Origin of the sequence: Maritimibacter sp. DP1N21-5 (assembly GCF_019218295.1) — a bacterium.
GTDB lineage: Bacteria > Pseudomonadota > Alphaproteobacteria > Rhodobacterales > Rhodobacteraceae > Maritimibacter.
Map to the genome: position 1 here is coordinate 1,235,502 of NZ_JAHUZF010000006.1, position 882,147 is coordinate 2,117,648.

The 882,147-nt window shown below is 64.5% G+C and carries 836 protein-coding genes, 9 tRNA genes, 1 other RNA gene, 9 pseudogenes and 1 riboswitch (1 of these 856 cut by a window edge); of the genes and pseudogenes, 384 read left to right on the plus strand and 471 right to left on the minus strand.

Annotated elements, in window-relative coordinates; translation table 11 throughout:
• From rarD to KJP29_RS13730, 4 genes are all read right to left on the minus strand, one after another.
• On the minus strand, positions 1-294 hold the 5' portion of the coding sequence (rarD, locus tag KJP29_RS13715; protein WP_218464099.1) for an EamA family transporter RarD. The gene continues 678 nt to the left of window position 1, outside the view; 294 of the gene's 972 nt are visible here — the first part of the coding sequence; the start codon lies at positions 292-294; its stop codon lies beyond the left edge, outside the window.
• A 160-nt stretch (positions 295-454) separates the two neighbouring features.
• Positions 455-910 carry a host attachment family protein gene (locus KJP29_RS13720; protein WP_218464100.1) on the minus strand — a complete coding sequence of 152 codons (456 nt, stop codon included), beginning with the start codon at positions 908-910 and terminating at the stop codon, positions 455-457.
• Positions 910-1,137, minus strand: coding sequence for a hypothetical protein (locus KJP29_RS13725; protein WP_218464101.1), 228 nt, complete (start codon positions 1,135-1,137; stop codon positions 910-912). Before KJP29_RS13725 ends, KJP29_RS13720 begins: the two co-directional genes overlap by 1 nt.
• A gap of 86 nt (positions 1,138-1,223) precedes the next feature.
• Positions 1,224-1,661, minus strand: a complete 438-nt coding sequence (locus tag KJP29_RS13730) for a hypothetical protein (RefSeq protein ID WP_218464102.1) — start codon at positions 1,659-1,661, stop codon at positions 1,224-1,226.
• A gap of 145 nt (positions 1,662-1,806) precedes the next feature.
• Between KJP29_RS13730 and KJP29_RS13735 the strand changes: the two genes are divergently transcribed.
• Together KJP29_RS13735 and KJP29_RS13740 are read left to right on the plus strand one after the other, a co-directional pair.
• Positions 1,807-2,166: a helix-turn-helix transcriptional regulator gene (locus KJP29_RS13735; RefSeq protein ID WP_218464103.1), complete on the plus strand. Its 360-nt coding sequence runs from the start codon at positions 1,807-1,809 to the stop codon at positions 2,164-2,166.
• Positions 2,159-2,698 carry an SRPBCC domain-containing protein gene (locus tag KJP29_RS13740; RefSeq protein WP_218464104.1) on the plus strand — a complete coding sequence of 180 codons (540 nt, stop codon included), beginning with the start codon at positions 2,159-2,161 and terminating at the stop codon, positions 2,696-2,698. The genes KJP29_RS13735 and KJP29_RS13740 overlap by 8 nt, the downstream gene beginning before the upstream one ends.
• A 63-nt stretch (positions 2,699-2,761) precedes the next feature.
• On the opposite strand, the gene KJP29_RS13745 is transcribed toward KJP29_RS13740, so the two are convergent.
• From KJP29_RS13745 to KJP29_RS13770, 6 genes are all read right to left on the minus strand, one after another.
• Positions 2,762-3,358, minus strand: a complete 597-nt coding sequence (locus tag KJP29_RS13745; RefSeq protein WP_218464105.1) for a superoxide dismutase — start codon at positions 3,356-3,358, stop codon at positions 2,762-2,764.
• Positions 3,359-3,591: 233 nt separating this feature from the next.
• A complete protein-coding gene (locus tag KJP29_RS13750; protein ID WP_255553617.1) occupies positions 3,592-4,104 on the minus strand; it encodes a sarcosine oxidase subunit gamma in 513 nt (170 codons plus the stop codon).
• 40 nt (positions 4,105-4,144) lie between these two features.
• Complete coding sequence (locus KJP29_RS13755; RefSeq protein ID WP_218464106.1) at positions 4,145-7,162, minus strand: sarcosine oxidase subunit alpha family protein; 3,018 nt, start codon at positions 7,160-7,162, stop codon at positions 4,145-4,147.
• The gene (locus tag KJP29_RS13760) at positions 7,159-7,482 is read right to left on the minus strand and encodes a sarcosine oxidase subunit delta (protein WP_218464107.1); all 324 of its coding nucleotides are present in this window, start codon (positions 7,480-7,482) and stop codon (positions 7,159-7,161) included. Before KJP29_RS13760 ends, KJP29_RS13755 begins: the two co-directional genes overlap by 4 nt.
• Positions 7,483-7,665: 183 nt before the next feature.
• Positions 7,666-8,025, minus strand: coding sequence for a hypothetical protein (locus KJP29_RS13765; protein WP_218464108.1), 360 nt, complete (start codon positions 8,023-8,025; stop codon positions 7,666-7,668).
• Between the two features lie 187 nt (positions 8,026-8,212).
• Entirely contained in the window at positions 8,213-9,460 is a 1,248-nt protein-coding gene (locus tag KJP29_RS13770; protein WP_218464109.1) for a sarcosine oxidase subunit beta family protein, read from the minus strand.
• 189 nt (positions 9,461-9,649) lie between these two features.
• Here KJP29_RS13770 and ccmI point away from each other — a divergent pair, with 189 nt between their 5' ends.
• From ccmI to KJP29_RS13800, 6 genes are all read left to right on the plus strand, one after another.
• Positions 9,650-10,888: a c-type cytochrome biogenesis protein CcmI gene (gene ccmI, locus KJP29_RS13775; protein WP_218464110.1), complete on the plus strand. Its 1,239-nt coding sequence runs from the start codon at positions 9,650-9,652 to the stop codon at positions 10,886-10,888.
• The gene (ruvX, locus tag KJP29_RS13780) at positions 10,885-11,349 is read left to right on the plus strand and encodes a Holliday junction resolvase RuvX (RefSeq protein WP_218464111.1); all 465 of its coding nucleotides are present in this window, start codon (positions 10,885-10,887) and stop codon (positions 11,347-11,349) included. Before ccmI ends, ruvX begins: the two co-directional genes overlap by 4 nt.
• Positions 11,346-11,582 carry a DUF1289 domain-containing protein gene (locus KJP29_RS13785; protein ID WP_218464112.1) on the plus strand — a complete coding sequence of 79 codons (237 nt, stop codon included), beginning with the start codon at positions 11,346-11,348 and terminating at the stop codon, positions 11,580-11,582. The genes ruvX and KJP29_RS13785 overlap by 4 nt, the downstream gene beginning before the upstream one ends.
• Positions 11,583-11,683: 101 nt before the next feature.
• Positions 11,684-11,869 (plus strand): DUF4169 family protein, encoded by a 186-nt coding sequence (locus tag KJP29_RS13790; RefSeq protein ID WP_218464113.1) that lies wholly within the window; start codon positions 11,684-11,686, stop codon positions 11,867-11,869.
• Positions 11,866-12,093 (plus strand): ribbon-helix-helix domain-containing protein, encoded by a 228-nt coding sequence (locus KJP29_RS13795; RefSeq protein ID WP_218464114.1) that lies wholly within the window; start codon positions 11,866-11,868, stop codon positions 12,091-12,093. The genes KJP29_RS13790 and KJP29_RS13795 overlap by 4 nt, the downstream gene beginning before the upstream one ends.
• Positions 12,094-12,140: 47 nt before the next feature.
• Positions 12,141-12,869: a tryptophan-rich sensory protein gene (locus KJP29_RS13800; RefSeq protein WP_218464115.1), complete on the plus strand. Its 729-nt coding sequence runs from the start codon at positions 12,141-12,143 to the stop codon at positions 12,867-12,869.
• Here KJP29_RS13800 and KJP29_RS13805 read toward each other — a convergent pair.
• On the minus strand, positions 12,855-13,262 hold the full coding sequence (locus KJP29_RS13805) for an NUDIX domain-containing protein (protein WP_218464116.1): 408 nt from the start codon (positions 13,260-13,262) through the stop codon (positions 12,855-12,857). The genes KJP29_RS13800 and KJP29_RS13805 overlap by 15 nt on opposite strands.
• The gene (uvrA, locus tag KJP29_RS13810; RefSeq protein ID WP_218464117.1) at positions 13,259-16,135 is read right to left on the minus strand and encodes an excinuclease ABC subunit UvrA; all 2,877 of its coding nucleotides are present in this window, start codon (positions 16,133-16,135) and stop codon (positions 13,259-13,261) included. Before uvrA ends, KJP29_RS13805 begins: the two co-directional genes overlap by 4 nt.
• Before the next feature lie 184 nt (positions 16,136-16,319).
• On the opposite strand from uvrA, the gene KJP29_RS13815 reads away from it, so the two are divergent.
• Positions 16,320-18,812, plus strand: coding sequence for a VWA domain-containing protein (locus KJP29_RS13815; protein ID WP_218464118.1), 2,493 nt, complete (start codon positions 16,320-16,322; stop codon positions 18,810-18,812).
• Positions 18,813-18,915: 103 nt separating this feature from the next.
• Entirely contained in the window at positions 18,916-19,278 is a 363-nt protein-coding gene (locus KJP29_RS13820; protein WP_218464119.1) for a rhodanese-like domain-containing protein, read from the plus strand.
• Positions 19,279-19,419: 141 nt separating this feature from the next.
• On the opposite strand, the gene KJP29_RS13825 is transcribed toward KJP29_RS13820, so the two are convergent.
• The 4 genes from KJP29_RS13825 to KJP29_RS13840 form a co-directional block, all read right to left on the minus strand.
• On the minus strand, positions 19,420-19,836 hold the full coding sequence (locus KJP29_RS13825) for a DUF1330 domain-containing protein (protein WP_218464120.1): 417 nt from the start codon (positions 19,834-19,836) through the stop codon (positions 19,420-19,422).
• An 88-nt stretch (positions 19,837-19,924) separates the two neighbouring features.
• Positions 19,925-21,256 (minus strand): trigger factor, encoded by a 1,332-nt coding sequence (gene tig / locus KJP29_RS13830; RefSeq protein WP_218464121.1) that lies wholly within the window; start codon positions 21,254-21,256, stop codon positions 19,925-19,927.
• 134 nt (positions 21,257-21,390) lie between these two features.
• The gene (locus tag KJP29_RS13835; RefSeq protein WP_218464122.1) at positions 21,391-22,566 is read right to left on the minus strand and encodes an NnrS family protein; all 1,176 of its coding nucleotides are present in this window, start codon (positions 22,564-22,566) and stop codon (positions 21,391-21,393) included.
• A 76-nt stretch (positions 22,567-22,642) separates the two neighbouring features.
• Positions 22,643-23,068 (minus strand): pseudoazurin, encoded by a 426-nt coding sequence (locus tag KJP29_RS13840; protein ID WP_218464123.1) that lies wholly within the window; start codon positions 23,066-23,068, stop codon positions 22,643-22,645.
• A 97-nt stretch (positions 23,069-23,165) separates the two neighbouring features.
• On the opposite strand from KJP29_RS13840, the gene KJP29_RS13845 reads away from it, so the two are divergent.
• Entirely contained in the window at positions 23,166-23,861 is a 696-nt protein-coding gene (locus KJP29_RS13845; protein ID WP_218464124.1) for a Crp/Fnr family transcriptional regulator, read from the plus strand.
• Here the strand turns inward: KJP29_RS13845 and KJP29_RS13850 are convergent.
• Positions 23,858-24,082: a DUF1858 domain-containing protein gene (locus tag KJP29_RS13850; RefSeq protein WP_218464125.1), complete on the minus strand. Its 225-nt coding sequence runs from the start codon at positions 24,080-24,082 to the stop codon at positions 23,858-23,860. The genes KJP29_RS13845 and KJP29_RS13850 overlap by 4 nt on opposite strands.
• 123 nt (positions 24,083-24,205) lie before the next feature.
• On the opposite strand from KJP29_RS13850, the gene KJP29_RS13855 reads away from it, so the two are divergent.
• The 7 genes from KJP29_RS13855 to KJP29_RS13885 are packed head-to-tail and all read left to right on the plus strand — an operon-like array spanning position 24,206 to position 29,773.
• Positions 24,206-24,658 carry a cytochrome c gene (locus KJP29_RS13855; RefSeq protein ID WP_218464126.1) on the plus strand — a complete coding sequence of 151 codons (453 nt, stop codon included), beginning with the start codon at positions 24,206-24,208 and terminating at the stop codon, positions 24,656-24,658.
• A gap of 11 nt (positions 24,659-24,669) precedes the next feature.
• On the plus strand, positions 24,670-26,016 hold the full coding sequence (locus tag KJP29_RS13860) for a cbb3-type cytochrome c oxidase subunit I (protein WP_218464127.1): 1,347 nt from the start codon (positions 24,670-24,672) through the stop codon (positions 26,014-26,016).
• Positions 26,017-26,019: 3 nt separating this feature from the next.
• Entirely contained in the window at positions 26,020-26,814 is a 795-nt protein-coding gene (locus KJP29_RS13865; RefSeq protein WP_218464128.1) for a CbbQ/NirQ/NorQ/GpvN family protein, read from the plus strand.
• Positions 26,815-26,819: 5 nt separating this feature from the next.
• Complete coding sequence (locus tag KJP29_RS13870; protein WP_218464129.1) at positions 26,820-28,691, plus strand: nitric oxide reductase activation protein NorD; 1,872 nt, start codon at positions 26,820-26,822, stop codon at positions 28,689-28,691.
• 1 nt (position 28,692) lies between these two features.
• Positions 28,693-28,866: a hypothetical protein gene (locus KJP29_RS13875; RefSeq protein WP_218464130.1), complete on the plus strand. Its 174-nt coding sequence runs from the start codon at positions 28,693-28,695 to the stop codon at positions 28,864-28,866.
• Positions 28,863-29,084: an NnrT protein gene (locus KJP29_RS13880; protein WP_218464131.1), complete on the plus strand. Its 222-nt coding sequence runs from the start codon at positions 28,863-28,865 to the stop codon at positions 29,082-29,084. Before KJP29_RS13875 ends, KJP29_RS13880 begins: the two co-directional genes overlap by 4 nt.
• Positions 29,081-29,773, plus strand: a complete 693-nt coding sequence (locus KJP29_RS13885) for an NnrU family protein (RefSeq protein WP_218464132.1) — start codon at positions 29,081-29,083, stop codon at positions 29,771-29,773. The genes KJP29_RS13880 and KJP29_RS13885 overlap by 4 nt, the downstream gene beginning before the upstream one ends.
• A 4-nt stretch (positions 29,774-29,777) precedes the next feature.
• Here the strand turns inward: KJP29_RS13885 and KJP29_RS13890 are convergent, their stop codons facing one another.
• From KJP29_RS13890 to KJP29_RS19335, 13 genes are all read right to left on the minus strand, one after another.
• Complete coding sequence (locus KJP29_RS13890) at positions 29,778-30,563, minus strand: SUMF1/EgtB/PvdO family nonheme iron enzyme (protein WP_218464133.1); 786 nt, start codon at positions 30,561-30,563, stop codon at positions 29,778-29,780.
• 73 nt (positions 30,564-30,636) lie between these two features.
• Complete coding sequence (nirK, locus tag KJP29_RS13895) at positions 30,637-31,755, minus strand: copper-containing nitrite reductase (protein WP_218464134.1); 1,119 nt, start codon at positions 31,753-31,755, stop codon at positions 30,637-30,639.
• Between the two features lie 95 nt (positions 31,756-31,850).
• A complete protein-coding gene (locus KJP29_RS13900) occupies positions 31,851-32,750 on the minus strand; it encodes an FAD:protein FMN transferase (RefSeq protein ID WP_218464135.1) in 900 nt (299 codons plus the stop codon).
• Positions 32,750-33,295 carry a nitrous oxide reductase accessory protein NosL gene (locus KJP29_RS13905; RefSeq protein ID WP_218464136.1) on the minus strand — a complete coding sequence of 182 codons (546 nt, stop codon included), beginning with the start codon at positions 33,293-33,295 and terminating at the stop codon, positions 32,750-32,752. Before KJP29_RS13905 ends, KJP29_RS13900 begins: the two co-directional genes overlap by 1 nt.
• Entirely contained in the window at positions 33,292-34,119 is an 828-nt protein-coding gene (locus KJP29_RS13910) for an ABC transporter permease (protein ID WP_218464137.1), read from the minus strand. Before KJP29_RS13910 ends, KJP29_RS13905 begins: the two co-directional genes overlap by 4 nt.
• On the minus strand, positions 34,116-35,024 hold the full coding sequence (locus KJP29_RS13915) for an ABC transporter ATP-binding protein (RefSeq protein WP_218464138.1): 909 nt from the start codon (positions 35,022-35,024) through the stop codon (positions 34,116-34,118). Before KJP29_RS13915 ends, KJP29_RS13910 begins: the two co-directional genes overlap by 4 nt.
• Positions 35,021-36,268 (minus strand): nitrous oxide reductase family maturation protein NosD, encoded by a 1,248-nt coding sequence (locus KJP29_RS13920; RefSeq protein WP_218464139.1) that lies wholly within the window; start codon positions 36,266-36,268, stop codon positions 35,021-35,023. Before KJP29_RS13920 ends, KJP29_RS13915 begins: the two co-directional genes overlap by 4 nt.
• Before the next feature lie 12 nt (positions 36,269-36,280).
• Positions 36,281-38,179, minus strand: coding sequence for a TAT-dependent nitrous-oxide reductase (gene nosZ, locus KJP29_RS13925; RefSeq protein WP_218464140.1), 1,899 nt, complete (start codon positions 38,177-38,179; stop codon positions 36,281-36,283).
• Between the two features lie 13 nt (positions 38,180-38,192).
• Positions 38,193-40,355, minus strand: coding sequence for a NosR/NirI family protein (locus KJP29_RS13930; protein ID WP_218464141.1), 2,163 nt, complete (start codon positions 40,353-40,355; stop codon positions 38,193-38,195).
• A 294-nt stretch (positions 40,356-40,649) separates the two neighbouring features.
• Positions 40,650-41,165 carry a superoxide dismutase family protein gene (locus KJP29_RS13935; protein WP_218464142.1) on the minus strand — a complete coding sequence of 172 codons (516 nt, stop codon included), beginning with the start codon at positions 41,163-41,165 and terminating at the stop codon, positions 40,650-40,652.
• A 602-nt stretch (positions 41,166-41,767) separates the two neighbouring features.
• Positions 41,768-42,247: a hypothetical protein gene (locus tag KJP29_RS13940; protein ID WP_218464143.1), complete on the minus strand. Its 480-nt coding sequence runs from the start codon at positions 42,245-42,247 to the stop codon at positions 41,768-41,770.
• Between the two features lie 86 nt (positions 42,248-42,333).
• On the minus strand, positions 42,334-42,936 hold the full coding sequence (locus KJP29_RS13945) for a hypothetical protein (protein WP_218464144.1): 603 nt from the start codon (positions 42,934-42,936) through the stop codon (positions 42,334-42,336).
• A 178-nt stretch (positions 42,937-43,114) separates the two neighbouring features.
• Positions 43,115-43,249, minus strand: a complete 135-nt coding sequence (locus KJP29_RS19335; protein WP_255553620.1) for a hypothetical protein — start codon at positions 43,247-43,249, stop codon at positions 43,115-43,117.
• A gap of 84 nt (positions 43,250-43,333) precedes the next feature.
• On the opposite strand from KJP29_RS19335, the gene KJP29_RS13950 reads away from it, so the two are divergent.
• Together KJP29_RS13950 and KJP29_RS13955 are read left to right on the plus strand one after the other, a co-directional pair.
• Positions 43,334-43,579 (plus strand): hypothetical protein, encoded by a 246-nt coding sequence (locus KJP29_RS13950; RefSeq protein WP_218464145.1) that lies wholly within the window; start codon positions 43,334-43,336, stop codon positions 43,577-43,579.
• Positions 43,580-43,675: 96 nt separating this feature from the next.
• Positions 43,676-44,407: a BON domain-containing protein gene (locus KJP29_RS13955; RefSeq protein WP_218464146.1), complete on the plus strand. Its 732-nt coding sequence runs from the start codon at positions 43,676-43,678 to the stop codon at positions 44,405-44,407.
• Between the two features lie 61 nt (positions 44,408-44,468).
• On the opposite strand, the gene KJP29_RS13960 is transcribed toward KJP29_RS13955, so the two are convergent.
• The 3 genes from KJP29_RS13960 to KJP29_RS13970 all read right to left on the minus strand — a co-directional run bounded on the left by KJP29_RS13960 (position 44,469) and on the right by KJP29_RS13970 (position 46,633).
• Entirely contained in the window at positions 44,469-45,131 is a 663-nt protein-coding gene (locus KJP29_RS13960; RefSeq protein ID WP_255553621.1) for a sigma-70 family RNA polymerase sigma factor, read from the minus strand.
• Positions 45,132-45,578: 447 nt separating this feature from the next.
• Positions 45,579-46,373 (minus strand): UTP--glucose-1-phosphate uridylyltransferase, encoded by a 795-nt coding sequence (locus KJP29_RS13965; protein ID WP_218464147.1) that lies wholly within the window; start codon positions 46,371-46,373, stop codon positions 45,579-45,581.
• 176 nt (positions 46,374-46,549) lie between these two features.
• A tRNA-Leu gene (locus tag KJP29_RS13970) sits at positions 46,550-46,633 on the minus strand.
• Between the two features lie 139 nt (positions 46,634-46,772).
• Here KJP29_RS13970 and KJP29_RS13975 point away from each other — a divergent pair.
• A complete protein-coding gene (locus KJP29_RS13975) occupies positions 46,773-47,282 on the plus strand; it encodes a Hint domain-containing protein (RefSeq protein ID WP_218464148.1) in 510 nt (169 codons plus the stop codon).
• A 118-nt stretch (positions 47,283-47,400) separates the two neighbouring features.
• Here KJP29_RS13975 and KJP29_RS13980 read toward each other — a convergent pair whose 3' ends face one another.
• Positions 47,401-47,862, minus strand: coding sequence for an Lrp/AsnC family transcriptional regulator (locus KJP29_RS13980; RefSeq protein WP_218464149.1), 462 nt, complete (start codon positions 47,860-47,862; stop codon positions 47,401-47,403).
• A 166-nt stretch (positions 47,863-48,028) separates the two neighbouring features.
• Between KJP29_RS13980 and KJP29_RS13985 the strand changes: the two genes are divergently transcribed.
• The 5 genes from KJP29_RS13985 to KJP29_RS14005 all read left to right on the plus strand — a co-directional run bounded on the left by KJP29_RS13985 (position 48,029) and on the right by KJP29_RS14005 (position 52,035).
• On the plus strand, positions 48,029-48,328 hold the full coding sequence (locus tag KJP29_RS13985) for a DUF2849 domain-containing protein (protein WP_218464150.1): 300 nt from the start codon (positions 48,029-48,031) through the stop codon (positions 48,326-48,328).
• A complete protein-coding gene (locus tag KJP29_RS13990; RefSeq protein ID WP_218464151.1) occupies positions 48,328-49,986 on the plus strand; it encodes a nitrite/sulfite reductase in 1,659 nt (552 codons plus the stop codon). The genes KJP29_RS13985 and KJP29_RS13990 overlap by 1 nt, the downstream gene beginning before the upstream one ends.
• Positions 49,976-50,701, plus strand: coding sequence for a phosphoadenylyl-sulfate reductase (locus KJP29_RS13995; protein WP_218464152.1), 726 nt, complete (start codon positions 49,976-49,978; stop codon positions 50,699-50,701). Before KJP29_RS13990 ends, KJP29_RS13995 begins: the two co-directional genes overlap by 11 nt.
• Positions 50,698-51,135, plus strand: a complete 438-nt coding sequence (locus KJP29_RS14000; RefSeq protein WP_218464153.1) for a DUF934 domain-containing protein — start codon at positions 50,698-50,700, stop codon at positions 51,133-51,135. Before KJP29_RS13995 ends, KJP29_RS14000 begins: the two co-directional genes overlap by 4 nt.
• A gap of 63 nt (positions 51,136-51,198) precedes the next feature.
• Positions 51,199-52,035, plus strand: coding sequence for a ferredoxin--NADP reductase (locus tag KJP29_RS14005; protein ID WP_218464154.1), 837 nt, complete (start codon positions 51,199-51,201; stop codon positions 52,033-52,035).
• Positions 52,036-52,106: 71 nt separating this feature from the next.
• Here the strand turns inward: KJP29_RS14005 and KJP29_RS14010 are convergent, their stop codons facing one another.
• Complete coding sequence (locus tag KJP29_RS14010) at positions 52,107-52,862, minus strand: hypothetical protein (RefSeq protein ID WP_218464155.1); 756 nt, start codon at positions 52,860-52,862, stop codon at positions 52,107-52,109.
• A gap of 207 nt (positions 52,863-53,069) precedes the next feature.
• Here KJP29_RS14010 and infC point away from each other — a divergent pair, with 207 nt between their 5' ends.
• A complete protein-coding gene (gene infC / locus KJP29_RS14015) occupies positions 53,070-53,615 on the plus strand; it encodes a translation initiation factor IF-3 (RefSeq protein WP_218464958.1) in 546 nt (181 codons plus the stop codon).
• Positions 53,616-53,697: 82 nt separating this feature from the next.
• Here infC and KJP29_RS14020 read toward each other — a convergent pair whose 3' ends face one another.
• The 6 genes from KJP29_RS14020 to KJP29_RS14045 all read right to left on the minus strand — a co-directional run bounded on the left by KJP29_RS14020 (position 53,698) and on the right by KJP29_RS14045 (position 61,755).
• Complete coding sequence (locus tag KJP29_RS14020; protein WP_218464156.1) at positions 53,698-55,743, minus strand: OmpA family protein; 2,046 nt, start codon at positions 55,741-55,743, stop codon at positions 53,698-53,700.
• Between the two features lie 241 nt (positions 55,744-55,984).
• Positions 55,985-56,761 (minus strand): xanthine dehydrogenase family protein subunit M, encoded by a 777-nt coding sequence (locus tag KJP29_RS14025; protein ID WP_218464157.1) that lies wholly within the window; start codon positions 56,759-56,761, stop codon positions 55,985-55,987.
• Positions 56,762-56,773: 12 nt separating this feature from the next.
• Complete coding sequence (locus KJP29_RS14030; RefSeq protein WP_218464158.1) at positions 56,774-59,140, minus strand: xanthine dehydrogenase family protein molybdopterin-binding subunit; 2,367 nt, start codon at positions 59,138-59,140, stop codon at positions 56,774-56,776.
• A gap of 37 nt (positions 59,141-59,177) precedes the next feature.
• A complete protein-coding gene (locus KJP29_RS14035; RefSeq protein ID WP_218464159.1) occupies positions 59,178-59,663 on the minus strand; it encodes a (2Fe-2S)-binding protein in 486 nt (161 codons plus the stop codon).
• 125 nt (positions 59,664-59,788) lie between these two features.
• A complete protein-coding gene (locus KJP29_RS14040) occupies positions 59,789-60,784 on the minus strand; it encodes a molybdopterin-binding protein (protein WP_218464160.1) in 996 nt (331 codons plus the stop codon).
• Positions 60,784-61,755 (minus strand): XdhC family protein, encoded by a 972-nt coding sequence (locus tag KJP29_RS14045; protein ID WP_255553623.1) that lies wholly within the window; start codon positions 61,753-61,755, stop codon positions 60,784-60,786. Before KJP29_RS14045 ends, KJP29_RS14040 begins: the two co-directional genes overlap by 1 nt.
• A gap of 165 nt (positions 61,756-61,920) precedes the next feature.
• Between KJP29_RS14045 and trpC the strand changes: the two genes are divergently transcribed.
• The 4 genes from trpC to lexA all read left to right on the plus strand — a co-directional run bounded on the left by trpC (position 61,921) and on the right by lexA (position 65,198).
• Complete coding sequence (gene trpC, locus KJP29_RS14050; protein WP_218464162.1) at positions 61,921-62,721, plus strand: indole-3-glycerol phosphate synthase TrpC; 801 nt, start codon at positions 61,921-61,923, stop codon at positions 62,719-62,721.
• 9 nt (positions 62,722-62,730) lie between these two features.
• Positions 62,731-63,213, plus strand: a complete 483-nt coding sequence (gene moaC, locus KJP29_RS14055) for a cyclic pyranopterin monophosphate synthase MoaC (protein ID WP_218464163.1) — start codon at positions 62,731-62,733, stop codon at positions 63,211-63,213.
• Positions 63,210-64,382: a gephyrin-like molybdotransferase Glp gene (gene glp / locus KJP29_RS14060; protein ID WP_218464164.1), complete on the plus strand. Its 1,173-nt coding sequence runs from the start codon at positions 63,210-63,212 to the stop codon at positions 64,380-64,382. Before moaC ends, glp begins: the two co-directional genes overlap by 4 nt.
• A 114-nt stretch (positions 64,383-64,496) precedes the next feature.
• Positions 64,497-65,198: a transcriptional repressor LexA gene (gene lexA, locus KJP29_RS14065; protein WP_218464165.1), complete on the plus strand. Its 702-nt coding sequence runs from the start codon at positions 64,497-64,499 to the stop codon at positions 65,196-65,198.
• On the opposite strand, the gene KJP29_RS14070 is transcribed toward lexA, so the two are convergent.
• Positions 65,192-67,321: a ComEC/Rec2 family competence protein gene (locus KJP29_RS14070; RefSeq protein ID WP_218464166.1), complete on the minus strand. Its 2,130-nt coding sequence runs from the start codon at positions 67,319-67,321 to the stop codon at positions 65,192-65,194. The genes lexA and KJP29_RS14070 overlap by 7 nt on opposite strands.
• A 104-nt stretch (positions 67,322-67,425) precedes the next feature.
• Between KJP29_RS14070 and gltX the strand changes: the two genes are divergently transcribed.
• From gltX to trpE, 4 genes are all read left to right on the plus strand, one after another.
• Positions 67,426-68,829 carry a glutamate--tRNA ligase gene (gltX, locus tag KJP29_RS14075; protein WP_218464167.1) on the plus strand — a complete coding sequence of 468 codons (1,404 nt, stop codon included), beginning with the start codon at positions 67,426-67,428 and terminating at the stop codon, positions 68,827-68,829.
• Positions 68,830-68,872: 43 nt separating this feature from the next.
• Positions 68,873-70,168 (plus strand): citrate synthase, encoded by a 1,296-nt coding sequence (gene gltA, locus KJP29_RS14080; RefSeq protein WP_218464168.1) that lies wholly within the window; start codon positions 68,873-68,875, stop codon positions 70,166-70,168.
• Positions 70,169-70,623: 455 nt separating this feature from the next.
• A complete protein-coding gene (locus KJP29_RS14085; protein ID WP_218464169.1) occupies positions 70,624-72,468 on the plus strand; it encodes a peptidylprolyl isomerase in 1,845 nt (614 codons plus the stop codon).
• A 25-nt stretch (positions 72,469-72,493) separates the two neighbouring features.
• Positions 72,494-74,002, plus strand: a complete 1,509-nt coding sequence (gene trpE, locus KJP29_RS14090) for an anthranilate synthase component I (protein WP_218464170.1) — start codon at positions 72,494-72,496, stop codon at positions 74,000-74,002.
• Between the two features lie 160 nt (positions 74,003-74,162).
• Here trpE and KJP29_RS14095 read toward each other — a convergent pair whose 3' ends face one another.
• The 13 genes from KJP29_RS14095 to KJP29_RS14155 form a co-directional block, all read right to left on the minus strand.
• Positions 74,163-75,008, minus strand: a complete 846-nt coding sequence (locus KJP29_RS14095) for an SMP-30/gluconolactonase/LRE family protein (protein WP_218464171.1) — start codon at positions 75,006-75,008, stop codon at positions 74,163-74,165.
• Between the two features lie 260 nt (positions 75,009-75,268).
• Positions 75,269-75,796: a DsbE family thiol:disulfide interchange protein gene (locus KJP29_RS14100; protein WP_218464172.1), complete on the minus strand. Its 528-nt coding sequence runs from the start codon at positions 75,794-75,796 to the stop codon at positions 75,269-75,271.
• On the minus strand, positions 75,793-75,948 hold the full coding sequence (gene ccmD / locus KJP29_RS14105) for a heme exporter protein CcmD (RefSeq protein WP_218464173.1): 156 nt from the start codon (positions 75,946-75,948) through the stop codon (positions 75,793-75,795). Before ccmD ends, KJP29_RS14100 begins: the two co-directional genes overlap by 4 nt.
• Entirely contained in the window at positions 75,941-76,714 is a 774-nt protein-coding gene (locus KJP29_RS14110; protein ID WP_218464174.1) for a heme ABC transporter permease, read from the minus strand. The genes ccmD and KJP29_RS14110 overlap by 8 nt, the downstream gene beginning before the upstream one ends.
• Positions 76,715-76,765: 51 nt before the next feature.
• A complete protein-coding gene (gene ccmB / locus KJP29_RS14115; protein WP_218464175.1) occupies positions 76,766-77,422 on the minus strand; it encodes a heme exporter protein CcmB in 657 nt (218 codons plus the stop codon).
• Positions 77,419-78,060, minus strand: a complete 642-nt coding sequence (gene ccmA / locus KJP29_RS14120; protein WP_218464176.1) for a heme ABC exporter ATP-binding protein CcmA — start codon at positions 78,058-78,060, stop codon at positions 77,419-77,421. Before ccmA ends, ccmB begins: the two co-directional genes overlap by 4 nt.
• On the minus strand, positions 78,057-78,410 hold the full coding sequence (locus KJP29_RS14125) for an Mth938-like domain-containing protein (RefSeq protein ID WP_218464177.1): 354 nt from the start codon (positions 78,408-78,410) through the stop codon (positions 78,057-78,059). Before KJP29_RS14125 ends, ccmA begins: the two co-directional genes overlap by 4 nt.
• 60 nt (positions 78,411-78,470) lie before the next feature.
• A complete protein-coding gene (mltG, locus tag KJP29_RS14130; protein ID WP_218464178.1) occupies positions 78,471-79,625 on the minus strand; it encodes an endolytic transglycosylase MltG in 1,155 nt (384 codons plus the stop codon).
• Positions 79,625-80,893, minus strand: a complete 1,269-nt coding sequence (gene fabF, locus KJP29_RS14135; RefSeq protein ID WP_218464179.1) for a beta-ketoacyl-ACP synthase II — start codon at positions 80,891-80,893, stop codon at positions 79,625-79,627. The genes mltG and fabF overlap by 1 nt, the downstream gene beginning before the upstream one ends.
• A 209-nt stretch (positions 80,894-81,102) precedes the next feature.
• Positions 81,103-81,336 carry an acyl carrier protein gene (locus KJP29_RS14140; RefSeq protein WP_218464180.1) on the minus strand — a complete coding sequence of 78 codons (234 nt, stop codon included), beginning with the start codon at positions 81,334-81,336 and terminating at the stop codon, positions 81,103-81,105.
• A gap of 231 nt (positions 81,337-81,567) precedes the next feature.
• Positions 81,568-82,305, minus strand: a complete 738-nt coding sequence (gene fabG, locus KJP29_RS14145) for a 3-oxoacyl-[acyl-carrier-protein] reductase (RefSeq protein ID WP_218464181.1) — start codon at positions 82,303-82,305, stop codon at positions 81,568-81,570.
• Positions 82,306-82,323: 18 nt separating this feature from the next.
• A complete protein-coding gene (gene fabD, locus KJP29_RS14150) occupies positions 82,324-83,265 on the minus strand; it encodes an ACP S-malonyltransferase (protein WP_218464182.1) in 942 nt (313 codons plus the stop codon).
• 160 nt (positions 83,266-83,425) lie between these two features.
• Positions 83,426-84,019 carry a hypothetical protein gene (locus KJP29_RS14155; RefSeq protein ID WP_218464183.1) on the minus strand — a complete coding sequence of 198 codons (594 nt, stop codon included), beginning with the start codon at positions 84,017-84,019 and terminating at the stop codon, positions 83,426-83,428.
• A 323-nt stretch (positions 84,020-84,342) separates the two neighbouring features.
• Here KJP29_RS14155 and rpsF point away from each other — a divergent pair, with 323 nt between their 5' ends.
• The 3 genes from rpsF to rplI are packed head-to-tail and all read left to right on the plus strand — an operon-like array spanning position 84,343 to position 85,587.
• Positions 84,343-84,714 carry a 30S ribosomal protein S6 gene (gene rpsF, locus KJP29_RS14160; RefSeq protein WP_218464184.1) on the plus strand — a complete coding sequence of 124 codons (372 nt, stop codon included), beginning with the start codon at positions 84,343-84,345 and terminating at the stop codon, positions 84,712-84,714.
• A gap of 18 nt (positions 84,715-84,732) precedes the next feature.
• Positions 84,733-84,960 (plus strand): 30S ribosomal protein S18, encoded by a 228-nt coding sequence (gene rpsR / locus KJP29_RS14165; RefSeq protein ID WP_008328567.1) that lies wholly within the window; start codon positions 84,733-84,735, stop codon positions 84,958-84,960.
• Between the two features lie 12 nt (positions 84,961-84,972).
• Positions 84,973-85,587 carry a 50S ribosomal protein L9 gene (gene rplI / locus KJP29_RS14170; protein ID WP_218464185.1) on the plus strand — a complete coding sequence of 205 codons (615 nt, stop codon included), beginning with the start codon at positions 84,973-84,975 and terminating at the stop codon, positions 85,585-85,587.
• A 133-nt stretch (positions 85,588-85,720) separates the two neighbouring features.
• Here the strand turns inward: rplI and KJP29_RS14175 are convergent, their stop codons facing one another.
• The gene (locus KJP29_RS14175; RefSeq protein WP_218464186.1) at positions 85,721-86,980 is read right to left on the minus strand and encodes a SulP family inorganic anion transporter; all 1,260 of its coding nucleotides are present in this window, start codon (positions 86,978-86,980) and stop codon (positions 85,721-85,723) included.
• A gap of 147 nt (positions 86,981-87,127) precedes the next feature.
• Between KJP29_RS14175 and KJP29_RS14180 the strand changes: the two genes are divergently transcribed.
• Both KJP29_RS14180 and KJP29_RS14185 read left to right on the plus strand, forming a co-directional pair.
• A complete protein-coding gene (locus KJP29_RS14180) occupies positions 87,128-88,336 on the plus strand; it encodes a cytochrome P450 (protein ID WP_218464187.1) in 1,209 nt (402 codons plus the stop codon).
• Between the two features lie 101 nt (positions 88,337-88,437).
• Positions 88,438-88,941, plus strand: a complete 504-nt coding sequence (locus KJP29_RS14185; protein ID WP_218464188.1) for a lytic transglycosylase domain-containing protein — start codon at positions 88,438-88,440, stop codon at positions 88,939-88,941.
• Positions 88,942-89,131: 190 nt separating this feature from the next.
• Here KJP29_RS14185 and KJP29_RS14190 read toward each other — a convergent pair whose 3' ends face one another.
• Both KJP29_RS14190 and KJP29_RS14195 read right to left on the minus strand, forming a co-directional pair.
• Entirely contained in the window at positions 89,132-90,382 is a 1,251-nt protein-coding gene (locus KJP29_RS14190) for a VWA domain-containing protein (protein ID WP_218464189.1), read from the minus strand.
• A gap of 111 nt (positions 90,383-90,493) precedes the next feature.
• Positions 90,494-91,405, minus strand: coding sequence for a MoxR family ATPase (locus KJP29_RS14195; RefSeq protein WP_218464190.1), 912 nt, complete (start codon positions 91,403-91,405; stop codon positions 90,494-90,496).
• A 217-nt stretch (positions 91,406-91,622) separates the two neighbouring features.
• On the opposite strand from KJP29_RS14195, the gene KJP29_RS14200 reads away from it, so the two are divergent.
• From KJP29_RS14200 to KJP29_RS14240, 9 genes are all read left to right on the plus strand, one after another.
• On the plus strand, positions 91,623-92,645 hold the full coding sequence (locus tag KJP29_RS14200) for a glycosyltransferase family 2 protein (protein ID WP_218464191.1): 1,023 nt from the start codon (positions 91,623-91,625) through the stop codon (positions 92,643-92,645).
• Entirely contained in the window at positions 92,642-93,310 is a 669-nt protein-coding gene (locus tag KJP29_RS14205) for a sulfotransferase (protein WP_218464192.1), read from the plus strand. The genes KJP29_RS14200 and KJP29_RS14205 overlap by 4 nt, the downstream gene beginning before the upstream one ends.
• The gene (locus KJP29_RS14210; protein WP_218464193.1) at positions 93,310-95,676 is read left to right on the plus strand and encodes a glycosyltransferase family 2 protein; all 2,367 of its coding nucleotides are present in this window, start codon (positions 93,310-93,312) and stop codon (positions 95,674-95,676) included. The genes KJP29_RS14205 and KJP29_RS14210 overlap by 1 nt, the downstream gene beginning before the upstream one ends.
• Positions 95,677-95,712: 36 nt before the next feature.
• Positions 95,713-96,465 (plus strand): FkbM family methyltransferase, encoded by a 753-nt coding sequence (locus KJP29_RS14215; protein WP_255553624.1) that lies wholly within the window; start codon positions 95,713-95,715, stop codon positions 96,463-96,465.
• A complete protein-coding gene (locus tag KJP29_RS14220) occupies positions 96,465-97,520 on the plus strand; it encodes a glycosyltransferase family 2 protein (protein ID WP_218464194.1) in 1,056 nt (351 codons plus the stop codon). Before KJP29_RS14215 ends, KJP29_RS14220 begins: the two co-directional genes overlap by 1 nt.
• A gap of 256 nt (positions 97,521-97,776) precedes the next feature.
• A complete protein-coding gene (gene pyrC, locus KJP29_RS14225; RefSeq protein WP_218464195.1) occupies positions 97,777-98,814 on the plus strand; it encodes a dihydroorotase in 1,038 nt (345 codons plus the stop codon).
• 66 nt (positions 98,815-98,880) lie between these two features.
• A complete protein-coding gene (locus KJP29_RS14230; RefSeq protein ID WP_218464196.1) occupies positions 98,881-99,561 on the plus strand; it encodes an orotate phosphoribosyltransferase in 681 nt (226 codons plus the stop codon).
• Positions 99,562-99,783: 222 nt separating this feature from the next.
• A complete protein-coding gene (locus KJP29_RS14235) occupies positions 99,784-101,289 on the plus strand; it encodes a replicative DNA helicase (RefSeq protein ID WP_218464197.1) in 1,506 nt (501 codons plus the stop codon).
• Entirely contained in the window at positions 101,276-101,755 is a 480-nt protein-coding gene (locus KJP29_RS14240) for a hypothetical protein (RefSeq protein WP_370630873.1), read from the plus strand. The genes KJP29_RS14235 and KJP29_RS14240 overlap by 14 nt, the downstream gene beginning before the upstream one ends.
• Positions 101,756-101,789: 34 nt before the next feature.
• On the opposite strand, the gene KJP29_RS14245 is transcribed toward KJP29_RS14240, so the two are convergent.
• A complete protein-coding gene (locus tag KJP29_RS14245; RefSeq protein WP_218464198.1) occupies positions 101,790-102,218 on the minus strand; it encodes a DUF6314 family protein in 429 nt (142 codons plus the stop codon).
• Between the two features lie 69 nt (positions 102,219-102,287).
• On the opposite strand from KJP29_RS14245, the gene purB reads away from it, so the two are divergent.
• The 5 genes from purB (at position 102,288) to KJP29_RS14270 (ending at position 106,556) form a co-directional block, all read left to right on the plus strand.
• Complete coding sequence (gene purB / locus KJP29_RS14250; RefSeq protein ID WP_218464199.1) at positions 102,288-103,595, plus strand: adenylosuccinate lyase; 1,308 nt, start codon at positions 102,288-102,290, stop codon at positions 103,593-103,595.
• Between the two features lie 86 nt (positions 103,596-103,681).
• On the plus strand, positions 103,682-103,840 hold the full coding sequence (locus tag KJP29_RS14255) for a hypothetical protein (RefSeq protein ID WP_218464200.1): 159 nt from the start codon (positions 103,682-103,684) through the stop codon (positions 103,838-103,840).
• On the plus strand, positions 103,837-104,385 hold the full coding sequence (locus KJP29_RS14260) for a tetratricopeptide repeat protein (protein WP_370630874.1): 549 nt from the start codon (positions 103,837-103,839) through the stop codon (positions 104,383-104,385). The genes KJP29_RS14255 and KJP29_RS14260 overlap by 4 nt, the downstream gene beginning before the upstream one ends.
• A gap of 111 nt (positions 104,386-104,496) precedes the next feature.
• Positions 104,497-105,591, plus strand: a complete 1,095-nt coding sequence (locus tag KJP29_RS14265; protein ID WP_370630875.1) for a flagellar motor switch protein FliG — start codon at positions 104,497-104,499, stop codon at positions 105,589-105,591.
• 77 nt (positions 105,592-105,668) lie between these two features.
• Positions 105,669-106,556, plus strand: coding sequence for a DMT family transporter (locus tag KJP29_RS14270; RefSeq protein WP_255553625.1), 888 nt, complete (start codon positions 105,669-105,671; stop codon positions 106,554-106,556).
• Between the two features lie 12 nt (positions 106,557-106,568).
• On the opposite strand, the gene KJP29_RS14275 is transcribed toward KJP29_RS14270, so the two are convergent.
• Positions 106,569-107,279 carry a thioredoxin family protein gene (locus KJP29_RS14275; protein ID WP_218464201.1) on the minus strand — a complete coding sequence of 237 codons (711 nt, stop codon included), beginning with the start codon at positions 107,277-107,279 and terminating at the stop codon, positions 106,569-106,571.
• A gap of 280 nt (positions 107,280-107,559) precedes the next feature.
• Between KJP29_RS14275 and acnA the strand changes: the two genes are divergently transcribed.
• Positions 107,560-110,310, plus strand: a complete 2,751-nt coding sequence (gene acnA / locus KJP29_RS14280) for an aconitate hydratase AcnA (protein ID WP_218464202.1) — start codon at positions 107,560-107,562, stop codon at positions 110,308-110,310.
• Positions 110,311-110,392: 82 nt separating this feature from the next.
• Here the strand turns inward: acnA and KJP29_RS14285 are convergent, their stop codons facing one another.
• The 3 genes from KJP29_RS14285 to KJP29_RS14295 all read right to left on the minus strand — a co-directional run bounded on the left by KJP29_RS14285 (position 110,393) and on the right by KJP29_RS14295 (position 112,511).
• Positions 110,393-111,043 carry a hypothetical protein gene (locus tag KJP29_RS14285; protein WP_218464203.1) on the minus strand — a complete coding sequence of 217 codons (651 nt, stop codon included), beginning with the start codon at positions 111,041-111,043 and terminating at the stop codon, positions 110,393-110,395.
• A 345-nt stretch (positions 111,044-111,388) separates the two neighbouring features.
• Complete coding sequence (locus KJP29_RS14290; protein WP_255553717.1) at positions 111,389-111,940, minus strand: peptidylprolyl isomerase; 552 nt, start codon at positions 111,938-111,940, stop codon at positions 111,389-111,391.
• Positions 111,941-112,004: 64 nt separating this feature from the next.
• Positions 112,005-112,511, minus strand: coding sequence for a peptidylprolyl isomerase (locus KJP29_RS14295; RefSeq protein ID WP_218464205.1), 507 nt, complete (start codon positions 112,509-112,511; stop codon positions 112,005-112,007).
• 166 nt (positions 112,512-112,677) lie between these two features.
• On the opposite strand from KJP29_RS14295, the gene pgk reads away from it, so the two are divergent.
• Both pgk and KJP29_RS14305 read left to right on the plus strand, forming a co-directional pair.
• Entirely contained in the window at positions 112,678-113,871 is a 1,194-nt protein-coding gene (pgk, locus tag KJP29_RS14300) for a phosphoglycerate kinase (protein ID WP_218464206.1), read from the plus strand.
• 117 nt (positions 113,872-113,988) lie between these two features.
• Positions 113,989-114,879: a fructose bisphosphate aldolase gene (locus KJP29_RS14305; RefSeq protein WP_218464207.1), complete on the plus strand. Its 891-nt coding sequence runs from the start codon at positions 113,989-113,991 to the stop codon at positions 114,877-114,879.
• 61 nt (positions 114,880-114,940) lie between these two features.
• Here KJP29_RS14305 and KJP29_RS14310 read toward each other — a convergent pair whose 3' ends face one another.
• Entirely contained in the window at positions 114,941-116,551 is a 1,611-nt protein-coding gene (locus tag KJP29_RS14310; RefSeq protein WP_370630876.1) for an acyl-CoA dehydrogenase family protein, read from the minus strand.
• Between the two features lie 183 nt (positions 116,552-116,734).
• Between KJP29_RS14310 and KJP29_RS14315 the strand changes: the two genes are divergently transcribed.
• From KJP29_RS14315 to KJP29_RS14335, 5 genes are all read left to right on the plus strand, one after another.
• A complete protein-coding gene (locus KJP29_RS14315; RefSeq protein WP_218464209.1) occupies positions 116,735-117,037 on the plus strand; it encodes a septum formation initiator family protein in 303 nt (100 codons plus the stop codon).
• 258 nt (positions 117,038-117,295) lie between these two features.
• The gene (pdhA, locus tag KJP29_RS14320) at positions 117,296-118,285 is read left to right on the plus strand and encodes a pyruvate dehydrogenase (acetyl-transferring) E1 component subunit alpha (protein WP_218464210.1); all 990 of its coding nucleotides are present in this window, start codon (positions 117,296-117,298) and stop codon (positions 118,283-118,285) included.
• 20 nt (positions 118,286-118,305) lie between these two features.
• On the plus strand, positions 118,306-119,703 hold the full coding sequence (locus KJP29_RS14325) for a pyruvate dehydrogenase complex E1 component subunit beta (RefSeq protein ID WP_218464211.1): 1,398 nt from the start codon (positions 118,306-118,308) through the stop codon (positions 119,701-119,703).
• A 12-nt stretch (positions 119,704-119,715) separates the two neighbouring features.
• Positions 119,716-121,023 (plus strand): pyruvate dehydrogenase complex dihydrolipoamide acetyltransferase, encoded by a 1,308-nt coding sequence (locus KJP29_RS14330; protein ID WP_218464212.1) that lies wholly within the window; start codon positions 119,716-119,718, stop codon positions 121,021-121,023.
• Positions 121,024-121,177: 154 nt separating this feature from the next.
• Positions 121,178-121,519, plus strand: a complete 342-nt coding sequence (locus tag KJP29_RS14335) for a carboxymuconolactone decarboxylase family protein (RefSeq protein ID WP_218464213.1) — start codon at positions 121,178-121,180, stop codon at positions 121,517-121,519.
• 702 nt (positions 121,520-122,221) lie between these two features.
• On the opposite strand, the gene cysE is transcribed toward KJP29_RS14335, so the two are convergent.
• From cysE to KJP29_RS14420, 17 genes are all read right to left on the minus strand, one after another.
• A complete protein-coding gene (gene cysE / locus KJP29_RS14340) occupies positions 122,222-123,040 on the minus strand; it encodes a serine O-acetyltransferase (RefSeq protein ID WP_218464214.1) in 819 nt (272 codons plus the stop codon).
• Between the two features lie 109 nt (positions 123,041-123,149).
• Positions 123,150-127,076, minus strand: a complete 3,927-nt coding sequence (locus KJP29_RS14345) for a glycoside hydrolase/phage tail family protein (protein WP_218464215.1) — start codon at positions 127,074-127,076, stop codon at positions 123,150-123,152.
• Positions 127,077-127,079: 3 nt separating this feature from the next.
• The gene (locus KJP29_RS14350) at positions 127,080-127,541 is read right to left on the minus strand and encodes an NlpC/P60 family protein (protein WP_218464216.1); all 462 of its coding nucleotides are present in this window, start codon (positions 127,539-127,541) and stop codon (positions 127,080-127,082) included.
• On the minus strand, positions 127,538-128,425 hold the full coding sequence (locus KJP29_RS14355; RefSeq protein WP_218464217.1) for a DUF2163 domain-containing protein: 888 nt from the start codon (positions 128,423-128,425) through the stop codon (positions 127,538-127,540). The genes KJP29_RS14350 and KJP29_RS14355 overlap by 4 nt, the downstream gene beginning before the upstream one ends.
• A complete protein-coding gene (locus KJP29_RS14360; protein ID WP_218464218.1) occupies positions 128,425-129,057 on the minus strand; it encodes a DUF2460 domain-containing protein in 633 nt (210 codons plus the stop codon). Before KJP29_RS14360 ends, KJP29_RS14355 begins: the two co-directional genes overlap by 1 nt.
• 10 nt (positions 129,058-129,067) lie before the next feature.
• On the minus strand, positions 129,068-129,727 hold the full coding sequence (locus KJP29_RS14365) for a phage tail tape measure protein (protein WP_218464219.1): 660 nt from the start codon (positions 129,725-129,727) through the stop codon (positions 129,068-129,070).
• Positions 129,727-129,936, minus strand: a complete 210-nt coding sequence (locus tag KJP29_RS14370) for a rcc01693 family protein (RefSeq protein WP_218464220.1) — start codon at positions 129,934-129,936, stop codon at positions 129,727-129,729. The genes KJP29_RS14365 and KJP29_RS14370 overlap by 1 nt, the downstream gene beginning before the upstream one ends.
• Complete coding sequence (locus tag KJP29_RS14375) at positions 129,933-130,250, minus strand: gene transfer agent family protein (protein WP_218464221.1); 318 nt, start codon at positions 130,248-130,250, stop codon at positions 129,933-129,935. Before KJP29_RS14375 ends, KJP29_RS14370 begins: the two co-directional genes overlap by 4 nt.
• Positions 130,251-130,252: 2 nt before the next feature.
• The gene (locus tag KJP29_RS14380; RefSeq protein ID WP_218464222.1) at positions 130,253-130,666 is read right to left on the minus strand and encodes a phage major tail protein, TP901-1 family; all 414 of its coding nucleotides are present in this window, start codon (positions 130,664-130,666) and stop codon (positions 130,253-130,255) included.
• Between the two features lie 5 nt (positions 130,667-130,671).
• On the minus strand, positions 130,672-131,094 hold the full coding sequence (locus KJP29_RS14385; protein ID WP_218464223.1) for a DUF3168 domain-containing protein: 423 nt from the start codon (positions 131,092-131,094) through the stop codon (positions 130,672-130,674).
• Positions 131,091-131,441, minus strand: coding sequence for a head-tail adaptor protein (locus KJP29_RS14390; RefSeq protein ID WP_218464224.1), 351 nt, complete (start codon positions 131,439-131,441; stop codon positions 131,091-131,093). Before KJP29_RS14390 ends, KJP29_RS14385 begins: the two co-directional genes overlap by 4 nt.
• A complete protein-coding gene (locus KJP29_RS14395; RefSeq protein WP_218464225.1) occupies positions 131,438-132,037 on the minus strand; it encodes a head-tail connector protein in 600 nt (199 codons plus the stop codon). Before KJP29_RS14395 ends, KJP29_RS14390 begins: the two co-directional genes overlap by 4 nt.
• 160 nt (positions 132,038-132,197) lie before the next feature.
• Positions 132,198-133,397, minus strand: a complete 1,200-nt coding sequence (locus KJP29_RS14400; protein WP_218464226.1) for a phage major capsid protein — start codon at positions 133,395-133,397, stop codon at positions 132,198-132,200.
• On the minus strand, positions 133,397-134,017 hold the full coding sequence (locus KJP29_RS14405; RefSeq protein ID WP_218464227.1) for an HK97 family phage prohead protease: 621 nt from the start codon (positions 134,015-134,017) through the stop codon (positions 133,397-133,399). The genes KJP29_RS14400 and KJP29_RS14405 overlap by 1 nt, the downstream gene beginning before the upstream one ends.
• Entirely contained in the window at positions 134,010-135,212 is a 1,203-nt protein-coding gene (locus KJP29_RS14410; RefSeq protein ID WP_218464228.1) for a phage portal protein, read from the minus strand. Before KJP29_RS14410 ends, KJP29_RS14405 begins: the two co-directional genes overlap by 8 nt.
• A gap of 232 nt (positions 135,213-135,444) precedes the next feature.
• Complete coding sequence (locus KJP29_RS14415) at positions 135,445-136,743, minus strand: DNA-packaging protein (RefSeq protein ID WP_218464964.1); 1,299 nt, start codon at positions 136,741-136,743, stop codon at positions 135,445-135,447.
• Positions 136,718-137,083, minus strand: a complete 366-nt coding sequence (locus KJP29_RS14420; RefSeq protein ID WP_218464229.1) for a hypothetical protein — start codon at positions 137,081-137,083, stop codon at positions 136,718-136,720. Before KJP29_RS14420 ends, KJP29_RS14415 begins: the two co-directional genes overlap by 26 nt.
• Before the next feature lie 340 nt (positions 137,084-137,423).
• Between KJP29_RS14420 and pilP the strand changes: the two genes are divergently transcribed.
• The 3 genes from pilP to KJP29_RS14435 all read left to right on the plus strand — a co-directional run bounded on the left by pilP (position 137,424) and on the right by KJP29_RS14435 (position 143,781).
• Positions 137,424-140,540 (plus strand): type IV pilus biogenesis protein PilP, encoded by a 3,117-nt coding sequence (gene pilP, locus KJP29_RS14425; RefSeq protein ID WP_218464230.1) that lies wholly within the window; start codon positions 137,424-137,426, stop codon positions 140,538-140,540.
• Positions 140,541-140,633: 93 nt separating this feature from the next.
• A complete protein-coding gene (locus tag KJP29_RS14430; protein ID WP_218464231.1) occupies positions 140,634-141,854 on the plus strand; it encodes a PAS domain-containing protein in 1,221 nt (406 codons plus the stop codon).
• A gap of 73 nt (positions 141,855-141,927) precedes the next feature.
• Positions 141,928-143,781: a monovalent cation:proton antiporter-2 (CPA2) family protein gene (locus KJP29_RS14435; protein WP_218464232.1), complete on the plus strand. Its 1,854-nt coding sequence runs from the start codon at positions 141,928-141,930 to the stop codon at positions 143,779-143,781.
• Positions 143,782-143,790: 9 nt separating this feature from the next.
• On the opposite strand, the gene cobT is transcribed toward KJP29_RS14435, so the two are convergent.
• Complete coding sequence (gene cobT / locus KJP29_RS14440) at positions 143,791-144,795, minus strand: nicotinate-nucleotide--dimethylbenzimidazole phosphoribosyltransferase (protein WP_218464233.1); 1,005 nt, start codon at positions 144,793-144,795, stop codon at positions 143,791-143,793.
• 71 nt (positions 144,796-144,866) lie between these two features.
• On the opposite strand from cobT, the gene cobS reads away from it, so the two are divergent.
• Positions 144,867-145,622, plus strand: coding sequence for an adenosylcobinamide-GDP ribazoletransferase (cobS, locus tag KJP29_RS14445; RefSeq protein ID WP_218464234.1), 756 nt, complete (start codon positions 144,867-144,869; stop codon positions 145,620-145,622).
• An 87-nt stretch (positions 145,623-145,709) separates the two neighbouring features.
• Here cobS and KJP29_RS14450 read toward each other — a convergent pair whose 3' ends face one another.
• From KJP29_RS14450 to KJP29_RS14470, 5 genes are all read right to left on the minus strand, one after another.
• The gene (locus tag KJP29_RS14450) at positions 145,710-146,219 is read right to left on the minus strand and encodes a CarD family transcriptional regulator (RefSeq protein WP_218464235.1); all 510 of its coding nucleotides are present in this window, start codon (positions 146,217-146,219) and stop codon (positions 145,710-145,712) included.
• A 318-nt stretch (positions 146,220-146,537) separates the two neighbouring features.
• The gene (gene fdxA, locus KJP29_RS14455; protein WP_218464236.1) at positions 146,538-146,870 is read right to left on the minus strand and encodes a ferredoxin FdxA; all 333 of its coding nucleotides are present in this window, start codon (positions 146,868-146,870) and stop codon (positions 146,538-146,540) included.
• Positions 146,871-146,926: 56 nt separating this feature from the next.
• Positions 146,927-147,304 (minus strand): RNA-binding S4 domain-containing protein, encoded by a 378-nt coding sequence (locus KJP29_RS14460; protein WP_218464237.1) that lies wholly within the window; start codon positions 147,302-147,304, stop codon positions 146,927-146,929.
• A gap of 6 nt (positions 147,305-147,310) precedes the next feature.
• Positions 147,311-150,154 (minus strand): helicase-related protein, encoded by a 2,844-nt coding sequence (locus KJP29_RS14465; RefSeq protein WP_218464238.1) that lies wholly within the window; start codon positions 150,152-150,154, stop codon positions 147,311-147,313.
• Between the two features lie 18 nt (positions 150,155-150,172).
• Positions 150,173-150,742 (minus strand): tetratricopeptide repeat protein, encoded by a 570-nt coding sequence (locus KJP29_RS14470; protein WP_370630877.1) that lies wholly within the window; start codon positions 150,740-150,742, stop codon positions 150,173-150,175.
• A gap of 296 nt (positions 150,743-151,038) precedes the next feature.
• Here KJP29_RS14470 and KJP29_RS14475 point away from each other — a divergent pair, with 296 nt between their 5' ends.
• Together KJP29_RS14475 and KJP29_RS14480 are read left to right on the plus strand one after the other, a co-directional pair.
• Positions 151,039-151,329 carry an SCP2 sterol-binding domain-containing protein gene (locus KJP29_RS14475; protein ID WP_218464239.1) on the plus strand — a complete coding sequence of 97 codons (291 nt, stop codon included), beginning with the start codon at positions 151,039-151,041 and terminating at the stop codon, positions 151,327-151,329.
• A 5-nt stretch (positions 151,330-151,334) separates the two neighbouring features.
• Positions 151,335-152,276: an alpha/beta fold hydrolase gene (locus KJP29_RS14480; protein ID WP_218464240.1), complete on the plus strand. Its 942-nt coding sequence runs from the start codon at positions 151,335-151,337 to the stop codon at positions 152,274-152,276.
• A gap of 128 nt (positions 152,277-152,404) precedes the next feature.
• Here the strand turns inward: KJP29_RS14480 and KJP29_RS14485 are convergent, their stop codons facing one another.
• From KJP29_RS14485 to KJP29_RS14500, 4 genes are all read right to left on the minus strand, one after another.
• The gene (locus tag KJP29_RS14485) at positions 152,405-153,316 is read right to left on the minus strand and encodes a pirin family protein (RefSeq protein WP_218464241.1); all 912 of its coding nucleotides are present in this window, start codon (positions 153,314-153,316) and stop codon (positions 152,405-152,407) included.
• Between the two features lie 101 nt (positions 153,317-153,417).
• Positions 153,418-153,957 (minus strand): hypothetical protein, encoded by a 540-nt coding sequence (locus KJP29_RS14490; RefSeq protein WP_218464242.1) that lies wholly within the window; start codon positions 153,955-153,957, stop codon positions 153,418-153,420.
• Positions 153,958-154,083: 126 nt separating this feature from the next.
• Entirely contained in the window at positions 154,084-154,623 is a 540-nt protein-coding gene (locus KJP29_RS14495; RefSeq protein ID WP_218464243.1) for a TadE/TadG family type IV pilus assembly protein, read from the minus strand.
• Position 154,624: 1 nt separating this feature from the next.
• Positions 154,625-156,325: a TadE/TadG family type IV pilus assembly protein gene (locus tag KJP29_RS14500; RefSeq protein WP_218464244.1), complete on the minus strand. Its 1,701-nt coding sequence runs from the start codon at positions 156,323-156,325 to the stop codon at positions 154,625-154,627.
• A gap of 296 nt (positions 156,326-156,621) precedes the next feature.
• On the opposite strand from KJP29_RS14500, the gene KJP29_RS14505 reads away from it, so the two are divergent.
• Positions 156,622-158,475 carry a M3 family oligoendopeptidase gene (locus KJP29_RS14505; RefSeq protein ID WP_218464245.1) on the plus strand — a complete coding sequence of 618 codons (1,854 nt, stop codon included), beginning with the start codon at positions 156,622-156,624 and terminating at the stop codon, positions 158,473-158,475.
• Positions 158,476-158,558: 83 nt separating this feature from the next.
• Here KJP29_RS14505 and KJP29_RS14510 read toward each other — a convergent pair whose 3' ends face one another.
• Entirely contained in the window at positions 158,559-158,828 is a 270-nt protein-coding gene (locus KJP29_RS14510; RefSeq protein WP_218464246.1) for a DksA/TraR family C4-type zinc finger protein, read from the minus strand.
• Positions 158,829-158,897: 69 nt separating this feature from the next.
• Between KJP29_RS14510 and KJP29_RS14515 the strand changes: the two genes are divergently transcribed.
• Positions 158,898-160,070 carry a dipeptidase gene (locus KJP29_RS14515; protein ID WP_218464247.1) on the plus strand — a complete coding sequence of 391 codons (1,173 nt, stop codon included), beginning with the start codon at positions 158,898-158,900 and terminating at the stop codon, positions 160,068-160,070.
• Between the two features lie 156 nt (positions 160,071-160,226).
• Here KJP29_RS14515 and KJP29_RS14520 read toward each other — a convergent pair whose 3' ends face one another.
• The 4 genes from KJP29_RS14520 to KJP29_RS14535 all read right to left on the minus strand — a co-directional run bounded on the left by KJP29_RS14520 (position 160,227) and on the right by KJP29_RS14535 (position 163,748).
• Positions 160,227-160,547, minus strand: a complete 321-nt coding sequence (locus KJP29_RS14520) for a DUF4389 domain-containing protein (protein WP_218464248.1) — start codon at positions 160,545-160,547, stop codon at positions 160,227-160,229.
• A gap of 31 nt (positions 160,548-160,578) precedes the next feature.
• The gene (locus KJP29_RS14525; protein ID WP_218464249.1) at positions 160,579-161,556 is read right to left on the minus strand and encodes a Gfo/Idh/MocA family protein; all 978 of its coding nucleotides are present in this window, start codon (positions 161,554-161,556) and stop codon (positions 160,579-160,581) included.
• A gap of 61 nt (positions 161,557-161,617) precedes the next feature.
• Positions 161,618-162,514, minus strand: a complete 897-nt coding sequence (gene rpoH / locus KJP29_RS14530; protein ID WP_218464250.1) for an RNA polymerase sigma factor RpoH — start codon at positions 162,512-162,514, stop codon at positions 161,618-161,620.
• A gap of 187 nt (positions 162,515-162,701) precedes the next feature.
• Complete coding sequence (locus tag KJP29_RS14535; RefSeq protein ID WP_218464251.1) at positions 162,702-163,748, minus strand: RluA family pseudouridine synthase; 1,047 nt, start codon at positions 163,746-163,748, stop codon at positions 162,702-162,704.
• On the opposite strand from KJP29_RS14535, the gene KJP29_RS14540 reads away from it, so the two are divergent.
• Positions 163,747-164,061: a DUF6476 family protein gene (locus KJP29_RS14540; protein WP_218464252.1), complete on the plus strand. Its 315-nt coding sequence runs from the start codon at positions 163,747-163,749 to the stop codon at positions 164,059-164,061. The two genes, KJP29_RS14535 and KJP29_RS14540, sit on opposite strands and share 2 nt — an antisense overlap.
• A gap of 60 nt (positions 164,062-164,121) precedes the next feature.
• Here the strand turns inward: KJP29_RS14540 and KJP29_RS14545 are convergent.
• A tRNA-His gene (locus KJP29_RS14545) sits at positions 164,122-164,198 on the minus strand.
• 103 nt (positions 164,199-164,301) lie between these two features.
• Between KJP29_RS14545 and KJP29_RS14550 the strand changes: the two genes are divergently transcribed.
• Positions 164,302-164,517 carry a DUF6324 family protein gene (locus KJP29_RS14550; protein ID WP_218464253.1) on the plus strand — a complete coding sequence of 72 codons (216 nt, stop codon included), beginning with the start codon at positions 164,302-164,304 and terminating at the stop codon, positions 164,515-164,517.
• Here KJP29_RS14550 and KJP29_RS14555 read toward each other — a convergent pair.
• On the minus strand, positions 164,486-164,980 hold the full coding sequence (locus KJP29_RS14555; RefSeq protein WP_218464254.1) for an MmcB family DNA repair protein: 495 nt from the start codon (positions 164,978-164,980) through the stop codon (positions 164,486-164,488). The two genes, KJP29_RS14550 and KJP29_RS14555, sit on opposite strands and share 32 nt — an antisense overlap.
• A 300-nt stretch (positions 164,981-165,280) precedes the next feature.
• Between KJP29_RS14555 and KJP29_RS14560 the strand changes: the two genes are divergently transcribed.
• On the plus strand, positions 165,281-165,970 hold the full coding sequence (locus tag KJP29_RS14560; RefSeq protein ID WP_218464255.1) for a nitroreductase family protein: 690 nt from the start codon (positions 165,281-165,283) through the stop codon (positions 165,968-165,970).
• A gap of 3 nt (positions 165,971-165,973) precedes the next feature.
• On the opposite strand, the gene KJP29_RS14565 is transcribed toward KJP29_RS14560, so the two are convergent.
• From KJP29_RS14565 to KJP29_RS14595, 7 genes are all read right to left on the minus strand, one after another.
• Positions 165,974-166,279 carry a hypothetical protein gene (locus KJP29_RS14565; protein ID WP_218464256.1) on the minus strand — a complete coding sequence of 102 codons (306 nt, stop codon included), beginning with the start codon at positions 166,277-166,279 and terminating at the stop codon, positions 165,974-165,976.
• Positions 166,280-166,374: 95 nt separating this feature from the next.
• Positions 166,375-166,851 carry a transcription antitermination factor NusB gene (nusB, locus tag KJP29_RS14570; protein WP_218464257.1) on the minus strand — a complete coding sequence of 159 codons (477 nt, stop codon included), beginning with the start codon at positions 166,849-166,851 and terminating at the stop codon, positions 166,375-166,377.
• A 30-nt stretch (positions 166,852-166,881) separates the two neighbouring features.
• Complete coding sequence (locus tag KJP29_RS14575; RefSeq protein ID WP_218464258.1) at positions 166,882-167,391, minus strand: 6,7-dimethyl-8-ribityllumazine synthase; 510 nt, start codon at positions 167,389-167,391, stop codon at positions 166,882-166,884.
• Positions 167,391-168,521 (minus strand): 3,4-dihydroxy-2-butanone-4-phosphate synthase, encoded by a 1,131-nt coding sequence (ribB, locus tag KJP29_RS14580; RefSeq protein ID WP_218464259.1) that lies wholly within the window; start codon positions 168,519-168,521, stop codon positions 167,391-167,393. Before ribB ends, KJP29_RS14575 begins: the two co-directional genes overlap by 1 nt.
• A 220-nt stretch (positions 168,522-168,741) precedes the next feature.
• A complete protein-coding gene (locus KJP29_RS14585) occupies positions 168,742-169,731 on the minus strand; it encodes an MBL fold metallo-hydrolase (RefSeq protein ID WP_218464260.1) in 990 nt (329 codons plus the stop codon).
• A gap of 48 nt (positions 169,732-169,779) precedes the next feature.
• Positions 169,780-170,346 carry a hypothetical protein gene (locus KJP29_RS14590; protein WP_218464261.1) on the minus strand — a complete coding sequence of 189 codons (567 nt, stop codon included), beginning with the start codon at positions 170,344-170,346 and terminating at the stop codon, positions 169,780-169,782.
• Complete coding sequence (locus KJP29_RS14595; protein ID WP_218464262.1) at positions 170,343-170,945, minus strand: riboflavin synthase; 603 nt, start codon at positions 170,943-170,945, stop codon at positions 170,343-170,345. The genes KJP29_RS14590 and KJP29_RS14595 overlap by 4 nt, the downstream gene beginning before the upstream one ends.
• A 232-nt stretch (positions 170,946-171,177) precedes the next feature.
• Here KJP29_RS14595 and KJP29_RS14600 point away from each other — a divergent pair, with 232 nt between their 5' ends.
• Positions 171,178-172,470 (plus strand): capsule biosynthesis protein, encoded by a 1,293-nt coding sequence (locus tag KJP29_RS14600; RefSeq protein ID WP_218464263.1) that lies wholly within the window; start codon positions 171,178-171,180, stop codon positions 172,468-172,470.
• Positions 172,471-172,473: 3 nt separating this feature from the next.
• Here the strand turns inward: KJP29_RS14600 and KJP29_RS14605 are convergent, their stop codons facing one another.
• Positions 172,474-173,640, minus strand: coding sequence for an aminodeoxychorismate synthase component I (locus KJP29_RS14605; RefSeq protein WP_218464264.1), 1,167 nt, complete (start codon positions 173,638-173,640; stop codon positions 172,474-172,476).
• Positions 173,641-173,643: 3 nt separating this feature from the next.
• Positions 173,644-173,937, minus strand: coding sequence for a Dabb family protein (locus KJP29_RS14610; RefSeq protein ID WP_218464265.1), 294 nt, complete (start codon positions 173,935-173,937; stop codon positions 173,644-173,646).
• Between the two features lie 234 nt (positions 173,938-174,171).
• Between KJP29_RS14610 and KJP29_RS14615 the strand changes: the two genes are divergently transcribed.
• Positions 174,172-175,326: a polysaccharide biosynthesis/export family protein gene (locus tag KJP29_RS14615; RefSeq protein WP_218464266.1), complete on the plus strand. Its 1,155-nt coding sequence runs from the start codon at positions 174,172-174,174 to the stop codon at positions 175,324-175,326.
• Positions 175,327-177,360: a capsular polysaccharide biosynthesis protein gene (locus KJP29_RS14620; RefSeq protein ID WP_370630878.1), complete on the plus strand. Its 2,034-nt coding sequence runs from the start codon at positions 175,327-175,329 to the stop codon at positions 177,358-177,360.
• A 59-nt stretch (positions 177,361-177,419) separates the two neighbouring features.
• Here KJP29_RS14620 and ribD read toward each other — a convergent pair whose 3' ends face one another.
• From ribD to KJP29_RS14640, 4 genes are all read right to left on the minus strand, one after another.
• Positions 177,420-178,508 carry a bifunctional diaminohydroxyphosphoribosylaminopyrimidine deaminase/5-amino-6-(5-phosphoribosylamino)uracil reductase RibD gene (gene ribD / locus KJP29_RS14625; protein ID WP_218464267.1) on the minus strand — a complete coding sequence of 363 codons (1,089 nt, stop codon included), beginning with the start codon at positions 178,506-178,508 and terminating at the stop codon, positions 177,420-177,422.
• The gene (gene nrdR / locus KJP29_RS14630) at positions 178,508-178,978 is read right to left on the minus strand and encodes a transcriptional regulator NrdR (RefSeq protein WP_218464268.1); all 471 of its coding nucleotides are present in this window, start codon (positions 178,976-178,978) and stop codon (positions 178,508-178,510) included. Before nrdR ends, ribD begins: the two co-directional genes overlap by 1 nt.
• A 150-nt stretch (positions 178,979-179,128) precedes the next feature.
• On the minus strand, positions 179,129-179,545 hold the full coding sequence (locus tag KJP29_RS14635; protein WP_218464269.1) for a secondary thiamine-phosphate synthase enzyme YjbQ: 417 nt from the start codon (positions 179,543-179,545) through the stop codon (positions 179,129-179,131).
• Positions 179,542-179,931, minus strand: a complete 390-nt coding sequence (locus tag KJP29_RS14640) for a helix-turn-helix domain-containing protein (RefSeq protein ID WP_218464270.1) — start codon at positions 179,929-179,931, stop codon at positions 179,542-179,544. Before KJP29_RS14640 ends, KJP29_RS14635 begins: the two co-directional genes overlap by 4 nt.
• A 124-nt stretch (positions 179,932-180,055) precedes the next feature.
• On the opposite strand from KJP29_RS14640, the gene KJP29_RS14645 reads away from it, so the two are divergent.
• Complete coding sequence (locus KJP29_RS14645) at positions 180,056-180,910, plus strand: SDR family oxidoreductase (protein ID WP_218464271.1); 855 nt, start codon at positions 180,056-180,058, stop codon at positions 180,908-180,910.
• 48 nt (positions 180,911-180,958) lie between these two features.
• Here KJP29_RS14645 and KJP29_RS14650 read toward each other — a convergent pair whose 3' ends face one another.
• The 22 genes from KJP29_RS14650 to KJP29_RS14755 all read right to left on the minus strand — a co-directional run bounded on the left by KJP29_RS14650 (position 180,959) and on the right by KJP29_RS14755 (position 204,163).
• On the minus strand, positions 180,959-181,213 hold the full coding sequence (locus tag KJP29_RS14650; RefSeq protein ID WP_218464272.1) for a hypothetical protein: 255 nt from the start codon (positions 181,211-181,213) through the stop codon (positions 180,959-180,961).
• Between the two features lie 169 nt (positions 181,214-181,382).
• Positions 181,383-183,386 (minus strand): RNA polymerase sigma factor RpoD, encoded by a 2,004-nt coding sequence (rpoD, locus tag KJP29_RS14655; RefSeq protein ID WP_218464273.1) that lies wholly within the window; start codon positions 183,384-183,386, stop codon positions 181,383-181,385.
• A gap of 225 nt (positions 183,387-183,611) precedes the next feature.
• The gene (gene dnaG / locus KJP29_RS14660; RefSeq protein ID WP_218464274.1) at positions 183,612-185,594 is read right to left on the minus strand and encodes a DNA primase; all 1,983 of its coding nucleotides are present in this window, start codon (positions 185,592-185,594) and stop codon (positions 183,612-183,614) included.
• Between the two features lie 75 nt (positions 185,595-185,669).
• A complete protein-coding gene (locus KJP29_RS14665) occupies positions 185,670-186,257 on the minus strand; it encodes a TetR/AcrR family transcriptional regulator (protein ID WP_218464275.1) in 588 nt (195 codons plus the stop codon).
• Between the two features lie 60 nt (positions 186,258-186,317).
• Positions 186,318-187,217: a bifunctional methylenetetrahydrofolate dehydrogenase/methenyltetrahydrofolate cyclohydrolase FolD gene (folD, locus tag KJP29_RS14670; RefSeq protein ID WP_218464276.1), complete on the minus strand. Its 900-nt coding sequence runs from the start codon at positions 187,215-187,217 to the stop codon at positions 186,318-186,320.
• Between the two features lie 149 nt (positions 187,218-187,366).
• Positions 187,367-189,043, minus strand: coding sequence for a formate--tetrahydrofolate ligase (locus KJP29_RS14675; RefSeq protein ID WP_218464277.1), 1,677 nt, complete (start codon positions 189,041-189,043; stop codon positions 187,367-187,369).
• A gap of 164 nt (positions 189,044-189,207) precedes the next feature.
• Positions 189,208-189,798 carry an MOSC domain-containing protein gene (locus KJP29_RS14680; protein WP_218464278.1) on the minus strand — a complete coding sequence of 197 codons (591 nt, stop codon included), beginning with the start codon at positions 189,796-189,798 and terminating at the stop codon, positions 189,208-189,210.
• A gap of 60 nt (positions 189,799-189,858) precedes the next feature.
• Positions 189,859-190,641: a methyltransferase domain-containing protein gene (locus KJP29_RS14685; protein WP_218464279.1), complete on the minus strand. Its 783-nt coding sequence runs from the start codon at positions 190,639-190,641 to the stop codon at positions 189,859-189,861.
• A gap of 145 nt (positions 190,642-190,786) precedes the next feature.
• The gene (ftsH, locus tag KJP29_RS14690) at positions 190,787-192,706 is read right to left on the minus strand and encodes an ATP-dependent zinc metalloprotease FtsH (protein ID WP_218464280.1); all 1,920 of its coding nucleotides are present in this window, start codon (positions 192,704-192,706) and stop codon (positions 190,787-190,789) included.
• Positions 192,707-192,796: 90 nt separating this feature from the next.
• On the minus strand, positions 192,797-194,071 hold the full coding sequence (gene tilS / locus KJP29_RS14695; protein WP_218464281.1) for a tRNA lysidine(34) synthetase TilS: 1,275 nt from the start codon (positions 194,069-194,071) through the stop codon (positions 192,797-192,799).
• A 10-nt stretch (positions 194,072-194,081) separates the two neighbouring features.
• The gene (gene ybgF / locus KJP29_RS14700) at positions 194,082-194,948 is read right to left on the minus strand and encodes a tol-pal system protein YbgF (RefSeq protein ID WP_218464282.1); all 867 of its coding nucleotides are present in this window, start codon (positions 194,946-194,948) and stop codon (positions 194,082-194,084) included.
• Positions 194,949-195,013: 65 nt separating this feature from the next.
• Positions 195,014-195,514, minus strand: coding sequence for a peptidoglycan-associated lipoprotein Pal (gene pal / locus KJP29_RS14705; protein ID WP_218464283.1), 501 nt, complete (start codon positions 195,512-195,514; stop codon positions 195,014-195,016).
• A 77-nt stretch (positions 195,515-195,591) separates the two neighbouring features.
• Positions 195,592-196,884, minus strand: coding sequence for a Tol-Pal system beta propeller repeat protein TolB (gene tolB, locus KJP29_RS14710; RefSeq protein WP_255553719.1), 1,293 nt, complete (start codon positions 196,882-196,884; stop codon positions 195,592-195,594).
• A gap of 195 nt (positions 196,885-197,079) precedes the next feature.
• Positions 197,080-198,210, minus strand: a complete 1,131-nt coding sequence (locus tag KJP29_RS14715; protein WP_218464285.1) for an energy transducer TonB — start codon at positions 198,208-198,210, stop codon at positions 197,080-197,082.
• A gap of 9 nt (positions 198,211-198,219) precedes the next feature.
• Positions 198,220-198,696 (minus strand): protein TolR, encoded by a 477-nt coding sequence (gene tolR / locus KJP29_RS14720; RefSeq protein ID WP_218464286.1) that lies wholly within the window; start codon positions 198,694-198,696, stop codon positions 198,220-198,222.
• A 1-nt stretch (position 198,697) separates the two neighbouring features.
• Positions 198,698-199,393: a protein TolQ gene (gene tolQ, locus KJP29_RS14725; protein ID WP_218464287.1), complete on the minus strand. Its 696-nt coding sequence runs from the start codon at positions 199,391-199,393 to the stop codon at positions 198,698-198,700.
• Positions 199,394-199,512: 119 nt separating this feature from the next.
• On the minus strand, positions 199,513-199,902 hold the full coding sequence (ybgC, locus tag KJP29_RS14730; RefSeq protein WP_218464288.1) for a tol-pal system-associated acyl-CoA thioesterase: 390 nt from the start codon (positions 199,900-199,902) through the stop codon (positions 199,513-199,515).
• On the minus strand, positions 199,899-200,447 hold the full coding sequence (thpR, locus tag KJP29_RS14735) for an RNA 2',3'-cyclic phosphodiesterase (RefSeq protein WP_218464289.1): 549 nt from the start codon (positions 200,445-200,447) through the stop codon (positions 199,899-199,901). Before thpR ends, ybgC begins: the two co-directional genes overlap by 4 nt.
• On the minus strand, positions 200,444-201,064 hold the full coding sequence (locus KJP29_RS14740) for a hypothetical protein (protein WP_218464290.1): 621 nt from the start codon (positions 201,062-201,064) through the stop codon (positions 200,444-200,446). The genes thpR and KJP29_RS14740 overlap by 4 nt, the downstream gene beginning before the upstream one ends.
• A gap of 182 nt (positions 201,065-201,246) precedes the next feature.
• Positions 201,247-202,065 carry a hypothetical protein gene (locus KJP29_RS14745; RefSeq protein ID WP_218464291.1) on the minus strand — a complete coding sequence of 273 codons (819 nt, stop codon included), beginning with the start codon at positions 202,063-202,065 and terminating at the stop codon, positions 201,247-201,249.
• A complete protein-coding gene (locus tag KJP29_RS14750) occupies positions 202,062-203,630 on the minus strand; it encodes an AMP-binding protein (RefSeq protein WP_218464967.1) in 1,569 nt (522 codons plus the stop codon). Before KJP29_RS14750 ends, KJP29_RS14745 begins: the two co-directional genes overlap by 4 nt.
• A 53-nt stretch (positions 203,631-203,683) precedes the next feature.
• Positions 203,684-204,163, minus strand: coding sequence for a D-galactarate dehydratase (locus tag KJP29_RS14755; protein WP_218464292.1), 480 nt, complete (start codon positions 204,161-204,163; stop codon positions 203,684-203,686).
• An 83-nt stretch (positions 204,164-204,246) separates the two neighbouring features.
• On the opposite strand from KJP29_RS14755, the gene moaA reads away from it, so the two are divergent.
• The gene (gene moaA, locus KJP29_RS14760; protein WP_218464293.1) at positions 204,247-205,257 is read left to right on the plus strand and encodes a GTP 3',8-cyclase MoaA; all 1,011 of its coding nucleotides are present in this window, start codon (positions 204,247-204,249) and stop codon (positions 205,255-205,257) included.
• A 19-nt stretch (positions 205,258-205,276) separates the two neighbouring features.
• Here moaA and KJP29_RS14765 read toward each other — a convergent pair whose 3' ends face one another.
• The 6 genes from KJP29_RS14765 to ruvC form a co-directional block, all read right to left on the minus strand.
• Positions 205,277-205,756, minus strand: a complete 480-nt coding sequence (locus tag KJP29_RS14765; RefSeq protein WP_218464294.1) for a thermonuclease family protein — start codon at positions 205,754-205,756, stop codon at positions 205,277-205,279.
• A gap of 25 nt (positions 205,757-205,781) precedes the next feature.
• Positions 205,782-206,948: a M20 aminoacylase family protein gene (locus KJP29_RS14770; protein WP_218464295.1), complete on the minus strand. Its 1,167-nt coding sequence runs from the start codon at positions 206,946-206,948 to the stop codon at positions 205,782-205,784.
• Positions 206,949-207,031: 83 nt separating this feature from the next.
• Positions 207,032-208,069, minus strand: a complete 1,038-nt coding sequence (gene ruvB / locus KJP29_RS14775; protein ID WP_218464296.1) for a Holliday junction branch migration DNA helicase RuvB — start codon at positions 208,067-208,069, stop codon at positions 207,032-207,034.
• Positions 208,070-208,073: 4 nt separating this feature from the next.
• On the minus strand, positions 208,074-208,454 hold the full coding sequence (locus KJP29_RS14780; RefSeq protein WP_218464297.1) for a hypothetical protein: 381 nt from the start codon (positions 208,452-208,454) through the stop codon (positions 208,074-208,076).
• A gap of 3 nt (positions 208,455-208,457) precedes the next feature.
• A complete protein-coding gene (ruvA, locus tag KJP29_RS14785; protein WP_218464298.1) occupies positions 208,458-209,123 on the minus strand; it encodes a Holliday junction branch migration protein RuvA in 666 nt (221 codons plus the stop codon).
• Between the two features lie 3 nt (positions 209,124-209,126).
• Entirely contained in the window at positions 209,127-209,630 is a 504-nt protein-coding gene (gene ruvC / locus KJP29_RS14790) for a crossover junction endodeoxyribonuclease RuvC (protein WP_218464299.1), read from the minus strand.
• A 317-nt stretch (positions 209,631-209,947) separates the two neighbouring features.
• On the opposite strand from ruvC, the gene KJP29_RS14795 reads away from it, so the two are divergent.
• Complete coding sequence (locus tag KJP29_RS14795; RefSeq protein ID WP_218464300.1) at positions 209,948-210,139, plus strand: DUF1127 domain-containing protein; 192 nt, start codon at positions 209,948-209,950, stop codon at positions 210,137-210,139.
• 245 nt (positions 210,140-210,384) lie between these two features.
• Positions 210,385-210,855: a hypothetical protein gene (locus KJP29_RS14800; protein WP_218465009.1), complete on the plus strand. Its 471-nt coding sequence runs from the start codon at positions 210,385-210,387 to the stop codon at positions 210,853-210,855.
• Between the two features lie 99 nt (positions 210,856-210,954).
• On the opposite strand, the gene KJP29_RS14805 is transcribed toward KJP29_RS14800, so the two are convergent.
• From KJP29_RS14805 to rpiA, 5 genes are all read right to left on the minus strand, one after another.
• Complete coding sequence (locus KJP29_RS14805; RefSeq protein WP_218464968.1) at positions 210,955-212,358, minus strand: DegQ family serine endoprotease; 1,404 nt, start codon at positions 212,356-212,358, stop codon at positions 210,955-210,957.
• 310 nt (positions 212,359-212,668) lie between these two features.
• Positions 212,669-213,685: a protease modulator HflC gene (gene hflC, locus KJP29_RS14810; RefSeq protein ID WP_218464301.1), complete on the minus strand. Its 1,017-nt coding sequence runs from the start codon at positions 213,683-213,685 to the stop codon at positions 212,669-212,671.
• Positions 213,685-214,848 carry an FtsH protease activity modulator HflK gene (hflK, locus tag KJP29_RS14815; RefSeq protein ID WP_218464302.1) on the minus strand — a complete coding sequence of 388 codons (1,164 nt, stop codon included), beginning with the start codon at positions 214,846-214,848 and terminating at the stop codon, positions 213,685-213,687. The genes hflC and hflK overlap by 1 nt, the downstream gene beginning before the upstream one ends.
• Before the next feature lie 71 nt (positions 214,849-214,919).
• Positions 214,920-216,293: a glutathione-disulfide reductase gene (gene gor / locus KJP29_RS14820; RefSeq protein ID WP_218464303.1), complete on the minus strand. Its 1,374-nt coding sequence runs from the start codon at positions 216,291-216,293 to the stop codon at positions 214,920-214,922.
• Positions 216,294-216,513: 220 nt separating this feature from the next.
• On the minus strand, positions 216,514-217,293 hold the full coding sequence (gene rpiA, locus KJP29_RS14825; RefSeq protein ID WP_218464304.1) for a ribose-5-phosphate isomerase RpiA: 780 nt from the start codon (positions 217,291-217,293) through the stop codon (positions 216,514-216,516).
• A gap of 119 nt (positions 217,294-217,412) precedes the next feature.
• Here rpiA and KJP29_RS14830 point away from each other — a divergent pair, with 119 nt between their 5' ends.
• The gene (locus KJP29_RS14830) at positions 217,413-217,856 is read left to right on the plus strand and encodes a DUF2267 domain-containing protein (protein WP_255553626.1); all 444 of its coding nucleotides are present in this window, start codon (positions 217,413-217,415) and stop codon (positions 217,854-217,856) included.
• A 9-nt stretch (positions 217,857-217,865) separates the two neighbouring features.
• The gene (locus KJP29_RS14835; protein WP_218464306.1) at positions 217,866-218,219 is read left to right on the plus strand and encodes a YbaN family protein; all 354 of its coding nucleotides are present in this window, start codon (positions 217,866-217,868) and stop codon (positions 218,217-218,219) included.
• Here the strand turns inward: KJP29_RS14835 and KJP29_RS14840 are convergent.
• The gene (locus KJP29_RS14840; protein WP_218464307.1) at positions 218,203-218,898 is read right to left on the minus strand and encodes a thiamine diphosphokinase; all 696 of its coding nucleotides are present in this window, start codon (positions 218,896-218,898) and stop codon (positions 218,203-218,205) included. The genes KJP29_RS14835 and KJP29_RS14840 overlap by 17 nt on opposite strands.
• 141 nt (positions 218,899-219,039) lie before the next feature.
• Between KJP29_RS14840 and KJP29_RS14845 the strand changes: the two genes are divergently transcribed.
• Positions 219,040-221,523: a hypothetical protein gene (locus KJP29_RS14845; RefSeq protein ID WP_218464308.1), complete on the plus strand. Its 2,484-nt coding sequence runs from the start codon at positions 219,040-219,042 to the stop codon at positions 221,521-221,523.
• 110 nt (positions 221,524-221,633) lie between these two features.
• Here KJP29_RS14845 and KJP29_RS14850 read toward each other — a convergent pair whose 3' ends face one another.
• The 3 genes from KJP29_RS14850 to KJP29_RS14860 all read right to left on the minus strand — a co-directional run bounded on the left by KJP29_RS14850 (position 221,634) and on the right by KJP29_RS14860 (position 223,489).
• Complete coding sequence (locus KJP29_RS14850) at positions 221,634-221,855, minus strand: DUF2842 domain-containing protein (protein ID WP_218464309.1); 222 nt, start codon at positions 221,853-221,855, stop codon at positions 221,634-221,636.
• Between the two features lie 4 nt (positions 221,856-221,859).
• Positions 221,860-223,155: an adenylosuccinate synthase gene (locus KJP29_RS14855; RefSeq protein ID WP_218464310.1), complete on the minus strand. Its 1,296-nt coding sequence runs from the start codon at positions 223,153-223,155 to the stop codon at positions 221,860-221,862.
• Between the two features lie 109 nt (positions 223,156-223,264).
• Positions 223,265-223,489 carry a hypothetical protein gene (locus tag KJP29_RS14860; protein ID WP_218464311.1) on the minus strand — a complete coding sequence of 75 codons (225 nt, stop codon included), beginning with the start codon at positions 223,487-223,489 and terminating at the stop codon, positions 223,265-223,267.
• A gap of 300 nt (positions 223,490-223,789) precedes the next feature.
• Here KJP29_RS14860 and secG point away from each other — a divergent pair, with 300 nt between their 5' ends.
• The 12 genes from secG (at position 223,790) to KJP29_RS14920 (ending at position 234,685) form a co-directional block, all read left to right on the plus strand.
• Positions 223,790-224,182: a preprotein translocase subunit SecG gene (gene secG / locus KJP29_RS14865; RefSeq protein WP_218464312.1), complete on the plus strand. Its 393-nt coding sequence runs from the start codon at positions 223,790-223,792 to the stop codon at positions 224,180-224,182.
• 227 nt (positions 224,183-224,409) lie between these two features.
• On the plus strand, positions 224,410-226,053 hold the full coding sequence (locus KJP29_RS14870) for a CTP synthase (protein ID WP_218464313.1): 1,644 nt from the start codon (positions 224,410-224,412) through the stop codon (positions 226,051-226,053).
• A gap of 1 nt (position 226,054) precedes the next feature.
• Entirely contained in the window at positions 226,055-226,837 is a 783-nt protein-coding gene (locus tag KJP29_RS14875; RefSeq protein ID WP_218464314.1) for a 23S rRNA (adenine(2030)-N(6))-methyltransferase RlmJ, read from the plus strand.
• Between the two features lies 1 nt (position 226,838).
• Positions 226,839-227,132, plus strand: coding sequence for a DUF1330 domain-containing protein (locus KJP29_RS14880; RefSeq protein WP_218464315.1), 294 nt, complete (start codon positions 226,839-226,841; stop codon positions 227,130-227,132).
• A gap of 82 nt (positions 227,133-227,214) precedes the next feature.
• On the plus strand, positions 227,215-227,649 hold the full coding sequence (locus KJP29_RS14885) for a TerB family tellurite resistance protein (RefSeq protein WP_218464316.1): 435 nt from the start codon (positions 227,215-227,217) through the stop codon (positions 227,647-227,649).
• Positions 227,650-227,766: 117 nt separating this feature from the next.
• The gene (locus KJP29_RS14890; protein ID WP_218464317.1) at positions 227,767-228,546 is read left to right on the plus strand and encodes an amino acid ABC transporter ATP-binding protein; all 780 of its coding nucleotides are present in this window, start codon (positions 227,767-227,769) and stop codon (positions 228,544-228,546) included.
• Positions 228,547-228,585: 39 nt separating this feature from the next.
• Positions 228,586-229,311, plus strand: a complete 726-nt coding sequence (locus KJP29_RS14895) for a transporter substrate-binding domain-containing protein (protein ID WP_218464318.1) — start codon at positions 228,586-228,588, stop codon at positions 229,309-229,311.
• Between the two features lie 70 nt (positions 229,312-229,381).
• Positions 229,382-230,263: an ABC transporter permease gene (locus KJP29_RS14900; protein WP_218464319.1), complete on the plus strand. Its 882-nt coding sequence runs from the start codon at positions 229,382-229,384 to the stop codon at positions 230,261-230,263.
• On the plus strand, positions 230,260-231,066 hold the full coding sequence (locus tag KJP29_RS14905; protein ID WP_218464320.1) for an ABC transporter permease: 807 nt from the start codon (positions 230,260-230,262) through the stop codon (positions 231,064-231,066). The genes KJP29_RS14900 and KJP29_RS14905 overlap by 4 nt, the downstream gene beginning before the upstream one ends.
• Positions 231,067-231,257: 191 nt before the next feature.
• On the plus strand, positions 231,258-231,935 hold the full coding sequence (locus KJP29_RS14910; protein ID WP_218464321.1) for a type 1 glutamine amidotransferase: 678 nt from the start codon (positions 231,258-231,260) through the stop codon (positions 231,933-231,935).
• A complete protein-coding gene (locus KJP29_RS14915) occupies positions 231,935-233,293 on the plus strand; it encodes a glutamine synthetase family protein (RefSeq protein ID WP_218464322.1) in 1,359 nt (452 codons plus the stop codon). Before KJP29_RS14910 ends, KJP29_RS14915 begins: the two co-directional genes overlap by 1 nt.
• A gap of 159 nt (positions 233,294-233,452) precedes the next feature.
• On the plus strand, positions 233,453-234,685 hold the full coding sequence (locus KJP29_RS14920) for a DegT/DnrJ/EryC1/StrS aminotransferase family protein (RefSeq protein WP_218464323.1): 1,233 nt from the start codon (positions 233,453-233,455) through the stop codon (positions 234,683-234,685).
• Between the two features lie 91 nt (positions 234,686-234,776).
• Here KJP29_RS14920 and KJP29_RS14925 read toward each other — a convergent pair whose 3' ends face one another.
• The 4 genes from KJP29_RS14925 to phaC all read right to left on the minus strand — a co-directional run bounded on the left by KJP29_RS14925 (position 234,777) and on the right by phaC (position 238,955).
• Positions 234,777-235,730 carry a LysR family transcriptional regulator gene (locus tag KJP29_RS14925; protein ID WP_218464324.1) on the minus strand — a complete coding sequence of 318 codons (954 nt, stop codon included), beginning with the start codon at positions 235,728-235,730 and terminating at the stop codon, positions 234,777-234,779.
• Between the two features lie 53 nt (positions 235,731-235,783).
• Positions 235,784-236,350 carry a polyhydroxyalkanoate synthesis repressor PhaR gene (gene phaR / locus KJP29_RS14930; RefSeq protein WP_218464325.1) on the minus strand — a complete coding sequence of 189 codons (567 nt, stop codon included), beginning with the start codon at positions 236,348-236,350 and terminating at the stop codon, positions 235,784-235,786.
• 216 nt (positions 236,351-236,566) lie between these two features.
• Positions 236,567-237,016: a Phasin gene (locus KJP29_RS14935; protein ID WP_218464326.1), complete on the minus strand. Its 450-nt coding sequence runs from the start codon at positions 237,014-237,016 to the stop codon at positions 236,567-236,569.
• 142 nt (positions 237,017-237,158) lie between these two features.
• Positions 237,159-238,955 (minus strand): class I poly(R)-hydroxyalkanoic acid synthase, encoded by a 1,797-nt coding sequence (gene phaC / locus KJP29_RS14940; RefSeq protein ID WP_218464327.1) that lies wholly within the window; start codon positions 238,953-238,955, stop codon positions 237,159-237,161.
• A gap of 145 nt (positions 238,956-239,100) precedes the next feature.
• Here phaC and phaZ point away from each other — a divergent pair, with 145 nt between their 5' ends.
• The gene (gene phaZ, locus KJP29_RS14945; protein ID WP_218464328.1) at positions 239,101-240,405 is read left to right on the plus strand and encodes a polyhydroxyalkanoate depolymerase; all 1,305 of its coding nucleotides are present in this window, start codon (positions 239,101-239,103) and stop codon (positions 240,403-240,405) included.
• 58 nt (positions 240,406-240,463) lie between these two features.
• Here phaZ and KJP29_RS14950 read toward each other — a convergent pair whose 3' ends face one another.
• From KJP29_RS14950 to KJP29_RS14960, 3 genes are all read right to left on the minus strand, one after another.
• Positions 240,464-241,177 (minus strand): alpha/beta fold hydrolase, encoded by a 714-nt coding sequence (locus KJP29_RS14950; protein ID WP_218464329.1) that lies wholly within the window; start codon positions 241,175-241,177, stop codon positions 240,464-240,466.
• Positions 241,174-241,917, minus strand: coding sequence for an alpha/beta fold hydrolase (locus KJP29_RS14955; protein WP_218464330.1), 744 nt, complete (start codon positions 241,915-241,917; stop codon positions 241,174-241,176). The genes KJP29_RS14950 and KJP29_RS14955 overlap by 4 nt, the downstream gene beginning before the upstream one ends.
• A gap of 78 nt (positions 241,918-241,995) precedes the next feature.
• Complete coding sequence (locus KJP29_RS14960) at positions 241,996-243,264, minus strand: MFS transporter (protein WP_218464331.1); 1,269 nt, start codon at positions 243,262-243,264, stop codon at positions 241,996-241,998.
• A gap of 134 nt (positions 243,265-243,398) precedes the next feature.
• On the opposite strand from KJP29_RS14960, the gene thrS reads away from it, so the two are divergent.
• From thrS to KJP29_RS14985, 5 genes are all read left to right on the plus strand, one after another.
• Positions 243,399-245,348 (plus strand): threonine--tRNA ligase, encoded by a 1,950-nt coding sequence (gene thrS, locus KJP29_RS14965; RefSeq protein WP_218464332.1) that lies wholly within the window; start codon positions 243,399-243,401, stop codon positions 245,346-245,348.
• Positions 245,349-245,541: 193 nt separating this feature from the next.
• Positions 245,542-245,850 (plus strand): DUF2282 domain-containing protein, encoded by a 309-nt coding sequence (locus KJP29_RS14970; RefSeq protein ID WP_218464333.1) that lies wholly within the window; start codon positions 245,542-245,544, stop codon positions 245,848-245,850.
• Between the two features lie 62 nt (positions 245,851-245,912).
• On the plus strand, positions 245,913-246,791 hold the full coding sequence (locus KJP29_RS14975; RefSeq protein WP_218464334.1) for a DUF692 domain-containing protein: 879 nt from the start codon (positions 245,913-245,915) through the stop codon (positions 246,789-246,791).
• A 115-nt stretch (positions 246,792-246,906) separates the two neighbouring features.
• On the plus strand, positions 246,907-247,614 hold the full coding sequence (locus KJP29_RS14980) for a DNA-binding domain-containing protein (protein WP_218464335.1): 708 nt from the start codon (positions 246,907-246,909) through the stop codon (positions 247,612-247,614).
• Complete coding sequence (locus tag KJP29_RS14985; RefSeq protein WP_218464336.1) at positions 247,611-248,156, plus strand: DoxX family membrane protein; 546 nt, start codon at positions 247,611-247,613, stop codon at positions 248,154-248,156. The genes KJP29_RS14980 and KJP29_RS14985 overlap by 4 nt, the downstream gene beginning before the upstream one ends.
• Here the strand turns inward: KJP29_RS14985 and KJP29_RS14990 are convergent.
• A complete protein-coding gene (locus KJP29_RS14990) occupies positions 248,138-248,461 on the minus strand; it encodes an arsenate reductase family protein (RefSeq protein WP_218464337.1) in 324 nt (107 codons plus the stop codon). The two genes, KJP29_RS14985 and KJP29_RS14990, sit on opposite strands and share 19 nt — an antisense overlap.
• A 161-nt stretch (positions 248,462-248,622) precedes the next feature.
• Here KJP29_RS14990 and KJP29_RS14995 point away from each other — a divergent pair, with 161 nt between their 5' ends.
• A complete protein-coding gene (locus tag KJP29_RS14995; protein ID WP_218464338.1) occupies positions 248,623-248,829 on the plus strand; it encodes a cold-shock protein in 207 nt (68 codons plus the stop codon).
• Between the two features lie 76 nt (positions 248,830-248,905).
• Here KJP29_RS14995 and KJP29_RS15000 read toward each other — a convergent pair whose 3' ends face one another.
• The 4 genes from KJP29_RS15000 to KJP29_RS15015 form a co-directional block, all read right to left on the minus strand.
• Positions 248,906-249,307: a DUF2177 family protein gene (locus tag KJP29_RS15000; RefSeq protein ID WP_218464339.1), complete on the minus strand. Its 402-nt coding sequence runs from the start codon at positions 249,305-249,307 to the stop codon at positions 248,906-248,908.
• A 120-nt stretch (positions 249,308-249,427) separates the two neighbouring features.
• Entirely contained in the window at positions 249,428-249,937 is a 510-nt protein-coding gene (locus tag KJP29_RS15005; RefSeq protein ID WP_218464340.1) for a hypothetical protein, read from the minus strand.
• 52 nt (positions 249,938-249,989) lie between these two features.
• A complete protein-coding gene (locus KJP29_RS15010) occupies positions 249,990-250,469 on the minus strand; it encodes a dihydrofolate reductase (protein WP_218464341.1) in 480 nt (159 codons plus the stop codon).
• Positions 250,466-251,281, minus strand: a complete 816-nt coding sequence (locus tag KJP29_RS15015; RefSeq protein WP_218464342.1) for a thymidylate synthase — start codon at positions 251,279-251,281, stop codon at positions 250,466-250,468. The genes KJP29_RS15010 and KJP29_RS15015 overlap by 4 nt, the downstream gene beginning before the upstream one ends.
• Positions 251,282-251,483: 202 nt before the next feature.
• Here KJP29_RS15015 and KJP29_RS15020 point away from each other — a divergent pair, with 202 nt between their 5' ends.
• Complete coding sequence (locus tag KJP29_RS15020; RefSeq protein ID WP_218464343.1) at positions 251,484-252,854, plus strand: hypothetical protein; 1,371 nt, start codon at positions 251,484-251,486, stop codon at positions 252,852-252,854.
• Positions 252,793-253,566, plus strand: a complete 774-nt coding sequence (locus KJP29_RS15025) for a DUF1194 domain-containing protein (protein ID WP_218464344.1) — start codon at positions 252,793-252,795, stop codon at positions 253,564-253,566. Before KJP29_RS15020 ends, KJP29_RS15025 begins: the two co-directional genes overlap by 62 nt.
• Here the strand turns inward: KJP29_RS15025 and KJP29_RS15030 are convergent.
• The 3 genes from KJP29_RS15030 to KJP29_RS15040 all read right to left on the minus strand — a co-directional run bounded on the left by KJP29_RS15030 (position 253,560) and on the right by KJP29_RS15040 (position 254,814).
• Positions 253,560-254,072, minus strand: a complete 513-nt coding sequence (locus KJP29_RS15030; RefSeq protein ID WP_218464345.1) for a MarR family winged helix-turn-helix transcriptional regulator — start codon at positions 254,070-254,072, stop codon at positions 253,560-253,562. The genes KJP29_RS15025 and KJP29_RS15030 overlap by 7 nt on opposite strands.
• 77 nt (positions 254,073-254,149) lie before the next feature.
• On the minus strand, positions 254,150-254,413 hold the full coding sequence (locus KJP29_RS15035) for a succinate dehydrogenase assembly factor 2 (protein WP_218464346.1): 264 nt from the start codon (positions 254,411-254,413) through the stop codon (positions 254,150-254,152).
• Positions 254,414-254,430: 17 nt separating this feature from the next.
• Positions 254,431-254,814 (minus strand): helix-turn-helix domain-containing protein, encoded by a 384-nt coding sequence (locus tag KJP29_RS15040; RefSeq protein ID WP_218464347.1) that lies wholly within the window; start codon positions 254,812-254,814, stop codon positions 254,431-254,433.
• A gap of 80 nt (positions 254,815-254,894) precedes the next feature.
• On the opposite strand from KJP29_RS15040, the gene KJP29_RS15045 reads away from it, so the two are divergent.
• Both KJP29_RS15045 and KJP29_RS15050 read left to right on the plus strand, forming a co-directional pair.
• Entirely contained in the window at positions 254,895-256,097 is a 1,203-nt protein-coding gene (locus KJP29_RS15045; RefSeq protein ID WP_218464348.1) for a pyridoxal phosphate-dependent aminotransferase, read from the plus strand.
• 94 nt (positions 256,098-256,191) lie between these two features.
• The gene (locus tag KJP29_RS15050) at positions 256,192-256,596 is read left to right on the plus strand and encodes a hypothetical protein (RefSeq protein WP_218464349.1); all 405 of its coding nucleotides are present in this window, start codon (positions 256,192-256,194) and stop codon (positions 256,594-256,596) included.
• Between the two features lie 10 nt (positions 256,597-256,606).
• Here KJP29_RS15050 and KJP29_RS15055 read toward each other — a convergent pair whose 3' ends face one another.
• Positions 256,607-257,953, minus strand: a complete 1,347-nt coding sequence (locus KJP29_RS15055) for an MATE family efflux transporter (protein WP_218464350.1) — start codon at positions 257,951-257,953, stop codon at positions 256,607-256,609.
• Positions 257,954-258,001: 48 nt separating this feature from the next.
• Positions 258,002-258,604 carry a cyclopropane-fatty-acyl-phospholipid synthase family protein gene (locus tag KJP29_RS15060; RefSeq protein WP_370630879.1) on the minus strand — a complete coding sequence of 201 codons (603 nt, stop codon included), beginning with the start codon at positions 258,602-258,604 and terminating at the stop codon, positions 258,002-258,004.
• 87 nt (positions 258,605-258,691) lie between these two features.
• On the opposite strand from KJP29_RS15060, the gene KJP29_RS15065 reads away from it, so the two are divergent.
• Entirely contained in the window at positions 258,692-259,324 is a 633-nt protein-coding gene (locus KJP29_RS15065) for a TIGR02453 family protein (protein WP_218464351.1), read from the plus strand.
• On the opposite strand, the gene KJP29_RS15070 is transcribed toward KJP29_RS15065, so the two are convergent.
• From KJP29_RS15070 to KJP29_RS15090, 5 genes are all read right to left on the minus strand, one after another.
• A complete protein-coding gene (locus KJP29_RS15070; protein WP_218464970.1) occupies positions 259,325-260,596 on the minus strand; it encodes a lytic murein transglycosylase in 1,272 nt (423 codons plus the stop codon).
• Positions 260,597-260,698: 102 nt separating this feature from the next.
• The gene (locus KJP29_RS15075) at positions 260,699-261,379 is read right to left on the minus strand and encodes a hypothetical protein (protein ID WP_218464352.1); all 681 of its coding nucleotides are present in this window, start codon (positions 261,377-261,379) and stop codon (positions 260,699-260,701) included.
• Between the two features lie 84 nt (positions 261,380-261,463).
• Positions 261,464-262,381 (minus strand): polyphosphate kinase 2, encoded by a 918-nt coding sequence (gene ppk2 / locus KJP29_RS15080; RefSeq protein ID WP_218464353.1) that lies wholly within the window; start codon positions 262,379-262,381, stop codon positions 261,464-261,466.
• A 138-nt stretch (positions 262,382-262,519) separates the two neighbouring features.
• On the minus strand, positions 262,520-264,808 hold the full coding sequence (locus KJP29_RS15085) for a glycosyl hydrolase family 28-related protein (protein WP_218464354.1): 2,289 nt from the start codon (positions 264,806-264,808) through the stop codon (positions 262,520-262,522).
• Between the two features lie 174 nt (positions 264,809-264,982).
• Positions 264,983-265,396, minus strand: coding sequence for a DUF4864 domain-containing protein (locus KJP29_RS15090; protein ID WP_218464355.1), 414 nt, complete (start codon positions 265,394-265,396; stop codon positions 264,983-264,985).
• Positions 265,397-265,510: 114 nt separating this feature from the next.
• On the opposite strand from KJP29_RS15090, the gene KJP29_RS15095 reads away from it, so the two are divergent.
• Positions 265,511-265,885 (plus strand): VOC family protein, encoded by a 375-nt coding sequence (locus KJP29_RS15095; RefSeq protein WP_218464356.1) that lies wholly within the window; start codon positions 265,511-265,513, stop codon positions 265,883-265,885.
• Positions 265,886-265,896: 11 nt separating this feature from the next.
• On the opposite strand, the gene KJP29_RS15100 is transcribed toward KJP29_RS15095, so the two are convergent.
• The 6 genes from KJP29_RS15100 to KJP29_RS15125 form a co-directional block, all read right to left on the minus strand.
• Positions 265,897-266,637, minus strand: a complete 741-nt coding sequence (locus tag KJP29_RS15100; protein ID WP_218464357.1) for a hypothetical protein — start codon at positions 266,635-266,637, stop codon at positions 265,897-265,899.
• Between the two features lie 513 nt (positions 266,638-267,150).
• A complete protein-coding gene (locus KJP29_RS15105) occupies positions 267,151-267,477 on the minus strand; it encodes a hypothetical protein (protein WP_218464358.1) in 327 nt (108 codons plus the stop codon).
• 208 nt (positions 267,478-267,685) lie between these two features.
• A complete protein-coding gene (locus KJP29_RS15110; protein ID WP_218464359.1) occupies positions 267,686-268,804 on the minus strand; it encodes a glycosyltransferase family 4 protein in 1,119 nt (372 codons plus the stop codon).
• Positions 268,805-269,321: 517 nt separating this feature from the next.
• Entirely contained in the window at positions 269,322-270,239 is a 918-nt protein-coding gene (locus KJP29_RS19340; RefSeq protein WP_255553628.1) for a sugar transferase, read from the minus strand.
• A gap of 494 nt (positions 270,240-270,733) precedes the next feature.
• On the minus strand, positions 270,734-271,354 hold the full coding sequence (locus KJP29_RS15120) for a sulfotransferase family 2 domain-containing protein (RefSeq protein WP_218464360.1): 621 nt from the start codon (positions 271,352-271,354) through the stop codon (positions 270,734-270,736).
• 27 nt (positions 271,355-271,381) lie between these two features.
• The gene (locus tag KJP29_RS15125; RefSeq protein ID WP_218464361.1) at positions 271,382-272,878 is read right to left on the minus strand and encodes a lipopolysaccharide biosynthesis protein; all 1,497 of its coding nucleotides are present in this window, start codon (positions 272,876-272,878) and stop codon (positions 271,382-271,384) included.
• Positions 272,879-273,189: 311 nt separating this feature from the next.
• Between KJP29_RS15125 and KJP29_RS15130 the strand changes: the two genes are divergently transcribed.
• The 13 genes from KJP29_RS15130 to KJP29_RS15190 all read left to right on the plus strand — a co-directional run bounded on the left by KJP29_RS15130 (position 273,190) and on the right by KJP29_RS15190 (position 287,234).
• On the plus strand, positions 273,190-274,305 hold the full coding sequence (locus KJP29_RS15130) for a glycosyltransferase (protein ID WP_218464362.1): 1,116 nt from the start codon (positions 273,190-273,192) through the stop codon (positions 274,303-274,305).
• Complete coding sequence (locus tag KJP29_RS15135; protein WP_218464363.1) at positions 274,302-275,789, plus strand: O-antigen ligase; 1,488 nt, start codon at positions 274,302-274,304, stop codon at positions 275,787-275,789. The genes KJP29_RS15130 and KJP29_RS15135 overlap by 4 nt, the downstream gene beginning before the upstream one ends.
• Positions 275,786-276,979 carry a glycosyltransferase gene (locus KJP29_RS15140; protein WP_218464364.1) on the plus strand — a complete coding sequence of 398 codons (1,194 nt, stop codon included), beginning with the start codon at positions 275,786-275,788 and terminating at the stop codon, positions 276,977-276,979. Before KJP29_RS15135 ends, KJP29_RS15140 begins: the two co-directional genes overlap by 4 nt.
• A gap of 21 nt (positions 276,980-277,000) precedes the next feature.
• Positions 277,001-278,224, plus strand: a complete 1,224-nt coding sequence (locus KJP29_RS15145) for a polysaccharide biosynthesis/export family protein (protein ID WP_218464365.1) — start codon at positions 277,001-277,003, stop codon at positions 278,222-278,224.
• A gap of 60 nt (positions 278,225-278,284) precedes the next feature.
• Positions 278,285-280,552 carry a Wzz/FepE/Etk N-terminal domain-containing protein gene (locus tag KJP29_RS15150; RefSeq protein ID WP_218464366.1) on the plus strand — a complete coding sequence of 756 codons (2,268 nt, stop codon included), beginning with the start codon at positions 278,285-278,287 and terminating at the stop codon, positions 280,550-280,552.
• Positions 280,536-281,420, plus strand: a complete 885-nt coding sequence (locus tag KJP29_RS15155) for a sulfotransferase (RefSeq protein WP_218464367.1) — start codon at positions 280,536-280,538, stop codon at positions 281,418-281,420. Before KJP29_RS15150 ends, KJP29_RS15155 begins: the two co-directional genes overlap by 17 nt.
• Before the next feature lie 97 nt (positions 281,421-281,517).
• Positions 281,518-282,123, plus strand: coding sequence for a hypothetical protein (locus KJP29_RS15160; RefSeq protein ID WP_218464368.1), 606 nt, complete (start codon positions 281,518-281,520; stop codon positions 282,121-282,123).
• Positions 282,124-282,332: 209 nt separating this feature from the next.
• The gene (locus KJP29_RS15165) at positions 282,333-283,526 is read left to right on the plus strand and encodes an integrase arm-type DNA-binding domain-containing protein (protein WP_218464369.1); all 1,194 of its coding nucleotides are present in this window, start codon (positions 282,333-282,335) and stop codon (positions 283,524-283,526) included.
• A gap of 7 nt (positions 283,527-283,533) precedes the next feature.
• A complete protein-coding gene (locus tag KJP29_RS15170) occupies positions 283,534-284,157 on the plus strand; it encodes a hypothetical protein (protein WP_218464370.1) in 624 nt (207 codons plus the stop codon).
• Positions 284,158-284,541: 384 nt separating this feature from the next.
• The gene (locus KJP29_RS15175; protein WP_218464371.1) at positions 284,542-284,850 is read left to right on the plus strand and encodes a hypothetical protein; all 309 of its coding nucleotides are present in this window, start codon (positions 284,542-284,544) and stop codon (positions 284,848-284,850) included.
• A gap of 257 nt (positions 284,851-285,107) precedes the next feature.
• Positions 285,108-285,554, plus strand: coding sequence for a hypothetical protein (locus KJP29_RS15180; protein ID WP_218464372.1), 447 nt, complete (start codon positions 285,108-285,110; stop codon positions 285,552-285,554).
• A gap of 139 nt (positions 285,555-285,693) precedes the next feature.
• The gene (locus KJP29_RS15185) at positions 285,694-286,191 is read left to right on the plus strand and encodes a hypothetical protein (RefSeq protein ID WP_218464373.1); all 498 of its coding nucleotides are present in this window, start codon (positions 285,694-285,696) and stop codon (positions 286,189-286,191) included.
• A 131-nt stretch (positions 286,192-286,322) separates the two neighbouring features.
• Positions 286,323-287,234: a hypothetical protein gene (locus tag KJP29_RS15190; protein WP_218464374.1), complete on the plus strand. Its 912-nt coding sequence runs from the start codon at positions 286,323-286,325 to the stop codon at positions 287,232-287,234.
• A gap of 610 nt (positions 287,235-287,844) precedes the next feature.
• Here the strand turns inward: KJP29_RS15190 and KJP29_RS15195 are convergent.
• A tRNA-Thr gene (locus KJP29_RS15195) sits at positions 287,845-287,920 on the minus strand.
• Between the two features lie 211 nt (positions 287,921-288,131).
• Between KJP29_RS15195 and KJP29_RS15200 the strand changes: the two genes are divergently transcribed.
• The 3 genes from KJP29_RS15200 to KJP29_RS15210 all read left to right on the plus strand — a co-directional run bounded on the left by KJP29_RS15200 (position 288,132) and on the right by KJP29_RS15210 (position 291,128).
• Complete coding sequence (locus KJP29_RS15200) at positions 288,132-289,142, plus strand: ABC transporter substrate-binding protein (RefSeq protein WP_218464375.1); 1,011 nt, start codon at positions 288,132-288,134, stop codon at positions 289,140-289,142.
• Between the two features lie 85 nt (positions 289,143-289,227).
• Complete coding sequence (locus KJP29_RS15205; protein ID WP_218464376.1) at positions 289,228-290,112, plus strand: proline/glycine betaine ABC transporter permease; 885 nt, start codon at positions 289,228-289,230, stop codon at positions 290,110-290,112.
• The gene (locus KJP29_RS15210) at positions 290,109-291,128 is read left to right on the plus strand and encodes a glycine betaine/L-proline ABC transporter ATP-binding protein (RefSeq protein ID WP_218464377.1); all 1,020 of its coding nucleotides are present in this window, start codon (positions 290,109-290,111) and stop codon (positions 291,126-291,128) included. Before KJP29_RS15205 ends, KJP29_RS15210 begins: the two co-directional genes overlap by 4 nt.
• A 152-nt stretch (positions 291,129-291,280) precedes the next feature.
• On the opposite strand, the gene KJP29_RS15215 is transcribed toward KJP29_RS15210, so the two are convergent.
• The gene (locus tag KJP29_RS15215; protein ID WP_218464378.1) at positions 291,281-292,213 is read right to left on the minus strand and encodes a methyltransferase domain-containing protein; all 933 of its coding nucleotides are present in this window, start codon (positions 292,211-292,213) and stop codon (positions 291,281-291,283) included.
• A gap of 137 nt (positions 292,214-292,350) precedes the next feature.
• The gene (locus tag KJP29_RS15220) at positions 292,351-294,024 is read right to left on the minus strand and encodes an iron ABC transporter permease (RefSeq protein ID WP_218464379.1); all 1,674 of its coding nucleotides are present in this window, start codon (positions 294,022-294,024) and stop codon (positions 292,351-292,353) included.
• 86 nt (positions 294,025-294,110) lie between these two features.
• On the opposite strand from KJP29_RS15220, the gene KJP29_RS15225 reads away from it, so the two are divergent.
• Positions 294,111-294,986: a hypothetical protein gene (locus tag KJP29_RS15225; protein WP_218464380.1), complete on the plus strand. Its 876-nt coding sequence runs from the start codon at positions 294,111-294,113 to the stop codon at positions 294,984-294,986.
• Positions 294,987-295,049: 63 nt separating this feature from the next.
• On the opposite strand, the gene KJP29_RS15230 is transcribed toward KJP29_RS15225, so the two are convergent.
• The gene (locus KJP29_RS15230; protein WP_218464972.1) at positions 295,050-295,310 is read right to left on the minus strand and encodes a DUF2312 domain-containing protein; all 261 of its coding nucleotides are present in this window, start codon (positions 295,308-295,310) and stop codon (positions 295,050-295,052) included.
• A gap of 134 nt (positions 295,311-295,444) precedes the next feature.
• Between KJP29_RS15230 and KJP29_RS15235 the strand changes: the two genes are divergently transcribed.
• A complete protein-coding gene (locus KJP29_RS15235; RefSeq protein ID WP_218464381.1) occupies positions 295,445-295,660 on the plus strand; it encodes a hypothetical protein in 216 nt (71 codons plus the stop codon).
• 24 nt (positions 295,661-295,684) lie between these two features.
• Here the strand turns inward: KJP29_RS15235 and KJP29_RS15240 are convergent, their stop codons facing one another.
• From KJP29_RS15240 to KJP29_RS15270, 7 genes are all read right to left on the minus strand, one after another.
• The gene (locus KJP29_RS15240) at positions 295,685-297,763 is read right to left on the minus strand and encodes a 3-hydroxyacyl-CoA dehydrogenase NAD-binding domain-containing protein (RefSeq protein WP_218464382.1); all 2,079 of its coding nucleotides are present in this window, start codon (positions 297,761-297,763) and stop codon (positions 295,685-295,687) included.
• Positions 297,764-297,934: 171 nt separating this feature from the next.
• The gene (locus KJP29_RS15245) at positions 297,935-298,144 is read right to left on the minus strand and encodes a hypothetical protein (RefSeq protein ID WP_218464383.1); all 210 of its coding nucleotides are present in this window, start codon (positions 298,142-298,144) and stop codon (positions 297,935-297,937) included.
• Between the two features lie 103 nt (positions 298,145-298,247).
• On the minus strand, positions 298,248-298,607 hold the full coding sequence (locus KJP29_RS15250) for a TraR/DksA family transcriptional regulator (RefSeq protein ID WP_218464384.1): 360 nt from the start codon (positions 298,605-298,607) through the stop codon (positions 298,248-298,250).
• A gap of 122 nt (positions 298,608-298,729) precedes the next feature.
• The gene (locus KJP29_RS15255) at positions 298,730-299,857 is read right to left on the minus strand and encodes a FliM/FliN family flagellar motor switch protein (protein ID WP_218464385.1); all 1,128 of its coding nucleotides are present in this window, start codon (positions 299,855-299,857) and stop codon (positions 298,730-298,732) included.
• A gap of 55 nt (positions 299,858-299,912) precedes the next feature.
• Positions 299,913-302,564 carry an ATP-binding protein gene (locus KJP29_RS15260; protein WP_218464386.1) on the minus strand — a complete coding sequence of 884 codons (2,652 nt, stop codon included), beginning with the start codon at positions 302,562-302,564 and terminating at the stop codon, positions 299,913-299,915.
• Positions 302,561-302,854 carry a hypothetical protein gene (locus tag KJP29_RS15265; RefSeq protein ID WP_218464387.1) on the minus strand — a complete coding sequence of 98 codons (294 nt, stop codon included), beginning with the start codon at positions 302,852-302,854 and terminating at the stop codon, positions 302,561-302,563. The genes KJP29_RS15260 and KJP29_RS15265 overlap by 4 nt, the downstream gene beginning before the upstream one ends.
• Positions 302,855-302,860: 6 nt before the next feature.
• The gene (locus KJP29_RS15270) at positions 302,861-303,235 is read right to left on the minus strand and encodes a response regulator transcription factor (RefSeq protein WP_218464388.1); all 375 of its coding nucleotides are present in this window, start codon (positions 303,233-303,235) and stop codon (positions 302,861-302,863) included.
• Positions 303,236-303,454: 219 nt separating this feature from the next.
• On the opposite strand from KJP29_RS15270, the gene KJP29_RS15275 reads away from it, so the two are divergent.
• From KJP29_RS15275 to KJP29_RS15290, 4 genes are read left to right on the plus strand one after another with little or no spacing between them, the layout of a single operon-like run.
• On the plus strand, positions 303,455-304,582 hold the full coding sequence (locus KJP29_RS15275) for a DNA polymerase III subunit delta' (RefSeq protein WP_218464389.1): 1,128 nt from the start codon (positions 303,455-303,457) through the stop codon (positions 304,580-304,582).
• A 16-nt stretch (positions 304,583-304,598) separates the two neighbouring features.
• Positions 304,599-305,405 (plus strand): TatD family hydrolase, encoded by an 807-nt coding sequence (locus tag KJP29_RS15280; protein WP_218464390.1) that lies wholly within the window; start codon positions 304,599-304,601, stop codon positions 305,403-305,405.
• A complete protein-coding gene (locus KJP29_RS15285; RefSeq protein WP_218464391.1) occupies positions 305,402-306,202 on the plus strand; it encodes an MBL fold metallo-hydrolase in 801 nt (266 codons plus the stop codon). Before KJP29_RS15280 ends, KJP29_RS15285 begins: the two co-directional genes overlap by 4 nt.
• Positions 306,202-307,131, plus strand: a complete 930-nt coding sequence (locus KJP29_RS15290; RefSeq protein WP_218464392.1) for an AEC family transporter — start codon at positions 306,202-306,204, stop codon at positions 307,129-307,131. The genes KJP29_RS15285 and KJP29_RS15290 overlap by 1 nt, the downstream gene beginning before the upstream one ends.
• Here KJP29_RS15290 and KJP29_RS15295 read toward each other — a convergent pair.
• Genes KJP29_RS15295 through KJP29_RS15305 form a run of 3 tightly spaced genes read right to left on the minus strand, consistent with a single transcriptional unit; the run spans position 307,128 to position 309,167 of the window.
• On the minus strand, positions 307,128-307,919 hold the full coding sequence (locus KJP29_RS15295) for a metal ABC transporter permease (RefSeq protein ID WP_218464973.1): 792 nt from the start codon (positions 307,917-307,919) through the stop codon (positions 307,128-307,130). The genes KJP29_RS15290 and KJP29_RS15295 overlap by 4 nt on opposite strands.
• On the minus strand, positions 307,912-308,682 hold the full coding sequence (locus tag KJP29_RS15300; protein WP_218464393.1) for a metal ABC transporter ATP-binding protein: 771 nt from the start codon (positions 308,680-308,682) through the stop codon (positions 307,912-307,914). The genes KJP29_RS15295 and KJP29_RS15300 overlap by 8 nt, the downstream gene beginning before the upstream one ends.
• Positions 308,679-309,167, minus strand: a complete 489-nt coding sequence (locus KJP29_RS15305) for a Fur family transcriptional regulator (protein WP_218464394.1) — start codon at positions 309,165-309,167, stop codon at positions 308,679-308,681. The genes KJP29_RS15300 and KJP29_RS15305 overlap by 4 nt, the downstream gene beginning before the upstream one ends.
• Positions 309,168-309,311: 144 nt before the next feature.
• Here KJP29_RS15305 and KJP29_RS15310 point away from each other — a divergent pair, with 144 nt between their 5' ends.
• On the plus strand, positions 309,312-310,259 hold the full coding sequence (locus tag KJP29_RS15310; RefSeq protein ID WP_255553629.1) for a zinc ABC transporter substrate-binding protein: 948 nt from the start codon (positions 309,312-309,314) through the stop codon (positions 310,257-310,259).
• A gap of 41 nt (positions 310,260-310,300) precedes the next feature.
• Here the strand turns inward: KJP29_RS15310 and KJP29_RS15315 are convergent, their stop codons facing one another.
• The 3 genes from KJP29_RS15315 to KJP29_RS15325 all read right to left on the minus strand — a co-directional run bounded on the left by KJP29_RS15315 (position 310,301) and on the right by KJP29_RS15325 (position 313,732).
• A complete protein-coding gene (locus KJP29_RS15315; protein WP_218464395.1) occupies positions 310,301-311,557 on the minus strand; it encodes a hypothetical protein in 1,257 nt (418 codons plus the stop codon).
• A 195-nt stretch (positions 311,558-311,752) separates the two neighbouring features.
• On the minus strand, positions 311,753-312,946 hold the full coding sequence (locus tag KJP29_RS15320; protein WP_218464396.1) for an alanine--glyoxylate aminotransferase family protein: 1,194 nt from the start codon (positions 312,944-312,946) through the stop codon (positions 311,753-311,755).
• A gap of 117 nt (positions 312,947-313,063) precedes the next feature.
• Entirely contained in the window at positions 313,064-313,732 is a 669-nt protein-coding gene (locus KJP29_RS15325) for a glycosyltransferase (RefSeq protein WP_218464397.1), read from the minus strand.
• Positions 313,733-313,822: 90 nt separating this feature from the next.
• On the opposite strand from KJP29_RS15325, the gene KJP29_RS15330 reads away from it, so the two are divergent.
• Both KJP29_RS15330 and KJP29_RS15335 read left to right on the plus strand, forming a co-directional pair.
• Positions 313,823-314,611: a folate-binding protein YgfZ gene (locus tag KJP29_RS15330; RefSeq protein ID WP_218464398.1), complete on the plus strand. Its 789-nt coding sequence runs from the start codon at positions 313,823-313,825 to the stop codon at positions 314,609-314,611.
• Positions 314,612-314,626: 15 nt separating this feature from the next.
• Positions 314,627-315,439, plus strand: a complete 813-nt coding sequence (locus tag KJP29_RS15335; RefSeq protein WP_218464399.1) for a fructosamine kinase family protein — start codon at positions 314,627-314,629, stop codon at positions 315,437-315,439.
• A gap of 7 nt (positions 315,440-315,446) precedes the next feature.
• On the opposite strand, the gene efp (KJP29_RS15340) is transcribed toward KJP29_RS15335, so the two are convergent.
• Positions 315,447-316,010 carry an elongation factor P gene (gene efp, locus KJP29_RS15340; protein ID WP_218464400.1) on the minus strand — a complete coding sequence of 188 codons (564 nt, stop codon included), beginning with the start codon at positions 316,008-316,010 and terminating at the stop codon, positions 315,447-315,449.
• Positions 316,011-316,228: 218 nt separating this feature from the next.
• Here efp (KJP29_RS15340) and KJP29_RS15345 point away from each other — a divergent pair, with 218 nt between their 5' ends.
• On the plus strand, positions 316,229-316,549 hold the full coding sequence (locus KJP29_RS15345; protein WP_218464401.1) for a DUF6280 family protein: 321 nt from the start codon (positions 316,229-316,231) through the stop codon (positions 316,547-316,549).
• A 144-nt stretch (positions 316,550-316,693) separates the two neighbouring features.
• Positions 316,694-318,139, plus strand: a complete 1,446-nt coding sequence (locus KJP29_RS15350) for a cobyric acid synthase (RefSeq protein ID WP_218464402.1) — start codon at positions 316,694-316,696, stop codon at positions 318,137-318,139.
• Between the two features lie 21 nt (positions 318,140-318,160).
• On the opposite strand, the gene KJP29_RS15355 is transcribed toward KJP29_RS15350, so the two are convergent.
• From KJP29_RS15355 to KJP29_RS15365, 3 genes are all read right to left on the minus strand, one after another.
• Complete coding sequence (locus tag KJP29_RS15355; protein WP_218464403.1) at positions 318,161-319,345, minus strand: hypothetical protein; 1,185 nt, start codon at positions 319,343-319,345, stop codon at positions 318,161-318,163.
• Between the two features lie 144 nt (positions 319,346-319,489).
• Positions 319,490-320,902, minus strand: a complete 1,413-nt coding sequence (locus KJP29_RS15360; RefSeq protein WP_255553630.1) for a TolC family outer membrane protein — start codon at positions 320,900-320,902, stop codon at positions 319,490-319,492.
• Positions 320,903-320,948: 46 nt separating this feature from the next.
• The gene (locus tag KJP29_RS15365; protein ID WP_218464404.1) at positions 320,949-321,599 is read right to left on the minus strand and encodes a protein-L-isoaspartate O-methyltransferase; all 651 of its coding nucleotides are present in this window, start codon (positions 321,597-321,599) and stop codon (positions 320,949-320,951) included.
• 311 nt (positions 321,600-321,910) lie between these two features.
• Here KJP29_RS15365 and KJP29_RS15370 point away from each other — a divergent pair.
• Positions 321,911-321,984: transfer RNA gene (locus tag KJP29_RS15370), tRNA-Cys, on the plus strand.
• Positions 321,985-322,060: 76 nt separating this feature from the next.
• On the opposite strand, the gene KJP29_RS15375 is transcribed toward KJP29_RS15370, so the two are convergent.
• The gene (locus tag KJP29_RS15375; protein WP_218464405.1) at positions 322,061-325,519 is read right to left on the minus strand and encodes a glycosyltransferase; all 3,459 of its coding nucleotides are present in this window, start codon (positions 325,517-325,519) and stop codon (positions 322,061-322,063) included.
• A 535-nt stretch (positions 325,520-326,054) separates the two neighbouring features.
• Here KJP29_RS15375 and KJP29_RS19445 point away from each other — a divergent pair.
• Positions 326,055-328,154 carry a DUF3131 domain-containing protein gene (locus tag KJP29_RS19445; RefSeq protein ID WP_218464406.1) on the plus strand — a complete coding sequence of 700 codons (2,100 nt, stop codon included), beginning with the start codon at positions 326,055-326,057 and terminating at the stop codon, positions 328,152-328,154.
• Between the two features lie 42 nt (positions 328,155-328,196).
• On the opposite strand, the gene KJP29_RS15385 is transcribed toward KJP29_RS19445, so the two are convergent.
• Entirely contained in the window at positions 328,197-328,799 is a 603-nt protein-coding gene (locus KJP29_RS15385; RefSeq protein WP_255553631.1) for a hypothetical protein, read from the minus strand.
• Between the two features lie 747 nt (positions 328,800-329,546).
• On the opposite strand from KJP29_RS15385, the gene KJP29_RS15390 reads away from it, so the two are divergent.
• Genes KJP29_RS15390 through KJP29_RS15400 form a run of 3 tightly spaced genes read left to right on the plus strand, consistent with a single transcriptional unit; the run spans position 329,547 to position 333,841 of the window.
• Positions 329,547-330,263, plus strand: coding sequence for an ABC transporter ATP-binding protein (locus KJP29_RS15390; protein ID WP_218464407.1), 717 nt, complete (start codon positions 329,547-329,549; stop codon positions 330,261-330,263).
• A gap of 2 nt (positions 330,264-330,265) precedes the next feature.
• Positions 330,266-332,629 (plus strand): ABC transporter permease, encoded by a 2,364-nt coding sequence (locus KJP29_RS15395; RefSeq protein WP_255553632.1) that lies wholly within the window; start codon positions 330,266-330,268, stop codon positions 332,627-332,629.
• A gap of 3 nt (positions 332,630-332,632) precedes the next feature.
• A complete protein-coding gene (locus KJP29_RS15400; RefSeq protein WP_218464409.1) occupies positions 332,633-333,841 on the plus strand; it encodes an efflux RND transporter periplasmic adaptor subunit in 1,209 nt (402 codons plus the stop codon).
• 9 nt (positions 333,842-333,850) lie between these two features.
• Here KJP29_RS15400 and KJP29_RS15405 read toward each other — a convergent pair whose 3' ends face one another.
• Complete coding sequence (locus tag KJP29_RS15405; RefSeq protein ID WP_218464977.1) at positions 333,851-334,486, minus strand: TetR/AcrR family transcriptional regulator; 636 nt, start codon at positions 334,484-334,486, stop codon at positions 333,851-333,853.
• 115 nt (positions 334,487-334,601) lie between these two features.
• Between KJP29_RS15405 and KJP29_RS15410 the strand changes: the two genes are divergently transcribed.
• The 3 genes from KJP29_RS15410 (at position 334,602) to KJP29_RS15420 (ending at position 339,206) form a co-directional block, all read left to right on the plus strand.
• Entirely contained in the window at positions 334,602-336,638 is a 2,037-nt protein-coding gene (locus KJP29_RS15410) for an NADH:flavin oxidoreductase (RefSeq protein WP_218464410.1), read from the plus strand.
• 227 nt (positions 336,639-336,865) lie between these two features.
• Positions 336,866-338,116 (plus strand): aromatic ring-hydroxylating dioxygenase subunit alpha, encoded by a 1,251-nt coding sequence (locus tag KJP29_RS15415; RefSeq protein ID WP_218464411.1) that lies wholly within the window; start codon positions 336,866-336,868, stop codon positions 338,114-338,116.
• 4 nt (positions 338,117-338,120) lie between these two features.
• Positions 338,121-339,206 carry a hybrid-cluster NAD(P)-dependent oxidoreductase gene (locus tag KJP29_RS15420; RefSeq protein WP_218464412.1) on the plus strand — a complete coding sequence of 362 codons (1,086 nt, stop codon included), beginning with the start codon at positions 338,121-338,123 and terminating at the stop codon, positions 339,204-339,206.
• A 74-nt stretch (positions 339,207-339,280) separates the two neighbouring features.
• On the opposite strand, the gene KJP29_RS15425 is transcribed toward KJP29_RS15420, so the two are convergent.
• On the minus strand, positions 339,281-341,536 hold the full coding sequence (locus KJP29_RS15425; protein WP_218464413.1) for an adenosylcobalamin-dependent ribonucleoside-diphosphate reductase: 2,256 nt from the start codon (positions 341,534-341,536) through the stop codon (positions 339,281-339,283).
• 119 nt (positions 341,537-341,655) lie between these two features.
• On the opposite strand from KJP29_RS15425, the gene KJP29_RS15430 reads away from it, so the two are divergent.
• Positions 341,656-342,117 carry a DUF1489 domain-containing protein gene (locus KJP29_RS15430; protein ID WP_218464414.1) on the plus strand — a complete coding sequence of 154 codons (462 nt, stop codon included), beginning with the start codon at positions 341,656-341,658 and terminating at the stop codon, positions 342,115-342,117.
• Between the two features lie 9 nt (positions 342,118-342,126).
• On the opposite strand, the gene KJP29_RS15435 is transcribed toward KJP29_RS15430, so the two are convergent.
• Both KJP29_RS15435 and KJP29_RS15440 read right to left on the minus strand, forming a co-directional pair.
• A complete protein-coding gene (locus KJP29_RS15435) occupies positions 342,127-342,579 on the minus strand; it encodes an Lrp/AsnC family transcriptional regulator (RefSeq protein ID WP_218464415.1) in 453 nt (150 codons plus the stop codon).
• Positions 342,576-343,034 carry an Lrp/AsnC family transcriptional regulator gene (locus tag KJP29_RS15440; protein ID WP_218464416.1) on the minus strand — a complete coding sequence of 153 codons (459 nt, stop codon included), beginning with the start codon at positions 343,032-343,034 and terminating at the stop codon, positions 342,576-342,578. Before KJP29_RS15440 ends, KJP29_RS15435 begins: the two co-directional genes overlap by 4 nt.
• A 267-nt stretch (positions 343,035-343,301) precedes the next feature.
• On the opposite strand from KJP29_RS15440, the gene KJP29_RS15445 reads away from it, so the two are divergent.
• From KJP29_RS15445 to KJP29_RS15455, 3 genes are all read left to right on the plus strand, one after another.
• Positions 343,302-344,435, plus strand: a complete 1,134-nt coding sequence (locus KJP29_RS15445) for a Hint domain-containing protein (protein WP_218464417.1) — start codon at positions 343,302-343,304, stop codon at positions 344,433-344,435.
• A 167-nt stretch (positions 344,436-344,602) separates the two neighbouring features.
• Positions 344,603-345,625: a ketol-acid reductoisomerase gene (ilvC, locus tag KJP29_RS15450; protein WP_218464978.1), complete on the plus strand. Its 1,023-nt coding sequence runs from the start codon at positions 344,603-344,605 to the stop codon at positions 345,623-345,625.
• A gap of 115 nt (positions 345,626-345,740) precedes the next feature.
• Positions 345,741-346,676 (plus strand): DMT family transporter, encoded by a 936-nt coding sequence (locus KJP29_RS15455; protein ID WP_218464418.1) that lies wholly within the window; start codon positions 345,741-345,743, stop codon positions 346,674-346,676.
• Here the strand turns inward: KJP29_RS15455 and KJP29_RS15460 are convergent.
• On the minus strand, positions 346,654-347,970 hold the full coding sequence (locus tag KJP29_RS15460) for a HAMP domain-containing sensor histidine kinase (protein ID WP_218464419.1): 1,317 nt from the start codon (positions 347,968-347,970) through the stop codon (positions 346,654-346,656). The two genes, KJP29_RS15455 and KJP29_RS15460, sit on opposite strands and share 23 nt — an antisense overlap.
• Positions 347,970-348,641, minus strand: a complete 672-nt coding sequence (locus tag KJP29_RS15465) for a response regulator transcription factor (protein WP_218464420.1) — start codon at positions 348,639-348,641, stop codon at positions 347,970-347,972. The genes KJP29_RS15460 and KJP29_RS15465 overlap by 1 nt, the downstream gene beginning before the upstream one ends.
• Before the next feature lie 216 nt (positions 348,642-348,857).
• On the opposite strand from KJP29_RS15465, the gene KJP29_RS15470 reads away from it, so the two are divergent.
• On the plus strand, positions 348,858-350,015 hold the full coding sequence (locus tag KJP29_RS15470) for a S1C family serine protease (protein WP_218464421.1): 1,158 nt from the start codon (positions 348,858-348,860) through the stop codon (positions 350,013-350,015).
• Between the two features lie 230 nt (positions 350,016-350,245).
• On the opposite strand, the gene KJP29_RS15475 is transcribed toward KJP29_RS15470, so the two are convergent.
• The 8 genes from KJP29_RS15475 to KJP29_RS15510 all read right to left on the minus strand — a co-directional run bounded on the left by KJP29_RS15475 (position 350,246) and on the right by KJP29_RS15510 (position 358,130).
• Positions 350,246-350,761, minus strand: a complete 516-nt coding sequence (locus tag KJP29_RS15475; protein WP_218464422.1) for an Rrf2 family transcriptional regulator — start codon at positions 350,759-350,761, stop codon at positions 350,246-350,248.
• 228 nt (positions 350,762-350,989) lie between these two features.
• Positions 350,990-351,796: an enoyl-CoA hydratase/isomerase family protein gene (locus KJP29_RS15480; protein WP_218464423.1), complete on the minus strand. Its 807-nt coding sequence runs from the start codon at positions 351,794-351,796 to the stop codon at positions 350,990-350,992.
• Positions 351,793-353,601: an AMP-binding protein gene (locus KJP29_RS15485; protein ID WP_218464424.1), complete on the minus strand. Its 1,809-nt coding sequence runs from the start codon at positions 353,599-353,601 to the stop codon at positions 351,793-351,795. Before KJP29_RS15485 ends, KJP29_RS15480 begins: the two co-directional genes overlap by 4 nt.
• Entirely contained in the window at positions 353,598-354,095 is a 498-nt protein-coding gene (locus KJP29_RS15490) for a MarR family winged helix-turn-helix transcriptional regulator (protein WP_218464425.1), read from the minus strand. The genes KJP29_RS15485 and KJP29_RS15490 overlap by 4 nt, the downstream gene beginning before the upstream one ends.
• Positions 354,095-355,387: a TRAP transporter large permease gene (locus KJP29_RS15495; RefSeq protein ID WP_218464426.1), complete on the minus strand. Its 1,293-nt coding sequence runs from the start codon at positions 355,385-355,387 to the stop codon at positions 354,095-354,097. Before KJP29_RS15495 ends, KJP29_RS15490 begins: the two co-directional genes overlap by 1 nt.
• Positions 355,384-355,926 (minus strand): TRAP transporter small permease, encoded by a 543-nt coding sequence (locus KJP29_RS15500; protein ID WP_218464427.1) that lies wholly within the window; start codon positions 355,924-355,926, stop codon positions 355,384-355,386. The genes KJP29_RS15495 and KJP29_RS15500 overlap by 4 nt, the downstream gene beginning before the upstream one ends.
• Before the next feature lie 62 nt (positions 355,927-355,988).
• Positions 355,989-357,008, minus strand: a complete 1,020-nt coding sequence (locus KJP29_RS15505) for a TRAP transporter substrate-binding protein (protein ID WP_218464428.1) — start codon at positions 357,006-357,008, stop codon at positions 355,989-355,991.
• 105 nt (positions 357,009-357,113) lie between these two features.
• Positions 357,114-358,130 carry an LLM class flavin-dependent oxidoreductase gene (locus KJP29_RS15510; RefSeq protein ID WP_218464429.1) on the minus strand — a complete coding sequence of 339 codons (1,017 nt, stop codon included), beginning with the start codon at positions 358,128-358,130 and terminating at the stop codon, positions 357,114-357,116.
• Positions 358,131-358,372: 242 nt separating this feature from the next.
• On the opposite strand from KJP29_RS15510, the gene KJP29_RS15515 reads away from it, so the two are divergent.
• The 4 genes from KJP29_RS15515 to KJP29_RS15530 all read left to right on the plus strand — a co-directional run bounded on the left by KJP29_RS15515 (position 358,373) and on the right by KJP29_RS15530 (position 363,875).
• Complete coding sequence (locus KJP29_RS15515; protein ID WP_218464430.1) at positions 358,373-359,668, plus strand: hypothetical protein; 1,296 nt, start codon at positions 358,373-358,375, stop codon at positions 359,666-359,668.
• A gap of 10 nt (positions 359,669-359,678) precedes the next feature.
• Positions 359,679-360,455, plus strand: a complete 777-nt coding sequence (locus KJP29_RS15520; RefSeq protein ID WP_218464431.1) for a hypothetical protein — start codon at positions 359,679-359,681, stop codon at positions 360,453-360,455.
• A 26-nt stretch (positions 360,456-360,481) separates the two neighbouring features.
• A complete protein-coding gene (locus tag KJP29_RS15525; RefSeq protein ID WP_218464432.1) occupies positions 360,482-362,119 on the plus strand; it encodes an FAD/NAD(P)-binding protein in 1,638 nt (545 codons plus the stop codon).
• A gap of 151 nt (positions 362,120-362,270) precedes the next feature.
• Entirely contained in the window at positions 362,271-363,875 is a 1,605-nt protein-coding gene (locus KJP29_RS15530; protein ID WP_218464433.1) for a phospholipase D-like domain-containing protein, read from the plus strand.
• Here the strand turns inward: KJP29_RS15530 and KJP29_RS15535 are convergent, their stop codons facing one another.
• Positions 363,876-365,030 (minus strand): EAL domain-containing protein, encoded by a 1,155-nt coding sequence (locus tag KJP29_RS15535; protein ID WP_218464434.1) that lies wholly within the window; start codon positions 365,028-365,030, stop codon positions 363,876-363,878. It abuts the gene before it with no gap.
• A gap of 180 nt (positions 365,031-365,210) precedes the next feature.
• Here KJP29_RS15535 and KJP29_RS15540 point away from each other — a divergent pair, with 180 nt between their 5' ends.
• Both KJP29_RS15540 and KJP29_RS15545 read left to right on the plus strand, forming a co-directional pair.
• On the plus strand, positions 365,211-365,663 hold the full coding sequence (locus KJP29_RS15540; protein ID WP_218464435.1) for a YcgN family cysteine cluster protein: 453 nt from the start codon (positions 365,211-365,213) through the stop codon (positions 365,661-365,663).
• On the plus strand, positions 365,663-366,712 hold the full coding sequence (locus tag KJP29_RS15545; RefSeq protein WP_218464436.1) for a low specificity L-threonine aldolase: 1,050 nt from the start codon (positions 365,663-365,665) through the stop codon (positions 366,710-366,712). The genes KJP29_RS15540 and KJP29_RS15545 overlap by 1 nt, the downstream gene beginning before the upstream one ends.
• 9 nt (positions 366,713-366,721) lie before the next feature.
• Here KJP29_RS15545 and KJP29_RS15550 read toward each other — a convergent pair whose 3' ends face one another.
• Together KJP29_RS15550 and KJP29_RS15555 are read right to left on the minus strand one after the other, a co-directional pair.
• Positions 366,722-367,537 carry an alpha/beta fold hydrolase gene (locus KJP29_RS15550; protein ID WP_218464437.1) on the minus strand — a complete coding sequence of 272 codons (816 nt, stop codon included), beginning with the start codon at positions 367,535-367,537 and terminating at the stop codon, positions 366,722-366,724.
• On the minus strand, positions 367,534-368,133 hold the full coding sequence (locus KJP29_RS15555; RefSeq protein WP_218464438.1) for a 2-hydroxychromene-2-carboxylate isomerase: 600 nt from the start codon (positions 368,131-368,133) through the stop codon (positions 367,534-367,536). The genes KJP29_RS15550 and KJP29_RS15555 overlap by 4 nt, the downstream gene beginning before the upstream one ends.
• A gap of 192 nt (positions 368,134-368,325) precedes the next feature.
• Between KJP29_RS15555 and KJP29_RS15560 the strand changes: the two genes are divergently transcribed.
• A complete protein-coding gene (locus KJP29_RS15560; RefSeq protein ID WP_218464439.1) occupies positions 368,326-369,339 on the plus strand; it encodes a ribose-phosphate pyrophosphokinase in 1,014 nt (337 codons plus the stop codon).
• Positions 369,340-369,372: 33 nt separating this feature from the next.
• On the opposite strand, the gene KJP29_RS15565 is transcribed toward KJP29_RS15560, so the two are convergent.
• The 6 genes from KJP29_RS15565 to KJP29_RS15590 all read right to left on the minus strand — a co-directional run bounded on the left by KJP29_RS15565 (position 369,373) and on the right by KJP29_RS15590 (position 375,093).
• Complete coding sequence (locus KJP29_RS15565) at positions 369,373-369,933, minus strand: membrane integrity-associated transporter subunit PqiC (protein ID WP_218464440.1); 561 nt, start codon at positions 369,931-369,933, stop codon at positions 369,373-369,375.
• A gap of 1 nt (position 369,934) precedes the next feature.
• Positions 369,935-372,040, minus strand: coding sequence for an intermembrane transport protein PqiB (locus KJP29_RS15570; RefSeq protein ID WP_218464441.1), 2,106 nt, complete (start codon positions 372,038-372,040; stop codon positions 369,935-369,937).
• Positions 372,037-372,696 (minus strand): paraquat-inducible protein A, encoded by a 660-nt coding sequence (locus KJP29_RS15575; protein ID WP_218464442.1) that lies wholly within the window; start codon positions 372,694-372,696, stop codon positions 372,037-372,039. The genes KJP29_RS15570 and KJP29_RS15575 overlap by 4 nt, the downstream gene beginning before the upstream one ends.
• Entirely contained in the window at positions 372,693-373,355 is a 663-nt protein-coding gene (locus tag KJP29_RS15580; protein WP_218464443.1) for a paraquat-inducible protein A, read from the minus strand. The genes KJP29_RS15575 and KJP29_RS15580 overlap by 4 nt, the downstream gene beginning before the upstream one ends.
• 80 nt (positions 373,356-373,435) lie before the next feature.
• Positions 373,436-373,786 carry an H-type lectin domain-containing protein gene (locus KJP29_RS15585; RefSeq protein WP_218464444.1) on the minus strand — a complete coding sequence of 117 codons (351 nt, stop codon included), beginning with the start codon at positions 373,784-373,786 and terminating at the stop codon, positions 373,436-373,438.
• Between the two features lie 74 nt (positions 373,787-373,860).
• The gene (locus KJP29_RS15590; protein WP_218464445.1) at positions 373,861-375,093 is read right to left on the minus strand and encodes a TCR/Tet family MFS transporter; all 1,233 of its coding nucleotides are present in this window, start codon (positions 375,091-375,093) and stop codon (positions 373,861-373,863) included.
• 133 nt (positions 375,094-375,226) lie between these two features.
• On the opposite strand from KJP29_RS15590, the gene KJP29_RS15595 reads away from it, so the two are divergent.
• Complete coding sequence (locus KJP29_RS15595; protein ID WP_370630880.1) at positions 375,227-375,925, plus strand: DUF1194 domain-containing protein; 699 nt, start codon at positions 375,227-375,229, stop codon at positions 375,923-375,925.
• Positions 375,926-375,990: 65 nt separating this feature from the next.
• Here KJP29_RS15595 and KJP29_RS15600 read toward each other — a convergent pair whose 3' ends face one another.
• The 6 genes from KJP29_RS15600 to KJP29_RS15625 all read right to left on the minus strand — a co-directional run bounded on the left by KJP29_RS15600 (position 375,991) and on the right by KJP29_RS15625 (position 381,975).
• Positions 375,991-376,401, minus strand: coding sequence for a F0F1 ATP synthase subunit epsilon (locus tag KJP29_RS15600; protein WP_218464446.1), 411 nt, complete (start codon positions 376,399-376,401; stop codon positions 375,991-375,993).
• 51 nt (positions 376,402-376,452) lie between these two features.
• Entirely contained in the window at positions 376,453-377,895 is a 1,443-nt protein-coding gene (gene atpD, locus KJP29_RS15605) for a F0F1 ATP synthase subunit beta (protein WP_218464447.1), read from the minus strand.
• A gap of 20 nt (positions 377,896-377,915) precedes the next feature.
• Positions 377,916-378,797, minus strand: a complete 882-nt coding sequence (locus KJP29_RS15610) for a F0F1 ATP synthase subunit gamma (protein ID WP_218464448.1) — start codon at positions 378,795-378,797, stop codon at positions 377,916-377,918.
• Between the two features lie 28 nt (positions 378,798-378,825).
• Entirely contained in the window at positions 378,826-380,367 is a 1,542-nt protein-coding gene (gene atpA, locus KJP29_RS15615) for a F0F1 ATP synthase subunit alpha (RefSeq protein ID WP_218464449.1), read from the minus strand.
• A 2-nt stretch (positions 380,368-380,369) separates the two neighbouring features.
• Positions 380,370-380,930 carry a F0F1 ATP synthase subunit delta gene (locus KJP29_RS15620; protein ID WP_218464450.1) on the minus strand — a complete coding sequence of 187 codons (561 nt, stop codon included), beginning with the start codon at positions 380,928-380,930 and terminating at the stop codon, positions 380,370-380,372.
• A gap of 295 nt (positions 380,931-381,225) precedes the next feature.
• Positions 381,226-381,975: a methyltransferase domain-containing protein gene (locus KJP29_RS15625; protein ID WP_218464451.1), complete on the minus strand. Its 750-nt coding sequence runs from the start codon at positions 381,973-381,975 to the stop codon at positions 381,226-381,228.
• 100 nt (positions 381,976-382,075) lie between these two features.
• Between KJP29_RS15625 and gloB the strand changes: the two genes are divergently transcribed.
• Positions 382,076-382,843: a hydroxyacylglutathione hydrolase gene (gloB, locus tag KJP29_RS15630; RefSeq protein WP_218464452.1), complete on the plus strand. Its 768-nt coding sequence runs from the start codon at positions 382,076-382,078 to the stop codon at positions 382,841-382,843.
• A 154-nt stretch (positions 382,844-382,997) separates the two neighbouring features.
• Positions 382,998-385,322 (plus strand): ATP-dependent Clp protease ATP-binding subunit ClpA, encoded by a 2,325-nt coding sequence (gene clpA / locus KJP29_RS15635; protein WP_218464453.1) that lies wholly within the window; start codon positions 382,998-383,000, stop codon positions 385,320-385,322.
• A gap of 78 nt (positions 385,323-385,400) precedes the next feature.
• Here clpA and KJP29_RS15640 read toward each other — a convergent pair whose 3' ends face one another.
• A complete protein-coding gene (locus KJP29_RS15640; RefSeq protein WP_218464454.1) occupies positions 385,401-386,426 on the minus strand; it encodes a DUF2125 domain-containing protein in 1,026 nt (341 codons plus the stop codon).
• 56 nt (positions 386,427-386,482) lie between these two features.
• On the opposite strand from KJP29_RS15640, the gene KJP29_RS15645 reads away from it, so the two are divergent.
• The 3 genes from KJP29_RS15645 to KJP29_RS15655 are packed head-to-tail and all read left to right on the plus strand — an operon-like array spanning position 386,483 to position 389,933.
• On the plus strand, positions 386,483-387,052 hold the full coding sequence (locus tag KJP29_RS15645; RefSeq protein ID WP_218464455.1) for a gamma-glutamylcyclotransferase: 570 nt from the start codon (positions 386,483-386,485) through the stop codon (positions 387,050-387,052).
• A 59-nt stretch (positions 387,053-387,111) separates the two neighbouring features.
• A complete protein-coding gene (locus tag KJP29_RS15650; protein ID WP_218464456.1) occupies positions 387,112-388,293 on the plus strand; it encodes a biopolymer transporter ExbB in 1,182 nt (393 codons plus the stop codon).
• Positions 388,293-389,933 carry a peptidoglycan -binding protein gene (locus KJP29_RS15655; protein WP_218464457.1) on the plus strand — a complete coding sequence of 547 codons (1,641 nt, stop codon included), beginning with the start codon at positions 388,293-388,295 and terminating at the stop codon, positions 389,931-389,933. The genes KJP29_RS15650 and KJP29_RS15655 overlap by 1 nt, the downstream gene beginning before the upstream one ends.
• Positions 389,934-389,936: 3 nt before the next feature.
• On the opposite strand, the gene KJP29_RS15660 is transcribed toward KJP29_RS15655, so the two are convergent.
• From KJP29_RS15660 to groES, 5 genes are all read right to left on the minus strand, one after another.
• Positions 389,937-390,914, minus strand: coding sequence for a M23 family metallopeptidase (locus tag KJP29_RS15660; RefSeq protein ID WP_218464458.1), 978 nt, complete (start codon positions 390,912-390,914; stop codon positions 389,937-389,939).
• 40 nt (positions 390,915-390,954) lie between these two features.
• Positions 390,955-391,731 carry an alpha/beta fold hydrolase gene (locus KJP29_RS15665; RefSeq protein ID WP_255553633.1) on the minus strand — a complete coding sequence of 259 codons (777 nt, stop codon included), beginning with the start codon at positions 391,729-391,731 and terminating at the stop codon, positions 390,955-390,957.
• The gene (locus KJP29_RS15670) at positions 391,728-392,861 is read right to left on the minus strand and encodes a hypothetical protein (protein WP_218464459.1); all 1,134 of its coding nucleotides are present in this window, start codon (positions 392,859-392,861) and stop codon (positions 391,728-391,730) included. The genes KJP29_RS15665 and KJP29_RS15670 overlap by 4 nt, the downstream gene beginning before the upstream one ends.
• A gap of 187 nt (positions 392,862-393,048) precedes the next feature.
• Positions 393,049-394,683: a chaperonin GroEL gene (groL, locus tag KJP29_RS15675; protein WP_218464460.1), complete on the minus strand. Its 1,635-nt coding sequence runs from the start codon at positions 394,681-394,683 to the stop codon at positions 393,049-393,051.
• 45 nt (positions 394,684-394,728) lie between these two features.
• Complete coding sequence (gene groES / locus KJP29_RS15680; RefSeq protein ID WP_218464461.1) at positions 394,729-395,016, minus strand: co-chaperone GroES; 288 nt, start codon at positions 395,014-395,016, stop codon at positions 394,729-394,731.
• A 230-nt stretch (positions 395,017-395,246) separates the two neighbouring features.
• Between groES and KJP29_RS15685 the strand changes: the two genes are divergently transcribed.
• Both KJP29_RS15685 and KJP29_RS15690 read left to right on the plus strand, forming a co-directional pair.
• A complete protein-coding gene (locus KJP29_RS15685) occupies positions 395,247-395,693 on the plus strand; it encodes a hypothetical protein (RefSeq protein ID WP_218464462.1) in 447 nt (148 codons plus the stop codon).
• A gap of 95 nt (positions 395,694-395,788) precedes the next feature.
• The gene (locus tag KJP29_RS15690; protein ID WP_218464463.1) at positions 395,789-396,268 is read left to right on the plus strand and encodes a PaaI family thioesterase; all 480 of its coding nucleotides are present in this window, start codon (positions 395,789-395,791) and stop codon (positions 396,266-396,268) included.
• Here KJP29_RS15690 and KJP29_RS15695 read toward each other — a convergent pair.
• The 3 genes from KJP29_RS15695 to KJP29_RS15705 are packed head-to-tail and all read right to left on the minus strand — an operon-like array spanning position 396,252 to position 401,164.
• A complete protein-coding gene (locus KJP29_RS15695) occupies positions 396,252-397,667 on the minus strand; it encodes a DUF2235 domain-containing protein (RefSeq protein WP_218464464.1) in 1,416 nt (471 codons plus the stop codon). The genes KJP29_RS15690 and KJP29_RS15695 overlap by 17 nt on opposite strands.
• A 16-nt stretch (positions 397,668-397,683) precedes the next feature.
• Positions 397,684-399,969, minus strand: coding sequence for a xanthine dehydrogenase family protein molybdopterin-binding subunit (locus tag KJP29_RS15700; RefSeq protein WP_218464465.1), 2,286 nt, complete (start codon positions 399,967-399,969; stop codon positions 397,684-397,686).
• Positions 399,970-399,997: 28 nt separating this feature from the next.
• Complete coding sequence (locus tag KJP29_RS15705; protein ID WP_218464466.1) at positions 399,998-401,164, minus strand: type III PLP-dependent enzyme; 1,167 nt, start codon at positions 401,162-401,164, stop codon at positions 399,998-400,000.
• A 114-nt stretch (positions 401,165-401,278) separates the two neighbouring features.
• Between KJP29_RS15705 and KJP29_RS15710 the strand changes: the two genes are divergently transcribed.
• The 4 genes from KJP29_RS15710 (at position 401,279) to KJP29_RS15725 (ending at position 407,773) form a co-directional block, all read left to right on the plus strand.
• Positions 401,279-401,710, plus strand: coding sequence for an Lrp/AsnC family transcriptional regulator (locus tag KJP29_RS15710; RefSeq protein WP_218464467.1), 432 nt, complete (start codon positions 401,279-401,281; stop codon positions 401,708-401,710).
• Between the two features lie 5 nt (positions 401,711-401,715).
• Complete coding sequence (locus KJP29_RS15715; protein ID WP_218464468.1) at positions 401,716-403,344, plus strand: alpha-D-glucose phosphate-specific phosphoglucomutase; 1,629 nt, start codon at positions 401,716-401,718, stop codon at positions 403,342-403,344.
• Between the two features lie 96 nt (positions 403,345-403,440).
• Positions 403,441-406,551, plus strand: a complete 3,111-nt coding sequence (locus KJP29_RS15720) for a valine--tRNA ligase (protein ID WP_218464469.1) — start codon at positions 403,441-403,443, stop codon at positions 406,549-406,551.
• Positions 406,552-406,834: 283 nt separating this feature from the next.
• Positions 406,835-407,773 carry a bifunctional riboflavin kinase/FAD synthetase gene (locus KJP29_RS15725; protein WP_218464470.1) on the plus strand — a complete coding sequence of 313 codons (939 nt, stop codon included), beginning with the start codon at positions 406,835-406,837 and terminating at the stop codon, positions 407,771-407,773.
• A 54-nt stretch (positions 407,774-407,827) separates the two neighbouring features.
• On the opposite strand, the gene KJP29_RS15730 is transcribed toward KJP29_RS15725, so the two are convergent.
• From KJP29_RS15730 to KJP29_RS15745, 4 genes are all read right to left on the minus strand, one after another.
• Positions 407,828-408,451: a 3-oxoacid CoA-transferase subunit B gene (locus KJP29_RS15730; protein ID WP_218464471.1), complete on the minus strand. Its 624-nt coding sequence runs from the start codon at positions 408,449-408,451 to the stop codon at positions 407,828-407,830.
• The gene (locus KJP29_RS15735; RefSeq protein ID WP_218464472.1) at positions 408,451-409,155 is read right to left on the minus strand and encodes a CoA transferase subunit A; all 705 of its coding nucleotides are present in this window, start codon (positions 409,153-409,155) and stop codon (positions 408,451-408,453) included. The genes KJP29_RS15730 and KJP29_RS15735 overlap by 1 nt, the downstream gene beginning before the upstream one ends.
• Positions 409,156-409,442: 287 nt before the next feature.
• Positions 409,443-409,529, minus strand: a tRNA-Leu gene (locus tag KJP29_RS15740).
• A gap of 114 nt (positions 409,530-409,643) precedes the next feature.
• Entirely contained in the window at positions 409,644-410,159 is a 516-nt protein-coding gene (locus tag KJP29_RS15745) for a DUF2306 domain-containing protein (protein ID WP_218464473.1), read from the minus strand.
• A gap of 96 nt (positions 410,160-410,255) precedes the next feature.
• Between KJP29_RS15745 and KJP29_RS19450 the strand changes: the two genes are divergently transcribed.
• The 9 genes from KJP29_RS19450 (at position 410,256) to KJP29_RS15790 (ending at position 417,470) form a co-directional block, all read left to right on the plus strand.
• Positions 410,256-411,041, plus strand: a complete 786-nt coding sequence (locus KJP29_RS19450; RefSeq protein WP_218464474.1) for a LytTR family DNA-binding domain-containing protein — start codon at positions 410,256-410,258, stop codon at positions 411,039-411,041.
• Between the two features lie 5 nt (positions 411,042-411,046).
• Complete coding sequence (gene lipB, locus KJP29_RS15755) at positions 411,047-411,691, plus strand: lipoyl(octanoyl) transferase LipB (protein ID WP_218464475.1); 645 nt, start codon at positions 411,047-411,049, stop codon at positions 411,689-411,691.
• A 45-nt stretch (positions 411,692-411,736) separates the two neighbouring features.
• Positions 411,737-412,927, plus strand: a complete 1,191-nt coding sequence (locus KJP29_RS15760) for a nitroreductase family protein (protein WP_218464476.1) — start codon at positions 411,737-411,739, stop codon at positions 412,925-412,927.
• Between the two features lie 178 nt (positions 412,928-413,105).
• Complete coding sequence (locus KJP29_RS15765) at positions 413,106-413,555, plus strand: cytochrome c family protein (RefSeq protein ID WP_218464477.1); 450 nt, start codon at positions 413,106-413,108, stop codon at positions 413,553-413,555.
• Positions 413,556-413,693: 138 nt separating this feature from the next.
• Complete coding sequence (locus KJP29_RS15770; protein WP_218464478.1) at positions 413,694-414,395, plus strand: hypothetical protein; 702 nt, start codon at positions 413,694-413,696, stop codon at positions 414,393-414,395.
• Entirely contained in the window at positions 414,392-414,601 is a 210-nt protein-coding gene (locus KJP29_RS15775; protein ID WP_218464479.1) for a hypothetical protein, read from the plus strand. Before KJP29_RS15770 ends, KJP29_RS15775 begins: the two co-directional genes overlap by 4 nt.
• Positions 414,602-414,694: 93 nt before the next feature.
• Positions 414,695-416,368 carry a cytochrome c oxidase subunit 1 gene (locus KJP29_RS15780; RefSeq protein WP_218464480.1) on the plus strand — a complete coding sequence of 558 codons (1,674 nt, stop codon included), beginning with the start codon at positions 414,695-414,697 and terminating at the stop codon, positions 416,366-416,368.
• A 68-nt stretch (positions 416,369-416,436) separates the two neighbouring features.
• Entirely contained in the window at positions 416,437-416,919 is a 483-nt protein-coding gene (locus KJP29_RS15785; RefSeq protein ID WP_218464481.1) for a hypothetical protein, read from the plus strand.
• Positions 416,919-417,470, plus strand: coding sequence for a DUF2244 domain-containing protein (locus tag KJP29_RS15790; protein WP_218464482.1), 552 nt, complete (start codon positions 416,919-416,921; stop codon positions 417,468-417,470). Before KJP29_RS15785 ends, KJP29_RS15790 begins: the two co-directional genes overlap by 1 nt.
• 16 nt (positions 417,471-417,486) lie before the next feature.
• On the opposite strand, the gene KJP29_RS15795 is transcribed toward KJP29_RS15790, so the two are convergent.
• A complete protein-coding gene (locus KJP29_RS15795) occupies positions 417,487-418,971 on the minus strand; it encodes an MDR family MFS transporter (protein ID WP_218464483.1) in 1,485 nt (494 codons plus the stop codon).
• A gap of 172 nt (positions 418,972-419,143) precedes the next feature.
• The gene (locus KJP29_RS15800) at positions 419,144-419,596 is read right to left on the minus strand and encodes a GatB/YqeY domain-containing protein (RefSeq protein ID WP_218464484.1); all 453 of its coding nucleotides are present in this window, start codon (positions 419,594-419,596) and stop codon (positions 419,144-419,146) included.
• A gap of 224 nt (positions 419,597-419,820) precedes the next feature.
• On the opposite strand from KJP29_RS15800, the gene carA reads away from it, so the two are divergent.
• On the plus strand, positions 419,821-420,978 hold the full coding sequence (gene carA / locus KJP29_RS15805) for a glutamine-hydrolyzing carbamoyl-phosphate synthase small subunit (RefSeq protein WP_218464485.1): 1,158 nt from the start codon (positions 419,821-419,823) through the stop codon (positions 420,976-420,978).
• An 80-nt stretch (positions 420,979-421,058) separates the two neighbouring features.
• Positions 421,059-423,095: a glycosyltransferase gene (locus tag KJP29_RS15810; protein ID WP_218464486.1), complete on the plus strand. Its 2,037-nt coding sequence runs from the start codon at positions 421,059-421,061 to the stop codon at positions 423,093-423,095.
• On the opposite strand, the gene KJP29_RS15815 is transcribed toward KJP29_RS15810, so the two are convergent.
• On the minus strand, positions 423,070-423,672 hold the full coding sequence (locus KJP29_RS15815; RefSeq protein WP_255553732.1) for a GntR family transcriptional regulator: 603 nt from the start codon (positions 423,670-423,672) through the stop codon (positions 423,070-423,072). The genes KJP29_RS15810 and KJP29_RS15815 overlap by 26 nt on opposite strands.
• Before the next feature lie 151 nt (positions 423,673-423,823).
• Here KJP29_RS15815 and KJP29_RS15820 point away from each other — a divergent pair, with 151 nt between their 5' ends.
• The 3 genes from KJP29_RS15820 to KJP29_RS15830 all read left to right on the plus strand — a co-directional run bounded on the left by KJP29_RS15820 (position 423,824) and on the right by KJP29_RS15830 (position 426,150).
• Positions 423,824-424,513 carry a pyrimidine 5'-nucleotidase gene (locus KJP29_RS15820; RefSeq protein WP_218464488.1) on the plus strand — a complete coding sequence of 230 codons (690 nt, stop codon included), beginning with the start codon at positions 423,824-423,826 and terminating at the stop codon, positions 424,511-424,513.
• Positions 424,510-425,706 carry an FAD-dependent monooxygenase gene (locus KJP29_RS15825; protein ID WP_218464489.1) on the plus strand — a complete coding sequence of 399 codons (1,197 nt, stop codon included), beginning with the start codon at positions 424,510-424,512 and terminating at the stop codon, positions 425,704-425,706. Before KJP29_RS15820 ends, KJP29_RS15825 begins: the two co-directional genes overlap by 4 nt.
• Positions 425,707-425,925: 219 nt before the next feature.
• Positions 425,926-426,150 carry a hypothetical protein gene (locus KJP29_RS15830; protein WP_218464490.1) on the plus strand — a complete coding sequence of 75 codons (225 nt, stop codon included), beginning with the start codon at positions 425,926-425,928 and terminating at the stop codon, positions 426,148-426,150.
• Positions 426,151-426,193: 43 nt separating this feature from the next.
• Here the strand turns inward: KJP29_RS15830 and yghX are convergent, their stop codons facing one another.
• Positions 426,194-427,105, minus strand: coding sequence for a YghX family hydrolase (gene yghX, locus KJP29_RS15835; protein ID WP_218464491.1), 912 nt, complete (start codon positions 427,103-427,105; stop codon positions 426,194-426,196).
• Between the two features lie 152 nt (positions 427,106-427,257).
• Between yghX and KJP29_RS15840 the strand changes: the two genes are divergently transcribed.
• Positions 427,258-427,461, plus strand: a complete 204-nt coding sequence (locus tag KJP29_RS15840; RefSeq protein ID WP_218464492.1) for a hypothetical protein — start codon at positions 427,258-427,260, stop codon at positions 427,459-427,461.
• An 11-nt stretch (positions 427,462-427,472) separates the two neighbouring features.
• Here KJP29_RS15840 and KJP29_RS15845 read toward each other — a convergent pair whose 3' ends face one another.
• Genes KJP29_RS15845 through hisC form a run of 4 tightly spaced genes read right to left on the minus strand, consistent with a single transcriptional unit; the run spans position 427,473 to position 432,088 of the window.
• On the minus strand, positions 427,473-428,597 hold the full coding sequence (locus KJP29_RS15845; protein WP_218464493.1) for an aminotransferase class V-fold PLP-dependent enzyme: 1,125 nt from the start codon (positions 428,595-428,597) through the stop codon (positions 427,473-427,475).
• A 53-nt stretch (positions 428,598-428,650) separates the two neighbouring features.
• Positions 428,651-430,063, minus strand: coding sequence for an extensin family protein (locus KJP29_RS19355; RefSeq protein ID WP_255553634.1), 1,413 nt, complete (start codon positions 430,061-430,063; stop codon positions 428,651-428,653).
• Positions 430,063-431,001 (minus strand): prephenate/arogenate dehydrogenase family protein, encoded by a 939-nt coding sequence (locus KJP29_RS15855; protein WP_218464494.1) that lies wholly within the window; start codon positions 430,999-431,001, stop codon positions 430,063-430,065. Before KJP29_RS15855 ends, KJP29_RS19355 begins: the two co-directional genes overlap by 1 nt.
• Positions 430,991-432,088 carry a histidinol-phosphate transaminase gene (hisC, locus tag KJP29_RS15860; protein WP_218464495.1) on the minus strand — a complete coding sequence of 366 codons (1,098 nt, stop codon included), beginning with the start codon at positions 432,086-432,088 and terminating at the stop codon, positions 430,991-430,993. Before hisC ends, KJP29_RS15855 begins: the two co-directional genes overlap by 11 nt.
• Positions 432,089-432,390: 302 nt before the next feature.
• Here hisC and KJP29_RS15865 point away from each other — a divergent pair, with 302 nt between their 5' ends.
• Positions 432,391-433,245: a DUF4394 domain-containing protein gene (locus KJP29_RS15865; RefSeq protein ID WP_218464496.1), complete on the plus strand. Its 855-nt coding sequence runs from the start codon at positions 432,391-432,393 to the stop codon at positions 433,243-433,245.
• 158 nt (positions 433,246-433,403) lie between these two features.
• Positions 433,404-434,696: a hypothetical protein gene (locus tag KJP29_RS15870; protein ID WP_218464497.1), complete on the plus strand. Its 1,293-nt coding sequence runs from the start codon at positions 433,404-433,406 to the stop codon at positions 434,694-434,696.
• Between the two features lie 74 nt (positions 434,697-434,770).
• Here KJP29_RS15870 and rpsD read toward each other — a convergent pair whose 3' ends face one another.
• Positions 434,771-435,391, minus strand: coding sequence for a 30S ribosomal protein S4 (gene rpsD / locus KJP29_RS15875; protein WP_218464498.1), 621 nt, complete (start codon positions 435,389-435,391; stop codon positions 434,771-434,773).
• Positions 435,392-435,884: 493 nt separating this feature from the next.
• Between rpsD and rsgA the strand changes: the two genes are divergently transcribed.
• Positions 435,885-436,961, plus strand: coding sequence for a ribosome small subunit-dependent GTPase A (rsgA, locus tag KJP29_RS15880; protein ID WP_218464499.1), 1,077 nt, complete (start codon positions 435,885-435,887; stop codon positions 436,959-436,961).
• 219 nt (positions 436,962-437,180) lie between these two features.
• Here the strand turns inward: rsgA and KJP29_RS15885 are convergent, their stop codons facing one another.
• Together KJP29_RS15885 and KJP29_RS15890 are read right to left on the minus strand one after the other, a co-directional pair.
• Positions 437,181-438,110: a Hint domain-containing protein gene (locus tag KJP29_RS15885; protein WP_370630881.1), complete on the minus strand. Its 930-nt coding sequence runs from the start codon at positions 438,108-438,110 to the stop codon at positions 437,181-437,183.
• A gap of 265 nt (positions 438,111-438,375) precedes the next feature.
• Complete coding sequence (locus KJP29_RS15890; RefSeq protein WP_218464501.1) at positions 438,376-439,338, minus strand: lipid A-modifier LpxR family protein; 963 nt, start codon at positions 439,336-439,338, stop codon at positions 438,376-438,378.
• Between the two features lie 160 nt (positions 439,339-439,498).
• Between KJP29_RS15890 and KJP29_RS15895 the strand changes: the two genes are divergently transcribed.
• The 8 genes from KJP29_RS15895 to KJP29_RS15930 all read left to right on the plus strand — a co-directional run bounded on the left by KJP29_RS15895 (position 439,499) and on the right by KJP29_RS15930 (position 447,423).
• Positions 439,499-440,407 (plus strand): LysR family transcriptional regulator, encoded by a 909-nt coding sequence (locus KJP29_RS15895; RefSeq protein WP_218464982.1) that lies wholly within the window; start codon positions 439,499-439,501, stop codon positions 440,405-440,407.
• Positions 440,408-440,505: 98 nt separating this feature from the next.
• Positions 440,506-440,997: a formate dehydrogenase subunit gamma gene (locus tag KJP29_RS15900; protein WP_218464502.1), complete on the plus strand. Its 492-nt coding sequence runs from the start codon at positions 440,506-440,508 to the stop codon at positions 440,995-440,997.
• Positions 440,997-442,496 (plus strand): NADH-ubiquinone oxidoreductase-F iron-sulfur binding region domain-containing protein, encoded by a 1,500-nt coding sequence (locus KJP29_RS15905; RefSeq protein ID WP_218464503.1) that lies wholly within the window; start codon positions 440,997-440,999, stop codon positions 442,494-442,496. Before KJP29_RS15900 ends, KJP29_RS15905 begins: the two co-directional genes overlap by 1 nt.
• A 97-nt stretch (positions 442,497-442,593) precedes the next feature.
• A complete protein-coding gene (locus KJP29_RS15910; RefSeq protein ID WP_218464504.1) occupies positions 442,594-442,800 on the plus strand; it encodes a DUF4287 domain-containing protein in 207 nt (68 codons plus the stop codon).
• A gap of 4 nt (positions 442,801-442,804) precedes the next feature.
• Positions 442,805-445,735 carry a formate dehydrogenase subunit alpha gene (gene fdhF, locus KJP29_RS15915; protein WP_218464505.1) on the plus strand — a complete coding sequence of 977 codons (2,931 nt, stop codon included), beginning with the start codon at positions 442,805-442,807 and terminating at the stop codon, positions 445,733-445,735.
• A gap of 3 nt (positions 445,736-445,738) precedes the next feature.
• On the plus strand, positions 445,739-446,560 hold the full coding sequence (fdhD, locus tag KJP29_RS15920) for a formate dehydrogenase accessory sulfurtransferase FdhD (protein ID WP_218464506.1): 822 nt from the start codon (positions 445,739-445,741) through the stop codon (positions 446,558-446,560).
• Positions 446,557-446,778 carry a formate dehydrogenase subunit delta gene (locus KJP29_RS15925; RefSeq protein ID WP_218464507.1) on the plus strand — a complete coding sequence of 74 codons (222 nt, stop codon included), beginning with the start codon at positions 446,557-446,559 and terminating at the stop codon, positions 446,776-446,778. Before fdhD ends, KJP29_RS15925 begins: the two co-directional genes overlap by 4 nt.
• A gap of 129 nt (positions 446,779-446,907) precedes the next feature.
• On the plus strand, positions 446,908-447,423 hold the full coding sequence (locus KJP29_RS15930; RefSeq protein ID WP_218464508.1) for a fasciclin domain-containing protein: 516 nt from the start codon (positions 446,908-446,910) through the stop codon (positions 447,421-447,423).
• 377 nt (positions 447,424-447,800) lie between these two features.
• Here KJP29_RS15930 and KJP29_RS15935 read toward each other — a convergent pair whose 3' ends face one another.
• A complete protein-coding gene (locus KJP29_RS15935) occupies positions 447,801-448,661 on the minus strand; it encodes an asparaginase domain-containing protein (RefSeq protein WP_218464509.1) in 861 nt (286 codons plus the stop codon).
• 101 nt (positions 448,662-448,762) lie between these two features.
• Here KJP29_RS15935 and KJP29_RS15940 point away from each other — a divergent pair, with 101 nt between their 5' ends.
• The 4 genes from KJP29_RS15940 to KJP29_RS15955 all read left to right on the plus strand — a co-directional run bounded on the left by KJP29_RS15940 (position 448,763) and on the right by KJP29_RS15955 (position 454,428).
• Positions 448,763-449,848, plus strand: coding sequence for an AI-2E family transporter (locus KJP29_RS15940; protein WP_218464510.1), 1,086 nt, complete (start codon positions 448,763-448,765; stop codon positions 449,846-449,848).
• Positions 449,848-450,531: a DnaA ATPase domain-containing protein gene (locus KJP29_RS15945; protein ID WP_218464511.1), complete on the plus strand. Its 684-nt coding sequence runs from the start codon at positions 449,848-449,850 to the stop codon at positions 450,529-450,531. The genes KJP29_RS15940 and KJP29_RS15945 overlap by 1 nt, the downstream gene beginning before the upstream one ends.
• Before the next feature lie 39 nt (positions 450,532-450,570).
• Positions 450,571-452,784, plus strand: a complete 2,214-nt coding sequence (locus KJP29_RS15950; protein WP_218464512.1) for an RNA degradosome polyphosphate kinase — start codon at positions 450,571-450,573, stop codon at positions 452,782-452,784.
• A 105-nt stretch (positions 452,785-452,889) separates the two neighbouring features.
• A complete protein-coding gene (locus KJP29_RS15955; RefSeq protein ID WP_218464513.1) occupies positions 452,890-454,428 on the plus strand; it encodes a Ppx/GppA family phosphatase in 1,539 nt (512 codons plus the stop codon).
• Between the two features lie 7 nt (positions 454,429-454,435).
• On the opposite strand, the gene KJP29_RS15960 is transcribed toward KJP29_RS15955, so the two are convergent.
• From KJP29_RS15960 to KJP29_RS15975, 4 genes are read right to left on the minus strand one after another with little or no spacing between them, the layout of a single operon-like run.
• A complete protein-coding gene (locus tag KJP29_RS15960) occupies positions 454,436-454,750 on the minus strand; it encodes an AAA+ family ATPase (protein WP_218464514.1) in 315 nt (104 codons plus the stop codon).
• Between the two features lie 57 nt (positions 454,751-454,807).
• A complete protein-coding gene (locus KJP29_RS15965) occupies positions 454,808-455,836 on the minus strand; it encodes an endonuclease/exonuclease/phosphatase family protein (protein WP_218464515.1) in 1,029 nt (342 codons plus the stop codon).
• Positions 455,836-456,519 carry a molecular chaperone DjiA gene (locus tag KJP29_RS15970; protein WP_218464516.1) on the minus strand — a complete coding sequence of 228 codons (684 nt, stop codon included), beginning with the start codon at positions 456,517-456,519 and terminating at the stop codon, positions 455,836-455,838. The genes KJP29_RS15965 and KJP29_RS15970 overlap by 1 nt, the downstream gene beginning before the upstream one ends.
• A gap of 30 nt (positions 456,520-456,549) precedes the next feature.
• Positions 456,550-457,200 (minus strand): VOC family protein, encoded by a 651-nt coding sequence (locus KJP29_RS15975; protein WP_218464517.1) that lies wholly within the window; start codon positions 457,198-457,200, stop codon positions 456,550-456,552.
• 145 nt (positions 457,201-457,345) lie between these two features.
• Here KJP29_RS15975 and nhaA point away from each other — a divergent pair, with 145 nt between their 5' ends.
• Positions 457,346-458,542: a Na+/H+ antiporter NhaA gene (gene nhaA / locus KJP29_RS15980; protein WP_218464518.1), complete on the plus strand. Its 1,197-nt coding sequence runs from the start codon at positions 457,346-457,348 to the stop codon at positions 458,540-458,542.
• Positions 458,543-458,556: 14 nt separating this feature from the next.
• On the opposite strand, the gene KJP29_RS15985 is transcribed toward nhaA, so the two are convergent.
• The 3 genes from KJP29_RS15985 to KJP29_RS15995 are packed head-to-tail and all read right to left on the minus strand — an operon-like array spanning position 458,557 to position 461,118.
• The gene (locus KJP29_RS15985) at positions 458,557-459,891 is read right to left on the minus strand and encodes an 8-oxoguanine deaminase (protein ID WP_218464519.1); all 1,335 of its coding nucleotides are present in this window, start codon (positions 459,889-459,891) and stop codon (positions 458,557-458,559) included.
• Positions 459,888-460,691 carry an inositol monophosphatase family protein gene (locus KJP29_RS15990; protein ID WP_218464520.1) on the minus strand — a complete coding sequence of 268 codons (804 nt, stop codon included), beginning with the start codon at positions 460,689-460,691 and terminating at the stop codon, positions 459,888-459,890. Before KJP29_RS15990 ends, KJP29_RS15985 begins: the two co-directional genes overlap by 4 nt.
• 58 nt (positions 460,692-460,749) lie before the next feature.
• The gene (locus KJP29_RS15995) at positions 460,750-461,118 is read right to left on the minus strand and encodes a helix-turn-helix domain-containing protein (RefSeq protein ID WP_218464521.1); all 369 of its coding nucleotides are present in this window, start codon (positions 461,116-461,118) and stop codon (positions 460,750-460,752) included.
• A 370-nt stretch (positions 461,119-461,488) separates the two neighbouring features.
• Here KJP29_RS15995 and KJP29_RS16000 point away from each other — a divergent pair, with 370 nt between their 5' ends.
• Positions 461,489-462,457, plus strand: coding sequence for an NADPH:quinone oxidoreductase family protein (locus tag KJP29_RS16000; RefSeq protein WP_218464522.1), 969 nt, complete (start codon positions 461,489-461,491; stop codon positions 462,455-462,457).
• Here KJP29_RS16000 and KJP29_RS16005 read toward each other — a convergent pair.
• The gene (locus tag KJP29_RS16005; RefSeq protein WP_218464523.1) at positions 462,394-463,350 is read right to left on the minus strand and encodes a LysR family transcriptional regulator; all 957 of its coding nucleotides are present in this window, start codon (positions 463,348-463,350) and stop codon (positions 462,394-462,396) included. The genes KJP29_RS16000 and KJP29_RS16005 overlap by 64 nt on opposite strands.
• Positions 463,351-463,470: 120 nt before the next feature.
• Between KJP29_RS16005 and KJP29_RS16010 the strand changes: the two genes are divergently transcribed.
• Both KJP29_RS16010 and KJP29_RS16015 read left to right on the plus strand, forming a co-directional pair.
• Positions 463,471-463,680, plus strand: a complete 210-nt coding sequence (locus tag KJP29_RS16010; protein ID WP_255553635.1) for a DUF1127 domain-containing protein — start codon at positions 463,471-463,473, stop codon at positions 463,678-463,680.
• A gap of 136 nt (positions 463,681-463,816) precedes the next feature.
• Complete coding sequence (locus tag KJP29_RS16015) at positions 463,817-464,554, plus strand: Bax inhibitor-1/YccA family protein (protein ID WP_218464524.1); 738 nt, start codon at positions 463,817-463,819, stop codon at positions 464,552-464,554.
• Positions 464,555-464,931: 377 nt separating this feature from the next.
• Here KJP29_RS16015 and KJP29_RS16020 read toward each other — a convergent pair whose 3' ends face one another.
• From KJP29_RS16020 to KJP29_RS16060, 9 genes are all read right to left on the minus strand, one after another.
• The gene (locus KJP29_RS16020) at positions 464,932-465,480 is read right to left on the minus strand and encodes a GNAT family N-acetyltransferase (RefSeq protein WP_255553636.1); all 549 of its coding nucleotides are present in this window, start codon (positions 465,478-465,480) and stop codon (positions 464,932-464,934) included.
• Positions 465,481-465,605: 125 nt separating this feature from the next.
• Positions 465,606-465,773: a 50S ribosomal protein L33 gene (gene rpmG / locus KJP29_RS16025; protein WP_009572866.1), complete on the minus strand. Its 168-nt coding sequence runs from the start codon at positions 465,771-465,773 to the stop codon at positions 465,606-465,608.
• A 149-nt stretch (positions 465,774-465,922) separates the two neighbouring features.
• Entirely contained in the window at positions 465,923-466,633 is a 711-nt protein-coding gene (locus tag KJP29_RS16030; RefSeq protein ID WP_218464525.1) for a DUF533 domain-containing protein, read from the minus strand.
• 72 nt (positions 466,634-466,705) lie between these two features.
• An RNA gene (gene rnpB / locus KJP29_RS16035) (RNase P RNA component class A) lies at positions 466,706-467,093 on the minus strand.
• A 12-nt stretch (positions 467,094-467,105) separates the two neighbouring features.
• Positions 467,106-467,831, minus strand: coding sequence for an N-acetylmuramoyl-L-alanine amidase (locus tag KJP29_RS16040; RefSeq protein ID WP_218464526.1), 726 nt, complete (start codon positions 467,829-467,831; stop codon positions 467,106-467,108).
• Positions 467,806-468,588 carry a hypothetical protein gene (locus KJP29_RS16045; RefSeq protein ID WP_218464527.1) on the minus strand — a complete coding sequence of 261 codons (783 nt, stop codon included), beginning with the start codon at positions 468,586-468,588 and terminating at the stop codon, positions 467,806-467,808. The genes KJP29_RS16040 and KJP29_RS16045 overlap by 26 nt, the downstream gene beginning before the upstream one ends.
• 33 nt (positions 468,589-468,621) lie before the next feature.
• Positions 468,622-470,103: an Asp-tRNA(Asn)/Glu-tRNA(Gln) amidotransferase subunit GatA gene (gatA, locus tag KJP29_RS16050; protein ID WP_218464985.1), complete on the minus strand. Its 1,482-nt coding sequence runs from the start codon at positions 470,101-470,103 to the stop codon at positions 468,622-468,624.
• Positions 470,103-470,390, minus strand: a complete 288-nt coding sequence (gene gatC / locus KJP29_RS16055) for an Asp-tRNA(Asn)/Glu-tRNA(Gln) amidotransferase subunit GatC (protein ID WP_218464528.1) — start codon at positions 470,388-470,390, stop codon at positions 470,103-470,105. Before gatC ends, gatA begins: the two co-directional genes overlap by 1 nt.
• A 29-nt stretch (positions 470,391-470,419) precedes the next feature.
• The gene (locus tag KJP29_RS16060; RefSeq protein ID WP_218464529.1) at positions 470,420-471,094 is read right to left on the minus strand and encodes a ceramidase domain-containing protein; all 675 of its coding nucleotides are present in this window, start codon (positions 471,092-471,094) and stop codon (positions 470,420-470,422) included.
• Positions 471,095-471,164: 70 nt separating this feature from the next.
• Here KJP29_RS16060 and KJP29_RS16065 point away from each other — a divergent pair, with 70 nt between their 5' ends.
• A complete protein-coding gene (locus KJP29_RS16065) occupies positions 471,165-471,857 on the plus strand; it encodes a metal-dependent hydrolase (RefSeq protein ID WP_218464530.1) in 693 nt (230 codons plus the stop codon).
• 12 nt (positions 471,858-471,869) lie between these two features.
• On the opposite strand, the gene KJP29_RS16070 is transcribed toward KJP29_RS16065, so the two are convergent.
• Positions 471,870-472,523: an SOS response-associated peptidase gene (locus KJP29_RS16070; RefSeq protein WP_218464531.1), complete on the minus strand. Its 654-nt coding sequence runs from the start codon at positions 472,521-472,523 to the stop codon at positions 471,870-471,872.
• On the minus strand, positions 472,523-472,831 hold the full coding sequence (locus KJP29_RS16075; RefSeq protein ID WP_218464532.1) for a DUF1992 domain-containing protein: 309 nt from the start codon (positions 472,829-472,831) through the stop codon (positions 472,523-472,525). The genes KJP29_RS16070 and KJP29_RS16075 overlap by 1 nt, the downstream gene beginning before the upstream one ends.
• 106 nt (positions 472,832-472,937) lie before the next feature.
• On the opposite strand from KJP29_RS16075, the gene KJP29_RS16080 reads away from it, so the two are divergent.
• Entirely contained in the window at positions 472,938-473,606 is a 669-nt protein-coding gene (locus KJP29_RS16080; protein WP_218464533.1) for a glutathione S-transferase family protein, read from the plus strand.
• Positions 473,607-473,662: 56 nt separating this feature from the next.
• On the opposite strand, the gene KJP29_RS16085 is transcribed toward KJP29_RS16080, so the two are convergent.
• Entirely contained in the window at positions 473,663-475,234 is a 1,572-nt protein-coding gene (locus KJP29_RS16085; protein ID WP_218464534.1) for a bifunctional UDP-sugar hydrolase/5'-nucleotidase, read from the minus strand.
• A 176-nt stretch (positions 475,235-475,410) separates the two neighbouring features.
• Here KJP29_RS16085 and KJP29_RS16090 point away from each other — a divergent pair, with 176 nt between their 5' ends.
• From KJP29_RS16090 to arsC, 3 genes are read left to right on the plus strand one after another with little or no spacing between them, the layout of a single operon-like run.
• Positions 475,411-475,749 carry a DUF952 domain-containing protein gene (locus KJP29_RS16090; protein ID WP_218464535.1) on the plus strand — a complete coding sequence of 113 codons (339 nt, stop codon included), beginning with the start codon at positions 475,411-475,413 and terminating at the stop codon, positions 475,747-475,749.
• On the plus strand, positions 475,746-476,810 hold the full coding sequence (locus KJP29_RS16095) for a quinone-dependent dihydroorotate dehydrogenase (RefSeq protein WP_218464536.1): 1,065 nt from the start codon (positions 475,746-475,748) through the stop codon (positions 476,808-476,810). Before KJP29_RS16090 ends, KJP29_RS16095 begins: the two co-directional genes overlap by 4 nt.
• Positions 476,807-477,151, plus strand: coding sequence for an arsenate reductase (glutaredoxin) (arsC, locus tag KJP29_RS16100; RefSeq protein ID WP_218464537.1), 345 nt, complete (start codon positions 476,807-476,809; stop codon positions 477,149-477,151). Before KJP29_RS16095 ends, arsC begins: the two co-directional genes overlap by 4 nt.
• Before the next feature lie 127 nt (positions 477,152-477,278).
• Here arsC and KJP29_RS16105 read toward each other — a convergent pair whose 3' ends face one another.
• The 3 genes from KJP29_RS16105 to KJP29_RS16115 are packed head-to-tail and all read right to left on the minus strand — an operon-like array spanning position 477,279 to position 479,555.
• Positions 477,279-478,610 (minus strand): MATE family efflux transporter, encoded by a 1,332-nt coding sequence (locus KJP29_RS16105; protein WP_218464538.1) that lies wholly within the window; start codon positions 478,608-478,610, stop codon positions 477,279-477,281.
• Positions 478,603-479,106, minus strand: coding sequence for a PaaI family thioesterase (locus tag KJP29_RS16110; RefSeq protein WP_218464539.1), 504 nt, complete (start codon positions 479,104-479,106; stop codon positions 478,603-478,605). The genes KJP29_RS16105 and KJP29_RS16110 overlap by 8 nt, the downstream gene beginning before the upstream one ends.
• A complete protein-coding gene (locus tag KJP29_RS16115; RefSeq protein ID WP_218464540.1) occupies positions 479,103-479,555 on the minus strand; it encodes a PaaI family thioesterase in 453 nt (150 codons plus the stop codon). The genes KJP29_RS16110 and KJP29_RS16115 overlap by 4 nt, the downstream gene beginning before the upstream one ends.
• A 122-nt stretch (positions 479,556-479,677) precedes the next feature.
• Here KJP29_RS16115 and KJP29_RS16120 point away from each other — a divergent pair, with 122 nt between their 5' ends.
• The 10 genes from KJP29_RS16120 (at position 479,678) to KJP29_RS16165 (ending at position 488,847) form a co-directional block, all read left to right on the plus strand.
• Complete coding sequence (locus KJP29_RS16120; RefSeq protein WP_218464541.1) at positions 479,678-480,817, plus strand: putative manganese transporter; 1,140 nt, start codon at positions 479,678-479,680, stop codon at positions 480,815-480,817.
• Positions 480,818-480,940: 123 nt separating this feature from the next.
• Positions 480,941-481,330: a MerR family DNA-binding transcriptional regulator gene (locus KJP29_RS16125; protein WP_218464986.1), complete on the plus strand. Its 390-nt coding sequence runs from the start codon at positions 480,941-480,943 to the stop codon at positions 481,328-481,330.
• 109 nt (positions 481,331-481,439) lie between these two features.
• The gene (locus KJP29_RS16130) at positions 481,440-481,838 is read left to right on the plus strand and encodes a MerR family DNA-binding transcriptional regulator (protein ID WP_218464542.1); all 399 of its coding nucleotides are present in this window, start codon (positions 481,440-481,442) and stop codon (positions 481,836-481,838) included.
• 85 nt (positions 481,839-481,923) lie between these two features.
• Positions 481,924-483,702: an acyl-CoA dehydrogenase C-terminal domain-containing protein gene (locus tag KJP29_RS16135; RefSeq protein WP_218464543.1), complete on the plus strand. Its 1,779-nt coding sequence runs from the start codon at positions 481,924-481,926 to the stop codon at positions 483,700-483,702.
• Entirely contained in the window at positions 483,702-483,935 is a 234-nt protein-coding gene (locus tag KJP29_RS16140) for a hypothetical protein (protein ID WP_218464544.1), read from the plus strand. The genes KJP29_RS16135 and KJP29_RS16140 overlap by 1 nt, the downstream gene beginning before the upstream one ends.
• Entirely contained in the window at positions 483,936-484,148 is a 213-nt protein-coding gene (locus KJP29_RS16145; RefSeq protein WP_218464545.1) for a hypothetical protein, read from the plus strand.
• A gap of 14 nt (positions 484,149-484,162) precedes the next feature.
• On the plus strand, positions 484,163-484,681 hold the full coding sequence (locus tag KJP29_RS16150) for a hypothetical protein (protein WP_218464546.1): 519 nt from the start codon (positions 484,163-484,165) through the stop codon (positions 484,679-484,681).
• 92 nt (positions 484,682-484,773) lie between these two features.
• Complete coding sequence (locus tag KJP29_RS16155) at positions 484,774-485,409, plus strand: glutathione S-transferase family protein (protein ID WP_218464547.1); 636 nt, start codon at positions 484,774-484,776, stop codon at positions 485,407-485,409.
• Between the two features lie 33 nt (positions 485,410-485,442).
• Positions 485,443-486,654 (plus strand): acetyl-CoA C-acetyltransferase, encoded by a 1,212-nt coding sequence (locus KJP29_RS16160; RefSeq protein WP_218464548.1) that lies wholly within the window; start codon positions 485,443-485,445, stop codon positions 486,652-486,654.
• Between the two features lie 12 nt (positions 486,655-486,666).
• Entirely contained in the window at positions 486,667-488,847 is a 2,181-nt protein-coding gene (locus tag KJP29_RS16165) for a 3-hydroxyacyl-CoA dehydrogenase NAD-binding domain-containing protein (protein ID WP_218464549.1), read from the plus strand.
• Positions 488,848-489,038: 191 nt separating this feature from the next.
• Here the strand turns inward: KJP29_RS16165 and KJP29_RS16170 are convergent, their stop codons facing one another.
• A complete protein-coding gene (locus KJP29_RS16170; protein WP_218464550.1) occupies positions 489,039-490,325 on the minus strand; it encodes a helix-turn-helix transcriptional regulator in 1,287 nt (428 codons plus the stop codon).
• Positions 490,326-490,565: 240 nt separating this feature from the next.
• Here KJP29_RS16170 and KJP29_RS16175 point away from each other — a divergent pair, with 240 nt between their 5' ends.
• The 7 genes from KJP29_RS16175 to KJP29_RS16205 all read left to right on the plus strand — a co-directional run bounded on the left by KJP29_RS16175 (position 490,566) and on the right by KJP29_RS16205 (position 498,820).
• A complete protein-coding gene (locus tag KJP29_RS16175) occupies positions 490,566-491,915 on the plus strand; it encodes a substrate-binding protein (RefSeq protein ID WP_218464551.1) in 1,350 nt (449 codons plus the stop codon).
• A gap of 113 nt (positions 491,916-492,028) precedes the next feature.
• Entirely contained in the window at positions 492,029-493,060 is a 1,032-nt protein-coding gene (locus KJP29_RS16180) for a branched-chain amino acid ABC transporter permease (RefSeq protein ID WP_218464552.1), read from the plus strand.
• Between the two features lie 10 nt (positions 493,061-493,070).
• Complete coding sequence (locus tag KJP29_RS16185; RefSeq protein ID WP_218464987.1) at positions 493,071-494,270, plus strand: branched-chain amino acid ABC transporter permease; 1,200 nt, start codon at positions 493,071-493,073, stop codon at positions 494,268-494,270.
• 12 nt (positions 494,271-494,282) lie between these two features.
• Complete coding sequence (locus KJP29_RS16190; RefSeq protein WP_218464553.1) at positions 494,283-495,053, plus strand: ABC transporter ATP-binding protein; 771 nt, start codon at positions 494,283-494,285, stop codon at positions 495,051-495,053.
• Between the two features lie 26 nt (positions 495,054-495,079).
• Entirely contained in the window at positions 495,080-495,865 is a 786-nt protein-coding gene (locus KJP29_RS16195; RefSeq protein WP_218464988.1) for an ABC transporter ATP-binding protein, read from the plus strand.
• 123 nt (positions 495,866-495,988) lie between these two features.
• Positions 495,989-497,926 (plus strand): acetate--CoA ligase, encoded by a 1,938-nt coding sequence (acs, locus tag KJP29_RS16200; RefSeq protein ID WP_218464554.1) that lies wholly within the window; start codon positions 495,989-495,991, stop codon positions 497,924-497,926.
• A 180-nt stretch (positions 497,927-498,106) separates the two neighbouring features.
• On the plus strand, positions 498,107-498,820 hold the full coding sequence (locus KJP29_RS16205) for a PRC-barrel domain-containing protein (RefSeq protein WP_218464555.1): 714 nt from the start codon (positions 498,107-498,109) through the stop codon (positions 498,818-498,820).
• A 291-nt stretch (positions 498,821-499,111) separates the two neighbouring features.
• Here KJP29_RS16205 and KJP29_RS16210 read toward each other — a convergent pair whose 3' ends face one another.
• The 3 genes from KJP29_RS16210 to KJP29_RS16220 form a co-directional block, all read right to left on the minus strand.
• Positions 499,112-499,471 (minus strand): DUF6768 family protein, encoded by a 360-nt coding sequence (locus KJP29_RS16210; RefSeq protein WP_218464556.1) that lies wholly within the window; start codon positions 499,469-499,471, stop codon positions 499,112-499,114.
• A complete protein-coding gene (locus KJP29_RS16215; protein ID WP_218464557.1) occupies positions 499,458-500,027 on the minus strand; it encodes an RNA polymerase sigma factor in 570 nt (189 codons plus the stop codon). The genes KJP29_RS16210 and KJP29_RS16215 overlap by 14 nt, the downstream gene beginning before the upstream one ends.
• A 93-nt stretch (positions 500,028-500,120) precedes the next feature.
• Positions 500,121-500,924, minus strand: a complete 804-nt coding sequence (locus tag KJP29_RS16220) for a 3-hydroxybutyrate dehydrogenase (protein WP_218464558.1) — start codon at positions 500,922-500,924, stop codon at positions 500,121-500,123.
• A 234-nt stretch (positions 500,925-501,158) separates the two neighbouring features.
• Here KJP29_RS16220 and KJP29_RS16225 point away from each other — a divergent pair, with 234 nt between their 5' ends.
• The 4 genes from KJP29_RS16225 (at position 501,159) to aat (ending at position 505,036) form a co-directional block, all read left to right on the plus strand.
• Complete coding sequence (locus KJP29_RS16225) at positions 501,159-501,779, plus strand: TetR family transcriptional regulator C-terminal domain-containing protein (RefSeq protein WP_218464559.1); 621 nt, start codon at positions 501,159-501,161, stop codon at positions 501,777-501,779.
• Positions 501,780-502,510: 731 nt separating this feature from the next.
• Positions 502,511-503,011, plus strand: a complete 501-nt coding sequence (accB, locus tag KJP29_RS16230) for an acetyl-CoA carboxylase biotin carboxyl carrier protein (protein ID WP_218464560.1) — start codon at positions 502,511-502,513, stop codon at positions 503,009-503,011.
• 15 nt (positions 503,012-503,026) lie between these two features.
• Positions 503,027-504,373, plus strand: coding sequence for an acetyl-CoA carboxylase biotin carboxylase subunit (accC, locus tag KJP29_RS16235; RefSeq protein WP_218464989.1), 1,347 nt, complete (start codon positions 503,027-503,029; stop codon positions 504,371-504,373).
• A 72-nt stretch (positions 504,374-504,445) separates the two neighbouring features.
• Positions 504,446-505,036 (plus strand): leucyl/phenylalanyl-tRNA--protein transferase, encoded by a 591-nt coding sequence (aat, locus tag KJP29_RS16240; protein ID WP_218464990.1) that lies wholly within the window; start codon positions 504,446-504,448, stop codon positions 505,034-505,036.
• Here aat and KJP29_RS16245 read toward each other — a convergent pair.
• The 20 genes from KJP29_RS16245 to glpD all read right to left on the minus strand — a co-directional run bounded on the left by KJP29_RS16245 (position 504,991) and on the right by glpD (position 526,509).
• A complete protein-coding gene (locus tag KJP29_RS16245) occupies positions 504,991-505,569 on the minus strand; it encodes a DUF2155 domain-containing protein (protein WP_255553639.1) in 579 nt (192 codons plus the stop codon). The two genes, aat and KJP29_RS16245, sit on opposite strands and share 46 nt — an antisense overlap.
• Positions 505,569-506,030, minus strand: coding sequence for an MlaD family protein (locus tag KJP29_RS16250; RefSeq protein WP_218464561.1), 462 nt, complete (start codon positions 506,028-506,030; stop codon positions 505,569-505,571). The genes KJP29_RS16245 and KJP29_RS16250 overlap by 1 nt, the downstream gene beginning before the upstream one ends.
• 52 nt (positions 506,031-506,082) lie before the next feature.
• Complete coding sequence (locus KJP29_RS16255) at positions 506,083-506,457, minus strand: NADH:ubiquinone oxidoreductase subunit NDUFA12 (RefSeq protein ID WP_218464562.1); 375 nt, start codon at positions 506,455-506,457, stop codon at positions 506,083-506,085.
• A 192-nt stretch (positions 506,458-506,649) separates the two neighbouring features.
• Positions 506,650-507,033: a RidA family protein gene (locus KJP29_RS16260; protein ID WP_218464563.1), complete on the minus strand. Its 384-nt coding sequence runs from the start codon at positions 507,031-507,033 to the stop codon at positions 506,650-506,652.
• Between the two features lie 151 nt (positions 507,034-507,184).
• Complete coding sequence (gene clpX / locus KJP29_RS16265) at positions 507,185-508,456, minus strand: ATP-dependent Clp protease ATP-binding subunit ClpX (protein ID WP_218464564.1); 1,272 nt, start codon at positions 508,454-508,456, stop codon at positions 507,185-507,187.
• 138 nt (positions 508,457-508,594) lie between these two features.
• Positions 508,595-509,218: an ATP-dependent Clp protease proteolytic subunit gene (locus KJP29_RS16270; RefSeq protein WP_218464565.1), complete on the minus strand. Its 624-nt coding sequence runs from the start codon at positions 509,216-509,218 to the stop codon at positions 508,595-508,597.
• A 157-nt stretch (positions 509,219-509,375) separates the two neighbouring features.
• Positions 509,376-510,575, minus strand: coding sequence for an ABC transporter permease (locus KJP29_RS16275; protein ID WP_218464566.1), 1,200 nt, complete (start codon positions 510,573-510,575; stop codon positions 509,376-509,378).
• Positions 510,576-510,578: 3 nt separating this feature from the next.
• Complete coding sequence (locus KJP29_RS16280; RefSeq protein ID WP_218464567.1) at positions 510,579-512,201, minus strand: ABC transporter permease; 1,623 nt, start codon at positions 512,199-512,201, stop codon at positions 510,579-510,581.
• Between the two features lie 72 nt (positions 512,202-512,273).
• The gene (locus KJP29_RS16285; protein WP_218464568.1) at positions 512,274-513,383 is read right to left on the minus strand and encodes an extracellular solute-binding protein; all 1,110 of its coding nucleotides are present in this window, start codon (positions 513,381-513,383) and stop codon (positions 512,274-512,276) included.
• A 104-nt stretch (positions 513,384-513,487) separates the two neighbouring features.
• Positions 513,488-514,588, minus strand: coding sequence for an ABC transporter ATP-binding protein (locus tag KJP29_RS16290; RefSeq protein WP_218464569.1), 1,101 nt, complete (start codon positions 514,586-514,588; stop codon positions 513,488-513,490).
• A 244-nt stretch (positions 514,589-514,832) separates the two neighbouring features.
• Positions 514,833-515,987, minus strand: coding sequence for an acetylornithine deacetylase (gene argE, locus KJP29_RS16295; RefSeq protein WP_218464570.1), 1,155 nt, complete (start codon positions 515,985-515,987; stop codon positions 514,833-514,835).
• Positions 515,988-516,122: 135 nt separating this feature from the next.
• Positions 516,123-517,262, minus strand: a complete 1,140-nt coding sequence (locus tag KJP29_RS16300) for an iron-containing alcohol dehydrogenase (protein ID WP_218464571.1) — start codon at positions 517,260-517,262, stop codon at positions 516,123-516,125.
• A gap of 3 nt (positions 517,263-517,265) precedes the next feature.
• A complete protein-coding gene (gene glpK / locus KJP29_RS16305; protein WP_218464572.1) occupies positions 517,266-518,762 on the minus strand; it encodes a glycerol kinase GlpK in 1,497 nt (498 codons plus the stop codon).
• Between the two features lie 110 nt (positions 518,763-518,872).
• Positions 518,873-520,585 carry an ABC transporter substrate-binding protein gene (locus tag KJP29_RS16310; protein WP_218464573.1) on the minus strand — a complete coding sequence of 571 codons (1,713 nt, stop codon included), beginning with the start codon at positions 520,583-520,585 and terminating at the stop codon, positions 518,873-518,875.
• Between the two features lie 90 nt (positions 520,586-520,675).
• Complete coding sequence (locus KJP29_RS16315; protein ID WP_218464574.1) at positions 520,676-520,948, minus strand: DUF2160 domain-containing protein; 273 nt, start codon at positions 520,946-520,948, stop codon at positions 520,676-520,678.
• Positions 520,949-520,970: 22 nt separating this feature from the next.
• On the minus strand, positions 520,971-521,822 hold the full coding sequence (locus KJP29_RS16320) for a carbohydrate ABC transporter permease (RefSeq protein WP_218464575.1): 852 nt from the start codon (positions 521,820-521,822) through the stop codon (positions 520,971-520,973).
• A 3-nt stretch (positions 521,823-521,825) separates the two neighbouring features.
• Positions 521,826-522,695 (minus strand): carbohydrate ABC transporter permease, encoded by an 870-nt coding sequence (locus KJP29_RS16325; protein ID WP_218464576.1) that lies wholly within the window; start codon positions 522,693-522,695, stop codon positions 521,826-521,828.
• Positions 522,695-523,798 (minus strand): ABC transporter ATP-binding protein, encoded by a 1,104-nt coding sequence (locus KJP29_RS16330; RefSeq protein WP_218464577.1) that lies wholly within the window; start codon positions 523,796-523,798, stop codon positions 522,695-522,697. The genes KJP29_RS16325 and KJP29_RS16330 overlap by 1 nt, the downstream gene beginning before the upstream one ends.
• Before the next feature lie 10 nt (positions 523,799-523,808).
• Positions 523,809-524,897 (minus strand): ABC transporter ATP-binding protein, encoded by a 1,089-nt coding sequence (locus KJP29_RS16335; RefSeq protein WP_218464578.1) that lies wholly within the window; start codon positions 524,895-524,897, stop codon positions 523,809-523,811.
• Between the two features lie 13 nt (positions 524,898-524,910).
• Positions 524,911-526,509 carry a glycerol-3-phosphate dehydrogenase gene (glpD, locus tag KJP29_RS16340; RefSeq protein ID WP_370630882.1) on the minus strand — a complete coding sequence of 533 codons (1,599 nt, stop codon included), beginning with the start codon at positions 526,507-526,509 and terminating at the stop codon, positions 524,911-524,913.
• A gap of 258 nt (positions 526,510-526,767) precedes the next feature.
• On the opposite strand from glpD, the gene KJP29_RS16345 reads away from it, so the two are divergent.
• Positions 526,768-527,529 (plus strand): DeoR/GlpR family DNA-binding transcription regulator, encoded by a 762-nt coding sequence (locus tag KJP29_RS16345; protein WP_218464580.1) that lies wholly within the window; start codon positions 526,768-526,770, stop codon positions 527,527-527,529.
• Between the two features lie 49 nt (positions 527,530-527,578).
• On the opposite strand, the gene KJP29_RS16350 is transcribed toward KJP29_RS16345, so the two are convergent.
• The 3 genes from KJP29_RS16350 to KJP29_RS16360 all read right to left on the minus strand — a co-directional run bounded on the left by KJP29_RS16350 (position 527,579) and on the right by KJP29_RS16360 (position 529,004).
• A tRNA-Leu gene (locus KJP29_RS16350) sits at positions 527,579-527,663 on the minus strand.
• Positions 527,664-527,708: 45 nt separating this feature from the next.
• Positions 527,709-528,398, minus strand: a complete 690-nt coding sequence (locus tag KJP29_RS16355) for a dimethylsulfonioproprionate lyase family protein (RefSeq protein ID WP_218464581.1) — start codon at positions 528,396-528,398, stop codon at positions 527,709-527,711.
• Positions 528,399-528,464: 66 nt separating this feature from the next.
• On the minus strand, positions 528,465-529,004 hold the full coding sequence (locus KJP29_RS16360) for a tetratricopeptide repeat protein (protein WP_218464582.1): 540 nt from the start codon (positions 529,002-529,004) through the stop codon (positions 528,465-528,467).
• Positions 529,005-529,100: 96 nt separating this feature from the next.
• On the opposite strand from KJP29_RS16360, the gene KJP29_RS16365 reads away from it, so the two are divergent.
• Positions 529,101-529,835 carry a rhomboid family intramembrane serine protease gene (locus tag KJP29_RS16365; RefSeq protein WP_218464583.1) on the plus strand — a complete coding sequence of 245 codons (735 nt, stop codon included), beginning with the start codon at positions 529,101-529,103 and terminating at the stop codon, positions 529,833-529,835.
• A 49-nt stretch (positions 529,836-529,884) separates the two neighbouring features.
• Here the strand turns inward: KJP29_RS16365 and KJP29_RS16370 are convergent, their stop codons facing one another.
• Both KJP29_RS16370 and KJP29_RS16375 read right to left on the minus strand, forming a co-directional pair.
• Positions 529,885-530,076: a hypothetical protein gene (locus KJP29_RS16370; RefSeq protein ID WP_218465010.1), complete on the minus strand. Its 192-nt coding sequence runs from the start codon at positions 530,074-530,076 to the stop codon at positions 529,885-529,887.
• A 78-nt stretch (positions 530,077-530,154) separates the two neighbouring features.
• On the minus strand, positions 530,155-530,943 hold the full coding sequence (locus tag KJP29_RS16375; RefSeq protein WP_218464584.1) for an inositol monophosphatase family protein: 789 nt from the start codon (positions 530,941-530,943) through the stop codon (positions 530,155-530,157).
• 107 nt (positions 530,944-531,050) lie between these two features.
• Between KJP29_RS16375 and KJP29_RS16380 the strand changes: the two genes are divergently transcribed.
• Entirely contained in the window at positions 531,051-532,058 is a 1,008-nt protein-coding gene (locus KJP29_RS16380) for a TIGR00341 family protein (RefSeq protein WP_218464585.1), read from the plus strand.
• Between the two features lie 30 nt (positions 532,059-532,088).
• On the opposite strand, the gene KJP29_RS16385 is transcribed toward KJP29_RS16380, so the two are convergent.
• Positions 532,089-533,000: a LysR family transcriptional regulator gene (locus KJP29_RS16385; protein ID WP_218464586.1), complete on the minus strand. Its 912-nt coding sequence runs from the start codon at positions 532,998-533,000 to the stop codon at positions 532,089-532,091.
• 96 nt (positions 533,001-533,096) lie between these two features.
• Between KJP29_RS16385 and metF the strand changes: the two genes are divergently transcribed.
• Both metF and KJP29_RS16395 read left to right on the plus strand, forming a co-directional pair.
• Positions 533,097-533,963 (plus strand): methylenetetrahydrofolate reductase [NAD(P)H], encoded by an 867-nt coding sequence (gene metF / locus KJP29_RS16390; protein ID WP_218464587.1) that lies wholly within the window; start codon positions 533,097-533,099, stop codon positions 533,961-533,963.
• Positions 533,964-534,054: 91 nt separating this feature from the next.
• Positions 534,055-535,467, plus strand: a complete 1,413-nt coding sequence (locus KJP29_RS16395) for an NAD-dependent succinate-semialdehyde dehydrogenase (RefSeq protein ID WP_218464588.1) — start codon at positions 534,055-534,057, stop codon at positions 535,465-535,467.
• 109 nt (positions 535,468-535,576) lie between these two features.
• On the opposite strand, the gene KJP29_RS16400 is transcribed toward KJP29_RS16395, so the two are convergent.
• Positions 535,577-536,224: a DUF2161 domain-containing phosphodiesterase gene (locus KJP29_RS16400; protein WP_218464589.1), complete on the minus strand. Its 648-nt coding sequence runs from the start codon at positions 536,222-536,224 to the stop codon at positions 535,577-535,579.
• A 113-nt stretch (positions 536,225-536,337) separates the two neighbouring features.
• Between KJP29_RS16400 and KJP29_RS16405 the strand changes: the two genes are divergently transcribed.
• Positions 536,338-537,258 carry a manganese-dependent inorganic pyrophosphatase gene (locus tag KJP29_RS16405; RefSeq protein ID WP_218464590.1) on the plus strand — a complete coding sequence of 307 codons (921 nt, stop codon included), beginning with the start codon at positions 536,338-536,340 and terminating at the stop codon, positions 537,256-537,258.
• Positions 537,259-537,328: 70 nt separating this feature from the next.
• On the opposite strand, the gene KJP29_RS16410 is transcribed toward KJP29_RS16405, so the two are convergent.
• Positions 537,329-537,739, minus strand: coding sequence for a rhodanese-like domain-containing protein (locus KJP29_RS16410; protein WP_218464591.1), 411 nt, complete (start codon positions 537,737-537,739; stop codon positions 537,329-537,331).
• Between the two features lie 124 nt (positions 537,740-537,863).
• On the opposite strand from KJP29_RS16410, the gene KJP29_RS16415 reads away from it, so the two are divergent.
• From KJP29_RS16415 to KJP29_RS16425, 3 genes are all read left to right on the plus strand, one after another.
• Positions 537,864-538,736, plus strand: a complete 873-nt coding sequence (locus tag KJP29_RS16415) for a TIGR01459 family HAD-type hydrolase (RefSeq protein ID WP_218464592.1) — start codon at positions 537,864-537,866, stop codon at positions 538,734-538,736.
• Positions 538,737-538,840: 104 nt separating this feature from the next.
• The gene (locus KJP29_RS16420; RefSeq protein WP_218464593.1) at positions 538,841-539,284 is read left to right on the plus strand and encodes a MaoC family dehydratase; all 444 of its coding nucleotides are present in this window, start codon (positions 538,841-538,843) and stop codon (positions 539,282-539,284) included.
• A gap of 31 nt (positions 539,285-539,315) precedes the next feature.
• Positions 539,316-539,648, plus strand: a complete 333-nt coding sequence (locus tag KJP29_RS16425) for a DUF1992 domain-containing protein (RefSeq protein WP_218464594.1) — start codon at positions 539,316-539,318, stop codon at positions 539,646-539,648.
• Here the strand turns inward: KJP29_RS16425 and KJP29_RS16430 are convergent.
• A complete protein-coding gene (locus tag KJP29_RS16430; RefSeq protein WP_218464595.1) occupies positions 539,645-540,787 on the minus strand; it encodes a hypothetical protein in 1,143 nt (380 codons plus the stop codon). The genes KJP29_RS16425 and KJP29_RS16430 overlap by 4 nt on opposite strands.
• 103 nt (positions 540,788-540,890) lie before the next feature.
• Here KJP29_RS16430 and KJP29_RS16435 point away from each other — a divergent pair, with 103 nt between their 5' ends.
• Together KJP29_RS16435 and KJP29_RS16440 are read left to right on the plus strand one after the other, a co-directional pair.
• On the plus strand, positions 540,891-542,018 hold the full coding sequence (locus tag KJP29_RS16435; RefSeq protein ID WP_218464596.1) for a pyridoxal phosphate-dependent aminotransferase: 1,128 nt from the start codon (positions 540,891-540,893) through the stop codon (positions 542,016-542,018).
• Positions 542,011-542,433 (plus strand): SH3 domain-containing protein, encoded by a 423-nt coding sequence (locus tag KJP29_RS16440; protein ID WP_218464597.1) that lies wholly within the window; start codon positions 542,011-542,013, stop codon positions 542,431-542,433. Before KJP29_RS16435 ends, KJP29_RS16440 begins: the two co-directional genes overlap by 8 nt.
• Positions 542,434-542,436: 3 nt before the next feature.
• Here the strand turns inward: KJP29_RS16440 and KJP29_RS16445 are convergent, their stop codons facing one another.
• The 3 genes from KJP29_RS16445 to KJP29_RS16455 form a co-directional block, all read right to left on the minus strand.
• Positions 542,437-543,741 carry an FAD-binding oxidoreductase gene (locus KJP29_RS16445; protein ID WP_218464598.1) on the minus strand — a complete coding sequence of 435 codons (1,305 nt, stop codon included), beginning with the start codon at positions 543,739-543,741 and terminating at the stop codon, positions 542,437-542,439.
• 11 nt (positions 543,742-543,752) lie between these two features.
• Positions 543,753-545,150 carry an aspartate aminotransferase family protein gene (locus KJP29_RS16450; RefSeq protein WP_218464599.1) on the minus strand — a complete coding sequence of 466 codons (1,398 nt, stop codon included), beginning with the start codon at positions 545,148-545,150 and terminating at the stop codon, positions 543,753-543,755.
• A 118-nt stretch (positions 545,151-545,268) separates the two neighbouring features.
• Positions 545,269-545,928, minus strand: coding sequence for a GntR family transcriptional regulator (locus tag KJP29_RS16455; RefSeq protein ID WP_218464600.1), 660 nt, complete (start codon positions 545,926-545,928; stop codon positions 545,269-545,271).
• A gap of 324 nt (positions 545,929-546,252) precedes the next feature.
• Between KJP29_RS16455 and KJP29_RS16460 the strand changes: the two genes are divergently transcribed.
• The 7 genes from KJP29_RS16460 (at position 546,253) to KJP29_RS16490 (ending at position 553,623) form a co-directional block, all read left to right on the plus strand.
• Entirely contained in the window at positions 546,253-547,335 is a 1,083-nt protein-coding gene (locus tag KJP29_RS16460; protein WP_218464601.1) for a polyamine ABC transporter substrate-binding protein, read from the plus strand.
• Between the two features lie 69 nt (positions 547,336-547,404).
• Positions 547,405-548,562, plus strand: coding sequence for an ABC transporter ATP-binding protein (locus KJP29_RS16465; protein ID WP_218464992.1), 1,158 nt, complete (start codon positions 547,405-547,407; stop codon positions 548,560-548,562).
• Positions 548,559-549,449 carry an ABC transporter permease subunit gene (locus KJP29_RS16470; protein WP_218464602.1) on the plus strand — a complete coding sequence of 297 codons (891 nt, stop codon included), beginning with the start codon at positions 548,559-548,561 and terminating at the stop codon, positions 549,447-549,449. Before KJP29_RS16465 ends, KJP29_RS16470 begins: the two co-directional genes overlap by 4 nt.
• A complete protein-coding gene (locus KJP29_RS16475) occupies positions 549,446-550,255 on the plus strand; it encodes an ABC transporter permease (protein WP_218464603.1) in 810 nt (269 codons plus the stop codon). Before KJP29_RS16470 ends, KJP29_RS16475 begins: the two co-directional genes overlap by 4 nt.
• Positions 550,255-551,610, plus strand: coding sequence for a glutamine synthetase family protein (locus KJP29_RS16480; RefSeq protein WP_218464604.1), 1,356 nt, complete (start codon positions 550,255-550,257; stop codon positions 551,608-551,610). Before KJP29_RS16475 ends, KJP29_RS16480 begins: the two co-directional genes overlap by 1 nt.
• Positions 551,611-551,616: 6 nt before the next feature.
• Positions 551,617-552,930, plus strand: coding sequence for an FAD-binding oxidoreductase (locus KJP29_RS16485; RefSeq protein ID WP_218464605.1), 1,314 nt, complete (start codon positions 551,617-551,619; stop codon positions 552,928-552,930).
• A gap of 195 nt (positions 552,931-553,125) precedes the next feature.
• Positions 553,126-553,623, plus strand: a complete 498-nt coding sequence (locus KJP29_RS16490) for a hypothetical protein (protein WP_218464606.1) — start codon at positions 553,126-553,128, stop codon at positions 553,621-553,623.
• Between the two features lie 645 nt (positions 553,624-554,268).
• Here KJP29_RS16490 and KJP29_RS16495 read toward each other — a convergent pair.
• The gene (locus tag KJP29_RS16495) at positions 554,269-554,925 is read right to left on the minus strand and encodes a sulfotransferase family 2 domain-containing protein (protein WP_218464607.1); all 657 of its coding nucleotides are present in this window, start codon (positions 554,923-554,925) and stop codon (positions 554,269-554,271) included.
• A gap of 98 nt (positions 554,926-555,023) precedes the next feature.
• Here KJP29_RS16495 and KJP29_RS16500 point away from each other — a divergent pair, with 98 nt between their 5' ends.
• Positions 555,024-556,652: an AMP-binding protein gene (locus KJP29_RS16500; RefSeq protein ID WP_218464608.1), complete on the plus strand. Its 1,629-nt coding sequence runs from the start codon at positions 555,024-555,026 to the stop codon at positions 556,650-556,652.
• A gap of 35 nt (positions 556,653-556,687) precedes the next feature.
• Here KJP29_RS16500 and KJP29_RS16505 read toward each other — a convergent pair whose 3' ends face one another.
• The 4 genes from KJP29_RS16505 to selD all read right to left on the minus strand — a co-directional run bounded on the left by KJP29_RS16505 (position 556,688) and on the right by selD (position 560,991).
• Positions 556,688-557,476, minus strand: a complete 789-nt coding sequence (locus KJP29_RS16505) for a crotonase/enoyl-CoA hydratase family protein (RefSeq protein WP_218464609.1) — start codon at positions 557,474-557,476, stop codon at positions 556,688-556,690.
• Between the two features lie 3 nt (positions 557,477-557,479).
• Complete coding sequence (locus KJP29_RS16510; RefSeq protein WP_218464610.1) at positions 557,480-557,929, minus strand: PaaI family thioesterase; 450 nt, start codon at positions 557,927-557,929, stop codon at positions 557,480-557,482.
• Between the two features lie 66 nt (positions 557,930-557,995).
• The gene (gene pdeM, locus KJP29_RS16515) at positions 557,996-558,646 is read right to left on the minus strand and encodes a ligase-associated DNA damage response endonuclease PdeM (RefSeq protein WP_218464611.1); all 651 of its coding nucleotides are present in this window, start codon (positions 558,644-558,646) and stop codon (positions 557,996-557,998) included.
• Positions 558,647-558,813: 167 nt separating this feature from the next.
• Positions 558,814-560,991: a selenide, water dikinase SelD gene (gene selD / locus KJP29_RS16520; protein ID WP_218464612.1), complete on the minus strand. Its 2,178-nt coding sequence runs from the start codon at positions 560,989-560,991 to the stop codon at positions 558,814-558,816.
• 506 nt (positions 560,992-561,497) lie between these two features.
• On the opposite strand from selD, the gene nirB reads away from it, so the two are divergent.
• On the plus strand, positions 561,498-563,972 hold the full coding sequence (gene nirB, locus KJP29_RS16525) for a nitrite reductase large subunit NirB (RefSeq protein ID WP_218464613.1): 2,475 nt from the start codon (positions 561,498-561,500) through the stop codon (positions 563,970-563,972).
• Positions 563,969-564,310, plus strand: a complete 342-nt coding sequence (gene nirD / locus KJP29_RS16530) for a nitrite reductase small subunit NirD (RefSeq protein WP_218464614.1) — start codon at positions 563,969-563,971, stop codon at positions 564,308-564,310. Before nirB ends, nirD begins: the two co-directional genes overlap by 4 nt.
• 64 nt (positions 564,311-564,374) lie before the next feature.
• Here the strand turns inward: nirD and efp (KJP29_RS16535) are convergent, their stop codons facing one another.
• Positions 564,375-564,941, minus strand: a complete 567-nt coding sequence (gene efp / locus KJP29_RS16535; protein WP_218464615.1) for an elongation factor P — start codon at positions 564,939-564,941, stop codon at positions 564,375-564,377.
• A gap of 97 nt (positions 564,942-565,038) precedes the next feature.
• Between efp (KJP29_RS16535) and epmA the strand changes: the two genes are divergently transcribed.
• Complete coding sequence (gene epmA / locus KJP29_RS16540; protein ID WP_218464616.1) at positions 565,039-566,082, plus strand: EF-P lysine aminoacylase EpmA; 1,044 nt, start codon at positions 565,039-565,041, stop codon at positions 566,080-566,082.
• Positions 566,083-566,096: 14 nt separating this feature from the next.
• Here epmA and KJP29_RS16545 read toward each other — a convergent pair whose 3' ends face one another.
• Positions 566,097-567,944 (minus strand): heavy metal translocating P-type ATPase, encoded by a 1,848-nt coding sequence (locus tag KJP29_RS16545; protein WP_218464617.1) that lies wholly within the window; start codon positions 567,942-567,944, stop codon positions 566,097-566,099.
• Positions 567,945-568,161: 217 nt separating this feature from the next.
• On the opposite strand from KJP29_RS16545, the gene KJP29_RS16550 reads away from it, so the two are divergent.
• The 4 genes from KJP29_RS16550 to KJP29_RS16565 all read left to right on the plus strand — a co-directional run bounded on the left by KJP29_RS16550 (position 568,162) and on the right by KJP29_RS16565 (position 573,904).
• The gene (locus KJP29_RS16550) at positions 568,162-569,082 is read left to right on the plus strand and encodes a LysR family transcriptional regulator (RefSeq protein ID WP_218464618.1); all 921 of its coding nucleotides are present in this window, start codon (positions 568,162-568,164) and stop codon (positions 569,080-569,082) included.
• Positions 569,083-569,167: 85 nt separating this feature from the next.
• The gene (locus tag KJP29_RS16555) at positions 569,168-570,832 is read left to right on the plus strand and encodes a sulfatase-like hydrolase/transferase (protein ID WP_218464619.1); all 1,665 of its coding nucleotides are present in this window, start codon (positions 569,168-569,170) and stop codon (positions 570,830-570,832) included.
• The gene (locus tag KJP29_RS16560; RefSeq protein ID WP_218464620.1) at positions 570,825-572,939 is read left to right on the plus strand and encodes a TRAP transporter fused permease subunit; all 2,115 of its coding nucleotides are present in this window, start codon (positions 570,825-570,827) and stop codon (positions 572,937-572,939) included. Before KJP29_RS16555 ends, KJP29_RS16560 begins: the two co-directional genes overlap by 8 nt.
• Positions 572,936-573,904, plus strand: coding sequence for a TAXI family TRAP transporter solute-binding subunit (locus KJP29_RS16565; protein ID WP_218464621.1), 969 nt, complete (start codon positions 572,936-572,938; stop codon positions 573,902-573,904). Before KJP29_RS16560 ends, KJP29_RS16565 begins: the two co-directional genes overlap by 4 nt.
• A 70-nt stretch (positions 573,905-573,974) precedes the next feature.
• Here KJP29_RS16565 and KJP29_RS16570 read toward each other — a convergent pair whose 3' ends face one another.
• On the minus strand, positions 573,975-574,391 hold the full coding sequence (locus KJP29_RS16570) for a hypothetical protein (RefSeq protein WP_218464622.1): 417 nt from the start codon (positions 574,389-574,391) through the stop codon (positions 573,975-573,977).
• Between the two features lie 221 nt (positions 574,392-574,612).
• Between KJP29_RS16570 and KJP29_RS16575 the strand changes: the two genes are divergently transcribed.
• Genes KJP29_RS16575 through KJP29_RS16585 form a run of 3 tightly spaced genes read left to right on the plus strand, consistent with a single transcriptional unit; the run spans position 574,613 to position 576,096 of the window.
• Entirely contained in the window at positions 574,613-575,119 is a 507-nt protein-coding gene (locus tag KJP29_RS16575) for a hypothetical protein (protein ID WP_218464623.1), read from the plus strand.
• Positions 575,116-575,637, plus strand: a complete 522-nt coding sequence (locus KJP29_RS16580; protein ID WP_218464624.1) for a hypothetical protein — start codon at positions 575,116-575,118, stop codon at positions 575,635-575,637. Before KJP29_RS16575 ends, KJP29_RS16580 begins: the two co-directional genes overlap by 4 nt.
• Before the next feature lie 18 nt (positions 575,638-575,655).
• On the plus strand, positions 575,656-576,096 hold the full coding sequence (locus KJP29_RS16585; RefSeq protein WP_218464625.1) for a hypothetical protein: 441 nt from the start codon (positions 575,656-575,658) through the stop codon (positions 576,094-576,096).
• A 49-nt stretch (positions 576,097-576,145) separates the two neighbouring features.
• Here the strand turns inward: KJP29_RS16585 and KJP29_RS16590 are convergent, their stop codons facing one another.
• From KJP29_RS16590 to KJP29_RS16600, 3 genes are all read right to left on the minus strand, one after another.
• Complete coding sequence (locus tag KJP29_RS16590; protein ID WP_218464626.1) at positions 576,146-576,475, minus strand: hypothetical protein; 330 nt, start codon at positions 576,473-576,475, stop codon at positions 576,146-576,148.
• 106 nt (positions 576,476-576,581) lie between these two features.
• Positions 576,582-576,761 (minus strand): helix-turn-helix domain-containing protein, encoded by a 180-nt coding sequence (locus tag KJP29_RS19455; protein ID WP_370630891.1) that lies wholly within the window; start codon positions 576,759-576,761, stop codon positions 576,582-576,584.
• Positions 576,694-577,347 carry a hypothetical protein gene (locus tag KJP29_RS16600; RefSeq protein ID WP_218465011.1) on the minus strand — a complete coding sequence of 218 codons (654 nt, stop codon included), beginning with the start codon at positions 577,345-577,347 and terminating at the stop codon, positions 576,694-576,696. The genes KJP29_RS19455 and KJP29_RS16600 overlap by 68 nt, the downstream gene beginning before the upstream one ends.
• A 210-nt stretch (positions 577,348-577,557) precedes the next feature.
• On the opposite strand from KJP29_RS16600, the pseudogene KJP29_RS19360 reads away from it, so the two are divergent.
• The 8 genes and pseudogenes from KJP29_RS19360 to KJP29_RS16635 form a co-directional block, all read left to right on the plus strand.
• Positions 577,558-577,671, plus strand: a pseudogene (locus KJP29_RS19360) (integrase); the annotation flags it as partial.
• A gap of 519 nt (positions 577,672-578,190) precedes the next feature.
• Positions 578,191-578,988, plus strand: coding sequence for an AraC family transcriptional regulator (locus tag KJP29_RS16605; protein WP_255553641.1), 798 nt, complete (start codon positions 578,191-578,193; stop codon positions 578,986-578,988).
• Between the two features lie 115 nt (positions 578,989-579,103).
• Positions 579,104-582,088, plus strand: a complete 2,985-nt coding sequence (locus KJP29_RS16610; RefSeq protein WP_218464629.1) for a molybdopterin cofactor-binding domain-containing protein — start codon at positions 579,104-579,106, stop codon at positions 582,086-582,088.
• Positions 582,085-582,912 carry a xanthine dehydrogenase family protein subunit M gene (locus tag KJP29_RS16615; RefSeq protein WP_218464630.1) on the plus strand — a complete coding sequence of 276 codons (828 nt, stop codon included), beginning with the start codon at positions 582,085-582,087 and terminating at the stop codon, positions 582,910-582,912. Before KJP29_RS16610 ends, KJP29_RS16615 begins: the two co-directional genes overlap by 4 nt.
• Positions 582,900-583,406 (plus strand): (2Fe-2S)-binding protein, encoded by a 507-nt coding sequence (locus tag KJP29_RS16620; protein WP_218464631.1) that lies wholly within the window; start codon positions 582,900-582,902, stop codon positions 583,404-583,406. Before KJP29_RS16615 ends, KJP29_RS16620 begins: the two co-directional genes overlap by 13 nt.
• On the plus strand, positions 583,399-584,928 hold the full coding sequence (locus KJP29_RS16625; protein ID WP_218464632.1) for an AMP-binding protein: 1,530 nt from the start codon (positions 583,399-583,401) through the stop codon (positions 584,926-584,928). The genes KJP29_RS16620 and KJP29_RS16625 overlap by 8 nt, the downstream gene beginning before the upstream one ends.
• A gap of 35 nt (positions 584,929-584,963) precedes the next feature.
• Complete coding sequence (locus KJP29_RS16630; RefSeq protein ID WP_255553642.1) at positions 584,964-585,770, plus strand: enoyl-CoA hydratase/isomerase family protein; 807 nt, start codon at positions 584,964-584,966, stop codon at positions 585,768-585,770.
• 36 nt (positions 585,771-585,806) lie between these two features.
• The gene (locus tag KJP29_RS16635) at positions 585,807-587,066 is read left to right on the plus strand and encodes a benzoate/H(+) symporter BenE family transporter (RefSeq protein WP_218464633.1); all 1,260 of its coding nucleotides are present in this window, start codon (positions 585,807-585,809) and stop codon (positions 587,064-587,066) included.
• 543 nt (positions 587,067-587,609) lie between these two features.
• Here KJP29_RS16635 and KJP29_RS16640 read toward each other — a convergent pair.
• The 5 genes from KJP29_RS16640 to KJP29_RS16655 all read right to left on the minus strand — a co-directional run bounded on the left by KJP29_RS16640 (position 587,610) and on the right by KJP29_RS16655 (position 595,680).
• On the minus strand, positions 587,610-592,622 hold the full coding sequence (locus KJP29_RS16640) for a RecQ family ATP-dependent DNA helicase (RefSeq protein ID WP_218464994.1): 5,013 nt from the start codon (positions 592,620-592,622) through the stop codon (positions 587,610-587,612).
• A gap of 207 nt (positions 592,623-592,829) precedes the next feature.
• The gene (locus KJP29_RS16645; protein ID WP_218464634.1) at positions 592,830-593,759 is read right to left on the minus strand and encodes an HNH endonuclease; all 930 of its coding nucleotides are present in this window, start codon (positions 593,757-593,759) and stop codon (positions 592,830-592,832) included.
• 360 nt (positions 593,760-594,119) lie between these two features.
• Entirely contained in the window at positions 594,120-594,887 is a 768-nt protein-coding gene (locus KJP29_RS19460) for a tyrosine-type recombinase/integrase (RefSeq protein ID WP_370630883.1), read from the minus strand.
• A gap of 108 nt (positions 594,888-594,995) precedes the next feature.
• Positions 594,996-595,349 (minus strand): hypothetical protein, encoded by a 354-nt coding sequence (locus KJP29_RS19465; RefSeq protein WP_370630884.1) that lies wholly within the window; start codon positions 595,347-595,349, stop codon positions 594,996-594,998.
• A gap of 241 nt (positions 595,350-595,590) precedes the next feature.
• Positions 595,591-595,680, minus strand: a tRNA-Ser gene (locus tag KJP29_RS16655).
• A 263-nt stretch (positions 595,681-595,943) separates the two neighbouring features.
• On the opposite strand from KJP29_RS16655, the gene KJP29_RS16660 reads away from it, so the two are divergent.
• From KJP29_RS16660 to tmk, 3 genes are read left to right on the plus strand one after another with little or no spacing between them, the layout of a single operon-like run.
• Positions 595,944-596,867, plus strand: coding sequence for an SPOR domain-containing protein (locus tag KJP29_RS16660; RefSeq protein WP_218464635.1), 924 nt, complete (start codon positions 595,944-595,946; stop codon positions 596,865-596,867).
• A gap of 55 nt (positions 596,868-596,922) precedes the next feature.
• On the plus strand, positions 596,923-598,152 hold the full coding sequence (locus KJP29_RS16665) for a D-alanyl-D-alanine carboxypeptidase family protein (RefSeq protein ID WP_218464995.1): 1,230 nt from the start codon (positions 596,923-596,925) through the stop codon (positions 598,150-598,152).
• 5 nt (positions 598,153-598,157) lie between these two features.
• Positions 598,158-598,778, plus strand: a complete 621-nt coding sequence (gene tmk / locus KJP29_RS16670; RefSeq protein ID WP_218464636.1) for a dTMP kinase — start codon at positions 598,158-598,160, stop codon at positions 598,776-598,778.
• 15 nt (positions 598,779-598,793) lie between these two features.
• Here the strand turns inward: tmk and KJP29_RS16675 are convergent, their stop codons facing one another.
• The 9 genes from KJP29_RS16675 to coxB (KJP29_RS16715) all read right to left on the minus strand — a co-directional run bounded on the left by KJP29_RS16675 (position 598,794) and on the right by coxB (KJP29_RS16715) (position 606,331).
• Positions 598,794-599,378, minus strand: coding sequence for a GNAT family N-acetyltransferase (locus KJP29_RS16675; RefSeq protein ID WP_218464637.1), 585 nt, complete (start codon positions 599,376-599,378; stop codon positions 598,794-598,796).
• A complete protein-coding gene (locus KJP29_RS16680) occupies positions 599,378-600,640 on the minus strand; it encodes a pitrilysin family protein (RefSeq protein WP_218464638.1) in 1,263 nt (420 codons plus the stop codon). Before KJP29_RS16680 ends, KJP29_RS16675 begins: the two co-directional genes overlap by 1 nt.
• The gene (gene thrC, locus KJP29_RS16685) at positions 600,640-602,025 is read right to left on the minus strand and encodes a threonine synthase (protein ID WP_218464996.1); all 1,386 of its coding nucleotides are present in this window, start codon (positions 602,023-602,025) and stop codon (positions 600,640-600,642) included. The genes KJP29_RS16680 and thrC overlap by 1 nt, the downstream gene beginning before the upstream one ends.
• Positions 602,026-602,044: 19 nt before the next feature.
• Complete coding sequence (locus KJP29_RS16690; protein ID WP_218464639.1) at positions 602,045-602,737, minus strand: SURF1 family protein; 693 nt, start codon at positions 602,735-602,737, stop codon at positions 602,045-602,047.
• Positions 602,738-602,844: 107 nt separating this feature from the next.
• Positions 602,845-603,645, minus strand: coding sequence for a cytochrome c oxidase subunit 3 (locus KJP29_RS16695; RefSeq protein WP_218464640.1), 801 nt, complete (start codon positions 603,643-603,645; stop codon positions 602,845-602,847).
• Between the two features lie 18 nt (positions 603,646-603,663).
• The gene (locus KJP29_RS16700; RefSeq protein WP_218464641.1) at positions 603,664-604,245 is read right to left on the minus strand and encodes a cytochrome c oxidase assembly protein; all 582 of its coding nucleotides are present in this window, start codon (positions 604,243-604,245) and stop codon (positions 603,664-603,666) included.
• Positions 604,242-604,433 (minus strand): hypothetical protein, encoded by a 192-nt coding sequence (locus tag KJP29_RS16705; RefSeq protein WP_218464642.1) that lies wholly within the window; start codon positions 604,431-604,433, stop codon positions 604,242-604,244. Before KJP29_RS16705 ends, KJP29_RS16700 begins: the two co-directional genes overlap by 4 nt.
• A gap of 1 nt (position 604,434) precedes the next feature.
• Entirely contained in the window at positions 604,435-605,370 is a 936-nt protein-coding gene (cyoE, locus tag KJP29_RS16710; protein ID WP_218464643.1) for a heme o synthase, read from the minus strand.
• A 91-nt stretch (positions 605,371-605,461) separates the two neighbouring features.
• Positions 605,462-606,331: a cytochrome c oxidase subunit II gene (coxB, locus tag KJP29_RS16715; protein WP_370630892.1), complete on the minus strand. Its 870-nt coding sequence runs from the start codon at positions 606,329-606,331 to the stop codon at positions 605,462-605,464.
• A 208-nt stretch (positions 606,332-606,539) separates the two neighbouring features.
• Here coxB (KJP29_RS16715) and tldD point away from each other — a divergent pair, with 208 nt between their 5' ends.
• The 3 genes from tldD to topA all read left to right on the plus strand — a co-directional run bounded on the left by tldD (position 606,540) and on the right by topA (position 612,156).
• The gene (gene tldD, locus KJP29_RS16720; protein ID WP_218464645.1) at positions 606,540-607,964 is read left to right on the plus strand and encodes a metalloprotease TldD; all 1,425 of its coding nucleotides are present in this window, start codon (positions 606,540-606,542) and stop codon (positions 607,962-607,964) included.
• Positions 607,965-608,237: 273 nt separating this feature from the next.
• Positions 608,238-609,422: a DNA-processing protein DprA gene (dprA, locus tag KJP29_RS16725; RefSeq protein WP_370630893.1), complete on the plus strand. Its 1,185-nt coding sequence runs from the start codon at positions 608,238-608,240 to the stop codon at positions 609,420-609,422.
• 124 nt (positions 609,423-609,546) lie between these two features.
• The gene (gene topA / locus KJP29_RS16730) at positions 609,547-612,156 is read left to right on the plus strand and encodes a type I DNA topoisomerase (protein ID WP_218464647.1); all 2,610 of its coding nucleotides are present in this window, start codon (positions 609,547-609,549) and stop codon (positions 612,154-612,156) included.
• A gap of 49 nt (positions 612,157-612,205) precedes the next feature.
• Here topA and KJP29_RS16735 read toward each other — a convergent pair whose 3' ends face one another.
• On the minus strand, positions 612,206-612,901 hold the full coding sequence (locus tag KJP29_RS16735) for a fumarylacetoacetate hydrolase family protein (RefSeq protein WP_218464648.1): 696 nt from the start codon (positions 612,899-612,901) through the stop codon (positions 612,206-612,208).
• Between the two features lie 88 nt (positions 612,902-612,989).
• On the opposite strand from KJP29_RS16735, the gene KJP29_RS16740 reads away from it, so the two are divergent.
• The 5 genes from KJP29_RS16740 to mnmH all read left to right on the plus strand — a co-directional run bounded on the left by KJP29_RS16740 (position 612,990) and on the right by mnmH (position 617,377).
• Entirely contained in the window at positions 612,990-613,436 is a 447-nt protein-coding gene (locus KJP29_RS16740; RefSeq protein WP_255553644.1) for a MarR family winged helix-turn-helix transcriptional regulator, read from the plus strand.
• Between the two features lie 107 nt (positions 613,437-613,543).
• Positions 613,544-614,356, plus strand: coding sequence for a mannosyl-3-phosphoglycerate phosphatase (locus KJP29_RS16745; protein ID WP_218464649.1), 813 nt, complete (start codon positions 613,544-613,546; stop codon positions 614,354-614,356).
• On the plus strand, positions 614,349-615,569 hold the full coding sequence (locus KJP29_RS16750) for a glycosyl transferase (protein ID WP_218464650.1): 1,221 nt from the start codon (positions 614,349-614,351) through the stop codon (positions 615,567-615,569). Before KJP29_RS16745 ends, KJP29_RS16750 begins: the two co-directional genes overlap by 8 nt.
• 129 nt (positions 615,570-615,698) lie before the next feature.
• Entirely contained in the window at positions 615,699-616,340 is a 642-nt protein-coding gene (locus KJP29_RS16755) for a sugar transferase (RefSeq protein ID WP_255553645.1), read from the plus strand.
• Entirely contained in the window at positions 616,340-617,377 is a 1,038-nt protein-coding gene (gene mnmH / locus KJP29_RS16760) for a tRNA 2-selenouridine(34) synthase MnmH (RefSeq protein ID WP_218464651.1), read from the plus strand. Before KJP29_RS16755 ends, mnmH begins: the two co-directional genes overlap by 1 nt.
• Positions 617,378-617,421: 44 nt before the next feature.
• Here mnmH and KJP29_RS16765 read toward each other — a convergent pair whose 3' ends face one another.
• From KJP29_RS16765 to KJP29_RS16790, 6 genes are all read right to left on the minus strand, one after another.
• The gene (locus tag KJP29_RS16765) at positions 617,422-618,270 is read right to left on the minus strand and encodes a class III extradiol dioxygenase family protein (protein WP_218464652.1); all 849 of its coding nucleotides are present in this window, start codon (positions 618,268-618,270) and stop codon (positions 617,422-617,424) included.
• A 12-nt stretch (positions 618,271-618,282) separates the two neighbouring features.
• A complete protein-coding gene (locus KJP29_RS16770; protein WP_218464653.1) occupies positions 618,283-618,642 on the minus strand; it encodes a protocatechuate 4,5-dioxygenase subunit alpha in 360 nt (119 codons plus the stop codon).
• Positions 618,643-618,855: 213 nt separating this feature from the next.
• Complete coding sequence (locus KJP29_RS16775) at positions 618,856-619,749, minus strand: amidohydrolase family protein (RefSeq protein WP_218464654.1); 894 nt, start codon at positions 619,747-619,749, stop codon at positions 618,856-618,858.
• Between the two features lies 1 nt (position 619,750).
• On the minus strand, positions 619,751-620,809 hold the full coding sequence (locus tag KJP29_RS16780) for a 4-oxalomesaconate tautomerase (RefSeq protein WP_218464655.1): 1,059 nt from the start codon (positions 620,807-620,809) through the stop codon (positions 619,751-619,753).
• A 100-nt stretch (positions 620,810-620,909) separates the two neighbouring features.
• Entirely contained in the window at positions 620,910-621,602 is a 693-nt protein-coding gene (ligK, locus tag KJP29_RS16785; RefSeq protein WP_218464656.1) for a 4-carboxy-4-hydroxy-2-oxoadipate aldolase/oxaloacetate decarboxylase, read from the minus strand.
• Positions 621,602-622,351 (minus strand): PIG-L deacetylase family protein, encoded by a 750-nt coding sequence (locus KJP29_RS16790; protein ID WP_218464657.1) that lies wholly within the window; start codon positions 622,349-622,351, stop codon positions 621,602-621,604. Before KJP29_RS16790 ends, ligK begins: the two co-directional genes overlap by 1 nt.
• A 147-nt stretch (positions 622,352-622,498) precedes the next feature.
• Here KJP29_RS16790 and KJP29_RS16795 point away from each other — a divergent pair, with 147 nt between their 5' ends.
• Genes KJP29_RS16795 through KJP29_RS16815 form a run of 5 tightly spaced genes read left to right on the plus strand, consistent with a single transcriptional unit; the run spans position 622,499 to position 626,920 of the window.
• Entirely contained in the window at positions 622,499-623,734 is a 1,236-nt protein-coding gene (locus KJP29_RS16795) for a LysR family transcriptional regulator (protein ID WP_218464658.1), read from the plus strand.
• Positions 623,735-623,792: 58 nt separating this feature from the next.
• A complete protein-coding gene (locus tag KJP29_RS16800) occupies positions 623,793-624,707 on the plus strand; it encodes an NAD(P)-dependent oxidoreductase (protein ID WP_218464659.1) in 915 nt (304 codons plus the stop codon).
• A 12-nt stretch (positions 624,708-624,719) separates the two neighbouring features.
• On the plus strand, positions 624,720-625,112 hold the full coding sequence (gene ligA / locus KJP29_RS16805) for a protocatechuate 4,5-dioxygenase subunit alpha (protein WP_218464660.1): 393 nt from the start codon (positions 624,720-624,722) through the stop codon (positions 625,110-625,112).
• The gene (locus KJP29_RS16810) at positions 625,112-625,963 is read left to right on the plus strand and encodes a class III extradiol dioxygenase subunit beta (RefSeq protein WP_218464661.1); all 852 of its coding nucleotides are present in this window, start codon (positions 625,112-625,114) and stop codon (positions 625,961-625,963) included. The genes ligA and KJP29_RS16810 overlap by 1 nt, the downstream gene beginning before the upstream one ends.
• Positions 625,964-625,972: 9 nt before the next feature.
• The gene (locus tag KJP29_RS16815) at positions 625,973-626,920 is read left to right on the plus strand and encodes a Gfo/Idh/MocA family oxidoreductase (protein WP_218464662.1); all 948 of its coding nucleotides are present in this window, start codon (positions 625,973-625,975) and stop codon (positions 626,918-626,920) included.
• A gap of 63 nt (positions 626,921-626,983) precedes the next feature.
• Here KJP29_RS16815 and KJP29_RS16820 read toward each other — a convergent pair whose 3' ends face one another.
• The 6 genes from KJP29_RS16820 to KJP29_RS16845 form a co-directional block, all read right to left on the minus strand.
• Positions 626,984-627,274 (minus strand): hypothetical protein, encoded by a 291-nt coding sequence (locus KJP29_RS16820; RefSeq protein ID WP_218464663.1) that lies wholly within the window; start codon positions 627,272-627,274, stop codon positions 626,984-626,986.
• A gap of 162 nt (positions 627,275-627,436) precedes the next feature.
• Complete coding sequence (locus tag KJP29_RS16825) at positions 627,437-628,699, minus strand: glycerate kinase (protein ID WP_218464664.1); 1,263 nt, start codon at positions 628,697-628,699, stop codon at positions 627,437-627,439.
• 249 nt (positions 628,700-628,948) lie between these two features.
• Positions 628,949-630,214 carry an ABC transporter permease gene (locus KJP29_RS16830; protein WP_218464665.1) on the minus strand — a complete coding sequence of 422 codons (1,266 nt, stop codon included), beginning with the start codon at positions 630,212-630,214 and terminating at the stop codon, positions 628,949-628,951.
• Positions 630,211-631,350 carry an ABC transporter permease gene (locus KJP29_RS16835; protein ID WP_218464666.1) on the minus strand — a complete coding sequence of 380 codons (1,140 nt, stop codon included), beginning with the start codon at positions 631,348-631,350 and terminating at the stop codon, positions 630,211-630,213. Before KJP29_RS16835 ends, KJP29_RS16830 begins: the two co-directional genes overlap by 4 nt.
• A complete protein-coding gene (locus KJP29_RS16840; RefSeq protein WP_218464667.1) occupies positions 631,347-632,891 on the minus strand; it encodes an ABC transporter ATP-binding protein in 1,545 nt (514 codons plus the stop codon). Before KJP29_RS16840 ends, KJP29_RS16835 begins: the two co-directional genes overlap by 4 nt.
• 75 nt (positions 632,892-632,966) lie before the next feature.
• A complete protein-coding gene (locus tag KJP29_RS16845; protein ID WP_218464668.1) occupies positions 632,967-633,998 on the minus strand; it encodes a BMP family protein in 1,032 nt (343 codons plus the stop codon).
• A 422-nt stretch (positions 633,999-634,420) separates the two neighbouring features.
• Here KJP29_RS16845 and KJP29_RS16850 point away from each other — a divergent pair, with 422 nt between their 5' ends.
• The 4 genes from KJP29_RS16850 to KJP29_RS16865 all read left to right on the plus strand — a co-directional run bounded on the left by KJP29_RS16850 (position 634,421) and on the right by KJP29_RS16865 (position 639,489).
• The gene (locus KJP29_RS16850; protein ID WP_218464669.1) at positions 634,421-635,386 is read left to right on the plus strand and encodes a TAXI family TRAP transporter solute-binding subunit; all 966 of its coding nucleotides are present in this window, start codon (positions 634,421-634,423) and stop codon (positions 635,384-635,386) included.
• Between the two features lie 65 nt (positions 635,387-635,451).
• Entirely contained in the window at positions 635,452-635,838 is a 387-nt protein-coding gene (locus tag KJP29_RS16855) for a DUF1850 domain-containing protein (protein ID WP_370630885.1), read from the plus strand.
• Between the two features lies 1 nt (position 635,839).
• Entirely contained in the window at positions 635,840-637,837 is a 1,998-nt protein-coding gene (locus tag KJP29_RS16860) for a TRAP transporter permease (protein ID WP_218464670.1), read from the plus strand.
• A 149-nt stretch (positions 637,838-637,986) separates the two neighbouring features.
• Positions 637,987-639,489, plus strand: coding sequence for an AMP-binding protein (locus tag KJP29_RS16865; RefSeq protein ID WP_218464671.1), 1,503 nt, complete (start codon positions 637,987-637,989; stop codon positions 639,487-639,489).
• A gap of 29 nt (positions 639,490-639,518) precedes the next feature.
• Here KJP29_RS16865 and purU read toward each other — a convergent pair whose 3' ends face one another.
• Together purU and KJP29_RS16875 are read right to left on the minus strand one after the other, a co-directional pair.
• On the minus strand, positions 639,519-640,403 hold the full coding sequence (gene purU, locus KJP29_RS16870; protein ID WP_218464672.1) for a formyltetrahydrofolate deformylase: 885 nt from the start codon (positions 640,401-640,403) through the stop codon (positions 639,519-639,521).
• Positions 640,404-640,668: 265 nt separating this feature from the next.
• Positions 640,669-641,124 carry a GFA family protein gene (locus KJP29_RS16875; RefSeq protein WP_218464673.1) on the minus strand — a complete coding sequence of 152 codons (456 nt, stop codon included), beginning with the start codon at positions 641,122-641,124 and terminating at the stop codon, positions 640,669-640,671.
• Between the two features lie 102 nt (positions 641,125-641,226).
• Between KJP29_RS16875 and KJP29_RS16880 the strand changes: the two genes are divergently transcribed.
• The 6 genes from KJP29_RS16880 to KJP29_RS16905 all read left to right on the plus strand — a co-directional run bounded on the left by KJP29_RS16880 (position 641,227) and on the right by KJP29_RS16905 (position 648,280).
• Positions 641,227-642,033 (plus strand): helix-turn-helix domain-containing protein, encoded by an 807-nt coding sequence (locus KJP29_RS16880; protein WP_218464674.1) that lies wholly within the window; start codon positions 641,227-641,229, stop codon positions 642,031-642,033.
• 99 nt (positions 642,034-642,132) lie between these two features.
• The gene (gene accB, locus KJP29_RS16885) at positions 642,133-642,600 is read left to right on the plus strand and encodes an acetyl-CoA carboxylase biotin carboxyl carrier protein (protein ID WP_218464675.1); all 468 of its coding nucleotides are present in this window, start codon (positions 642,133-642,135) and stop codon (positions 642,598-642,600) included.
• Positions 642,601-642,604: 4 nt separating this feature from the next.
• Entirely contained in the window at positions 642,605-643,975 is a 1,371-nt protein-coding gene (locus KJP29_RS16890) for an acetyl/propionyl/methylcrotonyl-CoA carboxylase subunit alpha (protein ID WP_218464676.1), read from the plus strand.
• Entirely contained in the window at positions 643,972-645,444 is a 1,473-nt protein-coding gene (locus tag KJP29_RS16895; RefSeq protein ID WP_218464677.1) for a hypothetical protein, read from the plus strand. The genes KJP29_RS16890 and KJP29_RS16895 overlap by 4 nt, the downstream gene beginning before the upstream one ends.
• Positions 645,441-646,265, plus strand: coding sequence for an HAD-IIA family hydrolase (locus KJP29_RS16900; RefSeq protein ID WP_218464678.1), 825 nt, complete (start codon positions 645,441-645,443; stop codon positions 646,263-646,265). Before KJP29_RS16895 ends, KJP29_RS16900 begins: the two co-directional genes overlap by 4 nt.
• A complete protein-coding gene (locus tag KJP29_RS16905; RefSeq protein ID WP_255553647.1) occupies positions 646,262-648,280 on the plus strand; it encodes an acetoacetate--CoA ligase in 2,019 nt (672 codons plus the stop codon). The genes KJP29_RS16900 and KJP29_RS16905 overlap by 4 nt, the downstream gene beginning before the upstream one ends.
• A 111-nt stretch (positions 648,281-648,391) precedes the next feature.
• Here KJP29_RS16905 and KJP29_RS16910 read toward each other — a convergent pair whose 3' ends face one another.
• The 16 genes from KJP29_RS16910 to KJP29_RS19470 all read right to left on the minus strand — a co-directional run bounded on the left by KJP29_RS16910 (position 648,392) and on the right by KJP29_RS19470 (position 667,189).
• The gene (locus tag KJP29_RS16910; RefSeq protein ID WP_218464679.1) at positions 648,392-648,712 is read right to left on the minus strand and encodes a 2Fe-2S iron-sulfur cluster-binding protein; all 321 of its coding nucleotides are present in this window, start codon (positions 648,710-648,712) and stop codon (positions 648,392-648,394) included.
• 10 nt (positions 648,713-648,722) lie between these two features.
• Complete coding sequence (locus tag KJP29_RS16915) at positions 648,723-649,484, minus strand: SDR family NAD(P)-dependent oxidoreductase (protein ID WP_218464680.1); 762 nt, start codon at positions 649,482-649,484, stop codon at positions 648,723-648,725.
• Positions 649,477-650,118: an HD domain-containing protein gene (locus tag KJP29_RS16920; protein ID WP_218464681.1), complete on the minus strand. Its 642-nt coding sequence runs from the start codon at positions 650,116-650,118 to the stop codon at positions 649,477-649,479. The genes KJP29_RS16915 and KJP29_RS16920 overlap by 8 nt, the downstream gene beginning before the upstream one ends.
• Positions 650,115-651,551 carry an aldehyde dehydrogenase gene (locus KJP29_RS16925; protein ID WP_218464682.1) on the minus strand — a complete coding sequence of 479 codons (1,437 nt, stop codon included), beginning with the start codon at positions 651,549-651,551 and terminating at the stop codon, positions 650,115-650,117. The genes KJP29_RS16920 and KJP29_RS16925 overlap by 4 nt, the downstream gene beginning before the upstream one ends.
• A 10-nt stretch (positions 651,552-651,561) precedes the next feature.
• Positions 651,562-652,191, minus strand: a complete 630-nt coding sequence (locus KJP29_RS16930) for an HD domain-containing protein (protein WP_255553648.1) — start codon at positions 652,189-652,191, stop codon at positions 651,562-651,564.
• A 28-nt stretch (positions 652,192-652,219) separates the two neighbouring features.
• Positions 652,220-654,031 (minus strand): PEP-utilizing enzyme, encoded by a 1,812-nt coding sequence (locus KJP29_RS16935; RefSeq protein WP_218464683.1) that lies wholly within the window; start codon positions 654,029-654,031, stop codon positions 652,220-652,222.
• Between the two features lie 57 nt (positions 654,032-654,088).
• Positions 654,089-655,180, minus strand: coding sequence for a PEP/pyruvate-binding domain-containing protein (locus KJP29_RS16940; RefSeq protein ID WP_218464684.1), 1,092 nt, complete (start codon positions 655,178-655,180; stop codon positions 654,089-654,091).
• Positions 655,181-655,188: 8 nt separating this feature from the next.
• Positions 655,189-656,430 (minus strand): cytochrome P450, encoded by a 1,242-nt coding sequence (locus tag KJP29_RS16945; protein WP_255553649.1) that lies wholly within the window; start codon positions 656,428-656,430, stop codon positions 655,189-655,191.
• 78 nt (positions 656,431-656,508) lie between these two features.
• Positions 656,509-658,002, minus strand: a complete 1,494-nt coding sequence (locus KJP29_RS16950; RefSeq protein WP_218464685.1) for a BTAD domain-containing putative transcriptional regulator — start codon at positions 658,000-658,002, stop codon at positions 656,509-656,511.
• 80 nt (positions 658,003-658,082) lie between these two features.
• Complete coding sequence (locus tag KJP29_RS16955) at positions 658,083-659,477, minus strand: O-antigen ligase family protein (RefSeq protein ID WP_218464686.1); 1,395 nt, start codon at positions 659,475-659,477, stop codon at positions 658,083-658,085.
• Positions 659,474-660,604 (minus strand): polysaccharide deacetylase family protein, encoded by a 1,131-nt coding sequence (locus KJP29_RS16960; protein WP_218464687.1) that lies wholly within the window; start codon positions 660,602-660,604, stop codon positions 659,474-659,476. The genes KJP29_RS16955 and KJP29_RS16960 overlap by 4 nt, the downstream gene beginning before the upstream one ends.
• A gap of 7 nt (positions 660,605-660,611) precedes the next feature.
• Complete coding sequence (locus KJP29_RS16965) at positions 660,612-662,276, minus strand: hypothetical protein (protein ID WP_218464688.1); 1,665 nt, start codon at positions 662,274-662,276, stop codon at positions 660,612-660,614.
• 11 nt (positions 662,277-662,287) lie between these two features.
• Positions 662,288-663,652 carry a beta-galactosidase gene (locus tag KJP29_RS16970; protein ID WP_218464689.1) on the minus strand — a complete coding sequence of 455 codons (1,365 nt, stop codon included), beginning with the start codon at positions 663,650-663,652 and terminating at the stop codon, positions 662,288-662,290.
• Positions 663,645-664,676 carry a GNAT family N-acetyltransferase gene (locus KJP29_RS16975; RefSeq protein ID WP_218464690.1) on the minus strand — a complete coding sequence of 344 codons (1,032 nt, stop codon included), beginning with the start codon at positions 664,674-664,676 and terminating at the stop codon, positions 663,645-663,647. Before KJP29_RS16975 ends, KJP29_RS16970 begins: the two co-directional genes overlap by 8 nt.
• An 8-nt stretch (positions 664,677-664,684) precedes the next feature.
• On the minus strand, positions 664,685-665,833 hold the full coding sequence (locus KJP29_RS16980; RefSeq protein ID WP_218464691.1) for a GNAT family N-acetyltransferase: 1,149 nt from the start codon (positions 665,831-665,833) through the stop codon (positions 664,685-664,687).
• A gap of 159 nt (positions 665,834-665,992) precedes the next feature.
• Complete coding sequence (locus KJP29_RS19470) at positions 665,993-667,189, minus strand: GNAT family N-acetyltransferase (RefSeq protein WP_218464692.1); 1,197 nt, start codon at positions 667,187-667,189, stop codon at positions 665,993-665,995.
• Positions 667,190-667,352: 163 nt separating this feature from the next.
• On the opposite strand from KJP29_RS19470, the gene murJ reads away from it, so the two are divergent.
• The 3 genes from murJ to KJP29_RS17000 all read left to right on the plus strand — a co-directional run bounded on the left by murJ (position 667,353) and on the right by KJP29_RS17000 (position 671,658).
• On the plus strand, positions 667,353-668,975 hold the full coding sequence (gene murJ, locus KJP29_RS16990; RefSeq protein ID WP_218464693.1) for a murein biosynthesis integral membrane protein MurJ: 1,623 nt from the start codon (positions 667,353-667,355) through the stop codon (positions 668,973-668,975).
• A 506-nt stretch (positions 668,976-669,481) separates the two neighbouring features.
• Positions 669,482-670,507 (plus strand): sugar transferase, encoded by a 1,026-nt coding sequence (locus tag KJP29_RS16995; RefSeq protein WP_218464694.1) that lies wholly within the window; start codon positions 669,482-669,484, stop codon positions 670,505-670,507.
• A 50-nt stretch (positions 670,508-670,557) separates the two neighbouring features.
• Complete coding sequence (locus KJP29_RS17000; protein ID WP_218464695.1) at positions 670,558-671,658, plus strand: glycosyltransferase; 1,101 nt, start codon at positions 670,558-670,560, stop codon at positions 671,656-671,658.
• Here KJP29_RS17000 and KJP29_RS17005 read toward each other — a convergent pair.
• Genes KJP29_RS17005 through KJP29_RS17015 form a run of 3 tightly spaced genes read right to left on the minus strand, consistent with a single transcriptional unit; the run spans position 671,613 to position 674,910 of the window.
• Positions 671,613-672,536, minus strand: a complete 924-nt coding sequence (locus tag KJP29_RS17005; RefSeq protein WP_218464696.1) for a sulfotransferase — start codon at positions 672,534-672,536, stop codon at positions 671,613-671,615. The two genes, KJP29_RS17000 and KJP29_RS17005, sit on opposite strands and share 46 nt — an antisense overlap.
• Positions 672,533-673,708, minus strand: coding sequence for a glycosyltransferase family 2 protein (locus KJP29_RS17010; protein ID WP_218464697.1), 1,176 nt, complete (start codon positions 673,706-673,708; stop codon positions 672,533-672,535). Before KJP29_RS17010 ends, KJP29_RS17005 begins: the two co-directional genes overlap by 4 nt.
• On the minus strand, positions 673,705-674,910 hold the full coding sequence (locus KJP29_RS17015; RefSeq protein WP_218464698.1) for a glycosyltransferase family 4 protein: 1,206 nt from the start codon (positions 674,908-674,910) through the stop codon (positions 673,705-673,707). Before KJP29_RS17015 ends, KJP29_RS17010 begins: the two co-directional genes overlap by 4 nt.
• A gap of 249 nt (positions 674,911-675,159) precedes the next feature.
• Between KJP29_RS17015 and KJP29_RS17020 the strand changes: the two genes are divergently transcribed.
• The 7 genes from KJP29_RS17020 to KJP29_RS17050 all read left to right on the plus strand — a co-directional run bounded on the left by KJP29_RS17020 (position 675,160) and on the right by KJP29_RS17050 (position 684,354).
• Positions 675,160-675,996, plus strand: a complete 837-nt coding sequence (locus KJP29_RS17020) for an ABC transporter permease (RefSeq protein WP_218464699.1) — start codon at positions 675,160-675,162, stop codon at positions 675,994-675,996.
• A gap of 2 nt (positions 675,997-675,998) precedes the next feature.
• Positions 675,999-676,856, plus strand: coding sequence for an ABC transporter ATP-binding protein (locus tag KJP29_RS17025; protein WP_218464700.1), 858 nt, complete (start codon positions 675,999-676,001; stop codon positions 676,854-676,856).
• 106 nt (positions 676,857-676,962) lie between these two features.
• Positions 676,963-678,675 carry a DUF1800 family protein gene (locus tag KJP29_RS17030; protein WP_218464701.1) on the plus strand — a complete coding sequence of 571 codons (1,713 nt, stop codon included), beginning with the start codon at positions 676,963-676,965 and terminating at the stop codon, positions 678,673-678,675.
• Between the two features lie 29 nt (positions 678,676-678,704).
• Positions 678,705-679,946, plus strand: a complete 1,242-nt coding sequence (locus KJP29_RS17035; protein ID WP_218464702.1) for a DUF1501 domain-containing protein — start codon at positions 678,705-678,707, stop codon at positions 679,944-679,946.
• 55 nt (positions 679,947-680,001) lie between these two features.
• Positions 680,002-681,057, plus strand: a complete 1,056-nt coding sequence (locus KJP29_RS17040; protein ID WP_218464703.1) for an ABC transporter substrate-binding protein — start codon at positions 680,002-680,004, stop codon at positions 681,055-681,057.
• Positions 681,058-681,235: 178 nt separating this feature from the next.
• Entirely contained in the window at positions 681,236-683,173 is a 1,938-nt protein-coding gene (locus tag KJP29_RS17045; protein WP_218464704.1) for a GNVR domain-containing protein, read from the plus strand.
• An 8-nt stretch (positions 683,174-683,181) separates the two neighbouring features.
• Positions 683,182-684,354 carry a hypothetical protein gene (locus KJP29_RS17050; protein WP_218464705.1) on the plus strand — a complete coding sequence of 391 codons (1,173 nt, stop codon included), beginning with the start codon at positions 683,182-683,184 and terminating at the stop codon, positions 684,352-684,354.
• A 149-nt stretch (positions 684,355-684,503) separates the two neighbouring features.
• Here KJP29_RS17050 and KJP29_RS17055 read toward each other — a convergent pair whose 3' ends face one another.
• Positions 684,504-684,869, minus strand: coding sequence for a VanZ family protein (locus KJP29_RS17055; RefSeq protein ID WP_218464706.1), 366 nt, complete (start codon positions 684,867-684,869; stop codon positions 684,504-684,506).
• Positions 684,870-685,113: 244 nt separating this feature from the next.
• Here KJP29_RS17055 and KJP29_RS17060 point away from each other — a divergent pair, with 244 nt between their 5' ends.
• Positions 685,114-685,827 carry an endonuclease/exonuclease/phosphatase family protein gene (locus tag KJP29_RS17060; protein WP_218464707.1) on the plus strand — a complete coding sequence of 238 codons (714 nt, stop codon included), beginning with the start codon at positions 685,114-685,116 and terminating at the stop codon, positions 685,825-685,827.
• A 320-nt stretch (positions 685,828-686,147) separates the two neighbouring features.
• On the opposite strand, the gene KJP29_RS17065 is transcribed toward KJP29_RS17060, so the two are convergent.
• From KJP29_RS17065 to KJP29_RS17075, 3 genes are all read right to left on the minus strand, one after another.
• A complete protein-coding gene (locus KJP29_RS17065; protein WP_218464708.1) occupies positions 686,148-686,714 on the minus strand; it encodes a hypothetical protein in 567 nt (188 codons plus the stop codon).
• Positions 686,711-687,358, minus strand: coding sequence for a hypothetical protein (locus KJP29_RS17070; RefSeq protein ID WP_218464709.1), 648 nt, complete (start codon positions 687,356-687,358; stop codon positions 686,711-686,713). Before KJP29_RS17070 ends, KJP29_RS17065 begins: the two co-directional genes overlap by 4 nt.
• 208 nt (positions 687,359-687,566) lie before the next feature.
• Positions 687,567-687,806, minus strand: a complete 240-nt coding sequence (locus KJP29_RS17075; protein WP_218464710.1) for a helix-turn-helix domain-containing protein — start codon at positions 687,804-687,806, stop codon at positions 687,567-687,569.
• Between the two features lie 165 nt (positions 687,807-687,971).
• Here KJP29_RS17075 and KJP29_RS17080 point away from each other — a divergent pair, with 165 nt between their 5' ends.
• Positions 687,972-688,457, plus strand: coding sequence for a hypothetical protein (locus KJP29_RS17080; protein ID WP_218464711.1), 486 nt, complete (start codon positions 687,972-687,974; stop codon positions 688,455-688,457).
• Between the two features lie 318 nt (positions 688,458-688,775).
• Here KJP29_RS17080 and KJP29_RS17085 read toward each other — a convergent pair.
• Positions 688,776-689,905, minus strand: a protein-coding gene (locus KJP29_RS17085; protein ID WP_218464712.1) for an IS3 family transposase whose coding sequence is annotated in 2 segments (ribosomal slippage) — positions 688,776-689,632 and positions 689,632-689,905 — 1,131 coding nt in all. Because the reading frame shifts where the segments join, the coding sequence is not laid out codon by codon here.
• A gap of 151 nt (positions 689,906-690,056) precedes the next feature.
• Between KJP29_RS17085 and KJP29_RS17090 the strand changes: the two are divergent.
• Positions 690,057-690,901, plus strand: a pseudogene (locus KJP29_RS17090) (transposase); the annotation flags it as partial.
• A gap of 131 nt (positions 690,902-691,032) precedes the next feature.
• A protein-coding gene (locus KJP29_RS17095) for an IS3 family transposase (protein ID WP_218464713.1) occupies positions 691,033-692,222 on the plus strand; the annotation gives its coding sequence in 2 pieces (ribosomal slippage) (positions 691,033-691,285 and positions 691,285-692,222; 1,191 coding nt in all).
• A 193-nt stretch (positions 692,223-692,415) separates the two neighbouring features.
• Here the strand turns inward: KJP29_RS17095 and KJP29_RS17100 are convergent.
• Positions 692,416-693,672, minus strand: coding sequence for an IS110 family transposase (locus KJP29_RS17100; protein ID WP_218464714.1), 1,257 nt, complete (start codon positions 693,670-693,672; stop codon positions 692,416-692,418).
• Between the two features lie 137 nt (positions 693,673-693,809).
• On the opposite strand from KJP29_RS17100, the pseudogene KJP29_RS17105 reads away from it, so the two are divergent.
• Positions 693,810-694,100: pseudogene (locus KJP29_RS17105) on the plus strand (integrase core domain-containing protein); the annotation flags it as partial.
• Positions 694,101-694,198: 98 nt separating this feature from the next.
• Here KJP29_RS17105 and KJP29_RS17110 read toward each other — a convergent pair.
• Positions 694,199-694,432: a hypothetical protein gene (locus tag KJP29_RS17110; protein ID WP_218464715.1), complete on the minus strand. Its 234-nt coding sequence runs from the start codon at positions 694,430-694,432 to the stop codon at positions 694,199-694,201.
• 76 nt (positions 694,433-694,508) lie between these two features.
• Between KJP29_RS17110 and KJP29_RS19370 the strand changes: the two are divergent.
• Positions 694,509-694,619 (plus strand): annotated as a pseudogene (locus KJP29_RS19370) (tRNA 2-selenouridine(34) synthase MnmH); the annotation flags it as partial.
• Positions 694,620-694,703: 84 nt separating this feature from the next.
• Here the strand turns inward: KJP29_RS19370 and KJP29_RS17115 are convergent.
• The 14 genes from KJP29_RS17115 to KJP29_RS17180 all read right to left on the minus strand — a co-directional run bounded on the left by KJP29_RS17115 (position 694,704) and on the right by KJP29_RS17180 (position 710,597).
• The gene (locus KJP29_RS17115; protein ID WP_218464716.1) at positions 694,704-695,663 is read right to left on the minus strand and encodes a GDP-L-fucose synthase; all 960 of its coding nucleotides are present in this window, start codon (positions 695,661-695,663) and stop codon (positions 694,704-694,706) included.
• 11 nt (positions 695,664-695,674) lie between these two features.
• Positions 695,675-696,796, minus strand: a complete 1,122-nt coding sequence (gmd, locus tag KJP29_RS17120; RefSeq protein ID WP_218464717.1) for a GDP-mannose 4,6-dehydratase — start codon at positions 696,794-696,796, stop codon at positions 695,675-695,677.
• Positions 696,797-696,800: 4 nt separating this feature from the next.
• A complete protein-coding gene (locus KJP29_RS17125; protein ID WP_218464718.1) occupies positions 696,801-697,574 on the minus strand; it encodes a glycosyltransferase family 2 protein in 774 nt (257 codons plus the stop codon).
• Between the two features lie 186 nt (positions 697,575-697,760).
• On the minus strand, positions 697,761-698,777 hold the full coding sequence (locus KJP29_RS17130; RefSeq protein WP_218464719.1) for a hypothetical protein: 1,017 nt from the start codon (positions 698,775-698,777) through the stop codon (positions 697,761-697,763).
• Between the two features lie 7 nt (positions 698,778-698,784).
• On the minus strand, positions 698,785-699,522 hold the full coding sequence (locus KJP29_RS17135; RefSeq protein ID WP_218464720.1) for a glycosyltransferase family 4 protein: 738 nt from the start codon (positions 699,520-699,522) through the stop codon (positions 698,785-698,787).
• Positions 699,523-700,240: 718 nt separating this feature from the next.
• Positions 700,241-701,149 (minus strand): hypothetical protein, encoded by a 909-nt coding sequence (locus KJP29_RS17140; protein ID WP_218464721.1) that lies wholly within the window; start codon positions 701,147-701,149, stop codon positions 700,241-700,243.
• Between the two features lie 23 nt (positions 701,150-701,172).
• The gene (gene pseI, locus KJP29_RS17145) at positions 701,173-702,222 is read right to left on the minus strand and encodes a pseudaminic acid synthase (RefSeq protein ID WP_218464722.1); all 1,050 of its coding nucleotides are present in this window, start codon (positions 702,220-702,222) and stop codon (positions 701,173-701,175) included.
• Positions 702,219-703,784, minus strand: coding sequence for a UDP-2,4-diacetamido-2,4,6-trideoxy-beta-L-altropyranose hydrolase (gene pseG, locus KJP29_RS17150; RefSeq protein ID WP_218464723.1), 1,566 nt, complete (start codon positions 703,782-703,784; stop codon positions 702,219-702,221). Before pseG ends, pseI begins: the two co-directional genes overlap by 4 nt.
• Before the next feature lie 17 nt (positions 703,785-703,801).
• Complete coding sequence (gene pseF / locus KJP29_RS17155; RefSeq protein WP_218464724.1) at positions 703,802-704,485, minus strand: pseudaminic acid cytidylyltransferase; 684 nt, start codon at positions 704,483-704,485, stop codon at positions 703,802-703,804.
• Positions 704,482-705,633, minus strand: a complete 1,152-nt coding sequence (pseC, locus tag KJP29_RS17160) for a UDP-4-amino-4,6-dideoxy-N-acetyl-beta-L-altrosamine transaminase (RefSeq protein ID WP_218464725.1) — start codon at positions 705,631-705,633, stop codon at positions 704,482-704,484. Before pseC ends, pseF begins: the two co-directional genes overlap by 4 nt.
• Positions 705,634-705,756: 123 nt before the next feature.
• The gene (locus KJP29_RS17165) at positions 705,757-707,319 is read right to left on the minus strand and encodes a hypothetical protein (protein WP_218464726.1); all 1,563 of its coding nucleotides are present in this window, start codon (positions 707,317-707,319) and stop codon (positions 705,757-705,759) included.
• Positions 707,319-708,317: a UDP-N-acetylglucosamine 4,6-dehydratase (inverting) gene (gene pseB, locus KJP29_RS17170; RefSeq protein WP_218464727.1), complete on the minus strand. Its 999-nt coding sequence runs from the start codon at positions 708,315-708,317 to the stop codon at positions 707,319-707,321. Before pseB ends, KJP29_RS17165 begins: the two co-directional genes overlap by 1 nt.
• A gap of 47 nt (positions 708,318-708,364) precedes the next feature.
• A complete protein-coding gene (locus KJP29_RS17175) occupies positions 708,365-710,197 on the minus strand; it encodes an ABC transporter ATP-binding protein (RefSeq protein WP_218464728.1) in 1,833 nt (610 codons plus the stop codon).
• Positions 710,198-710,231: 34 nt separating this feature from the next.
• Positions 710,232-710,597: a MarR family EPS-associated transcriptional regulator gene (locus tag KJP29_RS17180; RefSeq protein ID WP_218464729.1), complete on the minus strand. Its 366-nt coding sequence runs from the start codon at positions 710,595-710,597 to the stop codon at positions 710,232-710,234.
• 395 nt (positions 710,598-710,992) lie between these two features.
• Here KJP29_RS17180 and KJP29_RS17185 point away from each other — a divergent pair, with 395 nt between their 5' ends.
• Positions 710,993-711,502, plus strand: coding sequence for a transcription termination/antitermination protein NusG (locus KJP29_RS17185; RefSeq protein ID WP_218464730.1), 510 nt, complete (start codon positions 710,993-710,995; stop codon positions 711,500-711,502).
• A 21-nt stretch (positions 711,503-711,523) separates the two neighbouring features.
• On the opposite strand, the gene KJP29_RS17190 is transcribed toward KJP29_RS17185, so the two are convergent.
• Positions 711,524-712,504: a phosphatase PAP2 family protein gene (locus KJP29_RS17190; RefSeq protein WP_218464731.1), complete on the minus strand. Its 981-nt coding sequence runs from the start codon at positions 712,502-712,504 to the stop codon at positions 711,524-711,526.
• Positions 712,505-712,715: 211 nt separating this feature from the next.
• Here KJP29_RS17190 and KJP29_RS17195 point away from each other — a divergent pair, with 211 nt between their 5' ends.
• From KJP29_RS17195 to KJP29_RS17235, 9 genes are all read left to right on the plus strand, one after another.
• Positions 712,716-713,558 (plus strand): Ku protein, encoded by an 843-nt coding sequence (locus KJP29_RS17195; protein WP_218464732.1) that lies wholly within the window; start codon positions 712,716-712,718, stop codon positions 713,556-713,558.
• Positions 713,558-715,978, plus strand: a complete 2,421-nt coding sequence (gene ligD / locus KJP29_RS17200) for a DNA ligase D (protein WP_218464733.1) — start codon at positions 713,558-713,560, stop codon at positions 715,976-715,978. The genes KJP29_RS17195 and ligD overlap by 1 nt, the downstream gene beginning before the upstream one ends.
• A 103-nt stretch (positions 715,979-716,081) precedes the next feature.
• Entirely contained in the window at positions 716,082-716,606 is a 525-nt protein-coding gene (locus tag KJP29_RS17205) for a 2Fe-2S iron-sulfur cluster-binding protein (RefSeq protein WP_218464734.1), read from the plus strand.
• Entirely contained in the window at positions 716,603-717,574 is a 972-nt protein-coding gene (locus KJP29_RS17210) for a xanthine dehydrogenase family protein subunit M (protein ID WP_218464735.1), read from the plus strand. Before KJP29_RS17205 ends, KJP29_RS17210 begins: the two co-directional genes overlap by 4 nt.
• Complete coding sequence (locus KJP29_RS17215; protein ID WP_218464736.1) at positions 717,571-719,763, plus strand: xanthine dehydrogenase family protein molybdopterin-binding subunit; 2,193 nt, start codon at positions 717,571-717,573, stop codon at positions 719,761-719,763. The genes KJP29_RS17210 and KJP29_RS17215 overlap by 4 nt, the downstream gene beginning before the upstream one ends.
• Positions 719,764-719,771: 8 nt before the next feature.
• Positions 719,772-720,356: an exopolysaccharide biosynthesis protein gene (locus tag KJP29_RS17220; RefSeq protein WP_218464737.1), complete on the plus strand. Its 585-nt coding sequence runs from the start codon at positions 719,772-719,774 to the stop codon at positions 720,354-720,356.
• A gap of 133 nt (positions 720,357-720,489) precedes the next feature.
• Positions 720,490-720,867, plus strand: coding sequence for a glucose dehydrogenase (locus tag KJP29_RS17225; RefSeq protein ID WP_218464738.1), 378 nt, complete (start codon positions 720,490-720,492; stop codon positions 720,865-720,867).
• A gap of 19 nt (positions 720,868-720,886) precedes the next feature.
• Complete coding sequence (locus KJP29_RS17230) at positions 720,887-723,082, plus strand: pyrroloquinoline quinone-dependent dehydrogenase (protein WP_218464739.1); 2,196 nt, start codon at positions 720,887-720,889, stop codon at positions 723,080-723,082.
• Positions 723,083-723,151: 69 nt separating this feature from the next.
• Positions 723,152-723,481, plus strand: a complete 330-nt coding sequence (locus tag KJP29_RS17235; RefSeq protein WP_218464740.1) for a hypothetical protein — start codon at positions 723,152-723,154, stop codon at positions 723,479-723,481.
• Between the two features lie 17 nt (positions 723,482-723,498).
• Here KJP29_RS17235 and KJP29_RS17240 read toward each other — a convergent pair whose 3' ends face one another.
• The 6 genes from KJP29_RS17240 to coxB (KJP29_RS17265) form a co-directional block, all read right to left on the minus strand.
• A complete protein-coding gene (locus KJP29_RS17240) occupies positions 723,499-724,332 on the minus strand; it encodes a DUF305 domain-containing protein (RefSeq protein WP_218464741.1) in 834 nt (277 codons plus the stop codon).
• Positions 724,333-724,432: 100 nt separating this feature from the next.
• The gene (locus tag KJP29_RS17245) at positions 724,433-725,455 is read right to left on the minus strand and encodes a c-type cytochrome (RefSeq protein ID WP_218464742.1); all 1,023 of its coding nucleotides are present in this window, start codon (positions 725,453-725,455) and stop codon (positions 724,433-724,435) included.
• The gene (locus KJP29_RS17250) at positions 725,452-726,024 is read right to left on the minus strand and encodes a cytochrome c oxidase assembly protein (RefSeq protein WP_218464743.1); all 573 of its coding nucleotides are present in this window, start codon (positions 726,022-726,024) and stop codon (positions 725,452-725,454) included. The genes KJP29_RS17245 and KJP29_RS17250 overlap by 4 nt, the downstream gene beginning before the upstream one ends.
• Positions 726,021-726,425: a hypothetical protein gene (locus KJP29_RS17255; RefSeq protein WP_218464744.1), complete on the minus strand. Its 405-nt coding sequence runs from the start codon at positions 726,423-726,425 to the stop codon at positions 726,021-726,023. Before KJP29_RS17255 ends, KJP29_RS17250 begins: the two co-directional genes overlap by 4 nt.
• Positions 726,422-728,983 carry a cytochrome c oxidase subunit I gene (ctaD, locus tag KJP29_RS17260; RefSeq protein WP_218464745.1) on the minus strand — a complete coding sequence of 854 codons (2,562 nt, stop codon included), beginning with the start codon at positions 728,981-728,983 and terminating at the stop codon, positions 726,422-726,424. The genes KJP29_RS17255 and ctaD overlap by 4 nt, the downstream gene beginning before the upstream one ends.
• Positions 728,980-729,996 (minus strand): cytochrome c oxidase subunit II, encoded by a 1,017-nt coding sequence (coxB, locus tag KJP29_RS17265; protein ID WP_218464746.1) that lies wholly within the window; start codon positions 729,994-729,996, stop codon positions 728,980-728,982. Before coxB (KJP29_RS17265) ends, ctaD begins: the two co-directional genes overlap by 4 nt.
• Before the next feature lie 131 nt (positions 729,997-730,127).
• Between coxB (KJP29_RS17265) and KJP29_RS17270 the strand changes: the two genes are divergently transcribed.
• From KJP29_RS17270 to KJP29_RS17285, 4 genes are read left to right on the plus strand one after another with little or no spacing between them, the layout of a single operon-like run.
• Complete coding sequence (locus KJP29_RS17270) at positions 730,128-732,368, plus strand: acyl-CoA dehydrogenase (RefSeq protein WP_218464747.1); 2,241 nt, start codon at positions 730,128-730,130, stop codon at positions 732,366-732,368.
• Positions 732,365-733,648 carry an acetyl-CoA C-acetyltransferase gene (locus KJP29_RS17275; RefSeq protein WP_218464748.1) on the plus strand — a complete coding sequence of 428 codons (1,284 nt, stop codon included), beginning with the start codon at positions 732,365-732,367 and terminating at the stop codon, positions 733,646-733,648. The genes KJP29_RS17270 and KJP29_RS17275 overlap by 4 nt, the downstream gene beginning before the upstream one ends.
• The gene (locus tag KJP29_RS17280; protein ID WP_218464749.1) at positions 733,645-735,705 is read left to right on the plus strand and encodes a 3-hydroxyacyl-CoA dehydrogenase NAD-binding domain-containing protein; all 2,061 of its coding nucleotides are present in this window, start codon (positions 733,645-733,647) and stop codon (positions 735,703-735,705) included. The genes KJP29_RS17275 and KJP29_RS17280 overlap by 4 nt, the downstream gene beginning before the upstream one ends.
• The gene (locus tag KJP29_RS17285; protein ID WP_218464750.1) at positions 735,698-737,515 is read left to right on the plus strand and encodes an acetyl-CoA hydrolase/transferase C-terminal domain-containing protein; all 1,818 of its coding nucleotides are present in this window, start codon (positions 735,698-735,700) and stop codon (positions 737,513-737,515) included. Before KJP29_RS17280 ends, KJP29_RS17285 begins: the two co-directional genes overlap by 8 nt.
• A 35-nt stretch (positions 737,516-737,550) precedes the next feature.
• On the opposite strand, the gene KJP29_RS17290 is transcribed toward KJP29_RS17285, so the two are convergent.
• Positions 737,551-737,625 (minus strand) — tRNA-Phe (locus tag KJP29_RS17290).
• A 223-nt stretch (positions 737,626-737,848) separates the two neighbouring features.
• Between KJP29_RS17290 and KJP29_RS17295 the strand changes: the two genes are divergently transcribed.
• A complete protein-coding gene (locus tag KJP29_RS17295) occupies positions 737,849-738,892 on the plus strand; it encodes an AI-2E family transporter (protein WP_218464751.1) in 1,044 nt (347 codons plus the stop codon).
• Between the two features lie 4 nt (positions 738,893-738,896).
• Here the strand turns inward: KJP29_RS17295 and KJP29_RS17300 are convergent, their stop codons facing one another.
• The 14 genes from KJP29_RS17300 to KJP29_RS17365 all read right to left on the minus strand — a co-directional run bounded on the left by KJP29_RS17300 (position 738,897) and on the right by KJP29_RS17365 (position 747,977).
• The gene (locus KJP29_RS17300) at positions 738,897-739,091 is read right to left on the minus strand and encodes a DNA gyrase inhibitor YacG (RefSeq protein WP_218464752.1); all 195 of its coding nucleotides are present in this window, start codon (positions 739,089-739,091) and stop codon (positions 738,897-738,899) included.
• 19 nt (positions 739,092-739,110) lie between these two features.
• On the minus strand, positions 739,111-740,139 hold the full coding sequence (locus tag KJP29_RS17305) for a ribonuclease E/G (protein WP_218464753.1): 1,029 nt from the start codon (positions 740,137-740,139) through the stop codon (positions 739,111-739,113).
• The gene (locus KJP29_RS17310) at positions 740,136-740,726 is read right to left on the minus strand and encodes a nucleoside triphosphate pyrophosphatase (RefSeq protein ID WP_218465003.1); all 591 of its coding nucleotides are present in this window, start codon (positions 740,724-740,726) and stop codon (positions 740,136-740,138) included. The genes KJP29_RS17305 and KJP29_RS17310 overlap by 4 nt, the downstream gene beginning before the upstream one ends.
• Before the next feature lie 4 nt (positions 740,727-740,730).
• Positions 740,731-740,949: a translation initiation factor IF-1 gene (gene infA / locus KJP29_RS17315; RefSeq protein WP_043869071.1), complete on the minus strand. Its 219-nt coding sequence runs from the start codon at positions 740,947-740,949 to the stop codon at positions 740,731-740,733.
• Between the two features lie 79 nt (positions 740,950-741,028).
• The gene (locus KJP29_RS17320; protein WP_218464754.1) at positions 741,029-741,928 is read right to left on the minus strand and encodes a carbon-nitrogen hydrolase family protein; all 900 of its coding nucleotides are present in this window, start codon (positions 741,926-741,928) and stop codon (positions 741,029-741,031) included.
• A 159-nt stretch (positions 741,929-742,087) separates the two neighbouring features.
• Positions 742,088-742,465, minus strand: coding sequence for a nuclear transport factor 2 family protein (locus KJP29_RS17325; protein WP_218464755.1), 378 nt, complete (start codon positions 742,463-742,465; stop codon positions 742,088-742,090).
• 44 nt (positions 742,466-742,509) lie between these two features.
• Entirely contained in the window at positions 742,510-742,971 is a 462-nt protein-coding gene (locus KJP29_RS17330) for a nuclear transport factor 2 family protein (RefSeq protein ID WP_218464756.1), read from the minus strand.
• Between the two features lie 28 nt (positions 742,972-742,999).
• Positions 743,000-743,458, minus strand: a complete 459-nt coding sequence (locus KJP29_RS17335; protein WP_218464757.1) for a low molecular weight phosphatase family protein — start codon at positions 743,456-743,458, stop codon at positions 743,000-743,002.
• Positions 743,459-743,461: 3 nt separating this feature from the next.
• Positions 743,462-743,938, minus strand: a complete 477-nt coding sequence (locus KJP29_RS17340) for a UPF0262 family protein (protein ID WP_218464758.1) — start codon at positions 743,936-743,938, stop codon at positions 743,462-743,464.
• 163 nt (positions 743,939-744,101) lie between these two features.
• On the minus strand, positions 744,102-745,403 hold the full coding sequence (gene hisD, locus KJP29_RS17345) for a histidinol dehydrogenase (protein ID WP_218464759.1): 1,302 nt from the start codon (positions 745,401-745,403) through the stop codon (positions 744,102-744,104).
• Positions 745,404-745,407: 4 nt separating this feature from the next.
• The gene (locus KJP29_RS17350; protein WP_218464760.1) at positions 745,408-745,884 is read right to left on the minus strand and encodes a DUF2948 family protein; all 477 of its coding nucleotides are present in this window, start codon (positions 745,882-745,884) and stop codon (positions 745,408-745,410) included.
• Positions 745,881-747,146, minus strand: a complete 1,266-nt coding sequence (gene murA, locus KJP29_RS17355) for a UDP-N-acetylglucosamine 1-carboxyvinyltransferase (RefSeq protein ID WP_218464761.1) — start codon at positions 747,144-747,146, stop codon at positions 745,881-745,883. Before murA ends, KJP29_RS17350 begins: the two co-directional genes overlap by 4 nt.
• A gap of 6 nt (positions 747,147-747,152) precedes the next feature.
• Complete coding sequence (locus KJP29_RS17360) at positions 747,153-747,314, minus strand: hypothetical protein (RefSeq protein ID WP_218464762.1); 162 nt, start codon at positions 747,312-747,314, stop codon at positions 747,153-747,155.
• Between the two features lie 9 nt (positions 747,315-747,323).
• A complete protein-coding gene (locus KJP29_RS17365; RefSeq protein ID WP_218464763.1) occupies positions 747,324-747,977 on the minus strand; it encodes a DedA family protein in 654 nt (217 codons plus the stop codon).
• Positions 747,978-748,167: 190 nt separating this feature from the next.
• Here KJP29_RS17365 and KJP29_RS17370 point away from each other — a divergent pair.
• The 3 genes from KJP29_RS17370 to KJP29_RS17380 all read left to right on the plus strand — a co-directional run bounded on the left by KJP29_RS17370 (position 748,168) and on the right by KJP29_RS17380 (position 749,873).
• Positions 748,168-748,242: transfer RNA gene (locus KJP29_RS17370), tRNA-Thr, on the plus strand.
• A gap of 350 nt (positions 748,243-748,592) precedes the next feature.
• Entirely contained in the window at positions 748,593-749,204 is a 612-nt protein-coding gene (locus tag KJP29_RS17375) for an autoinducer binding domain-containing protein (RefSeq protein ID WP_218464764.1), read from the plus strand.
• An 81-nt stretch (positions 749,205-749,285) separates the two neighbouring features.
• Positions 749,286-749,873, plus strand: coding sequence for an acyl-homoserine-lactone synthase (locus tag KJP29_RS17380; RefSeq protein WP_218464765.1), 588 nt, complete (start codon positions 749,286-749,288; stop codon positions 749,871-749,873).
• 98 nt (positions 749,874-749,971) lie between these two features.
• On the opposite strand, the gene KJP29_RS17385 is transcribed toward KJP29_RS17380, so the two are convergent.
• From KJP29_RS17385 to ilvD, 3 genes are all read right to left on the minus strand, one after another.
• On the minus strand, positions 749,972-751,870 hold the full coding sequence (locus tag KJP29_RS17385; protein ID WP_218464766.1) for an acyl-CoA synthetase: 1,899 nt from the start codon (positions 751,868-751,870) through the stop codon (positions 749,972-749,974).
• An 85-nt stretch (positions 751,871-751,955) separates the two neighbouring features.
• Positions 751,956-753,737 (minus strand): ABC transporter transmembrane domain-containing protein, encoded by a 1,782-nt coding sequence (locus KJP29_RS17390; RefSeq protein ID WP_218464767.1) that lies wholly within the window; start codon positions 753,735-753,737, stop codon positions 751,956-751,958.
• A 190-nt stretch (positions 753,738-753,927) separates the two neighbouring features.
• Positions 753,928-755,769, minus strand: a complete 1,842-nt coding sequence (gene ilvD, locus KJP29_RS17395) for a dihydroxy-acid dehydratase (RefSeq protein ID WP_218464768.1) — start codon at positions 755,767-755,769, stop codon at positions 753,928-753,930.
• Between the two features lie 239 nt (positions 755,770-756,008).
• Between ilvD and KJP29_RS17400 the strand changes: the two genes are divergently transcribed.
• From KJP29_RS17400 to KJP29_RS17410, 3 genes are read left to right on the plus strand one after another with little or no spacing between them, the layout of a single operon-like run.
• Positions 756,009-756,473 carry a GbsR/MarR family transcriptional regulator gene (locus KJP29_RS17400; RefSeq protein ID WP_218464769.1) on the plus strand — a complete coding sequence of 155 codons (465 nt, stop codon included), beginning with the start codon at positions 756,009-756,011 and terminating at the stop codon, positions 756,471-756,473.
• Between the two features lie 11 nt (positions 756,474-756,484).
• A complete protein-coding gene (locus tag KJP29_RS17405) occupies positions 756,485-757,699 on the plus strand; it encodes an efflux RND transporter periplasmic adaptor subunit (protein ID WP_255553746.1) in 1,215 nt (404 codons plus the stop codon).
• A gap of 1 nt (position 757,700) precedes the next feature.
• Entirely contained in the window at positions 757,701-760,838 is a 3,138-nt protein-coding gene (locus KJP29_RS17410; RefSeq protein WP_218464771.1) for an efflux RND transporter permease subunit, read from the plus strand.
• 85 nt (positions 760,839-760,923) lie between these two features.
• Here KJP29_RS17410 and glmM read toward each other — a convergent pair whose 3' ends face one another.
• From glmM to KJP29_RS17455, 9 genes are all read right to left on the minus strand, one after another.
• The gene (glmM, locus tag KJP29_RS17415) at positions 760,924-762,267 is read right to left on the minus strand and encodes a phosphoglucosamine mutase (protein ID WP_218464772.1); all 1,344 of its coding nucleotides are present in this window, start codon (positions 762,265-762,267) and stop codon (positions 760,924-760,926) included.
• Entirely contained in the window at positions 762,260-763,228 is a 969-nt protein-coding gene (gene folP, locus KJP29_RS17420; protein ID WP_218464773.1) for a dihydropteroate synthase, read from the minus strand. The genes glmM and folP overlap by 8 nt, the downstream gene beginning before the upstream one ends.
• Before the next feature lie 4 nt (positions 763,229-763,232).
• Entirely contained in the window at positions 763,233-764,153 is a 921-nt protein-coding gene (locus tag KJP29_RS17425; protein WP_218464774.1) for a dihydroneopterin aldolase, read from the minus strand.
• Positions 764,154-764,239: 86 nt separating this feature from the next.
• Positions 764,240-764,884, minus strand: a complete 645-nt coding sequence (locus KJP29_RS17430; protein WP_255553652.1) for a cell wall hydrolase — start codon at positions 764,882-764,884, stop codon at positions 764,240-764,242.
• 132 nt (positions 764,885-765,016) lie between these two features.
• Positions 765,017-767,584: a putative PEP-binding protein gene (locus KJP29_RS17435; RefSeq protein ID WP_218464775.1), complete on the minus strand. Its 2,568-nt coding sequence runs from the start codon at positions 767,582-767,584 to the stop codon at positions 765,017-765,019.
• 90 nt (positions 767,585-767,674) lie between these two features.
• Positions 767,675-769,894 (minus strand): glycine--tRNA ligase subunit beta, encoded by a 2,220-nt coding sequence (gene glyS / locus KJP29_RS17440; RefSeq protein ID WP_218464776.1) that lies wholly within the window; start codon positions 769,892-769,894, stop codon positions 767,675-767,677.
• Positions 769,895-769,972: 78 nt separating this feature from the next.
• A complete protein-coding gene (locus tag KJP29_RS17445) occupies positions 769,973-770,845 on the minus strand; it encodes a DUF1206 domain-containing protein (RefSeq protein ID WP_218464777.1) in 873 nt (290 codons plus the stop codon).
• Between the two features lie 54 nt (positions 770,846-770,899).
• A complete protein-coding gene (locus KJP29_RS17450) occupies positions 770,900-771,391 on the minus strand; it encodes a DUF6446 family protein (protein ID WP_218464778.1) in 492 nt (163 codons plus the stop codon).
• Positions 771,388-772,332, minus strand: a complete 945-nt coding sequence (locus tag KJP29_RS17455) for a glycine--tRNA ligase subunit alpha (protein WP_218464779.1) — start codon at positions 772,330-772,332, stop codon at positions 771,388-771,390. Before KJP29_RS17455 ends, KJP29_RS17450 begins: the two co-directional genes overlap by 4 nt.
• Before the next feature lie 189 nt (positions 772,333-772,521).
• Between KJP29_RS17455 and KJP29_RS17460 the strand changes: the two genes are divergently transcribed.
• Positions 772,522-774,342, plus strand: a complete 1,821-nt coding sequence (locus tag KJP29_RS17460; protein ID WP_218464780.1) for a serine protease — start codon at positions 772,522-772,524, stop codon at positions 774,340-774,342.
• A 54-nt stretch (positions 774,343-774,396) separates the two neighbouring features.
• On the opposite strand, the gene KJP29_RS17465 is transcribed toward KJP29_RS17460, so the two are convergent.
• The 5 genes from KJP29_RS17465 to KJP29_RS17485 form a co-directional block, all read right to left on the minus strand.
• Positions 774,397-775,506, minus strand: coding sequence for a cystathionine gamma-lyase (locus KJP29_RS17465; protein ID WP_218464781.1), 1,110 nt, complete (start codon positions 775,504-775,506; stop codon positions 774,397-774,399).
• Entirely contained in the window at positions 775,506-776,954 is a 1,449-nt protein-coding gene (locus KJP29_RS17470; protein ID WP_218465005.1) for a TrkH family potassium uptake protein, read from the minus strand. Before KJP29_RS17470 ends, KJP29_RS17465 begins: the two co-directional genes overlap by 1 nt.
• A gap of 180 nt (positions 776,955-777,134) precedes the next feature.
• The gene (locus KJP29_RS17475; protein WP_218464782.1) at positions 777,135-777,833 is read right to left on the minus strand and encodes a CheB methylesterase domain-containing protein; all 699 of its coding nucleotides are present in this window, start codon (positions 777,831-777,833) and stop codon (positions 777,135-777,137) included.
• A gap of 72 nt (positions 777,834-777,905) precedes the next feature.
• Positions 777,906-779,003 (minus strand): GTP cyclohydrolase FolE2, encoded by a 1,098-nt coding sequence (gene folE2, locus KJP29_RS17480; protein WP_218464783.1) that lies wholly within the window; start codon positions 779,001-779,003, stop codon positions 777,906-777,908.
• Positions 779,004-779,090: 87 nt separating this feature from the next.
• Positions 779,091-780,269, minus strand: coding sequence for a PLP-dependent aspartate aminotransferase family protein (locus tag KJP29_RS17485; protein WP_218464784.1), 1,179 nt, complete (start codon positions 780,267-780,269; stop codon positions 779,091-779,093).
• 65 nt (positions 780,270-780,334) lie between these two features.
• A riboswitch (SAM riboswitch) is annotated at positions 780,335-780,413 on the minus strand.
• Positions 780,414-780,541: 128 nt separating this feature from the next.
• Here KJP29_RS17485 and KJP29_RS17490 point away from each other — a divergent pair.
• Entirely contained in the window at positions 780,542-781,387 is an 846-nt protein-coding gene (locus tag KJP29_RS17490) for an alpha/beta fold hydrolase (protein WP_218464785.1), read from the plus strand.
• A 24-nt stretch (positions 781,388-781,411) separates the two neighbouring features.
• Positions 781,412-782,113 (plus strand): glutathione S-transferase N-terminal domain-containing protein, encoded by a 702-nt coding sequence (locus tag KJP29_RS17495; protein ID WP_218464786.1) that lies wholly within the window; start codon positions 781,412-781,414, stop codon positions 782,111-782,113.
• 18 nt (positions 782,114-782,131) lie between these two features.
• Here KJP29_RS17495 and KJP29_RS17500 read toward each other — a convergent pair whose 3' ends face one another.
• From KJP29_RS17500 to KJP29_RS17510, 3 genes are read right to left on the minus strand one after another with little or no spacing between them, the layout of a single operon-like run.
• A complete protein-coding gene (locus KJP29_RS17500; protein ID WP_218464787.1) occupies positions 782,132-782,788 on the minus strand; it encodes an inner membrane-spanning protein YciB in 657 nt (218 codons plus the stop codon).
• 59 nt (positions 782,789-782,847) lie between these two features.
• Positions 782,848-783,750, minus strand: coding sequence for a DMT family transporter (locus tag KJP29_RS17505; RefSeq protein ID WP_218464788.1), 903 nt, complete (start codon positions 783,748-783,750; stop codon positions 782,848-782,850).
• A 30-nt stretch (positions 783,751-783,780) separates the two neighbouring features.
• A complete protein-coding gene (locus KJP29_RS17510) occupies positions 783,781-784,320 on the minus strand; it encodes a hypothetical protein (RefSeq protein WP_218464789.1) in 540 nt (179 codons plus the stop codon).
• 158 nt (positions 784,321-784,478) lie between these two features.
• Between KJP29_RS17510 and KJP29_RS17515 the strand changes: the two genes are divergently transcribed.
• Entirely contained in the window at positions 784,479-784,925 is a 447-nt protein-coding gene (locus tag KJP29_RS17515) for a hypothetical protein (RefSeq protein WP_218464790.1), read from the plus strand.
• An 11-nt stretch (positions 784,926-784,936) separates the two neighbouring features.
• Here KJP29_RS17515 and ftsY read toward each other — a convergent pair whose 3' ends face one another.
• Positions 784,937-786,310 carry a signal recognition particle-docking protein FtsY gene (gene ftsY / locus KJP29_RS17520; RefSeq protein WP_218464791.1) on the minus strand — a complete coding sequence of 458 codons (1,374 nt, stop codon included), beginning with the start codon at positions 786,308-786,310 and terminating at the stop codon, positions 784,937-784,939.
• A 66-nt stretch (positions 786,311-786,376) separates the two neighbouring features.
• Entirely contained in the window at positions 786,377-787,006 is a 630-nt protein-coding gene (locus tag KJP29_RS17525; protein WP_218464792.1) for a lysoplasmalogenase, read from the minus strand.
• A 184-nt stretch (positions 787,007-787,190) separates the two neighbouring features.
• Between KJP29_RS17525 and KJP29_RS17530 the strand changes: the two genes are divergently transcribed.
• Both KJP29_RS17530 and KJP29_RS17535 read left to right on the plus strand, forming a co-directional pair.
• On the plus strand, positions 787,191-788,252 hold the full coding sequence (locus KJP29_RS17530; RefSeq protein ID WP_218464793.1) for an alkane 1-monooxygenase: 1,062 nt from the start codon (positions 787,191-787,193) through the stop codon (positions 788,250-788,252).
• Positions 788,249-788,659 carry a hypothetical protein gene (locus tag KJP29_RS17535; RefSeq protein ID WP_218464794.1) on the plus strand — a complete coding sequence of 137 codons (411 nt, stop codon included), beginning with the start codon at positions 788,249-788,251 and terminating at the stop codon, positions 788,657-788,659. The genes KJP29_RS17530 and KJP29_RS17535 overlap by 4 nt, the downstream gene beginning before the upstream one ends.
• A gap of 12 nt (positions 788,660-788,671) precedes the next feature.
• Here the strand turns inward: KJP29_RS17535 and xseA are convergent, their stop codons facing one another.
• Complete coding sequence (gene xseA / locus KJP29_RS17540) at positions 788,672-790,237, minus strand: exodeoxyribonuclease VII large subunit (protein ID WP_218464795.1); 1,566 nt, start codon at positions 790,235-790,237, stop codon at positions 788,672-788,674.
• Positions 790,238-790,309: 72 nt separating this feature from the next.
• On the minus strand, positions 790,310-790,867 hold the full coding sequence (locus tag KJP29_RS17545) for a type 1 glutamine amidotransferase domain-containing protein (RefSeq protein ID WP_218464796.1): 558 nt from the start codon (positions 790,865-790,867) through the stop codon (positions 790,310-790,312).
• Positions 790,868-791,046: 179 nt separating this feature from the next.
• Between KJP29_RS17545 and purD the strand changes: the two genes are divergently transcribed.
• Positions 791,047-792,309 carry a phosphoribosylamine--glycine ligase gene (purD, locus tag KJP29_RS17550; RefSeq protein WP_218464797.1) on the plus strand — a complete coding sequence of 421 codons (1,263 nt, stop codon included), beginning with the start codon at positions 791,047-791,049 and terminating at the stop codon, positions 792,307-792,309.
• Between the two features lie 19 nt (positions 792,310-792,328).
• Here the strand turns inward: purD and KJP29_RS17555 are convergent, their stop codons facing one another.
• The gene (locus tag KJP29_RS17555; RefSeq protein ID WP_218464798.1) at positions 792,329-793,045 is read right to left on the minus strand and encodes a VCBS repeat-containing protein; all 717 of its coding nucleotides are present in this window, start codon (positions 793,043-793,045) and stop codon (positions 792,329-792,331) included.
• Positions 793,046-793,153: 108 nt separating this feature from the next.
• Positions 793,154-793,477: a 2Fe-2S iron-sulfur cluster-binding protein gene (locus KJP29_RS17560; RefSeq protein WP_218464799.1), complete on the minus strand. Its 324-nt coding sequence runs from the start codon at positions 793,475-793,477 to the stop codon at positions 793,154-793,156.
• A 138-nt stretch (positions 793,478-793,615) separates the two neighbouring features.
• Here KJP29_RS17560 and KJP29_RS17565 point away from each other — a divergent pair.
• Positions 793,616-793,981 (plus strand): annotated as a pseudogene (locus KJP29_RS17565) (OB-fold nucleic acid binding domain-containing protein); the annotation flags it as partial.
• A gap of 220 nt (positions 793,982-794,201) precedes the next feature.
• On the plus strand, positions 794,202-794,759 hold the full coding sequence (locus KJP29_RS17570) for a peptidoglycan-binding protein (RefSeq protein ID WP_218464801.1): 558 nt from the start codon (positions 794,202-794,204) through the stop codon (positions 794,757-794,759).
• Between the two features lie 3 nt (positions 794,760-794,762).
• On the opposite strand, the gene KJP29_RS17575 is transcribed toward KJP29_RS17570, so the two are convergent.
• The 3 genes from KJP29_RS17575 to KJP29_RS17585 all read right to left on the minus strand — a co-directional run bounded on the left by KJP29_RS17575 (position 794,763) and on the right by KJP29_RS17585 (position 796,647).
• The gene (locus KJP29_RS17575) at positions 794,763-795,140 is read right to left on the minus strand and encodes a hypothetical protein (protein WP_218464802.1); all 378 of its coding nucleotides are present in this window, start codon (positions 795,138-795,140) and stop codon (positions 794,763-794,765) included.
• A gap of 141 nt (positions 795,141-795,281) precedes the next feature.
• Positions 795,282-796,151: a 50S ribosomal protein L11 methyltransferase gene (locus KJP29_RS17580; RefSeq protein WP_218464803.1), complete on the minus strand. Its 870-nt coding sequence runs from the start codon at positions 796,149-796,151 to the stop codon at positions 795,282-795,284.
• 67 nt (positions 796,152-796,218) lie between these two features.
• Positions 796,219-796,647 carry a VOC family protein gene (locus KJP29_RS17585; RefSeq protein ID WP_218464804.1) on the minus strand — a complete coding sequence of 143 codons (429 nt, stop codon included), beginning with the start codon at positions 796,645-796,647 and terminating at the stop codon, positions 796,219-796,221.
• Positions 796,648-796,697: 50 nt separating this feature from the next.
• Here KJP29_RS17585 and KJP29_RS17590 point away from each other — a divergent pair, with 50 nt between their 5' ends.
• A complete protein-coding gene (locus KJP29_RS17590) occupies positions 796,698-797,282 on the plus strand; it encodes a TetR/AcrR family transcriptional regulator (RefSeq protein ID WP_218464805.1) in 585 nt (194 codons plus the stop codon).
• 49 nt (positions 797,283-797,331) lie between these two features.
• On the opposite strand, the gene KJP29_RS17595 is transcribed toward KJP29_RS17590, so the two are convergent.
• Entirely contained in the window at positions 797,332-798,852 is a 1,521-nt protein-coding gene (locus tag KJP29_RS17595) for an aldehyde dehydrogenase family protein (RefSeq protein WP_218464806.1), read from the minus strand.
• 239 nt (positions 798,853-799,091) lie between these two features.
• Here KJP29_RS17595 and sseA point away from each other — a divergent pair, with 239 nt between their 5' ends.
• The 3 genes from sseA to KJP29_RS17610 all read left to right on the plus strand — a co-directional run bounded on the left by sseA (position 799,092) and on the right by KJP29_RS17610 (position 801,869).
• Positions 799,092-799,949, plus strand: coding sequence for a 3-mercaptopyruvate sulfurtransferase (sseA, locus tag KJP29_RS17600; protein WP_218464807.1), 858 nt, complete (start codon positions 799,092-799,094; stop codon positions 799,947-799,949).
• The gene (locus KJP29_RS17605; RefSeq protein ID WP_218464808.1) at positions 799,949-801,133 is read left to right on the plus strand and encodes an amino acid aminotransferase; all 1,185 of its coding nucleotides are present in this window, start codon (positions 799,949-799,951) and stop codon (positions 801,131-801,133) included. Before sseA ends, KJP29_RS17605 begins: the two co-directional genes overlap by 1 nt.
• Positions 801,134-801,293: 160 nt before the next feature.
• Entirely contained in the window at positions 801,294-801,869 is a 576-nt protein-coding gene (locus tag KJP29_RS17610; RefSeq protein ID WP_218464809.1) for a hemerythrin domain-containing protein, read from the plus strand.
• A gap of 203 nt (positions 801,870-802,072) precedes the next feature.
• Here the strand turns inward: KJP29_RS17610 and KJP29_RS17615 are convergent, their stop codons facing one another.
• Both KJP29_RS17615 and KJP29_RS17620 read right to left on the minus strand, forming a co-directional pair.
• Positions 802,073-803,419: an ammonium transporter gene (locus tag KJP29_RS17615; RefSeq protein WP_218464810.1), complete on the minus strand. Its 1,347-nt coding sequence runs from the start codon at positions 803,417-803,419 to the stop codon at positions 802,073-802,075.
• 27 nt (positions 803,420-803,446) lie between these two features.
• Positions 803,447-803,785: a P-II family nitrogen regulator gene (locus tag KJP29_RS17620; protein WP_218464811.1), complete on the minus strand. Its 339-nt coding sequence runs from the start codon at positions 803,783-803,785 to the stop codon at positions 803,447-803,449.
• Positions 803,786-804,053: 268 nt separating this feature from the next.
• Here KJP29_RS17620 and KJP29_RS17625 point away from each other — a divergent pair, with 268 nt between their 5' ends.
• From KJP29_RS17625 to KJP29_RS17655, 7 genes are all read left to right on the plus strand, one after another.
• Entirely contained in the window at positions 804,054-806,336 is a 2,283-nt protein-coding gene (locus KJP29_RS17625) for a transglycosylase domain-containing protein (protein WP_218464812.1), read from the plus strand.
• A 119-nt stretch (positions 806,337-806,455) separates the two neighbouring features.
• A complete protein-coding gene (locus KJP29_RS17630; RefSeq protein WP_218464813.1) occupies positions 806,456-808,201 on the plus strand; it encodes a type I secretion system permease/ATPase in 1,746 nt (581 codons plus the stop codon).
• Positions 808,198-809,571: an HlyD family type I secretion periplasmic adaptor subunit gene (locus tag KJP29_RS17635; protein WP_218464814.1), complete on the plus strand. Its 1,374-nt coding sequence runs from the start codon at positions 808,198-808,200 to the stop codon at positions 809,569-809,571. Before KJP29_RS17630 ends, KJP29_RS17635 begins: the two co-directional genes overlap by 4 nt.
• A 78-nt stretch (positions 809,572-809,649) precedes the next feature.
• Entirely contained in the window at positions 809,650-810,111 is a 462-nt protein-coding gene (locus tag KJP29_RS17640) for a RidA family protein (protein WP_218464815.1), read from the plus strand.
• 6 nt (positions 810,112-810,117) lie between these two features.
• Positions 810,118-810,894: a glycerophosphodiester phosphodiesterase family protein gene (locus KJP29_RS17645; RefSeq protein ID WP_218464816.1), complete on the plus strand. Its 777-nt coding sequence runs from the start codon at positions 810,118-810,120 to the stop codon at positions 810,892-810,894.
• A gap of 31 nt (positions 810,895-810,925) precedes the next feature.
• Positions 810,926-812,107 (plus strand): GNAT family N-acetyltransferase, encoded by a 1,182-nt coding sequence (locus KJP29_RS17650; RefSeq protein WP_218464817.1) that lies wholly within the window; start codon positions 810,926-810,928, stop codon positions 812,105-812,107.
• A 51-nt stretch (positions 812,108-812,158) separates the two neighbouring features.
• A complete protein-coding gene (locus tag KJP29_RS17655) occupies positions 812,159-812,545 on the plus strand; it encodes a DUF302 domain-containing protein (protein WP_218464818.1) in 387 nt (128 codons plus the stop codon).
• A 104-nt stretch (positions 812,546-812,649) separates the two neighbouring features.
• Here the strand turns inward: KJP29_RS17655 and lpdA are convergent, their stop codons facing one another.
• The 9 genes from lpdA to mdh all read right to left on the minus strand — a co-directional run bounded on the left by lpdA (position 812,650) and on the right by mdh (position 823,761).
• Positions 812,650-814,035, minus strand: coding sequence for a dihydrolipoyl dehydrogenase (gene lpdA / locus KJP29_RS17660; RefSeq protein ID WP_218464819.1), 1,386 nt, complete (start codon positions 814,033-814,035; stop codon positions 812,650-812,652).
• A 36-nt stretch (positions 814,036-814,071) separates the two neighbouring features.
• Positions 814,072-814,482 carry an MAPEG family protein gene (locus KJP29_RS17665; RefSeq protein WP_218464820.1) on the minus strand — a complete coding sequence of 137 codons (411 nt, stop codon included), beginning with the start codon at positions 814,480-814,482 and terminating at the stop codon, positions 814,072-814,074.
• Positions 814,479-815,051, minus strand: a complete 573-nt coding sequence (locus KJP29_RS17670) for a hypothetical protein (protein WP_218464821.1) — start codon at positions 815,049-815,051, stop codon at positions 814,479-814,481. Before KJP29_RS17670 ends, KJP29_RS17665 begins: the two co-directional genes overlap by 4 nt.
• Before the next feature lie 74 nt (positions 815,052-815,125).
• On the minus strand, positions 815,126-816,637 hold the full coding sequence (gene odhB, locus KJP29_RS17675) for a 2-oxoglutarate dehydrogenase complex dihydrolipoyllysine-residue succinyltransferase (RefSeq protein ID WP_218464822.1): 1,512 nt from the start codon (positions 816,635-816,637) through the stop codon (positions 815,126-815,128).
• A 6-nt stretch (positions 816,638-816,643) separates the two neighbouring features.
• The gene (locus tag KJP29_RS17680) at positions 816,644-819,619 is read right to left on the minus strand and encodes a 2-oxoglutarate dehydrogenase E1 component (protein WP_218464823.1); all 2,976 of its coding nucleotides are present in this window, start codon (positions 819,617-819,619) and stop codon (positions 816,644-816,646) included.
• A gap of 63 nt (positions 819,620-819,682) precedes the next feature.
• A complete protein-coding gene (gene sucD / locus KJP29_RS17685) occupies positions 819,683-820,567 on the minus strand; it encodes a succinate--CoA ligase subunit alpha (RefSeq protein ID WP_218464824.1) in 885 nt (294 codons plus the stop codon).
• 4 nt (positions 820,568-820,571) lie between these two features.
• Positions 820,572-821,765, minus strand: coding sequence for an ADP-forming succinate--CoA ligase subunit beta (sucC, locus tag KJP29_RS17690; protein WP_218464825.1), 1,194 nt, complete (start codon positions 821,763-821,765; stop codon positions 820,572-820,574).
• 220 nt (positions 821,766-821,985) lie between these two features.
• Positions 821,986-822,534, minus strand: a complete 549-nt coding sequence (locus KJP29_RS19475) for a TetR/AcrR family transcriptional regulator (RefSeq protein ID WP_218464826.1) — start codon at positions 822,532-822,534, stop codon at positions 821,986-821,988.
• Between the two features lie 264 nt (positions 822,535-822,798).
• Entirely contained in the window at positions 822,799-823,761 is a 963-nt protein-coding gene (mdh, locus tag KJP29_RS17700) for a malate dehydrogenase (protein WP_218464827.1), read from the minus strand.
• A 113-nt stretch (positions 823,762-823,874) separates the two neighbouring features.
• Between mdh and KJP29_RS17705 the strand changes: the two genes are divergently transcribed.
• A complete protein-coding gene (locus tag KJP29_RS17705) occupies positions 823,875-824,678 on the plus strand; it encodes a sulfite exporter TauE/SafE family protein (protein ID WP_218464828.1) in 804 nt (267 codons plus the stop codon).
• Between the two features lie 12 nt (positions 824,679-824,690).
• Here KJP29_RS17705 and KJP29_RS17710 read toward each other — a convergent pair whose 3' ends face one another.
• On the minus strand, positions 824,691-824,996 hold the full coding sequence (locus tag KJP29_RS17710) for a hypothetical protein (protein WP_218464829.1): 306 nt from the start codon (positions 824,994-824,996) through the stop codon (positions 824,691-824,693).
• A gap of 177 nt (positions 824,997-825,173) precedes the next feature.
• On the opposite strand from KJP29_RS17710, the gene KJP29_RS17715 reads away from it, so the two are divergent.
• From KJP29_RS17715 to creD, 10 genes are all read left to right on the plus strand, one after another.
• On the plus strand, positions 825,174-826,025 hold the full coding sequence (locus KJP29_RS17715; RefSeq protein WP_218464830.1) for a CoA ester lyase: 852 nt from the start codon (positions 825,174-825,176) through the stop codon (positions 826,023-826,025).
• A 3-nt stretch (positions 826,026-826,028) separates the two neighbouring features.
• A complete protein-coding gene (locus tag KJP29_RS17720; protein ID WP_218464831.1) occupies positions 826,029-826,574 on the plus strand; it encodes an NnrU family protein in 546 nt (181 codons plus the stop codon).
• Between the two features lie 9 nt (positions 826,575-826,583).
• The gene (locus tag KJP29_RS17725; protein WP_218464832.1) at positions 826,584-826,787 is read left to right on the plus strand and encodes a DUF1737 domain-containing protein; all 204 of its coding nucleotides are present in this window, start codon (positions 826,584-826,586) and stop codon (positions 826,785-826,787) included.
• The gene (locus KJP29_RS17730; protein ID WP_218464833.1) at positions 826,788-827,822 is read left to right on the plus strand and encodes a MaoC family dehydratase; all 1,035 of its coding nucleotides are present in this window, start codon (positions 826,788-826,790) and stop codon (positions 827,820-827,822) included.
• A gap of 7 nt (positions 827,823-827,829) precedes the next feature.
• Complete coding sequence (locus KJP29_RS17735; protein ID WP_218464834.1) at positions 827,830-828,633, plus strand: DUF4344 domain-containing metallopeptidase; 804 nt, start codon at positions 827,830-827,832, stop codon at positions 828,631-828,633.
• Between the two features lie 278 nt (positions 828,634-828,911).
• Positions 828,912-829,295, plus strand: a complete 384-nt coding sequence (gene sdhC, locus KJP29_RS17740) for a succinate dehydrogenase, cytochrome b556 subunit (RefSeq protein ID WP_218464835.1) — start codon at positions 828,912-828,914, stop codon at positions 829,293-829,295.
• Between the two features lie 11 nt (positions 829,296-829,306).
• Positions 829,307-829,684 (plus strand): succinate dehydrogenase, hydrophobic membrane anchor protein, encoded by a 378-nt coding sequence (gene sdhD, locus KJP29_RS17745; protein ID WP_218464836.1) that lies wholly within the window; start codon positions 829,307-829,309, stop codon positions 829,682-829,684.
• A 10-nt stretch (positions 829,685-829,694) separates the two neighbouring features.
• A complete protein-coding gene (gene sdhA, locus KJP29_RS17750) occupies positions 829,695-831,500 on the plus strand; it encodes a succinate dehydrogenase flavoprotein subunit (protein ID WP_218464837.1) in 1,806 nt (601 codons plus the stop codon).
• A 12-nt stretch (positions 831,501-831,512) separates the two neighbouring features.
• Entirely contained in the window at positions 831,513-832,292 is a 780-nt protein-coding gene (locus tag KJP29_RS17755) for a succinate dehydrogenase iron-sulfur subunit (protein WP_218464838.1), read from the plus strand.
• 116 nt (positions 832,293-832,408) lie between these two features.
• Positions 832,409-833,842: a cell envelope integrity protein CreD gene (creD, locus tag KJP29_RS17760; protein ID WP_218464839.1), complete on the plus strand. Its 1,434-nt coding sequence runs from the start codon at positions 832,409-832,411 to the stop codon at positions 833,840-833,842.
• Positions 833,843-833,867: 25 nt separating this feature from the next.
• Here the strand turns inward: creD and KJP29_RS17765 are convergent, their stop codons facing one another.
• Positions 833,868-836,390, minus strand: coding sequence for an ABC transporter permease (locus tag KJP29_RS17765; protein ID WP_218464840.1), 2,523 nt, complete (start codon positions 836,388-836,390; stop codon positions 833,868-833,870).
• Positions 836,387-837,058 carry an ABC transporter ATP-binding protein gene (locus KJP29_RS17770; RefSeq protein ID WP_218464841.1) on the minus strand — a complete coding sequence of 224 codons (672 nt, stop codon included), beginning with the start codon at positions 837,056-837,058 and terminating at the stop codon, positions 836,387-836,389. Before KJP29_RS17770 ends, KJP29_RS17765 begins: the two co-directional genes overlap by 4 nt.
• A 70-nt stretch (positions 837,059-837,128) precedes the next feature.
• Here KJP29_RS17770 and KJP29_RS17775 point away from each other — a divergent pair, with 70 nt between their 5' ends.
• A complete protein-coding gene (locus KJP29_RS17775; RefSeq protein ID WP_218464842.1) occupies positions 837,129-837,755 on the plus strand; it encodes an arylesterase in 627 nt (208 codons plus the stop codon).
• Here KJP29_RS17775 and KJP29_RS17780 read toward each other — a convergent pair.
• Positions 837,752-838,552 (minus strand): DUF4198 domain-containing protein, encoded by an 801-nt coding sequence (locus KJP29_RS17780; protein ID WP_218464843.1) that lies wholly within the window; start codon positions 838,550-838,552, stop codon positions 837,752-837,754. The two genes, KJP29_RS17775 and KJP29_RS17780, sit on opposite strands and share 4 nt — an antisense overlap.
• A gap of 37 nt (positions 838,553-838,589) precedes the next feature.
• On the opposite strand from KJP29_RS17780, the gene KJP29_RS17785 reads away from it, so the two are divergent.
• Both KJP29_RS17785 and KJP29_RS17790 read left to right on the plus strand, forming a co-directional pair.
• Positions 838,590-839,783 carry a HupE/UreJ family protein gene (locus tag KJP29_RS17785; protein WP_218464844.1) on the plus strand — a complete coding sequence of 398 codons (1,194 nt, stop codon included), beginning with the start codon at positions 838,590-838,592 and terminating at the stop codon, positions 839,781-839,783.
• Positions 839,784-840,153: 370 nt separating this feature from the next.
• Entirely contained in the window at positions 840,154-840,645 is a 492-nt protein-coding gene (locus KJP29_RS17790; protein ID WP_218464845.1) for a response regulator transcription factor, read from the plus strand.
• On the opposite strand, the gene KJP29_RS17795 is transcribed toward KJP29_RS17790, so the two are convergent.
• The 8 genes from KJP29_RS17795 to KJP29_RS17830 all read right to left on the minus strand — a co-directional run bounded on the left by KJP29_RS17795 (position 840,642) and on the right by KJP29_RS17830 (position 853,668).
• Positions 840,642-844,418 (minus strand): translocation/assembly module TamB domain-containing protein, encoded by a 3,777-nt coding sequence (locus KJP29_RS17795; protein WP_218464846.1) that lies wholly within the window; start codon positions 844,416-844,418, stop codon positions 840,642-840,644. The two genes, KJP29_RS17790 and KJP29_RS17795, sit on opposite strands and share 4 nt — an antisense overlap.
• Entirely contained in the window at positions 844,418-846,235 is a 1,818-nt protein-coding gene (locus KJP29_RS17800) for an autotransporter assembly complex family protein (protein WP_218464847.1), read from the minus strand. Before KJP29_RS17800 ends, KJP29_RS17795 begins: the two co-directional genes overlap by 1 nt.
• Before the next feature lie 220 nt (positions 846,236-846,455).
• Entirely contained in the window at positions 846,456-847,304 is an 849-nt protein-coding gene (nadC, locus tag KJP29_RS17805) for a carboxylating nicotinate-nucleotide diphosphorylase (RefSeq protein ID WP_218464848.1), read from the minus strand.
• Entirely contained in the window at positions 847,301-848,866 is a 1,566-nt protein-coding gene (locus KJP29_RS17810; protein WP_218464849.1) for an L-aspartate oxidase, read from the minus strand. The genes nadC and KJP29_RS17810 overlap by 4 nt, the downstream gene beginning before the upstream one ends.
• A 30-nt stretch (positions 848,867-848,896) precedes the next feature.
• Positions 848,897-849,949, minus strand: coding sequence for a quinolinate synthase NadA (gene nadA / locus KJP29_RS17815; protein WP_218464850.1), 1,053 nt, complete (start codon positions 849,947-849,949; stop codon positions 848,897-848,899).
• 169 nt (positions 849,950-850,118) lie between these two features.
• Positions 850,119-851,489, minus strand: a complete 1,371-nt coding sequence (locus KJP29_RS17820) for an aspartate aminotransferase family protein (RefSeq protein ID WP_218464851.1) — start codon at positions 851,487-851,489, stop codon at positions 850,119-850,121.
• A 110-nt stretch (positions 851,490-851,599) separates the two neighbouring features.
• The gene (locus KJP29_RS17825; protein ID WP_218464852.1) at positions 851,600-853,075 is read right to left on the minus strand and encodes an NAD-dependent succinate-semialdehyde dehydrogenase; all 1,476 of its coding nucleotides are present in this window, start codon (positions 853,073-853,075) and stop codon (positions 851,600-851,602) included.
• A gap of 101 nt (positions 853,076-853,176) precedes the next feature.
• Positions 853,177-853,668, minus strand: coding sequence for an Lrp/AsnC family transcriptional regulator (locus KJP29_RS17830; RefSeq protein WP_218464853.1), 492 nt, complete (start codon positions 853,666-853,668; stop codon positions 853,177-853,179).
• Positions 853,669-853,765: 97 nt separating this feature from the next.
• On the opposite strand from KJP29_RS17830, the gene KJP29_RS17835 reads away from it, so the two are divergent.
• The 7 genes from KJP29_RS17835 to KJP29_RS17865 all read left to right on the plus strand — a co-directional run bounded on the left by KJP29_RS17835 (position 853,766) and on the right by KJP29_RS17865 (position 861,925).
• On the plus strand, positions 853,766-854,950 hold the full coding sequence (locus KJP29_RS17835) for a M24 family metallopeptidase (protein WP_218464854.1): 1,185 nt from the start codon (positions 853,766-853,768) through the stop codon (positions 854,948-854,950).
• Between the two features lie 301 nt (positions 854,951-855,251).
• Positions 855,252-856,826, plus strand: a complete 1,575-nt coding sequence (locus KJP29_RS17840) for an ABC transporter substrate-binding protein (protein WP_218464855.1) — start codon at positions 855,252-855,254, stop codon at positions 856,824-856,826.
• A gap of 56 nt (positions 856,827-856,882) precedes the next feature.
• Positions 856,883-857,971, plus strand: a complete 1,089-nt coding sequence (locus KJP29_RS17845) for a Xaa-Pro peptidase family protein (protein ID WP_218464856.1) — start codon at positions 856,883-856,885, stop codon at positions 857,969-857,971.
• Positions 857,971-858,978 carry an ABC transporter permease gene (locus tag KJP29_RS17850; protein WP_218464857.1) on the plus strand — a complete coding sequence of 336 codons (1,008 nt, stop codon included), beginning with the start codon at positions 857,971-857,973 and terminating at the stop codon, positions 858,976-858,978. The genes KJP29_RS17845 and KJP29_RS17850 overlap by 1 nt, the downstream gene beginning before the upstream one ends.
• Positions 858,978-859,877, plus strand: coding sequence for an ABC transporter permease subunit (locus KJP29_RS17855; RefSeq protein WP_218464858.1), 900 nt, complete (start codon positions 858,978-858,980; stop codon positions 859,875-859,877). Before KJP29_RS17850 ends, KJP29_RS17855 begins: the two co-directional genes overlap by 1 nt.
• A 126-nt stretch (positions 859,878-860,003) precedes the next feature.
• Entirely contained in the window at positions 860,004-860,978 is a 975-nt protein-coding gene (locus tag KJP29_RS17860; RefSeq protein ID WP_218464859.1) for an ABC transporter ATP-binding protein, read from the plus strand.
• Positions 860,975-861,925 (plus strand): ABC transporter ATP-binding protein, encoded by a 951-nt coding sequence (locus tag KJP29_RS17865; RefSeq protein WP_218464860.1) that lies wholly within the window; start codon positions 860,975-860,977, stop codon positions 861,923-861,925. The genes KJP29_RS17860 and KJP29_RS17865 overlap by 4 nt, the downstream gene beginning before the upstream one ends.
• 108 nt (positions 861,926-862,033) lie before the next feature.
• On the opposite strand, the pseudogene KJP29_RS19480 reads toward KJP29_RS17865, so the two are convergent.
• Both KJP29_RS19480 and KJP29_RS17880 read right to left on the minus strand, forming a co-directional pair.
• A pseudogene (locus KJP29_RS19480) lies at positions 862,034-862,456 on the minus strand (hypothetical protein).
• Positions 862,457-862,484: 28 nt separating this feature from the next.
• A pseudogene (locus KJP29_RS17880) lies at positions 862,485-862,923 on the minus strand (substrate-binding domain-containing protein); the annotation flags it as partial.
• A 192-nt stretch (positions 862,924-863,115) separates the two neighbouring features.
• Here KJP29_RS17880 and KJP29_RS17885 point away from each other — a divergent pair.
• From KJP29_RS17885 to KJP29_RS19395, 5 genes and pseudogenes are all read left to right on the plus strand, one after another.
• Positions 863,116-863,412: pseudogene (locus KJP29_RS17885) on the plus strand (SDR family oxidoreductase); the annotation flags it as partial.
• A 63-nt stretch (positions 863,413-863,475) separates the two neighbouring features.
• Positions 863,476-864,621 carry an alpha-hydroxy acid oxidase gene (locus tag KJP29_RS17890; RefSeq protein ID WP_218464861.1) on the plus strand — a complete coding sequence of 382 codons (1,146 nt, stop codon included), beginning with the start codon at positions 863,476-863,478 and terminating at the stop codon, positions 864,619-864,621.
• Positions 864,622-864,709: 88 nt separating this feature from the next.
• A pseudogene (locus KJP29_RS19385) lies at positions 864,710-865,200 on the plus strand (L-rhamnose isomerase).
• A 19-nt stretch (positions 865,201-865,219) separates the two neighbouring features.
• Positions 865,220-865,669, plus strand: a complete 450-nt coding sequence (locus tag KJP29_RS19390; protein WP_255553656.1) for an L-rhamnose isomerase — start codon at positions 865,220-865,222, stop codon at positions 865,667-865,669.
• Positions 865,670-865,758: 89 nt separating this feature from the next.
• Positions 865,759-865,875: a hypothetical protein gene (locus KJP29_RS19395; protein WP_255553749.1), complete on the plus strand. Its 117-nt coding sequence runs from the start codon at positions 865,759-865,761 to the stop codon at positions 865,873-865,875.
• Between the two features lie 22 nt (positions 865,876-865,897).
• Here KJP29_RS19395 and KJP29_RS17900 read toward each other — a convergent pair whose 3' ends face one another.
• On the minus strand, positions 865,898-866,791 hold the full coding sequence (locus KJP29_RS17900; RefSeq protein WP_218464862.1) for a LysR family transcriptional regulator: 894 nt from the start codon (positions 866,789-866,791) through the stop codon (positions 865,898-865,900).
• 103 nt (positions 866,792-866,894) lie between these two features.
• On the opposite strand from KJP29_RS17900, the gene KJP29_RS17905 reads away from it, so the two are divergent.
• From KJP29_RS17905 to KJP29_RS17955, 11 genes are all read left to right on the plus strand, one after another.
• Positions 866,895-867,308, plus strand: coding sequence for a cupin domain-containing protein (locus KJP29_RS17905; protein WP_218464863.1), 414 nt, complete (start codon positions 866,895-866,897; stop codon positions 867,306-867,308).
• 369 nt (positions 867,309-867,677) lie between these two features.
• Complete coding sequence (locus tag KJP29_RS17910; protein WP_218464864.1) at positions 867,678-867,866, plus strand: hypothetical protein; 189 nt, start codon at positions 867,678-867,680, stop codon at positions 867,864-867,866.
• A gap of 13 nt (positions 867,867-867,879) precedes the next feature.
• A complete protein-coding gene (locus tag KJP29_RS17915) occupies positions 867,880-868,827 on the plus strand; it encodes a hypothetical protein (RefSeq protein ID WP_218464865.1) in 948 nt (315 codons plus the stop codon).
• A gap of 32 nt (positions 868,828-868,859) precedes the next feature.
• The gene (locus KJP29_RS17920) at positions 868,860-869,780 is read left to right on the plus strand and encodes an exonuclease domain-containing protein (RefSeq protein WP_255553657.1); all 921 of its coding nucleotides are present in this window, start codon (positions 868,860-868,862) and stop codon (positions 869,778-869,780) included.
• 396 nt (positions 869,781-870,176) lie between these two features.
• Complete coding sequence (locus tag KJP29_RS17925; protein WP_370630886.1) at positions 870,177-873,188, plus strand: BPTD_3080 family restriction endonuclease; 3,012 nt, start codon at positions 870,177-870,179, stop codon at positions 873,186-873,188.
• Complete coding sequence (locus KJP29_RS17930; RefSeq protein ID WP_218464866.1) at positions 873,185-874,108, plus strand: hypothetical protein; 924 nt, start codon at positions 873,185-873,187, stop codon at positions 874,106-874,108. Before KJP29_RS17925 ends, KJP29_RS17930 begins: the two co-directional genes overlap by 4 nt.
• Complete coding sequence (locus tag KJP29_RS17935) at positions 874,105-876,930, plus strand: site-specific DNA-methyltransferase (protein WP_218464867.1); 2,826 nt, start codon at positions 874,105-874,107, stop codon at positions 876,928-876,930. Before KJP29_RS17930 ends, KJP29_RS17935 begins: the two co-directional genes overlap by 4 nt.
• A 38-nt stretch (positions 876,931-876,968) precedes the next feature.
• Positions 876,969-877,229, plus strand: coding sequence for a hypothetical protein (locus KJP29_RS17940; RefSeq protein ID WP_218464868.1), 261 nt, complete (start codon positions 876,969-876,971; stop codon positions 877,227-877,229).
• Positions 877,230-877,337: 108 nt separating this feature from the next.
• Positions 877,338-877,886: a hypothetical protein gene (locus tag KJP29_RS17945; protein WP_218464869.1), complete on the plus strand. Its 549-nt coding sequence runs from the start codon at positions 877,338-877,340 to the stop codon at positions 877,884-877,886.
• A 9-nt stretch (positions 877,887-877,895) separates the two neighbouring features.
• Positions 877,896-879,899: a 3'-5' exonuclease gene (locus KJP29_RS17950; protein WP_218464870.1), complete on the plus strand. Its 2,004-nt coding sequence runs from the start codon at positions 877,896-877,898 to the stop codon at positions 879,897-879,899.
• Between the two features lie 134 nt (positions 879,900-880,033).
• On the plus strand, positions 880,034-880,690 hold the full coding sequence (locus KJP29_RS17955) for a DNA-binding protein (protein WP_218464871.1): 657 nt from the start codon (positions 880,034-880,036) through the stop codon (positions 880,688-880,690).
• A gap of 1 nt (position 880,691) precedes the next feature.
• On the opposite strand, the gene KJP29_RS17960 is transcribed toward KJP29_RS17955, so the two are convergent.
• On the minus strand, positions 880,692-882,147 hold a 1,456-nt coding region (locus KJP29_RS17960), incomplete at its 5' end, for a plasmid recombination protein (RefSeq protein WP_218464872.1).

Below are 882,147 nucleotides of genomic sequence, written 5' to 3' on the forward strand. Positions count from 1 at the left end.
GCCCAGAGCGCGCCCGGTCTGCACGGAAAAGATGAAGAGGAACCAGTTGATTGAGATCATCAGGGCCGCGAGGGCGACCTTCCCGGTCTGCGGACCGATGACCAGACGTCGAAGCTCGCCGAAGCGACCCGTGGCGGCAAGAATCGCGCCGAAGAATGCCAGCGACCAGAGGGTGCGATGGGCGAGCACCTCCTCTGGCGGAATATGGGACAGCGCCTTGTAGTAGATCGACGACAGCCCCCAGATCATGCAGGCGCCGATGATGGCCAGAAACCCTTTGACGGTATCGCTCACGGTCCGTATCGCCCCCCGGTTCGAACGCCGCATAGAAGGCAAGGCCGGGCGGGATCGTCAAGCCAAGGACAGCGCGAAGATCAGGGTTCCCTCTGTGCGTGCGTGCAGAGCCGATTACACACAGAGGGCGCCGGAGTTTTCCCGAATGCGGCTACGGCCATCAGGTGGACTCGAGGTCGTGTTTCACGATCTTTTCGATGTCGTCGAGCTGGTGATTGGTCAGCAGCTTCGGAACCTCACCAACCACCCGGTCGGTGACCTCCTTGTGCAACTCGGGCCGGAGGTTCCCCAGCACCTGCGGCGCGCAGGCCAGCACGATCTTGTCGAACTCTCCGCGATGCGCCCGGCGATAGAGGATATCGGCAAGGTCCGAGGCGAAACGTTCCTTCGCGAGTTCGTGCCAATCCGTGTCATCGAGCGCCGAGCGTTGCCCCGGCCCGCCGTCATACATGCGCCCGGGACGGTTCGCAGACTGTTCGAGGTCCGAGGGATTGCTCTGGTGCTCTTCACGACGCACGACAAGATGCGGGTTCTCGGCATCGGCGATGTTTTCCAGAAACAGCGCCTTCTCGCTGTCCGCGACCAGCACCCAGGTGCCCGTGTCGATACGCGCCATCAAACCTTCTCCTTGTCGCCAGAGTCATTCGCGTCCTGCCCGAGCACGCCGGTCTTGCCCGCACTTGTCTCGTCCACCCGCTTTTCTTCGTCGCGGGTGCCGACTTTGCGGGCGATATTGCCGCCCTTGCGGCCCTCTTGGGCGGTTTCGTCGAGCTTCTCGGGTTTTTCGCCGAGCACCTCTTCGGTTTCGCTGCGGCCGTCCTTCGATTTATGACGATCTGCCATTGCGTCCTCCTTTCAAGGGTTTGGAAGGAAAACGCGGTGGGCGGGTCCGGGGTTCCGACGGATCAGGGGTTTCGGCCCCTGCCCGCTTACCTCTGCTTCAGAAACCGTCCAAGCGCGTCCAACGCCCCGCCGTAGCCTTCGCGCAAACCGTCCAGACCATCCGCGCCCGAGAAGCTCACCGCCTCTATCTTCAAGGCGAGGCGCGCGCCCTCGGGGGCCTCCGAAACGGATTGCGACACTTCCGCCTCATGCATCGGATCGCCGTTATGGGTCGCCCGTTCATGCCAGATCAGAACACGTGGGCTGACCAGAATCCAGCGGACCTCGACCCGGAATCTCGGCACGCCGTCGATGAGGCAGGTCTGAACCTCGTTCGCCCCGGTCCGCGCCTCGCCGTCGATCCTGAGCGTGATGGAGTCGGAGGGTTGGCCCCATGTCTCCCGCGCCGCTGTATCGGTCAGCGCCCAGACGAGCCGCGCGGGGCTCACAGGAAAGACCCGATCGAAGGCCAATGTGTCTTTCATGGTCCCTATCGCTGCCTTCTCCATGCTTTGCCCTGTTGACCAAGGGACCGCCATTACGACGGTATTGCAAGTGCGACGAAGGTTTCTAAAGCGCCCTCCGGCCTTTTGCCTTGATTGGCGCGCAAATATGTAGTTATGTAGCTACATGACTACAAATGACGATATGGACGCGGTCTTCGCTGCCCTGGCTCACACGAGCCGCCGCCGGATGCTCGACATCATCCGCGACGCGCCGGGGGTCACCGTGGGGAAGCTCGCCAGCCATTTCGACGTGAGCCGGATCACGGTCATGCAGCACCTCGCCGTGCTGGAGGGATCGGGTCTCGTCATCGGGCAGAAGGACGGAAGGTCGCGAAAGCTGTTTCTGAACGCGGTTCCCCTGCAGGAGATCCACGCACGCTGGATCGACCAATACGCGGCCCACTGGGGGGACCGCGCGCTTTTCATCAAACAGGTGGCCGAGGCCGCCGCTGCCAAAAGGAATTCAGGAGATGACGATGGTTGAAAGCCTTGGGACCCAACCGGAAGTGAAGAGCTACCGCACGCGCACGATGATTGCCGCCCCGATCGAGGTTGTCTGGAACACGCTCGTGAAGACGGACGAAGCGCTGCCCTTCTTCTTCGGCGGTGTCTGCCAGACCAAGGCCGGGCTGAAACCCGGGGCGAAGATGCGGATGGCCCACACCTCGGGCAAGATCGCGATGGTGGTGGGCGAGGTGCTGGCCTTCGATCCGCCGCACCGCTATTCGCACACGTTCCGGATGACCAACATCGACGAACCGCCCGCGACGATCATCTATGAGTTGACCGAGGTCGCCGGCGGCACGCAATTCGACCTGATCATCGAGAACGCGGTCGCAGGGTCGAAACTCGAAAAGCAGATGGTCAGCGGGCAGACCTATATCTCGCAGAACCTCAAGGCGCTGATCGAAACCGGACGGCCCGCCTTTTCCGGTCGGATGCTCATGCTCATGGGGCCGATCCTGCCGCTCTTCGCGCCCAAGGTGCAGCGGATCGAGAACTGGCCGCTGGACTGAGCTTCAGAAGCGGAAACGCCCGCAGGGATACGGCGGGCGTTCTGGTCTGTGCCTCGGCGCGGATCACATCCGCGAGGCGACGTTTTCCCAGTTCACGAGCTTGTCGAGGAAGTTCGTGAGGTAGGCGGGACGCTTGTTGCGGAAGTCGATGTAGTAGGAGTGTTCCCACACGTCGCAGCCCAGCAGCGCGGTCTGGCCGAAGCAGAGCGGGTTCACGCCGTTTTCGGTCTTGGTGACCTTGAGCGACCCGTCGGTGTCCTTGACGAGCCAGGCCCAGCCCGAGCCGAACTGACCGGCGCCGGCGCCGGCGAAGTCTTCCTTGAACTTGTCGACCGACCCGAAGGCTTCGGTGAGCGCCTTTTCGACTTCACCCGGCATGCCGTCCTGCGGGCCCATCATTTCCCAGAACTGCGTGTGATTCCAGTGCTGCGAGGCGTTGTTGAAGATGCCGGACTGCGCCACGGCATTCGCGTCGTAGGTGCCCTTGACGATCTCTTCGACCGACTTGCCTTCCCACTCGGTCCCGGCAATCAGCTTGTTGCCGTTGTCGACATAGGCCTTGTGGTGGATGTCGTGGTGATACTCCATCGTCTCCTTCGACATGCCGAGATCGGCCAGCGCGTCGTGGGCGTAGGGAAGATCGGGAAGTTCAAAAGCCATTTGGGCCCCCTGTTCGTTGAAGTGTCTGTTGGTGCCTAGATGGGCGCGACAGACACGGGAGGTCAAGGGGGACCGACGGAAATGCTCGGGAATACAGGTCATTGCCGGCAAACACGTATTGTGCGGAACTGGAGCGCGTGTTCCGGCGTTGGACTTTCTTGCGCGCCACGGCAACGGCGGCATGACGCGCACCCATCGCCCCCGCGTCCAGGGGGCGATGGGTGGTTTTTCATTCAGAGCTTCAGTTCCGAGCCCTGCTTGGCGGCGTTCGTGAGCAGACCGAAGACATAGACCGACTGGCTGCGAAAACACATCGCCGCGAACCCGGCCTCGGTCGGCCAGAAGGCGCCCGCGACCTGTGCGAAACGGGTGCGTCGGATCTGACCCGGAGCGACCGCGCCGACCTCGGCGGGCGAGACTTTGGCGAGCACGTCACCCGCGAGCTTGCCTTCCACCGCGAAGATCGACCGGGCATCGGACACGACAGCGACCAAAGCATGTTGACCTTCGACCGAGGCCGAAAGCTGCGCGGCAAGCCCCGGTGCGGCGTCGTAGTCGCAAATCACCATAAGCTCGTCCGGCGACATCCAGGCGAGCGCGGCGCCCTCGCCCTGCGACACGCCCAGTGTGTCAGGCAGGGCCACGCCCATAACGCGGGCGAAGGCACTCAGCGTCTCGCCCTTGCCGCGCAGGGTGATCATGCCGCGCGGTCCGGTGTCGCGCACCGTGGCGAACCCCTGGGACATGGCCCCTTTCATTACGGAAACGGGCATCACCGAAACAGGATCAGACATCGGCCTTGGCTCCTTCCTTGTCATAGAACACCGGGTCCACGATCTTGGCCTTGATAATCGTTCCCGTGCCGTCGAGGGTTCCGAAATCGACGACCTCGCCCATACGCTCCGGCCCCCGTTCGATCAGGCCCATCGCAATCCCCTTGCCCACGGTGGGGCTGTAGTAGGTCGAGGTAACGCGCCCGATCATGTTGCGTTGGCCGTTGGCGTTCACGCCGGGGGCCACGCAATAAGCCCCGTCCGGGATCACTGTGCCGTCGAGCGTGGCGAGGCCCACGAGCTGCCAGCGGTCGGGCCGGGCCATATCGACACGTTCCTGCGCGCGTTTGCCGAGGTAGTCGGATTTTTTCTTCGAGATCGCCCAGCCGAGGCCAAGGTCCTGCGGGATGACCGTGCCGTCGCTTTCATCACCGATCATGATGAAGCCCTTCTCGGCCCGCATGATGTGCATCGCCTCGGTGCCATAGGGAGCAAGATCGAAGTCCGCGCCGACCTCGATCAGCTTCTCCCACAGTGCGGCGCCGTGGTTGGCAGGCACGGCGATCTCATAGGCGAGCTCTCCCGAGAAGCTGATGCGATAGACCCGCGCCGGAAAACCGCCCAGCGTGCCCTCGGCCCAGGTCATGAACGGCATCGCGTCCTTCGACACATCCATGCCGCCAAGCGCTTCGAGCACCTTGCGGGCGTTGGGTCCGGCCACGGCGACCTGCGCGTATTGCTCGGTCAGGTTCGCCGTATAGACCTGCCAGTCCCACCATTCGCACTGGAGCCAGTCCTCCATGTGCCCGTGGATGCGGTCAGCCCCGCCCGTTGTGGTATGGCAGAGCCAACTGTCCTCGGACAGGCGCACGACCACCCCGTCATCCGACAGAAACCCGTTCTCGTTGCACATGAGGCCATAGCGGCATTTACCGACAGGGAGCGTCGACATCATGTTCGTATAGAGCATGTCGAGGAACTTGCCCGCGTCCGGCCCTTTGACGAGGATCTTGCCCAGCGTGGACGCATCGAGCATGCCGACGTTCTGCCGCGTGTTCAGGATTTCGCGGTTGACCGCCTCATGCACCGTCTCGCCGGGGCGCTGGTAGGCATAGACGCGGCGCCAGTGGCCCACCGGCTCCCAATCCGCGCCGTGGCTCTGGTGCCAGTCGGCCATCGGCGTCTGGCGGATCGGCTGAAAGAGCGGCCCGCGCGCCTCGCCGCCGATCGCGCCCATGGAGATGGGCGTATAGGGCGGGCGGAAGGTGGTGGTGCCAGTCTGCGGAATGCCTTGACCCAATGCATCAGAAAGAATGGCCAAGCCATTGATATTGGAAAGTTTCCCCTGATCCGTGGCCATACCGAGCGTGGTGTAGCGCTTGGTGTGCTCGACGCTCGCATACCCCTCGCGGGCCGCAAGCTGAACGTCCGAGACCTTCACATCGTTCTGGTAATCGAGCCACATTTTCATGCGCTTCTCGGGGCCGGCGCCCGTGGGCATGATCCAGACCGGCATGATCGGCTGGCGGCTGACTTCGGGCACCTTGGGCGCGGCCTTGCGGGTGAGCGTGCCGCCCGCCGCCTTGGCGGCCTGACGGCCCGCCTCGAAAGCATCGGCGACAGCATCGGCGAGCCAGAGCTTGCCGGAAGACGCGCCGGCGGTCGAGACAAAGCCCGCCCCGTCGGCGCCTTTCGGCGGCCGGGTCGCATCGGGAACGAACATCGCTTCGCGCTCGTCCCAGAGGAGTTTGCCGCCGCAATGAGACCACAGGTGCACGACCGGCGACCAGCCGCCCGACATGGCCACCGCGTCACAGGCGATGACCTCGCCCGCGCCACCGGCCCCGGCAAGCTCGCTGACCAGCACCGACTGGACCACGCGCTTGCCCTTCACGCCGGCAATCGCCTTGCCGGTCAGGATCTGCACGCCCTGTTTGCGCAGGCGTCCGGCACGCGGGTTGGTCACAGTAGGCCGCGCGTCGATGATCGCGGGCACCTCGATGCCGTTCTCCTTCAAGACTTCGGCGGTGAGGTAGGCATCGTCGTTGTTGGTCACGACGACGACGCGCTTGCCCGGGGCGACGCCCCAGTTCACGACATAGTCGCGCACCGCCGAGGCGAGCATCACGCCCGGAACATCGTTGCCGGGGAACGACAAAGGCCGCTCGATGGCGCCGGTCGCGGTCACGATCTGGCGGGTCCGGATACGCCAGAGGCGGTGGCGCGGGCGACCGTCGGCGGGAGTCGCATCGGCGAGACGCTCGTAGCCCAGCACGTAGCCGTGGTCATAGACCCCTGCCCCCATGCAGTTCAGGCGCAGCGTGACATTCTCTGCCTTTTCAAGATCTTCGACCGTGGCCTTGATCCAGTCCTCCGGCGACATACCGTCGATCTCGCCCCCGTCAACTGGCGCGCGACCGCCCCAATGCGGGGTCTGTTCCAGCACCATGACGCGCACGCCGCCCGCCGCCGCGGCCTTGGCCGCCGCGAGCCCGGCGACACCACCGCCGATGATCAGCACGTCGGTGTGGTGGTAGGTGTGTTCATAGGTATCCGCGTCCGGCTCTTTCGGAACGGCGCCGAGGCCCGCGGATTGCCGGATGAAGGGCTCGTAGAGCTTGTGCCAGGCAAAGCGCGGGAACATGAAGGTCTTGTAGTAGAAGCCTGCCGACAGGAACCGCGCGGCAAGGTCGTTCACCGCGCCGATGTCGAAATCGAGCGAGGGCCAGTGGTTCTGGCTTCGGGCGGTCAGCCCGTCGAAAAGCGGTGTCGTGGTGGCGCGCTGGTTCGGCTCGAACCGCGCACCCGTGCCGAGATTCATGAGCGCGTTCGGCTCTTCCACACCCGAGGCGACGACGCCACGCGGTCGGTGATATTTGAAAGACCGCCCCTGCATGACCTGACCTTCGCCCAGAAGCGCGGAGGCTAGGGTGTCGCCCGCGTAGCCGGACATCTGGCGCCCGTTGAAGGTGAAACGAAGTTTCTTGCTGCGGTCGAGGAGCCGACCCTTGCCGTCCAGACGATAACTCATGCGCTCCACTCCCAGTTCGGGTGCACTTTACGGATTTCGGCCAGCACATTGGCGGGCGGCTCGGTGGTCTGGGCGGGATAGGTGCCAAAGACCTGAAGCGTCACGGTATCGCGCGCGGCAAGGAACCACTTCCCGCAACCATAAGCGTGCCGCCAGCGCTCAAGATGCGCGCCCTTGGGGTTGGCGCGGTCGAACATGTAGCTCTCGAAGGCCGCGTCGTCGGAACCGGGGCCGGCCCGCTTCACATGGGCCTCGCCACCGGGGGCAAGCTCCGTCTCGCAGGCGTCCACGCCGCAATAGGGACAAGTGAGGATCAGCACGGGGCGGGCTCCTTTCGGTAGGCGGGTGCCGCCGGGGCGGCGACACGCGGGGCATGGGGGACTAGTGCATCTTGCGCGCACCGGAGGCGACGGAACGCGCAGAAAACCCGGCCCTCACAGAGAGCCGGGTTCAAACAATCATGGGACGCGCCCCGCAGGGCCGCGTCGGACGACGCAAAAGCCTTAGTTGGCCGCGTCGTTGGCAGCAGCGTCCACGTCTTCGTCAGTGTCTTCCACCGGATCCCCGACGTCAGTCGAAGCTTCGCCGATCGCGGTGTCAGGCTCGTCCATTGTTGCGCCCGTGTCCGCAGCCGTGTCGTCCGCACCGTCGATAGTGACGTCGACATCCGAGCCAGCGGTTTCGGTCGCGTCGTTACCGTCAAAGACGAAGAAGGCGATCGCGGCCACGACGACGACGAGAATGCCGACGACGAAAGCCATGCCTGTGTTTCCACCGCGGTCCGTCGTGGTCGTGGTGGTGGTGTTATGCGTGTAGTCACGTGTTTCATCGCGCGGCGGGCGCGGGGGTTCATAGTCCGGCATTTCTGATCTCCAATGCTTTGTGCAGTTGGAGACAGAACGTCGGACAGAACCTCGCGGTTCCGGCGCGGCAAGGGGCTATGCGCTGACCGGCAGATCATTGCCGCACCTCGGCCAACCCGGGCAGGACGGCCCGGGCGCTGAAGTCGGAACGCGGGGAGAACGAGAAGATGGACATTGCCCCGAACCGTCAGTGCGCGACGCCGGCCGCGACGCTTTCGTCGATGAAGCGCCCTTCGCGGAAGCGGTCGATGCTGAAGGCCGCGGCCAGGGGTCCGGGTTCGCCTTTCGCGACCAGATCGGCCATCGCCCAGCCGGAGCCGGGGATCGCCTTGAACCCGCCGGTGCCCCAGCCGCAGTTGACGAAGATGCCGCCCACGGGGGTCTTGGAGATCAGCGGCGAGCGGTCGCCGGTCATGTCCACGATCCCGCCCCATTGGCGCAGCATCTTCAGCCGCGAGATCATCGGGAAGGTCTCGATCAACGCGCGGACGGTTTCCTCGATGTGATGGAAGCTGCCGCGCTGGGTGTAGTTGTTGAACCCGTCGGTGCCGCCGCCGATGACCATCTCGCCTTTGTCGGACTGCGACATATAGCCGTGGACGGTGTTCGCCATGACGACCACGTCCATGCAGGGTTTGATCGGCTCGGACACGAGCGCCTGAAGCGCGACCGATTCGATGGGCAGACGGAAGCCCGCCATCTCGGCCAGTTCCGAGGAATGCCCGGCGACCACGACCGCGAGCTTGCCGGTCTCGATCCGGCCCTTGGAGGTGTTCACGGCCTTGACCTGTCCACCCTCGGTCTCGATCCCCGTCACGGCGCAGTTCTGAATGATGTCCATGCCCATGCCGGCGCAGGCACGCGCATAGCCCCAGGCCACCGCATCGTGACGCGCGGTGCCCCCGCGCGGCTGCCAGAGCCCGCCCAGCACCGGATAGCGCGGCCCGTCGATGTTGATGATCGGCACGAGTTCCTTGACCTTTTCCGGCCCGATGAACTGGGTCGCCACGCCCTGAAGCGCATTCGCATGGGCCGTGCGCTGGTAGCCGCGCACCTCGTGATGGGTCTGGGCCAGCATGATGACGCCACGGGGCGAGAACATGACGTTCATGTTCAGGTCCTGGCTCATCGTCTCGTAGAGCGAACGCGCCTTTTCATAGATCGCGGCCGAGGGGTCTTGCAGGTAGTTCGAGCGAATGATCGTCGTGTTGCGCCCGGTGTTGCCGCCGCCGAGCCAGCCTTTTTCCAGCACCGCGACATTGGTGATGCCGTGGTTCTTGCCAAGGTAGTAAGCGGTGGCGAGCCCGTGGCCACCGGCCCCCACGACGATCGCGTCGTAGTGTTTCTTCGGCTCCGGATTGCCCCAGGCCTTCTCCCATCCCTGTTGATAGCGAAGCCCTTCTCGGGCGATGGCAAAGGCCGAATAGCGTTTCATGCGAATCCTTTCGGGGTCCGGGTTCGCGCCGACCATAGCGTTCTGCGTTGCGGCGCCAACACGGCGAACGGCACCAAGACGCACAAATGCGACATCACCTTTTTGCGGGGTGACGGGATGCAACGTCGCAGGGGGTTTTGCGACGCCGCATATGCCGCTAAACGGATGTGACTTTTTCTGGGAGGAAGCATGGGCTTCTGGATCCTCGCCGCGCTGGCCGCCCTCGTGATCGTTCTGTCTCTGGGCTACGCGCTCTTCGCCCCCGCACGCGACACCGCGCGGGCCACGGCGGAATTCGACATGAAGGTCTATCGTGACCAGCTGACGGAACTCGACCGCGATGTCGCGCGCGGTACCGTCGCGCCGGAAGACGCCGAGCGGACGCGGGTGGAAATCTCGCGCCGGCTGCTCGAAGCGGACCGCGCGGCACAGGTGTCCACCGGCGCCTCCTCTGCCCCGCGCAGGGCCAATGTCCTCGGCGCCGGCGCGATGGCGCTTCTGGTTCTGGGGGGCGGGCTCTGGCTTTATTCCGACCTTGGCGCGCCGCAATATTGGGACATGCCGTTGCAGATGCGCAAGGAAATGGCCGAAGAACGCCGCGCCACCCGACCCGGCCAGGCCGAGATCGAGGCGCAGATGCCGCCGTGGACCGGCCCGGCCGAGGACGTTGATCAGGACTACATAGACCTGGTCACGCAATTGCGCACCGCTGTCGAGCGCCGTCCGGGCGATGTGCAGGGCCTGACGCTGCTGGCCCGGCACGAGGCGATGCTGGGCAACTACAAGGCCGCCTATGCCGCGCAGAAGCGGCTGGTCGAAGTCATGGGCGACACCGCCGCGCCGTCCGACCACGCCGATCTGGCCGAGCTCATGATCATGGCCGCAGGCGGCTATGTCTCGCCCGAGGCCGAAGCCGCACTCGATGCCGCGCTGAAGGTCAATCCGAATAACGAAGTGGCGCGGTATTACTCCGGGCTCATGTTCGCCCAGAACGGGCGCCCCGACCTCGCGTTCCGGCTGTGGAAGGTGCTTTACGAGACCTCGCCCGTGGAAAGCCCCTGGATGGCCCCCATCGCCGCCCAGATCGAGGATCTCGCCCAGCTTGCCGGCGTGAACTACACGCTGCCCGACCGCACCCCTTCCCCCGGCCCGACCGCCGAGCAGATGCGCGAGGCGCTGACCCTCTCGGACGAGGACCAGCAACAGATGATCCGGGGCATGGTCGACGGCCTCATGGAGCGGCTCGCCACGCAAGGCGGCAGCGCCGAGGAATTCGCCCGCCTGATCAATGCCCTCGCCGTTCTGGGCGAGACCGAACAGGCGCAGGCGATCCTCGACGAGGCACGCGGGAGCTTCGCCAACAGCCCTGCCGACCTCGCCACTGTCGAAGCGGCCGGCACGGCCGCAGGACTCACGGTGCCGGAATGATCCACGAGGACATCGTCGACTTCGCGGCAGCACTGCCAGCGATGCGCGCGGTCGCTGGCCTCGACTATGGCGACAAGACCATCGGCGTTGCCGTGTCCGACGGCATGCGCCAAGTCGCGACACCGCTCGAGACGATCCGGCGCAAGAAGTTCACGCCGGATGCCGAGGCGCTTCTGGCCATCGCCGCAAAACGCGACATCGCCGGTCTCGTGCTGGGCCTTCCCCGCAACATGGACGGCTCTGAAGGTCCACGCTGTCAGGCGACCCGCGCCTTCGCCCGGAACCTGGCGCGGCTCACGGATCTCCCGATCACCTTCTGGGACGAACGCCTCTCCACCGTCGCCGCCGAACGCGCGCTGATCGAGGCCGACACCTCCCGCGCCAAGCGCGCGGGCGTGATCGACCATGTGGCTGCCGGCGTGATCCTGCAGGGCGCCCTGGACAGGATGCGCCACCTGTGACCGACGACGTCTGGACCCGCGACGAACCACTGTCGCCCTGCACCAAGGTCTGCCAGATCCACCCGGAGATGCGGCTTTGCATCGGCTGCTATCGCACCATCGACGAAATCGCCCGCTGGTCGCGCCTCAGCGACACCGAGCGTCGCCTGATCATGGATGCCCTTCCCGACCGCGCCCCCATGCTCGCCCGCCGCCGGGGTGGACGCGCGGCGCGGCTCCACAAAAAACCCTGACTTCGCAACTTCCCTGCTTCATAAACATCTCGCGGAGCGTCTCTCGCTCCCGCCCCTTCGAACGGCCCCGCGCCGGGATCAAGACGCAGGACAGACGCTGAATGGCAAAGATCACCAACCTCAACCAGATCCGCAAGGCCCGCGCCCGCGCCGAAAAGCGCGCTCAAGCCGATGAAAACGCGGTGAAGTTCGGCCGAACCAAGGCGCAGAAAGTCGTGGAGAAGGCCGACGCCGCACGCGCGAGACGCATCCTCGACGCGCACCGCAAGGACGAACCCGAGGCATGACCGACGCCCGCCCGCGCAAGCATTCGGTGACGCTCCGGGGACATCGCACCTCGGTGTCGCTCGAGGACGAGTTCTGGCAGGCGTTCCGCGAAATCGCGGAGGCCGAGGGCAAGGGCATCAACGAACTGGCCACCGAAATCGACGAAGCTCGCGGCGTGTCTTCGGGCCTTGCCTCCGCCATCCGGCTCTATGTCCTGCGGCACTATCGGCGCGCAAAGTCCTGAACCAAAGCCCGGCCTCGCGCGTAGTCTTCCTGAAAGGAAGGTGCTTCATGCGTGCCAAATCCGTGCTTCTCTTCGTCGCCGCCGTGGCCTTTGCGCTCGGTCCCTTCATGACCCCCGGCTTTGGCGGCTTCGACCCGAACCTCTATCCCAATCCGCAGGTGGACCCGCCGGTTCAGCCCGCGGGCTATGCCTTCGCCATCTGGGGCCTTATCTACCTCTGGCTCATCGTTTCGACCGGATTCGGGCTGCTCAGACGCCACGACGCGCCGGACTGGGACGCGCATCGTCTGCCGCTGCTCGTGTCGCTCGTGATCGGTGTCGCCTGGTTGCCGGTCGCCCTGATCTCGGCGATCTGGGCGACGATCCTCATCTTCGCGATGCTCTTCGCCGCCGCCGTCGCACTCGCCCGGACGCCCGCGCGCGACCGCTGGCTCGCCCGGGTGCCGGTGGCGCTTTATGCAGGCTGGCTCACCGCTGCGGCCTATGCCTCGCTCGGAATGTTGGGCGCGGGCTACGGAATCGGCTTCACCGAAGTGCCCTGGGCCTATGTCAGCATCGTGCTCGCCCTCGCGACCGCGCTTGTCATCCACGGCATGCGTCAAGACGAACCACTCTATTTCGCCAGCACGATCTGGGCGCTCGTCGCTATCGCGGTGAAGAACTGGGGAGACGTGCAAGGCGTCGCCTGGCTCGCTGCTGCGGGCGCGCTCGTTCTTGCGGTGCTCATGGTGGTCGAGTGGATTCGCGTGCCGCCCGGCGGGTTACGACACGCCTAGGGCCGCGCGCAGAACTTCGTCCACCCGCGCCGACATGGGCCGCGTTCCTGTCATGACCTCGTCGAAGGCGACCCATTCGGCGGCGTCCACATCGTCCGCCGCCACCGCATTGCCTGACTGATAGATGCAGAGATAGCCGTGCAGGTCGAAGGCAAAGCCTTCCTGCCGGACCGGGGTCACGCCCAGAAGCGGGCCCTCGGTCGCCCGGATGCCGGTTTCCTCGAACAGCTCCCGAACGGCCGCGGAACCCGCGTGCTCGCCCGGATCGACCTTGCCGCCCGGAAACCCCCAGAGCCCCGCGTCCGGCGGATTGCGCCGCCGGACGAGCAGGACCCGCCCCTCGCGCAGGCAGACCGCCAGCGCTGCGGGCACGACCCGGGCTTCGCCGGTCATTCCGCCGCCGTGGTTTTCGGGGCGCGCTTCGGATTCAGCATCTCGACAAGGTAGCGTCCGGTGTGACTCGTTTCGACGCCCGCCACATCCTCGGGCGTGCCGGTGGCCACCAGCGTGCCGCCGCCATCGCCGCCCTCAGGCCCGATGTCGAGGATCCAGTCCGCCGTCTTCACCACGTCGAGGTTGTGCTCGATCACCACGACCGAATTGCCCTGATCCACAAGCTCGTGCAGCACTTCAAGCAGCTTCTTCACGTCCTCGAAGTGGAGCCCCGTCGTCGGCTCGTCGAGGATATAGAGCGTGCGGCCCGTGGAGCGCTTCGACAGCTCCTTGGACAGCTTCACCCGCTGCGCCTCGCCGCCCGACAGCGTCGTCGCCTGCTGACCGACCTTGATATAGCCGAGCCCCACACGCATCAGCGCATCCATCTTCTCGCGGATGGCTGGAACGGCGGTAAAGAAGGTCTGCGCTTCCTCCACGGTCATGTCGAGCACGTCCGCGATGGACTTGCCCTTGAAAGTCACCTCCAGGGTCTCGCGGTTGTAGCGCTTGCCCTTGCAGGTTTCACATTCGACATAAACGTCGGGCAGGAAGTGCATCTCGATCTTGATGACGCCGTCGCCCTGACAGGCCTCGCAGCGCCCGCCCTTGACGTTGAAGGAAAACCGCCCCGGCTTGTAGCCGCGCGCTTTGGCCTCGGGCAGCCCTGCGAACCAGTCGCGGATCGGGGTGAAGGCCCCGGTATAGGTGGCAGGGTTACTGCGCGGCGTGCGCCCGATAGGACGCTGGTCGATGTCGATGACCTTGTCGAGATGTTCGAGCCCCTTGATCGTCTCGCAGGGCGCAGGCGTCTGGCGGGCACCGTTGAGACGCATGGAGGCCGTCTTGAACAGCGTCTCGATGGTCAGGGTCGACTTGCCGCCGCCCGACACGCCGGTGACGCAGACGAACTTGCCCAGCGGGAAGTCGGCCGTCACCTCCTTGAGGTTGTTGCCCGTCGCCTTGACCACGGTCACCTTCTTGCCATTGCCCTTGCGACGATCGACGGGCACAGCGATCTCGCGCTTGCCCGACAGGTATTGCCCGGTGAGCGAAGCGGGGTCGGCGGCGACCTCGTCCGGCGTGCCCTTGGAGCAGACCTGCCCGCCATGCACCCCGGCGCCCGGGCCGATGTCGAAGACATAATCCGCCTCGCGGATCGCTTCCTCGTCGTGTTCCACCACGATCACCGTGTTGCCCTGATCGCGCAGGTTCTTCAGCGTCGTGAGCAACCGCCCGTTGTCGCGCTGGTGCAGCCCGATCGAGGGTTCGTCGAGCACGTAGAGCACGCCGGTCAGGCCGGAGCCGATCTGGCTCGCGAGACGGATGCGCTGGCTTTCGCCGCCGGAGAGCGTGCCTGAATTGCGGCTGAGGGTGAGGTATTCGAGCCCCACGTTGTTCAGGAACCCCAGACGTTCGCGGATTTCCTTCAGGATCGCGCGGGCGATTTCGTTCTTCTGCTTCGACAGGGCCGCAGGCACGCTTTCGCACCAGTCGAAGGCTTCCCTGATCGACATCTCGACCACCTGGCCCACGTGAAGGCCAGCGATCTTGACCGCCAGTGCCTCTTCCCGCAGGCGATAACCGCCGCAGGCCCCGCAAGGACGGTTGTTCTGGTACCGTTCGAACTCCTCGCGCACCCAGCTCGAATCCGTTTCGCGGTAGCGGCGTTCCATGTTCGGGATGACGCCCTCGAAGGGGCGCGACACCTCGTAGACCCGCCCGCCCTCGTCAAAGCGGAACTTGATCTCTTCGTCGCCGGAGCCGAACAGAAACACCTTCTGCACGTCCTCCGGCAGCGATTTCCACGGCGCGTCCTTGTTGAAGCCGTAGTGTTTGGCGATGGACTCGATGGTCTGGCGGAAATAGGGCGACTTACCCTTCCGCCAAGGCGCGATGGCGCCGTCATAGACCTTGAGCGTCGCATCCGGCACCACGAGACGTTCGTCGAAGAAAAGTTCCTGCCCGAGGCCGTCACAGACTGGGCAGGCCCCGAACGGAGCGTTGAAGGAGAAGAGTCGCGGCTCGATTTCCGGGATCGTGAAGCCTGACACCGGACAGGCGAATTTCTCGGAGAAGGTCATGCGTTCCGGTTCGCCCTCGTCCTCGTTCGGGGCCGTCTCCAGAACGGCGATCCCGTCGGCAAGGTCGAGCGCGGTGCGGAAGCTGTCCGCCAGCCGCTGCTCCATCCCCTCGCGCACGACGATCCGGTCCACGACCACGTCGATGTCATGGCGGAATTTCTTGTCGAGCACCGGCGGCTCCTCGAGCTCGTAGAAGGCGCCATTGACCTTGACCCGCTGGAAGCCCTGCTTGCGAAGCTCCTGAAATTCCTTGCGATATTCGCCCTTCCGGTCGCGCACGATGGGCGCGAGCAGATAGGCACGCGTGCCCTCCTCCATCGTCATCACGCGGTCCACCATGTCCTGCACCTGCTGCGCCTCGATGGGCAGGCCCGTGGCGGGCGAATAGGGCGTGCCGGCGCGGGCATAGAGCAGGCGCATGTAGTCGTAGATTTCCGTCACCGTGCCGACGGTCGAACGCGGGTTCTTGGACGTCGTCTTCTGTTCGATCGAGATCGCCGGGCTGAGACCCGAGATATGGTCCACGTCCGGCTTTTCCATCATGTCGAGGAACTGCCGCGCATAGGCCGAGAGGCTCTCGACATAGCGGCGCTGCCCTTCGGCATAGATCGTGTCGAAGGCGAGCGAGGATTTTCCCGACCCGGAAAGCCCGGTGATCACGACGAGCTCGTCGCGGGGGATGTCCACGTCGATGTTCTTGAGATTGTGTTCGCGCGCACCGCGCACTTCGATGAACTTCTGTTCGGCCATGGATCCCACCTGCATCGCGCCTTGGAAAGACAAACTCATTAGATAGGGCATCACGGCGCGACCGCAAACCAAAAAAGTGAACGAAGGGTGAACAAAATTCCGGCAAACTAGGCTTTTGCAGAATCGCTCCCAGTGAGTAGGGTTTCGGTGATTTTTTGCCGATAGACCTTTGACGGAAAACCGCATGCTACGCATCTTGCTAACCGCCCTTTTCACTCTTTCCGCCGTCGTCACGGCACAGGCGCAGGAGGCCACCGAGCGTCCACAGGCCATTCTGGTGCTCGACGCCTCCGGGTCCATGTGGGGGCAGATCGACGGGGTCAACAAGATCGTCATCGCCCGCGACGTGGTCACCAATCTCCTGGGCACCCTGCCCGAGGATCAGGCGCTCGGCCTCGTCGCCTATGGCCACCGCACCAAGGGCGATTGCGGCGATATCGAGCTTCTCGCGGAACCGGGCGCTGACCGGGCGGCCATTGCCGATGCCGTCAATGCGCTGAACCCGAAGGGGAAAACGCCGCTCTCCGCGGCCGTGGTCCAGGCCGCCGAAGCGCTGAAATACTCCGAGGAGGCGGCCACCGTGATCCTCGTGTCGGACGGGATCGAAACCTGCGATTTCGACCCCTGCGAAGTGGGACGGCAACTCGAGACGACAGGCGTCAACTTCACCGCCCATGTGATCGGATTCGACGTGGCCGACGCCGAGACGCGGGCGCAGCTTCAGTGTCTGGCCGATGAGACCGGCGGCAGTTTCCGCACGGCCTCGGACGCGGGCGAACTCGCGCAGGCGCTGACCGAGGTGGCGACCGCCCCTGTCCCGGAGCCTGAACCGGAAGCGATCACCGTAACCTTCCGCGCCGTGGATGGACCGGGCGGTGTCGTCATGAACCGCGACATCGTCTGGACCATCACCGCAGGCGACGCGACCCTTGCCGAAGGCAGCGACGACGCCTCGCCGGTACTCGAGATCGCGCCTGGTATGGAGGGCCTCGCCACGGTCACCCGACTGCTCGACGAGGAAGTGGTCGAAGCCCGTTTCACCGTTGGGACAGCATCGCAGGTGGTCGAAGTGATCTTGCCGAAATACGCCCCGCCCGCGACGGTCGAGGCGCCGGCCTCGGCGCCGGCGGGATCGATGGTTCCCGTGACCTTCACCGGGCCGCGCGGCGACGGCGATTACATCGCTTCCGCCGAGATCGGCTCGGAGGACGGGCATTACGTCGAATACAGCTATGTGGCCGACGCCGAGGGCGACACGGTCGAGGTCCGGATGCCGCCCACCCCGGGCCCCGCCGAGATCCGATATGTTCTGGCCAAGGGGCTTCAGGCGCTTGGACGGACCGAGATCGAAGTCACGCCGCTCACGATCTCGCTGAGCGCGCCCGAGGGGGCGAGCGTGGGCACCACGCCCGAGATCGCGTGGGAAGGGCCGGACTATCAGGGCGACTTCATCACGGTCTCGACCACCGACGCCGAAGACGGCCAATATGAAACCTATGAATACACCCGGGAAGGCAGCCCCCTGCCCCTCGTCATGCCCTCGGAGCCCGGCACCTACGAGTTGCGCTACGTGCTGGCAGCCTCCGGCACGGTCGCGGGTCGCTCGGCCCCCTTCGAGGTCGCCGCGGCGAGCGTGAGCGTGTCGGGACCGACCGAAGCCGTGGCCGGGTCGGAGATCGAGGTCACGTGGCAGGGCCCCGATGCCCAGAACGACTATATCTCGATCGCGCGTGCCGACGACGACGACGGATACGAGACATACTCCTACACACGCGGCACCAATCCGCTCAAGGTCGAGACGCCCATCGAACCCGGCGACTATGAAATCCGCTATGTCCTGAACCAGAATCGCACCGTTCTGGCACGGCAGGCGATCACCCTGACCGAGGTGGGCGCGCAAGTGACGGCGCCGGCGACGGCGCTTGCGGGTACGGACGTGAGCGTGGAGTGGACCGGCCCTGGTTACGCCAGCGATTTCATCAGCTTCGCCGAGGCTGGATCGGACGACGGGACCTATGTCACCTATACCTACACGAAGGAGGGATCGCCCCTGAAGATCGAGGCGCCAACGACGCCGGGGAGCTACGAAATCCGCTACATCGCCAATGCCGACTACACGATGCTCGCGGCCGCACCGATCACGGTGGAGGCAGCAGAAGCTACGCTCTCCGCGCCCGACAGGGCCCCGGCGGGTGCGCCGCTCAAGGTTGACTGGACCGGGCCTGAGACGCGAAACGACTACATCGCCGTCGCCGAACCCGGGTCCGAGGCGGGCGATTACGTGAACTATGAATACATAAATCGCGGCAATCCGCTCGAGATCGACCTGCCGGCGACGCCGGGAGATTATGAACTTCAATATGTGCTCACCGGTCGCCCCGTCACCATCATCACCCGCCGCCCGATCACCGTGGAGGAGGTGACCGCCAGTCTCACGGGCGAGCGGCGTGAAAGCAGCATCGCGATCACCTGGGAGGGACCGGGGTATCGCCGGGATTACGTGACCATCGCCCGGCCGGAGGACGACCCGGGCACCTACGAGGACTACGCCTATACCAATCGCGGCGAGACCGTGGAGGTCGACGTGCCGGAGACACCGGGCACCTACGAGCTGCGCTATATCCTCGACGGCGACGTGGACCGGGTGCTCGCCCGCGTGCCCTTCACGGTGGAGTGAACCCTGTGCCGACACGATGGGCCCTTGACATATTCAACTTAGTGAATATTATCGTCTCCAACAGCGAAACACGCCCGCTCGGGCGAATGTCAAGGATGCGAGAATGTTTGGACTACTGGGCGGCCGTGCCGCGAAATCGGGCATGAGCCCGCAGGAAGCGGTCGCCAAGGCCGCCTCCGGAGAGATCACCGTCGTCGACGTGCGCGACGCGGGAGAGCTTGCCATGTCGGGCAAGGCCAAGGGCGCGGTGCATATCCCGCTTGCCGTGATCCGCATGCAGGGCGATCCGCGCTCCCCCGAATTCAACGCGGCGCTGTCGCTCGACAGGCCCGTGGCGATCTACTGTGCCTCGGGCGCGCGATCCTCGATGGCGGCTCAGGTGCTCGCGGGCTACGGCTTCGACGTGACCAACATTGGCGGCCTGGGCCACTGGCAGATGGCGGGCGGCGAGGTCGTGCGCGCCTGAGCGTCAGGCGAGGGTGAGAGATCGGGAGCGGGCCTTCGGGTCCGCTTCTTTCGTTTCGAATCTTGCTTTGCAAGATCCGACCGAGGTGGGGGCTCTGCCCCCACACCCCCGAGGTATTTAAGAAGCAGTGAAGGCCATGGGTCAGCCAAAGCCGCCGCCGGCCTTGCCGGGTTCCATGCGGATGAGGCGCGACGTTTCCACTGCCGCCTGACGATGCGCCATGGCCTTGCGGTAGGTCGGATCCTTGATCATCGCGACGAAGGCCTCGGCGCTGGGGTATTCGGCGATGAAGCAGAGGTCCCAATGTTCGTCGGCGGGGCCGATCAGCATGAATTCCATGCGCCCTGACCAGACGATGCGACCGCCCTCGCGCCCGAAGATGGGGGCGCTTTCGCGGGAATAGGCGGCATAGGCCTCAGCCCCGGTTGCGGCGCGTCCATCGTCATAGAGGGCGCGGTCGCGCAGCTTGACGAGGTTGAGCATATGGATGGGTCCCGCGCGGTCGATGGCACGGAGTTGCGCGAAGGCGTCGCCTTCGAAGCCGGTGTGGTGGGTCATGTGGTCCTCCCTTTCGGGCCACCCTACCCCCGGAAATGCAAAAGGCCGCCCCCTGAGGACGGCCTTTCACGCAACGTCAGTGCCGGGCTCACGCCTCGTCGAGCGCGTCCACGGCTTTCTGGAGGTCGTCCTTGGAGACCCCTTTTTCGGAAACTTTCGCCTGCGCGGCGATGTGATCGACGACCTTGTCCTCGAAAAGCGGCGCCTGGATCTGCTGGCGCATCTGCGGGTTCTGCTGGACGAAGTCGAAGAAGGCGCGTTCCTGGCCCGGATACTGGCGGGCCTGCTGCATCACGGCCTGGGTGAACTCGGCATCGGTCACCTGAACCTCGGCCTTGCGGCCGATCTCGGCGAGGAGGAGCCCGAGGCGCACGCGGCGCTCGGCGAGTTTCTTCGCCTCGTCGGTCACTTCGATCTCCGGGTGGTCATGCCCGTGAACGTCGGGGTTTTCCTCGTGCCAGAGCTGGTGCGCGATCTGGTTGGCTTCCGCATCGACGAGCGAGGGCGGCAGATCGAACGAGACCTTGCCGTCGAGCGCGTCGAGCAGGCCACGCTTCATCACCGCGCGGGCGGCACCGGCGTATTCGGCTTCGAGCCGCTCGGCGACCTGCGATTTCAGCGCGGCGAGGTCTTCGGCACCGTATTTCTGCGCCAGATCGTCGTTGATCTCGGCGGGCTTGGGTTCCTTCACGGCCTTGATCGTGCAGGTGAAGGTCGCCTCTTTGCCGGCGAGGTTCGCGGCACCGTAGTTTTCCGGGAAGGTCACGACGACGTCTTTTTCGTCGCCTTCCTTCACGCCGACAAGCTGATCCTCGAAGCCGGGGATGAACTGGCCGGAGCCGAGCACGAGGGGGAAGTCTTCCGCCGCGCCGCCGTCAAAGGCTTCGCCGTCGACTTTGCCGAGGAAGTCGAGCGTGACCTGATCGCCGTCTTTCGCCTTCGAGCCCTTCTTGCGGTCCTCGAAATTCTGGGCGTTCTCGGCGAGCGAGGTGAGCGCTTCGTTGATCTCGTCGTCCGAGGCTTTGACCACGAGCTTTTCGAGCGCGAGGTCGGAGAGGTCCACCTCCGGGATTTCCGGCAGCGCTTCGTAGGTCATCTCGACCTCGACGTCGTCGCCTTCTTTCCAGTTCTCGTTCGTCATCTTGACGTCGGGCTGCATGGCCGGACGGTCGCCCGATTTCTCGAAGTGGTCGTTCATCGCGCCGTCGATGGCGTCCTGCATGGCTTCGCCCATGAGACGCTGACCGAAGTTCTTCTTGAGCAGCGCCATCGGGACTTTGCCCTTGCGGAAGCCCTTCATCTCGATCTCGGGCTGGGCTTCGAGAAGTTTCTCGTTGACCTTGGCGTCCAGATCGGTGGCGGGCACCACGATCTTGTAGCCGCGCTTGAGGCCTTCGTTCAGGGTCTCGGTGACGCTCATGTTCGGTTCCTTCATCGGCAGATGGGGCGCGAAATCGCACCCCCGGAAATTTTCACGCCCTTCTATGTGGGCAAGCGAAAGGGTGCAAGCGGGTTTCAGCGCCGCGCTGCGGCGTCGCTGCATGGATCCGGGCCTCACGTGGCCGGCGTCCGCTTCGACAGGACCGGCCGCCAGAGCCTGGCCATCACGACGAGGAACGCGCCCACCCAGAGCACGCCAGCACCGATCAGCAGCGCCTCGCGCGGTGCGTTTTGGACTTCGGCCGCCACCCGGAGGAGGGAGGCGACCGCCAGCGCGGCGAAGGCCCCGGTCGCGAAAGCGCCGGCTTCGAGCGGGCGTCCGGTGTGCCCGAGGGTGGCGCGGACCATCACGGCGACCGTCATCGTGCCGACAGCCCCTGCCCCGAGCGCATGGAATGTTGCGGCATCGTTCAGGATTCCCACGGCGGACAGGGCCGCTGCGGCGAAACCGAAGGGAATGAAGGCATAAGACAGGTGCAGCATGAGGAGGAGCGGAGACCGCCAGGTATGTGCACCCCGCCAGCGTGCGAGACGCAGCGCCTGCCCCATGCCGGCTAGACCGAGCAGGAGGGCTTCGGCGAGACCTTCTGCCTGCGCAACCCACAGCCCCAGCGCGAGAGCCCCTGTCAGGATGGCAATGCCATCGAAGCTGTTGAAGGGAATGGGGAGGCGCCTCTGGCCCTGCTTGACCAGCCAGTTGCGCGTGAAGCTCGGGATGATGCGTCCGCCGATCAGCATGATCAGGAAGACGAGGACCGCGAGACCGAGACGATGGGCGAACATGGCGGCGCCCGTCTTCATGGCCTCGATGTGGAAGATCAGGTTCGCGACCCAGAAAATCGTAACCGGCACAAGGACCTTCAGATTGCGCCAGTTGCGACCGGCGACGATCTCGCGCGCGATCATGCTGCCGACGAGGAGGAGGAAGAGCTGGTCGATCAGCAGGACCGCCACCGGGCCCACGGGGAAGACGCCCGCCGAGACGTACCGTCCGGCGATCCAGACGAGGCTTAGCACCCCGAGCGGCAGGCCGCGGGTGGGCAATCGTCCGGTCCAGTTCGGAACGGCCGTGAACAGAAAGCCCGCGACCACGGCGGCGCCGTAGCCGAAGACCATCTCATGCACGTGCCAGTCGACGGGAAGGAACACCGACGACAGGCTCAAGAGGCCTTCCCACACAGCAAGCCAGAGCGCGATGGCGAGGGCCGCGAAGCCAGTGGCGAGCAGGAAGAAGGGGCGAAACCCGGCGGACAAAAGCGCGGGGCCGGTGTAGGGGGTGCGGGCCGACATGCGAAAGCTCCTTGATGTCGAAAGGGCGACGCAGGTCGCGCCGCCCTTTCTGTGACAGTGACGAAGGGACGGGACGTCACTGAACCTGTGCAATCAGGTCGGCCATGCGGGCCTTGGCCTTGCCCTTCTGCGGGACCGCGGCGACGTCATCGAGGTTCACGGCCGCGCCGACCTGGATGAGCGCGACCATGCCCATGCCGTAGTGCGGCGTGCATTTCACGCCATAGAGGCCCTCGGACCCGAGAGTGAGTTCGAAGTCCTCGTTGAAGTCGGTCTTGAAGCCTTCGACCCCCTCCGGGAGCATGCCCTCGATCGCCTCGACGTTGTGACCCTTGTCGGTGGCGACGAAATGGATCACGTCACCCGGCTGGGCCTGAACGAAGGCAGGCTGGAACACCATGGCGCCTTCGTCGCCCTTGTTGAGCATCTGAATTTCGATGGTTTCGGCAGTAGCGGCCCCGGCGGCAAGCACGAGAGCGGCGGAAAGCAGGAGACGTTTCATAAGCATTCCCTTTCGGTCTATTCCTGTTTCGTCTGCGCTCCTTTTGCGCTATCTCCCCGACCCGAACGTTGCATTTGAACAAACTCCCGGAGCATTTGTGGCCAAGCTCGACGAAAGCCTTCTCGCCGACCTCCCTCCGTTCAGCCTGCTGGAACGGAGTCAGATCCGCGACATCCTGAGCCAGGCCTCGTCGCGCCGGTATCCTGAAGGTGCAGCGATCTTCAGCGAGGGCCACGACGCGGAGCGATTCTATCTTCTTCTCGACGGATACCTGCGGGTGATCCGTTCGACCGAAGGTGGCGAAGAGATCATCGTGCTGCACATCTCGCCCGGCCAGCTTTTCGGCATCGCCAAGGCCCTGGCGCGCGACACCTATCCGGCCACCTCCATCGCGGCGGCCGAATCTATCGCGCTGTCCTGGCCCATGTCGCTCTGGGACGACTTCACAGCGAACTACCCCGGTTTCGCCACCGAAAGCTACCGCACCCTCGGCCGCCGGCTGGGCGAGATCCAGACCACGCTGACGGAAATGGCGACGCAGGCGGTAGAGAAACGGGTCGCCTGTGCCGTGCTCAGGATGATGAACCAGAGCGGCCGGCGCACCGTCGACGGGATCGAGATCGGCTTTCCGATCACCCGGCAGAACATCTCCGACATGACCGGCACCACGCTCCACACGGTCAGCCGCCTTTTGTCGGCCTGGGAGAAGGACGGCGTGGTTTCGTCGCGGCGCAAACATATCGTGGTGACGAAGCCGCACGAACTGGTGCTGCTGTCGGGAGCGCAGGGTTAAGGCAGGCGCGCGGCGCGGCGAAGCTCGGCGCGGAACGCCTCTTCGTCGAGCCCGTATTCGATGCAGGCATCGGTGATCGCGTGGAAGGGCGCGACCGGACAGCCGGGGCAGAGCATCTGTCTGTCGAGAAATACCTGCATCATGTCGGGCCATTCGCCGAACAGGGTCGCCAGTGGCAGGTCCGGATCGTCGAAACGGGGGCGTCTTCTGAATCTGGGCATGGCGGGGCTCCTTCCCTGCCAGACTGCGCGATCCAATCGCCCGGTTCTTTGCGTTTCCACAACAAGTGGCACGGTCGCCCCCGCTAGGTGTCCTTCATCGACACCACAAAACGGGACCGTGACATGTCAGACATACTCACGAAATCACGGGCCAGGAACGTCTTCTACGGGGGGAGTATCTTCTTCGTCGTCGTGTTCGTGGCCCTCACGGCGCAAAGCCATCGCTATATCGTCAAGACCTCGACCGCCGGGGCACCGATCACCGAAGAGGTGCGGCTGGGCAAGGAGGTCTGGGAACGCAATTCCTGCATCAACTGCCACACGCTGCACGGCGAAGGCGCCTATTTCGCGCCCGAGGTCGGCAACGTGATGACCCGCTGGGGCGCAACGGACGACCCCGAGCTCGCGTTCGAAATTCTTGACGGATGGATGAAGGCGCAGCCCTCGGGCACCCCCGGCCGCCGCCAGATGCCGCACTTCGAGATCACCGAAGAGGAAATGCGCGGGCTCGCGGAATTCCTCCGCTGGGCCGATCAGACCAACACCCAGAACTGGCCGCCGAACGACGCCGGGTAAGGAGACCGAAAATGAAATACCAATCTCAATCCGTGGCGAAATACTACTTTCTCGCCGCCGCCGCGCTGTTCGGCATTCAGGTGCTGGGCGGGCTTCTCGCAGGGTGGATCTATGTCTCGCCCAACACGCTCTCGGAAATCCTTCCGTTCAACGTGGTTCGCATGATCCATACCAACGCGCTCATCGTCTGGCTCTTGCTGGGCTTCTTCGGCGCAGCCTACTACCTCGTTCCCGAAGAGGCCGAGCGAGAGCTGTTTTCGACCAAGCTCGCCTATGCCCAACTCATCATCCTTCTGGTGGGCACTTTGGGGGCCGTCGGGTCGTATCTCGTCGGCATCCACGGCGGGCGCGAGTTCTTCGAACAACCCCTCTGGGTGAAATTCGGCATCCTCGTCGCTGCCGTGATCTTCCTCGTGAACATCTCGCTCACGGCGCTGGCGGGGCGCAAGACTGCGATCACCAACATCCTGCTCATGGGCCTCTGGCTCTTGTGCCTGCTCTGGGTCTTCGCCTTCATCAATCCGGACAACCTGTCGCTCGACAAGATGTATTGGTGGATGGTCGTGCACCTCTGGGTCGAGGCGACCTGGGAACTGGTCATGGCTGCGATCCTCGGGTTCCTGATGCTGAAACTCACGGGCGTCGACCGCGAGGTGATCGAGAAATGGCTCTATGTCATCGTGGCGCTGGCGCTCTTCTCGGGCATCTTGGGCACCGGGCACCACTTCTACTGGATCGGCGCGCCGGGCTACTGGCAGTGGATCGGCTCCATCTTCTCGACCCTCGAGGTGATCCCCTTCTTCGCCATGATGACCTTCGCCTTCGTGATGGTCTGGAAGGGCCGCAAGAACCACCCGAACAAGGCCGCCCTTCTCTGGTCGCTCGGGTCCTCCACCGTCGCCTTCTTCGGCGCGGGCGTCTGGGGCTTCCTGCACACGCTCCACGGGGTGAACTACTACACCCACGGCACGCAAATCACGGCGGCACATGGGCACCTCGCCTTCTACGGCGCCTATGTGGCCCTGAACCTCGGCATGTTCACCTATGCCATGCCGCAACTGCGCAAACGGGTGCCCTACAACCAGGTGCTCAACATGGCGTCCTTCTGGCTGATGACCGGCGGCATGGCCTTCATGACTTTCACGCTGACCTTCGCCGGCACGATCCAGACGCATATGCAGCGGATCCTAGGCGACTACTACATGGAGGTGCAGGACCAGTTGGGCCTGTTCTACCTCATGCGTTTCGGCTCCGGCGTGGCAGTGGTGCTGGGCGCGCTCCTCTTCATCTACTCGATGCTGGTGGTGCGCCGCGAAGTCATCAAGCCCGGCCCTGCGGCCGCGCAGCCGGCGGAGTGACCCATGACCTTCGACATGACCCCCGATCTGCCGTTCTACAGCCCGCAATCCAACGAATGCGACCTGTTCGAGACAGCCCAACAAAACGGTTTGCCCCTTCTTCTGAAGGGGCCGACCGGCTGCGGCAAGACGCGCTTCGTCGAACATATGGCAGCCCGTCTCGGCCTGCCCCTTCATACAGTCGCCTGCCACGATGACCTGTCGGCTGCCGACCTGATCGGGCGCTATCTCATCAAGGGGGGCGAGACGGTCTGGGTCGATGGCCCCCTAACCCGCGCGGTTCGCGAGGGCGGGATCTGTTACCTCGACGAGGTGGTGGAGGCGCGCAAGGATGTGACCGTGGTGCTCCACCCGCTGACCGACGACAGGCGGCGGCTGGTCATCGACCGGACTGGCGAGGAACTCGTCGCGCCGGCGAGCTTCATGCTCGTGGCGAGCTATAACCCCGGCTATCAGAACGTATTGAAGAAACTGAAACCCTCGACCCGGCAACGGTTCCTGTCGATCGGTTTCGACTTCCCCGTGCCGGATCTGGAAACACCCGTAGTTGCCGCCGAGGCGAGGCTCGACATGGACCGCGCGGGTGCGCTCGTGCGCCTTGCCGGTCATATCCGCAAGCTCTCCGGCATGGACCTCGAAGAAGGGGTCTCCACCCGCCTTCTGATCTACGCGGGCACGCTTATCGCCAAGGGGATGCGCGTGGAGGACGCCATTGAGGCGGCCATCGTGGAGCCCCTGTCCGACGAAACGGACGTGCAGCAGGCGCTGCGCGACCTCGCGGCCAGCGTTTACGGGTGACAGACATGAAGATGCTCGACCTTCTGGAACCGGAAGAGGCCGTCGGCACGCTCTGGCACGGCATGGTGACGCGGAGGGGCATCGAGGCGAGCCAAGCCGACAGTGCCGTGACGCTGGAGGAAGTCCGCGCGAGCGTCGCCACGCTCTACCGCGCCCTTGGCGGGGGTCAAGGGGTGGAGATCTGCCCGGCCCCCGCCACACCTGCTGCCCACCGCATCACCGGCACACGCCGGATCGCCGCGCCGCGCCTTCGCGAACATGTCGCGGACTTCGACGGCGACCGCCTCGCGCTGCCACCGGTGATGACCGTCTTTCCTGAAACCCACCTCAACCGCGCGGCCTATCTCTGGCTTGCGGCGCTGGCGGCCTTTGTCGAAATCCCGCCCCGACATGCCGACCCGCTGGCCGCCGACCGCGCCGAGATCGGCGCCAACGCTCTGGCCGCCGACCGGGCCTATGCCGCCTGTCCGGGCCTGCGCCGCGCCTATGCGGACATGTGCACGGCGCTGCGGGTCGCGCGTTTCCGGCCGGGCCTGCCCAAATGCGAGGCCGGGATCGAAGCGGTGATCGCCGGGCAACTGGCCGGCGCCGACGAGCTGGACGAATGCCTCGATTGCCCGGCCCCGCGCGGCTACCGGCCCTTCGCCCCTGTCGCGATCTGGCTCAGGCTCACCCACCCTGCGCCGGGTAAACCCGCGAACGACGACGCAAGCCCCGGCGCGCCCGCGCCCGAGATCAAGGGCCGCAAAGCCGGTGCCCGGGAAAACCGCGACCAAGCCGACCGCCGAGACAGTTTCATCGTCCATCGCTTCGAGGCAATCCTGTCTTGGGCGGAAAGCCTGAACCTCAACCGCATGGTCGAGGATGACGACGACGAAAACGCCCAGAAGGCCGCCGACGATCAGGACCAGATCACGCTCTCGCAAAACGCGAAACGCGCTGCCACGCGGCTGCGCCTGTCGCTCGACCTTTCCCCGCAGGATGCCGACCATGAACGGCTGGCGGGCAAGTTCACCTATCCCGAATGGAACCGGCGCACGACTGCCTACATGCCCGCCCATACCCGCGTGCTCGAGGCTCCGGCCCTGCCCGCCGAAGGCTATCGCCCGGACCCGCGCCTCGTCGCGCGCGTCAAGCGACAGTTCGCACCGCTCAATCCGCGCCGGGTGATCCTGCCGCGTCAACTGGACGGCGACGACCTCGACCTCGACGCCGTGGTCGCCAGCCGCGCCGACATCGTCGCGGGGCGCGAAGGCAGCGACCGGATCTGGCAATCGTCGCGCCCGATGGCGCGGGATCTGTCGGTGGCGATCCTGATGGACTGTTCGCGTTCGACCGAGGCGCATTTGGGCGACCGCTCGGTGATCGACGTCGCGCGTGAGGCGCTGGCCGCGCTGGCCGCCGGGATCGACACCGCGGGCGATCGGCTGGGCATCTGGGGGTTTTCGTCCCTGCGCCGTGACCGGGTGTTTCTGTCCAAGGCCAAGGCCTTCGACGAACCGATGACCACCGAGGTGACCGCCCGGATCGGCGGCTTCCGCCCCGGTCACTACACGCGTCTGGGTGCCGCGATCCGCCACGCAAGCGCGCAGCTCGCCGAGGAGGGCGCGACTCGCAGGCTCCTTCTCGTTCTGACCGACGGCAAGCCCAACGACCTCGATCACTACGAAGGACAGCATGGGATCGAGGACAGTCGCATGGCCGTGCGCGAAGCCCGGGCCCTTGGCCAATCCGTCCACGGCGTCATCATCGACGCCGACGGGCAGGACTGGTTCCAACGCATTTTCGGACGGGCCGGGTTCACGCTTCTTCCCCATGCCGACCGGTTGCCACGGGCCCTGCCCGACATCTATCAAACCCTGACACAGGAGACCTGACATGAAACCCCTGATCGCCTTTTTGGCCATCCTGCCCGCACCCCTCCTCGCCGCCAGCTTCGAGCGCCCGGTGCCGCAGGCCCAGACCCAGGTGGCGGAGTTCTGGTTCTTTGTGGCCTCGGTCGCCATGATCGCCTCGCTCGCGGCCGTCCACATGATGCTGCGTCGGAAATGACGGGGCGCGGGTTCCTTAAACTGACCGCCGCGCTCTATCCCTTCGGGGCAGGCGCGATGGCGGTCAACCTGTTCTTCGCCTCGCTCATCGGTAGCTGGCTGGGCTGGAGCGTGCTCACCCCCTACTCCTCCGTGATCGGCGGCCTGATCCTTGGCCTTCCCGTTACATGGGCCTTCGGGCGCCATATCCGGGCGCTGATCGCAAGGGCCGAGGCGTGATGGGCTGGGCGGAATACACGCTCGCGCTCGCCGCCTTCGTGGGGAGCCATTTCGTGCCGCGTATCGGCGGGCTGCGCGACCGGCTGATCGCCCGGTTCGGACGACGGACCTACTTCTCGGTCTATGGGCTATTGTCGATTGCGCTCCTCGTCTGGGTGATCGTGGCCGCAGGTCGGGCACCTTTCGTCGAGCTCTGGCCGCAGCTCCCCTGGATGCGCTGGGTGCCGAACCTCGCGATGCCGGTTGCCACCGTTTTGGTCGCCGCCGGTTTCGGTATCGCACAGCCCTACACCCTGGGGGGCAAACGCGACGCGCACATCGACCCTGCCGCTCCTGGGCTGGCCGCGATCACGCGCCATCCGCTCTTCCTCGCGCTGGCGCTCTGGGCCACCGCGCATCTCGTCGTGAACGGTGATCTGGCGCATGTGATCCTGTTCGGCATCTTCGCGCTGTTGGCCATCGCCGCGATCCCTGCCTTCGACGCCCGCGCGCGACGGATGCTCGGCCCAAGCGCAGCGCCGTATTTCTTCGCGGCCACGTCGATTCTGTCACTTGAGCCGCTGACCCGCGCCGCATGGCGACGCGAAAATGGCGGCCGCCTCCTTCGGCGGACCGCCATCGGTCTTGGGGTGTGGGCCTTGGTCCTTCTGAGCCACGGTGCGGTGATCGGTGTCTCGCCCCTGCCCTGAGGGGTCAGTCCTCGCGCACCAGCCGGAAGCCAAGGTAATCGGGCGGCAAGCCCACCGCGCATCCCCCCACCTGGGGGTCGCGCACGAAGTCGATGATCGCGGCGCGGTGGCGGCCGCCCGCGATCCGCACGGTGCAATAGGGAGTGCTCGTCACCACCCGCCCCGCGCCGTCCAGCGTGCCGTTGTCCATGCATCCCGTCGTCCATTCCCAGACGTTGCCCGACATGTCGGCGACACCCATGGAGTTCTCGCCGAAACCGCCCGCAGGACGCAACGCCTTGCTCGCCGAGCCACGCAGCAGGATGCCGCGTTCGTATTGCGCCAGCATCCTTTCGCCGGGATCGAGGTAGTCCCCCTCCTCGGGCGTCGCGTCGCCATAGCGCTCGGCAGCGGCGCGTTGCCATTCGGGTTCCGTTGGCAGGCGCCATGTCTCACCCGTCACCTCGGAGAGCCAGCGGGCATAGGCCTCCGCCTCGTGAAAATTGACGTGGGTCTGAGGCTGGTTGCCGTCGCGGAGCACCTCGGCTGAACAGGCCCGAGCCGCAACGCAAGCCGAAAACTCGGCGCGCGTCACCTGATGCTTCATGATCTCGAAGCCCTCAACCCGCGTCGGAACGGGCGCGGGACTGTGCGTCTTGCCTTGAAAGCTGAAGCTGCCGAATGGGCGAAAGGCGATCTCGCCCGCGGGAATAGGCACGGTCTCGGGCCCCGCCGCTTGCGGTTCGTCGCCCGCGAAGAACCCGAACAGTCCGGCAAGCAGAAGAGCGGGCAGTGTGGTGATCGGTGTCATGGTCCTGTCTCCAAGCGCAAGAAGGGGCGGCCACAGCTGCGGCCACCCCGTTTTCCCGTGAGTGGCGGGAGGATCAGCCGACGATCTCGGACGGCGCCATGACCTGTTCCATGAGGTCGTTGTTCCACTGGCCCTCGACCTTGAAGTGGGCCGTGGCGCCGAGGTTCACCGCCTCGATCAGGTTGTGGTTCACATAGGCGTAGATACCCGGCTGCAGGAATTCATAGAGCGCAGCGCCCGCCGACCCGCCCCGGATGAACCAGGTCTCCAGATCGCGGTCCGGCACGTTGTTGAACTTGCCCGCTTCCCAGACGAGATCGCCATGTCCGCCGATGAGGTGCGGACGCGTGTCGCGGTTGCCCTGACTGTGGACGATCAGCACGCGGTCCCCGACGCTGGCCGTCATGGCGTTCTCGCCGGTCAATGCACCGACCGCACCGTTGAAGACCACATGGCTCGGCACCAGACCGTTCATGAGCTCTTCGGTCTCCGGATAGCTTTCGGCCACATCGGCAAAGCGCTTGTAGTTCCCGTTTTCGTCCTTCGGAATGTAGAAGTCATTCTCGCCGATGTAGAAGACCTTGTCATAGGTCACCGGGTTCCCCTTGTAATCGGACAGGCCGTGGCGCGGCAGCACCATGATGGCACCGACCATCCCGGACACCACGTGCCACGGGATCATCGGGCCCCCGGGAGCGCAGTGGTAGACGAAGGTTCCCGGCCGCGTCGCCTTGAACCGGAGCACCGTCATTTCACCGGGGCTGACCAGCGTCAGCGCACCACCACCCAGGGCGCCGGTCGCGGCGTGGAAGTCGATATTGTGCTGCATCATGTTCTCGGCCGGGTTGACCAGCGTCAGCTCGACGTAGTCGTCCTGGTGCACCACCATGAGCGGGCCGGGGATCGAGCCGTTGAAGGTCATGCCTTGCAGCCAGGCGTCGTCGGCGACCTGGATTTCTCTCTCGATGATCGGCATTTCGAACTCGACGATGCGCGGTTCGGCAGGGGCGATCTGTTCGTGCTCGTGCACGAAGGGCGGGGCGACCAGCTCGCGCTTGATGCGCTTGAGCTTGGACAGGTCTGCGGGAGCCGCCACAGGGGTCATGGCTTCTTCGGCCTTGGCGGCGGTGGCGATCAACGGGGCAGCGGCGATACCGGCGGCTCCGAACAGGGCGGCTCTACGGGTCAGCATCTTTTTTCTCCTTCGATGTAAATGCTGCTGTTGAGTGACTTGTAGCCTGCGTCGGAGCCCCAGTTATTGTTCCCGCACAACGTTCGGAGCGAATCCTACCCGAAACGGATGACCTTTGCCCCCAAGGCTTCGAAGGACCGCAGCTGGTGGCCCGGCATCACGATCGCAGCCGTCGACAGCGCGTCCGCGATGGCGGCGCTGTCGTGTATGACCGAGATGGTCGCAGTGCTCGGGCGGCGCCGGTCCAGGGGATCGAAGATGTGCCCCGTCCCCAGCGCCGGATCGACCAGCGTCCCGGTGGCGCTCGACGTTGCGACCGCCTGACCGCGGAGGCGGATATCGGACCCCGGCAGGCGCACCCGCCAGCCCTTGCCCTCGGGCCCGTTGCCGATCCCGGCCACCTCGCCCGCGTCGACCATCACGTCGCGCAGCCCCTCGTCCCGCAGAAGTGCTGCGAGCTGATCGGTGGCGTAGCCCTGTGCGATACCGTTCAAGGTCAGGGCAACGCCGGGTCTCGCAAGGCGCACCGTGGTCATGTCGAACGTCACCTGGTCGAAGCTCACCAGCGCACGCGCGGCTTCGATCTCCTCGACCGCGGGCACTCGCCCCTCGGCAGCGCAGGACGCATGGAGGGCGAAGAGCGGCTGGACGGTCGGATCAAAGGCCCCTTCCGTCGCATGATGCATCGCGCGCGACAGCGAAAGGAGCTCCAGGATCGCGGGATCGGGTGCCTCGAGCCAGCCGTCACGGTTAAGCCGCACGAGCGCGCTGTCGCTGCGATAGAGTGAAAACAGCCGGTCGATCCGGGCAAGTTCCGCCTCGACCCGGGCGAAGACCGGATCCGGGTCATCGACCCCGACGAGCCGGACTTCCGCCAGCGTTCCAAGTGCAGGCCCCCGCCACATCGCGACTGGGGTGGCGGCCGTGACCCGGCTCGCCGCGATCGCCGCAGCAGAGACCGCGAGGAACCGGCGCCGCGTCCACGCCCCGGCCATCAGTTCAGACTCCCGGTCATGTCATGGCCCGCCATGCCGTCCTTTGCCAATGCCGGCATATCAGGGTGAACATAGTCGACGGGCACCGCCTCGAAGATCACGATCCGCCCGCCCTCCTCTTGCTGGAAGTCCTCGGCCGCCTTGCGTGTGCCGAAGGGAATGGCCTCGGGCACGCCCATGCCGCCGGGACGGTCGCTCTCGATCACGAAGAACGCGGCCTGCGCCGGGATCCAGTTCGCCGTGCCCGGCAAGGCCCAGCTTTCGGCCTGTTCCATATCCGAAACGAAGACCGCCGTAACCCCGGCGTCGCGTGCCGGATCGTGGACATAGGCGACGGCATCGGAGACCTGGCTGAACCATAGGGGTGCCGCGTGGCCCTCGAGGTGGATCTGCGCCTTGGGGCCGGGATGGTCGGCCACGAACATCTGGCAGTAGTGGCCCAAAGCCTCGTCGGTCATGTCCGCAGGCAAAGGTGCCTCGGCAACGTCGTCCTTGCAGGCGGCGAGTGAGAAGGCGATGGCGAAGAGAAGAACAGCGCGTGTCATGGAACGATCCTTTTCGTGCGGTGGATGCCCAGAGCGAGGGCGGCGACGAGCCAGAGGGCGATTGCGGCCAGACCCGTTTCAGGGGGGAACGGCAGGGTGCGGGCGAGCCCGTCGATCCCCGCCACGGGCGCGGTCTCGAGTGCCGCGAGATTGTAGAGCCGGAAGGCATCCGCCGGGTTCGCGACGACGAGCCAGGGAAAGACGCGGGAGGCGAAAACGCCCTCTCCCGCCGCCATGATCCCGCCCAGCAGCGCGAGGTCGTAGAGCACCACGAAGACGAGCCATGTGCCGATGGCCGCGGCGGCGGCGCGCGCAGTCCGAGCCGAAAAGGCCGAGAGCATCAGCCCGATGCACACAAAGACCGCGCCCAGCCAGACCGCGGACCCGACGAGCCGACCCCAGGCAGCCAGCCCCTCGGGCGAGGTGCCGAAAGCAAAGGCCAGCGCCGCGCCGGCCAGGGCGAACGACAGCACCACGGCGATCGCCATGGCGCTGACCTGCGCGATGAGCTTGCCCGCGAAGACCTCCCACCGCCTGACCGGCGTGGCGAAGGCTAGGGCCAGGGCGCCGCGTTCGATCTCGCCCGCAAAGGCGTCATAGGACATGAGAAGCGCAATCAGCGGGATCAGGTAGACCGACAACGTGGCGAGGCTCGCCGAGGTCAGCGTGAGCACATCGGCCTTCAGCCCCGCGCCCTGCCCGGCCCCGAAGAAGCCGAGAGAAACGGCGAAGAGCGTCAGGATCACGGTGGCCAGCACGACCCAGTGGTTGCGTCGTGCGAGCCGGAACTCCTGTCCGAAGATGGTGGCGATCCGGTGGATCATGGCAGGGCCTCCGCGTCGAGGTTCGAGAAATGCAGGTAGACATCGTTCAGCGTTGGGGGCGTCATCTGGATGTCCGCGACCCGGCCTGCGTCGGCGCCAAGCCGCGCGACAAGGCCGAGCTTGGCCCCGGCGGCGCAGTCGATGTCGAGCCGACAACCATTAAGACGCCGCCCACCGAACTCCGCCTGCAATTCGTCCGCAGCACCCTCCCGCGCCGTAACGCGCAGACGGGTGGGCAATTTCGCCTCCCGTGCAAGATCGTCGAGCGTGCCCATCGCCCGCAGACGCCCCTGCGACAGGATGGCGACCCGATCGGTGCGGTGTTCGATCTCCTCCAGCCCGTGCGACGACAGGAGCACCGCAGAGCCCCGCGCCGCGGCCTCAGCGATGACGCCGTAGAAATCTTGCCGCGACACCGGGTCGAGCCCGCTTGTCGGTTCGTCGAGAAGGAGGAGCCGCGGCGCCCCGATCAGCGCCTGCGCCAGACCCAGTCGCTGCCGCATCCCCTTGGAGTAAGTCCCCACGGCACGGTCGGCGGCATCGGCCAGCCCGACCCGTTCCAGAAGTGCGCGGGCCTCGCGGCGGGGCGCGCCCCGAAGGCCGGAAAAGTACTGCAGGATTTCGTGCCCCGTCAGGCTGCGCGGAAAGGTCACGACCTCGGGAAGGTAGTTGATCGCGCGGCGCGCGGCATCGGTCCCCGGGGCATGGCCTGCAATACGGATCGCACCGTCGGCCAGCGGCAGGAAGCCGAGTATCGCCTTGAACAGCGTCGACTTGCCCGCGCCGTTGTGGCCGAGGAGTGCGAGGCTTTCTCCGGGAGCGACCGTGAAGCTCACCGCCTCGACCGTAGAGGTCCGGCCATAGGCGAGCGAAACGGATGAAAGGGACAGGACAGGTTGGGTCATTGGACCACCTCCGGGACAGAAATCTGGGGCGCGGTCAGCGGATGACTGTCGATCACGCCGCCCGGCAGAAGGCCGGGGAACCGCGACTGCGACCAGCGCATAAGTTGCAGCGCGGGCGTGCGCATCAGGAGCTTCGCCGCCGGCTGCGACCACACGAGTTGGTCCACCGCATCGTTCGGGCGATAGGGACTGTCGGCGATCCCGTCACCATTCACATCGAAGGCGACATGGTCGGACCAGTAGTTCCCCTGCCCCGCCTCGGACCACTCGAGCCAGCGGGTGCCCACGTATTTCACCTGCGTCCGGTTGCCGACAAAGGCATTGCCGGTCATCACGTTGCCCTCGCTGCCGGCCGTGAAATGCAGGCCGATGCCGCAGCCCTCGAACCGGTTGCCGGTGAAACGGTTGTTGTTCGAATTGTAGATGAACAGGCACTTCTCGCCGCCATCGCGCACCGTGTTGCCGATGAGTTCGGCCCTGTTCGCGAAGTTCATGAAGAACCCGTGGTTCGCATCCCCCACGCTCAGGTTGTTCGCAATGGTGAGCCGCGTGGAATACATGAAGGCAAAGCCCATGTCGTTGCCCCGGCTCACGTTGTCGGTGACCTCGATCCGGTTCGCGTACATCGAGTGGAAGGCGAAGCGCAGTTCGCTGAAGGTGTTGCGCCGATAGACGGCCTGGTCCGAGGTGGTGATGAACACCCCGTCCCGCCCGCGCGAAACGATGTTGTCCTCCACGGTCAGGCCGGGTGCGTTCCAGACATAGACGCCGGGCCCACGTTCGGCCACGCGCAGATCGTTGCGCCCGAGGATGGTGTTACCCCGCACGACCACGTCCCGCGCGCCGTGCACGTCGATGCCGATCAAGTTGCCTTCAAGTGTCAGCCCCTCGAGCCTTGCCCGATCCGCACCCTTGAGCAGCCGTATCCCGCTATCAAGGTCAGCAAGGCTCGCGCCAGCGCCCGAAACGGCCAGCCCCCTCAGCGTCACGTCAGGCGCCGTCACCGTGATGACCGAGCCCGCGCCCGGCCCCACGATCCGCGCATCGTCGCCGGTCAGTGTCACGGGGCGGTCGATCTCGACCGGCCCGGCGTAGGTGCCGGGGGGGAGCACCAGTTCATCGCCGGGCCGTGCCCTGGCCAGAGCCGTGGCGAGCGCATCCTGACCCGGCCCGACCGTCACCCGCTCCGCCGAGAGAGGGGATGCCAGAGCGAGCGACAGGACAAGCGGTATCAGGATACGCATCGCCGTGACCCCTCAGGCGGCCTTGGGTTTCACGAGCATCCGGCCGCGCATTTCCATGTGGAGCGCGTGGCAGAACCACTGGCAGTAATACCAGTGCACACCGGGACGGTCGGCGGTGAAGGTGACGGACGCGGTCGCCTGAGGCCCGACCTCCATTGCGACGCCGTGGTTGCCCAGCGTGAAGCCGTGGGTCAGGTCGTCGACTTCGTCCATGTTGGTGACATAGACCGTGACCTCGTCCCCCTGGTTCACCTCGAAGCTGTCGAGGCTGAACGCGGGTGCGACCGAGTGCATGTAGACGCGCACCTTGTTGCCGTCCCGGATAACGTCGGCACCCCAGTCGAGGTCGACGCCATCGGCCTCGGCCTGCTTGCGGGCGTCTTCCCAGAGCATGTCGCCCCGGTCATAGACCGACACCGGGTTCACCTTGTCAGCGCGCACGAGGATACAGTCGTGCGGCTCGGCAAAGGTCGGACCGTCGTGCACCACCTCCATCTTGTCGCCGGCAATCGCGATCAGCTGATCGTTCTCGGGCTTGAGCGGGCCCACGTTCAGGAACCGGTCCTTGGAGAACTTGTTGAGCGAGATGAGGAACTGGCCGTCGGCCTCCAGCGTCTCGCCCATGGTGGTGTGGTTGTGGCCCGGCTGATACATCACGTCGACCTTCTCGATGATCGGGTCCACGTCCTCGCCGTTGAAGGCACGGATGGCATCTTCGATGTTCCACTTCACCATCTGGCTGTCGAGGAAGAGCGTCGTATAGGCATTGCCGCGTCCGTCGTAGGCCGTGTGGAGCGGCCCGAGACCCAGTTGCGGCTCGGCGACCACGGCGCTGCGTGGGTCGGCGCCTGCGAAGACGTCGGGCAGCTTGGTCACGTCGACCACGGTGACGGTCGGCGACAGCTTGCCGTTGATGCACAGGTGCACCTTGTCGGGCGCCATGTTGCAGCCGTGGGGCGAATTCGAGACGGGGATATACTGGGTGTATTTTCCGGCCTTGCGACCGTCCAGAACCTTGACCCCGTTGTATTCCTTGAAGTCTCCGGCCGCGACGCCCGCTTCGATCGCCGCGATGTCGAAGATCACGACCCAGTCCTGCTCGTTCTCGGTCATATCGGCGAGCGTGACGCCGTTTTCCGAGTTGTAGCAGGTCGAGAAAGCGAACTTGCCCTCATAGTCGGCATCGCAATTGTCGAGGTTGCCGTCGACCATCACCTGCCAGGCAATCTCCATCGTGTCGCCGTCGATGGCGGTGAAGATCGAGACGTATTTCTCCGGCTCGTCGAGGATGATGCCGTCGTTGGGAAGCGGGATGCGGTGCTCGCCATTGGCAAAGACATAGCCGGTGCGCGGGTATTTCTGCGGGCGCAGGCCGTGGATGTCCGAGGTGTTCGGGATCTCGATGATCTTGTCGGTCTTCATGATGTCGCAGCGGATGCGCGCGACGCGGGTGTTGGCCTTGTCGTTGACGAAGAGGTAACGCCCGTCATAGGTGCCTTCGGTGAAGGACATATGCGGATGGTGCAGGTCGCCGTTCTCATAGGTTTGACGCCCGCGCTTGGCGAGGAACTCCCGCGTTTCGGGAAGCAAGCCCTCGGTCAGGATCTTGAGGCTCTCGTTGGTCGAACCCCAGCCGGTTGCCGAGCATCGGTTGAACACCGGAATCCGCATCAGTTCGCGCATCGACGGCACGCCCATGATCCGGACTTCGCCCGACTGACCCGAGGACCAGAAGCCATAGTAGCTGTCCAACTCGCCCGGCGCGATCTCGGCCCCGGTCGCGGCAGCGGCAGCACGGGTCGAGGCCAGAAGCCCCAGCCCCCCGGTGCCGCCCATCGCGGCGAGGGCGGCGACCCCCGCGCTGCCCTTGAACAGCCCGCGCCGCGTCAGGCCTTTGTTTTCGTCGTCCATAGGAAGGTCTCCTTCAGTTGGGTTTGGGTGTTTGATTGGGATGGCCAAGGTTCGGCCAGCTTTCCTGCGTCGCGAGCGAGGCCGTCGCAGCCGCATCACGCGCGCGCCGCTTGTCGGTCTTGATGACGACCGGGCAGCGCGCGTGATCCTGGTAGAGCACCTGGCAATTCAGGCAGGAGATGCACTCGTTCGGGTTGATCTCGCCGGTCGGGTGGATGGCCTTCACCGGACAGTCGGCGGCGCAAAGCTGACAGGGATTGCCGCATTCCTTGTAGCGGTTGAGCCAGCGGAACATGTGGAGCCGTGCCGGGATGGCGAGGCCACCACCGAGCGGGCAGACGTAGCGGCAATAGAAACGCTCGATGAAGAGACCGGGCAGAAGTGCCGCGACCGCGATCAGGACGAAGGGCAGCGGCCGGGCGAACTTCAGGATGATCGCGGTCTTGAAAGGTTCGACCTCGGCGAAGCGTTCGGCGAGTTCCAGCGAATAGAGTGACAGGCCGAAGAGCCCGAGAAACAGGATGTATTTCACCGACCAGAGCCGTTCGTGCAGCCCCCAGGGCAGCGTCACCTGTGGAACGCCAAGCTTTCGCGCGACCTTGTTGGACAGCTCCTGCATGGCGCCGAAGGGACAGAGCCAGCCGCAATATGCCCCTCGCGCCCAGAACAGGAGCGCCGCCGCGACAGCGAACCACAGGATGAAGATCAGCGGGTCCATCAGGAACGTGTCCCAGTTGAAGTCGCTGAAAAAGGCGTTGGAGACCGCGAGGATGTTCACGACCGATAGTTGGGCGTTGGCAATCCAGCCGACGAAGACCAGCGTGAACACGAGGTAGGCGTTGCGCAGGAGCGCGAAGTGACGTGCGTTCTTCGTGGCGAAGGTCTGGAAGAAGAAGATGCCGGAAAGCAGGACGAGCGCGACCGCCAGCACGATGACCTGCGTGCGCTTCGTCTCCCAGATCCGGACCCAGAGCGCGTTGCGGTCTGCCGCGAGAGAGGCCGGCGCGGCTTGGGCGGGAGCCGCGATCTGCCGGGTGTAAGCGTCCGGCAGTTCATAGGCCAGGTCGCGGGTGATGAAGACCTTCTCGATCGGTCCGACCGGCCGGCTGATAAGGAACTGAAGGTGGAACGGCGCGGCCGGGTCAAAGCCTGCGTCGGCCGGAATGATGAACAAGTCCATCTCGGTGAAAGCGGGCGCGTTTTCTGCGGCGATCGAGACGAGCCGTGCGTGTTCCTTGTCGAAGAAGCGGTGCGACATCTCGCCCTGGATCAACTGGAAGCGGTCGAAGATACCGCCGCGCACATAGCCGGACCCCTTGAACGACCAGCGACCGCCGCCGAAGACCGCGATGGCCTCGTCTCCTGGCTTCATGCGGGCCGCGAGATTCTCGTAAACGCTGTCACCAAGCAGGCTGCGCCCGATGGCGGGCTGGCTGACAAGCGCGGTCCAGACATCGACATAGGCGTCGGTTTCCGGGGCGGGCTCGATCTCTTTCTTGGTGCGCTCGTCGCCAAGCTCCGCAAAGGACGCGTTGATCGCGGCGACGTCGATGGTCAGGCGTTTGAGCGCCCCGTTTCCGGCGAGCGTGTCCCAATCGTTGATCTCGCCAGCGTCGCGGTCGATCGCGCGGGTCGGGCCGGTCGGAACCGCCATGTCGAAGCCGTCGAGGCCAAGAGCCTGCGCCGCCTTGATCCCGGACCGCAGGATCGAATCGTCGATGACCATGATGGTCACCGTCGCTCCCGACACGATCTCGAGGTCTTCGGGCGCGCGATCCGACACCTGATGGAGGTCGAAGCCGGTGTAATGGCCGATCACCGCGGTGATCTCGCTTTCCGGAATACCCACGAGAACGATGGGCTCCGAATGCTTGACCAGCCTTGCTCCGGTCAGGACGGCGTCAGGCGAGATGCCTGCGACGACATGGATGGGCTTGCCGGAATAGCCGGTCGTCGGCACGAAATCCGACGTGAGAAAGACCCAGCCCAGAACCTCTGTCCCGTTCAGGGCGGGAACGAGGCCTTTGTCATCCATATTCCCGAACCGCGTTGCGCCCGGCACGATGTCACCCGGCGCAACCTCGCCCAGAAACCGGCCCACCAACGGCTCCGCCGATGCGGCGACACCCGTCAGGAGGACCGCGACGGCGGCGAGGATACGAAGGAAGGCGCGCATGGCATGACCCCGGCGATTGCTCTCGCCCCGGGGTAGGACGTCCGGCCGGGCGTCAGTTTGCGATTTCGCAATGAACGGCGCGATTGCCGGAAGCACCCAAGGGAAAACGCGGTCAGGGCGGCAGGCAGTCGGGGACCCGGCATTTCAAGGCACGACCGGAGAGACCCGTCCTCGCACGTCGACGCCGCCCGCCCCGGACCCGATCTTCTTGCATCAGGGACGCGCGTCCCTCACGGCCCCTGCCCGCTTTGACCTACCTGGCGGTCGCGGCCGCCGGGCTTGAACGTGCGCTGGTCAGTCGCGCTGCGAAAACGTCCCGCAGGCGATCCGATCCCCGGCGTCGCCAGAGGGCTGGCTTTCATAGTCGTCGATGCCCTCGTGCACGACGAAAGCGGCGCCGTCATCGTCGAGAATATGCTCCTCGATATCGAGTTGCGTCAGAAAGACCTCGACCTCGCCGATCCCGTTTTCCTTGATGGTCAGATTGGGCATGTCGCCGGGGTGCGGTCCGCCTTCCACCAGTACGCCGTGATCCCGGTCGCCCGCGACATGTCCTCCGGCTGACGAAAAGTCGTCAGACTGGCAATCGCCGGTTTCGTGCAGGTGGACGGCGTGAATGCCCTCGGGCAGTCCAAGCAGGGTCAGGGTCGCGACCACGATCCCCGAGGGTGTGTCACGTAGGTTGACGGCGCCCAGGGCTTTGCCGTCGCGGTCCGTGATCTCTGCGTTCGCCTCGGCTGCGACGAGCGGGAGCGCAGGAAGGGTCAGAGTGCCAGCCAAAGCGCAGGCGGCCATCGCTGGAAATTTCATGTGTTCCTCCAATTGTCTGTCTGGCGCCCGGGACGGCCGCCATCGGGGCAAGGAACAGATCAGTGCCGCGCATGTTCCCGGTTGCTTGGCGGCGACGGCCTGCCGAAGGACCCAACGTGCGGGAACAAGCCGTCCTGCGGCCTGTTGGATGATTGCCGGGCGATGAAGGTCCGGAAACAGGCCGGCCAGCACGCCGGGACCCACCATGAAATGAAGGAAAAGACATGTTCCAGAGGAGCCACCTATCCACGGCGCAAGATCCGCCCGGGTCACCCCCCGGTTCCCCACCCGGAACCCCGCCCGGCGAAATCCCCGCCGATCCGGAGCCGGAAAACGTCCCTCAAAGGGATCCGCAAGAGGCGCCCGACCTTCCCGACACGCCCGAGTATGAACCGCCCGCACCGGACCGGACCCCCGATCCGATACCTCCGGACGCCGATCCGGACATGCCGGTGGAGCTTCCGAAGAACCTGCCGATATGACCAGCGCAAGAACTACTGCCTCGGGGGGCGCTGTCATCGGTCGACGACCGGCGTCCGGGTTGACCCCTAACCGTCCCCAGGGCGGGCCCATTCGATGACGGGCGGGCCTTCACGAGGGAGCTATTCCTGCCCCGCCGCGGGCATGGCATCCGTGCGTAACGGACGGCCCTCGGGTGACAGGAGCGCCCAGTATCCGCCGTATGTGAACATGCCCTGTCCGCCCGGGTCCTGATGCGGACCGTCGTTCACGAAGTAAAACAGAGGGTGCCCGCCGTAGGTCGCGACCCTCTCGCCTTGCCAGTCCATCGTTTCCGCAAGATCAGGATCGAGACCGTCATCGACCCGCAGCTCGTCCTCGACCATGAGAACGGGCCAGTGCTCGCGGCACTCCTCGTTACAGGAGTCGAGCGGGTCCTGACCATCTCCGGCCTCGAGATCGGTCAGGAGCGTATAGACCGGGCGGTCGTCCGGCCCGACGAGGTAGGCGCCATATTCGTCGTTCGTCGTCACGCCAAGCGTCAGGGCCTCTTGCGAGAGCGCCTGTCCGGGTGGCGTGGCAGCCAGCAGCGCCACAAGCGGGATTGAAAGAGGGTAATGCATCTGTGCCTCCAGAACTCTTCTGCGGTCCCTGAAACAGACGTGAAACGGCAATGTTCCTGAACGCGCCATCAGGACGCGTCAGGGCCTCAGGTCTTGTCGCCGGTGAGAGCGACCTCGCTCTGAAACCTCTCGGATCCGGTCCTTTCGACGCGGATGGACGCCCTGCCGGCGGCGGCCACCGGGAGACGTTCGATGTCCAACCGGTCGATACCGTCGGGAAGCCAGGGGTCGGCCAAGGTGACTGGCTCCCCCTCGCGGGTCATGTCGATGTCCAGCCCGATCAGTGCCTTGAGACACAGAAAGGGGCTGCCGGCGGCCCAGGCCTGCGTCGAGCAGGCAGAGGGATAGGACACGAGCCGGGGCGGCTCGCCTGCGTCAAGGCCGCAGCAAAGCTCCGGCAGGCCACGCAGCCGAACCTCGCGCGAGGCCGCGAAGAGACCCTCGGCCAGACGGGCGGCACGCCGTTTCTCGCCATAGCGGCACAGTCCGGCCACGGTGAGGCTCGCGTCATGCGGCCAGATGCTGCCGGTGTGGTAGCCCATCGGATTGAAACGGGGTGTGCCTGCGGCAACGGTGCGCAGACCCCATGTCGCCGCGAAGTCTGGCGAGTCGCACAGGGCCGCGAAGCCTGCGGCCTGAGCCTCTGTCGCAGCACCGGCAAAAAGGACGTGACCAGCATTCGAGGTCACGACGCATCGCCCTTTTGTCGCCCTCCAGCCCCATGACCCATGTACCCAGGTCCGGGTCCCCAAAATCCTGGGTCCGACGCTCTGCGATCGCGTCGGCGCGCCCCGCGCAGCCGTCGGCCTCGCGATCGTCCCCCAGCGCTCGGAACAGAAACGCTGCCGCGCGCCGGGCCGCGCAGTGTTAGGCCTCATCTTCGACCAGTGCGATCGAACCTTCGGCCAGGGCGCCGTCGGCATGGAACATCGCGTTTGTGCTGTCCTTCCAGCCCTCATTGCGCAACCCGCCGCTGTCGCCAGATCGAAGGTATTCGATCAACCCGTCTCCGTCGCGGTCTCCGGCCGTGTCGGCCCAGGTCAGGGCACGTTCGACGACCGCCCGGTTTCGCCGCAGAGGTAACCCATGCCAAGGTTCTACTTTGAGGTGAATGACGGACGGCAACGAACGGATGACGAGATCGGCGTTTATTGCGCCAATCTGGACGAGTTGCGCAAGATGGCGCAGCGCGAGCTGGCGCTGATCTTTCGCGACGAGATGCCGGATGGTGGCAGAGGCACCTTTGTCGTGCTCGTCCGGGATGAGACCGGGGTGCCCGTGTACATCGCGACAGCGTCCCTGCTGACGGAGATGCTCGGTCGGCGCGAGTGACGCCTGCTGTGCCCCAAATGCCAATCATGCCGATTTCCCGGGAACAGGTTCGTGGCGTGGCTGTTCTGTCGATCCAACCTCAAAGGAGTTCGAGAGATGAACAGACGAAGGACACATCATTCAGGCTACACGGGCGATCGGGACGAGTCCTACGCCCGCGAGGATCAGCGGCGCGGCTTTGACGAAGCGGCCTGGGGGCGGGGTCGTCGCGACAACCCGGACGCGAGGTTCGACGCACCCTATGGGCGCGAGGACTACGGCGACCATTTTGGCGAGGGCGCCGGATACTGGGAGGGTGAGCGCCATCCCGACCGAAGCCGTGGGTGGCCATCCTCCACCCGCGATGTCTATGGCCGCTGGGGCGGCGACCCCTTCTTCGGCTATCCGCCGACCGGGCCGTACCGCGGGAACTGGGCCGACCGCACCTATGGGCGCCGGAATCAGCGGAGGCGCGACGACGACCGCGACTTCCTCGATCGGGCCTCGGACGAAGTGTCGTCGTGGTTCGGCGACGAGGACGCCGAGCGGCGTCGGGAAATGGATCATCGTGGCCGTGGCCCCAAGTCCTACCAACGCTCGGACAGCCGCATCGAAGAGGACGTGAACGACCGCCTGACCGACAATGCGCGCGTCGATGCCACGGAGATCTCCGTGACTGTGAAGGACCGTGAAGTGACCCTCGACGGCACCGTCGATTCCCGAGGAGCCAAGCGGGCGGCAGAGGATTGCGCCGACAGCGTGAGCGGCGTCGAGCACGTCCAGAACAACCTTCGCGTCCAGCGCGATGGCAGCCCGTCGCGGACCTCCGCGACAGGACGCAGCTCCTGAGCGATGCTGAACGCGGAAGGGCGGCCCATGTGCGGGCCGCCCATTCGGCGCCGTCCCCCGATCACGGCCCGTCGTCACCCAGAGACGCAATGACAAGGCGGCGCGAACGGTTGACGCGGCTTTTCACGGTGCCCACCCGGATGCCGCACAGCTCGGCGCTCGTTTCATAGGTTTCGCCAAGCATCACGACGAGGACGAAGAGCCTTCGGTAGTGCGGCGGCAGGTCCCTGACCGCGCGCATGACCTCTTTTCCGCGCAAAGACCATTCCTGTGTTGCGGGCGAGGACACGTGTTCCGACACGCAGCCTTCCGGTCCGGTGACTTCGCGACGACGTTTGGCAATCTGGTTGTAAAACGAGTTGCGCATGATCACGAACAGCCAGGCCTTCAGGTTCGTGCCGGATCGGAACTTGTCCTGATACCGCACGGCCTTGAGCAGCGTCTCCTGCACAAGGTCCTCGGCATCGGTCGCGTTGCGGGTTAGCGAGCCGGCGAAACCGCGCAGTGCCGGAAGCCATTCGATCGTGAGGTCAGGGTCGAGGCCCACGTCGGACTTGGCCGGAGAAACGACCGCTCGTTTCGGTGCAGGTTCGGGTATTTTCCGCTGTCCGGGCGCCGGGCTGGAGGACCGCCTCCGGCAATTGGACATTCTCTCGTCCCGGTCAACGGAAAGGCTCGGCAGCGCGTTCATTTCAGACCTCCTCATCAGGTGGCGGGCGAGCAACCCGCACCACTGCTTCATTCATCGCCATGTGACGCGGATTTGGGACTGCGTCAGCGACCTGGAATCAGGGAAAAGCGGGGGCGTTGGAGGGGAGACAACATAGTTTAAACGTCAGTCTCGACGGCGGACTCTGGCTTACACGCCGGACGTGAACGGGCGAATTGTGGTCGGCAGAAAGACCGCGTGTCGAAGTTCAGGAACAAAGTCTCGCAGGAGAACGTTTTATTCCCTAAGCCTTAAACAGGGAGATTCCTGAGACCGAAGCATCGCGTTCCTGCTTCGGGAATCACCGGAAAGCGGCGACATGGCCAGACGCGCGGTGAGGGCCATTCTGCCTCGTGGAGATCTTCGGGGGGGTGGTCCCACGACCGTTCGGCCGCCAGGCCGCGCGCGTGGGACACCTTATCAATACAGTCCTCGGAGGAAACGACGCCACGCGCGCGGAACCTACTCTGCGGCCACTGTTTCCTTTCTCAGACGGTCACTGCGCACCGCCTGGGTGGCGGAAAACCAGCCTTCCTTGTCTCCGCAGTCGTAACGGCAGCCAGAAAACTGGAAGGCGTAGAGCCGGTCCAATCCGGCGATGGCATCGGTAAGCTGGATCTCGCCCCCTGCCCCCTCGGTCGTCTTTTCGAGAACGGGCCAGATCTTCTCCGACAAGACGTATCGACCGACCACCGCAAGGTCAGAAGGCGCATCTGCCGGATCAGGCTTTTCAACCAGCGTGCGCGCCGGCAGGACCGCGGAGCCGACACTCGCCATGGCCAGATCGAACATGCCATAGCGGCTGCTTTCGGCACGGTCCACGCGCTGCGCTGCGGCCAGGCAGTCCATGCTCGCAGGATCAAAGACATCCGCCATTTCCGCGAGCACCGGCGCGCCAAGAATGAGGTCATCCGGCAGGAGCACGCCCACGGGTCCCGGCAGCACCTCGGGCCGGGCGCTCAGGACGGCGTGGCCAAGACCAAGGGGCTCTCCTTGATCGACGGAACGAACCTCCACGCCGGCGAAGGAAGGTTCTTGGGACATCAGATGCTCGACATAGTTCGAAATCCCCGGCTTCGTTGCTCGACTGACAAAGACGAGGCGTTGCGCGCCCGACGCCACGGCTTCTTCCAGGGCGAAGAGTAGAAGGGGCGTGTCGTATATCGGCAAGAGCTCCTTCGCGGTTGCGTCCGTCGCGGGGCGCATTCGAGTGCCACTACCCGCCACGGGCAGGACCACAGTTGCTAATCGTGTCATTAGATCGGTTCTCCTCCAAGGGGTTCTGGAGAGATCGAACAGACGGTCCCCGCAAATGTTCCGGGCGTGTTTTCAGACAGTTCGACTGGAAACGGCCGGTAACGTCCTCGGCTCGCCACGGCAGGTGTTTGCGGGCAAGCGTCCCAAGCCAATTCTTCAATTCGGAAGACCTGAAGTGGTGCGGGTGAAGGGACTCGAACCCCCACGCCAAAGGCGCCAGAACCTAAATCTGGTGCGTCTACCAGTTTCGCCACACCCGCACGTGCGCCGATTTAGCATCACCGCCCGGCGGATGCGAGGGGCACTGTGGCGAAATCGTGGAAATCTGCTTGGCGCTTTACGAAATCTAAGGTTAGCCTGTGGAAAAAAGAAAACAGGCAACCTTGAGCAGGTATCCAGATGACCCAGATCGTGACGACCGTCGCGGCCGGCCAGTCCGTGCGCGTGACCCTTCCTCTATGCCGGTCGGGCCTCGGCCTCGGCGCCACGGTGATGACCGCTGACGGGGCGCTGCCCGTCGAATTCCTTGAACCCGGCGACAGGGTCGTGACCTATGACGCGGGGCTTCAGCGGCTTGACCGGGTCACTGTCCGACAGATCGCCGCCTGCGAGGCGATCCGCATCCGGCCTTCGGTGATGGACGACGATAACGGGCGAAACCTCGTGATCTCCGCGCGTCAGAAGCTCCTGATCCGCGACTGGCGGGCCGAGATGATCTTCGGGAAGAAGGCCGCGCTGGTCGAGGCACGCAGGCTGGCCGATGGCGCCTATTTTGCGCCGATGCAGGGGCGCGGGCCGGTGCGGCTCTTCCAGTTGCACTTCGCGCAGGCCCAGCATGTGGTGCATTTGGGTCAGGGCCTTCTGGCGACCTCGGCGGCAATGCCAAGAAAACGCGTCGCTCAGAATTGAGTGTCGAACTTCGGCTGCGCCGAAATCCGACCGCTTGGGGAGAGGCTAGCCTCTCCCCAAACCCCTCTCCAAGGTATTTGTGAAGCGATGAAGAGAGGCGCGACTGGGAAATTCGTGTCTAGAGAGGCAGTTGCGTGGTGAACTTGATCTCTTCCATCGACAGGAGCGCCGTCACGTTGAAGATCTTCACCTCGGAAATCAACGCCTGATAAAAAGTGTCATAAGCGCGGGCATTGGCGACGCGGACCTTGAGGATATAGTCGATCTCTCCGGCCAGGCGGTGCGCCTCCATCACCTCGGGGCGCGCGCGGAGCGTGCGCAGGAAGCGGTCCTGCCAGTCGGCCTCGTGCTCGGACGTCCGGATGAGCACGAAGAAACAGGCCTCGAGCCCCAGCTTCTCTGCGTCCACGATCACCGTCTGCGGACCGATCACCCCAGCCTCGCGCATCTTGCGAATCCGGTTCCAGACCGGGGTCTTGGAAGACCCCACCTTGGCCGCGATCACGTCGAGTGACTGGCTCGCATCTTCCTGCAGTTCCGCAAGGATTTTCCGGTCTATGTCATCGAGTTGTGACGACATTCCTGTTTGCTCCCTTTCGGTGGACGATCGGTCCTTCGCTGCCATGCGGCAAGAACGATCATCCTTATTCGCCCCGGCTACTGGCCGGATTTTGGGACAATGTTCTATATTGAGAGGCAAGACAAGCCTGCGCTCTCGCAGGTGCAGCAAATGGACGGATACGACCATGGCCAAACGATTTCAGCCCGGCGTCATCAGCGCCAACGACCTCATCTCGGGCAAGGTGATCTATCTTGCCGCCAACGACAACTGGGTCGAGCGGCTCGACGAGGGCGAGTTCATCACCGACGAGGCCCGCGCCGAGGTGCGGCTCGAGCTTGCACTCGGCCAGCCCGAGATCGCCGTGGGGGCCTATGTCGCCCCGGCGGAGGCGACCGAGACCGGCATCCGGCCGGCGCACTTCCGTGAAGACTTCCGCGCGACCGGGCCTTCGGCGCCCGCCCGCAAGAGCTGGGGGATCAACTGATGCTCGACGCAACCCAGAACGTGACCCGCACCTACCTCGACCGCCGGGTCGAAGAGTTTCGCGGCCAGGTCGCCCGCCGCATCGACGGCTCGCTCACCGAGGACGAGTTCCGCCCCCTGCGGCTGATGAACGGGCTCTATCTTCAGCTTCACGCCTATATGCTGCGCGTGGCCATTCCCTATGGCACGCTCAACAGCGACCAGCTTGACGTGCTGGCCGAGATTTCCGAGCGCTGGGATCGCGGCTACGGCCATTTCACCACGCGCCAGAACATCCAGTACAACTGGCCCAAGCTCACCGATGTGCCCGACATGCTGGGCCGGCTCGCCGACGTGAACCTGCACGCGATCCAGACCTCGGGCAACACGATCCGCAACGTGACCGCCGATCCGCTCGCCGGTGCCCATGCCGACGAGCTGATAGACCCGCGTCCGGTGGCCGAGCTTATCCGCATCTGGTCAACCGATCACCCGGAATACCAGTTCCTGGGTCGCAAGTTCAAAATCGCCGTGACCGGCAGCCCGAACGACCGGGCCGTGACCGCGGCCCATGACCTTGCCGTGCGCATCGTCGAGCGGGACGGAGAGATCGGCTATGCGATCCTCGTCGGTGGTGGCCTCGGGCGCACGCCCGTCGTGGGAAAGGTCATCAAGGATTTCCTGCCGCAGGCCGACCTCCTGCCCTATCTCGAGGCTGTTCTGTCGGTCTACAACCTCGCCGGACGGCGCGACAACAAATACAAGGCGCGCATCAAGATCACCGTGAACGAGATGGGGCTCGAGGAGTTCTCGGTCCGCGTGGACGAGGCCTTCGCCCGAATCCGGCCCGAGTTCTCGGGCGCCGACCAGCATCTGCTCGCAGAGCTTCAGGACGGCTTCGCCCGCCCGATGCTCGCCCCGCGCGACAGCGGCGCCTTCGAGGCCGCCTATGAAGCCGACCCGGTGTTCCGCTCCTGGGCGGACGTGAACCTGCGCCCGCATTTCGCCGAAGACTATGCCATCGCCATGGTCAGCCTGAAACCCCATGGGGGCGTGCCGGGGGATGCGAGTGCGTCGCAGATGCGCGTTGTTGCAGACCTCGCCCGCCGCTACGGCCAGAACGAAATCCGGGTGACGCAAGAGCAGAACCTCGTTCTGCCGCATGTGGCCAAGGCCGACCTCCCGGCCGTCTTCGCCGAACTGAAGGCGCACGGCCTCGCCACGGCGAACGCGGGCCTTGCGTCCGACATCATCGCCTGCCCCGGCATGGACTATTGCGCGCTGGCGACCGCCCGGTCGATCCCGGTTGCGCAGGAAATCTCGGAACGTCTCGCCGAGAACGAGATCGAAGTTGGCGAACTGGCGATCAAGATTTCCGGCTGCATCAACGCCTGCGGTCATCACCATCTGGGTGACATCGGTATCCTCGGGCTCGACAGGGCCGGTGTTGAGAACTACCAGATCACGCTGGGCGGCGATGCCGGACCCGACATGAAGATCGGCGAAAAGACCGGACCGGGTTTCGCCTATGACGAAGTGGTGGATGCCGTGGAGCGGCTGATCCAAGCCTATCTCGACCTCCGGGCCGAAGGCGAACGCTTCCGCGACACCATCGCACGGACAGGGGCCGAGCCCTTCAAGTCCGCGCTCTACGACGAGGAAAACCGCCATGCCGCTTGAAGCTCTGGCCTTCCCGGATCGGCTTGAAACCGCAGCCCGGATCAATGCGCAATTCGACCCGATGGACGCGCAGGGCGTGGTCGAGGCGGCGCTGACCGAACACGGGCATATCGCGCTGGTGTCGTCCTTCGGCACCGAAAGCATCGTGCTTCTGGACATGGTCAGCCGCGTCGACCAATCCGCCCCGGTGCTGTTTCTGGAAACCGGCATGCTCTTTGCCGAAACGCTCGACTACCAGAAGGACGTGGCGTTGATCCTCGGCCTGACCAATGTCCAGATCGTGCGCCCCGCGCCCGAGGACATCGAGGCGAAGGACCGCTTCGGAAGGCTTCACATGGCAAACACCGACGCCTGCTGCGACATCCGCAAGGTGCTGCCGCTCGAACGCGCGCTGACGCCTTTCGACGGCTGGATCACGGGTCGCAAGCGCGCCCATGGTGGCCAGCGGGCCGAGCTCGATCTGGCCGAGATCGAAGGGCACCGGATCAAGTTCAATCCGCTTGCCCATTGGTCGGGTCAGGAGCTCCGCGACTACATGAAGGCCCATGGCCTTCCGAACCATCCGCTGACCGCCAAGGGCTTCCAGTCCGTCGGCTGCGCCCCCTGCACCTCTGCCACGAAGCCCGGCGAAGACCCCCGAGCGGGCCGCTGGCGCGGGTCGGACAAAGAAGAATGCGGGATCCATTTCATCGACGGAAAGGCGGTGCGCCAATGACCGATCAACCCACAGCGAACCAGATCGTGACCGACGCGGGCTTCGCGCCCGACGACTTCGCCACCGGCTTCCTCGCGCTCGAGGGCGTGTCGGCGGGCGCGGGCTGTGACGACTGCGGCATCGACCTGTCGCCCTCCGACGACGTGAACGCGCACCGCGAGCTGCTTCTGCGCGCCAAGGCGATCCGGATCTCCTTCGGCTCCTTCGCGGACGGGCGCGGCTTTACCACCGCGCGCCAGCTTCGCCTCATGGGATTCACCGGTCGGCTGCGCGCCGGCGCCGGGCTCATCGCCGATCAATACGCCATGGCGCGGCGTGCCGGTTTCGACGAGGTCGAGATCACGCCGGCCCTCGCCGCCCGCCAGCCGGAAGAGCAATGGCTCTTCCGCGCCGACTGGCAGGCATATGACCATCAGTCGCGGCTGCGCGGGTAGACCCGCCGCCGCATACCCCCTATACGACCGAGGAAAGGGCGGGGTCCAAGCGACCCCGCGATCATGATGAACGAAGTGACACCCGTGACCGAAGCTCAGAAAATCAAACCCGTTCCCACGCTGCCCGACGCCCAGACCGTCATCGAGGTCAAGCACTACACGGACCGGCTGTTTTCCTTCCGCTGCACCCGTCCGGCGACGATGCGCTTTCGGTCGGGAGAATTCGTGATGATCGGGCTCATGGGCGACAACGGCAAACCGCTTCTGCGCGCCTATTCCATCGCCTCGCCCTCTTGGGACGAGGAGCTCGAGTTCTATTCGATCAAGGTGCAGGACGGTCCGCTCACGTCGAAACTCCAGCATATCCAGCCGGGCGACGAGATCATCTTGCGCCCGAAACCCGTCGGCACGCTGGTCCATGACGCGCTGCTCCCCGGCAAGCGCCTGTGGTTATTCGCCACCGGCACCGGGTTCGCGCCCTTCGCCTCGCTCCTGCGCGAACCGCAGACCTACGAGGATTACGACGAGGTCATCATCACGCACACCTGCCGGGAAGTGGGTGAGCTGACCTATGGCCGCGACCTGATCGAAAGCATCAAGACCGACGAGCTTCTTCACGAACTCATGGGCCCGGATTTCCACGAGAAGATCCGCTACTATCCCACCACGACCCGCGAAGAGAGCCCGAAGATGGGCCGGATCACCGACCTCATGCGCTCGGGCGAGGTCTTTGCCGATCTTGGCGTGCCGGTCCTGAACAAGGACACCGACCGCGCGATGGTCTGCGGCAACCTCGCCTTCAACCTCGAGATCAAGGAGATGCTCGAGGGCTACGGTCTCGAGGAAGGCGCGAACTCGGACCCGAAACACTACGTTGTGGAGAAGGCCTTCCTCGACTGAGGCCGCTTCACCCGACCAATCGGAAACGCCGCGCCCTCGGGACGCGGCGTTTTTCGTTCAGGTCACCCCGGTCACATGCCAAAGGCGGTTCGGATCTGTTCGATCACGTCGGGCACCATGTCGGGATTGCCCTCGGTCGCTTCGACCGCGCCGACCAGCGTTTCCTTCACGCCGTCGCCAAGGTCAGACCCTTCGATCACCTCGACCACTCGGGTCGCGTCCCAAGTCTCGGGGTTGAGGAGGTCGGTGATCCCGGCGGCATCCATCGCCGCGGCCTCGGCCGTGTCGGCAGCCGATTGTGCTGCATCCGCCGCGCCTTCGGCGGCGTCCGCTGCCGATTGAGCCGCCGTCTCAGCGCCATCCGCCGCGGCTTCGCTGGCAGACTGCGCCGCATCCGCCGCGCTCTCGGCCGCCTCTTCCGCCATTTCCGCAGCCCCGGTCGCGGTTTCCGTCGCCGTATCGGCGGCTGTCGACGCCGCATCCTGCGCCGCCTGGCTCGCGTTCTCAGCCGCCTCCGCCGCCGTTTCCGCCGCCTCTTCGGCGGCTTCCTGCGCCGCCGCAGCCGCCTCGCCGGCGGTATCGGCCGCTTCGCTCGCCGCGTCACGCGCAGCCTGCGCGGCATCGTCCGCCGCGCCCGCGGCGGTATCCGTCGCCTCCTGCGCTGCCTCTCCGACAGCCTCCGCCGCCTCGCCGACCGCTTCCGCGGCCTCGCTTGCGGCGTCCTGCATGTCACTCATGGCCGCGTCGGTATCGCCGTTGTTGACATACCAGAAATAGCCCGCCGCGACGATGACGACCAATATGATCACCCACAACAGTCCACGCATCGTTCCACCCTCTCGCTGAAGTTAATCACTGCTTAACACATGACCCTCGGGGCGCCCGGGTTCAAGTCGGGCCGGAAGGCGCGCCGCAATGCGGTCCGATTGTCCCATTTGCCCCTGGAATGGGCCCGAATTGCCCTTGAAAGCCTACAGGCTCCCGCCTATTTTCGCAGCCCGAAACACCCTGCAACGACACAAAGGAATTCCGTCATAGCTCGCAGACCCCACAACGCACCGCCCACTCGCGACACCGGCCCCCGGATCAACGACCGTATCCGTGCCCCCGAGATTCGCTTGATCGGTGCAGATGGCGAAAACGTCGGCGTCGTTTCCCCCCAGGAAGCGATGCGCATGGCTGAAGAAGCCGGCCTCGACCTTGTCGAGATTTCGCCCAACGCCACCCCGCCCGTGTGCAAGATCATGGACTTCGGCAAGTTCAAATACGAACAGCAGAAGCGGGAATCCGAGGCGCGCAAGAAGCAGAAGATCATCGAGGTCAAAGAGGTGAAGTTCCGTCCCAACACGGACACCCACGACTACGACGTGAAGATGCGGTCTGTGTTCAAGTTCCTCGAGAACGGCGACAAGGTGAAGGTCACGCTCCGGTTTCGGGGCCGCGAAATGGCGCACCAGAACCTTGGCCGTGATCTGCTCGAACGGGTCGCCGAGGACGTGAAGGAGATCGGCAAGGTCGAGAACATGCCGAAGCTCGAGGGTCGCCAGATGGTCATGATGATCGGACCCGTGTCGAAGTAACGGCCGCCTCGGATACTCCGTCGCGAACAGAAAAAGGCCCCCGCTCTCGCAGGGGCCTTTCGTTTTTCTGTGTGTCCGAAACCTACTGAAGAAGCGGCGTGATGTTGCGGACATTGGCGCGACGGTTTTCGCGAATGTCGCCCGCCTGGGCCACCTTGAGATCGCTCTCGCCGTAGCCTTGCGTGATCAGGTTCTCCGGCGGCACGTCGAAGTATTCCGTAAGCGCCAGCGCGACGCTTTCGGCCCGACGGTCCGAGAGGGCGAGGTTATAGGCCGCATCGCCCACGGTGTCGGTGTGCCCTTCGACAAGAAACACCGCGTCCGGCACCTCGGCGATCACGTCACGGATGGCGGTGCCAAGCGCGGCCAGTTCTTCCGCCTGGCTCGAGGTGATGACCGCCGAGCCCGTATTGAAGGTGATCGCATCCACCTCGATGACCGGCGCGAGGTCACGAACCTGCGAATACTCCCGGATCTGACGGAGCGAGAAGGTCCGGTCCGGCGACTGGTTCATGGACGCCATCAATGCTTCGCGCAAGGCCACCTCGTCGGACGACGACATCTGCACGGAAGGCGCCGGCTGGTAGGAAACGACCTCCTGACGGCTCACCGGTTGTGCGGCGATGGTGTCGTCGAAGAGGACGATGGAGCGTCCGTCCGGTGTCACCTTGGTCCGCTTGAGCACCGTGCCGTCGGCAGCGCGCACCGTGATGATGCGAGTGCCATCCTCGCGGTCCACGATGGTGCGGGTCGATCCGTCGTCGAAGGACTTCGTCGACACGACTGCACCCGGCTGACGGAGGATTTCGTCGTCGTTCTTCAGCACGCTATACGTGCCATCGGGGTTCTGCACCACGATCCGGTCGCCCGAGTTCGAGACCACCTCGTCACCATTGGCGAGCACCGTGCCCACGGCCACGCCGCCAAGCCCGACGAGCACGAGTTTCTCGAAGTCGGTGAGTTCACGGTTCAGCACATCGCGCAGACCACCGGAGCCGGTGTTCTGGCTGTTCGTTTCAGCCTGCGCGCGGCTTTCCTGCGCCGAAGCGACCTGGGTCGTGTATTCCTCATCCGCCGAACGGGTCGATTCATCGGTCACCTCTTCGACGACGACGCCTTCTTCATCGGCGGCCATCTCGGCATCCGCTTCGGCTTCGGCGGCTGCGGCGGCCGTCGGGGCTTGGTCTTCGACCGGCTCTTCCGGCATCACGTCCTGTGCGATGACTTCGCCTGCCGCATCGGCTTCGGCGGTGTCTTCGGGCGCGGCACCGGTATCGGCCGTCGTTTCAACGTCCGCTTCCGCTTCCGCATCGTCGCCGGTGAGTTGGTCCGCGAGTTCCTGAACGAGGTTCCGGTCCTCTTCCTCGGCCGGGGCGTCGGGGGCTTCGGCGCTCTCCGCAGAAGTGTCGGACTCGATCCGCTCGCCGGCGGTCATGTCTTCTTCGACCGGAGCTTCTTCAGCGGCCGGATCCTCGGCAACGGTCTCTTCAACCGGCTCGTCGACGGGTTCTTCAACCGGGGCTTCCTCGGCCACCGTTTCTTCCGCCGCAGGCTCCTCTGCGTCATCACCAGTCAGCTGATCGGCCAATTGCTCAACGAGGCTTCTGTCCTCTTCAGCTTCAACCGGGGCAGCTTCCTCGGCAGGCGCTTCGGTCGTCTCGACCTCGGTTTCCGTCTCTGCCTGAACTTCCGCCTCGGCGGCCGGCGCTTCAACTTCGGCTTCCACCTCGGCGTCCGCTTCGCTCTCGGCCGTCACCGGCTCCTCGACGGACTCCTCCGCCGGCGCCGGGGCTCCGGCCTCGGCAGACTCTTCGACGGCCTCGCCGGGCTCTACCGGCTCGGCTGGCGCTTCTGCGGCCGCCGGTTCCTCCGGTTCCGCAGGAGCGGTCGGATCGGCGGCCTGTTCTTCCGCCTCGCCGTCCGTGCCCATGATCTTGGCCTTGGCGAGTTCCATGGCGTTCGCGATTTCGGTGCCGTCTTCCAGCACGCAGGGGAACGGGCCCGCGAGGCCGCAGGTCTCCAGTTCGGCTTCCGCCTCCGCCGCTGCATCCTGTGCAAAGGCCGGGGGCACCATGAGCGCGGTGCAAAGGGCCAGCACCGAGGTCGATTTCATCGCGTTCTTCATCATCGTGGTTCTCCTCTCGCGGCGCACGCATCCCGCGCCGCCTTTGATGGGGAGAACGTGGGGGCTTCCCCCGATGTTCCGCCAGAGGGAGAATAAAGCGGGAGCCCCTGCCCGGCGTGGATCCGCGCAACGCGCTGATATTCCGGCGCTTATCCGCCCGCCGAAACGGAACCGCGCCCCGGATGGGACGCGGCGTTATTGCATATCAGGCGGCGCGAGGCGCAGACCTGATGTCGGTTATCGCCTAACAGGTATTGACCGCGCGCCTGGTGATCACGCCGACCAGATGTGCGCGATAGGCCTTGGAGGCATGGATGTCGCCGATCATGTCGTCTGCATCGACCGACAGCCCTTCGAGCGCCGAGGCCGAGAAGTTGGATGACAATGCCTCTTCCGCTTCCTTCCAGCGAAACACGCCGCCTTCGGACGCGCCGGTCACGGCGACCCGAACCCCGTCGGACCCTTTGGTCACGAAGACCCCGACCAGCGCGAAACGCGAGGCAGGCTGTTCGAATTTGACGTAAGCCGCCTTTTCCGGGATCGGGAACTTCACCGCCTTGACGAACTCGCCCTCATCGAGAGCTGTCTCGAAGAGACCGGTGAAGTAATCGTCCGCGGCGATCTCGCGTTTGTTGGTCACGATGGTGGCACCGGAGCCAAGTGCCGCTGCGGGGTAACAGGCCGAGGGGTCGTTGTTGCCAAGCGAGCCCCCGATGGTGCCCCGGTTGCGCACATGGGGGTCGCCGATCTTCCCCGCGAGCGCGGAAAGAGCCGGGAATGACCCTTCCGCCGCCACATCGGCGTGGCAAGTCGCCCCACCGATGACCAGCGTGTCGCCCTCTTTCGAGATGCCTTTCAACTCGTCGATCGCGGTCAGCGACACGAGCGTTTCGGGCATCGCCAGACGCTGTTTCAGTGTCGGGATCAGCGTCTGGCCTCCGGAGAGGGGTTGCCCCCCCGCCGAAATCGCCGCTTCCGCATCGGCCAGTGAGGTGGGCCGTTCCAGTTCGAATGCATACATGGTTCGTCCTCCTTACTTGCCGTTCATCGCGGCCCAGACCCGACCGGGCGAGAGCGGCATGTCGATATGGGTGATGTCATGGCCGGCGCGTTGCAGCGCATCCACGACCGCATTGACCACCGCCGGCGGCGACCCGATGGCCCCGGCCTCACCGCAGCCCTTCACCCCCAGCGGGTTGTGGGTGCAAGGGGTCTGGCAGGAGTGGTCCACCGCATAGAAGGGCACGTCATCCGCCCGCGGCATCGCATAGTCCATGTAGGAGCCGGTCAGGAGCTGGCCGTCCGCGTCGTAGACCGCCCCTTCCAGCAGCGCCTGACCGATGCCCTGCGCGATCCCGCCGTGCACCTGCCCCGAGACGATCATCGGGTTCACGATATTTCCGAAATCATCGGCCGCCGCGAAGCTTTCGATCGTCACCTTGCCGGTTTCCGGGTCCACTTCGACCTCGCAGGCATAGGCGCCAGAGGGATAGGTGAAGTTCGACGGGTCGTAGAAGGCGGTCTCCTCCAGCCCCGGCTCGATGTCTTCGAGCGGGTAGTTGTGGGGCACATAGGCCGCGAGCGTCACATCGCCCCAGGCCACGGACTTGTCCGTGCCCGCGACCGAGAATTTCCCGTCCTTGAGCTCGATGTCGCCGTCGGCGGCCTCGAGCAGGTGAGCGGCGATCTTCTTGGCTTTGTTGATGATCTTCTCGGTGGCCCGCACCATGGCGGACCCGCCCACGGCGAGCGAGCGCGAGCCATAGGTGCCCATGCCCATCGGCGTGTTGGCGGTGTCGCCATGCACGATCTCGACCATCGAGGGGTCGATCCCGATCATCTCGGCGATGACCTGCGGGAAGGCGGTCTCGTGACCCTGCCCGTGGCTGTGCGATCCGGTCATGACCACGAGGCCGCCGGTGGCGTTCACCCGCACCGTCGCGCTTTCGTAAAGACCGGCCCGCGCGCCCAGCTGACCCACGAGGTTCGACGGCGCGATGCCGCAGGCCTCGATATAGCAGTTCACGCCGAGACCGCGCAGCTTGCCGTTCTTCTTCGACTCCGCGGCACGCGCCTCGAAACCGTCGCGGTCGATCATCTCCTCGAGCTTGTCCATGGTCGCCACGTAGTCGCCGGTGTCGTATTCGACGGCCACGGGGGTCGCATAGGGGAACTCAGTGATGAAGTTCTGGCGTCTGAGCGCGATGGGATCCACGCCCAGCTCCCGCGCGGCCTTGTCCACCAGCCGTTCGAGCTGGAAGGTCGCTTCGGGGCGACCAGCACCACGATAGGCATCCACCGGAACGGTATTGGTGAAGACGGCCTTCACGTTCACATAGATGAGCGGCGTCTTGTAGTTGCCCGCCATCAACGTCCCGTGGAGCCACGTCGGCACCGACGGCGCGAAGGTGGACAGATAGGCGCCCATGTTCGCGTAAGTATCGGTGCGCAGCGCGGTGAAGTTGTTGTCGGCATCGAGCGCGAGCTGGATCTTGGTCACGTGGTCGCGGCCATGCGCGTCGGACATGAAGGCTTCCGAACGCGACGAGGTCCATTTCACCGGGCGCTTGATCTGTTTCGCGGCAAAGGTGGCGAGCGCCTCTTCCGCGTAGTGGAAGATCTTGGTGCCGAAGCCGCCGCCCACGTCAGGGGCGACCACGCGCAGCTTGTGCTCGGGAATACCGAGAACGAAGGCGCCCATGAGCAGCCGGATCACATGCGGGTTCTGCGAGGTGGTGTAGAGCGTCGACATGCCGTCGGCCTCGTCATACTCGCCGATGGCCACGCGGGGCTCCATCGGGTTCGCGACGAGACGGTTGTTGACAAGCTCGAGCGTCGTGACATGCGCGGCCTTCTCGAAAGCCTCGTCCACGGCCGCCTTGTTTTCCTCGACGAACCCCCAGTCGTAACACAGGTTCGAGGTCAACTCGTCGTGGACCTTGACGGCCCCCTCCTTCACCGCTTCCTTCATGTCGATGACGGCGGGAAGTTCCTCGATGTCGACCTCGATCGCCTCGGCGGCGTCACGCGCCTGATCGAGCGTTTCGGCGATCACCGCGGCGATGGGGTCGCCCACATGCCGCACCTTGCCCTGCGCAAGGACCGGATGCGCCGGCTCCTGCATCGGCTGGCCGTGCCTGTCGGTGACCTGCCAGCCGCAGGGAATGCTCCCCACGCCCTCGAAGTCCTTGCCGGTCAGGATCTTGACCACGCCCTCCATCGCCTCTGCGGCGGAGGTGTCGATCCCGTTGATCTTCCCATGCGCGACCTGCGAACGCAGGATATACATGTGGGTCTGGCCGTGACGGTTCAGGTCGTCGGTGTAACGCCCCTTACCGGTCAGGAACCGAACGTCTTCGCGGCGCTTGTTCGGCGCGCCGATGCCTCCATCTGCTGGCATATGATCCTCCCTGGATTCTCTGCTGGCTAACGCCGGTTCATTCTGCGGCGACGGCGGACACGTCCTGCCCGGACGCCGCCATGATCGCCTTGACGATGTTGTGGTAGCCTGTGCAGCGGCACAGGTTCCCCGAAAGGTAGGAACGCACCTCATCCTCGGAGGGCTTGGGGTTGTCTTTGAGGAGCGCCGCCGCCGTCATCACCATCCCCGGTGTGCAGAAGCCGCACTGAAGCCCGTGGTGGTCCTGAAAGGCCTGCTGGATCGTTCCGAGCGAGCCGTCGGCATTGGCCATCCCCTCGATGGTCAGAACTTCAGCGCCGTCGGCCTCGATTGCGAACATGTTGCAGGATTTCACGCTGCGCCCGTTCACATGGATGGTGCAGGCGCCGCATTGCCCGGTGTCGCAACCCACATGTGTGCCGGTCAGGCGCAGGTTATCGCGGATGAAGGTCGAGAGCAGCGTGCGCCCTTCCGCCTCGCCGGACACGGACTTGCCGTTCACGGTCATCGTGACTTTCGTCATGTGTTCCTCCCTATGACGTCTTTTGACTCACTAAAGCACCCGAAGCCTGCATTTGGAAACAGGACTTTTAGGTTAGCCTCTCACACCTTGGTCGGGGTTGTCCGAAATCCGGGCTCCACAGTGCTTCAGCCGCCACGTGGTTGTTTCCGCGTCGGAATCTCCTTCAGGAGCCCGCCCACCCCCATGGCCGAGATCTCTTCGGCCGTCGGTGCCGCGCCCACGGCGAGCCGCTCGAGCACCCAGTCGGCCCCGTTCATCGCGGGGCTGCGGGCACAGCCCGGCAGACCGATCACGGGCCGCCCGTCGCGCGCGGCGCCATAGAAAAGGAGATTCCCGGGATCGACCGGCATTCCGAAGCGGGTAACGGTGCCGCCGGCCTCTCGAAGCCCCTCCGGCCCCACGTCGCGCGGGTCCGAGGTCGCCGAGGCGGTCAGGATCAGTACCATATCCGCCACACTCGCCGCCAACGCCCCCGCGACCGCGCCCGTTTCATGCGCCACATGCGACACGGCGCCCAGCGTCATGCCAAGCGCGGCAAGCCTTGCCTCGATCGCCCGGTAGCCCCGCCCGGTGTCCTCGGTCGACCCGGCGTCGTGCTCGGTCACGATGAGATCGGCGGTCTTCGTCTGCACGGGCCAGAGGCCAACCGCACCGCGCCCGGCCTCGACCGCCGCCTCCACCGCCGATCGCGCCACGCCGTAGGAGATGACCTTCACCGTTCCGACCATGCCGCCCTTGTCCATCCGGTGCCAGTCAGGGACGGTCGCGAGCGTCAGCATCTCGTCCACGGCGTTGACTGCATGAAGCCGCGCTGCATCGAGGCGGGCGAGCCCCGGCCCTTCGGCCAAAATGTTCACGCGCCCGGTGAAGGGCTTCGAGAGCCGAAGTCCCGCCTGCCCCGCGACCAGTGCCTCGGCTAGCGCAAGGGCGGCCGCGTCTTCGCCCATGTCCTCGGGTCCGAGACGCGCGACCGTCACCCGCGCAACGCCGGCCTCCGACAGGCGCGTCACTTCGTCTGCGCCGAGCAGCGTGCCTTTCTTGAGCTTGCCCCCGGGAAGCGCGACCGAATGGGCCAGAACCGCCCCCTCAGCCGCCTCGACCGGAACCGACCCGAAGTCCATCAGCCTTGCCGAAGGACTTGCGTGATCTGCGCCATGGCCGACACCGCGATCTCCGCGGGCGACTTGGCCCCGATATCGAGCCCGACCGGCGCATGGATCCGCGCGATCTCCTCTGCCGAAAAACCGCGCTCGGTCAGCCGGTCCACGCGTTTCGCATGGGTCCGCTTGGACCCCAGCGACCCGATGTAGAAACACTTGGACCTGAGCGCCGCCTCGATGGCGGGATCGTCGATCTTGGGATCATGCGACAGCGTCACCACCGCGGTGCGCGCGTCGAGTCCGTAATCCGGCAGGACCTCGTCGGGGTAATCCTCGCGGATGTCCTCGCCGGGAAATCGGTGCTCCTGCGCAAAGGCCCCGCGCGGATCGATGATCAGCGGGTCGTATCCGGCCAGCCGCGCCATGGGCACCAGCGCCTGCGCGATGTGAACCGCACCAACGATCACCATGCGCAGCGGCGGGTTGTGAACGGCCACGAAGCTGCGCCCGTCTTCCTCGACCCCGGACCGGTCAGCCCGGAACCGCTCCGGCACCGTGTCCACTCCCACAAGCCGTCGCGCCCAGTCGTCCAGATCGACGACATAGCCAACGGGCTCCCGCGCCGCGCGTTTCGCGACCAGCTCCGCGAGCATATCCTCGGGCACCGCCCGGCCTACGGGTTCGACCAGCACCCGGATCGTCCCGCCACAGGCGAGCCCCACCGCGAAAGCCTCGTCATCGGACACGCCATAGGTCAGGAGCCGCGACTCGCCGTCCTCCAGCGCCTCCATCGCCTCAAGCACCGTCGCCCCTTCGACACAGCCGCCCGAGACCGAGCCCTGTATCTCGCCCGCCCCCGAAATAACGAGCTGCGATCCCACCGGGCGCGGCGCGGAGCCCCAGGTTTCCACGACCGTTGCGAGGACCGCACCTTTGCCCGAGCGATGCCATTCGAGCGCGATCGCAGGGATATCGTCGTATTGCTCTGCCATGGTCTCCTCCATTGCGTCCACGCTCGCACCGCGCGCGTCCCTTCGCAAGTCCGACCGAGGTCGCAGCACCGGACCGCCCGTGCTCTTTCTTCTTATTACGGCGCCGCCACCCGCGATACCTCAGTCCACCTTGCCCAATCCCCGCCCCGAGACTAAACCCGAGCCATGACCAACGTGCTCGACAAGATCAAAGCCTACAAACTCGAAGAGGTCGCCGCCCGCAAAGCCGAGCGGACCCTGTCCGAGCTCGAGGCCGCCGCCCGCTCCGCCTCCGCGCCCCGCGGTTTCGCATCGCGCCTGACACAGGCCGCCAGCCGCGGCTACGGGCTCATCGCCGAGGTGAAGAAGGCCTCGCCTTCCAAGGGCCTCATCCGCCCGGACTTCGACCCGCCCGCGCTCGCCAAGGCTTACGAGGCCGGGGGTGCAACCTGCCTCTCGGTGCTCACGGATGCGCCCAGTTTTCAGGGTCATGAAGACTACCTCGTCGCCGCCCGCGCCGCGACCGACCTGCCTGTCCTGCGCAAGGACTTCCTGTATGACACCTGGCAGGTGACCGAGGCCCGCGCGCTCGGGGCCGACTGCATCCTCATCATCATGGCCTCCGTCGACGACGCCCAGGCCGCCGATCTCGAAGCTGCTGCGTTCGACTGGGGCATGGACGTGCTCGTCGAAGTGCATGATGCGGAGGAGCTTCACCGCGCCGCCGCGTTGAAATCGCCGCTCCTCGGCATCAACAACCGCAACCTCAAGACCTTCGAGACGACGCTCGATACCACTCGGGAGCTGGCGAAGATCGCGGATCCCGCGCGTCACCTCGTCTGCGAATCCGGCCTCTTCACGCCCGAGGACCTCGCCGAGATGGCCCATGTCGGCGCGCGCAGCTTCCTTATCGGGGAAAGCCTCATGCGACAGGACGACGTAGAGGCCGCCACGCGCCGGCTGCTCGCCAATCCCGTGCCTGCCTGAGGAACCGCGATGACCGACAAGCTCACCCATTTCGACGCTGCCGGACAGGCCCATATGGTCGACGTCTCCGGCAAGCCCGTCACCGACCGCACCGCCATCGCCACAGGCTGCGTCGTGATGGAGCCCGCGACGCTCGCGCTTGTCAGGGAAGGAACTGCGAAAAAGGGCGACGTCCTCGGCATCGCGCGGCTCGCCGGGATCATGGGCGCCAAGAAAACCGCCGAGTTGATCCCACTCTGCCATCCGCTGCCCATCACCAAGGTGTCGCTCGACCTGACCTGCGACGACGACCTGCCCGGTGTCCGCGTCACCGCGACGGTCAAGACCTCGGGCCAGACCGGGGTCGAGATGGAAGCGCTCACGGCCGTCTCGGTCGCATCGCTCACGATCTACGACATGCTCAAGGCAGCCGAGAAAGGCATGCGCATCGAGGGCATTCATCTCCTCGCAAAATCTGGCGGAAAATCAGGAACCTACGAGGCAAACTCGTGATCTCGGTTGAAGAAGCGCTCGCCCGCATCCTCGACCTTGTCACGCCGCTTCCGACCGAAACGGTGCCGCTGGCACAAGCTGCGGGCCGCACTCTCGCCTTTCCGGTCACCGCCACGCGCGACCAGCCACCCTTTGCCGCCTCGGCGATGGACGGTTACGCCGTGAAGGATGTCGAAGTCGAACCCGACGCGCTCTTCAAGGTGGTGGGCGAGGCTCGCGCCGGGGAGCGGTTCGAGGGCAGCGTCGGCCCCGGCCAGGCCGTGCGCATCTTCACCGGCGCCCCGGTGCCGGAGGGCGCCGATCACGTCGTGATCCAGGAGGATGTCACCCTGCGCGGCAGCCTCATCACGCTGCACCGCAACCTTTCGTCGGGCCCGAACATCCGCCCCGCCGGCAACGATTTTCGCGTAGGCGACACAGTCGAGGCCCCGCGCGTCCTCACGCCCAAGGACGTGGCTCTCATCGCGTCGATGAACGTGCCGGAGGTGACCGTGACCCGACGTCCCGACGTGGCAATCATCGCCACCGGGGACGAGCTTGTCATGCCCGGCGAGGACCCCGGCCCGGACCAGATCGTCGCTTCGAATTCCTTCGGGCTGAAGGCCATGATCGATGCTGCGGGCGCCAATGCCCGGCTCCTGCCCATCGCCCGCGACACGCGCGAAAGCCTCGCCACGGTCTTTGGCCTTGCCGAGAACGCCGACGTTGTCCTCACCATCGGCGGCGCCTCGGTGGGCGACCATGACCTCGTGGGGCAGGTCGCGGCCGAACTGGGCATGGAACAGGCCTTCTACAAGGTCGCCATGCGCCCCGGCAAACCGCTCATGGCAGGCCGGATGGGGACGACGCCGATGATCGGTCTCCCCGGAAACCCGGTTTCGGCCATGGTCTGCGGCACGGTCTTCGTTCTGCCCGCGGTCCGTCGCCTGCTGGGCCAGACCGAAGTCGCGAGCCGCCCCGCCACGGCCGTCCTTACCGCGCCTCTGGGTGAAAACGGACCCCGACAGCATTACATGCGCGCGGTGCTGTCGGCGGACGGGATCGCCGCCATGGACCGTCAGGACTCGGCTCTTCTGTCGGTGCTGGCCACCGCCAACGCGCTGATCGTCCGGCCGCCGAACGACCCGGCGCGCGCGGCGGGCGAACCGGTGCCCTACCTCACGCTCTAGACCCTCACACGTCACCACAACGTTGACACGAAACGGGAACGCGCGTAGAACATTACCTGAACGGCCGCGCCGCGCAACGCGCGGGATCGGCCCAAAACGATCAGAGGGCGAGCGATGCTGACGAAGAAACAACTGGACCTTCTCGAATTCATCCACAAGCGCGTGCAACGCGACGGCGTGCCGCCCAGTTTCGACGAGATGAAAGAAGCGCTGCAACTGCGCTCGAAGTCCGGCATTCACCGTCTCATCACGGCGCTCGAGGAACGCGGATATATCCGTCGCCTCGCTCATCGCGCCCGCGCCATCGAAATCACTCGCCTGCCCGAAACGCTCGAAACCGGTGGCAAGACCGGGTTTTCGCCCCGGGTCATCGACGGCGACCTGCCCGACAGCCGCCCCTCCGCCGCGATCAGCATGGACAACAGCGTCCCGGCGCTCGAACTGCCGCTTCTGGGGCGCATCGCCGCCGGTATCCCGATCGAGGCGATCGAGGACGGACAAAGCCACGTCGCCGTGCCGGGCGGCATGGTCGCGGGCCGGGGCAAACATTACGCGCTCGAGGTCAAGGGCGATTCCATGATCAACGCGGGGATCAACAACGGCGACGTCGTGATCATCCGGGAAACCTCCTCGGCGGACAATGGCGACATCGTGGTGGCACAGGTCGACGGCTATGAAGCGACGCTGAAGCGCTTTCGCCGCTCCGGTGACATGATCGCGCTGGAAGCCGCCAACCCGGCCTATGAAACGCGCCTTCTGCGCGAGGGACAGGTCAAGGTGCAGGGCAAGCTCGTGGGGCTGATCCGCACCTACTGAACGGGGGCTTCCAACCCGAGATACATCGCCAAGGGCGCGGACGCATCATCGCCGCGCCCTTCATCGTTTCTGGCCCCCTCGCCCGCGCGCCGTCCCGCCATAGTCCAGGGCCGCCGCCCCGACACCTGGGCCTCGGTCACGATCCGCGCGTTTCCGTTTCCGATCCAGATCGCCATGGACCCCGTCTGCGACAGCACCGCCTCCGACAATACCGGGCATGGCGCGCCCCCTTCCGGCGTCTTGGTCACTACGACGAAATCCGCCACTGCACACGCCTCCCCCACGCGATCCAACGCCCCGCGCCCGGCCAGATGCGCGACCGTCAACCCCTTGACCTCGGCGATCCGCAGCCCCTCCTCGCCCGTGAACACCGCCCGCGCGAAGCCGGTGGGCTGATCCGCGCCGTCGCCATCATTGGCGAGCCAGTTTTCGGCCGCGAAGCCATCGCCGCGATCCTTGGACAGGCCACGCCCGTCTGCGCCCATCGCCCCGACCAAGCCCCCGCTGGGCGAAATCAGGATGTCGGGCCGGGTCGCCTGCGTCCAGCCGACCAGGGCCGCGGCAACCGCTGCCGCCCCCAGAACCCGCCCCCATCCGCGCAAGAGGATCGTCGTCAACCCACCGAGCGCGATCACCGGCAGGACCCAGCCCGGCGGCACGACGACCGTGTCCACTGCTCCCGGCAAGTCGGCGGTCCAGCGCGCGACCCAGAGGATCCACTCGATGGGCCAGCGCATGAGGTCGAGCGCGATCCACGACAGCCCGAGCGGCGCGAGAAGCGCCGCGACCACGGCCAGCGGCATGATCAGGGTCCCCATGACGGGAACCGCCACCACATTGGCGATCAACCCGTAATGCACAACGCGGTTGAAGATCCCCGCCGAGAACGGCGCCGTGGCCAGACCCGCAACAAGTGAAGACAGCACAACGGCAAAGACTGGCCGCGCCCATTTGGGTACCCGACCCGTCTCGAACGACCGCAAGGTCCCGAAGACCGCGACCAGCGCCGTGGTCGCCGCAAAGGACATCTGGAACCCGGCCTCCACGAGGCTTTCGGGTTGCAGAACCAAGAGCACCAGCGCCGCCACCGCAACCGCCCGCAGCGTCAGCGCCCGCCGCCCTGCGATGATCCCGCCCATCATCACCGCCACCATGATGAAGGCCCGTTCGGTCGACACGGCTCCGCCCGACAACGACAGGTAGAAGCCCCCCGCCACAAGCGCCCCGGCCGCCGCGATCCGGCGAATGTCGGTCCGGGTCGCCCAGCCGGGCACGAGGACCAGCCCCAGCCGCAGGCTCGCAAAGACGAAGCCCACCAGAAGCCCCATGTGAAGGCCCGAGATCGCAAGAAGATGCGCGAGGTTCGAATCGCGTAGCGTCTCTACCGTTGCCGTCCCCATCGCCGCCCGGTCGCCCGTGGTGATCGCGGCGGCGAAAGCCCCCGCCTCGCCTGGGATCGCGGCACGCACCGCCGCGGAAATCCCAGCCCGCAGCCGGGCGATCGGCAGGTCGCGCTCGGACGGGGCCACCACCATCGCGGGCACGCGCGTATAGCCCACGGCGCCGATCCCGCGAAACCATGCCTGCCGGCGAAAATCGAACCCGTTGGGCTCCACGGGACCTTCAGGACCTGACAGATGGGCGGTGACGGCGACACGCATCCCGGGTGTTGGGGCGATCCATTGCTGCGCACCATGAAGCGAAACGCGCACCCGTTTCGGCACCCGCTCGGGTCGCAACCGGTCGAGTCGCACTTCGTCGAGGGTGAGCCGCACTGCGTCTGACCCCGAGACATCCACCGCGACGATGCGCCCTTCCACGGGGCCGTAGTAGCGAAAGCCAAGCACCGGTGCGGCGACCCGGTCGGCCCGCCAACCAGCGACGCCCACGCCGCAGAGCACCGCAGCCACGGCGAGCACGGGCAGTCCGAACCCCGACAGCGACCGCCGCCCGATCCACCGCGCGAGAAGGCCCAGACCGAGGACCGCGAACGCGATGAGCGCCCAGGTCACACGGCCCGGTTCGACGCGCAGCAGGAAATACCCGCCGATCCCGATCCCCAGGAACACCGGCGCGAAAAGCACCAGCCGCCCGCGCAAGCGCTCCAATCGCTCGGAAACCATCGCGAGACCTCTCCCCGGTGGCTGCACTTGTCCTCTCCCGCCCGGACGTCTAGACCATGCCCGACGCTACCCTCTCCATGGTTTCCGAAAGGTTAACGCGCCCCATGTCGCATACCCCCGTCGTCACCCGTTTCGCGCCCTCGCCCACCGGCTATCTTCACATCGGCGGCGCGCGCACGGCGCTGTTCAACTGGCTCTACGCGCGCGGGCGCGGCGGCAAGTTCCTGCTCCGGATCGAGGACACCGACCGCGAGCGCTCCACGCCCGAGGCGACGGCGGCGATCTTCGCGGCGATGGACTGGCTCGGCCTCGATCACGACGGCGAGGCCCTGAGCCAATACGAACAGGCCCCCCGTCACCGCGAGGTGGCCGAGGCCATGCTCGCATCCGGCACGGCCTACAAATGCTTCTCGACCCAGGACGAGATCGAGGCTTTCCGTGAAGCCGCCCGCGCCGAGGGCCGCTCGACGCTCTTTCAGTCGCCCTGGCGCGATGCCGACCCCGCAACACATCCCGACGCGCCCTTCGCGATCCGGGTCAAGGCGCCCCGCGACGGCAAGACCGTGATCCATGACGCCGTGCAGGGCGACGTGACCTTCGGCAACGACCAGTTGGACGACATGATCGTGCTGCGTTCTGACGGTAACCCCACGTATATGCTCGCCGTCGTCGTGGACGATCACGACATGGGCGTGACCCATGTGATCCGGGGCGACGACCACCTCAACAACGCCGCGCGCCAGAAGATGATCTATGACGCGATGGGCTGGGACGTGCCGGTCTTCGCCCATATCCCCCTCATCCACGGACCCGACGGCAAGAAACTCTCGAAGCGCCACGGCGCGGCCGGGGTAGAGGAATACCGCGCGCTGGGGTACCCCGCCTCGGCCATGCGCAACTACCTCGCCCGGCTCGGCTGGTCGCATGGCGATGACGAGGTGTTTACCGACGCGCAGGCGTTGGAATGGTTCGACATCACGGGGATCGGCAAGGGCGCGGCGCGGCTCGACTTCAAGAAACTCGACCATGTCTCGGGCCAGCACATCCAGATGACGGACCCCGAGACGCTTATTTCGCAACTGCAGGATTATCTTGACGCGACGTCGCAGCCAGCATTGACTGACGCGCAGGTCAAGGCCCTGTTGCCCGCCCTGGAATTCACCCGCACCGGAGCCAAAACGCTGCCGCAACTCCTTGAAAAGTCTCATTTCGCGCTGGTGTCTCGACCCCTCGATCTGGACGAGAAGGCAGCCGCGTCGCTTGACGCTGTATCCCGTCGTATACTGGAAGAATTGACGCCGCAGTTGCAAACTGCTAGCTGGATGCGCGAAGAATTGGAGACTATTCTCAACGCGACGGCAGAAGCCCACGAATTGAAGTTCGGCAAGCTCGCGGCCCCCCTGCGTGCCGCGCTCGCCGGACGCGCCCAAAGCCCGAGCGTATTCGATATGATGCTGACTCTGGGACGGGAGGAAACCCTCGCCCGCCTCGCAGACGCCAGCAAGTAACCTCCTGCCCTTCGGGCGCAGGCACCAACAGAGGACATGTGGAATGACGAAGCAGACCGGAACGGCCAAGCTGAGTTTTGGTGACAAGGAACTCGAACTTCCGATGTATTCGCCCAGCGTCGGGCCGGACGTGATCGACATCTCCAAGCTCTATGCACAGGGCGACGTCTTCACCTTCGATCCGGGCTTTACCTCGACCGCGGCCTGCGACTCGACGATCACCTTCATCGACGGCGAAGAGGGTGTGCTTCTGCACCGGGGCTATCCGATCGACCAGCTCGCCTCGAAGTCGCATTTCCTCGAGGTCTGCTTTCTCCTTCTCTATGGTCACCTGCCGACCGGGGCCGAGCTTGAGGACTTCGAGTTCCGAGTGACCCGCCACACGATGCTCCACGAGCAGATGATCAAGTTCTACTCGGGCTTCCGCCGCGACGCGCATCCCATGGCGATCATGGTGGGCGTGGTCGGCGCGATGTCCGCCTTCTATCACGACTCGACCGATATCGCGGACCCCTGGCAGCGCGAAGTCGCCTCGATCCGGATGATTGCGAAGATGCCGACCATCGCGGCGATGGCCTACAAATACACGGTGGGCCAGCCCTTCGTCTATCCGCGCAACGACCTCGATTACGCCTCGAACTTCCTGCACATGTGTTTCTCGGTGCCGGCGGAAACCTATGAGGTCAACCCGATCCTGTCGCGCGCCATGGACCGGATCTTCACGCTCCACGCCGACCACGAACAGAACGCTTCGACCTCGACCGTGCGTCTGGCCGGTTCGTCGGGCGCGAACCCCTTCGCCTGCATCGCGGCCGGCATCGCCTGTCTCTGGGGGCCGGCGCATGGCGGCGCGAACCAGGCCTGCCTCGAAATGCTGAAGGAAATCGGCACCGTCGACCGCATCCCGGAGTATATCGCCCGCGCCAAGGACAAGGACGACCCCTTCCGCCTCATGGGCTTCGGCCACCGCGTCTACAAGAACTTCGACCCGCGTGCGAAGGTGATGAAGCAGTCGGCGGACGAAGTGCTTGACCTTTTGGGAATCGAGAACAACCCGCTGCTTCAAGTCGCCAAGGAACTGGAAAAACAGGCGCTCGAAGACCCCTATTTCGCCGAGAAAAAGCTCTTCCCGAACGTAGATTTCTATTCTGGCATCATCCTCGAGGCGATGGGCTTCCCGACCGCCATGTTCACCCCGATCTTCGCGCTCGCGCGCACCGTGGGCTGGATTTCCCAGTGGAAAGAAATGCTCGCAGACCCGAAACAGAAGATCGGCCGTCCGCGCCAACTCTACGTCGGCGAAACGCAACGCGACTACGTGGACGTGGAAAACCGCTGATCGCGCGACACCCCGCGCCACCGAGATCTGGATCAAGGGCCGCCCGCGAGCGGCCCTTTCCTTTTGCGCCGCCCCCCGCGAGCCCATTCCCTGCCCGTTTCCCGTCCGCTCCCTCGAATGCCCCCCTTTCGCCAAAATCTCGCCCGCAGGCGCCGCGCCTGAACCCAAACCCATCGCCCCGCGTCCCCTGCTTCTCTGGTTCATAAATATCCCGGGGGTGTGGGGGCAGAGCCCCCACTTTAGACTTGGGTGTGGGCGCAGAGCCCCCACTTTAAACTTGGGTATGGGCGCAGAGCCCCCACTTGGCGGGGGTCCGGGGGCGGCAGCCCCCGGCGGGTCGCGGCACGACGAAGTCGTGACGGGAAACACCCTGCCCCGGCCCGGCAATTCCCGTTCCCCTGTTGGCAATGTCCCGCCCCCCCGCTACAACCCACTGACCCAACGGTGAGGAACCCATGTTCTCGAACATTTCGCGCTTTTTCGTCTGGATCATCATGGGCCTCGTGCTCGTGGGACTGGTGGGCTTCGGCTCGTTCAACTTCGGCGGTTCGGCCAATTCCATCGGCCGCGTCGGCGACACCGATATCGACGCCTCCGCCTATTTCCGCGAACTCAACGCCGAGTTCCGCGCCTGGGAGGCCCAGACCGGCCAGAACATTACCATGGCGCAGGCCCAGACCATCGGTCTCGACCAGCAGGTCCTGTCCCGCGTGATCACCACCACGGCGCTCGAGAACGAAACCGCGCGCGTCGGCATTTCCGTGGGCGACCAGAACCTCGCCACCCGCGTGACCGAGATCGAGGCCTTTCAGGGCCCCAACGGCGCCTTCGACCGCGAGACCTACAACTTCGTGCTCGACCAGTCCGGCCTCACCGCCCGCGAGTTCGAGGAAACCATGCGCGCCGAGGTGGCCCGCACGATCCTCGCTGGTGCCGTGACGCAAGGCGTCACCATGCCCGAGGTCTATACCAACACGCTCTACGCGTATGCCCGCGAGACCCGCGATTTCACCTGGGCCGAAGTGACCGCCACCGCGCTTGAAACGCCCGTGCCAGCCCCCTCGGACGAAGAGGTGCAGGCCTGGTATGACGCGAACCCCGAAGCTTACACCCAGCCCGAAACCCGCCAGATCACCTATGCCTGGATGCGTCCCGAGGACGTGGTTGCCCAGATTCCGGTCTCGGACGAGGACCTCCGACAGCAGTATGAGGCGCGGCTCGAGGAATTCGTGATTCCGGAACGCCGCCTCGTCGAGCGCCTCGTCTTTGCCGATGAAGGCGCCGCCCAATCCGCCGCTGACCGGATCGCCGCGGGCGAGACGAACTTCGACGACGAAGTGGAAGCCCGTGGACTGTCGCTGGGCGACGCCGACCTTGGCGATGTGACCCGAGGCGCACTCGGCGCCGCCGGAGAGCCCATCTTCGCGCTCGAGGAACCCGGCGTTGTCGGCCCCATCGACACCGACCTCGGCCCGGCGCTCTTTCGGATGAACGCTATCCTCGCGGCGTCGGAGACCACCTTCGAGGAGGCCCGGGAGGGGCTTCTCACCGACTACACCGCCGATGCTGCCCGTCGCCTCGTGCAGGCCAAGGCGCGCGAGCTCGACGAACAACTCGCCTCCGGCGCGACGCTCGAGGAACTGGCCGAAGCCGAAGAGGGACTCACCGTCGGCAAGATCGCCTGGTACGAGGGCATGGAAGACGGCATCGCCGCCTACGACGGCTTCCGGAGCGCCGCCGCCGATGTCACCCAGACCGACTTCCCCGAGGTTTTCGAACTCTCCGATGGCTCGGTCGCCGCAATCCGTCTCGACGAAATCCGGGCCCCGGAACTCCGGCCGCTCGATGACGTGCGCGACGAGGTCGTCGCCGACTGGCGTGCCGATGCCACGGCAAGCGCCCTTACTGCCCGCGCGCAGGAGCTGATCGCGCTCTTCGCCGAAGGCAACGAAACGCCCGCCACTCAAGGACTCGCCGAAGTGGTGGAAGAGGACATGGCGCGCACCGCCTTCGTCGCAGGGACACCCCCGTCCCTTCTCGAAGAGATCTTCGCGATGGAGGTCGGCGAGTGGCGCGTCATTTCCGGTGACGGGATCACCGTCATGGCCCGGCTCGACGCGATCGCCGAGCCCGACCAGTCCTCTGAAGAGGCCCGGCAGATCAAGTCGACCTTCTCGGCGCGGATGGGCCAGACCCTCGCGCTCGACCTGCAGGATGCCTTCGCCACCGCCATCGAGGAGCAGACCGGCGTCACCCTCGATCAGGCGGTGATCAACGCCGTCCACGCGAACTTCCCGTAAGAGCCAGACAAGAACAGATCCGACCATGCGCCTCACGCCCACTTTCGAAGACTTTGAACGCGGCTGGAGCGAAGGCCGCAACATGGTCGTCTACACAAGGCTCGCCGCCGACCTCGACACCCCGGTGTCGCTCATGTTGAAGCTGACCGAGGCGCGCAAGGACAGCTTCATGCTCGAAAGCGTCACGGGCGGCGAGGTCCGGGGCCGCTATTCCATCATCGGCATGAAGCCCGATCTGATCTGGGAATGCCGGGGCACGCAGTCGCGCACCAACCGGCAGGCCCGGTTCGACGCGGACGCCTTCACCGACGACACCACTGACCCGCTGACCGCCTTTCGTGCCATCCTCGCCGAAAGCGAGATCGACTTGCCAGAAGGTCTGCCGGCCGCCTCTGCCGGACTTTTCGGCTATCTCGGCTACGACATGATCCGGCTGGTCGAACGGCTACCCAATGTGAACCCCGACCCTATCGGCAATCCCGACGCGCTCATGATGCGTCCCTCGGTGGTCGCCGTTCTGGATGGAGTGAAGGGCGAGGTCGCGCTCGTCGCGCCATCGTTCCAATCCTCGGGCCTCACCGCCCGCGCCGCCTATGCCCAGGCCGCCGAGCGCGTTCAGGACGCCCTGCGCGACCTCGAACGCCGGCCCGCCACGACCCATGATCTGGGCGAGGCCACCGAGATCGGCGAGGCGGTATCGAACTTCACCCATGACGAATATCTTGCCGCTGTCGAGAAGGCGAAGGACTACATCCGCGCAGGCGACATCTTTCAGGTCGTGCCGGCGCAACGCTGGACGCAGGATTTCCCCCTGCCGCCCTTCGCCCTCTACCGGAGCCTGCGGCGCACGAACCCCTCGCCCTTCATGTTCTATTTCAATTTCGGGGAGTTCCAGGTCATCGGCGCCTCGCCCGAAATCCTCGTGCGCGTTTTCGGCCGCGAGGTGACCATCCGCCCCATCGCCGGCACCCGCCCGCGTGGCGCGACGCCTGCCGAGGACAAGGCGCTGGAAGAAGACCTGCTCGCCGACAAGAAGGAATTGGCCGAACACCTCATGCTGCTCGATCTCGGGCGCAACGACGTGGGCCGGGTGGCCAGGATCGGCACCGTGCGCCCGACCGAGGAATTCATCGTCGAACGCTACAGCCACGTCATGCACATCGTCTCGAATGTGGTGGGCGAACTCAGCGATGACCACGACGCGCTGTCGGCCTTCCTCGCCGGGATGCCCGCGGGCACCGTCTCCGGCGCACCGAAAGTCCGCGCGATGGAGATCATCGACGAGCTGGAGCCGGAAAAGCGCGGCGTCTATGGCGGCGGCGTCGGTTATTTCTCGGCAATGGGCGACATGGATATGTGTATCGCGCTACGCACCGCCGTGGTGAAGGACGGCAAGCTCTATATCCAGTCCGGCGGCGGCGTGGTCTATGACTCCGACCCCGAGGCCGAGTTCATGGAGACCGTGAACAAGTCCAAGGCGATCCGCCGCGCTGCCGAGGACGCGGGCCTCTTTACCCGCATGGGCAACGCCTGATACTTCGGGGCGCGCGCCCTTGCATCGGTCCTCGAATACTCAGACGCCGCCCCCGCGCACCTCTCACCCCGTCAGCCTAGAGCAAGCTGGGGAGCGCGAGGGGGCACCCCCCCTCGCCCAGTCGCAGGTCGCGACAGCGACAGACGAAACCCGAAACCGGCTAGTCGACCGGCACCACGGTCAGCTTGCCCGCCTGCATGAGCGGCACGAGCAGCATCCCGTCCTTCACGCCGATGTCGGCGGCCCCCGCTTCGGTCGTGGCCAGCACCTCCTGCGCGCCCTCCACCAGCGCCACGAGCTCGCCTGTGGGATTGTCGGACCAGATGATCTTGTTGCCGACCACCACGACGCCGTCGATCGCCCCGGTCTCCTCGCCGCCGGGCACGATGGCCGGCGCACCGCCGTCGTAGCCCACCTTGAAGAGCGCGCCCCTGCCGGACACGCCGTTCTCCATCGAGAAACTCTCGCCCATGGACCCCACGATCAGCCCGTCCTCCGCTGCCCAGATCCCGTTTGGCAAGGACAGGCTGCCAGCCGGGACAAAGACCTCCGCGGTCCCCTCCATCACACGGTAGACCCCGCCCCCCATCATGTCGGTGACATAGACCGACCCGTCGGGACCGATGGCCACATCGTTGGGAAACATCGCCCCCTCGAGGGCCACGGTCGCCTCGACCGTGCCCGAGGCCACGTTGATCACATGAAGCCCCGTGGCGTCCGCGACATAGAGCTTGCCATTGGCCGATGCCATCCCTTTGGGGTCCATCAGCCCGGTTACCCAATCCGCCTCGATCATCTCACCTTCGGGCGACACCAGCGACAGCCCCCCGTCCATCCCCCCGTCGGGTCCGAAGACACCGATGTTGGACACGACGATCTGCCCGCTCCCGGCCTCCCAATAGGCCGATTCCGGCGTCCGGAACCCCTCGAGCGTCCAGCCGCCGTGGCTTTCGGCCAAAAGCGGCGTTGCCGCACAGACGGCACCTGCGATCAGAAATCCTCTCATGACATCCTCCCTGATGATGCCATGACTCTCGCGCCGGGGCCCCCCGCAGGCCAATCAATACGCGACATAGGCGGCGACGGCCCGCCGAGCACCCGCCTTGGGCAATGCAACAGCACCCAAAGGTGCCCGGTTCCCCTTCACCGCTTCATAAGTACCCTGGAGGGGGTCGCCAGTGTCGCGCCGTTCGTCCGAGAGGCAACGGCGACGGGGAGGCAAAGCCTCCCCCAATCGGTCGTCCCGGACGTAGTCCGGGGCGAAGCCTATTCCGCCGCCTCGGCCATCGCCGGGCGAATGATCTTGTCGAGTATCTCTTCCGTGATCGGCCCGGCGAAGCGTTTCACCACAACACCGTCGCCGTCGATCACGAATGTCTCGGGCACCCCGTAAAGGCCCCAGTCGAGCCCGGTGCGGCCCGAATCGTCCTGCACGAGCGCTGTGAAGGGATCGCCCAGCTCGTTCAGGAACTTCGCCGCGTTCTCCGTCGTGTCCTTATAGTTCACGCCATAGATCGGCACGCCGGCCTCGGCCATCGCGACGAGCTGCGGATGTTCGACCCGGCAAGGCGCGCACCAGGAGGCCCAGAAATTGACCAGCTTCACCTTGCCGTCAGCCAGCGTCGCGGCGTCGAAGCCCTCCGCATTCGGAAAGGCGCTCACGGTCAGCGCCGGGGCGACCCCGCCTTCGCGGGTGGACGGGAGCGCATCGCCCCCCTCCCTGTTCATGCCAAAGAAAAACAGCGCCGCGAGGCCCGCAAAGACCAGCGGCGGCAGGATCATCATGGGCTTCATGACGTCGACGTTCTCCGTGCTTCGGCTGCCGCCAGCGCCGCCTTGGCGCGTTTCGACTGCCACCATGTCAGCGCGATGACTGCGGCCATCAGCCCCAGCGTCGCGACCCAGGACCAGATCACCGGCCCCGCGTATTTTCCCAGATCAAGCATCCGCCATCCTCTCGCGCATCTGAAGCGCATGAAGCCGCCGCTTGCGCACCTCGGTCCGGGTGCGCACCAGAAGCAACGCCACGAAAAGGGCCACGAAGCCCACGAGACAGATCACCAACGGCTGCCAATAGACGTCCGAGACGTTCTCTTCGGCATCGAGCGACAGGCTCGCTCCCTGATGAAGGCCCTGGTTCCAGAAGTTCACCGCGTAACGGGACAGGAGCGCGAAGACGCTGCCCACGATGGCCAGAACGGAGGTCAGGTCGGCGGCGGTGTCCGGATCCTCGATCGCGGCCCAGAGCGCCATGTAGCCCAGATAGAACAGAAAAAGCACGAGGAACGAGGTCAGGCGCGGGTCCCAGGCCCACCAGGTGCCCCACATCGGCTGGCCCCAGACCGCGCCCGTGATGAGCGCGGCGAGCGTCATCACCACACCGACGAGCGCGGCCGCCTTGGCGGCTAGCGCGCTCACGTGATGTCGCCGGATGAGCCAGATGAGCGAAGCGACGAGCATCATCACCCAGATGTTGATCGCCATCATCGCTGTCGGCACGTGGACGTAGATGATCTTCACCGAGGACCCAAACCGCGCGGCCTCGGGCGTGAAGAAGAACCCCCAGACCAGCCCGACTGCCAGCGTGACCACGGCAATCCCCGTGGCCCAGGGCAGAAGCCAGCCCGAGATTTCCATGAACTTGACCGGGTTGGCCCAGGCCCAGAGCCAGTTCCAACCATCACGTCCCTGCTTGATCCTCGCGTCGTCCATGCTCTTCCCCTATGGCGTTGTCCCGGTCCGGGCAAGCGCCTCATATTCACATTATCGCAGGTTGATACGCAATGCCGCAGCCGCCGCGAAAGGTAGAAGCGCGATTGACCCCAGCGTGATCCCCGCGACCATGAGCATCGGCGTCATCGCCTCGAATCCCGCCATCCCGCGTGCCGCGGCTTCGGCCCCGAATATCAGCGTGGGAATGTACAGCGGCAGGACGAGAAGCGAGAGCAAGAGCCCGCCGCGCTTCAGCCCGACGGTCAGCGCCGCTCCGAAGGCCCCGATCATCGACAGCGCAGGCGTGCCGAGCGCGAGGCTCCCCATGATCCAGAGGAACCCCTCGGGAGGCATGTTGAGGAGCCCGCCGAAGACCGGCGCGGCGATCACCAGCGGCAGACCCGTGGTCAGCCAATGCGCCACCGCCTTCATCACCACCGCGCCCTCCATCGGAATCGGCGCGGTCGCGAGAAGATCGAGGGTCCCGTCCTCGAAATCGAGCTGGAAGATCCGGTCGAGCGACAGGAGACAGGCCAAGAGCGCCCCGACCCAAAGGATCCCCGGCGCGATGGGTGCCAGGATCGCAGCCTCCGGGCCGACACCGAAGGGCACCAGCGCCGTGACGATCAGGAAGAACGCAAGCCCCAGGCCGAAGCCGCCGCCGGCCCGCACCGACAGGCGTAGGTCCCGCAGGAGAAGCGCGATCACAGGAAGGCCTCGTCGAAGGAACTGTCGATGGCCGCTCTTGGTCCCGTGCCCGACCCGGCCTCGGCCTTGTAGGGCGTCACGTCGAAGACCTCGGCGTCGAGCCCGAGGTCGATGTGCGTCGCGATCAGCGCCGCCCCGCCCGCCGCCACATGGGCCCGCACCGCATCGGCGAAAAGCGCCACGCTCGCCGCGTCGAGCGATACCGTCGGCTCGTCGAGGAGCCAGATCGACCGTCCCGTGACGAGAAGCCGCGCGAGGCCAAGCCGCCGCTTCTGCCCCGCCGACAGGTTCCCCGCCGCTCGGCCACGAAGCCCCGACAGGTTGAAGCCCTCGATGGCGGGTTCCACCGAACCGGTGCCATAGACACTCGCCCAGAAGCGCAGGTTTTCCTCGACCGTCAGCACGGCCTTCAGTCCATCGGCATGGGCACCATAGGCGATCGTCTCGGCAGGCAGAGACACCTCGCCCGCCATGGCGGGCTGCAACCCCGCCAGCGTGCGCAGGAGCGTCGTCTTGCCCGATCCGTTGGGTCCGCGCAGGATCAGGACCTGACCGGCGGCCAGCCGGAAATTCAGTCCCGCCAACACCGGAACCCCGCCGCGCGAGACGGTCAGATCTGTGACCACAAGGTCCTTCAAACGGGCAGCACGGCGAGCGCCACGCGCCGCCCCTCCGAAAGCGTGATGTTGTAGGTGCGACAGGCCGAGGGCGTCGCCATCGCCTCGACCCCGATGCCGAGCGCGTCCATCTCGGCGACCAGATCGGCGGGCGCGAAAGACATGTCCGCCCCGGTTCCCAGAAACAGCACATCCACCTGCCCCGCCAGAGCGGCCAGCGCGGCCCGGTCGGAAAGGCCGCCCCAGGAAAGGGCCCGTGTCCCGGTGGCGATCATCGCCCCCTCGATGACCTTTCCGGCCACGCGAAAGAACCCGGGGCCATAGCCTTCGACGGGCTGCGCCTGATCATATGTGATTTCGTTGAGTTGCATGACGCTTGCCTACCCCGGCACCCGCGCAAAGAAAAGGGCGGCAAACTGCCGCCCTGCGTTCTATTGGTTCGCGGCCCGCTCCGCCTCGATCTCGCGCCAGCGCGCGACGTTGCGGTTGTGCTCTTCGAGCGTGGCGGCGAAAGCATGGCCCCCGGTCCCGTCCGCGACGAAGAACAGGAAGTTCGTGTCCGCCGGATTGAGCGCCGCCTCAATGCTGGCAAGCCCCGGGTTCGCGATGGGCGTCGGCGGCAACCCGTCGATGACATAGGTGTTGTAGGGCGTCTCGGCGCGCAGTTCGGACTGCCGGATCCCGCGTCCCAGCACGCCCTGGCCATTGGTGATGCCATAGATCACCGTGGGGTCGGTCTGAAGCCGCATCCCCTGCTCCAGACGGTTGACGAAGACGCTGGCCACCTGCGGACGTTCCGCCGCGATGCCGGTCTCCTTTTCAACGATGGACGCCATGATCAACGCCTCTTCGGGCGTGTCATAGGGCAGATCGCCGGCCCGGTTTTCCCAGGCGTCAGACAGCCGCTGAATCTGTGCCGCCTCCATCCGCGCCACCAGTTCCGGGCGCGAAGCACCGGGACGGACCTCATAGCTGTCGGGCGCGAGGCTGCCTTCCGCCGGAAGCCCTTCGACCGCGCCGTCCATGAACTCGACCTGATTAAGCGCATTCACGATCTGCCAGGAGGTCACGCCTTCGGCGATAGCGATCCGGTAGCGCGTGTCGGCCTCGGCCCGCACCCGCGTGTAATCCGCCGGGACTTCGGCATCGGGTGCAAACTCTGCCACTTCGACGAAGCTCTGCGTCGCGGGATCGAGCTCGCGCACATGGTATTCTGCCGCGTTCACCCCGATGCGATAGACGATTTCCGTTCCGCAGGTCGAAGCCCCGCCGCGCGTCACCACGTCCACGATCTCTTCCATCGAGGCGCCTTCCTCGACGAGGAAAGAGCCCGCCTTCAGGTCCTGGGTCTTGCCCGTGTATTCGGCCCCCATGCGGAAGATCGACGGGCTGGTGATGGCGCCCTCGGCTTCGAGCCGTTCGGACAGGCGTGAGAAGTTCGTGCCGCTCTCAACCTTCACGCAGATCGTTTGCGAAAGCGGACCGGCCACCGAATATTCCCGCTTGCCCCAGGTCACCACGCCGCCCACGACGACGAGTGCGACGATGGCCAGGGACAGCGCATTAGAGGCGATGTTGCGCCACATCAGTCAGCCACCCGCCCCATGATGAGACAGGCGTTGGTGCCGCCGAAACCGAAGGAGTTGGACAGCGCCACGTCGATCTTGCGGGGTTCCGCCTTGTTCGCCGCGAGGCTGAGTTTCGGCTCCACCGCCGGATTATCGAGATTGATCGTCGGCGGCGCGATCTGGTCGCGCAGCGCGAGGATCGAGAAGATGGCCTCGACCGACCCGGCCGCGCCCAGAAGGTGGCCGATGGAGGACTTGGTCGAGGACATCGTCACATTCGCTGCATGATTTCCCATGAGCCGTTCCACCGCACCAAGCTCGATGGTGTCGGCCATGGTCGAGGTGCCGTGCGCGTTCACGTAATCGACCGCATCGGGGCTCAGACCGGCAGACTTCAACGCCGCCTGCATGGCCCGGAACCCGCCGTCGCCATCCTCGGAGGGCGCGGTGATGTGATAGGCATCGCCCGACATGCCATAGCCCAGGATCTCGGCATAGATCTTGGCACCGCGCGCCTTGGCGTGTTCGTATTCCTCGAGCACCACGATCCCTGCGCCCTCGCCCATGACGAAACCGTCGCGGTCGGCGTCGTAGGGACGGCTCGCCTTCTGCGGCTCGTCCGGGCGCTTCGTCGACAGCGCCTTGCAGGCGTTGAAGCCCGCGATCCCGATCTCGGAAATCGCCGCTTCCGCCCCGCCCGCGACCATCACGTCGGCGTCGCCCAGCATGATCAGACGGGAGGCATCGCCAATGGCATGGGCACCCGTCGAACAGGCCGTCACGACCGCGTGGTTCGGGCCCTTGAAGCCGTATTTGATCGACACCTGGCCCGAGATCAGGTTGATGAGCGCGCCCGGAATGAAGAAGGGCGACACCCGGCGCGGGCCTTTTTCGTGGATCAGAAGCGCGGTCTCGGCAATGGAGTTCAGGCCACCGATGCCGGAGCCGATCATGACGCCCGTGCGCAGCGCCTCGTCCTCGGACACCGCTTCGATCCCGGCATCCTGCACGGCCTGCATCGCGGCGGCCATGCCGTAGAGGATGAAGTCGTCGACCTTGCGCCGGTCCTTGGGGTCCATCCAGTCGTCCGGGTTGAAGGTCCCGTCCGTTCCGTCGCCATAGGGCACTTCACAGGCATAGTTCGTGGTGACCCGGCTCGCGTCGAAGCGGGTGATCGGACCTGCGCCCGACTGACCGTCCAGAAGACGCTTCCAGGTTTCCTCAACCCCACAGGCCAGCGGCGAAACGATGCCCAGCCCGGTGACGACGACACGACGCTTCTCCATGAACCGCCCCCTTTTTTGACTGCTTTATTCGACGGGCGCTGAATAGCCCGCGCGGACCCCGCTAGGCAAGCGGGAAACGGCCCGCGCGCGCGGCAGACGGCGGGCTTCCGCCCCCCTGCGCCGGACGCGAGGGCCTTGGGGAATGGCCTGTTTCCAAAGCAAAACGGCACCCGCTGGGGGTGCCGTCCGCGAAACAGATGATCCGTGGATCAAGCGTTTTCCGAGATGAACTTGACCGCGTCGCCGAAGGTCTGGATCGTTTCGGCCGCGTCGTCCGGGATCTCGATGCCGAACTCTTCTTCGAAGGCCATGACGAGCTCGACGGTGTCGAGGCTGTCCGCGCCCAGGTCGTCGATGAACGAGGCCGATTCCGTGACCTTGTCCTCTTCCACGCCGAGGTGCTCTACAACGATTTTCTTCACGCGATCTGCGACGTCGCTCATATCAATTCCTCACAGTTTTCGGGCGCTTGGCCCCATTTGTTGACCTCTTGCGAGGCCGATTTCCGTACCCAAACAAGCGCTCGGGACAGCCGGCACGTCCCATGAACCGGGCTGCGTCAAAGCCCCCTTTAGCACAATCGTGACCGGGGGCAAACGCTTTGTCCCTAGGGCTCAGAGCATACCGAGACTTGAAGGCTCACAGTGTCAAATCTGCACGCCAGCCAAGCCCGCCTAGAGCATGGCCATCCCGCCATTCACATGGATCGTGGCACCCGTCGTGTAGCCCGCTTCCGGCGACGCGAGGTAAAGCACGGCGGCCGCGATTTCCTCGGGCGTGCCCATCCGGGCGGCGGGGATCTGGGCGTTGATCTTGTCTTTCTGCTCGTCGTTGAGCTTGTCCGTCATGGCCGTCGCGATGAAACCCGGCGCGACACAATTGGCCGTGATCCCGCGGCTCGCGACCTCATAGGCGATGGACTTGGTCAGCCCGACCATACCGGCCTTCGACGCGGCATAGTTCACCTGCCCCGGATTGCCCGTCGCGCCCACGATGGAGGAGATGTTGACGATCCGGCCCCAGCGCGCCTTCATCATCGGGCGCATCACGCCCCGGCAGAGCCGCATCGTCGAGGTGAGGTTCACGTCGATCACCGATTGCCAGTCCTCGTCCGACATCCGCATGAAGATCTGGTCCTTGGTGATGCCCGCGTTGTTCACGAGGATATCGAGCCCGCCCATCGCCTCGGCCGCCTGTTTCGGCAGCGCCTCGACGGCTTCTGCATCCGACAGGTTGCAGGGCAGCACATGCGCCCGCTCACCCAGTTCGGCGGCCAGCGCCGCGAGCGGCTCTTCCCGCGTGCCCGAGAGTCCGACCGTCGCCCCGGCTCCATGAAGCGCCTTGGCAATTGCGCCGCCAATGCCACCGGAAGCGCCCGTTATCAGCGCATGTTTTCCTGTCAGATCAAACATCTGCTCGTCCTTCCTTATTTATTGCCCGAAGGCTTCGACAGCCGCCTTCACATCCTCCGGCGTGCCCACGGCCCGCGTCGCGATCTCCTTGTCGATGCGCCGGATCATGCCTGACAGCGCCTTGCCCGCGCCGATTTCCCAGATCTCGCTCACGCCCTGCTTGGCCATGTAGAGCACGCTCTCGCGCCAGCGGACCGACCCCGTTACCTGCTCCACGAGGAGCGAGCGGATGGTCGTCGCGTCGGTCACCGCATAGGCGCAGACGTTGGCGACGAGCGGCACGCGGGGGTCGAGAATGTCGACGTCGTCCAGCGCCTCGGCCATGACATCGGCCGCGGGGCCCATCAGCTCGCAGTGGAACGGCGCCGACACCGGCAGCATCACGGCGCGTTTCGCGCCGCGCTCCTTGGCCAGTTCCACCGCCCGCTCGACCGCCTCCTTGTGGCCCGAGACCACGACCTGGGCCGGATCGTTGTCGTTCGCGGCCTGGCACACATCTCCTTCGGAGGCCGCGGCGGCCACGTCACGGGCCGTTTCGAAATCGAGCCCCAGGAGCGCGGCCATGGCGCCCACACCGACCGGCACCGCCTGTTGCATGGCAAGACCACGGGTGCGCAAGAGCCGCGCCGTATCGGCGACCGACAGGGCACCCGCCGCGCAGAGCGCCGAATACTCACCCAGCGAATGTCCCGCGACGAAGGACGCCGCCTCGATGCCCACGCCCTCGGCCTCCAGCGCGCGCATGGCCGCCATCGACGTCGCCATGAGTGCCGGCTGCGCATTCTGGGTCAGGGTCAGCGTATCCTGCTCGCCCTCCCAGATCAGGGAGGAGAGCTTTTCGCCAAGCGCCTCGTCCACCTCGTCGAAGACGGCCTTCGCCGCAGGATAGGCTTCGGCCAGATCGCGGCCCATGCCGATGGTCTGCGCCCCTTGACCGGGAAATACGAATGCGCGGGTCATGTCCCCTCCCTCGTTCTGGATTGCAAAGCGGGATACCTTGACCCGGGGCTTTTCGCAACGGCAAGCGTCCGGGTCGACCATGGGCGACCCGTCCGAAACGATATGAGGGCCGGCGACGCCGACCCTCGATCAGGTCCGAGAAACCATAGCCGCGATGAAATCAGGTCAGGGGGCGGCGGCAGGCCAGATCAGCGAAGAGCGTCTCGCGCAGGAGTTCCATGTCGTTCTGCCGACCGCGTGCCACCTCGATGCCCGTCGCTCCGTCCGCGAGCCGAAGATATAGCCGCGCCGGCACCCGGCCATTGGCGCGCATCAGGAAGATCGAACGCACCTCATCGAAGCTCAGGATATCATGGATTTTGAAGTCATTGGTCAGGTTGCGACCGCCCAGACGCAGCACCCTGCTTTCGGTATCGACCTGCACCTCCATTCCCGGACGCTTGCGGCCTTGCCAGACGAGGACGCCGCCCACGAGCGTGAAAAGCACCATCGCCATCATCTTCATGCCGTAGACGTCGGCGGTGTGAACCGCATCGGGCATGAGCCACAGGCCGATCCCGGCGAGAAACAAGATCGCGCCCCCGAACCGGGCCGCGATCGGACCGATGCCCAGGGAGGCGCCCGCCGGGCGGTCAATGCCGAAGGCATAGCCCCAGTCGGTCCGCTCGATCAGCGAGGGCGCGGCCTTGACCGGGTTCGGGCGACCCCGCGACGGGGGCATCTGAATCGTCATCGGGTCGACATGGGCGGTCATGGCATGGTCCTTGATCTGGTCGTATGTCGCGGTATTCGCTTCGCGTATCCGCGACTTTCCCGGCGAATTTGGACCGAAGTTTGTCGATCCCGGGTTGTTTTGGCGGTAGGCAAGACGCGGATCGGCAGGCTAAACAACGTCCCTGCCCGCCAGCCTGCCTTGCCTCAGGACAAAGCGCCCCGAGACGCGTTCCCGGTTGCTTTATTCCCCGATCCATGCGACAGGGCGGCTCCTTCCGCAATGACGAGAACCGCGTTGCCTCTCGTGGACGGGCGCGGAAGGCAAACCGTCCTATGAAGCGCGCCTGAAAAATTGGAGCACCCATGCCGCTTTATGAGCATGTGATGATTGCGCGTCAGGACCTGTCCAACGCGCAAGCTGAAGGCCTTGTCGAGCACTTCTCGACCGTCCTCTCCGACAACGGTGGCAAGATCATCGATTCGGAGTACTGGGGCGTCAAGACGATGGCCTACAAGATCAACAAGAACCGCAAAGGCCACTACGCCTTCCTGAAGACCGACGCGCCTTCGGCCGCCGTTCAGGAAATGGAACGCCTGATGCGCCTTCATGACGACGTGATGCGCGTGATGACCATCAAGGTCGACGCTCACGACGAGGGCCCCTCGGTTCAGATGCGCAAAGATCGTGACGACCGCGGTGATCGCGGCGACCGTCGCGAACGTCGCGACCGCTAAGGAAAAAGGAGCTAACCTATGGCCGCTAAACCGTTTTTCCGCCGTCGCAAAGTCTGCCCGTTCTCGGGTGATAACGCGCCGAAGATCGACTACAAGGACACGAAACTCCTGCAGCGCTACATTTCCGAGCGTGGCAAAATCGTGCCGTCCCGCATCACCGCCGTTTCGGCCAAGAAGCAACGTGAGCTTGCCCGCGCCATCAAACGCGCCCGTTTCCTCGCCCTGCTTCCCTACGCCGTGAAGTAAGGAGAAAGCGCAATGCAAGTCATCCTTCTGGAACGTGTCGCAAAGCTTGGCCAAATGGGCGAAGTCGTCGACGTGAAGCCGGGCTACGCCCGCAACTTCCTTCTGCCGCAGGGCAAGGCGCTCACCGCCTCGCAAGCCAACATCGCCTCCTTCGAGGACCAGAAAGCGCAACTCGAAGCGCGCAACCTGGAATCCCGCAAGGACGCCGAGTCGCTCGGCGCGAAACTCGACGGACAGCAGTTCATCGTGATTCGTTCGGCCTCGGACGGCGGCAACCTCTACGGCTCCGTCACCACCCGTGACGCGGCCGATGTGGCCACCGAAGAAGGCTTCAGCCTCGACCGCAAACAGGTCATCATCCGTCAGCCGATCAAGACGCTGGGCCTGCACGAGGTGGAAATCCACCTGCACCCCGAAGTCATGGTCACGATCAAGCTGAACGTGGCCCGCTCGCCGGAAGAAGCCGAACTTCAGGCTTCGGGCAAGTCGATCCAGGAACTCGCTGCGGAAGAAGAAGCCGCTGCCGAATTCGAGATCGCGGAACTGTTCGACGACCTCGGCTCGGCCGCGTCGGACGATTTCGACGACGCGCCAGCCCCGGCCCGCGAAGAGACCGAAGAAGAGTAATCTTCCGATCAGGAACAATCCGAAGGCCGCGCGGGGCATCCCGCGCGGCCTTTTCGTTATCCGGCGTACCTGACTGGCCCGCTTTGTCCCAACCCATGCCGCCGCGGCCCTTTGCCTGCCGTGTCCGGGCCAGTCATCCGTCGCGCGGATCGTAGTCTACCGGGGACGCCGACCGGCGCAGCCGCAGCCCGAGCCCAAGAGCGACCCCGACACTGATCGCCACGGTCAGGTCCGCGACGACCGTCAGCACGAGCGTGATGAGAAGCAGCGCCACATCCGACCGCGACCCTGCAAGGTAGCTCTTCCACTTGTGCGGCTCTGCCATGTTCCAGGCGGTGAGCATGAGCAGCCCAGCGAGCGCAGGCATGACAAGTGCCCCGACGAGAGGGGCCGCCACCAGGGTGACAATCAGCACGGTTAACGCGTGGACGATCCCGGCCACCGGGGTGCGCCCACCCGCCCGCACATTGGTCGCCGTCCGCGCAATGGCACCGGTCGCGGGCAGGCCGCCGAACAGAGCCGCGCCGATGTTGGCCGCGCCCTGTGCCAACACCTCGGCATTGGGCCGGTGGCGGCCCCCGATCATCCTGTCCGCGACCACCGCCGACAGAAGGCTCTCGATCCCGGCCAGAAAGGCGATGACGAAGGCTGACGGCAGGAGCTCCACAATCCGCGCCATGTCCATCGCAGGGAGCTTGGGCATTCCGAGCCCGCGGGGCAGCGCGCCGAAACGGGCCTCGATGGTGTCAACCGGCAGTCCTGCTGCAAGCGCGAGTGCCGACACCGCCCCGACCGCCAGGATCAGTCCCGGCAGTCGCGGGAAGAGGCGTCGCAGGAGCACGATAAGCCCCATCGTAACGACGCCCGTGGCAAGCACTGGCCAGGATATCGTGCTCCGTGCAGCCCAAAGTGCAGCCATCTTGGGCAAGAAGTCGGCAGGCACGACGGCCATGTCGAGTCCGAGGAGATCCTTGAGTTGGCTCGTGCCGATGATGATCGCGATTCCGATGGTGAACCCGTTGATCACCGCTTCAGGAATATAAGCGACAAGGCTCCCTGCCCGCGCGAGCCCCGCTATGACAAGTATGATCCCGGCCATCAGGGTCGCAATCACCAGACCGTCGAAGCCGTGATCGACGACGATGGCCGAAACGACGACGATGAAGGCGCCGGTCGGCCCCCCGATCTGGACCCGGCTGCCGCCGAGCGCTGAGATCAGAAAACCGCCGACGATAGCGGTGACAAGCCCCGTCGCGGGCGGCGCGCCCGAAGCGATCGCAATGGCGAGGCTCAGGGGCAATGCGACCATCGCCACTGTCACACCCGCACCGAGATCGGCGAGAGCCAAGGGCCAGCTATAGGCTTTCAACGTTGTCACAAGCTTGGGCGTCATGGTTCTTCGCTACGCCTGCGATGCTGCACCTTCAAGATGAACAGGTGAGAACATCGAAATCGCGCAACCTGGCCGACCCGTTCGCCTATTCGTTGAACATGCAAGGGACCGCACCTAGACTTCGCCGGGTCTACGAGGGAGCACAGCATGGATGTCAGCGTGGCGCATTTCGATCTCGCGCAGATCGGCCCGGAGTTCATCGCCGACCCCTATCCCACGCTCGCCGCCCTGCGCCGTGACAGCCCGATCCACCGGATGGCGGACGGCAGCGTCCTTCTGACCCGCTACGAGGATGTTCAGAAAGTCTATCAGAGCCGCGAGATGCTCTCGGACAAGACGCAGGAATTCGGAGCGAAGTTCGGGAAATGCCCGCTCGCGGACCATCACACGACCTCGCTCGTCTTCAACGACCCGCCCTATCACACCGTGGTGCGCAAGCTCTTGGCCGGGGCCTTCACGCCGCGCAAGCTGGCCGAGTTCGACCCTCTGATCGAGGGCATCGTCGAACGGCTTCTGGACCGGGTCGAGGACATGGGGCGCTTCGACATGGTCGAAGACTTCGCCAAGGTCCTCCCGACCGAGATCATCAGCGTCATGCTGGGCGTGCCCGAGGCCGAGCGCGGGAAGCTGCGGGACTACTCGCTCGCGATCCTCGGCGCCCTCGACCCGGTGGTGCCGGCCGAGCGTCTGGCGCGGGGCAATGCTGCCGTCACCGAGTTCTCGGCGATCCTGTCGGACCTCATCGACCATCGCCGGGCGCATCCCGACGCCGGCGGACAGGGCGAGGTGCTCGAGGCGCTGATCTTCGGCGAACACGACGGGCGGCGGCTGACGCAGGAGGAACTAATCCAGAACTGCATCTTCCTTCTGAACGCGGGCCATGAAACCACCACCAGCTTCGTCGCAAACGCCGTCGGCACGCTATTCGACGCGCCCGACGAACACCGTCGCCTGATCCGGGACCCTTCGCTCATTTCCTCGGCGGTCGAGGAGTTCCTGCGCATGGAGAGCCCCCTCCAGATCGGCAATCGCCGGGCGGGCGAGGAGATCGTGCTGTCGGACGGAACGCTTCCGAAAGGCACCTATGTCCACACCTCGATCGCCGCCGCCAACCGCGACCCCGACCAGTTCGTTGATCCAGATCGCGTGGATCTTGGCAGGCGGCCCAACCGGCACATCGCCTTCATCACGGGTATCCACGTCTGCCTCGGCGCGACGCTCGCCCGGATCGAGGGACGCATCGCCATCGGCGGGCTCGTCGCGCGTTTTCCCCGCCTCGCCCCGGACGGGCCGCGCGTCCGGCTGCCCCTCGCGCGGTTTCGGGGCTACACAAGCCTTCCGGTACGGGTCCGATGATCGGCGGAAGGGTGCCGATGAGCCTACCGTCTGGGCCAATGGACTTCACCGGCCCGTGAATTGCGGGCAATGTTCGAAACGGAACATCTGGGGACAATTTCATGACCACATTGACGCGCCGCGCCGTTCTGGGCCGGACCGCCTTGGGCCTCGGCCTTGTCGCGCTCGCGGGCTGCGGGCAGCTCAACATCACCGCCGGGTCGAAATCGCCCACCAACCAGGTGTTCAACCCGCCGCTCTATGCCAACGAAAGCGCCGAGGTTCGCGCGCTCATCGACAAATGGGCGGATTACTACCAGGTCCCGCGCGAGCTCGTGCATCGCCAAGTGAAGCGGGAGTCGAGCTACAACCCGGGCGCCCGCAACGGCCCCTACTACGGTCTCATGCAGATCCTGCCCCAGACCGCGCGCACCATGGGCCATCAGGGACCGGCCTCGGAGCTTCTCAACCCCGACATCAACCTGAAGTACGCGGTGAAATACCTGCGCGGCGCTTACCTCGTCGCCGGGGGCGATCAGGACGCGGCGATGGGATGGTATGCGCGAGGGTACTACTACGAGGCCAAGCGCCAAGGGCTTCTCTACGAGACCGGCCTTCGGACCTGACCTCTCCCGTGACCGGGACCAAAAGGCGCCTTCCGGGCGCCTTTTTTCTTGTCACAGCCCGGTTGGCCTTGGCGATTTTGGGTTTCCGGGTTTCCGGGATTCTAGAATCCCGGAAGTGACAAGACACTGAAATAAAAACAGAAAGTCTCGACAATTGACGAAGTTCGTTAACGAGCCGCCAGCGCCTGCCTCACATCATGGCCATGAGCCGTGCCTTCTCACCCATGTCGTCCGGCTTTGACAGTGCCGTCACTAGCGCTTCGAGCGAGGCGATGTTGTGGCCTGCGCGGAAGCTGTCGACATGGGGCAGCATGGCGCGGATGCCACGCGCCTTGGGCGCGAATTCCTCCCAGCGCAGAAGCGGGTTGAGCCAGATCACGCGTTTGGCGGAAAGGTGCAGTCGTTCCATCTCGCGGGCCAGCCGCTCGGGGTCGTCCCGGTCGAGACCGTCGGTGATCAGAAGCACCACCGCGCCCTGCCCCATGACCCGGCGCGACCAGTCCCGGTTGAACTGATGTAGGCACGCGCCAATGCGGGTGCCACCTTCCCAGTCCTGCGCCTCGGCCCCGGCGGCGGCGAGCGCCGCGTCCACGTCGCGGGTGGCGAGATGGCGAGTGATGTTGGTGAGCCGCGTGCCGAAGGTGAACCCATGCACCCGTGCCCAGCCCGCCCCTTTCTGGTTGGCGACCGAGTGCAGGAAGTGCAGCACCATCCGGCTGTAGGAGGACATCGACCCCGAGATGTCGCAGAGCACCACGAGGTTCGGCCAGCGGATACGTCGGTCCTTTGTCGCGAACTCCCGGATCTCGCCGCCCGTGCGCATCGCGTCCCGCATGGTGCGCCGCCAATCCGGCAGAGCGCCGTGCTGTGTGGCCTTCGTCCTCCGGGACTGGAGCGGTTTCACTGGAAGGGTGAGCCGGGCGAGCATGCGCTTGGCGGCGGCAACCTCGGCGTTGGACATCTGCTCGAAGTCGAGCGTGCGCAGGCGTTCCTCGCCCGACATGGTGAAGGAGGCGTCGATTTCGACTTCCGTGCCTTCTTCCTGACCTTCCATCTCGGGCATCTCGGGCTCGATCCCGTCGAGCAGAGCCTCGGCCGCGCGCTTTTCGGCCGGTTTGGCGGCGCGGTCCTCCTGCACGCCGCGAACAGAGGGCAGCATCATCGCCATCATGTGCTCCAGATAGCGCGGATCGCGCCAGTAAAGGCGAAAGACCTGATGAAACACCCGGCGTTCCTCGGGCCGTGATACGAAGACCGCGTGCAGGGTCCAGTAGAAGTCGGTCTTGGAGGTGAACCCCGCGGCGGCCACTGCGCGGGTTGCGTCGATCACCTTGCCGGGGCCGACCTTGAGCCCTGCCGCCCGGAGCGCGCGGGCGAAATAGGTCAGGTTCGCGACGAGTCGCGGGTTTTCGGGGAGGTCGAGGTCGGGAAGGCCTTCCATAGGATCACCCGGACTTCGAATGACGCCTGCGCGTCATCCGAACGAGATGGGGGGCCAGCCCCCCACACCCCCCGGGATACTTATGGACCAGAGAAGCCGGGACGCGCCGCATCAGACCAGTTCGAGCGCCTGGCGGCTTTCCTCGAGGATCTTGGTGGCCTCCGATCCTGCGAGTCGTTGGATGTCGTCCTGATACTTGAGGATCGCGCCCAGCGTGTCCGCAATGGTTTCCGGCGACAGGGTCAGGACGTCGAGGGCGAGGAGACATTTCGCCCAGTCGATCGTTTCGGCGACACCCGGTTTCTTGAACAGGTCCTCGGTGCGCAACTGCTGGACGAAAGCCACGATTTCACGCGACAGGGTCTCCGAGGCCTCGGGCGCGCGGGCGGCAAGGATCTCCATCTCGCGGTCGAAGTTCGGGTAGTCCACCCAGTGGTAAAGGCAGCGACGTTTCAGCGCGTCGTGGACTTCGCGGGTGCGGTTCGACGTGAGGATGACGATCGGGGGCTCGGGCGCCTTCACGGTGCCGAGTTCCGGGATCGTGACCTGGAAGTCCGACAGCGCCTCGAGAAGGAAGGCCTCGAAGGGTTCGTCGGTGCGGTCGAGTTCGTCGATGAGCAGGACCGGCGCCCCGCCCGGTTGCGGCGACATGGCCTCGAGGAGCGGGCGGCGGATCAGAAACTGGTCCGAGAAAAGCTCGGAGGTCAAGGCGCCACGATCGGTGCCCTCGGTCACTTCGGCGGTGCGGATGGCCACCATCTGCGCCGCGAAGTTCCATTCGTAGACGGCGGAAGAGGCGTCGAGCCCTTCGTAGCATTGGAGCCGGATGAGCCGCCGGCCAAGTCCCTGCGCCAGCGCCTTGGCGAGCTCGGTCTTGCCGACACCGGCCTCGCCTTCGAGAAACAGCGGGCGCCCGAGTTTCAGGGCGAGAAAGGTCACCGTGGCGAGCGCGCGGCCCACGACGTAGTCTTCGCCGGCGAGCAGGGCTTCCACGCCGTCGATCGAGTCTGGTATCTGGGTCATGTCTCCTCCGTTCCCCGCATCCGACCGTGCCGCGCGGCGAAGGTCAAGCGGGCCCTTGGTCGGAGGTCTGGTTTGCGGCACGAGAGGATACGTTGACCTCGGACCTGCCCTCTGACACATAATATGGAAAGAATTTGCGCCTAAGACCGGGTCAACCCGGCGAGGCGAGCAGGCGGAAGACGATTATGGGCACTCTATTACCGGTGCGGGCGCGTTCATGCGCATAACCGCCGTGACATGCGTGAAGAACGAAGGTCCGTTCCTTGTCGAATGGATCGCTTTCAACCGCGTGATCGGGGTGACGGATTTCCTGTTCTATTCGAACGATTGCACGGACGGGACCGATGCGATCCTGGACGGGCTGGCCGCCGAAGGTCTGGTCACGCATCTGCCCAACCCCGCACAGGGCCGCAATTATCAGATGGAGGCGCTGAAGGACGCGGCGCGGCACCCGGTGGTGAACGAGGCGGACTGGGTCTGGATCGCCGATGTGGACGAGTTCCTGAACATCCATGTGGGCGACGGCACGATCCCGGAGCTTGTTGCGGCTTGTGACGACCCTGCGGCGATTTCGATCACCTTCCAGTTCATGGCCAATGGCGGGGTAACGGACTTCGAGGACCGTCCCGTGATCGGGCAGTTCAACAGGACCCACGATCCCGACATCTGGAACGGCGATCTGGATCAGGAGGTCAAGACCTTGATCCGGCGCGATTTTCCGGTGCAGTATTACGGTGCCCATCGCCCCTTCATGAAGAAGGGTATCAGGAAGAAGGACCGGCCGTCCTGGACCGACGGGTCCGGACGCGATGTGGAGTGGAAGTTCCGCACCGCTGCCAACAAGCGCCGGATCCGGAAATTCCCGGCGAAAGGCGCGCGCAACTTCGCGACACTCAATCACTACGCGCTGCGTTCGCTCGACAGTTACCTTGTGAAGAACGACCGGGGCGACGTGAACCGGGAGAACCGGAGTTTCGAGGACACCTACTGGCGCGAACGCAACGACCCGGCCTGGGAAGAGACCTCGATCCACCGCTACCTGCCCAAGCTTCAGGCCGAGAGGGAGGCGATCCTGTCGCTTGGCGGATTGCGCGCGCTCCACGAGGCATCCGTGACCGCCCATCGGGACAAGGCGCGGGCGCTGCGCAAGGATCCGGCGTTGGCGGTGCTCGCGGATCGGCTGCTGTCGCTGTCCGGCCCGGGACCCGCCGAACGGGCACTGCTGGAGCTTCTGGCATGAGCGTCAAGATCGTGAACCTTGGCCTGCCGAAGTCGGGCACGACGACGCTGGCGGTGGCGCTTGGCGAGGCCGGGTTCCGCGTCGCCGACTGGATCGCCCATAATCCCGACGGATCCAAGATCGGTTTCGTCGGGCGGCTCATGTACCTGGGCTATTACCAGTCCGGCGACCCGCTTGCCCCTATGGCTGATTTCGACGCCTTCACCGAGATTTCCATCGTGCGGCGAGGGCGAAATTTCTGGCCGCAGACGGATTGGCAGATCATCGACGCGATCCGGCACCACCACCCCGAGGCACGCTTCGTCTTCACCCATCGCGACCCCGTGGCCCATGCCGACAGCATGCGGAGGTGGGGCAACCTCGGCACCACGCGGCTGCCGCAGTTCCACGTGCCGGGCCTGCCGCAATGGCACGGGCACAAGCCGGGCGAGCTCGAACGCTGGATCGAGGGGCATGCGCGCTTCGTGCGGCATGTGATGGCGGGGGCTGACGACTTTCTGGAACTCGACGTATCTTCCGAGGACGCGCAGGACCGGCTCGCGGGATTCGTCGGGCGCGAGCTGCCGTGGTGGGGCGTCGCCAATGCGAACGAGACCCATCAAGCCGAGGAAGCAGACGACGGGCTGGACGACGCGGGCGAAACCCTGCGAGAGGACACGCTCTGATGCGGATCGTGCTGCATATCGGGCTGCCCTGCTGCGGGGGACCGCGCCTGCAGGAGGTGATGGAGGCAAAGCGCGGGCAACTGGCAAAGTCGGGCGTTCTGTTCTCCGGCATCGGACGGCGCAACCATACGCGGCTTTACATGGCAGCGACGGACCCCAAACATGTGGAGCCCCTTCGCCTGTCGCGTGGCTTCGGCCCGGCCAAGGCGCAGGCGGCACTGGCGCGGCGGCTGCTGGAAGATCTGCAGGCCGAGGTGGCGCGGGAGACGCCCGATGTGCTGCTCCTGTCCTGCCATCAGCTGGGGATGCTCCCCAATGCCTCGGAGGTGCGGCGGCTGCACGACATGATCGCCACGCTGTCGGACGACATCGCGGTGATCGCCCATGTCGATGAACAGGCGCGGGTTCTGATCCGGCAGTATGCGGAAACGATCTCCAACGGGCGGCTCGCGTCGCTCGATCAGGAACTCACGCTTGCCGAAGCCGAGGATTGGCGCAAGGCGGCGTTCGCGGGCTGGGCAGACATCCGGCCCCAGACCAATGATTACCCGGAAATTCAGGCAGCACCCTTCTGGCTTGACTACGCAAGGCTTCTGGAGATCTGGGAGGGCGTCATAGGGCCGGGTTCGGTGACGCTTCGGCCCTATGACCCGGCGCGGTTCGCGGGCGCGGAGGCGACCGAAGAACTGCGGGAGATGCTGGCCCTCACGGGCACCATCGGCAAGGCGGAGCCTGCCATGACCCCCGCCCTGCCTTCCGCCGAGAGCCTCGCGCGGGCCCGGGCGCTCAACGGGGTGTTCCGGCGGCTCATGGACAAGGGGCGGGTCGTTCCGCGGCGCATGTGGTCGCGGTTCATCGACGAGGTGGCGGTGCCGGGCGATCCCATCGACCCTTCGGCGCTCGCCCCCCTGTCTGCCCGCTTCGCGCCGGGAAATGCCGAGCTGGTGGCGCGGTTTCCGGCGCTGGCCGGCGCGCTGCACCCGGAGACGCCCGGCAAGCCGTGGTCCGAACCCGCATTTACGTGCGGGTTCCGGGCGACGCATTACGCCGCGGCGGCGCTTCCCGCCATCGAGGAAGCCACTGAAGAACGCCGGGCCAAGGTGACAGCGGCGCGGCAGGGCGACGCCGGTCCGGCGACTGCACAGGTGAACGGCACAGCCCAAACAACCTATCCTGAGACGCTGTCCCCCTCGGCCGAAAAGATCCTCTCGCCCCGGGCGAAAGAGAACTACCAGCACCTGCGCAAGGGCCGCTTCGCGCCGCACAACGGGATCGGTCGCGTGGATGATGAGGCGCTGGCCGCCCCTTACGACGAGGTGCCCCTGCGCGCCCTGCCAAAGGGAAACAGCGGCAACGTCATCGTCGGCTGCATGAAGAACGAGGCACCATATATCCTCGAATGGGTGGCCTATCACCGCATGGTGGGCGTGGACAAATTCCTCATCTACACCAACGACTGCACCGACGGGACGGCAGAAATCCTCGATCGCTTGCAGGAGCTTGGCGTGGTCGAGCACCGCGACAATACGAAATGGAAGGGCAACTCGCCGCAACAATACGCGCTCAACAAGGCGCTGAAGGAACCCGTCATCAAGACCGCCGAATGGGTCATCCACATCGACGTGGACGAGTTCATCAATGTGCGCACCGGCAACGGGCGGCTTCAGGATTTCCTGGCCCTCGTCCCCGATGCCACCAATGTCGCGATGACCTGGCGACTTTTTGGCCACAACGGGGTCACGGACCTGTCCGATGATCTCGTCATCGCGCAGTTCGACGATGCCGCGCCGAAGTTCTGCCCGAAACCCCATACCGCCTGGGGCTTCAAGACAATGACGAAGAACATGGGCGCCTATGAGAAGCTGTCCTGCCACCGGCCGAACAAACTCGACGGCCAGAAGCGGGACGCCGTGCAATGGGTCAACGGCTCGGGCCGGGTGATGAGCGAGAGCTACAAGGACAAGGGCTGGCGTTCTGACCTCAGGACGATCGGTTACGACCTGCTCCAGCTCAACCACTATGCGCTGCGCTCGGCGGAGAGTTTCCTGATCAAACGCCAGCGTGGCCGTGCGCTGCATGTCGACCGGTCCATCGGGATCAACTACTGGGTCAGGATGGACTGGGGCGGGTCGAAGGACGTGACGATCAAGCGCAACATCCCCCGTGTGCGCGCCGAACTGGCCCGGCTTCTCGAGGACGACAGGCTGCGCGCGCTCCATGAAGAAGGATTCCGCTGGCACCGCGCCAAGGCGGATGAATTGCACGCAACGCCTGAGTTTCGTGAGCTTTACGAACAGGCGCTCGAGACGAAACTCAACAACATGGAACGCGTGGCCTTCGCCCTCGCGCTCGACATGGAAAGCTGACAGGCAACCGGGATCTTTGGGCAGGGAACGCGAAAGATGGCGCAGGCAACCGACAGGACGGTGCATATGGCGGTGAAACCGAGAAACCGCGAGGAGCGGGATACCGATCCCGAGCGCGACATCATCTGGAGCCGGGGGGTGCGTTTTCCCGACCGTCCATCCTTTCTGACCCAGCGCCTGCGCAGGGCGCTGCGGTTCAACAACTACGAGAAGCAAGAGGCCGAGGCGCTGCGCGGCATGATCCGGCCCGAAGACGTGGTGCTGGAACTGGGGGGGGGCATCGGCTTCATGTCCTCCATCGTGGCCAAGGCGGGGGCGCGCGCGGTGCATGTCTATGAGGCGAACCCGGATGCGGTGGCCTATGCCCGCGACGTCTATGCGATGAACGGGATCGAATGCGTCACGATCACCAACGCCATCGTGGGGCCGAAGAAGGGCATGGCGACCTTTTATCAACGCGAGAACATGCTGACCTCCTCAATGGAAGAAGATCCGATTCGCGTGGACAGCCCCGTGGTCGCGACCCACCAGATAGAGGTGCGCAACATCAACACCGTCTGGAAGGACGTGAAGCCCTCGGTCCTCGTCTGCGACATCGAGGGGGCCGAAGCAGACCTCTTCGTGAAGGCGCAGATGACCGGGCTTCGCCTCGCGGTGATCGAATTGCACCCGCAATGGATCGGCGAGGCAGGCGTGCGTGCGGTCTTCGATGCGATGACGCGGGCCGGCCTCACTTATTTCCCGAAAGCCTCGTCGGCCAAGGTTGTGACCTTCAAGAAGGACTGGTGATGCGGGCGACCGCGGTTCTCTGCGTCAGGAACGAAGGCGCGTTCCTCCTCGAATGGATCGCGCATCATCTGGGCGTGGGGTTCACGGATATCGTCGTTGCGTCCAACGACTGCCAGGACGGGACCGACGCAATGCTCGACCGGCTGGCCGAGGTGGCGCCGGTACATCACATCCGCAACGATGGACCTCATGACGCAGGCGGCGTCCAGTTCACGGCGCTGAAGGCGATGGACAGACACCCGGCGGTGCGCGACGCGGACTGGCTCCTCGCGCTCGACGTGGACGAGTTCGTGAACATCCATGTGGGCGACCGGACGCTGCGCGCGCTTCTGGGCGCCCTGCCCGAAGCGGATGCCGTGACCCTGACTTGGCGGCTCTTCGGCAATGGCGGTGTCGTCGGATTCGAGGACGCGCCAGTGACCGAGCAATTCACCCGCGCCGCGCCGGTCATCATGCAGTGGCCCTGGCGCGCGAGCATGTTCAAGACGCTCTACCGCAACGACGGGACTTACGGGAAACTGGGGGTCCACCGGCCCCGCGCGCCGGACAAGGCCCGGCTGGAGCGGGTGCGGTGGTTCGATGGCGAGGGCCGCGCCTTGAGCGAGCGCTACCGGATGGGTCCGATCTTTTCCCCCTATGGCCGGTCGAACTACGGGCTGGTGCAGCTCAATCATTATCCGCTCGGCGCGATGGAGAGCTATATCGTGAAACGCGACAGGGGACGCGCCGTGCATGAAGCCGACGCTCTCGGGCTCGATTACTGGACCGAGCGGAACTGGGTCGAGGAGGAAGACCTCTCGATCCGGGGGGCGGACGGGCTGCGTGACAGTGTGCTTGCTAGGTTGCGGGCCGATCCGGTGCTGGCGAAACTCCATGCGGCGGCCGTGGCATGGCGACGGGCGCGGTTCGAGACGCTGATGCTCGAGGAGCCGAACCGCGCGCTTTTCGGGCGGCTTCTCATGTCGCCACCGGCGCGGCCCCTGTCGGCGCAGGCGGCCGCGCGGCTGATCCGCTACGGGATGGCCGATGCCGAACGGAAGTCGCAGACGATCTGACCGGGACACCACGCTGGTCTTGTTGCGCCTCGGGCTTCGCCCGAGGCGCGAGGGGGCCTCGCTGCGCTCGGCCAGCAGGCTTCTGCGGCGCGCCCTGAACGACACGTCCGACCAGTGGCCGGGTGCGGACGGGGGGCTGTCTGCCCCCCGCGGGGGAATTGCGGGCAATTCCCCCTTCCCCCCGAAGGTATTTCAGAAGCAGTGAAGGGGCATCGTGGGGACTGGTGAAGGGCTGCGGGGCGCGGTATTCGGGGGCATGACACAAAGCTTTACGATCCGCCGCCCCGACGACTGGCATCTTCACCTGCGCGACGGCGCGATGATGGACACCGTCCTTCCCGAAACCGCCCGCCATTTCGGACGCGCCATCGTGATGCCGAACCTCGTGCCGCCGGTGGTCACCGGGGCGGATGCCGCGGCATACCGGGCGCGGATCATGGCGGCGCTGCCCGAGGGCATGTCCTTCGAGCCGCTCATGACGCTTTACTTGACCGAGACGACGGACCCCGAGGACGTGCGGGAGGCGGCGGCGAGCGGGCTCGTGACGGCGGTAAAGCTCTACCCGGCCGGGGCCACGACCAACTCGCACTCCGGGGTGCGCGATTTCGACAATGTCCGGGGCGTGCTCGAGGTCATGGCCGAGATCGGTCTGCCGATGTGCGTGCATGGCGAGGTGACGACCCATGACGTCGACATCTTCGACCGCGAGGCGGTATTCATCGAGACCGTGCTCGATCCCCTGCGCCGGGCGACGCCGGGGCTCAGGGTCGTGATGGAGCATATCACCACGCGTGACGGCGTGGACTATGTGAAATCGCAGGAAGATATGGGCGGCACGATCACCACCCATCACCTGATCATCAACCGCAACCATATCCTCGTTGGCGGGATCAAGCCGCATTACTACTGCCTGCCCGTGGCCAAGCGCGAAGAGCATCGGCTGGCGCTTGTCCAAGCGGCGACCTCGGGCGACCGGCATTTCTTCCTGGGCACGGACAGCGCCCCGCATCCCGACCATCTCAAGGAACATGCCTGCGGTTGTGCCGGGGTGTTCTCGGCCACCAACACCATGTCCTGTCTGGCCGAGGTCTTCGAGGCGGCAGGGGCGCTCGACAGGCTCGAGGGCTTCGCCTCGCTGAACGGGCCCGCATTCTATGGGCTCGCGCCGAATCCGGAGACGATCACGCTCACCAAGGGCGATCCGGTCACCTATCCGGCCAAATTCCCGGTGGGCGAGGATCACGTGACGCTCTTCGACCCCGGCTTCCCCCTGCATTGGCACGTGGAGGCGTAGCAAAGGGGGTTCACGGCCCTGCGGCATTGGCGTAAGCGGTCGCGAGACCAGAGACAGGAGCCCGCCATGATCCCCACGTCATTTCCCGCCAAGGAAGAAATCGCGCGTTTGTCCGCCCGGATGCTGCTCGAGATCGGCGCGGTGAACTTCCGGCCCGAAGATCCCTTCATCTTGGCCTCGGGACTGCCCTCGGCGACCTATATCGACTGCCGCAAGCTTATCTCCTTCCCGCGCATCCGCTCGACACTCATGGATTTCATGGCGGTGACGGTGATGCGCGAGGCCGGGTTCGAGGCCTTCGACAATATCGCGGGGGGCGAGACAGCAGGCATCCCCTTCGCCGCGCTGGTGGCGGAACGTCTGGCACTTCCGATGACCTATGTTCGCAAGAAGCCCAAGGGCTACGGGCGCAATGCCCGGATCGAGGGCGCGATGAGCGAGGGCGAGCGGGTGCTTCTGGTCGAGGACCTGACCACGGACGGTGGCTCGAAGTTGTCTTTTGTCGACGCAATCCGCGAGACCGGGGCGACCTGTGGGCATACGGCGGTGATCTTTTACTACGGGATCTTCCCCAAGACGGAAAAGAAACTGGGCGATCACGGGGTTGCGTTGCATTACCTCTGCACATGGTGGGACGTGCTGGCCGCTGCGCGCGAGACGGGCGCCTTCGCGCCCGAGACGCTGACCGAGGTCGAGGCCTTCCTCAACGATCCGCGCGCGTGGCAAGAGAAGCACAAGCCCGCATAAACTGCGCCGAACTCGGGTCGCACGCCCGGCGGAATCCTGTGCAGGAATCGGACCCGCCCAGCTAGATGTAGCGTTTTCGCGAAAACCCGCTACACTCCTTATGACAGACGAAATCGACCAAGACGCAATGGCCGCTTCTCCACCGGCTTATCCACAGAGTTGTTCTATGTGGTGCCAAACCGGGGGAACGGCTATGTCCGTCGAGCAATCTGGGGAATGGACATGAACGAAGTCGCACGCATTGGCGAAGTGAAGAAGGAGTCCGGCGACGAGATCGACGCGCTTCTTCCGCAGAATATCGAAGCCGAACAGCAGCTTCTGGGCGCGATCCTGACCAACAACGAGGTCTATGATCGCATCGCGCAGATCATCAAGCCCGAGCATTTCTACGAGCCTGTCCACCAGCGCATCTTCACCCGCGCGATGGAGAGGATCACCAAGAACGCCCTTGCCTCGCCGGTGACGCTGAAGCCTTTCTTCGAAGATGACGAGGGCATGAAGGAACTGGGCGGGGTGCAATACCTTGTCCGGCTCGCGGGTGCCGCAATTTCGTCCTTTGCCGCGCGCGACTATGCCCAGCTGATCTACGAGATGCACCAGCGGCGTGAGTTGATCAAACTGGGCGGCGACATCGCGGCCAAGGCGCGGGCTTATGACGTGGACCTGGAGCCGGGCGAGCAGATCACTCAGGCCGAACAGCAGCTTTACAAACTGGCGGAAACCGGCGGCGCGACCACGGGCTTCCAGTCCTTCCTCTCCGCGGTCACCGATGCCGTGCGCGTGGCCAATGCCGCCTATCAGCGGGACGGGGGGCTTGCGGGCGTGTCCACGGGGCTGATCGACCTCGACAAGAAGCTCGGGGGCCTGCACCGCTCGGACCTCCTGATCCTCGCCGGTCGTCCGTCGATGGGGAAGACCTCGCTCGCCACCAACATCGCCTTCAACGTGGCCAAGGCCTACAAGCGCGGGAAAAAGCCCGACGGGACCGAGGGGGCCGTGAACGGCGGCGTCGTGGGCTTCTTCTCGCTCGAAATGAGCGCCGAGCAGCTGGCCGCACGGATCCTGTCCGAGGCCGCCGAAGTGCCGTCCGAGAACATCCGGCGCGGCGACATGACCGAGCCCGAATTCCGGCGCTTCGTGGATGCCGCCAAGCAGCTCGAAAGTTGCCCGCTCTTCATCGACGACACGCCCGCCCTGCCCATCGCACAGGTGGCGGCGCGGGCGCGGCGTCTGAAGCGCGAACATGGACTCGACGTGCTCATGGTCGACTACCTCCAGCTTCTGCGTGGTCATGGCCGCACCGACAACCGGGTGCAGGAAATCGCGGAAATCTCGATGGGCCTCAAGGCCATCGCCAAGGAGTTGGACATCCCTGTCGTCGCCCTCTCCCAGCTCAGCCGTCAGGTGGAAAGCCGCGACGACAAGCGCCCGCAGCTCTCGGACCTGCGCGAATCCGGGTCGATCGAGCAGGACGCCGACGTGGTCATGTTCGTGTTCCGCGAGGAATATTACGTGGAACGGGAAAAGCCCTCGGACGACCGTCTGGACGAAATGGCCGCCTGGCAGGAGCGGATGGAGCGTCTGCATGGTCGCGCCGAGGTCATCATCGGCAAGCAGCGTCACGGGCCCATCGGCTCGGTCGATCTGAGCTTCGAGGGCCGTTTCACGCGCTTCGGCAACCTGATCCAGCCTTGGCAGAACGGTGGCGGCAGCGGTGACGACTACTGAGATCGCGCTGGCCGTCGCGGCCGGGGTTGCGGCGGCGCTTCTTGCGCTACGGATCTGGCGCCGGCCCCGCCGACAATACATCCTGATCGACGGGTCGAACGTCATGTACTGGCGCAACGAGACGCCCGACATACGGACGGTGAAAGCGGTGGTCGACACCCTGGAACGTGCCGGATACCGGCCGGGGGTGATATTCGACGCGAACGCAGGTCACATCCTGATCGGTCGCTACATGCACGACGAGGGCTTCGCCATGCACCTTGGCCTGCCGTCCGAACGGGTGATGGTGGTGCCGAAGGGCACGCAGGCAGATGCTTACCTGCTTGAGGCCAGGCGCGACATGGGTGCAAAGATCGTCACCAACGACCGTTTCCGTGACTGGGCGGACCGATTTCCTGAAGTCGCCGAGCCGGGCACTCTGGTGCGCGGCAAGATGGTCGGCCGTAAGCTGACACTGGACCTGTAGCGCCGAGGGCGGCTCGCGGGGGGTTACGCCGCCTTCACGGGGCGATCCGCACGTGATCGGACACCATCGTGTAATCCTTGCGCGGTCCGCGCACGATCCACGTCGCGCGCCAGTCCGGCCAGTGAGAGAAGTCATAGACAACCTCATAGGCGTCCGGGTCGCACCAATGCCAGGCGGTCGGGCCCTGGCCCTCGACGATGGAATGGAAGGGGCGCTCGTCTTCGAAGAGCACGTCGATCCCGGTCTCTCCCGCCCGCCAAAGGTAGCTCCGCGTCGCGGCCATCGGCTTCAGACCATCGAAGATCAGCTCGCCCGCCTCCCGGCAGAGAAGGCCCTGCCCGTCCAGGACCCGTCCGTCCGGCACGAAGCTGACCACGCCCTCGAAGCGGCCATTGCGGCCGGCGGCGCGGTCCTTGATCTGGCGCGCGACACGCCATCGGCCTTCGAAGTCGTCGAGCTCCATAGCAACTTGCCCCTCAGTTGCATCCTGTCTATGACGCCCGCGACCCCATCTTCAACCAAAAGGCCTGCCATGATCCCGCGTTACGCCCGCAAAGAGATGACCGATATCTGGGAACCCGCCACGAAGTTCCGGATCTGGTACGAGATCGAGGCACACGCCTGTGATGCACAGGCCGAGCTGGGCGTGATCCCGAAGGAAAACGCGGAAGCGGTCTGGAAGGCCAAGGATGTCGAGTTCGACGTCGCCCGGATCGACGAGATCGAGGCCGTGACGAAGCATGACGTGATCGCCTTTCTCACCCACCTTGCCGAACATGTGGGTAGCGAAGAGGCGCGCTTCGTCCATCAGGGCATGACGTCTTCGGACGTGCTCGACACCTGCCTCAACGTGCAGCTCGTGCGCGCCGCCGACATCCTGATCGCCGACATCGAGCGCGTGCTCGCAGCGCTCAAGACCCGCGCGATGGAGCACAAGGACACCGTGCGCGTGGGCCGCAGCCACGGCATCCACGCCGAGCCGACTACCATGGGACTGACCTTTGCCCGCTTCTATGCAGAGTTCGACCGCAACCTCGCGCGGATGCGGGCGGCACGTGAAGAAATCGCGACGGGGGCCATTTCCGGCGCGGTCGGCACCTTCGCCAACATCGACCCGCGCGTCGAGGAGTATGTCTGCGAACAACTCGGCCTCAAGCCCGAGCCGATTTCCACGCAGGTGATCCCGCGCGATCGCCACGCGATGTTCTTCGCGACGCTCGGCGTCATCGCCTCGTCCATCGAAAACGTCGCGATCGAGATCCGCCACATGCAGCGCACCGAGGTTCTGGAAGGCGCCGAGTTCTTCTCGATGGGTCAAAAGGGCTCGTCGGCCATGCCACACAAGAAAAATCCGGTCCTGACCGAAAACCTCACCGGGCTCGCCCGGCTCGTCCGGATGACCGTGGTGCCGGCGATGGAGAACGTTGCGCTCTGGCACGAGCGCGACATTTCGCACTCCTCCGTCGAACGCGGCATCGGCCCCGACGCGACCGTGACGCTCGACTTCGCACTGAACCGTCTGGCCGGCGTGGTCGAGAAAATGCTGATCTTCCCGCAGAACATGCTCGACAACATGAACAAGTTCCCGGGTCTCGTGATGAGCCAGCGGGTCCTGCTCGCGCTTACCCAAGCGGGTGTGAGCCGCGAGGATGCTTATTCCATGGTGCAAAGGAACGCGCTCAAGGTTTGGGAAGAGCGGCTGGATTTCCAGGAACTTCTGCTTGCCGACAAGGACGTCGTCGCGGCGCTTGGCGAAGATGGCATCCGCGCGAAATTCGACATGGAGTACCACACGAAGCACGTGGACACGATCTTCAAGCGCGTCTTCGGCGAGGTCTGATCCCCTTTCCGCCTACTCACAGCCGCGTGATACGGCGCGGCCAGGAAGCGTGCTAGGCTGGGACAAACCGAACAGGGAGTCCCAGCATGACCGCCAAGACCTTGCTTTTCGTCCTGACCTTCGCCATGGCCCCCATGGCCGCGCTCGCGCAGGAAAGTTCCTCCTGCGAAAGGGCGCACGCCAATTGCCAGGACGGCACCACCTACGACGAGACGACCAAGACCTGCGTCGTGGTATCCTCGTGAGGGGCGCGGTCCTCGCCGCGCTCTTTTCCTTGCCATCGCTCGCCCTGACCACGCCCGGCTTCGCCGTCGGCACGATGACCGACGCGCCCCCGACGCCCACGGCGACCACGACGGACTGTGCCGAGGGGACCGTCTGGGACGAAACCCTCGAGAAATGCGTGGCGCCCAAGGAGAGCCGGCTGGACGACGACGGGCTTTACGAAGCCGCGCGGGAGTTGGCCTATGCCGGGCGATTGGATACGGCCGGGTCGGTGCTCTCGGCCATGTCGGACCAGAGCGACGACCGGGTGCTCACCTATCGTGGCTTCATCGCGCGCCAGATGGGAGACATTGCGGCGGCCGAGGCCTTCTACCTTTCCGCTCTTGCGAAGAATCCCGGCAATCTGCTGGCCCGCTCCTACATGGGACAAGGGCTGGTCGCAGAGGGTCGCATCGACGAGGCCTATGCCCAGCTCGTCGAAATCCGGCGCCGCGGGGGCGCGGACAGTTGGCCCGCACAGGCGCTCGATACCGCGATCCGGTCCGGCGTCACGACGAGTTACTAGCGGGGATCATGCGGCTTTTCGCGGTTTTGCCTCGCAGGGCCGCCGCTTGTTAGGCCGCTGTTAAGCGCGCACCGTCACTCTCCTCCCGAAGGGCAGAGGCTGGAGGGATGCGTGTCCACCGCGTTGACACTTGCAGGGGGCGGGCTCACGGACCTGTCCGGACTGGACGTGGGCGGGTCGTCGATCACCCCGGCGTCCGCGGTGCGCCGGGTCGAGCTTACCAAGAAACAGAAGGCCGCGGTGATCGTTCGGCTGCTGCTGGCCGAAGGCGTGGAGTTGAAACTGTCGGACCTGCCGGAAGAGCTCCAGACGGAGCTGGCGCATCAGATGTCCACCATGCGCTTCATCGACCGTCTTACGCTCAAATCCGTCGTGGACGAATTCGTGACCGAGATCGAAAGCATCGGGCTCGCCTTTCCCGGGGGGCTCGAAGGCGCGCTGAACGTGCTCGACGGGACGATCTCTCCCTCCACCGCAGCGCGCATCCGCAAGGCGCAGGGGTTCGTCTTCACGGGCGACCCATGGGAGACGATTGCGGGGCTCGACCCGGCCCGGCTGTTGCCGGTGCTGGAGGAAGAAAGCGCGGAGGTCGGCGCCGTGCTCCTGTCGAAGCTGAAGGTGTCGGTGGCCGCGGACCTTCTCGGGCGAATCCCGGGACCCCGGGCACGCAAGCTCGCCTATGCCATTTCGCTGACCGGCGGCGTCGATCCGGCAGTGGTCGCACGCATCGGCCGGGCACTGGCGGCACAGCTTGATGCGCAACCTGCACGGGCCTTCGCTTCGGGACCGGTCGAACGCGTGGGCGCGATCCTCAACTTCGCGACCGGGTCGATCCGCGAGGACGTGCTCACCGGGCTCGATGAAGAAGACGCGGCTTTCGCCGAAGAGGTGCGCAAATCCATCTTCACTTTCGCCAACATTCCCGACCGTATCGACGCCCGCGACATTCCCAAGATCACGCGCGACGTGGATCAGGCCGTTCTGATCACCGCGCTCGCCGGAGCGACCGGAACGCTCGAGAAGGTAAGCAACTTCATCCTCGAGTCGATCTCCAAACGCATGGCCGACCAGTTCCGCGAGGAAATGTCCAACCTCGGCAAGGTGAAACCCAAGGATGCGGAAGAGGCGATGGGTGCCATCGTCGCCGCCATCCGCGCCCTCGAGGCCTCGGGCGAGATCATGCTCCTGTCAGGCGAGGACGACTGACGTCCTTCGCCCAGCGTGCGTGATTTGAACCAAACCGTCACATTGCGCAGGCCGCGATGCAGGCTTAGGGTCGCGCGATGACGATGCCCTCTGCCCTTCCCGCCCCGGACCTGGCCCAGAATCCGGCCAAGGGCATCCTGCTTTACATGGTCGGGATCTTCTTCATGTCCTCGATGGACGTGATGGCGAAGATCGTGGTGCAGGACGTGCATGTCGCGATGGCGGTCTGGGCGCGCTATGCCGGGCAGACGGTTGTGGTCACGCTGTTTTTCCTGCCCAAGCTCGGCACCATCGCGCGCACCCGCTATCCCGGCATTCAGTTCGCGCGCTCGGTGCTCCTGCTCCTTGGCACCTCGATGTTCTTTCTGTCCCTGACGCAGCTCGGCCTGGCCGAAGCGACGGCGATCATGGACATCAATCCGATCCTGATCACGCTCGGGGGCGCGCTGTTTCTTGGCGAACGCTTCGGGCCCCGCCGCGCCTTCGGCGTGGTGGCCGCGCTGGTGGGGGCCCTCATCATCATCCGGCCCGGCAGCGCGGTCTTCCAGCCCGCGGCGGTCTTTCCCCTGATTGCGGCCTGTGGTTATGGCGGCTTCGTGCTGCTCACCCGGCGCGTTGGCGGAAACGAGGATCCACGCACCTCGCTTTTCTACGCGGCGATGCTAGGGGCGCTCGCCACCAGCATTGCCGTGCCCTTTTTCTGGACAACGCCGGCACCGCTCACGGTCCTGTTCATGGTGGTGATCGGGATTTTCGGCGCCTGCGGTCAGTTCTTCCTGATCCGCGCCGTGCAATTTGCCGAAGCCGGGGCAATCGCGCCCTTCTCCTATCTCGGGCTTCTGATCGCGGCCTTCTGGGGCATGGTGATCTTCGGCGACTTCCCGGATCTCGCCACCTGGATCGGGGCCGCGATCATCGTGGCCGCGGGACTTTACGTCTGGCACCGGGAACGGGTAGCGGGCTGAAACGGCCTGACGTCAGTCGAGTTTGTAGGCCGCCAGCACGCGGCCCGGTCCGGGCTCTTGCAGGACGAGCGCATAGCGTCCCTCGGCATCGGCGGGGGCGTCGATGGTGATCTCGCCCTGCCCGTCCCAAGTCGCGACATGGTCCCAGCTTTCGACAATGTTCGCATAAGTCATCGTCTTGCCGGCGTTCTCGCCGTGCTCGATGTTCACGGTTTCCTGCGGGTTGTAGCGCACGAGGTCGATCAGGATCTGGCCGGGAAGCGTCTTGCCTTCTTTTGGAACGCAGCGGATCGTGACACTTCCCCCTGAAAAGTCGGCGTCCACGTCGACATCGGCCAGCGCGGCCTCGTGAACCTCCATATAGTCCATGAGTTTCATGGGCTTGTAGCCCACCACGTGATCCGTCCCTCCCACGACCATCTGCGGCGTGTAAATCGTCGAGGCACCGGCGCGATGGGCATAGGCCTTCTGGCGCGTGGTGTGTTCTGGCCGCGCGAAGACATCGGCCCAGCCGATGTAATCCCAGTAATCGACGTGGAGCGCGAGGGGCAGTACATCGTCCCGGGTCGCCAGTTCGAGCAGAAGCTCGTCGGCAGGCGGGCAGGAATTGCACCCCTGGGAGGTGAAAAGCTCGACAAGGACGACAGGGCTTTCGTTCGCGGAACCTATCGTGGCCACCAATGCCGCCACGCCAAAGGCTCCTGCCCCGATCCATCCCCGCATATGCCGTCTCCGATTTGTCTGTATCGGTGGTATACGAGCCCCCCTTCACCGGCCAATCAAGGTTTTGAGAGTGTCATGCAACGTGGCAGGATGGACATGGGGTGCATGCGCAACAGGCAATCCGCAGGATTCCGCAAAAATGTGTGCAATGGTATACAAAACCAGGCACTCCCCCCTTGCATGACGGGCCAATCCGTTGCACATGCAGGGCAACCGACATCCGGCGTTCGCCGTTGGGCACGCCTGAAGTCACCTGACCGGTCCAGCAGAGGAGCCAGACATGTCCATCGAAGTCGGCAAAGATACGTCATCCGTTCGTAAAACTTTGACCGTCGGCGGGTCTTCCGTCGCCTATTACTCGATCCCCGCCGCCGAGGCCGCCGGGCTCGGGAATTTCTCGAAACTGCCCGCTTCGCTGAAAGTGGTGCTCGAGAACATGCTCCGTTTCGAAGACGGCGGGCGCACCGTGTCGGTGGACGACATCAAGGCCTTCGGCGAATGGGCCGACCAGGGCGGCAAGAACCCCCGTGAAATCGCCTATCGCCCGGCCCGCGTGCTGATGCAGGACTTCACCGGCGTGCCCGCCGTGGTCGACCTCGCCGCCATGCGCGACGGCATCCTGGGCCTTGGCGGCGACGCCAAGAAGATCAACCCGCTGGTGCCCGTCGACCTCGTCATCGACCACTCGGTGATGATCGACGAATTCGGCAACCCGCGCGCCTTCCAGATGAACGTGGACCGCGAATACGAGCGCAACATGGAGCGCTACCAGTTCCTCAAGTGGGGTCAGACCGCCTTCGAGAACTTCCGTGTCGTGCCGCCCGGCACGGGCATCTGCCACCAGGTGAACCTCGAATACCTCGCCCAGACCGTCTGGACCGACAAGGACCAGAACGGCGAAGAGGTCGCCTATCCCGACACGCTCGTCGGCACCGACAGCCACACGACCATGGTCAACGGCGCGGCGGTGCTCGGCTGGGGCGTCGGCGGGATCGAGGCCGAGGCCGCGATGCTCGGCCAGCCGATTTCCATGCTGATCCCCGAAGTCGTGGGCTTCAAGCTCACCGGCGCGATGGTCGAAGGCACCACCGGCACGGACCTCGTGCTCAAGGTCGTCGAAATGCTGCGCAAGCACGGCGTCGTGGGCAAGTTCGTGGAATTCTACGGCGAAGGCCTCGACAATCTGCCGCTCGCCCAGCGGGCCACCATCGCCAACATGGCGCCGGAATACGGCGCGACCTGCGGCTTCTTCCCGATCGACGCGGAAACGCTGCGCTACATGGAGCAGACCGGCCGCGACAAGGACCGGATCGCCCTGGTCGAAGCCTATGCCAAGGAAAACGGCTTCTGGCGCGATGCGGATTATGCGCCGGTCTATTCCTCGACGCTGGAACTCGACATGGGCACCATCGTCCCGGCGATCTCGGGTCCGAAGCGTCCGCAGGATTACCTGCCGCTGTCGACCGCTGCCGGCGCTTTTGAAGGCGTGATCGCGGATTACCGCGGCATCGACCAGTCGGAAGAAGCCCATGACATGGCCGCCGAAGGCCCCGTTGCGACCAAGCCGGTCGCGGGTGCCAAGTCGGCCAAGGTCGAAGGCGAAGATTACGAAGTGAAGGACGGCTCGGTGGTGATCGCCTCGATCACCTCCTGCACCAACACCTCGAACCCCTATGTGCTGATCGGCGCGGGCCTCGTTGCGCGCAAGGCGCGTGCGCTTGGCCTCGACCGCAAACCCTGGGTCAAGACCTCGCTCGCCCCCGGGTCACAGGTCGTGACCGAGTATCTGGAGGCTGCCGGTCTCCAGGAAGACCTCGACGCCGTCGGCTTCAACCTCGTCGGCTATGGCTGCACCACCTGTATCGGCAACTCGGGACCGCTCGAGCCCGCGATTTCCAAGGCGATCAACGAGAACGACCTGATCGCAACGGCCGTTCTGTCGGGCAACCGCAACTTCGAGGGCCGGATCTCCCCGGACGTGCGGGCGAACTACCTCGCCTCGCCGCCGCTCGTCGTGGCCTATGCGCTGGCCGGTGACATGAACATCGACATGGCGAACGACCCCATCGCGCAGACGCCAGATGGCAAGGATGTCTACCTCAAGGACATCTGGCCGACCGACCAGGAAATCGCCGACCTCGTGGACCGCGTCGTCACGCGGGATGCCTTCCTGTCGAAATACGCCGACGTCTTCAAGGGCGACGAGAAGTGGCAGGCCGTGGAAGTTTCGGGCGGCGAGACCTATGACTGGCCGCCCTCCTCGACCTACATCCAGAACCCGCCCTATTTCCAGGGGATGAAGCCGGAAGCGGGCGTGATCTCGGACATCGAGGGCGCGCGCGTGCTGGCGGTTCTGGGCGACATGATCACCACAGACCACATTTCTCCTGCGGGTTCGTTCAAGCCGACCACGCCGGCCGGCAAATACCTGACCGAACGGCAGGTGTCGCCGAAGGACTTCAACAGCTACGGCTCGCGGCGCGGCAACCATGAGGTCATGATGCGCGGCACCTTCGCCAACATCCGCATCAAGAACGAGATGCTGGACGGCGTCGAAGGCGGCTACACCAAGGGGCCGGACGGCGAACAGACGTCGATCTACGACGCCTCGATGGCCTATCAGGAATCGGGCACCCCGCTCGTCATCTTCGGCGGCATCGAATACGGTGCCGGGTCCTCGCGTGACTGGGCTGCGAAGGGCACGAACCTTCTGGGCGTCAAGGCGGTCATCGCGGAGAGCTTCGAGCGTATCCACCGCTCGAACCTCGTCGGCATGGGCGTCATTCCCTTCGAGTTCATCGGGGGCGACAGCCGCAAGACGCTGGGCATCACCGGCGACGAAGTGGTGGCAATCTCGGGCCTCGCGGGCGACCTGAAGCCGTTGTCGGTGGTGCCCTGCACCATCACCTATGCGGACGGGTCGACCAAGGAAATCCAGCTCAAGTGCCGGATCGATACCGAGGTGGAAATCGACTATGTCAAGAACGGCGGCGTGCTGCACTACGTGTTGCGCAACCTCGCCAAGTCGTAAGTCACGACAGGACGAAAACCGAAAAGCCCCGGCGCGCGCCGGGGCTTTTTCTTTGTCCTGAGGCCTGCCCTATGAGGCGGCGTCAATCGAGCGGCAGGAACAGAACGTCGTCGGCCGTGATGTCGTGGTCCCCGTCGAGCGTGGCCACGAGAACACCGTCCACTTTGACGCAGATGGCGTCGACTGCTTCATCGTAGCGGACCCATACCGAGGGTGGCATGGCATCGCCGGTGTCGGGATCACGCTTGGGCAAATAGTGGATCTGGAGCGTGTCGGTTTCGGCATCGAAGTCCATGATCCGGGCCGCGCCGGTGTCCGTGACGTCGTAGATGTCGACACGAACCTGCTCCGTACCGCCAGCGCCCAAGTCGATGTCATCGAGCCAGACTGACTCGTGGCCCTCTTCCTGCTTGTCCGGGATGTCGTCATCAGCGGCGACCAACGCGTCTTGCCCCAGAAGCAGGACATCGGGCCAGGTGTCGTCTTCGACGGGTTCATCCTCGATCGTCTCGACCAGCGCGTCGCCACCCTCACGCATGAAATAATCGAGCGCGCTTTGCAACAGGACGTCCTCGCGGTCGTCTTCATCACCGCCTGACTCGTCGGCAACGAGCAGGTCATCGTCGTAGTCCTCGAACGCTTCCGTCGTCCCGTCGGGCTCCGAATCTTTCGCCGCTTCGGTGGATCGTCCACCGAAATCGAAGAGGCCGGATGGTCCGAAGAACTGGAACATGATGAACCCTTGGATGCTGATGTCACCAAACAACTTGGCGACAACCGATTGTTGCGTTGCCTGAAACGGTGGCCTGCAATTCGGAGCAATCTAAGGAAACAAGATGAAATTTTTCGGCGATAACTGCCGCAATTCAGTGAAAACGCTTTGTTAACTCGGGGGGTGCGATGTTACTCTCCCAATACTTGGGGAGATAACATGAACAGCTTGCTTCGGAGACACAGCCTTCCTGTGATGGAATGGCTTTTGTTCTGCGCCTTTTTGATCGCGCTTGCCACGGTTTGACGTGGACCGGTCGGTCCGCATGTGCGGGCCGACCATTCATAAGGGATCACCGCGACCCTGTCAGTTCGACAGGACGCGGACGCTTTCCATCACGTCGGGCTGACCGACGACTTCGCCATTGCGACCGGTGCCGCGCTTGATCGCGTTCACCACATCCATGCCGGACGTCACGCGACCGACCACGGTATACGACCCGTCCAGATGCGGCGCGGGGTCGAACATGATGAAGAACTGCGAATTGGCGGAGTTCGGATCCTGCGACCGCGCCATGCCGACCACGCCGGGCTGGAAGCTCTCCGACGAAAACTCGGCCGGAAGGTCCGGATAGGACGAACCGCCCGTGCCCGCCATGCGCATGTCGCCGCCCATCTTGCCGTGCTCCACGTCGCCGGTCTGCGCCATGAAGCCGTCGATCACGCGGTGAAAGACGACGCCGTCATAGGCGCCTTCGCCCGCAAGCGTCACGATACGCTCGACATGTTGCGGCGCGATGTTCTCGCACAGCTCGATCACGACGGGGCCGTTCGCCTCGCCCGCCACTGTGACTTCGATCTGCGGGCCACCCGCTTCGCAGGTCTCGGCGGTCTGCGCGGTCGCCCCGCCGACGGTCATGAAGTAATAGGCCACCACCAGCGCGACGCCGGAGAGAAACGCGACCCACCAGGCCATCCAGCTCTTAGACATCGGCGGCCACCTTCACGGAAATCATCTTGTCCGGATTGGCCGGCGGCTCGCCCCGCACGATGGCGTCCACATGTTCCATCCCCGAGATCACGCGGCCATAGACGGTGTATTGCCCGTTCAGGAAATGGTTGTCCTTGAAGTTGATGAAGAACTGCGAGTTGGCGGAGTTCGGGTTGGCTGAGCGGGCCGCGCCCAGCGTGCCACGATCATGCGGCAGCTTGGAGAACTCGGCCGAAAGATCGGGAAGATCCGAACCACCGGTGCCCGCGCGCCGGACGTTGCCGCCACCCTCGAGATTGCCGTGCTCCACATCGCCGGTCTGGGCCATGAAGCCCTCGATCACGCGGTGGAAGACGACGCCGTCGTATTTCCCGGCGCGGGCCAGTTCCTTCATCCGCTCGGCGTGCTTCGGCGCGACGTCGGGCAGAAGTTCGATGGTGACGGGGCCGTCTTTCAACTCGATGATGACGGTGTTTTCGGGATCCTTGATCTCGGCCATGATGGCTCCTTTCATATTTGGCCGGGAAAGTAGGGGTGCCGCGCGCAAGGCACAAGCAAATACCGTGTGACCGGAACGCCCTTGCGCGAGGCGCCACCGGCGGTCAATCGCCTTGTATTCCCTGCTTCAACGGTGTTTGTCAGGGTAACGGAGCAAGGAGACTGGGATGAGCTGGAAAACGCTGGACGACATGGACCTTGACGGCAAGACAGTGCTGGTGCGCGTCGATATCAACGTGCCGCTGGACGACGCAGGCAACGTCACCGACGCGACCCGTATCGAGCGCATCGTGCCCACCGTCCGCGACATCCTCGACAAGGGCGGGATGCCTGTGCTTCTGGCCCACTTCGGCCGCCCCAAGGGCCAGGTCGTGCCGGACATGTCGCTGTCGCGTCTGGTTCCAGCGCTGGAAAAGGCCATCGGCGTGTCGGTGAAATTCGCCGAGAACTGCATCGGCGGTCCCGCCAAATCCGCCGTTGCCGCGCTGCAGCCCGGCGAGGTCCTCCTGCTCGAGAACACCCGTTTCCATCCCGGCGAGACCGAGAACGCGCCGACCTTCGCCGCCGCCCTGGGCGCGCTCGGCGAGGTATATGTGAACGACGCCTTCTCTGCGGCACACCGGGCCCATGCCTCGACCGAAGGCGTGGCGCAGCTTCTGCCCTCCTGCGCGGGACGGCTCATGGAAGCCGAGCTGAAGGCGCTGGAAGCGGCCCTGTCAGACCCGATCCGTCCGCTGACAGCCGTCGTGGGCGGCGCCAAGGTTTCGACCAAACTAGAGCTTCTGGGCAACCTTGTGGAAAAGGTGAATTACCTCGTCATCGGGGGCGGCATGGCCAATACCTTCCTCTCCGCACAGGGCATCGACGTTGGCAAGTCGCTGTGTGAACACGATATGGCCGACACGGCGCGCGAGATCATGGAAAAGGCTGCCGCTGCGGGCTGCGAGATCGTGCTGCCCGTGGACGTGGTCGTCGCGCACGAGTTCAAGGCCGGCGCGCCGAGCGAAGTGGTCGCCGCCGACGCCTGCCCCGCCGACGCGATGATCCTCGACGCCGGCCCCGACACCGTCGCCGCCATCGGAGCTGTGTTCGACAAGTCGCGCACGCTGATCTGGAACGGCCCGCTCGGCGCCTTCGAAATCGCGCCCTTCGACAAGGCCACCGTCGAGGCGGCCAAGAAGGCCGCCGAAATGACCCGCGCCGGCACGCTCGTCACGGTGGCCGGCGGTGGCGATACGGTCGCAGCCCTGAACCACGCGGGCGCGGCGGAGGACTTCACCTATATCTCGACGGCGGGCGGCGCCTTTCTCGAATGGATGGAAGGCAAGACCCTGCCCGGCGTCGCCGCGCTGGAGGGCTGACTCTGCCCCCAAGGTGCCTTTCCACGGGAACCTGAGAACCGTTAGCGCAACCCGAATTGCCCTTTTCCCAAGGCTTTCGTAGGACTTGGGAAACCATGACATTCTGGAGAGTTCCCGATGAGCACAGCCGCGATGCGCGCGCAGATGAAAACCGGCAAGGGCTTTATCGCGGCCCTCGACCAATCCGGCGGCTCGACACCCAAGGCGCTGCGCCTCTACGGGATCGAGGAAAGCGCCTATGGTTCGGAAGACGAGATGTTCGACCTCATCCATGCCATGCGCGCGCGCATTGCACAGGCGCCTGATTTCACCGGCGACAAGGTGATCGGTGCGATCCTCTTCGAAATGACCATGGACCGCGATATCGGTGGCAAACCGTCGGCCGCCTACCTGTGGGAAGAACGCCGCGTCGTGCCTTTCCTCAAGGTCGACAAGGGGCTCGAGGCCGAGGAGAACGGCGTCCAACTCATGAAACCGATGCCGGGTCTCGACGAACTCCTCGACCGCGCCGTGGCGCAGGGCGTCTTCGGCACCAAGATGCGCTCCGTCATCTCCGCCGCAAACAAGGCCGGGATCGACGCCATCGTCGCCCAGCAATTCGAGGTAGGCGACCAGATCCTCGCCAAGGGGCTCTGCCCGATCCTCGAACCCGAAGTGACCATCACCATCGCCGACAAGGCCGAGGCCGAGGATCTGCTCAAGACCGCGATCCTGAAACACCTCGACGCGCTCCCCGAGGGCACCGAGGTCATGCTGAAACTGTCTCTCCCCACCAAGCCCGGCCAATACGCCGAGCTTATCGCCCATCCCAAGGTCCTGCGCGTCGTGGCGCTGTCGGGTGGCTACGGGCGTGACGAGGCCAATGACCTTCTGTCGAAGAACGAAGGCATGATCGCAAGCTTCTCGCGCGCTCTGACCGAAGGTCTCTCGGCGCAGCAATCGAACGAGGACTTCAACGCGACCATCGGTGCCGCCATCGACGGCATCTATCGCGCCTCGATCACCTGAGCCTTTCATCGTTCTGAAAATACTCAAGGAAGCGGCCGCCATCACGCGGCCGTTTTCCGTTTCAAAGCCGCGCGAGCAGGCCCTCGGTATCGAGCCCCGCGACCGCGCCGGGCACCAGACCCCGCTCCATCGACACCCGCGTCGCGATCCAGCCGTCGGCTACGGCGGGCTGCCCCTCACGGATCAAGACGCTCGCCACCAGAAGCCCCGCGAGGCTCTCGACGAACCAGCGCGCCTCCGCCTCGTCCGGGAGTCCCGGCCAGCGCGCGAGATGCGCGGCGAGCCCCGCGTCGTAGCGCCGGTCGGCCCCGGTCGCGGCCTGCAGTTCTTCGCGCAGCGTGTCACACGCCAAGGGCTCCCGCGCCAGAGTGCGCAGGATATCGAGGCAGATCACGTTGCCCGATCCTTCCCAGATCCCGTTCAGGGGCGCCTCGCGGTAGAGCATCGGCATAGGCGTCTCCTCGACATAGCCCATGCCCCCGAGGCACTCCATCGCCTCCACGATCACCACCGGCGCGCGTTTGTTCGACAGGAACTTGGCCAGCGCCACCGCGATCCGCGCGAAGGCCCGGTCGCCCTCGCCCCGCGCGTCAAAGGCCCGCGCCGCCCGCATCCCGAGCGCGAGCGCCCCTTCCCAATCGAGCACCAGATCTGCGACGACCGCCCGCATGAGGGGCTGGTCGATGAGCCGGCGCTGAAACGTGCGCCGCCCGGACATCCAGTGGTTGACCTCGACCAGCGCCGCCCGCATCAGACCTGCTGGCGCCATCGCGGTGTCGAGCCGGGTGTGATGCACCATCTCGATGATCGTCGCGACCCCGCGTCCTTCTTCACCCAGACGATACGCCAGCGCGCCGTGATACTCGATCTCGGAACTGGCGTTGGCGCGGTTGCCGAGCTTGTCCTTGAGCCGTTGCAGCCGGATCCCGTTGCGCCCCTCCTCGGTCCAGCGCGGCACGAGAAAACAGGTGAGCCCGCCCTCGGCCTGCGCGAGAGTCAGAAAGCCGTCGGACATGGGCGCCGAACAGAACCACTTGTGCCCCGTCAGCCGATAATCGTCGCCGTCGCGAACCGCGCGCGTCGAGTTGGCCCGCACATCCGAGCCACCCTGTTTTTCCGTCATCGCCATGCCAAGCGTCGCCGACCGTTTCTCGCCGACTGGTGCGATCGTGGAATCATAGTCGTCGGACAAAAGCTTCGGCCGCCAGAGCGCCGCCAGATCGGGCGCGGCTTCGAGCGCGGGCACGGCGGCATAGGTCATCGTGAGCGGACAACAGACCCCAGGCTCGACCTGTGAGAGCATATAGACCATCGCGGCATGGGCTGCATGCCCGCCCTCTCCGCCAGCCCAGGCCACATTGGCATAGCCCGCCGCCGTCCCCGCCCGCATCACCTCGTGATAGCCCGGATGGAAGCGGACCTCATCCAGCCGCCGCCCGGCCCGGTCAAAAAGGTGCAACTCCGGCGGATGTGCCCGCGCGGCCTCGCCCGCCGCCCGCAGCGCCTCGGCCCCGAAAGCCGCGCCTGCCGCGGCCGCAGCCGCTTCATCGCCGCCCGCCGCCCGCAACCAATTACGAAGCGCGCGGTCCCCTTGCCAAAGGTCCCCCGCCGGGGGCGGACCCGGCTGGTTCTCGACCTCATGTGTGCCTAGGGATGTGACGGGTGCGGGCATGGTCATTCCTCCTGCCGCGACCCTACGCCCGGAGCGCGACGCCACAAAGCCTGACGTTGCGGGGGTTTATTTCGAAGTCGTGACCTGAAGGGGATTCACAGGGCGAATCGCCTGTGTCATAGTGCTGGAAAGGCACCCGGAAGAGGTGCCTCGATACGAGCAGTTCAAAGGCAGATCAGGATCATGCGCGGCTTTCGCAAACAATCCGGCTTCGGTGGCGTGCTCTACTTCCTCGGGCTGATCTGCGCCGGGACCTATTTCACCTTCGCCTCCGTTCAGGGCGACTACGGCCTGTTCCGCCGGATCGGCATCGACGCCGAGGCGCAGGTCCTGCGCGAAGAGCGCGACCGGCTCGCCGCCGAAATCGAGGTCCTCGAAAACAAGACCCAGCGCATGTCCGACGGCTTCCTCGACCTCGACCTCCTCGACCAGCAGGCGCGCTCGGTCCTGGGCATGGTGCGCGCCGACGAAATCGTGCTGCGCTAAGCCCTTCATCGCTTTCCAAATACCTCAGGGGGGTCGCGCGGCACGCGCGAGGGGGACAGCGTCCCCCGCCGCCGGGACAGCGCCGAAGGCGATGCCCGGCAAAGCCTGCGCGCGAAGCGCACAATCCGGCACCGTCCGGACCACGCGGCACACCGCGCGAAATCACCTCGCGAAAATCCATGCTCGCCTCACGATCAATTTTCGTTTATGAGATAGTTTAACGTTAAACCAATTTTCGGAACGTGGAGGAGAGGCCCCATGGCGACCGCCAAAAGCGCCAAAAAATCAAACACATCCAAGGACGAATTGCTGCAGTATTACCGTGACATGCTGCTCATCCGTCGATTCGAGGAAAAGGCCGGCCAGCTCTACGGAATGGGACTCATCGGCGGGTTCTGTCACCTCTACATCGGGCAGGAAGCCGTCGTGGTGGGCCTCGAGGCCGCCGCGGACGAAGGCGACAAGCGCGTGACCTCCTACCGCGACCACGGCCACATGCTCGCCTGTGGCATGGACCCCAAGGGCGTGATGGCCGAACTCACCGGGCGTGAGGGCGGCTATTCCAAGGGCAAAGGCGGCTCGATGCACATGTTCTCGACCGAACGCCATTTCTACGGCGGCCACGGGATCGTAGGCGCGCAGGTGCCGATCGGCGCTGGGCTTGCCTTCTCGGACATGTACAAGGGCACCGACCGCGTCACCTTCACGTACTTCGGTGACGGCGCCGCCAACCAGGGCCAGGTCTATGAGACCTACAACATGGCCGAACTCTGGAACCTGCCGGTCGTCTTCGTGATCGAGAACAACCAATATGCAATGGGCACTTCGGTCAAGCGGTCGACCAAGTCGCCGTCGCTCTGGGAACGGGGTGCGGCCTACGGCATCGAGGGCGAAGAGGTCGACGGGATGAGCGTGCTCGCCGTCAAGGAAGCGGGCGAGAAGGCCATCGCGCACTGCCGCGCCGGCAAGGGCCCCTACATTCTCGAGATGAAGACCTACCGCTACCGTGGCCACTCCATGTCCGACCCCGCGAAATACCGCACCCGCGAAGAGGTGCAGAAAATGCGCGACGAGAAGGACCCGATCGAGAACGTCCGCGAGATGCTCCTCACCGGCAAACATGCCAGCGAGGACGAGCTCAAGGCGATCGACAAGGAGATCAAGGACATCGTCAACGAGGCCGCGGAGTTCTCCCGCGAAAGCCCGGAACCGGCGCTCGATGAGCTCTGGACCGACATTTACGCCTGAGTGACGAGGGAGAGAGACAGATGGCAACCGAAATTCTCATGCCCGCACTGAGCCCGACCATGGAAGAGGGCACGCTGACCAAATGGCTGGTGAAAGAGGGCGACGAAGTGAAGAGCGGCGATATTCTCGCCGAGATCGAGACCGATAAGGCGACGATGGAATTCGAAGCCGTGGACGAAGGCGTCGTGGGCAAGATCCTGATCGCCGAAGGCACGGAAGCGGTGAAGGTGAATACCCCCATCGCGGTGCTCATCGAAGAAGGCGAAAGCGCCGATGACATTCAGGCGTCCTCCGGCGGGGAAAGCTCCGGCGGCGACACGTCCGAGGCCAAGTCGGACGACGCTCCGTCGGACGAACCCGTCGCTTCCAACCCCGGGTCGGCCACCATGCCCGAACCCGAGACCCCCGAGGATCCCGAGATCCCCGAGGGCACCGAGATGAAGACCCAGACCGTGCGCGAAGCCTTGCGCGATGCCATGGCCGAGGAAATGCGCTCGGACGAGATGGTCTTCCTCATGGGCGAGGAAGTCGCCGAGTACCAGGGCGCCTACAAGGTGTCCCAGGGTCTGCTCGATGAATTCGGCTCAAAGCGCGTGATCGACACGCCGATCACCGAGCACGGCTTTGCCGGTCTCGCCGCGGGCGCCGCGATGGGCGGCCTTCGCCCCATCGTCGAATTCATGACCTTCAATTTCGCGATGCAGGCCATCGACCACATCATCAACACCGCTGCCAAGACGCGCTACATGTCCGGCGGCCAGATGAGCGTGCCAATCGTGTTCCGTGGCCCCAACGGTGCCGCCGCCCGCGTGGCCGCTCAGCACAGCCAAGACTACGCAGGCTGGTATGCGCAGATCCCGGGGCTCTGGGTTGCGATGCCCTACTCTGCTGCCGACGCCAAGGGGCTCATGAAATCCGCGATCAAGTCGGACAACCCAGTCGTCTTCCTCGAGAACGAACTGCTCTACGGGCAGTCCTTCGAGGTGCCGGTGCTCGATGACTATACGGTGCCGTTTGGTAAGGCGCGGATCTGGCAGAAGGGCGACGATGTCACCATCGTCTCCTTCGGGATCGGCATGAAATACGCGCTCGAGGCGGCGGCAAAGCTCGCAGAAGACGGGATTTCCGCCGAGGTCATCGACCTGCGCACCCTGCGTCCAATGGACACCAAGACCGTGGTGGAAAGCGTCAAGAAAACCAACCGCTGCGTGACGGTGGAAGAAGGCTGGCCGGTGGCGTCCATCGGGTCCTACCTGTCGTCGGTCATCATGCAGGAGGCCTTTGACTACCTCGACGCGCCGGTCATCACGCTCACGGGCAAGGACGTGCCCATGCCCTATGCCGCGAACCTCGAAAAGCTCGCGCTCGTCACCACCGCCGAGGTCGTCGAGGCGGCCAAGTCGGTCTGCTACAAATAAGGGGGAACGGATATGCCAACGGAAATCCTGATGCCCGCACTTTCTCCGACGATGGAGGAAGGCACGCTGGCCAAGTGGCTGGTGAAAGAGGGCGACGAAGTCAAATCCGGCGATATCCTCGCCGAGATCGAGACCGACAAGGCCACGATGGAGTTCGAGGCCGTGGACGAGGGCGTGATCGGCAAGATCCTCGTGGGCGACGGGTCGGAAGGCGTCAAGGTCAACACCCCCATCGCCGTGCTGCTGGAAGAGGGTGAAAGCGCGGACGACATTGGCGACGTGTCGGCCAAGCCCGCAGCCCCCGCCAAGTCGGAAGAGAAAGCCGAAGCCAAGGCCGAAGCGCCCAAGGCCGAAACCAAGGCTCCTGCGGCAGGCAAGGACGACAAGGGTGGTCGCATCTTCGCTTCGCCCCTCGCCCGCCGGATCGCGGCGGACAAGGGCATCGACCTGTCGGCGCTCAAAGGCTCCGGCCCCAAGGGCCGGATCGTGAAGGCCGACGTCGAGAACGCCAAACCCGGTCAAGCGCCTGCGAAGTCGGATGCACCCAAAGCCGAGGCAGCCAAAGGTGCTTCCCCGGCCCTCGCCGCTGGTCCGTCGACCGATGCCGTCCTCAAGATGTATGAGGGTCGGCAGTTCGAAGAGGTCAAGCTCGACGGGATGCGCAAGACGATTGCCGCGCGTCTTACCGAGGCCAAGCAGACCATCCCGCATTTCTACCTGCGCCGCGACATCAAGCTCGACGCGCTGATGAAATTCCGCTCGCAGCTCAACAAGCAGCTCGAGGGGCGCGGAGTGAAGCTGTCGGTCAACGACTTCATCATCAAGGCCTGCGCGCTGGCCCTGCAATCCGTGCCGGACGCGAATGCGGTCTGGGCAGGCGACCGGGTGCTCAAGCTCAAGCCCTCGGATGTGGCGGTCGCCGTCGCCATTGAGGGCGGGCTGTTTACGCCGGTTCTGAAGGATGCCGACATGAAGTCGCTGTCGGCGCTGTCGGCCGAGATGAAGGACCTCGCCACTCGCGCCCGCGACCGCAAATTGGCACCCCACGAATATCAGGGCGGCAGCTTCGCGGTCTCGAACCTCGGCATGTTCGGCATCGACAACTTCGACGCGGTGATCAACCCGCCCCACGGCGCGATCCTCGCGGTCGGGTCGGGCGTAAAGAAGCCGGTCGTGAACGATGCGGGTGAGATCGAGGTGGCGACCGTGATGAGCGTGACCTTGTCGGTCGATCACCGGGTCATCGACGGGGCGCTCGGGGCGGAACTGCTCAAGGCCATCGTCGAAAACCTCGAGAACCCGATGGTGATGCTCGCCTGATCGGCTGCATCCGCGAAACAGGGGCCGCGCAGACACCTGCGCGGCCCTTTTTCATGCGGTGCGGGGAGCGGTAATATTCAGCTTTCTTGATGTGTCTCAAAGTGAAGGCGCGGTGAGCGCGATAGCAGAAGGAAAATTCACAGGAGTTTTCCCGATGGACTATGCTTCCTACCTCGCCAATACGGCCGCCAACCTGGACAAGGTCCGGAAGATCGAGCCGGAGACCGCGGCGGGCTTTGCCGCCATGCACCGGGCGGCCTTTTACGACGGTGACGTGTCCAAGAAACACAAGGAACTCATGGCGCTGGCCATCGCGGTCGCCAAGGGCTGCACCGACTGCATCGGGTTCCACGTGCGAGCGGCGATAAAGGCCGGTGCCACGCGCAAGGAGATGACCGAGATGATCGCGGTCGCAGTGCTGATGGGCGGGGGCCCAGCCTACATGTACGGAGCCCATGTGATCGAGGCCTACGACCAGATGGCGCAACCGGCCTGAGCGCAGCCACAAGGCAAAAGAAAAGAGCGCGGGGTCTGTCACCCGGCGCTCTTTTGAATTTCTTTCGGTCTTTGCGACCTTTTTTCTGCCTACCTCAGGCACCCGACGATGCGGGTGAGTTTGCGACCCTCAGGCCGCGATGGCCACCGCGTAGAGCGCAGCGAAACCGAGCACAGTGGCAATCCACATACGAAGCATGATGGTCCCCGTTCCTTGTTTTTGATGGGCACACTCTTACTTGGCTTTTGACGAATGTCATTGTTTGAGATCAAACATGCGCGAGCTTTCGCCTATGATACCCGGCGGATCATATTCCCGAGCGATTTCAATGGAGTTTACGTCTGGGAAGGATGGGGTCGATGGGTCAGTTCCGGGGCTGCGCCCAATGCCCAAAATGAACCCGGGGTCGCAATCCTGCGCCCCGGGTTCAACTAATCAGGACTCCCACCGTTCGTCAGACGAGCATGGCAAGCGCCGCGCTGGCGGCGACCCAACCGAAGGTGATGATGGCGAAGGGTTTCATTGCAGTCTCCCAAGTGTCTCGATGGCCCGACAATGGCGGGCGGTTGCTTAGGAAACGGTGAAGCCCCCGCGAAAGTTCCAAGGCGCAGCGACCAGATGTTGTAAAAATGAAAGCGGCCCCCACTAGGGAGCCGCTTCGTCACATCTCTCGCGAAGTTGACGCCGCCAGTCGTGCCGCGTTCAATCCTCCGAGTTCTGACCACCGAACATGTGGTTCATGGTCACGGAAGGATGGGCGCAACCCGCCTCGCCCACCACCTTTGCGGGCACACCGGCCACGGTCGTCGCCGGCGGAACATCGGCCAGCACGACCGAGCCCGCGGCGATGCGCGAGCAGCAGCCCACGCGAATGTTGCCCAGCACCTTGGCCCCGGCCCCGATCAGGACTTCGTCCTCGATCTTGGGATGCCGGTCCTCTTCTTCCTTGCCGGTGCCGCCCAGCGTGACCGAGTGCAGCATCGAGACGTTGTTCCCCACGACGGCGGTCTCACCGATCACGATGGAATGCGCGTGGTCGATCATGATGCCCTTGCCGATTCGCGCTGCGGGGTGAATGTCGATGCCATACACCTCGGAGCAACGCATCTGCAGGAAATAGGCGAGGTCGTGACGCCCCTGTTCCCAGAGCCAATGCGCGAGGCGGTATGCCTGCATGCCCTGGAACCCTTTGAAATAGAGCATGGGCTGGAGGAAGCGGTGGGTCGCGGGGTCACGCTCCATCACGGCCGAGAGGTCGGCACGCGCGGCCTCGACCAACTCGGGCGACACCGCATAGGCTTCGTTCGCGACTTCGCGCAGCACCATCATCGACATTTCGTTCGACGACAGCTTCGCCGCGATCCGGTAGGACAACGCCTTTTCCAGCGACTTGTGGTGCAGGATACAGGCGTGGATCAACCCGCCCATGAGCGGCTCGTGCGCCACGGCCTCATGCGCTTCCGAAATGATCTGGTCCCAGACGGGGTCGACGACACGGGGTTTCGGGTTCCGTTCGGCCATGGGGGCCTCCATCCTTATTGCATCTTGGGTATATGGCAGGTCCTGCGCAGAATCCAAATGCAAAGCCGTGATCTTCGTCCTCACGGCCCGGAATGAAGGCCCCCGACCGTCATGCCACGTCTATGCGGGTGCCGGGCCCGGGTCCGAAGCTCATGGAGAGCTGCGACACCTCGACCGAAAAGGCGGTGCTCACACCATCCGCCAGTCGGTCCGGTTGCGTATAGGTCCAGCCGGGCGTACCGACCGTCGCCTCGCGCCGCAGCGCGCCGCCCGCGAAGACCTTGACGAGATACTGCTCCGCATCCTCGCCCAGCGGCACCTCCACCCCTTCCCAGCTGTCGCCGTCGATCCGCGTGCGCCGGATCCAGCGCAGGGTCAGGTCGCTTCCGGACCAGACCGCCGACAGGTGCGCGGGCGCATAGGGCCGCAGGCCGACGCCGGCGATGGTCTGAACCTCGTGGACGTAACTCTCGTCGTCGAGGCTCTGGCTCGCGGGTCCGGTGCGGTAGTGCCGTTCAAGCCCCCGTTCCGACCGCGCCAGCGCCAGTTGCTTCACACTCTTGTCGAGAAAGACGACGGTCGCCCCGACCTCCCACTGAGGCGGGATGAAGGCGTCGCTCCCCGCCTGACCGCGCAGCCGGCCACGCAACTCATAAAGGTTTTCACCGATCAGCTCGGCATGGGCGAACTGGAATACCTCCCATCCATCAGGGCCTCCAAGTCCGATGGCCGCGACGTTGGAACCGTTGAGCATTGCCGCCTCGCCCGAGGACGATACCGCGCCTTGGGTCAGCCGCACGCGCAATGCCGGACCGTTGTCGATGACGCCGGGTCGGGCATAGGGCAAGACGCTCTCGGTGATCCCGACGCGCGCAGGAGCACCGAATACCGTGTTGAGCCGATAGCCGTCGTCGGAGACCGACGAGAAGACCGCGACCGGACCGGGCCAGGGATCGGCGGCGATGGCCATATGCGGGCGATGCGGCTGTTCGGTCCCCTTCAGAAGCGGCAGATCGAGCCAGATCGGCAGAACCGGGATGACGGGCGTGAAGGCGGTGGGCGCCACCTCTGCATCCACGCCTTCGGAGGGCTCGAAGATGCCGGGCTCCACCCGCACTGCCTGAACGATCTGGACGCCAGCCTGTTCGATACGGTCGAGCCGAAAGTGCTCGGTGCCCCCAGGCGTATCGATCGACACCACGTCCCCCGCGCGGTGGCCCAGCGCCGAGGGCGGCACGGCGAACCGTGCGGTATCCCGCGACACCCGGGACTGGGCGAGCCAGCGTTCCGTCATCGCGCTCGCCTCGACCTGTGTCAGGACCAGCGGCAGGTCAGTAGACGACACGCCGACGACGGGGTCGTCCGCGAAACGGGCCTCGGCGGCACGGATCTGGTAGTCACCGAACGCCTCCGTATAGTTCAGCCGCACACGGCCCACCATTTCTGCCTCGGGCGCCCGGGTGAACTCGAGGTCGCCCTCCACCTCTCCCGAAACCGCCAGCGTCTCGGGGGTGATCTCGCCATCTGGGTCGCCATAGCGTGAAAAGAACTCTATCCGCCCGTCGCGTTCGGCCGCCTCGAACCCATAGGCGAGCATGAGGGGTTGTAGCGCCGCGCGCGCATCCGACACCTCGTTCACGGCATAGCCATGGACAATGCCATAAAGCCGCTTGGTATCGAAATCTCGCAGTCCCGAGCGCAGGCAGATCTCTTCCACCACGCTCGCAAGACTCCGCGACGTGGCGCGACCGTTGAGCCAATGGCCCTTGGCATAGTTCTCCCAATCCCCCCAGAGCTTCCGGTTCTGGGGAAACCACGGAAACGGCCGCGCGTCCCAGGCCCAGACATGGGCGCGGCTCATATCCACCATCTGCACCTGCGTTGCCGGGTGGGTCGGGTTGTTTGCCGGGTCCTCCCAGAATTCGCGCATCGCGCGCAGGTATTGCATCTGGATGACATCGTCGCGAAAGCCGTTGGAATAACGGGGCAGCGCGCTCTCGGAGCTCTTGGCGTCGAGGAACTTGTTGGGTTCGTTCGTCGCCTTGTCGACCGCCGCACAACCCATTTCCGTGAACCAGATTGGCTTCATTCCCGGCTGCCAGTCGGTCGAAGTCGCGACCTTGACCCCGCCCTGCCGCTCGAAATGCGGGTTCTCCCACCACGACCTTATGTCCTTGTAGCGAAACACCCAGTCCTCGCCGTAGGCGCCATCGGTGATCGGCGTGCGCAGCTGGATCGCGCGGGCACCGGGCGCGTGGTAATACCAGTCGTATCCCTCGCCCCCCAGGATATTGGCCTTGAGATAGTCGGGATTGTATATCGACCCCCAATGCGCATCCGTATGGTCGGGACAGTCGCGCCAGTCCGACAGAGGCATGTAGTTGTCGATTCCGACGAAGTCGATGTTCTCGTCGCACCAGAGCGGATCGAGGTGGAAGTGCACGTCGCCCGATCCGTCCTGCGGGTGGTAGCCGAAGTATTCCGACCAGTCGGCGGCATAAGAGACCTTGGTCTTCGGGCCGAGGATCGCCTTCACGTCCGCGGCCAGCGTGCGCAGCGCCGCGACCGCCGGGAATGTGCCCGAGGCCCCACGGATCGTCGTCAGCCCGCGCATCTCCGACCCGATGAGGAAGGCATCGACCCCACCGGCGGCTTTGCACAGATGGGCATAGTGGAGGATAAACCGGCGGTAGCTCCATTGTGCGGGGCCGCTGAAGCTCACCCCTTGGGGCGTTTCCACGAACTGAGCGCGACCTGCGGTGCCGAAGAAGCCCGCAACCTCGGAACTCGCAGCCGCGGTTCCGTCCGGCGAGCCAGCCCGCCCCGGTGCGATCGAACTCGTGATCCGGCCCCGCCAGGGCAGCGCGGGTTGCCCGGGATCGTCGGAATAGGGGTTGGGCAGGCTGTTGTCCGCAAGCTGCTCCATCAGGATGAAGGGATAGAAGGTCACGGCCTTCCCGCGGGCCCGAAGCCGCTTGATCGCCTGTATCACGGCATTGTCCGATGGCGTGCCCCCATAGACGGCCTTGTCGTCCAGTTTCGGCACCAGCGCCGCCTCGGACCGGGTCAGACCCGACACCGACCATGGCATTTCCAGACCGTCGGAGGCCTTCTGATCCACGCGTGGCACAATCTTGCAGGAGCCCGCGCGCAAATCGGTGCCGAACCAGCTCACCACGAGGGAAACCGCCTCTAGGTTCGGCAGTTCCTCGTCCATCTGGGCGACCGAGACCGCGAAATCGGTGCCGGGCAGCGGCGCGTTCTGGTTCACGGGCGTCTTCTTCCCCGGGCCGCCGCCAAAATGCACACGTTGTGTCGCCAGCGCGTATTCCCCCGTGCCCGGGATGAGCGCCACGGCCCGCGTGCCACGCGCGGTATCCCTGCGCTGGTCAGGCTGTTCGGGGCGGAACACCTCGAAATTCAGGACCGGCACCCGGTTGTTCCAGCGTGTGAGGTCGAGGTTCTCGATCACCACATAGGCAGTGCCGCGAAAGGCCGGCGCGGAACCTGCGCCCATTCGGGCCGAAATCGCAGGGTCCGGAAGCTGTTCTTCGTCGCCCCGGTAGACGCGCATCGCGATACTGTCGGCACGGATCTCTTCGCCATCGGCCCAGATCCGCCCGACATGCGTGATCTCGCCCTCGCAGAGCGCGATGGCGAGGGTCAGGCTGTAGCTGTATTCGGTGAGGGTCGACTGGCTGCGCTGCGAGGCGCCCTTGCCCGATCCCTGTTCTTCCTGATCCGAGATCGTGCGGTGTTCGCGCACCTTGTCCGCCCAGATGACCTGCCCGCCGACGCGAAACCGTCCGTAGATCCGGGGGATCGCAGCACCTTCGGAGACCCCGGTGATGCGCAGACGGTCGACCCGGCCGGTTTCGACCGCCTCCGACCCTTCGCCCATCAGGCGGTTGTCGATGGCCCGTCCGATGATCGCGCCGACCGCGCGACCGATGACAACGGAAGAGGTGCCCAGAAGCGAGCCGCCGATGGACGAGCCGATGGCGGCCCCGGCCGCGGACAGAACAATGGTAGCCATGGCTTAGTCTTTCTGATTGGGCGTGAACGTTGCTTGGTTCGGAAAGCGGAAGTAACCGACCGCACGGCGCTGCCACGGAAGGGAAAACGGGCTTTCGACGACGCCATGCCCCGTGTAGGCGTGAATGAACGTGGGCGCAGAGCCGACTTCGGCCACGACGCCCAGATGCTTGGCCACCGCGCTGTCGCGCATCCGAAGAAGCACGATGTCACCAGGCTGCGGGGCACCATTCGCCGGATCGAGGTAGAGCCCCGCCCCGCGCATCAGCGCCTCGTCACGGGCCGCTTCCGACCAGTCGGGTGTATAGGCGGGCAGCGTCACCGGTTCGTCCCCGACGACCGCCCGCCAGATCCCGCGCACGAGGCCCAGGCAATCCGCCCCCGCGCCACGGCATGACGCCTGATGGACATAGGGCGTGCCAAGCCACGACCGCGCTTCGGCCACGATATCCGTCGGCCCGCTCATTTCGCGTCGCTCGTGGTGTCTGTGGTGGTCCCACGCACTGGCACAGACAAGAGCCGGTCCTCGCCGGGAATGGAGGGGAAGCCCCGGAAGTTGAGGATATTGTCGAACTTGGCCTTGCAGGTGCCCGGTTGCTTGTCGCAGCCCGCGACGATGCGCACCCGGTCGCCAGGCACAATCGCCGCGCGCAACTCCTGCCAGAGCGCCACGTCGCGCCCCACCGCACCCCTTCGGTCGTTCTTGATGACGCCGGTCAGCCCCTCGGCCGCCCCCGACAACACACGCAAAATGCCGCGCTCATACCAGCGATCCTGCGGGTCCTGCGTGGCCGAGAGCACCAGCTTCGTGCCGTGGTCGACGCTCACGACCTCGGCGTCATCCGTGAACCCGATCTGGCCGACATCGAAGCGGCATTTGCCATCGCCAAGAACCGCCGAGCAGCTCTTCTGGTAGACGCGCCCCTGCGGCTGGTTGAGCACCTCGGCCAGACCCAGAAGCTCTGCTCGAAAGGCACCCCCCGAGCGCGTGATCTCGCCCAAATGGCCACGAAACAACATCATCCGCTCGCTCACATCCGCCCAGTTGACGAGCCAAACTTCGACCTCGGCGCCGTCGAAACGCCCGGCACGGATATCGGCCTCGGTCACCGAGACATCCGACAACGCACCCAGCGCTTCGGTATTGTCGATGGACAGGCCCGTCGTCTGCAGGAAGGCCCGGGCAGAGAGTCCCGTATCGGCCCGGTAGGTCAGATCGTCGAAGGTCAGATCCCCGTCATGATCGGTGAACCCCCGGCTCCAGCCATCGCGTCGCGTCAGCCTCCAGCAGCGCGCGAGCGTGGTGATCCCGCTCGCCAGATGATCGAGAAGTGCCTGAGAAACCGTCATCAGATACGCACCTCTACCACCGGAACGCTCGGCACCTCTCCCGCCTGGAAGCTCGCGACCGACGTCTGGATGCGGTCCGTATCAAAGCGCACCGGCACGTCGAACTCGAACCCCGCGGTAATAATGGCGCCCTGCGCCGGGGCGTCCTTGAAGATCACCTCGCCGGTCGATGTATCCACGTCGAAGTCAATGGTCTCGATTTGCGGATCGCCCTGGATCGCGACGCGCAGGCTGCCTTCGACTGGTTTACGGATCGGCCTCACATAGGAAAATGTCCCGCTCTCGTAAGTCTTCTGGACCTTGTAGACCCTCGTGATCCCGTCGCCGTCGCCCAGCTTCTGATCCATGTAATCCGGCGTCGCGGAAGGCACGCAGGATTTGAAATCCGACCAGTCCTTCCAGCGAAACCCGAAGAGCTGCCCGCGCCGCGCCTCGAAGAAGGCGATCATCACCTCGACATCGTCGAGCGAGCGCATTCCCAGCCCCGCATCATAGCGCCGCAGCGAATGCTGCCAGGGCGTGTTGCGCTCCTCGAACCCGTTGGCAAGCGTCACGACCTCGGTGCGCCGTTCCGGGCCACCGATGGAGCCGAAGCTCAATGTCGGCGGAAAGCGTATCTCGTGGAACTTCATCTACCTCTCCTCAGGAATAGCGCCGACCGCGCCCGAGCACCCGATTCACCTGCGCGGCGATCTGGCCCTGCGACCGGCGGAAGCTCTCGGCGTCCGGCGTCTGGATGTTCATGACGACATTGACCGTGCGCCCGCCCGAGGCCTGCACCCCGAGCCGCCCATCGGCCCCGCGCGCAAGCGGCATGATCGCCTCCGGCCCAGCCTCGCCCATCAGCCCCAGGCCGCCTCGCATCGGGAAGGTGACCGGGCCATTTACGACGCCGCCATTTGCGAAAGGCATCACCCGGCCCTGGGAAAACGCGCCGCCCTTTGCGAAGGGGACGAAGGCGTTCATCACGGAACCCAGCCCCTGGCCAAGGATACCGCCCAAGCCCGAGGTCAGCGGGCTCACCGCCGCGTCGTAGACCGTGTCGAGCATCGACTGACCGAGGCTCTTCAGCGCATCCTGCACGTTCATCGAGCCATACACGAGCCCGTCGAGCGACTTGCGCAGACCGCTCGTCATACCCGAGGACAGGGTTGACACGTCGTCGTTGATGTCCACAAAGACCGCACCCACCCGCTCCAGCTCCATCTTGAACCCGGCGGCGAGCGCCGTGGCCCCCTGAAGCGATCCCTCGAGTGCTGCGACCTGATCGTCGAAGTCCTCGATCCCCTGTATCTCCGCCATCAAACGTCTCCTTGATTGTCGTCACGCGCGCGATCAGGAAAGGCCCGCGCCAGATCCTCGAGCCGCGCCCGATTAAGCGGCCCTTGCCCACCCTCGCGCCCCAAAAGCAGCGTGAGTTCGGCCGGCGTCAGCGCCCAGAATTCATGGGGGCGCAGACCAAGCCCCCGAATCCCCAGCCGCATGAGGCCGGTCCAGTCGAACCGGCTCACTCACCGCTCTCCGGCAGAGAAAAGGCCCGCACGATCAGCTGCCCGGCCGCCTTGGCCGCCTGCATCGGTCCGCCCTCGATCTCGGCTTTGCCCAGATCCACGGGGGCGCTGCCTCCGCCGCGCAGCCCCGCAACCAGCACGGCGGCCACGTCACGCGCCGCAAACCGCCCGCTCTCGAACCGCTCGACCAGCGCGACAAGGCTGTCAGTGCCCAGCGCCGCCTCAAGCTCGACCAACGCGCCGAGCGTGAGTTTCAGCACCCGTGCCTCGCCGTCGATCACGAGCGCCACTTCCCCCGTCCACGGATTACCCATGCTCAGAGCGCCGTGAACGAAAGCTGCCCAGCAGAGGCGAGCGACATCTCGTAAGACGCCTCGCCGTTGTAGGTGCCCGCGTATTCGATCGCGGTGATCATGAAGGCGCCTTCGATTACGCCGAAATCCGGCACGATGACCTGAAAGTCCGGCACTTCGCCGTCGAAGAAGATCTGACGCGCACGCTCGTCCGTGGCCTCGTCCTTGAAGATGCCCGAGCCCGAGATAGAGGCGCTCTTCACACCCGCGCCGCCCAGCAACTCGCGCCAGCCCCCGGCGCTGTCCAGAGAAGTAACGTCCACCGTCTCGGCGTTGAAGCTGATCCGCGAGGCGCGCAGCCCGGCGAGCGTGGAAAAATTGCCCGTGTTGTCCATATCGAGCTTGATGAGAAGGTCCTTGCCGTTTTGTGCGGTCATGGCGGTCACTCCGTTGGTTGGCTGTCCTGAACCCGCGCGCGGAACTTCAGGTCGATGCGCCGCATGTCGGCGTCCTGCACCCGGCGAGCCCGGGCGCGATGAAAGGTGAGCGAGATCAGATGACCCCGCGCGAGGATGAGAGGCGCATGTTCGAGCGCGTCGGACACGGCCACGGCGACTTCCTTGGCGGTCGCGAAACCAGAGGCATCGCTCACGACGCTGATCGTCACCTCGTGCAGTGCGCCCTGGCCCGTTGCATCCCCCGCCTCGCGCACGTCCTCCGACCCGAGCGCCACATAGGTGCCCGTGGTGACACCAGGCGGCACCGCGTCGAAGATCGCCGCGCCGACAAGCACGGTGAGCGTCGCATTGGCCGTGAGCCGTTGATAGATAGCCTGTTGCAGGGCGAGAGCGGTGCCATAGCTCATGACGACACCTCTTCGCGGGCGAAACAGGTCAGATACCCGGCCGACGGATCGGCATCGGCCACCGCGACGATCACGAAGACCCGCGTGCCGCTGCGAAGGCGTTGGTCCGGGCGCGGCCTGCGGGACGATCCCATCGGCGCGGCGCGCAGGGTGATCCGCCACGGGATCGAAGAAAGCGTCATCGCCTCCACTGCCCGTTCGCGCCCTGTGCCAGCCTTGATCTCGGCCCAGAGCGTGCCGACCACGCTCCATCCGGTGGTGTAACCACCGGCACCATCCGGGCTCAGGTGGCGCTTTTCAAGCACCAGCTTGCGCTTCAGAACCGGGCGTTTCGCAACTGCGCTCATGACCAGCGCCCCCGAAACAGCCGGAAGTCCCGGTAACGGTGGATCAAAGCCTCCACCACACGCGGCAAGGTCTCGCCTTGAACCGACTGCCCGTGCCGGTCCTCATAATACTGGCCCGCGAGATAGAGCACCGCCTGCCGGATGTCGGCGGGCAGATCCTGCCAGGTCGCGCCCATCCCCGCGCTGAAGGTCACGAGCGCCTGCCCTCCGACCGGGATGGCGGGCAGAACATAGCCCGCCGCCACGATACGCGAGCGATGCAGGTCGGTCTCAAGCCGGAAGCGTGTCACGTCGATAACCTCGTCCACCCCCTGGGCATCCTCGATCTCGAGTGCGTGGACCCCGGTCACCGGCGCAATGGGCAGGATCTGCTGCCCCAGATCGCGCCAGGCCGCGACGCTCCATTCGAAGGTCCGTTCAAAAAGCGCCTTGCCGGTCCGGCCCTCGATCGCGGCCAGCGCCGCCCGGAGCTGCTGAACAAGCAGCCCGTCTTGCAGATCGTCCTCGTCGAAGCCCGTTCCGAGCCGCAGGTGATCCTTGAATTCCGCGACAGGTAGCGCGCCGTCCGGCACCTCTGTCAGCTCGACTAACATCATGGGTCTACTCCGAAATTCCGGCCCCTACTCCGTTTGAAGGACCGCGCGCCTCCCGTAGTGACCTGCTGGAGGGGAAGCAGGAGACCATGGTGGGAAGTGGGTGAGGCGCGCGTTCCACAGGCATCCGCCCCGATGCGGGACGGATGCTTGTCTCTGCGACTTACGAGGCCGCGAATTTCAGCAGCTTGATCGCCGCGAAATCGCTCACGTCGCCGCCGACGCGCTTGGTCGCGTAGAACAGCACGTGCGGCTTGGCCGAGAAGGGATCGCGCAGAATGCGCACGTCCGGACGTTCCGCGATCGTGTAGCCCGCCGCAAAATCGCCGAAGGCGATGGCCATCGCGTCGGGTGCGATGTCCGGCATGTCTTCGGCCACCACCACCGGGTAACCGGCGAGCCGCGCCGGCTGCTCAGCGGCGAGTCCGTCCGTCCAGAGGAACCGGCCATCGCCATCCTTGAGCTTGCGCAGCGCCCCTGCGGTCTTGGAGTTCATCACGAAGGCCGCATTTGCGCGGTATTCCGCGTCGAGGCTGTAGACGAGATCGAAGATGACGTCTGCACCATCGGTGTTCGCGAAATCACCGGCCGCCCCCGTGGAAACGTAACCGATGTTGCCCCAGGTCCAGCTCGCGTTGGCGACCGAGGGATGCGTCAGGAACCCGGTCGGCTTGTCGACCCCGTCCCCGTCGACGAAGGCCGCCGCCTCGGCGCGTGCGAAGCGGTCTGCGATCCGCCCGGCAAGCCAGGCCTCAAGATCGAAGGCCGCGTCGTCCAGCAAACGCTGGCTCACCTTGGGCAGCGCCGAAAGCTCGTGCAGCGGGATCGAGATCCGCTCGATCCCCGGGGCGCCCGTTTCGGCGGCACTGGCGGTTTCGGTCGCCCAGCCATGGCCAAGGTCGGCATGGTCGATCAGCACGTCATAGGAGGTCGCCTCCACCTTCACCACATTGGCGACAGCCCTGAGCGACGAGGTCGAGCGCAGCACGCTCTGGATCGTGGCTGCGGTCTGCGGATCCACCAGGTAGCCACCATCGCCCGCCACGGCGGTGGACATCGCCTTGCCCTCGGGCACGATGCCCCGCAGCCCGTCATCGTCACCGGACCGCAGATAGGCATCGAAGGCCTTCTGGTGCGGTGCGTCGAGGTCGGCCTCTCGGGCCAGATGCGGGCGTGCGGGGGAGAAGGATTTACGATCCAGCATGGTCAGTCGCTCTTCTGTTTGTTGAAGTCTGCTGTGAAGGCCGTCATTCAACGACCTGATTTCGCTCACGAACCTTGTCAGGGCGGCCTTCACCTCCCCGGCCGGACCCGCCGTGTCGGCAGGCTCCGCCAGGTCGCGAGATTTGGTCTCTTTCGTCATCACTTGATCCTGTTGCGAGAGAGGGTCGGATCGCCGTCCGGGCGCACCCCGGCCAGCATCAGGCGCGCGTCGTCGATGACCCGCGCGAGAGAGCGCCAATCGTGGCCCTCGAGCATGTCGCCCTTGGCCCCGATCCGCGCACTGGGCAGCATCGGAAAGGTCACGAGCGACACCTCCCAAAGCTCCAGTTCCTTGAGGAGCCGCTGGCCCCGGTCGTTCCTGACAGCACGCAGGGTGCGGTAGCCGATCGACAGCCCGTCCAAGGCGCCCGCCTCGATCAGACGGGCCGCCTCGCGCCCGCGCTCGATCTCCGTCAGGATGCGTCCCTTGACGAAAAGCCCGCGGTGATCCTCGCGCACCTCGTCCCAGACCCCGAGGGGCTGGGCCGGATCGTGCTGCCAGAGCATCCTGATCTGACCGCCCGAAGCCGCGACATGGGCGAGCGAGGCCGCATAGGCCCCCTTCTCCACAATGTCGCCGCCACGGTCGGGCTCACCGAAGAAGCTGGCGTAGCCCTCTATGGCAAGCCCGCCCTCGACCGCCCTTGTCGCACCCAGCGCCACGAACTTGTGCTCAAGCCCCGGCTCTCTGCCGCGGTTGTGCCCACGGTCATCACTCATCTTGGCCCCCTTCGTTTGCTCGCACGGACAGGGGCGGCAGCCCGAGAAGCGCGCGCTTTTCTTCCTGAGTCAGGAAGTCCGCCGCCGCGATCCGGGCCCATTGCTGGTCACGCTCGGCGGCCAGCGCGGGCACCTGGTCGAGGTCGGGCTTCAGCACAACCGTGTCTTCCACGAAGGCCGACAACCAATGCGCCAGAGCCGCCGCCACCTTGCTCGCCAGCGGCAGGACCGTGAGCCGATAGAACGCCCGGTTCGCCTCCTGGTAATTCGCGTAGGTGGCATCGCCCGGGATGCCGAGCATCATGGGCGGCACACCGAACGCCGTCGCGATCTCCCGCGCCGCGGCTTCCTTGGTTTTCTGGAACTCCATGTCCGAGGGCGAGAAGCCCATCGGTTTCCAGTCGAGCCCGCCTTCCAGCAACATCGGCCGCCCGGCATTGCGTGCACCGACATGATGCGCCTCCAGCTCGCCCACGAGGCGGTCGTATTGGTCGGGCGACAATGTGCCCTGCCCCTCGCCGCCCTTGTAGACGATCGCCCCCGACGGACGCGCCGCGTTGTCGAGCAGCGCCTTGGACCAGGCCGAAGCCGAGTTGTGGACATCGAGCGCCTGGGCCGCCGACTGCATCGGGGAAAGCCCATAGTGGTCGTCCTGCGGATGGAAACTGCGGATATGGCAGACGGGCGATGGCCCCTCGCCCACATGGAACCTGTGCCGCCGCGCACCGACGGTGTAGTCGTAGGCCACCGGCCAGCCATCCGGACCCGGCACGATCGCCATGCGGTCCGACCGGAGCACGTGAAGCTCCACCGGCGCGCCAGATGCACCGACCACCGCCTCCACATACCCGTCGCCTGACAAAAGGATCTGCCCGTAGAGCGCTTCGAACAACTCGGCGCGCCCCTGCATCGGGTTCGGCCGCGTGATCAGGTCCATGACCGGATGCGTCTCATACCGCGCCGTCGCATCCTGAAGCACCAGCGGCAGCGCCGCAGCGGCCTCCGCGACCAGCTTCACCGCCCGAAAGCCGACCGGATTGGCGACAAACCCGTTGCGGGTCAGGTTCACCGTATCGCGCGGCCCCCAGACCACGCGGCCCGACCCGGACCAGGCGATGACCGGCCCTGCGGCCGAAGCTTTCACCTCGCCCACCGGGGACGCATCCGCCCTTTTCAGGAAATCAAACATCGCCATCCGCGCGCACTCCTTCGACTGTCGCTTTCCTCGCCCTGCGCCGAACGTTCGGGCAGAACTTCCCCGCTCCCGAAACGGCCAGCCGTCGGGGGAAGGAACAAATGTCTCACCGGATCAGAGGTTTACGCCTCGCCCGTTTCAGGCCCGACCCTCGGTTCGCCTCGAGCGCCCCGGCCAATCTTTTGACCTGTGTCCTTGATCAGCACCCTGACGGTCAGGGTTAAAAATTCCTTTAACCGGCCGTACGCACCCTGGGGTTCATAGGGCGTCGGGCGGGCTCGATCATGAGTTCGGTCAGGGCCCAGACCAGCGCATCGACCCGGTCCGGGCTGCCCTTGCCCTGATACCCTCGGGTGGTCATCAGGCTCATCTGCCGCTCGAGCGCCCCCAGATGGCGCAGATGCGCGACTCGTCCCTGCTCATAAAGCGCGGCCACCGGCCCGGCCCGGCTGACCTTGGAGACAGAGGCGTGCACCCTCTTGTAAGGCACGAATTGCGCGAACTGCCGTACCGTCGCCTCGACAAGGTCGCCCCCCTGATTGACCTCGGCCACCATGAGATCCGCGTCATGGCGCGCCATCGCCTCCACCGCCGCCTTCGCCCAAACATGGGGTTTGGCAGCACTCACGCTTTCGTCCGCGATCACCACCGCCCGCCAATCGCCCAGCGGTCCCTCGGTATTGGCCCCCACGACGACGATACCGCAGTCGTCCGAGCCCGCATGTCCGGTCACCGGCGGGTCGACCGCCACGACCACCCGTCCCAGCGGGGGCCGCGCGTCGAGCCGCCCCCGGTCGATCGCCGCCATGTCCCAGAGCGCCTGCTCCGCGCCATCGACCATCTCGCCTTCAATTTCCTGCCGCCCAAGCGACGATCCGCCGTAGCGCCCCTCCACGTAAGCCAGAAAACTCTCCGCCAGATTGGCTTGGTTGTCGCGTGTCGTGGCATGGGTCACGACCGTCCCCGCCTCCTCAAGCAGATCGCGCAGGATCGGTTGGTTGCGCGGCGTGGTCGTGACCACTTGCCTGGGATGCGCCCCGATCCGAAGTGCGAACTGAAGCATGTCCCAGGTGTCCTCGATCCGGCTCCACTTGCCCAGCTCGTCCGCCCAGGCCGCATCGAACTGCGGCCCCCGCAGATTCTCCGGCTCCGAAGCCGAAAACGCCTGCGCCGTCGCCCCGTTGGGCCAGACGAGCCTGCGTTTGGTGGCCTCCCAGACCGGGTGACGATCCGGCGGCGAACAGGCAAGGATGCCGCTCTCTCCGAAGACCATGACATCACGCACCTGATCGAAGGTCTCGCCCACCAACGCGAGACGGCCCGAGCGGCCCCGTGCCAAAGGCGTCGGCCCCTCGACCTCATGCCTGACCCATTCGGCCCCGGCGCGGGTCTTGCCCGCGCCGCGACCACCCAAAATGACCCAAGTGCGCCAGTCTCCCTCGGGAACCCTTTGGTGCGGCAAGGCCCAGAGATCGAAGACATAGGGCAGGAACCGGAGTTCCGGCTCAGTCAGGCTCTCCAGAAACGCCATCCTCTGCGCCGCGGACGCCGAGGCGAGCAAGGCGCTCGGCAAGCTGTCGTCGGATCGCGTCGGCATCGAAAGTCTCCTCGCTGGCCCCGGCCGCGCCTGTCTTTGCAGCGGCCGCATCCATCCGTGCCTTCTCTTCCGCGACCATCTGATAGGTCTTTCGAAGCTCCGACGCGGTGGTGCGCAAAGACTTGCCCGTCTCGTCATCGCCGGTCCTCAAGTCGGCGAGCGCGTCGTTAATACCCCGCAAGATGTGAAAGAACTGCGTGACCGTGACCACGTGGAAATCCACGTCAGTCGGGACGATGGGGGTTTCCGCCCCGTCCTGTCTGTCCTTGACCATGATGCTCACTCCTCTTTCCAAACGGTCCCGACAAGGGCCGCCGGACACAGCTTCCAGGCCGAAATCCGACAATAGGCCAAACCCGCCGTGCGCCCGACTAAGGGTCGCTAACCCCGGTCCCGCCCACCGCAAGATCCGCTCGACGGCAGGGTCGGCCCTCCGCGCCCGATGGCGCGCCACGCCTCGGCGAAAAGCCGCGACCCGGAGTAAAACTCTGCCCCTTTCGCCGCAAAGCCGCGCCGTTTCCCTTTCCTTGGCCCCGCTCCTGCGATAGTTTCCCAAAAACTTCCGGGACTTGTCCCGGAATTCGACGTGGAAATGTTTCGGACAAACAACACTCATGAAGCCGAATTGCGCGCTTGATCTCACTCATGACGGCATCCGTCTTCTGGTTCGGGACTCCTCGGGCTGGAAGGCTCTGGGAGAGGTCGCGCTCGATGATCCCGAGATGACCAACCATCTGGCCGACCTGCGCCGCAAGGCCGAAGGCATCGTCGGCACGATTTCCTCCAAGCTGATCATCCCGAATTCGCAGATCCTCTACACCACCCTCGACGCCTCCGGCGAAGACGACGCCACGCGCGAGGTCCAGATTCGCGCAGGCCTCGAAGGGCTCACCCCCTACGACGTGCGCGACCTCGTGTTCGACTGGCGCATCGACGGCCAGACGGCCCGCGTCGCCGTCCTCGCCCGCGAGACGATGGACGAAGCCGAGAGCTTCGCCGACCAGTTCGGCTTCAACCCGGTCAGCTTCGTCGCCCGGCCCGAAGGCGGAACCTTTTCCGGTGAACCTTTCTTCGGCGCGTCCAAGGTGGCCTCACGGATCCTGTCCGGCGCCCGCGTCCAACCCGACGCCGCCCCCGTGCCCCGAAACCCGCGCGCCTATGACGACGGCACCGCGAAACCTTCGTCGACCAAGCGGGACAGCAGCGCCGGCCTCGATCCGTTCCCTCCGACCTCTCCTCCGCCCGAGGCTCCGGCCACCAAGCCCGAGCCGCCGACCGTCGAACCCGAACTCACTGCGCCCGAAGAGCCCGAAGTCGTTACGGAACCCGCTCCGACCGGCCCTGCGATCCGCGCGGGAATCGCCGACGCGGGACTGCCACCGGAAGACGACGTGAAGGATGAGACCACGTCCGAACGGCCCGTCCGCGAAGATCGTCTGACATGGCATCGCCCGGATCCTGTCGTGTCGTCTCCCGCAACGACCCCGGAGGAGCCGACCGCCGAGGTGGAGGCCGACTCCGACGACGTCTCAATTTCGGACTCTCCCTCTGAAAACACGGATGCGGAATCCACCGCTGCCGAAACGCGCCCGGCACGACGGTCGCCCTCGGCGCGTCGCGGCCCGCCCCCGGTCAGCGGTCCGAAGCCGTCGCTCGCCCCCTTCCCGCCAACCGATGACGACCGCCCTTCCCCAAGCCCGATCCTGCGCACGCCCTCCCGCGCGCCCGCGACTCCGACTGCCCCGGCAGCCCCGACACCTCCCCGCTCCTCTGCGGTCGTCGACCAGGACAAGACCCCCGCCGCCGAAGGTGACGTCTCGCAACCAGCGTCCGGCGCGAAACCTGCGCCGTCGTTTTCCTCGCGCCGCATCGCGAGTGCGACCGAAGGAGATGCGACGCCGGAGGCAGACACTGCCAGCATCACTTCCGACGCCGCCCCTGCCGCAGACGCAACGCCGGCACAAGACAAGCCCAAGCCCGCGCCGAAAGTCGCCATCGACGACACGGATTTGCCCGCGCCCCGGCTTTCCGGCGACGCCGAGAAACGCCGTCTCGCCATGGCCCGTGCCCTTGGCCATACACTTGACGAGGCGCCCGAGCCCGAAAAACGCGGTTGGTTCAACCGCAAGCCCAAGGCCCCCGCCGCACCCGCACCCAGGTCGTCCGAGCCGGCGGAAGCCAGGAACGATACGCCCCAGAAGCGGGCCCTACCCGGCGTGATCGCACCCTTGCCCGAGGATTTTGCCAAGAAGCCCGAGCCCAAACCCGAGCCTGCGCCGAAACCCGCGCGCCAGTCGCGAAAGTCCCGCAAGGCCGACCCCCAGACCGCAGCTCGCAGCAAGGAAGCCGAGGCGATGACGGTTTTCGGTGCCCGCCGGGATGCCGGGTCGCGCGGCCGCCCACGCTACATGGGCCTCATCCTCACGCTGATCCTCATCCTTCTGATGGCCATCGCGGCGATCTGGTCGACGCTGGCCACGGACGACGAGGTTGCGCTCTTCAATCCCGAGCCGACCGAGGCACCCTCCGAAAACACCGAGGTCGCCAACGCCGATGCGGTGACCGACCAGCCGTCTCCCGACGCGCCCTCCGCGCCGCCCTCTGACACCGGCGCCGTGCTCTCCCCCGAGGCAGCCGAGGCCCGCTATGCCGCCACCGGCGTCTGGCAGCGCGCGCCCGAGCCGCTGGCCGATCCCACCACCAGCAGCGCCGACGATGTCTATGTCGCCTCGATCGACCCCGCGATTTCCGGCTCTGATGCCCTGTCCCTGCCGCAGGCCGGGGCCGGAGCCGATGCACCGCCCGTCACCCCGAGCCCGCCGCCGCCGCCGGGAACGTCCTTCGACATCGGTGACGACGGTCTCGTCGTGCCGACGCCCGAGGGCTCTGTCACCCCGACAGGCGCCCTGGTCGTTCAGGGTCGCCCCCCGGTCGTGCCCCCGGCCCGGCCTGCGGATCTTGTGACCGAGCTGCCCGAGGACGACGCCGCCCTCGCCCCGGAAGATGCAGCTCTGCCAGCCCCGACGGACATCCGCCCCCGGACCCGGCCCGAGAACCTGACCGAGCTTGCCGAACGGGCCCAGCTTGGCGGTCAGACACTCGCCGAACTGTCCCAGTCGCGCCCCCGCCCGCGCCCGGATGACCTCGACACGACTTTGCCCGAAACCGAACTGGCCGCGTCCGAGACCGATCCTGAGACCGCCGCAGAAATCGCAGCCGCGATCCAGCTCGCCTCGTCCGACGAAGAAGCGGCGCCCGCGCCCGAAATCACCGACGCGACCGAGCTCGCCGTGGCACGTTCGATCCGCCCCGGTGAACGGCCGGGGAATTTCACCCAAGTGGTCGCCCGCGCGCAGGAAGCCCAGACCGAAGCCCCCCCCGACACCCGACAGGCCGCCGTCGAAAACGCTCCCGTGGGCCGCGACGACGCCGACGACGGCGAACCCGAGGTGATTGCAGCGGCGGCACCGTCGGGCATCCCCTCGTCGGCTTCCGTGGCCAGCACCGCCACGATGAAGAACGCGCTCAACCTGCGCCAGGTGAACGTGATCGGGATCTACGGCTCCAACTCCGCGCGCCGGGCGCTGGTGCGCATGTCCAATGGCCGCTACGTGAAAGTCGCAGTCGGCGACCGTCTCGACGGCGGACGCGTCACCTCGATTTCCGCCTCGCGCGTGATATATCAGAAAGGCAACCGGCAATACGCCCTCGACGTCCTGCCGCTGGGCTGATCGCTCCATCCCTGCGAGACGGACGACGCCGTTAACCGACCGGAAAAGAACCTCTGATATCCGGGTCGCATGCCACAGCGACCGGAGCCCGCCTTGACCCTCATCGACAACCGGAACACCTTCCGTCCCGCGAGCGGCGAAGCCCCTTTCAGGCCGGACGAAGTGTTCTTCTCCCGAACCGACAACCGCGGCGTGATCCGGTCGGGCAACTATATCTTCCATCGGGTCGCGGCCTATGAATGGCCCGAGATGATCGGCGCGCCCCACCGCATCATCCGCCACCCCGACATGCCGCGCGGCGTCTTCTGGCTCCTGTGGGACACGATCAAGTCCGGGCGCCCGATGGGAGCCTACGTCAAGAACCGGGCACGGGACGGTCTTCACTACTGGGTCTACGCCGTCGTGATGCCGCAGGGTGATGGATACCTGTCCGTCCGCATCAAGCCGACGAGCCCCCTTCTCAAGGTGATCGAAGCCGAATACGACGCCCTGCGTCATCGCGAAGAAAAAGAGGGGCTCTCACCGGCCGCAGCGGCGCAAGTGTTCCTCGATCGGCTCGCCACCCTCGGCTACCCCTCCTATCTCGACTTTTCGGCGCGTGCCCTGTCGACCGAGCTGTCCGCCCGCGACACCGTGATCGACGCCCGCGCCGACACGCGATGCCAGTCTCTCTTGGCCACACTCGAACACGCCGTCGCGCTCAAGTCCGAAACGGAAGGGCTGATCGCCGACTTCCGCGCCATGCGCACGGTGCCCCATAACCTCCAGGTTATCGCCTCCCGGCTGGAGCCGACCGGGGGTCCGATCTCGACGCTGTCCAAGAACTATGCCGTCATGTCGCGCGACATGTTCGACTGGTTCGAAACCAACGTCGTCGGCGAAAAAAGCAACTTCGCGCGGATCAAGGACCGCGTCCTGTCCGCTGTCCTGATCCATTGCATGGGCCGTATCCTCGCCGCCTGCGACCAGCAGCTCTCGGCCGAACGGCGCGATCTTGGCGGCATCGACATCGAAGAGGAGCGGCAGATCCTTCACGCGAGTGTGCAGCGCTATGCCGCGGAAGCGACCGAGGCCGTGACCGAAGTGAAAGAGGAAGCGGCGCGGATCCTGTCGGCCTGCACAATCATGGACCGCCATATCCTCGCCCTGTCCACGACCCGCGTCATGTGCAAGATCGAAAGCTCGCGATTGCCTACGTCGGGCGAGAGTCTCACCGACATCATCCAGCAACTGAAGGTCTTTCAGGAACGCATTCGTGCACGACTCGATCAATTCGTGCACCTCGGCGGACGGATTCGCGACCGCCTCGGCTGATTTCCCCGTTACCGTCCCCGCCGAGCCATCCCATCGCGTTGCCTTTCCGGCCGCTGGTTGCAATATCGGAGTAATGGAAAGCTTTCTGCTCAACGCCACGATCTATCTCGGGGCCGCCGTCATCGCGGTCCCCATTGCCGCACGCCTGGGCCTCGGGTCCGTGCTGGGCTATCTGGTGGCCGGGCTCCTGATCGGTCCGATCACCGGAATCGATGGAGGCGAGACTGAAGGGCTCATGCATTTCGCCGAGTTCGGCGTCGTCATGATGCTCTTTCTCATCGGCCTCGAACTCGATCCCGGCGCGCTCTGGGACATGCGGCACAGGCTGATGGGACTGGGGGGCGCGCAGGTCGTGCTCACCACGGCGCTGGTCACCGTGGTGACCATGTTTCTCGGCGCATCATGGCAGGTCTCGCTGACCGTAGGCCTGATGCTGTCTCTCTCCTCCACCGCCATCGTGCTCCAGACGCTGTCGGAAAAGCGGCTGATGCAGACAGCGGGCGGGCGCAGTTCCTTCTCCGTCCTCCTGACCCAGGACATCGCCGTCATCCCCATGCTTGCCCTGATGCCGCTCCTAGCGACCCAGACCGTGCATCACGCGGGCGACGACCACGCGACCGTCTCGCTCGTCGAAGGCCTTCCCGGCTGGGGCGTGACCATGGTCACTCTCGGGGCCGTGGCCGCGATCATCCTTGGCGGGCGCTACCTGGCGCGTCCGCTTTTCCGTTTCATCAACTCCGCGCAGCTGCGCGAGATGTTCACCGCCGTCGCCCTGCTTATCGTCGTCGGAATCGCGACGCTCATGAACATGGTGGGTCTCTCTCCCGCACTCGGCGCATTCCTTGCCGGCGTCATGCTGGCGAACTCGGAATTCCGGCACGAGCTTGAAACCGACATCGAGCCTTTCAAGGGCTTGCTCCTCGGGCTCTTCTTCATCACCGTTGGTGCCGGTATGGATGTGGCGGGGTTCCTCGACGACCCGTTCCGGCTCTTCTTCCTCGCCATCGCTCTCATGGTGGCCAAGGCGGTCGTACTCGCCCCTCTGGGCTACCTTTCGGGGCTCCGGCGCCGTGATCTCTGGCTCTTCACTCTGGGTCTCGCCCAGGCGGGTGAATTCGGCTTCCTGCTCGTGACCTTCACCCTGTCTCAGGGCGTGATCACCAATGCCATCGCGCAGGATCTCTTGACCGTGGTCGCGCTTTCCATGCTGCTCACCCCGCTCGCGTTCATCGCCTACGATCTCCTCGCGCGGCGTGCGGGCGAGCATGCGCACCATCAGGAAGAGGACGAAATCGACGAACAGAAGGGCGTCATCATCGTGGGCATCGGCCGCTTCGGCCAGATCGTGAACCGCCTCGTGCGCTCGACCGGTTTTGAAACGACCGTGCTCGACAGCGACCTCTCGACGATCCAGATGATGCGCAAATTCGGGATCAAGGCCTATTTCGGCGACCCCACCCGTCCCGACCTTCTCCAGACCGCCGGGATCGCCAGCGCCAAGGTGCTGGTCGTCGCGGTCGACGATCCCGACAGTTGCACGAAGATCGTGGCCCATGCCCGCGCGGTGCGCCCGGACCTCCACATCATCGCCCGCGCGCGCGACCGCACACATGTGTTCCAGCTCTACCGCGCCGGCGCCGACGACATCGTGCGAGAGATGTTCGACTCGTCCCTGCGGGCGGGGCGCTATGTGCTCGAGAACATTGGCCTGAGCGAGTTCGAGGCGCATGAGGCCGAGCGCATGTTCTTTAATCACGACCGCCACATGATCCGCGAGCTTGCGAATTTCTGGGATCCGAATGTCCCGGTGGAAGACAACGAAGCCTACCGCAACCGGGCCATCGAACTGGACCGCGACATCGAAAGCGCGATGGTGTCCTCGCTCATGGAACTCGATGCCCGACGCAAGGAAGACGACGCCGCCTGAGGGCAGGTGTCAGCCGTCGGAGACGCCCGCCTCGGCAAAGGTCGCCATGCCCGAATGGGTCGCGAGCGCCCCCTTGAGGACCCCGATCGCGAGCGCAGCACCGGACCCTTCGCCCAGCCGCATCCCGAGCGACAGGAGCGGCGCCTTCCCGAGCTTTTCCAGCAGAATACCATGCGCCGCCTCTGCCGAGACATGCCCCGCCACGCAATGATCGAGCGTCCCGGCCTTCGTCTCTTCCAGCACCGCCGCCGCCGCCGAGCAGATATAGCCGTCGAGAATCACCGGGATCCGCAGGTCCCGCGCCCGGGCGATGGCGCCGGCCATGCCGGCAACCTCGCGCCCGCCCAGGCATTGCAGAACCGCCAGCGCATCGCGCGGCGCGTTCACGGCAACCCCTTCGCGCACCACCCGCGCCTTGTTGGCAAGCCCTGCATCGTCCACGCCGGTGCCACGCCCGACCCAATCCTCCGCCGCGCCACCGAAGAGTGCGTGAGACATCGCCGCCGCCGATGTCGTGTTGCCGATGCCCATTTCGCCCGTCACCAGAAGATCGGCCTCCGGATCGACCGAATCCCAACCAGCGTGAAGCGCGGCCACGACCTCGTCCTCGGTCATCGCCGGGCCCTTGGTGAAGTCCGCCGTCGGTTCATCGAGATCGAGCGCCACCACGTCCATCGAGGCGCCGAAGGCCCCGGCAAGTTGGTTGATCGCAGCCCCGCCATGCTCGAAATTCGCGACCATCTGCACGGTCACCTCTGCCGGAAAGGCGGAAACCCCCTGTTCGCAGACCCCGTGATTACCCGCGAAGATCACGACCTGCGGCCGTTCGATCATCGGACGCCCATCTCCGCGCCAGCCGGCATACCAGATTGCCAGCTCTTCGAGCCGCCCCAGCGCCCCCGGCGGCTTGGTCAACTGCCCATTCCGCTCGGTCGCGCCGTTCTTCGCGGCCTCGTCCACCCCAGGTAGATCGTCAAGAAGGCTGCGGAACTGGTCGAGCGTGGTAAAGCGCATGGGTCTCTCCTGTTGAATGCCTGCGCCCGAGGTCTTACCGAGACGCAAGGCACCTTAACAAGGCGAAACCCATGTCCCGTTCCAAAGGCGAAGTTCTGACTCGTCCCGGCGACCTTCTGACCGCGCTCGCCCTGCTGACCCGCCTGCCGATCCGCGCCGATTTCACGCGCGGCGCACGGGCCGCCTGGGCCTATCCGCTCGCGGGCCTCGCCCCTACCCTGATCGGCGCCGCCGTCGTCGCCCTGGCTGGCCTCCTGGGCCTCGCCGCCGGGGCCGCGGCAGGGCTCGGCCTCGTCGCTTTCGTCCTGAGCACAGGGGCGCTTCACGAAGACGGGCTCGCCGACTGTGCGGATGGCTTCTGGGGTGGGCACGACCGCGCCCGGCGTCTCGCGATCATGAAAGACAGCCGAATCGGCAGCTACGGCACCATCGCGCTCGTGCTCTCGCTCCTTCTGCGCTGGTATCTCCTGACCGGCATCGTGGCGCAGGGCGACTGGCTGGCCCCGATCCTGGCTACGGCCGTTCTGTCCCGGGCTCCCATGGTGGTGCTCATGGCTGCACTGCCCAATGCGCGCGGCTCGGGACTATCGGCCAGCACCGGTGTGCCGCCCCGCGAGACAGCCATCCTCGCGGTGGTTCTTGCCGTCCTCGCCGCGCTGGTCCTGACAGGAGCCGCCGCGCTCGCGCCGATCTTCTGGACCACGCTCGCCGCCGTGGCCGTCGCAGCTATCGCTCGCGCCAAGATCGGGGGGCAGACCGGCGACGTCCTGGGGGCGACGCAGCAGCTTTGTGAAATCGCCGCCCTCGCCGCCTTCTCTGCGCTTTAGACAAAGGAAAACCGCCGCCCCGTGGAAGGAGCGGCGGCTTGTGCACCTTGCCTGTTATTGATGCCCCGCGTGCGCGAGGCTTCGCGTTCAGGCTGCGCGCGAAGTCAGAACGTCGTCCACTTTCTGGGCCGCCGCGCGTTCGTCACCACCGGAGACGGCGGCCACTTCGCGGGTCAGCCGTTCCAGGGCTGCTTCATAGAGCTGGCGCTCGGAATAGGATTGCTCGCGCTGGTCGTCATTGCGATGCAGGTCGCGCACGACTTCCGCGATCGAGATCAGGTCACCCGAGTTGATCTTCTGTTCATACTCCTGGGCCCGGCGCGACCACATGGCGCGTTTCACGCGGGCCTTGCCCTTGAGCGTATCCATCGCCTTGGACACCACATCCGGCGAGGACAGGCTGCGCATGCCCACCTCGGTCGCCTTGTCTGTCGGCACCCGCAACGTCATCTTGTCCTTCTCGAAAGAGATGACGAAGAGCTCCAGCGTCAGCCCGGCGATTTCCTGCTCCTCGATGGATACGATCTGGCCCACGCCATGCGCAGGATAAACGACGTATTCATTGGGACGGAATTCAAGCGTCTTGGCTTTGCTCATTTGGCGTTCTTCCTTTCAGAACCCGACTGGCCCGGGGACGGTCTCGCGGAGAGAAACAGAAGACGACGCGATTGGGACTAATCCCAAGCGACACCACGTCCATGTCCGACGAAATTGCTCGCGCTAATGTATTCCCCAGCCGCGCAAGTCAGGCCTCTTGTTTCACAGCGAAGTTATATATAGCGCAGAATCAGGCGATTTCAAAGCTCTGGCTTCAAAACGCGGAAAAAAACCGGCAAAAAGCGCCGGTTTCCGCCGATCTGACCCGAGCTTGGGTCAATCTGCCCGCCTTCGTCAACCCGCTACGCGCAATTCGCCTCAGCCGCCGGGCTTCTCCGAGAAGTACTTCTCAAGCTTGCCCTCTTCCCCGTTGCGCGCGTCGGCGTCCGGGAGCGGGTCTTTCTTCTCGATGATGACCGGCCAGATTTCCGCATACTTACGGTTGAACTCGACCCATTTCTCCGCGTCCGGCTCGGTATCCGGACGGATCGCATCAGCCGGGCACTCGGGTTCGCAGACGCCGCAATCAATGCATTCGTCGGGATGGATGACCAGCGTGTTCTCGCCCTCGTAGAAGCAGTCCACCGGGCAGACTTCCACGCAGTCGGTGAATTTGCAGGCGATACATTTGTCGTTGACGATATAGGTCATCGGACACCCCGGGGCTCAGTCGAATTTCTCGCGTCTGCCTATCGCCCCCCGCCGGATCAATCAAGCCGGGTCGGATCATAAAGACGCGCGTTGCGACGATCTTTCCCGGTCGGGCGACCCTTTCCTTCAAAGGCCGGTGCTTTCGGAACATCCGCCTTCTCGGGGCTCATGTCTTGGTAAAGCGCCTGCGCTTCCGGTGCCGGTCCCCGACGTTCGGACAGGGCGAGAACCCGGACCACCCGGATGCGCGACCCTTGGGGAAACGTCAGCACGTCCCCCGCCCCGATGGCCGTGGCGGGCTTGTCCACCTTGCCGGAGTTGACCCGCAGATGCCCGCCCGCGATCACCTTGGTGGCGAGCCCCCGGGTCTTGAAGAACCGCGCGTGCCAAAGCCATTTGTCGGCCCGCATCGTCGCGCGCGGTTCAGTCGTCATGCCGTGTCACTTCTTGTCCCGAAGGCCCATGAGCGCCTGGGCGAAGGGGTTGTCCGGGTCGATGGCCTTTTCCTTCTTTGGCGGTCGCGCCGAGAAGGTCTTGGCCCCCTGGTCCTTGCCGCCCCCGGGGCCGCCCTTGCCTTTGGGGCCACCCTTGCGCGGGCCTTTGTTCTGGCCGCCATGACCCGGCTTGCCGCCTTCGCGACGCGGACCGCCGCCCTGACGCTGGCCACGACCTGCATTGCCCCGGTTCAGCCCGCCCCAAGTGAAGGTATAGAAGACCTCCGCCTCCGGCTCCGACGCCGCCTCTGGCGTCGCCTCGACTTCGGAGGCGCCTTCGGCACCCGGCTCGATTACGGGTTCGGGATCCGCCTCTGGCACGGCCTCGACCTCGGAGGTGCCTTCGACCGGGGTCTCGGCATCGGGCGTCTCGGGCGTCTCAGCAACGGGCGTCTCAGCGACCTGCGTGTCCGCCACGGGCTTCTCCTTCGCCCGCTCGCCGCGTTCGGCCTTGTAGCCAAGCCCCTGCATCAGGTCCGCGAACTGTTCGAGCGTCATGCCCGTGATCGACAGCATGTCAGGGTTCGCCTCGAACCCGGCCCGGCTGTCCTTGGCCCGCAGCTGATCGGCGAGCCGTTCCAGCATGTCGATCCGAATCGCCCGTGCCCCGGCCTTGCGGTAACCAGACAGGGTATAGACTTCGTCGTCGATCCCCTCGATCACCGGGATCGTCACCAGCCCCGCCGGCGGCGCCTCGGGAAACTCGTCGAGCCCGTTGAAGAGGCTCCAGAGTACAAGCCGCAGCCGCGTCGGCGCGGGCTTCAGCATCAGGGGCAGGAAAATCGTGAACTGTCCGAAACGCACGCCATGCTTGCGCAGCATCCCGCGCGCATCCTGATCAAGGTCCTTGACCTCGCCCGCCACGGCGCCCCGCGGCACCACGCCCAGCGCTTCGACCAGACGGAAGGCGAAACCGCGCGGCAGACCGGTAAGCGCCTCGTCCTTCTGCATGGCGAGCATCGGCTCGAACAGCGCGGCCACCTTGCGGTCAATGAAATGCTGCAAGCGGCGCGTGACCTTGTCCGTCACATCCGTGCCCGCCTCGTCATCGACAAAGGCCTGCACGCGCGGGCGCAGAACGTCGTCGCCCTTGACGAGCTTGCCGACCGCATGTTCGCCCCACATGAGACCGCCCTGCTCGGTGAAATCCAGCTCGGTGTCCGGCGCATTGTAGAACCGATCCGCCCGCAGGTGGAACTCGGGCGCCAGCGCCTGAACGCTCGCCTGCCGCATCGCCTTCGCCTCTTCGGGCGAGGACGCGGCGTCCTGTTTGAACCGGAACCCTTCGAGCCGACCGACGAATTGATCCTCGACGGTCACCTCACCCTTTTCGTTCACCTGAGCCACCAAGCTCTCCTTCTGTTTCAACCGCCGCAAGAGCACGGACGTGCGCCGGTCGACAAATCTTTGCGTCAGCGCCGCGTGAAGTGCGTCTGACAGGCGGTCTTCTACCGCACGGGTTTCCCCGCGCCAATGGGCATCGTCCGCCAGCCAGCCCTTTCTTTGCGCGACATAGGTCCATGTCCGTATATAGGCCAGACGTTTCGACAATGTGTCGATGTCGCCATCGACGCGGTCGATCCGTTTCACCTGCCGGGCGAACCAGTCCTCTCGCACCTTTCCATGTTCGTGCAGGTCCGTGAAGAGCCCGGAGAGGAGACTGGCGTGTTCCTGCTGCGAAATGCCGCGAAAATCGGGCACCCGGCACACATCCCAGAGCAATTTGACGCTTTTCCCGTCACTCGCACGGGCCCGGATCACGGGGTCTGTCGCCAGATCCTTGAGCGCGAGCTGATCGTCCGCCTCCCGTGCACGGGTCAGCCATTCGTCGCTGATCACCTCCTCGAGCGAGGCGATGAGCGCATCGACGCTGCCGAAGGTGAGGTCCGAGTTGCGCCAGTTGAGCTTCTTGAGCGGCGTGAAACTGTGAGAGGTGATCGCCTCCACGACCTCCGGCTCGAGCTCCTGCGCCTCGCCCGTCACGCCGAAAGACCCGTCCTGCATGTAACGCCCGGCCCGCCCTGCGATCTGGCCCAGTTCGTTGGGTGCAAGCCTGCGCATCCGTCGCCCGTCGAACTTGGTCAGCGCCGAGAAGGCCACATGCGTCACATCGAGATTGAGTCCCATCCCGATCGCATCGGTCGCGACAAGATAATCGACGTCGCCGTTCTGATAGAGCTCCACCTGCGCATTGCGCGTCCGGGGCGACAGCGCCCCCATGACCACGGCGACGCCGCCCTTCTGCCGGCGCATGAGCTCGGCAATCGCATAAAGGTTGTCGACCGAGAACCCCACGATGGCCGACCGACCCGGCATCCGGCTAATCTTCTTCGATCCCGCGTAAGTCAACGTCGAAAACCGCTCGCGCCGCAGGAACTGCACCTTGGGCACCAGCGCCGCAATGGCCCCGCGCATGGTGTCCGAGCCCATGAAGAGCGTCTCGTGAAGCCCCCGCATGTGCAGAAGCCGGTCGGTGAACACATGCCCCCGCTCCGGGTCAGCGCACAACTGGATCTCGTCGATGGCGACGAAATCCGCGCCGATCCCTTCGGGCATCGCCTCGACCGTGGCGACCCAGTATTGCGCCCGCTCCGGCACGATCCGCTCTTCGCCCGTGACAAGCGCCACGACGTTGGGCCCGCGCAAGCTCACGATCCGGTCATAGACCTCGCGGGCAAGCAGACGCAGCGGAAGCCCGATCACCCCCGTGCGGTGGGCAAGCATCCGTTCAATGGCATAGTGAGTCTTGCCCGTATTCGTCGGGCCGAGAACGGCCGTAATCCCCGGCATAAGGCCCCCTTTGGCCCCTTAGATCGCGCTGCCTTCAAGCTCGCGCTCGAGACGTTCCACCGCCTCTCTTAAGTTGGGACGCTGGGGATGTATAGCAAGAGCGGCGCGGTAGGCTTCGAGCGCGGCGTCCTGGTCACCGATCTTTTCGAGGATCAGCGCAAGTCCGGACAGGGCCCCGAAATGACGCGGCTCAAGTTCGAGCGTGCGCGCGATGTCGGCAATCGAGGGACCGACGAGCCCCGCCGCGTAATAGGCCGTCGCCCGCGCGTTCCAGCCTTCGGCGAACTCCGGCGCGTTCTCGACGAGCGCGGTCAGGTGCTCGATGGCCACGTCGGTGTTCTCCGTGCCCATGGCCGCGCGCCCGCGATTGAGCAGAAGGTCCATCGTGGGCGACCCGGACCGGGACCATTCCGTCCAGATCTTGTCCTCGATCTGCTCCCAGGATGTAGCGTCCGCCGCCTTGAGGGCCTCGAACAACTCATCGAGCCGCGCCTCATCCGCCTGTGACTGCCGGGGAAGCACAAGGGTCAGGGCCAGAAGCATAAGACAAAGGTAAAGCCAGCGCATGGTCTCAGGATAGCGCCTCATGGCGCGCCGGGAAATCACCTTCTTGGGATCGCCACACTATCGCGAATTTATCAACCTTAACAAAGCGTTGATCCCGCGAACCCATTCCCCGCGGGGAAGATTCGGCCGCCGGCGGGCACCGCACAAGGCCACGAGAGACCATGGTGAAACCCTTTCCACCCATTTCCGCCATTCCCACACGTCACACCCCGCTTTCCCCGGTTCCCCCGCTCCGGCAAAATCGCTAGCTTGACGGCAACGTAAACGGGCATGGGCCCGCACGTCAGACCGAACATATAGGAAAGAGAGACAGACATATGAGCGCAGTGATCGACGCGGCCGTTGCCGCCCTGAACGCCAAACTCGAAGGCGAAGGTTTCGACGGCTCCGCGAAATTCGTGATCGAGGGCGAAGGCGCCGTCATCGTGGACGGCACCGGCGCTCATGCGGGCGAGGAAGACACCGATGTCACCCTCACCGCTTCGCAGGATACCTTCGAGGCGATGATGGCGGGCGACCTGAACCCCACCGCTGCCTTCATGTCGGGCAAGCTCACGATCGACGGCGACATGGGCGCCGCCATGAAGCTGGGCGCCGTCCTGGCCTGACACCCATGAAAGCCGCCCCCCTCTACGACGACATCGCCCGTGGTCCCGCGGGGGGCAAGGCCTGGTGGCTCGACTGCCCCGACGGGCTCAGGATCCGTCTGGGCCATTGGCCCGCGAGCACGGAGGGGCGCAAAGGCACCGTGCTGCTGTTTCCCGGCCGCACCGAATACATCGAGAAATATGGACCTGCCGCCGTGGCCTTCACCGGCGCAGGCTTCGACATGATCTCGGTCGACTGGCGCGGACAGGGGATCGCCGACCGCGCCGCAGCGGAACGGCTCCTGGGGCACGTCGGCCATTTTGACGAATATCAGATCGACGTGGACCGGGTCATGGCCGCCGTGGAGGACCTGGGCCTGCCCAAGCCCTACTACCTCATCGGCCACTCCATGGGCGGCGCCATCGGGTTGCGGGCGCTTCACCGCAACCTCCCGGTGAACGCCGCCGTCTTTTCCGCCCCCATGTGGGGCATCGGCCTCTCAACCTTCCTGCGCCCGGTCGCCTGGAGCCTGTCGTGGCTGTCGCATTCCATCGGTCGCGGCCTCTCCCAAGCCCCCTCGACGGCGCGCGAAAGCTATGTCCAGATCGCGCCTTTCGAGGACAACCAGCTGACCAAGGACCGCGAGATGTGGGACTTCATGGTCGGCCAACTCGCCGCGCACCCTGATCTCGCCCTTGGCGGACCCTCGGTGACCTGGCTCTACACGGCGCTCCGCGAATGCGCCTCGCTCGGTCGCATGCCGGCCCCGGCCACCCCGACGCTCACCTTCCTCGGTGCCGACGAACGCATCGTCGCCACCGAACCCGTCCATGCCCTCATGGGCCGCTGGCAGAACGGTCAACTCATCATCGTCCCGAATGCCGAGCACGAGATCATGATGGAAGTCCCCGCCACCCGCGAAGACTTCTACGCGCGCAGCATCGCGCATTTCGAAACGCACGCCTGAACCATCGACGTAAACGACGCGTGTATTACTCTAAGGCGGCCCTCTTCTCTGGTCCTTAAATATCCCGGGGGTGTGGGGGCAGAGCCCCCACTCGGTCGACGCGGACGACGTCCGCGGCGAAACCCGATCTAGTGTGCCGGCTTGATGAAAGTCCCGTTGCGCAGGTCCCGCACCGCCTGCTGGATCTCGGCCTGGGTGTTCATGACGATCGGCCCATGCCAGGCGACCGGCTCCTCGATCGGCGCGCCCGAGACCAGAAGGAACCGCACGCCCTCTTCGCCCGCCTGCACCACCACCTCGTCGCCCGACCCGAAGCGCACCACTGTGCGGTTGCCCGACAGGTCGCGGATGTTGACCTCCTGCCCCATCACTTCCTTCTCGAGCAGCACGCCCGACGGGTCCGAGGCATCGACAAAGGCCGCAGAGCCCTGGAACACATAGGCAAAGGCCCTACGATAGGTGTCGATCCTGAACCTCTTCCTGACGCCCGCGGGCACCGTCACGTCCAGATACTGCGGATCGGCGGCGACCCCGTCCACAGGACCCTTGGCGCCCCAGAACTCGCCCGCGATCACCCGAACCGTCACGCCGTCGTCATCCGTCACCTCGGGGATCGCCCCCGACTTGATGTCCTGATACCGCGGCGCGGTCATCTTGAGGCTCGACGGCAGGTTCCCCCACAACTGAAAGCCATGCATCTGGCCCTTGAAGTTTCCCTTGGGCATCTCCTGGTGCATGATCCCCGATCCAGCGGTCATCCACTGGATGTCGCCTGCCCCGAGCGTGCCGGTGTTGCCAAGGCTGTCACCATGCTCGACCGAGCCCTCGAGCACATAGGTGATCGTCTCGATCCCCCGATGCGGGTGCCAGGGAAATCCGCGCATGTAATCGCCGGGATGGTCGCCCCGGAAGTCATCGAACATCAGGAAGGGATCGAAGGCCTCGGGATCGCCGAAGCCGAAACCACGATGCAGGCGCACGCCGGCGCCTTCCATGGTGGGCTGGGCCTTGTCGGCCGAGAGAACAGGACGAATGGACATGGGTGTCTCCTTTCGTCTCACAAGATAGGCTTTGGCGCCCCACGGATCAATCGCACAGGGACGGCCGAAATCAAGGCCAGGTGTTCACCAACGCGCAGAAATCAGCAGACCGTCATCCAGCACAGCTTGGGCGCGAAACGCGGCTCGGTGATCACGATGTCCACGAAGGTGCGTGGCTTGATGTAGCCCCACCCCGCCGGATAGTCGATCGAGGTGCTTCTGGACGCCGGTGTCCAGAGCATCGTGGGCACGAACGGCGGATAGTAATCGACCGAAGTCTCGACGATGAGCGCCCGTTCCCCCTGCGCCAGCAGCGGGACCGCATGGGCGATCTTCGTGCGCATGGTCTGGGTCGTGTAGACCGGCTTGTTGTCCGTCGAATGCGACCAGTCGACGTGGAGCTGGCGCGTCTCGTTGTTGGTGCAATTCGCGTTGCAATAGACCTGCGTCACCCGCATCCAGGTGGAATTGCCGCCCTGCGTCAGGTAGCGAAACACGCTCTCCGCGCCGTTCAGATAAGCCTGGTTGATGGGATTACCTTCGCGCGACAGAAGATCCGAAATCGCGTAGTTGCCCTTGAGCGAGATATTCTTGGCCCGGTACACGTCGAAGACAGTGAAGGTGAAGAGAAACCCCCACAAGAGAACCGGGATGATAAGGACGGCCTCGACTGAAAGGCTCGCGCTCTCGCTCCCGCGGAACGCAGCAATCAGGGACCGGAGGCGGTGACCCGCGGGAAAAGAAGGAACAGGCATCTCCGGGCTACCTCACGGTTCGTTCACGAAAGTCGACGCGGCAGCGATGTTGTAGCCGCCAGAGGCATCCAGCGGCAGGCCCATGACCCAGGGGGTCGTGGCGAAGAAGGGGTCGAGCACGGTGCAGGCGCGCACGATCATCACGTCGTTGGCCTGGCCGAAGTTCACGTTCATCGCCGGCTGGATCTCGGCGTTCCGGTCCACGCAGGCGATGGTGTTGGCCGGGAACTGCCATGTCGAGGTCGAAATCGGCGTCAGCTCGATCGTCGTGGCCGCGATGCAGTCCGGAAAGATCAACGTGCCGTTGCAGATATGGTCACGCAGCTCCGCCGCCGTCTTGGGCGCGAGCGTGCCCAACCGCAATTGCCGCACCGAGATATCCAGCGCGCGTTCGAGCAGAACCGACCGCGCGAGGTAGATCGAGATTTCGAACGCCGAAAGAAAGAGCGTCATGATCGCAGGAAACAGGATCACGAACTCGATCGTCGCGTTGCCCTCTTCCCGTTTCCAGATCTGCCCGATCCGTTTCTTGATGCCTGCCCCACGTCTCATGTCAGTGTATCAACCTCAGTTTCGAGATTTCCCGCGCAATGGCCGCAAAGGCGGACGAGATGTTGAGCCCGTTGGCGTTCCAGTAATAGGACGGATAGGTGGCGCACTGCTGCATGACGTCCATCGGGTCGTCCGTGATGTGGTCGTCGAGGTCGCCTTCCACCTCGAAACCAATGGTGAAGACGGTGATCCCGGCAGTCTTCGCCGCCGTGCAGATGGCGGCGAGGTTGGCGTTCTTCTCGTCGTGGTCGAATTCCCCCGCCGCGCGCGGCAGGAAGCTCCACTGGTTCCACCAGGCGATGGTGTAGGTCCGCCAGAGTGTCGGGAAGTCGATCTCGGCCGCACCGGTCCCTTCGTTCCGGGTCGTGCAGGTGGTGGTGTAGATGTAGCGCCACTGCGACCAGCTCCAGGAGGAGGTGGTGACACAATCCTCATAGGTCCCCGTGCCCCAGGCATGGTCGGCCCATTCGCTGCGGTGCGGCCACCAGTAGCGGTCGTTCTCGGCGTCATAGATCGAGATGCGGTTGTCGCTATAGGCCTTCCAGACCGGCGAGGGACCGGCAAAGAACCCCTGATTGAGGTGATCCTGTTCGCGGTTGTCCCCGTCGGTCATCAGGACGATGACCTTTTCGAGCCCCCTGTGATCATAGTCGAGCGGACGGCCGACATAGATGTTGGACACCCGGCCCGCCGTGTTCATCCGGGTGATCGCGTTGCGCGCCGCAGGATCGAGGAGTGCTGCCCCCCATTTCATGCCAATGTCTATCGAGGTGGAACCCACCGCCTGCAGCGCGTTGATTTCGCTGCGCATGTCTGCGGCGCGATCCTCGAAGGGGTGCACCTCGCGCCAGCTGTCGGTGGCGCAGGGGCCGTTCGAACTGCTGGGCGAGTCATTGCGTCCCCGGCTCGGATCGAAATCGCCCGTGCGCTGGATCGCCGTATCGGGATCGACGGCCACATTCGCGAAGTCCTCGGGGAACCAGGTCACGCAGGTATTGCGCGTGTTCTCTGTCGTCAGGGTAAAGGAATTCGCGAGGTGATTGCCCAGGAGCACCTGCGTCGCATAGGGCACGAGCGTGATCGAGGCCTTGTTCGGATCGACCGTGCAGGTCGCGGAATCGCGGGTGTCGTTCGGATTGCACAGAATGATGTTGGCAAAGGTCCGCGCGGCCTTCTTCAACTCGTAGAGCTTGGACTGGCCCGAATAGGACGCCCAAGCCATCGACCCCGAGACGTCCACCACGAGCGAGATCTCATTGAGCGAGACGCTTTCCTCAGCCGTGCCCGACGCCGGTGCATTCAGGTATTGGATCCCGGTGAACCGCATGAAGGCGGTCGGCACCTGCAGGCTGGCGGTGGCCTCGACCCGACGAGTATTGGCATCGTTGTAGACCGTGATGTCATCGGAGGTGATATGGGCATCCAGCCCGGCCTTGGTGAAATAGTCGATGACCACGACCTTGGGATCGAGCGGCTGGTCGAGCGAGGCGGCCGCGAGGATCGCGCGATCGAGCGTCGCCTGAAGCCGGGAGCGCTGGGATTCGTAGCGCATGAGGTCCACGCCCAGCCCCGCCGCCATGATCATCGCGACGAGGATCATGAGCCCGAAAATGATGAAGGATCCATCTTCGCGCGCGGCAAATCCGGCCCGGCGCCGCGACCGGCCCTCCGTCGTCCTGTTCTCCCTCGCGCGCCCTTCCATGGCGTCCCTTTCCGGCCCCTGGCCACACCTGTCCGAAGACGGTTTATCCCAAGGCTTTCAGACCACTTGAAAGCGGCGGAAATTAGGCGATTGTTTGATAATTGACGCCTATTGCCGGTCCCGCTGGAGCCAATGTTTCAAGGGCGCGCGCACTGTCCGTGGTTGATGTAACAAACCGCCCCATGGGCGCCCAAAGCCTTGACGGCCGGGACGCCGGACCGCGGCCTTCTCCGCCTCGGGCATTGAGGCCCGGGCGCAGGCGACCTATGTCTGGTGCGACGATCAAAGGAGAGACCATGAGAACGCCGATCCCGACCCCCGCCGACCACACCACCTTGCCCCGTGACGCGGTGGCGGAAACCGGCGGCAGCGGCAACCTTGGCGACCTCCCGGATTGGGACCTCACCGACCTCTACCCCGGCATGGATGCGCCCGAGGTCAAGGCCGACCTCGAAAAGCTTCAAAAGGCCTGCGCCGACTTCGCCGCGACTTACGAAGGCAAGCTCGCCGACCTCGACGCAGGAGGCATGCTCGCCTGTATCCTCGCCCATGAAGACATCGACCGGACCGCCGGTCGCCTGATGTCCTTCGCGGGGCTCCTTTACTACCAGAACACCACCGACGGTGCCCGCGCCCAGTTCCTGCAGAACTGCCAGGAAAAGGTGACGGATTACACCGCGCCGCTGGTGTTCTTCTCGCTCGAGATCAACCGCATCCCGGACGCCCAGATCGACGCGATGTTCGACGCCGATGCCGAGCTCGCCCGCTACAAGCCGATCTTTGACCGCCTGCGCGCAATGCGGCCCTACCAGCTTTCGGACGAGCTGGAAAAATTCCTCCACGACCAGTCCTCGGTCGGCGCGGCCGCCTGGAACAAGCTCTTCGACGAGACGATGGCGGGGCTCACATTCCGGCCCGAGGGCATGGACGAGATGTCCATTGAAGCCACACTGAACCTGCTGTCCGAGCAGGACCGCGCCAAGCGCGAAGCCGGTGCGCGCGAACTGGCCCGGGTCTTCGGCGAGAACATCCGCCTCTTCGCACGCGTGCACAACACGCTCGCCAAGGAAAAGGAAATCGAGGACCGCTGGCGCAAGATGCCCACGGCCCAGACCGGGCGTCACCTCTCCAACCACGTCGAGCCCGAGGTGGTCGAGGCGCTCAGGAACGCCGTCGTCGCCGCCTATCCGAAGCTGTCGCATCGTTACTACGAGTTGAAGCGCAAATGGCTCGGTCTTGAAACCATGCAGGTCTGGGACCGCAACGCGCCCCTGCCTAAGGACGAAGAGCGCGTGATCGACTGGCCGGAAGCGCGCAAGACGGTGCTCGACGCCTATGCCGGTTTCGACCCGGAAATGGCCGCCATCGCCGAGCCTTTCTTCGACCGGGGCTGGATCGACGCGGGCGTGAAACCGGGCAAGTCACCGGGCGCCTTCGCCCACCCCACCGTGACCGACGCGCATCCCTACGTGCTCCTGAATTATCTCGGAAAACCGCGCGACGTGATGACGCTGGCCCACGAGCTTGGGCATGGAGTGCACCAGGTGCTCGCCGCTGGTCAGGGCGAACTTCTCGCAGACACGCCGTTGACGCTTGCCGAAACCGCCTCGGTCTTTGGCGAGATGCTCACCTTCCGCAAGCTCTTGGCCGACGCACCGGACCAGGCGGCGCGCAAGGTGCTTCTCGCCGGCAAGGTCGAGGACATGATCAACACGGTCGTGCGCCAGATCGCGTTTTACGACTTCGAGTGCAAGCTGCACGAGGCACGGCGCACCCAGGGTGAATTGACCACCGACCAGATCAATGACCTTTGGATGAGCGTCCAGGGCGAAAGCCTCGGCCCGGCCTTCACCTTCATGGAGGGGTATGAGACCTTCTGGTCCTACATTCCCCATTTCGTCCACTCGCCCTTCTACGTCTACGCCTACGCCTTCGGCGACGGCCTCGTGAACGCGCTCTACGCCGTCTACGAAGAGGGTGACGCGGACTTCCAGAAGAAGTATTTCGAGATGCTCAAAGCGGGCGGGTCCAAGCACCACAGCGAGCTTCTCGCCCCCTTCGGCCTTGATGCCTCCGACCCGAAATTCTGGGACAAGGGCCTCAGCATGATCTCCGGCATGATCGACGAGCTCGAGGCGATGGAGGCCTAAGTCTTCACTGCTTCATGAATACTTTTCAGGGGGCGTGGGGGATGAAAAATCCCCCACGTCTCGACAGCGACGCCGGACCGACGTCACTTCAACTGACTGTCTTTCGACCCCCGCCGATTGAACCCGGGCCGCGCCTTGAACTGCGCGTCCCGCTCCTGCTGGCAATCGATGCAGATCTTGACCCCCGGGAGCGCCTTGCGCCGGGCCTCGGGGATCTCCTCGCCGCATTCCGCGCATTCCGACAGGCTTTCGCCCACCGGCACTCGCCGCGCGCGCATCCGTTCGAGTTCCTCGGCCACGCTCGCTTCGATCTGTTCGTTCACCGCACCGTCGCGGCTCCATCCACCGGCCATGGTCACGCTCCGTCATCTCTAGGCAATCAACATAATTCCCCCTAGCCTTGGGATAAAGGGAGGGACTTCATGCGCATACTCAAATGGCTCGTGGGCCTCGTCGTTCTCGCAGTACTCATCGGCGCGATCGGCTTCTTCGGCTTCGCGCCACGGATCACCGAAAAAGGCATGAACGCGGTCAAACCACATGACCCCTACCCCATCTCTGCCGAGGCGCAGACCCTCCACGAAGGCCTCCTCATCGGCGACTGGCACGCCGACACGCTCCTGTGGAACCGCGATCTCCTCGACCGGGGCAGCTACGGGCAGGTCGACATCCCGCGCCTGCAAGAGGGCAACGTCGCGCTCCAGATGTTCACCTCGGTCACCAAGACACCGGCCGGTCAGAACTACGAGGAAAACACAGCCGAGGCCCGCGACAACGTCACCCTCCTCGCCATAGGTCAACTCTGGCCGATCCGCACCTGGTTCTCGCTTACCGAACGGGCCCTCTACCATGCCGAGCGCCTGCACCGCGCCGCCGACCGCTCGGGCGGCCAGTTCCGCGTGCTGACGAGCGAAGCCGACCTCGACACCTTTCTCGCCGACCGTGAAACCAACCCGACGCTCGTCGGCGGCCTCCTCGGGATGGAGGGCGGCCATGCGCTCGAAGGCAACATCGAAGCCCTCGACACCCTCTACGCCGCAGGGCACCGCCTTATGGGTCTCCAGCATTTTTTCGACAACGAACTTGGCGGCTCGCTCCACGGGGTCGCGGGCGCCGGCCTCACGGACTTCGGGCGGGACGTGGTGGCGAAGCTCGAGGCGGACGGATGGATCATCGACCTCGCCCATAGTTCGGAGCAAACTGCCCGCGACGTCCTTTCCATGACGCAGATACCGCTCATCGTGAGCCACACCGGCGTTCACAGCCACTGCGAAACGGTCCGCAACTATCCCGACGACCTGATGCGCGAGATCGCCGCGACTGGTGGCGTGATCGGGATCGGTTACTGGTCTGACGTGATCTGCGACGACAGCCCCGCAGGCATTGCCGCGGCCGTGGCCGCAGCCGTCGAGGCAGTCGGCCAGGATCACGTTTCGCTAGGCTCGGATTTCGACGGCGCCATCGAAGCCGCGCTCGATACCTCCGAACTCGCGGCCATCACCCAAGCCATGCTGGACGCCGGACTGTCCGAGGCGCAAATCCGCAAAGTCGCGGGCGAAAACATGATCCGGGTCCTGCGCGCGCGGCTTGAGTAAGGCGCATCATAGAGCCCGACGCGCCCCTCTTCTCTGGTTCATAAGTATCCTGGAGGGGGTCGCCATTGTCGCGCCATTGGTCCGAGCGGCAATGGCGACGGGGGAGGCAAAGCCTCCCCCCAACTACCGCGCCGCCTGCGCAAGCAGACGGCGCAATCAGTCCGGGATACCCCAGCGATCGAAGGGAAACGGCCGGTCGTTGGTCGAGGCACTCACATAGAGCGTCGCCCGCGCCATCCAGTCGGCCAGATCCTCGCCGAACTCCGCCACATGGCGGTTCCGCTCGCCCGAGAACAGGAGCCAGAGGAACTGCACGATCCCCGCCACGATGACGAGGAGCCGGCCGACCCACATCATCACGACGAACATCACCATCCACAAGCCGCGCATCCAGACGTTGTCGGGCTCGCCTTCGATCTCGATCCGATCCTCGGCGCCGGGCTCGTCCAACACCCGCGGTTCGTCCTTCTCCGTCATGTCGCTCCCCTTCCCTGGCTATCCAGCCCTGTCATTCCAGCTCTACCGCCGCCGCGAGGACCGAGTCGATCATCGCCTGTGTGCCACGCGAAAACTCCAGCGGACAGTCATAGTCTTCGCCGGTTCGCACCGCCCGTGCAAAGGCTTCGACCTGCAGCACGTATTGGTTCACGTTCGGATACCTGTCCGAGGTCACGGTCATGCCCCGCCGCAGATGCACCTGCGCCAGGTCGAAGACACCCGCGTTGAACGGGGCGTTGAGCGTGATCGTGCCCTCGTCGCCCTGGAACACGATGTCCTGCCGGTTGGCGAGGCGGGTGGAGGTGATACCCGAATAGGTGAACCGATGTCCGCCTCCGCTGAACAGACAATTCGCCTGCGCCCATGTATCGACGCCGTTCTCGCGACGGACACGGGCGGTCATCCCTTCCGGCTCGGCCCCGGTCGCGAATCGCACCGCGCCATAGGCATATACGCCGATATCGGGGATCGAGCCGCCGCCCGTCTCGGCGCGGTTGCGGATGTTCGCAGGATCGGGGTTATTGAAGCTGAAGGTGACATCCACGTGGCGCAATTCGCCTACCGCGCCCTGCGCAAGTAGCTCGCGCACCCGATGCCACTGCGGATGATGCACGATCATGAAGGCCTCGGCAGCCATGAGCCCGGTTTGGTCGCGCTTCTCGATGATCCGTTCGATCTCGGGCGCCGAGAGCGCGATGGGTTTCTCGCAAAGCACGTGCTTGCCCGCATCGAGCGCCCGTAGTGTCCAGTCCACGTGAAGGTGGTTCGGCAGCGGGATATAGACGGCGTCCACAGCGTCAGACGCGAGAAGCGCGTCGTAGTCGGCAAAGACCTCGATCCCCGGCGCGAAGGCCTTGAACCTGGCGGCCTTGTCTGCCGTGGAGGTGGCGAGCGCGACCAACGCGTTGTCTCGCGCCGCGTGGATCGCGGGTCCCATCTGCTGGGCCGCGAAATTCGCCGCCCCGAGAATACCCCATCTCAACGCCATGGCCGCCCTCTTCTTTCGTTTCGCGCCGCCCGGGTATCCGGACGGCGCTACGTTAGCGGTATCAGGCGACCTCTTCCATGCCCTTTTCGGCGGCCAGTTCCTGCATTCGTTTCTGGAGCTTCTCGAAGGCCCGAACCTCGATCTGTCGGATGCGCTCGCGGCTGACGTCGTATTGGCCCGACAGATCCTCGAGCGTTACGGTCTCGTCCGACAGACGCCGCTGGGTGAGGATGTCGCGCTCCCGGTCGTTGAGGACGTCCATGGCGGCCGCCAGCATCTCGCGCCGGACGTCGAGTTCGTTCCGCTCAGCATAGTCGCCCGCCTGATCGGCGTCTTCATCCTCGAGCCAGTCCTGCCACTGCATCGACGATTCGCCATCGGCCGAGATCGTTGCGTTAAGGCTCGCATCGCCACCCGACATGCGCCGGTTCATGGAGATGACCTCTTCCTCGGTCACGCTGAGATCATGCGCAATCTGAGCCACGTTTTCGGGCCGCAGATCGCCTTCTTCCAGCGCACCGATGCGCGCCTTGGCCTTGCGCAGGTTGAAGAAGAGCTTCTTCTGTGCCGAGGTCGTGCCGAGTTTCACCAGCGACCAGGATCGCAGGATATACTCCTGGATCGACGCACGGATCCACCACATCGCATAGGTCGCGAGGCGGAAGCCCTTCTCCGGGTCGAAGCGTTTCACCGCCTGCATGAGGCCCACGTTGGCTTCCGAGATCACCTCGGCCTGCGGCAGTCCGTAACCGCGATACCCCATGGCGATTTTCGCCGCGAGGCGCAGGTGGCTGGTGACAAGCTTGTGCGCGGCCTGGGTGTCCTGATGATCGACCCAGCTTTTCGCAAGCATGTATTCCTCTTCGGGCTCCAGCATCGGGAACTTCCGAATTTCCTGAAGGTACCGGTTCAGACCGCCTTCTGGGGTCGGGGCCGGAAGATTGCCGTAGTTCGCCATCGTCTCGCATCTCTCCACTGTCGCGCCCTCAATGTATCGAGGGTTAACATTACATTTAGGGCGCGCATGCACCTGTTCAAGAGGCATTTGCCTCTCGAAACCTCAACGTAGTATGAAGCCGGTTCCGTCGATTTGGTAGCGCTCTCACGCGCATGTGCGCCGTGTTACAGAGCGCCGGACCTGTGCGTTATTGCACGTGATCGCGCAGGGCTTCGATCAATCCGGCCATGTCGTCAGGTAAACGCGCCTCGAAACGGAGGGGTTCCCCCGAAACCGGATGGGTGAAGCCAAGTGTCGCGGCATGGAGCGCCTGACGCGGAAAGCCCATCACCGCCGCCGCCGCCGCGGGCGACAGCGCCTTTTCCGACACCTTGCGCCGCCCGCCATAGGTCTGATCGCCGACAAGCCCGTGACCGGCGTGGGCCATGTGCACCCGGATCTGATGCGTGCGCCCGGTTTCGAGCCAGCAATCGACGAGCGTCACCGTGGGCGGGGTGCCGAAGGTCTCGACCGGCCGCGCGCGGGTGACGGCGTGGCGTCCATTCGACCAGACGACAGCCTGCCGCTGGCGGTCGGTCTTGTGGCGGGCGAGCTGGGTCTGGATCTTCACGATCCCCCCCTGCTCGAAGCTCACGCCCTTCACGCCCTTCAGGCGCGGGTCCGCCATGTCGGGCACGCCGTGCACCAGCGCCATGTAATGCCGCTCGACCGTGTGTTTCTCGAACTGCGCGGCCAGCCCGTGATGGGCGGCGTCGCTCTTCGCGACGACCAGAAGCCCGGAGGTGTCCTTGTCGATCCGGTGCACGATGCCGGGCCGCTTCTCACCGCCCACACCCGACAGGTCCTCGCCGCAATGGGCAAGAAGCGCATTGACCAGAGTGCCCGAAGGCGTGCCGGGCGCCGGGTGCACGACCATGCCAGCGGGCTTGTTCACGACGATCAGATCGGCGTCCTCCCAGACCACCTCCAACGGAATCGTCTCGGGACGCATGTGGGTTTCCTCGACTTCGGGCACGAGAATGTCGATCACGTCGCCTTCGGCCACCCGCGCCTTCGGGCTGTCCAGCACCTCGCCCCCGCGCGTTACCGCCCCTTCCGCGATCAGGCGGGCCAGCCGCGAGCGCGACAGGTTCGCCTCCTCTGGCACAAAGAGCGCCAAGGCCTTATCAAGCCGGTCGGGCGGGTTTTCCCCGATTTCGACGGAAAGAGCCTTGGAGGAGATGATGGACGACATGAACGAGGCTCCCCTGACCGGACCCGACGCGGCGCTGGTGCGTTACCTGAAGTGGCTTGTGACGACGCTCACCGTGGTGATGATCGTCGGGCTCGTCGTCCTCATCGCATTGGTCGCGATGCGTTTCAACCAGTCGAGCACCGGACCGGCCTTTCCCGAAAGCATCGCCCTGCCCGAGGGTGTGACCGCAAGCGCGGTCACGCGCGGACCGGATTTCCTCGCGGTGGTGAGCACGGACGGCCGGATCTTCATCTTCGATCCCCATGGTCAAATGCTGCGACAGGAGATCGTTGCAACCCAAACCGACGAGTAATTTCCAATCCGACAGATCCGGGGCTTCGTGAAAACGACAGTCTGTTCCAAGTCTTGGGAGTGGTACCACCTCCCCGGCTCGAACGGGGGACCTCCTGATCCACAATCAGGCGCTCTAACCAACTGAGCTAAGGCGGCACGCCGCGTCATTTACCTCCGTGATCCTCGCAATGCAAGAGGGCGGGCTTGAAAAATCCGGGAGGGCGGCGTAACGCTTTGCCTCATTTCGAAGGAGCCGAGCATGGGTATCAATTCCGAAAGCGACCTCAGCGCGAACCTGCAGATCGGGCCAACCACGCTTGGCATGGTCCGTATCTATATCGAAGGCGACGGGATCGACCTGCCGATGGATTTCGACCCTGAAGAGGCCATCGAAATCGCGGAAGAGATCAAAGCCGCCGCTATGCAAGCCCAGCAGATGGCCTCTAAGAAGCCGAAGGGTCCGAAAAAGCGCTGATTCCGGGGTCACGGTGCCCCTGAAGCCTCCGCGCAGCACAGCGCGCGAAGGCAAGCGTCAGTTTCTTGCGCCGCGCAGGGGCAAGTTTCGTCTCGGGTCCCATGGTCAGGATTGCCGCGTCATAGGCATCGGCAATGATGAGCCCGGTTCCGTCGGGCAGCAGATCAACCGGGAAATCGCGGTCTACGGCCCAGAAGAACCGGTCGCAGTATTCGAGATAGCCCTGCCACTTGTGATCGGCCATGAAGTCAGCGCGGCAGGACTTGCACTCGACCACCCAGATTTCCCCTTTCGAGCCAACGGCATAGACATCGGTGCGCAACCCGCGCGCGGGCACGAATTCTTCGACACAGGCGAAATCGAGCTGCGCGAGATGGCGCGCGACGCCCCGCGCCAGAAGCTGGCCGGGCTGCGGGGTGACAGGCGGCAGATCGGTGTCGAAGGGAATGTCGGCGTGGGTCATGGCGTCAGAATGAACATTAGGTGAACAAAAGTCCAGAGCGCAGGCCCCTTGCAAGCCTGCCCCGCCCCGCCTATCTCGGGGCTTGGCGGTCTGCCCTACTCGTCACACGGGAACATTCCGGTGGCCTTAAGCAAATCCGAGGGAGCTGGCTCTGTCGCGGCCGTGGCCGAGTTACCCGGCGCCCACCTGTATATACAGGTCCTCGGGAATGCGCTTCCCAGACGGTTGCGTGCGGTCCCGCCACCTACTAGCCTCCGCGTGATCGGTCCTTGATGGGACCTGATCACGGGAAGGACGGCCATGTTTTCAAGAAACCATCTCCCGCACGATCCTCTGCCCCTGCCCGACCGTATGGATCTGTCGGATGACGAGGCCCTTGCCCGAGCGCAGGCCTGGTTCGACCTCATGTCACGGCGCCATTCCGTGCGCGAGTTCACGGACCGTCCGGTGCCGCGCGCGGTGATCGAAACGGCCGTGGCCACCGCGGGGCGCGCGCCCTCGGGTGCAAATCACCAGCCCTGGTTCTTCGCCGCCGTCGAGCATCCCGCGATCAAGGCGCGCATCCGCGCCGAAGCGGAAAAGGAAGAGGTGCGGTTCTATGCCGGCGGCGGCGGCGACGAATGGCTGCGTGCGCTGGAACCCATAGGCACCGACGCCTCGAAGCCCCATCTGACCATTGCGCCCTGGCTCATCGTGATCTTTGCCCAGCGCTGGGGCACCTTCGACGATGGCACAAGGTTCAAGAACTACTACGTGCCCGAAAGCGTCGGAATTGCGACGGGCTTTCTCATCGCGGCCCTGCATACGGCGGGCCTGTGCTGCCTGACGCATACGCCCAACCCGATGCGGTTTCTCAATACCGCGCTCGGGCGCCCGGAGAGCGAAAAGCCGGTGATGATCCTCGCCGTCGGGCATCCGGCACAGGAGGCCACGGTGCCAGCCGTCGCCAAGATCAAGAAACCGCTCGACGAGATTCTGAAGATGTACTGACGCTCAGGGGCGCTTGTGCGCCGTCGCCTCGACCCGGACGGGAATGTTCGTCGCCACGGGCGCAGGCTTGCCGCGGGTCGGTCCCTCGTCCTCGCCCATCCGCATGATGGTGATGGCGAACTGCACGCCTGCAAAGACGATCCCGTGACCGAAGAAGAGCATGGCCACGGCGATCCAGCCGATATTCGAGGTCGAGACCAGATGCCAGAGGTTCGCCACGTTCATCCACAGAAGCGCACCCACGAAAACGCCCGCGAGCGCGAAGCCGATGATGACGTGACGGATATAGAGCTTGACGAGTTCGGGCATGAGGCACCTCCTACCCGGTCATCATATCATGCAAGTGGCATACGTCAAAGCGGCAGCGGGTCGCAGCGCGGCCTCAGACAGCCTCGGGCTGCACCTCAGAATGCCTCCGGCTGCGCCTCTCGCGCCATGTGATCGAGCACCGCATTGGTGAACTTCGGCTCGTCCCCTTCGGGAAAGAAGGCGCGCGCGACATCCACGAATTCGTTGATCACCACCTTGGGCGGCGTGTCCTTCTGAACAAGCTCGCCCCCCGCGGCGCGAAAGAGCGCACGGAGTGTCGGGTCGATACGCCCCAAGGGCCATTTCGCGACCAGCGCCCGATCAGTCAATTGGTCGATCCGCGCCTGATGATCCCAGACCGTGTTCAGGAGCGCTCGAAAGAAGTCGCGATCGCCCTCTTCATACTCACCCTCTTCATAGACCGCGCCGAAGCGATGATCCTCGAACTCCTGCGCGACGCGGTCGACGGATTGGCCCGAGGCCTCCATTTGAAACAGCGCCTGCACGGCGAAAAGCCGGGTCGCGCTTTTGCGTTTGCGTTTCTGGTTGTTCGAGAGGTTCGAGAGGGTCATGAGCGTCTTCAGTTCGATTGAAGCGCGCTTCTAGCCGCCCAGAGGACGGAAGCCAACAGGCTTTTCCGACGCCGACCATTTGCGCGACAGGGCGATCAGGTGGAGTGCCGCCGCTGCTGCACCGCCGCCCTTGTTCATCGCGTCGGGGTCGGCGCGCACCTCGGCCTGATTGCGGGTTTCGACCGTCAGGATGCCGTTGCCGATGCACAGGCCCTTGAGGCCCAGCTCCATGATCCCGCGCGACGAGTCGTTGCAGACCGTGTCGTAATGCGTCGTCTCACCCCGGATCACGCATCCCAGCGCGACATAGCCATCGAACTCGGCCAGTCTTTCCGCAATGCCGATGGCCGTGGGCACTTCGAGCGCGCCTGGCACTTCGATCAGCTCCCAGCTGCCGCCGCAGGCTTCGATCTCCGCCTTGGCGCCGGACACGAGGTTGTCGGCGATGTCCTTGTAGTAGGGCGCGACCACGATCAGGATCTTCGGCGCCTTGTCGAAACTCGGACGCTCCAGCGTGTAATGGGTCTCGGAGCCGGCCATCACTTGTCCCCCCGGATCGGATGCGTGCCCTCGATGGACAGGTCGTAGGCGTCGAGCCCGACCACCCGGGGCTGCGGGCTGTCAGTCAGAAGCACCATACGGTGAATACCCAGGGCCGAAAGAATCTGTGCTCCCAGTCCATACTGGCGCAGAACCGTCGGCGCCACCTGCCCGCCTGTCGCGAGCTTCATGGAGGGATCGCGCAGAACGACGATCACGCCGCGCCCCTGCTCGGCGATGATCTCCATCGCGCGGGACAGTTCATCATGCGGGTTCGGACCGAGCCCCAGCGCATCTTCCAGCGGGTTCAGCGCATGCATCCGGACGAGCACCGGCTCATCCGTCGTCAGATCGCCCTTGGTCAGGACGATGTGCTCCGCGCCCTGCGTCTCGTCCTGGAAAACCCTGAGCAGCCACTCGCCGCCATAGGCCGAGGTCACGCTCTTCACCGCCACCTCGTTCACGAGATGGTCGTGGCGGTGACGATAGGCGATGAGGTCGGAAATCGTCCCGATCTTGAGCCCGTGTTTCTGGGCAAAGGCGATCAGGTCGGGAAGCCGGGCCATGGTCCCGTCCTCGTTCATGATCTCGCAGATCACGCCCGAGGGGTTGAGCCCGGCGAGGCGCGAGATATCGACCGCCGCCTCGGTATGACCCGCGCGCACCAGCACGCCGCCGTCCTTGGCGCGAAGCGGGAACACGTGGCCGGGGGTCGCGATGTCGGCGGGCCCGCGCGTCGGGTCGATGGCGACAGACACCGTGCGCGCCCGGTCATGGGCCGAGATGCCCGTGGTTACGCCTTCACGCGCCTCGATGGAAATCGTGAAGGCCGTCTCGTGGCGGGACGAGTTCTGCGACGCCATGAGCGACAGGCCCAGCGCATCGACCCGGGCACTCGTCATCGACAGGCAAATGAGCCCGCGCCCATGGGTCGCCATGAAGTTGATCGCCTCGGGCGTCGCCATCTGCGCCGGAATCACCAGATCGCCCTCGTTCTCGCGGTCTTCGTGATCGACGAGAATGAACATCCGCCCGTTGCGCGCGTCCTCGATGATGTCCTCGATCTTCGAGATCACATCGGAATGGCTGCGTTCCACCGTGCCGGGCTTGTTGTAGAGTGTGTCGCTCATCATGTCCTCGATGCCGTTTGGCCCCCGTTTGGCCCGGACATAGACCCTGCGCGGCGTCATGGCCAGAGGGACGTGACACGGAGCACCGCGCCGATCCCCTTGACTGCTTCACAAATACTTCGGGAGGGTCTTGGAGGATCGCCATTGTTGCGCCATTGGTCCGAGCGACAATGGCGATGCCCTCCCAGCGGATCGGCTTTCGCGACTGCGAACGTCGAAATCAGAACCGCCAGAGCGCCGGCACGAAGGCAAATGCATCCCCCGCGCCTTCTGTATCGCGCATCACATGGCCCACACCGGGGAACGGGAAGTGGTAGCCCACCACCGGCACCCGGTCCGTCGCCGCCATGTCGAGAAGCCGCTTGCGCGTGGCGACGGTCGCCTCGGGGTCGGAGTCCATCGACCCATACCAGTCGGGATGGGCGAAATGCCCGTAGGCATGGGTCACGGCATCGCCCAGGACCAGCAGGCCCTTGTCCCCGCTCGTCACCATGACGGACATGTGCCCGGGCGTGTGCCCGTGGGTCGCAATGAGCTTCACCCCCGGCACGACTTCGTGCCCGTCGCCGCCCAGGGTCCATTCGACCCCCTCGGCGTTTATCGAGTTGACCGCGCCGACCACGAACTGCTGCGCCTCAGGGGCGACCCGGTCGACCAGCCCCTCCTCGGTCCAATAGCCGTGTTCCGCCTCGCCCATGATGTATTCTGCGTCTGGTATGATCGCCTCGTCGAAATCGTCGCGGATGCCCCAGATGTGATCCGGATGGGCATGGGTCAACACGACATGGGTGATGGACGCGGGGTCGATCCCGGCGGTCTCAAGATTACTGAGGAGCCGTCCGGCGGTGTCGAAGAATCGGCTTCCAGACCCGACGTCGACCAGAACCCGCGCGCTGCCCGTGTCGATCACGACGTGATTCGTGTGCCCGACGATCTCTTCCGTGGAGAGGTAATGAGCTTCGAGGAATGCGAGCTTCTGGGCCTCGTCGGCATTCATCCCGAGCGAGCTCAGCGGTTGCGGGAACCAGCCGTCCGACACGATGGTCACATTCGTGTCGCCCAGCGCGAAACGGAAATGCGCGGGGTTGGCCTCTGCGGGCGGGCCAAGCTCTGCACGCAGCGCATGCGGCATGTGGGCCGTGAGCGCGAAGGCCGGCATCGCGGCGGCATAGCGCAGCATGTCACGGCGCGTGGGGCGAAGTATTGGCATGAGATCCTCCCGTTGATCGGGGCAATCATATGCACAGTCGCGAATAAATCAAACCGTTTGGAAGTAGCGCGCGGCCGGGAGATAGCCCGCCATGCGCCCGGCCACCGCCCACTCAGCTTCGAGCATCGTGTCCCCGATCACGACGACCCCGTCGGGCGGCAACCTGCCGTCGGCGGTCATCACGTTGAGGGCAGCCCGGGTTTCGGTCCAGCCCTGCGCCAGCGTCGGCGCCGCGTGGGCCGCGTCGATGAGCGCCGGGTTGGCGTGCAGTACGGCCTCGGGCCCGAGCGGCCGGTGCACGGCGGCGAGCCGCATCACCCGTTCCAACCCGTCCAGCCGTGCCGCGCGCTCGCCCGGGATCGCCACCAGCCGGGGCCCGATGCGCAGCGCATTCGACGAGAAGAGGAAAGCGATCACATCGCGCCCCGTCGCCGCGCGGATCGAGGCATAGCTCTTGTAGTCGAGCCCAAGCTCGCGTGCCCGGCGCACGCGGTTGCGGATCACCTCGAGGGGGAGCGTCTCGGAAACGAGCTCGGCCCGCGCTCGCCGCCAAGCATAGGCGCTAAACCCGCCGCCCCCAAGTCCGGGACCGCCGTTATGCCCGATGCCGCTCATGCCGCCTTCTCGGCCATGTAGTCGGCCAGCCGCGCGACATAGCGTGCGAGCGTGTCGATCTCGAGGTTGATCCGGTCACCGACGGCGATTCCGGCCCAGGTCGTCACCTCCTTCGTATGGGTGATGAGGTTGACGCCGAATTCGTCGCCCTCGACCTCGTTCACGGTCAGCGACGTGCCATTCAACGCAACCGACCCCTTGGGCGCGATGAAGCGAGCAAGATGCGCGGGCGCCCGGAACCGGACCCGCGTGCTGTCGCCTTCGGGCGTCACGGCGACCACCTCGGCGACACCGTCCACATGGCCTGACACGATATGGCCCCCAAGCTCGTCCCCGACCTTCAGCGCGCGCTCGAGATTGACGCGCTGGCCCTGCACCCATGCGCCGAGGTTTGTCTTGTCCAGCGTCTCGCCCGATACGAAGACCTCGTACCAATCCGGCCCGAGCGCCGTGACCGTGAGGCAGACGCCGTCCGAGGCTATGGAGGCGCCCAGTTCGATAGTGTCGGTGTCATAGCTGGTGGTGATGCGCGCCCGCAGGTCGTCCGTCTTCTCGACCTTGGCGAGGGTTCCGATGTCGGTGATGATCCCGGTGAACATGGCGCTTTCCTTCCGTATGTTGTCCCATGGCTACGCCGCGCCGTCCGTTTTGCCAAGCGCCCCCGCCTGGCGCGCTGGTTCCCGTGCCGTTTCCCCCCGCTGTTTCCTCAGGCCACAAAATCGCCGCCTTCGCGTGGTTTCGTCGCGCCGGGGCGAACAGTCGCAGCCTTTTCAAGCGCTTCCGGCACGGGTATTGCGCGACAGGGCTGCAAGGGATGGATAGAGTTTGGCCATGATGGCGATCGACGGGACAGACCGGGTTTTCCTTTTTCTGCAAGGTCCGCATGGGCCCTATTACCGAAGCCTCGCCCGCATGCTACGTGCGTCGGGTGCTGCGGTCTGGCGCGTGGGGTTCAACAAAGGGGACGAGGTGTTCTGGGGTCACCGCGCCAGCTTCCTGCCCTTCGCGGGCCCTCAATCCGACTGGCCGGCGCGCATCCGGGAGATCCTTGCCGACAAGGCAGTGACCGACCTCGTCCTTTACGGCGATACCCGCTTCATCCATGCCGAAGCGGTCCGCGCCGCAGAGGCGGCGGGGATCACAGTCCATGTCTTCGAAGAAGGCTACCTCAGGCCCTATTGGGTCAGCTACGAACGTGGCGGTGCCAACGGACATTCCCGCCTGATGGAGATGGATGTCGACGCGATGCAGCGCGTGCTCGCGAATGCCGAACTCGACATTCCCGAACCGCCCGCCCATTGGGGCGACATGCGCCACCACATCTTCTATGGCGCGCTCTATCACTGGTTCGTCATGTTCGCGAACCGGCGCTATGCCGGGTTCCGGCCCCATCGCGACCTCTCGGTGACCAAGGAATTTGCGCTTTATATTAAGCGCCTGCTGCTCATGCCCTATCAGGCGCTTGAACGTATGCTGGCCACCATGAGGGTCAAGAACGCGGGCTATCCCTATCACCTCGCGCTCCTGCAACTCGCCCATGATTCAAGTTTCGTGCAGCATTCACCCTTCACCTCGATCACCGAGTTTCTCGACCTCGTCATCGGCGGTTTCGCAGAAGGCGCGCCGCGCCATCATCACCTCGTCTTCAAGGCCCATCCCCTCGAGGACGGGCGCGAGAACCAGCGTCGGCAAATCCGCCGGATCGCCCGGGACAAGGGTGTCGCGGACCGGGTGCATTATATCCGGGGCGGCAAGCTCGCCCGGCTCCTTGACCATGCCCGCTCTGCCGTCACGGTAAACTCGACCGCCGCGCAACAGGTGCTCTGGCGGGGCCTGCCGCTCAAGGTCTTTGGACGCGCGGTCTATGCCAAGCCAGAGTTCGTTTCGACCCAGACCCTGCCGGAGTTCTTCGCCCAGCCGGCCCGCCCCGACAGCCGTGCCTACCGGGATTACCGGCATTACCTGCTGGAAACCTCGCAGATCCCCGGCGGCTTCTATTCCGCACGCGGCCGGAGGCAGCTTCTGCGCCAGATCGTCGACATGATGCTCGCCGCAGACGACCCCTATGACGCGCTGGAAAAGGGCACGGCGGCGCCGCGCCAGCAGCTCCGCGTGATCAAGTAGAGGTCAGCCTGCGCGGCGCTGGTCGTGCGGCGGCCGGACAATGGCACCCTCCAGCCGCGCGAAATCGGCCTTGAGAAGCGCTTCGGTATATTCATCCGGCCCGGTCGAATCATAGACGACACCACCCCCTACATTCAGGCCGATGGTGCCGTCGGGATGCACTGTCAGCGTGCGGATCGCGACATTGAAACACATGTCGCCACCGGGCGCGATCCAGCCGATCGCACCGCAATAGGCCCCGCGCGGCCCCGCCTCCAGATCGTCGATGATCTCCATCGCCCGGATCTTGGGCGCGCCGGTGACGGACCCACAGGGATGGAGCGCGCCGAAGAGCTCGGAAATCGTCGTTCCGGGGCGCAACTGCGACGTGACGCGCGAGGTCATCTGATGGAGCGTCGCGTAGCTTTCGATCCGGAACAGCTCTGGCACACGGACGGTTCCGGGGATCGACACCCGGCTCATGTCATTGCGCAGAAGGTCCACGATCATCAGGTTCTCGGCCTGGTTCTTCTCGGACTCGGCAAGCTCCTTGCGACGCGACGCATCGTCACCCGGCGTCGCACCCCGGGCGGCGGTGCCCTTCATGGGCCGGGTCGTGAGCAAGTTGTCCTTCACCTCGAAGAACAGCTCGGGCGAGCGCGACAGGATCGTGGGTTCCTCGCCCGGCGCGAGATCGACCATGGCACCATGCGGCACGACCTGCCGGGCGGCGAGCGCGGCATAGAGCCCCTCCGCGCTGCCGATCAGCCGCGCACGCATCGAGAAGGTGAGGTTCGCCTGATAGATGTCCCCGGCGGCGATATACCCATGCACGCGGTCGAAAGCCGCCTGATAGTCTTCTTGCGACCAAAGCGCCTCGGGTGGCGTCATCGACCCGAACGGGATCGGATCATCGCAGGCAGGCAGCGGTGCACCAAACACGCCGAAGTCGATCAGCGGCACCTGCCGTGCCTCGGGCATCCGCCCGGCCAGCTTCAGGTCGAGCGCATAGCCCAATTCGTAAGAGGTCATCCCGGCGAGCCAATGGCCCGCAGCCTGCGCCCCCTCCAGCGCTGCGAAGGCGGCAGGAACCTCGTCTGGCGTCCTCGCGGTGATCCGCGCCACGGGCGCCTCGAACCGGCAGGGCGCCCCGGACGGGCCCCTGTCGAAATGGACGAAAGCCGCCGTCATGGATCAGAAATCCGCAGCGATCCGAAGCTCGCGCAGGGGCCGCACGAGGTCGATGCAATCCTGATAGATCGGATGCGCCTTGTAGGCGGCATGAGCCTCGGCATCCTCGAACTCGGCATAGACGACCACGTCGACCTCGCTCGACAAGCCGTCGACGCGCCGGTTCTCGACCACCTCGAACACGCGGGCCTCAGGGATTTGCGACAGCATCGAGAGCCCGTCACGGATACGGCTCACATCGGCCGGATCCTTGGCGGAGAAAAAGACGACGTGGCGAATGAAGGAGCGGTCGGACATGGCTGTTCCCTTTGCCTGCGTGTTCCTCCCGAAGCGGGTTGTGGGCAAAGTCGGCCCCTTTCGCAACGGGAAATCGCGGCCCGTATAACGCCCTCGACTCTTGCCCGCGAGTCCTGAAAGCCACACCCGGCGCCTGAACGCCCACACCCTCTTGCAAGGCTTTCTTTTTGCGGGCGAAACCGCTAGATTCACAAAAAAAGAACTGAGGCAGAACTCCAAAAAGGAGCCCGGGCAGTGAAAAATCAGGGCAATTCATGGGTCCGCATTGCGGCCCTATTCGTGCTTGTGGGCGCGTTGGCGGGCTGTAACGTCCTGCCGCGAGGCGGTCCGAACAAGCAGGAAATCTACTCCGGGTCGGTGCAAAGACAGGGCGATGCCTTCGTCGTGGCGGTGAACGACCGTGTGACCCGCGCGACGGCGGTGGTGCCCTCTCTGGGCTTCTCGGACAGCTTCCTCAACGCGGGGCTCGCCGGGTCGGACACGATCAGCCCCGGCGACGTGCTGGGCGTGGCGATCTGGGAAAACGTGGACCAGGGCATCCTCGCTTCGGCCGGCGCACCCGCCGCCCTTCAGGAAGTGCAGGTCGATGGTGCCGGGTTCATCTTCATCCCTTACGCGGGCCGGATCAAGGCCGCCGGCAACACGCCGGACGCGGTGCGCCGGATCATCACGGAAAACCTCGCCACCCAGACACCGGACCCGCAGGTCATGGTGAACCGCGTCGCGGGTGACGGCTCGACCGTCTCGATCACCGGGGCGGTCAGCGCACAGGGCGTCTATGCCATCGAACGGCCCACCCGCACGCTGGGCGCCATGCTGGCGCGCGCCGGCGGCGTGGCCGTGAACCCCGAGATCGCCGTCGTGCGCATCATTCGGGGCGGCGCCACCGGCAAGGTCTGGTATCAGGACCTCTTCGAGGACCCGCGTCTCGACATCCCGCTGCGCAACGGCGACCGGATCTTGGTCGAGGCCGACACCCGCGCCTTCACCGCGCTCGGGGCCACCGGCACCCAGACCCGCGTGAATTTCCAGACCCAGAACCTCTCGGCGCTCGAAGCCATCGCGCAGGTCGGCGGGCTCAATCCGACGCTGGCCGACCCGACGGGGATCTTCATCTTCCGCAACGAGCCGGCAGAGATCGCCAACTCGGTTCTCGCCCGCGACGACCTCATCGGCGAGCAGCGCATGATCTATGTGCTGAACCTGACCGAGCCCAACGGCATGTTCATGGCCCGCGACTTCGTGATCCGCGACGGCGATACGGTCTATGTCACCGAGGCCCCCTTCGTGCAGTGGTCCAAGGTCATCTCGGCCCTTACCGGCACGCTCGGCGCGGCAGAAAGCCTTGCCTCGGCGGCGGCCACGACGGGCGTCCTCGGAACGCCGTAAGTGCGCAGGGACAACGACACGAAAGCCGCCGGGAGCGCCACCTCCCGGCGGCTTTTCTATTACTCAGGCGGGTTCCTGCGTGAAAAACGCCTGCGCCGGATGCTGACGCTCGCGGGCTGGGAGCTGTCCCTGGGCCTACCTGGTCCCGACGATCACGTGGCGGTCTGGGGCGCCTCCCCCACGTCCCAGCGCGGTCTTGCCATCGCAGAGAAACGCGGCGCCAGGCTTCTCAGGATCGAGGACGCCTTCCTTCGCTCGGTCCGCACGGGTCGAGACGGAGAAGCGCCGCTCGGGCTCCTTCTCGACCGCTCCGGTGTGCATTTCGACCCGAAAGTGCCGTCGGACCTTGAGCGTATGCTCGCGTCCGCGCCCCTCGACGATCATGCGCTTCTGAGCGCGGCGCGCGACGGGATCGACCGGATCCGCGCGGCCCATGTCTCGAAATACAACGCCTTCGACCCGAGGGCCGACCTACCCAAAGCGCCCTACGTGCTGGTCATAGACCAGACGCGAGGCGACGCCGCGGTGCTGGCCTCCGGCGCGACGCCCGCGCTTTTTACCGAGATGCTGATCATGGCGCAGGAGGAAAACCCCGGCCTGCCGGTCATCATCAAGACCCACCCCGAGACCGAAGCCGGGCACCGGCCGGGCTACTACGGCCCAGAACACGCCGTGGGCAAGGTCCGCCTTTGCACCAACGCCCTCAGCCCCTGGGCGCTCATGGAGGGGGCGGTCGCGGTCTATACCGTCTCCTCGGGCATGGGGTTCGAAGCGATCATGGCGGGACACAAGCCGCGGGTCTTCGGCCAGCCCTTCTATGCGGGCTGGGGCTTGACCAAGGACGAAAACCCGGTCCCGCGCCGCGAACGCAAGCTCACCCGGGCGCAGCTCTTCGCCGCCGCGATGATCGAATACCCGATCTGGTATGACCCCTACCGCGACCGGCTCTGCGACCTCGACACGGTGATCTCAACGCTGGAAGCCCGCGCTCGTGCCGCCCGCGAAGACGCCCAAGGCTATGTCGCCTCGAACATGCGGCTGTGGAAACGCAGGCCCGTGTCGCAGTTTTTCGCCACCGATCGCGGCGTGGTCTTTGCCGAGGGCGAAAATGCCGCCAGGCGCGCTGAAGCCGAAGGGCGCCGTCATCTGACTTGGGGTGTCGCGCAGCACCTCGCTACCCCGGTGGTCCAGGTGGAAGACGGGTTCATCCGCTCGCGGGGCCTTGGGGCCGAGCTTGTGCCGCCCCTGTCCCTCGCGCTCGACGATATTGGCATCTACTACGATCCCACACGACCCTCGCGCCTCGAAGCCCTGATCGAGCAGAGCGTCAGGCTGCCCGACGGCTGCCGCTACCGGGCCGAGCGGCTCGTGGCGCGGCTGATCCGGGCGGGCATCACGAAATACAACCTCGACCGGGCCGAGGTCGCACTTCCCCACGGGCCGATTCTGCTGGCTCCGGGACAGGTCGAGGATGACGCCTCGATCCGGCTCGGCACCGCCGGCATTTCGCGCAACATCGACCTTCTCAAGGCCGCCCGGACGGCGAACCCGACCGCGACGATCGTCTACAAGCCGCATCCCGACGTGGAGGCGGGCCTCCGGGAGGGGCGGATCGCGCCGGAAGCGACGTCGGGACTGGCGGATCTCGTTGCCCGACAGGCCGACATGGCGCAGCTTCTCGACCGCGCCGACGCGGTCTGGACCATGACCTCTCTCGCCGGGTTCGAGGCGCTCCTGCGCGGCAAGTCCGTGACCTGCCTCGGCGCGCCCTTCTACGCAGGTTGGGGCCTCACCCGCGATCTCGGCAAGGTCCCCGACCGCCGCAAGGCGCGCCCGGACCTGCTGTCCCTCGCCCATGCGGTCCTGATCGACTACCCGCGCTATTTCGATCCCGTCACGGGCACCCCCTGCCCGCCGGAAGTCGTGCTCGACCGGATCGAGGCGGGCGAAACCGGATCCGGCAAGCCCGGCCTGCGCGTGCTGTCGAAGCTCCAGGGACTTATGGCCAGCCGCGGCCCTCTCTGGCGCCGGTAGCTCACCGCTTCACAAGTACTTTCGGGGGGGGGCAGACAGCCCCTCCAGTCCCCAGATCCTCACATGCGCCGCCAACGGTGCATCACGTCCGCGCCCAACACCCGAGTCTCGACAAGGGACAGCCGCGGCGCGTCGGCCAGAGCATCGACCCCCATCGCGGCGAGCGAGGGACGCCCCTCGGCCCCCAGCGCGATCCCGGCGGTGAAGCCCACGAATTCGTCCACCAGCCCTGCCCCCAGAAGCGAGGCGCCAAGCGCACCGCCGCCTTCGCAAAACACCCGCGTCAGCCCCGCCGCACCAAGGGCGGCAAGCGCGGCGCCAGCGTCCAGTTGCCCGCCGACCACCGGCACCGGGAAAAGCCGCGCGCCCGTCTCCTGCCACTTGGCGATCCGCACCGCCTCGGCCCGGTCACCATGGACGAGCCAGAGCGGCACGTCCCGCGCCGTTCGCGCAAGCGTGCCGTCGAGTTGCAGGTCAAGGTGACGAGACAGGATCACCCGGACGGGCTGCCGACGCGCGCCCATGTCGCGCACGGTCAGACTCGGGTCATCGGCCCGCGCGGTGCCGGCCCCGACCATCACCGCGTCATGCGTCATGCGAAGCGCATGGACCATGCGCCGCGCCTCGGGGCCCGTGATCCACTGGCTCTCCCCGGTCGCCGTGGCGATGCGCCCGTCTAGGGACGAGGCGAGCTTGAGTGTCACCATCGGCCGGCTGCGCGTGACGCGCGACAGGAACCCGACCTGATCCGCCCGGGCCTCGGCCTCGCCGATCCCCGTTTCGACCTCGATCCCCGCATCACGGAGCATGGCGATCCCGCGCCCGTTCACCCGTGGATCGGGGTCCCCTAGCGCCACGACGACGCGCGCCACACCGGCCGCGACCAGCGCCCCGGCGCAGGGCGGGGTTTGGCCATGGTGGGAACAGGGCTCCAGCGTGACATAGGCGGTCGAACCGCGCGCCGCCTCGCCCGCCTGCGCCAGAGCCACGACCTCGGCATGGGGCCGGCCGCCTGGCTGCGTCCAGCCGCGCCCGACGATCTGCCCGCCCACCACGATCACGCAGCCCACCGCCGGGTTCGGCCAGACAGAGCCAAGGCCCCGCCGCGCGAGCGACAGGGCCAGAGACATGAAACGCTCGTCGGACATCACGCCTCTTCGGGCGGGAGGTCCGGGCGCAGCTCGCTCATGAATTTCTCGAAATCGTCGGCGGCCTGGAAGTTCTTGTAAACGCTCGCGAAACGGACGTAGGCCACAGTGTCGATCCGGGCGAGGCTTTCCATCACGATCTCGCCGATGGTCTTGGAGGGAATATCCGTCTCGCCCATGCTCTCAAGACGGCGCACGATGCCCGAGATCATCTGGTCGATGCGTTCTGGCTCGACAGGCCGCTTCTGCATGGAAATCCGGATCGAGCGTTCGAGCTTGTCGCGGTCGAAATCCTCGCGGCGTCCGTTCGACTTGATGACGACGAGATCGCGCAGCTGCACCCGCTCATAGGTCGTGAAGCGACCACCGCAGGCCGGGCAGAACCGGCGCCGCCGGATGGCAACATGGTCCTCCGCAGGGCGACTGTCTTTCACCTGCGTGTCGATATTTCCGCAAAACGGGCAGCGCATGAGCGTCCCTTCCTTCTAGCCTGTCCACCTCTGATCGTGGGTCTTTGCCCACTTATCCACAGGCACTATAGGTCGGGGTGCAGGTTTGGGGTAGCGGAAATGCGCCCATACCAGATCATGAGGGTCCGATATGTTGCGCTTTTGATGCGCCTATCCGATATGCGCGGCCACCTTTCGATGGTGCGGCCTGTCCCGATGCTCGAAGACGAAGAGCCCCTGCCAGGTTCCAAGCGCCAGTCGCCCCCCGATGATCGGGATCTGCACACTGACCGGCAGCAGCGCCGCCTTGATATGGGCGGGCATGTCGTCCGGTCCTTCGTAGGTGTGGGTGAGATAGGACATGGCCGGGTCCGTGGTCGGCGGCACCAGCCGCGCGAAATAGTGGCGAATGTCCACCTGCACCTCGGGATCGGCATTCTCCATCACGAGGAGCGATGCCGATGTGTGGCGGATGAAGAGCGTGAGGAGCCCCTCCGACACGCCCGCACCCTCGACCCAGCGCACAATATCGCGCGTGAACTCATAGGTCCCCTGCCCGCGCGTCTCGATCTCGAAGGTCCGGTTCATGCGGCGTCATAGACCATTTGCGCGTCCCGGATCGGATCCATGTGTTGTTCGGCCCAATCGACCAGCCCAAGGAGCGGCCCCATGAGCGAGCGCCCCATCCCGGTCAGTGCATATTCCACGCTCGGGGGTTTGGTGTCGAAAACCTCCCGCGTCACGATCCCGTTGCGCTCCAGATCGCGCAGGGTCTGGGTCAGCATCCGTTTGGAGATATCCGGGAGCGCCCGCCCCAAGGCATTGAAGCGCATGGGTTTTGCCTGAAGTTCCAGCAGAACGAGCAAGGTCCACTTCGCGGCGACATGGTCAAGAACCATGCGCACAGGGCAGTTTTCCGGAACGAACCCCATTGCCTCCCAAAGCTCGCGTCTGTTTTCGGTCACGTCGCGCATGCGGTTCCCTTTTTGTTACCTGGGCAGGAAAATCTGCCTCCTTTCGTCATCGGCAGAAAGTCTCATATTGAGACCTATACCCGATTCGAGACTGAAACTCGACGAAAAACGAAAGGAATGGATCATGTCGAAACACCTCGTCACAGGCGCCTCCGGTCAGCTTGGCGCCCACGTCCTCGCCGCCCTCGAGGGCACGCTTCCCCGAAGCGAGACTGCCGTGCTCGTGCGGAAGGAAGACGATCGCGCGCGCCTCGCCGCCGAAGGATATGACGTGCGCGTCGCGGACTATACCGACGTCGCCGCGCTGACTGAGGCGTTCGCAGGGATCGAACGCCTGCTCCTCATCTCGTCCTCCGAGGTGGGTCAGCGCCTGCCGCAGCACCAGAATGTCATCGACGCGGCCAAGGCGGCCGGCGTCGGCTTCATCGCGTACACCTCGATCCTCGCAGCCGACCGCTCGCCGCTGGCCCTCGCCGAGGAACACCGTGCGACCGAAGAAGCGCTCGCGGCCTCCGGCATTGCGCACACGCTCCTTCGGAACGGATGGTATTCCGAGAACATCACCATGACCGCGGGCCAGGATATCGAGCTTGGCCAGCATTTCGGCGCCGCGGGCGACGGACGTTTCGCCACGGCGGCCCGGGCGGACTACGCGGCGGCGGCGGCCAAGGTGCTGACCGGCAGCGGCCACGAGGGCAGGACCTACGAGCTTGGCGGCGACAACGCCTATTCACTCGCGGACTATGCGGGGGCGCTCTCGGATGTCGCGGGTAAGCCCGTAACCTACACCGACTTGCCCCGTGCCGCTTTTGAAGAGGCGTTGACGGGCGCAGGCCTCCCTGCCCCGCTTGCAGGTGTCCTGGCGGACAGTGACGACCACGCGAAGGCCGGATGGCTCGACACGACGTCGCGCGACCTGTCGGAGCTTATCGGGCGTCCGACGACGCCGATCGCCGAGACGATACGCGCCTCGCTCTGACGGCGAGAGGCCCGGCCGTTGCGCCGGGCCATCTTGCGCGTCCGGGGCTTATTCCGCGGCGATGGATCCGGGCATCGGGGTCACGACGAAACCGGTCTTCTCGAGCCGTTTCAGCGTGCGGCGGGCATCGCGCAGCTTGAGGTTCTTGACCTCGTTCCACGCCGCCTTGCGCGACTCGACGTCGGCTTCGGGATTGGCGCGGCGCCAGTCGGCCAGCCAGCCGTGGTAGCCGATGACCTTGGCCGCCTTCTTGCGCGCCATTTCTTCCGGGGTCGGCGCGGGTTTTTCGGTGTTCTGTGCCATAACTCGTTTCCTCAATGACACGCGCCTCTTTCCGGGCGCTGGATGCGGGTGTGTCTCCGCATGGTTAATTTACCGCGCCCTGTGATGCGTCCCTAGCGACAAGTGAACGGCCAAGAAAAAAGGCGCCCGAAGGCGCCTTTTCGTGCATTTTTCGCCACAGCAGGCGTGCTTACTGATCGAGGAACGAGCGTAGTTTGCGCGACCGCGAAGGGTGCTTGAGCTTGCGCAGCGCCTTGGCCTCGATCTGGCGGATGCGTTCGCGGGTCACCGAGAACTGTTGGCCCACCTCTTCGAGCGTGTGGTCGGTGTTCATCCCGATACCGAAGCGCATGCGCAGCACCCGTTCCTCGCGCGGGGTGAGCGAGGCGAGCACCCGCGTCGTCGTTTCCTTCAGGTTCTCCTGAATGGCCGAGTCGAGCGGCAGAACGGCGTTCTTGTCCTCGATGAAATCGCCAAGCTGGCTGTCCTCCTCGTCACCGATGGGCGTTTCGAGGCTGATCGGCTCCTTGGCAATCTTCATCACCTTGCGAACCTTTTCGAGCGGCATTTGCAGCTTTTCGGCCAGTTCCTCGGGCGTCGGCTCGCGGCCGATTTCGTGAAGCATCTGGCGACCCGTGCGCACCAGCTTGTTGATCGTCTCGATCATATGGACCGGGATACGGATCGTGCGGGCCTGGTCAGCAATCGAACGCGTGATCGCCTGACGGATCCACCACGTCGCATAGGTCGAGAACTTGTAGCCCCGACGATACTCGAACTTGTCCACGGCCTTCATGAGGCCGATGTTGCCTTCCTGAATGAGATCAAGGAATTGCAGGCCACGGTTCGTGTATTTCTTGGCGATGGAAATCACGAGGCGAAGGTTCGCTTCGACCATTTCCTTCTTGGCCTGACGGGCTTCTTTTTCGCCTTTCTGGACCTGCGCCACGATGCGGCGGAACTCGCTGATATCGACGCCCACGTATTGGCCGACCTGCGCCATGTCGTTGCGCAATTCGATCACCTTGTCGGACGAGCGTTCGACAAAAGCCTGCCAGCCCCGGCCCGGTTTCTCCGTGATCCGTTCGAGCCAGGTAGGATCAAGCTCCTGCCCGCGATAGGCTTCGACGAACTCATGGCGGTTGATCCGCGCCTGATCGGCGAGCTTCACCATGGCGCTGTCGATGGACATGATGCGCTTGTTGATGCCGTAAAGCTGGTCGACCAGCGCTTCGATCCGGTTGTTGTGCAGGTGCAGCTCGTTCACCAGCGCGACGATCTGACCGCGCACCTTCTGATAGGTCGCCTCCTCGCCTTCCGAGAAGCTGTCGTCTTCGTTCAGCGTGGCCGACATGCGCTGGTCCTGCATGTCGGAAAGCTCTTCGTAGTGCCCGGCGATCTGTTCCAGCGTTTCAAGGACACGCGGTTTCAGCGCTGCTTCCATCGCGGCGAGCGACATGTTGGCCTGATCGTCGTCCTCGTCATCGTCGTCGTCACGGGCGATGGGGTTGCCGTCGGCATCAAGTTCCGGCTCGTCCGAGGATTTCTTGGCCGATCCTTCGCCCTCGCCACCGGAGAGGCCGCTGACCACGTCCTCGTCCTCTTCCTCGCCCATCTGGCGCCCGAAGGTGGCGTCGAGGTCGATCACGTCACGCAGAAGAATGTCTTCGTTCAGGAGTTCGTCGCGCCAGATCGTGATGGCCTGAAAGGTCAGCGGGCTTTCGCAAAGCCCGGCGATCATCGTGTTGCGCCCGGCTTCGATCCGCTTCGCGATGGCGATCTCGCCCTCGCGCGACAGAAGTTCCACCGACCCCATTTCGCGCAGATACATGCGCACCGGGTCGTCGGTGCGGTCGAGTTTCTCGGTGTCCGAGGAGGACAGTGCGACGTCGCGGTTGCCGCCCTTGGCGACAAGCTCGGTCGAGCCCTTCTGGTCGGCGTCGTCGTCCTCGGCCTCTTCGTCCTCGATGATGTTGATGCCCATCTCGGACAGCATCGACATCACGTCTTCGATCTGTTCGGACGAGACCTGATCGGGCGGCAGGACCTGGTTGAGCTGGTCATAGGTGATGTAGCCACGCTCGCGCGCTTCGGCGATCATCTTCTTGACCGCTGCCTGCGACATGTCCCCCATCGGGGCGCTGTCGTCCTGGTCGTTGTCCTTCTGGTCGTCGTCGGTATCTTTCGCAGCCATGCGGCATTTCCCTTTTCGCGGGCCGTCGGGTGTCCCCGCCCTTCGGCCCATGTGGTCCCCGGAAGCCAGCGGCGCCACGGGCGAATCAGTTCACGACTGATTCGTTTTCCGAATCATTCCCTGCCCGGAGTGATTCTCCAACCCGTCTAACCCTGATTCCTTTGCAATTGCTCTAATTGTGATGCCGAAAACCGGCACTTCGGACCCAGCCCTGCCGGCATCCTGTCACGACGAGCCTTTCCCCGGCTCACCGTCGATGAGTTTCAACAGCGCGTCGAGCGCGGCCCTCTCTTCCCTGGCGAGCAGGACGCCATTGTCCGCCCGGTCGTAGAGCCCTTTGTCCTCGCCCTTGCCACGCCGTGCCTCGTCGAGCGCACGGGTCGCCTCGGACAGCCGCCAGGTCAGCCCTTCGTCCACGAGCGCGTCGAAGTCGGCGGTCGCTTCGGCGATTTCGCGGCGCGCGCCACGGGCGGCATCGAGCTTGGCCAGTTCTTCGGCCAGGCACATCGCGGCCAGTTCCCCATCCTCGGCACGCCGAATGGGCGGGGCGATCGTTACATGGTTCAGGGCAAAGAGCTTTTCAAGACTTTGCGGCCCACATTGCGACGAGATCTCCGCGCGCAGTTCCTCGCTGTCGTCACCGTGGTAAGACAGGATCACGTTCTGAAGCGCGACGTGTTCAGGCGTCGCCATGTGGATGCGTTCGAAGGCGGTTTCGAAGGTCTCGATCAAGCGCGGATGCACGATGAGCGTGGCGAGGATCACCGCCTCGCGGAGCACCTCGTCCACATGGCCGGACGCGGCGGCGAGCAGCGATCCCTTGGTATGTGCGGTCGGGGGAAGGATCGGCTGGAACCCCTTGCCGAAACCACGCTTCGGACCCGGTTGCCACGGCGTCTTCGCCCCGCCCGCTTGGTTCCGACGCGGATTGAAGAGCTGCCACTTGAGGTCCTTCAGTGCCTGTTCGTAATGGTGTCTGAGGTTCTGGTCCGCGATCTTGGCAATCGCGCCGCCGAGCGCCGCATCCAGCGCCGAACGCCGCTCGGGGCTGTCGAAGACCTTGCCCTCTGTCTCGCGCTGCCACAGAAGCTGGACCAGCGGCAGGGCGCCCTCCAGAACCTTCTCCATGGCGCCCGCCCCCTGCGCCTTGATCAGGTCGTCGGGGTCGAGCCCTTCTGGCAAGATGGCGAAACGCACCGACTGGCCGGCGGACAGCATGGGCAAGGCAAGGTCGATGACCCGCATCGCCGCGCGAAGCCCCGCCGCGTCACCGTCGAGCGCGATGACCGGCTCGGGCGTCATGCGCCACAGGAGCTGCAACTGGGTTTCGGTGATGGCGGTGCCCAGCGGCGCGACGGTGGCACGGAACCCGGCTTCGGACAGGGCGATGACGTCCATATACCCCTCGGCCACGACGAGCGGCTGGCCCTTCCCCGCCGCCTCCCGCGCGGGCCCGTGGTTGAACAGCGACCGGCCCTTGTCGAAAAGCTCGGTCTCGGGACTGTTCAAGTATTTCGCCTTATCGGCCGGGTCCATCGCCCGTCCGCCAAATGCGATAGCTCGCCCCCTCGCATCACGAATAGGGAACATGATCCGATTGCGGAAAACGTCGTAGGGCGACTTTCCCTTGGAAGAGGCTTTGGCCAGCCCGGCGCCTAGTATGAGATCGTCAGAGAACCCCTTAGCTTTAAGGTGGTCCAAAAGGCCTTGCCAGGCGTCCGGCGCGAAACCGATGTGCCAACGCTCGCGCGCGTCCTCCTTGAGCCCCCGGCGTTCCAGGTATTCCCGCGCCCCTGCCCCCGAGTTCGTCTTGAGTTGCAGGCGGTAGTATTGCACCGCCGTTTCCAGCACTTCGGCCAGCTGCGTGCGCCGGTCGGCCTTCTCCTGCGCCTGGGGGTCCCGGGCGGGCATCTGCATCCCCGCCTCGCGGGCGAGGATTTCGACCGCCTCCATGAAGCCCACGTTCTCGGTCTCCTTCACGAAACCGATGGCGTCGCCCTTCGCGTGACAGCCGAAGCAGTAATAGAACCCCTTCTGGTCATCCACATGAAAAGACGCGCTTTTTTCCTGATGGAAGGGACAGGGCGCCCACATGTCGCCCTTGGCCTGATTGGATTTGCGCTGATCCCACATGACCTTGCGCCCCACCACTTGGGCGAGCGACAGGCGGTTTCTCAATTCGTCCAGGAATCCGGGAGGCAGCGACATTGCGACACTATAGGACCAGGTCGCGGGAGGCTCAATTGACGTCGGTTGCGCGAGCCAAGAAAGGCACGTCCCGGCTCAGGCCGCGACGGACTTTCGCAACATGTCCCAATAGATCGTCTCGACCTGATCACGCCCCAGACGCCCGCCCTCGCGGTACCAGGTCGTGACCCCATTCAGCATGGAAATCGCGGCCTTGGCGGCAAGTCGCGTGTCGGGCACTGCGAATTCGCCGCGCGCGGCACCTGCGTCCAGAATGTCGACGAGCGCCCCTTCATAACGATTGCGCAACTCCTCGATCTCCCGAAAGTTCTCGGGCTCCAGATTGCGCAGTTCCATGTAGGCGATGAAGATGTTGTCGGGTCGGGCAAGGTGATGGCGGATGTGAAACCGCGCGAAATCCTCGAGCCGCTCGGGCGGGGTCCCGCCCCGATCCGTCTGCGCCCATGCCGCGAGCAGATCCTCCATATGCTCACGCATGAGGTCGGCCAGAAGGCTCTGCTTGTCGCGTGTGTAAAGGTAAAGCGCGCCCGCCTGCACGCCGACCTCGCCCGCGATCTGGCGCATCGAGACGGCCGCATAGCCATGGCGCGCGAAGAGCTTCAACGCTGCTTCGCGCACCTTCGGTCCGGTGATCCCGGCGTGAGAGCCCTGTTTTCGCGCCATGGACCCACGTTAACTGAACGCGCGTTCAGATCAAGCGCGGGCCGTCCGTGACGCTGCGCCTTACGCGGTGAGCCCTTCGGGCTCAGCGAGCCCGTTCACGCGGCAAGTGGCGGTCAGCGTATTCGCAAGGAGGCAGGCGATCGTCATCGGGCCCACGCCACCCGGCACCGGCGTGATGGCGCCCGCGACCTCGGCGGCTGAGGCATAGTCCACATCCCCGACGAGACGCCCTTTGCCGCCCTCTTCCGTGGGCTCGAGGCGGTTGATGCCGACGTCGATCACCACCGCGCCGGGCTTCAGCCAGTCGCCCTTGACCATCTCGGCCCGACCCACGGCGGCAACGACGATGTCGGCGCGGCGCACGACATCCTCGATGTCCTTCGTGCGGCTGTGCGCAACCGTCACAGTGCAGCTATCGCGCAGAAGAAGCTGCGCCATCGGTTTGCCCACGATGTTGGACCGCCCGATCACCACCGCGTCCTTGCCAGACAGCGACCCGAAATGGTCACGCAGCAGCATGAGGCACCCCAGCGGCGTGCAAGGGACCATGGCCTTCTGTCCCGTCGCCAGCCGACCGACGTTCGAGATATGGAACCCGTCCACGTCCTTCTCCGGGGCGATCGAATTGATCACGAGGTCTTCGTTCAGGTGCTTTGGCAAGGGCAGTTGCACAAGGATCCCGTTCACCGCCGGATCAGTGTTGAGCTTGTCGATCAGCGCCAGCAAGTCCGCCTCGCTCGTCCCGACGTCGAGCTTGTGTTCGAAGCTCTGCATGCCGACCTCGACCGTCTGCTTGCCCTTCGAGCGGACATAGACCTGCGAGGCCGGGTCTTCGCCCACCAGCACCACGGCCAGACCGGGCACGATACCGTGCTTGTCCTTCAACTCGGACACCTTCGCGGCCACCTTGCCGCGCACCTCGGCCGCAAAGGCCTTGCCGTCAATCACGCTCGCGCTCATCTGTCGTCATCTCCACCTGTTCGCGTCCCCCGTCCTGCCGGGCGACATCTGCTTTCGTCCTGACCGCCGCACCTGTGGGCGCGGACCGGTCCCTCTCGTTCATCTCTTCCCCAGATACCCCTCGCCGGAGACCCCGGCGGACCGGGCTCCTAGAACAACCCTTCCACATTACCCTCCGGCCCGAGCCCGATGGTCAGCGCCGAAGGTTTCGACGGAAGGCCCGGCATCGTCATGATCTCGCCGCAGATCGCGACGACGAAGCCCGCACCTGCCGACAGGCGCACCTCGCGGATGGGCACGGAATGCCCGTCAGGTGCCCCGCGCAGCGCGGGGTCGGTCGAGAAACTGTATTGCGTCTTCGCCATGCAGACCGGCAGGCTTCCATAGCCATCCGCCTCCCAGGCCCGAAGCTGGTCGCGGACCTTCTTGTCGGCAATGACCTCGCCCGCGCGATAGATCCGCTTCGCGATGGTCTCGATCTTTTCCATCAGCGGCATGTCGTCGGGATAGAGCGGGCTGAACTGCGAAGCGCCCGCCTCCGCGATCTCGGCCACGCGGGTGGCGAGCGCTTCGGTCCCTTCGGACCCCTTGGCCCAATGGGTGCAGAGGATCGCCTCGGTGCCATGTCCGGCGACATAGTCGCGCACGGCCTCGATTTCGGCCTCGGTGTCGCTGGTGAAATGGTTCACTGCAACGACCACGGGCACTCCGAAGGTCTTGAGGTTCTCGATATGTCGGCCAAGGTTCGGGCAGCCTGCCTTCACGGCGTCCACGTCCTCGCGTCCCAGGTCCTCTTTCCGGACCCCGCCGTTCATCTTCATCGCCCGCACCGTGGCGACGAGGACGACCGCCGCGGGTGCGAGCCCGCCCTTGCGGCACTTGATGTCCATGAATTTCTCGGCACCAAGGTCGGCGCCGAAACCCGCCTCGGTCACCACGTAATCCGCGAGTTTGAGCGCGGTCTGTGTCGCGACGAGGCTGTTGCAGCCATGGGCGATGTTCGCGAAGGGCCCGCCGTGAACGAAGGCCGGCGTATGTTCGAGCGTCTGGACAAGGTTCGGCTGAAGGGCATCGCGCAGGAGGACGCACATAGCCCCGGCGGCCCCGATGTCGCGGCAGGTGATCGGCGCACGTTCCCGCGTATAGGCCACGACGATGTCGCCAAGCCGCTGCTCGAGATCGTCGAGGTCGCGCGACAGACAGAGGATCGCCATGACCTCGGACGCCACGGTGATGTCGAAGCCGGTTTGGCGTGCATAGCCGTTGGGCACGCCCCCCAGACCCACCACGATGTCACGCAGCGCCCGATCGTTCATGTCCATGACCCGCCGCCACGTGATCCGGCGTTCGTCGATCCCCAGCGCATTGCCCCAGTAGATGTGGTTGTCGATCATCGCCGACAGAAGGTTGTGCGCGCTGGTGATCGCGTGGAAATCGCCGGTGAAGTGAAGGTTCATGTCCTCCATCGGCACCACCTGGGCAAAGCCGCCCCCCGCCGCACCGCCCTTCATCCCGAAACAGGGACCGAGCGAGGCCTCTCGGATGCAGATGGCGACCTTCTTGCCGATCCGGGCGAGCCCGTCGCCAAGACCCACGGTGGTCGTCGTCTTCCCCTCACCTGCGGGCGTGGGGTTGATCGCCGTCACGAGCACGAGCTTTCCGTCGGGCCGGTCACCGAGCCCAGCGATGAAGTCGCGCGACACCTTGGCCTTATCATTGCCGTAAGGAATGAGGTCCTGCGCGCCGATCTCCAGCTTCGCGCCGATCTCGGTGATCGGGCGCTTGTGGGCCGCGCGCGCGATCTCGATGTCGCTCTTCATCGTCATTCATCCGTCCTCCCCGTTGTCGTCCTACGGCGGGATCTTTCGGCCCCCTCGTGCGGGCTATCGTGCGGGGGCGCAAGAGGCGCGCAACCTGAAACGCGACCTTTTCGCGCCCGCGCCCGTCATGGCGCGAGACCGGAGGTTCGGATCGGAAACAGAAGGCGCGGTTAGGCGTTTCCGGGCACCCAGGCACGTTGCGTGGGAACCCAGAGCGCGAGGGAATCGCCGACAGAAAGCCGGCCTTCGCGTTCGACCCATGCGGTGATCCCGCGCAGTCCCTCGGCCGCAGGCTTGAACTTCGGTCCGAAACCGGGGGCGAAGGTTTCCACCGACCGGCCCGCGAGCGTGCAGGGGTGATTGATCATCTCGACTACGAGCGTGGTGCCGTCGCGCGCCTGCAGCCGCGATCCGGTGGGCAGATGCGAGAAGTCCGGAATGCCCTCGAGCACCATGGACGCGCCGATCCACGAAGGGTCCAGCCGGTCGAGCCCCATCGCCGCCGCGATACGGTCCAGCTCTTCCTCCGACAGGATCGAGATCTGACGCACGTTGCGGATTTCCGTGTCTCGCGGGTGGAGGACCTTGACCCGCGAACAAGAGGGCCGCGTGAGCCCGGCGTGGCTTTCTCCGGCAATGCCCGCGAAGGTCACCTCGACCGCCGGCGCAGGATCCGAGGCGAGCTTTTCGTCCCGGTCCGTCACGGCCCCGAGAAAGGTGATGCGGCCCGCGTAGGGCGTCTTTTCGTAATACTCCGACATGAGCGCGACCCTATCACCTGCCCCGTCGTCTGCCAGAGGGAAAGCGAAGCGGTCCCGCGATCACGCCGGCACCGTCAGCGTGAAGAACACGCGCCGGAACGGAAAATGCACCGTTCCCCCCGACCGCACCGGATAGGGACCGGCAAGCGCCGCGTCACAGGCGGCAAGGAAATCGCGGGCCTCGGCCTCGTTCAGCCTGGCGACGAAGGGGCGCATGACGGTCGACTGGGTGAAGGCGCGGACCGGATGGCCCTCGGCCACGGCGCCAAGAGACTGCACATAGGTCGATTCCCACGCTTTCACCTCGCCCAGGGGTTCGAGCATCGCGGCATAGTCCGCCGCCGTGGCCACAGGCGCGACCCAATCCCGGAAATCGAACCGCTCGGGAAACATCTCTTCCGCGATCTCCCGGGTCAATGCGTGGGAGGGCTCGAAATACTGACGCGGCATCTGGACGGCCAGGGTGCCACCGGGGGCGAGCCATCTGGCCCATTTGGGAAACAGCGCCTCGTGGTCGGGCAGCCAGTTCGCGAGGGCATTGGAGTAGACCAGCGCCACGGGCCGATCGGGAGACCAGGCCAAGACGTCGGCCTCGGTCAACTGCGTGTAGACCCCGGTCGTCTCGGCCTCGGCCAGCATATTGGGCGAGCCGTCGACGCCGATGAGATCGCGGGTCGGAAAGCGGCTCGCCAGAAGCGGGCCGACACTGCCAGCGCCACAGCCAAGGTCGATCACCGGACCGTCCGGGAGGTCGCCGATCTGCGCGGCAAGATCGACGGCGGGCCTCAGGCGCAACCCGCGAAAGGCCGTGTAGCGGGCGGGGTCCCAGTCGGTCGAAGTCATGACGTTTCCTGTAGGCCGATATCGTATGCAAATGTATACCGAAATCGCAGTCACACGCAACGAGGTGGTCGCACGCGATCATCCGGCCACAAGGCCCCAAAAGAAAAAGGCCGGGGCATCTCCCGGCCTTCCTCAATTTCTGGCCTTACGCCGTCGGTTCCGGCTCCATGCCGCCCTTGGGCTTCTTGCGCGGCTTGGTCTTGGGGATCGCGATGACCGAGGGCTTGTCCTCAGCCTTCTCGCCCGCGCTGCCTTCGTCATCGTCCGACAGATGCGGCGGCTCGCCCCGCATCACGCGCTTGATCTCTTCGCCGGTGAGCGTCTCGTATTCCAGCAGCCCTTGCGCCAGACGCTCCCATTGCTCTTTCTGTTCGGTGAGGATCTGGTAAGCGCGGTCATAGCCTTCCTGCACGAAGCCGCGCACCTCTTCCTCGATCAGCTCCTTGGTATGGGCCGAAACAGAGAAGCCCCCGGTGTTGCCCTGGTAGCCTTCGGCGGCTTCGGCATAGTCGATGTTGCCGACCTTGTCCGACATGCCCCAGCGCATCACCATGGCACGGGCGAGCTGGCTTGCCTGCATGATGTCGCCGGCGGGACCATTGGACACTTCGTCCTCGCCCCACTTCATGATTTCCGCGGCTTTGCCGGCCATGGTCATTGCGAGCTGCTGCTTGCATTGTTCCTTGTGCCAGTTCAGCCGGTCGATTTCAGGCAGCGACACCACCATGCCGAGGGCACCGCCCCGCGGAATGATCGTCGCCTTGTAGACCGGGTCGCATTTCGGGAGCGCGAGGCCCACCACCGCGTGACCGGCCTCGTGATAGGCGGTGTGCTCTTTCTGCTCGTCGGTCAGGACCATGGAGCGGCGTTCGGCGCCCATCATGACCTTGTCCTTGGCGTTCTCGAAGTCTTCCATGATGACAAACCTCCGACCGACCCGCGCCGCGGTGAGCGCGGCTTCGTTCACGAGGTTGGCGAGGTCCGCCCCCGAGAAACCGGGTGTGCCGCGCGCGATGATGCGCAGGTCCACATCGGGGCCCAGCGGCACCTTGCGGGCATGGACGCCGAGGATCTTCTCGCGGCCCTTGATGTCCGGATTCGGCACCGTGACCTGACGGTCAAAGCGGCCGGGACGCAGAAGCGCGGGGTCCAGTACATCTTTCCGGTTGGTCGCGGCGATGATGATGACACCCTCGTTCGACTCGAAACCGTCCATCTCGACCAGAAGCTGGTTCAGCGTCTGTTCGCGTTCGTCGTTGCCGCCGCCGTAGCCCGCGCCACGATGACGCCCGACGGCGTCGATCTCGTCGATGAACACGATGCAGGGCGCGTTTTTCTTCGCCTGTTCGAACATGTCGCGCACCCGCGAGGCGCCGACGCCGACGAACATCTCGACGAAGTCCGAGCCAGAGATGGTAAAGAAAGGCACGCCCGCCTCACCGGCCACCGACCGTGCGAGCAGCGTCTTACCCGTGCCGGGCGGGCCGACGAGCAGCGCGCCTTTCGGGATCTGGCCGCCGAGCCGCGAGAACTTCTGCGGGTTGCGCAGGAATTCGACGATTTCCTGAAGCTCTTCCTTGGCCTCGTCGATGCCGGCCACGTCGTCGAAGGTCACGCGGCCTTCACGTTCGGTCAGGAGCTTCGCGCGCGATTTGCCGAAGCCCATGGCCCCGCCACGACCGCCGCCCTGCATCCGGTTCATCATGAAGAACCAGAAACCGATCAGGATGATGACGGGGAGAAGAAGCGAAAGAAGGCCCATGATGCTCGATTGCTCCTGTGGTTCGGCCTTCACGGCAACGCCTTCGGCCACCAGCTTGTCGGTGATGTTCGCGTCGCCCGGCACGATGGTGGAATAGACGGTCCCGCCTTCGCCGACGTAGCGGACCTTTTCCCCGTCGAGCGTCGCGCTCGTCACTTCGCCGTTTTCAACCGACGTGATGAAGTCGGAATAGCTGACGGCGGTGGAGTTCATCGCGGTCGGGCCATTCGAAAACAGGTTGAACAGGGCGAGGATCAGCAGAAAGAGCACGATCCAGAAGGCGAAGTTTCGCGCGTTACCCAAGGGTCTCTCCTCTCGAAGCCATGAAAATAGTGCAGCGCGCAGGCTCCCCTCGCGCGGCTTCCCTCTAAAATAGGGAAGGATGCGGCAGGTTCAATGAGATAAAAGCGACGAAAGGAAATCGCCCCCGTATGGGTGGAGGCTTGCCGACCAGCCGTTCTCCAAGCCTGCGCGGGGGGCGGCGACCAGCCGGGCGTCGCCCATCGCGCGGTCCCAGACGGCGGGTCCGGACAGAAGGCTGTCGCGTGGCAGTCCCGTTTCGCGCCAGTTCGGGCAGTCGCGAAGCCCGGCTTCGCCAAGCCGCTCTACTGACAGGGATTTGGCCTCGAAGCCCGGCGGCGGCGACACCCGCCAGCGATTGTCCCACAGGGCACCGGGGACGGCACGTAAGCCCTCGACGGCCTTTGGCTCTCGCGTCACACGCAGCTCACCACGCTTCAGTGTGAAGAGAGCACCGCCGAGCGTCATACGTCCGCGTGACGCGATCTTGTCGTCCAGGTCGCAGAGCGCCTCGAACCGCGGACGATATGCCGCAGATGTGACCCAGACCAACGCCCCGGCGAGAAGCCGAAGCCGGATTTCGTCCGGGACCGCGGACAAGGCCGCAGCGTCGAACAGCACGTCGCCCGCCTCGGTGCGGGCGATGTCGCGGCCAGCGGCGAGGGTGTAGTGATCGAGTGCGCTCCGCACTCGCGCCATGGTGCGCGCGGTGCCGGCCAGCCTGTCGGTGTCGAGCCCGACCTCATCCAGTAGTGCCATCGCGCGGCGCATGCGCACGCGGGTGAAGCCCTCGTCGTCGTTGCTGGGGTCCTCGATCCAGTCGGCCCCCTGCCCCCTGAGGTAGTCCCGCAGATCGCCGCGCGTCACCTCGATCAGCGGACGCAGCCAGAGGATACCCGCCTCGCGCCACTCGCCCCGCATCGCCGCGAGCCCGTCCACCCCGGACCCCCGTGCCAGCCGCATGAGGAAGGTCTCGGCCAGATCGTCCTTCGTATGTCCGACGAGTACCGCAGGCCGGTCCAGCGCGGCGGCGGCCTCCTGCGCCACGAGCCGGTAGCGAGCGTCGCGCGCTTTGGCCTGAAGGTTGCCTGCGCCGTCCCACCCAGTCCATCTCAGGGTCCGGTGGTCGACACCCAGACCCGCACAGATGCCCGCGACTTGGCGCGCCTCGTCCGCCGACGCGGGCCGAAGACCATGGTCGACCGTAAGGGCCAGAACCGGCAAGCGGGCCTCCCGGCCCCACCCGGCGGCGAGGCTCAGCAAGGCCATCGAGTCGCCGCCGCCAGAGACGGCCACGACCAATCCGTTGAAATCGTTGTGCTCTCGCGCGGCGCGAAGCGCCCGGTCAAAGGCCGCTTCGACGCTCATCGCATGCGCCTCAGAAGCAGCCGAGCGTCTGCCGTTCTATCTGGGCCTGATTGGCGGCTTGCGAACCGGGGAAACGATTTGGCACCTCGCCCAGCGTCGCGCAGGCTTCGTTCACCTGGCCCAACTGGCCGAGCGACGCGCCGAGCTTCACCAGCGCATCCCCAGCATTCTCGCCCGCCGGAGCCGCCGAGAAGGAGGCGAGATAGGCCCGCGCCGCCTCGGCCGTCATACCCTGGGCGGCGAGCGCCTCGCCCCGCAGGTAATGCGCCTGGCCGGTGAGCGGCGTGCCGGGATAGGTTTCGACCAGCCGCGCGAATTTCTCGGAAGCGCCGGGGAAGTTCCCGGCATCCATGTCGGCCACCGCCGCGTCGAAGTCGGCCTTCTCTCCGATCGCCAGTTCGGCGCCCCCCGTCGTACCGGCATCTGCCGACGCACCCGGGTCCGAAGGCACCACGACCGGCGTCGTCATCGTGCCCGACGGCGTGCCGCCCGCGACCTCGCCGCCGAGGGGCTTGGACATGCCTTCGTTCATGATGTCGCAATCCGGTTCCAGCTCGCAGAGCCGGAACGACAGGTCACCCACCCGGTTCGCGCCATCGTTGGCGACCGAGTTGATGCGGAACTCCAGTTCCTCGGTCTTGGCGGTGAGCCGGGTCATCGCCGCCTCGATCGCGTTGACCCGGTCGAGCGTCGACCCCGCGACATTGATCGCGGGGGCGCCGGTGGTGTTCAGCTCGGTCTTGAGCTTCTGCAACTCGACATTGAGGACGGTCAGCTCCTGGCGCACGTCCGCCAGCGTCTGCGCGCTGTCTTGCGCAGAGACGATGCCAGAGACGCAGGCGGCCAGAGCCGCGCCGAATACGATGGATTTCAGCATGACCAATCCTCAGGGTTCAAGGTTTCTGCGTTGAACGGTTGCCGGGCTTCTACCCCGGTCCCGCCTCAGCTTCCAGCCGCCGAGGTCAGCACCGTCACCGAACGGCGGTTCTGCGCATAGCAGCTTTCCTCGGAGCAGACTGCGAGCGGGCGTTCCTTGCCGTAGCTCACCGTCTTGAGACGGTTGGGCGCGACCCCACGCTCGATCAGGAAGCTCTGCACCGCGCTGGCACGGCGCGCGCCGAGGGCCACGTTGTATTCCCGGGTGCCCTGTTCGTCGGCGTGGCCTTCGATGATCGCGGAATAGGCCGGATGGTTCGACAGCCAGGACGCCTGCTGCGTCAGGATCGACTGCGCCTCGGGCGACAGGCTCGACTGATCGACCGCGAAGAGCACGCGGTCCCCGATCGTCTGGTTGAAATAGGCCGGCGAGTTCGGGTCGTTCGCGCTGCCCGGCTGGATCGCCCCGGCGGCATTCGCGCCGTCGGTGCCGTTGAAACGGTTCTTGGAGCAGGCGGTAAGCGCCAGCGCGCTGACCAGCATGACTGCAAGTGTGATCTTTTTCATGGTGACTGTCCTGTCGTCCTGTTTTTGCCTTGAGCCTCGTGCCGACCCTACCACAGGCCTGGCACGGGGCGAAATCCTCAGTTCTGGAGCGGGCCCCAACTCGGGTCCGAAGCGCTGTCGGGGGTCGGCACCCGGCGCAGGTTGCGCCCGGAGATATCGACCGAATAGAGCCCCGCCGCGCCGTCCGCCCCCTGGCTTTCCCGCGTGAACATGATCACCCGCCCATTGGGCGCCCATGTCGGGCCCTCATCAAGGAACGATGCCGTGAGGAGCCGTTCTTCCGAACCATCCGTGCGCATGACGCCGATGTGGAAGCGGCCCTCGTTCTGCTTGGTAAAGGCGATGAGGTCCCCGCGCGGCGACCACACAGGCGTGCCGTAGCGGCCGGGTCCAAAGCTGATCCGCTGCGGCTCGCCGCCGCCTGCGCCCATGATGTAGAGCTGCTGGGTTCCGGAGCGGTCGCTTTCGAAGACAATCTGCGATCCGTCCGGCGAAAAGCTGGGGGCGGTTTCGATCGAGGGGCTGCTGGTCAGGGCCTGAAGCCCGCCGCCCTGAAGGTCCATCCGGTAGATGTCCGAGTTCCCGCCCTGTTCGAGCGAGAAGATGAGCCCTTGCCCGTCGGGCGAGAAGCGCGGGCTGAAGGCCATGTTGCCGCCCCCGGTGCCAAGCGCCCGGCGGCTCGCGGTGCCGACATCGAGCACATAGATCTGCGGCTGGCCGGTTTCATAGCTCGTGTAGAGCACCCGGTCCCCGGACCGCGAGAAGCGCGGCGCAAGCACGAGCGCTTCGCTGTCGGTCAGGTAGGTCACATTGGCGCCGTCATAGTCCATCACCGCGAGCCGCTTGCGACGGGCGTTCTTGGGGCCCGTCTCGCTCACGAAGACGACGCGGCTGTCGAAATAACCGGTCTCGCCGGTGATCCGGGAATAGACGGTGTCGGCCACCTTGTGCGCGATCCGGCGCACGCCCTGGGTGGTGCCGGTCAGTTGCAGTCCCTGGCCAAGCTCGGCCCCGGTGAAGACGTCATAGACGCGGAACTTCACCGTGATCTGTCCGCCGCTTTCCGTCACCGCCCCGGTGATCAGCGCCTGCGCGTTCACGGCCTTCCAGTCGGGATAGGCGACCGGCGCGGCAAAGCTCGTCACGTTCGAGATGAAGGACGTCGAGGGGATTTCACGGAAGAGCCCGGTCCCCGACAGATCCGCCGCGATCACCCGGCTGATTTCCTCGGCAACGGGTCCGGCGGTGCCGGTTTCGGCCTGAAAGGTCGGGATGGCGAAGGGCAAGGGTTCGATAACACCCTCGGTGATCTCGATGCGCAACGGCCCCTGCCCCTGCGCCACCGCAGGCGCGACGGGGAAAAGGGCCATGGCGGCCAGCAAAGCAGCAGTCAGATGTGTCAGTTTCATAGGGGCCTCATATTCTCCGGATCGAACGCAGGTTCAATCGCGGGCCACTCGTTCCATGTCGTTCTCGGCAATCCACCGCTTGCCGTCGTGCTGTCCCAGCCGTTCGCGCTCAGGCTACAAGGCGCGCGCAGAAGGTCCAAGTGCTTCCTCATGTCCTCACCGAAGCCTCATCTGCTCGGGGTTGAAGGTCATCTCGATCTGGCGCCACTGCTCGTATTTCTCGGCGGGCAGGCTGTAGCCGTCGGCGCCGCAGCGGATGATCGCCCGGCGCGCCGCTTCGAATGCGGCATCGGTCGCGGGCTGGTTTGGCCCGTTCGACGACACGAGGCGGATGCCCGAAGGTCGGCCGTTCTGCTCCATCTCGACCATCACCACCACCGTCGTCTTCATCGCGTCGGTCGAGGACGATCCAAGGTTCCAGCATTGGCTCACGGCGACGCGCAGCCCCTCGCGTTCCCCGGAGGTCAGGGGCGGCCCAAGCGGAGCGGGCGTGTCGCTCGCCCCGGCGTCGGCAGCGGGCGAGTCCAGCGCATCGTTGACGGCATCGTTCACCGCGTCGGCCAGCGGATCGCGCGGGGTCGCGGGCTCGGCCGCCGGCTCGGGTGTCGGCTCGTCCGGGGTTTCCGGCGTCTCGGCGGCCGGCGTGGGCCGGGTCTGGGGGCGTGGTTGCGGACGGATCGACGCAGTCGGCGCAGCAGAAGCGGGTTCCTCGGCCTCGGTCACGATTTCAGTAGTCGAGGCCTCGGGCTGCGCAGCCTCCACCTCGGGTTCCGGCTCCACGATCTCGGCGGGCTCTTCCGAAGGCGCGACTTCCTCGACCACCTCGGGCGCGACCTCGGTCGGCTCCTCGGGCGCTTCCACGATCTCGGGCGCGACCCGGTCCACATCGGGCGGCGTCGGCGTGTCGTCCACCGGCGCATCGGGCGTCTCGGGCGCCGGGTCGGGCACCTGCGGTTCGGGCTGGGGTTCGGGTTCCGGCACCGGCTCGGGCGCAGGTTCCGGCTGGGGTTCAACAACTGGCTCCGGTTCGGGCTCGGGGTCCGGCACAGGCTCGGGCTCGGGGCGCGGCGGCGGCACCGGCGTTTCGGTCGGTGGCTCGTCCTCCACCGGCTCGGGCGTGCCCTGCTCGGGGCTCGTGAGCGCGGCAAAATCCTCGGCGGAAATGATCGACACATCCGCCACCGGCGTCATCGGCTCGTCACTCTCACGCGAAAAGAGCCCGCCGAACAGCAGGACCAGGATCAGGAGGCCGTGGCCAATCCCCGAGATATAGTAGCCGGTCTTCAACCGATGCTCCTACTGGGACGTCCCGTCGAGCGCGGGTCCGCCCGTTTCCGTCACGAGCCCGATGTTGTTCAGGCCCGCCGCGTTGAGCGCACCCATGATCTGGGCCACCTCTTCGTAAGGCACGCGCCCATCGGCCCGCAGAAAGATCTTGTCGTCCGTGCGTTCGGTCATGATGCCCTGCAGCCGCGTGACCAACTCGTCGCGCGGCACTTCCGTCGTCATGATCGCCACGCGCCCGTCGTTCGTGATCGAGAGCGTCAGGGGCTCTTCCTCGATCGTGGGCAGAGGGTTCGCTGCGGTCTCGGGCATCTGGATATCGATCCCCACCGTCATGAGCGGGGCCGCCACCATGAAGATGATCAGAAGCACCAGCATCACGTCCACGAAGGGCGTGATGTTGATCTCGGCCATCATCGCGCGGTTACGGCCGCGACGGCGCCCCCTGCGTGCGCGGGGCTTGGCGGATGCCTGCACAGAGCCGCCCATATCAGCCGTCCAACTGTCGGCTGAGGATCGTGGCGAACTCGTCGGCGAAGCTCTCCCACCCCGCGATGATCGCATCGCTGTCGGTGGTGAGCTTGTTGTAGAAGATGAGCGCCGGGATCGCGGCCAGAAGGCCGAGACCAGTGGCGAGCAGCGCCTCGGCGATACCGGGTGCCACGACCGCGAGAGTGGTGTTCTGCTGCGCCGCGATCTCGATGAAGGCGTTCATGATCCCGAAGACCGTGCCGAAGAGCCCGACGAAAGGCGCCGTTGCCGCCGTCGTCGCGAGGAACCCGAGCCGGGAATTGAGCCGTTCACCCTCTTTCGCGATGGCCACGTCCATCGAGCGGTCGATCCGGCTCGTGGCGCCGGCAATCAGCCCGCCATCGGCACGGTGCGAGCGATGCCATTCCAGCATGCCGGCCGCAAAGACCTTTTCCGAGGCCCCGTCCGGGCTTGGTCCGATCTGCTCGTAAAGCTCATCCAATGGTTCGCCCGACCAGAACGCCTCGTCGAACGCCGCCGCCTCCGCGCGGGCGCGCCGGTACTGCATGAATTTTGTCACGATGATCGCCCAAGAATAGAACGATGCGGCGATGAGCATGATCATCACCAGCTTCACGATCAGCGTTGCGCGAAAGAAAAGCGCCCAAAAGGAGAAATCCATTTCTCCGGCGAGCGCGAGGGCTTCCTGTTCCATAGCTTTCCGTTGCCTGCCTTTTCGGCCATCTCTGTCGGACGGCTCTCTGCACGGGACGGTAACGGATTTGAAGCCTCAAAGCCAACAAAACCGCGTCAACAGCCGAAACAATGCCCGGATCAGTGCAGGGAGTGGCGGATTATCGCCGGAAGCCGGGCCGGATGTCCTGTCTCGTTAAGCGCGACCAAGGTGACCAGCGCCGAGAAAAGCCGCTCGCCGCCCCGCAGTACTTCCTGCCGGAGCGTGAGCCGTGCTCCGGTCATTGCTTCCACCCGGGTCTCGACCGTCAGCTCGTCGTCGAAATGCGCCGGGTGCAGGTAATCGGCCTCGAGATGGCGCACCGCGAAAACGATCCCCGCCTCCGCCTTCAGCTTGACCTGGTCTACGCCTTTGGCCCGCACCCACTCGGTCCGGGCCCGTTCGATGAACTTCAGGTAATTCGCGTAATAGACGATCCCGGCAAGGTCGGTGTCTTCGTAATAGACGCGCAGGGGGAAGCGATGGGTCATGGCTGCCTCAGGTAGATGTCGGACAGGGGGTCATAGATCGAGCCCTCCTTGGTCAGGTGGCTTTCGTAGAGCGTCACCCGGGTCGCGAGATGCGTCTCGCTCCGGTAGCGGCCGTTGAGCTTCAGAAAATCGCGCAGCGCCTTGTCGTCCTTCGTGTTGAGCGCGCGCGAGAATCGCGCGAGCGTCACATGCGGACGGAACCGCCGTCGTTCGAGGTCGACCCCGGCGACGCGCACCATGCGCATGACCTTCTCCTGAAGCGTGACCAGCGCAGGCACTGCTTCGGCCGTCGCGCAAACGAGGCTCGGCTCGGCACCGCCCATCACGTCGAGCCCGGTGAGCGTCAGGTCGACCGCAGGGGCGGACAGGCTCATCATGGCTTCGGCCACGTCGTTGACCAGGGGCTCGCTTACCTCGCCCAGAAAAGCGAGCGTCAGATGGAGGTTCTCTTCCGGCACCCGCCGCCCCACGTCGAGCCCCGCCTGCAACCGCGCGACCGCCGTGATCAGCGGCTCCGGCAGGTCGAGCGCGACGAAGGCCCTCACAACGCCACCCGCGCCGCGAGCCTGTGTGCATGGGACACGTCCCGCGCCGCCGCCGGCATCACCGGATCATAGGCCGCCCGGATCACCGCAGCGATCTCGGGCCGCAGAATGACCGCGCCGCCCTCGGGATGCAGCGCCAGCGGCGAGCGCTCGGCAAAGGCGCCCTCGCCCCAGTCGAGCACCAGTTGCACCGCCTGCCCCAGCGCGACGGTCTCGGCGCTCATCTCTTCGAGGCCGCCGCCCATCCGCACGAAGACGAAGGCCGCCTGAATGGCCCCGGCATCGTCGAAGCGGAACGCGCGATACTGTGTTGCCCCGACCTTCTGAAGCCGCGCCACCAGCGCCTCCAGATCCGGGATCATCGCGCCAAGGTTCGGCACGCCCAGAAGCTCGGACCACTCGGTGAAGAAGAAGATCATGCAATTCGCGCCAAGCTCCGGATCGTGATCCGCCATTTTGTGCCCGGCCAGACCGACGACGGCCTCGAGCGCACCTTTCACCACCGAGAGCGTCGCATCCTCGACCCCGAAGACCACCGGCACGATGGGCCGCCCCCAACGCGCGAAATGATAGTGCCCGCCATGCTGAAACAGCGCCTCGATCGTCTCCGGCGTCATCCGATGCTCCCCTTGTCGCCGCAGGGATAGCGCGCCCTCCAGGCAACGACAACCGACCCGCTCCCCTTCACTGCTTCAGAAATACCTCGGGGGTGTGGGGGCGGAGCCCCCACTTTGCGGCGGGGGTGTGGGGGCAGCGCCCCCACCGGATCGGCCTTCGCGCCAGCGAAAGTCGACACCCTTCAAGGCGCCAGCACGTCCTCGAAGGCCGGGATGAACTCGTCGTCCCCCAGATCGCCGAACACGCCCACCGGATCTCCGCCCTCACGCAGCGCCACGACGATCCGGTTCCCGTCCATCGACACCGCGACCGCCACTTCGTTCGCGTCGCAGGCGTTCTTCTCGCAGGCCACGCCCACGACCCAGTCGCCTTGCCTTTCCATCGGCGACGTCAGTTGCGCGTTCTTGCGCGCAGTCTCGAGTGTCTTCGGGTCCATGATGTCGCGCAGCGCACCGTCTAGTTCCGCCGCGTCGAAAAGGTCGAACAGGTAGCGCCCGACCCAGAACTCCCCCGGCTGTCCCATCGACCAGCCGATCCCCTGAAGCGGCGCCTGCTCCTCGGTGATCACTGCCCCGTCGAAGAAATAGCGGATCGGACCGGATCCCGCCTCGAGACTGTCGATCTCCACCGTCACGCCGCCGTCGCCCTGCGAGATGTCGGTGAGCTCCGCACAGGTGCCGAAGACCGGCGAGAAGGTCACACCCTCGGCGCTCACCACGGCCCAGGTGTATTCCGCCGCACAGGCATTGCCGCCCTGTGACACTGCCAGAAGCAACCAATCGCCATATTGAGCCTCGACAAAGGCCAGATAGGGCTTCGAGGGGATTTCATTTACCTCGCCACCAAAGGACAGCCCGCGCTCCAGATCGTTCACGTCAACGATCTCGACGGGGCCGAAGCGCGTCTCTTCGGCCTGCGCCGGGCCCGCAAGCCCCAATGTCGCAAGCCCGAGTGTCGCAAGCCCCAGTGCGGCGAGCCCCGCCATCATCGGCTGTTTCATGACCTGTCTCCCCTGAGCTCGCGTCGCATGATCTTGCCCGTCGCCGTCATCGGCAGGGCTTCGACGAATTCGATTGTTCTGGGCGCCACATGCGGGCTCACCCGCGCCTTGACCCGCGCGATGAGGGCCTCGGCCAGCCCCTCGGTCGACACCCCCGCCCGCGTCACGACGAAGGCCTTCACCGATTCGCCGCGCACCGGGTCGGGCACGCCCACGACGGCAGCCATCACCACGTCGTCGTGCCCCGTGAGGCAGATCTCGATCTCGGTCGGTCCGATCCGGTAGCCCGCCGAGGTGATCACGTCGTCGTCGCGCGACACATAGGTGAAATAACCGTCGGCGTCGCAGGTGCCGAGGTCCCCGGTCCGCATCCAGTCGCCGACAAACTTCTCCGTGGTCTTCTCAGGCTGGTTCCAGTAGCCAAGGAACATCACCGGGTCCGGGCGGCGCACGGCGATCTCGCCCAGCATTCCCGGCGCCACGGCCTGCCCCGTCGCGTCGATCACCCCGACCTCGTGCCCCGGCACGGCGCGGCCCATGCTGCCCGGCTTTACCGGCATGGCCCCGGCGCAGGAGGCAATCACCAGGTTGCATTCGGTCTGGCCGTAGAACTCGTTGATCGTGACCCCGAGCGCGCCCTTCGCCCAGTCGAGGAGATCTGCCCCCAGTGCCTCGCCGCCCGAACCGATGGTGCGTATACTTACGTCTTTCGGCACCGCGACCTGTCGCATGAGCTTGAGCGCGGTCGGCGGCAGGAAGAGATTGCGGATCTTCTGCTCGGCGATCAGCCGGAAGGCCGCGTCGGGATCGAATTTCTTCATCCGGCAGGAGACGAGCCTGACCCCGTGGTAAAGACAGGGCAGCGCCATGTCCATGAGCCCGCCGATCCAGGCCCAGTCGGCGGGCGTCCAGCCGACGTCGCCCTCCTTCGGGAAGCCTTCGTGGTGCAGTTCGACATTGGGCAGATGGCCGATCAGGAACCGATGCGCATGGAGCGCGCCCTTGGGCGGGCCGGTGGTGCCGGAGGTATAGATGATCACGGCCGGATCCTCGGCCCCCACGTCCTCGGGGACAGCCGGCATGGCCCCCGCGATCTCCCGCCACAGGTCGCGGGCATGAGGCGCGCCCCCGATCACGAAGACCTCGCGCAGGTCCGGCAGGCTGTCCCGGATCGTGGCGATTTTCTCTGCGCCCTCGGCATCGGTAACGACTGCCACCGCGCCGCTGTCGGCCAGCCGGAATTCCAGCGCGTCGGGTCCGAAAAGCGTGAAGAGCGGGATCGAGATGGCGCCGCGTTTCCACGTCGCCAGATGCGCGATCAGCGCCTCGGGACATTGGGCAAGGAGGATGCCCACCCTGTCGCCGCGCCCGATGCCATGCCCGGCGAAGGCCCCCGCCAGACCGTCCGAAGAAACCTGCAACTCACCGAAGGTCCAGTCCTTGCTCGCAGCCTCGCCCACATGGGTCAACGCCACGCGGTCCGGCTCTTCCCGGGCCCAGGAGTCGCAACAGGCCTCGGCCATGTTGAAGTCCTCCGGGATGTTCCATCGGAACCGGGAGCGCATGTCGTCCCAGTCCCCCGTCGCCTGCACGACGCGTCGCTGCGGGGGAAACGTCGTCACTTCGCGTATACCGTGAGTTCATGCAGGCCGGCGAGACCGACCTCCAGTAGACGCAGGGCGGGCAAGGAAATCCGGCTGCCCGCCGTCGCCGGCCCCTCGATCGGGCGCAGCTCCAGCGACACCGACTTGCCGTTCGCCTTGGCCACCACCCGGCCTTGCGATACGGCGCTGACCAGCGGCGTCTCGAGCCAGAACCCCGGAGCCGTCGGTGCGCCCAGGGTCGCGATCGTTGTGCCCAGCGTGCGTTCGCCCGCTGGCTCCGGCGCGGCGACGGCGGCCAGGCGTTCGTCCTCGGTCGTGGTGTCGAAGGCCTCCTCGGTCCGTGCGCCCGGCGGTGGCGGCGGCGCGGTCACGGTGGTTTCCAGATCGGTTTCCGTCGTGGCCGTACCGGTCACATTTCCGGCAGGATCCTGCGAAAACGGCCCGTTGGCACAGGCGGCGAGCCCCAGAAGGGCAACAAGAACAAACGCTTTCATGACACCGAGCTTAGGGCGCGACTTTCGTCTCGCCAAGCCCGATCACGCTTGCCGCGCCCCCTCGGCAGGCTTAGGTTCCCTCTATGGCCGACCAACGTCTCATAGACCCCTTCATGCGCCCGATCACCTATCTTCGGTTGTCGGTGACGGACCGCTGCGATTTCCGCTGCACCTATTGCATGGCCGAGAACATGACGTTTCTTCCCAAGAAGGAACTCCTGACGCTCGAGGAACTTGACCGCGTCTCGACGGCCTTCATCGGCCTCGGTGTCCGCAAGCTGCGGATCACGGGCGGCGAGCCGCTGGTCAGGCGCGATATCATGGATTTCTTCCGGGGCATGTCGCGGCACCTGGACAGCGGCGCACTCGACGAACTGACGCTGACCACCAACGGTTCGCAGCTCGAACGCTTTGCCGGCGATCTGGCGGCGGCGGGCGTGAAGCGGATCAATATCTCGCTCGATACGCTCGATGACACCAAATTCCGCGAGATCACCCGTCGTGGCGACCTCGCTCAGGTCCTGCGCGGCATCGACGCGGCGCAGAAGGCCGGGCTTCGGATCAAGATCAACGCCGTCGCATTGAACCACTTCAACGACAGCGAACTGTTCACGATCACCGAATGGTGCGCCTCGCGCGACATGGACCTGACCTGGATCGAGGTCATGCCCATGGGCGACATCGGGAACGAGCAGCGGCTGGACCAATACTGGCCGCTTACCGACGTGCGCGAAAGCTACGAAAGCCGCTTCACGGTGACGCCTCTGGCCGAACGCTCCGGCGGGCCGGCCCGTTATGTGCGGCTCGAAGAGACCGGTCAGAAGATCGGCTTCATCACGCCGCTCACACATAACTTCTGCGAAAGCTGCAACCGGGTGCGACTGACCTGCACCGGCGAGCTTTACATGTGCCTCGGGCAGGAAGACCGCGCCGACCTGCGCCTGCCCCTGCGCGAGCATCCTGAGGACGATGCCCCGCTCGTCGCCGCCATCCGCGAGGCGATCACGCACAAGCCCAAGGGACATGACTTCGATTACTCGCGCCAGAGGCTCGACGGGCAGATGCCCCGGCACATGAGCCACACGGGAGGCTGACGAGGAGCACGCGGAGTATTTAGTTTGGGGCGCTCCTCAAGAAAAATTCGCACCAGTCGATTTCATCATCTCCCGGAATCCAATCAACTGCCAATCCACGTCGTGTCATCAAAGTTTCAATTGGGGTTCCGCGAACCTCGTTTTGGCGAAACACGTTCGCAATAACTCGACCAGCAAACGAACCATTCCTGACATTCTCCAGTCTTATCGATTGGCCGACGGGGAGTTCCTGTTCCAAGGCGAATTTAGCCTGCGCTCCGTAGTAGGGTTCTTCGTCGCAAGAAGCGGAGCGCCGCGTCTCCGGCGCCTGAATACCTGCAATTCGCACACTGATATCAGCTTTGATATTGGGCCAGATTGACACGTTCGCGACAAATGTATCACCGTCAATCACGCGTGTGACCTCACCATAATAGGGTCCGGGAAAGCCATCTTGAGCAATCGAACTTACCGGGCAGAAGACCGCGACCGCCACAAATCCCGCTTTGAATGCATTCATCTGGCTGCTCCGCTTATTGAACCGTCTACGCCGCCGGCAGGCGCTGTTCCACGATCTCGGCCCACCAGCTGCACCCTGCCGGGATCGCCTCGTCCGAGAAGTTGTATTCGGGATGATGCACGGGCGCGGTGTCGCCATTGCCGACGAGGATATACGCCCCCGGTCGCGCCTCCAGCATATAGGCGAAGTCCTCGCCCCCCATCACCGGATCGGCCTCGGCGGTCGGCCTGCCTGTCACCCGCGCGGCCACGTCAGCGGCGAAGGCGGTCTCGGCCTCGGTGTTGACCATGACCGGGTAGCCCTCGTGGTAGGTGAAGGTCGCGCGGCCACCAAAGCCTTCGGCAATCCCCTTGGCCAGCGCCTCGACCCGCGCAGGCACCGAGGTGCGAAGCCCGGCATCATGGGTGCGGATCGTGCCCTTCATGTGCACGCGCTGGGGAATGACGTTGTAGCTGTCGCCCTCGGTCGCCATCTGCGTCACCGACACCACCGCCTGTTTCACGGGGTCGACGTTGCGGCTTACAATGGTCTGGAGCGCCACGATGATATGGCTCGCCATCACCGTCGGGTCGATGCCCTCATGCGGTTTCGCGGCATGGCCACCCTTCCCTTCGATCACCAGGTCGAACTGGTCAGTGGCGGCAAAAAAGCCTCCCGCCCGGATCTGGAACTCGCCGACGGGAATGCCGGGCCAGTTGTGCATCCCGTAAACCTCATCGATGGCGAAACGCTCCATCAAGCCATCCTCGACCATTTCGCGGCCCCCGCCGCCACCTTCTTCGGCGGGTTGGAAGATCACGACGCAGGTGCCATCGAAATTCCGCGTCTCGGCAAGGTATTTCGCGGCCCCCAGCAGCATGGCGGTATGGCCGTCATGGCCGCAGGCATGCATCGCCCCGGGCGTCTCGGAGGCATAGTCGAGCCCTGTCGCCTCGAGGATCGGGAGCGCATCCATATCGGCGCGCAGACCCACGGTGCGGCCAGAGACATTCGCCTTGCCCCGGATCACACCTACGACACCGGTTTGCCCGATGCCCTCGACCACCTCGTCACAGCCGAACTCGCGCAACTTGGCCGCGACAAGCGCCGAAGTGCGGTGTGTGGCGAAGTTGATCTCCGGGTGGCGGTGGATGTCCTGCCGCCAGGCGGCGATTTCGGACTGAAGCTCGGCGAAGCGGTTCTTGATGGGCATGGGTAACTCCTTGAGCGGACACCCTGCGCGGCTGCGGGCGCGGCGTCAACGGGCGCAGCTTCAAAGCCCCGTCACTCGCCCCCTCACTTGCCGAAGAGATCCTGCTGGCCCGCCGGTCTGGGAGCCTCGAGCCCAAGGTGACGCCATGCCTTGTGGCCAAGCATCCGGCCCCGTGGCGTGCGCTGGATCAGACCCTGTTGCAAGAGGAACGGCTCGATGACCTCTTCGAGCGCATCGCGGCTTTCACTGAGCGCGGCGGCCAGCGTTTCGATCCCGACTGGCCCCCCGCCGTAATGCTCGGCCATGAGGCCGAGATAACGACGGTCGGCCCCATCGAGACCCAGGTGATCGACGCCAAGCCGCGTCAGCGCCATGTCGGCGATCTCGCGCGTGATGCGGCCGTCGCCCTCGACCAGCGCGAAGTCCACGACGCGCCGCAAGAGGCGCCCTGCAATGCGCGGCGTGCCCCGGGCACGTTTGGCGATCTCAAGCGCGCCCTCGGGATCGGCTGGCGCGTTAAGCTTGACGGCGTTGCGCGTGACGATCTCGTGCAATTCGTCCACGGTATAGAACTGAAGCCGGGTCGGGATGCCGAACCGGTCCCGAAGCGGTGTCGTCAGAAGCCCGAGCCGCGTGGTCGCGCCCACTAGCGTGAAAGGCTGCAACTCGATCCGCACCGTGCGCGCGGCGGGACCTTCGCCGATCACGAGGTCAAGCTCGAAGTCCTCGAGCGCCGGATAGAGCACTTCCTCGACCACGGGGTTGAGGCGATGGATTTCGTCGATGAAGAGCACATCGCGCGCTTCGAGGTTGGTCAGGATCGCGGCAAGGTCGCCCGCCTTGGCCAGCACCGGGCCCGAGGTCATGCGGAAGTTCACGCCAAGCTCGCGGGCCATGATCTGGGCCAGAGTGGTCTTGCCCAGACCCGGCGGGCCGTGAAAGAGCGTATGGTCCATCGCCTCGCCCCGCTGGCGGGCGCTTTCGATGAAGACGCGCAGGTTCGCCCGTGCCTCGGCCTGACCGATGAAATCGCCAAGCTGCTGCGGGCGCAGCGCCCGGTCGTGATCGGGCTTTTCGTCCGGAAGGGGGGCGGCGCGCAGGGTCGGATCTGGATCGGTCATCGGGTCACAATCCCTCGGCTTTGGCCGCGCGCCAACCCATGAAACAGAAGCCGAGCATGGCGAGGTTCGCGGCGAAGTCGATGATCATGCCCGCCGAAAACAGCGGCTCCACGTAGAGAAACCAGTAATTGAAGGCGAAGAACGGCAGGAGCGCGATGGCATAGGCCAGAAAGCTCCAACGCGTGAAGCGGCTTGTCAGGATGAAGAGCGCACAGAGGAGCGCCTGCGCCCCGAAGGCACCGAGCGCCACGTTGAGGATACGCGCGTCCATCTGCACCTCGGGCCGGAAAGCGACCCACTGCACCGAAGACGGCCACACGAGCGCCCAGCCGCCAAGGGTGACGAAGGGCACCGCGATGAGGAATTGCCAGAACCGCGCGGTCATCCCCTACCCCTTGGGCGCGAGAAGCTTGAGCGCCGCGCGGATGAGCCCGGCGGTGTCGAGGTCGGGTGTCTCGTTAAGCGCCGTCGCCACGGCCGAGGCCGCCTCGCCCGGTTGATAGCCGAGGTTGGTGAGCGCCGAGAGCGCTTCGGGTTGGGCATTGTTGGCCGGAGCTTTCACGGGGCTGCCAACCGGAGGTTCGGGCATGTAGGTTTCGACCAGTTCCTCGTCGAGCGGCGCCTTGGGTGCGGTGCCCGCCCCCATCGCCATGACCGTCGGCGCCTTGTCCTTCAACTCCATGACCACGCGCTGCGCCGTCTTGGGACCGATCCCCTTGGCCGCCTTGACCGCGTTCCAGTCGCCAAGCGCGATGGCGCGCGAGACCCCGTCGGGACCGAGCGCGCCAAGGATCGCCGTGGCCGCCTTGGCCCCGACGCCCTGCACCGCGAGCAGCAGCCGGAACCATTCCTTCTCGACCAGCGAGGTGAAACCATAGAGCGTCATGGCATCTTCGCGTACAATCATCTCGGTATAGAAACTCGCCGCCTCACCGGGTTTCAGCGCCATGAGCGCACGTTCCGACAGAAAGACGATATAGCCTACGCCCCGGACGTCGATGAGCGCGTGATCCGTGGTCTTGTAATCGACCCGCCCGGCTATTTTTCCGATCATTGTCTATCGTCCCGCCGCGATGGCCGCCGCGAGGCGACCGTTGGTGCGCGCATGATGGGCGTGGCAGAGCGCAATGGCCAGCGCATCCGCCGCATCAGGACCGTTGATCTGCACGCTGGGAAGCTGAAGGCGCACCATGTATTCCACCTGCCCCTTCTCGGCATGGCCGGCGCCCACCACGGTCTTCTTGATCGAGTTAGGCGAATACTCCCCGATGGGCAGCCCCGCACGGGCGGGCACCAGCATGGCGATCCCCCGCGCCTGGCCAAGCTTCAGCGTGCCGACACCGTCCTTGTTGACGAAGGTCTTCTCCACGGCGGCCTGATCGGGGCACCATTGCGTGACAACGGCGGTAAGCTGGTCGAAGAGCGCGAGCAGGCGGTCGCCCAGCCCGTCGCCGATGCCGTGGCAGATGCCGTTCGCGACATGCGTGATTCGCGAGCCGTCGACGTCGATGATCCCCCAGCCGCTGTTGACCAGTCCCGGATCGATGCCCAAAACCCGCATAGCCCACTGCCCTTTTGTTATCGTTTTGCCGAGAACTAGCACGAAAGGTGAACATGGCAAAGCGAATTGTCCCCGGGGGCTTGAAGGCTTTCGCGACATCTGGTCAAAAAACGACATTCCGCCCTTCGGAACCGACCGTTTTTCCAGTCTGATTAATCAAACGTTATCAGACTGTTACGCGGCGTGCGAGCTATGCAGTCGCAGCATGGATGCAATGCAAAAGCAGCATTTGCGCCGTGACATTGAAAAGCCTATCTCCCGCGAGCCGGACGGATTCTTCGTAAACCGCCCATAATTCAAGCAAACGAGGTCAAAACATGGCTACGGCTATCGCCACCTACGAAGTTGCCGGTCACGTTTCGCGCGTTGTCCGGTTCGTTACCGATCTGATGATCACGCTCCAGCGCCGCCGTGCGGCTCGGGAAACCCGCGAAATCCTGTCCTTCCTTACGGATGCGCAGCTTGAAGACATCGGCATCCATCGCGCCGATATCGCCCGTCGTTTCTGATCCTCCCATCAGGAACCGAAAAGGCCGCCCATCGGGCGGCCTTAGTCGTTTCCGGGGGCCGTCGGACGGCTTCGGGCGAGGTCCCGACGATCCACGCGGGGGGCGCCTTCGCCATCGATAACGCGTGAAGATGGCCGCAAATGTGGCACCACCTCTTCCAAAGAATACCTCATATTAACCAAAAGTTGACCACGAACGGGGTTCAGGGTGGCTCCAGCAAAGTGATTAGACCGGAGCCAACGCCGATGCGTTTCAACGCCTTTCTTGATTTCGCCAAATCCGAAGACGGTGCCGTCACCGTCGATTGGGTCGTCCTGACTGCCGCCATCGTCGGGCTCGGAAGTTCCGTGCTCATCTCTGTTTCTGGGGGCACCACCGCCCTTGCCGGCAACATCTCCAGCGCCCTGTCGGACATGGAGGTCTTTTCGAGCGATGGGGGCCCCTTCGACGTCAGCAAATGGGGACCCCTTACCAACGACAGCAACTTCGCCTCCATCACCAGCGCGACCGCTGGCCAGACCGAAGATCAGCTTCGCGGCTGGGGCGAGCTTGCCAGAAGCGCCGCGATGGATTCGAACCGGTCGGAAGGGGAACGCCGCAATGAGGGCGACATCTACGCCGCGCGCTATGCCGAGCTTCAGGCCCGGGGCGCGGACGTGTCCGGCATGACCGACCCGCGCGATGTGGCCGCCGCAGTGCGGGCCGACTACGAATAAGACCGGCCTGTTCGCACGTCAGCTCGAGCCACAGGCTGCAAGAAAAAGGCCGCCCCTCAGGGCGGCCTTTTGTCCAACATTCACCGGATGCGCGAGGCGCTATTCCTCGACCGGCAGAGCCACGAAGCGCGGATCGCCACCGCGGCGGACCAGAAGCAGGATCGACTGGCGACCGCCATCCTTGGCCTCCGCCACCCGCGCTTCCAGATCGGCGATGGTTTCGAGCCGCTGCTGACCGGCCTCGGTAATCACGTCGCCGGCCTCAAGACCCTTCGCGGCCGCCTGGCTTTCCGCCAGCACGGCCGTGACCACGAGACCGGACGATCCCGCGTCGAGGCCAAGCTCTTCGCGCAGCTCCGGCGTCATCTCAGAGAGTGAAAGGCCCAGAACGGTCTTCTCGAGCGGGGCGTCTTCGCCCGGCGTCTCTTCCGGGGCCTCGCTGGCGTCTGCCGAGATCGCCTCCTCGCGCCGACCGAGCGTCACGCGGAGCGTCTGGGTCTGGCCTTCGCGCAGGACGATCACGCGCACGGTTTCACCGACGCCCGAGTTGCCCACGATGCGCACGAGTTCACGGGTATCCTCGATGTCTTCGCCGCCGAAGTTCACGATGACGTCGCCCGCCTCCATTCCCGCGTCCATGGCGGGACCTTCCGGCACATCCGTCACCAGCGCACCGCGGGCGTCGGCCAGGCCCATCGCCTCGGCCACGTCATCGGTCACGTCCTGAATACGCACGCCGAGCCAGCCCCGGCGCGTCTCACCGAATTCCTTGAGTTGATCGACGACCTTGGTCACCACGTTCGAGGCCATGGCGAAACCAATCCCGATGGATCCGCCGTTGGGCGACAGGATCGCCGTGTTCACCCCGATCACCTGCCCGTCCATGTTGAAGAGCGGGCCGCCCGAGTTGCCCCGGTTGATCGCGGCGTCGGTCTGAAGGAAATCGTCGTAAGTGCCCTGAAGCTCCCGCCCCCGGGCCGAGATGATGCCGGCAGAAATGGAAAAGCCCTGCCCCAGCGGGTTGCCCATCGCCATGACCCAATCGCCGACCCGGATCGCACCGGAGTCGCCGAAGGGCACGAAGGGTAGCGGCTCGTCCGTTTCGACCTTGAGAAGCGCGATGTCGGTGTTGGGATCGGTACCGACGACGGTGGCAGGCAGCGTGCCGCGGTCCCCGAAGAATTCGATCTCGATCTCGTCCGCGCCTTCGATCACGTGGTTGTTGGTGACGATGAAGCCATCCTCGGAAATCACGAAGCCGGAGCCAAGCGCCGATGACCGGCGCGACTGCGGCGACTGGTCGCCGCCGTTGCGGTCAAGGAAGTCGCGGAAGAAATCTTCGAAGGGCGAACCTTCCGGCACCATGGGCGAGGGCCCGGTGTCCTGTGCCACCACGGTGGCGGTCGTGATGTTCACCACGGCAGGGCTGACCTGCTGGGCCAGATCGGCAAAACTCTCGGGCGCGCCGCGCGCATGGGACACGCTGGCCAAGAGCGTCAGCATGGCGGCCACGAGCGCCGCAAAAGCCCAACCCACGATACGGGTGTCGCGGGTCTGCGCCTTCACCGCTGTCTTGACGTCGGTCCTGCCTGCAGTCCGGGTTGCCTTGGGTCTGGCAATCTGTGGTGTCACGATGGTCTCCTCGAAAATGCTGCCCGTATCATTCATGCAGGATGGCCGGCACGCAACGCAATCTTCGGCATTATTCGTCACCTCCCCGTGAAAGCGAGCGGAGCCTCGCGCATCAGGACTGGCGCGGCCAACAAAAAACCGGCCCCGTCATGGGGCCGGTTTCGAATGTGTCAGACCGGTCCTAGTTGGTCGGCGCAGGTTCCGCTTCCGCGGCATCGGCCCCTTCGGGCTGGGGCGCATCCGTCTCCGGCGCGGTGTTGGCCGCGTTCCCACCGCCCACTTCCTGCCCGTCAGGGAGCCGCGCGCGGTCGGTATCCGACGGACCCGGAATGCCCGAATTGTCGGATTTCAGGTATTCGAAGAACTCGGAGTTGGGCGAAATCACCAGCGTCGAGTTGTCCCCGTTCAGCGCATTCTCATAGGCCCGCATCGAGCGGTAGAAGGCAAAGAACTCGGGATCGCGGCCAAAGGCACTGGCGTAGATCGCGTTGCGCTCGGCGTCGGCTTCACCACGGATGATCTCGGCCTGACGCTGGGCGTCCGAGGTGGTCTCGACCACGGTGCGGTCGGCCTGCGCCCGGACACGCTGCGCGGCCTCGTTACCACGGGCGATCTCGTCCGCCGCTTCCCGCTGCCGCTCGGCCCGCATACGCTCGAAGGTGGCGGCGAGGTTCTGCTCGGGCAGATCGGCGCGCTTGATCCGCACGTCGATGACTTCGATCCCGATGGACTGGGCTTCGGCGCGCGCCTGGTCGCGGATCTGGTTCATGAGCGCGACCCGGTCGGCCGAGAGCACGGCATCGGAGGGAACCGACCCCAGCACTTCACGCAGCTCGGCGTTCAGGATGCGTTCAAGACGCTGCGCCGCGCCATTCACGCCCGAGGCACCCACGGCCCGGCGGAACTGCCCCGCCGAGGTGATCCGCCAGCGCGCGAAGGCATCGACCACAAGACGGCGGTCATCAGCCGGCGTGACTTCCAGCGGCTCGGTATCGAGCGACAGGATCCGGTCGTCGTATTTCGCGATCTCGTGGAGCACGGGAACCTTGAAATAAAGACCTGGTTCGTCGATTTCCGCCGTGACCTCACCGAACCACAGGCGCAGGGCCTTTTCGCGTTCGTCCACGATGTAGAACGAATTCAGGCCGACGAAGATTGCGACCGCGATGAGGCCGAGAATGATGTAGGATCTGCGCATCAGTTGGCCCCTCCGTTCGTGGTGGTTCGGTTGCGGTTCAACTCGTTGAGCGGGAGGTAGGGCACCACGCCCTGCCCGCCGGCGGCGCCTTCGTCGATGACGATCTTGTCCACGTCACCCAGCACACGCTCGAGCGTTTCGAGGTAGAGACGTTTGCGCGTCACATCCGGGGCCTTGGCATATTCGTCGTAGACCGAGATAAAACGCGCGGCTTCACCGTCGGCTTCGTTCACGACCCGCGCACGGTAGGCTTCCGCCTCTTCCAGAAGCTGCGCGGCTTCACCGCGGGCCGCCGCCACGACCTGGTTCGAATAGGCGTCGGCCTGTTTCTCCAGCGTGTCGCGGGTCTGTTCGGCCGCCTGCACCTCGCGGAAGCTGTCGATGACTTCGCGCGGCGGGTCGGCGCGGTCGAAGTTCACGCGCACGATGTTGACCCCGGACTGGTAGCTGTCGAGCGTCGACTGGATAAGCTCCTGCAGTTCCTGCGCGATCACGCCACGGTCGCGGTTCAGGATCGGCGAAAGGGTCGAGCGCGCGATGATCTCGCGCATGGCCGATTCCGACACCGCGCGGATGGTCTCGACCGGGTCCGCCACGTTGAACACGTATTTCTCGACGTCACCGATGTTCCAGACCACCTGGAAGTCGATGTCGACGATGTTCTCGTCGCCGGTCAGCATGAGACCGTCACTGGTGCCCACGCCGATGTCCTCGGTGTTTTCGCGGGTGACCGGATAGATCTCATGCGTGACCACCGGCCAGGGCGCGAAGTTGAGACCCTCCTGCCCGACCTGGTAGCGTTCGCCGAAGAGAAGCTCGACCGACTGTTCCGACGTGTCGACTCGGTAGAAGCTCGCGAAGACCCAGACCGCCACGACCACGAGCAGACCGATCAGGATCGTGCCACGCCCGATCCCGGGCCCGCCACCGCCACCTTCGGGCGAGCGGTTGCCGCCGCCGCCCTTGCCGCCCATGAGCACGCGGAGCTGTTCCTGCCCCTTGCGCATCAGATCGTCGATCTCGGGAATGTTGCCGCCCTGTCCGGGCCGGCGCGGCGGACGCTGATCGTTGCCGCCGTTTCCGTTGTTTCCACCGTTATTTCCACCCTGGCCGCCGCGGTTGCCACCGCCACCGCCCCAGGGCCCGCCGCTGTCGCTGGGCATATGTGTGAGGTCCTCCAAAAACTGTCTCGCCATAACTGGCCGCGATTGCCCGGAAATTCAACCCGCAGGGGTCATCCGATGGGTTCAAGGCGTCGTGTAGGTGACTTCATCAGGACGATTTCTTCTGCCATGGTCGGATGCACCGCGACCGCGGCATCGAAATCGGACTTCGTGGCACCCATCTTTATGGCCACGGCGGCGAGCTGGATCATCTCGCCCGCTCCGTCCGCGACGATATGACATCCCAGGACCTTCTGGCTCTCGCGCGCCACGATCAGCTTGAAGAGCGCCTTCTCCTGCCGGTCGATGAAGCTTTTCTGCATGGGCCGGAACGATGCGGTATAGACGTCGACATTGCCCACCTCCCGGTGCGCCTGTTCCTCGGTCATGCCGACGGTGCCGTATTCGGGCTGGGTGAAGACGGCCGAGGCGACAAGCTCGTGGTCGGGTTTGACCGGATTTCCCTTGAACACGGTCTCGACAAAGGCAGCGCCTTCGCGGATCGCGACGGGAGTGAGGTTGATCCGGTCGGTCACGTCCCCCACGGCAAAGATCGAGGGCACGGCCGTCTGGCTGTAATCGTCCACCACGACCGCGCCATTCGCGCTCAGCTCGACGCCCAGTGCCTCGAGACCAAGCCCCGCGCTGTTGGGTACGCGGCCTGTGGCCCAGAGAACCTCGTCCACCGTGACTTCATGCTCCTCGGTCCCGGTGACCCGCAGACCCTCCGACGTCTTCTCGACCGCCCGGGGCGACACCCCCACGCGCAGGTCGATCCCCTGCGCCACCATGAGTTCCGAGATATGCCCGCGCACCTCGTCATCGAAGCCCCGCAAGACCTGCGGGCCCCGATGCCATTGTGTAACCTCGACGCCCAGCCCGTTGAGAATGCAGGCGAATTCACAAGCGATATAGCCGCCGCCGACGATCAGCACTTTCTTGGGCAGACGCGCGAGGTTGAAGATCTCGTTCGATGTGATGCCAAGCTCGGCACCGGGAATGTCCGGCACGAAGGGCCGCCCGCCGGTCGCGACGAGGATATGTTTGGCAGTGAACTCCTCACCCGTCGACAGGGCGACCGTATGGGCATCCTTCACCACCGCGCGCGCATCGTAGATGTCGGTTCCGGGACGGCCGAGGTTCGTTCGGTAAATCCCTTCGAGCCGCGACAATTCCTTGTCGAGCATGGGCCGGAACCGGTCCCAATCGAAGCGTCCATCCTCCATCTCCCAGCCGAAGCGCCGCGCGTCCTCGACGGCCGGGCCGAACTTCGAGGCGAAGACCATGAGTTTCTTCGGCACGCAGCCCCGGATCACGCAGGTCCCGCCCATGCGGAACTCCTCGGCCAGCGCCACCTTGGCCCCGGTCTCGGCCGCCACGCGGCCCGCGCGCACGCCGCCCGATCCGCCACCGATGACGAAAAGATCGTAATCGAAACCGCTCATGTCCTGTCCTTCTCGCAATCGCGCACTCCCCAGGCGGCGATATTCCACAGTTAGGACCTACATGCCACCCGCACCAGTCCATCGGGCACAGAGATATCGGTGCGTGGGCGCACAAGCACGCCCGCTCCTTCACTGCTTCGTAAATACCTCGGGGGTGCGGGGGCAGAGCCCCCCCGCGGTCGGATGTCGCGCCAGCGACATCCGAAACCTCGCGCCGCGCTCAAATGTCGGCGAACAGGTTGTCCGCCTCGGCGAACTCGACGAGCCCCTCCTCGAGCGTGCCCTCGTTGATGTCCATGACCTCGACCTTGCCGTCCTGATGCCCGATCACGACCTTGTCGCAGATGTCGATGAAAAGCCCATTCTCGACCACGCCGGGGATCTGGTTCAGGACCAGCGACAGCTGGCGCGGGTTCGATATCCGCTGCAGGTGCAGGTCCACGATGTGGTTGCCCTCGTCCGTCACGAAAGGCGCCTCGGCATTCATCCGGAGCGTTCCGGTCTGGCCCAGAACCTCCATGGACGACAGGGTTTCCTCGATGAGCGCCTTCGAGGTCTGCCAACCGAAGGGCACGACCTCGACCGGCAGGGGGAACCCGCCCAACGCGTCGACCTTTTTCGAGGGATCCGTGATCACGACCATCATGTCCGACGCCGTCGCCACGATCTTTTCCTGAAGCAGCGCGCCGCCGCCGCCCTTTATCAGGTTCAGGTCCTCGTCGAATTCATCCGCCCCGTCGATCGTCAGGTCGAGCCAGCGCGCCTCGTCGAGCGAGACGACCTTGATCCCGACCTGCCGGGCCAACTCGGCCGTGCGTGTCGAGGTGGGCACGCCGGAAACCCGCAGCCCCTCCTCGCGCACCCTTTCGCCCAGACAGCGCACCATCCAGGCCGCCGTGGACCCCGTCCCGAGCCCGACGCGCATGCCATCCTCCACGAATTCGACAGCGCGCTTGGCGGCGACGAACTTGGCGGTGTCGATGGGCGAGAGATTGGTCATGGCGCGCTCCGAAACAGGCTGTCCCGCGCGTTATAAGGAAATCCCCGCCGACCTGCGAGCCTTTATGCAGGGCGGTCGTTGCACAGGGTTCGGCGCAGGCCTACCTTAGCGACATGCCGATGCCATGGTCATATCGCCACGCCACGAAGGACTGGCAGGCGTTCCTTTCCGACGCGAAAGAGGAATTCGCCTTCGCTTCGGACAATTCAACCTATACCGCCGTGCAGGGCGTTCTCTGGACCTTTCGCGATCGCCTGTCGCCTGAGGAGGTCGCGGCCTTCTGCCAGCCGCTCCCCGCGGTGCTGCGTGCCCTCTTTCTTCAGGGCTGGACCGCCGCGCCGGCGAAACCGTGGACCGATCGCGCCGCGCTCGAGGAAGAGGCGCGGCTTGTACGCGTCGATCACAATCTCACCCCGCCCGCGCCGATTTCCCTTGTCGCCCGCGCCCTGCGGCGGCATGTGCGTCAGGTCGATTTCGACCGGGTTCTGGAACGGATCGGCCCCGAGGCACGGGCCTTCTGGCACGTGGAAAACGCTTACGAACTGGAAAGGCGCATCGTCTAGGCACGGCTCATGGCGCGGTTCGGTTGGTTGGTCCTTGGCTGGGGCGCGGTCGCGCTCGGTTTGATCGGGGTGGTCCTGCCGGGCCTCCCGACGACGGTGTTCCTCATCCTCGCGGCCTTTGCCTTCGGCAGGTCCTCACCCCGCGCCCGGGCGTGGCTGATCGGCCATCGTGCCTTCGGTCCCGCCATCCTCGACTGGGAAGATCGCGGCGCGATCGCGCCCCGTGCCAAGCGGCTCGCCGTTCTGACCATGATCGCGGTCTTCGTGCTGTCGCTCGTCTTTGGAGCGCCCTCTTGGGTCCTCGTGCTGCAGGCGGTCTGTCTGACCGGGGCCGCGGCCTTCGTGATCACCCGTCCGGAGTGAGCTTCGGCGCAGGTGGCGCGGCCTCCAGCCCCGCGATGGCCGCCTCCAGGAGGGCCGCGGGCAGGATGACGAGAAGCCCGTGACTTTCGGGCCGGATCGTCACGCGCCGCTCCGCCGCCGCGTTCGAGGTGCCCACCCGTCCGTCCGGCGCAAAGACGATCCGCTCGAAGGACCAGACCAGACCCGCAATACTTACCGCGACCTCGCGCAGCGGAAAAAGCGACACCCGGTCGCCCGGCGTGAGCTCCAGCGTGATCTCCGGCGGGCAATGGAAACAGATGTCGTGCTCGCCCACGAGGATACAGCGCGCCTCGGGCCGACGGACGAGGGCGTTGTAACAAGCCAGTTCGTGATCAAGGCGCTGCCCCATGAACCCCGCCCCCAGCACCATCGGCGCGTCGATCGACCTGAGCGCCTTGTCGAAGTCGGTCGTGTCCTGTTCGCCAATCTCGACGACCGTCGCCGGATCGAGCGCCGCCCGCGTCGCGGCATCGAGACTGTCCATATCCCCCACGACAAGACCCGGCACATGGCCCAGCGCCAGTGCCTGGGCGGCGGCCCCGTCGCAGACCACGAGATTCGGCGCGAGCGTCAATAATCTCGAAACGGTTGCCTCGCTATGGTCGCCTCCGCCCAGAAGCGTCACTTTCTCCAGAAAAGGTGAAATCTCAGGATTCATGCGTGTGATTGTATCCAGAATGGAAACCCGTCACATTCCAGCCCTGAAAAAATACCGCGTTTATCGCGGTTTTGTGCAATTTATCCGTGGACCACATGGTAAACCCATTGTTGCTGGATCGGGGGAGAAAGCGAGTCAGACATGGTGAGTTCGAGCAGGATCCTCACTGTATCTTATGGTACGTTCAGCTGCACGCTGGAAGGGTTCGATGACCCGTTTTCGACGATGAAGTCGATTGCGGAGTATTTTCGGGACCTCGCGTCGGATGACCGTTACTTCGGCGCGGAGCCTCCGACGCCGGATGCAGAGATGTTGCACCGCATCGCGGAGCGCGAGATCCACAAGCGCGTCGAAGCCCGTGTGAGCGAACATGGCGTGGTCCTGCGGCAGACCGACGACGACATGGACGATGTCGGCGTGACCCTGCCCCGCCTTTCGGCCCAGTCCGATCGGGATGAGGACACCGTTTCTTCCGACACGCCCGCCACGGATGATGCCGCGCAAAACGACGCGGATGCGGAAGCCGAACGCCTGATGCAGGAAGAAGCCGCGCGCGTAACCGCCGCACGCGAAGCCGAAGACGCACGCCGCGCCGAGGAAGACCGTATTGCGGCAGAAGCACGCGCTGCCGAAGAAGTGCGCGAAGCTGCACGACAGGAAGAGCTTGCCGCAGCCGAAGACGAAGCGCGCAGGATCGCAGAAGAAGAAGTGGCCGCACGCCGCCGGGCCGAGGCCGAAGCGGATTCCGCGCGACGTCAAGCCGAGGCCGAAGCAGAAAGCCGAGCCCGGCGCGAAGCGGAAGCCGCCGCCTCCCAGGAAGGCCCGCGTGAGCTCGCCTCGGTCTCCGACAAGGTCCGCCGCATCCGTGCCGTGGTCGACAACACCCGCAAGCCGTCCACATCTGTCGCGCCTGCCGCTCCGGTCGCGGGCATGGAGCTGTCGCAGGACGACGAATACCTGGAAGACCAGCACGCCGACGATTACTTCGCTGGCGAGGTCGGGGATAGCGCCCTGTCTGACGACTACGCGGGCATCTTCGCCGAGGCGATCGAAGCGGAAGCCGAAGATGAAGTCCTCCCGGAGGAAACGCCCGCCGCAACGACCGTGGCCGAAGATGACCACGCGGAAGACGACGAAGAGGACGACACCGACAGCGCGATCCTCGCCGCGCTCGCGGAGAGCGAGGCCGATGTGCCTACAGACGACCTGCCGCCCGTGGACGCCCCCATTGCGGAAAGCGCAGAGCTGACGGCGCAAGACACCTCGGACGACATCGACGACGACGAATATGGAGAGGACGATGACGATACCGTCGCCGCACTTCTCGGTTCATTCCGTGAGGCAGACGAAGACGATGTCGAAGCGGACGAGGACGCGGACGAGGCCGCGGGGATCGTGTCCGACGACGCGGAGGAGCCCGAAGCCTCGGAGCCTCCCGCCGAGCGCAGGCACATCGCCCGCGTCGTTCGCGTGCGCCGTCCGGTGTCGAACGTCGAAGTGCCGGACGAAGAACCGGACGCGGAAGGCGACTTCTCGGTCCCGGGCGAATCGACCCTCGAACCCGAGGCCGAAGCCTCGCTCATCGCCGAGCTTGCCGAAGTCGAACGGGATTCGCGCGAAGCGCTGGCGCGGGGCGATCTCGCCGCCGATATTGCGCGCTCGGACGATGACGCCACCGGTTATGACGAGGACGACGACGATGTTGATCTCGGCTTCTCCGACGACGAAGACCTTTACGGTGATACCGATCCGAGGTCGTTGGAGGATGACGACGAGGGGGACACGCTCGTCCTCACCGCGCGCTCGCATGGGGCGGGTCCTCTCGACGTCGAACCGGAGGAAGAGCCGGAGGACCATATCCGCGGTGCGAAGAAGCCGCAGTTCAACGCCTTCGACGATGTGGACCTGAGCGAAACCGACCGCGCCATCGACAGGATCCTGGAGAAGACCAACACGCATCTCGCCTCCGGGGAAAGCTCTCGTCGCCGCTCGGCGATCCAGCACCTCAAGGCTGCGGTGCAGGCCAAGCGCGCCGACCGCGACGTGGTGAGCGACGCGCTCGACTCGGCCGACGCCTCGCAGATCAAGGCGAAAGAAAATGAGGATTATCGCGAAGACCTGGCCCGCGTGGTGCGCCCGCGTCGTCCGGCCGCGTCGGGCGACACCCCGAAGCGCCGCCTGGCACCGCTCGTTCTGGTGTCCGAACAGCGCATCGACGAGGACGTCACGACCCTTGACCCGGTCAAACCGGTTCGCCCGGTGACCCCCGTTCGCCCGCGCCGTGTGGCGGTTGGAAACGCCCAGCCCGCCGAGGTGCCGCAGACCGAGGAAGAGGGCGAAGCCGCCTCCGACCAGATGACCTCGGGCTTTCGGGCCTATGCCGCCGATCTCGGGATCGAAAGCGTCGAGGACGCACTGGAAGCCTCGGTCGCCTTCGTGACGCAGGAAGTCGGGCGCCCCCGCGCGACCCGGACCCAGATCCTGACCCTCACCATGGCGGCATTCCCGGATGCCAGCCGCGAAGAGGCCCTCGCGGCCTTCACCGGTCTCGTGAAGGCCGGCAACATCGTCAAGGTCGAGCGGGCGCAGTTCGTCCTCTCCGAGGACTCGATCTACTTCGAGTGATCGGCGCGTGATCGGCGCGTGATCGGGCCCCGCGCCCGCGAAATCGAAAGGCGGCCGGTGTTTCCACCCGCCGCCTTTTTTTGTTCACGACCACCGGCGCGCCGGTGTCGTCAGCGCTCGTCGTCAGGCGGCATCGCGCCGATGCCGGTGAAGAGCTTCTTGAAAGGCAGGATCCAGACCACGCCCAGCCCCACAAAAATCAGGAACTCAAGCCAGATCGGCGGGCGGTCGAAAAGCGCGACGATGTTGACCGCCACGATGATCCAGAGCGGCAATCCGATCAGGAGCACCACGAGGGACCAGCGTTTCTTGGCTTTCATCGAAAGGGCCATGAGATCAGTCCGCGAAAGGGTCGGTGACGAGGATGGTATCCTCCCGTTCCGGCGAGGTCGACAGAAGCGCCACCGGACATTCGATCAACTCTTCGACACGGCGCACGTATTTGATCGCCTGCGCGGGAAGCTCGGCCCAGGAACGCGCGCCCTCGGTCGACTCACTCCAGCCGTCGAGTTCCTCATAGATCGGCGTGCAGCGCGCCTGTTCGTCGGCGGCGGTCGGCAGGTAGTCGAGGCGTTTGCCGTCTAGGTCATAACCCACGCAGATCTTCAGCGTCTCGAATCCGTCGAGCACGTCGAGTTTGGTCAGGCAGATACCGTTGATGCCCGAGGTCGCGCAGGTCTGGCGCACGAGGGCCGCGTCGAACCAGCCGCAGCGGCGCTTGCGCCCCGTGGTGGTGCCGAACTCGTGGCCGCGTTCGCCCAAGCGGTCGCCATCGGCGTCGAAGAGTTCGGTCGGGAACGGGCCTTCGCCCACGCGGGTGGTATAGGCCTTGACGATACCAAGCACGTAATTGATCGACCCCGGCCCCATGCCCACACCCGTGGCGGCCTGTCCCGCGATCACGTTGGAGGAGGTCACGAAAGGATAGGTGCCGAAGTCGATGTCGAGGAGCGCGCCCTGCGCCCCCTCGAAGAGGATGCGCTTGCCGGCCTTGCGTTTCTCGGCGAGCACCTTCCACACCGGGGCCGCGTATTCGAGGATCTTGGGCGCGATGTCCTTGAGGAGCGCAAGCAGTTCGTCGCGATTGACCGGCTCGATGCCCAGCCCCTTGCGGAGCGGATCATGGTGCTGAAGCGCGCGGTCCACCCGGGCCTCGAGCGTGGCATGATCGGCAAGGTCTGCGACACGGATCACGCGGCGCCCCACCTTGTCCTCGTAGGCGGGGCCGATGCCGCGCCCGGTGGTGCCGATCTTGGTGCCTTTGGAGGCGGCTTCTTCGCGGGCGCGATCGAGTTCGCCATGGAACGGCAGGATAAGCGGCGTGTTTTCCGCGATCATGAGCGTCTCGGGCGTGATTTCGACGCCCTGCCCCCGGATCGTTTCGATTTCCTTGAGCAGATGCCAGGGGTCGAGCACGACCCCGTTGCCGATCACCGACAGCTTCCCGCCGCGCACCACGCCCGAGGGCAGCGCGTGCAGCTTGAAAACCTTGCCGTCGATCACGAGCGTATGGCCCGCGTTGTGTCCGCCCTGGAACCGGCAGATCACGTCAGCGCGTTCGCTGAGCCAATCGACGATCTTGCCTTTTCCTTCGTCGCCCCACTGGGCGCCTACGACGACAACGTTGGCCATTTCGCTCTCCATGCTGGAAAAACCCGCGCCCGTATAGCGAAGCCCGTCGACGGGCGAAAGGCGAAAGGCGCGGCGTGGGAAAGAGGCTGCCCCGGTGGCGGGCGAAGGATCAGTCGCGGGCCACCCGGTCGCGCACCGGCCAGACGGCGAGGACGGCCGCCACGAAAAGCCCGATCACCGTGGGTAGCCAGAGCGGTGCGAGAATCCAGAGGACCGGGATCGCGAGACCGCCCAGATACCGCATGCAGGCAAGGAGGATCACGGTGGCCCAGGCCATGGCGGCCGCCCAAGCGATGACCCGCCAGGTCGCGCGCGATGTTGCGGTTCCCGCCACCGAAAGTTCCTTCTGCTCCATTCGACCCAGATTAATCCTGTTTACCTCTGTCACAACCAAGTATCTCGCAGGCCCTTGACGTGAGCGACCTGGGCACCTCGCGCAACTTGTCTAGATCCTGCCCGTGAACGGCCCGTTAAGGCCCTCCCTCCTTTGCGGCGCGTCACCGCCGACCGGCCCAGACAGAGGCGCAGGCCCCGCGCATTTCCCGCTTTGGGGTTGCGGGCAGGTGCCGTTCCCCCTAGATAGCCCCATCGAAACACCGACCTGTCCCCTGACCAAGGCCCTACCGGAAGTCTCATGGAAAACGTCCTTCTCGTCGTCCTTCTCCTGCTCGCGCTCGCCCTCATCGGCGTCGTGCTCCTGCAACGTTCCGAAGGCGGCGGGCTTGGCATGGGTGGTGGTGGCGGTGGCGGCGTCATGTCGGCGCGCGGTGCCGCGACGGCGCTGTCGAAGCTGACCTGGGTTCTGGGGATCGCGTTTCTGGCCTGTTCGATGGCGCTGACCATCATCTCGGCACAGAACTCGCAGGACACCTCGGTCACCGACCTGATCGTGGCGCCCGGCGCGGACGAGCCGGCGGAACCGGCGGCACCGGGCCTTCCCGATGTCTCCGACATGATGCCCACGCAGGACACGGCACCCGCCGAGGCACCGTCCGACGCGCCCGCCGCACCGCCGCGCGCCGAATAACGTCGCGGGGGCTGATCGCGGCCCGCCGGCAGATAACCCGTCACCTACAATCCCTTGATGGGGCGATAAATCTCGCCACATCATCTAGCGGCAATCTTGCCAACAACGCGGGAATCGGTTATACCTTGAATCCCGTGATGAGCGCTTTTTGCGGCCTCTGGCCCTTGGTGCATTCGTCCAAAAGACCGGGTCGGAAACGACCGCAATAATCACGGGGTAGCCCATATATGGCACGATACATCTTCATCACCGGCGGTGTGGTTTCTTCGCTCGGCAAGGGCCTGACCTCCGCCGCGCTCGGCGCGCTCTTGCAGGCGCGGGGCTTCACGGTGCGGATGCGCAAACTCGACCCCTATCTCAACGTCGACCCCGGCACCATGTCGCCCTTCGAGCATGGCGAGGTCTTCGTGACCGACGACGGCGCGGAAACCGACCTCGACCTCGGCCATTACGAACGGTTCACAGGCGTTGCTGCACGGGCGACGGACTCGGTGTCCTCGGGCCGGATCTATACCAACGTGCTCGAGAAGGAACGTCGGGGCGACTATCTGGGCAAGACGATTCAGGTCATTCCCCACGTGACCAACGAAATCAAGGACTTCATCGCCATAGGCGACGACGAGGTCGACTTCATGCTCTGCGAGATCGGCGGCACCGTCGGCGACATCGAGGCGCTGCCCTTTTTTGAGGCGATCCGCCAGTTCGCGCAGGAGCGCCCCCGTGGCCAATGCATCTTCATGCACCTGACGCTGCTCCCCTATCTCGCGGCCTCGGGCGAACTGAAGACGAAGCCCACCCAGCACTCTGTCAAGGAACTGCGCTCTATCGGCATCGCGCCCGATGTGCTCGTCTGCCGTGCCGAGCATCCGATCCCCGAGAAGGAACGCGGCAAGATCGCGCTCTTCTGCAACGTGCGCCCCGACAGCGTGATTCCCGCCTATGACCTCAAGTCGATCTATGAAGCCCCGATGAGCTTTCACAAGGCCGGTCTCGATCAGGCCGTGCTCGACGCTTTCCAGATCAGCCCTGCGCCGCGCCCCGACCTGACCCGCTGGGAAGACGTGGAAGACCGCATTCACAACGCCGAAGGCGAGGTCAAGGTCGCCATCGTCGGCAAATACGTGCAGCTCGAAGACGCCTACAAGTCGATCAAGGAGGCGCTCACCCACGGCGGCATGGCCAACCGGGTGAAGGTCACGACCGAATGGGTCGATGCCGAGATCTTCGAGAAAGAGGATCCCGCCCCGCATCTCGAAGGCTTCCACGCCATTCTCGTGCCCGGCGGCTTTGGCGAACGTGGCACCGAGGGCAAGATCCGCGCCGCGCAATTCGCGCGTGAACACAAGGTGCCCTACCTCGGGATCTGTCTCGGGATGCAGATGGCGGTGATCGAGGCGGCCCGCAACGTGGCCGGGATCGCGAACGCGGGGTCCGAGGAATTCGATCACGAGTCCGGCAAAAAGCGGTTCACGCCGGTGGTCTATCACCTGAAGGAATGGGTGCAGGGCAACTATACCGTCAAGCGCAAGGTCTCGGATGACAAGGGCGGCACCATGCGCCTTGGCGCCTATACCGCGACCCTCGCCGAGGGGTCGAAGGTTGCCGAGGTCTATGGCAGCACGACGATCGAGGAACGCCACCGCCACCGCTACGAAGTGGACATCAAGTACCGCGAGGAACTGGAGTCGAAGGGTCTCGTCTTTTCCGGCATGTCGCCAGATGGACGCCTGCCCGAGATCGTCGAATGGAAGGACCACCCGTGGTTCATCGGCGTGCAGTATCACCCCGAACTGAAGTCCAAGCCCTTCGCGCCCTCACCACTCTTCGCGGATTTCGTGCGCGCCGCGATCGAACAGGAGCGGCTCGTCTAAGGTGCTGTCCTATCAGCACATTTTCCACGCAGGCAACCTTGCGGACGTGCACAAGCACGGGCTGATGGCCTGGGTGCTGGACTACCTGACCCAGAAGGACAAGCCGCTCACGTATATCGAGACCCACGCCGGGCGCGGGCTCTATCGGCTCGACGCGCCGGAGGCAGTGAAGACCGGCGAAGCGGCGGCGGGCATCGGGCGCGTGGCCGACTGGTTCGGGGCGGATCACCCCTATGCGCGGGTGCGCGACCTTGTGGTGGCAGAACATGGGCCAGCGGCCTACCCCGGTTCGCCCATGCTGGCCGCCTTGCTTTTGCGGGACATGGACAGCCTGATGCTGGCGGAGCTGCATCCGCAAGAATTTGCGGCGCTGAACGAGGTGATGAAAGGGCGCGGCATTCGGCTTGAGAACCGCGATGGGCTGGAGCTTGCCCTCGCCGTGACCCCGCCCGACCCACGCCGGGGCGTGTTGCTGATCGACCCCTCCTGGGAGATGAAGACCGACTACGACACCGTGCCCCGCGCTCTGGACCGGATCGCCCGGAAATGGCCCGTGGGCATCCTCTCCCTGTGGTATCCGATCCTCGCGGACGGTCGCCATCGCAACATGGTCGGCACCCTGACCAAGACGTTCCCCGATGCACTGAAAAGCGAAGTTCGCTTTCCGCCGCACCGCGCGGGACATGGGATGGTCGGTTCGGGTATGGTCTTCGTGAACCCGCCCTGGGGGCTTGACCAGGAGGCGGCACGGCTCGCCGCGAAATTCGCAGAATTGGGAGGATGACATGCCGAAGGGATACTGGATCGCACGCGTCGACGTGCATGATCTCGACGTCTACAAGACCTACATCGCGGCCAACGCGGCGCCCTTCGCACAATACGGCGCAAGGTTTCTCGTGCGCGGCGGCGAGACGGTCCTGAAAGAAGGCACGTCCCGGTCCCGCAATGTCGTCATCGAGTTTCCCAGCTACGAAGCGGCGCTCGCCTGCTACGACAGCCCGGAATACCAGGCTGCCAAGGCGCTGCGGGATCCGGTGTCGGAGGGCGATCTCGTGATCGTCGCCGGCTACGACGCTTAGCCCCCCCTTACGACCTGACACCCTCACGAAGCAGTGAAGCGCCGGACTGGCGCGGCCTGCGCAGACACCCTAGGTAACGCATATGTTTGATCGTATTCTCAACTCCCTCTTCGGCTCCGAGCCGCAGGAACTCCCCGATACCGACGCCCGGCTCGCGCTTGCCGCCCTTCTGGTGCGGATCGCGAAGTCCGACGGAGTCTATGAGAGCGGCGAGGCCGAAACGATCCGCGACATCCTCGCCGGCCGTTATGGGCTGTCCTACGAAGACAGCCGCGAGCTTCTCGTGGAAGCCGAGGAGATGGAGACCCACGCCCCCGACACCGTTCGGTTCACAGAGGCGATCAAGGCGGCCGTGCCCTATGACCAGCGCAGCGACATCGTCTATGCCGCCTGGGAGGTCGTCATGGCCGATGGCCAGCGCGCCGATGAGGAAGACGCGCTGATGCGGATGATCGCGAAATTCCTCGGCGTTTCGGACCGCGATTCCAACATCGCCCGGCAGAAGGCGCAGCGCTGAGGTCCGACCCGGCACCTGCCTGAATAAAGGGCGCATGCCCTTGCGTCAGGCAATTCTTCATTGCATCCGCCGGCCTTTTCCGTGTTACTCGGTCCAGACGCAACTTGATCAAATCCCGTGACAGCTGACCAACCGCCCGTCATAGAAATCCGCGACCTGCACAAAAGCTTCGGGTCCCTCGAAGTGCTCAAGGGCGTAAGCCTCGCGGCACCGCGTGGCCACACGATCAGCATGATCGGGTCTTCCGGGTCCGGGAAATCCACGCTCTTGCGCTGCTGCAACCTGCTCGAAGATAGCCAATCCGGCGAGATCCTCTTCGAGGGCGAACCGATCCGCTGGCAGGGCCAAGGCCTTGCCCGCCGGCCCGCCGACCGCCATCAGGTCACGCGCATCCGCACCAACCTCTCGATGGTGTTCCAGCAGTTCAACCTCTGGTCCCACATGACCATTCTCCAAAACGTCATGGAGGCGCCGCTGACCGTTCTCGGCCGCCCGCGGGACGAGGTGGAAGCGGCCGCGCGCGGCTATCTGGACAAGGTCGGGATCGGCGACAAGGCCGATGCCTATCCGGCCCAGCTCTCGGGCGGCCAGCAACAGCGCGCCGCCATCGCCCGCGCGCTCTGCATGGAGCCCAAGGCGCTCCTGTTCGACGAACCGACCTCCGCGCTCGATCCCGAGCTCGAACAGGAGGTCGTCCGCGTGATCAAGGATCTGGCTCAGGAGGGCCGGACCATGATCATCGTCACCCACGATATGCGCATGGCGGCCGATGTGGCCGACCATGTGGTCTTTCTCCACCAGGGAAAGATCGAAGAAGAGGGCCCGCCAGAGGCGCTCTTCGGCAGTCCGAAGTCCGAGCGACTGAAGCAGTTCCTTTCTGCGACGGTCCCGGCATAACAAAACCAACGGGCCAAAGGTCCAACACGGGAGAACCAAATGAAGAAACTGATCCTTTCGACCGCCGCGCTGGCGCTCATGTCGGGCGCTGCCCTGGCACAGGAAACGGTGCGCCTGGGCACCGAGGGCGCCTACCCTCCCTACAACTACCTAGACGACAACGGCGAGGTCGCGGGCTATGAGCGCGATCTGGGCGATGCGATCTGCGCGCAGGCGGAACTCACCTGCGAGTGGGTCACCAACGACTGGGATTCGATCATCCCGAACCTCGTGTCCGGGAACTACGACGTGATCATCGCCGGCATGTCGATCACCGCCGAGCGTGACGAGGTCATCGACTTCACGCAGGCCTATTTCCCCGCCGATCCCTCGGCTTTCATCTCGACCTCGGACGCCTTCGACGGCACCGGCGTGATCGCGGCCCAGTCGGGCACCATCCAGGCGGGCCACATCGCCACCATGGAAGGCGCGACGCTGGTCGAATTCGCCACCCCCGACGAGACCATCGCGGCGCTCCAGTCGGGCGAAGCCGACGCGGTTCTCGCCGACAAGGCGTTCCTCGAGCCGATCGTCGCGGAATCGGGCGGCGACCTCGTCTTCGCGGGCGAGGACGTTGTCCTTGGTGACGGCATCGGCCTTGGCGTGCGTGAATCCGACACCGAGCTCAAGGACACGCTCGATGCGGCCATCGCCGCCCTGAAAGAGGACGGCACCGTCAACACGCTCATCGAGAAATGGTTCGAGGGCATGGAAGGCCCGTACTAAGACCGGTCCGGGGCGGGTTTCGGCCCGCCCCAAGGCCGTCTTTTCGTGCCCCTTTCCAGCGCCCGGTCACATGTTCGACTGCACCGAACCCCAGAACCTGCAAGAGCTCGCATGGCTCGCTTGTTACCTGACAAGCGGCAAGCACATCCTGTTCTATCAGTCTTTCGGTGTCGTCCTGTTGCTGCTCGCGATCACCGCGCCCGTGGCGCTCGCCTTCGGCTTTGCCGGGGCGACGGCCGCGCGGTCGCATATTCCGCCGCTCCGCTGGTTCGGCAAGGGCTACACCTCGATCGTGCGCGGCGTGCCCGACATCGCGTTCTTCATGTTCTTCGTGATCGCGCTCGACCAGTTCTTCGAATACATCCGACACCGCGTGAAATGCCCGGACTGGGAGGCCCCGATCCGGCAGGGCAGCGACTTCATCGTCTGCACCCAGGCCAAGCTCCCCCTGTCCTCCGCACCGCAGTGGCAACACGAGACCTATGGCTTCACCCTCGCGGTCCTGACCTTCGCCATCGTCTTCGGGGCCTTCGCGGCCAACGTTCTTTTTGGCGCCATGCGCAGCGTGCCGCGCCCGCAGATCGAAACGGCCGAGGCCTATGGCTTCACCCGCCGCCAGACCTTCTGGCGCATCCTCGTGCCCCAGATGTGGATCTATGCGCTGCCTGGCCTGTCCAACCTCTGGATGATCCTGATCAAGGCGACCCCGCTTCTGTTTCTCCTCGGCGTCGAGGACATCGTCTATTGGGCGCGCGAGCTAGGCGCGACGAAACAGGCGCGGTTCTCTGACTACCCGCACGGCGACTGGCGGCTTTACTACTTCGCCGCGCTCCTCTTGTTCTACCTGGGTCTCACCCGCGTCTCCGAAGTCGTACTTGCGCGCCTGACCCGCCGGCTCTCCCACGGTCAAGCGACCGCCGCCGGCGAGCGACAGAGAAAGGCCCCCACATGAGCTGCCTCGCCACCATCTCGGACTACGGCTTGCGCTCCATCGGCATCGGCGAGCGCCTGCTCCCCTCCTCCGATTTCACCCTGTGCCAGCAGTTCACGCTCATCGGCTCCGGCATGATCTGGAACATCTACTTCGGTGTCGTGGCGCTCGCGCTCGGGTTCTTTCTGTCCACGGCCTTGGCACTCGGGAAATCCTCGGACAACCGAATCGCCCGCAAGGCGTCGGAATGGTTCATCTTCCTGTTCCGGGGCTCGCCCCTCTTCATCCAGTTCTTCTTCGCCTATTTCGCCTTCCTCTCGCTGAAATCGACGCATCCCGCCTTCGATCCGCTCACCTCGGCCTGGCTCGGGGCGGCCATCGTGCTCTTTCTCAACACCTCGGCCTACGCGGGCGAGATCTTCTACGGCGCGCTGCAATCCGTGCCCAAGGGTGACATCGAAGCCGCCGAGGCCTATGGCATCTCCGGCTGGAAGCGGTTTCGTCGCATAACATTCCCGACGATGCTGCGCCTCGCCTGGCCCGCCTACACCAACGAGGCGATCTTCCTGTTCCACGCCACGACGCTCGTCTTCTTCTCCGGCTTCCCGGCCTGGCAGCAACGGGGCGACGCGCTTTATTACGCGAACTATTTTGCCGACAAGACCTTCAACCCCTTCATCCCCTACCCGATCCTGGCCTTCTATTTCATCCTCCTGACGCTCGCGGTGATTACGCTTTTCGGCCTGATCAACCGTCGCCTCTCGCGCCACCTGCCCCAGGAAGCCCGCCAGAGGATGCGCCTGCGCCCCATGCTTGTGCGCTGAACGTCACGTCGCGTTTAGGTTAACGCGCACCCGCTCCCCTTCATCGCTTCATAAATACCTCGGGGAGCGCGAGGGGTAGAACCCCTCGCTCCCGCCTCCGCCAAGGGCGCAACCTATTGCCAAAGCGCCTGCTTGCCGCCCGCCCGCCCCTCGGTTAGTGTCGCCCCAAGATTTGATCAAATCGGTGACTTATGCGGATCGGCATCCTACAAACCGGCCACGCGCCGGACGCGCTCATCGCAACGACGGGCGACTACAGCGACATGTTCGAACGTCTCCTCGGCGGGCGCGACTTCGACTTCACGACCTACAACATCGTCGACAACGACTTCCCCCCCTCGCCCGAGGCGCAGGACGGCTGGATCATCACCGGCTCGCGTCATGGCGCTTACGAGGACCATGACTGGATCCCGCCACTCGAGAAGCTGATCCTCGACATCGCAGACACGGGCCGTCCGCTGATCGGCGTCTGTTTCGGCCATCAGATCATTGCCCAGGCGCTCGGCGGCAAGGTCGAGAAATTCCGGGGCGGCTGGGCTGTCGGGCGGCAGGAATACGACTTCGGAGACGAAACTCTCGCGCTCAACGCCTGGCATCAGGATCAGGTGGTCAAGCTGCCCGTGGGGGCAACGGTCATCGCCACCAACGACTTCTGCAAGAACGCCGCGCTCGTGATCGGCAAGTCGATCCTGACCATTCAGGCCCACCCCGAGTTCGATCGCACGACGACCGCAGGCCTCATCGAGCACCGTTCGGACGCGGTGCCTCCGCCCCTCGTCGAGGCCGCGCAAAAGACGCTCACCCAACCTACCGACAACGAGGCGCTCGCCGACCGCATGGCCGCCTTCCTGAAAAAAGGCGCCAAGTGATGAGCGACTGGACCGAACGACTGCCCGAACCGGCGCTGGCCTATCTCGATGGGCGCCGCGTGGACGAAGTGGAATGCATCGTCTCCGACCTGCCCGGCATCGCCCGGGGCAAGGCCGTTCCCGCGGCGAAATTCGCGCGGCAGGATTACTTCCACCTGCCGGATTCGATCTTCTACCAGACGATCACCGGCGACTGGGGCGAGGCCGCGGGCGAGGACGGGTTCATCGAGCGCGACATGATCCTGCGGCCCGTCATGGAAACGGCCACCGCCGCCCCCTGGACCGCGGATGTCACGCTGCAGGTGATCCACGACGCCTTCGACCGCAACGGCGAACCCATCGGCTGCTCGCCGCGCAACGTGCTCAAGCGCGTGGTGGAGCTATACCGCAAGGAAGGCTGGGAGCCGGTCGTGGCGCCGGAGATGGAGTTCTACCTCGTCGCCCGCAACATAGACCCGGCCAAGAAGATCGAACCCATGATGGGCCGTTCGGGCCGCCCCGCCGCAGCACGCCAGGCCTATTCCATGACCGCCGTGGACGAGTTTGGCCCCGTCATCGACGACATCTACGACTTTGCCGAGGCGCAGGGCTTCGAGATCGACGGCATCACCCAGGAAGGCGGCGCGGGCCAGCTCGAAATCAACCTGCGTCATGGCGATCCGCTGCTGCTGGCGGACGAGGTCTTCTATTTCAAGCGCCTCATTCGAGAGGCCGCCCTGCGCCATGACTGCTTCGCCACCTTCATGGCCAAGCCCATCGCCGACGAGCCCGGATCGGCCATGCACATCCATCATTCCGTGACCGATATCGAGACCGGCAAGAACATCTTCGCTGGGCCCGCCGGCGGCGATACCGACGCCTTCTTCCATTTCATCGGCGGCTTGCAGAAATACCTGCCCTCGGTGATCGCGGTTCTGGCGCCCTATGTGAACAGCTACCGGCGCTATGTCCGGGGGACGGCGGCACCCATCAACCTCGAATGGGGCCGCGACAACCGCACGACGGGGATCCGCATCCCGCTGTCGTCACCGGCCGCGCGGCGGGTGGAGAACCGTCTCACGGGCATGGACGCCAACCCCTACCTCGCCTTCGCGGCCTCGCTCGCCGCCGGGTACATCGGCATGACACAGGCCGTGCGCGCCGAGGCGCAGTTCCGGGGCGACGCCTATGAGACCGACGAGTCGATCCCGCGCGACTTCGGAACCGCGCTCGACCTTTTCGACGAGGCCAAGGAAATGCACGCCGTTCTGGGCGAGGAGTTCGCGCGGGTCTATTCCATCGTGAAACGGACCGAATACGAAGAGTTCCTCGGCGTGATCAGCCCGTGGGAGCGGGAACACCTTCTGCTTAACGTCTGATCGGAGCCAGTCCCGAAGAACCAGGTCCCGCGCTTTGCCCGAAAGGCGCGGGATTTTTCCGTTTCGAGGGCGCTCGAAAGAAACCTGTTTCCAGCCTGTCACCGCCCTGTTACAGTTTTCCCGAATAAGACTTTCGGAAAAGCCGAAAAGGATATGAGCATGTCTGCACCTGCCAATGGACTTGGACCCAACGTTTATGACGCCGAGCCGATCCCCGACGCCGCCCGCGCCGAGATCGACCGGCTACTCCAGTCCGGTGACCTGTTCCGCTACACCGCGCCTCAGGATGCGCCGGTTGCGCTTCTGGAGCGCGAATTCGCGGACATGATGGGCGTGAAATACGCGCTCGCCGTGGCGTCCTGCTCGGCGGCGCTGTTCTTGTCGCTCAAGGCCCTTGGTCTGCCGCGTGATACCAAGGTGCTGATCCCGGCCTTTACCTTCGCCGCCGTGCCCTCCTCGGTCGTTCATGCCGACTGCGTGCCGGTGCTGGTCGACGTGATGGACAACTACCGGATCGACATGGCGGATTTTGCCGCCAAGCTCACCGACGAGGTCGGAGCGGTCATCATCAGCCACATGCGCGGGCATACCTCGGATATGGATGCGATCATGGCGCTCTGCGATGCGCGCGGCATTCCGGTCGTCGAGGACGCGGCGCACAGCCTCGGCACGCTCTGGCATGGGCAGAAGATCGGCACCATCGGCAAGATCGGCTGTTTTTCCTTCCAGTCCTACAAGATGCTCAACGCGGGCGAAGGCGGCGTGCTGATCACCAACGATCCCGACGTCGCGGCCCGCGCCGTGATCATGTCCGGCGCCTATGAGCACAACTGGAAAAAGCACAAGGAACCGCATGGCGACAACACGGGCGAATTGGCCGAGGCCTTCGGGCGCTGGCAGAACAAGCTCCCGCTCTACAACACGCGCCTGTCGAACCTCTCCGCCGCCGTCGTTCGCCCGCAGATCGGCGAACTTGACCGCCGGGTGACCGATGGGCTGAGAAACCACGACTATGTGGCCGCGAAGCTGAACCAGAGCCCTTGGATCGACGTGCCCGCGCCGCTCGCGCCCGAAACCCGCGCGCCGGATTCGATTCAGTTCAACCTCACCGGCATGACCGACGACGAAACCCGCGCCTTCATGGATGCCGCAAAAAGCCGCGGCGTCGGCGTGCAGGTCTTCGGCATGCATGAAGACAACGCGCGGGCCTTCTGGAACTGGGAGTTTCTGGGTGATCAGGGCCCGCTGCCGGGCACCAAGGCGATGCTCATGCGCGCCTGCGATACACGTCTGCCGGTTCGCCTCACGACGCCGGAGCTTGACTTCATCGCCGACGCAATCGTCTCCGCCGCGGCCGACGTGAAGAGCACGGCGAGCGTCGCCGCAGAGTAAGTGCGTTCATGCAAGAACCGAAAGGCCGCGTCCTCGGGCGCGGCCTTTGTGCTGTCCGGCTCAGGCCAAGTGAGGCGGCATCCCTGCCCGGTCAGAGAACCCGCATCTTGTCGGCGAGCCAGGGCAGGCGCTTGCAGGTGGGCTCCACGATCAACTGATCGAGCTGCACACGGAGGCGTTCGGCCACGTCCGTCGGCAAGCCGCCCAGAACGTCGCGCCGGGCCGTCAGCATGATCCTTCGGGCGAAGGGGGCCAAGGGCAGCGGCACGATGTCCACTTCCCCCACGAAACGCTGTGCCCGCAGGACGCCCAGCGGCGTAAGGATGGTCCAGCCCTGCCCCGCCGAAACCATCGACAGGATCGCGTGGTAGCTGTCCAGCTCGAAACGGTGATTGAGCCGCAGATCCTCCTGCGCGAGATGCGCGGCGATCTGGCGGCCCATGAAGTGGCGGGCCGAATACTGGATCAACGGCAGCTTACGCAGGGTTTCGAGCGCCCCGTCGGTGCCGGGGGGCACGGCGGCGACGAAGGGGTCCTGGAACAGGGGATGCACCTCGAGCCCGTCACCCACCGCGCCCATGTCGGCAGTCACGATCAGGTCGAGCGCCCGCGCCTCGAGCTGGTCCATCAGGCGATGCGACGCCCCGGTTTCCAGCAGGAACTGCGTACGCGGCCAGGCCTCGGCCAGTTCGGTGAGGAGCGCCGGGGTCACGTCGGCATCGAAGTCCTCGATCATGCCCAGGCGAAAGCGCGACAGCCGGGTCATGTCGGCGGCGGCCAGTTCGGCGCGCGCCTGTTCCGCCTCGTTCAGGATGACGACCGCCCGCCTGCGAAAAAGCTCGCCCGCCGGGGTGCAGGTCAGGGGCCGCGCGGACCGGTCGATGAGCACCGTGGACATCGCGGTTTCGAGGTTGGTGAGTTGCTGGCTCACGCTCGAGGGGCTGGCACCCAAACGACGCGCGGCAGCCGAGATCGAGCGCTCCTCGACGATGGCGGCAAAGACCTCCACGCCCCACAGGGTGATCCGCCCGGTTGTCTCGACCACGTCCCTCTCCCTCGTGCCGCCCGGGCGGCGTGATGCGGGTTACCCGGTGCCGTTCACTTGATGTCGGACAGCTTCTTCTGAAGCTCGGCCAGCTGCTTCTTGATCGCGTCCAGATCATCTTCCTTGGAAGACGGCGGCTTGGCCGTGCCCGTATCGCCCTCGTCCTCCGACGTGGTGCCCGGCATCGGCCAGTTCAGCATCATCGCCTTCATGAAGGCCTGTTGCTGCGCCTGCAACGCTTCGAACCCCGGCACCTTGGCGACGGGCATGGACTGGAGGTTTTCCATCATCTTCTCCTGCCCCTCGCGCAGCATCTCGAAGGACGCGGCCAGGAACTGGGGCACGACGGATTGCGCCTGGGAGGTATAGGTGCGCACGAGATCGGTCAACACGTCGACGGGCAGCACGTTGTCACCGCGGCTCTCATGGTCGGCGATGATCTGAAGCAGGTATTGCCGGGTCAGGTCGTCACCGGATTTCAGATCGACGATCTGAACCTCGCGCCCGCCGGAGATGAAGCCGGCGATGTCGTCGAGCGTCACGTAGTCCGATGTCTCGGTGTTATAGAGACGGCGGCTCGCATAACGCTTGATCAGCAGCGGTTCCTTCTTGTCAGCCACGTGACCCTCCCAACGCGTTGATTTTCTGGCGCCTTTGGCACCGCAGAAAAAGCCTACGCGCATGCAGAAACGAAAAGCAAGCATTGTCGTCGCCAGACGGCCCGGGCCCGGTGCCGCAGAGCAGCAAAAAGAAAAAGGGCGGACCCTGAATGAGGGCCCGCCCAGGTCATCTCGCCGACAGGGAGGAGGACGTCAGCGTAGAATTCCGTGAAGCGCTTACTTGGCGGCTTCGGTCACTTTCTTGGTGGCCTTGGTCACCTCGTCGGTGGCTTTCTTGACGGCAGCGGTCGCCTCTTCGCCCATGTCCTTGCCAGCGGCGAGCATGAGTTCGACGGTGTCCATCTGAACCTTTTTCGCCACTTCAGCGAAGGCGGCCATGTGCTGGGCAGCCATTTCGGCTTGGGCCGAAGCGAAGTCGGTCATCGCTTTGGTGTAGTCGGCCGGGTCTTCCTTGGTCATGGAGACTTCGCCCATCTTGGCGAGCGTGCCTTTGGTCCAGGCGGTCGAGATTTCGGTCGATTTGTCAGCGGCTTCGAGCGCGACTTTCGCCATTTTCTCGCCCATAGCGGCCGAGGATTTCAGCGCGCCCTGGTAGGAGGTCATGTCCATGGGGAAGGTGCCCATCATGTCTTGGAACATCTTGGTGTAATCGGTGGTCTTGGCCATTGTCTGTCTCCAGTCTGCTCCGGTCCGCACCGGAGTATGAATTCTGCGTGTGCAAACAATATGGATGCTGCAGTGCAGAAAATCAAGGTTTTTCTGCACTGCAGCAATCTCAGGCTAACCTAAGGTCAATTGCGTCGGGAAATCAGAGAGTTGGGCGTGCGATCACGTATGTTCCGGGCGCATCGGCCAGAACAGGATGCGACGAATCGCCCAATGCGGGGGCCGGCTTCTTCTTTCCGGACCGGGAGGCGAGCCATTCGCCCCAGCGGAACCACCAGGTGCCGTCGTGCCGGGTCGCCCCCGCCTGCCATTCGGTCGGGTCTTCGGGCCAGTCGTCGTTGGTGTAGTGACCGTATTTCTTTTTGGAGGGCGGGTTCACGATCCCGGCGATATGGCCGCTCTCGGACAGGATGAAGGTCTTGTCCTTCGATCCCATCTTGCGCATCCCGCGGTAGCTCGACCGCCAGGCCGCGATGTGATCGGTCTCGCAGGCGATGGCGCAAAGCGGCACCTCGACCTCCTCGATCCTGAGGTGCGTGCCGAGGACCGGGAACCCCGGCCCCTCGCCCGCGAACTGGTCGCCCTGACAGAGCCCGCGCAGATACTCCACCGCCATACGTCCCGGTAGGTTCGTCGAGTCGCCGTTCCAATGCAGGAGGTCGAAGGCCGGCGGCGCGGTGCCCAGAAGATAGCTTCGCACGGCAGGCGTATAGATCAGGTCGTTGGCCCGCAGGTAGCTGAAGGTGCGCGCCATGTAGAGCGATCCCATCACGCCCTTGTCCGCCACCTCCTCCTCGATCCCGTCGACGAAGTCATCGTCGAGGAAGACACCCACCTCGCCCTGGTCCGAGAAATCGGTGAGCGCGGTGAAGAAGGTGGCCGAGTTCACCTTGTCCTCGCCCCGTTGTTTGAGAAGCGACAGCGTCAGGGACAGCGTTGTGCCGGCGATGCAGTAGCCGACGACATTGATCTTGTCCTGACCGGAGAGGCTGCGCACCTGGTCGATCGCGGTCAGGAAACCGTCCTCGATGTAGGTGTCCATCCCGACATCGGCAAAGGACAGGTCCGGGTTGACCCAGGACACGACATAGAGCGTGAAGCCCTGCTCGGTGATCCACTTGATCAGGCTGTTCTCGGGCTTCAGGTCGAGGATGTAGAACTTGTTGATCCACGGCGGGAAGATGACGAGCGGGATCTCATAGGCCTTTTCCGTCACCGCCTTGTACTGGATCAGCTCGAACATCCTGTTGCGAAACACCACACCGCCCTCGGTGGTGCCAAGGTTCTCGCCGACCGTGAAGGCATCGGGATCGGAGAGCGTGACCACGAGCTCGCCATTGTTGCGCTCGAGGTCCCGAATCATGTTCTCGAGACCATCGACGAGCGACTGGCCCTCGGTCTCCACCGCGCGTTCGAGCGCATCGGGATTGGTGGCCAGGAAATTCGTCGGCGCCATCATGTCGATCATCTGGCGGGTGAAGTATTCCACCCGGCGCTGGGTCTGCGGATCGAGTCCCTCGAGCTTGTCGATCGACTGCTCGAGCGCCTTCGCGGTCAGGAAATACTGCTGCTTGATGTAGTTGAAATAGGGGTGCGTGTCCCACAGCGGGTTGCGAAAGCGCGGGTCCTTGGGGGAATTGTCGGCGGGCGCCGTGCCCTGCGTCAGAAAGCTTTGCTGGGCTTCGATGGCGTGGCGCAGCGTCTTGCCCCAGAATTCGATCTGATGTTCGAACATCTCTCCGGGGGAATTGAAGGTCTTCTGCCAATAGGCAGCAGCGGAGGACGCGAAGAAGTCTTCTCCCGGTGCCTGCAAAGCATGCCGAATGGGCTTCTTTTGCGCCAAAGCAGCGGCGAAGCGTGTCGAAAGTGCTTCGATCTTCTGAAGGTTCTCCTTCAGCTTCTCGCTTTCTTCATGAAACTCGATTTCATTTGTTGTCATGCGAAACGATCCACCCTAGATTTCGCACATGCAGCAATTTCCTTGCTGCCTTGCAATGCTCGGCGCCAACCTGCCAAAAGGTCGACTTGTATTGGAATCAAGGTAACGGAAGACTGCAGCGCGGCGCAACCGAAAGGCGTTTAAGATGCGGTACCTCCCTTTGTACGATTTGACCGAAACGGTTCGGAACACGAACCAGTGGCTTGGGGCCACCGCGCAGGCGATCGGAAGCTATCCGGGCGTGGCGCTGGTTCCCAACCCCTACTTCCAATGGCTGCGCGGCTGGGGCGAAGTCATGGAACGGTCCTTCGCGCGCATGGTCGCCAAGCCGGACTGGGGCATCTACACGGTCGTCGGCAATGACGGACGCGATCATTCCGTGCGTATCGACAGGCTGGTCGAAAAACCCTTCGGCAACCTGATCCATTTCAAGGTCATGGGCCGCGAACCCAAGGCGCGCCGCATCCTGCTGGTCGCGCCGATGTCGGGCCACTATGCGACGCTCCTGCGCTCGACCGTCGCGTCGCTCTTGCCGGATGCCGAAGTCTATATCACCGACTGGCACAACGCGCGCGACATCCCGGTGTCCGACGGCAAGTTCGACATCGAGGATTACACGCTCTACCTCGTCGATTTCATGCGTCACCTCGGGCCCGACATCAACGTGGTCGCGGTCTGCCAGCCCGCCCCCCTGACACTCGCCGCCACAGCTTATCTCGCCGCAGAGGACCCCGAGGCGCAGCCGCAGACGCTCACGCTCATCGGCGGGCCGATCGACCCAGGCGCCTCCCCGACCGACGTGACCGATTTCGGCGACCGAGTGGCGATGGAACATCTCGAGCGGACCGTGATCCAGTCTGTCGGCTTCAAGTATCGTGGCGCCGGTCGTCTGGTCTATCCGGGCATCCAGCAGCTGACCTCCTTCATGGCGATGAATTCGGACAAGCACTCCAAGGCCTTCTCCGACCAGATCATGCGCGCGGCGCGGGGCGAAGCATCCGATCACGACAAGCACAACAAGTTCTATGACGAATACCTCGCGGTCATGGACATGACGGCGGAGTTCTACCTGTCCACGGTGGACCGCATCTTCAAGGAACGCGAGATCGCCAAGAACACCTTCACCATCGCAGGGAAGAAGGTGGACATCGGCAAGATCACCGATGTGGCCGTCAAGACGGTGGAAGGTGAAAACGACGACATCTCCGCCCCCGGCCAATGCCTCGCCGCGCTGGCGCTCTGCACGGGGCTGCCGGACGAGAAGAAGGCCCAGCACCTCGAACAAGGGGCCGGTCACTACGGGATTTTTGCGGGCAAGAGCTGGCGCAACAACATCCGCCCGCTGGTGCTCGAGTTCATGGACGAACATGCGGGCACCCACGCCGAACAGGCCCGCAAGAAACGCGCGCCGAGAGCCGCGACCGGGAAACCGGCCCTGAAGGCCGTCTGACCCGCGCAGGCATCGGGATGAGAAGGAGGGCCCCGTTCGCGGGGCCTTCTTTTTGCGCTCAGCGCGGCACGGGCGGAAGGTCCATCCAGGCTTCCATGGCGATGATGGTCTTCTCGGGTGTCTCCAGCATCGGCATGTGGCCTGCGTCGTCCAGCGTCGCGATCTCGGCGTAGGGGATGAGCTCGGCCAGGAACATATGCCGCTTGGGCGGCGTGATCCGGTCATGCTCGCCGCAAAGGACGAGCGACGGCACGCGCAGCGCATGGAGTTCCTTCTGGGCGTCCGGGCGGCGCTGCATGGCGCGGGATTGGCGCACGAAGACCTCGGGACCAAGCCTTCGGGCCATCGCCGTGATGAGACCCAGGGTCGCCTCTTTCAATGGACCGGGCGCAAAGTTCTCGGGAGGAAAGGCCTCAGCCATGGCGGCATCGAGCTTGCCTGCCTGCGCCTTCACGATCTGCGGCTCGCGCCAGACCGCCTGTTCCGGCGTCTCGGGAAGCGGCGAGGTCGAGATGAGGCAGAGCCGCGTGACCCGCTCCGGCGCGCGGCGCAGGACCTCCATCGCGACCGATCCGCCCATGCCATGCCCGCAGAGGGCAAAGCGCGGCGGCGCCATGTAGAGGATATTGGCCGCCATTTCGCGGATCGTGTCGCCGCGCGCGGTATTGGCCACGTGAAGCGTATGGCGCGCCGAGAGATGGTCGATCTGCGGGCCAAAGGCACGGGCGTCGCACATCATCCCCGGCACGAGAAGGATCGGCTCGGCGGTCATGCGAGGAGGTCGTCCAATGTGCCGGTCAGAAGATCGAGGCACCCGGGCGAAGAAAACCGGTGGTCGGCGCCTTTCACGAAGGTCAGGCGCAGGTCGCTGCCTTCGATGTGGTCAAGCAGGTTCAACGCCACCTGCCGCTCAACGTCCTCGTCCTCGGTTCCTTGGAAGAGCCGCACAGGCCACTCCATGACAAGCGGCGCACGCAGAACGAGGTTTTCGCGCCCATCCTCGATCAGGCGACGGGTGATCGGATAGGGATCGCCGTATTCGGATGGCAGAAGGACAGTGCCCACCTCCCTCAATTGCACACGCTCCGCGTCGGAGAAGTCACGCCACATGCTGTCTTCGGTGAAATCGGGCGCGGCGGCGATGCCCACGAAGCCAGCGAAGCGTTCGGGCATCCGGCGGGCGAGCAGGCAGGTGATCCAGCCGCCCATGGAGGAGCCGACAAAGATCTGCGGGCCCGTGGTGGCATGGGAGATGACGGCGGCGGCGTCCGCGGCCCAGTCTGAAATCGTCCCATCGGTGAAGGCCCCGCCCGATTGGCCGTGGCCGGAATAGTCAAAGCGCAGGAAAGCCTGCCCGCGCGCCTTCGCCCAGTCTTCGAGGACGAGCGCCTTGGTGCCCTCCATGTCGGACATGAACCCGCCAAGGAAGATCACCCCCGGCCCGGCCCCTGTCGTGACGTGATATGCGATGCGCCGCCCGTCGGCGGTGTCGAGATAGCTCGGCTCTGCCACGCCTGCCCCTGTTCCTTGGCCCAATGTCTTTGCGTCGTGGAGCAATCCTGAATGAGAAACAAGGGCTTGGAAAGGGGGTCAGTTCGTCTCGGCTTCTTCCAGCCCATAGGCCACAGCGGCCCCGATGATGGCCATCGCCGCGAAGCCCGCGAGCGCCGCCTGTGGCCCGAGGAACGACAGGGCGCCGCCGAAAGCGCCCGAGACGAGCAGCAGACCGCCGATCAACGCGTTGGCCGTGGCGGCATAGGCGGCGCGCTGATCCTCTGGCGCGATGTCCACGAGGAAGGTCGACCGCCCTTGGCGCACGCCGTGATGCGCGATCATCAGGAGAAACAGAAGCCCTGGCATCACCCACCACGTCGACGCCATCCCCGAGAGGGCCGAGAGGATGGCCGAGATCATGGCGAGGGCGCCGATGCCACCCGAGGCCACCAGGACGAGCCGGGACGAACGGTCGGAAAGCCGCCCCCACACGTAGGACGAGACGAGCGACGCCGCCGCCGAAGCCACCACCAGCGCCCCGAGCGCGCCGAGACCGCGCTCTTCGCCCTGCCCGGCGAGGAGCACGAAGTAGGGCGGTGTCAGAGCTGTGGCGGTCAGAAACCCGCGCGCTGTCACGAAACGGGCGAAAGTCGAGTCCGTCTTGAGGATGCGCCAGGGGCTTTGGGTCTCGGCGGGTTCCGACGGCTCGGACGCGTCTTCCTTGAGGGTCGAGAACAGCGCGGATGCGGCGAACCAGAGACAGGACGCCAGCCCCAGCGCTGCGACAAGCGGCCCCTGCCCCTCGAGCCATCCTGACATGAGTAGTCCGGCGAAGATCAGGACGCCCACCGCGCTCGCCGATCCGGCGAAACCCGTGACGGCACCGCGCCGGGTCTTGGCGACGGTCTTTCCGAGCACGTCCTTGTAGCTGACCGATGCCGCGGCGCGAGACAGGGCGAAGACGATGATGGCAGCAACGAAGGCAAGTCCGACCGCCACACCCTCGAGCGTGAGGGCGGCCAGCGCCATGGCGGCCACCGCGATACCCTGTCCCACGCCGCCGGCGACCCACATCCAGCGGCGGTGGCGCATCGCGTCGAGACGTCGTGCAAGCAGGATCTGTGGCAAGAGCGACCCCGCCTCGCGCAAGGGGACGAGCGAGGACACAAAGACCGCAGGCGCACCGAGTGCATTCAGGAGCCAGGACAGCACGAGTTTCGGGTCCATGAGCCCGTCGCCCAGCTTGGTGAGCGTAAGCGCGGCCATGTGCTTCAGACCATTGCGCGCTTCGGCCAAGTCGCGAGGCTCGCCCGCGAGCGTCTCGAAGGCCGCTTCTTCCGTCACGCCACCTGTGCTGTCACCCATGCCATACCCTATCTTTCGATACTCCTGCGGCATAACGCACGGGTTGACTTGTCCGGCACGTCGCGCGACACCGCGTCACACATATTACCCGCAACCGGGCGTTCCGTGGGCGCCAAACTGACGAGGAGCCGGCCATGAGCCAGATTTCCCTGACCTTTCCCGATGGCAATACGCGCGATTATGCGGCCGGGATCACTCCCGCCGACGTTGCTGCCGATATCTCGACCTCGCTCGCGAAGAAAGCGATCTCGGCGACGGTCAATGGTGCGCACTGGGATCTCCAGTGGCCCATCGACGCCGACGCGAGCGTTGCCATCCACACGATGAAGGACGCGCCTCAGGCGCTTGAACTGATCCGCCACGACCTCGCCCATATCATGGCGCGGGCGGTCCAGGAGATCTGGCCCGCGACCAAAGTCACCATCGGCCCGGTGATCGAGAACGGCTGGTATTACGATTTCGACCGCGAAGAGCCCTTCACGCCGGAGGATCTGGGCGAGATCGAAGCGAAGATGAAAGAGATCATCAACGCGCGCGATGCCGTGCGCACCGAAGTCTGGTCCCGCGCCGATGCCATCGCGCATTACGAGGCGACCGGCGAGAACTACAAGGTCGAGCTGGTCAATGCGATCCCGGACGACGGCCAGCCCATCCGCATGTATTGGCACGGCGACTGGCAGGACCTCTGCCGGGGCCCGCACCTTCAGCACACGGGGCAAGTGCCCGCCGACGCGTTCAAGCTGATGAAGGTCGCCGGGGCCTACTGGCGCGGGGACTCGAAGAACCCGATGCTCCAGCGCATCTACGGCGTCGCCTTCCAGAACCGCGACGAGCTGAAGAAATACCTGACCTTCCTCGAAGAAGCCGAGAAGCGCGACCACCGCCGGCTGGGCCGCGAGATGGACCTCTTCCACATGCAGGAGGAAGCCCCCGGTCAGATCTTCTGGCACCCGAACGGCTGGCGCATCTACACGGTGCTTCAGGACTACATGCGCCGCCAGCAGGATCGCGGCGGCTATGTCGAGGTGAACACGCCGCAGGTCGTCTCGCGCAAGCTGTGGGAGGCGTCAGGCCACTGGGAGAACTACCAGGAGAACATGTTCATCGTCGAAGTGGACGAGGATCATGCCCGTGAAAAGACGGTGAATGCGCTCAAACCGATGAACTGCCCCTGTCACGTGCAGGTGTTCAACTCGGGGCTCAAATCCTACCGCGACCTGCCGCTGCGCATGGCCGAGTTCGGCTCGTGCAACCGCTACGAACCCTCGGGCGCGCTGCACGGGATCATGCGGGTGCGCGGCTTTACGCAGGACGATGCGCATATCTTCTGCATGGAGAGCCAGATCGAGAGCGAGACGGCGAAGTTCATCGAGTTTCTCGCGGCGATCTATTCCGACCTCGGATTCAACGACTGGACGATCAAGCTGTCCACACGGCCCGAGAAACGCATCGGGTCCGATGAATCCTGGGATCGGGTCGAGGCCGCTTTGGGCAACGCGTGCAAGGCAGCCGGGTATGAGTTCGAGGTGCAGGAAGGCGAAGGTGCGTTCTATGGCCCCAAGCTCGAGTTCACGCTGACCGACGCGATTGGCCGGGAATGGCAGTGCGGGACGCTGCAGGTTGACCCGAACCTGCCCGAACGGCTGGACGCGGTCTATATCGGCGAGGACGGGGCGAAGCACCGCCCGGTCATGCTGCACCGCGCCGTGCTCGGGTCGTTCGAACGCTTCATCGGTATCCTGATCGAAGAGCACGCGGGGAGGCTCCCGTTCTGGCTCGCGCCGCGACAGGTCGTCGTGGCCTCGATCGTCTCGGACGCGGACGGATACGTGCATGACGTGGTGCGCCGCCTGCGCGCTGCCGGCGTGCGGGCCGAAGCCGACACCCGCAATGAGAAGATCAATTACAAGGTCCGGGAACACTCCGTCGGCAAGGTGCCGGTCATCCTTGCCGTAGGGATGAAGGAGGTCGATGAACGAACTGTTACATTGCGCCGCCTGGGCGAGAAGGACACCAAGGTCGTCGGGCTTGACGAGGTGATAGGCCAACTCTCGACTGAAGCGACGGCGCCGGATCTGCTTTGACGTCAACACATTGATATTCCTTACGAAAGGGCGGTCCGATGGGCCGCCCTTTTCACGTGCAATTCACGAAAGCGTTTGTTTCACAGGCCTCACGTGACCGGGGGGCACGGGGCTGTGAGTGGTTTGTTACGCCTGTTCGGACCTAGCAATTGGACACCGCTTCAGGCGGAACGAACGCAACAGGAGGACAGACATGTCGAAGAAAACCACACTCACCATCGCGGGTGCCATGGCAACCGCCCTCGCCTCGCTCACGCTCCCGGCCTCGGCGCAGGACATGGAGAAATGCTACGGCGTGGCCAAGGCTGGCGAGAACGGCTGCGCTGCCGGCCCCGGCACGACCTGCGCGGGCACGTCGAAGGTCGATTACCAGGGCAACGCCTGGTCGCTGGTGCCCGCCGGGACCTGCGAAGAGATCACCATCGAGGCCTCGATGACTGAGGACATGATGGAGCGCATGGGTTCCTTGGAGCCGCTCGAGCGCGATCTGCCCGCGATGTGAGGCGGCTCTCGGGGCGCGGACGGGGAACGCCGCCCGCGCACCGTTACCTTGAGGAGGAACGGATGTTCGATATGGCAAGGGACGCACGCAAGACCGGATTGCCTGCGCGCGCGGGCGTCGGCTTCAAACCGCAGCATTACGCCGAAATCGTGAGTGACCCCGGGCCAGTCGGCTGGCTGGAGATTCACGCCGAAAACTATATGGGCGACGGCGGGCGGCCCATCGCCCAGTTGCACGCGTTGGCCGAGCGGTTCCCGATCTCGGTCCATGGCGTCGGGCTGTCCATTGGCGGCGAGGGGCTGGGCGAGGACCATCTGGCGCGGGTGGCGCGGCTGGTGCACTGGCTTGAACCCGCTCGGTTTTCCGAGCATCTGGCTTGGTCGAGCCATGGCGGGACCTACTTCAACGACCTGCTGCCCCTGCCCTATACAACCCAGACGCTCGCCCGGGTCTGCGACCACATCGACCGCGTGCAGGAGGTGCTCGGTCGCCGGATGCTGCTTGAGAACCCCAGCGTCTATGTCGAGTTTGCCGAGACCGAAATGCAGGAGACTGATTTTCTGCGCGAGGTCGCGCGGCGGACAGGCTGCGGGATGCTGCTCGACGTGAACAACGTTCATGTGTCTGCCACCAATCGGCAGGTCGACGCGCGGCAATACCTTGCCGACTTCCCGATGCACGCGGTCGGAGAGCTTCACCTTGGCGGGCATGCGGCGGACGAGGTATTGGGCGAGGCGCTCCTCATCGACAGCCACGGCTGCGAAATCGCCGACCCGGTCTGGGACCTTTTTGCCGAGGTTCTGAGGCGCACCGGTCCCATCGCGACGCTGATCGAATGGGACAACGATGTGCCCTCCTGGCCCGTTCTGGCCGCCGAGGCCACGCGGGTGGACAGCCGCCTGGCTGCGGCGGCGCGCCGGAAGAGCCGGGCAAAGCATTGATTGTGAATGATTATTAGAAGGTTTCGGGATTCCGGAATGTTAGGATTCTAGAATTCTAGAATCCCGGCGGAACCGACCTCGCGCACCGCGCAGAACAAAGGAAGGGAGTGACACCATGTCATGGGACGATGCGCTCTTCGCGCCTGATGGCCTGCCGCAGGGGCTTGCTGCGGCGGATGGCGCCATCGCCGCACGGTTCGGCGTCTATCGCAACAACGTCATGTCGTCCCTGGCAACCGCGCTGGAGGATGGCTTTCCGACGGTCGCGCGCTTGACCGGCCAGGCGTTTTTCCGGGCGATGGCCGTCGCATTCGTGCGCGCCCATCCTCCGGGATCTCCAATCCTCGCCCGCTATGGCGAGGCGTTCCCCGACTTCCTCTCGGACTTCCCGCCCATCGCACATCTGCCCTACCTCCCGGATGTCGCGCGGCTGGAACTGGCGCTGCGACATGCCTACCACGCCGCCGACGCGCCACCGGTTCCACAGGCTGCGCTCTCAAACCCCGAGATCGGCACGGCGCGGCTGGGGCTGGCCCCGGCGGTGGCGGTCTTGTCCTCGCGCTATCCGATCCACGCGATCTGGCGCCGTAACCATGATGACCGGGCCCCGAAACCCACGCCGGGCGCGCAATCCGTGCTTGTCACGCGGCCCGACTGGGACGCGCTGGCCGAACCCGTGCCCGATGCCGAGGCGACCTTCATCGACCGGCTTTCCCGGATGCCGCTCGCCGAGGCCGCCGACCTTCCAACGCTCGACCTTCCCCGGGCGCTCGCGCGGCTGGTGGCGCGCAAGGCCATCGTCTGCGTGGAGTATGCCGCATGAGAAACACCGTCACGACGCTATATGGCGCGCTCGACAACAGTGCCCCGACCATACTGCCAAGTTTGGCGCGCTTTGCTTTCGCCGCTGTCCTTGCCCCCTATTACTGGGCCTCGGCCGTCACCAAGGTTGATGGCGCGGGGCTTTCGGTCAATGGCTACGCCCAGATCTTTCCCCGGGCGATGGAGGCCGTGAATTATGATCCGAGCCAGCTTGGCCTTCTGCACAGCGTGATCGTCGCGGGCGGAACCTTGGCCGAACTTCTCCTTCCGGCCCTGCTTATCCTGGGCCTTCTGACCCGTCCCGCCGCCCTCGGCATGATCGGGTTCATCGTCGTTCAAAGCCTGACCGACCTCTTCGGCCACGGTGCGCTCGGCGACGGGGTGACACTCGGCGCGCTCTTCGACCGGGCGCCCGACAGCGTGATCCTCGACCAAAGGCTGCTCTGGCTCACCCTGCTCGCCACCTGCGTCTTTCTTGGACCAGGGCCCCTGTCCCTGGATCGCCTCGCCCGTCGCCGGTCGGGTCAGAGCCAGACCGCCTGAGCCTCCTTGTCCCACCCTAGGGTCAGACGCCCCTCTCCTTCGATCACCGGACGCTTCATGAGCGTCGGATGCGCCGCAAGGAGGGCCATGACATCCGCCTGCCTCTCGTCTTCGCCGAGGCCGCGCCAGGTCGTGGACTTCCGGTTGACGAGTGCTGCGCCGAAGGCCGCGTGGAACCGTTCGAACGCGGCGGCGCCCAACGGAGTCTCCCGGATATCGACGAGTCCCGGTGCATACCCCGCCGCCTCCAGCGCCTTCATCGCCGCGCGCACCTTGTCGCAGGATTTGATCCCATACACCTTCATTTACTGGCCTCGCAAAGAGCACTTGATTTTTGTTTCGCTATGTTCACCATGAATGCGTGACTACAGAACTTCCAGTCAACCGCCCAGGCGGGGCAGCTGAAGACCTGCTGCACCACCCCGTCGCAATATCGCGGACGGTAAGACTGAAGGAGACAGACGGAATGCCCACTGGCACCGTTAAATGGTTCAACACGACCAAGGGCTATGGTTTCATCGCCCCCGATGACGGCGGGAAGGACGTGTTCGTCCACATTTCGGCCGTGGAACGCGCAGGCTTGAAAAGCCTGGCCGACAATCAGAAGGTATCCTACGAGATGATCCCGGGCCGGGACGGTCGCGAAAGCGCCGGCGACATCAAGCCCATCTGATACCGGACCACATTTTGAGAAACCCCGCCTCTGCCGCGGGGTTTTTCTGTTTGCTGGCCTCTCGGTCCAGCACCGATCAGCTTTGAAACGCGCGAAGGATCATGACGCCGGCCCAGGCCGAAAACCCGGTCAGAAGCGTGCCCCAGATCACGTCCGTTGCCACCATTTGCGGCGACCAGAGGCGCAGAGTGGCGTAATTCGTGAACTCGTAAGTGCCATAGGCCATTGCACCGATCACCGCCCCGCTGATCAGCGCGGTGAGCGGGGTGTCGTTCTTCAGCGCAGGCCAGGATACGAGCCAGACGACTCCGGCCACATAGAAGAGGTAAAAGACAGCGGCGGGCGCGATGCGGATCGGGAGTTGGAGCCAGTCGCCGAGGTGCGTTTCGAACAAAGGTTTCATCACCCTGTTCAACATCACCGCGTCCAGCCCCAGAAAGATCACGGCCGTTACCAGATAAAGAAAAATTGCCTGCATCGCGCACCTCGAATGTCGTTTCATTCGGGTTACGCCTGCGCCGTCAAGCCGGATCACTCGGAAGCCGGCGCGGATCGCACATGGCCCGGCGCGTGGGTCAGTCCCTTCGCGCCGGGGGTTTCAGCACTGCGGCTTCCAGGCGTTGGGTCCGGCCGGTTTCGTCGGCGACAGGGCCCAGTAGATGGCCTCGGGCGGCAGCCCCTGCTTGCGGTCGGCACGGGCGACACGATCTACGAACTGGCGCGGCGCCTGTATCCCCAGCACGTCCATCAGCCCGTCGACGATCACCTCATAGGTGGTGCGCGGCGCCTCGGGCTGTTCGACCAAGACATCCACGACCTGCAAAGAGCCGTCGGACTTCACGAAGAACTTCTTGGACAGCGTCGCCTGCGTCGCAGCATCGCTGACCGTGTCTTTCACGCCGTCCATTGCGACGCATTGCCACGAACCAAGAGCGAAGGCACCTGTCGTGGAGCTTGTTACCAGAGCGATTGCGACCAGCGCTGCCCTTCCAAAATCCCAGTATCCCATGGGGTTTTTGATACGAAACCAAGGGAAACGTTTCAATCGTTTCGTTTGTTCCATCGGCCACGAAATAAATTTCAAGGCAAAATCGTGGCCATGAAACATCAGACTGTGTCCTCCCGGCCCCGCTCTGTCGCCGCATTGCAGCATGGTCGCGCTAAAGGCGGCGAATCCACTCGGTCAGGGTCAGCCCGAAATCTGCCGATGCGATCGGAAGCGATGCGATTCGCACCCAGTCCGACGGATCGAACGTCGGGAAATGCGCATCCGCGCCCTCGACCGCAAGATCCACCTCGGTGATGAGCAGGCGATGCGAGATCGGCAGCAGGTCGCGATAGATCCCCGCGCCCCCGATGCCATAGATCCGGTCGTAGCCTTCCGACTGGGCGAGTGCCACGGCCGCCTCGACCGAGCCAACGACATTGTCGCAAAGGCCCCTGTCCCGCGACACCACGATGTTCAGACGGTCCTTCAACGGCCTGAATGGCAGGCTTATCCAGGTCGTGCGCCCCATGATCACCGCACCGCCCACCGTTTCGCGTTTGAAGCGGCGCAGGTCTTCGGGCGCGTGCCACGGGATGCCCCCCGCCTTGCCGATGGCGCCGTTGCGATCCCGGGCGACGACGAGCGAGATCATACCGCCACCGGAGCCTTGATTGCGGGCTGGGGTGCGTAGCCCTCGAAGGCGAAGTCCTCGTAGTGGAAATCGAAGATCGAGCCCACGTCGCGTGTCAGCCGCAGCCGGGGCAGTTCCATCGGGCTGCGCGTGAGCTGTTCGCGCACCTGATCCATGTGGTTGGAATAGATATGCGCGTCACCGATGGAGTGGATGAAATCGCCGGGCTCGTAGCCCGTCACATGGGCGAGCATCACGAGGAGCAGCGCATAGGACGCGATGTTGAAGGGCACGCCCAGGAACATGTCGGCAGAGCGCTGGTAAAGCTGGAGGTGCAGTTTGCCGCCGATGATGCGCACCTGCCAGAGCGTGTGACAGGGCGGCAGCGCCATCTGGTCGACCTCGCCGGGGTTCCACGCCGACACGATCAGACGGCGACTGTCGGGACTCCGCTTGATCTGCTCGACGAGCTTCGCGATCTGGTCGACCTCTCCGATCACCGGCTGGCCGTTCTCATAGGCGACCGAGGGGAAATGGCGCCACTGGTGGCCGTAGACGGGCCCGAGGTCGCCGTTCTCATCGGCCCACTCGTCCCAGATCGAGACACCGTTCTCCTTGAGGTAGCCGATGTTGGTATCCCCCGCGAGGAACCAAAGAAGCTCGTGCACGATGGATTTCAGATGCAGCTTCTTCGTGGTGACGAGCGGGAACCCGTCCGACAACGCGTAACGCGTCTGCAATCCGAAGTAGGATATGGTGCCGGTCCCGGTGCGATCGGTGGACGGGGTGCCATGGTCGAGGACGGTCCTCAGACTGTCGAGATATTGGCGCATGCTCTCTCCTTCCGGCGGACGTCTGCTCAAGGGGCGAATCCCCCTCGCCCGGCTGCATCCAGATATAGTATACCGGTCCGTGCCCTGACCCAAGATGGATACAGGACAGGGGCAGGCCGGTGAACGTGGGAAGATGGCGGGGCGCTTGGGTTTCGCGCGGATTTCCACTAGGCTCGGGCCGAACGAGCGGGGGTAGTAGTCGATGCGGCGACAAGTGGCCGGGATCAAGGCAGGTGTGTTTGCGCTGGCACTGGCGCTGGGGGCCGTCGACGCCACCGCTGCGCTTGCGCAGGACCGCGACACGCAGCTCGACGCGTCGGTGGCGGCGCTCCAGGACGGCAACCCCGCACAGGCGCTCGCCCTGGCCGACGCCGTGATCGCGAGCAATCCGCGCGACATCGACGCGCTTCTCCTGCGTGCGCGGGCGCTTTCGGCCCTCGGGCAGTCCCGGCAGGCGCGACAGGCGGCGCAGGCCGCCTACCGCGCGTCTGACATCGAGGCCGCGCGATATGCGTCGGCGATGATCATGGCCGAGCTTGTCGCGACCGACGGGAATTACACGCTGTCGCAATTCTGGCTCCGGCGGGCGGTGCAACACACCTCGTCCGAGGCAGAGGTCACCAATGTCGCGCGCGCCTATCAGGCTGTGCGTCGGGAAAACCCGCTGTCCTTCCGCTTCTCCGTCGGCGCCGCGCCGAACTCCAACATCAACAACGGCTCGTCCGAACAGATCATCATGATCGCCGGCCTGCCCTTCGTGCTGTCACCGACCGCTCAGGCCCTGTCGGGCTGGTCAGCCGAGGCCGAAGCCGCGGTGAAATACCGGCTCTTCGCGACGCCCAGGTCACAGACGGTGGTCGGGCTCGAGGCTGCCGGTCGGATGAACTGGCTCGACCGGGGTTCGCGCGCGGCAGCACCGGGAACCTCGGGCCACGACTTCGATTTCTACCAGATCGCGGCGACCCTCCAGCAGAGCTTCCTGCTCGATGCCCGTGGCACGCGGCTTGATCTTTCGGCGCGCGCGGGGCGCAACTGGTATGGCGGCGCGAAGCTGTCGGACTTCTTCGGCGCCGGCGCGGCGGTGAACATTCCTGTGGCTGGCGGGCGCGACGCGCTCACGTTCACGGCGCGGGCGGACCGGGCGCTGATCACGGCGACGGGGCTTCAGCCGGAAACCGTGCTGCGCGCGGGCGTCACCTATGCGCATGAACTGTCCTGGGGCGACCGGGCGACGCTGTCGGCCAGCTATGCCCAAAGCTTTTCGTCGGGTCCGGCGCAGGAATATCGAATGCCTATGGCCGAGCTTAACTATGCGTTTTCCCAGCCGATCGCCGGTGCGCTCTTTTCCATCGGGGCCAGTTACGGTTACAAGGATTACGCTTTCTCGCCCTTCACGACCACCGGGCGGCAGGACCACATTGTCGGGGCCAAGCTGTCGGCGGATTTCCGTGGCCTGAGCTACATGGGGTTCTCGCCGGTCGTCACCGTGCAGGCCAACCGGACGTGGTCGAATGTCTCGATCTATACGCAACAAAGCCTTTCTGGCGGCATCAGCCTTCAGTCTCGCTTCTAGCCTGACAGGGTTCGCCCTGGCACAGGACGCGGGCTGCCGGCAGGCGCTCGCGCTGGCGCTCGATGTGTCGGGGTCGGTGGATGCGAACGAGTATCGCCTGCAGCTCGACGGGCTCGCGGCGGCGCTGACCGCCCCGGATGTGCGCGATGCGATCCTGTCTCCCGGTGCGGCTCCCATCGCGCTCAACGTCTTCGAATGGAGCGGGCCCAGCTACCAGCGCACGCTTGTCGACTGGACGTTGGTGGATGACGCCGGTGTGCTCGGGTCGGTAACAGAAACCCTGCACCGCACGGAACGCCAGCCTGCCCCGCCCTCGACCGCGTTGGGAACGGCCATGGCGGTCGGGGTGCAGGTCCTTCAGTCCGCGCCGCCCTGCTGGCGTGCGACGCTCGATATTTCCGGGGACGGCAAATCCAACACCGGACCACGGCCACAGGACCTCGACTCGCTCCCCGCATTCGCGGACGTGACGATCAACGGCCTCGTGATCCTGACCATCGACGGCATGGGCGAGGGCCCGGGCCCCGAGGACCTCGTGTCCTACTACGAGAACCTCGTCATTCGCGGCCCGGACGCCTTCGTCGAAATCGCCGACGGCTTCGAGGATTACGAGCGCGCCATGCGCCGCAAGTTGCTGCGCGAGATCAAGGCGCTCGCCGTGGGTGCCCTGCCCCCGGGCGGTTCAGCGGACAAGGCCGAGTCACTTCAGTAAATATAGCGGATCTGGTCGCTCCAGTATCGCTCGATGCGCTTGAGCGACGATCCCACTTCTTCGATCCCGTCCAATGACAGCACCGCGCGGTCTTCGAGACCCTTCGCATGCCGGTGAAACAGGTCCTCGACGACGGTCCGCACATTGCGCCCCTTGTCGGTGAGCCGCACCCGCACCGAGCGCCGATCGATTTCGGACCGTTCGTGGTGCATGTAGCCCATGTCCACGAGTTTCTTGAGGTTATAGGACACATTCGATCCCTGATAATAGCCGCGGGATTTGAGCTCGCCCGCCGTCACCTCGTTGTCGCCGATGTTGAACAGGAGCAGCGCCTGAACCGCGTTGATTTCGAGCACGCCCAGGCGTTCGAATTCATCCTTGATGACATCGAGAAGCAGTCGATGCAGACGTTCGACGAGCGACAGCACGTCCATATACTGCACGAGGAACCCGGTTCCCGATCCGTTCAGAAGGGTGGTCCCCGATATGGGGCTGTGAATGCTCATCCCAGACTCCGTCTTGCCTTGGTCAGAGCATCTTTGGGTCGGAAATCAGAATATTCGGTTAAACGCGTCCGGAAAACTCAGTGGTCGCGCGCCGCCGCGTGGTCGGCAATGGTGGCGATCAGGGGCGAGAACCGTTCCGGCGCCGCGACCTGCCCCGTCACCCATTGGTAAAGGTCCTGATCGTTCTCGGCCAGCAAGGCATCATAGAGGTCGAGGTCGTCTTTCGACATCTCCGCAAGCCTGTCGTCGCAGAAATGGCCCAGGATGATGTCCATCTCCTTGGTGCCGCGCCGCCAGGACCGCATGGCAAGCCGTTTCAGCCGCGCTTCGTCCGTTTCCATCCTGCCCTCTCGGTCCGCTATCCCGCCTCGAGCACCCGGCGCAGGCGTTTCTCCAGCGTCGCGAGCCGTTTCGAGGCGTCGGACATATCGCCCCGAAGTTCCCGAATCTCAAGCAGAATGTCCTTGGCCGCGGGGGTCAGTTCCTGAATGTCGTCGGGGGGTGTCACGCCGTCGCCCACGCCGGTGAGAAGCCAGCCGAGCGAGACGCCGAGCACGCCGGAGATCATCTGGAGCCGGTTCGCACGGGGCTCGGTCAGGTCGTCTTCCCAGGCGCAAAGAGTCTTTGTCTTGACCCCGATCCGTTTGGCCAAGTCCTTCTGCGTCAGGCCAGCGTTGTCGCGCGCGGCGGCAAGGCGGTCTCCGAACGTTGCGGCTTCATCGGAATACCAGTTGTCGTCCATGCGGGCCTCCCTTCCTGCTTGATTGCGATCCGCCCCAAGCCTAAGACCCTTGAGCCGAAACATGAACCCCGGATGCGACCATGTCTTTCCTCTCCGCGACCCTAGCCCGTGTGAAACCCTCGCCGACCATCGCCGTGACGACGCTCGCGCAGGAATTGAAGGCGGCGGGGCGTGACGTGATCGGCCTTGGCGCGGGCGAACCGGACTTCGACACGCCCGAGAACATCAAGGCCGCCGGGATCGCGGCGATCGAGGCAGGCAAGACGAAATACACCGCGCCCGACGGGCTCCCCGAGCTGAAGCGGGCGATCTGTGAGAAATTCGCGCGGGAGAACGGCTTGACCTATACGCCGCGCCAGATTTCCGTGGGCACGGGCGGAAAGCAGATCCTCTATAACGCGCTCATGGCGACGCTCGATCCCGGCGACGAGGTTATCATCCCGGCCCCCTACTGGGTGAGCTATCCCGACATGGTGCTCCTCGCGGGGGGCGAGCCGGTGATCGTGGAATGCGGCGTGGCGGCCGCCTTCAAGATGACGCCCGACCAGCTCGAGGCGGCGATCACACCGAAGACCAAGTGGCTCATCTTCAACTCGCCGTCGAACCCGACCGGCGCCGGCTATTCGCGCGAGGAACTGCAGGCCCTGACCGCTGTGCTGGTGAAACACCCCCATGTCTGGATCATGTCGGACGACATGTATGAACACCTTGTCTTCGACGACTTCAAATTCTTCTCCCCGGCCCAGATCGAGCCCGCGCTCTATGACCGGACCCTCACCGTCAATGGCGTGTCCAAGGCCTATGCCATGACCGGCTGGCGGATCGGATATGCAGGCGGGCCCGTCGAACTGATCGACGCGATGCGTATGATCCAGTCGCAGTCGACCTCGAACCCCTGCACGATTTCGCAATGGGCCGCGGTCGAGGCGCTGACGGGACCGCAGGACTACCTCGCCGGGAACGCCGCGCTCTTCCAGCGTCGCCGCGACCTCGTGGTGAAAATGCTGAACGAGGCCGAGGGTATTTCCTGCCCGACGCCGGAGGGGGCCTTCTATGTCTACCCCGACATCGCGGGTTGCATCGGCAAGACGACCCCGGACGGCACGGCGATCACGAATGACGAGGTGTTCTGCACCAAGCTCCTCGAGGAGACCGGCGTGGCCGTGGTCTTTGGCGCGGCGTTCGGCGTCAGCCCGAATTTCCGCATCTCCTACGCCACCTCGGACGCGCAATTGACCGAGGCCTGCCAGCGGATCCAGAGATTCTGCGCCGCTCTCTCCTGAGAGGCAACTGTTTCCACAAGGGAAACAACGGTTTCCCTTTCCCCGACCCTTCCGGTTCTGTATCAACGGGCTGGGCAGGAATAAGTGTTGGATCATGTCGACGGAACTTCCCGAGTATTATTTCCGTGTGCGCGAAAACGGCGCCTTCGTGTTCAAGGTGGACACGCAGAACCGCCATCGCCGGATCGAGATGGACCAGATCGCGGTGGTCAACACCCGCAACGGAGAGGTCAAGCCACATGGCGACCGGACCCTGTCCAATGCGGATATGGCCGCGATCGAGGACTGGCTCGCTGATCGCAAGGCCCTGCTTGCCGCGCGCGACATCGACGACATCCTGCGCGCGGTTGACCACCTGAATTACACCGCGCATTGGGTCCAGACCCGTGCCGAGGAAGACCAGCTCGACATGGTGACCGACAGCCTGCTTCTGGCCATGCACGACCTGCGCACGCTTCTGGTGCGCAAGAAGGCCGAACGGCTGATGAAGGGCGACTGACGAATGGGGCCTAGAGCGTCGAGACGAGGCGGCGGAACCTGAACGCAAGCAGGATCGCCGAAACCGTCAGCCCGAGGACAAGGCCCACCCAGACCCCGATGCCGCCGCCACCCAGAAGGACGCCGAAGACCCACATCGCAGGCGCCCCGACCCCCCAGTAAGCGAAGGCTGCCATCAGCATGGGCACGCGTGTGTCCTGCATCCCGCGCAGGATCGAAATGCCCATGACTTGCGCCGAATCCGCGACCTGAAACAGCGCCGCCATGGCCAGAAGGCTGCCGCCGATGACCAGGATCCGGGGGCGCAGCGGGTCGTCGGGGTCGACGAAGGCCCCGACGAGCGCATCGGGGAACAGCAGGAAAACCGCGACGGCGACAAGGGCGAAGGCAAAGCCGAGGCCCCAGACACTGAGCGCCCCGTCCCTGAGCGCGGTGAAGTCGCGCCTCCCCATGCTGCGCCCGGCCCGCACGGTGGCCGCGTTGGACAGGCCGAGCTGCACCATGAAGGCGACGGTCGTCACCTGAAGCGCGATCCCGTGCGCCGCCAGGGCAACCGCCCCGATCCAGCCCATGATGATCGAGGAGAAGTTGAAGAGCCCGACCTCGGCCACGGTGGTCAGACCGATCTGCCAGCCCATGCCGGCCACCTCGCGAAAGGCGCTTGGGTCGGGCCGCCAGAGCCGCTGGAACAACCGATGCGCGGGAAACACACGGAGCGAATAGGCGGCAAGCGCCAGTGCCGACAGCGCATTGACCGCCAGACTGGCGAGCGCCGCGCCGCGGATTCCCATCTCCGGCGCGCCCAGATTGCCGAAGATCAGGAGCCAGTTCAGACCGGCGTTTGCCACCGCCGCGCCGACCGTGACCCAGAACTGCACCCGCGTGTGTTCGAGCGCGGAGAGATAGCCCTTGAGCGTCATCACGACGAGCGCCGGGATCAGCCCGAAGCCCGCGATCCGCAGATAGGTCTGGGCCATATCGGCAATGTCGGCCTCCTGCCCCAGCACCCGCAGGAGCGGCGCGGAGAACCAGAAGATCGGCAGGCACAGGACGCCCCCGGCCAAGACGAGCCACAGCCCCATCCGCGTCGCCCGGCGGATACGCTGGTTGTCACCTGCCTCGGCCGCAGCGGCCACCAGCGGCGTCACGGCCCAGGCGAAGCCCGAGAAGAAGATCATGAGGATGAGATAGAGCGAGGTCGCAAGGACCAGCGCCGCCAGCGCGCGCACGTCATACCAGCCGACCATGAGCGTGTCGGTGGTCTGCACGGCCACCTGCGCGAGTTGGCTGCCCACGAGGGGCAGGCCCAGGGTCAGATGGGCCCGGACGTGGCCGCGATATGTGGCGAAGGATGACATGGCTTCTCTTCTCACGCGACGCGCAGAGGGGGAAGCGGCGACGTGCCGTCAGCCGGGTTTGCGCGCGATCAGGTCGATGAGCGCAGAGCGCCCCGCGTGCCCGGACCCTTCGTCGAGCACCGCCTCATAGGCGGCAAGGCGCAGGATCTCCCAACCGGCGAAGGCTTCGCGCAACAGGTCTTCGGTGTAGAGGTTCTCGGGGTCCTTCGGGCCGCCCGTGCCATGGGCAATCTGCTCGGGCGTATAGCCGTGAATGAGGACGAGCCCACCCGGCGCGGTGGTCCGCTTCATGCCCTCGAAGACCTCCGCGCGCGCTTCGGGTCCCATGAACTGGAAGAACACGCCGACTACGCGGTCGAAGCGGCCAGGCGCCCAGTCCCAGTCGAAGATGTCGGCCTCTTGAAAATCGACCGTCACGCCACGTGCGGCGGCCAGCTTCCGCGCCTTCGCGATGGCGTTGGGCGCGGCCTCCATGGCGGTAACGTGAAGCCCGCGCTCGGCAAGGAAGACCGAATTGCGCCCTTCGCCGTCAGCGATGGCCAGCGCCGAGGCCCCGCTCGGCAGATGATCCTCCTGTTCGACCAGAAACCGCGAAGGGGCCGTGCCGAATACATAGTCCGGCGTCGCGAAGCGTTCGTTCCACATGGTCATCTCCTTTTGTCCTGATGGCAGCTAGCAACGCGAAGCCCCCTTGCCAAGGGGAACGGAACCCGGCCCAATGGTCGCAGGAGGTCCCCGATGCAAGACATGTTGATCCCCCAGGCCCGCTGCTTCTTCGCCGATCTCGCCGCCCAGAACACCCGGGACTGGTTCGCCGCGCACAAGGCCCTCTACGACACCGAGGTCAAGGCGCCCGCCGAGGCGCTTCTGGAGCGTATGACCGACTGGTGCGATGGCGTGCTCGGGGTGACGGTGCGCCCGAAGCTCTACCGCATCCACAGGGACATCAGGTTCTCCGGGGACAAGACGCCCTACAACACCCACCTGCACATGCAATGGTCGATGACCGGGGCGCCGGTGTGCCTTCTGTTCGGGGCGAGCCGGGACTATTGCAAGGTGGGGATCGGTGCGATGACAATGGACAAAGACAAGCTTGGCCAATGGCGTGCCGCCGTCGCGCGGGGCGACGACGTGCTGGCCGAGGTTGCCGCGCTCCGGGCGGCGGGCTGGACCACGGACGACCCGCACCTCAGGCGCGTTCCCGCCCCCTACGCTCAGGACCACCCGGAGGCCGCGCACCTGCGCCGCAAGGGGATCGTCCTGTGGCATGACATGGACGAGGCAGAGATTGCCGACCTCGACCATGCGCTGAAGGCGCGGTTCACCGAGGCCGACGGCTGGCGCCGGTCGCTGGCCCGGGTGATCGGGTGATCAGCCGGGTCGGCCGCCGAGTCGCAGCAGCAGTTCCTTGGTCGCAACCCCGGTCGAGGGCATGCCGTTGGCCGCCTCGAAGGCGCGGATCGCGGCTTCAGACTTGGCCCCGATGACGCCATCGGTGCCGTCGGTGTCGAAGCCCTTGGCCGTCAGGCGGCGCTGGATGTCCTTGCGGTCATCGAGCGTGAGCCCCTGCGGATCGGGCCCGAAGGACCCCCGGATCGGCCCGCCGCCCGCGATCCGGTCGCCCAGATGGCCGACCCCGATCGCGTAGGAAGTGGCGTTGTTGTAGCGCTTGATGACCTCGAAATTGTTGAAGACCATGAAGGCCGGGCCGCCGCCGCCGGCCGGCTGGATCACCTTGGCCGCGCCGAAATTGCCGACGGTCGCCCCGTCCATGTTGCGAACGCCCATCGCAGCCCAGTCGGAAGGCGCACGCGTGATCGAGAAGCCGGCCTTGGAGCGATCGAAACCCGCCGGAAGCTTCACCTCGACGCCCCAGGGCTGGCCCTTGGTCCAGCCGAATTTCTTCAGGTAGTTGGCGGTGGAGGCCAGCGCGTCCGAGGGATCGTCGCTCCAGATGTCGCGCCGTCCGTCGCCGGTGTAATCGACCGCGTAGGACAGATAGGAGGTCGGCATGAACTGCGTATGCCCCATCGCCCCCGCCCAGGACCCGATCATCCGGTCCGGCGTGGTGTCACCGGCAGAGAGGATCTTCAGGACGGCGAACAGTTGTTGCTCGAAGAAATCCCGGCGGCGCCCGTCATAGGCGAGCGTAGCCATGGCGCTGACGATCGGGGTTTCGCCGCGGCGTGCGCCATAGCTCGATTCCATGCCCCAGACCGCCGCGACGATCTTGGCGTCGACTCCGTAGCGGCTTTCGACACCCGACAGGACCGAGCCGAACTGACGGTATTTCGCGCGTCCGTTCGACACGCGCTCGTCGCTGGCCGCGATGGCGAGGTAATCCTCAAGGGTCCGGGTGAACTCGGACTGTTTGTTGTCGTTGGCGACGACGCTGGGAAGATAGCCGACCCCACGGAAGGCACTGTCGAGTTGCGCCTGGGTGAAGCCTTGCGACGCCGCGCGGTTCTTGAAGCTCGCCACCCAGCCGTCGAAGCCTGCATTGGGCGCACTTGAGGGTGCCGGGCGCGGCGGCGGTGCGTCGCCCGGCCCGGCCAGCGCCGCGCCACGGGGGCTGCGCCCACAGGCGGAGAGCGCACTCAGCGACACGAGGCCCAAGGCCACACTGCGGCGCGATATCGTCATTCGGTTCATTCCTGCCCTCTTCGCTCGCGCATCCTTTGCGGACGCGGTTTCCATTTTGCTCAACAATAGCCGCAGATGCAGCTTTTTGACCAGTCTTGCGCGTTATGCGTCTGATCCTGTCGGCGGTCGGGCGCTGACCTCGGCCGCAACTGTGACGAAGCGGGGAAAGCCGGGATACCAGTCGTCGTGACGGCCCGCATGGTTCGCCATGCCAGGCTTGGTCAGGGTGCCTCGGGGGGCAATGTAGCTGTCGATCCGGCGCAAGGGCCGTTCGTGCCAGCCGATGTTGAAGGCCGCCAGCTTCGGAAAGAACAAAAGCTCATGATAGGGCAAATGGTCGTGTACGTACCAGGCGAGGCGCCGCCACTCGTCGCGCGCGTCGTGGCGATCGGCGAACCAGGGGATCACGATCGTCGCACAGGCCCCCATGTGCCCCCCCTCATCTCGCAGGTCCCAGATATGATTGGCGCGGCTCCGGTCGTTGGATGCGCAGGGGTAGCCTGCCTTGCCCTCGCGCTGCCGGTCGTTGCAGAACCCGTTGACCGCGGGCGAGCGATAGCCGGACCGGACCCAGATCTTCCCAAAGGTCGCGAAGAGCGGCTCCAGCAACTCCTCGCAGAGCTTCCGGCCCGCCGCTATGGCCAGATCGGGATCCTCGGGCAGGTTGGGAATGCCATGGAAATTGGCCACCTCGGAATAGAGGAACTCCCGCATCCAGAAATTCTGCGACAGGCGCACCCGCCCCAGATCATCGAGGGCAGTAACGCTTTTCAGACGGCGCATGGACAACCTCCCTTCCCCGGGCCCAAGGGAGGAAATGGAAGGGCCCTGGGTCAGAGTGACCGACCGGCCGTTGAAGTCAAAGCCCTAGCTTGCGTTGGCTCCCCGCCGCTGCTCGGGGTGAAGGCTCGCCCCGAGGATATGCTCCGATCCGTGAATGACCTGGCTCGCCCGTCCGACGATCAGCGGGTCCGGCGCAACGGCGATATGCCGGTCCTTGTCCGGATAGTCGAGCGTCGAAAGGAAATGGCGCATCGCCTCGAGCCGGGCGCGCTTCTTGTCCGAGGATTTCACGATGGTCCAGGGCGCATCCGCCGTGTCGGTGTAGAAGAACATCGCCTCCTTGGCTTCGGTGTAGTCGTCCCATTTGCCAAGCGATGCCTTGTCGACGGGCGACAGTTTCCAACGCTTCAGGGGGTCGGTCTCGCGAGCGGAAAAACGTTTCATCTGCTCTTCGCGCGTCACGGAGAACCAGTATTTGTAAAGCCGGATGCCAGAGCGGACGAGCATCCGTTCAAGCTCGGGAACCTGCCGCATGAATTCGAGGTATTCGTTGGGGGTGCAGAACCCCATCACCCGTTCGACACCCGCGCGGTTGTACCAGCTTCGGTCGTAGAAGACCATTTCCCCCGCCGTGGGAAGCTGTTCGAGATAGCGCTGGAAGAACCATTGCCCGCGTTCCCGGTCTGTCGGCTTGCCCAAGGCCACCACACGCGCCTCGCGCGGGTTCAGATGCTCCATGAACCGCTTGATCGTGCCGCCTTTTCCGGCCGCATCGCGCCCTTCGAAGAGCAGCACGAATTTCTGCCCCGTCTCACCGGCCCAGCGCTGAACCTTGAGAAGCTCGGCCTGAAGCGCGGCTTTCTGGGCCTCGTAGTCGGAGGAACCCATCTTGCCCTCATAGGGGTATTCCCCGTTCTCGAAGGTCTGGCGGATGATGTCGGATGCGACGCGCGGAAATTCGGTGACTTCGGCGGCTTGGCCGTCGATGGCGGTATCGGTCATGAAAGGCTCCTGTCTGATGTGACGAGTCTAGGCGCCTTGGGCGCCCGGCGCGTTGACACGCATCAAGAAAACGCCCGGTCACGAGGACCGGGCGTTGCATTGCCGAAAGAAATCACGGCCTTCGCCGGGGATGCCCCGTCAAAGCGGCCGGTCGACCCGGACCGTGCATTCCACGGTCCCGCGACAGGCTTGCGGCCAGACAAGTTGCACGAGCTTGTAGGCCGCGCCCTGGTTCGTCTTGACGTAGGGCATGCTGTCCACCACCGCGTTCGATCCGTTCTGGATCGCATCGACCTTGGTCAAGGCACTCACGATGCGGGCATTGCCGCCAAAGGGCAGATAGCCGGAAGGATCGAGGGTCCATGTCGCGGCGTTGGAGGTCTGCGCGAATTCAAGCGTGACGGGGCTCGCCGTCGCCTGCGTGACACCGGAGTAGTTGTTGCGCTCGAAGTTGATGTTGCGAAACCGCCAGTAGTCGGCCGGGGCATGGGTGGTGTCCCATTCCTCGACCCGCTCGATATTGCCGCCTGCCGCGAAAAAGGCGTTCTGGTTGACCTGGAAGCCAAGGATGAAGTGGCCGGTCCCGAAGGGCTTGATGCGCAGGAAGCGGAAACTCGAAATCGCGTTCGAGCAATAGAAGATGTTCCCGGTCACGGTCATCTGGCTGAAACTCAGCTCTGACGCGAAGTCCGGCTTGGCATCATGTTCGTTCGTCCATTCGATCGAGCAGTTGTCGATGTAGTTGCCCGTCACCGTGGCCAGCGCAGGTTCATAGGTGAACACGATCCCCGGCGTGCGCGGCGCGTTGGTTTCGTCGTCGCCCTGAAACACGTGGTTGCCCGTGACCATGTGGCCGGTGCCGTTCAGCACGATGGACAGGCCCATCCGCTGGAACCGGTTGTCGCGGATCTTGGCGTCGTTGGCATTCACGTTCACACCCACGCTGACCCGCTGCGTGGCCGCCGTGCCCTGTTCGTTCGAGATGAACTGGCATCGGTCGAGGTGCAGGTCCTGACAGGCACGGCCCGGGCTGGTGATGCATTTCTCCTTCGCCTTGAGGAAGAAACAGTCCTTGAACTGGATGTTCTCGCCCGTTGCCGGAAGCAGAACCCCGTTGGCATAGCCGTTCATCTGGAACTCGATGTCAGAGAAGGTCAGCCGACGCAGGTTGTCGAAGCCCATGAAATCAAGGCAATACTTGTGTCGTGTGAAGGTATAGCTCTGGGTGGCCGCCGGCCCGTAGAGCGGCTGGCTCAGCTCCAGCGACTGCGCCGCGACGTTGACCGCCTTCACGAAGACCTCGCGACCAACACCTGCCCCGGTGACCTGGCTGCCCGGCACGATCTGAGACGCGTTGACCACGTTGGTCAGCACACGCGGATTGTTCGCGTTGTAGCTCGCCTGAGAGGTCCGCACCGTCGGTGCCCAGCTCGGATCGTCCACCAGGTTGAACTGCCCGTTCCTGAGCACCCGGCGGATCAGGAAGGTGCCGGTGTCGTTCACCGCGTCGCGCATGTCGATGGGGGTAGAGACGTCGATCTTGCGGCCCTTGAGGTCGAAGCCGTTATGGTCGGAGTAGTCCATGAGCGCCTGAAAGCCCTTCTTGAAGGCCAGCACTTCGTCCCCGAACGCGTCGATATAGGTCGTGAGATCGAAATTCTTCTGGAGCACGAGCCGCGCCGATGCGGGCATCGTCACCGTCCCGTCAAAGCGGATCTTGTTGGTGATGGTGAGGGTGCTTGCGATGAAATAGTTCCCATCGGGCACCATGATCGTGCGGCCATCGGCGGCGGCATCGGCGGCGGCAAAGGCGGCGCGGTTGTCGGTCGTCCCGTCCCCCACGGCCCCGAAGTCGCGCACGTCGACCGCGTCGATCATGTCGCGTAGGAAGGCTTCGGTCACGTCCTCGATGGTGATGTCGTCGACCCGCACGATCCCGCCCGATCCCCCGACGAGGTCGATCCCGAAATGGCCATAGGTCGCGGTGGGCCAGATCATGTCGACACCGGTCCGGTTCCCAGTGCCCACGATCCCCATCACCGTCGCGATCTTGCCGTAGGTGTCGAGCGTGGCGGAGCCCGCGACCTCGGTCAGCCCGGCGATGTGCACCCCTGCCCCGTTCAACGCATAGCCGGCCACGCGCACCTCGGGGAAAATGCCGCTCATCATCTTCACGCGGGCGGTGATGCGCAGGTAGGTCCCCGGCAGGATCGGCGTCTGCCCCATCCAGCGCAGCTTCTGCGTCGCCTCGGTCTTGAGCAGTTCGATACAACCGCCGAAATCCTGATCGGAGGGAACATAGGCCGCGTTGGCAGCCCCGTCATAGGTCGCAGACCCCGGCGTGCCGTTGCCGCTCGACCACTGGCCAAGCCCCTCCGCGAAGGCAGGCGGCATCAGGTCGAGACCCCGGGTTATCGAAACGTTCATGGCAAGCCCCTTTTCATGTCGCAACACCCGCGCGGCATGGCACCGCGCGGTTCGGACAAGGGCTATCAATGGGGCATTAACCGTGTCTGAGGGAGGCGTGCGCAGGCTGCTGCAAGAGCCTTGGCGACGCTCGCGCCTTCAACTCACGTTGGACTTAGCACTTGCCCAAGCGGGTCAGACCCCGACGCCGACGCTTTCGAGATAAACCACGGCGTCGATGCGCCAGGACCCGTCAATTTCGACCATCTTGTAGTCGAGCAAGTGGACGGTCCCGGACATGTCTCCCACCTGCACGCGCTGCCATAGCCCACCGGCCTCCTCTCGAAGCTCGAGGAACTCGGTCGAGGTCGGGGCCCAGACCATGGGATAACCATTCTCCACCATGTTCCCGAAATTCTCGGGCGTGCGGAACATCCCCTGGATCGTGGGCGAGGCATAGGTCCACGCCTTGTCCACATCCTCGTCGAGAAAGGCGTCGAACTGGTTCGATATCACCGCCTCGATCGCGCTGTCAGGCGCCATCTGGGCGCGTAGGGCGTGGGGCAAGGTCAACAAGCTGAAGGCACAGATGACCAGAAATTGCTTCATGTCACGTCTCCTCATATGGGGAAGATACGCGCGGAACGCCGCCGCAGTTTCACTTTTCTTGCGCCGGGGTGCTGGTTTCGGCCAAACTGGCCGGGACAGCGCGGAGGAAAACGGATGGCGACGGTAACGGGCATTGGCGGGTTCTTCTTCCGGTCGAAGGACCCGGGCGCGCTGGCACTCTGGTACGAAGACCACTTCGGCATTCTCCAGGTCCCGTCTGACTACGGCGGCGCCGTTTGGCGTCAGGAGGCAGGGGTGACGGTATTTGCGCCCTTTCCCGAAGACACCGGGATGTTCGGTGCGCCGGACCGGCAATTCATGCTGAATTTCCGTGTGCCCGATCTCCCGGAAGCGGTCGAAGACCTTCGCGCCGCAGGCATCTCGGTCGAAGTCGACCCCGAGACCTACCCCAATGGCGTCTTCGCGAGTCTTACCGACCCGGAAGGCAATCCGATCCAGCTCTGGGAACCGCGAGGACCCGAAGCCTAGCCTCGGGGCCCCTAAGACAGCACGAGACGGCTGCCAGTCCATTCGGCGGTGCCTGAATACCGCGTCCCGTCCAGAACCACATCCTCTAGGATCAGCCGTCCGGCCTCGCCCGCAAGCAACGCGCCGCCTCGGCTGGTGTCGATCTGTCCGCCAATCATATGCGCGACGCGGGTCTTCGTATCGGGACCCTCGCCAAAGCGGATGACTGCAGCCTCCGGCACGGTGGCCAGACTGCAACTGCGGAGCGTCACCTGCCCGCCCAGCCAAAGACAGGCGGCGGCGTTTTCCGGACGCGGGGCGGGATCGGAGATGACGCACATGTCGAGCAGGTTGGCCGGATTGTCCCGCCAAACCCGCACCCCGTATTTGCAGCGGCGCATGGAGCATCGTTCAAGCTGCACGCCGTCGCACTTCAGGTCGAACCCGGCGTCGCCGAAGTCCCGCGCGTGGCAATCCACGAAAGTGGCCCGCGCGGTGTCTTCCTCGAGCACGACTCCGTCTCCCTGCACATAGGACGAGCCGCGTTCTTCCGCATTGATCGCGTTCACGGCGTTTCGCAGGTGGACGCGCTCGAAGCGAAGGTCCTGTCCTGCAACGATCGAGATGATCTGACAGACGCGCGTGCCGCCGCCGTCGATCTCGGCGGCGTCAAGATCGAGATCCGCGAAAAGCGCATCGGACAGGTCATGAAACCGGGCGAAGCCCCGGATAAGGCCGTAACCGCTCGAACGGGTGATCTCGAGACCGGACAAGCTTGCTCCCTCCTCCGTCTCGAAGACTCGGCCAACCATGCGCGCATGGACGTCAGAGAACCGAAGTCCCGCGCCAATTCCTGCGAGCCTGAAAAACCCTTTCGCCCCTGCCCCATCCAGCACGGGCCCCGATACATCGAGGTATTGTGGACCTTCGAGCACGAAGAACGGTTTGCCGGTCGGATCAGGCGAGGCCTGCGCCGGGAAAGGCAAGCGTTCTCGTCGGGTCAGAGGCCAATGGTGCCGGCCCGCCGGAACGGTCCCTCCGGTCTCCTCCATCAGTCCAAAGGCGATCCGGGCCGGTTCATCGACCGTCCCCTTTGCTGAAAAAACCGCCTGCGTCTCACGCCAGAACAAAGGACTTTCCACATCCGGCCGAAACCCGATCAGAACCTCGTCCCCGGGACGCAAGCCTTTCGTGAGCGACTTTCCCAGCCCGGCCAACCCTTTGGGCGCCGCCCAGGGTGTGCCCGCCAGACCGGTGTCCGCAAAATGGGCAACCGACGCCATGGTTCAGCTCTTGTCCGTGTTCAGCCGCATCCAGTCCGAGACCGACCCGGTCCCGGTCGACACGTAAACGACCCGTTCCACCGTATCGACCCAGAGCGCGCCCAGCATCGGCGGCGCGGTATCCGGCGCCACATCGGTCACATGCCGCGCGACGAAGGACCCGGGCCATTCTGGCGCCTGCGCAGCCCTCGCGTCGGCAAGTTGGGCCGTTACATCAGCCATGAGCTCCGAAAGAAGCGTGAAGTTGCGGTTCAGCTTCTCGAAGGCGTCCCGCAGGCTGTCACCGCTGCCATCGTCTTCGGCCGTGCCGATGTTCACAGGTTCAAACAATTCTGACCTCGCTCACGTTCGATAGTCTTTGACCGCTGTCTGCACGCAGATCTGGGCGCAGGGGCGGCACCGGTTCACATGCCACGGCCACGGCGGGCCGCGCCAGAAGGCCGATCCCGGCCACAAGGACCGTTTGCAGCACCGATCGCCGGGTGAAGTCTCGACCTCGCATCACGTCACGGCTGCTGGTCCGGCCTTCGGTCATCGGTCACTCCGCCAGCCGGCGATAGACGAGGGCCGTCTCCTCGGCGATCCGCGTCCAGTTGAACCGCTCGATCAGCGTCTGCGCGCGCAGGTCGTCCCAAGGCCCCGTCAGTCGCGCCGCAAACGCCGCTGGATTGCCAACTGGCACGTAGTGATGCGCTGGCAACCCGAGATCGAGATTGGGCCGAATGTCGGACAGAAGGATCGGCGCTCCCATCGCGCTCGCTTCGAGCGCTGCGATGGGCAGGCCTTCGTGATGCGAGGCCAGCACGAAGAGCGATGCCTTGGACAAAAGCGCCGCCACGCCCTCGCGGGGGATCGCACCTGTCAGGACTACATTCTCGGTGACGCCTTCCGACCGGATAAGGTCGAAAATTTCCTTGTCATGGTTCGACCCGCTGGGGCCGCCAACAATGACGAGTTTCGACGAAGGGCGCGCCATCGCGTAAGCGCGGATCAGGTCCGCAAAGCCTTTTTCCGGCACCAGCCGACCGACCGACACGATATACTGCTGCCCAACGAGCCCGTGATCCGCGAGCCAGTCGTCGACGGGTCGAGTTTCATGTCGGGTCTCGTCCAATATATGATCCGCCCCGTTTGGAATATAATGGATCGACGAAGCCTTGCCTGGATAATCCGCCTTCAGACGCTCCGCCAGCGAGGAGGACACCGCGATGACCTCGTTCGAGGCGAGCACGCCGACCCTTTCCCCGGTCTTGAGCACGGCTTGCGCAAATCGGTTCCATTTCGCGCGCCGGTAGTCGTCGCCGTGATGGGTGAAGACGACCTTCGCTCCGAGGAGCCGCGCCAGTGGTGCCATGAGCGCCGGTCCGACGGCGTGCAGATGAACGATTTTCGCCCGGTATCGAAGCCTCGCGGCCAGCACGCCAACAAAGGTGTTCGAAATCGCTTCAAGGTAGCGGTTCTTCATGGCGAAGAGCGGCACCACCGTCAGGTTTCCCCGTCGTCTGAGCGTCAGCGTCCCCATGGACGGCCGACGTCCCACGACGACGAACTGCTCGCCACGCGCCGCATCCGCGATCTTGGGCAACAGGTATTCGCAATGGGTTTCGATCCCGCCGGATATATCCGGGATGCCCCGCAAGCCGACGACGGCGACCATGGGAGGTCTCGCCGCGCGGGCCATGACATCGGACCCGGCGGGCATGAAAACGCCGCGTTCGGACGCCGGTCCAAGGGGCGAGAGTTGCGCGGTTGCCGCGAACCCGTGTTCATGTTGTCCCAAAGGTGTCCCTCCGGTCTCCAAAATTTGCCAGAATGCCGTGTTCTGTGGTAATCGAACCTGAGGCAAAAGACGGCACGGATGGCCAGTGAGCGGCCGGGTTTCTCTTGAATCGTAGCTTCAGCATTGTTCCCTTAACCTTCGGGAGGACGAACACCATGTCACAACCAGTCGTCGGGGAAGCGAAATCTGCGCCTGCCGCCTCTCATTCACAGCCTGTATCGAGAGGGAAATCGGCCGGGTATGACACAGGGTCATCGCGGAACCGGAGATTGATGTTCGTCTCCTTGAAGAATTTGCTGTTTTGGGGTTCGTGTATATTAACTCTGTTGGGTCTCTACCTCCTGTTCTTCAGATGAATTCGCGCTAGCGGGGCGAACCGTGAAGAAGCGTGTGGTCAGAAGCCGCTCCCGCTAAAAAATTCACAGCGAATGGTTTTCAGAATGATTTTGATGTCGGTCGCGATCGTCGCGGTCTGACAGTATTCGATGTCCTTGTTGATGCGTCCCTTTGCAGCTTCATAAGTTGTCGTCTCACCCCGAAAACCGGTGACCTGGGCCAGACCCGTGATCCCGGGCACCATGGCGTGGCGGTCGAGGTAGCGCGCATCGAAGTCCTCATAGCGGACCCCGGCGGCGATCATGTTCGGCACATGCGGGCGCGGACCCACCAGCGACATCTGCCCGAAGAGCACGTTCAGAAGCTGCGGCAGCTCATCGAAGGAGGTCTTTCGCAGGAAGGCCCCGACCCTGGTGATGCGGGGATCGCCCTTGGTGGTCTGCTGCACGCCAGTCTTGTCACCAAGGTCGGTGTGCATCGTGCGGAACTTGTAAATGCTGAACAACTCACTGTTGAGACCATAGCGATCCTGCCGGAAAAAGACCGGACCGCGGCTGGTCGCCTTGATGGCGATGGCGCATCCCGTGAGCAGTGGCGCCAGAAGGACAAGGCCGATACCGGAGCCGACGATGTCGATGCAGCGCTTGGAGATCCGGAACCGGAGCGACCGGCTGGGCAGGCCGAAGGGCCGTACCCGGCTCGGGGCGACGTCAGCTGACCCCACGGTCAGCATCATGGAAGACGGCTCGGTAATGGCGCCCTCGCGCACGGTAACATCGGCAATCGTCAAACGACCGTCCTGCGCCCCATCCAGAACGGGGCTCAAAGGCGCCCCGCCTGCGGAAGGATGGTCGTAGCGGTTCACATCGGGGCGCGAGGCTATTCTCGCAGTCACTTGCGTGCGGGAATCTGCCTTCGTCGCTCTCCAGGAAAACAATGGCGTCTTGGACAAAGCAGTGTCGGTCAGGTCGCTCATTTCAGCAGCACTCCAGGCATCAATAAAGGCTCGACGGCGCGGCGCAGACCCGCACAGCCGGACAAAACTCAAGTGTGACCAGAAACCCGAAAAGGGTTGCCGGTTCCTCGCATATACGTGTGATTATTATTGTTTTATTGTCCGGACACGCACCCCTACGCTCCGGAACGAAGTATTAGGGATCGATCTTGGTTCTTCGCCCGTTATGCCGACCCCTCGACACGCCGGGTGAAACCGATCCTCAAGTCAAACCTGCGCCGAGATGGCGCGGACGGGAAGGCAAAAATGCAATATCCCGGGCACAACTATGTTTTTCTTGCGGCAGCGCAGCATTGGCCAGGGTGTCTGCACATAAACGCGTCGCAATTGCTGACCTTTTAGGCGAAGTGTTTGATGAATTATGGCATTTTTGTGGAAATTTCAGCCATTTCCCGCCTGTCTCGATGCGAATCGTGGCCGGAAATCCGCCGATGCAGGTGCAGCGCAGGAACCGCTCAAAGGTCGCGAAAACTGTCCCGGCTGTAGCCGAAAGTCTCGAAATCCATCGCATAGAAATCCTGGATCAGCTGCGCAGCCGCCTCGGTCATCGCCGTGGCGCGTTTGGTCGAGCGATTGGCATGAGGCAACGCGGGCGGCGCATCGACGCCCGTCTCCTCGGCCAGTTCGGACATCAGATTCCCGATCTGATCCTCAAGCCGGAACGACCGGCTCCCGGCGATGCGAAAGGCGATCTGGGGACGGATATGGTTCGAATAGACATAAGGATCGCGGCGGTAGCGGCCCAGCGTCGTCTTGAGCCAGGTTTCAAAACTGGGCACCGGGAACCAGCGATAGGGTTTGTGCCGGTGCTGCATGCGGTAATTATATTCGCTCAGGATGCGAGCATAGGGATTACGCGTGACGCTGAAGGCATAGTCGAAGAAATCAGGTGCGAAGAGCTTCTCGATCATCTCGCCGTGGAAATGCTGCGGGACGCAGGGCAGACGCTCGGTATTAAGCGTCATCCGGAAGCTTTCCCCCGAATGCTGCGCCAGAAACTCTTCGACCGAAGTGCCTCCCGCCTTCGGAATATGAAGGAAGAGGATCGTCTTTCCGGAAATCCTGAATATTGGCAAGCCTGCCCTCCTCTCTTTCTCTATCTGTCAACGACGCAGGAAACGACGGGCAAGGCTCGCGATGGCTTCGCGTTCGGGGCCAAGCGCACGGGGCCAGAACTTGTGCAGCCCGACATAGATCACGACGCCCACGCCAGCCCCGATGGCAAGGCCCGCCCATGGGGGAAGCCCGAGCGGCTCTTCCAGCTGCCTCGAGCCAAAGAGCAGGATCGCGTAAACCAAGCCGACCGCCATATGCCGCAGAAGCGTGAAGAAGCTTTGCCCGATGAGCAGGCCATGCCGAAAGGCCAGAAGCACCTGTCCTAGGAAGAAAAAGATCACCACCGCCGCCGTGGTGCCAATCGCCACGCCGGTCAGTCCGAATGTCACGCCGACGACCGCGCCCAGCGCCACGAGACCCGCATAGGTCCACTGCAACAGGGCCGCCTGATAGACCGCGCCGATAGCGCGCAACACCGTTCCGGTGAACTTGTAGGCCGTCCTGAAATAGAGCGAGCAGACCATGATCTGGAACGGCAGCACGGCAGCGCCCCATTGCCTGCCCATCAGGAAGTGCACGACCTCCTGCCCGTAGACACATAGATATATAGAGAGAGGGATCTGCGTGATCGCCGTCAGCGCGAGGGTTTTCTCATAGGCGCGCATGACCCGTGCGAAATCCGTCTGGACCGAGGCCAGCACCGGAAACAGCACCTTGTCGGCCATGTTCCCGACGAGGTTCGCGGGCTGCGACAAGAGCAGGTAGGCACGCGAGTATAGCCCCAGCGGCTCGACCCCCAGAACGCGGCCGACGATGAAGTAATCGACATTGAGCGCAGCGTAATTCCCGATCTGGGCAAGTGTCGTGCCGAAGCCGAACCGCAGCATGCCCTTGAACTTGGGATAGTCGAAGCCGGGCCGCAGCCGGTAGCCCGCGAAATGGATGAGGAGCAGCGACTGTAGCGCCACCTGCGCCATCTGCCCCGCGACCAGCGCCCAGACACCAAAGCCGAGCAGGGCAAGCACGATGGCGACCCCGGCATAGCCGATCATGTAACTGAGCACCGTGATCACCGCGAGCCCGCGAAACCCGCTTTCCCTCTGGATCAGGGCCTCGGACACGAGTCCGAGCGCGCGCAGCACGAAGAGAAAGGCAAAGACCCGCACGAGCGGCGCAAGCGCCTCGATCGCGTAGAGCCGGCCGAGCGGTTCCGCGATGGCATAGACTACGACCCCGACCAGCACGCCGGATACCAGAGTGGCCGTCGTTCCCGTGCGGATATGCTCGGGCGTTAGGACCCGTGCCTGCACTATGGATGGGGCGATCCCGATCTTGCCGAAGACTTCGGCCAGGGCGACGATGGTGGTTGCGGCGGCGACGAGCCCGAACTCGGCCGGTGTCAGCAGCCGCGAGAGGATCATGAGGACGAGGATCTTCAGGATCGCCTGAACGCTTCCGCCGCCGAACATCCAGAGGAAGTGGCCCAGTGACGAGTGGGTCAATGACTTGGGGTGCAACGGGTTCTCGGAAATTGATTCGGACATGGGTCTTGCTACATCGGTCGCGCAACGCTGCTCACAGTGCCGCGGCGCTGCCTAGCTCTTTCCCGAACCGTGACCGTTCAAGGCGAACGAGGGCGAAACTGATGAAATTATGTGCAGAATTTTCGCGGTCTCGCTTTTTCTGACCGCATCCCTTGAGGTTTCGCCGGTTCCGGCCAAAGTCTGGCGGTGTGGTCAAAGCCGCACGAGTCGCCTCCGGACCTCGTGCGCAACTGTGAACGTTCGGGATCGAACCCCGGCGGCGCCGTCGTGCGCGAAGCATTCACCGAAATGCTGGCGCTCGAAGGATGGCCATGACCGACAGACGACTGGATCTCATGCTCTATGTGGCGACGCTGGAAGGCGGCGGGGCCGAGCGCGTGTTCGTCCGGCTGGCGAACCACTATGCCGCCGAGGGACGCCGCGTCGCGCTGCTGGTCAACCGGCCCGATGGTCCGATCGCCAGGCTCGTTTCCCCTGATGTCCGGGTCATCGCCGCCGGCGGGCGCAACGCGGTGCGCAGCGTGCCCAGGCTCGTCGGCATCCTGAAGCGCGAAGGCCCGCGCGCCGTGATCTGCGGACTGACGACCGCGAACCTCGCGATGGTCATGGCGACGAAGATCGTCGAACTCACCACCGGCACGCGCCCGCGCCTCATGGTCTGTGAACGCAACGAATTCACTACGGCGTCCCGTCGGCTGCATCCTGCGAAACGCTGGGTCTTCACCGCCATGGTGCGCGCGCTCTATCCTCTGGCAGACAAGGTTTCGGGGAATGCGACCGGGGTGGTCGAGGATATCTCCCGCGTGGCACGGCTCGCGCCGGATGCGGTCTGCGTCATCCCCAATCCCGCGCCGGAGCTGTCCGATATTCAGGACGCCCGCGCCAGCGCCCCGCCGCATCCCTGGCTCAGCGACAATCGCCCCGTGGCCATCGCCATGGGACGGCTCGTGCCGCAAAAAGACTATCCCACGATGCTCCGGGCACTCGCGGGGGCCGACGAGGCGCTCCGGCTCATCGTGCTCGGGACCGGGCCTGACAAGGACAAGCTCGAAGCGCTGGCCGGGAGCCTTGGCCTCGCGGACCGGGTCGATTTCGTCGGTTTTCAGTTCAATCGGTTCGACTATCTCGCCCAAGGCGATCTCTTCGTTCTGTCGTCCGTCACCGAGGGCTTTCCCAATGCGCTGATCGAGGCCATTTCCTTTGGCCTGCCCTGTGTGAGCACCGACTGTGCCGGTGGCGGCCCGCGCGACATACTCGCCTCCACCTTCCCACAGGCCCTGAGCCCTGTGGGCGACAGTGCCGCCATGGCCCGCGCCATGAACGACGCGTTGCGCCAGCCGCCCACGCCCGAAGTCATCGCGGCCCTCGCGTCCTCCTATTCGGTCGCCCGGATCGCCGATCAGTTCGTCGCGGAGGTCATGGCATGAGGCGGACAGGCGCATATGGCTATGGTCCTTACGGCCGGTCGCCCCTCGACCGGGCCGACCCGGCCCAGGTCGCGCCGCTCAGGCCCTCGCGTCTCGCCTGCTGGGCCGCGCGATTTCCCGGCCTTCCCACGACCCGATCCGATCTGCCCGCCACGGTCTTCGCGTTGCTGGGGCTCCTCTTTTATTCAGGTTCCCTCGTCGCGCCGCTGACACCGGAGGGCGCGCAATCCTCGCCGATGGTCCAGTTCCTCGGCCTTGCCTTCGGCCTTGTCGCGGGGGTCGATGTCGCGCTCAGGAACGGCGCCCTCACGCGGCTCGCGCCCTATTACTGGCCGGTGCTCATCCCGGTGGGCTTCGTCATCGCCTCGCTCCTGTGGTCGGTGGAGCCGATGCTGTCGGCACGGCGCGCCCTTGGCCTGATCTGCGCCACCGCCTTCGGATTCTGGATGGTCGAGCGGTTCATGCGGCAGAGCGTCTTCGCCGTAATCGCAGGGGCCATCATCCTAATCGTCGCGGCCAATGTCATCTTTGCCCTCGCCGTGCCCTCCCTTGGCATCCACCCTGCCCTCACCGATCTGGGCGAGCCGAACCCTCATGTCGGCGCCTGGCGCGGGCTCTTCGATCACAAAAACGACTTCGGGCGCATGATGGCGCTCTGCGTGATGGTGCTCTGGATCGCCTTTTCGACACGCCGCAGCTGGCGCCCTGTCGTCGGCATTGCGCTGTTGCTGGGTTATGGCGGTGTCCTTGGATCGACCTCGGGTCAGGCGGCCTTTCTGTCGGTCACGGTGCCCCTTCTGGTCTACACCCTCGCCCGCCTGCGCCCACTCGCACCCTCGACGCGCGCCATGGTCATCGTCCTCGCCGTGCCTGCCCTCATCACGACCTATGTCTTTTCCCAGATCGTGGTGACATTCGTGCTCGGGCTTCTGGGCAAGGACCCCTCCCTGACCGGGCGCACCGACATCTGGCTTGGCACGCTTCAGGCGATCAAGGGCAACATGGCGCTTGGCGGCGGTTTCGGGGCCGGCTGGGGGATGGTGGGAGAACGTCTGTTCATCCTGACCGGCATCGACGTGGGACACGCGCACAATGGCTATCTCGACCTCGTTACCGATCTCGGCATCGTCGGACTGGTCCTCATGGTCGCGTTTTATGTGGGCATCTTCATCGTGGCGACGCGCGTCTTCTTCGACGATCGCGCATCAGAGACCGCGCTTCTGGCCATCGGGATCAGCGCCTTCGCCCTGATCGGCAACTGGGTCGCCTCCTTCCTGATCCTGCACAACTCGCTCTATTGGGTTCTTCCCGTCGTGGCGGTGATGAGCCTGCGCCGCGCGCAAAGACCGCATCTCGCCCTGCGTCCCCTCGCCTCGGCATCCACGACGTCGGCGCCCCTGTGGACCGTGGCACACCACAGCTACGCCCAACGTCCGACCATTCGCCATTTCCCTGCAAGCCCGAGCCGAAAGCGTTTGTCATGAGTGATGCGTTCTACGACGCCCCGGCCCCGACAACGTCCGGCGCAAAGGCTACCACGATCAAGGCCAGGCCAACCCTGACCTTCCTCATCAACTCGATGGAAGGCGGCGGCGCGGAGCGTGCTATGGCCAATCTGCTTCGCCACCTGTCCGGACACCTTCCGAAGATGAAAGTGGATCTCGTGCTCCTCGACGATCTTCCCGTGGTTCAGGACATCCCGGACTGGGTGAACCTCGTGGTGCTGGATGGGCGCGGTTCAATGCTGCGCTCTGCCAGGGTGCTTGCGCGCTACTTCCTGCGCGCCCGTCCACAGATCTGCGTGAGCTACCTTGCCCGCTCGAATGCCCTCAACGTCATTCTCTCGAAACTGATCCGCCACCGGGCGGTCATCTCGGAACGTGTCCAGACAACGAGCCACCTCAAGAGCGCCCGCGCCAGTGCGCTCTACCGCTACATCACCTGGCTGACCTATCCGCGCGCCTTCCGCGTGATTGCAGTGAGCGAGGGCGTCGCCGACGATCTGGTCGAGAATTTCGCCGTCGCGCGCGACAGGACCCGTGTGATCGGAAACCCGATCGACGGGGCCGCCCTTGCAAAGGCGGCGCAGGAGACGCCCGCCATCGACCTGCCCCCGCGCTATATCCTCGCGGTCGGCCGTATGGTGGTGAACAAGAATTTCGAGATGCTTCTCCACGGCTATGCGAAAGCCAGGCCCGAGGCGGATCTCGTGATCCTGGGAGACGGTCCGGAGCGCGAGGCTCTGGAACGGCTGGTCACGACACTCGGTCTCGACGGCCGCGTGCACATGCCCGGCTTCGTCAAGAACCCCTATCCGGTCATGGCCGGCGCCGAGGCGCTCGTGTCCTGTTCGAATGCCGAGGGGTTCCCCAACACGATCATCGAGGCGATGGCGCTTGCCACGCCGGTGATCGCCACCGACTGCCCCTCGGGTCCTTCCGTGGTGCTGCGGGGCAAGGCGCTCAAGGGCGCCCCGATAGAGAGCAACGCCCGTGACGGATTGCTGATCCGCATGGGGGCCAGCGACGAGTTGGCCCAAGCGTTGGAATTGTTCGAAGACCCGGACCGCCGTCACCAATTCGCAGCCCGTGCCCATGCGCGCGCGCAGGCCTTTGGCGTCGACGCGGTGGTCCGGGACTTTCTCGATGTGATCGAGACAAGCACGCGGACCTGATCGCGATTTCTGGGGGTAACAATGAACCGCAAACAGCCGATGAACACCGTCCGACAAGGACTCTCACCCATCACCCTGGCGCTCGCCTGCTTGCCGTTTCTGGGGGTGTTGCCGCCCACGGTCGCGTCGGCCCAGGAGTTGAGCACGGTGCAGGTTTCGCGCGGCTATCCGCTTGGCGCAGGTGACGTGCTGCGGCTCGAGTTCCTCAACCGGCCCGACATCGCCCTGAGCATCCCGGTCGAACTGACCGGATACGCCAATTTCCCCTTCGCGGGGTCCGTTCTGGTCGCGGGCCGCACGGTCGAGGAGTTACGTGCGGAACTGCCGGTGCTGCTACAGGGCGCCGTCCTGCGCGAGGAAGTCGGCAACGACATGCGCTCGAACAAGGTCGAGGGCTCCGAACTCATTCTCTCGGTGCAGCAGTATCGACCCGTCGTCGTGGCGGGTGACGTCACCGAGCCCGGCGAAGTGGACTTCTCGGTCGGGATGACCGTGCGCATGGCCATTTTCAAGGCGCAAGGGATCGGATCGCTGCGCAACGGGTCGTCGGAGTCCATCAACCTCTTCCGCACCCGCGCCGAGATCGGGCGCGTCGTCACCCGGCACGCCGTCCTGGCCGCTCTGGTCGAAGAGCGTGACGCCGTCACCGTCGACTCTCTGGTGCTTCCCACCAACACCGGGCTCTCCGCCGAAAACATCGTCGGCCGCGCCAATGCCGACCTCGCCCTTGAGCGGGCCAAGATCGAACAGGAAAAAGGCCGTGAACAGCTTCGCATCGACACCGCCGCCGAACGTGTCACCTCGTCGCGCGCCCGCGTCGAAAGCCTCGAAGCCGCGGAAGCCGATGAAATCGCCAATGTCGAACGTCTTGAGGCCCTGATGGAACGCAGGCTCGTCAGTTCCGAAGTCATGAACGATGCCCGGCGCAACAGCCTTCAGACGTCGGAGTTCCGGCGCAAGGCCAGCGACGACGCCTCGTCCGCCATGCTCGAATGGGAAGAGCTTGTCGTTACCGCCCGGATCGAGAACATCAACCGCCAGCAGCTCTGGCGCACCGAGATGAACGCGCTCGACGCCGAGCTGGACGTGCTCATGGTCGCGCTCGCCTCGGCCTGGGGACAGGACGCCACCGCGACGGTCTATCGCCAGACGGTCACCGGGGTCGAGCATCTGACCCTGCGCATGGACGACATGCTGATGCCCGGCGACATGGTCGAGCTCGACCAGACCTGGGTGGGCCAATGATACGCGCCCGGCCCACACCGCACTTCACCTCTTTGCCATGTCCGCCACGGGAGTCCCGCCATGAACATTGACCGGCTGACCATCCACGACAGCGCGGCGGCCCTGCCGCCCTATGCCTCGACGAGCAATTTCGACTTCGGTTCGGCGCTTCGTGTCCTGAGGCGCCGTGCGCGGCTCGTCTTCTGGATCACCGCCTTCTGTCTTGCCGGCGGGCTCCTTGCGAGCCTCTTGCTCGCCAACCGCTACGAATCCGGCACCAGCGTTCTGCTCGAGGCGCCCTCCCTCAATCCCTTCGGCCGGGATCAGGTCTATGGCGGCACGAAGTTCGACAACGTGACCATCGAAAGCCAGATGCAGGTCATCCGCTCGCCCATGCTTCTGTCCGAAGTGGTCGAAACCCTCGATCTCGACAACCGAGCCATCTTCTGGGACGCCGACAAGAGCGCTTTGGCCCAGAGCCTCGACAGCGCGAAGGCCTCGGTTCTGGGTCTCTTCGGGTCCATCACCGGCACGCCCGAGGCCGAACTTCCGTCCGATGCCGAACGCTTCCGTGATGCGGTGGACAAGCTGCGCGACGATGTGAGCGTCACGCGAAACGGCGTGACCTCGGTCCTGTCCATCAAGGTCATCGCGAACAGCCCCGACCTCGCCGCCGAGATCGCGAACACCGTGGCGCAGGCCTATGTCATGCAGCGCTACGACATGCGGGTGACCTCGGCGGAAACGGCGGCGGGCTGGTTCGAGACCCGCATGGAGGAACTGTCGCAACAGGCCGCCGACGCGGAAAGCCAACTCAGCGCCGCCTCGGGTCTCGGAACCGCACCGACGGCGAACGCGGGCCAAAGGGCCGATGCCGTCGCTTCCCTGCGCGAAGCGATTTCCGCCCGCATCGAAGCGCAAACCCGCTTTGACCAGACCTCGCTCGCCATGCGGTCGCAAGCGCCTCTGGGCGTTCTCCCGGCGCAATCGGGCGACGCGGCTTTCGCCGAGTTGTCCCAGGCCTATGCCGAAACGATGGACGCCGCCGAACGCGCCGCGCTCAACGCCCGGGCCGCGAACATGCTCCCGGCCCTGTTGGCCGATGCACAGGCCGCGCTCGATGATACGACACAGGCCGAAGCACAGGCCCGTTCGGGCATGACCGACGTGGCCTCGGACGACCGGTCGGCCCAGTCGGATCTTGGGCGTCTGGAAAGCGAGGCGCGCATCTACCGCGACATGTATGAGACCTATACCACCACCTATCTGCGCACCAAGGAGCAGCAGACTTTCCCGGTCGTGGACGCCTCGGTGCTCGGCCTCGCGCAGCCTCCCGAAGGCACCACGGGTCGCAGCGGCACGCAGCTTCTGCTGATCTCTGCCTTGCTCGGTTTGACCATCGGGGCCGGCACCGCGTTCGCGCGCGAAAACAACGATGTCAGGCTCAGAACCCGCGCCTCTCTCTCGCGCGCGGTCGGCGGGCCGGTGTTGGGCCTGTTGCCGCCGCTTCATCGCAGAACGGCGCTCGAAGGTCCGATGGCCAGTGACCGCCTGCCCGAAATCGGCATCCTGAAGCCGCGTGTCGGAGACGAGCCGGAGGCGTCGCAGCCGGGCACGAATGTCGTCCCGCTGCCCAAGCACCGGCTCGCGCTGGCCAAGCTGCGCGGGCAGATGTCGATGACGCTCACACAGCCGCTGTCGCCCTACTCCGAAACCGTGCGCCGCATCCGGGTCGCCTTCGACAACCACTTCGCCCCACGCCACAACAAGCGCGGTGCGGTCATCGGCTTCGTGTCCGATACCGGCGCCGAAGCGCGTTCGACGGTCGCGATGAACTATGCCGAGATGACGGCGGTCGGAGGGCTCAAGACCCTCCTGATCGACTTCGACTGGCTCGAGGCCTTCCTCAGCCGCTCGATCACCCCCGCCGCCGGTTTCGGCATGACGGACCTCATGTACAGCATGAGCCCGAATTTCACGGCGGAAGACGTCTATTGGGTGGATGAACGCTCTGGGCTGTATTTTCTGCCCAACCGTGCCGTCGGCAAGAAGGAACCGGTCGATCCCGCAACCTTCGACACGGCGCTTCTGACCAAGCTGATCGCCGCCCTTACCCGCGATTTCGACCAGATCGTGATCGACTTCCCGTCGCTTGGGGAAAGCGTGGACGCGGCCGCGCTTTCCGCGGTCGTGGACGGCTTCGTCTGTGCCGCCGAATGGGGCATCTCGGACCGCAAGGCGCTTGCCCGCCACTTCGCGGCGAGCGGCATCCCCCCCGAGAAGGTCGTCGGCGCCGTCATGGCAGGTGTCACCGAAAAGGACATCGCCCGCTATGAAAGCGCTTCCTGAGCCGGACCCCTTGCAAGAGGACGAATTGGAGAAACGAATGTTGCCATCCATAGTGTTTGTCGGCCCGACGAAATGCGGAACGACCTGGATCGACAGCTACCTGCGCAGCCGATCCGAAGTGGCCCTGCCCGTCGCGCAGAAAGAAACCTTCTTCTTCGACAAGTGCTTCGAGCGCGGACTTGACTGGTACAGCGCCCAATGGGGCGACCAATCCGGGATCGCAATCGAGGTCGCGCCGTCACTGTTCCACAAACCCGACGCCCGCAAGAACCTTGCGGCCTCGATACCCGACGCGAAGATCATTGTCGTCTACCGCGACCCCCTCGATCGGGCGATCTCGCACTACTTCCACTACCGCAAGGCCGGTGTCCCGCAGGCCTCGGTCAGCGACATGGCCCGCGCGCATCCTGACATCGTGGAGGCGGGGCTCTTCCAGAAACATGCCTCCGCCTGGGAGGCACTCTTTCCCGGCCGTGTCTTCTATCTGGAATATGCCGATCTGAAGTCGGACCCAGTCGCTTTCTGCGAGCAACTGTGCGCCCTGATCGGCATCGAGAACGTCGGTTTACCCCAACCGGCGGCGGCGGGCCGGCCAGTTAATGCTGCGTCAATTCCTCGCTCGGCGTGGGTTGCCCGGCTGGCCCGCCGCACTTCAGAAGCCCTCCGCCGCGCCGGCGGCCACGGAGTCGTCAATGTTCTGCGCCGGACCAGACTGAAGCGACTCATCTTCTCGGGCGGCGCGGGGATCGACGCGGAGAGATCGAGAGTCAAAAGCGAAATCAATGAGTTGAAGCCATTCTTGGAAGTCGATCATGAAGACTTTGTGAGCACCAGACTTGCGCGACCCGCGATTGTTGCGGCAGGATAATCTCGTTCGATTGTACTTCATGACGACCGGCGCGAGGGGACCGGGCTTGCAGGTTCCGACGTCGGTCGGGCAACGATTTGTTTGGAGGAGTTTTGACATGGATTATGCACGTTCGACGCTCGGCGGATCGCGCCCGCCATCAAGAGCCCTCGGGGCGGGCCTTGTCGCTTGCCTCATGGCCCTCGGGTCGCTCTCCGGCCCGGCCCTCGCGCGCAATGCACCCGCCTTGCAGGCGGAGCGCACATCCGACGGCAAGAACAACGCCGACCTCGTCCTGATCGCCTCCGACCCGGCGGCCCTCGTTCGGGCCTTCGCCGAAACCTGCCTCGTCAATTACCGAACCCCCGACGAGGCCCTTCCAGCCCTGGAAGGGCTCGGCCTCACCCTCACCGCAGGCATGGACGAGGGAAGCTGGGAGGTCTCCGGACCGGGAGTCATGGGCATCGTGAGCACGGTCCCCGAGATCTACTGTTCGATCCAGTCGACGGAGGTGAACCTGGACAACGCACGCAACATCGGAACCTCGCTCGCCGAACGTCTCTTCCCCGGCATGATCCAGATGGGCGCTCCGGAAGGCGGAAACGGGCCCTGCGACGGCCTGTCGATCTTCGCACCGAGGCAGCTGATCTGGATCCGCTACGCGCAGGCCGGCAATTCCGGCGAATGCATCGACGACGGCACCTCGGCGATCATCATCCAGTGAACGCGTCGCCCGCCGCGTCGCCCCCCGGCGACCAGAAATGGATGGAAATGGTGCCCCCACACGGCATTGCAGCCCTATATCTTGGGGTTTCAGCAGGTATCAGCCCGCCAAGGAAAATGCGCCCTAGCCCTTCTTTTCTTGACCCATGCTATTCCATCGCGTTTCACCATACCCCATATGTAGAGGGTGGATGAAAAGGTGGACGGAAAATGGCGCGCCTCAAGAACAAGCTCACCAATGCAACGCTGAAGGCTGCAGCCCCTGGGAAGCTCTCGGACGGTGAAGGGCTTTGGTTCCTGAAACGTGAGGACGGCGGCGCGCAATGGTTCCTGCGATATGTCGCCTATGGCAAGCGGCATGAGATGGGGCTGGGCCGCTATCCTGACGTGTCGCTCAAAGCCGCGCGGGATGAAGCCGAGAAATGGCGTGCCGTGGTCGCGGCTGGCAAGGATGCAATCAAGGAACGCGACAGGGCGCGCCGGAAGGCCCAGCGCAACCAGAACATTCTCAGCGATATCGCCCGCGATGCCTTCGAGAGCCGCAAAGCCGAACTCAAGGGCGACGGGACGGCGGGCCGCTGGTTTAGCCCGCTCGAACTCCACGTGCTTCCCAAGCTGGGCAAATACCCCGTCTCGGAGATTGACCAGCGCGACATTCGCGACACGCTCGCCCCCATCTGGCACGAGAAAGCCGACACTGCGCGCAAGGCGCTGAACCGTCTCTCAATCGTCCTGCGGCACGCGGCGGCGCTGGGCTTGGACGTGGACCTGCAGGCGACGGAGAAGGCAAAGGCCCTTCTCGGCAAACAGCGCCACGTCGCCACCAATATCCCGGCCCTTAGCTGGCAGGAGGTTCCGGCGTTCTACCAGTCGCTGAACGGCGGCGCGATTACGGAACTCGCCCTGCGCCTTCTCATCCTCACGGCGGTTCGCAGCCACCCGTTGCGGTTCCTGCACATTGACCAGATCAGCGGCGATATCTGGACCATCCCGGCAGAGGCGATGAAGGGCCGCAAAGGCGCGACCAGCGATTTTCGCGTGCCCCTGTCACGGGAAGCGCTGTCTGTAATAGATCAAGCTAGACCCTTCGCCCGCGACGGGTTCCTGTTCCCTAGCCTGCGCAAAGGCGTGATATCCGACGCCACCATGAGCCGCTTCATGGAGCGGCGCGGCATGGCAGAGCGCCCCCACGGCTTCCGAAGCTCTTTCCGCGATTGGGTGGCTGAAACCACCAATACCCCCTTCGACGTGTCAGAAACCGCGCTGGGTCACACTGTGGGCGGGAAGGTGGAGCGCGCCTATCGCCGCACGGATTTCTTGGAGCAAAGACGTGCGCTTATGGAGCGTTGGGCGGTGAGGTTAACATCAATTTCCCCCGGATTGGTCGCATTTGCCAAGGGATGAAGAGCCGATGGAATTGAACCCATCAGAAGTTTGGCAAAACAATCTGAAGGATGTCGCGGACAAGGGACGCGCGCCAACTTTTTCAGAAATGGTCTGGCTAGCCAAAGTCGCTCCCCATCTAAAATTCGCTTTCGAGAACGACCTTCACATTTCATACCGATCCACGGTCAAACGCGCAGCGCAGGGCATCGCTGTCACGCACGGTCACAATCCGACCGACATCCCCCCCGAATATCAACCGACAGATCGAACATTTAACGGTCTGGTGGAAGCTGCGCTCGAAGACCGCTTCTGGTTTGACGCTCTTCGGTATGCCATAGCTACGCTGATCGAAAACGACATACCCCTCTGCGAACAGTTCGCATTCTTCATAGCCGATGTCTTGCAGGACAAGGTCGAAATCCCAAGCAAGCGCCGTGGTCCTGACCCTTTTCCCATTCGTGAGCGTGATTTCTGGATAATCCAATTCCTCAAAGACATTGAAAAACTGGGGGGGCGGATCACCGAGAATGAGGCGACGTTCACAGAAAACACCGCCTGTCATGCAATACTCGAAGCGTGGGAAGGCACGCCAGATCTTCCCACCGCTAAGACCTTGATGAACATTTGGTCCCGGCGCAGCGACATTTGAGACGGGTTCCCGAAGTTATCTAAGTAACTCCGGGCATGCACTTCAATTTCCGGCGCGTCATGTTGGCTCAACACGTGGCAAGGGACATCTTTCATGCGCTACCTTAACATGCAGCAACTCAGCGAGAAACTTGGCCAAAGGAGCCGGTCTTCTATCATTCGTGATTATGAAGCTGGACGCCTTCCGAGGCCCACGAAATTCGGCTCTCGGCTCTACTGGATCGAAGCTGATATCGACGCGGCGATTGCCGCTAAGAAGGCGGGCTAAGACCCGCACCACCCGCGCGGATGCGCTGGGCTGAGTGCGGGAATATTCTCTGGCAAGAACTCTCCCAATCTATGCCCAGCGCCTTCGTGCCTCAAGCTCGAAGGAGCAAGACAACACATGAAACCTTCACAATCGTGGGCGCTGGCCCACTACGCGGTCCACGTCGCTGGCCGCGAACAATCCCTTATTGCCGTGAAAGGCCGCGACAGATGGGCACTCACGGAACTCATCCGGGCCGGAGACCGGGGCTGCACGCCCATAGACAATCCCGCGCCACGGTGGAGCGCCTACGTGCACAAGCTGCGCGAAATGGGCGTGCCCATCGAGACCATCCACGAGCCGCACGGCGGGCCGTTTTCCGGCACGCACGCGCGCTATGTCCTTCGGGGCGTGGTCCAGCCCCTGCAGTCGGGGGAAGCGGCATGAGCGCGTGGCAGGTGGCGCGGCTGCGCCGTGCATTGGGAATTTCCGAGAGCCACGCAAGGCTCCTGGCACAACTCATCTACGGGGAATGAGATGCAGAGAGTGAGAATCCGCTGGCACGGCGGCAAGTGGTGCGTAGACGTTCTGAGAGGCGCTGAGGCGGTCGCTGAGAGCGCTTGGCTATGTGTCGGGGGCTGTCCCTCGCTTTTCGTCTGTCTGCGACTTTCTCGGGGCGTGCAAGCGCAGGAGCGACGCGACCAATGACCCGCAAACCCTACAAGCGGGCAAAACGGGGGGCTGGGCGGCATGTCCAGCTCCCTGAATACCTGCAAGCCACCGAAGCGTGGGCGACCATGAAACCCGGTCCCCGCGCGCTCTACATTGAACTCAAGCGGCGCTTCACCGGATCGAACAACGGGCGGATCGTCCTCAGTCACCCGGACGCGGCGAGATTGTTGAACTCGGGAAAGAACACCATGACCCGCTGGTTCCGGGAACTCGAAGAACGCGGATTCATAGCGATGGAGCAAGCGCCCTATCTGGGACCGTCTGGCGTGGGCGTCGCGGCGCTTTGGTCGCTGCAAGAGATGCCAACCGTGGACGGAAAGGCGGCTCGGAAGGGGTTTGTATCGTGGAAACAAGCCCATCACGGGTTGAGACCCCGAGACCCAGTATCAAAAGGCTCGGCAGAAAAGGATTCGCATTAGGTGTGCTCGCTGGACTTGAGCTGCGGGACGCCTATCTGAACTGTGAGAACGAATGGTTAACTCGATTGGTCCAAGTTGTGGTAGAACTCTGAAAGCAAGTCAGTCGTACAATCCAAGTCGCCGTGTTGGGAGGATTCGAATGTCTACGTCATCGACCGAAGATAAGCATTCCAGCCACTTCCAACAGCTTTGGGAAAGGTTCGGCATAGCCACCACATTCATTACGTCCGCAATAGCGGTTGGCCTAGCGATTTGGACCGGCGCGCTACAGATGAAGCAGAGCCGCATTGAAGCATTAGCTGACGAAGTCGATGTTAGCTTTCGTGATGGCACTCTGGTTTTCTCCGCCTACGGCGACTTAGCGCCACGCTTGGAGAAGCTGTCTATCCTGCCAATTTTTGTCCGCCATTCGACGTATCAAACAGTAAGGGGCAACGAATACTCGTTGCCCACCGACGCACCAAGCAGGCAAGATGGCAACGACTCACTCGTCTTGAGCAATGTAATGAAGCTGGCATGCACCCCCATCGAAAATTTGAAGCTTTGCGACGACCCATCTCTTTCTCTGACACTAATGGAAGTCCGGTTTTCCGTAAGTGGCGTGGACGACATGGAAGCTGTGGAGTTACGCAACTAACTGCAGCTTGCTTTGCAAGTACGCTTGCGCTCCTTACGCCTTCATCCTCCGAAGCGCGGACCTGTTTCTCACCGTCCTTGCACCCTCTTGAATCCGCATCATGCCTAGATCCGGAACCGCAGGATGATGGATTGTTCGGCCTGTATCTTTCTTACGACACGCTCCTTGGAGTGAAGAGCTTTTTAGAAAGTGAGGACGATACTCCCGAGGAAACAGGGATTTATCACAACGTCCTGAGCCTCATTGAGACAGTGAGAACGCTCGACGGCGGTCATCTCAAGATGGTCATCGGAGGAAGGGAAGCTACTCCATGCTTTGCCTACGGGGTGGACGATGTCGAACAAACAAGCCCAATCGTAGCGTTATTGCACCCCGAGCTTGTGCCAGGGGCTAGCTTATCCTGCTTCGGACTAGCAGTGTACATACTTTCCATCAAGTCCGTCCGCGACGGGGCACTTAACTATGAAGAGGCTCTGGGTTTGGGTGGGATGGACTTGGAGGCCGTCAAGTCAGCGAAATTTGCCGCGCTCGCGTCTTTCGTCGCAAGGAGCGGTGACTCGGCTTCCCCTCCCGATCTGGAAGCTTTATCTGAACACTCCGACTTCACCTTCCAAGTCATTGATAGCATTCCAACTGGGCTTTCGCTGCCCAACTCAGAAAACTCGGCCAGTGATGGCTTCGCGGGTGCTCTTTGGGTCGCATCGGATAAGTCCGAAGTAGGCGGGGTGCTACCGGTGAAAGGAACATCGTACTACGTTGCCGTTTCGGAACGCGGCATTGCTTCATCGGAGGAGTGGCAAGTAATTCTGGGAAATGAAGCTTCAGGCTACGAAGCACCTTCAAGGATTGTCCTTACTGAGAATGGTTCAGATGATTTGCTCATTGAGAGCGGTGTCATACGAGCCTCATTGAGCGCGCTGGACATTGACGGAGTACCGGAAATCGTTCAGCTCGCCCGGCACTTTTCACTAACGCTCAATGATGTGCCTAGGGCCGCAAGGCCCTTGTTGTCGTGGTACATTCCTTTCAACTCTTCGGAGTAATTCTTTTGGCATTTTGTCGTTAGGTCCCACGCGACGATTGCGCTAGAGAACTGCATCACCAGAACTTGCGCTGAGGTTTCGCCGTGAGAATGCGTTTCAGTGCAAAAGCCCGCCCCCAAATCTGGGACACCGCGCCCCCATATAAGGGACACCTTGGCCGAAAAGAACGGCGCGCAACGGTGAAGTGTCCCCAAAGCGGGGACGCTGGCCGGGAGAAACCCTGTTCGCCCGTGTCACCAGAACGGGGACATATGTAGATATTATCAAGGGTGGCACGGGGACCAGTTAGCTCAAGAAGCCCTGCGACTTCAGAGGTCTGCCTGATGTTTCTTGCGTCGGGGGGCGCGGTTCACCGTTCCCGTCCATCCAACGCGCGTTACCCTAGGATTGCCCTAGGCCGACCATGGGCAGCGCAAACAATACGCGCGCTAGGCGGCGGCAGATCAGGCGAGGTTTTGTCAGTCCCTAAAGCCTCGCAAAGGCCTATCCCCTGCCCCTTTTTACGGCGTCCGAAAACTCCCCATCGCGCGCGCAAGGGTGGACAAATGGGTGGATCGGCCTTGGGTTAATCAGAAATTTCCAATAAATATCAATACTTTAACCAAAAAAATGGTGCCCCCACACGGACTCGAACCGCGGACCCACTGATTACAAATCAGTTGCTCTACCAGCTGAGCTATAGGGGCACTGACGCGCGATTTAGCGGCTCGTCGCCGCACGTTCAAGCATTTGTCGCAGAAAGTGGACGGGAAAGCGGAACCATCCGTGCACCAGACGGTTACGTCTAACGGTTTACAACATCGGACCCCTATGGTCTTTTCACGACATAACAAGGTGAAAATGTCGCTTTCAGCAGATCGACATCAAGACCAGAACCCAATGCACAGGGAGAAAATCATGACAAACAGGATACTTGGCGCCGTCGCGGCGCTCGGGTTCTCCGCGACACTTGCGACTGGCGCTTGGGCGCAGGAATGCGGCGACGTCTCGATCGCCGAGATGGACTGGGCCTCGGCCGAGCTCATGGCCAATGTCGACGCGATCATCCTCGAAGAAGGCTACGGCTGTGACGTTTCGCTCATTCCGGGCGCCACGCAGACCACCTTCGCCTCGATGTCGGAGAAGGCAGAACCGGACGTGGCACCGGAGCTCTGGATCAACGCGGTGCGTGACCTGCTGAACGTCGCCAAGGACGAAGGCTCGCTCGTCGCCCTCAACGAAGGTCCGATCACGGGTCTCGGAGAAGGCTGGTGGGTGACCCCCGCGTTCGCCGCCGAACACCCGGAACTCGACACGGTCGAGAAGCTCCTCGAACACCCCGAACTCTTCCCCTACCAGGAAGACGAAAGCAAAGGCGCCTTCGTCGGCTGTCCGGCTGGCTGGGGGTGCCAACTGGTGAACGCAAACCTCTTCCGCGCCTTCGACATGGAGGAAAAGGGCTGGGTCCTCGTCGATCCGGGCTCGGCCGCAGGGCTGGACGGCTCCATGGCGAAAGCCGCCGACCGGGGCGAGCCCTGGTTCGGTTACTATTGGTCGCCCACCTCGATGATCGGGAAATACGACATGGTCATGCTGCCGTTCGAGGCCGAATTCGCGGGCCGCGAGAACTGGGACGGCTGCATCGCGCTCGCCGAACAGGACTGCATGGACCCGCAGCCCACCGCCTGGACCGTGTCCGAGGTCGAGACCGTGGTGACGGATGACTTCATGGAAAAGGGTGGCGTCGCGGCCGATTACTTCAAGGCGCGCGTGTTCCCCGGTGACGTGATGAACCAGATGCTCGTCTTCATGAACGAAAATCAGGCCACCGGCGAAGATGCCGCTTTCGAGTTCCTCGTGTCGCACGAAGATGTCTGGACCCAGTGGGTGTCGGACGACGTCGCGCAGAAGGTCAAGGACGCGCTTTGATCGCGCCTCAACCAGACTGGAAAGGCCCGCGCAACGCCGCGGGCCTTTTCGCGCTGAGCAGCATCTATCCATAAGGGGATCAGGGATGTCCTTCTTCACCGAATTTCCATCACTCGGCCGCGCGGACCTCTCCGCGATGCGGCGTTGGATCGACGGCAACTTCCGCGAGTTCACCCGGGCCACGGGGGAAGCGCTCGAGGCCTTCTTCAACCCGCTTCTTATGTTCCTCGTCTGGTTCGAGGACGTGCTTCTGGCAACGCCCTGGCCGATCATCCTTCTGATTGTCGGGGGCCTCGCCTACCTCGGGTCGCGGTCGTGGAAGATCACCCTTGGTTCGGTCGCGGCTTTCGTCGCCATCGGCTTTTTCGGCATGTGGGAGGACACGATGTCCACCCTCGCGATCATCTCGGTCGCGACGATCCTCTGCATCGCCATCGGCATCCCCATCGGCATCCTCATGTCGCGCTCGGACCGGATGCAGGCGGTCATCACCCCGATCCTCGACGTGATGCAGACGATCCCCTCCTTCGTCTACCTCATCCCCGTCGTCATGCTTCTGGGCATCGGCAAGGTCCCCGGGCTTATCGCCGTCTGCATCTATGCCATCCCGCCCATCGTGCGCCTGACGAACCTCGGCATAAGGCTCGTTGACGCCGACGTCCTCGAAGCCGCCGACGCCTTCGGCGCCTCGCCGCGCCAGAAGCTCTTCGGCGTGCAGGTGCCGCTCGCGCTGCCCAACATCTTTGCCGGCGTGAACCAGACCATCATGATGGCGCTCTCCATGGTCGTCATCGCCTCGATGATCGGTGTGCAGGGCCTTGGCGTCCCCGTGCTGCGCGCGATTTCGAACCAATACCTCGCGCTTGGCCTGATGAACGGCCTCGCCATCGTGGCGCTCGCGATCATCTTTGACCGCGTGTCACAGACCTATGGCAAACGGCTGCAGGCCTACCGGGGGAACTCGAAATGACCGAGACCACGAAAGTCCAGATCAGGAACCTCTACAAGATCTTCGGCAAGCGCCCGCAAGAGGTCCTGCCGCTGGTAAAAAAGGGCATGGGCAAGCCGGAGCTTCTCGACAAGCACAACCACGTGCTTGGGATTCAGGACGTCTCGCTCGACATCCCCGAAAAGCGCATCCAGGTCATCATGGGCCTGTCGGGGTCGGGCAAGTCCACCCTCATCCGCCACATCAACCGGCTGATCGAGCCCACCGCCGGAGAAATCCTCGTCGACGGTGAGGACGTGATGAAAATGTCGGAAGAACGGTTGCGCGACCTCCGGCGCTTCAAGATGTCGATGGTGTTTCAGAAGTTCGGCCTCCTTCCGCACCGCAAGATCGGCGAGAACGTCATGTATGGCCTCCAGATCCAGGGCGTGGACGAGGCCGAGGCGAAATCCCGCGCGGGAACATGGATCGAGCGCGTGGGTCTTTCGGGCTACGAAGAGCATTATCCCGGCCAGCTCTCCGGCGGGATGCAGCAGCGCGTGGGCCTCGCCCGTGCGCTCGCTACCGACGCCGATATCCTCCTCATGGACGAGGCCTTTTCGGCCCTCGATCCGCTCATCCGCTACGACATGCAGTCGATCCTGCTTGACCTGCAGGAGGAACTGCACAAGACGATCATCTTCATCACCCACGATCTGGACGAGGCGCTGCGCCTTGGCGAAAACATCGCCATCCTGCGCGACGGCGCGCTCATTCAGGAGGGCGACGCACAGGAGATCGTGCTCAAGCCCGCCGACGACTACATCCGCGACTTCACCAAGGACATCAACCGCGCCAAGGTGATCCGGCTTTACGGTCTGGCCGACCCGATAGCGCCCGGTTTCGCGGGCCCCACGCTCGACGGCGAAACGGTGCTGGCCGATGCGCTTCCCACGATGAACGAAGCGCCGAACGGGACCGTGGGCGTCACCGATCAGACGGGCAAGATCACCGGAACGGTCAGCCTGACCACGGCGATCCGGGCACTGCACGCGTGATCTTCACTGCTTCATAAATACTTTGGGGGGATCGAAACGGCGCAGCCGTTTCGTATGGGGGGCAACGCCCCCCCCCCGCCTTGGCCGGGACAACGTCCCGGACGAGGCTCACACAGCATGGGCGGCGCAGGCCGCCCATTCCGCCAAGAAGCTCAGGCAAAAGCCTCCGCTTCGCCCTCGCCTTCACGCCGCCCCACGCCAAGCCCCGAGGCCATGACCACCAGCGATTGGATCGGTTGTCCCCGGTCCATGCGAAGCACGATCTGGCGCAGGGCCACCTCGACGAAACCAGCCTCGGCGAGCAGCCCCGCGACATAAGCGCGGGAATGGGCGAAGCGGCGGCTTTCGCGCAGCACCACCGGCTCGGCCTCGCTCAACTCGACCGAGAACACCAACCGTCCGCCGGGCGCGAGGGAGCCCGCGCACCAACCCACCACCCGCTCGAGCGCGCCCACATAGGCAAAGACGTCCGCCGCGACGATCACGTCCCAGCGCGTTCCGCCCAGATCGAGCGCCGCAATGTCGCGCTTGTCGAGCGCGTCGTAGATCCCCTTGCCTTCGGCCTCGGCCAGCATCCGCGCCGACAGATCCCAGCCTTCGAGCCAATCCGCCTGCCCACGCAGTTCTGCCCCCATGAGCCCCGTGCCACAGCCCAGATCGAGCACCCGGCCCATCCGGCCCGTGCCAAGCTCCGCCATGATCTCCTGCGGCCCGCGGTAGGACAGGCCCTCGACGAGCGAGGCATCGAAGCGCGGCGCATATTGGTCAAAAAGCGTCTCGACAAAGGCAGCGGGCATCTGTTCGACAACCGATCCCTGCCCCGCCAGATCGCATTTGAGCGATGCGCCGAAGGGATCGGCGGGGTCCGCCGCCAGCGCCTTCTTCCAGCACGCCACCGCCCCGGTCATGTCACCCGCGCGCTCGAAATACTCGCCCAGCCGGAACCAGCCCGCAGCCCAGCCCGGCGCCTGCCCCATGGCCTCGCCCAGCACCTCGATCGCCGCGTCCAGATCGCCCAGATAGGCCATGGACTCCGCAAAGCCCGCGCGGCGATCCACGTTCAGATCGCCGGAAGGGAATATCATCCCCGTCATCCGCCATACTTTCTCAGGGACCCGCTCGATGGCCTTGGAGCCTCGCGACGGGTGACACGCGGGCACTAGAAAAGCCGTGCCGCGACCGCCCGATACGCCCGGTCCGCGCGCCTGTCAATCTGGCAAGATCAGCGGTTCGCGCGGGCCAGGAAACCGACCGCGACGAGCCCCACGAGAATGACGAGAATGGCGGCGGGCGCAGCCTGTCCGATCTGCTCGAGTGAGGCCTTTTCATAGACACGCGTCGATAGCGTGTTGTAGTTAAAGGGGCGCAAGAGGAGCGTCGCCGGAAGCTCCTTCACGCAGTCCACGAAGACGAGAAGCAGCGCGGTCCCGACGGAGCCACGGATGAGCGGCACATAGATCTCGCGCAGCGCACCTCCGGCGGTCCGCCCCAAAGACCGCGCCGCCATGGGCAGCGAGGGAGACACGCGCCCCATCGCCGCATCTGCCGCGTTCTGTGCGATGGCGAAGAACCGCACGAAATAGGCATAGACGACGGCGACGGCCGTCCCGGTCATGATCAACCCCGGGTCCCAGCCGGTCAGCGCGAGGACACCATCGGCAATCCAGTTGTCGAGAGTGGCGAGCGGGATCAGGATACCGACCGCCAGCACCGCCCCCGGTGCCGCATAGCCGATGGTGGAAACGGGCAGCACGTGGCGCGGCACACGCGACGCGGTCAGCCTTACGCCGTAGACGAGCACGAGGGCGAAGAAGACGGTGAGGATCGCAGCACTCCCCCCCACGGCCACGGTATGCCAGAGCGCCTCGAGAAGACCGGGCGCGAGCCATTCCTCCGCATTGGACAACGCGTGCCAGAGGATCACGCTCGTCGGCAGGATGAACCCGAGTGCGAAGGGAACGGTGCAGAAGAAGGTGGCGAGCCAGCCCTGCCAGCCCCCGAGGCGAATATGCGTCACCGGGCGCTGCTGGCGTTCGAGCTTGTAGAAACGGCTCTTCGAGCGGCTCACTTTCTCCAGTGCGACGAGCGCGAGCACCAGCCCGAGGATAACGAGCGCGATCTGCGCTGCGCCCCCGGCATTGCCCATCTCGAGCCAGGTGGTGAAAATCCCCGTGGTCAGCGTCTGCACGGCAAAGAAATCGACGGCGCCGAAATCCGACACGGTCTCCATCATCACGATGGCGCTGCCCGCCGCGACGGCGGGACGCACCAGCGGCAGGCCGACCCGCCAGAAGCGCCCGAAGGGTCCAGCCCCCAATGCGCGCGCGACCTCGTAGACGCCGCCGGATTGCTCGCGAAACGCAGCCCGTGCCAGCAGATAGACATAAGGCGACAGCGCAGCGGTCAGGACCATGACGGCGGCCCAGCGCGACCGGATGTCCGGGAACCAGTAGTCCCGCGCACTTTGCCAGCCCATCAGACCCCGCAGCCCGGTCTGCAAGGGCCCCGAATACTCGAGAAAATCAACGAGCGCATAGGCGCCGACATAGGCCGGGATGGCGAGGGGAAAAAGCAGCAGCCATTCGAGCCAGCGCGAGCCCGGGAACCGATACATCACGATGAGCCAGGCCGCCCCGGTGCCCACAGCCGCCGACAGAAGCGCCACCGACAACGCGAGGATCGCCGTGTTCATCAGGTAGCGCGGCAGCACCGTGGACATGAGATGCGGCCAGACGTTTTCGACCGGGTTGAACGCAAGCCAGACGATGGCGAGGATCGGACCCACGACCGCGACGCCGACGACCAGCGCACCAAGGGTCCATCCCCCGGGCCACGCCCGAAGGCGGCCGGACAGGTGTGCGCGCCGCGCTGGAACCTGAGTGTTTCCCTCAACCATGACGCCGCACTTATCCCGAAAGCGGTTTAACTGTCCAGAAATCCCGTTATATTGCGACCGGTTGATCAGAGGATAATTCGAGTACCATGCAGATTGCCTTCCATGTCGGCGCCCATTGCACGGACGAAGATCAGCTCCTGAAATCGCTTCTGAAGAACCCGAAGATCCTGCAGGACCACGGCGTCGCGGTGCCGGGCCCGTCGAAGTATCGCAAGCTTCTCACCGACGTTTTCGCCAAGCTCGACGGCGGCCGCGCGACGGAAGAAACGCAGGACGTGGTCCTCGAAGCGATGCTCGACGGTGACGACCCCGACCGGCTGGTGCTGTCGTTCGAGAATTTCATCTGTGGCTGGCGGCGGATCATCGAGGACGGGATGCTCTATCCCCTCGCCGGGGAGCGCACGAAGCGCCTTCGGGACGCCTTCCCCGATCACCAGGTCGAGTTCTTCATGGCGGTGCGGGACCCGGCGACCTTCATCCCTGCCATCGTCGCGAAGTTTCCGGAAATTGACGCGGAACAGCTCGTGAGCGAGCTGCGTCTCGAGGGGCTGATCTGGTCCGACGTGATCCGCGACATCCGCGAGGCGAACCCGGACTGTCCGGTCACGGTCTGGTGCAACGAGGACACGCCGCTCATCTGGCCCGAGGTGATGCATGACGTCACCGGGATCGACATGCGCATCCAGTTCAAGGGTGGACTCGACATCCTCGCGCAGATCATGGAGCGCGAAGGGGTGAAACGGCTTCGCGCCTATATGGCCGAACACCAGCCAGTGAGCGAGATTCAGCGGCGCCGGGTGCTGGCGGCCTTTCTCGACAAATACGCGATCGACGAGGCACTGGAAGAAGAGATCGCCCTGCCCGGCTGGACCGAGGACATCATGGCGCGGCTGAGCCGGTCCTACGAGGACGACATGCTTGAGCTCGGCCATATTCCGGGCGTCAACTTCATCACCGCCTGAGACACTGATTGCACGGCCCGCCAAGGCAGGACGCGCAGGCCCCGCCCGTGACAGGCACCCGGATCACATTCCGAGTGCTTCCTTGTACATTTCGAGGATCGCCTCTTCTTCGGCGATGTCGTCGCTGTCGCGCTTGCGCAGCGCGATGACCTTGCGCATGACCTTGGTGTCGTAACCACGCGCCTTGGCTTCGGCCATGACCTCTTTCTGCTGGTCGGCGAGGTCCTTTTTCTCCATTTCGAGCCGCTCGAAGCGTTCGATGAACTGGCGCAGCTCGTCCGCCGTGACGCGGTAGCTCGTCGGTTTGTGGTCTTCCATGTCCATCGCGTCGTCCATCACGTCCTCGTCCGAAACTGCCTTGGGTCCCTTCACCTAGCCGCCGCGCCCGCGCCGTTCAAGACCGATTTCCCCGCCAAATCCGCTTGCGGCAGCCCGCCGCGCAGGCTAGGCAGCGGCGCATGGATTGGATGATTTGGATCGGTGCGGCCATCTCGGTCGTTGGGCTTCTTGGCCTCGTCACCTCGGCGATGCGCGTCGTGCGTGCAAAGCGCGAGGGGCTGGACGACGACGCCCTGCGTACGGCCGTGAAATCCGCGATGGTCCTGAATTTCGGCGCACTGATGCTGTCGGCCTTCGGGCTGATCCTCGTGGTCGTGGGCGTGATCCTCGCCTGACTTCTCGCAAGACTTGGCGACAACCTAGCGCGCGTTCATCTTTCCGAAGCTGCCACCGATCTTGATCAGCTCCTGCCAGATTGGTTCCGGGGTCCAGAAGTCGCTCTCGGCCTCCCACGCCACCAGCGCCTTGCGCACCGCCACCGCCCCCTCCCGATCCGCCAGGGCCATGGGGCCGCCCGCCGTCCTCGGAAAACCGAGCGCAAGAAGCATCGCGGCGTCGACGTCCGACGGCCGTGTCGCGGTCCCGGACGCGATCAGGCGCGCCCCTTCGTTCGCCATGGCACGAAGGCAGCGCTGCTGGATCTCTTCCGGCTCGAAAGCGCGCGCCACGATCCCCGCGCTTTCGCGCAGGTCACGGATCATGGCAAAGACCTCTGGCGCGGCGCGGCCACCCTTTTCCCCTTCGTCATAGCGGTAGAACCCCTGACCCGACCGGCTCCCATACCAGGCGTTCTCGATCATGCGGAGCGGGATGGCCGACGCGCAATCCTCGGCTGCGAGCCCCCAGACACTGTCGAGCCCGGCCATGTCCTGCGCCTGGAGCGGACCCAACGGCATCCCGAAGCTGCGAAGTGCAGCATCGACCTCTGCCGGCATGGCCCCTTGTTCGAGTGTCAGGCAGGCGGCCGTGTAATAGGCCTGCATCATGGCATTGACGATCAGCCCGATCCGGGGCGCAACCGTGACGGGCACTTTGCCCATGGACCGGGCCAACCCCAGAAGCGTCACGATGGCGTCGGGCCGGGTCTCCGGAACACCCGCGACTTCGACCAGCCGGTTGCGGTCGGCGGGAGCGACGAAATGCATCGCGGCGAAGCGTTCCGGATGGCTGACCGCGCGGGCCAATGTCGGTATATCGCAATCGGCGGTCGAACTGGCGACGACCGCGTCGGTCATGACCACCTGTGAGAGCCGCGTGAGCGTCGCGGCCTTGCGGACCGCATTTTCAGCCAGCGCCTCGATGATCACGTCGCTGTCGGCCAGAACACGGTAGCTGTCCGACACGGTCAGGTGCATCAGGCGCGCATCGCGGTCGCGCCCCGTCATGCGGCCGGTTTCGACAGCCTGCGCAAGCACCGCCTCGATCCGGGCGCGCGCCCTTCCGATGGCCCCGTCATCCTCGAGCGCGAGCCGCACCGGAACCCCCGTGGCCAGCGCGGCAATCGCGATATCCCGCGCGAGCGGCCCGGCTCCCACGACGCCGATCCCCGCGATGGGTCGCGGCGCGACCCCGGCGAAGCGTGCCTCGCGCCCGGCGCGTCGCTCGGCCAGGAAGGCGTGGCGCAGACCCTGCGCCTCGTCCGTGTTGACGAGGTCTTCATAGGCCACCCGTTCGCGCATGAGCCCGGCCTCGAACGGCAGAAGCAAAGCGGATTCAACAAGGTCGATGGCGCGTTCGATGGCGACCGAGCGATCCGGCAACATCTTGCGCCGCGCCGACACAAGTTCGAGATAGCGGGCCGGGTCATCGAGTCCGCGCATGATCTTGCGGGTCGGGCGCGGAGCAGTGCCCTCTTCGCCCATGTTGCGAGCCGTGCCGAAAGCTGCGCGCTCGAGCCCCCGGTTCACCACCTTGTCCACCAGCCCCAGCGCCTGCGCGCGCATCGCGTCGATGGGACGGCCGGAGACAAGCAGGTCGAGCGCCGCGCGCGCGCCCGCGATCCGGGGAAGCCGCTGGGTGCCGCCGGCCGTGGGCACGAGGCCGAGCGTGATCTCGGGAAATCCGAAGTGTGCGTCGGGCAAGGCGAGACGATAGTGGCAGGCGAGCGCCAGTTCGAAGCCACCCCCGAGCGCCGTGCCGTGGATCGCCGCGACGACCGGCTTCGTGCAGGCTTCGATCCGGTCGCAAAGCTCTGAAAGCGTGGGGCGGGCCGCGGCCACGGTGAATTCCCGCACGTCTGCGCCCGCGGGGAAGGTCTTGCCCGCTGCGCCGATCACGATGGCACGGACCTCCGGATTGGCCTCGGCGGCCACGACCGCCTGCAGGAGTGCCTTGCGCACCGGCTGGACAAGCGCGTTCACGGGCACGTTGTCCACGGTGACGACCATCACGCCGTCCCGCGTTTCGATGCGGACCTTGTCGGCCGGACCGTCGTTCATGGTTCCCTCGCGGGAACCTCCGTTGCCATCGTTACCGTCCAATGTCGGTGTCCTGCACGACGAAACGTCGCCTTTTTCAATGAAATCAGCGACAGAATAGGACCGCGCACCACCCTTGGCAATGCGACCGGCCCAGTTATCCGTGGTGCCAACTTGCCGGCAAACGCCCGATCAGACCGGCAGGTTCTCGAAGGCGTCCTCGGCGTCATCTTCCGACAGCCAGGATTCGTAGACCCTGAGATGCGACGGCAGCTTCATGCCGGCTTTTTCATGCGCGGCGATCACCTGACGAAGGCGATGCTCCTGCGCGCGCCAGTTCACGGGATCTGCTGAAATTTCGTCTATCAGCCGTTCAGTGGTCTGCAAAAGTTCCGCTCTCATGTGCGATCCTCCCAGTTCGCCATCGACTCCTCCCCGCTCGGGGGCACTGAATGGTGCCCACGGGCGTCGACGGGCGGTCAGACCCGTCCAGGCCGCTACCCGCTCAACGTGCGGCGGCCGTCTTGGTTGCACAGGCCGCGCAGAACGGCGTGTGCGGCACGAGGTCGAGCCGCTCTTCGGCGATTTCGTCCCCGCAGGTCACGCAATATCCGAATTCTCCCTCATCAATACGGTCGAGAGCCGCCCGGATTCGCGCCATTTCGGCCTGCCCGGAAGCACCCATGGATTCGAGCACTTCGTCCTCTTCTCTTTCGGTCGCCAGCTCTTCCCAGTCCTTCGACTGATGGCTGTCCAATTCATCATCGATCTCGTGCAAACGCGTGTCGAGTTCCTTGAGCCGCGCCTCGAGTTTCTCGCGGAATTTCGCGACATTCGGTCCCGTATTCGCCGAGGAATCAGCCATCATCGCCTCCAGATTGTGCGTAAATCTTGTCTCTCAAGACACATGGGCCTTCTTTGACGCAGGTCAACCCGGGGCAAACACTTGCCCGATCATGGCGATCGGACCATTTGATTGATTCGCAGTCAACAAAAATTCTCCTGCGCCTGACCCAGTTCTAGGGCGGCAAGGTCCATGCTTTCATCAAGCCCGGGAAGCTCGAAGTCGTCCAGCGCCCCGAAGTCCGGAACATCCCCGGGATCCGCCAGCGGGTCGGGCAACGCTCCTTGCGTGTCGCGCGGTTGCACGAGGCTCGGACCCGCCTTGGATGCAGCAACGCCAATGGACGCCGTGCCAACCTCGGCCGTCCCGGGAAGGCCGTCGATGTCGATCCGGATGGCCCGCTGGCCCTCGCTCTGGCCAAGACGCGCATGGCAGACGAGGCCGCCGTGGATATCCTCAACGGCGACACGGGCCAGTGCCTCCGCCGGCACCGGGATCAGGTCCCCTTCGACGAGCGCCATGGCCTCTGCGAGGGTCATTTCGACACGGTGCAGCGTCGCGCGCAATTCGGCGTGCGAGGCGTTCACCTGCCCTTCGAGTGCGCGGGCGAAACCGGGGGGATCCGAACGCGCATGTCCTGTTTCCTTCATCTGCGCCGGCAGGGGGTCGAACGGAAGGACGACCTGCATCTCGCCACGCTTGGCCCCACCGGCGATATCGACGCCCACCCTGAACTGCCGGTAAGGGATATCCTCGAGCGTCATGGGAATCGCACCCGCTTCGGGGAGGGCGAGCGCATAGCGGTGTCCTTCGAGGGTCGGCGCGATATCGAGACCCGCCTCCGTTGCCTTGGTTTCCAGAAGCTCCAGCATCCGGTCGATGAAATCCGCGCACATGATCGCGTCGGTGCGGGTCGGGGTGCGCGGCGCGGCGGGTTTCGGCACCACCTTTCCCGTGGTCTGGACTTCGATCAAGGCTGCGATGACATCGGGATCGAGCAGAACGAGGCCGTAGCGCCCGGCCGGTCCTTCGACCAGGGCCATGAGACCGTGAGGCGGAACCGCTTCCACCAGCGGCTCAAGCGTAATCCGGTCTTCGGACGGTTGCCCCGCCACCACGGTCAACCCGGCCATATCCTGTGCCGCCTGCATGATGGCCGCCCGGAGGAGTTTCGTCGCGGTCGGTGCGCCGATTTCGGGCGGTGGGCGCCCTGCCCCCGCCTTGCGCCTGAGAGCGCTTGGCTTGTCGTCCGTCGTCATACTCTCTGCCATGAACGCAGTACTCCGACCGCGACAGTCGCAGCACAAGGTTTACAAAGTGTGAAGGTTAACGCGGCAGCGTCACCCGAAAGGCCGCGCCGCCCTGCCCCGGGAGATAGTCGACGGAGCCGCCGAGTTTTTCCATGATCTCCCGGCAGATGGCGAGTCCGAGTCCCGCGCCGCCTGCCTTGCGATGGTCCGACAAGCGCGAGAACTTCTCGAAGATCATCGATTGGCTTTCGGCCGGGATCCCGCTGCCATTGTCGATGAAGTCCACCTCGACCCGCCCGGCGCGTCCTCCGACCGAGATCACGAGTTTCGGCTGCGGCGCGTCACAGTATTTCCCTGCGTTGGCGATGAGGTTGATGAAGACCTGCGCAAGCCGGTCGGCGTCGGTCACAACACGAAGCTGTTCGCGCGCCGGGGCTCGCTGGATCTCGAGCCCGCCGTCGCGCCCGCGCACTGCCGACACCGCCCTGTCGATGACCTTCGCCAGATCCACCTCTTCGAAGTTCAGCGTGACCTGCCCCGCCTCGAGCACCGACAGGTCGAGAAGATCATCAAGCAGCCGGGTGAGCCGGATCGCCTCGTCCTGGATGATGCCGGAATACTTCTGGGTCTCTTCGGCCGCCATGCCGCCTTCGCGCAGAATCTCCGAGAAGGCCCGGATCGAGGTCATCGGGGTGCGCAATTCATGGCTGATCTGGCCCAGAAACGCGTCCTTCTGAATGGAAAGAGCGGTCAGTTTCTCGTTCGCCTGCTGCAACTGCCGCGCGGTTCTTGTCAGCTCCTCCGACTTCATCTCGAGCTGGTTCGAGTATTCGAGGATCTGCGCCGTTTCGTCCGCCACGGCCATGAGATCTTCGACGCTCACGCTCGCCCCGCCAACGATCTGGCTCACCATGGCGTGGGCGGTCGCCGCGCCGACGCTGCCCGAAAGCTCCCGCTCGAGCGCGCGCAGGAAATCCGGCGTCGTGTCAGGAAGATAGCCCTCCTTGCCCTGTCGCTTGGCCTCGGCCTGAAACAGCGCCTGCGCATCTGGCGCGCCCATGATGCGCTGGGTCATGACAAGGAGGTCTTCGGCCTCCGCCGCGCCCCGCGCCCAGCTTTGCGCCGTCGAGGAATGCTCGAACACGTTGACGAACTGTGCGCCCTGCAACCGTTCCAGCGGTCGGGGGAACGACGAGATCGAGGCTATGACGAAGACGGCGGTGTTCAAGACGAGCGACCAGAATGTAGCGTGGACGAGCGGGTCGAGCCCTTCGATCCCGAAAAAGGCCTGCGGCCTGAGCCAGCCCAGCCCCCAGGGCCCCTCCGCCATGAAGGCGCGCGACATCACGCCGCTGTCCCCGAACGAAGGTAGGAAAAGCGCGTAAATCCAGATCACAAAACCGACGATCAGCCCCGCTGCCGCGCCGGCCCGTGTCGCGCCGCGCCAGAACAGCCCGCCGACCATGGCCGGCACCACCTGGGACACGCCGACAAAGGCGATGAGTCCGATGGCCGCGAGCGCCTCGCCCCCGCCCGAAATCTGGTAATAAAGCCAGCCCAGACCGAGCACAGCGGCGATGGAGAGCCGGCGCGAGACGAGCACGACCTGCCGCACGTCACCGGACATGGCGGCCCCGCCCCCCCGGACCGAGAGCCACAGCGGCATGACCACATGGTTCGACACCATGGTGGACAGGGCGATGGCGGCCACGATGACCATGCTGGTGGCCGAGCTGAACCCCCCCAGGAAGGTCAGGGTCGCCAGCGCGGATTTCTTGAAGTAAAGCGGCACGGTCAGAACGAAAAGGTCCGGGTTCGACCCTTCGGGGAGCATCTGCAGCCCCACGACCGCGATGGGCACCACGAACAGGCTCATCGCCATCATGTAGAGCGGAAAGGCCCAGGACGCGGTGGCCAACTGACGCTCGTTGACGTTCTCAACCACGAGCACCTGAAACATCCGGGGCAGCGTCATGAAGGCGCAGGCCGAGAGAAAGATCATCGTCACCCAACGGCTGCCGTTCAGGTCCCACTGCGCGATCTCGGACGCCTCGATCGTCGCGGCGATGGCGCCGGGGCCGCCGGCGATACCCCAGACCACGAAGACGCCGACCGCAAGGAGCGCGACGAGCTTGACCACGGCCTCGAGCGCGATGGCGGTGACGACGCCATGATGACGCTCGTTGGCATCGAGGTTGCGCGTGCCAAAGAGCACGGTGAAGGCCGCGAGCCCGACCGCGACCCAAAAGGCCGTCGATTGCGGGTTCTCTCCCCCGGTCGCACGGGAGAACACCGAAAAGGACAGAACGACCGACTGCAACTGAAGCGCGATATAGGGCGTCGTCCCGACCACCGCGAGGATCGTGACGATCACGCCGAGAAGGTTCGACTTGCCGTATCGCGACGAGATGAGGTCCGCGATCGAGGTGATCCGCTGCGTCCGCCCGATCCGCACGAGTTTGCGCAGGATCCACCACCAGCCGACGAGGACTATGGTCGGGCCGAGATAGATCGTGGCGAACTCGAGCCCCGAGCGCGCCGCGTATCCGACCGCGCCGTAGAAGGTCCAGGCGGTGCAGTAGATCGACAGCGACAGCGTATAGACGAGGGGCGAGCGCAGCCAATTGCCACGGCCCGACCGCGCCTGCGTATCACCCCAGAAGGCCACGAGGAAAAGGATCACGACATAGCCGAGGCAGATCGCGACGAGCAGGTTGAAACCGATCATGCCTCGGGCCTGTCCGTCTCGTTCGAGCCGGGTTCGAGAGGGTCCGCGCCGACCCCGCCCGGCGAGCGGGCGAGCGCGCGGGATATCAAGGCCGTCGCAAGGATCGCCGCGAACCAGGCCGCGAAGAGGAAGATCCCGGACGAAGCCGTCGAACGGGCCATCTGCGCGGCACCGAGCAGGGGGAGAAGAAACAGGAGCAGCGCCACGATGGGAACCACGCGAATGGCGTCGATCAAACGTCGCCTGCGGTAGGTCTCGCGCGCGAGGAAGGTCGTAGGCACCCGTGTCACGCCCGCCTACCCCGCGTCGGGCGCCATGTCCCGCAGCACCGCCAGAACCTCGGCGTTGGAGAAGGGCTTGGTCATGAACCGCGTGACGCCAAGCTTGTCGGCCATCTCGCGGTCTTTTTTCTGGCCGCGCGCGGTGAGCATCAGGACCGGCAGATCCTCGGTCGTGGGATCGGCGCGCAGGTCCTGCAGGATGTCGTAGCCCGACTTTCCGGGCAGCATGACGTCGAGTATCAGGGCGTCCGGCGCATGGCGACGGATCGCGTCGAGCGCGGTTTCGCCATTCGCATGGGTGGCGACGGACCAGCCGTCGCGGCTCAGGATAAAGGAAATCGCCTCGATGATATTCGGCTCGTCCTCGATCAGCAGCACCTGTCTTGCCATGAACTCCCCCGGGGCCTTCCTCCCTCGGCCCTTTATGCGTTTATCCTCGCAAAGCCGTGATCTGTCAAAGGCCTGCGTCGGATTTTGGCCTGAACCGTTAGTCCCCTTGGTCAGTCGGCGGGGTTGTGCGGGGTCTCATGTGTCCGATTTTGCTCGTCCGGAGGAAACGTGGCGCCGAACATGCTTTTCCCTGCCAGCGATTTGGCTAGAGTGCGCCCCATGGCCGACCCAATGGACCTTCCCGAACCCGACCGCGTGCCCGGCGCGCCGCATCCGCGCGAAACGCGGCACCTGATCGGTCAGGAGGCGGCGGAGGCCGGGTTCCTTCAGGCGGTCCGGTCCGGGCGCCTGCATCACGGCTGGCTCATCAGCGGACCGCAGGGCGTCGGCAAGGCGACCTTCGCCTGGCGGATGGCACGGTTCCTGCTGGCCACGCCGCCGGACGACGGGGGCCTCTTCGGCGCGCCCGAGGCCCCGGACACCCTCGACATCGACCCGGAGCACCCGGTCATGCGCCGGTCCATGCAGCTGGCGGAACCGGGGCTCTTCCTGCTTCGGCGCGGCCCCAACGACAAGGGCGACCGCATCTCGGCGGACATTCGCGTGAACGAAGTGCGCAAGCTTCGGGATTTCTTCGGCCTGTCCGCCTCGGACGGCGGGCGTCGCGTGGTCATCGTGGACAGCGCCGACGAGCTGAACACCCAAGCGGCGAACGCGCTCCTCAAGATGCTGGAAGAACCGCCTGCGCGCGCGACGCTCCTTCTGATCTCCCACCAGCCGTCGCGGCTCCTGCCGACGATCCGGTCCCGGTGTCGCGAACTGCGGCTCTCGCCGCTCGCGCCACCGGATCTGGCGCGTGCCCTGGTCAACGCCGGGACGGAACCCGGCGCGGACGCCGAGGCGCTTGGCGAACTCGCCATGGGATCGGTCGGTGGGGCCATGCGGATCGCGCAGCTGGACGGGCTCGGGATCTACGAGGACATCGTGTCCATCTTCGCGAATGCGCCACGGTATGATCGCCCCCGCGCCATCGCACTCGCCGGGTCTGCGGCGGGACCACAGAACACCGACCGCTACGCACTCGTCCTGCATCTCATCGACCTGTTCCTGTCGCGCCTGGCCCGCAGCGGCGCCGGTCACCCGCCCCTGATCGAGGCCGCGCCGGGCGAGGCCGCGGTTCTGGCCCGCCTCAGCCCCGACGCCTGGAGCGCCCGCCGCTGGGCCGAGCGCGCGCAGGAGATTTCGGCGCGGGCGGCGCATGGCCGGGGCGTCAACCTTGACCCTCAGGCGCTCATCCTTGATATCGTCTTCAAGATCAACGAAACCGCCTCGGCGCGGGTGGCCTGATGGCTAAGACAGCTCCATGACCTATTCAGCAGACACCGACATCCCCGCCATCACGGACAGCCACTGTCACCTCGATTTCCCCGATTTCGAAGGCCAGCATGACGCGGTCATCGCCCGGGCCCGCGAGGCCGGCGTGACGCGCATGGTCACGATCTGCACGCGTCTGCGCCAAGTCCCGCAGGTTCGGGCCATCGCCGAGGCGCACCCAGAGGTGTTCTGGACCGCTGCCACGCATCCCATGTCAGCAGGTGAAGAGCCGATAGTAACGGTCGAGGAGCTGGTCAAGCTGGCGCAGCATCCGAAGTTCGTGGGCATCGGGGAAACCGGGCTGGATTACCATTACACGGCCGAGACAAAGATGCGGCAACAGGAAAGCCTGCTCGTCCACATCGAAGCCGCACGCCAGACGAAGCTTCCGCTCATCATCCATTCGCGCGACGCGGATGAGGATATGGGACGTATACTTACCGACGAACATCGGAAAGGTGAGTTCTCCTGCGTAATGCATTGTTATTCATCGGGACCTGAGCTTGCGAAGGCGTCCGTCGAACTTGGCTTCTACCTGTCGATGTCGGGCATCGCGGCCTTCCCGAAATCGCAGGAGTTGAGGGACATTTTCGCCGTCGCACCTGTGGACAGGATCCTTGTCGAGACGGACAGCCCCTACCTCGCCCCGCCGCCCCATCGCGGCAAGCGCAATGAGCCGGCCTTCGTGGCCCATACCGCGCGGGTCGGTGCCGAGCTCTTCGGCCTGGCCTATCCGGATTTCGCCGCGCAGACCCAAGCGAACTTCGAGCGCCTGTTCTGGAAGGCGACGGCATGACAGCGCTGCTACGCTTCACCATTCTGGGCTGCGGCTCGTCCGGCGGGGTGCCACGGCTGGGTGGCATCTGGGGTGACTGCGACCCTACGAATCCCAAGAACCTGCGACGACGCTGCTCGCTTCTCGTGGAACGCATGACCGACGCGGGCACCACCCGGGTCCTGATCGACACCTCGCCTGACCTGCGCAGCCAGCTTCTCGACGCGAATGTCGGAACGCTCGACGCGGTGGTCTATACCCATTCCCATGCCGATCATGTGCATGGAATCGACGACCTGCGGATGATCGTCTTCAACCTGCGCAAGAGGCTTCCGATCTGGGCCGATGGTCACACGCAGGACGCGCTTCTGTCTCGCTTTGGCTATGCTTTCGTCCAGCCGGCGGGGTCTTCCTACCCCCCGATCCTCGACATGCACACGATCGACGGCCCTTTCGAGATCGCTGGCGCCGGTGGGTCCATCCCCTTCCAGCCCTTCGAGGTCGACCACGGCAACATCGACTCGCTGGGGTTCCGCATCCATGACCTTGCCTATCTTCCCGATGTCTCGGAGATGCGTGAGGACAACTGGGAACATTTGCAGGGTCTCGACACCTGGATCCTCGATGCGTTGCGCTACAAGCCGCATCCGACGCACAGCCACCTCGAGCGATCGCTCGAATGGCTCGCCCGGTCACAGACCCGCAAGGGCGTGCTGACGAACATGCACGTGGATCTGGACTACGACCGCGTCGCCCGGGAAACCCCGGATCACATCGTTCCGGCCTTCGACGGGATGACGATCGACTACGAGTTCTGATGTCGGCGCTGATCACCGTCATCCTGCCGGTCTTCCTCGTCCTGGGGTTCGGTTATCTCGCGCGGTGGAAACTTGGGTTCACGGATCAGGCCGTCGACGGGCTGATGAAATTCGCGCAGAGCTTCGGGATCCCGGTGCTTCTTTTCCGCGCGCTCTCGACACTGGAGTTGGGCGAGTACTTCACCCTGCCCCTGATGCTCAGCTTCTATTCCGGCGCGCTGGCCGGGTTCTTCGCGGCCTTCCTTGGCGCGCGGTTCCTGTTTCGCCGCGACTGGCCGGATTGCGTGGCCATCGGCTTCGTGGGGCTCTTTTCCAACGCGGCCCTTATCGGGCTGCCGATCATGGAACGCGCCTATGGGCCAGACAGCCTCAACCCGAACTACGCGATCATCGCGATCCACGCGCCCTTCTGCTACGTGATCGGCATCACGGCGATGGAGATCGTCCGCTCCGGCGGCCAGGGAATCCTCGCGCCCGCGAAGACCATCGTCCGCATGCTGGCGAAGAACCCGATGGTGATCGGCATCGTGATCGGGCTTTCGGTTAACCTGTCAGGGATCGCGGTCCCCGCCCCCGTCGGGCAGGCCGTCAACCTCGTCGCTGCGGCCGCGCTGCCGGCCGCGCTCTTCGGGCTTGGCGGGATCCTCGTCGCCTACCGACCCGAAGGCGACCTTCGGATCGTCGCCTATGCGAGCGCGGTGTCGCTCTTCCTGCATCCGGTCGTGACCTATGGCGTCGGGCAGATGCTGGACCTTGGGACAGGTGCGCTGCGGGGTGCCGTGCTGACGGCTGCGATGGCGCCCGGCGTGAATGCCTTCCTCTTTGCCAATATGTACGGGGTCGCCAAGCGGGTCGCGGCGACGACGGTCCTCTCCGCCACCGTCGTGTCGATCCTCACCATCTGGGTCTGGCTGCACATCCTGCCCTAGGCAGCGGTGCGCCTTCGCGTGACCGACACCACAAGGAACACCAACGCGGCCACCGCGACGATGGAGGGCCCCGCCGGGGTATCCGCGAAATAGGAGGTCGCGAGCCCACCGATCGCCGCGAAGGCCCCCACCACGATGGCGCCGATCGCCATGGCCTCGGGTGTGCGGGCGAACCCGCGAGCTGCGCTGGCCGGGATGATCAGCATGGCCGCGATCAGGAGCGCCCCCACCACCTTGAGCGCGACGGCAACTACGACGGCGAGCGCGAGGGTCAGCACGAGCTGTTCGCGCGCGGGCCTGATGCCGCTGGCCACCGCAAGATCGGGCGACAGGGTCGCTGTCAGAAGTCTTGACCAGCGCCAGATGAGCAGGACGCCCACCAGCGCAGCCCCGCCCCAGATGGTGGCGAGGTCCGTTCGGGTGACGGCAAGGATGTCGCCGAAGAGAAAGGCGGAAAGGTCCACCCTCACCCCCGGCACGAAGGAAATCGCGACCAGCCCCAGCGCGAGGGCGGAATGCGACAGCACACCGAGCGTCGCATCCATCGAATGACCGCGCGTGGAAAGCCAGCTCACGATGGCGGCCATCGCCAGCGATACGATGAGCGTGCCAAGCGTGACCGGCGCGGAGAACAGGAGCGCCAGGGCCACGCCGAGGATCGCCGCATGGGCGGTCGCATCGCCGAAATAGGCCATGCGCCGCCAGACGACGAAACTCCCAAGCGGACCGGTCGCGAGGGCGAGACCGACGCCGGCGACAGCGGCGCGAAACAGGAAGTCGTCAAACATGCGGGTGCCCGTGTTCGTGGCCCTGATCTTGCCCGTGTGCATGGTCGTGGCCGTGGTCATGACTGTGGTCATGTTCATGCTGGTAAAGCGCCAGCGCACCTCCTGTCCCCGGCCCGAAGAGCGCCCGGTATTCCGGGGCGTCGCGCACGACATGGGGCGTGCCTTCACAGCAGACATGATGATTAAGACAGATCACGCGGTCCGAGGCGCTCATCACGACATGGAGGTCGTGAGAGACCATGAAGACCGCACAGCCCTTGGTGTCGCGGATACGTTCGAGCAACCGATAGAAGGCCGCCTCGCCGGGCTGGTCGAGGCCCTGCGTCGGCTCGTCGAGGATCAGAAGCTCAGGATCGTTCAGAAGGGCGCGCGCCAGCACGACTCGCTGAAGCTGTCCACCGGAGAGGGCCGAGAGCTGCTTGCCTTCGAGCCCCTGCGACCCGGTGTCGGCCAGGGCCTCTTCCACCTCCGCCCGCGACCGCCGCACCGGCAAATCGAGAAACCGCGCCACCGTCATGGGCAGGTTCGCATCGAGCGGCAGCTTCTGCGGCACGTAGCCAAGGCGCAATCCGGGCTTGCGCGTGACCGTTCCGCGCTCGGGGCGGGTCAGCCCGATCAGGGTCTTGACCAGACTGGATTTCCCCGACCCGTTGGGACCGACGAGGGTCACGATCTCGCCGGGCTCGACCGCAAGGGAGACGCCATCAAGAACCAGCTGCTCGCCATGCGACAGGCTGATGTCGTTGGCCGCGATCAGGCTCATGCGCGGGCCTCTCGGCAGGCGGGACAAAGACCCAGCGCCTCAACGTTGGCGCGTTCCACCTCGAAGCCGATCGACGCGGCGGCTGCATCGAGCGCGGCCCGGACCCGCGCGCCGCCCGCCTCGGCGACGGCGTCGCAGGCCGCACAGATCAGGAAGACGGGCGCATGCTTGCGGGCGGGATGGATGCAGGCGGTGAAGGCATTGAGCCGACGGATGCGATGCGCAAGCCCCTGCTCCACCAGGAAATCGAGGGCCCGGTAGGCGACCGGCGGCTGCGTGCCGAACCCGGCCTTGCCCAGCTTCTCCAGAACCTCATAGGCCCCCATGGCGCGGTGATCGGCCAGCAGGATCTCGAGCGTGGCGCGGCGCACGGGGGTAAGTTTCACCCCGGCTTCGGCGCAGGCCGCCTCTGCCTGGCCAAGCAGGTCGACGGTGCAGGCCGCATGGTCGTGTTCGTGAAACGCGAGCATCGGATCAGACGTCATGTGTCGAGCCTTCCATCAAGTTCGGGTAGCCGGCCGTCCGGAGTTTTCCGCCGGGCCCGCGTTTTCGGGATTGCAGACGGCAATGTTATGATATTACGTTACTGCCGAATTGTGATACTATAACGAGACCAAAAGGACAAGCCGTTGCGACTTACCCTCCTCCCTCCTCTCTTTGCCATCATGGCCACACCTGTCTTTGCCGATGCCCCGCGCGTCGTCACCGATATCGCCCCGGTTCATTCGCTGGTTTCTCAGGTGATGGCCGGTGTCGCCGAGCCCCAGTTGCTGCTCGACGGGTCCGCTGACCCACATTCGGTCCAGTTGAAACCCAGTCAGGCCCGGGGTCTGACCGAGGCCGATCTGGTGATCTGGATGGGCGAGGACCTCGAGCCATGGCTGGCCCGGCTGGTCGCCAACCTGTCGGAAGGTCAGAGCATCGAGCTTCTGGAGCATCCATCGACCCATCTGCGCAGTTTGGCCGAAGCGCATGACGGCACGGCAGATCACGATGATCACGACGATCATACCGAGGAGGCCGACCACGACGACCACGCGCACGAACACGAGCACGATGGCGCCGACCCCCATGCCTGGCTCGCCCCGGAGAACGCGGCGGCCTGGGTCAAGGTCATCGCCGAGGAACTGGCCAGGCGCGATGCAGAGAACGCCGATACCTACCGCGCCAATGCCGACACCGCCGTGGCCGCCATCGAGGCGCAGGCGACCGAGATCACCACTCGGCTCGCCCCCTATGAGGGGGCCGAGATCATCACCTTCCATGATGCCTTCGGCTACTTCACCGACGCCTTCGGGATCGAGGTGCTTGGCAGCGTGCGACCGAGCGATGCCTCGTCGCCCTCGGCGGCGGCGGTGGACGCGCTGCGAATGGCCGTGGAGGAACAGGGCGTGTCCTGTGCCTTCGCCGAACCGAACCACGACCCGGCCTTGCTTGAGGCCCTGGCGTCGGAAACCGGCCTCACGCTAGGAACTCTTGACGCGACCGGAGCGCTCGTGCCGGCGGGACCGGGGCTCTATGCGGCGCTGATCGAGAACCTCGCAACGTCGCTCGAGACCTGCCTTTCGGGGAACTGACCTCTGACCGGCACCGGGGCCGCCTCGGTGCCGGTCAGGCCTCAGAACCGGCCCTTGGCGTGGGGCGACGCCCAGGTGAGCCAGATCGCCGCTGTCCAGGTGAAGGCCCCGCCTCCGGCCGAGGCCCCATCCACCGGCGAGAAATACTCGTAGAACCCATGTTCGGCGATCAGTCTCTGGGTGTCCTTGCGGATCCGCTCGGCCAGCACGGTGTGCCCGGTTTCCGCCAGCCCGATCCCGATCAGCGAATTCATCATCCCCCAGACCGGCCCCCGCCAGTATTTGAACCGATCGAACTTCGGGTCTTCCGGGTCGAGTGACGGGATGCCGAAGGCGACCTGATCGAGAATACGGTGCAGGTGTTTGAGCTGCCGGTCGTCCCGGATCCCCGCGAACCAATTGAGGAAACTGGCCGACGAGAGCGTGTTGGTGAAGGCCCCGGTGCGCAGGTTCACGCTGTCATAGAACCCCCGCGCCTCGTTCCAATGCGCCTTCACCCCCTGCTTCAAGGTCTGGATCCAGCCCTCGATCTCGTCCGTGCCGTGATCGAACTCGGCCGCGATGTGCAGGAGGTCACGGCATGCGCGCAGAAAAAGGAACGTCATGCCGACATCGGCGACACGGAAGGGGCTCACCTCGGCGATCTTGGCCTCGTCCCAACCGGCCTTCTGGCTCAATTGCACAAGTGCGACGTAGCGGTCGTAGTCGAGCTTGGTCGGTCGCATCGATGGGTCAATGTGATCGGTGTCGGAGCGGTGGTAGTCTCCCACCTCGCTGATATCGACATTGGTAAGGGCTGCGTCCCAGTCAGGCGCGTTGTCACGCCCGCTTTCCCAAGGATGGGTGATCGCGACCATGCCGTTCTCGACCCGGTTCTGCATCCACCAGCGATGCCAGCTGACGAGCCGGCCATAGAGCAATTCCATATGAATTCGGCCATAGCGCTTGTCGGCCTCATAAACGGCGCGCGCCATGGTGGCGGCGATGGGCGGCTGGCTGATCCCCGAGGTGTGCGGCACGCGCGGGATGCGCCAGACGTCGGGGCCGGGGAAATAGCCGAAGGCCTGTTTGTGAAAAACGATATGCGGCACCATGCCGGTATCCCACTGACCCTGAAACAGCGTTTCAAGCTCGGCCCAGGCGCGTTTGGGGTCGTAACTCGCGAAGCCCCAAGCGGCGAAGGCCGAGTCCCAGTTCCATTGATAGGGGTAAAGGCCTTTGGTCGGCACGGTATAAAGCCCGCGATCATTGGCCTCCATTACCTTTCGGGCCTTGCGGTCGATCTTGTCGTAATTCATGGCACATCCGCGCGTCGGTTGGTTCAGGCTTGAAGGAACAGCCCTCACGCGCAACCCCTGCCTCCGATTTCTATGCGCAAGGCCAATGGGTTGCAAATTCGCGGCCCTCTCGCGCCTGCGCCCTCTCCCATTTGCACAAAAAACGGGCGCAGCGAGAGCCGCACCCTTTCGTCGTTTCAGACCCGCGCGGGCCGGTCAGCGCCCGGCAATCACCCGCGCTGCCGCCGCGACCGCTCCCGCCCCGTGCGGGATGTCGAGCGCGGCCATCCCCGCTTCGATCACCCCGAGCGCGCCCAGGACCATATGGGCATTCACATGCCCCATGTGGCCGATGCGGAAATAGTCGTCACCGCCCGGATCCGCCTCGGTGTTCATGCCGAGCGAGATGCCCAGCGTGAGGCCCGCGTTCCCCTCGACCCAGCGGCGCAGCCGCAGCCCGTTGCCATTCCCGATCCTGACGCAGGAGACGGCGCGGGACCGGTCGGCCGGGTCGGCGATGTTCATCGCCATCTCAACGTCCTGCCCCCAGGCGGCCACCGCCGCCCAGACGGCATGTGCCAGCCGGTCGTGACGGGCCCAGACCGCCTCGACCCCGCCTTCCTCGCCTATCATGTTCAGCGCCTCGCGCAGCCCCAGAAGATGATGGGTGGGCGCGGTGCCGCCAAAGAACTGGTAGAAGAAATCAGGCGCCGAACGGGGGCCCCAGTCCCAGTAGTAGCTGACCGAACGCACACTCGCCGCACGCGCCTTGTCGTTGAAGAAGACGAAGCCCAGACCCGGCGGCGTCATCAGCCCCTTCTGGCTGGCGGCCACCATCACATCGACGCCCCAGGCGTCCATCTCGAACCGGTCGCAGCCCAGAGAGGCGATGCAATCGACCATGAAGAGCGCCGGGTGCCCGACCGCGTTGATAGCGGCGCGAATGGCCGGAATATCGTTCAGAACGCTGGTCGCGGTGTCGACGTGAACGCAGAGCACCGCCTTGATCCGGTGGTCGCTATCGGCCTTCAACGCCGCCTCGACCTGTGCCGGATCGACCGGAGACTGACGGCCGAACTCGATCACCTCGACCTCGACGCCCAGCCGCGCGCAGATCATCCCCCAGAGCGCCGCGAAGCGCCCGGTCGAGAGCACCAGCGCCTTGTCGCCGGGCCCGAGGACATTCATCGCCGCCGCTTCCCAGGCGCCATGACCGTTCGCGATATAGATCGCCACATCGCCCGCCGTCCGCGCCACGGCCTTCAGGTCCGGTACCATCGCGTGCACCATGTCGACCAGCGCGCCCTCGTAGATGTTGGGGGCCGACACATGCATCGCGTTCAACACCCGCTCGGGGCTGACCGAGGGTCCGGGAATGGCAAGATAGGTGCGGCCTTGGGAAAGCGTCATGCGGGGCTCCTGATGTCTGGGATCAAAGCGGTAGGCGCGGCGCGGCGAGGCGTCAATCGGCCCCGCTGCACAGATACAGTGACCTTCCGCTGCCGGATGCACAGCGCGCGGTGAGGCTCAGGGATACCTTCGGGCGAGCTTGTGCGGATCGGCACCGGCAAGGAACCGGACCTGCCGCAGAAGATTGCCGCTGCCCTGCGCGATCCAGCGCCCCTCGTAGCGGTCCCATCCGGTCTCGATCCAGCCCTCCAGAGGCTTTGCGCGCGGCAAGGCGCGCACAAGGGCCATGTCCTCCATCAGTGGCTGATCGGGATATCCGCCCGTCCGGTCGTAATCGGCCCGCGACACGAGGAGCCCCTGATCGCCGAAGGGCAGGCCCAGCCTCTTGGCCCTCAGGTTCGCCCAAGCCGCCGTCAGTCGCGGTCCGAAGCCGCGCGCCCGGAACCGAAGGGGGAAATATCCCGGCCCGCCCCGCGCCATGCCGCGTTCGACCGCCTCGACCCAGCCGGGTCCCGGAACGCTGTCGGCATGGAGCACCAAAAGCCAGTCGCCCGAACTCGCCGCGACACCGCGCCGAAGCTGGCCGCCCCGGCCGGCCTCCCCCGCTAAGAGCCGTGCGCCGACTTCCTGCGCGATATGCTGCGTTGCGTCGGACGAGCCACCGTCCGACACCACCAGTTCCCGGACGATCCCCGCCTCGACCCCCTCCATCAAGGCGATGAGAACGGCGGGCAAGGTGGCCTCGGCATCGAGGGTCGGAATGACGATGGACAGGGCGGCGCGCATGGTCTGTGCGTCTCTCACGGGTTGGTGGCGACAATGGGGACTGTTAAATCAATAGTCACACATCTGGCATAGAGAAAGAGAGCGGCAACAATGCAGGCGACTTCAGCGACGACGGGCGAGGTTCACAAGGACCGCACAGTGTTGCGCCTCACCGGCGCGGATCGGATCGACTTCCTGGAGGGGCTCGTGACAAACCATGTGACGGCGACAGAAGGTCTGGTCTATGCGGCGCTGCTCACGCCGCAGGGGAAATACATCGCGGATTTCTTCATCCTGACGCGGAAGGACGACGTTCTCCTCGACGTGGACACATCGCTCGCGCACATGGCGGCGCAGCGCCTGGGCATCTACCGGCTGCGCAAGGACGTGACGATCGAGGCGACGGATATGATTGTCCTGCGCGGTCTTGACGAGGCGCCCGATGGGGCCCTGCCCGATCCGCGTGACCCGGCCCTTGGCTGGCGGGCCTATCGCGACGCGGGGTCTGTAACTGACGATGCGCCGGATAATGCCATTGACTGGGATGCGATCCGCGTCGCCCAAACGATTCCGGAAACCGGACAGGAGCTGACCCCCGAGACCTATATCCTCGAAGCCGGGTTCGAACGGCTGCACGGCGTCGACTTCCGCAAGGGATGCTATGTCGGACAGGAAGTGACGGCCCGGATGAAGCACAAGACCGAGCTTCGCAAGGGATTCGTCACCGTCGAACTGGCGGGCACGGCGGAACCGGGAGCGGACATCGTGAACGAAGACGGCAAGGTTGCCGGGACCCTGCACACCGTCGCGGGCGAGAAGGCCATCGCCTACCTGCGCTTCGACTGGGCAAAGGGCCCCATGACGGCAGGCGAGGCGACGGTTACTTGGAAGCCGGCATGACGGCGAAAGGGTCCGATGTCTGACCCCGACGCGCTCGATGCCACCACGCTGTCGCTCTTCGGGGAATGCATCGCCCGGCGGCGCGCGTTGCATGGCGGCGGGCTGTCGCAGGTGTCCCATGTCACCCTGCGCGACGGGCGGGCGATGGTCGTCAAGATGGGGCCGCTCGTGGCGCGCGAAGCCCGGATGCTTACCGCACTACGCGACGCGCGAACGCCGGTGCCCGAGGTTCTGGGACAATCGGGAGCCTTCCTGTTTCTGGAGCATCTGGAAGAAGCCGCCCCCGGTGCCGCGTCATGGGCCGCGGTAGGAGACGTCCTTTCGCGCCAACATGCCGTGACCGGCACCGACTACGGCTGGACGGAAAGCTATGCCTTCCGCAACGTCATCATCCCGGCGCAGGGCGGGACGGATTGGCCGGACCACTGGGCGGCGACACGGCTCCTGCCCCAGATCAGGCATCTGCCGGGACTGGGACAACGACTGACGCGTGCCTGCGAACGCCTCCCGCGGCTCCTCCCCCGCGCGCCGCGACCGGGGCTCCTGCACGGGGATCTATGGACGGGAAACATCCTCTTCGGTCCCGGCGGGCAGATCCATTTCATCGACCCGGCCTGCGCCTATGGGGACCGAGAAGTCGACCTCGCCATGCTCACGCTCTTCGGACGACCAGGGCCGGAGTTCGACAGGGCTTATGGTCCGCTGGAACCCGGATGGGAGGTGCGGCGCCACGTCTACCAGCTCTGGCCGGCCCTCGTGCACCTGAGGCTCTTCGGGACGAGCTACCGCGGGTTGGTGGAACGGCTGCTCGCCGCCATCGGCGCTTGAGACGGGGTCAGGCGCGTTCGGAATACTCCATGGATTCCGTATTCACCACGATCGCCTCGCCCGGTCCCACGAAGGGCGGCACCTGCAGGCGGATACCATTGTCGAGCACGGCGGGCTTGAAGCTCTTCGCTGCCGTCTGGCCGTTCACGACCGGCTCCGTCTCGGCGATGGTGCAGGTCACCTTCTGCGGCAGACGAGCGTTGAGCGCCTCGGTGTCGTAGAATTCGACGTGGATCGTCATGCCGTCCTGAAGGAAGGGACGACGTTCCCCAAGCAGCTCGGCCGAAAGCTCGTATTGCTCGTAGCTCTCGGTGTCCATGAAGGTCAGGACGCCGTCGGTTTCATATAGAAACTGCATGTCGCGCATCTCGCGCCGGACCTGCTCGACCTTGTCCACGGACCGGAAGCGTTCGTTGAGCTTGGACCCGTTGCGCAGGTTGCGCAGTTCGACCTGGGCAAAGGCGCCGCCCTTCCCGGGCTTCACGTGGTCGACTTTGACGGCGGCCCAAAGGCCCCCGTTATGCTCCAGGACGTTCCCGGGGCGGATCTCGTTACCGTTGATTTTCGGCATGCAGCAAAACCGTGACAAAAGGTTGACGGACGTTCGGCAGCACCTATATCCGGTGGACTTGTGCCGCGCAAGAAGACTAGGTTTTGTGTTCACCCTTGGCGAGCTATGCGCTAGATGCATAGTAGCTATGCGCCCCAGCCAATATCGAATCGGCGCTGAAACGGCATATTGGCCCGCACGCCAAGAAGTGCAAGACAAGAACAACAAAAGGACTTGGAATGCTCGACAACGTCGATGGTACTGCCTTCAATCACGAACAGGGGAACAGGGCGCGCAAGCTTTTTGCAGCCGTGGTCCTCGCCGCCCTCGACGACGCGATCGCAGACGACAAGAAATACGGAAACGGCCCTGAGCAGATCGCCCGTTGGGCGCGCTCGCGCGATGGCCGTGAAGTCCTCTCCTGTGCGGGCATCGACCCGAACGAACGGGTTGTGAAGGGCCTCATGGAATTCGTGGGCAAAGGTGTGCGCACCTCCGTCGCCTTGTCGCGTGAAGAAAGCGAGCGTCGTCATGCTGCGGAGGCCGCCGAAGCTGCTTAGGCAGTTGGCCGCGTAGGCGAAGCAAAGCTGCCGCTAACCGGAAAGCGCGCCCCTCTGCAGGGCGCGCTTTTCGTTTTTGCGCCCTGCTGCTTCCTCTCCACATGGCCCCTTCCCTTGGCCCGACCCGCGCGCTACTCGGATGGCATGTCAAAGGCAGTGATGATCCAGGGCGCCGGCTCGAACGTCGGCAAATCGCTTCTCGTGGCCGCGCTGGCGCGTGCGGCCCTGCACAGGGGGTTGTCGGTCGCGCCATTCAAGCCGCAGAACATGTCCAACAACGCGGCGGTCACGGCGGACGGGGGCGAAATCGGCCGCGCCCAGGCGCTTCAGGCCCGGGCCGCCGGGCGCGCGCCCCTGGTCGACATGAACCCCGTCCTTCTGAAGCCCGAAACGGACACCGGCGCGCAGGTCATCGTGCAGGGCAAGCGCTTCGCGACGGTCCGCGCCCGCGATTACGCCGCGCTCAAGCCCGAGCTGATGCGCCCGGTGATGGACAGCTTCAACCGCCTCGCCGCCAGCGTGGACCTCGTGCTCGTCGAGGGCGCGGGGAGCCCGGCGGAGATTAACCTGAGGGCCGGCGACATCGCCAACATGGGGTTCGCGGAAGCGGCGGATGTGCCTGTCGTGCTGGTCGGGGACATCGACCGGGGCGGCGTCATCGCGCAGCTCGTGGGCACCCATGCGGTCCTGCCTTCCGACGACCGAAACCGCATCAAGTCTTTTATTGTCAACAAGTTCCGAGGCGATGTTACACTCTTTGATGAAGGCGTCACCGCCATCGCAGCGCGCACCGGATGGCAGGCCGCCGGGATCCTGCCTTTCTTCCCGGACGCCTGGAAACTGCCGGCCGAGGACGTCATGGACCTCGTCGCGCCACGTGCCGGGGGACAGGTGAAGATCGCGGTCCCGCGCCTCAACCGGATCGCGAATTTCGACGATCTGGATCCGCTGGCCGCCGAACCTGGTGTCACGGTGGAGATCATCGAACCCGGTCGCGCCCTGCCCGGAGATGCGACGCTCGTCCTGATCCCCGGATCGAAGTCGACGCTGGCCGATCTCGCTGATTTCAGGGCGCAGGGCTGGGACGTCGACTTACTGTCCCATGTGCGTCGTGGCGGGCACGTTCTTGGGATCTGCGGCGGTTACCAGATGCTGGGGCGTGCTCTGCGCGATCCCGGCGGCGTCGAAGGCGGCGGCTCTGCGATGGGGTTGGGACTGCTCGACGTGACGACGACCCTGGCTCCGACCAAGACGCTCGCGCTCGTCGATGGCACCCACCGCCCCTCGGGGGCCTCGGTCACTGGATACGAGATCCACATGGGCCAGACGGGCGGGCCGGATGCCGCGCGTGGATGGATCGAGATCGACGGGCGGAGCGAAGGAGCCACGGATGCCTCGGGCCGCGTCAGGGGCACCTATCTGCACGGGATCTTCGGCTCCGATGCCTTTCGGCATGCGTACCTGTCAGACCTCGGCGCAGCGCCTTCCGGCGTCAGCTACGAGGATGAGGTCGAGACGACCCTCGATGCGCTCGCAGCGCATGTGGAGCGGCATCTCGATGTGGATGGGATCCTCGCCCTCGCCCGATGACCGAGCGACGGCCCCAGACCGTCAGTCGAAGTCCTTGAGCGCGAGCGCACGGGCGATTTCGCGGCGCACCATGCGGCGCAGGTTCCGGGTGATGCGTTCCCCCATGGTCCCCTGCAGCTCTTCCCGCACCAATCTGGCAACGATCTCGCGGAGCATGTCCTCGTCGATGACGAGGTCATCGTCTTCCGTGCCCGCTTCCGCCTCGGCGTATCCCTCGAATGCGGGGGCATCGGTGACACTGTGGGCGTCCTTGCCGGCGTCAGAGCCATAGTCGAAAGCCGAGAGGTCGACGTCGGTTTCTTCCTCGTCCTCCGGCACTTCCTCCACGTCGTAGGGCATTTCGATGTTGTCGAAATCTTCCCACTCTGCCGCGTCGGCCTGTGACGGAGCCTCGGGGGCCTCCACCACGGACACCTCGATGGAAACGTCGTCCAACGGTTCCTCGTCGGCCTCAGCGTCCGCGTCGGCCAAGACATCGCCCGACACGAGAGGGTCTTCCGAAAGGGCTTTCACGTCTGGCGCCACGGCCTTGGCCGGTGCCTTCACCTCCGCAACAGCCTCGGCACGGTCCTTGCCGACAGGCACCCCAAGGTCAGACGGGGCGACAGTATGACGAAATACGAAATGCTCGACATTGGTCAGCGTCTCGAAGATGTCCGGCTCGAAGGCCATGTCCTGATCGGGCGCCTCGCCGACAACCGCCTCGAGCTCGGCAATCCGGTCTTCCAAAGACCGGAGGTCTTCGTCCATCGCCGCCTCATCCGCTTCGGTCATGACCGCCATCGGCGCTTCGGGCGCTTCTGGCTCGGCCTCTGCTTCCTTATCGCCGCAGTTCAAGCGGTCTTCCCTTTCAGAGCGTTCAGCTTCTTCGAGGGCAGCTTGCAACACATCGACAAGATTGGTGTCCTCATCCGCCTCTTCGGACGCGGCATCGGATGCCGCTCCGTTCTCCGGACCGCCCTGGGCGCGTTCGTCCGGGAATGCCACGGACCGTGCTGAAGTCTCAGTGGATGGCGCCGCCTCCTCCGTCGCGTCCTCTGCAGGCGCTTCGGAGCTGGGCGCATCGACACGAAACGCTGGCGTCAGGACCAGGGCCGAGCGCACTTCCGACTTGTCGTCCCGCTTGTCCGGGTCGGCGGCGGACACGAGGCGCCGCACGGCAGAGAGCACATCCTCGATCTCGGCGGTGGTCACTGGTTCAGACATAGATTCGTTTCGGTCCCGTTTTCTCGCTGCCCAACCATATCCAGAGCCCGCCTCGCGGGCAATCGGACTGCTTGCATGACACAAAAAAACCGTGACGAAACCCTTAATTCGCCACGGTTTTTCCTTGATTGGACGCGGTTTGGGTCAGTTCTTGCCCAGCGCTTCCAGAATATGGTCGAGCTTCTGCCCTTGCGGGCTGACCTGCCGCAGGGGCGCGCCCTGAACGGCGTTATAATAGGCCCGAGGATCGTAGGTGACGATGCCCAGGTGCAGATGCTCCGCCGTGAGCAGGCCCATGGAGGACAGCAGGGAATAGACCGCAGCATAGCGATCGGCCCGCGACTGCACCGCCGAGGTCTGCGCGTCGAGCAGGTCCTGCTCGGCATTGAGCACATCGAGCGTCGTGCGAGCGCCGAGTGTCGCTTCCTCGCGCGCGCCGCGCAGGGCGACCTGGCTGGCCCGGATCTGCTGGTCCGTGGCCTGAAGGCTGGCACCGGCCACGGTCAGCTGGGCCCAGGCATTGCCGACTGCACGCTCGATGGCCTGCGTTGTGATGAGAAGCGCCGCGCGCGACGCTTCCGACTGTGCGATGGCCTGGCGGTAGAGCGCGGTCAGACGGCCGCCCGCATAGATCGGACCCGACAGGGTGATCCCCGCCGTTCCGGTCATGGTGTCTCCGGGGCGCGCGGTGCGGGTCACGTTGCTGGTCGCGGTCACGGTGGGCCGGGTCGAGAGCTTGGCCAGTTCGACCGATTTCTCGGCCACCGTCACCGCCCGTTGGGCCGAAAGGATATCGGGATGGCGCACGCGCGCCTGTGCCTTGGCCGCCTCGACGCTCTCGGGAATGCGCGGGAGGGGCGGCAGGGGGGCGAGATTGCCGGGGTAGAAACCGACAGCCGCCTTGTAGCTTTCACGAGCGACCAGAAGCTGGCCCTGCGCCGCGGCGGCATTGGCCCGGCCGGCCGCCAGCGCGGCTTCGGCGAGCGACACGTCGGTCTGGGTGATTTCACCAACCTCGAACCGGTCGCGTGCGGCGCGCAGTTCCTGCGTGATCAGTCGCACCGAGTTGTTCTGAAGGCCGACCGCCTCGTTCGCGGAGACCACGTCGAGATAGGCGATGGCGGCGTTGAGGAGCACGTTCTGTTCGACCCCCACGAGCGCCTCGCGGGTCATCAGGACGTTCTCACGCGCGATCTCGATCTGTTTGTCGGTCTGGCCGAAATCGAAGAGGAGCAACTGGGCCGAAAGTGTCACCGACGCGTTCCAGGTATCGGTTAGCGCGACGCCGCCGGTGCCCACCGCCGGATCGGTGATCGTCCGGCCTGCGGTCGCCGAGTAGGAAATGACCGGGCGCAAAGCCGAAACCGCGATCGCGACGTTCTCGTCCTCGGCACGAAGCAGGGCGCGCTGCTGTTCCAGGAGCCCCGAATTCTTGTAGGCAGCGACCAGGGCGTCCGCCAGCGTTTCGGCGGAAACCGCAACCGGCGTCAGAGCTACGCTCAGCGCCAGCGCCGCCCTCGCCATCCAGGTGCCCGTCCGGGCGGTATTACGCGTCATGTGCCTGTCCCTCTTCTACCGCTCTGCCGCCCCGTTTCAGGTGTCGTCAGAGCGCAAATTCCTTGGCCTTCGAAAAACCGGGCAGAACCGGCGCACTGGCATTGAAGGCAAACCGCCAGTTGAGATGTCCATCGACCTTCTGGCCCACACGAACCGTCCCGAGGTTGCCGTCCGCGAAGATCGCGACGATGCGTCCGCCCTCGGCGACCTGTTCTTCGAGCGCGCGCGGCAGGAATTCGATCGCGCCCTCGACGAAGATCACGTCATAGGGACCGTGCTTGGCGGCCCCGTCCACCAGCGGCCCGGCGATGACGGCCACGTTGTCGATCCCGGCGTCCGACAGACGGCTCTCGGCCTCGGACGCGAGGTCCTCGTCCTCCACAGCCACCACGAACTCGGCCATCCGCGCAAGAACCGCAGCGGTATAGCCAAGGCCACCGCCGACGCTCAGGATCAGTTCGTCGGGCTGCACGGAGACCGCATCCAGCATCTTCGCAAACGTGCGCGGCTCCACCATGACCCGGCCGGCACCCAGCGCGATCAGCGTATCGGCATAGGCGGCCTCGGCCTGCCCGTCCGGCACGAATTGCTCGCGGGGAACGGTCAGCATCGCGTCGATGATAGGGTATTTCGTCACGTCCGAAGGCCGGACCTGTGTGTCCACCATCATGGTCCGGCGTTGAGAAGTATCGCTCATGAGGATCCGAATTCCGCAATAGGTCGTTAATTAGCACCGGGTTTGCCATAGAACACAACATGGGGCAACACGCCGTGACGCCAATTGCGAATGTAGCTTGGGAGGGTTGCACGCGGGTGACGCCTGCCCTTTTCCAGCGCGCGGACAGAATCGTCCAATCAGGCCAGTATCCTTTCTTCCCAAAGCTTGTATCCCGCGCTAAGTGCCGACGCGACCGTAGCTCCCTTGAGTCTCGCCGGCCTGCCCGAACCCCGCGCCCACCTTCCCCCTTGCACCCCCACGCGCTTTGCCCTATCCCCACGCTACACTTCGGCGAGTTGGCGGAGTGGTGACGCAGCGGATTGCAAATCCGTCCACACCGGTTCGATTCCGGTACTCGCCTCCATCACCCCTCTTCGCGCTCTGACGGGTCCGGCCGAACGCCCCGACCCAATCCAGGTCAGGGCGCTCGTGATGTCTCCTTATTCCGCCGGTGTCACCACCTGAACGCCGCCAAGGCGTTTGAGCTTGTTCCAGCCCGTGAGACGTCCCGTGAGGATCCGCCAGATCGAGCGGTAGACGTTGACCATGAGCAACTGCCGATAGAACAGGCGATTGAGAACGATCAGCCAGAGGAGGGACCGTTTCGCCGTGGGTTCGCAGCGGATGGCGAAGCTCGCCATGGCGACCTCCATCACGGGCAGCGCGATGAAGACCGCCCACATGGCATAGTCCCGGATCGTCAGCGACTGGAAGCTCGTGCCGTCAAAGCTGCCCACGAACCGCACCAGCATGATCAGAAGCAGGATGTCGATGATCGGCCCCAGGAAGGGCATGATCACCCCGAAGAGGAGCAGGTCCGTCAATCCGATCAGGCCGATGGGTTCGCCCGCGCGGATCGTGCGACGGTGCTTCCAGGCGGACTGGATCATGCCGATCGACCAGCGCAGACGCTGCTTCATGAGCGGTCCGACGGTCGCCGGCGCCTCGGTGAAGGCGTAGGCATTTGCGGCGGACCTCACCTTGTAGCCGCGTTCGAGCATGCTGATGGTCAGGTCGGTGTCCTCGGCCAGCGTATCGCCGGAGTAAAGGCCACAGGCCCGCACGGCATCGGCTCGCCAGGCCCCGAAGGCGCCCGGAACGACCATGATCGCGTTGAAGCTCTCATAGGCCTGCCGGTCGACGTTCTGGGCAACCGAGTATTCTAACTTCTCGAGCCTGGCCAGAAGTGTGCCGGGATTGCCGACCACGATCTTGCCCGCGACCGCGCCGACCTTGGGGTCGCGCAGCGGCTGAACCAGGTTCTCGATCGCATCGGGCGCGATGACCGTATCGGCGTCGATCGCCACGACGACCTCGGTGTCGATATACTCGAACGCCAGGTTCGAGGCGCGCCATTTCCCGCCATTCTCCTTGGTCACTATCTTGACGCTGGGATCATCCCCATAGCGATCCTGAACGACCTGATAGGTGTCGTCGGTGGACCCGTCGTCGATCACCAGCACCTTCAGACGGTCATAAGTGCTGTCGAGCACGCTGCCGATGGTGCGCAGGATCACGTCTTCCTCGTTGTAGGCGGGGATCAGAACCGTGACATCCGGGCAATAGGGCGGCAATTCGGGCCCGAAAAAGGCCCGACGCTGGCGGGACCGGCCATGGGCCCGCAAGGCAAAGCCGAAAATCGTGGCCCCGCGCAGGAGCCCGAGCCCGACGGCCATCGGCACCAGAAGCGCGATCCAGACGCCGCCGTCGGCGACGCCGGAATAGAACACCGCCTCGAAGCTTTCGAACTCCGTCTCGCCCCCATCGGTGTAGGTGGGCCCGATCTCGGCCATGATTTCGGTCAGGCTGGCGAAGTCATAACCTTTCGCCCGCAGGGCCGGGATCAGGAGCCGCAGCGTCTCGATGGTATGGGTCCGGTCGCCGCCGCCATCATGCAGCAGGATCACCTGACCGCTGCCGTCCAGTTGCGAGAGCGTGTAATCCACCAGCGCCGTGGCATCCTTGGTTCGCCAGTCCGGCGGGACGATACTCGCCCCGAGGATATGGAACCGGCCTTCCGTGAAGTCGCGCAGCCGGCTGGCGACTTCGCCCTCCAGAGGGCCCGGCCCGCGCAGGTAAGGCGCACGAAATACGGTGGGTGACGTCCCGGTCAGCCAGCTGAACAGACGCGACTGAAGCGCAAGTTCGATCTGCATGCGTCCCGCCGAGGTCCGTTCGATGCGCGGATGCGAATAGGTGTGAAGCCCGTAGTCGAAGCCTTCCCTTTGCATCCGCTCGACGATTTCCCGGCTCTCGCCCATCTGGCGCCCGATCATGAAGAAGGCGGCAGGCACATTCTCCGCTTCGAGGATGTCCAGGATCTTCGGGGTGAAGTTCTTGGTCGGGCCATCGTCGAAGGTCAGAAGGACGGTGTTGTCCGGAATACTCCCGTAGCGTTCAGCCATGACGGGCGCCGGAAGGCGCACATAACGGGTCTCTTCGATCCGGTCGCCCTCTTCGGACATCGCCAGGTCGCGCACGCCCACCTGACCATCCTGTCCGAAGCGGATGAATGGTCCCGTGCCGTGATAAGACACGAAGCTGTTCAGGTCGATCCGGCGCAATTCGTCGCGGGCCGCAGGTTCGAAGATGTCCTTGTGCGTCAAGACCTGCCAGATGGACGGATCCTCCCGGCCCAGCCCCCAGACCGCCACCGAAGCGAGACCGTTGTCGGCGAGGATCTGGAGCTGCCGGTAATGGCTGATCGCATCGAGGAACCAGATCAGGTTCGGCGCGCCCTCTTCGTCCGTATAGGAGACGAGGCCATGGCCCTGAACAGAGTCGATCCCGATGAAGGCATCGTTGCGCGCCGAGAGTGCCATGGTTTCGCTGAAGGAGATATATTCCGCCTGCCGCCGTTCGGAATGCCAATGCACCCCGCCCGTCGCCATGCCGATGACGAGCCGGTCTTGCGGGATCCGCCGCATCGCGTCCCGGACGACCTGATCGACCCATGCGAGAGGCGCCGGCGCCTCTGTGTAGGTGCCCAGGACATAGGCGTCCTGAACGACCGGCACCACGATACGATCCGGCTGATCCTTGGCATCAGGCAAATGCGACATCTGATCCGGCGAGATCACGGCGCAGGCTTCCTTGCCCGCCGCCGCATAGGCATCCCGCACGGGCACGAGCATTTCGAAGGCGCGTTGAAGGTTCAGGAACTCCAGCCGACGCAGGTCGAAGCACATGCCCAGCCAGTCCCGTTCGTTCACAAGCTGCAACGTGTCGACCCAGGCCCTCGACCGCATGTCGTCAAGCGCGTCAGCCTGCACATGGACCAGAGGCATGAGTTCGTCATCGTCGAAGGCCGACGCGAGGATGACGTAGGGCACGTTGGCTTCGTCCTCGGCATCGAAGAGCCAGGACAGCCCCTCCCCGTCGAGCATGAGCCATTCCGGGATCACCACGTTGACCGTATCGCAGGTCCGCGCCATGGCGTTCTGGGCATCCTCGAGTTCTGCCGGCACGAAGGCATAAACACGGGTCGGGTTGCTGGACGCCGAGTGCTCGGCCCCGTGGGGGCGCGCGCATTCGACCTGCGGCACCTCTTCGTGGTGATGCGCCAGATCGTGATCTGCTTCTTCCCCGCCAAACTCCTCCTCGTCGCCGAAGGCGATCTTGAGAACGTCAGGCTCCATCCCCCAGCGATTATGCGTGAGGCTATCCCATGGAGACGCGGGTTCTTCGGGCGTCGGTTGGTCCGCAAAAAGATTACGCACGTTCCGGACTTCCGCAGACACGTTGAAGACCACCACCGTCATCATGGTGATCGCCGTGAAGACCAGAAGACCGACCGTAACCAGCGCAAGAATATGCCGCGCCGGGCTCTGCGCCCTGAAAATCTGATCGTGGTCAATCTTCCTGGACGCTGTTGCGTCCTGTTTCGCTTCGGATGTCATCCCCCCCCGGGAATGGTCCTCCGCACTCTCGTCAATATCAAAATACCAAGTCACTTGTCAGCTCCCCCCGAAGCATGCTAAGCAATGTCTTTGGGGGAAGGCTTCAATTGTTTAGCAACTGTCGCCGGTAGGTGCCGAAAAAGATTCGAGCAGCGCAGGCAAAGGTGATCGTAATTACCGAATTACCGACCTGCAAGTCAATTTAAGAGTTACGTGTTGCCGGGGGGTGAAGGGTCCAAGCAATCACTTGAAAAGCAAGCTGAAAATTCGCCGTCGCCATTTTATCGGCATGGTGAGCAGCACAATAGTTGCGCTGCCTGGCCTGGGGTTTTCTCAGGAGAGGCAATTCGATATTCGCACGTTTTCGATCCTTTTTACCGGGTTGAAGGCGGGTCAGGACGCGCGCGCAATCGGGGCTTTTTTTTCTGAGCTCATGTCGAAAGGTATACCCTTTTCGATCGAGGTAGATATTGGCCTGGAAGACGACGGGGCAAGCGCTCCGGACGCGGAATTGTTGCGCCTGCTGGACAGTCTTGTGACGCAATATCCTGCCACGGCGGAGCTTGCGTTGCGTATCGACGGGGTGCTGGAGGAAACGCCTTATTTCCAGGCGAGGTCCCTTTTCGACACGCGCGCCATGGCGGACCGCCAGCTTGGGCTTCTGCCCCTGGACCGGAGCGAATTCACCCGGTTCCAGACCATCACCACCGGCCTCGCGCCCAATCAGGCGAGCGCCGGGGGCCTGCGCGCGGGCGGATGCACCGTCGCGATCTACGATGCGCTCGATCAGGCGGACCCGAACGGGACGCTCGCGGCCTCAATGGTGATGATGCTGCCCAGAAAGTCGCAACTGGACCTGACCGAAGCCGCCGATGCCTTTACGGCGCAGCTCTTCCAGGGGCTCGGTTCGGGCACCGTGGTCGGAATCGACATCGACGCCCTTCCCGCCGATCCGACCGAGGCGCGCCGCCTTGGACGGTCGCTTGCCGAGGCCGTGAATCAGTCGCGCCTGACGGCCTATCTCCTGCCGGTCCTGCCCAGCGAAGAGTTCCGCAGGTGCTGCGCCTTTCTCGCCAACCACACACGGGTCTTCGTGTTCATCGACGACGCCCCCGCCTCGGCAGAGGAATGGACCGCACTCCGCGCACAGGCGACCGAAATCTACGGCGATACCTGTCTCGATATCGTCGTGCCCGAAGGGCAGCTTGCTGACGGGACATGGTTCGTGCGGCGCGAGGATGGCACGCGACTCCGACTTGGAAACCCCGGCATCGACACCGACGGGGCTTTTGTTCACGGTCCGGTCAGCTGGCTCGACGAGAGCAAGGCCTTCTGGCACCCCGACGCGGTCGCCGTGACCCGGCTTCTGGAGGAAGGCGAGCCCCGGCCCGCGATGCCCAGCGCGATGAACCTGTGCCGTGGCGATGCACCCCCGGTCCCCGATATTGCTTATCAGTTGCTCAACAGGTCCAAGTCCATTCCGCTCGAACCACCAGAGCCCGTCACCTTCGACGACGAGGATCTGGCGGACGCAGAGCTGGCCTATGAGTATCTCACCCGCTTTGAGATCGCGACGACGGGCCTGTGCCCCGCGACCGTCAAGGAGGCGCCGGACGCGACCATTCCCCACAGCGAACTGACGATGTGGGATATCGGGAGCCTGATCCTGGCGCTCCTGGCCGCGCGCGAGCTGGGTCTCGTCGACGAGGACGCGCTGGTCGAGCGGATCCTGCGCATTCTCGATCACATTCCAAATACGACCTACGAGGGGCATGTGGTGCCGGCCGCCATTGTCGATACCGACAATGGCCGGATCCGGCGCGACGGCTTCGACGCCTGCGATTTCGGCCGTCTCTCGGTCGCACTGCATTTCGCGTCCCAAGAGCCAGGGCTCGCCGAGGCCTGCGCCGCGAAGTACGCCGAATGGGGCGTCGCCGGGCTGATGACGGACGGCGCGCTCGTCACGGTCACACGGCGCGGCACAAGGTCCTCCTATTGGTCGCATTGTGCGCATTATCTGAAGCGGGGTCTGGCGCTGCACGGCATCGACGGCGCAAGGTCGCCCTATAGCGAGGCCTTCGTCGGCGATACCGAAGCCGACCGCACGATGAACCTGCTCTACGCGGCCGATGCCATCGGGATCCTGTCATCGGAACCACTGCTGATGGAGGCGGTGGAACTGGGCGCCTCGCGGGAAAGCAAACAGCTGATCGACGTGTTCTTCGCCGCCCTGCGGCACGAGGACGATGCCTATGACCGGCTCCTCGCGCCCAGCGAGACGCCACTCGATGCGCCGCCGTGGTTCGCCTATCAGGGGCTGGACATCGGTCACGCGCACCGCTGGAGCGTGAGTTTCCTCGACAGCGGTCGCAGCCGTTTCGAGGATATCACCGGCAGCCCGCACGCGACCTTCTCGAGCAAGGCCGCCTATCTGTGGCGCGCGGTCCGGCCCGGTCCCTTCTCGGACCGGCTGGTGGAAAAGGTGCGGGAGAACGGCCGTCTTGAGGGGCTCGGCTTCGCGTCTGGTTTGCATTTGTCGGACTACCAACCGCTCGCGGCCTACTCCGACCTGAACACCAATGCGGTGATCCTTCAGGCCCTGGCGCAGCGCAAGAAACAGGCCGAAGCGAACTGACGCGGGCGGGACAAGGGGCCCCGCCACGCATCGCGTCTTACATCAGCTGATCGGGCCGTAGATCGTGCAGTCGTCAGCAATGGCGCCCGCAACCACGGGGTATCCCCGTCGCGGATTGAGCATCATGACCTGAACCCCGGTCAGACGGTTCATGCACTGATTGGTGGCGGCGACCGTCGAGTTCTTGCCGCCGATATAGATGTCGAGCCAGGGAAGCCCGTTGTGGCCAGTGTGGCAGGGTCCGTCCTGCGGGCGTGCGCCGTCACCACAGACATCTTCGACGATGGCATACTTGCGCAGGCGTTCGATGTAGAACCGGGTGCCCGCCGGGAAATCCAGCGTCTGACGACCGCCGATGATGGTGTGACCGACCGCAATGGTGATCGGGTCGTCGTAGGTCCCGGTGCCGCCTGCCTGCCGGTGAATGACCGGACGCGCGATGGCCGCGCTGCCGGGGGGCGTGTTGTCCCAGTAGCTGTAGCCGGTGAGATATCCGCTGAACCGCACTTCGGCGCCACGGCTCGCGTATTGCGACAATTGGGTCTGAATTGCGCTGTCAAAAACCTGCGCCTTGGCCGGTCCGGCGCCGAAAAGTGCGGAGAAAACAAAAGCCGACATGCCGACTGCCTTGAGAATTGCCTTCATAAGCATAATCCTTCGTTCGGTGCATAGGTCAACGCCCTTGCTACGGCAGACGCGCAAGACCGTTCTCGTTATACGCAGCGATCGTGAATCCCTGATTTACGAAGGCTGCTCGATCGGGGGTGCCTCAATGGCATCATCACTACCGTGGTTTAAATCCACGCTTATTTGGAACCAACACAGGGACGAGGTCTCAAACCGTTTAAAGATCTCGTCAAATTTCTGCAGAACGGAGTAGCCCAAGTTGTTCCGTTCATCAAAAACCTTTGTCTTGTATCGGCGGGTTTCTTCCGATTGTGCCCTGAATCGACGACAATCAGGCAAGTGAATTGTGAAAAACCAACAAATCCACCCAGTTTCTCGCGATTCAGTGTCCCAATCGACACGAAGTCCCCGATGCTGCGTCTTCATGGCCACAGGTCGCATGACGCGATGTTCCGGCTCTTTCGCGTCCATGGCGTCGGGTGGCTCGAACATTCGAGCCGAGCCGGTTGTGAAGCCACAGTCTTAGGTCGCGAGCGGATCTTCCGGGCGGAACCCCGGATTGGCCGTTAATCCTCTATATAACAATTGGTTAATCAGAACGCGCAGGAACGATCACGGGACCTGACGCCACCCCTCTGACACCCGCGCTCCGGCAGCCCCACTCCTTTGCTCGCTCTCGAAAGCTGCGCCCAGATAAGCGGCCGTGATGCAAAAAGATTGAACCAGATCAATGTTTCCGGTCACCTTCTGGCATAGGGAGGACCCATGAAGGACGAAGAGACGCGGGTTTTTCGCACGGAGGGAATCACCAAGGTCTACAGGACCGGTGACGTGGAAGTGCATGCCCTGCGCGGCGTGACCACCGATCTCTATGCTGGCGAGTTCACCGTTCTGCTCGGCGCCTCCGGGTCGGGAAAGTCGACGCTCCTCAACATCCTCGGCGGGCTCGATCACGCCACCGCGGGCAAGGCCTGGTTCGGCAGGGAAGAGCTCACCGCCATGTCGGAGCGCGAATTGACGCGCTATCGCCGCGATCACGTCGGCTTCGTGTTCCAGTTCTACAACCTCGTACCCTCCCTCACGGCGCGGGAGAACGTCGCGCTCGTGACCGAGATCTCCAAGCGCCCGATGCGCCCCGAAGAGGCGTTGGAGCGCGTTGGCCTCGATCACCGGTTGGATCACTTCCCGGCCGAGATGTCGGGAGGCGAACAGCAGCGCGTCGCCATCGCCCGCGCCATCGCGAAGCGGCCGGAAGTGCTCCTCTGCGACGAACCGACGGGCGCGCTCGATTCCAACACCGGGGTGCAGGTGCTGGCCGCCCTTCAGGCGATCAATGACGAGCTGAACACGACCACTATCGTCATCACCCACAACGCAGGCATCCGCGCAATGGCGCACCGCGTGATCCAGTTTGCAGACGGAGACGTGGCCAACACCACGGTCAATGACCATCGCATCTCTCCCGCCGAGATCGAGTGGTAGTCATGCGCGCGCTCGACCGGAAACTCACGCGCGACATCAGGCGGCTCTGGGCGCAAGCTCTGGCCATCGCGGCGGTCCTGTCGGTGGGCGTCATGATCATGGTCATGGCCTTCGGCACCCAGCGCAGCCTGACGGAAACGCGCGACACATTCTATGACCGGGCCCGGTTCGCCGACATCTGGGCGACCGCCGCCCGTGCGCCCCGGTCCCTGACGGAAGAGATCGCGGCCATCCCCGGCGTCGCGCGGCTCGAGGCGCGGGTTTCGACCTCCGCCGTGCTCGACCTTCCCGACATGGCCGACCCGGTCATGGCGCAGGTCCTGTCGATCCCGCCCTCCGGCGCGCCCGAGATGAACGCCCTCATCGTGAAGGAAGGCCGCCTGCCCGGTTTCGGGCGCCGTGACGAGGTCGTGGTGAACGAAGCCTTCGCCAATGCGCACGACTACCGGCCGGGACAGGTGCTCTCCGTCACATTGAACGGCCAGAAACGCGACGTGACCATCACCGGGATCGTGCTCTCGCCCGAGTTCATCTATACCATCGGGCCGGGGTCGATCATGCCCGACGACGAACGCTTCGGGATCCTCTGGATGGCCGAGGACGTGCTGGCGGGTGCGCTGAACCTGGGCGGGGCCTTCAATTCCATCGCGCTTTCCGTCACCCGGGGCACCGCGCTCGCGCCGGTGCAGGATGCGCTGGACGACTTGCTCAAACCCTATGGCGGGACCGGCTCCTATGACCGATCACAGCAGATGTCGAATGCCTTTCTGGACGGCGAACTCGAACAGCTCGGCGTCATGGCCCGGATCGTGCCGCCGATCTTCCTCGTGGTGAGCGCCTTTCTGGTCAACATGGTTCTGGGACGGATGATACAGTTGGAGCGCGAGCAGATCGGGCTTCTCAAGGCGCTTGGCTATTCGACTGTCGAGATCGCCTTCCACTACCTCAAACTCTCCCTCGGGATCGGGGCGATCGGCGTCGTGATCGGGTGGCTCGCCGGGCTCGCCGCATCACAGGCGATGGCCTCGGTCTATGTCGAATATTTCCATTTCCCCTATCTCGTCTTCGTCCAGCGCCCCTCGGTCTATGTCATCGGGGCGAGCGCGGGGCTTGCGGCGGCGGGGATCGGAGCACTGCTCGCGGTGCGCCGGATCGCTGGCCTGTCGCCCGCCGTCGCCATGTCACCCCCTGCCCCAACGCGCTTCCGGCGCGGGCTTTTCGACCGGATGATCGTGATCCTGCGGCCAAGGCAGCCGACCATGATGATCCTGCGCGCCATAGGGCGGTGGCCGCTTCGGGCGGCGCTCACCTCGCTGGGCATTTCTGTTTCGGGGGCGATCATCGTCGCGGGGCTTTTCATGTTCGACAGTTTCGACGAATTGCTCGACGTCGCCTTCGTCCAGGCCAACCGGCAGGACGCCATCCTGACCTTCGCCGCTCCGCGACCGGAGGTGGTCCTGGACGCGGTCGAAGACCTTCCCGGCGTTCTGATGAGCGAAGGCAGCCTCACCCTGCCCGCCCGGCTTCACCACGGGCATCTGACGCGCACCGTCGGCATCGAGGCCGCTCGGCCCGGCAATGATCTCGTGCGCGTGTTCGACGGCGACGCCCGGGTCGAGGTCGCGCCCGAAAACGGCATCGTTCTGGCCAAGCGACTGGCCGCGCATCTGGACGCCAAACCCGGCGACGTGATCGAGATCGAGTTCCTGCAGGAGGGCGAAGACCGTTTCCCGGTCGTCATCACCGGCACCGTCGCCCAGTTTTTCGGGCTCTCGGCCTATATGGAGCTCGACACCGTTTCCGCGCTCCTAAATCAGGCCCCGCGGGTGAGCCTCGCCAATGTGGAAATCGACACGGCCCGGTCGGAGGACCTGTTCGAAGCGTTCAAATCGGCCCCCGCCATTTCCGGCATCACCTATATGTCCGAGATCCGGCGCGGCTTCGATGAAACCATCGCGCAGAGCGCGGGTATCACGATGACGGTCTATACCTTCATGGCTGCCCTCATCGCGATCGGCGTCGTCTATAACTCTGCGCGCATCCAGCTGTCGGAACGGGCCCGCGAATTGGCGAGCCTGCGCATCCTCGGCTTCACCCGGGGCGAGGTTAGCTACATCCTGCTCGGTGAGCTTTTCATCCTGACCGCCGTCGCCATTCCGGTGGGTCTGGTCATGGGATACGGCATGGCCGCCGCCATGGTGCAGAGCTTTGAAAGCGACCTCTACGCACTGCCGCTCATCGTCACGGAAACCACCTATTGGCGCGCGGCGGGGGTCGTCACCGGCGCGACGCTCGTCTCGGCACTGATCGTGCGCCGCAGAATCGACCGCATGGATCTCGTCGCGGTCATGAAAACCAGGGAGTAAGGCATGAACCTCAGAACCATTGTGATCGGAGCCGTTGTCGCAGCGGTCGTCGGTGGTGCCGTCTGGGTCTCGCTCCAGCCGGAGGTGGTGCCAGTGGACATGGCCACCGTGTCGTCCGGACCGATGGAAGTCACCGTGAACGCCGAAGGCACGACTCGCGTGCGCGACGTCTATGAAGTGGCCGCGCCGCTCTCGGGAACCGTGGCCCGCTCCCCGGTGTCGGTCGGGGACCGCGTGACCATGGGTGAAACGGTCATCGCCCGGATTCAGCCCGGCGAACCCGCGTTCCTCGACGATCGCGCACGTGCGCAGGCCGAGGCGGCCGTTGCCCAGGCCGAGGCCGCGCTCGCGCTCGCCCAGACACAGATCACCGTCGCCGAAGCCGACCTCAGCAACGCGCAACGCACCCTCAATCGTGTCGTGGACCTCTACGAACGCGGGACGGTCCCGGAAGCCCAGCTGGAGAATGCAACAACCGCGGTCGACATCGCCGCCGCGACGCTCGACAGCGCGCATGCCTCGGCCCAGATGCGCGAGAGCGAGGTCGCTGCCTCGCGAGCCGTCCTCACGCAGCCCGGCGAAAAGGCCAGCGTCGAGAGCGAGGATTGCTGCATCGACCTCCACGCGCCGGTGTCGGGCACGGTCCTGTCCGTCGCCTCGGTGTCGTCGCGGCCCGTCGTGGCGGGAACCCCGCTTCTCGAGATCGGCCCCACCGAGGATCTGGAAATCGTGGTCGAGCTTCTGTCCACGGATGCCGTCCGGCTGAAAACCGGTGCGCTCGCACATATCGAGCGCTGGGGGGGCGACGAAAGCCTCACCGCGCGGGTACGGGAGATCGAGCCAGCCGCCTTCACCAAGGTCTCGGCCCTGGGGATCGAAGAGCAAAGGGTCCGGGTGATCCTCGATTTCGCGGATAATGAAGAGGTTCCGCCTCTGGGCCATAACTTCCGGGTCTATGCGAGGGTGGTCGAATGGTCATCGGACGACACCGTGCAGGTGCCGATTTCAGCCCTCTTTCGCACCGGGAACGACTGGTCCGTCTTCACGGTGTCTGGTGGCGTCGCCGTTCTGACCCAAGTAACGCTTGGCCGTCGAAATTCAGATATGGCGCAGGTCATTAGCGGCATTTCCGCCGGAGACACGGTGATTACGCATCCCAGCGACAGGATCGCGGACGGGGTCCTGATTGAAGCGCGTGACACCGGATCGTAAGTAAACGACCTAAACCGGACCTCGCCCCTCGATCTTCGCCATGAAGCGCGCGAGGTCGCGGCCCGCTGCCGCCTGTCCGGTGAAGGTCATCACATAGCCCGGAACCCGCGCGAGCCGGGTCTCCATGTCCTCGCGCACCTGCATAGAAATGTAGCCGATCTGGACCAGATAGATCGTGCGCGCCCTCACGTCCGCGTCCTGCGGCTCGAACCCGAATCGCTCGAACATCGCCCGGATCGCGGCCAGCCTGCGCTCGTCGGCCCGGGCGACCCGCGCCGCTGCATCGGGCGATTCATGGGCCCATCCCCGCACCGCGAAATCGAACCGCGCCTCGAACCCGCCCCCGTCCAGAAACTCGGCAATGAGCATCAAGACCGCCTCGCAGATGCTGTCGGCATAGGCCTCTGTCGCCTTGACGAGAACCTCCGTATTGGTCGCTTCCCAATCGTCGAGAAGCGCGTCGAGCAATGCCGCGCGGTCCTTGAAGAACCAGTAGAAACTGGTCCGGGATAGCGACAAGCCGGCAGCCAGCGGCTGGATCTTCACCGCCCCGATGCCCCCGTCGATCAGGGCCTGTCGCGCGGCCTCGAGCCACCCTTCCCGCGACCCGCGCCAACCGGTCGCCTCTTCTGACGTCTCTTCCATCATGCCGCGACCCTAGTCCCTGACCCCCGCCACCGCAAGAAAATGGTCAGCCATGAACTCAAACTTGACATGAGTGAACATTTTCGGAATCCATGGTACGAACACAGGAGTCCCCATGTCGAGCGATCCCCTCCTCCAGCCCTACACGCTCAAGCATCTGACGCTGAAGAACCGTCTGATGATCACCAGCCACGAACCGGCCTATCCAGAAGACGGCATGCCCAAGGAGCGATACCGCGCCTATCATGTCGAACGGGCGCGCGCCGGGGTGGCGCTGACGATGACCGCAGGCTCCGCCAGCGTCAGCCGCGATAGCCCGCCGGTGTTCAACAACGTCATCGCCTGGAAAGACGAGGTCGTCGGTTGGATGCGCCAGCTTACGGACGAATGCCACGACCATGGCGCGGCGGTGATGATCCAGCTCAGCCATCTCGGGCGGCGCACCCGCTGGGACAAGGCCGACTGGCTGCCCGTCGTCAGCTCCAGCCATGAACGCGAGGTCGCCCACCGGGCCTTTCCCAAGCGCGCCGAGGACTGGGACATCGCCCGGATCATCATGGACTACGCCGACGCGGCGGAGCGCATGAAAGAGGCGGGGCTCGATGGGATCGAGCTCGAGGCCTATGGCCACCTTATGGAGCAGTTCACCTCGCCCCTCACGAACACGCTCGACGCGCCCTATGGCGGTTCCACGGAAAACCGGATGCGGTTCATGATGGACACGCTGAAGGCGATCCGCGAACGCGTGGGACCGGAGTTCATCGTCGGCGTGCGCTACTCCGGCGACGAGATGCTGGCAGGCGGCTTGACCAAGGAAGACGGGCTCGACATCTCGCAGCGTTTGAAGAACAGCGGGCTCGTGGACTTCCTCAATGTCGTGCGCGGGCATATCGACACCGATCCGGGGTTGACCGACCTCATTCCGGTTCAGGGCATGCGCGCCTCGCCGCACCTTGATTTTGCAGGTGAAATCCGGGCCGCCACCGCCTTTCCGACATTCCATGCGGCCAAGATCCAGGATGTCGCGACGGCGCGCCATGCAATTGTCAGCGGCAAGCTCGACATGGTCGGCATGACCCGTGCGCATATGGCGGACCCGCATATCGTGGCCAAGATCCTGCGCGGTGAAGAAGACCGGATCCGGCCTTGTGTCGGTGCGAATTACTGTCTCGACCGGATCTATCAGGGCGGCATGGCGCTCTGCCTGCACAACCCCTCGACCGGTCGCGAAGTGGAACAGCCGCACGAGATCGAGCCGGCAACCACCCGGCGCCGGGTGGTCATCGTCGGCGCGGGCCCGGCAGGGCTCGAAGCGGGACGGGTCGCGGCCCTGCGCGGGCACGAGGTCATCATCCACGAAGCCGCGAACGAAGCGGGTGGACAGGTGCGGCTGACCGCACAGACCCCGCGTCGTGCCGAGATGATGCAGCTCATCCAGTGGCGACTGGCGGAATGCGAACGCCTCGGTGTCATCTTCCGGTTCAACAGCTACGCCGACGCCGAGACGGTCCGCGCACAGGCCCCCGACGTCGTGATCGTCGCTACCGGCGGCCTGCCCCACACCGAAGTTCTGTCCGATGGGAACGACCTGGCCATAAGCGCATGGGACATCCTGTCGGGTGACGTGCAGCCCGGATCGAACGTCCTGATCTATGACGACGCCGGCGATTACCCGGCGCTGCAGGCTGCCGAGAAGATCGCGGAATCCGGCGCCACGGTCGAAGTCATGACCCGTGACCGCACCTTCGCGCCCGAAGTCATGGCCATGTCGCTGACGCCCTCCATGCGCGAACTTCAGAAGCGCGACGTGACCTTCACGGTGACCTGGAAGCTCGACGCCCTGCGCCGGGAGGGCAATGAAATCGTCGCCAAGGTCGGCTCCGACTATGGCGGCGTGTCGCAGGAACGGCGCGTGGATCAGGTGGTCGTCAACCATGGCACCCGGCCGCTCGACGATCTTTACTTCGACCTGAGGCCGGGTTCGGTGAACCTTGGCGAGGTCGAATACGAGGCCATGATCCATCGCGCCCCGCAGACGATCGCGACCAACCCCGATGGGGCGTTTCAGCTTTTCCGCATCGGCGATGCGGTCGCGGCCCGCAACACGCATGCCGCGATCTATGACGCGCTTCGCACCCTGCGCACGATTTAGGCAAATGGACGCTCTCATCGACGTGGAACGGGTCCGGTTTCCCAGCAAATCCGGCACAAGTCGCGAAGGCTTTTGTGAATGTCGGATTCGGCCCAATGAATCAGACCCGGTTCATGCCATTTGGCGACAAAGACCGGAGGTGCCGGGTCAGACGACTCAGTCATGATCCGCATCTCGAAACCTCTTAACCGCGGCCCAACCGCCGCGGGTCCTTACGGAGACACACCATGTTGAGCACGTCGGACGTCCTTTCCCAGCTCATGCGCCGCACGCCGGGCCATTCCCTGTCGCAAGACCTTTATTGCGACGAGGGCACGTTCGCCGCCGACATGGAACACATCTGGTATCGCGAATGGCTCTACGCCGTTCCGGCCGTGGAGATCGCGAAGCCCGGCGCCTATGTCGTTTATGAGGTCGGCGCCTATTCCGTGATCATCGTGCGGGGCAACGACAACGAGATCCGCGCCTTCCACAACTCCTGCCGCCATCGTGGCTCGGTGCTGTGCAAGACCAAGAAGGGCATCAACCCGAAGCTCGTCTGCCCCTACCACCAGTGGACCTACGAACTGGACGGCACGCTCCTTTGGGCCCGCGACATGGGGCCGGACTTCGTTCCGTCGAAACACGGGCTGAAGCCGGTGCATGTGCGCGTGCTCTCGGGTCTCGTCTATGTTTGCCTTGGCCAGCACGCCCCGGACTTCGAGGCTTTCGCAGCCCTCGCCGCGCCCTATCTCGCGCCGCACGACCTGACGAATGCCAAGGTCGCCTTCCAGTCCACGATCATCGAGAATGGCAACTGGAAGCTCGTGTGGGAAAACAACCGCGAGTGCTATCACTGCGCGGGCAACCACCCGTCGCTTTGCCGCACCTATCCCGAGGACCCGAAGATCTCGGGCATCACCGAGGACGGGACGTTCCCCGAGGTGGTCGAGGCACATTGGAAACGGCTCGAGGCTGCGGGCGCGCCGTCGCGGTTCGAACTGGACCCCATGGGACAATACCGGGTCGCCCGCATGCCGCTCCTCGGCGCTGCGCAGTCCTACACGATGGACGGCAAATGGGCGGTGGCCAAGAAGCTGGGTTCCATAAGGGACGAGACCCCCGGCACGCTTCTGAAATTCCATTACCCGACGACCTGGAACCACTTCCTGGGCGACCATTCGATCACCTTCCGCGTCACGCCCAAGACCAACATGACGACCGAGGTGCAGACCACCTGGCTCGTGAACAAGGAAGCGGTGGAAGGCGTCGACTACGACCTCAAACGGCTCACCGAAGTCTGGGAGCACACCAACGACGAGGACCGCGAAGTGGTCGAGAACAATCAGCGCGGCATCCTGTCGCCCGCCTATGAGCCCGGCCCCTATTCGCCGACCCATGAGAGCGGGAACCTGCAGTTCGTGGATTGGTATGCCAAGACGATGATCCGCGCGATCACCGGTCCTGTCGCCTCCGCTTCGACCATCGCGGCGGAATAAGCGGATGGCTGGCCAACCCGCCCTCACCGTCTCGGCCGACGCAGGCATCTGGAAAGACGACGAAATCCTCGAATGCTGCGCCGTGGTGCCCGAGGCCCCGAATGTCGCGACCTTCAGCTTTGTCTCGCCCTCGGGCGACGTGTTCCGCTATCTTCCCGGCCAGTTCGTGACGCTGGAACTGCCGGTGCCCGGCGGCACCGTGTGGCGCACCTATACGATCTCGTCCTCGCCCTCGCGCCCGCTCACGCTCGCCGTCACGGTCAAGGCGCAGGAGGGCTCAGTCGGCGGACGCTGGATGCTCGACCACCTGCGCCCCGGCATGAAGATCAAGGCGACCGGTCCGGCGGGCATCTTCACAATCCAGCCGCGCGAGCAGAAGAAATACCTGTTCATCTCGGCAGGCTCCGGCATCACGCCCACCCTGTCGATGACCACCTATCTCTACGACCGGGGTGCGGGCACGGACATCGTGTTCCTGCACTGCGCCAAACGTCCGAGCGACATCATCTGCCGCCAGCGGCTTGAAATGATGGCCGCGCGGGTGCCGGAACTGAAGCTCTATTTTCTCGTGGAGGAAGACGACCCCTATCTGGTCTGGACGGGTCTGCGCGGGCGGCTCAATCAGCTCATGATCGGCCTCATCGCGGGCGACTACATGGAGCGCGAGGTCTACTGCTGCGGCCCCGAGCCCTTTATGAACGCAGTGCGCGAAATGCTCATCGGTCTTGGCTACGACATGGACCGCTATTCGCAGGAAACCTTTGTCGCGCCGGTGAAGACCGAGGAACAGCTTCCCGAGAACGACGACGTCGTGCTTGACGACGCCGCCGAGGCGAGCGTGACCTTCGCGACCTCCGAGATCACGGCGACCTGCTCGGAAACCGACACGCTTCTGGCCGTCGCCAGAGCCAACGGAATCGTCATCCCCTCCGGCTGCACCTTCGGCGTCTGCGGCACCTGCAAGACCCGCAAGCTCTCGGGCGAGGTCCACATGGTCCACAACGGCGGGATTTCCGACGACGACATCGAAGCGGGCTATGTGCTGGCCTGCTGCTCGCACCCCATCGGGGCGGTCGAACTCGAGGCCTGACGCACCCTTCGAATTGAAAACGACCGCGCCTGCAAGAGCGCGGTCGTTTTTTGCTGTCCGGTCGGGCTACGCCCTCACCCGCACTTCGAATGACCGCAGGAGGCGCAGGTCATGCAGCCTTCGATCATGCGCATGTCGTATTGGCCACAAGAGGGACAGGCCTTGCCCCTGTTCTGGCCGATGGACACGACCTGTGCCGCCGTCGGGTCGGATTTGAGCCCCATCCCTTCGCCCGCGAGGAACCCCGTGGCGACCATGTGTTTCTCGATCACGCCGCCGATGGCCGCGAGGATGGAGGGAATGTATTTGCCCTGCATCCAGGCACCGCCGCGCGGGTCGAAGACCGCTTTCAACTCCTCGACCACGAAGGACACGTCTCCGCCGCGCCGGAACACCGCTGAAATCATCCGCGTCAGTGCCACGGTCCAGGCGAAGTGCTCCATGTTCTTCGAATTGATGAAAACCTCGAACGGTCGGCGATGCCCGGCCACCAGCAGGTCGTTGATCGTGATGTAGATCGCATGCTCACTATCGGGCCACTTGAGCTTGTAGGTCGCCCCTTCGAGCTCTTGCGGACGGTCGAGCGGTTCGGAGATATAGACGACGTCGCCCGACTGATCCTGTTCTGGAACATCCTCGGACTTTTCGCTTACCGACAGCACCGATCCGGTGACCTCGTTCGGGCGGTACGTGGTGCAGCCCTTGCACCCGGTTTCCCAGGCCTGCAGGTAGACGTCCTTGAACTCGTCGAAGGAAATATCCTCCGGGCAGTTGATCGTCTTGGAAATCGAGCTGTCGACCCATTTCTGCGCCGCCGCCTGCATCTTGACGTGATCTTTGGGCGCGAGCGTCTGGGCGTTCACGAAGTACTCGGGCAGCTCGCGGTCTCCGAACTTGTCGCGCCACATCTGGACGGCGTAGTCCACCACCTCTTCCTCGGTGCGCGAGCCATCCTTTTGCAGGACCTTGCGCGTGTAGGCATAGGCGAAGACCGGCTCGATCCCCGACGACACGTTACCCGCATAAAGGCTGATCGTCCCGGTGGGCGCGATGGACGTGAGCAGCGCGTTGCGGATGCCGTGCTCGCGGATCGCGTCGCGCACGTCCTCGTCCATGTGTTTGAGCGACCCGGAGGCGAGATAGGCCTCGGCGTCGAAGAGCGGGAACGGTCCCTTCTCCTTCGCAAGCTCAACGCTGGCGAGGTAGGACGCCCGCGCAATGGCCTTCATCCAGACCTCAGTCTGTGCCGCGGCCTCGTCCGAACCATAGCGCAGGCCCAGCATGAGGAGCGCGTCAGCGAGCCCGGTGACGCCCAGCCCGATCCGGCGCTTCGCCTGCGCTTCCTGCCGCTGCGCCTCCAGGGGAAAACGCGAGGCGTCTACCACGTTATCCATCATGCGCACGGCGGTCGCGACCAACTCGTCCAGCGCCGCGATATCGAGCGCCGCGTCCTCCTCGAACGGGTTCGTCACCAGCCGCGCCATGTTGATCGAACCCAGAAGACAGGCGCCATAGGGCGGCAGCGGCTGTTCACCGCAGGGGTTCGTGGCCGCGATGGTCTCGCAATAGGCCAGGTTGTTCATCTGGTTGATGCGGTCGATGAAGATGACACCCGGCTCGGCATAGTCATAGGTCGCCTTCATGATCTGGTTCCACAGATCGCGCGCCTCCACGGTGTGATAGACCGTGCCGCCAAAGGTCAGCTCCCAAGGCCCGTCGGCCTTGACCGCTTCCATGAAGTCGTCGGTGACGAGGACCGACATGTTGAACATGCGCAGCCGCGCTGCGTCCGACTTGGCGGTGATGAAGTCGCGGATATCGGGGTGGTCGCAGCGCATGGTGGCCATCATCGCGCCGCGACGGCTGCCCGCCGACATGATGGTGCGACACATGGCATCCCAGACGTCCATGAAGGACAGAGGCCCCGAGGCATCGGCGGCGACGCCCTTCACGCCCGACCCGCGCGGCCGGATGGTCGAGAAGTCATAGCCGATCCCCCCGCCCTGTTGCATGGTCAGCGCGGCTTCTTTCAGCATGTCGAAGATGCCGCCCATGCTGTCGGGGATCGTGCCCATGACGAAGCAGTTGAAGAGCGTCACATTGCGCGCCGTGCCGGCACCGGCGGTGATCCGGCCCGCGGGCAGGAACTTGAAGTCTTCCAGCGCGCCGAAGAAGCGGTCTTCCTGCGTGGGTTCGCTTTCGGACAGGGCGCGCGCGATGCGCCGCCAGGTGTCCTCGACGCTCGCGTCACGCGGCGTGCCGTCCGCCTCCTTGAGCCTGTATTTCATATCCCAGATCTGTTCTGCGATCGGGGCGGCAAAGCGGGTCATGGCACGTCCTTTTGAACGGGAAGGATGGTATTCTCTGGCTGGCCCCGGTTGATTCAGCGCCGGGGGAGACCCATCATAGCGTGAAGATACAGTGGTGTCATCCCGCCGAGGCCAAAGATATGGTGGCGTTAAGGATTTTCGAGGAGCGGGCCGTGGGGCATGTGAATTTGGTCAAACTCTGCGTCGGAGCCGAAACGGTCGAGGACCTGACGGCCTGGCAGAAGATGCGCGCCGGCGGCGATCCAAGCTATGAACCGCGTCATGTCACCCGCATGTGGCCCAAGCGCGAGGCCGAGGTGCTGGCGGGCGGGTCGCTCTATTGGGTCTTCAAGGGCCTGATCCTCGCACGGCAACCCATTGTGCGTTTCGACGAGGTGATCGGCGAGGACGGCATCCGGCGCTGCGGTCTGGTCCTGGGTCGCGAGGTCGTCCTCACGTCGCCCGCCCCGCGCCGCCCGTTTCAGGGCTGGCGCTACCTCGACCCCGCGGACGCGCCCCGCGATCTGCCCAGAGGTCGGAAAAGCGAAACGCCGCTGCCCCGCGACCTGGAAATCGCGCTCTCCGAAATCGGCATCCTATAGCACAGCAGGTCAGATCGGGCCGGGCAGCCGTTCCTCGGACAGGAGCACATTGGCCTCGAACTCGCCGACACCGGGCAGGGTCATGATCCTGCGCCGCAGGATGCGCTCGAAATCGGTCAGGTCCCGAGCCACGATCCTGAGGCGATAGTCGTAAAGCCCGAGCACATGGTGCACGAGCTGCACCTCGGGGATCGCTGCCACCGCCCGTTCGAAATCCTCGAGGCTAACCCTGCCCTTCGTGGCGAGCTTGATGCCGAGAAACACCGTGACGCCGAAGCCCAACGCCTCGTGGTCGATCTCGACCCGGCGCCCAGCGAGGATGCCCTCCGCCTGCAATCGTTTGACGCGCCGCCAGGCCGCCGGCTGCGACAGGCCGTGCCGCCGCCCAAGCTCGCCTGCCGAAAGCGTCGCGTCCTCGGACAGGTCCCGCAGGAAGGCGCGATCCACGTCGTCCAGCATCATAGCGGCAGACTTTCTTTTTCTAGCACCCGCGCCACCTGCATGAGTGCCTCGATGTCCGCGATATGAGGCAAGGTCAGGATCCGGGTCCGGTAGATCTGTTGGTAATGCGCCATGTCTCGCGCGACGACGTGGAGCCGCACATCGACCTTGCCCAGAAAGGTCTGGATCTGTGTCACCTCGGGCACTTCACGCGCCGATGCCATGAATTCGTCAAAGGCGCGCGGGTTGGATTTTTCCAGCGTGAAGCGAAGGCTCACCTCGACGGCATAGCCCAGTTTGGTCCAGTCGATCACCGCGTGCTGACCCCGGATCACACCTTCCCGCGTCATCCGTTCGATCCGGCGGGAGGCCGTGGCTTGCGTCACGCCCGCGAACTCGGCCAGTCGCGCAATGGATAAGTCGGGTTCCGCGAGGAAACGCCTCAGGAGCCGCCGATCCGTGTCGTCAATGCGCATCGTTCATAAGCCAATCCCTGATTCCCCGCATGAACCATGCGTTATCGCATCTGGCAGCCAAGTTGCACACGAAATCGGCATCCTGTGCGGTGCATGTACCGGACGGACGAAAATGTGAGACCTGCAATCCGAGTAAAGCAACATTTCTCTGGCAGGTGAGACGGTTTGGCGCGATGGTCCCCGAAAGAGCAGATGGCGGCGGGACAACAGGGCAGCACGCCCGGACCGGCGCCGCGACAATCGACCTGAGGCAAACCCGACGTGGCAGTGCGGACGATATACGTCTTTGCGACGAACGCCGTGACGATCACGCGCGCCAATGGTGCGTCGACCAGTCAATCGGACGTTCTCGGCAATGCGCTCAACGGTAACGCGTTCAGCTGGGAGAACCCTCATAACCTCGCCCTGACCTTCGGCACGACCACCACGGCGATCACGCTGGACGATGCCGACGGGGTGCTGGGTGATGATCCCTATTCCGGATCCAACGTCGTCGACCAGCGGCTCACGCAGCCGGTGACGATCAACGGGCAGACGTTCACACCCTCCCCCAGCACGGTGCGTTGGGCCAATCCTCCGCCCGTCACGGTCGAAAACGAATACGAGGTCACGCTCTACGACGCCGCCGGCCTCGCGTATCGCATGGTCGGGATTTCGATCACAACGGGCTACTCGACGCAGGTTGTCGGCGTCGCCTTCGACGGGGCCGCGCCCCCGTCGGGCACGACGCTCTATTACCTTCAGGGACAGTCGAGCTATGGCGGCACCGGCCAGACCGTTACCAATCCGACGACGGTGCCCTGTTTCCTCGCGGGCACGTTGATCGACACGCCTAAAGGGCCGGTGCCGGCGGAGCGACTTGCCGCCGGCGACCGGGTATTCACCCTGGACAGCGGCGCGAAGAAGCTCCGTTGGGTAGGCCGGAGCGTGGTGGACGGGACCGGTTCCTGCGCGCCGATCCGGATCCGCGCCGGGGTCCTGGGCAACCGGCGCGACCTTTTCGTGTCGCCCAACCACCGGGTTCTGATCGAAGCCTGGGTGGCCGAATTGCACTTCGGCCAGAGACAGGTGCTGGTCCCCGCCAAGGCGCTGGTCGACGGCGTGAACGTTCTGGAGGTGCCGATGGCGCAGGCGGACTACGTCCATCTCCTGTTGCCCCGGCACGAACTGGTGTTTTCCGAAGGCGTGGCGAGCGAAAGCCTCTTCGTGTCGGAGATGGGGCTGGGTGCCTTCGGGCCAGAGGCGCGCGCGGACCTGTCGGCGGTCATTACACGACGCGACCTGATCAGCCAGAAGCTCGCCCGCACGGCCCTGACCGTGGCCGAAGCACGCGCGATGCAGGTCTTCGCGCGCAGCCGGAAGACGCGGACGGGTCGCCCGTTCATGGCTTTGGCATCCTGAAGGAGCAGACTGACCGGGCGAGGCCTTGCGCATGATTTCTGCGAAACTTCGAAAATGCGCGCATGACTACGACCAAATTTCTCCAATCCATCGCGAATTTGCACGGAACTTCGCCTGAGAATCCCTATGCTCCGCCGGGACGAAAACAGAAGGAGCATGGCATGACCCTGCGCGTTTACTACGATCGCGACTGCGACGTGAACATCATCAAGGACATGAAAGTCGCCATCCTCGGCTATGGCTCGCAAGGCCACGCCCACGCGCTCAACCTGCGCGATTCGGGTGCGAAGAACGTCGTCGTGGCGCTGCGCGAAGGCTCGCCCTCGGCCAAGAAAGCCGAAGGTGAAGGGCTCAAGGTCATGGGCATCGCCGAAGCCGCCGCCTGGGCCGACCTGATCATGTTCACCATGCCCGACGAACTTCAGGCCGAGACCTACAAGAAATACGTCCACGACAACCTGCGTGACGGCGCCGCGATCGCCTTTGCCCACGGTCTGAACGTCCACTTCGGCCTGATCAACCCGAAGCCCGGCGTCGACGTCATCATGATGGCCCCCAAGGGCCCCGGCCACACCGTGCGTGGCGAATACGTCAAAGGTGGCGGCGTGCCCTGCCTTGTGGCCGTGCATCAGGACGCGACCGGCAAGGCCATGGAAATCGGCCTGTCCTATTGCTCCGCCATTGGTGGCGGCCGCTCGGGCATCATCGAGACCAATTTCCGCGAAGAGTGCGAAACCGACCTCTTCGGCGAACAGGCCGTGCTCTGCGGCGGTCTCGTCGAGCTGATCCGCATGGGCTTCGAGACCCTCGTGGAAGCGGGCTACGCCCCGGAAATGGCCTATTTCGAGTGCCTGCACGAAGTGAAGCTGATCGTGGACCTGATCTACGAAGGCGGCATCGCGAACATGAACTATTCGATCTCGAACACCGCCGAATACGGCGAATACGTCTCAGGTCCGCGCGTTCTGCCCCGCGAGCAGACCAAGAAGGCCATGAAAGAGATCCTGACTGACATCCAGACCGGCAAGTTCGTGCGTGACTTCATGCAGGAAAACTCGGTCGGCCAGCCGTTCTTCAAGGGCACCCGCCGTCTCAACGACGAGCACCAGATCGAACAGGTCGGCGAGCGTCTGCGCGGCATGATGCCGTGGATTTCGGCCGGCAAGATGGTCGACAAGGCGAAGAACTGATCCTTACGGATCAGGCAGGCGAAGAACCAATTCGCTACATTGGCTGACGCCCCGGCGTCACGGATTGACCCCGGCCTCGCGCCGGGGTCTTTCGTTTGAGAGAGAAGGAGACACCATGGACCGCCAGATCACCGCGAAGAGCTGGGTTCTCCTGCTTGTACTGGGCCTCGTCTGGGGCTCGACCTTCCTCATCATCGAGATCGCGCTCGGTGGCGTCGGGCCGTTCTGGCTCGCCGCGTCGCGGGTGATCTTTGCGGCGCTGCTGATGACCGTCGTCTGGACGCTCAGGGGCTTTCGGCTCTTCGCCAGTCCTGCTTCGGGGCGGGACTGGCTCAACCTCGTTTTCGTGGCCCTCTCCTCCTCCACCTTCCCCTTCATGCTGCTCGCCTGGGGCCAGCAGAGCGTGACCTCGGCCTTCGCAGGCGTGACCATGGCGACGGTGATCTTCATCGTCCTGCCGCTCGCCCATTTCACCATCCCGGGCGAACGGATGCGGCTGCGCTCCACCGTCGGCTTTGTCGTGGGCTTCGCGGGCGTCGTGCTGCTCATCGGCGGGCAGGTCTTCACCTCGACCGGCGCCGAACACGAATTCGCGGGCCGCCTCGCCGCTCTCGGGACGGCGGCCTTCTACGCCGTCGGGTCGGTCCAGATGCGCCGCCTGCCGACCTGCGACCCCATCGGGCTCGCGGCCGTGCTGATGATCATCGGCGCGGTGGCGATGGTGCCGATCGTGCTGCTGGTGGAAGGTCCGCCGCCGCTCCCGGCCCCGGCCATCCTCGGCTCGCTGGTGTTTCTGGGACTCGTGCCCACGGCGGCGGCGAATTTCATCCGGGTCTACCTGATCCGCACGGTGGGGCCGACCTTCATGGGACTCGTGAACTACATCGTGCCGGTGGTGTCGACCCTGCTGGGCGCACTTGTCCTGTCCGAGCCGCTTCCGGCGACGCTCCTCGCCGCGCTCACGGTGATCCTCGCGGGCATGGCCATCAGCCAGTGGGAGGCGCTCGCCCGCCTTGGCCGCAGGCTCCTCAGCCGCGAAACCGCATCGTGACGACAAGTCCCGGCGCATTGTCGCCAAGCGTCAGTTCCGCGCCATGGGCCTCGGCAATCGCCGCCACGAGTGCAAGGCCCAGCCCGTTGCCCGGCGTCGTGCGCGAGTGTTCAAGCCGGTAGAGGCGGCGCAGCACCTTGTCGCGTTCGTCCTCGGGAATACCCGGGCCCCGGTCCGCAACCGACAGCCGGTCGCCCGACACACGAACCGCGATCTCGCCCCCTTCACCTGCGTGGCGCAACGCGTTCTCGATGAGATTGGCGAGCGCCTGACCGATGAGGTCGGCGTCACCTTCGACTTGGGACGGACCGTCAACAGCGAGGGAGATGATCACGCCTTCATCTTCGCCCGAAGGCTGGTAAAGCTCCACGATCCGACCCGCCACCTCGCCCAGATCGACAGGCGCGAAACGTTCACGCACACGCCCACCTTCGATCCGCGCGATCTCCAACAAGGCCCTGAACACCGCCACGGCATGATCGGCTTCGTCTTTCGCCCGCGTCGCAAGGCGCTGTTCCTCGCCCTCGGGCAGGCGCTCTTCAAGCTCCGAAAGCAGCACGCCGATCCGTTGCAGCGGCGTGCGCAGGTCATGGGCGATGTCGGTGGTCACCTGCCGGAGCGTTTCGGTCGCAAGCTCCTGCTTCGTGGCCATGCGGTTCACCCCGGCGCCGATCACCGACAGGTCGTCGCCCGTCCCGTCCTCCCGCGTGCGCGCCGACAGATCCCCGCCCGCGATCCGGCCCAGCACCGCCTCGATCCGCGCCACCCGGCGGGCCGAGCGCGTCGCGATCCAGACCCCGAGGGTGAGCGACAGCAGCACCGTCGGGATGAGCGAGAAGAACAGAAGGTTCAGGAAGGTCTCGTCCAGCTCCGACACCGGGCCAAGCGACCGGGCCACGATCAGGACGCCGCCGGACAACCGCCGTGAATCGTTGACATAACCAGCCTCGGACAATCGCATGCCGTCCAGCGCCTCGAACCCGATGACGCCGTCGCGCAGATAGCCCTGTGCGTTGCCCGTGCTGCGCTGGTCAAACCCCAGAAAGACATAGACCGCATCGCGCGGGTCCGTCACCCGCGCCCGCGCGGCCACCAATGTGCGCAGGGCAGAGGGCGTCGCGGCCACGTCGAAACTCGCCAGATCCTGCGAGACCCCGTCCTTGATCTCGGCCACCGTATCCGCCCTGAGCTTGAGCCAGGCGCCCCCCAGTGACAAGAGGTTCACGAGCGCGACCACCGCGACGAGGATCATCGCCTGCCGGACGGGCGTGGAACGGAGAAGCCTGTTCTGCATCAGTCGTCGATCCGGTAACCCGCGCCACGCACGGTGCGGATGAGGTCGTGATCGAAGGGCTTGTCGACCTTGGCCCTGAGCCGCGAGATATGGGTCTCGACCACATTGGTCCCGGGGTCGAAATGAATGTCCCAGACGCTTTCGAGCAGCATGGTGCGCGTCTGCACCCGCCCCTTGCGCCGCATGAGGTGTTCAAGGAGCGCAAACTCGCGCGGCAAGAGGTCAATCTCCTGCCCCCGGCGCAGCACCCTGCGACGCACGAGGTCCATCTCCAGATCCCCGACCCGGAGCACGGTTTCCTCCTGCGACAGGGGCGGCCGCCGGATCAGGGCGGCGATCCGCGCCGAAAGCTCGCCAAAGGCGAAGGGTTTCACGAGGTAGTCGTCTCCACCGGCCTCGAGCCCCTCGATCCGGTCTTCGACCCCGCCTATGGAGGTCAGGAAGATCGCGGGCGTCACCACATGGGCGGCGCGCAGCGCCTTGACCAGCGACAGTCCGTCGAGCCCCGGAAGCATCCGGTCCACTACCAGCGCGTCATAGCTCCCGGCCATGGCCTGCCCCAGGGCATCGCGCCCGTTGGACAGGTGATCGACCACATGGCCTTCTTCCGCGAAGCCACGGGCGATGAAATCGGCGGTGGTCTGGTCATCCTCGACCACGAGAATACGCATCGGCACGTCCCCTTTGTTCAAAGTCTAGGGCTATGCCACGCTAATTGCAGCCGATTTCCGCTCGCGCCAGTCCCGATCACCGGCGAGTGAAGAAGATTACGCATCTGCAACCTTCGCGCCCTTTCCCTGCAATCTCCCGGTCCCAGATTGGCGTCATGCAGCGAGAGGCCCCCGTCTCTTGCGCAGAGGAACACAGGACTGAAAGGACAGCCGAGCATGTTGAAACAGACGATCAGGTCCCGGATCGCACCCGCCGTCGCAGTGACCGCGCTTCTCGCGGGCGGCGCGCTGACGACCATCGACACGACCATCGCCACTCCGGCCTATGCCGCAGCGCCGGTCGCCGGCGGATACGTCGATCTCGTCGAACAGGTCGCGCCCGCCGTGGTCACCATCGAAGTGACCCAGAAGCTCCCGGATGCGGCCGAGATGCAGGGCCAGCGCGGTCTGCAAGGTCAGCAGATGCCGGAAGGCTTCGAGGAATTCGCCCGACGCTTCGGCTTTGAAATGCCGAACGGCCAGCAGGTCGAGCCGCAACCCATGCAGGGCGCAGGCACCGGGTTCATCATCTCCGAGGATGGACGGGTCGTGACCAACGCCCATGTCGTGCGTAACGCCGACGAAGTCGAGGTCACGCTGTCAGACGGGCGCACGCTGAGTGCCGAGGTGATCGGCGCCGACACGGCCACTGACATCGCCCTTCTCAAGGTCGAGGCCGAGGGGCTTCCTGCCCTGAACTTCGGAGAATCCGAGGCGCTCAAGGTCGGCCAGAACGTCATCGCCATGGGCAACCCCTTCGGTCTGGGCAACACCGTCACCACGGGTATCGTCTCGGCCCTCGGCCGCGACCTGCGGTCCGGTCCCTTTGACGACTTCATCCAGACCGACGCCGCCATCAACCGTGGCAACTCGGGCGGCCCCCTCATGGACGAGGCGGGCAATGTGATCGGTATGAACACGGCGATCATCTCGCCCACCGGCGGGTCCATCGGGCTCGGCTTTGCGGTGCCTTCGGATCTGGTCAAGGAAGTGGTCGCGGATCTCTCCGATGACGGCGCGGTGGATCGCGGCTGGCTCGGCGTCCAGATCGAACCGGTAAGCGACGAAGTCGCCGCAGCGCTTGGGATGGAGAACGAGCGTGGCACGATCATCGCCGAGGTGATGGAGGACACCCCCGCCAAGGAGGCGGGCCTCATGCAGGGCGACATCGTCACGATGGTGAACGGTGCGGCCATCGACGGCCCCCGTGGCCTGACCCGGGCTATCGCGGGCGACCAGCCGGGTGCGACGGTGGAGCTGACGCTCCTGCGAAAGGGCAAGGAAATGACGCTCGACGTCACCCTTGGACAACGCGACGTGGAACAGCCGGCCTGATCTCCCCGGTTCTCTCGAAAGAGACCACGTCACTCTGTGAGGTCGCCGGTTCGTTCCCTTCCCGGCGGCCTCACTCCATCGCGACATCGATCCCCGCGCCCTCTCGTCCCCTTCGGGGCGCGGCCGAGCGGGACCGACCTGCACGGTTTCGCCGTCTGGCCGTCGGAGATATTCTCCGGCGGCCTTTTTGTCTCTGTCTGAAACCCTACGACGTGTCGGACGTCCGACGCTCACTCGCCGGCAAGCAACTCGCGCTGTTCGAAACAGGCCGCACGTGAGCGAAGCTCCACGACCTCCTCTTCGCGGCCCGCTCCGCTGGCGGACAGAAGCACCTCGAGCCCGCTGTTTCCGTCGATCAGATCCTTGAGCGAGACCTCGTCAAGCGTGCTGTAGAAGGCTTCGATCGCCCTGCGAAGATGCCCCGTAAGTCGGCAGGTCTCCGTCAGCGGGCAATTCCGGTTCGCCACGTCGAAGCATTCTGTGAAGGGAACGTCGGCTTCGAAGTCCCGAAACAGTTTACCGATTGAAATATCTTCCGGCGCACGCGCCAGCATCAGGCCACCGCCCCGCCCCCGGCGGGTATGGACGTATCCGAAGAGCTGCAACTGGTGGATGACCTGAGCCAGGTGGTTCCCGGAGGCATTCGTCGCTTCCGCAATGGCGACCGACTTCACGGTGCCCTCGGAATTGACGCCGCAATACATGAGCACACGCGCTGCCAGGTTCGTCCTCAGTGTCAGTCTCATGCTGCGCCATCCTCCTAAATTCACAGCCCAGACTTGTCTTTCCGGGTGCTGTAATCCTTGACCTGTGTCAAAGCGCGCACCCTTTGTACGGTAAGGTTCATTCAGGGCGACAAAAAAGTTTACCAAGTTAATGTATTTTTGTTCAAGCAGCGGGAATGTGCCCAACCTGCCGCAGTCAGGGCAATTTAATTATCAATCCATAACTTGAGTCAGGCCCCGAAACGCCGGTCAGCGGCCCGAGTAACGCGCCCGCCGCCTTTCGACAAAGGCGCGGGGGCCCTCGCGGGCATCTTCGGTCGCCATGACACGGTCCATCGCCTGGGTTTCGAGCGCGAAGCCCTCCTCGAAGCTCCGCCCGTGGATCGCGGTCGCCACCGACTTGATTTCGGCCAGCGCGCGCGGGCCATTGGCGGCGATACGCTCGGCGATGGCACGGGCGCGGGTCAGCACCTCGGCCCCGGGCACCACGTGGTTGACGAGCCCCAGCGCGGCCAGCCGCTCCGCCGGGACCATGTCGCCGGTCAGGAGAAGCTCCATCGCCACCGCCTGAGGCAGCTGACGGGGCAGACGCGCGAGTGCGCCGGCAAAGGGGATCAGCGCATGGCGCGCCTCGGGCAGGCCGAAGAGCGCATGGTCGGCCGCGACGCGAATGTCCGTGCCCAGCATCAGCTCGAACCCACCGGCAAGACAGTGCCCGTTGATGGCCGCGATGATGGGCTTGGGAAAATCCCAGCCCTTGAAGGACGAACGGAAGAGCACTTCCCGGTCCGCGACGAGCCGCCGGTCCCAGTCATCCTCCGGCTCGCGGTCGCCGGTCAGAAGCGGCAAGGTCCGGCCAAGATCGCCGCCCGAACAGAAGCTCTTTTCCCCTGCCCCGGTCAGGATCATGACGCGCACATCGTCATTGGCGCGCAGTTCCTCGAACAGGTCCGCCATCCGGCAAATGAGTTCAGGCGACAGCGCGTTGTACCTCTCGGGGCGATTGAGCGTGACCGTCGCCACGCCCTCGGCCAGATCGCACAGAAGGACGCTCATGCCGCGACCACGGTCAAACTGATCGGCATGCCCGCGAGGGCGGCTCGGATCCGGTTCTCGTCCGTCGCCGGAACGCAAACGGTGGTGTCCAGCCGGTCGTCGATCTCGATCCGGACAGCGACCCCGAGCTTGTCCGCCTCGGTCTCGATCGCCCAACGGATCGCCCGGTCGCGCAGCGCGGGCTTGAAGATCTTGCCCACCGGGGTCAGGGGCATCGTCTCGACCGCCTCGATCCGCTTGGGCAGTGCGACGGGGTCCTCGATGCGCGGCTTCAGGAAGGCCGTCAACTCGCCCTCCTCCGGCTTCCAGCCGTCCCGGGTCTGGATGAAAGCGACCGGCAATTCTCCCGCATAGCTGTCCGGCATCCCGATGGCCGCCGCGGCCTCGATCTTCGGATGGGCCAGAAGCGCGTCCTCGATCATCTGCGGGTCGATGTTGTGCGCGCCCCGGATGATGATGTCCTTCTTGCGCCCGGTGATGAACAGACGCCCCTCGGCATCGATCATCCCCAGATCACCGGACACGAGCCAGCCGCCGTCGAGAAACGTCCCGACGTTGCGCGACGGGTCCGAATAGCCTGCGGCGACGTTCGGGCCGCGCAGGGCGATGATCCCTGTCTTGCCGGGGCCGAGCACCTTGGCCGGATCGGCATCGCCGTCCGTTTCGCCAAGAATGGCAACCTCGGTGAAGGGCAGACGCAGACCGCAGGACAGGGGGGTGCGCGGTCCCTGCACCGGCTCCACCGCGATGGCCCCGGCACATTCGGTCATCCCAAGGATGTTGCGCACCGGCACGCCAGTGTCCCTCTCGGCCGCCTGCGCAAGTTCCGTGGGCAAGGGCGACCCCCCGACGAGGAACGCGCGCAGGGTCGAGATATCGGAGATGATCGGCTGGCTTTTAACCGCACCAAGCAGTGTGGGCACGAGCCCCAGAACGGTCGCGCGATACCGCTCGACCATTTCCCAGATGCGCCCGGTGAAGGCGGTGTTGCGCATGCCCAGACGGCCCGGAACGATCAGGGTGCCGCCCGCCGACAGTGTGGACAAGCCATAGACGAAAGCCCCCGCCACGTGGAACAGCGGAAAGCCGTTCACCACGACGTCGTCCTCGACGAGGTCGTGCATGAGAACGCAGGATCGCGCGACATGGGCTTCGTTGCGCCTGAGGTGTTGCACCATCTTCGGCGCGCCGGTCGTGCCGCCGGTGTGATAGAAGGCGGCGATTGCCCTCTCGTCGCCTTCGACCGCGACCGGGTCGCCCGGCGCCGCGATCATTTCCTCGAAGACACCATCGGCGCCGGGCGAAGGCGCGTCCGCGTCGCAGGCGAGGATCGGAAGGTCGATGCCCTCATCCCGAAGCGCGGGCACCAGCGTGGACCAGTAATTTAGATCGCCGTTCACGCCCATCACCACCACGCAGGCCGCGTCACTGGCCCGGATCAGCGCGGCGACATGGTCGGGCTTGAGCATCGGATTGATCGGGCAGGCCCGTCCCGCGATCTGCGCGCCCCAGAGTGCGACCTGACCGCTGACCGTGTGCTGGGTGAGAATGGCTACCGAGCGCCTGGAGGTGACACCCAGCGCACGGAACACCCGCGCCGCGCCCATGATCCGGCCCGCGAAATCGGCATAGGTCACGACCTCGTTCCGGTCCGGGTCCGTCGCGTCATTGAGGTAGCGGATCGCCACAGCGTCCGGGCGGGCCTCTGCCTGCGCGCGGATCATGTCCCAGGGGGTGCGCGCGGGAAAGACCGCCTCGTATCCCTGCGCCTCCAGCCGTCGGATGTCCTCCAGCGTCGCGATCATGCCATGCCTCCGAATTCGGTTCTGAGGTTTGCGTCCACGCGGGCCAGCAGCGAAAGCAGGAGCCCCTTGTCCTCGGACGAAAGGCCCGCCGTCACCATCGCCTCATGCGCCCGCACCTCGCCCTCCAGCGCGGCAAGCTTGTCCACCCCGCCCGCTGTCAGAAACACACGGCGCACCCGTTTGTCCGTCGCCGTCTTGCGCCGTTCGATCCAGCCTTCTTTCGTCAGCGTTTCGAGGATAGGCACCAATGACGAACGATCGAGGAAAATCGCCTCGGCCAGTCGCGCCTGCGGGATACCGGGGTTCGCCTCGACGATCTTGAGAAGGCCGAAGTAGCGCGGCGCGGAGCCATGCCCCGTCACCCTCTGCTCGAAAATCTTGTAGGACGCGATCTGCAACAGCCGGATCTGGTAGGAGACCGACCCGTCCAGCGCGTCGGGCACGACCACATCAGCCACGTCGCGCATCACCACGTTCTGCCCTTCCCCGGACATCAGTTCATGCTCCCCGGCAACCAGAGCACGATGGCGGGGAAGGCAATCAGCAGCAGCAACCGGACGATGTCGATTGTCACGAAGGGCAGCACGCCCTTGAAGATCGTGACGAGCGACACCCGACTCGCGATCGAGTTGATGACATAGACATTCATGCCTACCGGCGGGGTGATCAGCCCGAGTTCGACGGTCATCACGACGATCACCCCGAACCAGATCGGGTCGAAGCCCAGTTGCGTGATCACCGGAAAGACGATGGGGATCATCAGGATGATCATTGCCATGGCGTCCAGAAAACAGCCCATGACGAGAAACAGAAGGAGGATCAGCGCGAGCGTGCCATAGCGCCCCGCGCCCAGCTCGGTCAGGAAGGCGGTGATCTCCTGCGGGACCTGCGTGATGGCGAGGAAATAGCCAAAGAGCGTGGCCCCGATCAGCACCACGTAGATCGCGACCGAGGTCCGCAGCGCCTCGACGAGACTGTCCATGAGCGACGTCATGGTAAGCCGCCCGCGCATGAATCCGATGATCGCGGTGAGCAGCGCGCCTGCTGCGGCCGCTTCGGTCGCGGTGACGATCCCGAAGTAGATCGACAGGATCACGGCAAGGAACAGAAGCCCCACCGCCCAGACCCCACGCAGGGCGGCGAGGCCCTCGGACAGCCGAAACGGCGCGGCAGCAGGCAACTGGCGGCCATACCAGAAACGCACGGTGAGCATATACATGAGAACGGCGAGGATGCCGGGCACCACGCCCGCGATGAACAGTTCGCCGATGTCGGTTTCGGTCATGAAACCATAGATAGCGAGCACGACGGAGGGCGGGATCAGGATGCCCAGGGTGCCGCCCGCGGCGATGATCCCGGTGGCGGCTTTGTCGGAATAGCCGGCATCCTTCATCTCGGGATAGGCGATCTTGGTCATCGTGGCGGCGGTGGCGACGGACGAGCCGCAGATCGCCGCGAAGCCCCCGCAGGCCCCGACCGAGGCGAGGCCAAGCCCACCCTTGAACCCGCCAAGCCAGGCACGTCCGGCCCGGAAAAGCTCGCTCGACATACCGGAATTGGTGGCGAGCACGCCCATGAGGACGAAGAACGGGATGAGCGTCAGGTTGAAGTCGGTGACCGTGGAAATCGGAGACTGGGCAAGCAGGTTGAGCGCGGGCTTCCAGCCCACGACGCTCGCGAAACCGCCGATGCCGACGATGCCCATGGCGATCCCGATGGGCACGCGTACGGCCATGAGCGCGAAGAGGACGACGAATCCGCCCGTTGCGATCAGTTCGTTGCTCATTTCTTCTGGTCCTCGATGAGCTCGGCGTCGATCCCGTCGAATTCGCCAAGGTCGCTGCCGCGCCTGAGGATGAGAAACAGGCGAACCCCGGTCGCGAAGACCGCGGCCAAGAGCCCGACCCAGATCGCGAGGAAAAACGGCCAATGCGGCAGGCGCAGATCCATCGTGGCATCCCCCCCGCCAATCGCGCTCATCACCCGGCCCCAGATTTTCCAGGTGAGCGTTACGGTGAAGACGAAGAGCACCGCCCAGGCAAAGGCATTGAGCCAGCGTCTGGCCCGCGGCCCCACCGCCTGTGCGAGAAGGTCCACCTTGATGTGGGTGCCGTGATAGGCGACCGAAGCGAGGCCCCAGGCGATGGCGACGCCCAGCACCAGCCGCGACAGGTCGAAGGCGTCGGGCAAGGGTCGTGCGAAACCGTAGCGACCGATGGCCGACACCACGATCAGCACGGTGACGAGGCCCAGAACGGCCCCCGCGACACGTTCGATGAACCAGATGGCCGCGCGGATCGGGCGGCCTGCGGGCGTATTGTCCACAGCGGTCTTCCCAGAATCAAATGCGAAAGGGCGGAGGCGCTGCCCCCGCCCGTGGTGTGGCCTCAGTAGGCCGCGTTATGCTCTTCCAGAGCGGCCTTGTAGGCCTCCAGAATGGCATCCGCATCGCCACCTTTCTCGGTGACGGCAGCCTTCCACTCTTCCGTCAGCGGCGCGGCCGCTTCGATCCAGGCCGCGATCTCTTCTTCTGAGGGCGTGTTGAAGGTCTGGCCTTCAAGCGCCATCAGCTGCTCCTTCGCGGCCATGTCGTCTTCGTACCAGCCCGCCGCGACCTGCCCGGACCATTCCGGGGTGCAGTGATCGTCGATGACGGCCTTGTTTTCGTCCGAGAGCGCTTCATAGGACGCCTTGTTCATGACCATGACCTGTGCGGACAGATAGAAGGGCATGTCGAGGTGCACCGGCACTTCTTCCGTCAGGTTGAAGTCGTACATCGACCCCCAGGGAAAGGTCACCGCCTCGGCCGTGCCCTTGGACAGGGCTTCGCGCACCTCGGGGGCAGGCACCTGCACCGGTCCGCCGCCCAGAAGCGAGATGAATCGTGCCATGGTGGCATGGGCGGGACGCACGTTCATGCCGCGCACCTGATCCGGGCTCGTCACGTCCACTTGGCTGTGGAAGGCACCGGGGGCATGCGGGTGAATGAAGCAGGGAATGACATCGGACATTTCCTCCGCCCCGCCATTGGCGAGATACCATTCGTGGATCGCCTTTGCGCCCTCCACACTGTCGGAGACCATGAAGGGCACCTCGGTCAGCGCGTAGATCGGGAAACGACCGGCGGTGTAGCCGGGGTTCACATAGGCCAGATCGACGATCCCGTCCTTGGCCATGTCGTAGTGATCCGGCGCGCGGCCCAGCTGTTGCGCCGGGAAGATCTGGATCTCGATGCGCCCGTCCGAGGCTTCCATCACGGACTGCGCCCAGGGGTCGATGCCCTTGGTCGCGGGGGTGATGGTCGGCGGCACCCAATGCGAAAGGCGCAAGGTGACCTCCTGCGCCATGAGAGCGGCCGGTGCACAGGCCGCGAGAATCGCGCCAAGCGCGAATGTGGTTCTGTTCATGATATCCTCCCTTGGACCCGGTCTCCTCCCCGGGCCTCTGTATTGATGGATATCAAACATTATTCCAAAATCAAGGGACCAGTTGCGAACGCCCGGCCCCTTGCGTCAGCGCCAGCCCATCGCGGGGGCGACGTGGGTCATGATGCTTTCGAGGACATGGGCATTGTAATCGACACCCAGCATGTTGGGCACCGTGAGAAGAAGCGTATCTGCCTCGGCTATGGCCTCGTCCTGCCGGAGATCGTCGATGAGCTTGTCCGGCTCCGCCGCGTAACCGCGACCGAAGATCGACCGCGTCTGGTCGATGAAGCCGACCTGATCGCTCTCTTTGCCGCGCCCGAAATACCGCCGGTCCATATCCGTGGTCAGCGCGAAGATCGAGCGGCTCACCGACACGCGGGGTTCACGGTCATGACCAGCCGCCCGCCACGCCGCGCGATAGGCGCGAATCTGTTTCGCCTGCTGGATGTGGAAGGGTTCGCCCGTCTCATCGTCCTTCAGCGTCGAGCTTTGCAGGTTCATGCCCATTTCGGCCGCCCAGCGCGCCGTCGCATCCGACCCGGCGCCCCACCAGATCCGGTCGCGCAGCCCCGGCGCATGGGGTTCAAGGCGCAGGAGCCCCGGCGGGTTCGGAAACATCGGGTTGGGGTTCGGCTCCGCGAATCCCTCGCCCTCGAGGAGGTGCAGGAACACCTGCGCGTGACGACGGGCCATGTCGGCGGGGGACTCGCCCTCAGCGGGCTGGTGGCCGAAGTGACGCCAGCCGTCGATCACCTGCTCGGGCGACCCACGACTGATCCCGAGCTGGAGCCGGCCCCCCGAAATCAGATCCGCCGCCCCCGCGTCTTCGACCATATAGAGTGGATTCTCATAGCGCATGTCGATCACGCCGGTGCCGATCTCGATCTTCGAGGTGCGAGCGCCGACCGCGGCGAGCAGGGGAAAGGGCGACGCGAGTTGCCTAGCGTAGTGATGCACCCGGTAATAGGCGCCGTCGATGCCGAGCGCCTCGGCCCGGACGGCAAGCTCGATGGATTGCGTCAACACGTCGGCGGCCGAGCGCACCGCGCTGCCCCGCTCGGGGGACCAATGGCCGAAGGACAGAAAGCCGATGGATTTCATGGGGCGTCTCCGTTGTGGGTCATCTTGCTACATAGGCGCTCGGGCGCGTCTTGGCACCAGCGGGTCCGGCGCATGCCCTGTGCAAGGATGCAGAGGATCAGGCGACCCACCCGGCCCAAGCCACCGCTTGTCCCATGCAACAATCCGCTCACGGCATTGCCATGTTCCCCGTAATTGTAGCCTAACCCCCCGCGCCCTATATTCTTTCAACGACATTGTCTGCCGGCTCGGGGGAGCATCATTTGAACGATACCACGCAATCGCGCGGCCCAGGTCAGATCTCGGACCGCGAGGGGGCGCGCTACGCCCGCGAACTCACCCGCCACCTGCGCTGGCTCGAAAGCTTCACCGGGGTCGCCCTGGGCGTGCTTGCCGCCGCCTCGGGCATCTACACCTACCTCGGCGTACGGTCGCTTCTGGACGACACCGGGGCCTGGACGACCTTCGCGGCTCTATCCTATTCGCTGGCCGTCTCGGTCGGCATCTTCGTCTTCTGGTCCTACATGATGCGGCTTCTGCCCTCGGTCCGGTCGGCGGCCTCGAAGCTCGGGCTTCTGTTGTCCATGGCCCTGGGATCGGTCGCCATTATCGCGATGTCCTCCTGGCTCAATGCCGCCGCGCTTGCCGGGGCGGCGGCGGTGGAGCAACACCTCGCCCATACCGTGCAGGCCTATCAGTCCGAACTGGAACGCGCCCACTCGAACGCCATCGCGGGCCAGTCGCTGGGCCGGGACGTCGCGCGGGTGCGCGAGACCTTCGACGACCTTTCGGCACAGGAGGCCACCGGCGATCTGTCCGGGCTCGCCGGACGCGGTGCGGTGTTCCGCGTTCTCACCCAGAAATCGGCCGAGCTTGCCGGCCTCGAAGCCCAGATCGAGGCGCAGGACGAGGCCGTCGACGCCGCCTTCCAGCAGGGCAACGCCGTCCTTTCGCGGATGCGCAGCCTCTCGGTGGAACCGGGTGCGGTCGAAGGCCGTTCGGTGCGCTTCGCGGAGGAGGCCGTGCGCCTCTCGGGCCTGATCGCGGAGCTTCGCCAGCTGAACGTCGCCCCCCTCGTGGCCCGTGCCGCCGCCGACCTGCGCGACAGTGTCGTGCTGCCCGACCTAGACAGCTCCACGACCGAGGGGCGCGCGGCGCAGTCTTCCACCATCGACAGTGTGATGACCCTGCTTGCCGACCGCGCCTCCACGCTCACCACCGCGGCGAACGAGGTCACGGCCCTGCCCGAACCGTCGGAGATCGAATACACCCCGCTCTCCGCCGCCGACGCGGTGATCCGCTATGCCGGGAACTTCGTGCCAAGCTGGGCCGGCGCGATCGCCATCGACCTTCTGCCCGCCGTGCTGGTCTTTGTTCTCATGGTCACGCAGGCGGCAATCCGGCAGGGCATGGGTGCCCAGTCGATCGAGGAGACGATGACCATCGCGGAAATGCGCGCGGCGCTTGCCGCGGCGCGTGAGCTCGATCTGGACCGTCAGCCGACCGACCCATCGCCCACGCCGACCGAGATCGACCGCCAGCTCAAGGCGGCGGAATGAGCGCGCGCCCATGAGCCAATACGACGATCTGCCCGAAGCGCCGCCCTCGGCCATCCGCAAGGCCATGACGGCGGTGATCGCGGCGCAGGTGCTGATCGCGGGACTTCTGGTCGTGTCCGACATCAGCGCAGGACGCACCGGGGCCGATCCTCTGACCCTGCCCACGCCGGGCGGGCCCTCGACGCGGCCCTACAATCCCGAACGCCGCCCCGCCATGCCGGGAGAGACCGAAACCGGGCCGATGGCCGAACGGTTGGAGGTGTCAGGCGAAGGGCCGACCCTGACCCTCACCGGCCAGATCGCCCCCGGCGACGCCCAGCGTATCGGGGACGCGCTCGCAACGCGGGCGAACGCGGGCCAGAGAGTCGAGAGGATCAACCTCGACTCGACCGGGGGATCGGTCTTCGATGCCATCGAGATCGGCGAAACCATCCGCGCCTCCGGCATCGCGACCAACGTGGGCGACAACGCCGTGTGCCTCTCGGCCTGCCCCTATATGCTGGCCGGTGGCACGACCCGCAGCGCCGCGTCCACGGCGCGTGTCGGCGTACACCAACACTATTTCGGCGAGAACACGATCCTGCCCGCCTTCATGGCGGTCGAAGACGTCCAGCGCGGCCAGGCCGAGGTCATGGCCTATCTCACGCGCATGGGCATCGGGCTCGGCGTCATGGAACACGCCATGCGCACGCCGCCCGAACAGATTTACCTTCTCACGCCCGAGGAACTTGTCGATTATGCTTTCGTCACGGAGGCAGACGCCCCGGAGGAACCCGCAGCCCAGTGAGACGGTTTCCTCCCTTGGAGGTGTGAATGGGGAGAACGGCATATCGCATCGCGGTGATCGGCGCGGGTCCGCGCGCCCTCGGCGCGTTGGAGGCGCTTGCCGAACGTCTGTCGGTAGCGGTCGAGGTGGACCTCTTCGACCCGATCCCCGACCCCGGCGCAGGACCGAACTTCGATCCGACCGAGACCTCGCTCTGTCTCCTGAACATACCCAACCGCGACATCGACCTGCGCCCCGCCAGTTTCGAGGGCGCGCGTGTCGGAAATTTCGACGGGGATCGCCCCGACACCTATCCCCCGCGTGCCGAACTTGGCGATTATCTCGAGGCCCGCTTTCGCGACCTTCTCGGCCACAGGCTGCTCGGCGTCACCCACCACCGGCGTGCCGTGACCGCACTGGACGCCCGGGGCGACGGATGGATCGTCACGGCGGGCACCGATCACGGCCCCTACGACGAAGTCCTCATGACCCCGGGCCAACCCGAGGTCACGCCGGACAAACAGCTCGCCCGCTGGCAGGACCATGCCACCAAGTCGCAAGGCACACTCATGCCAGCCTATCCCGCCCGCGCACTTCTGGAGTGGGCGGCGGACTGGGGCGGAAAGACCGTCGCGATCCGGGGGCTGGGCCTGTCCACGCTCGATGTGGTCCGTGTCCTCACGCTGGGACAGGGCGGCCGTTTCGAGGGCGGCACCTACCGCCCCTCCGGCCACGAACCAGCCCGCATCCTGCCCTTCTCGCTCGACGGTCACGCGCCCGCACCAAAGCCCGCGACAGCGGAGGTCGACGCGCAGTTCACTCCGACCGAGGACGAGACCGAGCGCTTCGCCCTGTCCCTCACCGCAAGCCTACGCGACGAGGACCCGCTTGCCACGCTTTGCCGGGCACTGGTGGCGCCGGTCGCTCGCATCACCGGGGAAGGCCGCGAGGAGATCGGCTCCTGGCTCGCCTCGGAACGCGACGCGCCTGGATCGCAGGAAACCCGGAGCCCCGTCGCCGCGCTCAAAGCCCATATTGCCGAGGCGGAAGGGGCGGCCCCCTCCATCGGTTACGCGACGGGTCAGCTCTGGCGCAAATGGCAGGACGTGATTCGGCAGGTCTATAACCCCGCCACCGTCAGCCCGCCCGTGGCCGAGGCGCTGGTCGGGTTCGACGAAGGGCTGAAGCGCTACTCCTACGGTCCTCCGGTCGGCTCCGCGCGTGAACTGCTCGGTCTCATCAAGGCCGGTATCGTCGACCTGCGCGCCGCCGACGACCCCGACATCCGGCTCGTGTCCCGGGGCTGGGAGCTTGACGATGGCGACGCCACCCTGACGGCGGACATCATGGTGGATGCGGTCCTGCCGGGACCTGATCTCGCCACGCTCTCGGGTCCCCTTTTCAAGTCTCTTCGCGAGCACGGGCGCCTTGTCCCCAAGGTCGACGGGCTTGGTGCGCTGACGCTGCCCGACGGGCAGTGCCTCGACCGCGCGCGGACTGTTCAACCGGGTCTGTGCCTGCTCGGACGCCTCGCCCTCGGCTCGGTCATCGCCGTCGACTCGCTGCACGATTGTTTCGGTGCCTCGACGGATCGCTGGGCGGACGGCGTGCTGGAACGCCTTCCGCGGCTCGCGGCGTCGCCGGATCGGCGCGCCACCCGGGACGCCGTGGACACGGGAGGGTGAGTCAGATCCGAGAGGGCGTTGGGAACTTCCGTCGCCACTCGCGACTTGTCCAGCAGATACCGCGCGCACGGCACTCGCCGCGCCGCCCGACGACGAAGACAAAGACCACCGAGAGAGACACAGAAGCGGTAGTGCACCGAAGATGAACGCCTTGACCGACACCAGACAAACCGCCGCGGTCACAGCCGCCGACAGGCCGGATCCCCCGCCCGGCGGGCTTGATGTGACCGACCTCCTGCCGGAACTGGACGGCCCGCCCCGGTTCCTGCTCACGGCGGCGGAAGCCTATCCGGCCTTCGAGGAAGCCGTGCTCGACGCGAAGGACGAGGTTCTGATCTCCATGCGCGTCTTCGATCCCGATACACCGCTCTACAGCCCCCGCGCAAAACGCATCGGCCATAGCTGGTCCGAACTGATCCGCAGGAAGCTCGATCAGGGTGTGCGGTTCGACATCACCATCACGGATTTCGACCCCGTCGCACGAGCCGACATCCACCGCTATTCGTGGGAGTGCCTCGCCCGTCTGCGCGCGGTCGCTGCCGCATCCAAACAGGCCGACCGTTTCGCCGCGCGCGTCCACATGCATCCGGCACGCGTGAGCTTCGGTCACCGGCTCGCCTTCATGTTCGTGTCTCGCGGCAAGCTGCGCACCGAATGCGACACGCTCAACCATCTCGACCGCCGCCTGCGGGCCGAGCGGCTGGCGCTGATGCCCGCGTTCAAGGCGCTGGTCCGGTCGCGCCCGGGCCGCGTGGTGCCCCGGCTCTGGCCGCCCGCCCCGCTGGTCCCTGCCACCCATCACCAGAAGATGGCGGTGGTCGACGGGAACTGGCTCTACATCGGCGGGCTCGACCTGAATGCGCGCCGCTATGACGACACCGAGCACGACCGCGCCAACGACGAGACCTGGCACGACATCCAGGTGGCGGTGACCGGGCCGATCGCCGGTGTGGCCCGCGATCACATCCTGGGGTTCCGCGAGTGGACGAATGGCGGCACGCCGCCGCCCTTCAACGGGCTTCTGCGCACCCTCTCCTGCGATTGCGGTCAGGGACACAGGGGCCTCTGCCCGCAAGAGGTGCTGCACGAGATCGAGGACGCCCACCTGCGGCTGATCCGGAACGCGCGCCGGTCCATCTATATCGAAACGCAATTCCTGCGCTCGTCGACCATCACCGACGCGCTGGTCGAAGCGGCCGGGCGGGAGCCCGACCTGAACCTCATCGTCATGCTTCCCGCTGCGCCCGAGGACGTGGCCTTCGGCGGGTCCGAGGACATGGACGCCAAATACGGCGAGCAACTGCAAAGCGAGGCGGTCGAGCGCCTGCGCGAGGCCTTTGGTCCGCGGGCCTTCTTCGGTGCGCCTGCCCAGCCCCGGACGCACTCATCCAACGGGCGCGACACGCATTTTGACGCGCCCATCATCTATATCCACGCGAAATGCCTCGTCGTCGACGAAACGGCGGCCATCGTCTCCTCTGCCAATCTCAACGGTCGTTCGATGCGTTGGGATACCGAAACCGGGCTCGTCTTTGCGGGCGCGGATGCGGCGCAGCTTTTCGACCGCTGCGCCCGGCACTGGTTTCCGAAAGGTCCCCCCGATGCACCTGGTCAAGCTCGGGCCTGGCACGACGCGGCGTCCGGGAACGCGGACCTCACGCCAGAGGACCGGCCTCATTTCGTGCTGCCCTACTCCGTCACGCCCGCGCGTGAGACCGGACAGAACATTCCCGGGATGCCAGAGGAAATGGTCTGATCAAGCGTTGGCAAGCCCAGTCTGCCGCTCCGGCACGCCGACGTGGTAGCCTTGGAGATAGCGCACCCCGATCCCGCGCAGCGCGTCGACCTGATCCTCCCGCTCGATCCCCTCGATGACCAGCATCGTGCCGGTTTCGTCGCAGTAGTTCTGCAGGAACTGGAGCAGCGCCACCGCATCGCCGTCCGCATCGATCCGTGCCGAGAGGCTCGCATCGACCTTCAGGATGTCGGGCTTCAGGTCGATGATGTGCCGGAGCGAGGTGAAGCCCGCGCCGGTATCGTCGATGGCGAGCTTCACCCCCCGCGACCGCATCCGGCTCACCGCGCGCGAAAGGGCCGCGTAATCGGTCACCGGCGCATGTTCGGTCAGTTCCACGATCAGGGGCTGACCCGCAACGCCCGACAGGAACTCGTCGAAGGCCCGCGTGCGCATCGTCGCTTCGGACAGGTTGACGGCTATGGGACCCGGGGCACGCGGCGCCGAGAAGACTGCCCGCGCGAAGGCAAGTTCCAATTCCGCCCCCATTCCGATCCCATGTGCCGCCGAGAGCAGGTCGGGGATCGTGACGCCGAGGCTCTCGTCCAGCCGCGTGAGCCCCTCGGCATAGATCACCTCTCCCGTTTCCACATCCCGCACGGGTTGGAACACCGGATGGAACCGGTGCCCCCGGATCACATCGGCCACGAACCCCCGCGTTTTCTGCCGGGCCGCTTCCTCGGCATGAAGGATATCGAGCCCGACGGTGATCAGCAAAGCGAAGTCGGCCAGCTTGGCGGCGATCTCGCCGGGCGGCGCGGATGGCTGCGCGCCTTGTCCCCCGAGCACCCCATAGAGCGAACCACCGGACATCATCACGGGAACGCCGAAGGCGGGTTGGCAATCCTCCATGGCGGACTGCGGTCCGACCTGTCCGGCAAAGACCACTGGGTGCGATCGGGCGGCCGCGCGGGTGACGGGGCACATCCCCGCCGCGCAGATCGAAAAGCGGTTGGCGGGGTCCGGACCTGTGGTCGACAGGGCCTCAATCCGCCGTTCACCGCCCGCGACCCGCGCCACGAATACGTGATCGAACCCGAGGTTTTCACGGATCCGGTCCAGATGCAGGTCCAGCTGCGCGCGGACTCCGTCCGCAACCGACGTGGCATGGAACATGGTGAAACGTCTCGCCGCACTTCGCTTGTTGCCCTGTCATATTAGACCCCGTCCGGCACCCGACAAGCGATTAATACCGCTATGGTTGTGTCAATTAACCTTTTAGACACCTATAGATGCAAATGCGCCGCAACCGCCCCACCCTTTCCTTTCCCCGCCGGGAGTGAAAGGTTGCCGCTCATGACGACTCGTCTCCGCCCGTCTTTCTGGACCCTCCCGCTCGAAGCCCTCACTCCCCAGGAGTGGGAGGCGCTTTGCGACGGCTGCGGGAAGTGCTGCCTGAACAAGCTCGAGGATGAGGACACCGGCGAGGTCGTCTTCACCTCTGTCGCCTGCCGCCTACTGGACGGGGAAACCTGCCGTTGCGCGCAATATGACATCCGGCTGCAATTCGTTCCCGAATGTATCGTTCTGAAGCCCCAGAACATGGGCGAGATCGCATATTTCATGCCCACATCCTGTGCCTATCGTCTGCGGTATGAGGGAAAGCCCTTGCAGGATTGGCACCCGCTGATCTCGGGCAACCCCGAAAGCGTTCATGAGGCGGGCGTGTCGGTGCGCGGCTGGACAACGCCCGAGTTCGAGGTCGATGAAGACGACTGGGAAGACTATGTGATCGAGGAGGAGCATTGATGTTTTTTGCATCCGACAACGCAGGCCCCGTCCACCCCAGGGTGCTCGAGGCCCTGACCCGGGCGAACGAAGGCTATGCCTCGGGCTACGGTGCCGACGACCTTACCACGCGGACCGTGACCCGCATTCGCGAGGTCTTCGAGGCCCCCGGGGCGGCGGTGTTCTTCGTCGCGACCGGGACCGCGGCCAACGCACTCGCGCTCGCCACCCTCGCCCAGCCCTTCCAGACCGTGTTCTGCACCGACGTCGCCCATATCCACGAAGACGAATGCAACGCGCCCGAGTTCTTCACCGGGGGAGCGAAGCTGACCCTCGTGCCCACCGACGACGGCCGCATGACGCCCGACGCCCTGCGCGCCGCAATCGAGGCAGAAGAAAGCCGGGGCATCCACGGCCCACAGCGGGGTCCGGTGTCGATCACCAACATCACCGAACGCGGCACACGCTACACCTCGGCCGATATCGCCGCGCTTGCCAAGGTCGCCCATGACCACGGCTTGCCCGTCCATCTGGACGGCGCGCGTTTCGCCAATGCGTTGGTGGCAGAAGGGTGCACGCCGGCCGAAATGACATGGAAAGCGGGCGTCGACGTGCTGAGCTTCGGCGGCACCAAGAACGGGCTTATGGGCGTGGAGGCGGTGATCCTCTTCGATCCGGCCCGCGCGCGAGAATTTGAATACCGGCGCAAGCGCGGCGGGCATCTGTTCTCGAAGCACCGCTATCTCACCGCCCAGATGGCCGCCTATCTCGAAGGCGACCTCTGGCTCGACCTTGCGCGTGCCGCCAACGCCGCCAACGCCCGCTTGACCCGTGCGCTCGGCCAGCTGCCCGAGGTCGATTTCCTTTATGAAACCGGCGGCAACATGACCTTCGCCTCCTGGAGCGCGGCCACCCACCGCCGTCTGTTCGAGGCGGGCGCGGTCTATTATCTCTGGGACGGCACGCTGGAGGGCGCGGCGGACGACGCCCGCCTTGGCGCGCGACTGGTGTGCGACTGGTCCATGACCGATGACGCCATCGACCGTTTCATCGAGGTGCTGCGGGGCTGAGCCACCGGCCTAGAGCTTCAGGAACGCCGCGATTTCGCCCGCCACGTTGTCGGGATGCGTGATCGGCGCCATATGCCCGGCCCCCGCGATCACCACGCGCTGCGTCTGCGGGATCGCGGCACAGATCACTTCATGCACCTCGCGCAGGCCCACAGGAGGATTGGCGCTTTCCAGAAGCAGGACGGGCTGCTTGACGCGGGCCAGCCGCTCGGGCGCGAAGATGCCCTCGGCGTCCACAGTGTTCGCCGGGCTTTCCGTCGGGATGAGGCCGATCTGCGCTGCAAGCCGCGCCTGCCGTTCGGGCGGCATCCGGTCGAAGGGCTGGGCCGCATTGGTGACGTCATTGAAAAGCCGGGCCGCGCCCATGCGGTCGCCGGCCTCGACCAATTCCCGCATCTTCGCGTTCAACTCCGCAACGGGGCCATAGGCCGGCCTGTCCTTGATCAGGGCATAGAGCACCGGTTCGATCAGGACCACCGAACGCACATGCTCGGGCCACTCCATCGCGAGCCGAAGCGCGACCGTCGCGCCCCAGCTGTGCCCGATCACGTCGGCCCGCCTGTCGATCAACGCGCCCGCGATCTCGGACGTCTTGGCAAGAAGGGCGGCCGCGTCCTGTCCTTGCCACGGGCCCGACCGGCCATGTCCGGGCCTGTCGAAGGCAGTCATCGACAGCTTGTCCAGAAAGGCGGACATGACCCCGAGCCAGGCCCCGGAATGGGCGAGCGAACAATGGATGAAGAGCGCGCGCCTTTGCCCGCCCCCCGCACGCGTCACATGGGTGGGAAAGCCGGCGATGATCTCGGTCGCGATGGTTTCGCTCACAACTCACCCGCAAGGTGACGCTCGAGCGTGTCCAATCGGTCCTGACCCCAGAAGAGCTCTTCGCCCTCCACGATCCAGGTCGGCGCTCCGAAGACGCGCGCGTTCACCGCGTCCTCGGTGTTTTTCGAGTAACCTTCCGCACCCGAGAACAGCCCCCGGTCGGCAATGCCCGGGTCAAAGCCGGCGGCTTCCAGGCAGGAGCGTATCACATCGTCCTCGGCGATGTTCTTTTCTTCGGCCCAACAGGCGGCGAGCAACCCCCGAACCAGACCCGCCATATCGCCGCCGCCGTCGGTTCCGGCCGTGATGATCGCATAGGAGGCCGGTGCCGGGTTGGTCGGGAAATGTGCGGGCTGCACATTGATCGGAAGGCCCGCCATCTTTGCCTGGCGGTCAAGGTCGCGAAGCCGGTAGGCCTTGCGCGAGGGATGCCGTTCGGGCAAGGGCGTGCCGCCCGTGCGCGGGAAGAGCCCGACGATATCGAAGGGTTTCCAGACGACCTCGGCGCCGTGCTTCGCGACGATGTCCGCAAACCTCGGCCCCGCGAGATAGCTGTAGGGTGAAATCGTCGAAAAGTAATACTCGATGCGTGCCATGCCGCCCTCCCCTTTGGTCCCCGAGCGCGAGGTTAACCGCCGTGACGCCCGAGGTGAAGGCAAGATCGCGGCTTCCCGGGTGCTCGCCACGAAAACCACCGCCTTTCTGTGGCCTTGGCGCAAGCCGAATGCTAAGGGGTCGCCAACCACGCTTTCGCGATTCCGTTACATGGACAGACGGGGACCCCTGCCATGCCGAACATCTCTGAACCGAAACTCATCTCGGGCAACGCCAACCTGCAACTCGCCGAGGCCGTCGCGCGCCGCATGTCGATACATCGCGGCTCGACCGTGAAGCTCGTCGATGCCCGCGTCGAACGGTTCAACGACGGCGAAGTCTTTGTCGAAGCGCATGAAAACGTGCGCGGCGAGGATATGTTCATCATCCAGTCGACCTCGAGTCCTGCCAATGACAACCTCATGGAACTCCTGATCATCGCCGACACGCTGCGCCGGTCGTCGGCCGGTCGCATCACCGCCGTCATCCCCTATTTCGGCTATGCCCGCCAGGACCGCCGCACCAAGGCCCGCACGCCGATCTCGGCCAAGCTCGTGGCCAACATGATCGCCCAGTCGGGCATCGAGCGGGTTCTGACCATGGACCTGCACGCCGCGCAGATCCAGGGCTTTTTCGACATCCCTGTCGACAACCTTTATGCGTCGCCGATCTTCGCGCTCGACGTGGCGCATCACTTCAAGGACCACCTGAGCGACGTGATGGTGATTTCGCCCGACGTCGGCGGCGTGGCCCGCGCGCGAGAGCTTGCCAAGCGGATCAACGCCCCGCTCGCCATCGTGGACAAACGCCGCGAAAAGGCGGGCGAAGTTGCCGAGATGACCGTGATCGGCGACGTGTCCGGCAAGCGCTGCATCATCGTGGACGACATCTGCGATACGGCCGGCACGCTCTGCAAAGCAGCCGACGTGCTGATGGAAAACGGCGCGGAGGAGGTCCACGCCTATATCACCCACGGCGTCATGTCCGGCCCGGCGGTCGAACGCGTCACGGCGAGCCAGCTCAAGTCCCTCGTCATCACCGATTCCATCGCGCCGACGGATGCCGTGGCCGGGGCCAAGAACATCCGCATCGTGCCCACGGCACCGATGTTCGCGCAGGCGATCCTGAACATCTGGGGCGGAACCAGCGTGTCCTCGCTCTTCGAGCACGCGACGCTGCAGCCGCTCTACGAGACACTCTACAACTGATCGGGTCTCGGGGCGCGCGACCTCCGTGGGTCTCTACCGGCTCAGGCTCTTCATGATCTGACCGGCAAGCTGCCCTGTTGCCGCGCTGGTCGCTCGCGCCACGGCGCCGGGCGTCGTATCCGCGAGCGGCACGGTGATGTCGAACCGTTCGATCCGCTCACGCACGACGCGGTCGTAGGACGAGATCGCGAATTGCCCGGTCAGGTGGAACATCCCGTCCGCCCGCGCCGCCATCTCGCTCACCCGCACATGGACCGCCGCCTGGGCTTCGGTCTCCAGCGGCCAGGGTTCGGCGGCGACGGTCGCGCTCGACTGCCGGTCCATCGTGTCGGCGAGCGCCATGGTCATCGCGCGCACCGGATCGTCGGCCCAGACCGCGTTCTTGATCGGAGCGAGCGCGCCGGTGCTGTCTTCGACAAGGATTTCGCTCTCCTCGGCATAGGCCGGAAGGGACACGTCGCGCACTTCTAGGGTGCCGACACCGATCCCGATCCGGCTTTCGGCGGCGGCAGGCGACGGGTCCACGAGGAACCGCGCGTCGGTCCCGCCACAGGCAGCCAGAAGCAGAAGGGCGAAGGGAAGAATTCGGGTCATGTCACCGTCCAAACAGCAGGGAGTTGGGGTTACGTTCGATCGCTCGGGCGAGCTTTGACAGGGCCTCGGCCGCCGCGCGCACTTCGCGCAGGCTCGCGACCGTTTCGCGGTTGAACTCGCTGTTGCCGGAATAGGAGGCCACGACGCGCTCGGCTTCGGCCACCACGCGTTCGATCCGCTCGGCAAGGCTCGGCAGGCGTCCGGCGGCCTCTTCCACCGCGGCGGCGGCATCGCTCGCGCTGGCCATGGCGGCATTGGCGTTGTCGATCAGGTCGCCCTCCCGGATGTCGGAGATGGCCGCGCGTGCTTCGTCGAGGGCGACCGAGAGCGATTCCGGCACCGCCTGCATCCCCGGCGACGATATGAGCTCGTCGGCGTCCTTGATGAACCCTTCCGCCGAGGCGAGGAACTCCTCGATGGGCAGCGCGGTAGCCTTCTGCGTGAGCGCCTGGAAATCCACCAGAAGCTGGGTCAGCTGGTCCGAAGCATCGGTCATGCCGTTCCCGAAGGTTGTCACGGCCCCGGCCGCCACTTCGATTTCCTGCAGGGCGGAGAGCACCTTCGACACGGCGTCAGCCGAGCGAAGCTGTTCGGTCACGGCGGTCAGTTCGACCACGGCATCGTTCAGAGCCTCCGGCAGGGCCTGCGCGCCTTCGCTCCCCACGATCCCGCGCGCTTCCTGCATGAGTGCGACGAATTCACCGGGCGCGTCGCGCAGGTCTCCGTCCGCCGTGAAGGTCTCGACCGCGGCCAGCGTCGCGATCACCTGTTCGATCAACTCCTCGACCGGAAGGTTGTCGACCCGGGCCAGCAGCCCCTCGGCGGTCGCGCCGAAGTCCGGCAGATCCGAAGCGATGGTCGGGATCGTCGGGGGCGTGTCGAGGTTGTATTCAAGCACGGCCTCCGCGCCCTCGTCGTCCTGCACGAGGTCGACGATCAACTGCTGGGAGAAGAGGCTTTGCCAGCCAAGCTGGGCGCGCAGCCCGCCCGCGACGGCACGCTGGAAGAAGTCGTAGACCGCCGCTTCGTCCGCGTCGGTATCGAGCCCCATGCGGTTGGGTGCGATCAGGAGCGTCGCGCGCAGCCGCACTTCCGGTGCACCGGGCTGTTCGACCACATAGGCGGTGATCGTGTCGACCGTCCCCACACGCACGCCCCGGTACATGACCTGCGAGCCGGGGATGAGGCCGGTGACGTTCTCGTCGAACTCGACCGAGAAGGCGACGCCGTTGTCCATGGTGTCGGCAAAGACCGACGACCGCGCCACCTGTTCATCCTCGAAAAGATCGAAACTCGCCCCATCGGCCACTTCGATCCCGCCCGAGAAGACGGTGTCGAAGGCAAGCCCGCCGCGCACGAGGTTCGCGACGGATCCGATCGACAGGTCGACCCCGCCCGGCCCCAGTCCCACCGAAATCCCTGATGTGACCCAGAACCGCGTCGCCGTGGTGAGGAGCTTGTCGTAAGGCTGCTCGATGAAGGCATCCACCACGACCCCGGTCGATCCCTCGACCAGGCGCGGCGTTTCGATCCGCCCGACCTCGATCCCGCGATAGGAAATCGGCGCGCCGGCGGTGATGTCGCTCGCGTCCGAGGCCCTGAGAACAATCCGAAGCCCCTCTTCGCCCGGCGAGATCAGCGGCGCATCGTCAAGGCCCACGAAGCTCTTGTGCGCGGCCCCTTCTTGCGGCGTGAATGAGACTTCGAGGTAGACGCCGGAGAGGACCGTGTTGAGCCCCTGCACCCCGGCGGCCGAGATTTGCGGCCTCACCACCCAGAACTGGGCATCGGGCGGCAGACTGTCGGCGATGGAGCGGTCCACCCGCACGTTGACGAGGATCGAGGAGAGGTCCTCGGTGAACGTGACGCGTTCGACAACCCCCACCACCACGTCGCGGTAGCGCAGCGTGCTTTCATCCGGCACGATGCCCTGCGCGTTGGTCAAGCGGATCTGGATGAGCGACCCGCGCTCGCTCCAGGTCTGGACTGCGACGAAGAGCGTGACCCCGAGCGCGATGAGCGGCACCGCCCAGATCAGGGACAGGTTGCGCCACTTCGTGCGCTTGCGGGGGCTGACGGTCATGTCGGAGGCGCCGTTGTCGCTCATGCGCGTGCCTCCCGACCGGCGGCATCTTCGTCCTGTTCGGCGTCGATCCAGAGCAGACGGTTGTCAAAACTGAGGGCGGCAATCATGGTAAAGATCACGGACAAGGCAAAACTCACAGCGGCGATTCCGGGTTTGATGGAGGCCGTCATGTCGAACTGCACGAGCGCGGCCAGAAGAGCAACGACGAAGACGTCCACCATGGACCAGCGGCCCACGAACTCCACGACCTCGAAGACCTGTTGCCGCCGATGGGCCGAGAGGCGCACGTCCCGACCGACCGAGGCGCAGAGCACGGCGATGGCCCCGAATTTGGCGAGCGGTATGATCACCGAGGCGAAGAAGACGACGAAGGCGATGAAGGCGTCGCCATGGGTGGCAAGCTCGACCACGCCGCCAAGGATGGTGCTGTCCGACGTGCGTCCGAAATTCGTGGTGATGAGCATGGGAAAGACGTTGGCCGGCACGTAGAAGACGAGCCCTGCGATGAGCCAGGCCCAGACGTTCTGAAGGCTCGCCCGATCCGGCGCGGCGATCCTTGCGCCGCAGCGGTCGCAGCGCCTCGTGCCCAGGGGACGCACGCGCCCGCACCGGCGGCACCCCGCAAGGCCGGCATCGGCGGCGGAGACGATCCCTGTGCTGTCGGCCAGCCCGCTCATGCCGCCCCTGCTCCTGCGCCGCGCGCCTCGATGGTCTTCCAGAGCGTCAGCCGGCTCATGAACAGATCCTTGAAGATCGTCACGATGACCAGCGCGATGAGGGCCCAGAAGGCCGGGCCCACCGTCACCGCGGCGAGACCCGCGATCTTGACCAGCGCGACGGCGACCCCGACGATGAAGACCTCTGCCATGGCCCAGGGCCGGGCCATCTCGGCGATGCGCATGGCGGGAACCGCATATCGGGCGGGCGCCTCGCCGATGGCCATGGGCCCGAGCACATAGATCAGCGCGAGGAAGCGGACCGTCGGAATCACGATGATGAGCGCGGCCAGCCCGATGACCAGCGGCTCGTTGAGCCCCCCGGCATAGGCCGCGATCGTATCGACCAGCGTCGCCGAACGCGACATGCCGACGACGCCCACCTCGATGAAGGGAAAGCTAACCGCCGCGATCAAGAGAATCTGCGCCGCGACGGAGAGCATGAGAAGCCGCGTCATCGCACGCCTGCGCGGCAGTTCCAGAACATTGCCGCAGCGCGGGCAGGAGCCGATTTCGCCCCAAGCCACGTCGCGGTCCCGAAGCAACGCGTCGCAGTTCGGGCAGGCGATCAGCTCGTCAAGCGCGTCCAGATGATGGGCTGTGGCAGCAGCGTGAGTCATGGGCCCAAACTGCCTGTTGCCGGCCCGGAAGGAAAGTGGATAAGGCGGTCTCGTCTCTGGCCAAATCGGATATGTTGCGCTCAGACGACCTCCCAGTCGTCTTCGTCCGGAACTTCGCCGAAGGCGATCCAGTCGGCCCTTATCCGGGCGACCCGCGTATCGCCCCAGGTATGGAACACGATCTCGAAATCCTTCGTGGTGACGTTGTCGGAGGATATGTCGATGCGCGAATTGGTTTCGGCGTCGATGTCCCACATGGACATGCCGACCATCACGGCGGGCGGCTTCACGAAAACCTCGGAAAACGGGACGAGCATGCGGATTTCCCGCTCGCCCTCGCCGGTCCACATGGCACCGTCCGTCACGAAGTCAGAGAAAAGGACCTGCGAGCCCCGGTCTATGCCCATCCGGTGGGTCCTTATGCGCCACATGAGCGGTCCTGCTTCCTGTTCCTGTCTCGCGCGGCCCAACTTGCCCAAAGGCGGAGCCCAGTGCAACCCGATCCCTAGGCCTGCGGGCTGGCGGTAGGTCCCGCCGGATGCCGCGGTCGGAGCGATGCCGCGATTGGGAGTGTCCCGGCCATGAGGAGCGCCGCAAAGAGGAACGGCGCGCCGGGCAGGAAGACCGCCGCCTCCGGCTGGGCGAAGGCGCGAAAGAGCGGCGTCATGATGATTGGCGCCGTGACCGCCGCCAGCGACCCGAGCGACGCGATCACGCCCTGAAGCGCGCCCTGCCGGTCCTCGGTCGTCAGGTTGGCCATGAGCCCCGTCGCCACGGGCGGCGTCATGTCGGAGAGGCAAGCCACCACGAGGATCGGAGCAACCATCCAGGCGGCGCCCGCCAGCCCGAACCCGATCGCGCCCAACACGCCCGTGACGAGCGCCACCATGAGCACGCGGTAGTCACCCAGCCACCGCAGGAGGCGCGGCAGGACCAGCGTTTGCGTCAGGGCCACGCCCACCCCATAGGCCGCGAGAGAGGCCCCGATCATCGTGGCCGACCAGTCGAACATCGCCCGCCCCCAGAAGGCCCAGAGCGTGGGATAGACCATGTTGGCGAACTCGAAGACGAAGAGCACCGCCAGCGGCCGGGCGACCCCAGGAAGCCGCCCGATCTTGGTGATCGTGGCGAAAGGGTTGGCATCGGTCGGGGTGAAGGGCCGGCGCTTTTCGGGGGCGAGGCTCTCGGGCAGGACGAAAAGGCCGAAAACCACGTTGAGCCCGGCGAGAGCGGCCGCCACCCAGAAGGGCGCGGTCACAGAGATGCCGGCCAGAAGTCCGCCAAGCGCCGGCCCCAGCACGAACCCGATCCCGAACGTCGCGCCGATCAACCCGAAGTTGGCCGCCCGGTCCTCGGGCGCGGAGATATCCGCGAGATAGGCGGTGGCGGTTATGTGTGTGGCCCCCGCGATCCCCGCGATGACACGCCCGATGACGAGGAGCCACAAGGTGCCGGCCAGTGCCATCAGCACATAGTCGAGCGCAAGCGCAAAGAGCGCGAAGAGCAGGACGGGCTTTCGACCGAAGGCATCCGACAGCGCACCCATGATGGGCGAGAACAGGAACTGCATCGCCGCATAGGCCGCCATGAGTACCCCGCCCCAGACCGCCCCGTTGGCCGCGCCGCCCGCCCCCACCCGGTCCATGAGATCCGGCATCAACGGGAAAATCAGCCCGATGCCGATGGCGTCGATCAGGATCGTGGCGAGGATGAACCAGACGGCAGGTTTCTTGTTCATGGGACGGGACCGGACAATGACGCGCAATCCATGTCCGCGCCTGTCCCATATGGCAAGGAAAACCGCGCAAGTTGCCTTTGGGGAACGCCCCCGCCACGTGCTAGGCTCGCCCCACGCGAAAGGACACTGCCCCGTGCCGAACAGGAGACACCGCCGCCCGCGCACGTTTGCGCTGGCCACCGCGCTGGCCGCGTTTCCCGCCAGCACCCAAGCCTGTTCGCTCGCGCTTGTCCTCGCGCTCGACGTGTCGGCCTCCATCGACCCGGCGGAATACGACCTTCAACAGGAGGGCCTCGCGCGCGCCCTGACCGATCCCGACGTGGTGGCCGCGATCGAGGGGACTGGCGGCATCTGGCTGTCCGTCTACGAATGGTCCGGCGCGCGACACCAATACGAACAGATCCCCTGGACCTGGGTCGATACCGCCGCAACCGTGGCTAAGGCGGCGTCGACCCTTCGTGACATGCGCCGCCGCGCCGACGATTTCCCGACCTCGCTGGGCTATGCACTGGGGTACGGGCTCATCACGCTCACCCGGGCCCCCGAGATCTGCGCACGCGCGGTCATCGACATTTCGTCCGACGGCGACAATAACGACGGCTTCCCTCCCGAAAGCGCCTATGACGCCCATGACCTTACCGGCGTGACGGTGAACGCCTTGGTCATCGAAGACGAGAACCCCGATCTCGCCGGTTATTACCGCGAAAACGTGATCCGTGGCGACGCGGCCTTTGTCGAAATCGCGCGCGACTATCAGGATTATGGCGAGGCGATGCGCCGCAAGCTCTTGCGGGAAATTGGCGCCTTGGCCTTCGCCGCTGCTGACCACTGAGGATGCCCAGAAACGAAAAACCCCGCGCGTTGCCGCACGGGGTTTCATAGCTTTGCAGCGGTCGCTTACTGGCGCGCCTGAAGGCCCAGTTCGCTTGCCACGAGGGCGATGTCGCCCACCTGCTTGGTGAGCTCGTCGAGCATCTCGGGCGTCGCGTTGTCGCGGGCGGCAACAGCGGAGGCAACGAATTCGTCGATCACCTCTTGCGTCACTTCACCTGCGGGCAGCGCGCGTTCGGCCAGCACCGTGGTGCCGGAGGGCGTCACTTCGGCAAAGCCCCCGGTCACGACGAATTTCTCGTCGGCACCGGCGCCCTGCACCGTCACGATACCGGGCCGCAAGGTCGCGATCACCGGCGCGTGGTTCGCCATCGCGGTGAAGTCGCCATCGGTGCCCGGGATCTGGACCGCCGTCGCTTCGACCGAGGCCAGACGGCGCTCGGGCGAGACGAGGTCGAATTGCATCATGTCAGCCATGGTTTGTCTCCTTGGTGGAGCCGCCCCCGGTCGAAACCGGGGGTAGACTGATTACGCAGCTTCCGCAGCCATACGCTCGGCTTTGGCTTTCACTTCCTCGATGCCGCCCACCATGTAGAAGGCGCCTTCGGGCAGGTGGTCGTATTCGCCGGCCACAACCGCCTTGAACGAGGCGATGGTTTCCTCGAGCGGCACCTGAACGCCGTCCGAACCGGTGAACACCTTGGCCACGTCGAAGGGCTGCGACAGGAAGCGCTGGATCTTGCGGGCCCGGGCCACGGTCAGCTTGTCCTCTTCCGACAGTTCGTCCATCCCGAGGATGGCGATGATGTCCTGCAGCGACTTGTAGCGCTGGAGGATACCCTGGACGTCACGCGCCACCTGGTAGTGCTCTTCGCCGATGATCTGCGGGTCCATGAGACGCGAGGTCGAGTCGAGCGGGTCCACGGCCGGGTAGATCCCGAGTTCCGAAATCGCGCGGCTGAGGTTGGTCGTGGCGTCGAGGTGGGCAAAGGTGGTTGCGGGCGCCGGGTCGGTAAGGTCGTCCGCGGGCACGTAAACGGCCTGGATCGAGGTGATCGAGCCAGCTTTGGTCGAGGTGATGCGTTCCTGCATCGCGCCCATGTCGGTGGCCAGCGTCGGCTGGTAGCCCACGGCGGACGGGATACGACCCAGAAGTGCCGACACTTCCGAACCTGCCTGCGTAAAGCGGAAGATGTTGTCGACGAAGAACAGAACGTCGGTGCCCGACTGGTCACGGAACTGCTCGGCCAGCGTCAGGCCGGTGAGCGCGACGCGGGCACGGGCCCCCGGAGGCTCGTTCATCTGGCCATAGACAAGCGCCACCTGCGATTCTTCGAGGTTGTCGGGCTTGATGACGTTGGATTCGATCATCTCGTGATAAAGATCGTTGCCTTCACGGGTCCGCTCACCCACACCGGCGAACACGGAGTAGCCCGAGTGCACCTTGGCGATGTTGTTGATCAGTTCCATGATGAGAACGGTCTTGCCCACGCCGGCACCGCCGAAGAGGCCGATCTTACCACCCTTCGAGTAGGGCGCGAGAAGGTCGATGACCTTGATGCCGGTCACGAGGATCTCGGTCCCGGTGGCCTGCTCGTCGAACTCGGGTGCGGGCTGGTGGATCGCGCGGCGCTCGGTCGCATTGACCGGGCCCTTTTCGTCCACCGGCTCGCCGATGACGTTGAGGATACGGCCCAGCGTCGCGTTGCCCACGGGCACCGAGATCGGCGCGCCCATGTCGGTCACGACCTGACCGCGCACGAGGCCCTCGGTCGCGTCCATCGCGATGGTGCGCACGGTGTTCTCGCCCAGGTGCTGCGACACTTCGAGCACGAGGCGGTTGCCGTTGTTGTCGGTTTCGAGCGCGTTCAAGATCGCCGGCAGGTGATCTTCGAACTGCACGTCCACGACGGCGCCGATGACCTGCGTCACCTTGCCCTTCGCGGCAGCTTTCGTCGGTGCTTTCGCCATGTTTCGTTTCTCCGGTTCTCTTAGAGCGCCTCAGCGCCCGAAATGATTTCGATCAGCTCGTTGGTGATGACAGCCTGACGCGAACGGTTGTATTCGATGGTCAGCCGGTCGATCATGTCGCCCGCGTTTCGGGTCGCGTTGTCCATCGCGGACATGCGCGCGCCCTGCTCCGACGCGCCGTTCTCGAGCAGTGCCGAGAAGATCGCCGTGGCCACGCCCGACGGCAGCAGCGTGGCGAGCACACCCTCTTCCGACGGTTCGTAGTCATAGACGAGATCTGCACCAGCGCTTTCCGTGGCCACATCGTCGAACTTGGCTGGGATGATCTGTTGCGCGGTCGGGACTTGCGTCACCACGTTCTCGAAGCGGTTGAAGAAGATCGTCGCCACGTCGAACTCGCCCGCGTCGAAGCGGTTCAGGACGTCCGCCGCGATGGATTGCGCATTCGTATAGGACACGTTCTTCACTTCCGACAGATCCACATGCCCGATGAAGAGCGATGCGTAGTCGCGACGAAGCTGCTCGCGGCCCTTCTTGCCGACCGTGAGGATCTTCACGGTCTTGCCAGCGGACTTGAGCTTTTCGATGTGGGTCCGAGCGAGTTTCACGATCGTCGAGTTGAAGCCCCCGCAGAGGCCCCGCTCGGCGGTCATCACGACGAGCAGATGCACCTCGTCCGAACCCGTCCCGCGCAGAAGCACGGGCGCGGCCTCGGAACCGGCGGCTGCCTTGGCGAGCCCGCCCAGAACGGCGTTGAACCGTTCCGTGTAGGGGCGCGACGCCTCGGCCGCTTCCTGTGCCCGCCGCAATTTCGCGGCGGCCACCATCTGCATGGCCTTGGTGATCTTCCGCGTCGACTTGACGCTTTCGATCCTGTTTTTCAGGTCCTTAAGACTTGGCATGACTGCCTCCTCCGGTGATCACCAACGATTAGGCCGTGAAGCCGTTTGCAAACTCGGAAATGGCGGCCTTGATCTTGTCGGCCAGCTCGTCCTTCACTTTGCGGTCGTTGTTGGTGATGTCGGCCAGCAGGTCGGCATGCTTCGTGCGCAGGTGGTTCAGGAGACCCGTTTCAAAGGTGCCGACGGCTTTCACCGGAACCTTGTCGAGGAAGCCGTTCGTGCCCGCGAAGATCACGCAGACGATTTCCGCGTTGGTCAGCGGCGAGTACTGCGGCTGCTTCATGAGCTCGGTCAGGCGCGCACCCCGGTTCAGGAGCTGCTGGGTGGCCGCGTCGAGGTCGGAGCCGAACTGGGCGAAGGCGGCCATCTCGCGGTACTGGGCGAGCGACAGTTTCACTGGACCCGCGACCGAGGACATCGCCTTGGTCTGGGCAGAGGACCCCACGCGCGACACCGACAGACCGGTGTTCACGGCCGGGCGGATGCCCTGGTAGAACAGTTCCGTCTCGAGGAAGATCTGGCCGTCGGTGATCGAGATCACGTTGGTCGGGATGAACGCCGACACGTCGCCGCCCTGGGTTTCGATGATCGGCAGCGCGGTGAGCGAGCCGGCACCGAAGTCTTCGTTCAGCTTCGCCGAACGCTCGAGCAGGCGGGAGTGCAGGTAGAACACGTCGCCCGGATAGGCTTCACGCCCCGGCGGACGGCGCAGAAGCAGCGACATCTGGCGGTAGGCGACGGCCTGTTTCGAGAGGTCATCGTAGATCATCAGGCCGTGACGGCCATTGTCGCGGAAGTATTCGCCCATCGCGGTCGCGGTATAGGGGGCGAGATACTGCATCGGAGCCGGGTCCGACGCGGTCGCGGCGACGACGATCGAGTATTCGATGGCGCCGGTTTCCTCGAGCTTCTTGACGAGTTGGGCAACGGTCGAGCGCTTCTGACCCACGGCGACGTAGATGCAATAGAGTTTCTTGGACTCGTCGTCGCCAGCGGCTTCGTTGTAGCTCTTCTGGTTCAGGATGGTGTCGAGCGCCACGGCGGTCTTGCCGGTCTGGCGGTCGCCGATGATCAGCTCGCGCTGGCCACGGCCGATCGGGATCATGGCGTCGATGGCCTTGAGGCCGGTCGCCATGGGTTCGTGCACCGATTTGCGCGGGATGATGCCCGGCGCCTTCACGTCCGCGACCGAACGGGTCGAGGATTTGATCGGGCCCTTGCCGTCGATCGGGTTGCCAAGGCCGTCCACGACCCGGCCCAGAAGCCCGTCGCCCACCGGAACGTCCACGATCGAGTTCGTGCGCTTGACGGTATCGCCTTCTTTGATGTCGCGGTCGGAGCCGAAGATAACCACACCGACGTTGTCGGCTTCGAGGTTCAGCGCCATACCCCGGATGCCACCGGGGAATTCGACCATCTCACCGGCCTGCACGTTGTCGAGGCCATAAACCCGCGCGATCCCGTCACCGACGGAGAGCACGCGGCCCACTTCTGCAACTTGAGCCTCTTGGCCAAAGTTCTTGATCTGCTCCTTGAGGATCGCAGAGATTTCGGCTGCTTGGATACCCATTCTTACCCGACCTCTTTCATGGAATTCTGAAGTGCGTTGAGGCGCGAGCGGATCGAGCTATCGATCATTTTCGAACCCACCTTGACGATAAGACCACCGATGAGGCTTTCATCGACGGTCGCGTTGATCTTGACGTCCTTGCCGACGCTCTCCTTGAGCGCCTTGGCGAGTTTGTCGGACTGCGCCTTGGTCAGCGCCTTGGCCGAGGTGACATCCGCCACCACTTCGCCTTTGTCCTCGGCGATGCGGGCGCGGAGCGCCGTCAGCAGCGCGGGCAGGATGAACAGACGGCGCTTTTGCGACATCACACCCAGCACGCCCGCCATCTGCGAGGACAGTTTCATTTTCGTGGCCAGAGCCGAAAGCGCCGATGCCTGTTCGTCGCGCGTATAGACGGGCGAGGAGATCAGGGACTTGAAATCGGCGCTGTCGGCGAGTGCGGCTTCAAGAGCGTCGAGGTCGCTTTCGACCGCCGCGAGTTTCTTCTCTTCCTTGGCCAGTTCAAAAACCGCCGAGGCGTAACGCTGGGCAATCCCAGAAGTAATCGAAGCCGGTTCCGACACGTCCACCCTTCCGATGCTTTAGCCCCTTGGTTGGGCTGCCTGTGGGGCAGTCCGGGGCGGCCTTGCGATGCCGCGCGAATGAGCGCCATCTGAAATTCAGCGGGGGTCTAGCAGGCAAATGTGAACCCTGCAACTATGAACGGCAGGTTTTGCGCTCACATCGGGCCGGAAGTCTGAACGGTTAGCAAAAACTGAATTATTGGCACATTCCGGACCCGGCCCACCGCAGTCTCGCACCCCTTTTCGCGCGCGCGGGCGACGGGCTACGGCCTCCCACGGCGAATCCCCGTGCGACCTAACCCTGTGGCTTCGGCTCCGCCGCGCCCAGACCTTCCAGCACTGACAGCGGCTTCTTCACCGCCGCGCCGAGACCGCCCTTGTGTTGGGCGCGCACCTGTTTCGAGACTTCCACCATGATCACGCCACCGACGATCGAAGGCACGCCCTTGCCGACCCGCTCCCACATCTGGCCGGACTTGAGCCAGAACCGGCGATGCGTGGGTGGCTGATAGAGCGCGCCCGTGTGGCGTTCCACGGCGAAGCCATGCGCCTTCAGCAGGGTTTCGAGCTGTCCGGCGGTATAGGGCCGCCCGTAGCCGAAGGGCGTCTTGTCGGACCGCGACCAGAGCCCTCCGCGGTTGGGCACGATGAACATCGCCTTCCCCCCGGGGCCAAGCACCCGGTAACACTCCTGCAAGAGCGCATCCGCGTTCTGAGAGGTCTCGAGCCCGTGCATGACGACGAGCTTGTCCACGATCCCCGTGTCGATGGGCCAGAGCACCTCTTCGCACAGGACCGAGACATTGGGCATCCCCGCAGGCCAGGGCATCACCCCCTGCGGTCCGGGCATGAGCCCGATGACCCGCCGCGCATCTGCCAGGAAGGGACGGAGCAGAGGCACCGAGAAGCCGAAGCCCACGACGGTCTGCCCTTTCACGTTCTCCGGCCAGAGCCGCAGAAGCTCGTCCCGCACATGGCGCTGCGCGGCGCGGCCCAGGGCCGAACGGTAATAGAAATTGCGAAGGTCCTGAACGTCCAGATGCATGGCCCCACGTTAGCGAAACACCGGCCCGTGACCAGTGCCCAATTCGGGGGCGCTTTTGCCTCTTGAGCCGCGCGGGTGCGACACCCATATTGGACCCGAAATGACACTGACCCTCGTTACCATCCCCTGCCGCGCCGACAACTACGCCTTTCTCGTCCACGACGAGGACACGGGCGAAACCGCGCTTTTCGATGCACCCGAAGCCGCGCCGATCCTCGCGGGCCTCGACGCACGCGGCTGGCGGCTCACGGACATCTTTCTGACCCACCACCACGGCGACCATATCGAGGGCGTGCCGGAGTTGCTTGCCGTCCACGATGCGCGGGTCATCGGCGCGGGCCACGACAAACACCGCCTGCCCGATCTCGACCTTGCCGTCGCGCCGGACGAGATCGTGAACTTCTCGAACCACGACGTCCAGGTCCTCGCCGCCGACGGCCACACCATCGGACACGTTGCCTACTACATGCCCGACGCGGGTGCCGCATTCACCGGCGACAGCCTCATGGCGCTCGGCTGCGGGCGGCTGTTCGAGGGCACGCCGGAGCAGATGTGGGAGACGCTGACGACCCTCGCCGCCCTGCCCGACGAGACGCTGATCTGTTCCGGTCACGAATATACCGCGTCGAACGCCAGGTTCGCCCTGTCGGTCGAGCCCCAGAACCCGGACCTGATTGCCCGGGCCGAGGCGACGACGGCGATGCGCGAACGCGGCGAATTCACGGTGCCGTCGACACTTTCGCTTGAAAAGGCAACCAATCCCTTCCTTCGTGCGTATCTACCACAGATGAAGGAAGCCATCGGACAGGAAAATGACTCCGATGCCGAGGTTTTCGCCGCTATCCGACGGGCCAAGGACAATTTCTAGGCCCGCCTGCAACGATCACCCGGCTGTGAGCGTTTTCTCGCCAGAAAACACTTGAAGATTGGCCGGGAACACCGATCCTTAATCATATGAGGCCACGGTCGAAGAGGACGGGCCCCAATCGTCCTCCCGACCCCGGAAACGAGGAGTGAACCACTTGCCCAGTTTTTCCAACACGCTAGAACAGGCCATCCATGCCGCGCTCGCTCATGCCAACGAACGCCAACATGAGCTTGCCACGCTGGAGCACCTGCTCCTCGCCCTGATCGACGAGCCCGACGCGGCCCGTGTGATGAAGGCGTGCAGCGTGGATCTGGAGGAGCTGCGCCAGACGCTCCTCAAGTATATCGACGACGAGCTGTCTGCCTTCGAAACCAATATCGAAGGCTCCGAAGCCGTCCCCACTGCCGCCTTCCAGCGCGTCATCCAGCGCGCCGCGATCCATGTGCAAAGCTCGGGGCGAACCGAAGTGACCGGGGCCAACGTCCTTGTCGCCATCTTCGCCGAGCGTGAATCCAATGCCGCCTACTTCCTGCAGGAGCAGGACATGACCCGTTACGACGCGGTCAACTACATCGCCCATGGCGTGGCCAAAGACCCGTCCTACGGCGAAACTCGCCCTGTCTCCGGCACCCCGGACTTCGAAGAGGCCACCAACGAGGGTGCGGACGAGGAAGCAAAGGACTCGGCCTTGGGCAAGTATTGCGTCGATCTCAACGCAAAGGCACGGGCGGGCGACATCGACCCGCTCATCGGGCGCGACCAGGAGGTCGAACGCTGCATTCAGGTCCTGTGCCGCCGGCGCAAGAACAACCCGCTCCTCGTGGGTGACCCCGGCGTGGGCAAGACCGCCATCGCCGAAGGTCTCGCCATGAAGATCGAGGCAGGTGAAACGCCGGAGGTTCTGTCCGAAACCACCATCTTTTCACTCGATATGGGCGCGCTCCTGGCCGGCACGCGATATCGCGGCGACTTCGAGGAACGGCTGAAGGCGGTCGTGACCGAGCTCGAAAACCACCCCGACGCGGTGCTCTTCATCGACGAAATCCACACCGTCATCGGTGCCGGTGCGACGTCGGGCGGCGCAATGGATGCCTCGAACCTCCTGAAGCCCGCGCTTCAGGGCGGCAAGCTCCGTTGCATGGGCTCGACCACCTACAAGGAATTCCGCCAGCACTTCGAAAAGGACCGCGCGCTGTCGCGTCGCTTCCAGAAGATCGACGTGAACGAACCCACGGTGGAAGACACGATCAAGATCCTCAAGGGCCTCAAGCCCTACTTCGAGGATCACCACCACATCAAATACACCAACGACGCGATCAAGACCGCGGTGGAGCTGTCCAGCCGTTACATCAACGACCGGAAGCTTCCCGACAAGGCCATCGACGTGATCGACGAGGCGGGCGCGGCCCAGCACCTCGTCGCCGCGTCCAAGCGCCGCAAGTCGATCGGGGCCAAGGAGATCGAGGAAATCATCGCCAAGATCGCCCGCATCCCGCCGAAGTCGGTATCCAAGGACGATCAGGAGGTGCTGCGCGACCTCGAAGGGGCACTGAAGCGCGTGGTCTTCGGGCAGGACAACGCCATCGACGCGCTGTCCTCGGCGATCAAGCTCTCGCGGGCCGGTCTGCGGGACCCGGAAAAGCCGATCGGCAACTACCTCTTCGCCGGGCCGACCGGCGTCGGGAAGACCGAAGTGGCGCGGCAACTGGCCGATACGCTGGGCGTGGAACTGCTGCGCTTCGACATGTCGGAATACATGGAGAAACACGCGGTCTCGCGCCTCATCGGTGCCCCGCCCGGCTATGTCGGCTTCGATCAGGGCGGCCTCCTGACCGATGGTGTCGACCAGCATCCGCATTGCGTGCTGCTGCTGGACGAGATCGAAAAGGCGCACCCGGATGTCTACAACATCCTCCTTCAGGTCATGGACCACGGCCAGCTCACCGACCACAACGGTCGCACGGTGAACTTCCGCAACGTGGTGCTCATCATGACCTCGAACGCAGGCGCCACCGAACAGGCGAAAGAGGCCATCGGCTTCGGTCGGGCGCGTCGCGAGGGCGAGGATACCGCCGCCATCGAGCGCACCTTCACGCCGGAGTTCCGCAACCGTCTCGATGCCGTGATCGCTTTCGCCCCACTTGGCAAAGAGGTGATCATGCAGATCGTCGAGAAGTTCGTGACGCAGCTCGAAGCGCAACTCATGGACCGCCACGTTTCCATCGAGCTCACGCCGAAGGCCGCGGCCTGGCTGGGCGACAAGGGCTACGACGACAAGATGGGCGCCCGCCCGCTTGGCCGAGTGATCCAGGAGCACATCAAGAAGCCGCTGGCCGAAGAGCTTCTCTTCGGGCGGTTGGTCAAGGGCGGCCACGTGAAAGTGGGCGTCAAGGATGGCGAGATCGACCTGCGCATCGAAGAGCCGGGCAAACCGCAGATCACATCGAAGAAGAAGCCGCCGCTCCTGACGGCGGACTGATACCGCGACAGAAGCGAACAGAAGGACCGGCATCTCGCCGGTCCTTTTTCTTTTATGTCAATCTCTTGCGCGCAGATTTTAAGGCAATGCGATAACCGGAGCCGGTCCCAGCGGGATCGGCCCGAGCGAGACCATCCCATTGGCAAAGCCGAGCGCCACGTCGAGCGTCTCGGGATCGCCCGAGGCCCGCGCGATCAGCCCCGCGGCCTGTTCCACCACCTGCGCCATCGAGCGGGGCAGCGCCCCCGACGCCTCGGCCAGCGCGATGATGTCACGCCAGTTCCGGGCGTTCACCTGCACCTTGCCGGTAGGCACCCCCTGCGCATCGACCGTCAGCCTGCCCTCCATGGACAGCTCCAATTCACCCCAGGAGGCGGCCAGGGCGGTCAGGTCGATCTCGCGCGGTTGCGGTCGGCGCACCTCGATCGCGGCCCGGTCCCAGGGTGCATCGAAGGTGATCGTGGAGCGGATTTCGAGCCCCTCCATCACATTTTCCACCACCCCCGACCGGCGCGCGCGCTGAAGGAAGGCGGCATCCGGCTCGAACCCTTCGACGGTCAGCACGATGTCATATTGGTTCGCCACGCCCTCCGGCGTTTCGCGCAGGAAGAGCTTTGCAAGATCGGCCCGCGTCTCCCACCCCAGCGAAGACGCTATCCGCCCCCCCTCCATCACCACATTCGCCCGCGAGAGCGGGAGGGAAAGCTCCGGCCTGACCGCCGCCGAGGCCCGGAAATCGTCCGAGGTGAGGTCATGCGTGGCGCGCGGCGTGACATAGGTCTGCTCGCCCGGAAGGACCGCGATCACCTGCGTCGGCTGATAGACAAGCGCCAGAAGCTGCAGGACCGGCGCGGACCAGCCCACGCCCGTCTCGGGGTCGAAGAGGTTCAGTTCCGTGACCGTCGTATCAAGACGGTTGGGAAAGCCCGCCGTGTCGAGGCTCGCATACTCCGCGGTCCATCCTTCGTCGCGGCGGTCCTGAAACCAGCCCGCAAAGGCACGTTCGGCCCCCATCGATGCCACGACCCAGAAGCCGCCCCACCCCACAAAGACCAGCACGATCACGGCAATGATCGCCTTGGGAATCCACATCGGGTTGCGCATGACGGCCTCTCTGTTAGCTTCGCCCGTCTTAACCACGGCCTTCACGAAGGGAAAGCATGACGGACGATCTTTGGGTATTCGGCTATGGCTCGCTCCTGTGGAATCCGGGTTTCACCCACGAAGAAACCGTGCTTGCCACCCTCGACGGATATGCCCGATCCTTCTGCATGCGCTCGATCCACCATCGCGGCACGGTCGAGGATCCCGGGCTCGTCCTCGCGCTCGATGCCGAAGCTGGCGCCTCCTGCGCCGGGCTCGCCTTTCGCGTGGCCGCCCACCACCGCGAGGCCACCCTCGCCTATCTGCGCGAACGTGAACTCATCTCCTCGGCCTATCTCGAAACCTGGCTGCCGCTCACCCTCGCCGACGGGCGACAGGTCGAGACCGTGGTCTACGTCATCGACCCCGACCACGTGCAATACTGCCACCTTTCGCTCGAAGAACAGGCGCGCATCATCGCCGTCGCCAAAGGCGGGCGCGGTCCGAACAGCGACTATCTCTTCAATACCGCCGACCACCTGACCGAGATCGGCATCGAGGACCCCGACCTGACCTGGCTTGCCCGGGAAGTGCGCCGCCTCACGGCCGGTCAGGACCTTGGTCCGGGACACTCTCTGCCCTTGTGAGGCAAAGGCTTACCCCCTATCCTCCCCCTAACGACACAAGCCCCAAGGGAGCCCTGCGCATGGAGCAGACGGAGCGCGGGCCGGATCGCGCGTTGGACCGCGGATCGGAACCGAAATTTACCCGCCCGTTCCGCCAGATCATGACGATGCTCGTGGTCATGGCCCTTTTCGCCCTGGGAGTGTTCTTCGCGCTGCCCAAGGTGCTGCCGGTCTTCCTGGCCAATATCTATCTCAATGCCTTCATCGGCTTCGTCTTCGTGATCGGGCTTGTCGCCTGCTGGTGGCAGGTCTTCCAGATCGCCAACTCGGTGGGATGGATCAAGCGCTTCGTGGGCGGGGTGGAAACCGACCTGACGCCGCCGCGTCTGCTTGCGCCGCTGGCCGCGCTCCTGCGTGACCGGCGCGAGAGGATGCAGATCGGCGCGTCCTCCACCCGCTCGATCCTCGATTCCGTCGCCCAGCGGATCGACGAAGAACGCGACATCACGCGCTATATTACCAACCTTTTGATCTTCCTCGGACTTCTCGGGACCTTCTTCGGCCTCGCCACCACCGTCCCGGCGGTCGTGGACACCATTCGGTCCCTCGCCCCGGCTGAAGGCGAGGCCGGCGTCGAGGTCTTCGACCGGCTCATGACCGGGCTCGAGGCACAGCTTGGCGGCATGGGCACGGCCTTCTCCTCGTCGCTCCTCGGTCTGGCCGGTTCACTGGTCGTCGGACTATTGGAGCTTTTCGCGACCCACGGCCAGAACCGCTTCTACCGCGAGCTTGAGGAATGGCTCTCCACCATCACCCGCGTCGGCTTTGCCCCCGGTGACGATAGTCAGGGCGAGGCGGGCGTCACCGCATACCTTCTGCATATGGCCGAACAGATCGATGGGATGCGTCAGGCCATCGAGCATTCCGAACAGGGACGCGCCACCACCGACGCGCGGCTCTGGCAGATGGTCGACGCGGTCGAACGGCTCGCCACCAATATCGCCGAAACCCGCGATACCGCGCCCCAGCTCAACCGCATTGCGGAAGGCACAGAACGGCTTGCCGCGCTGATCGAGGTGCAGGGTGGCGAAGCGGATCAGGCGACGACCGCCGAAACCCGCATGCGCCTGCGTTCGATCGACGTGCAGCTTCTGCGCATCCTTGAGGAAATGGCCGCAGGTCGGCAGGAAACCATGTCCGAACTGCGCGCCGACATCTCGGCGCTGACCCGCACGATCCGGCAACTCGGAGGGCAGAAATAATGGCCCTCGCCCGTCGTTCCGTCCGCAACGTCTCCGGCACGATCTGGCCGGGCTTCGTGGACGCGATGACGGCGCTGCTGCTGGTCCTGATGTTCGTACTGACGATCTTCATGGTCGTGCAGTTCGTGTTGCGCGAACAGATCTCCGGGCAGGCGACCGAGCTTGACGCGCTCTCGCTGCAAGTGGCTGATCTGGCCGATGCGCTGGGGCTCGAACGGCAGACGACGGCGAACCTGCGCGAAGAAGTGGGCAGCCTGACCGCGACGCTCACCGGGGTGCGCGCCGAGAACGACGCCCAGGTGGCGCGCATCGCCGAACTGACCGCCCAATCCGAAGCTCAGGCCGCGCGCATCGCGAGTTTCGAGGATCAGGTGGCAACCCTTCTGGCCGAGCGGGATCAGGCGATTGCCCAAGGCACCCAGCTTGCTGCCGACATCGAAGACCTCGAAGCCGCCCGCGCCCAGCTCATCGACGAAAAAGAGGCCCTGCAACTGGCCCTCGCCCGCGCCCGAGAGGAAGTGGACAGCGAGGCGGAAGCCGCCCGGCTCGCCGCTGCCCGGCGCGAGGCCGTGGAAGCTATGCTCGCCGAGATGCAGGCCGAGAATACGGACCTTCAGGCCCGGATTTCCGACCAGCAGGCAACCATCGACGACGCCGAGGCTGCACGGCTTGCCGATGCGGCCGCACTCGAAGCCCTGCGCACGCGGCTCGAGAACGCCGACGACGAGATCACCGCCATGTCGCTCGCCCTCGAGGAACAGCGCAAGCGCGCCGAAGAGACCCTCACTCTCCTCGCCGCCGCCCGCGCCTCGCAGGAGGATCTCGAAGCCGCCCGCGACGCGGCCCTCACCGAAGCCGAACGCCGCGCGGCCCTTCTCACCACCGCGAACGAAGCGCTTTCGGGCGAAGAGGCCGCCAGCGCCGAAGCGCAGCGCAAGGTGGCGCTGCTCAACGAACAGGTTGCGGCGCTGCGCACCCAGCTTGGCAACCTTCAGGACGTGCTCGACGAATCCGAGCAGAAGGACGAAGCCGCGCAGGTCCAGATCGAAGCGCTCGGATCACGGCTCAACACCGCCCTCGCCCAGGTGGCAGCGGAACAACGCCGCCGCGCCGCGCTCGAACAGGCCGAGGCCGAACGGCTTGCTGCCGAGGCCGAGCGACTGGCCGCCGAGAACCTCGACCTCGCCTCCTATCGTTCCGAGTTCTTCGGCAAGCTCCGGCAGGTGCTGGGTGACCGAGAAGGCGTGCGCATCGAAGGCGACCGCTTCGTGTTTTCCTCCGAGGTGCTTTTCGACGTGGGCGCTGCGGAGATGTCGGAAGAGGGCCAACAACAGATCGCGGGCGTGGCCAATATCCTGCTTGACGTGGCCGGGGATATCCCGGAGGGCATCGACTGGATCCTCCGGGTCGATGGCCACACCGACAGTCAGCCGGTGCGCGGCGGTCGTTGGGACGACAACTGGCAACTCAGTCAAGCGCGCGCGCTTTCCGTCGTGCGGTTCATGCAGGACGATCTGGGCTTTCCGCCCGAACGGCTTGTGGCCGCCGGCTTTGGCGAGTTCCAGCCCCTCATGCCCGGCGACAGTCCCGAGGCACTGGCCGCGAACCGGCGCATCGAACTCAAACTCACCGAGAAATGACGCCTACTCGACCGCGACGCTGGTTTCCGCGCGGTCGATGATCGCCCCTCCCCGCAATACCTCGATCGCGACACGGTAGACACCCACGGGCCAGCCGCCCGCCGGCTGCCGCTTGCCGGCTGCCCGGAAGTAGAGCGCCTGCTTGCGCTCGACCTCCTGAGGCGCGTCGATCAGGACGCTCCCGTCCGGCTGCGTGATGACGATGCGCATTTCGTCGCCGGCCCGCCCACCGTGGGCAAGTCCCCAGGCGACCAGCGCGTCGGCCATGGCGGGTAGCGCGTCATGCGCCGCGCTTCCGTCCTTCACCGCCTTGAAGGCGGGCACCGCGATATCCATTCCCACCGACACGATCCCGCCGGGCACATGCGCGAGCGGCCTGTCCCAGAGGTCATCGTCCGGCCCGTCGTCCTCGCCACAACTGGTGATCCCGTCGGTGTTGAACGGGTCCACCGGGCGGCCGTTTTCGCGCACGGCCAGATGCACATGCGGGAACTGGGTCATACCGGAAAAGCCCACCCGCCCCAGGACCGTCGAATTGGTCACGCGCTCGCCTTCCCGGACCAGCACGCTGCCCTTCTTCAGGTGGCAATACTGAGTCTCCCAGCCGCCGCCGTGGTCTATCACGACACCGTTGCCGCATTCATGGGCGCGCAGGATCACCTCGGGCGTGCCGTCCATGCCGGTGTCTTCCATGCCGTCTCGTAGGGCGGTCACAACGCCCGGCGCGGCCGGATGCACGCGCACGCCGGCGTCCATTGCGGCAAAGGATGTCAGCGCGAAATCGGTGCCCTTGTGGCCGTCATAGCTCTGCGGCCCACAGGTGAAATCCGCCGCCCCCGGCCCCGGGTCAGCATCCATGTAGTTCAGGACGAAACAGTCCTCTCCCAATGCGCAGTCGAGCGGCAGGGACAGGATCGGGTCGCGCGCAAAAGCTGCGGAGGGCAGTGCCGCGACGAGGGCAAGAAGGAGCGTTTGCATCATGGCCGGACGATAGACCTCTGCCCCGCCCGAGGGAAGCGCGTCATTGACCGCTTTCGATGTCCTCGACGATCTCTTCCACCGCGCCCGTCAGCGTCAGGTCATGATCGAAGGCGCCCTGTTCCAGAAACAGCAGCACCTCGGCGATCACCGTGGGGTTCGACATCAGGAAGGTATGGGTGACCGGCAGCACGATATGGTCATCCATGCCCTGGATCATCGTGGACTCAACGCTGACCTTGCCGTCGTCTGGCCCCGGCAACATCGAGGAGAACACCGGGTTCAGCGATCTGTCCCCCGCGATCACGCCAAGCTCGAAATCCGGCAGGCTCAAGGCGTTGGGCGTCGATCCCGGCTCGGTCCCCAGTTGAAGCCCCGCGGGCCCCATCAGCCACTGATAGGGCGCGAGGTCCCGAAAGGCGTCCACCACCTCCGACCCCTGGTTGGGGGGGGCGAGCATCACGACCCGGCCCATTTCCTCGGGCCGGTTGTCTTCGAGCCAGGCGCGCACGAGGATGCCGCCCAGGCTGTGCGTGACGAAACTTACCCGTTGCGCGCCACAGGCAGTGACAGCACCGGGCACGGCCTCTTCGACCAGTTCCGCAATGGGCGCCTTGGTCGAAGGGTAGTCGACGTTCACCACGTCGTATCCCGCGCCCTCAAGGGCTTCTTCCATGACAACCATGGAGTTTGGCGTGCGCGCCAACCCGTGGATCAGGACCACGCAGTCCGACCACGCTGGCCCGGCAAGGACCGAGGCCAGCACCGCCAAGGCCGGCCAGCGTTGGCCGAGGAACCGGGTCTTCGCCGTCACCGTCATACGGCCTGCCGGAAGCTTGGCGCGAAGAGGCGGATGACCAGCGCCCCGACACCGATCAGCAGCACTGCGACGACCGCGATCCAGCCGACGAAAGGCACGAGGCCGACAATCGTCAGGAGCGTCGCGCCGACGAAGGCCGCGATGATCCGGTCCGCCGTGGAGTCAGGCAGCCCCTGCCCGGCGGCCTGCACCGCCCAGACTCCCAGCAGGAAGGCCCCGATCACGTAGCCCGCGATCCCGGTCAGCACGGCGAGCGCCATGGTGAAAGGTGTCAGGAGAAGGCCGATCCCCGTCATCGCCACTACCACGGTCGAGCCGATCGCTGCGGCAAGCCCCAGTGCCCCGAGCCAGAGGCTCCGCCCCGGCTGCGCGAGCGCCCCTTCGCGAAGGCTTTGCGTGAAGCGCGGCGCGACGGCGGCGAAGATCCCGGCCACCAGCGTCGTGAGGATAATGCCCCCCAAGAGCCCGCCGATCCGGGCCAGGACCGAGCGCTCTTCGACCGGCGCGTCACCGGCTTCCTCTTCCCAGCGGTCGATGCTGCGGAATTCGACCTGATTTGCCGGGGCCACGCGTTCCGGCACGGCGATGTCGTCTGGATCCTCGGCATAGACCCGCACCGTGCCTGCAACCCGTGCATCTTCGCCCCAGATCACCTCTCCCGCAGAAATGGCAAGATCGCCGCCGATGCTGCCATCGACCTCGACCGTTTCGCCGCCAAGGATCGCGCTACCCGCGACCGGCGCATCGAGCACGACATCGCCGCCCATGGCCCGCAGATTGCCGCTGACCGATTCGCCGATCTCCACATTGTTTCCAAGGAAGGTCCCGTTGCCGGTCACCGACCCGTCGACCTCGACCGTCATCCCCGCGGCATAGGCGTTGCCGCCGACGCGCCCGTCCAGGTCGACCGTGCGGCCGGCCAGATGGGCGGAGCCGTTGATATCCGAGCCAAGCGTCACCCGCCCACCCGCGGCAAAGACATCGCCCAGCCCTTCGTCGGAGACGGAAACGCTGCGCCCGGCCGCGAAGCGATCGCCCCCGATCTCGAACCCGCGGTCCTGCGCCATGACCGGCGTGGACAATGGAATGGCCGCAATCAGAAGTGCGGTGAGAAATGCGAAACGTGCCATGATGTGTCCCTTCTTCGTCCGTGATCCTCACATAGGGAAGCGATGCGATGGTTTTAAGACGACGGCACGCCGCACGAAAGAAAAGGGCCGGGCAATCGCCCGACCCTTCCCTTTTCTCGGTGGCCGTCCGGGGCATGGCGCACCGCGCCCCGGTCAAGCCGCTGACCCGCCGAAGCGGACCGGCGTCTTACATCATGCCGCCCATGCCGCCCATGTCGGGCATACCGCCGCCAGCACCTTTCGGCTCCGGCTTCTCGGCGACCATGGCTTCCGTCGTGATCAGCAGACCGGCGATCGAGGCCGCGTCTTCCAGCGCGGTGCGGGTGACTTTGGCCGGGTCGATGACGCCGAACTTGAACATGTCGCCATATTCTTCGGTCTGCGCGTTGAAGCCAAAGGTCAGGTCGGAGGATTCGCGGACCTTGCCGGCCACGACCGCACCGTCCACACCGGCGTTCTCGGCGATCTGACGCAGCGGAGCTTCCAGCGCGCGGCGCACGATGGCGATCCCGGCGTTCTGGTCGCTGTTGGCACCGGTGACGCCTTCGAGCGTCTTGCCAGCTTGCACGAGAGCGACACCGCCGCCCACGATCACGCCTTCCTGCACCGCAGCGCGGGTCGCGTTCAGCGCATCGTCCACGCGGTCCTTGCGCTCTTTCACTTCGACTTCGGTCATGCCGCCGACCTTGATCACGGCCACACCGCCGGCGAGTTTCGCAACACGCTCCTGCAGCTTCTCACGGTCGTAGTCCGAGGTGGTCTCTTCGATCTGGGTGCGGATCTGGGCCACGCGGGCTTCGATCTCGGCCTTGTCGCCAGCGCCGTCGACGATCGTGGTGTTCTCTTTCGAGATGTTGATCGTCTTCGCGGTGCCGAGCATGTCCATCGACACGTTCTCGAGCTTCATGCCGAGATCTTCCGAGATCACCTGACCACCGGTCAGGATCGCGATGTCCTGCAGCATGGCCTTGCGGCGATCGCCGAAGCCCGGAGCCTTGACGGCAGCAATTTTCAGACCGCCGCGCAGCTTGTTCACCACGAGCGTGGCAAGCGCTTCGCCTTCCACGTCTTCAGCAATGATGAGGAGCGGTTTCTGCGACTGGATCACCTGCTCGAGGAGCGGCACGAGCGGCTGGAGCGACGAGAGCTTTTTCTCGTGCAGCAGCACGAGGCAATCGTCGAGTTCCGCGATCATCTTGTCGGGGTTGGTCACGAAGTAGGGCGACAGGTAGCCACGGTCGAACTGCATGCCTTCGACGACATCCACTTCGGTTTCCATGCCCTTGTTTTCTTCGACGGTGATGACACCCTCGTTGCCGACTTTCTGCATCGCGTCCGCGATGAAGCGGCCGATCTGGGCCTCGCCGTTGGCCGAAATGGTGCCGACCTGAGCGACTTCATCCGAATCCGTCACGTCACGGGCAGCCGACTTGATCGCTTCCACGACCTTGGCGGTGGCCACGTCGATGCCGCGCTTGAGGTCCATCGGGTTCATGCCGGCGGCGACGGCTTTCATGCCCTCGGTCACGATGGCCTGAGCCAGAACGGTCGCGGTGGTGGTGCCGTCACCGGCTTCGTCATTGGTGCGCGAGGCCACTTCCTTGACCATCTGGGCGCCCATGTTTTCGAACTTGTCTTCCAGTTCGATTTCCTTGGCGACCGAGACACCGTCCTTCGTGATGCGCGGGGCGCCGAAGGATTTGTCGAGGACCACGTTGCGGCCTTTCGGGCCGAGGGTCACTTTCACCGCGTCGGCGAGGATGTTGACGCCCTTGAGCATCTTGTTGCGCGCGTCGGTGTTGAATTTGACTTCTTTAGCCATTGTCAGCTCCTAAGTCTGAAATTTCGTGTGAGAACCGGCGACGGATCAGGCGATGATGCCCATGATGTCGGATTCTTTCATGATCAGCATTTCTTTACCGTCGAGCGTGATTTCAGTGCCCGACCATTTGCCAAAGAGGATGCGGTCGCCTTCCTTGACGTCCAGCGCGATGCGCTCGCCGTCTTCGTCCTTGGCACCGGCGCCAACGGCAACGACTTTGCCTTCTGCGGGTTTTTCCTTGGCGCTGTCGGGGATGATCAGGCCGCCCTTGGTTTTTTCTTCGCTCTCGACGCGTTCCACGAGAACGCGGTCATGAAGGGGAGTAAATGCCATCTCTGAGGCTCCTCAACTCGGTTGTCTCTAGCGGGGCCGCGGCCCCTTAGCACTCACGTCCGGCGAGTGCTAACGACGCATAGCTAGGAGGTGGTCACGGGCCTGTCAACGACTTGTGTCGGGAAATTTTTGCGCGCCTCGGAACTTTTTTGCCTCGGGCGCACCAGGCGCGTTGCGCCACGCCTGACAGGTGGGGATAGTGGTCGCATATTTCAAAGAGGATCTTTCAAATGCGCCGAATTTTGCTCCCCCTTTGCCTGCTTCCCCTGCCCGTGATGGCACAGGACGAAGAGGTTCACCCCTACACCAAGTCCAACATCGCCCCCGTCACCCTGGGCGTGCGGGACGAGGCCGAGGACGGCTGCTGGACCAACGCCGCCGCGGCCCCCGCGCTGGCCAAGGCGGCGCTCGAGGCGGCGGGAATCGCCTATACCGACGATCCGGCGGCGGCGAAGACCACCCTGTTTCTGTTTGTCGACACTTCGCGCGACGGCGGCTGCTACGGCAACATCACCATCGACCTGCGCGGCGATGTGACATGGGACGGACATGCCGTGCGCGCGGTGTTGCGGGACGCGGGGGCGAACTTCAAAGGCGTGGACAGCCTGAACCCCGTCATCCCACAAGTGCTCGACCATTTCGTGGGCAACCAACTGGGGGCCTTTCCGGCGAACTGAGCAAGTCCGCCCGGGTGCCGCGACCGCTCGGACCCCACGTCACGGTTGCCCGGGTCCCTCTGGACGAGGATGTTCGCCAGTGACAGGAGACCGCCATGAACCACGCCACCCGCCCTTCGGACCTTCCCACCCCTGACGAGGCACTCGCCGTCTCGGGGCTCGTCTATATGCAGAAGATGCTCGCGGGCGAATTCGCCGGACCGCCCATCGCGAAGCTCATGAACTATCGGCTCTTTTCGGTGGAGCCGGGCCGTATCGTGTTTCGCGGCAGTCCCACCTTCGAGGTCTGCAATCCCATGGGCACCGTGCACGGCGGCTGGTACGGCACGCTCCTGGACAGCGCCATGGCGTGCGCCGTGATGACGCTGGTGCCGCAGGGATCGAGCTACACGACTCTGGAATACAAGGTGAACATCATCCGTTCCATCCCGCTCGGAACCGAGATCGAGGCCATCGGCACGAGCCAGCATGGCGGGCGCTCGACCGGTGTGGCCAATGGGGAGATCCGGGGGGTCGAAGACGGCCGTCTTTATGCCACGGGATCGACCACATGCATCGTCATGAAGGTCGCCTGAGCCAGCTTGCGCGACGGAAAATCCCGCCACCCGGGGCCGGTTGCGACGCGTCCGCTGCGGTCGTGACCGGCGCAATAGCGTCCGGGGTCAGCGGCTCCGGCACCGGCAGGTCCGCAGCAGGAGACACTATGCCCGAAAGATCGTCGGCCCCATGCGCTTGCGCCTCCGCCGCGCCGGGATCGCGACGACCGGGCCTCATAGCCCCCGCCAGACCGAGCCCCTGCTCCACCCAACGTGCCCAGCCCGCGCTGGGAAGCGGCTCTCTCGCCGCCGTGCCTGCCCCGTCACGGTCGGCTTCGGTGTCGCTGGCGGGCGGGTCAGCGCCGAAGACATCCGAACCGTTTTCCCACTCGCGTTCCGACGGGTCCTCGCCCCGCCGACGACGGCGCCGGTAGACGAACATCTTGGCCCAGCCCCGCCATGTCCCGAAGCGCGGCGCGCCGTCGTCATAGGGGAAGCGGTCCTGCCAGCCCTCGGGCAAGGGCAGCCCCGCGACCTCGGCTCGGTCGAGCATCCAGACCAACGACAGGTTGGCGAGCGGTCGCGCCGCGTGGAAACCGCCCAATTGGCCGCCCACGTCGCCGTGACTGCCGGGGAACCAGACCTGCTCCACATGGCCCGGCACATCGTCGGTGGCGCTCCAGAGCACCGGTGCATAGGCCTCGCGCGTTTCGTCGCGGGCGAGCGCGTGGAACCCGTGCTTCACATGGGGGCCAAGCTCGGCGTCATGGAAGCGGTGGCGCGGCTCGAACAGGCGCCAGAACAGCGGCCAGGTCAGGCCCAGCGCCTTGACCGTGTCCCAGACGCAGATCGCCTCGATCTCGACTCCCTCGTGGCACAGGGCCCGGGCGAAATCCGCCGTTGCGTCAGTGACCGTCGGCTTTTCGTAATGGCGATAGGCGGAAAGCACATTGCGTTCGGTCGCATGCTCCGCCTTCAGGAGCCCGACCATGCCGACGAGCCCTGCCAGCGAGCGCACCGCGAAAGCCCCCCGCGAGTAGCCGAAAAGGAAGATCTGGTCACCGGGGCGATAGCGGCTCGCCAGCACTCCATAGGCGCGGCGGATCTGGCGGTTGATGCCCTTGCCCGTGGCGACGCCCCAGGCGCTCTTCCATCCGCGCCACTGGATCCCCGCCTCGTAATAGACCGAGATCTTGGGCCCGCCTTTCGTGCGCCGCATCTCGTCCACGAGGCGGTAGGTCCGGCCCGCGTTCGTTTCCATCCCGTCCGTGAGGGAGGACATGGTGCCGTCGAGGATGATCACATGGATGACGGAGCCGCGCGCCGGGGTGTCGGCGCCTGCGGTGAAAACCCGGCCCCGCACCCAACGGCGCAGGCGGGTGAAACCACCGTCGGTAAGCCCATGTAGGGCGCGGTTGAGCCTGCCTTTCAGCGACATGACCCAACCCGGCGCATCACTTGGCCGCCTCTATCATCTGCCAGACCCGTTCCGGGCCGAAGGGCATCTGGGCATCGCGCACCCCGGCCTGCCAGAGCGCGTCCGACATGGCATTGCCGAAGGCCCCCATCGACCCGACCGTGCCCGCCTCGCCACAGCCCTTCATCCCCATGACGTTGGCGGTCGAGGGAACGACTTCCGTCGTGAACCGCATGAAGGGCACGTCGTCGGCGCGCGGCATCCCGTAGTCCATGAAGGACGCCGTGAGCATCTGCCCATCTTCGTCATATGCGACCCGTTCCAGCATCAGTTGACCAATTCCCTGAACCACACCCCCATGTACCTGACCTTCAACCAACATCGGGTTAATCAGGTTCCCGAAGTCGTCAGTGATCGTATACTTCACAATATCGGTTTTGCCGGTTTCCGGATCAACCTCGACTTCGCAGACATGCGCCCCGTTCGGGAAGCTCCGCGCCGGCAGTTTCGCCGTCTGCGTGACCCTCAGCAGATCGTTTCGTCCCTTGGCCAGCGCGAGTGCTGCGGTGTCCAGCATGGTCGGCGTCAGGTTCGACCCCTTGATGCGGAAGACCTCGTGGTCGAAAGTGACGTCCTCGACCTCGACGCCCTCTAGCTCGGCCAGAAACGTCTTGAAGCCGGAGACGACCTCTTCGACCGCGACCAGCGTGACGTTGTTCTGCACCGTGACGGACCGCGAGCCCCCCGTGCCGCCGCCCCGCGCGATCCGGTCGCTGTCGCCCTGAACGATCTCGATCCGCTCGACCGGGATGCCGGTCTGGTCGGACAGGAACTTGGCATAAACCGTCTCGTGCCCCTGCCCGTTCGACTGGGTACCAACATAGAGCCGGGCGTGGCCGTCCACGGTGAACTCCACCGTCGCGTCTTCCTCTGGGTTGCCAAGGATCGACTCGATATAAAAGGCGAGCCCTAGGCCCCTGAGCCGCCCCCGTTCCTCCGCCATGGCCCGCCGCCTGGTGAAACCGGCCAGATCGGATTCTTCCGAGACCCTGGCAAGGACCCGGTGAAAATCGCCCACGTCGTAGGTCTCGCCCGAGACGGTGCGATAAGGAAAATCCGCCGCCGGTATGAAGTTCTTGCGCCGCAGGTCCCAGGCATCGACGCCCAGATCCCGGGCCGCGAAATCCATCATGCGTTCCAGAAGATAGATCGCCTCGGGCCGCCCCGCGCCCCGGTAGGCATCGACCTGCGTTGTGTTGGTGTGAATGCCCCGCGCCCGTTGAAAGGCGGTCTGGATGTCGTAGACCCCGGTCAGCACGCGGGCGAAGAGGTTCGACTGGATCATCTGGCCGAACTGGCTCGAATAGGCGCCAAGATCGGACAGGGTATCGACCTCGTAGGCGGTGATCCGGTGATCCGCGTCGAAGGCCAGCGTCGCGGTCGAGGTCAGCGCCCGCCCGGCGTTGTCCGACAGAAGCGACTCGGTCCGGTCCGACATCCAGCGCACCGGATGATCCAGCACCATCGCCGCATGGGTGAGCACGATATACTCGGGATACATCTGCGCTTTCATGCCGAAGCCGCCGCCCACATCCGGGGTCGTGACCCGCAACTGGCTCTCCTCGAGGCCCAGCGCCTTCACGATCTGCCCCTTGGGACCCCAGACACCCTGCCCCGACATGGCCAGATGAACCCGCCCCTCGGGCAATGTCTCGGCGAAGGCACCGCGCGGTTCCATCGATACGGCGAAACAACGTGTGTCGGGGATCGTGCGGGTGACCACATGGGCGGCGCTCTTGATCGCGGCCTCGGTCGCGGCCTCGTCGCCGAGGCCAAAGTCATAGGCCACATTCCCTGAAAGCCCTTCGTGCACCTCCGGCCCGCCCGGCGCGAGGTCGAGCTTCACGGGAAGCTCGTCATAATCCACCTCGATCAACTCGGCCGCGTCGCGGGCGGCATCGAGGCTGTCGGCAACGACGAAAGCGATCGCTTCCCCCACGAAGCGCACCTTGTTACGGGCGAGCCAAGGCCGCGGAACGACCCGGCCCTTCGTCCCGTCGCGGTTTGGGGCGGCGGCCGCGAACATGCCCGACCCGATGCCCGCCTCGGCCAGGCTTTCGGCGGTGACGATCAGGTGGACCCCCTCGGATGCGCGGGCGTCCTCCACGTCCAGGGTGAACGTCGCATGTGCCATGGTGGAGCGCAGAAAATAGCCGAAATACGACTTTTCCGGCGCGATATCATCAATATACCGCCCTTCGCCTTTCAGAAACCGCACATCTTCCAGGCGTGCGAAGGGCTGGCTCTTGCCGAACTTTTGCATAGGGGTCTCCCGCGTTTCGCGGGGCAGACTATCCCCGGGGCGCCAGATGTCCAGACGGCGACGGTGCAAGACCGCGCACGGTCACGACCTCATGTGCGCCGTAGCCGTTGAAGCCTGTGTTCGTCGCCGTGGAATAGGCACCCATGCCGTCGAAGATGAGGTAATCCTCCTCCGCCACGTCGCCCGGCAAAAGCACCTCGCCCGGCAGCCGGTCGAGGCTGTCGCAGGTCGGTCCATAGAGGACCCGGGGCGTCTTGTCGCCCAGACGCGGCGTACCGTCCGGCCCGATGGCACGGATGCGCGGATAGGGTCCCATGATCGGGATTTCCGCGAGCAGCCCGTAGATGCCGTCATTGAGGAACAACCCGCTACAGGCGCGCACCGACTTGACCCGTACGCCCACGGCGCAGGATTCCGCCACCAGCCCGCGCCCCGGCTCGCAGACAAGCGCCGGCACCACGTCGAAGGCGTCCCGGGCGGCTGCTTCGATCTCGGCGAAAATCTCTTCGAGCATCGCGCGCCCCTGCCCCCGGTCGGACGGAAATCCCCCGCCGACGTTGAGCCTTGCCAGCGTCACGCCCGCCTCCCGCGCGACCGCCGCGCAGGTTTCGATATATCGCCGCCATGCAAGCGGGTCGGTGCATTGCGTGCCGGGGTGGAAGGTCATCGAAGGCGTATGGCCGGCGTCGATGACCGCACGAAGAAGCTCCACGCAGCCATCCGGCCCCTCGCCGAACTTGGTCCCGAAGTCATAGGCCGCGCCGGTGACCGGCAACGCGAGCCGCACCGACATTTCGGCCCCCTCAGGCACCTTTTCCTGCAGCTTGGCCAACTCGCCCAGTCCGTCGACCGACCAGGACGCCACCCCGGCTTCGACCGCCATACGGATTTCGGACCGCGAGCGGACCGGGTTGTTGTAGTGGAGCACCGCCTCGGGCACGATACGCCGCACGAGCCGGATCTCGGCCGGAGAGGCGACATCGAAGGTGGTGATGCCGTTCCTTGCCAATGTCTCGATCAAGCCGGGGTTGTCGTTGGCCTTGACCGCATAGGTCACGAGTCCCGGGAATCCTTCGTTGAACCGACGCGCGGTCTGGCCGAGGGTTTCCGGCGAAAAGAAAAGGACCGGGTGGTCGGGCTCGACCGAGCGCAGAAAGTCGATCTCGCTCGCCCAGAGTCTGGAATGTCTGCTCATGTTTCACCTGTTCGCATTGGTTTCTTTCAGCGTCCCTTGGTTTTCCGACGATTCCAACAGACACATCGGTCTTTCTGCGATAATCTGCCGACGAAACGTCAGTGAGATCGACGAATGGACGATATCGACCGAAAGATCCTGCAACTCCTGGCCGAAGACGCCCGCACCCCCGTCGCCACGCTGGCCCGCAAGACTGGCCTCGCCCGCTCGACTGCGCAGGCACGGCTCGACCGGATGGAAGCCAATGGCACAATTGCGGGCTATGCGCTGCGGCTGGGGGATGCGACACGCGCGGGTCAGATCCGGGCGACCGTGCTCTTGATGCTGGAGCCGCGGGCTACGCCTGCGGTGCTCGCCAAGCTCGAGCGCATGCTCGTGATCGAGGCCGCGCATACCGTCTCGGGACGGGCCGACATGATCCTGACGCTGGGTGCGCCCACCACGGCGCATATCGACGAGGCGCTCGATCTGATCGGCACGATTGAGGGGGTGAAGGGGTCGGAAACTCTGATACACCTGTCCACGAAGATTGACCGAGTGAGTTGAACCATATGACTGTTCTGACCCAGAAAACGGCCCCCATCGAAGGCCAGAAACCGGGCACTTCCGGCCTGCGCAAGAAGACAAGGGTGTTCGCGGAACCCGGTTATCTGGAGAATTACGTTCAGGCCATTTTCGACGCCATTTCCCCCGCCGGTAAAACCTATGTGGTCGGCGGCGACGGACGGTTCTTCAACGATCAGGCCATCGCGACGATCCTGCGGATGGCGGCGGCGAATGGGGTCGCACGGATCATCGTGGGCCGCGACGGGATCCTGTCGACCCCGGCGGCGAGCCATCTGATCCGGCTCAATGGTACCGACGGCGGGTTGATCCTGTCGGCAAGCCATAATCCCGGCGGCGCAGACGGGGACTTCGGCCTGAAATACAACATCGCCAACGGTGGCCCGGCGCCCGAAGCGATCACCGACGCCATCTTCGCCAACACCAAGACCATCGCCACCTACCGCATCACGCAAGACGCCGCACCCGCCATCGACACGGTGGGCTCGTTCCGCCTAGGCGACATGACGGTGGACGTGGTCGACCCGGTGGAAGATTACGCCGCGCTCATGGAGGAACTCTTCGACTTCGACGCCATCGCCAAGATGATCGCAGGCGGCTTTCGCATCCGCTTCGACGCGATGCACGCGGTCACCGGCCCCTATGCCACCGAGATCCTTGAAACCCGCTTGGGAGCGCCCCGGGGCAGCGTCGTGAACGGCGTGCCCTCGCCCGACTTCGGCGGCGGCCACCCGGACCCGAACCCGGTCTGGGCCAAGGACCTGATGGACCACATGTTCGCGCCCGACGCGCCCGACTTCGGCGCGGCGAGCGATGGCGACGGCGACCGTAACATGATCGTCGGCCGGGGCATCTATGTGACGCCGTCCGACAGCCTCGCCGTGCTCGCGGCCAACGCGCATCTCGCGCCGGGCTACCGGGACGGGATCGCGGGGATCGCTCGGTCCATGCCGACATCGGGGGCCGCCGACCGCGTGGCGCGCGCCTTGGGTGTCGAATGCCACCAGACGCCGACCGGCTGGAAGTTCTTCGGCACCCTTCTGGACGCGGGCCGCGCCACGATCTGCGGCGAGGAAAGCGCCGGAACCGGATCGAACCACGTCCGCGAGAAGGACGGTCTCTGGGCGGTCCTCCTCTGGCTTAACATCCTTGCCGTCAAGAAGCAAAGCGTGGCCGAGATCATGGCGGCGCATTGGGCGATGTACGGCAGGACCTACTATTCGCGCCACGATTACGAAGAGGTAGACGCGGAGGTGGCCGGCGATCTGATGGTCGACCTGCGCGACCGGCTCGACGGGCTGGCAGGTGCCGAGGCCGGATCGCTCACGGTCGAGAGTGCCGAGGACTTCGACTATGTCGACCCGGTGGACGGGTCAACGGCGACCTCGCAGGGGATCATCCTCAACTTCGACGGCGGCGCACGGGCGGTGCTGCGCCTTTCGGGCACCGGCACCGCCGGAGCGACGATCCGGCTCTACCTCGAGAACCACGTGGAGCCGGGCGGCGATCTGGCCATGGACCCGTCCGCCGCGCTCGCGCCGGTAGCGGAGGCGGCGGATGCCCTGTCGGGGCTCAAATCGCGCACGGGTCGTGGCACGCCGGACGTGGTGACCTGAGCCGGAACGGCGCAGCGGTTCCGTCCTGCCCTCGCCTCTTCCCCTTCCGGCCCCCAAAGGCTAAACCCGGCCCGACCAGAGAAAGACAGGTGACCCATGGCCATGGACAAGACCTTTGACGCGAGCGCTGTCGAGCCGCGCATTTCCGCGAAGTGGGACGAGGCGAAAGCCTTCGCCGCCGGTGCGAATGCCTCCCGGCCCGAGACCTTCTGCATCATGCTCCCGCCGCCCAACGTGACGGGCGCGCTGCATGTCGGCCATGCCTTCAACCACACGATCATGGACATCCTGACCCGCTGGCACCGGATGCGCGGCTTCGACACGCTCTGGCAGCCCGGTCAGGACCACGCGGGTATCGCCACCCAGTTGCAGGTGGAAAAGAAGCTCGCGGCCGACGGCGCACCCTCGCGCCGGGAACTTGGCCGCGGGGCCTTTCTCGAAAAGGTCTGGGAGTGGAAAGCCGAAAAGGGCGGCACCATCATCGAACAGATGAAGCGGCTGGGCGACAGCTGCGACTGGGACCGAAACGCCTTTACCATGTCAGGTGCCCCCAATGCGCCCGCGGACGAGCCGGACGGGAACTTCCATGACGCGGTGATCAAGGTCTTCGTGGACATGTATCAGAAGGGCCTCATCTACCGCGGCAAGCGGCTGGTGAACTGGGACCCGCATTTCGAGACGGCGATCTCGGATCTTGAGGTCGAGAACATCGAAGTCGCGGGCCACATGTGGCATTTCAAATACCCGCTCGCCGGCGGCGAGACCTATACCTATGTCGAGAAGGACGAGGACGGGAACGTCACCTTCTCGGAAGAACGCGACTATATCTCGATCGCCACCACGCGGCCCGAGACCATGCTGGGCGACGGTGCTGTGGCGGTGCACCCGTCCGACGAACGCTATGCCCCCATCGTCGGCAAGCTCTGCGAAATTCCGGTCGGGCCCAAGGAACACCGCCGCCTGATCCCGATCATCACCGATGAATACCCCGATCCCACCTTTGGCTCGGGCGCCGTGAAGATCACCGGCGCCCATGACTTCAACGACTACGAAGTGGCCAAGCGTGGCGGCATCCCGATGTATCGCTTGATGGACATGCAGGGCCACATGCGCGCGGACGGGGACGATTACGCCACCTGCGCGGCCCGGGCGCAGGAGATCGCCAATGGCGATAGCTTCGAGGAGATGGAAGTCGATGGCCTGAACCTCGTCCCGGACGAGCTGCGCGGGCTCGACCGTTTCGCCGCGCGCAAGGCCGTGGTGAAACAGATCACGGACGAGGGCCTCGCGGTCACCAGGACGATCACCGAGATCGACGACGAGGGCAACGCCACCGAGCGTGAGGTTCCCTATGTCGAGGACAAGCCGATCATGCAGCCCTTCGGCGACCGGTCGAAGGTCGTGATCGAGCCGATGCTCACCGACCAGTGGTTCGTGGACGCCGAAAAAGTCGTCGGCCCCGCGCTCGATGCCGTGCGCACCGGTCGTACGAAGATCATCCCCGAGAGCGGCGAAAAGACCTATTACCACTGGCTCGAGAACATCGAACCCTGGTGCATCTCGCGCCAGCTCTGGTGGGGCCACCAGATCCCGGTCTGGTACGGGCTCGACCTCGGCTACGAGAAAGAGATCGGCAGCGATGGCGATCTGGACGACGTCGAAGTCCTGAAAACGCTGGTCGACGGCATGGTGCACCGCGGCGTCGTGCATCACGCCGGTTCGTACTTCGACGAGGTGATCCCCGCCTTTCAGGACGAGATCGCCGACACCCCGGTTCCGCTCAACCACGCGCGGGTGGTGGAGGTCGCCGACCGCGAAGCGGCCATCGACATGCTGGCCGAGAGCCTCGCGACCTATGCCATCGAGCAGGACCCGACCAAACTCGTCTATCCGGTCTGGCGCGACGCCGATGTGCTCGACACCTGGTTCTCGTCGGGTCTCTGGCCGATCGGCACGCTGGGCTGGCCCGAGAAATCGCCGGAGCTCGAAAAATACTTTCCCACCGACGTGCTCGTGACCGGCTTCGACATCCTCTTTTTCTGGGTGGCGCGGATGATGATGATGCAGCTTGCCGTGGTGAACGAGGTGCCCTTCCACACCGTCTACCTGCACCAGCTCGTGCGCGACGAGAAGGGCAAGAAGATGTCGAAGACCACCGGCAACGTCATCGACCCGCTGGAGATCATTGACGCATACGGCGCCGACGCGCTGCGTTTCACCAATGCGTCCATGGCAGCGCTGGGGGGCGTGCTCAAGCTGTCGGAAGAACGCATCAAGGGCTACCGGAACTTCGGAACGAAACTCTGGAACGCGGCGCGTTTTGCCGAGATGAACGACTGCAAGCCGGTGCCGGGCTTCGACCCTGCGAGCGTGGAGCAGACCGTGAACCGCTGGATCGTCACCGAAACCGTGCGCATCCGTGAGACGGTGGACGAGGCCCTTGCCACCTATCGCTTCAATGACGCGGCGAATGGTTTGTATGCTTACGTCTGGGGCAAGGTCTGCGACTGGTATGTGGAGTTCTCGAAACCGCTTCTCACCTCCGACGACGCTGCGGCCGTGGCCGAAACACGGGCGACCATGGGCTGGGTCATCGACCAATGCCTGATCCTCCTGCACCCGATCATGCCCTTCATCACCGAAGAGCTTTGGGGCCAGATCGCCGACCGACCGAAGCTGCTCGTCCACACCGACTGGCCCAGCTACGGCGTCGAACTGATCGACGAGGCGGCGGATCGCGAGATGAACTGGGTTGTGAAGCTGATCGAGGAAATCCGCTCTGCCCGCGCCCAGATGCATGTGCCGGCCGGGCTTCAGATCCCGGTGATCCTGCGCGACCTCGACGCCGCCGGGCGTGGCGCACTCGCCACCAACGAAACGCTCATCGTCAAGCTCGCCCGGATCGACAGCATCACCGAACTGCAGGACCTGCCGAAGGGCTGCGTCACGATCCCGGTCGAGGGTGGCACCTTCGCCCTGCCGCTGGCCGACATCATCGACGTGGCCGAGGAAAAGGCGCGGCTCGAGAAGACCCTGGGCAAGCTCCAGAAGGAGATCGGCGGGCTGAAGGGTCGGCTGAACAACCCGAACTTCGCGGCGAACGCGCCTGAAGAGGTGGTCGAGGAGGCCAACGCCAACCTCGCTGCACGGGAAGAAGAAGCCGCCAAGCTGGAAGAAGCGCTCAAGCGCCTGGCCGAGGTCGCCTGAGACCTTGCGCCGGGGCTTCGCCCCGTTGCGGAAGGGGGCGTCTCGCTGCGCTCGGCGCACCCTTCCTTTCATCTTTCCTCAAATACTCAAAATCGGTCGCGTTCCCCGCAGGGGGACGCGAGAACCCTGTGCGCCGCAGGCGCGCAGTATCCTTGACGGCGCGAAGTGGCGACGATCCCGGCATGAGTAATTCGGGGAAAGATCATAGGGCGGCCCGCCCTACACCCCTCGCCCCTGTCGCCGCTGCTTGTGGTTTTCGACCGGCCCCGCTACGAGCAAACACATGAAGATCATTCGCGATTTCCATTTCGTCGAAGAGACCGACAGGGGCGCTTCCGCCGCCATCGGCAATTTCGATGGCGTCCACCGTGGCCACCAGTATGTCATCGACATCGCGCGCCGCGAGGCCGGGGTCCTTGGCGCGCCTCTGGGGGTGATGACCTTCGAGCCCCATCCGCGCCAGTATTTCGCACCCAAGGCTCCCGCGTTCCGGCTCATGAACGCCGAGGCACGGGCCAACCGGCTCGACTGGCTCGGGGTCGAGAAGCTCTATGAACTTGCGTTCAATGATACGCTCTCCGCCCTCACGCCCGGGGATTTTGCACGGCGGGTGATCGTGGAGGGGCTCGGACTGCGCCATGTGGTCGTGGGACAGGACTTCCACTTCGGCAAGGACCGGGCCGGGACGGTCGAGACGCTTCAGGCGCTTGGGGCCGAGATGGAGTTCGGCGTGACCGTCGCCGATCTTCTGCGCGACAGCGAAGTCGAGATTTCCTCCACCGCGATCCGCGAGGCGCTGACGGACGGGCGGCCGCGCGATGCAGCGCGCATGCTGGGGCACTGGCACCGGATCGACGGCAAGGTCATTCGCGGCGACCAGCGGGGGCGCGATCTTGGTTATCCCACCGCGAACATGTCGATCGCCGGGCTGCATCCGCCGAAGTTCGGGGTCTATGCCGTCAAGGTGGACGTGCTGTCAGGACCTCACAGAGGCGAATACGGTGGCGCGGCTAGCATCGGTGTGCGCCCGATGTTCGGCGAAAACCTCCCGAACCTCGAGAGCTTCCTGTTCGACTTCAAGGGCGACCTCTACGGCGCTCATCTGTCAGTGGCGCTCGTGGCCTACCTGCGGCCCGAGGAGCGGTTCGACAGCCTCGAGGCGCTGATCACGCAGATGGATGCCGACTGCGGACGGGCTCGAGAGATCCTCGGCACCCTGTAACGAAAAAGGGCCGCGCGGTTGCGCAGCCCTCCCTCCGTCTCTTGCCGCACGGTCTCAGACCAGCGTCGCCTCGGTCTTTTCACGGATCTCGTCCTCGGTCACGCCGGGCGCACATTCCACGATCTTGAGACCGCCCTCGACCACGTCGAAGACGCCCAGATCGGTGATGATCCGGTCCACGACGCCCGCGCCGGTCAGCGGCAGCGTGCAGGCCTTGAGCAGTTTCGTCTCGCCCGCCTTGTTGGTATGGTCCATCACGACCACGACCTTCTCGACCCCGGCGACGAGGTCCATCGCCCCGCCCATGCCCTTGACGAGCTTGCCGGGAATCATCCAGTTCGCGAGGTCCCCGTTCTCGGCCACTTCCATCGCGCCAAGGATCGCGGCGGCGATCTTGCCGCCCCGGATCATGCCGAAGCTCATCGAGCTGTCGAAATAGGAGGTGCGGTTCAGCTCGGTGATCGTCTGCTTGCCCGCATTGATCAGGTCCGGGTCTTCCTCGCCCTCATAGGGAAACGGGCCCATGCCCAGCATCCCGTTCTCGGATTGCAGCGTGATGTCCTTGTCGCCGACGTAGTTCGCCACCAGCGTCGGAATCCCGATGCCGAGGTTCACATACATGCCGTCTTCAAGCTCTTCCGCCGCGCGGGCGGCCATTTGGTTACGATCCCAGGGCATTATGCTTCCTCCCGCTTGCGTGTGGTCCGCTGTTCGATGCGTTTTTCGTGTTCGCCCTGGATGATCCGGTGGACGTAGATGCCCGGCAGGTGGATATGGTCAGGGTCGAGCGAGCCGCGCGGCACGATTTCCTCGACTTCCACGACGCAGATCTTGCCGCACATGGCGGCGGGCGGGTTGAAGTTGCGGGCGGTCTTGCGGAAAATCAGGTTGCCGGTGTCGTCGGCTTTCCAGGCCTTCACAATGGAGAGATCGGCGAAGATGCCCTCTTCCATGATGTAGGTCTCGCCGCCGAAGTCCTTGTGCTCCTTGCCCTCGGCGATGACGGTGCCCACACCGGTCTTGGTGTAGAAGCCCGGGATACCCGCCCCGCCCGCACGCATCCGTTCGGCGAGCGTGCCTTGCGGGTTGAATTCGAGCTCAAGCTCGCCCGAGAGATACTGGCGCATGAACTCGGCGTTCTCGCCCACGTAGGACGACATCATCTTCTTGATCTGGCGGGTCTCGAGCAGCTTGCCTAGGCCAAACCCGTCCACGCCCGCGTTGTTCGACGCGACCGTCAGGTCCTTGACCCCGCTCTTCACCACGGCGTCGATCAGAAGCTCCGGAATACCGCAAAGGCCAAAGCCCCCCGCGGCGATCAGCATCCCGTCCTTCAGGATGCCCTCCAGGGCCTCGTCGGCCGTGTCGTAAACTTTCTTCATCAGGTCTGGTCCTCGCTGTCCTGGACAAAACGATGCTGGCGACGTTCCTCCCGCACCCGCAATCAAGGCTTGGTATCAAGGAGGTGGACCAAGGGGCAAGTCCGTAGTCTTACGGGGGTGCCGCATTGCAGCGGAATGCTCGTCCGACAGGCATATTCATCGCCGCCCCGCGGCCGCGGTGACCAGAACGACCCGTCCCGGAGTGCTTGGGACAAGAGACGCGTGGCCCCCGAAAACGAAAGACCCCGCCGGAACCGGCGGGGTCTTTCGTCTGCCCGAAGGCCAGATGGTGCGGTCGAGAAGACTCGAACTTCCACGGGAGTTACCCCACAGCGACCTCAACGCTGCGCGTCTACCAATTCCGCCACGACCGCACTGTCCTGACTTGGTGGCGCGCTGAATACCGTGGGATTCGGGGGATGCCAAGGGGGAATTTTCGTTTTCGGTGAAATCCCTGCGCTCTCTCGATCCGGCCCGCTGCAAGACGCCTAGCCCGCCGCTTCGGCCTTGCGGTCTGACCAAAGGCGAAATCCGATATAGGCCAGCGCAACGCCCATCACGACAAAGGACAAAAGCCCGGCGTCAGAGTATCGGTCGGGCGTATCCGGGCCGAACAGGACCGCGTGCATCCGCCGCCCCGGCACCAGCGCCAGTAGCCCGGCAACGCCCAGTCCCCAGAAGGCCGTCGCCTTCATGATCGCCTGATGCGCCGTCACGTTTCGCCGCCAGATTGCGCGCACCGCCAGCACCACATTGACCAGCGTCAACACGGACAACGCGTGGATCGGGCTGAAGGGGCCGATGAGCCGTATCTCGGTGATCCAGAACGAAGATGCGGCGGCCAGCACCATATTCGTGACCCATAGATAGCCCGCGATCTTGTGCAGACGGTCGCGACGCCTGCGCAGCAGGGCCAAGGGGGTCAATACCACCGCTTCCAACGCGGCAATAGCGTGGATCTGAACCGCGAGGGGTGCGTCAGTCAGGGGGGACAGGTCGAACATAAGCGGCTCCTTGCCTTGTGCGGTTGGGTCTGGCACCTCTCTTGCAGGCTCGCCGAACGCCGGCGAGCGCGGATACGCAAACGAACGGGATCAGGCGTGAACGACAGCCCCTTGCAGCTTACGAAGCGTGAAATGCATGCGCTGGCGACCCGGCGGCAGGTCTGGATCGCCATCTTTGCCGCGGGCGTGGTGCTTGGCCTGGCCGGTCCGTTCGGCACGGATGACGTGATGCGCGGATTGCCACGCGTGGTATATTGGATCGTCGTGGCCACCGTCGGCTTTTTCGGGGGCAGCGCCGTCTCAACGCTGATCGCCGAATCCCTGCGCGGTCATCTGTCCCGTTGGCCCACCGTGGTTCTGGCAGGCGTCGGATCGGGGATCGTGCTGACGCTCGCCCTCATTGCGATGAACACCGCCGTTTTCGGCCCCGGTTTCATCGACCCCGCCCTGATCGTGCCGCTGGCCATCAACGTGGTCGTGATATCCGTCATCATCGGCGCGGCATATGTGCTGATGCACGGCGATGCGCCCGCCGGAGCCTTGCCCTCCGACGCCACCCCACAGCCGCCCCGCATCCTGTCCCGTGTGCCGATCGACAAACGCGGGCGGCTCTACGCGCTTTCGGTGCAGGATCACTATGTCGAGGTGATAACCGACAAAGGCAGCGAGCTTGTGCTCCTGCGCCTCGCCGACGCCATGGGTGAGGTCGGCACGACCCCGGGCCTTCAGGTGCATCGGTCCCACTGGGTGGCGACCGGGGCCGTTGCAGCGGCGAAACGCGACGGGGCGAAAGCGGTGCTGACGCTTCAGGATGGGCGTGACATTCCGGTCAGCCGGACCTATCTGCCCGCCGTGAAGGAGGCCGGGCTCTTGCCCGGATGAGCCGCATGGTCGAATGGAACATCACGGACGGTCTGACCGACTACGACGCGGCGGTCGCCTTCATGGAGGAGCGGGTCGCCCGGATCGCGGCGGGCGAGGCCGAGGAACTCATCTGGTTCGTCGAACATCCCCCGCTCTACACCGCCGGGACCAGCGCCAAACCCGCGGACCTCGTCGATCCCGACCGGTTTCCGGTCCATGTCACCAAACGCGGCGGGCAATACACCTATCACGGCCCCGGACAGCGCGTGGTTTATGTCATGCTCGATCTCAATACACGCGGGCGCGACATCCGGGCCTTCGTCCAGAAGATGGAAGACTGGGTGATCGCCACGCTCGGCACCTTCAACGTGAAGGGTGAGGTGCGCGAGGGGCGCGTGGGCGTCTGGGTCGAACGGCCCGAGAAGCCGCGCACGCTGACCGGCCAGATGGCCGAGGACAAGATCGCGGCCATCGGGGTGCGGCTGCGCAAATGGGTGAGCTTTCACGGGTTGTCGATCAACGTCGAGCCGAACCTCGACCATTTCACCGGGATCGTGCCCTGCGGTATCACCGACTACGGCGTGACCTCGCTGGTCGATCTGGGTCTGCCGGTGACGATGGCGGATGTGGATGTGGCACTGAAAAGGACCTTCGACGATGTGTTCTGAGAGCGCTGGAGACCGGATGCGGCCCGCAGGACCGGAGGCGACCATTTGACCGAGGCTGTAACGGACACGACCCCGGGACCCGCCGCCGCTCATGCCCCGGCATCGCGGTGGTCGGCGCTCTGGCGGCGGCTCCAGTTCTCCGGCTGGCTCCAGTTCGCCCTGCCTTTCGCCCTGGCGCTTGGGCTTGGCCTCCTCGCGCTTGTCCTCCGGGTGTTCGGGCTCGGGACGGTGGGGGTAGTCGTGGCCGTCTTGGCGGGCCTTGTACTGGGGCTCGGTCTCTTCGAGGTCGCGCTCCTGAAGCTTCGGCTTTTCGCCCTGTCCGACCGGGATCACCGCCCTGTGCCCGGCGACGTCTTCGCCGTCATGGCGGCGCGGCGCTCTGTCCGGTCGTTCCAGCCCCTGGCGCTCGCGCCTTCCGACCTCGCTGCCGTGCGGTCCCTGCTGTCCCAGCATACAAGTATCGACGCAGCACACGCGCTGGTGCAGGGCGAGGTGCGCGCCGAGTTCGTCGAACAGCGCATCACCGTCTGGCCGGGGATCGGGGCGCAGAGTTTCATCGTGATCGTGGTGCCCGCCCGCTATGACCGGATGGCGGTGATCGAAGCGGGACGCGCGCTGGAACATGTGGTGCTCGGGCTGACGGCGCGGGGCGTCGGCACCTGCTGGATCGGGCCGGGCACCGACCGCCGCTCGGCCGAAGCGGCGCTTGGGTCGCGATTCGATCCCACGCGCGACCACGTGCTCGCGACCATCGCGGTTGGTTATGAGAGCCGCTGGAAGCCGCTCCTGGCCCGGGTGATGCGCTTGTGGGGTTCACGGCGCAAGCCGCTGGCCGATCTCGTCTATGACAGTGCCCCCGGCCTGCCCGCGCCGCTTCATCACAAGGCCCTGAAACCACTGCGACCGCTGTTCGACGCCTGCCGCCGAGCGCCGTCCTCCTACAACGGCCAGACGACGCGGATCATCCTGCGCGAAGACGCCGAAGGCCTCGCCTCGGTGAAGTTCTGCGCCACGGAAGGGTCGCGGTTCTATGCGCCGCTCGCGCTCGGGATTTCCTTCGCCCATTGGGAGGCCGGGATGCGCGCGATCGGGCGCCCGGGGCAGGTGCAACTGTGGCAACCACCCGCGCCGATGGCCGGCGGGCTTGTCCACGACCTGACCTGGCGGCCCCTGAGAGGCGCCGCCACCACCGCGGGACGGAATGGTCAGACGCCGGGGAACGGGACCCGGTCCTGAGCCCTATTGCCGCGCGCAATACCGCGCATAGGGCATGCGACCAACCGCCCGCTTGCACCCCTTGCGGGTGCCCGGCATGGTTCCCGGGTCAGTCCGGGCGTCCTGCGATTCCCGGAGGGAGTGAGATGACTGCCCCGCTGCGGGCGGCGCACGAAAGACCGAAACCAAGAGGAACGCCATGAAAGCCATCCTGATCACCACCGCCGCGATGTTCGCGCTCGCCGCTCCGGCCTTCGCCCAGGGCGATGCCGCCGCCGGCGAAGACGACTTCAAGAAGTGCAAATCCTGCCACGCCATCGTGGACGACTCCGGCGAAGCCATCGTCAAGGGCGGCAAGACCGGCCCGAACCTCTATGGCGTCATCGGCCGCCACGCTGCGGCCACCGATTTCAACTATGGCGATGGTCTGGTCGAACTGGGTGAGACCGGCATGATCTGGACCGAGGAACTTCTCGTGTCCTATCTCGCCGATCCCTCGGCCTTCGTGAAGGAACAGACTGGCGACGACGGTGCGAAGTCGAAGATGACCTTCAAGCTGAAGGACGGCGCGGACGTCGCCGCCTATCTCGCCACCTTCTCTTCGGACATGCCGGCGGAAGAGGGCGAAGAGGAGCCCGCGACGAACTGATCGCGACGGGCCACGGCCTGACAAGGACCCCGTCCGGCACGACCGGATGGGGTCTTTTTCGTTTCGCAGGCCAGGTTTGACCCGATGGGCGACAGAGACTAGCCTCGACCCGAAGACCATTTGAGACGGGGCATTTCCATGAGAGCATTCGTAGTCCTGACGCTTGTCCTGCTCGCTACGGTATCGGCGCGATCCGCCGAGGCCAATCCGCTCGATCGCTGGCGCGTCTCCTGCGGGGCGGATGCCGGGTCCATCAGCGGCTCGGGCGGCAACTGGACCTTCCGCACAAGCAGCAATCATTGTGACGGCGGCATCTTCAAGCAACGCGCCGAGATCGCTTCGGACAAGATCGCGCCCTCGCACAGGGGCACCTACCGGTTCAGCACGACGCTGTCGCTCGCTTCGCCCTCGTCAGAGACGCTGACACTCTTTCAGATCCACGACGGTCGCCTCGGCTGCGGGCCGCCCCTCATGGTGCGGCTCGGGGCCGACAACCGGCTTTTCGTCACCGGCGACTACAAGATCGGCACGCAACCGGGGGAAAACTGCGTGCGCGACGTGCTGTCGTCCACGGGGAAATCATCCGCGCGGCTGCCGCGTGACGGGAGCGCGCATGACTTCGCGGTGATCCTCGACTTCGACGGGCAGAGTGGCTTTCGCGTCTTCTTTTATCTCGACGGTGCGCTTCAGCTGAGCGGGCAATACCGCGTGTCCGACGATCCGAGGCTCTTCCGGTCACAGCATTTCTACTTCAAGCACGGGGTCTATTCGCAAGACGTCGTTCCCTACGAGATGTCCTCGCGCGGGCTTCGGGTGGACAAGGTGCAACTCGCCCAATGACGCGAGCCGCCTGCGGCACGCCGCCGCAGGGGTTGATTCCCCCGGGCCATGCGCCATTCCCGGTGAAACCCCGAAATCCGCAGATGAAAGGCGGATTTCCAAGCCTGCGACCAAAGTCCGAAATGCTGCTCAGGCCCCTGCAAAACATGCAGAAAAATGAACATTTGATCTCGGTCAACATTGCCCTGCGCGAATTGTCGCAGTAAAAGCCGCTTAATTTCGGGCATGATGTGAATCATGCACGGGAAGGGAGCTAAGGTTCCGGCCCTGTCGGGATCGAGCAAGAAAGGGAGACCTTCATGGCGGACGCAGCCATTCACGGTCATGAACACCACGACGATCGCGGGTTTTTCACCCGCTGGTTCATGTCCACCAACCACAAGGATATCGGTATCCTCTACCTGATCACTTCGGCGATTGTCGGTCTGATCTCGGTGAGCTTCACGGTGCTGATGCGCCTCGAACTCATGGACCCCGGTGTCCAGCACATGTGCCTCGAAGGCTTCCGCCTCTTCACGGATGCAAGCGCGGAGTGCACGCCCAACGGTCACTTCTGGAACGTGATGATCACCTACCACGGTGTGCTCATGATGTTCTTCGTCGTGATCCCGGCGCTCTTCGGCGGTTTCGGCAACTACTTCATGCCGCTGCAGATCGGTGCGCCGGACATGGCGTTCCCGCGGATGAACAACCTGTCCTTCTGGCTCTATGTCACGGGCACGGCGCTTGGCGTGGCCTCGCTCCTGTCGCCGGGTGGCAACGACCAGCTCGGCTCGGGCGTGGGCTGGGTGCTCTACCCGCCGCTGTCCACCACCGAGGGCGGCTATTCGATGGACCTCGCGATCTTCGCGGTCCACGTCTCGGGTGCCTCGTCGATCCTAGGCGCGATCAACATGATTACCACCTTCCTCAACATGCGTGCCCCCGGCATGACCATGTTCAAGGTGCCGCTCTTCGCCTGGTCGATCTTCGTGACCGCCTGGCTCATCCTGCTCGCCCTGCCCGTTCTGGCCGGCGCGATCACCATGCTGCTCATGGACCGCAACTTCGGGACGACCTTCTTCGACCCGTCGGGCGGCGGTGACCCGATCCTCTACCAGCACATCCTGTGGTTCTTCGGCCACCCGGAGGTGTACATCGTGGTCCTCCCGGGCTTTGGCCTCGTGTCCCACGTCTTCGCGACCTTCGCCAAGAAACCGATCTTCGGCTACCTGCCGATGGTCTGGGCGCTGATCGCCATCGGTGTCATCGGCTTCGTCGTCTGGGCGCACCACATGTACACCGTGGGCATGTCGCTCCAGCAGCAGTCCTACTTCATGCTCGCCACGATGGTCATCGCGGTGCCGACCGGCATCAAGATCTTCTCGTGGATCGCGACCATGTGGGGCGGTTCGGTCGAGTTCAAGACGCCGATGCTCTTTGCCTTCGGCTTCCTGTTCCTCTTCACCGTGGGCGGTGTGACCGGCGTCGTCCTGAGCCAGGCTGGCGTGGACCGCGTCTATCACGACACCTACTACGTCGTGGCGCACTTCCACTACACCATGTCGATGGGCGCGGCCTTCACCATCTTCGCGGGCTGCTACTACTGGGTCGGCAAGATGTCGGGCCGTCAGTATCCGGAATGGGCGGGCAAACTGCACTTCTGGCTGTTCTTCATCGGCGTGAACATCACGTTCTTCCCGCAGCACTTCCTTGGCCGTCAGGGCATGCCGCGCCGTTACATCGACTACCCGGAGGCCTTCGCCTACTGGAACCACATCTCGTCGATGGGTGCTTTCCTGTCCTTCGCCTCGTTCATCCTGTTCTTCGCGATCATGATCTACACGGTCTTCGCCGGCCGTCGCGTGACCGAGAACAACTACTGGAACGAATACGCGGACACGCTGGAATGGACCCTGCCCTCGCCGCCGCCGGAGCACACCTTCGAGCAGCTCCCGAAGCGTGAGGACTGGGACAAGTCGCACGCTCACTAAGGGGCGCGGGATTTGACAGACAGTGGGGCCCCGGTGGAAACGCCGGGGCCCTTTGCTTGAGAGACACCATGATCACACCGCTTGCCCTCCTCCTGATCCTGCTTCCTCCCGCCATCGTCCAGTGGCGCGGCGGGCGGGCGGTCCTGATCATGGTGGCGGGGCTTCTGGGTCTCTGGCTCTTTGCGTTGGCACTCTGGGCCGTCGCAGCGGGGATCTGGCCCTTCTCGCGCGCGGAGGTCGTGATCGACAGCTACCATGTCGTCGCGCAGTGGCGCTATGTGGCGAGCCTGGGCACGGTGGTTCTCTTCGTCCTCGCGGGCCAGTTCGTGAAGGAACGGCACGGCGCGGAGGACCGGCGCACGACACTCGTGCTTTTCTGGCTTCTCCTGTTCGCCATGGCCGCGATCCTGTCCCCGCTCACTGCACCGTCGAGCGGCCTGACCGCCATCCTGTCGGAGACGGGGGCCTTTGTCGCGCTTGCCGGGATCATCGGACTTGTCCATGTCATCCTTTTGCGCCCGGCCCTGCGCTGGATCAGGGGAAGTCACTGATGCCCTATGAATGGATCCTACACATCGACCACCCCCCCGCCCCGGACGCACCGGGCCGGGACGAAGGCGGTGCGCCCATTGCCGAGGTTCACCTTTGGCCGTTCCGCAGCCTGCCGAAACGCGGCTTCGCCTTCGCCATCGGCTTCGCTTACGTGATGTTCCTGATCCCGCTCTCGGCCTTCGTCGGCACCGCGGCGCTCTGGTGGCTCCTGGGACCGGGGCTCATCGCGATCTTCGGGCTGTGGTGGTTCATCGGAAAGAGCTACCGCGATGGCGAAATCCTGGAACAGCTGGTGATCTGGCCGGACATGATACGCCTCACGCGGGACGGACCGCGCCGGGCCCATGCAGAGTGGGAGGCGAACCCGCATTGGGTAAGTGTCGGACGCCATGCGAACGGCCCGGTGAAGGACTATGTGACACTCAAGGGCGGCGGGCGCGAGGTCGAGATCGGGGCCTTCCTGCACGAGGACGAGCGTCCGAAGCTCTTCGAGGAACTGGAACGGGCGCTGGTCCTCGCCAAGTCGCGCCGGGTGACCACCGACGGCTGAGTGCCGTCGTGTGTCCCTAGTGCCCCATCGGCCCGGCGCCCGGCACCATGTCCGGCGGACGGCGCACGAAGAACCCGGCGACCAGCATCAGGAGCGACGCAATCGCGCCCACCATAAAGCCCGCCGACAGCCCCTCGGACAGCGCGTGGGCCTGATCCAGCCCCTCGGAAAGGCCGGAGGCGGTGACCACCGACATGATCGAAACGAAAAGCGCGATCCCGGCGGCGCCTGCCACCTGTTGCACGGTGCCGATGACCGCCGAGCCGTGGGAATAGAGGTCGGACGGCAGGGACCCGAGCGACGAGGTGAAGAGCGGCGTGAACATGAACGCGAGCCCCGCCGATAGGATGATATGCGCCGCCAGCACCATGGGCACACCGGTCTCGGGCGTGAAGGTCACCATGAGCCAGAGCGCGACGCTGACCGCCGTCGCCCCCGGAATGACCAGCTTGCGCGCCCCGTGGGCGTCGAATAGCCGACCGACGAGCGGGGCCAGCAGCCCCATGAGCAGACCACCGGGCAGCAGCATGAGCCCGGCTTGCAGGGGCTCCATCCCGAGGACGTTCTGCATGTAGATCGGCAACAGGATGATCATTCCGAAGAGCGCCATCATGGCGAGGCCCATCATCACGACCGCGACGGTGAAGATCTTGTGCCGGAAGGTGCGCAGATCGAGGAGCGCGCGGTCCTTGGGGCCAAGCGCGATCTGTCGCAGCAGAAAGGCGACGAGCACCACGCCACCCACAGCCAGCGGCACCCAGAGCGGAAGCCCACCGCCCTCGCCATGGCCCTCGCCGATGGTGGACAGACCATAGACGAGCCCGCCGAACCCCACCGCGGCCAGTGGCACCGACAGGATGTCGAGCGGCACGCGCCGGGGCTCGGTTACATTGACGAGCTTGGCATAGCCCAGCGCGAGCGCGCCAAGCCCGATGGGCAGCACGAGCCAGAACATCCAGCGCCAGTCGAGCAGGTTGAGGATGATCCCGGAAATCGTCGGGCCGATGGCGGGCGCGACCGAAATGACGATCGAGATATTGCCCATCGTCTTGCCCCGGCTCTCGGGCGGCACGAGCGTCATGATCGTCGTCATGAGCAGCGGCATCATGATCGCGGTTCCGCAGGCCTGAACGACGCGACCCATCACAAGCGCAGGCAAGCCGGGCGCGAGCGCACACAGGAGCGTGCCAAACGAGAAGAAGGACAGCGCGGTGATGAAGACGGTACGTGTGTGGAATCGCTGAATGAGGAACCCCGTAATCGGGATCACGACGGCCATCGTCAGGAGGAAGGCGGTCGTCAGCCACTGCGCCGCGCTCGCCGTCACGTCGAGATCGACCATGAGCCGCGGCAGCGCTACCGACATGATCGTCTCGTTGAGGATCATGGTGAAGGTCGACACCAGCAAGAGCCCGATCACCAGCCGGTTGCGGGCCGAATGGTCGGTGCCTTCGGGCAATAGGGGTGTGTCGGCTCCGGGGAGCACTGCGGTATTGGACATGCGACCTCGCTTCGCGGATCCGCCTGTGCCGGGGATTTGACCGCGCGGCCAAAATCCTCGCCCGGCCATGGCAAGTCAACCTGCATGGGTGCAGGGCAGCCATGCAGGGACTGTGCGGAAATGTGGGAAAAAGCGAAAAGATGCGCCCGAAGGCGCACCTCCTGCGCGGACGTCAGCCCAGACGGGCCTTCACCATGGGGCCGACCGCGCCGAAATCCATCTGGCCGGTGTAGCGCGCCTTGAGTGCGCCCATCACCTTGCCCATGTCGCGGATCGACGTCGCGCCCACGTCCTTGACGGCGGCATCCACGGCCGTCTCCACTTCCTTGTCCGACAGTTGCTTGGGCAGGAATTCCTCGATCACCTTGATCTCGGCGCGTTCCTTTTCCGCCAGTTCAAGCCGCCCGGCCTCTTCATAGGCCTTGGCGGATTCCTGACGCTGTTTCACCATCTTGCCGAGAATCCCGAGGATCATCTCGTCGGACAGGGTCTGGTCCTCGCCTTCGCCGCGGAGCGCGATTTCTCGGTCCTTGAGCGCCGCATTGATCAGACGGAGCGTGGACAGACGCTCCTTGTCCTGTTCCTTCATCGCCGTTTTGAGCGCTTCGCTCAGCCGGTTTCGCATGAATAGCCTCTTGGGTTGCCTGGACGACCGCTGCCGCGGTTTTTCGTCACGAAGCCTCGAAACTACACCTTTGGCGCAGGGGAAACAAGCGCCGGTGACCCGCCGTCAATCCGCCGCTCCGCGCGTGGTCCGAAGGCCGTCCTGCCCCCTTGACGCTCCTGCGCCGCGCCCGTAGGTATCGCCCGATTTGCCCGCCGTCCATCCGCCGCTGCCAGAGGTGCCCCATGTCCAAGAAACCGAAACCCACCGCCTGCCTCGTTCTCGCGGATGGCACCGTGTTCTATGGCAAGGGCTTCGGCGCCGTGGGCGAGACGACGGCGGAGTTGTGCTTCAACACCGCGATGACCGGCTACCAGGAGATCATGACGGACCCCTCCTATGCGGGGCAGGTCGTGACCTTCACTTTCCCCCACATCGGCAATACCGGCGTGAACCCGGAAGACGACGAGACGCAGGACCCGGTCGCCGCCGGCATGGTGGTGAAATGGGACCCGACGGAGCCCTCGAACTGGCGCGCGGCCGAGGATCTCGCCGCCTGGCTCGCCAAGCGGGGCCGGATCGGGATCGGCGGGCTCGATACCAGGCGGCTGACCCGCGCGATCCGCCAGCAGGGTGCGCCCCATGTGGCATTGGCGCATGACCCCGACGGCAACTTCGACCTCGAGGCGCTGGTCGCCAAGGCGCGCAAGTTCCCCGGTCTGGTCGGGCTCGACCTCGCGCGCGACGTGACCTGTGCGCAGAGCTACCGCTGGGACGAGATGCGTTGGGCCTGGCCGGACGGGTTCCCAAAGCTCAAGGACGCCAAGCACAAGGTCGTGGCGATCGACTACGGTGCGAAGCGCAATATCCTGCGCTGCCTCGCCTCGGCGGGTTGCGATGTGACCGTGCTGCCCGCGACCGCCACGGCGGAAGAGGTGCTGGCGCTCAACCCGGACGGGGTCTTCCTGTCCAATGGCCCGGGCGATCCGGCCGCCACGGGCAGCTACGCGGTGCCGATGATCCAGGAGGTGCTCAACACCACCGACCTGCCGATCTTCGGGATCTGCCTTGGCCACCAGATGCTGGCCCTCGCCTTGGGTGCCAAGACCATCAAGATGAACCACGGCCACCACGGCGCGAACCACCCGGTCAAGGACAAGACCACGGGCAAGGTCGAGATCACCTCGATGAACCACGGCTTCACCGTGGACGCCCAGACGCTGCCCGACGGGGTGCAGGAGACGCATATCTCGCTCTTCGACGGGTCGAACTGCGGCATCGCCATGGACAACCGCCCGGTGTTCTCCGTGCAGTATCACCCCGAAGCCTCCCCCGGCCCGATGGACAGCTATTACCTCTTCGAGCGCTTCGCCGAGGCCATGGCGGCCCGGGCGACCGCCTGAGGCGTCTGCGGCTGAGGCAGCCATCTTAACCGATCGTTAACCATCAGGGCGCAGTATATGCGCGACCTGCCGGAGCGATCATGCGCCTTGACCCCCTGCCCCCGCTCGACACCGCCGCGAGAGTGCCGGAGGCGGAGGTGCGCGTGCTCTTCCCCGAGCGGGCCGGGCCTCTCGGGGCCGGGACCAGTCGCGAGGCCCCGACCCGCGGCCGGACCTTGGGGCAGATCCTTCTCGATCAGAAGTCCATCACCCGGGACGATCTGTCGACGGCGCTCGACCTTCAAGCTCGGTCAGGGCGACCGCTCTCGGAGGTGCTGGTCGCCAACGGGCTCGCGGAGGAAACGGCAGTCTATGGCGCGCTCGCCATACAGTCCGGGCTTGGTCGCATCGACCTTCAATGCAACCCGCCCGATGTCCGGTTGATCGACGAAATGGGCGTCGAAACCTGCCTTCGCCTTGCAACCGTCCCGCTCCGCCGGATCGGCACGCAGGTCGTCCTCGCGACGGCACGACCGGACCGCCCCAACGCCATCACAACCGCGCTGCCCGCAGGCTGGAACGCGCAGCGTCTCGTCGTCGCGACGCCGAGCGAGGTGGAGACGAGCATCGTCCGGCGGCGTGCCCTAACGCTGGCCGAACGCGCCGAGACGCGGGTGCCTCCCGGCGAATCCTGCCGCACCCAGCGGATGGTCCGGTCGCGGCTCGTCCTCGCGGGGATCACCGTGATCCTGACCATGGCGACCCTTGCGGCACCGGTCGCGGTCCTGTCGGTTGCCATGTCACTGGCGGTCCTCACGCTCTTTGCGAACTCCGCGCTCAAGGTTGTCGCCGCCGCCGTGATGGTGGACGGGGACCGGCCCGGCGGGGCGCTCCCTGACGAAAGGACCCCTCCCTACGCCAACGACCTGCACGACGCGCCGGTCGTGTCGATCCTCGTGCCGCTGTTTCGGGAACGCCGCATCGCCGCCCGGCTGATCAAGCGGCTTTCCTTGCTCGCCTACCCGCGCGAACTTCTGGACATCTGCCTCGTCGTCGAAGCTGACGACAGGACCACACAGGACACGCTCGCCGCCACGATGCTTCCGCCCTGGATGCGGGTGATCGAGGTGCCGCGCGGCGGGATCAAGACCAAGCCCCGCGCCCTCAACTACGCGCTCGACTTCGCGCGGGGGTCGATCATCGGCATCTATGACGCCGAGGACGCGCCGGAGCCCGACCAGATCGTCAAGATCGTGCGGCGGTTTCGCGACGCGAGCCCCTGGGTCGTCTGTCTGCAAGGGGCGCTCGATTACTACAACGCGCGCACGAACTGGCTGTCGCGATCCTTCACCGTCGAATACGCTGCCTGGTTTCGCGTGGTGCTGCCGGGGCTCGAGCGACTCGGTCTGGTCCTTCCGCTCGGCGGGACGACGCTCTTCTTCCGCCGCGACGCGCTCGAAGCTCTTGGTCGCTGGGACGCCCACAATGTGACCGAAGACGCCGACCTGGGCATACGGCTTGCCCGGCATGGCTACCGCACGGAAATGGTCGACACCGTGACGCTCGAAGAAGCCAACTGCCGTTTCTGGCCCTGGGTCAAGCAAAGGTCGCGCTGGATCAAGGGTTATGCCATCACCTGGGGCGTGCATATGCGCAACCCCCTGGCGCTGCTCGATCAACTCGGTCCCCGCAAGTTCATCGGCGTTCAGGTCCTGTTCCTGGGCTCGCTGGCGCAGGCGCTACTGGCGCCGGTCCTTTGGTCGTTCTGGGTCGTGGCCTTTGGACTTGCCCACCCGCTCCATTCGGTCATGGCGCCGTGGCTCTTCCTTGCCCTAGGCGGTCTCTTCGTCGCGGCCGAGATCCTGACGATGATCGTGAACATCGCCGGGCTCGTGGCGCGGGAAAGGCGCGCAAGGGGGCGAGACGGTCGAGGCGGACGCTTCCTCCTGCCCTTCGTGCCCTTGATGCACCTCTATTACCCGCTGGCGACGATCGCCGCGCTCAAGGGCGTGGCGGAGGTCTTTTTCAAGCCCTTCTACTGGGACAAGACCCAACATGGCATCGCTGACGAAACGCCAGAGGCACGGCGCCTGACCGGACACGATGCGCCGGTCACTCCCGCTGACTGTCGAGCTTGAGCCGCGTCTCGAAGGCCAGCGAAATATGGGTGCGCAGCGCGTCGTCGGCCGCATCACCGTCTCGCGTCTCGATCGCACGCACGATGGCATCATGTTCGGCAATGGCCAGTTCCGGGCGCCCCTCGGCAGCAAGCGACGTGGTCGCCAGGAGCGCCATGGTCCGGTGCACGAGGTCCAGTTGCTGGAGCAGATAGCGGTTGTGCGAGGCCAGGTGGATCTGCCGGTGAAACCGCCGGTTGGCCCGGGCCAGCGCCTTGGCATCGCCGACGAGGCCACGGTCCGTTTCGACCATCTGGCGCAGGAGCTTCATCTCCTCGGGCGCGGCGTGCTGGGCGGCCAGCCGCGCCGCCAGCCCTTCGAGCTCGGCACGCACCGTGTAAAGCTCGGCAAGCTGGTTGTGATCGAGGGATGCCACGATGAGCGAACGGCCATCCCGGTTGAGCAGGCTCTGGGTCTCGAGACGTTGCAGCGCCTCGCGGATCGGCGTGCGCGAAACCCCGAAACGGTCGGCCAGTTCGCTTTCCACCATCCGGTCGCCGGGCTGATAGAGCCCCGCGTCGATGGCGTCGAGGATCATCCCGTAAGCATCTTTCGGCCCGCTCTTCTGATCTGCCACGCCTGGGCTCCTCCCTGTGTTTCCAAGGGACTATGCCGAAAGCCGCCCCCTAATCAAGCGAGCGAGGCATTTGCCGGGTGCGGGCGACGACAGGTCGCAGTAGAAACAGGTCATGATCGACAAAGATTTCTCTCATGTGACCACCTGGGTCTTCGACCTCGACAACACGCTTTACCCGCCGGAGGCCCGTCTCTTCGACCAGATCGAGGTCCGGATGACCGACTGGGTCATGCGGGTCGTGGGCTGCGACCGCGACGAGGCGAACCGCCTGCGCCTGCATTACTGGCAAAGCTACGGCACGACGCTGGCCGGGCTCATGGCCGAACACGGAGTCGATCCCGGGCCCTATCTGGTCGAGGTGCACGACATCTCCTTCGACCCGCTGGTTCGGGATGCGATCCTGGCCGCGCGGATCGCGGACCTTCCCGGTCGCAGGATCGTCTACACCAACGGCTCGGCCCCCTATGCCGAACGGGTGCTGGAGGCGCGTGGCCTGAGCGGGCTATTCGACGCCATCTATGGCGTTGAACACGCGGATTTCCACCCCAAGCCCCAGCGTCTCGCCTTTGAAACGGTCTTCGGCAAGGACGGGCTCGACCCGGCCTTTGCGGCGATGTTCGAGGACGATCCGAAGAACCTTCTGGTGCCGCATGAGATGGGGATGCGAACCATTCACGTCGCCCCCCATGCCCATACGGCCCCGCATGTCAGCCACCACACGGCGGACCTGTCGGACTTCCTGTCGCAGCTTCGCGGCGGGGTATTCCCCAGCGCGCCAGAGGAGCGTAAGCACGAGGCATGATACGGCACGAGACGGACATCTTCATTTCGGGCGGCGGGATCGCGGGACAGGTTGCGGCCGCGGTTCTTGCCGCGCGCGGATTCAGCGTCGTGATGGTGGACCCGGTGCCGCCGGTCACAGAGGCGGACCTCGACGGCTCCGACCTTCGGTCGACCGCCTTTCTGCAACCCGCACGGGACCTATTCATGGCCTGCGGGCTGTGGGACTTGCTCGAACCGCATTCCAAGCCCCTCGACCAGTTGCAGGTCATCGACACCACCGGCTGGCCCCCTGTCGAGCGCGACCGCCGGGTGTTTCGCGCGACCGACATGTCGGACGAACCCTTCGGCTGGAACCTGATGAACTGGCTCGTCAGGCGCGAACTCTGGAGCTATCTGCAAGGCGCAGAGCGGGTCACGGCGCTCTACGGCACCGGGTTTCGCTCGCTGGTGAACCGCTCGTCCGAGGTGATCATCGGGCTGACCGACGGCTCGACCGTGCGCGCAAGGCTCGCCATCGCGGCGGACGGGAAATTCTCCCCCCTGCGCGAGGCCGCCGGGATCGGCGTCAAGACCACGCGCTATGGGCAGAAATCGCTCGCCTTCACCGTCACGCATGACGTGCCGCACGACAATATCTCGACCGAGATCTACAACGAGGGCGGTCCCTTCACCATCGTGCCCCTGCCCGACATCGACGACGCCCACGCGAGCGCGATCGTCTGGATGAACCTCGGACCGCGGGCGGTCGAACTGATGGACATGCCCGTTCCGCTGTTTGAGGACGTGATGCAGGCGCGTTCGGCGAACCTGCTCGGGCGGCTCAGGCTCAAGGGCAATCGGTCGATCTGGCCCATCGTGACGCAAACGGCAGAACGGCTCGTCGAAGGTCGGGTGGCCGTGGTGGCGGAAGCGGCGCATGCGCTGCCCCCCATCGGGGCGCAGGGGTTGAATACATCGCTCAACGACATTGCCGCGCTGGTCGAGGCGATCAGCGAAGGGGCGGACCCCGGCGATCCGGTGGCCCTCGCCCGTTTTGAGGCGGCACGCAAACCCGATATCGAGCGACGGGCACGAGTGATCGACCTTTTCAACCGTGTGGCGCGCTCGGGTGAGGCCGGGCTTCAGGCCGTGCGCCTTCTGGGCCTCAGGGCCGTGCATGACATCACGCCGGTCCGGCGTGGGATCATGCGGGCCGGTCTGGGCCCGCGTTAATAGCTTTCTTAAGACAGGGGAGAATACTCCCTTAATTTCGTGACCTTGGAGTTTCCGGGATTCTAGAATTCCGGAATCCTGGAATGGTCAGGCAGCAAGGACCCCCGCCAGACCCTGCGACACCCCGTCGCGCGGCAGGAGCGCGCATGGCATTCCCTTTGGTTTCGCGCGACAAGCCCGGACCCCGAGCAACGCGCCCGAACCGGACAGGAAACTTCGATGACCGATCACGCCCCGACCCACGCCCCGACCCACGCCCCGACCCACGCAAAACCCCAGGCGGACCGCAGCCTCACCCGCAACGCCTTTCTTCTCGCGCTCGTGCTTGTCGTCGTGCTGGCCGCTGCCTTCCTCGGCTTCGGCCTTGCCGGAGTGACGATGGTCATGGTCGCGCTGGTGCCGGTGATCTTTATCGTGCTGATCGCCGTTTCGGTCGGCAAGTAGCGCCCGCGACGGGCGGACGGCTCACGGCCGCCCGACCCGGCGCTCAGGCGAGATAGGTCCTGAACCACGCCACCATGCGTTCTTCGGCGAGCTCCGCAGCGGCCGCATCGTAGCGCGGCGTGGTGTCGTTGTGGAACCCGTGGTTCACCTCCGGATAGATGTGCACCTCGTAGCGCTTGTCGTTTTCTTCCAGCGCCTTCTGAAAGTCGGGCCACATCGCGTTGATCCGCCCGTCGAGCGCGGCCAGTTGCACCATGAGCGGCGCCTCGATCTGGGCGACCTGCGCGCTGTCGGGCGCTGCGCCGTAGAAGGGCACGCCTGCCGCCATCTCGGGATAGGCCACGGCGAGCTTGTTGACCACGCCGCCACCATAGCAGAACCCGGTCGCGCCGACCTTGCCATTGGTGCCTTCCAGCGCCTGCAAATACTCGAACCCCGCGAAGAAATCGTTGAGCAGGGCCTCCTGATCGAGGCTGCTCTGCATGTCGCGGCCTTCGTCGTCGCTCCCGGGATAGCCGCCAAGCGAGGAAAGCCCGTCCGGCCCCATGGCGATGAAACCCGCCTTGGCGAGCCGGCGCACGACGTCGCGGATATAGGGATTGAGCCCCCGGTTTTCGTGCACCACCAGCACCGCTGCGGGCGGGTTGTCCGGATCGACCGTCGTGGGACGCACGAGATAGGCGGTGATGTCGCCTGTGCCATCAGGACTGGCATAGGTGATGTCCTCGCCCTCGATGTCGGGATCGTCCTCGGCGACTTGCTGGGCCAGCGCATAGTTCGGTGACAGCGTGCCCAGAATCGCGGCAGCGGTCAGCCCGCCGACCGCCCATTTCCCCGCGCGGTCGAGAAACTCGCGCTTCGTGATCTTGCCGTGGGCGTAATAGTCGTAAAGGTCGAGCAGTTCCTGATCGAAGTCCGCGGCGGTCAGCCGGCGCGGCGTGCTGTGTTCGTTCATCTGGCCATCTCCCTGTTGCGTTCGGGAAAAGGCTAACACAGGGATGGTCCGGGCCGTTTCACGTTGCCGTTGGACCTGTCCTCGGGGCTCGGCACCGAAGAAAATGGAACCCAGGCACTCCCCGAGGTGTTCCCTCCGAAAGGAGCACTCTCATGTCAGACACCGTTTCCAGCACCCGCGCCGTCGCTCTCGACGACGCGCAGCTTACGCAGGCCGCATTCCTGATCGCCTCGCTCACCGTCGTCTTGGCCCTGATCGGCCTCAGCCTCGGCGGGCTGATGGGCCTCGTCACCGTGGTTCAGAGCGGCATCGCGCTCGCCCTCCTCGGGATCTGGCGCCTGTCGCGCGAGACCTGAGACCAGCCGCCCTAGCCCACAGCGTCGAAGGCAGCTTCGAGCCGCGCCACGCTGGCGTCGACGTCGTAGAGTTTGTCGAGCCCGAATAGACCGAGGCGGAAGCTGCGATAGCCCTCCCCCTCACCGATCATCAGGGGCACGCCCGCGGCGATCTGCACCCCCTGCGCGAGGAAGGGCTTGCCCGTCTGCATGGCGGGATCGTCAGTATAGACGACGACGACACCCGGTGCTTCGAATCCCTTGGCCGCGACCGAGCGAAACCCCCGGTCAGCCAGCATTGCCCGCACGCGCCGACCCTGCTCCCATTGCGCCTTTTTCAGGCGCTCAAATCCATAGTCCCGCGTCTCGACAAGCGCATCTCGGAAGGCGCGAAGCGCATCCGTGGGCATCGTCGCGTGATAGGCGTGACTTCCGCCTTCATAGGCCTCCATGATTGCCCGCCACTTGGCGAGGTCGATGGCGAAGCTCGTGGACTTCGACGATTTGCAGACCGCCTCGGCCGCCGCGTTCATCATCACGAGACCCGCCGAGGGCTGCGCCGACCAACCCTTCTGCGGGGCCGAGATGAGCACGTCCACACCGGTCGCTGCCATGTCGACCCAGATGCAGCCTGACGCAATGCAATCGAGGACAAAAAGCCCGCCCTCTTCATGCACCGCCGCAGCGACGGCGGCGATGTAATCGTCAGGCAGGATGATCCCGCTCGCGGTTTCCACATGGGGGGCGAAGACCACGTCGGGCTTTACCTCGTGGATCTTGGCCACGACGTCCTCGACGGGGGCCGGGGCGAAAGGATCGGTCAGACCGTTCCCCGTGCGCCGTGCCATGACCACGGTTTCCTCAGCCGGGATCGCGCCCATCTCGAAGATCTGGCTCCAGCGATAGGAAAAGAACCCGTTGCGGATCACCATCGCGCGCTTGCCGGTCGCGAATTGCCGCGCCACGGCTTCCATCGCATAGGTCCCGCCACCGGGCACCACGGCCACCGCCTCGGCGTTGTAGACGCCGCGCAGCCCCTCCGAGATGTCGCGCATCACGGTCTGGAACGTCTGGCTCATGTGGTTGAGCGAGCGGTCGGTGAAGACCACCGAGAATTCCAGCAAACCGTCCGGGTCGATGTCGTTGCGCAGCGCCATGGCGTCCTCCTGTCCCTGTTGTCCTTGGGGATAGAACGGCGCGGCGCGCTTGGCTAGCGGCAATAGCTTCCCGACCGGTAACGTGCCGTGTCAAAATGGAAATGGTTCTGGTGGTAACGGTCGCTCCTCGGCCCCAGCACGGTTCCGAAGGGCCCGCAGGCCGCCTTGTGCAAGGCCTGCATCGTGGCTCCGAACTGGCTGTCCGACCAATGCTTGAGGACGCTCACCTGCACACCGTTCGCGAGCGTGAAGCCCCCGAAATCCACTGCGTGGCCCTTGCCATGTTCCGACACCTTTGCGCCGCGCTGATTATTTCGCGGGCGGCAGGCGTAGCTTGCCATGATGTTGATCTCGCGCACGCCGCCGCCGGTCCGGCCCACGATCGGGATGAGCGCCTGGGCCACCCAGGCGTTGAAGGTGACCGCCGTCTGACAGTCGACGGTGATCGGCGTGGACAGGGGGATGCCCGAGACGGAGGTGACCTTGACCCCTTCCGACAGTCCGCAGCCCGCCACCTTGCCCGGGATCGGCTGGATCGCGACGCCCTTGATCTCGGGCCGTCCGCAGACCGAGCCGCCCGCGGTCACGCGCCGCGCCTCGTCGCCGGATTGCGACAGCCCGGTGCGCACGACAGTGTTGCGGCGCTGGAGGTTTTCCGGACGCGGCAGGGGACGGATCGAGATGGGCACGGCAAGCGCGCTTGCCGCCGAGGCGGCGGCGGTCACCTGCACGACCTGCGTGCGGGATTCAGAGGCCGCACGTTCGGGGCGTGGCCTGGGGCGGGTGGCTGGGAGCGCCTCGTCCGAAGGCTCTGCGGCAGCGGTGTCGCGCTCCGGTCTCGGGCGCGGCGGATCATCGGGCATTTCGGGATCGGCGACAGGCGGTGACTGGGGCCCAGGATCGGATTGGGCGGTTGCCGCCTCTGCGGAAGGCGCCTCTGAGGCAGGCGTTTCCGGGGATGCGCTCTCCGGCGTTCCCGTCTCTTCGGCAGGCGCTTCGGTGGGCGCGTCGGGCTCTGTCGGGAGCCCGTCCTCCTCCGCCACGTCGGCGGGCACCCCCACCTCAGCCGCCGGTGCTTCCGGCATCGCCGCTTCGGAACCGGTCGTCTCGGTTTCAACTGGCGTTTCGCCAGTCTCCGTGACGACTGCATCCTCGGTGGCAGGCTCTGCCCTGTCAGGCTCGGACGTTCCGGCATCCGCCGTCGGTTCATCGGGCGTCTCGGAGGTCGCCTCGGGCGTGCCTTGGACGACTTCTTCTGCCTCTTCGGGCGGAACCACAGGCTCAGGCTCAGGCGGAATCACCGCTGCGGGTTCATCAGGCACGGGGGCGGTGTCGACCGCCTCGGCGCCCGGGCGCGGCGGGGGCACGGGCGAGGATGTCGGCGCCTCGGCCCACAAGGCCGCCGACGACAGGCACAGGCACAGGCACAGGCTCAGGACCGGCGCGGATATGCCCGCGCGGAGCATCACGCCTTGGACCCTTCCTTCGCGCCCCGGCCAAAGTCCGGCGCGGCGGTGTCCTGCCCGGCCTCGATGATCCCGCGCCGGATCGCGCGCGTCCGGGTGAAATAGTCGTGGAGAAGATCGCCGTCGCCCGTCCGGATGGCACGCTGCAACGCAAAGAGCTCTTCGGTGAAGCGCCCTAGAATTTCCAGCGTCGCATCCTTGTTGGTCAGGAACACGTCGCGCCACATGGTCGGGTCGGAGGCGGCGATCCGGGTGAAGTCCCGGAAACCGGCGGCGGAATACTTGATGACCTCGCTGTCCGTCACCCGGCGCAGGTCGTCGGCCACGCCCACCATCGTATAGGCGATAAGGTGCGGCGTGTGGCTCGTTACGGCCAGAACGAGGTCGTGGTGGTCCGCGTCCATGACATCGACATGGGCCCCCATGCCTTCCCAAAGCTGGCGCAGCGCCTCGGTCGCGGCAAGGTCGGTGCCGTCCACCGGCACGATCAGGCACCAGCGGTTGTCGAAGAGGCTCGCGAAGCCGGAGCGGGGGCCGGAATGCTCGGTCCCTGCGAGCGGGTGCGCGGGGATGAAGTGGACGCCTTCGGGGATATGCGGCCCGACCGTCTCGATGACCGCGCGTTTGACCGAGCCCACGTCGGTCACGGTCGCACCCGGCTTCAGATGCGGGGCGATTTCGGCGGCCACCGCCCCCATCGCGCCCACCGGCACCGCAAGGACGATCAGGTCGGCATCGGCCACCGCTTCGGCCGCCGTGTCCACGACCCGGTCCACCAGCCCGATCTCCTGTGCCACCGACCGGCTTTCGGCGGAGCGGGCGGTGCCCACGATCTCACGCGCCAAGCCTGCGCGTTTCATGGCGAGCGACATGGAGCCTGCGATAAGGCCAAGTCCGATCAGCGCCACGCGGTCATAGATCGGGGTCTCAGCCTGCATCGGCCACGCTCCCTTTGAATTCGCCGATCAGATGCGCGACGCGGCGGCAGGAGGGTTCATCGCCCACCGTGATGCGAAGGCAATGCGGCAGTCCATAACCCGCGACGCGGCGCACGATGATCCCGTGCGATTTCAGGTAATTGTCCACCGCGTTCGCCTCTTCCTCGTCGACGAAGCGGGCAAGGACGAAATTCGCACAGGAAGTGTCCGACGGCACGCCGCGTTCCGCCAGCGCCTCGGCGAGCCAGGCGCGCAGCCGGGTGTTGTCGTTGCGGCATTTGTCGACCCAGGCCTGATCGCGCACGGCGGCCTCTGCCACGGCGAGTTGCGTGTTGGACAGGTTGAAGGGGCCGCGAATGCGATTGAGCACGTCGATGACCTCCTGCTGGGCAAAGCCCCAGCCGATCCGCAACCCGCCCAGACCGTAGATCTTCGAGAAGGTGCGCGTCATGATCACGTTCGGGAACATGTCCACCATGGCTGCGCCGCCGTCGAAGCCTTCGACGTATTCGGCATAGGCTCCGTCGAGCACCAGCACGACCTCGTCGGGCAGTTCCCGCGCAAGCCGCATCAACTCCTTCACGCCGACCATGGTTCCGGTCGGGTTCGCGGGGTTCGCGATAAAGACGATGCGGGTCTTCTTCGTCACCGCGGAAAGGATCGCGTCCACATCCACCACGCGTTCCCGCTCGGGCACCTTGACGGGTTTCGCCCCGGCCGCCAGTGCCGAGATCTTGTACATCGAAAAACCGTGTTCGGTATAGATCACCTCGTCGCGCGGACCGGCGAAGGCCTGGCAGATGAAGGTGATGATCTCGTCCGAGCCGGCCCCGCAGATGATCCGGGCAGGATCGAGCCCGTGGACCTGCCCGATCGCGGCCCTGAGGCCCGCGTGATCGGTCGAAGGGTAACGATGAAGGTTGTGGCCCGCGCGCGCATAGGCTTCGGTCGCCGCTTCCGACGGGCCGAAGGGGTTTTCATTCGACGACATCTTCACGACATTGGCCACGCCTTCGACGGTGGCCGCACCGCTTTCGTAAAGCGCGATGTCCATGATGCCGGGCTGCGGCTTGGGCGATTGCTTCATCTCAGTCCCCGGATAAATCCCGCGCCCGTCATAGCCGGGGCCGGACCGGGGGGCCAGTGGAAAGAGCCGCGCGCGGGCGCCGCAGGAACCCGAAACGGGTGGGATCGCAAGACTTTGACGGTCCCCGTCCGGAGCCGCGCCATCACGTCCTGATCACCGAAACGTCAGAAGCGAAACTCTTCGCCAAGAGCGCTCGTTCCTTCGGTCGTCAAAGGCACCATCCAAAGCCAAGTGCCGGGACTGAAAACAGACAGACACACGATAACGGCGTTCAAGCCATTGACCTGAAGAAAGGATTTTCAATGAAGACCCTCACAACAGCTGCTACTCTTGCCCTGACCACCGCGCTCGCCGCGCCGGCCTTGGCCGATGCGCATGCGAACACCATGGGCTACGCCCTCGCCGATGACGGGATGACGCTCGTCACCATGGCGAGCATCGCGGAGCCTGCCGCGGTCCAGACCTACGAGTTGTCCGAAAAACTGCACGCCATCGCCTATCGCCCCGTGACGGGCGAACTTCTGGGCTTCGGCGACGGCAAGATCGTTTCTGTGAACGCCATGACCGGCGAGATCACCGACCTTGGCGCCACCTTCGGCGACAACGCCATGACCGGGGGCGACTATGTGGCCTTCGACTTCAACAACGCCATCGACGCCGTGCGCGCGGTGGGGTCGGACGGGGCGAACCTCGTCTATTTCCCGGAAGGCTTCGGTGACGGCGACGAACGCGCCGGCAGCGTCATGCGCTTCACCGATGCGGCCTATGGCGCGGGCGACGCGAACGAAGGCACGACGCCGATGATCTTCGCCAACGCCTATACCAACGCCATTCCGGGCGCCAAGGCCTCGGAAACTGCGCAATTCGCGCTCGACGCCGAAACCAATGCGCTCGTGACGCTTGCCAACAACGACGGCACGCTGGGCACGGTCGGCCCGATCATGGTGGACGGCGCTGAAGCCGACATCTCGGCTTGGGGTGGCATGGACATCATGTCCGCTTCCGAAGGCGAGAACGCGGCCTATGCCATCCTCCAGATGGAGGGCGCCGACACCGCGGGGCTCTACATGATCGACCTCGAGACAGCGGAAGCCACGATGCTGGCCGATCTCGGGATGGGCGGTTTCACGGGCTTCGCCGCATCGCCCTCGATGTAAGGCCGATTGCGGTCAAAGCGATTTGATGACGACAGGGTCGCCCTTCGGGGCGACCCTATTTCGTTTGGGGGCCAGTCCAGGAGCGACAAGGAAGCCCTTTGGCAAACCGCGACCTCTGCCTATAGTCGGGCCATTGAGAAGGTCCCGAAGGGTCGGCGATGGATTTCATCAAGAAGTATTTCGACCTCGCGCAGACGGTTCTGGTCGACTTCGCCCTGTCGTGGCTCTTCACGCTCTGGATGACGCTCCGCCACCCGATCCTCGGGCCCCAGTTCCTTGCCCGGCGTCAGGCGCTTGGCGACCGCCGCGCGATGCCGCCGCTCCTGTTCTTCTTCACAACCACGCTCTTCTACGTGCTCCTTTTCGGGGCGGCCGTCGAGGACCGGGTGCTTCTGGCGCAGGGGCTGCTCGAAGGGCGCACCGGGGCGCAAGCCAACATCCACCTGACGACGGCACTCCTGCTGTCGGCCCTGATCGTGCTGGCCTTCTGGGCCTACCGGACGCTCCTGCGCGCCCTCGCGGCGCGGCGGATGCGCCGCGCCGGTCTCCGGCGCAAAGGACTGCCCGCCGAGGCACCGCTGCTGGCCGCACGCTACCGCGCCCTGCCCTATGCCACCGTTTTCGCCTTTGTTGGCCTCAATCTCGGCGTTGCGATCTTCTTCTCGACACCCTCGATCTATGACTGGATCGAGCGCACCGGGACGCGCCTGCTCGGCCTTCTGTCCTCGTCCGGCCTCATGGCGGCAGGCCCTTGGGGCGGCGGCGTCGTGCTCGCGACAGTGATCGCCTTTCCGGCTGTGATCCTGGCCTTCTTCGCCTTCCTCGCCCCGCCCTTCTGGCCACTGATGCGCCTGCTCGCGACGCCGACCGCCCTGACCCGCCCCCCGAAGATGCGGGTCTGGCGGCTCCAGATGGCCGGCTGGACCATTCTTGCCGCCGCGGTCTTCATGGGGTTCCTGATGGCGACCTTCTCAGTCGCCAACGGCCTTCACGCGCTTCGCAACGGGCGGGGTGTCATGTTGTCGGGCGTGACCTGCGATATGCGCACCTGGCCCAAGGTGTCCGCCGCCGTGATGCTCCGCAACGAACAAAGGTTTCCGGGCGTGCTCAGCGCCGACGCCTTTTTCCTCTCGCTGGAAGCGGGACGCACCGCGCCGGGCGACATGACGGGGCAAAGCTGGTCGCTCCTGCCCTCGGCGGTCAGCCCGCTGTCCTTGACCGACCAGCCCGCAACGGTCGTGCGCCGGTTCGACACCGCTTATCTGACCTTCGACCCGAATGCCTCTGCCATCGTGGAACTGGCAGCCGAAGTTCCCGGCGATACGCCTCGCCCGGTGATCGGCCCCTCCGACGTGCTGCGCTGCACCGTGCGGATCGACCCTCTCCGGCTCTTCTCGAACGGTCACCCGGACCGGCTCTCCACTTCGAGCTTTTCGGTGATCTTGCCCTGAGAGCTCTTCGATCCGGCCTAACGAAAAGGGCCGCCCCATCGGACGGCCCTTCCAATCTCCCGCGGCAAAGAACCTTAGTTCTGCGCGTAGTATTCGATGACGAGGTTCGGTTCCATCTGAACGGCGTAGGGCACGTCCGATAGACCCGGCGAGCGCACGAAGGTCGCCTTCATCTTGTTGTGGTCGACTTCGAGATAGTCGGGCACGTCACGCTCGGGCAGCTGCGAGGCTTCGAGGACGAGCGCCATCTGCTTGGACTTCTCGCGCACTTCGATCACGTCACCCTCTTTCACACGGTAGGAGGGGATGTTCACGCGCTTGCCGTTCACCAGCACATGGGCGTGGTTCACGAACTGACGGGCGGCGAAGATGGTCGGCACGAATTTCGCGCGGTAGACGACGGCGTCGAGGCGGCGCTCGAGCAGGCCGATGAGGTTCTCACCGGTGTCGCCCTTGAGACGTTCGGCTTCCGCGAAGATGCGGCGGAACTGCTTCTCGGTCAGGTCGCCGTAGTAGCCCTTGAGCTTCTGTTTGGCGCGAAGCTGCAGACCGAAGTCCGACATCTTGCCCTTGCGGCGCTGGCCGTGCTGGCCCGGGCCATATTCGCGGCGGTTGACCGGCGACTTCGGACGGCCCCAGATGTTTTCGCCCATACGGCGGTCGATCTTGTACTTGGCAGACGTGCGTTTGGTCACGGCTGATCTCCTTACTGATTGGCATTTCGACTTGATCCGAAAACCGGTTCCCACTTTTCGGGTCGAAATCGCGTCGCCGCTCGACCGTTCATGTGGACCGGACCCCGACCGGGCCTCGTGCCGTTGTATAAGGGCGTTGTCCTCTCCCCGGACTGATGCCTTGCGGCCCCAGCGATCCGGGTTGACAGGCTGTCCCTCGCGGGAGCCACCAACACCAATGAAAGACGGCCCCGCAGGCGGGACCGATGGCGGGCTTATAGAGGGGTTTTCCCCCGAGTCAACAGCCGCGCTTGCCGGGAGGTGGGATGTTTCTTGCCTTCGCCCCCGCAGGCGGTATCATCCGGGAAGAACGATGGAGCGTCCATGACCTGTTGAGGCCGGGTGGCATTGGCCACCCCCACATGATCTGACCACGCCGCCCGATCCGGCCAAGCTGATCCGGGCGAGGCGGACATGTTTGTGCCTGAAACGATCCTTTCCGAGAGACTTCTCCATGACACGGGACTACTCCGACCTGTTCCCTTCCACGCCTTCCACCACACCCGACGCCCCTCGCGACCGGCTGCGCCAGTTGGGCTGGCAACCCTTCTTCGCAACCCAGACCGACATCGACGAGCTGGCCGCCACGCCGCCCGTGCGGGTGACGGAAGTCCACCGCTCCGGCCTGACGGCGCTCGGGGCCGAACTGACCGTGGACCTGCCGCCGAACGAAGACGTGACCGTGGGCGACTGGCTCCTCTACGACGCGACGCTCCCCTCGCGGTCGCGCCGGCTCGAGCGCAAGAGCCTGATCAAGCGGCGGGCCGCCGGACGGGAAGTGCGCGAACAGCTCATCGCGGCCAATGTGGACACGCTCTTCATCGTCACCTCCTGCAATGCCGACTTCAATGTCCCCCGGCTGGAACGCTACGCCGCCCTGGCTTTCGAGGCCGAGGTCGAGCCGGTGATCCTGATCACCAAGTCCGACCTCGCCCCGGATGTAGCCCGCTACGTGGACGAGGCACAGGCGATCTCGCAGCGGCTGACCGTGCTGGCCGTGAACGCCAAGGCGGCCGAGACCGTCGCGATGCTCGCGCCGTGGGCCAGAACGGGCCAGACCGTGGCCTTCGTCGGGACTTCGGGCGTGGGTAAGTCGACCCTTACGAACCTGCTTGCGGGGACCAATGCGGCGACCTCCGATATTCGCGACGACGATGCGCGCGGGCGCCACACCACGCGGCACCGGCAGCTTCACCTGACCGAGAACGGCCCCGCCGTGCTCGACACGCCCGGGATGCGGGAGTTGCAGCTGACCGATGCCGCGTCCGGCGTCGCCGAGCTTTTCGACGACATCGAGACCCTCGCCACTCGCTGCAAGTTCCGCGATTGCGCCCATGACGGCGAACCGGGCTGCGCGGTGCAGGCCGCGATCGAAGACGGAAGCCTCAGCGCCGCGCGGCTCGACCGCTACAACAAGCTCGCACGCGAGGAGGAACTCAACAGTGCGACCATCGCGGAACGCCGCGAAAAGGCGCGCTCGACGACGAAACTCTACAAACGCATCCAGGGCGCCAAGAAAACCCGACGCTAGACCCCGCGGTCTTTTCCGTCAGGGACCGGCCCGCATGCCGGCATCCCCTTCTCTGGTCCAGAAATATCCCGGAGGGAGGTCTGGAGGGAGGCTGGCCTCCCTCCAGGTCCTACATTCAGACCCGCGCAGCGCCGCCTTGTCGCGGTGCCCATGCCACATCCGGGGCCGAGCGAAGCGAGGCCCCGTGGCGATGCCTGCGCAGCAGGCAGCGCAAAGCCTCTAGATCCGCGCGCCCATGATGGCGGCTTCCGCCTGCGTGAGGAGCCGGCGCGCGGGCATGCCATAGGTGCCGATGCCTGAGCTCAACTCCGGGGCCACCGCGAACAGGCGGTCGCGTTGCGCATCCTCGACGGCGGCAAGCGCTTCGCCTTCGGGCAGGAAGCTCTCGGTCTCGAGGCCGTTGGCGAAGACCACTTCGTGCCGGGGCAGCATCAGGTGAACATAGGTCACCTCGCTCACCCCCACATCGCGCACCACCCGGCGGTCGTCGATCAGGTCACGCGCAGCGACAAGCACCTCATCGGTCCCGAACAGGTCGAGTGCGTGCCGGCCCTTGAGCAGCAGTCGATGCGCGGGCGACACCACGAGCGTGCCGTCCGGGCGATCGACGCCTAGCGCGCCGGGAGCGAGACGCACGGGGCGCAGTTCCGGCATCGCGAAAAGCCGCGCACCAGAGACACGCTTGGCCCCGATCCAGAGGACCTCCTGAAATCCGTTGTCCTTGGTCTGGACCCGATCGCCTTCGCGAATGTCCTCGACCGCCACGTCGCCCTGCTCGCAACGGATGCGCGTGCCGGGCGTGAAGCAGATCACGCCGGTCGGCTGGTCCGTGACACGGTTGACTTCGGCCGCCTCGACCTTGGCCTCGACGACCCAGAGATCGGTTTTGGCAGGCGGCATCCCTTCGCAGAACATCACCAAAGGCGCGCGCCCGTCGCGGTCGATGAGCAGCGCGGGATAGGTCTTGTAGCCATCGGTGACGGTGAACCCCTGTTCGAAGATCGCCGGCGGTTCGCCCGGCGGTGCCACCCCGATGGGCAGCGCCGGGCCAAGGATGCGGCGCACCTTGCGCGCCGCCCGTCCGCGGATGTCTGCCTCTCCCTCGCTCAGCCCCAGCTTCAGAACGCCCTGCGGACCATCGACCCGCACCGCCGTTCCCTGCCAACGCCAACTCGCACCCACACCCAACGACCCCCGAGGCGCATGCGCCAGGCCGTCAACTTCCGTCTGATGCCAAGAGATGACAAACGAGCCTGATATGCCCGTCATCATGCCTGTATGTCTGCCTTTGCTCGTGCCGGCCGGGACGATGCCCGGACCGATCTTTATGGGGGCAGGCTAACATGTGTGAACGAAGCTGTTAAGAATTTTGTCACGGTCTTTCAGGGGCGTGGCAAAGGTGCCTCATCCAAGGTCAGAAGCTGAAGCGCAGCTGAACCGATCCCACGACCTGCCCCTGCGGCTGGGCCGTAAACTCCCGAGACAGATAGGTCGCGCCATAAAAGACCGAGAAACCGCCCCAGTCATACATGACCCCGCCGCGCAGCCGCGCGCGCAAAGGCTCGACCCCATAGGCGGGGGACGGCAGGTAGGTGGAGTAGAACACGCGTGAGACGTCCATGCCGATGAGCCCCGACAATCCCGGCGGGTTTGCGCGTTTGACCGTGCCATAGATCTGTCCGGTCACGGCATCGCGCGCGAAAATCCCGTTCTTGAACCCGTTTCCGATGAGCAGGTCGAACCCGATCTGCGCGTAGCCCTCGAGCCCCGCGTGAACGACGGCATAGTTGCGCACCGTGACCAGATCGCTCACGGGCCAGCGATAGGCGACCTCGCCGTGAAGGAGCGGCATGATCCGGTTGCCGATCTGCGCGCCGAGGACGGCTGGGGACGCCCGGTCGGACCGCAGACGCGCGTGGAGACGGTCCTGAAAGGCGAGCACGCCGGTATTCGGCCCGACTGCCTCGACCCCGAGGCCGAGATCGAACTCCCAGGCCCCGCGCATTACCCGGTTGTGGACCGCGCCCCGCAGAACGCCTGCTGCACGCCGGTCTCCGGCCGCCGGGGCAGCGGTGTTTGCGGGGGTGATGATCTGGTAGCCGCTGCGCAGTTCGAACAACCGCCCGAATTCATAGGGCGGCGATCTGAGCCCCTTGGGACCGAAGAGCAGCGAGAGCGAATTGGAACTGGTCTGCCAGCGGTCCTGACGGTCGCCATAGAAATCGTTGTTGGACAGGGCGCCCCAGCCGACGAAACCCCAGCCGGCGTCCGCCTGAGCACGCGCAGGCAGGGCCACGAGGCCGCCCCCGAGACCCAGAACAATCAGAACCACCAGACGCAAGACGAAGCCCAGCGGACGTTGGAAGGACACAGACATCATATTCTCCCGGCCCCCACCAGGTTCGTTTTGCCTATCGGCATTTCCGATTCGAGCCGAGTCATTTGTGGCGAAATCGTGGCTTTGCCCGATCGCCCCTACCCCGCGCTGCACTTTGGCCTTAGGTTTCAAAGGGAAGCGTCCTTTGAGCCTCCAGACCATGCTCCCCAAGCTCGACATGTTCCTAGCCCTCGCCAAGCACCGTCACTTCGGGCGGGCGGCTGAAAGCCTTGGCATCACGCAGCCCACGCTGTCGGCGGGGATCAAGCAGCTCGAGGCCGAGCTTGGCGTGAAGCTCGTGTCGCGCGGGGCGCGGTTCGGAGGACTCACCCCCGAGGGTCAGCGCGCCCTGGTCTGGGCGCGCCAGATCGTGGGCGACGCGCGGCGTCTGAAAGACGAGATGCGGTTCTCGCGCGAAGGGCTGTCGGGCCATCTCACGCTCGCCACGATCCCCACGGCGCTCACCTGGGCCTCGCGGCTGACGGCGCGTTTCGCCGCCGACCATCCCAACGTGCGCTTCACCGTGCTGTCGCGCGCATCGAGCGAGATCCTCGACATGCTGGAATCGCTCGAAGCCGATGTCGGCCTGTCCTATCTCGACAACGAACCACTGGGGCGCGTAGCGACGGAAGCGCTCTACCGGGAAACCTACGCCCTCGTCTGTCGCGAAGGCAGCCGTTATGCGGACCCGGGCCTTGCCACGACCAAGGGCACAATCAGCTGGGCGCAGGCGGCGGAAGAAGAACTGTGCCTGCTAACCCCCGACATGCAGAACCGGCGCATCATCAACCGGGCCTTTATGGAGGCGGGCGTCTCCCCGCCCGCACGGATGGAATCCAATTCCACCGTGGTGCTCGTCAGCCTCGTGGAACAGGGCGGCTGGGCCACGATCCTGCCCTCCGACATGGCCGAGGCACTCGCTCGCGGACGGCCCTTGGTGGTGCGCCCCATCGACAACCCCTTGCCGGGGCCGAGTGTCGGGCTCGTCGCGCCGCATCAGGAACCCCAGACCCCGGTGATCGCAGCGCTCATGGAGGCGGCGCGCGCACTCGCTGGTCAGGACCGCTGAACAGCTTATTCCGATAGAGAAACCCTATCGCTTGACGGATTTACGATATTGATCTGACGACCAAGTTGATCGAAAATCCGCGCGACTTCGGAGGATACATGCCAGCCCACCTGCCAGCCCAAGCGCCTGCGCCCGCCCCGGACGCGGGCCAGATCGACGCCGTGATCGCCCGCTACACCCATCTCGAAGGCCCGCTCCTGCCCATCTTGCATGGGATGCAGGAGGACTTCGGGTTCGTGCCGCAGGGGGCGATAGATCCCATTGCCAAAGCGCTCAATATCTCGCGCGCGGAGGTGCATGGCGTCATCAGCTTCTACCACGATTTCCGCGACGCCCCTGCCGGTCGTCATGTGGTCAAGATCTGTAGGGCAGAGGCCTGTCAGGCCGCCGGCGGCCGCGACGTGGAAGCTGCGGCCCTCGCCAAGCTCGGCACAGTCTGGCACGGCACCACCGCCAATGGCTCCGTCACAATCGAGCCGGTCTATTGCCTCGGCCTCTGCGCCTCGGGTCCTGCGGCAATGCTGGACGACCGCCTTCACGCGCAACTGGACCCGGGCAAGATCGAATCCCTTCTGGGCGAGGTGATGTGATGAAGATCTATCTGTCACAGGACGCCGTTGCCCGCGCACTGGGAGTCGATGATGTGGCCGCGGAGCTTGCAAAACACGACGTCGAGGTGATCCGCGTCGGCTCGCGCGGGATGGTCTGGCTCGAACCTCTGGCCGAGGTCGAAGTGGACGGCGTGCGCCATGCCTTCGGACCGGTGAGGGCCAGCGATGTCCCAGCACTGCTGGACGGGACGCTTGATGGGCATGGTCCCACGGAAGAGATCCCCTTTTTCGCGCAACAGACCCGGCTGACGTTCCAGCGCTGCGGCGTGATCGACCCGCTCGATCTCGATGCCTACCGGGCGCACGGCGGGCTTGTCGGCCTCGAGCGCGCCTTGGGCATGGAGGGGCTGGGCATCGTCGATGAGGTCAAGGCCTCGGGTCTGCGCGGGCGCGGCGGCGCGGGGTTCCCGACGGGGATCAAGTGGGAGACCGTGGCCAAGGCCAAGGCCGACCGCAAGTATATCGTCTGCAACGCCGACGAGGGCGACTCGGGCACCTTCGCTGACCGAATGATCATGGAAGGCGACCCCTTCTCGCTCATCGAGGGCATGGTGATCGCCGGGATCGGCGTGGGGGCCACGAAGGGTTTCGTCTACACGCGCTCTGAATACCCCGACGCGATCCGGGTCATGAACGCGGCCATCGAGGTGGCGCGGGCGCGCGGCGTGCTGGGCGCGGGGGTCATGGGCCGGGGGCCGGCCTTCGACATGGAGGTGCGCGTGGGCGCAGGCGCCTATGTCTGCGGCGAGGAGACCTCGCTTCTGAACTCGCTCGAAGGCAAGCGCGGGGTGGTGCGGGCGAAACCGCCTCTGCCTGCTTTGGAAGGAGCCTTTGGCAAGCCGACCGTGGTGAACAACGTGATTTCGCTGGCCACCATCCCGGTGATCTTCGAGAAGGGTGCCGCATTCTATTCCGAATTCGGGCTGGGGCGGTCGAAGGGCACCATCCCGCTGCAGATTGCGGGGAATGTGAAATTCGGTGGCCTCTTCGAGACCGCGTTCGGCATGCCCTTGGGTGAAATCGTCAACGTGATCGGTGGCGGCTGTTTCACTGGCAAGCCAGTGAAAGCGGTGCAGGTGGGCGGGCCGCTCGGGGCCTATTTCCCGGTGAGGCAGTTCGATGTGCCCTTTGGCTATGAAGAGTTCGACGGGGCCGGCGGTCTCATCGGGCACGCAGGCATCGTGGTGTTCGACGAGGACGCCGACATGCTTGGCATGGCGCGGTTCGCGATGGAGTTCTGCGCGGTGGAAAGCTGTGGCAAATGCACCCCCTGCCGGATCGGGGCGGTCCGGGGTGTCGAGACGATCGACCGGATCGCGGCGGGCGATCCGGCCGCAGTGCCGCTCCTGACCGACCTGTGCGAGACGATGAAGGACGGCTCTTTGTGTGCCTTGGGTGGCTTCACGCCCTACCCGGTGATGTCGGCGCTCACGCATTTCCCGGACGAGTTCGCGGGTGCGCGCGAGGCGGCGGAATGATCGGTTTCGAATTTTGCTGCGCAAAATCCGACCGAGGGGGGGGCGCTGCCCCCCGCACCCCCCGGGATATTTATGAACCAGAGAAGAGGACCCGGGCATGACCGAGAAGGTGAAGGGTCCGGCGTCCTATTTTCCGTCGATCGAGGCGAAATATGGCCAGCCGATCGACCACTGGCTAGGGCTCGTGGCGGGCAAGACCGACATGAAGCATATGGAAATCGTGAACTGGCTGAAGGCCGAGCACGGGCTGGGGCATGGACATGCCAATGCCATCGTCGCCCATCAGCTTGCGAAGAAAGGGTGAGACCATGAAGGACTTCATCATTCCCTCGAAAGAGAGCCTGAACGATGTGGACATGGGCACGCCCAGAAAACAGGGCGCGCCGGTTACGCTGACCATCGACGGTGCGGCGATCACCGTCCCGGAGGGCACGAGCGTCATGCGCGCGGCCTACGAGGCCGGTATCACCGTGCCGAAGCTCTGCGCCACGGACAGTGTCGAGGCCTTCGGGTCCTGCCGGCTTTGCGTGGTCGAGATCGAGGGGCGGCGCGGCACACCCGCCTCCTGCACGACGCCGGTGGCCGAGGGCATGGTGGTGCACACCCAGTCCTCCAAGGTCCGCAAGATCCGCAAGGGGGTGATGGAACTCTACATCTCCGACCACCCGCTCGATTGCCTGACCTGTTCGGCCAATGGCGATTGCGAGTTGCAGGACATGGCCGGGGCCGTGGGCCTGCGCGATGTGCGCTACGAGTACGGCGACAACCACTTCGACCCGACGGGCGACGGGGCGTTGTCGCTGGCGGATGCGCGGCGGCGGTCAGGCGACGTGCCGGGCAACTTCCGCTATTTGCCCAAGGACGAGAGCAATCCCTATTTCACCTACGATCCGTCGAAATGCATCGTCTGTTCGCGCTGTGTGCGGGCCTGTGAAGAGGTGCAGGGCACTTTCGCGCTGACCATTCAGGGGCGGGGGTTCGACAGCCGGGTCTCGGCGGGAACCCTCGCTGACGATTTCCTCGCATCGGACTGCGTGTCCTGCGGCGCCTGCGTGCAGGCCTGTCCGACCGCGACTTTGCAGGAGAAGTCCGTAGCCGAGCTTGGCACGCCGACGCGGTCGGTGATCACGACCTGCGCCTATTGCGGGGTGGGCTGTTCGTTCAAGGCGGAACTCAATGGCGACCAGCTGGTGCGCATGACGCCGTGGAAGAACGGCAAGGCGAACCGGGGGCATAGCTGCGTGAAGGGCCGCTTCGCCTATGGCTACGCGAGCCACCAGGACCGCATTCTGAGCCCGATGATCCGCGACACCATCGACGAGCCCTGGCGCGAAGTGTCCTGGGACGAGGCGCTCGGGTTTGCGGCCAACCGTCTGAAGGGCATTCAGGAAAAACATGGGCGGCGGTCCATCGGGGTCATCACGTCGAGCCGTTGCACGAACGAGGAGACCTATCTCGTCCAGAAGCTCGCCCGTGGCGTGTTCATGAACAACAACACCGACACCTGTGCGCGGGTGTGCCATTCGCCCACCGGCTATGGTCTGGGACAGACCTTTGGCACCAGCGCGGGGACGCAAGATTTCGACTCGGTCGAGCAGACGGATGTGGTCATCGTGATCGGGGCGAACCCGACCGACGGGCACCCGGTCTTCGCCTCGCGGCTGAAGAAGCGGCTGCGTCAGGGTGCGAAGCTCATCGTCATCGACCCGCGTCGGATCGACCTCGTGAAGTCGCCGCATATCAAGGCGGCGCATCATCTCGCGCTCAAGCCCGGCACCAACGTCGCCGTGGTCACGGCGCTGGCCCATGTCATCGTGACCGAGGGGTTGGCGGACGAGGCCTATATCCGCGAGCGGTGTGATTGGAACGAGTTCCTCGAATATGCCGAGTTCGTGCGCGCCCCGCGTCATTCGCCGGAAGCGACCGAGATGCTGACGGGCGTGCCCGCCGAAGAACTGCGCAAGGCCGCGCGGACCTTTGCCCGGGGCGGCAATGGCGCGATCTATTATGGGCTGGGCGTGACCGAGCATTCGCAGGGGTCCACGACCGTGATGGGCATCGCGAACCTCGCCATGCTCACCGGCAACGTGGGCCGTCCGGGCGTGGGGGTGAACCCGCTTCGGGGGCAGAACAACGTGCAGGGGTCCTGCGACATGGGGTCCTTCCCGCATGAATTGCCGGGCTATCGGCACGTCAAGAACCCCGAGGTACGCGAAATTTTCGAGAGCCTCTGGGGCGTGGCCATCGACCCGGAACCGGGGCTGCGTATCCCGAACATGCTGGACGCAGCCGTGGAGGGCACCTTCAAGGGGCTTTACTGTCAGGGCGAGGACATTCTTCAGTCCGATCCGGACACGAAACACGTCATGGCGGGGCTGGCCGCGATGGACTGCGTCATCGTGCATGACCTGTTCCTCAATGAGACGGCGAACTACGCCCATGTGTTCCTGCCGGGGTCGTCGTTCCTCGAAAAGGACGGGACCTTCACCAACGCCGAGCGGCGCATCAACATGGTGCGCAAGGTGATGGCGCCGAAAGCGACTTTTGCCGACTGGGAAGTGACCCAGATGCTGGCCCAAGCGATGGGCGCGGACTGGAATTACACCCATCCGCGCGAGATCATGGCGGAGATCGCAGCGACCACGCCGTCTTTCGCGGGCGTGACCTATGAGAAGATCGACGCCATGGGGTCGGTGCAATGGCCGTGCAACGAGGACGCGCCGGAAGGCACGCCCCTCATGCACGTCGATGGCTTCGTGCGCGGCAAGGGGCGGCTCATGATCACGGAATACGTGGCAACGGAGGAAAAGACCGGGCCGCGTTTCCCGCTGCTCCTGACCACCGGACGGATCCTCAGCCAGTATAACGTGGGCGCGCAGACGCGGCGCACGGCCAACAGCACCTGGCATGAAGAGGACCTTCTGGAAATCCATCCCCACGATGCCGAGGTGCGCGGCGTGAAGAACGGCGACTTCGTCAAGCTCGCCTCGCGGTCGGGTGAGACGACGCTGCGCGCGACGCTCACCGACCGGGTGTCGCCGGGCGTGGTCTATACCACCTTTCACCACCCGGACACGCAGGCGAACGTCATCACCACGGACTTCTCGGACTGGGCGACGAACTGTCCGGAATACAAGGTGACGGCGGTGCAGGTCAGCCCGTCGAACGGGCCGACCGACTGGCAGGAGCGCTACAACGCCCAGGCCGAGGCATCGCGGCGCATCCTTGCGGCGGAATAGCCGGTGCGCGGGATCACGACGAAACCCGGGCTGACGGTCGGGCGCGAGGGCGCCCGGCAGATCACCCGTGCCCTGCCCGACGAGGTGCCGGTGGCGGTGAGTTTCGACGGGACCACGCTGGCCGTCATGATGGCGACCCCCACGGATATCGAGGACTTCGCGCGTGGCTTTGCCCTGACCGAAGGCATCGTGACCGGACCGGAGGATGTCGAAGACTTCGAGGTGGTCGAGCACGACAGCGGGATCGAGGCGCGGTTCTGGCTGCGCGGTGACCGGTCCGAGGTTCTGAAGGCCCGGCAGCGTGCACTGATGGGGCCGGTGGGCTGTGGCCTCTGCGGGATCGACTCGCTCGAGGGGGCCCTGCCCGACCTGCCGGCCGTCACAAGCGGTCTGCGCCTCAACTGGGAAGAGATCGCGGCGGCGACCGAGGCCCTGCGAGGACATCAGCCACTCCACGACAGGACGCGCGCAGTCCATGCTGCCGGATTCCTGGTGCCGGGACGGGGGATCCTTCTCGCCCGCGAGGATGTGGGCCGGCACAACGCGCTCGACAAGTTGATCGGCGCCATGCTGCGGGCGGACATCGACGCGGGCACCGGCGCCGTGGTTCTGACCAGCCGCGTCTCGGTGGAAATGGTGCAGAAGACCGCGCGGGCCGGATCGCCCGTGATCATCGCCGCTTCCGCCCCGACGACGCGGGCGCTCGAACTGGCACAGGGCGCGGGGATCACCGTGGCCGCCTTCGTGCGAGGCGAAGGTTTCGACGTCTACGCGCACCCTGAACGGATCGACATGGGAGGGGCGGAGATCGCCCAGAACAGATGAAGACAGAAAAGATGGTCACCATGGCGAACCAGATCGCCACCTTCTTCGCCAGCCAGCCCGGCGACCGGGCGGGCTTGATCGCCGCGCATATCAACGACTTCTGGGAACCCAGGATGCGCCGTCAGTTGTTCGACCATGTCGCGGCGGGCGGCGCGGGGCTTGATGCGCTCGTTCTGGATGCGATGGAGCAGGTTCACGAACCCGCGGACAGCGCCTGAAATTCAAGTGAGAGATGGTTATCCGATCACCTGACTTCACGTCGCGGTGAACGGGGTCATCCATCCGGAAAGGGTCGCCGTAGTCCTCCTGTCACGACAGACAATCAGACAGACAACCTGGAGGAAACCATGAAGACCCTGACCAAACTCGCTGTTGCGGGAACCATCTCTGCGAGCCTTTTCGCGACGGCCGCCAGTGCCGAGACCATTGCCGAAATCGCTGCGGGGAACGAGGACTTCTCGACCCTGATGGCCGCCGTCGAGGCCGCCGGACTGGGCGAGACGCTGGCGGGCGAAGGGCCGTTCACCGTCTTCGCACCGACCAATGCGGCCTTCGAGGCGCTGCCTGAAGGCACTGTCGAGAGCCTGCTCGCCCCCGACATGAAAGAAGACCTGACCAACATCCTGCTCTACCACGTCGTCGGGGCCAATGTGCCCTCGGGCGACATCGCCGAAGGCACTGCCGCGGTCGAGACCGTGGCCGGACCCGCAGTCTGTGTCACCAAGGGCGCCGACGGGGTGAGCCTGACCGATGGCGCCGGCAACACGGCGATGGTCGTGACCGCCGACATCGCAGCCGACAACGGCGTGATCCATGTCATCGACACGGTGATCATGCCGGGCGAAAGCGGCGCGAGCTGCTGAGCGGAAACGGGCGAACGTCGCGCAGGGTCGGGAAAGTTTTTTCGGACCAGATGGAACCGAACCGGCCTTCCGCGCGTCTCATAATCGTCCCATGACTGTCCCGGCCGGGGTTTCCCTACCCTCCCCGGCCATGACCCGGAGCTTCCCGGCTCCGGGTCTTTCTTCGTGCACTTCCTTGCTCACCTGCATCCCCGAAAATGCCTCTCGCCTAGGCACGCAAAAATTTCTGCGCGCCGAGGGAACCGGATGCGCTCGCCGTGCGTAGTTCAAATGTCCCATGACTGTCCCGGCCGGGGTTCCCCTACCCTCCCCGGCCACCAGACCCGAAGCCTGTCCCGGCTTCGGGTCTTTTCATGTGGCCGGCATGGGTCCCGGGATCAGCCCGGCGTATCCAGCCAAAGCCGCACGAAGGCCGCCGCGGGCGTTTCGCGGCCGCCATTCTCGACCCCGGCATCCCAGAGCGGCGCTCCGGCAGCATAGCTTCCGGGAACGAGCCCGCCCGCCTCGCATTGGCTGACCGCGCGGAGGCGAAGGCCACGGGCCGTGGCCTCGGACAGGGCGGCCAGAAGGTCAGGGTCATGCATGACCGTGCCCGCACCAAACACGCGCAGCACGGCAGCATCGAGCGTGCCAAGGGCCGCGCGCACCATCGCCGCCGGAAGACCGGGGGTCAGGGCGAGTACGGCCACGCGCCGGTCGGGATCGAAGCGGCGGCGTGAGGGCACGGGAAGCGGATCTTGCGGCACGGCGCGGAAGGCATCGTCCCCAACGGTGTCATGCTTGACGAGGGCCCCGGCATCGAGGATGCGGCGTGCGAAGGCGCAATTCACCCCGGTCCAGTTCGGATCGAGCAACGTGACCACGGCAAGGTTCAGGTTCGCCCTCGCGCCCTCACCCGCCCCAAGTGGCGCCATCGCCCCGCACAGCATGACGCGCGCCCCGGTCCCGGCCAGCGTCTGCGACAGCGCCGCGCCGGTGTAGCTCATCGTGTCGGTGCCATGAGTTACGAGAACAGAGTGATCGGGATGGGCCGCGATCAGGTCAAGCATGGCGTTCCAATGCCCGGGTCCGACATCGGCACTGTCCAGAAGCGGATCGAAGACATGGATGGCAAGTGTCACATGCTCGGGGAGCATCGCCGCGACGGCGGCCTCCACCCGCCCGGCCTCGGGCACCAGACCCTTCGGCCCGGGAACCATGCCGATTGTGCCACCTGTGTGGATGAGGAGAAACTTCATGTGATCGGTATGCGGCGAGTTCCCGCGCCGTTCAACCTTGATCCCCCGCCCGCCTTCCGCCAAGACTGCACCGAAGCCAATGCCCCGGTGAAGGACCCGCCATGACCCTGTCCGTCAGCACGCAAGCGAAATACTGGGGGATCGCCGCCCTCGTATTCTTTGCTCTGCTCTATCTCCTTGGCGACGTGATCCTGCCTTTCCTGCTCGGGGGCGCCATCGCCTATTTCCTCGATCCGATCGCGGACAAGCTCGAAGCCATCGGGTTCAGGCGGATCTGGGCGACCGTGACCATCACGATAATCGGGCTCCTCGTGTTCACCCTGATGATCCTGCTCATCGTGCCGACGCTGGTGCAGCAGACCACCGAGCTTTTCGACGCGGTTCCACAGATCGCCACGAGCCTGCGCGAATGGCTCGTGGCCCAGTTCCCCGACGTGGTGAACGAGGAAAGCGTGCTCCGGCAGTCGCTCGATGGTGTCGCCGCGACCATTCAGGAACGGGGTGGCGAGCTTCTCAACGCGATCCTCACCTCGGCGCAGAGCGTAATCTCCGTCGTCGTCTTACTGGTCGTCGTTCCCGTGGTGACCTTCTATCTCCTGTGGGACTGGGACCGGATGGTGGCCGCCATCGACGATCTTCTGCCCCGCGATCACGCACCCACCATCCGCTATCTGGCGAGCGAGGTGGACAAGACGCTGGCGAGCTTCATCCGGGGACAGGGCACGGTCTGCCTGATCCTGGGCACCTTCTACGCCGTCGCGCTCATGATTGCGGGACTGTCCTTCGGCCTGATCGTGGGCGCCATCGCGGGGGCCCTGACCTTCATTCCCTATATCGGAGCGCTGGTGGGCGGGGCGCTCGCCATCGGGCTCGCCTTCTTCCAGTTCTGGGGGGAATGGTGGCACATCGCCATCGTCGCGGGCATCTTCGTGATCGGCCAGTTCCTCGAAGGCAACTTCCTCACCCCGAACCTCGTGGGCTCCTCGGTCGGGCTGCATCCGGTCTGGCTCATCTTCGCCCTGTCAGCCTTCGGCACGCTCTTCGGCTTCGTCGGGATGCTGGTCGCGGTGCCGGTCGCAGCGGCCCTTGGCGTGGTGCTGCGGTATTTCATCGGGCGCTACAAGGAGGGGCGGCTCTACAAGGGCCTGTCCGAGGGTGCGCTCCTGCCGGAAGACACGGTCGAGTAATGCCCAGGCAACTGGCGTTCGACCTGCCCGTGCGCACCTCGCGGGAGCGCGGGGACTTCTTCATTGCCGAGAGCAACGCCGTGGCGCTGGCCGCGATCGAGCGCTGGCGCGACTGGCCGGGCAAGAAGCTCGTGCTGACCGGGCCAGAAGGATCGGGCAAATCGCATCTGGTGGAAGTCTGGGCGAGCCTGTCGGGGGCCGACGTCATCTCGGCCCGGCGCCTGACCGAGGCTGCGGTCGACACGCTGGCCGGACACAACGTGGCGGTCGAGGACGCGGACCGGATCGCGGGCGACACCGAGGCCGAGACGACGCTCTTTCACCTTCACAACCTCGTCCTTGCCGAAGGGGGCGCGCTCCTCGTCACCTCGCGGCTCGCGCCAAGCCGCTGGGGGCTCGAGTTGCCCGACCTCGCGAGCCGGATGGAGGGCACGCCCTCGGTCGCGCTGGACACGCCCGACGAGGCCCTGATGAGCGCGGTTCTCGTCAAGCTCTTCGACGACCGGCAGATTGCCGTCACCCCGCCGCTCGTCGCCTATCTCGCACCACGCCTGCCCCGGTCGCTCGCTTCCGCGCAGGATTTCGTCGCGCGTCTGGACCAGGAGGCGCTGGCCGCAGGCAAACCCGTGGGCCGGCGGCTTGCCGCGCGATTGCTGGACAAAACGGGTGACGGGCAGGCATAACGTCATGGAACGGTTACGTTCATGCCGGATACACCGCCCATGCCAGACGACAGCACGAACATCCCCGACCACGCCCCGACGCTGAACCCGGATTTCCTCGAGACCGCGTTCCCGACGCCCGTGACCCTGCCGCCCGAGGCCTATGAAGGCTCGAAGAGGTTCTTCAACCGGGAGCTGTCGTGGCTCGGCTTCAACTGGCGCGTGCTGGAAGAAGCCGCGAACCTGCGGGTGCCGCTGCTCGAACGGCTCAGGTTCCTGTCGATTTCGGCCACGAACCTTGACGAGTTTTATACCGTGCGCGTCGCCGGCCTGCGCGAGCTGGCCAAGGCGGGCAACACGACCCCGGGTGCCGACGGGCTCTCGCCCGCCGAACAGCTCGTGCTGATCAACGCCGATGCCCGCAAGCTCATGACGCAGCAACAGGAAACCTTCGATGCACTGACCCGCGAAATGTCGGATCAGGGCATCGTCATCTGCACGCGCGGCAAGCTGACCAAGGCGGACCACACCTATCTTGAAGGCGTTTTCCTCAACCGGGTCTTCCCGGTGCTTTCACCTTTGGCCATCGACCCGGCCCACCCCTTCCCCTTCATTCCCAACACCGGCTTCTCGCTCGCCCTGCAACTCGAGCGGGTGTCGGACAAGCGCAAGCTTCAGGCGCTTCTGCCGATCCCGCATCAGATCGACCGTTTCGTGCGCCTGCCCGAACGCAACGGCGCCGCACGGTTCCTGCCGCTCGAAGAGCTGCTCCTGCTCAACATCGGTTCGCTCTTTCCGGGCTATGCCGTGGCCGGCCACTGCGCCTTCCGCGTGCTGCGCGACAGCGATCTCGAGGTCGAGGACGAGGCCGAAGACCTTGTGCGCGAGTTCGAGACCGCGCTGAAACGCCGGCGCCGGGGCGAAGTCGTGCGCATGAAGATCTCGGCCAAGGCACCCGAGGCGCTGCAGGCGCTGATCAAGCGGGAACTGCATGTCTCCGACGACGAGGTGGTCGAGGTCGACGGGCTGATCGGCATGTCGGACCTGTCGGAACTGGTGCTAGATGAACGTCCCGACCTGCTCTGGCCCACCTTCAATCCCCGCGTCCCCGAGCGGGTGCGCGACCACGAAGGCGATATCTTTGCCGCGATCCGGCAAAAGGACATGCTGCTTCATCACCCCTACGAGACCTTCGACATGGTGGTGAAGTTCCTGGAACAGGCCGCGCTCGATCCCGACGTCGTCGCGATCAAGCAGACGCTATATCGAACGTCGCGCAACTCGCCCATCGTGGGGGCGCTGTGCGAGGCCGCCGAGGCGGGCAAGTCCGTTACCGCGCTCGTGGAACTGAAGGCCCGCTTCGACGAGGCCGCGAACATCCGCCAGTCCCGCAGGCTCGAACGCGCGGGGGCGCATGTGGTCTATGGCTTCATGAACTACAAGACCCACGCCAAGATCTCGACCGTGGTGCGGCGCGAGGGCGACGATCTTGTCACCTACACGCATTTTGGCACGGGCAACTACCACCCGATCACCGCGCGGATCTACACGGACGTGTCGCTCTTCACCTGCGACTCGGCCTTGGGGCGCGATGCGACGCGGGTCTTCAACTATCTCTCCGGCTACGCACAGCCCGAGGGGCTTGAAAAACTGGCGATTTCGCCTCTGACACTGAAGTCCACCCTACTCGACATGATCGCCGCCGAAGGCGCCCATGCCGAGGCGGGCCGGCCCGCGGAAATCTGGGCCAAGATGAACAGCCTCATCGAGGAGGACGTGATCGATGCGCTCTATGCAGCCAGCCAGCGCGGCGTGAAGATCACCCTTGTCGTGCGGGGCATCTGCGGGCTCAGGCCCGGGATCGTCGGCCTGTCGGAAAACATCCGGGTGAAGTCCATCGTAGGCCGTTTCCTTGAGCATTCGCGCATCGTCTGTTTCGGGAACGGGCATGGCCTGCCGTCCAAGAAATGCCGGGTCTTCATGTCCTCAGCCGACTGGATGGGCCGCAATCTCAATCGCCGGGTGGAAACACTGGTCGAGACGACGAACCCCACGGTGAAGGCCCAGATCGTGTCGCAGATCATGGCCGCGAACCTGCACGATCAGGCGCAAAGCTGGGTCATGCAGCCGGACGGGTCGTTCCTGCGCCCTGACGTGGCAGCGATGGAGAACCCTTTCTCCTGCCACCGGTTCTTCATGGAATATCCCTCGCTCTCGGGACGCGGCAGCGCCGGGGCCTCGGACGTGCCGGAGCTTGCCCACAGCCACGACTGACGCGGCGCCCTGAACATTACGTCCTTGTCCGCGTTGGGCAAAAACGGCTTGCGACGAGGCCCGCACGCGGGTCATAAGCGGCAGGAGGCCAACCGGGAGACCCGCATGGACGGAACCGAGGAACGCAACTGGGGCCCCTTTGGGCGGCCTCTGTTCGAGGACCCTTCCACCCGAAACCTGAGCCGTGTGGGCGTGGTCGACATCGGGTCGAACTCGGTGCGTATGGTGGTGTTCGACGGGGCGGCGCGCAGCCCGGCCTATTTCTACAACGAAAAGATCATGTGCGGTCTCGGCACCGGGATTGCGGAAAGCGGGCGCCTGCATCCCGAGGGCCGGATCCGCGCGCTGAAGGCGATCAAGCGATTTCAGTTGCTCGCGGCCGGGATGAAACTGCCCCCTCTGACCGCCGTGGCCACCGCCGCCGTGCGCGACGCCGAGGACGGGCCGGACTTTCGCGAAGAGGTTCTGCGCGAGACGGGGCTCACCATGCATGTCATTGACGGGCTGGAAGAGGCGCGGCTGTCGGCGCAGGGCGTGCTTCTGGGCTGGCCGGACGCCAATGGCCTCATGTGCGATATCGGCGGCTCGTCGATGGAGCTTGCCGTGATCCAGAACGGCGAAGTGGGCAAGCGCGTGACTTCGGGACTGGGTCCCTTGAAGCTCGCCGGGATCAAGGGCGGGAAGAAGGCGCTGAAGGCGCATATCGACGAAACGCTCGCCCGGCTCGCCGAAGAGGTCGGAACCGGACACGAACGACTGTTCCTCGTCGGCGGCTCATGGCGGGCCATCGCGCGGCTCGACATGCACCGGCGCAATTACCCGCTGACCGTCCTGCACGAATACCGCATGTCCCCTTCTGCCCTCGCCTCCACGCTCAAGTGGATCGGCAAGGTCGATCTGGAAGAGGTCCGCGCCCATACCGGCACGTCATCGTCTCGTATGTCACTGGTGCCGACCGCCGCCGAGGTGCTCAAACGCCTGACCCGCACCTTCCGGCCCAAGGAAATCGCGGTCTCGTCTTACGGCATCCGCGAGGGCATGCTTTACGAACAGATGCCTGACCGGCTGCGGGCGCGCGATCCGCTGATCGAGGCCTGCCGCTTTGCCGAACAGAAAGACGCGCGGATGCCGGGCTTCGGCAAGTCGCTCTATGCCTTCATCCGGCCCCTCGTCGCCACCGACCCCGCGCCCCGCCGACGGATCGTGAAGGCGGCCTGCCTGCTTCACGACGTGACCTGGCGGGCGCATCCGGATTATCGCCACGAGGTCTGTTTCGACAATGCTACGCGGGCAAACCTTGGCGGGCTGACCCATTCCGAGCGGGTGTTTCTGGGGCTGTCGCTTCTGCACCGCTACAAAAACAGCCGCGACGACAGTCCGTTCGAGGATCTCTTCGGCCTGCTCACCGAAAAGGAAATCGCGCGGGCCGAGGTCGTCGGAAAGGCGATGCGGTTCGGGGCCATGTTCGCGGTCGACGAGCCGCACAAGAAGGCCGAGCTTCTCTATCGCCCGAAAAAGCACGAACTGCATCTGACCATCAAGCCGGACGCTGCCGGGCTTTACGGCGAAGTCGCCGAGGCGCGGTTCCAGAGCCTCTGCCAGGCGCTGGGGGCGGAGCCCATGGTCAGGATCAAGGACTTCTGAGCCGCCCTTAAAGCTCGGTCCCCTCGGGCGCCTCGATCATTTCGTCTTCGGGCATCGGCGTTTTGCGGCGAATGATGATGTCGCCATTGGGCAGCCGCTCGGGAGCTTCGTAGTCGGTCAGATCGTCCAGATCCTCGAGCATCTCGCGCCAGGCATCCGCCACATCGCGCGACAGGGGCTCGAGCTCTTCCGACAATCCTTCGAGAAGCAGGCGAAACGCCTCGCTCATCTTGTCACGTCCCTGTTCGCCCTCGGTGTCCGACTGGGCGAAGACAGGAAGGGCGAGCGAAACGCAGAGGGCGATCAGGATCAATTTTCTCATGAAGAGAATATGGGGCGCCGGCACGGGCGCTCAAGATGTGTGGACGAAATGCCCCGATCAGATGGGCAGATCGACGCTGACCGGGAAATGATCCGAGGCCGCCAGCAGCGCATCGCGCAGTTCGGGTGTCTCGTAGCAGACGGGGTCGTCGAAGGGGTGCCAGATACGCCAGTCGGGCGAGAGCGCGGCGAGGTCGGGCGAGACCATGACATAATCTAGGAGCGCCTGAAGGAAGCGCTTCTCCTGCCGGATGTAGAAGCGCGCCGTGACCGGCATGGCGCCCACACGCGTGGAGAGCGCGAGGCGGGCGTGCGGGTCATAAAGCTGCGCTGCACCGCCCTCGCCCAGCACGATCTCGACCCCGGAACGACCGAAGAGCTTTTCGTATTCATCGAGCCCCGGACCATCGTTGAAATCGCCCAGCACGATCAGGCTCTCGCCCGCGATCAGATGCTCGTCCACCCTTTGCCGAAGCCAGATGCACTGCGCCATCTGCTTGCGCCGGTTCTCGATCGCGATGCGCGTGATCTCTTCGGGATCGTTCGAGCCGTAGGGGGCTTTCGATTTGGCGTGCACCCCGATGAGCCGCATCTCGCGCCCGCTGGGCAGATGGGTGAGCGCGACCTCGAGCGGCGGCTTCGACCAAGTGACGAGCTCGGGTGCCGCATCAATATCGAGGTCGATCCGAAACGTGCCGTCAAACCGGGGCGCGTCCGGGGCGCCCTTCTTGCCGGTTTCATGCCCGATGGGGTCGTGCCGGGCCGCGATCACGGCGGGATCGTAAAGCAGCGCGATTTCCTGCTGGGTCTGGTTCTCAAACCCCAGAAGCGCCCGCGAGGTGCGAAGATCGAAGGTGCGTGCGAAGTTTTCCAGCGCCGTGACGGTCGAGCGGCGGCGGCTCTCGTCGGGGGCCTCGATGATCATGACCGCGTCGGCGTCCATCGCGGTAAAGACGATCCCCAGAGCCGCCAGTTGATCCGCGCGGGTCACGTTGTGGCGCGCCGACCAGCCGTCATCCGCCAGAAGCCCGCCTTCCTTGTCGAAGAGGTTGTCGAACCATTCGACGTTGTAGGTCGCGATCCGCATCAGGCCGCCGCGCTCTGGATCTCTTCCCAGGCGCGGTTGATCGCGATGAGCTGTTTCTCGGCAAGCTTCACGGCCTCCTCCGGCACGCCACGTGCAATGAGCTGGTCGGGGTGGCTTTCGCGCACCTGGCGCCGCCATTCCGCCCGGATGTCCTCGATCGACATGTCCGGGCTCACGCCAAGGACGGTGTAGGGGTCGGGCGCCGCATCGGGCACGAACCGCGCGCGGAGCGCCCGGAACCGGCGCTCGTCGATCCCGAAGATGCGGGCCACCTGCTTCAGAAACTCGTTCTCTGCCGGGTGATATTGCCCGTCCGCCACGGCGATGTAGAAGAGCCCCTCCATCAGGTCGCAAAGCGCCGGGTCGCCCTGTCCGAACATGCGCGCGATCCTTTCGGCGTAGAGTTCGAAACCGGCAACGTCCGTGCGCGCGAGGTTGAAGACCCGCGCGGCATTCTGTTCCTCGGATGCGGGAATCGTGAAAACCTCGCGAAAGGCCGACACCTCGTTGCGGGTCACCTCGCCGTCGGCTTTCGCCATCTTGGCGCCAAGGGCGATGACGGCGATGGCGAAGGCCGCCGACCGTTCCGGCGGCGTGCCGGAAAACCGCGAAAAGACCTCGGACAGGCTTTCGCCTTTCGCGAGCGCGGCAAGGGCTTCGGTGATACGGGTCCAGAGCGACATGGGCCGATCTAACATCAATTGGACGGTCGGTTACAGGTCCATCTGGGCGGCAGCACGGCAAAGATCGCGCCCGCCGTCGGGCGTGTCGATCCGCGCCGTCATCGACAGGGGACCTTCCACCACGCGCACCCGGTCACGAAGCGTCGGATCGGTCAGGAAGGGTGCGAGCGCCTTGGCGAGCGCCAGCGCGTCCGGGTGGTGCAGGGTGAGCGACAGGAGGCGCAGGCCGGCTTCGGGAATGTCCGGACCGGGATGCGCGCCGTCCCATTGAATGAGGCTCGGAAAGAGGCCGTCGAACGGCAGTTTTCCGTCCGGCGGCACCGCCATGCGCCAACTGTAGGCCCCGCGCGACAATGCCGTACCCTGCCCCATGCCCGGCGGGGCGACGGCGAGCGCGGACCCGAGGTTCGGCACCCTGAGCACCCAGTTCGTCAACCGGGCCTCGCTCCGGGGCGTGTCCAGATCGAAGAACCGGGGCCGTCCCGGCGCGGTTGCGACGGGGTTCACCGCGATCACTTCGAGGTATTCTTCGGGCCCCAGCGAAAGAAGCCGGTTGTGGGTGCCCATGGCGACATGATCGCCGCCCCCGTCCATCGGTTGCCCGAGCGTGGTTTCGACAAGGGCCACCCCCTTGTCCAGCGCCGGGGTTGTGACCACCAGGTGGTCAAGTCGTGCAAGCATGATCCCAATCTCCGGGCGCGATTGTTACATGAAATGATTTCCAACGAAAATGTTATCTGGATCCATCCGTTAAGGGCGGGCGGAATGGTAAACTGGCCCTATATGTTCACGTAACATTGAACAATCAGGAAAGGGGACGGCGTCGATGCTCGAGAAGTTTTTCAAACATGAGGCGGCGGGCGGCATCGCGTTGATGTTCGCGGCCATAGCGGCGCTCATCATCGCGAACTCGGGACTTTCGACCTATTATGACCTCGGACTGAACTCGATCCTGTCGATCACCATCGCGGGCGAAGGCCTGTCCAAACCCCTGATCCTGTGGATCAACGACGGGCTCATGGCGATCTTCTTCTTCTACATCGGCCTCGAGCTGAAACGCGAAATCGTCGAAGGCAAGCTGAAGAACCCCCGCGACATCATGCTGCCCGGCCTTGCCGCCGTTGGGGGCATGGCGGTTCCAGCGGTGCTATATGCCGCCGCGAACTGGGGTCAGCCGACCATCGTCGGCTGGGCCATTCCCGCCGCGACCGACATCGCCTTCGCGCTGGGTCTGCTCGCGCTCGTCGGGAGCCGCGCGCCTGCCGGGCTCAAGATCTTCCTGCTCACGCTCGCGATCCTCGACGACATGGGGGCGATCATGATCATCGCGCTGTTCTACACGGCCGATCTCAAGACCTACTACCTCCTGCTCTCGCTCATCCCGCTGGCGCTCATGGGATGGCTCAATTTCCGCGCCGTGCACCGGATTGGGCCGATCATCATCCTGGGCATCGTGCTCTGGGTGCTGGTGCTGAAGTCCGGCGTCCATGCCACGCTGGCTGGCGTCATCACCGCCTTCTTCATTCCGCTCAATGACCGTTGGGGCAAGTCGCCGCTTCGATCGCTGGAGCATATGCTGCACCCCTGGGTCAGCTTCTTCATCATCCCCGTCTTTGCCTTCGCGAACGCCGGGGTCGTGATGGCCGGACTGACGCTTCAGGACCTCTTCGCCCCGATCACGCTGGGCATCGTGGCGGGCCTCGTGCTGGGCAAGCAGATCGGTGTGCTCGGCATCACCTGGCTCGTCGTCAAACTGCGCCTTGCCGACCTGCCTTACGGCGTGAACTGGAAACACGTCTACGGCGTCTCGGCGCTGGCCGGGATCGGCTTTACCATGTCGCTCTTCATTGGCGGGCTCAGTTTTGCGACAGCGGCCGATATGAACCACGTGCGGCTCGGTGTTCTGGTGGCCTCGCTCATTTCGGGCCTGATCGGGTTCTTCGTCCTCTTCGCCGCCGGCAACCCGGCCGAAGCGAAGACCGAGGTCTCCGACGCGACACCGGTTCAGCAACCCGCGCAGTAACGCCGGGACAGACCTTAGGACATGAGGCGCAGGGCCAAGCGGTTCTGCGCCTTGATCGTCTGGGCAAGGTCGATGGTCGTCAGATGCCCGTCGCGCACCACCTGCCGCCCCTCGACGATCAGGTGGCGGACCCGCGTCGGACCGCCCAGAAGCAGCGCCGCCGGATCCCAGTTTCCCGCCGCCTCGATCGTGGCCATGTCCCACAGCGCGAGGTCGGCGCGCTTGCCCACCGCGATCTGGCCGCAGTCGTACCGCCCAAGCACCTCGGCCCCGCCCCGCGTCGCAATCCAGAGCGCCTCGCGGGCGCTCATCTTGTCGGCGCCATGGACCACCCGTTGCAGAAGCATCGCCATGCGGGCTTCGGAGACTAGGTTTCCCGCGTCGTTGGATGCCGAGCCATCCACCCCCAGCCCGACTTTGACGCCGGCGTCGCGCATGGCGCGGATCGGAGCGATGCCGGACCCCAGGCGACAATTCGAGCAGGGGCAATGCGCCACGCCTGTCCGGCTTTTCGCGAACAAGTCGATCTCGGCCCCGTCGAGCTTCACGCAATGGGCGTGCCACACGTCATCCCCGGTCCATCCGAGGTTCTCGGCATATTGGCCCGGTCGACAGCCGAACTTCTCTTGGGAATAGGCGATGTCTTCGTCGTTTTCGGCCAGATGCGTGTGCAGCATCACCCCTTTGTCGCGCGCGAGGATCGCGGCCTCGCGCATGAGGTCCCGGCCCACCGAGAATGGCGAACAAGGGGCTACCCCGACCCGCACCATGGCCCCCTCCGAGGCATCGTGATGCGCATCGATCACGCGGATGCAGTCCTCGAGGATATCCGCCTCCCGTTCGACGAGGCTATCTGGCGGCAGTCCGCCCGCGCTTTCCCCGATGGACATGGAGCCGCGCGTCGGATGGAACCGGAGCCCGATGTCCCGCGCCGCGTCGATGGTGTCGTCGAGCCGTGATCCGTTGGGAAACAGGTAGAGGTGGTCGGAGGTCAGCGTGCAGCCCGACAAGGCAAGCTCGGCCAGCCCGGTAAGGGCGGAGACACGCATCTCCTCGGGCCCAAAGCGGGACCAGATCGGGTAGAGCGTCTTGAGCCAGCCGAAGAGGAGCGCGTCCTGCCCGCCCGGCACCGCCCGGGTGAGCGTCTGGTAGAGGTGATGATGCGTGTTGACGAGGCCCGGCGTGATGAGCAGCTGACGCCCTTCCATCACCTCGCCTTTTGGCGGCAGGTCCGGCCCGATGGCTGTGATCATGCCGCCCGAGATCTGAATATCGCAGTCCGCAAGCTCCGCCCCGGCGTCATCCATGGTCAGAACAAGGCGAGCCTGGCGGATGGTAAGGTCGGTCATTCTGCCGCCTTCGAGAGGATCGCCAGAGCGGCGGCATGGATCTGGGGGTTCGCGGCCGCCACGACGCGTCCGCCCATGTGCGCAGGGCCGCCCTGCCAGTCGGTAACGATACCGCCCGCGGCCTCGATGACGGCCATGGGGCCCTGAATGTCATAGGCCTGCAAGCCAGCCTCGACCACGAGGTCCACATGCCCCAGGGCGAGAAGCGCATAGGCATAGCAATCCATGCCATAACGGGTCAGCTTGCAGTGGCTCGCGAGGCCGTGGAAGGCGGCACGGTCCGCCTCGGAACCGACTTCGGGGAAGGTGGTGAAGATCGTCGCTTCATCGAGCGTCGCGGTTCCACGGGTGGTCAGTGTCGCCTCGCCCATAGGGCCGGTCGAGCGCGCGACGCCGAAGCCGCCCTCGAAACGCTCGCCGATGAAGGGCTGGTCGACGATGCCGAACCGGGGTCCGGCTTCGTCCCCCACCGCGATGAGCACCCCCCATGTGGGCGTGCCGGAAATGAAGGCGCGGGTCCCGTCGATGGGGTCGAGCACCCAGATCAGCCCGCTCGTGCCCGGTGTCGTCCCGTACTCCTCGCCCAGAATGGCATCGTCGGGCCGGCGCGCAGCAAGCACGTCGCGCATGGCGCATTCGGCGGCGCGATCGGCTTCGGTCACGGGATCGAAGCCGGTCGCAAGCTTGTTGTCGGCAAGAAGGGTCGTTCGGAAGTAGGGCAGAATCACCCCGCGCGCCGCATCGGCCATGGCATGTGCCGTTGCGATGAGATCGCGCTGAACGTCGTCTGAAATCGTCATACCGCCTCCGGTTTCACACCTTGGCGGTACGACCTGTGCCCTCTCCGGTCAAGTCGGCCTAGGCCGCGTCGGACAGGACACGGGCGAGTTCGAACAGGCGGCGACGCTGGTTCTCGGGGATTGCGTAGTAGCTGCGGATCAGTTCGAGCGCTTCCTTGTCGGCGAGGATGTCGTCCGGGAGATACTGCTCCATGCTCCGCTCCGCTCCACCTTCGAGACCCTCGAAGAAAAAGCTGACGGGCACGCCAAGCGCATCCGAAATGTCCCAAAGACGCGATGCGGAGACCCGGTTCATGCCGGTCTCATACTTCTGGATCTGCTGGAACTTGATCCCCACGCGTTCGGCGAGCTGTTGCTGGGTCATCCCCACCATCCAGCGCCGATGGCGCACGCGTTTGCCCACATGTACATCCACAGGATGCTTCATAACTGTCTCCAATCACTCGGTCCGCAACATCAATAGAGAGCGACAGTTCCCGTTCAACCACAACCTGTCTTTTTGTCCAGTTGGTAGACATGTTGAATGTCTCATACTTTCCAGACACTTATCAAGTTATCTTGTCTTTTCGATGCAGAAAAGGACTATGTCCTCGCCTCATCGAAATACGCGCATAGCGTGTTTTGCATCTTGCAATTCGCATTTTGCGAATCCTGGTCCCGAGACTCTTTCGCAGAGGCAACCGAAAGCCGCTCTGATCGTGATTCCGCCCCGGTGCACTTTCTCTCAAACGACCTACGTAGCGTAGCGCTCGCATCGACACGTTCACCAAAGTAGCGTGACGACCAAGGAGGACACGATGAGAGCATACCAGATTCTTTCCTATGACGAACCCCCGGAGATTGTAGAGGCCCCAGACCCCTCGCCTTCTGCGGGTCAGATCCTCGTCGAGATCGCGGCTTGCGGGCTGAACTTCGGTGATCTCCTGATGGCCAAGGGCCAATATCAGGAAAAACCGCCCTTGCCTCTGACGCTCGGGATGGAAGTCGCGGGCCGGGTCGCCGGACTTGGCGAGGGCGTCGACAATGTCGAAGTCGGTCAAAGGGTTATCGTCGGCGCTGGCCACGGCGGACTTGCGGATTTCGGTGTCTTCCCGGCGAACAAAGCGCAGCCGATTCCGGACAGCATGAGCTATACCGACGCGGCCGCCTTCAATGTCGCCTATGGCACGTCCCACGTCGGGCTCGATTACCGCTGCCGGTTGCAACCCGGCGAAAACCTGCTCGTTCTGGGGGCGGCCGGCGGTGTCGGCATGACCGCCATCGAGATCGGCAAGATGATGGGGGCCACCGTCATTGCCTGTGCGCGCGGCAAGGACAAGCTCGCGGTCTGCAAGGAGGCCGGTGCCGATCACCTCATCGACAGCGACGCCGACGACATCCGCGAGGCGGTCAAGGCGCTGGGGGGCGCGGATGTGGTCTATGACCCGATCGGCGGCGACCAGTTCAAGGCCGCGATGCGCGCCTGCAACCCCGAGGCGCGCATTCTCGTGGTCGGCTTTGCCTCCGGTGAGGTGCCGCAGATCCCGGCCAACCATCTGCTCGTCAAGAACCTCAATATCATGGGCTACTACTGGAGCGGCTATAACGCCTTCAAGCCCGAGGTGCTTCAGAACTCCATGCGGCAGCTCATCGCATGGTATGACGAAGGCAAGCTCAAGCCTCACGTGTCCCACGCGTTGCCGCTGGAACAGGCGGGCGAGGCTTACGAACTTCTGCGTTCGCGCAAATCGACCGGCAAGGTCGTGGTGACCACCGGTCGCGGCTGAGGCCACTGGCCGGGCGCATGGGTGGGGGTGATCCCCTGCCCGAGCGCGGCATAGGCCTGACGCAACATGCGCAGGAGCGCCTCGGCGGGCGCTCCGCGCAGGCTTTCCGCCACATAGAGATTGACGTGATTCGTCGACAGGTCCGGCAGGGCGCCGCCGTGGTCGATGGGCTCAAGCGGCTCCATCTGGGTGCCTGCCAGCCGCGCGTGGATGGCAAGGTCCGCAATCACGGTCGCGTCGATGGTCCGGCTCATCTCGCTCGTCACGGCCATTTCCCATGGGATGCCGGCAGCATCCAGCGCCGCCTGCACGCCGGGCCGGAACTTGCAGCGCTCCTCGAAGGCAAGCCGCACGGGCCGTTGGCGCCAGGCCTTGCCACCCGGCGCACCGACCCAGGTCATGGGCAGCGTACAGAGCGTTTCGCCGTTGCCCTCGCCCGCGTCCTCGGTCGTGAGGATCACATCACAGTTGCCGCGGGTGAATTCCTCTTTCAGCGCGCGGGTGAAAGACGAGATCAGGGTGATCTTCATGCGCGGAAACTCGGTGTTGAACTGGTGCAGGACCGGCGGCAGGGCCGGCAGCACGATATCATGCGGCACGCCAAGGGTGATTTCCCCCTCTAGCGTGTCATCGGTAAGCTTGGCCCAGATCGTGTCATTGAGCTCCAGCATCCGCCGCGCATAGGACAGAAGCTGTTCTCCCTCGGCCGTGAGGTCGAGCGACCGCCCGGATCGGTCGAAGAGCGCCGTTCCCACACTTTCCTCTAGTCGCTTGAGTTGCATGGACACCGCCGACTGCGACAGATGCAGAAGCCCCGCCGCGCGGGTGACGCCGCCCACGTCCACAACGGTGACGAATGCCCGCAGCGCGGTCAGGTCGAGATTGCGGGCCATATCAAACCTCGTGATGGAACAGTTCAAAATCATTCGTTTTGATAATTCACGTTTCTGTCGCAAATATCAAGCATCGTCATCAAAACAGACGGAAACATCACATTTCATAAAGGTCCCACCATGCCTATCGCCCTCCGCCGTTTCGGCGCCCGCCTGCCGCGTTTGCCCCTCATCTCCCTCGTCACGCAGATCGTCGCGACCCGGCGATCGCGCGTGGCCTTGGGCAACCTCAGCGATGCGCATCTCAAGGATATCGGCCTGACCCGCCGGCAGGCCTGGGCGGAAACAAACCGCCCCTTCTGGGAACTTCCGGAACGCCATCGCTGGTAATCTGTCGAAAATGTTATGCCCGGGGGCCATTTGGCCTCCGGAAATCCTTGAATTGCCACGCTCCTCTGCCAATATTTCCTCCGAGCCCGAGTGCATTGTGCACTTGGCCATGGGATAACTCTAACGGAGGCAGCTGATGGCTGAATATCAAACTGCCCGCGCAGGTGCTGGCACCCGCGCTGGACAGATCGACGAGGGGCTTCGTGCCCATATGAACAAGGTCTACGGGACCATGTCCGTGGGCCTTCTGGTGACCGCGGCGGTGGCCTGGGCCTTTGGCTCGTCGCCGGCGCTGCTGTCTCTCCTGCGTGACCCGGTGACGCTGTCGCCGAACATCTTTGGCTGGATCGTCATGTTCCTGCCCCTGATCATGGTCTTCGCCTTCGGCGCGGCGATCAATCGTCTCTCCGCCGCTGGCGCGCAGCTTTACTTCTACATCTACGCGGCCGTGATGGGCCTGTCGTTGTCGTGGATCTTCGTGGCCTTCACCGGCTTCTCGATCGCGCAGACCTTCCTCATTACCGCGATCGCATTCGCGGGCCTGTCGCTCTGGGGTTACACGACCAAGAAGGACATCTCCGGCTGGGGGTCGTTCCTGATCATGGGTCTGATCGGCCTGATCGTCGCGTCGATCGTGAACATCTTCCTGGGCTCGCCCGCGATCCACTTCGCGATCTCGGCCATCGGCGTCCTGATCTTCGCGGGTCTCACCGCCTATGACACCCAGAAGCTCAAGACCGAATACCTCGCCCACGCTCATGCGATGGACGCGGAGTGGCTCGCCAAATCGGCGATCATCGGTGCGCTGAACCTCTATCTGGACTTCGTGAACCTCTTCATGTTCCTGCTTTCCTTCCTCGGCAACCGCGAGTAACGACGACACATCCGGGCGCTTGATTGTCGCCCGATCCGGGCCGGTCCTTCGGGGCCGGCCCTTTTCGTTTTCCGTTGGGAAATTCTGGCACGAAAGCATCCGGGACAGGTCGCAATCTCGTCCCATTCGCCCGTCATTCCGATACTCGGGGGCTTGGTAAAGAAGGAAGTAACCATGGACACCATCACGCTCATCGGAGCCGGGGCGTTCCTCTGCGGGGTTGCGCTGCTCTACCTTCTGATGCAGCGGACCCGCAAACGCCGCATGGACAGCATCGAGGGTGGCGAGATCTGATCGGACCGCCATCCTGAGGGCGAACGGGCTGCGTGGGACCACGCGGCCCGTTTCTTATGTCCATTCCGTCATGCTGCGAGCGGTCACAACACGAGCCGCATCTGCACCGCCGGGAAAGACAGCCCCGGCGCCAGCGACAAAGACACCTGCCCTTGATCGACAAAACCGTGCCGGGCATAGAACCCGCGTGCCGTCAGCGTGGACAGGCACGACAGAACCCGGACCCCGGCCCCGCGCGCGCCCTCGATCGCATGACCCAGAATCACCGAGCCGATCCCCTGTCCGGCATGGCGCGGGTCTACCGCCACGTGGCGCATGTGGCCCCAGTCCATGGGCGCAGCGCCACCCGTCGGTCCAAGCCAGGTCCAACCGCCCGCCCCCACAAGCGCACCATCGCCCGCCTCGGCCACCTGATAGCCCGCCGCCGCGAGGAGCGACGGCCTGGCGACGCCGATCGTGGGCAGAGCGGCGGCCAGCACCTCGGGGGCGTAGTCCTTGGCAAGGAGCGTGCCGTAGCTCGCCGTGAGAAGCCGGGTCAGCGCCGCCTCGTCCTCGAGGCGGGCCGAGCGGATCATGAAGGGCGGGATCGCGGGCCGGGGCAAGTCGGCGCAGATATCGGGAGAGTGGATCATCCTGTCGGTCCTTTTGGCTGGTGTTCTTGCCGGGACCGCGCGGGGGAGTTCCTATGTCACCACAAAGAAAAACCGCGCGTCCCGGGAGGGTCGCGCGGCTTTTTCGGTTTCTTTCCGAAGAAGGCTTATTTGATCTTGCCTTCTTTGTACTCGACGTGCTTGCGCGCGACCGGGTCGTATTTCTTTACGACCATCTTTTCGGTCATGGTGCGTGCGTTCTTCTTGGTCACGTAGAAGTGGCCCGTGTCCGCGGTCGAGTTCAGGCGGATTTTGATCGTGGTCGGCTTCGCCATGGTTCCAGCTCCTCATCGGGCCTACGCCCGGTCGAATTCCTTGAAGCCCGCCTTTTACCGACGCCAGCCCGCGAGTCAACAGGGGAAAGCGAACCCTGCGCCAGAAATCCTGACGGAAGGGCTCGCCAACCGGCCTGTGGCCACCCGGCTCAGGGCCTGGGCTTGCCCATCGTGTCGTGAATCTCGGCCACCTGGTCTTCGGTCAACTGCAGGCCGGTCGCGAGATTGCGCAGGAACATCTTCTCGGCATCCGTATCGACGCTGATTCCCATCAGGGCCGAGGAATAGACCTGTGTCTTGGCGTTTTCCCCCGCCGAGGTGGCAAGCGCCATCGGGTCCACCGGCGCGGCGAGTTCGGCCTCGACGAAAGCGATCTCCTCGTCGGAGGCATCGTCCAGCATGTCGAGGATCTGCTTGCGCTCGGTCGGGTCGATCTCGCCGTCGGACTTGGCCGCCATGATCATCGCACGGATCATGAGCTTGGCGTTCTCTTCGGTCGCGCGGCCCACCGGCGTTCCGGCGGTCATCGAGGCGAACATGTCGCTCATCTGGCCCGAGCCCGCCTTCGCCGCCCCGGTCATCGCGGCGATGAGACTGCCCATGCCCGCTTCGGTCGCCTCCGACATGTCGGCCGCCTGGTTGCCCATCCGCCCCATCATGTCGCGCACGGCCTTGGCGCCGCCCGGCATGCCGTATTTCTCGGCCATCTGGCCCATCTGGTCGGCGAAGGTGCCTTCCTTGCCGGCTTCTCGCATCTGTTTGCGCAGCGCGTCCATGCCGCCCATGTCGCGGACCTTCTGCACGCCCTTTGCCGCGGCGAACCCCACGGCGAGCGTGGCCAATGTGCGAACGAAACTCATCGTCAGAACTCCCTGTTGATGTCTCCAGCCTGCGCCGAGCCGGAACAGGATGCAATATGCAGGGGGGCTGGGGCGCGCGGACGGCCTGTAAGCCGGATTCTGTTCCCCGGGGTCTCCCCCGGTTCGACGATCATTCCTCTGGTGACACCGTTGCCGGTGCCCTCTAGCTGCCAACCCGGACCTCTGGACCAAGGCGGTCCTGCCCACGCGGGGCGCGAGGTCCCTATTCGGCGTTGCTCCCGGTGGGGCTTGCCATGCCGGTCCTGTTGCCAGTCCCGCGGTGGGCTCTTACCCCACCGTTTCACCCTTACTCCGGTGATCCGGAGCGGTCTGTTCTCTGTGGCGCTTTCCCTTGGGTTTCCCCAGCCGGGCGTTACCCGGCACCGTTGCCTTGTGGAGTCCGGACTTTCCTCGACGCACCTTCGCTGAGCGGATGCGCCGCGACCGTCCGGCCATCCGCGCGAAACGGGACTTAGGCGCTGGTCACCGGTCGGTCAACGGGAAAGCGCGTGGCGAGATCGCGCAGGATCGCCATGTCGCCATTGTCGAGGGGCCCCCGCGCCCAGGGTCTAAACCGCTGCCGCAGCGCGTCGAGGACGGCCTCGGCGCCCTCCTCCACCGGATAGCCGAAGGTGGCCGCGTTGGCGAGAAAGGCCTCCTCCCCGACCTCGGGCGTCTTGTCCGTCGGCTCGGGCCAGATCCCGTGTCCGGCCCGCGCGAGCCGCCGCCAGTCGAACCGCCGTCCCGGATCGAACTTCCGGCGCGGCGCGAAATCGGAATGTGCGAGCAGGCCGTGGGCCGGAATGACCCAGCGCGCGCGGATGTCCGACAGGAGCGTCTCGAGCGCGGCCACGAGCGGTTCGGAGAAGGGGGTGAGGCCCGAATTGTCCAGCTCGATCCCGATGGAGCGCGAATTCACGTCGCCTGTGCCGCCCCAGTCACCGGCGCCCGCGTGCCAGGCGCGCATGTCTTCGTCCACCATCTGCCAGACCTGCCCGTCCCGGCCCACAAGGTAATGCGACGATACTTCGTGTTCCGGCGCGCAGAGCCGGTCGAGCGCCGCCTGGGCGCTCGCCATGGCGGTGAAATGCAGAACGATGAGGTTGGGGCGAAGCCGGTCGCGGCGCGGACCGAAGTTGGGAGACGGGTGCCAGAGCGCGCCCGCCGCTCCCTTACTGGGCGGTCGAGGTCGCGACATAGTCCGGTTGCGCGGGGACCGCATTGCGGGCGGCACGGAATGGCGCCGGATCCCAGAAACAGGCGAAGCCGTCGCCGTCCGGGTCGAGCCCCTTGGGATCACGTTCCGGCCCGCCCGCGTCGAGGAAGGCCTCCTGCGCGCGGTCCTGCGAGGTGAACTTGCCGCAGTTGCGCTCAAACCGGGACTGCGCCGCGATGATCGAACGGGAATACATCTGCTGGCCCTTGGGGTTGTTGGTGGCCAGCGCGTAATGAACGATCGAGGCGCCACCGCCACCTTCGCGCTGGGGCAGCGCGGTCGGCTGGATCACCACGTATTGTGCGCGGTTCTCGGCCAGACGCTGGGCATCGGACTCGATGCTTTCACGCTCGGACACGGCTGCGAAGTTCTGTTCATCGGAAATCGACGACACCGACGCCGCCGTCCCGGTTTCCACCGCCGCGACCGAGGTGCCGACCGTGGCGGGCCCCGTAGTCATCGGCATGGCCGTGGCATCCGGCATCGCAGTGGTCGCGGCGGGCGCGGTCTGAAATCCAAGCACCTGGCTCGCCTCGGCGGCAATCGCGGCTCCCTCGCTCGATCCGGCGGTCATGGTCGAATCCGTCGCCATGGCCGACAGCGGCTGCGCGGCCACCGGCGCTGCGGCAGGCATGACAGGTTCCTGCGCCTGATGGGCGTCATTCGGCATCGAACTCGAACAGGCCGAGAGGACGCCGGCAATAGCCAGAAGGGACAGGGGTGCAGCAAACATGCGCATGGTCGTGATCCTAGGAGGAAAGGTCCGTGCGCTCTACCACCATTTGTCAGGCTTGGAAACAAAACCCGCAGCTTGTTCCAGCGCATAGGCGGTATTCAGCAGATCGCCCTCTTCCCACGGCTTGCCGATGAGTTGCAGCCCGAGCGGCAGCCCCTGCTTGTCGAGCCCGGCCGGCACCGAGATTCCCGGCAGACCGGCGAGGTTCACGGTCACGGTGAACACGTCCTGCAGATACATTTCCACGGGATCGGCCTCGGACATCTCGCCCAGACCAAAAGCCGCGCCTGGCGTCGCGGGCGTCAGGATGGCATCCACGCCCTGACCGAAGGCCTCGTCGAAGTCGCGCTTGATGAGCGCGCGCACCCGGCGGGCACGGTTGTAGTAAGCGTCGTAGAAGCCTGCCGACAGCACATAGGTGCCCACCATCACGCGGCGCTGCACCTCGTGGCCGAAGCCCTCGGCGCGGGTCTTTTCGTACATGTCGACAATGCCCTCGCCTTTGCCGAGCTTGGCGCGGTGGCCGTAACGCACGCCGTCGTAACGGGCGAGGTTGGACGAGGCTTCCGCCGGCGCGATGACGTAATAGGCCGGCAGCGCGTATTTCGTATGGGGCAGCGAGATATCCACGATCTTGGCGCCTGCATCCTCGAGCATCTTGCGCCCGGTCTGCCACAATGCCTCGATCTCGTCGGACATGCCGTCGACCCGGTATTCACGCGGGATGCCGATGACCTTGCCGCGAATGTCGCCGGTCAGCATGGCCTCGAAATCCGGGACCGCGATGTCGGCCGAGGTCGAATCCTTCGCGTCATGGCCCGACATGGCTTCAAGCATGATCGCCGCGTCGCGCACGGTTTTCGTCATCGGCCCGGCCTGATCGAGCGAGGAGGCAAAGGCAATGATGCCCCAGCGCGAGCAGCGGCCATAGGTCGGCTTGATGCCCACGGTGCCGGTCAGCGCGGCGGGTTGGCGGATCGAGCCGCCGGTATCGGTGCCGGTGGCGGCGAGGCAGAGGTCAGCAGCGACCGCGCTGGCCGAGCCACCCGAGGACCCGCCGGGGGTCAGGTTGCGCTCGTCCACCTTCCACGGGTTCACGGCATTGCCATAGGCCGAGGTTTCGTTCGAGGACCCCATGGCAAACTCGTCCATATTGAGTTTGCCCAGCATGACGGCACCCGCGTCCGCGAGCTTACCCGACACGGTCGATTCGTATTCCGGCTTGAAGCCTTCGAGGATGTTGGACGCCGCCTGCGAGGCGACGCCTTTGGTGCAGAAGAGGTCCTTGATCCCCACAGGGATACCGCACATGGCGGGCGCGTCGCCGGCCTTGATCCGTGCGTCGGCCGCCTCGGCCCGCTCCAGCGCGATCTCGGGGGTCTTGTGCACGAAAGCGCCCAGCGCGTCGGCCCCGTCGATGGCGGCAAGACAGGCTTTGGTCAGTTCGACCGAGGTCACATCACCCTTTTTCAGCGCGTCACGGGCTTCGGCAATGGTCAGTTCGTTCAGATCGGACATCATTCAACCACCTTCGGCACGGCGAAAAAGCCCTCGCGGGCGTCGGGGGCGTTCTTGAGGATCTTGTCGGCCTGATTGCCTTCGGTGACCACGTCCTCGCGGCGCTTGAGGCGCATCGGCGTGACCGAGGTCATGGGCTCGATCCCGTCCACGTTCACCTCGTTCAACTGCTCGATGAACCCGAGGATCGTGTTGAATTCCTCGGCCAGCGCGGGAAGCGCGTCTTCCTCCACCCGGATGCGGGCCAGATGCGCGACCTTGCGCGCGGTGTCCTTGTCGATCGACATGGTGGTCTCCCGTGTTCTTCCGGGGCGGTTTAGCCCTGTGGCGCTGGCTTCGCAAGCGGCGGGGCGGGTGGCGGGACATTGCGCAGGTAGGTCGCGATCAGCCATCCGAGCAGAAGCGCGTTCAGGCAGTGCCACAGGAAATGCGTGCCGATGGGCAACTGGCCGCACATCGGCTCGTCCAGCGTGCGCAGAAAGAGCGAGAGCGCAAGAAGAGCGGTCGCCGTCCAGAGGTCCCAGGCGAGCTTGCCCGTAGCCATGAAGGCGAAACCCGCGAGCCAGAGGAGGATCGGCAGGTAGCCCACCGAAGAGCCGAGCCAGGGCAGCATCGGCGCGGCCTGTGCCACCAGCGCAGTGAAGGGAAAGAACCCCAGCGTGATCGCCGCGGCCCAGATGAGCGGCTGCTTCATGAGGTCGTGCGCGGTCGCGAAGGTGAAGACCAGCACGAAGATCAGGATCGGCGCGGTATCGGCCACCCCCGCCCAGCGCGTCGCGAAGGTGTGAAACTGGAAGGATCCGATGCCGATGACCGCGAGGATGCCTGTCAGAAGCTGCGCGAGCGGCAGATCGGGGCGGTGCCGGACCTGCCGCCACATCACAAAGGCGGAGACAAGGAACGCAAGGTTCGTCACCGCGTTGAGGGGTTCGGCCCAGAAGCCCGGCCCCAGGCGTTCGCAATAGGCATCGACAGCGGCGGTCCAGTCCATGGTCATGTCTTTCCGGTTGTTGGGGCGTCGGGCGCTGGTAGGCTCGGGATCAAAGCGAAGGAGACGCCCCATGAAAATCATCTGGCTCGGACACGCAAGCCTGCGCATCGAAATCGGCGGTCAGGTTCTTCTGATCGACCCTTGGCTCGAAGGGAACCCCATGCTGGAAGAAGGCCAGTATGACGTGGCGACGTCGGGCGCGACCCATGTGCTCGTCACCCATGGTCACGGCGACCACGCGTCCTCGGGTGCGGCGCTGTGCAAGAAACTCGGCGTGCCTGCGGTCGGGATTTTCGACCTCATGAGCCATTGGGAGGAAAAGCACGGGATCGACGTGATCGGCTTCAACAAGGGCGGCACGGTCGATCTGGGGGGCGTCAAGGTCACCATGGTCAACGCCACGCATAGTTCCTCGTTCTCCGGGTCCGATGGCCCGGTCTACGCGGGCCACGAGAGCGGCTTCATGATCGAGGGCGAGGGCCACGTGATCTATGTGTCGGGCGACACCGACATCATGGCCGACATGGGGTGGATGGGCGATCTGCACAAACCCGACATCGGCATCCTCTGCGCGGGCGGCCATTTCACCATGGACATGAAGCGCGCGGCCTATGCGGCCAAGCGGTATTTCGATTTCAAGACGGTCATCCCCTACCATTACCGGACCTTCCCGCTGCTCGCGCAATCGGCCGAGGTGCTTGCCGAAGGTCTGCCCGGAGTCGAGGTGATCGAGCCGCAGGTGATGGAACCCATCGAGATCTGACGAAGGCGCCGATCAGGCCGCCACGGGTTCGATCAGCTCCGGGCCCGTGGCGCGGTTGGAATTGACCGCTTGGCCGACCCTGTGGAAGGTCAGGACGTCCTCCGCCGGCGGCTGCAGCAGAACCGCCGCGCCGTGGCCCTCTTCCCCCAGCCATTTGCCCCAGTCGCCCTTTTCCACGACCACCGGAATCCGGTCGTGGATCGGTGACATGAGCGCATTGGCACCGATCGTGAGCACCGCGAAGGTCGGCATGCGGTCCGCACCCCAGTCCTGCCAGATGCCCGCCATGACCAGCGGCTCGCCATCCGCGCGGTGGAAGTAGTGCGGCACCTTGGTCTCGCCGGAGCGTTCCCATTCATAAAACCCCGACACCGGCACCAGACAGCGCCGTTCGCGCACCGCATTCCTGAACGCGGGTTTCTCCGTCACCGTCTCGGACCGCGCATTGATCAGGAGCGGACCGTCGTTCGGTTTCTTGTACCAATGCGGGATGAAGCCCCAGCGCATGGCCCTGAGCCGCCGTTCGCTGTCCGAGGTCACCACAGCGACATCGGTCGTGGGGCAGACGTTGAAGTTTGGCACCGGCGGCAGGGCGTTCGCGGGCTGCGCCGCGAAGATCTTTGCCACCATGTCATGGGGCAGCGTATTCGCCATCCGCCCGCACATCAGCGGCTCCACTGCTTTCGGGCGATGTCGATCTTCGCTTCCATCATGGACATCTCCTTCATGAGGTCCCTGCGCCGCACCCTGTCCCCGGTTTCGCGCAATTCGGCCCTAAGCCGCTCCAACTCGCGCGCCATGGCGACGAAGGGGGGCACCGCGCCGTTTTCCCGCATCACCCGCTTGAGAAGTGCATTCTGCGGGTCGTCCTCCGGCGGCAGGGGCTTGCCCGCGCCGGGCAGGTTGTCGAAGTCGCCATTACGTTCGGCTTCTGCGATTCTGGCCGAGATCAGGTCGATGAGGGGATGATCCATGGGGCGGCTCCTTTGCGGGCAATATAGGGCGCTCGAGGTCTTGCGCAAAGGCGGTGGCTGCGCTGAACTCCCGCTTACCCCGTCGAACGCTTTCACGAGTCGCCCCATGACCCTCGCCCTCTACGGCCATCCTTTCGCCAACTATTGCTGGAAGGTCTACATCGCCGCCCGTGAACGAGGGCTCGACTATGACGCGCGGATGGTCGATCCCGACCACCCGGAGCATCAGGCTGTCTGCGCCGAGGCTAACCCCGGCGGGCAGTTTCCCGTGCTCGTCGATGGCGACACGCGGATTTCGGAATCGGCGGCGATCATCGACTACCTTGATCTGAAGCCCGGTCCTGGTGCCTTCATGATCCCCGAGAATCCAATGGAGGCCATCGAAGCGCGCATGATGGACCGGATGATCGACGATTACCTCGCCGGCCCGCAAGGTCGCCTCGTCCTCATCGCCCTGCGCCCCGAAGGGTCCGGAGACCCGCATGGCGAAACGAGCAACCGCGCGCAGCTCGACGCCGCCTATGTCTGGTTCGACCGCTGGATGGAGGACCGCACATGGGCCGCCGCAGACCGCTTCACCCTTGCCGATTGCTCGGCGGCGGGCGCGATCTTCTACGCCCATTGGACACATCCGATTCCGGAGAACCTCACGCATCTCCACGCCTACCGCAAACGCTTGCTCGCCCGACCCTCGGTCGCCGCCACCGTGGACGACGCACGCTATTTCCGCCCCTTTTTCCCGCTGGGGGACGGGCGCGATCCGGACCTTCCCTGACGACAAATCCCCGCCAGTGACCCGGCGGGGATTGCTGTCGTCACCTGTCGTGCCGCTTATTCGGCGACCTTGATCCGCCCGTCGGTGAACGGCTGATAGGGCGCCATGGAGGCGATGTATTCGGCCGTCACGTCCGCCAGGTCCGGCCCGAAGTCATAGGCGTTGGCCGCATCCTCGAACATCGAGTAACCGTCACCGCCCGTGCGCACGAAGTTGTTTGAGACCACGAGATAAGTCTTCTCCGGGTCGATCGGCGCCCAGTCCATGCCTTCCATCGTATAGACGTCCACGATCCGGCTGCCCGGTTCGGCACCCGGATTGTAGGTGAACTGAAGCCCGGCGACCTGCGGGAAACGCCCGCCACCCTCTTCGATCTGGCTCACGCCGTTCTCCAACGCCTCGACGATGGTCGCGCCGGTAGCCTCGAAGGTCGACAGCGTGTTCTGGAACGGAAGCACCGTCAGCACTTCGCCCATCGTCACCTCGCCCGCGTCGATCGAGGCCCGCAGACCGCCACCATTGGTGATCGCGATCTGCACACCCTGATCGGCGACCCGCGCCAGCATTGCCTCGGCCACCAGGTTGCCCATCTGACATTCCCCTGCCCGACAGGTTTCGCGCGATCCGTCGATGGCTTCGGCGGTTTCGGCCACGACCCGGTTGCGGATCTCGTCAAGCGGCCCGGCGGCCTCGGCGATTCGAGCCACGGTGCCCTCATCCTCGGTCACCGCCGCATCCATGATGAGCGGTGCGCCCACCGCCTCGGTCACGTTGCCCTCGTCGTCGAAGGTCACGTTCAACTCGCCCAGGAACTTGCCATAGGCATAGGCCGACACGATCGCCGTCGATCCCACCATGGTCGGATAGGGCCCTGCGGCCCCCTCCATGTCGCCCAGAAGCGTGTTGGTGTGGCCGCCCACGATCACATCGACGCCCGTGGTGTTTTCGGCCACCATCTGGTCAACGCCATAACCCGAGTGGCTGAGAACGATGATCTTGTTCACGCCCTCCTCGGTCAGTCGGTCGACCTCGCCCTGCACGGCGTCCGCCGGCTGCGTGAAGATCACGTTCGGACCGGGCGAGGACAGTTCGTCGGTGTCGACCGGAGTCAGACCGATGAGCCCGATCCTCTCGCCGCCCTTCTCGATGATCGTGGACTTGGCGAGCTTGTCGGCGAGCAATGGCTCGCCCGAAACGTCGGCGTTGGACATGAGCACGGGGAAGTCCACCGCATCCATGAAGCCGGCCAGCACTTCCGGCCCGTCGTCGAACTCGTGGTTGCCGACGGTCATCGCGTCATAGCCCATCTTGTTCATCATTTCGGCCGCGAGAGCACCCTTGTAGTAGGTGTAGAAGAGCGTGCCCTGAAACTGATCCCCGCCGTCGACGAGGAGCCAGTTGTTGGTGCGCCCCTTGGCCTCCTCGATGGCCGTCACCAGGCGCGCCGAGCCGCCAAAGCACTCGCCCGCCGTGTTGTCTTCGGCCGAACAGCCGGAATCGAACGCCGAAATCGGCTCGAAACGGGCATGGAAATCGTTGGTGTGCAGAATGGTGAGCGAATAATCCGCCCAAGCCATGCCACTGGTCAACGCCAGAACGGCGGTCGACGCCAGAACGCGATGTTTCATCGGGAACTCCCTGTTCTTTTTTTTGACTTCTTGGTCAGACTGCGTCGAGTCGGCGCATGTGTCAAAAGAAGACGCCGGGTCTTTACAGCCCGCCCGTGACAATGCCGTGAATTTGGGCGGCGCGATCAGGGGCCGTGCCGCTTGACGCGGGACCGCACCGGGGGCAAACGATCCCCATGCTGATCTACAAGATTTTCCGTGCGGACGAGTGGACCGCGTTCCGGGCAAACGGCGAAACGAAGGGCGCACCCGTCGATCTCGCCGATGGCTACATCCATTTCTCTACCGCCGCGCAGGTGGCCGAGACAGCGGCCAAGCACTTCGCCGGAGCCGAAGGGCTCGTGCTCCTCGCACTCGACAGCGAGCGTCTGGGCGCGGCGCTCAAATGGGAGCCTTCGCGCGGCGGGCAGTTGTTTCCGCATCTCTACCGTCCGCTTCACCTCGACGACGTCCTCTGGGACGCGCCCCTCCTCTTGGGCCCCGAGGGCCATATCCTGCCTGAAGGCGTGAAATGAATCTGATCGAAAAAGCCGGGCTCATGGCCCTTCACCGGGTCGATCCCGAACGGTCGCACCGGCTTGCGCTTATGGCGATGAAAGCCGGGTTCGTGCCGCTCTCTGGCACCTACACCTCGCCCGCGCTCGCCACCCGGCTCGCCGGGCTCGACCTGCCCAACCCGGTCGGGCTCGCAGCGGGCTACGACAAGAACGCAGAAGTGGTGGATGCGCTGACACAGGCCGGCTTCGGCTGGATCGAGGTCGGCGCGATCACACCACGTGCGCAGACCGGCAACCCGAAGCCGCGCCTCTTTCGCCTGTCCGAGGATCAGGCGGTCATCAACCGCTTCGGGTTCAACAACGAGGGCATGGACGCGGCCCAGTCCCGGCTTGCCAAACGCAACCGCAGGAGCGGCGTTCCCGTCGGCCTAAACCTCGGCGCGAACAAGGATAGCGTGGATCGGGCGGCGGATTACGTCGCCGTGCTCGAACGCTGCGCCGATGTGGTCGATTTCGTCACGGTGAACGTATCCTCCCCCAACACCGAGAAATTGCGCGACCTGCAAGGCGCGGCCGCCCTCACCGCGCTCCTGCGCGGGGTCATGGCGGCGCGGGACGCCCGGGACAAGCCGCTACCCGTCTTCCTCAAGATCGCGCCCGATCTGAACGCGGACGAGATCACGGAAATCGCCGGCGTCGCGCGTGAGGCAAAGCTCGACGCAATCATCGCGACCAATACGACGCTGGACCGCGAAGGTTTGAAAAGTGCAAGCGGGGGCGAAAAAGGCGGGCTTTCCGGCGTGCCATTGTTCGAAAAGTCCACGCGAGTGCTCGCCCAGCTTTCCCGCGATCTCGATGGCGCCCTGCCCCTCGTCGGCGTCGGCGGTATCTCCTCGCCTGCCGATGCCTATGCCAAGATCCGCGCCGGTGCTTCCGCCGTGCAACTCTACTCCGCCCTCGTCTACAAGGGCCTTTCCCTCGTGACCGAGATCGCGAAGGGCCTCGAAACCCACCTCGCCAAGGACGGCTTCGGCCATATCTCCGACGCCGTCGCAACCGACAGGAGCGCATGGCTATGACCGTCACCATCTGGCACAACCCCCGCTGCACCAAATCCCGCGAAACGCTGAAGCTTCTGACCGGTCGCGGGATCGACCCGGAGGTGCGGCTCTACCTCGACAACGCGCCGGATGCCGCGGAACTGCGCCATGCGCTCGACCTGCTGGGGATCGCCGCCATCGACCTCGTCCGCACCAAGGAAGCCGAGTTCAAGGCGGAAGGCTTGACGAAGGACAGCCCCGACGACCTGCTCATCGCGGCCATGGCCGGCACGCCCAAGCTCATCGAACGTCCCGTGGTCTTCGCGAACGGAAAAGCCGCGCTTGGCCGCCCGCCGGAAAACGTGCTCGCCATCCTCTGAGCCGAAACACGGCCCGCCCCTTCACTGCTTCATGAATACTTCGGAGGGGTCGGCATTGTCGCGCCATTGGTCCAAGAGACAATGGCGACGGGGGAGGCAGCGCCTTCCCCAGCCGGTCGCCGGCTCGTCAGCGCGGCGAAACCTCCCGCTCGAGCGCCGGATAGCGCAGCCCCAGCGTGACCCCGCGTGCCGCATAGCTCACCAGATAGGCCGCCCAGAGCCCGTGGTTGCCCCAGACGGCCACCAAAGGCACGGCGCAGGCTACGTAAATCAGCCCCGAGACCACCATCATGTTGCGCATGTCCGCGGTTCTCGTGGCCCCGATGAAGATCCCGTCGAGCATCCAAGCCGCCCAACCCGCGAGAGGCGCGACGACCATCCATGGCAGGAACGCCCGCGCCGCCTCCCGCACCGCGCTGTCGGTCGCCATCACGTCGATGATCCAACCCCCTGCCAACGCGAAGGCGAGGGCAAAGCCCAGGACGACCACCGCGCCCCAGATACTCGATACAATGGCCGCACGGCGCAGCGCGGCCCGGTTCCCCGCCCCCATGGCCTGCCCGACAAGCGCCTCGGCCCCGAAGGCGAAGCCGTCCATCCCGTAGGCGGTGATGTGCAGGAACTGGAGAAGGACCTGATTGGCCGCGAGCGTCACGTCGCCGAAATCCGCGCCCCAGAACATGAAGCTCACGATCATCGCCTCGAGGATGAGGGACCGGATCAGGATGTCCGAGTTGACCCGCGCAATGCGCAGAAGCCGCTCCCGGTCGAAGACCCGCGCCCAGTCCCGCCAGTCCGGCACCCGGAACGCGCCCCGGCAGAACCACAGGCCCAGCGCGAGCCCGGACCACTCCGAGAGGAAGGTCGCCAAGGCGACGCCCTCGACGCCCCAGCCGAAACCGAGAACGAACAGGAGATCGAGCGCCACGTTCATGCCGTTCATGACAAGCTGCACCGCGAGCACCGCGCGGGTCCGTTCCTGCGCGATGAGCCAGCCGCTGATCCCGTAGCCCGCGATCATCGCCGGGGCCGACCAGATGCGAATGCCCATATAGGCGCGGGCAAGCGCTTCGACCTCGGCGCTCGCGGGCGCGATCCGGAAGGCGAGCCAGAAGAGCGGCCCCTGTAGGAGGATCAGCGACACCCCGGCCCCAAGGCCGATCATCATCGCCCGTGTCAGAAGCGCTGCAAGCTCGGCCCGGTCGCCCCGGCCCAGCGCCTGCGCGGCGAGCCCGGTTGTGCCCATGCGCAGGAAGCCGAAGAGCCAGTAGAAGGCGGTCAGGACCACCGCCCCGATGCCCACCGCCCCGATGGGTGCCGCTTCGCCCAACTGGCCCACGACGCCAGTGTCCACCGCGCCCAGGATCGGCACGGTCACATTCGCCGCGACGACGGGCAACGCGATCTTCAGAACCCGCCTGTGGGTGATGTCCGTGGCCGCGAACCGGCTCTCAGACATTCTTGTCCGGCATCAGGAAATGCCCGGTGGCCTGCGCGAAGAGCCGGGCACGGTTGTCCTGCCAGGCCTCCACGTGGACGCTGGCATAGCGCCGCCCGGACCGGTTGATCCGCGCCCGTGCATAGGCGTCACGCGGCAGGCCCGAGCGCAGGTAATCAACAGTGAAGTCGATGGTCTTGGGCAGACGCGGCAGATCGGAAGGCGTCATCGCCGCCACATCCAGTTGCCCGCTTTCCACCGCCGTCCACATGGTCGACCAACCCAGTTCTATGATCGCGGCGATTTCCAGGAAGGACGCCGTCACGCCGCCATGGATCGCGGGCAGCGCCGGGTTGCCGATGATCATGTCGTCGAACGGCAGCACCGCCGTCAGCTCATCGCCCCGCCGGTCGAACCGCACGCCCAGGAACCCGATATAGGGCACGCTCTCGACCAGCATCGACAGCGCCCCGTCGCGCCGTTCCTTGATGACCTGCACCGGTTCCGGCCGCTTCATGCCCGCACCTCGCGCTTGTGGGCGCGACCGCCGTCGGCGGTGAAGGCGCCGGTGGCCATGGCGATCGGGTTGTCGGCGTCGTCGTCGTGGGTCACGCAGCGCATGAAGGCGACCGAACGCGTGACGTGAAAGCATTCAGCCCGGCACACGATCCGCTGTCCGGGCGTCGCCGCGCGCATGTAGTCGATCCGCAGATCGAGCGTCGCCGTCACCAATGGCGCATCCGGGTGGCTCATCACCGCGGCCCCGCCGCAGGTGTCCATAAGAGCCGAGACCGCGCCGCCGTGGATCACCCCGGTTTCGGGATCACCGATGAACCGCGCGTCATAGGGCATCGAGATCACCGCGTGGCCGTCGCCGATATCGTCCAGGCGCATCGACAGTGCCTTCGAGTAGGGGATCGCATTGGTAAAGTGCTGGGCAAGCTGCGCTTTTGTCTCTTTGTCCATGGCTCCGCCTCTGGTATTTTCGCCCGCATGTGCTGCGCGAACGTCCCCCGTTATTCGCGGTTGCACCAATGAAAACAAGTGCTAAAGTCGGCCACTTGGAACAGTTCTAAAAAGGATCGGACATGACGCCCACAGACTGGATTTCCGCTGACGCAGGCAGCCGGGTCTGGCCGGCATTCCGCCCTCGCCGTCTGGTCGTTTTGGCGATCCTGTTCCTGCTCACGGTCTTTCCGGGCGAGCTTGGGGCCTTGACCCGTTCGCTCATGACCGATGCCTATGTGCAGGTATCGGTCTTCGTCGCGGCGACGCTGCTTCTTTTCTACGGGGCCGAGCGTCTGTTCGGCTTCGATCTGGGCCGGTCGCTGCGCAACGCGGGCCGCGCGCAGGTGCCGCTCGCGGCGCTTCTGGGCGCCACGCCCGGTTGCGGCGGCGCGGTCGTGGTGGTCGCGGCCTATTCTTCGGGCAACGTCGGTTTCGGCGCCGTGGTCGCCACGCTGACCGCCACGATGGGCGACGCGGCCTTCCTGCTCATCGCCACGAAGCCCGAGGTGGCGGCCGTCGTTCTCCCCCTGTCTTTCGCCGTCGGCATCGTCTCCGGCTGGATCGTCGATCGTTTCAACCGCGTCGATTTCCGGGTCGACGCAACATCGTCCTGCGAGATTGCCCCGCTGATCGGCCGCACCCGCGCCGTGGACTACCTGTTCCTCGCGCTCGCCATCCCCGGCCTCGTCGTCGGGGCCGCGCAACTGGGCCAGGTCGAGATCCCGTCCGTCGCGGGCATCCCCGTCCTTTGGATCGCCCTCGCCGGGCTCTTCACCGGCCTCGTCATCTGGGCCTTCTCCCCGCTGGAGGCCATGACCAACCCCGGTGACGCCCCGGTCACGCGCATGGCCGAGGAAACGAGCTTCATCACCGTCTGGGTCATCGCGGCATACCTCGCCTATGACTATCTCGTGGCCTTCTCGGGCCTCGACATCGAAGCCGCCTTCTCAGCCATCGCACCGCTCTTGCCGCTCATCGCCATCGCGATCGGCTTCGTGCCGGGCTGCGGGCCGCAGGTGCTGACCACCACGCTTTACATCAATGGGCTGATCCCCTTCGCCGCCCTCATCGGGAATGCGATTTCCAACGACGGGGACGCGCTTTTTCCGGCCATCGCGCTCAATCCCAAGGCCGCGATCTGGGCCACGCTCTATTCCGCCGTGCCCGCGCTGATCATCGCCTACGGCTTCTATGTCTTCGCGCCGGGGTTCCTGAATTAGACCGCAGCGCGGAATAGAGTTCCACATATCGAAACGTCTTGTCGGGTCTGGATTCGCCGGTTACCTTGCGTCACAAAGTGTGCAGGAAACGGACGACAGGGTATGAAAGACGTGACGGATGGCATGAACACCGACCGCCTCTCCTTCAAGGAGATGTGCGCCAAGTTCGACGTGACCCCGCGCACCTTGCGCTACTACGAATACATCGAGCTGCTCCAGCCCGAGAAAGAGGGCCGCACCCGCTGGTACACGCCGCGTGAGGTGGCTCGTATGACGCTTGTCATGCGGGGCCGGAAGTTCGGCTTCTCGCTCGAAGAGCTGCGCCAATGGCTCCTCATCTATGACGAGCAAGGGTCCGAGGCGCAGAACCGTGCCTGGGTCGCCAATGCGACGAACCAGCTCGCCGTGCTCGACGGCCAGATCGCCGAATTGAAAGAAGCGCGGGACGAGTTGGAGGCGCTACGCGATCAGGTCAAGTCGCACCTTGGCGACAAGGTCGAAGGGTCCGACTGAGACCTCGCCAATCTGTTACGCAGCGTTACGTTGACGTAAACGTAATCTTTTGCTGAACTCCGAAGCGCATGGCCCTATATCGGGGGCCATGAGCGATCCGGAGTATTCCATGACCGAAGATCTTATGACGATCCGCGAGATGTGCGACGCCTATGGTGTGACCGCGCGCACGCTTCGCTTCTATGAACAGAAAGAACTGCTCTCGCCGATCCGCGACGGGCAGAAACGCCTCTTCACCCGGCGCGACCGGGCACGGCTGAAACTGATCCTGCGCGGCAAGCGCTTTGGCTTCCCTCTGGAAGAGATTCGCCAACTGCTCGACCTTTACGACGTCGGCGATCAGCAGGTGACCCAATACACCCGCACCATCGCCTTGGCCGAGCATCACTTGGCCGACCTCAGGGCCCAGCGCGAAGAACTGGACGAGGCGATCAAGGACCTGTCCGACCAGCTCGAATGGGGCCGCAAGATGCTGACCTCGATGGACAACGACAAGGCCGCCGAATAACGCGCCGCGCGTCCGTCTCCTCAGAAGCCAAGCCCGGCCGCCCGCCGGGGAACCGAACCGACAAGACACGACTTAGGGAGTGACCATGCCCAGCTATACCGCCGATACCCGCGATATGTCCTTCGTCCTGCACGACGTGCTGAAGGTCCACGAAAGCGACATTCCGGGTTTTGACGACCTCGACCCGTCCTTTACCTCCGCCATCCTAGAGGAAGCGGGCAAGATCGCATCCGAGGTGCTCGCACCGCTCAACCGCGTGGGCGACACCGAGGGTTGCACCCTCGAGAACGGCATCGTGCGCACGCCCACCGGCTTCAAGGCGGCCTTCGATCAGGTCCGCGAAGGCGGCTGGACCTCACTCGACTGCGACCCGGAATACGGTGGCCAGGGCCTTCCGCATGTCATGGGCAGCGCGGTGGGCGAGTTTCTCACTGCCTCCAACATGGCCTTCAACATGTATCAGGGCCTGACCCACGGCGCCTATTCCGCGATCCATATCCACGGCACCGACGCGCAGAAGGCAACCTATCTGCCCAAGATGGTGACCTGCGAGTGGACCGGCACCATGAACCTGACCGAGCCGCACTCGGGCACGGACCTCGGGCTCATGCGCACCAAGGCGATCCCGCAGGAGGACGGGACCTACAAGATCACAGGCAACAAGATCTTCATCTCCGCCGGTGACCACGACATGTCCGACAACGTCATTCACCTCGTGCTCGCCAAGATCCAGGGCGGCCCCGAGGGCATCAAGGGCGTCTCGCTCTTCATCGTGCCGAAATTCCTCGTGAACGAAGACGGCACCCCCGGCGAACGCAACGGGGTGTCGGTCGGTGCGCTGGAAGAGAAGATGGGCATCCACGGCAACGCCACCTGCGTGATGAACTACGACGACGCGACCGGCTACCTCCTGGGCGAGGAACACAAGGGCATGCGCGCGATGTTCACCATGATGAACGAGGCCCGCCTGGGCGTGGCCGTCCAGGGTCTGGGTCAAGCCACCGCCGCCTACCAGAACGCGCTGGAATATGCCCGCGACCGCCTTCAGGGCCGCGCCGTGACAGGCGTCGAGGCGCCCGAGAAACCGGCCGACCCGATCATCGTACACCCCGACATCCGCCGCGCGCTCATGGACCAGAAGTCCTTCATCGAAGGCGCGCGCGCTTTCATGCTCTGGTCGGCCGAAAAGATCGACCGCTTCCAGCGCATGGGCGACAAGGACGCTGACGGCCTCGTCTCGCTGATGATCCCCGTGCTCAAGGGCTTCCTCACCGACAAGGGATTCGAAAGCGCCGTTCTGGCCCAGCAGGTCTTCGGTGGCCACGGCTATATCGAGGAATGGGGCATGTCCCAGTTCGTCCGCGACAGCCGCATCGCCATGATCTACGAAGGCGCCAACGGCATTCAGGCGCTCGACCTCGTGGGCCGCAAGCTCGCACAGGACTCGGGCAAGCACGTCATGGGGTTCTTCGAGGAAATAAAGGCCTTCAACAAGTCGAACGAAGCCAACGGTCCGCTCAAGGCCGACTTCCTCGACCCGCTGAAGGACGCGTCGAAAGACCTGCAAGCCGCCGCCATGTTTTTCATGCAGAACGGCATGAAGAACCCCAACCACGCCCTCGCCGGATCCTATGACTTCATGACCATGTTCGGGCATGTGGCATTGGGCTACATGTGGGCGATGATGGCCAAGGCCGCGCACGACAAGCTCGAGGAAGGCACCGACGACGCCGCCTTCTACGAGACGAAACTCGCCACGGGGCGCTACTACATGCAGCGCCAGTTGCCCGCGACCAAGATGCACCTCGCGCGCATCATTTCCGGCGCAGACCCCGTCATGGCGCTGACGGCCGAGGCGTTCTGATGGCCGGGGTCGTGACCTTCATCCGTGTGGCCTCTGCCATCGTGATGATCGGCGCGGCCCTCATGGCCGGGTTCCAGGTAATCTCGGTCGGCCTGACCACCGGCGATGCGGTGCCCGACAACTCGGGTGTCGCAACGTCGCTCTGGATCGCCGGGGGCGCGTTGGCCCTCTATGTAGTGACAAGCCTCTGGTCCCGGAGGATCGCCGCGAACAAGCCGAAGGACCGCGCCTGAATGCCGAAACGCTTCCGCCTCACCCGCCGCCTGCCCATCGCGATGACCGAAGACGGTTACCGCCGCCTGAAACGCTTCGCGACCGAGGCCGGGCTCGACGAGGGCGAGGCGTTGTCCTTCCTCTTCGAACACTTCGACAGCGTCACCGACCACGACGCGCTGACCCATCGCCTCCGGCTCTTCAATGCCGAGCTGGACGACCGCAAACGCTGACCGGGAGACCCGCCATGAAGACCCTCATCGCCACCCCCCTTCTGATCACGGCCCTGATCGCGGCCCCCCAGATCGCTTCCGCCTTTGACGACAGCGACCGCGCCGGCGTCGAGGCCCGTGTCGCGACCTTCGAAGCCGCCTTCACCAGCCGCGACTACGCCGGTGTGCTCGATGTGCTGCCGCCCCGACTGCTCGATTTCATGTCAGAAGAACTCGACATCCCGCGCGCGGAGCTTGCCGACACGATGACCAAACAAATGGGCATCTTCCTCTCCGATGTGACGATCGACGCCTTCGCCATGGACACCGCCTCGATGACCACGGGCGAAACGCCCGAAGGCACCACCTATGCCTTCATCCCGACCACCACGACCTTCACCTCGCCCGAGATCGGCACCCGCACCCTTGAAAGCCAGACCTTGGCCCTCGAGGAGGGCGGCGCCTGGTATCTCACCCGGATCGAGATGAAGCAGCAATACGACATCGTGAAAGGCATCTACCCGGGCTTCGCGGGGATTCCGCTCCCCGACTGACCCTTTCATCTTTCGACAAATGCTCCGGCGGTGTGGGGGCTGGCCCCCCCGCAGCCCTCACCAGAACCCCAGACGTCCGGGAGGAGACCGACGTGACCATCAAGCTCTACTGCTTCGGCGAAAGCGGCAATTCCTACAAGGCCGCCCTGCCTCTCGAACTCACCGGCATGGATTGGGCACCGGTCTGGGTCGATTTCTTCGGCGGCGAGGCGCGCTCGGAGGCCTACAAGGCAATGAACCCCATGGCCGAGGCCCCGGTGCTCGTCTCGGGCGATCTCACGCTCTCGCAATCGGGTGTCATCCAGGACTGGATCGTCGAGAAAACCGGCCAGTTCGGCGGCCGGACCCCCGAAGAGCGGCGCGAGATCCTGCGCTGGCAGTTCTGGGACAATCACAAGGGCTCCGGCCAGTTCGGCACGACCCGGTTCCTGACGAACTTCCTACCCGAAAAGCATCGCAACCCCGATGTCATCGCCTTCATGACCGGGCGCTGCCGTGCAGCTCTCGCCACCCTGGACGCCGTGCTGACGGATCGTGACTGGCTTGCCTCTGACCGCATGACGATGGCCGACCTCTCGGCCTGCGGCTACCTCTACTACCCGGAACCCTTCGGCTTCTCGCGCGACGACTTCCCCGCGATCAGCCGCTGGCTCGACCGGATTTCCGAAACGCCGGGGTGGAAACACCCCTACGACCTGATGCCCGACTCGCCTGCCGACCGCATGTGAACTGGGCCCAATCCGCTAAGAAGGGAGAGACTTATGTCCGACGCCTATATCTACGATTCCGTGCGTTCCCCGCGCGGCAAGGGCCGCGCCGACGGCTCGCTGCACGAGGTGACCTCGGTCGCCCTCGGCAAACAGATGCTGAACGCGATCAAGGAACGCTCCGGCCTCGACGGCCACGCGGTCGAGGACGTGATCTGGGGCAACGCCACGCAAGCCTTCGAACAGGGCGGCTGCCTTGCCCGCACCACGGTGCTCGCCTCCGACCTCGACGAACGCATCCCGGGCCTGTCGATCAACCGCTTCTGCGCCTCCGGCATGGAGGCCGTGAACCTCGCCGCGAACCAGGTCCGCGGTGGCGCGGGCAACGCCTATATCGCGGGCGGGGTCGAGATGATGTCCCGCGTCGCGATGGGCTCCGACGGGGCCGCCGTGGCCGTCGATCCGACCGTCGCGATGGACAGCTACTTTGTGCCACAGGGCATCTCGGCCGACATCATCGCGACCGAATACGGGTTTTCTCGTGACGACGTCGACATGCTGGCCGTCGAAAGCCAGAAACGCGCCGCCGCCGCCATCGCCGACAAGCGCTTTGACAAGACGCTGGTCACGATCCGCGACGTGAACGGGCTCCCGATCCTCGACCACGACGAATACGTCCGCCCCGGCACCGACATGCAGGCGCTTGGGAGCCTCAAACCCGCCTTCAAGGACCTGGGCGAGGTCATGCCGGGCTTCGACAAGGTCGCGAAGCTTAAGTATCCGCATCTCGAGAAGATCAACCACGTGCACCACGCGGGCAACTCCTCGGGCATCGTCGACGGCTCTGCCGCGATCCTGATCGGCAACAAGGAGTTTGGCGAGAAATACGGTCTCAAACCCCGCGCCGTGATCCGCGCAACGGCCAAGATCGGCACCGATCCGACCATCATGCTCACGGGTCCCGTCCCAGCGACCGAGAAAATCCTCAAGGACAGCGGCATGTCGATCAGCGACATCGACCTCTTCGAGGTGAACGAGGCGTTCTCGGCGGTCGTCCTGCGCTTCATGCAGGCCTTCGACGTCGACCATTCCAAGGTCAACGTGAACGGCGGCGCCATCGCGATGGGCCACCCGCTGGGCGCCTCCGGCGCGATCATCATCGGCACGCTGCTCGATGAGCTTGAGCGTTCCGGCGAGGGCACCGGCCTCGCCACCCTCTGCGTGGCCTCCGGCATGGGCGCCGCCACCATCATCGAACGCGTATAAGGAGTTCACATCATGGCCGAATTTACCATGACCAAGGACGCCGACGGCGTCGCCATCATCACCTGGGATCTGCCGGGTAAATCCATGAACGTCCTCACCCTTCAGGGGATCGAGGAACTGTCCGCCCTCACCGAAGAGGCACTGGCCGACGACAGCGTCAGAGGCATCGTCGTCACCTCGGGCAAGGACAGCTTTGCGGGCGGCATGGACCTCAACATCCTGGCCGAGTTCAAGCAATCCGGTGCGGAAGGTGTCTTCGAGGGCACGATGCGCGGGCACAAGATGCTGCGCACGCTCGAACTTGCGGGCATGGACCCCAAGACGAAAAAGGGCGGCAAACCGGTCGCGGCGGCGCTCCCCGGCACCGCACTCGGCATCGGGCTTGAACTGCCGCTGGCCACCCACCGCATCTTCGCGGCCCCCAATCCCAAGGCCAAGATCGGCCTGCCCGAGATTCAGGTCGGCATCTTCCCCGGCATGGGCGGCACCACGCGCCTCGTGCGCAAACTGGGCGTCATGGGCGCCTCGCCGTTCCTTCTGCAAGCCAAGATGTCCTCGCCCGAACAGGCCGTGAAGGCAGGCATCATCGACGAAGTGGCCGACGATCCGGTCGCCGCCGCCAAGGCTTGGGTGCTCCAAGCGACCGACGCCGACCTCGTGAAACCCTGGGACGCCAAGGGCTACAAGGTTCCCGGCGGCGCGCCCTATCACCCGGCGGGTTTCCAGACCTTCGTCGGCGCGAACGCCATGATCATGGGCAACACATGGGGCGCCTTCCCGGCCCCCAAGGCGATGCTGTCGGCGGTCTACGAGGGCCTCATGGTCCCCTTCGACACCGCTTTGAAGATCGAGGCGCGGTGGTTCACCAAGGTCATCATGGACCCCTCGTCCTCGGCCATGATCCGGTCGCTCTTCATCAACAAGGAGGCGCTGGAGAAGGGCGCAGTGCGCCCCGACGTGCCGGATCAGAAGGTCCGCAAAGTCGGCGTGCTGGGTGCTGGAATGATGGGCGCGGGCATCGCCCTCGTCTCGGCGCAAGCCGGGATCGAGGTCGTGCTGATCGACCAGAAACAGGAGGCCGCCGACAAGGGCAAAGCCTATACGGAAAGCTACCTCGACGCTGGCATCGCCAAGCGCAAGACGACGCCCGAGAAAAAGGACGACGTGCTGGGCCGCATCACCGCGACGACTGACTACAACGCCCTCTCTGACGCCGACCTCATCATCGAGGCCGTGTTCGAGGACGTGGGCGTGAAGGCCGAGGTCACCAGGAACGTCGAAGCCGTCATCCCCGACGACTGCATCTTCGCGACCAACACCTCGACGCTCCCGATCACCGAACTTGCCAAGGCCTCCACGCGGCCTGCGCAGTTCATCGGCATCCACTTCTTCTCGCCGGTCGAGAAAATGCTGCTGGTCGAGATCATCAAGGGTGCGGATACCGGCGACGTGGCCACGGCCAAGGCATTGGACTACGTCCGCCAGATCCGCAAGACGCCGATCGTGGTGAACGACGCGCGCTTCTTCTACGCCAACCGCTGCATCATCCCCTACATCAACGAAGGGGTGCGGATGGTCACGGAAGGTGTGGAAATGCCGCTCGTGGACAACGCCGCGCGGCTCCTGGGCTTCCCGGTCGGTCCCCTGCAACTGACCGACGAGACCTCGATCGACCTCGGCGTAAAGATCGCCAAGGCGACCAAGGCCGCGATGGGCAATACCTATGACGACACCACGGACGAGATCATGTTCTGGATGGCCGACAACGGGCGGCTTGGTCGCAAGGCCAAGGCGGGCTTCTTCGACTACGACGAGAAAGGCAAACGTCAGGGCTACTCCGATGCCGTCGCCGAGAAATTCCCGGCCAAGGACGACCAGCCCGATGTGATCGAGGTTCAGCATCGCCTGATGATGGCGCAGGTGCTGGAGGCGGTTCGTGCGCTCGAAGAAAACGTCCTCATGGACATCCGCGAGGGCGACGTGGCCGCGATCCTGGGCTGGGGCTTCGCCCCTTGGTCCGGCGGGCCGTTCAGCTGGCTCGACATGCTCGGCGCGGCCAAGGCGGTCGAGATCTGCGACCACCTGTCCGAGACCTACGGCGAACGGTTCACCTGCCCTGCCCTCCTGCGCGACATGGCGACCAAGGGCGAAACCTTCTACGGCCGCTTCGGCGCACAGGCCAAAGCCGCCTGAGACCACCGCAACCAATCGAAAAGGGCTGCCTCCGCCGGCGGCCCTTTTTCATGCCCCCTTAGCCCCTTCACTGCTTCATAGATACTTTGGAGGGGTCGCCATAGTCGCGCCATTGGTCCGCGAGACAATGGCGACGGGGGAGGCTGGCCTCCCCCAGCGGATCGGATGTCGCGCAAGCGACATTCGAAACCCTAGACCCTCGCCCCCAGAATGGACGGCTCCCGCCGCGCACCGCAAACTTCGCGCGGGCAGATCCGGCAGGAGGTCCCCACGCCCAGCGCCCGCCCGAAAGCCTCCTCAACCGGCTCGATCAGCATCGTCGCCTCCTGCACGGGCGGCGCATCGATGCTCGCGGCGGGGCGCGGGAGCGACACTGCCACGCAGCGAAAGAGACGTCCCTCCCGTCCCGGCATTTCCACCACCTGCGCCACGGGCTGCGCTGGCCGGCCCAGCGCCTGGTAAAGCGGCCAGAGCGGACAGGCCGCACCGAAGCGGGGCAGCGCGAAGCCCTCGACCGGCTTGCGAAGCGTGATCGTCCCCGACCCGTCGCAGACGACAAGCCCGGACTCCGACAGGCTCGCCATGCGCCGCAGGACCGCATCGAGGCCGACCCCAAACCCCGCGGCGAGCCGCACCGGATCGCCCCCGGCGCCCGCGAGCGAGGCGCGGAAGGGACGCTCCGGCATTGCGCGGGCATCGGCGAGGTAACGCACCAGCATCGTCCGGGCGAGGTCGCGCGCGCCCCGGTCGCGCAGCATCTCGGCCCGATCGAGCAGTACCGCGATCTCGCCCTCCCCGACCGCCGGCTTCTCGAGCCCCTCGAAATAGTAGCCTGCCGCCTCGACCATCGCGGCCATGTCGTCCACCGCCGAGACCTGCATCTCCCGCGCCTCGGCCCCCGCATCGAGGTATGACACAAGCCCCGAGGCGGAATGGGACAGGCGCTGCGCCTCTTCGCGCATGTTGCGCAGGAAGCGGGCCTGCCAGTCCGGGTCGATGTCCGACGTGTCGGCGAGGATTGCAGCGGTGGAGCGGATTGCCGTCACGGTCGAGATGACCTCGTGCAACGATGCCGCCAGATGCGGGTCGTGGGTCAAGCGGTCGGACAGCGTTTCGACCAGCCGCTCGAGATCCTCGATCCGCCGCGCCTGCGAGGCGACCAACCCCGACCAGCCGGGAAAGCGGCCGGCGAATTCCTCGGTCCGGTCCACCTCGACGCCGCCCGCCACGCGAGCCGCCGCGTCGCGCAACCCCGCCACCAGCGCCTGCGCGGCACCCTGTGACAGTTGCGCAGGTTCAACCTCGAGACGCCGGGCAAGGTCGACGAGCAGTTTGCCGCCGATTCTTCGCCGGTTGTGTTCGATCAGGTTCAGATAGGCAGGGGAAATCCCCACCTCCCGCGCGAGATCGGCCTGACGCAGGCCCTGTGCGAGCCGCCGATCGCGGATGCGGCTTCCAGTCAACCGGCTATCCGGCATGGCTTCTCCTTTCCTCACCGAAAGTAAATTTTCCTTTACTTTCGGGCGCTTTCTGCACCTGCGCGAAAACTTATTTACATACCTATCATTGTTCCAGTTCATTTGTTTACAAAAAAATCGTTTCTTCATAACGATTTGTTGCTTCGTTTTCATCGATGCCCCCATACTCTGCACAGCCTGTAAATGGCACGCGGCATGCGCGGGGAGGCCTTGCCGTATTTTTCAAAAGGGAGGAGACGTATGTCCAAATCCAACTTCACGCGTCGTGGACTGCTGAAGACGGGTGCCGTGACCGGTGCCGGTCTTGCGCTGCCCACCATCTTTACCTCGGCCGCTTCGGCCTTCACCAACGAACCGACCGGTTCGACGGTGAAATTCGGCTTCAACGTGCCGCAGACCGGTCCCTACGCGGAAGAGGGTCTTGACGAGCTTCGCGCGCAGGAACTCGCCGTCGAGCACATCAACGGCATGGGTGACGGCGGCATGCTGAACACCTTCTCGTCCAAGGCGCTGGACGGCACCGGGATCCTCGGCAAGAAGGTCGAGTTCGTCACCGGCGACACCCAGACCAAATCCGACGCAGCCCGCGCCGCGGCGAAGTCGATGATCGAAAAAGACGGCGTCGTGATGATCAACGGCGGCTCGTCCTCGGGCGTGGCCGTGGCCGTTCAGGGTCTCTGCCAGGAAGCCGGCATCATCTTCATGGCGGGCCTGACCCACTCCAACGACACCACCGGCAAGGACCGCAAGAAGAACGGCTTCCGTCACTTCTTCAACGCCTACATGTCGGGTGCCGCTCTGGCGCCGGTGCTCAAGAACGCCTATGGCACCGATCGCCGTGCCTATCACCTGACCGCCGACTACACCTGGGGCTGGACCCAGCAGGAGTCGATCCAGGCTTCGACCGAGGCTCTGGGCTGGGAAACCGTGAACAACGTGATGACGCCGGTCGGCGCGGGCGACTTCTCGTCCTACATCACGCCGGTTCTGAACTCGGGCGCCGATGTGCTCATCCTGAACCACTACGGCGGCGACATGGTGAACTCGCTGACGCAAGCCGTGCAGTTCGGCCTGCGCGACGCGCAAGCCAACGGCAAGAACTTCGAGATCGTGGTCCCGCTCTACTCCGAACTGATGGCCGCCGGTGCCGGCGAGAACATCAAGGGCGTGTATGGCTCCATGAACTGGAACTGGCAGCTGTCGGACGAAGGCACGCAGGCCTTCGTGCGCTCCTTCGGCGAGAAATACGGCCGTCCGCCGTCCAACTCGGCCCACACCTGCTATGTGCAGACGCTGCTCTATGCGGATGCCGTGGCACGGTCCGGTTCGTTCAACCCCTGCTCCGTGGCCGAGGCCCTCGAAGGCTTCGAGTTCGATGGCATGGGCAACGGCCCGACACTCTACCGCGCCGAAGACCACCAGTGCTTCAAGGACGTGCTGGTCATGAAGGGCGCCGAGGCCCCGACCACCGAATACGACACCCTCGAGATCGTGGAAGTCACCCCGGTGGATCAGGTCACCTACGAGGCGAACCATCCGATGTTCGGTGGCGACGAAGCCTCGCTGGGCGAGTGCAACGCCGGCGCATAAGCCATCTGCATCGAGGGGCGGGACCAGTTCCGCCCCTCATCCTTGACCGGTAGCGGGCGCCAAGACCTGCACCGGATTCATCGCTTACAACCAATCGCACGGGTGGGGACGCCATGGACGCCATCATTCTTCAAATTCTGAACGGGCTCGACAAGGGCTCGGCCTATGCGTTGATCGCGCTGGGTCTTACGCTGATCTTCGGCACGCTGGGTGTCGTGAACTTCGCGCATGGCGCGCTCTTCATGATCGGCGCCTTCTGTGCCGTTCTGCTCCAGCGCATCATGGGCCTGTCCTACGAACAGGTCGATCCGGAAAAGACCGACTTCCTGGGCAAACCGCTCGTGGTCAAGGTGCCCTACGTCGAAAGCTGGTTCGGCGCGGACTTCGGGGCCTGGCTGATCAACTGGTCGGTTCCTCTGTCGATCCTGCTCGCCATTCCGGTGATGCTGCTCGTCGGTTTCATCATGGAGCGCGGTCTGATCAAGCATTTCTACAAGCGCCCGCACGCCGACCAGATCCTCGTGACCTTCGGCCTGGCCATCGTGCTTCAGGAGCTGATCAAGTATTTCTTCGGCGCCAACCCGATCCAGACCGGCGCGCCCACTCAATTCGCGGGGTCGATGGACTTCGGCGCGATCCTGGGCTTCGACCCAAACGTGATCATGTATCCCTACTGGCGGCTGGTCTACTTCGCCTTTGCGGCCGTCGTGATCTTCGGCGTCTTCGCCTTCCTCCAGTTCACCACCTTCGGGATGGTCGTCCGGGCCGGCATGGCCGACCGCGAGACCGTGGGGCTTCTGGGGATCAACATCGACCGGCGCTTCACGCTGATGTTCGGCCTCGCCGCCGCCGTCGCGGGGGTCGCGGGAGTGATGTATACGCCAATCCTCGCGCCGAACTACCACATGGGCATGGACTTCCTCGTGCTGTCCTTCGTCGTGGTCGTCGTCGGCGGCATGGGCTCCCTGCCGGGTGCCGTCGCGGCGGGCTTCCTTCTGGGGATCCTGCAAAGCTTCGCCTCGATGAACGAAATCAAAAGCCTCATTCCGGGGATCGACCAGGTCATCATCTACCTCGTCGCCATCCTCATCCTGCTTACCCGTCCCCGCGGGCTCTTGGGCCGCGCCGGCGTGATGGAGGAATAAGACCATGAAAATTCTCGGACTTTCCAAGAAAGACACGACCTTCCTGTTCATCGTGATCGGGCTGACCATGCTCACCCCGTTCCTTCTGCAGCCTTTCCCGGAAGGCACCGGCCTGACCACGTTCAACGCGGGCTATCCGGATCTCATGCAGCGGATCGCGATCTTCGGGATCTTCGCGATCGGCTTCAACATCCTGTTCGGCCTGACCGGTTACCTGTCCTTCGGCCATGCCGCCTTCCTGGGTGTCGGGTCCTACTCGACGGTCTGGATGTACAAGCTTCTGGGCTACAACGTCCTGCCGGGGCTTTTGCTGGCCATCGTGGTCTCGGCGCTCTTCGCACTCCTTATCGGCTACGTGTCGCTGCGCCGGTCGGGGATCTATTTCTCGATCCTCACGCTCGCCTTCGCGCAGATGTGCTACAACCTCGCCTATTCGGTGCTGACGCCGCTGACCAACGGGGAAACCGGGCTTCAGGTCTACTCGAACGACCCTCAGGTCCTGATGGGGGACGGCAGCCCCACCTCGCCGCATTTCTTCGGCATCGTCATGAACGAAAGCGCGAAGCTCAATCTCGGCGGTTGGGAGTTCACCTTCAACAACGGCTACTACTTCGTCGCCATCATCGCGATCCTCGCCTTCTACGTGTCGCTCCGCATCTTCCGGTCGCCTTTCGGCCTGATGCTGCGCGCGATCAAGACGAACCAGACGCGGCTCAACTACACCGGTGTGAACTCCCGCCCCTACACCCTCGCGGCCTTCGTGATCTCGGGCATGTATGCGGGACTGGCCGGTGGACTGCTGGCCTCCATGGACCCGCTTGCCGGTGCCGAACGGATGCAGTGGACCGCTTCGGGCGAGGTCGTCCTCATGGTGATCCTCGGCGGTGCGGGCACACTTCTGGGCCCGGTCCTGGGCGCAGGCTTCATCAAGTATTTCGAGAACATCTTCTCGAAGATCAACGATCAGGTTCTTCACCAGTGGTTCAGCTGGATGCCGGACGGGATCGAGAACCTGCTCATCGGCATCTCGCACTTCTTCGTCGGCAAATCCTGGCACCTGACGCTTGGCCTGCTCTTCATGCTGGTCGTGATCTTTCTGCCCGGTGGCCTTGTCGAGGGGGGTCAGCGTATCGCCGGCGCCTTCCGCAGCCGCAAGTCCAAGGACGACGGCAAACACGCCCCCAAAGCCCAGCCCAGCGCTGCGGAATAAGGAGAACGAGATATGGGTATCCTCGAAGTCAAGAACGTGGGCAAACGCTTCGGCGGCCTGCAGGCCCTGTCGGATGTGAACCTCTCGGTTCAGGAAAACTCGGTCCATGCGATCATCGGGCCGAACGGCGCGGGCAAGTCCACCCTGCTCAACTGTTTCGTGGGCAAGCTCATCCCCGATACCGGATCGGTCATGTTCAATGGCCAGTCGGTGCTGGGGCTCAAGCCCCACCAGATCAACCAGATGGGCATTTCCCGCGTGTTCCAGACGCCCGAGATCTTCGGCGATCTCACCGTCATGGAAAACGTCATGATCTCCTGCTTCGCGAAACGCGACGGGTCGTTCCGGCTCCACCCGTTCGAGACGGTGTCCCATGAGGTGGACATCGTCGAGAAAGCTGAACAGATGCTGCTCGACGTGAATATGGCCGACAAACGCCACATGCACGCGGCGTCCATGTCGCGCGGCGACAAGCGGCGGCTTGAAATGGCCATGTGCCTGTCGCAGGACCCCAAGCTTCTGCTGCTGGACGAACCAACCGCCGGCATGGCGCGCGCCGATACCAACAACACGATCGACCTGCTCAAGGAGATCCGCGAGAAGCGCGACATCACCATGGCGATCATCGAACACGATATGCACGTGGTGTTCAGCCTTGCCGACCGGATCACGGTGCTCGCTCAAGGCACGCCGCTGGTCGAGGACGTGCCTGAGAAGATCAAGGGCCACCCGAAGGTGAAGGAAGCCTATCTCGGGGAAACCGGCGCGGCGCAAGCGGCCTGACCCAAGGGAGTGGAAGGATGAAAGACATGAACGACAAGGTCGCCGGAGAAGCCACCCGCCGCGAGGCCGTGGACCATTCGAAAAACGCCAACCACGCGGCCACCGCGCCCGCCTTTTTCTCGGCCTGGGACATCCACGCCTATTACGGCGAGAGCTACATCGTCCAGGGCGTGAGCTTCAACATCCACGAGGGCGAGATCCTCGCCCTTCTGGGCCGCAACGGCGCGGGCAAGACCTCGACCCTCCGGGCGCTCGCGCGGACCGGCAGCCCGATGGTCACACATGGGGAAATCTGGCTCGACCGCAAGCCCTTGCACCAGATGGCCTCCTACGAGGCGGCGCAGAACGGGCTCGCCCTCGTGCCGGAAGACCGCCGGATTATCCAGGGCCTTACCGTGGAGGAAAACCTCAAGCTCGCGCAGATCGCCCCGCCCATCGGCTGGTCGCTGGAACGGGTCTATGAGCTCTTCCCGCGTCTGGGTGAACGTCGCACGCAGGAAGGCACGACTCTGTCGGGCGGCGAACAGCAGATGCTCGCCATTGCACGGGCCCTGGTGCGCGATATCAAGGTTCTGCTCCTTGACGAGCCCTACGAAGGTCTAGCCCCCGTTATCGTTGACGAAATCGAGAAAACCTTGAATGTCATCAAGGCGCAGGGCATCACCACAGTGCTGGTGGAGCAGAACGCGGTGCGGGCCTTGGAACTTGCCGACCGGGCCGTGATCCTCGACACCGGTACCGTGGTCTTCGACGGCACCGCGAAAGAGGTGCTCGACAACGAAGAGCTGCGTCACGAATACCTGGCCATCTGACGGCCAAAAGAACGTGCGGCGGTCAGGAGGGGCCGCCGCTCCCGGAACTGGGGCGCGCCGGAAGGGCGGCGGGCCCACAGCGCCCCCATGCGACGGGCGCATAACGGCACGGAGGAGGACCTGATGTCCGACAAGATGTATCCCCCATCAGAGGCATTTGCGAAGAACGCCCACATCGACGCGGCGACCTATGCCGACATGTATGCAGCGTCCGTGAACGATCCGGACGGCTTCTGGGCCGCACAATCGGATCGGCTCGACTGGGTAAGGAAACCCACCAAGATCAAGAACGTGAGCTTTGCCTACCCCGATGTCTCGATCAAATGGTTCGAGGACGGGGAGCTCAACGTTTCCACCAACTGCATCGACCGCCATCTCGCGACGCGCGGCGACCAGACGGCGATCATCTGGGAAAGCGACAACCCCGACGTCGACAAGCACATCACCTATGACGAGCTGTCGCGCAATGTGAACAAGCTCGCCAACGTGATGAAGGGCATGGGCATCGGCAAGGGCGACCGCGTCGTGCTTTACCTCCCCATGATCCCGGAAGCGGCCTATGCCATGCTCGCCTGCACGCGCATCGGCGCGGTGCATTCGATCGTCTTCGCGGGCTTCTCGCCGGAAGCGCTCGGCACCCGGGTCGAGGATTGCGGCGCGAAGTTGATCATCACGGCGGACGAGGCGCCCCGCGGCGGGCGCAACACGCCGCTCAAGTCCAACGTCGACAAGGCACGCAAGCATTGCGGCAATGTCCCCTGCCTCGTGGTCGAGCGCACGGGCGGCGACGTCGCCCTGGGCGAGTTCGACATCAGCTACAACGCGAAGATGGCGGACGCCTCCGAAGACTGCGCGCCCGAGCCGATGAACGCGGAAGACCCGCTCTTCATCCTCTACACCTCCGGCTCGACGGGGAAACCCAAGGGCGTTCTGCACACGACGGGCGGTTACCTGCTTTATGCCGCGATGACCCATGAGCTTGTCTTCGACTACCACGACGGCGACATCTACTGGTGCACGGCGGATGTGGGCTGGGTCACGGGGCACAGCTATATCGTCTATGGACCGCTCGCGAATGGCGCGACGACGCTGATGTTCGAAGGCGTGCCAACCTATCCCGATGCGGGCCGGTTCTGGCAGGTCTGCGCCAAGCACAAGGTCAACCAGTTCTACACCGCCCCCACCGCGATCCGTGCGCTCATGGGTCAGGGCAAGGAGTTCGTCGAGAAGCACGACCTCTCTTCGCTCAAGGTGCTGGGAACGGTGGGCGAACCGATCAACCCGGAGGCCTGGAACTGGTATAACGATGTCGTGGGCAAGGGCACCTGCCCCATCGTCGACACCTGGTGGCAGACAGAAACCGGTGGTCACCTCCTGACCCCGCTTCCCGGTGCGACGCCGACCAAACCCGGCTCGGCCACCACGCCCTTCTTCGGCGTGCAGCCTGTCGTGCTCGACCCGACCACGGGCCAGGAAATCGAAGAGACCGAGTGCGAAGGCGTGCTCTGCCTCAAGGACAGCTGGCCGGGACAGATGCGCAGCGTCTATGGCGACCATGATCGTTTCGTGAAAACCTACTTCGCGGACTACAAGGGATACTATTTCTCGGGCGACGGCTGCCGCCGCGATGCCGACGGATACTACTGGATCACCGGCCGCGTGGACGATGTGATCAACGTCTCCGGTCACCGCATGGGCACGGCCGAGGTGGAAAGCGCCCTCGTCGCGCACCCGAAAGTGGCCGAGGCCGCCGTGGTCGGCTTCCCGCATGAGATCAAGGGTCAGGGCATCTATTGCTATGTGACCCTGATGGAAGGCGAGGAATACACCGACGAGCTCAAGACCGAGCTGCGCAACTGGGTGCGCTCGGAAATCGGCCCGATCGCCTCGCCCGACCATATCCAGTGGGCCCCCGGCCTGCCGAAGACGCGGTCGGGCAAGATCATGCGCCGCATCCTGCGCAAGATCGCCGAGAACGACTATGGCGCATTGGGCGACACCTCGACCCTCGCCGACCCGACGGTCGTTGAAGACCTGATCGAGAACCGCATGGTCAAGTGACGCTCTGCCAATCACGGGACATTGGGCCGGTGCAGCGATGCGCCGGCTCTTTCTTATTCCCGCACCAGCCAGCGGGTCACGCGCAAGTGACTTGCCACCTGTCAGGAACAATTTTCCCGCAGCGGCATTGAGCATCCAACGGCGCCGGAAAAGCGCCGACTGCTCAAAAGGAGAATTTGAATGAAACCGCTCAACAAGACCCTGATGACGAGCGCCGCGGCCCTGATCATTGCCGCAGGTTCCGCCTTCGCACAGGACACCACGACCGACGTCGAGACCTCCACTGATGCAGAGGTGACGACCGAGTCGAATATGGAACAGGCTGCGGATGATCTCAATCAGGCTGCCGATGAACTCGAACAAGCCGCGGAAGACACCGGCGACGCCATCGAGGAAACCGCCGACGACGTGACCAATGCCGCCGAGAACACCGCCGAAGACGCGGAAGAAGCCGTTGATGACATGGCCGCCGAAACCGATGCCGCCGTGGACGAAGCCACCGACGAGATGACCGCCGAAGTCGGCGAGATGACCGAAGGCGAAATCTCCGACGACCTCGAAGCCGCCGCTGACCTCGAAATCTCGGCCCTGATCGGCACCCCGGTCGTGAGCCAGGACGGCAACGATGTCGGTGAAATCGACAACTTCTACGATGCGAACGGTGAAATCGTCGCCGTCGTGGGTATTGGCGGGTTCCTCGGGATCGGCGAACACGACGTCGCCGTGGACCTTGACCACCTCGCTGTGGCGGAAACCAACGACGAAGGTGAGCCGACTCAGTTCATGATCACCGGCTACACCGAGGAAGATCTCAAGGCGATGACCCAATTCGATACGGAATCGGCCTCTGTGATCGACTCGACGACGAGCCTGCGCAGTGCGTTGAACATGTAATCGCCTGTCATTTATCCAACCCGCCCGGGGCCGGTGCAAAATGCGCCGGCCCTTGCTTTTCAGGGACTTTCAACCGGCAGGAGTCTCACTTTTTCAACCACTTGGTAAAAAATCTTGACGCATGGGAAGGAATCGTGCTGAATGATACTTGTTGCATCACCTGCTATTTGCGTGGGGCAAAATACATAGATAGTGCGAAAATTTGTTAACGAGAAGACCACTCAACCCCCAGCGCCGTAAGGCGTTGGGGGTCTTCGTTTTCTTGGCGATGCGCATACTAAAGAAATACTCTCAGTCTCTTTTTGCGAGCATCAACTCCAGCCGCCGCAGTTCCCGCAGGACGCGGTCGGCCTGAATCTGCGGCATGAGGCTGAGTTTGAGCGATGTCGCGACGATCAGAAGCACCGCCCCTGTCATCCCCCAGCGCAGCGCCGAAAGCACTTCGGTCGCCGCATAGAATTCCACCGCGCACCAGGCACCTGCCACGAAAAGCGCCGTCTGGGCCGCCATGAGCACCCAGGCGACCCAGCCGTTTCGCCCCGTGAACAGGCCGAAGCTCTGTTGGAACCAGCCCTGTTCGGCAGTCGCTTCGAGGATAGCCCGATCCTCTTCCGACAGCGCTTCTTCGATCATGCGGTCAAGTTTGTTCATCGTCCTCTCCTTTCAGAAGATCGCGCAGCTTGCGCCGCGCATGCATGAGCCTTGTCTTCACGGTGCCCACCGGCACGTCGAGCGCCGTGGCGACTTCGGCGACGGTCAGGTCGTCCAGGTAGAAAAGCGCGATGGTCGCCGCCTGATCAGCCGGGAGCCGGGCGATGGCGCGACGCACCTTGGCCGCGTCCGACGCGCCGGGTCCGTCCTCCGGCACCGTCGGGTCGGTTTCCGCCGCATAGGCCGACGCGAGCGCCCGACCGGCTTGCCTGCGGCGGATGTCCCGCGCCACGCGGCGCGTCGTGATCCGAAGCGCCCAGGGCAGGAACGCATGGTCGTCGCGCAGGCGGGGCAGACCCCGCAGAATCTCGACCCAGGCCTCCTGCACGATATCGCGAGCCCCGTCCCGGTCGCCAAGAAGCCGCACCGCATGCGCGGCGATCCGGTCACCGTGCAGCAACGTCAACTGCCCGGCCGCACGTCGGTCGCCCACCCGCGCCGAAGCAACGAGAAAGGCGGAAAGTGCACGTTTCTTTTCGCTGTCCCGGCGGTCCATCACTCTTTCCTTCAGGGAACAGGTGCGCGCACCGCCGGATCCGGTTCAATGGTCCGGCCCGGTTTCTCTTCGGGCCGGACGCGCGTGCGCCGGCTACTGCGCGGTCCAGCCGCCGTCTACGGGAATGGTCGTGCCGGTCAGGTTCTGGGCCGCCATGCCGCAGAGGAAGACGGCGAGCGCGCCAAGCTCCGAGGTCTGGGTCATCCGAAGCGACGGCTGCTTCTCCTTCAGAAGCTCGGCGATGCCGGCGTCCCGATCGCCCCCCGCACGCCCTGCAGCAGCCTGAATCTGCGACTCGATAAGCGGCGTCTCGGTGAAGCCCGGCGCGATGCAGTTCACCGTGATCGCCCCCTTGGCCGGGTCGCCCTTGGAAGCGTATTCCAGCGCCACGACCTTGGACATGCCGACGAGCCCGTGCTTGGCGGCGACATAAGGCACCTTCTCGACCGAGGCGACGAGCCCGTGGACCGAGGCGATGTTGACGATGCGCCCATAGCCTCGGCTCTCCATCAAGGGCAGCACGGCCTTCATGGTGTGAAAGCATGACGACAGATTGATCGCGATGATCGCATCCCATTTCGCGTCCGGCATGTCGGTGATCCCGGCGGTGTGCTGAATGCCCGCGTTGTTGACGAGGATGTCGATCGGACCCCAGGCCTCGACCTCCTCGATCATCGCACGGATGGCGTCGGGGTTGGAGACGTCGGCTCCGAAGAATTTCGCGTCCGGCGCGCCGGCCTCTTTCATCGCGGCGACGGCGGCCTCGGCCTGCGCATCACCGGGCAAGGAATGCACGGCGATGCGGACACCGGCGGCGGCCAGCTCGGTCGCGACACCCAACCCGATCCCCGAGGTCGAGCCTGTGACGAGCGCGGTTTTTCCGTTGAGAAAGGACATGGATACTCCTTCGGGTCTATCGCCCGTTTGCGCGGGGTCGCCCGGCATTCGGACTGCTCCCCTGTTGTCGTTTGCGGCACTGTCACCGCGGCGCTCCTCCACCGGACGCGGGGTCCGGCCCATGGGCCCGAGGTTAGGCCGGGGTGTCACGATCTGCCAGTGGTCACGTCTCGTTTCGGTTGAAAGATTTCGGTGCCCCGTGCATTCTGTCGATCCGATAGAAAAGGCCCCCTTATGAACATGCAGAAACCGGCGACCCGCATTCAGCGCAAGAACCGCGAAACGATCCGCGAGGCGGCGCTCGACGTGTTCTCGCAGCACGGGTTTCGCGGCGCGACGCTTGACCAGATTGCCCAGGCGGCGGGGTTGTCCAAGCCCAATCTGCTCTATTATTTCCCCTCCAAGGAAGCGATCCATGTGGAGCTTCTGAGCCATCTCATGACCGACTGGCTCGAACCCTTGCGCGCGGTGGACGCCGGTGGCGACCCGGTGGACGAACTGGTGGACTATGTGCTCCGCAAGCTCGACATGGCGCGCGAAATGCCGCGCGAAAGCCGCCTTTTCGCGAACGAGATCGTGCAGGGGGCACCGCGAATCCTCGACATGATCACCGGGGAGCTGCGCGAACTCGTGGACGAAAAGGCCGCCCTCATCCGCGACTGGCAGGCTGAGGACCGGCTGGCCAAGGTCGACCCCTATCACCTCATTTTCTCGATCTGGGCGACGACCCAGCATTACGCCGACTTCGACATTCAGGTGCGCGGCGTCCTGGGGTCGTCCGAAGGTGACGGTCACTTCGACGACGCGCGGGCCTTTCTCACCCATATGTATCGCGCGACCCTTCAACCCCGGTGACATCGGCCCTGTGACCAGCCGAGGGATTAACCCTGTCGGCCTGAAACCTTGGACAGGCGCGCCTGGTCCGCGATAGTCTCGTGTGACACGGTGGGGGCACCGTGACCGGAGACGCGCCATGGACTTTTCCAACGCTGCCCCCCTCGGTGCCAGACACGCCCTGCCGGCGCCGGCACCCGACCGACGCGTCCATCCTGTATCGCCAGTGGAGGAGCAATCGGCCTCGTCCGGCGCAGGAACCGACGCGCGCGATCATCCCGAACAGGACCTCCATGGCGCCCTGTCGCGCGATCTGCGCGCCCTGCGCCGCGAGGTCGAGGACGGCACGCAATGGGCCGGCCCCGCGCCCGCCTTTGACGTGAGCCTCCTTGAAATGGACAGCGACCTTCGACAGGTCTTGGCACGGATGGAGGCGGACCGCTCCCGGACCCGCGACGCAGAGGCGCTACAGGTCGCACCCCCACGCGCCGGCAGAGAGGGTGACAACGGCGTAACCGCCTCAGCCCCACCCGATGACCTGGCACAGGACATACGTCGGGCCAGCCCCGAACCGGCCAAATCCGGCGCAGATGCATCGGGGGCTTTCCCTTCCCCCGGCCCCCGTCCTATAAGCGGATGAGAAAATGCCCCCGCGACAAGACGGGGCCTGTGCCACGGGTGGGAGAGAGATCTGGTGGACGCCCTCGTCCCCCGACACTCCGAGGCCCATTGAGAGAGACGGTGCGAACCCAATGACGAAGAAGACCCACGACAGCGACGTCGCCTTCATTCAGGCGCTTGCGGAACTCCTGCGCGAGAACGACCTCACCGAACTCGAGGTCAAGCGCGAGTATGGCGAGGCCGATCGGCTCAACGTCCGTGTCAGCCGCGGCGGCGGGATCGTGACCCAGCAGATGATCGCCCCGCAGTATGCGCCGGCCCCGGTCGCGTCCCATGCCCCCGCCCCTGCCGCAGCGCCCGCGGCCCCGGCCGCCGGCAGTGACGACCCCGCCGATCACCCCGGCGCCGTGACCTCGCCCATGGTCGGCACCGTCTACATGCAGTCCGAACCCGGTGCCCCCGCCTTCATCAAGGTCGGCGACAAGGTGTCCGAGGGTGACACGCTCCTGATCGTGGAAGCCATGAAGACCATGAACCAGATCCCCTCGCCGCGTGCGGGCACGGTGAGGCGCATCCTCGTCGAAGACGGCTCGCCGGTGGAATACGGCGCGCCGCTGGTCATTCTGGAGTAATCCGGGGCCGTGGCTATGTTCGAAAAGATCCTCATCGCGAACCGTGGCGAAATCGCGCTGCGTGTCATTCGCGCGGCCCGCGAGATGGGCATTCAGACCGTCGCGGTGCACTCCACCGCCGACGCCGACGCGATGCATGTGCGCATGGCCGACGAAAGCGTCTGCATCGGCCCGCCCCCCGGCACCGACAGCTATCTGTCGATCCCCGCGATCATCGCCGCCTGCGAGGTGACCGGCGCGCAGGCGATCCACCCCGGCTATGGCTTCCTGTCCGAGAACGCGAACTTCGTGCAGATCGTAGAGGATCACGGGATCACCTTCATCGGACCGTCGGCGGCGCATATCCGCATGATGGGCGACAAGATCACCGCGAAAGAGACCGCCGAGCAGCTTGGCATCCCGGTCGTTCCCGGGTCCAAGGGCGGCGTTCCCGACATCGAGACCGCGCGCAAGGTCGCCGAAGAGATGGGCTATCCCGTCATCATCAAGGCGACCGCTGGTGGCGGCGGGCGCGGCATGAAGGTGGCCGAGAGTGAATCCAAGCTCGAAACCGCTTTCCGCACCGCCCGGTCTGAGGCGAAATCGGCCTTCGGCAATGACGAAGTCTATATGGAGAAATACCTCCAGAAACCGCGCCACATCGAGGTGCAGGTCTTCGGCGACGGCAAGGGCGGCGGCGTGCATCTGGCCGAGCGCGACTGTTCGCTGCAGCGCCGTCACCAGAAGGTCTTCGAAGAGGCGCCCGGCCCCGCCATCACGCCCGAAGAGCGCGCGCGCATCGGCGGTATCTGCGCCAAGGCGATCGGCGACATGGGATACTCCGGCGCCGGCACGATCGAATTCCTTTACGAGGACGGCGAGTTCTACTTCATCGAGATGAACACCCGCCTGCAAGTCGAGCATCCGGTCACCGAAGGCATCTTCGGCGTCGACCTCGTGCGCGAACAGATCCGCGTCGCCTCGGGCATGTCGCTGTCTTTCACGCAGGACGAACTCGAGATCAACGGCCACGCCATCGAGATCCGCATCAACGCCGAACGCCTGCCCAACTTCACCCCCTGCCCCGGCAAGGTGACGCAGTTCCACGCCCCCGGCGGGCTGGGCGTGCGGATGGATTCGGCGCTATATGGCGGCTATGCGATCCCGCCCTATTACGACAGCCTCATCGGCAAGCTCATCGTTCATGGGCGCGACCGGACCGAGGCGCTGTCGCGGCTGTCGCGCGCCCTGGGCGAGCTGGTGGTCGACGGCATCGAAACGACCATCCCGCTTTTCCACGCGCTCTTGCAGGAAGAGGACATTCTGGCCGGGAATTACGACATCCACTGGCTGGAGCATTGGCTCGCCGATAACATGGGCTAGGATGTGACGGGCGCGTCCGACAAGCTCACGCCCGAGCTTCTGCTCCGCGCCTATGCGGCGGGCATCTTTCCCATGGGTGACGACCGCGACGATCCGGCGGTCTATTGGGTCGACCCCAAGATGCGGGGCATCCTGCCCCTGGACGGGTTTCACCTGTCCCGCTCACTCGCCCGGCGCATCAGGAGCGAACCCTTCCGCCTGTCGCTGGACGAGGATTTCGCAGGTGTCGTCGAAGGCTGCGCCGACCGCGATGCGACCTGGATCAACGAGCCGATCCTCGCGGCCTATCAGGCGCTGCATCGCCGGGGCAACGCCCATTCCATCGAGCTCTGGGAGGGTGACGAGCTTGTCGGGGGGGTCTACGGCGTCACGCTGGGGCGCGCGTTCTTCGGAGAAAGCATGTTCTCACGGCGCCGGGATGCGTCGAAGATCGCGCTGGCCTATCTCGTCGTCCATCTCGCCCAGACCGGGTTCGAACTCTTCGACACCCAGTTTCTGACCGAGCACCTCGCCCGTCTGGGCGGCATCGAACTGCCGCGCGCCCGCTATCAGCAGCTTCTGGAACTGGCGCTCTCGGGTTCGGACGCAAGGATCTGCGCACGTCCCCTGCCCGACGCTCACTCTGTCGTGCAGCGCATCACCCAGACGTCGAAACGCGCGTGATCGAGCGCGGAAAGCGCCGGTGACGAGGCCACCATCCAGGCGTCGAAAATTGGCGCCTCGGCATCGCGTTCCCGGATCACCAGATGGGCGAAAGCGTCGCCGACGGGGTTGTCGGTCGGATAGCGGCAGTCGCCCAGCGTGATCTGGAGCCAGCCGATTTCGCCGGTCTCGCCCGTCTTCAGCGCCAGGTCGACCGTCTTCCCCGAGAGTTTGTCGAGCCCGCGTATATTGGCGCCGGTGCCATCGGCGACTTCGGGACCTTCCTGCACGGTGGTCACGGTGTCACCCTCACCCGGGCGCAGCGGCGCATTGGGGTCCTCTGGATTCGGCACGATGGGATTGCCGAATTCGTCGAAGGGCGCGTCGTTGTCGAAAACCTGATCCTCGGGATCGTCGATGGGCCCTTCGATCACGTCGAGTGGCTGGAAGTCCGGCGGAACCTCGACCCCGTCATCCTGTGCCAGCGCCGCGATCGGCGCCATGACCAGAAGGGCCGCGCAGGCGGCGATGGTGCGAAAATCGGTGCGGCGCATCAGCGTCTCCCGTTGCCGTTGAGTGTGTCGAGCAAAAGGTCGACGAGGTTGAAGTCCGGCTCCGCGGTGCGGAACTGCCCGCCCGGCGCCATGACGGTAGCGGAACTGCCGGGAATGATCTCGACATAACGTCCACCGAGCAGCCCTTCGGAGGTCACGACCGCGACGCTGTCCGAGGGAAACTGGAACGGACCGTCCACCGTCAACTCCGTCTCGGCCCCAAAGGTTTCCGGGTTCAAAGTGAGCCAGGACACATGCCCGACCGGGATGCCCGCGACCCGGACCTCGCTTCCTTCCGATAGCCCATCGGCACTCGTCAGCGTGACGCGGTAACGGTTCGCGTCGTCAGGCCCGGAGAACCAGCCGAGAATCGAGGAGGCATAGACAAGGCAGACGGCCGCCACGGCCAGCACGACCGCCCCGGTCACGATATCGACAATGTCCGATTGGCGCAGCGTCACGTCTCGGCCCTCACGACCTTGCCGCCCACCAAAGCCCGTGGGCGGTGCCGGATCACTCCGGCTGCCACGCCTCGTAGTCGCTGCGTTCGACCGGGGCTTCGCGGCGGATCGAGCCAGCGGGCACATAGGCGAGCGCCGTGCCGGTCAGGTTGTCGCGATGCGGCTTCTCCCAGTCCCGGTGGACGAGCGGCGCCTTGGCGGGGTTGTCGTCAAAAGTGAAGTGGAGCCATCCGTGCCAGTCGGCGGAAATCCGGCTGGCTTCCGGTTCGCCGGCATACATCACCCAACGCTTCTTGCCGTCGCGGGTGGTGTAGAATTCGTTCCCCTGTTCGTCTTCCCCGACCTTGACGCCCTTGCGCCAGGTGAAGAGCCGCGTGCCCAGTGTTTCTTCGTGCCACCAGGTGAGTAGAGAAAGGATAAACCGCATGGATGGATGCCTCCGATCTGATCTTCCTCCCTATGCCAGCATGGCCCGCCAAGGTCCAGCCGTTTCGCCGGTTCAGGGGGTCACAACAGCACGGGATCGGCCGTTTGTCGCAGCCTCGGGAGGCGTGCGCCGCCGCCCTTGGCCTGCGCGATGTGTGGACGGCGCCGGCAAACCAGCACCGCCGCTTCGGGATCAGGCCCGGATCTTCGCGACCGCTTCGATCTCGATCTTCATTTCGGGGTTCATGAGCCGCGCCTCGATCATCGTGGCGGCGGGCATGGCCGTGGCGAAGGCTTTGGACAGGACCGGCCAGCAGGCTTCGAAATCGTTGCCGTCGGTGAGGATGTATTTCACCTGCACCACATCGTCGAGGCTCGCCCCGGCTTCCCCCAATGCCTTGGCGATGGTCGCCAGCGCATTGGCGGCCTGTTCGGCCACATCCTCGGGCATCACCATGGTGGCGTAGTCGTAGCCCGTCGTGCCCGATACGAAGACCCAGCCATCCACGGCAACGGCGCGGGAATAGCCGATCTGGGCTTCAAATGGGGAACCGGAGGAGATGAGTTTGCGGGTCATGGATTACCTCATGGACTGTGTCTTCGCGTCATGTGCAGCGGAAGCGCGGGCGCGGCAAGAGGTAATCTGCGCTCAAGTCCGCAACGAAAAAGGCGCCCGATCGGGCGCCTTTGTCACCGTGTCAGGGGAGCATCGGATGGGGGTGCGTCGGTCAGGCCGACGCGCCCTCCTTCTTGCCCTGCTCTTCCGCGTAGATGAGCAGCGGTTTGGCCGAGGAGGTCACGGCCTCTTCGTTCACCACGACCTCTGTCACGTTGGACATGCTCGGCAGGTCGAACATGGTGTCGAGCAGGATGTCCTCCATGATCGAGCGCAGGCCCCGCGCGCCGGTCTTGCGTTCGATGGCGCGTTTCGCGATGGCGGTCAGCGCGTCATCGGTGAAGGTCAACTTCGCGTCCTCGATGTCGAAGAGCCGCTGGTATTGCTTGACCAGCGCGTTCTTCGGTTTGGTCAGGATCGTGACAAGCGCATCTTCGTCGAGGTCCTCGAGCGTGGCGAGCACGGGAAGGCGGCCGACGAATTCCGGGATCAACCCGAACTTCAGCAGGTCTTCCGGTTCGAGCGACTTGAACCATTCGCCGGTCTTGCGCGCCTCGTCATCCTTCACGTCAGCACCGAAGCCGATGGCCGTGCCCTTGCCGCGCTGCGCGATGATCCGGTCGAGCCCGGCAAATGCGCCGCCGCAGATGAAGAGGATGTTCGTGGTGTCCACCTGCAGGAATTCCTGCTGCGGATGCTTGCGGCCGCCTTGGGGCGGCACGCTCGCCACGGTGCCTTCCATGATCTTCAGAAGCGCCTGTTGCACGCCCTCGCCCGACACGTCGCGGGTGATCGAGGGGTTGTCGGACTTACGCGTGATCTTGTCGACCTCGTCGATATAGACGATGCCGCGCTGTGCCCGCTCGACGTTGTATTCCGAGGCCTGCAAGAGCTTGAGGATGATGTTCTCCACATCCTCACCCACGTAACCGGCTTCCGTGAGCGTGGTCGCATCCGCCATGGTGAAGGGCACGTCGAGAATACGGGCGAGCGTCTGGGCGAGCAGCGTCTTGCCGCAGCCGGTCGGCCCGATCAGCAGGATGTTGGACTTTGCCAGTTCGATGTCGTCGCCCGACTTGGCGGCGTGATTGAGGCGTTTGTAGTGGTTGTGCACGGCGACCGAGAGCACGCGTTTGGCATGCATCTGGCCGATGACGTAATCATCCAGCACATCGCAGATGTCCTGCGGCGTGGGCACGCCATCCGTCGACTTCAGCCCCGAGCCCTTGGTCTCTTCGCGGATGATGTCCATGCACAGCTCGACGCATTCATCGCAGATGAAAACCGTCGGGCCCGCGATCAGCTTTCGCACCTCATGTTGGCTCTTTCCGCAAAAGGAGCAGTAGAGGGTGTTCTTGCTGTCACCGCCGGAGCTATTCGCCATATCCTCGTCCAATCCGGGGCCCCTGCCCCGTCCAAAATTGCGCACAAAGCGCCAGAGCCTGTGGTTCGCCCAAGTTTAGGGCACCCCTTCCGCCCCCGCAATGCCCGATTGGATCATGAGCGGGGGCGCACGTTTTGTTTACGCCTCGATGGCGGCGCGGCTTTCCACGATCTCGTCGATCAGGCCCCAGTCCTTGGCGGTCTCGGGGTCCATGAAGTTGTCGCGCTCCAGCGCGTCCTGCACGGCCTTGAGCTTCTGCCCGGTGTGCTTGACGTAGATCTGGTTCAACCGATCCTTGAGCTTCTGCGTCTCCTGCGCGTGGATCATGATGTCGGTCGCCTGACCCTGATAGCCGCCCGAAGGCTGGTGCACCATGATGCGCGAATTGGGCAGCGAGAAGCGCATCCCCTTTTCGCCGGCGGTGAGCAGAAGCGAGCCCATCGACGCCGCCTGCCCCATCACGAGGGTCGAAACCTTGGGCCGGATGTATTGCATCGTGTCGTAGATCGACAAGCCCGAGGTGACCACGCCACCGGGCGAATTGATATACATCGCGATCTCTTTCGAGGGGTTCTCGGCCTCGAGGAACAGAAGCTGCGCGCAGATGAGCGAGGACATGCCGTCGTGCACCGGGCCGTTGAGGAAGATGATCCGTTCCTTCAGCAGTCGAGAGAAGATGTCATAGGCGCGTTCGCCCCGGCTCGTCTGCTCCACCACCATGGGCACGAGCGTGTTCATATAGGTGTCGATGGGGTCTTTCATAATGCGCCTGCCCTTATCCAATCTTGTGCCGTCCCGGTCGGGGCGGCCTGAAGGGAATCCTAGTCATGGTTCCGGGGGGCTTCAAGGGCCCCCCGGCCCTGCCAACCGACATGGGCGAGAAAGGTTAAGAACGCGTTGGCGGGGCGGTTGCCCCTCCTTAGCTCGGGCTCAGGCCACGCAGGCGCTCGGACCGGCGGCGCAGAAGCTCGACGGTGGTGAGAAGCGCGATGGAGATCACCACGAGGATCGTCGCGACGGCGAGGATCGTGGGCGAAATCTGTTCCCTGAGGCCGATGAACATCTGCCAGGGCAGCGTCTTTTGCTGCGCCGAGCCCACGAAGAGCACCACGACCACCTCGTCGAATGAGGTGATGAAGGCGAAGAGCCCGCCCGAGATCACCCCCGGCAGGATGAGCGGCATCTGGATGCGCAGAAAGGTCGTGACCGGGTCCGCGCCAAGGTTCGCCGCTGCCCGCGTGAGCGAGCGGTCGAAGCCCACGAGCGTCGCGGTCACGGTGATGATGACGAAGGGAATACCGAGTGCGGCATGGGCGAGGACGACGCCCAGATAGGTGCCCTGAAGCCCCGCGCGGGAGTAGAAGAAATACATCCCCGCAGCCGAGATGATCAGTGGGACGATCATCGGCGAAATCAGCACCGCCATGATCGCGCGCCGGAACGGCACATGCGGCTGGCTCAGCCCGATGGCCGCGAGCGTGCCGAATCCCACGGCGAGGATCGTCGCGACGGGCGCGATCTTGAGCGAGTTCCACATGGCGCTCTGCCAGTCGGAATTGGTGAAAAAGTCGCGATAATGCTTGAGGCTGTAGCCATCGGGATCGAGCGCCAGCATTTCCTGCGTGAAGGTGAAGAAGTTTTCGGCGTTGAACGACAACGGGATGATCGTGATGATCGGCGCGATCAGGAAGAAGAAGATGAACCCGCAGAGAAAGAGATAGGTATTGTGCCAGAGCGTCTGGCCTGGCGTGGCATAGATCGGCACGCCCGAACGATAGTCGCCCCGCCCGATCCAGTAGACCCACCAGCTCACCACGGCACCCACGATGGCCCCGGCCACGAGCCCGCCCCACCGTGCGAGGACGAAGCCCAGGACCGCCGTCAGCACGATCAGCCCCCAGCGCCCCGCGGTCCGGTTCGGAACAAAGCGCGTCAGCACGAAGCCGGCGGCTACGCCATAGATCAGGCCGATCACGAAGCCGATCAGCCCCTCCCCGGTGGTGTTGCCCGCGAGGAACCCGAAGAGCCCGCCCGCGGCTGCGCTCATCGGCAGGGTGAAGCCCATGAGGCTCGGCTCGCCCTTGTCCACGATCAATTCATCGGCGGTCGCATCCGTCATGACTTACCCCAGCTTCACGTTGTCGATGCCCACGATCCGGTCATAGGCCCAGTAGAGCACCAGCACGGCGGCGAGGAGGATGGTCCCCAGCGCGGCGGCGAGGCCCCAGTTGAGCGAAGACGAGATGTGGTAGGCGATCCGGTTCGAGATGAAGATCCCGTCTGTGCCGCCGACCAGCGCCGGCGTGATGTAGTAGCCGATGGCCAGGATGAAGACGAGGATGGACCCCGCGCCGATCCCCGGCACCGATTGCGGGAAATAGACCCGCCAGAAGGTGACCCAGTTCGTTCCGCCCAGAGACTTGGCCGCGCGCACATAGCTTGGCGGAATCGTCGCCATGACCGAGTAGAGGGGCAAGATCATGAAGGGCAGCAGGATATGCGTCATCGCGATGATCGTGCCCAACTGGTTGTTGATCATGATCAGCCGCCCGCTGTCCGACAGCACCCCCGCCCAGACGAGAATGTCGTTGATCACCCCCTGTTGCTGGAGCAGCACCTTCCAGGCGCTCGTGCGGACCAGAAGCGAGGTCCAGAACGGCAGGAGCACGAGGATCATGAGAAGCGACGACTTGCGCATCGGCAGGCTCGCCAGGAGATAGGCGACCGGATAGCCCAGAAGGATCGTCATGAAGGTGATCGTGAGCGACATCCAGATCGTGCGCCAGAAGAGCTTGAGATAGACCGACTGCGACGAGGGCAGCGTCTCGACGCCCTGCGGGGTGAGTTCCCGGTCTACGGCATTGAGGAAATAGCCCGAGGTGAACTCGCCGGAGTAGGCCTTGATCGTGCCCCACATCTCGACGTTGCCCCAGTCGTCATCGACCTCGAGAAACGCGTCGCGGTAGGGCTGGGTCTCGAACCCCGGAACCGCCTCTTTCGCGGCGAGCAGTTCGGCCGCGCCGAACCCCTGGTAGGCGTCGATGGCCGCGCCTTCAGTCAGGTCGGCGTAGAGCATGGCATGCACCAGCGGCCAGGGACGTTCCTCGACGGGGTTGTCGCCCTCGGCGTTCTGCGTGTAGCGCGCGAACTCGCGGTAGATCTCGGCGGTGCGCGGCAGGCGGTCTTCCATCTCGGAATTGATGCGGAACCGCGGCCCGTCGTCTTCGGCCCCCTGGGCGTTTTCAAACCAGTCGGGATCGCCCATGAGCTGCGCCCAGAAGGCCCCGTCGCGCCAGATTTCGTTCAAAGCGTCGAACTGGTCCTCATAGACCTCGGCCATGTCCCCGACATCGCGCCCGGTCTGGCGAAAGAGCGAGGAGATCCCGGTTTCCTGATAGTTGAGCCGCGAACCGAGCCTCGTATGCTCTTTCTTCTCCGCCGCGATGAACATGTCCACGAACATGGCGTCGAAGACCGGCTCGCCGGGCATTTCGCCCGAGGCATAGGTCCATTCGTCCAGCGCCTCGACCGTGCGCGGCAGCGTATCGCTGACGATGTTGTTCTCGACCGACCGAAACAGCATGTCCGCAATCGGCGCGATGAAGGTGATCAGGATAAAGATCAGAAGCGGCGCGATGAGCATGAGGGCGCGGATCTTCTGCCGGCGCAGAGCCCGGTTCAGCGAAGCCTTGAGAGGTCTGCCGTCTGCGGCCAGCATCGGTCCGGTTTGGGTCGCGTCGCTCATGATCAGTATCCTGGAATGGGTCTTTCAGGGGTGGGAAGGGCCCGAAGGCCCCTCCCCTGTGCCGTGGCAGGATTACTGCGCGAGCCAGGCCTGGAACTTGGAGTCCAGGTCGTCGCGGTAGTCAGCCCACCAGGTGTAGTTGTAGACGAACACGTTCTCCGAGTTCGCGGGCGCGGTCGGCATGTGCGGACCCATCTCGATGCCCAGTTCGGCGTGCTGGCCGACAAGCGGAGCCGACGAGGCACGCGCCGGGCCGTAGGAGATATATTTCGCCTGATCGGCGAGACGCTGGGTGTCGGTGGCGTAGCGTACGAAGTCCATCACGCGGGCCAGACGGTCTTCCGGCAGGCCGGTCGGGATGATCCAGCCGTCAAGGTCGAACACCTGCGCGTCCCAGAGCATCTCGAAGGGCTGATCCTGCTCTTCGATCGCCGAGAACCAGCGGCCGTTGTAGGACGAGCCCATCACGATTTCGCCGTCTGCGAGAAGCTGCGGCGGCTCGGCGGCGGCGGACCACCACACGATGTCGTCCTTGATGGTGTCGAGCTTGGCGAAAGCCTGATCCTGCCCTTCTTCGGTCTCGAGGACGTTGTAGATTTCGTCCTTCGGCACGCCGTCACAGAGAAGCGCCCATTCCATGTTGTTGATCGGACGCTGTTCCAGCGCGCGCTTGCCCGGATAGGTTTCGGTATCGAAGAAGGCACAGATGCTGTCGGGCGCAGGCGCGTCGGCCGGAAGCAGGTCCGGGCGATAGGCGGCGGCGGTCGAATAGACGATCTGCGGGATGTAGCAATCCGACACGATGAAGTCGCCGAAATCCTCTTCCGCGCTGGAGCCGTCGTCGCCTTCGGCCAGCATCTCGTTGAAGTCGATCTCCATCGCGAGCCCTTCGTCGCACAGACGGATGGCGTCCGAGGCCACGACGTCCACGAGGTCCCAGGTGATGTTGCCGGCTTCGTTCATGGCGCGCAGTTTCGCCACCGCTTCAGCCGAGCTTTCGTCCCACGTGATCGACACGTCGGGGTTCATTTCGAGGTAGGGTTCGACGTAGGCCTTCTGCTGGCTGGCCTGATAGGCGCCGCCCCAGGACACGAGCGTCATGTCGTTTGCCATGTCCTGAGCGAATGCCATCGAACCGACACCAGCGATAGCCGTGCCCATAAGGATGGTCTTGAGTTTCATGCGAATACTCCCAGTTGTTTGCCCGTTTGGGTTTTTGGGGGCGTAGGACCGGGCGTGCCCTCGTCCCCATGCCGCCCGCGCCCTTGTGGCGCGGGGGTATTGCGTCAAGCGTCCAGCGCCCGGCAATCGGACGGCAACCAACCGATCTCGATCTGCTGACCCGGTTGCAGCTTGACCTGATCCGGCGCGTTGCGCGTCTTGATGACGAATTCCTCGTTGCCCGCGACCCGAAGCCGCGTGCGGAAGATATCACCCATGTAAATGAACTCGAGCACTTCGGCCTTGAGCGTATGCGCGCCCTCCTGAAGCCGCTCCTTGTTGTATTCCACCCGCTCGGGACGGATCGACACCTTGGTGCGCTGACCGGCCTCGGTCACGTTCACGGGCTTCGCGTCGATGATCTCGCCACCATCAAGCTCGACCGTGCAGACCTCGCCGCGAATTTCCTTAACGATGCCCTCCAGCGTGTTGTTTTCGCCGATGAATTGCGCGACGAAGCTGTTCTTGGGCTCTTCGTAAAGCACGTCCGGCGGATCGAGCTGCTGGATGCGCCCGTCGTCGAAGACCGCGACGCGGTCCGACATGGTCAGGGCCTCGGTCTGGTCGTGGGTCACATAGACCGTGGTGATGCCCAGATCGTGCGCCAGGCGCGTGATCTCGAACTGCATGTGTTCGCGAAGCTGCTTGTCCAATGCGCCGAGCGGTTCATCCATGAGCACGAGCTCCGGCTCGAACACCAGCGCGCGGGCCAGAGCGATCCGCTGCTGCTGACCGCCGGACAGCTGCGCCGGACGGCGGTTGATGAAGTTACCCATCTGAACCATGTCGAGCGCGCGCTTTACCTTGGTTTCGCGGTCCGACTTCGGGATCTTGCGCACTTCCAGCGGGAACGAGAGGTTTTCGCCCACCGTCATATGAGGGAAGAGCGCATAGTTCTGGAACACCATCCCGATCCCGCGTTTGTGCGGTGGAATGTTGTTGATCGGCTGGCCGCCCAGAAGGATGTCGCCATGCGTGGCCGTTTCAAACCCCGCGAGCATCATGAGGCAGGTGGTCTTGCCCGACCCCGACGGTCCGAGCATGGTGAGGAACTCGCCTCTGCCGATGGAGAGGTTCAGATCCTTCACGACCAGCGTTTCGCCGTCATAGGATTTCTGCACGCGATCAAAGACGACGAAACCGTCGTTCGTATCTGAGTTGGCCAAGCGACCCCCCGGTTTCCCTGTTGATTTTGAACAGCGCTTGTTGCGCCTTTTCACTAAGGCAACACGATTGAACCAAGGATTTCAACCGGCTTTTGGCGCGCAAATGAGCGTTTGCTCAAACGCGAAGCATTGGAAACCGAAAGCGACACCGCGTTCCGAGCGCTCTGCCCTCCATTTGAGCATAGTTGATTGATCGGTCAAAAATCTGGGGATTCGAGGGGCTTAGAGCACGTCGCGAGTCAGGTCACACAAGCCTGTCCAGAAGGTCGAGACAGGCCGAAAGCTGGTCGATCGCGACGTACTCATCGGCCATGTGCGCCTGTGCAATTGACCCCGGTCCACAGACGACGACGTCGCATCCGAGCGACTGGAATAGCCCTGCCTCGGTCGCGAAGGCCACCACGCCCGCCCCGTTCGCCCCCGTGAGCCGGGCCACGAGGTCCCGCGCGGCATTCGTTTCCATCGGTTCGAAGCCTGCCACTTCGCCCACCGTTTCGGTCACGATATCGGCCTCCGGGTCCACCGCGCGCATCGCCGGCAGGAGCACGTCGTCCGCATAGGCCGCCATCTCGGATTTCACGAAGTCCATGTCGCCGGGCTGGACCGGACGGAACTCCCACTCGACTTCGGCCCGCGCCACGATCACGTTATGCGCGAAGCCCCCGTTGATGCCGCCCACGTTGAGCGTCGTATAGGGCGGCTCGAAGGGGCTGCCCGCCGGCGCCCGCGCCTTCAGCGCCTCGCGCAGGTCGAGAAGCTTCATCACATAGCGCGCCGCATATTCCGCCGCGTTCACCCCAAGGTCGGGCCGCGATCCGTGTCCCTCGAGCCCGGTGAAATGCGTGGTGTATTCGCAGCACCCCTTGTGCCCCTCAATCACCCGCATCTCGGTCGGCTCCCCGATGATCGCCATCGCGGGCTTCACACCCTGCGCCTTCAACGCCGCGATAAGGTCTTGCGCGCCGAGACAGCCGACCTCCTCATCATGGGTAAAGGCGAAATGCACCGGACGCCGCAGATCCCGCAGGGCATAGACGCGCGCCATGGCCAGCGTGCAGGCGATGAACCCTTTCATGTCGCAGGTGCCGCGCCCGTAAAGCCGCCCCTCCGCCTCGTGCATCTCAAAAGGGTCCGAAGACCAGTCCTGCCCCGCTACCGGCACCACGTCGGAATGGCCCGACAGGACGATACCCCCGTCTCCCTCTGGCCCGAGCGTGGCAAAGAGGTTCGCCTTGCGCCCGTCCGCACTCTCGAAGATCTCCACCCGCGCGCCCAGAGCGCCCAGCTCCCCCGCGATCCAGCGGATCAGATCGAGGTTCGGCTCCGACGACACTGTGGGAAAGGCGATGAGCCGGGCCAGGATATCGCGCGTCTCGGCAAGTCTTAGGGCTTGGGTCATGAAGCGTCTCTGCTCGGGTTGTCCTGCCGCCTGTTCTATCCAAAGCCGGGCTTGGGCGAAAGTCGGGCCCATGCGGAAGTGTGCGATCCGCCTCTGGTCAAAGTCGGCGGGGGCATGGAGTCCGCGACCCGTCGGTCAGGCAAGATCCAACACACGGATCACGTCGGCGCGCGTGAGCACTACGGGGTTCGCTCTGGTCGACGAAGCACTCAGGCTCAGCTCCGCAATTGCCTCGACGTCTGCCTTGAGCACGCCCAGATCCTGCAAGTCCGGCAGTCCATTCGCACCCACGAAACGTCGCAGGGCCCGATTACCGCTCTCACCCGAAACACCAAGTCCTTTTGCCAACCAGTCCTCCACGTCGTGAAACCGCGCGACACTGCCCGTTTGCTGTTTCAAGACCTCGTAATTCACGGCGAGCCCCGGTGCAAGAAGCCGCCCGCAGATCGCCCCATGGGCAGCCCCTCGACCGCCAATGACCGACGCAAGTCCATGCACGATGCCCAACCCTGAATTGGCGAGTGCGATGCCGCTCAGGTAACTCGCGCGGGCCATATCGTCGCGGGCCTTGCTGTCCTCACCCTTCATGAGCCGGTGCAACGCGGCGATCGCGGATGGAATGGCACTTCTGCAAAGAGCGTCGGTGACAGGGTTCGCCCGGGTGCAAAGATAGCTCTCGACGAGCTGGGTCACGGCGTCGAGCCCGCTCGCCAATGTCAGGGCTCTGGGCGAATGATCGGTCAGTGCGGGGTCCACAAGTGCCAGGTCCGGGACGAGACGCGAGTCGCGCAGGCTGATCTTGGCCCGGCGTTCCGGGACCCCGATGACCGCGTTTCGGGTCGCTTCGGCCCCGGTGCCTGCGGTCGTGGGGATCGCGATGAAAGGCAATGGTGTGCTCAGCTCCAAGGTGCGCGCCGCGCCCAGCTCCAGATGGTCCGCGACGTCACCCTCGCTCGGGCTCAGACCGGCGACGGCCTTGCCCAGATCAATGGCGGCCCCGCCACCGACGGACAGGACGCAATCGGCCCGATGTGCCCGGGCGGCCCGGACCGCGCTGCGGACATCTTCCAGATCCGGCTCGCCCCGCGTGAAGACCGTTTCCAGGCGACAGCCGATGCGGGTCAGGTCGCCGGCAAGGGCGTCGACCCAAGCGACCGACCGCCCCCGGACCAGCAGGACCCGGGCGCCGAGTGCCGCAACTTCGGCCGATGCGGTGACCCGGGCGCCTCGGCCAAAGATCGTGCGTTTCGGTGCGGTGAGGGCGAAACCGGCCATCGTCTAGACGCTGATCGTGGCCTGCACGGCCCTTTGCCATGCGGCGTATTTCGCGGCACGGGTGTCTTCGTCCATCGCGGGCTCGAACGTCTTGTCGAGCGCCCATTGGGCGGCGAACTCCGCTTGCGCCGGATAGATCCCCACACGTTGTCCCGCCAGCCATGCCGCGCCCAGCGCCGTGGTTTCCAGCACCTTGGGCCGGTCGACCCGCGCGCCGATGATGTCGGAGAGGAATTGCATCGCGAAGGCGGATGCGCTCATGCCGCCGTCCACGCGCAAGCTCGCCGTGTCGGCCGGAATTGCTCCCCCTGCTCTGCGCATGTCTTCCTGCATCGCCGTCAGCAGATCGCGGGTCTGGTAGCCGACGCTTTCGAGTGCGGCGCGGGCGAACTCTTCGGCTCCCGAGCTGCGGGTCAGGCCAAAGACCGCGCCGCGACACTCCGCATTCCAGTATGGCGCGCCAAGCCCGGTGAAGGCGGGCACCAGCACAAGATCTTGCGTCGGATCGGCGGCTTCGGCCAGAGGCTGGGTTTCACCCGCGTCGCGGATGATCTTCAGACCGTCTCGCAGCCATTGCACCACCGCCCCAGCGATGAAGATCGACCCCTCCAGCGCATAGGTCGGCTTGCCGTCCAACTGGTAGGCGATGGTCGTGAGAAGTCGATTGTGCGAGCGCACCGGCATGTCGCCCGTGTTGATCAGCGCGAAACACCCCGTGCCATATGTCGACTTGAGCATGCCGGGCTCGAAGCACGCCTGCCCCACGGTGGCGGCCTGTTGATCGCCCGCGATGCCGCGGATCGGGATCGGGCGACCGAACAGATCGGGGCGCGTCTCGCCAAAATCGGCGGCGCAGTCGCGCACCTCGGGCAGCATCGACATGGGGATGTTCAGCCGCTCGCAGATCGTGCGCGACCATCGCCCCTTGCGGATATCGTAGAGCATCGTGCGCGCCGCGTTGGTGGCGTCCGTCACATGCGCCGCCCCGCCCGTGAGATTCCAGACGAGCCAGCTGTCCACCGTGCCGAAGACCAGATCGCCGGCCTCGGCCCGCGCCCGCGCGCCGTCGACGTTGTCGAGCAACCAGGCGAGTTTCGTGCCGCTGAAGTAGGGATCGAGCAATAGCCCGGTCCGGTCGGTCACCACCTCCCCGAACCCTTCGGCTTCAAGTCTCCGGCACAGCGCCGACGTGCGCCTGTCCTGCCAGACGATGGCATTGTGAATGGGTCGGCCGGTCGCGCGGTCCCAGACCAGCGTCGTTTCGCGTTGGTTGGTGATGCCAATGGCCGAGACCTCGACCCCGCCCGCCTTTTCGATCGCAGCGCGGCAGGTGGCCGCCGTAGTGGCCCAGAGGTCCATAGGATCATGTTCGACCCAGCCGCTCGCCGGGAAATGCTGTGTAAACTCCTCCTGCGCAGAGGCGACAGCCGTCATCGTGGCGTCGAACAGGATGGCGCGGGTCGAGGTCGTGCCCTGATCTATGGCCAGAATATGGGGCATGACCGCCTCTCCTCAAAGCGATGGAACATGTGCCGGACCGGCGCGGGTGCAGAATGTGGGAGGACCGAGAGTGGCCGAGGCCCCGAAGGGCCCCGGCCGGGGAGGACGGCTCACTGCCAGGACGCGATCAGCTCGTCATAGCTGACCGTCATGGGCTCCTCGTCTTCGTTCTCGAGCTTGGCATAGGGCGCGCCCGGCTCTGCGAACCAATGCTCGGCCGACATCTCTTCGTTGAGCTTCGGACCCAGATCACCCTGGACACCGGCGCGTTCGAGACGTTCGAGCACCCGCTCCTGATCGGCGCAAAGCGCGTCGAGGGCTTCCTGCGGGGTCTTCGCGCCCGACATGGCGTCACCGATGTTCTGCCACCACAACTGCGCGAGCTTCGGGTAATCCGGAACGTTGGTGCCGGTGGGCGACCACGCGACGCGGGCGGGCGAACGGTAGAATTCGACCAAGCCGCCCAGTTTGTCGGCGCGTTCGGTGAAGCTTTCATGCTGCACCGTGCTTTCGCGGATGAAGGTCAGGCCGACGTGGGATTTCTTCACATCCACGGTCTTCGACGTGACGAACTGGGCATAGAGCCACGCCGCCTGTGCACGATCCACCGGGGTGGACTGCATCAGCGTCCACGATCCCGCGTCCTGATATCCGACCTTCTGTCCGTCTTTCCAGTAGACGCCGTGCGGCGACGGCGCCATGCGCCACTTGGGCGTGCCGTCCTCGTTCATGACCGGGAGCCCCGGCATGACGGTGTCCGCGGTGAAGGCGGTATACCAGAACATCTGCTGGGCGATGTTGCCCTGCGCCGGGATCGGTCCCGCTTCCGAGAAGGTCATGCCGGCCGCGGCTGGGGGCGTATACTTCTCAAGCCATTCGATCGCTTTCGTCACCGCGTAGACGGCCGCGGGCGAATTGGTCGCGCCGCCACGGGCCACGCAGGAGCCGGTGGGCTGGGAGTTCTCGTTCACGCGGATGCCCCATTCGTCCACGGGCAGGCCGTTGGGTTCGCCAACGTCGCCCATGCCGGCCATCGACATCCAGGCGTCGGTATAGCGCCAGCCAAGCGAGGGGTCTTTCTTGCCGTAGTCCATATTGCCGAAGACTTCGCCTTCGACGCCGAGATGGCTCAGGTCTCGACCGGTGAAGAACTCGGCGATATCCTCATAGGCCGACCAGTTGACCGGCACGCCGAGCTCGTAGCCGTATGCCTCCTGGAAGTCCGCCTTGTTCTTTTCGTCATTGAACCAGTCGTAGCGGAACCAATAGAGGTTTGCGAATTGCTGCGTCGGCAGTTGATAGACCTTGCCATCGGGGCCAGTGGTGAAGCTAAGCCCGATGAAGTCATCCAGGTCCAGTGTCGGCGACGTCACATCAGCGCCTTCGCCGGCGATCCAGTCGGTCAGGTTGCGCACCTGCTGATAGCGCCAATGCGTGCCGATCAGGTCGCTGTCGTTGATGTAGGCGTCATAGATATTCTCGCCCGACTGCATCTGGGTCTGAAGCTTTTCGACCACGTCGCCTTCCCCGATCAGGTCGTGGGTGACCTTGATACCGGTGATCGCAGTGAACGCGGGGGCCAGAACCTGGCTCTCGTATTCATGGGTGGTAATCGTTTCGGAGACCACCTTGATCTCCATACCGGCGAAAGGCGCGGCCGCGTCCACGAAGAACTGCATCTCCGCTTCCTGCTCCTCGCGGCTGAGCGAGGACATGTCGCCAATCTCGGAATCAAGGAACGACCGCGCGGCCTCCATATCGGCGAAGCTGGGTCCAGCAAGGACCAGCAAGGCCGCTGTTGTGGATTTGAGCTTGAGGTTCATTGGTTTTCTCCTCCCATAGTGAACCGATGACTGAGGATGTTTTTTTGAACGCGGCCGGGTCTCCTCGGTCCCGGCTGCGGGGGCCTGTCACTAGACGAAACGGAACACCGCCACGGCATAGAGCAGGCAGACGATGAGAGCGTAGGGCTGCTGCGCCCCGACGATCCCGAGCCAGGCCAGATTGATGAAGGCCGAGCCCAAAAGCGTTATGAAGAGCCGATCGCCCCGCGTCGTTTCGATCCGCAGGATCCCCGTTCGAGGCGTCTCCGGGAACTTGATCGCAAGCACCGTGAAGATGACCAACAACGTGCCGATGACGGCAAAGAAGATCGCGGTCGGCCCTGTCCATGCCATCCAGTCCATTGATAATCCTCCCTTTCTCGGCTCACACCCGCCCGAGGGCAAAGCCCTTGGCGATGTAGTTGCGGACGAAATAGATCACGAGCGCACCGGGCACGATGGTCAGGATGCCCGCCGCCGCCAGCACGCCCCAGTCAATGCCGCTCGCCCCCTGGGTCCGGGTCATGATCGCGGCGATGGGTTTCGCATCGACCGTGGTCAGCGTGCGGCTCAGCAGGAGTTCCACCCAGGAGAACATGAAGCAGAAGAACGCGGCGACCCCGATGCCCGAGGCGATGAGCGGCGTGAAGATCTTCACGAAGAACCTGCCGAAGCTGTAGCCGTCGATATAGGCGGTCTCGTCGATCTCTTTCGGCACGCCGCGCATGAAGCCTTCGAGGATCCAGACGGCGAGCGGGACGTTGAACAGGCAATGCGCCAGCGCCACGGCGATATGCGTGTCGAAGAGTCCTACGGAGCTGTAGAGCTGGAAGAAGGGCAGCGCGAAGACCGCAGGCGGCGCCATGCGGTTCGTCAGGAGCCAGAAGAACAGATGCTTGTCGCCCAGAAAGTTGTATCGCGAAAACGCATAGGCGGCCGGCAGCGCCACCGTCAGGCTGATCACCGTGTTCAGGCTCACGTAGATCAGAGAATTCACGTAGCCCATATACCAGGCCGGGTCGCTGAGGATCGTGGCGTAATTGGCGAAGGTCAGATTGCGCGGCCAGAGGGTGAACGTGTTCAGGATCTCGGTGTTGGTCTTAAGGCTCATGGTCAGGAGCCAGTAGATCGGCAGCAACATGAACAGGAGATATACGGTCATCACGACCGCACTGCTCCTGACCTTGGGCAGGGACAAACGACGCGATGGGCTTTGGTTTACGGCTATATCGGCCATGGCTCAGCCCTCCCGCTTATCGAGGTTGGTCATCACGGTGTAGAACACCCAGGAGATGAGCAGGATCACGAGGAAATACATGATCGAGAAGGCCGCGGCGGGTCCGAGATCAAACTGACCCAGCGCCATCTTGACGAGGTCGATCGACAGCAGTGTCGTCGCATTGCCGGGGCCTCCGCCGGTGACGACGAAGGGCTCGGTGTAGATCATGAAGCTGTCCATGAAGCGCAGCAGAATCGCGATCATCAGCACGCCCGTCATCTTGGGAAGCTCGATGAACCGGAACACTTTCCAGCGTGACGCCTGGTCGATCTTGGCAGCCTGGTAATAGGCGTCGGGGATCGACTTCAGCCCGGCGTAGGCCAGCAATGCGACAAGCGACGTCCAGTGCCAGACATCCATGACGATTACGGTGACCCAGGCGGCGAAGACGTTCTGGGTGTAATTGTAGTCGATCCCGAGTGCGGCCAGCGTATGGCCCAGAAGTCCGATGTCGACCCGGCCGAAGATCTGCCAGATCGTGCCGACGACGTTCCACGGGATGAGGAGCGGCAGTGACATGAGGACGAGGCAGAAGCTCGACCAGAAGCCCGACTTCGGCATATTGAGCGCCACGAAGATGCCCAGCGGCACCTCGATCGCCAGAATGATGCCCGAGAACATGAGCTGACGACCGAGCGCGTCCCACATGCGTTCAGAGGCCAGCATTTCCTCGAACCATTCGAGGCCGGCCCAGAAGAACTCGTTGTTCCCGAAGGTGTCCTGAACCGAATAGTTCACGACGGTCATCAGCGGGATCACGGCCGAGAACGCCACGAGCAGCAGCACGGGAAGGACAAGGAACCATGCCTTCTGATTGACGGTTTTTTCCATCACGCAGCCCTCCCGACCGGACCCGCCGCCGCACCCTGCGGCGCGACGCGCCAGTCGTTGGCGTAGACGTTGACGTGCCTCGCGTCGAAAGTGACGCGATTCATGTCCGCGCTGACATGGTCATCCTCGCCCGCGATGATGTTGATGGCGGTGCCGAAGAAATCGGCGCGGATGATCTTGTGGCGCCCGACATCCTCGACCCGGCGCACCTTGACGGGCAGACCTTCGTTCTGCCGGATCCGCGCGAATTCCGGGCGCACGCCGATCTCGACCTTGCCGTCGAGCGGTGCATAGCCGTGGGCGAGATCGACGTGCGAACCATTGACGTAGGCCTTGTTCCCATCGATCCGCGCCGGAATAACGTTCATGCCCGGCGAGCCGATGAAATAGCCGACGAACGTGTGCTCCGGCTGCTCGAAAAGTTCCTGTGGCGTGCCGATCTGCACCACGCGCCCGTCATACATGACAACGACCTTGTCCGCGAAGGTCAGAGCTTCGGTCTGGTCGTGCGTCACATAGATCATCGTGTGGCCGAAGTCGTGGTGCAGTTTCTTGAGTTGCGTGCGCAACTCCCATTTCATATGCGGGTCGATCACGGTCAGGGGCTCGTCGAAAAGCAACGCATTCACGTCCTTGCGCACCATGCCGCGGCCCAGGCTGATCTTCTGCTTGGCATCCGCAGTAAGCCCGCGCGCCTTCTTGCGCAGCATGTCTTCCATGCCGATCATGCGTGCGATTTCGTGAACCCGCTCGGTGACATAGGCCTCGTCCCGGCCGCGATTGCGCAGCGGGAAGGCCAGATTGTCATGCACCGTCATCGTGTCGTAGACGACCGGAAACTGGAAAACCTGCGCAATGTTGCGGGCCGCCGTGGGGGCCTGGGTCACGTCCTTGCCATCAAAGAGAATGCGGCCCTGCGACGGGTGCAGAAGCCCCGAGATGATATTGAGAAGCGTTGACTTGCCGCAGCCGGACGGCCCGAGGAGCGCATAGGCCGCGCCGTCGTTCCAGACGTGGTTGAGCTCCTTGAGCGCAAAGTCGTCTTCGCTCCCGGGATGGCGCAGGTAGGAGTGCGCCAGGTTATCAAGGGTGATCTTCGCCATGTTCCCTCCCTCAAGCCGCCAGCGCGTAAGCGGCGGGCGCGACGAGCTTGCCGTCCTCGCCGAAAATGTAGACGTGGCGCGGGTCGAGCCAGACGGTGAGCTCGGCACCGAGTTCGAGGTTATGGACGCCCTGGACCACCCCGACCCAGCGCTCGCCGAAATGGTCGAGGTGGACGAAGGTCTCGGACCCGGTGAGCTCGGTAACGGACAGCGTGGTGGTGAAGTGCATCGCATCCGGCGAGTGCTTCGCGATTTCGAGGTGGTTCGGCCGGAATCCGGCGGCATAGCGGCCATCGGACAGTTCCGCGAGCTTGCCGGTCGCTGGAACGCTTTGCCCGTCCCCGAACATGACCCGATCACCCGTCTTGGAAATCGGCAGGAAGTTCATCGGCGGATCGGAAAAGACCCGCGCGGTCGTGGCATCGACGGGCTTGCGATAAACCGACGGAGTCGGGCCAAACTGGGTCACGCGCCCCTCGGACAGGGTCGCGACATTGCCGCCCAGCAACAGCGCCTCTTCGGGTTCGGTGGTGGCATAGACGAAAATGCTGCCGGAGGCTTCGAAGATCTTGGGGATCTCGACCCGCAGTTCCTCGCGCAGCTTGTAGTCGAGGTTCGCGAGCGGTTCGTCCAGCAGAACGAGGCCGGCATTCTTGACCAGCGCGCGCGCAAGTGCGCAACGCTGCTGCTGGCCCCCTGAAAGTTCGAGCGGCTTGCGCTCGAGCATCGGTGTGAGTTTCGTCAATTCGGCGGTTTCGCGCACCCGGGCATCGATCTCGACCTTGTCGACCCCCATCAGCCGAAGCGGCGAAGCGATATTCTCATAGACCGTCATCGACGGGTAATTGATGAACTGCTGATAGACCATCGCGACCTTGCGGTCCTGCACCCGCTGGCCGGTCACATCTTCGCCGTTCCAGATAATCCTGCCTGAGGCGGGCGCGTCCAACCCGGCCATCAGGCGCATGAGGGACGTCTTGCCTGACAGCGTCGGCCCCAACAGCACATTCATCGTGCCTTTTTCCAGCGTCAGGTCCGTCGGGTAGATATGCGTCTGCCCCTCGACGGACTTGGACACGCCCTTCAATTCCAGCGCCATCAGGTCCTCCTCCCTATTCCGCCGCCGCGGCCGTGGCATGGCGATGCCGCGCCATCCAATCGTCCAGTGCCAGGGTTTCATCGGCGGACAGCCGTAACCCCAGCTTGTTGCGCCGCCAGATCACATCCTCCGCGGTACGCGCAAATTCGTGGGCCATGAGCCATTTGACTTCGGCCTCGGTGAGCGTGGCGCCGAAATCATGCCCGAGATCCGCGCTGTCCTTCGCCGTTCCGAGGATCACGCCGGCCTCCGTGCCATAGGCGCGCACGAGGCGCCGGGCCCAGAAATCGGTCAGGAACGGAAACCGCGATTGCAGGTCTCGGATCAACCTTGGCACACCGTCCACCGGGAAATCGCCACCGGGGAGCGGAACCCCAGCGGTCCACTTGCCTCTTCCGACCGTCAGATGCGCACCGATCTTGTCCATCGCGCTCTCGGCAAGGCGGCGGTAGGTCGTGATCTTGCCGCCAAAGACATTGAGGATGGGCGCGCCGGCGCTGGTATCCACCTTGAGCGTATAGTCCCGGGTCGCGGCGGTCGCGCTGCTGGCCCCGTCATCATAAAGGGGCCGGACACCGGAATAGGTCCAGACTATGTCCTCGCGCGTCAGTTGTCGCCTGAAATACTGGTTTGCGAAGGCGAGCAGGTAGTCTTGTTCCGCCTCGCTGCATTCGGGTTCGATCGCGGGATCCGCATGCTCTTCATCGGTGGTGCCGATGAGCGTGAAATCCGTCTCATAGGGGATCGCAAAGATGATCCGCCCGTCGCCACCCTGAAAGAAATAACACTTGTCGTGATCGAAGAGCCGGTTGGTCACAATGTGGGACCCCCGCACCAACCGCACGCCTTCGCGCGAATTCAGCCGCACCGTCGACTGGAGGATGTCACCCACCCAGGGCCCGCCCGCGTTCAGGAGCATCCGCGCATGGAATGTCCGCGTCTGATTGCTTTCGGTATTGCGCGTTTCGATGCGCCAGATCCCGTTTTCGCTCGTCGCGCCAACCACTTTCGTGCGGGTCATGATCCGCGCGCCACGCGCTTCGGCGTCCCGGGCATTGAGGACCACGAGACGCGAATCCTCGACCCAGCAATCGGAATACTCATAGGCCTTGGCGAAATGATTCTTGAGCGGCGCGCCTTCTGCCGCGCCCCTCAGGTCGAGGGTCTTCGTAGCGGGCAGGATCTTCCGCCCTCCCATGTTGTCGTACATGAAAAGACCCAGCCGGATCAGCCATGCCGGTCTGCGTCCCCTCATCCACGGCATGAAAAGGCTCATGAGCTTCGAGGTCGGCGTGTCCGCCTCAAAACGCATATCCTCATGATAAGGAATGACAAACCGCATCGGCCAACTGATATGGGGCATCGCCTTCAGAAGGGTCTCCCTCTCGATGAGCGCCTCTCGCACCAGTCGGAACTCGAAGTATTCGAGGTATCGGAGCCCACCGTGGAAAAGCTTGGTCGATGCCGAAGACGTCGCCGAGGCGAGATCGTTCATCTCCGCCAGGGTCACCGACAACCCACGCCCCGCCGCGTCTCGGGCGATGCCGCACCCATTGATGCCGCCGCCGATGACGAAAAGGTCTATGATTTCCGAAGTGGCCGGATGTTTCACGCGACTCTCCTCAAAGCGCGTATGCTGCATCTTTTTGCCGACATCAGGTTTGTTTGGCAATAAGTTTGTTTTCGTTTTATTTCGTTTTTGAGTTCTTTTCGAGAAATCAGTGGTTTGCGTGGCCTAGAACGGTCGCATCGCGCGCATTGCCAAGGAAGCAGACGTATTTTCTGCTGGCGTTCTGTTCGGTTCTCGTGACTTTTCGGACCAGAGGCGGCACTGGTTCGACCGCGAGAGACACTTGTTGAAAGCCCGATCATGTCCCAAACATTCCGGCACCCCGAAATTCTCGAGATCGCCCGCCGCGAAGGAAAGGTGACGGTCGAAGGGCTAGCCCAGCATTTCGACGTGACGCTTCAGACCATTCGTCGGGACCTGACCGATCTCGCCGAGGCGGGTCGTCTCGAGCGCGTGCACGGCGGGGCGGTGCTTCCCTCGGGCACGACGAATATCGGATACGAGGAACGCCGCTCGCTCCGGTCGGAGGCAAAACGCGACATCGCCCGCGCCTGCGCCAAGCTCATTCCGAACGGCATTTCGCTGTTTCTCAACATCGGAACGTCAACGGAAGCCGTCGCGCGGGAGCTCCTGCACCACGAAAACCTGATGGTCGTGACCAACAACATGAACGTGGCCAATATCCTTGCCGAGAACAGCGATTGCGAGATCATCGTGACGGGAGGTCAACTGCGACGCGCGGATGGCGGATTGGTCGGCAATCTCGCGACAGAAACCATCCGCCACTTCAAGTTCGATCTGGCCGTCATCGGCTGTTCAGCACTCGATGGGGACGGCGACCTGCTGGACTTCGACTTTCAGGAAGTGAGCGTCAGCCAGTCAATCCTGAGCCAGTCTCGCAAGACCTTCCTCGTTGCCGATCACACGAAACTCAGCCGCAGCGCGCCCGCCCGTATCGCGTCCCTCGCCGACATCGATTCCTTCGTCACCGATCGGCCCCTTCCAACCGACTTGGCGGCAGCCTGCGAGAGATGGAACACCCGGATAATCGTGACGCCTTGACGCGCAACGAAGGCAGGGGTCCGTTCGTAGTGGACTTCCCTGTCTTCGCTGGTGCCCGCGGCCGGACTCGAACCGGCACGGCATAAAGCCAAGGGATTTTAAGTCCCCAGTGTCTACCATTCCACCACGCGGGCCAGCGCGGGCGACCCTAGCCGAGGGCGCGGGCAAGGGAAAGCGGCTCAGATGCCCTTCTCGACCCGTTTCTTCGTGCTCGAGAACTTCATCCCCGGCGCGGTCAGCTTGTCGGGTGGCCCGATCCAGGCATAGGCCAGCAGGCAGGGGTCATCGTCGCCCGTGGTGATCCGGTGCTCGTGCCCTGGCACGTTGAGGATGAGCGACCCCGGCGCATAGACCGCAAGCTCGTTCTCGGACCAGGCCCCGGCGATCGAGACATAGCTTTCCTCGATGTCGCGGTGAGAATGCTGCGGATAGGTGGTCTTCGGCGCGAAGAGCACGAAGCCCAGCGTGATCCGGTCCGAGACAACCGGTCCGCGCGGCCCAAGCACCTCGCAATAGGCGTATTTCTGCGCCAACGCCATGGGCACCTTTTCGTAGCCGTATTCCCAGGTCAGCAAGGGCGCGACCCGTCCGAGCGCCCGGCTCATGCCAACCATCGGCCCCCGGTCGCCAAGATCGAAGGCCCGGCCCAGATGCGCCGTCACCGGCTTGTCCTCGGGCGCCCGGGCGACCACTTCGGGTTCACCATCGTTCACCTTGGCCAGCGCGTCGCGCACCCGCTTGCGGTGGCTGCGAATGGCCTTGGACCCGCCCGCGGAGCCAAGCCGATAGATCACCTCGAACTCCTGGATGAGATATATCCATCCGGGCCGGTCCCTGAGCCGGACGGGCGAGGTCTGAGCTTCCACCATATGTTCACCGTCCTCCACCGACTGCCCTTTCATTGCTCGAGAGATATGCGCGCCCAAGAGCCCGGTCTAGCGCGGCGCACCATAGAGTTCGCGGATAAGGCCCCGTTCCGGGAGCCAGGGATGCAGATCGACCGCCCGCTTGAGCCAGAACTCACCGTCCTCCACCCGCCCCATCCTGAGGAGGGTGACGCCCTTCCCGGACAGCGCCGGTATGTGGTTCGGTGAGAGCGCGATCGCGCGGTCCAGATCGACCAGCGCCTCCTCGTAACGCTCCTGATTGAAGAAGACATAGGCGCGCTGATTCCACCCCTCGGCCCAGGTCGGGCAATAATCCACCAGCGCATCAAAGGCCTTTTGCGCGCCCTCGTAGTCCGCCATGTCGAGGCGTTCCTTGCCGACCGCGAGCAATTCGCCCGACCAGTCGTCCGGGGGTGCCTTCCACAGCGCCCACATATCGCGCAGCGCATCCCGCGCCGGCATGTAGCGCTGGGCCTCCTGCCCTTCGGCAATGAGGGCCGCAAGCGGCACGTCGATGTCCGGCCCGGGCGGGCAGGTTTCGGCCAGGGCGGGCGTGGCGAGAACAAGGAGAATACAGGACAGACGCATGGCCCGAGCCTGCGCCCGCTCCCCCGTCCCGGTCAAGCGACCCGTCGCACACGACAAGCGCTTGACGCCGCCACGCCCCCAGTGCCTTCTCTTCCCATGTTCCCGATCCGCGACCACAACCCGTCCGAGCGCACGCCCTTCGTCACCTATGCGTTGATCGCCATCAACGTGGTGATCTTTTTGGGCCAGATCACCCTGCCCGAGGAGGAGTTGAGCCAGTTTCTATACACTTGGGGCTTCGTGCCGGGCCGGGTGATGGAGGGCTACGGTTTCGAGACCATCTTCACCTCGATGTTCCTGCATTCGGGCTTCATGCATATCGCGGGCAACATGCTTTATCTCTGGATCTTCGGTGACAACCTCGAGGACGAACTTGGGCACTTCGGGTTTCTAGGGTTCTACATCGCCTCCGGCGTGGCCGCAGCGCTGGCGCAGGCGCTGCCCGATCCCTACTCGGGCATTCCCATGGTCGGTGCCTCGGGCGCCATTGCCGGGGTGCTGGGCGGATACCTGCTGCTCTTTCCCAAGGCGCGCATCGATGTGCTTTTCATCTTCATCATTATTTTCAAGGTCTTCCCGCTGCCGGCCTGGATCGTGCTGGGCGCCTGGTTCGGGCTCCAGCTCCTCAACTCGGCCTCGCAACTCGACGCGGGCGTCGCCTATCTCGCCCATGCCGGGGGCTTCGTCGCGGGTTTCGTTTTCATCCTGCCGAAATGGCTGCGCGAGGGCGGACCTGCCTTCTGGCGGCGGACCCATGGCCACCCGCCGCATCCCGAAGCGCGCTACGATTTCGTCCGCTCCGGCGTTCCAACGGTCAAACGCCGCCGGTGAGCGGCGCGCGGTCAGTTGGTCATTCCAAGGAGAGTGGATCGTCTTGACGCTAGTTCGCGCCGACCGGCCGGTTCGCGACCACGGAGGATGCCTTGTCGGCGAGCGAGGGAACCGAACTCGTCACCGTGAACCCGGCGGCGATGCCCATGAAGATGATCGCTGCCGTGAGCACGACCCAGTCGACCGTGACGGCCCCGCTCTCGTCCCGCGCAAAGGCGGTCATCCGTGATCTAAACGCCATCGCGTCCTCCATGCATTGCAGGAGGAGTGCCAGCGGAACCCGGCCAATTTGCGGCACATGCGTGCCGAAAGCGTGAAATCAGCCGCGAATGATCTTTGCGAACTTGTCGAAGACCTGCTCGTTCGAGGCGACGATCTCGCCCGAGATGAGCGGGTCCTCACCCTGCGTCAACCCTTCGACCAGCCCTCCGGCTTCCTTGACGATCAGAAGCCCCGCCGCGAGGTCCCAGGGGTTCAGCCGCCGTTCCCAGAAACCTTCGTACCGCCCCGCCGCCACGTAAGCGAGGTCGAGCGCCGCCGCCCCCCAGCGCCGGACACCGGCACAGGTCGGCATGATCCGGGCGAGGTCCTGAAGCGTCTGCGGCAGATCGGCTCGCCCACCGAAGGGGACCCCCGTCGCGAAGATCGACTGGATCAGTTCACGCCGCCCCGACACGCGCAGGCGTTGCTTGTCATTGAGCCAGGATCCGGCGCCCTTTTCGGCAAAGAACATCTCGTCCTTTGCCGGGTCGTAAACGACGCCCGCGACGATCTCGCCCTTGTGTTCGAGCGCGATGGACACCGCCCAGTGCGGCAGGCCGTGCAGAAAGTTCGTGGTGCCGTCGAGCGGATCGACGATCCAGCGCCGGGTCGGATCCTTGCCCTCTTCGCCGCCGCCCTCTTCGCCCAGCCAGCCGTAGTTGGGGCGCGCTTCCATCAGTTCGGCCTTGATGATCTCCTCGGCGGCGAGGTCGGCCTTGGACACGAAATCACCCGCGCCTTTCATCGACACCTGAAGGTTCTCGACCTCGCGGAAATCCTTGACCAGCGACCGGCCCGCCTTGCGCGCGGCCTTGATCATGACATTGAGGTTGGCGCTGCCTTGCATGGTATCGGCTCCGGTGGGGCGTTCGGGGATCAGATCGGGCCTATACCCGCCAAGCCCCCGCTTGCCAAGGGCTTGCGCCCAATCAGGTGCGCGGTCACTGTCGCCTCATGTCGCTGCGCCAGATCCTCGTCACCGCCCCTGCCGCCACGCTGCCCTACCTGACCCGGGCGGTCGAGGCCGAGGGCGCGGTCGAGATGCGCGTCCTCTCCACCGCCCGGCCCGAAGGCGATGCGCTCGTCCTGATCCTCGCCGCCGAGGACAACCGTCAGGCGCTCCTCGACCGGATGCAGGCCGTCTTCGGCCCCGAGAACGAAGGCGACTGGCGCATCACCCTCCTGCCCGTGGAAGCCACGATTCCGCGGATCGAGGACGAGAAGCCCGAACGTCGCGAGATCGCCGCCACGGGGCTCACGCGCGAAGAGATCTACGATCAGGTCTGGAAGAATGCCCGGGTCGACCGGAACTACATCGTCTTCGTCGTGCTCTCTACGGTGGTCGCGGCCCTCGGGCTCCTGTCCGACAACGTGGCCGTCGTCGTCGGCGCCATGGTCATCGCGCCCCTTCTGGGGCCGAACCTCGCCCTCGCGGTTGGCATCGCCTTGGGCGACGGCGCGCTCATGGGCCGGGCGCTGCGCACGAACCTCGCCGGGGTCGTGGTGGCCCTGGGCCTTTCGATCCTGATCGGACTTCTCGCGACGCCCGCTTTCACGTCGCAGGAACTCATGTCGCGCGCCGAGGTGGGCTTTGACGGCATGGCCATTGCGCTCGCCTCCGGGGCGGCCGCCGCGCTGTCGCTTGTCACCGGCATTTCCTCGGCCCTCGTCGGTGTCATGGTCGCCGTCGCGCTCTTGCCGCCCACCGCTGCCGTCGGCATGTTCATCGGCTTTTCGCGCCCCGACCTCGCCCTCGGCGCTGCGACGCTTCTTGCCGTGAACGTGGTCTGCGTGAACCTCGCGGCACAGGGGATCATGTTCACCCGGGGCATCACGCCCCGCACCTTCTATGAAAAGAAATCGGCTGCCCGCGCCCGCATCGTCTCGGCCGCGATCACGCTCGCTCTCCTCGCCGCGCTCGCCGGCCTCGTCTACTGGCGGCTCCTGCATCCGACGGCCTGAGCGGCTCTGTGGTGCGGTCCGGATCGGGGATCACCCCATCTGCCGCTGCAACTTCACAGGCTCGGTGCGCGCGAGCCGCATCATGTGGGCGATGTAAGGTTTCGCCACGTCTTCGTCCCGCGTCGCCGCATGCATCCTCTTGGTCAGGCCCCTTTCGGTGATCGGCAGGATCACATAGTCCGGGTTCGTCCGGTATTTCCCGAGCACCCAGTCGGGCAGCACCGTGACGCCCCGCCCTGCGGCGACCAGCATGAGGATCACCTCGGTCAGTTCGACCGCACGCGTGCCGCGCGGCTCGACCCGCGCGGGTGTGAGGAGCTGGGTGAAGATGTCGAGCTTCGCGCGCTCCACCGGATAGTGAAGCAGGATCTCGTCGGCGAAATCCTCTGCCTCGATCCATTCGTGACCGGCAAGCCGATGTCCCTTGGGACACACGAACTTGGGCTCGTAGTCGAAGAGCGGCGTGAAGGTGACGCCGGGGAGCGACACGGGGTCCGAGGAAATGACGAAGTCTACCTCTTCGCGCCTGAGCGCCTCCATCGCGTCGAAAGCGAGCCGCATGCGGATGTCCACATCCACATTGGGCCAGACGGCGCGGAACCCGTCGAGGACGGGGAAGAGCCAGTCGAAGCAGGCGTGACATTCGATCGCGATATGCATGCGGCCGGAGCGCCCGGACTGCATGGCGCGAAACTCCTCTTCGACCCGAGAAACCTCCGGCAGGATCGTCTCGGCCAGGCGCAGGAGTTTCTGACCGGCGGGAGAGAGTTTCATCGGCTTCGACCGGCGCAGGAAGAGCTCCATCCCCACCTGCTCCTCCAGCCCCTTCACCTGATGGGACAGCGCCGATTGCGTGATGTGAAGCATGTCGGCCGCACGGGCGAGGCCCCCGGCCTCGTGGATGGCGCGGATCGTGCGAAGGTGGCGGAATTCCAGATACATCTTGAGCAGCCCTCATAATCTTCCTGAATATTATGAATTTGTCTCAGGTGATGGAAGCCCCTAGCTTGAGATCAACAGCAGATATGGAATCTCGTCATGACCACGCCTCGCATCAGCTTTGAATTCTTCCCGCCGCAGAACATCGAAGGCGCCTTCCGGCTGGCCGATACGGTGCGCGAACTGTCGCCCCTCGACCCGACCTTCGTGTCGGTGACCTATGGTGCAGGTGGCACGACGCGGGAGCTGACCCACGACGCCGTGGGCACCATCCACCGCCGTTACGGGCTCAACGTGGCCGCGCATCTGACCTGCGTGAACGCCACAAGAGAAGAAACCCTGGAGATCGCGCATCAATATGCCGAGGCTGGCGTGACCGAGATCGTCGCGCTACGGGGCGACCCGCCCAAGGGCGCCGACCGGTTCACCGCCTATCAGAACGGGTTCGCCAATTCGGTCGAACTGATCGAGGCGCTGGCCGAGACCGGCAAATTCAACATCCGCGTCGGCGCCTACCCCGACCCGCATCCGGATGCTGGCCACGCCGATGCCGACGTCGAATGGCTCAAGCGCAAGATAGACGCGGGCGCGTCCTCGGCGATCACCCAGTTCTTCTTCGAGGCCGAGACCTTCTTCCGCTTCCGCGACAAATGCGAGAAAGCCGGCATCGACGCCCCGATCATCCCCGGCATCCTGCCGATCCAGTCGTGGTCGGGCGTCAAGAAATTCGCGAAAGCCTGCGGCGCGCCGGTGCCGGTCTGGCTCGACGAGGCCTATGAGCGGGCGATCCGCGACGGTCGCGAAGAACTGCTCTCGATCTCCCTCGCCACAGAACTCTGCAGCGAGTTGATCGACGGCGGGGTCGAGGATCTTCATTTCTACACGCTCAACAAGACCGACATCACCCGCGACATCGTTCACGCGCTGGGCGTGACCCCTCGGGTGTCACTGGCGCAAGTGGCGTAAGACCGCCCCTCGCGAAATCGGGACCGCCGCCTTCGGAACGCAGGGCGGCGGTCTTTCGTTGTCCCCACCAATGCCGCGCCCGTCGCGGCGAATGCATTGGAAAGGACACGCCGTGAAAGACAGCGTCGACGAAAGCCAGATCACCACGATCAACCCCTACACCGCCAAGCCGATCAAGTCCTACGACCTCATGAGCCGGGACGAGGCCTTCGCCGCCGCGGAGCGGTGCCACGAAGCGTTCCTCGACTGGCGCGGGGTCAGCTTGCAGGAGCGCGCGCGGATCATCGGCCAGATCGGCGAGAAACTGATCGAGAAATCCGACGACTTCTCGGCGCTCATGACCGAAGAGACCGGCAAGCTCCTGAAAGACGGAAAAACCGAGGTTCAGCTCTGCGCCGGGATCTGCAAATGGACCGCCGAGGCAGGACCCAAGGAGCTCGCGGACGAGACCCGCGACGTCGAGAATGGCGAGAAAGGCCATATTGCCTACAGCCCCATCGGCGTGATCTATGGCATCCAGCCGTGGAATTTCCCCGCCTATCAGGCGATCCGCTACACCATCGCGAACCTCATGGCGGGGAACGGCGTGCTCCTGAAACACGCGGCGAGTTGCACCGGCGCTGGGCTTTTCCTGCGCGACCTGATGGAAGAGGCCGGGCTTCCCAAGCACCTTTTCACCGTGTTGGTGATCGACCACGACATCTCGGACGAGGTGATCGCGCACGACAAGGTGCGCGGCGTGACCCTGACCGGGTCCTCGGACGCCGGGCGCCATGTGGCGGCCAAGGCGGGTGCGGCGCTCAAGAAGACGGTTATGGAGCTTGGCTCGAACGACGCCTATCTCGTGCTGTCGGACGCGGACCTCGACCTCGCGGTGAAGACCTGTGTGATGGGCCGGATCTACAACAACGGCCAGACCTGCGTGAACGCGAAACGCTTCGTGGTGGTCGATGCGGTCTATGACGACTTCATTGCGGCCTATGTGAAGGAGATGTCCGACATCGAGATGGGCGATCCTTCGGACAAGGCCACCAAGCTTGGCCCGATGTCACGCAAAGAGCTGCGCGACAAGCTCCACGACCAGGTCTGGAAGTCCATCGCCAAGGGCGCGAAGCTTTCCTGTGGCGGTCACATCCCGGACCGGCGCGGGGCCTTCTACCCGGCGACGGTGCTCGAGGACGTGGCGCCGGGCCAGCCCGCCTATGACGAAGAGCTCTTCGGCCCGGTGGCGAGCGTCATCCGCGCCAAGGACGACGAAGACGCGATGCGGATCGCCAACGATTCGAAGTTCGGTCTGGGCGGTGGCATCTTCTCTCGCGACGTGGAGCGGGCCGTGACGCTTGCAAGGGATGAGTTCGACACCGGAATGGTCTTCGTGAACGGATTCAACGTGGCGACGCCGAACATGCCCTTCGGCGGGGTCAAGAATTCTGGCTACGGGCGCGAGCACGGTGGCTTCGGCATGAAGGAATTCGTGAACGTGAAGACGATCATCGAGAACTGAAGGCTTGCGCCGGCTGGCGCCGTCGCGGGGGTAGCCGGCTGCGCCGGCTCTGGAGGGCCAGCCCTCCAGACCTCCCGGGATATTTCCGGACCAGAGAAGGAAGGGCCGGTCAGAGGTTGGCGCGTCCCGTCGGGGTCAGGTCGTAAAGACCCTTGTCCACGCGGGCGAACCAGCCAAGATGGTTCACATACATGATCCGCGTGGCGTTCGTGACACCGGTGTCACGGGCGATAACCGCGCCCTTCGAAGGGCCATTCGCGGCAAGATGTGCGGCAATCTTCGCGCAATCCTGTTTCCAGGCGGTGACGATCTGGCCCCGGGTGCCGCCCAGGTTGGGGTCGCCCTCGCGACGTGAGAACTCCGACAGGAGCCGCGCCTTGCGACTTGCAGACTTGCGCGGGACGAAGGGCGCCGGGTCGCAGTGAACCTGCACGACGCCGTCGGCCGCGCGCACGGAAAGGACGCCAAGGCCCAGGCGCCGGCAGAGCCCGATGTTGCCCTTGAACGCTTTCCACCCGGACTTGCCGGACCAACGCGGCACGGCGACATAGACGTAGTCCGTCACGGCCTGCCGCGCCACCGCCTGTTGCAGGAGCGTAAGGGAGAAGCCCGCCTTCAGTTCCACGACGACTGGATCGCTGCCTTCGCGGCAGGCAACGACGTCCGCCGGGCCGATTTCCGATTTCACTTCGTATCCGAGACCCTCGAGCCACCTCTTCACGGGCGGGTAGAGGTCGGTTTCTGCCGATCTTGCCATGCCGCATCCTAGCCCGCTTCTCGCAGGCGACAAAGGGGGGCGTGACAAGCCAGAGCGCCCTCCCTATAAGACGCGCGATCTTGCAACAGCACTTGAACCTCCGAGGGACGCCCATGACCACGCTCGTATTCGGCCATAAATCACCCGACACCGACTCCACCGGTTCGCCGCTCATCTGGGCGTGGTACCTGAACGAGGTGAAGGGCGTCGAAGCCAAGGCGGTCCTGCTGGGCGAACCCAACACCGAAGCCGCCTTCGTGCTCAAGCGTTGGGGGCAAGAGAAGCCCGAGATCATTTCCGAGATCGCGGCCGGCCAGCGCTGCGTCATCGTGGACACCAACAACCCCGCCGAACTTCCCGCCGCGATCAACGACGCCAACGTCGTGCAGATCATCGACCACCACAAGCTGGTGGGCGGGCTGGAAACCAAGGGGCCGATCGACATCACCATCCGCCCGCTCGCCTGCACGGCGACGATCATGTACGACCTCATGGGCGACGACACCGCGAAGATGACGGACGACATCAAGGCGCTTGCGCTGTCGTGCATCCTGTCGGACACGCTCGAATTCCGCTCGCCCACGACGACCGAGCACGACGTCGAGGTGGCCAAGACGCTCGCGCGTGAATTGGGCGTGTCGATCCCGGACTATGCCGCCGAGATGTTCGCCGCCAAATCGGACGTGAGCGCCTTCTCGGATGCCGAGCTTCTGCGCATGGACTCCAAGGAATACGAAGTGGGCGGCAAGAGCTTCCGCGTGTCGGTGCTGGAAACCACCGCACCGGGGATCGTGCTCGACCGAAAGGACAGCCTCATGGCCTCGATGGTCGGCGTGGCCGAAGAAGACGGTGTGGATCAGGTGCTTCTCTTCATCGTGGACATCCTGAACGAGGAAGCGACGCTTCTGGTGCCCAACGACCTCGTGAAATCCGTGGCCGAGAAGAGCTTTGCCACCGCCGTGTCGGGCGACACGGTCGTGCTGCCGGGGATCATGTCCCGGAAGAAGCAGATCATCCCGAACCTCGCGCTCTGAGCGCCGTGCGATGCATACAAAAGGGCGGCTCTCGGGCCGCCCTTTTCGTTTTGCGCGCGTGATGGCCCCGTCAGGACGGCGCGACCGGGCGGTATCCTCTGGCGATCAACGCTTTCATGCCGCCCTCTACGCTGGTGATCGGATTGTCGATCAGGGGTGCAAGGGCGCTGGCGGCGGCGCGGGTGCGGTTGCCGGACCGGCACACGAGGACCAGGTCCTGCCCGGGCGCAAGGTGGGCGCGGATCTGCGCAAGAAAGCTTTGCGGATCATCGAAGGTGACGAGCCGCGCGCCGTCGATCACGCCGGTTTCGACCCATTCGGACGGCGTGCGGATGTCGACGACAAGCGCCTCGCGCGACTGCATCTCTTCCACGGTCAGGAACCGCTGATCGAACTCCGGAGCGCCGCGGGTCACGGCGAGGGCGCCGCCCGCCACGACGGTGGCAACGGTAAGGACAAGGACGAGGCGGCGGGCGGGCATCTGATGTCTCCTGATATAAATTCCATTTTTCGTATATGTCGGCGCCCGCGACGCCGCAAGTCGTTTCGGGCTGGTCCCCCTGCCCTGATCCGCTATCCATGGCGCGACAGGAACAGGAGCCGCCATGACCCGCATCGTCGAAAGCCTTGCCGAAATCGCCGCGCCTTATGACGCGCTCTTTTGCGACCTCTGGGGCTGCGTTCACGATGGGCACTCACCCTTTCCCGAAGCGGTGGCCGCCCTTCAGGCGTTTCGCGCCGCGGGAAAGCAGGTGATCCTCGTCACCAACGCGCCGCGCCACCGCACAAGCGTCGAGCGGCAACTGGCCAAGATGGGATTGCCGACCGACACCTGGGACGCCATCGCCACCTCCGGCGACGCGGCGCGCGCGGCAATGTTCACCGGGGCGGTGGGCGAGAAGATCTGGTTCATGGGCGAGCCGCACGACCGGAGTTTCTTCGACCCATTGAAGATCATCGAAAATCCCGTGGCCGTCCGCGAAGTGCCCCTGGAAGAGGCAGATGGGATCGTCTGTTGCGGACCCTTCGACCCCATGGCGGACCCGACCGACCTTCGTCCGGCGCTCCTGCTCGCCAAGGAGAAGGGCCTGCCACTCCTCTGTGCGAACCCCGACATCGTGGTGGACCGGGGCGACACGCGGGAGTGGTGCGCAGGCGCGGTGGCAGCGCTTTATGCCGGGATGGGGGGCGAGAGCCTTTACTTCGGCAAGCCGCATCCGCCCATCTATGACCTGGCGCGCCGGCGGCTTGCGGCGCTGGGGACCCTGCCTCCGGACAGCCGGATCCTCGCCGTGGGCGACGGGATCCTGACCGACATCAAGGGGGCCCTGGGCGAGGATATCGATTCTCTCTTCATCACCGGGGGGCTTGCGCGGGAGGAGACCGGGACGACGCGGCAGCCCGTGGCAGAAAAGCTCGACGCCTATGTTTCCAAGGAGATGATCGCGCCGACCTATGCCATCGGCTATCTGCGATAGGACCAATTGCCCCTTGATTTCTGCACCTGCAAAGTAATATTATTGCGGCAAGGCGACAGGAAACCGCAATTTATTACCCACCGGATCGCAGGAGCGAGGAGCCAATGTTGGACAATTTCCCCCGAGGCACGATCTGCATCGAGGATCTTGAGATCGGCATGCAGCGCCACCTCACCAAGGAGGTGACCGACCGCGACATCGAGCTTTTCGCCGAGGTATCCACCGACCGGAACCCGGTGCATCTGGACGAGGCCTATGCGCAGGACACGATCTTCGAGGGACGTATCGCCCATGGGATGCTGACCGCGGGGCTGATCTCGGCGGTCATCGGCGAACAGCTTCCGGGACATGGCACGATCTACATGGGCCAGAACCTCAAGTTCCTCGCCCCCGTGCGGCCGGGCGACGTGGTGCGCGCGGAAGTGACGGTGATGGAGATCGACCACGCGAAACGCCGGGTGCTCCTCAAGACGGAATGCCTTGTCGCAGGCAAACCCGTGCTCAAGGGCGAAGCCACCGTGCTCGCCCCGTCCAAGAAATTCGACTGACGTCACGGGTCGGTCGTGCAATAATCGTGCCATGGTTCGATCCTGGCACAGACTCACGGAACATCAGATCAGGAAGGCGGAGCTGGAAGGACAGTTTCGCGATCTTCCGGGTGCCGGCAAACCGCTGCCGGCGCATCCGGAGGAAGCGCTCGTCGATACCGGGACCGCCGTCGGCCACCGGATCATGGCCGAGGCCGGCGCCCTGCCCGAAGAGATCAAGCTGAAGAAGGCCGTCGACGCGGCCAAGGCAGCGTGGCAGGCGGCAGAGGACCCGGCAGAGAAGGCGCGCCTTATGGCCGTGCTGGCCGAGCTCCAGATGAAATACGAGATCGCGCGAGAGGCCCGGCGCAAGTTCCTGCGCTAGAAGCTGTAGCCGAGCGTCATCTTGACATGCGGCGTTACGCGCCCGTTGTGCACCGACATGAGCGGATCGGGGATGACGGCGGTGTCGAGCGACCAGCCATCGCGTTCGTAGCCAATCCCGAAGCCGGGCACCACCGGTGGCAGGTTGAAAGCAATGTTGTTGGTGAACTGCATCTGGAGCGGACGCCAGACCCCGGCCCTGAGTTTCCAATGGTCCTTCACCGTCGCCTCGGCACCCAGATGAAGGGTGCCGACCTGCATGGTGGAGGTCCCATAGGTGCCGCGCACAAGCTGGTATCCGGCGGCGAGGCGGAGCCAGTCGGTGGGCGTCGCGGCAACCTCGATCCCGAACTTGAAGGGAAGCGAGGTGCGCCCGGTCCCGGTGCGGGTCCCGAGGGCGTCGGTGACGACCGCGTCGTAGAGGATCTCGGCCTGGATATCCTGCACCGTCGCCGCGATCGTCCAGCGGTCGTTGAACCGGTAACTCGCTCCGAGACCCAGCGTCCAGGCATAGGCGTGATAGCTTTTCACCTCGTAGCCGTTCGAGGTCGCGTGTACGCCGCAGGAGTTCGTGCGGCAATCAATCCGGTCGAGCGTGACCCCCAGCGCGAAACCGGGTAACGCGTCGTGGCTCATGCCCATGGCGAAGCGCCAGACCAGCGTCTTGGAGTCGATGTCCCCGTCGTAGGTGCCCGAAATGCCGGGCAGGAGCAGGCGCAGAAAGGCGCTTTGCGCCTCGCCGGCCTTGAATGGGCCGGAGGACCGGACGTGGACTCGCGTATAGCGCGCGATGCCGAGGGTCGCCTTGAGCCCGCTCTCGCCTGCAAACCAGAGAGGCAGCGTGCCCCCGGCGAAGTTGAAGGGACGAAGGTTCTGGTTGGCCTGACGGTCGATGGCGAGCATGGGCCGGTCGAGACCGGCGAGGAGCGCGGGGTTGTAGAAGATCGCGGTGGGATCATCCGCGCTCGCGGTGCCGGTGCCACCCATGCTTGCCGCCCGTGCGCCCAGAACGAGCGTCGTGTCTGTGCCCTCGGACTGAAAGCTGCGGGCCTGCGCGTGGGCAGGATCAGGCAGAGCCGAGACCAGCGCAGAGATCAGGATGATCAGCGGGGCCAGCGGGCGCCAAGAGATGAATGACATGCAGGACGCCCTGTTTCAAATGCCGTGCATCATATCGTGCGGGTCGGTCCGGGAAAGCGCGGAGCCTCTTGTCGTGCCTCGTCGCATCCACGATCATGCAGAAATGACACAGAGTTCCGGCCCCCGCGGCCCCCGCTACACCGATCTTGCCGCCTCGCTTCCCGCGTCGGTCCCTTTCGTCGGGCCCGAGACGCAGGAACGCGAGCGCGGCCGGCCCTTCCGTGCCCGGCTCGGCGCCAACGAGAGCCTCTTCGGCCCCTCCCCGCACGCCGTGACCGCCATGGCGGAGACGGCGCAGGAGACCTGGAAATACGGCGACGCACAGAGCTGGGACCTGCGGGTGGCGCTGGCCGAACGTCTTGGCGTCGGCATGGACAACATCATGGTCGGGGAAGGCATCGACGGGCTTCTGGGCTATCTCGTGCGGCTGGTGGTCGGGCCGGGGGACCGGGTCGTAACCTCGCTGGGGGCCTATCCGACGTTCAACTACCATGTCGCCGGGTTTGGAGGCGAGTTGGTCACCGTGCCCTACCGCGACGACCACGAAGACCCCGTCGCGCTGCTGGACAAGGCGCGGGACGTCGGCGCGAAGCTCGTCTATCTCGCGAATCCGGACAACCCGATGGGCACATGGCACGAGGCCGAGGTGATCCAGCGCATGATCGAGGCAATACCGGAGGGAACGCTTCTGGTGCTTGACGAGGCTTATCTCGAATTCGCGCCCGAAGGCGTCGCACCGGCTCTCGACGTGACCGACCCGCGCGTGATCCGCATGCGAACGTTTTCCAAGGCCTACGGGCTCGCGGGCGCGCGGGTGGGCTATGCCATCGGAACCGCCGACCTGATCTCGGCCTTCAACAAGGTGCGCAATCATTTCGGGATGGCGCGGATCAGCCAGGCAGGCGCGCTCGCCGCGCTTCAGGACGAGGACTATCTCGCCGAAGTGCAGGCCAAGGTGGCCGTCGCGCGCGGACGGATCGCCGAGATCGCGGCCGAGAACGGGCTCAGTTCCCTCCCCTCGGCCACGAACTTCGTGGCCATCGACTGCGGCGCGGACGGCGACTTCGCGCGACGGGTTCTGGGCGAACTGATCAAGCGCGACGTCTTCGTGCGGATGCCCTTCGCACCGCCACAGGATCGCTGCATCCGGGTCTCGGTAGGACACCCCGAAGACCTCGACGTATTCGCGAGCGCCTTGCCCGAAGCTGTCGCTGCTGCCCGTGATGGTTGAAAAAGACAAGGCAGACGCGCCTGCACCCGGCAACCCTGTTACCGAATACGCGAAAAGTGCAAGAGCTGCGCGGCACCTGATCGTCACCAGCGACTGGGTGGGCAGTTACACCGACCCGATCCGCTTCACCTCGGGCACGCCCATCGACCTGACCGGGCGAGAGGATATCTGGCACGGCCACCGCTGGCTCTGGGCCATCGCCGAGGGGCGTGAGGGCTGGGTCCCGGACGGGGTCGTGGCCTTCGTCGATCGCACACCCTATGCGCTCCATGACTATTCAGCCGCGGAACTGACCTGTTCGGTGGGCGACATGCTGACTGCCATTGAACGGACGCATGGCTGGACCCTGTGCCGCAGCAGCGAAGGCGAGACGGGCTGGGTGCCGGATGGGCACCTCGAGTTTCCGGAGACCTGACGGCTAGAGCCGATCCCGGATGGAATACCAGAGCATCGCGGCGGCCAGCAGCGGCGTGCGGAGCGCCGCGCCACCCGGAAAACGCGGAGTCGGCACGCTGGCCATGAGGTCGAAGCGCCCCGCCTGCCCCGCGACCATCTCGGCCATGACCTTGCCCGCCATGGTGCCGAGCGCGACGCCCTGCCCCGAGTAACCGGAAATGTCGTAGACCTTGGACGACAGCCGCGCCACATGCGGCAGGCGGCTCATCGTGATGCCGAGCGTCCCGCCCCAGGCGTAGTCGATCCGGGCGTCGCGCAGTTGCGGAAAGATCTCGACCATGGGTTTGCCTGCCTTGGCCGCGATGTCGGCGGGGAACTTGTAGCCGTAGCTTTCGCCACCTCCGAACAGCATCCGCTTGTCCGCGGAAAGGCGGAAGTAGTTGATGACGAATTTGCTGTCGGCCACGGCATGGTTGCCAGGCAGCAGTTCGTCCGCGAGCGACCCCAGCGGCTCGGTCGCCACGATGAAATTGTTGATCGGCATGACGCGGGCAGCCGTGCGCGGCTCGGCGTTCCCGAGATAGCCGTTGGTGGCCCAGAGGACGTGGTCGGCCTTTATCGTCGCGCGGTCGGTCTTCACCGTCACGCGGGGCCCTTCCGTCACGCTCGTCACGCGGCTTGTCTCGTAGATCCTTGCCCCTGCGGTGAGCGCGCCGCGCGCCAGCCCCAGCGCGTGTTTCAGCGGGTGGATATGGCCCGACGCCATGTCGATGAGCCCGCCGTGATAGGCGTCGGAAGCACAAAGCGCGCGCAGCTCCTCACGGCTCAGCGCCCGCATGGAGGTATGGCCATATTCCTCCTGCATCTTGCGGACATAGGCATGGGTATGATCCACGAAGCCTGGTTTGTGGTCGGCATGGATCACGCCCGGCACCCATTCGGCGCCACCCGCGTGTTCATTGGCCAGCGCGCGGGTCAGGTCGACCGCCTCGCAGCCGATGTCCCAGAGCGCCCGCGCCCGTTCTATGCCCACAAGTTTCTCCAGCGCGTCTTGTTCGATCCGTTGACCGACAGAGACCTGTCCGCCATTGCGCCCCGACGCGCCGAAGCCGACGCGGGACGCCTCAAGAAGGACCACGTTCAATCCGGCTTGCGCCAAATGGAGCGCAGAGGAGAGCCCGGTAAACCCGCCGCCGATCACCACGACATCGGCCGAAAGCTCCCCCTCGACCGGGTCCATCTGCGGCAGGAGATCGACCGTCGCCGCATAGTAAGAGGCCGGGTATGCACCCGGCCTGTCGTTCGCTGTGAGAATGTCGAGCGCCATCAGTCAGCCATTCAGTCGGCGGTTTCCAGCAGCCCCGCGTTCTTGACGTTCGTGTAGGCTTCGTCGAGCGACTTCACGGCCCGCTCGAAAAGCACATCCACATCGGATTTCTGCATCACGAGCGGCGGAGCAACGATCATGCGGTCGTAGACATGGCGCATGATGAGGTTGTTCTTGAAGCACCGCTCGCGGGTCATGAGGCCGACGGTGCCGGGCTTGGACTTGAAGGGCTTACGCGTCGATTTGTCAGCGGTAAGCGCGAGCGAGGCCATCATCCCGACGAGGGTCGTCTCGCCCACGAAGGGGTGGTCGGCGAGCTGGTGCCACTTCTCGGCGAGATAGGGCCCGACCTCGTTCTTGACGTGGCCGACGACGTTCTCTTCCTCGATGATGCGCAGATTCTCGAGCGCCACCGCACAGGCCACCGGATGGCCGGAATAGGTGTAACCGTGGTTGAAGTCGTCGCGCCCGATGACCTCGGCCACTTTGTCCGACACGATCGACGCGCCCAGCGGGATGTAGCCCGAGGTGATACCCTTGGCGACGGTCATGATGTCGGGCTGGATGTCGTAATACTCGGACCCGAACCATTCGCCGGTGCGGCCAAAGCCGGTGATGACCTCGTCCGCGATAAGGAGGATGTCCCGCTCGTCACAGATGCGCTTGATCTCGGGCCAGTAGGTCGAGGGCGGGATGATCACGCCGCCCGCGCCCTGGATGGGCTCCGCGATGAAGGCCGCGACCTTGTCCTCGCCCAATTCGTCGATCTTCTGCTCAAGCTCGCGGGCGCGCATGATGCCGAAGTCCTCGGGGCTCATGTCACCGCCTTCGAGATACCAGTAGGGCTGGCCGATGTGGTGGATGCCGGGGATCGGCAGACCGCCCTGCGAGTGGATCGACGCCATGCCGCCCAGGCTTCCCGACCCCATCGAGGTCCCGTGGTAGGCATTCTTGCGGCTGATCACGTTGAACTTTTTGGGCTTTCCCAGCGCGGCCCAGTAGGCGCGAACCATGCGCAGGTTGGTGTCGTTCGCCTCGGACCCACCGGATGCGTAGAAGACGTGGTTCAGGTCACCCGGCGCAAGCTCGGCCAGCTTCTGCGACAAGGCGATCGCGGGCACATGCGAGGACATGAAGAAGGTGTTGTAGTAGGGCAGTTCCTTCATCTGGCGCGCCGCCACCTCGGCCAGCTCGTCGCGTCCGTAGCCGATGTTCACGCACCAGAGCCCCGCCATCGCGTCGAGGATGCTTTCGCCTTCGCTGTCGGTCAGCGTCACGCCGTCGGCCCGCGTGATGATCCGCGCGCCGTGCTCGCCCAGCGCCTTGTTGGCCGAAAACGGGTGCATGTGGTGCGCCGCGTCGATGGCCTGAAGCTCGGCGGTAGGCATGTGATTCGTGATCTTGTTCATAGGGAGCCTCCCAGAGGGGCGTTTGCGAAGGTGATGCGCCGCCCGGTCGAATTTGCGCCTCACAATATGATCAAAAATGCGCGTGTCAACGCAAGCTGTCCGGTGTCGCGGCGGAAGCTCAGGCGCCAACGGCGGCGAGTGAGGACTGGACCTGCCGGATCCCCTGTTCGATATCCGCCCGGATCGCGAGCGCCACGGCATCGGCATCGCCCGCCCGCATCGCGGCCAGCGCTTCCTGATGCTGGTCGGGCAGATTAGCGGTGCCGGCGCGGCCCAGCATGACGCGCAGCGACGGCCCGGTGCGCAGCCAGAGCATGTTGGAAATCGACATGAGCACCGGCGCGTTCGCGAGTTCGTAAAGGCGCACATGGAAGTGGCGGTTGCTTTCGAGGTACCCGCGCACATCTCCCTGCGCGATGGCGTCATCCACCTTTGCGTCAAGGCTTTCGAGCGCCGCGATGCGACCCGCGTCGAGGTTCGGCACTGCGCGGCGGGCAAGCTCCGGCTCTACCGCAAGACGGGCGAAGGCCAGTTCGCCATAGGTCGCGGCATCCATGTTGGGCACGCTCACCCGGCGGTTGCCCTTGAATTCCAGCGCCCCTTCCGAGGTCAGCCGCCGGATCGCCTCGCGCACCGGGGTCATGCCGAGGCCCAACAGATCGACGAGGCCCTGTATCGTCACCGGCTGGCCGGGGGCGAGTTCTCCGTTCAGGATCATGTCACGAAGCGCGCGGTAGGCGCGTTCATGGTCTGGCAGTTTTGACAAGGCGCGGTTCATCAATCACTTTCTCGGCGGACGCCGGAAACGGCAGCCCGGCGACACTCCGGCACAATAAACACCCCGCATCCATTTGATCAAATGCTTTGCGGAACTCTGGGCCGCTGGATTGTCGACATGGTCGCATCGCCCGAAAGTGACCCACTCGGTTGACCCTAGGGAACCGTGCTCAAAATTGAGGCGTTGCTCAATCAATGGGCCAAATCGACCTGTTCGGAGGGAGATTGCCCATTGCTTGGGTCAGATCGTTTTGATCAAATACCCCCGACGGGAGGTGACTCCCGCAATGAAAAGACACGCCTAAGAACCAACAGGAAGGCAAACATGAAACTCAGAACCCTGCTTCTTGCAGCGACCGCGATGGGCGCACAGGCCGCAATGGCCGACGAAGTGCGCGTCTACAACTGGTCGGACTACATCGACGAAGAGCTTCTCACGAAGTTCGAGGAAGAGACCGGTATCGACCTGATCTACGACGTGTTCGATTCGAATGAATTGCTCGAAACCAAGATGCTTGCCGGCGGGTCCGGCTATGACGTGGTGGTGCCGACCGGCACCTTCCTCCAGCGTCAGATTTCGGCCGGGGCCTTCCAGAAGCTCGATCAATCGAAGCTTCCCAACATCGACAACATGTGGGACGTGATCGAGCAGCGCACCGCGCAGTACGATCCTGGCAACGAATACTCGATCAACTACATGTGGGGCACCACCGGCATCGGTGCGAACGTCGGCAAGGTCCAGGAAGTGCTGGGCGAAGACGCGCCGCTAGACAGCCTCGAGCTGATCTTCAACCCCGAGAACATGGAAAAGCTCGCCTCTTGCGGCGTCATGGTGCTCGACGCGCCGACCGAGATGATCCCGGCCGCGCTGACCTATATCGGGGAAGACCCGGACTCCAAGGACCCCGAGGTTCTGGCCAAGGTGGAAGACGTCTTCGGTGCCGTCGCCCCCTACATCCAGAAATTCCATTCGTCGGAATATATCGAGGCGTTGGCCAACGGCGACATCTGCGTGGCCTTCGGCTGGTCCGGCGACATCCTCCAGGCCCGTGACCGTGCCGCCGAGGCCGACAACGGCAATGAGATCGTCTACAACGCCCCGAAAGAGGGCGCGCTGATGTGGTTCGACCAGATGGCCATTCCGGTCGATGCGCCGAACCCCGACGCCGCGCATACTTTCCTGAACTTCATCATGGATGCGCAGAACATGGCGGCAGCGTCGAACTACGTCTACTACGCCAACGGCAACGAGGCCTCGCAGGAGCTTCTGAACGAGGACGTGATCGGCGACACCGCGATCTACCCGGACCAGGCGACGCTCGACAATCTCTACACCGTGACGCCCTACGATGCTCAGGTGCAGCGGACCGTCACGCGCCTTTGGACCAAGATCAAGTCGGGCACCTGATCCGACAGTCTTCCCCCCGCGCGGATCCACCGCGCGGGGTTTCGCCTCTCCGGGACAGTGTGGGTGACCATGGCCGAAAAACCGATCAAGAAGCCGGCGACCAAAGTGTTCGCCCCGTGGGACGATCCCACCGCGACACCGCTTATCCAGTTCAAGAACGTCACCAAGCGCTTCGGCACTTTCACGGCGATCGACGACCAGACCATCGACATCTACGAACGCGAATTCTTTGCCCTGCTGGGCCCCTCGGGCTGCGGCAAGACGACGATGATGCGGATGCTCGCGGGCTTCGAGACGCCGACCGAGGGCACCATCACCATCGGCGGACAGGACATGGCCCATGTGCCGCCGAACAAGCGGGCCGTGAACATGATGTTCCAGTCCTACGCGCTCTTTCCGCATCTGTCGGTCTGGGACAACATCGCCTTCGGGCTCAAACGCGGCGAGCCGATGGACAAGGACGCCATCGCTGCCCGCGTGGACCAGATGCTCAAGCTCACCCATCTGGAACAATTCGCACGGCGCAAGCCGCACCAGATTTCCGGCGGCCAACGCCAGCGCGTCGCGCTGGCACGGTCGCTTGCCAAGGCCCCTAAACTCCTCCTCCTCGACGAACCGCTCGGCGCGCTCGACAAGAAGCTGCGCGAGGAAACCCAGTTCGAGCTGATGGACATTCAGGAGAAGACCGGCACCACCTTCGTCATCGTGACCCACGACCAGGAAGAGGCGATGACGGTCGCCTCCCGCGTGGCGGTGATGGACCACGGCAAGATCATCCAGGTCGACACCCCCGCGCGAATTTATGAAGCACCCGAAAGCGTTTACGTGGCGGACTTCATCGGGGACGTGAATCTGATCGAAGGCACGGCGAAGAAGGTCGGGCCCGAGGCCTACGAGATCTCCTACGCCGAAGGCGTGCCGCCCATCGAAGTGACCGAATGCGCGCGCGCCTTCTCGGACGGCGACAAGGTGACCTTCGCGATCCGGCCCGAGAAACTCCTGGTCTCGGAAACCGCGCCCGACGACCGCGCCAATGCCATGGAAGGCAAGATCATCGACATCGGCTATCTGGGCAATATCTCGACCTACCATGTCGAGCTTCCCAACGGCCAGATGATCAAGGCCGCGATGACCAACGCGACCCGGATCGATCGCCGGTCCTTCACCTGGGACGATACCGTCTGGGTCAGCTTCCGGTCTTCAGCCGGCGTGGTGCTTGCCGAATGAGACGCGCGGCCCTCATCCTCCTGCCCTATTCGTGGCTGCTCGCGCTTTTCCTGATCCCCTTCCTGATCGTCCTCAAGATCTCGGTCTCGGACACGGCGCTCGCCATACCGCCCTATACCCCGACGCTCGACCTGTCGGAGGGCTGGGCCGGACTGAAGGCCTTCTTTGCGCAGCTCGACTTTGACAACTTCCGCTTCCTCGCGACCGATGATCTTTACTGGAAGGCCTATCTTTCGTCGCTGAAGATCGCGGTGACCTCGACCTTCCTGACGCTGCTCGTCGCCTATCCCATCGCTTATGGCATGGCGCGCGCGCCGGACGAATGGCGTCCGACGCTCATGATGCTCGTCATCCTGCCCTTTTGGTCGTCCTTTCTGATCCGGGTCTATTCCTGGAAGGCGATCCTCGCGCAGGAGGGGCTTCTGAACCAGTTCCTCATGTGGATCGGCGTCATTGACACGCCGCTCATGATCCTCAACACCACGACGGCGGTCTATATCGGCATCGTCTATACCTACCTGCCCTTCATGATCCTGCCGATCTACGCAGGTCTCGAGCGGCTCGACGGCTCGCTCCTCGAAGCGGCCGAGGACCTTGGCTGCACGCGGTTGCAGGCCTTCTGGCTCGTCACCTTCCCGCTCTCGCGGGGCGGAATCATCGCAGGCTGTTTCCTCGTCTTCATTCCGGTTATGGGCGAATTCGTGATCCCGGCGCTTCTGGGCGGGTCGGATACGCTGATGATCGGCAAGGTGCTCTGGGAGGAGTTCTTCTCGAACCGCGACTGGCCGGTGGCCTCCGCGGTGGCGGTGATCCTGCTCCTGCTCCTGATCGTGCCCATCGTGCTTTACCTGCGGAACGAGGAAAAACAGCGGGAGGCGGGCGCATGAGACGGATTTCCTGGTTCAATGCGACGTCGCTGACAGTGGGGTTCGCCTTCCTCTACCTCCCCATGGTCATCCTCGTGATCTACTCGTTCAACGAGTCGCGTCTGGTGACCGTCTGGGCGGGCTTCTCGACCAAGTGGTATGGCGAGCTTCTGCGCAACGAGGCCTTCCTCGACGCGGCCTGGGTAACGCTGCGGGTGGCTGTCGTCTCCTCGACCCTCGCCACGATCCTCGGAACGGCCGCCGCCTATGTGCTCATCCGGGCCGGGCGGTTCCCGGGTCGCACGCTCTTCTCGGGCATGATGTATGCCCCGCTCGTCATGCCCGACGTGATCCTTGGCCTGTCGCTTCTGCTTCTGTTCATCTCGATCGGGCTCGACCGCGGCATGGTGACGATCATCCTGGCGCATACGACCTTCTGCATGGCCTATGTCGCGGTCGTCGTGTCCTCGCGGCTCGCCACCTTCGACCAGTCGCTCGAGGAAGCCGCGCTCGATCTCGGCTGCACGCCCTGGGACGCGTTCCGTTCGGTTACGCTTCCCATCATCGCCCCCGCCGTCATATCGGGTTGGCTGCTGGGCTTCACCCTGTCGCTCGACGACCTCGTGATCGCCAGCTTCACCTCGGGCCCGTCCTCCACGACGTTGCCCATCAAGATCTTCTCGGCGGTCCGCCTTGGCGTCAGCCCCGAGATCAACGCGCTGTCCTCGATCCTGATCGGGATGGTAACGATCGGCGTCATAACCTTCTCGATCTCGTCCAAACGGGCGATCGTGCGCCGTCAGAAAGAAGAAAATCAGGCCAACTGATGAAAGATTTCATGGAAGAATACGCCGCCTTCTGCGACCAGCATGGGCGGCCCGAGCGGGTCGAGTTGATGATGTGCGACATCAATGCGATCCTGCGTGGCAAATGGCTCCCCGGCGATGACGAGGAAAAGATCGCCAAGGGTGGCGTTCGGATGCCGCTGTCGACCTATGCCCCCAACATCCTCGGCGAGGAAGTTGAGGCCACGGGTCTGGGCATTGCCATCGGGGACCCCGACGGAAACCTCATTCCGGTGCCGGGGTCTTTGCGCCCGGTGCCTTGGGCTTCGGCCTCGGGCGGATCGGTGGCCCAGGTCCTGTGCGAGATGCACGACGACACGGACGAGGTCGCGCCCTACTCTCCCCGCCGTCAGCTCCAGCATGTGCTGGAACGATTCCACGAGCGGGGTCTCAATCCCGTGGTCGCGACCGAGCTCGAGTTCTATCTCTACAAGCCGCGCGAGGATCAGAACGACGCGCCGATGCCGCCGGACCGCTCGCCCACCGCGCAGAACTTCGACCTCGAGGTGCTCGACCGGACGCAGGCGATCCTCGACGGGATCCTCGATGCCGCCTGGGATCAGTCGATGACCCCCGACACGCTCATCGCGGAATACGGGCCGGGTCAATTCGAGGTGAACTTCCACCACACCGACGACGTGATGGCCGCCGCCGACGACGCGCTCTATTTCCGCCGCCTCGTGCGCGGTGTGGCCCGCAAGCACGGGATGAGCGCGACCTTCATGGCGAAACCCTATGCCGATTATCCCGGCAACGGGATGCATGTCCACGTGTCGGTCCTGGACACGGAAGGGCGCAATATCTTCGACGCGGGCACGGACGAACCCTCGGCCACGCTCAAACAAGCGGTCGCGGGCACGCTCGACACGATGGACGATCTGCAGGCGATCTTCGCACCGCATATGAACAGCTACCGCCGGTTCCAGCGCGGCAGTTTCGCGCCCCATACGCCCGACTGGGGCTGGGACAACCGCGCCGCCGCCGTGCGCCTGCCCGAGGTCTCTGGCCCCGGCGCACGCCTTGAACACCGGATCGCGGGGGCCGATGCCAACCCTTACCTCGCCATCGCGGGGGTTCTGGGGGGCATGATCTATGGTCTCGACAACCCCGATCTGCCACTGGTCGCACCACTCGAGGAAATGAACGGCGAGTTCTCGGACCCGCTGACGTCCGACTGGTTCACCGCGGTCGAATGTTTCGCCGAGAGCGAGATCGCGCGCGACATGTTCATGCCGGGATACCGCGACATCTATGCCGCTGTGCGGCGGGATGAGATTTCCCAGCTCACCACGGCGATTTCGCAGATCGAGTATCGCACCTACCTCGGGCGGCTCTGAAGGCCCATGACCCGGCTTTATGAACCTTTCGCCTATAGCGACGGGCCGCGCGCGGCCTGCGCGTGGTCCTTGTCGGAGGGCTGGTCGCCCCTTGCCGGCGAAGCGGAGGTCGAGGTCGCGGTGATCGGCGGCGGCTTCACGGGACTGTCTGCGGCCTTGCATCTGGCGCAGGCGGGTGTGTCAGTCGCGGTGCTGGAGGCGAAGGTGCCAGGCTGGGGTGCCTCGGGGCGCAATGGCGGCTTCTGCTGCATGGGCGGCGCCAAGGTGGACCACGCGACGCTGGCGCGACGGCATGGCCTGGGCGAGGCCGACGCGTTTCTGCGCGCGGAACTCGAGGCGATCCGGCTGGTCGAGGATCTGATCGCTACGCATGGGATCGAGGTGTCGCGCCATTCCGACGGCGAGATGCAACTGGCCCATAACGCGCGGGAAGCTGCGGCGTTCGAGCATGAGGTTTCGACGCTGGCCCGCTTGGGTGTCGAGTCCGAACGCCTGTCGCCGGATGCGCTTCGAGAGCGTGGGCTGAACATGACCGGAAGCCATGGAGGACTGCACGTCAAGACGGGCTTCGCGCTCGACCCCGGTCGCTATGTCGCCGGTCTCGCCCGGGCCGCGCGGGATGCGGGCGCGAAGGTCCATGCGCAAACGCCCGTCACGGCCCTGAAGCCTGGCGGCGCGGGCTGGCATCTGGCTACGCCCCGAGGTGAGGTCACGGCGAAGCAGGTCATTCTCGCCACCAATGGCTATTCCGATGACGCCCTGCCCGGCTGGATGGCGGGCCGCTATCTTCCAGTGCAATCGAGCGCGCTCATGACCCGGCCCCTGACCGATGAGGAACAGAGGGCGCAGGGCTGGACGTCAGACCTGATGGCCTATGACACCCGGATCCTCCTGCATTATTTCCGAAAGCTTCCCGACGGACGGTTCCTTTTCGGGATGCGCGGGGGCATCCGGTCGAGCCGGGCAGCAGAGGCCGCGACGCGCGGCCGCCTGATCCGGCATTTCCACCGTCTCTTCCCGGCATGGCGGGATGTGGAGGTGGCCCGAAGCTGGTCGGGTCTCGCTTGCCTCTCCCCCGGGTTCACGCCCTATGTGGGGCCGGTGCCAGAGATGGACGGCGTCTTCGCGGCCTATGCCTACCACGGCAACGGGGTGGCGATGGGGACCTATTCCGGGCGCCTTGCCGCGCGGCTCGCCCTTGGCGAGGATCAGCGTCCGACCGTGATCGCCACGCCTCCGGGCAGGTTCCCGTTCGGGCGTTTCCGGCGCGTGCTGCTGGCCGGTGCCTACGCGGGCTATACGCTGAAAGACGCGCTCTAACCGTCCGCCGACCTGTGCCATGGTGCGGAATTAACACGCAAACCTGCGAAATCTGCTTGCGGCACACGCAAAACGGAACCGCACGCCCTGTTCACGCTTTTTTCTTTTGATCAAATTTCGAACGCCATTAACCTTTTACACAGGGTCCGGGCGCAGACTGATCCGGGCCGAAGGCAAGAAACTGGAGGGCATGCGATGCAGGACCATCTTGTCGCCGCTGCCGACGAACTTGTCGGCGATGGCATCCGGGACACCGGGATACCGCTTACGGACAATCTGCGGCACTACGCGGCGATCACGCTTGCCCGTTACATGCGCGAACATCTGTCGATGGATCGGCTCACGATCCGGGTGGTGGACGCGATGGACCGACGCGCGGACCATGCGGAGCTGCGTGGGCTGGCGGATGCCTGTCTCATCGCCTGTTCGATCTTCGAGGCTCGGCTCCGGCGGGCGGGCGGCTCGATGCGACATTACTCCGGGCTCGGGCAGACCGCCTATGATGCGGCCTATATGACCGAACAGGCCTGGTCCTTCCCGCATATGCGCGACGTGCTGGCGGCCGCGACCGGCCATGCGCCCGAAGGGATGCGCGCGCTTATCGACACGGCACGCTCGGGGTCGACCAAGGCGGCCGAAACGCTGGCTGAAGAGGGGATCATCGCCTTTCCATCGCAACGGTTCATCCATTAGGGACACCTGATATGGGTCCCTGAAAATGAGGAGCCCCGTCCGGCAAGGGGGGGCGGACGGGGCTCAATTTCGCGCTGGTGAGTTTGGGGGGCAAGCAACGCGAAACTATTTCATTCCGGATTGCGGCGCGCGCTTGGGATGCAAACATGCGCGCGCGCCGCGGCCCTTCAGGTGGCGGGAACTCTCCCCCCCTCCTCCTTTCGGGCATCTTTGGCGATGGCATCGGCAGGGAAATGCGCCATGTCGCCGGGACGAGGGTCAAGGGGGTCGCGCAGGCTGGCAATCGGTGTTCGCGTGATCGCAACGACGGCCGGAAGGGCCTTGTCGAACGTCAGGACACTGTCCACAACCGCGACCGCTTGCACGGACCGCCAGCCTTTCGTGACGGCCACGTCGCCTCGGCCCGACCTCAAGTCGGCCATCCGATGTGCGGCGCGCACACGTCGCTTGTCGAGCAGACCAGGCATTCACACTCCCCCAGGCGTTCGATCCGACCGGTTGAGGTGGCAGCCCGCCGCGGTCGTAGGATCATCTGAGGAAGGCGGAGCGGAGAAACTCGGGCATGAATGAGGCGATTACGCGGCACTGTCGGGGCTTTGCAAACAATTGCCGTGGTTCGATGTTACTGTTTCGCGGCCAGCAACTTCAGGTCGGGTCGAAGCTGTATCCGAACCGCGCAATGTCCGATTCGCAGGCGCGCGCGACGGCCCCGGCCTCGTCCGGACCATAGTAGCTGCGATAGTCTCGGGAACGATTCGACGCGTTTTCATGCGCCGGGGGACCAAGCTTGCAGCCAAGCCGCGCCTCCACCATCTCGAGGTCCTCACCCAGTTGCTCCAGCCGCAGGAAATGATCCGCCCGTTCGATGCCGTCCCGGTCGGTCACATATCGGGTGTAGGGATTGTTCGCGACGGAACCGAGGATCGTCGGGTCCGTGACGAAGCCCTTGAAATCGAGCGCCTTGGCGCGGTCGACGGCCGGATGGTCGAAGTCCTGCACGCGAAGCCAGTGGTAATAGCTCACCATCCGGTCCCAGGGATTGCGCACGAGCGTAAAGACGAAGAAATCCTCGATCTCGGCCTGAGTCACCAGCCCATAAAGATCGGTGAGCCTCGAGTGTTTCCACAGCCGCCCCGAGGTCTCGACATCCTTGACCCGCCCGCGCCGCTTGAGCGCCTTTGGCGTGTCGCCCAGCAGGATATCATCCTTCATCGCCTTCGCCTCGAGCATGAGCGCGAGGCTCGTGCCGCCGGTCTTGGGCGCATGGACGAAGATATAGCGGCGGCCACGGGAGATGATCATGCCGCGACCCTAGCCCGCCCCGATGCAGCCGAAAAGGCGCATTGACGGCATCGGGGGCGCAATTAGATTTCGTCCAAAGGTCATCAGGGAGGATCGACATGGGCTGGCTCAGGGACGAAACGGGGCTTGAGAAGACCAGGGCGAACTTCGTGCCGCTAACGGTGCTGTCGCATCTGAGGCGGGCAAAGGCGATCTATCCCGAACGGATTGCGGTGATCGACGGCGACCGGCAGTTCACCTATGGCGAGATGCACGACCGGGTCAGCCGGCTCGCCTCGGCGCTCACGCGGCTTGGCGTGGCCTCGGGCGACGTGGTCGCGACGATCCTGCCCAATACGCTGGCACAGGTCGAAGCACATTGGGCCGTGCCTGCGACCGGCGCGATCCTCAACACGATCAACACGCGTCTCGACGTGGACTCGGTCGCTTATATCCTCGAGCACGGCGAGGCCAAGGTCGTGCTTGTGGACAGCCAGTTCCTCGAACCGCTGGAGGCCGCGCTGACGCGCATCGAAGGTCCGGCCCCCGTCGTGGTCGAGGTGCCGGACGCTGGTGCGGGCTTCCCGGCGAGCGGTCGTCACAAGGACTACGAAGCCCTCGTCGCCTCGGGCGATCCCGCCTTCAACTGGATCATGCCCGAGGACGAATGGGAGAGCCTCGCCCTCAATTACACCTCCGGCACGACGGGCCGCCCCAAGGGCGTCGTCTATTCGCACCGGGGCGCCTATCTGCACACGATGGGCGTGGCGGTGGCCTGGGGGCTGAACAAGCACACCCGTTACCTTACGATCGTGCCGCTCTTTCACTGCAACAACTGGTGTCACACCTGGACCATTCCTGCCGTCGGCGGCACGGTTATCTGCTGCCGCGACATCACCGCCAAGGCGATCTACGACGCCATCGCGGATCATGGCGTCACGCATTTCGGCGGGGCGCCCATCGTGCTGAACACACTCATCAACGCGAAGGACAGCGACCGGCGCGCCTTCGACCACAGGGTCGAGGTCTATACCGCCGGCGCGCCGCCACCCGCCGCGACCTTTGCCGGGATCGAGCCGCTCGGGTTCAACGTTACCCAGGTCTATGGCCTGACCGAGATCTATGGCCACGGCACCGAATGCCTGTGGCGCGAGGATTGGGACGACCTGCCCGCCGAGGAACGATACACGATCAAGGCGCGCACCGGGGTCCTGAACGCCGACATGGAAGACGTGACCGTGATGGACGCCGGAACCATGACCCAGGTCGCCATGGACGGCGAAACCGTGGGCGAGATCATGGCGCGGGGGAACATCGTGATGAAGGGCTACCTCAGGAACCCCGAGGCGACGCAGGAAGCCTTTGCGGGTGGTTACTTCCACACCGGCGACATCGCCTTCCAGCACCCGGACGGCTACATCAAGATCACCGACCGTGCGAAGGACATCATCATTTCGGGCGGCGAGAACGTCTCTTCCGTCGAGGTCGAGAACGCCATCATGCACCACCCTGCGGTGTCGCTCTGCGCGGTGGTGGCGAAACCGGACGAGAAATGGGGCGAGGTTCCCTGCGCCTTCGTCGAGCTCAAGGACGGCAAGACGGCGACCGAGGCCGAGATCATCGCCTTCGTGCGCGAACGGCTTGCAGGCTTCAAGACGCCGAAACGGGTGATCTTCGAGGAGCTTCCCAAGACCTCGACCGGCAAGATCCAGAAGTTCGAATTGCGCAAGAAACTGGCCGAGGTCTGACCCTCGGCCAGCCGCGCAGGTTCGTTGCGGTCAAGCTAGTCCTTGAAGACGGGCGTGCGTTTCTGCATGCCCGCCATCACCGCCTCCATCTGGTTCGCCCCGCCGATCAGCTCCTGTTGGACCCGGCTCTCCGCTTTCAACACGTCCTTGGGCGATGCGAGTTCCGTCTCGTCGATCAGGGCCTTTGCGGCGCGGATAGCGTCGGGCGAGCGCGTGGCGATTGTGCGGGCAAGCTCCATCGCGCGGGCCAGCGGGTCGTCCACCACTTCCGTCACCACACCCCAGCCCAGCGCGGCCTCGGCGTCGAAGACCTCGGCCGTATAGGTCAGCCGCCGCAGCACGTCTCCACGCAGGAGCCGCCGGGCCAGATGCATCCCGCCCATGTCGGGGATGATGCCCCACTTCATCTCCATGATGGAGAACGTCGCATCCGGCGCCGCGATACGGATGTCGGCCCCGAGCGCGATCTGAAACCCACCGCCGAAGGCATAGCCGTTGATCGCCGCGATCACCGGGACAGGACATTCGGCCCAGACCATGCTCGTCGCCTGAAAGATGTTGGAGCGCCCATGGGTCCGGTCCTGAAACCCCGACTGCGCGTCCTGCGCGATGGACGCCATCGCCGCCATGTCGAGCCCGGCGCAGAAGGCGCGCGGTCCCCCCGCCAGCACCACGGCGCGCACGCCGGGGGTCTCCGACACCTCGCGCCCGGCCGCGACAATGGCCGCGATCTGCTCCTTGTCGAGCGCGTTCATCTTGTCGTGCCGCGCCATGGTGACCACCGCCACGTGATCCTCGATTGCGATCGTTACCCTGTCGGACATGTCCTAGTCTCCTGATGGGATCGGAACGGGAACCATGGTCCCGATCAGTTTCGCGACAAGCCGCCGGGCCGCGCCCTCATGAGCCCAGACCTCGGCCTCGCAGACGAGCTGCCGCCGCCCGGCCCGCAGAACGCGCCCTTCGGCCACCATCCGCTCGCCCGCACCCGGGGCCAGAAGGTGGATCTTCATCTCTGAGGTCACGATTTCCTGCCCCGCAGGCAGAAGCGACAGCGCGGAATAGCCAGCGGCCGAATCGCCGATGGAAAAGGCGAGACCGGCATGGGCCACGCCCTGTTGCTGCTTGGCGCGGTCCGGAATGTCGCTTTCGATCACGACCCGGCCCGGTTCGACACTGACCAGATGGGCGCCCAGCGTCTCCATCATCGGCTGACGCGCGAAGCTCGCCGCGACGACGCGGGCAAAATCCGGGTTCCTGACGGTGAAATCCTGCATGGTGCCTCCCATCCGCACCCTGCCGAGCGTCCCGCGCCCCGGCAAGCGTGACGGCGCGGCATCGCCTTAGCGCGGCATCGGAATCGGGACCGGGTTCGCCCCGGTGAGCACCGCGATCGCGCCGGGCTTTAAGAGCCTTGCGAGCGCCTTGTCCGTGGACCGAAGCCCGCCGGTATAGGTGCCATAGGCGGGCAGGATCACACGCTCACCATCGGACAGAAGACAGGGACGCGACCGCCCCGCCACCCGGGCCTTCGGATGATAATGGCCGGACACCTCGCCCTGCGCGCCGACCTGTGCGATATGGCGGAAGATCAGGGGTCCCAGCTGGACCTCGGCCCGATGTTCGCCGCCCAGATCGACAGGCGCGGGATCGTGGTTGCCTTCGACCCAGATCCAGCGCCGCCCCGCCATGAGCCGCGCGATCCAGAGACGCAGGTCGTCGTCCAGACCACCAACCGCCGCATCGTCATCGAACGTGTCGCCCAGACAGATCACGACCCGCGCCGCCACCGTCTCGATGTCCGCCTCGAGGCGTGTGAGCGTGTCCTGCACCTCGTAGGGCGGCAAGAGCGCCCCTGCCCGCCGTGCGAAGCGTTCGGAGCGCCCAAGATGCAGGTCGGACACCACCAGCACGCCCTTCTCCGGCCAGTAAAGCGCCCCTGACGGCAGGACCGTCAGGGCAACATCGAGGCACGAAAGCGAATAGGTGTTCATCCTTCGTTCCATACCCCCCGCACACCCGACCCGCAACGTGAAAGCGCTCTCCCTTCACTGCTTCACAAATACCTCGGGGAGCGAGAGGCTTGTGAGGTTTGCTGGCAAAGCTCACATCGCAGCGCCTCTTGCATGGATCGGCCGGGGTCCCTTCCGGGCCGAGACATTCACGCCAGTCGAATCCCCGATCCTTCGACCATTCGCCCGATCACATGGCCCTGCCCGCCTGCTCCGGCGATCCCGGCCAGCACGTCCTTCAGGTCCTCGACGCTCACGCAGGCCAGAAACCCGCCCGCCGTTTGCGGGTCCCAGAGCAGATCGGCTCGCGCGCCGACAGCGCCCTCTACCGGAGCCGCCACCTTGTTCGCCGGAAAGATTGTCGACCGATAACCCGCCTCGGCCAACGGCAGGGCACCTTCGTAAGACGGCACATCCGCCAATACGATCTCGGCCCCCACACCGGATGCGCGGCAGATCGCGCTCAGATGCCCGGCCAATCCGAAGCCCGTCACATCGGTCATAGCATGGGCCGGCTCTAGCACCCGCGCCACCGCCCCCTGCCCCGTCGCCATCACCGCGAGCATCGCCGCCACGTCGACGCCCTGCGCGGCGCCCTTCATCTCGGCGGCAAGGATCGTGCCTGAACCGATGGGGCGGGTCAGGACGAGCACATCGTCCGGCTGCGCACCAGCCACGGTGATCGGCTTGTCCACCAGACCGGTCACGGTGAAACCGACCGTGCATTCCGCGCCCATCGTGGTGTGGCCCCCGGCGATCTCTGCGCCCTCGGCGGCAAAGACCTCGGCGGCGGCCGCCATGATCTCCTCCATCGCCCGCGCCTGAAGCGCCTCGGACTGGCGCGGCAGCGTGACCTGCGCCAGCACCGCCTGTGGCCGGGCTCCCATGGCGAGCACGTCGCCCAGCGCATGATGCGCCGCGATCCGGGCGAAAAGACCGTAGTCTTCGGTGAAGGCGCGCAGGTGATCGGTGGTCAGGACCTGTCGGACGCCACCTAACTCGACCACGGCCGCATCGTCGCCGGGTCCGGTCAAGATGTCGTCCCGACCGGCGCGCGGCAGCCGCGATAGGGTCGCTGAAAGCACGCCTGGCCCGACCTTGGACCCGCAGCCGGCGCAGAGCATCTGCTCGGCCCCGCCGAGTTCCTCGCGCACGCCGTCGGCCAGCACACTGGGCAAGGGGTCCTGCTTCATCTGGGGCAGGTGCCGGAACTTGTCCATGAAACGCTGGTCGATCCGGTCCTTCCAGCGCCACAGAAGCGGCCCCGCAACCGCGAACCGCCCCCGCTGGGCGATGGCACTCTTGCCGCCAAGGGAAATGAGCTTGAGGAAATCCTTCTGCGGTCGGAAGTCGCGCAGTGACCCGCCCGAAAGCCTTGCGCGCAGATTGTGGAGGAGCACCGGCGCCACGCGCACGGCATAGACCCCCGCCTTCGGCAAGGGATCCGGCGCGAAATGGGCGCAGTCACCCACCGCGAATAGGTCCTCCTGCCCGGTGACGCGGCAGGTGGCATCCGTCGTCACGAAACCCGCTTCGGTGACGGGAAGACCACTCGCCGCGAGCCAGCCATGGGCCATCGCCCCCGCGGCACCCAGCGTGAAACGGCTGGGCAGCGTCGTGCCGTCGTCGAGCACGATATGATCAGGCAGCACCCGTTCAACGCGACGGCCGAACAGGAGCTGGACCCCGGCACGCTCCAGCGTCCCGCGCATGAGGCCCGCTGCCCGAGGGGCAAAGCCGGTCAGGGCCCCGGTCGCCTCGATGAGGGCGACCCGCGGCGTGGCGCCGTCCTGCCGCAGCGCGTGATCCATGGCGAGCGCGACTTCACAGCCCGCGACCCCCGCGCCGATCACGGCGACCTCGGGCGCGGCGTCACCGGCGCGCACCTGCGCGCGGAATTCACGGAACGCACCGGCGAAGCGGTCGAGCGGCTTCACGCCCAGCGCATGATCGTCAAAGCCGTCGATGTCCGACATCCCGGCATGGACGCCGACATCGAGCGAGGCCACGTCATAGGCGATCTCCCGCCCCCCTGCGAGCCGGACGCGCCGGGCCACGGGATCGACCCCCTCGGCCCATCCGGTGACCAGACGCGCTCCTGCGAAACGGCAGAGCCGCACGAGATCGAGGTCGAGCTCCTCGCGTGCGTAGTGGCCGGCCACATGGCCGGGCAGCATCCCCGAATAGGGCGCGGTCGGTCCCGGATGAACCACCGTCAGCCGGACGCCCGGCAGAGGGTTCATGCCCCACATCCTGAGGACGAGCGCATGCGCATGGCCGCCGCCGATCAGAACGACGTCACGGGTCAGGGGTATCTGGCTTTGCATCGAAGCGCCTCCTGCGCCCCTCTTTAGCGGCCCATCGCACGATTGCCCATGCGGCGCCGTAGCAGCACGGAGTGCACCTGTGTCCTTCGCGACTCGCCGTTCCTGCCAGCCTGCAACAGCTGTCGAAACAGCTCCGACCCACGCGCCGCCGCCGCTCTCACGCGGGCGTTCCCTTGGGCACGCCTCCCGGATTTCGCACAATAAACAGGCAGTCCCCGCGTCTTGTGCTGCAGGGCAGCGAAAAAACGGCGACCGCGCGCAGTGGTCCGTTGCCACATGCCGCGGTCCTGCCAATAAGCGAGGTAAGGATCTTCGCATCCATGCCGCAACGGCGCGGCGTTTTCCGTCAGGACCGAGGGCCATGCCCGGAGGTCTCGCAGCAACGATGCTGCCCACGCACCGAACAATCGAGACGCGGGGAAACGGGCGCCAGTCGCTTGCCCTTCCCACCGACAGAAACCGCCGCGGTCCGGGGCTTCCGGCGCCGCCATCGACCGGAGGACGCCATGTCCAAGCAAAAACTCGTCATCGTCGGCAATGGGATGGCCCCGGGCCGGATGCTCGAACATCTCTTCGAGATCGACCGGGACGCCTTCGACGTGACCATCTTCAACGCCGAACCGCGCGTGAACTACGACCGGATCATGCTGTCGCCCGTGTTGTCGGGCGAGAAGTCCTTCGCGGACATCGTGATCCACGACGACGCTTGGTATGCCGACAACGGCATCACGCTTCACCGGGGCCAGAAAGTCACCGGGATCGACCGCGCCGCAAAGACCGTCACCGCGGCGGGGGGCGAGACCGCGTGCTACGACAAGCTCGTCATCGCGACCGGGTCCGACCCCTTCATCATCCCGGTTCCCGGCCACCAGCTCTCCGGTGTGCTCGCCTACCGTGATCTGGATGACGTCGAGAAGATGAAGGCCGCTGCCGCGAAGGGGGGCCGCGCCGTGGTGATCGGCGGCGGACTTCTGGGGCTCGAAGCCGCCGCGGGGCTCAAGGCGCAGGGCATGGAGGTCACCGTGCTCCACCTCATGCCGACGCTTCTGGAGCGGCAACTCGACCCGGCGGCGGGCTACCTGCTGCAAAAGGAACTCGAAGGCCGTGGCATCGACATCCGCTGTCAGTCCAACACCAAGCAGATCCTTGGCAGAGACGCGGTCGAGGGCGTGGAGCTCGAGGATGGCACCCTCATCGACGCCTCCATCGTCGTGATGGCAGTCGGTATCCGCCCGAACGTGACGCTCGCGAAAGAGGCGGGGCTGACCGTCGAGCGCGGGATCGTCACCGACGCCGCCATGCGCACGTCGGACCCCGATATCCTGTCGGTCGGGGAATGCGTGCAGGTCGATGGCCGGGTCTACGGCCTCGTCGCGCCGCTCTACCAGATGGCACGGGTCGCGGCGCAGACACTGACCGGGACGGACGCCAGTTTTGCCCATACGGAGACGCCGACCAAGCTCAAGGTGACAGGGATCAACCTCTACTCGGTCGGCCAGTTTGACGAAGGCCCCGGCTACGAGGACGTCGTTCTTCGCGACGCGGCGCGGGGCAGCTACAAGCGTGTGATCCTGAAGGAGAACAGGGTGATCGGCGCCGTACTTTACGGTGATGTGGCCGACGGCGCGTGGTATAATGAGATGTTGAAATCCGGCGAGGACGTGAGCGATCGGCGCGACACGCTCATCTTCGGGCAGAACCATCAGGGCGGCGGCGCGATCGACCCGCTGGCGGCGGTCGCGAACCTTTCGGACGACGCCGAGATCTGCGGCTGCAACGGCATCTGCAAGGGCCAGATCGTGAATGCGATCACCGAGAAGAGCCTGACCTCGCTCGCAGACGTGCGCGCGCATACCAAGGCCTCGGCCTCTTGCGGGACCTGCACGAACCTCGTCGAAAACCTCATGGCGCTGACGCTGGGCGATGCGGTCGTGGCCACCCCCGAAGGCATGTGCGACTGCACCCACCACACCCACGGCGACGTGCGCCGCCTCATCCGCGCGATGGGGCTGAAGTCGATCCCCGCCGTGATGCAGGCGCTCGAATGGACGACGCCCGAGGGCTGCGCGAAATGCCGTCCAGCGTTGAATTACTACCTCGTCGCGGACTGGCCGGGGGAGTATGTCGACCACCAGCAGTCCCGTTTCATCAACGAACGCGTCCACGCCAACATTCAGAAGGACGGCACTTATTCCGTCGTGCCGCGCATGTTCGGCGGCCTCACGACCCCGAGCGAGCTGCGCGCAATCGCCGACGTGGCGGAGAAATACGACATCCCGACCGTCAAGGTCACCGGCGGCCAGCGGATCGACCTTCTGGGCGTTAAGAAAGAGGATCTCCTGCCGGTGTGGAAGGACCTCAACGACGCCGGCATGATCTCGGGGGCGGCCTATTCCAAGGGACTCAGGACAGTGAAAACCTGTGTCGGCAAGGACTGGTGCCGCTTTGGGACGCAGGACTCGATGGGGCTGGGCATCAAGCTCGAGAAATACCTCTGGGGCGCGTGGTCGCCCGCGAAACTGAAGCTCGCCGTCACCGGCTGCCCACGCAACTGCGCCGAGGCGACCTGCAAGGACATCGGGGTGATCTGCGTCGATAGCGGGTTCCAGATCGTCTACGGCGGAGCTGCCGGCCTTCATATCCAGGGCACGACCGAGCTTGGCACGGTCAGGACCGAAGAAGAGGTGATGGAGGTCATCGGCGCGCTCACGCAGTATTACCGCGAGAGCGGCTTCTACCTCGAACGCATCTACAAATGGGCGGATCGCGTCGGATACGACCATATCAAGTCGGTCGTGCTCGACGACATAGAGGAACGCAAGGCACTGGCCGAACGCTTCGCCTATTCCCAGACCTTCGCGCAATTCGACCCCTGGGCCGCCCGTGTGGCCGGTGAGGATGCGCATGAGTTCAAGCCGCTGGCGGTCATAGACGCCCCGTCGGACGCCAAGAGCACCACCGTGATGGAGCCCGCAGAATGAACGTCTCTCTCAACCAGACCGACCTCGACTGGCGCCAGGTCGGCACCATCGACGACATCAAGTCGCAGGGAGCGCGAAAGGTGCGCTGGGGCGACGTGACCATCGCCGTCTTCCGCACCGCCGGCGACCAGGTCTTCGCGCTCGAGGACAAATGCCCGCACAAGAACGGCCCGCTCTCCGAGGGAATCGTGCATGACGGCTGCGTCACCTGCCCCTTGCACAACTGGGTCATCAAGCTCGAGGACGGCACCGCACAGGGTGCAGACGAAGGCGCGACGCGGAGTTTTCCGGTCCGCCTCGAAGGTCGCGACATCTACCTCAAGCTCGGGTCCGACTGATCCCGAAAACGAAAACGGGCGGCCACATCGGACCGCCCGTTTCGCATTCTGTCTGTCTGACTGCTCAGTCTTTCGCGCGTTCGACATAGCTGTTGTCGGCGGTGTTGATCACCACACGTGTGCCGACCCCGATATGCGGCGGTACCATGATGCGCACGCCAACATTCGTCATTGCGGGCTTGTAGGAGGAAGACGCGGTCTGCCCTTTCACGACCGGCTCGGTCTCGGTCACTTCGACGACGGTTTTCTGCGGCAGTTCGATGGAGATTGCCGCGCCCTCGAAGGTCTGCAGGAACACGCGCATCCCCGGCTCGAGGAAGGCCGCGGCATCGCCCACGACGTCGGCATGTGCGGCGACCTGATCGTAGGTCTCGGGGTTCATGAAGTGGAAACCTTCCGGATCGTCGTAGAGGAAGTCCCACTCGCGTTCGTCCACGTCGGCCTTTTCCACCTGTTCGGTGGTCTTCCAGCGCTGCGACACCTTCACGCCGTCGTCGATCCGGCGCAGGTCGGCCGAGGTCGTCGGCGTGCCTTTGCCGGGGTGGAAGTTTTCGGCCTTGAGGACGACACAGAGGCGACCGTCGATTTCGACGACGTTGCCCTTACGAAGAGAGGAAGCGATGACTTTCACCGGATGATCCTTTGGCGTATGCGAGGCGCGAAAAGCCCCCGTTCGGCACGAGGCCCTAGCCCATCGCGCCGCGAAAATCCAGTCAAGAGGCGCGAAAATGTCCCAGTCGTCATGGTGGAGCCCCGAGCGGCACGCCGACCGCCGTCCGATGCTCCTGGCGCGCAACCGCGCGCAGGCCGCGATCCGGGGCTATCTCGCCGAGGCGGATTTCGTCGAGGTGGACCCGCCAGCCCTTGTCGTGAGCCCGGGGAACGAGACGCATCTCCACGCCTTCGCCACGCAGATGATCGGGAACGACGGTCTGGTCCACCCGATGTATCTGCACACCTCGCCCGAGTTTGCGATGAAAAAGCTTCTGGCGGCCGGAGAAGCCCGCATCGCGGCCTTTGCCCATGTCTGGCGCAACCGCGAGCGTGGCCCGCGCCACAGTCCCGAGTTCACCATGCTCGAATGGTATCGGGCGGGCGAACCCTATGAGGTTCTGATGGAGGACGTGGCGGCACTGGCGCGGCTTGCCGTAATAGCGACCGGCGCCGCGCTCATGCGCCAGGGTGAGGTGACCTGCGACCCGGCCCTGCCCTATGATCGGCTATCGGTGGCCGAGGCCTTCGACCGTTTCGCGGGCATCGACCTTCTGGCCACGCTCACGGTCGCAGGCCTGCCGGACCGGGATGCCCTTGCCGCGCAAACCGCGCGGGCGGGCGTCGTCTTCGCCCCGGACGATACCTGGTCCGACATCTTCTCGCGCGTGCTCTCCGAGCGGGTCGAACCGAAGCTCGGGATCGGCCGGATCACCGTTCTGGACCGCTACCCGGCCTGCGAAGCGGCGCTCGCCCGGCTTTGCGACGACGACCCGCGCGAGGCGGAGCGGTTCGAGGTCTATGCCTGCGGCGTGGAGCTTGCCAACGGGTTCGGCGAGCTGACCGATCCCGCCGAGCAGCGCCGCCGCTTCGAGGCCGACATGAACGAACGGGAACGCATCTACGGCGAACGCTATCCTTTGGACGAGGATTTCCTCGCGGCGCTGGCCCACATGCCCCCGGCCTCGGGCATCGCGATGGGCTTCGACCGGCTCGTCATGCTCGCCACGGGCGCGCCCCGGATCAGCGATGTGCTCTGGGTGCCGGTGGCGGACACGTGACGGCGAGGACCGGTCTAGGCGGGTCTGTGGGGCGTGATGCGCAGGGCGCGCAATGCGTTCAGGATGACCGCGATGTCGATCACTTCCTGCAAGAGCGCCCCTTGCACCGGGCTGATGTAGCCCAAGGCCGCGGCGATCATGCCAAGCACCGAGAGGCCGATCCCCGCGACGACGCTTTCCATTGCGATGTGCCGGGCGGAGCGGGCGATTTCCATTCCTGAGCCCAGCCCGTCGATCCGGTCCACCAGAAGCACCGCATCGGCGGCCTCCGCGGACGCGGCCGCGCCCCGCACGCCCATCGCGACGCCGATATCGGCGGTGGCGAGGGCCGGCGCGTCGTTGACCCCGTCGCCCACCATCATGACGGGCCCATGCTTGCGCTCGGTCACCACGAGCAGCACCTTCTGATCCGGAGAAAGACCCGCGCGGACACCGTCCAGCCCAAGGCCTCTTGTCACCCGCTCGGCGACATCGGGGCGGTCCCCGGTGGCGAGAAGAATGCGTTCGATCCCCTGCCGTCGCAGATCCGCCAACATGGCGCCCGCCCCGTCGCGCAGCGGATCGGACATGACGAGATGCCCTGCCATCCGGCCATTGACCGCGACGGCGACACGCACGGAACCGGCCGTCATCTGGCGAGGGTCGCCAGGCCGATCCCCGACGCGGGACAGCACGAAGTCCTCTCCGCCGACGACGACGGAGTGGCCTTCGATTTGGCCTATCACGCCTTCACCGGGAAACTCGGCCACGTCGGAAGGAAGCGGTAACGAGAGCCCTTGAGCCTTCGCTGCCGCAACGACCGCCTGCGCCACCGGGTGTTGCGACGCCTGATCAAGCGCTGCGGCGAGGCGCAGGATCTCGTTCGTCGTCAGGTCGCCCTCGCGTTCGATCGACACGATCCGGGGGCGTCCGTCGGTGAGCGTGCCGGTCTTGTCGAGGATCAGGGTCCGCGCTCGCGCCATCGTCTCGAGCGGCCCCGCGCCTTTGATCAGAACCCCGAAATGTGCGGCCCGCGACAGACCTGCCACCAGCGCGACGGGAACGGCAAGGATGAGCGGGCATGGCGTGGCGACCACCAGCACGGCCACCGCACGGATCGGGTTCCCGGTCAGGGCCCATGCGGCGCCCGCGATGACGAGCGTGACAGCGAGGAACCCAAGGGACCAGCGATCCGCGAGCCGCGACATCGGCGCCTTGGACGCCTGCGCCTCTTCGACGAGCCGCACGATCCCGGCATAGGTGCTGTCCTTCGCGGGGCGAAGCGCGGTGAGGTCGAAGGCCTCGCCCGCGTTGGTCGAACCGCTCAGTGCGTCTTCCCCGCGTTTCAGTCGCACGGGAAGCGACTCTCCTGTTAACGCCGAGGTATCCACGAAAGCCGCATCCGAGGCGACCACGCCGTCCACCGGCACCACGTCGCCCTGCCGGATGAGCAGACGGTCCCCCGGCGCGATCCCGTCGAGCGCGACCTCCTCCAGCCCGCCGTCGCGGTAGCGCGTTGCGGTGCGTGGCACACGGGACAAGAGGTCGCGCATCTCGCGCCGGGCGCGGCCCTCGGCGAAGGACTCGAGGAACGTTCCGCCGGAATACATCACCGCGACGACCGAAGCCGCCAGTGTTTCTCCGAAAAGAAGCGCCGCTGACATGGACAAGGCGGCGACGATATCGAGCCCGACCTCGCCCCGCCCGATGCTGCGCAGGATTTCGACCAGCAGCGCGAACAGCGCGGGAATGACCCCGGCCACCCAGGCATAAGTCGCGAGGTCCCTGCGATCCGAGACGTAAAGGATAAGCCCCACAACGAGGCCAAGCACGGCCAGGAGCAGGATGAAGATCTTCACACGGTCCGACCCGGTCTGTTTCACGCGACCCCTGTCCCCTTTGCCGAGGTGATCACCGCTGGCATCGCGGCACCCCCTCCCCACGTCCTGCATCCATCATTGCGCAGGTACACACCTGCGTCGAGAGCGTGGTCACTTGCGGGCCATCGGTTTCGCGCCAGAAAAACGGGCGTGGGGCGTAGGCTTGCCCGAGCCGCTGTGCCAATGTGGCAGCAACACATCCAGATCCGGGAACGCCGCCGTGAAGCCTGCCCATGTTGAAGTGATCGTCGCCATCGCGGATGCGGGCAGTCTCCGGGCGGCGGCCGAATTGATCGGCAAGACGCAACCGGCGCTGACCAAGGCGCTCAGGCAGGCCGAGGACGGACTTGGCGCCCGGATTTTCACCCGCGCGGCGCGGGGGATCGAGCCGACGGAAATCGGTCGGGCCGTCATCGCGCGTGCGCGTGTCAACCAGGCCGAGTTTCGCAAGCTGGAAGAAGAGGTCGGCCAGATCATGGGCGATCGGTCCGGGCAACTGAGCGTCACGGTGTCCCCGCTCGCGGCCCTGCGGATCATCCCGCAGGCGCTGAACCGGTTTCGTCGTCGATTTCCAAGGGTTCACGTGCAGGTGTCGGGTGGGCATCCGCCCTCGACCATCGCGCAGCTCAGGTCCGGCCAGACCGATATCGTCTTCGGACCTCTGCCCGATCCCGACTACCGGAGCGGGATTCACGTGCGCCCGCTCTTCGCTTCGCCGATCTCGATCATCACCGGCGAGAACTCCCGTTTTCTCAACGCGCGGCGTCTTTCCGAACTTCAGTCCGCCGACTGGTTCAGGATCGGGCCGCGCGAGCGCATTTTCGGTGTCGGTCACGATTTCCAGGCAATGGGTCTGACGCCGCCCAAGCCCGCGGTCACCTCGGATTCGATCACCAGCCTTCTCGCGATGCTCGAATGGGGCGACCGGCTGTGTTCCTTTCCCACCATGTCGCTGCCCGAGATCTTGCCACGGTGGAAACTCCGTGTTCTCGACATCGAGGACAAGCTGACGCCGGTGGAAATCGGTCTGATGGTGCGGGCCGACAGGCCGCTGACCCCGGCAGGTCTTGCCTTTGTCGAGGCTGCCGTCGCACAGGCCCAGATCCTGAGCGAGTCGCTGACCGATAACCAGCGGTTATAGAGATAAAGAAAAGTTTCTAGGCGGTTATGCCTAAATGCGGCAAGATCGTCTGCACCCGGGGTTCTGCCCCGGTGTGGGAGGAAATATGAATATCCTGTTCATCATGTATGACCAGCTCAGGTTCGATTACCTGAGCTGCGCGGGGCATCCGCATCTGCACACCCCGAACTTCGACCGCGTCGCGTCTATGGGCGTCCGGTTCACCGAGGCCTATGTGCAATCGCCGGTCTGCGGGTCGTCGCGCATGTCCTACTATACGGGTCGGTATCCTTCGTCGCACGGGGCGCAGTGGAACGGCTTTCCCCTCCGCGTGGGCGAGGTGACGCTCGGCGACCACCTGCGCAAGCTCGGCATGAACGCCTGGCTCCTGGGCAAGACCCACATGAACGTCGATGCCGAGGGCATGGCGCGGCTCGGGCTGGCGGCGGACAGCGTGATCGGGGCGCGGCAGGCCGAATGCGGCTTCGATGCCTGGATCCGCGACGACGGGCTCTGGGGACAGGGGCCGGATGGCTTTTACGACCGCAAGCGATCGCCCTACAACGAATACCTTAAATCCAAGGGGTATGACGGCGATAACCCCTGGGCGGACTACGCCAATGCGAGCGTGGACGACGACGGCAACATCGCGTCGGGCTGGATGTTCAAGAACGCAGACAAGCCCGCGAACATCCGCGAGGAAGACAGCGAAACGCCCTGGCTCACCTCGGAGACGATCCGCTTCGTGGACCAGACGGAAGGACCCTGGCTCGCCCATGTCAGCTTCATCAAGCCGCACTGGCCCTATATCGTGCCGGCCCCCTACCACGACATGTTCGGCCCGAACCATGTTCCGGCGGCGAAACGGCACCCGATCGAATGGGACGATCCGCATCCGGTCTACAAGGCCTTCATGTCCAACAAGATCGCGGCGGCGTTCCAGCAGGACGAGGTCCGTTCCAAGGTGATCCCGGCCTATATGGGCCTGATCAAGCAATGCGACGATCAGCTTGGCCGGTTGCTTGACCACCTCGAGGCCACCGGCAAGCTGCGGGACACGATGATCGTGCTCACTTCGGACCACGGCGATTACCTGGGCGATCACTGGCTGGGCGAGAAGGACATGTTCCACGCGCCGTCGGTCAAGGTTCCGATGATCGTCTACGATCCCCGGCCCGAAGCCGACGCCACCCGTGGCACCACCTGCGACGCGCTGGTCGAGGCCATCGACCTTGCCGCGACCTTTGTCGAGGCAGCGGGCGGCGAGGTGCCCTATCACATCATCGAGGGGCGATCGCTCCTGCCGTGGCTGCACGGGGAGACGCCCGACGACTGGCGCGAGGTGGTGATCAGCGAATACGACTATTCGGTCACGCCGATGCGCGAGGCGCTTGGCGTGCCGTCCGACGATGCGCGGCTCTTCATGGTCTACGATGGTCGTCACAAGCTCATCCACGCCGAGGGCGGGTTCCGCCCGATGCTCTTCGACACGGCGACCGACCCCGACGAGTTCCGTGACCTGGGCGACGACCCCGCGCAGGGGGAGGTCATCGGGAAACTCTACGACCATCTGGCCACCTGGGGCCGGCGCAACGCCCAGCGCGTGACGCGTTCCGAGGCGGATATCGCCGCCATGCGCGGCGCGTCGGCAAAGAAGGGCATCCTGCCCTTCCTCGTCGACGGTTCCGAAGTGCCGGAAAGCTGGACCGAGACCTACCGCGGCCGCGCGCGCCAGATCCACATCAAGCAGGAGGTGCGGGAAGATGGCTGAACTCGCTTTGAACGGGACCGACCGTCGGGTCGCGAACATCGTCGCCATAGGCCTGGCCGTCGTCGCGGTGATCTATGCCGCCTCTGGTCCACTCAGTGACTTCGTGCGCTGGGTGATCGAAACGACCACGCCGGGCTTTGACGAGCTGTCGCGCAAGGATCAGCGCCTTCTCCTGCGCGAGCACTGGCTGGGCGCCGGGCACCGCGTGTTCGAGCAGGATTTCCTGCGCCCGACCGGGCTGATCATCGGCCTACCGATCATCCTGTCCTTCATCATTTCCGCCCTGAAGATCCATGTCTCGCCGTCCCTGCGCTGGCTGAACTGGGTGATGGCGCTTGCCACCACCGCCGCCTTCTCGGTCTGGATCGTCAAGATATTTGCGATGGACGGCGGGCAGCTTCCCAGTGTTCAGCCCATCGACTACATCGCTTTCCCTGTTGCCGCCGCGATCACGCTCTACATGACCTACCGGATGTTCGGCGGGTTCATCGTCGGCTTCTGTCTGTTCTGGATCGTCTACTTCTTCGCGCGCGGTTGGCTGCCGGACTGGACCGGAGTCTTCGCCGGGTCCGAGGCAACGCTCGACCAGAACTTCCGCCAGATGCTCCTGAACTTCTGGGCCCAAACGGGCGGCATGTTCGGCCAGCCCGTGCAGGTCGTCACCGCGAACGTACTCGTCTTCATCGTCTTCGGCGCAATCCTGATGGCCTCGGGCGCGGGGGACCTCCTGATGAAGATCGCGAACCGTCTGACCGGTGGCTTCACCGGCGGCGCGGCCCATGCCGCGGTCGCCTCCTCGGCGCTCTTCGGCACGCTGTCGGGGGCCGCCATTTCGAACGTCGTGTCCACGGGCGTCATGACCATTCCTGTCGTCAAACGGTCGGGCTTCAAGGCCGCCTTTGCCGGTGCGGTCGAGGCCGCCGCGTCGACAGGGGGTCAGATCATGCCGCCCGTCATGGGTGTCGTCGCCTTCTTCGTGGCCGGACAGATCGGGCTCGAATACCGCTACATCGTCGTAGCTGCCATCGTGCCCGCGATCTTCTACTACCTCGGCACCTTCATGGCGGTCTATTTCGAGGCCCGCCGCCAAGGTGTCGGCGCCCTGCCCCGCTCGGCCCGTCCGCCGCTCACCCGCCCCGAATGGGTCAAGACGCTGGTCTTCGTCGTCCCGCTGGGCACCCTGTCCTATTTCCTGTTCTCGCAGCCTTCGGTGCCGAAGGCCGGGTTCTACGGCATCGTCGCCGCGCTCGTCTCGTCGCTGGTTCTGTTCCCCGAGTTCCGGTCCTGGCGCAAACTCTTTGCCGCCCTTGCCGACGCCGGTCGCATGTGCGCTTCGATCATCGTGATCGTGACGGCCATCGGTCTGATCGTCGGGCTGATCCAGACCTCGGGCTTCGCGGGCCGCCTCTCCTTGCTGCTCGCGCAAGTCGCCACCGGGCCGCTGCCTGTCGTGCTGCTGGTCGTGGCTTTCGGTGCCATCGTGCTCGGGATGGGTCTGCCGCCGGGTGCCACCTATTTCATCATCGTGATCGCGCTTTCCTCAGGGATCGACGCGGTCGGGCTCGCGCCGCTGACGCTGCATCTCTTTGTCGTGGTCTTCGCAATGATGTCTACGGTAACACCACCGGTTGCGCTGGCGGCCTTTGCCGCCGCGCCCATCGCCGGGGCAAACCCGATCCGTACCGGGTTCGAGGCGGCGAAGATCGCGGTGGCGGGTTTCCTGATCCCCTTCGTCTTCGTCTATCACCCGGCGGTGCTCTACAAGTTGCAGGTGCTGTTCGAGTGGTTCGGCGGCGAGCCGGTCGAGAGCCGGGCGATGATCGACATTTCGACGGTCACCTGGGGCGATCTGGGCTGGGTCATCGTGGCCTTTACGCTCGCCATGTGGCTGATCGGGTCGGGGCTCGCCGGTTTCGACCGGGCAAGGCTCACCGCTATCGAACGTGGGCTGCGCATTGCCCTGGGTCTGACCGCGCTGGCCCCCGCCGCCGTGGTCGCGGTGCCTGCGGCCCTGCTGGGTCTGGCACTCGTCGTCCGCGAAAGGATCGCGGCCCGCAGCAAGACACAAGTTCAACCAATAGGTTCAATCAGGGAGGAGATCCAATGAAACATCTTACCATCGCCGGTCTGGCGGCACTGGCCATTGCAGGCACCGCACAGGCCGAAACCTTTACCATGGCGACGATCGAACCGAGCCTCGGCCCGGCGATCACCATGTCGACTTTCGCCAACCTCGTGACCAATGCCCTCGACGATGTCGAGATCGAGGTCGCGGGCGGCGGGGCGGCGACGCTTCACATGGTCGAAGTGGCGCGGGGCAACCTCGACATGTCGATGACCTCGCCCTCGATCTATCCGCTGATGAAGGCGGGGAAGGCGATGTATGCGAACGAGCCCGACGCTCCGGCCCTGTCCGAAAACCTGCGGCTGATCATGTGGTTCCCCTATGGCGAATACCACTACACCGTGCGCCCCGACAGCGGCATTAAGACGCTCGACGACATCGAGGGCACGACCGTCTTCCTCGGACCGGCCGGCGGCGGTGCCTATGCCACGGCGAAGGACTGGATCGAGGCGACGACCGGCCTCGTCGCGGGCGAAGACTACGAAGCGATCACCTCGAACTGGGCGACGGGCTTCCAGGCCTTCCTGGACGGAAAGATCGACATGTATGTGAACGGCTGCATGGACCCCTGCCAGCAGTTCCTGCAGATCACCGAGACCGAGGACATCCTGTTCATCGGGCCGGAAAGCCACGAAGGAGAAGCCGTGGACCAGTTCCTCGGCTCCTTCCGCACCCTGTCGGAAATCGACGCCGGCGCATACGAACGCCAGGTGAACGAAACGGCCGTCATGAGCCACGACACCTCGGTCGGGATCACGGTCCGGGCCGACATGGATGCCGATACCGTCTATGCGATCACCAAGGCGTTCTGGGACAACCTCGACTCGATCACGTCCGAGGCCCCCTGGGCCAAGGCGATCTCGATCGAGGAAGCGGTGAAGTTCGAGGGCAACATGCCCCTCCACGACGGCGCGCGTCGCTACTACGAGGAAGTCGGCGCGCTTTGACGGTCGCGTGACCGATGAGATTGCCCCGGGGCCTCGACAGGTCCCGGGAGCCCGCGGCGATGACTTTTTCTCACCTTCGGGGAGTAAACGCGGCGCCGAGCAACGATCCCGCTCGCAGGAAACAAGCTTTCATAAGCGCACCTATCATGGCGACGATGATCGCGGGCGGTCGAACCGCAACAACAACTCGAACTCGCGCCCGCATGACGATCGTCGCGATCTTCCCGTCGACGTTCTCGAGCCCGTATTGATCGGCATATTGCGCGCGGATAACCGGCCTATCCTGCTCAAAAAACTCAGTGATCTTGGCGAGGTCGGCCTCGGTCGCCTCGTAGACCGTCTTGTCCGTGTCGCGGAACGCCTGCACCCCGCTTTCGTTGCGCTCGAGGTTCAACACCAACGAAGTCAGCGCATCCTCGACCCCGACGGCCAGCCCTAAGCGGCGCTCGTCTTCGGTGAGACGGCCCCAGGTGTCGCGGTTCGTCATAGCGTTGCCGATGCGGGGTGCCGGTCTCTTGGAATTTCATGTCAGCGCCTCTGCGGCTCAGCGCATCTGGACCTCTGACCCTTAGCGAACGGATCGCTTGGATAACCGACCGCTCCGATCGGATGTGACCGCCTGTCTTTCGATACACGCCGGCCTCCGGACGACACGTATCGGCCTGTGTTCACGACGGTTAAGCCATTGGGGATTGAAAAGGATTCCCTATGAAACACATCTCGTTAGCCCTCCTTGTTGCCGCAGGACCGCTCGCCGGATGCCGGACGACGCAAGCCTACATGAAGATGGTCGACCCCGCCTGCATCGCGGCCCCGACGGGCTACGTGGTCCGGCATGACTATCCCGTGGTCGAGGACAAGATCGACGGAGCAGCACCGAGTTGCCCGACCATCCTCGTTCCGGTCGAGATCGCCCAGGCGATGCCCCAGTCGCAATCCAGGTCCCCCGCGACGCGCGTGCTCGGGGTTAGGGAAATGGGCGGCTCCGGCCAGCCGGCGTCTCGCCCCGCGAACCATGGGGGCGGTCACGGCAAAGGCCCCGCGCCCTCCGTCACCGTCGAAAGCTCGGCGGCCGGGGGCGGCAAGTCCCTGGCCACCAAGACGACGCTCTCCGGCCCGTCCGCTCCCACGGGCCGCACGCCGGTCGTGCGCGCCGGGCGGATCACGATCAATTCCGACGGCAGCGTCGACATGCCGTCCGGGCACTACAAATGATCCGGCTCGCGCTCTTGCTGGCGGTCCTCCCGGCCGCCGGTCTGGCCCAGAGCTTCGGGACCGCCGGACAGAACTGGACCGGGACCTACACCTTTCCCTCGGTCAGCCAGCGGAGCCTCGTGCTCCAGCAGGCCCAGATCATGCGCGAGGCCGAACTGCCTCCGGCCGAAATTCCCGAAACGGTCTACAACGTGATCAACGACAACCGGGCGAATTACGTCGAGGTCGCGACAACCGGCGAGGTGAACACGGATTTCCAGATCGGCGACGATATCGGGCAACAGACCTATGCGGTCGGCTCGCTCAACACCGGCACGACCGAGATCACCACCGAAGGCGACAACAACACGATTTACGCCGACAACACCGCCGAGAACAACGGCTGCATCGACGCCTCGATCCTGTCGGCATCGCGCGGCGCGCCCGTCGACGGAACAGATGTCGATGCCTTCCAGGTGCCCACGGCGCTCGACCTCGCCGACGCCCTTGCCGCCGCTGCGGCGGGCAACTGCGGCTGAGTAAGGTCGATCCATCCCATGCGTGCCGCTGCGCTTTTCCTCGCTTGCCTGTCCCTGTCCGGTTGCGTCGGACTGGACAAGGCCGTCGCGCCCGCCGACCGGGACGTGGGCTTTCCCGACGGCCCGCCGATCCGGCGACTCGTGACCCCCTATGACAATGCGCTGACCTGCGCCGGGGGCCGTGTGCCCGACGGGCTTTCCTTTGCGGTGGGCGCGATCAACGACGCGACCGGCAAGGAAACCTATGCCGACGGCGGCGCGGGCAAGATGGTCACGCAGGGCGCGGGCGACATGATCCAGACCGCGCTCTTCACCTCTGGCGTGCGCGTGTTGAACCGGCGCGATCCCTCGATTTCGGCGACGGAACACAACTGGGGCATCCGCGACATCACGTCGATGGAGCCTGCGAACCTTTACATCACCGGCAGCAAGTCATGCTCGGCGAGTGCTTTCGATTGATTTGGTCCGATTCTGATCGTGCGGACGCGGCGGCACGACGCGCCGATCGTCACCCCCGGTTCGCCGACATGGCGGACCCGGTCGACTGCCCTCGGGCAGCACGCGTCAACCCGCCTTCACACCGACTGCCAGAAAATGGCGTCCGCTGGGCGACGTCAGTGCCGAAGTTCCCGGCGACCACTCTAAGCGCGGCAGCGGCAGCCCCTATGTTGATCGCGCGGATCTCGGCGTGGCCGTGCGGCAACCGGCGGAAGTCTGGCGCCAACGCCCCCTCCGAATGCTGCAGATCGACGAGGAATCCCCGTCCGGACAGTGGCGCGGCCTCATCGATGCTCGGAATCGAGGGGTCGACGAACGGCTCGGTGGCGGTGTCCTTCATTTTTCCTCCCGGGTTGGTCACGCATCGGGCAAGCGTAGGAAAAAACGTTACGGCGCGCCCCATGCGACGGGCGATCCCGCAAAGTCACAGAACTTACCGATCCGTCTCAAAAAACGTCGCGGCGGAGCCCCGAGACCGTCCGGAAAGAGCTGAGCGAAGAGCCTGCATGATCGTGGAAGAACCGCGAGAAATGGGCCGGGACAGAGAAGCCGAGCTCGTCAGAGATCGCCGTGAAACTGCGGTCTTCGTTGGCCAAGGCCTGCACCGCGCGTTCGACCCGGATCATGTTGAGGTAGACGCGTGGCGACACGTTCGTGCACCCTCGAAGAGCCGGAAGAATGCGCCCGCGACAGGCCGCTCTCGCACGAAAGCCAGTTCATCGACGTGACGCTGGCGGGGTCCTCGCGCATCATCGCCATCGCGCGTAATATGCGCCGGTCGGGGGCTTCTGTCCCCGCGGCAAGCGTTCGGATCGAGGGTTGGACGTCGCGCCACAGTGCCATCCGTTCAATCACTGAGGTCATCAGCCGGCTGATCGGTCGCACATGTTCTACCGCATCTCCGGGTGCTCGGATCATCGTCTCGGCGATCTCGCGCACCTGTTGGCGCAACCTTGGGGTGATCGCGCCGCCGGGTCTCGGGAAGAAACCCGGGGCGCCGCTGGCGTGCCAATTGTCACGGAAGGCGCCCAGCCAGGAGGGCTCGACATAAAACGCCAGAATGATGGTCGACGGCTGGCCGGAACGGTGGTGCCCCTCGACCTTGAACAGGACATGGCATTGCGAATGGGCGTGTCTGACCAACGGCCGGTCCATGTCCAGAAGAGCGACACGGCCGAACTTCCCGAGATCTCTCCTCAATGCAGACGACATGATTGATAGGTATCACCCCATTGACTTGCGATGTTTTTCGCCAAGCCGAGCGAACTCAAATCTTCAAGTATTTCACGGAACCTCGGTCGTTTCGGCGCGTGGAATCACATTGCCCCCTCTGAACTTGGTCGTGATCGGCTTCGGTCCGATTGATGGGATGTGCCGTCCCGCTGCAACCGCGAATGTGCTCTCCGAAGTCGCGGTCAATGCAACCTGCGGGCCGTTCAGCTCCTGTTGGGGCACACGAAGATGGACTGCACTGTCAGATACCTTGGCGTTGAACTTGAAGATGCGCTGGCGATCGTCAAAGCCATCGAAATCTAAACGGCTGGGACGTCTTCACGGACGGCCCCGAGCTGCAGTTCGTGGACTGAACGGCTAAGGTCTGGAAGCAACCCTCTTTCTTTTGGATTGACCATTCGGTGCTGAAGAGTCGCATCTTTGAACCACGAAGGAAGTAACTTTGCTCCGCGCATACGTCTGAGATTTGAAAAAATTCACGCTTACGTCCGATTGAAATGAAATGTCTTCTTCGTTGCAGAAGGGGTTGCAGCATGGCGAGGCACATCTGCGCTTAAACAGAGCGATCCCTCCGAAACGAAACATTCGTTTCGGGCCGATCGGAGTGCGATTCATCGTGGTTCAGTTTGCTATCCAGCTTCCGCGCGAAACCCTTGATAACACACATTATCAAGTGCCGCCGGCAATGTCCTGAAAGGAGCAGGCGTCATGAAGCCTGCAGCCGGACGAGATTGACTCGATCTTGAAAACTGGTAACCATCTCGGATGTCGTCTGCTCTGAGGATTGCTATCGGGCCTTTCGGGCGGGTCGCTCTGCTTGATATGGACCGGCCTCTCGTTAAGCACGCCCACGCGCAATGCCACGTTCTCCTGAAGGTCGAAGGTGCCGATACCGAGTTCGATGTTGGCGGACGCCGCGTGGCGTTGACCGATGAAAGCGCGGTTCTAATCAATGCCTGGGAACACCACAGCTACGTGCATCGCGCGGATCAACCGCCAACCATCATTCTCGCAATGTACATCGAACCAACTTGGCTTGGCGCGTTTCGCGGCAATTGGGAAGCGAGCGCCGGGCCAGACTTTTTCCCGCATCCTGGCGGTGCCATCACGCCGCAGATCCAGAGACAGGTCGGTGAGACGGCAGAGGCGATGGTCCGGGCACCCGGCGATGCCGCGACGCATGAGCGGCTGATCGGGCGGCTGATGGTCTCCATTATCGAGCGGTTGGCACCCTGGCGCGATGTACAGCCCTCCCTCCGGGTAAGAGCCAGAGCGACGCGCGCGCCCGACCGGCGGATCGCACGGGCCTTAGCCCTGCTGCGCGAGGATCCGGCCGGAATCGTCTCAATGGACTGGCTCGCCCGCGAATGCGGCCTGTCGCGTGCGCATTTTTTTCGGCTCTTCGAGGCCGATACCGGGATCTCACCCCGAGTCTACCTGAACACCCAGCGGGTCGAGCGTGCGGTGCAGGCCGTGGCACATGAAACGCGCAGTTTCTCGGCCATCTCCCACGACCTGGGTTTCTCCGTCCCCGCGCATTTTTCGCGGTTCTTCCACGACCATGCCGGCTCCTCGCCCAGCGTCTTCCGCGATGTCTCAGCCCTGCGCGATACCGCCTGACCCCGCTTTTTGAGACTACTCGGTAAGGTCCGAGACCTGGCGGGATCGCGAGGCCGGCAGACCCGCACCTAACGTCCTCTCCCACGGGCTTGCCCATGCCAACCTGGGAGGAGACATGAAAGATACCGTTACAGAAAAGCTGCTCGGCCAGTCCGCCCTGCGCGTCGAGGATCCGGCGCTGCTGTCGGGGCGGGGGCGATATATCGATGACTTGCCGGTGGCCGCGGGCACGCTGGCGCTGGCCTTTGTCCGTTCGCCCCACGGCCATGCGGCGATCCGGTCTGTCGATACTGCCGAGGCCGCGCAGGCGCCGGGCGTAGTTGCGGTGATCACCGGAGAGGATGTCGCGGCGCGTACCCGGTCCATGACCGTCGGCGTTAAGGCTGATGTCGAATGCTGGCCGATGGCGGTGGACCGCGTTCGCTATGTCGGTGAGCCCGTGGCGATGGTCGTTGCGACCGATCGCTACCTTGCCGAGGATGCCGCCGATCTGGTCGCGGTCGATTACGCCCCGCTGAATGCAGTCGTGGACCCCGTCGCGGCGCTGGCCGCAGACGCGCCTGTCCTGCATCCCAGCCTCGGTGGCAACCTCATCAGCGAACGCAGCTTCCGCTACGGCGATCCCGAGGCGGCGTTCGACGCAGCCCCGCACCGGATCGGCATCGACATCACCTATCCGCGCAGCGCCTGCACGCCCATCGAGACCTACGGCGTCATCGCCAGCTACGAGCCGGGCGAGGATGCCTATGACGTTACCGCGAATTTCCAGGGCCCCTTTTCGATCCACGCGGTGGTGGCCCGGTCGCTGAACGTGCCGGGCAACCGGCTGCGGCTGCGCACGCCGCCCGACTCAGGAGGTTCCTTCGGGATCAAGCAGGGCGTGTTTCCCTACATGATCCTCGCGGGCATCGCCGCGCGCATCGCGGGTGCGCCGGTCAAGTGGAACGAAGACCGCCTGGAGCATCTGTCGGCAAGCGTCTCGGCCACCAATCGTCAAACGCGGATCGAGGCGGCGGTGACGGCGGATGGACGGATCACCGCGCTCGACTGGGATCAGATCGAGGATTGCGGCGCTCATCTGCGCGCGCCGGAGCCTGCCACGCTCTACCGGATGCACGGCAACATGACCGGTGCCTACGACATCCCGAACATGGCGATCCGTAACCGCGTCGTGCTGACGAACAAGACCCCGACGGGCCTCAATCGCGGCTTCGGCGGGCCGCAGATCTATTTCGCGCTAGAGCGTTTGATGGATACCATCGCGCGGCATCTCGGGCTGGACCGGCTCGAGGTCATCCGCCGCAATCTCATCCCCGCCGAGGCCTTTCCCTACCGTACGGCCAGCGGCGCCCTTTATGACTCGGGCGACTACGCCACGGCGCTGGACCGCGCGGTCGCGGAAGGCGACCTCGCCGAGCTCTACGTCCGCCGCGACAAGGCCCGCGCCGAGGGCCGCCACTACGGCATCGGCTTTGCCTGCGTGGTGGAACCCTCCGTGTCCAACATGGGCTACATTACCACCGTTCTGACGCCCGAAGAACGCGGCAAGGCCGGACCGAAGAACGGCGCGCAGGCGACTTCAACCATCTCAATCGATCCTCTGGGCTCGGTCACGGTTAAGGTCGCCTCGGTTCCGCAGGGTCAAGGCCACCGGACGGTGCTGGCCCAGGTCGTGGCCGACAAGTTCGGTCTGCCGATGGACGCGGTGCGCGTTCTGGCCGATGTGGACACGATGCGCGACGCGTGGTCCATCGCCTCGGGCAATTACGCCTCGCGCTTTGCCCCCGCCGTCGCCGGTGCCACCGAGATCGCAGCTGCGCGTTTGCGTGACAAGCTGGCGAAGGTCGCGGCGACGCAGCTGAACATCTCCGCAAGCGATGTGCTCTTCGAGGGGGGCCGTATCCGTGCTGCAGGCAATCCAGACAACAGCCTGTCCTTCGCACGGGTGGCCGCCACGGCGCATTGGTCGCCGGGCACGCTGCCCGACGACGTGGACCAGACCCTGCGCGAGGCCGTCTACTGGACCCCGCCCGAGCTGGAGGCACCGACGGCGGAGGACGGGATCAATTCCTCGCTCTGTCACGGCTTCATCTTCGATTTCTGCGGTATCGAGATCGACCCCGAGACCGCCGAGCCGCGGATCGACCGCTACGTGACCATGCATGATTGCGGACGCATCCTGCATCCCGCCATGGTCGACGGTCAGGTGCGGGGCGGCTTTGCCCAGGCGGTCGGCGCTGCCTTCCTCGAGGAATACGCATACGGACCCGACGGGTCTTTCCGCTCGGGCACGCTTGCCGACTACCTGCTACCCACCGTGATGGAGGTCCCCGAGCCGGTGATTCTGCATCACGAGACCCCCTCGCCCGTCACACCGCTTGGGGCCAAGGGCGTCGGCGAAGGCAATTGCATGTCGACGCCCGTGTGCATCGCCAACGCCGTGGCCGATGCGCTCGCACCCAAGGGCGATGCACCCGAGCTCGTGCTGCCGGTGACTGCGGCCAAGCTCGCCCCACTGATTTTCGGCGGCGAGGCCGCCCCGAAAGTGCCCGTGCCCGAGACGAAAACCGAGGCCACGGCAGGTGGGCGCACGCTTACCGGCGAAGGCCGCGCCGTAGTGCACGCCAGCCGCGAGGATGTCTGGCGGATGCTGCTCGATCCCGCGACGCTCGACGCTATCATCCCCGGCTCGCATGGCGTCCTGAAGGTCGGCGAGACGCGCTTCGAGGCGGATGTGACGCTGGGCGTCGGGCCCGTGCGGGGGCGCTACAAGGCCGAAATCGACTTGTCGGACCTCGACCCTCCCAATGCGGTCACCCTCTCGGGGCAGGCCGTGGGCGCGCTCGGTACAGGCGGTGGACAAGGCCGCATCACGCTGACCGACACCGAAGACGGCACCGAGATCGCCTATCGCTACGAGGCCCAGATCGGCGGCAAGGTCGCGTCGGTCGGCGGACGGCTTCTGGACGGCGCGGCGAAGGTCGTGATCGGCGAGTTCTTCCGCACTCTCGCGCGCCATTGCGGCGGCGGCGCGTCCAGCGGTGCCGTGGCTCGTCTGCGCGGTCTTGTCGATCTCGTCATCAGGGGAGGCCGGTCATGAAACCCGCCCCGTTCGATCTTGTAACGGCCAACGACATGAGTGAGGCGCTGGAGGCGCTGCACCAGGGCGGCACCGAGGCCCGCGTCCTCGCTGGCGGTCAGTCGCTGATGCCCATGCTCAACATGCGCCTCGCGCGCCCTGCCACGCTGGTCGACATCACCCGCATCCCGGAACTTTCGCGGATCGAAGCCAAGAGCAGCCGGATTACCATCGGTGCCGCCGTGCGCCAGAGCACGCTGGAGCGCTGGCCGGAGCTGGCAGATCGTCTGCCCTTGGTACACGCGGCACTTCCTTGGGTCGCCCATACGCAGGTGCGCAATCGCGGGACGATCTGCGGCTCCGTCGCCCATGCCGATCCCAGTGCCGAGCTGCCGCTCTGCCTGATCGCGCTCGGCGGCACCGTGACCCTGCGCCGCCGCCGCAAGACGCGTGAGATTGGTGCGCATGATTTCTTTCAGGGCATGATGTCCACCGACCTCGCCCCCGGCGAGATGATCGTCTCGGTAACGTTCCCGGCCCGCAAGCCGGGCACCGGATATGCCTTCCGCGAAGTGGCGCGCCGACACGGCGATTTCGCCATCGTCGCCTGCGCCGCGATCGCCCGGTCCGATGGCACCACCAGGCTTACCGTGGGCGGCGTCGCCGACACCCCGCGCACGCTCGAGCTGCCGACAGACAGAGCCGATCTGGACGACCGGCTGAACGAGTTCGCCTGGCACCTGCAGGCCCGCGACGACCTGCACGCCACCGCCCGCTATCGCCGCGACCTGGTCCGGAAGCTCGGCCGCGCAACCCTGAAGGAGGCTTTGTCATGCCGCGACTGACCCAAGACGAGACGCACGCGCTCCGCTTCACCCTGAACGGACGGCCGGTATCCGCCCGCGCCTCCCCGAGGAAGCTTCTGAGCGACGTGTTGCGCCACGAGATCGGTGCGACGGGCACCCATGTGGGCTGCGAACATGGTGTCTGCGGTGCATGCACGGTGCAGGTGGACGGCGAACCCGCCCGGGCGTGCCTGATGCTCGCCCAGCAGGCCGAGGGCTGCGAGATCCGCACGGTCGAGGGGCTGGGGGAGAGCGATGCGCTGACCCCGCTGCAAGAGTCCTTCCGCGAACATTTCGCGCTGCAATGCGGCTTCTGCACGGCGGGCATCCTGATGACGCTCGACGCTCTGTTTTCGCGCCAACCGGACGCGGAGGAAGAAGCGATCCGAGAAGCGCTCTCGGGCCACCTGTGCCGCTGCACCGGCTATGCGCCCATCGTTCAGGCGGCGCTGGCCGCCCGTAACCGCATCAAGGGAGGACCAATCGATGCTTGACCTCGGAACCAGCTTTATCGCGTCCGTGGAACGCGACCCCGGCGCGATGGCAATCGCCGAAGGGGACCGGACGATCACCTATGCCGACTGGTATGGCCGGATCAGCGCGCTTGTGGATGCGCTTGGCCAGATCGGGCTTGGAAAGGGCGACATACTGGTCACGGCGATGCAGAACCGGTGGGAGAACGCCTCGCTGCATTGGGCCTGCCAGATCGCCGGGATCGTCATCACGCCCGTCAACTGGCGCGTCACCGCCGACGAGTTGGACCATGCGCTGCACGACAGTGCGGCCCGCGTTCTGGTGCATGACGATGCCGCGTCCGAGGCGGTGGCCGGATCGGCACTTGCGCCGGGCCTCAACTTGCTGCCGCTCGGCGGTGATCAGGGCCTCGCTGTGATGCTGGAGGGGCGCGCCACCGATGCGGTGCCGCAGGCCGGCGCCGACGATCTGTCGGTCATGCTCTACACATCCGGCACGACCTCGAAGCCCAAGGGTGTGCCGCGCCGCCACCGGGCCGAACGGGCCGCGGCCATCGCCCATGTGGCGCAGAACATGTACGGCCATGGCGAGCGCACGCTTGGTGTCATGCCGCTCTATCATACAATGGGGATCCGCTCGCTCCTGTCGGCCAGCGTGATCGGCGGTGCCTTCGTTTGCCTGCCGCGTTTCGACGTACCGGGCGCGCTTGCTGCGATCGAGCAGCATCGTGTCAGCAACCTCTATCTCGTGCCGACTCTTTATCACGACATCGTCTTCCACGCAGGCTTCTCGCCGGACCGAGTGGCAAGCGTGCGAAAGCTGGGCTTTGCCGGGGCGTCGATGACCGATGGTCTGTTGCAGAAACTGGCGGAGGCCTTCCAGCCCGAGCTTTTCGTGAACCACTACGGCTCCTCCGAGATTTACACCTTCTCAATCTGCCAGGACGCCGCGGCCAAACCCGGATCGGCGGGCCGCGCCGCGATCAACCAGCGCCTGCGCGTGGTGCCACTCGGCTCAACGGATGTCAGCCAGACCTGCGCACCCGGCGAAGAAGGCGAAATCGTCGCCTCCATGGAGGGTGACGAGGCCTTCGAGGGTTACTGGAAACGCCCCGAAGCGGACCGCAAGGCCATTCGCGACGGCTGGTACTTCACCGGCGATTGCGGGCACTTCGACGAAGACGGTGATCTGTTCGTCACTGGCCGAGCCGATGACATGATCATCACCGGCGGTGAGAACGTCTCGCCCGTCGAGGTCGAAAGCTGCCTGTCGCTGCATCCCGCGGTGGCCGAGGTCGCCGTGGTCGGCCTGCCCGACGCTCGCTGGGGTAAGGTCGTGACCGCCTTCGTCAAGCGCGGCGGCGATGTCACCGAGGCCGACCTTGACGCCCATTGTCGTGCCTCTGGGCTGTCCAATTTTCGCCGCCCGCGCCGCTACGTCTTCGTGCACGAAATCCCGAAATCCCCGGTCGGAAAACTTCTCCGACGCCTACTTGTCGCGGGCGAATATGAGGTCGAACCGGCCGAAACCACCACTGCGTAAGTCCAGAGAAAGACACCCAGATGAAAGATACTCCGATGACCGAAACCATGACCTTCACAGATCCGCGCCTCTCCGAACTCGACGGCTTTCACGTCCGGCTCGATGCAGATAACGAGCGCGCCGATATCATTCTCGCGCGGCCGCCTTACAACGTGATCTCGATGGGCGCTCGCGATCAGCTCCGCCTCGTCTTCGAGGCACTCGATGAAGATGACCGCGTGCGCATCATAGTCGTCTCTGCCGAAGGCGAGCATTTCTCCTCGGGCGGCAATATCAAGGGCTTCCTCGAGGCCAGCCCCGAGCATGTCTCGCACCTCGCGTGGAACGTGGCAGCACCCGCGCGCTGCTCCAAGCCGGTGATCGCCGCCAATCGCGGCTACACTTTCGGGGTCGGCTTCGAGCTGTCGCTGGCCTGCGATTTCCGCATCGTGTCTGAGACCTGCCGCTATGCGCTGCCCGAACAGAAGCTGGGCCAGATCCCCGGGTCGGGCGGCTCTGCCCGGCTGCAGAAAATCGTCGGCGTTGCGCGCACGAAAGACATCGTCATGCGCTCGAAGCGCATCAAGGGTCAGCAGGCGCTCGACTGGGGCATCGCGACCGAATGCGTACCAGATGGCGATCTCGAACAGGCGGTGACCGACCTCGTTAACGAGCTCCGTGAATTTTCACCCATGGCGCAACGCACTGCGAAGAAGCTGCTGAACGACACCGATGACGCGCTCCTCAGTACCGCGATCGAGATGGAAGGGCTGAACTACAGCCGCCTGCGTCAATCGGAGGATTTCCGCGAGGGCGTCGAGGCCTTCCACGCCAAGCGCAAGCCCGCATTCACCGGCCGCTGAGGGGGCCCGCAACCAACATCAAGGGAGGAGACCCAAATGGAACGGACGGAAAACACAAACTGGATCGAGAAAGGACCGGGCTTCGGCGCAGGCCTGTCCGGCCTGCGCGAGGCGCTGGGCATCAAGACCGCCAGCGCTGGGCTTGTCGCGGCCATCTTCGGATGCTCGGGGCCTGCCCTGATCGTGATCGGCGCCGCCAATAATGGCGGGCTGACCGAGGAGCAGACCGTGGCCTGGCTTCTAGCGATCTACGGCCTCGGTGGGCTGATCAGCCTGATCATGGCGCTTTACTACAAGCTCCCGGTGACGGGGGCCTATTCCATACCGGGCGCGGCGCTCGTCGCCGGCGCGCTCGGCACCTTCCCGTTCGAACAGGCGGTTGGCGCCTTCCTGATGGCCGGCGCGATGGTCTTCGTGCTCGGCATCACCGGGCTCATCGGCAAGGTGATGCGCTGGCTTCCGATGCCCGTCGTCATGGCGATGATCGCGGGGGCGCTCATTCGCTTCGGCATCGGCGCGGTCACCTCGATCGAGAAGCTGCCCATCGTCGTCGGTGCGGCGACCATCGCCTTCTTCCTGTCGATGCGGTTCCTGCGGGCCGTCCCGCCGGTTCTGACCGCACTGATCGTGGGCCTGGTGGCCGTGACCCTGACCGGAGGCTTCCAGGGAGGCGAGGCGGCAATCAGCTTCGTCGCGCCGGAATTCACCGCACCCGTCTTTACGATCGATGCCTTCCTCGCCATCGCCGTGCCGCTTGCCGTGCTGGTGATCGGGGCCGAGAATGCTCAGGCTATTGGGGTTCTCTACGCCGAGGGTTACCGCCCGCCGATCAACGCCATGACCGTGATCTCGGGCATCGGCGGCATGCTGGCGGGGGTCATCGGTGGGCATAACGCCAATATCGCAGGACCCATGACGGCGATCTGTTCCTCCGATCAGGCGGGCGAGAGTCCCGAACGGCGCTATGCGGCCACGGTGCTGAACGGCGTGCTCTTTGCTGCCTTCGGGATTTTCGCCGGGGTTGCGGTGCCGATCATCATGGCGCTGCCTGGGCCCCTGATCGGCGCGGTGGCGGGCCTGGCGATGATCACCGTCCTGCTGAGTGCATTCCAGTCCGCCTTCGACCGGAATGCGGGCCACCAGATCGGAGCCTTCGTCGCCCTGATCGTGGCGATGTCGAACGTGTCGTTCCTGAACATCAGCGCACCCTTCTGGGCCCTGGTGGCGGGCGCTGCGGTATCCGTGCTGAACGAGCGCGTGGTCAGATCGCAGCCCGTGGCCACAACGGCGTCTTGAGAACGGCGCCGGGACGGACAAGCGATCAAATGGGGGGCGTCAGTAGAGAACTGCGCCCCCAACGAACTTTCAATTTGTCGCCGCCGCGATCCCGTTGAAGTGGCGCGACGGTGATAAAAAAATTTAACTTCGATCATTGCGCTGGCGTTCCGGGAACCAAGCGCGGTGGCCAGTCTCGATTACTGGCCAATATTCGTCACACGTGTCCTAATCATGACCGTGGACCAATTTCGAATGGAGCGTCTCAGGGTTGCTCACAAGACTTGCCAAAGAGAACCAAGGGTTCTTGATGTTGCGCTGATCCAGTTCAAAGGCTGTCTTGAAATCCTTTCCCGCGAATCTCGGTGTTCTTGCACTTACAACAAACTGCCGCTTGTTCCTTGTATCCTGAGGAGCATTGTAGAGTCAGCGCAAATCGAGCACTTATTTCGAATGGCGGGATGAGTTCTCACAGGCGACATTCGTATCGTTTGCAGCGAACTTCCGCTCTCCGCCCTAACCACCCATCAACCTCGATTGTAGTCGAAGGAGCCCACCTCCGCACTATTGCTCCTGCTCAAACACCAGATCCGGGATCACGACCTCCCACTCCTCGCGCCGCAGCATGTGGTGAAAGCTCTCGCCCGCATCCTCTTTGCGCCACCGGATGATGGCCGCGATCTCACCAGAGACGAACCGGGTGCCCACGGGCGGCGCAAAGGCCTTTGCCATGCGGCCAAGCACCCGGCCCGACATATCTTCGACCTGCCATCGTCCTGCGGCCTGCTTGAGCTGAACCGCATGGCCCACCCGCGCCTCGGAAATCGCGCGGTGAACGGGATGGGCGTCGGCCTGACGGCCCGCGAACGACAGGTCCACCATGCGCATCTCCGGCGATTGGAAAAACCGGCGCGGTCCGGGAATGGATGCGATATCAGGCTCTACATGGCGCGTAACGATCGCAGGCGACAGCGTGGGCAAATATTCGTGGTGATCGTTGCTCATCACGATGAGGTTGCGCCGCGCGCGGGTCATGGCGACGTAGAAGAGCCGCCGCGGCGCGTCCTGATCTTCGTTGCGCGAGGGCCGTTCCCAGCCGCCGTCCATGATGACGACATCGTCGAACTCCAACCCCTTGGCCCGATGCGCGGTCAGGAGTTTCAGCCCCCGCTGTTCGCCCCAGGAGTCCCGCGACCATTCTGCGAACCACTCGACGACGTCAGGGGTCGGGATCGGCTTGCCCTCGATCTCGCGGGCAAGGAGTCCCAGCCCCTCACCGATCCGGTCCGTCCAGCGGCTTGAGGGGATGGTATTGAGCAGATCGGTCAGATCCCCAAGACCGACCATCCGGCCATTGCCCTCCCGCAAGCCGCGAATGAACGTCTGCATCTCGCGGGTGCGCCAGACGCTTGGCAAGGTCTCGTTCGCCATGTCGACGGGGATGCCCTGAGCTTCGGCAAAATCGCGCACCGGCAAGAGCTTCCGCCAGTCGCGGGAGATGATCGCGGCGCGCTTCCAGCTCCAATCGGGAATAAGAGTAGATAGGCGAAGCATCTCTTGAACGGCGGCAAGGGCCTGAGCTTCGTTGCCGGGTGGACAGCCAAGAATCTGAACCCGCCCCTGCGCGACGGGGTCGAACTTCTCCATCACGCCACCCGGTGCGTCCTTGCGGCGCGCTTGGTCCACGGTGATCGCCTGCCCCGTCTTCATCCGCTCCCGCGACCCTTCGATGACGGCGTTTGCGGCGCTGACGATGTGACCGGACGAGCGGTAATTGTCGGTCAGGAAAACGGGTTTGGCCGCATAGTCCTGTTCGAACTGGCGGATGTGGCGCACCGAAGCGCCAGCGAAGGAGTAGATGTTCTGGTCGTCGTCCCCGACCGCGAAGAGCGAGATACGCTGATCCGGGTCGTCGATGCTGCGACCGGCCACCGCGGCGATCAGCGCGTATTCTTCGGGGCCGACGTCCTGGTATTCATCCACAAGAATCCAGCGGAACCCCTGGATGAGCGTTTCGCGCAGCGCTTCCGCCTCGACCTTGTCCAATCCATCTCCGCGCAGGAGGCGTGCGGCGTCGGTCAGGAGCGTTTCGAAGTCCGGCGTCTCGGCCCCTGCCCGTCCCGCAAAGCTCGCACCGATCAGCCGCATCGCCAGCGCGTGGATGGTCAGCACCGTCACAAAGCGCGCGTCATCGCCGATCAGCCGGCGCAAACGCTCGCGGATCTCGGCCGCCGCGTGCCGGTTGTAAGCAAGGACGAGAATACCCGACGGATCCTCGCGCTTGATCCGAACCAGATAAGCGACGCGATGGACCAGAACGCGGGTCTTGCCCGAACCCGGTCCGGCGAGGACCAGAACGTTGGTTTGCTCGCGATCATCCTTGACGATCTGCTCCTGGATCGTATTGCCGAGACTGTCGACGATATCGTCATAAGTCTGCGCCGTGGCCTGACGCCGATAGTCGGACGCCCGCCCCGGCATCCAGACCTTCATGAAAGCGTCGTGCTCCATCGCAAAGTAATCGCGTGCCAGACGCTGGGCTCTGGGCATGTCCTCCATTCCCAGTGCTGCATAGGCGGCCATGACATGCGTCTGCGTGGTCTGTTCGGCATAATGGTCCTCGAGCGGTGCGAAATGCTGGTTCGTGAACGGCCCGCCCTTGGGGTTCATGTGCAGCGTCATGGCAGACCGGAAGACTGACAGGCCCTTGCCCAATGTCACCACCTGCTGTTCGTGAAGCCAAAGGAGCGCCCGATCCATGAGCTTGGACGGGTCGTTCACCGACGCCCGCAGAAGTGCATCGCTGTTGATCGCGAAGAGAAGGTCGCCCAGCGTCGTCTCGACCGGAATATCCTTGCCCTTCAACCCGGCCTGCACCTTGTCGATGAGATGGAGCATCAGCTGTTCCGCGGCCTGACGGCGGAGCGTCGCGGTCTGTTCGATGATCGGCCATGACCGCTGCAACCGGACCAGAAGACTGCCCTTGGAAACCTTGCGCATGCCGATATTGCCCATGCCCCCGTCCATATCGCGCCCGTCCTGCGCGATGCCGCGCAAGAGCCCCTCGACAACATCCGGCCGCACCGAGGCATGACCACGTTCGCGCAGCGCCTGAGCGACCGAGGCGAGGTGACAGGGCAAGGCCTCGTTCAGGTCGGCCTCGGGCGCAAGCTCCCGCAAGATCGTGATAAGGTCGGCCTCGAGCGACGCGGCGGCTGTGAACCGCTTGGGCGACGCCGTTTCACCCCGCGTGTGAACGAAGATCGTGATATTCGTGTCATCCTTGGCAATGCCCAGCGCCTCGAGGTCCGCCAGCGCCTTACGCACGCCCGAAACGGTAAGGCCGCTCACTCCACACAGCTCGTCGGTCGTGATGCCCTCTTCCTGCGGCGCGTTGATGATGTGCTGCACGATGGCCAGCAGATCCTTGCGCCGCTGCTCGGTGATATCGGCCTTGGCGAGGATGTCCCTGACCTCGGCAATACTTCGGACGCGCAGGGAGGACGGAAACACCTGCACCCGGTTCTCTTCACGACTGAGAAGCGTGGCCTCCTCGAGCCAGGCCACCGCCGTCTTGACGCGGGTGTCGTCGGTGTTGCTGTCGCGCTGGAAATCGCGGTCCTTCTCCTCATGGACGATCTCGCCGGGGGTGGCGACGATCTGTCCATCCCTTCTCGTCCGCGTATCGAGCCGACGCAGCGCCTTCAGGATCGCGCCGATCTCATGCCGGGCGAGGCGGGAGCGCGCGCTCAGGCTGAACTGGCGTTCCACATCTTCGGTGTTGAACAACAGCACACATTCGGCCGGATTGCGGTCCCGCCCGGCCCTGCCCGCCTCTTGCAGGTAGTTTTCAAGCGACCCGGGCACGTCGCCATGCACGACAAGCCGGATATCGGGCTTGTCCACACCCATGCCGAACGCATTGGTCGCAGCAATGACCCGCAGGTTCCCGACCCGGAAGTCTTCCTGAATTTCGCGCTTTTCGTCGGCGCTTAGCCCTGCGTGATAGCGCTCTGCCGCGATCCCCTGTTGTTGCAGGAACTGGGCCACGCGCTCTGTCGCACTGCGGGTGGCGCAGTAGACCACGGCCCCCGACACGCCCTCGCGCGGCAGGCGGGCTTCGATCGCGTCGAGGATGTCGGCCATCTTGGTCGCGCGCTGTGTCGGCAGAACGTAGAAGCCAAGGTTCGACCGCGACGCGCCGCCATCGGCAAGCGCCAACTCCTGGCCGAGACGTTCCTTGAAGTGGCTGCGAATGTCGGCCACCACATCGGGTTTCGCGGTGGCGGTCAGGCAGAGAACCGGCGCGATGTCCTCGCCCGAGCTTTCCTTGATGAAGCGCGACACATAACGGTAATCGGGCCGGAAATCGTGGCCCCATTTCGACACGCAATGCGCCTCGTCCAGCACCCAAAGCCCGATTTCGCGCTGCGCGAGGACCGACCTGACCGACGTGCTGCGCAGCTGTTCCGGCGAGATGTGAAGGATCGCCGCATCCCCCATCCGCACCTTGTCGAGCGCGTCCTGCCGTTCCGGCAGCGACAGAAGGCCGTTGATCGTCACCGCTGACGAGATCCCGGACCGGACCAGCCCCTGCACCTGATCCGCCATGAGCGCCACGAGTGGAGAGATCACGACAGTCAGCGCGCCCGTCTTGTCAAAGCGTGACAGCGCGGGGATCTGGTAACAGATCGACTTGCCCGTGCCTGTCGGCAGGATGCCCAAGAGGCTCTCGCCCGACATGGCCCGCGCCACGATCCGTTCCTGCAAGGGGTTCCCATCGTCGTCGACGGGCTCGGGGCGGAAACCGGGGAAGCCGAACCACCGTTCGAGGGCGCGCGTTGCGTCATTGTGCTCGGCGCAATAGGCGCAATGTGTCGCGTGGCAGTTGGTGTCGCGCAGCTCTTTGACCAGACGCGCCGCATCGCGAAACTGCGCCCGCACCCAGGGCGGCATGACGGAATCCCCGCCCGCCACGGAAATCCACGCCAGCGCATAGGCCATGGGCCAACCAAGCTGCGCATCGGACAGCCGCCCGAGCACCGCGTCCACCTGCGTTTCGCAGGCGGCATCGGAGAGGAGCCTGCGCATCGCGGCAAAAGCTTCGGCTTCCGCGGGGCGCGACACGCCGCGAACGTCTGTGAACAGCCGATCAAACCCCGCGCTCTGCGGCCCGTTCGTGATGAGCCAATGATAGGCCAGCATCCTGTCAGGGGACGCCTTGTTCAGCGCCAGAAACGCGTCGATCTGATTGCGCAGGACGTCAAAGACAAGCCGCGCGTCGAACTCCGGATCGTTCACGTGACCGCTTTGCAGCCGCCCATCCCGGTAGTGCTTGACCAGATGGTGGTAGGGGTTGCGCGGAAAGGCCAGAGGGTTGAGCCAGAGCGTGTCGATCGGCGCCTCTGCGAGCTTGGCGAACCGTGGGGAAACCGCCATCAGATGTGGCAGGTCGTGGCGCAGAATATTGTGCCCGATCACATGCGCAAAGCCTGCAGAAAACAGATCGAGCTTTTCCAGCGCCGCGTGGGCGTCGCCCTTGCGGTGCACGATCCCGGTGGCATCCCCGTCGGGCATTGCGGCGAAAGCAAAAATCCGCGCCTGTTTGGGGTCAACTTCCAGATCGATCGAGAGACAGCGCGACAGAATATCGACGTCGCGCAAGACCGCCTGAACCTCTGCGTCCTGCGACGGCTCTAACGGCTGCTTTTCACTCGGCGTCTCGCGCCCGCGCGTGAGGGATTTGAAGAACCGTCGGGGAAGCAAAGAATTCGTGCCTGCGTATTATGTCTGGTCCCAAGGCGCCGGACCGCTTGCGGCCATTTGCCCGAAAATATTCTCCCGATGCCATTTCAGGTTCGCGGGATGCGGCCAGTTTTGCTTGTCCTCTGGCTTCCACAATTTGCCGTCCGGTCGCAGAAGCCGACTGACGACATCCCCCGGCACCTTGTTGCTGGACACCAGAATGGTTTCATTATCGTCCGCAATGGATATCAAACCCCGATCGAACATCCAATGCAACGTCCCAGAGAGCGCAAGCCCGTTTCTGACGGAGTCACTTCCGCTGCGCTCGACGGGCCGGATGTGCGCTGCCTGCACCTCTGGCCGCCCGCCTCCGTTGCGAAGCCGGAGGCCGGACATGGAGCAGCGGTAGTCATAAGCCTCGCGCACCTTCCGGCGGAATGCGACATCGCGGTAGGGCCGCCGCGTGAGTCGATCGAGCACCGGGCGCTCGAATATCATCGCCTCTTCGGCCAGCTCAGGCGCAGCGGGATCGTATCGCGTCGCCTCCCGGCGTTCGAGATCCTCGGGCAAGCCCAGACGCACGATCCGGGCAAAGTCTGCCTCGGACAGACGGCGAACGGCGAGTTGCACAGCCCCGCCCTTTTTCGGCGTTCCATCGGGCTCCATGAGCGACTGTTCCAGAGGACGCCCGTCGATCAATCTCGGGACCTCGGCATCAAGCGGCAGAAAACTTCCGGGTTCGATCATGGCGAGAAAGCGCCCCTCGACACCGGGTTTCGGGATCACACGCGCGATTTTGGCGACAGCGAAATACCCGCGCGGCCCGGCCTTCACCGGCTCGTAATAGACGACCCAGTCGCCCACCGCCTCTTCCACTGCTTTCAGGTATCTGCGCGGAAAGTCGTAAACGACGTCAGGTTCGTCGTCGTAAACTGAGTCCGCTTTGTGAAGGAGCACGAGTTTAGTCATGCTTCCAGGAAATACGTTCCAGGGCCAAACGCAAGGTATCTATCAGCGCATGGAATCAGGAGATCGCCGGGCTGGACCGGGGGCGACGCGGTCATGGTCTGGAGAGCCCCCACCGATCCAGAGTGTAACTTCCGCTCCCTCAGAGCCAACCGCCCGGATGTCGTCCGCCTTCGACGGCCTGACCTTCGTCAGCTGCACTCCTCGAAAATCGTAGGTTCCCACAGTGCGCTCTTTGACAATCAAAGACCGTTGGTAGCACAGCTGCTCGCTGCAAGGGTGTTCTCTGCTCACGCGGGAACGGGCCATAGGTATTCGAGCACACCGGGCGTACGGAAAGTGTTCGGGTGCCTAATTGCGTGATCAAATCGCGATACGCATCAGAATTTTTTGCGTGTGGCTCAGTGACGCCCCGTGAACATATCTTTGACGGTTCAGCGTGTGTCCCATGAGGTCACGCCGAATGCGTTCATCGACCTCCGCACCGAGGAGCCGGTCTTCAAAGCTGTGCCTTAAGCAGTAGAACGTGTGATCTGGGGTTTCCTGCAAGCCATTCTCTTTGAGAAACTTGTTCACCGTTGCCGACAAGGCCGGATTGTCGGCATAACGGGGGAAGCCGCCCGGATGTTCACGGAACGCTTCGAGGCTCACACCCGTGAGAGGGATCGAGCGTCGACTGTACTGGCTCTTTAACTGCCTCCCTTCCGGTGCGATGACGATATGAGGGATTTCTGCGTTGAGGATGATATGCTCGGGCGAAAGACTTGCGGCCTCGCTCGGTCGGTATCCTGTATTAATCATGCCGATGAGGATCGCGCGCGCCTGCCCATTGAGCCCGTCCAAGGCGCCGGGCGCCAAGAGCTTGTCGCGGATCCAGCTGGTTGAGAACGGCGGTCGGTGACGCTTTTCACCTTCCGCAATCCTCAGACGCCCAACGAGGTTCTCCACATCGAGGCCGAGGCGCTTTTTCTCATTCAGTCGACGAAGCATTGACGCAATGTCGGTCAAGTCCTTATTCGCGCTGTTCGGCGTCAGGTCATCTCGCTCGATCCTATCTTGCCACCAATCCACAAAGTCGAGCATGTCGTCCCGGGTCAGGTCTGAGATCGCCTTGTTCCCCGTTACATTCATGAGGTTCTTGAACGCCTTGATCTGGGGATTTCGCCAACGTCGAAGTTGGTCCGGACTCTTTCCGCGTGTCTTATCCCTGGCGAGGTTCCAATATTCGTCAAGGACGTTCTAGAGCATGATCTGCGGTGGTCGAATGGTTCCCAGCAGCGCTGCCGCTTTGTGCTTGTTCACGCGTTCAATGCGATCCGTCGCAGCTTCGACACGCTCCACAATTTCCTCGACCGGCAGTCGGGCAACCTTTTCCGCACGCAAGAAACGAAATCCGCGCCTATGAGCGATTTCGAGAGCTGCGACAAAGCGTGCTTCTGCGTCTGCGGTGTCCCCCGCGAGCCGCGCTTCCCATCCTTCGATAAGTTCCCTCCACGCGGCCGTTGCCTTCAGTTCTGCCTCTGCGCGGCTGTCGGTCTTGAGTGAAAGCTTGACGAACGAACGGTCTTCAACCTTCGCGTACCTGCGCGGCACCAACCTTCGCGTACCCGCGCGGCACCCGCCTGCGCAATTGATACACGCCCCGCCTCTCAATCAATGATATTGCGGCGCATCCTTTATGACCCCCAACTCGGGTCAAGAATGGAGCTCGCTGGCAACTGCAGCAAGGGGAATGTGACCCATACTGTGACCCAAAATGAGACCCAAGTCAGGAGACCCCGGCCCACCTTTGGCCAAATTTAACCTATCTTATGGGGGTTTAGTCAAGGCATGATGGCGGAGGCGGTGGGATTCGAACCCACGAGACGGTTTCCCGCCCGCTGGTTTTCAAGACCAGTGCCTTCAACCACTCGGCCACACCTCCAGCGCGGGAAGCGATAGACTGGTGTGTTTGATTCTGAAAGGGCGCTTGCAGCCTGGGCGGTGCTGGCAGGTCGGAACGGGCCACGAGAGCCAGCCAGTTGCGCGCTCCCGATGTTGTGACGCGCGACGGCGCGCCGGAACCCGCGCATGGCATGCTGCAAGGCTTTCCATGCCAAGGCGCATTCGTTAAACTCGCTGCAAATCGCACGCTATAGGTGCGGATACGGGCAGAGCGACGGCAGGTCGCGATCAGGGGCAAGACAGATGCACAGCGGGACCACAGGTTTGGCCATTGCGCTTGGCGCGGTATTGGCGCTTTCGGGATGCGAGGACGGGCAGATGCCGGCGTTCCTTCAGGGGAACGGCGACGGCGCGGGGACAAACACAACCGCGACGGCGGGCCGCTCCACGCGGTCGGTTGAACGCGATGTGGAAGCCCCTGAGATCTTTCAGGTCTCCGACAAGGGTCTCTGGGATGGACGCCCCTCGCTCGGCGGCGTCTGGGTCGCCCATGAAGACGCGCAGAACCCCGAGCGGGTGATCATCCGCAACGAAGACAACCAGACATTCGTCGTGGGCGTGCTGTATCGCCCCGAGCGGCAGCAACCGGGCCCCGCCTTCCAGGTGTCCTCTGATGCCGCCGAGGCGCTCGACATGCTGGCGGGGAGCCCCGCGAACATGAGCGTGACCGCACTCAAGCGTGAGGACGTCGTCGAAGAAGAAGACGCGCCTGACGGTGCATCGCCCGCTGACGCGCCGACCGCGGCCACCGCGGCGGCCCCCACCGTCGCCGCCGAACCGCTCGACCCGATCGCGGCGGCCACCGAGGCGCTCGACCGTGCCGAGGGCAAGCCCGGCTCGGCCACTTCGGCAGCGACCGTCGCCGCCGCCACCGCCGGTGTCGCGGCCCCTGCCCCCACCACTCCGCCCCGCGCAAACGCACCCAGCGGCGCGCTGTCCAAGGCCTTCATCCAGATCGGCATCTTCTCGGTCGAGCAGAATGCCAACAACACCGCCGAAAGCCTGCGACGCGCCGGGATGGTGCCGACCATCAAACCCGGCAAGACCAGCGGCAAGGATTTCTGGCGCGTGGTCGTGGGTCCGGCCGGATCGACCACCGAGCGTGCGCAACTTCTCAAGAAGATCAAGGAACTGGGCTTCAACGACGCCTACTTCGTGACGAACTGACGACCGAAACGGCCGGGCGGTACCGTCCGGCGCAAGACGAAAGAGACCGGACATGATGCGACGCTGCCACGTCCTCGCCCCTTTGGCCCTCGCTGCGGCCCTCGCACTATCGACCGCCCTGCCCGCGCATGCCTTCGAAACCGCGGCAAGTTCGGCGTATGTGGTCGATCTGACGACCGATACCGTGCTCTTGGAAAAGGACGCGGACGTGCCGCTGCCGCCGGCCTCGATGTCCAAGCTCATGACGCTCAACATGCTCTTCGAGGCGCTGGAGGACGGCCGGGTCACCCTCTCGACCCAGTTCAACGTGAGCGAACGCGCCATGTCGATGGGCGGCTCGACGATGTTTCTCAACACGCAGGACCGCCCCACGGTCGAGGAACTGATCAAGGGCATCATCGTGCTGTCGGGCAATGACGCCTGCGTCGTGGTGGCCGAGGGGCTGGGCGGCACGGAAGACGCCTTCTCGAGCCAGATGACGGAACGCGCCCGCGCGCTTGGCATGAACAACTCGACCTTCGGCAACTCCTCCGGCTGGCCGCATCCGGCACAGCGCATGAGCATGCGGGACCTCGGAATCCTCGCCGAACGGCTGATCGAACATTTCCCGCAGTATTACCACTACTTCGGCATCCAGGAATTCGACTACGACGGGCGCGCGCCCGACAACCGGCACAACCGCAACCCGCTCCTCTCCCTGGGCCTCGGCGCGGACGGGCTCAAGACCGGGCATACGGAAGAGGCTGGCTATGGGCTGGTGGGCTCGGCCATGCAGGGCAGCCGTCGCGTGGTCTTCGTGATTTCGGGGCTGAGTTCGGACGTGGAACGGCGCAACGAAAGCTCTGCCATTCTCAATTGGTCGTTCCGGCAGTTCGCCATGCGGACTCCGGTGAAGGCCGGTCAGGTTATCGCCGAGGTGCCTGTCTGGCTGGGCGAGGCCGAAACCGTGGCGCTGGCCCCGGCGACGGATCTGGAGCTTCTGATGCCGGTCACCTCGTCGGGCACGATCGAAGGCAAGGTGGACTGGTCCGGCCCGATCGAAGCGCCCATCGCGCAGGGGGCCGAGCTTGCCACGCTGACCATTGCTCGCCCCGGCATGGGCGAAACCGTCATTCCGCTTGTCGCGACGACCAATGTGGCCGAGGCCGGGTTCATGCCCAAGTTCAAGGCCGCCGCGACCCAGGCGCTCGTCATGGCGCGCAATCTGGCCGACCGGAGCGGCGAGGCAGAGGCCACGGCACCCGAAACCCAGCCCGAGGGGGCCGAGGCGCCCGTGGCCAACTGACCCGGATGGCCGGACGGTTCATCACCTTCGAAGGTATCGACGGTTCGGGGAAATCGACCCAGGCCCGGATGCTCGCCGAGACGCTTGGCGCGCGGGGCATCGACGTTGTCGCGACGCGCGAGCCCGGCGGGTCGCCGGGCGCCGAACAGATTCGCGCGCTGGTGCTCGAAGGCGACCCGGACCGCTGGTCGGCGGAGACCGAGATCCTCCTCTTTACGGCGGCGCGGCGTGACCATCTGGAACGGCTGATCGACCCATCCCTTGCGGCGGGCAAGGCCGTCGTCTGCGACCGGTTCGCGGATTCGACGCGGATGTATCAGGGGCTGCGCGGTCCGGGACTGCGCGAGATCGTGGACCAGCTTCACGCGCTCATGATCCGGCGCGAACCGGACCTGACCTTCATCATCGACATGGATCCCTCCAAAGGCCACGCCCGGGCCAAGGGGCGCCAGACCGCCGAAGAGCGGTTCGAGGATTTCGGGGCCGATCTTCAGGTGCGGATGCGGGAGGGTTTCCTTGCGCTGGCCGAAGACGAACCCGGCCGCTGCGTGGTGATCGACGGGGACCGGACGCCCGAAGACGTCGCATCGGACGTGCTGCGCGTCGCGCTCGACCGGCTGGCCTGATCCAGCCTTGGGCCGTCAGCCCGCGTCCGTCCGTCCGCGCCTGTCAAAGCGCAGCGCGGCGTAAAGCACGTGGGTCCGCCAGCGCGCGTTGATCTGAAGGTAGGATTGCGCCACGCCTTCGTATTTGAAGCCGCATTTCTCGAGCACCCCGCGCGAGGCGGCGTTCTCAGGAAGGCAGCCTGCCTCGATCCGCGACAGGTCAAGCTCGCGGAAGGCATAATCCACCACCGCCGACAGCGCCTCTCGCATGTAGCCGTGGCGGGCATAGGGTTCGCCGATCCAGTAGCCCACCGTGGCCGATTGCGCGGGCCCGCGCCGGATATTGTCGAGGGTAATCGCGCCCAGAAGCACGTTGTCGAGCCGGCGAATGATGGCGAGGGGAACGGCGCTTCCATTATTGATCGACCGGTTCACCCAGTTCACGCGATTGGTGAAGCCCTTGCGCTCAAGGTGATCGGCCGCCCAGGTCGGCTCCCATGGGGCGAGGAAATCGCGGCTCGCGAGGCGCAGTTCGCGCCAGGCAGGGAAATCGGCGTGACCAAGTGGGCGCAGCAGAAGGCGCGGCGTATCGATCCGAACCGTCTTTGCCCGTCTGAACATCAAGCCGCCAGCCGCTCCGTCAAGGTGGCGAGGTCGGGGGCCTTCTTCGCCGGCCCATAAAGCGCCATGGCCGCGCGGGCATCGGACACCGTCTTCTGGGCAAAGACGTTCACCGCCCCTAGGTCCACGGCATCGAGCCGTTCGACGGTTTCCTCGATGGGAATCACGCGGTTCCAGACGGCCACCTGACGGGCCAGCCGTTCCGCCCGGGCCGAGGCACTTTCGAGCCCCATGAGCGTGCCTGCCTTCATCTGGGCGCGCGCGCGGTCGACCTCGGCCACCGTCATGTCAGCGGCGGCGCGGCGCATCTCGTCGATGGTCAATTCGGCAAGCCCCGCGATCTCGCCTGCCGAAGTGCCTGCATAGATCGTGATGAGCCCGGTATCGGACCACGCCCCGGCGCTTGCATAGATCGAATAGCACAGGCCGCGCTTTTCCCGCGCTTCCTGGAAGAGCCGCGACGACATGCCCCCGCCAAGGGCATTGGCATAGACCTGCGCGGTATAGATCGCGTCGTCGGAATAGCTGGGCCCTTCGAGCCCCAGCGTGAAATGCACCTGCTCGAGCTTCTTGATCTCGCGCCGTTCGCCGCCGATGAAGCCGGCCGGCTGGATCAGCGGCGAGGATTTTCGCGTCATCGCGCCGAAGGTGGTCTCGATGAGCCGCATGATCTCGTCATGGTCGACCGCGCCTGCGGCGGCAAGGATCATGCGCTCGGGGCCATAGTGTTCGGCCACGAAGCCCGCCAGATCCTCGCGCGAGAAATTCGAAACCCGCTCGGCGGGGCCAAGGATCGTGCGGCCGATCGCTTGCTCGGGATAGGCGGCCTCCTGCAGCCAGTCGAAGATCACGTCGTCCGGCGTATCGAGCGCCTGGCCGATCTCCTGCAGGATGACGCCGCGCTCCACCTCAAGTTCCCGCGCATCGAAGACCGGGTTCAGGACGATATCGGACACCACATCGAGCGCGAGCGCCACGTCCTCTTTCAGCACGCGCGCGTAATAGGCGGTAACTTCGCGGCCCGTATAGGCGTTGAGGTAGCCACCGACATCCTCGATCTCTTCCGCGATCTGAAGCGGCGAGCGCGTCGTCGTGCCCTTGAACGCCATGTGCTCGAGGAAATGCGCGATGCCATTCTGCTCGATCCGCTCATGGCGTCCGCCGGCCGTGATCCAGACGCCAAGCGAGGCGCTTTCGATCCCCGGCATTTCTTCGGTGACGACCCGGAAGCCGTTGGGGAGCGTGTCGAAACGAATGGTCATCAGCGGCCCGTCCGGTTGTGGATGAGCAATTCGATTGCCTTGAGGTCATTGGACACCCGCGTCACCCGCTCTTCGCGGCTCATGAGGTCGGACATGCGCGGCGGCAGGGTAGCGTCGCGGCCGCAGGCCTGCTTCACGGCGGCCGGGAATTTCGCCGGGTGCGCGGTCGCGAGCGTGATCATCGGCGTTTCGGACAGATGCTCACCCGCCACCTTCACGCCGACGGCGGAATGGGGGCAAAGGACTTCGCCGGTCGACTCGTAGGTCGACTTGATCGTCTCCAGGGTCTCTTCCTCTGACGCGCGTCCCGAGTGGAAATACTCCTTCAGGAAGTCATATGCGCCCTGGCTGATCTCGAATCCACCTTGCTCGAGGTCCTTCATCTGCCCGACCACGGCGCCTCCGTCGCGCCCATAGGCATCGAAGAGCGCGCGCTCGAAATTCGACGACACCTGAATGTCCATCGAGGGGCTGATCGAGGGCGTGACCCCGGCCTTCGTGTAGGCGCCAGTCTCCATCGTGCGGTGCAGGATGTCGTTCTGGTTCGTCGCGATCACCAGCTTCTCGATGGGCAGGCCCATGCGCTTCGCGATGTAACCCGCGAAGATGTCGCCGAAATTCCCCGTGGGCACCGTGAAGCTCACCTTGCGATGCGGCGCTCCCAGTGCAACGGCGGAGGTGAAGTAATAGACGACCTGCGCCAGCACCCGCGCCCAGTTGATCGAGTTCACGCCGGCGAGCCCCACCCCGTCGCGGAAGTCGAAATCGTTGAACATGTCCTTGAGCCGCGCCTGGCAATCGTCGAAGTCGCCGTCGAGTGCGAGCGCGTGGACATTGGCCTCGACAGGCGTGGTCATCTGACGTCGCTGCACGTCGGACACGCGGCCATCAGGGAAAAGGATGAAGACGTCCACATTGTCGAGACCCCGGAACGCCTCGATCGCCGCCGAACCGGTGTCGCCCGAGGTCGCGCCCACGATGGTGATCTTCTCGCCGCGCCGTTCGAGCGCGGTCTGAAAGAGCTGGCCGATAAGCTGCATCGCAAAGTCCTTGAACGCGAGCGTCGGACCGTGGAACAGCTCCAGCAGGAAGTGGTTCGGCCCAAGCTGCACCAGGGGCGCGCGCGCGACGTGGCCGAAGCCTTCATAGGCCTTGCGGATACAGCGGCTCAGGTCCGCGTCGGAGAGTTCCGGCCCGATGAAGGGACGCATGACCCTAAAGGCCGTCTCCTCGTAGGACAGCCCCGCCAGCCCGGCGACCTCCTCGGTCGACAGGGTCGGCAGGGTTTCGGGAACATAGAGGCCACCGTCGCGCGCGAGGCCCGTCAGCATGGCCTCTTCGAAGTTGAGCACGGGGGCCGCGCCACGTGTTGAGACGTATTTCATCTGCTCGTCCTTGTTCTTGTCACGCACGTTCGGACTCGAGGTCCGCCGGGGTCCGGCGCCGTATACGCCAAAGCGCGAAGCCTGTCATCCCGACCCAGGTGGCCGCGAAGAGAAACCATGTCATCGCATATTCGAAGTGCTTGTTGCGAATGCCGTCCGGGCTCACCGGAAGCGGCAGGATGGCCGGGTCGGTTTCCGTCCGCGCCACCAACAGCAAGTGCTCGGTATCGAGCGCCGCGCTCATCCGGTCGACGTCGCGGGCATACCAGTAGTTCGCGTCCAGATCGTCTTCGGGCGTGTAGCTGTCGCGCTCGTCCGGCCAGTGCAGGTTCCCCGCGACCTGCATCTCGCCCGTCGCATGGGGATCATCGCGGCGCGCAGAGGGCACGAAACCGCGGTCGACCATGATCCGACGTCCCGTGTCGGTCACGAAAGGCGAGACGATGCGAAATCCGGCGCCGTAGTCGACATGGCTCACCAGAACATGAAGCTCGCCCGCTTCCATCGTGCCGGTCACGGCTACCGGCAAGTACCGGTCGGCGTCGGGATCGGGCGTCGCGGGCACATCGACCGGCGCGGCCCCGATGCGCGCCTCGATCTCGGCCAGCACGCCCTCTTTCCATTCGAGGCGTTGCAACTGCCAGACGCCGAGGCCCACGAAGAGCGCGAGGCCCGCGAGGAGAAGTACACCGGTGAGGATCTGTTTCGTCATGGGGGTCATCTACACCCGACGCGCGCAGGGCGCGAGGGGGAAGGTCAGGCAAAGGCAAAACGGGCGAGGTTTCCCCCGCCCGTTCGTACTCAGGTTCGGTTCGGAACTCAGCCGCCCCAGATATAGACGGCGGCGAAGAGGAACAGCCACACGACGTCCACGAAGTGCCAGTACCAGGCAGCGGCCTCGAAGCCGACGTGCTGCTGCTGGGTGAAGTGGCCGGCATAAACGCGCATCAGGCAGACGAAGAGGAAGATCGTCCCGATGATGACGTGGAAGCCGTGGAAGCCCGTCGCCATGAAGAAGTTCGCGCCATAGATGTTGCCCGACAGGCCGAAGGCGGCGTGCGAATATTCATAGGCCTGGAAGAAGGTGAAGAGCATGCCAAGCAGGATCGCGATGATCAGGCCGGCTTTCACGTCCTTGCGGTTGTTCTCGTGCACCAGCGCGTGGTGCGCCCAGGTCGCCGCAGCACCCGACAGGAGCAGGATCAGCGTGTTGATGAGCGGCAGGTGCCATGGATCGAAGGTCTCGATGCCGGCGGGCGGCCAGACGCCGTCCACGGCCGGGCTTTCCGGACCCATCGGATACATGGCGTGCTTGAAGAAGCTCCAGAACCATGCCGCGAAGAACATGATCTCGGACATGATGAACAGGATGAAGCCATACTTGAGGCCGATGCGCACGACGGGCGTGTGATCGCCGGTCTGGCCTTCGTGGACCACTTCGGACCACCAGCTGAACATCGTGTAGAGCACGATCAGAAGGCCCGCGAGGAAGACCCACGGCCCGGCGTCATGCATCCATTTCACGGCTCCGAAGAGCATCACGAAGGCGCCGACAGCCGCGAGCAGCGGATTTATGGACGGCGGCAGGATGTGGTAGTCATGGTTCTTGGCGTGTGCCATCGTTATCCATCCCTGATCTTAGTTCTGACCAACCGTCGGGGTCGTTTCGTCGCCAAGCGACGCCACATCCTCGGGCAGATCGGTTTCGTGGAAAGTGTAGGAGAGCGTGATCGCCTTGGCAAACTTGGCGTCCCGATCTTCCGTGATTTCGGGGTCGACGTAGAAGGTCACGGGCATCATGACCGTCTCGCCGGGTTGAAGGACCTGCATCTCGAAGCAGAAGCAGTCGATCTTGGTGAAGTAGCCGCCCGCCGAATAGGGCGCAACGTTGTAGCTCGCCGTGCCCGCGATCGGGCGGTCGGTGGGGTTCGTCGCCTCGTAGAAGGCCAGGCCCGTCTCGCCGATGCGGATCGTCATCTCGCGCTGGACCGGCTTGAAGATCCAGGGGAAATCTCGTTCGACCGAGGCGTCGAAGCGCACCTTGATGGTCTTGTCGAGGATCACGTCCGATCCCGCCTCGGCCACGCCGGTGGTGCCGCCGAAGCCCGTTACCCGGCAGAACCAGTCGTAGAAGGGCACAGCGGCCCAGGCCATCGCGCCCATGAAAACGACGACGCCGACGAGGTAGGTGGCCGATTTCTGCGTCTTGGACAGGCTCATTTCGCGGCCTTCTCCTGTGCCGTGGCCCAGTCCGCCCCGAGATCGTCGCGCGGGTCGGTGCCGACCTTGGCGATGGTCAGCCCATAGACGATGCCGACGAAGAGGACGAGCACGATGCCCAGGCCGAAGTTCCGGGAAAACCGGCGATTGTGAAGTTCATGCGTGGCGCGGATCGGTGTCGTGGCCATATTACCAGCCTCCCAGCCCAAAGCGCATCAACGTATGCTCGACAAGGAGCATGCCGAAGTGCAGGAAAAGATAGAGCAGCGAGAGCTTGAAGAACTTGCGTTCGACAAGGTGGCCGTCGGCCTCGCTGTCGGCATCTTCGCGCCGCCAGATATCCACCGCACCCTTGATGAACCAGGCGTTCATGAGCACCGCGACGACCATATAGGTCGGCCCGCCGATGGCGGTCAGGCCAAGGCCCACGGCGACGGCGGCAAGAATGAAGGTATAGGCGAGGATGTGGTTGCGCGTCACGCGGCGACCGTGGGTCACGGTCAGCATCGGCACGTCCGCATTGGCGTAGTCGTTCTTCACGAAGAGCGCGAGCGACCAGAAATGCGGCGGCGTCCAGGCGAAGGTCAGCGCGAACATGAGCACCGAGGCGACGGTGATGTCGCCGGTCACGGCGGCCCAGCCGATCATGGGCGGGAAGGCGCCCGCAGCGCCGCCGATGACGATGTTCTGCGGCGTCCAGCGTTTGAGCCACATGGTGTATATCACCACGTAGAAGAGGATCGTGAAGGCCAGAAGCGCGGCGGCGACCCAGTTGGTCGCGAGGAAGAGCATGATGACCGAGATGCCTGACAGCGCGAAACCAAGCACCTTGGCCTCGTCCGGAGTGACCTTGCCGGTCACCGTGGGCCGCTTGAGCGTGCGGCGCATCTTGGCGTCGATATCCGCGTCCCACCACATGTTGAGTGCGCCCGACGCGCCGCCGCCGATGGCGATGAACAGGATCGCGACGAGCCCGACGAAGGGGTTGATCGGCGCGGGGGCCACGAGCATGCCGACGAAGGCCGTGAACACGACGAGCGACATGACACGCGGCTTGAGCAGGGCGAAGTAGTCGCCGAAGCCCGCTTCGCGGTCCTGATCCGTGGTGAAGGTGCTGTCCGTCATTTGCCTATTCCGGTCGCCCGGTCTTCAGTGTTGCCGAGGGGCCGGGGACACGTCCGCGCCCCCTGCCCTGTGTTGTGGTGTCGTGCTGCGCTCACTCGGCGGAGGCGACGGTCACGGTGCTCGGAATGCCCGCATATTCTTCGCGCGCGCCGGCCAGCCACTCTTCGTATTCGGCTTCGGTGACGGCCTGCACGGTGATCGGCATATAGGCATGGTCCTTGCCACAAAGCTCCGAGCACTGACCGAAGTAGATGCCTTCCATCCCCGGCTCGACGGTGAACCACAGATGCGCCAGACGGCCGGGCACGGCGTCCTGTTTCACGCCGAAGGCCGGGATGGTCCAGGCGTGGATCACGTCCGCGCCGGTGACTTCCATGACGATCTTCTTGCCGGTCGGCACGACCACGACGGTGTCGGTGGCGAGCTTCCACATGTCCGGGGTGTAGCCGGCGGCCTCGACCTCGGCCTTGGCTTCCGCTTCCGGCAGGCCCTGGCCGATCATGAAGCTCTCGAAACCGAACTCTTCGTCGACGTATTCATAGCCCCAGTACCACTGGTAACCGGTCACCTTGATCACGACGTCGCCTTCCGGGATTTCCTGCTGCTTGAACAGGACGGGGAGCGAGTTGGCGCCGATGAAGACGAGGATCAGGATCGGGATCAGCGTCCAGGCGATTTCGATCGGGGTGTTGTGGGTAAAGGTCTTGGGCGTCGGGTTCATCTTTGCGTTGTGGAACACGATGATCCACAGGAGCAGACCGGCCACGAAGACCGAGATCGCGATGATGATATAGAGCAGCATGTTGTCCAGCGCGAAGGTCGCCTGCGAGATATCCGTCGCGGCGGGCTGGAAGTTGATCCCCTTGGGGACCGGATGACCGATGACTTCGTCACTCTGGGCAAAGGCGGCGCCGGTCCAGAAGGTCGCCGCCAGAAGGGTCAGAGGCCGCATGGCTTTCATCATTGCTTGCATTCCGTTTCTTCCTGTTCGGCGCTTGGTCGCGCCCCAATCGAGGGTTCGCCGCTTTCGGACGGGAATCCCGTTGTCTCCCGCGCGTCTCAAACCATATTAGTCTGTTAGGAACAAGATAATTCCTGCGACATGGAGCCGCACGAATGCAGTTGATTGCATTTATTTGACCCACGTCAAAGCAGGACGAAAGGACCACATGACCGATCAGACCCCCTTCCGCCCGTTCGAAACCCATCTCGACGAGGGTCGCGCGCTGGCAGTTCTGCGTGCCGCGACCGATGGGGCCGACGATGGCGAGCTTTTTCTGGAGCGGCGTCGCAGCGAGGCTCTGGTCTTCGACGACGGGCGCCTCAAGACGGCAAGCTACGATGCCTCCGAAGGCTTTGGCCTGCGCGCGGTGCGCGGGGAAACGGCCGGTTACGCGCATTCCACCGAAATCTCGGAAGCCTCGCTCACCCGGGCCTCGGAAACCGCGCGACTGGCGGTCGGCGCGGGCGGTGGCACCTTGGCCGAGAGCCCGGCGCGCACGAACCGCAAGCTCTATACCGACAACGACCCGATGACCGATGCCGCCTTCCCGGTGAAGGTCGAGACGCTGCGCGAGATCGACGCCTATGCCCGGTCGCGCGATCCGCGCGTGGTGCAGGTCTCGGCCACCATCGCGGCCTCGCTTCAGGAAGTCTTCATCCTCAGACCCGACGGAACCCTCGTCGCCGACACGCGGCCCATGAGCCGGGTGAACGTGAGCGTGATCGTCGACAAGGACGGACGGCGCGAATCCGGCGGCCATGGGGGCGGCGGGCGCGCCGGACTGGCCGAGCTCATCCAGCCCGAACACTGGAAGGCAAGCGTGGACGAGGCGCTGCGCATTGCCCTCGTAAACCTGGAGGCCGAGCCCGCCCCTGCCGGTCAGATGGACGTCGTGCTGGGCAACGGCTGGCCGGGGATCCTCCTGCACGAGGCGGTGGGCCATGGGCTCGAGGGTGATTTCAACCGCAAGGGCACCAGCGCCTTCTCGGGCCTGATCGGGCAGCAGGTCGCGGCCAAGGGCGTGACTGTGGTCGATGACGGCAGCCTCCCCGACCGGCGCGGGTCGATCACGGTGGATGACGAGGGCACGCCCTCGTCGCGCACGGTCCTGATCGAGGACGGGGTGCTCGTCGGATACATGCAGGACCGACAGAACGCCCGCCTCATGGGGGTCAAGGCCACGGGCAACGGGCGGCGCGAAAGCTATGCCCATGCGCCGATGCCACGCATGACCAACACGATCATGGAAGGCGGGGACGCGTCGCCGGAAGAGATCGTGGCGGACCTCAAGGACGGGATCTATGCGGTCGGCTTCGGCGGCGGACAGGTCGACATCACCAACGGCAAGTTCGTCTTCTCCTGCACCGAGGCCTACCGCGTGAAGAACGGTGTAGTGGGCGCGCCTGTGAAAGGCGCGACACTGATCGGCGACGGCCCCAAGGCGATGAAACAGGTGCGCGCGGTCGGCAACGACATGCGGCTCGACCCTGGAATCGGGAACTGCGGCAAGGCCGGCCAATGGGTGCCGGTGGGCGTGGGCCAGCCGACCCTGATGATCGGCGGGCTGACCGTGGGCGGATCGCAGACCTGAGGTCTTGCGCCGCCTCTGGCATCGCGGCGCGATTTGGGGGGAACCTGTTCCCCCCAAAGCCCCCCATGCAAAGGGGGCTTTCTGCCCCCTTTGAGACCCCCGAGGATATTTCTGAACCAGAGAAGCAGGGACGTTCGCGTTTCGTGCGACGGGATTCACGGCGCGTTAACCATTGGAGCGCATGGTCAGGCGGCAAGAGACGGAATCAGGTGCCCCTTGGAACTTTTCCCTGCCATCCACCCCCTCACCCCACCCTCAGGCCTGGAAGACCGGCTGTCCTGGCTTCGTCTGTTGCGCTCACGCCGGGTCGGCGTGAGCACCTTTTTCCGGCTCATGGCAGAACATGGAACGGCGCATGCCGCGCTGGACGCCCTGCCGGGGATCGCGGCTGACGCCGGCGTGCGCGATTATCAGATCTGTCCCGCGCCCGTCGTCGAACAGGAACTCGACTGGGCGGGAAAATGCGGCGCGACGATGCTGTGCTACGGGGCACCGGACTATCCGCGCCAGTTGCTGGGCCTCACCGATGCGCCGCCGATCCTCTGGGCGATGGGCGACCTGTCGCTTCTGTCCCGGTCCACCGTGGCGCTGGTCGGCGCGCGCAATGCCTCCTCCCTCGGGATCCGGATGGGGCGCAAGCTCGCGCTCGACCTGGGGGCGGCGGGTCACGTGATCGTGTCAGGGCTTGCACGCGGGATCGACACGGCCGCGCATCAGGCCACGCTCGACACCGGCACGATCGCCGTGCTCGCCGGTGGCGTCGATGTCGTCTATCCCTCCGAGAACGCCGTGCTGGGCGAAGAAATCCTTCGCAAGGGGCTTCGGCTGTCCGAAGCGCCGATGGGGCTCGCCCCGCAGGCGCGGCATTTTCCGCCGCGCAACCGGATCATTTCCGGACTGTCGCGGGCCGTGGCCGTGGTCGAAGCCGCGGCGAAGTCCGGTTCGCTCATAACGGCAGAGATGGCGCTCGAACAGGGGCGGGAGGTCTTTGCCGTGCCGGGCCATCCATTCGATGCGCGCGCGACAGGGGGCAACCGGTTGATCCGCGACGGGGCCACGCTCCTCAGATCGGCGCAGGACATGATCGTCGTGCTCGATGAGATCACCGCCCGGGAGGAGGCCCTGCGGGGCGCCACGACCAGTCAAGCCGGAACTGCAAGCACATCGGTTGCCGGGCCAGATCTTCGTGAGAACGCCGAACCGAAACCCTCGAAACGCCGGACCACCCCGGCACCAGTCACCATTCCCCCGGCCCCGCCCGAACGGCGCAGCCTTGCCGAAACTTCTGCCCTTCACCGCCAGATCCTCGACCGGCTCTCGCAGGCCCCGTTGCAGGAAGACATGCTCCTGCGCGACATCCACGTCGACGCCCAGCATGTCGCGACCGAGCTCACCGTGATGGAGCTCGAAGGGCTCATCGCGCGGGGTCCCGGCGGCACGCTCTCACGCTGCAACTGACGGGGCGATCCGCGCGCTCCTGACCGAAGGTTGAGCCGCCTTCGGACCTGGCGGCATTGACAAGCCCCCTGCCCGCGACACATCTACAGCCCCCAAGACCCCTTTTCCGAGTCGAGAGGATTTTATGCCCGTCGTTGTCGTCGAGAGCCCGGCCAAGGCCAAAACAATCAACAAATATCTTGGCGGCGATTACACGGTCCTGGCCTCCTACGGTCACGTCCGGGATCTGCCGCCCAAGGACGGATCGGTCGATACCGACAACGATTTCGACATGACCTGGGAAGTCGGTGCCGACAGCCGCAAGCACGTGAAGGCCATCGCCGACGCGCTTGCCAATGACGACACGCTCATTCTCGCCACCGACCCCGACCGCGAAGGCGAGGCAATTTCCTGGCACCTCGAAGAGACGCTGCGCAAACGGCGCGCGATCAAGAAGGACACCGCCGTCAGCCGTGTCGTTTTCAACGCGATCACGAAGGCAGCGGTGACCGAAGCGATGAAGAACCCGCGCCAGGTCGATCAGCCGCTGGTCGACGCCTATCTGGCGCGCCGGGCGCTCGATTACCTCGTAGGGTTCAACCTGTCGCCGGTGCTTTGGCGCAAATTGCCCGGCGCACGCTCGGCGGGCCGGGTTCAGTCGGTCTGCCTCCGGCTCATCGTCGAACGCGAGCAGGAGATCGAGGCCTTCAACGCCCGTGAATACTGGAGCGTGAAGGCCGAACTCACCACGCCGCGTGGCCAGACCTTCGAGGCGCGGCTCACGGCGCTGGCCGGCAAGAAGCTCGACCGTTTCGACCTCGCCACCGCGGAGGACGCCAACCTGGCGGTGGCGGCCATCGAGAAGCGCGACCTCAAGGTGCTGTCCGTCGAGGCCAAGCCCGCCTCGCGCAACCCCTCCGCCCCCTTCATGACCTCGACGCTCCAGCAGGAAGCCAGCCGCAAGTTCGGCATGGGCGCGCGCCAGGCGATGAACGCGGCGCAGCGTCTCTACGAGGCTGGGCACATCACCTATATGCGGACGGACGGGATCGACATGGCGCCGGAGGCCGTGGCGGCCGCCCGCGACGAAATCGCGAGCCGCTATGGCAAGGACTACGTGCCCTCGAGCCCGCGGGTCTACAAGAACAAGGCCAAGAACGCGCAGGAAGCGCACGAATGTATCCGGCCCACGGACATGAGCGTGGATGCAAGCGCGCTGGCCAAGCTCGAACCCGACCAGCGCAAGCTCTACGACCTCATCTGGAAACGCACCCTCGCCTGCCAGATGGAAGGGGCGCGGCTCGAACGCACCGCCGTCGACATCGGGTCCTCCGACGGGCAGGTGGTGCTGCGTGCCACCGGTCAGGTCGTGCTCTTCGACGGCTTTCTCAAGGTCTACGAAGAGGGCCGGGACGACGTGGTCATGGATGACGAGGACGACGCGAACCGTCTGCCCCAGATGTCCCAGGGCGAGCCCACGGCCAAGACCGGCGTCACGCCCGAACAGCACCACACCCAGCCGCCGCCCCGCTATACCGAGGCAACGCTTGTCAAGCGCATGGAAGAACTCGGGATCGGGCGGCCTTCGACCTATGCCTCGATCGTGACGACGATCCAGGACCGGGAGTATGTCCACAAGGACAAGGGCCGGCTCATCCCCGACGACAAGGGTCGGATCGTGACGATCTTCCTGATGAACTTCTTCAAGCGCTACGTGGAATACGACTTCACGGCGGAGCTCGAGGAAGAACTGGACGAGATTTCCGCGGGCGATCTCGACTACAAGAAGGTTCTCGCCCGGTTCTGGCGCGATTTCTCGGCAGCGATCTCCGAGACCAGCGAACTTCGGATCTCCGAGGTGCTCGACAAGCTCGACGCGGCGCTGGCCCCACAGCTCTACCCGCCCCGCGAAGACGGGTCCGATCCCCGAAAATGCCCACTCTGCGGCAATGGTGACCTGCATCTCAAGACCTCGCGCACCGGGGGCTTCATCGGCTGCTCGAACTATCCCGAATGCCGCTACACCCGCCCCATCGGTGGCGGCGAGGAGCCTGGCGACCGTGTCTTGGGGCAGGTGGACGGCGAGGATGTCTCGCTGCGGTCGGGACGTTTCGGTCCCTACGTCCAGAAGGGCGAAGTGACGGAGGAGAACAAGAAACCGCCGCGCGCGAGCCTGCCCAAGGGCTGGTCGGCGGACGACCTGGACCTCGAAAAGGCGATGAAGCTCCTGACGTTGCCGCGTCAGGTGGGCCTTCACGACGGCGCGGCGATTTCTGCCAACTTCGGGCGCTTCGGCCCCTATCTCATGCACCAGCTTCCCGACGAGGCGAAGCCGGTCTACGCGAACCTCAAGGACCCGAACGACGTCTTCGAGATCGGTATGAACCGGGCAGTGGAACTCATCACCGAGAAGCGGCTCAATCCGGGACGCGGGCGAGGCACGGCGGCCAAGGCTTTGAAAGAACTGGGGGAACATCCCGAAAGCGGCGGTGCAGTCAACGTGATGGAAGGGCGCTACGGACCCTACATCAAGTGGGAGAAGGTCAACGCCACCCTGCCCAAGGACGTCAAGCCCGAGGATGTGACCATGGAGCAGGCCGTGGCGCTCATCGCCGAGAAAGCGGCGAAGGGCGGCAAGAAGAAAGCCGCACCGAAGAAAGCGGCGACCAAGAAGGACCCTGCCAAGAAAGCGCCGGCGAAAAAGGCTGCCGCCAAGAAGCCCGCGCCAAAGAAAGCGACGGCGAAGGACGAATGACCTTCGCTGTCGGAGCGGAACGACGACGGGGCCCGCGCGGCCCCGTTTGTCATTCCGGGACGCCGTAGGTGAGCGTCACACCCGCGAGCCCGTCGATCCCGCCCTCGATCCGGTCGCCTTGCACCACCGGGCCGACACCCTCGGGCGTGCCGGTCAGTATGAGGTCGCCCGGCGCGAGGTGGTAGAGCGTCGAGAGATGCGCGACGATGTCCGCGCAGTCATGGATCATGTCGCCGAGCGACGCGTCCTGTCGCGTCGCGCCGTTGACGGCAAGGTGAATGCGCTGCGCTTCGGGCGCAAAGGCTGCGGCAGGTGTGAGCGGGGCGATGACCAGGCTGCCCTCGAAGTCCTTGCCGGTGTCCCATGGCCTGCGTTTTTCCTTGGCCATGTCCTGCAGGTCGCGCCGCGTCATGTCGAGCGCGCAGGCGTAGGCATGGATTGCCGCGCGTGCCTCTGCCTGGCCCGCCCGAAACACCGGGGACCCGATGACGAAGGCCAGTTCCATCTCGTGATGCAGTTTCCCCGTGCCGGGCGGAAACGGCAGGACAGCGCCGCTTCCCACCAGATGGGCCGGTGTCTTCGTGAAATAGAAGGGTGCCTCCCTGTCGACCTCCACCCCCATTTCGGCGGCATGGGCTGCATAATTCCGGCCCACGCAGAAGATGCGGGTGACAGGATAGCGAAGGTCGCTCCCGATCATGGGGACCGAGACCAAGGATGCGGGCGGGAAGAGATAGCGTGTCATGCCTCACCTTTTCCCAAGCCGGGGGCGAAGGGAAGAGCAAACCCGTAAGTATACTTGCCAGATGGTCTGGTCGTGCTAGGCTCGCGCCATGACCACCGCCGATTTCGCCACCATGCCCGGCCACCTGATCCGCCGGATGAACCAGCTCTCGACGGCGCTCTTCCGGGAGCGGATGAGCGCCTCCGGGCTCGACCTGACGCCCGTGCAATTCGCGGTCATGTCCGTGTTGGACGAGGCGGGCGAGACCGATCAGGCCAAGCTCGCCGCCCGTGTCGCCTATGACAAGGTGACGATCGGAGGCGTTGTGGACCGGCTGGTGGCCAAGGGGATGGTGGACCGAAGACCGTCGCGGACGGATCGCCGCGCCAAGGCGCTGCGCCTGACCCAGAACGGCATCGTGCTCCTCGACCGCGCGCGTCCCACGGTCCGCGACATGCAGGACGAACTCCTCGCCCGCCTGTCGCCCGACGAAGCCGCCACACTTTCCGCGCTGCTTGCGAAAGCTACGGGCGCGTCGGAGACACGCCTCCCGTAGCCCGAACGATAAGCGGCAACAAACGGTCCGCGCCGCAGCGCAGAAAAATCGCCCTCCGCGCCCTTTCCCGGGGTGCGCCGACCACCTGAAGGTGCCATGCTCGTCCCATGACCGACGCGCCGCACCTGCCGATCCTGATCTTTTCCGACCTCGATGGCACGCTCCTCGATCATCACAGCTACGACTGGGGCCCGGCCCGTCCGGCGCTGGACCGGCTCCGGCGGATGGGGGACGGCGTCGTGCTCGCGACGTCGAAGACCGCGGCCGAGGTCGTCAACTTGCGCCGGGACATGGGTCTCACCGACTGGCCCGCGATCGTCGAGAACGGTGCCGGCACGTTGCCAGCGCATGTGGACCACCTTCCCGAGGCGCCTGACTACGCTGCCCTCCGCGCCGCGCTGGATGCTCTTCCTGATGGCCTGCGAACACCCTTCACGGGCTTCGGCGACATGGACATCCCGGCGCTCGCGCGGACGACTGGCTTGCCTCTCGTCGCCGCCGCCGATGCCCGCGCCCGCGGGTTTTCCGAGCCGGGTCTCTGGACGGGCGACCATGCCACGCGCAACGCTTTCGTCGCCGCACTCGCCGAGATGGGTATCCATGCCCGCATGGGCGGACGGTTTCTCACCCTGTCTTTCGGCCGCACGAAAGCCGACGCCATGGCCGAAGTCACTCGCGCTCTCGCGCCTGGAGTCACCGTCGCGCTTGGCGACGCACCCAACGATGTCGAGATGCTCGAAGCCGCCGACATCGGCATCGTCATACCGAATCCCGACGCGGCACCCCTGCCCCCGCTCAAAGGTGAAAAATCAGGCAAGATCCGTCGCGCGACTGCTCCCGGACCGGTTGGCTGGAACCTTTCGGTCAGCCAAGTTATTGACGAAGTGGAAAAATCGCAGAAGGGCGCGGCGCATGGCTGACTTTCATCAGAACGGCAATATCACCACGCTGCACAATCTGCGCTCCCGTTCGGTCGAGGAACTGGACTACGAGCTGTCCGCCTTTGCCCAGACCCGCAAGATCAGCCTCATCCTGCCGTCTCTCTATTCCGAACTCGAAGGTCCGGCACTTGCCAATATCGTCGAGGAGCTCGTGCCGGTGCCCTACCTGCACCGCATCGTGATCGGGCTGGACCGCGCGGACGAGGCGCAATACCGCCACGCCCGCAGCTTTTTCTCGAAGCTGCCGCAGAACCATGTCGTCATCTGGAACGACAGTCCCCGGATGCTCGCCCTGCAGGAACGTCTCGAAACCCTGGGCCTCGCGCCGCAGGAACCCGGCAAGGGCAAGAACGTCTGGACCTCGATGGGCTATCTCATCGGCTGTGCCGACAGTGCGGTCATGGCGATCCATGACTGCGACATCGTCACCTACACGAACGAAATGCTCGCGCGTCTCGTCTATCCTGTAGCGAACCCGTCGTTCCCCTACCAGGTGGCCAAGGGCTATTACCCCCGCATCGGTGACGGCAAGCTCAACGGTCGCGTCACACGGCTGCTCGTCTCCCCGCTCCTCATCGCCTTGAAGCGTGTGATCGGGGATCGCGACTACCTCGATTACCTGCGCTCCTTCCGCTACCCGCTCTCCGGTGAATTCGCCATGCGCACCGCGATCCTGCCCGATCTGCGCATTCCGTCGGACTGGGGGCTGGAGATCGGCGTACTCTCCGAAGCCTGGCGCAATCTGGCCCCAAAGAGCGTCTGTCAGGTGGAAATCTCGGACGCCTATGACCACAAGCACCAGGACCTCTCCGAGGAAGACGCCTCGACCGGCCTGTCACGCATGTCTACCGACATCTGCAAGGCCATCTTCCGAAAGCTCGCCGCCGATGGCACGGTCTTCACACCCAACGTCTTCCGCACGCTCAAAGCCACCTACTACCGTTCCGCATTGGATCTGCTCGACGGCTATTACAACGACGCCAGGATGAACGGGCTGATCCTCGACCGCCATTCCGAGGAAAAGTCGATCGAGCTTTTCGCCGAGAACATCATCCGCGCCGGCAATGTGTTTCTCGACAACCCGCACGAAACGCCCTTCATCCCGACATGGAACCGGGTCCACGCCGCCGACCCGGCCTTTCTCAAGGATCTGCAGGCCGCCGTGCGCGAGGATTACGACGACTACGCCTAGTTGTGGGCGCGACAGCACGATTTGGCCTGTAGCCGTCGTTTGGGCGGCAATTGCCGTAGTAATATCTGAAAAGCCTCTCTAAAAGGCGGGCCTGACGGATTAGCAGGGTATCGAGGCCAAACGTTGAAGATGGATCGGGAAGAACCAGAGGCAGAGGCGCGCGCAATTGCGCATCCCGGCGGTTCGGCCTTCTTCTGGACAATGAAGCGCGCGGCGGATCTCGCCGTGGCCATCGCGGTCCTGCCCCTGCTCGCACTTGCGTCGCTCGTGCTGCTCATCGCCAACCCCATCGGCAATCCCGGCCCGCTTTTCTTCGTCCAGCCGCGCATGGGGCGCGACTGCCGGCCCTTCGCGGCCTTCAAGTTCCGCACCATGACCGAGGCGACCGGCCCGGTGCGCGGACACGACGATCCGCTGGAGCTTGACCGGATCACCCCACTCGGGGCCTTTCTTCGCCGCTCCCGCATCGACGAGATGCCGCAGGTCATCAACATCCTGCGCGGCGAGATGAGCCTGATCGGGCCGCGCCCGGATTTCTTCAGCCATGCCCGTATCTATCTGCGTGCGATTCCCGAATACCGCGACCGTCATCGCATCCGTCCCGGCATCTCGGGGCTGGCGCAAGTCGACCTTGGCTATGCCGAGGGGCTCGAGGCGACGCGGGCCAAGGTGGCCGCCGATCTTTACTACATCGAGCACGCGAGTTTCGCGATGGACGCGCGTCTGCTGTGGCGCACGGCGTTGACCATCCTGCGGGGACAAGGCCGCTGATGCCGATTGCGCTCGGCACGCTGACGGATCTCGCGGCGCTACCTTTCGACGAGATCATCGACGTGCGCTCGCCCGCCGAATTTGCCGAGGACCACATTCCCGGCGCGATCAATCTGCCTGTCCTGTCGAACGAAGAACGCGCCGTGGTCGGCACGATCTATGTGCAGGAGGACCCCTTCAAGGCCCGCAAGGTCGGCGCTGCGCTGGTCGCCCGCAACGCCGCGCGCCATCTCGAGGAAACGCTGGCCGACCGCCCGGGCGGCTGGCGTCCGCTGGTCTATTGCTGGCGCGGTGGACAACGGTCGGGCTCCTTCGCGGCGCTGCTTCAGAACATCGGCTGGCGGGCGGACACCGTGCAGGGGGGGTACAAGACCTTTCGTCGGCTCGTCGTGTCCATGCTGCACGACCAACCGCTGCCGTTTCGCCCGATCCTGATCGACGGCGGCACCGGGACGGCCAAGACGCGGCTCCTCCATCATATCGCGGCTTCGGGTGGACAGGTCATCGACCTCGAGGCGATGGCCGAACATCGCGGGTCACTCTTCGGGCTGTTGGGCGGGGCACAGCCCGCGCAGAAGACGTTTGAAAGCCGGATCGCCATGGCGCTGACCGCGCTCGACCCAGCGCGGCCCGTATTCGTCGAGGCGGAAAGCTCCAAGATCGGCGGGCTGCTCATCCCGCCGTCCCTCTGGAAGGCGATGCTGGGCGCGGAATATTACGAGGTGCAGGCTCCTCTCGCCGCCCGCGCCGCCCATCTGATCGAGGCCTATCCCGACATCGCCGACGATCCCGACCGGCTCGCCGCCACGCTGGGAAAACTTGCCCGGTATCATGGTCATGCGAAGGTCGAGGAGTGGTTAGGGCTCGCCGAGGCCCGAAATGGCATGGCCCTCGCCTCCGATCTCATCGCGACACATTACGACGGGGCCTACAAACGGATCCGGGGCGACGCTGACCCGCGCGAGGTACTTTACCTTCCTGACCTGTCGGAAGGGACCCTTGCAGCCTTGGGACAACGGCTCGCAAGAAACGTGTAGGCCGGGTTTTCTCCCGGCCTACTGTCTCTGCCTGAATGTTCGATTTATGCAGCGCATTCCAGCAGAAGTGTGCCGGCAGCGGTGTTCGAGATCGGAATATGATAGTTCCGCGTAATCTCGGTCACATTGTCACCCAGCGCCCCGCGCATCATCATCCACATCAGGAACTCGGTCCCCTGAGCGCCGGCCTTTTCGACCAGCTCCATCCGCGTGATCTTGGTCAGCTCGTCGGGGTTCGACACGATGTTGTCGAGGCAGTACTGGTCGAACTCCTTGTTGATGAAGCCCGCCCGTTGCCCGTCCAGCTGGTGCGACAGCCCGCCGGTGCCAAGGATCACGACCGTCGCATCCTCGGGGAAGGACCGAAGCGCCTTGCCCAGGGCCCGGCCGAACTCCAGCGCCCGCGCCAGCGTCGGGATCGGATGCTGCACGGTGTTGGCAGAAATCGGCACCGTCTTCGGCATGTCCGGGTGATGGGGTGCGCCGGGCCAGAACAGCTGCATCGGCACGACGAAGCCATGGTCCACCGCGAGCTCCTGACAGGTGGTCAGGTCGAAGTGGTCGGCCACCATCGATTCCGCGATGTGCCACGAGAGTTCCGGCGCACCGGGGAACGGATCGAGCGCCGGAAGCCCCCAGCCCTCGTCCTCGTTGCGGTATTCATGGGCGCAGCCGATCGCGAAGGACGGCATCCGGTCGAGGAAAAAGCCCAGCCCGTGGTCGTTGTAGATGTTGATGCAATAGTCGGGCTTGGTGTCCTTGATCCACTGGTGGACCTTCGGATAGCCGTCGAAGAAGGGCTTCCAATAGGGGTCGTCCTGCAGCCCCTTCTGGATCGCGTTGCCGACCGAGGGGATGTGGGAGGTCGTGATCCCGCCTAGAACTTTTGCCATGGTCTCGCTCCCTTACGCCTGGCTTAACAGATAGTCTTTGAATTCTTCGGTGGTCTTGCCGGTCTGCATCCCACCCACGTCCTGCACGCCCAGTCCGAAGATCCCGGCGAATTTGGCGAGGTAGTAGATGTTGCCCCCGGCATCGAGCAGACCCAGCACGTCGCGCGCCCGGATGGCGGCCTTCTGCTGCTCGTTGAGACCGTATTTCTCCATCCAGGCCTCTTCGTCGGCGCGGAACGCCTCGCGGTTTTCGGCGCGGTTGAAGTCGTAGCACATCTTGTTCAGCGCGTAGCCCTTCATGGCCTGTTTGCCGTCGAAGATCGTCGTGCCCGGAATGTCGATGTGGTAATCGTGGCTCGGCATATCATGCATGGCCTATCCTCCTTTTCATGTCCTGAGACCTTGTCGCACGCGCGGCCCCACCGGTTTTTGACCTGAATCAAACCGGGGTCCCGAGGGCGGTGTTTGGATGGACGGAACATAAATCTTATGCCCTGCACGGGAGTGATCCCCTGTTGGCGCAGGCTCGAACTGAAAAGGGGCCGCCCATGGCAGCCCCTCGCAACACCCAAATTCAATGCGCCGTCAGCGCGCCCAGTAAAGCCGCATCGGGTTGTCCACGAGCAGCTTCTTCTGCTCGGCATCGGTCGGCGCGATGCGCGGGATGAAGTCCACGAGCTTGCCGTCATCCGGCATGTGGCTCTTCATGTTGGGATGCGGCCAGTCGGTGCCCCAGAGCACGCGGTCCGGGAACATCTCGACCACCTTCTTGGCGAACGGCACCACGTCGTCATAGGTGTCGGGCCCGACCTTGGACAGCCGCTCCGGGCAGGTCACCTTGGACCAGATGTTCTCGTTGCGGGCCATCAGGTCGAGGAAGCGCTGGAAATCCGGGTGATCGACCCCTTTCTCCACATCGGGCCGCCCCATGTGATCAACCACGATCACGGTAGGCAGTTGTTCGAGAAACGGCACAAGCTCCTCGAGGTCCTGCGCCTCGAAGTAAACGACGATGTGCCAGCCGAAGGGTTTGATCTTCTCGGCAATCGATAGGAACACCTCTTTCGGCGTCGCATCGACAAGACGTTTGACGAAGTTGAACCGCACCCCGCGCACGCCGGCCGCGTCCATCTCGCGGATCTCGTCCTCGGTGATGTCCGGCCCCACGCTCGCGATCCCGCGAGCAAGGTCGCCGGCGGTGCGGCAGGCATCCACCATCGCGCGGTTGTCCTTGCCGTGACAGGTCGCCTGCACGATCACGTTGCGCTGGAAGCCAAGGTAATCCCGCAGCTTGTAGAGCTCGTCCTTGCCTGCGTTGCAGGGCGTGTATTTCCGCTCCGGCGCGAACGGGAACTCGGGGCTCGGACCGAACACATGGCAATGCGCATCCACCGCGCCTTCGGGCAGCGTAAACGCCGGTTTCGAGGGGTTCGGGTGGAAATCCAGCCAGTCGGCGTCTTTCACTTGCACTTCGGTCATATCAGTCTCCAAAAACCATGCCGTCCATCAGCTTGCGCGCCGTGCGCAGGATGGCGGCGGACACCGGGGTTCCGGTCCTATCGAGTTTTGCAATGACGGTCATCTCGCCCGTCGGATGTTCGACAGAGAGGCTGCGCTCGTCGCCCTCGCCCACCTCTGCAAGCCCGGAAGCGGGCGATCCCTCGAGCAGGCAGGCGGTCGCGACGCTCACCGCGCCCAGCACCCCGATCGTCTTGTGACAGCGGTGCGGAATGAAGGTTCGTGTGTTGATCGCGCCGCCGTTCTTCGGGGCCGTGACCATGGTCATCTTGGGCACGGATTTCTCGGACACGTCGCCCAGGTTCATCATCGGGCCACAGGCGAGCCGAATAGCCTCGAGCTTCGCGCGCAGGTCCTTGTTGCCTTCCAGCTCTTCCGGCGTCTCGTCGCCGCTGATCCCAAGGTCCGCGCCGCGCATGACGACGCAGGGCATCCCGTTGTCGATCATCGTGACCTCGACACCTTCGACCGTGTCGACGACGTTCCCCGTGGGCAAAAGCGCGCCACAGGAGGACCCGGCGGTGTCCTTGAACTCCAGCGGAATGGGCGCCGAGGTGCCCGGCACCCCGTCGATCCGCGCCTCACCCTTGTAGGTCACTTCCCCGCCCGGCGTCTGCACGGAAGCAATCGCCACCTGCCCGGTGTTCTCCATATAGATCGACACTTCGGTGACATCGCCGGTGGCCTCGATCAACCCGCGCTCGATCGCAAAGGGGCCGACGCCCGCGAGCATGTTTCCGCAGTTCTGCTTGTCCGTGACGATGGGCTGATCGACAAAAACCTGCAGGAACAGGTAATCGACATCGACCCCCTCCCGTTCGGACCGCTTCACCACCGCGACCTTCGCCGTCAAAGGATCGGCCCCGCCCATCCCGTCGATCTGGCGCACATCCGGCGATCCCATGATCCGAAGCAGAAACGCATCCCGCGCGGCCTCGTCCTCCGGCAGGTCGCCCGACAGGAAATACCCGCCCTTCGACGTCCCGCCCCGCATCCACATGCACCGCACACCTTCCGTCACGGGTCCATCCTTCTCTGGTTCATAAATATCCTGGAGGGGGTCTGGGGGAGGCAAAGCCTCCCCCAGTTGGTCGGATTTCGCGCAAGCGAAATTCGAACCCTCACACGTACTTCAGGCCCTTTTCACCGAGCCGTTCCCGCATCTTGTAGATGTCGAGACCCAGTTCGCCCGCCTCGAACCGGGCTCGTTTCTCGCCCTCATTCGCCTCGCGCGCCTGCGCCTTCTTCAGCACATCCGCCGCCTCCGCGCGCCGCACGACGACCACGCCGTCATCGTCGGCCACGACGACATCACCCGGATTGACCAACTCGTCGGCGCAGACGACGGGCACGTTGACCGAACCCAGCGTCTCCTTGATCGTGCCCTGCGCGCCCACCGCCTTGGACCAGACCGGAAAGCCCATCTCGGTCAGGTCGCGCACGTCGCGCACGCCCGCGTCGATGATGAGCCCGCGGCAGCCCCGTGCCATCGCACTTGTCGCCAGAAGGTCGCCGAAATAACCCGCGTCGGAGGGCGAGATCGTGCCAAGAAGAAGCACGTCCCCCGCCTGAAGCTGCTCGATGGCCACATGGATCATCCAGTTGTCCATTGGCGGTGCGAGGATCGTCACGGCCGAGCCCGCGATCCGTGCGCCCGGATAGATCGGGCGCATGTAGCTATTGAGCAGACCTTTGCGCCCCTGCGCCTCATGCACCGTCGCCACGCCACAGGCCGCAAGCCCGTCGATCACTGCCTGATCGGCCCGTTCGATGTTCTGAACCACGACCCCCGTGGTGCCCGGCTGATAGATCATCAGTCCAGTTCCTCCACGGTGCGCGGGAAGATCGCCTCGAAGCCTTCGGCGTACTTCGCGTTCTTGCCGCCCGACTGGCCGCCAGAGTTGCGCTTGTAGTGGTTGGCGCGGTTCTCGGCCACGTTCTCATAGAAATGCCACAGGTGCTCCTGGCCCTGCATGCACTGGATCGCGGCCCACTTCTTGTCCCAGACCTCAGTGATGTCGAGAAACACGTTGGGCTTCCAGCCCATCTGTTCGGTCTGGTGCGGCTCGAAGAGATAAAGCTGCGGCGCGCCCAGCACCTTCTGCCCAGGATTGTGGCCCCAGGCCTGCGCGACCATCCGCGCCTCGAGCGCGAAGTCGGTCGTGCGCATGTGGTCGGTGTTATAGGGGTCCCATTTCGAATGCGAGAACATGAACTTCGGCTGCACTTCGCGGATGATGTCGACCATCATGTCGACCGTCTCGCGCCCCAGATCGAGCGGGTAGTCGCCCCGGTCGAGGAAGCGGATGTCGTTGATGCCCAGCGCGGCAGCGGCGTTTTCGGCCTCTTCGCGGCGCGCGGCCTTCACTTTGTCCAGCGTCATGCCTTCCTGCTTCCACAGTTTCGCGCTTTCGCCGCGTTCGCCATAGGACAGGCATACCACCGTCACTTCATATCCCTTGGCCTGATGCAGTGCGATCGCGCCGCCGCAGCGCCAGACGAAATCGGCGGAGTGGGCGGAAATGACGAGGGCGGTTTTCTTGGCTGTGTTCGCGTCGGACATGACGTCTCCCTGAGGGTCGGTTGCGTGTTTTGCCCCCGCATAGGACCGCGCGCGACGAGAGACCATTTGAATCCCGGACGCGCTTCATAAATATTTGCTATAGGCCACGCGGATCGACCTGCGGCAGGAAACAGGCAAGATACTGGTATGACAGTCGAATTTCCAAATCTGAGGCACCTGAAGGCTTTCATGGAAGTTGCCGACGCCCGCGGCATCTCGGCCGCGGCGCATCGTGTCCACCTGTCCCAGCCCGCCGTGACGCAGGCAATCTCGGGGCTGGAGGACCGGCTGGGCATGGCGCTTTTCGACCGCCGCGCCGAGGGCATGTTCCCCACCGACGCGGGCGAACTGCTGCTGGCCCGCGTCCGGCGCATGTTTGCCCATCTCGCCCATGGTGGCGCGCTGGCGGTCCGGCTCGCCCGGCGCGAAGGCAAGCCGGTGACCGATTTCCACACCCGCGTCACCGCCGCGCAACTGCGCGCGCTCATCGCGATCCGGGAAGCCGGGAATTTCAGCCTCGCCGCACGGATGCTCGACATCTCGCAACCCTCGATCCACCGGGCGGGGCGCGATCTCGAGAAGCTCTCGGGCATGTCGCTCTTCGCCGCCGGTCGGCGCGGTATCGAGCTGACCCCACAGGCCGAGGCTTTCGCCCGCTCGGTCAAACTGGCCGAAGCCGAGCTCAAGCAGGGCTTCGACGACCTGACCCGGATCGCAGGGCGCGATTCCACCCGCATCACCATCGGCTCCATGCCGCTGTCCCGCACCGATATCCTGCCGTCGGCCATCCACGCCCTTCTGGCCGAGGCGGCAGGCGTCCAGATCCGCACCATCGACGCGCCCTATGCCGAGCTTTTGCGCGGCCTGCGCTACGGCGAGATCGACGTGTTGATCGGGGCGCTGCGCGACCCGGTCCCGGTCGAGGACGTGGAACAGTCGGTGCTCTTCGAGGACCATCTCTCGGTGGTCGCGGGCCCGGCCCATCCGCTGGCCAAGCGGCTCTCGGTCAAGATCGACGAATTGCTCGACTATCCCTGGATCGCGCCGCCGCGGGAAACGCCGGGCGGCAGTTACCTCTACAGGACGCTCGGGATCGCCGACATGCAAAAGACCCCGGTGCGGATCGTGTCCTCGTCGATGGTGCTGGTGCGCGGCCTGCTCGCCCGAGGCGATTACCTCACCATCCTGTCGCCCAATCAGGCCGCGGTCGAGATTGCGCGCGGGGACATGGTGCCTTTGGACCTGACCCTGCCGGAAAGCGCCCGGCCCATCGGACTGACCACGCGGACCGGATGGGTGCCGACGGCGACGCAGGCCCGGTTTATCGACCTTATCCGCGCCGCGGCCACACCGGCGGAAACCGGACGACTATACCCAGAATGAATAGCGCCTCCGGGCAACGAATTTCACAAAACTCGCCCTCGTACCTACATGCAGGTCTATGCGAACGGACCCCAATCATATCGCGCTCATCGGATTCGGTGAAGCCGGACAGGCCCTTGCCCGGGGTTGGCGCCGCGATGTGCCGGAGGTTCGGATCTCGGCGTTCGATATCAAGACCCTCGCCCCCGCGACCGAGGAGGCCATGCGCGACAGCTATCGCCGCGCCGGGGTCGAAGGCCACGACAACCTGCCCGAGGCGCTGGCCGAAGCGGATGTGGCCTTTTCCGTGGTCACCGCGGACCGGGCAGGCGACGTGGCGCGCGCTGCTGCGCCGTTCCTGAGAGAAGACGCGTTGTTCTATGATGGCAATTCCTGCGCCCCGGGCACCAAGGCTGCATCGGCACAGGCGGTGGAGGCCGCCGGTGCGCGCTATGTCGACTGCGCGATCATGGCGCCGATCCACCCGAACCTGCACAGGACCCGAATGCTGCTGTCCGGACCCCACGCAGACGTCGCACAGGACGCGGCCGTGGCTCTCGCCATGGACATGCGGGTGCTCGCGGGGCCCGTGGGGCGGGCGTCGACCGTGAAAATGCTGCGCTCGGTCATGATCAAGGGGATCGAGGCGCTGACGCTCGAAAGCCTGCTCGCCGCCCGTGCCGCCGGTTGCGAGGATGATATCGTCGCCGCGCTCGACGCGTCCATGCCCGGGTGGGACTGGGCCGCGCGAGCCGCCTATAACATCGAGCGCACGACCACTCATGGCACCCGCCGCGCCGCGGAAATGCGGGAGGTTGCCAAGACCGTCGCCGCTCTTGGCCTGCCGCCCCGAATGGCGCAAGCTACGGTGGACTGGCAAGCGGACATGGGCGCGCTGGGGCTGCCCCCCGGCCCCAAAGACCTCGCTGCCCGCGCCGATGCCGTTCTGGCCGCACTTGGCCTTACAGATACCGACACACTCAAACACGCGTAACAGGAGGAACTCATGGCGGAGAAGGAATACGACGACATTCCCGGCACCTACGTTTTCGACGCAGACCGGTCCCGTCAGGGCTATTGGCTCAATCAATTCTGCATCTCGCTCGGCAAGGAAGTGAACCGTCAGGCGTTCCGGGACGACCCCGAGGCGCATATGGCCAAGTTCAAGATGACCGAGGAACAGAAACAGGCCGTCCGCGACCGCGACTGGAACCGGCTGCTCGAACTGGGTGGCAACATTTATTACACCTCGAAACTCGGCGCCTTCGACGGCATCGTGTTTCAGGACCTCGCCGCGATGATGTCGGGCATGAGCCGCGACGACTATCGCGCGATGATGGTCGCCGGGGGCCGCAGCCCCGACGGCAACCGCTACAAATCCGAATGGGAGAAGAAATAATGGCCAAGATCACAGCAGGTATCGCGTGCAGCCATGTGCCCGCCATCGGCGTGGCCATGGACCAGCACATCACCGAACAGCCCTATTGGGTTCCCGTCTTCGAGGGCTTCGAGTTCTCGCGCGAGTGGAACAAGGAGAACAAGCCCGACGTGGTGTTCCTCGTCTACAACGACCACTGCACGGTGTTCGACGCCTCGTGCATCCCGACCTTTGCGCTGGGCTGCGCGGCCGAGTTCGCACCCGCCGACGAAGGCTGGGGCGCGCGACCGGTGCCGGTGGTGAAGAACCATCAGGAACTGGCGAGCCACATCGCGCAGTCGCTCATCCTCGACGAGTTCGACATGACGATCATGAACGAGATGGAAGTGGACCACGGCCTGACCGTGCCGCTGTCGGTCATGTTCGGTGACAAGACGCCCGAGGACGACTGGGGCACGCTGGTAATCCCGCTCGCCGTCAACGTGGTGCAGTATCCCGCCCCGACGGCGAACCGCTGCTTTGCGCTGGGTCAGGCGATCAAGCGCGCCGTCGAAAGCTGGCCCGAGGACATCAATGTCCACATCTACGGCACCGGCGGCATGTCGCACCAGTTGCAGGCGCAACGCGCCGGGCTGATCAACGCGACCTGGGACCAGCAGTTCATGGATATTCTAGTGAACGAACCCGAAAAGGCCCGCAAGATCTCGCACCTCGAGTTCCTGCGTGAAACCGGCTCGGAAGGCATCGAAATGGTCATGTGGCTGGTCATGCGCGGTGCGCTCGAAGAGAAGGTCACCGAAGTGCATCGCCACTACCACGTGCCTGCCTCGAACACGGCGGTCGGCCACCTCATCCTCGAAAACCACGCATAAGGAGACCACATGCGGATTTGTGTTGCAGGCGCTTACGGCGCCTTCGGGATCAAGCACATGGACGCCCTCGCCAATATTGAGGGTGTCGAAGTCACCTCGGTCATGGGGCCGACGAAGGAAAAGATCGAAGCCTTCGCCAAGGAACGCGGTGTCGGTCACGCGGGCACGACGCTGGTCGAATGTCTCGCCCGTGACGACGTCGATGCGGTGATCCTGTCGACGCCCACGCAGATGCACGCGGAACAGGCCATCGCCTGTATGGATGCGGGCAAGCATGTGCTGGTGGAAATTCCGATGGCGGACAGCCTCGAGGATTCCATCGCGGTGGTCGAGAAGCAGAAGGAAACCGGGCTCGTCGCGATGGCCGGTCAGGTCCGCCGTTTCAACCCCTCGCACCAGTGGATCCACAACAAGATCAAGGCGGGCGAGCTGAAGATCCAGCAGATGGACGTCCAGACCTATTTCTTCCGCCGCACGAACACCAACGCCAAGGGTGAAGCGCGGTCGTGGACGGACCACCTTCTGTGGCATCACGCCTGTCACACCGTTGATCTGTTCCAATATCAGACCGGCGAAAGCGTGTCGCAGAGCTTCGGCCTTCAGGGACCGATGCACCCGGACCTCGACATCGCGATGGATATGGCCATCGGGATGAAGACCCCCTCGGGCGCGATCTGCACCCTGTCGCTGTCCTTCAACAACGATGGGCCCTTCGGAACATTCTTCCGCTACATCTGCGACAATGGAACTTACATCGCGCGTTACGACGACCTGTTCGACGGGAAAGAGAACCCCATCGACCTGTCGGGCGTAGCCGTGTCCAACAACGGGATCGAGCTGATTGACCGGGAATTCGTCGCGGCGATCAAGGAGGGCCGCCAGCCCAATGGCGCCGTGGCCGACGTGCTCCCCGCGATGGAGACGCTCGACAAGATCGAGAAGAGCTTCGCGAACTGACGCTTTCGGCAAGACCCATGAACGGAAACACGAAAGGCCGCGCGATCTGCGCGGCCTTTCTCGTCAAGTGATCTCGAAGCCCTGACTTCGCCCGGCAAAGGAACTGAACCGTTCCGCCGTGTCCAGATCGACGTCCGTCGGCAGCTCGGCGCGATCCAGAAGCGCCGAGAAATGCGCATAGATCGCCTGCGCCTCGCCCAGCGAAACAGCGGTCAGATTATGATATCCGATGGCCGTCGCCCGTTCTCCCTGAACCAGGCCGGCACGGCGTATCTCCCGCATCAGGGGACGCCAAAGCCGGTTTACCAGGACAAGATCGTGGGCGGGGTTGGCCGTATCGACGAGCGTGAACATCCGTGGACCCCAGGTCGGCACTTCAAGTATCGCGAGGTTAGCATGAAACCCGCCTTCTGTCACTGTGAGTCTCGGTTAGCCCGCCAGATGACTTAGGGATAACTGATTGTCACCATTCACAAAAACTTGTACGCCGGCGAAAGACCAAACGTTCCCATCGCGTTAACGAACAAGAATGGCCCGGAAATCGTTCACATTCGTTCCTGTCGGCCCCGGCGAAAACAGGCCGTCGATGGCGGCAAAAGCGGAAAAGGCGTCATTTCGAGCCAACATATCGCCCGGATCGCGACCGGCGTCGCGAATCCGTGCCGCCGTTGTTCCGTCGGCGAAAGCGCCCGCGTTGTCCTCGGAGCCGTCGATCCCGTCGGTATCGGCGGCCAAGGCGAAAATTCCTTCGCAGCCATCAATGGCCAGTGCGAAGGACAGAAGGAACTCGGTGTTGCGGCCTCCCTTGCCTCTGCCCCGGAGCGTCACCGTGGTCTCGCCGCCCGACAGGATCACCACGGGTTTCTCGAACGGCCGGTTCTTCGACTGCACCTCCCGCGCAATGGCGGCATGGACCCGCGCCACGTCCCGCGCCTCGCCTTCGATCGCATCCGAGAGGATCACCGCCGGCAGGCCCATGTCACGCGCGACTTGCGCCGCCGCTTCGAGCGAGCGTGCGGCAGACGCGATGACCTTGACCTCGCTCCGCGCGAAAACCGGGTCTTCGGGGTCCGGAACCGGGGCCGCTTCAATGGCCGCCAGCATCCGTTCCGGCAGGTCGATGCCGTAGGACCGAATTGCCGCCAGTGCCTCAAGCGGGCCGGACCTGTCCGGCACCGTCGGACCCGAGGCGACCTGCGCAGGATCGTCGCCCGGCACGTCGGAGACGACGAACGAGACGACCTTGGCCGGATGCGCGGCGGCAGCGAGCCGCCCGCCCTTGATCCGCGAGAAGCATTTGCGCACCGCGTTCATCGCGGAAATCGGCGCACCTGATGCGAGCAACGCCTCGTTCAGCGCCTGTTCGTCGGCGAGCGTGAAACCCTCGGGCGGCGCCGGGAGGAGCGCCGACCCCCCGCCGGTGATCAGGGCAATCACAAGATCATCTTCCGTCAGCCCCGACACCCGGTCAAACAGCGCCTCCGCCGCCGACGCACCTGCGGCATCCGGCACAGGATGGCTGGCTTCCAGCACCGTGACGCGACGGGTTTCGGCCGCGTATCCGTACCGCGTCACGACCGTTCCCTCGACAGGACCGCCCCAGAGATCCTCGAAGGCCGCCGCCACCTGTGCCACGCCTTTGCCCGCCCCAACGACCACCACCTTTCCAGCCGGTTTCGGCGGCAGGTGCCCCACCAGAGCCGCCTTCGGGTCCGCAGCTCGAATCGCCTCATCGAAGAGCCGGGTCAGGATATCGCGGGTGTCTTGGCTATTCGTCATAAGGTTCTAATGAACTTTTTCGTTCAAATTCAGTGAGTTCCGACAAACATGGTGGTTTCCCACCATTTCCGGGCGTAGGCGGGCGGGCTAGCGTCTCACTTAACCCGTGATCCCCCGGTTCTTCGTAGTGGTTCGACCGGGGCGAATACGGCACAGGAGTGCTTCGGGCCGGGACATTTCGGTCTTCTGATCCACGGTCACGCAACAACCTATCAGGTGTCTCGTCCCGTCTCGAAGCCTCCGCTCCCCTCATTCCTTCACATAGGCCTTGCCATTCGCCGCCGGCGGGCGCGCCCGTCCGACAAGCCCGGCCACGACGATGATCGTCGCAATATAGGGCGCCATCGCGAGGAATTCGGAAGGGATCGGCGTGTTGAGAAGCGCGAGCTTCTGCTGAAGCGAATCCGCGAAGCCGAAAACCAGCGCGGCGGAGAGCGCCCCCACCGGATGCCAGCGGCCAAAGATCATCGCGGCAAGGCCGATGTAGCCGCGCCCGTTGGTCATGTTCTCTTCGAACCGTCCCACCGAGCCCAGGGTGAAGAACGCGCCCCCGAAGCCCGCGACCATGCCAGCCAGCGTCACGTGGATATAGCGGGTGCGGTAGACGTCGATGCCAAGCGTGTCGGCGGCGCGGGGGTGTTCGCCCACGGCCCGCGCGCGCAGGCCATTCTTGGTGTGGAACAGGTAATAGGTCGCCACCGCCACGAGGATGAAGGCCCCGTAGACGAATATGTTCTGGTCAAAGAGCGTCGGGCCGATGACCGGGATGTCCGACAGGATGGGGATCTCCCACGACCGGAATACAGGCGCATTGTTGAGACTGCGGTATTGCGAAAAGACCTGGCTCGAAACGTAGCTGGTCACCCCGAGCACGAAGAGGTTGATGACCACCCCCGCGATGATCTGATCCATTCGGAACCGCACCACGAGAAGCGCAAGGAGGAGACCGAAGAGACCACCGACCGCGACCGCGGCCACCAGCCCCATCCAGCCGCCCAGAAGCGACCCGATGAGCGCCCCGGTGAAGGCACCGGCCAGCAACATCCCCTCGATGGCGATGTTCACGACCGCGACGCGTTCCGACAGCACGCCCGCAAGCCCGCCCAGTGCGATGGGAATCGCACGCACCACGGTGGCCTGCAGCATGCCGGTCAGGTTGAAGCTCTTGCCCGCCGTCGCCCAGACGAGGAAAGCCAGGACGAGGATCAGAAGCCCCGCCCCCAGCGACAGCGCGGTCCAGCGCCCCCCGCCCCTGAGAAACTGCCGCACCCCTAGAAAGGCAAGCAGCGCCGCGGCGATCATGTTGAAGGCCCCCGGCACGACGAGCGGCGGGATCTGGATCGCGTCGCGCCGCGTGGTCAGGTTGAAGGTCGCGCGCTCGCCGGGTGCCACGTTCAGGACGAAAAGGACCAGAAGCGACAAGAGGATGAGGATCACCCCCATCACCCGCGCCTTGCGCGCCGCCGCCCCCTCGAGCTTTTCGGAGCGCGCTTCATGAGCGGTCATGTCGGTCATGCGGCACCGCCTTTCTTGCGCCGGAAGCCCCAGGGGAAGATCGCCCGCACAAGAAGCGGCGCGGCGATGAAGACGATAATGAGCGCCTGAATGATCCCGATCAGGTCGATGGACACGCCGGCCGATACCTGCATCTGCCGCCCGCCGGCCTCGAGCGCGCCAAAGAGGATGCCCGCGAAGAGAATCCCGACGGGATGACTGCGACCGAGCAGCGCGACCGCGATGGCGTCGAAGCCTATGCCCGCCGAGAAGCCCGGTGACGCGCGCCCGAGGACGCCCGTGATCTGCGTCGCACCGGCAAGCCCGGCGAGACCCCCGGCGACCCCCATGGCGAGCACGATGATGAGACCCGCCTTCATGCCCGCGTAGTTCGCGGCCGAGGGGTTCTCGCCCGAAGTGCGGAAGGCAAAGCCCAGTTTCGACTTGAAGAGCAGCCAGTAAATCAGCGCCACGGCGAGCAGCATGACCACGATCCCGGCATGGAGCCGCAGGTTCGGGTCGATCTGGGTCAAGAGGCGCGGCAGTTGCGCGGTATCCGGCACGGACTTGGAGATCGGGTCGGAGCGACCGGGACGCTGGATCCAGGGCTGGCGCAGAAGCCAGTTCAGAAGCTCGTAGGAAATGAGGTTGAGCATGATGGTCGAAATGACCTCATGCGCGCCCGTCGTGGCCTTCAGGACCCCGGCGATGGCCGCATAGGCCGCCCCGACCAGAACCCCGGCCAGGAGCACCAACGGAAGGTGGATGATCCACGGCAGACCGGTCAGCGAGAAACCCACGATCACAGCGGCGATCCCGCCCATGATCACTTGCCCCTCGGCCCCGATGTTGAAAAGCCCCGCCCGGAACCCGAGCCCAAGGCCCAGTCCGGCCAGGACCAGCGGGATCGAAGCGGTCAGCGTCTCGGAAATCGCGTTGAGCGAGCCGAAGGCCCCATAGGCCAGCGCCACGAAGCTGCGCCCGATGGTCCCGATATCGACCGCCGTCGCAAGCATCACCAGCGCGCCGAAGATCAGCGCCGCTACCACCGCAAAGAGCGGCACGATCACCAGATCCTCGAAATCGTCGCGGCCATGGGACGCCCGGGCGAGAAGCCCCTGCAACCGTTCGTTCACATCCTTCCGCGTCTCGCTCATGCCGCCGCTCCGTTGTCAGAGTTCTTGTTGCCCTCATGTGCGCCCGCCATGGCAAGACCCACGGCGTTGCGGTCGGCCTTGCCGCCGGTGTTGTCGAACTCGGCCACGATCCGGCCGTCGAACATGACATAGATCCGGTCGGCGAGCCCCATGATCTCGTCGAGTTCCGAGGACACGATGACGACCCCGTCGCCTTCGTCACGCGACATGACGAGCCGCTTGTGGATGTATTCGATAGAGCCCACGTCCACGCCCCGCGTGGGCTGAGAGGCGATGACCAGCTTCGTCTGGCGTTCGAGCTCGCGCGCCACGACCATCTTCTGCTGGTTGCCGCCTGACAGGCTGCCGCCCTCCAGAAAGACGCTCGGCGTGCGCACGTCGAAATCGACGCAGAAACGGGCGGCGGTCTCGCTCACCTTGTTCCAGTCGATGGCCCAGCCCTTGGAGTAGTCCTCGGAATAGTAGGTATTCAGCACCATGTTCTCGGCCACGGTGAAACTGTCCACCATCCCCGACTTGTGCCGGTCCTCGGGAATATGGGCCATACCCAGCCTGTGACGCTCGCGCACGCTGGCGGTCGTGATGTCGGACCCGTCGAAGGTGATCTTGCCCGATGCCACCCGTTCGAGCCCGGTGATTGCCTCGACCAGTTCAGTCTGCCCGTTGCCCTGCACGCCCGCGATGCCCACGACCTCGCCCGAGCGCACGGTGATCGAGACCCGGTCGAGCACCTTCTCGTCGGTCTCGTCGAGCATGGTGACGTCCTTCATCACCAGCATGTCGCGACCGGGCTTGGCGAGGTCCTTCTCGACCGTGAAGCTCACCGGGCGGCCCACCATCATCTCGGCGAGGTCCGCCTCGGTCAGTTCCTTGGGATCGCCATGCCCGGTGATCCGCCCCTGACGAAGCACCGCGATCCGGTCCGAAATCTCCAGAACTTCATGCAGCTTGTGGGTGATGAAGACGATCGCTTTTCCCGCTTCCTTGAGGCTCTCGACGATACCGAAGAACTCGCGCACCTCCTGCGGCGTGAGCACGGCGGTCGGTTCGTCGAGGATCAGCACATCGGCCGAGCGAAACAGCACCTTGAGGATCTCGACCCGCTGCTGGATGCCCACGGGGAGGTCCTCGATCAATTCGTCAGGCGGCACATGCAGCCCGTATTTCTCGTTGATTTCCTCGACCTGACGGCGCGCGCGCTTGATGTCGAGATAGCCAAGCTTGCCGGTCGGCTCCACGCCCAGAACCACGTTCTCGGCCACGGTGAACACGGGCACGAGCATGAAGTGCTGGTGCACCATGCCGATCCCCGCTTCGATCCCGTCGCCGGGACCGTCGAAGACCACGGGCTTGCCGTCGATCAGGATCTTGCCCTCGTCGGGTGTGTAGAGCCCCGAGAGCATGTTCATCATGGTGGATTTACCGGCGCCGTTCTCGCCAAGCAGCCCCAGCACTTCGCCCGCGCGAATATGCAGGTCCACCTTGTCGTTCGCCACGACAGATCCGAAGCGCTTGGTAATCCCGCGCAGCTCGACGTCCATCGGCACCCCACCCCTGATTGTGATCTTGAACCATGCCGCCGCCGGAGTGACCCCCGGCGGCGGACGAGGGTCGGCTTACATGCCGACCGTAATCGAACCGTCGATGATGCCGGCTTTCACGGCTTCGAGTTCGGCCTTGAGCTCGTCCGGCACTTCGCCGTCGAAGGCGCCGAAGCCCGCGAGGCCCACGCCGTCGTTCTCGAGCGTACCGACGGTGAGCCCGCCTTCAAAGCTGTCGTCCATCGCCATGTCGATGACCTGCGTCACGGTCGAATCCATGCGCTTGAGGACCGAGGTCAGATAGACGTCGGAGTTTTCGGGGTCGGTTTGGGTCTGGTCCGCGTCCACGCCGATGATCTTGAGCTCGTCCGTGCCAAGCTCCTTGGCGAGGGTGGCCGAGCCGAGGCCCACGGGACCCGCGACCGGCATCACGATGTCCGCGCCTTCGTCGTAAAGGTTCTGCGCAAAGGCACGACCGTCATCGAGGCTGTCGAAGTTGCCGGTGAAGAGCCCTTCCTTCGATTCCGGGTTCCAGCCCAGAACCTGCACGTCGGTGCCCTTCTGTTCGTTGTAATACTGAACGCCGTAGTAGAGCCCGTCCATGAAGGCCGTCACCGGCGGAATGTTGATCCCGCCGAAGGTGCCGATCACGCCGGTTTCCGACATGCCGGCGGCAAGGTAGCCCGCGAGAAAGGCGCCCTGGTCGGTGGCGAAGACCTGGCCCAGCACGTTCGGGATCGTCGGGTCATAGGCGAAGTCGACGATCGAGAACTTGACGTCGGGGTTCGCTTCGGCAGCCGTCTTCGTGGCGTCGCCCATCAGGAAGCCCACGGTGATGATCACGTCGCACTGCTCGGAAATGAGCGAGTTGATGTTGGCTTCGTAATCGGTTTCCGCCTGACTTTCGAGGAACCGGCCCTCGACCTCGGAATTGGCCGCCATCGCGTCCTGAACGCCCTTCCAGGCCGTCTGGTTGAAGCCCGCGTCGTCGATACCGCCGGTGTCGGTCACCTGACAGGCGGTAAAGGCCTGCGCGGTCATCACCGTGCCGGCCATGAGGGCGGCGGCCAGCCCCGTGCGCACCGAGAGTTTGCTAATCAACGTCATATGATCCTCCATGTGGTCCTCGCCCTGACGTTTTCGGGGCGGGATGGTTGTGTATTTTTTTGGCAGGTGACCGACGACCAGACGCAAATGCACCGGGCGGCGATTCCCCCTGCAGCCATGCGAAAGCGTAGCACGGGATTTTGCAAGGCGGTTGATAGTTTTTGGATTTTCGCCCGGTTTTGACCTCGCGTTCAAAAATTTTTCGGGCCGGATTTCGCCCTATATGGCCCCCGCTTGCTCACGGAATGGGCAGGTCGGTTCTCACCGGCGGTGCCAAAGGGGCGCACAAAGCGTCGCCTCGGGCAAACATAACGCAACGGCAAGTGTGCCGCCCGGCGGTTCACTTGCAACACGCCTGCAGACTGAGGGCTTGCAAGACGGGTCTCGCCTGTTAGCGTAAACGCCATAACAGGGAGGATATCATGAATATGCTACGCACCGCCGCACTCGCGGCGACCATGACCTTTGGCGCGACCGCCGTTTCGGCACAGACCCAGCTTTCCATTGCCACCGGCGGCACCGGCGGCGTCTATTACCCGATGGGCGGCGGCCTTGCCGAGGTTATCAACAACCACGTCGAGGGATATTCTGCGACTGCCGAAGTTACCGGCGCCTCGGTCGAAAACATGGGGCTGATCGCCACCGGTGACGCCGACCTCGCCATCGCGCTCGCCGATACGGTGCAGCAGGCCTACATGGGCACGGGTCGCTTCGAGGGCCAGCAGCTTCCGATGGTCCGTGCCGTTGGGTCGCTTTATGCCAACATGGTCCAGATCGTGACCCTCGCGGACAGCGGCATCACCTCGATCGCCGACCTTGCCGGCAAACGCGTGTCGGTCGGCGCGCCGGGGTCGGGCACCGAGGTCAACGCCATGACGCTCCTCGACGCGAACGGCATCAGCTTCGACGATTTCGACGCCCAGCGCCTGAACTTCAACGAAACCACGGATGCGCTCAACAACGGCGACATCGACGCGGGCTTCCTGTCGGTGGGCGCGCCGACCTCGTCGATCCTGAACCTCGCCACCACCAAGGACATCGCCATGGTGGCCCTCACGCAGGAACAGGTGGACGCCGCCATGGGCGCAGACCCTACCTTCGCTGCGCTCGCCCTGCCCGGCGGAACCTATGACGGTGTCGCCGACGACGTAATGACCGTGGGCGTGCCCAACGTGCTGGTCGTCTCTTCCGAGATGGACGAGGAGACCGTCTACCAGATCACCAAGGCCATGTATGAAAACATCGCCGAGATGCAGGCGGTTCACCCGGCGGCGAACGAGACCACCGTGGACTTCACCATGAACGCGACACCCGTTCCGCTTCACGCCGGGGCCCTGCGGTACTTCGAGGAAGCGGGCGCGACCATCCCGGACAAGCTGCGCGAGTGATGCGACGCGTGATCGGAGGGGGGCTTCTGGCCCTCCTCTCTTTCCCTGCATCTGCCGGATCGCTGGTGGCCACCGTTCTCCCGGACGGCCCCGAGATCGCGCGGCTGGAGGTGCCCGAAGGTGCCGGGTGGTGCATGCTCTGGCGCCATTCCGTTCAGGGCTTCGAGGTGCAGGACTGTTACGAAAATCGGGCCGGACACATGGTGCTCACCCGGTCCCATCAACCCGATTTCGCCGCCGGCCTTGGCCATATCGACGGGCGCGGCATCCAGACCTCGGACGGTGCTGGCGGCTACTGGATCGAAGCCATCGACGAACCCGTGCCCGGCGACGCCTATGTGCTGCGCCCCGGCACGATGAAGGTCGATCACCGCCTGTCCGCCGCCTCGGGCGAGGTCTCGCTTTCCGCCCGGGCCGCGCACGAACGGGTGCTCATTTCGCTGGAAGACTGACATGACGGACAAGACATCCGAGATGCCGCAGCCCCCGTCAGACGGGCCCGTCTATCTGCCGCAGCCCAAGCCGGTCTTGCGTATCATCACGGTCGTCGGCATCGCGCTCTCGCTGTTTCAGCTCTATGCCGCCGGCATCCAGCCACTGGGCCTTTTCTTCCAGCGTCCTATCCACCTTGGCTTCATCCTCGTCCTCGCCTTTCTGATGTTCCCCATCACAGGCAAGCGTCCGCGCGGTGTCATCGGATGGCTTATCGACGGGCCGTTGATCCTTTGCGGCATCCTCGTCGGCTACTGGGTGCCCGCCAACATCGACGCCATCGCCAATGCCATCGTGCCGCGCCAGATCGACGTCACCGTGGGGATCGTCACGGTCCTCGTCGTGCTCGAGGCTGCGCGCCGCGCCATTGGCCTCGGCATGACCATCGTGGGCGTCGTTTTCATCCTCTATGCATTCGCGGGCAACCGGGGCGAACTTCCGTTCCTGGCCGACCTCATGCCCGGCATCCTCAATCACCGGGGGTATTCGCTCGACCGCCTCGCCAGCCAGCTCACGCTCGGGGCCGAAGGGCTTTACGGCATCCCGCTGGGCGTGGCCGCCACCTTCATCTTCGTTTTCGTCCTCTTCGGGGCCTTCCTCGAGGTCACCGGCGCGGGCAAGTTCTTCATCGACCTCGCCTATGCCGCCACGGGTCGCCAGCGCGGCGGACCTGCCAAGGCCGCCGTGATCGCCAGCGCCGGCATGGGGTCGATCTCGGGCTCGGCCATTGCCAACGTGGTGACTACCGGGGCCTTCACCATCCCGCTCATGAAGAAACTCGGCTACCGCCCCGCGCAGGCCGGCGGGATCGAGGCCGCCGCCTCGACCGGCGGGCAGATCATGCCGCCGCTCATGGGCGCGGGGGCCTTCCTCATGTCCGAGTTCACGCGCACGCCCTATATCGACATCGTCCTCGTCTCGATCTTTCCGGCCGTGCTTTACTTCGGCGCCGTCTATCTGCTCGTCCATATCGCCGCCGTGAAACAGGGGATGACCGGCCTCCCCGCTGCGGACCTGCCCAAGGTGCGGGACGTGCTGGCGGAGGGGTGGCATTTCCTTCTGCCCCTCGTCGCGCTCGTCTGGTTCCTCGTTCAGGGCTATTCCCCGATGCGCGTGGGCTACTACGCCATCCTCGCTGTCATTGCCGCCGCCGTTCTGCGCGGGGTCATGAACTGGGTCTCCGAGGGGGCGTCGATGCAGGGTCTCGTCGCACTGACGAAGGCCGGCGTGATCAAGACCGGCGAAGCGCTGGAGCTTGGCGCGCGCAATGCCGTCGCCGTGTCCATGGCCTGTGCCGTGGCGGGGATCGTGGTCGGCGTCGTGGGACTGACGGGTCTGGGCCTCAAATTCTCGGCCATGATGCTCGCCTTCTCCGGCGGAAACATCCTGCTCGCGCTCATCCTCGTCATCCTCGCCTCGCTCATCCTCGGGATGGGGCTTCCGGTGACGGCCGCCTATATCGTCCTCATCATCCTCGTCGGCCCGGCCCTGACCGAGGATTTCGGCGTGCCGCTCCTCGTCGCGCATCTGGTCGTCTTCTGGTGGTCGCAGGATTCGAACGTCACGCCACCGGTGGCGCTGGCGGGCTTTGCGGGCGCGGCCATCGCGCGGGCTTCGCCGATGGAGACCTCGGTTCAGGCGTGGAAATACGCCAAAGGGCTCTACCTCATCCCGCTCTTCATGGTGTTCAACCCGGTGATCATCCAAGGCGGCCCCCTGCCGCTGGTCCTGTGGAACGGGCTCATCGTCGTCATGGCGCTGGTCGCTTTCGCCGCGACGCTGGAAGGATTCATGTTCGCCCCGATGCCCATCTGGCAGCGCCTGCTGCTGGTGCCTGCCGTGGTCGCTGTGTTCTGGCAATCGGTGCCGGTCGAGGCTGCGGGCGCGGCAATCATCGCACTCGTGCTCGGGATGAACTGGATCGCGGGACGATCAAAGCCCGCGCCTGTCACGCCCTAGCGACGAGGTCGCAACCCCGTTGGTCGTAAGCATACGTTCCTTATGTGCCCGCTGCGCCTCTCACGCCGCCCGTTTACCATGCCGCCCGGAGCGCTAATCTGTCCGCCGGAGGACCCCATGACAGCACGCATATGCCGCGAGGCGACCCGATGAATCCAGCGCTCTGGCTCGCCCGGGCGGCGACGCGCACCCCCGAAGCCCCCGCGCTGTTTCATGGCACCGACCTTGTCGCAACCTACAGCGCCTTGGACCGTGACGCGGCAGCCATCGGGGCGGGTCTGGTCGCGAAGGGGATCGGCCCCGGCGACCGCGTGGCGATCTTCCTGTCCAACAGCCCCGAGTTCCTCCCGATCCTCTTCGGCATCTGGTATGTCGGGGCCACCGCCGTGCCGATCAATGCGAAACTGCATCCGAAAGAGGTGGCCTATATCCTGACCGCCTCTGACGCTGGCCTCGCCTTCGTGAAGGACGCAGACGCATTCCCCGAGGCGTCCATTCCCCTGATCGAGCCGAACGGTGACGCCTTCTCGGCGGTCAGGGCCACCGCGCCCCTCGACGCGCCCCAAGTGATGAACCCTGACGACACGCTCTGGCTCTTCTATACCTCCGGCACCACAGGCCGACCAAAGGGCGCCCAGCTGACCGGTGCGAACCTGGCCGCCATGTCGCTTGCCTATTTGGCGGATGTGGACCGGGTCGATCCGGGCGATGCCGCCCTCTACGCCGCGCCGATGTCCCATGGGGCGGGGCTCTATGCGCTGGTTCATGTGCTCATGGGCGCGCGCCACGTGATCCCGAATTCCGGCGGCTTCGATCCGGCCGAGATCTTCGATCTCGCCGCCCATCACAACAATGTCTCGATGTTCGCGGCCCCCACCATGGTCAAGCGCATGGTCGAGGCGGCCCGGGTCACGGGGACGACGGGCCACGGCATCAAGACAGTCGTCTATGGCGGCGGGCCGATGTATGTCGCCGACATCAAGGCCGCGCTCGATACCTTCGGCCCGAAGTTCGTCCAGATCTACGGTCAGGGCGAGGCACCCATGGCCATCACCGCCCTCTCGCGCGAGGATATCGCCGAGAGCACCCATCCCGACTGGGACCGCCGGCTGGCATCTGTCGGACGGGCGCAGAGTGTGGGCGCGATCGCGATCCTCGACCCTGATGGCGAGCCCCTGCCACCCGGCGAAACCGGCGAGATCGCGGTCAAGGGCCCCATCGTGATGGCGGGTTACCTCGACGCGCCCGAGGCGAACGCCCGCGCGTTTCGCGACGGTTGGCTCCTGACGGGCGATGTCGGGCACCTTGATCCCGACGGTTACCTGACGCTCCATGACCGGGCCAAGGACATGATCATCTCGGGCGGGTCGAACATCTACCCGCGCGAGGTGGAAGAGGCCCTGCTCACCCACCCCGGCGTCACCGAAGTATCGGTCGTGGGCGAGGCGCATCCGGAATGGGGGGAAATCGTCGTGGCCTTCGTCGTTGGCACCGCCACGCCCGAGGACCTCGACGCCACCTGCACCGCCTCGATCGCGCGGTTCAAGAAGCCCAAACGCTATCTCTTCGTGCCGGAACTGCCAAAGAACAACTACGGCAAGGTGCTCAAGACCGAGTTGCGCGCGATGCTGGAGGACCAAAGGGGCGCCTGAGCGCCCCTCCTCTCCTTGCGACCTGGGCCTCAGCCCATCCGTTCGGAGGCATAGCCCCCCGGCGAGGCGGGGAAGACGACGGTCTTGTTGCCGTTCAGGAAAACGCGGTGGTGGATGTGGGCGTGAATCGCGCGGGCAAAGACCTGTGCTTCCACGTCCCGCCCCAGCGACACGTAATCGTCGGGAGACTGCGCGTGGGTGATGCGCACGATGTCCTGTTCGATGATCGGACCTTCGTCGAGATCCGCGGTCACGTAATGCGCCGTCGCCCCGATCAGCTTCACGCCACGCTCGAAGGCCTGCTTGTAAGGGTTCGCCCCCTTGAAGGAGGGCAGGAACGAGTGGTGGATGTTGATGATCCGGCCCGACATCTTCTGGCACATCTGGTCCGAAAGGATCTGCATGTAGCGGGCGAGCACGATGAGCTCCGCGCCCGAATCCTCGACGACCTGCATGATCTGGGCCTCGGCCTGCGGCTTGTTGTCTTTCGTGACCTTGATGCAGTGGAACGGAATGTCGTGGTTCACGACAACCTTCTGGTAATCCATGTGGTTCGAGATCACGGCCACGATGTCGATCGGCAGCGCGCCAATCCGCCAGCGATAAAGCAGGTCGTTGAGGCAGTGACCGAAGCGGCTCACCATGATCACGACCTTTACCTTCTCGCCTTCGTCGTGGAACGAGAAATCCATGTCGAAGGGCTTCGCCACATCGACGAAATCGGCCTCGAGCACATCGCGCAGCACGCCGCCTTCCGACGAAAAGCTCACCCGCATGAAGAACTTGCCCGTCTCGAAATCATCGAACTGGCTCGAGTCGGTGATGTTGCATTCGTGGGTCGCGAGGAAATTCGCGATGGCGGCGACGATCCCCCGCGTGGATTTGCAGGTGACGGTCAGGACGTATTTGGACATGCGTTTCTTCTTCCTTGCACTATCGGTTCGCAGCGTGCGTTGCATTCCACGGGATCGCCGGGGCGTTAAGCTCAATTTCACGACTCGATCATTCAATTTGAACAATCGGCGGCCCGGATCGGTCCGCAGGTTTCCGATGGTGACCGAACCGTTCCTGCCCGGAACCCCGGTTGCCCATCGCGCCCCCATGAAAGGCGAGGAACGCGCGCGGTCCCGCCACCGCGCGGCGCAAACGCGTCGGAAAACGACCTCTGGCCGGAAACCGTCACTGGCCGCGCAGTCGAGGCGAGTCTCCGGCGACCGGCGCATAGCTTGCTGTCGTCTCGTGGCTCTCTGCGAGCGCGAGTGTCACGAAGGGGGCCTTCGACCGGGTAAAGACCTCTCTGGTGACATCGAACCAGAAACTCGGCGGATCGAACGTGCCCGCCGCAACCCCGATCACCCCGTCCCAAAGGCCGAGCGTCCAGAACAGGGTCGTGCCGCAGGTGGGGCAGAACTGCGTTTCGAACGACCGCCCGCTTTCGGTGGTGAACCGGTAGCGATTCAGTTCGCCCGAGCGCACCTCGACCTGTTCCCCGTTGAAATAGGCCGAGACGCCAAAGGCGCTGCCCGTCCGCGTCTGGCAATAGCGGCAATGGCAGACCGCCGTCCTGTGGGGCTGTCCCGTTGTGCGGTAGCGGACGCTGCCGCATTGACAGCCCCCTTCGTGAATTTCCGACATGCGCTTCTCCGTTTTCCGGTAACCTGCCCAGCGCCACGATCCTCTGGCAACGGGAAAAATCCGCAGCTAACCTCCTGCCACCACAGAAGGACGCAGAGCCCCATGGCCGAAAGCCAAGTCAAGACGATCCGGGCACTCGCCCGCGGGCTGGACGTGCTACAGCTCTTGCAGCGTTCGGGCGCGATGCGGCTTCAGGACCTGCACCGCGAGACCGGGTTACCCAAAGCGTCGCTCCTGCGAATCCTGAAGACCCTGATGGAACAGGGCGTCGTCTGGCAACGGATGGTGGACGGGGCCTATCTGCCCTCGCACTCGCTTGCCGAACTTGCCGGCCGAATGGACCGCGAAGGGGCGCTCGTGGAAACCGCAGGGCCGGTGCTGGCCCGGCTGACCGAGACGATCGAATGGCCCTCGGTCCTCGCTGTGCCGAGGCTCACCTCAATGGAGGTGCTCGAAACCAACGTCACACGGTCCTACTTCGACCATATCGCGGTAGGCCCGGTCGGCTATCAGGTCAACATCCTGCGCTCCGCTTCTGGCCGCGCCTTTCTGTCCTTTTGCGAGGAAGCGACCCGCGCGGCGATGCTCGACGCTCTGCGCCGGTCCGTGCGCAAGGGCGACCGTGTGGCCCATTCCCCCGCCTATATCGACCGCGTCCTGGCCGAGACCCGGGCCCAAGGCTTTGCCCTGCGCGACCCGGACTTCGGCGGCGACTACGACGAGGGTCGCGATGCCGTGGACGACGGCCGTGATTCCATCGCCGTGCCGATCAGGCTGGGGTCGCACGTCCCGGCAACGATCAACATCACCTGGTCGAAACGCGCCTACTTGCGTGACGAGGCGGTGCCACGGCTCGCCGCCCCGGCTCTGGCTGCCGCCGCGGAAATCGCAGCGCGGTTTTCGGGGTGATTTCATTGCGTGAAACCTTGCCCGTCGCCTGATTGAGCGGCTCCACCCTGCCGCCTAGCGTCGTCTCGACATCTTACGTGTGCCTTGGGAGGAGACACCATGAGCGGCCTCACGCGCTCCGACATCGACGACATCCTGCGCCTGATCGACGCCTCCGACTTTGACGAGTTGAAGCTGGAGATGGGCGACACGAAGATCGAATTGCGTCGCCGGGGCGCGGCAGCACCGCAGGCCCAGCCCGCTCCGGCCCCTGCCCCACAAGCCACTCAGCCCACATTGGAGAAGCCCCCTGCGCCAGTGCAGGCGCCGGTCGTCGCGTCGGGCGGCGGATCGGAAGTGCCCGCGCCGCTTCTGGGCACCTTCTACCATGCGCCAAAACCCGGGGCCGACCCTTTCGTCAAACCCGGGGACCGTGTGAACCCTGAAACCGTCATCGGCATCATCGAGGTGATGAAGCTGATGAACTCGGTCGAAGCCGGGATCGCGGGCACGGTGATCGACTTCGTCGCGCCCAATGGCGAACTCGTCGAGCACGGTCAGACGCTCATCCGCATTCAGCCGGACTAAGATCATGGCCAAGATCAAACGCATCTTCATCTCCAACCGCGGCGAGATCGCGGTGCGCGTGATCCGCACGGCGCGAGCACTTGGTATCGAAACGGTGCTGGGCGTGTCCGAGGCCGATCGCGACACGCTGGGCGCGAAACTGGCCACGCGGACCGTCTGCCTGGGGCCGGCGGCGGCCACGCAAAGCTACCTGAAGGTCGAAACAGTCGTCGAGGCCGCCAAGGGCACCGGATGTGACGCACTCCATCCCGGCTACGGTTTTCTGTCGGAAAACAAACGCCTCGCCGAGGCCTGCGCCAAGGAAGGGATCGTCTTCATCGGCCCCTCTCCCGACAACCTCGACGCCGTGGGCGACAAGCTGACGGCCCGAAACCACGCCGAAGCGGCCGGGGTGCCGCTTGTCCCCGGCGGGTCAATCGAGACCGCCGAGGAAGGTCTGGCGATAGCCGAGGAGGTGGGCTTCCCGATGCTCATCAAAGCCGTCTCTGGCGGTGGCGGGCGCGGCATGAAGCGGGTGAACTCCGCCGCCGAACTGCCGAAACAGATCGACATGGCGATTTCCGAAGCCTCTGCCGCCTTTGGCGACGGGCGCATCTATATGGAGCGTTTCGTGACCGTGGGTCGACACGTGGAAGTGCAGATCATCTCGGACGGCGAGACGGTGATCCACGCGGGCGAGCGCGATTGCTCGGTCCAGCGGCGATATCAGAAGGTGGTGGAAGAGGCCCCCGCGCCGGGTCTGCAGTCCGCGCTCAGGCAGGGGCTGCTCGATGCGGCGGTGAAATACGCCCGTCACATCAACTACAAATCCTTGGGCACCGTCGAGTTCCTCGTCGATGTGGAACGGGGCGAGTTCTATTTCCTGGAAATGAACGCCCGTGTGCAGGTCGAACATCCCGTGACCGAAGCGATCACCGGTCTGGACCTCATCGCGCTCCAGATCGCGATTGCCGAAGGGCAACCGCTGGGCCTCACCCAGGACGATATCAGCCTCACCGGCCATGCCATCGAATGTCGGCTCAACGCCGAGGACATGGACCGCGATTTCATGCCCTCGCCCGGTCGCGTGACCCAAGCGTGGTTCCCGCCGATCCCCGGCCTGCGCGTGGACACCCATATGCAGCCCGGCGCGATGATCTCGCCCTATTACGACAGCATGGTGGCCAAGCTCATCGCCTATGGCGAGACGCGGGACAAGGCGGTCGAGGTCATGTCTACCGCGCTCAAGGTCACGGAACTCACCGGCGTGACCACCAACGCGCCGCTCCACATGGCGATCATGGACGACGCTGAATTCCAAGCGGGCGGCGTCGATACGAATTACCTACCCGGGCTTCTGGCCCGGATCGCAGCCAAAAAGGAGGCCGCGGAATGACCAAGACCATCACCCTCATGGACACCACGGTGCGCGACGGCAACCAGTCGAACTGGGGGGCCACGGGGCTCGACACCGGGATGATGCTGCAAATCGCGCCGACGATGGAGCGGGTGGGATATGAGTCGATCGACTTCATCTCGTCCACCCATATGGCCGTCGCCGTGCGGTTCAAGCAGGAAGACCCGTGGGAACGGATCCGGCTATTCAAGGAGCGCACGCCGACCACGCCCCTGTCGTTCCTCACCACGGGGATGCGCTTCATCTCGTGGGAGATTGCGTCGGAAGAATTCATGGAGTTCTGCTTTCGCACCCTCGTGTCGAACGGGATGGAACGGTTCGCGATCATGGACCCGATGATCGACGTGGACGCCATGGTGCGCATGGCGCAGGTGACGCGCAAGGCCGGCGCGAACCAGGTGGTTGCCGCCCTGCCCTTTACCCTCTCGCCCGCCCATGACGACGCCTTCTTTGCCGATGCGGCCAAGCAGCTGACCGAGGGCGGGCATTACGACAAGCTCTACCTCAAGGACCCCGGCGGGCTGGTCACGGCAGAACGCGCAAAGACGCTGATGCCCGCGCTCAAGGCAGCGATTGGTGATCTGCCGCTCGAATTCCATTCTCACTGCACCATCGGGCTTGGGCCGTTCTCCTATCTGGAAGCGGCCCAGCATGGCGCGACGTGCCTTCATACGGCGTCGTCCTCCGCCGCGAACGGCACGTCGCAGCCCGCGCAAGCTCCGGTGATCGCGAACCTGCGCGACCTTGGGTTCACGGTGGACGTGGACGACGAGGCGGTGGCCGAAATGGACGCCTATTTCACCGCATTGGCCGCGACCGAGGGGTTACAACACGGCGCGCCGGGCGAATTCGACCGCGCCTATTTTCGCCACCAGATGCCGGGCGGCATGATGGGCACGCTCAAGCGTCAACTGGCCGAGACGAAGCGCGCGCACCTCCTCCCCCAAGTGCTGGAAGAGGTCGAGCATGTGCGCGCCGATCTTGGATATCCGATCATGGTCACGCCGTTTTCGCAGGTCGTTGGCACGCAGGCGCTGCTCAACGTCGTATCGGGCGAACGCTACAAGACGATCCCGGACGAGGTGACGCGCTATGTGCTGGGCCGGTTCGGCAAGCCGTGGCTGCCCATGAACGGCGAAGTCGAGGACCGGGTGCGGTCGTCCAAACGGGCCAAGGAGCTGGAGGCCGAGCCGCATATGGCGTCGCTCGACGAACTGCGCACAAAGCACGGCAAGGGGCTGTCGGACGAAGAGTTCATCCTTCGCGCCGTCATGCCCGCCGATCAGGTGGACGCGATGGTCGCCCATGGTCCGGCACGGCAGGGTTACGACCCCAAGTCGAAACCCGTCATGGACCTCATGCGCGAAATCACCTCGCGCCGGGGTCTGGGCGACGTGAAACTCGAGAAACCGGGTTTCAAGCTCGAACTGAAAGGGGCGGCGCGATGAGCTTCAAGGCTGCCGTCTTCGACATCGACGGGACGCTCGCGATGATGGACAAGGAAACCGGCGAGTTTACCGCGCTCCCCGGTGCCGTCGAGGCGATCAACACCTGCAAGGCGGCAGGGATGGCGGTCGTCGCCTATACCAACGGCACGATTTTCACGCCCGAACACTACTACGCCCCCCTCGCCCGCGCCGGGATCGAATTGGACCCCGGTCACATGATGACCCCCGCCGTCGTCGCCGCGCATGAGCTTGCGCGGCTCGGCCACAAGCGCGTCATGGTGCTCGCCGCCGAGGGCGTGGTGGAGCCTGTGCGCGAGGCCGGGATCGAGATCGTCGCGCCGAAGAAAGGCGCGGGAGAGGTCGACGCTATCCTCGTTGGCTGGACGCGGGATTTCGACGTTCACATGCTCGAAGCCGCAGCGGATGCGCTCTGGGCGGGCGCGCCGCTCTATGCCACGTCGGTCGCGCCCTATTTCGCCTCGGCCAAGGGCAAGATGATGGGGATTTCCGGCGCGCTGGTGGCAGGGCTGAAGAACGCAACCGGGGTCGAACACACGCTCTTTGGCAAGCCATCCGTGTCCGGCCTCACCATGGTGTCAGACCTCACCAAAGCCGCGCCGCACGAGATGATCGTGATCGGCGACGACCCGAAACTCGAGCTTCTTATGGCCAGACGCGCCGGTGCCTTCGCGCTTGGCGTCACCACCGGAGGGCGCGACCGCGCCGCCTTTGACGCCATGTCGCCCGAGACGCGGGCGCATATCGTGCTGGACACTTTGGAGGATTTCGACCTCTCTGCCTGCGAGGAGGAATTTGCATGACCGAGACAGCCATCACGACCGTAACCGAGGGGCAGGAGCTCTGGCGCGCAACGGAAGAGCGCAAGAAGCGCGCCGAAATCACCCGTTTCATGAACTGGCTCGCCTCGGAGCGCGGCAAGAACTTCTCGGACTATTGGGGCCTGTGGCAATGGTCCGTCGATGACGTGCCGGGCTTCTGGAAGGCGATCTGGGACTTCTACGACGTCATCCACGACGGCGAGATCGACGAGGTCATGACCGACGATCCCATGCCGCGCACCCGCTGGTTCACGGGCACCCGGATCAACTACGCCGAACACGTGCTGCGCAACGAAACGAACGGCGATCCGGCGCGCACGATGATCTCGCATACCTCGGAACTGCGGCCCGAACTGGCCGAGATGAGCTGGGGCGAGATGGCGGGCCAGGTGCGCAAGCTCGCCACCTGGATGCGCTCGGTCGGTGTCGAACCCGGGGACCGGGTGGTGGCCTATATGCCCAACATCCCCGAGACCTTCATCGCGATGCTCGCGACCACCGCCATCGGGGCCACATGGTCCTCCGCCGCACCCGAGTTCGGTGCGCAGACGGTGATCGACCGCTTCAGCCAGATCGAACCGAAGCTCGTCTTTGCCGTGAACGGCTATGGCTACGGCGGCAAGCACTTCAACCGCACCAGCGAGCTGTCGAACATTCTGGGCTACCTGCCCTCTGCGGAATGCCTTGTGCTTCTCGATTACCTGGAGGGCGCAGGGGCACCCGCCTTTGCCGGCGCCACGCATGGCTGGGACGAGACGCAGGCCGGGCCGGAGGTTGCTGCCACGGATTTCACCTATACCCGCGTGCCATCGGATCATCCCCTGTGGATCCTGTTTTCGTCGGGCACCACGGGGCTGCCCAAGCCCATCGTGCAAGGCCACCACGGGATTGTGCTCGAACACTACAAATCCGGCGCCGTGCACCTGGACATGCACCCCGGCGCGGTTCAGTTCTGTTATTCGACCACCGGCTGGATGGTCTGGAACACGCTCATGCAGGGCCCGATGCAGAACGGGCGCGTGGTGCTTTACGATGGGCACCCGACCTACCCCGACGCGCGGGCGCTCTGGCGGTTGATGGCCGACACCGGGGTCACGACTTTCGGCGTGTCGCCGACCTTCATGCAGATGGTGCGCTCGCAGGGCATCGAGCCGGGCAAGGAATTCAACCTCTCGGCGCTTGAGACGATCCTGCTCACCGGATCGCCCTCGACCCCCGAGATCCTCGCCTGGATCCATGAGGCGGTGAAGGCGGACATCTATGCGACGTCGCAATCGGGCGGCACGGAGCTCTGTTCGGGGATCCTCGGCGGCTCCTGCCTGCTCCCCGCCAACGCGGGCGAGATCCAGGCGCCATGCCTCGCCTGCGACGCGGTCGCCTATGACGAAGCGGCGCAGCCGGTCGTCGGCACCGTAGGCGAATTGGTCGTGCGTCAACCGATGCCCTCCATGCCGCTCAAATTCTGGGGCGACGACGATTTCGTCCGCTACACCGACAGCTATTTCGCGGAATACCCCGGTATCTGGCGCCACGGCGACCGGGTGCGGTTCACGCCCGAGGGCGGCGCCTATGTGCTCGGACGATCGGACGCGACGCTCAACCGCTTCGGCGTGCGGATCGGCTCGGCGGAGATCTACCGCACGATGGAAGCGATCCCCGAGGTTGCCGACAGTCTGATCGTCTGCATCGAGGAGGAGGACGGGGGCTACTACATGCCGCTCTTCGTGCAGATGGCACCCGGCAAGCGGCTGACCGAAGAGGTCGAGAAGGACATCGTGCGACGCCTGCGCACCGAACGCTCGCCGCGCCATGTGCCCGACGTGATCGTGCAGGCACCCGAAATCCCGACGACCCTCACGGGCAAGAAGATGGAGGTGCCCGTGCGCCGGATGCTTCTGGGCGAGAACCCGGACAAGGTGGCGTCCAAAGATGCGACCAAGAACCCGGCCGCGCTCGACTGGTTCGCGAGCTTTGCAGCGCGGCGGCTGGCGCAGTAGGTTTCCCCGCAGACTTCGTCTGCGACGACCGGTTGGGGAGAGGCGCTGCCTCTCCCCAAACCCCTCTCCGAGGTATTTCCGAAGCAGTGAAGGGGTGAAGTGGCGGTCCCTTTAGCGGCCCGTGGCCACTTCGAACACCGCGTCCTCGCAGCGGGCGTCCACGACTATCTGACAGGTCAGACGTGACCGTTCTGTGGGGGCGTTGGCGGTGAACTCGATGGTGTCTTCCTCCGCAGGCTCCATCTCGGGCAGCGGGCCATTGGGGGCCTCGAGCAGATAGCAGTGACAGGTCGCGCACATGGCAGAACCGCCGCATTCCGCGATGATCCCTGCGATCCCGGCATCCTTGGCCGAATACATCAGGGGGTCGCCCTCTTTCGCCTCTATCTCGCGCCGGGTGCCGTCCTGCTCGATGAAGGTCACCTTGACCATGCCTGTCTCCTCAAATGAACTGCTTGCCGCCATCCACGATCAGCGTTTGGCCGGTCATGAAGCGCGACAGGTCCGAGGCGAGATAAAGCGCCGCCCCCGTGATGTCCTGCGCTTCGGCATTGCGCCGCATGGCCGCGCGCCCGACTCCGTATTCGATGGCGTTGTCGATCTGGTTGAGGCTCGCCTCGGTCAGGGTGAAGCCCGGCGCGATGGCGTTCACGCGCACGTTGTCGGGGCCCAGTTCCTTGGCCATGACCCGGCTCATGGCGATCACCGCGCCCTTCGAGGTGACATAGTGCATCCACTCAGGCGAGCCCGAGAACACCGTGGCCGAGGCGACGTTGACGATGGAGCCATGATCCGCCGCCCTTAGCATTGTCGCGAAGGCGCGGCACATCTGCCACACACCCTTGATGTTGACCTGCATGACCTGATCCCAGACGCCTTCGTCGATCTCTTCGAAGGGCTTGCGGTCAAGCGTGCCATAGAGCGCCGCGTTGTTCACCAGCACGTCGAGACCGCCCAGTTCCGCGTCGACCTGAAGGGCGAGCGCGCGGCAACTCTCGGTCGAGCTGACATCGACCTTTCCGGTATGCGGCTCGCCGCCGGCCTTTTCGACCTCGCAGGCCGTGACCTCGAGCCCGGCGGTCACGATATCGGCCGCCATGACCCGGGCGCCGGCTTCGGCAAAGGCGCGGGCGAAGGCGCGGCCCAGCCCCCCGGCGGCCCCTGTCACGAGCACACGTTTGCCTTTCAATCCCAGATCACGCATCGGGTTCTCCCATATATCTGTCGAGCATCATGTCCGCCTTGAGCGAGGCCGTGATCGCCCGTACGAAGGCCTGCCCCACTGGCGTCAGCATCTTCGGGTTCGACCGGCGTTCGACCATCTCGACGAACCACGCGTCCGTCGCCGCTTCGCCATACCAGCTCTTGATCAGCCGGATGCCATTCGGGGTCAGCCGCCACGCCTTGTCCGCGTCTTTCATCACCGCGTCCGACGGGCTGATCGCGGTGTCGCGGGTGTCATGCCCGTCGATGATGGCAAGCACATGGTCCACGTCGACGCCCTCGGGCCGCAGCCGATCAAGGATTTCTGCCGCGATTTCGCGCCCCCGGACTTCGTGCTCGCGCACAAGGTCGAGCCGCGTGGGGGCCGAGCCGATGGCGTTGAATATCTCGTCCTTCGGCACGGCCTTCCAGCCGACGTCATGAAGCACCACGGCTGGCAGCACGACGCTCTCGTCCGCCTCAGGCACATCGTGCAGGAACATCCTTGCGAGCGCATAGACCCCGACCGTGTGCTGGTCGTTGTCGCGCACGTCGAGAAAGGGTTTCGCCGCTTCCCAGAGCGGCAGGTCGCGGGGCAGAAAGACCCCGTCCTCCAGAAGCACCTCATGGCTCATGCCGGCACCTCCCAGGACAGATACATGGTCTTGTATTCGAGATAGGCCTCGACCCCGTAGCGCCCCTTTTCGCGACCGAGACCGCTTTGCTTGACGCCGCCAAAGGGCACGTGATGGGACGAGCGCTGGATATCGTTGAGCCAGACCGACCCGGCCTCAAGCCCTTCGCAGAGCGCAAGCCCCCGGCCCAGGTCATGGGTAAACACGAAGCCCGCCAGCCCGAATTCGCTGCCATTGGCGAGCCGCAGCGCCTCGGCCGCGCTGTCCACGGGCTGAACGCCGATGACCGGACCGAAGGTTTCTTCGCGCATGAGAAGCATCTCCGGCGTGGTTTCGGCCACCACGGTCGGCGGGAAGTAGTGCCCGCCGGCAAACCCCGGCCCCATTGGGCGCGCGCCTCCGGTCAGGATACGACCGCCCCGGGCGCGCGCGTCCGCAACCTGCCTCTCGGACACCGCGAGAATCTTTTCGTTCACCAGCGGACCAAGGTCGCCGTCCCCGCCCGCCGGGGCGAGCGTGAGCGCCGAGGCCCGGTCAGACAGATTGCGCAGGAAGGCATCATAGACCGGCCGTTCGACATAGACGCGGTTCACCCGATAACAGAACTGCCCCGTATTCGCGAAACCGTGCCGGGCAATGGCGGCCGCAGCCTTGTCGATGTCCGCATCCGCGCAAACGATAGCGGCGGAATGGCCCCCGAGCTCAAGCGTCAGCCGTTTCATCGTTCCGGCAGCCGCGGCGGCGATGGCCTTGCCCGCAGGCACCGAGCCGGTAAAGGCGATCTTGCGCGGGATCTTGTGCGCGACGAGCGCCTCGCCCAATGCGCGCTTGCCGGTGACCACGTTGAAGAGCCCCTTGGGCAGGCCTGCGTCGTGGAAGACCTCGGCGAGCTTCAGGGTAGAAAGAGGTGTATCTTCCGACGGCTTCGCCACGACGGCGCAACCCGCGATCAGGGCGGCACCCAATTTGAACATGAGGAGCGTGACGGGATAATTGAAGGGCGTGATCGCCACCACGACGCCCACCGGATCGCGCGTTACGATGATGCGCTCGCCCGGTGCGGACCCAAGCGGCATTTCGGCCACGAGCCGGAGCCCTTCTTCGGCGTAGATGTCGAGCAGGTCAGCGGAGCGCAGGATCTCTCCGACGCAGCCCATCAGCGGACGCCCGAGTTCCGCGTGAAGCAAGGCGCCAACCTCACCCGCCCGGTCACGCATCGCCTGTGCGCAGGCCTTCTGCACCGCGACGCGCTCGGTCATCGGGGTCACGCGCCAGCCCGCCATCGCCGTCTCGGCCGCGCGGATCGCACGATCCGCGTCCTGGGGGCCGGCGAGAGGCACGTGATCCACGACGGATCCGTCACGCGGGTTCAGGACGGCGAAGGTCTCGCCTTCCGTTGCCGCCTGCCATGTGCCGTCGATGACCATCTCCATTCGCCCGGCCTCAGATGATATGCCGCATGAGGGCGATCCGGGTGGCCTCGAGCTCGGCCGCCGCCAGTTCGCGCCCCTTTTCGGTCTCGAGGAGGTCGAGAAACCTGGTGATTCGCTCGAAATATTCCGGCACGCTGTCCTGAAACCATTCGGCTGACACGCAAAGTCCTGCCATCCCGAAGCGCCAGAGCTTGTCGGCGTCGCGCACCACCCGATCATTCAGGTCGCGCGGATCCGTCCGGGTGTCGTGCCCGTCAATGATCGTGCAGACCGCGTCGGTCAGGGGTTGCCATTCGGTCCCGTCCAGAATCTCGCGCGCCATGCGCACGCCCTCGGCCTCGTGAAGGTAGCGCACGTCGGACTGCATGAAGTCTTCGGACCGGAAGCCTTCTTCCATGATCCGGTCGTTGTCGATCGCATACCAGCCGATGTCATGCAGCATGATCGCCAGCGAACAGATGTCCCGGTCGGCTTCGGGGTATGCGTCGCAGAGCTGCTGCGCCCAGGAGAAACACAGCGGCAGGTGAATGTCGTTGCGCCGCGCCGCCATGAAGGGAGCCATGCGTTTCCAGACGGTCGCGTATCTTTGCGGATCGGTCATCGGGATCTTGGTCTTTTCTCGAGGAATGGGGCGGGCCATGACAGCCCGCCCCGGTCGGGAGGAGAGGTCAGTCGAGGATTTCGACGGTGCCCGCATTGCCATCGACACGCAGGCGCATCCCGGTCTTGATCCGGGAGGACGCATTGCCGGTGCCGGTGACGGCGGGCAGCGCGTATTCCCGGCAGACGATGGCGGCGTGGCTCATCATCCCGCCGATGTCGGTCACCGCCGCGCCGATTTTGCCGAACACGGGGGCCCAGGAGGGCGCGGTCACGGGGGTCACGAGAATTTCGCCCTTCTGAAGCTCGCCCAGTTGGTCGGGCGAGCGCAGAACGCGAGCGATGCCCTCGACCACGCCCGGCGAGCCTGCCATGCCGGTGATCTTCGAGTCGTCATCGTCCTGCCCGAGCCACGACTGGATCGAGTCGTTGGTCACGCCGAAGAGCATGATCGTGAAGGGCTCGGTAATGACCTCGGGCGGATTGTTGAGCGCGGGGATCGGGCTTTCCTTGCCCAGTGCCTCCATGATCGCGCGGCGACGCTCGACCTCGGCGGGCCAGATGTCGGTGCCCTGTGCCCGGCCACCCGTGCCCCAGGCGGACGAGTAGTCAAAGAGCACGTCGCGCACTTCGTTGCGGTTGAGAAAGAACATCCCGTCGGGCCTGTCCCAGAACCCTTGCCGCATGAGCAGTTCCGACAGCGACCGCATCTTGCGCCAAAAGATCCCCACCGACCAATGTTCGATATAGAAGTTGTGGTCCTCGACATAGGGGAACACGACGCGGCTGAGGCCCAGCTTGCCGTCAAAGATCGCCTGCGCTTCTTCATCCATCATCTCGCGGTATTCGGCGGTGATCCGGTCACGCTCGGCGATGAGACGTTCGGTCGGGCGCATGATCTCGTCGCCCTCCTCCAACCGCTCGATGTAGTCGCGCAGGTAGGTCATCGGGATATCGAGATGGTCGATCCAGTATTTGTCGGTCGAATACATCCCGTTGCCGGAGGTGAAGTTGAACCACGGGTCCTTGGCCGCTTCCCACGCATCCACCCACTGCTGGCCGTTCGGCGCCTTGGCCGTGGCGGCGAGCGCCTCGTCCACGGTGCCCGTGCGCAGCGCATCGGCCACGCCCAGTTCCACGGCGAGTTTGGCGAGCTTCTTGATCTCGTCATCCGGGCGGAAGAGGACCGAGTCCTGACCCTGCACCATCTTGGCGATCGCCTGGTCGGGTATCGAAGGGAAGGTTGCCTTCATGAAGCCGAAGAAATCGAGATAGGCGGCATAGCCCAGGTTCAGGAACTCGAAGTGGTATTGCCAGACCTTGTAGATCAGCTCGATCGCGCGGTCGTAGCTGTCGATGAGGTCGGTGGTATTGTCGAGGCCTTTGCCGGAGGTGATCCATTCCAGCGGCACCACATCGGGGAGCTCGTTGAACTCCAGCGCGTTCAGCTCGGCAATCTTCTGGTCGACCTTCTTGTGCCAGTTCTCGAGCATCTCGTCCCAGTTGGCAAAGTAATGCCCGGCGCGTTCCATGAACTGAGGCACGCGGGCTTCGATCTCGGACGGACCCACGGCGATGGGCGAGAAATAGACGTAGCCATTGAGCACCCGGTAATCGATGCCGTTCGCGGGCGGCACGAGAAGGTGGCGGGTGTTGTATTGACCAAGACACTTGGTGGCGAACTCCACCATGGACATGTCGAAGGGGCGGAACGGCGTCGGCCAATGCTGGCTGTCGCAGAACCAGAACTTCGACTCTTCTTCCATGCGCCGCGATGGCTGGAACTTCACGTAGTAGGGATAGAGGTCTTCCCAGCCTTCGGCGCCTGCGGGTGTGGCGGCGTCATAGGGACTTGGAAACAGCATCTTCTGAGCGTCCATTCGTTTTCCTCCCTGAATGGATGTTGTTCTTTTTCAGTGGTTTCAGCTCTTTGGCGGCTAACTCGCCGCCTTGGTCTGTTTCGCGCCGAAGGGGTTGTTGAGGGTGTGCACGATCCCCGCCATGCCCGTTGCATAGGGGTTTTTCGGCTTCTCCTTGGCCTTCTGTGACCAGATCGTCTCGGGCCGTGACTGGAGCGCGAGGAGATTCTGACCAGCCGGCAGATCGGCGTCGATGGCCCATTCCACGTCCTGCGGGCATTTGTTCTGCCGTTCGAGGAGCTTCGCGAGCTGCGCGATCGCCTTCACCTCGTCGTCCGCAAGGCAGGGCGTTTTGCGACGGTCCTCGTCTACCTCGCGTTCGACCGCCTCGCCACGCTCCGGGTCACCCACAAGCTCGACATGCTTGTCGCTGATCTTGCGGTCGATGATCTCGCCCAGCACCTTTTCGACCGAGTAGTTATCGGGGGTCACGACACCCGAGACGACCATTTCGCCAAGGCCCCAAGACGCATCGATCACGATCCGGGTGCGGTCGCCGGTGTTGGGGTCCAAAGACATGGCCACCCCGGCGGCGCGGGCATTGACCATCTTCTGCACCGCCACGCTCATCAGAACGTCGCCATGGGCGATCTTCTGTTTTTCGCGGTAGGCGACCGCGCGGGTCGTATAGAGCGACGCCCAGCAATCACGGACCTTCTCGACCACGGCGTCAGCTCCGATGACCCAGAGATAGGTGTCCTGCTGCCCCGCGAAGGAGGCGTCCGGCATGTCCTCGGCGGTTGCGGAGGACCGCACCGCGACCGGCATCTCGGCCCCCATTTCCTCACACATGGCGGCATAGGCGTCGCGGATCGCCGCCTCGACATCGGCGGGCATCCGGTGGCTTCGGATACGGATACGAATGGCCTGCGCCGCGCGATCCACGGCGTCGAAGTCTTCGGGATCGACGCGGCTCAGGGCACGGGCGATTTCTTCCCTCAGCCCGTGATTGTCCAGCATGGCCGCGAATGCATCGGTGGTGACGGCAAAGCCCGGCGGGACAGCCACGCCGGCCTGGGTCATTTCACCGAGCGAGGCGCATTTGCCGCCGACCCGGTCATGGTCGGCACGGCATATGGCGGTAAAGGGAAGCGTGAAAAGCGCGTTCATGTCAGCCCTCATACGTTGGTGTTCACGATGACCGAGGTCGGCACGCGGAACGACAGGTTGCGCAGGAACTGCGCCTCGAAGCCCTCTGCGAGCGTCATGTCGGGGAACCGGCGGGTCAGTTGTTCGAGCACCACCTGCCCCTCCATCTTGGCAAGCTGGAAGCCAAGGCAATAGTGAATGCCGTAGCCAAAGCTCAGATGCGTGCGCGCGTTGGGGCGCGAGATGTCGAAGGTCTCGCCATCGGGGAATTGCGCCTCGTCGCGATTCGCCGATCCGGTGATCATCAGGATCTCGTCACCCGCCTTGATCTCGGCCCCGCCGATCTGCGCGTCGTGGCGCGCCTTGCGCCGCCAGCCGGTCACGCTGGGCGAGTGGCGCAGGATTTCCTCGATCGCATTGGGGATCTTGGCGTGATCTTCCTTGATCGCGTCCCAGGCACCCCGGTTCTGCATGAAGGTGATGACCGCATTGCCCATGAGGGTCGAGGTCGTCTCGTGCCCGGCAAAGAGCGTCGAGAACATGAGCCCCTTGATCTCGTCCCGGCTGATGTCGGCACCCTCGGCCTGCATCCGCAGAAGGTCCGAAGGGAAGTCGTCGCCCGGATTGTTTTCGCGCGCCGACACGAGATTGTCGATGTAGTTCCAATAGGCGACCATGTCATGGGCGGCTTCCACCTGCCCCGCCTCGTCCAGATCGCCGAAGGTCAGCATGGCGCGGCTTTCACCGTATTTCTTGATCTTCGGCACATCCTCCTCCGGGATGCCCATGAGGGTGAAGAGAACAAAGGCGGGCACCGGATAGGCGACTTCGCGCCAGAAATCGACGGGGCCGTTCTTGCCCTTGGCCTCGAGCGTGTCGAGGTGGCGCTCCACGATGCCGCCGATCTGCGGCTGGATCGTCTTGAAGCGGCGCGGGCCGAAGCAGGACTGCGCCACCTTGCGAATGCGCGTATGCTCCGGTGGCACGCGGGAGGTGAGGCCCGAGTAAGCGGTGAAATTGCCGTCCTTCAGGACCTTGAGCGCGGCCTCACAGGTCGGCACGGCGGGCTTGTTCACGTTCTCGGACGAGAAGGTCTTCCAGTCGTCGAAGATCGTTTTGATCTCGTCATAGCGCGAGACGACCCAGTATCCCGATGCCTCGTGGAAAAAGATCGGCGCGCCTTCTCGGAACGCGGCCCAGTTGGCATGGGGCTTGTTCAGATCGAAGGGGTCGAAAGATTGGGGCGCGAGCGCGCCGTCCATCGCATTCATAGTAGCTCCTCCCAGATCGCCGCTGCCCTGTCAGGCGCATCACCCGGTTTCCTCGGACGGATGATCGGCGGTTGAGAATCACCGTAGCGCCATCACTTTGGTTTTTCTTTGGTCCGGCGTCATGTTCTCCAACGCATCGCAGAGGTCCAGATAGACCTCTTCGATTTCAGTGCCTTGCACGTCAATCTCCACATCGCCTTCACGTTTGGCGAGTTGACGGTAGTGGCGGTGCATTGCCTCGATCCGTCCCTGCGCGAAATAGACCCGGAGCGCCTCACAATGCGCAGCCTCGGAGGTCGGGTCGATGGCCAGCGCCTTCAGCACATGCTCCAGCGCCTCGCCCAGACGCCCCGACTGTCGCAGAACATTCGAGAAATCATACTGGTGGCGCACCGCCATGTCGCGCAACCAGATCCGGCGCGGCATGCACCAGTCGTCATGGTCGTTCTCGACATAATCCTGAGGCAGGTCTTCGAAGAGATCGCCACCATAGAGCCGCTCGGCGGCGAAATAGATGCGGAGCGCCGCCTCGCGTTCGCCGTGGCGGGCGAGCGAAAAGCCCCGGCGGCAAAGCTGCTCGAAACTCGTGATGTCGAGCCACGATCCGACCGGCGCATTGAGACGGTAATAGTCGCCCTGCCGCAGCACCGCGTCCTGATCGCCAAGGGCACGGCGCAGCATGGCGACAGTATGGTGCAGACGGGCTCGCTTCTGCTGTTCGCTGCCGCCCCGGGGCCAGAGCAATTCGCCGATCCGGTCGGCATGGGCCCCTTTTTCGCCCGACTGGAGGAGATAGGCGAAGAGCGTGCGGGTCTTCTTGGGCGCGGAGCCGGGCACCTGCCAGTCCACCTCGCGGTTCTGGCCGACGAGAACGCGAAGGCGGCCGAGGCAGTGAATCTGCCAGCGCGCGCCGCCGACAGAGAGCGTCGCCTGTTCGCGATCCTTCTCCAGCCAATCAGGTGTCGCCCCCCGCGCCGCTTCGCGCTCGGTATGCTCGAACAGCCGCCCGCCTGCGAAATCGGGCACCACGCGGCCCAACATGAAGCCCAGTTGTTCGTCGAGCGTCCCGTCGCGCACGAGGTCGGGGGGCATCCAGAAGGGGTTTTCGTAGAGCCCGGAGGGGGCCAGAAACTGCCGATGGGCGCGAAAGGCGGCCTGCATCTGGTCCTCGATCATCAGTTCCTTGTTGTAAAGCGACATGAACGGCATCCCGAGTTCGAGCGACAAGACCTCGGTGATGCTGCCCCATGTCTCGTAACTGTCCGCCCCATGGAGCGCATCGAGCCCCCAGCCCATATCGACGATCACGGCCGTCGGGCCCTCGAGCGCGGCGATGGCTGCTCGAAGCCGGTCGATGGTGGCGTCACTGTCCAGAGGGATGGTGTCGAGCCCCACTTCGGTCGGGGAAATCCGGCGATGAGGAAGCACGTCCGGGCGGAACCAGGCGTCGTCCGAAACGACGACCGGTCCGAACCTCTGGTCATAGGGCGCGAGTGCGCTGTCGATAAAACCGGTCTGCGAGAAATCGCAGAACATGCAGGCGTTAACGTGACTGCCTTCGGACAGGATCATGGCCGTTCCTCCTGTGCCCTTCTACATCGGGCGGGAGGGAAACCAAAGAAACACCAAAGTAGGATTTCGTCTGGTGAACCCTAGGCACGCGGGCGCTGCGAGAGCCAGAGCGCGGCGGAAAGGCCGGGGAGGATCCAAGTGTACTTGATGTATTCGTTGGGAACGAAAACGCTCACGATCAGATAGGTTATCGCCCCCCAGAAAAGCGCCTTGGCGGCAGCGGCGACCTCGGGGCTCGCGGTTTTCCAGATGCGCGACAGGGCGCGCAGCGCAGTGACCTGCACCCCCATGAAGGCCGCAAAGCCCAGAAGTCCGTATTCCACCATGACCGAGAGATACATGTTGTGAAGCTGCCGGCCATAGAGCGTGCGCCCGGGCAGGTAGCGGTAGTCCTGATCGGTGAACATCTCATAGAAATTGCCGGGCCCGACGCCGAAGATCGGATAACGCCAGACAAGGTCGAGTCCGATGACGTTGTAGGTCATCCGCCGCCCGAGCGTCCAGTCACCGCCTCCCAGACCGAAAATCGACAGCACCCGGTCCAGGAAACTCGCCGGCATGAAGGCCACGGCCACCATGAGTCCGAAGACGCCGAGAATGCCGATGGGCACGGTCTTGCGGTGGCGCCGGTAGGTGATCCAGAGCGCGACCGCGACGATGCCGTAAACAAGCATAGCGGAGCGCGCGAAGGAGGCGAGGATCGCCAGCGTCCCGATGAGCGCAGCGAGGGTGAAGGCCTTGCGGTGCGTTGGCGTCTCGATGGCATGGACCAGCGCGATGATGGTCCCGGTCAGGAGCATGGTCGCCGCCGTGGTCGGATTGGCGTTGGAGGCCCCCGACGAGCGGTCGAACCCCTCCGCCGTGCGCGCGGTGGTCGCCGCCTCGGAGGTGGAGATCAGGCGCTGCCCGGTCACGATGTCGGCGAGCAGCACGAGACCCGAGACAAGCGTCGCGGCGGCGAGCAGCCAGATGCCGATGATGGCAAGGCGTTCTTCCGACAGCGCGATGGCGACGAGGGGCAGGAGAACATAGGTCGTGGCCAGGTCCCCGCCCCAGGTCATCGCCGCACCCCGGTCCTGCGCCATGAGGATCGCGATGGCCCAGGTCGTTGCGAAGATGACGAAGGCCACCATGGTGGGGCCACGGAAAATCCCCTCGATCCGCATCCGGTAGTCACGGGCCCGGAGAACGAGGCCGAGCATGGTCATGACCGCCAGAAGTTTGTAGGGCGCGCCCGGGACCATGAAGAGGAGTTTCGACAGGAGCGCGTCGGGAAATGCAAAGAAGACGAGCATCATTGCCCCCCAGACCGGACGAACCACGGCGGCGAGGCCGACCATGAACCCGATGGGCACGAAAGGGGCGAGAAGCGGATCGCCCGCGAGCGCCACCGCCAGCGTGAAGAGCCCGCCCGCGATGCCCACGGCAAGGCCGATCCAGCTTTCGTGCAACGTGGGAACGAGCGCGCGCCTCATGCCGTGGCTCCGGCCTGCGGGCCATGCAGGATGGCGAAACGGCGGGCGCGCAGCCGCGCGGCCAGCGCGGCCAGCGGCCAGAACAGAAGATTGCCGGAGGCAACTTCGAGCCGGGCACGGAAAATAAGGACCTCGAGCCAGATCGGCCCGCCTCCTGCGGCGCGGTCGGTAATATGGGTGCGCGACAGGGTATCGGTCGGCTGTCCGATGGGGTTGTCGGCGCGCCCGCCGGTGAAGGCGGTGAAGCCCGCCGCCCGGGCGGCACCGGTTGCGGCGGGCATGACGCGGTCGAAGGGCCAGCAAAGCGTCGTGACCGGGCGGTCGAGAATGGCCGAGAGAGCCTCGCGCGCCTCGGTCAGGTCTGCCGTCACCCGGGCATCGCGGGCGGCGTCGTCCTCGGGCGCCGCGCCGCTCCACAGGTTGGCACAGAGCGCAGAGTCGGTCTCCGGCACCTCGGCCACGGGCGGCGGGGCCCTGTCGAACCAGCGCGACTTGTCACCCGGGATCAGCGACCAGAGGAAAGCGGTTTCCGGGCCCCACAGGGTGGGTTCGCGCGGCTTGGTGCGGCCCGAGACCGGGAGCCGCGCGTGGTCCTTGCCGTGGCAGGCGACCTCGAACAAAGGATCGGCATCGAGCGCGCGCAATTCATCTGCGTTGAGGTAGCCGCGTCCCGCTGATGCGCGCTGCCCCTTCGACGGGTCGATGAAGTCGGACGAGGCGAAGACCGTCGCGGGCAGGCCATGCCTGCGCAGGATGGGTGCCGCATTCAGGAAATCGAGATAGGCATCGTCGAAATGAAGGGCCACCGAGCGGTGGTCGGTGTTGCCCGCGTAGACCTCTGCGCTCGGGACCACGCGCCAGCGGCTGGACGCAAGGTGCGCCATCTGCGCCGAAAAGACCTCGGGCCGGACGGATATGTTGTGGCCCCAGGGCAGCCAGCCGGGATCGGTGGTCACCGAATGGTAGACCATGACCGGAACACCCTGCCGCTGGGCCAGCATGAGAAGCGCGATGCCGGTGAGCGCAAGTCCCGCCAACAGCCAGAAGACCGCCACGACGAGGCCCGCCAGTGCCAACCCGCCCCAGAGTATCAGGCGGCCTTTGCGTATGCTTTGGCGGTCGGCCACGGCGCGCCTATTCCCACAGGACGAAAAGCGGATCGCGGGATTTCTTCTCGCCGAAATGGGTCAGACCATCGAGGTCGGCGGCATTCTGGGTGAGCGGGTGCATGACCACGATCACCTGCCCGTCCGGCAGGCTGTCCCAATCGCTGATGGAGTGGATCGGCCCGATGGAGGTGACGCGGAAGGGGTCCTCGGAATTGCCGAGATAGACCGAATTCTGCACCACCCGGCCAAGGAAGTTCCGCACCTCGATCAGTTCCTTGGGTTCCAGGAACCCGGTGACGAGGAGATTGCGGCGCTTCCATCCGGACTCGGCACTCATCTTCTGGCCGAAGGCGACCATGAAGCGGCGGACCATGCGGCGTTGGGCGGCTTCGCGGAACCGGCCCACGACCCCGCCACGGCGGCCGCGTGTCACCGATCGGTCGATCGTAGGGAGCGCGCGGCTACCCACCAGCGCGGCGAGGTCGGAGGCGGTGCGCACGCGGGTGCCGAAGAGGTCCTGCATGACGATGCCCAGCGCAACGAGGAGCGCGCCGGTGATGAGGGCCGAAATCGTGAAGACCAGCACCTTGGGCGACGACGGGTAGACCGGCACCGTCGCGGGCGCGAGGATCTGCACCTGCCCGGCCTGCGCCTGCGCGCCAAGCTCGAATTGCATGAGCTGCTGGCGGAGCGCCGCGAGGTCGGTCTGCACCGCGCGGCTTTGCAGGTCGAGATCCTCGAACTCGGCCTGACGTGCGCCCAGATCCGCCAGTTGCGCCCGGTAGCCCGCGATCTGCTCGTCCCGGAAGGCCACGCGCTCCTGAAGGTCCGAGACCTTGGTGCGGGCTTCTTCGATCGGCCCTTGACGGGACGTCGCGGCACCCGAAAAGCGCTGTTCGAGCTCGGCCAGTTCGCGCTGCGCGAGGATCAGGTCGATCTCTTCCGTGCCCTTGGCCGTCACCGCGTCCTGCAGCGCCTGAATGGTCACTTCACTTTCGGTCTGAAGGTCCGAAATCGCATAGCTTTCGCGCAGCGCTGTGAGCCGCCCGAAGAGCGCATCCAGCTCGCCCTGTCGTTCGGCGATCCGGTTTCGGATGATGACGGCGTTCGTGCTGGTGCGGTCGGCGACTTCTTCCGACACGATCTCGATATAGCTTTCGGCATGGGCATTGGCGATCCGCGCCGCCACTTCCGGGTAATCGAAGGTGGCGGACAGGCGCAGGATGTAGCTGCCTTCGACCGCCTCGACCGTCAACATGCCCAGAATGGTGTTCACCATCTGGTCGTGTTCGGACAGTTCCTTGAAGCTGCCGTAGTTCGCCCGCGTCCAGGTGCGCCAGAGCCAGGCCTTGAGAGCGGCGAGTCCGGAGGGCTCCTGAGACACCTCGTCACCGGCCTCGGCCATCATCTTTTCAAGCGTGCGCTCGGCCACAGGGCGGCTCAGGAGCCGTTCGATATGGGTCTGAGCGATGATCGTGGCCGGGTTGAACTGGGACTGACCGAGGAACTCGCGGTTGAAGGTCAGCGCCTGTTCCGAGGGCTGCATGTTCATCGTGACCGAAGCGGTATAGGACGGTGACTTGACCAGCACGACAGAGGACACCACCAGCGTCAGCGCACCTGCGACGAGCGCACCAATCAGGATGCGGAGCCAGTAGATTTTGAAGAGGTCGGCGTAATGCTGGAACATGAAAGAACTCGTCAGAAGACCCGGGACAGACCCGGGCCGGAAAGAAGAATCGCGTAACCGTCGCAGGGCGCAGCGGAGACGATGGCATCGGTTTCCTGCGTCTCGGCATCACGGATGCAGAGCGCCGGTTGCATGAGGGGACCAAGATCGGCCAGCGCCCGGATACCCGCCTCGGTCAGGGCGATGCGCACGGGGCCGGCCTCGGTCTGAACCTCGAACAAGGCGGGAGCAAGGCGGGTCACGGTCGCCTTTTCGTCAAGGATCGTTGAAAGAAGGCGGTAGGCATGGGTGCCCGGCTTGTCGTCGAGCTGCGGGTCGAGAAGCTGCACCCGGCTGTTGCCGAAGGTGGACCCGAGCCCTTCGCCCAGCCCGAACCACAGGCAGAAGGGCGCGCCGGAGGCGAGCACGTTGAGATTGCGCCAGAGCACGGCGCGGTAATGCTCCTGTCCGCTGTAGGTCCCGCCGTAGTCGAGCGACGGCCCGCCACATTCGCTCGACAGAGCCGGAGTGCCTGCAAGCTCGCCGATCAGGGCAAGGCGGGCCGGGTCGCGGTCCTCGGGGCCATAAAGATGCGCGTCGGCAAGATCGTAGCGGCCCTCAGACAGCAGCGTTTCGAGCCGGTCGTAGGCGGCATCGAGGCTGGCCATCATGTCCGCGTCATCGGTGGACAGCACGGTCTTCGTGCCGTTCTGCCAGACCTGCTGGACCGGCATGTCGGCGCCTTGGCGGGTCACCAGAAAGGCATCGAGGTTCATCGACGCGATCCCCCCCAGTACGAATGTGACCGACGGATGGGCGGCTTTCGCGGCATCGTGCGCGGCATTCACGAAGGCGACGAGGTCCGCGTCGCTCCCCGCCCAGCCGCCCGATTTGTTGGCGTCGGACAGGGGTTCGTTGGCGACCTGCCAGAACCGCACCGGGCGCGACAACGCGGGACCGTCCTCGGTGCCGTCCATGTCGTAGCGTTCGACGAGGCGCGTAACGAGCGCCGACCAGTCGGCAAGGTCGCGCGGCGTGCCATTCTTGACCCGGTCGCCGTGGTCCACGGCCCAAGGCGCGTCGGCCTCGAGCGTAACAAAGGGGACAAGCCCGGCGGCATCCAGCGCGGCGATCTGGGCGTCGAGCGACTTGAAACGGTATTCGCCCGCTTCCGGCTCGAGCCATTTCCAGCCCACGCCGATCCGCACGACGCCGATGCCCATCCCGGCGATGCGGCCATATAGGCTCGGGTCCTTGCCGGGAAAGGCGAGGCCGAGGCGCGGATTAGGCGCAGGCGTAAGCGACCAGAGGCGGCCCACATCAGTGCCCTGCGCAAGGGCCGGCTGTGTCGCCAAGGCCAGCGAGACCGCCAACGCGCGGACGAAGCCTCTAAGCATCCTGCCCTCCCTTTCCGGTCCTGTGGCGCAGGCCGCGGGCGCGCCGGAGCGTGGCGCGAAGCCCCTGCACGGCGTGGTGGGCGAAGGGGCGCAGGGGTTTCGAGAAGATGGGCAGCACGTCGATGATGTCCGGGCCAAAGTGTTTCTTGAACATCGACCGTCCCAGCCGCTGCGCGTCTCCGCCGCTGTCATAGCCGACAAGATCGAAGCGACGACAGCCCTTCGCCTTGAGCGCGAGGGCGGCCTCGAACATCATCACATGGGTGCGAGGCAGGGTGATGTCGGGCCGGGTGCAAAGATTGAACCCGTAGCCCACGTCGCCCTCGCAGTAGCTCACAAGGCCTCCGAATACCTCGCCATCGAGCGTGGTGACAAGGATGACGCCATCGTCCGTGTGACGCGACAGATAGTCGAAGTGCCTGCGAAAATCATGCTGGGCGTCGGTCTGCATGCCTGTAGCGGCGGCCATGGCGCGCATCGCCTCGTTCGCGGCCTCGGCCTCGGAGAGCGAGGCCATGGGGCGCGCTGCGATCCCGTTGTCGGTGGCCTTGCGCAGGTCCTTGCGGCCGGACTTCGACATGCCCGCGCGGATCTCGTCGGCGCTCCGCGTCAGGTCGAGCCCGGCCGTGGCGGTGGGAAAATTCTGTAGCGCGGCAGGGACCTGCGCATAGCCCTGCGCGACGAGCGCCTCTCGGGCGGCAGGCACGTCGTCACCGGTCCAGACCGGGTTCACGGTGAGCGTCGCCACGCCACGGGCGGCGAGCGCGGCCTCGATCGGCGGAAGGACATGAGCGAGGTCGGCGGGCGACGGCGTGACCGGTCCGCGCTGGATCGCGGCGACGCTGAGCCCCGGCAGGACGCGGGTGATGCGGATCATGCCCCGCGCGCGAACCGGGCCGTCCAGCGTGAAGGCGAGGTTGGTCTGGCGCGGTGACTGCGGGCCGAGGTGATCCCATGCGGTGCATTGGTGGACGGGAAAGCCGTCCCGGCAGGTCGGCCCCTCGTCCGCTTGGGGCGGCCGCATCGAAAACGTCATTGACCCGTCACACCCTGCGTCAGGAACTTGCGCCGCCCCTGTGGGCGCTTGGCGCGCGGACCGGACCAGTCGATGAGCCGACGGAGGCCGACTTCGAACAGGACGACCCCGGCGGCGAGATTCCAGCGGGTGCGGATGTGGCAGCGCGTGAGGGCCTCGGTTGTGTCCCCGATGCTGTCAGTGAGGGACGACAAGCGCAGGGTGTCGAAGACCGTGCAACCGGCATCGGCGGCGTCATAGATCGCCTGCACGCAGGCGACGAGGCCGAGGCTTTCCTTGTAATAGGCCGCATCGTAGTCGGTGATCAGCCCATAGGCGCGTCCGCCGTAATGCACGGTGATAGCAAAGGCCACCGCTTCGCCATCCTTGCGCAGGATATCGACGCAGAAGGCGCAATCTTTGGGCGGCCAGGCGACCATGCGGTGCAGGAAGCCCCGCTCCTCGGCGCGGGCGCCGATGTTGGTGCCATAGGCCGCCTTCCACGACTTGAAGGACATCTCCAGTGCCTCGGCCAGAACCGCTTGGGCGTTCCGGTCCCCGGCGCGCGCTCGCACGAACTCGAAACCCTGTGCCTGTGCCCGACGCATCTTCTTGCGCAGGGTCTCGCGGGTCTTGGGCGAGCGGCGCGACAGGAACCCCTCGGCCCCACCGGTCAGATTGATGAGCGAGGACTGGATTTCATCGCGTTCGGCAAGGACCCGGCCCGCCGCACGGGCCGCAGCCAGAAACGCGGGGCCACCAGCCTCGGAGGATAGTGGAAAGAGATCGACGACGCTCACATCGCGTTGGCTATAGACCGCCTGCACCATCGCCTCGGCCACGCTTGGCACTTCGGGATCGAGAAGGATGTCATTGGAGCCAATGTCGAACTGGTCGAGGAAGGTGAGCTTCATCGCCCGGAAAGGAAGTTTGCGTCCGATCTTCGCCCGGCGTCTGGCGAGGCATGCCGCGCCCACCATCCGGTCGCCCTGCCACAGAACGACCGTGTGCAGGGCCCGACGCTTTTCCAGCGAAGTTTCGATCTTGGCGACCAGCAGGGCGTGCAACGAAAATACGGTCGCGCCGCAGGCGCGGTGCAACCGGGACCATTCCTTGGACAAGGTCCGAAACCGGGCCGGCTCGGACACGATCTCGCATCTAAACATCACTGGCGATCAAATTGCTGCTACCCCTCGGTTAACTTAACAGCCCCCTCTCCGATCCCGCAATGAATTCGGAGTGAATGGACTGTTTCCGTTCCGGAAATGTGTTGTGGTCGCGATGCGAACGTCGGCCTGATACCTCGTCGCCAGCCCGTGTCGCGATCAGCTCTGTGACTGAAACTTGCGCCGACCGTGCACGCGCGTGCCCTTGAGCCCGGTCTGGTCACGAAACCCGCGCAAGCGCGCCTCGATCCGCACGACAAGAGGCGCGAGACCGTAGCCCAAGCGCAGATGGCAGCGCTTCAGGTCTTCGAGATCGTCGTGAATATTCTCGGACAGGGGCGTAAGGCGCATGGTGTCGAAGAGGACCGCCCCGTCGGCGGCAGCATTGTAGATCGACTGCATGAAGACGGCCCGTCCGTAGCTTTCCTTCTGAAACGACATGTCATAGTCGGTGATCAGACCGCAGGCGCGCCGACCATCCGTGAGGGTAAGCGCGAAGGCCACCGCCTCCCCGTCGCGCCGCAGCAGATCGACGTAGAAACGGCATCCCGCCGGCGGTTTGGCGAGAATCCGGTGCAGAAAGCCGCGCTCGTCGCCGCGCGCCCCGATGTTGGTGCCGACCTCGGCCTTCCAGGACCGAAACGACATCTCGAGCGCCTCGTCCAGAAGACCATGCGCCTTTTCGTCGTCGTCGCCCGATCGCAGAAACTGGAACTCGGGCCCGCTGGTGCGGCGCATGAGCTGCTTCAGCTTCGTGCGGGTGTTCTTGGACCTGCGGGACAGAAACCCCTCCTGCCCGCCCTCGAGATCGACGATGGAAGACAGCATTTCGGTCTGCTCGTCGAGCATTCGGCCCGTCGCCCGCGCGGCGGCGATGAAGGCGGGGCCTCCAGCATAGGGAGAGATCGGGAAGAGGTCCGCGATCTTGACCCCTGGCACATCGTAACAGGCGCGCACCATCGCGGCTGCAGCATCGGGCGTCTGCGGGTCGAGGAGCACGTCGTTCCAGCCCACGTCGAACTGGTCGAGAAAGGTGAGTTTCATCGCCTTCACCGGGATCTTGCGGGCGATCCTTTCGCGGCGCCGGGCCAGACAGGCCGCCGCCACCAGCCGCTCCCCCTCCCAAAGAGTCACGGCACAGAGCGCGCGGCGTTTTTCGATCGAGGTTTCGAGCTTGGCGAAAAGCAAGTCGTGGTGGGAAAAGACGGTGCCGCCACAGGCCGCATGAAGACGCGACCACTCCCCCGCGATGGCACGAAACCGCGCCGGGTCGGTGATGCGTTCGCAAGTATAGCGACCGTAGGTCGTGGTCGGAGCGCGACCGGGAACGGTGTCTGCCTTGGTATCTGTTGTCACATCGGGCACTTATCGGAGCCTTTGGCGCTCGGGCGGTTTGCGAGCCGCTTTCCGAGACGGCTTCCGGCGGACGGTAACCCGCGTTAAGAAGAGCCTGCAACCAGTACCGGGTGAACGCACTGTTTTCTTTGTCGCATATCGGACGGACCGGCGGGACGGCGGCATGAGTGTCGGGCAGGACGGACAGGGGCCCTTGGCCGGGCCGGCGCGGATCGGCGTCGCGGCGATCCTGATCCAGTTCCTTCTGCGCGCCCTCGGCATGGGCATGAGCCTGATCATCGCGGTGGGCGTGGCCTTCTTCTTCGGGGCGGGCGCGGCCTCGGACGCGTTCTTCTTCATGCGCCGGCTCATGGGCAACTGGACGCTGGTCGCCGATGCGATCACCCAGACCGCGCTGGTGCCGCAGATCGTGGGCGCCTTGGGACGGCACGGCGCGGCAGGGGCGTTGTGGCGGCTCAGACGGACCGAGATCGGCTTTGCCGTGGTCGGCGGGATCGTCGCGGTCTGCTGTCTTCTGTTCCCCGACGCGATCACCCGCGCCATGGCGCCGGGCCTTTCGGACGAGGCCTTCGAGCTGTCGCGACGCTTCCTTCAGTACCTCGGCGTGGCGCTGCCGGCGATTGCGGCGACCAGTGTCTCGGGGGCATTTTTAAATGCCTCGCGGCGCTTCACCGCACCGGTCCTGCTCAGGCTCCTGCCCCGGCTCCTGATCCTGCTGGCACTGGCGGGCGTGCCCTTCGGCTTCGGCATCGCGGCGGTCGCCATCGCCTCGGTTCTGGGACAGCTGATCGTCTGGGGCGTCTATCTGCGGGTGCGGCTTCGGGTGGTGGCAGAACTGGCGGCGCAGGAGGTCCCCTCGGACCAGACCCCAGACCCTGCACCCGAGGATAGACGCGGGCTGGCCAACCGGTCCGCCGCCGTTGCCATCACCACGACCTTCTTCGTGGTCTCGACCTTTGCCGAGAACTACTTCGCCTCGCTTGCCGGGGTCGGCGCGATCGCGATCCTGACGCTGGCGCAGCGGATTTCGAGCATCGGCGTGACCGAGATGATGCGCTCCATGCTGGTCGTCTATTACACGAGCTTCGTCGAACATGCGGCGGCGGGCGACCGCGACGCGGCGGTGGACGAGATCGCGAGCGGCCTTCGGCGGGCGCTCTTCTTCACCGCGCCGGTCGCGGTCTTTGTCGCGGTTCTGTCCGGCCCCCTCGCAGGCGCGCTTCTGGGCTACGGCGCGTTCGACGACGCCTCCGTCCGCATGGTCGCGGCGCTGGTCACGCTCTTCGCGCTGTCGTCCCTGTTCCAGACCCCGGCCAGCGTCCTGGAGGTCGCTCTCATGGCGCAGCCCGGGATCGGCCAGGCTCGGCACTTTGCCGTCGCCATGTCGGCGGCGCTGGTCCTGCGGCTCGGGCTCATGGCGTGGCTCGTGCCGGGCCTCGGGCTCGCCGGACTTGGCTGGGCGGCGATAGGCGCCACCCTGCCACAGACGCTTTGGCATGGGTATCGCCTGTCGCGCAGGCTGGGACCCGGCTTCGCCCCGCGGCTTGCTCGTGAGAGCGTGACGGTGGTCACGACGGCGCTTGCCGCTGGCGGGCTGGCCTGGCTGACGGCCGCCGCGCTCTCCGCGGTCGGCGCAGATGTGATGGGCAAGGCCGTGCAGATCGGACAGGTGATCCTGTCCGGCGCGGTGTTCATCGCCGCTTATGTCGGTATCGGGCTGGCACTGGGACAACCCGAGATGCGCCACCTCCTGTCGTCGCTGCGCCGCAGAATTCTCCGGCGCTGACCGCCCCTTCCGGAAGCGGAAACGGCGGACCTTTACCTACCTTCCCGAGACGGACCGCGGAACAGGCGAACGATTCGCGTTTTCACACGCGCAACGAGAGCTTCCCCAGCGTCACCCGTTAACGGTTGTTCGCGCATCGGAAACAATCGCCCTGAATTGGGGCAAAATCTTGGCATTCCGAATGACAGACCGGTTGTAAATGCCTGCGATCCTGCGGTTTTCCTTCCATTTCGCCACATTTTTTCCTTAAATGAATTCAGACTTTTTGGTGGCACGATCACGGCGGGGATGTGTTCCCCCGTCCTCGTGCGTCAGGAGCCTGGGGGAAGTAAATGTTTGACGAATTGGGCTACGGCGCCACTGCGGGCGCCGAGCAGGATACTTTTTTGCATCCGCAGCATCGGGACGACGCGAAACGGGACAGACTCGGCGGTTCGTACGCCGACGCAAGACGAGACCGACGCAGGGAAAAGCTGGCCTTCACGAGTGCTGCGCCGCAGCGCACCGTGGCGTCCACAAGGCCCCTGCGCAGTTGCGTGAGCGGCTACCTTCCCCGCAATCCCCTGCTGCATACGATCTATAACCGGGCCGTGGGCCTTGGGCTGCTGCTTGTCGCATCGCCTCTCCTGCTGGTGGTGACGTTCCTTGTGGCACTCACGCAGGGGCGGCCGATCTTCTACGGCGGAACCCGGCTGGGCAAGGACCGGCAGGCCTTCGAGATCTACAAGTTCCGCACGCTCGACACCCGGGCGGCGCAGGCGCTGACCGGGAACAAGGTCTTGCCGCGCAATTCGGGGATCGAAACGCCGCTGGGGCGCTATCTGCGGGCCTCACGGCTCGACGAGTTGCCGCAGCTTCTCAACATCGTGCGGGGCGACATGAACATCGTGGGTCCCCGGCCCGTGCGCGACGTGATCGCCGCCATCGAAGAGGCGAAGAACCCGAATTACGGCATCCGTTTCGCCGTGAAGCCCGGGCTGATCGGGCCGACACAGGTCTACATGTCGCATGGCACGTCCAAACGTCTGCGCGCGCGCTACAATTACAAACTCGCGACGCAGCCGGTGAGCTACCGTCATGAAGTGGCGCTATTTGTTTCCGTCGCGCTCGCGGTTCTGGCCAAGTCGGTGCGGCTGATCGGGCAGAAGCTCGTGGGGTCGAACCCGCGTCGCAAGGCCGATGACTGGGGCCTGACCTATGCCTGCCAGTCGGGGATCAATGCAACGGTCTGGCAGGTCGAGGGCTTCGACCTTGCGCTCCAGCACCGCAATTACCGCGGCGAGGGCCAGATCCTGATCCGCACCGGGCACGGTCTTCGGCGCGCCTCGGTCCGGCTGGTGCCCATCGAAAGCGACGCGCGTGGAATGACCCATCGGATGGAACCGAAGATCGAATTCGCCTCGCATCTGATCGACCGCTATCTGATGGACGATCCGGTCATCGCGCCGCGTCCGCCCCGCCGCAAGCGCGAGCAGGCACGTGTCGCCATCGTGGAAAAACACCTCGCACTGGCGCAGGTTTCGGGCCAGTAAGGGACGGCCCCCCGCCCTGCCACCGGGTGGAACCCTAGCCGGAGTGACCTGTGCCGCCTGACGCGCCCGAAATCGGGATCTTCCTGCCGCATCTGCGGACCGGCGGGATCGAACGAAGCATGATCCGGCTGTCCCCGCTCCTCGAGGAGCAGGGGTTCCGGGTCCGGTTCCTGTTGCAGCGGGCCGAGGGCGATCTTCTGGAGCGGGCCGGGTCGGTCGCCGATCTGGGGGCGGGCGGTATGCTGGCAGCGGCCCGGGCGCTGGAGCGCGAGCTGCGCGCCCGGCCCGTGGACATCCTTCTGAGCGCCACCAACGCGACCAATATCGCCGCTTTGATTGCCGCACGGCGCCTGCGCCGGTCGGCGGTGCCCACTGCACCCGCAGTGATCATTGGCGAGCATATCCCGGTGCGCGCCTTCCTTGCCACGCGCAAGCGTCCCTGGCTGCGCCCGGCGATCATGCGGGCGCTCTATGGCGGCGCCGATGCTCTGGTTGCACCGAGCCGACCGATCCTCGATGAACATGCCGCTATGCTCGGGCGTGCCTGTCCGCCGTTGAAGGAGCTGCCCAACCCGGTGGTAACGGAAGTATCCTCCCGCCCGCTTGCGCCGCAGGCCCGGCGGATCGTGAGCCTTGGACGGTTGAGTGCCGAGAAGGATTTCGCGCTCGCGCTTCGGGTCATGGCGGAACTGCCCGACGACTTCACGCTTACGCTCTTTGGCGAGGGTGATGAGCGAGAAGCGCTGGCTCGGGACATCGCGTCGCTGGAAATTTCGGAGCGGGTGACGCTCGCCGGGCGAACCGAAAACCCGGCCGAGGCGATGCGCGACGCGGATCTGTTTCTGTGCACCTCCAAGGTCGAAGGCTTCGGCAACGCCATCGTTGAGGCGCAATCGGTCGGGCTGCCGGTGGTGTCGGTCGACTGCCCCTTCGGGCCCGCGATCCTTCTGGCGGACGGCGCCGGGTGCCTCGTGCCAAACCGGGACGCCGCGGCGATCGCCTGGGCGTTGAGCCGCTTTTCCGAGGACCGGGAAGCGCGCGAGGCGGCACAGGGCGTTGGCCTCGCACGCGCCGGGAAATACACTGTCGCGGCTTCGGCGGCGGCCTATGCCGCGTTGTTTTCCGAGGTGCTCGCCGCGCGGGGACGGTAGCCGGTCTGGCTCCAGACCCAGTCGGGCCAGTCGCCGCCACTTGCCGCGGCGCGGGCCTTGTCGCGGCGCAATTGCCAGCGGCGCAACAGGGACAAGGGCACGAGCCCGGCGAGAACCGCCGTCAGTCCGACCAAGACGCGAAACCCCGGTCCGGGCGCGGCGCGACCTTTGCCGGAGAAAGAGGAATTGGCGGCATAGCGACTCGTCATCGCGGCGCTGTCGGACGGCAGGTCCATGTAGGCCAGAAGCCGTGTCCGAAGCGGGCCATCGTCGGCCAGGAGGTCCTCGTAGCGCAGGAGCATCCCCTGCCCTCTCCGCGCAAGGCGGCGCATCTCGCGGCGGTAAAGGACCGCGACGACGGTGCCCCGGATGATGTCGAGCATCAGCCGAAGACCCGGCTTGGGGTCGCGGCCAAAGCCATGCAGGCGCGACTGGACGAGCGGAACCAGCGCCCGTTCGACCATGAGGAAACGCGCCTCGGGGATCGCGACGCGGATTTCGGCGGCGAGCAGCGTGTGATGGGGCGACTTTTCGATCCAGAGGTCGGCGCCCTGTGCGGCGCAGAAGGCCTCCATAACGCGGCGAAACACCTCGGCGGGGCTGCCCGCACCCTCCATCGCTCGCAGCAGCGCATCCGGGTCGAGCCCGGTCAGGCGGGCGTAGTCACTGGCAAAGAAGGCCTCTGCGAAGGCCGCGCGGACGCCGGGGTCGTGCCAGTCACTGAAGTGGCGCGCGAAATGCGAGAAGAAGACGCTTTCGTGTACACCGTGGTGGTCGGGATGCTGGACCGCCGCCACCCCGGCCACGGCGGCGAGCTGATTGGCGAGCCACGTGGTCCCGGAACGTTGCAGGCCGAGGATGAAGACCGGCGGCTTCACCGTTCGGCCTCGTCCGTCGCGGCACCCATGTCGCGCACCGGGGTCCAGACCGACACACGCTCGCCCCGGTAATAGCGCCAAAGCCCGATGAGCATGGCGAGGTTCGATATGACGAAGAACATCAGCGGGCCTACGAGCGGCAGGCGGCGCAGTTCGGGCCGGACCCAGGCGGCGAGAACCAGCGCATAGGCCGCCGTCTGGAGCGAACCCAGCCACGACCAGAAGGGCGTCGTGCCGATAAGGAGCAGATTGGTCACGAAGGCTGCGATCAGGAAGACCGGGACGAGGCGGCGCAGGAACTTGTGCGAAAAGAGCTGCCAGCCATAAAGCCCGGTGCGCGCCGGGTTCATCAGGTGGCGCATCTGCATGAGCGCGGCCCAGCCCATCACGGTCGAACGCACCCGGCGGGCCATTTCGTCGCCCGCGCGTTCGGTGACATGCTCCCGTGCCTGCGCTCGGGGCTCGAAAGCGAGGCGGAAGCCCTGGTCGACGACACGGGTCGACATGAGGAAATCATCGGCCACGCCCTGCGGCAAAGGCGCGGTGAGCGTGCGGCGGATCGCATAGAGCGAGCCTTGCGCCGAGACGACGCCGCCCAGATCGCTCTCCGCCTGCTTCATCGCTTGGTCATATCGCCAGAAGAAACCGTCCGCCTTCGCGATGTCGCCGGTGCGGGCCACGGTGATCTTGCCGCAGACGCCGCCGACCTCGGGGTCCTCGAAGTGGCGCATGATCGCGGCCATCGCCCCGTCGTCCAGAAGCCCGTTCGCGTCGGAGAAGATGATGACGTCGCCTGCGCAGGCCGCGAGCCCCTGATTGAGCGCGCCGAGCTTGCCGGCACGTCCCGGCGTTTCGATGACCTCGACCCGGGGATCCTCGATCCCCCGCGCGATGGCCAGGGTGTCGTCTGTCGAGCCGTCCGACACGACAATGACCCGGACAGCGTGCCCATGGGGGTTCGACTGCGCGAGCGTGTTGGCGATCTTGGCCTCGATATGGTCGGCCTCGTTGTGGGCAGGGATCAGGAAGTCCACGTTGCGCGGCTGGACCGTCTGGGCGAGCCTGCGACGGCCGCGCAGCTTCCACAGCGCAAGGAGCGCGAGCGGATAGCCAACGATGGCATAGGCGATCAGGGCGACGGCGACCCAGAAGATCGCGGCGGTCAGGATCATGGGGTGGTCTCCTCGATCCGGCGCAGGAGCGCCTCGGCGGTTTCGTCGATGTCGAACTCGGCTTCGACCTTGGCGCGGCCGCGCCGGCCCATCGCTGCGGCGGCGGGATAGTCGGAGGCAAGGCTCATAAGCGCCCGGGTGAGCGCGGCTTCGTCGCCGGGCTCGGTCAGGAACCCGGTCTCGCCGTCCACGACCAGTTCCGGGATGCCCGAGAGGCGCGAGGTGACGACGGGACGAGCCTCGGCCAGCGCCTCCATGAGGACGACGGGGATCCCTTCGGACCGGCCTCCCGCCCCTTCGACCGAGGGCACGATGACCGCATGGGCGGCGCGCATCGCGGCCCGCACCGCACCTGCGTCACGTGGCCCGTGAAAGGTGATCCGGTCGGCAAGCGGGGCGGCCTGCGCCCGGAGCGCCGGCTCCATCGAACCGCCGCCAATCACGTCGAGATGCCAGGCAAGATCCTCGGGGAGTGCCGCGAGCGCGGCGATCAGGTGTTGCACGCCCTTGCGCGGAAGGAGCGCGCCGACGAAGAGCAAGCGGAGGGGAATCGTGGCATCCGGCGGCGGCGGAAGCGGCGCAGGATTGCCCAGCGCGACGCCGCAGTGAAGCACCTCGACCTGGCCCGCAGGCACCCCCGGGACGGCCTCGATGAAGTCCTTGTTGAACCGCGATATGGCGCGGACGAACCGGGCGGCGCGGGCCTTGGTCGCGAGCAGGCCCTGCGTCAGGAAGATGTCATGGGCATGGGCCGAGAAACTGAAGGGCACGCCGGAGAAGGTCGAAATGATCCAGGCAGCGGTGGCGGGATAGCCCGCGAACTCGGCATGGATATGCGCGGTTCCATCGCGGCGCAGCTGTCGCGCCATGGCGAGGGACTTGGGCAGAATGGCGAGAGAGGCAGTCAGCCGGGAAGGCTCGCGCCAGAAGGCCGCGACGAGCCGCGCGACGACCGGCAAGAACAGAGCCGGACGCGACAATCCCCAGAGAAGGCCGACGAGGCTTTCGCCTGTGATCCAAGGCAGGCCGATGCCACGCGCCACCACATGGGCGGCGTCGGGATGGGTGACTTCGCCGTGGCGGAACGGTTTGAGGTGAAACACGCCCAGATCGTGGCCGCGTGCCAAAAAATGGCGCGCGTTCGCGAGAACGAAGGTTTCCGTCACCTTCGGAAAATCACTGACCACAATCAAAATGCGCATTCGGTGCTCGTCTCGGTGCGGCCGTGTCGATGCCGGCCGCCGTTGGGAATCGTTCCTAGGCTAACTTCATGTCAAGAATACGGAAGTCTTGGTGACGTTCCTTGTCGCCGCATGGCAAGGTTCCCTGAGGCGCAGCCCTGCCTCAATAGAGAATATTTGCCACTCGAATGAGCCGGGCCCTATGGTGGACGGACCCTGCAGCGGCGCTTCAGGGAGGGGCGGCGGGGCGCGTCGGGAGGGACGAGCAAGGTGGAGACAACTGACGACAGCGTGGCGCGGTCGATTGTAGAGAGTGCCGCGCGTGCAGCGCGGCTTCGGCAGCGCAAGCGGGTGCTTCTGTGGCTGTCCTGGATCGTCATTGCGCTCATGCTTCTGGTCACGATGGAGGTCATCAACCGGATCGCCGGCAAACTGGTCATGCCAAGCCCGGTGGAGGTGGTCCGGCGCGGGATCGAGATGACCGGGGACGGCACCATTCCCCACGCGCTCGGCGAATCCCTGACAGTTCTCTTTCTGGGCTATGCGCTCGCCGCGGTGACGGGGATCGGCTTCGGCATCCTCTTGGGCGGTATTCCGTTCGCAGGCAAGGTCTTCGACCCCTTCGTGAACGCGATGAACTCGACCCCGGGCGCGGCCTTCATCCCGCTGATCATCGTCTGGTTCGGGCTTTATACCGAGGCGAAGGTCGTCGTCGTGTGGAACGCGGCGCTCTTTCCGATCCTGATCAACACCGCCGCCGGGATCGCCAATGCGAACCGGGAGCTGACCGAGATGGCGCAGTCCTTCGGGGCCGGCAAACGCGCGCTCTTCTGGCAGGTGATGGTGCCGGATGCGCTGCCCTCGATCCTCTCTGGTCTGCGCATCGGGGCGGCGATTTCGACCGTGGGCACCGTGATCGCGGAACTGACCATGGCGCAGTCGGGACTGGGTGGGCTCCTCGTCGCAGCAGGCAACCGGTTCCAGATGGATCGCTATTTTGCGGTGGTAATCGTGCTCATGGCACTGGGCACGCTGATCACCGCGCTCCTGCGCTATGCGGAACGCCGCCTCGGGCGCTGGCGCGTGTCGATGGCCGAGGGGCGCTGATCGTGACCGAACCGCTGATTTCGCTGCGCCATGTGGGCAAGTGGTTCAAGGATGGCCGGGTGGTGGCGCTCGAGGATGTGTCGCTCGACATCCACAAAGGCGAGTTCGTGAGCCTCGTGGGGCCGAGCGGATGCGGCAAGACGACCCTGCTTCGCCTCATGAACGGGCTGATCGCGCCTGACGTCGGCGAGGTTCTGGTGCGAGGCAAGCCCCCCACGCCCGAGGCTGATCTGGCCATGGTGTTCCAGTCGGCGCGGCTTCTGCCCTGGCGCAGCGTGGCGGGGAACATCGAGTTCGTCCTCGCCCTGCGCGGGTTGTCACGGCAGGCGCGGGCCGAACGCGCGATGAACCTGCTGGGCGTCGTGGGGCTTCGCGACTTTGCCGATGCCTATCCGCACGAATTGTCCGGCGGCATGCAGCAGCGCGTCGGGCTGGCGCGGGCGCTTGCCGTGGAGCCCGAAGTGCTCCTGATGGACGAACCTTTCGCCGCGCTCGACGCCATGACGCGCGAGACCCTGCGCGCGGAGCTTCACCGGCTTTGGGCGCGCCGCCGAATGGGCATCGTCTTCGTGACCCATGACATCGACGAAGCGATCTTCCTGTCGCAGCGGATCGTGTTGCTGCGGCCCCGGCCGGGGCGGGTCGATACCGTGATGGAGGTCGACCTGCCCGAAGCACGCGCCGATGCCGACCTGCGCGCCTTGCCCGCCTTCGCCGACCTGCGGGGCGAGCTTTGGCGGCGCATTCAGGGGATGGCGGGGGACGGGGCCGCGCTCGAGGAACTGGCCCATGCCTTCGACACGGAACTTGCGCCGGAGGATGGGTCGCGCTCGCCCGTTGACCCCCGCCCAAGGTCGTAATTGGGAAAACGAATTTCCGGCATAGAGTGCCTGAACACGCGTCACGGCGTTAGATTTCCCTACCGTAACGGCGGGGCACAATCCGCGCGCGGTGGGAGGAAAGACCATGGCAACGCTCAATGCCGGATCGTTCGATCCGATCGGCGAAGCCGACTGGTCACGCGACTTCGCGGGCCATTTGCTTGAACGGGCGGGCTTCGGCGGCACGCCCGAGGAGATCGACCGGCTGGCCGCCATGACGCCCGAGGCCGCGGTCGAGGCGATGCTCACGGGCAGCGACACCTCTGCCTTGCCCGCCTTCGACCCCTCTGGTGTCTGGGACGAAAGCCTGAAGGATTTCCCCCCGAGCCGGCCCGCCGCGACCGAACTCGCCGAACGCACCGGCGAGGCGATGGGCGTCAAGGTCAAACCCGGCGGAGCCCGCCCGCTTCAGCCGGTGACCGACCGCTTCTTCTACTGGCTCAGGGCGACGCTTCTGGAAACCCGGAGGCTTGGGTTCTGGTGGATGAACCGCATGGTGGCGAGCCCGCATCCGCTCGAAGAAAAGATGACGCTCTTCTGGCATGGGCATTTCGCGACGAGCGAGGAAAAGCTGCGCGACTACCGAAAGATTCAGCAACAGATCGACACGCTGCGCCGGGGTGCGCTCGGAAATTTCGGAACCCTCCTCAGTGACGTGTCCAAGGACGCGGCCATGCTGGTCTTCCTCGATGCCGCCCATAACGTGAAGGGCGCGCCGAACGAGAACTTCGGGCGTGAGGTCATGGAGCTTTTCACGATGGGGGTCGGAAATTACTCCGAGACCGACATCCGCGAAGCTGCTCGTGCCTTCACCGGCTGGGGCAACAACGACCTCGACTTCCGCTTCGACGCGGAGAAACACGACGACGGCGAGAAGCGGTTCCTGGGCCGGACCGGACGCTTCGACGGCGATGACATCCTGCGCATCATCCTCGAACAGGAGGCGACCGGGAATTACATCGCGGCGAAGATTTATCGCTTCTTCGTCCGAGACAGCGTCTCGCCGGAGCTGGCCGCGACGCTCGGAGCGTTGCTGCGCAACGCCGATTACGAGATCACGCCCTTCCTGCGCACCCTGTTCCTGTCGCAGGATTTCTATGCCGAACCCTCGCGCGCGTCGCACATCAAGTCGCCCACGGAACTGGTCATCTCGACCTACCGCAAGCTCGGGCTCGACACCCTGCCCGGTGTGCCCGACCCCTATACCGTGGGCAAGACGCTGGGGCAGATCCTGCTCTATCCGCCCACCGTTGCGGGCTGGGGCGAAGGGAGAAGCTGGATTACGCCGGGGCTTCTGTTCGAACGGGGAAATTTCGCGCAGGCGGTCTTATTCCCCGACATGATCAGCTTTCGGGACCCCAATCTCGACCCGGGCGGCGAGGTGCGCCGGGTCAACCGAAACATCAACGAGGGGATGGAGATCACGGCGGCCACGCTGGAAGACGGGGCCGCCGACAGCTCGACACAAGGTATTCGCGAGACCTTCAACACCCGCTACGCGAGCCTCCAGGGCTGGCAGGAGGCGATGCGACGCGTGAAACCGACACCGCGAACGCCGGGGCAGTTCCGCCTGTCCGCGATGATCGGTCCTGCCCGCACACCCGCCGAGGCGGTGGACGCGCTGGCCGACCGGTTCCTGCGCAGCCCCCTCGACCCGCCCGCACGCGACGCGATGATCGCGAGCCTCACGCGCGAGATCGGGACAGAGGACCTTGCCGACGCGGGGAGTTATCTCGAACATCCCCTCCGCCTCGTTGCCCACGGGATCATGAGCACGCCGCAATACCAACTGGCCTGAAGGCCGCGCGAACACTTCGGGAGGAGACGATGACGAAACAGCCGAAACTCACCCGCGCCGACCGCGACAGGCTTCGCGCCGGTGGATATGACAGCATCGTTCTGGAAGGTGCGGGCGGAATCACCACTTCGCCGGTCTGGTCCAAGGTGGCAGGCGCCGGAACAACCGACCGCATCCTCGTGATCGTCGAGCTGTCGGGCGGGAACGACGGGCTCAACACAGTGATCCCCCACGGCGACGACGCCTATTACCGGCACCGCCCGCAGCTTGGCATCCGGCGTGAGAACCTGATCGAGATCGACGACCATTTCGGCTTCCAGCGCACGATGCGCGGCTTCGAACGGCTCTACAAGGACGGCCGGATGGGGATCGTGCACGGCGTGGGCTATGACCAGCCGTCGTTTTCACATTTCTCCTCCATGGCCTTCTGGCAGACCGGCGCGCCCAACAGCGGCGAGGCGCATGGCTGGCTGGGCCGGATGGCCGACGCCATCGACCCGCTGGGCCACAATGCCAATTTCCTCGTCAATATCGACGATCACCAGTCGCTCGCCGTGAACGCGAAGGACCATGTGCCGCTGGTGTTCGACGATCCCAACAAGTTCACCCGGCAGATGTTCGAGGAACAGGCCGCGATGATGGACGCCGTGGACCAGCGCGGCAATGGCGACGCCAACCCGGCACTCGACTTCCTCAAGGAGATCGCGGCGAGCGCCTCGACTTCGGAACAGCTCGTGCGTGACGCCTGGGCCAGTTACCGCACGCCGGTGGACTACGGACTCGCGCCCTGGGGACTCGAGAAGGTGGCGGCGCTCATCGCCGCGGATTTCCCGACGCAGGTCTATTATGTCCCGTACCGGAACAACGCCTTCGACACCCATGTCTACCAGAAGGACCCGCACGCCCGGCTCTGGTCCTATACCTCGGACCATATCGCGGCTTTCATCGCCGACATGGACCGGCTCGGGCGCGGCGACGACGTGGTCCTCATGGCCTTTTCCGAGTTCGGGCGCCGCGTGCCCGAGAACACGAGCCTCGGCACGGATCACGGCACGGCGGGGACTGCCTTCGTCATCGGCAATCCGATCGCAGGCGGGCATTACGGCGCGGTGCCGAGCCTTGAAGACCTCGACGACGGCAACCTGAAATACACGACCGATTTCCGGCGCATCTACTCGACCCTGATCAGCGGCTGGATGGGGCACGACACCCCGTCGGCGATCCTGAACGACGAATTCGCGCCCCTCCCGGTCTTCGACCGCCCCGGATGACCTTGACGATCCGACGCCATGTGAACCCCCTGACGACCCCGAAAGCGAGACCGAAATGACCCAGACTTTCCGCATTCTCCCCGCCCTCTTTCCCGCCGCAGGCCTTGCCGGCCTGATGGCGCTGCCCCTCCCCTCGACCGCGCAGGAGGCGATGCCGGAACTGAGCGTCGCGCTCGGCGTGGTGGACGCCAACTTCAACCCGACCACGGCCTCGGTCTTCCAACTGGCCGAAGAGCTTGGCTATTTCGAAAAGCACGGCGTCAAGGTGACCTACGTGAAGCTCGACGGCACGCCGCAGGCCGCCGCCGCGCTTTACTCCGGGTCTGTGGACCTCGCCGACATCTCGATCGACACGGCGTTGAGGCTAAGGGCGGACAACGACGTGGCCGTGCGCGGCGTCGTGGCAAGCTCCATCGGCAGCGCTTTCCTGATCGCCGCCAAGTCCGAGATCGCCTCGGTGGAGGATCTGGAAGGCCGCAGCTTTGCCATCGCGGACTACGGCAGCCTCGACCACGCGCTGACCCAGGCCGTCTTTACCGAATACGGCCTGTCACCCGAGATGCCCGACTATGTGGCCATCGGCGCCCCGGACGTGCGCATCCAGGCGCTGGCCGCCGGCAAGGTCGACGCGACCACGGTGTCCTTCGGCACCTATTCCTCGATCGGCGCGGTCGACAGCGTGCATGTAATCGTGCCGCCGGACGAGTTTTCCAGCCGCTCGCCCGCACTCACGAAATTCGTGGCGGGCCTCGAAGAGACGCTGACCGAGAAGCAGGACGCCGTCCAGCGCTTCACCGCCGCACTCATCGAGACTTCGCGCGACATGCAGGCCGATCCCGACCGCTGGGTCGACATCGCCGCCGAGAAACGCCCTGACCTTACGCGCGAAAGCCTCGTCCAGAGCGCCGAACTCAACGCGTCCCGCTGGTGCATCAACGGTTGCATGTCGCCCGCCGAGCTTGAGAAGACCCTCGCCTTCATCTACGGCAAGCCGGACTTCGAAGGCGTCGCCGTCATCGATTACGCCGACATGAGCGACCTGTCCTTCACGGAAAACGCGATGGCCGAACTGGGCGACGCAGAGGGCTTCGGGCTCGACCTGCGGAACTGAAGCCGGACCCCTGCGCTCATGCGTAGGCCCGACAATCGGGACCGGCGCATTTCCGCTTCCGATCCGTCTTGCCTGACGGCGGGTTCATATTGCCGTGGGTTGCGGACCCCCGCCGCTTGCAGTGGTTGGTCGATCAGGCTATTCGACCGCGAGCCCATAAGCATCTGAGTTGGAAGACATGACGGCGGACACCCCGGAAGTTCAGGACGACGAGATCGACCTCGGCGAGTTGTTCGCGTCTCTTTGGGCCTACAAGAGCCTCATCGGAGGCCTGACGCTGGGCGCGATCGTTGCCGGCGGGTTCTATGCGTTGAATGCGGAAAAGATCTATACCGCTGAAGCCGTGTTCAAGCTGGAGGACTCAAGCAATTCTGGCCTCTCGCTTCCAAGTGAGATGTCCGGCCTTGCAGCCTTGGCAGGCATAAGTGGTCTGGCTGACGAAGGAAACGTCCTCTTCGACAGGGTCCGCGGGCGCGTGTTCATCGGAAAGGTCGACGAAGCGGTCGATCTTCGCGGGGATGACTATTTCAATACCTACGATCCCGATGCGACGGACCCCCTCTGGAAAGCCCTGATCAAGAGGGCGATCGGCTACGACTCCGGGGAATTGGATCCTGAGAGCATCATCGAGAAGAACGTCGTTGACACGCTGCGTGCGAACTTCGTGATCGAGAGTACGGAAAACGGTGCGACCTCGATCAAGATCGACCACACGGATCCGGCACGCGCGGCGTTGATTGCCAACGCGATCATGGACCTGATCGTAACAGAAACGGAACTCGATACAGACGCGCGGCAGCGCAGCCAGCTTGCCTACTTGTCCGAGACCCTCGCGGGGACACTGAGCGAGATGGAAGAGGCTCAGGCTCGGCTGAAGGAATTCGCGATTGACAACTCGACGTTGTCGATCGAGGCCCTTGCCAGGGGGTCGGTGGCGCTGGATCAGATCAGAAACCGACTTGAGCGCGCGCGAGAGTTGAGTGAAGCGGCAGACGCCCTGCTGGATGCCGTGGAAAGCGGCAATACGAACCAAGCTACATATCTGGAGCTCAGGTCGGAGCATCCGATCATCGACGACGTGGAGTTTCGCCGAGTCCTTGGCCTGAGTGAAATCATCTCCGAGTTTACCTGGCCGGAACGGGAATTGCTGGCAGCGGTAAGTGCCACGCTGCGGGACAGCCTCGAACGTATCGCGCGGGAAAGAGCCAGGCTTGAGGATGAAGCGATCTCCTATGCCGGCTCTGCGGAAGAACAGGCGACCCTTCAACGCGAGGCCGAAATCGCCGAGGCCTCTTATACCGTCCTGATCGAACAGGTGAAGGCGCAGTCCCTGCTTGCAGGCTATACGGGCGAGACGGCCCAGATCTTTGAACGCGCCGTGCCGCCCCTGTCGCCGGCGAAACCGAACCGGATGCTTGTCCTGGCATTGTCAGGTGTGCTCGGCGTGTTTCTTGGGTCCGGCGTTTCTCTGGTGTGGGCTTTGCGCAGAGGCGTGTTTTTCTCGCGCCGCGCGTTTCGCGACGAGTTGAACCCAACCGTCACGGTGCCTGCCGGCTGGCTCAAGAAACTGAATGGCCGGAACCTGACGGGTGTTCAGGATTACATGTCGGCCAACAGGGGCAGCCGACTGTCCGACGTTGCCGTCAGCCTTCGCCACCCGGATACCGGGTTCGCACTGGTCTTGGGCGGCAGAGCAAAGGCGACTGCCCGCAGCGCAGCACTTGGAACGGCACTTGCACTCGCCGAAAATGGTACAAGGGTTGCCGTTGTCGATCTGAGCCGCACCGTCGAACCGGCGACGGATGAAGCCGCAACCGGCGAATACTGGTCGGAAACTCAATCCGAGTCCGGTGTGGCCGAGTTCGGCTTCGCCGCCGGTCGCAAGAATGCGGATCTCCTCGCCTCCTCCAAATTCGACGCAGCCATCGAGGCATTGTCATCCAGGCACGACCTCGTCATCTTCTCGGCCGAAGCACCCGTCGCTGAAATGGCTGCCTACGGACTTTCGAGCCTCGATCCCGTGACCATCCTCGTCGGCCGGACCGGGCGCACGTCGAAGGGCTTGATCCACCGACTTCGCAGCCTCAAGCTGCGGACCATCCTATTGCTCGAGTAATCGCCATCGTGAAACCTGTCCTGCTCCTCATGTCCTTCCTCTCGCTCGCGTCCTGCACGGCGGTTCTTCAGTCGCCGATGCTGCCGACCGATGTCGAAGTGGTGCCCGGTGAGCAGGAGGATCTTCAGATCATCGTCGAGCCCCTTACGCTCGACACCGCTCGGGCCCGTCAATCGGACCGTTACCCGCGCAACGTGATGAGAACCGGGGTCGGCGCCTCTGCGAACGTGGTTCCCGAAGGCGCGGTGACGCAAAGCAATCTGCCCCCCGCGAACCGGCCGGAAATCTACCGGCTCGGGCTCGGCGACGAGTTGACCTTCGCGCAATTCGCGGAAGGCGGCGTCGCCTCGGTCAACGAACTGATCGACACGGGACCGGGCGCCTCCTCCTCCGTTCTGACAGCCGATCAGGTGCTGACGAGCGCGGGACGGATCGGATCCGACGGCTCGATCCTGCTTCTTGGCCTCGGCAAGCTGAGCCTTGGCGGCAAGACCATTACCGAGGCCCGCGACATCGTGCGCAACGTGCTGATCCGCAACGGCATCGCGCCGAGTTTCCAGCTCGAGATCACGGGATTCAATTCGCGCAAGGTCTTCCTCGTCTCCAACGTATCGGGCAGCCGGGTCGTGCCGATCACGGATCAGGGCCTGACCCTGCGGGAACTGATCACCGCCACGGGGCAACAGATCAACGGTCAGACGGTGGTCGTCATCAAGATCCAGCGCGACGGTCAGGAATACCGCCTGGTCTCGGACATCCTGTTGCACCCGCAGGCTCCTGACATCTACCTCCACGATCAGGACCAGGTCATCATCGAGGCGATGGGCTACAAGCCCGGTCAGGTCTATGTCCTCGGTGCGGTGGCCCCCGTCATCGTCCCGATCGCGCCCGAGAACCGCGAGACGCTCGCCGACATCCTGTTCACGCCGAGCGGGATCATGGGAAGCCCCATCGCGCAACGCTCTGAGGTCTATCTGCTGCGTGGCTCCCGCCCGGTGCGCGCCTACAAGCTTGACGCGACGGACCCCAGCCGCCTTGTCGTCGCCGCCGCAATGGAGCTTCGTCCGAACGACATCATCTTCGTACCCGAACAGCCGCTGTCGTCGCTGAACCGCACGCTCGTCCAGATTACCCCGCTGCGGCTGCTGATCCGCGATATCGAGGCTGGAAACATCCCCTGACGAGGCGTTGCCGGGACGACCGACAATGGACGGTAGCGCACGCGCCCCGGTCAGGTCGCTGGCCTCAGTCCATAGGTTTGGATGAAAGGGTGAGGCCGTAGGTCACGACGCCGAGGCAACGCGAACACCTGGCGTCGCAGCGTCCTGCGCTAGACCTTGCGCGGCACCTGCCGAAGGAATGCGCGGACGCCAAGTCCGACCGCGCAGCCAAGAGCGAGACCAACAAGGTCCGCGCCGAAATCGGCCAGTTCCTGAGCGCGTCCGAACCACGGCTGTATCACCTCGATCCCGCCGCCCAAAGTGACCCCGAGCAGCACGACGGGCAACAACGCGCGCGGAAAGAGCGCCGCCGTCGGCAGGACGTAGATCGCAAAGGCCGCCACATGCGCGAGTTTGTCGAGCGGCAGATCCTTGATCTCGGACACTGCCTGGGGCGTGAGCGTCAACCAGAGGATCATCACGGCAGACAGAAAAGACCCGCCCAGGGCAATCAGATGCGCTTTCTTCTCAGGCACTGCGTTTCGCCTTTCTTTGGTTGAATCCTGCTCGTCATGGCATGCGAGGCGAAGCTCTACCATGCTTCCCGTCTCTATACCCTACAGGACCGATCACAAGGCCGCACGGTCTCGTCAGGCAGCAAGTTTTCTCACATTATCAATTGCGAAGACCTGCGACGGGTCGATAGCCTGATCCTGAAACGGCAGGTGGACAGACAATCCGATGGCAGGCAAACGACGATCGACCGCAGGAAGGACATCGTTGCGCGGGGTCATCACGATGGTGGCGTTGTGCCTCGCGACCATTGCGCCGATCCCAACCAATGCCCAAGTGACCGGCACGCGGGAGATCATCCACTATCAGAAGAACATCCGCGTGAACCGGAGCAACCACGCGGAACTCGCGCGCGAATTCCTTCGCTTCCGGCCCGACACGATTTCACTTCAGGAGATCGCGTCCTCGGACAAGGTGATCCTCGACCTCCTGAAGGCCGAGTATCCATCGCAACATTACTGCTACGTGAAGCACCTGAGCGGCATCGCCGCCCTGTCCCGCTGGCCGATGGTGGAAGGAACTCAGACCTGCTTCGGAGGATGGGGCATCGCCGGGTTTCAGGTCATGATGCCCGAAGGCCCCGTCTGGGTGCTGTCAGCCCACATCGAGGTCTTTTTCGAAGGCCTGCGCCCCGACATCCTCCGCGCCCTCCTCCCGCAACTGGAGGCACTCGAGGGCCTGGTGATCATGGGAGGCGACTTCAACGCCGAGCCCTTCTTCACATCGACCGTGCGGCTTGCCGAAGCCGCCCGCGTGAGACGCATCGGCCTCCCCATCCCGACCTTCGAGTTGTTTGATCGCGTAGGGATCTCCATCGACCACATCATGGCCACCGGTGGAGTGGGCGTGATCATGCAGCGCCCGAAGCTGACGTCGGACCACTTTGGGGTGGTGGGGCGGTTTCGGTTGGGGGTGCGGTGACACCAACGTATTTGCCGTCGGGTATGGCGTTCCCGCTAAGAGTACCTTGCTCTGTCGGTGTTCAATTCCCGGACGCTATGTCAATCGCCCTATGTATTGATACCGATGATTTCAGTCTACCCACAACCATACCTGCATTTAGGTCTGACCTCACTGACAGCCAGAACCGCGGGTACTCTGGATGGATCGAAATCCAACCTTAACTCAAAACAAACTGATTGCGTGCTGATTTCGAAGGGCCATTGGGGATGTTGTGGCCCTCAGAGATCAACCCTAAGGTGCAAATTGGCTTTGTTTCGGGATTCCAGAAATGAGACGGTTTACCTCTCCACCCTTGATCGCGTTCCCAAGTCCTCCACCCAATAAAATAAGGCACGCCTGCGCTGCGCACGTGCTTCGCCGACGTATCGTTTCAGAAGACGGTGACGCCGCCCTCCTACACCGTTCTCCCACGAATGCACTCGCGCAATGTCTGACAACATGGATTTGGTGGTACGGATTTGTTTCCGCGAAGCCGCCATATACCTAATCTCGAAGAGCATTTCGTGCGCGTACTTTTGGAACGCATCATACGGCTCGGTCAGGTCAGAGCGTCCCTGCTCGAACTCTAATAGAGCAAGCTCGGCCGTAAATAGGCGCGCCTCTGCCTGCGCCAGCGAAAGAGCCCGAAAACCGCGATCGTCCGCTGGCACGAGATCGTCGACCGAAACCTCGGGTCTGTCGAGAATGATGGCGAGCCAAACCGCAACAACTTCAGGGTCAGGCTGGGAGGTTGCCCCGTGGCGCACTGCGTTTCGCGAAACCACTGCTTTGCCGGCCAGGGTTCGCGGCCCGGTACTCTTGGCCGCATTTGCACGATTGCGCGCCGCGATGCCCGATTGGGTCATCCTTCAATCCATTCCCCTTCGACGGGGCGCACTTTGACAAGCAGGTCGAAATCGCGCTTTACATCGCGCCGACGTTTCTCCAATTGTTGGATCTTCGTATCGTGCTCCAAGACAGCTTCCGAGTCCCGATAGGCCGCACTCATCACCTCGGTCGGCTCGAGGCCCAGCTTCGCGATTTCATCAAGGGCGGCCTGCTGGTCTGTCGCATTCCTCGATGTCGCACGATCTGCCAACTCCTCACCGGCTTTGACAGCGGAACGACGATCGAAAGACTTGGGATCCTTCCATCTTTCTCCATCCCCGCCTTCCGCAAGGAACTGCTCGAAGGCACGATTCATCTCCCGGGAATGCACAGCCTTTCGATGCGCCACCACGGCATCTGTAATAGAGGATTTCACAAGCCGGCGAAGACTGGCCTCCCGCATGCGCCGATGTTGAATAAGTTCCCACTCGATTGCGATGAGGTTTTCAGCCACGACAGCTTCGTATGGTGTGGCCGGCATGAGCGATTTCATCATCGCGTCGTGGAACGCTTCGAAATCGCTCGGCGCCTCCCCAATAATTGGATCTCTGGGCGGCAAGAGCTCCGAGAAACTCGTCAGGCTGAAGCGGGATGGGTCGGGCAGCATAGGGTCTTGAGACATTTGATACTCCGTCTGCGCACCTTCCTAAGACCGCGATGTTCTTGCTTTGATGAGCATTCAGGCCACCATATCTTGTGACCTGGGCTCATGCAATCTCAAGGCGTCTGACACTACCCCGCGACCAGGGCCTGACCGATCCAGGATCTTCCATTTGGTTGGGCTTCAAACACTGGTGCTGGGTTCCATCGTTCCTGCAATTTCCCAGAAACTATTGAGTTTCCCGCTGCGTCGCCTCCGCTGACGATAAATCAAAGAACTCGGAAACATCTGCCTCCAATGCTTCCGCGATCCTCTCCAGGACGAGTGCTGATGGGTTTCGGACACCCCGCTCGACGCCGCTGATGTAGCCTCGATCGAAACCACTCGCATTGGCAAAATCTTCCTGAGTGATGTCGCGTTCTTTGCGCATCCTTCGCAAGTTCCATCCAATTCGTTGCCGCACATCCATGATGCGAAAGCAATTGACGCGATGCGACCAATCAGGCCACGACTTATAAGTCTCATTTTTCTCTGGACCTCCGAGCGGTCTCGTGCAAACTGATCCTCGGGACGACGTACATACTAAGCCCCTGATTTTTCGCACTTATCGCCCCGTCGAAAGGAGCCAAGCAACATGCAAACTCAGACACGTTTTCCAACAATCGTCACGCGAACACGCTTACCGCTTGTTGATCGTGCTTCGCTTTATGGCGAGTATTACGCTGAAATAGCGGCGGACCCTCGTCGTGAGGGAGACCTTCGAGACAGGGCTGCGTACATGCACATCACCGGCAAGTATCCGTCCCATCTTCGCCCGAAGTACACACGCATGTTGACCCAGATCAGCCGACCTTTCCGCAAGCCCAGCAGTCTCGACGGAAGAACTGGATACAGGAAGCTCGATGACGACGCTATTCGTGCACTCAACCTCAATCAGCATGAAATGGTGAAAGCGGTTCGGAAGAAGCTTCAGGAAGGCTTCGTGATCCAACCTAGCCGAGGTTATGGAACGCGCAACGGCTATGGCAAGATATTCATGTTCAAAATGGGCCCTGAGAGCATGATCAGCAGTCGCATTACCGTGAACATCCATGGAGCGATCAAAGATGGGTGGTCCTAGCCCCGACCTTCAGATTAATACTCTTCGGATGGCTGGTTCTGACCAGCCATCCACGTTTGGCAAGCCTAGTAATTTTGCACACTTTGTAGTTTAAGATCCACCTCGAGAGCCTCAGCAACTCTCCAGATTTATTTATACCACTAATTTGCCAGCCGTAATGGCTGGGCCGGAGCATGAGGCGCATGTGCCCTTGGAACACTCATTGGCGATGATCCGGATCTCCGACCCGAGTCCTGACATTCACTGCTTTGGGCATGAAGTGGTCCCACCTTTCCGGACAGGTTTTGCAGCGTTTCTAAGGTGTATCGGTCTTAGGTTTCATGCTGCTCTTTGCTCTTCCAAGCCGGTCCAATATGCCTCGTCGGGCGTTTGCCGATCAAGCGCTGAGTGGGGCCTCTCGGCGTTGTAGAAGGCCATCCAGTTTTTGACGACCCTTCGGGCTTGGAAGCCGTCAGTGATCTCTTCCAGATAGATCGCCTCCTGCTTCAATGACCGCCACAAACGCTCGATGAAGACGTTGTCCAGGTAGCGACCGCGCCCATCCATCGAGATGCGCACGCCAGTCTCGTTTAGCGTCATGATCCAGGCCGATCCCGTAAACTGAGATCCTTGATCTGTGTTCATGACCTCGGGCGGGCCATGTTTGGCGATGGCCTCGTTGAGGGCATCGATGCAGAAGTCTGCGTGCATCGTGTTCGAGAGCCGCCAGCTTAAGACCTTGCGCGACGCCCAGTCCATGATCGCCACGACGTAGAGGAACCCGTTGCGCACCGGCACGAAGGTGATGTCGGCGCACCAGACCTGGTTCGGACGCTCGATCTGAATGCCTCGAAGCAGGTAGGGATAGACCGGATGCTGGGGATGCGGCTGGCTGGTGCGGGGCCGTTTGTAGATCGCCTCCAGCCCCATCTTCGCCATCAGCCTTCTGACGCGATGGCGCCCGACAACGATCCCATCCCGGCGCAGATAGGCCGCGATCTGGCGACTGCCGAAGAACGGGTATCTGGTGAAGACCAGGTCGATCTCTTTCATCATCGCCAGCGTGTTCGCGTCGATCCCGACCGGCGTGTAGTAGAACGCCGACCGCGACAGCCGCACCAGTTTGCATTGCTGGCTGATGCTCAACTCGGGATGGTCCCGCTTAATCATCGCGCGTTTCTTCTCGGGGCTCACCGCTTCAGCCCTTCGGACAAAAAATCGTTCTCGACAGCCAGCCTCCCGATCTTGGCATGGAGCTCTTTGATTTCTGCTTCTGTCGGACCTTCCGGTTTGCCGCCACGGGCAAAAACATCGGCCATACCTTCGACAGCCTGGCGCTGCCATGTGCTGACCTGGTTCGGATGCACTTGGTGCTTCGCGGCGATCTCCTGGATCGTCTTGTCGCCACGCAGCGCTTCTAACGCGACCTTGGCCTTAAACTGGTCTGTAAACTTTCGGCGTTTCGCCATTCTCGTATCCCTTCAAAGGTTTGGGATACACCTTAGCTCGCTGTCCAGTTTTCTGGGACCACTTCAGCATTGCTCTGCCCCCTGAAGACTGGACCGTTTGAAGCTGGAGTTTTCGGCTAAGCTTTCCTGGCTGGGAGAGGAGCGGAAACGTATGAAGGCATCGAAGTTCACGGAGGCGCAGAAGGCGTTCATCCTGAAGCAGGGCGAGCAGGGAACACCGGTCGCCGAGATTTGTCGCAAGGCAGGGATCAGCCAGGCGACCTACTTCAACTGGAAGAAGAAGTATGGCGGGTTGCTGCCTGACGAGATGCGCCGACTGAAGGCGCTTGAGGACGAGAACACGCGGCTGAAGAAGATCGTCGCGGACCTGACGCTGGACCGGGAGATGGCGAGCCTTTGTCCGCCATTGGTCCGAGGACAATGGCGAGCGGACGTGATCCGGCGAAAGATCTGAAGCCTGGTCGTCTGCGAGAGATCGTGACCGGGATGTGCGTCGACTGGGGCGTGTCGATCCGGAAGGCTTGTGGGGCCGTCTGCTTCGACACGTCCAGCTACCACTACAAGTCCCGGCGGACGCATCAGGCTGCCGTCGAAAGGCGGATCAAGGAGATCTGCGAGACGCGCGTGCGGTATGGCTATCGCCGTGTGCATGTCTTGCTTCGGCGAGAAGGTTGGATCATCAATATGAAGAAGACACGCAGGATTTACAATGAGTTGGGGCTCCAACTGCGCAACAAGCACCCGAAGCGCCGGGTGAAGGCCAAGCTGCGGGAGGACCGCCAAGAAGCTGTTGGGCCGAACGACGTGTGGGCCATGGATTTCGTGCATGACCAGCTCGCCATGGGTAAGAAGCTGCGCATCCTAACCGTCGTCGATACCCATTCCCGGCTCTGCCCGGCGGCCGATCCCCGCTTTGCTTACCGGGGCGAGGACGTCGTGCAGACGCTGGAGAAGGTCTGTGGCAGGATCGGCTATCCGAAGACGATCAGAGTCGATAACGTCCTATATCGGGAAAATTTTGCTGCTTAGGTCAGCAGGTCATGGGGCATCCGGTGTCCCGGATGTGACCTGCCACGGGATTTTTCCTCCACCGTTGATTAGAGTCCGCTCCAACTTGAGGACGGACAATGAAGCGAACGAGATTTACGGACGAACAGATCATCGGCATCCTGGCAGAGCACGAGGCAGGCGCGAAGTGCGCAGACCTTTGCCGCAAGCACGGCATGTCGGAAGGCACCTTCTACAACTGGAAGGCCAAATTCGGCGGCATGACGGTATCGGAGGCGAAGCGGCTGAAGACGCTCGAGGATGAGAACGCCAAGCTGAAGAAGCTGCTGGCCGAGCAGATGCTCGATCTGGCCGCGATGAAGGAACTGGTTTCAAAAAAGTGGTGACGCCTGCTGTGAAGCGCGAGGCGGTCGCGCATCTGAGGGCCCGGTTCGGGCTCTCGGAACGGCGGGCGTGCCGGGTTGTCGGGGCGGACCGCAAGATGGTCCGCTATCAGGCGCAGCGCGCGCCGGATACGGTGCTGCGCGGGCGGTTGCGGGAGCTGGCCAACGAGCGCCGGAGGTTCGGCTATCGGCGCCTCTTCGTGCTGCTGCGGCGTGAGGGAGAGCCTTCCGGCATCAACCGGATCTATCGGCTCTACCGCGAGGAAGGGTTGACGGTGCGCAAGCGGAAGGCGCGGCGTAAGGCCGTCGGGACACGGGCGCCGATCCTGGTCGAGGCGCGACCCAATGCGCGCTGGTCGCTGGATTTCGTCCATGACCAGTTCGCCAATGGCCAGCGCTTTCGGGTGCTCAACGTGGTCGACGACGTCACCCGTGAGTGCCTTGCGGCAATCCCGGACACTTCGATCTCGGGGCGCCGTGTGGCACGTGAACTGACGGCCCTGATCGAGCGCCGCGGAAAGCCGGGGATGATCGTCTCTGACAACGGCACCGAACTGACCAGTAACGCAATCTTAACCTTCGCTGCCACCCAGCGGATCGAGTGGCACTACATCGCGCCGGGAAAGCCGATGCAGAACGGCTTCGTGGAGAGTTTCAACGGACGGATGCGAGACGAGCTGCTCAACGAGACGATGTTCCGCAACCTGGCCCATGCGCGGATCGTGATTTCTGCCTGGGCCGCCGACTACAACACCGAACGCCCACACTCAGCCTTGGACTACAAGACCCCCGCCGACTACGCGCGAACCCTGACCACCGCAATCGCCCGCCCCGCTGCGCAAGATGAAAGCTCCGCGCGTCGGGCGATTGCTCAACCTGCGCCGCTCGGCGTAAACACCAACCGGGCTCCGGTCGCGGCTGGATGAAAGACCCGTGGCAGGTCAGATGCCCTGTTATGGTTGCCCAAGCGGTCTCCGCCGTCAAGAAGCGGTCTCTCCCATAGCAAACACAGGGTACACGCGTTGGCGGCCCTCACCGTCCTTAAGACGAGATCCAAAATCCCAAGCGGAAGACCTGAACATTATCTACGAGGTCAGCTAACTGCCTCCACGGCTCTTGTCAGACAAGGGTCCTTCCGCCTGGGCTCACCCCCTCGAAGAAGGGGCGATAGGGTTCGCCGTGTTTGACCACGGCGTGTACGGTGCGCGCCATCTTGGCCGTGATCGCGGTGTAGGCTTTGCGGCGCAGATGGGCATTGTGTCGATCCCGCGCGATGTAGCGTTCGAACTTGTCGCGGAAGCTGTTCGTGCGTTTGAGCACAGCAACCTGGCCTGCCATCCAGAGAGTTCTGCGAAGCCGTGCATTGCCATACTTCGAGATGCGGCTCTGACCGCGGAACATGCCAGACTGCGCAGTCGCTAGGTCCATGCCGCAGAACTTCAGGAACTGGCGGTGATGGCGGAAACGGCGCAGATCGCCAGCTTCGGCCAGGATGGTCAGGGCGTTGATCGGGCCGATCCCGGGGATCGTGGTCAGCAACTGGTAGTCGGGATGATCGGAAAGTAGCTCGATGGCCCGCGCCTCGATCTCGTTGCGCTGGCGAACCAGGCTTCGGCCTTCGGCCAGCACAAGGCGAAACATGCGAACGGCGTCGGATTCCGGGTGAACGGGCAGACCCACCGAGCCAGCCGCCGTTGCGTAAATATCTGAAAGCAGGCGTTCTTTTGAGACCTTCCGACCGACCACCTGCCACGCATCTGCAACGAAGGCCTCACGGCTCATGGCCGTGATCTTATGCGGCGTCGGGTACTTCTCGAGGAATGCCAAAAACCAGTCAGTACGCGAACTGCGGTGAAAGCGCTCCGCCTCGGGAAAGTACAGCGGCATGTAATGCGTCAGGATGCGGTGCCAGAGCTCAGTCTTCGAGCGCGAAACGATCTCGTGGGTCTTTGACAGTTCCTGGATGTCCGCTGTGCCAGTCACCAGTGGATCGTGGAAATACTGCACGGCGCCGATCTCCATCATATGCAGGATGACCTGGGCGTCCTTCGGATCGTTCTTGTCCCAGCTGTTGTGCAGTGCCTCCCGCGTCCGCGCCAGACCTACTGAGGAGACCAGCTTCAGGTCAAAACCGGCCTGGCCGAGGTGGTGCGCAAGTGGCCGATGGTAGTTGCCAGTCGCCTCAAAGCCGATCGTTACCGGCAGGTCGTAGCTGGCAAGAGCGGCGGCCAGTCGCTGGAAATCTTCCAGAGTGTTTGTGATCGTAAGGCGGCGACGACGCTTCTTATCTGGAATGCCAATCAGCACCTCATGGCGGTATTTGGAAATGTCGATGGCGGCCAACAAGGTCGGCGCGATAGAATGAGTGGCGGTCATAGCCGGTCTCCTCAGCGGCGTGGTTCATGCAAAACCACTGTTGAGACCTGGGACCCGGTTATGGCCACCCGCTGCGCTATCTGAGGGCTGCGCGCGTGGCCATAACCTCAAACAAGCGCTTCTTCCCGAGGTGCTACGGGAGCGAGTTCATATCCCGAGACTTGGATCTCTGGGCCTATGCCAACGATGTCACCCTGGACTTCTCACGGCCCGGAAAGCCGACGGATAACGGGTTCATCGAGGCGTTCAACAGCAAGCTTCGGTCCGAATGCCTGAACGCTCACTGGTTCATGAGCCTTGCCGACGCCCGCGAAAAGCTGGAAGATTGGCGTAGACACTACAACGAAGACCGACCCCACAGTGCGATCGGATACAACGTCCCGATCGCCATACATTATCCCGATGGCGTCACCAGCCCGTCATCGTGAGACAGCCCGGAAAATCCAACTTCCGGCGGTCCAAGGTTGGGGAGCTGGGCACAAACCCGCAGACTCTCGTTATGAACGAGGGACCCAAGGGGGGCAGGTCAGGACATGTGAAGGTTCACAAGAACGACGACCGTGATGCGGGGGCGATTGCCGAAGCCGCGACGCGCTCCGCCGCAGGCTTCCTTCGCAACCACGCGGGGCGGCAGCGTAAGAAAGTCCTGCAGCCGGTGCCGCTGGAGACGTTTGCGAAACACGATCGCTCCGGCTCCATCCAACCCGGCAAGACTGCAAAAGGTCTTGCCAAAGTCAATGCCCAGAACCTTGATGTCCATCTGATCCTCCGCTCTCCACCTATGTCCGCCACGGTAGCAGCGGATTGGTGGGAAGGCAGTTCATCCCATTAGCTCACACGTTCCCGGCGCGATCACCCTGCCAGTCCAGTTGAACGAGCAACGTGCCTTGGTCGGCACCATCTATGTGCAGAAGGACCCCTTTAAGGCCCGCAAGGTCGGAGCGGCAAGGGCGAGCGACTGGCCCGCATCCGCAGCGTCGAGAAACTCCGGTCCCGAGGATACTGCATCTTTGGGTCTGCGAAGCTCCAGATCAAGCGCTGCGCAAGTTACCGGGTTCCTGCGACAGAAACCATTCATAGGTGCTGCTGACGCCGTCTTCCAGCCCAATCGTGGCAGTCCAGCCCATCCGCGACAGTCGGCTCACATCCATGAGCTTGCGCGGCGTCCCGTCGGGCTTCGTCGCATCGAAGCTGATCTGTCCTTTGTATCCGGTCACGCGTGCAATCGTCTCGGCAAGCTCACGGATGGTCACATCCGTGCCGGTGCCGACGTTGATGTGCGACAGCATTGGCTCCGTATTGGCTGCGTAGGTTTCCCGATCGAGGTCGAGCACGAAGAGCGACGCCTCGGCCATATCGTCGACATGAAGGAATTCGCGCATCGGTGTGCCGGTGCCCCAGACCACCACTTCCTGTGTGCCGTTGCGGGCCGCTTCGTGGAACCGTCGGATGAGAGCCGGCAACACATGGCTGTTCTGCGGATGGAAGTTGTCTCCCGGTCCGTAGAGGTTTGTCGGCATCACCGAGCGGTAGTCGGTGCCGTATTCACGGTTGTAGCTTTCGCAGAGCTTGATGCCCGCGATCTTGGCAATAGCATAGGGCTCGTTGGTGAATTCCAGCGGGCCGGTCAAAAGAGCGTCCTCGCTCATCGGCTGCGGCGCCATCTTCGGGTAGATGCAGGATGATCCGAGGAACAGGAGCTTCCTCACCCCGGCCGCGTAGGCCTGGTGGATGACGTTCGCTTCCATCATCAGGTTGTCGTAGATGAACTCCGCTGGATAGGTGTTGTTGGCGTGGATACCGCCCACCTTCGCGGCCGCGAGGATCACCTGATCGGGTCGTTCCGTCTGCATGAAGTCCCGAACCGCGGCTTGGTCCATCAAATCGAGTTCGGCATGGGTGCGAACCACGGTGGTCTCACCCCGCGCTTCGAATTTGCGCAAAATCGCGCCTCCGACCATGCCTCGGTGGCCAGCAACATAGGTTGTCATAGTCTTGCCTCTCAGCTTTCGAGCGACACGGGCAGTTCCAACCCGTGCGCCTTAAGGAGCGCGTGGCGTTTGGCGGCTTTTAGATCCTCAGCAACCATCTCGGCGCACATCTCCTGGGTCGTGATCTCAGGCTCCCATCCAAGCTGCGCCTTTGCCTTCGAGGGATCACCGAGAAGAGTTTCTACTTCCGCTGGACGGAAATAGCGTGGGTCGATCCGTACGACCACATCGCCAGGCTCGACAGCAGGCGCGTCGTTTCCGGCCACCGCCTCGACAATTCCCACTTCCCTAAGCCCCTCGCCTTCAAAACGGAGCGTGATGCCGAGCTCGGCCGCCGACCAAATAATGAAATCGCGCACACTATACTGAACGCCTGTCGCAATCACGTAGTCCTCCGGCGCGTCCTGCTGCAACATCAGCCACTGCATCCGGACGTAGTCTTTCGCGTGTCCCCAGTCACGCAGGGCGTCGATGTTACCCATGTAGAGGCAGGGCTCGAGTCCCTGAGCGATATTGGACAGGCCGCGAGTAATCTTGCGCGTGACGAAAGTTTCGCCGCGGCGAGGGCTCTCATGGTTGAACAGGATGCCATTGCAGGCATACATGCCGTAGGCTTCGCGGTAGTTCACCGTGATCCAGTACGAGTAGAGTTTGGCAACCGCGTATGGGCTACGTGGGTGGAACGGGGTCGTCTCCTTCTGCGGGGTTTCCTGCACGAGGCCATAGAGTTCCGACGTCGACGCTTGGTAAAAGCGGGTCTTTTTCTCCAGGCCAAGAAACCGGATTGCTTCCAGCAAACGCAAAGTTCCCATCGCATCGACATCCGCGGTATATTGCGGGCTCTCGAAACTCACTGCTACGTGGCTCTGCGCCCCAAGATTGTATACTTCGTCCGGTTCCACCTCACGCATGATCCGCGTCAGGTTCGACGTGTCGGTCAGATCACCGTAATGCAGGCGCAGAGACGGATGCTCGACATGTGGATCTTGGTAGATGTGGTCAATCCGCTGTGTGTTGAGCGACGACGCACGGCGCTTGATGCCGTGGACTTCGTAGCCCTTCGCCAAAAGGAACTCTGCCAGGTAGCTGCCGTCCTGGCCTGTAATGCCCGTGATGAGCGCCCGTTTCGTCATACCGTCAGTTGTCCTTCATATCCTGGTAGCCGTCCCTACTTGTGAACTGGCCTAACTTGCTGGCGTTCTTGGCCAGCAGGACGCCGCACCCACCAATGCCATGCCGGCGGATCGCGCGCAAATCCTCACGACTCTTGCGGATTATTCTGCCCAGAGACCGGTTGCTCTCGCCCCCAACCCGCATCCGCACGAGGACTTCGGGAATGTACGCCAACTGGAGTTCCGCCTTGGTCAGCCACCGTAGGATCGCTTCGTAGTCGGCGGAAATGCGAAAACTGACGTCGTAATTCCCATGTTTCTCGAACACGCCGCTACGAAGAAACAGAGTTGGATGAGGCGGCATCCACCCCTTCCGCAGGAGGTCTCTGCTATAGGCCCCTGCGCGCCAATAGCGTATCACGCTGCTGGGGCGATCGCGCGCGACATATTCCAGATCACCATAAGCGCCGTCAACTTCGCCTGATCCAAGAGCCTCCGCCACCCGCGAAAGAACATTTTTTCGGGCAAACAGGTCGTCGGTATGCAACAGGCCGACTACATCCCCCTCAGCCAACGCAATGCCCTTGTTCAATGCATCGTAGATGCCCTTGTCGCGTTCACTGAGAAAGCGAATAGCAGGACTGCTGAACCCCTCGACAATCGAGCGGGTGTCGTCCTGAGAGGCACCGTCGATAACGATCAACTCCTTTTCAGGATGGTCTTGGGCAAGGAAAGACTCAATGGCCTCGCCGATCGTTGCCTGGGAATTGTAAGCGGCCATAACGACGGAAATCTTCATGGGTTAGGTATCCGATACTCGAAGTACAAGCATTGCTAGACGTCCGGTTCCTTGAACGACCAGGTCAAGACGAGTGTTGGCACAGAAATGATTATTCATTTAAGACCCGAAGCACGACATTATTCTTCTACTACCCTGATCAAGGGCCAGCGAAAACTACATGTACAACACAAAGACAGTTCCGAACTAGTAGCCCCGACCAGTCAATCCAATATTAAGGAAGAATCCTAACCCCTTAAGAGTCAAGTAACTGAGAAGCAAGAGCAGCACAGGATCTTTCGCTCGCCTCAAGTAGAAACCAGAAAAAGCAGCCAACAGAATCAGAAAGATATTTAGCCTCCCCCCCCCAAGTACCAAAATAAACAATGACAAGAAAAAATAAGTGAACACAAGATCGATCTTGCCGCGCGAAAGATAGAAGAACAGGGGAAAAGCCACCGCAGCTTGAAGAACATTTCCAGGATCAATGGTAGTGTAGAATGCAAGTTTGCCCGTCAGCGCGCCCACAATTTCATTGGCAATGCCGGTTCTCAGAATGACCGTGAGCGACAATCCAAGCAACAGTAATGCAAGCGCGCTAAGTCTAAAGAACCGAAGATCAAGTTTAGCGCTCGCAGTAATTATATATTTCACGGCGATCCCCCCAACGAAAGACATCAGCAGAATCATAATCTGAAAGTGACAAAGCAAGCTGGAAGCAAAGAACACCAGTGACGTTTTCCGTCGCGCCTCCAACCATCGCAGTATGCCCATCTGCAGCAGAACCGCCGCTATCGCCAATCGCTCGAGTTCAGTATACAGAGCTAGCCAATAGAAATTCGTTGATAGAAAAAGTGCGATGATCGGAACTGAAACACGTAAGTGCGAAAGCAACAACGCCGTCGAAGAAGCAAGGGCAAGTGCAATCGTCACTTTATATACAGAATAAGGAACTCCCAACTTTGCCGCTGTATAAGAAACAACAAAATATACCGGTTCTGCTGAGCCGGTGAGTGTTCGTTGCCCAAGATAGGCTTCGAGTGGGGATGCCGTAGCCGCATTCAGGTAATATGCAACGTAGTTTTTTTGGTCACCCACATCGTAGTAGACCCATTGGAGGACCGCAAAACAAGGAAGCAGAGCCAAGACAACCATCAGCAACCGCGGAGTAAAGCCGGTGCCGAAACGAGAGCTCCATACCCCAAGCTTTAAGTTAACCGTCATCTTGAATTCAAGTATCCGGAACTGACGTCGGAGCCAACACGGCCTTCATTTCGAAATCAAATCGGGCTTTAGCGAACCTTTTGCGTGCATCGGCCGCGAATTGGGCTCTTGCCCCGTCGAATCCATCCGGGTCCCGCGCCTTCTCCCGCGCCAGCGCACACAACGCCGATGAGATAGCGTCTACAGAGTGCACGGGGACGAATTCGGCGGGGTAATCAGCTAGTGTTGACCGCAAGGCTGGAATTTCAGAAGCTACAATCGCCTTTCCGGCGCACATCGCCTCAATTATCGCGACGGGTTGGCATTCTGAATTGTAACGTGATGGAAGGCATACTACATCCGCTTGCTCCAATAGTTCAACCGTTCGTGCGTGGGACTGTGGACCGCGGTAGTCAAACCAGGCGGGAACGCCTAGATCTGAAAAGCGCTGCTTGAGGGCTTCTGATACGAGTTCTTCATCAGCCACAAGAGCGCCCAAGCTAACCAGGTTAACCGGCAAATGACAGGCCCGTAGATCTTGGACCGAGGCGAAGACTTCGAAGAAGCCCTTGCTGGCGATGATGTTCGAATTCCAAAGTACTGTCAAAACGTCGGGTGCGACTTTACTGCCTTCCCCAATCGATCCAACGGACCCGGCATAGAAATTCTCACAAACCTGGACAGAGCGGGCATAAGGTGCAAGAGGCATCCTCAGATGCTCAGAGGGCACAATTATGTGGCAGCTTCGATAGAACCAACGCGCCAATGGCGATGCCCTTCTGCACGCTAGGAGCGAAACGATATCCGAACCGTGGACATGGACGATTACTCGCAACCCGACTTTCGCGGCCAGAAGAGCAGGGATGTCACGAATAAACCCCAAATTCGACCTTGAACAAACAAGGTAAAGAAAATGCATTCTTCCACGAGCAATATCAGCCCACAATTGCAAGGTAACAATAAGCCAAATAGCGATTGACCTCGGACTTCCTTTTGGTGGAAAAACAAACTCTCGCGATGCACCAAGTCCAGGAAAAACATGATGTACCACCCGACGGGTCACAATGGCCTGTCCAGTAGGTTCATTGTACGAGGGGGACCACAGCCCTATTCTCTTTTTCGTGTTCATCTCGTATCGTTCAGACTGAAGTCTTCAATAGCCAATTTCTGTCTGCACACTTTCATTTAAACTCACCGGGCATCGAAGAGTCGGCCGAAAAATTCATATGACGCGGATTTCCTATTATTGAAATCCAGGATAATAATATGCATAAGTATTATTATTCAATTTCGTTGCAATAGGACGGATATTATACAAATAGGCCTTATAGAGTGGGCCGCAAACCAAGAACGGTCAAGAACGGCATCCAACAATGCTTGGCCCAGTGAACAGCTGAGCGGCCACATTCTTCCCACGGAACCTCGACCCTGCCGCATTAGTTTACTCCAAGTAATAGCGCTAGCAATCAGGCATTCAAACATACTCACAACACCGAAATTGACGCGCGGACAGCATCTTCATCCAAAATATTCGAAAAGGAAATCCTTTCATCAGAAACATATCGTTCGCAACTTGATCCGTGATGGAACACGTTAACATGTCGATAGGACTTGCGAAGATCCATCAGAACCAACTCAGCAGGAGCGGCTGCCGAGATCATGTGCACTCCACGCACCGGAGGCGCAAACTTAATATGCGGATGAGGCTTGAAATACCGATCTCCACTCATGGTCCGGAACCGAGTTAGCTCATCGGATTCTATATGCCAACCGCTCAAGTAAACTGAACAAACTTCGCCATTATTGGAGGTTATAGGAGAATAGCTGAAAACGTGACACCAAACATCGAAGTCGCAATCGATGGTTTCAGATGGCATACAAATAATCTTATGAACTTCCTTTTTGTTGTGAGGAAAACTATCTTGGTAGAGAGCTGGATCCAGCACATATACCCCTCTAGTCAACGCGCACCCACCAAATCGCGTTCCAATACCCAACATACCGAAAAAACAGCGTTTTGGCCGACGGTACAAATCGGTCCGGTATGTGCCGAGCCCCTCTTCGTAAACCCAAATTTCGGGGTGGTCAGATCGCATCTGTGTTCTCAAAATGTTCCGGAAGCGCCTAATGCCAACGTCACTGTCGACAAAAATATTCCGGACACCAAGATTGGCAGCAAGCAGCTCAGCGTCTTCGCGATTCGCACAAAAACGGACATCAATAGATGAAAGGTCCCAATCAACAGCGCCTAGCCGGCTCACGACTATGCGGGCACCATTGAAGCTGTCAGTGATCACTATGCATGATTTGTTTTCCGCCGATATTTGTCGAATAATCGCTACTGCAATCAAAAGTTGCAATGGCTTCGTTACAATGAATGCAAATTCATACATCCTATTGCCGTCTGTTGATGGGCTCAAAACACAACATCGTCCACCCCCACAGGCCAGTTAGCCATCACGTCCCGCTTCACCCGCCGTCCAGCGATCTGGCCCAGCATTTTGGGTGGTAAACCATGCCCTGGCCGCACGCTGCGCACGGCGTCCGTGGTGATCACGTCGCCCGCTTTCAAATCCTTCACGAAGTAGAGCGAGCGACGAAACTGAACACTGCCCTCCTCGCTCGACTTGCGCCCGTAGTTTACCTTTCCTAACGCGCTCCAGGCTGTCTTCGCATCGCGGCAGAGCGTCGCCATCTCCGACGGCTCGAGTGAAAAGCTATCGTCCGGACCACCGCCGTTGCGGTCTAGAGTGAAGTGCTTTTCGATTAGGGATGCGCCGAGTGCCACGCTTGTGATCGCGGTAGTATTGTCGAGTGTGTGGTCGGAGAGCCCGGTGACGAGTCCGAAACGAGCGATCATGTCGGCGACGGTGCGCAGGTTGTAATCCTCAGCCGGGGCGGGGTAGCCGCTAACACAATGCAGGATGGCAAGCTCGCGGCAGCCACCTTCGTAGGCGGCCGCGATCGCTTCGGTAATTTCTTCCGCGTCGGCCATGCCGGTCGAGATGATCATCGGCTTGCCAGTCGCGGCCACGTAGCGGATTAACGGCAGGTCGACAGCCTCAAAGGAAGCGATCTTGTAGGCAGGCGCACCAAGGTCTTCGAGCAGGTCGACTGCGGTAGGATCGAAGGGCGAGCTGAACATGGTGATGCCAAGCTTGCGGCCATAGTCGAACAGGGGCTTGTGCCATTCCCAAGGCATATGGGCTTCCTCGTAAAGCTCATACAGGGTGCGGCCGTCCCACAGCCCACCCTTGATGCGAAACTCGTCGGCGTCGCAGTCGAGGGTGATGGTGTCAGGCCTGTAGGTTTGCAGCTTTATGGCGTCAGCCCCGGCCTTATGCGCCGCCTCAACGATAGCGAGCGCGGTTTCAAGGCGACCGTTGTGGTTTGCGGACAGCTCCGCGATCACGTAGGGCGGATGATCGGGACCGATAGGTCGGCCGGCGATGGTGATCTGGGTCATGATGCACCTTCGAAGTTGCGGTGAAAAGTCAGGAACTCCTCGCTAACAAGTCCTTGCTCGTAGCCTGCGGATACGAAGAGCCGACGGGAAGCGGTATTGTCCGGGTGAATCTCGGCATCCAGCCGCTCTAGCGACAGCGTTCTGCCAAGTTTTTTTGCTTCTGCCAAAAGCTCATGCCCGAGGCCCCGCCCCTGAACCTCCGGAGACAGGCAAACGCTGACGCGGGCGTGAGTGGAACCCGCGCGATCAAGGCGAAGATAGCCACAGGGAAAATCGCCGAGCATCAGAATCCGAATAACGCGTTCGGGCGCATCGAGGGCCGAAAGAAACCAATCATCATGCGTTTTGTAGGATGTTTCCTCACGACACATCCGGAATGCGCTGTTCGTGGATTGCCGCCATTCCCAGATGCGGCGGGAATCGGCGCGCACTGCAACGCGAAAAATGGGGGGCGCACTCATGAGCCGCGCCAGCACTCTTCCCCCCCCGTCACCATCACATATCCCGGCAGCAGCTTCCGACAGGGCGGCCAACCGCGCGGGATCTTGGGCGTCGGTCAGCGCACGCTTTAGACCTTGGGTGAATGCCTCCGCTGAAACCGGACCCGGATCAAGAGACGCTCCCGCCTCCACCATCGCTTCCGCAATGCCCGCTTGATTGGCGGCGGTCGCTACGATGATGCTCGGGAGTCCCACGCAGCACCGCTCCCAAGTGGTCGCCCCGCCCGCCCCTATAGCCAAGTCGCTCTCTACCATGAGATTTGCCATATCGCTCACCCCGACCAGAACCTCGGTGGGAATCTTCATCGCCGCCGCTTGTGCGCGTACTTTGTCGAGCCAGGGCGCATGCGGGCCCATCACGACGGTGATTTCGACTTCGTCAGGCAACGCGCAGCCGGTGAGCGCCTCAAGCACTTTCCCAGTGGTGTTGTCCTTGTCTACCCCGCCCATGGTCACGAGCAGTTTCCTCAAGCCACCAGCCTGTTCTCTGCGCGCGAGGCTTTCCGCTCGCAGGTGGGCAAATTCAGGGCGCAACAAGGCGTAGCGCGGTCCGAGCAGCGTCGTTGCCCCTGGGGGAAGCAGCCCCGCGTAATCCGCCCCTTCGCGCCCGAGGCTCTGATCAAGCAGGAGGTCGCAGTCATGCGGGCGGTCGGCCAGATCGTCTATCACCATCAGCCGCTTGCAAACAGGACGCAGAGCCTTTTCCCAGCGAGCATCCAGCGCGTAGTGGTCCACCACCAGGCAATCGACTTCAGCGCCGACAGCATGCTCGGTAAGGGCATCCAAGCTGTCGCGCGAATCCTCGGCCCAGTCGCCACCGAGCCAGGCCGCATGGGGCGGATCGTCGTTGCGGTCATCGTCGTCAAGCATCTCTGGTCGAGACAGCTCCAATGCCCGGAACCCCTTTCCTCTTAATAAATCCAGCAAGTGGCCCTCATGTGGGCGGCAGAGGAAGACGCAAGTTGCGCCGCGTTCTCTCAGAGCCGTCGCCAACGTCAGACATCGCATGACATGGCCGGTACCGATGTCGATTGAGGCGTCGACGCGGAATGCGACGTGCATGGAAGTAGGCGTGGAAGTCACGTCGCCTGCGCCACCCGGAACATCAATTCGGCAAGGGTCCAATCCTCTTCCGTGTCGATATCCTGCACCCTGTGGCGCGGTAATGCCAAGCCCTGTGCGCCTGCCTCAAGGAGGCCTTTTCCGGCTGCCCAATTTTTCGCACATCCCCAGTAGAACTGCCCGGCATCATGCCACGCCTCTTCCAGATCTTGCGAACGTGTCTGCATATGCGCAGGGTCGAACATCTGAACCACGCCGGATGCGTCTCGGCGCAGAGCACGCTGGATTGGAAATGCATAGCTGGTTACGCTCAACACGAAAGGTGCACCAGTTTTCCTGAGCCGATCAAGACCGGCGCGAAGATCGGCAGCGATTACGAAAGGGGAAGTCGCATAAAGGCAGCAGACAGGGGTCTGTTCAGCAATAGCCAGCCGATGAATCGCATCGGCGATTACTGGAAGCGTCGGCGTGTGATCACCAGCCAGAACTTCGCTTCGGAGAAAAGGAACCTCTGCGCCAAATGCCGTTGCAACATCCGCGATCTCTTCATCATCGGTCGAAACGACGATACGCTCGAAGCAGCCACTCTCCGATGCGGCTCGGATCGGCCAAGAAATCATAGGTCGCCCACAGAACTCGCGGATATTCTTCCGTGGGATACGCTTAGACCCGCCCCGCGCCGGTATGATGCAAATGCTCATATCGCCAGCGCCTTTGAAATTGCTGCGGCTACAGCCGCCTGCTCGTCATCGGTCAGTCCCGCATGTAACGGGATCGAGATGGCGCGGGTGTAGTAATCCTCGGCCGCTGGGAAATCACCGGGGCCAAAACCCATGTCACGGTAGTAGGGCTGCAGGTGCACAGGGATATAGTGGAGGTTCACGCCGATTCCGTCCGCGCGTAGCGCTTCGAACACAGCGTTGTGGCCTGTCGGGTCGTCCAACCGTATGACGTAGAGATGCCAAGATGAGCTAGCGCCCTCCATCCTGCCGGGCAGGCTTAGTGGCAGATTGGTCATTGCGGTATCGTAGGCATTTGCCAGATCTCGTCGGCGAGAAACGAAGGCGTCCAGCCGCTCCATCTGGCTCAGCCCGAGTGCGGCCTGCATCTCGGTCATGCGGTAGTTCCAGCCTAGTTCAAGCTGCTGATAATACCACGGTCCGTCGGGCTCATGGGTCATCAGGCCTGGGTCGCGGGTGATGCCGTGGCTGCGCAGACGCTCCATCCGTGCCGCAATCGCGGGGTCATTCGTCGTCGCCATGCCGCCCTCGGCGGTGGTGATAATTTTTACGGGATGGAAGCTAAAGACGGTGATGTCAGAATATGTACAGCCGCCCACTGGGGTGCCAAGGTAATCAGCACCGATTGAGTGGCTCGCATCTTCTATCAACCGCACACCATAAGTGCGGGCCAGTTCCGCAATACGTGACATGTCGGGCGACTGGCCGCACATATGCACCGCCACAATGACTTTCGGCAGCCTCCCCTGCTTGGCGGCCCTTTCGAGTTTCTCTGTCAGCGCGTCAGGGCAGAGGTTGAAATTTTCGGAGTCGATATCGACAAAATCCACATCTGCACCGCAATAGCGACCGCAATTCGCTGAGGCTACGAAGGTAATCGGCGAGGTCCAGAGCAAATCTCCCGGCCCCAGATCCAGTGCAAGGCAGGCGAGATGAAGGGCCGATGTGGCCGAGTTGACGGCAACAGCATACTCAGCGCGAACGCGCGCGGCGACGGCGCGCTCAAACCGGGGAACTACGGGACCCTGTGTAAGAAAATCCGAGCGCAATACCAATTCAACGGCGTTAATGTCGTTTTCCGAGATAAGTTGTCGACCATAGGGAATCATTGGCGAGCGCCTCTGCCATCACATTCTGCATTCTTTTCATACAGCCTTGCACACATCAATACACACGACTCCAATTGTGAAAGCGGTCGCACGAGAAATAGCGAGAATCCATACCTCATCGCGCTACGCCTTTCCTTCGCCAGAGGCATGTAACGCACTTTCAACAAGTCCAAATGCACCCAACAATTCATCGTCGCGAAAACCATCCAAGTCTTCGAAATCCTTGAACCGAACTAATCCAGAGGGATTTTGGAATCCCGGGACAGCCGTCCTTTTATACAAACCTAGAATCCAATCTTCCACTTCACTACGGCTCCGAGGCGAACCTTCAAGGATATCACTCAGTGTTGTTTCAGTGCCAAAGGAAAAAACATTCGGGCATCCTGCGAACCAGACGTGCCCAAGAATTAATGCTTTACGACCCAGCAAAGCAGCCTCCAAAGCCGCGGTCCCTGAAATCGTCGCGACAAACGCGCAGTCCTTAATCAATTCCTCACTGGGCGTTTCCACCGAAGCTAGAATGACGTTGTCAATTTGGGTGATCGCCTCATAAAAGTACGGGCTCCTACCAAGATCGCCTCGAAGCGCACCACTGATTTGAGATCTATGCTCCTTTACAACTATCTGAAAATCAGATGGCAACGTCGACCGCAACGCAATCAATGCTCTGACTTGGTCGTGAAAAAGATCGCCATCGGGGCAAGTTGTTCTCTCAGGTTCGTAGTGCAGCGGGAAGTAAACAAAGTTAATTCCAACATCTCCACCAGTATTCTCTTTCAATACATCCCTCAAGAACTTATTTCGGCGAGCTTGTCCAATTAACGATGCCCACCGCAAAGACCAATCTGGATGGCCGGAAAGTAATGCCAAGCCGGAAATCCCCCTCACATCCTCGCTTGCCTTTTCGCTGATATACTCAATTGAACCCAACGGGTAGGACATGTTCTTATACTTTTCACGCAACGCAACGCGCAACACTCTCCTCGCCCAGCGCAGGAAAGTCTTTATCCCCCCGCCGCTCACAAGTTCTTCTTGCTGCCTCATATAGTCAGGACTCATAACTTGAAAATTTGAAGGATCAACATCCAAGAAGTATTCTTTCACCCGGTCGACTACAGCATCATCCGACACGAATGTGTCCGGGCGGACTCGAGAGACAGGCGCGGACATTATTTCTTCTCGCAAATATAAAGCGGGGGCGATACTCCATTGCCCAAATATCAGCGTCTTCACATTCCGCAACTTAGCTATACGATAAAAAATGTACTGCGGCCATGAGTGCGGCGCCTCACCGAAAAGTAAGAAGTTGGGTGTGAGCGCATCAAAGAGTCTTGAGGCCCACAATGCGACATTATAAAATAGCGCCTCTCTATCTACGCGCCGAAAGCAACCAAACAGGTCCAATCTGTCCATCATTTTCATGCATACGTCTTTGATATCTGTTATCGAACTATCACGTAACGGCATCAAAGATTCGGTCGAAACATTTTGCTTGTTGAGATTTAGGCCGTACAATGGATCGCGAAAGTCAGCTACTTGACAGTTAGGAAAACTCCGCGACATGGCTTCCATGTGGGTGTTGTCCCCAAGGTAAAAGACGGGACTGGCAACGTTTTTGGAACTCAATTTTTCTGCCAATTCAAACCAAAGCGGACGACCAGGAGCGAAGTAGAAGTATTTCTGCATCAGATCACACCAATCTTGTTTCTGTTGGCAGCTATCCATTCGGTCAACACACTTGGCTTCATCCAATCGGGGTTCTGATTACTGGTATAGCAAAAATTCTCGGTCACCTTGCGCCCGTCCCCTATGCGCGCTGGATCGTCGGACCAGTTATTGATCGCGGGCAGGATCTTGAAGTGCGCGTCGTATTCGTAGGTGAAGGGCGCATCTTCTACGCCGATCATCTGTTCATGCAGCTTTTCGCCGGGACGGATGCCCACGATTTCGTGACGTGCATCGGGGGCAACCACTCGGGCGATGTCGGTCACCTTCATCGACGGGATCTTCTTGACATAGACTTCGCCGCCAACCATGTCTCCAAAGGCGTGCCAGACCAGCTCAACGCCCTGCTCGAGGCTGATCATAAAGCGAGTCATGCGTGCATCCGTGATCGGCAGCACGCCCTTCTCCGCAATCGACATGAAGAAAGGAATTACCGACCCTCGCGACCCCATGACGTTACCGTAGCGCACCACCGAAAACCTCGTGACGTGTTCGCCCGCATAAGCATTCCCAGCCACAAAAAGCTTGTCCGAAGCGAGCTTCGACGCGCCGTAGAGGTTGATCGGGCTCGACGCCTTGTCTGTCGACAGCGCGACCACGCCCTTCACGCCCTTGTCAATGGCCGCATCGATCACATTCATTGCTCCGTTCACATTGGTCTTGATGCATTCGAACGGGTTGTACTCGGCGGTGGGCACGATCTTCGTGGCGGCTGCATGGACGACATAATCCACCCCATCAAAGGCTCGGTACAACCGGTCGCGATCACGAACGTCGCCAATAAAGAATCGGACCCTCGGGTCATCACCATAAAGTTTGGCCATCTCCCATTGCTTCATCTCATCGCGCGAAAAGATGATCACTTTCTTCGGATTATAGCGTTCAAGCGTCATCGGAAGAAAAGCGTGCCCGAATGAGCCAGTGCCGCCGGTGATTAGGATTGTGGAGTTCGAGAGCATTTAATTTCTTCCGGTCTTTTTGAGAAGGAAAGCACGAAGCCCGAAGACTATCGATGCGAGGTGGTTTCATCCAGCTGAGCAATACGCTGAAAAGCAGCATTGCCCGCCGAGAGTGCGGTCCAGGTGTCGCAACCTGCAACACGCCCCTTGTCGAGGACAATGATGCGATCACAGCGCTTCACGGTGCTGAGCCTGTGAGCAATCATTAGGACAGTCTTGTCGCCGGGCAGTGCATCGATGGCCTCCATTACTTCCCGCTCGGTCAGATTGTCGAGGGCGCTCGTGGCCTCATCGAAGACGATCAGATCGGCATCATGATACAGCGCACGAGCAATCCCAATGCGCTGGCGCTGACCACCGGACAAACGCACACCACGCTCGCCAATATGGGTCTGATAGCCCTCGGGCATTTCTTCTATGATGAATTGATCGATCCGGGCAATCTGGGCAGCTTCACGCAGTCGGTCCTGATCAATCGCCGCGGGCACAACCCCGAGCGCGATGTTTTCGGCCACCGGCGCATCTGTCAGGAAGATATCCTGCGGCACATAGCCAACACTCTGCATCCAGGCGCCAACATTGTCTTTGGTGATTTCGCATTGATCGACCACCAACCTGCCCTCGCTAGGCGCCATAAGGCCCAAGATGATATCCGCCAATGTCGTCTTGCCGGCCCCTGTGCTTCCGACAATCCCGATTTTCTCGCCCGCCCTGATCGAGAGCGAAACCCCGCTCAGACCGGCTTGTTCGGCATTGGGATAGCTGAAGGAGATGTCATCGAGATCGAGCGCTTTCTTTAACCCGAGGGCAGCAGGCGCCTTTTGGGGAACTTTGTTCGAGTTCTTGCACTGAACCAGATCCTCATGCACCGCATCGACAGCCGCCGAGCCCGCCTGCATTTCGGCCAACGACGTGTAGAGCTTTGAGAGCTCAGGCATCATGCGCTGGCCGGCAAACGCGAAGACCCCAAGGATGGGCAATAGCCCGCCCAAGGCGGCGCCAGATGCAACGCCTGCAGGATCGATCAAGAGTAGGCAGAGAAGGATAACACCACCCAAAGCCACCGCATGCAAGGCAAATTGGGGAACTTGGGAAAGTACAGTGATCTTGGCTTGTGCACTTGCCATCCGGACCGACGGCACCGCGTATCTTTCGAGATACGCTTGCTCACGACCCAGAAGCTTGATGTCCTTGATGCCGGTGAGAGATTCATTGGCAAGACGAAAGCGCTGATGATTGGCATCGACACGCATCTGTCCAAGCCCCTTGAGGCTGTTGCGTTTGACACGGAATATGAGCATATAGCTACCTCCGAGCACAACAAACGAAACGACGGCCACGACGGGCTCGACCCACAGGAGCAATCCGACAATCGCCAATGTCGTCATGGAAGAGGCAACGAATTCCGCTGCATAGCGCAAGAAACGCGTCACAACCTGCTCCGACTCCGTCAACACCCTTGGCCCCATTTCCCCCGAATGGCGATTAAGGAAAAACGCGTAGGGCTGCGCAAGGTAGCTGGCGAGCAGTCGATAGCTGATAGTATGGATGCGCATCATCGAGAACCGCGCCACGACCCAAGTCTTGGCGATTTGGATCAGGCTTGAGGCCACTATCACTGCAAAGGACGCAAGCCCGAGCCCAACAAGAAAGCCATAAACAGAGGTGAAGCCGAAGACTTCATATGCCCAAGCCAAAGCTCGTGTCTTCTCGATTTGGGCCGGATCGGCTAGGACGGCCAAAAACGGCATCACGGAGCCAACCATGGCGGCAGACGCAAGTGCGCCGATAATGATAACACCTAGCACAATCCAAGCGTTGCGTCGCTCCCGCGCATCCAATAGCGCCCAAGCCTTCTTCCAGGTCAAAAGATCAATCATGACAGTTCATCACAAGTCGTCCCACATCACCATTTCACCGAGTGTCTCCCATGGTCAGGCCGTCTCCCTCGAGATCACGCCGAAGCTCGGCAATCTCTTCCCTTAGCGCCTCGTACTCTTCGAGTTTGCGGCTCAGGAAGCTAGCTGTCAGCCGAGTCTTCTCGGATAGACCCTTCGGGGTAAGGTTGTAGGCGTAGCGCCCCTTGTGATTGGATGACATGAAACTCTCGAACTTCACAAAACCCTTTTCAGCGAGCGCTTTCAAAAGATAATAGGCTGAGCCATTTGACACACCCACGCTTTCGGCAATTTCGCGGGTGCTCAGCTCTGGGTTTTCGGCAATAAGGCACAAAACCCGGAACCGCGCCTCTTCGCGCGCCGCTTGGCGTTTGGTTACCAAAAAGCCCGCCTTAAGACGGCTACCGCACCGAAACTCGCATCGGCGGAGCCCGGTCGCATGAGACGAATTGTGAGAACGGTTGTCATTCGGTATCGCTCAATTTTGAGCACTATGCCAAATTGGAGGGTGCTGCAAGTCCCGGCGGAGGGAGGCCCGCGGGCGAAATGGCGAGACTTTGCCTTTAGGTCCAGGCTCGCCCACTTGATACTAGGTCAAGTCGGCGGCACGCCTAAAAAACTTCGGTGCGGAGCAACGTGCCGCTGCCTCCTAACCCATTCATACAAGAAGGTGAAGGACACCCATATGCCTTTTGCTGCAACATGAACGCGCACCTGACGGGTTGCGTCATCGGCAAGGTCGTACATAAGTCCAGCCCCAGGCGAACCGGAGCAACCATGACCCCTGACACAAAAACGACTTGGTACCTCGTCCAGATCAAGCCCAACAGTCTGCGGGTCGCGGAGCGAAACCTCGTGCGTCAGGGGTTCGAGGTCTTCGCGCCCCTGACGGCAGAGACCAAGCGCAGTCGGTCAGGCTTCGTCGAGCGAACAACCCTGCTCTTCCCAGGCTACATGTTCGTAGCGGTAACTCCCGAGACCAAGAGCTGGAGCACGGTGAACTCGACCAATGGAGTAAGCAGGGTCGTCAAGACGGCCGATCGTCCGTCACCGGTGCCAGGCGAACTCATAGACCAGTTGAGAGCCCGATGCGACCTCGACGGCCTTCTGAAGCCCCTCGAAACACTGGAACCCGGCACCAACGTGCTGGTCTCGACGGGTCCCTTTGCCGAATTCATCGGGCAGGTCGAACAGATGGCTCCGGACCAGCGCGTCTGGGTCCTGATCGACATGATGGGGCGCACGACTAGGGTGGCCCTACCACGCGACGGGCTGACGTCGACCTGAGGCCCAACCTCAGGCCCGACCTCAGAAGTTCATGGTAAAGGTAATGCCCGCGCCGTCGCGCGAAACGCTGGGCATGGCGTCGAAGGAAATGCCACGGCGTTCGGAGTAATTGTTCAAGACTACTTGTCCAATGACGGTGCCGAGGAAGGCGCCGGCAGCCATATCGCTGACCCAGTGGCGGTGTCCGCGGATATTGGATACCGACAAAAGGGTTGCCGCCGCGTAGGGAAGCAGCGAGTTGTCATATACGCCCGAGTAGACACGCGCAGCAGCGAAAAACTGCGTGTAGTGGTAACTCGGAAAAGACGTGCCCTGTGCGGCTGCCCTGAACTGGATGCCGCCACTTTCCCTCCAGCGATACGGATCTGCCGTGAAGTGCGTCGGCATCGCCGCCGTCGTGCTGCCTTTTGGGTAGCTCGACAGGTTGGGTGTCGGGCGTGCCCGACCAAACACCGGCTTAAGCAGCACGTGAGACGTCAGATAGGAATAAGCGATCGCCTTGCTCGACAGGACGGCGGCGACTTGGGCACGTTCGTCATTGAAGGCAAAACCGTAGGCATAGGTCGCGGCGATCCCAGCCAACAGGAACTCATCCTCGTCTGCCAGCTGGCCAGCATTCACGATCGGCGGCAGGTCAAAGCCGTCGAAAATCGGCTCGATCTTGTCTTGGTAGAAGGACGTGAACTCATAGTCGTTCAAGACGAGGAACGCCGTGCCGACCGCGGCGGCACCAAACAGCACGGGTTTACGCACCGGCGCTGTCGCGATGTCGAACAGATCGTTGGACACGCCACGTACGCCGCCGATCGTTTCATTCAGCACACGCCCGGATTTCGTCCAGCGCGACTCCCCGGTGTCGCGGAAATACACCTCTGGCAGAGCGCTGTAGTATGTCAGCCTGGGAACAATCTGCACCCGCTCCGGCAGCTCATACGTGCCCTCGCTCCATGCCGGTGCGGCAAGGCCCACGGCAGTAACAAGACTAATGACCCACCGAAGCATCCCGTGTTCCCCGCATCTGAAATTTCGAAGCTGTCCGGGACTGTCTTAGTCCCGACGGAAAATTGAGCCAAACCGTTCCGGACGAAAAATGCGGCCTGTGGCATTCTGGTCCGCCAAGAGGTCTTGCGCAGAATTCGGGCTCACGCCCGCCCCTTTGAACAAAACCCGGCCACGACGAGTTTGCTTCCCACAACCCTTTGGGAGGTTTCTCATGGCGTCGTCACGCCCGATCTGGAAAGGCCAGTTGCGGCTCTCGCTCGTTTCAATCCCGGTGGAGATCCACAGCGCGACCAAGTCCGGGGCGCGGGTGTCGTTTCGGCAGATCCATGGGCCGTCGGGCAAGCGGGTCCGGTATCAGAAGACGGTGCCGGGGGTGGGCCCCGTCAAGAGCGAGGAGATCCTCAAAGGTTACGAACTGGGCGACGACGAATACATGCTGATCGAGCCGGAGGAGCTGGACGCGATCAAGCTCGAGACCAAGAAGACGCTGGAACTCGTCCAGTTCGTCGGCAACTGCGAAATCCCGCCGCTTTATTTCGATCGGCCCTATTACGTCGTCCCGACCGACGATCTGGCCGAGGACGCCTATCGCGTGGTTCGCGACGCCTTGCGTCAGTCCGAGAAGATCGGTCTTGGACAGTTGACGATGCGCGGAAAGGAGTACCTTTGCGCGATCCGGCCCTGTGGCGACGGATTGTTGCTGGAAACCCTCCATTACGCCGACGAGATTCGGGAGGCCGACCCGCTCTTTTCGGAGATCGAGGACGATCCGGCGGACAAGGAGCTTCTTTCGGTCGCCACCGAACTCATCGACCGAAAGACCAAGGCCTTCAGTGCCGAGAATTTCGAAGATCACTATGACGCCGCCCTGCGAGATCTCATCGAGCGGAAACGGAAGAACAAGAAGACCCCGCGCACGAAGGTCGGCGACAGCGGCTCCGAGGAGGGATCCGACAATGTGGTCGACCTGATGTCGGCGCTGAAGGAGAGCCTGAATAAGGACGGGGGCAAGAAGAAACCGGCGAAGTCCTCGAAACGCTCGAAGTCCGCCTGATGGGACGGCTCGACCGATATATCGAGAAGCGGAATTTCGAGAACACGCCCGAACCGCAAGATGCCGACGCCGGCGATGCGCTGGCCCTGCGCTATTCGATGCAGAAGCACGATGCGACCCGGACCCACTTCGATCTACGCCTTGAATGGGACGGCGCGCTTCTGAGTTGGGCGGTCACGCGGGGACCGTCGCTCCAGCCATCCGAGAAACGGCTGGCGGTCAGGACCGAGGATCATCCCCTCTCCTACCTCGGTTTCGAGGGCACCATTCCCGAAGGCAACTATGGCGCGGGCACGGTCATGCTCTTTGATATCGGCCATTGGCAACCGGTCGAGCCGGTCGCGAAGGGGCTGAAGAAGGGGCATCTTCATTTCCGGCTTCATGGACAGCGGCTGACGGGTGGCTGGCATCTGGTCAGGATGGCGGGCAAGAAATCCGGCGACAAGGGCCGCGAGAACTGGCTCATGATCAAGGAAGAGGACGAAGCCGCGGGGCGGCGCGATCCGGTCGCGCGTTACCGGCGCAGTGCCTCCACCAACCGCACCTTGCGCGAAATTGCGGCCGACAAGGCGCCGGTCGCGGGCGGTCCCGACGGCAAGCGGCCCGCGTTCCGCAAGGTGCAACTCGCGACACTGGTCAACGACGCGCCGACGGGCAAAGACTGGTGGCACGAGGTCAAGTTCGACGGCTACCGGGCGCTCGTGGCGCTCGGCAGGGGCGGACCGCGTATCTTCACCCGCAATGGCCACGACTGGACGAGCCGGTTCGAAACGCTCCTGCCCGCTTTCGACACGCTGGACTGCCAATCTGCCCTCATCGACGGCGAGATCGTCGCGGGGGCCGGGCTGGCAGGGTTCTCCAACCTGCAAAAGGCGATCAAGGCCGGGGGGCCGTTTCGGTTCTATGCCTTCGACCTTCTGGTCCGCGACGGAGAGACGCTCACCGAGCGGCCGCTTTCCGAACGACGCGAGGCGCTCGAAGCGGTCTTTCGCGATGCCCCGCCGCTTGGGCTCGCCGAGTTGTCGCCGGTCATGACCTCCGATCCCGATGACACGCTCTCGACACTCTGCAAGGCCGGCGGCGAGGGCATCATCGCGAAACGTACGGACCTGCCCTATCGCGGCACACGCAGCCGGGGCTGGCTGAAGATCAAATGCGAACGGCGCGACGAATTCGTCGTGCTGGGCTGGCAGAAGAGCGACAAGCGCGGACGGCCCTTCGCCTCGCTGGCCCTCGGCGCCCATGACGGAGACGACCTCGTCTATGTCGGCAAGGTCGGCACCGGCTTCGACGAGGACACGATGGAGGAGCTGGCGGGCGCCATGTCGGGGCTCGAACGCAAGACGGCACCGGTTGAGGTCGAACCCGGCGAGGCCCGTGGCGTGACCTGGATCACGCCGAAACTGGTGGCCGATGTGCGCTATGCGGAAAAGACTTCGGACGGACGGCTGCGCCACGCCGTCTTCATCGCCTTGCGCGAGGACAAGCCCGCAAAGACCGTGAAGATCGAGGAGGACCGCATGCCGGAAGATCGTGTCGACATCGCCGGGATCGGCGTCAGCCATCCGGGCCGCACCGTCTATCCCGGGGCGAAGATCACGAAACGACAGGTTGCCGAGTATTACGAGGCCATGTCGGATCGCATCCTCGAAACCGCCGCGGACAGGCCGCTGTCGCTCGTCCGATTGCCCGAAGGTCTGGAAGGCGAAAGGTTCTTTCAGAAGCATGCCGGGAAGGGCTTTCCGGACGACATCAAAACCGTGACGATCAAGGAGAAAGACGGCGATACGACGGATTACATGTATGTCACCACCGCGAGCGGCCTTGTGGGGGCGGCGCAGATGGGGACGCTGGAATTCCACATCTGGGGCGCGCGGCGCGATGCGTTGGACAAGCCCGACCGCATGGTCTTCGACCTCGATCCGGACGAAGCGCTCGGGTTCTCCGAGGTGGCACGCGCCGCGGCCGATCTGCGCGACCTGCTTGCCGAGCTCGATCTGCCAAGCTGGCCCTTGGTCACCGGCGGCAAGGGGGTGCATGTGGTCGTGCCCCTGCGGCGCATCGCTGGCTGGGACACGGTGAAGCTATTCTCCCGCGTGCTCGCGACGCATCTGGCGGAGTGCCAGCCGGATCGATTTACAGCGTCGATGTCCAAGTCTCGCCGCGAAGGCCGGATCTTCATCGACTGGCTGCGCAATGAACGCGGATCGACGGCCATCGCGCCCTTCTCCCTGCGCGCCCGGCCCGGCGCGCCGGTGGCGACACCCGTGACCTGGTCCGAACTTGCGAACCTCACCTCCGCGAACGCTTTCGCAATGGAGGAGGCGCTCGAGCGGGACTGGTCGGATGCGGATGTGCCGGATGCGGTGGGACTTTCGGAGAAGCGGATCGAAAAGCTCGACCGGCTCGTGGGGCGCTAGGCCCCTCCGGCGGAAATCCGTCATCCACTTTCCCGGCTTTCGGCTTCCAAGGAACAGGAATGGAACTGGGTTGTTGGGTCTCGAACATATGAAGGAGACAGGAATGAAGACGTCATTCACCGTGAACGGCTCGCTCCACACGCTCGACCTCGATCCCCGGACCACGCTGCTGGATGCCCTGCGTGACTATCTGGATCTGACGGGAAGCAAGAAGGGCTGCGACCACGGGCAATGCGGTGCCTGCACGGTGCTCGTGGAGGGGCGCCGGATCAACGCCTGCCTCAGCCTTGCCGTGATGCACGAGGGCGACGAGATCACCACGGTGGAAGGTTTATCCAAGGATGGTCGCTCCCCTCTCCAGACCGCCTTCGTGCACCATGACGGCATGCAGTGCGGTTATTGCACGCCGGGTCAACTCTGCTCCGCGACGGCCGTCCTCACCGAGGTCGCCGAGGGTTGGCCGAGCCATGTCAGCGAGTCGCTCGAGGGCCCCGTCGCCCTGACGCGCGAGGAACTGGCCGAGCGAATGAGTGGCAATATCTGCCGTTGCTCCTGCTACCCCGGAATCAACGCCGCGATCCTCGAGGTGGCGGCCGAAGAGACCGAAATCGCGGAGGCCGCCGAATGAGAGCCTTCGACTTCAACCGCCCCGACGATCTGCCTTCGGCCCATGCCGCGGCACGCGACGGCGCGACATTCATTGCGGGCGGCACCAATCTCATCGACCTGATGAAGCTCGAGGTGATGGCCCCGGACAAGCTCGTCGACATTTCGCGCCTGGGACTCGATCGAATCACGCCGAGGGGCGAGAGCCTCCATGTTGGTGCCACTGTCACCAACGCCGACCTTGCCGCCGACATGCGCATCCGCCGAGATTATCCCGTGCTGTCGCGGGCGCTGCTGGCCGGCGCATCGGGGCAGTTGCGAAACAAGGCGACGACGGGGGGCAACCTGCTTCAAAGGACGCGGTGCCCCTACTTCTATGACACCGACACGCCCTGCAACAAACGCAGCCCCGGTGCCGGCTGTGCGGCCTTGGGTGGAGAGTTGCGCGATCATGCCATTCTGGGCACCTCCGAGCATTGCGTGGCGCTGCATCCCTCGGACATGGCGGTGGCGCTTCGTGCGCTGGGTGCCACGGTCGAGGTCGAGGACAGCGAAGGCAGCCGCCGCGAGGTCGCGCTCGACGACTTCTATCGGCTGCCCGGGGACCGACCCGACCGGGAAACGACACTGGCCCGCGGCGACCTGATCACCGGCGTGATCCTTCCGCCGCCAGCGGGCGGTCGCCAAAGCTATCGCAAGGTCCGCGACCGGGCCTCTTATGCCTTCGCACTGGTGTCGATCGCGGCCATCGTTCGGATGGAGAAGGGCAAGATCGGCCAAGCGGCGCTCGCCTTCGGCGGGATCGGCACCAGACCGTGGCGCGATCCGGATGTCGAAGCGCTCTTGGTGGGCGAGGCCCCGTCCGATGCGCTGTTCGACAAGGCCGGAACGGAACTCATGAAGAACGCCGTCCTGCGAGAGGGACTGGCCTTCAAGGATGTGCTCGTCAGGCGCCTGCTGACGGCGACACTGAGGGAGATGACACAATGAGCCTGGACCTGAAGATCGACGGACCGGACCGCGCGCACCGCGCCGACGGGCTGTCCCAAGGTGTGCTCGGCCATGCCGAAGATCGCCCCGACGGTTGGCTCAAGGTCGCGGGCACGGCCACCTATGCTGCCGAAGGGCATCTCGATGGACTTCTGCACGGCATGCTCGTCCGCGCGCCCGGGATCGGCGCCGTTTCGTTGCCGAACCTTGAGAAGGTGCGCGCGATGGAAGGGGTCCGGGCCGTGCTGCATGACGACCGCATGGTCCGCAACGCCGCGCAGGGCACGGCGAACGAGGCTCCGGTTCAGGGCGTCGAGCGGGCTGACTATGTCGGACAACCCGTCGCGCTGGTGGTCGCGGAGAGCTTTGAACAGGCGCGCCACGCGGCCCAGACGCTGGAGGTCGTCGTTGCTTCAGAGGACACGCCGCCCGTCCTGCCCGACGCGGTCGATCCCGAGACCCCGGACGACCACCAGACCGAGATGGGCGACCTCGACCGCGCGATGAAGGACGCCGCCGTCACGGTCGACGCCGTCTACACCACGCCCTCCCTGGTTTCGGCCGCGATGGAGCCGCATGCGGCGACGGCGCAATGGGACGGAGTGACCCTGACCCTGCGCGGCTCGCTCCAGATGCTGAAGTTCAACCGGAACGAACTTGCCGATACGGTCGGACTCGAGCCGGCTCAGGTGCGGCTCCTCGCTCCGTATGTCGGGGGCGGGTTCGGTTCCAAGCTTGGCATTTCTGCGGACTGCGTCGGCGCCGCGCTCGCCGCGATGGAACTCGGACAACCGGTGCGCGTGGTTCAACACCGCCGGCAGGTCTTCGAGGTCAACACACGCCGGTCGGAGACGCGCCAGCATATCCGGCTCGCCGCCGACGACGAGGGTCGCCTGACGGGGCTCGGTCACGAGGCGCTGGTCTCGCAACTGCCCGACGAAGAGTTTTCCGAGCCCGTCATCCAGGGCAGCCATTTCGCCTATGCCGCGGCGAACCGATCCCTCGGGCTGAAGATCGCCCGGGTTCACCGCGGCGCGGCCGGGTCGGTGCGCGCCCCGGGGGAGGCCGTCGGGGTCACCGCCTTCGAGGCGGCGATGGACGAGCTGGCCGTGGCCGCGAGGATCGACCCGCTCGACCTGCGCCTGCGCAACATCCCCGAATGCGACCCCGAAAGTGGCAAGCCCTTCTCCTCGCACCGACTGGAGAAGGTTCTGCGCGAAGGTGCCGAGGCCTTCGGCTGGTCTGCGCGCAACCCCATCCCCCGGTCGCAGCGGGAAGGCGAGTGGTGGATCGGAACCGGCATGGCAGCGGCCTTCCGCGTCAACTCGGTGATGGAGGCCGAAGCCCGTATCCGTCTGACCGGCGATGGCGCGGTGGTCGAGACGGACATGACCGACATCGGCACCGGCAGCTACGCCATTTTCGGCCAGATCGCCGCGGAATTGCTTGGCCTGCCCCTCGACAGGGTTGACGTCGAATTGGGCGACACGGATTTTCCCCCGGGGTCCGGCTCCGGCGGGTCCTTCGGCGCCGCGTCCACCGGCACGGCGGTCTGGCTCGCCGCGATGGATATCCGCCGTGAGCTTGCAGAAAGGCTCGATTGTCCCGAAGAGGATCTGACGCTGAAGGACGGGATCGCGACCGTTGCAAACCGGCGGGTTCCCGTCAAGGACCTTCTGGGCGACGAACCCCTCGCCGGGCAGGGTCACGTCGAACCGGGTGATGCGGCGGAAAAGGTCCGTCAGGCCACCTTTGGCGCCCATTTCGCCGAGGTCGCCGTCAGCGAGGTCACGGGCGAGGTCCGCGTGCGCCGGATGCTGGGCGCCTTCGCGGCAGGGCGCATCCTCAACCCCCGCACGGCCCGGTCGCAGTGCCATGGCGGGATGACCTGGGGCATCGGCATGGCCCTGACCGAGGAGCTGAGCCATGACCGGCGCGACGGGCACGCGGTGAACCGCGACTTTGCCGGCTATCACCTGCCGGTCAACGCGGATGTGCCGCCGCTCGAGGTTCATTTCGTCGAGGAACGGGACGACTGGGCAGGACCGATGCAGGCCAAGGGCATCGGAGAGCTGAGCATCTGTGGCGCGGGCGCCTCGATCCTCAATGCGATCCACAACGCCTGTGGCGCCCGCATCAGGGACTTTCCCGCGACGCCCGACCGAGTGCTCGCGGCATTGACGGCGTAGGGCGGGGGATGACAGCGCAGGACAAGCCTACCCACGCGATCAGCGATGTGCTCGACACGCTCGAGGCGTCGCTGGACGGTGACGAGGTGACGGTCGCCCATGTGGTCGACCAATTGGGCCGCGCGTCCTTCGCGTCGGTCATGCTCATGTTTTCGCTGATTTCGACCTCGCCGGCCAGCGCCATTCCGGGCGTTACGGCGGTCGTCGCGATGCTCGTCCTGCTTCTGATCGTGCAGATGATGATCGGGCGGGAGTCGGTCTGGTTGCCCAAACTGATTGCACACCGGAAGCTCGATGCGGAGAAGGTCGAGAAAGGGGTCAAGTGGCTTCGCAAGCCGGTCGGCTGGGTGGAACGTTTCCTGCGCCCCCGGCTCACTTTCCTGTTCCACCGGCCCTGGCTATGGCTCCCGATGATCCTCATCGCCTGCCTCACCCTCTTCATGCCCTTCATGGAAATCGTGCCCACCTCCGGCTCGATTGCCTCTGCGGTGATCGCCCTCTTCGCGGCGAGCCTTCTGACGCGGGACGGGCTTCTGGCCTGCCTGTCCTTTGCACTGCTCCTGCTGGTGCCGCTGACCATCTATTTCATCTGAGATGGACCCGGCCAACCGATCCTGCCTCCCGACAAAGTTGTCCTCGAACGGAACGGACCGGCGTCTGGGCTGTTGAGTCCTCACGGCGTCTTCACGCGCCGGCGAACACCTCGAGAACTCGACAGGAGGTCACATGTCCGACATCGCATCACCACCACGTCACGCCGCCGATCCCGGTCCGGCCTGGGGGGTCAGGCTCCTGGGATGGATCTGCGTCGCGTTCGGCGCAGTCATCCTCGCCGGCGGCGTCTGGCTCATTTCCCTTGGCGGAAGCTGGTATTACGGACTGGCCGGGCTTGGTCTTCTCGTCACCGGCATCTTGCTGAACCGGCACATGATCGGGGCCGTCTGGCTTTACCTTCTGGTCTGGGTCGGCACCCTCGTCTGGGCCTTCTGGGAGGTCGGGACGGATTGGTGGGCGCAGGTCCCGCGACTGGTCGCGCCCACGCTCATCCTTTTGCTGGTGCTTCTTTGCATCCCGGCCCTGCGCCGCCACAGCCCGAAATCATAACAGACAGGGAGGACCGACGATGACACGTCTTGTCCCGATCGCCGCCACGCTGCTTATCGCAGGACTGGTGCCGCTTCACGCTCAGGAGGGCGACACGGAGGAACCGACGGCTCCGGATCCAACGACCCAGGAACCCACGGAACCGGCCACGCAGGCGCCAACGACACCGGACACTGCAACCGAGCCCCCCTCCGAGACGGACCCCACCAGCGAGGCTGCGCAGGAGGCACCCGTCGAAGACGAGGCCCAGGCGCCAGCCGAAACCTCAGAAGACACGCCAGCATCCGACCAACGGGCCGCCCGGCCCCTGATGGACGTGGGCGCCGACTGGCCCTATTGGGGCGGCGACGCCCGGGCCACGCGCTATTCGCCCCTCGATCAGATCACGCCAGAGAATGTGGGCCAGTTGCAGGAGGTCTTCACCTACCACACCGGCGACCTGCCCGAAGGCACCGCGATGGGCAAGTATTCGCCCGAGGTCACCCCGCTCAAGCTGGGAGATGACCTTCTGATGTGTTCGGCCATGAACATCCTGATTTCGGTCGATGCCGCCTCCGGTGAAGAAAACTGGCGCTTCGATCCCGGCGTGCCGAACGAGGCCATCCCCTATGGCGCCAGCTGTCGGGGGGTCTCGGTCTATACCAACCCCGAGGCTGCAGAGGGCGATGTCTGCGCGACCCGCGTCATTCAGGGCACGCTGGACGCCAAGCTCGTCGCCGTGGACGCCGAAACCGGCGCGCCTTGCGCGGACTTCGGCGAGAACGGCACCGTGGACATGTGGCAGGACATCGGTGAACGCGTGCCCGGCTGGTATGCCGTGACGGCCCCGCCCGCCATCGTGCGCGGCGTCGTCGTCTCCGGCGCGCAGGTCAAGGATGGTCAGGCCGAAGACGCTCCCTCGGGTGTCGTGCGAGGCTTTGACGTTCTGACCGGCGAACTGGTCTGGGCCTGGGATCTGGCCGCGCCCGAACAGAACCGCAACGGCCCGCCCGAAGGCGAGGTCTATACCCGTGGCACGCCCAACATGTGGACGACGGCCGTCGCAGACGAGGAGCTCGGCTATGTCTACTTGCCGATGGGCAATTCTTCGGTGGACTACTACGGCTCGAACCGCAGCGAGGCCGAGAACGAATATGCCACCTCGCTTGTCGCACTCGACGCCACGACCGGCGAAGAGGTCTGGCATTTCCAGACCGTGCGCAACGACGTCTGGGACTACGACCTCGGCTCACAGGCGACGCTGCTTGACTACCAGGGCACGCCCGCAGTCCTGTTGCCCTCCAAACAGGGCGACCTCTACATCCTCGACCGCGAGACCGGGGAGCCGCTGACGCCTGTCGGCGAACTGAGTGACCTGCCGAAGGGCGAGATCGAGCCGGACTACATTTCCGACACCCAGCCAATCAGCGAGTGGCACACGCTGCGCAAGCCTGCCCTCGAGGAAAAGGACATGTGGGGCTTCACCCCGATCGACCAGCTCTGGTGCCGCATCCAGTATCACCGCGCCAACTACGACGGGTTCTACACGCCGCCATCGTCGGAAAAGCCGTGGATCCAGTATCCCGGCTACAACGGCGGGTCGGATTGGGGCTCGGTTGCCGTGGACACCGAACGCGGGATCATCGTCGCCAACTACAACGACGTTCCCAACTACAACCGGCTGGTGCCGCGCGACGAGGTGACGTCGAGACCGATCCACGAAATGGAAACCGGCGAGAGCGGTGGCGAGAACGCCGAAGGTGCTGCCGACCCGCAGGCCGGTGCGCCCTATGGCATCGCGGTCAACGCAGGCTGGCGCAATGACGTGACCGGCGTGCCCTGCACACGCCCGCCCTATGGGGGGATCCGGGCGATCGACCTCGAGACCGGCGAAACGCTTTGGGACCGTCCCCTTGGCACCGCACGGCGCAACGGACCTTTCGGGATCCCGTCGATGCTGCCCTTCGACATCGGCACGCCCAACAACGGCGGCTCGGTCGTGACGGCGAGCGGGCTGGTGTTCATCGCAGCCGCGACAGACAACCTGTTCCGCGCGATCGACATCGAGACCGGCGAGACCCTCTGGTCCACGGTCTTGCCCGGCGGGGGTCAGGCGAACCCGATCACATATGAAGTCGACGGTAGGCAATTCGTCATGGTCACCGCCATGGGGCACCACTTCATGGAGACCCCTGTGAACGACGCGGTGATCGGCTGGGCGCTGCCTGAGAACTGAACGCGATCCGAGAGTAACGGGGGCGGCCGGTGCGAGGCCGCCCCTCGCGCGACGGAAAGGAGAAATCGCATGGGCAAGGCTCCCCCCGACAGGACCCGTTCCGGTTCCATCGACAACCCGGACCAGCTTCGCGACGAGATCGACCGGGGCGGCACCGGCGACAAGGTGGCCTACCCCGACCCAGCCGCGGCGCCCCTCGGCACAGATGACGAGGCCGCAGGGCACCCGCCTGACCCCGAGCAGGTCCGGCGCGCCGCAGCCGTCGAAACGGCAAGGGACGAGTCCGAGGATCGACTGGCCGACACGCCCGAGGGGCGGGGCCATCACCGACGCGCCTGGGTCCTGCCGGTCGCAGCGGTCGCTCTGGCACTGATCGGCGTCGCAGCCCTGATCTTGTGAGGGACTGCCAGGCTGCCTCAGCCGTCGCAACTCCACCAGCCGCGATAGCCTGACGACGGACCGGGGTCGAAGGCGAAGGTCAACGTCGCGTCCGAGCGGAAATCCGGATCCTTGCGCGGCGTCACCGACAGCGTCAGCCCCTCCGTGATCCACTCTCCTTCCGCGCCTTCCAAAGACAAAAGCACGCCGCTCACCTTGGCGACGCCACGACCTTCTGCCGTGGTCCAGAGGATAGGGTCTGCCTCGGGCGACCGGCGGAACAGGCAATCGGTATCCTCCAGCACCCTGGCGGCTTCCTCTGTCGAGACAGGTTCGGGATCGAGCGGTGCAAGCCTCACGTTCTGGCGCGCGTCTTCCATCGTGCCGATCACGGCAGGGCCGTCCTGATAACCTTCTGCCACGACACGCCCAGCGGCAGTCTCGGCCACGAGATACCGCATTTCCGCGATTTCCTTGCGCTGCGCTGCCGCGATTTCCTGCGCCAGCCGCGCCACGCGCGCGTCCGTAATCGAGGCTCGTTCCGAGGTCATGATCGCGATGGAATGGTGCGGGATCATCGCCCGCATGTAGCTTGTCCCGGACACGGTCGCCTGGCTGCGCACAAGCCAGAGCGCGACGCCTGCGACCACCACCGCCCCGCCCAGAATTGCGAGGTTCGCAGTCCGGTTCGGATACATGCCCCACATCCAGAGCATCATCACGATCGCCATGACGCCGCCCATAAGGATGGCCATGTAGAGGCGCGTCTCGGAATAGAAGACATGCGGGAGGGAATAGGTGTTCAGATACATCAGGATCAGCATGACCACGGTCGAGGTCAGGATCATCAGGCCGAAGCGGACATAGGGCATTGGAGCCTCCGTTCGAGTTTCGGGGCGCACATGAAGGACGCGGTCCCAACGTCGCAAGACCAGGTTGGTTTCCTTGCCCAGCCGCGATTTCGGAGACCCGCTAGGGATCTGCGGCGGCGAAAAATGCGCTGACGGCCGCAATATCGGCATCGCTCAAGTCGCGTGCGGCGGCGGCCATAAGGTCGTCATGCGAATAGACACCGTCGCGCCAGAGCTCGAGTTGCGCCGCGAGATAGGCGCGCGACTGGCCAAAGAGGCGCGGCCCCTTCGCGGCCTCGCGGGCAGGTTCCCCACCATGGCAGGCAAGGCACGCCGGCACATCACGGGTGCCCAGCCGCGCAAGTTCCGCACCCGTCTCACGCTCTTCGGTCGAGGCAATGTCACCCAGATCCGGTCCCGCGCCAGCTCCGGCCGGCCCGCTCTGCGTCACGAAGGCCCGGGCAAGCTCGTCAAAGCGTGCCTGCGGCACGCGGCTTGCGGCCTGCGCCATGATGCCACTTGGCCGCAGTCCGGTCAGATAGGCGTCGAGCTGCGTTCCGATGTAAGCCTCGGACAAGATGTCGAGCCGGGGCACCGGGCCGCCGATCCGACCATGGCAGCTTTGACAATAGTCGAGACCGGCAAGGTCGGGCGATGGAATCTCCGGAGACGCCCCCTCCTGCACCGACACGAGATAGGCCACCACGGCCCAGACCTCGTCGCCCCTGTCCTGCACGGGCCAGGCGGGCATGCCACTCATCTTGACGCCATTCTCCACGATCCAGTGCAGTTCGTTCGGACGCCAATGCGCGACGGCCTCATCGATCGGGGGCGGCACGGGCACCATGGCGCGCACCGTCGCGCTGCGCGGCTGGCCCAGTGCGCCGTGGCAGTCGACACAGGCGGTGGCGTAATGTCCCGCGCCCAGCGCGATCAGGTCGGGGTCGTCCAGCGGCGGCACCTCGTCGGGCGCAGGGGCGCGCAGGCGCACCGAGTTGCGAAAGGTCGTGTGAAGCACCCAGGACACCCCCGGCAGATGTCCGACCTGCGCGGAGACGTTGTAAAGGCCGAAGCCCACGACCGCCGCCGCACCGGCGAGGCCCAGACCGGCCAGAACCGCGAGGGTCAGGAGAACCTTCCTCATGCGACCCCCCTGTCACGCAACGCCTGTCCGGTCAGCATCAGCCCCGCGACCAGATAGACAGGCGTCCCGATCGCCAGCATCAGCATGCCGCCGATCTGCTGACCGGAGAGATCCGGCGCCGTGCCGCAGAGCTCGGCATAGATGTCGCGCGGAGCGAGGACGAGGAGCGCGCCGAGAAGCGTCATGTGCATGGAGGTCAGAAGCAGTCCCCCTGCCCCGGCCAGCGGCTGATCCCGCCGGAGGCAGCCCGCCCAGACCAGAAGCCCGACCGCGAGAAAACTGGCCTGCTCCGCGAGCGTGCCAAGCTTGTCGAGCCGACCCAGCGCATGGGCGACAGGGAGATGCCAGGCCCAGACGACCACGAACTCGGCAAGCGCGGCGGCAAGCGGTGGCGGGGCGAAGCGCTCGGCCAATCGGGGCAGTCCGAGGACGATTAGCGGCGCGGCGACCGCGACCAGCACCATATGCTGCACCATATGAGCCGCGAAGACCGGCAGCATCGTGTCGAGCGGCAAGAGCCAAACGAGGGCCAGAAGCAGGAGGCCCGTGGCCAGAAAGACGGGTCTCATTGGCACCCCCCGATGAGCACGAGCGGCAATGATACGAAGACGACACCGATCCCCGAGATGATCGACAGCAGGAAGGCCGCGTGGCCCAGAAAGTGGTGCCGGTCCTCTGCCCGTCCGCCACGGTTCACGAAATCGCCCGTCTCCGACACGTTCCATCGCCGCCAGGCCGCACGACCGATCCAGAGGATACCTCCCAGCGCCGCGAGGCTGAAGACGAGAAGCCCGACGCGGACGGCCTCGATGTCCCAGCCCTTGGCGCAGGTCACGGCGACGAGGCCGTAGCAGGCGACGAAATGCGCAGCCCAGATCAGCGGGGCCAGTGTGATCCGGAAGAGGCTCGCCTTTTCCTCGGAAAACTCCCTCTGGTCCTCGCGTCGGGTGGGTTGGCGTTCCTCTTTCATAGCGCCCCCGGTGCCAGCCCCAAGACGGCGCAGCTGACCAGCGCCGAAATGGTGACGAAATGCCAGAAGAGCGAGACGTTCCAGATGTCCGCGTCGTAGCGCGGGGTCATCTTGCCGAAGAGCGATCCGGCCAGACAATAAAGCTGCATGATCACCCCTGCCCCGCTGTGCACCGCCGTCCAGATGGCGAGCGCCCAGAGGATGGCCGGGTAGACGTGGCTCGTGGGATCGGTGTCCAGAACCGATGTGACCAGCGCGGTCGCGCCACCTGCGGCCACCAGGGGCGCCAGAATGAGGCAGAGCCGCGCCGCCGTCACGCTGCCTTGCCGGTTGAGGCGCCGCGCGCCCACGGTCAGGATCCAGTTCACCGCAAAGGCCACGGCGGCGAGCGCGACAAGAGCGGCGTCGGGATGTGCCGCGCCCTCTGGCGGGAAGTTCGGCGAGGCGGTCCAGTAGAAGAAGAACCCGAAGACGAGCGAGGCATAGGCCGTGGCGTCGCCAAGCATGGTGATCCACATGGCCCACCACCCGACCGAGGACGGCCCCGCCGCATAGGTCGGAAGCCGCAGCCCCAGGCCCACGTCCTTGGCATCCGCCTCGGGCGGCCGGGCCGTCGCGGTCCAGAGCCATCCGATGATGCACAAGATCGCCAGCGCCCCGCTGATGATTGCAGGCAGATACCAGCTGAACGTCGGGAAGATGAAGGCCCCACCGGTGAAGGCGGCGGCCCAAAGCGTGATCCACGTGGGCCCGGTGACGCGCTGGACCTGCACCGGCTCCGCGTCTATGACCGAGGTCACGAGGGTCTCGCGCAGCCCCTCCTCGGCATCCGGAAGGTAGTAGCGTCCCGCGTCCATCCGTTCCACCATGTCGGGCTGGTCCCAGAGCGGATAGCGCGTCGAGATATGGGGGATCGACCGCACGCCCCATGCCTCCTCCGGCACGTCATGGGTCCATTCGAGCGTGCCGCCGCCCCAGGGATTGCGCGGGATTTGCGGCTGGCGGTGTTTGGGACGGATCAGGTCCCAGACGAAGACCGCGAAGCCCGCCGCGATGACGAAGGCACCCAGGGTCGAGATCAGGTTGAGCCAGTCCCAGCCCAGCCCGGTGGGATATGTATAGACCCGCCGGGGCATCCCCCACAGGCCGGTTAGGTGCATCGGCAGGAAGCACAGGTTGAACCCGGTGAAGGTCAGCCAGAACGCCCATTTTCCGAGCCTCACGGACAGCACCTTCTTCTGGATGAAGGGGAAGAAGTAATAGACCCCCGCGATGACCGGAAAGACCATGCCGCCGAAGAGCGTGTAGTGCAGATGCGCGACGATGAAATAGGTGTCGTGCGCCTGGAAATCGAAAGGCGCCAGCGCCAGCATCACGCCGGTCAGTCCGCCCATGGTAAAGATTGCGAGCGCCCCCGAAATCCAGAGCATCGGCAGGGTCATCTTGACCCGCCCCGCCATCAGCGTGGCGAGAAAGGCGAAGATCTGGATGCCTGTGGGGATCACCACCGCCTCGGACGCGGCAGAGAAGAACCCGAGCGAGATCGAGGGAAGCCCGGTCGTGAACATGTGGTGCACCCAGAGCCCGAAGCTCAGGAACCCGGTGCCGACTGCGGACAGCACGATCCAGGAATAGCCGAAGATCGGGCGGCGGGCGACCGTGGGGATGACCATGGCGGCGATGGCGATCGACGGCAGGAAGATGATGTAGACCTCAGGGTGCCCGAAGATCCAGAAGAGGTGCTGCCACAGCATCGGGTCGCCGCCGCGCGTGGGATCGAAGAAAGGCCAGTCGAAGGAGCGTTCAAGCTCGAAGAGGAAGTCGCCCGCGATAAGCGGCGGAAAGGCGAAAAGGATCATGCCGCCCACCACCAGCACGTACCAGGCGTAGAGCGGCATGAGGTTCACCCGCATGCCCGGGGGACGGCATTTGAGCGTGCCCACGATCAGCTCGACCGCAGCCGCGATCGAGGCGACCTCGATGAAACTGAGGCCCAGAAGCCAGATGTCCGAGCCCGGTCCCTCGTCCTGCGTGGCCAGGGGTGGATACATGAACCACCCGGCGCGCGGCGCGGCATCGAAGAAGATTGACCCGATCACGAAGACCCCGCCGATCAGGAAGCACCAGTAGCCGAAGGCCGACAGGCGCGGAAACGGCATGTCCCGCGCGCCCAGCATGCCGGGCAGCAGGAGGATCGAGATCGCCTCGAAGAGCGGCACCGCGAAGAGGAACATCATCGCCGAGCCGTGCATCGTGAAGAGTTGATTGAACCGATCCGCCGAGACCAGATCGTTCTCTGGTGTGGCCAGTTGCAGCCGGATGATCAGGGCCATCACCCCCGCCAGGAGCATGAAGACGAGCGCGGTCAGGCAATACCACTTGCCGACCTCGGAGTTGTTCACCGCCGTCATGTAGCGGATGCCTTTGGGCGTTGCCCAAGCGGCCCGCAGCCGGTCGGCCTGCGCATGGCGCAGGTCGTCCGGGACCTGCTCCGCCAGCATCTCCTCCGTCGGGGGATAGGGGCCCTCGGGCTGGGGTAGTCCGGACGGATGGGTCATGTGAGCCCCTCGAGATAACGCGCCAGATCCTCAAGCGCATCGGGTGCGAGATCGTAACTCGGCATTCTCACCTCGGGCTTCAGGTCTTCGGTATGACTGATCCAGGCGGAGATATCCTCGCGCGTCACCTTCAACCGCCCGGCGCCGAGCGACTCGCGCCCGCCCACATGAGTGAGGTCCGGCCCCACCTGACCCACGGCGTCGGTCCCGCGCACCGTGTGACAGGCGCCGCAGCCCTGCTCCTGAAATACCGTGGCACCGCGGCGGGCGGCCTCGGTGGCGGGCGGGACGGCATCGGTAGCCTCGGCCTCGAGCCAGTCGTCGAAATCGCCGGGCTCCATCACCACGGCGGCGAAGGCCATCCAGGCATGGCTCGCCCCGCAGAACTCCGCACATTGGCCCCGGAAGGTGCCGACCTTCTCGGGCGCAAGACTGATCATGGTCTCGCGCCCGGGAAACATGTCCATCTTTCCGCCCAGTGCGGGCACCCAGAAAGAATGGATGACCCGATCCGCCGTCAGGTGGATCTCGGTTCTCTGCCCGACCGGCAGGCGCAGCTCGTTCGCGCTGACGATGGGCGCCTCGGCCCCGTCCGGCCAGTACTCCACACGCCACCACCATTGCTCGCCGGTAACGCGCACCACCAGCCCGTCGCCGGGCTGACGGGGATCGGGCAAAAGGCTCAGACCCCAGACCAGAAGTGACGTGAGCACGACCACCGGCAGGACAATACCGCCACCGATCAGGATATGCCGGGCGTAACGCTCGTTCATTTCGCCGGGCCGGACACGGGACATGTAATAGAAGGCGCCGTTCACCAGCAGCCAAAGCACGACCGCGCCAGCCAACATGACCCAGAAGAGCGTGGCGATGGATTGGGCGTCCTGACCGCTCGGGTTCAGGGTCGACTGTTCGCGCCCGCAACCGACGAGTGTCGAAAGCAGGAGGAGAATGCCGATGTGTCGTCCGGTCGGACGGCAGCGGGCAACCCGCTCAGGCGCAGTCACGGTCATATCACGCCAACGCGCGCGAGCGTGAGGAGTTCCCTGACGGCATGGCATTCTCTGATGGCAGTCGTACTCGAATGGCCTTCAGGGAGGAACCTCCACGGAACGGCCGGCGTTCGCCCCTCGGAGGATGCATGATGTCATTTCGGAAAAAATACCTGACCCGCCCGATCTACAATTGGGCAAAGGGCGTGTTGCCAAGCCTGTCTGAGACCGAAGCAGAAGCTGTCAACTCCGGCGACGTCCATTTTGAAGCCGAGCTTTTCTCGGGCAAGCCCGACTGGTCGATGCTGCGCAACATGAAAGCGCCGACGTTGACCGAAGAGGAGCGCGCCTTCGTCGACGGTCCCTGCCGCGCCTTCTGCGACATGGTCGACCCGTGGGAGATCGACCATCACACCGCCGACCTGTCGCCCGAGGCTTGGGATTTCCTGCGCAGGGAAGGGTTTTTCGGGATGATCATCCCGAAGGAGCACGGCGGCCTGGGGTTCTCGGCCTATGCCCATTCCGAAGTGGTCCGTTACATCGCGAGCCATTCGCTCGTCGCCGCCGTCACGGTCATGGTTCCCAACTCGCTGGGTCCCGGTGAGTTGATCCTGCAATTCGGCACCGATGACCAGAAGAAGCACTGGCTCCCGCGCCTCGCCAAGGGTCAGGAGCTTCCCGCCTTCGGGCTGACCAGCGAGGACGCCGGGTCCGACGCCTCGGCGATGACGGACGACGGCGTGATCTGCAAGGGCCGCTGGAACGGCGAAGAGGTGCTGGGCATCCGTCTGAACTGGGCGAAACGCTATATCACGCTGGCGCCGGTCTGCACAGTGCTGGGCCTCGCGTTCAAGCTGCGCGATCCCGATGGTCTCTTGGGCGAGACCGAAGACATCGGCATCACCTGCGCCCTCGTGCCGACGGATCTTCCGGGCGTTGAAACCGGGCGACGGCACCTGCCGTCGGGCACCATGTTCATGAACGGACCGACCACCGGCAAGGACGTCTTCATCCCGCTCGACCACATCATCGGCGGCCCCGATTATGCCGGGCGCGGCTGGATGATGCTGATGAGCGCGCTTTCGGCCGGGCGCGGCATCTCGCTGCCCTCGCTCTCCGCTGCCGCGACCGCGCTGGCCGCCCATACGACCGGCGCCTATGCGCGGATCCGCAAGCAGTTCAACCTGCCCATCGGGCTGTTCGGCGGGGTGCAGGAACCGATGGCGCGCATCGCCTCGAACGCCTATGCCATCGACGCGGGCCGCAGGCTGACGACGGCCGCGCTGGACGACGGCTACAAGCTGGCCGTCATCTCGGCGATCATGAAGTATCACGCGACCGACCGGATGCGCGATGCGATCAACGACGCGATGGACGTGCACTCCGGCAAGGCGGTGATCGACGGTCCCCTGAACTATCTGCAGCCGACCTATCGGACCATCCCCATCGGGATTACCGTCGAGGGCGCGAATATCGTCACCCGCAACCTGATCATCTTCGGTCAGGGCGCGATCCGGGCCCATCCGCACCTTCTGGACGAGATGCAGGCGCTTCAGGAACCAGACGAGAAGAAATCGCTCGACGCCTTCGACAAGCACTTCTGGGCCCATGTGAACCATGCCGTGCGCACCGTACTTCGCGCGGGCTGGGCGGCCTGGACGGGGCTGGGCGACGCGCCCCCTGACGCGGGCAAGGTGGCCCCTGTCTACCGGCGGCTGTCGCGCTGGTCCGCGGCCTTCGCCGTAACCGCCGACATGGCCTTCCTCACTCTTGGCGGCGCGCTGAAACGGAAAGAGATGATCTCGGCCCGGCTTGGTGATGCCCTGTCCGAGATGTATCTGATCGCCGCCGTTCTGAAGCGGTGGGAGGACGAAGGACGGCACGAGGAGGACTTACCCCTGGTCCATCACGCCGCCGAGACCGGCTTCGCCCGGATCGGCAAGGCCCTGGACGAGACCATCGCCAACATGCCCGCCCGCTGGGTCGGCTGGCTCTTGCGTCCCATCCTGCGACCCGGCGCCTATGCCCGTGGTCCGTCTGACAAGGTCAGCGAAGCCGTGGCGATGCTGATCTATGAACCGGGCGCCGCACGGAGCCGACTGGTACAGGGCTATCACCCGCCCGCCCCCGACAGCGGGCTTGGACGGCTCGATGGGGCTTTCCGTCTGGTGATCTCGGCGGAGCCCATCGCCAAGCGGCTGCGCGACGCCGGCAAGACCCCGACCGAGGGCCGAGAGGCCGGCATCCTCTCGGACGCGGAGTATGCACAGCTTCAGGAGGTCGAGGCGGCCATTCAGCGCGTGGTCACCGTGGACGACTACTCGCCCGAGGAACTGGAGCAGGTGTTCCCCGCCATGCGACGGACGGGCACTTGGACGGAGGCTGCGGAATGAGCCGTCCTGTCTACCTCGTCGACGGCGCCCGCACGCCATTTCTCAAGGCGCGGGGCAAGCCCGGTCCCTTCACCCCGGTCGACCTCGCCGTTCAGGCCGGTCGTCCGCTCCTGATGCGCCAGCCCTTCGCGCGCTCGGCCTTCGACCTCGTCATTCTGGGCTGCGTGAACGTGATCCAGGACGAGATGAACCCGGCCCGCGTCGCCGCGCTCCGGCTTGGCATGGGCGAACAGCAGGTGGCCTTCACCGTTCAGATCAACTGCGGTTCGGGGATGCAGAGCATCGACACCGCCTATCGCTATATCCGCGAGGGCAGCCACGAGATGATCCTCGCCGGCGGGACCGAGGCGCTCAGTCACGCGCCGCTCGTCTACAGCCGCGAGGCGACCGAGTGGTTCGGGCAGATGACCCGCGCGAAGGGGCCGATGGACAAGGCGCGCGCCTTTGCCGACATCCGCCCCGATTTCTTCTCGCCCGTCGTCGGGCTGGAACGCGGGCTGACCGATCCGATCACCTCGCTCAACATGGGCCAGACCGCGGAGGTGCTCGCCCATCGCTTCGGGATCGACCGCGTGACCGCCGACACCTATGCGGTCGAAAGCCACAAACGCCTGGCCACCGCCCAGGCGGAAGGCCGGCTGAAGGGCGAGGTGCTGCCGGTCTTCGACAAGGATGGACAGGCGCACGAACAAGACGACGGCGTCCGGCCGGACAGCTCGGTCGACAAGCTCGCCAAGCTCGACCCCGCCTTCGAGAAACCCTTCGGCAAGGTGACGCCGGGCAATGCGAGCCAGATCACCGACGGCGCGTCCTGGGTCATCCTCGCGTCGGAAACCGCTCTCAAGGCGCATGGGCTGACGCCTATCGCACGGATCGTGGACAGCCAGTGGGCCGCTCTCGATCCCGGCATCATGGGGCTCGGGCCGGTGCTCGCCTCGACCCCTCTGGCGCAGCGGCACGACCTGACCTGTGACGACATCGACCTGTGGGAGATCAACGAAGCCTTCGCGGCGCAGGTGCTGGCCTGTCTCGCCGCCTGGCAAGACGACGATTTCTGTCGCGACGTGCTGGGCTATGACGCCGCCTTCGGACGGATCGACCGCGATCGGCTCAACGTGGACGGCGGCGCGATCAGCCTTGGCCATCCGGTGGGCACAAGCGGAAACCGCATCGTGCTTCATCTGGCCAACGCCCTGAAAGCCCGCGGGGCCAAACGCGGGATCGCAACGGAATGCATCGGCGGCGGTCTTGGCGGCGCGATGCTGCTGGAGGCCGCATGACCGACGTTCTGGACAAAATCACCCCCGACGAAACCACCGACGCGCCGAAGGCGCCGGAAACACGACACTGGCGGCGCGAGGAACGCGACGGAATCCTGACGCTCTGGCTCGACTGCGCGGATACCGGGACGAACGTCATTTCCGAGGCGGTGCTCCTCGAACTCGACAGCCTGCTCGACGCGGCCAAACAGGCCCAACCGCGAGCGCTCGTCATCAGGTCCGCCAAACCCGGCGGTTTCGGCGCGGGCGCGGATATCGAAGGTTTCGCCGACTTGCGGGGCGACCAAGCGATCTCCAAGCTGGAACAGGGCCATGCGGTTCTCGACAAGCTGGCCGCCCTCCCCGCGCCGACGGTCGCCGTCGTGCATGGCACGACGCTGGGCGGAGCCTTCGAGGTCGCGCTGGCCTGCGATCACAGGATCGGCGTGGAAGGGGTCAAGCTGGGCTTCCCCGAAATCCAGCTCGGCCTTCATCCCGGACTTGGGGGCACCTTCCGGCTTACCAGCCTCATCGATCCGGTCGAAGCGATGCAACTGATGCTCACCGGGAAAACTGCGCACGACCGCAAGGCAAGAAAGCTCGGCATCCTCGACGCCCTCGTGCCGGAACGTCATGTCGACGCCGCGATCGAGGCCGCCGCGACGGGCAAACTGGATCACAGCGGTGGCGGGCTGCGGGCCAGTGCGCTCCGCACCCGGGCGGCCCGGGCCATCGCCGCGGCCCGGATGCGCACGGAAAGCGAGAAACAGGCACCGCGCAAGCATTTCCCCGCGCCCTTCGCCCTCATCGACCTCTGGGAAGACCACGGCAGCGACCCGGTCGCGATGCAGAAGGCCGAAATCGCCTCCTTCGCGGCGCTCCTCGACAGCGCGACCGCGCAGAACCTCATCCGCGTCTTCTTTCTGCGCCAGCGGCTGAAGTCCGCAGGGCGTGGAGATGACGGTATCTCCCACGTCCACGTCATCGGCGCCGGAGCCATGGGCGGCGAAATCGCCGCCTGGGCTGCCCTTCAGGGCAAGCAGGTCACGATCGAGGATCTTGACCTCGACGCGCTCGGCAAGACGATTTGCCGGGCCGCCCGCGTCTACGAGAAGAAACACCTGAGCGGGATCGAGGCGCGCGATGCCATGGACCGGCTGATGCCCGACCCGGACCGCCTCGGACGTGCCCGCGCCGATCTCGTGATCGAATCGGGCCCCGAGAAGCGCGGGGTCAAGGAAGAGATCTATGCCGAGTTGACCACCGCGATGAAACCCGGCGCGATCCTCGCCACGAACACCTCGAGCCTGCCGCTCGGCTCGCTGGCAGACGCGGCCCCGGATCCCGCGCGTTTCGCGGGGCTGCATTTCTTCAATCCCGTCAGCAAGATGCCGTTGGTCGAAGTCGTGTCACACGATCTGGCCGCGCAGGGCACGCTCGACCAGCTCGCCGCCTTCACCACCGGGCTCGACCGGCTTCCTGCGCGGGTCACGGATTATCCCGGCTTTCTCGTCAACCGTGTGCTCGCGCCCTACATGATGGAGGCGATTCTGATGCTGGACGAAGGCCAGGACAAAGTGGTCATCGACCGGGCCGCTCTCGCGTTCGGCATGCCGATGGGCCCGGTCACGCTGGCGGACCAGGTCGGCCTCGATATCTGTCTCGACGTCGCAACGTCCCTGCGCGAAGGGCTCGACGTGCCGGTGGCCGAGACGCCGGACTGGCTGCGCAAGAAGGTCGAGGACGGAGAAACCGGCAAGAAGGCGGGCAAGGGTCTTTATGACTACGACAGCGAGACGCCCCCGGTGGAGCCCGAGAGCGACCCCGACCAGCAGGTGATCGACCGCCTGATCCTTCCCATGTGCAATGCCGCGGTCGAGGTGCTTCGCAAGCGCGTCGCGCCGGACGCGGACACCATAGATGCGGCGATGATCTTCGGCACCGGATGGGCGCCCTTCCGCGGCGGTCCTCTGCACTACGCGCGCCTGCGCGGTGATGTGCCGGACGTGCTGCGCCGACTGGCCGAGCAGCACGGCCCCCGTTTCACACCCGACCCCGGATGGGACCACCTTGGCTGACCAGACCACAGCCGACGCAATCGCCGCCCAGATCATCGAACGCACCGGCGGCGACATTCGCCTTGCCCTGCCCCTGGGCCTGGGAAAACCGGTGACGTTGGTCAATGCGCTGACCCGTGCCGTTGCTGCCCGTCCCGACACGCGCCTGTCCATCCTGACCGCCCTGACGCTGGAGCGACCCGACATGTCCTCCGACATGGCGCGGCGGTTTCTGGAACCTGCGGTGGATCGCCTCTTCGGGCGCTACCCGACGCTCGACTATGCCGAGATGCTGCGCGCGGGAGAAATGCCGCCGAATATAGAGGTGTCGGAGTTCTTCCTCCTCGCCGGCCGCTGGATCGGCGTGCCCGCGGTGCAGCGCCGCTACATCCCCGCCAACTACACCCACGCCTATGACGTGCTCGCATCCTGGCGCCCCAACGTGCTTATGCAGCTTCTGGCACCGCTGGGCGAGGATTACAGCCTGTCCTGCAACACCGACATTTCTGCCGACCTGCTGCGCGAAAGGCGTGCGGGACGGCAGGATTTTATCGTCGTGGGGGAAACCAACGCACATCTTCCGGCGCTGTCGGGCCCCGAAGCAACCCTCGGTCGGGACGAGGTCGACCTCTGCCTCGACCCCGGCGCCGACTTCGAGCTTTTCTCCGTCGTCAAACGCCCGGTCGGGCCGACCGAGCACGCCATCGGCCTGCATGTCGCGCGCACCATTCGCGACGGGGGCACGCTCCAGATCGGAATCGGAGCCATCGGGGACGCCGTGGCCCATGCCCTGAAGTTGCGTCAATCCGGGGCCTTCCCGGCGATCGTCGGCGGCCGCCCCGGCATGAGTGACGATTTCGACGAGTCCGGCCCCTTCGACATCGGCCTTTACGGCGTGACCGAGATGCTGGTCGACGGCCTCTTGCAGCTTTTCGAAGCCGGGATCGTCCGACGGGAGGTCAAAGGCGCCGCGCTCCACGCCGGGTTCTTCGTCGACTGTCGGGACTTCTATCGCCGTCTCGCTTCCCTGCCCGAAAATCAGCGCGAGAAGATCCGCATGATGCCCGTCTCCTTCACCAACCAGCTTTACGGCGGCGAGGCGGAAAAGCGCGCCGCCCGCACCGACGCCCGCTTCGTCAATGCCGCGATGAAAGCGACGCTTCTGGGCGGCGTCGTGAGCGACATCAACGGGGACGCGCAGGAGGTCAGCGGCATCGGCGGCCAGTTCAACTTCGTCGAACAGGCCTTCGCGCTCGACGGTGCCCGCGCGATCCTGACGCTGCCGGCCACGCGCGCCAGCAAGGGCGAGACGGTCTCCAACATCGTCTGGGAGCACCCGCACGAAAGCGTGCCCCGTGCCTACCGCGACATCATCGTGACGGAATACGGAATTGCCGACCTGCGTGGCCAGAGCGACGAAGAGGCCATCGCGCGGATGCTGGGAATCACCGACAGCCGGTTCCAGGACGAACTCCTGGACAAGGCAAAATCGGCCGGGAAGCTCGACAAGGCCTTCCGTCTTCCCGATGCGGCGCGGCGAAACACGCCCCAGTCCGTGCAAGACTGGCTGCTCCCCCACGACCTCCCGTCGTTTCCCTTCGGCACGGATTTCGACGAAACGGAACGCCGCCTCCTCCCCGCGCTAGACCTCCTGTCGCAGACCCAGGGCCGTCCATTGGCAATGGCCCGATTGGTCCTCTCAGGAATGCTCGCTTCCACACCGCGGGAATTCCTGGCGCGGATGGATCTCGACACGGCCGAGGGGCTTTCGGAAAGAGCACTGGCGTGGGCACTAACAGGTGCGCTTCGCAAGTCCGAAGGACGGCGATAGGACAGGTCCATTGCAGGTGCATGGAGGGGAGATCATGGTGCCCGGGGGCGGAATCGAACCACCGACACGAGGATTTTCAATCCACTGCTCTACCCCTGAGCTACCCGGGCACGGGTGAACGATCACGTTCGGGTGCGCGGTTTCTAGTCGCGGGCGGGGGCGGTGTCCAGAGGGAAATCGTGGTTTTTTGACCAGAGCGGATCGGGTGCTGCATCCTCGGGACGACGCGCGCCCGAACGGCGGGCAAGGGGAACTTTCTGCGTCGCGACATCTGGCCAATTCCCGCGCATTCGGCCAACCTGTCCCGAACGCCAACCATGGACCGAGCCGCCCATGCGTCCCGACCTTCGCACCCTGACCTTCAGCCTTGCGATCATGCTCATGCTGGGCTGGCTCCTGCGTGTCGGTCAGGTCGTGCTCCTGCCGGTGATTATCGCGATGATCTCGCTCTACGTTCTGGCCTCGGCGACCAATGCCATCGCGCGGATCCCGGTAGTGGGGCTTCTGCCGACCGCCGTCCGGCGCACCATCGTGCTCATCGCCTTCACCATCGGGGTGGTGGCGCTCTTCGTCTATGTGATCAACACCTTCGCGACCGTGGTAAACGCACTCCCGAAATATGAGGAGAACCTCGACCGGCTGGTGCTGGAGACCGCGGCGCTTGTCGGGATCGAGGATCAGCCCTCGTGGTCGAGTTTCTACGACGCGACCATCGGGCGGTTCGAGATCCAGTCGATCGTCCCGGTGCTACTCACCTCCCTGCGCGGTTTCGGGGGCACACTTTTTCTTGTGGTGCTCTACGCGGCTTTCCTCATGGCCGAACGGCTCGACCTGACCGGCAAGCTTGCGCTCGCACTTGGCGATGCCGAGAAACAGACCCGGACGGTCGCGCTGCTGGAGCGGATCAATACGCGTGTGGGCGAGTATCTCTCGGTCAAGACGCTGGTCAACGTGATCCTTGGCGCCCTCTCCTATGCGATCATGCTCGCACTCGGGATCGAGTTCGCGCTCTTCTGGGCCATTCTCATCGGGATGCTGAATTACATCCCCTACATCGGCTCGATGATCGGCGTGGTGTTTCCCGTCCTCCTGTCGCTCGCGCAGTTCGGGTCACTCTACATGGGGGCCGGGGTGCTGGTCGCGCTGACCATCGCGCAGCTTTTCGTCGCGGGGTTCCTGGAGCCACGGATGATGAGTCGGGCGTTCAACCTGTCGCCCTTCGTCGTGCTGCTCGCCCTGGCCTTCTGGGGGGCCCTCTGGGGCGTCTCCGGCGCAGTCCTCGCCGTGCCGCTCACCGCGACGCTCGTTATTGTTCTGGCCGAGATCGAGGCGACGCGGCCCATCGCGATCATGCTGTCGGGGTCGGGAAAGGTCTGACGGCCTAGTGCAGGTCGCGGGCGCGGCGTTCAAGCTCCGCTTCCAGCTCGTCGATCGCCTGGTCGATGTCCTCGGGCGCCTCGCCCGGCACGCGGTAGGATCCGTTGAGCCATTTGCCAAGATCTACATCCGCGCATCGTTTGGAACAGAACGGGCGGTACTCAGGATTGGTCGGTTTCGAGCAGATCGGGCAGGCCATCGGAGTCAGATCGGGCAGGTCACAGTTTCACGGGCAGTCGGTCGCGTTTGCGTTGCAACTCAAAATGCCCAAGCGGGGTCCAGCCCGCAAGGACGGTCTCGACCGGATCGCGGCGGAAAGCGGATTTCAGCGTCTGCTCGAAATTCCGGCGGTCCTTCTTGCCCATCGGGGCGAGGTCCAGCGTGATCTGGCCGCCAAGGCCACGGCAGCGCAACTGTCGCGGCAGATCCTTGGCCAGGGCGATGTTGGCCTTCAGACCGGCTGCCGGGGAATTGTCGCCGCCGGTGTTCACGTCGACGGCCACCAAGGCGCGCGTTTGTTCGATATATGCAAATCCATCGGACCCAAGTCCTGCTCTTGGGCTCGAAAATGCATGAATCATGTCATCGACATTGTGTCGCTCGAAGCTGCCTGCGCGGTCGTCGAGGATCTCGGGCCTCGGCCAGTCGCGCCAGGCGAGGTCATGGGCATCAGGACCGTCCACCAGAAGCTCGGCCTCCGCGCCCTCTCCGTCGCCCATCACCGCAAGGGCAAGATCGCGCATCGCGGCGATGTCGTCCGCCACTTCGTCATCCGATCCCACGGCAGCCTGCGAGCGCAGGATGAGCCCGTGCTCGGTGTCCCCCATGACCTCATGGGCGATTTCAAGAAGGCGCACCCGGACTTCTTCGTCCTTCACGGAGCGGGAAATGTTGATCCCCGGTGCCTCCGGCGTGACGATGGCGAAGCGGGACTTGAACAGCACCCGGTGGGTGACGCCCGGCGCCTTGCCCTCTTCCGACCAGCCAGTGGTCTGGACCAGAAGCGGCTGACCGGGGGCGAGACCCTTGGCCGCGCGCAGGAAACCCTTGTCCCCCTCGGGGAGGCGCAGGAACATGCCGCCCTGCCCTTTCATCGGCCTGTCACAGATTGCGCGGAAAATCGCGCCCGGAACCGGCCCCGCATCGCCCGCCGGGTCGATCAGAAAATCATCGAGCTTGCCATCGACGATCAGCGCGGCGGCCTTGCGACCCGCGATTTCGTCCAGTGCAATCACGGAGCCCTTCATGCCCATCCCTCCAGAAGCGGGAAGCCGGCAGCTATGAGAAGCTGCGCCGTCTCAGCGACCGGCAGACCCATGACCGCGGTGTAGCTGCCCTGTATCCACGGGATGAAAGCGCCGGCGGGGCCCTGGATCCCGTAGGCGCCAGCCTTGCCGCGCCAGTCGCCCGTCGCGAGATAGGCGTTGACCTCGACGTCCGAGAGAACCTTCATCTTCACCGCCGTTTCGACCGTGCGGGTCCAGACGCGGTCGCCTGCCTTGACGGCCACACAGGTGATGACCCGGTGGCGGCGGCCAGACAAAAGATAAAGGAATTCAGCCGCTTCGCCAGCATCCGCCGGTTTGCCCATGATCCGGCGACCAAGTGCGACCGTCGTGTCGGCGCAAAGCGCGACCTCGCCATCGGCAAGCTCCATCGCGGCGATCTTGTCGGCGGTCACGCGTTCACAATACACACGCGGAAGCTCGCCCTTTCTGGGCGTTTCGTCCACGTCAGGTGGACGCACCTCGTCCGCCGTCAGGCCGAGCGTGCCGATGAGTTCAGCGCGCCGGGGCGAGCCGGAGCCGAGGATAAGTCTGGGCTGCCCGGTAATTGTCTTACCGGAAGCGATAGTTGATCCGACCTTTGGTCAGGTCGTAGGGGGTCATCTCGACCTGCACCTTGTCGCCTGCGAGGACACGGATGCGGTTCTTGCGCATCTTGCCTGCCGTGTGTGCGATGATCTCATGGCCATTTTCAAGCTCGACCCGAAACGTCGCATTCGGCAGGAGTTCCTTCACGACGCCGGGAAATTCGAGCATTTCTTCCTTGGCCATGTTCACTCCATAGTTGGTAACCCGCCATGACACGGGTGGCAGGTAAATGGGCCTAATCGGCCAGATTATCAAGCGGGATTTAGCGCAATCGCGTGATTGAAATGGGCGATGCGCTGCCTTTGGCCGATGTGCCCTCTTGACGGAAGGCCTGTTCCTCCCAATCGCGCCGGGTGCGCACATTGCCGGATGCACGGACATGCGCGAGTGCCGCGAGGTCCACCTCGGCATAGGTCCAGCCGGGAACGCCCTCCTGCCCCAATGCCAGTACACCGTCGTCGGGCAGACCCAGATCGGGGGGACAGAAGACACCGGCCGCCCCCCGGTTCACGTCGACGACCTCGCACCAGTCGGCGATGCCCTGAGTGGGCGACTGCACGGTCACGACCTGACCTTCAAGGGCCCGCGCCTGCGCGCCGATGCGCACGCGGTGGTAGCCGGCAAGGGTTTCCGTGGCCGAGGGGACAAGCAGGACGTCCATCCCGGCTTCGACCATCGCCCGCGTCGGCAGGGGAAATTCGCAGTCGTAACAGATCTGCACGCCGACACGCCCGAGCGCGGTGTCGAAGAGCGTTGGCGCCCGTCCCGGCTCCATGTCCATCGGCATCCGTTCCCAAGGCGTCATGACCCGCTTGTCGACCGGCGCACGCCCGCCCTCGGGGCCGAGGAACATCGCACGGTTGAGGGCACGCGCACCTGCGAAAACCGGACCGGAAGCGGCAAGGATATGGAGACCGTGCCGCATGGCCAGCCGGGACTGGATATCCCACGCCCGTGGCAGGGCCGCAGATACGGCTTGCATCTGGTCCGCGAGTGTCGTCGCCCCGGACAGACTCGCAAGCTCCATCGCGCCGTATTCGGGAAAGACGAGGAGATCCGCGCTTCTCCCGGCGGCCTCTTCAATCCAGCGCGTGATCTTGGTCTCATAGGCGTCCCAGTCCGCCAAGCGGCTCAGCGGATAACAGGCGGCAGCGATCTTCATAACGGCTTCCTCCGGAACTGAAGAGGTTTCGGGCTGTCCTCGTCATGGCCGACATCTTGCCCGGAGACCGCGGTCACCACACCCGCGAGCGGCGCATGGCCGCACCTTCGCCAGCGGGCAACGCGTGGGAGAGGGTCTGGGCGAGGCAATCAGAGAGGGTCACGAAACGATATTGAGCCAGTCGACGAAGGAAAAAATCATGCGGATGCGGGTGTATTTTCCGTTCCGCACCTCGCCGAAACAGGCGAAGGGCACGTCGGCCGTCTGGCCGCGCGCCTCGGGCATGCCGGGTTCGGTCGCCAGGTACTTCACCCGCATGGTGGCGTCAGTGGAGCTGCGGTTGCCATCGATGAAATGATGGTAGGAGATGAAACGCATCTCATAGAACTTGAGGTAATAGGAGATGATTTCGCGCGCGCCTGCGGTGCCGGTCAAGGTGTTGTTCGGACCGATTTCCAGGACGCACTGCGGGTCGACGTGAGCAAGCACATTGTCCCAGTCCTTCGCATTGAAGGCGGCGAAGACGACGTCGTTCATTTCGCGGATGTCGTCTTCCGTCATGTCCTGACTTCGCGTGTCTCTCATCTCGCACCCTCGTCCTGCTTCTGCATGAGTTGCTCGTGGAAAATCCGCATCCAGTCCGCGAGGGAATAGACGAAGCGGCTGCGCGCGATCTTGCCCTCGCGCAGGGTGACGAAGACCGCGACCGGCATGACGATTTTTTGCCCCGTGGCGGGCGGGAGGCCGGGTTTCGTCGTGTGATAGGTCAACTCCAGCGTCGCCTCGACCGCGGCCATGTTGCCCTGTGGAATAATGTTCATCTGCGTGACGTGCATGCGGTAATTGGCGTAGTAATATTGCCAGAAAGCACGGGCGTCGGCGCGGCCCCGCACGAAGGTGGCCTCGCTGAACTCCATGATCACGTCATCGACGGTGATCTCGGCCAGGGCCTCCCAATTGCCAGTGCAGATCGCCTTCCAGGACCGGTCGACGACCGAACGTACCGCCGCCCTGTCCATGATGTCATTGCCTGTTCCTGCCATGCGCACCGTTGTTCGACTGCTTTAGTACCTAGGGCACGGACGGAGGTCCGAACCGCGAGATCATCCTGTCTCTGATCTGGTCCCGTGCCTGCCGGTAGGCTTCGAGCTTTTCCTCGCGCCGGGTGCCAAGCCCGGTGGGATCCATCACTGGCCAATATTCAACGTCAAGATGGTGGTAGCGTGTCAAGTCCAATACCTTGCGCTGGCTCGCCGGCGACAGGGCCACGATCAGGTCGAATTGCGACAGGTCGTCGCCCCATTCCTGCATCTGGTCGAAGCTGCGCGCCCGGTGGTGCGACAGCGGAACGCCGATCTCGTCGCAGACCGCAACGGAGAAACCGTCAACTTCCATCTCGCTCTTGACCCCGGCGGACTGCACGTAGACCTCGGTCCCGTAGTACTTCTTCATCATCCCTTCGGCCATGGGCGAACGCACGGCATTGTGATCGCAACAGAAGAGAACCGATTGAGGAAGCGGAGCGGGCAAGCGTCAACCCCAGTGCAGAACGCAGATCAGGGTGAAGAGGCGACGGGCGGTGTCGATGTCGAGCGTCGCCTTGCCATCGAGCCGCTCCATGAGCACGCGCGCGCCTTCGTTGTGGATACCGCGCCGGGCCATGTCGATGGCCTCGATCTGGCCGGGGGGGAGTTTCTTCACCGCGTCGAAGTAGCTTTCGCAGATCTGGAAGTAGTCCTTCACGACCTGCCGAAACGGGCCGAGCGAGAGATGGAACTCGCCCGCGGGTTCGCCGGCTTCGGTCTTGATGTCGAAGACGAGGCGCTTGTCACGGATCGACAGGCCCAGCGCATAGGGACCGTCGGGCGTCGGGCGGTCGTCCCGTCCGACCGGGGTGAAGTCGTTGTCTTCGAGCAGGTCGAAAACGGCGACCTTGCGTTCCTGTTCGATCTCGGGCGTCGGCGCGGCAAGACCGGTGTCGTCGATATCGATTTTCGTGATGCGGTTCATGGTGCTGTCCCTTTGGAAGAGGGATAGCCGTTGTTCGGGGCCTCGGCAATGAGCCGGGCGGCATGCGGGTGAGGTTTCGGCTCTTGCTGGCGCAAGAGCCGATCCGCTGGAGGGGCTCTGCCCCTCCAGACCTCCCCGGGATATTTTTGGACCAGAGAAGGACCTAGTCGTTCAATGCATCGAGGCGGGCGCGGACCGAGAGACCGTGGGCCTCGAGGCTTTCGGACTGCGCAAGGCGTTCGGCCGCCGGGCCGATGGATTTGAGCGCTTCCGGCGTCATTCTCGACAGCGTCGTGCGCTTCATGAAGTCGAGCACGGAGAGACCTGACGAGAACCGGGCCGACCGGGCCGTGGGCAGCACGTGGTTCGGGCCGCCAACGTAGTCGCCGATGGCTTCGGGGGTGTACTGGCCAAGGAAAATGGCGCCGGCATGGGTGATCTTGTCCGAGAGCGCATCGGGGTCGGCCACGCAGAGCTCGAGGTGTTCGGGGGCGATGCGGTCGGAGAGTGCCGCCGCCTCGTCCAGGTCGCGCACAGTAATGACCGCGCCGAAATCGCGCCAGCTTGCGCCTGCGATGGCGCGACGCTCGAGCGTTTCGAGGCGCTTGTCCACGGCCTGCGCCACCGCTTTTCCGAAGGCCGCATCATCCGTGATCAGGATCGACTGCGCGCTTTCGTCGTGTTCGGCCTGGCTCATGAGGTCGAGCGCGAGGAAATCGGGGTCATTCTCCCGGTCCGCGATGACGAGAATCTCCGAAGGGCCCGCGATCATGTCGATGCCTACCTTGCCGAAGACGCGGCGTTTCGCGGCGGCGACGAAGGCATTGCCCGGGCCGGTGATCTTGTCCACCGGGGCGACGCTTTCGGTGCCATAGGCGAGCGCGGCAATCGCCTGGGCCCCGCCGATCCGGTAGACCTCGTCCACGCCTGCGACCTGGCAGGCGCACATGACGAGCGGGTTCATGACACCGTCCGGCGTGGGCACGGTCACGACGAGGCGGCCGACACCGGCGACCTTGGCCGGGATCGCGTTCATCAGGACCGAGGACGGGTAGGAGGCGAGCCCACCGGGGACGTAGAGCCCCGCAGCAGAGACCGCGCTCCAGCGCCATCCGAGTGTCGCGCCGGTGGCGTCGGTCCACATCTGGTCGTCGGGTATCTGACGTTCGTGGTAGGCGCGGATGCGGTCGGCGGCCAGTTCGAGCGCCGCGCGTTCCTCGGGCGTGACCTTGGCGCATTCGGCCGCGATCTCCTCGGCCGTCATGCGCATGGTGGCGGGGGTGAGGTCGAAGCGGTCGAAGCGTGCGGTCAGCTCCAGCACCGCCGCATCACCGCGGGCGCGCACGTCCGCGATGATCCCGGCCACGGCGTCGTCCACGTCGGGACTGTCTTCGCGCTTGGCGGACAGGAGCCGCTGGAACGCCGCTTCGAAACCGGCGTCTGTCGTATCGAGGAATACCGGCATCGGATCACTCCGGGTGATGGGGGGTCTTGCGGCTGGGCGCGAGGTAGGGGCGGGTCACGTCCTTCAGGGTGACGTTGATCGACTCACAATCAAGCGCGATCGCGCCATCGCCGGCGAACGTCAGGATCATGCGCCCGGCGCCATCCTCGCCCGCCTCCCAAGACAGAGACAAAAGCGACATTATCGTATCACGATCACTCTGATCGACGCCTTGGGATTGCACTTTTCCGACATCATCGAAGAGCAGCACCGATTGCACGCGCTCCACCGGGCGCGACCGCGTCTTGGCGGTTTCGGCATCTTCCCAGCGGAACCGGTTGAGGAGCAGCGCGAACTGGCGAGCGGCGGGACGCCAGCTCATCTCGGTCGCAGGAAAGACCGCGTCCTGCGTCAGGGCGGCTACGACGCCGAGGTCTTCGGCATCCGCCGCGAGGAGCCTGAGGGGCTTGTCCCCGCCGTCTTCGAACCGTGCATCCGTCATGCCTTGACCCGCTCCACCTTTGCGCCAACCCCGCGCAGCTTGCGCACCACATGCTCATATCCGCGGTCGAGATGATAGACCCGGCTGACCACGGTTTCGCCTTCGGCGGCGAGCCCCGCGAGGATCAGCGACACGCTTGCCCGCAGGTCGGTCGCCATCACCGGCGCGCCGCGCAACTTGTCGACGCCGGTCACCTTGGCCGCACCGCCATGCACTTCGATCCTTGCGCCCATGCGGGTGAGTTCGGGCGCGTGCATGAAGCGGTTCTCGAAAATGGTCTCGTTGAGTTCCGAAACGCCGTCCGCGGTGCAGAGCATCGCCATCATCTGGGCCTGCAGGTCGGTCGGAAAGCCCGGGAAGGGTTCGGTCGTCACGTCGACTGCGCGCACCCGGCCATTCTTGCGCGTGACCTTCAGGCCCCGAGCCGTTTCTTCGACCGCGATCCCGGCGGCGTCCAGTTTCTCGACGAAGGCACCGACAAGGTCGAGCCGCCCGCCCAGGCATTCCACCTCGCCCCCGGCAATCGCGGGCGCGAGCATATAGGTGCCAAGCTCGATCCGGTCAGCGACCACCTGATGGGTGGCGCCGTGGAGCCGGTCGACGCCCTGGATCTCGATCCGGCTGGTCCCCTCGCCTTCGATCTGGGCACCCATGGCGCGCAGGCAATGGACGAGGTCCACGATCTCGGGCTCGCGCGCGGCGTTGGTGAGCACGGTCGTGCCCTTGGCCAGCGTCGCGGCCATGACGATGTTCTCGGTCGCGCCGACGGAGGCGAAGGTCAGGGGGATTTCCGCACCCCGGAGGCCGCCCGGCGCCTTGGCATGGAGGTAACCGTCGCGCAGGTCGATCTCGGCCCCGAGCTTCTCGAGCCCGAAAATGTGCAGGTCCATTGGGCGCGCACCGATGGCGCAGCCGCCCGGCAGGGACACCTCGGCGTGACCGTGCCGCGCGATGAGCGGACCCAGCACGAGGTTCGAGGCCCGCATCTTGCGCACGATGTCGTAATCCGCGCGGGTCGAGGTCAGGTCGTGGGAGGACATGGCAAGCACCTGTCCATCCTGCAAGGACGCGGCTTCTGCTCCGAGCGATTGCAGGAGTGTTGTCATCGTCTTGATGTCCGACAGGCGTGGCGCGTTGGTGAGCGTCAGCGGCTCCTCCGACAGGAGCGTGGCAGGCATCAGCGCGAGGCAGGCGTTCTTGGCCCCCGCAATCGGGATTTCGCCGCGAAGTTCGCCTCCGCCGGTGACGACGATACTGTCCATCTCTGCCTACTCTTCCTCTTGGCCCTTGTCGGCAACCCTGTCCGCGTCGCGTCGCGCCTGCGCCTGTCCCTTGCGCCGGGCCATGTTGGCCTTCAGCGCCGCCTTGAGGCGATCGTCACGGCTGGGTTTGGTCGCCTTGTCGCGCGGTTTTCCGGGGGTCTTGTCCATGGACCGTCTCTAACCCAGGTCGCGCTGGTCGTCCAGATTTCCGCCTGCAAGCGCCAGCCGGGCCGCGCGGCGACGGCGCATGATCCAGAGCACCGCCAGCACGACCACCAGCACGACAGGCAGGATGACGGCGATATGGGCCACGATCCAGCGGATCACGTGGGGAATGATCTCTTCCGCCGCCGGCCCGAGGTGGTAGCCCAATGTGGCCCAGAAGCTCACCCAGAGACAGGCGCCTGCGAAATTCGCGACGAAGAACTTGATCCAGTGCATCTTCGCCGTCCCGGCGGCGAGCCCGTTCAATTGCCGCAAGAGAACGATGAACCGGGCGACTAGGACGATGATGAACCCGCGCCGCTCGATGATACCCTCGACCTTGGCGAAGCGCTCATGCGTGATGCCGATCCGCGATCCGTGGCGCAGGATCAGCGGGCGCCCGGCAAGCCGTCCGACGAGATAGCCGATGTTGTCGCCCACCGTGGCCGCCGTGATGGCCACCACGACGAGTTCCCACAGCGGAAGATCGCCGGTGCCCGCGAGCCCGGATCCGATGACGAGAAGCGTCTCTCCGGGAAGCGGGAGCCCCATGCATTCCAGAAGGATGCCTATTCCGATTGCCAGAATGCCGTAGCTCTCAACCAGCGGCCCGACCCAGTCGCCCATATGGAACCCTTCCCTTGCACCGGTCGCATATAGGCTGTTTCCGTCCGGCTTGCACCCCCGTCCGAACGTGCCGGTTACGGGCCGCGAAAAAACAGGGCCCGGGGGACTTGCGCCCCCGCGCGTTTGCGTCTAATCAGCCGCCCACGGTCAAGACGGGACTGCGATGCTTTCCCGGTTGATACGACAGCGTGCTGCTGTAGCTCAGTGGTAGAGCACTCCCTTGGTAAGGGAGAGGCCGACAGTTCAATCCTGTCCAGCAGCACCATCCTCCACCCTCGCCTTCCGTCAGGCTCGCTTTCACGCGGTTGCCGGTTGTTGCCAGATAGGCACGACTGATGGGTCCTTGGCCCTACCGTTTCGCAAATGAGACTCCGGGCTCGCATTGGTTGCCATGGCGCGTGCAAAAGCAACCAAAGGTAGATTCAAGAAATGCATATTCCGGCGGGTCGAATCCTTCCGGAATCCCATACCGCCTTTGATTTCAACGAGAAAATTGAGCCGACTCTTGCCGATTACTCTTCCCCAGATTGCAAAATAACGAGTTATCCACAGGCGATTTCGTGACGAGAACAATTATGGGTTGTGCCCTTCGGTTGCCCGTTCCACGCTGACGACATGGGTCGGAATCAAGCCATAGATGCGCAGTTGCAGGAACTCGGGGCCTTGGCCCCGGCGGGGTATTTCGTGGCCCTGCATATCCGTTTCGCCTCGCCGCTCCTGATGTTCCAGACCTATGATCCGGCCTGGGCGGACCATTATACGAAGAACGCCTACGCCCTGCGCGACCCGATGATCGCTTGGGGCATCTCGCGCACCGGCGCGACGCGCTGGAGCGACATCGACCTGCCCGACCCCTTCGGAATCATGGCCGAGGCGGCCGATTATGGCCTGCGCTACGGGGTCTGCGTGTCCTGCGGCCCGATGTCGTCGCGCACGGTCGCCGGTGTCGCGCGTCCGGACCGTGAATTCACCGATGAAGAGATCGCCGCGGCCACGGGCCATATCCTGCGGCTCCACCATGAAACCGAGCCCCCCGATCACCTGACCGCCGCCGAAGTCGAAGCGCTGAACGTGATCGCCTCCGGGGATCGCTACGCCGCCGGTGCCGCAAGGCTCGGTATTTCCGAGAGCGCGCTCAAGGCGCGGCTCACGGCGGCGCGACAGAAGCTATTCGCCAGGACCACTGCTGAAGCCATTCAGAGAGCCAAGGACTACCGGCTCATCTAGCGTGTTCGAGGACCCGATGGAGAAAGTTCAGCCGCCCTGGCGGATGGCTGCACGCATCCAACCAGTAAAGGAGGTTTTATCATGCAGACCACCACCCTCTCCTTCGCGAACCTTCACAATCATGGCGAGCTCTTCGCCAACCTGCTTCGCGCGAGGAGACAGTCGTTCATCATCCAGAACAAATGGGACCTGCCCGAAGCGATGGGGATGGAATACGACCAATACGACACCCCCGCGAGTCGCTGGGTCGCCGTGCACCAGTTCGGGCAGGTGCTGGCCGGGATCCGGCTCACGCCGACCACCGCGCGCTGCGGCATCTATTCCTACATGATCCGCGACGCCCAGAAGGGTCTGCTCGACTCGATCCCCTCGGACCTGCTCTACGACGAGGCCCCTGTCGACGAGCATATCTGGGAAAGCAGCCGCGTCTTTGTTGCCCATGACACGCCGCAGAAGATCCGGCGGATCGTCCATGCCCATCTGATCACAGAAATGACGCGCTCGGCGCGAGAGCTTGGCGCGGTGCGGGTGCTTGGCCTCATCCCGGCGAACTGGCCCCGGTGGGCGCGGCGCTTCGGGCTCGACACTGTTGCCGCGGGGCGTGTTATGAACATCGACGGAATCGACAACCAGGTCGTCTCGATCAACCTCGCAGACAAGCTGCACTAAGGCGCAAGGACCTTTGGCGCAAGCAAGGTCGAACCTGGCAGTTTCGGCGCGCAGCTCCCGGTCCGGCCGCACCGGGCCGGGAGAAACGCATCACCGGGTCATTCAACCCATTCGTAGGGCCGCGTGAACTCGCCCAGCTTGTGTTCGGCGGCTTCCTTGTCCACGGAACCAGTCGCGCGCAGCCTCGCCACGAGACCGAGCTTCTTGTCTTCGTAGACTTCGACCACTTCCACCGGATGCCCCGCCTCTTGCAGCGCTTCTTCATAGATGCGCTTGATCGCCGACTTGCGCAGGTCGGGTTTGAACACTTTCCCGACCGCGGTTTTGGGCAGTTCCTTCAGGATCTCGATGTGCTTCGGGATGGCGGCGCGTTCGCTGATATGCGCCTTGGCATATTCGAGCAATTCATCCTCCGTGACCGTCGCGCCCTCGACCAGTTCGACGAAGGCCGCCGGCAATTCGCCTGCCACCGCATCGGGCTGTCCGATCGCGCCGACAAAGGCGACGGCGTCATGGCCCGCGAGCGCCTCTTCGATCTCGGCCGGGTCGATGTTGTGCCCGCCCCGGATGATGATGTCCTTGGCCCGGCCCGTGATATAGAGGTAACCGTCCGCGTCGATCCGGCCCAGGTCGCCGGTGCGCAGATACTTGTTGGCCGCGACCAGCCCCTTGTTCTTGGCCTCCTCGGTATAGGTCCTGCCCACCACGACGCCGGGATTCGAGACGCAGATTTCCCCGACTTCGTCCACGCCCATCTCCTTGAGCACGGTGCCGTCGGCGTCGCAGTCGAAGATCTTCACCTCGGTATAGGGGAAGGGAATGCCCACCGAGCCGATCTTCTTAACCCCGTCCGTCGGGTTGCACGACACGAGACAGGTCGCCTCGGTCAGCCCGTAGCCTTCGACGATCTTCACGTCGGTCGCCTTTTCGAACCGGTTGAAGAGTTCGATGGGAAGCGGCGAGGAGCCCGAGAAGGCGACCTTGAGCGTGGAGACGTCGGCATCGACCTTGCGCTGCATGAGCGCCGAGATCGCGGTCGGGACGGTGATGACAAAGGTCACGCCGTAGCGTTCGATCAGCTTCCAGAAGTTGTCGAAGACGCCATCGCCCCGGTAGCCCGCCGGTGTCGGGAAGACGACATGCGCGCCCGAGGTCATCACGGCCATGAAGACCACATGCACGGCAAAGACGTGAAAGAGCGGCAAGGGACAGATCAGCACGTCGTTCTCGTCAAAGAGAAGGTTCGCCCCGAGCCAGCCGTTGTAGATGATGCCGGAATACTTGTGCTGGGCGACCTTGGGCATGCCCGTGGTGCCGCCGGTGTGAAAATAGGCCGCGACCCGGTCTTCCTTCACGTCCTCGAAGCTGAGCGTCTTGGGTTGGCCCGCGATGGCCTTGTTGAAGTTCTGCACCTTGGCCGAATGTTCCACTGCGACCTTCGGGCGGATCATCGGCACGATCCAGGACTTCGGCGGCGTGAGATAGCGGTTGAGGTCGATCTCGAGCACATGCTTGACGCCCGGCGCATCCTTCAGGGCCTCATGCACCTTCTGGGCCACGTCCGTCTTGGGAAACCCGCGCAGGGTCACCACCACCTTTGCCCCGGTCTCCCGCAGGATCGACGCGATCTGCGAGGGCTCCAGCAGCGGGTTGATCGGCGCGACGATGCCCGCAATCGCCCCACCAAGGAGCGTCAGAACCGTTTCGTTCGAGTTCGGAAGCACATAGGCGACCACGTCGCCCTTGCCGATCCCGAGCGAGCGGAACAGGTTCGCGGTCTGCACGCTCTTGTCATGCAATTCCTGCCAGCTGAGCGTTTCGACCTTGTCCTTCGGCCCACTCTCGATCTGAAAGGACAGCGCCTTGCGCGTTCCGAATTTCGACGTCGTAGACGCCAACAGATCATAGAGCGTCACCGGAACGTCGCGCGCCTCCCAAGGCTTCTCTGCCTCGATCGCGTTGCGTGCTTCAAGCGAGCTGAAAGAATATCGCGCCATGTGTCCTCCCTTTGGCCGGGTTTTCCCCTTGTTTCAAAGAACATGGGGGTTACGCGTCCGGCTGCAAGGGTGACGTTACTGCGCTTTACTCCGCCGCGATACCTTCGGTGAACTGAAGCCGCGCAAGTCGGGCATAGAGGCCACCCTCGGCCACCAACTGGTCGTGGGTTCCCTGCGCCACGATCCGGCCGTCCTCGAAGACCAGAATCCGGTCCGCTTTCTTTACCGTGGCCAGCCGATGCGCGATGACAAGCGTGGTGCGGTCCTTCGACATCGCGTCCACGGCTTGCTGCACAAGACGCTCGCTCTCGGCATCGAGCGCCGAGGTCGCCTCGTCCAGAAGCAGGATCGGCGCGTCGCGCAGGATGGCACGCGCGATGGCGATGCGCTGTTTCTGCCCGCCCGACAGCATCACGCCCCGTTCACCGACGTAACTGTCATAGCCTTCGGGCAGCTTCATGAGGAAGTCATGGGCCGCCGCGGCCCGCGCCGCAGCCTCGACCTCGGCATCCGTGGCATCGAGCCGGCCGAACCGGATATTCTCGCGCGCCGTGTCCGCGAAGATGACCGCGTCCTGCGGCACGAGCGCGATGTGCTCGCGAAACGCGGGCCGCGCCATGTCACGCAGGTCCACACCGTCGATCGTCACTCGCCCGGACGCCGGGTCATAGAACCGTTGCAGGAGCTGGATGATCGTCGATTTCCCGGCGCCCGAAGGACCGACAAGCGCTACGGTCTCGCCGGGCTTCACGTCGATGTTGACCCCGTCGAGCGCGACGTATTCGGGCCGCGCCGGATAGCGGAAAGTCACGTTCTCGAAACGCACCGCCCCGCGCATCGGAGTTGGCGGAGCCACGCCCGGTTCCGGGTCCTGGACGGCGTCTTCCGCATGCAGAAGCTCGACCAGACGCTCCGTGGCGCCGGCCGCGCGCTGCAGTTCAGACCAGATCTCCGACAGCGCCCCGACAGAACCCGCGACCATGATCGCGTAAATCACGAACTGCACGAGAGCGCCCACCGACATGTCCCCTGCCCGCACGTCACGCGCCCCGATCCAGAGCACGCCGACCACGCCCGAAAAGATCAGCGTGATGACGATCATCGTCATCACCGCCCGCGTGGTGATGCGTTTCTTGGCGGAAATGAAGGATTGCTCCGTCACCTCCCGAAACCGTGCGCGCGAAGGGTCTTCGTGGGTAAAGGCCTGCACGGTCTGCACTGACAGCAGGTCCTCGCTCGCCTTGCCCGAAGACCGTGCGATCCAGTCCTGGTTCTCGCGCGACAGCACCCGCATCCGCCGCCCAAGCGTGATGATCGGCACCATGACAAGCGGCACGATCAGAAGCACGAGCCCCGTGAGCTTGGCCGAGGTCACGAGAAGCATCACCGTCCCGCCCAGGAGGATCAGCACATTGCGCAGCGCCACCGAGACCGAGGAGCCGATGACCGACAGAATGAGCGTGGTGTCCGTGGTGATCCGGCTCAGAACCTCGCCCGTCATGATCCGCTCGAAGAAGGCGGGACTCATGCCGATCACGCGATCGAAGACCGCCTCGCGAATGTCGGCCACGACCCGTTCACCCAGACGGGTGACGAGGTAGTAGCGAATGCCGGTCCCGACGGCGAGCGCCACCGCGATCCCCAGCGCGGCGAAGAAATACTGATCGAGAAGCGCATCCGCCGAGGTCGAGAAGCCGTCAATCACCCGCCGCGCGGCCAGCGGCATGACCAGCGAGATCCCCGCCGTTGCCACGAGAGCGACCAGAGCCGCCGCCAGCATCCCGCGATAGGGCAGGAGAAACGGCCAAAGCGCGCCCAGCGCCCCGATCCGCTTGGACTTCTCGCGGTCGTCTTTGTTCTCGGCCATGTCCCCTCCAGACGCGTTCAGGTCGGTTCGGGGTCAAATAGACCTGCAAGCCCGCCGGAACAAGCATTCAAGATCTTTCATCTTTCCCCAAGCACTCCGGGGTATGGGGCAGCGCCCCAAACGGCATGGAGCGAAGCCGAAGCCTCGCCCCATTGAAACAGAGTGCGCCGAAGGCGCCACTTTGCCTGGATCATTCTTCTCCGGGCAGAATCCGCACGCCACCGCGATTCGCCGACGACGCGAGGAGCGCATAGGCCTTGAGCGCGGTCGACACCTCGCGTTTGCGCGGTTCCTCCGGTTTCCAGGGCAGCGCGCCCTTGGCCTCGCGCCGTGCCGCCAGTTCGTTGTCGGCGACGGCGAGGTTGATGGTGCGGTTGGGAATGTCGATCTCGATCACGTCGCCGGTTTCCACGAGCCCGATCAGACCGCCCTCGGCGGCCTCCGGGGAGACGTGGCCGATCGACAGGCCCGAGGTGCCGCCCGAGAACCGGCCATCGGTGAGCAGTGCGCACTCTTTCCCCAGACCCTTGGATTTCAGATAGCTCGTCGGATAGAGCATCTCCTGCATCCCCGGCCCGCCCTGCGGCCCCTCGTAACGGATCACGACGACTTCCTTCGCGCTCACCTGCCCGGTGAGGATCCCGTTCACGGCGGCGTCCTGGCTTTCATAGACCCGCGCGGTGCCGGTGAATTTCAGGATCGAATCGTCCACGCCTGCCGTTTTCACGATGCAGCCGTTCTCCGCGATGTTCCCGAAGAGCACCGCAAGACCCCCGTCCTGCGAGAACGCATGGCTGGCCTTCCGGATCACACCGCCCTCGCGGTCGCGATCGAGTTCCTTGTAGCGGTTCTGGGTCGAAAACGCCTGTGTCGTGCGCACGCCACCCGGCGCGGCGCGGTAGAAGGCATCGACCTTGTCATCATTAGCTACCATCACGTCCCAGCGGGCCACGGCCTCGGCCATCGTCGTGGTGTGGACCGTGCGCACGTCGCCGTGGATCAGATCAGCCCGCAGCATCTCGCCCAGGATGCCCATGATGCCGCCCGCGCGGTGGACGTCCTCCATGTGGACGTCGCTCTTCGCAGGTGCAACCTTGCACAAAACCGGCACCTTTCGGCTCAGCCGGTCGATATCGTCCATAGTGAATTGCACTTTTCCCTCATAGGCGATGGCCAGAAGGTGAAGCACGGTGTTCGTCGACCCGCCCATGGCGATGTCGAGCGACATGGCGTTCTCGAAGGCCTCAAACGTAGCGATCTCGCGCGGGAGGTAGCCCTCGTCCTCGACCTCGTAATGGAGCTTCGTGATCTCGACGATCCGGCGACCGGCTTCGCGGAACAGCGCCTCGCGGTCGGCATGCGTGGCCAGAACCGAGCCGTTGCCGGGCAGCGCCAGCCCCAGCGCCTCGGCCAGGCAGTTCATCGAGTTCGCGGTGAACATGCCCGAGCACGACCCGCAGGTCGGACAGGCGTTTTCCTCGTAGGCCTGCACTTCGGCATCCGAATAGCTGTCGTCGGCGGCCACGACCATCGCGTCAACGAGGTCGACGGCCTTTTCAAGATCGCCCACCTTGACCTTGCCGGCCTCCATCGGGCCGCCGGAGACAAAGATCACCGGGATGTTGAGCCGCATCGCGGCCATCATCATGCCGGGCGTGATCTTGTCGCAGTTCGAGATACAGACCATCGCGTCGGCGCAATGCGCGTTCACCATGTATTCCACCGAATCCGCGATGATCTCGCGCGACGGCAGCGAATAGAGCATCCCGTCGTGACCCATGGCGATCCCGTCGTCGACGGCGATGGTGTTGAATTCCTTCGCGACACCGCCAGCCTTTTCGATCTCGCCCGCGACGAGTTGGCCGAGGTCCTTGAGGTGCACGTGCCCCGGCACGAATTGGGTAAAGCTGTTCACGACCGCGATGATCGGCTTGCCGAAATCGCTGTCGGTCATCCCGGTGGCGCGCCAAAGGCCACGGGCACCGGCCATGTTGCGGCCGTGGGTGGAACGGCGGGAACGGTAATGGGGCATGGGTTTCTCCTATCCGCGAACGTCACGTCCATAGACCTGCACGCCTTCCGGGGCAATGGAAATTGGCCGTGATCGCGGGGTGAGGCCCCGCGCAAGGCCTGTGCGGGACGCTCGAAATCGAGGCGCGGCCCGCCGCAAAAGGCCCTCCGGCGGTCCCATTTGCGCCGCATTGCAGAAATTAACGTTCGAAACGTTCAATGTGGATTGAACGATGAACCGTTTGGATATATCTGGCCACCATGAAACATGATCCGATCGACCACTTCATCGAGCAGATGGGCATGATTACCCAGCAGGACGGCTTTCCCCGGATCGCCGGCCATATCCTTGGCTATCTCATCATCGAGGGCGAAGCGCGCTCGCTGGGCGAGATCACCAAAGCGCTCAGAATCTCGAAAGGCTCGGCCTCGACCAATTGCCGGCTGCTGGCAGACAAGGGCGCGATCGAGCGGGTCGGGGTCATCGGATCACGACAGGACAGCTACCGCGCGGTTGAAAACCCCGCGGAAAACACGCTCTCGGGCATGGCGGACCGATTTCGCCAGCGCGCGGGCGTCATCGAGGATGCAGCAGCGCAATTCCCGGCCAACCGGGAAGGCGCAAGGGAAAGGGTCTGCGGATTGGCAACCTTCTTCCGTAATTCCGCCCAGTTCCTCGACGAGTGGACGAAGCGCGCAAAAGCCATCAAGGCCGAGACGGAGTGAGACACGTGAATATGGAAAACCCCAAACCCGACTGGGCCATGAACAAGCGCGAAAAGGCGCGGGCCGAGATGATCGCGCGGGGCGAAACGCCGAAGAAGCGGCGCTGGCCCTGGATCGTGCTGGCAGTCCTGATCGTCGGCGGCGTCGGCGGCGGCATCTATGCGCGGCAAGCCGGGCTCCTGCCCGAACCTCCTGCCGAGCCCGTGGTGGCGGAACCCGCACGCGAGGCGCTGACCCAGCTCGCCCCCTATGAGATCACGACCATCGCACCGACGACGCTGACCGAAACGCTTCGGGTCACCGGCTCGCTTGCGCCGACGCGCGACGTGCATCTGTCGGCCGAGGTCTCTGCCCGTCTGACAGACGTGAGCGTCCGCGCGGGCGATGCCGTCGAGGAAGGCCAGCTTCTTGCAAGTTTCGACGTGGACTCGCTTCAGAACCAGTTGGATCAGGCCCGCTCCACGGCTGACGCCACGCGGGTGCAGGTGGCGCAGGCCCAGACCGATTTCAACCGGACCCAGACGCTGGTCGAACGGCAGCTCGCCGCACCGACCGCGCTCGAGCAGGCACAATCCGGGCTCGAGCAGCTGCAGGCAACGCTGGCCGCGCAGGAGACCGCCGTCGCCAATGCGCAGACCGCGCTCGACCGCGCGCAGGTCACGGCGCCTTTCGCGGGCGTGGTGTCTGAACGTTCGGTGTCGACAGGAGAATTCGTCGCCGCCGGATCGCCGCTCTTCACCGTTGTCGACCTGACCTCGCTCGAAGTGGAAGCCACCGCGCCGGTATCGCTCTCGCCCAAGATCGCGGCAGGACAGCCCGTCGAGTTGACCGTGGAAGGCTTCGGCGACCGCGTGTTCGAGGGCCGCGTGGATCGAATCAACCCGGTCGCCATCGAAGGTTCACGGGCGCTCCCCGTCTACGTCTCACTCGACAATGCCGAAGGCGACCTCAGGGGCGGGATGTTCGCCTCTGGGCGTATTCTCCTTGAACGCAAGGATGACGTTCTGTCCGTCCCGGCCTCGGCGCTGCGCGAGGATGCGGAGGGCGCCTTCGTCCTTGTGATCGAAGACAACGTGCTGACCCGCCGCGATGTCGAAACAGCCCGCGAATGGGAAGGCGGTGCTGCCTTCGAAGTGACGGCGGGGCTCGAACCCGGCGACGTGGTCCTGTCGGAAGCTCTGCCCGAGCTCCGGGCCGGCACGAAAATCACGCTGGTGGAGAACTGATATGTTTCTGACACGGATCAGCGTCAGCCAACCGGTCTTCGCCACGATGGTGATGATCGCCATCATGGTAGTCGGCGTCTTCTCCTATTCGCGCCTGCCCGTGGAACAGTTCCCGGACGTGGATTTCCCGGTGGTCGCGGTCGTGACCTCCTATCCGGGTGCCACGCCCGAGGCGGTGGAAAGCGACATCATCGAACCCATCGAGGACAACCTCTCGACGCTCGCGGGGATCGACAACATCACCTCGACCGCGCTGACCGGTTCCTCGCTCGTGCTCGTGCAATTCGACCTCGAGGTTGAAAGCGCGGCGGCCGTGCAAGACGTGCGCGACCGCGTGAGCCAGGTGGCCCCGCTTCTCCCCGACAATGCGAACGATCCCCAGATCCTGCGTTTCGATCCGGGCGAATTGCCGATCATGTCGATCGGGATCTCGTCGGAGTCGCTCGACGAGGGCGCCCTGACCCAGATCACCGAGGACGTGATCTCCAAACGCATCGCGAACCTGCGCGGCGTCGGTCGGGCGAGTGTCGTGGGTGGCGTCCCGCGTCAGGTCCAGATCGAGATCGACCCTGACCGTCAGACCGCGCTCAACGTCGGCATCGCCGAAGTGGCCGGGGCCGTGGCGCAGGAAAACCAGGACGTCCCAGCGGGCGCCGTGACCGGTGCCGGCACCTCCCAGTCGGTGCAGGTCGAAGGGCGCATCGAAACCGTGCGCGCTTTCGAGGACATCATCGTGGCCCGCCGCGCCGGTCAGCCGATCCGGCTGGGCGACGTGGCGACAGTCTCAACCGGGCTTGCCGAGCGCGAGAGTCTCGCCATGCTCGACGGACAGGTGGCACTCGCCATCGACGTCGTGAAGACGCAGGGCGCGAATACGGTCGACGTGGCCGAGCGCGTCGCCGAGGAAGTCGCGAAGATCCAGGAGGATCCGGAGTTCTCGGACATCCAGGTGTCGATCCTGCGCGACAACTCGAAACCCGTCGTGGAAAGCTTCCACTCGGTTCAGTCCATGATCCTCGAGGGCGGCATCCTCGCCACCGTGATCGTGTTCCTGTTCCTGAACTCCTGGCGCTCGACCGTGATTACGGGGCTTACGCTGCCCATCTCGATCATCGGGACGATGACGGCGATCTATGCCCTTGGCTTCACGCTCAACATGATGACGCTCATGGCGCTGTCGCTGGCCGTCGGTATCCTGATCGACGACGCCATCGTGGTGCGCGAAAACATCATGCGACACCTGCACATGGGCAAGAGCCATAAGCAGGCGGCGCTGGACGGCACGAATGAAATCGGGCTCGCCGTTCTGGCGACGACCCTGTCCATCGTGTCAGTGTTCCTGCCCGTGGCCTTCATGGACGGGATCATCGGGCGCTTCTTCCTGCAGTTCGGCATCACCGTCGCGGTGGCGGTCGTGATCTCGCTCTTCGTGTCCTTCACGCTCGACCCGATGATGTCGTCGGTCTGGTACGACCCGGCCGCCGACAGTTCGCGCAAGCGCGGGCTCTTGGGGCGCATCGTGGGCAAGTTCGACCAGTTCTTCGAGTGGATCGGGGTTCAGTACGCCAAGCTCCTGCGCAAGGCGCTCAAATTCCGAAAGACAACGCTCATGGCCGCTCTTGGCGCTTTTGTCGGTGCCTTCGCGCTCTTTCCCATGATCGGTGCCGAGTTCGTTCCGCCCTCGGACACCGGGGAGGTTCAGGTCGACCTGAAAGCGCCGGTCGGTACCTCGCTTGACCGCACCGCGGAAAAGATCGCCCAGGTTGACGCGCTGCTTCGCGCCGAGTTCCCGGAGATCGAAAGCACCTATGCGACCGTGAATTCCGGCACGACCTCGGGCGACAACAATGCGACGATCATCGCGGTTCTCGTCCCGTCGGACGAGCGCACGCGCACGCCGCAGGAGCTGACCAGCCCGATGCGTCAGGTGCTCACCGCCATTCCGGGCGCCGAGTTCAGCGTCGGCGCCTCCGGCGGCATGGGTCCGGTCGCGCCGCCGATCGAGATCAAGATCTTCGGCCCGGACCTGCGCGTTCTCGAACGCCTCGCGCACGAGCTTTCTGCCGAAATGCAGGAAATCGAGGGGCTCGTGGACGTGCGGACCACGCTCGACGATCCGCAGCCGACGCTCGGGATCGAGGTCGACCGCGACGCCGCCTTCGACCTTGGCGTCTCGCTCTCGCAGGTCGGGGACACGCTGTCCTCGATGCTCGAGGGCCAGACGGTGAGCGAATGGACCTCGCCCCGTGGCGAAAGCCTCGACGTGGTGGTCCGGCTTCCCGAATGGGCGCGGCAGGACCCGTCCTATCTGGGCGCCCTGCCCATCGCGCAATCGGGGGCGATGGGGTCGCAGGACCTGATCCGGCTCGATCAGGTGGCGACGATCACCCAGTCCGAAGGCCCCGGCGAGATCAACCGCGAGGACCGGGAACGCTCGGTCCGGGTGACCGCGAACCTTGAAAGCGGCGTGCGTCCGGGTGACGTGGGCGCCGCCGTTCAGGCCGCTGCCGCCGATCTCGACTATCCGCTCGGGTATTCGCAGGGCACCGGGGGCGAGGTCGAGGACATGCAGGACCTGATGCTGGCCGCAGGGGCCGCGCTGGCGCTGGCGGTCATCTTCATCTACCTCGTGCTCGCCTCGCAGTTCGGGAGCTTCATGCAGCCCTTTGCGATCATGTCGTCGCTTCCCCTCGCCCTTATCGGCGTGCTGGGCGGGCTTCTGGTCTTCGACTCGACGCTCAACGTCATGTCGATCATCGGGTTCATCATGCTGATGGGCCTCGTGACGAAGAACGCCATCCTGCTGGTCGACAACGCCAACCAGCATATGCGCGACGACGGGCTCAATCTCTACGATGCGCTGGTGAACGCGGGGCGGACCCGGTTCCGGCCCATTGTTATGACGACGCTCGCCATGATCTTCGGGATGCTGCCGCTCGCGCTCAACATCCACGGTGGCACCGGGCAGAACGCCTCGATGGCCCATGCGGTGATCGGCGGGCTGATCTCGTCCTCGCTGCTGACGCTGGTCGTGGTGCCGGTGATCCTCACCTATACCGAGGGTTTCGGGCGCTTCGTGTCACGCTTCACGCCGAAGGCGCCGGACGACATGCATCACGAAGGTGCACCAGCGGAATAAGCGCTGCGGCACTGGAAATCGATCGGGGGCGCTTCGGCGCCCCCCTTTTTCTTGCAGTCACACCAATGGCGAAAAACCGCCCGGCTCAGGCCGTGGCGCGTTCGACCTCGGCCACGATCCGGTCGATGACGTCGGACAGAAGCACCTCGTCCTCGCATTCCGCCATCACCCGGATGAGCGGCTCCGTCCCGGATTTCCGGATCAACAGGCGACCCTTTCCGTTCAGCTCGGCTTCCGCCCCGGCGATCACTTTCACCACGCTGTCGGCTTCGAGAGGCGTCTGGCCCGCCGAAAAGCGCACGTTCTTCAACAATTGCGGCACCGTCGGGAAGACCTGCGTCAAGGCGCTCGCGGGTTTGCCCGAACGCACCATCGCGGCGAGGAAATGGATGCCTGCAAGCAACCCGTCGCCCGTCGTTGCGTAGTCCGTCATGACGATATGACCCGACTGTTCGCCGCCCAGGTTGAAACCGCCTTGCCGCATGCGTTCGACCACGTAACGGTCACCCACTTTGGTGCGCTCGAGCCGGAGACCCCGACCGTCGAGATAGCGCTCGAGCCCCAGATTGGACATGACCGTTGCCACGAGGGCACCTCCCTTGAGGCTGCCCGCGTCGGCCCATTGCCCCGCCATGAGCGCCATGAGCTGGTCGCCGTCAGCCACGCGTCCCTTTTCGTCGATGATCATCACGCGGTCCGCATCGCCATCGAGGCAGATGCCCACGTCCGCGCCATGCGCCACGACCATCTCCGCCGCGAGACGCGTGTCGGTCGAGCCGCATTCGAGGTTGATGTTCTTGCCGTTGGGCGCGACGCCGACCGGGATCACCTCGGCGCCAAGTTCCCAAAGCGCCTCTGGCGCGGTCCGGTGAGCGGCGCCGTTGGCGCAGTCGATGACGACCTTGAGCCCGCCGAGGCGCACGTCCTGAACCGTCGTCTTGATGAATTCCACGTAACGATGGCGGCCTTCGTCCACCCGTTTCGCCCGCCCGATGTTCTCGGGCTGAACCGGCTCGACACCGTCGGCCACCAGTGTCTCGATCTCGGCTTCGGCCGCATCGGAGAGCTTGAAGCCGTCGGGGCCGAAGAACTTGATTCCGTTGTCGTGGAAGGGATTGTGACTCGCCGAGATCATGATGCCCAGATCGGCGCGCATCGAATGGGTCAGATGCCCGACGGCCGGTGTCGGGACCGGCCCCAGAAGCAGAACGTTCATGCCGGTCGAGGTCAGCCCGGCGGTCAGGGCGTTCTCGAGCATGTAGCCCGAAAGCCTCGTGTCCTTTCCGATCACGACGCGGTGGTGGTTCGCGCCGTCCGACCGGAAATAGCGACCCGCCGCCGCGCCGAGGCGCAGCGCCATTTCCGCCGTCATGGGATGGCTGTTGGCCAGCCCGCGCACACCGTCGGTTCCGAAGAGTTTCTCAGCCATTCCTTCCGTTCCTCTCTTCCATCGCGGCCCAGAGCCTGAGCGCCTGCGTGGTCGCATGGGTGTCATGCACCCGAAGAATATGCATGCCCCGGGCAGCACCATAAAGCGCCACCGCGAGCGATCCGCCAAGTCGATCTTTCGCGTCGTCCGCTCCGCCGATGGTCCCGATGAAACGCTTGCGCGACACGCCAAGCAGAACCGGCAGGCCCAGGTCGTGAAAGACCGTGAGATGGCGCAGAAGCGTCATGTTGTGGTCGAGCGTCTTGCCAAAGCCGATGCCCGGATCGGTGATGATCCGCTCGCGTTTCACACCTTTGGACAGCGCGAAACCGATCCGCGCCTCCAGATGCCCCATGACCTCGCCCACCACGTCCTCGTAGGTGGGGTTGACCTGCATCGTGTCCGGCAATCCCTTGGCGTGCATGAGGCAAACCGGCACCTCACGCTCGGCGCACAGGTCGGCAAGCTCCGGGTCGAACTCGAAAGCTGACACGTCGTTCACGATGTCGGCCCCCGCGTTCAATGCCGCCTCGGCCACGCGGGCCTTGCGGGTGTCGATGCTGATCGGGGTGGTGATCCCGGCGGCACGGATCGCCTCGATCACCGGGGCGGTGCGCCGGATTTCCTCGGAGACGGGCACTTCTTCGGCACCCGGTCGCGTCGACTCGCCGCCGATGTCGATGATGTCGGCTTCGTCCGTCATCACCCGCGCCCGATCTACCGCCGCATCGAGCGCCGCATGATCGCCACCATCCGAAAAGCTGTCCGGCGTCACGTTGAGGATGCCCATGACCCGGGGCCGGTCGAGCGTCAGGCCGCAAAGATCGGGGCGCGGCGCTGACAGGCGCCGCGCGGCCGCGTCGTCCGCGTCCGGCTGGAACCAGACGTCGCGAAATCCGGCAAGGCTCAGGGCCCCGGCGGGGCGGGGCCCGGTGCGTGCGGTGGGTTCGGCAAAGGACATGGAGTCAGGGCGCCTCACCAATCGAGAGCACTCGGGCGGGAATGTCGGAGGCGGCCACATCGCCGCCAACGGACAGGATCTCCTCTGCCTGCATGAGGCGTGCGAACCATGCGGTCAAGGCGAGCGGATGGCGTGGGTCGGCCTCGGCCCCATCGACCGCGTCGAGCACGATCTTGGAGGGGGCCCAGACACAGATCTGACCATGTTTCATGGCCCACTCGAGTTCGGTCCTTGTGCCCACGACGACGCAGCGGCGGTCCCGCGCGGCCAGGATCCAGGCGTTCATCTCGAGCGACAGGAGGTCGATGCGCCGTTGCGGCATCTCCCGCGTGGCGCGCGGCATGGCGGCGTCGGGATGGCCCACGCACAGGATCGCCGGCGCGTTCCCCCGCTCCAGCGCATCGAGAAGTGCGATCAGTTCGGGCGCGGCTATGGCCGTGTTCGACAGATGCACGACGACTGGGTGCGGCATGTCTTCGTCCACGCCCTGCGCCGGGGCCTCCTGCCCGCGCGTGCGGGCGATCTCGACTCCCAAGGCGCCGGGGCCACGGTCGAGCTTTTCGATCCGCACGAAGACGCGCTCCGCCTGGGGCGACCAGAGAATCCGGTCGGCCACGCGCTCGGAGAGCGTTTCCAGAAGGTTCAGGCGTTCGGCGGCAAGCTCGTGCTCGATGGCCTCGGTGATCGTGTCGTAGGAGAGGATCTTGTCCACGTCGTCGTCAAGCGGCGCGGCAGGCGGCGTCACCTCGACCACCACATTGAACCGAAGCCGCTGGGTGGTGCCGCGTTCCTGCTGGAAGGCGCCGATTTCAGCGGTGGTGATGTGATCGCGCAGGGAAATCCGGTCGAGCGGCTGGGACGGCTGACCATCGGCGGCAGCGCGGGCCTCGGGGTGGTCGAAGGCGAGGCGAGTGTCAGAGGTCATGGGCTGTCCTTGCGGAGCGAACGGGGCGGGACTCACGGGCGCGGAGACTGCAACAGGCACCGGAGAATGGAAAGGCGAAACCGGGTTCAGCGGTAGAACTTGTGATCGCCGATCTGCGTGGTCTGGTCGAGCGTCAACGCCCAACGCGGGTTCACACCGGTCGTGTGGAAATAGGTCGCGCCACCGGTGAACATGCGCGGCGCACCGTCGATCATGGCGCGCGCGATCTTGCCCAGATGTTCATAGGTCCGCGTTTCCGACACATGCTCCGGCCGCCCGTCGCAGGCGAAAGAGAACTGGCAGGCATTCTGCTGACCGGTGCCCTGATTCACGACCGCGCAGACGGAATCCGGAAAACGCGGGCTTTCGACGCGGTTCAAGATCACCTCGGCCACACCGACCACGCCTTCGAAACCCTCGCCGCGCGCTTCGAAATAGAGCGCTTGGGTGAGACAGCGCCACTCGGCCCCGCCGGTCGCCGCCGGTTGCTTGGCAATCCAGACCTCGGTCGGCATCTCGGGTTCGGCAGGCGCGCGACGTGAAAAGAGCGACGTCCGGGGTGCGGGGCTCGAGAGCTCGGCCAGACGACCGGGGGCCATGGCACCAAATGCGGCCCGTTCCGTCGACGCGAGCGCCGCGAAGGCACTGGCGGCGTCCAGAACGGCCTCGGCCCGTGCGGGCACGACCGTGACGAGGGCCAGAAGGGCCGCGCATATCCCGTTCTTGATCAAGAGACCCCCAAAGGACGTTGCCGTTCAGCGCGGTCATAGGCCAGTTGAGGAGATCGGTAAAGCTTTAGTGATTACGCGAAGGTCCGTTGACAATATGCTGACTCGAAACGAAAAACCGCCCCAAGATATAGCTCATCGCGTGACCCTCGGACGGCCGTTCCCGCGCGACGCGATGGCCAGATGCGCAGCGGCGAGCCGTGCCACGGGCACCCGGAACGGCGAGCAGGAGACATAGTCAAATCCGGCGTCCCGGCAGAAGGCGATGCTTTCCGGGTTACCGCCATGCTCGCCGCAAATGCCCAGAACCACGTCCGGGTTCGCGCGCCGGCCCCGTTCGGCCCCGATGTCGAGCAACTCGCCCACCCCTTCCACGTCGAGCATGTGGAACGGGTCTTCGGCATAGACGCCCTGCTGCACGTAACGCCCCATGAACCGCCCCGCATCGTCGCGCGACAGTCCATAGGTCATCTGTGTGAGGTCGTTGGTCCCGAAAGACAGGAAGGCCGCGTGTTGCGCAATCTCGCCCGCCCGAAGCGCCGCGCGCGGGGTTTCGACCATGACGCCCAGCCGATAGTCAAACTCGCGTCCGCGCTCGGCCTTGACCGCCGCAGCCACGGCGTCGATCCGGGCCTTCACGATCTCGACCTCGCGCTTGGCGGAAACAAGGGGGATCATCACCTCTGGCACCACGGGTTTGCCGCCGGTCTCGGACGCGTCCAGCGTCGCTTCGAAAATGGCGCGGGCCTGCATGTCGTAAATCTCGGGCACCGTGATCCCAAGCCGAACGCCGCGCATCCCCAGCATCGGGTTGAACTCGGACAGCGCCTCCACCCGACGAGTCACGGCGGTGACGTTCAGGTCCAGCGCCTCGGCCAGCTCCGCCATGCCCTCGTGGCCCTGCGGCAGGAATTCATGAAGCGGCGGGTCGAAAAGCCGGATGGTCACCGGCTGGCCCTGCATGATGCGGAAGAGCTCGGCAAAGTCGGCCCGCTGCATGGGCAGGATCCGGTCGAGCGCCGCGCGGCGGTCTTCGGATTTGTCGGCAAAGATCATCTCGCGCATGGCCAGAAGCCGGTCGCGTTCGAAGAACATATGCTCGGTGCGGCACAGCCCGATCCCCTCGGCGGCGAACATGCGCGCCTTCTGGGCGTCGGCGGGCGTGTCGGCATTGGCCCGCACGCCGATGTCGCGGGCCCGGTCCGCCCAGGCGAGCAGCGCCTGGAACTCGTCTCCGAGATCAGGCTCCAGCATTGGCACCGCGCCAAAGAGCGCCTCGCCCTTGGCGCCGTCGATGGTGATGACATCGCCCTCACGCAAGATCCGTCCATCGCGCATGACGAGGGTCTTGGCTTTGCCGTCGAGCTTCATGTCGTTTGCACCAACCACGCAAGGCAGTCCGAGCCCGCGCGCGATCACGGCAGCATGGCTGGTGATCCCGCCGCGTTCGGTCAGCACGCCCTTGGCGGCATGCATGCCGCGAATGTCTTCCGGAGTGGTTTCACGACGCACAAGGATACAGGCCTCGTCCTTTGCCGCGAGCGCCTGCGCGGCGCGGGAGGAGAACACGATCTTGCCGGTGGCCCCGCCCGGTGAGGCCGCGATGCCTGACACCAGCACATCACGCGGCCCCTCGGGATCGACCTGGCTGTGCAGCATTTCCGTCAGCGACCGGGGCGGCACACGCACGACAGCCTCTTCCTCGGAAATGATGGCGTCGCGGGCCAGTGCCACCGCGATGATCAGGTTGGCACGCGGACTGCGCGGCACGCGCACGGCATCGAGGATATGAAGACGCGAGTTCTCGATGGTGAATTCGATCTGCATTTCCTCGCGCAGGCGGTTGCGCGTCAGGTCGCCGTAGCGAATGAGATCGGCATAACAGTCGGGCAGCACCTCTTCGATGGACCGGCCCCGGTCGTCGCGCGAGAGATACATGACGTTGTCGTCGACATTGGCGCCAAGCGCATCGCGCCCCTGCGACTTGCACAGATAGCGTCCGCGGATTTCCCGCTCGCCGGTCGCGCCGGAAACGAACTGGATCACACCGGAGCCGGACAGCCCCTTGCCCACGCCCAGAGCCATTTCCTGCACCACGAGGCCCAGCCCCGCATCGGTCGGCGCACCGCGCGCTTCACGCAGGAGACGCGCGGTCGTGCCCTCCCAGGCGCGGGCCATGGCGCGCAGCACTTCGGAAAGCTGGGTCGCGATGTCTTGCGGGAAAGGTTCGTCGGTCTCTTCGTGAAAATGGGCGAGCGCCGCATTGACCGCTTCGGCATCTGGTGTGGCGGTCAGGTCGAACTCGTCGGGATCGAGTCGCGACACATGGACGCCGTAGGCCCGGATGAATCGCAGGTAGAGCGCGTTGGCCGCATCTTCCCCGTGGCTTTCGGTCAACCGGTCCCGCGCCGCATCGTTCATCCCGATGTTCAGGATCGCGGACGGGCCGCCCCAATCGGGATCGAGCGAGGACGGCCGCACCGACAACAGCGGATCGGGTCCGAAGACCGACAACATCCGTTCGATATCAGGCAGTTGCCCGAGTGAAATGTCGTGAACCGTGTTGAAATCGAGCGCCACGGTGCGCGGCACCGGCATTTCGAGCCGGATCAGGCGTTGCAGGCACTTGGCGCGCCCGCCATGGCGATCCACATCAATCGCCGAGGTCGGCGTGATCTCTGTGAAGCCAGCAGGTGTCACCATATTCTGCACTGCAGCATTTCTCCTTTGCCTCAACATAGCGCTCAGAAGCGCTCTGACAAGGAAGCCATGAGGACTACGTAATTTTACGTATTATCCTTCAAGACGGGTCAAATCGGCAACCGAGATACAGGTATCACGGATTTTGGCCAAGAGATTGAGACGGTTGCGCCGCACGATCTGGTTGTCTGTGTTGATCTGAACGGCCTCGAAAAAGGCGTCGATGGGTGCGCGGAGTTTGGCCATCGCGCCCATCGCGGCCGCGAAATCCTCGGACTGCATCGCCGGCGCGATGGTGGATTGCGCTTCGTTCAGGGCGGCAAAGAGCGCCTTTTCCTCGTCAGCTTCGGCGAACTTGATGTCCGCGCCGAAGGAATACTCCACCCCATCGGCCTTCTCGGCTTGCGTCAGGATGTTGTTGGCGCGTTTGAAGCCCTGGACGAGGTTGGTGCCATCGTCGGTCGCGAGGAACGCGGCCAGCGCGCGGGCGCGGGAGACGACGAGCACGAAGTCGCAGTTGCCCTCCATTGCAAGCACGGCGTCGATCACGTCGTGTGGAATACCCTCCTCGCGAAGGTGAACCTTTAGCCGGTCGTGGAAGAACCCGCGCAGGTCGTCGGACAGAGCGGGATCGTGCGAGATCAGCCCCGACAGCCAGTCGGTCGGCCCGTCGAGACGGTCAAGCAATTCACGGGTCGGCGCGCTGAACACGCCGTGCTGGACGACCGACGTCAAGAGCCCATGAAGCGTGCCCTTGGCGGCCTCGTCCTTGGCCGTGAGCTGATGCCGAAGAATTTGCGCATCAACGAGCTTGTCTATGGATACCCGAATGTCGTTGGTCAGAATGAGCCGGATCACCCCCAGCGCGGCACGACGCAGCGCATAGGGGTCCTTGGATCCCGTGGGTTTCTCGTCGATCGCCCAGAAGCCCGTCAGCTTGTCGAGCTTTTCAGCGAGCGACACGGCCACCGACACGGGCGCGGTGGGCACGTCGTCGGAGGGCCCGAGCGGCGAGTAATGGTCGCGGCAAGCGTCCGCGACGGCATCGCTCAGACCAGCATTTTTCGCGTAATAACGCCCCATGATCCCCTGCAATTCGGGGAACTCGTAGACCATTTCCGATGCCAGATCAGCTTTCGCCACCTTGGCCGCCTGCACGGCGTCGTCTTCATCGGCCCCGACCAGCGGCGCGATCTGCCCGGCCAGCGCGGCCATGCGGTCGATCAACTCGGCCTGCGACCCGAGCTTGGCGTGGAAGGTCACGCTCTCGAGCTTGCCGAGCCAAGCGTCCATCCCCTGCCGCTCCACCGTGCGCAGGTCGTTGTCCCAGAAGAACTTCGCATCCGACAGCCGCGCGGCCAGCACCTTCTGGTTGCCCTGAAGGATCGTCGCGCCGTGGTCCGTGGTTTCCCGGTTGGCCACGGTCACGAATTTCTCGATCCGCCCGGTCTTGGGGTTCTTCACCGAGAAAAACTTCTGGTGCTCTTTCATCGAGGTCTGCAGCACCTCGGGCGGCAGGTCGATGAAGTCCGCACCAATGTCGCCCATGAGCACGACAGGCCATTCCACCAACCCCGCGACCTCGGCCAGCAGCCCGCGATCCTCTACCACCTCGAACCCGGTCGCGAACGCCGCCTGCCCCGCGTCGTGCCAGATCGTCTCGGCCCGATCTTCGGGGCTAAGGATCACGAAGGCGCGTTTCAGCTTGGCTTCGTAGTCGGCGAAGGAGGAAACTCGGAACGCATCCGGCGCCATGAACCGATGCCCCCGCGTGGTGTCACCGGCCTTGATCCCGTCGATGTCCATCGGCACGACCTCGGCCCCGTCCTCTTTCACGATCAAGCAGATGATCGAATGAAGCGGCCGCACCCAGCGCAGGCTGCCCGATCCCCAGCGCATCGACTTCGGCCAGGGGAAATTGCGGATCGCGTTCTCCAGCACCTCGGCCACGATCTCGGCCGCCGGACGGCCGGGCTTGGCGATCACGGCGAAATAGACTTGGCCCTTCTTCTCGTCGCGCACCTCGAGTTGGTCCTTGGTCAGGCCCGTTGAGCGCAGGAACCCTTCGAGCGCCTTCTCCGGCGCGTCGGTGCGCGGACCTTTGCGTTCCTCACGCGTGTCGGGCGACATCGCCGGCAGATCGCCCAAGGCCAGCGTCAGGCGGCGCGGTGTAGAGAACGCTTGCGCCCCGCCATAGGTCAGACCTGCCTCGACCAGACCATTGGTCACGAGCTTCTTCAGGTCCTCCGCCGCCTGCCGCTGCATGCGGGCGGGAATCTCTTCCGAGAAAAGTTCGATCAGCAGGTCGGCCATGTCAGTCTCGCGTCTTGTGCCAAAGCGGCGTTTGACGCGGGCATACCGTGGCCTAGGCTGATGGTCCAGAGGCGCGGGTCAGGTGAGCCGCCCGATCCGGCGATCCCAGACCGACATGTAACCCCCGGCGAGCGTCTGAGTGGAGGCGGTGCCACAGCGCGGAACGATGCGGTAAACGGCCTCGATCACGCAGTAGACGGCGAAGGCCACGAGACCGAGCCCAAGCGCCATGAGGAGGAAGCGTCCGAAGATCACGCCGCGCACGGCCTCGAACGCTTGGCCCATGCCGCCCGCCTGCGACGGGTCTGTGGTGAAGCCGGCATAGGTCAGGAAGATACCGATCAGCACGATCACCGCGCCATGGGCGACGAGCCCGACCTTCACCGCCGGGTCCAGCCGACGCGAGGTCGGCGTCTCGGACAGGTAGCGCTTGTAGCGCTCGGACATGGCCTTGACGGCGTAGTAGATCCCGGCGCCGATTGTGATCAGCCCGGCGATCACGACGACGGTCGGTCCCCATGGGTCTTGCGCCATGAGCATGGAGGTGAAGCTCTGCACCCCGTCGCCTTCTTCGCCCGACCCGATGGCCTGACGCGCGACGGAGACGGCCAGCACGGCATGGATGACACCCGTCACGGTCAAACCGATCCGCGCGACCCAGCCCTTGAACCCCGCGCCGTGGAGTTCGAGGTCGTACCAGGCGGCAACGAAGCGCCAGATGGCGTAGGAGGCGAGCCCGAGCGCGATCACCCAGAGCATCGGCACGCCCCACGATGTGCCGCGCAGGTCGCCCAGCGCGGACGAGGTGCCTTCGGCCTGACCGCCGGTCCAGGCGGCGAGAAAGGTGAGACCTCCGAGGATGAAATAAGTCAGCCCGCGGGCGGTATAGCCGAAGCGCATGAGCGGCACGACCCAACCGGGAGCACGGGAAAAACTGTCCGAGAGCGACATGGGACCTCCATCAGCCAATGGAAGTCAAAGCCGCGAGGACCGTCGAAGGTTCCCTTACTGGATCGGCTCCGACCCTTCGTCGTTGTATTTCTCGTTGAGCTGGTTCCAGGCATAGGCCCGCCCGTCCGGGAAAACCGCGATCACCCGGTCGACGCCATCGTGGATTTCCTTCTCCGACAGGAAGGCCATCGCCTCGCCCGCCTCGAGCGCCGCGCCGATGTCCTGCGCGTTGAAGCAATCGAACCAGCCAGGGGCGTTGAGCGGGGTCGCACCGGGGTATTCCTGATAGGTTTCCGACATCGCGGCATCCGACATCCCCGCCTGGAAGCAGGCCCGGAACCGTATCGGCGAGGACGAGCCGTCGATTGCCTCGACGTCGTTGGCGACGATCTCCTCCGTCTCGCCGGTGGCGACGTTGACGAGGGTCAGCGTCACCTCCTCGGCGGCGACCGTGTCGTAATAGTAATATTCCTGCACGTAGTAGAGCACGGCACCGAAGATGAGCGTTGCGATCACCACGAAACTCCCGACGACCTTGCCGTTCACGCCGCGTTCTCCGGGGTCCAGCCGCCCGCCTCGGTCGTGACGAATGCATCGGCACAGGCCTTGGCCAGCGTCCTCACACGCCCGATATAGGTCTGCCGCTCGGTGACCGAGATGACGCCGCGCGCGTCCAGAAGGTTGAAGATATGCGACGCCTTGATCGCCTGGTCATAGGCCGGATGCGCCATGACGATCCGCTTGCCGGTCTTCGGATCCACGGCCTCCTGCGCGAGGAGGTTCTGACACTCGGCCTCGGCATCCTCGAAATGCCGGAGCAGCTTTTCGGTGTTCGCCACGTCGAAGTTGTGACGCGAATACTCTTCCTCGGTCTGGCGGAAGATGTCGCCATAGGTCAGTGGAATGGGCGAAGACGGATCGTTGAACGGCATGTCCATGACGTGGTCGATGCCCAGCACATACATGGCAAGGCGCTCGAGGCCATAGGTCAGCTCGCCCGATACCGGGCGACAGTCATGCCCGCCGACCTGTTGGAAATAGGTGAACTGGGACACTTCCATCCCGTCGCACCAGACCTCCCAGCCAAGGCCCCAGGCGCCCAGCGTCGGGCTTTCCCAGTCGTCCTCGACAAAACGGATGTCATGCACGGCCATGTCGATCCCGATCGCCTCGAGCGAGCCGAGGTAGAGCGCCTGCAGGTCCGGCGGCGAGGGTTTGATGAGCACCTGATACTGGTAGTAGTGCTGAAGCCGGTTCGGGTTCTCGCCATAGCGCCCGTCAGTCGGGCGGCGCGACGGCTGAACGTAAGCCGCCGCCCAGGCGTTCGTCCCAAGCGCGCGCAGGGTGGTGGCCGGGTGAAAGGTCCCTGCGCCCACTTCCATGTCATAGGGTTGCAGCACCGCGCAGCCCTTGTTGGCCCAATAGGTCTGGAGCCGCAGGATGATTTCCTGGAACGACTTGGGTGCGGTGACGGGTGCCTGCGACATTGGAGCCTCCGGATGAGATCGGCGTCTCCATAGGACGCGAAGGAAAAAGGGTCAATTGCGCTGAGAACCCTCCGGGTCACAGATGCGCCAGAACCGGTCCCATTTCCCCCTGTGGATATTGACGTCTCGAATCCCGTCATGGTTACTGACCCGACAGTTGAATAAGGGGCCCCAAGGGCTGAGAGGGATATGAAGCGCATCATTTCGGGCGCGGCCGTATTGGCCGGGATTTTCTGGGCAGGTTTGGCGGCAGCACAGTCGTTTTGGGTTCAAGTGGAGGCCAACGCCACCTTGAACGCCGCCGAAGAGGCCTCGCGGCGCTATGCGGCCGACATTCAGGACGTCGCCGGGTTCCGGCTCGGCGCATCTGGCTGGTATGCCACGGCGGTCGGGCCGTTTACGGAAGAGGCCGCGTCGGCCAGGCTTCTGGAACTGCTCGGCACCGGGTCGATCCCGCGTGACAGCTACATCACGGACGGCGCGGCCTATAGCCAGCAGTTCTGGCCGGTTGGCGCGAATGCGCTGACCGCGCCCACGGGCGAAGTTACCCCGCCTGAAACGCTGGCCGAGACCGTGGCGGAGGACGTCGCCGAAGACCTGGCGCAGGAATTGCCCCCTGACACCACCGAGACTGCCGAGGTCGCGGCCGTCGAACCTGAGGTGGCGCCGGAACCGGAACCGGAACCCGAGGAAACCCGGCAAGAAGCCCTGCGCTCCGAGGGCCTGCTCGACGCCGACCAACGCAAGGCGCTTCAGGTCGCGCTGCAGTGGGAGGGGTTCTACAACGCGGGCATCGACGGCGCGTTCGGCCCGGGCACCCGCGCCTCGATGGCGGCTTGGCAGGAAGCCAAGGGCTATGAGGCCACAGGCGTGCTGACCACCCGGCAACGCGCCCGGTTGCAAGGCGACTATCAGGCGACGCTCGACAGCCTCGGCCTCGCCTCCGTGACCGACCGGGACGCGGGGATCGAGATCGTCATGCCAACCGCCATGGTCAGCTTCGACCGCTACGAAGCCCCCTTCGCCCATTACACCGGCGACGAAGGCGTTCGCGTGGTCCTGATTTCCCAATCCGGCGGCCAGTCCACGCTCTACGGGCTCTACGACATTCTCCAGTCGCTCGAAGTCGTGCCGCCGACGGGCGAGCGCAATCGCGGCAGCAATGATTTCACGATCAACGGCGAGGACCGCAACATCCTGTCCTACACCTATGCGACAGTCGTGGACGGGGCGGTGAAAGGCTACATGCTCATCTGGCCGAAGTCCGGCGACGAGCGTCTGCTCACGATGGCGATGGACGCGATGAAATCGAGCTTCGCGTCGACCGGCACGACCGTTCTTGACGACAACGCCGGCCTCGATGAAGCGATGCAGAGCGTCGACCTCGTCTCCGGGCTGGAGGTGCGTCGCGCCGACCGTGCGATGACGGGGTTCTACGTGGATGGCACGGGCACCGTGCTGACCTCGACCGCCGCCGTTGCCGGCTGCGAGCAGATCACGCTGGACGAAAGCTATCCTGCCTCCGTCGTCGCAAGTGACGAAGGGCTTGGAATAGCGCTTGTGAAACCGGAACAGGCGCTGGCCCCGGCGGCGAGTGCGGCGTTCCTGACCACCGATGCGCGGCTCAAGTCCGACGTCGCCGTGGCCGGCTATTCCTTTGGCGGGCGCCTGTCCTCGGCCACGCTGACCTTTGGCCAGCTTGCCGATGTGAAGGGGCTCGAAGGCGAGGACAATGTCTACCGTCTCGACCTCGTGTCGCAGGATGGGGACACGGGCGGTCCGATCCTCACCAATGGCGGCGCGGTCATCGGGATGCTGAAAGCGATGGCTGGTGACAACCGGACCTATCCGCCCGAGGTCTCCTTCGCCGTCAAGGCCGGGGCGCTGACTGCCTTCCTTGGGGAAAACGGCGTGGAACCCGCCGCTCAGGACACCTCAGGCGATATGGCACCCCATGCGCTCGCCGTGAAAGCCGCGGATATGGCCGTGCTGGTGTCCTGCTGGGAATAGGCCCCTTGAGCCGATGAAACAAAACGCCCGGGCCATTGGTCCGGGCGTTTTCGTTCAGGTCGCGAGCGCGGCGTCGATGGCCGCCCAGAGCGCCTCGACAGGTTCGACCCCGATGGACAGGCGCAGGAAACCGGGCGCGACCGCATCCCCCCAACGCGCCCTGCGTTCCGCCGAGCTGTGGGTGCCCCCGAAGGATGTCGTGGGGTCGATCAGCGGACAGGAGGCCACAAAGGCCTCCGCCGCCTCCTCGGACTCCAGCTCGAACCCGATGAGGAAGCCCCCGGTGGTCATCTGCCGTCTCGCGACCGCATAGCCGGGATCGCTGCCCAGTCCCGGATAGCGTATCCCCGACACGCGCGGATGCTGCGCCAGCCGCTCCGCGATCATATGCGCGGACCGGCACATGCGCTCGAAACGGACCTCGAGCGTTTCCAGCGACCGGTGCAGAAGCCAGGCCTCATGCGGGCCGGGAATGGGCCCGGAGAGCTTGCGCCACAGGGCCATGCGCTCCAGAAGCGCGTCATTCCGGGACGACACATGCCCCATGAGAATGTCGGAATGCCCGCCCGGCGCCTTGGTGTCCGAGGCAACCACGATATCCGCCCCCAGATCGAGCGGACGTTGGCCGAGCGCGGTCATGGTCGTGTTGTCGACCACCGAGATCCCGCCTGCCGCGCGGATCGCCGCGCAAGTCGCGGCCAGGTCGATCACATCGAGGCCCGGGTTCGACGGGGTCTCGATGAAGACAAGCGCGAAGCCCTCGAACCCGCCATCGGCGAACTGTGCCGTGGGACGCGTCTCCACGGTCACACCGAAGGGTGCCAAGAAATCCTCGGCCAGAAGCCGCGTCGTGTAATATCCGTCCGACGGCAGGAGCAGCCGGTCGCCGGATTTCAGGACCGCAAAGAGCGCGGCGGCAACGGCGGCCATCCCCGAAGGGAACAGCCGCGTCGGGGCGTCCTCGAGAAGTGCGAGCGCCTCTTCGGTCGCTTCCCAGGTCGGGTTATTCATCCGTCCGTAACCGGGAACGCCGACCGGGTCACCGGGCAGGTGAAAGGTAGAGGTCAATGTCGAAGCCAGCGTGCGCGCTGCCCCTTTGGACAGCGCATCGACCCCGAGGTGAAGCAGGGCCGCAGCGCGGGCGTCGGTATCGTCCTGTGTCATCAGGCCCTCCAGAAACGCAACGTGAAGATGACGTAGACCGACAGAAGCTCGAGCCGCCCGACCAGCATCGCCGCGGTCAGGAGCCACTTCGCGGTGTCGTTGAGCGGCGCGAAATTGCCCGCTGGTCCGATGGTATCGCCAAGCCCCGGCCCGATGTTCGCGATGGCGGTGGCCGCACCCGACAGCGATGTGACCATGTCGAGCCCGGTCATCGACAGGAGCACGGCGAGGATGCCCAAGGAGACGACGAACATCACGAAGAAGGCCATCACCGACGACAGGACCGCCTCGGGAATGGGTCGGCCCTCGAACCGGGGGGTAAAGACGCCGTGGGGGGCCGAGATTTGCTGGATGCGGGTTTTGATCGCAGCGATGAGGATCTGGTAGCGGAAGATCTTGACCGAGCAGGCGGTCGATCCGGCGCAGCCCCCGATAAGGCCGATGAAGAAGAAGGCCACCACCGGGAAGGTGCCCCAGAGCTGGTAGTCGACGCTGGCATAACCCGTGCCGGAAATGATCGAGGTGACGTTGAAGACGCCTTCCCGGAAGCCGTGCTCGAAATGGTCGCCGTTGCCGATCAGGCGGTAGAGCGTCATGACGATCGCGAGGGTGAAGATGGTCGCGACATAGGCCCGGATCTGGCTGTCCCGGAAAATGGGCTTCGCGGTGCCGGCGACGATCTGGATATAGCGCACGAAGGGCAGCGAGGCGAGGATCATGAAGATCGACGCGACATATTCCGGGGCACCCTGATAGACGCCGAAGCTCGCGTCATGGGTGGAGAAGCCCCCTGTCGACATAGTGGTCAGCGCGTGGTTGACCGCGTCGAAGGGCGTCATGCCCACGGCGAGATAGGCGAGCATGTTCAGGACGGTCAGCGCAACATAGATCCAGCTGATCTGACCCGCGATTTCGGCGGCGCGCGGCAGCACTTTCCCCATCGTCTCGAAGGCTTCCGAGCGGAAAATCTGCATCCCGCCGACGCGAAGTTCCGGCAGGAACACCATGGCGACGACGATGATCCCGATGCCCCCGAACCATTGCAGCATCGACCGCCACAGGAGAATGCCCTCCGGCATGGCGTCCAGGCCTGAAAATACCGTCGAGCCGGTCGTGGTCATGCCCGACATCGCCTCGAACATGGCGTCCACGGGTCGCGCGCCGATTTCCGAGAAGATGAAGGGCAAGGCACCAAAGGCCGGGAGGGCCACCCAGACCAGCGTCGTGAGAAAGAAGGTCTGCTGAACCGACAGCCCTGCGCTGACGCCATTGGCCGAGGCGATGGACATGGCAGCGCCAAGCGTCACCGTGATGACGGCGGATTGAAGGAACACGGCCCAGTCGGGCCTTCCGAAGTAGAGATCCACCAGCATCGGGATGAGCATCGTTGCGCCGAGTGCGGCGACGAGCCAGCCGATGACATAGACGACGGGACGCAGGTCGAACATGCGCAGAGCGTTGGCGTCCGCTTCGCCGAGTGTCAAGCGGCGACGCCGGCCGCAATGCGGTTTGCCCGGCGCGATGCGGCCTCGCGGTCACCGCACCAGCCAAGCGGTTAGCCAAGGGCTTGGGAAGCCTCACGATCATTGCGCGAGGATGTTTCGTCTTGGCCTTTGCCGCGTCCCGGATCAGGGGATCGGCTGTCTCGCTCCCGCCCTCGCCCAGTCGACAATCTCCGAAGCGATCCGACCCAGCGGCAAGACTGTCGTCGCGGCGCCCAGTTCCACCGCGACACGGGGCATGCCGTAGACCACGCAGGTCTGCGCGTTTTGCGCGAGCGTCCGGGCGCCGGCCTGTCGCATCTCCAAAAGCCCCCGCGCGCCGTCGTCGCCCATGCCCGTCAGAAGCACGCCGATCGCGCTGGCACCGACGGTCTGCGCGACGGACCGAAACAGGACATCGACCGAGGGGCGGTGGCGCGACACGCGCGGTCCATCCAGAAGGTCGATCCGGTAGCCGCCGACGTCCCGCACGAGGACCATGTGTCTGTCCCCCCGGGCGATGGCGGCCTGTCCAGGCAGAATGACCCTGCCCTGCTCGGCCTCGAAGACCTCGATCGCCGATCCAAGGTTCAGGCGCGAGGCAAAACCCTGGATGAAGCCTTCGGGCATATGCTGGACCACCGCGATGGGCGGAAGGCGCGGCGGAAGGTCATTGAAGATGGCCGCGAGCGCCTCGGTCCCGCCGGTCGAGGCCCCGATGGCGATGACACGGGGCTGGTGGCGTGGCGGCGGGCCATGCGCCTTCGGCAGGACGACACCGGCATCATGTTTCACGATCGGGTCGTCGTGCGTAGCACCCGGCAAGAAAGGGTCGCAATCGTCCATGCCTGTCCTTCACAAGCGACTTGTGACGGCAGAATAGCACCAATCCCTTAATCGGGGCTTAACCCGGTCGTGTCAGCCCGCGTGAATGAGGGTCGAGAAGAGACGCGGATCAAGCGAGGTGGCCCTGAACGTGGGACCCTCGGTCAGGATCGAGACGGCGTCGTGGCTGTGCAGGCTCTCCTGATGACTGGCCACCACGCGGAAATCACCGATCCGGTCATCGGCCTTCAACCGCTCTGTGAAGAGCCGGGCGGCATCCTCCACAAAGATCGGGTTGGCCGCGTTCAGTTCCGCGAAAGCCTGTTCATCCTCGCGTTTCACCATGACCTGCGTTTCGGTCGGCACCGCCGCGCGGCACAGCTCGATCAGGTCCTCGAACCAGAGGCAACACTGATCCGGTGCGACTTCGGCCGAGATACGAGCGACGGACCGTTGCGAATGCGGCGTTGCAAGCTGTCCCCGGAACTGACGCGCATGTTCGGAAAGCTCCAGCGAACAGGGGCAGGTCGAGGAATAGACATAGTCCAGATGAATGAACTTGCGCCGGACACCGCCCTCTTCGACGAGCTCCAGCGCAATGTTGTAATACTGATAGCCCTGCAACCCGGAGCGCAGGCTTTCGACCTTCATAGGGAAGGAAAATGACATTTCGATCCGCGCGTCGAGGCTCTCTAGATCGGTCTTGTAGTCATCGAGCGCTGCTTCGATAACCTCGAAACTGAAGGTCTTCTCGGCATGGGCATAAAACGACCGCATGATGCGGCTCATGTTGATGCCCTTCTTCTCGGCCTCGAGGCTCACCGTTCCGGTCACGGAGGTTTCAAGCGTCAGGTCGCCGTTGTCGCGCGTGTGGTAGCGAATCGGCAGGCGGAAATTCGAGATGCCGACATGCTGAATGATCGCCTTCTCGCCCTGGATCAGGCTCGCTGGACCGTTCTGGAGATCGGGGAGCGAAGCCTTGTAGTCGGCGTCGACCTCGAAATGCGGATCATAGGTCCGCTTGAGGTCCGGGTAGTTCCCCAAGGGCGCATCCGGCAAGAGCCGCGCAATCGCAGGATCGAGCGCGGCGACTTCCGCCGGATCGGCACGCATCGCCCAATCACGCAACACGTCGAGCGCGCGCTTGGCATCGTCGCGATCCAATGCGGTGACTTTGGTCACATGGTTCATGGGCGTCCCTCCCCTGATGTCGGCCCACATATGGGGTCGAAGCGTCACATTTACCAGAATACGCGCGATTCGCCCTATTGGATCAGGTCACACCCTATCCAACGCCTGCATGAGATCCCCGATCAGGTCCGACGGATCCTCGAGCCCGACCGACAGCCGCACCAGTCCGTCCGAGATGCCGAGCAGATCTTTCTGATCCTGCGGCAGTCGCTGATGCGTGGTTGTCGCGGGATGCGTCGCGATGGATTTCGCGTCGGCGAAGTTGTTCGAGATGATGAAGATCTCGAGAGCGTTCAGGAAGGTAAAGCACGCCTCCTTGCCGCCTTTCACCTCGAAGGCGAGCACGGTCCCGGCTGAGGGCGCCTGTGCAATGGCGAGGTCATATTGCGGATGGCTGGGATGCGTCGGGTAGTTCACGAAGCTCAGCTTTTCGTGACCCGACAGGGCCTCGACGACCTTGAGCGCGCTGTCCGACTGGGCGCGCACCCGCAGGTCGATGGTCTCCAGCGCCTTCAGGTGGGTCCAGGCCGCGAAGGGGTTAATCGCGCCGCCCGTGTGTTTCATGTAGGCTTCGATCGGCCCACGGATGAGTTCGCGCGACCCGCAGATCGCACCGCCCAGCATCCGCCCCTGCCCGTCCACGTGCTTCGTCGTCGAATAGACGACGAGGTCCGCGCCCATCTTGGCCGCATAGGAATAGACCGGCGTGACCATCGCATTGTCGGCCACGACCAGCGCCCCGACCGCATGGGCCAGGCTCACCACATGGGCCATGTCCACCACCTCGAGCGTCGGGTTCGAGATCGACTCGAAGAACACGAGCCGCGTGTCGGGCCGGATCGCCGCTTCCCAGGCCGCGTTGTCGGTGCCGTCGACCAAAGTGATCTCGACCCCGAAACGCGCGAGCACCTCTTCGAGGATGTAAAGGCACGAGCCGAAGAGCGCGCGGGAGGACACCACGTGATCCCCTGCCTTGGTCAGGGCCATGAGCGCGCCATTCACGGCAGCCATGCCCGAGGTGCAGGCGAAAGCGTCCTCGGTGCCTTCGAGCATGGCAAGACGGTCCTCGAACATGCGGTTCGTCGGGTTGCCGTAGCGGGCATAGATGAACTCGTCCTCCCCCGCCTTCACGAAGCGCGCCTCGGCCGCTTCCGCGTTCGGATAGACGAAGGCCTGCGTCATGAACATCGCCTCGGACAGTTCGCCATACTGGCTGCGCCGGATGCCGCCGTGCACCATCTGGGTCCGCTTCGAGAAATTCGCCATGTCGCTCTCCGGTCTTCCTGGCCCCGACGGGGCAAACAAAAACGCCCACCGATCCAGTCGGGGGCGTCTGTCCGTCCCAGACCTCTTTAGCGGTTTGTTTAAAGTGGCCCGCAATCCGGTGAACAAAGCGCCACGCCAGAGGCGATACGCCGCGGGGCCCCGCCCGTCAAGGTGGCTTGGCGGCAACTGTTACTGCCGCGTCACGCGGGTTTCATGTGGGAGTCACTTCGGGCGGGCATGTCTTCAGCAACGGGATCTTGCGAGGGCCGGCCATGACGCACCTCATCGTGAATGCCCTGTCGGACGGGCTCGACGTCGACAAAAGTGCGCTGTCGGAGGCCCTCGCCACTTTGCCCCGAAGCGCACCGGTCGTCATCCTGATCCACGGGTTCAAATACGCGCCGGGCGTCACGGGCCATTGCCCGCACGATTCGATCCTGTCGCCTCAGGCGAGCCGCCGTGGCTGGAAGCTCGTCTCCTGGCCCCGGCACCTTGGCCTTGGGCAGGACGCCCTTGTCCTGTCTTTTGGCTGGGAGGCAATCGGGTCGATCTGGGCCGCCTATCGCCGCGCAGGCGCGGCGGGGGAACGCCTTGCCGGTTTCGTCGCGGATCTTGGCCGGCCCGTTCACATGCTGGGCCATTCGCTCGGCGGCCGGGTCGCCTTGTCCGCGCTCGCCCATGCGCGGGAAGGCAGCATCGGGCGGATCGTCCTCATGACCGGGGCCGAGTTTCGCGGCCCGGCACGGGCGGCGACGGCCTCGCCCGCGGGACGTCGGGCCGAGGTGCTCAACGTCACCAGCCGGGAGAACGCGGTCTTCGACATGATGCTGTCGGCGTCGATGGGGATGCGCGGTCGCACCGTCGGTGCCGGCATGACCCAGCCCGGCTGGACGGACCTGCGGATCGACCGTTTCGCGACCCGGGACCGGCTCGCACGCCTCGGCCACCCGATTGCGGCCCCTTCGGCACGCGTCTGCCACTGGTCGACCTACCTGCGTCCCGGGCTCCTCCCGCTCTACGGCGCGGTGATCCGGGGCGATCTGCCCCTGTCCTGGCTTGCCGAACCTGCCGACGCGCCCCTGCCCCCCTTGCCCCTCGCTGCCAGTCTGTCATCCTGACGCGACCCGCGACAGGAGGACAACATGCCCGCGCCGATCGAGCTTCATTACTGGCCCACGCCCAATGGCTGGAAGATCACCATTGCCCTGGAAGAAATGGGCCTGCCCTATGACGTGAAATTCGTGAACATCGGCAAGGGCGAACAATTCGAGCCCGCGTTCCTCAAGATTGCGCCCAACAACCGGATGCCAGCCATCGTGGACCCGGACGGGCCCGACGGCGCGCCGATCTCGATCTTCGAAAGCGGCGCGATCCTGCAATACCTTGCGCGCAAGACCGGCAAGTTCTGCGGCCCGACCGAGCGCGACCGGATCGCCGTGGACCAGTGGCTCATGTGGCAGATGGGCGGGCTCGGTCCCATGGCCGGACAGGCGCACCACTTCCTGACCTATGCGCCCGCGATGGACCCGCCGCAGGACCTTCCCTATGCCAAGGACCGCTACCGGGCCGAGACCGGGCGGCTTTACGGCGTCATGGACCGGCGGTTGGCCGAGGCGGAGTATCTCGCCGGCGACTTCTATTCCATTGCCGACATGGCTTGTTACGGGTGGGCGTCACTGTGGGAACGGCAGGAACAGACGCTGGACGACAAACCGAACCTCGCCCGCTGGCTCGACACCCTCGCCGCTCGCGACGCGGTCCAGCGTGGCATGGCTGTCGGCGCGGAGAAACGCTCGAAGCTTCAGGACGACAAGGACGCGCAGAAGGTGCTCTTCAAACAATGAAGGGCGCCATGGCCGGCATCAGCTTTTCGCTTCGTCGGCCTGATTGAGGCTGTATTTCGAGAACAGCCCCGACTGCGTCATGAAGAACAGGAAGAGGAGCGCGGGAAGGCCGAAGGTCTTGAAGTTGACCCATGCGTCCGTGGACATGGTGCGCCAGATCGCTTCGTTCGCAAGAGCGAGGGCCGCGAAGAAGAAGGCGACGCGGCGGGTCAGGATCATCCAGCCCTCGTCTGTCATGGGCATCGTGTGTTCCATGACCACGCGCAGATAGCTTTGCCCGCGCAGCAGCCCGAATCCCAACACCACGAAGAAGAAGACATAAAGGATCGTCGGCTTCATCTTGATGAAGCGTTCGTCGTTGAGCCAGATCGAAATGCCGCCCATCACGGCGACGAGGACAACTGTCATGATCTGGATGGCCGAGAGCTTGCCCGTCACGCGCCAGAGGAAGAAGGTGCAGATCGCCTGAAGCGGGATAAAGCCCGCCGTCACGGCGAGGAAGCCCTCGTATTCCCGTCCGCCGACCGTGAAGCTCATGTTGCGCACGAACATGTAACCCACGAAAAAGGCGATGATCGGCCCGTATTCCAGCGAGGCACGAAGCCAGGGATTGACTTTGGGTTCGGTCGAACCGGGCTTGGACGTGTCGGGCATCTGGGAGGTCTCGGTCGTCATATCTGGGCTACGCATGGAAAGCTGGCTTGGATCACGGGACTGAGCCCATTTGCCCCTACTTAACCTCCCGCTTCGACGATTACAGCCCCCAGTGCGATCAATGCCATCATGATGACGCGACGAGGACCCACTTTCTCTCCCAGCACGAGCCAGCCGATGAGAGCGGCGAAAACCGTCGATGTCTCGCGCAGGACCGCCGCTTCACCCACGTCGTCAAGTCGTGTGGCAAGCATGATCGCGCCGAAACTGAAGTAAGCCGTGACCCCGCCGACGAAGCCACGAAGCGCAAGCGGGCCGAGGTCGGGCTTGTCGTCCATCCTTGCGTATCGGACCACCGCGACCACCGGGAAGGTAAGACCGTCGATCATGAAGAACCAGGCGAGGAAGGTGAAGGGATCTGCGGTTGCACGAATCCCGTAGGCGTCGATGGTGGTATAGGCGGCCACGAAAAGCCCGGTAACGACGGCCATGACGAGCGCCGGCTTCAACCGGTCGCGACCGATCTGCCAGTGCTTGAGATTGTAGAGCGCAAGACCATAGATCGCCCCCACCAGGAGCGCGACGCCCGACCATTGCACCCAGTTGAAATGCTCGCCGAACAGGAGCCCCGCGCCGATGACCGCGAAGAGCGGGCCGGTGCCGCGCACGACCGGGTAGACGACCGTGTAGCTGCCCAGAGTGTAGGTGAACCCCTGACACAGCTTGTAGACCACATGGATCGCCCAGATGAGCGCGAAGAGGGGGATGAGCGCCGGGTCGGGCCATGGCTCCACGAAGAGCGCGACGGGCGCTGCCATGATGCCATAGGCAAAGTCGATCGCACCGCGCGACAGCCAGGGATCGTGCCGACCCTTCTGCAAGGCCCCGAAGAAGGCATGAAGCAGCGCCGCGAGAAGGGCGAGCCCGAGCGCCAGATGACCTCCGGCCTCGGTCCCTTCAAGTGAGATGATCCAATCGCCCAAAGCTGCACCTCTTCCCGGAACGGGGGGTGCTTACAGCGAAACGCTCCGGGGTGCACGGGGCATCGTGTCGCCACCTGATCGGCGGAACCGGGCCCAGCGGGACTGCATGTCGGCGTCGAGCGGTATGTGCAGCGCCCCGATCGGTTCGGGACGCATCGCCTTGTCTTCCGCGCGGTTCACACGCCGCCGCTTGATGAAGGGCGCGATGTCGACCTCGCGCCGCCAGGCATCTTCGATCACGGGCGTGTCGATCAATTCGTGGGTGGCGTCCGCAAGCATCCGCATGGTCAGGCGCCGCATGAATTCATCGGTCCGGTAGACGCCGGTCAGACCCGCTTCGACCACTCGCGTCACGGATCCCGCACGCACGAGCGCCGCCGCCCCGACCACCTCCCAGTTGGCGAAGAGCACGGCACGCGCCAGAATGTCCGCCATCGACGAATAGCCCGGCTGGCCTTCCGCCGGATAGGGGTCCGCTATGGCGATACGCCGCGATTCAAGCACGAAGGACATCGCGGTGCGCGTTCCCTTGAGCATGATCATCGGTTCTGGCTGACGGCGTCTGCCCATGATAGTCGCCTTGCACATTGATGCCCCAGCGCATTCGATAGAGCGTGATTGGGGAATTTTTGGGACCCCCGAGCGCCATGAAAGTGAGCGTCTTGAGGCAGGTAAACACGGAATGAAAGTCGAGAATGCACGTCGTCCGAGGTCTAGAAACCGTTCCCATGGCCTATGTGCGGCTGACCGATCCGTTCACGGGGTCCGATCTCGTATCGGCGATGCAGACGCTCCGGGACGGCTGCGTGTCCGGGCTCTCGCTGGACGTGCCCCTGTTCATCGACGCCTCGCGGATCACGACGGGACCGATGAACTCGGCCGAGATCAACCGGATGGTGCTTCAACGCCCCGCCATGGAAGATGTGCCCGCCAATCGGCCTGTCGCTGTTGTGGTGCCCGACGTGAGGTTCATGGTCATGCTGCGGCTCTACGGCGTCATGGCGCATATGTCGGGACTGCGTGAAGAACGCCGTCAGTTCACGACCTTGCGCACGGCAGAGGCGGCGGGATGGATGGCGGACCAACTGGGCCTGGACGCCAAGTCCGCGGGCCAGTTCCGGATCGAGATTGCGGATGCCGTCAGTGCCGACGTGCTGGTGCGGCGGCGCGGCTGACCCGAGCCCCGTCAGGCTCCGGTCAGGGCCTTGGCGAAATCCTGAGGATCAAAGGGCGCGAGATCGTCGATCTGTTCGCCGACCCCGATGGCGTGGATCGGCAGGCCGAACTTGTCGGCCAGCGCCACCAGAACGCCGCCCTTGGCCGTCCCGTCGAGCTTCGTCATCACGAGGCCCGATACATCCGCGAGCTTCTGGAAGGTGCTGACCTGACTAAGCGCGTTCTGGCCCGTCGTCGCGTCGAGCACGAGCAGCGTGTTGTGCGGCGCATCGGGGTCCTTCTTCTTGATCACCCTGACAATCTTTGCCAGTTCCTGCATCAGGTCCTCGCGGTTCTGGAGCCGCCCGGCGGTGTCGATCATGAGAAGATCGGCACCTTCCTCCTGTGCCTTGGTCATCGCATCGAAAGCGAGGCTCGCGGGATCGGACCCTTCGGGCGCGGTGAGCACCGGCACGCCCGCGCGCTGTCCCCAGACCTGAAGCTGTTCGACCGCCGCGGCCCGGAAGGTATCGCCTGCGGCGATCACCACCGACTTGCCGGCAGCGCGAAACTGCGAAGCGAGTTTACCGATGGTTGTCGTCTTGCCCGCCCCGTTCACGCCCACGACCAGCACGACCTGCGGCCGTTTCGGATAGATCGGCAGAGGCTTGGCCACGGGCTCCATGATCCGGGCGATTTCCATCGCGAGGATCGACTTGATCTCCTCGACCGAGAGCTTTTTGCCAAGGCGTCCTTCGGCGATATTGGCCGACACGCGCAGGGCCGTGTCGACACCCATATCCGACGCGATCATCAGCTCTTCGAGGCTTTCCAGCATGTCGTCGTCGAGCACGCGGCGCACCACGGTCTTGGGCGCGGCCGCCCCTCGCCCGAACATGCGCCCGAGAAGGCCGGGCCGGTCGGTTTCCGCCTTTGCCTTTGTGGTTTCGCGCGGGGCTTCAGCCACGGCGGCCACGCCGGCCGACAACTCGCTCGGCGGCGGCGTCCAGGCCGGGTCACGGGGTTGCGGCGCCTCGGTCGGGGCGTCGGGTGGCGTGATGTCGGGTGCCTGCGGCACCTCGGTCGGTGAATTGCCGGGCAGGGTCGGGCCAGGCCCAGGCGTCACGTCGGGCGCGGGGATCGGGTCCGGTTCCGGCGTAGGCTTGGGTGTCTCCGGCTCCGGCGTTTCCGGCAGATCGGGCTCCGGCACCGGCTCGGGTTCCGGCGTCGGCTGCGGATCGGCGGGCTGAGGCGTCTTGGGAGGATCGGGCTGAGGGACATCGGGCTCGGGGTCGGCCGCGAGCACTTCCTCCTGGCCGCCGTCCTCGACGATCGCCTCCAATCCCTGCTCCAGCTTCGACGAAGACTTGGTCAGGCGATCCTTCAGTTTCGAGAAAAACGACATGTGACCTCCGGTGTTGATCCTGACCTAATCTCGAATGCCCTTGATGGAAAGACCCGCGGGCCCTTTTCAGGCAGTCGACAGGATCAGCGCCTGTCCCGCCACATAGGCGATCCAGATCGCCCAGACCATGCGCCCGGAGAGCGGATTGTCCTCGTCCATCCGGAAGAGCTGAAAGGCGAGGAGCGTGTCGGACAGGATGAAGAAGGCCGCACCCAGAAAAGGCACCCCCATGGGCATGGTGAGAGCGGCAAGCCCCATGCCCGTGATCAGGACCACATAGACCCGCACCGCCCACTTCAGATGCCGGGTATAGGGGATGAGCCAGATTTCGGCGAGTGCCGCATAGGCTACGAGAAAGATCGCCATCGGCGCGTTGGCGACGAAGGCCTCCCAGACGGGCGAATCGGAAAGTCCAAGGAAATGAAGGATGTAGAGCAGATGCGCCAGCGCGAAAGCCGCCAGCCCGAAAAGGAACGGCTGCTCGCCCTCACGCGAGAGCGCCATGTCGCCCAACGCCGACAGGAAGAGCCCCGCGACTAGGAACGGACCCCCGCCGAAATGCCAGGCGGCATAGGCGAAGAGCAGAAGCGGCAGCGTCTTGACGACCGATCGCAACCAGTCGGCCCGTTCCTCGGACATGGGCAGGTAGACCATTGCCATCAGGATGCCGGTCCAGGCCAGTAAGTTCGCGGTCATCTGCGTGTCGTCCCTTGGTCCCGTCCCGATGGCCGCCACGCGGGCGCGGCCAGACGCCGTGCGGCAGAAACCGGACGTCGTGCGGCAGAAAAGAGCGCGGAGTGCCGTTGGTCAAGCGGTCTTTCCGTCACCCGTTGCAGCGGAGGGGCAGCCTGATAGGATGGAGACACGCCAAGAGACGCCCATGACCCGAGCCATTTTCACCAGCCCGATACCCGTGGTCGCGAGCTATGCGGCGGCCACGCTCGTGCCGGTCATCCTGATCGGCGCGGGAGCCACCTATGGCGGCGTCTGGGCATGGATCGGCTTTCTCTACATGACCCTCTTCACCTTCGCGATGGATCAACTGATCGCCCTGCCCGACGCTGACGAGGCCACGCCACGCGACCTCGCCGAGGCCGACGCTCTGTCCGCCGCGCTCGCGCTCGTGCATTTCGCGCTTCTCTTCGCCGTGGTGGGCGCGCTTGCTTCGGGCCGGCTCGGGCCGGGGACGTGGTTCGCGCTTTTCGCGGGGGCCGGGCTCTTTTTCGGGCAGGTCTCCAATTCCAACGCGCACGAACTGATCCACCGGACCCGCCGCCCGCTGTTCCAGCTTGGGAAATGGGTTTATATCTCGCTCCTTTTCGGTCATCACACCTCGGCCCACACCAAGGTGCACCACCGCTTCGCCGCCTCGGCCCAGGACCCGAATTCGGCGCGCCGAAACGAGGGCTTCTATGCCTTCGCGAAACGGGCCTGGTGGGGCAGTTTCGTCAGGGGATACGAAGCCGAACAGTCGGACCTGGCCCGCCGGAGCGGCGCGGGCGGGACAAACCCCTATGTCCTCTATTGCGCGGGGGCGCTCGGGTTCTGTTTCGCGATGCTAGGTCTTTTCGGCTGGGCCGGGCTCGGAGCCTACATCCTCATTGCCTGGTATGCGCAGACCCAGCTTCTGCTGTCGGATTATGTCCAGCACTACGGGCTCCGCCGGGCCACGCGGGATGACGGCAAGCTCGAACCCATCGGTGCTGGACACAGCTGGAATGCGAGCCCATGGTTCTCGCGCCACCTGATGCTCAATGCGCCGCGCCATTCCGACCACCACGCGCATCCGTCGCGGGTCTATCCGGCACTGCGCAACCTGCCCGATGCGCCCGTATTGCCGTCTTCGCTGCCCGTCATGGCCATGCTTGCGCTCTTTCCCAAGCTGTGGCGCCGGGTGATGAACCCGCGGCTTGAAACCTGGACCGCAAGGAGCCTCCCATGATCCGCCTGCGCCATCTCGCCCTTCTCGCCGTCGTCTTGCCCAACACGCTTCTGGCCGTCGACGGCAAGCCCCTCACCCCGGAAGAGTTCGAAGCCTATGTCACGGGCAAGACGCTTCTCTACGGCACGGAAGGGGCGGAATACGGCGGTGAGGATTACCTGCCCGGTCGCAAGGTGCGCTGGTCCTATCTCGACGGCGACTGCAAGTCGGGCTTCTGGTATGCGCAGGACCAACAGGTCTGTTTCATCTACGAGGACCGCCCCGACGACCCGCAGTGCTGGTCCTTCTACCTCGATGGCGGCAAGCTGACCGCCCTCTTCGAGAACGACCCCAACGGGACCGAACTTTACGAAACAGGGATCAGCAACGAGCCGCTCTTTTGCGAAGGGCCGGAGGTCGGGGTCTGACGGCAGTCCGGATCAGAACAAGGATCCCTGCTCGGGCGGCGTGTCCTTCTTCTTCGGTTTCGCCCCCCCGCCGGCGCTGCCACCGACGACGGCGGACACGCGGCCATCCGCAAACTCGATCTCGAGGATGCCCGCGGACGTGGCGGCGCCTGCGGTCGTGATGACCTCGCCCTCGCTGCGCACCACGGCGTAGCCGCGTTTCAGCGTCTCGGTATAGCCCAGCGTCTGCCGAATGCGCTCGAGCGCGGCGAGGCGGCTCTTCCAGCCCTCGACCTGCGCGCGCCCTGCCCGGTCGAGCCGCGCGGCGAGGGCGTTGAACTCGCGCTCGCTGCGCTGTCTCGCTGCCTCGATGCGGGCCGGGTCGAGCCTTGGCGTAAGGCGGTCCAGATCACGCTTGCCGGTGTCCACAGGCCGCGCGAGCGCCCGGCCCAACTGCCGTCCGCGCTCGTCCAGCCGGTCGCGCGCCCTGTCGATCCGGGCGGTCAGGACACCGGGCCGCAGGCCGCCTGCGGCCTTGCCCAGTCGCACCTCTTCCGCACGCACGCGCGCGATCAGGGCGGCCGGCAAGCGGTCCCCGGCCCGGTCGAGCCTTTGGCGCGGCACCTCGAGAAGGACGTCGGCGCGTGGCAATGCACGTGACAGGTCAGCGAGCCGCTGACCACGCCGTGTGATGCCCTGCGACAAGGCAGCGGTCAGCCGCGCCTCCTGTTCGGCGAGCCACGCCAGGAGGTCCCGCCGCACCGGCACCGCCATTTCCGCCGCCGCGGTCGGCGTGGGCGCCCGGCGGTCGGAGGCGAAGTCGATCAGCGTCGTATCGGTCTCGTGACCGACGGCAGAGATCAGGGGAATAGCACTTTCTGCCGCCGCACGGACGACAAGCTCTTCGTTGAAGCCCCAGAGATCCTCGATCGACCCGCCGCCGCGTGCGACGATCAGAAGGTCGGGGCGCGGCAAGGCGCCCCCGGGCGTGAGCGCGTTGAACCCCCGGATCGCGCGCGCCACTTCGGGTGCACAGTTCTGTCCCTGAACCCCGACCGGCCATATCAGCACCTTGCGCGGGAACCGGTCGCGCAGCCGGTGCAGGATGTCGCGGATCACGGCGCCCGAGGGGGATGTCACCACCCCGATCACATCCGGCAGGAAAGGAATCGGCTTTTTGCGCGCCTCCGAGAACAGCCCCTCCGCCGCCAGCGCCGCCTTGCGTTTCTCGAGCATCGCCATCAGGGCACCGGCTCCCGCCGGGGCGATGTCCTCGATCACGATCTGGTATTTCGACTGCCCCGGAAATGTCGTGAGCCGCCCGGTGGCGATGACTTCCATGCCTTCTTCCGGCATGGTGGCCAGCCGCGACGCGACACCCTTCCAGATCACGCCCGAAATGACCGCGCGGTCGTCCTTGAGATCGAGATAGACATGGCCAGAGCGCGGCAGCGACACGCGCCCGACCTCGCCGCGCACGCGCACGTGGCCGAACTCGCCCTCGATCGTGCGTTTCACCGCACCGGAAAGCTCGGAGACCGTAAATTCAGGGGCATTGCCGCGCGAAGAAGGCGCGCCGTCGTCGTCGATCAGATCCATGGCGCGACCCTAGCGGGCGGACCTTGAAAGGAAAAGGCGGCACGTGATGCGCCGCCCTCCATTGTCGCCGGGTCAGGCTGCCTTGCGCTCGTGGCGGCCTTCCTTGATTTCTTCGATGATCTTCGCGCAGAAGGCGTCGAGGTCGCCGGGGTTACGGCTCGTCACAAGGCCCTTGTCGGTAACGACTTCGCTGTCTTCCCACTTGCCGCCCGCGTTGATCACGTCGGTCTTCACGGAAGGATAGCTGGTCATCTTGCGGCCCTTGGCGATCCCGGTTTCGACCAGCAGCCAGGGCGCGTGACAGATCGCGGCCACGACCTTGCCCGCATCGTAGATCGACTTCACGAAGGCCAGCGCGTCATCGTTCACGCGCAAGACATCGGGGTTGATCTGGCCGCCCGGCAGGACGAGAGCGTCGTAGTCGGCGGGGTCTGCCTGATCGAGCTTCACGTCGACCGGCACGGCACGGCCCCAGTCCTTTTCATCCCAGCCCTTGATCTCGCCCGCCTCGGGCGAGACGACGTGGACGGTCGCGCCCGCGGCTTTGAGCTTCTCGAGCGGCACTTCAAGCTCGCTCTGCTCGAAGCCATGCGTGGCGAGGATGGCGATGGTTTTCTGAAGGTCGGACATGAGTTCCTCCTGTCTTTGATGGTTTCCCAGTCAACGGCCCGGAAGGGCGCGCGTTCCAAAAGCTCTTCGGGTCGGCGGTCGGTCGCCGTCCAAGGCGGGCGGGACTCCCTCCTTGCTCTCTCCTTGCCCCCCGGCGGCCTTCTGGCTATTCCGGCCCCAGCTAGACGAAGGACCGTTCCATGAACATTCTCATCCTCGGCGGCGGTGGCCGCGAACATGCGCTGGCCTGGGCCGTGATGCAGAACCCGAAATGCGACAAGCTGATCGTGGCACCGGGAAATGCCGGGATCGCGACGATCGCGGAATGCGCGACGCTCGACATCGAGGACGGCGAAAAGGTCGTGGATTTCTGCAACGTCATGTCCATCGACTTCGTGATCATCGGCCCGGAAGCGCCGCTCGCCGCCGGGGTCGCGGATGCGCTGGAAACGGCAGGTATCCTCGCCTTCGGTCCGTCACGCGCCGCCGCCCGGCTTGAAGCATCGAAGAGCTTCACCAAGGAGATCTGCGACGCAGCCAAGGCGCCGACGGCCGCCTATGCCCGGTTCACCGAAGCCGCTCCGGCAAAGGACTACATTCGCGCTCAGGGCGCGCCCATCGTCGTCAAGGCGGACGGGCTCGCGGCCGGCAAGGGAGTGATCGTCGCAATGGACGAGGACAGTGCGCTTGCCGCCATCGACGACATGTTCGGGGGCGAGTTCGGCGCGGCCGGGGCCGAGGTCGTGATCGAGGAGTTCATGACAGGCGAAGAAGGATCGCTCTTCGTGCTGTCGGACGGCGAAACGCTCCTCCCCGTCGGCACTGCGCAGGACCACAAGCGGGTAGGCGACGGCGACACGGGCCCCAATACCGGGGGCATGGGTGCCTATTCCCCGGCCCCGGTCTTGACCGATGCGGTCGTTGAGAAGGCGATGGACGAAATCGTCGCTCCGACCATGCGGGTGATGGCCGAGCGCGGGACGCCCTACAAGGGCGTTCTCTACGCGGGCCTCATGGTGGAAGACGGCCAGCCGCGCCTCGTGGAATACAACGTCCGCTTCGGCGACCCGGAATGTCAGGTGCTGATGATGCGGCTCGGGGCGCAGGCGCTCGACCTCATGATTGCCTGTGCCGAGGGGAAACTCGCGGATCGTCAGGTCAACTGGGCCGAGGATCACGCGATGACCGTGGTCATGGCGGCCAAAGGCTATCCGGGCGACTACGAAAAAGGCAGCGTCATCAAAGGGCTCGATGCCATCGAAGAATCCTCGAAACAGATGGTGTTCCATGCCGGCACCCGGGAGAAAGACGGGCAGGTCGTCGCATCGGGCGGGCGGGTCCTCAACGTCACCGCGCGGGGCGACTCTCTGGCCGAGGCCCGCGACCGCGCCTATGGCATGATCGACAAGATCGACTGGCCGGAAGGTTTCAACCGCTCGGACATCGGCTGGCGGGCGCTCTGAGCGCGGCGGGAACCGGGGTTCAGGGACAGCGCAGGGCTGCGGCAAGGCTTTCGGGACCGGCATAGTCGCCGACGACCGTGCTCTCAAAGGCCGTATCTTCCCAGCGCGTCTCGACCACCTCCCGCCAACCGGCGTCTGCCGTCACGATAACGGGCAGCGCGTCAGGGCAAGTCCGCACGCCGCCTTCGATCCTGGCCGATCCAAGGTGATGGTTGGTCAGCCCCTCCACGGCGCCCAGGGGGTCGAATTGCCATTGGTCAGCTTCGAGGCGCAGAGCCATGACACGTAGGACCTTTGCCAGATGCGGCCGGTCCACATAGGCCACATCCATGGCCCCGTCCCCGTCGAAATCCGCGATTCCCGCAATGGCGAGCCAGCGGTGGCGCTGGCCGATGGGGTTGGACATGGCCACGACTCGGGCCTGACCTTCCACAAGATCGACGACCTGCACCATCGCGCCCACATCGAAGCCGGACAGGACCGCGACGACCTCCAGCCCGCCGTCGCCGTCCAGATCGACGAGTCGGGGGCGCGTGTCTTCATAGACGGCGCCCTCGAAGCGGATCACCTGCGCGGTGCCATCGGTCAGCGCGATGCGCAGGCCCGCGTGCTCGCCGCCTTCGACCGCTCCGTGTCCATAGGCGTCGGTCGGTTCGACATAGCCGGCACCCCCGATCTCCTGCGCCCAGAGCGGCGTGGCGAGGGCAAGGGCGACGGAAAGGAGTAGTCGGAACATCAGGGCCTCGGACAGGAAAAGGACGCCTCTGATGTGACCCGCGCCTTCGCGCCGGGTCCAGAGGCGTCCCATCAATTTCCGGTCAGCTGCCGTGCGAACGGTCCGCGGTCAGATCTGTTTTTCCGGCATCTGGACCACGAGGCCGTCCAGCGCATCCGAGACCTGCAACTGGCAGGTCAGGCGCGAGCGCACCGGGTCGGGTTCATAGGCGAAGTCGAGCATGTCCTCTTCCATCGCCTCCCGCGCGGGGAGCTTTTCGACCCATTCTTCGGCGACATAGACGTGACAGGTCGAACAGGCACAGGCCCCGCCACAATCCGCTTCGATTCCCGGGATGTCGTTGTCCCGGGCACCTTCCATCACGGTCAGCCCGTTGGCCACGTCCACTTCATGACGGGTCCCGTTGTGCTCGATATAGGTGATCTTCGCCATTTGGCCTCCGATAGTCCCAGGGGCGCGGCTTTTTCGCGCCGGTCCGGCCCCTTCTAGCCAAGCCCCGCCGGAGGGTCCAGCCCGCAAAACCCGCCTTGCACCTTGTGAAATCCTCCACAGTGTTCCTATAATGTTCTCATGCTGTCAGCTCTGCCCCTGCCCTCTCGCCACACCGCCCTTCCCGCACGGGGATGGCCGCTTCCCCCTGCGGCGGTTCCCCATGCCCTGCTCGACCGGCCGCCCGAAAAGGCACGCGTCGTCGTCGCCGGGCTGGTGCTGGTCAGGCAAAGGCCCGGCACGGCGAACGGGGTCATCTTCATCACGCTGGAGGACGAGACGGGCATCGCGAATGTGGTGGTCTGGACCAAGGTCTACGAACGCTTCCGCCGCGCGGTCGTGGCCGGGCGGGCGCTGCGCGTGACGGGCCGGATCGAACGGGAAAGCGGTGTCGCCCATGTGATCGCCGATCAGGTGGAGGATATCTCCTGGATGCTCGACAGCATCGCCCTGCCCGCCGATGCCCTGCCGAAACCCGGCGCGCATAGCCAGCCCCCTGCCCATGTCCGCGGGACCGGTGCGCGGCTTCCGTCGCCGCGCACCGAAGCGTGGCAAATTGGCGGCAAATGCGAACGCGGCTGACCGCGCCCTACCGAAGCGCTCTAGCCTGATTGCACTTTTCCGGCTAGTTTCGGAAAAAATCGTCCGGGAACAGGACAAGAGCAGTATGTATCGAACCTTTCGCGTCCGCCCGGTCGCGGCCTTCACCATGGTCGTGGCCCTGTCCAGTTGCGCAGACTCCCCGTGGTCCTCGACCGGTCAGGAGGTCACGCGCGCCGACTTTGGCGACGAGAAGATCATCACCGATTTCACCCTGGGTCCGCCCGGCGCGAAACCCGGCGTCTGCTATGGCAAGGACGTCACGCCGGCCACCATCGAGCACGTCGTGGAACACAAGCTGATCGAGGAAGCCAAGATCGCGCCCAACGGCAACATCCTCGCCCCGGCGACATATGAAACCGTCACCGAAAGCCGCATCGTCGAGGATCGGGAGGCGATCTATTTCGAAACCCCCTGCCCGCCACGCTGGACCCCGGATTTCATCGCCTCCGTCCAACGGGCGCTGGCCGCACGAGGGCTTTATTCCGGTGCCACCGACGGCGAATTGAACGAAGGCACACGCAGCGCGATCCGCACCTTCCAGAAATCGAAGGGGCTGAACTCGACCATCCTGTCGACGGAAAGCGCGCGGTTGCTGGGGCTCGTTGAAATAGACCTCGGCTAGAGGCTACCAGTCCACGCCCATCGACTTGATGCTCGTCAGGATCGGCCCGATCTTGTCCGAGAGGTAGATCGTCGCGGGATCGGGGCGCAGGGCGAAGGCCCCCATCCGGTCGACGAAGTTCCCGCCTTCGAGCAAGGCATGGCGCTCCACATAGGCGACGGGTCCGAGCTGCGCGAACAGCAGCGCCTTGAAGAGCACGAAGGTCACGACGACGAGAAACAGCCCGCGCCAGGGAAACCCCCGTTTGGTGCGGACGCGCTTGACCGGAACCAGCAGGCCATTGCGTTCCTCGAGCCGCACGTAGCCGGACGACAGCGACCGATGGTCCCGCTCGATGGCCCGAAGGCGTTTCTGGAAGTCTCTCAGGTTTGCATCCGCCATGGCGGTCGCCTCTATCTCGAAAACCAATTGCGACGATCTTACGGAAGAATGTGGCGATACCGCGGCATTCTTGGGGCAGAAACCATGGGAAAAACGGCGAATGAGCGCCAAATCGTCAACAATAACAGGCCCTGGAGGGGACTATCCCCGCAGCATGGTCAACGTCGTCCAGTCACCATTTACTTCGCGATGGTCGACGGAGAATCCATTGGCCTGATAGACGCCGACCACTTCATCCGCCTGCGGGTTGAGGATACCGGACAGGATCGCGCGTCCCCCTTTTGAGATCATCCGCGACATGTCCGGGGCGAGCCCGATGAGCGGCCCTTTCAGGATGTTCGCGAAGACCAGATCGAAAGGCTGCGCCGCCGCGATGTCCGGGTGGTCGAAACCGGCAGCCTCGACCACATGCACGCTGTCCTCCATCTGGTTGGCCGCGATGTTCGCCCGGGCCACGTCGCAGGCCACTTCGTCGATGTCGGAGGCCATCGTCGGGTTCGGCCAGATCTTTGCCGCGGCCATGGCGAGCACCGCCGTGCCGCAGCCGACGTCGATCACGTTGCGAGCCACGACACCGCGGTTGGCCAGCCGGTCGAGCGCCTTCAGGCACCCGAGCGTGGTCCCGTGATGCCCGGTACCGAAGGCCATCGACGCCTCGATCAAAAGGCCGATCCGACCTGACGGCAGCCGATCGGCATCATGCGAGCCATAGACGAAGAACCGCCCCGCCTCGACCGGCGAGAGCTCCCGTTTGACATGGGCGACCCAGTCGACCTCGGGCAGTTGCGAAACGACGAAATCCTTCGCGCCATGAATCTTGGCCAGAAGCGCGAGCCCGGCCGCATCGGGATCGTCGGTGAAATACCCGCCGACTTCCCAGAGCCCCGAGCCATCCTCCATCTCGAAGACGCCGATTCCAGTCGGCTCGGGAACCAGCCCCTCCATCGCCTCGCCCAGCGCCTCGGCCGATGCGGGGTTGTCGAGCGTCGTAAGGGCGGTCCAAGTGGGCATGACGGGTCTCCTGTCGCGTTCCTTGGCCGTATCGGGCAGAACCTCGCAGGTCAAGCCGGGGCCGGGGTCAACCGACCTCGTCCTCCCACCGCCGCTGCATCTCTTCGCCGGTCAGTCTTTCGATCACCTGCGCCAGCATCCAGCGGTGGCCGAAGGGATCCATGAGCGTCGCGGTCCGTTCACCGAAGCTCTGGTCCGCCGGCGCGCGCAGCACGGTCGCCCCGGCGGCGTCTGCCGTCTGCACGACCAGATCGACGTCGGGGACCTGCCCGTAGAGCGTGACCGCCGTTCCCCCCAGCCGATCCGGCGAGATCGCGCCAAAATCCGGGTATTCGTCGGCAAGCATGAGACGGCCCCCGAAGACATTCAGCTCCGCATGCCCGATCCGCCCGTCACCGGGGTCGGTCATCCGGAAGTCCTCGGTCGCGCCGAAAGCGTCACGGTAGAATTCGATCGCCTCGGCGGCACCTCGGCAAACGATATAGGGAATCGGCATGGCGCTCTCCTTGACCCGGACCATTTATTTACGTTACGTATCGTAATGAAATGAGTCAAGACGCCCCTCCCAGACGTGGACGCCCCCCGTCCAAGGCAGCCCGTGCCAAGGCACTGGCCGCGGCGCGGGCCATTCTGGCCGAAGACGGATTCGCGAAACTGACCGTGGAAGCGGTCGCGGCGCGGGCGGGTGTGGGGAAGCCGACAATCTACCGCAACTGGGCCAATAAGAGCGAACTTGCGATGGCGGCGCTCCTGCCCGACGCGCCGGACGAGCGGGGAGATCAACCGCCCCTGCCCTTCGAGGCCGCGCTGCGGGAACAGCTCCGCCGGCTCGTGGCGAGCTTTGCAAAGGGACGCGGACGTCAGATGGCCTTCGCCCTGGCATCTTCCGACCCGGAAAGCGAACTGGCCCGCGCCTTTCGCAACCGGGTGATCCTCGCCTCGCGCGAAGCGGGCCGCGCGATGATCCTGTCCGCCGTGGGACGGGGAGAACTGGCCCTGCCCTGTGACATGGAGATCACGCTCGACATGATCTATGCGCCCGTCCTCTACCGTGTGCTCGGCGGGCACCAGCCCTTGGACGGCGACTTCGCCGATGGCCTCGCGGCAGAGGCCTGCCGGCTCCTGTCGTGAAGACGGGCGGGGGATGTCCCCGCCCGTGTCCGTTCCATCGTCGCTCGGATCAGAAGAAGCCGAGCTTGTTCGGGTTGTAGCTGACCAGCATGTTCTTGGTCTGCTGGTAATGATCGAGCATCATCTTGTGCGTCTCGCGCCCGATACCCGACTGCTTGTAGCCGCCAAAGGCCGCATGTGCCGGGTAAGCGTGATAGTTGTTCACCCAGACCCGACCGGCTTCGATGCCACGACCGAAACGATAGGCGCGGGTCCCGTCGCGGGTCCAGACACCGGCGCCGAGGCCGTACATAGTGTCATTGGCGATGGCCATCGCCTCTTCCTCGTCCTTGAAGGTCGTCACCGACACGACCGGCCCGAAGATCTCTTCCTGGAACACGCGCATCTTGTTGTGACCCTTGAGGATCGTCGGCTGGATGTAGAACCCGTTCGCGATGTCGCCATTGAACCGCGCGGCATCCCCACCGACGAGCACCTCGGCCCCCTCTTCCACACCGATCTGCAGGTAGGACATGATCTTGTCATGCTGCTGGCGGCTCGCCTGCGCGCCGACCATGGTGTCCATGAGACGCGGATCGCCCTGCTTGATCGCTTTCACGCGCTCGATGGCACGCTCGATGAAGCGTTCGTAGATGTCTTCCTGAATGAGCGCCCGCGACGGGCAGGTGCAGACCTCGCCCTGGTTGAAGGCGAAGAGCACGAACCCTTCGATCGCCTTGTCGAAGAAGGCGTCGTCCTCGGCCATCACGTCCGAGAAGAAGATGTTGGGCGACTTGCCACCCAGTTCGAGCGTGACCGGGATCAGGTTCACGGTCGCGGCTTCCATGATCTTGCGGCCCGTGGCGGTGGAGCCGGTGAAAGCGATCTTCGCGATACGGTTCGACCGCGCCAGCGCGTCGCCGGCTTCGGCGCCCAGACCGTTCACGATGTTCAGGACACCGGCGGGGAGCAGGTCGTTGATGAGCTCGGCCAGGACCATGATCGCGGCCGGGGTCTGTTCGGCGGGCTTCATCACGATGCAGTTGCCGGCGGCGAGCGCCGGGGCGAGCTTCCACGCCGCCATCAGGATCGAGAAGTTCCACGGGATGATTTGGCCCACGACGCCCAGCGGTTCGTGGAAGTGATAGGCGACGGTGTCGGCGTCGATTTCCGACATGGTACCTTCCTGCGAGCGCAGCACACCCGCGAAGTACCGGAAGTGATCGACGGAGAGCGGAATGTCGGCGGCGGTCGTTTCACGGATCGGCTTGCCATTGTCCCAGGTCTCGGCAGCGGCGAGCAGGTCGAGGTTTTCCTCGATCCGGTCGGCGATGCGGAGCAGCACGTTCGACCGTTCGGCGGCCGACGTGCGGCCCCAGGCGTCCTTGGCGGCATGCGCCGCATCGAGCGCGAGATCGACGTCGGCTTTCGACGAACGGGCGACTTCGCAGACCTTCTCGCCGGTGATCGGCGTGATGTTGTCCATGTAGCGCCCTTCGACGGGGGCCACGAAAGCGCCGCCGATGTAGTTGCCATAGCGGGTCTTGAAGGGGGAAGCCGTCTGGAAATCGGCTTGGGTCATCTGGTTCATGGGGTGTCCTCCTGAGCTGTCCGGCTCCTCCGCCGGGCGTGGGGGAACCCTGCGCCGGTCCAAGACGCGGAGCCAGACAAGCAGGTGCGAGGGCCGCGTGCATCTGTCTCAAAACTGAGACGGCGCGACGGGGCGACTTTGGTTGCAGACGACCGGTCGAGGCCGGGGAAACCCCGCGCAATCTCCTTGCCACCAAAGCCAACGGGCGATAGGCAAGGCGCGACTTGAGGAGACACCGGATGGCCAAGGACGACCCCAAGACGCTGGTCTCGACCGACTGGCTCGCAGCACATCTCAACGACCCGGATCTGCGGATCGTGGATGCTTCGTGGCACATGCCCGACAGCGGGCGCGATGCCAAGGCAGACTACGATGCGATGCATATCCCGGGCGCGCGGTTCTTCGACATCGACGACATCGCCGATGCCCGCTCGGAGTTGCCCCACATGGCGCCGCCGGTCGAGAAGTTCATGTCCCGCATGCGCGCCATGGGCATTGGCGACGGTCATCAGGTGGTCGTCTACGACAGCCACGGGATCATGTCGGCCCCGCGCGTCTGGTGGACCTTCCGGCTCATGGGCAAGACTGACGTGGCAGTTCTGGACGGCGGGCTGCCCAAATGGGTGGCGGAAGGCCGCCCGGTCGAAGACATGCCACCGGTGATCCGCGACCGCCATATGACCGTGAGCCGCCAGTCGGATATGGTGAAGGACGTGACCCAAGTGGCCGCCGCCGCCAAGCTGGGTGACTGGCAGATCGTGGATGCGCGCTCCGACGCGCGGTTCCGGGGTGAAGCCGACGAACCGCGCCCCGGTCTGCGTAAGGGCCATATCCCGGGCTCGAAGAACGTCCCCTTCGCGGGGCTCATCAACGACGACGGCACCTTGAAATCCGAGACCGAGCTGCGCGCTGCCTTCGAGGCGGCCGGGGTGGACCTGTCCAAACCTGTCATTTCGTCCTGCGGCTCGGGCGTGACCGCTGCCGTCCTCGACCTCGCCCTCACCATCCTTGGGAACCCGCGCCATGCCGTCTACGACGGAAGCTGGGCGGAATGGGGCATGTATAACGACCTCAAGGTCGCAACCGGAGAGAACTGATGTTCGAACATCTCAAAGCGCAACCGCAAGACAAGATCATGGCGCTCATGATCGCTTTCCGCGAAGACACGCGGGACAACAAGGTCGATCTCGGCGTGGGCGTCTACAAGGACCCGACCGGCAACACCCCGGTGATGAAGGCCGTGAAGAATGCAGAGAAGCAGCTTTGGGAAGCGGAAACAACCAAGAGCTATACCGCCCTCGGTGGCGATCCGGCCTTCGTGAAGGCGCTGTCGACGCTCGTGCTGGCCGACAGCGTGGACGAAGCGCGACTGGCAGGCGCTGCCCAGCCGGGCGGCACCGGCGCGATCCACCAGGCGATCGAACTGGTCAAGATGGCCAATCCTGGCGCGACGATCTGGCTGTCGGCGCCGACCTGGCCCAACCACCCCTCGATCATCAAGCACCTCGGCATGAAGATGGCTGAGTATCGCTATTTCGACAACGACAGCCGCGCAGTGGATTTCGCGGGCATGATGGCGGACCTCGGGAATGTGACCACGGGCGATGTGGTCCTGCTCCACGGCTGCTGCCATAACCCGACCGGCGCGAACCTGACCACGGCCGAGTGGGAAGAGGTCGCGGACTTCCTCGTGAAGAAAGGCGCGCTGCCGCTCATCGACATCGCCTATCAGGGTTTCGGCGACGGGCTCGACGCCGATGCGGAAGGCACGCGGATCGTGTGTTCGACGGTGCCGGAGGCTTTGGTCGCCGCGAGTTGCTCGAAGAACTTCGGGGTCTACCGGGAACGCACCGGGCTTCTTCTGGCGGTCTCGCCGGACGAGGAGAAGCAGAAGCTCGCCCAGCAGAACCTGACCCACCTCAACCGCCAGAACTTCTCGTTCCCGCCGGACCACGGCGCCCGCGTCGTGCAGATGATCCTGACCGATCCCGCCCTGCGCCAGGAATGGGAAACCGAGCTCGAAGAGGTGCGCACCGGCATGCTCCGCCTGCGCAAATCGCTCGCCGACGGGCTGCGCCAGCGCACCAACAGCGACAACTTCGACTTCATCGCGGATCATCGGGGCATGTTCTCTCGCCTCGGCGCCACCCCGGAGCAGGTCGAGCATATGCGGGAGAAGCACGGGATCTACATGGTCGGTGACAGCCGGATGAACATCGCGGGCCTGAACGACAAGACCGTGGACATTCTGGCCGACGCCATCGTCGACGCCGGCGTCTGATCCCGGGCGAAAGAAAACAGCTTCCTGCGCCGCGTCCCACCCCAGGGCGCGGCGTTTCCTTTTGGGCGGCACTGTGCATCCGGGACAGACCCGCCCTGCGATTTCCGGCAGGTGACCTTTCGCGCCTGATGCCCATATCCACGGGCGAAAGGAGGTCGTCATGCTCGACACGACCCAAACCCCCGATATCCGCACCACGCCCCTACCCGCCGAGATGCGCCTGCTCCTGGACGCCCATCCGCGTGACGGTTGGGACCAGAACCCCGCCTTCGCCCGCTCGACGCGCGACTGGATGGCCGCGCATCAATTGTTTCGCGATCTTGCCTATCTGCTGCGGACCGGGGCGGAACACCGCCTTGACGGCACGTGGTCGGACGAGGACTACGCGCCGCGGCTGTCGGCCTATGGCGACAGGCTGGTGCGCGCGCTGCACGGGCACCACCGGTTCGAGGATGTGAGCTTCTTTCCGGAACTGTCGGCGGCCGACGCACGCTTTGACCGGGGACTCGAGATCCTGGAAGCGGATCATCTGGCGCTGGATGCCGTGCTGGACCGGCTGACGCGGTCGGGCAACCGGGCGCTGAAGCTGATGCAGTTGGACCCGATGCAAGTGCGTGGCGAGGTGGGACTGGTTCGGGACGAGGCTGCCAGGGTCGAGGCATTTCTGGAGCGGCATCTCGGTGACGAGGAAGACCTCGTGGTGCCGATCCTGCTCGAACACCGGTTGCGCGGGTGAGGTCGGAATCTGGGACTCCAGGATTCCGGGATTCTAGGATTCTAGAATCCTGGAGCCCGAAATCTCTAAACGGTTTCTGCTTCTTACACGCCGGCCCGTGACAAACAACCTTAACGCCAGACGAAAGACCCGGGCGTTTCCGCCCGGGTCCGCTTTGCTTCACTGTCCCACCCTTAGATCAGATGGTCCGGGTTCAGCCCCGATCAGGAGGAGAATTCCGGGTAGGCTTCCATGCCGAGTTCGGCTTTGTCGAGGCCCATGTATTCGTCTTCTTCCGAGACGCGGATGCCCATGATGGCCTTGAGCAGGAACCAGATCACCAGCGACACGACGAAGACGAAGATCGCCACGATCACGATCGAGATGAGCTGACCACCGATGGTCGCGTCCGGGTTCGTGAAGACGACGGCGATGGTGCCCCAGATCCCGGCGAAGAGGTGCACCGGGATGGCGCCGACCACGTCGTCGATCTTGATCTTGTCGAGGAACGGCACCGCGAAGACCACGATCACGCCACCGACGGCACCGATCAGCGTGGCCGCGCCCAGCGTCGGGGTGAGCGGTTCGGCCGTGATCGACACGAGGCCCGCGAGCGCACCGTTGAGCACCATCGTGAGGTCGACCTTCTTGTAGAGGATCTGCGTCAGGATCAGCGCCGCGAGCGCACCACCGGCCGCTGCCGTGTTGGTGTTCGAGAAGATGCGCGAGATATCGGCGACGTTACCCGCGGTGTCCATGTAGAGCTGAGAACCGCCGTTGAAGCCGAACCAGCCGAGCCACAGGATGAACGTCCCGAGCGTGGCGAGGGTCAGGTTGGAGCCTGGGAAGGCGTTGACCTTGCCGTCCTTGTACTTGCCAAGACGCGGGCCGAGCACCAGAGCACCGGCGAGCGCCGCCCAGCCACCGACCGAGTGCACGACGGTCGAACCGGCGAAGTCGAGGAAGCCGTAGTTCGCATCGAGGAAGCCGCCGCCCCATTTCCAGGAGGCCTGGATCGGGTAGATGAGACCGGTCAGGATCACGGTGAAGATGAGGAACGGCCACAGCTTGATCCGCTCGGCGAGCGTGCCGGAGACGATCGAGGCGGTGGTCGCGCAGAACATCAGCTGGAAGAAGAAGTCCGAGCCGACCGAGGCATAGGTCAGATCGACCACGTCGGTGCCGACGCCCACATCTTCGAGCCCGGTGGTGCCGAAGGCGCCGAGCACGTTGGGAATGGTCCAGCCGTCACCCGGATACATCAGGTTGTAGCCGATGAGGTAGTACATGATCGCCGCGATCGAGAAGAGCGCGATGTTCTTGGTGAGCTGCATGGTCACGTTCTTCGAGCGGACGAGGCCCGCCTCGAGCATGGCGAAACCGGCCGCCATCCAGAAGACGAGGAAGCCCGCCACGAGGAACATGAAGGTGGTCAAGATGAAGCCGACTTCCGTGCCGGCCGGTGTCAGCGCCGCGACTTCCGCCGCTTCTTCGGTCGCATCCTGCGCAAGGGCAGCGAGCGGCAGCAGGGCTGCGGCGGCGGTGCCAAGCGAGAGTTTCGTGAATTTCATATCTGTGGTTTCCCCTTGATCCGGCGCTTAAAGCGCGTCCCCGTCGGTTTCGCCGGTGCGCACGCGCAGCGCGCCCGAAACATCCATGGTAAAGATCTTGCCGTCGCCGATCTTGCCGGTCTGGGCGGTCTTGGCGATGGTTTCGACGACCTGCTCGGCGAGGCCATCCTCGACCACGATCTCGAGCTTCACTTTCGGCACGAAGTTCACGGCGTATTCCGCACCGCGGTAGATTTCCGTGTGGCCCGACTGCGAACCGAAGCCCTTGATTTCCGTCACCATCATGCCGCGCACGCCGATGGCGGTGAGCGCCTCGCGCACCTCCTCGAGCTTGAACGGCTTGATCGCTGCAATGATCAGTTTCACGTCATTCCCCTTTTATTGATGCGGAGTTGGTCTCCGCGCGAAATCACACCGTTAGCAAGCGCAGGTGCAGGGGAAGCAACAAGGAAAGCAACGGGACGCAATGCCCGGAAAGCGGGCATCGGCGCAATTTTTAATCACATGGAAATGCCCGTGCCGTTTTTTTGTGCGCCACCAGAAGGGTGCCGCCGCCACTCACGGTCTTGCCACTCGCAATAGGTCCTCCGAGTCGTTAGATTGCGGCAAAACGGGCAGGAAAGACGGATCTTCAATGGCGAACAACGGAAACGGTCGCAAGCCGCTCGTTGCGGACAAGCGTTACTCAAAGGCTTCGAAAACAACGAAAAAAGCGACCAAGAAACCCACCACGACAAAGAAGACCGCGACCGCCAAGCCCGCGCGCCGCGCGGCCTCCCGCAAGGCGCGGGCGCCGAAACGGCGGCTGCCTCTCATCTTCGCGCTGCCGTTGGCGCTGGTGGCCTGGGTCTTCCGCATCGTGTTTCGGCTGGGTTTCGCCACCGCGGTCATCGCGGCGCTCGGGCTGGGCGCGGCGGTCTGGTATACCTCGACCACCATTCCTCCACTGACCCAGCTCGTGGACGGACGTGCCAAGGGCTCGGTCACGATGCTCGACCGATACGGCAAGACCTATGCCTGGCGCGGGAGCCAGTTCGGCGGCATCGTCACCACCGAAACCGTCAGCCCCGCCGTGAAGGACGCGGTCGTCGCCACGGAAGACCGCCGGTTCTACCGTCACTTCGGCCTGTCCCCGCGCGGTATCGCGAGCGCCATAAGGATCAACATGTCCGAGGGACGCGGGCCCCTCGAAGGACACGGCGGCTCGACCATCACGCAGCAGGTCGCCAAGCTCGTCTGTCTGGGCAACCCCTATGACCCGTCCTCCGGCATGTCCGAGGCCGAATACGAAGCCGATTGCCGCCGCTCCTCGCTGACCCGCAAGGCGAAGGAAGCGATCTATGCGATGGCGCTCGAGGTCAAGTATTCCAAGGCGGAGATCCTCACCATCTACCTCAACCGCGCCTATCTTGGCGGCGGCTCCTACGGGGTCGAAGCCGCAGCGGGCCGGTATTTCGGCGTGTCCGCCAAGGACCTCGACGTCAGCGAGGCAGCCGTTCTGGCCGGGCTCCTGACCGCCCCTTCCACCTATGCGCCGACTGCGAACATGGACCGCAGCTGGGCGCGTGCGCTGACCGTCGTGAAGCTCATGGAACAGCAGGGCTATATCACCGCGGCCGAAGCCGAAGCCGCCCGCGCCAATCCCGCGCGGCTTTCCGAAGCAGCCTCCCGCGAGGCGGGCGGGTATTTCGCCGACTGGGTGATGACCGAAGGCCCGGACTTCCTGACCCGCGACACGACCGAAGACGTGATCATGCAGACGACCTTCGACCAGGACATCCAGTCCGCGGCAGAAGAAGCGATGCAGTTCATCTTCTCGGAGAAGGTCTCGCCCGAGTCCAAGGCGCAGGCAGCCATCGTCGTGATGAGCGCGGACGGTGCCGTGCGCGCCATGGTGGGCGGACGCGAAACCAAGGTGACGGGGGCGTTCAACCGGGCGTCCCAAGCCATGCGCCAGACCGGGTCGGCCTTCAAGCCCTTCGTCTATGCCGCCGCGCTCGACAATGGCTGGGCCTTCGACAGCACCATCGTGGACGAACCGATCACGCTCAACATCCCTGGCTCCGGCCCCTGGTCGCCCCAGAACTACACGCGCAAGTTCTATGGCCCCGTGACCCTGACCACGGCCCTCAAGAACTCGCTCAACATTCCGGCCGTGAAGCTTTTCGAGGATGTGGGCCGGGACGAGGTGATCCGCGTGGCCGAAGGTTTCGGCATAAAATCCGACCTCGCCGCCGGACCGGCGCTGGCGCTCGGGGCGTCGGAGACCACGCTCCTCCAGATGACCGGCTCCTTTGCCGGCATCCTGAACGGTGGCTCGGCGGTGACGCCCTATGGGCTAACGTCCCTGAAGCTTCTGGGCGACAATACCCCGCTCATGGAACAGACCGGCGGCATCGGCGACCGCGTCATCACGGAAGGCGCGGCGCTGGAATTGACCTATATGATGAATCAGGTGATCGAGACCGGCACCGGCGGGCGGGCGCGTGTCGACGGCGTGGAAGCTGCCGGCAAGACGGGCACCACCAGCTCGGCGCGCGATGCCTGGTTCGTGGGTTTCACCAGCGAGTATGTGGTCGGCGTCTGGATGGGCAACGATGACAACACCCCGCTCAAGGGTGTGACGGGCGGCGGGCTTCCGGCCGAGATCTGGCACGAAACCATCGCCCGCATCCACGAAGGCATCCCCCCGGAGCCGCTGCACATGCTCATCCCGCTGACCGAGCCGCAGGTCGTCTCGGCGATTCCCGGGACCGAAGGCGAAGGCACCGGACAGGTGACCGATCCGCTCTTTGGACCCGGCGGGATCTTCGGACAACCGCAGACGTCGGTGCCTGACCCGCGTGGTCAGCCCGAACCTGTGCCTCTTGAAGATGCAATTCGAGGCGTTATTCGCGACATTTTCCGGATCAACTGACCTTCCGCCTCCGCGCTCTTGCCACCCGGGCGGTTATAGGCTCGTGTAGGGATCATTAAGGGTTTCCCGCGCATGTTCCTTGGGCCCGTGTACAGGCGCGTGGATGGGGAGTTTTCTGGATGAGTCTCGACCGGACCGAAAAGGGCCAGACCGAGCTACGCGCGGTCCTGCGCCGGAACCGCGCGCTGTTCTGGGCCGTGGGCCTCTTTTCGCTCTTCGTGAACCTGCTGATGCTCACTGGCCCACTCTATATGCTCCAGGTCTATGACCGGGTGCTGGGCAGCCGCTCCGAAGCCACGCTTCTCGCGATCACGATCCTGATGGCCTATCTCTTCGCGATGATGGGGCTTCTGGATTTCGTCCGGGGCCGCGTGCTCGCCCGGATCGGCGCCCGGTTCCAGGCCGCGCTTGACCACCGGGTGTTCACGGCGGTGCTGCGCTACGACTCTGTCCAGAACCGGAACGCCGGCGCGACCGAGAACGGGCTGAAGGAACTCGAGGCGGTCCGCCGGCTGCTCGCCTCGCCGGTCCTGTCGGCCTTCTACGACCTGCCCTTCACGCCCATTTTCCTTGCCGGGATCCTGCTCTTCCACCCCTGGCTCGGCGCGCTCGCGCTTGTCGGGGGCGGTTTCCTCGTTCTGATCGCCATTCTCAACCAGATCACGACCTCCGCCCCGGCACGCGCATCGACCCGTGCGACCATGGACAGCGATCAGGTCGCCGATCAACTGCGGTCGGAGGCCGAGATGGTGCGCGCCCTTGGCATGTCCGACGCCGCCTTCGCCCGCTGGCACAAGGCGCGCCACGCGGCGCTTGCGGATTCGATCCTCTCCGTCGACCGCTCCGGCGCCTATGCCGCAATCTCCAAGACCTTCCGCATGTTCCTGCAATCCGCGATGCTGGGGCTCGGCGCGCTGCTCGTGCTCGAAGGCGCCGTGACGCCGGGCGTGATGATCGCTTCGTCCATTCTGCTCGGGCGGGCGCTCGCGCCGATCGACGTGATGATCGCGCAATGGCCGGTGGTGCAAGCGGCGCGGCGCGGCTGGCGCACACTCATGATCCTGCTCTCCGAGGTGCCGGTGGAAGAACCGCGCACGAAGCTCCCGCGCCCCAGGGCCTTCCTGACCGCCGAAAACCTGACCGTCATCCCCCCCGGGATGCATCAGGCCGCGCTGCGCATGGTCAATTTCGACGTCAAACCCGGCGAGGCTTTGGGGGTGATCGGTCCGTCCGGCGCGGGCAAGTCGACCCTCGCCCGCGCGATCACCGGGGTCTGGAGCGCCGCGGGCGGGCGCCTGCGGCTGGATGGGGCCGCACTCGATCAATACGGCACGCAGCTTGGCGCGCATGTCGGGTTCCTGCCCCAGCGCATCCGGCTCTTCGACGGTACGATCGCCGAGAACATCGCAGGCCTGTCCATGCGGCCCGACGATACCCGCGTGGTCGAGGCCGCCAAACGCGCCGCGGCGCACGACCTGATCCTTCGGCTTCCCGACGGCTACGACACGCGCGTGAAGGGGGCCGGCGGGCTCCTGTCGGGCGGGCAGCTGCAACGCATCGGCCTTGCCCGGGCACTTTACCGCGACCCCGTCGTGCTCGTGCTCGACGAACCCAACGCCAACCTCGACAACGAGGGCACCGAAGCGCTCAACCGGGCGATCCGGGCCGTCAAGCAGTCGGGCGGCTGCGTGCTCATCATGGCGCATCGGCCTTCGGCCATTCAGGAGTGCGAAAAACTGCTCGTGCTGGACGACGGCATCCAGCGCGCCTTCGGCCCACGCGACGACGTGCTGCGCCGGACCGTCCAGAACGCGGCGCAAATCGAACAGAGCAACTTCCAGCGTCAAGGCGGAGGCGTCGCATGACAAGGGACGTCACCCGGCCAAAGCCCCTCGAACTGACCAACCCCATTCTGCCGACCGCGCCGGAGGCGGACGTCGCCCGCGCCTGGTCGGCCCGGTCGCATGTGATCGCAGGATTCGCGGGGCTCGTCCTGCTGGTCGGGGGGTTCGGCACCTGGTCGATCACCACCGACATCGCAGGGGCGATCGTGGCCCCCGGCGCGGTCGAAGCCGAGCAGAACCGGCAGGTCGTCCAGCATCCGGACGGCGGCGTGATCGACACCATCGAGGTGCGCGAAGGCGACAGGGTCGAACCGGGCGACGTGCTGATCCGACTGGACCCGGAACAACTCCAGTCCGAACTCACCATCGTGCAGAACCAGCTTTTCGAGCTCGTCGCGCGGCGTGGCCGGCTCGAGGCGGAACGCGACGGGTCCGTGGCGGTCACCTTCGATCCCATGCTGTCTGAAGCTCTCGCAACCGCGCCCGAGACCGCCGCGCTGATGGACGGACAGGTCCGGCTCTTCACTCAACGGCGCGAAAATCTTGCCGCCGAACGGTCCCAGCTTGAAAAGCGGGTCGAACAGATCGCCGACCAGAACCACGGAATCGACGCACAGCAAACCGCCTTGTCGCGGCAACTTTCCCTGATCGAAGAGGAACTCGCCAACAAACGCTCGCTTCTCGACCGCAGCCTCGTACAAAGCTCAGTCGTCCTCGCGCTCGAACGGGATCAGGCGGCGATCATGGGGCAGCAGGGCGAATTGACTTCGCTGCATGCCCAGAACGAAGGCCGGATCACGGAAATCGAGATCGAGATCCTGAAACTCGACCAGACGCGCCGGGAAGAGGCGATCACCATGCTGCGCGACCTTGGCTATCAGGAACTCGAACTTGCCGAACGGCGACGCGCGCTCAAGTCGCAGCTTGGCCGCCTCGACATCCGCGCCCCTCTGTCCGGCGTCGTCCATGCGATGCAGGTCTTTGCCGAACGCGAGGTCATTGGGCCGGCGCAGCCGCTGCTTTACATCGTGCCACAGGACAACCGGCTCGTCATCGCGGCGCAGGTCGATCCGATCCACATCGACGAAATCCATGTCGGGCAAGAGGTGTCGCTGCGACTCGCGTCGCTCGACAGCCGCCAGACCCCGGTGCTCGAGGGTCGGGTCCTGACCATCTCCGCCGACGCCCTGATCGAAGAGGCCACGGGGCGCAGCTACTACCGCGCCCGGATCGAGCTTTCGCCCGAGGAACTCGCCCGGTTGCCCGAGGGCACGGTGCTCATTCCCGGGATGCCTGTCGAAAGCTACCTGCGCACCGCCGACCGCACGCCACTCGCTTATCTGGTGAAGCCGCTCGCGGATTACTTCAACCGGGCCTTCCGGGAAAGCTGACCCTTTCCCTCCGCCTGCGCAAAGGCTAGCCTCCGCCCGGACGACCCGGACCTTCTCCGGGCGCGAAGGAGACCCCGGATGAGCCAGATCGAAACCCGCCTCGCCGAACTCGGCGTCACCCTCCCCGACGCACCGGCACCGGCCGCGAACTATGTGCCCTATGTCGTGTCCGGTAACATGGTCTATGTCTCGGGGCAGGTCTCGATGGCCGAGGGCGCGCTGGTGACCGGCAAGCTCGGCGTCGACATGGACGTCGAGAGCGGCGCCGTCGCCGCGCGCGCCTGCGCAATCTCGCTCCTCGCGCAACTCAAGGCGGCGACCGGCGGCGACATCGACCGTCTCAAGCGCGTAGTGAAGCTGGTGGGATTCGTCAATTCGACCCCCGAATTTGGCGACCAACCCAAGGTAATCAACGGCGCCTCCGACTTTCTCGTCGAGGCACTGGGGGACAAGGGCCGCCACGCGCGCTCGGCGGTGTCCGCCGCCTCCCTGCCCTTCGGCGTCGCCGTCGAGATCGAGGCGATCTTCGAAATCGCCTGATCCCCGATGACCCCCTCGGTTCCGCTTCCTGACGCCTTTCTGAAGGCGCCCATCGCTCACCGCGCCTATCATGACAAGGCGCGAGGCAGGCCCGAAAACGCGCCCGCCGCTATCCGCGCCGCCCTTGAGGCGGGCTACGGGATCGAGGTCGACATTCAGCCGTCCCGCGACGGCGTGCCCATGGTCTTTCACGACTATGATCTCGGCCGCCTCACCCACGAGACGGGCCCGGTTGCCCAACGCACTTCCTCGGACCTTCGCGCCATCCGGCTCAAAGACAGCCGCGAGACGATCCCCACCCTCGCCGAAGTGCTGGAAATGGTCGGCGGTCGCGCGCCACTACTCATCGAGATCAAGGATCAGGACGGCGCATTGGGCCCGAACGTGGGTCCGCTGGAGGCCGCCGTCGCCGCCGCACTCATGGACTACGAGGGGCCCGTCGCCGTGATGTCGTTCAACCCCCATGCCGTCGCGGCCCTTGCACGCCTCGCACCGCATATCCCGCGCGGCCTGACCACCTGCGCCTTCGCTGAAGACGACTGGCCTCTGGTCAAGGCGGACCGGCTGGCCGAACTCGCGGCCATTCCCGACTACGACCGGGTCGGCGCGAGCTTCATCAGCCATGACGCGACCGACCTCTCCGCCGCCCCCGTCTCCGCGCTCAAGGCCCGGGGCGTGCCGGTCCTGTGCTGGACCGTGAAGTCCCTCGCGCAAGAGACACAAGCGCGTGACATTGCCGACAACGTGACCTTTGAGCGCTACCGGGCCCCGCTCGGCGGTTGACCTCCGGCGAACACAGGCGTTCCATCCGCACATGGTTTCCCAGAACATCGAAATCCGCCTACACGACAGTCTCACCGAGATCGCCGCCGAAGACTGGAACGCCTGTGCCGCGCCCGAAGGGAGCGCACAGCCAGACGATCCTTTCACGACCCACCGGTTCCTCCTTGCGCTCGAAGTCTCCGGCTCGGTCGGGCCGGGCACCGGCTGGCAGCCGCACTACCTTACCGCCCATGACGACAGCGGCATGATTGGCGCCGTCCCGATGTATGCGAAATCCCACAGCCAGGGCGAATATGTCTTCGACCATTCCTGGGCCCATGCCTGGGAACGCGCGGGTGGGCGCTACTACCCCAAGCTCCAGATCGCGGTGCCCTTCACCCCCGCGACCGGTCGCCGTTTCCTGACCCGTCCCGATGCGCACCTGCGCGCCATGGCCGCGCTGACCCAGGGTGCCATCCAGATCACGGCGGACAACGGGCTCTCGTCGCTCCATGTCACCTTCTGCACCGAAGCCGAAGCGCTCGCGGGCCGGGAGATGGGCCTTCTTCACCGGGTCCACAGCCAATACCACTGGATGAACCGGGGCTATCGCGACTTCGACGGCTTCCTTGCTGACCTCTCCTCGCGCAAACGCAAGGCGATCCGCAAGGACCGCGCTACCGCACAGGCCTTTGGCGGCGAGATCATCGCACTTACCGGCGAGGCTCTCGAGCCCCGACACTGGGACGCCTTCTGGACGTTCTATCAGGACACCGGCGCGCGCAAATGGGGAACGCCCTACCTCACCCGCGCCTTTTTCGACGAAATCCAGCGCAGCATGCGCGACGACGTGCTTCTCGTCTTCGCCCTGCGGGACGGGCAACCCATCGCGGGCGCGCTCAACTTCATGGGCCGTGACGCGCTCTTCGGGCGCTACTGGGGATGCACCGAGCATCACCCGGCGCTCCACTTCGAACTCTGCTACTATCAGGCCATCGACCATGCCATCGAACGTGGCCTGTCGCGGGTCGAGGCCGGTGCACAGGGCGACCACAAACTTGCCCGGGGCTACCTGCCCGTCACGACCCACTCGCTGCACTGGATCACCGATCCCGGCTTTCGCCGCGCCGTGGCGGATTTCACCGAACGGGAGGCGCAGGCCGTGGACGAGGACATCGACATCCTCACCTCCCTGGGCCCCTTCAGACGCAGCGAACGCTCCTCCGCGCATTGACGCCCAAGGCCTTGGCCCCCACATTCACATAAACGAATTTGGAGGTTTCCCATGTCCTACACCATCGACCGCAGCTTTCCCGGCGCCGATTTCGAAGAGATCGACGCCCGCACCCGCAAGGCGCTTGGCGATGCGGGCTTCGGCGTTCTGACCGAGATCGACGTGAAGGCGACGATGAAGAAAAAGATCGACAAGGATATGGACGACTACCGCATCCTCGGGGCCTGCAACCCGGGCATGGCTTGGCAGGCGATCGGGATGGAGGCAAAGGTCGGCGCCATGCTGCCCTGCAACGTCATCCTGCGCTCGGTCGAGGGCGGGGTCGAGGTCTCCGCCGTCGATCCCGTGGCGTCGATGTCGGGCATCGACAATTCTGACCTCAAGACGGTCGCCGGCGAGGTCAGGGACATGCTCGCGAAAGCCGTCGCCGCGATCTGACGCGAAACGCGCGTCCCTTCACTGCTTCATAAATACCTTGGGGGGTGTGGGGGGCAAAGCCCCCCACCTGCCTCGTCCCGGACGCAGTCCGGGGCGAAACCAGATCACATGTGGATCGGCCCGTCACCGCAGGCGAGCGCCGCCTCGCGGACCGCTTCCGAGAAGGTCGGATGGGCGTGACAGGTGCGGGCCAGATCCTCTGCCGCCGCGCCGAATTCCATCGCCACGCAGGCCTCGTGGATGAGCTCGCCTGCCGCCGGCCCGATGATGTGGACGCCGAGAATGCGGTCCGTCTCTTTGTCCGCGAGGATCTTGACGAAACCGTCGCCCTCGAACACGGCCTTGGCGCGGGCGTTGCCCATGTAGGAAAACTTGCCGACCTTGTAGGCCCGGCCTTCCTCCTTCAGCGCCTCTTCCGTCTTGCCGACGCTCGCCACTTCCGGCGCGGTATAGATCACGCCCGGAATGACGTCGTAGTTCACATGGCCCTGCTGACCCGCGATGGCCTCGGCCACCGCCATGCCCTCGTCCTCGGCCTTGTGGGCGAGCATCGGGCCGGGGGTCACGTCGCCGATGGCCCAGATTCCGTCGACGTTGGTCTTCCAATGGTCCACTTCGACAACGCCGCGTTTGTTCGTGGTGACGCCGGCAGCTTCCAGCCCGAGCCCCTCGGTAAAGGCGCGCCGCCCCGTCGCCACCAGCACGACGTCCGCATCGAGCGTATGTTCGCTGTCGTCCTTCTTGAGCTTGTAGGTGACCTTCGCCTTCGACTTGGTCGCCTCCACACCCTGCACCGCGGCGCCGAGGATGAACTCGAGCCCCTGCTTCTTGAGAAGCTTCTGGAAGCTCTTCGACACCTCGCCGTCCATGCCGGGCGTGATGTTGTCGAGGAATTCGACCACCGTCACCTCGGATCCCAGACGCGCGTAGACCGAGCCCATCTCGAGCCCGATGACGCCTGCGCCGATCACCACGAGCTTCTTCGGCACCTTCGGCAAGGACAGCGCCCCGGTGGAGGAGACGACGATCTTCTCGTCGATCTCGACACCCGGCAACGTGGACGGCTCCGACCCGGTGGCGATGACGATGTTCTTGGCCTTGTGCGCCGTGCCGTCGACCGTCACTTCGCCCTTGCCGGTGATCTTGCCCCAGCCCTTGATCCAGTCGACCTTGTTCTTCTTGAACAAGAACTCGATGCCCTTGGTGTTGCTGTCGATCGTCGACTGCTTGTAGGCCTTCATCTGGTCCCAGTCGACCGACGGCGTCTTGCCTTTGAGCCCCATGGTCGCGAAGTTGTGCTCGGCCTCATGCAACATGTGCGACGCGTGCAGCAGCGCCTTCGACGGAATGCAGCCGACGTTGAGGCAGGTGCCGCCCAGCGCCTCGCGCCCCTCGACGCAGGCCACCTTCATGCCCAGTTGCGCGCAGCGGATCGCGCAGACATAGCCGCCCGGGCCGCCACCGATCACGATCACATCATAGTCTGCCATAGGTCCCTCCTTGGCGGTTTGTCGGTTGCCCCGCCGTCAGATCAACGCGGCGAGGATCATGAACATCGTGGCAAGAAAGCCCACGAAAAAGATCAGCGACCGCCACGGCACCCAGCCGAAGGCATAGGCCGGGATATAGATCACCCGCGCCCCGAGATAGACCCAGGCGCAGACGGCGGTGAAGGGGGTCGACTGGTCCGAGAGCGTCACCACCACCACGGCGATGGTGAAGAGGATCAGCGCCTCGAAGTGATTGTTGAAGGCTCGGTAGAGCCGCCCGGTGCGGTCCGACACCTGTTCCATCAGCGGTTTCACAAGCCGCGAGTTGTCGCGGGGCGACAGCGTCTTGCCGGTCCCGAGTTCGAGGTTCGCCGGAACCGACATGAGCCCGAACTGCACGGCCTGCAGAAGCGCGGCGAGCGCGAGGACGGTGATCTCGGGGGTCATTGAAACACGATCTCCACATCCGGATAGCCGAAGACGTCATTGTCTTCCTTCCGCGTGACGGACTGCACGGCGGCCACGGCGGCACCCGCGACGGCGCCCACGGCCCCCACGGTCGATCCCGTGGACACAGACCCCGAGATCTGTTGCAGCGTCTTGTTGATCGGCTGGAGCGGGCGGGTCTGGCTGTTGCCTTCGAAAGAGCAGGTCACGCTGGCGACCGGCGTGCGCGGTCCCAGGTTGGGCGAGACCACGACGGCGGGGGCCACGAAGGACGACTGGAACCCGTCACCCTGAAAGGTGCAGGGAATGCCCGACATCTCGCGCGCGATCCGGCCAGAGCCGTTCAGCACCCGCACCGTGAAGGACGAGGTGCCGTTTTCGTAGAGCGGTTTCGTCGCGGTGTAGGGCACCGGCGCCTGGTTGACCGTCAGCGGCGCCGAACAGGCGGCGAGGAGCGACAGGGTGACGAAGGAAATGAGAATGCGGGACATGAGGGGGCCTTTCCATACGCCCGGGATCGGGGCGCGGCCATATCGCGCGGGCCGGGTCTGGGCGTCAATCATCTGCATGTTCGTATCACGATCTTGCGAAGCGATGCCGCGGTTGAGAGGCGGGACAGGGCCATCCCGTCCCGCCCATCCGATTACAGGTCCATGAGCAGGCGACGGGGATCCTCGAGCGCCTCTTTCACGCGGACGAGGAAGGTCACGGCGCCCTTGCCGTCGACGATGCGGTGATCGTAGGACAGCGCCAGGTACATCATCGGCCGGGCCACGATCTGGCCGTTCACGACCATCGGCCGGTCCTGGATCTTGTGCATCCCGAGGATACCCGACTGCGGCGGGTTCAGGATCGGCGAGGACATGAGCGAGCCATAGACGCCGCCGTTCGAGATGGTGAAAGACCCGCCCTGCATCTCGGCCATCGACAGCTTGCCGTCCCGCGCGCGGGTGCCCAGTTCGGCGATCTTGGCTTCGATGGCGTGGAAGCTCATCTGGTCGGCGTCACGCACCACCGGCACGACAAGGCCATTGGGCGTGCCCACGGCCACACCCATGTGGACGTAGTTCTTGTAGACCACGTCGGTCCCGTCGATCTCGGCATTGACCTCGGGCACCTCTTTGAGCGCGTGACAGCAGGCTTTCACGAAGAAGGACATGAACCCGAGCTTGATGCCGTGCTTCTTGAAGAACAGGTCCTTGTATTCGTTGCGCAGCTCCATGACCTCGGTCATGTCCACCTCGTTGTAGGTGGTGAGCATGGCCGCGGTGTTCTGCGCGTCCTTGAGGCGGCGGGCGATGGTCTGACGCAGACGCGTCATCTTCACGCGCTCTTCGCGGCTCGCGTCCTCGGCAGGCACCGGGGCGCGCGGCGCGCTGGCGGGAGCCGAGGTCGTCGAGGCCGATTTGGTCGCCTTCAGCGCGGCCTGCACGTCCTCTTTCATGATGCGTCCGTCACGACCCGTGCCCTTGACGTCGTCGGGCGACAGACCCGCTTCGGCCATCATTTTCTTCGCCGAGGGCGCGTCTTCTACGTCTTTAGCGGACTTGGCCGCGGGGGCGGCGGCTTCGGACTTCGGCGCGTCCGCTTTGGCGGCGGGCACGTCACCCGAAGACGAGATCACGCCAAGCTGCGCACCGGCGGCGACGGTTTCGCCCTCGCCTGCAAGGATCTCGGTGATCGTGCCGGCGGCGGGCGCGGGCACTTCGACCGAGACCTTGTCGGTTTCGAGTTCGCAGAGCATTTCGTCGGCAGCGACGGTATCGCCCACCTTCTTGAACCAGGTCGACACGGTTGCCTCGGAGACGCTCTCGCCCAAGGCAGGCACCATGATCTTCACGCTGTCGCCACCAGATTTGGCCGTTGCCTCTGCCTTCGGTTCTTCCTTCGCCGCGGGTTTCGACTTCGCGTCTGACCCGCCTTCTTCGATCGTCGCGAGAAGGGCGTCGACGCCCACCGTCTCGCCCTCGGCCGCGATGATATCGCCAAGGGTCCCGGCAGCGGGCGCGGGCACTTCGACCGTCACCTTGTCGGTTTCGAGCTCGCAGAGCATTTCATCGGCCTGAACCGCGTCGCCCGGTTTCTTGAACCAAGTGGCGACGGTGGCTTCGGTGACGCTTTCACCAAGCGTGGGAACACGGACTTCGGTGCTCATGATCTCTTACCCTTCGATCGTCAGCGCGTCGTTCACGAGCGCGGCTTGTTGTGCTTTGTGCTGGCTGGCCAGACCCGTGGCGGGCGAGGCAGAGGCCGGACGCCCGGCATAGGTCGGGCGGTTGTTGGTGTCGCGCAGGCGGCCCAGAACCCATTCGATGTTGGGCTCGATGAAGGACCAGGCCCCTTGGTTCTTGGGCTCTTCCTGGCACCAGACCACGTCGGCGTTCGGGAAGCGCTCCATCTCTTTCACCAGCGAGAGCGCCGGGAAGGGATAGAACTGCTCGATCCGCAGAAGGTAGACGTCCTCGATGCCGCGCTCGTCACGGGCTTCGAGCAGGTCGTAGTAGACTTTGCCCGAGCACATTACGACGCGCTTGATCTTGTCGTCCGCAACCAGCGTCGCGGCGGATTTGCCGGTCGACTGCTGCGTATCCGCATCGTCCCAGAGCACGCGGTGGAAGGACGACCCGGTCGTGAAGTCGGAGGCGTCCGAGGTCGCGAGCTTGTGGCGCAGCAGCGATTTCGGCGTCATCAGGATCAGCGGCTTGCGGTAGCTGCGATGCAGCTGGCGACGCAGGATATGGAAATAGTTGGCGGGCGTGGTGCAGTTGGCCACAATCCAGTTGTCACCGCCGCACATCTGAAGGAAGCGTTCCAGACGCGCCGAGGAGTGCTCCGGTCCCTGCCCTTCGAAGCCATGCGGCAGGAGACAGACAAGGCCCGACATCCTGAGCCACTTCGATTCACCCGACGAGATGAACTGGTCGAACATGATCTGCGCACCGTTGGCGAAGTCGCCGAACTGGGCTTCCCAGAGGGTGAGCGCATTGGGTTCGGCCAGCGAGTAGCCGTATTCGAAGCCAAGCACGGCATATTCCGAAAGCATCGAGTCGATGACTTCGTAGCGCGCCTGTCCGGCCTTGATGCTGTTGAGCGGATAGAACCGTTCTTCGGTCTGCTGGTTCACGAGGCCCGAATGGCGCTGCGAGAAGGTGCCGCGCGTCGAGTCCTGACCGGAGAGACGCACCGGATAGCCCTCGGTCAGAAGCGACCCGAAGGCGAGCGCCTCGCCCGTGGCCCAGTCGAAGCCCTTGCCGGAGGCGAACATCTCGGCTTTGGTTTCGAGAAGCCGACCGACCGTCTTGTGCAGCTCGAAGCCCTCGGGTGCGGTCGACAGCGCGCGGCCCACCTCGTCGAAGGTTTCCTGCGAGATCGCCGTTTCGCCGCGCTGGTAATCCTCGCCCTGCCGGTCGAGGTGCGACCAGCGCCCGTCGAGCCAGTCGGCCTTGTTGGGCTTGTAGTCCTTGCCGATCTCGAACTCTTCGTTGAGAGTCGCCTGGAAGGCGGCCTTCATGTCCTCGATTTCGCCTTCGGGGATCAGCCCGTCCTGCACCAGACGATCAGTGTAGAGCTGGAGCGTCGTCTTGTGGGTCTTGATGTTCTTGTACATGAGCGGGTTGGTGAACATCGGTTCGTCCCCCTCGTTGTGGCCGAAGCGGCGGTAGCAGAAGATGTCGATCACCACGTCGCGGTGGAACTTCATCCGGAACTCGGTCGCGACCTTGGCGGCATGGACCACGGCCTCGGGATCGTCGCCGTTCACGTGGAAGATCGGGGCCTCCACCATGAGCGCGATATCCGTGGGATAGGGCGAGGTGCGCGAGAAGCTCGGCGCGGTGGTGAAGCCGATCTGGTTGTTCACGACAATATGGATCGTGCCGCCGGTGCGGTGGCCACGGATACCCGAGAGCTGGAGACATTCCGCCACCACGCCCTGCCCCGCGAAGGCCGCGTCGCCGTGGAGCAGCACCGGGATGACCGAGTGGTGCTCGGGATCGCCGAACTGGTCGCCCTTGGCCCGCGCCTTGCCCAGAACAACGGGGTTCACTGCTTCGAGGTGCGAGGGGTTCGCAGTCAGCGACAGGTGGACCTTGTTGCCGTCGAACTCCCGGTCCGACGAGGCGCCGAGATGATATTTCACGTCACCCGACCCGTCCACATCCTCGGGCTTGAAGCTGCCGCCCTGAAACTCGTTGAAGATTGCACGGTAGGGTTTGGACAGCACGTTGGCGAGAACCGAGAGACGGCCCCGGTGCGGCATGCCGATCACGACCTCTTTCGCGCCAAGGCTGCCGCCGCGCTTGATGATCTGCTCCATCGCGGGAATGAGCGCCTCGCCCCCGTCGAGACCGAAGCGCTTGGTCCCCATGTATTTGACATGGAGGAATTTCTCGAAACCCTCGGCTTCGACCAGCTTGTTCAGGATCGCGCGGCGGCCTTCGCGGGTGAAGGTGATTTCCTTGCCGTAGCCTTCGATCCGCTCCTTGAGCCAGCCGGATTCCTCGGGGTTCGAGATGTGCATGTATTGCAGCGCGAAGGTGCCGCAATAGGTGCGCTTCACGATGTCGATGATTTGGCGCATCGAGGCGATCTGGAGCCCCAGAACGTTGTCGATGAAGATCGGGCGGTCCATGTCGGCTTCGGTGAAGCCGTAGCTCTTGGGGTCGAGCTCGGGGTGCGGGGTGTTGTCGCGCATGCCCAGCGGGTCGATGTCGGCGATCAGGTGGCCCCGGATCCGGTAGGCGCGGATGATCATTAGCGCGCGCACAGAGTCCAGAACGGCGCGCTTCACGGCGTCCTCGCTCACGTCGACGTTGGACTTCTTGGCACCTTCCGCGATCTTCGCGGCCAGCGCGGCGGGGCGCGACGGAAGGTCGGTCGGCCACTGCCCGTCCAGCGCATGGGTCAGATCGTCGTCAGGTTCCGGCGGCCAGTCGGCGCGCATCCAGGACGGCCCCTGCGCCTCTCGTTTGACGTCCACCTCGGTGTCGCCCAACTCGCGAAAGAACGCCTGCCAGGCTTCGTCGACCGACGAAGGGTCATTGGCGAACCGCGCGTAGAGCTGTTCGAGGTATTCGGCATTGTGCCCCTGCATGAAGGAAGAGGCGTGGTAGAGGTCGTTGGGGCTTTGGTCCGTCATGGTGTCACCTGACAAAATGGGTATATGCGCGCCCGCGTCTAGCAGGCGCGCATGACGATTGTGTTAGCCTGCAATGGCTTTCTGCACGGCCTCGCCCAGCGTTGCCGGGCTGTCGGCCACCACGATGCCTGCCTTTTTCATGGCTTCGATCTTGGACTCCGCATCGCCCTTGCCGCCAGACACGATTGCGCCAGCGTGGCCCATGCGACGTCCGGGCGGTGCTGTGCGACCGGCGATGAAGCCGGCGACCGGCTTCCAGCGGCCTTTCTTGCGCTGCTCGGCCAGGAACTCGGCGGCTTCTTCTTCGGCCGACCCACCGATTTCACCGATCATGATGATCGAGGTGGTCTCGTCGTCGTCGAGGAACATGTCGAGCACGTCGATATGCTCGGTGCCCTTGATCGGGTCGCCGCCGATGCCGACCGCCGTGGATTGACCAAGGCCAATGTCCGAGGTCTGTTTCACGGCTTCATAGGTCAGCGTGCCCGAACGCGACACGACGCCAACCGAGCCACGCTTGTGGATATGGCCGGGCATGATGCCAATCTTGCAGGCGTCGGGCGTGATGACGCCAGGGCAGTTCGGGCCGATAAGCCGCGACTTGGAGTCCACCAGCGCGCGTTTGACCTTCATCATGTCGAGCACCGGTATGCCCTCGGTGATGCAGACGATCAGCTCCATCTCGGCGTCGATCGCTTCGAGGATCGAGTCCGCGGCGAAGGGCGGCGGCACGTAGATCACGCTCGCGTTGGCTTCGGTCTTGGCCTTCGCCTCGTGGACCGAGTCGTAGACCGGCAGGTTCAGGTGGGTCGAACCGCCTTTGCCGGGGGTCACGCCGCCGACCATCTTGGTGCCATAAGCGATGGCCTGTTCGGAGTGAAAGGTGCCCTGCGAGCCGGTGAAGCCCTGACAGATGACCTTGGTGTTTTCGTCGATGAGAATGGCCATGTTCTTATCCTTTCACCGCTTTCACGATCTTCTCGGCACCGTCCGACAGGTTGTCGGCGGCGATGACGTTGAGACCGGAGTTCGCAATGATTTCCTTGCCCTTCTCGACGTTCGTGCCTTCTAGGCGCACAACGAGCGGGACCTGCAGGCCGACCTCTTTCACGGCGGCGATGACGCCTTCCGCGATCACGTCGCAGCGCATGATGCCGCCGAAGATGTTCACGAGGATGCCCTTCACGTTCGGGTCCGACGTGATGATCTTGAAGGCTTCCGTCACCTTCTCCTTCGTCGCACCACCGCCCACGTCGAGGAAGTTGGCGGGTTCCGCGCCGTAGAGCTTGATGATGTCCATCGTCGCCATGGCGAGGCCCGCGCCGTTCACCATGCAGCCGATCTCACCATCGAGCGCAATGTAGTTCAGGTCGTATTTGGAGGCTTCGAGTTCCTTGGGGTCCTCTTCGGTCTCGTCGCGCAGGTTCGCGATGTCGGGCTGGCGATAGAGCGCGTTGCCGTCAAAGCCGAGCTTGGCGTCGAGAACCTTGAGATCGCCCTTGTCGGTCACGATCAGCGGGTTGATCTCGAGCATCTCCATGTCCTTCTCGACGAAGGCTTTGTAGAGCTGGCCCATGAGCGTGACGCACTGCTTGACCTGCGGACCCTTGAGGCCGAGGGAAAAGGCGATGCGGCGGCCGTGGTAGGGCTGGTAGCCCGTGGCCGGATCCACGGAGAACGACAGGATTTTTTCGGGGGTCGACGCGGCGACCTCCTCGATGTCCATGCCGCCTTCCGTCGAGCAGACGAAAGAGATGCGGCTCGTCTGACGATCCACGAGGAGCGCGAGGTAGAGTTCCGTCTCGATGTCGGAGCCGGCTTCGATGTAGATGCGGTTCACCTGCTTGCCAGCCGGGCCGGTCTGATGCGTGACCAGCGTGCGGCCGAGCATCTTGCGGGCTTCTTCCGCGGCTTCTTCGACCGATTTGGCCAGGCGGACACCGCCCTTTTCGCCCGCGCTTTCTTCCTTGAAGTGGCCCTTGCCGCGGCCGCCGGCGTGGATCTGAGCCTTCACGACCCAAAGGGGGCCGTCCATCTCGCCCGCTTTGGTTTTCGCTTCTTCGGCTTTGAGAACCACGCGACCGTCGGAAACCGGAGCGCCATATTCGCGAAGGAGGGCCTTCGCCTGATATTCATGGATGTTCATGAACTCGTCCCTGTGGTTAGCGTTCGGCGCCCAATTGCCATGCCGCAAGCCGCGTTGAAACGGTTTTTTCGGGGCTTGGCTGAAATAGGCCGATAATATCGCTAACTGTGATCACACGCGCAAATCTTGTGATCACAAAGATGTTTTCAATCCCGGAAAGGCGAAAGGCGGGCCTCACGCCCGCCTCCGGAATCGCACCATCCGCCGGAGTGGGGCGCGCTCATCGAGTCGCGCGAAGCCCTTCATAGACGAGGTCATAAGCGCGCCGCCGCCCCTCGGGACCGATGTTGGGCGTGGTCGCCGCGGCGGCCAGCATGACGGCGAAGATCACCACGTCAGCTTCCCGCAGATCCGCCCGCACGAGTCCTTCCGAGACGGCACGGCGCACATGGGGCTTGAGCAGCGCATGGAACCGGTCGATGGCTTCGAGCAGCACGGGATCTTCCCGGCTTTGCGCGCGCACATAATCGGCGACCGGCGAATAATGCACCATTTCATTGTAAAAGGTGGTCACCAGTTCGAAAATCGAAGCGCCCTCTTGCGGCAAACCCGCACTGACCGCTTCGAGTTTATTCAGGAACTGGTCCAGCATCTCGTTGATGAGCGCCCGGCGATCCGCGAAGTGCCGAAAAAATGTCGCTCTTCCAACGCCGGCACGCTGTGCAATGGTATCGAGAGGCGCACCCACACCGCGTTCGAGAAAAATCTCGTCTGCCGCATTCAGGATCCGCAACCGGTTCTCGTTGAAATCGGCGCGTCTTTTCGTCATGTCTATCCCATCTCTTTGTCGGAATATGTGCCGCCCCTCTCCCAAAAACAAAAGGGCAAATTGTCACCGCTCACAGCTGTGACGCATCTATACCACAAATTAACCGAATAGGTGAGACCTGATTGTCCGCTTCTTCAAGGCAGGGGTTCGGCGGCGTATGGTGCGCCTGAACAGCTGGCGATGAAGCCTGGTTCTTTGCCATGAGGAAACGTAAAAGGGGCCGGCGTTTCCGCCAACCCCTGGAATGACAGGTCACGCCGTCGCTTACGCGAGGCCGCCGTCAATGCCCTTGCAGGCTTCCACGAGGCCTTTCACGGCGTCGACCGACTTGTCGAACATTACCTGCTCGTCCTTGTTGAGCTTGATGTCCACGACCCGCTCGATCCCGCCGGCGCCGATGATGGTGGGCACGCCCACATACATGCCGTTGAGGCCCAGTGCACCGTCGACCCATGCCGCGCAGGGCAGGAGGCGCTTCTGGTCCTTGAGATAGGCTTCCGCCATCTCGATGGCCGACGCGGCAGGGGCATAGAAGGCCGAGCCCGTCTTCAGAAGGCCGACGATCTCGGCGCCACCGTCACGGGTACGCTGGATGATCGCGTCGAGCTTGTCCTGCGTCGTCCAGCCCATCTCCACGAGGTCGGGGAGCGGGATGCCACCGACGGTCGAGTAACGCGACAGCGGCACCATGGTGTCGCCATGGCCGCCGAGCACGAAGGCGGTCACGTCCTTCATCGACACGTCGAATTCGACCGACAGGAAGTGACGGAAACGGGCAGAGTCCAGAACGCCGGCCATGCCGACGACCTTTTCGGCCGGAAGGCCGGAGTATTGCTGGAGCGCCCAGACCATCGCGTCCAGCGGGTTGGTGATGCAGATGACAAAAGCGTTCGGTGCGTTGTCGCGGATGCCTTCGCCCACCGACTTCATGACCTTGAGGTTGATGCCCAGAAGGTCGTCGCGCGACATGCCGGGCTTGCGCGGCACGCCGGCCGTCACGATGCAGACGTCGGCGCCCGCGATGTCGGCGTAGTCGTTGGTGCCCTTGAGGATCGCGTCAAACCCGTCCACGGGTCCGCTTTCGGCGATGTCGAGTGCCTTGCCCTGTGGGGTGCCTTCGGCGATGTCGAAGAGGACGACGTCCCCGAGTTCCTTGAGCGCGGCGAGGTGGGCGAGCGTGCCGCCGATCTGACCTGCGCCGATGAGGGCAATCTTGGGTCGTGCCATGAGAGTGATCTCCGATCAGGTTTACTGTCCCTGCGCTGCCTAGCCCCCTTCCCCGATCTGTTCAAGGGCGCGGCGATGCAGCATGGCCGTGTCGCGAGGGGTTGCGGCCAGAAATGGTGGCGCTAAACCTCAAGTGGTCCAAGGGCTTCGGGGTGCGGCATACTGTGGAATACAACCTGACCTTCTTCGCCGTCGCCACGGTCGCCGTCGTCTTTGCCGGCGTTTCCAAGGGCGGCTTCGGGTCAGGAGCGGCCTTTGCGGCGACACCACTGCTCGCCCTGATTCTTGAACCGGGGCAGGCAGTTGGCCTGATGCTGCCGCTCCTCATGCTGATGGATGTGACGGCCCTGCGTCCCTATTGGCGCAAGTGGGACGGACGCGCGGCGGGGGTGTTCATCCTTGGCGCTGTGCCCGGGGTGGCGGTCGGGACGGCGGTCTATTCGCTCGCGAACCAGGATGTGTTCCGGCTCATGATCGGGGCGGTCGCGGTCGGCTTCGTGGCGTTTCAGCTCGCCCGGAAATACGGCCTTCTGCGTCCGGCGCGGCGCCCGATGGGCGATCTGGGCGGTGGCATTGCCGGGGCGGTCGGGGGGTTCACCAGCTTCGTGAGCCATGCAGGCGGCCCGCCCGCCGCGATCTTCCTGCTGTCGCGCGGGCTCGACAAGACGACCTATCAGGCGACCACGGTGCTCATGTTCTGGGCGATCAACCTGATGAAATTCGTGCCCTATGCGCTTCTGGGCATCTTCACCTGGGATACGCTCAAAGCCGACCTGATGCTTGTTCCTGCCGCCGTCGTCGGCGTTTGGCTCGGGGTCCGGGCGCACAACGTGATCCCTGAACGCCTCTACTTCACGATCACCTATGCACTTCTGCTTGCGACCGGAGGCAAGTTGATCTGGGATGCGCTGACCTGAGACGCGCCGGGGTCAGGTCGGCTGACCCGAGGCGACGGCCTCCTCGACCTCTTCCCAGGATTGCCCGGCAGCGATGATGCACATCTGTCCGTCGGGCAGCGTTACCGTGATGGTCCAGCTGCCAGAGATGTCGGAGGCAAAGGTTTCCACGACGCGATCGCCCTGCGCCATGCCGATGGATTGCCGCGACTCGCCGAACCTGTCTGCAAGCTGGGTGAGCACCAATTCCCGGTCTGCGCATTGGTTCTGGGCAAGGACCGGCAGCGTCATGGTGAGCACCGCGCCGATCCCAAGTGAGATAATCAGAGAACGTTTCATGTCATCGCCCTTTCGTTCGGTGCCTTCATCATCGCGAACGAAGCGCGAAAAAGTGGTTAACTCGGCGAACGGCACCCCAAAGGCGTTGCCTATGCTGCGTCGCGGCAGAACAGGGCTTGCCAATTCATGCGCAGCCATGTTGTTTTGCGCAACAAAATTGCCCAGAGGAAGAATCGAATGACCCTGTCCCGTCCCGTGCGCTCCGTGCTCTACATCCCCGGCTCGAAGGAACGCGCGCTGGACAAGGCCCGGGGACTGGTCGCCGACGCGATCATCTTCGACCTCGAGGACGCGGTGACGCCCGACGCGAAGGACGATGCGCGCGAGACGCTGAAGGCGGAGCTTGCCAAGGGCGGCTTCGGCAACCGGATGAAGATCGTGCGGATCAACGGGTTCGACACCGACTGGGGCCGCGCGGATGCCGAGGCTTTCGCCGGGGCCGACATCGACGCCCTGCTCCTGCCCAAGGTGAACAGCGCCGCCGATCTCGACTCGCTGGCCGAGGTTTCGGGCGACACGCCGCTCTGGGCGATGATGGAGACGCCCGAGGGTGTGCTGAACGCCAAGTCCATCGCGGCGCACCCGCGTCTGCAAGGCATCGTCATGGGCACCAACGATCTGGTCAAGGAACTGGGCTGCCGGGTCACGCCCGACCGTTTCGCGCTCATGACCTCGCTGCAACTGGCGCTCCTCGCCGCGCGGGCGGCCGGCAAGGTCATCGTGGACGGGGTCTACAACGCCTTCAAGGACGACGAGGGCCTGCGGGCGGAATGCGTCCAGGGCGTCGCCCTGGGCTTCGACGGCAAGACGCTGATCCACCCGGCGCAGCTCGACGTGACGAACGAGGTCTATGCCCCGTCGGAGGCGGACCTCGACCTCGCACGCCGCCAGATCGCAGCTTTCGAGGAGACCGAGGCCTCGGGGCAGGGCGTCGCCGTCGTCGATGGAAAGATCGTGGAGAATCTGCATATCGTGACGGCGAAAGCTCTGCTCGCCAAGGCAGAGGCCATCGCCAGCCTCGAAGGATAAGCCATGATAGTGTTGATTTTGGGGGTGCTCCTGTGGTCGGGCGCCCATCTGTTCAAGCGCCTTGCGCCCGATGCGCGGGCGCGGATGGGCGACAAGGGGCGCGGGCTCGTGGCGCTTGCGTCCTTGGCCGGTATCGTTCTGATGGTCATCGGCTACCGGATGGCGGACGGTGCGGTGCACTGGGGCCGGACACCGGCGCTCGTCGGGATCAACAACCTGCTCGTGCTTCTCGCGGTCTATCTTTTCGCCGCCTCCGGCATGAAGACCTGGATCACGTCGAAGATCCGGCATCCCCAACTGACGGCGGTCAAGGCCTGGGCGCTCGCCCACCTGCTCGTGAACGGCGATGTTCCGTCTTACGTCCTCTTCGGCGGTCTCCTCGTCTGGGCCGTGCTCGAGGTCATCCTGATCAACCGCGCAGCCCGCCCCGCGAAAGCCACCGGACCCTTCCCGATGGGTAAGGAAATCGGCGCTGTGGTTGGCGCTGTGGTCGTCTTCGGGGTCATCGCCTGGGTGCACACCTGGCTTGGCTATCCAGTGTTCGGGTGAGGTGACGTCGTGAAACTCTATCGCTTCCTGTCGGCCGACGACACGTCGGAATTCTGTCACAAGGTCACGGCCGCGCTCAACAAGGGCTGGGAACTCCACGGCTCGCCCACCTATGCCTTCGACGCCGCGAATGGCGTCATGCGCTGCGGCCAGGCGGTCACCAAGGACGCGCCGGGGGTCTATACCCCGGAGACAAAACTGGGAGAGCAATAGGTGGCAAAAACCAATCCGGGCCGTTTCTTCGAGGATTACCGGGTGGGCGAGACCATCCGCCACGCGGTGCCGCGCACCCTGTCCGGTGGCGAGCGGGCGCTCTATCACGCGCTCTATCCTGCGCGTCATGCGCTTTATTCCTCGGATGAATTCGCGCGGGCCTCGGGGCTGGCGGCCTCGCCCATGGACGATCTGGCTGCCTTCCATGTGGTCTTCGGAAAATCGGTCCCTGACATCTCGCTCAATGCCGTCGCGAACCTCGGCTATGCCGAGGGGCGCTGGCGTGCACCCGTCTGGCCCGGCGATACCCTCGCCTCCGAGAGCGAGGTGATCGGCCTCAGGGAGAACTCGAACGGCAAGTCCGGCGTGGTCTATGTGCGCACGAAAGGCACAAACCAGCACGGCGACGTGGTCCTGGACTATGTGCGCTGGGTCATGGTGCGCAAGAAGAACCTCGATGCGCCCGCGCCCGAAACGGTCGTGCCGGATCTGGCCAAGGTCGTGCCGGCGTCAGAGCTGTGGATTCCCGAGGGGCTCGACTTTACGTCCTACGACTTCGCCCTTGCGGGCGAGCCGCACCGCTGGGGCGATTACGAGGTCGGCGAAACGATCGACCACGTGGACGGTGTCACGGTCGAGGAAGCCGAGCATATGCTCGCCACGCGGCTCTGGCAGAACACGGCCAAGGTGCATTTCGACGCGACCAACCGCGAGGATGGCAAGCGGCTGATCTATGGCGGCCACGTGATCTCGATGGCGCGAGCGCTGTCCTTCAATGGCCTCGCCAATGCACAGATGATCATCGGTCTGAACGGCGGCGCCCATGCCAACCCCTGCTTTGCAGGCGACACGATCCGGGCTTGGAGCGAGGTGCTCGACAGGGCCGAGACGCCTGCCCCCGGTGTCGGCGCAATCCGGCTGCGGCTCGTCGCGGTCAAGGGCGACCATCGGGACTTCGCGCTGAAGGGCGACGACGGGAAATACCTGCCCCATGTGATGCTCGATCTTGACTATTGGGCGCTCATGCCGACCTGATTGCGTCATGCGACGCGCGCTTGCCCTTGCCCTGATGCTTGGACCCTCGGCCCTCTGGGCGGAGGGGTCCAAGGTGGATTACACCTTTTCGAGGGAAATGGCGGCCCGACCCGTCACCGGCGGGGAAAGCCGCGTCAACTCCGATCCAGTGCTCGCCTATGTCGAGGCGAATGTCACCGAAACGCTCTATCACGAGCTGGCCCACGCGCTCATCGACGTGCTGGACCTTCCGGTCTATGGGCCGGAAGAATTCGCCGCCGACATGTTCGCGATCGTCCTGATGAACCGGCTGCACGACGGTGCAACGGTTGGGGACATGGCGCGCGACGTAGGGCAGAACTACCGAATCTATGCCGAACATGCGGGCGACCATCCCGACGACCTTGCCCTGTGGGACGTTCATGGCCCGGACATGCAACGGTATTACAACTTCGCCTGCCTGATGTACGGCGCCGACATTCAGGGGCGCGAGACGATGCTGGCTGAATTCGACCTGCCGGAAGAACGCGCCGAGACCTGCGAGGACGAGTATCGCCTCGCCGCGCGAAGTTGGGGGGCGGTGCTCGACAGTCTGGCCACCGACGCGCCCGGGCAGTCGGTGCGCATCGACTGGGTGCTCAACGAAGGCGATCACCTGACCGACTTCGTCAAGGGCGAGGTCGCCCGTCTGAACGCGGCCATGGTGCTCCCCGAACCGGTGACGGTCAGCGTCATTCCCTGCGGACAATCGAACGCCTTTTATGACCCGGACCCACGCGAGATCCTGATCTGCACCGAACTGGGCGAGGAACTGGCGGCGCTCGCGGAATAGACCGCGCCGGTCGCCGGGCATGGACCCTGCCCTGCGGTCCCGGACCCCGGGAAATCGTGATTTGTCCGCAGCATGCTGACTTTCGGCGAGGCAGCGTCCGCTGGCGCCCAACTGTGATCACAAGACATTTGCGTGTGATCACAACACTTCGAAATCCGTGGTGTTAGCGCCTGTCAGCCCCATTTTTCCGTAATCCGCGCGTGACTCTCGCCCGCTCCCGGGTCTAAGACATGCCGCAATTGCACAAGCCTTCGCCAACTGCATCGAAAGGTCGCTTCATGGCTGATGTGAACCCGCAGGGTCGCCCCCTTTCCCCCCACCTTCAGGTTTATAGCCTGCCGCTGAACGCGAAACTGTCGATCCTGCACCGGATCGCTGGCGCCGCGCTGAGCGTGACCGCCGTGCTGGTCGTCTGGTATTTCCTCGCGCTCGCCACCGGGCCGGAATATTTCGAAACCGCCAGCGCCGTGCTCACCTCGTGGTTCGGGGACATCGTGTTCTTCCTCTCGGCCTGCGGGCTGTGGTTCCACTTTGCGAACGGCGTGCGCCATCTCATCTGGGACACCGGCAGCTATTTCGGCGCCAAGACCACACAGCGTTCGGCGATCTTCGGTCTCGTCTTCGCCGTGATCATGGTCGCCATCACCGTCATCGTCGCGTAAGGGAGGACCTCATGCGTTATCAGACCGACCGCTCGCGCGTCGAAGGACTTGGCTCGGCCAAGTCGGGCACGAAACATTTCTGGGAACAGCGTATCAGCTCGATTGCGCTCCTGTTCCTCGTACCGCTCTTCGTCTTCCCCTTCGCCTACAACCTTGGCGACGGCTATGAAGAGGTTCTGGCGGCCTATTCGCATCCGGTGAACGCCGTGATCGCCGTCGCTTTTTTCATCACCACCTTCCTGCACCTGTTCCAAGGCTTGCAGGAGATCATCGCGGATTACGTCCACGGGCGGCGCGGCATGATCCTCATGATCGCGACGCGGCTGCTTTGCTCGCTCTTCGCTCTCGTCGGCATCTACGCCGTCATCAAAATTTCGCTCGGGGCCTGAGGGACGGACCATGGCAGAATACGCATACGAAACGCATGAATATGACGTGGTCGTCGTGGGCGCCGGTGGCGCGGGCCTGCGCGCAACGCTGGGCATGGCCGAACAGGGGCTCAAGACCGCCTGCGTGACCAAGGTCTTTCCGACCCGCTCGCACACGGTTGCCGCGCAGGGCGGGATCGCCGCCTCGCTTGGCAACATGGGCCCGGACAGCTGGCAGTGGCATATGTACGACACCGTGAAGGGGTCGGACTGGCTGGGCGACACGGACGCGATGGAATACCTCGCGCGTGAAGCGCCCGCGGCTGTGTATGAGCTCGAACACTACGGCGTGCCCTTCTCGCGCACCGAGGAAGGCAAGATCTACCAGCGCCCCTTCGGCGGTCACACGACCGAGTTCGGCGAAGGCCCCGCGGTGCAGCGCACCTGTGCCGCCGCCGACCGCACCGGCCACGCGATCCTGCACACGCTCTACGGTCAGTCGCTGAAGAACAACGCCGAGTTCTACATCGAGTATTTCGCCATCGACCTGATCATGTCGGAGGACGGCGTCTGTCAGGGCGTGGTCTGCTGGAAACTGGACGACGGCACCTTCCACGTCTTCAACGCGAAGATGGTGGTCCTGGCGACTGGCGGCTATGGCCGCGCCTATTTCTCGGCCACCTCGGCGCACACCTGCACCGGCGACGGTGGCGGCATGGTGGCGCGCGCGGGCCTGCCGCTTCAGGACATGGAGTTCGTGCAGTTCCATCCGACCGGCATCTACGGCTCCGGCTGTCTGATCACCGAAGGCGCGCGTGGCGAAGGTGGCTACCTCACCAACTCAGAAGGCGAGCGGTTCATGGAGCGCTATGCGCCCCACTACAAGGACCTTGCGCCGCGCGACTATGTCTCCCGCTGCATGACCATGGAGATACGCGAAGGCCGCGGTGTGGGCGAACATGGCGACCACATCCACCTCAACCTGTCGCACCTCCCCGCCGAAGCGCTGGCGGAACGTCTGCCGGGGATTTCGGAGTCTGCCAAGATTTTCGCGGGCGTCGACGTCACGAAGGAACCGATCCCGGTGCTGCCGACCGTGCACTACAACATGGGTGGCATCCCGACGAACTACTACGGCGAAGTGCTGAACCCGACCGAGGGCAACCAGAATGCCGTCGTTCCCGGCCTCATGGCCGTGGGCGAGGCGGGCTGTGCCTCGGTCCATGGCGCGAACCGGCTTGGGTCCAACTCGCTCATCGACCTCGTGGTCTTTGGCCGCGCCGCAGCGATCCGGGCGGGCAAGGTGGTCGATGCCTCCGCGGCGAACCCGAAGCTCAATCAGGCGTCGATCGACAAGGCCTTCGACCGTTTCGACGGGCTGCGCAATGCCAATGGCGGCACGCCGACCGCCGAACTCCGGCTCGAGATGCAAAAGACCATGCAGGCCGACGCCGCGGTGTTCCGGACCGACAAGACACTGGCCGAGGGGGTCGAGAAGATGACCGCCATCGCCGCCAAGATCGGCGACCTCAAGGTGACGGACCGCTCGCTCTTCTGGAACTCCGACCTCATGGAGACGCTGGAACTCACGAACCTCATGCCGAACGCGCTTGCCACCATTCACGGAGCGGAAGCGCGCAAGGAAAGCCGTGGGGCCCATGCGTCGGAAGACCACGACAAGCGCGACGACGACAAATGGCGCGTGCACACGATTTCGCGCGTCGACGGGAACAAGGTGGACCTCACCTATCGTCCAGTTATCGTCGATCCGCTGACCACCGAAGATCAGGGTGGGATTTCGCTCAAGACTATCGCGCCGAAAGCGCGGACGTTCTAAGGAGACACGTAGATGGTTGAACTCGCACTCCCCAAGAACTCCCGGATCCGAACCGGCAAGACCTGGCCAAAGCCCGCCGGCGCGACGAACGTCCGCAAGTTCATGATCTACCGCTGGACGCCCGACGATGGCGAAAACCCGCGGGTCGACACCTATTTCCTCGACATGGACAAATGCGGGCCGATGGTTCTGGACGCCCTCATCAAAATCAAGAATGAGATCGACCCGACGCTCACCTTCCGCCGCTCCTGCCGCGAAGGGATCTGCGGCTCATGCGCGATGAACATCGACGGGCGCAACCACCTCGCCTGTATCTTCGGGCTGGACGAGATCAAGGGCGATGTGAAGATCTATCCCCTGCCCCACATGCCCGTGGTGCGCGACCTCGTCCCCGATCTCACGCTCTTCTACGCGCAGCATGCCTCGATCATGCCGTGGCTCGAGACCAAGACGAACGCGCCGCAGAAGGAGTGGCGCCAGTCCATCGAAGACCGCAAGAAGCTTGACGGTCTTTATGAATGCGTTATGTGCGCGTCCTGCTCGACCGCCTGTCCGTCCTACTGGTGGAACCAGGATCGCTACCTCGGGCCGGCCGCGTTGCTCCATGCCTACCGCTGGATCATCGACTCGCGGGACGAGGCGACCGGCGAGCGTCTGGACGACCTCGAGGATCCGTTCAAGCTCTACCGCTGCCACACGATCATGAACTGCGCCGAGACCTGCCCCAAGGGGCTGAACCCGGCCAAGGCGATTGCCGAGATCAAGAAGATGATGGTGCAGCGCTCGATCTAAGGCGAAAGCTCGGTTTCTTTCAGGGCCCCGTCGGCGCGACCGGCGGGGCCTTTTCCTTTTCGTTGCACGCGCGGGAGCCTCGCGGCATGGTTGCGCCATAGCGGCAGGAGCATGTCATGCGTGGATCTTTGGGATTTCGGTTCTTCATCGTGGGCGTGCTGACGGTCCTCATGGTCATCCCCCTCATGCTCGCCTCCGAGGTGATCAATTCGCGCAAGAACTACTCCCGCGACGCGGTGCGCGAGGTCGGTCGGGAGTGGGGCGGCGAGCAGGTGCTGTCCGGCCCCATGCTGGTCCTGCCGGTGAGCGAAGAGGTTACGCGCGTGATCTCGGAACCCGTCATCGACGAAGAGAGCGGGGCGCAGCAGTTGGACGCGAACGGAAACCCCGTGACCCGGCCCCTGTCGCGGCTCGAACGGGTAACGCGCGACCCGATCCGACTACTGCCGGGCCGCTACGACGTCACGATGCGGACCGAGACCGAGATGCGTTACCGGGGCATCTTCAACGTCCCGGTCTACCGCGCCGCGGTGGGAATGGACTTCGATTTCCCGGTAGAGGCCGCCGAGACGGCGCTGGTCGGCCAAGAGGAAATCGACTGGGCGGGCGCGCGGCTCGTGGTCAACCTCACCTCGAACGCGGCGCTGCGCGGGGTGGCGACGCTGACCGGCGACGGCGCGGAGATCGCCATCGAACCCATCGCGAGCGGTGGTTATCTGGGCGGGATCGAGGCGGCAATCACGGATGTGCGCGCAATCGACGGCTACCGGCTCGACCTTGGCCTGAACGGCGCGCAATACCTCCAGATCGTGCCAGTGGGGCGCAATACCGCTGTCACGATCGAAAGCGACTGGCCCCACCCCAGCTTCACGGGCGGCTTCCTGCCCGACGGATCGACCATCACCGACGCGGGCTTCGAGGCGACATGGACCATCCCGCACCTTGCCCGCACCTTGCCGCAGGTGAGCCGAGAGGATTTCACCGAAGCGATGCGCAGCAACATGGCCTTCGGCGTCGATTTCTACGAGCCGAACGACTTCTATCAAAAGGCCTACCGCGCGGCGAAATACGGCATCCTCTTCATCGCGCTCACCTTCCTCACGGTTCTGCTCATCGATCGCAATACCACGCGCCCCGCGCACCCCGTACAATACGTGCTGATCGGTCTCGCGCAGACGGTCTTTGTCCTGCTCATGGTCGCCTATGCCGAGCAGATCGGCTTCACGGCGGCCTATGCGCTGTCGTCGGGGGCGACGATCCTGCTCATCACGCTTTTTGGCTGGGTCGGGCTGAAGCTCGGGAGCCGCACACCGGTCCTTGGCGCTATGCTCCTGGTCGTCTACGCCGTGCTCTATTTCATCCTGAAGAGCGCCGACTATGCACTTATCGCAGGCTCCACGCTCGCCTTCCTCGCTCTGGCAGCGACCATGTGGCTCACCCGGAACGAGGATTGGTATGGGCCGGGCGAGCCGGGGGCCCGGCTTTTCAGGCGCGAGGCGAAACCGGTGCCGACTGCACCGCCACAGGCACCGGGAAGCCCGGCACCCTGACAGGGTCGGGACCCGGCCCTTCCGGTCACTCCCGCGCGCGCAGGACCTGCGCCGGACGGGCCGAGAGCGGGCGCAGGGAAAATCCGAGCCCGGCCAGAAGGGTAAGCGCGATGCCCCCCGCCACGATGGCGACGGCGGACACGGGTTCGAACACGAAGTCGGTGCGCATCACGAAGGTCGAGACCGCCCAGCCCGCCATGGCGCCCGCGAAAACCGCGACGATCCCGGCGGCCGCACCGAGGATCGCGGACCTGAGGGCGAAGTTTGCAAGGATCCGGCCACGAGGTGCCCCGAGCGTCTTCAGGATCGCGGCCTCGTAGGTCCGGGCGCGCACACCGGCGGCGGCGGCCCCGATCAACACCACCGCTCCGGTGGCCAAGGTAACAAGCGCGCCATAGGTGACGGCGGCCGCGATGGTCGACATGAGGTCCGTCGCCCGTCCGATGGCATCCCGGACTGAGATCATCGTGATGTTGGGATAGGCCCGGGAAATATCGCGCAGAAGCGCCGCTTCGGCCTCCGGCTCGGCATAGATCGTGGCAAGCCAGGAATGCGGTGCACCAGCAAGGGCCGAGGGGTTCATCGTGATCGTGAAATTCATCGCGGCGGAAGAAAAATCGACATCCCGAAAGCTCGCCAGCGTTCCCGTGATCTCGCGTCCCAGGATGTTGATCGTCATCGTATCCCCGAGCGACAGACCGATTTCCTCGGCCTCTTCGGCCACGAAGCTGATGAGCGGCGGACCGTCATAGTCCTCGGCCCACCAGTCGCCTTCGGTGATCTCAGTGCGCGCGGGAAGGGCTGCGGCATAGGTCACGCCCCGGTCGCCGGTGACGATCCAGTGATCCCCGGCCACCTCGCGGGCGGGGCGCCCGTTGATTTCGGTGATGATGCCGCGCAGCATGGGCGCCGCGTCCATGCGACTGACAGCCGTGTCGCCGGTCACCCGGTCCCGGATCGCGTCGATCTGGTCGGGCTGAATGTCGACGACGAAGAAGCTCGGCGCGATGTCGGGCAGCTCGCGCGCAATCGAGCCGCGCAGATTGTTGTCCACCTGTCCCACGGCGGCCAGAACCGACAGCCCAAGTCCAAGCGAGAGGACCACCGAAGCGGCCTCGTTCCCCGGTCCGCCGACCGAAGCGAGCGCCATGCGCAGGCTGGGCCGGCCACGCAAGGCTGGCCGACGGGCAAGCCGGCGCGACAGGCCACGCACCCCCTGCCCGGCCAGCACCAGAAGCAGAAAGGCCGCCGAAATCCCGAAAGCCGACCAGAGCGCAATCTCCGCCATGCCAGAAAAGAACGCGGCGCTCCCGACGAGCAGGCCGAGGAGGACCAAGGTGACGACGATCCAGAGCGGGCGCGGCCATCCTTCGGCCCCGAAGGCCGCGTCCCGAAAGAGCGCCGCGGCCCGGATGTTCTCGGATTTCGCGAGCGGCCAGAGGGTGAAGAGCGCGGCAGCGATCACACCATAGAGCGCGGCCTCGGCCAGCGGCCCGGGACGGATCGAAATATCGGCGGGGATCGGCAGGTTCGCCGTGATGATGGGCCCGGCGACAAGGGGAAGCAGTGCCCCGAGCACCAGCCCGATCAGAAGGCCGAACGCGGTGAGCACCCCGATCTGTAGCGCATAGGTCATCATGATCGTACTGCGCGCGGCGCCAAGCGTCTTCAGGGTCGCGATCACCTCGGTCTTGGTTTCGAGATAGGCGCGGACGGCGGCGGAAATGCCGACACCACCCACGGCGAGCCCGGCAAGCCCCACGAGAACGAGGAATGATCCCAGCCGGTCGATGAACTCGCTCACACCGGGCGCGCCGTTGCGGGCATCCCGCCACCTGGGCGCCGAGCCGGCCATCGCGGCCTCGGTCCGGTCCTTCAACGCGCCCAAGGCGGTCCCTTCCGGCAGGCGAAGGCGATATTCCGCATCGAAAAGCGTGCCTTCGGCCAGAAGCCCGGAGGAGGCGAGCGCGGAGGTGAGCACGACCGTGGGCGGTCCGAAGTCAAAGCCGCCGCCGGCATTGTCGGGCGCGCGCACAAGTGCGGCGGACAGCCGGAAATCCTGCTCGCCGAGCCGGATCACGTCGCCGATCCCAAGCTCCAGCCGCGCGATGAGAAGCGGGTCGAGCACCGCACCGGGAAGCCCGTCGCGATCCCCGAGCGCCTCGTCGAGCGGAAGCGGCGGGTCAAGGACGACCTCCCCGTAGATGGGCCAGGCGCCATCCACCGCCTTGACCTGCGTCAGGGCGCGGTCCGAACCATCCGGCAATGTCGCCATGGAGCGAAAGTCGATGACCTCGCCGACCTCCTCGGAAATCGAGGCCAGATAGCTCAGGTCCTCCGCGGAGGCGCGGCGATAGGTCAACTCCACGCTGGCATCGCCACCCAGAAGAACGGCCCCCTGTTCCCTGATCCCCGCTTCGATGCTGTCGCGCACCGATCCCACCGCGGCGATGGCCGCAACGCCCAGCGCAAGGCAGGCGAGGAAGACGCGAAAGCCCGACAGGCCCCCGCGCAGTTCACGGCGTGCGATCTTCCAGGCAATGGTCATGCGGCAAGCGCGCCGTCTTCGATGCGGATCACCCTGTCGCATCTTTCCGCAAGGTCGGGCGCGTGAGTGACGAGGACCAGGGTCGACCCGTGGCGGTCGCGCAGCCCGAAGAGAAGGTCCATGATCGCCTGCCCCGTCGTTCCGTCGAGATTTCCCGTGGGCTCATCCGCGAGAAGGATGTCCGGTCGTGTTACCGCAGCCCGCGCGAGCGCGACACGCTGCTGTTCGCCGCCCGACATCTGCGACGGATAATGCCCGGCCCGGTGCTCCAGACCCACTGCCGAAAGCTCCGCCTCGGCGCGGGCAAAGGCATCGGGCGCGCCGGCAAGTTCCAGCGGCGTTGCGACGTTTTCCAGAGCGGTCATCGTCGGAATAAGGTGGAAGGATTGGAAGACCACCCCCATATGATCCCTTCGAAAGCGGGCGAGCGCGTCTTCGTCCATCGGTCCAAGATCCCGGCCCAGTGCCGACACCCGACCCGATGTCGCGCGTTCCAACCCGCCCATGAGCATGAGGAGTGAGCTTTTGCCAGACCCGCTTGGCCCCGTGAGCCCGACCGTTTCGCCCCGCCCGATGGACAGCGTAATGCCCCGCAGGATATCCACCGGCCCGGCATTGCCCATGAGGCTGAGGTCGACCCCTGAGAGATCAAGAACGGTTTGGGTCATGGGCGGGGTCCTTCGGCGTCTTCGCTCATGGGCATGTAAGCCTGCCGCGAGCATATCCAAGGGGCTGTTAATGCTTCCTTTCCTCGTGTTGCCTTCCTTCGCGGATCCCGTCCGCATCCTCGCCTTCGGGGACAGCCTGACACAGGGCTATGGCCTGCCCCAGAACCAGGGGCTCGTGCCCGTGCTGGAAGGCTGGTTGCGCGCGAGGGATGCCGAGGTGAACGTGGTCAATGCGGGCGTGTCGGGCGATACCACCACCGGGGGACTGGGACGGCTCGACTGGTCGCTGACCGAGGATATCGACGCCGTCATCGTGGCGCTTGGCGGCAACGACCTCCTGCGGGGCACGCCGCCCGGGACGGTGGAAGGCAACCTCGACAAGATCCTTCAGAAGATCGGCGACCGGGGCCTGCCTGTCCTGCTGGTGGGATACAAGGCGACGCCGAACTACGGCCCGGACTACAAGACCGCCTTCGACGCGCTCTATCCGCGGCTGGCTGAACGGCATGACGCGATCTTCTTTCCCTATGTCTTCGAGGGCATGGCCGAGGCCGTGGCAACCGGAACCGTGACGCAGGAGGATCTCTTGCAAAGCGACGGCATCCATCCCAATGCGACCGGTGTCCGGCTCAACGTCGATGCCATGGGGCCCAGCGTGCTGTCGCTCTATGAAGCCGCGCGCGCGATGTCCGACTAGGGCGTGCTGAAAGTCAGGTTGGCCCAGGCCGAATGCCACACCGGCCCAGCATCGGGGTCGTCGTTGCCGGTATCCTCCATGACCACGGCGTCGACCATGTATTCGGTCGAGGGAGCCATCGGGATAACCGCCAGCCCCGTCTCGTCGGTGCGATAGAAGCTCTGGGTGATCTCGCCCGACGGACCCCGGGCGAAAACCTCGACCTGCGCCTCCGCACGGGGTGCGCCATCATAGAGGACCTGCACTGGCATGCCGCCCGAAAGATCGTCTGTAAAGGGATTGAGCCCCGCGACGATCTCGTGGTGAAGCCCCACGGCGAGGTCCGTTCCGGCACCATCCCCGACGGCGACGAGTGACTTGGCGTAGCGCGTGTAGGCCTCGCGAAAGGCAAGCTCGGGAAGACCGCGCTGCGCATGACGTTCAAGGACGTCGCCCAGATCCTTGTGCGCGACGAACCTCTCGAACAACTCCCGCTCGCGGTAGGTCAGGTCGTGGTTGGCGGTTTCGTGAATGACGATGGCGAGGCCTTCTTGGGGAGCCGGCATGTCGAGCGCAGGGATGTCCCCGATGCGCCCCTCGACAGGGGCGGTCCGATCCCCCATCCTCACCTCGAACCGCGCGAACTTGCCGGGGAAGTAGCTTTGCGCCGCTCCCCTGAAGTCCTGTCCGACGCGCAGGTCGGCGATGATCGCATCCCCAGTGGCGACCGTATAGTCACGTGGGGCAATCCAGAACTCGTGCGCATGGGCGACGCGGGCCAAGCAGAGGCAAGTCAGCAGAATGGTCGCAAAACGCATGGTGTTTCCTGGCTGTTCGTCGTCTGGCAGCGTCGCTATGGATCCGCGGAAGTCAACCGCCGTGCCGCCCACTTGCGCGAAAGTGACGGCGGCCTGGGTCCTGGTGCTCGCGGTCGTCGCCTGTCTTTGCGCAGCACAGGCACGGGCGCATGAGGTTCAGCCCGCCATCGCCGATGTCACCGTCTCCGAAGGCCGGGTCGATGTGACCGTCATCCTCAATGGCGAGGCGATTGCGGCGGGCATCGACCTGTCGTCGATCACCGACACCAACGATGCCCCCAACGCCGCTGACTACGACGTCTTGCGCGCCCTTCCCCCCGCTGACTTCGCCGCGCGGTTTCGCGACGGCTGGGATGAGTTTGCCGCTGGGCTCGGGCTGCGCGCCGGGGAAGTGCCGCTCGACGCCGAGCTTTTGTCGGTCGAAACCGAACCCGGAGAGGCCGACAGCCTGCCCCGCCAGACCCGCGTCCTGTGGACCGCCGCGCTGCCAGTGGGGGATGCCCCCGGCGGCGGGGACGGGGTCAGTTTCGCCTGGGACGAACGCTATGGCCCCGTCATCCTGAGGCAGATCGTGGAACCCGAGCCGGAGAGCGAAGACCCCTATGCTGCTTTCCTCAATCCCGGTCAGCGGTCCGAGGAGATGCCGCGAACCGGGACCGCGAGGCTTGGCACCGGGGCGGCGATCCTGAACTATATTTCTATCGGCTATACGCATATATTACCGAAGGGTCTCGATCATATACTCTTCGTGCTGGGGCTCTTTTTCTTTTCGCTGCAAATGCGCCCGCTGGTCACGCAGATCACCGCCTTTACCGTCGCGCACACCCTGACGCTTGCCTTGGCGACGCTGGGGATCGTGCGCATACCCGCCTCTGTCGTCGAGCCGCTCATTGCCCTGTCCATCGCCTATATCGCCATCGAGAACATCGTCCGGCCGAGGTTGACCGGCGTCCGGATCGCCGTGGTCTTTGCCTTCGGCCTGCTCCACGGCGTGGGCTTTGCCTCTGTCCTGAGCGACATAGGCCTGTCGTCGGGCCGCTTCGTGATCAGCCTCATTTCCTTCAACGTGGGCGTGGAACTCGGACAACTGAGCGTCGTCCTCGCCGCCTATCTGGGTCTCGGCATCTGGTTCGGGTCGAAGGCATGGTATCGCTCGGCCATCGTCATACCCATGTCATCTGTCATCGGGATCATCGGGCTCTGGTGGACCATCGAAAGAGTGATTCTCTGAGGCGTTTTTCGCATCCGTGCGAGAGGTAAGGTTATCCTTACCTATAGCGCCCGCCCTCCTGTCCGGTTTGTTGCATTTTACAAACCCGTTCGCGGTCCGGGGTGAAATAACCACGCCAGCCCGCGACGGAATTCTCCAGAACGCAGTATTCCTATCCCTATAGGTAGGTGCCTCCCTGCCACCAAGACGTGTAAGGCAGTCTGTGAATTCGCGCTCACAAGCGGGCGAAATATTCGTGGGGGCAGGTTAGTTGAGAGTTCTGGTCGCAACCGAGCGGGCATTGGTCAGGGACAAGATCACCGAAGCCTGCGCCTCCGTCGAGCCCCTGTCCGCAGACTTCCTGACAGACCGCCGGAGCCTAGAACATCACATGGCGAAGGACGGGGCCGCGGTCGATACGATCCTGATCGACGGCGATCTGCCCTCGGCTGCCGGTGCCGACACGTTGGCCGGCCTTGTCGAGAAACTGTCCCGGGTCCCCGTCGCGGTTCTCGTGTCTCCCGACATCGGGAGGGGATTTGCCCGCAAGCTCGCTCTGGCCGGAGCGGCAGGGATATTTCCCTCCGACATGACAGCGCATGCCCTCGGGTATTCCCTTCTTGCCATCACGCCGTCGAAGACCATCTGGATCGCGGAACTCGCCCCCCTTCCGCAGAGCGAAAGGAAGGACCGGCTATCCGAACGGGAATTCCAGGTGCTCGTGGGGATCTGCGAAGGCCTTCAGAACAAGGAAATCGCCCACGGCTTCGAGATTCAGGAAGTCACGGTGAAGATGCACGTGCGGTCAATCATTCGCAAACTGGGGGCCCGCAATCGCACCCATGCGGCGATGATCGCGATCGACCGCGGCCTGATCGGTTAATAATCTCTTTCGAAATATATCCCCAGCGTGGTGTTCCCGTCGGTCCCGACCGAGCCTCGCGCGGTCAGATTCGGCGTCAGATCAAGGTTGATGTTCACCTCGGCTGTGCCGTCCGCGCCGACTTCGACCCCGGTATAGACGTTCTCGGAGATATAGGTCCCGGCCCGCACCGCGAGCGCTCCGTCATCGTTGGTCCCGACGTCCAGATCGGACAGCGAGAAACCTTGACGCAGGTTCCCGATCACGCCCGCGCCCGAGCGCCCCGACAGCGTGGCGACGCCGTTGGCCAGGCGCAGCGCCTGCAATGGCGAAATGTCGGCGACGGAGCGACCGAAGATCAGCCGGGACAGGATCTCGTCCTCGGGCAGGTCAGGCGTCGAGGCGAAGGTCACATCGGGGCTGGTGGCAAAGCCTTCGAGGATGATCTGGATCGACACCTCGTCCACCGTCGTCTGGGCCACCACGCGGATGTAAGGATTGAAGTCGCCCTGCAGGGTCGCCGAGGCCTCGGTCAGGTCGAGCCGGTTCCCCAGAAGCTGGAGCCGGCCCCGGATGAGTGACAATGCTCCTTGTGGCACGACATTCTGCGTCGTGCCACCGATCCGGAGCTGGCCACCGAGTTCGGCATCGAGCCCGCGGCCCCTGATGAACACCTGATTGGGCGCGTTGAGCGTGATGTCGAGGTTGTAGGACGCCCCGCCTCCACTGCCCGACGCGGTGTCGAGCTTGTTCGCCCGCGCCCGCGTCGCCCGCACGGCGGCGGGTTCGTTCACATGGCGCAGGCCCTCGAGGTCTCCGGCCACGCCGAAGCCCGAGGAGGGAATTCGGATTTCCACGGTGCCGGCACTGATCGTGCCTGCGATTGTCGCCCCGCCGGTGAGCGGCCCGGAGACGGTCAGTTGCCCCGAAATCGCGGTGTCGTAAAGCGCAGGGTCGGTCAGACCCACGTTCTGAAGTCGCACGACCAGATCGCCCGAATAACCGTTCGACAAAGACACCGGCCCCGCGACTTCGATCCGGCCGCCGGAGGACACGGCGGCCGCCGCTTCGACCCTTGCGCTGCCGTTGCCGAGGGTGACGTTCACCGCGAGGCCCTGGAGCGCAACCCGGAGGTTGGGCAGCGCCACGTTCGACGCGGGCACGTTCACCGACCCCGACAGCGAGGTCAGCGCAAGCGGGCCGTTCAGCCCCAGTTCGAAGCGCGCCATCCCGTCGATGGTATTGGGCGAGATGAAACTATTGGCCAAAGCGAGCGGTGCGGTGCCGTCGATCGACAGGTTCGCGGTCGACACATCCGAGGCGACGGTTCCGTTTACGGCCACGGTCATCCCGCCGGGTCCGGTGCCCGAAATGTCCACGCTGTAGTTGTCGGCACTCAGAACCGCCTCGCCGCTGGCGCTGAAGGCGCCGGGAAGTCCCGGGACGAGGATCCCCACGTTGTTCAGTCGCGCGTCGAAATCCACCGTCGACGTGCCACCAGCGGAATTGCCCGTCGCGTTCACGCTAAGTTCGGGGGTGGTCGCGACCAGCCGGTTCACGATGATCGTTCCGTCCGCGTCGCGCGCGATATCGAAATCGACCGACGAGGCCCCACCGATGAGTCGGTCCACCTCACCCATTCCAAGGCCAAGGTTCGCGCCCTTGGCGGATCCGGTCACCGCGACGGCCTGTGTCCTGAGGTCGCCCGAGGCATTCGCGACAAAGTCGAGACCGCCCGAGAGGTCTTGACCCGCCAACCCTGAATAGGGCGCGAGGTTCGTGAGCGCCGCGACCACATCCGCGGTCACCGGACCGATCCCGTCGCGGGTGTTCTCCGCCGTCGCCTGTATCGTCGCATCGAGGCCCCCGGGACCGGTCGCGGTGGCATCGACGGCCCAGGTCCGGCCGGTCTGCACCGCGCTGCCCACCAGAAGGACCTGCCCGGTCAGCCTCGGATCGACCCGGCTGGCGTCCGGCAGGTCGATACGGGCCTCGACGCGGCTCCCGTCGCTGCGAAGTTCGCCCGAAACGTCGGCCCCTACGCCCGGCGCAGCGAGGGTGAAGCGGCTGATCCTTGTGCGCTCCTGATCCCGGTCCACCGCTATGGCCAGCGTCGACCTGCCATTGAGCAGCCCGTCAAGAATTTCGATTCCGAGGTCGAGGTCCCGCGTTTCGCCTTCGATGATCAGATCGAAGGGCCCCCCGGGCACGGCGACATTGCCTGCGATCCCAAGGTCGGCCGCGCCGGCAAGCTCGAGGTTTGCGAGCGGTGCGAACCGGGCAAGGTCGCCCGCCTGCAACCGCAGATCGAGGTCCGCCAGCAGGTCCAGCTTCTCGACATCCGTATCGAGTGTCACGTCGCCCGTCAGACCGTAGTCCGGCCCCGCGATGGCCACATCGGTGAAGCGGAAGGGCGAATTGTCGCCCTTCGCGATCCGGAAGCTCCCGTTGATCGCACCACCGATCACCTCGGTCAGCACCTCGTCGGCAAGCGCGATGCCGCCCGCCGAAACCGACACGTTGCCGTTCACGCTGGGACGCGCCTCGCCGCCGCCGGGCGACAACCGACCGGCTCCCGCGACCGACAGGGACTCGAGTTGGTTCCCGTCGCGCTCGAAGCCCGACACCTCGGCCGAACCGGTCCAGCGTTCGCCACGCAGCACGTCATAGTCGAACCTCACACGGGCGGCGTCGACATAGGTCTCGGCGCCGGACAGGGGCAGAAGGACCGGGCTGCCGTCCGCCTTGACAAGATCGCCGACAAGGTTCGCGCGTTCCGGCCAACCGCGCGCGTTCACCGCGACGTTGCCCGAAAGCTCCAGAACCTCGGTCTTGACGAATAGATCCCGGATGCGGGTCGTGCCATTCGGGAAACGTGCGCCTTCGGCATGGAGAACCGAGGACTCCCCGAAGAAGTCGCGATACTGCTCGTCGAATAGCGGCCGCAGGTCGCCCGAAAGGTCGGCCGCAAAGCCAGTGCGCCGTCGGGTTTCGCCGCCCTGCTGTTCCTCGATCTGTTCGATGCTGACCTGCCCCGCGACCCGCTGCTGGCCCTCCGTCGCCAGGATGATGTTGGCGGTGAAATCGGACAGCGGATCGTTGCCTTCGACGGTCAGGTCGATATCGGGCTCACCGGGGAGGCCGATCAGGGTGGCGGCGATGCCGCCGGGCCCTTCGTGAAGCGCGAGATCGAGCGCGAGCACGCGGGTTTCGTTGGAATAGCTCACATCGAGCGCAAGCTCGCCTTCACTTCCATCCGTTCGGGTAACGCCGATCTGCGCCTCGCCCGCACCGTTCGCGAGGTTGCCGGACCCTTCGAGCGTGAATTCGACCTCTTCGCCCAGGATCGGCTCACCCAGAATGACCCGTTCCGCCGCGATACGCCCGATGTCGATGGAGACCGGAAGATCCGGCAGCGTGAAGTCCGAGGCCTCAGCAGAAGGACCACTGTCGGTCTGCGGCAGGCGGCTGACGTCAATCTCCGTCGCGGCGAGTTCTCGCACCTCGAACCGACCGGCGAGCACCGCCGCGCGGTTCCAGTTCAGCGTGACCCCCGCCAGACGCAGCCAGACGCCATCCTCGTCGGCAAATGTCATCTCGGCCATGGTCGCTTCCCGCGACAGCGCGCCGGAAAACCCCGTAACGGTGACCTGTGTCCCCGCACTCGACAGCGTGTCCTGCAGGAAACGCTCGATGCGCGACTTGTCCTCGGCTTCCTGCGTGGTTTCTTCCTGAGCCAGAGCGGTCAGGGGCAGAACGGTGAGCAGGGCGAGAAGGGAGAGGAACCGGCGCATCAGAAGCTTTGCCCGATGCCGACATAAATCTGGATCTTGCGGAAAAACGACGTGGCGGGCGGCCCGTTGGTCACAGGAATGCCAACGTCGAGCCGTATGGGCCCAAGCCCGGTATCATAGCGCACGCCGATTCCGGCCCCCGAGTGCCACGCGTTGTTCGCATCGAAAAAGCTCGTCGCGCCAAGGTAGCCGACATCGAAGAACCCCACGACGCCGATCTTGTCGGTAACACCGTAGCGCGCTTCGAACTGTCCGCCGACGAACGCCTGCCCGCCAATCCGCTGGCCGCCGCCCGCCGGGAACGAAAGCGACTGGTAGGGCTGGCCACGCACGGTGCCGCCGCCGCCGGAATAGAACAGGTATTCCGGATGCGTGTTGGCCGGGCTCGGCCCGATCACCGTGCCGGCCACAGCCCGCGCCGCGAGGACGAAATTGTCGTCTTCGACGAACCCCCGGTAGATACGCGCGTCAACCGTCGCCCAGCCGCCGGGGCCGTTGGTGAAGTCGAAGAACGGCTCCACTTCCCCCGCGAGATAGAAACCCCGCTTGGCGTCGAGCGGATCGTCGCGCCGGTCCCAGGTGAGTGTCGCGGGCAACCGGACGATCGAGAAGTTGCGCGTGCCCTGACTGTCGGTCACGCGGCTGAACATGTAGCCTGCGCCGATGGTGCCGGTGAGCGTGTCGGAGAAATACCGCGTCACACCGGCCTCGCCTGCCGCCTGCCAGGCCGTGAAGGTCGGCTCGCGCAGCATGTCGGCCGTTGCAAGGATATAGGCGTCGTTGTCGGTCCCGAAGGCCGCCGGCACATCGAGCCGCGCGGCGAGTTCGACGTCCAGATTGCCAAGCCCCGGCGTGATCCCCGAGAGCGAGGCATCGAAGCGGAAGCGTTCTGCCCCACCAAGCAGGTTGCGGTGCATCCAGTAGCCCGAGACCCCGACGCCTTCGAGCGAGGAGACCTCGGCACCGAAGCCGTAGCGGCGCGGCGCCATGTCGTCGAGGGACAGGAGGATCGGCATCGTATCGCCGGGACCGAGCGGCCCTTCCTCCATCGCAACGGACGCGAAAGCCCCGGTGCGGCGCAGCCGCTCCGCCGCGCGCTCCAGTTCGGAGGGCGAAAAGACCTCGCCCGTCGGCAACCCCGCGATGCGCTGGATCCGATCCGATCGCACGTAGCTGGGCGTCACCTGCCGAAGCTGACCGAAGCGCACGAGGGGGCCGGGGTCGATCCAGATCCGCGCGCGCAGACGGGCGGTCGCATGGTTCGCCGCGAGGTCCTGATCCGACACTTCGGCCTTGGCCCGGCCAGCCTCACGCCAGTCGTCGACCGCCTGTTGCGCCGCATCGCGGATCACGCTCGCCCGCGCGACCTCGCCCGCCGCGTATCCGTCGGCTTGAACCGATCCGCGCGGCAGGGGTTGCACGATGGCTTCGGAGAAGAAGAACTGACGTCCCGGGTTCACCGACACGTCGATGCGCCGGACCTGACGCGGCAGGTCATAGGTCGCAAGCGTGGCCGCCTCGACCCCGTCCACGCGCACATTGATCACACCACCGTAGTAGCCTTCGGCATAAAGCGTGTTGAGGAGACGCTCGTATTCGGCCAGCGAGGTCGCGACCAGATCGCGCGCATCGGTCCGCTCTTCCGCCTCGGAGGCCAGAAGGAGCGAGGCGCCGCGCAGCGTTTCCTCGAGGTCCTCGTCGCCGCCGGCGACGGTGAAATTCAATTGATCCAATGCCTTGGCCGGAACCGGGCCGAGGGCGAGAACTGCGGCCAGAAAGGCTGGCCGCAAACCGTTGAACTGAAATATGAGCCCCATCTAGGCGCGGATCCCCAGGTTCGCGTTGCTCGAATTGCCACCAAGGGTAGCGGCATGCGGACGCAGGTGCCACCGCATTCTGACAACGCGTCTCATTTGTGAACGGTTCCGCCGACGAGGGCTCTCGCCCCGCGCTGCGCGCGGGGCGACCGGTGTGGGGGGCGCTGCCCCCCACACCCCCCGGGATATTTATGGACCAGAGAAGTGGACGGGGGTCGGCCTAGAAATCCAGCCCTAGGTCGAGCGTCTTGGCCGAGTGGGTGAGAGCGCCGGACGAGATGTAATCGACGCCAGTGGCGGCAACCTCGGCGACGCGACCCAGCTTCATGTTGCCGGAGGCTTCGAGGACAACCTTGCCAGCGGTCAGCTCCACGGCTTTGGCGAGCATGGGCGTGTCCATGTTGTCCAACAGGACGTTATCGGCGCCGCCGACGTCCAGCACGATGGCCAGTTGTTCGAGGGTGTCGACCTCGATCTCGACCTTCATCATATGCGACGCAACGGCCTGCGCGGCTTCCAGCACCGCCTTCACGCCGCCCGCCGCTGCGATGTGGTTGTCCTTGATCAGGATGGCGTCCGACAGCGAATAGCGGTGGTTGAAGCCGCCGCCGTGGAGGACCGCTTGTTTCTCGACCAGCCGCAGACCCGGCGTGGTCTTGCGCGTGCAGGTGATGCGCGTCGCGGTGCCCTTGGTTTCGGCCACGAAAGCGGCTGTCAGCGTGGCGATGCCCGAGAGTCGCCCCGCGAAATTGAGCGCGACCCGTTCACCCGAGAGGATCGAGGCCGCCCGCCCCCGGATGCGCATGAGCGTCGTGCCGGGAAGGACCGGGGTGCCATCAGGCACCAGCGTCTCGATCTCGAGCGCCGGGTCGACGAGGCGAAAGGCGATCTCGGCCACCTGCATGCCCGACACCACCCCGGGCTCGCGGGCGTTGATCGCCGCGTCATAGGTTGTGGCCGGCGGGATCACCGCGCGGGTCGTGACGTCGCCATAGGTCCCCAGATCCTCCATGAGCGCGGCGCGGATCATGGGTTCTAAAATGAGGTCGGGGAGCGTGGAAAAACTCATGCCATCTCCTTGGCAACGTGGTCGCGGATCGCCATGGCCTCGGCCAGCGTGATCTTGGTCCGGGCCGCCATGGCCGGGTCGGGGTTCGGGAAATCGTCGCGGAAATGCCCACCCCGGCTTTCTTCGCGCTGGAGCGCAGCGGCGGCGATGAGCGTCGCCGTGGCCGTCATGTTGCGCATGGTCTCAGACCGGGACGCAGCTTCGAGGTCGTCGATGATCTTCAGGGCCTCGCGCAGCCCGGTTCGGGTGCGGCGCACGCCGACCTTGGCCGTCATCGTGTTCCGAAGGTCCTGAACCGCGGCCTCGTCCACGTCTTCTCCCCCCTTGGGAAACTGAATCTCGAGCTCCGGCGCCGAGGGGACAGCTTCCAGCGTGGCGGCCATATCCTCGGCCGCCTTCTTGCCATAGACGAGCGCTTCGAGGAGCCCGTTGGACGCAAGCCGGTTCGCTCCGTGAAGCCCGGTCGACGAGGCTTCGCCGCAGACCCAGAGCCGGTCGAGCGACGAACGTCCGTGATCGTCCGTGTCCACCCCGCCCATGTGGTAATGCGCGGCGACCGCGACCGGGATCGGGTTTGCCACCGGGTCGAAGCCTGCGCGCACGCAGGCCTCGGCCACCGCCGGGAACCGCGTCAGCACCTCGTCGCCCAGCGCGTCGCGTGTGTCGAGCATCGGGCGCTTGCCGGCCTGCGATTGCTTGAAGATCGCACGGGCCACGATGTCGCGCGGCGCAAGCTCGGCGTCGGGGTGCTCTTCGAGCATGAAGCGCTCGCCGTCCTTGTTGACGAGGGTCGCCCCTTCGCCCCGGAGCGCCTCGGTCGCGAGCGGCATCGGGTCTTCGCCCATGTCGATGGCGGTCGGGTGGAACTGGACGAACTCGGGATCGGCGATGACCGCACCGGCCCGCGCCGCGAAGCCGATCACCTGCCCCCGGATACGCGGCGGGTTCGTCGTATGAGCATAGAGCCCGCCGGACCCGCCACCTGCGAGCAATACGGCGGGCGTTTCGATCAGTACGGGGCCGGAGGCGGGATCGGTGTGGCGCACCCAGACGCCGGTGACGCGGTTTCCTTCGGTCTGCAGACCGGTTGCCAGCGCGCTCTCGATCACTTGGACCGAGGGTGTCGCACGGACCTTGGCGACCAGCGTTTCCATGATCTGCTTGCCGGCCTGATCGCCCTTGACCCGGACCACGCGGGCAGTGGAATGGGCGGCCTCGCGGCTCATCACGTAGCCGCCTTCCGGCGTGCGGTCGAAAGGCGTGCCAAGGTCGGTGAGGTCGAGGATGTGTTCGGCGGCATGGCTCGTAACCATCGCGGCGACCTGCGCATCGACCGTCCCCGCGCCCGCGGTCACGGTATCGGCGGCATGGGCGGCAGGGCTGTCGGTGGCCGCCATGGCCGCCGCCACACCGCCCTGCGCCCAGGCCGACGAAGCGCCTTCACCCAGGCGTTCGGGCGAAATCATCACCACGGGCCTCGGCGCGAGCGAAAGCGCCGCATAGAGCGCGCCCAGACCTGCGCCCACGATGACCACACGGTCCGTCTTCACACTGGCGGCCATGCGCCCCTCCCTCGTTCCCCCGAAGGGCGCCTAGATGCCCAGCTTTCTGGACAGGTCGATCATCCGTTCGACCGCGACCCGCGCCTTTTCCGCCACGACCGGGTCCACATGGACCTCGGCCTCGCCGGCGTGAAGTGACCAAAGGATCTTCTCCAGTGTGATCTTCTTCATGTAGGGGCACATGTTGCAGGGGCCGACGAAATCCACCTCGGGCAACTCGTCGGAGATGTTCGACGCCATGGAGCATTCGGTGACGAGAAGCGCCTGCTTCGGTTTGCGCTCGCGCACGAAGTTGATGATGCCGCTGGTCGATCCCGCGAAGTCGCTTTCGTCCACGACCTCCGGCGGGCACTCGGGGTGCGCGATGATCGTTGTGTCGGGGTTCCACTTGCGGTAGTCGCGCAGGTCCTGCGCCGTGAAGCGTTCATGGACCACGCAGGAGCCGTTCCACCAGACGATGGTCTTCTCGGGCACCTGCCGCGCAACGTTCTGTGCGAGGTATTGGTCGGGGGCCATGATGACCGTTTCCTCGGGCAGCGCGCGCACGATGGCGGCGGCGTTGGACGAGGTGCAGCAGATGTCCGAGGCGGCTTTTTCCTCGGCGGTGGTGTTCACATAGGTGACGACGGGGGCGCCCGGGTATTTTGCACGCATCTCGGCAATGCCCGCCGCCCCGATCGAATTGGCCAGCGAACAGCCCGCTTCCATGTCCGGGATCAGCACGCGCTTGGCCGGGTTCAGGATCTTCGAAGTCTCGGCCATGAAATGCACGCCGCATTGCACGATGGTGTCGGCCTCGACCTCGGTCGCCTTGATGGCGAGCTGGAGGCTGTCGCCCACGAAATCCGCGACCCCGTGGTAGATGTCGGGCGTCATGTAGTTATGCGCGAGGATGACCGCGTTCTTCTCTTTCTTGAGACGGTTGATCGCGGCGACATAGGGCGCGGCGCGGACCCAGTCCGGCGGTGCCACAACCCGGTCCATGTTCGCGTAGAGGTCCTTCATTTCCTCCGCGAGCTCCGGGTTCGGCGCGAGGTCATAGGCCTCGGCCAGTTCGTGCCGCATGGTGCGAAAATCGAGCATGTCGCCCCCCATCATTACGACCCCTGTCCGGGTCATATCGGCCCGTTCAATCAGGTTGCCCGCAAAGCTGCAAGATAAACCGTTGTTTTCGCGGGCAATTGGGTCTGAATTGCTGACCTTTATGTGGGGGTTCGGGGCCGGTTTTCAAGTCCGGCCCCGCAGGTGTCGCCTATCCCAGAACGGTTTGAACCGCCTTGGCGGTTTTCTGGGCGATCTCGTCGGCCTCTGCTTCGGTCAGGCAGAAGGGCGGCGCGAAACCGAGGATATCGCCCTGCGGCATGGCGCGTCCGATGACACCCTCTTTCAGGAGCGCGGCCGCCACGTTCGGCCCGACCTTTTCGCTGGCGTCGAAAAACGTCCGCGTTTCCGGGTCCTTCACGAATTCGACCGCGCAGAGCAGCCCCTCACCCCGCACGTCGCCGACATGTGGGTGATCGCCCAGCACCGATTTCAGCGCAGCCTTGAAATAGGCGCCGACCTTTCCGGCGTTCTCGACCAGGTTGAGTTTGTCGATGAGCTCGAGGTTCGCAACCCCCGCCGCCGCCCCGATAGGATGCGCGGAATAGGTCCAGCCGTGGCCGATGGGGCCGTTTTCACCCGTGCCCTGCTCCAGAACCTTCCACATCTTGTCCGACACGATCGACCCCGACAGCGGCGCGTAAGCCGAGGTCAGACCCTTGGCGATGGTGATGAGGTCGGGCTTCATCCCGTAGTGGTCCGAACCGAACATGGAGCCCAACCGCCCGAAACCGGTGACGACCTCATCCGCGATGAGCAGGATGTCGTGCTTGTCGAGCACGGTCTGGATCGCGGCCCAGTAGCCTTCGGGCGGTGGAACCAGCCCCCCGGTGCCCAGCGCGGGCTCGCCGATGAAGGCCGCGATCTTGTCCGCCCCTTCCCGCGCAATGAGCGCCTCAAGTTCCTCCACGCAATGCGCCACGAAATCCGCCTCGGTCATGTCGTGGTTCGGACGGCGATAGTAATAGGGTGCCTCGGTGTGGATCACCTGGGACAGAGGCAGGTCGAATTTCTTGTGGAACAGCTCGAGCCCGGTCAGCGACCCGGTCATCAGGCCCGAGCCGTGATAGCCGCGCCAGCGCGAAATGATCTTCTTCTTCTCGGGGCGTCCGAGGATGTTGTTGTAATACCAGACGAGCTTGATATTCGTCTCGTTCGCGTCCGACCCGGAAAGCCCGAAGTAAACCTTCGACATATGTTTCGGCGCACGGTCGAGCACCATCTTGGCAAGCGTGATGGAGGCTTCGGTGCCATGCCCGACATAGGCGTGGTAGTAGGCCAGTTCCTTCGCCTGTTTCGCGATCGCCTCGGTGATCTCCGGCCGGCCGTAGCCCACGTTCACGCAATAAAGCCCGGCAAAGGCGTCGAGCAGGCGGTTGCCGTCGCGGTCGGTGATGTGCACACCTTCGCCGCCCGTGATGATCCGGTTCGGCGCATCGCCCCGGGCGAAGTCGGCGAGATGGGTCGAGGGATGGAAGAAATTCTCGCGGTCCCAGCGGTCGAGTTGGTCGTTGTTGAGCATTGTCTTGTCCTGTTTGTTGTCCTGACCTGCGTAATGCAGGCTTGTCCTTTTCAAATATTATCGCCGCATTCTTGGGTGTCAGAGCTGGCTTTCCTTGTCGTGATCCAACATCACGCCCAATCGCGGCAGACGTATTTGATCTCCATGAACTCCTCCATGCCGCGCCGCGCGCCTTCCCGCCCCAGCCCCGACTGCTTGGTCCCGCCGAAGGGGATCGGCGCGCCAGTGACCTTGGTGCGGTTCACGGCGACCATGCCGTATTGGAGCGCACGGCTCAGCCGGTAGATCCGGCGCGGATCGGTGGCGTGGACGTAAGCGACAAGCCCGTATTCCGTGTCGTTCGCGCGCATCACGACTTCCTCTTCCGTGTCGAAGGGCGTGATCGCGGCCACAGGACCGAAGGTTTCCTCCCGCATAATCGCCGCCGTGTCCGGCACGTCCCGAAGGACCGTCGGCGCATAGAAGAGGTCCCCCTGCGCCAACCGCTTGCCGCCAATCACCAGCTTCGCGCCCTCCTCGAGCGCGTCGGCCACATGCTCCTCCTGCTTCTCCACGGCGCGCGCGTTCATCAGCGGGCCGATGTCCGGGTCGTCCATGCCCCGCCCGACGGTGAGCGCCTTGGTCGCCTCGGTGAACTTCGCCACGAAGCTGTCGTAGACGGAGCGTTCGACATAGATCCGGTTCGCTCCCAGACAATCCTGCCCCGAGGTCGCCCATTTGGCTTTCATGACCTCGACGACCGCCTCGTCCAGATCGGCATCGGCAAAGACGATCACCGGCGCATGGCCGCCCAGTTCCATGACGAGTTTCTTCACCGTGCCGGCGCACTGACCATAAAGAAGCCGCCCGACCTCGGTCGAGCCGGTGAAGGACAGCGCCCGCACTCGGGTGTCCTGCGTCCAAGGTTCGACCACCGTGGGCGCATGACCCGTGACCACGTTGAACACGCCCGCCGGCACACCGGCACGCTCGGCCAGTTCCGCGAGCGCCAGCGCGGAGAACGGCGTCTCGTGGCTGGGGTGTGCGACCACGGTCGCGCCGGCCGCCAATGCCGCCGCTGCCTTGCGGGTCAGCATGGCCGCCGGGAAATTCCATGGCGTGATCAGCGCGACAACGCCCACGGGCTCCAGCCAAAGCTCGACTTCGGCGTCGTGCAGATGCGAGGTCACGCCCTCGATGTTCGGGCGCTTGGCTTCCTCGGCATAGAACTCCACGAAAGAGGCGGCATAGTCGATCTCGCCCCGCGCCTCGGAAATCGGCTTGCCCTGTTCGAGCACCATGATCCGGGCGAGGTCTTCCTTGTGCATGAGCATCAGGTCGAACCAGCGCCGCAGAATGGCGGAGCGTTCCTGTGGCAGCATCATCGACCAGCCCGCAAAAGCGGCCTGCGCCGCATCCACGGCGCCGGTTGCGTCCGACGCGTTCATCTGGGCCACCTCGCCCAGAAAGGCGCCGGTCGCGGGGTCGGTGACGTTGAACGTCGCCCCATCACTCGCCGCGCACCACTTGCCTCCGATATAGGCGAAGCTCCGCAAGAGCCGCTTGTCGGTTATGTCCACCTTGGACGGGATCGCCGTGTCGAGCATGTCGTCGCCTCCTGTTCGCTGGGTCCAGAATGACGGCTGAACAAGGAAGGCGAGGCCGAAAATGACCGCCGCCGGAGAATATTCCTCTCCCCGCCGTGACCTTACGAAGAGGAATCCTCTCCCGCGATCAGCCCGAGCGGCGGCACACCACCGCCCTTGACCGGCTTCGTCACGATGTAGGTGAAGTAGCGCGCGAGCCCAATCCGTGCGTCCAGCATCGCGTCGATCAGACGTTGATAGGCGTCGATATCCGTCGTCACGACCTGGCAGAGGTAATCGAAGCCCCCACCCAACGCCCAGCAGTTGACCACCTCGTCATAGCGCCCCACGGCATCTTCGAAGATGCGAAAGGTCGCCGCCGTGTGATCCGCCAGTTCGCAGGCCACAAAGACCGTCACAGAGGGCCCCAGCTTGCGCAGGTCGAAGCGCGCGCCGTAGCCCGCGATGACGCCGGCCTTCTCAAGCCGTTTCAGCCGGTTCCAGCAGGGCGTCGGCGACAGCCCTACGGCGTCGGCGAGCGCCGCCTTGGTGATCCGCCCGTCACGGGCGAGCACCTTCAGGATCGCGAGGTCAGTCTTGTCGAGCGCATGCATGCTATCCTTGTAGGGCCGCGCCCGGACCTGGGAAAGCCCATTGAAGTCAGGAAGTTTTCCAGCCACCGTCACCAAAGCACCAGAGCCGGAGGCCGCCATGCCCATCGAACACGCCCATTTCACTCAAGCCGAGTTTGACCGCCGCATCGCGCTCACCCGCGCGTCGATGGAAGCCGCCGGAATCGACGTGCTCTTCATCACGAACCCGTCGAACATGAACTACCTCACCGGCTATGACGGCTGGTCTTTCTATGTCCACCAGGGCGTGATCCTGACGATGGAGGGCGACCCGATCTGGTGGGGGCGTCTGATGGACGGCAACGGCGCGCGGCGCACGGTCTGGATGGAAGACGACCACATCATCACCTACGCCGACCGCTATATTCAGGCCTCCGACATTCACCCGATGGAGGATCTCGCGTCGCACCTGCGCATCATGGGGTTCGGCGACCAGCGTATCGGCGTCGAGATGGAGACCTATTTCTTCACCGCCCGCGCCTTTGCCGTTCTGGCCGAGGGGCTGCCGGATGCGACCATGGTCGACGCGACGACGCTCGTGAACTGGGTGCGGCTTATCAAGTCGGACGAAGAGCTTCGCTTCATGCGCCGCGCCGCCCGGATTTCCGAGCTTGTCATTGGCCGCGCCATGGAGCTGGCCGAGCCCGGCATGAAGAAACACGACCTGGTGGGCGAGCTTTACAAGACCTCGGTGCAGGGCGAAGAGGACAGTTGGGGCGACTACCCGGCCATCGTGCCCATGGTGCCCTCGGGCATCGACGCCACAGCACCTCATCTGACGTGGAACGGCGAGGCCCTGAAGAAGAACGAGGCGACCTTCATCGAGCAATCCGGCTGCTACCGCCGTTATCACGCGCCGCTCTGCCGCTCGATCTATTTCGGCAAGCCGCCCAAGCACATGACCGACGCGGCAGAGGCACTGACCGCCGGCCTCAATGCCGGGATCGAGGTCGCCCGTGCCGGCAACCGCGCCTGTGACATCGCGCGGGCGCTGGACGTGGAGCTTCTGAAGGTCGGCATCGAACGTCCCGCGCGCTGCGGCTATGCCGTGGGCCTGTCCTATCCGCCGGACTGGGGCGAACACACCGTCAGCCTGCGCGCCTTCGACGAAACCGTGCTCGAACCCGGCATGACCTTCCACTTCATGCCGGGCCTCTGGATGGACGACTGGGGGATCGAGACGACCGAGACCATCCTTATCACCGAGGACGGGCCGGCCGAGCCCCTGTGCAACGTCGAACGCAAGCTCTTCATCAAGGACTGAGGGCCGGCACCACACGATCCAGGCGGCCCCGACGGGCCGCCAATTTCCCCAATTTAACCATATAGATATCCCCGTCGCACGCACCTTTGACCGACCGATAAAAGTTTCCGTCGCGAAAGGGTTGCAATGCGCGCCTGATGCGTCCAAGAATTTGATCATAAGGGGCGCAAGACCCCGACTGACAGGGAGAACGATTTTCGGCCCGCCGCGAGGCGGGCGGTCGCCGTTATGGCGCCGCCGGGCCGGGACACTCCCGAGGCAAGACGCCATCCGAGCCCAGAGACCCAAAAGGGAGTATTTCATGTCTCTTATCAAAACGCTGAAAGCCGCCGGGGTCATGGCCCTACTGGCCGGCACCGCCTCGGCACAATCGACGCTAGTCTATTGCTCCGAAGGTTCGCCCGAAGGCTTCGACCCCGCGCTCTACACGGCCGGCACCACCTTCGACGCCTCGTCGCATCCGGTCTACAACCGCCTCGTCGAGTTCGAAGTCGGCACCACCAACGTCATTCCGGGCCTCGCGGAAAGCTGGGAAACTTCGGAAGACGGCATGGAAGTGACCTTCACCCTGCGTCCGGGCGTGAAGTTCCACACCACTGACTATTTCACGCCAACGCGCGATTTCAACGCCGACGACGTGATCTATACGTTCGAACGCCAGATGGTCGCCGACACCGGCCCCTGGGAATATTTCGAAGGCATGTCGATGCCCGACCTGATCTCGTCCATCGAGAAGGTCGACGACATGACGGTCAAGTTCGTCCTGACCCGCCCCGAAGCGCCCTTCGTCGCCAACCTCGCGATGGACTTCGCCTCGATCCAGTCGGCTGAATACGCTGCCGCGATGGACGAAGCCGGCACGCCCGAGATGCTGAACCAGCAACCCATCGGCACCGGTCCCTTCACCTTCGTCGCCTACCAGAAGGACGCCGTGATCCGTTACGCCAAGAACCAGGAATACTGGAACGAAGGCCTGCCGAAGGTCGACAACCTCGTCTTCGCAATCACGCCCGATGCCTCGGTCCGCTACCAGAAGCTCACCGCGGGCGAATGCCACGTGATGCCCTATCCGAACCCCGCCGACATTCAGGCGATGAAGGATGACGAGAACATCAACGTGATGGAGCAGGAAGGCCTCAACGTCGGCTACCTCGCCTACAACACGCAGCAGGCACCCTTCGACAACCCGGATGTGCGCAAGGCGCTCAACATGGCGATCGACAAACAGGCGATCATCGACGTGGTGTTCCAGGGCTCGGGTCAGGCGGCCAAGAACCCGATCCCGCCGACCATGTGGTCCTACAACGACGCGGTCGAGGACGACGCCTATGATCCGGAAGCCGCCAAGGCCATGCTGGAAGAGGCCGGTGTCACCGACTTGTCCATGAAGATCTGGGCCATGCCGGTGCAGCGTCCCTACAACCCCAACGCCCGCCGCATGGCCGAGCTGATCCAGGAGGATTTCTCGCAGGTTGGCGTCGAGGTCGAGATCGTGTCCTACGAATGGGGCGAATACCTCGAACGCTCCTCGGCCGTGGATCGTGACGGTGCCGTTCTGCTGGGCTGGACCGGCGACAACGGCGACCCGGACAACTTCCTCGCCGTGCTCCTCGGCTGTGACGGTGTTGGCGGCTCGAACCGCGCCCAGTGGTGCTATGAGCCCTTCCAGGAAGTGATCGAAGAGGCCAAGGTCCTTCCGACGCAGGAAGAGCGCGCGCCGCTTTACGAAGAGGCTCAGGTCATCTTCAAGGAGCAAGCGCCCTGGGCCACGATCGCGCATTCGGTCGTCTTCATGCCGATGCGTCCCGAGGTCGAAGGCTACAAGGTGCACCCGCTCGGCGGCCACATCTTCACCGAAGTGTCCATCGCGGAATAAACACATCGGTCGGGGCCGCGTTCCTCGCGGCCCCTTCCTCGCCGGAAAGGCACCTCATGGACCGTTTTGCCGAGTACCGCGCCGCCGCCAGGGCGCTTGGCACCGACGCCGTCGCCCTCGTCCCGGGCGCGAATTTCGTTCGCATGATGGGGCAGGATTTTTCCACCTCCGAACGCCCCACCCTGATCGTCGTTCCGGTCGAAGGCACGCCCGCCGCGATCATGCCGAACCTCGAGCTGTCCTCTTTTGCACAGCTGAATTTCCCCGGCGAGGTCTTCGACTGGCGCGACCAGGATGGTTATGACGCCGCATTTGCCGCCCTCGCCGCGCATCTGCCGCTCTCCTCGCTCGCGGTCGAAGGCCAGACGATGCGCGTCTTCGTTCATCACGCGCTTGCAAAGGCCTATCCCGGGCTCGCCATCACCGACGGCGAGCGCGCGATTTCCGGCCTGCGCCTTGTGAAGACCGCCGACGATATCGCCCGCATGACTCGCGCGATCCGGATTTCCGAGGCCGCGCTTGGCGAGGTGCTCGCCGACGTTCGCGTGGGCATGACCGAGCGCGAGGTTGAAGCCCGGCTCATCGCCGCGCAATTCGCCCACGGGGCCGAAGGCATGGCCTTCTCGCCCATCGTGGCCGCCAACACCAACTCCGCACTCCCTCACGCCCACGCGCGCGACTATGCGCTTCAAACCGGCGATGCGCTCCTCATCGACTTCGGCGCGCAATGGGGCGGGTTCTGCGCCGACATCACGCGCACGGTCTTTGTCGGTCACGCGACCGACCACCAGGCCGCCGTCTACCAGACTGTCTACGACGCCGTGGAAGCCGGCCTTGCGGTCACGACGGCGGGCGTCACGGCGCATGAGATCGACGACGCGGTGCAGAGCGTCCTCGAAGCCTCGTCCTGGCCCGACCGGATCCGCACCAAGACAGGGCACGGGCTGGGCCGGCAAGTGCACGAAGAACCCTACGTCATGCGTGGAAATCACCAGAAACTGCCCGCCGGGGCGGTTTACACCAACGAACCGGGCCTTTACGACACCGCCGAATTCGGCATCCGGATCGAGGACGACGTGCTTGTCACCGACACCGGCTACCGGCTTCTGACGACCTTCCCCAAAACCCTGACAGTGGTGGGCTGATGCTACGATATTTCCTGTCGCGCCTCCTGACCTTCGTCCCGACCTTCATCGGGGTGACGATCATCTCCTTCGCCTTTATCCGCGTGCTGCCGGGTGATCCGATCATCGTGATGGCGGGGGAACGCGGCATGACCGAGGAACGCTACCAGGCGCTGTCCGAGCAATTCGGCTTCGACCGTCCGCTCTATGTCCAGTTCTGGGATTTCTTCACCGGCGTGCTTCGGGGCGACCTTGGAGAAAGCTATGTGACCAAGCGTCCGGTCTGGGACGAGTTCTTCGCACTCTTCCCGGCGACGCTCGAGCTGTCGCTCGTCGCCATCATCCTCGCCATCCTTCTCGGCATCCCGGCGGGCGTGATCGCGGCGGTGAACCGGGGCAAGTTCTTCGACCGCGCGCTGATGTCCTCGGCCCTCGTCGGCTACTCCATGCCGATCTTCTGGTGGGCGCTTCTGCTCATCATCGTCTTCTCCGGCAACCTGGGCTGGACGCCGGTCTCGGGCCGGATCGACCTGCTTTACTACTTCGAGGCCAAGACCGGCTTCATGCTGATCGACAGCCTACTGTCAGGACAGGACGGCGCCTTCACCTCCGCCGTGCGTCACCTGATCCTGCCGTCGATCGTGCTGGCCACCATCCCGCTTGCCGTCATCGCGCGCCAGACACGGTCGGCCATGCTCGAGGTGCTGGGCGAGGACTATATCCGCACCGCCAAGGCGAAAGGACTCGCGCCGACCCGCGTCAACGGCGTTCATGCGCTCCGCAACGCCATGATCCCGGTCATCACCGTGATCGGGCTCTCGGTGGGCACGCTGCTCGCCGGCGCGATCCTGACCGAGACGATCTTTTCCTGGCCGGGCATCGGCAAGTGGATGGTCGACAGCATCTTTCGCCGCGACTACCCGGTCGTTCAGGGCGGCCTGCTCCTCGTCGCGCTCATCGTCATGATCGTGAACCTGATCGTGGACATGCTCTACGGTCTCATCAATCCCAAGATCCGGAAACGCTGATGCTGAACGTATCCACCCTGACCGACGCGCCGAAACGCCCCGGACGCATGAAGGAGTTCTGGCGTTATTTCCGCGAAAACCGTGGCGCGGTGATCGGGATGTATGTCTTCGTCTTCTTCACGCTGATCGCCATCTTCGCCCCGCTCATCGCCCCCTTCGACCCCTCGGCCCAGAACCGGGGCGCGACGCTCGTCCCGCCCTTCTGGCAGGACGGCGGCTCGATCACCTACCTCTTGGGCACCGACCCGCTCGGCCGCGACATCCTTTCGCGCCTCATCCACGGCGCGCGTTATTCCTTCTTCGTCGGGGCCATGGTCGTGGTCATCGCCGCCTCCGTCGGCATCCTCGTCGGCCTCATCGCGGGCTTCGCGCCGCGCTGGCTCGACACGATCATCATGCGGGTGATGGATATCATCCTGTCGATCCCCTCGCTCCTCCTCGCCCTCGTGCTCGTGGCGATCCTCGGCCCTTCGCTCTTCAACGCGATGATCGCCATCGCGGTCGTGCTGCAACCTCATTACGTCCGTCTCACCCGCGCCGCCGTCATGTCCGAGCTCTCCAAGGACTATGTGGTCTCGGCCCGCGTCGCCGGCGCGAAGCTCCCGCGCCTGATGTTCATCACCGTGCTCCCCAATTGCCTCGCCCCGATCATCGTGCAGGCGGCGCTTTCCTTCTCCAACGCGATCCTCGATGTGGCCGCGCTTGGCTTTCTCGGTATGGGCGCCCAGCCCCCGACGCCGGAATGGGGCACGATGCTGGCCGAGGCACGCGAGTTCATCCTGCGCGCCTGGTGGGTCGTGACTTTCCCCGGCCTCGCCATCCTGATCACCGTGCTCTCCATCAACCTGATGGGCGACGGCCTGCGCGACGCGCTCGATCCGAAACTGAAACGGAGCTGAGACGATGAAGCCTTCTCCCTTTCATCTTTCCGAAAATATGCTGGGGGGTCCGGGGGGCAAAGCCCCCCGGCGGATCGGCCCGGCGCCAGCCGGGGCTAGACCCCGCACGACCAACGGAGGCCCCCTATGACCCTCCTCTCCATCAGGAACCTCACCGTCGACTTCGACACCGCCGGTGGTGCCTTCCGCGCTGTGGACAGCGTCGACATTTCGGTCGATCAAGGCGACGTGCTGGCCATCGTGGGCGAATCCGGCTCCGGCAAATCCGTCTCCATGCTCGCCGCGATGGGCCTTCTTCCCTGGACCGCAACCATCACGGCGGACGAGATGAGCTTTGACGGCCGAGACCTGCGCGGTATGTCCGCGCGCGAGCGCCGCAAGGTCATCGGCCGCGACATGTCGATGATCTTTCAGGAGCCGATGTCCTCGCTCAACCCCTGCTTCACGGTCGGCTTCCAGATCAAGGAGGCGCTCAAGACCCACCTTGATCTCGACCGCGCCGGGCGTCAGCGCCGCGCGGTGGAACTGCTCGACCTTGTGGGCATCCCCGACCCGGAACGGAGGCTGAAAGCGTTCCCGCACCAGCTCTCCGGGGGCATGTCCCAGCGCGTCATGATCGCCATGGCATTGGCCTGCAAGCCGCGCCTCCTGATCGCGGACGAGCCGACCACGGCGCTCGACGTCACCATCCAGGCCCAGATCCTCGACCTGCTCACGGACCTGCAGAAGGAAACCCGGATGGGCCTCATCCTGATCACCCACGACATGGGCGTGGTGGCCGAGACGGCGCAGCGCGTGCAGGTGCAATATGCCGGGCAGAAGGTCGAGGAACAACCGGTGCGCTCGCTCTTCGCAGATCCGCACCATCCCTATACTTCGGCACTCCTTGCCGCCCTGCCCGAACGGGCGACAGAGCGGCATCTGCCGACCATCCCGGGTGTGGTCCCGGGACAATACGATCGGCCCAGGGGCTGTCTCTTCTCGCCCCGTTGCCAGTTCGCAGACGACCTCTGCCGCAACACGCCGCCGCCCGTGCAGCCGCCCGAGCTTGGCCTCGCCCGCTGCCACTATCCCCTGACGAAGAAGGAGGACGCGGCATGAATGCTGTCGTGACCGCCACGCATCTCGCCCGCCACTACGAGGTCGGCGGCGGGATGTTTCGCAAAACCGGCACGGTGCGCGCGCTGTCGGAGGCGACCTTCTCGATCGAGGCCGGCAAGACGCTCGCCGTCGTCGGGGAATCCGGCTGCGGAAAATCGACCCTCGCCCGCCTCGTCACGCTGATCGAGGAGCCGACCGCCGGAGAGCTCACCATCGACGGCATGGCCGCGACGCCCGACAACTGGGACAAGCTGCGACAGTCGGTGCAGATCGTGTTCCAGGACCCCTATGGCTCGCTCAACCTGCGCCATCGGGTCGGCGCGATCCTTGAGGAGCCGCTGAAGATCAACCGGCCGAAGATGTCCGCCAAGGAGCGGCAAGAGAAAGCGCGCGAGATGATGGCGCTCGTGGGTTTGCGCCCCGAACACTACGACCGCTTTCCGCATATGTTCTCGGGCGGGCAGCGGCAGCGGATCGCCGTGGCGCGGGCGCTCATGCTCGAACCGAAGCTCCTCGTGCTCGATGAACCCGTCTCGGCGCTCGACCTGTCGATCCAGTCGCAGGTGTTGAACCTGCTTCTCGACCTGCAGGAACGCCTCGACCTTGCTTATCTTTTCATCTCCCACGACCTCTCGGTGGTGCGTCACGTGGCCGACGACGTCGTGGTGATGTATCTGGGCCGCCCGGTGGAATTCGGCTCGAAAGACAGTGTCTTCGCCCATCCGCGTCATCCCTATACCAAGGCGCTCCTCTCGGCGACGCCCTCGACCGAACCCAACCCCGAGAAGAAGCGGATCAAGCTCGAGGGCGAATTGCCCTCGCCGCTTTCGGTGCCCGAAGGCTGCCCGTTCGCGCCCCGCTGCTGGAAGGCGCAGGACAAGTGCCGGGCCGAAAGACCCGAGCTGATGGGCGAGCCACATCCCGCTGCCTGCTGGTTCCCGGAATAGCTCAGTCCTTTTCGGGCGCACCGACCCGCGCACGCCAAGCCTCGCATAGGCGCGCAGGTCGGAGAGGTTCTGCGGCGGATCGACCGGCACACTGCGTTGCGGCAGCGCCTACGGATCCGCCAGAAGCGCGGCCCCGATACTGGTGCCGGTCGCGGAATGGGACAGGCGCACCTGTCGCCCGGCGACCGCCGCGAGCACCGCGAGGAAAAGGACGTTTCGGGCGAAGGGACCTTCCACGACGCTGGGACCATCCGCGCCGATGATCCCCAGGCATTCGGCCGTCATGAGCGCCAGATACCATTACCGGGCAACGCTCTTTTCGCCCGGTGTCATGCCCTGTTCGCTCCAACCTCCGCTGTGTCCCGGGAAGGGTCCGGAGCCGGGTTCGACCGAGGGCCGGAGGAACAGGTGCTCCCCGGCGACCCGCGTCACGTCCTCGGGCGACGGCGTCGCCGTCTCGCCCTTCCGCCTCACGTATTCGCGTCCGCCCATGAAGCGCGCGCTCGGGGTCGGATCGTCCAGCCCGTTCACGTTGATCAGCGTATCCCGCGCCGGGTTGAGCCGGATGGGCGAGGTCGATCGGGTTCCAGATCGCGAAGGGCTTGGACGCCCCGCTGTCGATGGCGCCAGCCATTTCGGACGGAAGGCCAAGGCCGGTCACGTTCACCTGCCCCACCTTGCCCGCGTCTTCCACCGCGCGCGCGGCGGCGACGATGCCCACCGAGGTCGGCGCGATGATGGCGTCGAAATCCGGGTAGGTCCTGCATCAGGCCGGTGGCTTCGCGACAGGATTTGTCCGCAAGGTCGTCACCATAGACGGTGCCCACGACTTCGATGCCCTCGTAGTTGTCCATCACCTTGTTCATCTCTTCAATCCAGATGTTCTGGTTCGTCGAGGTGGTGGTGGCGGACAGCACCGCGACCTGACCGCCATCGGGCAGCTCATCTGCTGCGAGCTTCATGATCATGTTCCCGATCAGCGCGTTGGACGACGGGTGAGAAAGGACCCGCTGACCGGCGACACGGTCGAAGTCCTCTGGGTCAAGGGATCGGGCGGCGATGTCGGCTCGATCAAGATGGACGGTTTCGCGACGCTCTTCGTGGACAAGCTGAATGCGCTGAAGGGCCTTTGTCGCGGGGTCGAGCTTGAGGACGAGATGGTCGGCTATCCTGTCCACCCGCTATTTCCTTGTCTCGCGCTGGAAGGTGCCGAAGTCGGCATCCGGGTCAACGAGGTCAATCCCGACGCGGTCCTGCGCGACTCCAAGATCTGGGAGGGCGAATGGCTCGACCAGCGCGCGTCGACCTATGGCACCGACAAGAAGGGACTCGAGGAAATATATCGCAACCGGTCGATGCTCAAGCGCTCGGTCCTGCCCGAAGACATTGCGGAAGCCGCCTACTGTTACGCGGCCGACGCTTCGGCTAAGTCGACGGGCAATATCGTGAACGTCGACGCGGGCAAGAAGGAAGCCTTCACCCGCTGACCCGGCGAACATGTCATCGGTCGGGGGCGCAGCACCGCCCCCGGACAAGCGGAGGGAACGCGCATGCGTCTGGCGCAGTGCCACAATTTTCACGATTTCCGGCAGCTCGCCAAGCGCCGCCTGCCGGGACCGATCTTCAACTACATCGACGGCGGCGCGGACGACGAGGTGACGCTCCGGCGCAACTCGGCGGCCTTCGACACCGTCGATCTCGTGCCCCATGTGCTCCGGGGCACGCCCGAGGTCGATCTGTCGGTCGAGGTCATGGGCCAGAAGCTCGCCCTGCCCTTCTACCTCTCGCCCACCGCGCTCCAGCGGCTCTTTCACCATGACGGCGAACGCGCGGTCGCGGCCGCGGCGGGAAAATACGGCACCATGTTCGGCGTGTCGTCGCTTGGCACCGTGAGCCTTGAGGAGCTGCGGCGCAAACACGACAATCCGCAGGTCTATCAGTTCTATTTCCACAAGGACCGGGGCCTCAACCGCGCGATGATGCAGCGGGCCAAGGACGCCGGCGTGAACGTCATGATGCTCACTGTCGACAGCATGACCGGCGGCAATCGCGAGCGTGACAAACGGACGGGGTTCTCGATCCCCTTCAAGCTCACATTGGGCGGCATGGCACAATTCGCGGTGAAGCCGGCCTGGGGGATCAACTACGTCACCCACGAGAAATTCGCGCTGCCCCAGCTTGACGAACATGTCGACATGGGCGGCGGCACCATGTCGATCGGGCGCTATTTTACCGAGATGCTCGATCCCACGATGAACTGGGACGACCTGGCGGAAATGGTCTCGGACTGGGGCGGAAAATTCTGCCTCAAGGGCGTCATCCATCCCGACGATGCAGCCCGCGCAGCCGAGGCCGGCTGTGACGCGGTGATCCTGTCGAACCACGGTGGACGGCAGCTGGACGGGTCCATTGCGCCCTTCGAAGCGCTCGAAGGCATTGTGGATCAGGTGGGCGACAGGCTCGAGGTGATCATGGACTCCGGCATCCAGCGCGGCACCCACATCGTCAAGGCGCTGGCCATGGGAGCGAAAGCCGTTGGGATCGGTCGGGGATACCTCTTTCCCCTCGCCGCGGCCGGGCAGGCCGGGGTTGAACGGATGGTCGGCCTCCTGAAGGACGAGGTCGAACGGGACATGCGCCTGATGGGCGTCTCGAAGGTCGCGGATCTGAGCCGCGACATGCTGCGCAAACGATAATCGCCGGCCCCGCCGGCAGGGAGACGAGATGAGCTACAGTTCCGCAAAGGACGCCTTCGCCGAATGGGGCGTGGACACCGAAGCCGCTATGGACGCGCTGGGGCAGATCCCGATTTCGGTGCACTGCTGGCAGGGTGACGACGTCGTCGGCTTCGAGAAAAAGAGCGGCTCCTCCGGCGGCGGCATCCAGGCAACCGGCACCCATCCGGGCCGCGCCCGCACCCCGGACGAGCTTCGCGCCGACCTCGAATTCGGCTACGGCATGATCCCGGGTAGGCACGGGCTGAACCTTCACGCCTCTACCTCGACACCGTGGAGGCACCCGACCGAGACGAGATCGGGTTCCGCCATTTCACGCCCTGGGTCGACTGTGCCCGCGATCAGGGGATCGGGCTCGACTTCAACCCGACGTTCTTCGCCCACGCCAAGGCCGACGATAACCTGACCCTGAGCCACCCGGACAAGGGCATCCGCGACTTCTGGAACGAACATGGCACATGCTGTCGCGACATCGCCGCACAGATGAGGGCCGCCCAAGGCACGCCTGCGGTCAACAACATCCGGCTGCCGGACGGGTAGGGACAACCCGGTCGACCGCATGACGGCATGCCGGCGACTTGAAGCCTCGCTCGACGCGATGTTCGCGCCGGAACACGACAAGGCGCATCTGCTCGATGCCGTGGAATCCAAGCTCTTCGGGATCGGGGTCGAAGCCATGACCGTCGATTGCCACGAGTTCTACATATGCTACGCGATCCCCAAGGGCACGCTCCTGTGCCTCGACATGGGTCACTTCCATCCGACCGAGAACATCGCCGACAAACATTCCGCCGTGGCCCTGTCGGTGGACGAGCTCCTGCTCCATGTCTCGGGACCTATGCGTTGGGATTCCGATCACGTCGTCCATCTGGACGATGCGATCCGCGCCATGGCGCAAGAGCTGGTCTTCGGCGACCTTCTGGGCCGGACCCGCATCGGGCTCGACTTCTTCGACGCTACAATCAGCCGGACGGCCGCCTGGGTCATCGGCGTGCGCAACATGCAATAGGCGCTCCTGATGCCGCAGACCCGCCTCAAGGCCGCAGAAGAAGCGCTCGACTTCACCACCGGCTCGTTCTGACCGAGGAGCTGAAGGATCTGCCCTTCAGCGCGGTCTGGGCCGAGTTCTGCGCGCGAAACGACCGTCCGACCGGCAAGGCATTGACCGGGGAACTGGACGGGTATCAGGCGAAGGTGTCAGCTCGGGGCGCCTGACGGACGAGTGCATTGGCAAGCCCTAACCGACGAGGGCCTGGCGCAGCGCCGGAATGTCGTCGAGCACGCAGTCGACAAAGGCCGCGATACGCGGCGACCGGCGCAGGTCGGATGGCGTCAGCAGATACCAACTGCGGGTCAACTCCGGGACCGGCGGCAAGACCTGAACCAGACTGTCCTCGGCATCTCCCAATGTGGTCGGCAGCGGCGCGACGCCGACACCCGCTTTCACCGACGACACGACGCCGAGAATACTTGAACTGCGGCTGACGATACGCGCGCCGGGCACGGCCGACGGCAGCCAGATGGCGACGCGATGCGACTTCATGATGCCATCGAAGCCGATCAGAGCATGCGCCGACAGGTCCGGGATGCTTCCCGGGCGGCCATGCCGCTGAACATAGCTCTTGCTGGCATAGATGGCCCAGACCGAGTCGCAGATCTTTCGTCCGACAAGGGTCTCGTCCACCGGCCCGCCGGACCGGAACGCGACATCAGCCTCTCCCTTGGTCAGATCCAGATAGCGGTCGCTGGTAACGAATTCCACGGAGAGGTCGGGATAGAGGGCATGGAACCGGTCGAGCAGGCCCGTCGCAACGATGCGCGGCACCGTCGGCTCCGGGCAGGTCAGGCGAATACGTCCCTTGAGATCGAGCTTCAGAGCAATGATCTTGCGCTCCAGACAATCGACGGCACCCTCGACAGCCATGACCTCGTCGAGAAGCGCCTCGCCCATTTCCGAGAGCTGGTATCCCGCCGGATATCTCTTCACGAGGGTGAGCCCGATGCGTCGCTCGAGCTCGTGAAGCCTGCGATGCACTGTCGACTGATTAACGCCAAGCGCCTTCGCAGCGGACAGTGTGCTACCCTGTCGCGAAACGGCAATGAGGTGGCGCAGATCGTTCCAGTCGAACATGCCGATCACTATGCAGTTTTGCGCGGCGCTTTCGCAGACTTGCTGCTGCCGCCGGGGTGTCGAACACAGTAGCCTCCCAAAAATAGCAAAGGGAGATGGCCAAATGCACGAAAAATCAGATGTCGTCACCATGACGGCCGCACTGACGGTCGGCGTCACACGCACCGCTCAGGACCGAGGGATGGCAAAGCTCACGCCCCTGCACCGGGAAATGGTGCAAGGGATGCCTCTAGCGGAAGATCAGGAAATCAGGGTCCTGTTTGCCACCCTGTCACCCGGAGATGTCACACCCTACCATTCGCATCGCCATCCCGTGACGGTCTACATGCTCGAAGGCACGTTCACACTCGACCTCGACGGTCGCGATCCGGTTGATATCGAAGCCGGGCAGGTCTTCGTCGAACCTTCGGGCATCAATATGACGGGCCGCAACACGCGTGATGTTCCTGCCCGGATGGCCTTGTTCTATGTCTGCGAACCCGACGAACCCTTCGCCGACCCTGCGGGCACCCGGTGAACCCGAGATAGGCATAGAGGCTTCTCTTCGCCATTTTCTCCACTTGGGGGACTGGAGATAGGGAGTGCGGATGATTGAAAAGTGGCGCGCTGGGGAGGATTGCCACCGGGCCTTGTTTTCAATGGGTTGTGGATTTCTTAGACAAACCCGGGGTGTTGAAAATCAAAGGCTTACAAGGGCGATTGTCTAAGCTCTTGGGCCCAAAAGTTGTCAAGCTCGTTCGCACACCCCCTCAAATTTTTTCTTCGCGCGATATCGCACGCCATCAGGTTAGAAGTTGATAAAGATAATCACGGAAACTTCCTATTGCCATTTTCATCCGATTCGCTCATAAACAAATCAACACAAACGCCATCACGGATTTTGCACATGAAGAAGATCTATCGCGACTACCGCGCTCTTTGCGCGACCGAAGGCTTCGCTCTGCTCAGCATCGAGACCGACCGCAAACACTGCCGCCTCCGTTTTGAAGCCGGCTTCGTCACTGCTCCGAGTTCCCCCTCGGATCAGCGCAACATGAAACACGTTCGCAGCGCCATTCGCCGCCTGCACGCCTGAGAGGAAGACACCAATGGACCTTGAGACCGCCGAAGAACGTCGGGACGCCTGCGCGGAAATGCAGTTCGAATACAATGGCGACCATCATTACTGGGACTATGCCCAGTGGATCGCCGAAATCCTACACAACGCCCTCGAACATGTGGAAGGGCTGGTCGGGGTCGGCAATGCGGCCGCCCCCTTGCGCCAGCTCGTGGAACCAGTCGCAGCCATTGAAGGCATCGAACATGCGACCTGGCGAGAGGTTATGGAAGACGTGTTTTCTGCTGGCACGGTTTGGCCAGTCGGACAGCGTTTCCAATGTGCCCTGCAATACGGCATGTTTGGTGTAACTCCGGCGGCAATTGCCACCGCGGATCGAGCCGAGTGGATTGAGCATTTGGTTGCCGACGTGTCGGCCTTCGCGTCGCGCAGTGACGTCCGATCCCTCGAGACTTCGGATAACCCGATCATCCGGATCGCCAACCTTGCTGCGTCTCGCTATGCGCTCGATACCGTTCGCGGCGAGGTGGATACGCTGTCGATGGCGATCCTCGGCCGTGTGTCCGAAGGCCGAGTGCGCAACCTGATGAGCGGTGCCGACGCACAGCTTGAGCGCGGTCCCAATGGCGGCGTGATGGCGGTAAGCGCCTTGGCTTGGCTGATGAAGCGCAAGGAGTTCCTGCGGTCGATTTGGGCCGACGAAGATAAGGACGAGACGGAAGAGACCAACTTGCCGGTCGACCTCGAAAAGATTATCTTCGTGCCGGTTGCGCGGGACGGCTCCATGTTCGGCCCCGACCTGAAGCGGGGCGGTCGTTACCAGATCGGTGCAAAGGGCGAAGAACAGCATTTCGACACCTTCTACGAAGCCCTTGAATCCTTGAACGCCATGTCGACCCCACGCTGGCGGCGGCCCAACGAACTCGGCCACTGGGGCATCGTGAGCGGCGTGTCCTGGCAGCGCATCGCGCGGCCCTGACCCAAAAGACCTACACTTGGCACGAGTTAAAAATGACCCTCTACCCAACCCCCGAACAGGTTCTTGAAGCCTTGCTATCCGCGCCGCATGGCCGCACCAAGGACGCGCCCGAAGATAGCCGCGGCGTCTATGGCCTCGTCGATCACTTTGGCGACTTGCGCTATATCGGCTCGACCAGCTCCGCTGCCGAGAACCTGCGCAAGCGCATCCATGCACGGCACCGCACCGGGTCTGAGACCACCAGTCACTATTTCTCGCGGATGTATAACACCGGCCGGATGTGGCGTGATCGGAATGATCCTGCCACAAAAGCGGACGGAGACGTGGCGAAGCGCCTCCGGAATGCGTTCATCGCCGAATATTGCCGCGCGGTCTGGGTGCCTCTGCCAGATGACGCGGACATCCCCGGAATCGAGCAGGCGGTCCTTGCAATGGCTCCGAGCGAGTGTGTCGCCTGGAACCGGCGTGGCATGTTCGAGTATGATGAGCCACGCGACCTTGTGGACACGATTATCAGGTCCCTGAGGTTCTCGACCGCCGAGATGGACGCGATCAACCGACAGAATGACAGGTTCCATGGCAAGCTCATTGCGCCCGTCGCGCCAACTGTTCCTGCCTTTCCTGCGGGCGCTTTCGACTTCTTCGCGCTGGACGTCGAGACAGCGAACAATGACCGCGCAAGCATCTGCCAGATCGGCATTGCCTGCGTGAGGCCGGATCGGTCCATCGAGACATGGGTGACCTACGTTGATCCTGAGACTACGGACTGGTCATGCTCATTTGTGCACGGGATCAATGCCGCCACAGTTCGGGGCGCACCGCGGTTTGACGATGTGCTCCCGATCCTCGCAAAAGCACTCGATGGACGTCCCGTGTATCAACATTCCGGCTTCGATCGTTCCGCGATGACGGCAGCCTGTTCTGCATCAGGCATCACGATGCCTGAGTGGTAATGGCGCGACAGCGTGCAGGTCGCCCGCAAGGCTTGGCCTGAACTCAAAGGGAACGGGGGCCACGGCCTCTCGTCGTTGAAGTCCTACCTTGGCCTGTCATTCAAGCACCATGATGCCGGTGAAGATGCACGAGCTTCGGCGGAGATTGTCATCCTCGCGGAAAGCGGGAGCAAAGAGGCTGTGCCCGGTGCGACGGCACCGACTGACTTTCACCTGATCGATGAGGAGGATACCCTCACCTGAAGCCGAACCTCGGGCGGGGTGGCTGCGTATCTAAAGGTCTGGCATTCTCTCAGACAGGGCACCGACGCAAAGTAAAGGCTTGTGCCCAACAAGTAGAGATTGCCGACCGTCAACGTATTTGATTTCTTAAAGAAAATATAAGGGAGGCAGCGGGTGTCGTTTTTTGAGCAGCCGATTTTGAATTCACCATATTTCGTGCCCGAGCAGCATTGGGAACTTGATGACGACGGGCGGCCGACGGACCGCATCATCACCACGCGCCGCCGGTCCGACCTCGTGTCGGCGATGCCAAAGTCGAAAAGTGTAAGCGGCGGATCACAATCCGAGATGGAGCTGAGCAAAGCAGGACTCGGAGGGTTGGATGCGACCTACAACGTGACCGAATTTGTCAACGAAATGCGTTCGCAGGTCGACAGTTGGCGCCAGCTGCCAAATCCGAACCACTGGCAAGTGTCGCCGATCACTCAACGGCTGCTCCAGCATTGGCGGACGATCCAAAAGGACGAAAACCAGGTCATCAGACCGTTCTTTTGCCAACTCGAGGCCGTGGAGACGGCGATCTGGCTTGCCGAAGTCGCGCCCAAGCTGGGGCCGCGCGGCAAACAGGTGAAGTCGAAACTCGAGACTGCCAACAACGCCGCAAACCCGGACCTGTTCCGCGTGGCGATGAAGCTCGCTACCGGGGCCGGCAAGACGACGGTCATGGCCATGCTGATCGCGTGGCAGACCCTGAACGCGGTGCGTAGCCCGAACTCCAAGACCTTCTCGCGAAGTTTTCTTATCGTCACCCCCGGGATCACGATCAAGGATCGGCTACGGGTGCTCCTGCCCAACGATCCCGAGAATTACTACGAGCGGATCAATTTGGTGCCTGCGGATCTGATGCAGGACATGCAGCGCGCGAAAATCGTCCTGACCAACTATCACGCCTTCAAACTGCGCGAGCGGCTGTCTTTGGCAAAGGGCACGCGCGCTGCTCTCGAAGGTCATGGCGACACTGTGACGACGCTGGAAACCGAGGGGCAGATGCTTCAACGCGTCATGCCCGATCTCATGGGGCTCGGCTCGATCAACGTGATCAACGACGAAGCTCACCATTGTTACCGGGAAAAGCCCAACGCCGAAAAGGCGAAGCTGACCGGCGATGAACGCAAAGAGGCTGAAGAAAATGCCGAGGCTGCGCGGCTCTGGATTTCGGGCCTCGAAGCCGCGAAGCGCAAGGTCGGCATCCAGACAGTCTACGACCTGTCGGCCACGCCGTTCTTTCTGTCCGGCTCCGGATGGGTCGAAGGGTCGCTCTTCCCTTGGGTGATTTCCGACTTCTCGTTGATGGACGCCATCGAATGCGGGATCGTGAAGCTCCCCCGCGTTCCGGTCGCCGACAACCTTCCCGGTCAGCCCGAGCCGCTCTATCGGAACCTATGGGACGCGATTGGCAAGAAGATGCCAAAGAAGTCCAAAGGCGCAAAGCCCGATCCGCAGAAGCTTCCGCTCGAGTTGAAGACAGCTGTCGATGCGCTCTACGGCCACTACAAGAAGACCTTTGAACTGTGGGAGAAAGAAGGGGTCGGAATCCCCCCGGTCTTCATCATCGTCTGCAACAACACGACGAACTCGGAACTCCTTCGCGACTATGTGGCGGGATATGAGGTCGAAGATGAAAACGGCGTGATCGAAACGATCTCGGGCAAGTGCGAACTTTTCTCCAACTTTTCAACCGAGGGTGAAAGACTGACCCGCCCGCGCTCTGTCCTGATCGACAGCGCAACACTCGAGGCTGGTGGCGACATCGACAAGGCGTTCCGCGACGCCCATGAGGAGGAAATCGAGGCCTTCCGGCGGGAGCAAGCCGTGCGCAGCGACTCCGCCGACGCCCTCACCGATGCGGATATCCTGCGCGAAGTCATGAACACCGTCGGCAAGAAGGGCCGTTTGGGCGAGCAGGTGCGTTGCGTCGTTTCCGTGTCGATGCTGACCGAGGGTTGGGATGCAAACAACGTCACGCATATCCTTGGGCTTCGCGCTTTCGGCACCAAGTTGATCTGCGAACAGGTCATCGGCCGCGCCCTGCGGCGGCTGTCCTATGACATCGACCCCGAGAGCAAGCTTTTCCGCACCGAATATGCCGACGTCATGGGCATCGACGGTCTGAACTTCTCGGATCAGGCCCGGATCGCTCCGCCCCAGCCGCCGCGCGACGTGGTCAACGTGCGCGCGATCTCGCCCGAGCGGGACCACCTCGAAATCACCTTCCCGCGGGTCAATGGCTATGTCGCAGACCTGCCTTCGGATCGGCTGGACGTCGACTTCAGCGGCATGGAGCCCTATGTGTTATCGCCGGAAAAGGTCTCGGCCACCGTCGTCACCATGCAAGGGATCGTGGGCCAGACCGAAGTCCTGAACCTCGATTACCTCGATACGACCCGGCAATCGACGATCGCCTATCACGTCGCCAAACACATGGTGTTCGAGAAACTGCGCGATGCCAACGCAGCGCCCCGGATGCACCTGATCCCTGCGGCCAAGCGGATCGTTATGCAGTGGCTCACCGAGGGTCACTTGGTCTGCACCGGCGACACCAAGCCCGCGCAACTGCTTTACCGGGAAATCGCAGACGAGGTTTGCGACCTGATCTTTGGCGCGCTGATCGATAAGCCCGGCGGGGACAAGATTATGCGCGCCGTGCTCGCCCCCTACAATCCGACCGGATCGACCTTGGGCGTCAACTTCAACACCACCAAGGCCTCCCGCTTCGCGCCGCGACCGGACAAGAGCCACATCAACTGGATCATCACGGACAGCGACTGGGAAGATAAGCTCGCCGCGCGGATCGAGGAACATCCCCGCGTGATCTCCTACGCCAAGAACCACAACCTCGGGTTGGAAGTGCCTTACGTCATGGAGGCCGAGCCGCGCATGTATCGGCCCGACTTCCTGATCCGCCTCGACACGCCGGAGCCGACCACGCTGGTGATCGAGGTGAAAGGCTACCGCGGCAAGGACGCCCACCTGAAGGCCGAGACAATCCGCCACAAATGGGTGCCCGCCGTGAACCGGATCGGCACCTATGGCCGCTGGGGGTTCGCCGAGCTTCGCGATGCGCATGACTTCGGCCCAGCCCTCAATGCCGCAATCGACGAGATGTTGGGGGAGGTGCCCGCATGACCGACGTTCAGTTTGGCCGCCTCGTCGACCTGCCGCTGCGTGACGCGTGGAAGCACGAGGCGCACCAGTTCACCCCATGGCTTGCCCAGAACATCGACCACCTGGCGGCAGCCATCGGCGTAACGCTCGAATTGACCGGAACCGAAGTTGCGGTGGAGAGCTTCTCTGCCGACATCCTTGCCCGTAATCCGGTGGACGACACGGTGGTGCTGATCGAGAACCAGTTGGAGGCGACGGACCACACCCACCTGGGCCAGATCATGACTTACCTCGCGGGGCTTGAGGCGCAGACCGTGGTCTGGATCGCTCCCAGCTTTCGCGAGCCGCATCTCGCGGCAATTCGGTGGTTGAACGAACACACCGCCGACGGGTTTTCGTTCTTTGCCGTCAAAGCCCGTGTTGTGCGGATCGGGGACAGTCCCTTTGCCCCGATCTTCGAGGTGGTCGAGAAGCCGAATGATTGGCAGCGAAAAGTTCAGGTTCAGACCCAGCCTGAGCGCAGCGCCCTCTCCAAACTTCGGGCAGACTTCTGGGCCGGGCTTATCGAAGCCCATCCCGACCTGTTGGACCGCGGGTTCAGACCCAGCGCAACGTCGAGTGTTTGGCTGCCGACGGCAGTGCCGAAGCTGGTGATCGGACTCTATGTGGCAGGCAAAACCTGCGGGATCTACCTTCGAAGCGACGCGACTACGGGTAGTGAAGGGCTGGGGGACGTCATTGCCCCTGCGCTGTCCAGTTTATCCACAATGTTGAGTGTTCCGGCGGGCATCCCGAGCGAGGCCGGTTGGTATCTGCCGGACCGCATCGCTTATCCGCTCAAGGACAGCGATCACTGGCCCGACATCTGGGCATGGATGGCCCGCCGGGTCGAAGATTACAGCGCGGCGATTGCCGACTTTGCCGCAGGACAAGACCTATGACCACCAACAAAACCCCGATCCAGCCCATCACCCACGAAGACACCCGCGTGAACATTCCCACGCCCGAGCTTGCGCCGATGATGGACCCGGAGGACGCCAAGCCCATCAAGGTGGCCTATGACCGGCGCAACCCGGACCTCGACCCGCAGTTGATCTGGCGCGGGAAGGACATCGATCAAGCCGCCGTCACGGTGGACGCGCCGCCGATCTACTTGCAGGAGCAGGTGCATCCCAAGGCGATCATCGAGGATCTGCGCGCGGGCGGGAAGCGGAATGGCGAGGGCGCAGGTGCGGACCTGTTCGACCACTTCGGGATCACGGATGACGACCGCGAGGCCGAGATCGAGTTCTACCGGCACCAGAAGAAATGGTCGAACCGGATGATCCTGGGCGACGGGTTGCAGGTCATGGCGTCGCTGGCCGAGCGCGAGGGGCTGAAGGGTCAGGTGCAGGCGATCTACATCGACCCGCCCTATGGCATCAAGTTCAACTCGAATTTCCAGTGGAGCACGCAGTCGCGCGATGTGAAGGACGGGAAACTGGAGCACCTGACCCGCGAGCCCGAGCAGGTGAAGGCCTTTCGCGACACCTGGCGCGACGGCATCCATTCCTACCTGCAATACCTGCGCGACCGGCTGGTGGTGGCGCGGGACCTGCTGACCGAAAGCGGGTCCTGCTTCGTCCAGATCGGAGACGAGAACGTCCACCGGGTGCGGGCGCTGATGGATGAGGTCTTTGGGGAGGAGAATTTTGTCAGCCAGATCACGGCAAAAAAGACCACCAGCGAAGGCAGCAGTTTGCTTGGCTCAACGGCGGACTTCATCGTTTGGTATGCAAAGAACGCCAAACAAGCCAAGTATCGCGCCGTTCTGCAAACCCGCTCCGAAAACGCGGAATCCCGATATTCATCTGAGAATGAAGATGGCCGAAACTACAGAACAGACAACCTTACCAGTTCAAGGAGTGCTGGAAGTGGAGATGTCCGCCAAGTTTGGATAAATGGTCAACGCTTTACGCCGGGCAACGGGACATTCAAGACGACCTTGCCGGGACTCCAGAAATTGCGAATGGCTGATCGGTTGGACATCAGCCGCGGGGGCAAGCTGAACTATCGGCGTTTTGCAGATGATTACGGTTATGCTCCCGCTTCCAATTTGTGGACAGATATTAGTGGGGCTGTTCAATCTCGCTCAGATCCCAAAATTTACGTTGTCCAAACGAGCACCACAATTATCGCTCGCTGTCTCCTCATGACCACCGATCCCGGCGACCTCGTGCTCGATCCCACCTGCGGCTCCGGCACCACCGCCTATGTGGCCGAGCAATGGGGGCGGCGCTGGATCACCATCGACACCTCCCGCGTGGCGCTGGCCCTTGCCCGTGCGCGGATCATGGGGGCGAAATACCCTTGGTATCTGCTTGCCGACAGCACCGAAGGCCAGCGGAAAGAGGCCGAGGTCACCCGCTCGGCCCCCGCCACCACGCCGACCTACAACGACATCCGCCACGGCTTCGTCTACGACCGCGTGCCGCATATCACGCTGAAATCCATCGCCAACAACACCGAGATCGACACGATCTGGGACACCCTGCAACCGGCGGTCGAAGACGCGCGCGCGGCGCTGAACACCGCCCTTTCCGGCCACCCCACCCCCTTCACCGTCGAGACCGGCGGCCGGGCGGGCAAGAAAATCGACTTCACCGCAAGCGGCGAGGTCACGCTGCCCAGCGGAGAGACGGCCCCGGCGGGCGGCTTCATGGAATGGGAAATCCCGCGCAAGGCCCCCGACGACTGGCCGCAAGCCGCGAAATCGGCGCTCGACCGCTTCTGGACCGCCCGGATCGCCCGACAGACCGAGATCGACAAATCCATCGCCGCCAAGGCCGACTTCGAATTCCTCTACGACAAGCCCTTCGAGGACAAGAAACGCGTCCGCGTGGCGGGGCCCTTCACAGTCGAAAGCCTCTCGCCCCACCGCACGCAGGCGGTCGATGAGCATGGCGAGTTGATCGAGGAACACGACGCCGCCACCGGCCAGCGGGCCCCCGGCGCGCAGGAGGCCGACAACTACCGCGCCGCGATCCTCGAAAACCTGACCAAGGCCGGGGTGCAGCAGCAGGACAAGGCGGACAGGATCGCCTTTACCTCGCTCACCGCCTGGCCCGGCGAATGGCTCGCCGCCGAGGGGCGGTATCTGGAGGGCGACACCGAACGCCGCGCGGGCATCTTCATCGGCCCGGAATACGGCACCGTGCAACGCGCCGACCTCGTCGCCGCCGCGCGCGAGGCCGCGGACGCAGGCTTCGACATCGTCATCGCCTGCGCCTTCAACTTCGACGCCCATACCGCCGAGTTCCGCAAATTGGGCCGCATCCCCGTTCTGCACGCGCGGATGAACCCGGACCTCCACATGGCGGGCGACCTGAAGGCCGGGGGCGGCAACCTCTTCGTGGTCTTCGGCGAGCCGGACATCCGCGTGAAGTCCGAGGGCGACACGTTCCGGATCGAGCTTCTGGGCGTCGACATCTTCAAGCCCGCGACGGGCGAAGTGGTGTCGAGCGAGCCCCACGACATCGCCTGCTGGTTCATCGACACGGACTACAACGAAGAGTCGTTCTTCGTCCGCCACGCCTACTTCCCGGGAGCCGACATCCCCTACAAACAGCTCAAGACGACGCTGAAAGGGGAAGTGGACGAGGACGCCTGGGAGTCGCTGAAGCGAACGGTTTCGCGGCCTTTTGCGCGGCCCAAATCAGGGCGCGTGGCGGTGAAGGTCATCAACCACCTCGGGGATGAGGTGATGAAGGTGTTGGGGGTTTAGGGATGGGAAAGGGAGGTTATCTCGGAGGCTCATCACTCGTGTATACCGGTCAGTCGAAGAAATTCGACTTTGAGCAACGGTCGCCTAAAAAGAAGAGGAAGAAACCTGCTGTCCTCACGCCCGGTTTGAATCTTCTATCTCCAGAAGAAAGGCGTGAAATTCTGCGGAAAGTGAGGGTTTCCCGACATCTTTCCGACGAGCGCAAAGCAAAGAAGGAGCAAATTGAAAAAGAACGAAAGAGGCAGGCATTCGAAAAGTTCGTCAGCGACCTCAAGAAACGGGACAACAATGATCAGTGAAAAACCACATAAGCCCGGTCGCTCGATCCAGGTTGGGGTCATATAGTGAGAAACGGCCGCAACAGCGATGGACAGCCACATGTCGTGAAATTGCTCCCTGAAATGCCAATGAGCAAGATCATGAGGCTGTGGCAAAATGCGATCGAGATAACAGCTGGGCGACGCGGAGGCGCAGCACGCTCTGACGCAAGCAAGGTCTTAGTTGCGATAAGAAAAGAATGGGATCGGCGCAGGGTCAAGGGACCGAGGCCCGACGACTTCTTCAATTGGCCAAACACCGAAGCCCCCACTGGAATGGGTAAGCTCTCAACCGAAGGCTGGCTCCAAGAAGGGCTTTTGAAATACATGGGCTATCAAGTTGGGTCGACGGGCGGAAGAAGCACGCCTGTCAGGCGCAGAATTTTGGAAGAGATCTTTGAAGGTTCACTGCCGCCAGTGTTTGAACCACAATACATGGCGAAGTGGGGTCCCCCAGAATCTCCTCTGAGGTTGCAGCAGATGGCTGAAACCCTTGCTTCATTTGCACGCAATTCAAAAAGGCGACTTCAACCAAATATGGCTGGAGCTATCCGCGATTGGGAAGCCGACCTGTATTTTCTGTATGAGCAGTATTACTTGGATCGGTTTCACTTCGGTTGGCCATCAAGCGACCTGTAGAGCTGCACTATGACCCACCGAATCGCCGACACCTTCTATGACGCTCTGAACAAGCTCACTGATCAGGAGCAAAAAGCCGTGAAGGCGACGGCCTTCGACTTCCAGCAGGACCCGACCCTGCCGGGGTTTCAAATGCACCGGGTCGACCGTGCCCGCGATCCGAATTTCTGGACGGCGCGGGTGAGCCGGGACATCCGGATGGTGATCCACAAGAAGGACGGCGATACGCTGCTGGCCTGGGTGGGCCACCATGACGACGCCTATCGCTGGGCCGAAACGCGGCGGATCGAGGCGCATCCAAAAACCGGCGTTGTGCAGATCGTCGAGGCGCGCGAAAGCGTCGAGGACATCGTCGTTCAGCGCTACGTCGAAGAGGCGGTCAGGATGCCCCGGCTTTTCGCCGGCGAGCATGACGACACGCTACTTTCATGGGGCGTGCCCGCGGATTGGCTCGACACGGTGCGCGATGCGACCGAGGATACCATCCTCGACATCGCCCACCGTTTGCCCGGCGAAGCGGCGGATGCGCTGCTGGCGGCCGCCACCGGATCGCGCCCCGAACCCGTCTCGGTCGTCGAAGAAGATCAGGATCCCTGGCAGCACCCAGACTCGCTGCGTCGCTTCCGGGTCGTGGAGAACCTCGATGAATTGCGCGCGGCGTTGGATGCGCCTTGGGAAAAGTGGTCGGTCTTCCTCCACCCAGCTCAGAGCGAATTCGTGGATCGGGACTTCAACGGTCCGGCTCGGGTGATCGGATCGGCCGGCACCGGCAAGACCGTCGTTGCCCTGCATCGGGCCGCTCGTCTGGCAAAAGACCCGGAGGCACGCGTTCTCCTGACGACGTTCAACCGTCGGCTTGCGCGCGCCTTGTGTGACAAGGTGCCTCTGATCGCGGATCGCGACACGCAGCACCGGATCCATGTCGAAGCCCTCGGGCCGCTTATCAGCCGGCTCCACGCCGAAACCTTTGGTCAGAGCGATCTCATCGACGAGGAAACGCTTAGGGGCATGCTGGTTGATGCTGCGACGTCGTTGGGCGTGCAGGCTGACCCCGACTTCCTCTTCGACGAATGGTCTTTGGTGGTGGACGCTTGGGCCGTGCCGGACGCTGACGCCTATCGCGGTCTGCCCCGGCTCGGCCGCAAGGTGCGCATGGCGGCTTCACGACGGGATGCGCTTTGGGCGGTCTTCGCTCAGGTTCGCGAAGACCTCGAGGCGCGCGCATTGAAAACCGAAGCTCAGTTGGCTCACGAGCTTCGATCGGCAGATGCGTTCCCATTTACCCATGCCCTCGTCGATGAGGCTCAAGACATCTCTGTCGCAGAACTCCTTTTGCTGGGCGCATGTTTGAGTGCCCCGCAAAACGGATTATTCTTTGCAGGCGACATCGGCCAACGGATCTTCCGCGCACCCTTCCCATGGTCAGCAGCAGGCGTCGAAGTCAGGGGGCGATCAAGGAGCCTGAAGGTCAACTATCGGACGTCTCATCAGATACGCCTGCGAAGCGACCTCCTCCTGCCTGAAACTCTGGTCGAAGCCGACGGGTCGGAAGAGACCCGCCTGGGCGTCACGTCGGTTTTCGATGGTCCCGTCCCAACAATACGCGCATTCAGCGATCGGGCATCGGAGACGGAGGCGCTCGTGCACTGGGTCAATGGACTTACGTCGAGCGGGATATCCAATGCTGAAATCGCCTTGTTGGTTCGTCGCGACTCACTGGCATCCGCGCTGTCGGAACGATTGAACGGCGCGGCGGTCATCATGCCCATGCACGATGCCAAAGGGTCCGAATTCAAAGCGGTCGCGATACCGTTCCTCGATCATGACGTTCTGCCGGATGAAGCCCGCTTGCTGGCTGCAAGAGATGAGGGCCAGCTCGATGAAGTCATGAGCACAGAGCGGCATCTTTTGTATGTCGCGGCGACACGGGCGCGGGACCACCTGTGGATGTCCGGCACCGAGCCCCTGTCCGAATTCCTCTCGGATTTGCTGAACGTTAGCAGTTCAGGATGAGCATCGTCCCCCCATAAGGGAGGCGCGTGGCCAAACTTTTGGACCACGCGCATTCTTCCCTACGTCCCCAGAGCCGTCCGAGGAACGGGCGGTAACACCCGGTAATATCGTTACCGACCGGCTGGAGATGTTACATGACCAAGCACGATCCGACGGTCGGAAAGAACGCCGAGACGACCACCGACTTCGAAACCCGCGTTGAAGCGGCGTTCTTCGAGTTCATCGGTAAGAACGGTGGCAAAATGCCCACCAACAGTCAGCTGAACGAGATCGTCGGCACATCCATGTCGCGCCTCTGCCCGCTTACGCGGCGGCTGAAAGAAAAGCACATGGCTCGCGAGACCAAGCTTTCGGCGATGTCCGACGTGCCGGACGAGATCCGTGTGGCGCATGAACGGCTTCTGACCGATCTGTGGATCATGACACGCGACCTCCAGAACGCCGAGCTCGTCGAGATGAAGAAGGCCCTTCAACTGCAACGTCGCGATCATCGTGCCGAAATCGATGACTTCGAGACGATCATCCTCGACCTTGAGACTCTGCTCGATGTCACGCAGGGCCACAACGCAGCAGCCACGCAGAAGATAAGCGAACTTGAAGCGCAGGCCGCCGATCTGAAAGCCCAGCTTGCGGAAGCGAATGTGCGCCAGTCGGAACGCCAGTCGCTTCTCGACGAACTAAAGGCTGCGCTTGGAACCCCGGCACGCACAAAACCCGCGTCCGCCAGAAAGTCTGCCGCCAAGCCCGCAGAAGACGATGAACCCGAGACACTGGAACTTCCGTTCAAATGACTTACTGGGTCAGCTGCCGCTGCGTATTTTTCACCCTGATGCGGAGCGGGTCCGGCTCTTGATCGGTGAACTTCCGCGCCTGCTCCGGATCGGTCCCGAGCTTTGGATGATGGCGGCCCGTTTCCAGATTGAAGCCACGCAGCGCGGCGGTGGCCTCGATAGCGTCTGACGCACGACGATACCGCGCTGAAAGCGCCGCGTCCTGCTCTGCGGTGAGGAGCGCAGCGTCGAGAGTCGGCCGGTAGAGCTCGCGGAGCCGAAGGTTCGGCTGTGCCTGGAAAAACGCGTCGACTTCTTTCTGCGTTGCCGTGTCGCGGATTTTGATTGCACCAGGGAAATTGTTGCCCGTGTAACGTTCAGGGTTAATACCCCGCATCATGTGCTTAAGCGCGATCGCATCGTGCCCGTTGAGCTCCTTGTCGACAGCCCAGAGAACCTGGGCCTCAACCCGGTTGCGGGCCGCTTCCTTTTGCAGTTCCCTGCCCATGATAAAGGTCCTGCGCGCGAAGCCGAGCAGCCAGTCGTAAGCCGGTTTCACGATGCTCCAAAGGCCTGCGCGCTCAGCTTTGTCGGTTGATGCATTCGGTCCGTTCTTCAGACGGTCCGGATGCTCTCGCGACTCCGGCGCATAGACGATCTCTTCAGCGTCAAGCGCTTCGATGCCGCGTTCCATGCCGCGCATGTAAGCTGCTGCCGCCTCGCGTTCCTGCATTGCGGCGTCGCGATCCCTCTGCGCCGCGAGCCGGTCACGCTGAGCCTCATTCCTGTGGCGCGCTGCGGTCGCCTCGGCCCGCTCCGCCCGGCGTCTGACTTCGTCTGCCTCAGCCATCATCTGCTTTGCGACTTCACGCCCGCGCGCCGCCGAAGTGTTCTTTCGCTTGATGACGTCTTCACCCTTCTTCAACTTCTGCCGGTTGTCGGCAGCCCGGCGTTCACCGCGGTGAAGATCGATCTCGTAGACGTCGGCATACATCGCGACCCGATCCTGAAAGAGCTCATAGCTGCGCTTGCGCCATAGGTGCTCTTCGCCGTCCGGATCTTTCGATGTCTCGTATTCGACCTGGCCGAAGAGCCGATGCTGGGAATGGCTCAACATTGGTGCCTTGGTGCGCCGCTCTTCGTGCTCCGGCGCTATGACGAAGTGAATATGCGGCGTCTTCTCGTCGAGGTCCGCTCGCGCATAGAGCACTTCGCGTCCGAACTCGGCCTTCAGATAACCCGTGGCGAAGGTCAGGAAATCCTCGACCTTGGCGTCATCCCAGATGCCATCCGTGTCGATGAAGAACTCGTGGGATGCACTCAGAACGCCTTGGGTCCATGGCTTCGTGTACTTTGGATCCCACGGCCAGCCAACAAGCTCTGCAAGTTCATGTTTGTCGTCACCTGCGCCCTCGAGCGCTTTCTCAAGCTCCCTGCGCTTTGCCGTTTGCCGCGACTTTCTGAAGGACTCGAGACGC

Coding starts and splice junctions, on each gene's coding strand:
- KJP29_RS16970 (WP_218464689.1), bottom strand. CDS start 663,652: ATGCTTAGAGGCTTCGTCCGCGCGTTGGCGGTCTCGCTGGCCTTGGCG.
- KJP29_RS14640 (WP_218464270.1), bottom strand. CDS start 179,931: ATGCGCGACGTGACCGAAAACAGACGCGAGCTTTGGGAGGCAATGGGG.
- KJP29_RS14040 (WP_218464160.1), bottom strand. CDS start 60,784: ATGGACTTCGGGTCGGTTCCGGTCGAGGCGGCTGAGGGGGCGGTTCTG.
- KJP29_RS14305 (WP_218464207.1), top strand. CDS start 113,989: ATGAGCACAGCCGCGATGCGCGCGCAGATGAAAACCGGCAAGGGCTTT.
- KJP29_RS17375 (WP_218464764.1), top strand. CDS start 748,593: ATGGGTCGGAATCAAGCCATAGATGCGCAGTTGCAGGAACTCGGGGCC.
- KJP29_RS17585 (WP_218464804.1), bottom strand. CDS start 796,647: ATGCCGATTCCCTATATCGTTTGCCGAGGTGCCGCCGAGGCGATCGAA.
- KJP29_RS17755 (WP_218464838.1), top strand. CDS start 831,513: ATGGTTGAACTCGCACTCCCCAAGAACTCCCGGATCCGAACCGGCAAG.
- KJP29_RS16120 (WP_218464541.1), top strand. CDS start 479,678: ATGACGCCCACAGACTGGATTTCCGCTGACGCAGGCAGCCGGGTCTGG.
- KJP29_RS14195 (WP_218464190.1), bottom strand. CDS start 91,405: ATGACCCAGATACCAGACTCGATCGACGGCGTGGAAGCCCTGCTCGCC.
- KJP29_RS17610 (WP_218464809.1), top strand. CDS start 801,294: ATGCTCGACACGACCCAAACCCCCGATATCCGCACCACGCCCCTACCC.
- KJP29_RS14535 (WP_218464251.1), bottom strand. CDS start 163,748: ATGTCGTCCATCATCTCCTCCAAGGCTCTTTCCGTCGAAATCGGGGAA.
- KJP29_RS15810 (WP_218464486.1), top strand. CDS start 421,059: ATGCGCCTTGACCCCCTGCCCCCGCTCGACACCGCCGCGAGAGTGCCG.
- KJP29_RS15770 (WP_218464478.1), top strand. CDS start 413,694: ATGAGAGCATTCGTAGTCCTGACGCTTGTCCTGCTCGCTACGGTATCG.
- KJP29_RS17305 (WP_218464753.1), bottom strand. CDS start 740,139: ATGAAGGGCTCCGTGATTGCACTGGACGAAATCGCGGGTCGCAAGGCC.
- KJP29_RS15580 (WP_218464443.1), bottom strand. CDS start 373,355: ATGACTCACGCTGCTGCCACAGCCCATCATCTGGACGCGCTTGACGAG.
- KJP29_RS15035 (WP_218464346.1), bottom strand. CDS start 254,413: ATGGAAACGGACGAAGCGCGGCTGAAACGGCTTGCCATGCGGTCCTGG.
- KJP29_RS14470 (WP_370630877.1), bottom strand. CDS start 150,742: ATGAGGCGCTATCCTGAGACCATGCGCTGGCTTTACCTTTGTCTTATG.
- KJP29_RS15510 (WP_218464429.1), bottom strand. CDS start 358,130: ATGAAATCCATCGGCTTTCTGTCCTTCGGCCATTGGTCCCCCGAGCGG.
- coxB (WP_218464746.1), bottom strand. CDS start 729,996: ATGACCGTGACTGCGCCTGAGCGGGTTGCCCGCTGCCGTCCGACCGGA.
- KJP29_RS15520 (WP_218464431.1), top strand. CDS start 359,679: ATGAGCCAATACGACGATCTGCCCGAAGCGCCGCCCTCGGCCATCCGC.
- KJP29_RS17405 (WP_255553746.1), top strand. CDS start 756,485: ATGGAAAACCCCAAACCCGACTGGGCCATGAACAAGCGCGAAAAGGCG.
- KJP29_RS19390 (WP_255553656.1), top strand. CDS start 865,220: ATGACGGCATGCCGGCGACTTGAAGCCTCGCTCGACGCGATGTTCGCG.
- KJP29_RS14255 (WP_218464200.1), top strand. CDS start 103,682: ATGACCGCCAAGACCTTGCTTTTCGTCCTGACCTTCGCCATGGCCCCC.
- KJP29_RS15325 (WP_218464397.1), bottom strand. CDS start 313,732: ATGCGCGCCGCCCTGTCCATCGTCATTCCGACCCTCGATGCCGAGGCC.
- KJP29_RS17500 (WP_218464787.1), bottom strand. CDS start 782,788: ATGACGACCGAGACCTCCCAGATGCCCGACACGTCCAAGCCCGGTTCG.
- KJP29_RS14600 (WP_218464263.1), top strand. CDS start 171,178: ATGATGGCGATCGACGGGACAGACCGGGTTTTCCTTTTTCTGCAAGGT.
- KJP29_RS15305 (WP_218464394.1), bottom strand. CDS start 309,167: ATGACGTCTGATCCGATGCTCGCGTTTCACGAACACGACCATGCGGCC.
- KJP29_RS15025 (WP_218464344.1), top strand. CDS start 252,793: ATGTCTCGATCTATACGCAACAAAGCCTTTCTGGCGGCATCAGCCTTC.
- KJP29_RS16975 (WP_218464690.1), bottom strand. CDS start 664,676: ATGCGGCCGCCCCAAGCGGACGAGGGGCCGACCTGCCGGGACGGCTTT.
- KJP29_RS14970 (WP_218464333.1), top strand. CDS start 245,542: ATGTCGAAGAAAACCACACTCACCATCGCGGGTGCCATGGCAACCGCC.
- KJP29_RS14555 (WP_218464254.1), bottom strand. CDS start 164,980: ATGACCCACGCCGACATTCCCTTCGACACCGATCTGCCGCCTGTCACC.
- KJP29_RS19455 (WP_370630891.1), bottom strand. CDS start 576,761: ATGATCCGGGTCGAACGCGCGGTGCAGGCCTTGGCCAACGAAGACCGC.
- KJP29_RS15610 (WP_218464448.1), bottom strand. CDS start 378,797: ATGCCAAGTCTTAAGGACCTGAAAAACAGGATCGAAAGCGTCAAGTCG.
- KJP29_RS15270 (WP_218464388.1), bottom strand. CDS start 303,235: ATGGCAAGACAGGTGCTGCTGATCGAGGACGAGCCGAATATCATCGAG.
- KJP29_RS14465 (WP_218464238.1), bottom strand. CDS start 150,154: ATGCCGGGGATTACGGCCGTTCTCGGCCCGACGAATACGGGCAAGACT.
- KJP29_RS15820 (WP_218464488.1), top strand. CDS start 423,824: ATGATCGACAAAGATTTCTCTCATGTGACCACCTGGGTCTTCGACCTC.
- KJP29_RS13975 (WP_218464148.1), top strand. CDS start 46,773: ATGACCCAGATCGTGACGACCGTCGCGGCCGGCCAGTCCGTGCGCGTG.
- KJP29_RS16640 (WP_218464994.1), bottom strand. CDS start 592,622: ATGCCCGACGGGGATGCCACCGGGATCGTGCACCGCAAGGGCGACGCC.
- murJ (WP_218464693.1), top strand. CDS start 667,353: ATGAGTGTCGGGCAGGACGGACAGGGGCCCTTGGCCGGGCCGGCGCGG.
- KJP29_RS14360 (WP_218464218.1), bottom strand. CDS start 129,057: ATGAAGTTCCACGAGATACGCTTTCCGCCGACATTGAGCTTCGGCTCC.
- coxB (WP_370630892.1), bottom strand. CDS start 606,331: ATGAAAGCCATGCGGCCTCTGACCCTTCTGGCGGCGACCTTCTGGACC.
- KJP29_RS16000 (WP_218464522.1), top strand. CDS start 461,489: ATGAGAGCATACCAGATTCTTTCCTATGACGAACCCCCGGAGATTGTA.
- KJP29_RS16215 (WP_218464557.1), bottom strand. CDS start 500,027: ATGGACCGCCGGGACAGCGAAAAGAAACGTGCACTTTCCGCCTTTCTC.
- KJP29_RS17015 (WP_218464698.1), bottom strand. CDS start 674,910: ATGCGCATTTTGATTGTGGTCAGTGATTTTCCGAAGGTGACGGAAACC.
- KJP29_RS16380 (WP_218464585.1), top strand. CDS start 531,051: ATGTCGCTGCGCCAGATCCTCGTCACCGCCCCTGCCGCCACGCTGCCC.
- KJP29_RS16225 (WP_218464559.1), top strand. CDS start 501,159: ATGAACATGCAGAAACCGGCGACCCGCATTCAGCGCAAGAACCGCGAA.
- KJP29_RS16135 (WP_218464543.1), top strand. CDS start 481,924: ATGCCCAGCTATACCGCCGATACCCGCGATATGTCCTTCGTCCTGCAC.
- KJP29_RS14870 (WP_218464313.1), top strand. CDS start 224,410: ATGGCACGATACATCTTCATCACCGGCGGTGTGGTTTCTTCGCTCGGC.
- KJP29_RS17350 (WP_218464760.1), bottom strand. CDS start 745,884: ATGACGGATGCACGGTTCGAAGACGGCGGGGACAAGCCCCTCAGGCTC.
- KJP29_RS17125 (WP_218464718.1), bottom strand. CDS start 697,574: ATGAAGATTTCCGTCGTTATGGCCGCTTACAATTCCCAGGCAACGATC.
- KJP29_RS13910 (WP_218464137.1), bottom strand. CDS start 34,119: ATGATCCACCGGATCGCCACCATCTTCGGACAGGAGTTCCGGCTCGCA.
- KJP29_RS14770 (WP_218464295.1), bottom strand. CDS start 206,948: ATGCCCATCAAGAACCGCTTCGCCGAGCTTCAGTCCGAAATCGCCGCC.
- KJP29_RS14985 (WP_218464336.1), top strand. CDS start 247,611: ATGAGAAACACCGTCACGACGCTATATGGCGCGCTCGACAACAGTGCC.
- ribB (WP_218464259.1), bottom strand. CDS start 168,521: ATGAGCGACACACTCTACAACAAGCCCGGCACGGTGGAACGCAGCCAT.
- KJP29_RS17930 (WP_218464866.1), top strand. CDS start 873,185: ATGACCGACGTTCAGTTTGGCCGCCTCGTCGACCTGCCGCTGCGTGAC.
- KJP29_RS13890 (WP_218464133.1), bottom strand. CDS start 30,563: ATGACACCGATCACCACACTGCCCGCTCTTCTGCTTGCCGGACTGTTC.
- sseA (WP_218464807.1), top strand. CDS start 799,092: ATGGCCAAGGACGACCCCAAGACGCTGGTCTCGACCGACTGGCTCGCA.
- KJP29_RS15470 (WP_218464421.1), top strand. CDS start 348,858: ATGTTGAAACAGACGATCAGGTCCCGGATCGCACCCGCCGTCGCAGTG.
- KJP29_RS15995 (WP_218464521.1), bottom strand. CDS start 461,118: ATGAAGCATCCTGTGGATGTACATGTGGGCAAACGCGTGCGCCATCGG.
- pgk (WP_218464206.1), top strand. CDS start 112,678: ATGAGCTGGAAAACGCTGGACGACATGGACCTTGACGGCAAGACAGTG.
- mltG (WP_218464178.1), bottom strand. CDS start 79,625: ATGTGGCGCAACATCGCCTCTAATGCGCTGTCCCTGGCCATCGTCGCA.
- KJP29_RS13730 (WP_218464102.1), bottom strand. CDS start 1,661: ATGAAAGACACATTGGCCTTCGATCGGGTCTTTCCTGTGAGCCCCGCG.
- KJP29_RS15280 (WP_218464390.1), top strand. CDS start 304,599: ATGACCTATTCAGCAGACACCGACATCCCCGCCATCACGGACAGCCAC.
- KJP29_RS17525 (WP_218464792.1), bottom strand. CDS start 787,006: ATGACCGCGAACTTACTGGCCTGGACCGGCATCCTGATGGCAATGGTC.
- KJP29_RS16965 (WP_218464688.1), bottom strand. CDS start 662,276: ATGTTCCAGCATTACGCCGACCTCTTCAAAATCTACTGGCTCCGCATC.
- KJP29_RS17400 (WP_218464769.1), top strand. CDS start 756,009: ATGAAACATGATCCGATCGACCACTTCATCGAGCAGATGGGCATGATT.
- KJP29_RS14420 (WP_218464229.1), bottom strand. CDS start 137,083: ATGGTCAAGGACAGACAGGACGGGGCGGAAACCCCCATCGTCCCGACT.
- KJP29_RS16830 (WP_218464665.1), bottom strand. CDS start 630,214: ATGACCGACATGACCGCTCATGAAGCGCGCTCCGAAAAGCTCGAGGGG.
- KJP29_RS14520 (WP_218464248.1), bottom strand. CDS start 160,547: ATGACGGAGAAGGACGAACCGCGGGTGTTGGACGAGCCCGGCGCCGAG.
- KJP29_RS16690 (WP_218464639.1), bottom strand. CDS start 602,737: ATGACGAAACAGATCCTCACCGGTGTACTTCTCCTCGCGGGCCTCGCG.
- KJP29_RS15345 (WP_218464401.1), top strand. CDS start 316,229: ATGCTCGACAACGTCGATGGTACTGCCTTCAATCACGAACAGGGGAAC.
- KJP29_RS16210 (WP_218464556.1), bottom strand. CDS start 499,471: ATGAACAAACTTGACCGCATGATCGAAGAAGCGCTGTCGGAAGAGGAT.
- KJP29_RS14230 (WP_218464196.1), top strand. CDS start 98,881: ATGATCCCCACGTCATTTCCCGCCAAGGAAGAAATCGCGCGTTTGTCC.
- acs (WP_218464554.1), top strand. CDS start 495,989: ATGTCCGACAAGATGTATCCCCCATCAGAGGCATTTGCGAAGAACGCC.
- rpsF (WP_218464184.1), top strand. CDS start 84,343: ATGCCGCTTTATGAGCATGTGATGATTGCGCGTCAGGACCTGTCCAAC.
- KJP29_RS17010 (WP_218464697.1), bottom strand. CDS start 673,708: ATGATCCTGACCGCCGCGATCTTCTGGGTCGCCGTCGCCCTGATCGCC.
- KJP29_RS13940 (WP_218464143.1), bottom strand. CDS start 42,247: ATGCATTACCCTCTTTCAATCCCGCTTGTGGCGCTGCTGGCTGCCACG.
- pseC (WP_218464725.1), bottom strand. CDS start 705,633: ATGATTCCCTATGGTCGACAACTTATCTCGGAAAACGACATTAACGCC.
- KJP29_RS16755 (WP_255553645.1), top strand. CDS start 615,699: ATGGATCGGGAAGAACCAGAGGCAGAGGCGCGCGCAATTGCGCATCCC.
- thrC (WP_218464996.1), bottom strand. CDS start 602,025: ATGAAATACGTCTCAACACGTGGCGCGGCCCCCGTGCTCAACTTCGAA.
- KJP29_RS16125 (WP_218464986.1), top strand. CDS start 480,941: ATGAACACCGACCGCCTCTCCTTCAAGGAGATGTGCGCCAAGTTCGAC.
- KJP29_RS16775 (WP_218464654.1), bottom strand. CDS start 619,749: ATGACCGAAGTGCAAGTGAAAGACGCCGACTGGCTGGATTTCCACCCG.
- KJP29_RS16590 (WP_218464626.1), bottom strand. CDS start 576,475: ATGAAGGACACCGCCACCGAGCCGTTCGTCGACCCCTCGATTCCGAGC.
- KJP29_RS16490 (WP_218464606.1), top strand. CDS start 553,126: ATGCAGGACCATCTTGTCGCCGCTGCCGACGAACTTGTCGGCGATGGC.
- KJP29_RS15075 (WP_218464352.1), bottom strand. CDS start 261,379: ATGCGCCGTCTGAAAAGCGTTACTGCCCTCGATGATCTGGGGCGGGTG.
- nhaA (WP_218464518.1), top strand. CDS start 457,346: ATGCTCGAGAAGTTTTTCAAACATGAGGCGGCGGGCGGCATCGCGTTG.
- KJP29_RS14680 (WP_218464278.1), bottom strand. CDS start 189,798: ATGTCGGAGTATTACGAAAAGACGCCCTACGCGGGCCGCATCACCTTT.
- KJP29_RS19340 (WP_255553628.1), bottom strand. CDS start 270,239: ATGAGCGACCTGACCGACACTGCTTTGTCCAAGACGCCATTGTTTTCC.
- KJP29_RS14190 (WP_218464189.1), bottom strand. CDS start 90,382: ATGGAAGGCCTTCCCGACCTCGACCTCCCCGAAAACCCGCGACTCGTC.
- fdhF (WP_218464505.1), top strand. CDS start 442,805: ATGAAGGACTTCATCATTCCCTCGAAAGAGAGCCTGAACGATGTGGAC.
- KJP29_RS15430 (WP_218464414.1), top strand. CDS start 341,656: ATGGTGGCGTTAAGGATTTTCGAGGAGCGGGCCGTGGGGCATGTGAAT.
- sucD (WP_218464824.1), bottom strand. CDS start 820,567: ATGGCCATTCTCATCGACGAAAACACCAAGGTCATCTGTCAGGGCTTC.
- KJP29_RS15940 (WP_218464510.1), top strand. CDS start 448,763: ATGACCCTGTCCGTCAGCACGCAAGCGAAATACTGGGGGATCGCCGCC.
- KJP29_RS15900 (WP_218464502.1), top strand. CDS start 440,506: ATGCCAGCCCACCTGCCAGCCCAAGCGCCTGCGCCCGCCCCGGACGCG.
- KJP29_RS13805 (WP_218464116.1), bottom strand. CDS start 13,262: ATGACCGGCGAAGCCCGGGTCGTGCCCGCAGCGCTGGCGGTCTGCCTG.
- KJP29_RS15735 (WP_218464472.1), bottom strand. CDS start 409,155: ATGAAGAAAGTTTACGACACGGCCGACGAGGCCCTGGAGGGCATCCTG.
- KJP29_RS16675 (WP_218464637.1), bottom strand. CDS start 599,378: ATGTTCAGACGGGCAAAGACGGTTCGGATCGATACGCCGCGCCTTCTG.
- KJP29_RS15975 (WP_218464517.1), bottom strand. CDS start 457,200: ATGCTTGCACGACTTGACCACCTGGTGGTCACAACCCCGGCGCTGGAC.
- KJP29_RS13995 (WP_218464152.1), top strand. CDS start 49,976: ATGCCGCTTGAAGCTCTGGCCTTCCCGGATCGGCTTGAAACCGCAGCC.
- KJP29_RS15985 (WP_218464519.1), bottom strand. CDS start 459,891: ATGACCGACCTTACCATCCGCCAGGCTCGCCTTGTTCTGACCATGGAT.
- atpA (WP_218464449.1), bottom strand. CDS start 380,367: ATGGGTATCCAAGCAGCCGAAATCTCTGCGATCCTCAAGGAGCAGATC.
- KJP29_RS17230 (WP_218464739.1), top strand. CDS start 720,887: ATGACACGTCTTGTCCCGATCGCCGCCACGCTGCTTATCGCAGGACTG.
- purD (WP_218464797.1), top strand. CDS start 791,047: ATGAACATTCTCATCCTCGGCGGCGGTGGCCGCGAACATGCGCTGGCC.
- KJP29_RS15590 (WP_218464445.1), bottom strand. CDS start 375,093: ATGAACAAGAAACCTGCCGTCTGGTTCATCCTCGCCACGATCCTGATC.
- KJP29_RS13820 (WP_218464119.1), top strand. CDS start 18,916: ATGTTTGGACTACTGGGCGGCCGTGCCGCGAAATCGGGCATGAGCCCG.
- KJP29_RS15700 (WP_218464465.1), bottom strand. CDS start 399,969: ATGCAAAAGTTCGGCAAGAGCCAGCCCTTCGCACGCCTGGAAGATGTG.
- KJP29_RS17935 (WP_218464867.1), top strand. CDS start 874,105: ATGACCACCAACAAAACCCCGATCCAGCCCATCACCCACGAAGACACC.
- KJP29_RS16375 (WP_218464584.1), bottom strand. CDS start 530,943: ATGCAAGGCAGCGCCAACCTCAATGTCATGATCAAGGCCGCGCGCAAG.
- KJP29_RS17495 (WP_218464786.1), top strand. CDS start 781,412: ATGCCCGCGCCGATCGAGCTTCATTACTGGCCCACGCCCAATGGCTGG.
- KJP29_RS16410 (WP_218464591.1), bottom strand. CDS start 537,739: ATGCCCGCCCGCCGCCTCGTCCTTGTCCTTACCGTTGCCACCGTCGTG.
- KJP29_RS17140 (WP_218464721.1), bottom strand. CDS start 701,149: ATGTATGAATTTGCATTCATTGTAACGAAGCCATTGCAACTTTTGATT.
- KJP29_RS14095 (WP_218464171.1), bottom strand. CDS start 75,008: ATGAGAGGATTTCTGATCGCAGGTGCCGTCTGTGCGGCAACGCCGCTT.
- pseI (WP_218464722.1), bottom strand. CDS start 702,222: ATGACCCAGATCACCATCGCCGGCCGACCTATCGGTCCCGATCATCCG.
- rpmG (WP_009572866.1), bottom strand. CDS start 465,773: ATGGCGAAGCCGACCACGATCAAAATCCGCCTGAACTCGACCGCGGAC.
- KJP29_RS14475 (WP_218464239.1), top strand. CDS start 151,039: ATGAGCGCAGTGATCGACGCGGCCGTTGCCGCCCTGAACGCCAAACTC.
- KJP29_RS16890 (WP_218464676.1), top strand. CDS start 642,605: ATGGCCAAGATCAAACGCATCTTCATCTCCAACCGCGGCGAGATCGCG.
- KJP29_RS14960 (WP_218464331.1), bottom strand. CDS start 243,264: ATGGGTGACAGCACAGGTGGCGTGACGGAAGAAGCGGCCTTCGAGACG.
- KJP29_RS17325 (WP_218464755.1), bottom strand. CDS start 742,465: ATGAACGACGTCGTCTTCGCCGCCTTCAATGCGAAGGACTGGGACAAT.
- KJP29_RS19355 (WP_255553634.1), bottom strand. CDS start 430,063: ATGCTCCGCGCGGGCATATCCGCGCCGGTCCTGAGCCTGTGCCTGTGC.
- KJP29_RS13835 (WP_218464122.1), bottom strand. CDS start 22,566: ATGTCGGCCCGCACCCCCTACACCGGCCCCGCGCTTTTGTCCGCCGGG.
- rplI (WP_218464185.1), top strand. CDS start 84,973: ATGCAAGTCATCCTTCTGGAACGTGTCGCAAAGCTTGGCCAAATGGGC.
- KJP29_RS15240 (WP_218464382.1), bottom strand. CDS start 297,763: ATGAACGACGGTCCGGCCGACAAGGTCCGCATCGAAACGCGGGACGGC.
- KJP29_RS16160 (WP_218464548.1), top strand. CDS start 485,443: ATGTCCGACGCCTATATCTACGATTCCGTGCGTTCCCCGCGCGGCAAG.
- epmA (WP_218464616.1), top strand. CDS start 565,039: ATGTCCCAGTCGTCATGGTGGAGCCCCGAGCGGCACGCCGACCGCCGT.
- KJP29_RS14180 (WP_218464187.1), top strand. CDS start 87,128: ATGGATGTCAGCGTGGCGCATTTCGATCTCGCGCAGATCGGCCCGGAG.
- KJP29_RS15825 (WP_218464489.1), top strand. CDS start 424,510: ATGATACGGCACGAGACGGACATCTTCATTTCGGGCGGCGGGATCGCG.
- KJP29_RS17955 (WP_218464871.1), top strand. CDS start 880,034: ATGACCAAGCACGATCCGACGGTCGGAAAGAACGCCGAGACGACCACC.
- KJP29_RS14460 (WP_218464237.1), bottom strand. CDS start 147,304: ATGACGACTGAACCGCGCGCGACGATGCGGGCCGACAAATGGCTTTGG.
- KJP29_RS14845 (WP_218464308.1), top strand. CDS start 219,040: ATGGTGAGTTCGAGCAGGATCCTCACTGTATCTTATGGTACGTTCAGC.
- atpD (WP_218464447.1), bottom strand. CDS start 377,895: ATGGCGAAAGCACCGACGAAAGCTGCCGCGAAGGGCAAGGTGACGCAG.
- KJP29_RS16360 (WP_218464582.1), bottom strand. CDS start 529,004: ATGCGTCTGTCCTGTATTCTCCTTGTTCTCGCCACGCCCGCCCTGGCC.
- KJP29_RS16840 (WP_218464667.1), bottom strand. CDS start 632,891: ATGGACGTCGAGCTGCGCGGGATTACCAAGCGCTTCGGATCTGTCGTG.
- KJP29_RS14140 (WP_218464180.1), bottom strand. CDS start 81,336: ATGAGCGACGTCGCAGATCGCGTGAAGAAAATCGTTGTAGAGCACCTC.
- KJP29_RS16165 (WP_218464549.1), top strand. CDS start 486,667: ATGGCCGAATTTACCATGACCAAGGACGCCGACGGCGTCGCCATCATC.
- KJP29_RS14025 (WP_218464157.1), bottom strand. CDS start 56,761: ATGTATGCATTCGAACTGGAACGGCCCACCTCACTGGCCGATGCGGAA.
- KJP29_RS14885 (WP_218464316.1), top strand. CDS start 227,215: ATGTTTGATCGTATTCTCAACTCCCTCTTCGGCTCCGAGCCGCAGGAA.
- KJP29_RS17255 (WP_218464744.1), bottom strand. CDS start 726,425: ATGAAAGAGGAACGCCAACCCACCCGACGCGAGGACCAGAGGGAGTTT.
- KJP29_RS16795 (WP_218464658.1), top strand. CDS start 622,499: ATGACAGTCGAATTTCCAAATCTGAGGCACCTGAAGGCTTTCATGGAA.
- KJP29_RS13900 (WP_218464135.1), bottom strand. CDS start 32,750: ATGGCCGGGGCGTGGACGCGGCGCCGGTTCCTCGCGGTCTCTGCTGCG.
- KJP29_RS14850 (WP_218464309.1), bottom strand. CDS start 221,855: ATGGCCCTTTCGATGAAAGCCAAGAAACGCTGGTCCCTCGTGGTGCTC.
- KJP29_RS15790 (WP_218464482.1), top strand. CDS start 416,919: ATGCCCTATGAATGGATCCTACACATCGACCACCCCCCCGCCCCGGAC.
- KJP29_RS15935 (WP_218464509.1), bottom strand. CDS start 448,661: ATGAAGTTTCTCCTCATCCACACAGGTGGCACAATCGGCATGGTTCCC.
- KJP29_RS15705 (WP_218464466.1), bottom strand. CDS start 401,164: ATGAGCAGACATTCCAGACTCTGGGCGAGCGAGATCGACTTTCTGCGC.
- gltA (WP_218464168.1), top strand. CDS start 68,873: ATGACGAAGCAGACCGGAACGGCCAAGCTGAGTTTTGGTGACAAGGAA.
- KJP29_RS14795 (WP_218464300.1), top strand. CDS start 209,948: ATGGCTACGGCTATCGCCACCTACGAAGTTGCCGGTCACGTTTCGCGC.
- KJP29_RS16510 (WP_218464610.1), bottom strand. CDS start 557,929: ATGCAGGATTTCACCGTCAGGAACCCGGATTTTGCCCGCGTCGTCGCG.
- KJP29_RS17555 (WP_218464798.1), bottom strand. CDS start 793,045: ATGTTCCGACTACTCCTTTCCGTCGCCCTTGCCCTCGCCACGCCGCTC.
- KJP29_RS13735 (WP_218464103.1), top strand. CDS start 1,807: ATGACTACAAATGACGATATGGACGCGGTCTTCGCTGCCCTGGCTCAC.
- dnaG (WP_218464274.1), bottom strand. CDS start 185,594: ATGTCGCTGCCTCCCGGATTCCTGGACGAATTGAGAAACCGCCTGTCG.
- KJP29_RS15855 (WP_218464494.1), bottom strand. CDS start 431,001: ATGCAGGCTGAGACCCCGATCTATGACCGCGTGGCGCTGATCGGACTT.
- sdhA (WP_218464837.1), top strand. CDS start 829,695: ATGGCAGAATACGCATACGAAACGCATGAATATGACGTGGTCGTCGTG.
- KJP29_RS14175 (WP_218464186.1), bottom strand. CDS start 86,980: ATGACGCCCAAGCTTGTGACAACGTTGAAAGCCTATAGCTGGCCCTTG.
- KJP29_RS19475 (WP_218464826.1), bottom strand. CDS start 822,534: ATGACGAAAAGACGCGCCGATTTCAACGAGAACCGGTTGCGGATCCTG.
- hisC (WP_218464495.1), bottom strand. CDS start 432,088: ATGAAGCAATCGCCCAAGCCGCAGCCCGGCATCATGGACATCGCGCTT.
- KJP29_RS15965 (WP_218464515.1), bottom strand. CDS start 455,836: ATGCGGATCGCGACCTACAACGTCGAATGGTTCGACAACCTCTTCGAC.
- KJP29_RS13880 (WP_218464131.1), top strand. CDS start 28,863: ATGACGGGGCGCGGGTTCCTTAAACTGACCGCCGCGCTCTATCCCTTC.
- KJP29_RS15950 (WP_218464512.1), top strand. CDS start 450,571: ATGCCAGACGACAGCACGAACATCCCCGACCACGCCCCGACGCTGAAC.
- KJP29_RS15725 (WP_218464470.1), top strand. CDS start 406,835: ATGAAGATCATTCGCGATTTCCATTTCGTCGAAGAGACCGACAGGGGC.
- KJP29_RS17950 (WP_218464870.1), top strand. CDS start 877,896: ATGACCCACCGAATCGCCGACACCTTCTATGACGCTCTGAACAAGCTC.
- KJP29_RS16175 (WP_218464551.1), top strand. CDS start 490,566: ATGTCCAAATCCAACTTCACGCGTCGTGGACTGCTGAAGACGGGTGCC.
- KJP29_RS16940 (WP_218464684.1), bottom strand. CDS start 655,180: ATGAACGCGCTTTTCACGCTTCCCTTTACCGCCATATGCCGTGCCGAC.
- KJP29_RS17190 (WP_218464731.1), bottom strand. CDS start 712,504: ATGCTTCGGTGGGTCATTAGTCTTGTTACTGCCGTGGGCCTTGCCGCA.
- KJP29_RS15390 (WP_218464407.1), top strand. CDS start 329,547: ATGAAGGACGAAGAGACGCGGGTTTTTCGCACGGAGGGAATCACCAAG.
- accB (WP_218464560.1), top strand. CDS start 502,511: ATGACGAAGAAGACCCACGACAGCGACGTCGCCTTCATTCAGGCGCTT.
- KJP29_RS17705 (WP_218464828.1), top strand. CDS start 823,875: ATGGTGGCGCTAAACCTCAAGTGGTCCAAGGGCTTCGGGGTGCGGCAT.
- KJP29_RS16825 (WP_218464664.1), bottom strand. CDS start 628,699: ATGACGAATAGCCAAGACACCCGCGATATCCTGACCCGGCTCTTCGAT.
- KJP29_RS14380 (WP_218464222.1), bottom strand. CDS start 130,666: ATGACCGCACAAAACGGCAAGGACCTTCTCATCAAGCTCGATATGGAC.
- ruvB (WP_218464296.1), bottom strand. CDS start 208,069: ATGACCGATCCAGATCCGACCCTGCGCGCCGCCCCCCTTCCGGACGAA.
- KJP29_RS16130 (WP_218464542.1), top strand. CDS start 481,440: ATGACCGAAGATCTTATGACGATCCGCGAGATGTGCGACGCCTATGGT.
- KJP29_RS17065 (WP_218464708.1), bottom strand. CDS start 686,714: ATGACCCAATCGGGCATCGCGGCGCGCAATCGTGCAAATGCGGCCAAG.
- KJP29_RS17545 (WP_218464796.1), bottom strand. CDS start 790,867: ATGTCCGACCTTCAGAAAACCATCGCCATCCTCGCCACGCATGGCTTC.
- KJP29_RS17785 (WP_218464844.1), top strand. CDS start 838,590: ATGGATCCGCGGAAGTCAACCGCCGTGCCGCCCACTTGCGCGAAAGTG.
- KJP29_RS15015 (WP_218464342.1), bottom strand. CDS start 251,281: ATGCGCCAATATCTCGACAGTCTGAGGACCGTCCTCGACCATGGCACC.
- KJP29_RS15720 (WP_218464469.1), top strand. CDS start 403,441: ATGGCCATGGACAAGACCTTTGACGCGAGCGCTGTCGAGCCGCGCATT.
- KJP29_RS16310 (WP_218464573.1), bottom strand. CDS start 520,585: ATGAACCTCAAGCTCAAATCCACAACAGCGGCCTTGCTGGTCCTTGCT.
- KJP29_RS16415 (WP_218464592.1), top strand. CDS start 537,864: ATGACCCGCATCGTCGAAAGCCTTGCCGAAATCGCCGCGCCTTATGAC.
- KJP29_RS15870 (WP_218464497.1), top strand. CDS start 433,404: ATGGATTTCATCAAGAAGTATTTCGACCTCGCGCAGACGGTTCTGGTC.
- KJP29_RS14855 (WP_218464310.1), bottom strand. CDS start 223,155: ATGGCCAACGTTGTCGTCGTAGGCGCCCAGTGGGGCGACGAAGGAAAA.
- KJP29_RS16040 (WP_218464526.1), bottom strand. CDS start 467,831: ATGTCGCGACCTCGACCGCCCAGTAAGGGAGCGGCGGGCGCGCTCTGG.
- gor (WP_218464303.1), bottom strand. CDS start 216,293: ATGAGCGGTTTCGATTACGATCTTTTCGTCATCGGTGGCGGATCGGGC.
- KJP29_RS16810 (WP_218464661.1), top strand. CDS start 625,112: ATGGCCAAGATCACAGCAGGTATCGCGTGCAGCCATGTGCCCGCCATC.
- KJP29_RS15175 (WP_218464371.1), top strand. CDS start 284,542: ATGAAACCTTCACAATCGTGGGCGCTGGCCCACTACGCGGTCCACGTC.
- nirD (WP_218464614.1), top strand. CDS start 563,969: ATGAACGTCTCTCTCAACCAGACCGACCTCGACTGGCGCCAGGTCGGC.
- KJP29_RS13750 (WP_255553617.1), bottom strand. CDS start 4,104: ATGTCCCAGGGGTTCGCCACGGTGCGCGACACCGGACCGCGCGGCATG.
- KJP29_RS13950 (WP_218464145.1), top strand. CDS start 43,334: ATGCCAAGGTTCTACTTTGAGGTGAATGACGGACGGCAACGAACGGAT.
- KJP29_RS17845 (WP_218464856.1), top strand. CDS start 856,883: ATGGACCGTTTTGCCGAGTACCGCGCCGCCGCCAGGGCGCTTGGCACC.
- KJP29_RS14205 (WP_218464192.1), top strand. CDS start 92,642: ATGAGCGTCAAGATCGTGAACCTTGGCCTGCCGAAGTCGGGCACGACG.
- KJP29_RS17590 (WP_218464805.1), top strand. CDS start 796,698: ATGAGTCAAGACGCCCCTCCCAGACGTGGACGCCCCCCGTCCAAGGCA.
- KJP29_RS17100 (WP_218464714.1), bottom strand. CDS start 693,672: ATGACCGCCACTCATTCTATCGCGCCGACCTTGTTGGCCGCCATCGAC.
- KJP29_RS15440 (WP_218464416.1), bottom strand. CDS start 343,034: ATGCGCATTGACGACACGGATCGGCGGCTCCTGAGGCGTTTCCTCGCG.
- KJP29_RS14210 (WP_218464193.1), top strand. CDS start 93,310: ATGCGGATCGTGCTGCATATCGGGCTGCCCTGCTGCGGGGGACCGCGC.
- KJP29_RS16955 (WP_218464686.1), bottom strand. CDS start 659,477: ATGAGGCGCGCGCTCGTTCCCACGTTGCACGAAAGCTGGATCGGCCTT.
- KJP29_RS16115 (WP_218464540.1), bottom strand. CDS start 479,555: ATGGACAAAGAGACAAAAGCGCAGCTTGCCCAGCACTTTACCAATGCG.
- KJP29_RS14285 (WP_218464203.1), bottom strand. CDS start 111,043: ATGTTCCAGTTCTTCGGACCATCCGGCCTCTTCGATTTCGGTGGACGA.
- KJP29_RS17225 (WP_218464738.1), top strand. CDS start 720,490: ATGTCCGACATCGCATCACCACCACGTCACGCCGCCGATCCCGGTCCG.
- sdhD (WP_218464836.1), top strand. CDS start 829,307: ATGCGTTATCAGACCGACCGCTCGCGCGTCGAAGGACTTGGCTCGGCC.
- cysE (WP_218464214.1), bottom strand. CDS start 123,040: ATGGCCGAACGGAACCCGAAACCCCGTGTCGTCGACCCCGTCTGGGAC.
- ybgF (WP_218464282.1), bottom strand. CDS start 194,948: ATGCTGAAATCCATCGTATTCGGCGCGGCTCTGGCCGCCTGCGTCTCT.
- KJP29_RS16815 (WP_218464662.1), top strand. CDS start 625,973: ATGCGGATTTGTGTTGCAGGCGCTTACGGCGCCTTCGGGATCAAGCAC.
- KJP29_RS13770 (WP_218464109.1), bottom strand. CDS start 9,460: ATGAAACGCTATTCGGCCTTTGCCATCGCCCGAGAAGGGCTTCGCTAT.
- KJP29_RS15250 (WP_218464384.1), bottom strand. CDS start 298,607: ATGGCTGATTCCTCGGCGAATACGGGACCGAATGTCGCGAAATTCCGC.
- KJP29_RS17850 (WP_218464857.1), top strand. CDS start 857,971: ATGCTACGATATTTCCTGTCGCGCCTCCTGACCTTCGTCCCGACCTTC.
- KJP29_RS15090 (WP_218464355.1), bottom strand. CDS start 265,396: ATGAAGCAATTTCTGGTCATCTGTGCCTTCAGCTTGTTGACCTTGCCC.
- KJP29_RS17900 (WP_218464862.1), bottom strand. CDS start 866,791: ATGTTCGACTGGAACGATCTGCGCCACCTCATTGCCGTTTCGCGACAG.
- KJP29_RS15495 (WP_218464426.1), bottom strand. CDS start 355,387: ATGAGCAACGAACTGATCGCAACGGGCGGATTCGTCGTCCTCTTCGCG.
- KJP29_RS17075 (WP_218464710.1), bottom strand. CDS start 687,806: ATGGATGTGCGGCAACGAATTGGATGGAACTTGCGAAGGATGCGCAAA.
- KJP29_RS15410 (WP_218464410.1), top strand. CDS start 334,602: ATGTCGAGCGATCCCCTCCTCCAGCCCTACACGCTCAAGCATCTGACG.
- KJP29_RS15840 (WP_218464492.1), top strand. CDS start 427,258: ATGTCAGACACCGTTTCCAGCACCCGCGCCGTCGCTCTCGACGACGCG.
- KJP29_RS15660 (WP_218464458.1), bottom strand. CDS start 390,914: ATGATGCAAACGCTCCTTCTTGCCCTCGTCGCGGCACTGCCCTCCGCA.
- KJP29_RS16280 (WP_218464567.1), bottom strand. CDS start 512,201: ATGAGCGACGCGACCCAAACCGGACCGATGCTGGCCGCAGACGGCAGA.
- KJP29_RS15200 (WP_218464375.1), top strand. CDS start 288,132: ATGACAAACAGGATACTTGGCGCCGTCGCGGCGCTCGGGTTCTCCGCG.
- KJP29_RS14915 (WP_218464322.1), top strand. CDS start 231,935: ATGAGCGACTGGACCGAACGACTGCCCGAACCGGCGCTGGCCTATCTC.
- KJP29_RS16880 (WP_218464674.1), top strand. CDS start 641,227: ATGGCCGAAAGCCAAGTCAAGACGATCCGGGCACTCGCCCGCGGGCTG.
- rpoH (WP_218464250.1), bottom strand. CDS start 162,514: ATGGCGAACTACGGCAATCTTCCGGCCCCGACCCCAGAAGGCGGTCTG.
- KJP29_RS15150 (WP_218464366.1), top strand. CDS start 278,285: ATGAACATTGACCGGCTGACCATCCACGACAGCGCGGCGGCCCTGCCG.
- KJP29_RS17915 (WP_218464865.1), top strand. CDS start 867,880: ATGGACCTTGAGACCGCCGAAGAACGTCGGGACGCCTGCGCGGAAATG.
- KJP29_RS16330 (WP_218464577.1), bottom strand. CDS start 523,798: ATGGCGAAGATCACCCTTGATAACCTGGCGCACTCCTACCTGCGCCAT.
- KJP29_RS14355 (WP_218464217.1), bottom strand. CDS start 128,425: ATGACGGTTTCTCAGGCACTTCTCGATCATCTGGCGAGCGGGATCACC.
- KJP29_RS16770 (WP_218464653.1), bottom strand. CDS start 618,642: ATGCATGATATGCCGAGCCACGATTACCACATCGACATTCCGGGCACG.
- KJP29_RS14085 (WP_218464169.1), top strand. CDS start 70,624: ATGTTCTCGAACATTTCGCGCTTTTTCGTCTGGATCATCATGGGCCTC.
- nadA (WP_218464850.1), bottom strand. CDS start 849,949: ATGCTCGATTTTCGCACCATGCGGCACGAACTGGCCGAGGCCTATGAC.
- KJP29_RS15460 (WP_218464419.1), bottom strand. CDS start 347,970: ATGCAGAACAGGCTTCTCCGTTCCACGCCCGTCCGGCAGGCGATGATC.
- ccmI (WP_218464110.1), top strand. CDS start 9,650: ATGGGCTTCTGGATCCTCGCCGCGCTGGCCGCCCTCGTGATCGTTCTG.
- KJP29_RS16630 (WP_255553642.1), top strand. CDS start 584,964: ATGACCGAAACCATGACCTTCACAGATCCGCGCCTCTCCGAACTCGAC.
- pseF (WP_218464724.1), bottom strand. CDS start 704,485: ATGAGCATTTGCATCATACCGGCGCGGGGCGGGTCTAAGCGTATCCCA.
- KJP29_RS16180 (WP_218464552.1), top strand. CDS start 492,029: ATGGACGCCATCATTCTTCAAATTCTGAACGGGCTCGACAAGGGCTCG.
- KJP29_RS15945 (WP_218464511.1), top strand. CDS start 449,848: ATGCCCAGGCAACTGGCGTTCGACCTGCCCGTGCGCACCTCGCGGGAG.
- lexA (WP_218464165.1), top strand. CDS start 64,497: ATGCTGACGAAGAAACAACTGGACCTTCTCGAATTCATCCACAAGCGC.
- KJP29_RS14565 (WP_218464256.1), bottom strand. CDS start 166,279: ATGCCCGAACTCGTCAAGCTCTATATCCGTCACGTCATCATCGGCTTC.
- KJP29_RS13825 (WP_218464120.1), bottom strand. CDS start 19,836: ATGACCCACCACACCGGCTTCGAAGGCGACGCCTTCGCGCAACTCCGT.
- pilP (WP_218464230.1), top strand. CDS start 137,424: ATGAAGCCGAATTGCGCGCTTGATCTCACTCATGACGGCATCCGTCTT.
- KJP29_RS15565 (WP_218464440.1), bottom strand. CDS start 369,933: ATGACCCGAATTCTTCCCTTCGCCCTTCTGCTTCTGGCTGCCTGTGGC.
- KJP29_RS15400 (WP_218464409.1), top strand. CDS start 332,633: ATGAACCTCAGAACCATTGTGATCGGAGCCGTTGTCGCAGCGGTCGTC.
- KJP29_RS16060 (WP_218464529.1), bottom strand. CDS start 471,094: ATGGACTGGACCGCCGCTGTCGATGCCTATTGCGAACGCCTGGGGCCG.
- KJP29_RS15110 (WP_218464359.1), bottom strand. CDS start 268,804: ATGGTCGCCGTCGTCGGCTTGCGGGGCATCCCGGATATATCCGGCGGG.
- KJP29_RS16560 (WP_218464620.1), top strand. CDS start 570,825: ATGGCTGAACTCGCTTTGAACGGGACCGACCGTCGGGTCGCGAACATC.
- rpsR (WP_008328567.1), top strand. CDS start 84,733: ATGGCCGCTAAACCGTTTTTCCGCCGTCGCAAAGTCTGCCCGTTCTCG.
- KJP29_RS16320 (WP_218464575.1), bottom strand. CDS start 521,822: ATGGCCGATATAGCCGTAAACCAAAGCCCATCGCGTCGTTTGTCCCTG.
- KJP29_RS16395 (WP_218464588.1), top strand. CDS start 534,055: ATGCATTGGAAAGGACACGCCGTGAAAGACAGCGTCGACGAAAGCCAG.
- KJP29_RS16300 (WP_218464571.1), bottom strand. CDS start 517,262: ATGGCCGGTTTCGCCCTCACCGCACCGAAACGCACGATCTTTGGCCGA.
- murA (WP_218464761.1), bottom strand. CDS start 747,146: ATGGACAGTATCGTCGTCACCGGCGGAGGCGAACTTCGCGGCGAAATC.
- KJP29_RS17045 (WP_218464704.1), top strand. CDS start 681,236: ATGACGGCGGACACCCCGGAAGTTCAGGACGACGAGATCGACCTCGGC.
- KJP29_RS14540 (WP_218464252.1), top strand. CDS start 163,747: ATGAACGAGGCTCCCCTGACCGGACCCGACGCGGCGCTGGTGCGTTAC.
- KJP29_RS13955 (WP_218464146.1), top strand. CDS start 43,676: ATGAACAGACGAAGGACACATCATTCAGGCTACACGGGCGATCGGGAC.
- KJP29_RS16435 (WP_218464596.1), top strand. CDS start 540,891: ATGACACAGAGTTCCGGCCCCCGCGGCCCCCGCTACACCGATCTTGCC.
- fabG (WP_218464181.1), bottom strand. CDS start 82,305: ATGTTTGATCTGACAGGAAAACATGCGCTGATAACGGGCGCTTCCGGT.
- purU (WP_218464672.1), bottom strand. CDS start 640,403: ATGTCCAAATACGTCCTGACCGTCACCTGCAAATCCACGCGGGGGATC.
- KJP29_RS15065 (WP_218464351.1), top strand. CDS start 258,692: ATGCAAGACATGTTGATCCCCCAGGCCCGCTGCTTCTTCGCCGATCTC.
- KJP29_RS16745 (WP_218464649.1), top strand. CDS start 613,544: ATGACCGACGCGCCGCACCTGCCGATCCTGATCTTTTCCGACCTCGAT.
- KJP29_RS16935 (WP_218464683.1), bottom strand. CDS start 654,031: ATGGACGCTCAGAAGATGCTGTTTCCAAGTCCCTATGACGCCGCCACA.
- KJP29_RS16090 (WP_218464535.1), top strand. CDS start 475,411: ATGCTGATCTACAAGATTTTCCGTGCGGACGAGTGGACCGCGTTCCGG.
- ilvD (WP_218464768.1), bottom strand. CDS start 755,769: ATGCCCCATTACCGTTCCCGCCGTTCCACCCACGGCCGCAACATGGCC.
- KJP29_RS15300 (WP_218464393.1), bottom strand. CDS start 308,682: ATGAGCCTGATCGCGGCCAACGACATCAGCCTGTCGCATGGCGAGCAG.
- KJP29_RS17115 (WP_218464716.1), bottom strand. CDS start 695,663: ATGACAACCTATGTTGCTGGCCACCGAGGCATGGTCGGAGGCGCGATT.
- nusB (WP_218464257.1), bottom strand. CDS start 166,851: ATGACCCTCTCGAACCTCTCGAACAACCAGAAACGCAAACGCAAAAGC.
- KJP29_RS17470 (WP_218465005.1), bottom strand. CDS start 776,954: ATGTTCGACCTGCGTCCCGTCGTCTATGTCATCGGCTGGCTCGTCGCC.
- KJP29_RS16680 (WP_218464638.1), bottom strand. CDS start 600,640: ATGACCATTCGTTTCGACACGCTCCCCAACGGCTTCCGGGTCGTCACC.
- odhB (WP_218464822.1), bottom strand. CDS start 816,637: ATGAGCACCGAAGTCCGTGTTCCCACGCTTGGTGAAAGCGTCACCGAA.
- KJP29_RS15845 (WP_218464493.1), bottom strand. CDS start 428,597: ATGGCGCTGCGCAACGACATCGACCCGGACGGTTTGCTGGAATTCTCG.
- KJP29_RS15335 (WP_218464399.1), top strand. CDS start 314,627: ATGTCTGACCCCGACGCGCTCGATGCCACCACGCTGTCGCTCTTCGGG.
- KJP29_RS16170 (WP_218464550.1), bottom strand. CDS start 490,325: ATGCCGGATAGCCGGTTGACTGGAAGCCGCATCCGCGATCGGCGGCTC.
- KJP29_RS16420 (WP_218464593.1), top strand. CDS start 538,841: ATGTTGGACAATTTCCCCCGAGGCACGATCTGCATCGAGGATCTTGAG.
- KJP29_RS14980 (WP_218464335.1), top strand. CDS start 246,907: ATGTCATGGGACGATGCGCTCTTCGCGCCTGATGGCCTGCCGCAGGGG.
- pdhA (WP_218464210.1), top strand. CDS start 117,296: ATGGCGACCGCCAAAAGCGCCAAAAAATCAAACACATCCAAGGACGAA.
- KJP29_RS16065 (WP_218464530.1), top strand. CDS start 471,165: ATGAAAATCATCTGGCTCGGACACGCAAGCCTGCGCATCGAAATCGGC.
- rsgA (WP_218464499.1), top strand. CDS start 435,885: ATGACACGGGACTACTCCGACCTGTTCCCTTCCACGCCTTCCACCACA.
- KJP29_RS15275 (WP_218464389.1), top strand. CDS start 303,455: ATGGCCGACCCAATGGACCTTCCCGAACCCGACCGCGTGCCCGGCGCG.
- KJP29_RS13720 (WP_218464100.1), bottom strand. CDS start 910: ATGGCGCGTATCGACACGGGCACCTGGGTGCTGGTCGCGGACAGCGAG.
- KJP29_RS17270 (WP_218464747.1), top strand. CDS start 730,128: ATGTCATTTCGGAAAAAATACCTGACCCGCCCGATCTACAATTGGGCA.
- KJP29_RS16465 (WP_218464992.1), top strand. CDS start 547,405: ATGGCCGAAAAACCGATCAAGAAGCCGGCGACCAAAGTGTTCGCCCCG.
- KJP29_RS15960 (WP_218464514.1), bottom strand. CDS start 454,750: ATGAGAAAATTGATCCTGATCGCCCTCTGCGTTTCGCTCGCCCTTCCT.
- KJP29_RS13865 (WP_218464128.1), top strand. CDS start 26,020: ATGACCTTCGACATGACCCCCGATCTGCCGTTCTACAGCCCGCAATCC.
- KJP29_RS17320 (WP_218464754.1), bottom strand. CDS start 741,928: ATGAAGATCGCTGCCGCCTGTTATCCGCTGAGCCGCTTGGCGGACTGG.
- xseA (WP_218464795.1), bottom strand. CDS start 790,237: ATGGATCTGATCGACGACGACGGCGCGCCTTCTTCGCGCGGCAATGCC.
- KJP29_RS13740 (WP_218464104.1), top strand. CDS start 2,159: ATGGTTGAAAGCCTTGGGACCCAACCGGAAGTGAAGAGCTACCGCACG.
- KJP29_RS17720 (WP_218464831.1), top strand. CDS start 826,029: ATGATAGTGTTGATTTTGGGGGTGCTCCTGTGGTCGGGCGCCCATCTG.
- KJP29_RS15895 (WP_218464982.1), top strand. CDS start 439,499: ATGCTCCCCAAGCTCGACATGTTCCTAGCCCTCGCCAAGCACCGTCAC.
- lipB (WP_218464475.1), top strand. CDS start 411,047: ATGGTCGAATGGAACATCACGGACGGTCTGACCGACTACGACGCGGCG.
- KJP29_RS17275 (WP_218464748.1), top strand. CDS start 732,365: ATGAGCCGTCCTGTCTACCTCGTCGACGGCGCCCGCACGCCATTTCTC.
- KJP29_RS15050 (WP_218464349.1), top strand. CDS start 256,192: ATGTCGACGGAACTTCCCGAGTATTATTTCCGTGTGCGCGAAAACGGC.
- KJP29_RS16440 (WP_218464597.1), top strand. CDS start 542,011: ATGGTTGAAAAAGACAAGGCAGACGCGCCTGCACCCGGCAACCCTGTT.
- KJP29_RS14335 (WP_218464213.1), top strand. CDS start 121,178: ATGGACTATGCTTCCTACCTCGCCAATACGGCCGCCAACCTGGACAAG.
- KJP29_RS15295 (WP_218464973.1), bottom strand. CDS start 307,919: ATGTTTGACGACTTCCTGTTTCGCGCCGCTGTCGCCGGCGTCGGTCTC.
- ybgC (WP_218464288.1), bottom strand. CDS start 199,902: ATGACCCATCGCTTCCCCCTGCGCGTCTATTACGAAGACACCGACCTT.
- KJP29_RS17380 (WP_218464765.1), top strand. CDS start 749,286: ATGCAGACCACCACCCTCTCCTTCGCGAACCTTCACAATCATGGCGAG.
- KJP29_RS14310 (WP_370630876.1), bottom strand. CDS start 116,551: ATGCCCGCACCCGTCACATCCCTAGGCACACATGAGGTCGAGAACCAG.
- accC (WP_218464989.1), top strand. CDS start 503,027: ATGTTCGAAAAGATCCTCATCGCGAACCGTGGCGAAATCGCGCTGCGT.
- KJP29_RS16460 (WP_218464601.1), top strand. CDS start 546,253: ATGAAACTCAGAACCCTGCTTCTTGCAGCGACCGCGATGGGCGCACAG.
- KJP29_RS17795 (WP_218464846.1), bottom strand. CDS start 844,418: ATGCGCCGGTTCCTCTCCCTTCTCGCCCTGCTCACCGTTCTGCCCCTG.
- KJP29_RS14745 (WP_218464291.1), bottom strand. CDS start 202,065: ATGAAACAGCCGATGATGGCGGGGCTCGCCGCACTGGGGCTTGCGACA.
- KJP29_RS16910 (WP_218464679.1), bottom strand. CDS start 648,712: ATGGTCAAGGTGACCTTCATCGAGCAGGACGGCACCCGGCGCGAGATA.
- KJP29_RS17385 (WP_218464766.1), bottom strand. CDS start 751,870: ATGGCGCGATATTCTTTCAGCTCGCTTGAAGCACGCAACGCGATCGAG.
- ligK (WP_218464656.1), bottom strand. CDS start 621,602: ATGATCTATCAGCCGGGCACCACGGGGGTCGTGGTTCAGAACATCGAA.
- KJP29_RS14400 (WP_218464226.1), bottom strand. CDS start 133,397: ATGACGAAAGAGACCAAATCTCGCGACCTGGCGGAGCCTGCCGACACG.
- KJP29_RS16045 (WP_218464527.1), bottom strand. CDS start 468,588: ATGCGCATGTTTGCTGCACCCCTGTCCCTTCTGGCTATTGCCGGCGTC.
- KJP29_RS16365 (WP_218464583.1), top strand. CDS start 529,101: ATGTTCCCGATCCGCGACCACAACCCGTCCGAGCGCACGCCCTTCGTC.
- ccmD (WP_218464173.1), bottom strand. CDS start 75,948: ATGCTTGATCTGGGAAAATACGCGGGGCCGGTGATCTGGTCCTGGGTC.
- KJP29_RS15235 (WP_218464381.1), top strand. CDS start 295,445: ATGGATTGGATGATTTGGATCGGTGCGGCCATCTCGGTCGTTGGGCTT.
- ligA (WP_218464660.1), top strand. CDS start 624,720: ATGGCGGAGAAGGAATACGACGACATTCCCGGCACCTACGTTTTCGAC.
- KJP29_RS14450 (WP_218464235.1), bottom strand. CDS start 146,219: ATGAGCAAAGCCAAGACGCTTGAATTCCGTCCCAATGAATACGTCGTT.
- KJP29_RS15780 (WP_218464480.1), top strand. CDS start 414,695: ATGGCGGACGCAGCCATTCACGGTCATGAACACCACGACGATCGCGGG.
- KJP29_RS14525 (WP_218464249.1), bottom strand. CDS start 161,556: ATGGCGTTGAGATGGGGTATTCTCGGGGCGGCGAATTTCGCGGCCCAG.
- tolR (WP_218464286.1), bottom strand. CDS start 198,696: ATGGGCGGCTCTGTGCAGGCATCCGCCAAGCCCCGCGCACGCAGGGGG.
- nosZ (WP_218464140.1), bottom strand. CDS start 38,179: ATGGACGACGAAAACAAAGGCCTGACGCGGCGCGGGCTGTTCAAGGGC.
- KJP29_RS17800 (WP_218464847.1), bottom strand. CDS start 846,235: ATGGGGCTCATATTTCAGTTCAACGGTTTGCGGCCAGCCTTTCTGGCC.
- KJP29_RS16905 (WP_255553647.1), top strand. CDS start 646,262: ATGACCGAGACAGCCATCACGACCGTAACCGAGGGGCAGGAGCTCTGG.
- KJP29_RS15245 (WP_218464383.1), bottom strand. CDS start 298,144: ATGAGAGCGGAACTTTTGCAGACCACTGAACGGCTGATAGACGAAATT.
- KJP29_RS17465 (WP_218464781.1), bottom strand. CDS start 775,506: ATGACACAGGACGATACCGACGCCCGCGCTGCGGCCCTGCTTCACCTC.
- KJP29_RS16495 (WP_218464607.1), bottom strand. CDS start 554,925: ATGATCATCTCCCGTGGCCGCCGCTATATCTTCGTCCATGCGCCCAAG.
- KJP29_RS16270 (WP_218464565.1), bottom strand. CDS start 509,218: ATGAAAGACCCCATCGACACCTATATGAACACGCTCGTGCCCATGGTG.
- acnA (WP_218464202.1), top strand. CDS start 107,560: ATGTCCATCGAAGTCGGCAAAGATACGTCATCCGTTCGTAAAACTTTG.
- KJP29_RS13920 (WP_218464139.1), bottom strand. CDS start 36,268: ATGCGTATCCTGATACCGCTTGTCCTGTCGCTCGCTCTGGCATCCCCT.
- KJP29_RS15800 (WP_218464484.1), bottom strand. CDS start 419,596: ATGCGAAACCGGCTGAGCGAAGCGCTCAAAACGGCGATGAAGGAACAG.
- tolQ (WP_218464287.1), bottom strand. CDS start 199,393: ATGGAACAGGAAGCCCTCGCGCTCGCCGGAGAAATGGATTTCTCCTTT.
- KJP29_RS14510 (WP_218464246.1), bottom strand. CDS start 158,828: ATGGCCGGTGGATGGAGCCGCGACGGTGCGGTGAACGAACAGATCGAA.
- KJP29_RS17635 (WP_218464814.1), top strand. CDS start 808,198: ATGACAAGGGACGTCACCCGGCCAAAGCCCCTCGAACTGACCAACCCC.
- KJP29_RS17175 (WP_218464728.1), bottom strand. CDS start 710,197: ATGATTGATCTTTTGACCTGGAAGAAGGCTTGGGCGCTATTGGATGCG.
- KJP29_RS15575 (WP_218464442.1), bottom strand. CDS start 372,696: ATGAGCGGGCTGGCCGACAGCACAGGGATCGTCTCCGCCGCCGATGCC.
- KJP29_RS19460 (WP_370630883.1), bottom strand. CDS start 594,887: ATGAATGTAACGGGGAACAAGGCGATCTCAGACCTGACCCGGGACGAC.
- KJP29_RS16190 (WP_218464553.1), top strand. CDS start 494,283: ATGGGTATCCTCGAAGTCAAGAACGTGGGCAAACGCTTCGGCGGCCTG.
- KJP29_RS16095 (WP_218464536.1), top strand. CDS start 475,746: ATGAATCTGATCGAAAAAGCCGGGCTCATGGCCCTTCACCGGGTCGAT.
- KJP29_RS17205 (WP_218464734.1), top strand. CDS start 716,082: ATGAAGACGTCATTCACCGTGAACGGCTCGCTCCACACGCTCGACCTC.
- KJP29_RS14125 (WP_218464177.1), bottom strand. CDS start 78,410: ATGCAACTCAACGAAATCACATATGATCAGGCGCAGCCCGTCGAAGGC.
- nrdR (WP_218464268.1), bottom strand. CDS start 178,978: ATGCGCTGCCCGTTTTGCGGAAATATCGACACGCAGGTGAAAGACAGT.
- KJP29_RS17530 (WP_218464793.1), top strand. CDS start 787,191: ATGACCCGAGCCATTTTCACCAGCCCGATACCCGTGGTCGCGAGCTAT.
- KJP29_RS17560 (WP_218464799.1), bottom strand. CDS start 793,477: ATGGCGAAGATCACCTATATCGAGCACAACGGGACCCGTCATGAAGTG.
- KJP29_RS16610 (WP_218464629.1), top strand. CDS start 579,104: ATGAAAGATACCGTTACAGAAAAGCTGCTCGGCCAGTCCGCCCTGCGC.
- KJP29_RS17615 (WP_218464810.1), bottom strand. CDS start 803,419: ATGAAATTCACGAAACTCTCGCTTGGCACCGCCGCCGCAGCCCTGCTG.
- pdeM (WP_218464611.1), bottom strand. CDS start 558,646: ATGAACACCTATTCGCTTTCGTGCCTCGATGTTGCCCTGACGGTCCTG.
- KJP29_RS15435 (WP_218464415.1), bottom strand. CDS start 342,579: ATGATGCTGGACGACGTGGATCGCGCCTTCCTGCGGGACCTGTCCGAG.
- KJP29_RS16765 (WP_218464652.1), bottom strand. CDS start 618,270: ATGGCAAAAGTTCTAGGCGGGATCACGACCTCCCACATCCCCTCGGTC.
- KJP29_RS15040 (WP_218464347.1), bottom strand. CDS start 254,814: ATGGACGACAACTGGTATTCCGATGAAGCCGCAACGTTCGGAGACCGC.
- KJP29_RS14345 (WP_218464215.1), bottom strand. CDS start 127,076: ATGGCTACCATTGTTCTGTCCGCGGCCGGGGCCGCCATCGGCTCGTCC.
- KJP29_RS15130 (WP_218464362.1), top strand. CDS start 273,190: ATGACCGACAGACGACTGGATCTCATGCTCTATGTGGCGACGCTGGAA.
- KJP29_RS15230 (WP_218464972.1), bottom strand. CDS start 295,310: ATGGACATGGAAGACCACAAACCGACGAGCTACCGCGTCACGGCGGAC.
- KJP29_RS15005 (WP_218464340.1), bottom strand. CDS start 249,937: ATGTTTCATGGCCACGATTTTGCCTTGAAATTTATTTCGTGGCCGATG.
- KJP29_RS17360 (WP_218464762.1), bottom strand. CDS start 747,314: ATGGACAAGACCCCCGGAAAACCGCGCGACAAGGCGACCAAACCCAGC.
- KJP29_RS15375 (WP_218464405.1), bottom strand. CDS start 325,519: ATGACATCCGAAGCGAAACAGGACGCAACAGCGTCCAGGAAGATTGAC.
- KJP29_RS17460 (WP_218464780.1), top strand. CDS start 772,522: ATGAAGCGCATCATTTCGGGCGCGGCCGTATTGGCCGGGATTTTCTGG.
- KJP29_RS14780 (WP_218464297.1), bottom strand. CDS start 208,454: ATGACCGCGCGGTTCTGGCAATTCCTCATCGCGGTGCCCTTCGTCACC.
- KJP29_RS14645 (WP_218464271.1), top strand. CDS start 180,056: ATGTCGAAACACCTCGTCACAGGCGCCTCCGGTCAGCTTGGCGCCCAC.
- KJP29_RS14030 (WP_218464158.1), bottom strand. CDS start 59,140: ATGCCAGCAGATGGAGGCATCGGCGCGCCGAACAAGCGCCGCGAAGAC.
- KJP29_RS16695 (WP_218464640.1), bottom strand. CDS start 603,645: ATGGCACACGCCAAGAACCATGACTACCACATCCTGCCGCCGTCCATA.
- KJP29_RS15715 (WP_218464468.1), top strand. CDS start 401,716: ATGACTGTTCTGACCCAGAAAACGGCCCCCATCGAAGGCCAGAAACCG.
- KJP29_RS14220 (WP_218464194.1), top strand. CDS start 96,465: ATGCGGGCGACCGCGGTTCTCTGCGTCAGGAACGAAGGCGCGTTCCTC.
- KJP29_RS15555 (WP_218464438.1), bottom strand. CDS start 368,133: ATGGCACGCATCGAGTATTACTTTTCGACGATTTCACCCTACAGCTAT.
- KJP29_RS15480 (WP_218464423.1), bottom strand. CDS start 351,796: ATGAGCGTCCTTCTGTGCGATCTGGCCGAGGGCGTGGCGACGGTCACG.
- KJP29_RS14750 (WP_218464967.1), bottom strand. CDS start 203,630: ATGCGCTCCCGGTTCCGATGGAACATCCCGGAGGACTTCAACATGGCC.
- KJP29_RS15955 (WP_218464513.1), top strand. CDS start 452,890: ATGGACGGAACCGAGGAACGCAACTGGGGCCCCTTTGGGCGGCCTCTG.
- KJP29_RS17515 (WP_218464790.1), top strand. CDS start 784,479: ATGGCCTATGTGCGGCTGACCGATCCGTTCACGGGGTCCGATCTCGTA.
- KJP29_RS15395 (WP_255553632.1), top strand. CDS start 330,266: ATGCGCGCGCTCGACCGGAAACTCACGCGCGACATCAGGCGGCTCTGG.
- KJP29_RS13790 (WP_218464113.1), top strand. CDS start 11,684: ATGGCAAAGATCACCAACCTCAACCAGATCCGCAAGGCCCGCGCCCGC.
- KJP29_RS13990 (WP_218464151.1), top strand. CDS start 48,328: ATGCTCGACGCAACCCAGAACGTGACCCGCACCTACCTCGACCGCCGG.
- KJP29_RS15330 (WP_218464398.1), top strand. CDS start 313,823: ATGCAGGCGACTTCAGCGACGACGGGCGAGGTTCACAAGGACCGCACA.
- KJP29_RS17235 (WP_218464740.1), top strand. CDS start 723,152: ATGGGCAAGGCTCCCCCCGACAGGACCCGTTCCGGTTCCATCGACAAC.
- KJP29_RS16660 (WP_218464635.1), top strand. CDS start 595,944: ATGCACAGCGGGACCACAGGTTTGGCCATTGCGCTTGGCGCGGTATTG.
- KJP29_RS14070 (WP_218464166.1), bottom strand. CDS start 67,321: ATGGTTTCCGAGCGATTGGAGCGCTTGCGCGGGCGGCTGGTGCTTTTC.
- KJP29_RS17665 (WP_218464820.1), bottom strand. CDS start 814,482: ATGACCCCCGAGATCACCGTCCTCGCGCTCGCCGCGCTTCTGCAGGCC.
- ftsY (WP_218464791.1), bottom strand. CDS start 786,310: ATGTCGTTTTTCTCGAAACTGAAGGATCGCCTGACCAAGTCTTCGTCG.
- KJP29_RS17070 (WP_218464709.1), bottom strand. CDS start 687,358: ATGTCTCAAGACCCTATGCTGCCCGACCCATCCCGCTTCAGCCTGACG.
- KJP29_RS16625 (WP_218464632.1), top strand. CDS start 583,399: ATGCTTGACCTCGGAACCAGCTTTATCGCGTCCGTGGAACGCGACCCC.
- ppk2 (WP_218464353.1), bottom strand. CDS start 262,381: ATGACCGATACCGCCATCGACGGCCAAGCCGCCGAAGTCACCGAATTT.
- KJP29_RS14605 (WP_218464264.1), bottom strand. CDS start 173,640: ATGACGGCGGCTTTCGTCCATTTCGACAGGGGCCCGTCCGGGGCGCCC.
- KJP29_RS17770 (WP_218464841.1), bottom strand. CDS start 837,058: ATGACCCAAACCGTTCTTGATCTCTCAGGGGTCGACCTCAGCCTCATG.
- KJP29_RS15085 (WP_218464354.1), bottom strand. CDS start 264,808: ATGAACGTTTCGATAACCCGGGGTCTCGACCTGATGCCGCCTGCCTTC.
- KJP29_RS15535 (WP_218464434.1), bottom strand. CDS start 365,030: ATGTTCCATGCCACGTCGGTTGCGGACGGAGTCCGCGCGCAGCTGGAC.
- fabD (WP_218464182.1), bottom strand. CDS start 83,265: ATGACCCGCGCATTCGTATTTCCCGGTCAAGGGGCGCAGACCATCGGC.
- KJP29_RS15185 (WP_218464373.1), top strand. CDS start 285,694: ATGTCTACGTCATCGACCGAAGATAAGCATTCCAGCCACTTCCAACAG.
- KJP29_RS14100 (WP_218464172.1), bottom strand. CDS start 75,796: ATGAAGCCCATGATGATCCTGCCGCCGCTGGTCTTTGCGGGCCTCGCG.
- KJP29_RS15285 (WP_218464391.1), top strand. CDS start 305,402: ATGACAGCGCTGCTACGCTTCACCATTCTGGGCTGCGGCTCGTCCGGC.
- KJP29_RS17330 (WP_218464756.1), bottom strand. CDS start 742,971: ATGGCAGGAACAGGCAATGACATCATGGACAGGGCGGCGGTACGTTCG.
- KJP29_RS14935 (WP_218464326.1), bottom strand. CDS start 237,016: ATGGCCAAGACCACCGATTACACCAAGATGTTCCAAGACATGATGGGC.
- KJP29_RS16950 (WP_218464685.1), bottom strand. CDS start 658,002: ATGATCCTGTCCGAAGGCAGTCACGTTAACGCCTGCATGTTCTGCGAT.
- KJP29_RS16605 (WP_255553641.1), top strand. CDS start 578,191: ATGGACCGGCCTCTCGTTAAGCACGCCCACGCGCAATGCCACGTTCTC.
- trpE (WP_218464170.1), top strand. CDS start 72,494: ATGCGCCTCACGCCCACTTTCGAAGACTTTGAACGCGGCTGGAGCGAA.
- KJP29_RS14325 (WP_218464211.1), top strand. CDS start 118,306: ATGGCAACCGAAATTCTCATGCCCGCACTGAGCCCGACCATGGAAGAG.
- KJP29_RS14375 (WP_218464221.1), bottom strand. CDS start 130,250: ATGGGTAATCCGTGGACGGGGGAAGTGGCGCTCGTGATCGACGGCGAG.
- KJP29_RS16470 (WP_218464602.1), top strand. CDS start 548,559: ATGAGACGCGCGGCCCTCATCCTCCTGCCCTATTCGTGGCTGCTCGCG.
- KJP29_RS14480 (WP_218464240.1), top strand. CDS start 151,335: ATGAAAGCCGCCCCCCTCTACGACGACATCGCCCGTGGTCCCGCGGGG.
- KJP29_RS14880 (WP_218464315.1), top strand. CDS start 226,839: ATGCCGAAGGGATACTGGATCGCACGCGTCGACGTGCATGATCTCGAC.
- KJP29_RS15255 (WP_218464385.1), bottom strand. CDS start 299,857: ATGGCAGAGAGTATGACGACGGACGACAAGCCAAGCGCTCTCAGGCGC.
- KJP29_RS15140 (WP_218464364.1), top strand. CDS start 275,786: ATGAGTGATGCGTTCTACGACGCCCCGGCCCCGACAACGTCCGGCGCA.
- KJP29_RS15425 (WP_218464413.1), bottom strand. CDS start 341,536: ATGACCCGCTTTGCCGCCCCGATCGCAGAACAGATCTGGGATATGAAA.
- KJP29_RS16205 (WP_218464555.1), top strand. CDS start 498,107: ATGAAACCGCTCAACAAGACCCTGATGACGAGCGCCGCGGCCCTGATC.
- KJP29_RS16645 (WP_218464634.1), bottom strand. CDS start 593,759: ATGACTAAACTCGTGCTCCTTCACAAAGCGGACTCAGTTTACGACGAC.
- KJP29_RS15865 (WP_218464496.1), top strand. CDS start 432,391: ATGAAGACCCTCACAACAGCTGCTACTCTTGCCCTGACCACCGCGCTC.
- KJP29_RS13980 (WP_218464149.1), bottom strand. CDS start 47,862: ATGTCGTCACAACTCGATGACATAGACCGGAAAATCCTTGCGGAACTG.
- KJP29_RS15205 (WP_218464376.1), top strand. CDS start 289,228: ATGTCCTTCTTCACCGAATTTCCATCACTCGGCCGCGCGGACCTCTCC.
- KJP29_RS15925 (WP_218464507.1), top strand. CDS start 446,557: ATGAAGACAGAAAAGATGGTCACCATGGCGAACCAGATCGCCACCTTC.
- KJP29_RS17130 (WP_218464719.1), bottom strand. CDS start 698,777: ATGACGGTTAACTTAAAGCTTGGGGTATGGAGCTCTCGTTTCGGCACC.
- KJP29_RS14905 (WP_218464320.1), top strand. CDS start 230,260: ATGAGCTGCCTCGCCACCATCTCGGACTACGGCTTGCGCTCCATCGGC.
- KJP29_RS13870 (WP_218464129.1), top strand. CDS start 26,820: ATGAAGATGCTCGACCTTCTGGAACCGGAAGAGGCCGTCGGCACGCTC.
- purB (WP_218464199.1), top strand. CDS start 102,288: ATGATCCCGCGTTACGCCCGCAAAGAGATGACCGATATCTGGGAACCC.
- KJP29_RS15970 (WP_218464516.1), bottom strand. CDS start 456,519: ATGTCGCTCTGGACCCGTATCACCGAAGCCCTTGCCGCGCTCGCGAAA.
- KJP29_RS14975 (WP_218464334.1), top strand. CDS start 245,913: ATGTTCGATATGGCAAGGGACGCACGCAAGACCGGATTGCCTGCGCGC.
- ruvA (WP_218464298.1), bottom strand. CDS start 209,123: ATGATCGGAAAAATAGCCGGGCGGGTCGATTACAAGACCACGGATCAC.
- KJP29_RS15000 (WP_218464339.1), bottom strand. CDS start 249,307: ATGCAGGCAATTTTTCTTTATCTGGTAACGGCCGTGATCTTTCTGGGG.
- KJP29_RS15350 (WP_218464402.1), top strand. CDS start 316,694: ATGTCAAAGGCAGTGATGATCCAGGGCGCCGGCTCGAACGTCGGCAAA.
- KJP29_RS17820 (WP_218464851.1), bottom strand. CDS start 851,489: ATGCTCAACAACGACCAACTCGACCGCTGGGACCGCGAGAATTTCTTC.
- nirB (WP_218464613.1), top strand. CDS start 561,498: ATGTCCAAGCAAAAACTCGTCATCGTCGGCAATGGGATGGCCCCGGGC.
- KJP29_RS15455 (WP_218464418.1), top strand. CDS start 345,741: ATGGACCGCCAGATCACCGCGAAGAGCTGGGTTCTCCTGCTTGTACTG.
- KJP29_RS17825 (WP_218464852.1), bottom strand. CDS start 853,075: ATGCTCGACACGGCGATCCCGTCCAAGGTGGACATAACCGACAAGCGG.
- KJP29_RS17580 (WP_218464803.1), bottom strand. CDS start 796,151: ATGCCCACTTGGACCGCCCTTACGACGCTCGACAACCCCGCATCGGCC.
- KJP29_RS14500 (WP_218464244.1), bottom strand. CDS start 156,325: ATGGAAGGGCGCGCGAGGGAGAACAGGACGACGGAGGGCCGGTCGCGG.
- KJP29_RS13800 (WP_218464115.1), top strand. CDS start 12,141: ATGCGTGCCAAATCCGTGCTTCTCTTCGTCGCCGCCGTGGCCTTTGCG.
- KJP29_RS16735 (WP_218464648.1), bottom strand. CDS start 612,901: ATGACACGCTATCTCTTCCCGCCCGCATCCTTGGTCTCGGTCCCCATG.
- efp (WP_218464400.1), bottom strand. CDS start 316,010: ATGCCGAAAATCAACGGTAACGAGATCCGCCCCGGGAACGTCCTGGAG.
- KJP29_RS15830 (WP_218464490.1), top strand. CDS start 425,926: ATGACCGATCACGCCCCGACCCACGCCCCGACCCACGCCCCGACCCAC.
- KJP29_RS15360 (WP_255553630.1), bottom strand. CDS start 320,902: ATGACGCGTAATACCGCCCGGACGGGCACCTGGATGGCGAGGGCGGCG.
- KJP29_RS15365 (WP_218464404.1), bottom strand. CDS start 321,599: ATGAGCGATACTTCTCAACGCCGGACCATGATGGTGGACACACAGGTC.
- KJP29_RS15225 (WP_218464380.1), top strand. CDS start 294,111: ATGCAGATTGCCTTCCATGTCGGCGCCCATTGCACGGACGAAGATCAG.
- glmM (WP_218464772.1), bottom strand. CDS start 762,267: ATGGCTGAGAAACTCTTCGGAACCGACGGTGTGCGCGGGCTGGCCAAC.
- KJP29_RS17280 (WP_218464749.1), top strand. CDS start 733,645: ATGACCGACGTTCTGGACAAAATCACCCCCGACGAAACCACCGACGCG.
- KJP29_RS13930 (WP_218464141.1), bottom strand. CDS start 40,355: ATGCGCGCCTTCCTTCGTATCCTCGCCGCCGTCGCGGTCCTCCTGACG.
- KJP29_RS16070 (WP_218464531.1), bottom strand. CDS start 472,523: ATGTGCGGGCGGATGGCGAATACGCTGCCCCATGACATGGTGGCAAAG.
- KJP29_RS16705 (WP_218464642.1), bottom strand. CDS start 604,433: ATGGCCACGACACCGATCCGCGCCACGCATGAACTTCACAATCGCCGG.
- KJP29_RS16315 (WP_218464574.1), bottom strand. CDS start 520,948: ATGGACTGGATGGCATGGACAGGGCCGACCGCGATCTTCTTTGCCGTC.
- KJP29_RS13855 (WP_218464126.1), top strand. CDS start 24,206: ATGTCAGACATACTCACGAAATCACGGGCCAGGAACGTCTTCTACGGG.
- hflC (WP_218464301.1), bottom strand. CDS start 213,685: ATGCGCAGATCCTACATCATTCTCGGCCTCATCGCGGTCGCAATCTTC.
- KJP29_RS14830 (WP_255553626.1), top strand. CDS start 217,413: ATGCCATGGTCATATCGCCACGCCACGAAGGACTGGCAGGCGTTCCTT.
- KJP29_RS16615 (WP_218464630.1), top strand. CDS start 582,085: ATGAAACCCGCCCCGTTCGATCTTGTAACGGCCAACGACATGAGTGAG.
- KJP29_RS17570 (WP_218464801.1), top strand. CDS start 794,202: ATGTATCGAACCTTTCGCGTCCGCCCGGTCGCGGCCTTCACCATGGTC.
- KJP29_RS16425 (WP_218464594.1), top strand. CDS start 539,316: ATGGTTCGATCCTGGCACAGACTCACGGAACATCAGATCAGGAAGGCG.
- nirK (WP_218464134.1), bottom strand. CDS start 31,755: ATGCTGACCCGTAGAGCCGCCCTGTTCGGAGCCGCCGGTATCGCCGCT.
- KJP29_RS15045 (WP_218464348.1), top strand. CDS start 254,895: ATGTCTTTCCTCTCCGCGACCCTAGCCCGTGTGAAACCCTCGCCGACC.
- KJP29_RS15625 (WP_218464451.1), bottom strand. CDS start 381,975: ATGCATCTGGACGTTCAGGACCTTCGCAATTTCTATTACCGTTCGGCC.
- KJP29_RS15475 (WP_218464422.1), bottom strand. CDS start 350,761: ATGAGACTGACACTGAGGACGAACCTGGCAGCGCGTGTGCTCATGTAT.
- KJP29_RS13915 (WP_218464138.1), bottom strand. CDS start 35,024: ATGACCCAACCTGTCCTGTCCCTTTCATCCGTTTCGCTCGCCTATGGC.
- KJP29_RS16790 (WP_218464657.1), bottom strand. CDS start 622,351: ATGTCCGACGCGAACACAGCCAAGAAAACCGCCCTCGTCATTTCCGCC.
- KJP29_RS14900 (WP_218464319.1), top strand. CDS start 229,382: ATGTTCGACTGCACCGAACCCCAGAACCTGCAAGAGCTCGCATGGCTC.
- KJP29_RS14110 (WP_218464174.1), bottom strand. CDS start 76,714: ATGGACGACGCGAGGATCAAGCAGGGACGTGATGGTTGGAACTGGCTC.
- KJP29_RS16430 (WP_218464595.1), bottom strand. CDS start 540,787: ATGTCATTCATCTCTTGGCGCCCGCTGGCCCCGCTGATCATCCTGATC.
- KJP29_RS15670 (WP_218464459.1), bottom strand. CDS start 392,861: ATGGCACGTTTCGCATTTCTCACCGCACTTCTGATTGCGGCCATTCCA.
- KJP29_RS15320 (WP_218464396.1), bottom strand. CDS start 312,946: ATGACGCTTTCCCAAGGCCGCACCTATCTTGCCATTCCCGGACCCTCG.
- lpdA (WP_218464819.1), bottom strand. CDS start 814,035: ATGGCAGACTATGATGTGATCGTGATCGGTGGCGGCCCGGGCGGCTAT.
- KJP29_RS15665 (WP_255553633.1), bottom strand. CDS start 391,731: ATGACGGTGACGGCGAAGACCCGGTTCCTCGGCCAACGCTGGCCGGCC.
- phaC (WP_218464327.1), bottom strand. CDS start 238,955: ATGACAACAAATGAAATCGAGTTTCATGAAGAAAGCGAGAAGCTGAAG.
- phaZ (WP_218464328.1), top strand. CDS start 239,101: ATGCGGTACCTCCCTTTGTACGATTTGACCGAAACGGTTCGGAACACG.
- KJP29_RS15030 (WP_218464345.1), bottom strand. CDS start 254,072: ATGAGCATTCACAGCCCCATATCGGGGACCACCCTTCTGAACGGATCG.
- KJP29_RS17220 (WP_218464737.1), top strand. CDS start 719,772: ATGACAGCGCAGGACAAGCCTACCCACGCGATCAGCGATGTGCTCGAC.
- KJP29_RS16105 (WP_218464538.1), bottom strand. CDS start 478,610: ATGTCTGAGAGCCGGTTCGCGGCCACGGACATCACCCACAGGCGGGTT.
- KJP29_RS16275 (WP_218464566.1), bottom strand. CDS start 510,575: ATGACGGATGCGACCGCCGATGAATTGATCGTGGACAAGGGCGAGCCG.
- KJP29_RS16920 (WP_218464681.1), bottom strand. CDS start 650,118: ATGAGCCATGAGGTGCTTCTGGAGGACGGGGTCTTTCTGCCCCGCGAC.
- KJP29_RS15795 (WP_218464483.1), bottom strand. CDS start 418,971: ATGTCCAATACCGCAGTGCTCCCCGGAGCCGACACACCCCTATTGCCC.
- KJP29_RS15160 (WP_218464368.1), top strand. CDS start 281,518: ATGGATTATGCACGTTCGACGCTCGGCGGATCGCGCCCGCCATCAAGA.
- KJP29_RS16370 (WP_218465010.1), bottom strand. CDS start 530,076: ATGGCGTTTAGATCACGGATGACCGCCTTTGCGCGGGACGAGAGCGGG.
- tilS (WP_218464281.1), bottom strand. CDS start 194,071: ATGAGCGTCGAAGCGGCCTTTGACCGGGCGCTTCGCGCCGCGCGAGAG.
- KJP29_RS16740 (WP_255553644.1), top strand. CDS start 612,990: ATGACCACCGCCGATTTCGCCACCATGCCCGGCCACCTGATCCGCCGG.
- KJP29_RS17575 (WP_218464802.1), bottom strand. CDS start 795,140: ATGGCGGATGCAAACCTGAGAGACTTCCAGAAACGCCTTCGGGCCATC.
- KJP29_RS13850 (WP_218464125.1), bottom strand. CDS start 24,082: ATGCCCAGATTCAGAAGACGCCCCCGTTTCGACGATCCGGACCTGCCA.
- KJP29_RS14010 (WP_218464155.1), bottom strand. CDS start 52,862: ATGCGTGGACTGTTGTGGGTGATCATATTGGTCGTCATCGTCGCGGCG.
- KJP29_RS15695 (WP_218464464.1), bottom strand. CDS start 397,667: ATGTCGCTGAAAGGCAGGCTCAACCGCGCCCTACATGGGCTTACCGAC.
- KJP29_RS14755 (WP_218464292.1), bottom strand. CDS start 204,163: ATGAAAGCGTTTGTTCTTGTTGCCCTTCTGGGGCTCGCCGCCTGTGCC.
- groL (WP_218464460.1), bottom strand. CDS start 394,683: ATGGCTAAAGAAGTCAAATTCAACACCGACGCGCGCAACAAGATGCTC.
- KJP29_RS17030 (WP_218464701.1), top strand. CDS start 676,963: ATGGCAACGCTCAATGCCGGATCGTTCGATCCGATCGGCGAAGCCGAC.
- KJP29_RS14330 (WP_218464212.1), top strand. CDS start 119,716: ATGCCAACGGAAATCCTGATGCCCGCACTTTCTCCGACGATGGAGGAA.
- KJP29_RS14485 (WP_218464241.1), bottom strand. CDS start 153,316: ATGTCCATTCGTCCTGTTCTCTCGGCCGACAAGGCCCAGCCCACCATG.
- KJP29_RS17630 (WP_218464813.1), top strand. CDS start 806,456: ATGAGTCTCGACCGGACCGAAAAGGGCCAGACCGAGCTACGCGCGGTC.
- KJP29_RS16575 (WP_218464623.1), top strand. CDS start 574,613: ATGAAACACATCTCGTTAGCCCTCCTTGTTGCCGCAGGACCGCTCGCC.
- KJP29_RS14155 (WP_218464183.1), bottom strand. CDS start 84,019: ATGACCGCCCATGTCGACCCGATGACGATTCAGATGCCCCCGTCGCGG.
- KJP29_RS16450 (WP_218464599.1), bottom strand. CDS start 545,150: ATGAACAAGATCACGAATCACATGCCTACCGCCGAGCTTCAGGCCATC.
- KJP29_RS16800 (WP_218464659.1), top strand. CDS start 623,793: ATGCGAACGGACCCCAATCATATCGCGCTCATCGGATTCGGTGAAGCC.
- trpC (WP_218464162.1), top strand. CDS start 61,921: ATGACCAACGTGCTCGACAAGATCAAAGCCTACAAACTCGAAGAGGTC.
- KJP29_RS14895 (WP_218464318.1), top strand. CDS start 228,586: ATGAAGAAACTGATCCTTTCGACCGCCGCGCTGGCGCTCATGTCGGGC.
- KJP29_RS16195 (WP_218464988.1), top strand. CDS start 495,080: ATGAACGACAAGGTCGCCGGAGAAGCCACCCGCCGCGAGGCCGTGGAC.
- folE2 (WP_218464783.1), bottom strand. CDS start 779,003: ATGAACCATGTGACCAAAGTCACCGCATTGGATCGCGACGATGCCAAG.
- KJP29_RS17185 (WP_218464730.1), top strand. CDS start 710,993: ATGACCCCTGACACAAAAACGACTTGGTACCTCGTCCAGATCAAGCCC.
- KJP29_RS15135 (WP_218464363.1), top strand. CDS start 274,302: ATGAGGCGGACAGGCGCATATGGCTATGGTCCTTACGGCCGGTCGCCC.
- KJP29_RS17890 (WP_218464861.1), top strand. CDS start 863,476: ATGCGTCTGGCGCAGTGCCACAATTTTCACGATTTCCGGCAGCTCGCC.
- KJP29_RS13875 (WP_218464130.1), top strand. CDS start 28,693: ATGAAACCCCTGATCGCCTTTTTGGCCATCCTGCCCGCACCCCTCCTC.
- KJP29_RS17035 (WP_218464702.1), top strand. CDS start 678,705: ATGACGAAACAGCCGAAACTCACCCGCGCCGACCGCGACAGGCTTCGC.
- KJP29_RS15905 (WP_218464503.1), top strand. CDS start 440,997: ATGAAGATCTATCTGTCACAGGACGCCGTTGCCCGCGCACTGGGAGTC.
- ctaD (WP_218464745.1), bottom strand. CDS start 728,983: ATGACCCATCCGTCCGGACTACCCCAGCCCGAGGGCCCCTATCCCCCG.
- nadC (WP_218464848.1), bottom strand. CDS start 847,304: ATGAGTTTTTCCACGCTCCCCGACCTCATTTTAGAACCCATGATCCGC.
- KJP29_RS15415 (WP_218464411.1), top strand. CDS start 336,866: ATGTTGAGCACGTCGGACGTCCTTTCCCAGCTCATGCGCCGCACGCCG.
- KJP29_RS16875 (WP_218464673.1), bottom strand. CDS start 641,124: ATGTCGGAAATTCACGAAGGGGGCTGTCAATGCGGCAGCGTCCGCTAC.
- KJP29_RS16945 (WP_255553649.1), bottom strand. CDS start 656,430: ATGAATGCGATGGACGGCGCGCTCGCGCCCCAATCTTTCGACCCCTTC.
- tmk (WP_218464636.1), top strand. CDS start 598,158: ATGGCCGGACGGTTCATCACCTTCGAAGGTATCGACGGTTCGGGGAAA.
- KJP29_RS17250 (WP_218464743.1), bottom strand. CDS start 726,024: ATGAGACCCGTCTTTCTGGCCACGGGCCTCCTGCTTCTGGCCCTCGTT.
- KJP29_RS13815 (WP_218464118.1), top strand. CDS start 16,320: ATGCTACGCATCTTGCTAACCGCCCTTTTCACTCTTTCCGCCGTCGTC.
- KJP29_RS17195 (WP_218464732.1), top strand. CDS start 712,716: ATGGCGTCGTCACGCCCGATCTGGAAAGGCCAGTTGCGGCTCTCGCTC.
- ruvX (WP_218464111.1), top strand. CDS start 10,885: ATGATCCACGAGGACATCGTCGACTTCGCGGCAGCACTGCCAGCGATG.
- KJP29_RS13905 (WP_218464136.1), bottom strand. CDS start 33,295: ATGACACGCGCTGTTCTTCTCTTCGCCATCGCCTTCTCACTCGCCGCC.
- KJP29_RS14560 (WP_218464255.1), top strand. CDS start 165,281: ATGTTTTCAAGAAACCATCTCCCGCACGATCCTCTGCCCCTGCCCGAC.
- KJP29_RS17640 (WP_218464815.1), top strand. CDS start 809,650: ATGAGCCAGATCGAAACCCGCCTCGCCGAACTCGGCGTCACCCTCCCC.
- KJP29_RS16445 (WP_218464598.1), bottom strand. CDS start 543,741: ATGGCGCTCGACATTCTCACAGCGAACGACAGGCCGGGTGCATACCCG.
- KJP29_RS14350 (WP_218464216.1), bottom strand. CDS start 127,541: ATGAGCGGGCCGACGGATATCGTGGCCGAAGCGCGGTCGTGGCTTGGC.
- moaC (WP_218464163.1), top strand. CDS start 62,731: ATGACCGACAAGCTCACCCATTTCGACGCTGCCGGACAGGCCCATATG.
- KJP29_RS17490 (WP_218464785.1), top strand. CDS start 780,542: ATGACGCACCTCATCGTGAATGCCCTGTCGGACGGGCTCGACGTCGAC.
- KJP29_RS15525 (WP_218464432.1), top strand. CDS start 360,482: ATGGGGAGAACGGCATATCGCATCGCGGTGATCGGCGCGGGTCCGCGC.
- creD (WP_218464839.1), top strand. CDS start 832,409: ATGCGTGGATCTTTGGGATTTCGGTTCTTCATCGTGGGCGTGCTGACG.
- KJP29_RS14550 (WP_218464253.1), top strand. CDS start 164,302: ATGGGTATCAATTCCGAAAGCGACCTCAGCGCGAACCTGCAGATCGGG.
- uvrA (WP_218464117.1), bottom strand. CDS start 16,135: ATGGCCGAACAGAAGTTCATCGAAGTGCGCGGTGCGCGCGAACACAAT.
- KJP29_RS16485 (WP_218464605.1), top strand. CDS start 551,617: ATGACCCGGCTTTATGAACCTTTCGCCTATAGCGACGGGCCGCGCGCG.
- KJP29_RS17475 (WP_218464782.1), bottom strand. CDS start 777,833: ATGGACGATTGCGACCCTTTCTTGCCGGGTGCTACGCACGACGACCCG.
- KJP29_RS15540 (WP_218464435.1), top strand. CDS start 365,211: ATGACGACTCGTCTCCGCCCGTCTTTCTGGACCCTCCCGCTCGAAGCC.
- rpoD (WP_218464273.1), bottom strand. CDS start 183,386: ATGGCTGCGAAAGATACCGACGACGACCAGAAGGACAACGACCAGGAC.
- KJP29_RS15170 (WP_218464370.1), top strand. CDS start 283,534: ATGGAATTGAACCCATCAGAAGTTTGGCAAAACAATCTGAAGGATGTC.
- KJP29_RS15690 (WP_218464463.1), top strand. CDS start 395,789: ATGAACCACGCCACCCGCCCTTCGGACCTTCCCACCCCTGACGAGGCA.
- KJP29_RS17455 (WP_218464779.1), bottom strand. CDS start 772,332: ATGTCGCAGGCACCCGTCACCGCACCCAAGTCGTTCCAGGAAATCATC.
- KJP29_RS17510 (WP_218464789.1), bottom strand. CDS start 784,320: ATGGGCAGACGCCGTCAGCCAGAACCGATGATCATGCTCAAGGGAACG.
- KJP29_RS14575 (WP_218464258.1), bottom strand. CDS start 167,391: ATGGCCGGCTCCGAGACCCATTACACGCTGGAGCGTCCGAGTTTCGAC.
- KJP29_RS14990 (WP_218464337.1), bottom strand. CDS start 248,461: ATGAAGGTGTATGGGATCAAATCCTGCGACAAGGTGCGCGCGGCGATG.
- sdhC (WP_218464835.1), top strand. CDS start 828,912: ATGGCTGATGTGAACCCGCAGGGTCGCCCCCTTTCCCCCCACCTTCAG.
- KJP29_RS17920 (WP_255553657.1), top strand. CDS start 868,860: ATGACCCTCTACCCAACCCCCGAACAGGTTCTTGAAGCCTTGCTATCC.
- KJP29_RS15765 (WP_218464477.1), top strand. CDS start 413,106: ATGAAAGCCATCCTGATCACCACCGCCGCGATGTTCGCGCTCGCCGCT.
- KJP29_RS15155 (WP_218464367.1), top strand. CDS start 280,536: ATGAAAGCGCTTCCTGAGCCGGACCCCTTGCAAGAGGACGAATTGGAG.
- gmd (WP_218464717.1), bottom strand. CDS start 696,796: ATGACGAAACGGGCGCTCATCACGGGCATTACAGGCCAGGACGGCAGC.
- KJP29_RS16245 (WP_255553639.1), bottom strand. CDS start 505,569: ATGCGCCGCACCGATTTTCGCACCATCGCCGCCTGCGCGGCCCTTCTG.
- KJP29_RS15890 (WP_218464501.1), bottom strand. CDS start 439,338: ATGTCTGTGTCCTTCCAACGTCCGCTGGGCTTCGTCTTGCGTCTGGTG.
- KJP29_RS15585 (WP_218464444.1), bottom strand. CDS start 373,786: ATGTGGCGCATAAGGACCCACCGGATGGGCATAGACCGGGGCTCGCAG.
- KJP29_RS13795 (WP_218464114.1), top strand. CDS start 11,866: ATGACCGACGCCCGCCCGCGCAAGCATTCGGTGACGCTCCGGGGACAT.
- KJP29_RS15210 (WP_218464377.1), top strand. CDS start 290,109: ATGACCGAGACCACGAAAGTCCAGATCAGGAACCTCTACAAGATCTTC.
- KJP29_RS16700 (WP_218464641.1), bottom strand. CDS start 604,245: ATGAGCCTGTCCAAGACGCAGAAATCGGCCACCTACCTCGTCGGCGTC.
- KJP29_RS17840 (WP_218464855.1), top strand. CDS start 855,252: ATGTCTCTTATCAAAACGCTGAAAGCCGCCGGGGTCATGGCCCTACTG.
- KJP29_RS15215 (WP_218464378.1), bottom strand. CDS start 292,213: ATGATATTCCCTTCCGGCGATCTGAACGTGGATCGCCGCGCGGGCTTT.
- KJP29_RS14035 (WP_218464159.1), bottom strand. CDS start 59,663: ATGACGAAAGTCACGATGACCGTGAACGGCAAGTCCGTGTCCGGCGAG.
- KJP29_RS15560 (WP_218464439.1), top strand. CDS start 368,326: ATGCCGAACATCTCTGAACCGAAACTCATCTCGGGCAACGCCAACCTG.
- KJP29_RS17040 (WP_218464703.1), top strand. CDS start 680,002: ATGACCCAGACTTTCCGCATTCTCCCCGCCCTCTTTCCCGCCGCAGGC.
- KJP29_RS16620 (WP_218464631.1), top strand. CDS start 582,900: ATGCCGCGACTGACCCAAGACGAGACGCACGCGCTCCGCTTCACCCTG.
- KJP29_RS15785 (WP_218464481.1), top strand. CDS start 416,437: ATGATCACACCGCTTGCCCTCCTCCTGATCCTGCTTCCTCCCGCCATC.
- KJP29_RS15055 (WP_218464350.1), bottom strand. CDS start 257,953: ATGTCATCCTTCGCCACATATCGCGGCCACGTCCGGGCCCATCTGACC.
- KJP29_RS16260 (WP_218464563.1), bottom strand. CDS start 507,033: ATGACCCGCAAACTCATCTCCTCCGGTTCCCCATTTGAAGCCCAGATC.
- tolB (WP_255553719.1), bottom strand. CDS start 196,884: ATGGCCCTTTTCCCCGTCGCGCCTGCGGTGGCGCAGGGGCAGGGGCCG.
- metF (WP_218464587.1), top strand. CDS start 533,097: ATGACCACGCCTCGCATCAGCTTTGAATTCTTCCCGCCGCAGAACATC.
- KJP29_RS16080 (WP_218464533.1), top strand. CDS start 472,938: ATGACCCTCGCCCTCTACGGCCATCCTTTCGCCAACTATTGCTGGAAG.
- folP (WP_218464773.1), bottom strand. CDS start 763,228: ATGTCCTTTGCCGAACCCACCGCACGCACCGGGCCCCGCCCCGCCGGG.
- KJP29_RS16075 (WP_218464532.1), bottom strand. CDS start 472,831: ATGGATCATCCCCTCATCGACCTGATCTCGGCCAGAATCGCAGAAGCC.
- KJP29_RS17245 (WP_218464742.1), bottom strand. CDS start 725,455: ATGAGGAAGGTTCTCCTGACCCTCGCGGTTCTGGCCGGTCTGGGCCTC.
- gloB (WP_218464452.1), top strand. CDS start 382,076: ATGACACTGACCCTCGTTACCATCCCCTGCCGCGCCGACAACTACGCC.
- KJP29_RS17435 (WP_218464775.1), bottom strand. CDS start 767,584: ATGGTGACACCTGCTGGCTTCACAGAGATCACGCCGACCTCGGCGATT.
- KJP29_RS15220 (WP_218464379.1), bottom strand. CDS start 294,024: ATGGTTGAGGGAAACACTCAGGTTCCAGCGCGGCGCGCACACCTGTCC.
- KJP29_RS15685 (WP_218464462.1), top strand. CDS start 395,247: ATGCGCCGAATTTTGCTCCCCCTTTGCCTGCTTCCCCTGCCCGTGATG.
- KJP29_RS16900 (WP_218464678.1), top strand. CDS start 645,441: ATGAGCTTCAAGGCTGCCGTCTTCGACATCGACGGGACGCTCGCGATG.
- KJP29_RS17645 (WP_218464816.1), top strand. CDS start 810,118: ATGACCCCCTCGGTTCCGCTTCCTGACGCCTTTCTGAAGGCGCCCATC.
- KJP29_RS17655 (WP_218464818.1), top strand. CDS start 812,159: ATGTCCTACACCATCGACCGCAGCTTTCCCGGCGCCGATTTCGAAGAG.
- KJP29_RS14635 (WP_218464269.1), bottom strand. CDS start 179,545: ATGAACCGGACCTTCGAGATCGAGACGCGCGGGCAGGGGACCTATGAG.
- pyrC (WP_218464195.1), top strand. CDS start 97,777: ATGACACAAAGCTTTACGATCCGCCGCCCCGACGACTGGCATCTTCAC.
- KJP29_RS14045 (WP_255553623.1), bottom strand. CDS start 61,755: ATGGCAGAGCAATACGACGATATCCCTGCGATCGCGCTCGAATGGCAT.
- KJP29_RS17625 (WP_218464812.1), top strand. CDS start 804,054: ATGGCGAACAACGGAAACGGTCGCAAGCCGCTCGTTGCGGACAAGCGT.
- KJP29_RS17810 (WP_218464849.1), bottom strand. CDS start 848,866: ATGGCCGCCAGTGTGAAGACGGACCGTGTGGTCATCGTGGGCGCAGGT.
- KJP29_RS16015 (WP_218464524.1), top strand. CDS start 463,817: ATGGCTGAATATCAAACTGCCCGCGCAGGTGCTGGCACCCGCGCTGGA.
- KJP29_RS17110 (WP_218464715.1), bottom strand. CDS start 694,432: ATGGACATCAAGGTTCTGGGCATTGACTTTGGCAAGACCTTTTGCAGT.
- KJP29_RS16005 (WP_218464523.1), bottom strand. CDS start 463,350: ATGGCCCGCAATCTCGACCTGACCGCGCTGCGGGCATTCGTCACCGTT.
- KJP29_RS13765 (WP_218464108.1), bottom strand. CDS start 8,025: ATGCCGGACTATGAACCCCCGCGCCCGCCGCGCGATGAAACACGTGAC.
- KJP29_RS16355 (WP_218464581.1), bottom strand. CDS start 528,398: ATGGTGGAAGCTCAGACCTCGCCCGTCCGGCTCAGGGACCGGCCCGGA.
- KJP29_RS15060 (WP_370630879.1), bottom strand. CDS start 258,604: ATGACCATGTGGAACGAACGCTTCGCGACGCCGGACTATGTATTCGGC.
- KJP29_RS16150 (WP_218464546.1), top strand. CDS start 484,163: ATGAAGACCCTCATCGCCACCCCCCTTCTGATCACGGCCCTGATCGCG.
- KJP29_RS14365 (WP_218464219.1), bottom strand. CDS start 129,727: ATGGCGGAGATACAGGGGATCGAGGACTTCGACGATCAGGTCGCAGCA.
- KJP29_RS17670 (WP_218464821.1), bottom strand. CDS start 815,051: ATGCAGATGATTGACGCCCAGACCCGGCCCGCGCGATATGGCCGCGCC.
- KJP29_RS17410 (WP_218464771.1), top strand. CDS start 757,701: ATGTTTCTGACACGGATCAGCGTCAGCCAACCGGTCTTCGCCACGATG.
- KJP29_RS16020 (WP_255553636.1), bottom strand. CDS start 465,480: ATGATCCACTCTCCCGATATCTGCGCCGACTTGCCCCGGCCCGCGATC.
- KJP29_RS14385 (WP_218464223.1), bottom strand. CDS start 131,094: ATGAGCTATGGCACCGCTCTCGCCCTGCAACAGGCTATCTATCAACGG.
- KJP29_RS15095 (WP_218464356.1), top strand. CDS start 265,511: ATGGCGACGGTAACGGGCATTGGCGGGTTCTTCTTCCGGTCGAAGGAC.
- infA (WP_043869071.1), bottom strand. CDS start 740,949: ATGGCCAAGGAAGAAATGCTCGAATTTCCCGGCGTCGTGAAGGAACTC.
- KJP29_RS16580 (WP_218464624.1), top strand. CDS start 575,116: ATGATCCGGCTCGCGCTCTTGCTGGCGGTCCTCCCGGCCGCCGGTCTG.
- KJP29_RS16980 (WP_218464691.1), bottom strand. CDS start 665,833: ATGTTTAGATGCGAGATCGTGTCCGAGCCGGCCCGGTTTCGGACCTTG.
- KJP29_RS14215 (WP_255553624.1), top strand. CDS start 95,713: ATGGCGCAGGCAACCGACAGGACGGTGCATATGGCGGTGAAACCGAGA.
- KJP29_RS16480 (WP_218464604.1), top strand. CDS start 550,255: ATGAAAGATTTCATGGAAGAATACGCCGCCTTCTGCGACCAGCATGGG.
- KJP29_RS13745 (WP_218464105.1), bottom strand. CDS start 3,358: ATGGCTTTTGAACTTCCCGATCTTCCCTACGCCCACGACGCGCTGGCC.
- KJP29_RS15405 (WP_218464977.1), bottom strand. CDS start 334,486: ATGGAAGAGACGTCAGAAGAGGCGACCGGTTGGCGCGGGTCGCGGGAA.
- KJP29_RS16635 (WP_218464633.1), top strand. CDS start 585,807: ATGGAACGGACGGAAAACACAAACTGGATCGAGAAAGGACCGGGCTTC.
- KJP29_RS17945 (WP_218464869.1), top strand. CDS start 877,338: ATGAGCAAGATCATGAGGCTGTGGCAAAATGCGATCGAGATAACAGCT.
- cobT (WP_218464233.1), bottom strand. CDS start 144,795: ATGCGCTTTACCACGCTCGACCAGTTCCGCAGCCTTCTTGACGATCTA.
- KJP29_RS14315 (WP_218464209.1), top strand. CDS start 116,735: ATGCGCGGCTTTCGCAAACAATCCGGCTTCGGTGGCGTGCTCTACTTC.
- KJP29_RS16565 (WP_218464621.1), top strand. CDS start 572,936: ATGAAACATCTTACCATCGCCGGTCTGGCGGCACTGGCCATTGCAGGC.
- pseG (WP_218464723.1), bottom strand. CDS start 703,784: ATGCACGTCGCATTCCGCGTCGACGCCTCAATCGACATCGGTACCGGC.
- mnmH (WP_218464651.1), top strand. CDS start 616,340: ATGCCGATTGCGCTCGGCACGCTGACGGATCTCGCGGCGCTACCTTTC.
- KJP29_RS14275 (WP_218464201.1), bottom strand. CDS start 107,279: ATGCGGGGATGGATCGGGGCAGGAGCCTTTGGCGTGGCGGCATTGGTG.
- KJP29_RS14685 (WP_218464279.1), bottom strand. CDS start 190,641: ATGACTTCGACCGACTGGGACCCCGCCCGCTACACGGCCTTTCGCGGG.
- cyoE (WP_218464643.1), bottom strand. CDS start 605,370: ATGACGGACAGCACCTTCACCACGGATCAGGACCGCGAAGCGGGCTTC.
- glyS (WP_218464776.1), bottom strand. CDS start 769,894: ATGGCCGACCTGCTGATCGAACTTTTCTCGGAAGAGATTCCCGCCCGC.
- KJP29_RS14995 (WP_218464338.1), top strand. CDS start 248,623: ATGCCCACTGGCACCGTTAAATGGTTCAACACGACCAAGGGCTATGGT.
- KJP29_RS16285 (WP_218464568.1), bottom strand. CDS start 513,383: ATGAAACTCAAGACCATCCTTATGGGCACGGCTATCGCTGGTGTCGGT.
- KJP29_RS15485 (WP_218464424.1), bottom strand. CDS start 353,601: ATGATCGCGACGCTGGAGGACATCCGACGGCTGGAGGCGCAGGGATAC.
- KJP29_RS17775 (WP_218464842.1), top strand. CDS start 837,129: ATGCTTCCTTTCCTCGTGTTGCCTTCCTTCGCGGATCCCGTCCGCATC.
- KJP29_RS16140 (WP_218464544.1), top strand. CDS start 483,702: ATGGCCGGGGTCGTGACCTTCATCCGTGTGGCCTCTGCCATCGTGATG.
- KJP29_RS16325 (WP_218464576.1), bottom strand. CDS start 522,695: ATGGAAAAAACCGTCAATCAGAAGGCATGGTTCCTTGTCCTTCCCGTG.
- KJP29_RS17765 (WP_218464840.1), bottom strand. CDS start 836,390: ATGACCATTGCCTGGAAGATCGCACGCCGTGAACTGCGCGGGGGCCTG.
- KJP29_RS13965 (WP_218464147.1), bottom strand. CDS start 46,373: ATGACACGATTAGCAACTGTGGTCCTGCCCGTGGCGGGTAGTGGCACT.
- gatC (WP_218464528.1), bottom strand. CDS start 470,390: ATGTCGATCGACAAGGACACCGCGCGCAAGGTCGCGCATCTGGCCCGC.
- KJP29_RS17215 (WP_218464736.1), top strand. CDS start 717,571: ATGAGCCTGGACCTGAAGATCGACGGACCGGACCGCGCGCACCGCGCC.
- KJP29_RS14270 (WP_255553625.1), top strand. CDS start 105,669: ATGACGATGCCCTCTGCCCTTCCCGCCCCGGACCTGGCCCAGAATCCG.
- KJP29_RS15990 (WP_218464520.1), bottom strand. CDS start 460,691: ATGACGATTTCAGACGACGTTCAGCGCGATCTCATCGCAACGGCACAT.
- KJP29_RS17240 (WP_218464741.1), bottom strand. CDS start 724,332: ATGCCCTATGTCCGCTTCGGCCTGATGATCCTGACCTCGACCGTGGTC.
- KJP29_RS14515 (WP_218464247.1), top strand. CDS start 158,898: ATGCGCATACTCAAATGGCTCGTGGGCCTCGTCGTTCTCGCAGTACTC.
- KJP29_RS17340 (WP_218464758.1), bottom strand. CDS start 743,938: ATGAACCGCATCACGAAAATCGATATCGACGACACCGGTCTTGCCGCG.
- KJP29_RS15355 (WP_218464403.1), bottom strand. CDS start 319,345: ATGTCTGAACCAGTGACCACCGCCGAGATCGAGGATGTGCTCTCTGCC.
- secG (WP_218464312.1), top strand. CDS start 223,790: ATGGAAAACGTCCTTCTCGTCGTCCTTCTCCTGCTCGCGCTCGCCCTC.
- KJP29_RS14020 (WP_218464156.1), bottom strand. CDS start 55,743: ATGATGAAGAACGCGATGAAATCGACCTCGGTGCTGGCCCTTTGCACC.
- gatA (WP_218464985.1), bottom strand. CDS start 470,103: ATGTCCGATCTGAACGAACTGACCATTGCCGAAGCCCGTGACGCGCTG.
- KJP29_RS17710 (WP_218464829.1), bottom strand. CDS start 824,996: ATGAAACGTTCTCTGATTATCTCACTTGGGATCGGCGCGGTGCTCACC.
- KJP29_RS16930 (WP_255553648.1), bottom strand. CDS start 652,191: ATGGCCCGCCCCATTCCTCGAGAAAAGACCAAGATCCCGATGACCGAT.
- groES (WP_218464461.1), bottom strand. CDS start 395,016: ATGGCATTTACTCCCCTTCATGACCGCGTTCTCGTGGAACGCGTCGAG.
- accB (WP_218464675.1), top strand. CDS start 642,133: ATGAGCGGCCTCACGCGCTCCGACATCGACGACATCCTGCGCCTGATC.
- KJP29_RS15505 (WP_218464428.1), bottom strand. CDS start 357,008: ATGAACAGAACCACATTCGCGCTTGGCGCGATTCTCGCGGCCTGTGCA.
- KJP29_RS15815 (WP_255553732.1), bottom strand. CDS start 423,672: ATGATCCTCGACGCCATCGACGCGGGGCTCTATCAGCCCGGCGACCGG.
- KJP29_RS16850 (WP_218464669.1), top strand. CDS start 634,421: ATGAATATGCTACGCACCGCCGCACTCGCGGCGACCATGACCTTTGGC.
- KJP29_RS17860 (WP_218464859.1), top strand. CDS start 860,004: ATGACCCTCCTCTCCATCAGGAACCTCACCGTCGACTTCGACACCGCC.
- KJP29_RS14650 (WP_218464272.1), bottom strand. CDS start 181,213: ATGGCACAGAACACCGAAAAACCCGCGCCGACCCCGGAAGAAATGGCG.
- KJP29_RS14185 (WP_218464188.1), top strand. CDS start 88,438: ATGACCACATTGACGCGCCGCGCCGTTCTGGGCCGGACCGCCTTGGGC.
- KJP29_RS16385 (WP_218464586.1), bottom strand. CDS start 533,000: ATGTATCTGGAATTCCGCCACCTTCGCACGATCCGCGCCATCCACGAG.
- KJP29_RS15070 (WP_218464970.1), bottom strand. CDS start 260,596: ATGACGATATCGCGCCGCAGTGTGGCCTTGGGCCTCGTGTCGCTGAGT.
- hisD (WP_218464759.1), bottom strand. CDS start 745,403: ATGCCGGTATTCCTCGATACGACAGACGCCGGTTTCGAAGCGGCGTTC.
- KJP29_RS15260 (WP_218464386.1), bottom strand. CDS start 302,564: ATGATCGGTTTCAACCTGCTCGTCGCGATCTGCCTCGGCTATGTCGTG.
- KJP29_RS16665 (WP_218464995.1), top strand. CDS start 596,923: ATGCGACGCTGCCACGTCCTCGCCCCTTTGGCCCTCGCTGCGGCCCTC.
- KJP29_RS15930 (WP_218464508.1), top strand. CDS start 446,908: ATGAAGACCCTGACCAAACTCGCTGTTGCGGGAACCATCTCTGCGAGC.
- tig (WP_218464121.1), bottom strand. CDS start 21,256: ATGAGCGTCACCGAGACCCTGAACGAAGGCCTCAAGCGCGGCTACAAG.
- KJP29_RS14405 (WP_218464227.1), bottom strand. CDS start 134,017: ATGAGTGATGACCGTGGGCACAACCGCGGCAGAGAGCCGGGGCTTGAG.
- KJP29_RS15775 (WP_218464479.1), top strand. CDS start 414,392: ATGACGCGAGCCGCCTGCGGCACGCCGCCGCAGGGGTTGATTCCCCCG.
- KJP29_RS15465 (WP_218464420.1), bottom strand. CDS start 348,641: ATGCGTATTCTCGTGGTCGAGGATGACCAGACCACCGCCGATTTCATC.
- KJP29_RS17425 (WP_218464774.1), bottom strand. CDS start 764,153: ATGACCTCTGACACTCGCCTCGCCTTCGACCACCCCGAGGCCCGCGCT.
- mdh (WP_218464827.1), bottom strand. CDS start 823,761: ATGGCACGACCCAAGATTGCCCTCATCGGCGCAGGTCAGATCGGCGGC.
- KJP29_RS14585 (WP_218464260.1), bottom strand. CDS start 169,731: ATGCCAATACTTCGCCCCACGCGCCGTGACATGCTGCGCTATGCCGCC.
- KJP29_RS17650 (WP_218464817.1), top strand. CDS start 810,926: ATGGTTTCCCAGAACATCGAAATCCGCCTACACGACAGTCTCACCGAG.
- KJP29_RS14290 (WP_255553717.1), bottom strand. CDS start 111,940: ATGACCGTCGGCGGGGCGACCGCGCAGACCGCCGAGACCTGCGAAGCG.
- KJP29_RS16505 (WP_218464609.1), bottom strand. CDS start 557,476: ATGTCCGACAGGGTAACGATCGCAATCGAGGATCACGTGGCGGTGGTC.
- KJP29_RS14740 (WP_218464290.1), bottom strand. CDS start 201,064: ATGACGCCGGAGACGATCGAGGCGCTGTTTCAGCATGGCGGGCACTAT.
- KJP29_RS15710 (WP_218464467.1), top strand. CDS start 401,279: ATGGACGATATCGACCGAAAGATCCTGCAACTCCTGGCCGAAGACGCC.
- KJP29_RS17715 (WP_218464830.1), top strand. CDS start 825,174: ATGACCCTGTCCCGTCCCGTGCGCTCCGTGCTCTACATCCCCGGCTCG.
- KJP29_RS17680 (WP_218464823.1), bottom strand. CDS start 819,619: ATGACGGACCAAAGCCCCAACGACCTCTACCACGCCTCTTCCTTCATG.
- KJP29_RS17790 (WP_218464845.1), top strand. CDS start 840,154: ATGGCGAAGGACGGGGCCGCGGTCGATACGATCCTGATCGACGGCGAT.
- KJP29_RS14505 (WP_218464245.1), top strand. CDS start 156,622: ATGAGAACGCCGATCCCGACCCCCGCCGACCACACCACCTTGCCCCGT.
- KJP29_RS14920 (WP_218464323.1), top strand. CDS start 233,453: ATGTCTGCACCTGCCAATGGACTTGGACCCAACGTTTATGACGCCGAG.
- KJP29_RS16600 (WP_218465011.1), bottom strand. CDS start 577,347: ATGTCGTCTGCATTGAGGAGAGATCTCGGGAAGTTCGGCCGTGTCGCT.
- KJP29_RS15600 (WP_218464446.1), bottom strand. CDS start 376,401: ATGGCTGACATGATGCAATTCGACCTCGTCTCGCCCGAGCGCCGTCTG.
- KJP29_RS15010 (WP_218464341.1), bottom strand. CDS start 250,469: ATGATCTCGCTCGTCGTCGCCCGGGATCGCAACGGCGCCATCGGCAAG.
- KJP29_RS14395 (WP_218464225.1), bottom strand. CDS start 132,037: ATGATGTTAGTCGAGCTGACAGAGGTGCCGGACGGCGCGCTACCTGTC.
- KJP29_RS15655 (WP_218464457.1), top strand. CDS start 388,293: ATGGCCCTCGCCCGTCGTTCCGTCCGCAACGTCTCCGGCACGATCTGG.
- KJP29_RS15730 (WP_218464471.1), bottom strand. CDS start 408,451: ATGCCCTGGGATCGTAACCAAATGGCCGCCCGCGCGGCGGAAGAGCTT.
- KJP29_RS16500 (WP_218464608.1), top strand. CDS start 555,024: ATGGGCTGGCTCAGGGACGAAACGGGGCTTGAGAAGACCAGGGCGAAC.
- KJP29_RS15570 (WP_218464441.1), bottom strand. CDS start 372,040: ATGAGCGACAACGGCGCCTCCGACATGACCGTCAGCCCCCGCAAGCGC.
- KJP29_RS16255 (WP_218464562.1), bottom strand. CDS start 506,457: ATGCGGTTTATCCTTTCTCTACTCACCTGGTGGCACGAAGAAACACTG.
- KJP29_RS15640 (WP_218464454.1), bottom strand. CDS start 386,426: ATGCGCAACCCGATGTGGATTCCCAAGGCGATCATTGCCGTGATCGTG.
- KJP29_RS17165 (WP_218464726.1), bottom strand. CDS start 707,319: ATGCAGAAATACTTCTACTTCGCTCCTGGTCGTCCGCTTTGGTTTGAA.
- KJP29_RS15385 (WP_255553631.1), bottom strand. CDS start 328,799: ATGAAGGCAATTCTCAAGGCAGTCGGCATGTCGGCTTTTGTTTTCTCC.
- argE (WP_218464570.1), bottom strand. CDS start 515,987: ATGACCCAAGCCCTAAGACTTGCCGAGACGCGCGATATCCTGGCCCGG.
- KJP29_RS14665 (WP_218464275.1), bottom strand. CDS start 186,257: ATGGCGCGAAAACAGGGCTCTCACGCCGGGATCACCGGACCGAAGGTG.
- KJP29_RS16585 (WP_218464625.1), top strand. CDS start 575,656: ATGCGTGCCGCTGCGCTTTTCCTCGCTTGCCTGTCCCTGTCCGGTTGC.
- tldD (WP_218464645.1), top strand. CDS start 606,540: ATGACCGATCAGACCCCCTTCCGCCCGTTCGAAACCCATCTCGACGAG.
- pal (WP_218464283.1), bottom strand. CDS start 195,514: ATGAAAAAGATCACACTTGCAGTCATGCTGGTCAGCGCGCTGGCGCTT.
- fdxA (WP_218464236.1), bottom strand. CDS start 146,870: ATGACCTATATCGTCAACGACAAATGTATCGCCTGCAAATTCACCGAC.
- KJP29_RS17735 (WP_218464834.1), top strand. CDS start 827,830: ATGCGACGCGCGCTTGCCCTTGCCCTGATGCTTGGACCCTCGGCCCTC.
- KJP29_RS13725 (WP_218464101.1), bottom strand. CDS start 1,137: ATGGCAGATCGTCATAAATCGAAGGACGGCCGCAGCGAAACCGAAGAG.
- KJP29_RS16915 (WP_218464680.1), bottom strand. CDS start 649,484: ATGCGTGATCTGGGATTGAAAGGCAAACGTGTGCTCGTGACAGGGGCC.
- KJP29_RS14675 (WP_218464277.1), bottom strand. CDS start 189,043: ATGACGATGAAGAGCGACATCGAGATCGCGCGCGCGGCCCACAAGCGC.
- KJP29_RS15420 (WP_218464412.1), top strand. CDS start 338,121: ATGGCTGGCCAACCCGCCCTCACCGTCTCGGCCGACGCAGGCATCTGG.
- KJP29_RS16220 (WP_218464558.1), bottom strand. CDS start 500,924: ATGTCCTTTCTCAACGGAAAAACCGCGCTCGTCACAGGCTCGACCTCG.
- KJP29_RS16345 (WP_218464580.1), top strand. CDS start 526,768: ATGTCCCAAACATTCCGGCACCCCGAAATTCTCGAGATCGCCCGCCGC.
- KJP29_RS13860 (WP_218464127.1), top strand. CDS start 24,670: ATGAAATACCAATCTCAATCCGTGGCGAAATACTACTTTCTCGCCGCC.
- thrS (WP_218464332.1), top strand. CDS start 243,399: ATGAGCCAGATTTCCCTGACCTTTCCCGATGGCAATACGCGCGATTAT.
- KJP29_RS13840 (WP_218464123.1), bottom strand. CDS start 23,068: ATGAAACGTCTCCTGCTTTCCGCCGCTCTCGTGCTTGCCGCCGGGGCC.
- clpX (WP_218464564.1), bottom strand. CDS start 508,456: ATGGCGAATAGCTCCGGCGGTGACAGCAAGAACACCCTCTACTGCTCC.
- KJP29_RS16820 (WP_218464663.1), bottom strand. CDS start 627,274: ATGTTCACGCTCGTCGATACGGCCAACCCCGCCCACGATCTTGTCCTG.
- KJP29_RS16865 (WP_218464671.1), top strand. CDS start 637,987: ATGAATCCAGCGCTCTGGCTCGCCCGGGCGGCGACGCGCACCCCCGAA.
- hflK (WP_218464302.1), bottom strand. CDS start 214,848: ATGCCCAGCGACAGCGGCGGGCCCTGGGGCGGTGGCGGTGGCAACCGC.
- folD (WP_218464276.1), bottom strand. CDS start 187,217: ATGAGCGCGAGCGTGATTGACGGCAAGGCCTTTGCGGCCGAGGTGCGC.
- glpK (WP_218464572.1), bottom strand. CDS start 518,762: ATGCCCCATATTCTGGCCATAGATCAGGGCACGACCTCGACCCGCGCC.
- KJP29_RS14950 (WP_218464329.1), bottom strand. CDS start 241,177: ATGACCGCCGAGCCGATCCTTCTCGTGCCGGGGATGATGTGCGACGCC.
- KJP29_RS15145 (WP_218464365.1), top strand. CDS start 277,001: ATGAACCGCAAACAGCCGATGAACACCGTCCGACAAGGACTCTCACCC.
- KJP29_RS14590 (WP_218464261.1), bottom strand. CDS start 170,346: ATGAGCGGCATCGGGCATAACGGCGGTCCCGGACTTGGGGGCGGCGGG.
- fabF (WP_218464179.1), bottom strand. CDS start 80,893: ATGGAGAAGCGTCGTGTCGTCGTCACCGGGCTGGGCATCGTTTCGCCG.
- KJP29_RS14835 (WP_218464306.1), top strand. CDS start 217,866: ATGGCGCGGTTCGGTTGGTTGGTCCTTGGCTGGGGCGCGGTCGCGCTC.
- KJP29_RS17855 (WP_218464858.1), top strand. CDS start 858,978: ATGCTGAACGTATCCACCCTGACCGACGCGCCGAAACGCCCCGGACGC.
- KJP29_RS14765 (WP_218464294.1), bottom strand. CDS start 205,756: ATGAATGCATTCAAAGCGGGATTTGTGGCGGTCGCGGTCTTCTGCCCG.
- KJP29_RS14410 (WP_218464228.1), bottom strand. CDS start 135,212: ATGGCGATGTTTGATTTCCTGAAAAGGGCGGATGCGTCCCCGGTGGGC.
- KJP29_RS17905 (WP_218464863.1), top strand. CDS start 866,895: ATGCACGAAAAATCAGATGTCGTCACCATGACGGCCGCACTGACGGTC.
- KJP29_RS16925 (WP_218464682.1), bottom strand. CDS start 651,551: ATGGAGATGGTCATCGACGGCACATGGCAGGCGGCAACGGAAGGCGAG.
- KJP29_RS16895 (WP_218464677.1), top strand. CDS start 643,972: ATGACCAAGACCATCACCCTCATGGACACCACGGTGCGCGACGGCAAC.
- KJP29_RS15165 (WP_218464369.1), top strand. CDS start 282,333: ATGGCGCGCCTCAAGAACAAGCTCACCAATGCAACGCTGAAGGCTGCA.
- KJP29_RS17830 (WP_218464853.1), bottom strand. CDS start 853,668: ATGCATGCGCTCGACAAGACTGACCTCGCGATCCTGAAGGTGCTCGCC.
- ligD (WP_218464733.1), top strand. CDS start 713,558: ATGGGACGGCTCGACCGATATATCGAGAAGCGGAATTTCGAGAACACG.
- KJP29_RS15910 (WP_218464504.1), top strand. CDS start 442,594: ATGACCGAGAAGGTGAAGGGTCCGGCGTCCTATTTTCCGTCGATCGAG.
- KJP29_RS14800 (WP_218465009.1), top strand. CDS start 210,385: ATGCGTTTCAACGCCTTTCTTGATTTCGCCAAATCCGAAGACGGTGCC.
- KJP29_RS14415 (WP_218464964.1), bottom strand. CDS start 136,743: ATGGCGTTTCTGGAGAGCCTGACTGAGCCGGAACTCCGGTTCCTGCCC.
- cobS (WP_218464234.1), top strand. CDS start 144,867: ATGTCCCGTTCCAAAGGCGAAGTTCTGACTCGTCCCGGCGACCTTCTG.
- KJP29_RS16335 (WP_218464578.1), bottom strand. CDS start 524,897: ATGGCGCTGGAATTGAAGGGCGTGTCCAAGTCCGTCGAGGGGCAGACG.
- KJP29_RS16555 (WP_218464619.1), top strand. CDS start 569,168: ATGAATATCCTGTTCATCATGTATGACCAGCTCAGGTTCGATTACCTG.
- yghX (WP_218464491.1), bottom strand. CDS start 427,105: ATGAACGAACACAGCACGCCGCGCCGGCTGACCGCCGCGGACTTCGAT.
- gltX (WP_218464167.1), top strand. CDS start 67,426: ATGTCGCATACCCCCGTCGTCACCCGTTTCGCGCCCTCGCCCACCGGC.
- KJP29_RS16845 (WP_218464668.1), bottom strand. CDS start 633,998: ATGACGTTGATTAGCAAACTCTCGGTGCGCACGGGGCTGGCCGCCGCC.
- KJP29_RS16030 (WP_218464525.1), bottom strand. CDS start 466,633: ATGAGTTTCGTTCGCACATTGGCCACGCTCGCCGTGGGGTTCGCCGCG.
- KJP29_RS16400 (WP_218464589.1), bottom strand. CDS start 536,224: ATGGCAAGATCGGCAGAAACCGACCTCTACCCGCCCGTGAAGAGGTGG.
- KJP29_RS15315 (WP_218464395.1), bottom strand. CDS start 311,557: ATGAATTACGACAAGATCGACCGCAAGGCCCGAAAGGTAATGGAGGCC.
- KJP29_RS17910 (WP_218464864.1), top strand. CDS start 867,678: ATGAAGAAGATCTATCGCGACTACCGCGCTCTTTGCGCGACCGAAGGC.
- KJP29_RS17445 (WP_218464777.1), bottom strand. CDS start 770,845: ATGTCGCTCTCGGACAGTTTTTCCCGTGCTCCCGGTTGGGTCGTGCCG.
- KJP29_RS15645 (WP_218464455.1), top strand. CDS start 386,483: ATGACGGACGATCTTTGGGTATTCGGCTATGGCTCGCTCCTGTGGAAT.
- KJP29_RS16110 (WP_218464539.1), bottom strand. CDS start 479,106: ATGAAGCGGCCGGAACCGGTGCAGGTCATCAAGGAACGGCGCGACGGG.
- KJP29_RS16455 (WP_218464600.1), bottom strand. CDS start 545,928: ATGAACCGCGCCTTGTCAAAACTGCCAGACCATGAACGCGCCTACCGC.
- KJP29_RS16085 (WP_218464534.1), bottom strand. CDS start 475,234: ATGAAACATCGCGTTCTGGCGTCGACCGCCGTTCTGGCGTTGACCAGT.
- KJP29_RS16750 (WP_218464650.1), top strand. CDS start 614,349: ATGGCTGACTTTCATCAGAACGGCAATATCACCACGCTGCACAATCTG.
- KJP29_RS14805 (WP_218464968.1), bottom strand. CDS start 212,358: ATGCTGACGCTCTTGGCCAGCGTGTCCCATGCGCGCGGCGCGCCCGAG.
- KJP29_RS14000 (WP_218464153.1), top strand. CDS start 50,698: ATGACCGATCAACCCACAGCGAACCAGATCGTGACCGACGCGGGCTTC.
- KJP29_RS16860 (WP_218464670.1), top strand. CDS start 635,840: ATGACGGACAAGACATCCGAGATGCCGCAGCCCCCGTCAGACGGGCCC.
- KJP29_RS14495 (WP_218464243.1), bottom strand. CDS start 154,623: ATGAGACGTGGGGCAGGCATCAAGAAACGGATCGGGCAGATCTGGAAA.
- KJP29_RS15290 (WP_218464392.1), top strand. CDS start 306,202: ATGTCGGCGCTGATCACCGTCATCCTGCCGGTCTTCCTCGTCCTGGGG.
- KJP29_RS14005 (WP_218464154.1), top strand. CDS start 51,199: ATGATGAACGAAGTGACACCCGTGACCGAAGCTCAGAAAATCAAACCC.
- KJP29_RS14840 (WP_218464307.1), bottom strand. CDS start 218,898: ATGAATCCTGAGATTTCACCTTTTCTGGAGAAAGTGACGCTTCTGGGC.
- KJP29_RS15545 (WP_218464436.1), top strand. CDS start 365,663: ATGTTTTTTGCATCCGACAACGCAGGCCCCGTCCACCCCAGGGTGCTC.
- KJP29_RS14435 (WP_218464232.1), top strand. CDS start 141,928: ATGGAAAGCTTTCTGCTCAACGCCACGATCTATCTCGGGGCCGCCGTC.
- carA (WP_218464485.1), top strand. CDS start 419,821: ATGTCCAAGAAACCGAAACCCACCGCCTGCCTCGTTCTCGCGGATGGC.
- KJP29_RS17210 (WP_218464735.1), top strand. CDS start 716,603: ATGAGAGCCTTCGACTTCAACCGCCCCGACGATCTGCCTTCGGCCCAT.
- KJP29_RS14245 (WP_218464198.1), bottom strand. CDS start 102,218: ATGGAGCTCGACGACTTCGAAGGCCGATGGCGTGTCGCGCGCCAGATC.
- KJP29_RS15490 (WP_218464425.1), bottom strand. CDS start 354,095: ATGTCCGGGGAAGGGCAGAACGTGGTGATGCGCGACGTGGCTGATGTG.
- moaA (WP_218464293.1), top strand. CDS start 204,247: ATGGCCGACCAACGTCTCATAGACCCCTTCATGCGCCCGATCACCTAT.
- aat (WP_218464990.1), top strand. CDS start 504,446: ATGGGTGACGACCGCGACGATCCGGCGGTCTATTGGGTCGACCCCAAG.
- KJP29_RS17835 (WP_218464854.1), top strand. CDS start 853,766: ATGCCCATCGAACACGCCCATTTCACTCAAGCCGAGTTTGACCGCCGC.
- KJP29_RS16145 (WP_218464545.1), top strand. CDS start 483,936: ATGCCGAAACGCTTCCGCCTCACCCGCCGCCTGCCCATCGCGATGACC.
- KJP29_RS14910 (WP_218464321.1), top strand. CDS start 231,258: ATGCGGATCGGCATCCTACAAACCGGCCACGCGCCGGACGCGCTCATC.
- KJP29_RS13935 (WP_218464142.1), bottom strand. CDS start 41,165: ATGAAATTTCCAGCGATGGCCGCCTGCGCTTTGGCTGGCACTCTGACC.
- KJP29_RS14235 (WP_218464197.1), top strand. CDS start 99,784: ATGAACGAAGTCGCACGCATTGGCGAAGTGAAGAAGGAGTCCGGCGAC.
- sucC (WP_218464825.1), bottom strand. CDS start 821,765: ATGAACATCCATGAATATCAGGCGAAGGCCCTCCTTCGCGAATATGGC.
- KJP29_RS15020 (WP_218464343.1), top strand. CDS start 251,484: ATGCGGCGACAAGTGGCCGGGATCAAGGCAGGTGTGTTTGCGCTGGCA.
- pseB (WP_218464727.1), bottom strand. CDS start 708,317: ATGCTCTCGAACTCCACAATCCTAATCACCGGCGGCACTGGCTCATTC.
- KJP29_RS13985 (WP_218464150.1), top strand. CDS start 48,029: ATGGCCAAACGATTTCAGCCCGGCGTCATCAGCGCCAACGACCTCATC.
- KJP29_RS17485 (WP_218464784.1), bottom strand. CDS start 780,269: ATGGCGAATTTCTCGAAGCGGACCCAGATGGTGCACGGCGGCATCCGG.
- KJP29_RS16010 (WP_255553635.1), top strand. CDS start 463,471: ATGCCTATCGCCCTCCGCCGTTTCGGCGCCCGCCTGCCGCGTTTGCCC.
- KJP29_RS17780 (WP_218464843.1), bottom strand. CDS start 838,552: ATGCGTTTTGCGACCATTCTGCTGACTTGCCTCTGCTTGGCCCGCGTC.
- arsC (WP_218464537.1), top strand. CDS start 476,807: ATGACCGTCACCATCTGGCACAACCCCCGCTGCACCAAATCCCGCGAA.
- KJP29_RS14295 (WP_218464205.1), bottom strand. CDS start 112,511: ATGGCCGAGATCAAGGATCCCGAAAACACCGTCATCATCGAGTTGAAA.
- KJP29_RS14200 (WP_218464191.1), top strand. CDS start 91,623: ATGCGCATAACCGCCGTGACATGCGTGAAGAACGAAGGTCCGTTCCTT.
- KJP29_RS17080 (WP_218464711.1), top strand. CDS start 687,972: ATGCAAACTCAGACACGTTTTCCAACAATCGTCACGCGAACACGCTTA.
- KJP29_RS15125 (WP_218464361.1), bottom strand. CDS start 272,878: ATGTCCGAATCAATTTCCGAGAACCCGTTGCACCCCAAGTCATTGACC.
- KJP29_RS17865 (WP_218464860.1), top strand. CDS start 860,975: ATGAATGCTGTCGTGACCGCCACGCATCTCGCCCGCCACTACGAGGTC.
- KJP29_RS16405 (WP_218464590.1), top strand. CDS start 536,338: ATGACCACGCTCGTATTCGGCCATAAATCACCCGACACCGACTCCACC.
- KJP29_RS16570 (WP_218464622.1), bottom strand. CDS start 574,391: ATGACGAACCGCGACACCTGGGGCCGTCTCACCGAAGACGAGCGCCGC.
- KJP29_RS15650 (WP_218464456.1), top strand. CDS start 387,112: ATGGAGCAGACGGAGCGCGGGCCGGATCGCGCGTTGGACCGCGGATCG.
- KJP29_RS14595 (WP_218464262.1), bottom strand. CDS start 170,945: ATGTTCACCGGGATCATCACCGACATCGGAACCCTCGCCAAGGTCGAG.
- KJP29_RS15180 (WP_218464372.1), top strand. CDS start 285,108: ATGACCCGCAAACCCTACAAGCGGGCAAAACGGGGGGCTGGGCGGCAT.
- topA (WP_218464647.1), top strand. CDS start 609,547: ATGCCCGTCGTTGTCGTCGAGAGCCCGGCCAAGGCCAAAACAATCAAC.
- selD (WP_218464612.1), bottom strand. CDS start 560,991: ATGCAAAGCCAGATACCCCTGACCCGTGACGTCGTTCTGATCGGCGGC.
- KJP29_RS14610 (WP_218464265.1), bottom strand. CDS start 173,937: ATGTCCGACCGCTCCTTCATTCGCCACGTCGTCTTTTTCTCCGCCAAG.
- ribD (WP_218464267.1), bottom strand. CDS start 178,508: ATGTCCGACGAGCGTTTCATGTCTCTGGCCCTGTCGCTCGCGCGGCGG.
- KJP29_RS17535 (WP_218464794.1), top strand. CDS start 788,249: ATGATCCGCCTGCGCCATCTCGCCCTTCTCGCCGTCGTCTTGCCCAAC.
- rpiA (WP_218464304.1), bottom strand. CDS start 217,293: ATGACCAATCTCTCGCCCATCGACACCGCCAAGTTCGTCGCCGCCAAG.
- KJP29_RS16475 (WP_218464603.1), top strand. CDS start 549,446: ATGAGACGGATTTCCTGGTTCAATGCGACGTCGCTGACAGTGGGGTTC.
- ruvC (WP_218464299.1), bottom strand. CDS start 209,630: ATGCGGGTTTTGGGCATCGATCCGGGACTGGTCAACAGCGGCTGGGGG.
- KJP29_RS17300 (WP_218464752.1), bottom strand. CDS start 739,091: ATGGCCTGCCCGATCTGCTCGAAACCGACCAATCCTGAGTACCGCCCG.
- KJP29_RS16835 (WP_218464666.1), bottom strand. CDS start 631,350: ATGAGCGAGACGCGGAAGGATGTGAACGAACGGTTGCAGGGGCTTCTC.
- KJP29_RS17605 (WP_218464808.1), top strand. CDS start 799,949: ATGTTCGAACATCTCAAAGCGCAACCGCAAGACAAGATCATGGCGCTC.
- KJP29_RS17295 (WP_218464751.1), top strand. CDS start 737,849: ATGCGTCCCGACCTTCGCACCCTGACCTTCAGCCTTGCGATCATGCTC.
- KJP29_RS13755 (WP_218464106.1), bottom strand. CDS start 7,162: ATGAGTTATCGTCTGGACGGCAAGGGTCGGCTCCTCGACCGCAGCAAG.
- KJP29_RS14390 (WP_218464224.1), bottom strand. CDS start 131,441: ATGAGCGCAGTTGCGAAACGCCCGGTTCTGAAGCGCAAGCTGGTGCTT.
- KJP29_RS17365 (WP_218464763.1), bottom strand. CDS start 747,977: ATGGGCGACTGGGTCGGGCCGCTGGTTGAGAGCTACGGCATTCTGGCA.
- KJP29_RS17390 (WP_218464767.1), bottom strand. CDS start 753,737: ATGGCCGAGAACAAAGACGACCGCGAGAAGTCCAAGCGGATCGGGGCG.
- KJP29_RS17595 (WP_218464806.1), bottom strand. CDS start 798,852: ATGAACCAGATGACCCAAGCCGATTTCCAGACGGCTTCCCCCTTCAAG.
- KJP29_RS15745 (WP_218464473.1), bottom strand. CDS start 410,159: ATGTTCGACCTGTCCCCCCTGACTGACGCACCCCTCGCGGTTCAGATC.